Origin of the sequence: Mycobacteroides abscessus ATCC 19977 (genome assembly GCF_000069185.1) — a bacterium.
In the GTDB taxonomy this organism is placed as follows: Bacteria; Actinomycetota; Actinomycetes; order Mycobacteriales; family Mycobacteriaceae; genus Mycobacterium; species Mycobacterium abscessus.
Genome location: NC_010397.1, coordinates 4,115,786 through 5,038,531 on the forward strand (window position 1 = coordinate 4,115,786; position 922,746 = coordinate 5,038,531).

At 63.3% G+C, this 922,746-nt stretch carries 856 protein-coding genes, 1 tRNA gene, 7 pseudogenes and 4 riboswitches (2 of these 868 only partly in view); of the genes and pseudogenes, 373 read left to right on the forward strand and 491 right to left on the reverse strand.

Annotation, left to right across the window (positions count from 1 at the left end):
* On the reverse strand, positions 1-1,291 hold the 5' portion of the coding sequence (locus MAB_RS20635; protein ID WP_005086251.1) for a hypothetical protein. 38 nt of this gene lie to the left of the window's left edge; only the first 1,291 of its 1,329 coding nucleotides appear in the window; its start codon is at positions 1,289-1,291; its stop codon lies off the left edge, out of view.
* A 68-nt stretch (positions 1,292-1,359) separates the two neighbouring features.
* Between MAB_RS20635 and MAB_RS20640 the strand changes: the two genes are divergently transcribed.
* Positions 1,360-1,797: a hypothetical protein gene (locus MAB_RS20640; protein WP_005062073.1), complete on the forward strand. Its 438-nt coding sequence runs from the start codon at positions 1,360-1,362 to the stop codon at positions 1,795-1,797.
* Here the strand turns inward: MAB_RS20640 and MAB_RS20645 are convergent, their stop codons facing one another.
* The 3 genes from MAB_RS20645 to MAB_RS20655 are packed head-to-tail and all read right to left on the reverse strand — an operon-like array spanning position 1,798 to position 5,190.
* Complete coding sequence (locus MAB_RS20645; RefSeq protein ID WP_012296723.1) at positions 1,798-2,991, reverse strand: CHAT domain-containing protein; 1,194 nt, start codon at positions 2,989-2,991, stop codon at positions 1,798-1,800. It abuts the gene before it with no gap.
* Positions 2,988-4,673 carry a hypothetical protein gene (locus tag MAB_RS20650; RefSeq protein WP_005112187.1) on the reverse strand — a complete coding sequence of 562 codons (1,686 nt, stop codon included), beginning with the start codon at positions 4,671-4,673 and terminating at the stop codon, positions 2,988-2,990. Before MAB_RS20650 ends, MAB_RS20645 begins: the two co-directional genes overlap by 4 nt.
* 55 nt (positions 4,674-4,728) lie before the next feature.
* Positions 4,729-5,190: a lipoprotein LpqH gene (locus MAB_RS20655; protein ID WP_005094816.1), complete on the reverse strand. Its 462-nt coding sequence runs from the start codon at positions 5,188-5,190 to the stop codon at positions 4,729-4,731.
* Positions 5,191-5,310: 120 nt separating this feature from the next.
* Between MAB_RS20655 and MAB_RS20660 the strand changes: the two genes are divergently transcribed.
* Genes MAB_RS20660 through MAB_RS20670 form a run of 3 tightly spaced genes read left to right on the forward strand, consistent with a single transcriptional unit; the run spans position 5,311 to position 7,869 of the window.
* On the forward strand, positions 5,311-6,114 hold the full coding sequence (locus MAB_RS20660) for a hypothetical protein (protein WP_005085951.1): 804 nt from the start codon (positions 5,311-5,313) through the stop codon (positions 6,112-6,114).
* A 9-nt stretch (positions 6,115-6,123) separates the two neighbouring features.
* Positions 6,124-6,912: a carbon-nitrogen hydrolase family protein gene (locus MAB_RS20665; RefSeq protein ID WP_005071217.1), complete on the forward strand. Its 789-nt coding sequence runs from the start codon at positions 6,124-6,126 to the stop codon at positions 6,910-6,912.
* Between the two features lie 15 nt (positions 6,913-6,927).
* The gene (locus MAB_RS20670; protein ID WP_005112188.1) at positions 6,928-7,869 is read left to right on the forward strand and encodes an LmeA family phospholipid-binding protein; all 942 of its coding nucleotides are present in this window, start codon (positions 6,928-6,930) and stop codon (positions 7,867-7,869) included.
* On the opposite strand, the gene deoC is transcribed toward MAB_RS20670, so the two are convergent.
* Positions 7,866-8,582, reverse strand: coding sequence for a deoxyribose-phosphate aldolase (gene deoC, locus MAB_RS20675; RefSeq protein ID WP_049234098.1), 717 nt, complete (start codon positions 8,580-8,582; stop codon positions 7,866-7,868). The two genes, MAB_RS20670 and deoC, sit on opposite strands and share 4 nt — an antisense overlap.
* Before the next feature lie 18 nt (positions 8,583-8,600).
* On the opposite strand from deoC, the gene MAB_RS20680 reads away from it, so the two are divergent.
* Positions 8,601-9,425, forward strand: coding sequence for an isocitrate lyase/PEP mutase family protein (locus MAB_RS20680; protein ID WP_005114681.1), 825 nt, complete (start codon positions 8,601-8,603; stop codon positions 9,423-9,425).
* Here MAB_RS20680 and MAB_RS20685 read toward each other — a convergent pair.
* The 6 genes from MAB_RS20685 to MAB_RS20710 all read right to left on the reverse strand — a co-directional run bounded on the left by MAB_RS20685 (position 9,422) and on the right by MAB_RS20710 (position 13,507).
* Positions 9,422-9,874 (reverse strand): transglycosylase family protein, encoded by a 453-nt coding sequence (locus tag MAB_RS20685; protein WP_005062106.1) that lies wholly within the window; start codon positions 9,872-9,874, stop codon positions 9,422-9,424. The two genes, MAB_RS20680 and MAB_RS20685, sit on opposite strands and share 4 nt — an antisense overlap.
* Positions 9,875-10,230: 356 nt before the next feature.
* Positions 10,231-10,593, reverse strand: coding sequence for a DUF2599 domain-containing protein (locus MAB_RS20690; protein ID WP_005112192.1), 363 nt, complete (start codon positions 10,591-10,593; stop codon positions 10,231-10,233).
* A gap of 46 nt (positions 10,594-10,639) precedes the next feature.
* A complete protein-coding gene (locus tag MAB_RS20695) occupies positions 10,640-10,918 on the reverse strand; it encodes a DUF2516 family protein (RefSeq protein ID WP_005062110.1) in 279 nt (92 codons plus the stop codon).
* A 48-nt stretch (positions 10,919-10,966) separates the two neighbouring features.
* Positions 10,967-11,617: a heparin-binding hemagglutinin gene (locus MAB_RS20700; RefSeq protein ID WP_005085945.1), complete on the reverse strand. Its 651-nt coding sequence runs from the start codon at positions 11,615-11,617 to the stop codon at positions 10,967-10,969.
* Between the two features lie 27 nt (positions 11,618-11,644).
* On the reverse strand, positions 11,645-12,064 hold the full coding sequence (locus MAB_RS20705; protein ID WP_005062114.1) for a helix-turn-helix domain-containing protein: 420 nt from the start codon (positions 12,062-12,064) through the stop codon (positions 11,645-11,647).
* Positions 12,065-12,163: 99 nt separating this feature from the next.
* Complete coding sequence (locus MAB_RS20710) at positions 12,164-13,507, reverse strand: DUF445 domain-containing protein (RefSeq protein WP_005115426.1); 1,344 nt, start codon at positions 13,505-13,507, stop codon at positions 12,164-12,166.
* Between the two features lie 67 nt (positions 13,508-13,574).
* Between MAB_RS20710 and MAB_RS20715 the strand changes: the two genes are divergently transcribed.
* Complete coding sequence (locus MAB_RS20715) at positions 13,575-14,294, forward strand: TetR/AcrR family transcriptional regulator (protein WP_005086261.1); 720 nt, start codon at positions 13,575-13,577, stop codon at positions 14,292-14,294.
* A 25-nt stretch (positions 14,295-14,319) separates the two neighbouring features.
* Positions 14,320-15,159 carry a polyphosphate kinase 2 family protein gene (locus MAB_RS20720; protein WP_005112196.1) on the forward strand — a complete coding sequence of 280 codons (840 nt, stop codon included), beginning with the start codon at positions 14,320-14,322 and terminating at the stop codon, positions 15,157-15,159.
* Between the two features lie 25 nt (positions 15,160-15,184).
* Here MAB_RS20720 and MAB_RS20725 read toward each other — a convergent pair whose 3' ends face one another.
* Positions 15,185-16,054: a cyclopropane mycolic acid synthase family methyltransferase gene (locus MAB_RS20725; protein ID WP_005086324.1), complete on the reverse strand. Its 870-nt coding sequence runs from the start codon at positions 16,052-16,054 to the stop codon at positions 15,185-15,187.
* 73 nt (positions 16,055-16,127) lie between these two features.
* Positions 16,128-16,787, reverse strand: coding sequence for a TetR/AcrR family transcriptional regulator (locus MAB_RS20730; RefSeq protein WP_005085940.1), 660 nt, complete (start codon positions 16,785-16,787; stop codon positions 16,128-16,130).
* A gap of 260 nt (positions 16,788-17,047) precedes the next feature.
* Here MAB_RS20730 and MAB_RS20735 point away from each other — a divergent pair, with 260 nt between their 5' ends.
* From MAB_RS20735 to MAB_RS20750, 4 genes are read left to right on the forward strand one after another with little or no spacing between them, the layout of a single operon-like run.
* Entirely contained in the window at positions 17,048-18,601 is a 1,554-nt protein-coding gene (locus tag MAB_RS20735) for an amino acid permease (protein ID WP_005077940.1), read from the forward strand.
* A complete protein-coding gene (locus MAB_RS20740; RefSeq protein WP_005112200.1) occupies positions 18,598-19,431 on the forward strand; it encodes an urea amidolyase associated protein UAAP1 in 834 nt (277 codons plus the stop codon). The genes MAB_RS20735 and MAB_RS20740 overlap by 4 nt, the downstream gene beginning before the upstream one ends.
* Positions 19,428-20,039: an urea amidolyase associated protein UAAP2 gene (locus MAB_RS20745; protein ID WP_005062134.1), complete on the forward strand. Its 612-nt coding sequence runs from the start codon at positions 19,428-19,430 to the stop codon at positions 20,037-20,039. Before MAB_RS20740 ends, MAB_RS20745 begins: the two co-directional genes overlap by 4 nt.
* Positions 20,036-22,033: a 5-oxoprolinase/urea amidolyase family protein gene (locus MAB_RS20750; protein ID WP_012296727.1), complete on the forward strand. Its 1,998-nt coding sequence runs from the start codon at positions 20,036-20,038 to the stop codon at positions 22,031-22,033. The genes MAB_RS20745 and MAB_RS20750 overlap by 4 nt, the downstream gene beginning before the upstream one ends.
* A 195-nt stretch (positions 22,034-22,228) precedes the next feature.
* Here MAB_RS20750 and MAB_RS20755 read toward each other — a convergent pair whose 3' ends face one another.
* The 7 genes from MAB_RS20755 to MAB_RS20785 form a co-directional block, all read right to left on the reverse strand.
* Positions 22,229-23,098, reverse strand: coding sequence for a 3-hydroxybutyryl-CoA dehydrogenase (locus tag MAB_RS20755; protein ID WP_005062138.1), 870 nt, complete (start codon positions 23,096-23,098; stop codon positions 22,229-22,231).
* Positions 23,099-23,324: 226 nt separating this feature from the next.
* Positions 23,325-24,617 carry an isocitrate lyase gene (gene aceA / locus MAB_RS20760; RefSeq protein WP_005085937.1) on the reverse strand — a complete coding sequence of 431 codons (1,293 nt, stop codon included), beginning with the start codon at positions 24,615-24,617 and terminating at the stop codon, positions 23,325-23,327.
* A 283-nt stretch (positions 24,618-24,900) separates the two neighbouring features.
* Complete coding sequence (locus tag MAB_RS20765) at positions 24,901-25,683, reverse strand: acyl-[acyl-carrier-protein] thioesterase (RefSeq protein WP_005086329.1); 783 nt, start codon at positions 25,681-25,683, stop codon at positions 24,901-24,903.
* A gap of 419 nt (positions 25,684-26,102) precedes the next feature.
* Positions 26,103-26,906, reverse strand: coding sequence for a GAP family protein (locus tag MAB_RS20770; protein ID WP_005085935.1), 804 nt, complete (start codon positions 26,904-26,906; stop codon positions 26,103-26,105).
* Positions 26,907-27,068: 162 nt separating this feature from the next.
* A complete protein-coding gene (locus MAB_RS20775; RefSeq protein WP_005086331.1) occupies positions 27,069-34,814 on the reverse strand; it encodes a non-ribosomal peptide synthetase in 7,746 nt (2,581 codons plus the stop codon).
* Positions 34,811-45,175 carry a non-ribosomal peptide synthetase gene (locus MAB_RS20780; RefSeq protein ID WP_012296729.1) on the reverse strand — a complete coding sequence of 3,455 codons (10,365 nt, stop codon included), beginning with the start codon at positions 45,173-45,175 and terminating at the stop codon, positions 34,811-34,813. Before MAB_RS20780 ends, MAB_RS20775 begins: the two co-directional genes overlap by 4 nt.
* A gap of 23 nt (positions 45,176-45,198) precedes the next feature.
* The gene (locus MAB_RS20785) at positions 45,199-45,429 is read right to left on the reverse strand and encodes an MbtH family protein (protein ID WP_005062145.1); all 231 of its coding nucleotides are present in this window, start codon (positions 45,427-45,429) and stop codon (positions 45,199-45,201) included.
* Between the two features lie 709 nt (positions 45,430-46,138).
* Here MAB_RS20785 and MAB_RS20790 point away from each other — a divergent pair.
* Positions 46,139-46,384, forward strand: coding sequence for a hypothetical protein (locus MAB_RS20790; RefSeq protein ID WP_005112209.1), 246 nt, complete (start codon positions 46,139-46,141; stop codon positions 46,382-46,384).
* Here the strand turns inward: MAB_RS20790 and MAB_RS20795 are convergent.
* Positions 46,381-46,626, reverse strand: a complete 246-nt coding sequence (locus tag MAB_RS20795; RefSeq protein WP_005062146.1) for a hypothetical protein — start codon at positions 46,624-46,626, stop codon at positions 46,381-46,383. The genes MAB_RS20790 and MAB_RS20795 overlap by 4 nt on opposite strands.
* Before the next feature lie 73 nt (positions 46,627-46,699).
* On the reverse strand, positions 46,700-47,479 hold the full coding sequence (gene mtf2 / locus MAB_RS20800; RefSeq protein WP_005085931.1) for a fatty-acid O-methyltransferase Mtf2: 780 nt from the start codon (positions 47,477-47,479) through the stop codon (positions 46,700-46,702).
* Positions 47,480-47,678: 199 nt separating this feature from the next.
* Between mtf2 and MAB_RS20805 the strand changes: the two genes are divergently transcribed.
* Positions 47,679-48,932: a glycosyltransferase gene (locus MAB_RS20805; RefSeq protein WP_005085930.1), complete on the forward strand. Its 1,254-nt coding sequence runs from the start codon at positions 47,679-47,681 to the stop codon at positions 48,930-48,932.
* Between the two features lie 11 nt (positions 48,933-48,943).
* Here the strand turns inward: MAB_RS20805 and MAB_RS20810 are convergent, their stop codons facing one another.
* The 8 genes from MAB_RS20810 to MAB_RS20845 form a co-directional block, all read right to left on the reverse strand.
* A complete protein-coding gene (locus tag MAB_RS20810) occupies positions 48,944-49,732 on the reverse strand; it encodes a TylF/MycF/NovP-related O-methyltransferase (RefSeq protein WP_005062154.1) in 789 nt (262 codons plus the stop codon).
* Between the two features lie 113 nt (positions 49,733-49,845).
* The gene (locus tag MAB_RS20815) at positions 49,846-50,970 is read right to left on the reverse strand and encodes an acyltransferase family protein (protein WP_005112210.1); all 1,125 of its coding nucleotides are present in this window, start codon (positions 50,968-50,970) and stop codon (positions 49,846-49,848) included.
* Entirely contained in the window at positions 50,967-52,235 is a 1,269-nt protein-coding gene (locus MAB_RS20820) for a glycosyltransferase (RefSeq protein WP_005085927.1), read from the reverse strand. The genes MAB_RS20815 and MAB_RS20820 overlap by 4 nt, the downstream gene beginning before the upstream one ends.
* Positions 52,236-52,284: 49 nt before the next feature.
* Positions 52,285-53,085, reverse strand: a complete 801-nt coding sequence (locus MAB_RS20825) for a TylF/MycF family methyltransferase (protein WP_005062157.1) — start codon at positions 53,083-53,085, stop codon at positions 52,285-52,287.
* 216 nt (positions 53,086-53,301) lie between these two features.
* A complete protein-coding gene (locus MAB_RS20830; protein ID WP_017206146.1) occupies positions 53,302-54,036 on the reverse strand; it encodes a class I SAM-dependent methyltransferase in 735 nt (244 codons plus the stop codon).
* A 190-nt stretch (positions 54,037-54,226) separates the two neighbouring features.
* Entirely contained in the window at positions 54,227-55,357 is a 1,131-nt protein-coding gene (locus tag MAB_RS20835) for an acyltransferase family protein (protein WP_005112211.1), read from the reverse strand.
* Between the two features lie 167 nt (positions 55,358-55,524).
* Positions 55,525-56,586, reverse strand: a complete 1,062-nt coding sequence (locus MAB_RS20840; protein ID WP_005085923.1) for an NAD-dependent epimerase/dehydratase family protein — start codon at positions 56,584-56,586, stop codon at positions 55,525-55,527.
* A 162-nt stretch (positions 56,587-56,748) separates the two neighbouring features.
* Complete coding sequence (locus tag MAB_RS20845) at positions 56,749-58,008, reverse strand: glycosyltransferase (protein WP_005094865.1); 1,260 nt, start codon at positions 58,006-58,008, stop codon at positions 56,749-56,751.
* A 462-nt stretch (positions 58,009-58,470) separates the two neighbouring features.
* Here MAB_RS20845 and rfbA point away from each other — a divergent pair, with 462 nt between their 5' ends.
* Positions 58,471-59,337: a glucose-1-phosphate thymidylyltransferase RfbA gene (rfbA, locus tag MAB_RS20850; RefSeq protein ID WP_005062166.1), complete on the forward strand. Its 867-nt coding sequence runs from the start codon at positions 58,471-58,473 to the stop codon at positions 59,335-59,337.
* A 136-nt stretch (positions 59,338-59,473) separates the two neighbouring features.
* Positions 59,474-59,812 (forward strand): hemophore-related protein, encoded by a 339-nt coding sequence (locus MAB_RS20855; RefSeq protein ID WP_005077966.1) that lies wholly within the window; start codon positions 59,474-59,476, stop codon positions 59,810-59,812.
* A 106-nt stretch (positions 59,813-59,918) separates the two neighbouring features.
* On the opposite strand, the gene MAB_RS20860 is transcribed toward MAB_RS20855, so the two are convergent.
* The 3 genes from MAB_RS20860 to MAB_RS20870 are packed head-to-tail and all read right to left on the reverse strand — an operon-like array spanning position 59,919 to position 66,174.
* Positions 59,919-62,870, reverse strand: a complete 2,952-nt coding sequence (locus MAB_RS20860) for an MMPL/RND family transporter (protein WP_005114687.1) — start codon at positions 62,868-62,870, stop codon at positions 59,919-59,921.
* An 11-nt stretch (positions 62,871-62,881) separates the two neighbouring features.
* Positions 62,882-65,761 (reverse strand): MMPL/RND family transporter, encoded by a 2,880-nt coding sequence (locus MAB_RS20865; protein WP_005071264.1) that lies wholly within the window; start codon positions 65,759-65,761, stop codon positions 62,882-62,884.
* Positions 65,758-66,174 (reverse strand): MmpS family transport accessory protein, encoded by a 417-nt coding sequence (locus MAB_RS20870; protein ID WP_005062176.1) that lies wholly within the window; start codon positions 66,172-66,174, stop codon positions 65,758-65,760. Before MAB_RS20870 ends, MAB_RS20865 begins: the two co-directional genes overlap by 4 nt.
* Positions 66,175-66,710: 536 nt before the next feature.
* Between MAB_RS20870 and ramB the strand changes: the two genes are divergently transcribed.
* Positions 66,711-68,141 (forward strand): acetate metabolism transcriptional regulator RamB, encoded by a 1,431-nt coding sequence (ramB, locus tag MAB_RS20875; protein WP_012296731.1) that lies wholly within the window; start codon positions 66,711-66,713, stop codon positions 68,139-68,141.
* Entirely contained in the window at positions 68,138-68,671 is a 534-nt protein-coding gene (locus MAB_RS20880; protein WP_005085920.1) for a carboxymuconolactone decarboxylase family protein, read from the forward strand. The genes ramB and MAB_RS20880 overlap by 4 nt, the downstream gene beginning before the upstream one ends.
* An 18-nt stretch (positions 68,672-68,689) precedes the next feature.
* Here MAB_RS20880 and MAB_RS20885 read toward each other — a convergent pair whose 3' ends face one another.
* The 3 genes from MAB_RS20885 to MAB_RS20895 are packed head-to-tail and all read right to left on the reverse strand — an operon-like array spanning position 68,690 to position 70,313.
* Positions 68,690-69,679 (reverse strand): aldo/keto reductase, encoded by a 990-nt coding sequence (locus MAB_RS20885; protein ID WP_005086347.1) that lies wholly within the window; start codon positions 69,677-69,679, stop codon positions 68,690-68,692.
* A 1-nt stretch (position 69,680) separates the two neighbouring features.
* On the reverse strand, positions 69,681-70,100 hold the full coding sequence (locus MAB_RS20890) for a MerR family transcriptional regulator (RefSeq protein WP_005062185.1): 420 nt from the start codon (positions 70,098-70,100) through the stop codon (positions 69,681-69,683).
* A gap of 33 nt (positions 70,101-70,133) precedes the next feature.
* Positions 70,134-70,313 (reverse strand): hypothetical protein, encoded by a 180-nt coding sequence (locus MAB_RS20895; RefSeq protein ID WP_005097298.1) that lies wholly within the window; start codon positions 70,311-70,313, stop codon positions 70,134-70,136.
* Positions 70,314-70,329: 16 nt separating this feature from the next.
* Here MAB_RS20895 and MAB_RS20900 point away from each other — a divergent pair, with 16 nt between their 5' ends.
* The 4 genes from MAB_RS20900 to MAB_RS20915 are packed head-to-tail and all read left to right on the forward strand — an operon-like array spanning position 70,330 to position 75,652.
* Positions 70,330-71,868, forward strand: coding sequence for an APC family permease (locus tag MAB_RS20900; protein ID WP_005062186.1), 1,539 nt, complete (start codon positions 70,330-70,332; stop codon positions 71,866-71,868).
* On the forward strand, positions 71,865-73,133 hold the full coding sequence (locus MAB_RS20905; protein ID WP_005112212.1) for an acyl-CoA dehydrogenase family protein: 1,269 nt from the start codon (positions 71,865-71,867) through the stop codon (positions 73,131-73,133). Before MAB_RS20900 ends, MAB_RS20905 begins: the two co-directional genes overlap by 4 nt.
* On the forward strand, positions 73,130-74,311 hold the full coding sequence (locus MAB_RS20910) for a GNAT family N-acetyltransferase (RefSeq protein ID WP_005085916.1): 1,182 nt from the start codon (positions 73,130-73,132) through the stop codon (positions 74,309-74,311). Before MAB_RS20905 ends, MAB_RS20910 begins: the two co-directional genes overlap by 4 nt.
* 9 nt (positions 74,312-74,320) lie before the next feature.
* Entirely contained in the window at positions 74,321-75,652 is a 1,332-nt protein-coding gene (locus MAB_RS20915; RefSeq protein WP_005086353.1) for an NtaA/DmoA family FMN-dependent monooxygenase, read from the forward strand.
* A gap of 3 nt (positions 75,653-75,655) precedes the next feature.
* Here MAB_RS20915 and MAB_RS20920 read toward each other — a convergent pair whose 3' ends face one another.
* The 4 genes from MAB_RS20920 to MAB_RS20935 form a co-directional block, all read right to left on the reverse strand.
* On the reverse strand, positions 75,656-76,156 hold the full coding sequence (locus MAB_RS20920; RefSeq protein ID WP_005085913.1) for a beta-class carbonic anhydrase: 501 nt from the start codon (positions 76,154-76,156) through the stop codon (positions 75,656-75,658).
* Between the two features lie 77 nt (positions 76,157-76,233).
* Positions 76,234-77,631 (reverse strand): dihydrolipoyl dehydrogenase, encoded by a 1,398-nt coding sequence (gene lpdA / locus MAB_RS20925; protein WP_005085912.1) that lies wholly within the window; start codon positions 77,629-77,631, stop codon positions 76,234-76,236.
* A gap of 75 nt (positions 77,632-77,706) precedes the next feature.
* Positions 77,707-78,498 carry a hypothetical protein gene (locus MAB_RS20930; RefSeq protein WP_005094871.1) on the reverse strand — a complete coding sequence of 264 codons (792 nt, stop codon included), beginning with the start codon at positions 78,496-78,498 and terminating at the stop codon, positions 77,707-77,709.
* Positions 78,491-78,769 (reverse strand): putative holin, encoded by a 279-nt coding sequence (locus MAB_RS20935; protein WP_005094873.1) that lies wholly within the window; start codon positions 78,767-78,769, stop codon positions 78,491-78,493. Before MAB_RS20935 ends, MAB_RS20930 begins: the two co-directional genes overlap by 8 nt.
* Before the next feature lie 80 nt (positions 78,770-78,849).
* Here MAB_RS20935 and MAB_RS20940 point away from each other — a divergent pair, with 80 nt between their 5' ends.
* The 3 genes from MAB_RS20940 (at position 78,850) to MAB_RS20950 (ending at position 82,017) form a co-directional block, all read left to right on the forward strand.
* Positions 78,850-80,877, forward strand: coding sequence for a prolyl oligopeptidase family serine peptidase (locus MAB_RS20940; protein WP_005112213.1), 2,028 nt, complete (start codon positions 78,850-78,852; stop codon positions 80,875-80,877).
* 24 nt (positions 80,878-80,901) lie between these two features.
* Entirely contained in the window at positions 80,902-81,375 is a 474-nt protein-coding gene (locus MAB_RS20945; protein WP_005086355.1) for a PNPOx family protein, read from the forward strand.
* Between the two features lie 450 nt (positions 81,376-81,825).
* The gene (locus MAB_RS20950) at positions 81,826-82,017 is read left to right on the forward strand and encodes a hypothetical protein (protein WP_005062210.1); all 192 of its coding nucleotides are present in this window, start codon (positions 81,826-81,828) and stop codon (positions 82,015-82,017) included.
* Here MAB_RS20950 and MAB_RS20955 read toward each other — a convergent pair.
* The gene (locus tag MAB_RS20955; protein ID WP_005094879.1) at positions 82,014-82,850 is read right to left on the reverse strand and encodes a hypothetical protein; all 837 of its coding nucleotides are present in this window, start codon (positions 82,848-82,850) and stop codon (positions 82,014-82,016) included. The genes MAB_RS20950 and MAB_RS20955 overlap by 4 nt on opposite strands.
* A gap of 189 nt (positions 82,851-83,039) precedes the next feature.
* Between MAB_RS20955 and MAB_RS20960 the strand changes: the two genes are divergently transcribed.
* Complete coding sequence (locus MAB_RS20960; protein ID WP_005112215.1) at positions 83,040-84,392, forward strand: lipase family protein; 1,353 nt, start codon at positions 83,040-83,042, stop codon at positions 84,390-84,392.
* On the opposite strand, the gene ppk2 is transcribed toward MAB_RS20960, so the two are convergent.
* The 4 genes from ppk2 to MAB_RS20980 are packed head-to-tail and all read right to left on the reverse strand — an operon-like array spanning position 84,389 to position 88,736.
* Entirely contained in the window at positions 84,389-85,255 is an 867-nt protein-coding gene (ppk2, locus tag MAB_RS20965) for a polyphosphate kinase 2 (protein WP_005062218.1), read from the reverse strand. The two genes, MAB_RS20960 and ppk2, sit on opposite strands and share 4 nt — an antisense overlap.
* A gap of 58 nt (positions 85,256-85,313) precedes the next feature.
* A complete protein-coding gene (locus MAB_RS20970) occupies positions 85,314-86,843 on the reverse strand; it encodes an aldehyde dehydrogenase family protein (RefSeq protein ID WP_005098467.1) in 1,530 nt (509 codons plus the stop codon).
* Positions 86,844-86,885: 42 nt separating this feature from the next.
* The gene (locus MAB_RS20975) at positions 86,886-87,419 is read right to left on the reverse strand and encodes a mycothiol transferase (RefSeq protein WP_005085908.1); all 534 of its coding nucleotides are present in this window, start codon (positions 87,417-87,419) and stop codon (positions 86,886-86,888) included.
* Between the two features lie 54 nt (positions 87,420-87,473).
* Entirely contained in the window at positions 87,474-88,736 is a 1,263-nt protein-coding gene (locus MAB_RS20980; protein WP_005085907.1) for an MFS transporter, read from the reverse strand.
* 111 nt (positions 88,737-88,847) lie between these two features.
* Here MAB_RS20980 and MAB_RS20985 point away from each other — a divergent pair, with 111 nt between their 5' ends.
* The 3 genes from MAB_RS20985 to MAB_RS20995 all read left to right on the forward strand — a co-directional run bounded on the left by MAB_RS20985 (position 88,848) and on the right by MAB_RS20995 (position 91,638).
* The gene (locus tag MAB_RS20985) at positions 88,848-89,186 is read left to right on the forward strand and encodes an ArsR/SmtB family transcription factor (protein WP_005086358.1); all 339 of its coding nucleotides are present in this window, start codon (positions 88,848-88,850) and stop codon (positions 89,184-89,186) included.
* A 58-nt stretch (positions 89,187-89,244) separates the two neighbouring features.
* Positions 89,245-89,694 carry an SRPBCC family protein gene (locus MAB_RS20990; protein WP_005098468.1) on the forward strand — a complete coding sequence of 150 codons (450 nt, stop codon included), beginning with the start codon at positions 89,245-89,247 and terminating at the stop codon, positions 89,692-89,694.
* Positions 89,695-90,057: 363 nt separating this feature from the next.
* Positions 90,058-91,638: a PE-PPE domain-containing protein gene (locus MAB_RS20995; RefSeq protein ID WP_005112218.1), complete on the forward strand. Its 1,581-nt coding sequence runs from the start codon at positions 90,058-90,060 to the stop codon at positions 91,636-91,638.
* Positions 91,639-91,698: 60 nt separating this feature from the next.
* Here MAB_RS20995 and MAB_RS21000 read toward each other — a convergent pair whose 3' ends face one another.
* On the reverse strand, positions 91,699-92,640 hold the full coding sequence (locus tag MAB_RS21000) for a YHYH protein (RefSeq protein ID WP_005112220.1): 942 nt from the start codon (positions 92,638-92,640) through the stop codon (positions 91,699-91,701).
* 31 nt (positions 92,641-92,671) lie between these two features.
* A complete protein-coding gene (locus MAB_RS21005) occupies positions 92,672-93,028 on the reverse strand; it encodes a cupin domain-containing protein (protein ID WP_005086363.1) in 357 nt (118 codons plus the stop codon).
* Between the two features lie 76 nt (positions 93,029-93,104).
* On the opposite strand from MAB_RS21005, the gene MAB_RS21010 reads away from it, so the two are divergent.
* Entirely contained in the window at positions 93,105-93,269 is a 165-nt protein-coding gene (locus MAB_RS21010) for a hypothetical protein (RefSeq protein ID WP_005062233.1), read from the forward strand.
* 30 nt (positions 93,270-93,299) lie between these two features.
* Positions 93,300-94,811, forward strand: a complete 1,512-nt coding sequence (locus tag MAB_RS21015; protein ID WP_005062235.1) for an alpha,alpha-trehalose-phosphate synthase (UDP-forming) — start codon at positions 93,300-93,302, stop codon at positions 94,809-94,811.
* On the opposite strand, the gene MAB_RS21020 is transcribed toward MAB_RS21015, so the two are convergent.
* The 12 genes from MAB_RS21020 to MAB_RS21075 all read right to left on the reverse strand — a co-directional run bounded on the left by MAB_RS21020 (position 94,808) and on the right by MAB_RS21075 (position 106,489).
* Positions 94,808-95,311 carry a hypothetical protein gene (locus tag MAB_RS21020; protein ID WP_005062236.1) on the reverse strand — a complete coding sequence of 168 codons (504 nt, stop codon included), beginning with the start codon at positions 95,309-95,311 and terminating at the stop codon, positions 94,808-94,810. The two genes, MAB_RS21015 and MAB_RS21020, sit on opposite strands and share 4 nt — an antisense overlap.
* Positions 95,290-95,967, reverse strand: a complete 678-nt coding sequence (locus MAB_RS21025) for a mammalian cell entry protein (protein WP_005062237.1) — start codon at positions 95,965-95,967, stop codon at positions 95,290-95,292. The genes MAB_RS21020 and MAB_RS21025 overlap by 22 nt, the downstream gene beginning before the upstream one ends.
* Positions 95,964-97,493: an MCE family protein gene (locus MAB_RS21030; protein ID WP_005062239.1), complete on the reverse strand. Its 1,530-nt coding sequence runs from the start codon at positions 97,491-97,493 to the stop codon at positions 95,964-95,966. Before MAB_RS21030 ends, MAB_RS21025 begins: the two co-directional genes overlap by 4 nt.
* Entirely contained in the window at positions 97,493-98,659 is a 1,167-nt protein-coding gene (locus tag MAB_RS21035; protein ID WP_005062241.1) for an MCE family protein, read from the reverse strand. The genes MAB_RS21030 and MAB_RS21035 overlap by 1 nt, the downstream gene beginning before the upstream one ends.
* Positions 98,656-100,050 (reverse strand): MCE family protein, encoded by a 1,395-nt coding sequence (locus tag MAB_RS21040; protein ID WP_005085900.1) that lies wholly within the window; start codon positions 100,048-100,050, stop codon positions 98,656-98,658. Before MAB_RS21040 ends, MAB_RS21035 begins: the two co-directional genes overlap by 4 nt.
* The gene (locus MAB_RS21045) at positions 100,047-101,105 is read right to left on the reverse strand and encodes an MCE family protein (protein WP_005062252.1); all 1,059 of its coding nucleotides are present in this window, start codon (positions 101,103-101,105) and stop codon (positions 100,047-100,049) included. Before MAB_RS21045 ends, MAB_RS21040 begins: the two co-directional genes overlap by 4 nt.
* Positions 101,098-102,132 carry an MCE family protein gene (locus tag MAB_RS21050; RefSeq protein ID WP_005085899.1) on the reverse strand — a complete coding sequence of 345 codons (1,035 nt, stop codon included), beginning with the start codon at positions 102,130-102,132 and terminating at the stop codon, positions 101,098-101,100. Before MAB_RS21050 ends, MAB_RS21045 begins: the two co-directional genes overlap by 8 nt.
* Positions 102,132-103,331, reverse strand: coding sequence for an MCE family protein (locus tag MAB_RS21055; protein WP_005085898.1), 1,200 nt, complete (start codon positions 103,329-103,331; stop codon positions 102,132-102,134). The genes MAB_RS21050 and MAB_RS21055 overlap by 1 nt, the downstream gene beginning before the upstream one ends.
* Positions 103,332-103,346: 15 nt before the next feature.
* The gene (locus MAB_RS21060; RefSeq protein ID WP_005071299.1) at positions 103,347-104,153 is read right to left on the reverse strand and encodes an MlaE family ABC transporter permease; all 807 of its coding nucleotides are present in this window, start codon (positions 104,151-104,153) and stop codon (positions 103,347-103,349) included.
* 151 nt (positions 104,154-104,304) lie between these two features.
* A complete protein-coding gene (locus MAB_RS21065; protein ID WP_005071300.1) occupies positions 104,305-105,072 on the reverse strand; it encodes an MlaE family ABC transporter permease in 768 nt (255 codons plus the stop codon).
* Between the two features lie 236 nt (positions 105,073-105,308).
* Positions 105,309-106,214, reverse strand: a complete 906-nt coding sequence (locus MAB_RS21070; RefSeq protein WP_005078006.1) for a 3-oxoacyl-ACP reductase — start codon at positions 106,212-106,214, stop codon at positions 105,309-105,311.
* Positions 106,215-106,297: 83 nt separating this feature from the next.
* Entirely contained in the window at positions 106,298-106,489 is a 192-nt protein-coding gene (locus tag MAB_RS21075; RefSeq protein WP_005062259.1) for a ferredoxin, read from the reverse strand.
* 229 nt (positions 106,490-106,718) lie between these two features.
* On the opposite strand from MAB_RS21075, the gene MAB_RS21080 reads away from it, so the two are divergent.
* The 4 genes from MAB_RS21080 (at position 106,719) to MAB_RS21095 (ending at position 111,478) form a co-directional block, all read left to right on the forward strand.
* A complete protein-coding gene (locus MAB_RS21080) occupies positions 106,719-107,897 on the forward strand; it encodes an acyl-CoA dehydrogenase family protein (protein WP_005094904.1) in 1,179 nt (392 codons plus the stop codon).
* 16 nt (positions 107,898-107,913) lie between these two features.
* Positions 107,914-109,011 carry an acyl-CoA dehydrogenase family protein gene (locus MAB_RS21085; protein WP_005112221.1) on the forward strand — a complete coding sequence of 366 codons (1,098 nt, stop codon included), beginning with the start codon at positions 107,914-107,916 and terminating at the stop codon, positions 109,009-109,011.
* A gap of 9 nt (positions 109,012-109,020) precedes the next feature.
* A complete protein-coding gene (locus tag MAB_RS21090) occupies positions 109,021-110,523 on the forward strand; it encodes a long-chain-fatty-acid--CoA ligase (protein ID WP_005112222.1) in 1,503 nt (500 codons plus the stop codon).
* Between the two features lie 94 nt (positions 110,524-110,617).
* A complete protein-coding gene (locus MAB_RS21095) occupies positions 110,618-111,478 on the forward strand; it encodes a DUF559 domain-containing protein (protein ID WP_005112223.1) in 861 nt (286 codons plus the stop codon).
* An 85-nt stretch (positions 111,479-111,563) separates the two neighbouring features.
* Here MAB_RS21095 and MAB_RS21100 read toward each other — a convergent pair whose 3' ends face one another.
* Positions 111,564-112,679, reverse strand: a complete 1,116-nt coding sequence (locus tag MAB_RS21100; RefSeq protein WP_005085883.1) for an NAD(P)H-dependent flavin oxidoreductase — start codon at positions 112,677-112,679, stop codon at positions 111,564-111,566.
* 3 nt (positions 112,680-112,682) lie between these two features.
* Positions 112,683-114,335, reverse strand: coding sequence for an acyl-CoA synthetase (locus tag MAB_RS21105; RefSeq protein ID WP_005086372.1), 1,653 nt, complete (start codon positions 114,333-114,335; stop codon positions 112,683-112,685).
* Positions 114,336-114,434: 99 nt separating this feature from the next.
* Here MAB_RS21105 and MAB_RS21110 point away from each other — a divergent pair, with 99 nt between their 5' ends.
* Positions 114,435-115,232 carry a crotonase/enoyl-CoA hydratase family protein gene (locus tag MAB_RS21110; RefSeq protein ID WP_005112225.1) on the forward strand — a complete coding sequence of 266 codons (798 nt, stop codon included), beginning with the start codon at positions 114,435-114,437 and terminating at the stop codon, positions 115,230-115,232.
* A 15-nt stretch (positions 115,233-115,247) separates the two neighbouring features.
* The gene (locus MAB_RS21115) at positions 115,248-115,883 is read left to right on the forward strand and encodes an LON peptidase substrate-binding domain-containing protein (RefSeq protein WP_005078016.1); all 636 of its coding nucleotides are present in this window, start codon (positions 115,248-115,250) and stop codon (positions 115,881-115,883) included.
* Here the strand turns inward: MAB_RS21115 and MAB_RS21120 are convergent.
* On the reverse strand, positions 115,880-116,911 hold the full coding sequence (locus tag MAB_RS21120; RefSeq protein ID WP_005078017.1) for an LLM class F420-dependent oxidoreductase: 1,032 nt from the start codon (positions 116,909-116,911) through the stop codon (positions 115,880-115,882). The two genes, MAB_RS21115 and MAB_RS21120, sit on opposite strands and share 4 nt — an antisense overlap.
* Before the next feature lie 77 nt (positions 116,912-116,988).
* Between MAB_RS21120 and MAB_RS21125 the strand changes: the two genes are divergently transcribed.
* From MAB_RS21125 to MAB_RS21140, 4 genes are read left to right on the forward strand one after another with little or no spacing between them, the layout of a single operon-like run.
* Positions 116,989-117,978: a Zn-ribbon domain-containing OB-fold protein gene (locus MAB_RS21125; RefSeq protein ID WP_005116049.1), complete on the forward strand. Its 990-nt coding sequence runs from the start codon at positions 116,989-116,991 to the stop codon at positions 117,976-117,978.
* Positions 117,978-119,033 (forward strand): thiolase domain-containing protein, encoded by a 1,056-nt coding sequence (locus tag MAB_RS21130; protein WP_005085871.1) that lies wholly within the window; start codon positions 117,978-117,980, stop codon positions 119,031-119,033. Before MAB_RS21125 ends, MAB_RS21130 begins: the two co-directional genes overlap by 1 nt.
* A gap of 2 nt (positions 119,034-119,035) precedes the next feature.
* Positions 119,036-120,226: a thiolase domain-containing protein gene (locus MAB_RS21135; protein ID WP_005085868.1), complete on the forward strand. Its 1,191-nt coding sequence runs from the start codon at positions 119,036-119,038 to the stop codon at positions 120,224-120,226.
* 3 nt (positions 120,227-120,229) lie between these two features.
* Complete coding sequence (locus tag MAB_RS21140) at positions 120,230-120,631, forward strand: nuclear transport factor 2 family protein (protein WP_005062283.1); 402 nt, start codon at positions 120,230-120,232, stop codon at positions 120,629-120,631.
* 61 nt (positions 120,632-120,692) lie between these two features.
* Here MAB_RS21140 and MAB_RS21145 read toward each other — a convergent pair whose 3' ends face one another.
* Both MAB_RS21145 and MAB_RS21150 read right to left on the reverse strand, forming a co-directional pair.
* Complete coding sequence (locus tag MAB_RS21145; protein ID WP_005112229.1) at positions 120,693-122,039, reverse strand: FAD-dependent oxidoreductase; 1,347 nt, start codon at positions 122,037-122,039, stop codon at positions 120,693-120,695.
* A gap of 173 nt (positions 122,040-122,212) precedes the next feature.
* Complete coding sequence (locus MAB_RS21150) at positions 122,213-122,734, reverse strand: gamma carbonic anhydrase family protein (RefSeq protein WP_005085863.1); 522 nt, start codon at positions 122,732-122,734, stop codon at positions 122,213-122,215.
* Between the two features lie 150 nt (positions 122,735-122,884).
* Here MAB_RS21150 and MAB_RS21155 point away from each other — a divergent pair, with 150 nt between their 5' ends.
* Together MAB_RS21155 and MAB_RS21160 are read left to right on the forward strand one after the other, a co-directional pair.
* The gene (locus MAB_RS21155; RefSeq protein ID WP_005078023.1) at positions 122,885-124,087 is read left to right on the forward strand and encodes a 3-ketosteroid-9-alpha-monooxygenase, oxygenase component; all 1,203 of its coding nucleotides are present in this window, start codon (positions 122,885-122,887) and stop codon (positions 124,085-124,087) included.
* Positions 124,088-124,139: 52 nt separating this feature from the next.
* Positions 124,140-124,580, forward strand: a complete 441-nt coding sequence (locus MAB_RS21160; RefSeq protein WP_005094921.1) for a hypothetical protein — start codon at positions 124,140-124,142, stop codon at positions 124,578-124,580.
* A 1-nt stretch (position 124,581) separates the two neighbouring features.
* On the opposite strand, the gene dtd is transcribed toward MAB_RS21160, so the two are convergent.
* Genes dtd through MAB_RS21185 form a run of 5 tightly spaced genes read right to left on the reverse strand, consistent with a single transcriptional unit; the run spans position 124,582 to position 129,445 of the window.
* Positions 124,582-125,013 carry a D-aminoacyl-tRNA deacylase gene (gene dtd, locus MAB_RS21165; protein ID WP_005112231.1) on the reverse strand — a complete coding sequence of 144 codons (432 nt, stop codon included), beginning with the start codon at positions 125,011-125,013 and terminating at the stop codon, positions 124,582-124,584.
* A 1-nt stretch (position 125,014) separates the two neighbouring features.
* Complete coding sequence (locus MAB_RS21170; RefSeq protein WP_005135613.1) at positions 125,015-126,313, reverse strand: FAD/NAD(P)-binding protein; 1,299 nt, start codon at positions 126,311-126,313, stop codon at positions 125,015-125,017.
* Complete coding sequence (locus tag MAB_RS21175) at positions 126,310-127,473, reverse strand: sulfotransferase family protein (RefSeq protein ID WP_005112233.1); 1,164 nt, start codon at positions 127,471-127,473, stop codon at positions 126,310-126,312. Before MAB_RS21175 ends, MAB_RS21170 begins: the two co-directional genes overlap by 4 nt.
* A 14-nt stretch (positions 127,474-127,487) precedes the next feature.
* Entirely contained in the window at positions 127,488-128,273 is a 786-nt protein-coding gene (locus MAB_RS21180) for an SDR family oxidoreductase (protein WP_005086382.1), read from the reverse strand.
* Positions 128,273-129,445 (reverse strand): DUF1214 domain-containing protein, encoded by a 1,173-nt coding sequence (locus MAB_RS21185; protein ID WP_005085850.1) that lies wholly within the window; start codon positions 129,443-129,445, stop codon positions 128,273-128,275. Before MAB_RS21185 ends, MAB_RS21180 begins: the two co-directional genes overlap by 1 nt.
* A gap of 119 nt (positions 129,446-129,564) precedes the next feature.
* Here MAB_RS21185 and MAB_RS21190 point away from each other — a divergent pair, with 119 nt between their 5' ends.
* The 3 genes from MAB_RS21190 (at position 129,565) to cysC (ending at position 133,533) form a co-directional block, all read left to right on the forward strand.
* On the forward strand, positions 129,565-130,488 hold the full coding sequence (locus MAB_RS21190) for an IclR family transcriptional regulator (RefSeq protein ID WP_005112234.1): 924 nt from the start codon (positions 129,565-129,567) through the stop codon (positions 130,486-130,488).
* Positions 130,489-130,681: 193 nt separating this feature from the next.
* Complete coding sequence (gene cysD / locus MAB_RS21195) at positions 130,682-131,635, forward strand: sulfate adenylyltransferase subunit CysD (RefSeq protein WP_005086386.1); 954 nt, start codon at positions 130,682-130,684, stop codon at positions 131,633-131,635.
* The gene (gene cysC / locus MAB_RS21200) at positions 131,635-133,533 is read left to right on the forward strand and encodes an adenylyl-sulfate kinase (RefSeq protein WP_005085844.1); all 1,899 of its coding nucleotides are present in this window, start codon (positions 131,635-131,637) and stop codon (positions 133,531-133,533) included. Before cysD ends, cysC begins: the two co-directional genes overlap by 1 nt.
* On the opposite strand, the gene MAB_RS21205 is transcribed toward cysC, so the two are convergent.
* From MAB_RS21205 to MAB_RS21220, 4 genes are all read right to left on the reverse strand, one after another.
* A complete protein-coding gene (locus MAB_RS21205; protein WP_005085842.1) occupies positions 133,515-134,651 on the reverse strand; it encodes a glutamate--cysteine ligase in 1,137 nt (378 codons plus the stop codon). The two genes, cysC and MAB_RS21205, sit on opposite strands and share 19 nt — an antisense overlap.
* Positions 134,652-134,659: 8 nt before the next feature.
* Positions 134,660-135,379, reverse strand: a complete 720-nt coding sequence (gene sodC, locus MAB_RS21210; protein ID WP_005085840.1) for a superoxide dismutase[Cu-Zn] — start codon at positions 135,377-135,379, stop codon at positions 134,660-134,662.
* 51 nt (positions 135,380-135,430) lie between these two features.
* Entirely contained in the window at positions 135,431-135,895 is a 465-nt protein-coding gene (locus tag MAB_RS21215) for a LytR C-terminal domain-containing protein (RefSeq protein WP_005062314.1), read from the reverse strand.
* Positions 135,896-135,968: 73 nt separating this feature from the next.
* On the reverse strand, positions 135,969-136,316 hold the full coding sequence (locus tag MAB_RS21220) for a DUF3263 domain-containing protein (protein WP_005062316.1): 348 nt from the start codon (positions 136,314-136,316) through the stop codon (positions 135,969-135,971).
* Positions 136,317-136,478: 162 nt separating this feature from the next.
* Here MAB_RS21220 and MAB_RS21225 point away from each other — a divergent pair, with 162 nt between their 5' ends.
* The 7 genes from MAB_RS21225 (at position 136,479) to MAB_RS21255 (ending at position 141,973) form a co-directional block, all read left to right on the forward strand.
* Positions 136,479-137,072 (forward strand): peptide deformylase, encoded by a 594-nt coding sequence (locus tag MAB_RS21225; protein ID WP_005062317.1) that lies wholly within the window; start codon positions 136,479-136,481, stop codon positions 137,070-137,072.
* A 10-nt stretch (positions 137,073-137,082) separates the two neighbouring features.
* Entirely contained in the window at positions 137,083-137,982 is a 900-nt protein-coding gene (locus MAB_RS21230; protein WP_012296736.1) for an N-acetylglutamate synthase, CG3035 family, read from the forward strand.
* A gap of 9 nt (positions 137,983-137,991) precedes the next feature.
* Positions 137,992-138,792, forward strand: coding sequence for an exodeoxyribonuclease III (locus MAB_RS21235; RefSeq protein ID WP_005078040.1), 801 nt, complete (start codon positions 137,992-137,994; stop codon positions 138,790-138,792).
* Between the two features lie 129 nt (positions 138,793-138,921).
* The gene (locus MAB_RS21240; RefSeq protein WP_005112236.1) at positions 138,922-140,154 is read left to right on the forward strand and encodes a DUF7373 family lipoprotein; all 1,233 of its coding nucleotides are present in this window, start codon (positions 138,922-138,924) and stop codon (positions 140,152-140,154) included.
* Positions 140,155-140,187: 33 nt separating this feature from the next.
* Positions 140,188-140,838 (forward strand): hypothetical protein, encoded by a 651-nt coding sequence (locus MAB_RS21245; protein WP_005112237.1) that lies wholly within the window; start codon positions 140,188-140,190, stop codon positions 140,836-140,838.
* Positions 140,838-141,422, forward strand: coding sequence for a hypothetical protein (locus tag MAB_RS21250; protein ID WP_005112238.1), 585 nt, complete (start codon positions 140,838-140,840; stop codon positions 141,420-141,422). The genes MAB_RS21245 and MAB_RS21250 overlap by 1 nt, the downstream gene beginning before the upstream one ends.
* Positions 141,419-141,973, forward strand: coding sequence for a hypothetical protein (locus MAB_RS21255; RefSeq protein ID WP_005085828.1), 555 nt, complete (start codon positions 141,419-141,421; stop codon positions 141,971-141,973). The genes MAB_RS21250 and MAB_RS21255 overlap by 4 nt, the downstream gene beginning before the upstream one ends.
* On the opposite strand, the gene MAB_RS21260 is transcribed toward MAB_RS21255, so the two are convergent.
* Together MAB_RS21260 and MAB_RS21265 are read right to left on the reverse strand one after the other, a co-directional pair.
* On the reverse strand, positions 141,957-143,273 hold the full coding sequence (locus MAB_RS21260) for a hypothetical protein (RefSeq protein WP_005112239.1): 1,317 nt from the start codon (positions 143,271-143,273) through the stop codon (positions 141,957-141,959). The two genes, MAB_RS21255 and MAB_RS21260, sit on opposite strands and share 17 nt — an antisense overlap.
* 18 nt (positions 143,274-143,291) lie before the next feature.
* Positions 143,292-145,028, reverse strand: coding sequence for an MFS transporter (locus MAB_RS21265; RefSeq protein WP_005085823.1), 1,737 nt, complete (start codon positions 145,026-145,028; stop codon positions 143,292-143,294).
* A 210-nt stretch (positions 145,029-145,238) separates the two neighbouring features.
* Positions 145,239-145,344, forward strand: a riboswitch (TPP riboswitch).
* On the opposite strand from MAB_RS21265, the gene thiC reads away from it, so the two are divergent.
* From thiC to sigJ, 5 genes are all read left to right on the forward strand, one after another.
* Positions 145,343-146,983, forward strand: a complete 1,641-nt coding sequence (thiC, locus tag MAB_RS21270; protein ID WP_005078051.1) for a phosphomethylpyrimidine synthase ThiC — start codon at positions 145,343-145,345, stop codon at positions 146,981-146,983. (Overlaps the previous riboswitch by 2 nt.)
* Positions 146,984-146,990: 7 nt before the next feature.
* Entirely contained in the window at positions 146,991-147,827 is an 837-nt protein-coding gene (gene thiD / locus MAB_RS21275; protein WP_005114706.1) for a bifunctional hydroxymethylpyrimidine kinase/phosphomethylpyrimidine kinase, read from the forward strand.
* Positions 147,824-148,456, forward strand: a complete 633-nt coding sequence (locus tag MAB_RS21280; RefSeq protein ID WP_005095041.1) for an alpha/beta hydrolase family protein — start codon at positions 147,824-147,826, stop codon at positions 148,454-148,456. The genes thiD and MAB_RS21280 overlap by 4 nt, the downstream gene beginning before the upstream one ends.
* A 111-nt stretch (positions 148,457-148,567) precedes the next feature.
* Entirely contained in the window at positions 148,568-149,749 is a 1,182-nt protein-coding gene (locus MAB_RS21285) for an NAD(P)/FAD-dependent oxidoreductase (RefSeq protein WP_005112240.1), read from the forward strand.
* Complete coding sequence (sigJ, locus tag MAB_RS21290) at positions 149,746-150,639, forward strand: RNA polymerase sigma factor SigJ (RefSeq protein ID WP_005112241.1); 894 nt, start codon at positions 149,746-149,748, stop codon at positions 150,637-150,639. The genes MAB_RS21285 and sigJ overlap by 4 nt, the downstream gene beginning before the upstream one ends.
* 19 nt (positions 150,640-150,658) lie before the next feature.
* Here the strand turns inward: sigJ and MAB_RS21295 are convergent, their stop codons facing one another.
* Together MAB_RS21295 and MAB_RS21300 are read right to left on the reverse strand one after the other, a co-directional pair.
* Complete coding sequence (locus MAB_RS21295; RefSeq protein ID WP_005085817.1) at positions 150,659-151,276, reverse strand: TetR/AcrR family transcriptional regulator; 618 nt, start codon at positions 151,274-151,276, stop codon at positions 150,659-150,661.
* Positions 151,277-151,380: 104 nt separating this feature from the next.
* Positions 151,381-152,898 carry a PucR family transcriptional regulator gene (locus MAB_RS21300; RefSeq protein WP_005085815.1) on the reverse strand — a complete coding sequence of 506 codons (1,518 nt, stop codon included), beginning with the start codon at positions 152,896-152,898 and terminating at the stop codon, positions 151,381-151,383.
* A 145-nt stretch (positions 152,899-153,043) separates the two neighbouring features.
* Here MAB_RS21300 and MAB_RS21305 point away from each other — a divergent pair, with 145 nt between their 5' ends.
* The 6 genes from MAB_RS21305 (at position 153,044) to MAB_RS21330 (ending at position 161,841) form a co-directional block, all read left to right on the forward strand.
* Positions 153,044-154,483 (forward strand): gamma-aminobutyraldehyde dehydrogenase, encoded by a 1,440-nt coding sequence (locus MAB_RS21305; protein WP_005085813.1) that lies wholly within the window; start codon positions 153,044-153,046, stop codon positions 154,481-154,483.
* Positions 154,483-156,423, forward strand: a complete 1,941-nt coding sequence (locus MAB_RS21310; protein ID WP_005085810.1) for a primary-amine oxidase — start codon at positions 154,483-154,485, stop codon at positions 156,421-156,423. Before MAB_RS21305 ends, MAB_RS21310 begins: the two co-directional genes overlap by 1 nt.
* 2 nt (positions 156,424-156,425) lie before the next feature.
* A complete protein-coding gene (locus tag MAB_RS21315) occupies positions 156,426-157,316 on the forward strand; it encodes a universal stress protein (RefSeq protein WP_005078060.1) in 891 nt (296 codons plus the stop codon).
* The gene (locus MAB_RS21320; RefSeq protein ID WP_005086404.1) at positions 157,309-158,850 is read left to right on the forward strand and encodes an APC family permease; all 1,542 of its coding nucleotides are present in this window, start codon (positions 157,309-157,311) and stop codon (positions 158,848-158,850) included. Before MAB_RS21315 ends, MAB_RS21320 begins: the two co-directional genes overlap by 8 nt.
* Before the next feature lie 190 nt (positions 158,851-159,040).
* The gene (gabT, locus tag MAB_RS21325) at positions 159,041-160,390 is read left to right on the forward strand and encodes a 4-aminobutyrate--2-oxoglutarate transaminase (protein ID WP_005112244.1); all 1,350 of its coding nucleotides are present in this window, start codon (positions 159,041-159,043) and stop codon (positions 160,388-160,390) included.
* On the forward strand, positions 160,387-161,841 hold the full coding sequence (locus MAB_RS21330; protein WP_005086406.1) for an NAD-dependent succinate-semialdehyde dehydrogenase: 1,455 nt from the start codon (positions 160,387-160,389) through the stop codon (positions 161,839-161,841). The genes gabT and MAB_RS21330 overlap by 4 nt, the downstream gene beginning before the upstream one ends.
* A 39-nt stretch (positions 161,842-161,880) precedes the next feature.
* On the opposite strand, the gene MAB_RS21335 is transcribed toward MAB_RS21330, so the two are convergent.
* Positions 161,881-162,831 (reverse strand): TauD/TfdA dioxygenase family protein, encoded by a 951-nt coding sequence (locus tag MAB_RS21335; RefSeq protein WP_005095055.1) that lies wholly within the window; start codon positions 162,829-162,831, stop codon positions 161,881-161,883.
* Between the two features lie 95 nt (positions 162,832-162,926).
* On the opposite strand from MAB_RS21335, the gene MAB_RS21340 reads away from it, so the two are divergent.
* Positions 162,927-163,643 (forward strand): NUDIX hydrolase, encoded by a 717-nt coding sequence (locus MAB_RS21340; RefSeq protein ID WP_005062378.1) that lies wholly within the window; start codon positions 162,927-162,929, stop codon positions 163,641-163,643.
* A 2-nt stretch (positions 163,644-163,645) separates the two neighbouring features.
* Here MAB_RS21340 and MAB_RS21345 read toward each other — a convergent pair whose 3' ends face one another.
* From MAB_RS21345 to thiO, 8 genes are all read right to left on the reverse strand, one after another.
* Positions 163,646-164,041: a hypothetical protein gene (locus tag MAB_RS21345; protein ID WP_005086410.1), complete on the reverse strand. Its 396-nt coding sequence runs from the start codon at positions 164,039-164,041 to the stop codon at positions 163,646-163,648.
* Between the two features lie 38 nt (positions 164,042-164,079).
* Entirely contained in the window at positions 164,080-165,582 is a 1,503-nt protein-coding gene (locus MAB_RS21350) for a M28 family metallopeptidase (protein WP_005095057.1), read from the reverse strand.
* A 147-nt stretch (positions 165,583-165,729) separates the two neighbouring features.
* Complete coding sequence (locus tag MAB_RS21355) at positions 165,730-167,232, reverse strand: M28 family peptidase (RefSeq protein WP_005095059.1); 1,503 nt, start codon at positions 167,230-167,232, stop codon at positions 165,730-165,732.
* Between the two features lie 20 nt (positions 167,233-167,252).
* On the reverse strand, positions 167,253-168,005 hold the full coding sequence (locus MAB_RS21360; RefSeq protein ID WP_005086413.1) for an ABC transporter permease: 753 nt from the start codon (positions 168,003-168,005) through the stop codon (positions 167,253-167,255).
* Positions 168,005-168,979 carry an ABC transporter ATP-binding protein gene (locus MAB_RS21365; protein ID WP_005085793.1) on the reverse strand — a complete coding sequence of 325 codons (975 nt, stop codon included), beginning with the start codon at positions 168,977-168,979 and terminating at the stop codon, positions 168,005-168,007. The genes MAB_RS21360 and MAB_RS21365 overlap by 1 nt, the downstream gene beginning before the upstream one ends.
* A 17-nt stretch (positions 168,980-168,996) precedes the next feature.
* Positions 168,997-169,719 (reverse strand): thiazole synthase, encoded by a 723-nt coding sequence (gene thiG / locus MAB_RS21370; protein WP_207197321.1) that lies wholly within the window; start codon positions 169,717-169,719, stop codon positions 168,997-168,999.
* 62 nt (positions 169,720-169,781) lie between these two features.
* Positions 169,782-169,979, reverse strand: coding sequence for a sulfur carrier protein ThiS (gene thiS / locus MAB_RS21375; RefSeq protein WP_005062394.1), 198 nt, complete (start codon positions 169,977-169,979; stop codon positions 169,782-169,784).
* Complete coding sequence (thiO, locus tag MAB_RS21380; protein ID WP_005085791.1) at positions 169,976-171,034, reverse strand: glycine oxidase ThiO; 1,059 nt, start codon at positions 171,032-171,034, stop codon at positions 169,976-169,978. Before thiO ends, thiS begins: the two co-directional genes overlap by 4 nt.
* A riboswitch (TPP riboswitch) is annotated at positions 171,034-171,149 on the reverse strand. (Overlaps the previous gene by 1 nt.)
* Before the next feature lie 24 nt (positions 171,150-171,173).
* Between thiO and thiE the strand changes: the two genes are divergently transcribed.
* Entirely contained in the window at positions 171,174-171,845 is a 672-nt protein-coding gene (gene thiE, locus MAB_RS21385) for a thiamine phosphate synthase (RefSeq protein ID WP_005095063.1), read from the forward strand.
* Positions 171,846-171,901: 56 nt separating this feature from the next.
* Here thiE and MAB_RS21390 read toward each other — a convergent pair whose 3' ends face one another.
* Positions 171,902-172,324: a PAS domain-containing protein gene (locus tag MAB_RS21390; protein WP_005086416.1), complete on the reverse strand. Its 423-nt coding sequence runs from the start codon at positions 172,322-172,324 to the stop codon at positions 171,902-171,904.
* Between the two features lie 10 nt (positions 172,325-172,334).
* The gene (locus MAB_RS21395) at positions 172,335-172,883 is read right to left on the reverse strand and encodes an NUDIX domain-containing protein (protein ID WP_005071356.1); all 549 of its coding nucleotides are present in this window, start codon (positions 172,881-172,883) and stop codon (positions 172,335-172,337) included.
* A 77-nt stretch (positions 172,884-172,960) separates the two neighbouring features.
* On the opposite strand from MAB_RS21395, the gene MAB_RS21400 reads away from it, so the two are divergent.
* The 3 genes from MAB_RS21400 to MAB_RS21410 are packed head-to-tail and all read left to right on the forward strand — an operon-like array spanning position 172,961 to position 177,530.
* Entirely contained in the window at positions 172,961-174,289 is a 1,329-nt protein-coding gene (locus tag MAB_RS21400) for a hypothetical protein (protein ID WP_005085785.1), read from the forward strand.
* Between the two features lie 11 nt (positions 174,290-174,300).
* Positions 174,301-175,269 carry a glutamate ABC transporter substrate-binding protein gene (locus MAB_RS21405; protein WP_005085782.1) on the forward strand — a complete coding sequence of 323 codons (969 nt, stop codon included), beginning with the start codon at positions 174,301-174,303 and terminating at the stop codon, positions 175,267-175,269.
* On the forward strand, positions 175,269-177,530 hold the full coding sequence (locus MAB_RS21410) for a serine/threonine-protein kinase PknG (RefSeq protein WP_005086418.1): 2,262 nt from the start codon (positions 175,269-175,271) through the stop codon (positions 177,528-177,530). The genes MAB_RS21405 and MAB_RS21410 overlap by 1 nt, the downstream gene beginning before the upstream one ends.
* A gap of 20 nt (positions 177,531-177,550) precedes the next feature.
* Here the strand turns inward: MAB_RS21410 and MAB_RS21415 are convergent, their stop codons facing one another.
* Genes MAB_RS21415 through fgd form a run of 6 tightly spaced genes read right to left on the reverse strand, consistent with a single transcriptional unit; the run spans position 177,551 to position 185,361 of the window.
* Complete coding sequence (locus MAB_RS21415) at positions 177,551-178,669, reverse strand: acetate kinase (protein ID WP_005085778.1); 1,119 nt, start codon at positions 178,667-178,669, stop codon at positions 177,551-177,553.
* Positions 178,666-180,747 carry a phosphate acetyltransferase gene (pta, locus tag MAB_RS21420; RefSeq protein ID WP_005085777.1) on the reverse strand — a complete coding sequence of 694 codons (2,082 nt, stop codon included), beginning with the start codon at positions 180,745-180,747 and terminating at the stop codon, positions 178,666-178,668. The genes MAB_RS21415 and pta overlap by 4 nt, the downstream gene beginning before the upstream one ends.
* Positions 180,744-183,737, reverse strand: a complete 2,994-nt coding sequence (locus tag MAB_RS21425; RefSeq protein ID WP_005085775.1) for an alpha-mannosidase — start codon at positions 183,735-183,737, stop codon at positions 180,744-180,746. The genes pta and MAB_RS21425 overlap by 4 nt, the downstream gene beginning before the upstream one ends.
* Positions 183,738-183,755: 18 nt before the next feature.
* Entirely contained in the window at positions 183,756-183,938 is a 183-nt protein-coding gene (locus MAB_RS21430; RefSeq protein ID WP_005086419.1) for a hypothetical protein, read from the reverse strand.
* Between the two features lie 30 nt (positions 183,939-183,968).
* Positions 183,969-184,319, reverse strand: coding sequence for a nitroreductase/quinone reductase family protein (locus tag MAB_RS21435; protein WP_005078083.1), 351 nt, complete (start codon positions 184,317-184,319; stop codon positions 183,969-183,971).
* A gap of 28 nt (positions 184,320-184,347) precedes the next feature.
* On the reverse strand, positions 184,348-185,361 hold the full coding sequence (fgd, locus tag MAB_RS21440; RefSeq protein ID WP_005062430.1) for a glucose-6-phosphate dehydrogenase (coenzyme-F420): 1,014 nt from the start codon (positions 185,359-185,361) through the stop codon (positions 184,348-184,350).
* Between the two features lie 102 nt (positions 185,362-185,463).
* Between fgd and MAB_RS21445 the strand changes: the two genes are divergently transcribed.
* Positions 185,464-186,195 carry an MBL fold metallo-hydrolase gene (locus tag MAB_RS21445; RefSeq protein ID WP_005085771.1) on the forward strand — a complete coding sequence of 244 codons (732 nt, stop codon included), beginning with the start codon at positions 185,464-185,466 and terminating at the stop codon, positions 186,193-186,195.
* Between the two features lie 22 nt (positions 186,196-186,217).
* Here the strand turns inward: MAB_RS21445 and MAB_RS21450 are convergent, their stop codons facing one another.
* From MAB_RS21450 to MAB_RS21480, 7 genes are read right to left on the reverse strand one after another with little or no spacing between them, the layout of a single operon-like run.
* Positions 186,218-187,582 carry an NtaA/DmoA family FMN-dependent monooxygenase gene (locus tag MAB_RS21450; protein ID WP_005086420.1) on the reverse strand — a complete coding sequence of 455 codons (1,365 nt, stop codon included), beginning with the start codon at positions 187,580-187,582 and terminating at the stop codon, positions 186,218-186,220.
* Complete coding sequence (locus tag MAB_RS21455) at positions 187,582-188,694, reverse strand: LLM class flavin-dependent oxidoreductase (protein WP_005086421.1); 1,113 nt, start codon at positions 188,692-188,694, stop codon at positions 187,582-187,584. The genes MAB_RS21450 and MAB_RS21455 overlap by 1 nt, the downstream gene beginning before the upstream one ends.
* The gene (locus MAB_RS21460) at positions 188,691-189,749 is read right to left on the reverse strand and encodes an LLM class flavin-dependent oxidoreductase (protein ID WP_005135721.1); all 1,059 of its coding nucleotides are present in this window, start codon (positions 189,747-189,749) and stop codon (positions 188,691-188,693) included. Before MAB_RS21460 ends, MAB_RS21455 begins: the two co-directional genes overlap by 4 nt.
* A 53-nt stretch (positions 189,750-189,802) precedes the next feature.
* Positions 189,803-190,291: a GNAT family N-acetyltransferase gene (locus MAB_RS21465; RefSeq protein ID WP_005078090.1), complete on the reverse strand. Its 489-nt coding sequence runs from the start codon at positions 190,289-190,291 to the stop codon at positions 189,803-189,805.
* A gap of 1 nt (position 190,292) precedes the next feature.
* Positions 190,293-191,222, reverse strand: a complete 930-nt coding sequence (locus MAB_RS21470) for an ABC transporter substrate-binding protein (protein ID WP_005086423.1) — start codon at positions 191,220-191,222, stop codon at positions 190,293-190,295.
* The gene (locus tag MAB_RS21475) at positions 191,219-191,980 is read right to left on the reverse strand and encodes an amino acid ABC transporter ATP-binding protein (RefSeq protein ID WP_005086424.1); all 762 of its coding nucleotides are present in this window, start codon (positions 191,978-191,980) and stop codon (positions 191,219-191,221) included. The genes MAB_RS21470 and MAB_RS21475 overlap by 4 nt, the downstream gene beginning before the upstream one ends.
* On the reverse strand, positions 191,977-192,858 hold the full coding sequence (locus MAB_RS21480) for an amino acid ABC transporter permease (protein ID WP_005085761.1): 882 nt from the start codon (positions 192,856-192,858) through the stop codon (positions 191,977-191,979). Before MAB_RS21480 ends, MAB_RS21475 begins: the two co-directional genes overlap by 4 nt.
* A gap of 106 nt (positions 192,859-192,964) precedes the next feature.
* Here MAB_RS21480 and MAB_RS21485 point away from each other — a divergent pair, with 106 nt between their 5' ends.
* Positions 192,965-193,375 (forward strand): PPOX class F420-dependent oxidoreductase, encoded by a 411-nt coding sequence (locus MAB_RS21485; protein WP_005112247.1) that lies wholly within the window; start codon positions 192,965-192,967, stop codon positions 193,373-193,375.
* Here the strand turns inward: MAB_RS21485 and MAB_RS21490 are convergent, their stop codons facing one another.
* The 7 genes from MAB_RS21490 to MAB_RS21520 all read right to left on the reverse strand — a co-directional run bounded on the left by MAB_RS21490 (position 193,376) and on the right by MAB_RS21520 (position 200,943).
* On the reverse strand, positions 193,376-196,369 hold the full coding sequence (locus MAB_RS21490; protein ID WP_005086426.1) for an MMPL/RND family transporter: 2,994 nt from the start codon (positions 196,367-196,369) through the stop codon (positions 193,376-193,378).
* Between the two features lie 10 nt (positions 196,370-196,379).
* On the reverse strand, positions 196,380-196,853 hold the full coding sequence (locus MAB_RS21495) for a hypothetical protein (protein WP_005112248.1): 474 nt from the start codon (positions 196,851-196,853) through the stop codon (positions 196,380-196,382).
* A 62-nt stretch (positions 196,854-196,915) separates the two neighbouring features.
* Positions 196,916-198,148, reverse strand: coding sequence for an O-succinylhomoserine sulfhydrylase (locus MAB_RS21500; protein ID WP_005085756.1), 1,233 nt, complete (start codon positions 198,146-198,148; stop codon positions 196,916-196,918).
* A complete protein-coding gene (locus MAB_RS21505) occupies positions 198,145-198,570 on the reverse strand; it encodes a rhodanese-like domain-containing protein (RefSeq protein ID WP_005078099.1) in 426 nt (141 codons plus the stop codon). The genes MAB_RS21500 and MAB_RS21505 overlap by 4 nt, the downstream gene beginning before the upstream one ends.
* A gap of 46 nt (positions 198,571-198,616) precedes the next feature.
* Positions 198,617-199,072, reverse strand: a complete 456-nt coding sequence (locus MAB_RS21510) for an Rv0361 family membrane protein (protein WP_005085754.1) — start codon at positions 199,070-199,072, stop codon at positions 198,617-198,619.
* Positions 199,069-200,562 (reverse strand): formate-dependent phosphoribosylglycinamide formyltransferase, encoded by a 1,494-nt coding sequence (gene purT, locus MAB_RS21515; protein ID WP_005085752.1) that lies wholly within the window; start codon positions 200,560-200,562, stop codon positions 199,069-199,071. The genes MAB_RS21510 and purT overlap by 4 nt, the downstream gene beginning before the upstream one ends.
* Before the next feature lie 63 nt (positions 200,563-200,625).
* A complete protein-coding gene (locus tag MAB_RS21520) occupies positions 200,626-200,943 on the reverse strand; it encodes a UBP-type zinc finger domain-containing protein (RefSeq protein ID WP_005112249.1) in 318 nt (105 codons plus the stop codon).
* 59 nt (positions 200,944-201,002) lie between these two features.
* Here MAB_RS21520 and MAB_RS21525 point away from each other — a divergent pair, with 59 nt between their 5' ends.
* Positions 201,003-202,583: a Na+/H+ antiporter gene (locus tag MAB_RS21525; protein ID WP_005085748.1), complete on the forward strand. Its 1,581-nt coding sequence runs from the start codon at positions 201,003-201,005 to the stop codon at positions 202,581-202,583.
* 129 nt (positions 202,584-202,712) lie between these two features.
* Positions 202,713-203,972 (forward strand): SLC13 family permease, encoded by a 1,260-nt coding sequence (locus MAB_RS21530; RefSeq protein ID WP_005085746.1) that lies wholly within the window; start codon positions 202,713-202,715, stop codon positions 203,970-203,972.
* 35 nt (positions 203,973-204,007) lie between these two features.
* On the opposite strand, the gene MAB_RS21535 is transcribed toward MAB_RS21530, so the two are convergent.
* Both MAB_RS21535 and MAB_RS21540 read right to left on the reverse strand, forming a co-directional pair.
* Positions 204,008-204,679: a PaaI family thioesterase gene (locus MAB_RS21535; protein WP_005086432.1), complete on the reverse strand. Its 672-nt coding sequence runs from the start codon at positions 204,677-204,679 to the stop codon at positions 204,008-204,010.
* On the reverse strand, positions 204,676-205,971 hold the full coding sequence (locus MAB_RS21540; protein WP_005085742.1) for an adenylosuccinate synthase: 1,296 nt from the start codon (positions 205,969-205,971) through the stop codon (positions 204,676-204,678). Before MAB_RS21540 ends, MAB_RS21535 begins: the two co-directional genes overlap by 4 nt.
* 148 nt (positions 205,972-206,119) lie before the next feature.
* Here MAB_RS21540 and MAB_RS21545 point away from each other — a divergent pair, with 148 nt between their 5' ends.
* Both MAB_RS21545 and MAB_RS21550 read left to right on the forward strand, forming a co-directional pair.
* Positions 206,120-206,791 (forward strand): hypothetical protein, encoded by a 672-nt coding sequence (locus MAB_RS21545; protein ID WP_005085739.1) that lies wholly within the window; start codon positions 206,120-206,122, stop codon positions 206,789-206,791.
* A gap of 9 nt (positions 206,792-206,800) precedes the next feature.
* Complete coding sequence (locus tag MAB_RS21550; RefSeq protein ID WP_005112250.1) at positions 206,801-207,565, forward strand: site-2 protease family protein; 765 nt, start codon at positions 206,801-206,803, stop codon at positions 207,563-207,565.
* Between the two features lie 103 nt (positions 207,566-207,668).
* Here MAB_RS21550 and MAB_RS21555 read toward each other — a convergent pair whose 3' ends face one another.
* Positions 207,669-208,088: a DUF3151 domain-containing protein gene (locus tag MAB_RS21555; RefSeq protein ID WP_005071391.1), complete on the reverse strand. Its 420-nt coding sequence runs from the start codon at positions 208,086-208,088 to the stop codon at positions 207,669-207,671.
* Between the two features lie 138 nt (positions 208,089-208,226).
* Here MAB_RS21555 and MAB_RS21560 point away from each other — a divergent pair, with 138 nt between their 5' ends.
* Positions 208,227-209,015, forward strand: coding sequence for an Rv0361 family membrane protein (locus MAB_RS21560; protein WP_005085732.1), 789 nt, complete (start codon positions 208,227-208,229; stop codon positions 209,013-209,015).
* A gap of 50 nt (positions 209,016-209,065) precedes the next feature.
* Here the strand turns inward: MAB_RS21560 and fbaA are convergent, their stop codons facing one another.
* The gene (fbaA, locus tag MAB_RS21565; RefSeq protein WP_005062510.1) at positions 209,066-210,109 is read right to left on the reverse strand and encodes a class II fructose-bisphosphate aldolase; all 1,044 of its coding nucleotides are present in this window, start codon (positions 210,107-210,109) and stop codon (positions 209,066-209,068) included.
* A gap of 110 nt (positions 210,110-210,219) precedes the next feature.
* On the opposite strand from fbaA, the gene MAB_RS21570 reads away from it, so the two are divergent.
* The gene (locus MAB_RS21570; RefSeq protein ID WP_005062515.1) at positions 210,220-210,927 is read left to right on the forward strand and encodes a DedA family protein; all 708 of its coding nucleotides are present in this window, start codon (positions 210,220-210,222) and stop codon (positions 210,925-210,927) included.
* A gap of 95 nt (positions 210,928-211,022) precedes the next feature.
* Here MAB_RS21570 and MAB_RS21575 read toward each other — a convergent pair whose 3' ends face one another.
* The 6 genes from MAB_RS21575 to MAB_RS21600 form a co-directional block, all read right to left on the reverse strand.
* Positions 211,023-211,451 carry an acyl-CoA thioesterase gene (locus MAB_RS21575; protein ID WP_005100764.1) on the reverse strand — a complete coding sequence of 143 codons (429 nt, stop codon included), beginning with the start codon at positions 211,449-211,451 and terminating at the stop codon, positions 211,023-211,025.
* A gap of 1 nt (position 211,452) precedes the next feature.
* Complete coding sequence (locus tag MAB_RS21580) at positions 211,453-212,550, reverse strand: glycoside hydrolase family 76 protein (protein WP_005085728.1); 1,098 nt, start codon at positions 212,548-212,550, stop codon at positions 211,453-211,455.
* Positions 212,551-212,639: 89 nt separating this feature from the next.
* Positions 212,640-213,314, reverse strand: coding sequence for a TrmH family RNA methyltransferase (locus MAB_RS21585; protein ID WP_005085726.1), 675 nt, complete (start codon positions 213,312-213,314; stop codon positions 212,640-212,642).
* Positions 213,307-214,209 carry a hypothetical protein gene (locus MAB_RS21590; protein WP_005085724.1) on the reverse strand — a complete coding sequence of 301 codons (903 nt, stop codon included), beginning with the start codon at positions 214,207-214,209 and terminating at the stop codon, positions 213,307-213,309. Before MAB_RS21590 ends, MAB_RS21585 begins: the two co-directional genes overlap by 8 nt.
* Entirely contained in the window at positions 214,206-214,778 is a 573-nt protein-coding gene (gene pyrE / locus MAB_RS21595; protein WP_005085722.1) for an orotate phosphoribosyltransferase, read from the reverse strand. The genes MAB_RS21590 and pyrE overlap by 4 nt, the downstream gene beginning before the upstream one ends.
* Positions 214,765-215,556 carry an SDR family NAD(P)-dependent oxidoreductase gene (locus tag MAB_RS21600; RefSeq protein WP_005085720.1) on the reverse strand — a complete coding sequence of 264 codons (792 nt, stop codon included), beginning with the start codon at positions 215,554-215,556 and terminating at the stop codon, positions 214,765-214,767. The genes pyrE and MAB_RS21600 overlap by 14 nt, the downstream gene beginning before the upstream one ends.
* A 123-nt stretch (positions 215,557-215,679) precedes the next feature.
* Here MAB_RS21600 and MAB_RS21605 point away from each other — a divergent pair, with 123 nt between their 5' ends.
* The gene (locus tag MAB_RS21605) at positions 215,680-216,147 is read left to right on the forward strand and encodes an MmpS family transport accessory protein (RefSeq protein WP_005085718.1); all 468 of its coding nucleotides are present in this window, start codon (positions 215,680-215,682) and stop codon (positions 216,145-216,147) included.
* Positions 216,147-218,945, forward strand: a complete 2,799-nt coding sequence (locus MAB_RS21610; protein WP_005085716.1) for an MMPL/RND family transporter — start codon at positions 216,147-216,149, stop codon at positions 218,943-218,945. The genes MAB_RS21605 and MAB_RS21610 overlap by 1 nt, the downstream gene beginning before the upstream one ends.
* Here MAB_RS21610 and ttfA read toward each other — a convergent pair.
* The 5 genes from ttfA to MAB_RS21635 form a co-directional block, all read right to left on the reverse strand.
* The gene (ttfA, locus tag MAB_RS21615; RefSeq protein WP_005085715.1) at positions 218,942-219,673 is read right to left on the reverse strand and encodes a trehalose monomycolate transport factor TtfA; all 732 of its coding nucleotides are present in this window, start codon (positions 219,671-219,673) and stop codon (positions 218,942-218,944) included. The two genes, MAB_RS21610 and ttfA, sit on opposite strands and share 4 nt — an antisense overlap.
* 147 nt (positions 219,674-219,820) lie before the next feature.
* On the reverse strand, positions 219,821-222,367 hold the full coding sequence (gene clpB / locus MAB_RS21620; protein ID WP_005085713.1) for an ATP-dependent chaperone ClpB: 2,547 nt from the start codon (positions 222,365-222,367) through the stop codon (positions 219,821-219,823).
* Between the two features lie 162 nt (positions 222,368-222,529).
* Complete coding sequence (locus MAB_RS21625; RefSeq protein ID WP_005085712.1) at positions 222,530-223,447, reverse strand: SRPBCC family protein; 918 nt, start codon at positions 223,445-223,447, stop codon at positions 222,530-222,532.
* A 39-nt stretch (positions 223,448-223,486) separates the two neighbouring features.
* Entirely contained in the window at positions 223,487-224,023 is a 537-nt protein-coding gene (locus tag MAB_RS21630; RefSeq protein ID WP_005085710.1) for an SRPBCC family protein, read from the reverse strand.
* Entirely contained in the window at positions 224,020-224,352 is a 333-nt protein-coding gene (locus MAB_RS21635; RefSeq protein WP_005095127.1) for a hypothetical protein, read from the reverse strand. Before MAB_RS21635 ends, MAB_RS21630 begins: the two co-directional genes overlap by 4 nt.
* A gap of 489 nt (positions 224,353-224,841) precedes the next feature.
* On the opposite strand from MAB_RS21635, the gene MAB_RS21640 reads away from it, so the two are divergent.
* Entirely contained in the window at positions 224,842-225,996 is a 1,155-nt protein-coding gene (locus MAB_RS21640) for an FAD-binding oxidoreductase (RefSeq protein WP_005086445.1), read from the forward strand.
* Here MAB_RS21640 and MAB_RS21645 read toward each other — a convergent pair.
* The 7 genes from MAB_RS21645 to MAB_RS21675 all read right to left on the reverse strand — a co-directional run bounded on the left by MAB_RS21645 (position 225,993) and on the right by MAB_RS21675 (position 233,112).
* The gene (locus tag MAB_RS21645) at positions 225,993-226,412 is read right to left on the reverse strand and encodes a heat shock protein transcriptional repressor HspR (RefSeq protein WP_005085703.1); all 420 of its coding nucleotides are present in this window, start codon (positions 226,410-226,412) and stop codon (positions 225,993-225,995) included. The two genes, MAB_RS21640 and MAB_RS21645, sit on opposite strands and share 4 nt — an antisense overlap.
* Positions 226,409-227,590, reverse strand: a complete 1,182-nt coding sequence (dnaJ, locus tag MAB_RS21650; protein WP_005085701.1) for a molecular chaperone DnaJ — start codon at positions 227,588-227,590, stop codon at positions 226,409-226,411. The genes MAB_RS21645 and dnaJ overlap by 4 nt, the downstream gene beginning before the upstream one ends.
* A 45-nt stretch (positions 227,591-227,635) precedes the next feature.
* Complete coding sequence (gene grpE, locus MAB_RS21655) at positions 227,636-228,325, reverse strand: nucleotide exchange factor GrpE (RefSeq protein ID WP_005086446.1); 690 nt, start codon at positions 228,323-228,325, stop codon at positions 227,636-227,638.
* Positions 228,322-230,184, reverse strand: a complete 1,863-nt coding sequence (gene dnaK, locus MAB_RS21660) for a molecular chaperone DnaK (RefSeq protein ID WP_005065061.1) — start codon at positions 230,182-230,184, stop codon at positions 228,322-228,324. The genes grpE and dnaK overlap by 4 nt, the downstream gene beginning before the upstream one ends.
* Before the next feature lie 182 nt (positions 230,185-230,366).
* Entirely contained in the window at positions 230,367-231,059 is a 693-nt protein-coding gene (locus tag MAB_RS21665) for a hypothetical protein (protein WP_005123389.1), read from the reverse strand.
* A gap of 706 nt (positions 231,060-231,765) precedes the next feature.
* A complete protein-coding gene (locus tag MAB_RS21670; RefSeq protein ID WP_005112261.1) occupies positions 231,766-232,617 on the reverse strand; it encodes a cytochrome c biogenesis CcdA family protein in 852 nt (283 codons plus the stop codon).
* Between the two features lie 15 nt (positions 232,618-232,632).
* On the reverse strand, positions 232,633-233,112 hold the full coding sequence (locus MAB_RS21675) for a TlpA family protein disulfide reductase (RefSeq protein WP_005112262.1): 480 nt from the start codon (positions 233,110-233,112) through the stop codon (positions 232,633-232,635).
* 141 nt (positions 233,113-233,253) lie between these two features.
* Here MAB_RS21675 and MAB_RS21680 point away from each other — a divergent pair, with 141 nt between their 5' ends.
* Genes MAB_RS21680 through MAB_RS21690 form a run of 3 tightly spaced genes read left to right on the forward strand, consistent with a single transcriptional unit; the run spans position 233,254 to position 235,217 of the window.
* Positions 233,254-234,189 carry an LLM class F420-dependent oxidoreductase gene (locus MAB_RS21680; protein ID WP_005085687.1) on the forward strand — a complete coding sequence of 312 codons (936 nt, stop codon included), beginning with the start codon at positions 233,254-233,256 and terminating at the stop codon, positions 234,187-234,189.
* Between the two features lie 26 nt (positions 234,190-234,215).
* Positions 234,216-234,683: a hypothetical protein gene (locus MAB_RS21685; RefSeq protein WP_005112263.1), complete on the forward strand. Its 468-nt coding sequence runs from the start codon at positions 234,216-234,218 to the stop codon at positions 234,681-234,683.
* 57 nt (positions 234,684-234,740) lie between these two features.
* Positions 234,741-235,217 (forward strand): hypothetical protein, encoded by a 477-nt coding sequence (locus tag MAB_RS21690; protein ID WP_005086452.1) that lies wholly within the window; start codon positions 234,741-234,743, stop codon positions 235,215-235,217.
* Here the strand turns inward: MAB_RS21690 and MAB_RS21695 are convergent.
* The 6 genes from MAB_RS21695 to MAB_RS21720 form a co-directional block, all read right to left on the reverse strand.
* Entirely contained in the window at positions 235,211-235,597 is a 387-nt protein-coding gene (locus MAB_RS21695) for a hypothetical protein (protein WP_005112267.1), read from the reverse strand. The two genes, MAB_RS21690 and MAB_RS21695, sit on opposite strands and share 7 nt — an antisense overlap.
* 77 nt (positions 235,598-235,674) lie before the next feature.
* Complete coding sequence (locus tag MAB_RS21700) at positions 235,675-236,328, reverse strand: hypothetical protein (protein ID WP_005086454.1); 654 nt, start codon at positions 236,326-236,328, stop codon at positions 235,675-235,677.
* 19 nt (positions 236,329-236,347) lie between these two features.
* Positions 236,348-237,004 carry a hypothetical protein gene (locus MAB_RS21705; RefSeq protein ID WP_005086456.1) on the reverse strand — a complete coding sequence of 219 codons (657 nt, stop codon included), beginning with the start codon at positions 237,002-237,004 and terminating at the stop codon, positions 236,348-236,350.
* Positions 237,005-237,008: 4 nt separating this feature from the next.
* Positions 237,009-238,502, reverse strand: a complete 1,494-nt coding sequence (locus tag MAB_RS21710) for a dynamin family protein (RefSeq protein ID WP_005085677.1) — start codon at positions 238,500-238,502, stop codon at positions 237,009-237,011.
* A complete protein-coding gene (locus tag MAB_RS21715; protein WP_005085675.1) occupies positions 238,499-240,382 on the reverse strand; it encodes a dynamin-like GTPase family protein in 1,884 nt (627 codons plus the stop codon). Before MAB_RS21715 ends, MAB_RS21710 begins: the two co-directional genes overlap by 4 nt.
* Positions 240,383-240,507: 125 nt before the next feature.
* Complete coding sequence (locus tag MAB_RS21720; RefSeq protein ID WP_005114726.1) at positions 240,508-242,571, reverse strand: IniB N-terminal domain-containing protein; 2,064 nt, start codon at positions 242,569-242,571, stop codon at positions 240,508-240,510.
* Between the two features lie 344 nt (positions 242,572-242,915).
* Between MAB_RS21720 and MAB_RS21725 the strand changes: the two genes are divergently transcribed.
* The 5 genes from MAB_RS21725 (at position 242,916) to MAB_RS21745 (ending at position 246,247) form a co-directional block, all read left to right on the forward strand.
* A complete protein-coding gene (locus MAB_RS21725) occupies positions 242,916-243,605 on the forward strand; it encodes a DsbA family protein (RefSeq protein WP_005080038.1) in 690 nt (229 codons plus the stop codon).
* Positions 243,602-244,483 carry a cytochrome c biogenesis CcdA family protein gene (locus tag MAB_RS21730; RefSeq protein WP_005112272.1) on the forward strand — a complete coding sequence of 294 codons (882 nt, stop codon included), beginning with the start codon at positions 243,602-243,604 and terminating at the stop codon, positions 244,481-244,483. Before MAB_RS21725 ends, MAB_RS21730 begins: the two co-directional genes overlap by 4 nt.
* A 17-nt stretch (positions 244,484-244,500) precedes the next feature.
* A complete protein-coding gene (locus MAB_RS21735; RefSeq protein ID WP_005080036.1) occupies positions 244,501-244,863 on the forward strand; it encodes a BlaI/MecI/CopY family transcriptional regulator in 363 nt (120 codons plus the stop codon).
* On the forward strand, positions 244,860-245,783 hold the full coding sequence (locus MAB_RS21740; protein ID WP_005095144.1) for a M56 family metallopeptidase: 924 nt from the start codon (positions 244,860-244,862) through the stop codon (positions 245,781-245,783). Before MAB_RS21735 ends, MAB_RS21740 begins: the two co-directional genes overlap by 4 nt.
* A gap of 80 nt (positions 245,784-245,863) precedes the next feature.
* Entirely contained in the window at positions 245,864-246,247 is a 384-nt protein-coding gene (locus MAB_RS21745) for a DoxX family protein (RefSeq protein WP_005112273.1), read from the forward strand.
* 12 nt (positions 246,248-246,259) lie between these two features.
* On the opposite strand, the gene MAB_RS21750 is transcribed toward MAB_RS21745, so the two are convergent.
* Entirely contained in the window at positions 246,260-246,856 is a 597-nt protein-coding gene (locus MAB_RS21750; protein WP_005095148.1) for an Rv0340 family IniB-related protein, read from the reverse strand.
* 181 nt (positions 246,857-247,037) lie between these two features.
* Between MAB_RS21750 and MAB_RS21755 the strand changes: the two genes are divergently transcribed.
* From MAB_RS21755 to MAB_RS21770, 4 genes are all read left to right on the forward strand, one after another.
* Positions 247,038-248,855, forward strand: a complete 1,818-nt coding sequence (locus MAB_RS21755; protein WP_005112275.1) for a DUF7159 family protein — start codon at positions 247,038-247,040, stop codon at positions 248,853-248,855.
* Positions 248,856-248,947: 92 nt separating this feature from the next.
* A complete protein-coding gene (iniR, locus tag MAB_RS21760) occupies positions 248,948-251,317 on the forward strand; it encodes an isoniazid response ATPase/transcriptional regulator IniR (protein ID WP_031216758.1) in 2,370 nt (789 codons plus the stop codon).
* 158 nt (positions 251,318-251,475) lie between these two features.
* The gene (locus MAB_RS21765) at positions 251,476-254,406 is read left to right on the forward strand and encodes a heterodisulfide reductase-related iron-sulfur binding cluster (protein WP_005112277.1); all 2,931 of its coding nucleotides are present in this window, start codon (positions 251,476-251,478) and stop codon (positions 254,404-254,406) included.
* Positions 254,407-254,413: 7 nt separating this feature from the next.
* Entirely contained in the window at positions 254,414-255,724 is a 1,311-nt protein-coding gene (locus MAB_RS21770; RefSeq protein ID WP_030142800.1) for a pyridoxal phosphate-dependent aminotransferase, read from the forward strand.
* 84 nt (positions 255,725-255,808) lie between these two features.
* On the opposite strand, the gene MAB_RS21775 is transcribed toward MAB_RS21770, so the two are convergent.
* The 5 genes from MAB_RS21775 to MAB_RS21795 form a co-directional block, all read right to left on the reverse strand.
* Positions 255,809-257,149: a UDP-glucose dehydrogenase family protein gene (locus MAB_RS21775; protein WP_005080026.1), complete on the reverse strand. Its 1,341-nt coding sequence runs from the start codon at positions 257,147-257,149 to the stop codon at positions 255,809-255,811.
* Between the two features lie 97 nt (positions 257,150-257,246).
* The gene (locus MAB_RS21780) at positions 257,247-258,911 is read right to left on the reverse strand and encodes a DUF7159 family protein (RefSeq protein ID WP_005112279.1); all 1,665 of its coding nucleotides are present in this window, start codon (positions 258,909-258,911) and stop codon (positions 257,247-257,249) included.
* 116 nt (positions 258,912-259,027) lie between these two features.
* Positions 259,028-259,597, reverse strand: a complete 570-nt coding sequence (gene dcd, locus MAB_RS21785; protein WP_005064104.1) for a dCTP deaminase — start codon at positions 259,595-259,597, stop codon at positions 259,028-259,030.
* Between the two features lie 50 nt (positions 259,598-259,647).
* On the reverse strand, positions 259,648-260,313 hold the full coding sequence (locus MAB_RS21790) for a L,D-transpeptidase family protein (protein WP_005114730.1): 666 nt from the start codon (positions 260,311-260,313) through the stop codon (positions 259,648-259,650).
* A 43-nt stretch (positions 260,314-260,356) separates the two neighbouring features.
* The gene (locus MAB_RS21795; RefSeq protein ID WP_005064102.1) at positions 260,357-261,073 is read right to left on the reverse strand and encodes a L,D-transpeptidase family protein; all 717 of its coding nucleotides are present in this window, start codon (positions 261,071-261,073) and stop codon (positions 260,357-260,359) included.
* Positions 261,074-261,108: 35 nt separating this feature from the next.
* Here MAB_RS21795 and MAB_RS21800 point away from each other — a divergent pair, with 35 nt between their 5' ends.
* Positions 261,109-262,008, forward strand: coding sequence for an alpha/beta fold hydrolase (locus MAB_RS21800; RefSeq protein WP_005078157.1), 900 nt, complete (start codon positions 261,109-261,111; stop codon positions 262,006-262,008).
* On the opposite strand, the gene MAB_RS21805 is transcribed toward MAB_RS21800, so the two are convergent.
* Positions 261,998-262,411 (reverse strand): MmpS family transport accessory protein, encoded by a 414-nt coding sequence (locus MAB_RS21805; protein ID WP_005080021.1) that lies wholly within the window; start codon positions 262,409-262,411, stop codon positions 261,998-262,000. The two genes, MAB_RS21800 and MAB_RS21805, sit on opposite strands and share 11 nt — an antisense overlap.
* Positions 262,412-262,488: 77 nt before the next feature.
* Between MAB_RS21805 and MAB_RS21810 the strand changes: the two genes are divergently transcribed.
* The 5 genes from MAB_RS21810 (at position 262,489) to MAB_RS21830 (ending at position 269,869) form a co-directional block, all read left to right on the forward strand.
* Positions 262,489-263,916 (forward strand): DoxX family protein, encoded by a 1,428-nt coding sequence (locus MAB_RS21810; protein WP_005095163.1) that lies wholly within the window; start codon positions 262,489-262,491, stop codon positions 263,914-263,916.
* Between the two features lie 60 nt (positions 263,917-263,976).
* Positions 263,977-265,272: a glycoside hydrolase family 27 protein gene (locus tag MAB_RS21815; protein WP_005112281.1), complete on the forward strand. Its 1,296-nt coding sequence runs from the start codon at positions 263,977-263,979 to the stop codon at positions 265,270-265,272.
* 140 nt (positions 265,273-265,412) lie between these two features.
* Complete coding sequence (locus MAB_RS21820; RefSeq protein ID WP_005112282.1) at positions 265,413-266,306, forward strand: formylglycine-generating enzyme family protein; 894 nt, start codon at positions 265,413-265,415, stop codon at positions 266,304-266,306.
* 89 nt (positions 266,307-266,395) lie between these two features.
* Complete coding sequence (locus MAB_RS21825) at positions 266,396-267,199, forward strand: transglutaminase-like domain-containing protein (protein WP_005078164.1); 804 nt, start codon at positions 266,396-266,398, stop codon at positions 267,197-267,199.
* A 162-nt stretch (positions 267,200-267,361) separates the two neighbouring features.
* Positions 267,362-269,869 (forward strand): arylsulfatase, encoded by a 2,508-nt coding sequence (locus MAB_RS21830; RefSeq protein WP_005112283.1) that lies wholly within the window; start codon positions 267,362-267,364, stop codon positions 269,867-269,869.
* Here MAB_RS21830 and MAB_RS21835 read toward each other — a convergent pair.
* The 4 genes from MAB_RS21835 to MAB_RS21850 form a co-directional block, all read right to left on the reverse strand.
* Positions 269,866-270,138, reverse strand: coding sequence for a DUF2218 domain-containing protein (locus MAB_RS21835; RefSeq protein ID WP_005080013.1), 273 nt, complete (start codon positions 270,136-270,138; stop codon positions 269,866-269,868). The genes MAB_RS21830 and MAB_RS21835 overlap by 4 nt on opposite strands.
* 103 nt (positions 270,139-270,241) lie before the next feature.
* The gene (locus tag MAB_RS21840) at positions 270,242-271,708 is read right to left on the reverse strand and encodes a S1C family serine protease (RefSeq protein ID WP_012296744.1); all 1,467 of its coding nucleotides are present in this window, start codon (positions 271,706-271,708) and stop codon (positions 270,242-270,244) included.
* A 118-nt stretch (positions 271,709-271,826) separates the two neighbouring features.
* Positions 271,827-274,730, reverse strand: a complete 2,904-nt coding sequence (locus MAB_RS21845) for an MMPL/RND family transporter (protein ID WP_005112285.1) — start codon at positions 274,728-274,730, stop codon at positions 271,827-271,829.
* Positions 274,727-275,158, reverse strand: a complete 432-nt coding sequence (locus MAB_RS21850; protein WP_005078169.1) for an MmpS family transport accessory protein — start codon at positions 275,156-275,158, stop codon at positions 274,727-274,729. Before MAB_RS21850 ends, MAB_RS21845 begins: the two co-directional genes overlap by 4 nt.
* A 179-nt stretch (positions 275,159-275,337) precedes the next feature.
* Here MAB_RS21850 and MAB_RS21855 point away from each other — a divergent pair, with 179 nt between their 5' ends.
* Both MAB_RS21855 and MAB_RS21860 read left to right on the forward strand, forming a co-directional pair.
* Positions 275,338-276,006, forward strand: coding sequence for a TetR/AcrR family transcriptional regulator (locus MAB_RS21855; protein WP_005112287.1), 669 nt, complete (start codon positions 275,338-275,340; stop codon positions 276,004-276,006).
* A gap of 442 nt (positions 276,007-276,448) precedes the next feature.
* Positions 276,449-276,643, forward strand: a complete 195-nt coding sequence (locus MAB_RS21860; protein WP_005112288.1) for a hypothetical protein — start codon at positions 276,449-276,451, stop codon at positions 276,641-276,643.
* A 28-nt stretch (positions 276,644-276,671) separates the two neighbouring features.
* Here the strand turns inward: MAB_RS21860 and MAB_RS21865 are convergent, their stop codons facing one another.
* On the reverse strand, positions 276,672-277,571 hold the full coding sequence (locus MAB_RS21865) for a hypothetical protein (RefSeq protein ID WP_021268907.1): 900 nt from the start codon (positions 277,569-277,571) through the stop codon (positions 276,672-276,674).
* Complete coding sequence (locus tag MAB_RS21870; protein ID WP_005112291.1) at positions 277,568-278,350, reverse strand: Asp23/Gls24 family envelope stress response protein; 783 nt, start codon at positions 278,348-278,350, stop codon at positions 277,568-277,570. The genes MAB_RS21865 and MAB_RS21870 overlap by 4 nt, the downstream gene beginning before the upstream one ends.
* Positions 278,351-278,754: 404 nt before the next feature.
* Between MAB_RS21870 and MAB_RS21875 the strand changes: the two genes are divergently transcribed.
* From MAB_RS21875 to MAB_RS21895, 5 genes are all read left to right on the forward strand, one after another.
* A tRNA-Gly gene (locus tag MAB_RS21875) sits at positions 278,755-278,828 on the forward strand.
* A gap of 358 nt (positions 278,829-279,186) precedes the next feature.
* Positions 279,187-279,498, forward strand: a complete 312-nt coding sequence (locus MAB_RS21880) for a WXG100 family type VII secretion target (RefSeq protein ID WP_005112304.1) — start codon at positions 279,187-279,189, stop codon at positions 279,496-279,498.
* Between the two features lie 5 nt (positions 279,499-279,503).
* Positions 279,504-281,228, forward strand: a complete 1,725-nt coding sequence (locus tag MAB_RS21885) for a hypothetical protein (RefSeq protein WP_005112305.1) — start codon at positions 279,504-279,506, stop codon at positions 281,226-281,228.
* A 12-nt stretch (positions 281,229-281,240) separates the two neighbouring features.
* Entirely contained in the window at positions 281,241-281,534 is a 294-nt protein-coding gene (locus MAB_RS21890) for a hypothetical protein (RefSeq protein ID WP_005112306.1), read from the forward strand.
* A gap of 692 nt (positions 281,535-282,226) precedes the next feature.
* The gene (locus MAB_RS21895; protein WP_005112307.1) at positions 282,227-282,490 is read left to right on the forward strand and encodes a hypothetical protein; all 264 of its coding nucleotides are present in this window, start codon (positions 282,227-282,229) and stop codon (positions 282,488-282,490) included.
* 107 nt (positions 282,491-282,597) lie between these two features.
* Here the strand turns inward: MAB_RS21895 and MAB_RS21900 are convergent, their stop codons facing one another.
* On the reverse strand, positions 282,598-283,254 hold the full coding sequence (locus tag MAB_RS21900) for a TetR/AcrR family transcriptional regulator (protein ID WP_005112308.1): 657 nt from the start codon (positions 283,252-283,254) through the stop codon (positions 282,598-282,600).
* Positions 283,255-283,546: 292 nt separating this feature from the next.
* Here MAB_RS21900 and MAB_RS21905 point away from each other — a divergent pair, with 292 nt between their 5' ends.
* The 3 genes from MAB_RS21905 to MAB_RS21915 all read left to right on the forward strand — a co-directional run bounded on the left by MAB_RS21905 (position 283,547) and on the right by MAB_RS21915 (position 287,953).
* Positions 283,547-284,971, forward strand: a complete 1,425-nt coding sequence (locus tag MAB_RS21905; protein ID WP_005095203.1) for a flavin monoamine oxidase family protein — start codon at positions 283,547-283,549, stop codon at positions 284,969-284,971.
* A 73-nt stretch (positions 284,972-285,044) separates the two neighbouring features.
* Complete coding sequence (locus MAB_RS21910; protein ID WP_005095205.1) at positions 285,045-286,388, forward strand: NAD-dependent succinate-semialdehyde dehydrogenase; 1,344 nt, start codon at positions 285,045-285,047, stop codon at positions 286,386-286,388.
* Positions 286,385-287,953 carry an APC family permease gene (locus MAB_RS21915; RefSeq protein WP_005098504.1) on the forward strand — a complete coding sequence of 523 codons (1,569 nt, stop codon included), beginning with the start codon at positions 286,385-286,387 and terminating at the stop codon, positions 287,951-287,953. The genes MAB_RS21910 and MAB_RS21915 overlap by 4 nt, the downstream gene beginning before the upstream one ends.
* Here MAB_RS21915 and MAB_RS21920 read toward each other — a convergent pair.
* The 3 genes from MAB_RS21920 to MAB_RS21930 all read right to left on the reverse strand — a co-directional run bounded on the left by MAB_RS21920 (position 287,940) and on the right by MAB_RS21930 (position 290,620).
* Positions 287,940-288,998: a GNAT family N-acetyltransferase gene (locus MAB_RS21920; RefSeq protein ID WP_005079997.1), complete on the reverse strand. Its 1,059-nt coding sequence runs from the start codon at positions 288,996-288,998 to the stop codon at positions 287,940-287,942. The genes MAB_RS21915 and MAB_RS21920 overlap by 14 nt on opposite strands.
* A 53-nt stretch (positions 288,999-289,051) precedes the next feature.
* Complete coding sequence (locus tag MAB_RS21925) at positions 289,052-290,059, reverse strand: hypothetical protein (RefSeq protein WP_005112309.1); 1,008 nt, start codon at positions 290,057-290,059, stop codon at positions 289,052-289,054.
* Positions 290,060-290,209: 150 nt separating this feature from the next.
* Positions 290,210-290,620: a DUF6188 family protein gene (locus MAB_RS21930; protein ID WP_005078284.1), complete on the reverse strand. Its 411-nt coding sequence runs from the start codon at positions 290,618-290,620 to the stop codon at positions 290,210-290,212.
* A gap of 263 nt (positions 290,621-290,883) precedes the next feature.
* Between MAB_RS21930 and MAB_RS21935 the strand changes: the two genes are divergently transcribed.
* Positions 290,884-292,068, forward strand: a complete 1,185-nt coding sequence (locus MAB_RS21935; protein ID WP_005079994.1) for an alpha/beta hydrolase family protein — start codon at positions 290,884-290,886, stop codon at positions 292,066-292,068.
* Here MAB_RS21935 and MAB_RS21940 read toward each other — a convergent pair.
* Together MAB_RS21940 and MAB_RS21945 are read right to left on the reverse strand one after the other, a co-directional pair.
* Positions 292,065-292,967, reverse strand: coding sequence for a class I SAM-dependent methyltransferase (locus MAB_RS21940; protein ID WP_005079993.1), 903 nt, complete (start codon positions 292,965-292,967; stop codon positions 292,065-292,067). The genes MAB_RS21935 and MAB_RS21940 overlap by 4 nt on opposite strands.
* An 82-nt stretch (positions 292,968-293,049) precedes the next feature.
* Positions 293,050-293,988 (reverse strand): oxygenase MpaB family protein, encoded by a 939-nt coding sequence (locus tag MAB_RS21945; RefSeq protein WP_005089377.1) that lies wholly within the window; start codon positions 293,986-293,988, stop codon positions 293,050-293,052.
* A 68-nt stretch (positions 293,989-294,056) separates the two neighbouring features.
* On the opposite strand from MAB_RS21945, the gene MAB_RS21950 reads away from it, so the two are divergent.
* The gene (locus tag MAB_RS21950) at positions 294,057-294,659 is read left to right on the forward strand and encodes a TetR/AcrR family transcriptional regulator (RefSeq protein WP_005114743.1); all 603 of its coding nucleotides are present in this window, start codon (positions 294,057-294,059) and stop codon (positions 294,657-294,659) included.
* Here the strand turns inward: MAB_RS21950 and MAB_RS21955 are convergent.
* Positions 294,649-295,230 (reverse strand): VOC family protein, encoded by a 582-nt coding sequence (locus MAB_RS21955; protein ID WP_005095216.1) that lies wholly within the window; start codon positions 295,228-295,230, stop codon positions 294,649-294,651. The two genes, MAB_RS21950 and MAB_RS21955, sit on opposite strands and share 11 nt — an antisense overlap.
* 119 nt (positions 295,231-295,349) lie before the next feature.
* Between MAB_RS21955 and MAB_RS21960 the strand changes: the two genes are divergently transcribed.
* The 6 genes from MAB_RS21960 (at position 295,350) to MAB_RS21985 (ending at position 302,097) form a co-directional block, all read left to right on the forward strand.
* The gene (locus MAB_RS21960) at positions 295,350-295,955 is read left to right on the forward strand and encodes a TetR/AcrR family transcriptional regulator (protein ID WP_005079989.1); all 606 of its coding nucleotides are present in this window, start codon (positions 295,350-295,352) and stop codon (positions 295,953-295,955) included.
* Entirely contained in the window at positions 295,956-297,077 is a 1,122-nt protein-coding gene (locus tag MAB_RS21965; protein ID WP_005089381.1) for an alpha/beta hydrolase, read from the forward strand. It begins immediately after the preceding gene.
* Position 297,078: 1 nt separating this feature from the next.
* Positions 297,079-298,041: a 2-hydroxyacid dehydrogenase gene (locus tag MAB_RS21970; RefSeq protein ID WP_005112311.1), complete on the forward strand. Its 963-nt coding sequence runs from the start codon at positions 297,079-297,081 to the stop codon at positions 298,039-298,041.
* A gap of 77 nt (positions 298,042-298,118) precedes the next feature.
* Positions 298,119-298,970 (forward strand): SDR family oxidoreductase, encoded by an 852-nt coding sequence (locus tag MAB_RS21975; RefSeq protein WP_005079986.1) that lies wholly within the window; start codon positions 298,119-298,121, stop codon positions 298,968-298,970.
* Positions 298,971-298,985: 15 nt separating this feature from the next.
* Positions 298,986-301,169, forward strand: a complete 2,184-nt coding sequence (locus tag MAB_RS21980; RefSeq protein ID WP_005089385.1) for an acyl-CoA dehydrogenase family protein — start codon at positions 298,986-298,988, stop codon at positions 301,167-301,169.
* Positions 301,159-302,097 (forward strand): alpha/beta fold hydrolase, encoded by a 939-nt coding sequence (locus tag MAB_RS21985; RefSeq protein ID WP_005071467.1) that lies wholly within the window; start codon positions 301,159-301,161, stop codon positions 302,095-302,097. The genes MAB_RS21980 and MAB_RS21985 overlap by 11 nt, the downstream gene beginning before the upstream one ends.
* Here MAB_RS21985 and MAB_RS21990 read toward each other — a convergent pair.
* The 3 genes from MAB_RS21990 to fadD2 are packed head-to-tail and all read right to left on the reverse strand — an operon-like array spanning position 302,094 to position 305,510.
* Positions 302,094-302,558, reverse strand: a complete 465-nt coding sequence (locus MAB_RS21990) for an SRPBCC family protein (RefSeq protein WP_005079984.1) — start codon at positions 302,556-302,558, stop codon at positions 302,094-302,096. The genes MAB_RS21985 and MAB_RS21990 overlap by 4 nt on opposite strands.
* A 30-nt stretch (positions 302,559-302,588) precedes the next feature.
* Positions 302,589-303,836: a saccharopine dehydrogenase family protein gene (locus MAB_RS21995; protein ID WP_005064064.1), complete on the reverse strand. Its 1,248-nt coding sequence runs from the start codon at positions 303,834-303,836 to the stop codon at positions 302,589-302,591.
* Positions 303,837-303,839: 3 nt separating this feature from the next.
* Positions 303,840-305,510, reverse strand: coding sequence for a long-chain-fatty-acid--CoA ligase FadD2 (fadD2, locus tag MAB_RS22000; protein ID WP_005079983.1), 1,671 nt, complete (start codon positions 305,508-305,510; stop codon positions 303,840-303,842).
* A gap of 154 nt (positions 305,511-305,664) precedes the next feature.
* Between fadD2 and ligD the strand changes: the two genes are divergently transcribed.
* The gene (gene ligD, locus MAB_RS22005) at positions 305,665-306,849 is read left to right on the forward strand and encodes a non-homologous end-joining DNA ligase (RefSeq protein ID WP_005112312.1); all 1,185 of its coding nucleotides are present in this window, start codon (positions 305,665-305,667) and stop codon (positions 306,847-306,849) included.
* On the opposite strand, the gene MAB_RS22010 is transcribed toward ligD, so the two are convergent.
* From MAB_RS22010 to MAB_RS22030, 5 genes are all read right to left on the reverse strand, one after another.
* On the reverse strand, positions 306,846-307,283 hold the full coding sequence (locus MAB_RS22010; protein ID WP_005095231.1) for a nucleotide triphosphate diphosphatase NUDT15: 438 nt from the start codon (positions 307,281-307,283) through the stop codon (positions 306,846-306,848). The genes ligD and MAB_RS22010 overlap by 4 nt on opposite strands.
* Before the next feature lie 63 nt (positions 307,284-307,346).
* Positions 307,347-307,925, reverse strand: coding sequence for a WhiB family transcriptional regulator (locus tag MAB_RS22015; RefSeq protein ID WP_005112313.1), 579 nt, complete (start codon positions 307,923-307,925; stop codon positions 307,347-307,349).
* Between the two features lie 4 nt (positions 307,926-307,929).
* Positions 307,930-311,241, reverse strand: coding sequence for an NAD-glutamate dehydrogenase domain-containing protein (locus MAB_RS22020; protein WP_005112314.1), 3,312 nt, complete (start codon positions 311,239-311,241; stop codon positions 307,930-307,932).
* A gap of 32 nt (positions 311,242-311,273) precedes the next feature.
* The gene (locus MAB_RS22025; protein WP_005112315.1) at positions 311,274-312,662 is read right to left on the reverse strand and encodes an aspartate aminotransferase family protein; all 1,389 of its coding nucleotides are present in this window, start codon (positions 312,660-312,662) and stop codon (positions 311,274-311,276) included.
* An 11-nt stretch (positions 312,663-312,673) separates the two neighbouring features.
* The gene (locus MAB_RS22030; protein WP_005095242.1) at positions 312,674-314,167 is read right to left on the reverse strand and encodes a CoA-acylating methylmalonate-semialdehyde dehydrogenase; all 1,494 of its coding nucleotides are present in this window, start codon (positions 314,165-314,167) and stop codon (positions 312,674-312,676) included.
* A gap of 80 nt (positions 314,168-314,247) precedes the next feature.
* Here MAB_RS22030 and MAB_RS22035 point away from each other — a divergent pair, with 80 nt between their 5' ends.
* A complete protein-coding gene (locus tag MAB_RS22035; protein WP_005095244.1) occupies positions 314,248-315,855 on the forward strand; it encodes a PucR family transcriptional regulator in 1,608 nt (535 codons plus the stop codon).
* 37 nt (positions 315,856-315,892) lie between these two features.
* Here MAB_RS22035 and MAB_RS22040 read toward each other — a convergent pair whose 3' ends face one another.
* From MAB_RS22040 to MAB_RS22050, 3 genes are read right to left on the reverse strand one after another with little or no spacing between them, the layout of a single operon-like run.
* Entirely contained in the window at positions 315,893-316,714 is an 822-nt protein-coding gene (locus MAB_RS22040) for a carbon-nitrogen hydrolase family protein (protein WP_005098513.1), read from the reverse strand.
* A complete protein-coding gene (locus MAB_RS22045; protein ID WP_005123408.1) occupies positions 316,711-317,307 on the reverse strand; it encodes a DUF1989 domain-containing protein in 597 nt (198 codons plus the stop codon). Before MAB_RS22045 ends, MAB_RS22040 begins: the two co-directional genes overlap by 4 nt.
* Positions 317,304-318,746, reverse strand: a complete 1,443-nt coding sequence (locus MAB_RS22050; RefSeq protein WP_005112317.1) for an APC family permease — start codon at positions 318,744-318,746, stop codon at positions 317,304-317,306. Before MAB_RS22050 ends, MAB_RS22045 begins: the two co-directional genes overlap by 4 nt.
* A 334-nt stretch (positions 318,747-319,080) precedes the next feature.
* On the opposite strand from MAB_RS22050, the gene MAB_RS22055 reads away from it, so the two are divergent.
* Positions 319,081-320,367, forward strand: a complete 1,287-nt coding sequence (locus tag MAB_RS22055; RefSeq protein WP_005112318.1) for a lipase family protein — start codon at positions 319,081-319,083, stop codon at positions 320,365-320,367.
* A gap of 25 nt (positions 320,368-320,392) precedes the next feature.
* Here MAB_RS22055 and MAB_RS22060 read toward each other — a convergent pair whose 3' ends face one another.
* Complete coding sequence (locus MAB_RS22060) at positions 320,393-320,992, reverse strand: TetR/AcrR family transcriptional regulator (RefSeq protein ID WP_005095255.1); 600 nt, start codon at positions 320,990-320,992, stop codon at positions 320,393-320,395.
* A 33-nt stretch (positions 320,993-321,025) separates the two neighbouring features.
* Between MAB_RS22060 and MAB_RS22065 the strand changes: the two genes are divergently transcribed.
* From MAB_RS22065 to MAB_RS22080, 4 genes are all read left to right on the forward strand, one after another.
* The gene (locus MAB_RS22065; RefSeq protein WP_005098517.1) at positions 321,026-321,478 is read left to right on the forward strand and encodes a PaaI family thioesterase; all 453 of its coding nucleotides are present in this window, start codon (positions 321,026-321,028) and stop codon (positions 321,476-321,478) included.
* Between the two features lie 11 nt (positions 321,479-321,489).
* Positions 321,490-321,717, forward strand: coding sequence for a DUF1272 domain-containing protein (locus MAB_RS22070; RefSeq protein ID WP_225580813.1), 228 nt, complete (start codon positions 321,490-321,492; stop codon positions 321,715-321,717).
* A gap of 210 nt (positions 321,718-321,927) precedes the next feature.
* Positions 321,928-322,554, forward strand: a complete 627-nt coding sequence (locus tag MAB_RS22075) for a malonic semialdehyde reductase (protein WP_005112319.1) — start codon at positions 321,928-321,930, stop codon at positions 322,552-322,554.
* 3 nt (positions 322,555-322,557) lie between these two features.
* Entirely contained in the window at positions 322,558-323,457 is a 900-nt protein-coding gene (locus tag MAB_RS22080; protein WP_012296748.1) for a fumarylacetoacetate hydrolase family protein, read from the forward strand.
* Here the strand turns inward: MAB_RS22080 and MAB_RS22085 are convergent.
* The 4 genes from MAB_RS22085 to MAB_RS22100 form a co-directional block, all read right to left on the reverse strand.
* Positions 323,402-326,899: an indolepyruvate ferredoxin oxidoreductase family protein gene (locus MAB_RS22085; protein ID WP_005115449.1), complete on the reverse strand. Its 3,498-nt coding sequence runs from the start codon at positions 326,897-326,899 to the stop codon at positions 323,402-323,404. The two genes, MAB_RS22080 and MAB_RS22085, sit on opposite strands and share 56 nt — an antisense overlap.
* The gene (locus MAB_RS22090; RefSeq protein WP_005112322.1) at positions 326,900-328,555 is read right to left on the reverse strand and encodes an FAD-dependent monooxygenase; all 1,656 of its coding nucleotides are present in this window, start codon (positions 328,553-328,555) and stop codon (positions 326,900-326,902) included. It lies immediately after the preceding gene.
* Positions 328,552-329,070, reverse strand: coding sequence for a VOC family protein (locus MAB_RS22095; protein WP_005098519.1), 519 nt, complete (start codon positions 329,068-329,070; stop codon positions 328,552-328,554). The genes MAB_RS22090 and MAB_RS22095 overlap by 4 nt, the downstream gene beginning before the upstream one ends.
* Positions 329,071-329,235: 165 nt before the next feature.
* On the reverse strand, positions 329,236-329,811 hold the full coding sequence (locus MAB_RS22100) for a TetR/AcrR family transcriptional regulator (RefSeq protein ID WP_005095269.1): 576 nt from the start codon (positions 329,809-329,811) through the stop codon (positions 329,236-329,238).
* A gap of 98 nt (positions 329,812-329,909) precedes the next feature.
* Here MAB_RS22100 and MAB_RS22105 point away from each other — a divergent pair, with 98 nt between their 5' ends.
* Positions 329,910-330,776: a fumarylacetoacetate hydrolase family protein gene (locus MAB_RS22105; RefSeq protein WP_005112323.1), complete on the forward strand. Its 867-nt coding sequence runs from the start codon at positions 329,910-329,912 to the stop codon at positions 330,774-330,776.
* A complete protein-coding gene (locus MAB_RS22110) occupies positions 330,773-332,629 on the forward strand; it encodes an acyl-CoA synthetase (RefSeq protein ID WP_005112324.1) in 1,857 nt (618 codons plus the stop codon). The genes MAB_RS22105 and MAB_RS22110 overlap by 4 nt, the downstream gene beginning before the upstream one ends.
* On the opposite strand, the gene MAB_RS22115 is transcribed toward MAB_RS22110, so the two are convergent.
* Positions 332,589-333,164, reverse strand: a complete 576-nt coding sequence (locus MAB_RS22115) for a helix-turn-helix domain-containing protein (RefSeq protein WP_005095275.1) — start codon at positions 333,162-333,164, stop codon at positions 332,589-332,591. The two genes, MAB_RS22110 and MAB_RS22115, sit on opposite strands and share 41 nt — an antisense overlap.
* Before the next feature lie 115 nt (positions 333,165-333,279).
* On the opposite strand from MAB_RS22115, the gene MAB_RS22120 reads away from it, so the two are divergent.
* Positions 333,280-334,110, forward strand: coding sequence for an IclR family transcriptional regulator (locus MAB_RS22120; protein ID WP_014850824.1), 831 nt, complete (start codon positions 333,280-333,282; stop codon positions 334,108-334,110).
* On the opposite strand, the gene MAB_RS22125 is transcribed toward MAB_RS22120, so the two are convergent.
* From MAB_RS22125 to MAB_RS22155, 7 genes are all read right to left on the reverse strand, one after another.
* Entirely contained in the window at positions 334,070-334,348 is a 279-nt protein-coding gene (locus MAB_RS22125) for a GNAT family protein (protein WP_005112325.1), read from the reverse strand. The genes MAB_RS22120 and MAB_RS22125 overlap by 41 nt on opposite strands.
* An 86-nt stretch (positions 334,349-334,434) precedes the next feature.
* Positions 334,435-335,271, reverse strand: coding sequence for an SDR family NAD(P)-dependent oxidoreductase (locus MAB_RS22130; protein ID WP_005112326.1), 837 nt, complete (start codon positions 335,269-335,271; stop codon positions 334,435-334,437).
* Positions 335,268-336,137 (reverse strand): alpha/beta fold hydrolase, encoded by an 870-nt coding sequence (locus MAB_RS22135; protein ID WP_005095284.1) that lies wholly within the window; start codon positions 336,135-336,137, stop codon positions 335,268-335,270. The genes MAB_RS22130 and MAB_RS22135 overlap by 4 nt, the downstream gene beginning before the upstream one ends.
* Positions 336,138-336,151: 14 nt before the next feature.
* Complete coding sequence (locus MAB_RS22140; RefSeq protein WP_005095285.1) at positions 336,152-336,706, reverse strand: aromatic-ring-hydroxylating dioxygenase subunit beta; 555 nt, start codon at positions 336,704-336,706, stop codon at positions 336,152-336,154.
* Entirely contained in the window at positions 336,706-337,953 is a 1,248-nt protein-coding gene (locus MAB_RS22145; RefSeq protein WP_005095287.1) for an NAD(P)/FAD-dependent oxidoreductase, read from the reverse strand. Before MAB_RS22145 ends, MAB_RS22140 begins: the two co-directional genes overlap by 1 nt.
* Complete coding sequence (locus MAB_RS22150; RefSeq protein ID WP_005095290.1) at positions 337,950-338,294, reverse strand: non-heme iron oxygenase ferredoxin subunit; 345 nt, start codon at positions 338,292-338,294, stop codon at positions 337,950-337,952. The genes MAB_RS22145 and MAB_RS22150 overlap by 4 nt, the downstream gene beginning before the upstream one ends.
* Positions 338,291-339,463, reverse strand: a complete 1,173-nt coding sequence (locus tag MAB_RS22155) for an aromatic ring-hydroxylating dioxygenase subunit alpha (RefSeq protein ID WP_005095292.1) — start codon at positions 339,461-339,463, stop codon at positions 338,291-338,293. Before MAB_RS22155 ends, MAB_RS22150 begins: the two co-directional genes overlap by 4 nt.
* A gap of 264 nt (positions 339,464-339,727) precedes the next feature.
* On the opposite strand from MAB_RS22155, the gene MAB_RS22160 reads away from it, so the two are divergent.
* From MAB_RS22160 to dmpG, 5 genes are read left to right on the forward strand one after another with little or no spacing between them, the layout of a single operon-like run.
* The gene (locus MAB_RS22160; RefSeq protein WP_005112329.1) at positions 339,728-340,705 is read left to right on the forward strand and encodes a zinc-binding dehydrogenase; all 978 of its coding nucleotides are present in this window, start codon (positions 339,728-339,730) and stop codon (positions 340,703-340,705) included.
* A gap of 13 nt (positions 340,706-340,718) precedes the next feature.
* Positions 340,719-341,666: a 3-carboxyethylcatechol 2,3-dioxygenase gene (locus tag MAB_RS22165; protein WP_005095295.1), complete on the forward strand. Its 948-nt coding sequence runs from the start codon at positions 340,719-340,721 to the stop codon at positions 341,664-341,666.
* Positions 341,663-342,484 carry a 2-keto-4-pentenoate hydratase gene (locus MAB_RS22170; RefSeq protein ID WP_005095297.1) on the forward strand — a complete coding sequence of 274 codons (822 nt, stop codon included), beginning with the start codon at positions 341,663-341,665 and terminating at the stop codon, positions 342,482-342,484. Before MAB_RS22165 ends, MAB_RS22170 begins: the two co-directional genes overlap by 4 nt.
* 16 nt (positions 342,485-342,500) lie before the next feature.
* A complete protein-coding gene (locus MAB_RS22175) occupies positions 342,501-343,436 on the forward strand; it encodes an acetaldehyde dehydrogenase (acetylating) (RefSeq protein WP_005098525.1) in 936 nt (311 codons plus the stop codon).
* Entirely contained in the window at positions 343,433-344,434 is a 1,002-nt protein-coding gene (gene dmpG, locus MAB_RS22180; protein WP_005112330.1) for a 4-hydroxy-2-oxovalerate aldolase, read from the forward strand. The genes MAB_RS22175 and dmpG overlap by 4 nt, the downstream gene beginning before the upstream one ends.
* A 15-nt stretch (positions 344,435-344,449) precedes the next feature.
* On the opposite strand, the gene MAB_RS22185 is transcribed toward dmpG, so the two are convergent.
* The 4 genes from MAB_RS22185 to MAB_RS22200 form a co-directional block, all read right to left on the reverse strand.
* Complete coding sequence (locus MAB_RS22185) at positions 344,450-346,333, reverse strand: AMP-binding protein (protein ID WP_005134046.1); 1,884 nt, start codon at positions 346,331-346,333, stop codon at positions 344,450-344,452.
* Positions 346,323-347,963 (reverse strand): AMP-binding protein, encoded by a 1,641-nt coding sequence (locus tag MAB_RS22190; protein WP_005112334.1) that lies wholly within the window; start codon positions 347,961-347,963, stop codon positions 346,323-346,325. The genes MAB_RS22185 and MAB_RS22190 overlap by 11 nt, the downstream gene beginning before the upstream one ends.
* Before the next feature lie 124 nt (positions 347,964-348,087).
* Positions 348,088-348,915 carry an HpcH/HpaI aldolase/citrate lyase family protein gene (locus tag MAB_RS22195; RefSeq protein WP_005112336.1) on the reverse strand — a complete coding sequence of 276 codons (828 nt, stop codon included), beginning with the start codon at positions 348,913-348,915 and terminating at the stop codon, positions 348,088-348,090.
* On the reverse strand, positions 348,912-349,403 hold the full coding sequence (locus MAB_RS22200; protein WP_005095308.1) for a MaoC family dehydratase: 492 nt from the start codon (positions 349,401-349,403) through the stop codon (positions 348,912-348,914). Before MAB_RS22200 ends, MAB_RS22195 begins: the two co-directional genes overlap by 4 nt.
* A 131-nt stretch (positions 349,404-349,534) precedes the next feature.
* Between MAB_RS22200 and MAB_RS22205 the strand changes: the two genes are divergently transcribed.
* A complete protein-coding gene (locus tag MAB_RS22205) occupies positions 349,535-350,314 on the forward strand; it encodes an IclR family transcriptional regulator (RefSeq protein WP_005079975.1) in 780 nt (259 codons plus the stop codon).
* Here MAB_RS22205 and MAB_RS22210 read toward each other — a convergent pair.
* From MAB_RS22210 to MAB_RS22220, 3 genes are read right to left on the reverse strand one after another with little or no spacing between them, the layout of a single operon-like run.
* Positions 350,311-351,183, reverse strand: coding sequence for a LysR family transcriptional regulator ArgP (locus tag MAB_RS22210; protein ID WP_005089396.1), 873 nt, complete (start codon positions 351,181-351,183; stop codon positions 350,311-350,313). The two genes, MAB_RS22205 and MAB_RS22210, sit on opposite strands and share 4 nt — an antisense overlap.
* Before the next feature lie 42 nt (positions 351,184-351,225).
* A complete protein-coding gene (locus MAB_RS22215; protein WP_005115456.1) occupies positions 351,226-354,126 on the reverse strand; it encodes an MMPL/RND family transporter in 2,901 nt (966 codons plus the stop codon).
* Positions 354,123-354,548 (reverse strand): MmpS family transport accessory protein, encoded by a 426-nt coding sequence (locus MAB_RS22220; protein ID WP_005114755.1) that lies wholly within the window; start codon positions 354,546-354,548, stop codon positions 354,123-354,125. Before MAB_RS22220 ends, MAB_RS22215 begins: the two co-directional genes overlap by 4 nt.
* Positions 354,549-354,733: 185 nt before the next feature.
* Between MAB_RS22220 and MAB_RS22225 the strand changes: the two genes are divergently transcribed.
* From MAB_RS22225 to MAB_RS22280, 12 genes are all read left to right on the forward strand, one after another.
* Positions 354,734-355,423 (forward strand): TetR/AcrR family transcriptional regulator, encoded by a 690-nt coding sequence (locus MAB_RS22225; RefSeq protein ID WP_005095318.1) that lies wholly within the window; start codon positions 354,734-354,736, stop codon positions 355,421-355,423.
* Positions 355,420-356,394 carry an NAD-dependent epimerase/dehydratase family protein gene (locus tag MAB_RS22230; RefSeq protein ID WP_005112346.1) on the forward strand — a complete coding sequence of 325 codons (975 nt, stop codon included), beginning with the start codon at positions 355,420-355,422 and terminating at the stop codon, positions 356,392-356,394. The genes MAB_RS22225 and MAB_RS22230 overlap by 4 nt, the downstream gene beginning before the upstream one ends.
* An 81-nt stretch (positions 356,395-356,475) precedes the next feature.
* The gene (locus MAB_RS22235) at positions 356,476-357,072 is read left to right on the forward strand and encodes a LysE/ArgO family amino acid transporter (protein ID WP_005095323.1); all 597 of its coding nucleotides are present in this window, start codon (positions 356,476-356,478) and stop codon (positions 357,070-357,072) included.
* Between the two features lie 73 nt (positions 357,073-357,145).
* A complete protein-coding gene (locus MAB_RS22240) occupies positions 357,146-357,613 on the forward strand; it encodes a DUF4334 domain-containing protein (protein ID WP_005112347.1) in 468 nt (155 codons plus the stop codon).
* Entirely contained in the window at positions 357,610-358,677 is a 1,068-nt protein-coding gene (locus MAB_RS22245) for an NAD(P)-dependent alcohol dehydrogenase (protein ID WP_005112348.1), read from the forward strand. Before MAB_RS22240 ends, MAB_RS22245 begins: the two co-directional genes overlap by 4 nt.
* A gap of 41 nt (positions 358,678-358,718) precedes the next feature.
* Complete coding sequence (locus tag MAB_RS22250) at positions 358,719-359,264, forward strand: TetR/AcrR family transcriptional regulator (RefSeq protein ID WP_005079956.1); 546 nt, start codon at positions 358,719-358,721, stop codon at positions 359,262-359,264.
* Between the two features lie 68 nt (positions 359,265-359,332).
* A complete protein-coding gene (locus tag MAB_RS22255) occupies positions 359,333-360,313 on the forward strand; it encodes an ABC transporter substrate-binding protein (protein WP_005079955.1) in 981 nt (326 codons plus the stop codon).
* A complete protein-coding gene (locus tag MAB_RS22260) occupies positions 360,313-360,705 on the forward strand; it encodes a hypothetical protein (protein WP_005079954.1) in 393 nt (130 codons plus the stop codon). Before MAB_RS22255 ends, MAB_RS22260 begins: the two co-directional genes overlap by 1 nt.
* Before the next feature lie 10 nt (positions 360,706-360,715).
* Complete coding sequence (locus MAB_RS22265) at positions 360,716-361,429, forward strand: queuosine precursor transporter (protein WP_005095329.1); 714 nt, start codon at positions 360,716-360,718, stop codon at positions 361,427-361,429.
* Between the two features lie 39 nt (positions 361,430-361,468).
* The gene (locus tag MAB_RS22270; protein ID WP_005079953.1) at positions 361,469-362,104 is read left to right on the forward strand and encodes a 5-oxoprolinase subunit B family protein; all 636 of its coding nucleotides are present in this window, start codon (positions 361,469-361,471) and stop codon (positions 362,102-362,104) included.
* Complete coding sequence (locus MAB_RS22275; RefSeq protein WP_005079952.1) at positions 362,101-362,976, forward strand: 5-oxoprolinase subunit C family protein; 876 nt, start codon at positions 362,101-362,103, stop codon at positions 362,974-362,976. The genes MAB_RS22270 and MAB_RS22275 overlap by 4 nt, the downstream gene beginning before the upstream one ends.
* Positions 362,977-362,979: 3 nt before the next feature.
* Positions 362,980-363,549 carry a GNAT family N-acetyltransferase gene (locus MAB_RS22280; protein ID WP_012296754.1) on the forward strand — a complete coding sequence of 190 codons (570 nt, stop codon included), beginning with the start codon at positions 362,980-362,982 and terminating at the stop codon, positions 363,547-363,549.
* Positions 363,550-363,602: 53 nt separating this feature from the next.
* Here MAB_RS22280 and MAB_RS25435 read toward each other — a convergent pair.
* The 4 genes and pseudogenes from MAB_RS25435 to MAB_RS22295 form a co-directional block, all read right to left on the reverse strand.
* A pseudogene (locus MAB_RS25435) lies at positions 363,603-364,166 on the reverse strand (VC0807 family protein); the annotation flags it as partial.
* Between the two features lie 53 nt (positions 364,167-364,219).
* Entirely contained in the window at positions 364,220-364,888 is a 669-nt protein-coding gene (locus tag MAB_RS22285; protein WP_005079950.1) for a VC0807 family protein, read from the reverse strand.
* 20 nt (positions 364,889-364,908) lie between these two features.
* On the reverse strand, positions 364,909-365,568 hold the full coding sequence (locus MAB_RS22290) for a VC0807 family protein (RefSeq protein ID WP_005112352.1): 660 nt from the start codon (positions 365,566-365,568) through the stop codon (positions 364,909-364,911).
* 66 nt (positions 365,569-365,634) lie between these two features.
* Positions 365,635-366,522: a LysR family transcriptional regulator gene (locus tag MAB_RS22295; RefSeq protein ID WP_005112354.1), complete on the reverse strand. Its 888-nt coding sequence runs from the start codon at positions 366,520-366,522 to the stop codon at positions 365,635-365,637.
* A gap of 112 nt (positions 366,523-366,634) precedes the next feature.
* On the opposite strand from MAB_RS22295, the gene MAB_RS22300 reads away from it, so the two are divergent.
* Both MAB_RS22300 and MAB_RS22305 read left to right on the forward strand, forming a co-directional pair.
* On the forward strand, positions 366,635-367,693 hold the full coding sequence (locus tag MAB_RS22300) for a YncE family protein (protein ID WP_005112356.1): 1,059 nt from the start codon (positions 366,635-366,637) through the stop codon (positions 367,691-367,693).
* A 108-nt stretch (positions 367,694-367,801) separates the two neighbouring features.
* Positions 367,802-368,230: an Hsp20/alpha crystallin family protein gene (locus MAB_RS22305; protein ID WP_005071511.1), complete on the forward strand. Its 429-nt coding sequence runs from the start codon at positions 367,802-367,804 to the stop codon at positions 368,228-368,230.
* Positions 368,231-368,253: 23 nt separating this feature from the next.
* Here MAB_RS22305 and MAB_RS22310 read toward each other — a convergent pair whose 3' ends face one another.
* A complete protein-coding gene (locus tag MAB_RS22310; RefSeq protein WP_005079944.1) occupies positions 368,254-369,222 on the reverse strand; it encodes an acyl-ACP desaturase in 969 nt (322 codons plus the stop codon).
* A 355-nt stretch (positions 369,223-369,577) separates the two neighbouring features.
* Between MAB_RS22310 and MAB_RS22315 the strand changes: the two are divergent.
* Together MAB_RS22315 and MAB_RS22320 are read left to right on the forward strand one after the other, a co-directional pair.
* Positions 369,578-370,317 (forward strand): annotated as a pseudogene (locus MAB_RS22315) (cutinase family protein).
* Between the two features lie 14 nt (positions 370,318-370,331).
* Positions 370,332-371,060, forward strand: coding sequence for an isochorismatase family protein (locus MAB_RS22320; protein ID WP_005079940.1), 729 nt, complete (start codon positions 370,332-370,334; stop codon positions 371,058-371,060).
* 61 nt (positions 371,061-371,121) lie between these two features.
* Here MAB_RS22320 and MAB_RS22325 read toward each other — a convergent pair whose 3' ends face one another.
* Together MAB_RS22325 and MAB_RS22330 are read right to left on the reverse strand one after the other, a co-directional pair.
* Positions 371,122-371,649 (reverse strand): alkyl hydroperoxide reductase, encoded by a 528-nt coding sequence (locus tag MAB_RS22325; RefSeq protein ID WP_005064032.1) that lies wholly within the window; start codon positions 371,647-371,649, stop codon positions 371,122-371,124.
* A 15-nt stretch (positions 371,650-371,664) separates the two neighbouring features.
* Entirely contained in the window at positions 371,665-372,252 is a 588-nt protein-coding gene (locus MAB_RS22330) for a peroxiredoxin (protein WP_005064030.1), read from the reverse strand.
* 96 nt (positions 372,253-372,348) lie between these two features.
* On the opposite strand from MAB_RS22330, the gene MAB_RS22335 reads away from it, so the two are divergent.
* A complete protein-coding gene (locus MAB_RS22335; protein ID WP_005112364.1) occupies positions 372,349-373,287 on the forward strand; it encodes a hydrogen peroxide-inducible genes activator in 939 nt (312 codons plus the stop codon).
* Here MAB_RS22335 and MAB_RS22340 read toward each other — a convergent pair.
* From MAB_RS22340 to MAB_RS22355, 4 genes are read right to left on the reverse strand one after another with little or no spacing between them, the layout of a single operon-like run.
* Entirely contained in the window at positions 373,284-374,039 is a 756-nt protein-coding gene (locus tag MAB_RS22340; protein ID WP_005079937.1) for an isocitrate lyase/PEP mutase family protein, read from the reverse strand. The genes MAB_RS22335 and MAB_RS22340 overlap by 4 nt on opposite strands.
* A 29-nt stretch (positions 374,040-374,068) precedes the next feature.
* Positions 374,069-374,755, reverse strand: coding sequence for a GntR family transcriptional regulator (locus tag MAB_RS22345; protein ID WP_005089420.1), 687 nt, complete (start codon positions 374,753-374,755; stop codon positions 374,069-374,071).
* On the reverse strand, positions 374,736-375,473 hold the full coding sequence (locus tag MAB_RS22350; RefSeq protein WP_005079936.1) for a maleate cis-trans isomerase family protein: 738 nt from the start codon (positions 375,471-375,473) through the stop codon (positions 374,736-374,738). Before MAB_RS22350 ends, MAB_RS22345 begins: the two co-directional genes overlap by 20 nt.
* Positions 375,466-376,230: a maleate cis-trans isomerase family protein gene (locus MAB_RS22355; RefSeq protein WP_005071522.1), complete on the reverse strand. Its 765-nt coding sequence runs from the start codon at positions 376,228-376,230 to the stop codon at positions 375,466-375,468. The genes MAB_RS22350 and MAB_RS22355 overlap by 8 nt, the downstream gene beginning before the upstream one ends.
* A 185-nt stretch (positions 376,231-376,415) precedes the next feature.
* Between MAB_RS22355 and MAB_RS22360 the strand changes: the two genes are divergently transcribed.
* Positions 376,416-377,360: a D-2-hydroxyacid dehydrogenase gene (locus MAB_RS22360; protein ID WP_005089422.1), complete on the forward strand. Its 945-nt coding sequence runs from the start codon at positions 376,416-376,418 to the stop codon at positions 377,358-377,360.
* Positions 377,353-378,744, forward strand: a complete 1,392-nt coding sequence (locus MAB_RS22365; protein ID WP_005112366.1) for an amidase — start codon at positions 377,353-377,355, stop codon at positions 378,742-378,744. The genes MAB_RS22360 and MAB_RS22365 overlap by 8 nt, the downstream gene beginning before the upstream one ends.
* Positions 378,745-378,779: 35 nt before the next feature.
* Here MAB_RS22365 and MAB_RS22370 read toward each other — a convergent pair whose 3' ends face one another.
* On the reverse strand, positions 378,780-379,274 hold the full coding sequence (locus MAB_RS22370; RefSeq protein ID WP_005064020.1) for a DUF3830 family protein: 495 nt from the start codon (positions 379,272-379,274) through the stop codon (positions 378,780-378,782).
* Entirely contained in the window at positions 379,274-380,551 is a 1,278-nt protein-coding gene (locus MAB_RS22375; RefSeq protein WP_005112369.1) for an aspartate aminotransferase family protein, read from the reverse strand. The genes MAB_RS22370 and MAB_RS22375 overlap by 1 nt, the downstream gene beginning before the upstream one ends.
* 110 nt (positions 380,552-380,661) lie before the next feature.
* Here MAB_RS22375 and MAB_RS22380 point away from each other — a divergent pair, with 110 nt between their 5' ends.
* The 9 genes from MAB_RS22380 (at position 380,662) to MAB_RS22420 (ending at position 388,264) form a co-directional block, all read left to right on the forward strand.
* Complete coding sequence (locus MAB_RS22380) at positions 380,662-382,077, forward strand: NAD-dependent succinate-semialdehyde dehydrogenase (protein ID WP_005112375.1); 1,416 nt, start codon at positions 380,662-380,664, stop codon at positions 382,075-382,077.
* Complete coding sequence (locus MAB_RS22385) at positions 382,074-383,126, forward strand: isocitrate/isopropylmalate dehydrogenase family protein (RefSeq protein ID WP_005116066.1); 1,053 nt, start codon at positions 382,074-382,076, stop codon at positions 383,124-383,126. The genes MAB_RS22380 and MAB_RS22385 overlap by 4 nt, the downstream gene beginning before the upstream one ends.
* A gap of 110 nt (positions 383,127-383,236) precedes the next feature.
* A complete protein-coding gene (locus MAB_RS22390) occupies positions 383,237-383,509 on the forward strand; it encodes a hypothetical protein (RefSeq protein WP_005064016.1) in 273 nt (90 codons plus the stop codon).
* Positions 383,510-383,537: 28 nt separating this feature from the next.
* On the forward strand, positions 383,538-384,347 hold the full coding sequence (locus MAB_RS22395) for a membrane protein (protein ID WP_005064015.1): 810 nt from the start codon (positions 383,538-383,540) through the stop codon (positions 384,345-384,347).
* A gap of 45 nt (positions 384,348-384,392) precedes the next feature.
* Positions 384,393-386,318 (forward strand): fumarate reductase/succinate dehydrogenase flavoprotein subunit, encoded by a 1,926-nt coding sequence (locus MAB_RS22400; RefSeq protein WP_005078513.1) that lies wholly within the window; start codon positions 384,393-384,395, stop codon positions 386,316-386,318.
* Position 386,319: 1 nt separating this feature from the next.
* A complete protein-coding gene (locus MAB_RS22405) occupies positions 386,320-387,066 on the forward strand; it encodes a succinate dehydrogenase/fumarate reductase iron-sulfur subunit (RefSeq protein WP_005078515.1) in 747 nt (248 codons plus the stop codon).
* 13 nt (positions 387,067-387,079) lie between these two features.
* Complete coding sequence (locus tag MAB_RS22410; RefSeq protein WP_005112379.1) at positions 387,080-387,688, forward strand: SRPBCC family protein; 609 nt, start codon at positions 387,080-387,082, stop codon at positions 387,686-387,688.
* A 74-nt stretch (positions 387,689-387,762) separates the two neighbouring features.
* Complete coding sequence (locus MAB_RS22415) at positions 387,763-387,918, forward strand: hypothetical protein (RefSeq protein ID WP_005114760.1); 156 nt, start codon at positions 387,763-387,765, stop codon at positions 387,916-387,918.
* 79 nt (positions 387,919-387,997) lie between these two features.
* The gene (locus tag MAB_RS22420) at positions 387,998-388,264 is read left to right on the forward strand and encodes an ArsR/SmtB family transcription factor (protein ID WP_005064008.1); all 267 of its coding nucleotides are present in this window, start codon (positions 387,998-388,000) and stop codon (positions 388,262-388,264) included.
* 17 nt (positions 388,265-388,281) lie between these two features.
* Here MAB_RS22420 and MAB_RS22425 read toward each other — a convergent pair whose 3' ends face one another.
* On the reverse strand, positions 388,282-388,749 hold the full coding sequence (locus MAB_RS22425; protein WP_005112386.1) for a winged helix-turn-helix transcriptional regulator: 468 nt from the start codon (positions 388,747-388,749) through the stop codon (positions 388,282-388,284).
* 88 nt (positions 388,750-388,837) lie between these two features.
* Between MAB_RS22425 and MAB_RS22430 the strand changes: the two genes are divergently transcribed.
* Complete coding sequence (locus tag MAB_RS22430; protein WP_005089437.1) at positions 388,838-389,533, forward strand: SDR family oxidoreductase; 696 nt, start codon at positions 388,838-388,840, stop codon at positions 389,531-389,533.
* Between the two features lie 36 nt (positions 389,534-389,569).
* Positions 389,570-390,004 carry a tautomerase family protein gene (locus tag MAB_RS22435; protein ID WP_005089439.1) on the forward strand — a complete coding sequence of 145 codons (435 nt, stop codon included), beginning with the start codon at positions 389,570-389,572 and terminating at the stop codon, positions 390,002-390,004.
* Here MAB_RS22435 and MAB_RS22440 read toward each other — a convergent pair.
* Entirely contained in the window at positions 390,001-390,489 is a 489-nt protein-coding gene (locus MAB_RS22440; protein WP_005079914.1) for a flavin reductase family protein, read from the reverse strand. The two genes, MAB_RS22435 and MAB_RS22440, sit on opposite strands and share 4 nt — an antisense overlap.
* Before the next feature lie 28 nt (positions 390,490-390,517).
* On the opposite strand from MAB_RS22440, the gene MAB_RS22445 reads away from it, so the two are divergent.
* Together MAB_RS22445 and MAB_RS22450 are read left to right on the forward strand one after the other, a co-directional pair.
* Positions 390,518-391,315, forward strand: coding sequence for a crotonase/enoyl-CoA hydratase family protein (locus tag MAB_RS22445; RefSeq protein ID WP_005071548.1), 798 nt, complete (start codon positions 390,518-390,520; stop codon positions 391,313-391,315).
* A gap of 3 nt (positions 391,316-391,318) precedes the next feature.
* The gene (locus MAB_RS22450) at positions 391,319-392,020 is read left to right on the forward strand and encodes a hypothetical protein (protein WP_005112388.1); all 702 of its coding nucleotides are present in this window, start codon (positions 391,319-391,321) and stop codon (positions 392,018-392,020) included.
* A 45-nt stretch (positions 392,021-392,065) separates the two neighbouring features.
* On the opposite strand, the gene MAB_RS22455 is transcribed toward MAB_RS22450, so the two are convergent.
* Together MAB_RS22455 and MAB_RS22460 are read right to left on the reverse strand one after the other, a co-directional pair.
* Positions 392,066-392,377, reverse strand: coding sequence for a hypothetical protein (locus MAB_RS22455; protein WP_005064001.1), 312 nt, complete (start codon positions 392,375-392,377; stop codon positions 392,066-392,068).
* 87 nt (positions 392,378-392,464) lie between these two features.
* Positions 392,465-393,430, reverse strand: a complete 966-nt coding sequence (locus MAB_RS22460) for an isopenicillin N synthase family dioxygenase (protein ID WP_005112391.1) — start codon at positions 393,428-393,430, stop codon at positions 392,465-392,467.
* Between the two features lie 108 nt (positions 393,431-393,538).
* Here MAB_RS22460 and MAB_RS22465 point away from each other — a divergent pair, with 108 nt between their 5' ends.
* Positions 393,539-395,317, forward strand: coding sequence for a serine/threonine protein kinase (locus tag MAB_RS22465; RefSeq protein ID WP_005112392.1), 1,779 nt, complete (start codon positions 393,539-393,541; stop codon positions 395,315-395,317).
* On the opposite strand, the gene MAB_RS22470 is transcribed toward MAB_RS22465, so the two are convergent.
* Complete coding sequence (locus MAB_RS22470; protein ID WP_005112393.1) at positions 395,314-395,883, reverse strand: DinB family protein; 570 nt, start codon at positions 395,881-395,883, stop codon at positions 395,314-395,316. The genes MAB_RS22465 and MAB_RS22470 overlap by 4 nt on opposite strands.
* 251 nt (positions 395,884-396,134) lie before the next feature.
* Between MAB_RS22470 and MAB_RS22475 the strand changes: the two genes are divergently transcribed.
* The 3 genes from MAB_RS22475 to MAB_RS22485 all read left to right on the forward strand — a co-directional run bounded on the left by MAB_RS22475 (position 396,135) and on the right by MAB_RS22485 (position 399,736).
* Positions 396,135-397,970 carry an acyl-CoA dehydrogenase gene (locus MAB_RS22475; RefSeq protein WP_005112395.1) on the forward strand — a complete coding sequence of 612 codons (1,836 nt, stop codon included), beginning with the start codon at positions 396,135-396,137 and terminating at the stop codon, positions 397,968-397,970.
* Positions 397,971-398,064: 94 nt separating this feature from the next.
* A complete protein-coding gene (locus MAB_RS22480; RefSeq protein WP_005116069.1) occupies positions 398,065-399,018 on the forward strand; it encodes an alpha/beta hydrolase in 954 nt (317 codons plus the stop codon).
* A 34-nt stretch (positions 399,019-399,052) separates the two neighbouring features.
* On the forward strand, positions 399,053-399,736 hold the full coding sequence (locus tag MAB_RS22485) for a DUF1361 domain-containing protein (RefSeq protein ID WP_005112399.1): 684 nt from the start codon (positions 399,053-399,055) through the stop codon (positions 399,734-399,736).
* Between the two features lie 3 nt (positions 399,737-399,739).
* Here MAB_RS22485 and MAB_RS22490 read toward each other — a convergent pair whose 3' ends face one another.
* Positions 399,740-400,189 carry an AAA family ATPase gene (locus tag MAB_RS22490; protein ID WP_005079901.1) on the reverse strand — a complete coding sequence of 150 codons (450 nt, stop codon included), beginning with the start codon at positions 400,187-400,189 and terminating at the stop codon, positions 399,740-399,742.
* 66 nt (positions 400,190-400,255) lie between these two features.
* On the opposite strand from MAB_RS22490, the gene MAB_RS22495 reads away from it, so the two are divergent.
* A complete protein-coding gene (locus tag MAB_RS22495) occupies positions 400,256-401,749 on the forward strand; it encodes a molybdopterin-dependent oxidoreductase (protein WP_005112402.1) in 1,494 nt (497 codons plus the stop codon).
* Positions 401,750-401,954: 205 nt separating this feature from the next.
* Here MAB_RS22495 and MAB_RS22500 read toward each other — a convergent pair whose 3' ends face one another.
* On the reverse strand, positions 401,955-403,286 hold the full coding sequence (locus tag MAB_RS22500) for an acetyl-CoA C-acetyltransferase (protein ID WP_005063992.1): 1,332 nt from the start codon (positions 403,284-403,286) through the stop codon (positions 401,955-401,957).
* A gap of 110 nt (positions 403,287-403,396) precedes the next feature.
* Between MAB_RS22500 and MAB_RS22505 the strand changes: the two genes are divergently transcribed.
* The 5 genes from MAB_RS22505 to MAB_RS22525 all read left to right on the forward strand — a co-directional run bounded on the left by MAB_RS22505 (position 403,397) and on the right by MAB_RS22525 (position 409,417).
* Positions 403,397-404,755 (forward strand): 3-oxoacyl-ACP reductase, encoded by a 1,359-nt coding sequence (locus MAB_RS22505; RefSeq protein WP_005079898.1) that lies wholly within the window; start codon positions 403,397-403,399, stop codon positions 404,753-404,755.
* A 2-nt stretch (positions 404,756-404,757) separates the two neighbouring features.
* Entirely contained in the window at positions 404,758-405,609 is an 852-nt protein-coding gene (locus MAB_RS22510; protein WP_005112405.1) for a MaoC family dehydratase, read from the forward strand.
* Between the two features lie 252 nt (positions 405,610-405,861).
* Positions 405,862-406,428, forward strand: coding sequence for a TIGR03086 family metal-binding protein (locus MAB_RS22515; RefSeq protein WP_005079896.1), 567 nt, complete (start codon positions 405,862-405,864; stop codon positions 406,426-406,428).
* A 97-nt stretch (positions 406,429-406,525) separates the two neighbouring features.
* On the forward strand, positions 406,526-407,644 hold the full coding sequence (locus MAB_RS22520) for a sulfate ABC transporter substrate-binding protein (protein WP_005112406.1): 1,119 nt from the start codon (positions 406,526-406,528) through the stop codon (positions 407,642-407,644).
* Positions 407,645-409,417, forward strand: coding sequence for a SulP family inorganic anion transporter (locus MAB_RS22525; protein WP_005079894.1), 1,773 nt, complete (start codon positions 407,645-407,647; stop codon positions 409,415-409,417).
* A gap of 4 nt (positions 409,418-409,421) precedes the next feature.
* Here MAB_RS22525 and MAB_RS22530 read toward each other — a convergent pair whose 3' ends face one another.
* The gene (locus MAB_RS22530) at positions 409,422-410,039 is read right to left on the reverse strand and encodes a TetR/AcrR family transcriptional regulator (RefSeq protein ID WP_005063985.1); all 618 of its coding nucleotides are present in this window, start codon (positions 410,037-410,039) and stop codon (positions 409,422-409,424) included.
* Between the two features lie 184 nt (positions 410,040-410,223).
* Here MAB_RS22530 and MAB_RS22535 point away from each other — a divergent pair, with 184 nt between their 5' ends.
* On the forward strand, positions 410,224-411,111 hold the full coding sequence (locus tag MAB_RS22535) for a TerC family protein (RefSeq protein WP_005112407.1): 888 nt from the start codon (positions 410,224-410,226) through the stop codon (positions 411,109-411,111).
* A 47-nt stretch (positions 411,112-411,158) separates the two neighbouring features.
* Here the strand turns inward: MAB_RS22535 and MAB_RS22540 are convergent, their stop codons facing one another.
* A complete protein-coding gene (locus MAB_RS22540) occupies positions 411,159-412,049 on the reverse strand; it encodes a metal-dependent hydrolase (RefSeq protein WP_005063983.1) in 891 nt (296 codons plus the stop codon).
* 79 nt (positions 412,050-412,128) lie between these two features.
* On the opposite strand from MAB_RS22540, the gene MAB_RS22545 reads away from it, so the two are divergent.
* Complete coding sequence (locus MAB_RS22545; protein WP_005079892.1) at positions 412,129-412,869, forward strand: MerR family transcriptional regulator; 741 nt, start codon at positions 412,129-412,131, stop codon at positions 412,867-412,869.
* A gap of 2 nt (positions 412,870-412,871) precedes the next feature.
* Here the strand turns inward: MAB_RS22545 and MAB_RS22550 are convergent, their stop codons facing one another.
* The 3 genes from MAB_RS22550 to MAB_RS22560 form a co-directional block, all read right to left on the reverse strand.
* Positions 412,872-413,234 (reverse strand): YciI family protein, encoded by a 363-nt coding sequence (locus MAB_RS22550; protein ID WP_005079891.1) that lies wholly within the window; start codon positions 413,232-413,234, stop codon positions 412,872-412,874.
* A 1-nt stretch (position 413,235) separates the two neighbouring features.
* Complete coding sequence (locus MAB_RS22555) at positions 413,236-413,592, reverse strand: YciI family protein (RefSeq protein ID WP_005079890.1); 357 nt, start codon at positions 413,590-413,592, stop codon at positions 413,236-413,238.
* A gap of 125 nt (positions 413,593-413,717) precedes the next feature.
* Positions 413,718-415,553 (reverse strand): fatty acyl-AMP ligase, encoded by a 1,836-nt coding sequence (locus MAB_RS22560; RefSeq protein WP_012296759.1) that lies wholly within the window; start codon positions 415,551-415,553, stop codon positions 413,718-413,720.
* A gap of 350 nt (positions 415,554-415,903) precedes the next feature.
* On the opposite strand from MAB_RS22560, the gene MAB_RS22565 reads away from it, so the two are divergent.
* Together MAB_RS22565 and MAB_RS22570 are read left to right on the forward strand one after the other, a co-directional pair.
* Positions 415,904-417,244, forward strand: a complete 1,341-nt coding sequence (locus MAB_RS22565) for a cytochrome P450 (RefSeq protein ID WP_005079886.1) — start codon at positions 415,904-415,906, stop codon at positions 417,242-417,244.
* Positions 417,245-417,303: 59 nt separating this feature from the next.
* Positions 417,304-418,590 carry a cytochrome P450 gene (locus tag MAB_RS22570; RefSeq protein ID WP_005112409.1) on the forward strand — a complete coding sequence of 429 codons (1,287 nt, stop codon included), beginning with the start codon at positions 417,304-417,306 and terminating at the stop codon, positions 418,588-418,590.
* Here the strand turns inward: MAB_RS22570 and MAB_RS22575 are convergent.
* A complete protein-coding gene (locus MAB_RS22575) occupies positions 418,587-419,714 on the reverse strand; it encodes a glycoside hydrolase family 3 N-terminal domain-containing protein (protein WP_012296760.1) in 1,128 nt (375 codons plus the stop codon). The genes MAB_RS22570 and MAB_RS22575 overlap by 4 nt on opposite strands.
* Before the next feature lie 18 nt (positions 419,715-419,732).
* Entirely contained in the window at positions 419,733-420,959 is a 1,227-nt protein-coding gene (locus MAB_RS22580) for an RNA polymerase sigma factor (protein WP_005112410.1), read from the reverse strand.
* A 382-nt stretch (positions 420,960-421,341) separates the two neighbouring features.
* Between MAB_RS22580 and MAB_RS22585 the strand changes: the two genes are divergently transcribed.
* A complete protein-coding gene (locus MAB_RS22585) occupies positions 421,342-421,647 on the forward strand; it encodes a hypothetical protein (protein ID WP_005089466.1) in 306 nt (101 codons plus the stop codon).
* Between the two features lie 297 nt (positions 421,648-421,944).
* Positions 421,945-422,247: a hypothetical protein gene (locus MAB_RS22590; RefSeq protein WP_005112414.1), complete on the forward strand. Its 303-nt coding sequence runs from the start codon at positions 421,945-421,947 to the stop codon at positions 422,245-422,247.
* 12 nt (positions 422,248-422,259) lie between these two features.
* On the opposite strand, the gene MAB_RS22595 is transcribed toward MAB_RS22590, so the two are convergent.
* Positions 422,260-422,709 carry a hypothetical protein gene (locus MAB_RS22595; protein ID WP_005089470.1) on the reverse strand — a complete coding sequence of 150 codons (450 nt, stop codon included), beginning with the start codon at positions 422,707-422,709 and terminating at the stop codon, positions 422,260-422,262.
* Between the two features lie 45 nt (positions 422,710-422,754).
* Here MAB_RS22595 and MAB_RS22600 point away from each other — a divergent pair, with 45 nt between their 5' ends.
* From MAB_RS22600 to MAB_RS22625, 6 genes are read left to right on the forward strand one after another with little or no spacing between them, the layout of a single operon-like run.
* Complete coding sequence (locus MAB_RS22600; protein ID WP_005089472.1) at positions 422,755-423,060, forward strand: WXG100 family type VII secretion target; 306 nt, start codon at positions 422,755-422,757, stop codon at positions 423,058-423,060.
* Between the two features lie 10 nt (positions 423,061-423,070).
* Positions 423,071-423,364 carry a WXG100 family type VII secretion target gene (locus tag MAB_RS22605; RefSeq protein ID WP_005089474.1) on the forward strand — a complete coding sequence of 98 codons (294 nt, stop codon included), beginning with the start codon at positions 423,071-423,073 and terminating at the stop codon, positions 423,362-423,364.
* Positions 423,365-423,366: 2 nt separating this feature from the next.
* Positions 423,367-424,716 (forward strand): putative toxin, encoded by a 1,350-nt coding sequence (locus MAB_RS22610; RefSeq protein ID WP_005063966.1) that lies wholly within the window; start codon positions 423,367-423,369, stop codon positions 424,714-424,716.
* A gap of 31 nt (positions 424,717-424,747) precedes the next feature.
* Positions 424,748-425,398, forward strand: a complete 651-nt coding sequence (locus MAB_RS22615) for a HEAT repeat domain-containing protein (protein ID WP_005112417.1) — start codon at positions 424,748-424,750, stop codon at positions 425,396-425,398.
* Entirely contained in the window at positions 425,391-425,909 is a 519-nt protein-coding gene (locus tag MAB_RS22620) for a YbaB/EbfC family nucleoid-associated protein (protein WP_005089479.1), read from the forward strand. The genes MAB_RS22615 and MAB_RS22620 overlap by 8 nt, the downstream gene beginning before the upstream one ends.
* Before the next feature lie 50 nt (positions 425,910-425,959).
* Entirely contained in the window at positions 425,960-426,292 is a 333-nt protein-coding gene (locus tag MAB_RS22625) for a TfoX/Sxy family protein (RefSeq protein ID WP_005112420.1), read from the forward strand.
* A gap of 82 nt (positions 426,293-426,374) precedes the next feature.
* Here MAB_RS22625 and MAB_RS22630 read toward each other — a convergent pair whose 3' ends face one another.
* Together MAB_RS22630 and MAB_RS22635 are read right to left on the reverse strand one after the other, a co-directional pair.
* Positions 426,375-428,051, reverse strand: a complete 1,677-nt coding sequence (locus tag MAB_RS22630) for a sulfatase-like hydrolase/transferase (RefSeq protein WP_005089485.1) — start codon at positions 428,049-428,051, stop codon at positions 426,375-426,377.
* Positions 428,052-428,119: 68 nt separating this feature from the next.
* The gene (locus tag MAB_RS22635) at positions 428,120-429,187 is read right to left on the reverse strand and encodes an NADase-type glycan-binding domain-containing protein (RefSeq protein WP_005089487.1); all 1,068 of its coding nucleotides are present in this window, start codon (positions 429,185-429,187) and stop codon (positions 428,120-428,122) included.
* 244 nt (positions 429,188-429,431) lie between these two features.
* Here MAB_RS22635 and MAB_RS22640 point away from each other — a divergent pair, with 244 nt between their 5' ends.
* The gene (locus MAB_RS22640) at positions 429,432-429,605 is read left to right on the forward strand and encodes a DUF2613 domain-containing protein (RefSeq protein WP_005063958.1); all 174 of its coding nucleotides are present in this window, start codon (positions 429,432-429,434) and stop codon (positions 429,603-429,605) included.
* A gap of 43 nt (positions 429,606-429,648) precedes the next feature.
* On the forward strand, positions 429,649-433,881 hold the full coding sequence (locus MAB_RS22645) for an alpha-(1->3)-arabinofuranosyltransferase domain-containing protein (RefSeq protein ID WP_005112422.1): 4,233 nt from the start codon (positions 429,649-429,651) through the stop codon (positions 433,879-433,881).
* Here MAB_RS22645 and MAB_RS22650 read toward each other — a convergent pair.
* Entirely contained in the window at positions 433,764-434,942 is a 1,179-nt protein-coding gene (locus MAB_RS22650) for an acyltransferase family protein (protein WP_012296763.1), read from the reverse strand. The genes MAB_RS22645 and MAB_RS22650 overlap by 118 nt on opposite strands.
* 191 nt (positions 434,943-435,133) lie before the next feature.
* On the opposite strand from MAB_RS22650, the gene pgfA reads away from it, so the two are divergent.
* Both pgfA and MAB_RS22660 read left to right on the forward strand, forming a co-directional pair.
* Positions 435,134-436,315 (forward strand): cell envelope lipid trafficking protein PgfA, encoded by a 1,182-nt coding sequence (gene pgfA / locus MAB_RS22655; protein ID WP_005079871.1) that lies wholly within the window; start codon positions 435,134-435,136, stop codon positions 436,313-436,315.
* 10 nt (positions 436,316-436,325) lie between these two features.
* Entirely contained in the window at positions 436,326-438,053 is a 1,728-nt protein-coding gene (locus MAB_RS22660; RefSeq protein WP_012296764.1) for an MmpA family trehalose lipid delivery protein, read from the forward strand.
* 83 nt (positions 438,054-438,136) lie between these two features.
* Here the strand turns inward: MAB_RS22660 and MAB_RS22665 are convergent, their stop codons facing one another.
* From MAB_RS22665 to MAB_RS22675, 3 genes are read right to left on the reverse strand one after another with little or no spacing between them, the layout of a single operon-like run.
* Complete coding sequence (locus MAB_RS22665) at positions 438,137-439,636, reverse strand: flavin-containing monooxygenase (RefSeq protein WP_005095417.1); 1,500 nt, start codon at positions 439,634-439,636, stop codon at positions 438,137-438,139.
* Positions 439,633-440,556 (reverse strand): ferritin family protein, encoded by a 924-nt coding sequence (locus MAB_RS22670; RefSeq protein WP_005095418.1) that lies wholly within the window; start codon positions 440,554-440,556, stop codon positions 439,633-439,635. Before MAB_RS22670 ends, MAB_RS22665 begins: the two co-directional genes overlap by 4 nt.
* A gap of 16 nt (positions 440,557-440,572) precedes the next feature.
* Positions 440,573-441,412, reverse strand: coding sequence for an SDR family NAD(P)-dependent oxidoreductase (locus tag MAB_RS22675; protein WP_005095420.1), 840 nt, complete (start codon positions 441,410-441,412; stop codon positions 440,573-440,575).
* 98 nt (positions 441,413-441,510) lie between these two features.
* Here MAB_RS22675 and MAB_RS22680 point away from each other — a divergent pair, with 98 nt between their 5' ends.
* On the forward strand, positions 441,511-442,143 hold the full coding sequence (locus tag MAB_RS22680; protein ID WP_005095422.1) for a TetR/AcrR family transcriptional regulator: 633 nt from the start codon (positions 441,511-441,513) through the stop codon (positions 442,141-442,143).
* A 6-nt stretch (positions 442,144-442,149) separates the two neighbouring features.
* Here MAB_RS22680 and MAB_RS22685 read toward each other — a convergent pair whose 3' ends face one another.
* The gene (locus MAB_RS22685) at positions 442,150-443,379 is read right to left on the reverse strand and encodes a glycosyltransferase family 4 protein (RefSeq protein WP_012296766.1); all 1,230 of its coding nucleotides are present in this window, start codon (positions 443,377-443,379) and stop codon (positions 442,150-442,152) included.
* Positions 443,380-443,459: 80 nt separating this feature from the next.
* On the opposite strand from MAB_RS22685, the gene MAB_RS22690 reads away from it, so the two are divergent.
* The 6 genes from MAB_RS22690 to mmsB all read left to right on the forward strand — a co-directional run bounded on the left by MAB_RS22690 (position 443,460) and on the right by mmsB (position 450,431).
* Entirely contained in the window at positions 443,460-444,239 is a 780-nt protein-coding gene (locus MAB_RS22690) for a class I SAM-dependent methyltransferase (RefSeq protein WP_005079865.1), read from the forward strand.
* Between the two features lie 43 nt (positions 444,240-444,282).
* Positions 444,283-445,494, forward strand: a complete 1,212-nt coding sequence (locus tag MAB_RS22695; protein ID WP_005079864.1) for a phosphotransferase family protein — start codon at positions 444,283-444,285, stop codon at positions 445,492-445,494.
* Entirely contained in the window at positions 445,491-446,627 is a 1,137-nt protein-coding gene (locus MAB_RS22700) for an Rv3169 family protein (RefSeq protein ID WP_005112423.1), read from the forward strand. Before MAB_RS22695 ends, MAB_RS22700 begins: the two co-directional genes overlap by 4 nt.
* Entirely contained in the window at positions 446,624-448,081 is a 1,458-nt protein-coding gene (locus tag MAB_RS22705; RefSeq protein ID WP_005079861.1) for an aldehyde dehydrogenase, read from the forward strand. The genes MAB_RS22700 and MAB_RS22705 overlap by 4 nt, the downstream gene beginning before the upstream one ends.
* A gap of 76 nt (positions 448,082-448,157) precedes the next feature.
* Complete coding sequence (locus MAB_RS22710; RefSeq protein ID WP_005089500.1) at positions 448,158-449,504, forward strand: MFS transporter; 1,347 nt, start codon at positions 448,158-448,160, stop codon at positions 449,502-449,504.
* 15 nt (positions 449,505-449,519) lie between these two features.
* Positions 449,520-450,431, forward strand: coding sequence for a 3-hydroxyisobutyrate dehydrogenase (gene mmsB, locus MAB_RS22715; protein ID WP_005112425.1), 912 nt, complete (start codon positions 449,520-449,522; stop codon positions 450,429-450,431).
* Here mmsB and phlG read toward each other — a convergent pair.
* The 6 genes from phlG to MAB_RS22745 are packed head-to-tail and all read right to left on the reverse strand — an operon-like array spanning position 450,428 to position 454,726.
* Positions 450,428-451,273 (reverse strand): phloretin hydrolase, encoded by an 846-nt coding sequence (gene phlG / locus MAB_RS22720; protein WP_005112428.1) that lies wholly within the window; start codon positions 451,271-451,273, stop codon positions 450,428-450,430. The two genes, mmsB and phlG, sit on opposite strands and share 4 nt — an antisense overlap.
* Before the next feature lie 40 nt (positions 451,274-451,313).
* On the reverse strand, positions 451,314-451,838 hold the full coding sequence (locus MAB_RS22725) for a carboxymuconolactone decarboxylase family protein (protein ID WP_005112429.1): 525 nt from the start codon (positions 451,836-451,838) through the stop codon (positions 451,314-451,316).
* 22 nt (positions 451,839-451,860) lie between these two features.
* Positions 451,861-452,790: a 3-hydroxyacyl-CoA dehydrogenase family protein gene (locus tag MAB_RS22730; RefSeq protein WP_005133519.1), complete on the reverse strand. Its 930-nt coding sequence runs from the start codon at positions 452,788-452,790 to the stop codon at positions 451,861-451,863.
* Positions 452,787-453,578 (reverse strand): SDR family NAD(P)-dependent oxidoreductase, encoded by a 792-nt coding sequence (locus MAB_RS22735; protein ID WP_005114771.1) that lies wholly within the window; start codon positions 453,576-453,578, stop codon positions 452,787-452,789. Before MAB_RS22735 ends, MAB_RS22730 begins: the two co-directional genes overlap by 4 nt.
* Positions 453,571-453,927, reverse strand: coding sequence for a cupin domain-containing protein (locus MAB_RS22740; protein ID WP_005112436.1), 357 nt, complete (start codon positions 453,925-453,927; stop codon positions 453,571-453,573). The genes MAB_RS22735 and MAB_RS22740 overlap by 8 nt, the downstream gene beginning before the upstream one ends.
* A gap of 4 nt (positions 453,928-453,931) precedes the next feature.
* Positions 453,932-454,726, reverse strand: a complete 795-nt coding sequence (locus MAB_RS22745; RefSeq protein ID WP_012296767.1) for a cyclase family protein — start codon at positions 454,724-454,726, stop codon at positions 453,932-453,934.
* 200 nt (positions 454,727-454,926) lie between these two features.
* Between MAB_RS22745 and MAB_RS22750 the strand changes: the two genes are divergently transcribed.
* Complete coding sequence (locus MAB_RS22750) at positions 454,927-455,646, forward strand: IclR family transcriptional regulator (RefSeq protein WP_005112441.1); 720 nt, start codon at positions 454,927-454,929, stop codon at positions 455,644-455,646.
* Between the two features lie 136 nt (positions 455,647-455,782).
* Here MAB_RS22750 and MAB_RS22755 read toward each other — a convergent pair whose 3' ends face one another.
* Entirely contained in the window at positions 455,783-456,751 is a 969-nt protein-coding gene (locus MAB_RS22755) for a cytochrome c oxidase assembly protein (RefSeq protein ID WP_005112443.1), read from the reverse strand.
* A 154-nt stretch (positions 456,752-456,905) separates the two neighbouring features.
* On the opposite strand from MAB_RS22755, the gene MAB_RS22760 reads away from it, so the two are divergent.
* Entirely contained in the window at positions 456,906-457,130 is a 225-nt protein-coding gene (locus MAB_RS22760; protein WP_005079856.1) for a hypothetical protein, read from the forward strand.
* Positions 457,131-457,186: 56 nt separating this feature from the next.
* Here the strand turns inward: MAB_RS22760 and MAB_RS22765 are convergent, their stop codons facing one another.
* Positions 457,187-458,020 carry an LLM class F420-dependent oxidoreductase gene (locus MAB_RS22765; RefSeq protein ID WP_005078606.1) on the reverse strand — a complete coding sequence of 278 codons (834 nt, stop codon included), beginning with the start codon at positions 458,018-458,020 and terminating at the stop codon, positions 457,187-457,189.
* A gap of 77 nt (positions 458,021-458,097) precedes the next feature.
* Between MAB_RS22765 and MAB_RS22770 the strand changes: the two genes are divergently transcribed.
* On the forward strand, positions 458,098-458,457 hold the full coding sequence (locus tag MAB_RS22770; protein WP_005079854.1) for a hypothetical protein: 360 nt from the start codon (positions 458,098-458,100) through the stop codon (positions 458,455-458,457).
* Positions 458,458-458,494: 37 nt separating this feature from the next.
* On the opposite strand, the gene MAB_RS22775 is transcribed toward MAB_RS22770, so the two are convergent.
* A complete protein-coding gene (locus tag MAB_RS22775; protein ID WP_005079853.1) occupies positions 458,495-459,148 on the reverse strand; it encodes a response regulator transcription factor in 654 nt (217 codons plus the stop codon).
* 154 nt (positions 459,149-459,302) lie between these two features.
* Here MAB_RS22775 and MAB_RS22780 point away from each other — a divergent pair, with 154 nt between their 5' ends.
* Complete coding sequence (locus MAB_RS22780; protein ID WP_005112445.1) at positions 459,303-460,754, forward strand: GAF domain-containing sensor histidine kinase; 1,452 nt, start codon at positions 459,303-459,305, stop codon at positions 460,752-460,754.
* Between the two features lie 21 nt (positions 460,755-460,775).
* Here the strand turns inward: MAB_RS22780 and MAB_RS22785 are convergent, their stop codons facing one another.
* On the reverse strand, positions 460,776-461,168 hold the full coding sequence (locus MAB_RS22785) for a WhiB family transcriptional regulator (RefSeq protein WP_005089512.1): 393 nt from the start codon (positions 461,166-461,168) through the stop codon (positions 460,776-460,778).
* A gap of 394 nt (positions 461,169-461,562) precedes the next feature.
* Between MAB_RS22785 and MAB_RS22790 the strand changes: the two genes are divergently transcribed.
* Positions 461,563-463,041, forward strand: coding sequence for an MFS transporter (locus tag MAB_RS22790; RefSeq protein ID WP_005112447.1), 1,479 nt, complete (start codon positions 461,563-461,565; stop codon positions 463,039-463,041).
* Between the two features lie 16 nt (positions 463,042-463,057).
* Here the strand turns inward: MAB_RS22790 and MAB_RS22795 are convergent, their stop codons facing one another.
* From MAB_RS22795 to MAB_RS22815, 5 genes are all read right to left on the reverse strand, one after another.
* Positions 463,058-463,435 carry a hypothetical protein gene (locus MAB_RS22795; protein ID WP_005089516.1) on the reverse strand — a complete coding sequence of 126 codons (378 nt, stop codon included), beginning with the start codon at positions 463,433-463,435 and terminating at the stop codon, positions 463,058-463,060.
* 158 nt (positions 463,436-463,593) lie between these two features.
* On the reverse strand, positions 463,594-465,417 hold the full coding sequence (locus MAB_RS22800; protein ID WP_005063924.1) for a phosphoenolpyruvate carboxykinase (GTP): 1,824 nt from the start codon (positions 465,415-465,417) through the stop codon (positions 463,594-463,596).
* A gap of 219 nt (positions 465,418-465,636) precedes the next feature.
* Positions 465,637-466,002: a DUF6802 family protein gene (locus MAB_RS22805; RefSeq protein ID WP_005079847.1), complete on the reverse strand. Its 366-nt coding sequence runs from the start codon at positions 466,000-466,002 to the stop codon at positions 465,637-465,639.
* Positions 465,999-467,444 carry a hypothetical protein gene (locus tag MAB_RS22810; protein WP_005095439.1) on the reverse strand — a complete coding sequence of 482 codons (1,446 nt, stop codon included), beginning with the start codon at positions 467,442-467,444 and terminating at the stop codon, positions 465,999-466,001. The genes MAB_RS22805 and MAB_RS22810 overlap by 4 nt, the downstream gene beginning before the upstream one ends.
* On the reverse strand, positions 467,441-468,514 hold the full coding sequence (locus MAB_RS22815) for a hypothetical protein (protein WP_005079845.1): 1,074 nt from the start codon (positions 468,512-468,514) through the stop codon (positions 467,441-467,443). Before MAB_RS22815 ends, MAB_RS22810 begins: the two co-directional genes overlap by 4 nt.
* A 133-nt stretch (positions 468,515-468,647) precedes the next feature.
* On the opposite strand from MAB_RS22815, the gene trmB reads away from it, so the two are divergent.
* The 3 genes from trmB to mmpL3 are packed head-to-tail and all read left to right on the forward strand — an operon-like array spanning position 468,648 to position 473,192.
* Complete coding sequence (trmB, locus tag MAB_RS22820) at positions 468,648-469,463, forward strand: tRNA (guanosine(46)-N7)-methyltransferase TrmB (RefSeq protein ID WP_005116071.1); 816 nt, start codon at positions 468,648-468,650, stop codon at positions 469,461-469,463.
* Positions 469,460-470,149: an NYN domain-containing protein gene (locus MAB_RS22825; protein WP_005079843.1), complete on the forward strand. Its 690-nt coding sequence runs from the start codon at positions 469,460-469,462 to the stop codon at positions 470,147-470,149. Before trmB ends, MAB_RS22825 begins: the two co-directional genes overlap by 4 nt.
* Positions 470,150-470,186: 37 nt before the next feature.
* The gene (gene mmpL3 / locus MAB_RS22830) at positions 470,187-473,192 is read left to right on the forward strand and encodes a trehalose monomycolate exporter MmpL3 (protein WP_005112450.1); all 3,006 of its coding nucleotides are present in this window, start codon (positions 470,187-470,189) and stop codon (positions 473,190-473,192) included.
* Between the two features lie 181 nt (positions 473,193-473,373).
* Here the strand turns inward: mmpL3 and MAB_RS22835 are convergent, their stop codons facing one another.
* The 14 genes from MAB_RS22835 to MAB_RS22900 form a co-directional block, all read right to left on the reverse strand.
* Positions 473,374-475,233 (reverse strand): DUF2339 domain-containing protein, encoded by a 1,860-nt coding sequence (locus tag MAB_RS22835; protein ID WP_005112452.1) that lies wholly within the window; start codon positions 475,231-475,233, stop codon positions 473,374-473,376.
* 47 nt (positions 475,234-475,280) lie between these two features.
* Complete coding sequence (locus MAB_RS22840; RefSeq protein ID WP_005079838.1) at positions 475,281-475,937, reverse strand: TetR/AcrR family transcriptional regulator; 657 nt, start codon at positions 475,935-475,937, stop codon at positions 475,281-475,283.
* 25 nt (positions 475,938-475,962) lie between these two features.
* Positions 475,963-477,213 (reverse strand): MlaD family protein, encoded by a 1,251-nt coding sequence (locus tag MAB_RS22845; protein ID WP_005079837.1) that lies wholly within the window; start codon positions 477,211-477,213, stop codon positions 475,963-475,965.
* Positions 477,210-478,415: an MlaD family protein gene (locus MAB_RS22850; protein WP_005112455.1), complete on the reverse strand. Its 1,206-nt coding sequence runs from the start codon at positions 478,413-478,415 to the stop codon at positions 477,210-477,212. Before MAB_RS22850 ends, MAB_RS22845 begins: the two co-directional genes overlap by 4 nt.
* Positions 478,415-479,542, reverse strand: a complete 1,128-nt coding sequence (locus tag MAB_RS22855) for an MlaD family protein (protein WP_005112456.1) — start codon at positions 479,540-479,542, stop codon at positions 478,415-478,417. Before MAB_RS22855 ends, MAB_RS22850 begins: the two co-directional genes overlap by 1 nt.
* Positions 479,542-480,588, reverse strand: coding sequence for an MlaD family protein (locus tag MAB_RS22860; RefSeq protein WP_005112459.1), 1,047 nt, complete (start codon positions 480,586-480,588; stop codon positions 479,542-479,544). Before MAB_RS22860 ends, MAB_RS22855 begins: the two co-directional genes overlap by 1 nt.
* Positions 480,581-481,648, reverse strand: a complete 1,068-nt coding sequence (locus MAB_RS22865; RefSeq protein ID WP_005112460.1) for an MlaD family protein — start codon at positions 481,646-481,648, stop codon at positions 480,581-480,583. Before MAB_RS22865 ends, MAB_RS22860 begins: the two co-directional genes overlap by 8 nt.
* Entirely contained in the window at positions 481,645-483,216 is a 1,572-nt protein-coding gene (locus MAB_RS22870; RefSeq protein WP_005079831.1) for an MlaD family protein, read from the reverse strand. The genes MAB_RS22865 and MAB_RS22870 overlap by 4 nt, the downstream gene beginning before the upstream one ends.
* A complete protein-coding gene (locus MAB_RS22875) occupies positions 483,217-484,074 on the reverse strand; it encodes an MlaE family ABC transporter permease (protein WP_005079830.1) in 858 nt (285 codons plus the stop codon).
* A gap of 1 nt (position 484,075) precedes the next feature.
* Positions 484,076-484,933, reverse strand: a complete 858-nt coding sequence (locus MAB_RS22880; RefSeq protein WP_005079829.1) for an MlaE family ABC transporter permease — start codon at positions 484,931-484,933, stop codon at positions 484,076-484,078.
* Between the two features lie 450 nt (positions 484,934-485,383).
* Entirely contained in the window at positions 485,384-486,016 is a 633-nt protein-coding gene (locus MAB_RS22885; RefSeq protein ID WP_005095452.1) for a response regulator, read from the reverse strand.
* 32 nt (positions 486,017-486,048) lie between these two features.
* Positions 486,049-487,224: a MacS family sensor histidine kinase gene (gene macS / locus MAB_RS22890; protein ID WP_005079827.1), complete on the reverse strand. Its 1,176-nt coding sequence runs from the start codon at positions 487,222-487,224 to the stop codon at positions 486,049-486,051.
* Positions 487,225-487,233: 9 nt separating this feature from the next.
* Positions 487,234-488,433 carry an AI-2E family transporter gene (locus MAB_RS22895; RefSeq protein WP_005079826.1) on the reverse strand — a complete coding sequence of 400 codons (1,200 nt, stop codon included), beginning with the start codon at positions 488,431-488,433 and terminating at the stop codon, positions 487,234-487,236.
* Positions 488,434-488,493: 60 nt separating this feature from the next.
* Positions 488,494-489,366 carry an alpha/beta fold hydrolase gene (locus MAB_RS22900; RefSeq protein WP_005079824.1) on the reverse strand — a complete coding sequence of 291 codons (873 nt, stop codon included), beginning with the start codon at positions 489,364-489,366 and terminating at the stop codon, positions 488,494-488,496.
* 164 nt (positions 489,367-489,530) lie between these two features.
* Here MAB_RS22900 and MAB_RS22905 point away from each other — a divergent pair, with 164 nt between their 5' ends.
* From MAB_RS22905 to MAB_RS25325, 5 genes are all read left to right on the forward strand, one after another.
* Positions 489,531-491,054 carry an adenylate/guanylate cyclase domain-containing protein gene (locus MAB_RS22905; RefSeq protein ID WP_005095454.1) on the forward strand — a complete coding sequence of 508 codons (1,524 nt, stop codon included), beginning with the start codon at positions 489,531-489,533 and terminating at the stop codon, positions 491,052-491,054.
* A gap of 27 nt (positions 491,055-491,081) precedes the next feature.
* Positions 491,082-492,302: a lysylphosphatidylglycerol synthase transmembrane domain-containing protein gene (locus MAB_RS22910; protein WP_005079822.1), complete on the forward strand. Its 1,221-nt coding sequence runs from the start codon at positions 491,082-491,084 to the stop codon at positions 492,300-492,302.
* A 55-nt stretch (positions 492,303-492,357) separates the two neighbouring features.
* Complete coding sequence (locus MAB_RS22915) at positions 492,358-492,897, forward strand: YceI family protein (RefSeq protein ID WP_005112465.1); 540 nt, start codon at positions 492,358-492,360, stop codon at positions 492,895-492,897.
* 30 nt (positions 492,898-492,927) lie between these two features.
* Positions 492,928-493,320, forward strand: a complete 393-nt coding sequence (locus tag MAB_RS22920; RefSeq protein ID WP_005079821.1) for a DUF3054 domain-containing protein — start codon at positions 492,928-492,930, stop codon at positions 493,318-493,320.
* 64 nt (positions 493,321-493,384) lie between these two features.
* Entirely contained in the window at positions 493,385-493,510 is a 126-nt protein-coding gene (locus MAB_RS25325; RefSeq protein WP_005079819.1) for a hypothetical protein, read from the forward strand.
* 84 nt (positions 493,511-493,594) lie between these two features.
* Here MAB_RS25325 and MAB_RS22925 read toward each other — a convergent pair whose 3' ends face one another.
* Complete coding sequence (locus MAB_RS22925; RefSeq protein WP_005079818.1) at positions 493,595-494,341, reverse strand: hemophore-related protein; 747 nt, start codon at positions 494,339-494,341, stop codon at positions 493,595-493,597.
* A 353-nt stretch (positions 494,342-494,694) separates the two neighbouring features.
* On the opposite strand from MAB_RS22925, the gene MAB_RS22930 reads away from it, so the two are divergent.
* From MAB_RS22930 to MAB_RS22940, 3 genes are all read left to right on the forward strand, one after another.
* On the forward strand, positions 494,695-497,466 hold the full coding sequence (locus tag MAB_RS22930; RefSeq protein WP_005115469.1) for an MMPL family transporter: 2,772 nt from the start codon (positions 494,695-494,697) through the stop codon (positions 497,464-497,466).
* Positions 497,463-497,984, forward strand: a complete 522-nt coding sequence (locus MAB_RS22935) for a helix-turn-helix domain-containing protein (RefSeq protein WP_005089536.1) — start codon at positions 497,463-497,465, stop codon at positions 497,982-497,984. Before MAB_RS22930 ends, MAB_RS22935 begins: the two co-directional genes overlap by 4 nt.
* A 113-nt stretch (positions 497,985-498,097) precedes the next feature.
* Positions 498,098-498,547: a CD225/dispanin family protein gene (locus MAB_RS22940; RefSeq protein ID WP_005089538.1), complete on the forward strand. Its 450-nt coding sequence runs from the start codon at positions 498,098-498,100 to the stop codon at positions 498,545-498,547.
* Here the strand turns inward: MAB_RS22940 and eis2 are convergent.
* On the reverse strand, positions 498,544-499,779 hold the full coding sequence (gene eis2, locus MAB_RS22945) for an amikacin resistance N-acetyltransferase Eis2 (RefSeq protein WP_005079811.1): 1,236 nt from the start codon (positions 499,777-499,779) through the stop codon (positions 498,544-498,546). The two genes, MAB_RS22940 and eis2, sit on opposite strands and share 4 nt — an antisense overlap.
* Before the next feature lie 77 nt (positions 499,780-499,856).
* Here eis2 and MAB_RS22950 point away from each other — a divergent pair, with 77 nt between their 5' ends.
* The gene (locus MAB_RS22950) at positions 499,857-500,276 is read left to right on the forward strand and encodes a CoA-binding protein (RefSeq protein WP_005078677.1); all 420 of its coding nucleotides are present in this window, start codon (positions 499,857-499,859) and stop codon (positions 500,274-500,276) included.
* On the opposite strand, the gene MAB_RS22955 is transcribed toward MAB_RS22950, so the two are convergent.
* Complete coding sequence (locus tag MAB_RS22955; RefSeq protein WP_005089543.1) at positions 500,273-500,974, reverse strand: hypothetical protein; 702 nt, start codon at positions 500,972-500,974, stop codon at positions 500,273-500,275. The two genes, MAB_RS22950 and MAB_RS22955, sit on opposite strands and share 4 nt — an antisense overlap.
* Before the next feature lie 8 nt (positions 500,975-500,982).
* Positions 500,983-501,465: a hypothetical protein gene (locus MAB_RS22960; protein WP_005112473.1), complete on the reverse strand. Its 483-nt coding sequence runs from the start codon at positions 501,463-501,465 to the stop codon at positions 500,983-500,985.
* Positions 501,466-501,576: 111 nt separating this feature from the next.
* On the opposite strand from MAB_RS22960, the gene MAB_RS22965 reads away from it, so the two are divergent.
* The gene (locus MAB_RS22965) at positions 501,577-503,559 is read left to right on the forward strand and encodes a M13 family metallopeptidase (protein ID WP_005089548.1); all 1,983 of its coding nucleotides are present in this window, start codon (positions 501,577-501,579) and stop codon (positions 503,557-503,559) included.
* A gap of 66 nt (positions 503,560-503,625) precedes the next feature.
* On the opposite strand, the gene MAB_RS22970 is transcribed toward MAB_RS22965, so the two are convergent.
* From MAB_RS22970 to MAB_RS22985, 4 genes are all read right to left on the reverse strand, one after another.
* Positions 503,626-504,627, reverse strand: a complete 1,002-nt coding sequence (locus MAB_RS22970) for a L,D-transpeptidase (RefSeq protein ID WP_005095473.1) — start codon at positions 504,625-504,627, stop codon at positions 503,626-503,628.
* Positions 504,628-504,852: 225 nt separating this feature from the next.
* Positions 504,853-506,013 carry an acyl-CoA dehydrogenase family protein gene (locus tag MAB_RS22975; protein ID WP_005079808.1) on the reverse strand — a complete coding sequence of 387 codons (1,161 nt, stop codon included), beginning with the start codon at positions 506,011-506,013 and terminating at the stop codon, positions 504,853-504,855.
* Entirely contained in the window at positions 506,010-507,971 is a 1,962-nt protein-coding gene (locus MAB_RS22980; protein ID WP_005112475.1) for an acetyl/propionyl/methylcrotonyl-CoA carboxylase subunit alpha, read from the reverse strand. The genes MAB_RS22975 and MAB_RS22980 overlap by 4 nt, the downstream gene beginning before the upstream one ends.
* A gap of 4 nt (positions 507,972-507,975) precedes the next feature.
* Positions 507,976-509,553, reverse strand: coding sequence for a carboxyl transferase domain-containing protein (locus MAB_RS22985; RefSeq protein ID WP_005079806.1), 1,578 nt, complete (start codon positions 509,551-509,553; stop codon positions 507,976-507,978).
* A 99-nt stretch (positions 509,554-509,652) separates the two neighbouring features.
* Here MAB_RS22985 and MAB_RS22990 point away from each other — a divergent pair, with 99 nt between their 5' ends.
* On the forward strand, positions 509,653-510,255 hold the full coding sequence (locus MAB_RS22990; RefSeq protein ID WP_005112478.1) for an SACE_7040 family transcriptional regulator: 603 nt from the start codon (positions 509,653-509,655) through the stop codon (positions 510,253-510,255).
* Here MAB_RS22990 and ricR read toward each other — a convergent pair.
* The 3 genes from ricR to MAB_RS23005 form a co-directional block, all read right to left on the reverse strand.
* On the reverse strand, positions 510,252-510,554 hold the full coding sequence (gene ricR, locus MAB_RS22995) for a copper-sensing transcriptional repressor RicR (RefSeq protein ID WP_005063731.1): 303 nt from the start codon (positions 510,552-510,554) through the stop codon (positions 510,252-510,254). The two genes, MAB_RS22990 and ricR, sit on opposite strands and share 4 nt — an antisense overlap.
* Positions 510,555-510,560: 6 nt before the next feature.
* Positions 510,561-511,190, reverse strand: a complete 630-nt coding sequence (locus tag MAB_RS23000) for a DUF305 domain-containing protein (protein ID WP_005063732.1) — start codon at positions 511,188-511,190, stop codon at positions 510,561-510,563.
* A 72-nt stretch (positions 511,191-511,262) separates the two neighbouring features.
* Complete coding sequence (locus tag MAB_RS23005) at positions 511,263-512,648, reverse strand: WS/DGAT/MGAT family O-acyltransferase (RefSeq protein WP_005071657.1); 1,386 nt, start codon at positions 512,646-512,648, stop codon at positions 511,263-511,265.
* Between the two features lie 110 nt (positions 512,649-512,758).
* Between MAB_RS23005 and ilvD (MAB_RS23010) the strand changes: the two genes are divergently transcribed.
* Positions 512,759-514,495 carry a dihydroxy-acid dehydratase gene (ilvD, locus tag MAB_RS23010; RefSeq protein ID WP_005079804.1) on the forward strand — a complete coding sequence of 579 codons (1,737 nt, stop codon included), beginning with the start codon at positions 512,759-512,761 and terminating at the stop codon, positions 514,493-514,495.
* On the opposite strand, the gene MAB_RS23015 is transcribed toward ilvD (MAB_RS23010), so the two are convergent.
* Positions 514,492-515,217: a TetR/AcrR family transcriptional regulator gene (locus MAB_RS23015; protein ID WP_005133538.1), complete on the reverse strand. Its 726-nt coding sequence runs from the start codon at positions 515,215-515,217 to the stop codon at positions 514,492-514,494. The genes ilvD (MAB_RS23010) and MAB_RS23015 overlap by 4 nt on opposite strands.
* 86 nt (positions 515,218-515,303) lie before the next feature.
* On the opposite strand from MAB_RS23015, the gene MAB_RS23020 reads away from it, so the two are divergent.
* Together MAB_RS23020 and MAB_RS23025 are read left to right on the forward strand one after the other, a co-directional pair.
* Complete coding sequence (locus MAB_RS23020; protein WP_005079800.1) at positions 515,304-517,010, forward strand: aldehyde dehydrogenase family protein; 1,707 nt, start codon at positions 515,304-515,306, stop codon at positions 517,008-517,010.
* A gap of 49 nt (positions 517,011-517,059) precedes the next feature.
* Positions 517,060-517,704: an O-methyltransferase gene (locus tag MAB_RS23025; protein ID WP_005079799.1), complete on the forward strand. Its 645-nt coding sequence runs from the start codon at positions 517,060-517,062 to the stop codon at positions 517,702-517,704.
* On the opposite strand, the gene MAB_RS23030 is transcribed toward MAB_RS23025, so the two are convergent.
* From MAB_RS23030 to MAB_RS23040, 3 genes are all read right to left on the reverse strand, one after another.
* Entirely contained in the window at positions 517,701-518,207 is a 507-nt protein-coding gene (locus MAB_RS23030) for a TIGR04338 family metallohydrolase (protein WP_032667579.1), read from the reverse strand. The two genes, MAB_RS23025 and MAB_RS23030, sit on opposite strands and share 4 nt — an antisense overlap.
* Entirely contained in the window at positions 518,204-518,956 is a 753-nt protein-coding gene (locus MAB_RS23035) for a DUF2786 domain-containing protein (RefSeq protein WP_005063739.1), read from the reverse strand. Before MAB_RS23035 ends, MAB_RS23030 begins: the two co-directional genes overlap by 4 nt.
* Before the next feature lie 105 nt (positions 518,957-519,061).
* Entirely contained in the window at positions 519,062-519,880 is an 819-nt protein-coding gene (locus tag MAB_RS23040; RefSeq protein ID WP_005112484.1) for an alpha/beta hydrolase, read from the reverse strand.
* Between the two features lie 110 nt (positions 519,881-519,990).
* Here MAB_RS23040 and MAB_RS23045 point away from each other — a divergent pair, with 110 nt between their 5' ends.
* The gene (locus MAB_RS23045; RefSeq protein WP_005112485.1) at positions 519,991-521,676 is read left to right on the forward strand and encodes a DUF3556 domain-containing protein; all 1,686 of its coding nucleotides are present in this window, start codon (positions 519,991-519,993) and stop codon (positions 521,674-521,676) included.
* A gap of 33 nt (positions 521,677-521,709) precedes the next feature.
* Positions 521,710-522,675 carry a sigma-70 family RNA polymerase sigma factor gene (locus MAB_RS23050; protein ID WP_005079794.1) on the forward strand — a complete coding sequence of 322 codons (966 nt, stop codon included), beginning with the start codon at positions 521,710-521,712 and terminating at the stop codon, positions 522,673-522,675.
* Here MAB_RS23050 and MAB_RS23055 read toward each other — a convergent pair.
* From MAB_RS23055 to MAB_RS23075, 5 genes are all read right to left on the reverse strand, one after another.
* Positions 522,672-524,156, reverse strand: a complete 1,485-nt coding sequence (locus tag MAB_RS23055) for a M1 family metallopeptidase (protein WP_005112487.1) — start codon at positions 524,154-524,156, stop codon at positions 522,672-522,674. The genes MAB_RS23050 and MAB_RS23055 overlap by 4 nt on opposite strands.
* Positions 524,157-524,230: 74 nt before the next feature.
* Entirely contained in the window at positions 524,231-524,632 is a 402-nt protein-coding gene (locus MAB_RS23060) for a VOC family protein (RefSeq protein ID WP_005095485.1), read from the reverse strand.
* 70 nt (positions 524,633-524,702) lie between these two features.
* Positions 524,703-525,395 (reverse strand): hypothetical protein, encoded by a 693-nt coding sequence (locus MAB_RS23065; protein ID WP_005079791.1) that lies wholly within the window; start codon positions 525,393-525,395, stop codon positions 524,703-524,705.
* On the reverse strand, positions 525,396-526,004 hold the full coding sequence (locus MAB_RS23070; protein WP_005079790.1) for a LemA family protein: 609 nt from the start codon (positions 526,002-526,004) through the stop codon (positions 525,396-525,398).
* A 9-nt stretch (positions 526,005-526,013) separates the two neighbouring features.
* Complete coding sequence (locus MAB_RS23075) at positions 526,014-526,697, reverse strand: hypothetical protein (protein ID WP_005079789.1); 684 nt, start codon at positions 526,695-526,697, stop codon at positions 526,014-526,016.
* A 114-nt stretch (positions 526,698-526,811) separates the two neighbouring features.
* Between MAB_RS23075 and MAB_RS23080 the strand changes: the two genes are divergently transcribed.
* The 4 genes from MAB_RS23080 to MAB_RS23095 all read left to right on the forward strand — a co-directional run bounded on the left by MAB_RS23080 (position 526,812) and on the right by MAB_RS23095 (position 531,886).
* Positions 526,812-528,359 (forward strand): acyl-CoA synthetase, encoded by a 1,548-nt coding sequence (locus tag MAB_RS23080; protein WP_005079788.1) that lies wholly within the window; start codon positions 526,812-526,814, stop codon positions 528,357-528,359.
* 313 nt (positions 528,360-528,672) lie between these two features.
* Positions 528,673-529,797: an NDMA-dependent alcohol dehydrogenase gene (locus MAB_RS23085; RefSeq protein ID WP_005063753.1), complete on the forward strand. Its 1,125-nt coding sequence runs from the start codon at positions 528,673-528,675 to the stop codon at positions 529,795-529,797.
* 106 nt (positions 529,798-529,903) lie between these two features.
* A complete protein-coding gene (locus MAB_RS23090) occupies positions 529,904-530,650 on the forward strand; it encodes a pirin family protein (RefSeq protein WP_005089568.1) in 747 nt (248 codons plus the stop codon).
* 123 nt (positions 530,651-530,773) lie between these two features.
* On the forward strand, positions 530,774-531,886 hold the full coding sequence (locus tag MAB_RS23095; protein ID WP_005112491.1) for a phosphodiester glycosidase family protein: 1,113 nt from the start codon (positions 530,774-530,776) through the stop codon (positions 531,884-531,886).
* 7 nt (positions 531,887-531,893) lie between these two features.
* On the opposite strand, the gene MAB_RS23100 is transcribed toward MAB_RS23095, so the two are convergent.
* The 8 genes from MAB_RS23100 to MAB_RS23135 form a co-directional block, all read right to left on the reverse strand.
* Complete coding sequence (locus MAB_RS23100) at positions 531,894-533,147, reverse strand: MlaD family protein (RefSeq protein ID WP_005112492.1); 1,254 nt, start codon at positions 533,145-533,147, stop codon at positions 531,894-531,896.
* A complete protein-coding gene (locus MAB_RS23105) occupies positions 533,144-534,352 on the reverse strand; it encodes an MlaD family protein (protein WP_005112497.1) in 1,209 nt (402 codons plus the stop codon). The genes MAB_RS23100 and MAB_RS23105 overlap by 4 nt, the downstream gene beginning before the upstream one ends.
* Positions 534,349-535,482 carry an MCE family protein gene (locus tag MAB_RS23110; protein WP_005112501.1) on the reverse strand — a complete coding sequence of 378 codons (1,134 nt, stop codon included), beginning with the start codon at positions 535,480-535,482 and terminating at the stop codon, positions 534,349-534,351. Before MAB_RS23110 ends, MAB_RS23105 begins: the two co-directional genes overlap by 4 nt.
* Positions 535,479-536,537, reverse strand: a complete 1,059-nt coding sequence (locus MAB_RS23115; RefSeq protein WP_005089580.1) for an MlaD family protein — start codon at positions 536,535-536,537, stop codon at positions 535,479-535,481. The genes MAB_RS23110 and MAB_RS23115 overlap by 4 nt, the downstream gene beginning before the upstream one ends.
* Positions 536,530-537,585, reverse strand: coding sequence for an MCE family protein (locus tag MAB_RS23120; RefSeq protein ID WP_005079780.1), 1,056 nt, complete (start codon positions 537,583-537,585; stop codon positions 536,530-536,532). Before MAB_RS23120 ends, MAB_RS23115 begins: the two co-directional genes overlap by 8 nt.
* Positions 537,582-539,114 (reverse strand): MlaD family protein, encoded by a 1,533-nt coding sequence (locus MAB_RS23125; protein WP_005079778.1) that lies wholly within the window; start codon positions 539,112-539,114, stop codon positions 537,582-537,584. Before MAB_RS23125 ends, MAB_RS23120 begins: the two co-directional genes overlap by 4 nt.
* 219 nt (positions 539,115-539,333) lie before the next feature.
* Positions 539,334-540,926, reverse strand: coding sequence for a fatty-acid--CoA ligase FadD5 (gene fadD5, locus MAB_RS23130; RefSeq protein ID WP_005079776.1), 1,593 nt, complete (start codon positions 540,924-540,926; stop codon positions 539,334-539,336).
* A 12-nt stretch (positions 540,927-540,938) separates the two neighbouring features.
* Positions 540,939-541,745 carry an enoyl-CoA hydratase-related protein gene (locus tag MAB_RS23135; protein ID WP_005079775.1) on the reverse strand — a complete coding sequence of 269 codons (807 nt, stop codon included), beginning with the start codon at positions 541,743-541,745 and terminating at the stop codon, positions 540,939-540,941.
* A 104-nt stretch (positions 541,746-541,849) separates the two neighbouring features.
* Between MAB_RS23135 and MAB_RS23140 the strand changes: the two genes are divergently transcribed.
* The gene (locus MAB_RS23140; protein ID WP_005063765.1) at positions 541,850-542,527 is read left to right on the forward strand and encodes a GntR family transcriptional regulator; all 678 of its coding nucleotides are present in this window, start codon (positions 541,850-541,852) and stop codon (positions 542,525-542,527) included.
* 11 nt (positions 542,528-542,538) lie between these two features.
* Here MAB_RS23140 and MAB_RS23145 read toward each other — a convergent pair whose 3' ends face one another.
* From MAB_RS23145 to MAB_RS23155, 3 genes are read right to left on the reverse strand one after another with little or no spacing between them, the layout of a single operon-like run.
* Positions 542,539-543,021, reverse strand: a complete 483-nt coding sequence (locus tag MAB_RS23145) for an SRPBCC family protein (RefSeq protein WP_005079774.1) — start codon at positions 543,019-543,021, stop codon at positions 542,539-542,541.
* A 4-nt stretch (positions 543,022-543,025) separates the two neighbouring features.
* Positions 543,026-543,943, reverse strand: a complete 918-nt coding sequence (locus MAB_RS23150) for an alpha/beta fold hydrolase (RefSeq protein WP_005089584.1) — start codon at positions 543,941-543,943, stop codon at positions 543,026-543,028.
* Positions 543,944-543,957: 14 nt separating this feature from the next.
* A complete protein-coding gene (locus MAB_RS23155; protein WP_005089586.1) occupies positions 543,958-544,644 on the reverse strand; it encodes a TetR/AcrR family transcriptional regulator in 687 nt (228 codons plus the stop codon).
* Between the two features lie 151 nt (positions 544,645-544,795).
* Between MAB_RS23155 and MAB_RS23160 the strand changes: the two genes are divergently transcribed.
* On the forward strand, positions 544,796-545,983 hold the full coding sequence (locus MAB_RS23160; protein ID WP_005079771.1) for a low temperature requirement protein A: 1,188 nt from the start codon (positions 544,796-544,798) through the stop codon (positions 545,981-545,983).
* Here the strand turns inward: MAB_RS23160 and MAB_RS23165 are convergent.
* The 14 genes from MAB_RS23165 to MAB_RS23230 all read right to left on the reverse strand — a co-directional run bounded on the left by MAB_RS23165 (position 545,980) and on the right by MAB_RS23230 (position 558,936).
* Positions 545,980-546,366 carry a hypothetical protein gene (locus MAB_RS23165; protein WP_005095520.1) on the reverse strand — a complete coding sequence of 129 codons (387 nt, stop codon included), beginning with the start codon at positions 546,364-546,366 and terminating at the stop codon, positions 545,980-545,982. The two genes, MAB_RS23160 and MAB_RS23165, sit on opposite strands and share 4 nt — an antisense overlap.
* An 88-nt stretch (positions 546,367-546,454) precedes the next feature.
* Complete coding sequence (locus MAB_RS23170; RefSeq protein ID WP_005071687.1) at positions 546,455-547,900, reverse strand: NAD(P)(+) transhydrogenase (Re/Si-specific) subunit beta; 1,446 nt, start codon at positions 547,898-547,900, stop codon at positions 546,455-546,457.
* Positions 547,897-548,226 carry an NAD(P) transhydrogenase subunit alpha part 2 gene (locus MAB_RS23175; RefSeq protein WP_005063774.1) on the reverse strand — a complete coding sequence of 110 codons (330 nt, stop codon included), beginning with the start codon at positions 548,224-548,226 and terminating at the stop codon, positions 547,897-547,899. Before MAB_RS23175 ends, MAB_RS23170 begins: the two co-directional genes overlap by 4 nt.
* 2 nt (positions 548,227-548,228) lie before the next feature.
* Positions 548,229-549,317 (reverse strand): Re/Si-specific NAD(P)(+) transhydrogenase subunit alpha, encoded by a 1,089-nt coding sequence (locus tag MAB_RS23180; RefSeq protein WP_005063775.1) that lies wholly within the window; start codon positions 549,315-549,317, stop codon positions 548,229-548,231.
* A gap of 131 nt (positions 549,318-549,448) precedes the next feature.
* Entirely contained in the window at positions 549,449-550,474 is a 1,026-nt protein-coding gene (locus tag MAB_RS23185; protein ID WP_005079769.1) for a glutathione S-transferase family protein, read from the reverse strand.
* Positions 550,475-550,515: 41 nt separating this feature from the next.
* A complete protein-coding gene (locus MAB_RS23190; protein ID WP_005079768.1) occupies positions 550,516-551,190 on the reverse strand; it encodes a hypothetical protein in 675 nt (224 codons plus the stop codon).
* A complete protein-coding gene (locus MAB_RS23195; protein WP_005112505.1) occupies positions 551,187-552,767 on the reverse strand; it encodes a hypothetical protein in 1,581 nt (526 codons plus the stop codon). The genes MAB_RS23190 and MAB_RS23195 overlap by 4 nt, the downstream gene beginning before the upstream one ends.
* Before the next feature lie 12 nt (positions 552,768-552,779).
* A complete protein-coding gene (locus MAB_RS23200) occupies positions 552,780-553,076 on the reverse strand; it encodes a hypothetical protein (protein WP_005063779.1) in 297 nt (98 codons plus the stop codon).
* A 78-nt stretch (positions 553,077-553,154) separates the two neighbouring features.
* On the reverse strand, positions 553,155-554,081 hold the full coding sequence (locus MAB_RS23205; protein ID WP_005079766.1) for a class I SAM-dependent methyltransferase: 927 nt from the start codon (positions 554,079-554,081) through the stop codon (positions 553,155-553,157).
* Positions 554,082-554,093: 12 nt separating this feature from the next.
* Positions 554,094-555,020, reverse strand: a complete 927-nt coding sequence (locus MAB_RS23210; protein WP_005079765.1) for a class I SAM-dependent methyltransferase — start codon at positions 555,018-555,020, stop codon at positions 554,094-554,096.
* 1 nt (position 555,021) lies between these two features.
* Complete coding sequence (locus MAB_RS23215) at positions 555,022-555,930, reverse strand: SAM-dependent methyltransferase (RefSeq protein ID WP_005089589.1); 909 nt, start codon at positions 555,928-555,930, stop codon at positions 555,022-555,024.
* Between the two features lie 2 nt (positions 555,931-555,932).
* Positions 555,933-556,865: a class I SAM-dependent methyltransferase gene (locus MAB_RS23220; protein ID WP_005089590.1), complete on the reverse strand. Its 933-nt coding sequence runs from the start codon at positions 556,863-556,865 to the stop codon at positions 555,933-555,935.
* Between the two features lie 178 nt (positions 556,866-557,043).
* A complete protein-coding gene (locus MAB_RS23225; RefSeq protein ID WP_005063784.1) occupies positions 557,044-557,802 on the reverse strand; it encodes a crotonase/enoyl-CoA hydratase family protein in 759 nt (252 codons plus the stop codon).
* Between the two features lie 39 nt (positions 557,803-557,841).
* Positions 557,842-558,936, reverse strand: a complete 1,095-nt coding sequence (locus tag MAB_RS23230; RefSeq protein WP_005089593.1) for a phosphotransferase family protein — start codon at positions 558,934-558,936, stop codon at positions 557,842-557,844.
* 114 nt (positions 558,937-559,050) lie between these two features.
* On the opposite strand from MAB_RS23230, the gene MAB_RS23235 reads away from it, so the two are divergent.
* The gene (locus MAB_RS23235; RefSeq protein ID WP_005116082.1) at positions 559,051-560,334 is read left to right on the forward strand and encodes a nucleoside permease; all 1,284 of its coding nucleotides are present in this window, start codon (positions 559,051-559,053) and stop codon (positions 560,332-560,334) included.
* Positions 560,331-561,161, forward strand: coding sequence for a tyrosine-protein phosphatase (locus MAB_RS23240; protein WP_005079758.1), 831 nt, complete (start codon positions 560,331-560,333; stop codon positions 561,159-561,161). The genes MAB_RS23235 and MAB_RS23240 overlap by 4 nt, the downstream gene beginning before the upstream one ends.
* Before the next feature lie 15 nt (positions 561,162-561,176).
* Here the strand turns inward: MAB_RS23240 and MAB_RS23245 are convergent, their stop codons facing one another.
* From MAB_RS23245 to MAB_RS23320, 16 genes and pseudogenes are all read right to left on the reverse strand, one after another.
* Positions 561,177-561,656: a DUF456 domain-containing protein gene (locus MAB_RS23245; protein ID WP_005079757.1), complete on the reverse strand. Its 480-nt coding sequence runs from the start codon at positions 561,654-561,656 to the stop codon at positions 561,177-561,179.
* 13 nt (positions 561,657-561,669) lie between these two features.
* Positions 561,670-562,410, reverse strand: a complete 741-nt coding sequence (locus MAB_RS23250) for a hypothetical protein (protein WP_005079756.1) — start codon at positions 562,408-562,410, stop codon at positions 561,670-561,672.
* A gap of 43 nt (positions 562,411-562,453) precedes the next feature.
* On the reverse strand, positions 562,454-563,812 hold the full coding sequence (locus tag MAB_RS23255; protein ID WP_005079755.1) for an MlaD family protein: 1,359 nt from the start codon (positions 563,810-563,812) through the stop codon (positions 562,454-562,456).
* Positions 563,809-564,990 (reverse strand): MlaD family protein, encoded by a 1,182-nt coding sequence (locus MAB_RS23260; RefSeq protein WP_005079753.1) that lies wholly within the window; start codon positions 564,988-564,990, stop codon positions 563,809-563,811. Before MAB_RS23260 ends, MAB_RS23255 begins: the two co-directional genes overlap by 4 nt.
* On the reverse strand, positions 564,990-566,129 hold the full coding sequence (locus MAB_RS23265; RefSeq protein WP_005063794.1) for an MCE family protein: 1,140 nt from the start codon (positions 566,127-566,129) through the stop codon (positions 564,990-564,992). The genes MAB_RS23260 and MAB_RS23265 overlap by 1 nt, the downstream gene beginning before the upstream one ends.
* Positions 566,126-567,151, reverse strand: coding sequence for an MCE family protein (locus MAB_RS23270; RefSeq protein WP_005071701.1), 1,026 nt, complete (start codon positions 567,149-567,151; stop codon positions 566,126-566,128). Before MAB_RS23270 ends, MAB_RS23265 begins: the two co-directional genes overlap by 4 nt.
* Positions 567,148-568,200, reverse strand: coding sequence for an MCE family protein (locus tag MAB_RS23275; protein ID WP_005063797.1), 1,053 nt, complete (start codon positions 568,198-568,200; stop codon positions 567,148-567,150). The genes MAB_RS23270 and MAB_RS23275 overlap by 4 nt, the downstream gene beginning before the upstream one ends.
* Positions 568,197-569,720 carry an MlaD family protein gene (locus MAB_RS23280; RefSeq protein ID WP_005112509.1) on the reverse strand — a complete coding sequence of 508 codons (1,524 nt, stop codon included), beginning with the start codon at positions 569,718-569,720 and terminating at the stop codon, positions 568,197-568,199. Before MAB_RS23280 ends, MAB_RS23275 begins: the two co-directional genes overlap by 4 nt.
* A gap of 1 nt (position 569,721) precedes the next feature.
* Positions 569,722-570,582 (reverse strand): MlaE family ABC transporter permease, encoded by an 861-nt coding sequence (locus MAB_RS23285; RefSeq protein ID WP_005063801.1) that lies wholly within the window; start codon positions 570,580-570,582, stop codon positions 569,722-569,724.
* Between the two features lie 10 nt (positions 570,583-570,592).
* Positions 570,593-571,459 (reverse strand): MlaE family ABC transporter permease, encoded by an 867-nt coding sequence (locus MAB_RS23290; protein ID WP_005095537.1) that lies wholly within the window; start codon positions 571,457-571,459, stop codon positions 570,593-570,595.
* 366 nt (positions 571,460-571,825) lie between these two features.
* A pseudogene (locus MAB_RS23295) lies at positions 571,826-572,276 on the reverse strand (MaoC family dehydratase).
* Positions 572,273-573,238 carry an NADPH:quinone oxidoreductase family protein gene (locus tag MAB_RS23300; protein WP_005063804.1) on the reverse strand — a complete coding sequence of 322 codons (966 nt, stop codon included), beginning with the start codon at positions 573,236-573,238 and terminating at the stop codon, positions 572,273-572,275. Before MAB_RS23300 ends, MAB_RS23295 begins: the two are co-directional and overlap by 4 nt.
* On the reverse strand, positions 573,235-574,101 hold the full coding sequence (locus MAB_RS23305) for an SDR family oxidoreductase (protein WP_005063805.1): 867 nt from the start codon (positions 574,099-574,101) through the stop codon (positions 573,235-573,237). The genes MAB_RS23300 and MAB_RS23305 overlap by 4 nt, the downstream gene beginning before the upstream one ends.
* 78 nt (positions 574,102-574,179) lie before the next feature.
* Positions 574,180-575,598, reverse strand: coding sequence for an aldehyde dehydrogenase family protein (locus MAB_RS23310; RefSeq protein ID WP_005079749.1), 1,419 nt, complete (start codon positions 575,596-575,598; stop codon positions 574,180-574,182).
* Positions 575,599-575,754: 156 nt separating this feature from the next.
* Positions 575,755-576,705, reverse strand: a complete 951-nt coding sequence (locus tag MAB_RS23315; protein ID WP_005079748.1) for an SAM-dependent methyltransferase — start codon at positions 576,703-576,705, stop codon at positions 575,755-575,757.
* A complete protein-coding gene (locus MAB_RS23320; RefSeq protein ID WP_005079747.1) occupies positions 576,702-577,619 on the reverse strand; it encodes a class I SAM-dependent methyltransferase in 918 nt (305 codons plus the stop codon). Before MAB_RS23320 ends, MAB_RS23315 begins: the two co-directional genes overlap by 4 nt.
* Positions 577,620-577,989: 370 nt before the next feature.
* On the opposite strand from MAB_RS23320, the gene MAB_RS23325 reads away from it, so the two are divergent.
* A complete protein-coding gene (locus MAB_RS23325) occupies positions 577,990-579,249 on the forward strand; it encodes a KasA/KasB family beta-ketoacyl-ACP synthase (protein WP_005079746.1) in 1,260 nt (419 codons plus the stop codon).
* Positions 579,250-579,331: 82 nt separating this feature from the next.
* On the opposite strand, the gene MAB_RS23330 is transcribed toward MAB_RS23325, so the two are convergent.
* The 3 genes from MAB_RS23330 to MAB_RS23340 are packed head-to-tail and all read right to left on the reverse strand — an operon-like array spanning position 579,332 to position 582,053.
* Entirely contained in the window at positions 579,332-580,513 is a 1,182-nt protein-coding gene (locus MAB_RS23330) for an acyl-CoA dehydrogenase family protein (RefSeq protein WP_005112513.1), read from the reverse strand.
* A 35-nt stretch (positions 580,514-580,548) separates the two neighbouring features.
* Positions 580,549-581,352 (reverse strand): class I SAM-dependent methyltransferase, encoded by an 804-nt coding sequence (locus MAB_RS23335; RefSeq protein WP_005079744.1) that lies wholly within the window; start codon positions 581,350-581,352, stop codon positions 580,549-580,551.
* Positions 581,349-582,053 carry a TetR/AcrR family transcriptional regulator gene (locus MAB_RS23340; protein WP_005079742.1) on the reverse strand — a complete coding sequence of 235 codons (705 nt, stop codon included), beginning with the start codon at positions 582,051-582,053 and terminating at the stop codon, positions 581,349-581,351. Before MAB_RS23340 ends, MAB_RS23335 begins: the two co-directional genes overlap by 4 nt.
* Before the next feature lie 85 nt (positions 582,054-582,138).
* Between MAB_RS23340 and MAB_RS23345 the strand changes: the two genes are divergently transcribed.
* The 4 genes from MAB_RS23345 to MAB_RS23360 are packed head-to-tail and all read left to right on the forward strand — an operon-like array spanning position 582,139 to position 584,843.
* Complete coding sequence (locus MAB_RS23345; protein ID WP_005079741.1) at positions 582,139-582,516, forward strand: DUF427 domain-containing protein; 378 nt, start codon at positions 582,139-582,141, stop codon at positions 582,514-582,516.
* A 46-nt stretch (positions 582,517-582,562) separates the two neighbouring features.
* On the forward strand, positions 582,563-583,240 hold the full coding sequence (locus MAB_RS23350; RefSeq protein WP_005079740.1) for a class I SAM-dependent methyltransferase: 678 nt from the start codon (positions 582,563-582,565) through the stop codon (positions 583,238-583,240).
* The gene (locus MAB_RS23355) at positions 583,237-583,644 is read left to right on the forward strand and encodes an alpha/beta fold hydrolase (protein WP_005079739.1); all 408 of its coding nucleotides are present in this window, start codon (positions 583,237-583,239) and stop codon (positions 583,642-583,644) included. The genes MAB_RS23350 and MAB_RS23355 overlap by 4 nt, the downstream gene beginning before the upstream one ends.
* Complete coding sequence (locus MAB_RS23360) at positions 583,632-584,843, forward strand: MFS transporter (RefSeq protein WP_005079738.1); 1,212 nt, start codon at positions 583,632-583,634, stop codon at positions 584,841-584,843. The genes MAB_RS23355 and MAB_RS23360 overlap by 13 nt, the downstream gene beginning before the upstream one ends.
* On the opposite strand, the gene MAB_RS23365 is transcribed toward MAB_RS23360, so the two are convergent.
* Positions 584,834-586,255, reverse strand: a complete 1,422-nt coding sequence (locus MAB_RS23365) for a short-chain fatty acyl-CoA regulator family protein (protein WP_005078805.1) — start codon at positions 586,253-586,255, stop codon at positions 584,834-584,836. The genes MAB_RS23360 and MAB_RS23365 overlap by 10 nt on opposite strands.
* Before the next feature lie 118 nt (positions 586,256-586,373).
* Here MAB_RS23365 and prpD point away from each other — a divergent pair, with 118 nt between their 5' ends.
* From prpD to MAB_RS23380, 3 genes are read left to right on the forward strand one after another with little or no spacing between them, the layout of a single operon-like run.
* Complete coding sequence (gene prpD, locus MAB_RS23370; protein ID WP_005112515.1) at positions 586,374-587,879, forward strand: 2-methylcitrate dehydratase PrpD; 1,506 nt, start codon at positions 586,374-586,376, stop codon at positions 587,877-587,879.
* A complete protein-coding gene (gene prpB, locus MAB_RS23375; protein ID WP_005112517.1) occupies positions 587,876-588,790 on the forward strand; it encodes a methylisocitrate lyase in 915 nt (304 codons plus the stop codon). Before prpD ends, prpB begins: the two co-directional genes overlap by 4 nt.
* Positions 588,790-589,911, forward strand: a complete 1,122-nt coding sequence (locus MAB_RS23380) for a bifunctional 2-methylcitrate synthase/citrate synthase (RefSeq protein ID WP_005079735.1) — start codon at positions 588,790-588,792, stop codon at positions 589,909-589,911. The genes prpB and MAB_RS23380 overlap by 1 nt, the downstream gene beginning before the upstream one ends.
* Before the next feature lie 71 nt (positions 589,912-589,982).
* On the opposite strand, the gene MAB_RS23385 is transcribed toward MAB_RS23380, so the two are convergent.
* The 4 genes from MAB_RS23385 to metE form a co-directional block, all read right to left on the reverse strand.
* Complete coding sequence (locus MAB_RS23385) at positions 589,983-590,819, reverse strand: DUF6578 domain-containing protein (protein ID WP_005095556.1); 837 nt, start codon at positions 590,817-590,819, stop codon at positions 589,983-589,985.
* 88 nt (positions 590,820-590,907) lie between these two features.
* The gene (locus MAB_RS23390; RefSeq protein WP_005078812.1) at positions 590,908-591,438 is read right to left on the reverse strand and encodes a GNAT family N-acetyltransferase; all 531 of its coding nucleotides are present in this window, start codon (positions 591,436-591,438) and stop codon (positions 590,908-590,910) included.
* Between the two features lie 61 nt (positions 591,439-591,499).
* On the reverse strand, positions 591,500-592,393 hold the full coding sequence (locus MAB_RS23395; protein WP_005112519.1) for a mycobacterial-type methylenetetrahydrofolate reductase: 894 nt from the start codon (positions 592,391-592,393) through the stop codon (positions 591,500-591,502).
* 112 nt (positions 592,394-592,505) lie between these two features.
* Complete coding sequence (gene metE / locus MAB_RS23400; protein ID WP_005112521.1) at positions 592,506-594,776, reverse strand: 5-methyltetrahydropteroyltriglutamate--homocysteine S-methyltransferase; 2,271 nt, start codon at positions 594,774-594,776, stop codon at positions 592,506-592,508.
* A 135-nt stretch (positions 594,777-594,911) separates the two neighbouring features.
* Positions 594,912-595,125: riboswitch (cobalamin riboswitch) on the reverse strand.
* Positions 595,126-595,219: 94 nt separating this feature from the next.
* On the opposite strand from metE, the gene MAB_RS23405 reads away from it, so the two are divergent.
* Positions 595,220-595,639 (forward strand): PaaI family thioesterase, encoded by a 420-nt coding sequence (locus tag MAB_RS23405; protein ID WP_005079731.1) that lies wholly within the window; start codon positions 595,220-595,222, stop codon positions 595,637-595,639.
* On the forward strand, positions 595,629-596,231 hold the full coding sequence (locus tag MAB_RS23410) for a TetR/AcrR family transcriptional regulator (protein ID WP_005079730.1): 603 nt from the start codon (positions 595,629-595,631) through the stop codon (positions 596,229-596,231). The genes MAB_RS23405 and MAB_RS23410 overlap by 11 nt, the downstream gene beginning before the upstream one ends.
* A gap of 44 nt (positions 596,232-596,275) precedes the next feature.
* Here MAB_RS23410 and fadD8 read toward each other — a convergent pair whose 3' ends face one another.
* Positions 596,276-597,865, reverse strand: a complete 1,590-nt coding sequence (gene fadD8, locus MAB_RS23415) for a fatty-acid--CoA ligase FadD8 (RefSeq protein ID WP_005089625.1) — start codon at positions 597,863-597,865, stop codon at positions 596,276-596,278.
* A 150-nt stretch (positions 597,866-598,015) separates the two neighbouring features.
* Between fadD8 and MAB_RS23420 the strand changes: the two genes are divergently transcribed.
* Positions 598,016-598,348 (forward strand): hypothetical protein, encoded by a 333-nt coding sequence (locus tag MAB_RS23420; protein ID WP_005089627.1) that lies wholly within the window; start codon positions 598,016-598,018, stop codon positions 598,346-598,348.
* Positions 598,349-598,355: 7 nt separating this feature from the next.
* Here the strand turns inward: MAB_RS23420 and MAB_RS23425 are convergent, their stop codons facing one another.
* A complete protein-coding gene (locus tag MAB_RS23425) occupies positions 598,356-599,453 on the reverse strand; it encodes an LLM class flavin-dependent oxidoreductase (RefSeq protein WP_005089629.1) in 1,098 nt (365 codons plus the stop codon).
* Between the two features lie 51 nt (positions 599,454-599,504).
* Here MAB_RS23425 and MAB_RS23430 point away from each other — a divergent pair, with 51 nt between their 5' ends.
* Positions 599,505-600,170: a VOC family protein gene (locus tag MAB_RS23430; protein ID WP_005095564.1), complete on the forward strand. Its 666-nt coding sequence runs from the start codon at positions 599,505-599,507 to the stop codon at positions 600,168-600,170.
* Positions 600,171-600,179: 9 nt separating this feature from the next.
* Positions 600,180-601,028, forward strand: a complete 849-nt coding sequence (locus tag MAB_RS23435) for an AIM24 family protein (RefSeq protein ID WP_005112523.1) — start codon at positions 600,180-600,182, stop codon at positions 601,026-601,028.
* A gap of 4 nt (positions 601,029-601,032) precedes the next feature.
* On the opposite strand, the gene MAB_RS23440 is transcribed toward MAB_RS23435, so the two are convergent.
* The gene (locus tag MAB_RS23440; protein ID WP_005079723.1) at positions 601,033-601,893 is read right to left on the reverse strand and encodes a MarR family transcriptional regulator; all 861 of its coding nucleotides are present in this window, start codon (positions 601,891-601,893) and stop codon (positions 601,033-601,035) included.
* Between the two features lie 91 nt (positions 601,894-601,984).
* Here MAB_RS23440 and MAB_RS23445 point away from each other — a divergent pair, with 91 nt between their 5' ends.
* Together MAB_RS23445 and MAB_RS23450 are read left to right on the forward strand one after the other, a co-directional pair.
* Complete coding sequence (locus tag MAB_RS23445) at positions 601,985-602,776, forward strand: SDR family oxidoreductase (protein ID WP_005079722.1); 792 nt, start codon at positions 601,985-601,987, stop codon at positions 602,774-602,776.
* A gap of 12 nt (positions 602,777-602,788) precedes the next feature.
* The gene (locus MAB_RS23450; protein ID WP_005112528.1) at positions 602,789-603,862 is read left to right on the forward strand and encodes an NAD(P)H-dependent amine dehydrogenase family protein; all 1,074 of its coding nucleotides are present in this window, start codon (positions 602,789-602,791) and stop codon (positions 603,860-603,862) included.
* On the opposite strand, the gene MAB_RS23455 is transcribed toward MAB_RS23450, so the two are convergent.
* Positions 603,859-604,449 (reverse strand): TetR/AcrR family transcriptional regulator, encoded by a 591-nt coding sequence (locus MAB_RS23455; RefSeq protein WP_005095569.1) that lies wholly within the window; start codon positions 604,447-604,449, stop codon positions 603,859-603,861. The two genes, MAB_RS23450 and MAB_RS23455, sit on opposite strands and share 4 nt — an antisense overlap.
* A gap of 123 nt (positions 604,450-604,572) precedes the next feature.
* On the opposite strand from MAB_RS23455, the gene MAB_RS23460 reads away from it, so the two are divergent.
* The 5 genes from MAB_RS23460 (at position 604,573) to MAB_RS23480 (ending at position 610,112) form a co-directional block, all read left to right on the forward strand.
* The gene (locus MAB_RS23460; protein WP_005079719.1) at positions 604,573-605,826 is read left to right on the forward strand and encodes an NADH:flavin oxidoreductase/NADH oxidase family protein; all 1,254 of its coding nucleotides are present in this window, start codon (positions 604,573-604,575) and stop codon (positions 605,824-605,826) included.
* A complete protein-coding gene (locus MAB_RS23465) occupies positions 605,823-606,239 on the forward strand; it encodes a nitroreductase family deazaflavin-dependent oxidoreductase (RefSeq protein WP_005078828.1) in 417 nt (138 codons plus the stop codon). The genes MAB_RS23460 and MAB_RS23465 overlap by 4 nt, the downstream gene beginning before the upstream one ends.
* An 86-nt stretch (positions 606,240-606,325) precedes the next feature.
* The gene (gene galT / locus MAB_RS23470; RefSeq protein WP_005089640.1) at positions 606,326-607,369 is read left to right on the forward strand and encodes a galactose-1-phosphate uridylyltransferase; all 1,044 of its coding nucleotides are present in this window, start codon (positions 606,326-606,328) and stop codon (positions 607,367-607,369) included.
* The gene (galK, locus tag MAB_RS23475) at positions 607,366-608,460 is read left to right on the forward strand and encodes a galactokinase (RefSeq protein WP_012296776.1); all 1,095 of its coding nucleotides are present in this window, start codon (positions 607,366-607,368) and stop codon (positions 608,458-608,460) included. The genes galT and galK overlap by 4 nt, the downstream gene beginning before the upstream one ends.
* Positions 608,457-610,112 (forward strand): sodium:solute symporter family protein, encoded by a 1,656-nt coding sequence (locus MAB_RS23480; RefSeq protein ID WP_005112533.1) that lies wholly within the window; start codon positions 608,457-608,459, stop codon positions 610,110-610,112. Before galK ends, MAB_RS23480 begins: the two co-directional genes overlap by 4 nt.
* A gap of 4 nt (positions 610,113-610,116) precedes the next feature.
* Here the strand turns inward: MAB_RS23480 and ilvD (MAB_RS23485) are convergent, their stop codons facing one another.
* Positions 610,117-611,958 (reverse strand): dihydroxy-acid dehydratase, encoded by a 1,842-nt coding sequence (ilvD, locus tag MAB_RS23485; protein ID WP_074243998.1) that lies wholly within the window; start codon positions 611,956-611,958, stop codon positions 610,117-610,119.
* Between the two features lie 76 nt (positions 611,959-612,034).
* Between ilvD (MAB_RS23485) and MAB_RS23490 the strand changes: the two genes are divergently transcribed.
* Positions 612,035-612,877, forward strand: a complete 843-nt coding sequence (locus MAB_RS23490) for a helix-turn-helix transcriptional regulator (RefSeq protein ID WP_005112538.1) — start codon at positions 612,035-612,037, stop codon at positions 612,875-612,877.
* Positions 612,878-612,882: 5 nt separating this feature from the next.
* Here the strand turns inward: MAB_RS23490 and MAB_RS23495 are convergent, their stop codons facing one another.
* From MAB_RS23495 to MAB_RS23505, 3 genes are all read right to left on the reverse strand, one after another.
* The gene (locus MAB_RS23495; RefSeq protein ID WP_005112540.1) at positions 612,883-614,247 is read right to left on the reverse strand and encodes an alanine racemase; all 1,365 of its coding nucleotides are present in this window, start codon (positions 614,245-614,247) and stop codon (positions 612,883-612,885) included.
* Entirely contained in the window at positions 614,231-615,676 is a 1,446-nt protein-coding gene (locus MAB_RS23500) for an amidase (RefSeq protein WP_005112543.1), read from the reverse strand. The genes MAB_RS23495 and MAB_RS23500 overlap by 17 nt, the downstream gene beginning before the upstream one ends.
* Positions 615,677-615,771: 95 nt before the next feature.
* The gene (locus MAB_RS23505; RefSeq protein WP_005079711.1) at positions 615,772-616,437 is read right to left on the reverse strand and encodes a FadR/GntR family transcriptional regulator; all 666 of its coding nucleotides are present in this window, start codon (positions 616,435-616,437) and stop codon (positions 615,772-615,774) included.
* Positions 616,438-616,586: 149 nt separating this feature from the next.
* Between MAB_RS23505 and MAB_RS23510 the strand changes: the two genes are divergently transcribed.
* The 4 genes from MAB_RS23510 (at position 616,587) to MAB_RS23525 (ending at position 619,150) form a co-directional block, all read left to right on the forward strand.
* Entirely contained in the window at positions 616,587-616,811 is a 225-nt protein-coding gene (locus MAB_RS23510) for a hypothetical protein (RefSeq protein WP_005089652.1), read from the forward strand.
* Between the two features lie 127 nt (positions 616,812-616,938).
* The gene (locus tag MAB_RS23515) at positions 616,939-617,868 is read left to right on the forward strand and encodes an oxygenase MpaB family protein (RefSeq protein ID WP_005079707.1); all 930 of its coding nucleotides are present in this window, start codon (positions 616,939-616,941) and stop codon (positions 617,866-617,868) included.
* Positions 617,865-618,449: a TetR/AcrR family transcriptional regulator gene (locus tag MAB_RS23520; RefSeq protein WP_005079706.1), complete on the forward strand. Its 585-nt coding sequence runs from the start codon at positions 617,865-617,867 to the stop codon at positions 618,447-618,449. The genes MAB_RS23515 and MAB_RS23520 overlap by 4 nt, the downstream gene beginning before the upstream one ends.
* Before the next feature lie 80 nt (positions 618,450-618,529).
* Entirely contained in the window at positions 618,530-619,150 is a 621-nt protein-coding gene (locus MAB_RS23525; RefSeq protein WP_005078842.1) for a TetR/AcrR family transcriptional regulator, read from the forward strand.
* Here MAB_RS23525 and MAB_RS23530 read toward each other — a convergent pair.
* The 3 genes from MAB_RS23530 to MAB_RS23540 form a co-directional block, all read right to left on the reverse strand.
* On the reverse strand, positions 619,140-619,694 hold the full coding sequence (locus MAB_RS23530) for an SRPBCC family protein (protein WP_005112546.1): 555 nt from the start codon (positions 619,692-619,694) through the stop codon (positions 619,140-619,142). The two genes, MAB_RS23525 and MAB_RS23530, sit on opposite strands and share 11 nt — an antisense overlap.
* A 159-nt stretch (positions 619,695-619,853) precedes the next feature.
* Positions 619,854-620,756 (reverse strand): hydroxymethylglutaryl-CoA lyase, encoded by a 903-nt coding sequence (locus MAB_RS23535; RefSeq protein ID WP_005089659.1) that lies wholly within the window; start codon positions 620,754-620,756, stop codon positions 619,854-619,856.
* Positions 620,753-621,952, reverse strand: a complete 1,200-nt coding sequence (locus tag MAB_RS23540) for a CaiB/BaiF CoA transferase family protein (protein WP_005095590.1) — start codon at positions 621,950-621,952, stop codon at positions 620,753-620,755. Before MAB_RS23540 ends, MAB_RS23535 begins: the two co-directional genes overlap by 4 nt.
* Positions 621,953-622,075: 123 nt before the next feature.
* Here MAB_RS23540 and MAB_RS23545 point away from each other — a divergent pair, with 123 nt between their 5' ends.
* The 5 genes from MAB_RS23545 to MAB_RS23565 all read left to right on the forward strand — a co-directional run bounded on the left by MAB_RS23545 (position 622,076) and on the right by MAB_RS23565 (position 625,204).
* Positions 622,076-622,630, forward strand: a complete 555-nt coding sequence (locus MAB_RS23545) for an RNA polymerase sigma factor (protein WP_005112549.1) — start codon at positions 622,076-622,078, stop codon at positions 622,628-622,630.
* Positions 622,627-623,319: a QcrA and Rieske domain-containing protein gene (locus tag MAB_RS23550; protein WP_005079697.1), complete on the forward strand. Its 693-nt coding sequence runs from the start codon at positions 622,627-622,629 to the stop codon at positions 623,317-623,319. The genes MAB_RS23545 and MAB_RS23550 overlap by 4 nt, the downstream gene beginning before the upstream one ends.
* Positions 623,320-623,670: 351 nt before the next feature.
* Positions 623,671-623,865 (forward strand): plastocyanin/azurin family copper-binding protein, encoded by a 195-nt coding sequence (locus tag MAB_RS25225; protein WP_005112551.1) that lies wholly within the window; start codon positions 623,671-623,673, stop codon positions 623,863-623,865.
* Entirely contained in the window at positions 623,862-624,794 is a 933-nt protein-coding gene (locus tag MAB_RS23560; protein WP_005112553.1) for a metallophosphoesterase family protein, read from the forward strand. Before MAB_RS25225 ends, MAB_RS23560 begins: the two co-directional genes overlap by 4 nt.
* Positions 624,791-625,204: a hypothetical protein gene (locus MAB_RS23565; RefSeq protein WP_005112554.1), complete on the forward strand. Its 414-nt coding sequence runs from the start codon at positions 624,791-624,793 to the stop codon at positions 625,202-625,204. The genes MAB_RS23560 and MAB_RS23565 overlap by 4 nt, the downstream gene beginning before the upstream one ends.
* Here the strand turns inward: MAB_RS23565 and MAB_RS23570 are convergent, their stop codons facing one another.
* The gene (locus MAB_RS23570; RefSeq protein ID WP_005079692.1) at positions 625,205-625,978 is read right to left on the reverse strand and encodes an SDR family oxidoreductase; all 774 of its coding nucleotides are present in this window, start codon (positions 625,976-625,978) and stop codon (positions 625,205-625,207) included.
* 148 nt (positions 625,979-626,126) lie between these two features.
* Between MAB_RS23570 and MAB_RS23575 the strand changes: the two genes are divergently transcribed.
* The 4 genes from MAB_RS23575 to MAB_RS23590 all read left to right on the forward strand — a co-directional run bounded on the left by MAB_RS23575 (position 626,127) and on the right by MAB_RS23590 (position 628,936).
* On the forward strand, positions 626,127-627,119 hold the full coding sequence (locus MAB_RS23575) for a LysR family transcriptional regulator (RefSeq protein WP_005079691.1): 993 nt from the start codon (positions 626,127-626,129) through the stop codon (positions 627,117-627,119).
* Positions 627,109-627,741, forward strand: coding sequence for a phosphoribosyltransferase (locus MAB_RS23580; protein WP_005112558.1), 633 nt, complete (start codon positions 627,109-627,111; stop codon positions 627,739-627,741). The genes MAB_RS23575 and MAB_RS23580 overlap by 11 nt, the downstream gene beginning before the upstream one ends.
* 34 nt (positions 627,742-627,775) lie before the next feature.
* Positions 627,776-628,204 carry a hypothetical protein gene (locus MAB_RS23585; protein ID WP_005112559.1) on the forward strand — a complete coding sequence of 143 codons (429 nt, stop codon included), beginning with the start codon at positions 627,776-627,778 and terminating at the stop codon, positions 628,202-628,204.
* Positions 628,205-628,276: 72 nt separating this feature from the next.
* Complete coding sequence (locus tag MAB_RS23590) at positions 628,277-628,936, forward strand: DedA family protein (protein ID WP_005079688.1); 660 nt, start codon at positions 628,277-628,279, stop codon at positions 628,934-628,936.
* Between the two features lie 3 nt (positions 628,937-628,939).
* On the opposite strand, the gene MAB_RS23595 is transcribed toward MAB_RS23590, so the two are convergent.
* The gene (locus MAB_RS23595) at positions 628,940-629,557 is read right to left on the reverse strand and encodes a CGNR zinc finger domain-containing protein (RefSeq protein ID WP_005079687.1); all 618 of its coding nucleotides are present in this window, start codon (positions 629,555-629,557) and stop codon (positions 628,940-628,942) included.
* Between the two features lie 148 nt (positions 629,558-629,705).
* Between MAB_RS23595 and MAB_RS23600 the strand changes: the two genes are divergently transcribed.
* Both MAB_RS23600 and MAB_RS23605 read left to right on the forward strand, forming a co-directional pair.
* Positions 629,706-630,020: a hypothetical protein gene (locus tag MAB_RS23600; RefSeq protein WP_005079686.1), complete on the forward strand. Its 315-nt coding sequence runs from the start codon at positions 629,706-629,708 to the stop codon at positions 630,018-630,020.
* 216 nt (positions 630,021-630,236) lie between these two features.
* Complete coding sequence (locus MAB_RS23605; protein WP_005079685.1) at positions 630,237-630,521, forward strand: hypothetical protein; 285 nt, start codon at positions 630,237-630,239, stop codon at positions 630,519-630,521.
* 73 nt (positions 630,522-630,594) lie between these two features.
* Here MAB_RS23605 and MAB_RS23610 read toward each other — a convergent pair whose 3' ends face one another.
* Together MAB_RS23610 and MAB_RS23615 are read right to left on the reverse strand one after the other, a co-directional pair.
* Positions 630,595-631,383 (reverse strand): SDR family NAD(P)-dependent oxidoreductase, encoded by a 789-nt coding sequence (locus MAB_RS23610; protein ID WP_005079683.1) that lies wholly within the window; start codon positions 631,381-631,383, stop codon positions 630,595-630,597.
* Positions 631,384-631,579: 196 nt separating this feature from the next.
* Positions 631,580-632,293 carry a DUF1326 domain-containing protein gene (locus tag MAB_RS23615; protein WP_005063881.1) on the reverse strand — a complete coding sequence of 238 codons (714 nt, stop codon included), beginning with the start codon at positions 632,291-632,293 and terminating at the stop codon, positions 631,580-631,582.
* A 156-nt stretch (positions 632,294-632,449) separates the two neighbouring features.
* Here MAB_RS23615 and MAB_RS23620 point away from each other — a divergent pair, with 156 nt between their 5' ends.
* A complete protein-coding gene (locus MAB_RS23620; protein WP_005079681.1) occupies positions 632,450-633,358 on the forward strand; it encodes an amidohydrolase family protein in 909 nt (302 codons plus the stop codon).
* Here the strand turns inward: MAB_RS23620 and MAB_RS23625 are convergent.
* The 7 genes from MAB_RS23625 to MAB_RS23655 are packed head-to-tail and all read right to left on the reverse strand — an operon-like array spanning position 633,341 to position 639,861.
* Complete coding sequence (locus MAB_RS23625) at positions 633,341-634,987, reverse strand: AMP-binding protein (protein WP_005079680.1); 1,647 nt, start codon at positions 634,985-634,987, stop codon at positions 633,341-633,343. The genes MAB_RS23620 and MAB_RS23625 overlap by 18 nt on opposite strands.
* Before the next feature lie 23 nt (positions 634,988-635,010).
* Positions 635,011-635,316 (reverse strand): acyl carrier protein, encoded by a 306-nt coding sequence (locus MAB_RS23630; protein WP_005079679.1) that lies wholly within the window; start codon positions 635,314-635,316, stop codon positions 635,011-635,013.
* A complete protein-coding gene (locus MAB_RS23635) occupies positions 635,313-636,029 on the reverse strand; it encodes an ABC transporter ATP-binding protein (protein WP_005095617.1) in 717 nt (238 codons plus the stop codon). The genes MAB_RS23630 and MAB_RS23635 overlap by 4 nt, the downstream gene beginning before the upstream one ends.
* A gap of 5 nt (positions 636,030-636,034) precedes the next feature.
* Positions 636,035-637,141, reverse strand: a complete 1,107-nt coding sequence (locus MAB_RS23640; RefSeq protein ID WP_005112563.1) for an ABC transporter permease — start codon at positions 637,139-637,141, stop codon at positions 636,035-636,037.
* Positions 637,138-638,328 (reverse strand): cysteine desulfurase family protein, encoded by a 1,191-nt coding sequence (locus MAB_RS23645; RefSeq protein WP_005112565.1) that lies wholly within the window; start codon positions 638,326-638,328, stop codon positions 637,138-637,140. The genes MAB_RS23640 and MAB_RS23645 overlap by 4 nt, the downstream gene beginning before the upstream one ends.
* Complete coding sequence (locus tag MAB_RS23650; protein ID WP_005079675.1) at positions 638,303-638,704, reverse strand: iron-sulfur cluster assembly scaffold protein; 402 nt, start codon at positions 638,702-638,704, stop codon at positions 638,303-638,305. The genes MAB_RS23645 and MAB_RS23650 overlap by 26 nt, the downstream gene beginning before the upstream one ends.
* Complete coding sequence (locus tag MAB_RS23655; protein WP_005112567.1) at positions 638,704-639,861, reverse strand: LuxE/PaaK family acyltransferase; 1,158 nt, start codon at positions 639,859-639,861, stop codon at positions 638,704-638,706. Before MAB_RS23655 ends, MAB_RS23650 begins: the two co-directional genes overlap by 1 nt.
* A gap of 120 nt (positions 639,862-639,981) precedes the next feature.
* Here MAB_RS23655 and MAB_RS23660 point away from each other — a divergent pair, with 120 nt between their 5' ends.
* Positions 639,982-641,547: an acyl-CoA carboxylase subunit beta gene (locus MAB_RS23660; RefSeq protein WP_005091631.1), complete on the forward strand. Its 1,566-nt coding sequence runs from the start codon at positions 639,982-639,984 to the stop codon at positions 641,545-641,547.
* Between the two features lie 3 nt (positions 641,548-641,550).
* Here the strand turns inward: MAB_RS23660 and MAB_RS25440 are convergent.
* Positions 641,551-641,667: pseudogene (locus tag MAB_RS25440) on the reverse strand (carotenoid oxygenase family protein); the annotation flags it as partial.
* A 28-nt stretch (positions 641,668-641,695) separates the two neighbouring features.
* Positions 641,696-642,376, reverse strand: coding sequence for a hypothetical protein (locus MAB_RS23670; RefSeq protein ID WP_005114797.1), 681 nt, complete (start codon positions 642,374-642,376; stop codon positions 641,696-641,698).
* Between the two features lie 136 nt (positions 642,377-642,512).
* On the opposite strand from MAB_RS23670, the gene MAB_RS23675 reads away from it, so the two are divergent.
* Together MAB_RS23675 and MAB_RS23680 are read left to right on the forward strand one after the other, a co-directional pair.
* On the forward strand, positions 642,513-642,932 hold the full coding sequence (locus tag MAB_RS23675; RefSeq protein WP_005079669.1) for a TIGR03618 family F420-dependent PPOX class oxidoreductase: 420 nt from the start codon (positions 642,513-642,515) through the stop codon (positions 642,930-642,932).
* An 11-nt stretch (positions 642,933-642,943) separates the two neighbouring features.
* Positions 642,944-643,756, forward strand: a complete 813-nt coding sequence (locus tag MAB_RS23680; RefSeq protein ID WP_005079668.1) for an alpha/beta fold hydrolase — start codon at positions 642,944-642,946, stop codon at positions 643,754-643,756.
* Here MAB_RS23680 and MAB_RS23685 read toward each other — a convergent pair.
* The 4 genes from MAB_RS23685 to MAB_RS23700 all read right to left on the reverse strand — a co-directional run bounded on the left by MAB_RS23685 (position 643,750) and on the right by MAB_RS23700 (position 646,796).
* Positions 643,750-644,526, reverse strand: coding sequence for a glucose 1-dehydrogenase (locus MAB_RS23685; RefSeq protein WP_005079667.1), 777 nt, complete (start codon positions 644,524-644,526; stop codon positions 643,750-643,752). The two genes, MAB_RS23680 and MAB_RS23685, sit on opposite strands and share 7 nt — an antisense overlap.
* A 118-nt stretch (positions 644,527-644,644) precedes the next feature.
* A complete protein-coding gene (locus MAB_RS25500; protein WP_371666684.1) occupies positions 644,645-645,217 on the reverse strand; it encodes a C40 family peptidase in 573 nt (190 codons plus the stop codon).
* A 921-nt stretch (positions 645,218-646,138) separates the two neighbouring features.
* The gene (locus tag MAB_RS23695; protein WP_005079665.1) at positions 646,139-646,444 is read right to left on the reverse strand and encodes a hypothetical protein; all 306 of its coding nucleotides are present in this window, start codon (positions 646,442-646,444) and stop codon (positions 646,139-646,141) included.
* A 49-nt stretch (positions 646,445-646,493) separates the two neighbouring features.
* The gene (locus tag MAB_RS23700) at positions 646,494-646,796 is read right to left on the reverse strand and encodes a hypothetical protein (RefSeq protein ID WP_005091627.1); all 303 of its coding nucleotides are present in this window, start codon (positions 646,794-646,796) and stop codon (positions 646,494-646,496) included.
* Positions 646,797-647,049: 253 nt separating this feature from the next.
* Here MAB_RS23700 and MAB_RS23705 point away from each other — a divergent pair, with 253 nt between their 5' ends.
* The 4 genes and pseudogenes from MAB_RS23705 to MAB_RS23725 all read left to right on the forward strand — a co-directional run bounded on the left by MAB_RS23705 (position 647,050) and on the right by MAB_RS23725 (position 650,269).
* Positions 647,050-647,694, forward strand: coding sequence for a TetR/AcrR family transcriptional regulator (locus MAB_RS23705; protein WP_005091626.1), 645 nt, complete (start codon positions 647,050-647,052; stop codon positions 647,692-647,694).
* Positions 647,694-648,925 (forward strand): annotated as a pseudogene (locus MAB_RS25230) (glycosyltransferase). Before MAB_RS23705 ends, MAB_RS25230 begins: the two are co-directional and overlap by 1 nt.
* A 223-nt stretch (positions 648,926-649,148) precedes the next feature.
* Positions 649,149-649,769 (forward strand): TetR/AcrR family transcriptional regulator, encoded by a 621-nt coding sequence (locus MAB_RS23720; RefSeq protein ID WP_005091624.1) that lies wholly within the window; start codon positions 649,149-649,151, stop codon positions 649,767-649,769.
* 47 nt (positions 649,770-649,816) lie between these two features.
* Positions 649,817-650,269 (forward strand): hypothetical protein, encoded by a 453-nt coding sequence (locus MAB_RS23725; RefSeq protein ID WP_016891714.1) that lies wholly within the window; start codon positions 649,817-649,819, stop codon positions 650,267-650,269.
* Between the two features lie 16 nt (positions 650,270-650,285).
* Here the strand turns inward: MAB_RS23725 and MAB_RS23730 are convergent, their stop codons facing one another.
* From MAB_RS23730 to MAB_RS23745, 4 genes are read right to left on the reverse strand one after another with little or no spacing between them, the layout of a single operon-like run.
* The gene (locus MAB_RS23730; RefSeq protein WP_005112583.1) at positions 650,286-650,960 is read right to left on the reverse strand and encodes a methyltransferase family protein; all 675 of its coding nucleotides are present in this window, start codon (positions 650,958-650,960) and stop codon (positions 650,286-650,288) included.
* 14 nt (positions 650,961-650,974) lie between these two features.
* Positions 650,975-659,125 (reverse strand): non-ribosomal peptide synthetase, encoded by an 8,151-nt coding sequence (locus tag MAB_RS23735; protein WP_012296786.1) that lies wholly within the window; start codon positions 659,123-659,125, stop codon positions 650,975-650,977.
* Positions 659,126-659,127: 2 nt separating this feature from the next.
* Positions 659,128-683,454 carry a non-ribosomal peptide synthase/polyketide synthase gene (locus tag MAB_RS23740; RefSeq protein WP_005112588.1) on the reverse strand — a complete coding sequence of 8,109 codons (24,327 nt, stop codon included), beginning with the start codon at positions 683,452-683,454 and terminating at the stop codon, positions 659,128-659,130.
* Between the two features lie 17 nt (positions 683,455-683,471).
* On the reverse strand, positions 683,472-683,702 hold the full coding sequence (locus tag MAB_RS23745; protein WP_005095641.1) for an MbtH family protein: 231 nt from the start codon (positions 683,700-683,702) through the stop codon (positions 683,472-683,474).
* Positions 683,703-684,238: 536 nt separating this feature from the next.
* Between MAB_RS23745 and MAB_RS23750 the strand changes: the two genes are divergently transcribed.
* On the forward strand, positions 684,239-685,642 hold the full coding sequence (locus MAB_RS23750; RefSeq protein WP_005112590.1) for a cytochrome P450: 1,404 nt from the start codon (positions 684,239-684,241) through the stop codon (positions 685,640-685,642).
* On the opposite strand, the gene MAB_RS23755 is transcribed toward MAB_RS23750, so the two are convergent.
* From MAB_RS23755 to MAB_RS23765, 3 genes are all read right to left on the reverse strand, one after another.
* A complete protein-coding gene (locus tag MAB_RS23755; RefSeq protein WP_005112593.1) occupies positions 685,618-686,895 on the reverse strand; it encodes a glycosyltransferase in 1,278 nt (425 codons plus the stop codon). The two genes, MAB_RS23750 and MAB_RS23755, sit on opposite strands and share 25 nt — an antisense overlap.
* Before the next feature lie 39 nt (positions 686,896-686,934).
* Positions 686,935-688,215, reverse strand: a complete 1,281-nt coding sequence (locus MAB_RS23760; protein ID WP_005089126.1) for a glycosyltransferase — start codon at positions 688,213-688,215, stop codon at positions 686,935-686,937.
* A gap of 145 nt (positions 688,216-688,360) precedes the next feature.
* Positions 688,361-689,341 carry a class I SAM-dependent methyltransferase gene (locus MAB_RS23765; protein ID WP_005112595.1) on the reverse strand — a complete coding sequence of 327 codons (981 nt, stop codon included), beginning with the start codon at positions 689,339-689,341 and terminating at the stop codon, positions 688,361-688,363.
* Between the two features lie 89 nt (positions 689,342-689,430).
* Between MAB_RS23765 and MAB_RS23770 the strand changes: the two genes are divergently transcribed.
* Positions 689,431-690,219 carry a GAP family protein gene (locus MAB_RS23770; protein WP_005112598.1) on the forward strand — a complete coding sequence of 263 codons (789 nt, stop codon included), beginning with the start codon at positions 689,431-689,433 and terminating at the stop codon, positions 690,217-690,219.
* A 133-nt stretch (positions 690,220-690,352) separates the two neighbouring features.
* Positions 690,353-691,132: a GAP family protein gene (locus tag MAB_RS23775; RefSeq protein WP_005098571.1), complete on the forward strand. Its 780-nt coding sequence runs from the start codon at positions 690,353-690,355 to the stop codon at positions 691,130-691,132.
* A gap of 29 nt (positions 691,133-691,161) precedes the next feature.
* On the opposite strand, the gene MAB_RS23780 is transcribed toward MAB_RS23775, so the two are convergent.
* A complete protein-coding gene (locus tag MAB_RS23780; RefSeq protein WP_012296788.1) occupies positions 691,162-692,118 on the reverse strand; it encodes a sulfotransferase family protein in 957 nt (318 codons plus the stop codon).
* Positions 692,119-692,358: 240 nt separating this feature from the next.
* Positions 692,359-693,126: a class I SAM-dependent methyltransferase gene (locus MAB_RS23785; RefSeq protein WP_005095651.1), complete on the reverse strand. Its 768-nt coding sequence runs from the start codon at positions 693,124-693,126 to the stop codon at positions 692,359-692,361.
* 329 nt (positions 693,127-693,455) lie between these two features.
* On the opposite strand from MAB_RS23785, the gene MAB_RS23790 reads away from it, so the two are divergent.
* The gene (locus MAB_RS23790; protein WP_005112610.1) at positions 693,456-694,871 is read left to right on the forward strand and encodes a hypothetical protein; all 1,416 of its coding nucleotides are present in this window, start codon (positions 693,456-693,458) and stop codon (positions 694,869-694,871) included.
* Positions 694,872-694,876: 5 nt separating this feature from the next.
* Here MAB_RS23790 and MAB_RS23795 read toward each other — a convergent pair whose 3' ends face one another.
* The 9 genes from MAB_RS23795 to MAB_RS23835 form a co-directional block, all read right to left on the reverse strand.
* Positions 694,877-695,215 (reverse strand): hemophore-related protein, encoded by a 339-nt coding sequence (locus tag MAB_RS23795; protein WP_005089138.1) that lies wholly within the window; start codon positions 695,213-695,215, stop codon positions 694,877-694,879.
* Between the two features lie 57 nt (positions 695,216-695,272).
* Positions 695,273-698,134, reverse strand: a complete 2,862-nt coding sequence (locus MAB_RS23800; protein ID WP_005112612.1) for an MMPL/RND family transporter — start codon at positions 698,132-698,134, stop codon at positions 695,273-695,275.
* Positions 698,135-698,174: 40 nt separating this feature from the next.
* Entirely contained in the window at positions 698,175-701,078 is a 2,904-nt protein-coding gene (locus tag MAB_RS23805; protein ID WP_012296789.1) for an MMPL/RND family transporter, read from the reverse strand.
* Positions 701,075-701,485 carry an MmpS family transport accessory protein gene (locus MAB_RS23810; protein ID WP_005064760.1) on the reverse strand — a complete coding sequence of 137 codons (411 nt, stop codon included), beginning with the start codon at positions 701,483-701,485 and terminating at the stop codon, positions 701,075-701,077. The genes MAB_RS23805 and MAB_RS23810 overlap by 4 nt, the downstream gene beginning before the upstream one ends.
* Before the next feature lie 352 nt (positions 701,486-701,837).
* The gene (locus MAB_RS23815; protein WP_005115502.1) at positions 701,838-703,172 is read right to left on the reverse strand and encodes a hypothetical protein; all 1,335 of its coding nucleotides are present in this window, start codon (positions 703,170-703,172) and stop codon (positions 701,838-701,840) included.
* A gap of 75 nt (positions 703,173-703,247) precedes the next feature.
* Positions 703,248-704,516, reverse strand: coding sequence for a lipase family protein (locus MAB_RS23820; protein WP_005082572.1), 1,269 nt, complete (start codon positions 704,514-704,516; stop codon positions 703,248-703,250).
* Between the two features lie 80 nt (positions 704,517-704,596).
* Positions 704,597-705,007 (reverse strand): VOC family protein, encoded by a 411-nt coding sequence (locus MAB_RS23825; RefSeq protein ID WP_005078910.1) that lies wholly within the window; start codon positions 705,005-705,007, stop codon positions 704,597-704,599.
* 10 nt (positions 705,008-705,017) lie between these two features.
* On the reverse strand, positions 705,018-705,455 hold the full coding sequence (locus tag MAB_RS23830; protein ID WP_005089143.1) for a helix-turn-helix transcriptional regulator: 438 nt from the start codon (positions 705,453-705,455) through the stop codon (positions 705,018-705,020).
* Positions 705,456-705,465: 10 nt separating this feature from the next.
* Entirely contained in the window at positions 705,466-706,032 is a 567-nt protein-coding gene (locus MAB_RS23835; RefSeq protein ID WP_005112616.1) for a TetR/AcrR family transcriptional regulator, read from the reverse strand.
* A gap of 57 nt (positions 706,033-706,089) precedes the next feature.
* Here MAB_RS23835 and MAB_RS23840 point away from each other — a divergent pair, with 57 nt between their 5' ends.
* The 3 genes from MAB_RS23840 (at position 706,090) to MAB_RS23850 (ending at position 708,340) form a co-directional block, all read left to right on the forward strand.
* Entirely contained in the window at positions 706,090-707,052 is a 963-nt protein-coding gene (locus MAB_RS23840) for an NAD-dependent epimerase/dehydratase family protein (RefSeq protein ID WP_005082579.1), read from the forward strand.
* Between the two features lie 93 nt (positions 707,053-707,145).
* Positions 707,146-707,976: a helix-turn-helix domain-containing protein gene (locus MAB_RS23845; RefSeq protein WP_005112619.1), complete on the forward strand. Its 831-nt coding sequence runs from the start codon at positions 707,146-707,148 to the stop codon at positions 707,974-707,976.
* The gene (locus MAB_RS23850) at positions 707,939-708,340 is read left to right on the forward strand and encodes a VOC family protein (RefSeq protein ID WP_005123490.1); all 402 of its coding nucleotides are present in this window, start codon (positions 707,939-707,941) and stop codon (positions 708,338-708,340) included. The genes MAB_RS23845 and MAB_RS23850 overlap by 38 nt, the downstream gene beginning before the upstream one ends.
* A gap of 5 nt (positions 708,341-708,345) precedes the next feature.
* Here the strand turns inward: MAB_RS23850 and car are convergent, their stop codons facing one another.
* The 5 genes from car to MAB_RS23875 all read right to left on the reverse strand — a co-directional run bounded on the left by car (position 708,346) and on the right by MAB_RS23875 (position 716,983).
* Positions 708,346-711,882 (reverse strand): carboxylic acid reductase, encoded by a 3,537-nt coding sequence (gene car / locus MAB_RS23855; protein WP_005082584.1) that lies wholly within the window; start codon positions 711,880-711,882, stop codon positions 708,346-708,348.
* Between the two features lie 322 nt (positions 711,883-712,204).
* Positions 712,205-712,618 (reverse strand): pyridoxamine 5'-phosphate oxidase family protein, encoded by a 414-nt coding sequence (locus MAB_RS23860; RefSeq protein WP_005095677.1) that lies wholly within the window; start codon positions 712,616-712,618, stop codon positions 712,205-712,207.
* Between the two features lie 316 nt (positions 712,619-712,934).
* On the reverse strand, positions 712,935-713,192 hold the full coding sequence (locus MAB_RS23865) for a WhiB family transcriptional regulator (RefSeq protein WP_074244000.1): 258 nt from the start codon (positions 713,190-713,192) through the stop codon (positions 712,935-712,937).
* A gap of 4 nt (positions 713,193-713,196) precedes the next feature.
* Positions 713,197-714,933, reverse strand: coding sequence for an NRAMP family divalent metal transporter (locus MAB_RS23870; RefSeq protein ID WP_005112624.1), 1,737 nt, complete (start codon positions 714,931-714,933; stop codon positions 713,197-713,199).
* A 298-nt stretch (positions 714,934-715,231) separates the two neighbouring features.
* Positions 715,232-715,402, reverse strand: a riboswitch (M-box (ykoK) riboswitch).
* Positions 715,403-715,486: 84 nt separating this feature from the next.
* A complete protein-coding gene (locus MAB_RS23875) occupies positions 715,487-716,983 on the reverse strand; it encodes a potassium/proton antiporter (RefSeq protein ID WP_005082592.1) in 1,497 nt (498 codons plus the stop codon).
* A gap of 60 nt (positions 716,984-717,043) precedes the next feature.
* Between MAB_RS23875 and MAB_RS23880 the strand changes: the two genes are divergently transcribed.
* A complete protein-coding gene (locus tag MAB_RS23880) occupies positions 717,044-717,721 on the forward strand; it encodes a potassium channel family protein (protein WP_005095681.1) in 678 nt (225 codons plus the stop codon).
* Positions 717,722-717,725: 4 nt separating this feature from the next.
* On the opposite strand, the gene MAB_RS23885 is transcribed toward MAB_RS23880, so the two are convergent.
* Positions 717,726-717,926, reverse strand: a complete 201-nt coding sequence (locus MAB_RS23885; RefSeq protein ID WP_005064744.1) for a three-helix bundle dimerization domain-containing protein — start codon at positions 717,924-717,926, stop codon at positions 717,726-717,728.
* 325 nt (positions 717,927-718,251) lie between these two features.
* Positions 718,252-718,830, reverse strand: a complete 579-nt coding sequence (locus tag MAB_RS23890; protein WP_005114808.1) for a PepSY domain-containing protein — start codon at positions 718,828-718,830, stop codon at positions 718,252-718,254.
* 235 nt (positions 718,831-719,065) lie between these two features.
* Here MAB_RS23890 and MAB_RS23895 point away from each other — a divergent pair, with 235 nt between their 5' ends.
* Together MAB_RS23895 and MAB_RS23900 are read left to right on the forward strand one after the other, a co-directional pair.
* A complete protein-coding gene (locus MAB_RS23895) occupies positions 719,066-719,221 on the forward strand; it encodes a DUF6131 family protein (RefSeq protein WP_005064742.1) in 156 nt (51 codons plus the stop codon).
* A 73-nt stretch (positions 719,222-719,294) separates the two neighbouring features.
* Positions 719,295-719,495 (forward strand): hypothetical protein, encoded by a 201-nt coding sequence (locus MAB_RS23900; protein ID WP_005082597.1) that lies wholly within the window; start codon positions 719,295-719,297, stop codon positions 719,493-719,495.
* Here the strand turns inward: MAB_RS23900 and MAB_RS23905 are convergent.
* A complete protein-coding gene (locus tag MAB_RS23905; RefSeq protein WP_005114809.1) occupies positions 719,492-720,256 on the reverse strand; it encodes a MerR family transcriptional regulator in 765 nt (254 codons plus the stop codon). The genes MAB_RS23900 and MAB_RS23905 overlap by 4 nt on opposite strands.
* Positions 720,257-720,531: 275 nt before the next feature.
* On the opposite strand from MAB_RS23905, the gene MAB_RS23910 reads away from it, so the two are divergent.
* From MAB_RS23910 to MAB_RS23920, 3 genes are read left to right on the forward strand one after another with little or no spacing between them, the layout of a single operon-like run.
* A complete protein-coding gene (locus MAB_RS23910; protein WP_005082601.1) occupies positions 720,532-721,785 on the forward strand; it encodes a sodium/hydrogen exchanger in 1,254 nt (417 codons plus the stop codon).
* 45 nt (positions 721,786-721,830) lie between these two features.
* A complete protein-coding gene (locus MAB_RS23915) occupies positions 721,831-723,699 on the forward strand; it encodes a S9 family peptidase (RefSeq protein ID WP_005095687.1) in 1,869 nt (622 codons plus the stop codon).
* Entirely contained in the window at positions 723,696-724,361 is a 666-nt protein-coding gene (locus MAB_RS23920; protein WP_005095689.1) for a DUF3159 domain-containing protein, read from the forward strand. Before MAB_RS23915 ends, MAB_RS23920 begins: the two co-directional genes overlap by 4 nt.
* Here MAB_RS23920 and MAB_RS23925 read toward each other — a convergent pair.
* From MAB_RS23925 to MAB_RS23935, 3 genes are all read right to left on the reverse strand, one after another.
* Positions 724,282-724,941 carry a restriction endonuclease gene (locus MAB_RS23925; RefSeq protein WP_005098582.1) on the reverse strand — a complete coding sequence of 220 codons (660 nt, stop codon included), beginning with the start codon at positions 724,939-724,941 and terminating at the stop codon, positions 724,282-724,284. The genes MAB_RS23920 and MAB_RS23925 overlap by 80 nt on opposite strands.
* A gap of 102 nt (positions 724,942-725,043) precedes the next feature.
* Positions 725,044-725,808 carry an endonuclease VIII Nei2 gene (nei2, locus tag MAB_RS23930; protein ID WP_005095691.1) on the reverse strand — a complete coding sequence of 255 codons (765 nt, stop codon included), beginning with the start codon at positions 725,806-725,808 and terminating at the stop codon, positions 725,044-725,046.
* Between the two features lie 81 nt (positions 725,809-725,889).
* The gene (locus MAB_RS23935; protein WP_005095694.1) at positions 725,890-726,900 is read right to left on the reverse strand and encodes a bile acid:sodium symporter family protein; all 1,011 of its coding nucleotides are present in this window, start codon (positions 726,898-726,900) and stop codon (positions 725,890-725,892) included.
* A 71-nt stretch (positions 726,901-726,971) separates the two neighbouring features.
* On the opposite strand from MAB_RS23935, the gene MAB_RS23940 reads away from it, so the two are divergent.
* Positions 726,972-727,862, forward strand: a complete 891-nt coding sequence (locus MAB_RS23940; protein ID WP_005112632.1) for a LysR family transcriptional regulator — start codon at positions 726,972-726,974, stop codon at positions 727,860-727,862.
* Between the two features lie 56 nt (positions 727,863-727,918).
* Here the strand turns inward: MAB_RS23940 and MAB_RS23945 are convergent, their stop codons facing one another.
* Both MAB_RS23945 and MAB_RS23950 read right to left on the reverse strand, forming a co-directional pair.
* Entirely contained in the window at positions 727,919-728,281 is a 363-nt protein-coding gene (locus MAB_RS23945; RefSeq protein ID WP_005082630.1) for a DoxX family protein, read from the reverse strand.
* A complete protein-coding gene (locus MAB_RS23950) occupies positions 728,281-728,577 on the reverse strand; it encodes a hypothetical protein (RefSeq protein ID WP_005089173.1) in 297 nt (98 codons plus the stop codon). Before MAB_RS23950 ends, MAB_RS23945 begins: the two co-directional genes overlap by 1 nt.
* A gap of 73 nt (positions 728,578-728,650) precedes the next feature.
* On the opposite strand from MAB_RS23950, the gene MAB_RS23955 reads away from it, so the two are divergent.
* The 5 genes from MAB_RS23955 to MAB_RS23975 all read left to right on the forward strand — a co-directional run bounded on the left by MAB_RS23955 (position 728,651) and on the right by MAB_RS23975 (position 733,156).
* Positions 728,651-729,586: a sigma-70 family RNA polymerase sigma factor gene (locus MAB_RS23955; protein ID WP_005112635.1), complete on the forward strand. Its 936-nt coding sequence runs from the start codon at positions 728,651-728,653 to the stop codon at positions 729,584-729,586.
* A gap of 33 nt (positions 729,587-729,619) precedes the next feature.
* Positions 729,620-731,041, forward strand: a complete 1,422-nt coding sequence (locus MAB_RS23960) for a phytoene desaturase family protein (RefSeq protein ID WP_005082635.1) — start codon at positions 729,620-729,622, stop codon at positions 731,039-731,041.
* Between the two features lie 68 nt (positions 731,042-731,109).
* On the forward strand, positions 731,110-731,601 hold the full coding sequence (locus MAB_RS23965) for a Dps family protein (protein WP_005082637.1): 492 nt from the start codon (positions 731,110-731,112) through the stop codon (positions 731,599-731,601).
* Positions 731,602-731,659: 58 nt separating this feature from the next.
* Entirely contained in the window at positions 731,660-732,310 is a 651-nt protein-coding gene (locus tag MAB_RS23970; protein WP_005082639.1) for a DsbA family protein, read from the forward strand.
* Positions 732,311-732,334: 24 nt separating this feature from the next.
* Entirely contained in the window at positions 732,335-733,156 is an 822-nt protein-coding gene (locus tag MAB_RS23975) for an HpcH/HpaI aldolase/citrate lyase family protein (protein WP_005082640.1), read from the forward strand.
* On the opposite strand, the gene MAB_RS23980 is transcribed toward MAB_RS23975, so the two are convergent.
* Positions 733,146-734,396 (reverse strand): M20 family metallopeptidase, encoded by a 1,251-nt coding sequence (locus tag MAB_RS23980; protein WP_005112637.1) that lies wholly within the window; start codon positions 734,394-734,396, stop codon positions 733,146-733,148. The two genes, MAB_RS23975 and MAB_RS23980, sit on opposite strands and share 11 nt — an antisense overlap.
* A 112-nt stretch (positions 734,397-734,508) precedes the next feature.
* Here MAB_RS23980 and MAB_RS23985 point away from each other — a divergent pair.
* Both MAB_RS23985 and MAB_RS23990 read left to right on the forward strand, forming a co-directional pair.
* Positions 734,509-735,670: pseudogene (locus tag MAB_RS23985) on the forward strand (NAD(P)/FAD-dependent oxidoreductase).
* Positions 735,671-735,726: 56 nt separating this feature from the next.
* Complete coding sequence (locus MAB_RS23990) at positions 735,727-736,560, forward strand: glycoside hydrolase family 16 protein (RefSeq protein ID WP_005071913.1); 834 nt, start codon at positions 735,727-735,729, stop codon at positions 736,558-736,560.
* Here MAB_RS23990 and MAB_RS23995 read toward each other — a convergent pair whose 3' ends face one another.
* The 4 genes from MAB_RS23995 to MAB_RS24015 form a co-directional block, all read right to left on the reverse strand.
* Entirely contained in the window at positions 736,561-737,604 is a 1,044-nt protein-coding gene (locus MAB_RS23995; protein WP_005112642.1) for a TQO small subunit DoxD, read from the reverse strand.
* 555 nt (positions 737,605-738,159) lie between these two features.
* On the reverse strand, positions 738,160-739,236 hold the full coding sequence (locus MAB_RS24005) for a class I SAM-dependent methyltransferase (RefSeq protein WP_005112645.1): 1,077 nt from the start codon (positions 739,234-739,236) through the stop codon (positions 738,160-738,162).
* A 42-nt stretch (positions 739,237-739,278) separates the two neighbouring features.
* Positions 739,279-740,448 carry an NAD(P)/FAD-dependent oxidoreductase gene (locus tag MAB_RS24010; protein WP_005095711.1) on the reverse strand — a complete coding sequence of 390 codons (1,170 nt, stop codon included), beginning with the start codon at positions 740,446-740,448 and terminating at the stop codon, positions 739,279-739,281.
* A gap of 43 nt (positions 740,449-740,491) precedes the next feature.
* Entirely contained in the window at positions 740,492-741,112 is a 621-nt protein-coding gene (locus tag MAB_RS24015; protein ID WP_005098585.1) for a mycothiol-dependent nitroreductase Rv2466c family protein, read from the reverse strand.
* 213 nt (positions 741,113-741,325) lie between these two features.
* On the opposite strand from MAB_RS24015, the gene MAB_RS24020 reads away from it, so the two are divergent.
* From MAB_RS24020 to MAB_RS24030, 3 genes are read left to right on the forward strand one after another with little or no spacing between them, the layout of a single operon-like run.
* Positions 741,326-741,769: an MmpS family transport accessory protein gene (locus tag MAB_RS24020; protein ID WP_012296795.1), complete on the forward strand. Its 444-nt coding sequence runs from the start codon at positions 741,326-741,328 to the stop codon at positions 741,767-741,769.
* Between the two features lie 29 nt (positions 741,770-741,798).
* Complete coding sequence (locus MAB_RS24025; protein ID WP_005114814.1) at positions 741,799-744,645, forward strand: MMPL/RND family transporter; 2,847 nt, start codon at positions 741,799-741,801, stop codon at positions 744,643-744,645.
* Between the two features lie 4 nt (positions 744,646-744,649).
* Positions 744,650-744,919, forward strand: coding sequence for a metal-sensitive transcriptional regulator (locus tag MAB_RS24030; RefSeq protein ID WP_005064709.1), 270 nt, complete (start codon positions 744,650-744,652; stop codon positions 744,917-744,919).
* 21 nt (positions 744,920-744,940) lie between these two features.
* On the opposite strand, the gene MAB_RS24035 is transcribed toward MAB_RS24030, so the two are convergent.
* Positions 744,941-745,372 carry a pyridoxamine 5'-phosphate oxidase family protein gene (locus tag MAB_RS24035; protein WP_005082660.1) on the reverse strand — a complete coding sequence of 144 codons (432 nt, stop codon included), beginning with the start codon at positions 745,370-745,372 and terminating at the stop codon, positions 744,941-744,943.
* A gap of 55 nt (positions 745,373-745,427) precedes the next feature.
* Positions 745,428-745,970 carry a TetR/AcrR family transcriptional regulator gene (locus MAB_RS24040; RefSeq protein ID WP_005064707.1) on the reverse strand — a complete coding sequence of 181 codons (543 nt, stop codon included), beginning with the start codon at positions 745,968-745,970 and terminating at the stop codon, positions 745,428-745,430.
* Positions 745,971-746,114: 144 nt separating this feature from the next.
* Between MAB_RS24040 and MAB_RS24045 the strand changes: the two genes are divergently transcribed.
* From MAB_RS24045 to MAB_RS24055, 3 genes are all read left to right on the forward strand, one after another.
* A complete protein-coding gene (locus tag MAB_RS24045; RefSeq protein WP_005082662.1) occupies positions 746,115-746,882 on the forward strand; it encodes an SDR family oxidoreductase in 768 nt (255 codons plus the stop codon).
* A 57-nt stretch (positions 746,883-746,939) separates the two neighbouring features.
* Entirely contained in the window at positions 746,940-747,878 is a 939-nt protein-coding gene (locus tag MAB_RS24050; protein WP_005064705.1) for a patatin-like phospholipase family protein, read from the forward strand.
* Positions 747,879-748,010: 132 nt separating this feature from the next.
* Positions 748,011-749,348, forward strand: coding sequence for an HNH endonuclease signature motif containing protein (locus MAB_RS24055; RefSeq protein WP_005112649.1), 1,338 nt, complete (start codon positions 748,011-748,013; stop codon positions 749,346-749,348).
* 12 nt (positions 749,349-749,360) lie between these two features.
* Here MAB_RS24055 and MAB_RS24060 read toward each other — a convergent pair whose 3' ends face one another.
* Positions 749,361-749,996, reverse strand: coding sequence for an HD domain-containing protein (locus MAB_RS24060; protein WP_005095771.1), 636 nt, complete (start codon positions 749,994-749,996; stop codon positions 749,361-749,363).
* A gap of 152 nt (positions 749,997-750,148) precedes the next feature.
* Between MAB_RS24060 and MAB_RS24065 the strand changes: the two genes are divergently transcribed.
* Positions 750,149-751,108 carry a GlxA family transcriptional regulator gene (locus tag MAB_RS24065; RefSeq protein ID WP_005095773.1) on the forward strand — a complete coding sequence of 320 codons (960 nt, stop codon included), beginning with the start codon at positions 750,149-750,151 and terminating at the stop codon, positions 751,106-751,108.
* Here MAB_RS24065 and MAB_RS24070 read toward each other — a convergent pair.
* Entirely contained in the window at positions 751,105-751,728 is a 624-nt protein-coding gene (locus MAB_RS24070; protein WP_005089210.1) for an MBL fold metallo-hydrolase, read from the reverse strand. The genes MAB_RS24065 and MAB_RS24070 overlap by 4 nt on opposite strands.
* Positions 751,725-752,981 (reverse strand): FAD-dependent oxidoreductase, encoded by a 1,257-nt coding sequence (locus MAB_RS24075; RefSeq protein ID WP_005095777.1) that lies wholly within the window; start codon positions 752,979-752,981, stop codon positions 751,725-751,727. Before MAB_RS24075 ends, MAB_RS24070 begins: the two co-directional genes overlap by 4 nt.
* A gap of 118 nt (positions 752,982-753,099) precedes the next feature.
* On the opposite strand from MAB_RS24075, the gene MAB_RS24080 reads away from it, so the two are divergent.
* The 5 genes and pseudogenes from MAB_RS24080 to MAB_RS24105 all read left to right on the forward strand — a co-directional run bounded on the left by MAB_RS24080 (position 753,100) and on the right by MAB_RS24105 (position 758,226).
* Positions 753,100-753,894: a TetR/AcrR family transcriptional regulator gene (locus tag MAB_RS24080; RefSeq protein WP_005064696.1), complete on the forward strand. Its 795-nt coding sequence runs from the start codon at positions 753,100-753,102 to the stop codon at positions 753,892-753,894.
* Between the two features lie 9 nt (positions 753,895-753,903).
* Complete coding sequence (locus MAB_RS24085) at positions 753,904-754,749, forward strand: patatin-like phospholipase family protein (protein WP_005095780.1); 846 nt, start codon at positions 753,904-753,906, stop codon at positions 754,747-754,749.
* Positions 754,750-754,770: 21 nt separating this feature from the next.
* Positions 754,771-755,484, forward strand: a pseudogene (locus tag MAB_RS25240) (nitroreductase family protein).
* 66 nt (positions 755,485-755,550) lie between these two features.
* Positions 755,551-756,276, forward strand: coding sequence for a hypothetical protein (locus tag MAB_RS24100; protein ID WP_005095788.1), 726 nt, complete (start codon positions 755,551-755,553; stop codon positions 756,274-756,276).
* 3 nt (positions 756,277-756,279) lie between these two features.
* Positions 756,280-758,226, forward strand: coding sequence for a YhgE/Pip domain-containing protein (locus tag MAB_RS24105; RefSeq protein ID WP_005095789.1), 1,947 nt, complete (start codon positions 756,280-756,282; stop codon positions 758,224-758,226).
* On the opposite strand, the gene MAB_RS24110 is transcribed toward MAB_RS24105, so the two are convergent.
* From MAB_RS24110 to MAB_RS24120, 3 genes are read right to left on the reverse strand one after another with little or no spacing between them, the layout of a single operon-like run.
* Positions 758,216-758,626, reverse strand: coding sequence for a WhiB family transcriptional regulator (locus MAB_RS24110; RefSeq protein WP_017206927.1), 411 nt, complete (start codon positions 758,624-758,626; stop codon positions 758,216-758,218). The genes MAB_RS24105 and MAB_RS24110 overlap by 11 nt on opposite strands.
* 38 nt (positions 758,627-758,664) lie before the next feature.
* Positions 758,665-759,831: a hypothetical protein gene (locus MAB_RS24115; RefSeq protein ID WP_005095792.1), complete on the reverse strand. Its 1,167-nt coding sequence runs from the start codon at positions 759,829-759,831 to the stop codon at positions 758,665-758,667.
* A 2-nt stretch (positions 759,832-759,833) separates the two neighbouring features.
* Positions 759,834-760,769: a metal-dependent hydrolase gene (locus MAB_RS24120; protein WP_005095795.1), complete on the reverse strand. Its 936-nt coding sequence runs from the start codon at positions 760,767-760,769 to the stop codon at positions 759,834-759,836.
* Positions 760,770-760,891: 122 nt separating this feature from the next.
* Between MAB_RS24120 and MAB_RS24125 the strand changes: the two genes are divergently transcribed.
* The 3 genes from MAB_RS24125 to MAB_RS24135 all read left to right on the forward strand — a co-directional run bounded on the left by MAB_RS24125 (position 760,892) and on the right by MAB_RS24135 (position 763,655).
* A complete protein-coding gene (locus MAB_RS24125) occupies positions 760,892-761,497 on the forward strand; it encodes a TetR/AcrR family transcriptional regulator (RefSeq protein ID WP_005095797.1) in 606 nt (201 codons plus the stop codon).
* 96 nt (positions 761,498-761,593) lie between these two features.
* A complete protein-coding gene (locus MAB_RS24130) occupies positions 761,594-762,289 on the forward strand; it encodes a cupin domain-containing protein (RefSeq protein ID WP_005098590.1) in 696 nt (231 codons plus the stop codon).
* Between the two features lie 94 nt (positions 762,290-762,383).
* A complete protein-coding gene (locus tag MAB_RS24135) occupies positions 762,384-763,655 on the forward strand; it encodes a PepSY-associated TM helix domain-containing protein (RefSeq protein ID WP_005130478.1) in 1,272 nt (423 codons plus the stop codon).
* Here MAB_RS24135 and MAB_RS24140 read toward each other — a convergent pair.
* The 3 genes from MAB_RS24140 to MAB_RS24150 all read right to left on the reverse strand — a co-directional run bounded on the left by MAB_RS24140 (position 763,561) and on the right by MAB_RS24150 (position 767,413).
* Positions 763,561-766,392, reverse strand: coding sequence for an MMPL/RND family transporter (locus MAB_RS24140; RefSeq protein ID WP_012296797.1), 2,832 nt, complete (start codon positions 766,390-766,392; stop codon positions 763,561-763,563). The genes MAB_RS24135 and MAB_RS24140 overlap by 95 nt on opposite strands.
* Entirely contained in the window at positions 766,389-766,787 is a 399-nt protein-coding gene (locus tag MAB_RS24145) for an MmpS family transport accessory protein (RefSeq protein WP_005095802.1), read from the reverse strand. Before MAB_RS24145 ends, MAB_RS24140 begins: the two co-directional genes overlap by 4 nt.
* A 167-nt stretch (positions 766,788-766,954) precedes the next feature.
* Positions 766,955-767,413 (reverse strand): hypothetical protein, encoded by a 459-nt coding sequence (locus MAB_RS24150; RefSeq protein WP_005089225.1) that lies wholly within the window; start codon positions 767,411-767,413, stop codon positions 766,955-766,957.
* Positions 767,414-767,555: 142 nt separating this feature from the next.
* Here MAB_RS24150 and MAB_RS24155 point away from each other — a divergent pair, with 142 nt between their 5' ends.
* From MAB_RS24155 to MAB_RS24170, 4 genes are all read left to right on the forward strand, one after another.
* On the forward strand, positions 767,556-768,557 hold the full coding sequence (locus MAB_RS24155) for an adenylate/guanylate cyclase domain-containing protein (RefSeq protein WP_005082701.1): 1,002 nt from the start codon (positions 767,556-767,558) through the stop codon (positions 768,555-768,557).
* 29 nt (positions 768,558-768,586) lie between these two features.
* A complete protein-coding gene (locus MAB_RS24160; protein WP_005082703.1) occupies positions 768,587-769,153 on the forward strand; it encodes a TetR/AcrR family transcriptional regulator in 567 nt (188 codons plus the stop codon).
* 98 nt (positions 769,154-769,251) lie between these two features.
* The gene (locus tag MAB_RS24165) at positions 769,252-769,902 is read left to right on the forward strand and encodes a biliverdin-producing heme oxygenase (RefSeq protein WP_005082705.1); all 651 of its coding nucleotides are present in this window, start codon (positions 769,252-769,254) and stop codon (positions 769,900-769,902) included.
* A 441-nt stretch (positions 769,903-770,343) separates the two neighbouring features.
* Positions 770,344-770,796, forward strand: coding sequence for a hypothetical protein (locus MAB_RS24170; protein ID WP_005095807.1), 453 nt, complete (start codon positions 770,344-770,346; stop codon positions 770,794-770,796).
* Between the two features lie 72 nt (positions 770,797-770,868).
* Here MAB_RS24170 and MAB_RS24175 read toward each other — a convergent pair whose 3' ends face one another.
* From MAB_RS24175 to MAB_RS24190, 4 genes are all read right to left on the reverse strand, one after another.
* Complete coding sequence (locus MAB_RS24175; protein WP_005082708.1) at positions 770,869-771,666, reverse strand: L,D-transpeptidase; 798 nt, start codon at positions 771,664-771,666, stop codon at positions 770,869-770,871.
* A gap of 200 nt (positions 771,667-771,866) precedes the next feature.
* Positions 771,867-772,391 carry a TetR/AcrR family transcriptional regulator gene (locus MAB_RS24180; protein ID WP_005082710.1) on the reverse strand — a complete coding sequence of 175 codons (525 nt, stop codon included), beginning with the start codon at positions 772,389-772,391 and terminating at the stop codon, positions 771,867-771,869.
* 29 nt (positions 772,392-772,420) lie between these two features.
* Complete coding sequence (locus tag MAB_RS24185) at positions 772,421-773,377, reverse strand: glycoside hydrolase family 6 protein (protein ID WP_014850883.1); 957 nt, start codon at positions 773,375-773,377, stop codon at positions 772,421-772,423.
* A 61-nt stretch (positions 773,378-773,438) separates the two neighbouring features.
* Positions 773,439-773,648, reverse strand: coding sequence for a hypothetical protein (locus MAB_RS24190; protein ID WP_005126059.1), 210 nt, complete (start codon positions 773,646-773,648; stop codon positions 773,439-773,441).
* Between the two features lie 326 nt (positions 773,649-773,974).
* Between MAB_RS24190 and MAB_RS24195 the strand changes: the two genes are divergently transcribed.
* Positions 773,975-775,003, forward strand: a complete 1,029-nt coding sequence (locus MAB_RS24195; protein ID WP_005082714.1) for a fused (3R)-hydroxyacyl-ACP dehydratase subunits HadA/HadB — start codon at positions 773,975-773,977, stop codon at positions 775,001-775,003.
* Between the two features lie 19 nt (positions 775,004-775,022).
* Here MAB_RS24195 and MAB_RS24200 read toward each other — a convergent pair whose 3' ends face one another.
* Positions 775,023-776,681, reverse strand: coding sequence for an ABC-F family ATP-binding cassette domain-containing protein (locus tag MAB_RS24200; protein ID WP_005082715.1), 1,659 nt, complete (start codon positions 776,679-776,681; stop codon positions 775,023-775,025).
* Positions 776,682-776,755: 74 nt separating this feature from the next.
* Here MAB_RS24200 and MAB_RS24205 point away from each other — a divergent pair, with 74 nt between their 5' ends.
* The 4 genes from MAB_RS24205 to MAB_RS24220 all read left to right on the forward strand — a co-directional run bounded on the left by MAB_RS24205 (position 776,756) and on the right by MAB_RS24220 (position 780,356).
* Positions 776,756-777,553 (forward strand): DUF1906 domain-containing protein, encoded by a 798-nt coding sequence (locus tag MAB_RS24205; protein WP_005082717.1) that lies wholly within the window; start codon positions 776,756-776,758, stop codon positions 777,551-777,553.
* A gap of 279 nt (positions 777,554-777,832) precedes the next feature.
* Positions 777,833-779,323 carry a PPE family protein gene (locus MAB_RS24210; RefSeq protein WP_005095821.1) on the forward strand — a complete coding sequence of 497 codons (1,491 nt, stop codon included), beginning with the start codon at positions 777,833-777,835 and terminating at the stop codon, positions 779,321-779,323.
* 85 nt (positions 779,324-779,408) lie between these two features.
* Positions 779,409-779,564 carry a hypothetical protein gene (locus MAB_RS24215; protein WP_005064660.1) on the forward strand — a complete coding sequence of 52 codons (156 nt, stop codon included), beginning with the start codon at positions 779,409-779,411 and terminating at the stop codon, positions 779,562-779,564.
* The gene (locus MAB_RS24220; protein WP_005095823.1) at positions 779,565-780,356 is read left to right on the forward strand and encodes a DoxX family protein; all 792 of its coding nucleotides are present in this window, start codon (positions 779,565-779,567) and stop codon (positions 780,354-780,356) included.
* A gap of 6 nt (positions 780,357-780,362) precedes the next feature.
* Here MAB_RS24220 and MAB_RS24225 read toward each other — a convergent pair whose 3' ends face one another.
* The 4 genes from MAB_RS24225 to MAB_RS24240 all read right to left on the reverse strand — a co-directional run bounded on the left by MAB_RS24225 (position 780,363) and on the right by MAB_RS24240 (position 782,929).
* Entirely contained in the window at positions 780,363-780,542 is a 180-nt protein-coding gene (locus MAB_RS24225) for a hypothetical protein (protein WP_005082723.1), read from the reverse strand.
* A 108-nt stretch (positions 780,543-780,650) separates the two neighbouring features.
* Entirely contained in the window at positions 780,651-781,379 is a 729-nt protein-coding gene (locus MAB_RS24230) for a TetR/AcrR family transcriptional regulator (RefSeq protein ID WP_005095824.1), read from the reverse strand.
* Between the two features lie 57 nt (positions 781,380-781,436).
* Complete coding sequence (locus MAB_RS24235) at positions 781,437-782,060, reverse strand: maleylpyruvate isomerase family mycothiol-dependent enzyme (protein WP_005095827.1); 624 nt, start codon at positions 782,058-782,060, stop codon at positions 781,437-781,439.
* 23 nt (positions 782,061-782,083) lie between these two features.
* Positions 782,084-782,929, reverse strand: a complete 846-nt coding sequence (locus MAB_RS24240; protein ID WP_005112658.1) for an alkylmercury lyase family protein — start codon at positions 782,927-782,929, stop codon at positions 782,084-782,086.
* A 167-nt stretch (positions 782,930-783,096) separates the two neighbouring features.
* Between MAB_RS24240 and MAB_RS24245 the strand changes: the two genes are divergently transcribed.
* A complete protein-coding gene (locus MAB_RS24245; RefSeq protein ID WP_005089248.1) occupies positions 783,097-783,930 on the forward strand; it encodes an SDR family NAD(P)-dependent oxidoreductase in 834 nt (277 codons plus the stop codon).
* 32 nt (positions 783,931-783,962) lie between these two features.
* Here MAB_RS24245 and MAB_RS24250 read toward each other — a convergent pair whose 3' ends face one another.
* Positions 783,963-784,325, reverse strand: coding sequence for a hypothetical protein (locus MAB_RS24250; RefSeq protein WP_005082735.1), 363 nt, complete (start codon positions 784,323-784,325; stop codon positions 783,963-783,965).
* 154 nt (positions 784,326-784,479) lie between these two features.
* Between MAB_RS24250 and MAB_RS24255 the strand changes: the two genes are divergently transcribed.
* The gene (locus tag MAB_RS24255; RefSeq protein ID WP_005078997.1) at positions 784,480-785,100 is read left to right on the forward strand and encodes an FMN-binding negative transcriptional regulator; all 621 of its coding nucleotides are present in this window, start codon (positions 784,480-784,482) and stop codon (positions 785,098-785,100) included.
* A 25-nt stretch (positions 785,101-785,125) separates the two neighbouring features.
* Here the strand turns inward: MAB_RS24255 and MAB_RS24260 are convergent, their stop codons facing one another.
* Complete coding sequence (locus MAB_RS24260; RefSeq protein ID WP_005095832.1) at positions 785,126-786,385, reverse strand: MFS transporter; 1,260 nt, start codon at positions 786,383-786,385, stop codon at positions 785,126-785,128.
* A gap of 178 nt (positions 786,386-786,563) precedes the next feature.
* Between MAB_RS24260 and MAB_RS24265 the strand changes: the two genes are divergently transcribed.
* On the forward strand, positions 786,564-787,499 hold the full coding sequence (locus MAB_RS24265; protein ID WP_005095833.1) for a helix-turn-helix transcriptional regulator: 936 nt from the start codon (positions 786,564-786,566) through the stop codon (positions 787,497-787,499).
* Here MAB_RS24265 and MAB_RS24270 read toward each other — a convergent pair.
* Entirely contained in the window at positions 787,485-788,381 is an 897-nt protein-coding gene (locus MAB_RS24270) for a LysR family transcriptional regulator (RefSeq protein WP_005079005.1), read from the reverse strand. The two genes, MAB_RS24265 and MAB_RS24270, sit on opposite strands and share 15 nt — an antisense overlap.
* Before the next feature lie 135 nt (positions 788,382-788,516).
* Here MAB_RS24270 and MAB_RS24275 point away from each other — a divergent pair, with 135 nt between their 5' ends.
* The 3 genes from MAB_RS24275 (at position 788,517) to MAB_RS24285 (ending at position 790,752) form a co-directional block, all read left to right on the forward strand.
* Positions 788,517-789,443 (forward strand): alpha/beta hydrolase family protein, encoded by a 927-nt coding sequence (locus MAB_RS24275; protein WP_005079007.1) that lies wholly within the window; start codon positions 788,517-788,519, stop codon positions 789,441-789,443.
* A gap of 88 nt (positions 789,444-789,531) precedes the next feature.
* Complete coding sequence (locus MAB_RS24280; RefSeq protein WP_005095835.1) at positions 789,532-790,410, forward strand: LLM class F420-dependent oxidoreductase; 879 nt, start codon at positions 789,532-789,534, stop codon at positions 790,408-790,410.
* 12 nt (positions 790,411-790,422) lie between these two features.
* Positions 790,423-790,752 (forward strand): hypothetical protein, encoded by a 330-nt coding sequence (locus tag MAB_RS24285; protein ID WP_005082744.1) that lies wholly within the window; start codon positions 790,423-790,425, stop codon positions 790,750-790,752.
* Here MAB_RS24285 and MAB_RS24290 read toward each other — a convergent pair.
* Positions 790,749-791,432 (reverse strand): class I SAM-dependent methyltransferase, encoded by a 684-nt coding sequence (locus MAB_RS24290; protein WP_005082746.1) that lies wholly within the window; start codon positions 791,430-791,432, stop codon positions 790,749-790,751. The two genes, MAB_RS24285 and MAB_RS24290, sit on opposite strands and share 4 nt — an antisense overlap.
* A gap of 203 nt (positions 791,433-791,635) precedes the next feature.
* Between MAB_RS24290 and MAB_RS24295 the strand changes: the two genes are divergently transcribed.
* The 6 genes from MAB_RS24295 (at position 791,636) to MAB_RS24320 (ending at position 796,730) form a co-directional block, all read left to right on the forward strand.
* Positions 791,636-793,108 (forward strand): serine hydrolase domain-containing protein, encoded by a 1,473-nt coding sequence (locus MAB_RS24295; protein ID WP_005098598.1) that lies wholly within the window; start codon positions 791,636-791,638, stop codon positions 793,106-793,108.
* A gap of 127 nt (positions 793,109-793,235) precedes the next feature.
* Complete coding sequence (locus tag MAB_RS24300; protein WP_005082750.1) at positions 793,236-794,048, forward strand: DUF1906 domain-containing protein; 813 nt, start codon at positions 793,236-793,238, stop codon at positions 794,046-794,048.
* Between the two features lie 123 nt (positions 794,049-794,171).
* On the forward strand, positions 794,172-794,837 hold the full coding sequence (locus tag MAB_RS24305; protein ID WP_005082752.1) for a YoaK family protein: 666 nt from the start codon (positions 794,172-794,174) through the stop codon (positions 794,835-794,837).
* A 196-nt stretch (positions 794,838-795,033) separates the two neighbouring features.
* Complete coding sequence (locus MAB_RS25445; RefSeq protein ID WP_005095843.1) at positions 795,034-795,240, forward strand: hypothetical protein; 207 nt, start codon at positions 795,034-795,036, stop codon at positions 795,238-795,240.
* Positions 795,241-795,352: 112 nt separating this feature from the next.
* Positions 795,353-795,631, forward strand: coding sequence for a hypothetical protein (locus MAB_RS24315; RefSeq protein ID WP_005095845.1), 279 nt, complete (start codon positions 795,353-795,355; stop codon positions 795,629-795,631).
* Positions 795,632-795,977: 346 nt separating this feature from the next.
* Entirely contained in the window at positions 795,978-796,730 is a 753-nt protein-coding gene (locus MAB_RS24320; protein WP_005098600.1) for an MBL fold metallo-hydrolase, read from the forward strand.
* A 21-nt stretch (positions 796,731-796,751) separates the two neighbouring features.
* On the opposite strand, the gene MAB_RS24325 is transcribed toward MAB_RS24320, so the two are convergent.
* Positions 796,752-798,101 carry an alpha/beta hydrolase-fold protein gene (locus MAB_RS24325; RefSeq protein WP_005095848.1) on the reverse strand — a complete coding sequence of 450 codons (1,350 nt, stop codon included), beginning with the start codon at positions 798,099-798,101 and terminating at the stop codon, positions 796,752-796,754.
* Positions 798,102-798,569: 468 nt separating this feature from the next.
* Here MAB_RS24325 and MAB_RS24330 point away from each other — a divergent pair, with 468 nt between their 5' ends.
* Positions 798,570-799,418 (forward strand): peptidoglycan recognition protein family protein, encoded by an 849-nt coding sequence (locus tag MAB_RS24330; protein ID WP_005095855.1) that lies wholly within the window; start codon positions 798,570-798,572, stop codon positions 799,416-799,418.
* 141 nt (positions 799,419-799,559) lie between these two features.
* Entirely contained in the window at positions 799,560-799,892 is a 333-nt protein-coding gene (locus tag MAB_RS24335; protein WP_005112664.1) for a hypothetical protein, read from the forward strand.
* A gap of 26 nt (positions 799,893-799,918) precedes the next feature.
* On the opposite strand, the gene MAB_RS24340 is transcribed toward MAB_RS24335, so the two are convergent.
* The 6 genes from MAB_RS24340 to MAB_RS24365 all read right to left on the reverse strand — a co-directional run bounded on the left by MAB_RS24340 (position 799,919) and on the right by MAB_RS24365 (position 806,149).
* The gene (locus MAB_RS24340; RefSeq protein ID WP_306796002.1) at positions 799,919-800,284 is read right to left on the reverse strand and encodes a DUF4333 domain-containing protein; all 366 of its coding nucleotides are present in this window, start codon (positions 800,282-800,284) and stop codon (positions 799,919-799,921) included.
* 9 nt (positions 800,285-800,293) lie between these two features.
* Positions 800,294-800,776, reverse strand: a complete 483-nt coding sequence (locus MAB_RS24345; protein ID WP_005082767.1) for a hypothetical protein — start codon at positions 800,774-800,776, stop codon at positions 800,294-800,296.
* A gap of 42 nt (positions 800,777-800,818) precedes the next feature.
* Entirely contained in the window at positions 800,819-803,230 is a 2,412-nt protein-coding gene (locus MAB_RS24350) for a hypothetical protein (RefSeq protein ID WP_005095861.1), read from the reverse strand.
* Positions 803,231-803,748: 518 nt separating this feature from the next.
* The gene (locus tag MAB_RS24355) at positions 803,749-804,129 is read right to left on the reverse strand and encodes a recombinase family protein (RefSeq protein ID WP_005098601.1); all 381 of its coding nucleotides are present in this window, start codon (positions 804,127-804,129) and stop codon (positions 803,749-803,751) included.
* A gap of 66 nt (positions 804,130-804,195) precedes the next feature.
* A complete protein-coding gene (locus tag MAB_RS24360) occupies positions 804,196-804,531 on the reverse strand; it encodes a hypothetical protein (protein WP_005089275.1) in 336 nt (111 codons plus the stop codon).
* 661 nt (positions 804,532-805,192) lie between these two features.
* A complete protein-coding gene (locus MAB_RS24365; RefSeq protein WP_005112667.1) occupies positions 805,193-806,149 on the reverse strand; it encodes a hypothetical protein in 957 nt (318 codons plus the stop codon).
* Positions 806,150-806,370: 221 nt separating this feature from the next.
* On the opposite strand from MAB_RS24365, the gene MAB_RS24370 reads away from it, so the two are divergent.
* Positions 806,371-811,308: a caspase family protein gene (locus MAB_RS24370; protein ID WP_005112669.1), complete on the forward strand. Its 4,938-nt coding sequence runs from the start codon at positions 806,371-806,373 to the stop codon at positions 811,306-811,308.
* Entirely contained in the window at positions 811,301-812,674 is a 1,374-nt protein-coding gene (locus MAB_RS24375; RefSeq protein ID WP_005112672.1) for an esterase/lipase family protein, read from the forward strand. The genes MAB_RS24370 and MAB_RS24375 overlap by 8 nt, the downstream gene beginning before the upstream one ends.
* Before the next feature lie 80 nt (positions 812,675-812,754).
* On the opposite strand, the gene MAB_RS24380 is transcribed toward MAB_RS24375, so the two are convergent.
* Complete coding sequence (locus MAB_RS24380) at positions 812,755-813,153, reverse strand: hypothetical protein (protein ID WP_005112674.1); 399 nt, start codon at positions 813,151-813,153, stop codon at positions 812,755-812,757.
* Between the two features lie 357 nt (positions 813,154-813,510).
* Between MAB_RS24380 and MAB_RS24385 the strand changes: the two genes are divergently transcribed.
* Together MAB_RS24385 and MAB_RS24390 are read left to right on the forward strand one after the other, a co-directional pair.
* Positions 813,511-815,634, forward strand: coding sequence for a hypothetical protein (locus MAB_RS24385; RefSeq protein WP_005112676.1), 2,124 nt, complete (start codon positions 813,511-813,513; stop codon positions 815,632-815,634).
* 137 nt (positions 815,635-815,771) lie between these two features.
* On the forward strand, positions 815,772-816,113 hold the full coding sequence (locus MAB_RS24390; protein WP_012296804.1) for a hypothetical protein: 342 nt from the start codon (positions 815,772-815,774) through the stop codon (positions 816,111-816,113).
* 32 nt (positions 816,114-816,145) lie between these two features.
* On the opposite strand, the gene MAB_RS25255 is transcribed toward MAB_RS24390, so the two are convergent.
* A complete protein-coding gene (locus MAB_RS25255) occupies positions 816,146-816,391 on the reverse strand; it encodes a hypothetical protein (protein WP_005114834.1) in 246 nt (81 codons plus the stop codon).
* Here MAB_RS25255 and MAB_RS24395 point away from each other — a divergent pair.
* Together MAB_RS24395 and MAB_RS24400 are read left to right on the forward strand one after the other, a co-directional pair.
* On the forward strand, positions 816,287-816,547 hold the full coding sequence (locus tag MAB_RS24395) for an HNH endonuclease (RefSeq protein ID WP_005123509.1): 261 nt from the start codon (positions 816,287-816,289) through the stop codon (positions 816,545-816,547). The genes MAB_RS25255 and MAB_RS24395 overlap by 105 nt on opposite strands.
* A gap of 428 nt (positions 816,548-816,975) precedes the next feature.
* Positions 816,976-817,257 carry a hypothetical protein gene (locus MAB_RS24400; protein WP_005112683.1) on the forward strand — a complete coding sequence of 94 codons (282 nt, stop codon included), beginning with the start codon at positions 816,976-816,978 and terminating at the stop codon, positions 817,255-817,257.
* A gap of 183 nt (positions 817,258-817,440) precedes the next feature.
* On the opposite strand, the gene MAB_RS24405 is transcribed toward MAB_RS24400, so the two are convergent.
* Complete coding sequence (locus tag MAB_RS24405; RefSeq protein WP_012296806.1) at positions 817,441-817,770, reverse strand: MarR family transcriptional regulator; 330 nt, start codon at positions 817,768-817,770, stop codon at positions 817,441-817,443.
* Between the two features lie 64 nt (positions 817,771-817,834).
* On the opposite strand from MAB_RS24405, the gene MAB_RS24410 reads away from it, so the two are divergent.
* Positions 817,835-818,581, forward strand: coding sequence for a DUF5131 family protein (locus tag MAB_RS24410; protein ID WP_005112685.1), 747 nt, complete (start codon positions 817,835-817,837; stop codon positions 818,579-818,581).
* Here the strand turns inward: MAB_RS24410 and tcmP are convergent.
* From tcmP to MAB_RS24425, 3 genes are all read right to left on the reverse strand, one after another.
* On the reverse strand, positions 818,571-819,800 hold the full coding sequence (gene tcmP, locus MAB_RS24415) for a three-Cys-motif partner protein TcmP (RefSeq protein ID WP_005115511.1): 1,230 nt from the start codon (positions 819,798-819,800) through the stop codon (positions 818,571-818,573). The genes MAB_RS24410 and tcmP overlap by 11 nt on opposite strands.
* Before the next feature lie 586 nt (positions 819,801-820,386).
* Entirely contained in the window at positions 820,387-821,349 is a 963-nt protein-coding gene (locus tag MAB_RS24420; RefSeq protein ID WP_005112688.1) for a gamma-glutamylcyclotransferase, read from the reverse strand.
* A 52-nt stretch (positions 821,350-821,401) separates the two neighbouring features.
* Positions 821,402-822,055: a type IV toxin-antitoxin system AbiEi family antitoxin domain-containing protein gene (locus MAB_RS24425; protein ID WP_005112689.1), complete on the reverse strand. Its 654-nt coding sequence runs from the start codon at positions 822,053-822,055 to the stop codon at positions 821,402-821,404.
* A gap of 131 nt (positions 822,056-822,186) precedes the next feature.
* On the opposite strand from MAB_RS24425, the gene MAB_RS24430 reads away from it, so the two are divergent.
* On the forward strand, positions 822,187-824,724 hold the full coding sequence (locus MAB_RS24430; protein ID WP_005112690.1) for a DEAD/DEAH box helicase: 2,538 nt from the start codon (positions 822,187-822,189) through the stop codon (positions 824,722-824,724).
* A gap of 26 nt (positions 824,725-824,750) precedes the next feature.
* On the opposite strand, the gene MAB_RS24435 is transcribed toward MAB_RS24430, so the two are convergent.
* The 7 genes from MAB_RS24435 to MAB_RS24465 form a co-directional block, all read right to left on the reverse strand.
* Positions 824,751-826,319, reverse strand: a complete 1,569-nt coding sequence (locus MAB_RS24435; protein WP_005112691.1) for a hypothetical protein — start codon at positions 826,317-826,319, stop codon at positions 824,751-824,753.
* A gap of 113 nt (positions 826,320-826,432) precedes the next feature.
* Positions 826,433-826,972: a hypothetical protein gene (locus MAB_RS24440; RefSeq protein WP_005112693.1), complete on the reverse strand. Its 540-nt coding sequence runs from the start codon at positions 826,970-826,972 to the stop codon at positions 826,433-826,435.
* Between the two features lie 14 nt (positions 826,973-826,986).
* Positions 826,987-828,447: a hypothetical protein gene (locus tag MAB_RS24445; protein WP_005112694.1), complete on the reverse strand. Its 1,461-nt coding sequence runs from the start codon at positions 828,445-828,447 to the stop codon at positions 826,987-826,989.
* 1 nt (position 828,448) lies between these two features.
* Positions 828,449-828,772 (reverse strand): WXG100 family type VII secretion target, encoded by a 324-nt coding sequence (locus MAB_RS24450; protein ID WP_005112695.1) that lies wholly within the window; start codon positions 828,770-828,772, stop codon positions 828,449-828,451.
* Positions 828,772-829,077 carry a WXG100 family type VII secretion target gene (locus MAB_RS24455; protein WP_021268871.1) on the reverse strand — a complete coding sequence of 102 codons (306 nt, stop codon included), beginning with the start codon at positions 829,075-829,077 and terminating at the stop codon, positions 828,772-828,774. The genes MAB_RS24450 and MAB_RS24455 overlap by 1 nt, the downstream gene beginning before the upstream one ends.
* A 98-nt stretch (positions 829,078-829,175) precedes the next feature.
* Entirely contained in the window at positions 829,176-829,727 is a 552-nt protein-coding gene (locus tag MAB_RS24460; protein ID WP_005112697.1) for a DUF3558 domain-containing protein, read from the reverse strand.
* Between the two features lie 7 nt (positions 829,728-829,734).
* Positions 829,735-830,106, reverse strand: a complete 372-nt coding sequence (locus tag MAB_RS24465) for a hypothetical protein (RefSeq protein ID WP_005112699.1) — start codon at positions 830,104-830,106, stop codon at positions 829,735-829,737.
* 212 nt (positions 830,107-830,318) lie between these two features.
* Here MAB_RS24465 and MAB_RS24470 point away from each other — a divergent pair, with 212 nt between their 5' ends.
* Complete coding sequence (locus MAB_RS24470) at positions 830,319-830,765, forward strand: hypothetical protein (RefSeq protein WP_005112701.1); 447 nt, start codon at positions 830,319-830,321, stop codon at positions 830,763-830,765.
* A 166-nt stretch (positions 830,766-830,931) separates the two neighbouring features.
* Here the strand turns inward: MAB_RS24470 and MAB_RS24475 are convergent, their stop codons facing one another.
* From MAB_RS24475 to MAB_RS24500, 7 genes are all read right to left on the reverse strand, one after another.
* Entirely contained in the window at positions 830,932-831,312 is a 381-nt protein-coding gene (locus tag MAB_RS24475; protein WP_094179285.1) for a GrpB family protein, read from the reverse strand.
* Positions 831,313-831,357: 45 nt separating this feature from the next.
* Entirely contained in the window at positions 831,358-831,486 is a 129-nt protein-coding gene (locus MAB_RS25330) for a hypothetical protein (RefSeq protein ID WP_005112704.1), read from the reverse strand.
* Positions 831,487-831,771: 285 nt separating this feature from the next.
* Complete coding sequence (locus MAB_RS24480; protein WP_251826020.1) at positions 831,772-833,304, reverse strand: ArnT family glycosyltransferase; 1,533 nt, start codon at positions 833,302-833,304, stop codon at positions 831,772-831,774.
* Positions 833,305-833,480: 176 nt separating this feature from the next.
* Positions 833,481-834,377 carry an aminoglycoside phosphotransferase family protein gene (locus MAB_RS24485; protein WP_005112706.1) on the reverse strand — a complete coding sequence of 299 codons (897 nt, stop codon included), beginning with the start codon at positions 834,375-834,377 and terminating at the stop codon, positions 833,481-833,483.
* Between the two features lie 138 nt (positions 834,378-834,515).
* Complete coding sequence (locus MAB_RS24490; RefSeq protein ID WP_021268867.1) at positions 834,516-835,109, reverse strand: GNAT family N-acetyltransferase; 594 nt, start codon at positions 835,107-835,109, stop codon at positions 834,516-834,518.
* A gap of 349 nt (positions 835,110-835,458) precedes the next feature.
* Entirely contained in the window at positions 835,459-836,652 is a 1,194-nt protein-coding gene (locus tag MAB_RS24495; RefSeq protein WP_005112709.1) for an MFS transporter, read from the reverse strand.
* Positions 836,649-837,983 carry an NAD(P)-binding domain-containing protein gene (locus MAB_RS24500; RefSeq protein ID WP_005112710.1) on the reverse strand — a complete coding sequence of 445 codons (1,335 nt, stop codon included), beginning with the start codon at positions 837,981-837,983 and terminating at the stop codon, positions 836,649-836,651. Before MAB_RS24500 ends, MAB_RS24495 begins: the two co-directional genes overlap by 4 nt.
* 67 nt (positions 837,984-838,050) lie before the next feature.
* Between MAB_RS24500 and MAB_RS24505 the strand changes: the two genes are divergently transcribed.
* From MAB_RS24505 to MAB_RS24515, 3 genes are all read left to right on the forward strand, one after another.
* A complete protein-coding gene (locus MAB_RS24505) occupies positions 838,051-838,425 on the forward strand; it encodes an ArsR/SmtB family transcription factor (RefSeq protein ID WP_005112711.1) in 375 nt (124 codons plus the stop codon).
* A gap of 180 nt (positions 838,426-838,605) precedes the next feature.
* Positions 838,606-839,268 (forward strand): arsenate reductase ArsC, encoded by a 663-nt coding sequence (locus MAB_RS24510; protein WP_005112712.1) that lies wholly within the window; start codon positions 838,606-838,608, stop codon positions 839,266-839,268.
* Positions 839,265-839,624 (forward strand): DUF3349 domain-containing protein, encoded by a 360-nt coding sequence (locus tag MAB_RS24515; RefSeq protein WP_005112714.1) that lies wholly within the window; start codon positions 839,265-839,267, stop codon positions 839,622-839,624. The genes MAB_RS24510 and MAB_RS24515 overlap by 4 nt, the downstream gene beginning before the upstream one ends.
* Here the strand turns inward: MAB_RS24515 and MAB_RS24520 are convergent.
* The gene (locus MAB_RS24520) at positions 839,621-840,367 is read right to left on the reverse strand and encodes an arsenate reductase/protein-tyrosine-phosphatase family protein (protein ID WP_005112715.1); all 747 of its coding nucleotides are present in this window, start codon (positions 840,365-840,367) and stop codon (positions 839,621-839,623) included. The genes MAB_RS24515 and MAB_RS24520 overlap by 4 nt on opposite strands.
* Before the next feature lie 194 nt (positions 840,368-840,561).
* On the opposite strand from MAB_RS24520, the gene MAB_RS24525 reads away from it, so the two are divergent.
* Both MAB_RS24525 and MAB_RS24530 read left to right on the forward strand, forming a co-directional pair.
* Positions 840,562-841,692: an inorganic phosphate transporter gene (locus tag MAB_RS24525; RefSeq protein ID WP_005112717.1), complete on the forward strand. Its 1,131-nt coding sequence runs from the start codon at positions 840,562-840,564 to the stop codon at positions 841,690-841,692.
* A gap of 40 nt (positions 841,693-841,732) precedes the next feature.
* Entirely contained in the window at positions 841,733-841,960 is a 228-nt protein-coding gene (locus MAB_RS24530; protein WP_225580834.1) for a hypothetical protein, read from the forward strand.
* Positions 841,961-841,997: 37 nt separating this feature from the next.
* Here the strand turns inward: MAB_RS24530 and MAB_RS24535 are convergent, their stop codons facing one another.
* The 10 genes from MAB_RS24535 to MAB_RS25260 all read right to left on the reverse strand — a co-directional run bounded on the left by MAB_RS24535 (position 841,998) and on the right by MAB_RS25260 (position 851,411).
* Positions 841,998-843,098, reverse strand: coding sequence for a helicase associated domain-containing protein (locus tag MAB_RS24535; protein ID WP_005112719.1), 1,101 nt, complete (start codon positions 843,096-843,098; stop codon positions 841,998-842,000).
* Positions 843,095-843,841, reverse strand: coding sequence for a winged helix-turn-helix transcriptional regulator (locus tag MAB_RS24540; RefSeq protein WP_005112720.1), 747 nt, complete (start codon positions 843,839-843,841; stop codon positions 843,095-843,097). The genes MAB_RS24535 and MAB_RS24540 overlap by 4 nt, the downstream gene beginning before the upstream one ends.
* 23 nt (positions 843,842-843,864) lie before the next feature.
* Positions 843,865-844,641, reverse strand: coding sequence for a phosphate ABC transporter ATP-binding protein PstB (gene pstB, locus MAB_RS24545; RefSeq protein ID WP_005112721.1), 777 nt, complete (start codon positions 844,639-844,641; stop codon positions 843,865-843,867).
* Positions 844,642-844,658: 17 nt separating this feature from the next.
* Complete coding sequence (gene pstA / locus MAB_RS24550) at positions 844,659-845,558, reverse strand: phosphate ABC transporter permease PstA (protein ID WP_005112722.1); 900 nt, start codon at positions 845,556-845,558, stop codon at positions 844,659-844,661.
* A complete protein-coding gene (pstC, locus tag MAB_RS24555; protein ID WP_005112723.1) occupies positions 845,555-846,529 on the reverse strand; it encodes a phosphate ABC transporter permease subunit PstC in 975 nt (324 codons plus the stop codon). The genes pstA and pstC overlap by 4 nt, the downstream gene beginning before the upstream one ends.
* 90 nt (positions 846,530-846,619) lie before the next feature.
* On the reverse strand, positions 846,620-847,738 hold the full coding sequence (pstS, locus tag MAB_RS24560; protein WP_005112724.1) for a phosphate ABC transporter substrate-binding protein PstS: 1,119 nt from the start codon (positions 847,736-847,738) through the stop codon (positions 846,620-846,622).
* 396 nt (positions 847,739-848,134) lie between these two features.
* A complete protein-coding gene (locus tag MAB_RS24565; RefSeq protein WP_005112725.1) occupies positions 848,135-850,096 on the reverse strand; it encodes a heavy metal translocating P-type ATPase in 1,962 nt (653 codons plus the stop codon).
* Positions 850,093-850,482 carry an ArsR/SmtB family transcription factor gene (locus MAB_RS24570; protein ID WP_005112726.1) on the reverse strand — a complete coding sequence of 130 codons (390 nt, stop codon included), beginning with the start codon at positions 850,480-850,482 and terminating at the stop codon, positions 850,093-850,095. The genes MAB_RS24565 and MAB_RS24570 overlap by 4 nt, the downstream gene beginning before the upstream one ends.
* 84 nt (positions 850,483-850,566) lie before the next feature.
* The gene (locus tag MAB_RS24575; protein ID WP_005112727.1) at positions 850,567-850,911 is read right to left on the reverse strand and encodes a hypothetical protein; all 345 of its coding nucleotides are present in this window, start codon (positions 850,909-850,911) and stop codon (positions 850,567-850,569) included.
* A gap of 95 nt (positions 850,912-851,006) precedes the next feature.
* Positions 851,007-851,411, reverse strand: a complete 405-nt coding sequence (locus MAB_RS25260; protein ID WP_012296813.1) for a hypothetical protein — start codon at positions 851,409-851,411, stop codon at positions 851,007-851,009.
* A gap of 125 nt (positions 851,412-851,536) precedes the next feature.
* Between MAB_RS25260 and MAB_RS24585 the strand changes: the two genes are divergently transcribed.
* From MAB_RS24585 to MAB_RS24595, 3 genes are all read left to right on the forward strand, one after another.
* Positions 851,537-852,121 (forward strand): DUF1942 domain-containing protein, encoded by a 585-nt coding sequence (locus tag MAB_RS24585; protein ID WP_005130468.1) that lies wholly within the window; start codon positions 851,537-851,539, stop codon positions 852,119-852,121.
* A gap of 212 nt (positions 852,122-852,333) precedes the next feature.
* On the forward strand, positions 852,334-852,717 hold the full coding sequence (locus tag MAB_RS24590) for a BlaI/MecI/CopY family transcriptional regulator (RefSeq protein WP_005112732.1): 384 nt from the start codon (positions 852,334-852,336) through the stop codon (positions 852,715-852,717).
* Complete coding sequence (locus MAB_RS24595; protein ID WP_005112734.1) at positions 852,714-853,658, forward strand: M56 family metallopeptidase; 945 nt, start codon at positions 852,714-852,716, stop codon at positions 853,656-853,658. The genes MAB_RS24590 and MAB_RS24595 overlap by 4 nt, the downstream gene beginning before the upstream one ends.
* Positions 853,659-853,718: 60 nt before the next feature.
* On the opposite strand, the gene MAB_RS24600 is transcribed toward MAB_RS24595, so the two are convergent.
* Both MAB_RS24600 and MAB_RS24605 read right to left on the reverse strand, forming a co-directional pair.
* Positions 853,719-854,654, reverse strand: a complete 936-nt coding sequence (locus MAB_RS24600) for a TauD/TfdA family dioxygenase (protein WP_005112735.1) — start codon at positions 854,652-854,654, stop codon at positions 853,719-853,721.
* 80 nt (positions 854,655-854,734) lie between these two features.
* On the reverse strand, positions 854,735-855,088 hold the full coding sequence (locus MAB_RS24605; protein ID WP_005125282.1) for an Rv2640c family ArsR-like transcriptional regulator: 354 nt from the start codon (positions 855,086-855,088) through the stop codon (positions 854,735-854,737).
* Positions 855,089-855,199: 111 nt separating this feature from the next.
* Between MAB_RS24605 and MAB_RS24610 the strand changes: the two genes are divergently transcribed.
* From MAB_RS24610 to MAB_RS24625, 4 genes are all read left to right on the forward strand, one after another.
* Positions 855,200-855,583, forward strand: a complete 384-nt coding sequence (locus MAB_RS24610) for an ArsR/SmtB family transcription factor (RefSeq protein WP_005112737.1) — start codon at positions 855,200-855,202, stop codon at positions 855,581-855,583.
* Entirely contained in the window at positions 855,580-856,707 is a 1,128-nt protein-coding gene (gene arsB / locus MAB_RS24615; RefSeq protein WP_005112738.1) for an ACR3 family arsenite efflux transporter, read from the forward strand. The genes MAB_RS24610 and arsB overlap by 4 nt, the downstream gene beginning before the upstream one ends.
* 4 nt (positions 856,708-856,711) lie before the next feature.
* Positions 856,712-857,149, forward strand: a complete 438-nt coding sequence (locus tag MAB_RS24620) for an arsenate-mycothiol transferase ArsC (protein ID WP_005112739.1) — start codon at positions 856,712-856,714, stop codon at positions 857,147-857,149.
* 76 nt (positions 857,150-857,225) lie between these two features.
* The gene (locus MAB_RS24625; RefSeq protein WP_005112740.1) at positions 857,226-858,644 is read left to right on the forward strand and encodes an FAD-dependent oxidoreductase; all 1,419 of its coding nucleotides are present in this window, start codon (positions 857,226-857,228) and stop codon (positions 858,642-858,644) included.
* Between the two features lie 43 nt (positions 858,645-858,687).
* Here the strand turns inward: MAB_RS24625 and MAB_RS24630 are convergent, their stop codons facing one another.
* The 3 genes from MAB_RS24630 to MAB_RS24640 are packed head-to-tail and all read right to left on the reverse strand — an operon-like array spanning position 858,688 to position 861,490.
* A complete protein-coding gene (locus MAB_RS24630; protein ID WP_005112741.1) occupies positions 858,688-859,029 on the reverse strand; it encodes a hypothetical protein in 342 nt (113 codons plus the stop codon).
* On the reverse strand, positions 859,010-860,956 hold the full coding sequence (gene dcd / locus MAB_RS24635) for a dCTP deaminase (RefSeq protein ID WP_005112742.1): 1,947 nt from the start codon (positions 860,954-860,956) through the stop codon (positions 859,010-859,012). The genes MAB_RS24630 and dcd (MAB_RS24635) overlap by 20 nt, the downstream gene beginning before the upstream one ends.
* A 42-nt stretch (positions 860,957-860,998) precedes the next feature.
* Positions 860,999-861,490 carry a hypothetical protein gene (locus MAB_RS24640; RefSeq protein WP_005112744.1) on the reverse strand — a complete coding sequence of 164 codons (492 nt, stop codon included), beginning with the start codon at positions 861,488-861,490 and terminating at the stop codon, positions 860,999-861,001.
* 402 nt (positions 861,491-861,892) lie between these two features.
* Between MAB_RS24640 and MAB_RS24645 the strand changes: the two genes are divergently transcribed.
* A complete protein-coding gene (locus tag MAB_RS24645) occupies positions 861,893-862,258 on the forward strand; it encodes a helix-turn-helix transcriptional regulator (RefSeq protein WP_005114846.1) in 366 nt (121 codons plus the stop codon).
* Between the two features lie 4 nt (positions 862,259-862,262).
* On the opposite strand, the gene MAB_RS24650 is transcribed toward MAB_RS24645, so the two are convergent.
* Complete coding sequence (locus tag MAB_RS24650; protein ID WP_005112749.1) at positions 862,263-862,961, reverse strand: hypothetical protein; 699 nt, start codon at positions 862,959-862,961, stop codon at positions 862,263-862,265.
* A 62-nt stretch (positions 862,962-863,023) separates the two neighbouring features.
* Between MAB_RS24650 and MAB_RS24655 the strand changes: the two genes are divergently transcribed.
* Positions 863,024-863,287, forward strand: coding sequence for a helix-turn-helix domain-containing protein (locus MAB_RS24655; RefSeq protein ID WP_005114847.1), 264 nt, complete (start codon positions 863,024-863,026; stop codon positions 863,285-863,287).
* A gap of 265 nt (positions 863,288-863,552) precedes the next feature.
* Entirely contained in the window at positions 863,553-864,029 is a 477-nt protein-coding gene (locus MAB_RS24660; RefSeq protein WP_005112751.1) for a hypothetical protein, read from the forward strand.
* A 133-nt stretch (positions 864,030-864,162) separates the two neighbouring features.
* Here MAB_RS24660 and MAB_RS24665 read toward each other — a convergent pair whose 3' ends face one another.
* The 12 genes from MAB_RS24665 to MAB_RS24720 form a co-directional block, all read right to left on the reverse strand.
* Positions 864,163-864,561: a DUF6262 family protein gene (locus tag MAB_RS24665; protein WP_005112752.1), complete on the reverse strand. Its 399-nt coding sequence runs from the start codon at positions 864,559-864,561 to the stop codon at positions 864,163-864,165.
* On the reverse strand, positions 864,554-866,809 hold the full coding sequence (locus tag MAB_RS24670) for a tyrosine-type recombinase/integrase (protein ID WP_005112753.1): 2,256 nt from the start codon (positions 866,807-866,809) through the stop codon (positions 864,554-864,556). Before MAB_RS24670 ends, MAB_RS24665 begins: the two co-directional genes overlap by 8 nt.
* A complete protein-coding gene (locus tag MAB_RS24675; protein WP_005112754.1) occupies positions 866,796-868,004 on the reverse strand; it encodes a tyrosine-type recombinase/integrase in 1,209 nt (402 codons plus the stop codon). The genes MAB_RS24670 and MAB_RS24675 overlap by 14 nt, the downstream gene beginning before the upstream one ends.
* Before the next feature lie 16 nt (positions 868,005-868,020).
* The gene (locus MAB_RS24680; protein WP_005112755.1) at positions 868,021-869,223 is read right to left on the reverse strand and encodes a helix-turn-helix domain-containing protein; all 1,203 of its coding nucleotides are present in this window, start codon (positions 869,221-869,223) and stop codon (positions 868,021-868,023) included.
* A 58-nt stretch (positions 869,224-869,281) separates the two neighbouring features.
* Positions 869,282-870,049 carry a hypothetical protein gene (locus tag MAB_RS24685; RefSeq protein ID WP_005114849.1) on the reverse strand — a complete coding sequence of 256 codons (768 nt, stop codon included), beginning with the start codon at positions 870,047-870,049 and terminating at the stop codon, positions 869,282-869,284.
* 363 nt (positions 870,050-870,412) lie between these two features.
* The gene (locus tag MAB_RS24690; RefSeq protein ID WP_005112757.1) at positions 870,413-871,348 is read right to left on the reverse strand and encodes an NAD(P)-dependent oxidoreductase; all 936 of its coding nucleotides are present in this window, start codon (positions 871,346-871,348) and stop codon (positions 870,413-870,415) included.
* The gene (locus MAB_RS24695; RefSeq protein WP_005112758.1) at positions 871,345-872,010 is read right to left on the reverse strand and encodes an HAD family hydrolase; all 666 of its coding nucleotides are present in this window, start codon (positions 872,008-872,010) and stop codon (positions 871,345-871,347) included. Before MAB_RS24695 ends, MAB_RS24690 begins: the two co-directional genes overlap by 4 nt.
* Entirely contained in the window at positions 872,007-873,605 is a 1,599-nt protein-coding gene (locus tag MAB_RS24700) for an amidophosphoribosyltransferase (RefSeq protein WP_005112759.1), read from the reverse strand. Before MAB_RS24700 ends, MAB_RS24695 begins: the two co-directional genes overlap by 4 nt.
* 20 nt (positions 873,606-873,625) lie before the next feature.
* Complete coding sequence (locus tag MAB_RS24705; RefSeq protein WP_005112760.1) at positions 873,626-874,903, reverse strand: MFS transporter; 1,278 nt, start codon at positions 874,901-874,903, stop codon at positions 873,626-873,628.
* Positions 874,900-875,613 carry an HAD family hydrolase gene (locus MAB_RS24710; protein ID WP_005112761.1) on the reverse strand — a complete coding sequence of 238 codons (714 nt, stop codon included), beginning with the start codon at positions 875,611-875,613 and terminating at the stop codon, positions 874,900-874,902. Before MAB_RS24710 ends, MAB_RS24705 begins: the two co-directional genes overlap by 4 nt.
* A complete protein-coding gene (locus MAB_RS24715) occupies positions 875,610-876,470 on the reverse strand; it encodes a Ppx/GppA phosphatase family protein (protein ID WP_005112763.1) in 861 nt (286 codons plus the stop codon). The genes MAB_RS24710 and MAB_RS24715 overlap by 4 nt, the downstream gene beginning before the upstream one ends.
* Positions 876,471-876,971: a hypothetical protein gene (locus tag MAB_RS24720; RefSeq protein ID WP_005112765.1), complete on the reverse strand. Its 501-nt coding sequence runs from the start codon at positions 876,969-876,971 to the stop codon at positions 876,471-876,473. It lies immediately after the preceding gene.
* Between the two features lie 231 nt (positions 876,972-877,202).
* Between MAB_RS24720 and MAB_RS24725 the strand changes: the two genes are divergently transcribed.
* From MAB_RS24725 to MAB_RS24735, 3 genes are read left to right on the forward strand one after another with little or no spacing between them, the layout of a single operon-like run.
* Positions 877,203-877,622, forward strand: coding sequence for a helix-turn-helix domain-containing protein (locus MAB_RS24725; RefSeq protein ID WP_005116120.1), 420 nt, complete (start codon positions 877,203-877,205; stop codon positions 877,620-877,622).
* A 28-nt stretch (positions 877,623-877,650) separates the two neighbouring features.
* Entirely contained in the window at positions 877,651-878,148 is a 498-nt protein-coding gene (locus tag MAB_RS25265) for a hypothetical protein (protein WP_012296819.1), read from the forward strand.
* Positions 878,145-879,359: an MAB_1171c family putative transporter gene (locus MAB_RS24735; protein ID WP_005112771.1), complete on the forward strand. Its 1,215-nt coding sequence runs from the start codon at positions 878,145-878,147 to the stop codon at positions 879,357-879,359. Before MAB_RS25265 ends, MAB_RS24735 begins: the two co-directional genes overlap by 4 nt.
* Here the strand turns inward: MAB_RS24735 and MAB_RS24740 are convergent.
* A complete protein-coding gene (locus MAB_RS24740) occupies positions 879,346-879,786 on the reverse strand; it encodes a cupin domain-containing protein (RefSeq protein ID WP_005112772.1) in 441 nt (146 codons plus the stop codon). The genes MAB_RS24735 and MAB_RS24740 overlap by 14 nt on opposite strands.
* 217 nt (positions 879,787-880,003) lie before the next feature.
* Between MAB_RS24740 and MAB_RS24745 the strand changes: the two genes are divergently transcribed.
* A complete protein-coding gene (locus MAB_RS24745; protein WP_005112773.1) occupies positions 880,004-880,468 on the forward strand; it encodes a GNAT family N-acetyltransferase in 465 nt (154 codons plus the stop codon).
* 49 nt (positions 880,469-880,517) lie between these two features.
* Positions 880,518-880,895, forward strand: a complete 378-nt coding sequence (locus MAB_RS24750; RefSeq protein WP_005112774.1) for a hypothetical protein — start codon at positions 880,518-880,520, stop codon at positions 880,893-880,895.
* Positions 880,896-881,035: 140 nt separating this feature from the next.
* On the opposite strand, the gene MAB_RS24755 is transcribed toward MAB_RS24750, so the two are convergent.
* The 12 genes from MAB_RS24755 to MAB_RS24810 form a co-directional block, all read right to left on the reverse strand.
* A complete protein-coding gene (locus MAB_RS24755; protein ID WP_005112775.1) occupies positions 881,036-883,576 on the reverse strand; it encodes a TniQ family protein in 2,541 nt (846 codons plus the stop codon).
* The gene (locus MAB_RS24760; RefSeq protein WP_005112777.1) at positions 883,573-884,649 is read right to left on the reverse strand and encodes an AAA family ATPase; all 1,077 of its coding nucleotides are present in this window, start codon (positions 884,647-884,649) and stop codon (positions 883,573-883,575) included. Before MAB_RS24760 ends, MAB_RS24755 begins: the two co-directional genes overlap by 4 nt.
* On the reverse strand, positions 884,646-886,859 hold the full coding sequence (locus MAB_RS24765) for a helix-turn-helix domain-containing protein (protein WP_005112778.1): 2,214 nt from the start codon (positions 886,857-886,859) through the stop codon (positions 884,646-884,648). Before MAB_RS24765 ends, MAB_RS24760 begins: the two co-directional genes overlap by 4 nt.
* Positions 886,856-887,605, reverse strand: a complete 750-nt coding sequence (locus MAB_RS24770; protein ID WP_005112780.1) for a TnsA-like heteromeric transposase endonuclease subunit — start codon at positions 887,603-887,605, stop codon at positions 886,856-886,858. The genes MAB_RS24765 and MAB_RS24770 overlap by 4 nt, the downstream gene beginning before the upstream one ends.
* Positions 887,606-887,847: 242 nt before the next feature.
* On the reverse strand, positions 887,848-889,224 hold the full coding sequence (gene dnaB, locus MAB_RS24775) for a replicative DNA helicase (RefSeq protein ID WP_005082792.1): 1,377 nt from the start codon (positions 889,222-889,224) through the stop codon (positions 887,848-887,850).
* Positions 889,225-889,687: 463 nt separating this feature from the next.
* A complete protein-coding gene (gene rplI / locus MAB_RS24780) occupies positions 889,688-890,143 on the reverse strand; it encodes a 50S ribosomal protein L9 (RefSeq protein ID WP_005079044.1) in 456 nt (151 codons plus the stop codon).
* 17 nt (positions 890,144-890,160) lie between these two features.
* Positions 890,161-890,415, reverse strand: coding sequence for a 30S ribosomal protein S18 (gene rpsR, locus MAB_RS24785; protein WP_005064619.1), 255 nt, complete (start codon positions 890,413-890,415; stop codon positions 890,161-890,163).
* A gap of 44 nt (positions 890,416-890,459) precedes the next feature.
* Positions 890,460-890,957: a single-stranded DNA-binding protein gene (locus MAB_RS24790; RefSeq protein ID WP_005064618.1), complete on the reverse strand. Its 498-nt coding sequence runs from the start codon at positions 890,955-890,957 to the stop codon at positions 890,460-890,462.
* Positions 890,958-891,041: 84 nt separating this feature from the next.
* On the reverse strand, positions 891,042-891,332 hold the full coding sequence (gene rpsF / locus MAB_RS24795; RefSeq protein WP_005072064.1) for a 30S ribosomal protein S6: 291 nt from the start codon (positions 891,330-891,332) through the stop codon (positions 891,042-891,044).
* A 169-nt stretch (positions 891,333-891,501) separates the two neighbouring features.
* Positions 891,502-893,115, reverse strand: coding sequence for a glycosyltransferase family 87 protein (locus tag MAB_RS24800; protein WP_005112782.1), 1,614 nt, complete (start codon positions 893,113-893,115; stop codon positions 891,502-891,504).
* A gap of 22 nt (positions 893,116-893,137) precedes the next feature.
* A complete protein-coding gene (locus tag MAB_RS24805; RefSeq protein WP_005082795.1) occupies positions 893,138-895,519 on the reverse strand; it encodes a transglycosylase domain-containing protein in 2,382 nt (793 codons plus the stop codon).
* A gap of 19 nt (positions 895,520-895,538) precedes the next feature.
* Positions 895,539-895,961, reverse strand: coding sequence for a DUF5318 family protein (locus tag MAB_RS24810; protein ID WP_012296823.1), 423 nt, complete (start codon positions 895,959-895,961; stop codon positions 895,539-895,541).
* Positions 895,962-896,090: 129 nt separating this feature from the next.
* Here MAB_RS24810 and MAB_RS24815 point away from each other — a divergent pair, with 129 nt between their 5' ends.
* From MAB_RS24815 to MAB_RS24835, 5 genes are all read left to right on the forward strand, one after another.
* Positions 896,091-896,543 carry a hypothetical protein gene (locus MAB_RS24815; RefSeq protein WP_005089301.1) on the forward strand — a complete coding sequence of 151 codons (453 nt, stop codon included), beginning with the start codon at positions 896,091-896,093 and terminating at the stop codon, positions 896,541-896,543.
* 25 nt (positions 896,544-896,568) lie between these two features.
* Entirely contained in the window at positions 896,569-897,354 is a 786-nt protein-coding gene (locus MAB_RS24820; RefSeq protein ID WP_005089302.1) for a DUF1707 SHOCT-like domain-containing protein, read from the forward strand.
* A gap of 34 nt (positions 897,355-897,388) precedes the next feature.
* Positions 897,389-898,255 carry a DUF1707 SHOCT-like domain-containing protein gene (locus MAB_RS24825; protein WP_005112783.1) on the forward strand — a complete coding sequence of 289 codons (867 nt, stop codon included), beginning with the start codon at positions 897,389-897,391 and terminating at the stop codon, positions 898,253-898,255.
* A gap of 100 nt (positions 898,256-898,355) precedes the next feature.
* The gene (locus tag MAB_RS24830) at positions 898,356-898,910 is read left to right on the forward strand and encodes a PadR family transcriptional regulator (RefSeq protein ID WP_005082800.1); all 555 of its coding nucleotides are present in this window, start codon (positions 898,356-898,358) and stop codon (positions 898,908-898,910) included.
* A gap of 41 nt (positions 898,911-898,951) precedes the next feature.
* Entirely contained in the window at positions 898,952-900,043 is a 1,092-nt protein-coding gene (locus MAB_RS24835; protein ID WP_005112786.1) for an inositol-3-phosphate synthase, read from the forward strand.
* 112 nt (positions 900,044-900,155) lie between these two features.
* Here MAB_RS24835 and MAB_RS24840 read toward each other — a convergent pair whose 3' ends face one another.
* A complete protein-coding gene (locus MAB_RS24840) occupies positions 900,156-900,980 on the reverse strand; it encodes an LLM class F420-dependent oxidoreductase (protein ID WP_005095872.1) in 825 nt (274 codons plus the stop codon).
* A 103-nt stretch (positions 900,981-901,083) separates the two neighbouring features.
* On the opposite strand from MAB_RS24840, the gene MAB_RS24845 reads away from it, so the two are divergent.
* Positions 901,084-902,472, forward strand: a complete 1,389-nt coding sequence (locus tag MAB_RS24845; RefSeq protein WP_012296824.1) for an amino acid permease — start codon at positions 901,084-901,086, stop codon at positions 902,470-902,472.
* Here the strand turns inward: MAB_RS24845 and MAB_RS24850 are convergent.
* The 9 genes from MAB_RS24850 to pdhA form a co-directional block, all read right to left on the reverse strand.
* Entirely contained in the window at positions 902,462-903,511 is a 1,050-nt protein-coding gene (locus tag MAB_RS24850) for a phosphotransferase family protein (RefSeq protein WP_005112789.1), read from the reverse strand. The two genes, MAB_RS24845 and MAB_RS24850, sit on opposite strands and share 11 nt — an antisense overlap.
* Entirely contained in the window at positions 903,511-904,800 is a 1,290-nt protein-coding gene (locus MAB_RS24855) for an acyl-CoA dehydrogenase family protein (protein WP_005082804.1), read from the reverse strand. Before MAB_RS24855 ends, MAB_RS24850 begins: the two co-directional genes overlap by 1 nt.
* 5 nt (positions 904,801-904,805) lie before the next feature.
* Positions 904,806-905,468, reverse strand: coding sequence for a TetR/AcrR family transcriptional regulator (locus MAB_RS24860; protein WP_005112791.1), 663 nt, complete (start codon positions 905,466-905,468; stop codon positions 904,806-904,808).
* Entirely contained in the window at positions 905,465-906,202 is a 738-nt protein-coding gene (locus tag MAB_RS24865) for an SDR family NAD(P)-dependent oxidoreductase (protein ID WP_005082806.1), read from the reverse strand. The genes MAB_RS24860 and MAB_RS24865 overlap by 4 nt, the downstream gene beginning before the upstream one ends.
* 78 nt (positions 906,203-906,280) lie before the next feature.
* Entirely contained in the window at positions 906,281-906,961 is a 681-nt protein-coding gene (locus MAB_RS24870; RefSeq protein ID WP_005082807.1) for a sensor domain-containing protein, read from the reverse strand.
* Positions 906,961-907,647 (reverse strand): sensor domain-containing protein, encoded by a 687-nt coding sequence (locus tag MAB_RS24875; protein WP_005082808.1) that lies wholly within the window; start codon positions 907,645-907,647, stop codon positions 906,961-906,963. Before MAB_RS24875 ends, MAB_RS24870 begins: the two co-directional genes overlap by 1 nt.
* 48 nt (positions 907,648-907,695) lie before the next feature.
* Positions 907,696-909,003 carry a dihydrolipoamide acetyltransferase family protein gene (locus MAB_RS24880; RefSeq protein ID WP_005112794.1) on the reverse strand — a complete coding sequence of 436 codons (1,308 nt, stop codon included), beginning with the start codon at positions 909,001-909,003 and terminating at the stop codon, positions 907,696-907,698.
* A gap of 16 nt (positions 909,004-909,019) precedes the next feature.
* Positions 909,020-909,979 carry an alpha-ketoacid dehydrogenase subunit beta gene (locus MAB_RS24885; protein ID WP_172527631.1) on the reverse strand — a complete coding sequence of 320 codons (960 nt, stop codon included), beginning with the start codon at positions 909,977-909,979 and terminating at the stop codon, positions 909,020-909,022.
* 11 nt (positions 909,980-909,990) lie between these two features.
* On the reverse strand, positions 909,991-911,085 hold the full coding sequence (gene pdhA / locus MAB_RS24890; RefSeq protein ID WP_005112796.1) for a pyruvate dehydrogenase (acetyl-transferring) E1 component subunit alpha: 1,095 nt from the start codon (positions 911,083-911,085) through the stop codon (positions 909,991-909,993).
* Positions 911,086-911,250: 165 nt separating this feature from the next.
* On the opposite strand from pdhA, the gene MAB_RS24895 reads away from it, so the two are divergent.
* A complete protein-coding gene (locus MAB_RS24895) occupies positions 911,251-911,724 on the forward strand; it encodes an Lrp/AsnC family transcriptional regulator (protein ID WP_005112798.1) in 474 nt (157 codons plus the stop codon).
* A 3-nt stretch (positions 911,725-911,727) separates the two neighbouring features.
* Here MAB_RS24895 and ggh read toward each other — a convergent pair whose 3' ends face one another.
* Both ggh and MAB_RS24905 read right to left on the reverse strand, forming a co-directional pair.
* Positions 911,728-913,068 (reverse strand): glucosylglycerate hydrolase, encoded by a 1,341-nt coding sequence (gene ggh, locus MAB_RS24900; protein ID WP_005064593.1) that lies wholly within the window; start codon positions 913,066-913,068, stop codon positions 911,728-911,730.
* 36 nt (positions 913,069-913,104) lie between these two features.
* Positions 913,105-914,268: a DUF418 domain-containing protein gene (locus tag MAB_RS24905; protein WP_005112799.1), complete on the reverse strand. Its 1,164-nt coding sequence runs from the start codon at positions 914,266-914,268 to the stop codon at positions 913,105-913,107.
* Between the two features lie 65 nt (positions 914,269-914,333).
* On the opposite strand from MAB_RS24905, the gene MAB_RS24910 reads away from it, so the two are divergent.
* A complete protein-coding gene (locus tag MAB_RS24910; RefSeq protein ID WP_005082813.1) occupies positions 914,334-914,999 on the forward strand; it encodes an SDR family oxidoreductase in 666 nt (221 codons plus the stop codon).
* Here the strand turns inward: MAB_RS24910 and leuS are convergent.
* Complete coding sequence (gene leuS / locus MAB_RS24915) at positions 914,996-917,851, reverse strand: leucine--tRNA ligase (RefSeq protein WP_005112800.1); 2,856 nt, start codon at positions 917,849-917,851, stop codon at positions 914,996-914,998. The two genes, MAB_RS24910 and leuS, sit on opposite strands and share 4 nt — an antisense overlap.
* A 222-nt stretch (positions 917,852-918,073) precedes the next feature.
* Between leuS and MAB_RS24920 the strand changes: the two genes are divergently transcribed.
* From MAB_RS24920 to MAB_RS24935, 4 genes are all read left to right on the forward strand, one after another.
* On the forward strand, positions 918,074-919,039 hold the full coding sequence (locus MAB_RS24920; RefSeq protein ID WP_005082816.1) for an LpqN/LpqT family lipoprotein: 966 nt from the start codon (positions 918,074-918,076) through the stop codon (positions 919,037-919,039).
* Between the two features lie 30 nt (positions 919,040-919,069).
* Positions 919,070-919,465 carry a hypothetical protein gene (locus MAB_RS24925; RefSeq protein WP_005095896.1) on the forward strand — a complete coding sequence of 132 codons (396 nt, stop codon included), beginning with the start codon at positions 919,070-919,072 and terminating at the stop codon, positions 919,463-919,465.
* A 157-nt stretch (positions 919,466-919,622) separates the two neighbouring features.
* Positions 919,623-920,999: a DUF445 domain-containing protein gene (locus MAB_RS24930; protein ID WP_005082818.1), complete on the forward strand. Its 1,377-nt coding sequence runs from the start codon at positions 919,623-919,625 to the stop codon at positions 920,997-920,999.
* Positions 921,000-921,035: 36 nt separating this feature from the next.
* On the forward strand, positions 921,036-921,869 hold the full coding sequence (locus MAB_RS24935; RefSeq protein ID WP_005064586.1) for a DUF4393 domain-containing protein: 834 nt from the start codon (positions 921,036-921,038) through the stop codon (positions 921,867-921,869).
* A gap of 2 nt (positions 921,870-921,871) precedes the next feature.
* Here the strand turns inward: MAB_RS24935 and MAB_RS24940 are convergent, their stop codons facing one another.
* The gene (locus tag MAB_RS24940; RefSeq protein WP_005064585.1) at positions 921,872-922,498 is read right to left on the reverse strand and encodes a YqgE/AlgH family protein; all 627 of its coding nucleotides are present in this window, start codon (positions 922,496-922,498) and stop codon (positions 921,872-921,874) included.
* A gap of 138 nt (positions 922,499-922,636) precedes the next feature.
* Here MAB_RS24940 and MAB_RS24945 point away from each other — a divergent pair, with 138 nt between their 5' ends.
* On the forward strand, positions 922,637-922,746 hold the 5' portion of the coding sequence (locus MAB_RS24945) for an MFS transporter (protein WP_005082819.1). 1,246 nt of this gene lie beyond the right edge of the window; the window shows 110 of its 1,356 coding nt (coding positions 1-110); it begins with the start codon at positions 922,637-922,639; its stop codon lies off the right edge, out of view.

Consider the following 922,746-nt stretch of genomic DNA (forward strand, 5'->3'; position numbering starts at 1 on the left):
GCTGCCGGTGATCCAGGCTCACGGAGCGCGCTGCGCCCTCCAAGAGAGATCGCATGTCGTCGACATCACCGCATGGTTCCTGCCAGACATCGCGGCCGTGCAACCTGGCCCATAACCGGCTGAGGTAGGGCCGCGCGAAAGCCGCCAGATCATCGACCACCTGCCGCTGTCGCGGATGAATGACTTGCCCCGCCGCAAGATAACGCCGCGCGTGCATGACGTAGGCCTCTTTCACCAGTCGAGCCTGGACGCGACCGGACAGCTCATAGCGTGTCGGCGCAGAATCATCCAACGGCCGCAGGTCCATCGCCACCTCGATGCCGGCCACCAGCGCGGCCTGCTTATCTTCGCCCATCAAACCCCATGGCGCGCAAGCCCTATCGACCTCTTCGGCGCACAGCAGCGGTAGGTCGGGCAACTCGTCGCGGTCCAGCGCCCGCCGCAACGTGGCCCGCACCCGATCCACGACACTGCGGTCCATCGGACGGTCGCCTGTGGTATCTCCGTCGATGGCTGGGGGTCGCTGCGGTGCAACCGAACTCAATCCGATCTCGACAATCGACCACGGCACCGCGGTGACATCGCCATGGACACTCGCACCCAGGTTGTATGGCGTGGCATCGCCGATCAATGCCGTCCAGACCCGCTGGCGCGCAGCAATTTCACGGTAGCTGTCAGCGGCGCCGAGCACGGTGGCCAGACCGGTGAAGAACGGGCCCGCGATGCCGCCGCCCGGCCGCACATCGCGCCAGCTTCGATCCCGCAGTTTGGCAAGCCGGGCAACCACATCCGAATTCTCGATGTAGCGGTTGAGTACCTCGATTGCCGTACGGTCCCGGCCGCGGTGCAGGCCGCGCAGCACCTCCGCCGCGGTCAGGTGATCCGCTTCCCGCGGTATTCCTTGGGTAACAGCCAATTCGTAACACACTGGGAAATAGAGTTCCTGCGCGTTACCGGTGGTGATACGCAGGCGGCGCCGCTCGGCCTTCAGCATCACGAACCAATCTGCCGTCGCCCTCAGCTGCGGACCATGCGCCACGATGAGAGCGTGCATGGCAGAAGCCACCTCGGGTGCCAATACCGGAGCCGAGAATGACGCATTGCTACGCAGTCGCAGGACCAGCGGATCGAGAATCCGTTTCACGGTCCGCCGCAGCGGGCCGCCGTCGTCGGCGCTGAGCACCTCCACACCGTCACCGATCGCGCGCCAGGCCCGGTCGATCACGGCACGGCGCGGCAGCGCCGATCGCACCGTGAGGGTGCTCTCGGAAGGTGCCGACCCAATGCTCACCGTGACAAGGATAATCGCCGCGGTCAGCTGGAAAGTTGGGTTCGGTAGCAGCCGGACGGGTCGACGGTATGGACATGACCACAGGATTGTTTCCCGCCATCGTCAAAGCCTTCGGTGGATGTATCGCTCTGCTCTCCGGCCGCCGGAGCGCAGCGGTACACCCGGACGACGAGGCCGACGAGCGCCTCGTCACCGTGGAGGAGTTTGCCGCCGAATTCGATCACCTGCTGATCCGCAAGCGGCTGTTGACCCGGGCACAGCGGGCCGTCATCGACAGTGGTATCCGCTCACACGGAGTCGTCACGGGAGTCAAAGCCACCGGGGCCGGCCGCGAGATGCAACTGGATCTCATGGTGACCCGGCCCGACGGCGGTCAATTCCCCGCTCGGGAAACCGCGATGATCTCCGCCTGTGCGCTGTCGAAGATGGCACCGGGCAGCGTAATCGACGCGTACTACCGGCCTGCGGACCACAGCATCATCGCGGTTCGGGTACGCGCCGGCTGATCAGCGAGCGCCATCGACGGCGAAGCTGACCACTGCCGCCCAGTGCAGCGGGCTCGCCGCGCGGTCGCCATCACGCCAGCGCCGCAGCTGGGCCCGCTGCCAGCGGTTCACCGCGCGGCCGGCGTCCTCGTCGCGGTGCGCGTGGTCCACCCCTATGACCGTATCGGTCATGGGATCTGCTGTGTACGAAACAAATTGGCTATAGGCAGCGGTAGTCGGCAGTGACCACAGGGTCGCGGTCACCAACTCCGCACCACCCAGGATCATCGCCGCGGCAAGCCCCGTCGCCTCGTCGAAGCGATAGTCACCTCCCGATGAGCATGCCAACAGCGCCACTCGCGGCGGGATCGGAAACTGCGCGGCCATCAGGTCGGCCGCGGTCAGCGGGTGATCCTCGGCCAGATGTAGGGCGGCCCGGGCGGCGTGGCCAACAGCCCCCTCCGCCGCACTGGCATGCCCGACGTAGAGCAGCCGGGCCGGGTTCTGTGCGCATGCTCCGCCAAGCCAGTCACGGTCTGTATCGCTCCGGCGGAACAGCTCTCGCGGCGTACCGGCTACCGGCAGCACCCGATGGTTATCCATCAGTTCGCCGAAATGGCGGGTCAGGGCGCCCTCCGCCGCGGGGCGGCCCAACACCGAACCCAATGTGGAATCCGGCCGTTGCCCCGGAATCCGCGGATCCAACAGCAACGCGACGGGACCGCGCTGACGATCGCGCCACCGCGCTGGATGACGTGGCGCATGAACGATGTTCGGTGGCACCGACATCAGGACATCGACCAACTCCATCAGCCGATAATCGTCCGGCCCCGGCATAGCCAGCTGTCCCCACGGCACCCGCGCCAATTTCGGGCTGGGAGTCACAAAAAGCACGGCCCGCGGAGAAGTCACGCACTCGGACAACAGCTTCCAGCCCTCGGGCGCCACCAGCTCCGCGCCCAAGGCCCGCGCCAGCTGTAATTCCGCCTCCGGGCTTGCGAGTGCGCCCACGGTCAAGGCTCGCGCGATGGCGGTCAGCGCGGTTTCAGACCCCGTCGCCTCCGGCAGTGCGGCATCGAGTGCGGTACAGACAGTTTCCAACGGCCGCTGATCGACGACCCAGGTGACCGTGCGGGAGGGCTCTCCCACCACTCGCAGGCTGGCATAGGTGGCGATGCCCAGATCGGCGAACCGCAGCACCAAGATATCCGTCATGGCCACGTCGACCATTCGTCGTCGACGGCGGTCACCTCGCGGCCGTACCGCTGCCGGGCCAGCTCTCGATAACCGCGCATGATCTGATCACCGGCCGGGTCCATCCGAAGCGGCGGTAGCGGCCCCAGGCGGGTGAGCCCGCCGTCCGCCTGCACCGGTGGTGCCGCGGCCACGAGCGCCAGCTCCCCCTCGACAGGCACTGCCGCAGTCGCGATCGAAGACCATGCTCCCTCAACCGGGCGGGGACGATCGTCCCCCAGTTCTGTGGTGAATGCCCCTCGTGCGCTGTGATATTCGATCAATTCACTGACCAGTGCCGCGTTCTCCCATTCCTTCGCCACGGCGAAGGCGCCCGCCAACAGGGGCGCCGAAACGCATCTGGCCCAGCGCATCCGCGCACCCGCGTCGGAGATCGAATACCGCACCGCGTCGACAGCCAATGCCGCCGGCACCTTCAGATCCGCGGCCTGCTTGAGCTTGACCATCGCGCTCCGGTATTCCCGGCTGTCGGGGTCGGCTGACACCGTGCCGGTGTTGGGATCCAGCCCCAAATCGGCCAGCGCATCGGCCCGCCAAATGTTGCCCAGTTGATCGTCCAGGCGCGCGTATTGCAGCCAACTGTGCCGCGGATAGGAGTCCAACAGCTCGCGGGCCTCCGCGACCTTCTCGACCGCTGCGGCGAAATCGCCACGCATGATCGCGATCCAGCTGCGCTGCAGAAGAATTCGATGAATATGCAAAGGCTTTTCAATCTCCCGCCAGTGGCGTTCCGCGTGTCCCCAGCATTCGTCGGCCTCGTCCAGCGCGCCAACCCGGAACCGAATGAGCCCGAAGTACAACCAGCTGCGCGACACATCATGGGCCCGGACATGCTCGGCGATCGCCGGGTATGCCTGATGGACCAACGTCTGAGTTTCGGCGATGTCGCCATCGGCCCACCGGGCTGCCGCGCGTTCCAACTGCGCTCGGGCACCGGCCAGCCGCCACCCTCTGGCCCCGGCACGAGCCTCGGCCCGCCGCAGCCATGGCTGCGCCTCATCGAGTCTGCCGGTCTCGACACAGAACCGGCCGTACGACAGCGCACCGTGGACAAACAGATGGTCGGATTCGACATCGCCCCGGCGCGCATACTCATCGAGCAGGCCGAGAACCTCGGTCCACACCGGAACCGAGTCCGCGTACATGTCGTCATCGCATAAGCCCCGGGCAATCAGGATCCTGGCGTGACAGATGAGGCCGCGATGCTCGCCGGCCAGATCCTCGAAGTCTCCGGCGGTCTCGATCAGTGTCCGCAGGTGCGCCGCGGCACCGGTGTGGTCACCATTGGCCGCGGCCAGGCCGGCGGCGAGGAATTCCGTGCGCCGCGTATACCGGCATACCAGGTGGTCGATTTCGCGCTCCGACATGGTGACGCGTCCGGCGAGGTCTGGCCGGCGCCCGGCACGGATTTCCGTGTAGGCGTCCAGGCACTCGCGGATGCGCCGGATCCCCTCCACCACACCGTCGTAGGCGGTGCGCACCAGGTAGATCTCGGCGAGTTGAGCCAGCACCTCACAGGCCAGATCATCACGGTCGGCCTCCTCGACCTGTGCGAGCAGCGCGAGCAGGATTTCCTTGGCGGATTCCTCCTGGGCAGCCAACGCCAAGTGACGGGCGCGCTCTAGATCGCCGATGATCGTCACCTCCGCATAGTAAAAAGCGGCGGGCGCGATACGCACGCCCGCCGCCGTCGAGATGTCAGCCGCAGCTCACCTTGATGGTGAACGGTTTGGTGATCATCCCGGCCATCGGGTTCTTGACGTCGGCACCCGAAGCCTCACCGGTGATGGTGTAGGTCTTTCCGTCGACCTTGACGTCCGCGGAGCCGACCTTCGCACCCATACCCTCGCTGACTGCCAGCGCCGCGCCGTCGTACACCAATCCCAACGAGGTCACCTTGGGGGTTGCCTCATCGGTCATGACCACGCCCAGGCCCTGTTGACCGTTGATGGCGGCGCTGGCCACATTGATGTTGCCGCCCTGCTTGACGCAGGTCACCGACTTCAGGTCCAGACCCGCCAGATCCTTGCCGTCCACCTTCACCTCGGCATTGCTGCCGGAACTTACCTGTGCGGCGCCGGCCGGCTTATCGTTCGAGCAGCCGACCACCACCGCGCCGGCGGCAAGAAGTCCCATGGCGCCCACGATTACTCGATTCATCATTCGTCCCTTCGTTGTCCGTCGCCCCGATGGCTCCGTGATGGCTCAAGTGAAGGCGGGCGATTGCGCTACCGATCCCAAGAAATACCGATTACCGCAGGCAGCGCCCTTCCGGGCACCATGGACGTCGTGGCACCCCCCGCCCGCCCGCGCGGCACCATCACCCGCGGCACCACCGGTATCAATCGCCTGCGCCGCAGCGACCGCTGGCTCGTTCATCACCCGGGCGTACAGGCGGCACTCGCGAGCGCCGCTGATCCGCTGGTGGTCGACCTCGGGTACGGCGCCATGCCCAACACCACGCTGGAGCTGGCCGCTCGGCTGCGCACAGTCCGGTCCGATATCCGGGTGGTCGGGCTGGAGATCGACCCCCAGCGCGTGGTGCCTGCCCGAGACGGGGTCCACTTCGGTCTCGGGGGATTCGAGTTGGCCGGACTCACGCCGGTTCTGGTGCGCGCGTTCAACGTGTTGCGTCAGTATCCGGAATCGGAAGTGGCACAGGCTTGGGCCACCATGACGGACAGGCTGGCGCCCGGTGGACTCATCATCGAGGGCACCTGCGACGAAATCGGCCGCCGGTGCGCGTGGCTGCTCCTCGACGCCTCCGGCCCACTGACACTCACCCTGGCCTGCGACCCGTTCGATATCGACAAGCCCTCCGATCTGGCCGAGCGGCTACCGAAAGCCCTTATCCACCACAATGTTCCGAGCCAACCCATCCACGATCTACTCGCCGCCGCCGACAAATACTGGGCAGCCGCCGCACCACATGGCGTTTTCGGCCCTCGCGTCCGCTGGCGCATGATGTTGAAAGCTCTGCGCGACAACGGCTTTCCCGTCGAGCAGCAGCGCCGCCAGGTGCGTGATTGCATCCTGACCACACCGTGGTCAGCGGTTGCGCCGGTGACAGGCCCATCGCGCTAGGCTGGGGCCATGCGGATTGTGTTGGCGCAGATCACCAGCGGTGCCGATCCCACCGAGAACCTGGCGACGGTGGCGGCCACGGTACGCGACGCCGCCGCGCAGGGCGCTACCCTGATCGTCTTCCCCGAGGCCACCATGTGCCGGTTTGGTGTGCCGCTGGGTCCGGTCGCCCAACCGGTGAACGGCCGCTGGGCCGACGGCGTCCGCGCCATCGCAGACGAAGCGGGCCTGACCGTCGTGGTCGGGATGTTCACTCCCGCCGGCGACGGCCGCGTTCACAACACCCTGCTGGCCACCGGTCCCGGTGTGGACACGCACTACAACAAGATCCACCTGTACGACGCGTTTGGCTTCCGCGAATCGGCCACCGTCGCGCCCGGGCACGAGCCGGTTCTCATCACCGTCGACGGGGTGGCCGTCGGGCTGACCACGTGCTACGACATCCGCTTCCCGGGGCTGTACACCGACCTGGCGCGCCGCGGTGCCCAGGTGATCACGGTCAGTGCGTCCTGGGCCGCCGGCACCGGCAAGTGGGACCAGTGGACACTGCTGGCACGGGCCCGGGCCGCGGACTCGACATGCTTCGTAGCAGCGGCCGACCAGGCCTTACCGGCACTGGAAGCACCCGCTCACGGCTCACCCACGGGGATCGGCGGCAGCCTGCTGGCCTCGCCGACGGGCGAACTCATTGCCCAGGCCGGCCCGGACCCCGAGCTCATCGTGGCGGATCTGAACCTCGGCGCGGTGGCCGAGACCCGCAAGATCTTGCCGGTCCTTAACTCGTCCTCAGCCGAGTAGGGCACAATCGCGCGGGTGACGACACCGCCTCAGCCGCCGCCCGGCCCATCCGGATCGACACCTCCCGAGCCTTCTCCCTGGCAGCCGCCCGCCCAGCAGGTTCCGCCCCCGGCGCACGAGCAGGCGCCGACCCTGCAGAACCCCGTGGCACCGCCGCCGCCCCCGGTCGGACCGCCGCCCGGCGAGCCCGCCGCAGCACCCGAGCCCGTCTCCCCCCGGAAGGGCCGCGACTACAAGTCGCTGGTGCTCATCGCCGTCATCGTCGTCGCCGTAGCCCTGGCCGCCGTGCTGGGCATCGAGCTGTACGCGCGCCAGCGCACCAGCAGCGAAGTCAATGCTGCTACCTCGTGCCTGGTGCAGGACGGCGCGACCGCATCCTTCGGCCCGATGCCGCTGGTACTGCAGTATCTCGGCGATCACATCGACAAGCTCACCATCAAGACAGCCGGCAACCAGATCGCACAGGCCAAGAAGATGACCGTCGCCATCACCGTGCGCGACGTCTCACTGAAGAAGACAGCCGACTCACTCGGCACCATCGGCCGCCTCGATGTCGAGGTCTCCTGGCCAACCGCCGGCATCACCGAGAGCGCTCGCGCCCTGGTGCCGGGCATGCTCGGCTCGATGGTCGGCGACGCCACCACGAACGAGTCGACCGGCGAGGTGACGCTGAGCGCCGCCGGCGGACTGGCACAGATCACCACCAAACCCGTCATCAAGGACGGCATGGTGACACTGCAATCCGAGAATGTCTCGGCGTTCATCGGGCTTCCCCGCGAGATCATCCAGCCGGCGCTCGACACCTTCTCCAAGGGCCTTGTCGGCGGTCAATACCCGATGGGGCTCAAGGCCCAAGAGGTGAAGGTGACCAATGACGGCATCACGGTGAAGTTGTCGAGCACCAATCAGCCGATGAAGCCGACCAACGAGCCGTGCCTGCAGAATCTGTCGTTCTAGTCGGCGAAGCCGTCCAGAACGATCCTGCTACCCGACAGGCCTAACCGGGTGGCGCCGGCCTCGAGCATGGCGGCAGCGTCCCGTGCGGTCCGGATTCCGCCGCTCGCCTTCACCTGAAGCCGGTCGCCGACGGTCTCGGCCATGATTCGGACGGCCTCCACCGTCGCTCCCCCAGCCGGGTGAAATCCGGTGGAGGTCTTCACGAAATCCGCACCGGCAGCCTCGCTGGCCCGGCAGGCCGCACGGACGGCCTCGGGGCCCGAACGCTCCAGCAGCGCGGCAGACTCGATGATGACCTTGAGGGTCGCCGCCGGGACCGCCCGCCGGACCGCCTCGATATCGCCCTGCACCGCCCCGAAATCGCCGCCCACCGCGGCACCCACGTCGATCACCATGTCGATCTCGTGTGCGCCGGCGGCGACCGCCAGCGCGGCCTCATGCGCCTTGACAGACGAAAGATGTTTGCCGGACGGGAATCCCACCACCCCAGCGACGAGCAGTCTCTCGACGCCTTCGGGTAGGAGCACGGGCAGCATCGACGGCGACACGCACACCGCGAGCACGCCCAGATCTACCGCCTCCGCAACGAGCGCCCGCACGTCCTCGGGCGTGGCCTCGGGCTTGAGCAGGGTGTGGTCGATGAGTGCGGCCACTTCCCTGCGTGTCGGCCAAACCGCCGGTGTGCCTACCGAATCCGTCCTGGGCTCCGTCATAGGGCTAGCGTCGCATACATGACTTCCCAACATGAGCGTGCGGTCACGTTCGCGGCCCTCCACCAGTCCGGGACGTTCGTGGTCCCCAATCCGTGGGATGCCGGGACGGCCCGGATTCTCACTGCCTATGGCTTCCCCGCATTGGCCACGACCAGTGCCGGGCTGGCCTTCGCGCTGGGACGACGCGACAGCGCCAATCTGATCGGCCAGGCCGAGACGCTGGCCAACGCCGCGCAGATCGCAGCGGCCACACATCTGCCTGTATCGGCCGATTTGGAGAACGGTGGTCCCACCATCGGGGACATCGCGATGACCATTCGGGAAGCGGCGGCCTCGGGGCTTGTCGGCGGGTCGATCGAGGACGCCACCGGACGACCCGACGCACCGATCTTCCCGCTGGCCGAGGCGGTCGATCGCATCACCGCCGCGGCGCACACAACACGTGACCTACCGTTTCCGTTCACCTTGACCGCGCGCGCCGAGAACTTCCTCTACGGCAGACCGGACCTGACGGACACCATCACCCGGCTGAACGCATATGCGGAGGCCGGTGCCGATGTGGTGTACGCACCGGGCTTACCCGACGCGGAGGCCGTCCGCACGGTGTGTGCCGCGGTGGATCGCCCGGTCAATCTGCTCGCCACCGGGTTCGTGCTGAATCACTCTGTCGGGGAGATCGCGGAGTGGGGGGTGCGGCGAATCAGTCTGGGCTCCGCGATGGCACGCGCGGCACTGGGGGCATTTGTCGGGGGCGCACGCGAGCTGGCGCAGCAGGGCACCTTTGGATTCGCGACGCACGCACTCTCCTATGGGGACGCGAATGCGCTCTTCCCACCCGGCTAGCCGGCAGGGGGAATCAGGCCCATGACGCCGTTGCACATCTGCCGGAAGTTGACGATCCCGAAGATGCTGCCGCCCGGCACGAATTGGCATCCGGCCCCTCCGCCGATACCGCCGCCACCACATTTGGGCCACGCTCCGGGCCCCTGTGTCCTGAGGACGTCCTCGGCGACGGCGATCTGTTCTTCCCGGCTGGCTTCGGCGGGATTTCCGACTCCGCCGTGAGCCGCCCAGGTGGACGGCTTGAATTGCAGGCCGCCGTAGAAGCCGTTTCCGGTATTTGCCGACCAGTTTCCGCCGGACTCACATTCGGCAACAGCATCCCAATTCATGGAGTCGGCGGACGCGACACTCGCGGTCATGGACAGCGACATCATGAACAACACAGTGAAGATCAGACACACCGCACGCCTGTCGCGCACCCACCGTGCCCGGTCCATGACGATCTTCATGTCACTGCACCCCGATCCTCTATCCCCCGGCGAGGTCGTGCGGTACGTCATGAGCCACCTGCCACGCCGGTCGTGATCAGATTGTGATCACTGTTGTAATCGTTACTCACGAGGTGTGCGTTACGCAAGCGGAGAATGGTAAGAAAAGTTGCCATTGGGCTGTCTGAGGCTTTAGTGATTTCTTACTCCCGCCAATAACACGCAGATAAACCGGTGGTCTCAGCAGAATTACATCTTTGTAATTCCGTAGGGAAATTGATGCGCATCACAGCGCAATTTGCCTGCGCGTGCGGTGCGATATCTGCGAGTGCGCCCAAACCTGCAATTCGTCGCTCGTACCCGAGCGATTCGGCACCCTAGATTTCGGGCCCACCCGGGTTGCATTGCGAGGCCGCCATCAAGGCCCCGTCCACTTGAGGACGCCACGGCTCGAGGTTCCAGCTGGGTTTGTCCGGAATGAACACCCGCCCGTACCAATGGCAGTCAAACTGCATCCGCATACCCGGTGTCTGCGCGTCGGGCGCCAGCGCGACAACCTCTGCCCACGCGACATCCACGGCGTCGGGTGCGTCATAGGTACGGCCCAGCGGCGTCGGATAGATGCGCAGGGTGCGGCCCAAAGATGTTGTGCCCCAAGACACATGGTCGATAAGAGGTGGCTCGACCGCCGCCGCGGGCACCGCGTTCACCACCAACAGCGCGGTCATCGCGGCGGCCACCGCCGTTACCCGCCGCGATGTCAACGTTTTGCGCGCAACATGCTCGTCACCGCGACTTGCCCTGCACTTCAAGCACCCGTGGACGGACATCGACGAAGTACACACCCGCCGCCACCGCGGCAATTCCGGCGGTTAACAGCTCCAGCCCCGGGATCAGGGTGAGTACGGCAGCTCCGGCGAGGATGACTACCCACGTGGTCTTGGTCTGCTTCTCAGCCGCCACAAACGCATCCGCCGGCTGAATCGCGGCATGGACCAGCGCAACGATCGCCGCGATCAGGGTGATCAGCGAGATCAACGCGAAGACATGAAAGGAAAAAGCCACCCGGTCAGCCTACGTGGCTGACCGGGTGGCTGTTGGAGCTGGAACTGCCTACTTCTGGGTGACGGTGCGGGGCGCGGCCTTCTTGGCCGGAGCCTTCTTGGCCGGGGCGGCCTTCTTGGCAGCAGCCTTCGCCGGCGCAGCCTTCTTGGCCGGGGCAGCCTTTTTGGCGGGGGCCTTCTTGGCCGGGGCGGCCTTCTTGGCCGGAGTGGCCTTGCCCGAGAGGTCGATACCGACCAGCTTGGCCGCACGCTCGCCCACGGCCCGGGTCTGGCTCGCGACAGTGCCCAGCGCTTGCTCGGTCAGTTCGGCATAGTTGCCGACCAGCCCCTCGGCACGGGTCACGTTCTCCTCGATGCCGGGGGTGCTGCGGAGACGCTCGATGGCCTCTTCGCCGCGCTCGGCCAGGTTGTTGTAGATGTCGGTGGCCACCTGCAGGTAGGCCTCGGCCACCTTGCGCAGCTCCTCGGGGGTGAACCGGTCGCGCAGCTCGTTGACGTCGGTGGGCAGCTCGGCCGACAGCTCGCGCAGGCGGTCGCGGGTCTCGTCCACGCGGGCGCCGGCCTCAGAGGCAGCTTCCTCGGCGCGCTCGCGCAGCTTCACGACGACGTCGGCAACGGCGGCGAGGGCCAGGTCACCGGCGCCAACGGCCACGTAGAACGGGGTTTTGAGGTCGTCGAACGAGGTGTTCTTCTTGGTCATGCCAGATTCCTTTCGGGGAGGGGAAAGTTATTCAGTTGTCGCCGGGAGTTCGAGGTCGGACTCAGCCACATCCGACTGGGCTTCAGCGTTTTGCTGGACGAACGAGCTATAGACGTCCAACAACACCTGCTTCTGCCGCTCGGTGATGAAGGTATCGGCAATGATGGCGTCCCGTACCGGGCTGGCATCACTACGATCCAAAATGCCGGCACGCACGTACAGCACCTCCGCCGAAACCCTTAGCGCCTTTGCGATTTGATTGAGTACCTCAGCCGACGGACGGCGCAGTCCGCGCTCGATCTGACTGAGATACGGGTTGCTCACGCCGGCCTTTTCGGCCAGCTGGCGCACGGAGACCTGCGCGGCCTCACGCTGCGCCCGGATAAAGCCTCCAATATCGGAAGCGGCGTTGCTCACCGCCGTGGCGAGGTCTGATTCCTGCGGCATAACAACCACCGTAAGCTGCAGTGCTAGCTATTGCAAGCACTTCTGTTAGCGATGTGGGGCAACTCACTCCGGCGCGGGAATACGCGGGTCAGGGCCTTTTTAGAAGAGCAGCTGAGCCACGGTATAGATGATCAAACCCGCCAGCGAACCCACCACCGTGCCGTTGATACGAATGAACTGCAGGTCACGACCGACATGCAATTCGATCCGGCGACTGGCCTCATCGGCGTCCCAACGCTCGATGGTCTCGGTGATGACGGCGGTGATCTCGGCGCCGTATTGATCGACGAGATGACGCGCCGCCCGTTCCACCCAGCCGTCCACCTTGTCTCGGACGCTGGCGTCGTCACGTAGCGTCTCACCGATGCGCACCACAGTGTCGGCGATCCGTGTGCGCAGCTCACTGGACGGATCGTCAACCGATTCGGTGATCATCTTCTTGGCGGCCGACCACGCGGTCGCGGCTGCGTTCTGGACTTCCGCACGCGCCATCAACCGCGCCTTGACGGCTTCGGCCTTGGCGATGGTCAGGTCGTCATGTTGCAGGTCGTCGGCGAACTCATACAGCAGTCTGTTCACCGATTGCCGCAGGTCGTGCTCGGGATTGCGGCGCACCTTGTCGGTGAAGTCCACCAGCTCGCGATAGATGCGGTCACCAACGAAGTGGTCGACGAACTTGGGCGTCCAGCTGGGCGAGTCACGCACCACCACACGGTCGATGGTGTCGCTGGCGCCCAGTGCCCACTCGAAGGCACGGTCGCACAGCAGCTGGATCACGGGCGCATGCCGGTCCTCCTTGAGGACCGTCGAGAGCACCCGGCCCACCGGCGGCCCCCATTTGGGCTCGGCGATCCTGCGCACGATGACGCTGTCTATGGCCTGTTGCACGTCCTCGTCGCGCAGCATCTGAGCACCCACCCGAAGCACCGTGGAAGCCTCGGCGGCGACCCGCTCAGCATGCGACCGGTCGCTCATCCACTTGCCCAGCCGACCCGCAATCTGCGCATCCCGCACTTTGGCCGAGATGACGGCGGGCGACATGAAGTTCTCCCGAACGAAGTTCCCGAGCCCCTCACCCAACTGATCTTTCTTGCGCTTGATGATCGCTGTATGCGGAATCTTTAGCCCAAGCGGATGCCGGAACAAGGCAGTTACAGCAAACCAGTCTGCAAGCGCACCGACCATGCCCGCCTCAGCGGCCGCTCCGACATAACCTACCCAGCCCGGCGCACCGACCGACTGCCACCAACGGCATGCCAGGAAGAGCACGGTGGCCCCGATCAGGAACCCCGTGGCCACGGCTTTCATTCGGCGAAGTTGCTTCCGGCGCTGCTCGTCGACGGCCGAATTGCCCATCGCGAAGACACCACCGGATGCTTTCCGCGCGCCCGGCTGATCGCTGTGCTTGCCTGCCACGTATCCATCATCCGGCATGGGGCGCATTACGCACCCCCAAGGTCCCCGTCCAGTAGTATCGGTTACAGATAACTAAGGGAATGTGGCGATAACCGTGGCAAGTAAAACGCAGCCTGCGGCTATCAAGACTGATGGTCGTAAGCGCCGCTGGCATAAGCACAAGGTGGAACGGCGTACCGAACTCGTAGACGGCACGCTCGATGCCATCAGGCATCGAGGACGCGATATCAGCATGGATGAGATCGCCTCCGATATAGGCGTTTCCAAGACGGTGCTCTACCGCTACTTCGTCGACAAGAACGACCTGACGACAGCCGTCATGACGCGCTTCGCGCAGACCACCCTGATCCCCAAGATGGCGGCGGCCCTGTCCGCCCGGCTGGATGGCTACGACCTCACCCGGACGGTCATCAAGGTATACGTCGAAACCGTGGCGGCCGAGCCGGAGATCTATCCGTTCGTCATGGCCAACAGCTCGGCGAGCCGCAGCAAGGCCATCGCCGATTCCGAACGGATCATCGCCCGGATGCTTGCCCTCATGCTGCGCCGCCGCATGCACGAAGCCGGCATGGATACCCACGGTGTTGAACCGTGGGCGTACATGATCGTGGGTGGCGTCCAGCTGGCCACCCACTCCTGGATGTCACATCCCCGGATGAGCTCCGATGAGCTCATCGACTACCTGACGATGATCGCCTGGAACGCGCTGCTGGGCATCGTGGACGTCGGCGGCTCCCGTGAGAAGTTCGTGGACATGGTGCACCCCTCGCCCATTCCGCCCCCACCACAAACGCGTCAAACCCATTCGGCGTAGGTCGACCTCGCTAGGGTCACAGGCCATGACCCAGAAGTTCGATACGTCCGCTCTGCGCTACCGCCCCGGCCTCACCTTCGCCGATGTCGATTCGCGTGCCACTCCGGGCTTCGACGGCTCGCGCGAGGACGGCGAGGCGTTGCAGGCGGAATTGTCTGGACGCCTGGGCCTGTTGCAGGAGATGCTCTACGCCAATGGGCGCAGCGGAGACCACCGCTCGGTGCTGCTGGTGCTGCAGGGCATGGACACTTCAGGCAAGGGCGGAATCGTCAAACATGTTGTCGGACAAGTAGATCCACAGGGAATGGCGCATGCGAGTTTTGGTGTGCCCACCGAGGATGAGCGCAAGCATCACTACCTGTGGCGGATCCGCAATGCGCTGCCGTCCGGCGGGCAACTGGGTGTCTTCGACCGGTCACACTACGAGGATGTGCTGGTGGTGCGGGTGCACAATCTGGTGGCGCCAGAGGTGTGGGGAGCACGCTACGAGGAGATCAACCCCTTCGAGAAGGAGCTGACAGAAGCCGGGACCACCATCCTCAAGGTCGTCCTGGTGGTGTCACTCGACGAGCAGAAGCGGCGCCTGGCCGAGCGGCTGGACCGTCCGGACAAATACTGGAAGTTCAATCCCAACGACATTGACGAGCGCGCGTTCTGGCCCGCCTACCAGGACGCGTACCAGGCGGTACTGGAGAAGACGAGCACAGCGCATGCCCCCTGGTATGTCATACCGTGTGATCGCAAGTGGTACAGCAGGCTGGCGGTCACCGCACTTCTCGACGAAACGCTGGATGGCCTAAATCTCTCGTGGCCACCAGCTGATTTCGATATCGAAGAACAGAAACGCCGCCTCGCGCAAGCGTGAGACGGCGTCGCCCTGTTAAGTCTCGTTATTTGACGAGTGTGAACTGACCCACATTGGTGACGCCACGACGGAAGAAATCCGCGCAGCCGGTCAGGTACTTCATGAAGCGGTCGTAAACCTCTTGCGACTGAATGGCGATCGCTTCCTCGCGCCGCTGTTCAAGATTCTGAGCCCAGATGTCCAAAGTCTTCGCGTAATGCGGCTGCAGCAAATGCACACGCTCAAGGTTGAACCCCGAATCAGCAGCAAGCTTCTCGATGTCCTCTACCGCCGGCAACTGGCCACCGGGGAAGATCTCCTCGCCGATAAACTTCATGAATTTGAGGTCGCTAATGGTAATTGCAATTCCATTTTCACGGAAGAACTGCTGAGTGTGCGCAAGAATGGTATGCAGCAACATACGTCCGTCATTGGGAAGAATGTCGTACGCCCGCTCAAAGAAAATCGGGTACCGCTCCTGCTTGAAAGCTTCGAATGCGCCAATCGTGACAATTCGGTCGACTTTGTCGTTGAATTCTTCCCAACCCTGCATGCGAATTTCCGCTGAGCGGCCGGTCTCCGCGGCCACCTGCGCCAGTCGCTTACGGCTGTATTCACTCTGATTCTTACTCAGCGTGATGCCGATGACGTTGACATCGAATTTACGCATCGCGCGGTCCAGGCAAGCACCCCAGCCACAGCCGATGTCCAGCACTGTCATGCCGGGCTCCAGGTTGAGCTTGCCGAGCGCGAGGTCGAACTTGGCGATCTGGGCCTCGGCGAGCGTCAAATCATCGCGCTCAAAGTAGGCGCACGTGTAGCCCATCGTTTCTTCGTCAAGGAAAAGTCCGTAGAATTCGTCCGAAATGTCGTAGATGGACTGAGATTCCTCGTAGTACGGCTTCAGATCGGACATTTATTGGAGCACCTAATTCCCATCAACATCGGCTACCTTGTACTGGACGGCACCCTAGCACGACGTGCTGTGCCTACCTCTTAGGAATGGCTACCGGCCAGCCCAACTGCCCTAGCAGCACCCGTGCCGCCCCCTCGATCTCTCCAGCATCCCCGGTCACCCCCACGACACGCAAGGTCGCGTCGGCCAACGCCTCCGGGGCTATCGAATCCCCGTCCGCCCGCAGCATAATCACCGACTCCACGAGCCGGAAGGGCAGGCGCTCCACTCCAGCGCGGAGCATGCTCGCACGGCAAGCGGCCGCCGCCAGCTCCTGGTAGTGCGTGCGCAGTTGGTCCCGCTTGCGCCTGAACGCCGAGAACCGCTCGGCGCGCAGATCCGGTAATAGATACAGAGCCCCCAAATTCCACCGGCTCGCGGCCAGCTGCGCGGCGTCCCCCAGTGCCAGCGCATACAGGCGCACCACCGGCGCCTCCGGGCGATCGGCGATCAGGGCCGCGTAGTGCAGCGGCTGATCGATCGTCATCGCCAGCAGCGCATCGAGGATGTCGTCCTTGGTCTTGAAGTGGTAGTACAGCGAGGCCTGCTGAATACCGACCGACTCGGCGATACGGCGGGTAGTGGTTGCGGCGAACCCATCAGTGGTGAACAGCTCGGCCGAGGCGTCGAGAATCTCGTCGCGAGTGCTGTTGCCCTCACGAATGGGACTGATACGCCGCGGTCGCCCAGACATTGTGCCGACCCTTCCATGTATTCCTCGGCAACGTCGCCATGCCACCATCCGGTGAGCGTTTCGTCATCGCTCCGACATCTGCGCAACGACAATGTTACACCGCGCAGCTGTTCTGAAACGGCAGTGTCACCCACCCGTACCGGCCGCCCGTCAAACTTATTTACCTATCGCCTGACAGATATTTCTTCCCACATAGGCGTGGGTTTCAACGACACACAGGGCACAAAAAGCGTTGCCCGACGAGCGATCCTGGAGCGCCCATGAACGCCAGTACGGCCACCGGAACCGCGGCACCGTCCGCCGCGATCAGCGCCGCCTCGGACTCCGACGACCTCGCCGCGTTCGGCTACAAACCTCAGCTGCATCGCAGTCTTGGCAAATTCGCTTCCTTCGCCGCGGGCTTCTCGTTCGTCTCGATCCTGACGACGATCTTCCAGCTGTTCGCATTCGGGTTCAGCTTCGGAGGTCCGGCCTTCTTCTGGACCTGGCCCATCGTCTTCCTCGGGCAATACATGGTGGCGCTCAACTTCGCCGAGCTCGCCGCGCGCTATCCGATCTCCGGCGCCATCTATCAGTGGGCCCGTCGTCTCGGCGGGGCAGCGGTCGGCTGGTTCGCCGGCTGGTTCATGATCATCGCCCAGATCGTCACCGCGTCGGCAGCGGCCATCGCCTTGCAGGTGGTGTTGCCGACAGTGTGGAGTGGCTTTCAGCTCATCGGCACGGACTCCTCGCTGACGAGCGTGAGCGGTGCGTCCAACGCCGTGCTGCTGGGCTCGTTGCTTTTGGTCGCGACCACCGCCATCAACGCCGTCGGCGTCAACTGGATGTCCCGGATCAACTCCATCGGGGTCACCTGCGAGATCGTCGGTGTGGTCGCCGTCGTCGGCATGTTGTTCGGGCATGCCGAGCGCGGTCCGAGCGTGGTGCTGCACACCGGCGACGCGGGCAGCGGGTATCCGTGGGCCTTCCTGGCCGCCGGACTCATGGCCGCGTACGTGCTCGTCGGATTCGGTTCGGCCAGTGAGCTCGCCGAGGAGACCCGGAACCCACGCCGGGTCGCGCCGCGCACCATTCTCTCCGCGATCGTCGTGTCGGCGATCGGCGGCGCCCTGATGATCCTGGGCGCTCTGATGGCAGCGCCCAGTCTGACCGATGGGCAGCTGGCCACCGGTGGCCTTCCGTATGTATTGGACAGCAAGCTGGCGTCCCCGTTCGGCACCCTGCTGCTCATCGATGTCGCGATCGCCGTGTTCGTCTGCACACTCGCCATCCAAACCGCAGCCTCGCGGCTGATGTTCTCGATGGCCCGCGACGGCAAGCTGCCCTTCTCCGCCGTGCTGTCACACGTGAACCCGCGCACCGGTACGCCGATCGCACCCGCGGTGGTCGTCGGTGTGTGCTGCGTGCTGATCCTGGCCGTCAACTTCGGCAATGCCGCACTGTTCACCAGCCTGTGCAGCGTCTGCATCGCATTGATCTACCTGGCCTACCTGATGGTCACCACGCCGTTGCTGTTGCGCCGCCTGGGCATCGGCGGAAGCACATGGGACGCCAATTTAGGCCAGACCGATGCCGACGGGCGAAAACTGTTTTCACTCGGGCGATGTGGACTTCCGATCAACATCCTGGCCGTCGGCTACGGCGCATTCATGATTCTCAATCTGTCCTGGCCTCGCCCGGCGGTCTTCGACCCCACCGGGGAGCACCCCTACCTGGTGTGGATGGCACCGATCTGCATCATCGCGGTGCTACTCGCCGGGCTTGTCGCCTACCCGCGGCACACCGCTTCCACCACCGAGGAGACCGTCCGATGACAACCGCCACCACCAAGGGAGCACGGGAGCACGCCCGCGCACAGGCAGGCCAGATCACCGATTCGATGCCCGTGCTACCCGCTTCCGAATGGCCCTGGGCGCCCAGCGATATCGACCCGCTGACGTTCACCTGGGCGGAGACCGTCCCCGGCGGGCGATACGCCAGCAAGGTGCTCGGCCGCGGTACCCGGCTGCGACTCACCGACATCACCGGATCGGCCTGTATGAACATCGTCCTACTGCGGGCCGACGCCCCGTGGGAGCGGCTCAATGTCGCCGACACCGTCAAGGTTCCGTGGCAGGCCTACCTGGGCGCCGGACATCCGCTGCTGTCAGATCAAGGGCGGGTGCTGGCCACCATCGTCGCCGACAGCTCCGGGCACCACGACACCTTCTGCGGAACCACCACACTGGCCGGAAATACCGCCAAATACGGTGCAGGCGAACTCTATTCAGCGAGCCCCGCCGGACGAGAACTGTTCACGCTGGCCGCCGCCAAGCACGGGCTGTCCCCACGTGATATCGGGCCGTCGGTCTCCTTCTTCCACGGTATTCGCGCCGCGGCCGATGGGGCACTGCACAGTACCGGCACCGCAGGCCCCGGGGCCGAAGTGGATCTGCTGATCCACTTGCCCGTCATCGCCCTCCTGGCCAACACCGCACATCCCCTGGATCCATCGGACACCTTCGACACCGGCCCCGTTCGGGTACTGGCGTGGACCACGCTCGGCGAGCTGGCAGATCTTCCCAACGCCGATCCGGAATATCAACGCGCCGTGCTCAATACCGAAGACGCATGGACCGCCGCGCAGACGGGAAAGACGCAGTGAAAGACAGCACCATATTGGACGAGGTTGTTCCGGCCCGTGCGCCGTGGAGCACCGTGGTCGCCGCCGGCGACGTGCTCACCATCATCGACCTGAAAGGCAACCAGGCTGTCGACACCCTGTTGTACTCGGCGGCCGATACCGGAGTCCGTTACTCGGCCCAGGCAACCATCGCCGCCCAATCGAATCTGTTTCTGCGCGCCGGAACAGTGCTGCGCGCCGAGGACGGCAGCCCGTTGATGACCATCGTGGAGGATGAGGTCGGCAGCCACGACACCATCGGGGGCGCATGCTCCCAGGAATCGAACACCTTGCGCTACGGGCACCACACCAAGCATCAGCACGCGTGCGTGGAGAACTTTCTGCTCGAAGGCGCAAAGTGGGGCCTGGGCAAGCGAGATCTGGTGTCCAACATCAACTTCTACATGAATGTGCCGGTCGATGACGATGGAACCCTGGGCATCGTCGACGGCCTCTCGGCACCCGGAAAGAAGATCAAGCTCCGCGCCGAGGTCGACACCTTGGTACTGGTATCGAACTGCCCGCAGATCAACAACCCATGTAACGGCTTCGATCCCACCCCGGTCCGGATGGTGGTGGAAAGCCTATGAGCAACAGCACCGTGAGAGTGACGGCGCCTGGCATGCTGACAACGGTGCAGGATTGGCCGGGGCGCACCGGATACTGGCAGGTGGGTGTGCCCCCGTCAGGCCCGATGGACGACCTCTCGTTCCGTCTGGGCAATCGTGCTGTCGGAAACCCCGAGGGCGCACCGGGATTAGAAGCGACGCTTGCCGGCCCTACCCTGCATTTCACCGCCGAGACCTTGGTCTGCGTCGCCGGTGCACCGGCCCTGGTGACCGTGAACGGCCGCCCCGTGCCCCAATGGCGTGCCGTCACCGTACCCGCGGACGGCACCCTCGCCGTGGGCGCTGCCACGGACACCGGGATGCGGATCTATGTCCTGATCGCCGGTGGCATCGCTGTTCCGCAATTTCTGGGCAGCGCCGCGACGTTCACCCTCGGCGGCTTCGGCGGTCCGGCGGGCCGCGCACTGGCCACCGGTGATGTGCTCACCTTGGGCCAGTCCCGTGATGGTGAGCCACAATGCATTCCGGGTGCCGCCCAGCCGGCGATCGGTCACCATTGGGAACTCGCCGTCACCGAAGGGCCGCACGGCGCTCCCGATTTTTTCACCCGTAGCGATATCGACGAGCTGCTGTCTACGCATTACGAAGTGCATTTCAACTCCGATCGCACCGGGGTGCGACTCATCGGCCCCAAGCCCCACTGGGCACGCACCGACGGTGGCGAAGCAGGGCTGCACCCGTCGAATATCCACGACAACGCCTATTCGGTGGGCACACTCGACTTCACCGGAGACACCCCGATTCTGTTGGGTCCCGACGGCCCCAGCCTGGGCGGATTCGTCTGCCCTGTCACGGTGGTGTCCGCGGACCGCTGGAAGCTGGGCCAGCTGCGTGCGGGCGACACCGTGCGATTCATCCGGATCGAGGCTTCTCGCAGCGCCTCGCTGCGCTCGATCGGTATCGATCGGCGCGGGCACTGGCCATCGGTGTTTTCGACGCGGGGCGACGGCGACGACGGCGTGCTGGCCTACCGTCCGGCCCGTGACGACGCACCCGAGATGACGTACCGGCGCAGCGGCGATGACAACATCCTGGTCGAATACGGGGACCTGACACTGGATTTGGCGTTGCGGGCCCGCGTGCACGCGTTACATCAACGGCTCGAGGACACCCACACCACTGGAATTATCGATCTGACTCCGGGCATTCGGTCACTGCAGGTGCACTTCGATCCCGACCGGTTGCCCATGGGCAAGGTGCTGGGGCTGCTCGACGATATCGATGAGCATCTGCCCGCCTCCGAGGAGCTGGTGGTGCCGAGCCGCCGGGTGGCCATGCCACTGTCCTGGGACGATCCGTCGGCCCGTGAAGCCATGGAACGCTACCGCCTGGGTGTGCGCGCGGATGCCCCATGGATGCCATGGAACATCGAATTCATCAGGCGTATCAATGGTTTGGATTCGGTAGACGAGGTACATCGCACCGTCTATGACGCCTCATACCTGGTACTGGGCCTGGGCGATGTATACCTGGGTGCGCCCGTCGCAACGCCTGTCGATCCACGACATCGGCTCGTCACCACCAAATACAACCCGGCACGCACCTGGACACCGGAAAATGCGGTCGGCATCGGCGGGGCGTACCTGTGCATCTACGGCATGGAGGGGCCGGGCGGGTACCAATTGGTGGGACGCACCGTGCAGGTGTGGAACCATCAGCACCCCGACAACGCGGGCGCTTTTGAGCCGGGAACACCGTGGCTGCTGCGCTTCTTTGATCAGATCAACTGGTACCCGGTGAGCGGCGAGGAGCTCCTGGAGCTACGCGATGAGCTGGCCACCGGGCGCGGTAACGGCGGCATCACCATCACCGAGGGCGAGTTCTCCATGGCGGGGTATTCGGCGTTCCTTGCCCACAATGCGGCATCAATAGGCCAGTTCCGAGACCATCAGCGCCTGGCATACGCCGCCGAACGCGAAGCATGGAGCACTGCGGGCGAATTCGCTCGGGCGTAGCAAGTGAGCGCCCCGAACCCCTCGCACGCGAACCCGGGGCGTGTCACGTTGCTGTCCGAATTAACCACCTCTGGGTGATCCTGGTCAAGAGAAATGCGCATTTCGCGCCCAGGCATCAACACGACGAGGGCACACCGCTCGCATCCGATCGGGCTGTGATCTGTGCGTGCGGTATGCCCTCGCGCGGTGGGGTGGCTACTTGGCCTTGTACTCGTAGAACCCGACGCCGCTCTTCTTACCGAGACGGCCCGCTTCCACCATCCGCAGCAGCAGCGGCGGTGCGGCGTACAGCGGCTCCTTGTACTCGTCGTACATCGAATCGGCGATGAGCTTCAACGTGTCGAGGCCGACGAGATCCGACAACCGCAGCGGGCCCATCGGGTGCGACAGGCCCGCGACGACCGCCTTGTCGATGTCTTCGACTGTGGCGAAACCAGATTCGGCCATACGGATGGCGGCCAGCAGGTAAGGCACCAGCAGGAAGTTGACCACGAAGCCGGAACGATCGGCGGCGCGCACCACCTGCTTGCCCAGCACCTCGCTCGCGAAGGCCTCGGTGCGGGCGGCGGCCTCGGGAGTGGTGACGAGAGTCGAGATCAACTCGACGAGCGGCAGCACCGGCACCGGGTTGAAGAAGTGCAGCCCGAGCACGCGTCCCGGGTTTTTGGTCGCCGCGGCGATCTTCATGATCGGGATGCTGGAGGTATTGGACGCCAGCACCGCATCGGGATCCGTGATCACCTCATCGAGCTTGGCGAAGATCGAGGACTTGATGGACTCGTCCTCGATGACGGCCTCGATGACGAGCTGACGATCGGCGAAATCGGCCAGGTCGGTGGTGAACTTCAGGTTGGCGACGGCGGCATCGCGCTCGCGCTCGGTGATCTTCCCGGCGGAGACGCCGCGGTCGAGCGACTTGGTGATTCGATCGCGCCCGGCGGTGGTGAGCGCCTCGGTGGTCTCGAACACCAGCACGTCGACACCGGCACGTGCCGATACCTCGGCGATACCCGCGCCCATCTGCCCCGCGCCGATAACCCCTACGCGCGTGATTCCGTCCGTCATCTTCGTACTACTCCCTGAACATCGTTGTTAGTTTTGGCTTTACCTGATGGTCTTCGCCCGAGCGGCTCATCCATCCAGCACACAGGCCCCGCCCAACGGGATACGTGGGCGGGGCCTGTGCTGTCAACTCAGTGGGTCACACCGAGAGTCTTGACGTGGGCGCGTGGCCCGGCTTGAGGAAGTGGCTTAGTGGCTTCAGCCGCTGGGTTCCACCTCGCCTGACGGCTTAGTGGAACTGGCCCTCTTCGGTCGAGCCCTTCAGCGCCGCGGTCGAGGTGTTCGGGTCGACCGTGGTGGCGATCTTGTCGAAGTAACCGGCGCCAACCTCGCGCTGGTGCTTGGTGGCGGTGTAGCCACGCGCCTCGGAAGCGAACTCACGCTCCTGCAGGTCGACGTAGGCCGTCATGCCCTCGCGGGCGTAACCGTAGGCCAGGTCGAACATCGAGTAGTTCAGGGCGTGGAAGCCGGCCAGGGTGATGAACTGGAACTTGAAGCCCATGGCACCCAGTTCCTTCTGGAACTTGGCGATGGTCGAGTCGTCCAGGTGCTGCTTCCAGTTGAAGGACGGGCTGCAGTTGTAGGACAGCAGCTGGTCCGGGAAGTCGGCCTTGACAGCCTCAGCGAACTTGCGAGCGACCTCGAGATCCGGCACACCGGTCTCCATCCAGATGAGGTCGGCGTACGGAGCGTATGCCTTGGCGCGCGCGATACAGGGCTCGATGCCCTTCTGCACGTTGTAGAAGCCCTCGGAGGTGCGCTCACCGGTGACGAACGGCTTGTCGCGCTCATCCACATCGGAGGTGATGAGGGTGGCGGCCTCGGCATCGGTGCGGGCGATGACGACGGTCGGGGTGTTGGCGACGTCGGCGGCCAGGCGAGCAGAGGTCAGGGTGCGGATGTGCTGCTGGGTGGGGATCAGCACCTTGCCACCGAGGTGGCCGCACTTCTTCTCCGAGGCCAGCTGGTCCTCCCAGTGGGTACCGGCGGCACCCGCGGCGATCATGGCCTTCTGCAGTTCGTAGACGTTCAGCGCGCCACCGAAGCCGGCCTCACCGTCAGCGACGATCGGCACGAGCCAGTTGTCGACACTGGTGTCGCCCTCGACGCGGGCGATCTCGTCGGCACGCAGCAGGGCGTTGTTGATGCGGCGAACCACGGCCGGCACCGAGTTGGCCGGGTACAGGCTCTGGTCCGGGTAGGTGTGGCCGGAAAGGTTGGCGTCACCGGCGACCTGCCAACCGGACAGGTAGATGGCCTTGAGGCCGGCGCGGACCTGCTGCACGGCCATGTTGCCGGTCAGGGCACCCAGCGCGTTGATGTACGAGTCGTCGTCCTTGCTGACGGCGTCCCACAGGATCTCGGCGCCACGGCGGGCAAGGGTGTTCTCCTCGACGACGCTGCCCTGCAGCTCCTCAACCTGGGCGGCGGTGTAGTCGCGGGTGATGCCCTTCCAGCGGGGGTTGGTGTCCCAGTCCTGCTGGATTTCGGCCGCGGTGCGCGGCTTGCCGACATTCGACATTGGTACTCCTCTGTTACTTGCCCTGACGTTTGGCTGTCCGATTTTCTGCCACGGACAGATTGTTAACGCTCAGGCACGTTCACTGCGTTGACTGTTACGACGATGTCACAGACCATATGCGCAGGTCCACCCGTTCCCGATGCCAATTTTCGCTAGGCATTGACAGCCTTTTGCTAACCTTGCGAAGCGGCTAATCGTACGCCCGTACTGTTGCTACCGACCGGTAACCAACAATCCCCTGTTCAGAACGCTCGTACTGTTAAACGACCGACGCCGCGTCTAGTTATCGAGCGAATATCGAGGCGAGGGCCTTCACTTCGTCGCCAACGACATATGTGAGCGTTGTAACACCGCGACCCGGGACACCGAACTCGGTTCCGTCCTCGTAGACGTTGGTGATGATCTCGAGCTTGTCCCCCAGCGAAACCGCGGAGTCGTGCTCGAGGCATACCCGGAACGGCGCGGACCGGGTCTCGGATTCCCTGGAGAGGTGATCTTCCACGATGCTCCAGTAGACGGAGTTATTCATGTGGTCGAACAGATCCATGTCGGTGAAGCGCACGGGGAAGTCCCGGATGTCCGTCGCGGTGTCGCGGCTCCCGGGCTTGTTGTAAGGCTTCCAACGCAACCGGCCCACATCGGTCGTGGACGCGACGGTGGCGAGGAAGTCGTCGTCGATACGCGCCGGCCCCTGGGTCTCGCTGCTGACGTGAATCCAGAACGCTTCCGATTCGACGAGCCCGCCATCGCGTCCATCCAGCCGTACCCGCATCTGACACCACCGGTTGGAGGTGGCCGAACACCACCGGCGCAGCCACAGCGCTTCCTTGAAGTCGATCGGCTTGATGACATCGATCATGGTGCGACGCACGATCCACAGCGGGTGGGTCTCCTCGGCCTCCACTCCCCGCAGGTGATCCTGGCCGATGTCCTGGATATGCCGGGCAGCCCCGTCCAGCCGTAGTCGCCCGCCGGAGTCGACGTCTGCCATCCGCACCGGCCAGCGGGCCTCGTAGACGTGGGGATGCGCGTGGGGCACGGGCATCATGTCCTTGTCGAGGCCCATACTCGGTTCGGTGCTCACGACCCGATCATCACACACCTGCCGGTTGCGGCGGTGAAGCGCTCAGGCCGAGACGATAGGTGCGGCAAGATCTGCCACATCCGTCGCGGCTGCTGCGGGCGTCCGCCGCTGAAATCCGACAAGAGCTGCGGCACAGGCGAAATCGAATCCGGACACATCCAACTGCCGTGGATCCCTAAGAACCCGACGGGATTCAAACCCGCCACCCATGCATGAGCAGTTAACCGATCCGCACCCGGCCGCACCACCACCGTACTGTTGTTCATCAGGAACTGCACGAGTATTTCGCCTGTCGCCCAAGGGATTATTTGCGCAGTACGCAAACGGCACGCAGCCGGACCGCGATAACGGCCACCGGAGCCCTAGCGAAAGATGCTCCGGACCGGCTGGATCGCAGTCGGTCAGACGAGACCGACTCCGGTGAGCACCTGCCAGATTCCGACCACCGCGAACAGGACCAGCAACACCAACTGCCGATGGGACAGTGCCCAGTTATGAATCGGTTCGAGCACGGCCTGGGTCCGCGCCGGGGCGATCACATAGCTGATGAGCGCGATCTCGAAAACCGCGAGCATGGTGAAGACGAAGACGACGGCCGCGATGACCTGCGTGCTCATCGCGGTACCGGAACCCACGATGATGGTGTCCACCAGCAGAACCAATGGTGGCGGCGGCATGTATCCGATTCCGAGTACCAGTGCCACCCACAGCGCACCGTTCTCCCAGGCGCCCTTGCCTCGGTGAAGAAGGCGCTGAAATGTCGAGCCGAGGTAAGAAACAGCACCCCTGATTCGGCCCACCGGCCGGGCTTCGACCGCTGGTGCCTCCGAGTCCAGTACCAAGACCGACGAATCGCCGCCCGCCCCCGTCGCCACAGGCTGGTTCTCACGCTGGCGGGACCGGAGCCGTGTCGCTATCCACACGGCTATGACGACACAGAGCACGCCGGTGCCGAGTTGAAGAGGCTTGATGGACGAACCTGGGTCCGCGGTCGCAAGATTCTTTGCGAAGGACGCGAAACTCGGGACCATGTGCAGGGCGAAAAGTGCGATCACAAATGACGGCACATTGACCACCAGCGCACCAACCCAGAACGCCAGCAGGTTCTGCACGGGGCGGGGTCGCGAAATCACCACAAGGATCAAACCGAGCAGCACCGGGTTCAGTGACATCAAAAATGCCAAACCCAATAATTCCCGCCACATATCCCTAACCCTACCTCGTTTGCTCGCGAATGACATCTCCTACCGAATCAGCCCGAATTACGCTGGGCGCGTTCAATAGACATGTATTCATCCCGACCCGAAGTGGCTGGATTCAATTAACCATCACGGGAATTGCATCGCGGCGTCATCCGCTACCGCACGTTAAAGCAACCCATGCAATTGAAGGTCACTCGCATATTTTGCGATGATCGGCGCCGATACCTGCGGAATATCGTGGTCGGAACCGATTTTCGCCTTCCGGACGGCCGCGTGAAAACGGTCTGCCGGTGCCATTGGCCCCCGCACGGGTTCCGGCGGCTGACCATCCCAACCGTGGTCCTGCAGGATCTTCAGCATCTGCAACACCGACCCCTGGCGCTGGTGATCGGGCAAGGCGTGCAGACGAGCCTCGAACTGCCGCACCCACTCGCCGAAATCGTCAATGCGTTCGATCGGATGACCGGCTTCGATCAACCAGTCGACGTACTCGTCGATCCCGATGCCGTCGTCATGCGGATTCATCACGTGGTAGGTCTCAAAATCCGCAGATCCGTCGAATGAGCCGGCGGCACCGCCTCCCAGGGCCGTGATCGCCTCCGCCACAAATTCCACCGGCAGCCCGTCGAAGTGCGCGCGCTGCCGATTCCCGTCGGCATCGAGCTGGTAAACGGAGTACGGCGCCACTCCCGTCGCGACGACGCTGAGCACCATGCGGGCCACCGTGTCCGAAGCGTTCACCTGACCGGCATAGCTCGTGTCAACCATGATCATCCCGGAACGGAACACCTTGACCGGCAACCCAACCTGCTCATGAGCTTCCCGCAGCAGCACCTCGCCCGCCCACTTGCTATTGCCGTACCCATTGGCGTAACTGCCATCGGACGGCCTGGTCGCGCTGATGACTCGAATATCGGCGTCTTCGCGGAATACCGACTTCTCGATCTCACGGCCCACATCGGCCGTCGAAATGTAGGTGTATGGCTTGAGTTTTGTTGTCAGCGCAAACCGGATGAGTTCGGCCGTGCCCACCACATTGGGCCCGAACAGCTCGCTATACGGCAGCACGCTGTTGACCAGTGCCGCAGAATCGACAATCAGGTCGACGGTATCGGCCAGCCTCTGCCAAGTGTCCTGATCCAGCCCGAGGCTGGGTTCGGCCTTGTCTCCGGCGATCACCTGTAGCCGGTCGGCCGCCAGCGCCTCGTACACCCGGATGAGTTCCGGGTCACCGCTGTCGAATGTCTTGTCCAGACGCCGGCGTGCCTCTTCGTCAGACTTGGCCCGCACTAAGCAGATCAGTGTGCCGTCGACCTGCTCCAACTCCCTGAGCCATTGCAGCACCAGATACCGCCCCAGAAAGCCGGTGGCTCCCGTCAACAGCACCGTCCGCGCTGTCGCTTCGGCGCGCGGCAGCGTCGGGGCCTTCTGCAGCGTGGCCTCATCGATGAATTTATCCAGGGTGAGGTCACTGGCCCTCACCTCGGTGGCGCCCGGTCCGTGCACGGAGGCATAGGTCGGCCCATTGGCCGGTGCACCCGCGGCGCCATCCAAATACCCACTCAGGCTTCGCACAGAGGGTGCCTCGAACAGCGTCCTTACCGCCAACTGGGCGTCGAACGACGTGTTGATCGCGGCAACCACGCGCATCGCCGAGATCGAATCACCACCGAGATCGAAGAACGAATCATCGGTACCGACGCGCTCGACTCCCAGCACCTGGGCGTAGATGCCAGCAACCGCCTCTTCCACCGCATTGGCCGGGGCCCGATAGCGGGCCGCATCGTCGTATTCGGGCGCGGGCAGTGCTCGCTTGTCGAGCTTGCCGTTCACCGTCAGTGGCAATGCTTCCAACCGCACCAAGGCGGCAGGAACCATATAGGGAGGCAGTCGTTTCGCCAATGCTGCGCGCAGCTCGGCCGGCTCGCCCGTTCCGATGAAGTACCCGACCAGACGCTTGTCGCCAGGTCGATCCTCGCGGGCGATCACCGCTGCCTGCTCCACGCCATCCACGTCGGCAAGTGCCGCCTGGATCTCACCCAATTCAATGCGGAAGCCGCGTATCTTGACCTGTTCATCGGCCCGGCCCAAATACTCGAGCTGTCCAACCGAAGACTCCGACACGCCCCAGCGCACCAGGTCTCCGGTGCGATACATGCGGGTTCCGGGCTCGCCGAACGGGCAGGCGACAAAACGTGCGGCGGTGAGGGCTTGCCGCTTCACGTAACCGATGCCCACGCCAAGTCCCGCGACATACAACTCGCCGACCACACCCGGCGGCACCGGCCGCATCCACCTGTCCAGCACGAACAGCGCCGCGTCGGGCACGGGAACGCCGATCGGCACCACACCCGATCCAGCGATCAACTCGCCGAATGTGGCATAGATGGTCGTTTCAGTCGGCCCGTAACCGTTGATCATCACTCGTCCGGGCGCCCATCGGTCCACTACCTCGGTGGGGCAGGCTTCGCCCGCGACGACCAACGTCAGGTTGTTCAATCCCTCAGGCGACAACATGCCGACCGCCGACGGAGTCTGGAACAGTACGGTGACTTTTTCCCGGATCAACAGATCACGGAAGTCATCGGGCGAGCGCACCACCGAATCCGGAATGATCACCAATCTGCCGCCGTGCAGCAGCGCGCCGAAGATCTCCCAGACGGTGATGTCGAAGACCAGGGACCCGGCTTGGGTCCAGACCTCGCCGGGCCCGGTGGGCATATGGGTGAGCGGGAACTTGAGCGCCTGCGTCACGTTGCTGTGCGCGATCGCCACACCCTTGGGCACGCCGGTCGTTCCCGAGGTGTAGATCGTGTAGGCGATGTCATCGGGAGCCGGCGTGAGCAACGGCGTATGCCCATAGATGGCGCCGGTGGGGTCGTCCTCGGCATCATCGAACTGGACGACAGACACTCCGGACCCATCGAATCGGGCGCGCAGTTCGGCGGTTGTGACGGCCGCGATCGGCACGGCATCGGAGAGCATGAACTCCAGCCGCGTGTCCGGCACGGAGGGATCGATCGGTAGATATGACGCGCCGGTCTTGAGGATCGCAAGAATCGCGATAATCGCCTCGTCGGAACGCGGCATCAACAGTGCCACCGACTCCCCTGGCGCCGCGCCGTAGACCGATAGCAGATTGGCCAATCGATTGGCGGCTTCGTCGAGCTCACCGTACGTCGTCGAGCGGCCTTCGAATGTCAGCGCCACCGCCTCCGGAGCGCGGTCGACCTGTTCGGCGAAAGCCTCCGGAATGGATAACACCGGCTCGGGTCCGCGCACCAGCACCTTGCGGTTACCCCAACCGTCGAGCTGCTTGTGTTCATCGGTCTGCAATACGTCCAGCGACGAAAGTCGTTGGTCCGCATCGGAAACCATGGAGACCAGCACTCGCTCGAACCGCTCGAACACTGCCTGGATGTCGTCCAGGCCGAACTTGTCCGTGTCGTACTCGACGCGAATCCCCAGCTCATGTCCCGGCAGCGCCATCACCGACAGCGGATAGTGGTTGTACTCGCGAGTGACGAACTCGGTGATGGCCAGTTCCTGCACGCCCATGAACGCACTGGTGTCAATGGGGTAGCTCTCGTACAGGAAGAGGGTGTCGAACAGTTGTTCATGGCCTGCGACATGGTGAATCTCGTTGAGAGCCAGATGCTCATGCTCGATGGTGTCGTTGTGGGCACTCTGCAGCTGTCCCAATAGTTCTGCAATCGTGGTGGAGGCGGTGGCACGCGCCCGCACTGGCACGGTGTTGATCAGCAATCCCACGATCGAGTCGGATCCGGCGAGCTCCGCGGGCCGGCCCGAAACCGCGGTACCGAACGCGACATCGTCCTGACCGGTCAGCACCATGAGCAGTTGTGCCCACGCGGCCTGGAGCACGGTGCTGACTGTGGTGTGCTGGGAGCGTGCGAGATCGCCCAGGGCTTGGGTGGTCTCGGCGGACACCCGGTAAGACTCGACACCTCTGGCGCCAGGCGGCGCCGGCGGCGCGACAAGAGTCGGTGTGTCAAAGCCTTCCAGGACCTTGCCCCATGCCGTGCGCGCCGCATCGAGGTCCTGGTCCGCCAGCCAGCTGACGAAACTCCGGTACGACGACGGAGCCGGAAGTCGATGCCCGAAGTAACTGGCGAAGATCTCCTGCAACAGGATCGGCAGCGACCAGCCGTCGATCACCACGTGGTGGAACGTGAGGACGAACCGATGTTGGTTCCCCTCCGTGCGGATCAGTGCCGCGCGCAGCGTCGGCCGATCGGCGAGGTCGCAGACGGCGGCACGCTCGGCAGCGCACAAATGCTGAATCTCTTCATCGGGAGTCAGGTCGTCACCGCGAAGATCGAGGTACCGCCACGCGATCACCGGATCAGCCAGAATCACCTGTACTGGATCACCGAACTGTGTGCAGAAGCGCGCGGCAAGATTGGGATGACGGCGCACCACGGTGTGTACCGCGTCGCGGAGCCGAAGCTGGTCGACAAGACCCGTCACGGTGATGTCGAGCTGCACTGCGTAGAAGTCGATTCCGGCCTCATCGCCTTCGAGCGCTCCCGCAGCGCGCGCGAATGTGGTGTGGAAAAGCAGACCTTCTTGTATGGGTGTCAGCGGCAGTACGTCGACAATCTTGTGCTGCTCGTGCAGCTCATCGATCTGCTGCTGGCTCAGTTGAGCGGGAGCGATATCGGACGGGGTCAGTCCACCGCCGCCACCGCGGACGTACGCGCAGATGCCGGCCAGGGCCTCGAACCACAGCTGACTCAGCCGCTGCACCTGTGGTTCGGTGACCGACGAGGGTGCCCACGTCCAACCGGCGCGCAGATGTGGGCCGGCCTCCTCACCGAGGCCGCCCTCCACAATGCCCGCATTGAGGTCCACCGTGTACATCAGCGGCATGGACACCGACGAGGCAACGCCCGCCGACGAGAGGCTGTCCTCGTTGATGCGCCACAGGTCATCGGTGAGGTCGGCGGCACCGGCACCGAGGCGGCCCAGGTAGTTGAAGCCGATGGCCGGTTCCGGTCCGGACAGATCCACGTCCGGATTCAGGTAGCGCAGCAGTCCGTAAGTCAGCGGATCGGGAAGAGCCCGCAATTGTTCTTTGGCGCTCTTGATGATTGGGCCTAGATCTGGGGACCCGTCGGCGATTTCCTTCCAGGAAAGTCCGCCGACGCTCAGGGACACCGGATACTTGGTGGTGAACCACCCGACAGTGCGTGACAGGTCGATATCCAGTCCGGCAACTCTGCCCAATTCCTCCTGGCGTCCGTGTCCTTCGACGCCGATACCGATCGAGGTGGTGTTGGAGTCCAGGAATTCGTTCCATGCCAAACCGAACGCGATCAGCAGAATGTCTTGTACACCAGCATGAAACGCTGCCGGCACCTCACTGAGCAGCTCGCGGGTGGTATCGGCGTCGAGTGATACCGACAATGTCTTCGCGGTGGCGTAGGTATCCAGTCCGGGCATTACGGCGGGCAGTGCCGCCGGCACCGCGGTCACCTCGCGCCAGGCATCGGCCGTTGCCACCACGTCCTGGGAACGCGCATGCTCGTCGAGTAGAGCGGCCCAACGGGCGAACGATGTCCCGCCCGCGGGCAGTTGGACCGGCTGTCCGCCATGGTGTTGCGCCCAGGCGATGTTCAGGTCTTCCAACAGAATTCGCCATGACACGCCATCGACAGCCAAATGGTGAATCATGAGAGCGAGCTGGCGGGAGTCGGGTACCCACACGGCACTCAATTGCGCACCGGCAGCCGGATTCAGGCGCGAGCGAGCCGCCACCAGCTCTGCGTCAGACAAGCTCTCTGCCACACGCAGGCAGGCACGCGCGTCAACAGTGCCCGTATCCGGAACCAGAAGCGACCAACCGCCGGAGGCGTCGCCGCTCTCGGCACGCAACCTCAAAGTGGCATGGCGGTCCAGGAGCGCCTGCAGGATGACGACGACATCATCCTCGGTTACCCCGACCGGAGCCTGTAGCACGATTGTCTGGTTGAACTGGTCTACGGGGCCCGGCACACCCTGCAACCAATGAATGATCGGAGTGGCCAGCACCGGGCCGATTCCGTCATCGACGATTCCGGCCCGGCCGTCCGAGAGGCTGGCCACCGCCGCCACTCCGCTTACGGTCTGCTCGACGAAGATATCGCGTGGCCGGCAGTGCACACCTGCCGCCCGAGCACGCGACACCACCTGCATCGACAAGATGCTGTCGCCGCCGAGATCGAAGAACGACTCGTCCACGCCCACTCGATCCACTCCGAGGACCTGAGCGTAGATATCGGCCAAGACCTTCTCGACCGGCCCGGAAGGCGCGCGGTAATCAGTTCCGACACTGCGGTATTCGGGAGCGGGCAAGGCACGTTTGTCCAGCTTGCCGTTGACGGTCAGCGGCAATGCGTCCAGGACCACGACGGCGGCCGGAACCATGTACGCGGGCAGCCTTTCGGCGAGCGCGTTGCGTGCCTCGACCGGATCGGCGGTGCCCATGATGTAGCCGACCAGACGCTTGTCGCCGGGACGGTCTTCGCGGGCGATCACGACCGCCTGCTCCACCCCGTCCAGCCGTGACAAGGCCGCTTGTATCTCCCCCAATTCGATGCGATAGCCACGGATCTTGACCTGCTCATCTGCGCGGCCCAGATACTGCAGCTGGCCGTCTTCGCCCCACTGCACCAGATCCCCGGTTCGGTACATCCGCGAACCTGGCCCACCGAATGGGCAGGCCAAGAAGCGAGATGCGGTCAGACCCGAGCGGTGCGCATAACCTGGCGCCACCCCGTTACCGGCTACGTACAGCTCACCGACCACTCCTTCGGGCGCCGGACGCAGCCACTTGTCCAGAACGAACAGTGCCGCCCCGGGCACCGGCGAACCGATCGGTGCCACGCCCGAGCCGGGGGTCAACGGCCCACTCATCGCCGCATAGATCGTGGCCTCGGTCGGCCCGTAGGCGTTGATCATCGTGCGGCCGCTGGTCGCCCACCGGTCCACCAGTTCTGGCGGGCAGGCCTCGCCCGCGACGATGAGCGTCGTCGACTCCAACCGTTCCGGTGACAACATTCCTGCCGCCGAAGGGGTTTGGCAAAGCACGCTGACCTTTTCGCTGATCAGCAGCTCGTGGAGGTCGTCGGGCGATGAGGCCACCGATTCGGGAACCACCACCAGGCGGCCGCCGTGCAGTAGTGCGCCCCAGATTTCCCACACCGATACGTCAAAGACCAGTGAGTGCCATTGGGACCACACCTCGCCCGGTCTGGCAGGCAGATCGGCGCGTACGGCGTCCACCAGCTGCGTCACGTTGTGGTGCGTCACCGCAACCGCTTTGGGAACACCGGTGGTGCCCGAGGTATAGGTCATGTACGCGAGGTCATCGGGTTCCGGGGTGGGCAGCGCCGAACTGGGCTGACCGTCGATGAGGGGATCGTCGATCTCGATGACACTCACATCGAGTCCCTCGAACCGAGAACCCAAGTCCGCCGTGGTGAGCACGGCCACCGGTCCCGCGTCCGACACCATGAACTTGATGCGCTCGTCGGGATGAGCCGGGTCGATCGGAAGGTACGCCGCCCCCGTCTTGAGGATGGCCAGTAGACCGATGATCGCCTCGCCGGAGCGTGGCACCAACAGTCCCACAACCTCTCCCGGGCCCGCTCCGTTACCCGCCAGCAGGTGCGCGATGCGGTTGGTGATCTGATCCAGCTCGCGATAGGTCCAAGACCTGTCCCGGCACACCAGTGCGACGGTCTCCGGCGCGCGCTCCACCTGGACTGCGAAAACCACCGGGATCGAGACGGGTTCGGCGGCGGGCTCGGTGAGCACCGCGCGGTTACCCCATTCGTCGAGACGGTCGTGATCGTCGTCGTCGAGAAGATCCATCGACAACAAAGTCCGGGTGGGATCGGCGCTCATGTTGGCTCCTTCTTCTTCCCTTTAACATCAGATGTCATGGCCTCCAGCACACGCTGGAACCTCTTGACCAACTTGCCAATTCGAACGGCGTTGAAGACATCGGTGTCAAATTCGACGCGCAGCCCCAGCTCGTGGCCCGGTGTAGCTTGGACCGCAAGCGGGTAGTGGTTGTACTCGCGATTGCTGAACCCGGTGATAGACAGCTCGTGCACGCGAGATAGTGCGGCCGTGTCGATGGGGTAGTTCTCGTAGACGAACATGGTGTCGAAAAGCTGGTCATGTCCGACCGCATGGTGGATCTCTTTGAGCGCCAGATGCTGATGCTCCAAGGTCTCCCCGTAGGCGGCCTGCAGCTGGTTCAGCAGGCTCGCGATCGTGGTGTCCGGTGTGATGGTCGCGCGGACCGGCACCGTGTTGATCAACAGGCCCACCATCGATTCCGCCCCGACGAGGTCCGTTGGCCTACCCGATACCGCGGTGCCGAACGCAACATCGGTCTGGCCGGTCAGCCACATCAGCAGCTGAGCCCATGCGGCCTGCAGCACCGTGCTGACGGTGGTGCGGCACGAGCGCGCCAGCTCGCCGAGCGCCTGGGTGGTCTCGGCGGACACCTCGAAGGATTCAACACCTCTGCGGCCCAACACCATTCGCCCCGGAGGGCCCACCAGCGTCGGGGTCTCGAAACCTTCGAAGACCTTGCCCCAGGCCGACCGCGCGGCGTCGTTGTCCTGCCCGGAGAGCCAGGTGACAAACCTGCGATAGGCCACGGGAGCCGGCAGACGTTCGCCGAAGTAGCTGGCGAAGATCTCCTGCAGCAGGATCGGCTTTGACCATCCGTCGAGCACGATGTGGTGATTGGTGACCAGGAATCGATACTGATCTGTCCCGGTTCGGGCGAGTGCGGCCCGGAAAGCAGGCTGGCCCGCCAGGTCGCAGACCGCTGCCCGTTCCGAGGCCGCGAGCCGCTCAACCTGCTCCTCGGCTTCGCTGTCGGCATCCAACTCGAGATATTGCCAGGCCAGTTCGGGATCTGCCGGAATGAGCTGGACCGGTTCACCGAACTCTTCGTAGAACCTAGCCACCACATTCGGACGGCGCCGTATCGCGCTGTGCACCGCGTCTTGCAGCCGTTTCGGATCCAGTGGCCCGCTCAACGCGACATCGAGTTGCACGGCATACAGGTCGTCGCTACCCTCCAGCCCTTCCGGCGCCAGGTTCGAGTGGAACAACAATCCCTGCTGCAACGGCGTCAGCGGCAGGACGTCGGCAATTTCGTACTGCTCGTCCAACTGATCGATCTGCTGCTGAGTCAGCCGCGCGGGCATGACGTCCGAAGGGCTCAGTCCTCCCCCGCCACCACGGACATGCGCACAGATTCCGGCCAGTGAGTCAAACCAGAGCCTGCTGATGCGGTCGACCTGGTTGTGACTCAGAGCCGACAGTGCCCACGTCCATGTCGCGTGCAGTCGCGCGCCCGCATCGGCGTCTTCCATCACGCCCGCATTGAGTTCGACGGTGTGTCCCAAGGGCGTTGGCACCGCTGTCGCGGCAGCGGTGATAGCCACCCCGTCCTGGTCGATCCGCCACAGGTCGTCGGACAGGTCGACACCGCCCGCACCGAGGCGGCCCAGGTAATTGAAACCGATCGACGGGTCGGGCCCGGCGACATCGGCATCCGGGTTCAGGTAGCGCAGCAGACCATAGGTCAGCCCGTCCGGCAACGTGCGAAGTTGTTCCTTGGCGCCCTTGATAACCGGCCCCAGCGCGGGGTCACCGGCCACCACCTGCGCCCAGGACAGCTCACCGACCGCAAGCGACACCGGGTACTTACTGGTGAACCAGCCGACAGTTCGGGACAGATCCGCGTCGGCCACGAACTCTTCGTTGCGGCCATGCCCCTCGACATCGATGCCAATCGGCGCTCCGGCCGAGCCCAGGAACTCGTTCCAGGCCAAGGCGAAAGCGATCAGAAGAATGTCCTGAACCCCAGCGTGATATGCGACGGGCACCTCGCCCAGCAGCTCGCGGGTGAGATCAGCGTCCAGCGATACCGACAATTGCCCGGCACTGGCATAGGTGTCCATGGTGGGGTGCACGGCCGGCAACGCCGGCGGAATCTTCTCCACCTGCCGCCAGGTGTCGGTCAGCGCCTCCACGTCGGCGGTTCGTGCGCGCTCATCGAGCAGAGTCGCCCACCGGGCAAACGACGTGCCGCCCGAGGGCAATTCCACCGCCTGCCCTCCGTGGTGCTGCGCCCAGGCGATGTTGAAGTCTTCCAACAGGATCCGCCACGACACCGCGTCGACAGCCAGGTGGTGGACGATCAACACCAAGCGATTCTTGCCGCTCTCCCATAGAGCACTCAGCATCGAACCGGTCGCGGGGTTCAGCCGCGACCGGGCATGGCGCAGCGCCTCGTCGGAAAGCGCTTCGACCGCGAGAAGGCACGCCCGAGCGTCCACCGTTCCCACCTCGGGTATCAGCAGCGCCCACTCGCCGTCGTTCTCCTCGGCACGTAACCGCAGTGTGGCATGCCTATCCAGCAGCGCCTGCAACACGGTCACCACATCGTCCTCGGACACCCCCTCGGGAGCCTGCAGCACGACTGTCTGGTTGAACTCGCCGACATTGCCGCCGAGTCCGTGCAGCCAACGGATGATCGGGGTCGCGACCACCGGCCCGGTGCCCGCGTCGACCACAGTGGCTTCCCCGTCGGCGAATACGGCGACCTGAGCCAGCCGCGACACCGTCTGCTCGACGAAGATGTCGCGCGGTCGCAGCAACAGTCCGGCGGCCCGAGCACGGGCCACTACCTGCATGGACGAAATGCTGTCTCCGCCCAGGTCAAAGAAGGAGTCATCCACACCGATCTGCTCGACGCCGAGCACCTGCGCGTAGATACCCGCCAAGATCTCCTCGACTGCATCCTCGGGCGCGCGGTAATGATCGGCATCCTGGAACTCCGGCGCGGGGAGAGCACGGGTATCGAGCTTGCCGTTGACGGTAAGCGGCAAAGCATCCAAAACCACCACGGCGGCAGGAACCATATAGGACGGCAGACGCTCCGCCAGGGTGGCTCGCACTGCCGTCGGATCCAAAGTGCCCGCCGTTGATTCGGTGATGTAACCCACCAGCCGCTTATCGCCGGGCCGGTCCTCACGGGCGATCACCGCCGCCTGGTCCACTCCCGCCACGCGCGCCAACGCCGCGTGAACCTCACCGAGTTCAATTCGGTAACCACGGATTTTGACCTGCTTGTCGGCGCGGCCCACGTAGCGCAGCTGTCCGTCTTCACCCCACTGCACCAGGTCTCCGGTGCGGTACATGCGCGAGCCAGGGGCCCCGAATGGGCATGCGACAAAACGGGTTGTCGTCAGATCGGAGCGCCCCAGGTATCCACTCGCCTGCCCGGAGCCGGCCACATACAACTCTCCAACGACACCCACCGGCACCTTCCGGAGCCAACCGTCGAGCACGAAGAAGGCAAGATGCTCCAGTGGCACGCCGATCGGGCTGCTGTTGCTATCGACATCTCCGTCATCGATTTCCCGGAATGAGGCGTGCACCGTCGTCTCGGTGATTCCGTACATATTGATCATGCGCGGCAGCCCTGGATGACTGTCGAACCACGACGAAAGCCGTTGTGGTTCCAGCGCTTCTCCACCGAAGACCACGGTCTGGAGCTTGAGTTGCTGCCCCATTTCAGGCTGCAGCGCATCAGCAGTCTGCAACGCATAAAACGCCGAGGGCGTCTGGCTCAGCACGCTGACTTCCTCGCTGACGAGCAAGGCATGCAACTCTTCTGGTGAGCGGACAACCGCGTCCGGCACGACGAGCAATCGTCCGCCGTACAACAGCGCACCCCAGATTTCCCACACCGAGTAGTCGAATGCCAGCGAATGGCATTGGGTCCAGACCTGCCCCAAAGCCAATTCCGCGTCGAGCGATTCCAGCAGCTGCGCGACGTTGCGGTGGGTCACCGCAACGCCCTTGGGAGCACCGGTAGTACCCGACGTGTAGATGATGTACGCGATGTCATCCACCGCCGGAACAGGCAACGTGGTGTCATTCTGCGCGCTGACCGCCGGATCGTCGATATCGATCACCGGCACACCGGAGGCGCTGAGGCGCGGGAGCAGTTCCGCCGTGGTGACCGCGACGATTGGGGCGGCGTCACCCAACACGAAGTCGACGCGCGAATCGGGATGGGCAGGATCGATCGGCAGATACGCCGCTCCGGTCTTGAGCACAGCCAGGATGGCAGCGATCGCTTCGCCGGTACGCGGCAGCAGCAGTGCCACACGCTCACCGGGACGAGCACCGTGGGTCACCAAGTGGTTCGCCAAACGGTTCGCGGTGGCGTCCAATTCACCGTAGCTCCACGACCGTTCACCACAGGTGATCGCGATCGCCTCCGGGGCGCGTGCCACCTGCGCGGCGAAAAGTTCCGGAATCGATGTCAACGCAGGCTCCGGCCGGATCAACACCGCCCGGTTACCCCACTTGTCCAACCGGTCGTGTTCGCCGGCATCGAGTAGATCGATCGACGACAGCCTCGTGGCCGGGTCAACGGTCATGGCCGCCAGCACCTGACGCAGTTTGTCGACGACGGTATCGATTTCCGCCGAATCGAAGACATCGGTGTCGAATTCGACGCGCAGGCTCAGTTCATTGCCCGGCATAGCCACCACCGACAACGGGTAATGGTTGTACTCGCGGCTGCTGAAATCGGTGATGCCGAGCTCCCGCGCACCGAGCAGCGCGTCGGCGTCGATCGGATAGTTCTCGTACACGAATAGTGTGTCGAAGAGCCTATCCAATCCAATCGCATGATGAATTTCGTTGAGCGCCAAGTGCTCATGCTCAACGGTGTCATTGTGCATGCGCTGCAACTGATCCAGTAGATCGGCAACGGTGGTCGCGGCAGTGATGTTCGCACGCACCGGCACCGTGTTGATCAGCAGGCCAACCATCGAATCGGCACCGGCCAAGTCGGCGGGACGCCCCGACACCGCCGTACCGAACGCGACGTCGTGCTGACCGGTCAACCACGTCAGCACCTGAGCCCACGCGGCCTGTAGAACCGTGTTGACGGTGGTGTGCTGCGCACGGGCAAGTTCACCCAGTGACCGGGTGATGTCCTCGGAAATCCGATAGGACTCCACTCCCCGACGCCCTGCGGTGGCGAGCGATCCCACCAAGGTGGGGGCCTCGAAACCGTCGAGAGCCCTACCCCACACCGATTGCGCGGCAACGCGGTCTTGCCCAGCGAGCCACGTGACGAAGTTGCGGTAGGGAGCGGGTGCAGGCAGCTGGTGTCCGTAGTAGATGCTGAAGATCTCTTGCAGCAGGATCGGTAGTGACCATCCGTCGATCACGATGTGGTGTGCGGTCAGGACGAGCCGATGCTTGCCCACTTCGCCATCTTCGGCGCCGCCGAGCCCCGAGATAAGTGCGGCCCGAAAGACCGGCTCGGTGAACAATCGGCACACCGCGGCACGTTCAGCAGCACACAACTGTTCCACCTGCTGATCGATGTCACCGATCAATTCGACATGTTGCCAGGCGATTACCGGATCCGCGAGGATGATCTGTACGGGCTCTCCGTATTCCTCACTGAAGCGCGCAACCAGGTTCGGGTGGCGTTTGGCCACTGCACTCACCGCATCATGCAACCGGGCAACATCAAGGGCGCCGGTGAGAGTAAGTGCCAACTGCACCGCGTACACGTCGTCTTCGGTGGAATCTCCAGTGGCTTCCGCGAATCCGGCCTGGAATAGCAGTCCCTGTTGTAGTGGGGTCAGCGGGAGGACGTCAGAAATATCGTACTGCTGCACCAAGGCATCAATTTGCGGCTGGTTCAGTCGCGCCGGCGCCAGGTCGGAGGGCGTCAATCCGCCTCCGCCGGAACGAACATGCGCGCAGATTCCGGCCAGAGCCTCGAACCACAACCGACTCAAGCGATCGGCCTGGGCACCGTCCAGTGCCGATGGCGCCCACGACCAGTTGGCACGAAGCTCGGGGCCCGCCGCGGTGTCCATGGTGCCGGCATTGAGTTCCACCGAATGCGCCAATGGCATCGAAATCGCCGCGGCCACATCCGTCAGCCGCAAGCTGTCCGCACTGATCCGCCAAAAGTCTTCGGAAAGATCGCCCGCTCCCGCGCCCAGCCGGCCAAGATAGTTGAATCCGATTGTCGGCTCGGGCCCGGTCAGATCGACACCGGGGTTCAGATAACGCAGCAGCCCGTACGTCAAGCCGTCCGGCAACGCACGCAACTGTTCCTTCGCCGTCTTGATCACCGGGCCAAGAGCCGCCTCCCCGGCCGACACCTGTGCCCACGAGAGCTCGCCCACCGCCAGCGAGGCCGGGTACTTGGTGGTGAACCATCCGGTCGTGCGTGACAGGTCGATGCGGCGGTGAACAGCCTCGCCGATCTCCTCCTGGCGGCCATGTCCCTCAATATCGAAAGCGATGGGCGCTCCACTGACGCCGAGGAATTCGTTCCAGGCCAGCCCGAAAGCGATCAGCAGAATGTCTTGCACCCCAGCGTGAAATGCCGCGGGTACCTCGCCCAGTAATTGTCTGGTGGTCTCGGTGTCCAACGCTACGGACAACCGTCCCGCGTTCGCGTAGGTGTCAATCTCCGGCTGCACCGTGCCCACCCGGGCCGGCGTAGCCAGAACTTGCCGCCAGGTATCGGCTTGCTCCACCACATCAGTTGAGAGCGCATGCTCCGCCAGCAGCGCAGACCAGCGAGCGAATGACGTTCCGCCTGCCGGCAGTTCGATGTCCGCACCGCCATGATGCTGCGCCCAGGCAATGTTTATGTCTTCCAATAGGATTCGCCAGGACACGCCATCGACTGCAAGGTGATGGATGACCAGCGCCAATTGCGCGGTGCCGGGCACCCACACCGCACTGAGCATCGAGCCGGTGGCCGGGTCGAGTGCGGTGCGCGCGGCCACCAATGCCTCATCGGACAGCTCGCCGACAACGTGCAAGCGGTCGCGGGCGTCAACAGCTCCCGCCTCAGGAACAAGCAGCGACCAGTCACCATCGTTGTCCTGCAAGCGAAGACGCAGAGAGGGGTGCCGGTCCAGCAGCGCCTGCAAGACGATGACCACATCGTCTTGCGTCACGGAGGACGGCACCTGAATCACCAGCGTCTGATTGAACTCGACGATGGGGCCGTCGACGTCGCGCAGCCAATGCATGATTGGGGTGACCGCCACCGTACCGAGACCTTCGTCGGCCACATAGGCTTCGCCGCCGGATACTTCGGCCACCGCGGCCAGCCGCGACACCGTTTGTTCGATGAATACGTCTCGCGGCCGGCACAGTACGCCCGCCGCCCGCGCGCGGGCCACCACCTGCATCGACAGGATGCTGTCCCCGCCCAGGTCAAAGAAGGAGTCGTCGACACCCACGCGCTCAACACCGAGCACCTGTGCGTACACGCCCGCGAGAATCTCCTCCACCGCGTTGCCGGGGGCTCGATAGTCGGCCCCCAGGCCGCCGTATTCGGGAGCAGGCAACGCTCGGGTGTCCAGCTTGTTGTTGGAGGTCAACGGCAATGTCTCCAGCACCACCACTGCGGCCGGAACCATATAGGGAGGAAGACGTTTGGACAGAATGCCGCGAATTTCGGCGGGATCCGCGGTTCCGGTGACATACCCGACCAGGCGTTTGTCGCCCGGGCGATCCTCGCGCACGATCGCTGCCGCCTGGTCCACTCCATCGAGAGCGCCCAGCGCCGCCTGAACCTCGCCGAGCTCGATGCGGTATCCGCGGATCTTGACCTGCTCATCGGCACGGCCCAGGTACTGCAGCTGTCCGTCGTCACCCCACAAAACCAGGTCGCCCGTGCGATACATGCGAGTACCCGGTTTCCCGAACGGGCATGCCACGAAGCGTGATGCGGTCAGATCCGAACGGCCCACGTATCCGCATGCGACGCCATCGCCGGCGACATACAGCTCGCCGACGACGCCCGCCGGTACCGGCTGCAGCCAGGTGTCCAACACAAAAAGCGCCGCACCGGGCACCGGGGAGCCGATCGGGACCACAGCATCGGGCAGGTCGGCCTTGAGCGGAGCACTGATCGCCACACACATGGTGGTCTCTGTCGGTCCGTAGGCGTTGATCATCGTTCGGCCGGGAGCCCACTTGTCCACAACGGCAGCCGGGCAGGCCTCGCCGACCACCGCGAGCGCGGTCGACTCAAGGCCATCGGGCGAAAGCATCGCCACGGCGGACGGCGTCTGGGTGAGAACCGTGACCTGTTCGGCGACCAGTAGATCGTGGAAATCTGCCGGCGAAGCGGTGATCGATTCGGGAACTACCGCCAGCCGGCCGCCGCGCAGCAGCGCACCCCAGATCTCCCAGACCGAGACATCGAAGGCCAGGGAGTGGCACAACGGCCATACGCCTGGCTTGGGCAAACCGGCGTCCAACGACTGCATCAACTGCGTGACGTTGTGGTGCGTGACGGCCACGCCCTTGGGCGCCCCAGTGGTGCCCGAGGTGTAAATGATGTACGCGATGTCATCCGGCGCGGGAGCCGCCGGCACTAACCCAGATTGGCCTTCGGCTGGTGAGTCCGTGTGGGCATCGAGGTCAATGACGGCAAGACCGAAACCATCCAGCCGGCCCCTGAGATCAGTGGTGGTGATGGCCGCGACCGGGGCCGCGTCGCTGACAATGAACTCCAGGCGTGACGCGGGTACTGCCGGATCAACCGGCAGATAGGCCGCACCGGTCTTCAGCACCGCGAGGATGCCGATGACCGCGCGGGCCGATCGGTCCGAAAACAGGATTACCCGATCGCCGGGTCCCACTCCCCGATGTCCGAGTTGGATCGCCAAGCGGTCGGCGGCCTCGTCCAGCTCGCGGTATGTCAGGCTGCTTCCACCGAAGGTCAGCGCCACCGCATCCGGCTCGGCTGACACTTGCGCGGTGAACAGCTCAGGGATCGACACGGGTCTGGCGGCCGGGGCGGTGAGAATGGCCCTGTTGCCGAGCTCCGCCAGGTCCGCGAGTTCGTCGTTGACCAGGGAGTCCAGAGACGAAAGCCGCCGATCTGGATCGGCGGCCATCTCCGAGAGGAGGCGTTGCAGTCGGACCGCCAGATTTGGCACTCCGAATCTGGCGAAGGGCTCTCCGTCACCCGATGAGCTCAAGACCAACTGATCGCTTGCACCGATAAAGAAAAGCCCAAAATGGCCCATGGGGCCGTGATTGGTATATGACGCGGTCGCGGGCGCGCCAGCGAGGTCCAAGGTCAGTCTGGCCGGAATGAAGTTGACCGCAACACGGTTTCCCGCATGCCGGGGGCCCCGCAAGCCGAATTCCTCGTCCTCGAGGGTGTGCACCGGGAACCGCTGGTGCTGCAGCAGTTCACGAATGCGCGTATCCACATGCCGGCAGAACTCGGCGACCGTGGACTGTGGCGGGGCGTTGAGTACGAGCGGCACAACCCCGGCCATCATGCCCGGCAGCGTCCTGGAATCCGGATGCACGCGCCGGCTGACCGGGAAGTCCAAAGCCACCTCTGATCCAGAGGTGGACCAACCCCGCACCAGCAGCGCGCAGGCGGCGGTGATCACCGAGTATCGGCGAATCCGTAAAACCTTTGTCAGTTCCTTGATCTCACTGACCGTGACGTCGTCCATCTGAACGGAATCGGACGGCTTGTAGCCGTCCGATTCTTCGGAAGCGTGGGGCATCCGGTAGTCGAGCCCGCTGTCCGGAGGGAGGTTGTTGCTCCAGTACTCCCGATCCTCGGCGTATTCGGCGGACGCGACGTAATCCGTCTCCCAGTCGACGAGATCCTGGAGCGTGCCGAAGTAGGCGGGGGGAATGGGTTCGCCCGTGGCCAGCGCCGTATAGATGGATGCGACGCGACGGCTCACCACCGCCATACCCAAGCCATCCAGGTTGATGTGGTGGCACAAGCCGAACAGGTGGAACTCGTCGTCCGCGGTCCGGTACAACGCGAACTTCAGCAGCTGACCGGTCAGCGGCATCAGCGTACGTTGAATATCCGTCGCCTTTTTGCGAGCAAGACCGGCCGGATCGTCCGAATCGCGCAGGTCCTCGAACGCCAGCTCCAGATCCGAATGATCAATCGGGCGCTGGACGATCTGTCCATCCACTTCAAAGAACGCAGCGCGAGCGGGTTCGGCCTCCGTCACAGCTTGACGAATGGCCCGCTCAAGGAGAACTCGTTCTACTTGACCTTCGATCCGAACCAAAAGACCTAGCTGCCACTCGGCACCAACCAGACCGGTTTCCTGGGAAAGCCAGATATCTAATTGTCCACGCGAAAGCGGTAATGCCCGGTCCTCAGACTCCAACATTCGCCTACCCCCTCTCCGAAGGTTCAGCGCCCAAGACCCCCACCTTGCGCCAATCTCTCACGCAGGCTCTTCGGCCGGATATCGGTCCAGTTTTGTTCGATGTACTCCAGGCAGGCTGCACGGTCCGCTTCACCGAATACAACGCGCCAGCCGTCAGGCACGTCGGCAAAAGCCGGCCATAGGCTGTGCTGCTCCTCGTCGTTGACCAAGACGAAAAAGCTTCCCTTGTCATCATCGAATGGATTGATGCTCACGCTTTCTCCAGGTTGCTTCGGTGGACATCGCAAACATACGGCTGAATTTAGAGCGTTGTACGGGGTTTCACAAAGTTCTAATCTTCGTAACTTTGACACATTCCCATTCGCTGCTGCAACTAATTAGCCAGAACATCACCGTTGACGTGTTTACGCAGATCAAGTATGGTTACTGCGATTCCGATCTGTTGCGACAAGCGCACACATGAGTATACCAAGTCCAGGCCCGCTGCGTGAGTCGAGCTTTTTGCGATACCCGAGAGCAACCAAATTTCACTCCACCGCCAAGTGCCACAGCAAAGTACTCAACTAGAACTGGTGACGGTTGTTACCCAATATTGGATCTTGCTGGGAATCTTTGTCAAGTAGCTTGAAGAAGTAGCCGACATCGCTGCGTTCACAAGTTTTACGAGTTCACATACGTGCTCACCCCCGGTTGATTCATTGCGCGACAGACGGCGAATATTACGAGTGGGTGCGTACAGAATGAACTCAGGACGACCTGAATTAGGATTCAAGCCTGAATCGGCACTGCACACGCGATGCTAGCAACAGGGCCCGAGGACACTGCGGTATCGAGAAGTAAATGTGGTGACAAACTGCTACGAATTAAGTTCTCATCTATAAGAAATACCCCAGATATCCAGGGTCGTTAGACCCCCGCGCCCTCACCTTGGGCGACACAACGAATTACGCGAAAAACATTGTTATGCGCGTTTCGCCCAATAACCCGCCGGGCATCACCGACACGATCTATATCGGTGCCCATTACGTGGTGTACAGCGAGTACACAGCCGCGTTGCCGCGCATCGCTCGAAGTGTGCGGAGCGAGGCTCCAAAGCATCCGCATGAGGACTTTCAGCCCGCCCTCAACGGGTACCTTGAGAACAGACCATTGAACGGCCATCGCAGCCGAATGCGAAATACGTGGCGCAGCGTTACGAAAACCGGTTAGTCGACCGGCTGCTCAGCGGTGACGTCCGTCCCGCTGATGGGAGACGAACCGGCCGGCATCAGCATGACAAAGACCGGGAGCCGCACCACAGCACCCGACAAAATGGGCAGCCGGATCGCGACGGAAACTACCTCCAGCTCCAGACGTCTCCCCCGCCGAGTCTCCATCTCCAGACGTCCCGGTAACTGTCGGGGTGTCGCCAGCCAGTCCAGACCGCGTTCTATCGACTCGACGACGTTCATCACTCAACTATACCTATCCGGCCGATGCCCGGCGCATGAAACTCCTTGCCGGAAGAGGAATCTGCCGCATCGTCTAGGCCTTGACAAAGCGGTACATCCGGTATTCGACGGACCCTCCGGCACGCAGATCGTCATAGGCGCGCTGAGCAGGCGCGAAGCGACGGACTATGCCACGAAGTGGAGCAGGCGTGGCACGGTCGATGACATATCGCCACCGTGCCAAGTTCTTCTCCATCCCGCGCCGTACTTCGGCGTTGATTCCGCGCTCCGACACCATGCGCAATGGCGCGTTCGCGAGCGCTACCTTCCAGCCCGCAACGTCCTGAACGCTGCGCGCATCTGTATAAAGGAAATTCCCGCCTGGTCGTAGCACCCGAGCCACCTCGGTCAGGAACACAGGGAAATGGGGATACAGATGCGACGACTCAACATTGATCACCGCGTCAAAGGACTCGTCGGGAAACGGCAGGTCCTCGGCATCTCCCTGAACGAACTCCAGGCCCGGTAGATCGTGTCGCCTGCGGCAGAAGCTGATCCCGTCCGGGTTCAAGTCCAGGCCCGTATAGGAGGCAGGCTGCAGGGCGCGCACCAAGTACGAGGCACCACCCCCGTGACCACAACCGACCTCCAACACCCGCTGACCGCCTAGGTCCGCCTGGGTGGCGGTGCTGTGATAGAGCTGGATGGAATAACGGTCAGGCTCATCGGACGCCGACAGCGGGACACCCATCGCGGGTTCCTCTTCGTACCCATAATTGAGGAACACGACGTCCTCGGTTTCAAGCTTACGCGTGGCATGCCGATAGATGAATTTCTGAACCCGCTGCGTGAACACCGCGTTCAACTTGAACATGACCCAGTCTCGCGACCTCTGCACTGGACGACTCCGTACCATCGACGAAGTATGTCAGAGGTTTGAGTCCAGGACAGTGTTATCAAACCCTGAACTGCCTTGCGACAGTTGAAGAACCAGAGATAATGGCAACCGTTCGGGTTCACCGACGCGACAACCCGCGACAACCCGCGACAAACACTGAAGGGCCAGGGACAGTATGAAGTTTGCGCTGGCATGCTACGGAACCCGCGGCGATGTCGAACCATCCGTCAGCGTGGGATGCGAGCTGTCACGTCGCGGACACGACGTAAGCATTGCTGTGCCGCCCGAACTCATCGGCTTCGCGGAATCAGCAGGCCTGGCCGCCGTGCCGTACGGGCCGAAATTGCACGACTTTCTGCAGGACGAATTCCTCCGCACCTTCTGGACTCGATTGATGCGCAATCCCATCGGTGCTTTGCGTGAACTCTGGGCACCGATTGCCCGATACTGGCCGGACACCAGCACCACGCTGCTATCGCTGGCCGAAGACGCGGATTTGTTGTCCACCGGGCTGAACTTCGAACAGTCCGCAGGCAACGTAGCCGAGTACTTCGACATTCCGCTGATCATGCTGCACCACTTTCCGATGCGGCCCAATGGGCAACTGTTACCGATGCTGCCGGCTCGGCTCGTCCGATCCGGTGGGTTGCTCTCCGAATGGCTGTTGTGGCGCGCGACGAAGGACGCCGATGACGCGCAGCGGGAGGTCCTTGGCCTCCCGAGGGCAACCCGCCCCTCGGCATTCCGCACCGCCCGCCGAGGCGCGGTGGAAATCCAGGCCTATGACGCTGTTTCCGTACCTGGGTTGGCGATGGAGTGGGCGAAATGGGGCGATAGCCGACCGTTTGTCGGTGCACTCACGATGGGGCTGACAACCGGAGCCGACCAGGACGTTGCTGCTTGGCTCGCCGCGGGGAAACCACCGATCTGCTTCGCTACAGGCAGCATTCCACTCGAATCTCCCTCCGACACAGTCGAAATGATCAGCTCCGCATGCGCGGAGCTGGGCGAGCGCGGGTTGATCTGCGCCGGCGGTACCGATTTCAGCGAGATCACCATTCCCGACCATGTCAAAGTGGTCGGGGCCGTCAATTACGCGGCGGTCTTCGCGGCTAGCCGAGCCGTCGTCCACCACGGCGGTTCGGGAACCACCGCGGCCAGCCTGCGAGCGGGTGTGCCGACCCTGATCCTCTGGAGCTCAGCCGATCAGCCGTACTGGGGAAATCAACTTAGCCGACTCAAGGTAGGTGCTGCCAGACGATTCTCCGCCACCGATCGCAATACACTGGCGGCCGACCTACGCCGGGTCCTTCTTCCAGAATATGCGGTTGCGGCCCGCGCAGTCTCCGCTCAGATGACCTCCCCGACGGATAGTGTCACCAAGGCCGCCGATCTCTTCGAGAGCACCGCCGGCCGAAAAGCGGTGTGAGGATTGCCCCGCTATTGAGGCGGCTTGATGATCAGACCTTGCCCGGTGGGCAAGGCAACCACGGACACGCCCAACTCGCGAGCCACGTCGTCCATGGCGATGCGCTGCTCATCGCGGCCACGGTTTGCGTAGTCGTCCAGGAGCACGAACGCCCCCGGCGACAATCGTGGCCAAAAATACCGCAGAGTCTCCACTTCCGGTGGAGCACAGTTCATGTCGATATGTAGAAATGCCACCGCATCGGTGTCGACTTCAGCAAGCGTCTCGGGTACGGCCCCGACGATGACACGCTGATTCTTCCACTGCGCGAAATTCGCCTTGACGCTGTCCACCGAGCTGACATACATGCCGTTTTTCACGAGTTTGTCGCTCTTTTCGAGCGCGCCGGCATTACGCTCACCGGCGCTGACGAAGCGTGGATCGAGACCGGCGAAAGTGTCGAGCAGATAGAACGTCTTGCCCAACCGATCCCAATCGAGGTACTCCATGATGGCGCTGCTCAAGAATCCGTAGCTGACCCCGCACTCGACGAAATCACCCTTCACCTTGTTGGCGCTGGCCGCCGCCCACAGCCCCACATGTACCCGCCAGTGCCACTGGTACCAGTCCGTGCCACCCAGCGCGCGAACGCCGCGTTCATACGCACGCTGGAAGTCGGGATCATCAAGGAACGCATGACTGTTGAAACAAATCAGTGCATCGTTCGAATAGACTTTAGGGAGAAGTGTGCGCGCAAGCCAATACTCCTTGCGGACCGCCCACAGCTGGATACGGGTACGGAGCGATAGCTCATCTGCCACAGCGGAAACGATAGCATCCGTCGTCGGTAAACTGGTGAGAAAGGCTCGCCACGAACCAATTCAGCTTGATCGAATCGCTATGGCTCACAAGCTGATCGATGTACGTCCTACGATCACGCAGCATCGCGATCAAGAGGAATCGGTGGCCGCTCGGCCACCGTGACTGCCTGCTTCCGGGTAAGCCGGGACTTCAGTGCGATAGCGCGTTTTTCCACGACAAACCAACTGAAAGCCGCCAGCGGTACGGTGGCAACTGTCGCAATGACAAAGAACAGCAACAGATTCAGACTGGCCAGACCCGAGACGACCAACAGCTGCTGTATGGGATAGGCGTAGATGTACGTACCGTATGACAGATCGTTACGTAGATTTAGCCGCGGTTTGTGGATAAGCGAGCCCGAGACGATGACCGCATAAGCCAGGGGCAACGCGGCCACATCTCGATAGTTCTCAAGCAGACCGGATACCAACACGATGGCAACGCTGAGCGCGACAAGCGACCAGCGCGCCGGCAGAATATCTTTGTACTGATTTAGCAGAGCGCCCGCCGCGAACATCACGGCAAATCTGGCCACCATCTGCGGGATCGACGTCGCCGCAAAGACTGGGTAGGAGAGATAGGCCGTCGCAGCGAGAAAGAACACGAATGCTGCCGGGACAACCCATCGGCGCTTCAGTAGGCCGGCGACGCCCAGCACTGCCACCGCGATGTAACAGATCATCTCGAATACGAGCGTCCAGATCGAGCCGTTCCAAACCCCCGGCCAGGGGACACCGCGCGGCGTGCCGTCGACGCCCGCGTAGTACACGTTGAGCAGGCCGTTGTTGATGACATATTCGATCGGCTTGTGTGAGGCGAACAGATCCGAGACCGAGCCGCCCTGGATGAGGACACTGGTGGGGGCGATAACGAACGCGATGATCGCCAGACACACCCATAACCCGGGAAAAATGCGCAACCCGCGAGCGATCGCAAAGTCCCGAAGCTTCGGTTTCCGTAGCCAACTCGCAGTGATAAGAAATCCCGAGACGGCGAAAAAGCCGTCCACTCCCACTTGTTCGATGAGCTGCTCGAACGGACGGTACGTGATGGTTCGACCGGTGAGTGGCCACGAATGCCAGAAAATGACGCTCACCGCCAGCGCGAGCCGCCATGCGTTCAGCGCGTTGTTTCGCGGGTCGAAGACCTGGCCGAGTGTCAAACCCTTAGCCTGCCCGGTCGCACCCGCCTTGGTCATGCCGAACACCTCGCCTGCGCGAACCGCTCCATGGCATCCGCGGCAGCGACAGCACTTTCACCGGGTTTGGTCATACCGGCCGCGAGCTCCCGGGCCCGATCGGCATAGTCCGACGCCAGGATTCGTCGCAAGTCGGCTACCAGCGACTCGCGGGTGGTCGTCGAAAAGCGGCGAGTAGTGCCTACTTTCAACTTCTTGACCTGACCACCCCACAGCGTTTGATTGGCGTCCATCGACAAGATCAACGTGGGAACTCCAGCCCGCAGACTGGCCGCGGTGGTGCCCGACCCCCCGTGGTGCACGACTGCCCGGCACGCGGGAAAAACAGTCGCATAGTTCACCGCGCCCACGACCTTGACGTGTTCGGGGAGCTGCGCGCCGCCAAAGTCGCTCCACCCGGCACCGATAAGCGCACGCTCGCCGAGCTCGGCACACGCCGAACCGATCATTTCCAATGCGGCGGAAGGCGATTCAACCGGCATGCTGCCGAAACCAAAAAAGATCGGTGGCGTTCCCCCGGCGATCCACGATGCGACCTCCTCATCGGCTTCCTGTGTCATCGCCATGGTCAGCGAGCCCACGAATGGCCGCAGTCCATTCCACTTCGCCCATTCGGTAGCCAGACCCGGGAAACAGACCGAGTCATACCCCTGAATCTCAAGCGAGCGACGCTCGGCGATCCGCTGCGGCGAGGGACTCGAAGCTTTCGGCAAGCGAAGCTCGCGCCGCTGGGCATCCTCCACCTTCTTGTTCAGCCGCCAGGACACCCAATCGAAGGCTCTCATCGCCGCGCGGCCCAGACGGGAGGGCAGGATTGTGACCAGCTGGCCGTTGGGACGCATCGGAATATGGTGCAGCGTGACCAATGGAATGTCATGGTACTCAGCGACATTTGCGGCCGGCTCCTGGTAACTCTGCCCGGCGAACAGTACATCGGCCCCCTGCGCCGCAGACATCAGCGTGGTGTTCATCTGCGCCCAGCACTCATCACTAAGCTCCCACATCTGACGCCACATCGTTCGAATCTCCCGCACCTTCCAGAAAGTGTGAAAGAAGAACGTCCAGAAATTGCGATACACGTCCAGCCACGTCTTGGTGTCCAACCCGTAGGAAACCGTCTCCAGCCCGGCCGACTCCGTAAAGCTGATCAGGTCGGGCGGCACCGCCATGACGACGTCGTGTCCCCTGCGCTGTAGTTCACGAGCCACGACGACAGAGGGCTCGATATCGCCCCGCGTTCCGTAACTCGCCAGCACAAATTTCATCGCTTCCAACGCCTTTCGGGTATCGCGGTTCAGTGGAGTGAGTCCGACGTCATTCCTTACGCCAAAACACCCCTGTACCGTCAATTTCCATGATCTCAGCAGTTATCCCATGCTTTGCCCGATAATCCGTGACGGCCTGTTTGCATGAGTCAAGCGCGTGGTAATCGTCGATGATGCAAAAACCTCCCGGGGACAAACGCGCGTAGAGCCCGTCAAGCGCCTGGATTGTCGACTCATAGAGGTCCCCGTCGAGCCGCAATACCGCGATTTGTTCAATCGGGGCGTCATGCAGCGTGTCTTTGAACCAGCCCGGCACAAAACGGACCTGCTGATCCAACAACCCATAGCGCTCGAAATTCGCCCGGACATTCTTTTCGGTCACCGCCAGGATGGGCGCCGCGAGATGTAGCCGGTCTCCCTTGTCCGCCTTGTAATTGGCAGTGTCCGGAGGTGGCACGCCCTCGAACGAGTCGCAGAGCCAGACGCTTCGTGTCGTATCCCCGTACGCGGCCAGGACCGCACGCATCAGGATGGACGCACCACCACGCCAGACGCCACATTCGACCAGGTCTCCCGGCACGTCATCGGCAAGTACCGTCTCGACGCACTGCTGCAGGCTGGTAAGTCGCTGCATTCCGATCATCGTCAGTGCATCTGCCGGCCAGTCCAGTCCCAAGTCACGCTTGTGCGCATCGAACGCGCGCTTGCGCACGAGCACGTAGTCGCCAAATTTGAAAAAGGGACGATGCAGCCAGTTCCAACCCACTGGCACAAGTTCATCAACTCCGTATCTGGTGAGGTCCTGCCGAAGCAGGTCCAGATAAGCGGATCGAGTGTCGTAATCGGTCACGGTCAAGAACTGCCCCTATCTCGAAATGCTGGTGTCCCGTCCCAGCGGTAAGAATAGCCGCCCGCACGACTCCGTCGACACGTTTCGAGCTCGGCTACTCCGTTGTGGGGACTGCATTTTCGGTGGAATCTGTCAAAAAATCTTATGAACCGATGTCGCCAGATATTTCCGGCTCACGCGGGCGAAGTTTCCACGGTCCTTCATTAATATTCAGGCTCATCGGAACACCGCACGGGGCAGGCTCTTGGGCTTCTCCGCCCGGTGAATCACGACCACCGAGTCGAACACCTCGATCCGGTCGATGATGGTGGTCGCGAGGGGCACCTGAACTCCCTCAAGCCTCCTGGGATGACCCTCCATGATCTGGTACACAGAGTTCATCTCCAGATAGTGGGCATGCATCGCGTCCATCAGCCACTTCGTGAAGTCGATGAACGATTCACGCTGATCGCGATAGATCGTCCAGTAGTTGGCGCACACATCCTCGACGATGTAGACCCCGCCGGGCCGTAGCCGCGGAAACAGGTATCTGAACGAGCCGATCATCTGCTTTGGGGTGTGCCCGCCGTCATCGAGAATCGTGTCGAACGGGCCCAACTCGTCGACCACCGCCCCGAGGAATCGAACATCGGTCTGGTCACCGATACGCACGTGGACGCGATGCTCGGGATCATCGTGCCGCGCGGACTCGGGATTGATATCCAGACCCACGATGGTCGCGTCCGGCAAATACTCTCGCCACATTTGCAGCGAGCCACCCCGGTCCACCCCGATCTCCAGCATCCGCTCGGTCCGCGCGAGGGCATGCTGATAAATGGGCAGGTAATGACGCAACTTGTGCACCTTCTCGGCGCCCTCGAAGATCCGGCCTATCGGAGTATCCATGGCCGGAGTGTCGTCAGCGGACATCAAGACTTTCCCTGCTAAGTCCGGCCCGAGGGCATCGAGCATACGACGACGGCCCGCGTAGCGATAGCGCCGTGCGATAAACGGCGGCTTAGGCTGGAGGGTTAGCCGAAAAAGCGGCATACTCACGGAACCCTTTGCGGTTCTTTACGGTTCGAAGAACGCGATTCGTTCCGAGACTTCCGAAGCGCCATACACATCAGCCTACCGACACGTTCCCGGTGCTATCGCCAAGCTAACTGTCCTCATGCGGCGACAGTGCCCGTTCCCGCAGCGCCACGCTATCCGCGACCGCCGGCTCCACACCGAGAGTACCGGCCGAGGTGGCGCGCTTCCGTTTAAGCCGAGACTTCAAAGCCAGCGCGCGTTTCTCGATCAGAAACCAGCTGAATGCCGCGGGTATGAGCGTTGCTACTGCTGAAACACCAAAGAATACAAACGGATTCAAGGCGTACAGACCCGCGACGGCCAGGAGCTGCTGAGTGGGCGAGGCGTAAATGTAGACACCGTAGGACAGATCAGTATGAATATTCATGCGCTTGTTCTTGATCAGCACACCCGAGACCACCACGGCATAGGCCAGTGGCAACGCCCCGAGCACTCGATAGTCGGGCAACATGCCCGAAAACAGCACGATCACGACACTCACCGCCACTAATGACCAGCGGGCCGGTATGCGATCGCGCCACTGATACAACAGCGCACCGGCGGAGAACATTATCGCGCTACGCACCGCCAGCTGTGGGATGGTCCAGAGGCCCGGGAATGTCAGCGGCGGCAGCATGATCGCCGCAATTGTCGCCAGAATCAGTATCACGGGTGCGGTCCAGCGGCGACTGGCCAGGCCGAGCAAACCCAGACCGGCCACCGCGATATAGCACATCACCTCAAAAACGAGTGACCACAAAGACGCGTTCCAGATTCCCGGGTACGGGATATCGTGCGGCGTACCGCCCACGTCCAACTGGAGTTGCACCAAGGCACTGTTCTTCAACACGTACTCGACGGGTGCGCTGGAGAACAGCAGCCTCGCCGCGGAGCCGCCCTGGATCGCCACGCTCAGCGGTGCCACGACAAACGCTGTTATCGCCAGGACGATGTAGTAACCCGGCAGGATACGAAGAGCTCGCGCTACGAAATACTCACGCACATCGGGATTGCGAAGCCAACTCGCAGTGATCAGAAATCCTGACAGGGCAAAGAATCCGTCGACTCCCACCGAGAAGAGCAACTGAAGGATCGCTTTCGACTCCACTACCCGCCCGGTGAGAGGAAACGAGTGAAATAGGATCACCTCAGTCGCCAAAGCGAGCCGACATGCGTTCAGCGCGTTGTTTCGTGAATCGAATACAGAACCGAGCTTCATGCGCCTCCGCCACTCTTCGCTGGGAGCGTCATCGTATCGCCATCGCAGGGACTGATCACGCTTTCCGGCATTTCTGCGTCAGGTTGGAAAAACATTGCCGCAGCCCAGGATTCACAGCAATCATAGGATGCCCGCGGTTATCGATCGATGCCGAGGTACCGGCTTGCTCAAAAACGATTCGGGCAGTCTTTGTCGATCCATTCGAGCAGCGCATGTAGGCCGTCTTCCAGTGTCCACTTCGGACTCCACCCGAGGCCCTCGACTGCCGGCGCGATATCGCAGCTCGCCGCGCGCACGTCCCCATCGCGAAACTTCCCGACAACGACGGGTTCCGGCGCCGCGCAGATATCGGCCACCTTGCGCGCCAACTCGTGGATCGTGGTCGCGGTGCCCGAACCGATATCCAGGGTGCGGCGCTCGGTGGCAGGTGTGTGCACCGCGGCGAACAGCGCATCGACAACGTCATCGATGAATACGAAATCGCGGACTATCCGCCCGTCTTCGTAAACCTCCAAGGCTTGTTTCTCACGTGCCAACCGCGCGAACAGGGTGACAATTCCGGTGTATGAATTGGTGAGCGATTGCCCGGGACCATACACATTCTGCAGCCGCAAGACACTCAGATTGGTGTCGTGCGCTGCGGCCCAGGACGCCAAGAGGTGTTCCTGCGCAAGTTTTGTACCCGCGTAGATGTTGGTCGGTCTGGGTTCCGTGCGATCAGCACAACTGGAAAGCGGCGTCGCGGATGCGCCCGCCGGGCCTTGTGGATCCCATTCACCGGCAAGCAGCTGCGCGTGGCTGCGCGGCCGCGGGTAAAAGACCTCCGCGCCGGACTGCCACGCGCCTTCGCCATAAACGGCTCGTGACGATGCGAGGACCAACTGGTCCGGTACGAGTGCCGAACGGCTGAGGGCATCCAGAAGTTGAGTTGTACCTACTACATTGACGGAGCCGTGGCGGGTCGCCTCCGAAAGCGACTGTGCTGTGCCCGTCTCCGCGGCCAGGTGGACGACCTGGGACGGCTCAAACAAGCGCAACACAGCATCCCAGTCCGGTGCGTGGGTGACATCGCCGGTGAACAAGCGCACCGACGCCGGCAGGTCGATCGCCCGCCCCCTGGCGTGGACCTGTGGGTGTAGGACGTCCATTACCGCCACGTCGTACCCCGCCTGGATGAGGCGGTTGGACAGCGCGGATCCAATGAATCCCGCGCCACCTGAGATGAGCACAGATTTCGACGCACTGGTCTTTGACAAGCCGAGCCTCCCGTTCTTTCAGAGCTGTTAGGTGACCGGCACGCACCGGTAATGCGTTCCGGGTGAATGGTATCGATGGTGGTTCCGCTACGCGGGGTTGGTCTCTCACACTCTGCCGCGGGTAGCCATCCAGGCCTATGGGTGGGAAGCCTTTGCCTCCAGCAGGTCGGCTGCCTTGCTGACGCTATCGTGCGGCTTCGACATATGAGGGGCGATCGCGCGCGCCCGGGCCGCACATTCCGGGGTGAGAATCGTGCGTAGGTCCGAGACCAGAGAGTCGCGGGTTGTGGTCGAAAACCGCCGGGAGGCACCCACTCCCATACGCCTTAGCTGGTTCCCCCAGAACGGCTGATCACCAACGGTCCACAGAATCAGCGTGGGCACTCCTGCACGCAGACTGGCCGCCGTGGTGCCCGATCCGCCGTGATGAACGATCGCGCGACTCACCGGAAAGACCGCCGCGTAGTTCACCACTCCGACCAGTTTGACGTGTGGCGAGGTTTGGACGCCGCTGAAGTCGGTCGCCCCGGCACATACCAACGCGCGCTCTCCCAATTCTGCGCACGCTGAACCGATCATCTCGACTGTCTCGGCCGGAGATTCAACGGGGATGCTCCCCGAGGCAAAGCAGATCGGCGGGGGCCCCGAGGCTATCCACGACATCACCTCGTCATCAGCCGAGGTCGTCAGCTCCATGGTGAGAGCACCCACGAAAGGCCGTCGGCCTCCGTATTTCGCCCACTCTTCGGCCAGCCCCCGGAAGCACACGGCGTCGTAGGCCTGAATTTCCAGCGAATTGCGCTGACCTATACGCTGCGGCGACGGGCTGGTCGCCTGTGGCAATCCGAGATGTCGTCGTTGGGCATCTTCGGCCCCCTTGGTGACCCGCCAGGTCAGCCAGTCGTAGGCGGTCATCCCCGTCCGGGTCAGCATCGGCGGTAGCACCGGGAAAAGCTGACCATTGGGACGCCACGGCATCGTGTGTAGTGCGACCAACGGGATCCCATAGAACTCAGCAACATTGGCTGCCGGCTCCTCATAGCCCACACTCGTGGACAGCAGGTCGGCTCCCTCTGCCACCGACACCAGGGTTTCACTCATTTCCGACCATTGTTCGGTCACCAGCTTCAGCGCCTGCCGACACAGTGCCACCAAGTCCTGCAGCCGCCAGAAGTGGCGGGTCCACGACGTCCACAAGTCGCGGTACTCATCGAGCTGCGGGCCCACGTGGATTCCGTAGGGCACCGCGGACAGCCCGACCGAGCCGGCAAAACCGATCAAGTCGGGAGGGACGGCCATGCGCACTTCATGACCCCGGCGCTGCAACTCTCGCCCAACAGCAACGGCAGGTTCGATATCGCCGCGAGTGCCATAACTTGCCATGGCAAATTTCATGACGGTATAGACCTCCCCGATATCTGAATGTGCCACAGAATGGACGTCAATATTCTCGGCCATTATTACCGATTTCGCCCGCCTCGGATAGCCTCAATGCAATAGGCATACACCCGTCTCCAATTCCACCGCGGGCCAGTAGCTAAGGCTCCGAAAAATGTATCGACCTGCCTTGCCGCATATAAACGACGAACTCGAATATGACGGCAATGAGAATGCGGCCGAACACACGTTCCAGGACCGCCAGTACGCTCCGTCGACGCGCTCGCCCCCTGCAGCCGGGCCCAGCGAGCGCCGATCACCAATACCTGCGCAAGCATCTCGGGGGCTCGGTGCCGGGCACCGATTCCGTCGGCATTCCAGCTTCGTACGCGATAGGGTGACTAGGGAGTTGCGCGGGGCATGTCAGAAAAAGTCGCCACCGCAACCGGACTCGCATTTGTCATCGAGTAGGAGCACACGTTGCGCGGCATCATTCTCGCAGGCGGCTCAGGCACTCGCCTACACCCGATAACGACAGGCGTCAGTAAGCAGTTACTGCCGGTCTACGACAAACCGCTGGTCTACTACCCCCTGTCCACCTTGATCATGGCGGGCGTGCGCGACATCCTGGTAATCACCACACCCGCCGATGCCCCGGCTTTTGAGCGCCTACTCGGCGACGGTTCAGCGTTCGGGATCAATCTGAGTTATGCCGTGCAACCCCAGCCAGAGGGGCTGGCACAGGCTTTCGTCATCGGGGCGCAACACATTGGCACCGACACCGCGATGCTCGCGTTGGGGGACAACGTGTTCTACGGGCCCGGCCTGGGCACGAGCCTGCGCAGGTTCGAGAACATCGACGGTGGGGCAATATTCGCCTACTGGGTAGCCAATCCGTCGGCATACGGCGTGGTCGAATTCGATGCCGCAGGAGTTCCCCTGTCCCTGGAGGAGAAGCCCGCGACACCGAAATCTCATTACGCCGTACCGGGGCTGTACTTCTACGACAACGATGTCATCGAGATCGCCCGGTCGCTTCAGAAGTCGGCACGCGGTGAATACGAAATAACGGAGATCAACCAGATCTACCTGGATCAAGGTCGGCTCTCGGTCGAAGTCCTGCCGCGCGGGACCGCTTGGCTGGACACCGGAACGTTCGATTCGCTACTGGATGCGAGCGATTACGTCCGCACCATCGAACGCCGTCAAGGTCTGAAAATTGGCGTTCCGGAAGAAATTGCGTGGCGTGCCGGTTTCATCAATGACGATCAACTTGCCGCCCGTGCCCAAAAGCTACTCAAATCTGGGTATGGAAGTTACCTACTTCAGCTCTTGCAGCGGAAATAGCCCGATATTCCGGTTGGCGGTAACACTACGGAGTGTCAGACGTATAAAGAGATGTGGGCCTGGGAAACAACCCAGGCCTTGAGTACGGCTGAATACGTAAAGTTGATGTGGTCGGTACGAGGAGGCAATTGAGAACATGAACAAACTGTCACTGACGAAAACCATCGCGGCCGTGGGCGGTATCACCATGGCGTTGAGCGCGGGGGCGGGCCTAGCATCCGCAGACCCCGTTACGGACGAGATGGTCAACAGCACCTGTACGTACGAGCAGGCGAACGCCGCCCTACACGCGGAGAACCCAATGGCCGCAGAGTACTTCGACGCGTCGCCGCCCAACCAGCAGTTCATGCGAGAGTTCCTCAGCTCGCCAAAGGACAAGCGCGTGAGCATGATCAACCAAGTCAAGGGAAATCAGGGCATCGAGTACGTCATCCCGGTGTTCCAGCAGATGGTGCGCAGCTGCCACAAGTACTAAGACCTGCCAGACAGACCTGAAGGGCCGGGTACGACGCGATCGTCGTACCCGGCCCTTCAGGCTCTATGCAAAAAATTGATGCGAAACCGGTTGAACGGCAAGACCACTACTCAGAAAGCCGCGGCAGCTCGGCCGTCGGCCCCTCGTCGTCATGGCGTGCATCGGTGTGCCAAGCACTTGGCGCGGACGCGCCAACGGGCGTCAGCAGCGCACTCGGCGGGCGCGGGCGCACACGCTGTGGCCACCAGAACCACCGGCCCAGCAGCGCCGCGATCGACGGGGTCATGAACGAGCGCACGATCAGGGTGTCGAACAGCAGGCCCAGGCCGATGGTGGTACCGATCTGCCCGATGATCTGCAGATCGCTGACGACCATCGAAGCCATCGTGGCGGCGAACACCAGTCCTGCCGATGTGACCACCTTTCCGGTACCACCCATCGCACGGATGATGCCCGTATTCAGTCCGGCGCCCAGCTCCTCCTTCATACGGGAGACCAGTAGCAGGTTGTAGTCGGAGCCGACCGCCAGCAGGATGATCACCGACATCGCCAGCACCATCCAGTGCAGATTGACTCCCAGGATGTACTGCCACAGCAGCACCGACAAACCGAAGGACGCACCCAGCGAGAGCGCCACGGTACCGACGATCACCAGGGCCGCGATGAAACTTCGGGTAGTGATGAGCATGATGATGAACACCAGGCAGATCGCCGCGATACCCGCGATCAACAGATCGTATGTCGAGCCGTCTTTCCAGTCCTTGGCAGTCGACGCAGCACCGGCGATGTACACCTTGCCTCCGACGAGAGGCGTCCCCTTGAGCGCTTCCTCCGCCGCGTTCCGTACCTGCTCGATCCGCGCGATCCCCTCCGGTGACATGGGGTCGCCGTTGTGAGAGATGATGAACCGCACAGTCTTTCCGTCTGGCGATAAGAACGAACTCATAGCGCGCTGGAAATCAGGATTCTTGAATACCTCAGGCGGCAGGAAGAACGAATCGTCGTTCTTCGACGCGTCGAAGGCCTCCCCCATCGCCATGACATCGTCGGTGGTTTCATCCATCTGGGCGAACTGGCCCGACATGGTGGCGTACATGGTCAGCACCGAGGTCCGCATGCTCTGCATGACCTCAATCATCTGAGGAAACTGAACGAGCAACTGCGGCATGATCGCGTCCAGCTTGTCCATGTTCTTGACGAGTTCGACCAGTCCGTCATCAAGCGCATCCGCGCCATCCAACGCATCGAAAATCGACCTGATCGACCAGCAGATCGGGATATCGAAACAGTGCTTCTCCCAATAGAAGTAATTGCGGATCGGCCGGAGGAAGTCGTCAAAGAGTGCGATGCTGCCGCGCAGGTCGTCGGTGATCTGCTGCACCTCGTGCGTGTCGGCTGTCATCCGGTGCGTCGTCTCCGACATCTTCTTCATCACGCCATACGTGCGTTGCATCGTCGCGATCATCTTGGCCATATCGTCGGCCTGCTTTTGCATTTCGGCGATGCGCTTCTTCTGAAAACGCGTTGCCTGAACTTGTCCAGCGCTTTGCAGACTCAGCAAGAAGGGCACCGAGGTGTTGGCGATCGGGGTACCCTCCGGGCGGGTGATCCCCTGCACCCGCGAGACTCCCCGCACCTTGAAGATGGCCTTGGCCACCTTGTTCAGCACCAGGAAATCCGCGGGGTTCCTTAGGTCCCTGTCGGTTTCGATCAACAGCACATCGGGCGTAAGACGCGACTCGGAGAAGTGCCGCTGAGCGGCAGCGAATCCCTGATTCGCCGGGATATCGCTGGAGATATAGAGCCGATCGTTGTAGCTGGTCTTATACCCCGGGAGGGTGGACAGTCCGACCAGTGCCACCGCCAGCGACGCGACCAGAATGGGCGCCGGCCACCGCACAACCGCGGTACCGATGGCTCGCCACCGCTGAACCCTCAACTTGCGCTTGGGTTCCAGCAGACCGAACCGGCTTGCCACCACGATTCCGGCGGGTACCAAGGTAACGGCCACCGCCACTGCCGCGAGCATGCCGATGGCACACGGAATACCCATTGTCTGGAAGTAGGGCAACCGGGTGAAGTGCAGGCACAGAATGGCTCCAGCGATTGTGACGCCCGACGCCAAGACCACCGGGGCGACGCTGCGATATGTGGTGTAGTAGGCCGTCTCTCGGTCCTGGCCCGCCTGACGTGCCTCCTGATACCGGCCGAAAAAGAAGATGCCGTAGTCGGTACCCGCGGCGATGCTCAGGAAGACCAGCATGTTGACGGCGAAGGTCGAGAGCACAAAAACGTCATGGTGGCCAAGGAACGCGACGATGCCACGGGCCGCTGCCAGCTCGACTCCCACCATGATCAGCAGCAGGATCACGGTAATCACCGAGCGATACAGGATGAGTAGCAGCGTGAAAATGATGACGACGGTGACCGCCGTGATCTTGAGGATCGATTTGTTGCCCGCGTGCTGCATGTCCGATGCCAGCGGCGCAGCACCTGCCACATAGGTTTCGACATCCTTGGGCGCCGACGGTGATGTCCGCTTTACGATGTCGCGAACCGCAGCCACCGACTGGTCACCCTGCGCGGTACCTTGATTACCCACGAGATTCAGCTGCACATATGCGGCTTTTTCGTCGGGGCTCTGCACGCTCGACGACGTCAGCCGATCTCCCCATAGATCCTGCACGTGCTCGACGTGTTCGGGATCGTTCCGTAGCTCGCGAACCAGCTGAGCGTAGTACTGATGTGCGTCATCGCCGAGCGGTTCCTTGCCCTCGAGCACGATCATCGCGGAACTGTCCGAGTTCGACTCGTTGAAGTCCTTGCCCATCCGCAAAATGGCCTTCACGGCGGGCGCGTCCTGCGGCATGAGCGATACCGACCGTTCATCCCCAACCGTTTCCAGCGCGGGGATGGCCTTGGTCCAGTCCCAATTGACCGAGGCCAGCGTCGTATAGAGGATCAGAACCAGCCACCCCAGGATGATCAGGGGCGACAGCGTTCGAATAGTCCGCGCGATGAACGGTCGCGAGCGCGCCGAGTCTGTCTCGGCACTCATACCCGGTTTCATCAATTCCTCTGCAGTACCGAGCGGACCAGGCGCGGCCCCCTCCACCCGCGCACCGCGCCGACAGGGCGGGGAGAAACCTGCAACGGCCACCAGAACCACCGGCCCAGGAGCGCGGCGATAGCCGGTGTCATGAACGCTCGCACGATCAAGGTGTCGAACAGCAGACCGAGACCGATCGTGGTACCCACCTGCCCGATGGTGAGCAGGTCGCTGACGATCATCGAGCCCATCGTGGCCGCGAACACCAGCCCAGCGGCCGTCACGACCTTGCCGGTACCACCCATCGCGCGGATGATGCCGGTTTTGAGTCCAGCACCCAGCTCTTCCTTCATTCGTGAGACCAGCAACAGGTTGTAGTCAGACCCCACGGCAAGCAGGACGATGACGGACATCGCCAGCACCACCCAGTTGATCTGTATGCCGCAGATGTGTTGCCACACAAGAACTGACAGACCAAACGATGCCCCAAGCGAAAGCGCCACCGTACCGACGATGACCAAGGCCGCGACCAGACTCCGCGTCATCAACAACATGATGATGAAGATGAGGCACAGTGCCGCCACGCCCGCGATCAGGAGATCGTATTTCGATCCCTCGACCAGCTCACTGACCCCAGCGGCCGTACCTGCCAATGAGAGTTTGGCGTGCTCCAGAGGCGTCCCCTTGAGAGCTTCTTCCGCGGCCGTCTTGATTGGCTCCACCCGCGAGATGCCTTCGGGGGTCGCCGGATCCCCTCGTTGAGATATCAGCATGCGCGAGGACTTGCCGTCCGGGGACATGAAGATCTTCATGACGCGCTGGAAGTCCTTGTTTTTCAGAACATCCGGCGGCAGGTAGAACGAGTCGTCGTTCTTGGAGGCATCGAAGGCCTTGCCCATGGCCGTGGAATTCTCCGTGGACTCGTCCATTTGCGCGAAGATGCCGGACATCGTGCTGTGCATGGTCAGCATCGATTCACGCGTGCTCTTCATGGTCTCGATCATGATCGGGAACTGTTCGAGCAGCTGCGGCATCAACTTGTCCAGCTCGTCAAGATCACCGACCAAGGTTTGCATCTTGTCGGTCACCTGATCGACGCCGTCAAGGGCGTCGAATATCGATCTGATGGACCAGCAGATGGGAATGTCGAAGCAGTGCTTATCCCAATAGAAGTAGTTGCGGATCGGCCGCCAGAAGTCTTCGAAATCCTCGATGTGGTCGCGCAGCGTCCGCATGTCCTGCTGGAGGTCCTTGGTGGTGCTGACCATGCGGTGTGTGGTGTCGACCATCTGATTCATCAGGTCGGACATGCGCTGCATGAGAGCGATCGTCTTGGACATATCGTCGGCCTGTTTGAGCATGTCGTCCATACGCGCCCGCTGGAACGGCAAGCTCAGTCGCTGGCTCGCATTCGACATACTGAGCATGAACGGCACCGACGAGTGTTCGATCTGTGTGCCCTCGGGCCGGGTAATGGACTGCACATTCGCAATGCCCGGCACCGCGAACACGGCCTTGGCCAGCCGGTTAAGTACCAGCAGATCAGCCGAGTTGCGCATATCGTGATTGGCTTCGATCAGCAGGATGTCGGGTGTGGACATCTTCGATTCCGGGAAGTGCCGCGAGGCGGCGACGAGTCCCTGAGTCGCGGGTATGTCCTGCGGGATGAACTTGGCATCGGTGTAGCTGGGGTTGTATCCGGGCAGCGTCAACAATCCGATCAGGGCAACCGCCACCGTCGCAGCGAGGATGGGCCCGGGCCACCGCACGATCGCGGTACCGACCCGCCGCCACCGACGCGTCGTCACCTGTCGCTTCGGGTCGAACAGTCCGAAACGACTGCCGGCGGCGATGCAGGCCGGGACCAAGGTCAGCGCCACCGCAACCGCCACCAAAATGCCTACCGCGCCGGGGATACCCAGTGGCTTGAAATAGGGCAGGCGGGTGAAGTGCAGACACGCGATGGCGCCGGCGATGGTCAGACCAGAAGCCAGCACAACCTTCGCCACACCCTTATAGGCGGTGTAGTAGGCGGATTCGCGATCCTCCCCGGACTGACGTGCCTCCTGATAACGCCCCGCGAAGAAGATTCCGTAGTCGGTGCCGGCGGCGATGCCCACCGATACCAGGAGATTGACGACGAACGTGGTCAGGCCGACGATCCCGTGCATGCCGAGGAACGCGACAAGACCGCGGGCGACCTGCAACTCGATGCCGACGGTGAACAACAGGATGATGACGGTGATGATCGATCGGTAGAGCAAGAGCAGCATCAGGAAGATCACCCCGACGCTCACCAGGGTGATGAGGATGACCGTACGGTTTCCGCTCTCGGCCATATCCGAGACGATGGCCGCCGGTCCCGTGACATAGGCCTTGACGCCCGGCGGCAGCCCCGGAGTTTCCCTGACCACCTTCTGAACGGCTTCCACCGATTCATTCGCGTCAGCCTGACCAAAACGCCCTGTCAGATTCAATTGCACATACGCGGCTTTTCCGTCGGCGCTCTGCGCGGCACCGGCAGTCAGCGGATCACCCCAGAAATCCTGCACATGCTGCACATGCTTCGGATCGTCTTTCAATTGGCGGATGACGGCGTCGTAATACTTGTGCGCATCGTCTCCGAGGGTGCCCTCTCCCTCGAGCACGATCACCGCGACACTCTCGGAATTGGACTCCTGAAAGACCTTCCCCATCTGCGTCATCGCCTTGACGGACGGCGCATCCGGAGGGCTCAGTGAAACCGAATGCTCTCGCTCGACGATCTCCAGTGGTGGCACCTTGACGGTCAGCAAGACCGTGATCGCCAGCCAGCCGAGAATAATGAAGACAGCGCCCCGGCGGATAATGGTCGCCATTATCGGCCGATGCGATTTAACCTTGCCGTCGTCCGCGCTCATGCGGCCTTCAAGAGGCACGAGGTGAACGCGTTGGTCTGATTTGTCACCTTCTCGGATTTGACCTCATCGTCGACGATGATGCGGCAGCCGATGCTGCTGCCGTCGCCCTGCGCCATGATGCTTCCCACCGCGGTGGTCTTGCCGATCTCAAATTTGACGGACCACGGAAGTGGCACTTTCTGAATGAACAGCGGATCACCATTGACATCGAAATAACTGATATCAGCTACATTTCCCGGCGACCCGAAAACTTCGTAAGACATCTTCTTTGGGTCGAACGATTTAGCGTCACTCACATTCGTATCAGCATACGAAGGGCGCTTCTCGTTACCGAATACGCCGTGGAGTCGCGACACCGTAAATCCGCCGACGGCAATTACCGCAATCACCAGCAGCGGAATCCACAGACGCATCAAAAGCCGAAGAATCGTAACCCTCCTCGTCTATCTCCGCATCCGGCACCGTGCGCGGATCTGCGCATCCCAAATTGCAAAACGCGGAACACCTCAGCGGTGCTCCCCGGCCGTTAAAGATTAGACCATGCATCTGAGCCGCGTATGCACCCGTTGCAGACCCGATATCCATTGATTAACACGCTATTTGGGATACGAGCGTGTACAGATTTACTGCAGGGAACCCGAGCAACGATCGCGTGCGGATTTTGCATTTCACAGAATGGGTGAACAGATAGTTAATCAGCAGTTGAGGCCCCTCTTTATGACCCCGAGGCCCCCTAGCCGGTCCGAGTGACGCCGGTCATAGCGAGAAGCAGCGTGGCCAGACATGTTCGCCCGTCACCCCAGCCACGGTAGCCCCAGAAAGCAAACCAGCTTGATCGTCCGGTTACCTCGGGCCCGCCCCTAACAAAGCGGAGGTCGATACCCCTGGATGGATCCCATCCTTGCCAAGACTGCGAAGGTGCAGTTCGCAAAGCGCGTACGCTGGCCACGTGTCCAAAACGTACGTTGGAGGGCGCCTTCGTCAACTCCGGAGCGAACGCGGGTTCAGTCAGGCCGCGCTCGCCCAGATGCTGGAGATCTCGCCGAGTTATCTCAACCAGATCGAGCATGATGTCCGACCGCTGACCGTTGCGGTCCTGCTGCGCATCACCGAGGTCTTCGGTGTGGACGCGACATTCTTCTCTTCCCAGGACGACAGCCGCCTCATCGCCGAGCTACGCGAGGTAGTGCAGGACAAAGACCTGGATATCGACGTCGACCCGGCCGAGATCGCCGACGTGGTCGCCGGGCACCCCGCGTTGGCCCGCGCGATGGTCAATCTGCACCGGCGCTATCGAATCACGACGACGCAATTGGCCGCGGCGACCGAGGACCGCTACACCGATGGCAGCGGCAGCGGATCCATCACCATGCCGCATGAAGAAGTGCGCGACTACTTCTATCAGCGCCACAACTATCTGCATGAGCTGGATACGGCCGCCGAAGACCTGACGGTTCGTATGCGCATGCACCGGGCGGACCTGGCCCGCGAGATCGCGGACCGCCTCACCGAGGTGCACGGCGTACAGATCGCCCGCCGGATAGACCTGGGCGACAGCGTCCTGCACAAATACGACCCCGCGTCCAAGACGCTGGAAATCAGCAATCACCTCTCGGGTGGACAACAGGTCTTCAAGCTGGCCGCCGAGCTGGCCTATCTGGAATACGGCGATCTCATCGACACGATGGTCGACGACGGCAAGTTCACTTCTGAAGAATCACGCAAGCTGGCGCGGCTGGGCCTGGCCAATTACTTCGCCGCCGCCACGGTGCTGCCCTACCGTCAGTTCCACGGGGTGGCAGAAGATTTCCAATACGACATCGAGCGGCTTTCGGCCTTCTATTCAGTGAGCTACGAGACCGTCTGCCATCGGCTGTCGACGCTGCAGCGCCCGTCCATGCGTGGGGTGCCGTTCTCCTTCGTTCGAGTGGATCGCGCCGGAAACATGTCAAAACGTCAGTCGGCCACCGGGTTCCATTTCTCCTCCAGTGGCGGAACCTGTCCGCTATGGAACGTCTACGAGACCTTCGGTAACCCCGGCAAGATCCTGGTCCAGGTGGCCCAGATGCCCGACGGACGCAACTACCTGTGGGTCGCGCGCACCGTTGAGCGCCGCGCATCCCGATACGGCCAGCCCGGTAAGACCTTCGCGATTGGGCTGGGGTGCGAGCTGAGACATGCACACCGGCTGGTCTACTCGCAGGGCCTGGACCTGTCCTCCGAAGGAGCTACCACGCCGATCGGTGTGGGTTGTCGTGTCTGTGAGCGTGACAACTGTCCCCAGCGCGCCTTCCCCGCACTCGGCCGGGCACTCGACCTGGACGAGCATCGCAGTACGGTGTCGCCATACCTCGTTCTGCAGGAAGGAGCTCACCCATGAGCAGTGGCCGTATCCCGTCAGGTGGTCTGCGCGAGCTCGGACCCATCAACTGGGTGATCGCCAAGGGCATGGCACGTGCGGTAAACGCCCCGGAAATGCACCTGGCGACCACGCTCGGACAGACGGGCGCCAGGTTCTGGCCATGGCTCGCCTATTCCGGAGCCATCCTGCGGGGTACCAAACTGTCCACCCGGGACACCGAGGTGGTCATCCTGCGCGTGGCCCACGTCCGCGAGTGCGAGTACGAACTGCAGCACCACACCCGCATCGCCAAATCAGCTGGCATCGATCCGGCGTATCAAGAGCGGATTTTCACCGGGGCCGGTGCCGAGGGGCTCTCCGACAAGGAACGTGCCCTCATCACGGGTGTTGACGAGATTCTCACTACCAGAACGCTTTCCGATGAGGCATGGGAAGGACTTTCGAAGTTCCTGGACCGCCGCCAGCTCATCGGTTTCTGCCTCCTGGTCACTCAGTACGACGGGTTGGCGGCCACTATGTCGTCGTTGCGGATCCCGCTGGATCACTGACCGCCGGACCAGCCGCCGCTAGCCCTCCAGCCGCGCGAGATGTTCCGCGTTGTACCGATCCCCCGCTGCCGCTGCAAGACATTCGAGGCGGACAAGATGCTCCGGTAGCAGTTCGATATCCACCGCGCCGACGTTCTCGTTGACACGCGAGACCTTCGTGGTCCCGGGTATCGGCACGATATCGTCACCACGAGCGAGCAACCACGCCAACGCTACCTGCGCGCTGGTCGCCCCTATCGAGGACGCCACCGAACGAACCTCCTCCACCAGCGCCAAGTTCGCATCGAAGTTTTCTGCACTGAACCTCGGCTGTTCTCTACGGAAGTCTCCCTCGGCCAATTGGTCTCGCGAGCCGATGGCGCCGGTGAGAAAGCCGCGGCCGAGCGGCGAGTAGGCGACCAGGCCAATGCCTAGCTCGCGGATGGTCGGCAAGATCTCGTCCTCGATATCGCGGGTCCACAACGAATATTCGTTCTGCAGCGCCGTGATCGGATGAACGGCATGCGCCCGGCGTATCGTCCCGGCAGCAGCCTCCGACAACCCGATATACCGAACCTTCCCTTGTTGAACCAGCTCGGCCACCGCTCCGATGGTGTCCTCGATGGCGACATTCGGGTCGACACGATGCTGGTAGTAGAGATCGATGTGGTCAACACCGAGCCGCCGTAACGATCCTTCGACAGCGGTCGAGATGTTGCCGGGAGTGCTGTCGAGGACCTGCGATGCACCATTGCCGTGAGACACCAATCCGAATTTGGTGGCAAGGACAACCTCGTCACGCCGGCCCGCGATGGCCCTACCGACGAGCTCTTCATTAACGAAGGGACCATAGATCTCTGCGGTATCAATCAAGCTGACGCCTAGGTCCAGCGCGCGCCGGAGCGTGTCGATGGAAGTCGCTTCGTCGGGCCCGCTTTCGCTACCAATCGCACGGTAGTAGGCGGACATCGACATGGCGCCCAGGCCGATCCTTGACACAGATAACTCACCGAGCCACGTGTGTTTCATGTCAGTTCTTCTTTCCTCCGGCGGATTGAGCCGAGGCACCATTGACCGACTCCGTGTAGTAGGCGACCTTGAAGTCGACGACCCTGAGGTCCTCGGTGAGCCGCTCCATTGCGGCCAGAATCCGGACGCGCTGCGCGAACAGCAGCTCCAAGCGCTCGGCGTGGGTCTCCTCACCACCCGCGAGGAGTTCGATGAACCTCCGCATATCGCGTACCGGCATGCCGGTACGGCGTAACCGCAGCATCAGCTGGACACGTTCGATGTCGTCGTCACTGAAACGGCGCCTGCCACCGGCGTCGCGGGGGACCCGCGGAAAGAGGCCCTCACGCTCGAACCAGCGCAGCGCATCGATCGACAGTCCGGTTCGCTGGGCGACGTGCGAGATGGGGAAGCCGGCATGGGATGGCTCACTTGTGCTCACAAAGCCACGGTAGAACCTGGAGTCGACTCCAGGTCAAGTGTCAGATTCCGCGCAAGACGCCACCAAAGTTGTCGCAGGTACCGCGCCCGGCGCCATCTGCACCGTTGACACGTTCTCGATGCGGCCGCACGATCGGTCCATGCGCTTGGTCCAGGACTGTAGGTAGGCGCGCAATCCCGTTTGCGCGCTATCGGTTTCACCCCACCCCGCCAAGCGAAGGTACCCCCACATGTCTTCCGCAACTCATCAACTCACCGTCAACGGCAGATCGCTGCGGACGGCCGACTCTCACGGACTCGAACGCGACGCCATCGGCTCCTGGGGCGTCTTCGCCCAGGGACTCGCGGCGGCCGCGCCCAGCGTCGCGGTCGCGACGGTGCCGTTCTCGCTCTTCGTGGCGGCCGGCAAGGGCGCCGCCTGGTCGGCGGTGATCGGCCTGGTAGCGGTTGTGCTGATCGCCACCACGATCAGCTTCCAGGCCAAACGGACGGTGTCCTCGGGCTCACTGGGTACGTATGCCGGCAATGGGCTGGGCCCCGGCGCCGCCTACGCCGCAGGCTTCAGCCTGCTCATCGGGTACATAACCTTTGCCACCACCGGGACCCTCGGCGGCGTGCTGTACTTCGAGTCCTTCCTCGACGTCATTGGAATTCATTCGGAAGCAAACGGATTCAAACTCGCCTTGGTCGCATTGGTTGTCGCATTCGCCGTCTACCTGCCATACCGCGGCGTCTCAATCTCGGCGAAGTACGAGCTCATCTTCGAAATTATCGCCACCGCACTAATTCTCATCATCATCGTGGCCTCATACATCAGCTATGGCTGGCGCATCGACACCGAACAGTGGGCGCTCACGAATCTGGGCAACAGCACCACCTTCATCGCGGCTGTCACGGCAGTGGGCGCGTACGCGGGGTTCGAGAGCGTGGCATCCCTTGGCGCCGAGTCCAGGGATGCGCACCGCACCATTGCCCGGTCGCTGCTGCGTGTTGTGCTGATTATCGGCGTGCTGTACATCCTGGCCACCTATCCGCAAATTCTGCAGTTCCGGAACATAGACGGCGACAGCGCGATACTTCCGCAGATTGCCACGAATGCCGGTGTGGCATGGGCCATCTATCCGATAAGCCTTGCCGTGACCATAGCGTTCATCGTATTCGTCACCGCCGTGATCAATTCGGCCGCACGCGGTCTCTTCACTCTCGCACACGAGGGCGCGCTCCCGGCAGTACTCACGCGGGTACACCCGACCTATAAGACCCCTGTCGCGGGCATCTTCCTCATCGGGATCATCGCGACGGCGTTCTCCGTTACCGCCACCCTCAGCTCGGTGGGCCGCCTGGTGTTCGATGTCTATGGAAACTACGTGGCCAACTGGGGATTCCTGGTCAGTTATCTGCTCGTGGTGGTGGCCACACCCATCTGGCTGTACCGAATCAAGGCGCTCACCCCGGCACGACTGTCGGTCTCGGCCGCCGCCACCGTGGCCATCGGGTACGTGATCTTCAGCAATTTCTATCCGATTCCCAAATTCCCGTTCAACATCCTGCCGCTGATATTCGGCGCCATTCTGCTCGCTGGACTGCTGCGCTACTGGTATCTGCGCATCCTGCGGCCCGAGGTAGCAGCCCGGATCGGTTCCATCCAAACACTTTCCGAGTCCGAAAAGGAACGCCTGGCTGAACTCGGCATCCTCGAAGTTCTCCACGAGGAGCCCGCCGCAGAGCCCGTACCCGAACCCGTCGATACAGGAGTTCTCGTCAAATGACCACCGCCACCACCTCACCAGTCCATGCCTATCAAGGAGTCAGTGATACCGAGTTCTCCGAGTGGGAGCAGGTGGCCGCACGCGTCGCCGGCGAGCTGTCCGCCACCGCGCTGACGCGCGACCGGGCCAATCAAAATCCCATTGCCGAGATTGAGCTGCTGCGCCGGTACGGCCTGTTGTCATTCGCCACTGCGCGCGAATTCGGCGGCGCCGGAGGAAGTTTGGTGCAAGCACTGCAGCTCGGGCGCATCATTGCTGCCGCCGACGGGTCAATAGGACAACTGTTGGTCTACCACTACTCCAACGGAGTGTGGACCTACATCCTCGGGTCGCCGACTCAACGCGAATACATCTCGCGTGGCGTGGGCGGGCACGGCTGGTTTCAGGGCAGTGTCAGTAATCCACGCGATCCGGGTATCACGGTCACCCGAACCGAAGAAGGTTATCGCGTCAACGGCAAACGGACCTTCGCCACCGGGGTCGCCGTGGCCGACTTGATCACCGTCCTCCTTTATGAAGCCGAGCCCATCAACGCAATCATTCCGAGCGAGCGGGACGGACTACGGTTCAACGACGACTGGGACAACCTCGGACAGCGGCTTACAGCCAGCGGCAGTGTGGAATTCGACAATGTTCTGCTGCGTCATGACGAGGTGCTCACCGGGCTTGACGAGTACTCAGGGCTCGATGGATCGCGCGAGCGCCGCGACGGCCTGCGCGCGCTGTTCAGCCAACTGATCTTCGTGCATCTGTATCTCGGCATCGCCGAGGGCGCGCTGGCTGCCGGCGTGGCATACATAAGAGACAAGGGCCGTCCCTGGCCAGAGGCGCACTCGACCGACGTGACAGAGGATCCGTACCATCAACAGCTGCTGGGTCGCCTGTCGGCAGGGATCGCCGCGGGTGTTGCCCTAGCCGATTCCGCTACAAAGGAATTCGAGCAGGCTTTGGCGTTCGGTGAAGCACCGACGGAGGCACAGTGGGGCGCACTGGCAATCCGGGTAGACCAGGCGAAGTCGGTAGCCACCGAGATATCCCTGGACGTGACGCACAACATCTATCAGGCCACCGGCGCCCGGTCGACCGCCAACTCCGTTGGTTTGGATATCTATTGGCGCAACGCACGCACGCACACCACGCATGACCCACTGCCATACCGTCAGCGCGAGATCGGCAGGCACCTGCTGACCGATCAATGGCCTTCACCGCGCAGCCTCAATGGCCTGGGGCGTCTCGCCGAAACAACACAGGGCAAGAAGCCGTGACCGACATCCGTTTCCTACAGAGCCGGGCGGAACACGAACGCGCCTTCACGGTGTTCTGGCGCGCCATGGTCGGGCTACCCGCGCTCGGAGCCGTCGCAGCGGACGAATTGTTAGAATTAGGGCGGTATTTGGGCGCATTCGTGCAGGGAGAACTGATCGGCGGCGCCGATTCGTACACCAGCTGGCTCACCGTTCCCGGTGGATCCCGAGTTCCGCATGCGGCGGTCACTCATATCGGTGTATTACCTACTCACACCCGGCGCGGAATCCTCACCGCCTTGGTCACCCGGCAGCTCACCGATATCGCGGGCCGGGGCGAGATTGTCGCCAGCTTGCGTGCTTCCGAAGCGGTCATCTACCGCCGCTTCGGTTATGGGATAGCGACCAGCAGTGCGACTTATCGCATTCAGCGGCGCCGGGCGGCGCCGCTGCGCCCCATCGATACTGGGGCAATCGCCCTACTCGACGCGGCAGCATCGCCCGAAGGGCTTGCGGCAATTTACGAGCGAGCGGCGTGGACGGGATCCGTGGCGCGTCCGCCGCAATGGTGGCGCTTGCATGAGCTTTTCGACGCCGCCGACCCCGTCAAGCCTTATGTAGTGACGCACCCGGACGGTTATGTGCGATACCGGCCGCAGGACACCGCCGAGTGGTTCTCCAGCAGCGCGCGCACCATATCCGTTGACGATCTTGTCGCACATAGCGACGAGGCGTACCGGGCGCTGGTCGGCCATCTGCTGGATCTGGACCTGGTCGACGTCATCGAACTCGGACCGCGCCCCATCGATGACCCGCTCCCCCATCTGGTGACCGATCCCCGGGCCGTGGCGGTAGCCGGGATCCGCGACGAGACGTGGCTGCGACTGGTCGATGTCGAGGCGGCATTGGCGGCGCGTACTTACACCGACGGCGCACCGGTGGTCATCGAGGTACAGGACACCCTCCTCCCACACAACGCGGCACGTTTCTCGGTGAGTTCCGACAAGGTGCGGCGCACCCAGCACACTCCCGACATTTCGGTCGACGTCGCCGCCCTCGGATCGGTCTATCTCGGCGGCAACACCTGGACACGACTTGAGCGAGCCGGTCTGGTGTCCGCGCAGTCGCCGGGAGCGATCCGCGCCGCCGATGCCCTCTTCTCCACCGGTACGCAACCTTTCGCAGGTACCAACTTCTAGGAGTCTGCCGTGTCATCCAGGAACGGTCGCCAGCTTCATCTGCTGGCCTTTGGCAACGTGCGCGCGGGCGGCGCATGGCGGCTACCCGGCGTGCGGAACGGCCCGGCCAACCAGCTCAACACCCTGGTCGCCACCGCGAAGGCGGCCGAGGCTGCCAAGTTCGACGCCGTCTTCTTCGCCGACGGTCTCAACTTCGGGCCGAAAGCAACCTGGGCCCACAAATCCACCGAGGACTTCGAACCACTCACGGCCACCTCCTACCTGGCCGCGGTGACCGAACGCCTCGGCCTCGTGGTCACCGGTTCGTCAACATTTCAACCGCCTTACCACCTTGCCCGCCAACTGTTATCGCTCGATCATCTGAGCTCGGGGCGGGCCGGGTGGAATCTTGTGACAAGCTTTGCGCAGGCCGCTGCCGCCAACTTCGGCGAGCGGGGTTTCCTCCCGCACGATGAGCGCTACCGGCTGGCCGAAGAGACGTTACAAGTAGTGAAGTCACTGTGGCATTCCTTGGAGCCGGATACCGTCATCGAGGATCGCGCGGCCGGAATCTACAGTGATATCAACAAGATTCATGTCGCCAACCACGATGGGGAATTTCACAAGGTCAAGGGACCGCTCGGGGTAACCCCCTCCCGCCAGGGGCATCCAGTGATATTTCAGGCCGGATCGTCCACCACCGGAAGAGCCTTCGCCGCCAGACATGCCGAGGTGGTCTTCACCGGACAGACCGACGTCGAACGGGCCAAGAACTTCTACCGGCAACTCCACCAGGAGGCGCGTGCCGCCGGCCGAACCTTCGCTCCCCTGGTAACCCCGTCGCTCGGTGTGGTCGTCGGCTCGACAGAGGCCGAAGCACTCGCCGCGGAAAGTACGATCTACGAACACTTCATCCCCGAGTACCAAGCGGGTTGGCTGCTCGAAGTCGATGTCAACGTCGTCGGCGCCGACCTGGACGGCCCGGTACCGGCATCGGCTTTCCCGGACAGCACCGAAACCCATCAGACCGCCCTGGCGGGATACAAACACCTTGCCACCGTGGGTAATCCCACGGTCAGAGAGTTCCTCTACCGCACCTTGAATGCCTTCGGCACCCGGTTTGTCGGTTCCGCGGAGCAGGTCGCCGATCAGATCGAGCTCTGGTTCTCGGAGGGAGCCGCCGACGGCTTCATTCTGAGCACATCGGGACTGCCTGGCCAGTTCGAGCTCTTCACCGAGCATGTGGTACCAATCCTGGTGCGACGAGGCCTCTTCCGCGCCGAGTACACCGGGTCGACGCTGCGCGAGCATCTAGCCTTGCCATGGCCTGTCCCGGCACGCCCGCCCGCCCTGCTCGCCTAAACGTCAAGCCGCTGCGGTGACCTCGCGCAACGTTCCGTTGGTCACGTCGTAGACGAAGCCGCGCACACTGTCCTTGCGCGGCACGAACGGATTGGCATTGATCCGCGCGAGGGATTGGCGGACATCCTCGTCCAGATCGGTGAAGGCCTCGGCGGACCACGGCGGCTTGATGCCTGTCTCATCCTGAATCGACTGTTTGAACGCGTCGTCGGTGAAGGTCAGCATTCCGCAGTCGGTGTGATGGATGAGAATGATCTCCTCGGTACCCAAGAGCCGCTGCGAGATAGCCAACGACCGGATTTCGTCCTCGGTAATCACGCCACCCGCATTGCGGATGACGTGCGCGTCGCCCTCATGAAGACCAAGCAGCCCATAAGGATTCAGCCGCGCATCCATGCACGCGACCACAGCGACCTTTCGGGCCGGAGGCAGCGGCAGTTCGCCTTTGTCGAAACTGGCCGCGTAGGCCTGGGCATTCTTCAGCAGTTCGTCAGTGGTCGACATGGCGTGAAGCTATGCGCAGGCACGCATCCCGTCAACGGTTACAAGCGATCTGATCCCAGAGTCCCCGAAGAGGGGAATCAGAAGTTGATCATGTGCCCCGCAAGTCCGTGGAACGCTTCCTGCAGCGCCTCGGACAGCGTCGGGTGGGTATGCACATTGCGGGTCAGCTCATTGACCGTCAGGTCCCACTTCTGCGCCAGCGTGAGCTCGGGCAGCAGCTCGGAAACATCGGGGCCAATCAGGTGCCCACCGATCAGCTCGCCGTACTTGGCATCGGCGATCAGCTTCACAAATCCGGTCGGGTCGGCCAGGCCATGTGCCTTACCGTTCGCCGTGAACGGGAACTTGGCCACCTTGACGTCGTATCCCTCGGCGCGGGCCTGTTCCTCGGTGAGGCCGAAGCTGGCCACCTGCGGCTGGCAGAACGTCGCCCGAGGCATCATCCGGTAGTCGCCGAGCTCCAATGTCTCTGCACCAGCGATGGTTTCGGCCGCCACAACCGCCTGCGCCTCGGCGACGTGAGCCAGCTGCAGCTTGGACGTGACGTCGCCGATCGCGTAAATGTGGGGCACATTGGTGCGCATTCGCTCGTCGATGGCGATCGCACCGCGATCGGTGAGGGCCACGCCGGTGTTCTCCAGGCCGAAGCCCTCGACGTTGGGCGCGAAACCGATGGCCTGCAACACCTTGTCGGCGACGAGCTCGCTCTCCTGCCCGTCCTTGCTGACCTTGACGGTGACCTGCGACCCGGAATCGGTGATCGACTCGACCTTGGTGCCGGTGAGAATCTTGACGCCCAGCTTTTTGTACTGCTTTTCGATCTCCTTGGACACCTCAGCGTCCTCGTTGGGCAGCGCACGCGGCAAGAACTCGACGATGGTGACGTCCACCCCGTAGTTCTTGAGCACGTAGGCGAACTCCATGCCGATGGCACCCGCCCCCGCGATGATGATCGAGCCGGGCAGTTCACGGGTCAGGATCTGCTTTTCATAGGTGACCACGTTCTCCGAAAGCGAGGTCCCGGGTACCAGGCGCACACTGCTGCCGGTGGCGATGATCACGTTGGCGAAGGTCAGCGTCTCATGAGAACCGTCGGCCTTCTTGACCGCCAAGGTATTGGCATCGGTGAACGTGCCGACTCCCTCGTACTCGGTGATCTTGTTCTTCTTCATCAAGAAGTGCACACCGGCCACGCGCCCCTCGGCGACCTTGCGACTGCGGTCGAACGCGGCGCCAAAATCGAAGGTGGCCTCGCCACTGATACCAAAGGTCTTGGCTTCCTTGGTGAAGATGTGGGCCAGCTCCGCGTTCCGCAGCAGTGCCTTGGACGGGATACACCCGACATTGAGGCAAACTCCGCCCCAATACTTCTCCTCGACGATGGCTGTCTTCAAACCCAGTTGGGCGGCGCGAATGGCCGCGACATAACCACCGGGACCGGCTCCGAGAACGACGACGTCATAGTGTGCAGTCACGAACCCCACACTAGTAGGACGGCGATTGGACGGGAGAATGAACTCCCTCTCGCCAAAGGCGGGAAAATCGCGAAACTATGCCCTGTCTCGGTACTGGATGCCCCAACTGCGCAGCGGCTCAGGGCACAGCGACTTCACACCCGGCACCGAAGGCGCCGTGCACGCCACATAGCCATATTTGACGCCGGCGGCCGCCACCGAAATGGCCGGCGCTGTCAAAACGGCGAACGCAAGGGCAACTATCAGCGGCCGGGGCTCGAACATGGCCAAGAGCAGCGCGATCAACACGCAGGCAAACACCCAGGCCAACACATATTCAACTGCGACAATTCGGTCATGCGGCAGCAGTGTCGCGAACCAGTTCTGGTAGAGCAGCAACCCGACCGCGGCGGCAGGAATCCAGGTCCCCACCAGTATCAGCAGCAACACCCAGCGCTTCAGGAGCGCGGGCTCCCGCTCCGCAGGTACCCGCACCGGTTTGGCGGGCTCGTCGCCAAGCACGGGAACCGCCCCGGTGTACGGATCCGGGGTCATCGCCTCGGCCCTGGAACGGCCGACCGCAGCCGGTATCGCTCCGGTGCGATCACTGCCGACGTCGAAGGCCTCAGTCAGCGGCAACGCATCGGTGTCGATACGGCCGGTGGGCACCAGATCGTCTTCGTCGTCCTTGAACGCCGAGAACGCGGTGAACGTGGCTGTGTCCAGGCCATCCCGGGCCTTGCCGTCATCGATCGGCACGGCCAGCGGATCGGCGAGGTCGCCCTCGACAACGCTCGGTTGGTCCGCGTCGTCGACCAACTCCGCCGCGGCGCCGTCGGCCTCCGCATCCGTCTTCTCGACTGTGTTTTCCGCGTTCTTGTCAGACACCCTGAATCACCTGTATCGCCGCCAGAATCCCGAACCAACCAGGAGCGATCGCCAGAATGAATGCCGCGACCGCGGTCATCCATTTGCGTGTGGACGCGATCAAGATCAAAAACCCGATCAGGCTCGGTATCGCCACGATCAGGCCGATGACCAAATCCGGCCGTACAGACTCGTGCGCGACCAAGACGCTCGACATTCCGGCGCCTAGTCCAACTGCTATCCCCAGCAGCATCGCGCTAGCGACAACTTGCGCGCGTGGCAGTGGTATCACGAGAAAGCTCCTGCTCGGTGTTTTAGATACGCCCCCGGGCCACCTTCGACCATACTGCGGTCACTGGCACACTTGCTCAAATGACGTCGGCGCGCCGCTCCCTGGACCCATATCTCTGGCTCGAGGACATCGGTGGTGACGAGCCCCTGAACTGGGTACGCGAGCACAACGCGATCACCACCAGCGAGTTTTCCGGCGCGCGCTTCGAGGAGATGCGTGACGAGGCGCTGGCCATTCTCAATACCGACGCGCAGATCCCCTATGTGCGCCGACGGGGCGAATATCTCTACAACTTCTGGCGCGATGCCACCAACTCCCGTGGCCTTTGGCGGCGAACCACTTTGGATCGGTACCGCCGGCACGATCCGGAATGGGACGTCGTCATCGATGTCGACGCCCTGGCGGCCACGGAAGATGAGAACTGGGTGTGGGCCGGGGCAGCCGTGCTGCGCCCCGACTTCCAGCGCGCGCTGGTGAGCCTGTCGCGGGGCGGCTCGGACGCGGTAGTGGTACGTGAATTCGATCTAGAAACAAGGCAGTTCGTCGCCGGCGGATTCGAGCTGCCCGAGGCCAAGACCCAGATCAGCTGGGTCGACGCGGACACCGTGTACGTGGGCACGGACTTCGGGCCGGGCAGCCTCACCGACTCCGGGTATCCCCGCCTGGTCAAGCGCTGGAAACGCGGCCAATCCCTGGACGACGCCGAGCTGGTGTTCAGCGGCGAAGCCTCGGATGTGACCGTGGGCGCCAGCTTTGACGACACCCCCGGCTTCGAACGCACGCTGATCAGCCGGGCCACCGACTTCTTCAATTCAGAAGTTCACGAGCTGACCGCCGACGGCGAGTTGTTGCGTATCGATGTCCCCACTGACGCTTCGGCATCGATCCACCGCGAGTGGCTGCTCATCGAGCTCAAGTCATCGTGGCAAGTCGGCGACATCGAGTATTCGGCGGGAACACTGCTGGCGGCCCGGTACAGGGATTACGTCGCCGGTGATCGCACGCTCACCCCGGTGTTCGTGCCCGACGAGCACGCGAGCCTGCACCACTACGCGTGGACCCGCGACCGGCTCACCGTCGCGATCCTGCGCGATGTGGCCAGCGAGATCTTGGTGTTCACCCCCGGAAGCTGGCGCTCCGAACCGCTGCCCGGCGTTCCAGACAACGCCACAACTCAGATCGTCGCCATCGATGATCTCGGTGACGAGATATTCCTCGACACTTCGGGTTTCACTCAGCCTTCGACGCTGCTGCGCGGCGAGGTCGGCCCGGCTGGCGCCTCCGTGTCCCCGATCAAGACAGCGCCATCGTTCTTCGATGACGCCGCCTTTGAGGTGGCCCAACACTTCGCACGATCCGACGACGGTACGTCGATTCCATATTTTGTTGTGCGCGCCAAGGGATCTGAAGCCGCGGGACCCACCCTGCTCGGCGGCTACGGAGGCTTCGAGGTCGCACGGACACCCGGGTATGACGGCGTGCTGGGCAGGCTGTGGCTCTCCCGCGGCGGCACGTACGTACTGGCCAATATCCGTGGGGGCGGAGAGTACGGACCGGTCTGGCACACCCAGGCCATGCGCGAGGGCCGCCACTTGGTCTATGAGGATTTCGCCGCGGTCGCACGAGATCTGGTGGCGCGGGGCATCACCACCGCAGCACAGCTAGGTGCCCAAGGGGGAAGCAACGGCGGCCTGCTGATGGGTGTCATGCTCACGGCGTACCCGGAACTGTTCGGCGCGCTCGTGTGCCAGGTGCCGCTGCTGGACATGCGCCGTTATCACCTACTACTGGCCGGCGCTTCCTGGGTTGCCGAGTACGGTGATCCCGACAATCCGGAAGATTGGGAGTTCATCTCCAAATACTCTCCCTATCAAAATATTTCGATGGATCGGCGATACCCCCCGGTGCTGGTGACCACGTCTACCCGTGATGATCGGGTCCATCCCGGGCATGCACGCAAGATGACCGCGGCTCTGCAAGAAGCGGGGCAACCTGTCTGGTACTACGAGAACATCGAGGGCGGCCACGGAGGCGCGGCCAACAACGAGCAGTCCGCGTTCAAGGCTGCGCTGGCCATCGAGTTCCTCTGGCGCCAGTTGGCACCCTGAACCGAAATCTCAGGGCAATCCCGGATGCCGTCGAACGTGCTCGCGGCGGAGGATGGCCTCATGAGCGAATCCAACACCGTGCCACCGTGGGTCAACAAGGTGGTCAGGGGCGTGCTCCGCAGCCCCCTGCACCCCGTACTCAGCGGCAACATCGCGCTGTTTACATTCACCGGCCGCAAGAGCGGCAAGGAGTACAACGTCGCCGCCACCTATGTTCGCGATGGCGATGTCCTGACCATTTTCACCGATAGGACATGGGCCAAGAATCTGCGTGATGGACGACCGGTCACCGCCCTGGTGCGCGGCAAGCGGCTCGAGGGCACCGCTGAACTGGCGACCGGACCGCAGATCGCGGGTCCGCTGACCGAGCTTCTCCTCCGGGTACCGCGCGACGCCAAGTACCACAACGTGCGTCGCGATCCCGATGGCAGCCTGAACCCATCCGACATCAACCGCGCCGCCGCCCGTGAAAGCATGGTGACGATACGACTGACGTGAGGTACATCACCCTGCGGCCCGCACAGTCTCGCAACTCACGTCCCTCCCACCAGCCAATCGCGATGTAACGGCACATTCACCTACATGCAGTTTGCTCGGCGGGTCCTGACCCCGGCGAGTGGGCGTAGCCGATGGATCATGTAACCGCAGCTCAAAGGCGCTAACTGTAGCTAGCGTTGTGTAAATTGACAGCTAACACTCCAGTTCAGAGACATGCATCCGTCGACATACGCGTTCTTTTGCGTCGCGCCCTGTTACCGAAATCGAGACCTAGCCGTTACCGTCATGAGTTGTTGCCGTCGAGTGAGCTCAGCTAGCGTAGTAACCAACTGAACTATTGGCTGCGGCAAAGTTGCCCGGCCGGCGAAGGTACTCACCGTCAGCGGTGTAAGCGCACTGATGCACTTCCGAATGACTGGTAGTTAGAGCCCGAATGCCGTGAGGTGCACTATGACAAACAACCTATTCGTCGGGTTGAGCGAGAACGGGTGGGACCACGCTCCGTGGGACGCCGAACCAGAGTTCTCGCCCTCCGAACTGGACATCCTCCTGGATCGCCGGCTGTCTGCCAGTGACGCCGCCGAACGTATCGGATGCGTGGAGCACGACGTACAGCGCATCCGCGACGCTCACGCCGCCTAGCGGCGCAACAGCGCGCCGAGCAGCCCTGACACGACGCCGATCACGATCACCAGGCCACCTGCGGCCATCGTAAGACTCAGCCAGTGGTGTGCATTGCCGACAGCCGCGGTGACGAGACTGTCGGCCACATCGCGGACATTGCCGGTGACGCGACTCAGCGGCCGGTCCAGGTAGCTCCGCCCGATCTCCAGGCCTGCCCAACCCGCCGCACCCACCAACAGGGCCGAAATCCCTAGCCCCGCAAGTCCCTTAGCGCGGCTACGCACCGCAAGTTGAGTCAGACCGGCCAACACAAGCGTCAAACCGAAGAAGATCCACACGGCCAGCTGGCCGAAGCGGGCCACCGGAACCAAACGGCCCGGGGTGAGGCCCGCCAGCTTGTCGTCGGTAACCGACACCTTCAATGTTTCTGGCGCCTTGATAGAAAGGCCTTGCGGTGCAAGGCTCTTGATCATCGGGGCAATATCGATCTGCCACCCGCCCTGCGAATCACGCTGCGCGGAGCTCGAGTTCGTGAACAACCACTGATGCGCCATTCTGTTCACCGACCCGAAGTCCGCTTCAAACTGCGGTCCACTGGTGTACGAGGCGACCAGCTCCGCCACCTGGGACTCATCGACACGTGAACCCTGCTTCTTACCCAGCGACACGATCTGGGTGGTCAACTCCCCGGCGATCGCATGCTGGACCCTGGGATCGGCCGCAGCCGGAGCGGTCAGTGCCGCATAGCCGTTCTCATCGACGAGCCGGGACTGTGCCCAGGCAGCGGCGATGGTCACGGCCAGTGCGGCGGTGGTCAGCAGCCATAACAGGGCCGCGAACAGGAATCGCATCGAGCCCAGGTTAGTCGAATCCGTGAACGGGCCACGTACTGAGACGCGACCGGCCAGGGACGGTCTGTCGCAGCGGACTCTACACAAGCGGGCGACACAGATATAGATATATGTCTTACATTCGAGGCTGTACCATATATATGTCTCAATTGCTCCGCAGGAGACACCGACGGGGAGGGGCTCTGCTTAGTGACTACCGGCGCGACGAATGAACGCAAGCCCGAGCAGGCAAGGCCACCGCGAGAGGAATGGGAAACCCGCGACCAAGTTCCGCTGCTACCGAGCCGCGACCCGTTTTATCAGCCCCCCGTCGGCTTTCGGACACTCCCCGCGGGAGCTGTGTTGCGTTGGCGCCGAGTGGATTTGGCTTTATTCGGCCGGATCAGACAACACGTGGACGCTTGGCAACTGCTCTACCGCACCAACAGCATGCACCATGAGCCGGAGGTCGCGGTCACCACCGTTGTCCTTCCCGCTCGTGTGCGGGCACCGGCACATCGCCCCTTATTGGCCTATCAGTGTGCTATCGACGCGGTCGCCGACAAATGTTTTCCCTCCTACGCGCTCAGGTACGGCTCGCGAGCAATCGGCGCCGTACCTCAGTTCGAGTGGCCCCTGATCGCCGCCGCGGTGGCACGCGGGTGGGCGGTGTCGATATCCGACCATGAGGGGCAAGACGGATGCTTCGTCGCGCCACGGGAGCCTGGCTACCGCATCCTGGACGGGGTGCGCGCCGCCATGAGCTTCGAGCCACTCGGTCTGGATCAGAGTACGCCGGTGGGCATTTGGGGATACTCGGGCGGGGGAATGGCAAGCTCATGGGCGGCCGAGATGGCTCCGGCCTATGCTCCGGAAATCGGTATCGTGGGAGCAGTATTGGGCGCTCCCGTCAGCGACCCGGGTCAACTCGCGGTGCGATTGAACGCAACAGCGTTCTCCGGCTTAACGGCCATCGGCATCGCCAGTTTGCGGCGCTGCTATGCGGGTCTAGACGCGCGCATCAACGCCCATATCGACGCAGAGGGACAGCAGATCTTGGCCGCTGCCAGCCAGCTGGACACTGTTCGGGCGGGCGCTCGATTTGCCAAGCAGGACTTCAACAACCACTGCGATATCTCGCTAGCAGAACTGTTGACGCAACCCGAGATCGTCGAAGTATTCGACGACGTGCGTTTGGGACAGCACGTGCCCGCGTGCCCGATGCTGGTCATACACCCTCAGCACGATCAGATCATCGACGTGCGCGACGTCGACGCTCAGGTTCAGCGCTATCTCGCCGCCGACGGCCACGTGAGTTATGTGCGTGACCACTGCAGCGAGCACATCTCTCTGATGCTGCTCTCCGCACCGCTAGCGCTGAATTGGTTGAAGAACCGGTTCCGGGGCACCGGCACCTCTAACGCACAGAACATCCCAGTCTTTTCGATAGCACTGTCCGCCAAGGCAATTCGTGGCTACCTCAGCATACTCGCAACCATGCTAAGAGCAGTGTTGGCTCGTCCCTTAGGGCCCACAACGGCCCGATCACAGCACCGGATCTAATCCGTGAGCGCGCGCCCCAGGATCAGCGGATCTGCCTGACCGACAACGTCGAGATCTTTGTCGTCGTAGTCGAACTTGCCCAGCACATGGCGCATCGCATTGACACGAGCCCGCTTCTTGTCGTTGCTCTTCACCACGATCCACGGGGCGTGATCTGTATCGGTCAGAGAGAACATCTCTTCCTTGGCCTTGGTGTAGGCATCCCACTTGTCCAGGGATGCCAAGTCCATCGGTGAGAGTTTCCACTGGCGTACCGGGTCAACCTGCCGGATCGCGAATCGCGTGCGCTGCTCGGCCGCCGACACCGAGAACCACAGCTTGGTCAGGCTGATGCCGTCGTTGACCAGCATCTGCTCGAAAAGTGGTGCCTGGTGGATGAATTCGGAATGCTGCTCATCGCTGCAGAATCCCATGACCCGCTCGACCCCAGCACGGTTGTACCAAGACCGGTCGAAGAACACCATCTCGCCCGCGGCCGGCAGGTGTGGCACGTACCGCTGGAAGTACCACTGGGTACGCTCCCGCTCGGTGGGCTTCTCCAGCGCGACCACGCGTGCACCGCGCGGGTTCAGGTGTTCCATGAACCGCTTGATGGTGCCGCCCTTACCCGCGGCGTCCCGTCCCTCGAAGAGAATGACATGCCGCGCGCCGGTGCGCTTGCTCCAGTTCTGCAGTTTGAGCAGCTCGATCTGCAGCAGCCGCTTCTCGAGTTCGTACTGGTGGCGGCTCATCCGCTCGTCGTACGGGTAGTTCTCCCGCCAGGTGTCTACCGCGACACCATCGGGCGCGATCAGTACCGGGTCGTCGTCATCGTCGTCATCGACGGTGTAGCCCTCCGCAGCGGCGGTAATGGTGTCGGTCACCGGCGAAAACTAACCCCGGCAATCGTCCTTCGGATGGACGGTGAGTAAACGGCCGGTGTCAGCGCCGAAACGGGCGCAGCGCCTTGTTCGAGAGCTTGGTGAGGCTCTTGAGCGCAACCGGCGCCAACCAGCTCGGGCCGCTGTACCACAGCGGCTCGCTGGGCAGCGTCACTCGAGTGTCGACGATGGCCTCGGTACGGCAGTACTTGCGCAGTCCGTCCACACCACCGAAGCGCGACCCCAGCCCCGACCCCTTCCAACCGCCGTGCGGCGCGGTCAGGCAGGACAGGTTCATGATCACGTCGTTGATGTTCACGGTGCCGCAATCAAGTTGCAGCGCAACGCGTTCAGCGCGCCTACGATCCTTGGACCAAACACTGGCCGAAAGTCCGTACTCGCTGTCGTTGGCCAGTGCGATGGCTTCGGACTCCTCGGAGTACCGCATGATCGGCAACGTCGGACCGAAGGTCTCTTCGCGCATGCAATCCATGGAATGATCGACATCGACCAGCACGGTTGGCGCGTAAAAGCTGCCGTGGCCCGGGATTCGGGCACCACCGGTCAGCGCCCGCGCCCCGGAGGAAACTGCTTGGCGCACATGCCTGTCCACAACCTCAAGCTGGTTTTCATCGATCATCGCGCCCACACTGTGGTCCAGACCCGCACCGATCTCCAGGCCGCGCACCTCCTCGACCACCAGATCAACGAACTGCTCGTAGATCGAGTCGTGCACGTACACCCGCTCAACAGATACGCAGGTCTGGCCGGCGTTGAACATGCTGCCCCACACGGCGGCGTGCGCCGCCCGCTTGACGTCGGCGTCCGGCAGCACCAGCATCGGATCCTTGCCGCCGAGTTCCAGGCTCACCGGGGTGAGCCTGCGCGCGGCGCGCTCCATGATCTTCTTGCCGGTGGCTGTCGAGCCGGTGAACTGGACGAAGTCCACGTTGTCCACCAGAGCCTCGCCCACCTCACGGGCGCCGTGTACCACCTCGAATACCGGGGGACCACCGATCTCTGCCCAGCCATTGGCGATGAGTTCATCGGACAGCGGGGTGCGCTCAGACGGCTTGAGTAAGACTGAACAGCCCGCCAACAGTGCTGGGATCACATCCCAGTAGCCCAGTGCCACAGGATAATTCCACGGCGAGATGACCCCCACCACCTTGCGGGGCCGCTGGTGCACGGTGATCTTCTTGGTGTTCATGGCAATCGAGGACGCGGGCCGCGACTCCGGCGCCAGGAACTCCGCGGCCTTGGGCGCGTAATACGCGATGATCGCGAGTATCGAGGGAATCTCGATGCCACCGTCGATCTTTGACTTGCCGGTCTCGGCGATCAGCTGAGCTTCGATGCGCCCAGTGTTGTCGATCAACCATTGCGCGAATCGGGCCAGTACCTGGCCGCGCCCCTCGGGGCCGAGTCGCTCCCAGGACGGCTGTGCCTTCGCCAGTTGCGCGACGATCCCGGGGATGTCCGACGGATCGGTCCAGTTCACCCGACCTACGACCTGCCCGTTCGCGGGATTGCGCACGTCATGGGAGGTATCGCTGGGGGTGCTGACGAGATTTTCAGACGTCGTTGTCATTGGTCGAGTCTAGGCACGAAGCGACCCACGTGGCTATCCCCACTAGTTGGTTGGAATGATCCCACGCAGGTATGCAGCCTGGCCCAGGTGCTGCGCGCAGTCGTCGACGATGCTGACCAGCCGGACACTCGCGGTGACCGGTGGGTCCCACTGTCGGTCGACAACACGCGCGAGTTCGGAATCGGTCAGAGTATCGACGTAACTCAACGTCATCTCGTGCACGTCCCGGTAGTAGCCACTCAGTTGATCGGCGGTCGCGACCACCTTGGCCACGTCACCGGCGGTATGTCCGTATCCGTTGGAGTCGGCGGGTAGATCCAGCCCGAATCGCGGCTCCCAGCCGCGGGCCGTCCACACCGGCTCGGCGCCGGTCATGGCACAGATCTGCACGTCCTGGCATCGCGCCGAATGCCAGATCAGCCACGCGATGCTGTTCGCGTCGGGAGTGGGGCGATACGTCAGCGCTGGATCCGACAAGCCGTCGGTCACCTCACCGACGTGTTCGATGATCCGGGTAAAGCTGTCGCGCAACAGCTCCCGTGCCGACGCGGCCGCCACAATATCGGTATCCGTCATACCTGTGACGGTACGAGCATCGTACGGCCATGTCGACAGCCGCGGCGACAGCGCCTAACGCGGTGGCTTGACGGACTTCGACGGTGGGGTGACCGCGAGAGCGCCTGCGGCACAGCCACAAATCACCACGGCGAAGATCGGCAGTACCAGCGCGGTATTCAGCGACAATGCGTCGGCCACCCAACCGATCAGTGCGGGGCCACCCAGCACCGCGACGTAACCGGTCCCTACCACCCGCGACAGCACACGGCCCTCGTGCTGTTCGTCGATATTGCCGGCGACCGTGAACACCTGGGGAACGCCACCGGCAAGACCGAGGCCCACGGCCACCCAGCCGGCCAAGGTCAGCGGCAGCACCGGTGCGGCGATCACAGTGAGCATTCCCACGGCGGCCAGCGCGCATCCGCCCCGCAACACCCGAACCCGTCCCACCCGCTCGACCAGCTTGTCGACGGTGAAGCGACCGACCGTCATCGCGAGCATGAACACCCCGAAGGCGAAGGCGCCCTCGGAATGGGAGGCACCCAAATGCTCCTGTGCGTGCAGGCTGCTCCAGTCCGTAGCCGATCCCTCCGACAACATCAAGAGGAACGCGAGCAAACCGAGCACCACCACCTGGCCCCGCCGGTACGACACGGGCGGCGGCATCGTGTACGGCACTGTGTCCGGCGCCTCCACCTCGCCCGCACGCAGCTTGCCGCGCAGCAGCACCGAGGCCGAGCACGTCAGCAGGGCCAGGCACAGAACCGTCACTCCCAGCACCGTCGCCCACACCTTCAGGTGCAGCGCGAAGGCCGCCGACCCGATGCCGGCACCCACCACGTTGCCCACAGAGAACACACCATGGAATGAAGCCATGATGGGCCGGCCGTAGAAACGCTCGACGTCGACCGCCGCGGCATTCATCGCGACGTCGGTGATCCCCACCGTGACACCGCACAGAACAGCGCCCACTCCGGCAACCCACACGGTGTGGGCAGCCAGCGGGATGTTGACACCGAGTGCCATCGCGGCACCGCCCACAATCGCAATGGGGCCACTACCGAATCGGTCTACCAGGACACCACTGAGCTGCATGCCCAGCAGGGCGCCCACGCCCAGGCCCAACACCACAAAGCCCAACTCCGTCGAGGACATCCCCGTGGCCTGCTTCATGGTGGGCAGGTGTACGGCCCAGGTGGCCACCACGAGTCCGAACGATGCGAATACACCGATAACGGCCACCCGCATACGCAGCGGTTTCGTCAAGAAATAGTCCTCACCTCGGCGTTGAGCCAACGATCGCGCGCCCCCCACCGCGACCTCGGCGAGCAGCACTCACCGGTACCTTCTGACCACAGTACTGACCATGGCCACCCCGGGACGCAGCGCCACTTCGGGCAGCAAATATCCCTTGACATTCATATGACTATGTAGTGATATGAATGCATGGACGCCTTCATGGTGATCGCCGATCCGACCCGACGCCGGATCATCGACGCCCTGCGCGGAGGTCCGGCCGACGTCACCACGCTGATCGAACGACTGGACATATCGCAGTCATTGGTGTCCAAGCACCTCGGCGTCCTACGGGACGCCGAGGCCGTTCGGGTGGAGGTCGCCGGCAAGCGCCGCGTCTATCACCTGGCTGACGATCCGCTACCGGCCGTACTGGCCTGGGTGACGCCGTATCACCGTAAGTGGGCCAGCGCACTCGACCGCCTGACATTTCTCATCGACAGCGACGCCGGCATGCACGACACCGAGAAAGAGGTCAACCGTGACTAACCCCCTGGACGCCACCCTCGCGCCGTGCGAGGACCACGAAGGCCGGTGGGTCCTCACCATGTCCCGCGATCTAAACCACCCTCCGGAAAAGGTGTGGCCATGGCTCGTCGATCCGGACAGACTGCGCCAGTGGTCACCCGCCATACCCGATCGCCCCTTGGATTCGGCGGGGCCGGCCAACGTTCAGGAAACCTCCGCCGATCCCGTGCTCGACGGCGAGGTCCTCACAGTCGATCCGCCCCGTGAGCTGATCCATCGCTGGGGCCCCGAAGATACCTTGCGATGGCGAATCGAACCGACCGACACCGGGTGCCGGCTCACCCTTGAACATTCAATGGCCGACCGCGGCCACGCCGCTGGGAACGCGGGCGGTTGGCACATCTGCCTGGACACACTCAGCCTGGCCGTCGCCGGGACACCGCGCGGCAGGGTTGTCGGCATGGATGCGATGAAATACGACTGGCAAAGCCTCAACGATCGGTATACGGAGATCCTCACCATCAACTAACAGCGGCAACGAATTCCGTTGTCCCGCTTGAAAAAATCCGGCAGCCACACCGCTCCGAAGAGCACACCACCCTCGGGGAGCATTCCACGTCGGGCGATCACTCCGGTTCCGGCGGCAGTAACGCGGACCGGGGAGGGCACACGGAACTTGTGGACGCGCGCAGCGGGGTCCGTTGCCCGGCAGTCAATTTGGACACACCGAGACGCCAATATGGCGGCTCACCGCGCACTGCGGCCGTAGTGGTCAATTTACGTAGATTCGCCACGGCAACCGATCCGGGTATGGCGTAAGTGCTTTACCCAGAATTACTCTCAGGCCACCGCACCCGGCAACGGCGCCGGGTGCCGGCGCGGGAGGGTCGCGATGGCTGGTCAGTATTCGGTCCCGGGGAAGCGTCACTCGCTGCGTAGATACGTCGCAACCATCACGGCGGTAGCGGCGACATGCACGGTCCTGGCACCGCTGGCGATGGAATCACGGACCATCGCCTCGACTCTCGCCTCGTATGTCATCGGAATCGGTGGCAACAACGACGGCGCAAGTGCCAACATCCCCCGCAAGCTCGGTGGTGCTTACAGCGTCGATTACCATCCGGTCTCGTATCCCGGAGCCATCTGGCCGGTCAGTGGCCTCACCGCGCCCACATTCAAAACATCTGTGGCACAAGGGCGCACCAACCTCAATGATGAGATCGTCACAGCAGGAAACCAGCCGATCACCATCGTCGGGTACTCGCTGGGCGCCGTCGTGGTGAGCAAATCGCACAGCGACCTACTGCAGCGGTACCCGGGCGGAAATCCCAACATTCAGTTCGTGCTGATGGGCAGCGCGAACACACCCAACGGGGGCATCTTCGCCCGATTTCCCTGGCTCAAGATTCCGTTGGCCGATATCGAATCCAACGGCGCTTGGGAACCCGACCAGTTCAAAACAAAGGTGATCAACACCGAATACGACACCTACGGCGACTTCCCCGCGTACTTCAATCCGCTCGCACTCGCCAATTCCATTGCCGCGATCCAATACGCGCATCCCGATGCGTACTACGACCGCATCGATCCCGCCGCTCTTGACGATCCCGACAACCCCAACGTAGTCAAAACGGTGCAGGGCAACACCACCTATTACCTGGTACGCGCCGAGCACCTACCGTTGCTGCAACCACTGCGCGATCTCACCAATCCCATCGGGGCGTCCTTCGTACTCGACGCCATCGAGCCCACCCTGAGGGTGTTCATCGATATGGCCTACGACCGCGACACCGGCCCGGGAACCACCACACAGTTCAGCTTCTTCACCCCGTCGAAAAACATCGTCGACGCGTTCAACAAGCTACCTACCGCCATTGCGGAAGGCGCCCACAACGTCGAGAACGGCCTTGCGGGTGCAACACCCAAACAGTCGGCGTCTCCTGAGAAACCGGCCAGCCCTCCTGTCCCCCAGCCAGGCCCCACGAATCCCGGGTCGGCAACAACCCAGATACCGGCACCGGAGGCTCCCACACCATCGGTTGTCTCCCTCAGCACCGCGGAGCCACCCGCACCGCCTGCGTCGGCCAAGGCCGCCGACCCCACGGCCATCTCCGTCAGTACCGCGGGCGCCTCCACAGCCCGAGACCAGGACTTCCAACCTGATACGAAGCCCGATCCGAAGAGCACGCCGCCTCCGACAAAGGACTCGGTTGGGGAAGCCGACAAGTCCAAGAACACCCTGAAACCCACATTGCGGCTTCCTAAACTCCCTGTGGCACAACCCGGAACGGCACCGAAGAGCCCCAAGTTCCCGTCACTCAAGAACCATCTCAAGTCCGTTCCGGGGCTCAGCGAGAAGAAGAACCCCGCCGCAGACGCGTCGAGCAAGCATTCACAGCCCGCGAACGCACCGGCACATACCAGCGATAAGACCTCGGACCACGCCTCCGAAACAGGGCGCGGCGCTGCCTAATCCAGCTTTCCCGTCGCCGAACCTACTTGACGCTAAGCACCTTTCACCGAGTTGGCGGGATCAATGCCCCGGCGGTATGGGCCGCTGCGCTCCGCCCTGCACCGTAGTGGGCCGGCCCCGAAAGCAGTTGACCGAGTAGGGGTAGTCTTGCGTCATCACGTAGTGATAGGTCTCCACATCCCGGCCGTCGAGGCGCACGCTACTGGTGATGCCATGACATTCATCGAGATCCCTTGTGGTGAGGATATTTCCATCGCTCACTCGCGCGCCTGTGATGGGAAATCCGTCAAGCGCGTACCCCACGACCTCGGCGATATCTGACGTCGCCAGACACGGGCTGGGCGTGTGGTAGTGGTAGCTACCCGTCACCTCCGGGTGCCCGGCGCAGCCATCCTGCACCTCCCATGCGCCGGCGTCGCGGCCACCGGCGTCCAATGCGCTGAAGAGCACAACACCTGAGAGCATCACCCCCACCTCGGGACCGATGCACTGCGGAATGCCATAGGTCGGTTCGGAAGCCAGCACGTAGGTCAGGTCCTGCGCGGTGATCGCGTTCGGGTTGCGGTCGTACTGATACGCAGTGTCATCGGTTGCGATCGGGAACCGTCCGGTGGAATGGTCTCGGGGCAGATCGTTGGTTGTGATGACCCGAACGCCCTCGGACCTGGCCTCGGAGAACTCGCCGTGGTGCTGCACGTGCCCCTGGACGTGTGTCTTCATGTCCGGGTAGTACCACTGACCGTCCGCCGAAAACCAGGGCCCGCGCACGGCCGCACCGATGGCGGCTCCTGCCGCGAAACTCTCCGCATACCGCGGGCACGCGTAGACATATCCTCCGCGCGCCCCGTCGGTGACAATCTTTCCGTCCCCGACGGGCAGCTTGCCGTCGGCGAACAGGTCGCCGTAGTCATGGCCGACATCGAGTGTCAGGCGTTGCGCCCCCGGGCGGGGAGGCCCGGTGCAGGCTGCGACGACCACGACGCATATCAGCCGGAGCACCACCCCCACGCACCTCACGACGACCAGTCAAGCATCACCCCTGCGGGTAGAAGAGGAAAAGCACGCAACCCTGGTCGGACTGGGGAATGTGCCAGGACTCCGCCGGGGCATGCAGGAAGGTGCCCGCCGGGTAGTCGTTGACACCATCATTGAGCACCCCCGAGACGACATACACCTCCTCAGGCCCGGGCCGATGGTGATCCTCCCCGGGCCACACCGTTCCCGGGGCGATGGTTGTGATCAGCGCTTTCGCGCCATTGTCGCCCTCCCAGAGCGGCTGGATGGTCACCCCCGGGAAGAGTTCGACCGGGTCGACATCGGCAGCCGATCTCCACGCATATCCGGGGGCATTGGGGCCAAACTGAGCGGGGTCGCCGTGGGCTGTCGTCATGGCCAGAGCAACCCCGTTTGACGGTCTGTGCATTCCTCCTGTGGGCTACTCACATCGCGTCGCCTAGAATGGGTGAATGCCAGCCAAGACCGACCCAGCCGCGATCGACGACCTCGAGCCGCTGACGGACGAGACTGCCCATCAGGCTCAGCGCGTCGTCGCCGCGTACGCGAACGATGCCGACGAGTGCCGCATGCTGCTCGCGATGCTGGGTATCGGGCCGACCAAGGTCGACGCGTAACTCGATACGTTTCCCACCTCAGAAACAATCATGGCGACCCAGTCGGATGAGCGATCGCCGGTAAAGCCTGTCACCGGCACCTCCGACTTCGTTGTGGTCGCCAATAGGCTTCCCATCGACTTGGTGAAGCTGCCCGACGGTTCCACGACGTGGAAACGCAGTCCGGGTGGGCTGGTCACCGCGATGGAGCCGTTGCTGCGCAAGCGCCGTGGTGCCTGGGTCGGCTGGCCGGGCGTGCCTGATGCGGATGTCGAGCCGGTTTCCGAAGACGACATGGTGCTGTACTCGGTCCGGCTTTCCACCCAGGAAGTCGCCGAATACTACGAGGGCTTCTCCAACGCCACCCTGTGGCCGCTGTACCACGATGTGATCGTCAAGCCGGAGTACCACCGCGAATGGTGGCAGGCGTACGTCGACGTGAACCGCAAGTTTGCGGAGGCGACGGCCGCTGTCGCCGCCGAGGGCGCGACGGTCTGGGTGCAGGACTATCAGCTGCAACTGGTTCCCAAGATGCTTCGCATGCTGCGTCCCGACCTGACCATTGGTTTCTTCCTACATATCCCGTTCCCGCCGGTCGAACTATTCATGCAGATGCCCTGGCGTACCGAGATCGTCGACGGCCTGCTGGGCGCCGACCTGATCGGCTTCCATCTGGCCGGGGGTGCCCAGAACTTCATGTACTTGGCGCGAAGACTGGTGGGCGCCAGCACCTCTCGCGCATCTATCGGCGTGCGCTCGCGGTTCGGCGAAATCCGCGTGGGCTTCCGCACCGTCAAGGTGGGTGCTTTCCCGATCTCGATCGACTCGACGCAGCTGGACAGCGTTTCGCGTAGCCGGCAGATTCGCCAGCGCGCCAAGGAGATTCGCGCCGAACTCGGCGGCCCCCGCAAGATCTTGCTGGGCGTTGACCGGCTTGACTACACCAAGGGCATCGATATTCGGCTGCACGCATATGAGGAGTTGCTCGCCGAGGGCCGCGCAAGCCGCGAAGACACCGTCTTCGTCCAGCTCGCCACGCCCAGCCGCGAACGCGTGGACAGCTACAAGAAGATGCGTGGCGATGTGGAACAGCAGGTGGGTCACATCAATGGCGAGTTCGGCGAGGTCGGGCACCCCGTAGTGCATTACCTGCACCGACCGGTACCACGCGAGGACCTGATCGCCTTCTTTGTCGCCGCCGATGTCATGCTGGTGACACCGCTGCGCGACGGTATGAACCTGGTGGCCAAGGAGTACGTCGCCTGCCGCAGCGATCTGGGCGGCTCGCTCGTACTCTCCGAATTCACCGGTGCCGCGGCAGAATTGCGTCAGGCATATCTGGTGAACCCGCACGATATCGACGGCGTCAAAGACGGTATCGAATCTGCGCTGAACCAGACCCCCGAAGAGGGACGGCGCCGGATGCGGGCGTTACGCCGTCAGGTGCTCGCACATGACGTGGATCGGTGGGCACGCGCGTTCCTGGAAGCACTGTCCACCCCGGCGACCGGCGACTCGATCGCACCGGAGCAGCCCGCGGTATTGGGTGGCGAACCTCTCTAAAGCGGCGTGATGTAGGAGATCAGCCACTTGTCTCCCGCACGCGTATAGTCCACCTGAATCGATGATGAGTCGTACACCGGTGTGCGCGACTGGTCGGTGATGGTGCGGTTCATGTACACCACCACCTGGGCCGAGTCCCTGTGCGCGGCAATGATTCCGGTTCCCACAATGCTGGTCTGGCTGACGATCTTGCGTTGTTTGGCCTGCGGGATGATCTCCCTGTTGGCCTTGTCTTCGAATTCGCGCCGGTACTCCGGGGTCAGTCCCGCGTATTGCTCGTCGAGGCTGCGCTCGACGGTCTGATAGTCGTACCCGAAGATGCTTCCGATCTGCTTGCCGGCCTGCTTGATGAGCGTCTCCCCCGCCGCCCGGCTTGCCACCGTGTCGACCCGATGCCAGTACATCCCGCCTGCCGCCGCCGACAGCCCCACGACAACCAACACGGTCACCGCGACGAAAATTCTTGCGAGCCAACGCATCAGCTCTGCCCGTCCGGCCACCGCAGGTCGTATGCAGTCATATTGCCCTGCTGATCTTCGGCCACGATCATCCGCATGCGATAGGACTTGGAGGGTTCGTTGACTCCCGAGTCGGCATTGGTGAGCGTCACGCGCGCCGAGATGAGTATCGAGGCCTTCTTGCTCACCTCGTCGATACTCTCCAGACTCGCCTTTTTGATCACCACTTCCGAGCTGGTCCCGGTCTGGTGGTACAACGCCTTCAGATTGGCGGTGTTGTCGGGGTTGAACGTGCCGCGCAGCGGTCCGCTGGTGCTGTTGACGAATTGGTCGACGTTCTTATCGATGCTGTCCGGGCTGTAGGTCATCATGTTCGTCACCGTCTGTACGGCGGTATCCACGAAGCGCTGATCGCGCGCGGCCCGAAGGTCATCACGGTGTTGGGCACGCCCCATGAGTGCCAGCGCCACACCCAGCGCGCCAACGAGCACCACCACCAGCACCGTGGCCGCCCTCAGCACACCACGGGTGTTGCCTGGCCGACGCGAATCAGCAACGGTGGGCTCAGGTTTTGACAGGGCTTCGGTACGGCCCAGCGACACACTGATGGGCTCGGCGCTGACCTCTCCCGTGGGTCCGGCAGGCCGCGCGGCGCGCCGCCGGGTGGTCTGCGACGCACTCTTTTTCTCTTCGGTCATACCGGCTTCGGTCCCAACATCAGATCCGCCCATGTCTCCGCCTCAGTGCCACGGTCCAGTGCGGGCGCATACACACTCGGCTGATTGTTGGCGTCAAGAAAAACACCATTCTTCGGATCATAGGCACGCGCCGCCATCGGCCCGGATTGCGCTGATACCGGCATCACATCGCCACCGGCAGGCGGCACTTCCGGGGCGGGCGGAGACGGCGGCGGCAGCGTCGGGGTGCCCGGGTCCGGCTCAGCCCCCGGCGGGATATTCGGGAACTTGTTAGGCGGAAGGATGTTCCGCGGATCTTCCACCGGGGTGTCATACGGGGCGGGCGGACCGCGCCACGGGTTACTGCCGATCGGCACGTATCCGCGTGGGTCACGGCACAGCTGAATGGTCGGCGCCCGTTTGCCGGGAAATTCCTGGCACGGGTAGTTGCGTGCACCCCGCACCGCGCTGGGGTCGTTCTGCGCGGTCTTGCAGTACATGTCGCGGGGCAGCTCCCGCAAGGTCTCGTCGGCCGGAGTACGCATCAGCGGCGGGGGCACGAAACCGGTCAGACATGGCGGCGGGTCCCCCAGGTTCAACCGGAAGTCCAGCTTGGCACCCTCGTCCATCGGTGCTCCACCGGCCACCGTCAGCAACGCGGAGAACAGCGCCGGCAGGATGACCAGCGATTGCTCGATCGACTTGTTGTAGATGACGCCGACGCGCCCCAGGTTGGCCAGGCTCGCCGCCAACACCGGGAAGGACGGGCGAATACCCGCGAACAGTTGCGAGGCCTGCTCAGAAGCTCCCGGTGCCACCTTGAGGAACTGTCGCAGCTGAGGGTCGGCCTTGGCGAAATGTTCAGTCAGCGCTGCCAAGCTGGACACCGATCCGCGGATGTTGTCGCCGCTGCGAATCTGGGCGTCCAACAGCGGCCCTACCTGATCGATCAGTTTGGTGGTGCTGTCGTAGTTGGTGTTGGCCTCTTGGATCAGCAGCCGTGACGAGTCGATCAGCCGGGAAAGCTCCTGACCGGATCCGTTGAACGCCTTGAATGCCTCTGCCAGCACCTCGCGCAGCCGGGTGTCGGCAACGGTGTTCACCAGGCCGTCCGCCTGACGCAGCAGGGTGGAGACGTCGGTGGGAATGGAGGTGCGGTCTGCTCCGATCACGTCGCCTGACCGCAGGGTCCCGGCCGCGCCCGTAGGCGGTGGGATCAGGTCCACATATTGCTCGCCGATGGCCGAGACGCTCTTGACCGCCGCCACCACATTGCCTGGCACCTTCACGTTGTCGTTGAGACGCATGGTGGCGGTGACCCCCTCGGGGGTCAGCTCAACGTCGGTGACCCGTCCGATCTGCACACCGCGAAACGTGACGTTCGCATTCTGGTACAAACCACCCGAGGCGACGAATTGTGCCTTCACATCGTGTTTTCCGATACCGAGGGCCGTAGGCACCCTCAGGTAGAAGATCGCCATGAGGGCCACACTGATGACCGTGACTGCCGCGAAGATCGCCAGCTGTATCTTGATCAGCCTTTCCATCAGCGACCACCTCCCTGCGGTGCGGCAGGTGCCGGCAGATCGAACGGGCTGGTCTCCTTGCCGTTCAGATTGGCCATCGATCCGATGAGCCATTCCGGCGGGTTCACCACGTCGTTGAAATGCTGCATATTCGGATCGAAGAACGATGTGGTGAAAAGCGTTTCACCCAAGCGGCGCGCGGTGAGGTCGAATGTCACGAAGACATTCAGGTAATCGCCACGAACCGCGTTGCGCAGATACTTGGTGCTGAACGGGAAGGTCGGCAGCAGATCGAGGCTGTCGATCAGTACGTCCCGGTTCTCCGCCAGCGCGCGAACAACCGGGTACAGCCCCTTGAGATCGGCGACGATGTCGTCCTTGGTGGTTCGGAGCACCCGGTCGGTAATCTTCGCAAGGTTGCCCACGGAGCGGAAAGCCTCGATGATGTTCGCGCGATTCTCGTTGAGCACCTTCAGCGCGGGCTCGATCGAATCGATTGCGCGACCGAGGCTTTCCTTGTGCTCGGCCAGCACTCGGGAGAACTTGTCGATGCCTTCGATGGCAGAGATGATGTCGTCCCGCTGAGAGTTCAGCGACGAGATCAGCGTGGCAAGTTTGGGCAGTACCTGGGTCAGGTTGCCGGTGCGCCCCTTGAACAGGTTGTACGTCTCATCGGTGATGTCTTGTAGCGCACCCAGATTGCCCTTGTTGACCACCACCGACAGCGCAGACAACACCTCTTCGGTGCTGGGGTACTTGCCGGTCCGGCTCAGTGGAATAGTGGCTCCGCCGGTCAGCTTACCCACCGCGGGCTCACCCACCGGCGCGGCAAGCTCGATGTGCTGCGAGCCGAGCAGACTGGTCTGCGCGACCTTGGCGACGGCGTTCGCCGGCAGGTGCACCTCGGGCTCCAGCGATACCTTGACCCCGGCATACCAAGAACCGTCGGGTTTCTGGAATGCGTCGATACCCGACACGCTGCCCACCGTCACGTCGTCCACCATGACCGGCGAGTTCTGCGGCAACGTGGTGACATCCGGCAGCTCGACGGTGACGGTGTAGGACCGCGATCCGTGTCCTGCCGTACCGGGCAGATTCAGCGAGTTCAAACCATTGAACTGGCATCCACTGACGACGACGGCGACGCCGACACCCATCACGGCGGCACGTAGTACGTTTCGGCTCATCGCGGTGCTCCTGGAATCGCCGGTGGCGGCGCGTCATCCGCTGTCACCGGAAAGCCCGGCGGTACCGGCCCCGGCTCCGCGGGGCGCACCTCGGTGCCCGGCGGTGGCGGTGCGTTTACCTCGTCGGGCCCCAACATCAGTGCGCTCAGGTCTTGCGGTGACGGCTTCGGCGGTGGCGGGGCACCGTTCGGCCGAACCCACACCAGATCCTCTCGTGGCGCCTGAGACTTCGCCTCTGTCTCGGGAGTGTCGTAGATGATCTGTCCCTTGTACGCCGAGATCTGGTTGATCGGGTGCAGCAGTATCGGCGCATAGTTGAAGGTCGCCCGGCGCAGTACGGGTCCCATTCGTTCGCGGCAGATCTCGGCCCGCTTCAGATACTCGGTCTTGGTGCCTGTTTCGAACACACCACCACAGATGAACTGCACCGGGTTCGCCAAGTTGGGGATGGACAGCATGCCGTTCAAGGTGCCGGCCGCGGGGTTGTAGATGTTGTAGAAGTTGGCCAGACCGTTGGGGGCGACGTGCAGAATCTGCTCAAGGTCGTCGCTCTGGTCGGAGAAGATCTTCACGAAATCGCTCAGTTTGTTCACCTGATCGATGAGTGCGGAGTTGGTGTCTCCCAAGAACCCTCGCACGTCGGTGAGGGCCTGGTTGAGCGCGCCCAGGGTGGCTCCGAGATTCTCGGTGCTGGCGGCCAGCACCTTGGACACCGACGCCAGATGGGTGCTGAACTGCACGATCTGCTCGTTGGAGTTCGCCAACGCGTCCACCAGGGTCTGCAGGTTCTTGATCGTGCCGAACAGATCCGTCCGCGAGTCACCGAGTCTGCCTGCCGCCTGGGAGAGTTCACGCACCGCATTGCGGAAGGAGTCACCATTGCCATCGAAGGTGGTGGCTGCCTGGTTGATGAAATCGCTTACCGGCCCCTTGGATTGCCCCTGCGGCCCCAGGCTGTCACTGAGTTTGGCCAGCTCGGTCTTGACCTCGTCCCATTCGATCGGGACGGCGGTCTTGTCCAGCCCCAGCGAGGCACCGTCTTGCAGTGCCTTGCCGTCGGTGTAGGCAGGAGTCAGCTGAACAAACCTTGCGGTCACCAGATTCGGCGCCATGATGATGGCCTGAGCGCCCTCGGGCACCTTGAATTTGTCGGGCATCTCCATGGTGACCTTGACGTCACCCTCGCGCGGCTCGACCGCACTGATGCGCCCGGCCTTCACGCCCAGGATCCGGACGTCGTCGCCCGGATACAACCCGACCGCCGACGCGAAATGCCCGACGATCTTGTAGGTCCCGCGGCTGGGCCACACCCAGTACAGGAGGCCGCCCACGAGTGCCACGGAGAGCATCGCGAAGGCCCCACGCTTGAGCCAGGTTTTCGATGTTGTCATGGCGATTTCGGCCTCATGATCTGGCGTTCACCGATCAGACCGTTCAAGTAGTCCGAGAGGCTCGCGGGCAGCTTGCCGGGCTGAAAGTACGTGTCGAACGCGACGGCGGTCAGCGTGGCGGGTGGGAAGCCGTAGACGTTGACATGGAAGCCCGGCCCCGAGGACACGACCTCGCCGAGCGCTGTGCCGTACCCGGGCAGACGCTTGAGCGCTTCGCTGATGTGCGCCTTGCGGTCCAGCAGATCGTCGAGCACAACGCTCAGCTTCTCCATGGTGGGACGGAACTCTTGGCGGTTGTCGGCCACGAATCCGCTGATCTGCTGTGAGAGTCCCTGGATACGGTTGATCAGCTCGCTGATCGCCAGACGCCGCTCATCGAGCGCGGCGAACAGTTGATTACCGTCAGTGACGAGCTTGTTCACCTGACCGGCGCGCTCGGACAGAATCCCGCTCACGGATTTCGCGTGTGTCAACAGCTGCTCGAGCGCGGCGTCACGGGCGTTCAACGTACGCGAGAGTGAGGCGACGCCGTCCAGGGCGCCGCGCAGCTGCGGGGTGGCATCCCGCATCGCCTCGGTGATGACCTGCAGCGACTGATCCAGTTGCGCCTTGTCGATCCCGCCGGCCGAGGCGCCCAAATCGCTCAGTGCGCTGTTCAGCGTGTACGGCGTCGTGGTGCGACCCAACGGAATCTCCGTGATGCGACCGGCCCCCGCCGGCGTCACCGAGAGCGACTTTTCACCCAGCACCGTGGTGGTCCGGATCGCCGCCAACGACTGATCGCCCAGTCGGATCGAACGGTCCACCGTGAAGTCAACCCGAACCTTGTTGCCCGCCAAGGAAACATCCTTGACCTGCCCCACCTTGATACCCGATACAAAGACATTGCCGCCCGACTCCAGCCCCCCGGAGTCCGCGAAATACCCCGTGTACTGCTTACCCTGCGGCCAAAACGGCAGGCCCGTATAACCGAACGCGACCAGCACCAGCATGCTCACCACAGCAATGCCGAAGATGCCGGTGCGTACCGGGTCCTTCTCCTGAATGTCACTCATTTTTGAAGGCACACCTGCCCTTCGACGGGTCTGGCGGTCCACCGAACGGGATCAGCCAGTCGGTGCCGACGGGCCCGTTGACCTTGATCCGGATGGAGCAGTAATAGATGTTGAAAAAAGATCCGTACGCACCAAGGGCGTTGAGCCGCAGATAGTTCTCGGCCAGGTTCTCTACGACGACGTTGACGTCGGCCTTGCGCTCATCAACCCGCGTGGCCAGTTGGCGGGCCTGCTCGATGGTGCCCTTGATGTACGGCCGGGTGTCCTTGAGCACCGACTCCAGCGATGAAGCCGTCGAAGCGAGCGGCGGCAGTGCACCGGCGACCACATCGCGCTGTTGCGCCAATCCCGAAATGAGCTGCTGCAGTTGATCCACGCTCGAGGAGAACTGTGTGCTCTTCGAATCGACAGTGGCCAGCACCTCGTTCAGGTGGTTGATCACATCGCCGATCAGCTGATCGCGCTCGGCCAATCCAGAAGTGAAAGAGGATGTGTCGCCAAGCAATTGAGAGAGCGTTCCGCCCTGTCCCTGGAGAATCTGGATGAACGCATTGCTGATCTCGTTGACCTTCGCGGCGTCGAACCCCTTGAGCACGGGCCGAAGTCCGCCAAGCAATGCGTCCAGATCGAGTGCGGGCTGGGTGTGCTCCTTGTCGAGCGTTCCGCCGTCGGGCAGTTTATGTAGTTCACCGGGGCCCGCCGTGATCTCCAGATACCGGTCGCCGACCAGGTTCTCGTACCTGATGATGGCACGGCTGGAGCTGTAGAGCTGGTACTTCGAATCAACATCGAAGGTCACTTCGACACTGTTGTCACGATTCAGGGATACGTTCTTCACCCGGCCCACCGGCACCCCGGCGATCCGCACCTTCTGCCCCGACCGTAAATCGGACGCCGTGCTGAACATCGCGTGATACCTCTTGCCCGAACCGAATCGGAACTCACCGAAGGTGATGATCAGTCCGGCGGCCACCAGCAGCATCACCACGGTGAAGACGATGACCTTGATTTGTGTGGCGCGCTTCATCAGAACTCACTTCGCTTCGCGAAGGCACCGTTGTACAGGTACTGGAGGGTATCGGGGGCGTTGACCTGCAGCTCCTCCAACGGCTTGTAGGGGATGTAGGCGTTGTCGGTTACCAGGAAGGGCGACCGGAACCATGATCCGTTCTGCATCTTGGTCGGAATGTTCGGTAGGCCACGGCAATTGGGCCCGCCCGATGCGTTCACGATGGGAAGGCTGTCCGGGTATGTGTACACCGGAGCGCCTAGCGGAAAGCTATTGGTCAAGAACAGTCCGGGCCGCACGCCACCGATGAGCGGGGTGAAGGTCACCAGCGCCTTGGAGATCGCCTGCAACGTGCAGGGAATCTCCGGCGAGTATCTACCGAGGAGCGTGGCGGGGGCGCGCAGCCGTTGCAGCGCCGCGGTGAGGTCCTTCTCTGCCGGAGCCAGCGTCTCGTAACCGTTGTTGCCTAGACCAATCGCCGCGAGCAATGTCGCCTTGAGGTCCTGCTGCTGGTCGACGACGGTACGACTCAACGCGGGCAGGTTGTCGAGAATGCGCACGATGTCCGGGGCGGCATCACCATAGATCTGCCCGACCTGTCCGGCCTGACGGAAATCCTGCTGCAGGGCTGGGAGTTTCGGATTCAGCTGATCCAGATATTGGTCGAGCTCGACGAGGCCTTGCCCGAAATTGTCCCCATTTCCGCGCAGCCCTTCGCCTACCGCGGTGAGGGTGGCGTTGAGGTTGACCGGGTCGATCTTGCCGAGCAGCCGGGTCAGGTTCTCGAACACGGTGTTGACTTCCAGAGCCACTGCCTCGGCTGTCACTGTTGCCCCCGGCCGCAGTGACGAATCCGAGGGCTTTTGCGGAGCAAGGAATTCCACCGACTTGGCGCCGAAGACCGTGGTCCCCGCGATACGCACCGTGGCGTTCGAGGGAATCAGACGCAGATCCTTGGCATTGACCGCCAGTTCCAGCTTGGCCTGATCGTTGGCGTAGGAGATCGACGTGACCTTGCCGATCTGCAATCCGTGGAACTTGACCTTTCCCCCCTCCTCCATCACCAGGCCCGCGCGCGGCGAGACGACGGTGATGGGCTTGGTGTCGGCGAAGGCGTCGTTGTAGGCCAGATAGGTCAGTACGGTCAGCAGCACCAGCACGGAGGCAAGCACCGTGCCGGCCAGCCGGACAGCCCGGCGCGTGGACGTATCGGACATCTCCTTCCCTATCCCCTAGCCCGAAAGATTGAAGTTGCCGGACCCGCCGTACACGGCAAGTGAGATGAACAGGGTGACAAGCACAACCACGATGAGCGAGGTACGGACCGCCTGCCCGACCGCGACGCCCACCCCCACCGGTCCACCGGAGGCGTTGAACCCGTAGCTGGTGTGCACGAGCATCACGACCACCGACATGACGATCGCCTGCAGGAACGACCACAGCAGATCGGTGGGCACCAAGAAGGTATTGAAGTAGTGGTCGTACACACCCGGCGACTGACCGTTGATCATGACGGTGGTCGCGCGGGACGCGAAGAACGCAGCCAGCACCGAGAGCGAGTACAGCGGGATGATGGCGATCAGTCCGGCCACCAAGCGGGTGGAGACCAAATACGAAATGGCGTGCACCGCCATGGTTTCCAGCGCGTCGATCTCCTCTGCGACGCGCATGGCACCCAATTGCGCCGTCGTTCCCGCGCCAATCGTGGCGGCCATCGCGATGCCGGCCACCACCGGCGCGACGATGCGAACATTGAGAAATGCGGACAGGAAGCCGGTGAGCGCCTCGATACCGATGTTGCCCAGCGATGAGTAACCCTGGACCGCGATGACACCACCGGAGGCCAGCGTCAGGAAGACCGCGACACCGACGGTTCCGCCGATCATCACCAGAGCTCCGGTGCCCATGGTGATCTCAGCGAGCACCCGGATCGTTTCCTTGCGGTATTTGGTCAGCGCCGCCGGGATATAGCTCAGTGATTGCGCATAAAAGAGGGCTTGCTCCCCGAATTTGTCGAACGAGCGTCCCAATCCGCGCATATACCGAACGGTATAGGAGGTCACTGTGTGCGTCGAAAGGTACGGTCCGCTCATCACATTGTCGCTTCTTCGCGCAGGTCGCTCATCAGTGCCATCGCTTCTTCGCGCAGGTCGCTCATCAGTGCCATCGCTTCTTCGCGCAGGTCGCTCATCAGTGCTTCACCAGGACCCGTACCCCGATGGCCGTCATGACCACGTTGATGACGAACAAACAAATGAAGGCGTAGACGACGGTCTCGTTGACCGCATCGCCGACGCCCTTGGGTCCGCCCTTGACGGTGAGTCCGCGGTAACAACCGACCAGTCCGGCGAAGATGCCAAACAAGAAGGCCTTGACCTCCGAGATCATCAGCTCGCCCAGCCCGGTCAGCACCGTCAGGCCGTTGATGAAGGCTCCGGGGTTCACACCCTGCAGGAACACCGAGAACACGTAGCCACCGACCATGCCGATGGCGCACACCAGTCCGTTGAGCAGCAGCGCCACGAAGGTCGAGGCCAGCACTCGCGGCACCACGAGCCGCTGGATCGGGTCGATGCCAAGTACCTGCATCGCGTCGATTTCCTCACGAATGGTGCGCGCACCCAGGTCGGCGCAGATCGCCGTGGCACCGGCACCCGCGACCACCAGCACGGTGACCACCGGACCGAGCTGAGTCACCGTGCCGAAGGCCGTAGCGGCACCGGACAGGTCTGCCGCGCCGATCTCTCGCAGCAAGATATTGAGCGTGAAGGCCACCAGCACGGTGAACGGGATGGCCACCAAGAGCGTCGGCAACAACGAGACCCGCGCGATGAACCAGGTCTGGTCCAAGAACTCCTGGCCCTGGAAGGGGCGACGGAAGATATTGCGAAACGTAGCCAGCGACATGGAGACGAAGCCGCCGACGGCGCGCGCGGGCGCCGCGAGCTGCTGCTTCAACCTTTGCTCCTGTCTCACACATCCCGGCACTGCCGAAGTCCCGCCCCCAGGGTCCGGTTAACGATCGACGTGTACCTACCACGCTGTGAGGCGCACCATACTAACGAGAAAAAATTCTTAGTGTCAATTCATTCGCGGACAGGCAAATCGCACGCCGCGTCCACTTTATCCTGCAGGTTTGGTGCGATAACTAGAACCCGTTCTAGTTATCCACGCACCGCTACCCTTGTCGTCACCTAATCCTCGACCATCAGCGCAGTCGCGGAGAAAGTGCGCTTGGGGTCGTGTCCAGCAAAGAAATCAGCCAGGGTTGAATTCAGTGCTGACGGATCCCAGGCGTCCGAATCCGCGGTGAACTTCGCCTCCACAGTAGGCGCTGCCAACAACGTCACGGTGGGTCCGTAAACAATGAATAGCTGACCATTGACCGCCTCCGCCGCCGGCGCGGCCAGATAGCGCACCAATGTCACGACATGCTCAGGGGATAGCGGATCGATCGAATCCTCGGGCGCGTCTCCGAAGACGTCGGCCGTCATCGCGGTGCGGGCACGCGGGGCGATGGCGTTGGCCCGCACCCCGTACCGGCCCAGCGCGCGGGCAGCCGACAGCGTGAGCGCGGTGATACCCGCCTTGGCGGCGCCGTAGTTGGCCTGCCCCTCCGGCCCCAGCAGGCCGGCTTCGGAGGACGTATTGATAAGGCGTCCGTAGGTGGGGGCTCCGGCCGCCTTGGAGGCTCCACGCCAGTATGTGGCCGCGTTACGGGTCAGCAGGAAGTGGCCGCGCAGGTGTACGTGGATGACGGCGTCGAACTCCTCGTCCGACATGTTGAAGAGCATCCGATCGCGGGTGATGCCCGCATTGTTGACCACGACATGCAGGCCACCGAGGGATTCGGCGGTGGAGATCAGTTCGTCGGCGGTCGCACGCTCGCCGATATCACCGGCGACGGTGACACCCTTGGATCCCGCCGCGGCGATCTCGTCGAGCACATCGCTCTTGTCCAATGCCGGCGCGATGTCGTTGACGACGACGGTCGCCCCGGACCGCGCCAAGCCGATCGCCTCGGCACGGCCGAGTCCCGCGGCAGCACCCGTGACAATGGCGACACGGCCGCTCAGATCGGCATCAGCAATCGCGCTCATTCAAATTTCCCTTCAGTCCCATGCCTTCGACGCACTCCCTCACCCCGGCGCCGCGCGAGCGGGCCGGCGATTTATGAATGCCTCTAGTCTTTGCGGATCAATGCGGCGCGCGGGCACTCCGCGATCGCCTGCTCGACCAGATCTTCCTGATCGGCCGGTACTTCCTCTTGCAGGATGACGACATAGTCGTCGTCATCGACGTCGAATACCTCTGGAGCGATCCCGAGGCATACCAAGTTGCCTTCACAACGGTCAGGAACTACACCGACACGCATTGGAAACCTCTTTCCGGCGCGGTATGAACCAGCGCGCCGACGTCATCGTCTAATTGGGCTGTATCGCCAGACTACGACACGTGATCGCCGACACAACCCCGGTAAAAGCCGGGATCTCCGGGCCAGGTTTGTACGGCATCGTCGCGTCTGGACTCCCTAGACTAGAACGTGTTACAACTCTTGTGTCAATGTGGGTCACACTTGAGGTCCACAGCAGCGGAGGTCACACATGCATATCGCCTACACGCCCGAGCAGGAAGAGCTGCGCCGCGAGCTACGCGCATACTTCGACAAACTGCTGACCCCGGAGCGGCGGGAGGCTCTGGCGTCGAACCAAGGTGAATACGGCAGCGGCAACGTTTATCGCGAGACCGTCGAGCAGATGGGAGCCGACGGATGGCTGGCCCTCGGCTGGCCCAAGGAATTCGGCGGCCAGGACCGCTCGGTCATGGATCAGCTGATCTTCACCGACGAGGCCGCCATCGCCGGCGCACCGGTGCCGTTCCTGACGATCAACAGCGTTGCGCCGACGATCATGCATTTCGGCACCGATGAGCAGAAGAAGTTCTTCTTGCCGAAGATCGCCGCGGGCAAGTTGCACTTCTCCATCGGGTACTCCGAGCCGGGCGCCGGAACCGACCTCGCCTCGCTGCGCACCTCGGCGGTACGCGATGGCGATGACTACATCGTCAACGGTCAGAAGATGTGGACCAGTCTCATCGAGTACGCCGACTACATCTGGCTGGCGGTGCGCACCAACACCGAGGTCAAGAAACACCGCGGTATCTCCATGCTCATCGTTCCCACCACGGCCGAGGGCTTCTCGTACACCAAGGTGCACACCATGGCCGGGCCCGGCACCAGCGCCACCTACTACCAGGATGTGCGCGTCCCGGTCACGAGCCGGGTCGGCGAGGAGAACGCCGGCTGGAAGCTGGTCACCAATCAGCTCAACCACGAGCGGGTGGCTCTGGTTTCGTCGGCGCCGATCATCACCGCGCTGCGCGAGGTCCGCGAGTGGGCCCAGAACACCAAGGGCCCGGGTGGCCGGATCATCGACGCGGAATGGGTGCAGCTGAACCTGGCGCGCGTGCATGCCAAGGCCGAATATCTCAAGCTCATCAACTGGGAGCTGGCCTCCACTACCGACGCGGCCCCCTCTCCCGCCGACGCCTCGGCCACCAAGGTCTTTGGTACCGAGTTGGCCACCGAGGCCTACCGCCTTCTCATGGAGGTCCTCGGCACCGCCGCGACGCTGCGCCAGGACTCGCCCGGCGCGCAGCTGCGCGGCCGCGTCGAGCGGATGCACCGTGCCTGCTTGATTCTCACCTTCGGCGGTGGCACCAACGAGGTGCAACGCGACATCATCGCGATGACCGCTCTTGGCCAACCTGCGGCAAGCCGCTAGAAGGGACTGCACTGCAATGGATTTCTCCCTGACCGAGGCACAGACCGACCTGGCCGGTCTGACCCGCACCATCGCGTCGACGATCAGCACACCGGAGCGGCAGAAGGAACTCGACAAGCAGGACAGCCGGTTCGACCGGCAACTGTGGACCAAGCTGGCCGAGGCCGACATCCTCTCCACCGCCGCTCCCGAATCGGTCGGCGGCGCCGGATTCGGCGTGCTGGAACAGTCGTCGATCCTGGTGGAGCTGGGCCGTGAACTGGCCGCCGTTCCGTACCTGGAGTCGGTGGTGCTAGCTGCCGGAGCGCTCGCCGCATTCGGCTCCGAAGCTATGCGGAACGATTGGGCAGCACCGGCTGTCGCGGGCAAGAAGGTCTTGACCATCGCTCTCGAGGGCGAGCCGGGCGAAGGTCCGGTCGCCGCGCGAACCGAGGGCACGGGATATGTGCTCACCGGCAACCGCGTCCTGGTGCCGTTCGGCGTCGAGGCCGACGCGTACCTGGTGCCCGCCGAGACCGAGACCGGTACCGCCGTGTTCTTGGTGTCCGCCGACGATGCCGGCGTAACCCAGCAGGCCCTGCACACCACCGGCAAGGACAGCTCCGCGGAGTTGATCCTGTCCGAGGTCCCCGTTCCTGCCGAACGCAAGGTTGGCGGCGCCGAGGTTGTGGAGTGGCTCCGGCTGCGGGAATCGCTGGGCCACAGTGCTTACCAGCTCGGCGTGCTGGAAAGGGCCCTGGAGCTGACCGCCGACTACGCACGTACCCGTGAGCAGTTCGGCAAGCCGATCGGCGGCTTCCAGGCGGTGGCCCAGCGGCTGGCCGACGGATACATCGACGTCAAAGGTCTGTGTCTGACGCTGTGGCAGGCCGCGTGGCGCGTTTCCGAAGACCTGCCTTCCGATGTCGACGTCGCGACCGCGAAATTCTGGGCCGCCGATGCCGGGCATCGCGTGGCGCACACTGCCGTTCACGTGCATGGCGGCGTAGGTATCGACGAGGACCACCCGGTGCACCGCTACTTCCTGGCCGCCAAGCGGGGCGAGTTCGCCTCGGGCAGTGCGACCGAACAGCTGCGCCGCATCGGGCGCGAGCTGGCCGACACGCCTGCCTAGTATCTGGTTGTGAGCACCTCCGAGGACGCGACGGTCACGCGGCTACTGGTGAACTTGGCCGACGTCGAGGACCGGGGACTGCACTTCGAAGGTTCGTTCACTTCCTGGCGGGACCACATAGCCGAAAGCCGTCGTCTGGCCTCGGTATTACGCGCACGCCTGGATCCCTCGAAGCCGCCGCACATCGGCGTAATCCTGGAAAATACACCGGGTTTCGCGCGCCTGCTTACCGCAGCGGCATTGGCCGGGCTCGTGCTGGTGGGCCTGAACTCGACCCGACGCGGATCGGCTTTGCGGCGCGACATCGAACTCGCCGATTGCCAGTTCGTGGTCGCCGACGAGTCCGATACCGTTGCCGGCTTGCAGCATCCGCAGATCGAGATCGCCGATGTGCGACCAGACGACCTATACATGCTCATCTTCACCTCGGGCACCAGCGGTGATCCCAAGGCCGTACAGATCACTCATGCCAAGGTGGCGTCCGCGGGAATCATGCTGTCATCACGGTTCGGTCTCGGCTCCACAGACGTCTGCTATCTCTCGATGCCGATGTTCCACTCCAACGCGGTGATGGCAGGGTGGTCGGTCGCCGTGGCAGCAGGTGCGTCGATTGCGCTGCGGCGCAAGTTCTCCGCGTCGGGATTTCTGGATGATGTACGCGAATACGGGGCGACATACGCCAACTACGTCGGCAAGCCCATGTCATACGTGCTGGCGACACCGCAGCGTCCCGACGACGCCGAGAACCCGTTGCGGATCATGTACGGCAACGAGGCTGCCGCTGGCGATACCGACCGATTCGCAACGCGATTCGGCGCCGTTGTGGTCGACGGGTTCGGGTCGACCGAGGGCGGTGTGGCGCTCGGGTGGGCGCCCGGAACGCCGCCGGGCGCCATCGGCCCTCTCACCCCGGATATTCAGATTCTGGATATCCAAACTGGTCGCCCCTGTCCCCCTGCGATTTTCGATCAAAGCGGCAAGGTGATCAACGCCGCTGAGGCGACCGGCGAGCTGGTGAACGTCACCGGCCCCGGCCGGTTCACCGGCTACTACAAGAATCCCGAGGCCGATGCCGAACGCATGGTCGGCGGCAGGTATCACAGCGGCGACCTCGCCTACGCCGACGAGAACGGCTACGTATACTTCGCCGGACGCCTGGGCGATTGGCTGCGTGTCGACGGTGAGAACCTGGGCACCGCACCGATCGAACGAGTATTGCTGCGCCACCCGGACATCACCGAGGTCGCCGTCTACGGCGTTCCGGACCCAACCGTCGGAGACCGGGTGATGGCGGCGCTCGTCGGTGCCGACTTCGATCCCGTCACCTTGAGCGAGTTCCTTTCCGCCCAGGAAGATCTCGGACCCAAGCAATGGCCGTCATTCATCCGGGTCAGCGGTGAGCTTCCCCGGACCGCGACGTTCAAGGTGATCAAGCGGCAGCTGTCGGCGGAGGCACTGGAGACCGCCGATCCGGTGTGGGCTCTGACGAACGGCACCTATACCCGAACCTGATCGCCGAACGTGCGAATCCGGTCGAATTCTCGCCGCAAATCGACACGATCCGCACGCTCGGAAATTTGTCGGTGGTCAATGTGATGCTCCATTCATGGGGGACGTACCGTGGCCACTCATCAGGTCCGAGGCACTCACCAACCGTGTGGTCACCGGATACGCCCTCCGGCAATTCACCGCGCTATACCCAGGCATCTATGCGCCCACAGACGCCCAGATCACTCCGCGTAAGCGGGCAGAAGCAGCGTGGCTGTGGTCAAGGCGCAAAGGAACCATCGCCGGCATATCCGCGGCCGCATTGCATGGCACCAAGTGGCTGCCACAGCAGGGCCCTGTCGTACTAATTCACACCAATCGTCGTGCTCCGCGCGGTATCACGTTGTGGAGCGATAGCCTGCCCGAGGGCGAGCGGATGTTCGTCGATGGGCTGCCTGTCACCACGCCCGCGCGTACGGCGTTCGACATCGGGCGGCGTACCCCCGTCGACCTAGCGGTGCAACATCTGGATGCCTTGATGAATGCGACGAGGCTTTCCCGCACCGATATCGAGACCGTGGCCACCCATCATCGGGGCGCTCGCGGGTTACACCATCTGGCCAACGTTTTGGGCTTGGTCGACGGCGGCGCAGAATCACCATGGGAAACACGTACGCGGCTCCTCGTTGTACGTGCGGGATTTCCCGCCCCACAGACACAACTCGTCGTCCGGAATCGTTTCGGCGACTTTGTCGCTCGCCTTGACATGGGATGGCCAGACCACAAGGTAGGCATCGAGTTCGACGGCGCGCAACATTGGACGAGCGCACAGCAACGCACCCGGGACATCGACCGCGCCACAGAGTTGGTTGACGAGGGATGGCGCATCATTCGGGTGAGCTCCGATATGGTCCGGCATCGGTCGGGAACGATTCTCGCCCGAGTAGCCGAAGCATTCGTCGCCGCCCGGGCCGCGTAAACCGAACGTGCGAATCCGGTCGAATTCTCGCCGCAAATCGACACGATCCGCACGCTCGGCGCGGGGACCGGCTACCGCGCGCTGACTATCCGCGGATCTCGTCCAGCCTGTCCACCGCAGCCTCGAACCCCGATACCAGGTCGGCGACGATCTCCGCAGTGGGCCGGATCTCGTTCATCCGCCCCACGATCTGCCCCGCGGGGAAACACACCGTCTCCGGGTCATGCGCGCGGTTCATCCGCTCATGCGCCTCGCTGACCAGAATGTTCTGCAACGGCATCGGTAACGGCGTAGGCGCATCCTCGGCATCCCAGGCCTGCGTCCACTTGGTCTTCAAGAGCCGCGCCGGCTTACCCGTGTAGATGCGGGTGCGCACGGTGTCACCGGAGGTCGCCTTCAGCAGGGCCTGCTGCACCACGGAATCGCCACCAGCAGTGACGGTTCCGAGGTCGTACTCAGCGGCCGTGAGCCAGATCGAACCGGTCCATACCCCGGAGGCACCCAGCGCCAGCGCCGCCGCCGCCTGCCGTCCACTGCCGATACCACCGGCCGCCAACACCGGGGCACTGCCGTCGAGCGCGTCGACGATCTCCGGCCACAACACCATGGATGCCACGTCACCGGTGTGACCACCGGCCTCATAGCCTTGAGCCACAACGATGTCGACACCGTTCTCGACATGGCGCCGGGCGTGTTCGGCCTTACCTGCCAGCGCGGCGACAGGCACCCCATGCTCGTGGGCCTGGTCGATCACGTCCTTGGGCGGCGAGCCCAACGCGTTGGCGATCAGCTTGATCGGGTGCTTGAGCGCGACCTCAACATGAGAGCGCGCCACCGAATGCAGCCAGCCCAGCACGCCGGCCGACTCACGCTCTCCCGGCAGCGGCGGGACGCCCAGATCGGCCAATGTCTTCTCGACGAAGTCCTTGTGCCCCTGCGGGATCAACTTGTCGATATCCACCGCGGTACCCTCGGCGGGCACCTTGGCAGGCATCACGATATCGACGCCGTACGGTTTGCCGTCGGTGTTCTCGTCCATCCAGTTCAGGACGGCGTCGAGCTCATCGGGATCGTTGAACCGAACGCAGCCCAGCACACCCATACCGCCCGCACGGCTGATCGCGGCGGCCACCTTCTCCGACGGCGTGAAACCGAATATCGGGTAACGGATTCCAAACCGCTCGCACAGGTCGGTACGCATGACTCAGGCTCCCGTGTTGACGTGCTTGCTGTTGACCAGGTCGACCTTCTCGGTTTCCGAGACCTCCTTGGCCCAGCGATAGTCGGCCTTGCCCGCCGGGTTCCGCTTGACGGAGTCCACGATCCAAATGCTGCGCGGCACCTTATATCCCGCAATTTCCTTGCGGGCGTGGGCGTCCAGGTCCTCGAAGGTGAGCTCGACACCCTCACGCACCGCGATCACGGCCCCCACATGCTGACCCCACTTCTCGTCGGGTACCCCGACCACGACCGCGTCGAACACGGCGGGGTGGCCCTTCAGTACGCTCTCGACCTCCTCAGGGAACACCTTCTCGCCGCCCGTGTTGATCGAGACCGATCCACGGCCCAGCATTGTGACGGTACCGTCGGCTTCGACGGTCGCCCAATCACCCGGAATCGCGTACCGCACACCGTTGAACGTCTTGAACGTCTCGGCGGTCTTCTTCTCGTCCTTGAAATATCCGACGGGGATGTGGCCGCTCTTGGCGATCAGCCCACGCACCCCGGAACCGGGCTGAACTGGATTGCCCTCTTCATCGAGAACCGTTGTGGTGGAGCTGATCTTGACGGTCGGCCCACCGGGATGCATCTGCCCCTTGGTGACCGTGGACAGTCCGCCGGTACCGGTCTCGGAGGCGCCGATGGCGTCGGTGATCACCCGGTTGGGCAGCAATTCCAGGTAGCGCTCCTTGACGGTCTGCGAGAACAGTGCGGCACTGCTGGCCAGTACCCACAGCGAGGACAGATCGCGTGCGCGGCCGGTCTCGGTGTCCAATGCGTCGATGAGCGGTCGCCCGATGGCGTCGCCGGCGAAGAACAGCATGTTGATCTTGTGCTTCTCGATGAGCTCCCACACTTCTTCCGGATTGAACTCCGGCGCGAGCACCGTGGTGCGCCCCTGGAACAGGGCCATGAAGGTCGCCGCCTGGGTGGCTCCGTGGATCATCGGCGGGATCGGGAATCCGATGAACGGTGCGGCCTCGGCACCCTGTTTGGCCAGGTCCCACTCGCCCTCGATGTACTCACCGGTGACGTAGTTGATGCCTCCGAACAACGAGCGGTAAATGTCCTCGTGTCGCCACATCACGCCCTTGGGGAAGCCTGTGGTGCCGCCGGTGTAGATCAGGAAGATGTCATCGGGGCTGCGCTCCTCGAAATCGCGCTCCGGGGATCCCTGTGCCAGAGCGTCCGCGAAGGGGACCCCGCCGTACGAGTCAAACGACCCGTCCGCGCCATCTTCCACCACGATCGCGGTCTTGACATTGGGGGTGCTCGGCAGCACGTTGGCGACCTTGTCGCTGTACCGGCGCTCGTGCACCAATGCCGCCATATCGGAGTTCTCGAACAGGTAGTGCAGCTCGGCTTCGACGTAGCGGTAATTCACGTTGACCGAGATCGCACGGATCTTGACGATGGCCGTCAGCGCGATGACGATTTCGATGCCGTTGCGGCAATACAGGCCGACCTTGTCGCCGGGGCCGACGCCCTGGCTCTGGAGATAGTGCCCGAGCCGATTGGACTGCTCCTCAAGCTCGGCGTATGTCAGCTTTCGGTCACCGGAAATGATGGCAACACGATCGGGCATAGTGTCGATTGCATGCTCAATGAGGTCGGCAATGTTAAGGGCCATGTCCATAAATTAGAACGTGTTACATTTTTAGACAAGCCCCGGCATCTTGGAGGACCTCAATTGACCGAAGCTGACGCTCTTCGCGCAAGCGGCTCATCGCACACCGTGACCGAGCAGGACGCCCCGCATGCTCTGGTGGAACTCCGCGATCACGTCCTCATCGTGACGATGAATCGTCCGCACGCACGCAACGCCCTGTCCGGGGAAATGCTGGAGATCATGACGCAGGCCTGGGACCGCGTCGACAATGATCCGGAGGTCCGGGTCTGCATCCTGACCGGTGCGGGCGGATATTTCTGCGCCGGAGCCGACCTCAAAGCCATGAACAAGCGCGCCCCAGGTGATCAATTCTCCGATGGCAGCTACGATCCCTCGGTCATCCCCGGTCTACTCAAGGGGCGCCGTCTGACCAAACCGCTCATCGCGGCCGTCGAAGGTCCCGCAATCGCCGGTGGCACCGAGATCCTGCAAGCCACCGATATCCGTGTCGCGGGTGAGAGCGCCAAATTCGGTGTCTCTGAGGTGAAGTGGAGCCTGTACCCGATGGGCGGATCCGCGGTGCGGCTGCCCCGCCAGATCCCGTACACGGTCGCCTGCGACATCTTGTTGACCGGCCGACACATCAAGGCCCCGGAGGCCAAGGACATCGGACTCATCGGACATGTCGTTCCGGACGGTCAGGCCCTGGAGAAGGCGCTGGAACTGGCCAATATGATCGCCGGCAACGGGCCTCTCGCGGTCCAGGCGGTCCTCAAGACCATCCGCGATTCGGAAGGCATGCACGAGAACGAGGCCTTCAAAGCCGACACCAAGGTCGGTATCGGAGTCTTCACCAGTAACGACGCCAAGGAAGGCCCGCGCGCCTTCGCCGAGAAGCGCGCACCCAACTTCACCGGCAGCTAAACCCGCACAGATAGTGTGGGCGGCGTGACGCCGATGTTCCCGCTGCAATCGGTACTGCTGCCCGGGGAGCCCCTACCGCTACGCATCTTCGAACCGCGTTATGTTGCGATGATCCGTGACGTGCTGGCCGCCGACCACACCTTTGGCGTCGTGCTGATCGCCCGCGGCCGAGAGGTCGGCGGCGGAGACGTCCGGCATGACGTGGGAACGGCTGCCCGTGTCCTGGACTGCGAATCCCTGGGGGCGGATCGCTTCGCCGTGCGCTGCGAGGGCGCCGGTCGGATCCGGATCACCAGATGGCTCGAGGACGATCCCTATCCTCGCGCCGAAGTGGAACCGTGGCCCGACGAACCCGACGAACGGGTGCTGCCGTTGAGCGCACTCAACGAAGTTCAGGTGCGCATCGAGAACCTGTTACGGCGGGTCGCGACCGCACGACAGGTACGGCTTCCCCGCCGTTGGTCGATAGCCACGGGCCTGCCCAGTGGCGCCGAAAAGCGCCTATACGCCTTGGCTTCTCGGGTGCCCATGGGGCAGGCCGACCGCTATGCAGTGCTGGCGGCGCCGACGCTGGAGAAGCGCGTCAGCGCGCTGAACGACGCCGTCGACACCGTCAACGCGATGCTGGATTTCCGCGAATCCGACCGCTAGGTCAACGCGGACAACTGCTTGACGTGCTCCACGCTGCGACAGCCGACTACCAGCATGGTGACTCCGGCGGCCTCCCAGGCCTTGATCTGCTCCCGCACCTCGGCCTCGGTCCCGACGATCGTGGTGTCGAGCACCAACTCATCCGGAATCGCTTCGGCCGCTTTGTCCTTGCGGTTGGTACGAAACAGCTCGGTGACCTCGTCCACCACCTCGCCGTAACCCATGCGTCGATACACCTCGGCGTGGAAGTTCAGTTCCACGGCACCCATACCACCGATGTACAAGGCGGAGAACGGCTTCAGCTGATCGAGCACCGAACGCCGGTCCTCGGTGACGATCACCTGCGCGGTGGCGGCGATCTCGAAATCCTCGCGGCTGCGCCTGGCACCGGGGCGCGAGAAGCCTTCGTCGAGCCACTCGTTGTACATGTCGGCCAGCCGCGGCGCGTAGAACATGGGCAGCCAGCCGTCGGCGATCTCCGCCGTCAAGGCGACATTCTTAGGCCCCTCGGCACCCAGGAAGATAGGGATATCCGACCGCAGCGGGTGCACAATCGGCTTGAGCGGCTTACCCAACCCGGTGGCCTTGTCCCCGGTCAGCGGCAACGGATAGTGCGGGCCGTCGCTGCGCACCGGCGCCTCGCGGGCCAGCACCTGCCTGATGATGTCGATGTACTCCCGCGTGCGCGCCAGTGGCTTGGGGAACGGTTGCCCATACCAACCCTCCACCACCTGCGGTCCGGACACGCCCAGTCCCAGGATGTGCCGTCCACCGGAAAGATGATCCAGTGTGAGAGCCGCCATCGCGCAGGCCGTCGGTGTGCGCGCGGAAAGCTGAATCACCGAGGTGCCCAACCTGATACGGCTGGTGTCCGAGCCCCACCAGGCCAGCGGCGTGTACGCGTCAGAACCCCAGGCCTCAGCCGTGAAGACGGCGTCGAATCCGCCCTCCTCGGCGGCGGCCACCAGTTCACCCGCATTCTCCGGCGGAGAAGCCGACCAGTACCCCAGCTGCAATCCGAATTTCATGGGTCAGTTCTACCTGACGAGATATGCCGCGACCACCACCCTTGCGAAAAAAACTAGAACTTGTTCTACTCGGAGGTGTGACAGCCACCCAAAGCAGCACAACCGGGCCTTTGCCGCTTCTGACGGCACCCCTCGAACTGTCTTTTGATTACACCCGTTCGGTGGGGCCCACCCTCTCCAAGTTCTTCACCGCCCTGCGCGATCGGCAGATCGTCGGCACCCGGGGCAGCGACGGCAAGATCCACGTACCCGCGGCCGAGTACGACCCGGTGACCTATGCACCGTTGACCGACGTGGTGCCGGTATCGAGCGTGGGCACCGTCCAATCCTGGTCCTGGCAGCCCGAACCACTGGAGGGACAGCCGCTGGCCAAGCCGTTCGCCTGGGCACTGATCAAACTGGACGGCGCGGACACCTCCTTGCTTCATGCTGTCGACGTGGGGACTGCGGGCTCCGCAGGTATCACGACCGGGGCCCGCGTGCACGCGGTATGGGCCGACGAGACGGTCGGCGCCATCACCGATATCGCGTATTTCGCACTCGGCGAGAAGACGGCAGCGACCCCGGCCCCCACCTCTGATCAGGAGCCGGTCACCATGCAGGTCACGCCGATCCGCCTGGAAGTTCAGCACATCACGTCTCCTGAGGAAAGCGCTTACCTACGAGCGCTTTCCGAGGGAAAGCTGCTCGGCGGCCGCACCGGCGCCGGCGGGCGCGTGTACTTCCCGGCACGCGGGGCGGACCCGCTGACCGGAGAACCCACCTCGGACCTGGTGCAGGTGGCGGATAAGGGGGTCGTCACCACCTTCGCGATCATCAACATTCCGTTCCCGGGACAGCGCATCAAACCGCCCTATGTGGCGGCCTATGTGCTGCTCGATGGCGCGGATATTCCCTTCCTGCATTTGGTCTATGACATCGACCCGGCGGATGTTCGCATGGGCATGCGAGTCGAGGCCGTCTGGAAACCCAAGGAGGAGTGGGGATACGGGATCGACAACATCCAGTATTTCCGCCCGACGGGCGAGCCCGATGCCGACTACGAAACCTACAAGGACCGGGTGTGATGACTGATGTAGCCGTGGTGGGCTTCGCCCACGCTCCGCATGTACGGACCACCGAAGGCACCACCAACGGTGTCGAGATGCTGGTGCCGTGTTTCCGACAGATCTATAGCGAACTGGGAATTACCAAGTCGGACATCGGCTTCTGGTGCTCAGGCTCGTCCGACTACCTGGCCGGACGCGCGTTCTCGTTCATCTCCGCGATCGACTCGATCGGTGCGGTGCCGCCGATCAACGAATCCCATGTGGAAATGGATGCGGCGTGGGCACTCTACGAGGCATATATCAAGATCTTGAGCGGGCAGGTTGAGACCGCACTTGTCTACGGATTCGGCAAGTCTTCCGCCGGAATTCTCCGCAGGACCCTCGCGCTGCAGACGGATCCCTATACGGTCGCGCCGCTGTGGCCCGACTCGGTTTCCCTGGCGGCGCTGCAGGCGCGTGTCGGCTTGGACTCGGGCAAATGGACCAAGGAGCAGATGGCACAGGTTGCCCTCGATGCCTTCCGGCGCGCCCAGCGCGTCGACAGCGAGCCGTCGGCATCGAGTGTCGATGAGCTATTGGCCCGGGACTATTTCGCCGACCCCCTGCACAAGCATGACATCGCACCGATTTCCGACGGTGCCTCGATCATGGTGCTGGCGGCCGGTGATCGCGCCCGCGAATTGCGCGAAAACCCGGCCTGGATCAGCGGTATAGAGCATCGCGTCGAGACACCGATCCTCGGCGCCCGGGACCTGGCAACCTCTCCGTCCACGGCCGCGTCGGCGGTCGCCGCGACCGGTGGTGACACCGGCTCCATCGAGGTGGCGGAGTTGTACGCTCCCTTCAGTCATCAGCAGCTGATCCTCGCCGAGGCCATCGGCCTCAAGGACTCCACGACGGTCAACCCGTCCGGTGGCGCCCTCGTGGCCAACCCGATGTTCTCTGCCGGGCTGGAGCGGATCGGTTTTGCCGCACAACATATCTGGAATGGTTCGGCACAGCGGGTACTGGCACACGCGACCAGCGGACCGGTGCTGCAGCAGAACCTCGTCGCGGTGCTGGAGGGCAAGTAAACATGGGTGCATCGAAGAACCTGGCTGCCGTCATCGGCACTGGGCAGACAAAGTACGTCGCCAAGCGGCAAGACGTCTCCATGAATGGTCTTGTCCGCGAGGCCATCGATCGCGCCATGACGGATGCCGGTGTCGATTGGGACGATATCGATGCTGTCGTCGTCGGCAAGGCCCCCGACTTTTTCGAGGGCGTCATGATGCCCGAGCTCTTCATGGCGGATGCGATCGGTGCGACCGGAAAACCGATGATCCGGGTGCACACCGCGGGGTCCGTCGGAGGATCGACAGGCGTAGTCGCGGCCAGCCTCGTGCAGTCGGGCAAGTACCGCCGGGTTCTGGCACTCGCCTGGGAGAAGCAGTCCGAGTCGAATGCCATGTGGGCGTTGTCGATTCCCGTGCCGTTCTCGGTTCCGGTGGGAGCGGGCGCGGGCGGATACTTCGCACCCCATGTGCGTGCATACATCCAGCGGTCCAAAGCGCCGCTGGACACCGGCGCCATGGTGGCCGTGAAGGACCGGCTCAACGCCGCCAAGAACCCGCTGGCACATCTGCATCAGCCCGATATCACCGTCGAGAAGGTGATGTCCTCCCCCATGCTGTGGGATCCCATCCGTTTCGATGAGACCTGCCCATCCTCGGACGGCGCCTGCGCGATCGTCGTAGGCGACGAGCAAACCGCGGACCGGCGTATCAAGGAGGGGCATGCGGTCGCCTGGGTGCATGCCACCGCGTTGCGCACCGAGCCGCTCGACTACACCGGCCGCGACCGGGTGAACCCGCAGGCCGGGCGCGATGCCGCGGCCGCACTGTGGAAGGACGCCGGAATCACCAGCCCCATCGACGAGATCGACGTCGCGGAAATCTACGTGCCGTTCTCCTGGTTCGAACCGATGTGGCTGGAGAATCTGGGATTCGCCGCCGAGGGCGAAGGCTGGAAGCTCACCCAGGCCGGCGAGACCGCGATCGGCGGCAAGATTCCGGTCAACGCGTCCGGCGGCGTGCTCTCCTCGAATCCGATTGGCGCCTCGGGCCTTATCCGATTCGCCGAGGCCGCCATTCAGGTAATGGGCAAGGCCGGTGATCATCAGGTACCGGGCGCCAAGAAGGCACTGGGCCACGCCTACGGCGGCGGCTCGCAGTACTACTCGATGTGGGTGGTCGGATCCGAAAAGCCCGCAGGAAAGGAGCAGTAAGGCATGAGCCTCGCAGATCAAGCAGGCAAGCGTTCCCGCGCGGCCGTCGAGGCCCGCGACAAGCAGGCCTGGGTTGACAACTTCGCCGAGGACGGTGTGGTGCAGGATCCGGTCGGCCCGTCACCTTTCGATCCGGATGGCAACGGACATCGCGGCAAGGAAGCCATCGCGGCGTTCTGGGACAACATCATCGCGCCCACCGAGAAGCTCGACTTCATTTTCGACGCCACCTACGACTGCGGCACCCATCAGGCCAACGTGGGGCGCATCATCACCACTATGAACGGCTACCAGATGACGGCCGAGGGTGTGTTCACCTACGAGGCCAACGACGAGGGCAAGCTCGTCGTGCTCCGCGCCTACTGGGAGTTCGACAAGGTCGCCGGCACGGCGAAAAAGGTCTAGCTACACCGGACGCACATAAAGGCCCCCGCGCTGTGTCGCCAGGGGCCTTTATGCCTTCACGCTAAGAGGCCTGGCGCCCGGCGCTGATCATCTCCTCGCGCGGTACCACTTTGATGCGTTCCCGGCTCTGCTCTTGTCCGAGTGCCACCTCATGAGCATCGAGCCGTTCCCACTCCTCCCAGGTGGTGTAGTCGATCCCGCTTCCCCGCAGGTGTGCGAATATCGCGTCGGGGTCCGAGATTTCTGCGGGTTGGATACCCGGGAGGTCTGCGAGCAGGCTAGTGATCGTCTCGGCGGCATCGGATTTGGTATGCCCGATCAATCCGACAGGCCCGCGCTTGACCCACCCGGTGACGTAGGTGGATTCGATCGGGATCCCGTCGATATCCAGCACCCGGCCCGCGTCATGCGGGATAACCCCGGCATGGTGATCGAACGGGAGGTCGGCCAGGTGCGAGGAGAGGTACCCCACCGCGCGATACACGGCCTGAACCGGCCAGTCGGTGAATTCGCCGGTTCCCCTGACGGTTCCGTCACCGATGAGCTCGGTCCGTTCGGTACGCAGGCCCTCCACGCGATCGATGCCCAGTACCGCCGCCGGTGACTGGCACAGGTGGATGTGAATACGGTGCGGCGCACCGGTGGGCTCTTGACCCAGGTACTTCATCATGGTGTCGACAACGAGCTTGGTGGCCTTGCTCGAGTTGATGGCCTGCTGACTGCCCTCGTCGATCTCGAATCCCTCCGGGTGCACGATGACATCCACACTGGGCGAGTGCGACAACTCTCGAAACTCCATGGGGCTGAACTTGATCTGGGCCGGGCCACGTCGCGCGAAGACATGGACGTCGGTGGCCTGGTTGAGCGCCAGACCCTGGTATACGTTGGCGGGAATCTCGGTGCTGAGCTGTTCATCGGCGGGCTTGGCCAGCATCCGGGCGATATCGAGCGCGACATTTCCGGCGCCGAGGACGGCAACACTCGTGGCCGTCAGTGGCCAGTCCCTGGGGACATCGGGGTGGCCGTCATACCAGGACACGAAGTCGGCGGCACCATAGCTTTCCGGCAGATCGATGCCCGGAATATCGAGCCCGCGATCGGCGCGGGCTCCGGTCGAGAAGATCACCGCGTCGTAGAACCGGCGCAGCTCCGAAAGCTTGATATCGGTGCCGTAATGAACGTTTCCGATGAAGCGGATCTCATCGCGGGAGAGCACCCGGCGCAATGCCTTGATGATCTCCTTGATGCGCGGATGGTCCGGGGCCACTCCGTAACGCACCAGTCCGTACGGCGCAGGTAGCCGGTCGAAGACGTCGACCTGTGCGTGCTCGTACTCCTTGGTGAGGATGTCGGCGGCGTAGATACCGGCCGGACCTGCGCCGATGACCGCGACTCGGATCTTCCTCATGCCATCCCCTTGCGATTTGGAATCTATTAGGTAAGGCAAGCCTAAAAACAATTCCACCGAAAGTGGGACGCACGTCCAGAGATCCCGATCACACTCCGCCCCGGCGAGCAGACGCTCAACGCAGAGAACGCCCACCCGAAGCGGGTACTAAGCGCCTGCTCGCGACGGAGAGGTTACTTGTCCAAACCGGCCAGATAGCGCTTGCCCAGCTCCCGATACGCGGCCGGAACACCCTTCGTCAGGAACTCCGCCGGGGTACCCGCGACCGGCCCCTTTACCTTGGCCGGCGAGCCCATGACCAGGACATCCGCGGGTATCTGGGCGCCTCCGAGCACCAGCGATCCCGCCGCCACCATGCTGCGCGCACCGATGGAGGCACCGTCGAGCACCGTCGCATGGTTTCCGATCAGGGCACCGTCTCCCACGGTGCAGCTGTGCACCAGGCACATGTGCGCGACCGTGGCCCCCTCACCGATATCGACCGGCATCCCCGGGTCGCTGTGCAGCACCGATCCGTCCTGGATGTTGGCCCCCACCCTGATGATGATCGGGGCGTAATCGGCGCGGATGACGGTGTTGAACCAGATAGAGACACCGGCCTCCACCGTGACATCCCCGATGAGACAGGCAGTCGGCGCCACGAACGCCTCGGGGTGGACGCTCGGGCTTTTTCCGTCGAGTGAGTACAAAGGCATCGAAATACCCTAGCGACACTTCCCTAAGTACCTTATTTCCGCTTGTGGCAGGCACATTTCTTGCGCCCCGCGGGGTCAAAACTGTAACATGTTCTAGTTGAAGGTGGTCGCCACAGCGACCGGCATCGAAACACTGGAGGCAGCCCCGCCATGAGCACAGACACCGCAGGAATCGGCGTTCGCGAGATCGACGTCGGTGAGCTCCCCACCCGCTACGCACGCGGTTGGCACTGCCTGGGCGTCGCAGAGTCGTTCAGGGACGGTGAGCCCCACGCCATCGACGCGTTCGGCACCAAGCTGGTGGTATTCGCCGACACCCAGGGCGACATCAAGGTGCTCGACGGCTATTGCCGCCACATGGGTGGCGATCTGTCTCAGGGCTCCATCAAGGGCGACAACGTGGCGTGCCCGTTCCATGATTGGCGCTGGGGCGGCGACGGCAAGTGCAAGCTGGTTCCGTACGCCAAGCGCACCCCGAAGCTGGCCCGCACACGCAGCTGGATCACCGACGTCAAGAGCGGTCTGCTGTTCGTTTGGCACGACGCCGAAGGCAACGGCCCCACCGATGACGTCGAGATCCCGGAAATTCCGGAGTACTCCGACGATGGCTGGACCACCTGGGACTGGAACACCATCGTCATCGAGGGGTCCAACTGCCGCGAGATCGTGGACAACGTCACCGACATGGCCCACTTCTACTACATCCACTTCGGATTCCCGACGTACTTCAAGAACGTCTTCGAGGGACACATCGCCTCGCAGTACCTGCGCACCGTCGGCCGCCCCGACGTGCAGCTGGGCGGTTCCTCGCAGTACACCGGCGAGCAGATCCTGGATTCGGAAGCCTCGTACTTCGGGCCCTCCTTCATGATCAACTGGCTGCACAACAACTACGGCGGCTACAAGGCCGAGTCGATCCTGATCAACTGCCACTACCCCATCGACCAGAATTCCTTTGTGCTGCAATACGGCGTCATCGTCCAAAAGCCCGCGGGCATGGACGAGAAGATGACCGGCAAGCTCTCGCGCGCGATGACCAAGGGTGTCGGGCAGGGCTTCCTGCAGGACGTCGAGATCTGGAAGAACAAGACCCGCATCGACAACCCCCTGCTGGTCGAGGAGGACGGCGCTGTCTACCAGATGCGCCGCTGGTACTCGCAGTTCTACGTCGACAAGGCCGATGTCACCCCCGAGATGACCGACCGGTTCGAGCTGGAGATCGACACCACCAAGGCCAACGAGTTCTGGCACGGCGAGGTTGACGAGAATTTGCAACGGCAAGCCCTGGAGAAAGAAAAGGCCGAGCAGGCGGCAGCCGAATCCGGATCCCATGCCGAGGCGACGCAAAGCTGAAGCCATGACAGAAGTTTCAGCATCGGCTGAGGCCAACACCAGCCCACCCACTGTGGAGGAGCTGGCTCAGTCGATGCTGTCACTGCACGGCGCCCACGGGGAAGACACCGCGCACGAGGCCAATGCGCCGGGCCGGCCCAATGGCCACTGGTCCAAGGCGCCGGCATTCGAACACGACCCCGAGCGGGCCGCCCGACTACACGCGGCCACCGAGGGCGACAAGCAACGGTATCTGACCTCGGGCCTACAGGAAGTGGACTGCCGGTTCTGCCACGGCTCGGTGATGGTCAAGAAATTGGGCGTCAATCATACTGCGGTGCAATGGAACACCGCAGCAACCGACAAATGCGCCTTCTTTGCGCAGATGCGCGAGGAGGGCACCAATACTGCCCGGATACGCGGCTGCCCACGCCTGTCCGACAGCATCGCGCATGCCATCGCCGAGGGATGCCTGGATCCGATCTGCTCGGCGCCCCCGCCCGGAGACGGTTGAGCTACAGCTCCAGCAGCACGGTCACCGGACCGTCATTGACCAGTTCAACTCTCATGTGCGCGCCGAACACCCCGGCTTCGACCCGCGCGCCGAGCTTGCGCAGTGCGTCCGCGAACGCGTGCACGATGGGCTCGGCGACACCGCCCGGTGCTGCCGCATTCCAGGCGGGACGGCGCCCCTTCTTGGTGTTGGCGTACAACGTGAACTGGCTGACCACCAAGATAGGGGCACCCACGTCCGCCGCGGACTTCTCATCATCGAGAATGCGAAGCTGCCACATCTTCTCCGCGAGCTGTGCGGCCTTTTCGGCATCGTCGTCATGAGTGACGCCCACCAGGGCCAGTAAGCCCTGCCCGTCGGGGCGGATCGCGCCGACCACCTCGCCGTCGACGGATACGGCCGCGGAGACGACCCGTTGCACCAAAACACGCACACTACGACCCTATCAGCGCCGCCAGAGCCTCCGCCTGCGACCTAATCTCCGCGAAAGCCGTTGTTTCCCATAGATTTCCGCGCCTCAATGGCCCCAAGGCCCACATCGGTACATGCCCAGGAAGGAGGCGCCCCGACGGGTCAGTATCCAGCCCCAGGTTCAGCGGCCCCGGCCGTACCAGGCCGTCGTCCAATAGCTGGCTCCACAACGGATCGGCACCGGCCGCGATGTCGTACCGCGGTCCGGTGCAATTGATTATCGCACCCACATCGAGGACCTGCCCCGTGGACAAGGTCGCCCTGATTTCCGCGCCCGATGTCGAGGTGCCTGCCAGCGCCGCGCGATAGATGCGCAACGCCCCGGCGGCGACATCCTGTTCGATCTGCGCGGCGGACTGCGGCGGCATCCGGTGTCGGTGAATATCCCACTGCCTGCGGTACTTTCGCAGAAAGACCGCTCGCTCGTCAGCGATCATCCGCGCCCACAACTCGGCTGCGTGTGGACGCAGCGCGTCGACGGCCGCACAAGCGTCACCGCTCTGCGCGGTCACGTCGTGGATGTAGCGCACCGAACGTTCCAGTACCTTGCCCCGGTCCATCGCGAATGTCGGTGGCGGCGCCGCGGGAAATGCACGGTGTGCTCTTGGCAGCAGCCCACTGCGGGATATCGCGTGCAGAACACGACCGGGCCTGCGTAGCGTGCGGGCAAGGTCGACCATCGTCAGACCTGTTCCCACCAGTAGAAGATCACCGTCATCGGGGAGGTCTTCAAGCACATCCTGTCGCCACGGGTCGCGGATAAACAACGCGCTGTCACGCAACGAGCTTGGCGCCCAGGAAGCGCCGGGCATGTTGGGGCCCGCCGCCAGGATCACGGCGTCCACATGGGCGATCTCGCCGTTCCCCAGAGCCACCGAGAGCCCGTCACCGCCCCGTCTCACTGCCACCGCTCGATGATGAAGACGGCTCACCCGATCGCCGCGTGCCCGCTCGAACGTGTGGGAGAGGTAGCGTCCGAAGAGCCCGCGCGAGACGAAATCCCCAGGACCGGTGTCGGTCTGGCCGTTGTCATGCAGCCAGGCCACGAAGCCCAGCGGCTCGGCGGAATCGACGCCCAGTTTTCCCGCCGGCACATTCAGGAGGTGGCGGGGGTCTGTTGTGCGATACGGCACTCCGGGCCCGGTCTTCGCGTCAGGATCGACCAGGGTCAGGTGCAGCTCCCGTGAGTCGTTACGCCGCAGCAAGTGCAGGGCAGCCATCGTCCCGGCCGCACCCGCCCCTATGACGGCTACACGGGTCACAGCCCGGCGAAGCGCTCCATCACCGCTTCCTTGCTCAGCCCGTAATCGGCAAGCGAGTAGACGTGCTTTGGTGCGCGCGGGCCCTTTTGGCTTTCGTCGTTCATCTTCTGCATCTCGACTAGCGCGGATGCCGACAGCTCGAGTCCGAAGTGCCGATAGATGGATTCGACAGTACCGATGGGGTCGGAGATGAAGTCGAAGTAATCGACGTCGCAGAACTGAGACTCGTCATACTTGGCACGTGCGGACTTGAACGACTCCAGCCCCCGGGCCCAGGTATCGAGTTGATCGGCACCGAGGGTGGCGCCAGTGAAGGTCTCCGACCAGCCCGCCGTGGCATGCTCGTTGAGCGAGCAGACCGAGGCGATGATGGTCTCGGCCGGACGGTGGGTCTGAATCACCAACGCGTCCGGGTACACCTCCATGAGCGCATCGAGCGCGAAGAGGTGGCTCGGATTCTTGAGTACCCAACGCTTTTCGATATCGTTGAGTCCGATCAGCTGCAGGTTGGCTTTGTAACGCCGGTACGCCGGGGTCCAGTCCTGCCCGGACAACCACCGAGCATAGGACGGCACGTGGGCAAGGCATTCGTACGACACCGAATGCACCGACTGCCGCAACAGCTGCCAGCATTCCTCGACCTCGCTGGCCGACATGTAGTGCAGGCCCATGAATTCCGGGTTCTCTACGTGGTGTTTCGAGAACTGCCCCTCCAACTGCTGGTACACCGGGTTGGCATCCCAGGTGTCGCGCGGTGGCCGCGGCTGCGGGAAATCGGCCAGCCACATCTCCAGCCCCTGGTGCATAGGATCTGCGTTGAGAAGCCGGTGCAGCGCGGTAGTACCGGTGCGGGGCAGCCCGGTGACGAAAATGGGCCGGTCGATGGCAACCTGCGCGTAATCGGGATGCGCCTTGAACGCGGCCTCGCTGAGTAGCCGCGCACCCAGCGCACCGCGCAGGAAAACCCGAGACATCTTGGAACCCAAGGGGGTCAGGCCGGCCTCGCCCTGGTACGAGTCCAATAGGACGCCAAGGGCCTCGCGGTAGTTGTCGACGGAGCCGTCACCGAAGTCATCGAGTCCGATGAGCCGGGTAGCCGACTCGTGCAGATCGTCGACGGTGCCGACGCTGGTGCGCTCTGCGCTTGATTCAAAGCTCATGGGAAACTCCTTGGCTAGGCGTGGAACTCGCCGCAGTTGACATCGAGGGCCTGGCCCGTGATCCCGCTCGCGAGATCGGACGCGAGGAACAACACGGCATTGGCCACCTCATCGGTGGTCGGCAATCGCTTGAGATCGGAGTTGGCCGCCGTGTACTCATAGATCTGCTCGACGGTCCCGCCGTACTTCTTGGCCTGGTGTTCGAAATACCCCTTGAGATTCTCGCCCCACATGTATCCGGGCACCACAGAATTCACCCGGACTCCCTGCGGCCCCAATTCCGTTGCGAGCGACTGAGACATGGCTAGCAGCGCCGCCTTGGCGATCTTGTAACTGCCGTAGCGCACCTGCGAATGCCGGATGACCATCGAGTTGATATTGACCACCGCGCCCTTCGATTGAGCGAGAGCGGCGGCCACCCGTTGCGTCAGACGCAGTGTGCCGACCACGGTGAGTTCGACGCTATCGCGAATGTGCTGATAGTCGGTCTTCTCCAGCGACTTCATCGACGGAATGCTGAAGGCGTTGTTGACGAGAACGTCGATGCCACCGAACTCCTCGGTGGCGCGCTCGACGAGATTGGCGGCGCTGGCCTCATCGGTGATGTCCGTGGCCACCGCGAGAGCCCTGCGTCCGGTAGCCGCGATCTGTCTGGCCACCTCGTCGAGTCGTGACTGGGTCCGCGCGGCGAGAACCACGTCGGCGCCCGCCTCGGCGAACTTGATGGCGAGGGCGGCACCAAGGCCGGGCCCAATACCGGATACGACGACAACCTTGCCGTCGAAATTGAGAAGACTCATCAGCCCAACATCCTTGCGCCGATCGCGGTCTGGCGTTCCGCAATGCGACTACGCCACCCTTCCTCGCTGATCTGATTCTGCGAATAATGCGGCAGCTTCGCCGGGATATCGCCGACGGCGACTACCTCCACGGTCGGACCATCGGCGGGCGTCAGCTGCCGGTCGGCCCGCTGCCAGCGGAACTGAAGGTACGCACGCCGATGCCCAAGTGTCTCAATCCAGTTGGTGACACCAGGATTGGTGTTACTCACCACCATTCTGATGTTTCCATCCGGGTCGATCTGGGCCTGGCTGGAGTTCAGCGAGGTCTGATGATTGATGTAATCGAGCGATATGTACCAGAGGCTGCCGAGCTGGAAACCCTGGTACGGCGCATCCGATTTGGGGACGGTGATGATCATCGCCTGGTCGTCGGCAAGATCATAGTGTCCCACCGAGGAGAACTGAGTGGCCAGACCTCCGGGGGTGAGTCGCGGTTCGGTCATGGTGTTGACGGGCAGGTTGTCGTAGAACCATTTGGGGAATTGCAGCCAGGTCTTCACTCGATTCACCAGCTGCTTACCTGCGCTGGCGTAACGCTTTTCGATCTGTTCCTTTGTCAGCGGGGCAGGGGCGGTGCCCGCGGTGTCCACTCGCGCGATGGCGAGACTACCGCGCTGCTCGCGCCAATCGCTGTACACCTCACGCATGACCAGCTGCGCCGGTCCCGGCCCCAGCGTGAAGTAGTTGGGCCGGGAGTCATCGGCAGGCGCGGGTCCGAAACGTACCTCGAAGCTGCCGTCGCTGTCGATGTGGATCTCTCGATCGTCGAAAGCGATGGCACTGCCCGGCACGTTCTTGTCGGTGTAGTCACCGCCGCCGAGCACCTGGAAACTCAAATCGGTAGTAGTACCGCGTTTTCCGGTGACCACGTACTCATACTCCCCGCTCACCCGGGCCCCGAAGTAAAGGGTGTCGGGGTTGTCCAAGCCCATCTTGGTAAACGGACCGGTACCGGAGAGCAGGAATGGGTGGTCCCGGTCGGTGTGAAATGCCATGTGCGTGCAGGCGGCTATCCCCTGCGCCAGATATTGAAGCCCTTCCAACAGGTCGGCTTCGGTTTCGATATGCGGGGCCGCGACGATCAGCTCCTCCGCCTCGACGATGGCAGCGGTGAAGGCTTCGCTGTACATATCGCTCCTGACTGGTACAGATTTGTACCGCAGTGGTAGAATCTATCCAGACAGTAGAGCGTGGCTACCGGGTACGTCAAGAATGTCGGGGATCGGCGCACGGGCACAGGAGGTTTCAGGTGATCGAAGACCGGGACAACGGCGCGGGCAGAACCTCACCGCCCACCGAACGCGTGATGGCCGTGCTCGACTTCCTGGCGCAGCACCGCACCGAGCGCTTCGGACTGTCCGAATTGGCGCGTCGACTGGGCCTGAGTAAGCCCACCTGCCTGGGCATAGTGACCACACTCGCCGAATCCGGTTTTCTCATCCGGGACGATCGCGACAAGACGTACAGCCTGGGGCCGGCGCTCATCCGCATCGGCAGGGCCGCCCAAGAGTCGCTACGCGCCAAGCCGGCAAGCCGCGACCAATTGCTCGCATTGACAAGGGAATTTGGGCACACCGCAGCCCTTTCGGCGGTCGTCAGCGATCGCGTGACCGTACTGGAAGTGGTAAGCGATCCCGATCACCCGGTTCGGGTCGAGGTCGGCCAGAGCTATCCGTTCACCCCGCCGGTAGGCCTGATGTTCGTGCTCTGGGATACCGACGAGACCATCACCTCCTGGCTGGCCAAGGATCCGACCGCTCCCGGCCGCACCGCAGATGACCGCTTACGCAAGGTGATCGAGGAATGCCGCGCCGACGGCTACCTGGTGGAACTGCTCACCCCCGCCGGCCGGCAACTGTACTCACTGATGGCCGGCGTGCCGGGCGACATCCCCAACGAGCTGCGCGCACTGCTCGGCGAGATCGTCTCTGGCATCGGTGAACGGGTCTACCTCCGCAGCGAGAACTACACCGTCGGCTCCGGCGCAAAGGTACGGCACCGGGTGAACGTCATCTCGGCACCGGTGTACGACCACAATGGCAAGCAGGCCATGGTCGCCAGCCTCTACATCGCCGACGACCTCACCGACGCAGAAATCACCACCCGCGCCAAGGCGCTGGTAGGCACCGCGGACGGCATCACCGAACATATCGGCGGCACCAAGCCCTTTTAGTTAGACCCTGCCCCCGCCACCGCCGAGTGAGCGCATCACCGCTCGCACTCGGCGGTTTTCGCACGCCGACATCCGCACTCGAGACGCCACATGAGCGCCACACCATTGACACCCAACGAGAACGCGTTCTAATCTGGGCTGGACCGAATACGAACCGATATGGTACATATTTGGACCGAATGGAGTTGTGGATATGCCGACATCGTCCGATGTTCTTCACCCGAGAGGCTCGTCACCGGCCGACTCATACGAGTTATCGCACTTGAACGCCCTCGAAGCGGAGGCGGTCTACATATTCCGGGAGGTTGCAGCCACCTTCGAACGGCCGGTGCTGCTGTTCTCCGGCGGCAAGGATTCCGTCGTCATGCTGCACGTCGCGGCCAAGGCGTTCTGGCCCTCACCGCTGCCGTTCCCCGTCATGCATATCGATACCGGGCACAACTTCGACGAGGTCATCGCCTTCCGTGACGAGACAGTCGGGCGTTACAACCTACGACTGGAAGTCGGCAGTGTGCAGGACGACATCGACTCGGGCGCGGTGGTCGAGGAAACCGGCCCGGGCGCCACCCGTAACCGCCTGCAGACCGCGACCCTGTTGCGCAGCATCAACGAGCACCGCTTCGACGCCGTGTTCGGCGGCGCGCGGCGCGACGAGGAGAAAGCCCGCGCCAAGGAGCGCGTGTTCAGCTTCCGCGACGAGTTCGGCCAGTGGGATCCACGCGCACAACGCCCTGAACTCTGGAACATCTACAACGGCCGCCATCGCAAGGGTGAGCACATTCGGGTGTTCCCGCTGTCCAACTGGACCGAGCTGGATATCTGGCAGTACATCGAATCGGAAAGCATCGTACTGCCGTCCCTGTACTACGCGCACCAGCGCAACGTGGTGGAACGCGACGGAATGCTGCTGGCAGAAACCAGATTCCTCACCCTGCAACCGGGCGAAAAGCTCGTCGAGAAGTCGGTCCGATTCCGCACGATCGGCGACGCGACCTGCACCGGGGCCGTGGAGTCCGTCGCGTCAACTCCCAGCGCCGTGGTGGAAGAGGTTGCCGCCACCCGCATTACCGAGCGGGGTGCCACCCGCGCCGATGACCGGATCTCCGAAGCCGGCATGGAAGACCGCAAGAAAGAGGGGTACTTCTGATGAGCACGGTGATGCATACCGCCGAACCAGCGCAGGAGCTCATCCGCATCGCCACCGCAGGCAGTGTCGACGATGGCAAATCAACCCTGATCGGCCGCCTGCTCTATGACTCCAAGTCGATCTTCGCCGATCAGCTTGCCGCCGTGGAAGCCAGCAGCAAGGCCAAGGGTGAAACGCAGACCAATCTGGCCCTGCTCACCGACGGCCTGCGCGCCGAGCGCGAGCAGGGCATCACCATTGACGTCGCACATCGCTACTTCTCAACGCCCGCACGCAAATTCATCATCGCAGACACTCCCGGTCACGAGCAGTACACCCGCAACATGGTGACCGGGGCGTCGACGGCCGACTTGGCGATCATTCTCGTCGACGCCCGTAACGGGCTGACCCAACAAACGCGGCGACATGCGTTCATCACGTCGCTGCTCGGTGTCGAGCACGTGGTGTTGTGCATCAACAAGATGGATCTGGTGGACTGGTCGCCTCAGCGATTCGACGAAATCAAAGAAGAGTTCCGGCGATTCGCCACCAAGCTGGAGCTGCATGACCTGACCGTCATCCCTGTGTCGGCTCTGCTCGGCGACAACATCGTCACCAGGTCCACCAACACTCCATGGTACGAAGGTCCGTCGCTACTGCATCATCTTGAACAGGTACACATTTCGTCGGACCGCAATCTGATAGATGCGCGCTTTCCCATCCAGTACGTCATCCGTCCACAGGGCGGTGCGGCAGCGCCCGGGGCCGAGCGGATCACCGATCTGCACGACTTCCGCGCCGTGGCCGGGACCGTCGCCAGCGGCGTGTTCAAGCCCGGAGACGAAATCGTGGCATTGCCATCCGGTTTCACTTCATCGGTCGCGGCTATCTGGGGACCGGGCGGCTCGGTAGTGGACGAGGCGTTCGCGGGGAGCGCGGTGAGTGTGCAACTCGCCGACCAGTTGGACCTGGGCCGCGGCGACATGCTCTGCCGGCCGAACAACCGGCCGCTGGTCGGCGCTCAGATAGACGCCATGGTGTGCTGGTTCACCGATGTGTCCACCCTCTCCGAGGGATCGCGGTTCGTGATGCAGCACGCGAACTCGACGGTGAAGGCGGCCATCGCGGGACTCGACTACCGGCTCGACGTCAACAGCCTGCACCGTGATCAGGAGGCTAAAGAGCTCAAGCTCAACGAGATCGGACGTGTCCAGCTGCGATTGCAGCGCCCGATCATGTTCGATCCCTATCGGCGCAACCGCACCACGGGCAGTTTCATTCTGGTGGACGAGGCCACCAACAACACGGTCGCGGCGGGCATGATTTCCGGCCCCACCCTGCACCAGTCCAAGGTCGTCTGGCATTCGTCCGCGGTTTCCCGCGACGAGCGCTCGACCAAGGGTGGCACGATCTGGATCACCGGACTGTCCGCCTCCGGAAAATCCACCGTCGCCGTGGAATTGGAGCGCCGCCTGGTAGCCAGAGGTATCCCGGCCTATCGGCTCGACGGCGACAACCTGCGGCACGGCCTCAACGCCGACCTCGGATTCTCGGCGGCAGATCGCGCCGAGAATGTCCGCCGCGTGGGTGCCGTGGCCCAGATCCTTTCCGACTCCGGTGTTGTCGCGGTGGCCGCGCTCATCAGCCCGTATCGCGCCGATCGCGATAAGATCCGCGCTCAGCACGAAAAAGCCGGGCTACCGTTTGTCGAGGTGTTCGTGGATACCCCGGTGGAAATCTGCGAGCAGCGCGACCCTAAGGGTATGTACGCCAAGGCCCGTGCCGGCGAGATCTCTGATTTTACCGGCGTCAACGCGCCGTATGAGGCACCGGAGAACGCCGAGCTGGTGCTGCGGCCGGAGGAGGGAGACCCGGAGCAGCAGGCAGCCACAATTCTGGACTACTGGCTGTCGGTATAGCGGACGGGCTCCAGTTCGTTGACCACCGCATCCACCACCGCACCCAGGTCGCCGTCATGTTCTTCGGCTACCCGTCGCTGGCGTTGATAGGACCCGCCGTGCCGGTAGATCTCTTCCACCGCAGCCAATTCCGTCTCACATTCCAGCAGCCGGGCGATGGGCTGTAACCGGGTCAGCAGGTCGTCGAGATCCTCCGTCACCAGCCGCTCATTACTGTCTTCGTCCAGGATGATGACGGCGTCGAGACCGTAACGTGCACTGCGCCATTTGTTTTCCTGCACGTGCCAGGGCGGCATGGTGGGTAGAGACTCCCCCGCCTCCAGCTTGCGATCCAGGTCCACCACCAGGCAATGCGTAAGCGCGACCAGCGCCTCTAGCTCGGCGACATTGGAGATACCGTCGAAGATGCGAACCTCGACGGTGCCGAGTGCCGGTGAAGGCCTTATATCCCAGCGGATTTCGTTGAGCTGGTCAATGATCCCGGTCTTCATCTGGTCGTCGACGAAGCCCTCGAACTGCTCCCAAGCCTGGAAGTGGAACGGGAGACCCGCAGTGGGCAGCTGCTGAAACATCATGGCCCGATTACTGGCGTACCCGGTGTCCTGTCCCTCCCACATCGGCGAAGAGGCGGACAGCGCCAAAAGGTGCGGGTAGTAGTTGAGCATCGAGGTGACGATCGGCATCACCTTGTGCTTGGAGGAGATACCGACGTGCACGTGCACGCCCCAGATCAGCATCTGCCGTCCCCACCACTGCGTCCGGGCAATCAGCTCGTCGTATCGCGGCGCATCGGTGAGCTGCTGCGCGGACCAGCGGGCGAAGGGGTGTGTACCGGCACAGAACAACTCCATGCCCATGGACTGCACGATCGGACGAACGGTGGCCAAGGTTGTCTGCAAGTCGTGCATCGCCTCGCCGACCGTCCCGCAGATACCCGTCACCACCTCGATGGTGTTACGCAGCAGCTCCTTGTGGACGTGCGGTGTTTCACCGATGGCCGCGAGTACCGCAGACGCCGCATTGGTGAGGTCCCTGGTCTGGGCGTCAACGAGCGCGAACTCCCACTCAACCCCCAGCGTGGGCCGCGGTGACCCGCGAAATTCAATCGGGCGGGCCACTCTGGCGGCTAGCCCGCGTCGATGAGACCACAGGCGACGCGCTTGCCTGCGTCACCCGTCGACTTTGTGGTGTCGTCGGGTCCCGAGGCACCGTTGGCCTGGGTGTACCGCTCCGCCGGAATGTTGGCAAAGTTGTCCGACTTTTCGTGGATGATGATCGCGGTACCGTTGCCAGCGAGCAGATCTTCCTTGGTAAAGGAATCCGCGGTGGTAACCAGCTCACCCGAGCCATCCTTGAGGATGTTCAGCGACACCAGGTCACCGCTGGAGGGGTGTCCGGTGTACCCGGGGACATTGAAATGTCCGCCCGCGGACAGGAAATCACCGGGCGCGCCACCGGCGGGCGCAACCGAATTCGCTTCGCACTTCTTGAAGGAGTGGATATGCAGTCCGTGGAAGCCCGGGGTCAGCTTGCCGTTTTGCGTGGTCTTCACGGTGATCCTGGCGTAGCCGTCCTGGAACACGAACGCAGCGGTGGCCACCGGGGTGCCGTCGGCCAGCTTCAGCGTGGCGTTGAGCTTCTCCCCCGCCGGCACCGGCTGCTCACCGCCACCGTGGCCGCCGTGCTCACCCGCGGTCGCGGGCGCGGTGGAGCCGGTCCACACCGGAGGCGTGGTTCCCGGCGTAGTGCTGGCCTGCTGGTCCGGGGAGCATCCGCTCAGGGACAAGGCAACGGCAGCAAGGGTTCCGGAGGCAAGAACGGCGGGCTTAACCATGGGCTTCATCATGCCACCTCTCCTACAGCGCGTAGCACCCGCAGTGGGGATCCGTCAGATCGATCAGATGGCGACGGCAACCACGACACCCGGCGGCTGCTCCAGCAGCTCGGGTGCGCGCGGCGCGGCCTGCACGCCGAGCACCTTGGCGATTTCGTGCGCGGCTTCTTCCTCACCGGCGGTCTTACCGAAGAACACCGTCGTCACGTTCACCTCGGGCATGGGCAGGTTGCCTACTTCGGCGACCTTCCAGCCCGCGGCGGTGACCTGGTCGGCGGCACCCCGCGCCAGATCAGGTACCGAGGTGGTGTTGTAGACACGAACCTCGGGCTTCGGGGCCGGTGGCGGTGTCGTCGATTTGGGAGCTGCGGCGGCGCTGACCGATGTGGAGGTCGAGTCGGATGACGCGGACTTATCGGATCCGAGTGCGTTGAACCCGACGAGCAGGAAGATCACTCCGAGAAACAGCAGCACCATCACCATGGCGCGCAGCGGGAGGCCATGAGAATCGGGTACGCGTTCGTTCATTGTGAATCCACTGTACGGTCCGCGGGCGCCAACGCCTATTTAGCCGGGCTGTGCCGCGATATCTCCGCGACCGCTACGTGACCTCAAAGCCCAGCCGACGTGCCGCGCGTGCCTTCTGGCGGCTCGCCCGCATCCTGCGAAGCCGCTTGACCAGCATCGGGTCCGCGGCCAGGGCTTCCTGCCGGTCCACCAGCGCATTAAGTACCTGGTAGTAGCGGGTGGCCGACATGCCGAAGAGTTCCTTGATGGCATCTTCCTTGGAACCCGCGTACTTCCACCACTGCCGTTCGAAGGCCAAGATGTCGTGCTCGCGCCGGCTCAGACCAGCAGCAATCTCGACTCCGTCCGAGCCGACGGCAGGCGAATCCTCACCAGCATTTGCAGCCTTCGACTGCTCAGCTCGCGCCTGGGCGCCGTCCATAAAAGCTCCTAGACCCAACCGGGGGCGTTTCTCGTACATTGTCAAGTCGATGCGATAACTACAACACTGTGGTTCGGCGATATTTAACCACGCTCAAACCGCAACGGCGGCTAGCCAACCCCGCGCGTCGGCCCTCAATACCAAGCCGATAGCTTGCCTTCCGTGGCTATTGTTCCTATCCGCATTGTTGGCGACCCGGTGCTGCACACGCCCACTCAGCCCGTCCCGGTCGGCCCAGACGGTTCGCTGCCCGACGATCTGCCCGAGCTGATCGCCAACATGTACGAGACCATGGACGCCGCCAATGGCGTCGGGCTGGCCGCCAACCAGATCGGCGTGCCCTTGCGACTGTTCGTCTACGACTGTGCCGAGACCCGCGGTGGCGGCACTCGCCATCGTGGCGTGGTGATCAACCCGGTGCTGGAGACCTCCGAAATTCCCGAGACGATGCCCGACCCGGACGACGACGAGGAGGGCTGCCTCTCGGTGCCCGGCGAGTCCTTTCCCACCGGGCGCGCAGGCTGGGCCCGCGTCACCGGCCTGGACGCCGACGGCAAGGAGGTGACGCTGGAGGGTAACGACCTGTTCGCGCGGATGTTGCAGCACGAAACCGGACACCTCGACGGATTCCTCTATATCGACAAGCTGATCGGGCGCAATGCCCGCGCGGCCAAGCGTGCCGTCAAGTCCAACGGCTGGGGGGTGCCCGGATTGAGCTGGACACCAGGACAAGTCGCCGATCCGTTCGGGCACTGAGAACGGCACCGTGCACTTACCCGGCCTCGGAACACGGGTAGCCATCCGGAGTCGGCGGCCGCCCGGTTCCGTGCCGCCGTTCACCGATACCGTGGGCGAGTTGGTGGCAGCCGCCCCGACCGTGCAGGTACTGCATAAATCCGGTGCGGTGGTCGACATTTCGGCCGACAACATCGTCTCGGTGCGCGTGTTACCGCCGGTTCCGGTGCTCAATCGTGACATCAGATCGATGCAGCGGGCGGCCGCGCTCGCGTGGCCGGGCCTGGAGCACCAATGGCTGGACGGGTGGTTCGTCAGGGCCTCCGACGGGCACACTCGTCGAGCTAATTCCGCTGTGCCTCTTGATCATTCGGCATCATCACGCGCACTCGGCGAGCTAGATGCCTGGTACACCGAACGCGGCCTGCCCACCCTGTTGTGCCTGCCCGACCGATTGATACATCCACCAGATGACCTGGCGACGAGTGACGAAACCGTGGTTATGGTGCGAGATCTGGACAACGCGGGCACGGACACCTTGCCCGCCGAGCCCTCGGCGGATTGGCTTGCCCTGCACGGCGACAACCATCCCCTGGTGGTGCCGGTGCTGACCGCGGTCGTGGACGGGACGCTCGGGTTCGCGGCGGTCGCCAGCGAAGGCTCGACAGCGGCCATCGCACGGGGCGCCGTCACCGAGAACTGGCTGGGCATCTCGGCGGTGCGGGTGGCCGAGAACCAGCGACGGCGCGGACTGGCCGCACAGGTGTGCGACATATTGCTGGGCTGGGGCGCCGCGCTCGGTGCGCGCCGGGCATATGTCCAGGTGCGTGCGGACAACGCTGCCGCCTTGGCGCTGTACCCGACTCTGGGTTTCACCGAGCAACACCGCTATCGGTATGCGCAGATTCGCGCTGCCGGGCACGAAAAGTAAGGTGGCGTCATGCGATTGGCCACTTGGAATGTGAACTCGATCCGTGCCCGTGCCGACCGGGTCATCTCCTGGCTGGAGCGTTCCGGCACCGATGTACTCGCCATGCAGGAAACCAAATGCTCCGACAAACAGTTCCCCATGCAGGCCTTTACCGATGCGGGGTACGAGGTCGCACACGTCGGATTCAGTCAGTGGAACGGTGTGGCCATCGCGTCTCGGGTGGGACTCGAGGACGTGACGGTGGGGTTCGAGGGGCAACCCGGCTGGTCCTCGTCCGAGGACATCGAGGAGGCCTCCGAGGCGCGTGCACTGGGCGCCACCTGTAACGGCGTGCGGGTGTGGAGCCTGTATGTACCGAACGGCCGAACCCTGGAAGACCCGCACTACCAATACAAGCTGCGCTGGCTGTCCGCGCTGCGCGATACGGCGGCCGGTTGGCTTGCGGACGCACCGGACCAGCAGGTGGCGCTGGTGGGTGACTGGAACATCGCACCCACCGATGACGACATTTGGAGCGTGGAGGCCTACCAGGGCAGCACACATGTGTCCGAGCCCGAGCGCAGCGCCTTCACCGCGATGAATGACGCCGGATTCGCCGATGTGGTGCGGCCCTTCACTCCCGGCCCCGGTGTGTACACCTACTGGGACTACACGCAGCTGAGCTTCCCCAAGAAGCGGGGCATGCGTATCGACTTCGTGCTCGGGTCACCGGAATTCGCCAAGCGGGTGGGCAATGCCCATATCGACCGCGAGGAGCGCAAGGGCAAGGGCGCCAGCGACCACGCGCCCGTCGTCGTCGACCTGGACTGAGCTTCCCTTCTCCCCACCGAGATGACATCCACATACGGCCCTACTCATCCGATACGTCAACAGAGGTCATCTCGACCAGAATTGGGCACCGCGGCGGTAAGATTTGCCACCGAGTAGCGAGGGGGTCCCATGCGTTGCCTGCGGGTGCTGGCGATGGCTTTGATCGTGACCGCCTGCGCGTCGCCGTCGAACGGGGTCGAGATCGTCACCAACGGCGAAACCCCGACCGCGTTCTCGCCCCCCACGACGTCCACGAAGGCTAAACCGAAGCCCATCGTCGCGCTTCCGGCCCCGACCGGCAGTATCGGAGACATCAAGCGGCGCAATCTCTTCAATGAAGCAGTCCGACTGACCAGCTCGATCGTGTCCCCGACGCTCATCGAGCCCAGATTCGACAGTGCGGGCCTGACAGGCGTCGTCATGTTGTACAAAGAGGGCCTCCTCGATGACAGCCCGGGCGGCACCGGCAAGCTCCTGGACAGCGTGATCCGGGACTACGGCTATGTCACCGGTGTCCGTGCCGAGCGCGAGCCATCCGGCGACGCATCCACCACTGAGATCCTGCAGAACACCGTCCTGATCTTCAAGGACGATGCGTCCGCGAGTGCTGCGGCCGAGGCCGGCTTCCGTCTCCGTGAGGAACAAGATCCCGATAGACGGAGCCGGGCACAGACCGAAGTGATACCCGGGTTTGCCGACGCCAAGGCATTCACGCGGCGCATCGGCGAAGGAAGCGCGGTTTTCGCGTACACGACGGCCTTCCTGCAGAAGGGGCCACTGGTGATACGTATCTCGGTCGGACAGCGCCCGGAAACCGAGAGCGTCGACATCATCGCGCGCTATCTCAGACGTCAGCTCACCGCGTTGGAAGATTTCACTCCCACCCCCCTCGATCAGCTGAGTTCACTGAGTCCTCCTTTCGATCCCGACGGATCTCTCCTTAAACTCGCGACCGACACGACCGAATTCGGTCCATCCGGCTCGGGTGGCGTCTTTGACGCCCAGGGCGCTCTGCTTTTCGAGAGCGACATTCAGTCATGGTCGGAGGTGTATCGCAAGACTGGGGTCGACCGGCTCGTCCTCGCATCGGACGGCGAGCTGACCCGTGCGGCCGACACTGAGAAAGCGGCGGTACTACTCGCCAAGATTCGCCCTGGATTTCTGGCCAGAAAAGGCTACGAACCAACGGGCGCCCCGAGCACAGTGCCCAGCGCGGAATGTCTGCAGTACACCTCCGTGGTCCCCAGTGATGATCCGCTTCAGAGATGTCTGTTCGCCCGTGGCCGGTATGTCACGTGGGTCGAAGGCACGCGATCGGTGATCGGCCAGCGTGCCCAGGATCGATGGAACCGCCTCGGCTGATCGAAAGCCACGGAGAGCGATGTCCGCCATCGTATGCTTCTGCACATGGGTGGGGCGGAGCCGACGGGCGAATCCGAAGAGCCGGAAAAGAATCAGTTCTTAGATCGTTTTTCGCTCAAACGGCTACATCAGGTGGCGATTGTCGCGGTGCTGGCGACAACGGCTGCTTTCGGCGGATTGGACAAGGCCGAGCCGATGAAGCCGGTGACGTTGGGGGCGAGCTATACCAACGGCATCTACAAGATCACTCCGCACAAAGTGGCCCTGATATGCGATGTGTCGCGTCTACCGACACGCAATGCGCTCTTATTAGAGAAGGCTGCCAAAGACTCGACACTCGTCGGGCTGTTCACCACCGTGGAAAATGTCTCCGATTCGGGCCGGGTGGTGTTGCACGACGTGCGGCCCAGCGACGAAGACGTATTCGATCTTCTCGGGGTCGACGGCATCCGAGACGAGGGGGCGTACGGACCCTACGGCTTGGTCTCGGGACCGCAGCCCGGCAAGGAGCAGGACGTGATTGTCGTGTGGGGGTTCCCCTTCGGTAAGGCGAAGCCCGGTGATGAGGTCACGATCCGAATTTCTGATTTCGCCGAACAACATGGACTGGCCAGTACCGTCACGACCTGGGGAACCACCGAGGAGTACGGAGAGTTGCGTACCACGATGGAAAGGTGCGCGTGATGCGCCGCGGTCACGTCATCATCGCCATGCAGACAATTGCTTGCCTTCTCCTGCTTGCCGGCTCGGCGTATCTGTACACAATCGTGCCGCAGCGCACGGATTCGTATGCGCCGGCGGTGGTGCACGGCAGCGCACCGACACGCGTCGCCGGACGGAATCTGGCGATTACCGTGCACCGGGTGTTCTCGGCGCCCGAAGTTCAGGTGAAACGCTCCGTCAGCGACACCAGCATCGACCTCTACCGAACAAAGGGCCGCTACATCGCGATCGATCTCTCGTATGAAACTGTGCGGATGCCTGACGTCATCGAGCTGCAGCTGATGGCCGATCACCGCAACATCAGCCGGGAGAACTTCGGCACGGACAAGGCCTTCGGACAGCCTGAAGTCGGCATTCGCGGCACGTGGGTCTTCGATGTCCCGGCGTCCACCACGTCGCTGAAATTGCTCGCAATCATATTTCCGGACAACGATTTCCGCATCATGCAGGGCTGGTACGACTCGGAACTCTCTATCGCGATCCCGCCGGAAATGGTCGAGCAGCGACAATCCCTGTCCGTGGTGCAGCACAAGGTAGTTCCGTGAGAAACTGGCTGCGGCACAACATTCTTGGCGTGGCCCTGGTGGCCGTCGGAACACTCACCTACGGGGCAACAGTGGGGTACCCCGCGTGGAAAGAAGGGCTCGGGTCCGATGTTCCCGCGGCCACGGTACCCGCCGGCGCCACGGTCAGGATCGACGGCGTGCTGTGGCGTATGCGGGTGCTTGAGATGCCGCCCCCGGAATACACCAGGTACGACGATCCGCAACCACCCGGTACCCGTTTTGTCTCTTACGCTTTCGACCGTTCCAGGGACGGAAGGCCTGCGCCCCTCGGCGAGGAATGGGGGGCGTGCCGCGCCACCTTCGTCGACCAGAACTACCGGCACTGGTACGGCCAGTCGGGCTTACTGCCGATGTCGGTATCCCAATGGCTGCGTAAGCAGGGCTACGACACCTGCAACACCCCCGGCTCATTCGCCGCCGTCATGGTGGTGCCCAAGGACGCCGACATCACTGCGGTAGACGTCGAATTCTCGCCCGCCAAGGGCAGCGGTAAAAAATACCGCTACGTGCGGTTCACACCTCCTGCGTAACGGGAGGTGCCGAAGCCCGTTCCACACAATGCCAGTACATCGCCACCACAAGACACGTGCGAAGCGGGTCGACCAGCGCGGCAATGGCTGTCCTGATGGATTCCCGATAGGACGCCCACCACATCCATTCGTGCGGTCCGAGCAATGTCGCTATCGCGCGCCACATGTACCCGTCTGTCACGTACACGTTGAAATAGGCGCCATTGGGATCCAGCACCACCGTCCCCATAAAGGCAAAAACAAAGAAGCAGAACGTTATCGGACCGGAGTGCAGCGTGAGCCGGAGTGTGTCGCCCAGTTGATCGGCGACACCCAACAAATTCCGGAAGATCTCGTTTCCGCGCGTCTGGACGAGGCGCGGCAGCCGCTGCCAGCGAGCTCTCGCCGCGATTCCGGTGCGGCTCGCCACGTCGGTGACGCGGGCTCCCTGCTGTTCTCCGAAGGCCGCCCGGCTGACCCCGGCCCAGGTGGTATCCGGACGAACCGAGTAGACCGCTCCCACGATGGCAATCCACGTCACCGCGAGTAATACCGCCAGCACCATCGGCCCCACCGCGTCACTGATCCATTTCCATACCTCGCCAAAACTGCTGAGGTACGTGAGCACGTGCTGCTTCCGTTCGGTATACCAGACAATAATCTTGCGCTCGGATATCCATCTAGGGCTTCCCACAAGCCGATTCGATGCTGCATTGAGCAGCAGCACGACCCACAGGGCCTGCAGATACACAGCCACCAATTGTGTCCAGGACGGAAGTTTCTCCGAGTACTTGGTCAGTGCACCGCGCGCCAGGAACGCAAGCAGGATCGCCAGATAGGCCCGCCAGTCCGAGGGAGTCATGTACTCCTTGGTCTGCTCCAGCGTCTTGTCGGGAGACAGGCCAGCATCCATCGCGTAGTACAGGTCGATGTTCAACAGACCTACGTAGGACGAGTAGTCGGCCAAGATGAGGCGCCACGCCGCAAACAACACGAATACCGGCAGAATTGCCTTCAGAAGTATCCCGACGAATCCCCGATACCAGGGGCCGGAGGCCTCGCCCGTCAGATCCGATTCACTACGAAGCACCAGATACATCAGGATGTACGTCGCCAGCCTGGCCACAACAGCCAACGGCATCACCAAGTCGCCCCAGAACCCGCCGAAATGCACGCCTACGTATACCGCCAGCTTGATCAGCCAGTGCCGGACAAGCCAGCCCGCCAGCCAGATGCCGATGAGCCGCGGCCAGCACCGCCACCACAAGAACCCCGTGCGGCGCAGCAGATCTACCGGGCCGGAAATCCCCCACGTTGCCATGGGCAGATAGTAGCCAGCTCAGTCATCCGCGTGTGCGTACTTACCGCCGGCGCCCAGTGACGCGAGCGCCGCGACCGCCATCATTAAGGCTGCGGCCCCGAACACGACGACAAGTCCGGCGTGGAATGGCTCGGTGATGAGATTGGGGAAGAACGACTGCCCGGTCAGCTCCGCCGTGTTGACCCCGGGCTGCTCGAGAACACCTGACGGAGCGAGCAATTCACCGACTGGGTTGTAGCCCAAGAAGGCCGCGAACAGGCTGCCCACCGGGGGCAGGCTGGACACTTGCGCCGCGGTCGAGGCGGGCACGCCCTGCACGGTGAGGCCCGATTGCATCGCCGCCGGCATGGTCGCCGATAGTCCGACGATCATGAGCGAGAAGAAGATTCCGATGGACAGTGAGCTACCCGCGTTGAAGAAGGTGCCCCGCACACCCGAGGCCGCGCCGCGCTGATGAGCGGGCACGCTGGACATGATGGCCGCCGTGTTCGGAGCGGTGAAGATTGCCGAGCCCAGGCCGTTGAGGAAGATCAGCAGCGCGAACACCCAGTAGTTGAAATTCACCGGAATTGCGATGAGGGCCAGGAACGTCACCGCCGAGAGCACCATGCCGCCGGTGGCAAAGGGGCGGGCCCCGTATCGATCCGAGAGCAGCCCGGCAACCGGCCCCGCCACCAGGAATCCAAGTGTCATGGGCAGCAAGAAGATTCCCGCCCACAGCGGCGTCGACTCGTAGCTGTAGCCGCGCAGCGGCAACCAGATGCCCTGCAGCCAGATGATGAGCATGAACTGCAGACCACCGCGGCCCACCGACGCCAGCAGATTCGCCAGGTTGCCCAGACCGAAGGCACGGTTCTTGAACAGTCGGATATCGAGCATCGGGTCGGCCACCCGTGCCTCGATCACGCAGAACAGCACAAGTAGTGCGACACCGGCGATCAGCGATCCGTAGACCAGTGGATTACTCCAGCCGGTACTCGCATTTCCGTAGGGCTGAATGCCATAGGTGATTCCGGTGAGCAGCACCGTCAAACCGAGCGCCACCGTGACGGTGCCCGCCCAGTCCAGCTTGCCCGGCGTCGGTTGGTCGATCTCGACCAGTGAGCGGTACGACCACACCGTGCCCAGCAGCCCCAGCGGCACCCCCACCCAGAAGATGGCCCTCCAATCCCATTCGGAGAGCACACCGCCGATCAGCAGCCCGAGAAACGAACCGGCCACTGCGGCCACCTGATTGATGCCCAGCGCCAAGCCGCGCTGGGTGGATGGGAAGGCATCGGTGAGGATGGCCGAGGAGTTGGCCATCAGCATGGCGCCGCCCACTCCTTGCACCACGCGCCAGGCGATGAGCCACACCGCACCACCGCCGTAGTGGAATGGGTCGAAGGACAGCACCACCGCCGAGACCGTGAAGACCACGAATCCCATGTTGTAGATGCGAACCCGTCCGTACATATCGCCGAGCCGGCCGAACAGCACGACAAGAACCGCGGAGGCCAACAAGTACCCCATGAGCATCCACAGCAGGTAACTCACGTTCCCGGGCGCGAGCGGATTGAGGCCGATGCCACGGAAAATCGCGGGCAACGAGATCAGGACGATGGATGAGTTGATCGTCGCGAGGAGCACACCCAGCGTCGTGTTCGACAGTGCCACCCACTTGTAGTGCGGATGGTCACGATCGACCCGGACCCGACGCCGCGCCGTCTCGATATCGGCAGCTGTCTCATCGACCCGTGTAATCAAGTCAGTCATCGTCACCCTCGTTGCGCGCTTCTCCCCGACGCGGGCAGCACCGACCGGCCGTCTCTGGTTACCACCGACACTAACTTTAGCAAGGGAAACTATATTCCTGAAACTCACCCGCCCTATCTGTCATATCCAGCCGACCGCGGAAATCTGGCACTCACTTCACCCCCGGGACCGCACGTCGAGGTAGCGTGGCCAGTGTTCGTCAACGAACAGCCCCACAAACACGGGAGCACGCACCAGCGTGCTGAGAGGACGGCTAGGGCCGTCGACCGTATGAACCTGACCGGGTAATGCCGGCGTAGGGAGGAGAATTAAGCATGTCCACCCCATCATCCCGTTCCCAGGCCCCGGAAACCGTCACCACGGGTCCGATTCAGGGCAGCGAAAAGATCTACCAGGAATTGCCCAACGGCTTGCGGGTGCCGCAGCGCCGCGTCAATCTCACCAATGGCGAGTATCTGGACCTGTACGACACCTCCGGCCCGTACACCGACACCAACGCGGTTATCGATCTGCACAAAGGGCTGCCGCCCCGCGCCGGAATCGTGACCGACCGCGGCACCCAGTTGCAGCGTGCCCGCGCCGGTGAGATCACCGCCGAGATGGAGTTCATCGCCGTGCGCGAGGGGGTGCCCGCCGAGTTGGTGCGCACCGAGGTCGCGGCGGGCAGAGCCGTCATTCCCGCCAACCACAAGCACCCGGAGAGCGAGCCGATGATCATCGGCAAGGCCTTCGGGGTCAAGATCAATGCCAATATCGGCAACTCAGCCGTCACCTCCTCTATCGCCGAGGAGGTCGAGAAGATGGTGTGGGCTATCCGCTGGGGTGCCGACAACATCATGGACCTTTCCACCGGGAAAGACATCCATCAGACTCGCGAGTGGATCCTGCGCAACTCTCCCGTCCCCGTCGGCACCGTGCCGATCTACCAGGCGCTAGAGAAGACCAACGGCGACCCCGCCGCCCTTACCTGGGAGTTGTACCGCGACACCGTGATCGAGCAGGCCGAGCAAGGCGTGGACTACATGACGGTGCACGCCGGTGTGCTGCTGCGGTACGTGCCGCTCACTGCCAAGCGCGTCACCGGCATCGTCTCGCGCGGCGGCTCGATCATGGCCGCCTGGTGCCTGGCACACCACCGGGAATCATTCCTGTACACCCACTTCGAGGAACTGTGCGAGATCCTGGCGCGATACGACGTGACCTTCTCGCTCGGCGACGGCCTGCGCCCCGGATCCATCGCCGACGCCAACGACGAGGCGCAGTTCGCCGAGCTGCGCACCCTCGGTGAGCTCACCAAGATCGCGAAATCCCATGGTGTGCAGGTGATGATCGAAGGCCCCGGCCACGTACCGATGCACAAGATCGTCGAGAACGTGAAGCTCGAGGAAGAACTCTGCGAAGAGGCCCCGTTCTACACCCTGGGCCCGCTGGCCACCGATATCGCTCCTGCGTATGACCACATCACCTCGGCAATCGGCGCGGCGATCATCGCCCAGGCCGGGACCGCGATGCTGTGCTACGTGACCCCCAAGGAGCACCTGGGCCTGCCGGATCGCAAGGACGTCAAGGACGGTGTGATCGCCTACAAGATCGCCGCCCACTCCGCCGATCTCGCCAAGGGGCACCCGCGGGCACAGCTCCGCGACAATGCCTTGTCCAAGGCGCGCTTCGAGTTCCGCTGGGAGGATCAGTTCAATCTCTCGCTGGACCCGGACACCGCTCGCGAATTCCACGACGAGACGCTGCCCGCCGAGCCGGCCAAGACGGCGCACTTCTGCTCGATGTGCGGCCCCAAGTTCTGCTCGATGCGCATCACCGCCGACATCCGGGAATTCGCCGCCGAGAACGGCCTGGAGACCCAGGAGGACATCGACGCGATGCTGGCACGCGGCATGGAGGAGAAGTCTGCGGAGTTCGCCGAACACGGCAACCGGGTCTATCTGCCCATCGCATAGGCAGAACATGAGGTCCCCATTCCTGCCTCTCCCGGAGCCGGGCACTACCCCGGTGCGGGCGATGACCATCGCCGGGTCCGACTCCGGGGGCGGGGCGGGCATCCAAGCCGACATGCGCACCATGGCACTGCTCGGGGTACACGGGTGCGTGGCCGTCACCGCCGTGACGGTACAGAACTCACTGGGTGTCAAGGATTTTCACGAAATACCCCCGCCAATCGTGGCGGCACAGATGGAAGTGGTCATCACCGACATCGGCATCCAGGCAGCGAAGACCGGGATGTTGGCCTCGGCTCCGATCATCGAGGCCATCTCGGAATCATGGAGCAACCTGGCCCCGAGTGTTCCCCTGGTGGTCGATCCCGTGTGCGCCTCCATGCACGGCGATCCGCTGTTGCACCCGAGCGCGCTCGATGCGTTACGTACGCGACTGTTTCCGTTGGCGACACTGGTGACCCCGAATCTGGACGAGGTCCGGTTGCTGGTGGACATCGACGTCGTCGACGAGGACTCGCAAAAGGAAGCCGCGCGTAAACTGCACGCGCTCGGACCACAGTGGGCGCTGGTGAAGGGTGGGCATCTGCGATCCAGCGACACCAGCACCGACCTACTCTTCGACGGCACCGAGTTCCATTACTTTCCCGTCGAACGCGTCGACACCGGACACGATCACGGCGCCGGGGACACCCTCGCGGCATCCATCAGTTGCGCGTTGGCGCATGGGCTTCCCGTCACCGAAGCCGTCGCCTTTGGCAAACAGTGGATCACGGAGTGCCTCAAGGCCGCGTATCCGCTGGGCCACGGCCACGGCCCGGTGTCGGCCCTGTTTAGGCTCGATGCGTGAGCACCGAGGAACTTCCGGACATCGCCGGAATTGCCCACCATCCCGACGGGCATCCTCGCGGTGCTGTGGTACTCACCCACGGCGCCGGCGGCAGCTGCCACTCCCCCATGCTGCGCTTGCTGTGTACGGCCTGGGCGGAGCGGGGCTGGCTGGCGATACGTTTTGATATGCCCTTCCGGCGGAACCGGCCAAGCGGTCCACCCTCGGCCTCGTCGGCCGACAAGGACCGCGCGGGTATCGCGGAGGTGATCAATAAGGCTCGCGCCATGGTCGACGGACCGCTGCTGGCGGGTGGCCATTCATACGGTGGACGCCAAACCTCGATGCTGGTCGCGGAAAAGGGACCGATCGTCGATGTCTTGACCCTGTTCTCCTATCCTCTACATCCACCCGGCAAGCCGGACCGGCTGCGCATCGAACATCTCCCGGATATCCAGGTTCCTACCGTCTTCACTCACGGCACCTCGGACGCCTTCGGCACCATCGCCGAGCTCAAGGAGGCTTCGGTACTGATTCCCGGCGGCGCGGCCATCGTGGAGATCGCAGGCGCCCGTCATGACCTGGGATCTAAAACGATCGACGTCCCTGCGCTGGCCATCGACGCCGCACTGACGGCCCTGAAGAGCTAGGACGGCAGCAGCACCCCGAATGTGATGTGCGCCACAAATGCCCGGGGCTTGTCACAGACTGGGTGCGAGCGGGATCTCAAGGGCATCAACCCCGGATGAAGGGAGCCCGACATGACCGACCAGCACCCGCACGTTGTCGTCCTCGGCGGCGGTTACGCCGGAACGATGGCAGCAAACCGCCTCCAGCAGCACACGAATATCGACATCACCCTCGTCAACCCGCGGGAAGAATTTGTCCACCGGCTGCGGCTTCACCAGTTCGCGGCAGGCACCGGTATCGCCACCGCCGAGTACGCCCCGATGCTGGGAAAGCGGGTGCGTCTGGTTGTCGACAGCGCCGTGCGGATCGACGCACCCGCCCGGATGATCAGGCTGGAATCGGGGGATGTTCTCGACTACGACTACCTTATCTACGCGATCGGCAGCACTGACTCGACGGCCGCCGGCGTACCCGGTCTCTCCGAATTCGCTTATCCTCTCTCGGAATTCGAATCGGCACAACGCCTGCGCGTAGCACTGGAAACGTCCGGCCCCGATGTTCAGATCACCGTGGTGGGTGCGGGCCTGACAGGAATCGAGATGGCCTCCGAGCTGGCCGATCTGGGCCGGCACGTCAGGCTGGTGTGCGGCGGACAACTGGCGCCCACGTTTGGGGCGCCCGCACGCAGGACCATCGCGCAGTGGTTCGCCCGACGCCGGGTGGACGTACTGGAGAACACGTCGGTGACCGAGGTGCGGCCGGACTCGGTGGTGCTCGCCGACGGCACGGCACTGTCCAGCGCAATCACCGTCTGGGCCGGCGGCTTCGGGGTGCCAGCCCTGGCCGCTCACAGCGGCCTGAGTGTCGACGCCGATGGCCGACTACTCACCGACGACACCCTCACCAGCATGGACGACGGCCGGATCATCGGCGCCGGTGATGCCGTGACCACCACGAGCCTGCCGACGCGGATGAGCTGCTATACCGCGAACACAACCGGCGCCGCCGCCGCGGACACGGTGCTCAGCCGCCTGGCGGATACCGAACCCGCCCCATTCCGGCTCGCCTATGTCGGACAGTGCCTGAGCCTGGGGCGGAGAAACGCGGTTCTGCAGTTCACCCGTAAGGATGACAGTCCGGTGGGCGCCCATGCCCGCGGCCGACTGACGGCTTGGTTCAAGGAATTTGTCCTCACCGGCGTACCGTGGGGCCTGCGCCGCGAGGGCCGTAAACCGGGAGCGAGTGTGTGGTTCAAGAGCCGGCCCCGGCCCGCAGAGGCCGCCCAGCACCGGGCAGAGGTAGTCCAGTCTTGATCAACAGCGACGAGCATGCCGAGCGGTTCACCCTGCTGCGACCCCTGCTGTTCACCATCGTGTACGAAATCCTGGGCTCGGCAACAGAGTCCGATGATGTGCTGCAAGACAGCTACTTGCGATGGGCACAGGTAGACCTTGCCACGGTACGAGACACCAAGTCCTACCTGGCGCAGCTGGTGACGCGCCAAGCGCTCAAGGCCCTACGCACCAGCGTCCGACGGCGCGAGGACTACATCGGCCCGTGGCTGCCCGAGCCGTTGCTACTCGACGAGCATGACGGATCCGCGGATGTCTTACTTGCCGAATCTGTTTCAATGGCAATGCTGATATTGCTCGAGACACTTACCCCCGACGAGCGAGCGGTGTTCGTGCTTCGCGAGGTATTCGGATTCGGCTACGACGAAATTGCCGGGGCAGTAAGCAAATCAGCCACGGCGGTGCGACAGATCGCGCATCGAGCCCGCGAGCACGTGCACGCACGGCGCAAACGATTCGATCCCCTTGACGCCAAGGAGAGCACCCGGATCGCCGAACAGTTCCTGCTGGCCACCGAGACCGGAGACGTCGAGGGCCTGATGGCGCTCCTCGCACCGGACGCCACCTGGATTGCCGACGGCAACGGCCGGGCGGGCGCCGCGCGGCGGCCGCTGACGGGCGCGGGAAAGCTCGCCCGCATTTTTGCGGGACCATTCCGAAAAGGTATGGCGGACAGGAGAACCGAAATTGTTATCGCAAATGCGGCACCCGCCGTCGCGGTATACGCCGGCGATGCGCTCGAGGTCGTCATCACCATGGAAATCGCCGACGGCAAGATCACCCGGCTCTACGCAGTGGCCAATCCGGACAAGCTGGTGGCGGCAGCGACCACCCGCATGGTGAGCCGCTGAGGTGCGTTGAGCAGTCGCGTCAGGAGCTGACCGAAGGCCAGTCCCGCATCAACAGCCGCGAGGCCCGACGCAGATCGGCCTCGGCTTGCGCCACGGTGAGACCACCGTTGAGGCACACCTGAATACAGCCGAACCACTGATGCACCAGCAGTCTGATCACCGCCTCGTCGTCATCGGTGGGATCCGACAGCCCGGCCACCTCGGATATCAGCTCGTGAAAGCGCTTCTCGATCTGCATCAGGTCGGGCACCTCTGCCAGCGAGGCCGAATTCGAGGACCGAATCATCGCGATTGCCAGCATGCGCCGACGCGTCAGCCCGCGCAGCGCCCGCACCAAGGCGTCGGCCACCCGGTCGGCTGCCGCCTGCCCACCATCGGGCAACGACGGCAGTCGACCGACCAGCCGTTCGGACTCGCGTACCAGCGCCGAGACAAACAGATGACGCTTGGTCGGGAAGTACCGATACAGCGTGCCGATGGCCACGTTCGCGTGCTTGGCGACATCGTGCATCTGAACGTGGTCGAGCTCGCGCGTCATCGCGAGCTCTTCGGCCGCGTCGAGCATGCGCTTGTACTGCTCATGTTGGCGCCGGGTCGATGGCATGGCGGCTGGCCGCACCGGTGACGCTTCAACCATGGCGCTCACGATCTTTTCACCTGCATAAATAACCCCGAAACTGGAACCTGTTCTAATAAGGTAGCACTACCAAGTCCCAACGCAATACGAATTCGAAGACCAGTTCAGTTTCCGGTGCCCGGTGTTCCCGTCAGCATCGCCAGCAGCAGTTCGGCGCGCACACGCGCGATGTCCAGATCGCAGGCCAGCAGCGATTGCACGGTTTCGATCCGTTTCCGCAGCGTATGCCGATGCACGCCCACCACAGTGGCCGCCGATTCCCAATGTCCGTTGGCTTCCAGATAGGCCCGTAAAGACGTCATCAACTCGCTGCCGTGGACGGCATCATGCTCGACGATGGGTTCCAGCGTCGCGTTGGCGACGGCCACCAATACCTCGCGGCTGGCGCCGAATGACAGCAGTGCGCTCCCGGCGAGCGACGTGAACTCAAGCGGTGTTCCCCCGCGTTCGGCCACCGAGGCGGCCAGCCGGGCGTTCTGCACCGCGTCGGCGAGCCGTCCTACCGGATGTGCTCCACTTAGCCCCGCCCGCAGCCCCTTCTTGATGCGCGCGTCCACGTCGCCGAACAGCCGTCGCGCGAAATCGGCGGTCTCCGCCCCCGGTAGCACGACGGTGAGCTGACGCTCGCCGGTATGCGCGAAAACCGGATAGCCCGCGGACTCCATGTCCCGGGTCACCGCCGGCAGCACCCTGACCAGCGCTGTCTGAGACTCGGCGTCCACCACCAATACCCGGATACGCCCACGGGCATCGGCGGCCTGGCCCAGCTGTGCCCAGACCGGGCCCAGATTCCGCTCATCGCCGAGCAAGAGACCCAAGGCTTGCCCGTTCAATCGCCGCTGCGCCTCTTGCAGACGCGATGGTTTGTCAAAATCCAAGGCCAACAATGAGTTTGTATGGCCGAGCAGCACCTGGTCCACGAATGTCAGCGGTGTCTTACTCACAACCGCCAGCACACCGTACGACGTACCGCCCACGCCGATCGCCTGTTGTGAGACGGTAATTCCGGGGTCCAGTTGCTGCACCCCCGCCGAGGCACCCGGAGACAATGCACCCCGCACCAAATTGACGGTCGCGACATCGAGATTGCGCGGATGGCTGGCGACCACCGTGCCCCCGGGATCCAGCACCACGACACTGGCTCGCAGCGATCGTCCGAGTTCGGCGGTGACCGCCTGCACACCACCATTGACAATCGCTCGAGTGATCCTGGGCTGTGCCCGCGATGCTCGCAGCACCGCATCGTATTCCAGTTCGGCGATCCGGGTGCTCACCGCCTTGACCACCGCCGCGAACGGGGTCCGCAGCGGAATCTCCAAGAGGGGCATGCCCAGCTCGTCGGCGGTCGACACCAATTCCGGCGGCACCTCGTCGAACGTCAGACCGGTGCCGAATCCCAATGCCGCAACATTATTTTCGTCGAGCGAACGTAGGTAGCGCCGCCGGTCGCGAGAACTCTTGGGCAGACCGATACCGGTGGTCAGCACCAACTCTCCGCCGGAGAGCCACTGCGCGGGATCAGCGAGTTCGGTGGTGAGCGCCAAGTTGATCTCACGGCCCACACCTGCGGCACCACTTTTGAGGGTGAGTTTCAGCTCGGGCTGATCCAGCACCCAGCGCACTGGAACGGTCATTTCACAGGACTGTACAGAATGGTGAAAAACACCGCGAAGATTCCCAGAATTGTCAGATGATCAAAGAAGTGCCTTAGCGCACACTGAACCTCTGCGTACTTAACGGGACTCCCTCGACGGATGGACGTGCGATATGCCGGATTCGGTACTCCAGAACTACATCGACGGCCAGTTCGTCGACGCTCTATCTCTGAAATCGTCCGAGCCTATCGACCTGATCAACCCGGTCGACGAATCGGTGGTGGGACGTGCTCCGGTCTCCAACCTCGAGGACGTGAACGCCGCTGTGGCCGCCGCCGAACGTGCCTTCGAGTCCTGGGGCAGATCCACGCCGAGCTTCCGCCAGCAGGCACTGCTCAAACTCGCCGACGCCATCGAAGCCCACACGGACGAGATCGTCGATGCCCAGTGCCGCAACACCGGACAGCCCAAGGCCGTGATCGCGGCCGAGGAGGTGGCGGTGAGCGCCGATCAGATCCGATTCTTCGCCGGTGCCGCACGACTCGTCGAAGGCAAATCTGCGGGTGAGTACATGGAGGGGTTCACCTCGTACGTTCGGCGCGAGCCCATCGGGGTTGTCGGACAGGTAACCCCGTGGAATTACCCCTTCATGATGGCGATCTGGAAGATCGGCCCGGCGCTGGCCGCCGGGAACACCGTCGTCCTCAAACCCAGCGACACCACCCCGGAGAGCACTCTGGTACTGGCGCGGCTGACGAAGGGCATCCTGCCCGACGGAGTGTTCAATGTGGTGCTGGGTACCGCGGCTACCGGCTCGGACTTGGTCAGTCATCCTGCTATCGGGCTGGTTTCGATCACCGGATCGGTGCGTGCCGGCATCGCGGTAGCCACTTCGGCTGCCGGGCAGCTCAAGCGCAGCCACCTCGAGCTCGGCGGCAAGGCACCCGCCGTGGTGTTCGGTGACGTCGATATCGACAAGGCCGCCCTGGGGATCGCCCAGGCCGCCTTTTTCAACGCCGGCCAGGACTGTACGGCCGCCACCCGGGTGATCGTGCACGAATCTATTCACGACGACTTCGTCAACGCCCTGGACACGGCTGCGCAGACCCTCCGGCCGGGCCTACCCGACGATCCCGATAGCTTCTACGGGCCGATGAACAACATCAATCACTTCACCACTGTTACCGAGAAGCTCGACAACCTGCCCGCACATGCCACGGTGGTCACCGGCGGAAAGCGTTGGGGCGAAACCGGCTACTTCATCGAACCCACCATCGTCACCGGCGTTCGGCAAGACGACGCCATAGTCCAAGAAGAGACCTTTGGGCCGATCCTGACCGTCCAATCTTTCGCGGACGCCGGCGAAGCCCTTCGTCTGGCCAACGGGGTGCGTTACGCCCTGGCCTCCAGCGTCTGGACCAAGGACCATGCCACAGCCGAAACATTTACCCGTGAGCTCAATTTCGGATGCGTATGGGTTAACTGCCATATCCCGTTGGTGGCCGAGATGCCACACGGCGGGTTCAAGTACTCCGGCTACGGCAAGGACCTGTCGGCCTACAGCGTGGAGGACTACACCCGCATCAAGCACATCATGAGTGCGCACGCGTGATGAACGATACCTTTCACCCCCTCGATCCTCTCTCGGCAGAGGAATTCACCACGGTCGCAAAGATTCTGGCGCAGACACACGATGTCGGGGCAAGCTGGCGATACACCTCTGTGGAGCTGTCCGAGCCATCCAAGGCCGAGGTCGCCGCATTCGACAACAACGGCACCCGGCCGGATCGACGTGCGCTGGCCACCTGTTTGGACACCACCCAGAACGCCACGTACAAGGCCGTTATCTCGCTGACCTCCGGTGAGGTGCTGTCCTGGAACCACATTCCCGGAGTCCAGCCCAACTTCACCGTTGACGAGTGGGAAGAGGCCGACGCGGTCCTGCGCGGGCATCCCGACGTGATCGCCGCGCTGGCCAGGCGGGGCATCACCGATATGGACCTGGTATTCATGGACACCTGGACCTACGGCGACGCGGTCATGCCCGAGAAGTACAGGGGAAGGCGTCTAGGCTGGTCGGACACCTGGGTCCGTGCCGCCGACGGCGCCAACCCATACGCTGGACCCGTCAATGGATTCCATTGCGTCATCGACATGAACAGCATGGAGCTGCTGGATATCGAGGACACGTTCACTGTCGAGCGGCCCACGATGATGGGCGAGTACGTGCCACGGCACGTACCCGAACGCCTACGCAAGCAGAGCACCCGGGAATCCCTGCAACCGCTGCACATAACTCAGCCCGACGGGCCGTCATTCACCATCGAGGGCAACAAACTCCAGTGGCAGAACTGGTCGCTACGAGTGGGCTTCAACTACCGCGAGGGCATGACCCTGCACGCGGTCACCTACAACGACAATGGCCGGGTGCGGTCGGTGGCCAACCGCATGTCATTCGCCGAGATGATGGTCCCGTACCGGGATCACTGCGAAGATCACTATCGCAGAACAGCTTTCGATATCGGCGAGTGGGGCATCGGGTTCATGACCACCTCACTGGAGCTGGGCTGCGACTGCCTGGGCGAGATCCGGTATCTGGATGCCGTGCTGCACAACAGCAAGGGTGAGCCATACACCATCAAGAACGCGATCTGCATCCACGAAGAGGACAACGCTGTCCTGTGGAAACACGTCGACCATGATCACGGCGCCCAGGTACGCCGGATGCGCCGGCTTACCGTGTCGTTCCATGTAACCGTCGCCAACTACGAATACCTCACCTACTGGCGGTTTTACCAGGACGGAAACATCGAATGTGAGGTCCGGGCGACCGGAATCATGGTTGTCAGCAATTTCACCGAGGGGGCCGCGCACCCGCACGGCACTCTCGTGGACAACCGCACCTACGCGCCCTACCACCAACATTTCCTCGTCGCGAGGCTGGATCTGGACGTCGACGGAACCGAGAACACCGTGTACGCCACGGAAACCGAGATCGAGCCCGTCGGCCCCGAGAATCCATACGGACTCTCGCTGCGGCAACGCAACACCCCGCTGCGTACGGAATCGGAAGGAAAACAGGACTTCTGCTGGGAAACCCAGCGCGCCTGGAAGGTCGTCAACGACAACACTCGCAACGGCATCGGTACCGCACCTGCCTACAAGCTGGTGCCGGGCGCAGCCATCCCCTCGATGTTCGACCCCTCCTCACCGGTCCTGGCTCGCTGCCGCGCCATCGAGCACACACTTTGGGTAACCCCCAATTCACCCGACGAGCGTTGGCCTGCAGGTGAATTCGTTACACAAAGCAAGGAAGACCACGGACTGCCCGCCTGGACCGAAGGCAACCGGTCAATCGAGAACACCGACGTGGTGCTGTGGTACGTGTTCGGTATCCATCACATCACCCGGCCCGAGGATTGGCCGATCATGCCCGTCGACACCGTCAACTTCTGGCTCAAACCTGTCGGATTCTTCGACCGTAACCCCTCACTCGACGTCGCACCCACCCCGCCGAAGAGCTGTCACATGTCCGGACATCAGGAGGACTAGCCGTGAACACCGCCGCCACGAGGATTGCAGTTGCATACTTGGCCACCCCGGGCGGCGATGACGCGCTAGCCGTGGGCGCTCAGATCGCACGTTCCCTGGGCGCGCATCTGGATCTGTGCATGGTACTGCCTCTGGATCGCCCGATCCTGGCGCCCCTGCCTCAACAAGAGCGCCAGGACATCTTGTCCCAGAACGCCGCTCACTGGTTGAATCACGCCGAGGCCACCGTGCCCGACGACCTGTCCGTCACGACGCATATCAGCTTCCATGAATCGATCGCCGAGGGGCTCATCGCGCAATCCGAGGCGCTGGGCGCTGCTGCCATCGTGGTGGGCGGCTCCGGCGGCGGCCTGGTGGGCAGCCTGTCACTGGGATCGGTGGTGAACGAGCTCGTGCACTCCTCCCCCATTCCGCTGGTGATATCACCACGGGGCGCGCGCTATCAGAAGAACCTGCGCATACGAGAGGTCACCTGCGCGATGGGCACCCGACCCGGCGCGCGCGTGCTGCTGGATACCGCATTGCGGATCTGCAAGCGCGCCGAAACACCGCTGCGACTGGTGTCGTTGGTGTCCATCGACCCGATACCGGGCGGAGACGACGACCAGTCGGCGCGTGAGCGCGCCACCATTCACGCACAACAGTCCCTCGAAACCGCCAAATTGGTGCTGCCACCGGATTTTCCGGTCACCTCGACCGTCGCCGAGGGACCCACGGTGGAAGCCGCCGTGAACAAGCTCGACTGGCACGAAGGCGACATCATCATGGTGGGCTCGAGCCGTCTGGCCCAGCCGCGACGGCTCTTCCTCGGATCGACGGCCGCCAAGATGCTCCGCGTGCTGCAAGTGCCCATGGTCGTCATTCCGAAGGAAGAAGGGGGCGATAGTGACTGAGGACCTCGCTCGCGCCGAACTGGATCATGCCGAGCGGTCCGAAGGACTTGTCTCGAAGGGCCTGGCCGCCGGACGTATCGGCACCTTCACCGGTGCTGTCCTCGGAATCTCAACGGTCGCACCCGGATACACGCTCACGGCCAGCATCGGCCTGATCGTGGCGGCGGTCGGCCTGAAGATGCCGGCCATTCTCATCGCCGGTTTCATCCCCATGTTTCTCACCGCCTATGCCTATCGAGAACTGAATTCGCGAGCACCGGACTGCGGAGCCTCGTTCACCTGGTCGACCAAGGCATTCGGTCCTTACGTCGGCTGGATGTGTGGATGGGGCATGGTGATTGCCACCATCATCGTGCTGTCCAACCTGGCCTCCATCGGTGTGCAATACGGGTATCAATTCCTTGGCGCGGTCACGCACAATCAAACAGTCGCCGAGCTGGCCAACAACAAGGCCGTCAACATCATCTCGACCGTGGCGCTGCTGGCCATCGCCACCTACATCTCCAGCCGCGGCATCACCACCAGCGAAAAGGTTCAATACGTTCTCGTCGGCTTCCAGATGATCGTGCTGGTGCTCTTTGCCGTCGTCGCGATCGTCAAAGCGCCCGGCGCGGCCGGACATCTCGACTTCGACCTGGACTGGTTCAACCCCATGACCGGACTCACCCTGAGTGCCTTCGTCATTGGGCTGGTCGGATCGATCTTCGCCTTCTGGGGCTGGGATACCTGCCTGACCCTCGGCGAAGAATCGAAGGATCCGACGAAGGTGCCGGGCCGGGCCGGACTGCTCTGCGTGCTCTCGATCTTGTTGACCTATCTTCTGGTCGCGGTCGCGGTCATGATGTTCGCCGGGATCGGCGACACCGATCTCGGCTTGGCCAACGAGAACAACAAGGACAACGTCTTCGGCGCCCTGGCCAACCCGGTGCTGGGCAGCTGGTTTGGCCCGCTGCTACTGCTGGCGATATTCGCCTCGGCGATCGCCAGCCTGCAGACCACCTCTCTTCCCGCCGCACGCACGATGCTCGCCATGGGCACCTACGGCGCCTTTCCGAAACGGTTCGCCAGTGTCAGCCCCCGCTTCCTCACCCCCACGTTCAGCACCGTGGTGGCCGGCGTCGTCACCGCGGCGTTCTACACGATTGTCAGCCTGCTCTCCGACCGAACCCTGCTGGATACCATTGCCGCCCTTGGCATCATGATCTGCTGGTATTACGGCATCACCGCCTTCGCCTGCGTGTGGTACTTCCGCGCGGAACTGTTCCAAAATGCCCACAATCTGGTGTACAAGTTCCTGTTTCCGCTGCTGGGCGGTCTGATGCTGGCGGCGGTGTTCGTGATCTCCGTTCAAGAGAGCATGGACCCCGAGAAGACCGGCAGCGGGGCGTCGATCGGCGGTATCGGCTTGGTGTTCTATCTCGGCTTCGGGATCCTGGCGTTCGGGGCGCTGCTGATGGGGATCATGCGGTGGTATCAGCCCGCCTTCTTCCGCGGGGAATTGCTGACCATGGACACCCCGCCGCTGAGGGAATGAGCCCACCAGTTGTCGACACGCCGTTCGGTGACGCATAACGCGACGAGAAGTCACGAAACACGGCGTGTCGGCGGGTAGGGCGGAGACGACAAAACGGCATAACCGATGCCGTTTGATGGACAAAACGGCGATTCCCGTCATGACACTTCAGCGGCACACTGAGATCGCCGGATCGACGACAGGGAGCGCCATGACCGACATCACCTATCGCCTCGCCCAGAAGCGCACCATCGTGACGCCGCTACCGGGACCCCGGTCCGGTGCACTGGCCGAGCGCCGCCGCGCCGCGGTGTCGGCGGGTGTGGGCTCCACCGCGCCGGTCTATGCCGTCGACGCCGATGGCGGCGTGATCGTCGACGCCGACGGCAACTCCTTCATCGACCTCGGAGCAGGCATCGCGGTGACCACCGTCGGCGCCTCCCACCCGGCCGTTGCCGCCGCAATCGCCGACCAGGCAACCCATTTCACTCATACCTGTTTCATGGTGACGCCCTACGAGGGGTACGTACAGGTCGCCGAGCTGCTCAACGCCCTGACCCCCGGCGATCATGACAAGCGCACCGCACTGTTCAACTCGGGTGCCGAGGCCGTCGAGAACGCCATCAAGGTGGCACGGCTGGCCACCGGGCGACCCGCCGTGGTCGCATTCGACAACGCCTATCACGGACGCACCAACCTGACCATGGCACTGACCGCCAAGTCGATGCCGTACAAGTCGCAGTTCGGGCCCTTCGCGCCCGAGGTCTACCGGATGCCCGCCTCCTACCCGTTGCGCGACGAGCCGGGGCTGACCGGCGAGGAAGCCGCACGGCGGGCGATCTCCCGCATCGAGACCCAGATCGGCGCGCAGTCACTGGCCGCCATCATCATCGAACCCATCCAGGGTGAGGGCGGATTCATCGTGCCCGCACCGGGATTCCTCGCCACGCTTACCGCATGGGCCAGCGAAAACGGCGTCGTCTTCATTGCCGACGAAGTGCAGACCGGATTCGCCCGTACCGGCGCGTGGTTTGCCTCCGAGCACGAGGGCATCGTCCCGGACATCGTCACCATGGCCAAGGGCATCGCCGGCGGTATGCCGCTGTCGGCCGTCACCGGGCGCGCCGAGCTGATGGACGCCGTGTACGCCGGCGGCCTCGGCGGCACCTATGGCGGCAATCCGGTGACCTGCGCGGCCGCCGTCGCCGCGCTGGGGGTCATGCGTGAACTCGATCTGCCCGCACGTGCGCGAGCCATCGAAGCCTCGGTGACGTCCCGGCTGAGTGCACTCGCCGAAGAGGTGGACATCATCGGCGAGGTACGCGGGCGCGGCGCCATGCTGGCCATCGAGATCGTCAAACCAGGAACGCTGGAACCCGATGCCGCCCTCACCAAATCCATTGCCGCCGAAGCGCTCTCCCAGGGCGTGCTGATCCTCACCTGCGGAACCTTCGGCAACGTCATCCGCTTGCTGCCACCGCTGGTTATCGGGGACGATCTACTCGACGAGGGCATCACCGCCCTCTCCGACATCATTCGTGCGAAGGCGAGCCACCAGTGACCGATCACTCGACATTGATCGACGCAATTCCCACCGACCTGTGGATCGGGGGCAAGCAGGTCCCGTCGTCGACGGGTACCCGGTTTCCGGTGCACAACCCCGCCACCGGCGCCGTCCTGACCACCGTGGCAGACGCCGCGGCGTCCGACGGCGCGATCGCCCTCGACGAGGCCACGGCCGTGCAGCGGTCCTGGGCGGCCACCGCGCCCCGCGAGCGCGCCGAAATCCTGCGGCGAGCCTGGGAACTGGTGATAGCCCGGCGCGATGATTTCGCACTGGCCATGACCTTGGAGATGGGCAAGCCGCTGGCAGAAAGCCAGGGCGAGGTGGCCTACGGCGGCGAATTCCTGCGCTGGTTCTCCGAGGAAGCGGTGCGCATCAACGGCCGGTACACCTCGTCGCCCACCGGCGCCGGACGGATCCTGGTGGCCAAGCAGCCCATCGGTCCGACACTGGCCATCACCCCGTGGAACTTTCCGCTGGCCATGGGCACCCGCAAGATCGGTCCGGCGCTGGCCGCCGGGTGCACCATGATCGTCAAACCCGCTGCCGAAACGCCGCTCACCATGCTGCTGCTGGGCCAGGTGTTCGCCGACGCCGGGCTGCCCGCGGGTGTGCTGTCGATCCTGCCCACCACCAACGCCTCGGCGCTGACGGGTCCGCTGATCGACGACCCCAGGCTGCGCAAGCTCACCTTCACCGGCTCTACCGGTGTCGGAAAAATTCTGCTGTCTCAGTGCGCCACAAGGGTATTGCGCTCCTCGATGGAACTCGGCGGCAACGCACCGTTCGTGGTGTTCGATGATGCTGACGTGGACGCCGCCGTCGACGGCGCGATGGCAGCCAAGATGCGCAATATCGGTGAGGCATGTACCGCGGCCAACCGCTTCCACGTCGACAACGCGGTACGTGCGGAGTTCACCGAAAAGCTCACCGCCCGCATGGGCGCCCTGACCATCGGGCCCGGCGATGAAAACGGGGTGCAGGTCGGGCCGCTCATCACCGCCAAGCAACGCGCCTCGGTCGACGAGCTGGTGCAGGATGCCGTCAGCAAGGGCGCCGTTGTCACCACTGGTGGCGTCGTCGCCGACGGCGAGGGCTACTTCTACCCGCCGACAGTGCTCACCGACGTGCCGGCCGACGCAAGGATTCTGCGTGAAGAGGTGTTTGGCCCCGTCGCGGCGATCACCGGGTTCGATGGTGAAGAAGCCGGGATAGCCGCCGCCAATGACACCGAGTTTGGACTCGCCGCCTACGTGTACACGGCTAATCTGGATCGCGCCCTCCGGGTTTCGCAGGCCGTGGAATCCGGAATGGTCGGCGTGAATCGCGGCGTCATCTCCGATGTGGCCGCGCCGTTCGGCGGAATCAAGGAATCGGGTATCGGCCGGGAAGCCGGCAGCGAGGGTATCGAGGAATACCTCGAAACGAAATACATAGCGCTGCCCTAGTTCCGGGAGGGGCCCTCCGTCACCGCAGGTGCGCTGACCTCAGGCGGCGAACAACTCCAGCCGTTGCGGCGTCTCGATACCCGAATAGTGGCTGGCGTCTCCGAGGAGAATCTGGCTGCGCCGCCCGTGAACATCTACCGGCACATCTCCTGCCAGCGTCACACGATGCAACTCGCGCTGCTGCTCACCGAAATCGGCAATGCCGTAGTGCTGGGTGGCCCGGTTGTCCCATATAGCCACGTCACCTAGCCGCCAATTCCAGCGGAAGGTGTTCTCCAGCTTGGTGATACGCGCTTGCAGGAGCTGGAACAACGATGCGAACTCGGCGCTCGGCAAATCTTGGAAACTCTTGACGAATTGTCCGAGCAACAGGCTGCGCTCACCGGTTTCCGGGTGCACCCGCACCACCGGATGCACTGTTTCGTAGCGAGAACTGGTGAACTCGGTGTAGTAGGCAGCGCGGCGTTCGGCGCTCACCCCGCCCGACGCCCCGGACGACGCGTAGTCGTACAGGTTGGTGTGCGTGGCCCACAGGTCGTCGACGAGCGAGCGCAGCGGTTTCGGCAGCTGTTCGTACGCGGCGACGGTCGACGCCCACGTGGTAGCACCCCCGTAAGAGGGCAGCGTCACCGGTCGCAGCACCGATGCCTTCGGGATGCGGTCCACGAAGGTGACATCGGTGTGCCAGCCGTTCGCGGCCCCTTCCAGATTCAGCAGCTCGGTGCCGTGCGATCGCACCGTCGGGTGCGGCAGCGTCGGCTCCCCCAGCAGGCGGGCGAAGGCGTACTGCCCGGCATCGTCGAGGTGATGCTGTTCGGTGAACACCAGCACCTTGTTGATGGCCAGCGCGAGCCGGATGGCTTCCACACGATCGGCCGAAAGGTCGCCGCGCAGCTCGATGCCGTTGACTCGAGCGCCGATGTGTTCGCCGAGTTTTTCCACGGTGATGCCGGCATCGCGATAGATACGTCGTGTTTGGTCGTCGGTCACCCTGGCATCACAACAACCCCGGCGCGGTATGCCCAGCGATACAGCCACCTCGATTCGAAAGATCTACCGTGGACGACGGCAGATATGGTCGAACGGTGATCGCCTACGACGAAGAGCTGCGGAACCGGATACGCGCACATCTGGCACGCCATGAACGTAGGACCGTCGACGACCCGGCCAAACGCCGTGCCGCGGTCGCCGTCGTACTGGTGGACTCGGACCTGGGTGAGGACCGTATCGATCCGGCACCACTGGAGGAATGGATCGGCGGCCGTGAGATCCCGGGACACGGACTGGACGGCAGAATGGTAGACGTCTCCGGTGGCGCGGCATTCCTCTTGTGCCGCAGAGCCTCCCGGCTCAACTCTCATGCGGCGCAGTGGGCGCTCCCGGGCGGACGATTGGATCCGGGTGAGGACGCGATACAGGCCGCCCTGCGTGAGCTGGACGAGGAACTGGGGGTGTCGCTACCCGATTCCACGGTGCTCGGGCTGCTCGACGACTACCCGACACGTTCGGGGTATGTGATTACGCCGGTGGTGGTGTGGGGCGGAGGCCGACTGGAGCTCAGCCCCTCCCCCGATGAGGTGGTGGCCGCCTACCGCGTCGGACTACACCAGCTGCAACGCGAGGATTCACCGCGCTACATCACGATTCCCGAGAGTGCGCGCCCGGTAGTACAGATCCCGCTGGGCAACGACTTGATTCATGCCCCCACCGGAGCCGTCCTGCTGCAAGTGCGGTGGCTGTGCCTGGAAGGCAGCGGAGACCGTGTCGATGACCTGGAGCAACCGGTCTTCGCTTGGAGGTGAGGTCAGGGCACGTCGGCGCGTGCCAACAATGTCGGCGTCCCATAGGGAGCGCTCTGCTCCGCCACCCAGCCGGGCTCCAGATACACGCTGTTGGACGCGATGACGTTGCCGTCCCGCAGGATCTCACCGAGATAGTTACCCCCCGGGTCACTGAACAGGCTTACCACCGCCTCGCGGGTGGTCATCGTGACGTCGTGCTCCCACGGCACAAAGGGATCCAGCCAGGTCTGCTTGACCGCCTTTTCGCCCTTGCCCGTGCGGTAGGAGATCGTCACCTGGCGATTGGTTCCGGGGTCTTGCAAGGTCACGCGGTATGTCAGCTTCACCCCCGGGTCGGCGGCCGTCATCGGGGCAGCGGCCGCGCCGATCACCACACCGGACGCCAGCGTTACCAGCAAAGAAAGAATTCTCCTCATGCGCTGGCATGCTAGCGGCCCTAACGCTCCAGCGGAGAGTGTCGGCGAAGTTTGCGCTCCGGCACCCCGTTGGGCCCCGTGGTGGACAACGCATAGGTGCCGACGGCAAAGGCGACCGCCGGACCGTTTATCCCCAACGCGGTCTTGCCGACATTCGCCAGGGTGTCCTTGGGTCCGTGGTAGTTGGGGTCGAACGGCTGGCCCGCATGTCCTTCCCAGGTCTTGGCCTCCGGGCCGCTCATCCGCTCCAGTGCCCCCGAGCTGATGCCGCCGACGGGGATACCCGCGGCCATGAATGGCCCGTAATCGGACCTGCCGCTGAATTCTTCGGCCGCGGGTCGTTTGCCTGCCAGGTTCAAATATCCAGCGAAGGTGCGCTCGATCCCCGCGGATCCCTCCGGAACATCCAGGGGCGGCCGGTTCGGATCCGGTTTGGCCGCGGATTGGTCGCCGTCGAGCACGAAGTACCCGGCATTAGGAGAGCCGAGCATGTCGAAGTTCAGGTACAACGCGATGTCGTTGAGCTCTTCGGGACTGCGGCTCTTCGCGTACTCGAGCGATCCGGCGAGGCCGTCTTCCTCAGCGGTCCAGAATGCGAATCTGACGGCGTTGTTGACAACCGGCTTCGGCCCGAGCTGCAGGGCGGTTTCCAGGACAGCGGCCACCCCGGTGCCGTTGTCATTGATGCCGGGCCCCTTCGACACACTGTCCAGATGAGCTCCGGTGAGCACAACGTTCGCGTGATCGCCCGTCGTGGTCTGTGCGATGACGCTGTGCGAGCGCACCTTCGCAACGTTCATATCCAGCACCAGGTTCACCGGCGACGAATTGCGGCGCAGCAGAGTGTCGACTCCCGAGTCGATGATCCCCACCGGAATTGACAGTTGCTCATAGTAATTGGGAGTGAACAGGCCTTCGCCGGCACCGGCCTGCATCGCCACCAGGACCGCCGAGGCACCTTTTTGCTTGGCGACATTGTGCTTGTCGACCACCGAGCACCCGGTGCCGTCGACGACGGCAATCTGCCCGTCCACCTTGAGCGTGCCGTAATCGGCCGCCGCACAACCACTGGCCTTACCCGACGGGCGAATGATGTTCGCCTTGAGACCGCCCTTAGGCGTCTGCGCGAAATAAGAGGCCTGATCCAGGGCATAGGGACGGCCGCCGATGTCGACAAGCGGCTTGCCCTCACTGAGCACCTTGAGTCTGGACAGCTCCGGGGTCTGAACCTCGAACCCGCGATCCTTCAATACCTTTGCGACGTAGTCGGCGCTGGCATCGTAGCCCGATGTGCCCTCAGCACGATTTCCGCCGTTCGCGTCGGCAACTTGCTGTAGCTGTTGCAGGTGAACCATCATCGCGTCCACCGTTACCGAACGCGCAAGATCTGCCGCGAGATTCGGGTTGGGCGCTGTGGGCGCCGCGGCACCCGGCGTAGACGGATGCGCACAACAACTCGCCACCGCCGCGATCGCGAGCAAGGAGCAACCGCGTGCCAGCCCCCGGGCGCTGAATAACGCCATCAAATAAACCTCAATGGAACCTCTTTGGAACACCAGTGGACTTGTGCGAATCGGGCAATCGCACACGCTACCGCACCAGCGTTGATTCCCAAGGTCTTTCAGCGCGTTGCAACGAACCTGTTACCCCAGATTCGGCGGCGCGATGCCCTACCCCTTGAGCTGGTGGCGGGTGCGGTCCTCATGAACGGGAACACCGTTGCGTCCGTCAATGCTCTGCGCGTACAACCCGACGGTGTAGGCCACTCCGCCCGCGTTGATCTTGAGCGCATCCTTGTTCACGTTGGCCAGCGTGTCGCCCGCCTGGTGGTAATTGGGATCGAACGGCTGCCCCGCCTTACCGCCCCATTGTTTGGCCTCTTCGTCCGACATCTTGTCTTCGGCGCCAGAGAAAATGCCGCCGGTCGGAATGCCGGCGCGGCTGAAGGCGTCATAGTCCGAGCGGCCGTCATAGCCGGTGTCATGGGCCTTCTTGCCCTGCTCGGCCAGATAGGCGACCTCGGTTCGCTCGATACCTGCCGAGCCCTCGGGAATCCGCACCGGAATCTCGTTCGGGTCGGGCTCGTTAGACTGATCGCCGTCGTACGTCAGGTACGCGGCGTTCGGCGAACCGAGCATGTCGTAATTCAAGTACAGGGCAATGTTTTTCAGCGCAGCCACATCAAGCGATTTGACGTAGTCGGTGGAGCCGATCAGCCCTTCTTCCTCCGCGCCCCAGAACGCGAATCGCACCGCGTTCTTCACATCGGGGCTCGGCCCCAGTTGCAGCGCCGTCTCCAGCACCGCGGCGGTGCCGGTGCCATTGTCGTTGATTCCCGGCCCCTCCGGAACACTGTCCAGATGCGCGCCTGCCATGACGACATCTGTCGTGGCGCCCGTCTTGGTCTGCGCGATCACGTTGCGCGCCTTGACGTCCTTGGTCTCCGCATCGACATTGAGGACAACCTTGTCCGGATGGGCCCTCAGGTCCGCACCGACCGATTTCGTAACACTCACCACCGGGATCTTGGGGTTGGAGTCCTCACCAAGGGTGCCGCTCGTCTTATTCTCGTCGACGTTGTCCGCGATGATCACGGCGACCGCGCCGCGTTCGGCGGCGACCCTTTCCTTGTCGGCGAATGGGCATGATCCGCGGTCGACAAGCACCACTGCGCCCTTGACGTCAAGCCCGTCGTAATCCTCGACCGTACAACCGGGCGACTCCTCCGCGCGGGCCGGCACCAGCCGTCCCTCGACGCGACCACCCGGCGAGTAGGACAGCACCCCTGCGTCCACCTTCTTGGGTCCGACCGTCAGATCAAGGGACTTGGCCTGGAAGTATTTGAAGCTGAATTCCGGGGTTTGCACATCGAACCCCTTGTCCTTCAAAGCCTTCACCACGTAGTCGACGCTCTGGTCAAATCCGGCGGTCCCCGCCGCCCTGGTGTTGTTGTTCTTGTCGGCGATTTCCTGGAGGGCCGACAGATGCTTCACGACGTTGTCGACGGTCACCTTCTCATGCAGGGAGTGCGCGAAACCGACGGCTTCTTCGGATCCTGCCTGAGGCGCCGAGCGAGGCGGCGCCTCCGCGGCATCACGGTCGCACGCCGTGACCGTTGCCAGCGCGCACGCCGCGGACACCGCGACCGCATACAGAACCCGATTGGTCGCCATCTACTCTCCCTTGTCCCGACCTAAACGTCGCGCCGCTGCACCACAGCCAGCGCCGCGACGAGCGTGATGACAACCACGGTAGCAAAGTAGATGAGCGATCCAGTGGCGTCCCAGACAAAGCGGACGCCATCCGAGGTGTACCACGGCACACCGGTAAACCGGATGCCGTTCGCGAAAGGAAGGAAGGGCTGCAACGCCTTTCCTGCATCGGTCAGCCAGCCCAGCATCAATTCGAGGACCGTTGGCCACAGCAGCAGTACCGCGACAGCACCTGCGGTGTGTTTGAGCAACACACCCACGGCCACCGCAAGAACCGCGCACAGGAATGCGTAGACGGTCACCGCGCCGACGGTGTTCCACACACCCGTGCTGTCCAGCGCCAAGTTCGCACCGGCCACCGGACCGGCCATCGCCCGCACCAACGCCATCGAGGTCAGCGCGGTGACCGCGGTGACCACCGCCACCCAGCCGCCGGCCACCAGCGCCTTGGCGCCGATTACCGTCAGCCTGTTCGGGGTGGCTTGAAAGGTGGTTCGCACCATGGCGGTTCGATTTTCATTGGTCACTGTCATCGCGGCCAGCACCATGAGAAGTGGCACTCCGACGAGGGCCGCGCCGCCTGCCGCGTCGCCGGGCGAGATGGGGGCATAGATCGAGGCCGACCCGCCCTGCAGTCCGGCCAGCCCCACACCCAACGCCAGCGCCAGCAGACTGCACCAGACCGCGGACCGCGACGTGCACACCTTGATCCGTTCGGCTGCGACGACCCCCATCAGTGCGTACCCTCCGCATCGGCCACTGCGCCCGTCGCTCTTGCCGCAAGCGGATCATTGACCTGGCTGCGGTACTGCACGGCATCATCGGTCAGCGACAGGTACGCGTCCTCCAGCGAAACTCGTTGCGGAGAAAGTTCGTACAGCGTGACGCCACGACGGGCGGCAAGCTCGCCGACCTGCTCGATGAGGGCGCCGCTGATTTCGAGCACGCCCGGCTCTCCGGTGCGTTCCCCACCCACCACCGAGAAACCACTTTCCTCCGCGGCCGAACGCAAGATATCGATTTGCGGGCTGCGCACCCGCACCACATCGGCGCCCGCTCGGCTCACAAATTCGTGCATCGAGGTCGCCGCGATCAATCGCCCACGGCCGATGACCACCAATTGGTCTGCGGTATTGGCCATTTCAGAGAGCAGGTGGCTGGAGACCAGCACGGTGCGTCCCTGTGCCGCCAGGCTCTGCATCAAGGTGCGAATCCAATGAATGCCTTCCGGATCCAGGCCGTTGACCGGCTCGTCGAACAGCAGCACCTTAGGGTCACCAAGCAGTGCGACCGCAATGCCCAACCGCTGCGACATGCCGAGTGAGAAGGTGCCGGCATGGCGATTGGCCACCTCGGTCAGCCCGACCATCTCCAGCACTTCGTCGACCCGCTGGGCGGAGATGTCATTGGCGGCCGCGATCCACCGTAGATGGTTGCGCGCCGATCGATTGGGATGAAACTGCTTGGGATCCAACAGTGCGCCGACCTCGCGAAGCGGGTGGTCGATCTCGTGGTACTGCTTGCCGCCGATCGTCGCCGTCCCCGATGTCGGGCGGGCCAGCCCGACGATCATCCGCAACGTGGTCGACTTACCTGCCCCGTTGGGACCCAGGAACCCCGTCACGACCCCCGACTCGATGGTGACGGAGAGGTCGTCGACCGCAGGGGTCTGGCCATAGACCTTCGTCAGCGACCGCAGTTCGATCATGCGGCCCACTATGCCAGCTATTGCTCGAGCGGACGGTCCGGTGCCGGGCTGGATGCCTGCGCCCAGAAGCGGCGCGGTATGCGACCGGCGTGCCGCGCGAGGTGGCCGGCGTTCACCGCCGCGGCCATCGCCGCGGCCATGCGTTCCGGATCGGCCGCGCGGGTCACGGCCGTCGCAAGCAGTACCGCGTCGCAACCGAGTTCCATGGCCAGCGCGGCGTCGCTGGCGGTGCCGATACCCGCGTCCAGGATCACCGGAACTCCCGCCGCCGCCACAATCATCTCGATGTTATGTGTGTTGGTGATGCCCAACCCGGTGCCGATAGGGGACCCGAGCGGCATGACGGCCGCGCATCCCACATCTTCCAATCTGCGGGCCAGCACCGGATCGTCGGTCGTATAGGGCAGTACCACGAAGCCGTCGTCGACGAGTTGTTCAGCGGCCCGCACCAACTCAACCGCGTCGGGCAGCAGTGTGCGTTCGTCGGCGATGACCTCCAGCTTGATCCAATCGGTCTCCAGTGCCTCGCGGGCCAGCCGTGCGGTCATCACCGCCTCCGCGGCGCCGCGACACCCGGCGGTGTTGGGCAACGGCACGATGTCGAGCCGCTTGAGCAGATCCAGCACCCCGGTGCCGCCCGCGGCGTCGACGCGACGGATCGCGACGGTAGTCAGTTCCGTGCCGGAGGCCACCAGCGCCCGTTCCAGAATCGAGAGGTTCGCGGCGCCTCCGGTGCCCATGATGAGCCGGGACCCGAAGGTGCGGCCCGCGATACAAAGCGACTCTCCCGTGCCCACTGTGCTTATCCTCCTTGCACCGCGGTAACGACCTCAACCGTCGCGCCGACGGAAACCACGGTGTCCCAATCAGATTTGGGCACCACGGTGTGATTGATCGCCACTGCGATGCCGGACTCGGGAAAGCCCAGCTGCTCGAGCAACTGCCAAATGTTGGCGCCTTCGGTGACCTCGCGCGCGTCTCCGTTTACCTGAATGTTCATCGGGCCTCCTGACTGTGCGCCTTCTCAAACCGGCGGGGATCGACGGCGGCAGGCGACTCACCACCGTCTAGGACTGCCCCGATCGTCTTCGCCGTCCACGGCGCAAGCAGAAAGCCGGAGCGGCCGTGCCCGGCGGCGACGACCACGCGTTCGTCGATCCTGCCCACCATGGGCAGGTTGTCGTCGGTCATGGGACGCAGGCCCGCCGCGCATTCGGCGAATTCGTATTCGCCCAGGCATGGCAGCAACGCACATGCGTCATCGAGCAGATCCCGTACTCCCGCGACGGCGGGCGCGGTGTCGTGCCCGTGCTCGTACTGCGTGGCGCCCACGACGACGCCGTCCGCGCGGGGAACCAGATACACGTGCCGTCCATGCACGCGGGCCCTGATGACGTTCGCCGGCGGCGGCATGGCACCGGGGCGCTGCCGCAACCGCAGCACTTCCCCCTTGACCGGCCGAACCGGTAGACCTGCGAGGGCCGCTGCCTGCACTCCGTTGGCGATCACCACCTGATCGGCGTCGACATCCCGGGTGTGCACAGCCGCCGGACCCCGGCCGACACCCAGTGCCTCGCACTCCGCGGTGAGCGCCTGCAGCACCTTACGGTTGTCGACGGAGAGCTCTTCGGGCGCGGTGAATCCGCGTCGGACGTTCTGCGCCAGCATGGGCTCGACATCTCGAGCATTGGCGATCTCCGTCACGGGATGTCCACGCGCAGCCAGCCAGCCGGTCATGGTGCGTAGCTCACCGACGTCGGCGGTGTCCACGGCCACGGTCAGGGAGCCCCGCGCGGTGATCACCGGGTTTTCCACGTCGTCGATGAACCCGTCCCGCCAGATGCCCAGGGACTCGATGCCCAGCTCCAGCAGCTCGTCTTCACCCGGCCACGCCTCGCTGTACGGGGCGAGCATGCCGCCGGCCACCCAGGACGGGCCCTTGGCACCGTCGTCATGAATGACGACCCGCCACCCGGTGCGCGCGGCCTCGCGTGCCACGGACAGCCCGATGACTCCGCCGCCGATGACGGCGACCGAGCCTTTTTGAGACGACATCACAATCGGAGCCAACTCCCTTCGCCGGCATGACCCGGATCAGGTACGACGGTCAGGGCCGGAGTCCTTGGCCCACTCTCAGCCCCGACATCCCGGGGCTCCCGCGTTACTTACACCCACAACGCTAGCGTCTTCGACTATGCACTCGCGTTCGGCCCGGCTTCAGTCCGCTCACCTGTACCTCTGCACCGACGCTCGCCGGGAGCGCGGTGATTTCGCCGAGTTCGTGGACGCTGCCCTGGCGGGCGGGGTGGACATCGTGCAGCTGCGCGACAAGGGATCGGCGGGTGAGCGGCAGTTCGGCCGGCTGGAGCCCGCCGAGGAACTCGAGTATCTGGCGATTCTGAGCGAGGCCGCCGCACGTCACGGCGCGCTGTTCGCGGTCAACGACCGCGCCGATATCGCCCGGGCCGCGGGCGCCGACGTCCTGCACCTGGGCCAAGATGACCTGCCGCTGGCCGTGGCCAGGGAGATCGTCGGACCGGACGTGCTGATCGGACGGTCCACGCACGATGCCGAGCAGGCCGCCGCGGCCGCCCGCGATGACGAGATCGATTACTTCTGCTGCGGGCCGTGCTGGCCAACACCCACGAAGCCGGGCCGCACCGCTTCCGGCCTCGGGCTCGTCCGCACCGCGGCCGAACTGGACACTTCTAAACCCTGGTTTGCGATCGGCGGCATCGACGAGGCGCGGGTCCCCCAGGTGGTTGAGGCTGGAGCTTCCCGGATCGTGGTGGTGCGGGCGATCACCGCGGCCGCCGACCCCCGCGCGGCCGCCGCATCGCTGCGCGGCTCAACACGCCGAGCGTGAAGCCAGTGCGGGATGTGGGCCACATTGTCGCGGTAGCTTCACGCTCGGCGTAGCCGTCAGGGCCAGATCTGTGGCGGCGCCTCCGGGTACTTCGCCTTCCAACCCTCCCAGGGCACGTCGGTAGGCCCGATCGCGCTCTCCAGGATCGACCACTTGGGGCCCGTCTTTTTCAGCAGGCCGTCGTAGCGCTTCGACTTGCCGCCATTGGCCGCGGCCTCGGCGAATGGCGTCCCGCTGTAGTCGACGGGCTGGCCGTTGGTGTCCTGTAGTTGGCCGTCGAGAAACGCCCAGTCGCCGGCGCGATGGAAATTCCGCACCTCGAGCTTCACCGGTTTGCCCAGGTCAGCCTCGATGCGGGCGAGCGCCGCCGCGACCACCTCGTTACGGTCATCCGGCCCGCTCTCGGATTTCTCGGTGCCACAGGCACTCATCAGCAGGCTGGTGATCATCGCCAGCACAAGAAACAGATGGACGCGCATGGGTAAAACGCTACGGCAGCTGCCAGGCGTAACGACCGGATTCGAGCTCGACGGTGCCCGCCCCGGTGAACCCGTTTGATGCATGCGGCAACGTCTCAACGACCCGCAGCAGCGGCCACGACGACTTGAAACCGGGATGCAGGCGCATCCCCTCGATCTTTTCCTCGGGCACCCAGCGCAGCTCGGTGCTCTCGTGGTTGGCAGCCGTCGGTAACAATTCGGCGGCATCGGCAATCACCGTGGTGTATGTCCAATGTGCCTGACCGTCAATACGTTTCGTCACCACCGAAGACCGGACGGTCATGACGGCGGGATCGACGCCGGCCTCCTCGGCCGCCTCTCGGAGTGCCGCCTCCTCGGCGGATTCATGGCTGTCGCGCGCACCTCCAGGCAACGCCCACGTGCCACCCTGATGACTCCACCAGGCGCGGTGTTGCAGCAGGACAGCGGGCTGTCCGTTAGGTAGCGGCGCACGCAGCAGCAACCCCGCCGCGCCAAATCTCCCCCAGAATCGTGCACCCGAGTCAGCGACCACCCATCCGTCACCGTCGCCACGCACAGAGTCCACAGTAGAGCCACCGAAACCTAAATATGCTCTTAGACTTCCTGTTAAGGCCGGGAGAGGAAGGGTAAGAGGTGACTGTCGGGACGACGCGGTTAGCGCACCCGTCGACCGAGCCCGTCGGCGCGACGACACGCATCGCGCCAGCTCATCCCTGGTGGTGGTTTCTCAAGTCCACACCCGGCAAGATTCTGATGCTCGGTATCGCCCTCGCCGCAGCTGGCGTGCTGTCCGCGGTCGCCACCTCGGCGAGCGTGCAAAACCGGCAAGAAGCCCTCAGCACGGTGCTCAACCACACCGAACCGCTGGCCTACTCGGCCGGACAGCTGTACAGCACGCTGTCGGTTGCCGATGCCGCGGCGACCACCGCCTTCATTGCGGGTACCGAACCGCAGAGTGTGCGAGAACGGTATGAGCAGGCAATCACCGACGCATCGACCGCGCTCGTCGCGGCGTCCAGTGGACTCACCGACAGACCGATGCAGGAGCTACTCAGCAGAATCAACGCCGAGCTGTCGGTCTACACGGGACTGATCGAGACGGCACGCACCAACAACCGGGCGAGCAATCCCGTCGGCGCCTCGTACCTGAGCGAGGCGTCCTCGCTGATGCAGCGCACGATCCTCCCCGACGCACAGCTTCTCTACGAGGAAACCGCGAATCGCGCGGATCAGGAGACCAGCGCATCCACTCGGGTGCCCTTCCCGGTGATCCTCATCGTGCTGAGCACCATGATCGCGGGTGTCCTGGGTCATCGGTGGTTGTCCAAGAGGACGCGGCGCATGATCAATCCCGGCATGCTGGCCGGCGGATTGGCTCTGCTACTTATGGTGGTTTGGGTGGGTATCGCCCTTGCCGTCTCCGCCTCGTTGGGCACCGAGGCACGCAACGGCGGCGCGCACTCGCTGAAGACCATCACCCAACTGGTCATCTCCGCCCAACAAGCACGTGCCGACGAGACGCTTGCATTGATCCGCCGCGGGGACGAGAACGTCCGGAAGAAGTCGTATTACGACCGCATCGACGAGATGGACCGCAAGATAGGCGAATACCTGTCGAATCCCGATGCCATCGCGCGGTCCGACCTCGAGCACGCACAGCAGCTCCTCACCCGATGGCGGCAGGCCGACGACCGGATCAACGCATATATCGGTGTCGGGAATTACCAAGCCGCCACCCAGGTGGCCCTGGGCAACAGCGACTCGGATTCCACACCCGCCTTCGACAGCCTCGACACGTCATTGCGCAGCGCGGTGCAGGACAGCCGTCGCCAGCTCCGGTCCGGGGTGCTCAACGCCGAACGTGCCTTGACGCTCTCCTCCGCGGGCGCGCTGATCCTCTCCGTGGGCGGCGCGATATGCGTGGGGGTCGGCCTGTGGCCGCGTCTGAGCGAGTACCGATGACGAGATACGCGATGCAAGGTACGGCCCGGCGATTCGGCGCACTGGCATTCGTCGCCGCACTGCTGGCCGGATGCTCGACGCCCGAGAACTCCACGCCGCTGCCGCAGCTGACGGTGCCGCGGCCCACCCCGGCAGAAATGACCGAGCAGGAACCCAACCGCGCGGTACTGGACAAGATCGACACCTCATGCGACCCGACGGCCAGCCTGCGCCCCACCAGTGATCGGGCCGCCAATGACGAGGCGGTGGCGGCGATCCGCAAGCGCGGACGGCTGGTGGTCGGCCTCGACATCGGCAGCAACCTGTTCAGCTTCCGCGACCCGATCACCGGTGAGCTGACCGGATTCGATGTCGACATCGCCGGCGAGGTGTCCCGGGATATCTTCGGCACTCCCGAGCGGGTGGAGTACCGAATCCTGTCCTCCGCGGATCGCGTCGCCGCGCTGAAGAACTCGACAGTCGATATCGTGGTGAAGACCATGACCATCACCTGCGCACGCCGCAAGGAAGTCAACTTCTCATCCGTCTATCTGATGAACTACCAACGGATTTTGACCTCTCGCGACTCGGGTATCACCAACGCGCAGGATCTCTCCGGAAGGCGTGTGTGCGCCGCCCGGGGCACAACCTCATTGAACCGGCTCTCGCAGATCACACCGCCACCGGTGATCATGTCCGTGGTTACCTGGGCCGATTGCCTTGTGGCACTACAGCAGCGGCAGGTCGACGCGGTCAGCACCGACGACTCGATACTGGCAGGGCTGATGTCCCAAGATCCCTATCTGCACATTATCGGGCCGAACATGAGCGATGAGCCGTACGGGATCGGGATCAAGCTGGAGAACACCGATCTGGTCCGCTACGTCAATCGAACCCTGGAACGCATCCGGCGTGATGGCACGTGGAACGCCTTGTACCGCAAGTGGCTGAGTGTGCTGGGACCCGCGCCCGCACCTCCAAGCGCAAAGTATCGGGACTGATGAGCGAAGATCCCGAAGAACCCGACGACACATCCGCGGACGAGGGCCCGGGTACCCAGCCCGCGTCCCTTGCCGATCTGGACGTCGACTCCGCCTCGACGATGCGGCCCATCTCGACGCGCGCGGTGTTCCGTCCCCCGGACTCGACGCAGCCCGCCACGCAACCCACCACCCAACCCGAGGTCCGCGCCACCACCACGCGGGTACTGCTGTCGCCTACGCGGCGGCTGGGCGGCGGACTCGTCGAAATCCCGCGCGTACCAGAAATCGATCCGCTGGAAGCCTTGATGACCAACCCGGTCGTCGAGGAATCCAAGAGGTTCTGCTGGAATTGCGGCAAGCCGGTCGGACGCTCCACGACAGACAGTCCCGCCCAGAGCGAGGGCATCTGTCCCACCTGCGGATCCAGCTTCTCGTTTCTACCGCAATTGAATCCGGGCGACGTGATCGCCGGGCAGTACGCCATCAAGGGCTGCATCGCCCACGGCGGATTGGGATGGATCTACCTCGCAGTGGATCGCAACGTCAACGATCGCCCGGTGGTGCTCAAGGGTCTGGTGCACTCCGGGGACGCCGAGGCACAGAACATCGCGATGGCCGAGCGGCGATTCCTCGCCGAGGTCGCTCATCCCTCGATCGTGAAGATCTTCAACTTCGTCGAGCACCCCGATCAGCACGGGAACCCTGTCGGGTACATCGTGATGGAATACGTCGGCGGCACCTCCCTCAAGCAACCGAAGGGTAACGCCCTTCCGGTTGCGCAGGCCATCGCCTACATGCTGGAAATCCTTCCCGCACTGGGTTTTCTACATTCGGTGGGTCTCACCTACAACGACCTCAAGCCCGAGAACATCATGATCACCGAGGAGCAGCTCAAGCTGATCGACCTGGGCGCGGTGGCCTCGATCAACGCCTACGGCAACCTCTACGGCACACCCGGCTACCAGGCGCCCGAGATCTCCAAGACCGGACCCACCGTCGCCTCGGACATCTACACGGTGGGGCGGACCCTGGCGGTGCTGACCCTGCGCATGCCCACCCGCAAGGGCCGCTACAAGGACGGGCTGCCCAGCGACGATCCGGTGCTGGCCAAGTACGACTCCTATCACCGTTTTCTGCGCCGCGCCATCGATCCCGACCCGAGTGCGCGGTTCGGCAGCGCCGAGGAAATGGCCACCCAGCTCGTCGGCGTGCTCCGGGAGGTGGTGGCGCTGGACTCCGGCACACCGCGACCGGGCATGTCCACCCTGTTTAGCCCGTCCCGATCCACCTTCGGTGTCGATCTGTTGGTGGCACACACCGACGTCTACGTCGACGGGCTCGCGCATCCGCCGAGCCTGACGGCCCCCGATATCGTGACAGCCCTCCAGGTTCCGCTGCTGGACCCCACCGACGTGGGTGCCGCGATCCTGCAGGCGACCGTGCTGAGCCAGCCGATCCAGACCCTGGAATCGTTGAAAGCCGCGCGCCTGGGCCGGATCGACGCCGACGGTGTGGACCTGACCGAATCGGTCGAACTGCCGCTGATGGAAGCGCGCGCACTCCTCGATCTGGGCGATGTCGCCAAGGCCAACAGCAAGCTCGACCAGCTCGAAGACCGCGTGGGCACTCCCTGGCGCCTTACCTGGTATCGCGGCATGGCCGCGCTGCTCAACGGCGACTATGACCAAGCGACAAAGCATTTCACGGCTGTACTGGACTTCTTGCCCGGTGAGATCGCCCCGAAGATGGCCCTGGCCGCGACCGCCGAACTTGCCGGAGACGAGAAGAATCTCGACTTCTATCGCACCGTCTGGTCCACCGACAACAGTGTCATCTCAGCGGGTTACGGGCTGGCGCGCACGCTGGCCGCACGCGGCGAGCGAGCAGAGGCGGTACGCATGCTCGACAACGTGCCGCCAACCTCGCGCCATTTCACCACCGCGCGTCTCACCAGCGCGGTCACGCTGCTATCGGGGCGGACACTCTCGGAGGTCACCGAGGACGATATCCGCGAGGCCGCCCGCCGGGTGGAAGCATTGCCCGAGACCGAGCCACGGGTGCTGCAGATCCGGGCGCTCGTGCTGGGCACGGCACTGGACTGGATCAAGAGCAATCATTCGACCGGACATCACATTCTGGGTGTTCCGTTCACCAAACGTGGTCTGCGCCAGGGGGTCGAACGGTGCCTGCGGGCATTGGCCCGCCGGGCTACCGAACGCGCCCACCGCTACGCGCTGGTCGATCTGGCCAACGCGACGCGGCCGACCTCACTGCTCTGACTCATCGGCGCCAGGGCGGGTCAGATCGCTTCCACCGCGGCACGCGCGATCGCCAGCTCCTCATTGGTGGGCACCACGAGTACCGTCACCCGTGAGGAGTCGGTGGAGATGCGGCGAGCCTCACCGGACCGCACCTGGTTACGCGCGGCGTCGATCTCGATACCGAACACTTCCAGCCCCGCCAGGGCATCGGCCCGCAGCAACGCGTCGTTCTCCCCTGCCCCGGCGGTGAACGAAATGACGTCGGCGCCACCCAATGTCGCGATGTAGGCACCGATGTACTTACGCAACCGGTGCACATACACGTTGTAGGCAAGCTGGGCCGCGGCATCACCGGCATCGATCAAACGGTGCACCTCACGAAAGTCATTGGCACCACACAACCCAAGCATGCCCGACCGTCTGTTGAACACCGTGTCGATCTCGTCGATGCTCATGCCGTGACGGGCCAGGTGGAACACGATGCCTGCGTCGATATCACCGGTGCGGGTGCCCATCACCAACCCCTCCAGCGGGGTCAGGCCCATCGAGGTTTCCACCGCGCGGCCGCGCAGAATCGCCGACGCCGACGCCCCGTTGCCCAGATGCAGCACGATCTGGTTGATGTCGGCATACCCACGCCCCAGGAAGGCCGCGGCCTGCTGCGACACATACTGGTGCGAGGTACCGTGAAACCCGTAGCGACGGATGCCATATCGCTCTGCGACAGCACGATCCAGCGCGTAGATGGCCGCCGCCGGTGGCAGGCCGAAGAAGAACGCGGTGTCGAAAACCGCCACCTGCGGCACATCCGGGAGCAGGCGCCGCGCCACCTCGATGCCCTGTACCCCGGCCGGGTTGTGTAGCGGTGCCAGGGAAGACAGCTCGGCGATCTGCGCGACCACCGCGTCGTCAAGCACCGTCGGTTCGTGAAACTTCTGGCCCCCGTGCACTACACGGTGACCGACTACCACCACATCACCGGTGTCGATGGAGTCGAAGACCAGCCGCAACGCCTCTTCGTGGTTGCCGATCTCCTCCTCGCCGATGCGCTCCACCAGTCCGTGAGCAATCACTCGGCCCGATTCCGGCTCGATGAGCTGATACTTGACCGAGGACGAGCCGCAGTTGAGGACCAGAACAGACCCGCCGGCGCTCACGATTGTTTCCTTTCCTGTGCCTGGATTGCGGTGATGGCCACGGTGTTGACGATGTCCTCCACCAACGCCCCGCGTGAAAGGTCGTTGATGGGCTTACGCAGCCCCTGCAGCACGGGTCCGATGGCGACGGCACCGGCGCTGCGTTGCACCGCCTTGTAGGTGTTGTTCCCGGTATTGAGGTCGGGGAAAATCAGCACCGTCGCACGGCCCGCCACCGGGGAATCGGGCATCTTGGTGGCCGCCACCGACGGCTCGACCGCCGCGTCGTATTGGATGGGCCCCTCGACGAGCAGCTCGGGTTGCCGCGAACGAACCAACTCCGTTGCGATACGCACCTTTTCCACATCCGCGCCGCTTCCCGACGACCCGGTGGAGTAGGACAGCATCGCCACCCGGGGATCGATGCCGAACTGCGCGGCGGTCCGCGCCGACGAGATGGCGATATCGGCCAGCTGCTCGGAGGTTGGATCGGGCACGATGGCGCAGTCTCCGTACGCCAGCACCCGATCGGCCAGGCACATCAGGAAGATGCTGGACACCGTGGAAACACCGGACGTCGTCCTTATGACTTCGAACGCCGGCCTAATCGTATGCGCGGTGGTGTGCGCCGCACCGGAGACCATGCCATCGACGATGTCGTTGTACACCAGCATGGTGCCGAAATACGAGACGTTACGCATGATTTCACGTGCCCGATCGGGCGTCATGCCCTTGTGCTTACGCAGCTCGAAGTACTGGTCCGCGAACTTCTCGGCCAGATCGCTGGTCTTGGGACTGACAACGAGCGCGTTCGAGATGTCGACACCGAGCTCGGCGGCACGGGAGCGGATTTCGGCCTCTTCGCCCAGGATCGTCAGGTCGGCGACCTGACGCTGCAATAGCCGGCCGGCGGCCTTGAGAATCCTGTCGTCGTCGCCCTCGGGCAACACGATGCGCTTGCGGTTGTCGCGTGCCCGGTCCAGCAGCTGGTACTCGAACATCTGCGGCGTGGTAACCGACGGTATCGGGATAGCGAGCTGCGCAACGAGATCCGCGCCATCCACGTACCTGTCCATCAGCGCGAGCGCGGTATCGATCTTGCGCGCAGAAGCCACCGTCACCCGGCCACGCGCATGCGCGGCCGCGCTCGCGGTCTCGAAGGTGCCGGAGTCCGTCTCGATGATCGGCAACCGCAGCCCGATACCGTCCACCAGATCTGCGATGCGCGGGTGCAGCTTGAGCCCACCATTCAAGATGATGGCCGATAGCGACGGAAAGCCTTCTGCCACATGCGCACTTGCCACGGCGAGTAGTACGTCCGAGCGGTCCGCGGGGAAGATGACGGCCTGGCCCTCCTTGAGCCGCTCCAGGCAATGTTCTGCTGTCATGCCCGCGACCATGAAGCTGGTGGCCTCGCGGGAGAGCAGTGCCTCGTCACCACTGACCAGGGACCCTTTGACCGCTTTCATGAGTTCCTCGACCGACGGCGAGACCAACAGCGGTACCTCGGGCAACACCCAGGCCGGCTTATCGAACCGCGCCAGGGCCTGGCGCACCTCGTCCAGTTGGCCGGGGTTGCAGCGGTTGGCGACGATAGCGGCGGTGTGTGCGCGCTGCGCCTTGAGCTCGCCCAGACAGACCTCGGCCAGCGCCGCCACCTCGTCGGGCGTCCGATCGAATCCCTTGATGGTCAACAGGACCGGTGCGCCGAGGTTGACCGCGATGCGGGCATTGGTGCCCAGCTCGCTGGGGCTCGCGACATCGGTGTAGTCACTACCGACGATCACCACAGCGTCGCAGCGCTCCGCGACCGCGTGATATCTGTCCACGATCTGGGCGATTGCCGCATCCGGGTCCTGATGGACGTCGTGGTACGAGACACCAAGGCAGTCCTCATACGCGATATCGGCAGTACTCTGCTCCAACAGCAATTCCAGGATGTAGTCCACGCTTTCCCCGGACCGCGCGATGGGGCGGAACACACCCACACGCGCCACCGACGCGGCCAGCCGATGCATTACGCCCAGGGCCACCGTGGACTTTCCGGTGTCCCCTTCGGGCGAGGCAATATAAATACTCGATGCCTTGGGCTGGGTCATGCGCGCCTTTCTACGCTGGGAAATCGCAGCGTGAGGATCTTGAACGGTCGGAGTGTCAGATGAATCTCGTCTCCGTTGAAACTAACAGTGCCGGACTCGTCTATCGGACGCTCCAGCAGGTCCGTGACGATCGGCTGTCCGTGACCGAAGTTGCTGCGCAGGGTGGCCTCCGCCCGTCCGCCGCGAGATTCATAGAGCCGCACCACGACATCGCCCGAGCCATCCAGCGCGAGCTTCACCGATTCCACGACAACGGCCGGGTTATCCAGACTGATCAGCGGCTCAACGGCGTCCACGGCGCCGTTGACGATTCGCGGATCGAGGTTGCGGCGATATCCCTCCTCGACCGCGTCGCCGATCGTCGCCCCGGGGCGCACCGAGAACTGCAGCCGGTGACGCCCCTGGTCGCAGTCGGGGTCGGGGAAGAGCGGCGCGCGCAACAGGGACATCCGCACCACGGTGGTGGACCCCCGTCGGCTGATGTCGTGGCCGTAGGTCGAGTTGTTGACGACCGCCACCCCGTAGCCGGATTCACCCACATGCACCCAACGGTGCGCACAGATCTCAAACTTGGCCTCGTCCCATGAGGTGTTGGCGTGCGTGGGCCGATATACGTGACCGAACTGGGTTTCCGAGGCCGATCGGTCGGCATGCACATCGAACGGGAACGAGAGTTTCAGGAGTTTCTCGGATTCGTGCCAATCGATATCGATATCGATGTCGAGCGCCCCGGATCCTTGCCGCAACGTGATTCGTTGCATGACACGGGAATTCCCGAACGTACGTGCGATGACCAGTGCGTCGTCCACGATCGCGACCGAATCTGCCCCGGCCAGGTCGGTCACGGTGTTCCGGTAGAAGCCATCGATATCCCAGGCATCCCACTGGTTAGGCGTGTCTCGGTGCAGTTGCAGCAGGTTTCCGGGTGCGGCCATGGCTTCGCGTCCGCTGACAGCATCGACGAGAGAGACCAACAGGCCGTCGGCGTCGAAGGTAGCGGCAATAGTCCCGTTGTCCAGCCGGAATCCGCCCGGCGCCGGGGTGGGAGTGACCGGGCGCGGCCGATCGGCGACGGATGCGCCCAGCGCGGGCACCCCATCGCGAGCGTGTGGCGCGGCATTGAAGACCAGCTTCCGAGCGCCCGTACCCGCCAAGGCTCCGGTCGCGGCTTCGATAACGGCCTGAAGTCTGTTGGCGATCGCCGCGTAGTTGCGCTCGGCGTCCTTGTGCACCCATGCGATGGAGCTACCGGGCAGGATGTCGTGGAACTGCTGCAGCAGCACCAGCTTCCAGATCTCGTCGAGCTCGGCGTACGGATATTCGAAGCCGGTGCGCACCGCGGCCGTGGCCGCCCACAGCTCGGCCTCGCGCAGTAGATGTTCGCTGCGCCGATTGCCCTGCTTGGTGTTGGCCTGAGAGGTATATGTGCCGCGGTGCAGTTCCAGATACAGCTCACCGGACCAGCGTGGCGGGTTGGCATATTCGGCCCGCGCGTCCGCGAAGAACTGCGCGGGAGTGCCCAGGGTGACCGTCGGCGATCCCTCCAAAGAGCGCTTTCGTGTTGCGTACGCGAGCATTTCACGGGTGGGGCCGCCGCCTCCGTCTCCGTAACCAAAGGGCACCAGCGACATGGTCCCCGCACCGGAATCACGATAGTTGCGCTGGGCGTGGGCAAGATCACCACCGCCCAGGTCCGAGTTGTAGGTGTCCACCGGCGGGAAGTGCGTGAACACCCCCGTGCCGTCGATCCCCTCCCAGATGAAGGTGTGATGCGGCATCCGATTCACGGAATTCCACGAAATCTTTTGCGTCAAAAAGTATTCCGAGCCGGACGCGGCGACGATCTGCGGCATCGCCGCGGAGTAGCCAAAGGAATCGGGCAGCCACACCTCCGGGGTGTCGATTCCGAACTCGTCAAGGAAGAACCGCTTACCCATCACGAACTGCCGGGCCATGGCCTCCGCGCCGGGCATGTTGGTGTCGGCTTCGACCCACATGCCCCCTACCGGAATGAACTGCCCGGCAGCGACCTTCTCCTTGATGCGGGCGAACAGGCTCGGATACTTGTCTTTGATCCACGCGTACTGCTGCGCCGAGGAGCACGCGAAGCGGAAATCGGGATGCCGGTCCATCAAATCGACCATGTTGGAGAAGGTTCGCGCACACTTACGGACCGTCTCGCGCACGGGCCACAGCCAGGCCGAGTCGATATGCGCGTGACCGACAGCGGTGATCCGGTGGGCACTGGCATACGCCGGACGTGCCAGGACGTCGGCCAGCTGCTCGCGTCCAGCTGCCGCGGTGCCCGCGAGATCGTCAGGATCCACCGTGTCCAACATGCGTTCCAGGGCGCGCAGGATCTCGTGGCGGCGCGGCAGATCCTCGGGGAGGGTGTGCATCAGCCCGTCCAACGTGGCGATGTCCTGTTGCAACCCCCACAGATTCAGGTCTCGCAACGCGAGGTCGACATCACCCAGCCGATACAGCGCGTCCTCACCGCTGGTGGCCTTGTCTCCCAACGGCATCGGCGACCAGAAGTACTTGCCGATATCCGGGTTGGCAGCGGCCTCGATGTAGAAGTCCACGGGCCCGTCCGGATTGTCGATGGGCACGAAGGCATTGCGCGGTGCGATGCCCTTCACCACGGTGCCGTCCGGCCGATACACCAGCCCTTCAGCGTTGAATCCCGGCCCGCCGGTGAAACCCAGCTCCACGCGCATTTCGGGGCTGCCCTCGTCCCGGCCGCGCCACGACGGCGGAACGGTCCCCGTCACATGCAGCCACATGGTCGACCACGGGGGGCCCCACGGCGTCCCGGGGGTGATCTCGTGGAAGTCCTGGCCCACTGCCTCGGCGAACGGCACCGGCTCGCCGGGTGCGGCCCAGGCGGTCACCGTCAGGGGCGCCGAATCCACATAGACGGCACCGTTCAGGCGTTTGTCGACAAAGCGCCGAATGCGGTCCTCAACGATCCGCCGATCGTCATGCATGGGCTTCCTCCGGCTCCGTTATCCACGCGCTGAACACAGGTATCCCACGCCATGCCGATGAGTGCCTTCGGTCGCCGGGGCGATCAGCGCCTGTGACAGCCACAGTCCCAGCGGCGACGCCACGCTCTGTGCACGGAGCAACGGCGGGTTGAACCGCGCGGCGTACGCGGAAACCAACACCGTTGTACCAATGCCTGGCATGTCCGAACTCTATCGGCTAACTAAATCGCTCTAGACGCTCTCGCCAAGACGGACGGTCACCGTCACGCGGCCGTTGTCGTCTTTTCTCGCGATTCCGTACCCGGGCACGTCGACACCGTTGAGTCGAAGCTGTAGCGGCCTGCCCTCACCGAGGAAGTTTCGCCACCACGTCTTGGATTCGGGGATGCCGACCCAGATGACGATGTCGTCTCCCGAGCGCCAATAGTTGACCGGGGTACTGAAGATCTGGCCCGAACGCCGGCCCGTGTAGGTGACCACCGTGAAGTACCGACCCGCCAGGCTGCGCAGCCCCGGCACGTTCAACGCCATCACCGGCACGGTGTTCACCGCGTCGACAAAGCGTCGAAATAGCGAGCTCATCGGTGCCTAATGATCCTCATGCCCCCAATCATCCGAGCTTTCGCAGACGGGGTTCGAGGTCCGTCTTGAACAGCTCGAGGAACCGCTTCTGATCGTGGCCCGGCGCGTGGAACACCAGGTGGTTCAGGCCCCAGCCGACATAGTCGGCAACCTTCTCGACCGCCTCATCCGGATCCGAGGCGACGATCCAGCGCTTGGCAACCTGCTCGATGGGCAGCTCGTCGGCGGCGCGCTCCATCTCGATCGGATCGTGGATGCTGTGCTTCTGCTCGGGGGTCAGCGACAACGGCGCCCAGAAGCGGGTGTTCTCCAGCGCCTTGTCCGGATCCGGGTCGTAGGAAATCTTGATCTCGATCATCCGGTCGATGTCGTCGAAGCTGCGCTCGGCCAGCGCGGCGCCTTCACGGACGGCGGGGATGAGCTTGCCGGAGTACAGCTCCTCGCCCTTGCCCGAGGTACAGATGAATCCGTCTCCCGCCCGCCCGGCGTACTTCGCGACGACGGCACCGCCCGCGGCGATGTAGACCGGGATGCCGCCCTCGGGCACGTCGTAGATGGCGGCGCCCTGGGTGCGGTAGTACTCGCCCTCGAAGTCGACACGCTCACCGGTCCACAGCTCGCGCATGAGCCGGACCGACTCACGCAGCCGCGCGAAACGCTCCTTGAACTCCGGCCACTCGCCGATGTATCCGGTGGCGATCTCGTTGAGGGCCTCACCGGTGCCGACTCCCAGGAAGATGCGGCCCGGGTACAGGCACCCCATGGTGGCGAAGGCTTGGGCGGTGACGGCCGGGTTATAGCGGAAGGTCGGAGTCAGCACCGAGGTGCCCAGCTGCAACCGCTGGGTGCGCTCGCCGACGGCGGTCATCCAGGCCAGCGAAAACGGGGCATGTCCGCCGTTGTACCGCCACGGCTGGAAGTGATCGCTCACGGTGGCGCTGTCGAAACCGTGTGACTCGGTGGCGACCGCCAACTCCACGAGCTCACGCGGCGCGAACTGCTCCGCCGATGCCTTGTATCCCAGCTTCAGTTCCCGTGCCATCCGCGCGCTCCTCGCGTCATAGGGTGCTTACCGCTCTTCGCGCAAGCGGCTCATCGCAAGTTCTCCAACCACCCTAACCAAGGACTCATTACTCTCTATTTCATGGTGGAGATCACCCAGGTCAGCGACGCCGTACACGTGGTCAACGGGGAAGCGGTCAATTGGGTGATCGCATCGGACGATTCGGGCGTCACACTCTTCGACTCGGGCTATCCGGGCGATCGCGATGATGTACTGAAATCCATTGCGGCACTGGGTCATAAACCACAAGATGTGCGAGCAGTAGTGCTCACGCACGGCCATATCGACCATATGGGAACCGCGATCTGGTGGGCCGCCGAGCATGGCGTCCCCGTATACGCGCACAACGCCGAGCTGGGCAATGTCCGGCGCGACTACGTGGACCAGGCCGAACCGCTCAAGGTAGTGCTGAATCTGTGGCGGCCCGGATGGCTGCCGTGGGTGATCCACGCGATGCGCCTCGGGGCCGGCGTCCGCGACGGCATTCCGACGGCCGCTCCGCTCGGTCCCGAACTCGCGGATCTGCCGGGTGCGCCCGCGCCCATCCCCACTCCCGGTCACAGCGGCGGACATTGTTCGTTCCTGGTCGCGGGGCATGTGCTGGTGGTGGGTGACGCCATCATCACCGGACATCCCGTTGCCAAGCGCTCCGGACCTCAGCTGCTACCCACCCCGTTCACCAAGGACATGGAGCAGGCGCGCCGCAGCGCCGAGGCCCTCGCCGACGTCGACGCCGACGTGCTGGCCCCCGGCCACGGTCCGGCGTGGATCGGGTCACTGCGCGACGCGGTCCAGATCGCCCTGAACACCTAGCGCCGAGTGTCGACTTTCCGCGCTACGCACTCGCAGTTTCGCGCCGAAAGTCGCCACTCGCCCGGGATATGGGGTCGAGCCCCAGGTGTTCACGCAGAGTCTCGTGTTCGTATTCGGCGCGGAAGGCGCCCCGTTCCTGCAGTAGCGGCACCACGGTGTCCACGAAGTCGTCGAGCCCGCCCGGCGTGAGGTGCGGAACCAGGATGAAGCCGTCGCAGGCATCGGCCTGGATGTAGCGATCCACCTCGGTGGCCACCTGTGACGGGGTGCCGATGAACTGCTGGCGCGAGGTGACCTCCTTGATCAGCTCGCGGATCGACAGCTTCTTGGCCTCGGCGATCTCCCGGTACTTGGCTGCGATCTCCCGGGGATCACCGTGGCGGGCCTTGCCCCGGGTTATCGACGCATCACCCGTCGGATCGACATCCGGCAGCGGGCCCTCCGGGTCGTACTCGGAAAGATCACGGCCCCACACCTGTTCGAGGTAGGCGATGGCGGTCTGCGGGCCCACCTGCTGATCCCGGATGTACGCGGCCTTCTCGATCGCTTCCTGTTCGGTGTCTCCGAGGACGTAGGTGACACCGGGAAAGACCTTGAGCTGGTCCGGATTGCGCCCGTGGGCAACGGCGCGGGCCTTGACGTCGGCGTAGTACTTCTGCCCCGCCGGAATCGAGGAGTGAATAGTGAACAGGGCATCGGCATGCTTGGCGCCGAAGTCGCGCCCATCCGCGGAATCCCCGGCCTGCAGCAGCACCGGGTGCCGCTGTGGGGAGGCCGGAGCGGTCGCGACGCCGCGCACGGTGAATTGCGGACCCCGGTGATTGACGGGGAGGGGCTCACCCGCCGCATCCCAGCTGTCCCAGAACTTGCGCGCCACGGTGATGAATTCCTCGGCGCGGCGGTAACGGTCGGCGTGGTCCAGAAAGCCGCCGCGCCGAAAGTTCTCACCGGTGAAGGCATCGGACGAGGTGACCATGTTCCAGCCGGCCCGCCCGTCCGACAGATGATCCAGGGAGGCGAATTGCCGTGCCACGTTGAATGGTTCGTTGAAGGTGGTGTTGATGGTGCCCACCAGCCCGAGCCGTTCGGTGACGGCGCCGAGCGCCGCCAGCACCGTGAAGGTGTCGGGCCGCCCGACGACGTCGAGATCGTAAATGCGCTCGCGATGCTCGCGCAGGCGTAGCCCCTCGGCGAGGAAGAAAAAATCGAACAGTCCGCGCTCGGCAGTGCGCGCCAGGTGCACGAACGAGTCGAAGTCGATCTGGCTGCCGGACGCGGGATCGGACCACACCGTGGTGTTGTTGACTCCGGGAAAGTGTGCCGCGAGATGAACGGGCTTGCGATCTTTGCCTTCTCGGGTCCGGACTGCGTCTGCAGGATTGCTCATCAGATCAGCCCCCATTCCTTGGCGATGAGCTCATAGGATCTGCGCCGGTCCTCGTGCCGGTGGGTAATGGAGGTGATGACGAGTTCATCGGCGCCGGTGACCCGGGCCAGCGTGTCCAACCGCTCGGCGACCTGGCCGGCATCGCCGACGAACTGGGTGGCCACCCTGTCCTCCGAGTGCTGCCGCTCTTCTTCGGTAAGTGGCTGCGCGACATCGGGATCGGGGTACGGGATGGCGCCGTGCCCGGACCGGATCGAGTGCACCCAACGACCAAAGGTACTGGTGAGGTGACGGGCGGTGGTCTCGTCGTCGGCGGCCACCGCGTCCGCGGAGACAATGACGTACGGTTCGGCCAGGGCCTTCGACGGCTGGAATGCGTCGCGGTACGCCTCCACAGCCTCCACAGTGGACCAGGGGGTGACGTGGTAGTTCGCCACAAACGGTAGGCCGCGCCGCGCCGCGACCTGAGCAGACTCACCCTTGCTGGACCCGAAGAGCCATAGCGGCAGGTCGGCACCCTCACCCGGGCGTATGTGCAGCGCAACGCCTTCCGGGCTGACATAGCTGCCGTCCAGGAATGCCTGAATGTCGGCGACCTGCTGGTCGAAGTCCGCCACATGTGCGCCGGGCTGCTGCAGCGCGGCGGCGGTGGCGCGCAGCTTGGGGTTGTCCTTGATGCCGAACTCGGTGGGCGCCCGCGGGATGAACAATCCGTCGACCTCGTGGGCGGGCGCGGGTTCGGGCTTCTGCTCGTTGCCTGCCAGCCGGTCCCTGATGCGATGTCCGGTGCGGCCCAGCCCGAGGTCGATGCGGCCCGGATAGAGCGCGTCGAGAATGCCGAAGCTCTCCACCACCGCCGCGGGGGTGGTGGACGCGATCTGGACAGCGCCCGCGCCGACGCGGATCCGGTGGGTAGCAGCCGCGATATGCGCGATCACCAGCGCGGGGACCGTGCTCGCCACCGCGACGAAGTGGTGCTCAGCAAGCCAGTAACGACGGTATCCCCATTGTTCGGCGTGCTGGGCCAGGTCGATCGAGTTGCGCAATGCCGTGGTGGCGTCGGCCCCTTCGCTGACCGGGGAGAGGTCGAGAACCGAGAGTGGGACGTTCATGCCGACTTCCTTGCATAGCGGTTGATGGCGGCGGGCAGGCCCAGCCGTTCGCGCAGGGCTCCGTTTTCATACTCGGTGCGGAAACCTTGGTGGGCCTGCAGAAGGGGCACGAGTTCGTCAACTACGACCGGGATATCGAGCGCGTTGGCAGCCGGCCTCAACCGCACCCCGTCGATACCCCATTCATGCCACTGGGCGATGAGTTCGGCGAGTTCGGGCGCGCGGCCGGTGAATACCGCGGCATCCGAAGGGAATTCATCCTCGCGGTCAAACGAGACCACCAGGTCTGCCAGCACCTTGATCACGCGATGCCCTGCCGTGTTGTGCAGGCGGGCCGGGATCTCGGCGGCGGAGGCCCCGTCGTGCGGGGTGACGAAGATGAGGTCGGCGTTCTTCGCGGCGAAGGCCTGGCCGGGCCGGCTACGAGCAAGCGCCGCGACCACCGCCTGCCCCTGCGGAGACCTGGGCGTGATGGATGGCCCCTTGACCGAGAAGAACCGGCCCTCGAAATCGATGTAGTGCAGCTTGTCCCTGTCGATGAAGCGCCCCGTTGCCACATCCCGGATCTCCGCGTCGTCCTCCCAGCTGTCCCATAGCCGCCGGACCACTTCCACCGAGTCGGCGGCCTCGTCCAGCAGGTCTTGTAGCGGCAGCACCTTGGTGCGCCCGAACGCGTCGGCCTCGTCCTCGGTGTCGGCGATGGTCACCTGCCATCCGGCCCGTCCGCCGGAGACGATATCCAGTGTCGCGATCGACTTGGAGAGGTGGAACGGCTCGTTGTGGGTGGCCGGCGCGGTGGGGATGAGCCCAATGTGGTGGGTCGCCGGAGCCACCCGGCCAGCGGTCAGCACCGCGTCGAGGCGGCCACCGGGAGTGGGGGCGAACGAGTCCTCGAATGTCACGAAATCCAGCAAACCCTGCTCGGCAAGCTGGACCTGCTGGGTCCAGTACCTGCCGGTCAAGGGCTTGCCGGCGTGCTTATCCGCGTCCGGATGCCAACCGTGTCCGTCCAGGGCCAAACCGAGCAGTGTCGTCACAGTAGGTGCAACGCCCATGTGCGCGAAGGTGACGGCGTTTACCTCACCCTGAAGGAAAGGCTGGGTCCCGCTTAGAGGTCTTTGTCGAACGGATGGATGCCGACCTCGTCGGCCGTCAATGTCTGGTCGTAGAGCGGTCGGTAGCCGGCCGACAGGTAGAGCGCCTTGGCCTCGGGCTGTCGGGGGCCGGTGGTCAGATAGATGCGCCGGTATCCGCGGCGGCGGATCTCCACCTCCAGCGCGGCCAGGGTGCGCCCGGCCAGCCCCTGACGGCGGTGGGCACTGGAGGTCCAGATGCGTTTGAGCTCAGCGGTGTTCGCGTCATATCGCTGGAACGCACCGCCGGTTACGGCGGCACCGCCTTGTAATCCGACCAGCAACCCACCGTCTGGCGCGGAGAAGTGAGCGGCCGGATAGTTGACCAGAAGATCGTGGTGTTCGGCGAGGGTCCCGCCGTATCGCGTGCTGTACTCGACCGCCAACTCGGCAAGCAACGGTGCCGCCAACGGATCCTGCTGCCCGACCGTCACAAACTGCAGCAGATCCTCACATGCCGTCATGTCATCCTTGCCTGGGTAGTCCGCGAGGATTGATCTCCGACTTGGCGACTGCCTCGTCTTCCAATCCCCAGCGCTGCAACACCTTACGATACGTGCCGTCGGCAATGGCGTGGTTGATGGCGTCGGCATAGGCACGCACCAGTCCGTTGTCCTTCTTGGTGAGCACCGCGATCTCCCCCTGCAGCGCCTCCCCGGCCCCTGAGAAGGTGCCCACCAATTTGGTCTGGCCGGTGGCCTCCGAATGAAAGACCGCCGACGGGTTGGGCCCCACGTAGGCATCGATACGGCCGGAGGCCAGGGCCAGGTAGTAACCGGTCGCCTGCTGAAAATACTTCAGATCGGCCGCGGGCAGACCCGCCGCGACATTCTCCTCGTTCCAGCGCACCAGAAGCGCCTCTTGATTGGTTCCCGACCCGACGCCGATCGTCTTTCCCGCGATGTCCCTGGCGCCCTTGACCTTCCAATCCAGCGATCGCCGCGCCTCGAACGTGACATTGTCCAGACGATACGTCGCAAAGTCGAACTTCTCCTTACGTTCCTCGGTGACCGTCACATTGGAGATGAACGCATCGACCTCACCCGAGTCCACCTTGACGAAGTTCTGTGCCCAATCCGCCGAACGCAGGTCGACACGTAACCCCAGAATATCGGCCACCAGATAGGCGATATCCGTCTCGATCCCGATCATGGTCTTGTCATCGTCTGCGTAGAAACGCAGTGGCGGCGAGGAATTGGCGTCTCCGGTCACGACGAGCGTGCCGCGCTTGCGGATGCCCTCGGGCACCTCGGCGGCGATGGCGTCTACCTTGGCAACTCGCACGCGGTCCTGATCGGGACTCAAATTAAATGACGACGAGCCCGGGGCCGCGCCCTCGGCGCATCCCGCCAGCACCGTCAGCGCGGTGCAGACGAGCACGGTAAGGAACCTCACGACAGCACCTTCGACAAGAAGCTCGCCGTACGCGGATGCGACGGGCTGTCCAATACCTCCTTCGGCGGCCCCTGCTCGACGATGGCGCCGCGATCCATGAACACCACGGTGTCGGCGATCTCCCGGGCAAGTCCGATCTCGTGCGTCACTATCACCAGGGTGGCGCCGTCGCGCGCGAGCTGCGCGATGACGTCCAGTACCTCGGTGACCAGTTCGGGGTCGAGCGCCGAGGTGGGCTCGTCAAACAGAATAACCTTGGGACGCAACGCCAAAGCGCGGGCAATGGCCACCCGCTGCTGCTGTCCCCCGGAGAGCCTGCGCGGGTACTGCGCCGCCTTGTCCGCGACGCCCACGCGTTCCAGCAGCCGGGTAGCCTCGGCCTCCAGTTCGGCACGCGGCGCCCGCCGCGCCGCCAACGGCGCCTCGATGACGTTCTCCAGCACCGTCAGATGCGGGAAGAGATTGAAATTCTGGAACACGAAGCCGACCTGCGAGCGCTGTCGCAGAATGGCCCGCTCCGGCAGCTCGTAGAGCACCGAGCCGCGCTGGCGGTATCCGATCAGCTCACCGTCGATACGTATCGTCCCGGCGTCCACCTTCTCCAGATGGTTCAGTGCGCGCAGCAACGTCGACTTACCCGACCCCGACGGGCCGATGATGACCGTCACCTCTCCCTGGTGCACAGTCAGATTCACATCACGTAACGCGGTGACCTGACCATAGGACTTGCGCACTCCGCGCACCTCGATGGTGCTCATCGATGTGCACCACGGGCGTAATGCCGCTCGATGTAGTACTGCACCACGGTCAGCACCGAGGTGATGACGATGTACCAGGCCGTGGCCACCATGAGCAGCGGTACCACTCGTCCGTTGCGCCCGAAAATGACCTGCACCTGATAGAAGAGATCGGCGATGGCCATCGTGGACACGATGGACGTGCCCTTGACCAGGCTGATGACCTCGTTGGCCGCGTTGGGCATGACCGACCGCATGGCCTGGGGCAGCACAATCCGAAAAAACTGACGGCGACGGGGAATGCCGAGGGCCGCAGCGGCTTCCAGCTGTCCCTCGTCGACGGACAAGATGCCACCCCGGATGATCTCGGCGAAGTAGGCGCCCTGGTGCAGGGTCAGCCCGATCACCGCGGCGGTCAGCCCGCTGAGCAACTCGTTGGTGTCGACGGTGAACAGGGCAGGGCCGAATGGAATACCGAAGCCGATGGTGTCGTAGAGGTAGGCGATGTTGAACCAGAACAGCAGCTGCACGATCAGCGGTATGGAACGGAAGATCCAGACGTAGGTCCATGAAATGGCCTGTAGTACCGGGTTCTTGGACAGGCGCGCGGCGGCCAGCGCGACCCCCAGGAGAAAGCCGAGCACCGTGCCGTAGAAGGTCAGCCGCAGAGTGAGCCAGAGCGCCGCCAGCACCGACTTGGCGGTGAAGTAGCGCGCGAATGTGGGCCAGTCCCATCCCGGGTTGCGCACCAAGCCGTGCACGAACATGGCGACGAAAACCAGGGCCACGGCCGAAAGAATCCAATTCCCGGGGCGCGGGCGGCGCCGGACGCGCAGCACCGGCTCGGCGGCTTCGTCAGCCACCCGAGCGCGCGGAGGCGCAGCAGGTGCCGATGTCATGGGATCGAACCTAGGAACACCGACCAGTCGACAACAGTCTTTGGCTCCCGGCGAATCGAACAGCCGCTATCCGTCATGTCGCCCGGGAAGCATCTGCGGTGCCGGAATGTTTGGATGGGGCATGGCAGAAATTCCCGCAGGCTTCGAAGATCTCCTGGAACAGCGACTCTACGGTCACCTGGCCACTGTCGGTGGTGACGGTGGCGCACAGTCAAGTCCCATGTGGTTCGACTGGGATGGGGAGCGAGTCCGGTTCACCCACACCAAGAAGCGGGCAAAGTTCCGCAACATCCAGTCCGAGCCGCGGGTCGCGTTCTCGATCCTGGACCCCACCAACCCGTACCGGTATCTGGAGGTGCGGGGCACCATCGATCAGATCGACGACGACCCCACCGGCTCCTTTATTCAGGAACTCGCCCACCTGTACCAGGCGCCGTGGGCTGGCACGAGCACCGGCGACGAGGCCGACCGGGTCATCCTGTATCTGCGGCCCACCAAGTTCGTGAGCCACGGCTAGTCATGCCTTCGACGGCCACCAACTGAGCTTGCCGAAGGCCTGCGCCAGCGTCGGCACCATCAGGGTTCTGACGACAAAGGTATCCAACAGGATGCCCACCCCAATGATGAATCCCATCTGCACCATCTGATTGACCGACCCGACCATCATGCCCAACAGGCTGGCGGCGAACACCAGCCCGGCCGAGGTAATCACCGACCCGGTCTGCCGCACGGTGCGGATAATGCCTACCCGCATGTTGCGGGCGCTCTCCTCACGCAGGCGAGAGATGAACAGCATGTTGTAGTCGGCCCCGACCGCCACGATGAGCACGAAAGTCATGGCCGGGACGGCCCAATCCAGTTGTTGGCCAAGAAGAACCTGAAACACCAACACGCCGATGCCCAGTGACGCGATATAGGTCAGCAGCACGGTGCCCAGTAGGTACAGCGGCGCCACCACGGCCCGTAGCAGCAGGCACATCACCAGGAAGATGATGAGCAACGTGACGACGATGATCTCCCGCAGATCGCTGTCGTAGGCCTTCTTCAGGTCCGCGTTGATGGCAGGGAATCCACCCACCGACACCTTGGCGCCGGCCAGCGCGGTATTGGGTGTGGCCTCGTTGCCGACGCGCTCCATATCGCGGCTCAGCTGCATCGCTTCTGGCCCATAGGGATTGAGCGGCGACTGAATCATATACATCGCGGTACGTCCGTCGTCCTGCAGAAACGCCGCACTGAGCTCCTTGAAACCCGGGTTCTGCAACATTGCCCCCGGCACGGAGAACCCTGATGCTGCAGCAGAATTAGAATTCTTGCCGATCCCTTGCAGGGTGGCGGCCGCCTCCCCCATCGACCGCACTGTGTCTTCCAGTTGAGTGTTCAGGTCACGTATCCGCACACCCATGTTCTTCACCGAGTTCAAGTCGACGCCCAGCCCCTGCAACTGCTGGAAGTAGCCCGCGATGCGCTCGAACTTGCGTTCCATCTCGGGCAACTTGGCCAATAGTCCGCGAATCTGCTTGAACTGACTATTCATATCGCCCAGCAGCTGGGTGATCGTCTTGCCGCCGGTGACCGCACGGACCGATTCGCGCAGACTTTCCACCGAGGACAGCGGCCCGGTGGTGCGCAGCTCGACGAGTTGGTCACGCAACGTCACGCAGTCGGGTTGTACCGGGCAGAAGGGGGATTCGGCCAGCGTCTGGGCCAGCGACGCCCCGGCGTCGAGCGCGGTGAAGGTGGCCTCCACCGAGGGACCCATCGTGGCCAGCTGATCCACCATGCCTGCCACCGTGCCCATCTGCGATATCAGCGACTGATACCGATCGAGCTGCCCTTCAAGCTCTTTGGCCATCGCCAACGTTTGAGGCATCATCTGTTGCAGCCGGGCCGGGTCTCCGTCGCCCAGCTCGTTGGTCATCGCCGACATGACGTCGGCGAGCTTGGACATCCGCTCCAACTGCGGCCGCAGGTCCGCGTTGACCTGACCACTCGTCTTGTCGATCTGGGTTCCCATATACCCGATCTGCCACGCCAAGGTGGCCTGAGTGAGCTTGTTCCCGTCGGGCCGGGTGATCCCCACGACCTTTCCCACCCCCTTGAGTTGGGAGATACGTTCGGCCATCTGGTCCAGATCGGCCAAGGCACGCGGATTGCGCAGATCGGAAGAGGCCTGGACCAAAAGGTATTGGGGCATTATCGAATTGGCGGGGAAATGCGCGTTGAGCGTCCGCATGCCCTGATTCGACTGGGCCGATTCCGGTAGTACCTTCGATATGTCGAAACTCGGTCGCATGAACGGCACGAAGGACGCGGCCGCCAACAGGATGACGGTCGCCACCCCGAAAAAGGGCCAGGGATGCCGCACGATGTTCACACCCATGCGGTGCCAATACACGTCGACCCGATCGGATCCGGGCAGTCCCAATCCTCGCTTGGCGGCCAGACTCAGCGTCGCCGGCAGCATCGTGGTGACCACGAAGAACGCGACGATCACCCCCATCGATACCGCGGGACCGGCCGCCGCAAGGAAGGCAAGGCGGGCGGTCAACTGCGCGATGTTCGCGATCGCCACCGTGGCCGCCGTCGCCAGGATGACGCGCGTCATCGAGCCACAGGCATGTGCCAGCGCATCCGGCGGCGACTCCCCCGCGCGTATGCGCTCGTGGTATCGACTCACGAGGAACACCGTGTAGTTCACGCTGGCCCCCATCAGCACGGCCATCATCAATCCGGCGGACACCGAGGACACCGGAACCAGCCCGCGCTCGGCGAGCCCGGCAATGACCCCGCGGGCGATGAGCAGACTCACTCCCATCACCAGCAGGGGCAGCATCGCGGTGAACCACGACCGGAACACCAACAACAGAATCAGCCCGATAACTACCACGGTCACCGCGCCGATCTTGGGAAGGTCGCCCAGGGCGGCGTTGCCCATATCGGTCACGGTCCCGGCCGCACCGGTGATGTTCGCCGTGGTGGCCGAGCCGGCGAAGGTCTGCTTCACCAAGTCATCCACGGAGCGAAATGCCCGCTGCGCCAGTGGAGTACCGAGGTCGCCGGCCAAGCCCGCCATCGCATACCAGGTGGTGCCGTCCTCGCTGAGAACCTGCTTACGAGCCACCGGATTGTTGCGCATTCGCGGGTCGCCCAGCTGGTCCTGGACAAAAGTGACGTACTCCGTGTTCCCCCGCAGCCGCTCGATCAACGCCGAATATCGAGCCTGCGCATCGGCGTCAAACCCCTTGTCACCGTGCATCACGATGATGACGGCATTGTCGATTCCGGGGCGGCCGAAGGCCTTTCCCATCTCCTTCATCGAGGCCAGCGCGGGACTCACCTCACCCGTCGGCAGCGGGCTGACCGAATGCTCATTGGCCACCCGCTCCAGCTGCGGCCAGGCGGTGTTGACCAGGACGCCGACCGCGAGCCAGGCCAGCACCACCAGTTTGGCGTGCTTGGCCACGAAGCGACCTGCCCGTTCGAACGCCGGACTGTATTGGTGCGACATCCTCGGCTCCTCAGATCAACGGCGGGAAGGCGACACTCGGCATGGCGGGCACACCGGTCATCGGCATCACCGTGTACCGCAGCGTGAACGTTCCGCCAAGGTCGTCGCCGACCACCAGCACGGTGTACTTGTTGTTGAGATACGCGTCCTGCCCCAGCACGGTTTGGTGCTCGAACCCCGCGTCGGTTAGGAGCTTGCCAGCGGCAGGCACCGCCGACGGGTCAACGCCGCTCACCGCCAGGGTCCGGGAATCACCCTGACCGTCTTGGCGATAGATGCCCTTGATGACCGGAATGTCGCGGGGAAAGTCCGCGGGCAGCGTGCTGACACCCGGTGGAGGCGGCGGAATGGGCGTGATCGGCGGATATGTGGTGCGCTCCACGGCGCCGCCCACGAAATCAGACATCGAACAGGCGGTGGCAGCAGCCGTCATGACCACTGCGGCAAACACCAGTACCGCGAAATGAACGCTTCGTTGCGTCATGACGGGATACTACAAAGGAACTTCCCGCAGTGCTAGCCCCTGCTAACTAAAGCTAGCCCGAGTTAGCCGAGCGCCCGTTCCAGGTCCGCGATGAGGTCGTCGGTGGACTCCAGCCCAACCGACAACCGCACCACGCCATCGGACAGCCCGATCGCCGCCCGGCCCTCCGGCCCCATGGCCCGGTGCGTGGTGGTAGCCGGGTGGGTGATGAGCGACTTGGAGTCGCCCAGGTTGTTCGAGATGTCGATGAGCGACGTCCCGTCGAGCACCTGAAAGGCCCGTTGCTTGCCCGCGTCGCCGTCGGCGTCGAGCTCGAAGGTCACCACGGTGCCGCCGCCACGCATCTGCCGCTTGGCCAGCTCGTACTGCGGATGCGTGCCCAAGAACGGGTAACGCACCCAGCGCACCGCCGGGTGCTGCTCCAGGAACTGCGCGATCTTGTAGGCGGAGTCATTGGCGTGACGCACCCGAAGATCCAGTGTTTCAAGGCCTTTCACAAGCGTCCAGGCATTGAAGGGGCTAAGTGCAGGTCCGGTGTGTCGCATCAGCGTCTTGACGGGACCCTCGATGTACTCGGTCTCACCCAGGATGGCGCCACCGAGCACCCGCCCCTGCCCGTCGATGTGCTTGGTGCCCGAGTAGACCACCACATCGGCTCCCAGCGGGATGCCCTGTTGCAGCAGCGGTGTCGCGAAGACGTTGTCCAGCACCACCTTTGCACCCGAGGCATGCGCCAGAGTGCACACCGCCTCGATGTCCACGAGCGATTGCATGGGATTGGAAGGGGTTTCAAAGAAGACGGCCTGCGTGGGAACCGACAGCGCCTCCTCCCATTGGGAGATGTCCTCGCCGTCCACGAACACGGTCTCCACACCCCAACGGGGCAGGATCTCGTTGCACACCACGAAACAGGACCCGAACAGGCTCCGGGCAGCGACCAGCCTGTCACCGGCACCGAGTAACGCACCCAGCGCGGTGAAGACGGCCGACATGCCCGTCGCCGTCGCGAATGCCGCCTCGGCACCCTCGATCAGCCGCAGCCGCTCCTCGAACATGGAGATCGTGGGGTTGCCGTAACGGGAGTACACATACCTATCGACCTCGCCGGTGAAGGCGCGTTCCGCAGCGGCCGCGCTCTCATAGACATACCCGGAGGTCAGGTACATCGCCTCGGCGGTCTCCTCGAATTCTGAGCGCAACAGTCCACCGCGCACGCCGATAGTCGCCTGGCTCACGCCGTCGGGCAGTGCCTTCGGAATCCGCACCGATGAGCCGCCGCTGGGAGTCTGAGTCATGACTGCCGCCACGGCAGGCCGATGGCGCGCCAACCGACACCGCCCCGGTGCCCGTTCTCGTCGAGGTTGCCCTCGAATCCGTCAAGCACGTTGTAGGACGGCGTGATTCCCGCCTCGGTGGCCAGTTCGGCCGAGCCGATCGATCGGTTTCCGGACCGGCACAGGAAGATCACCGGACGATCATCGCCTTGGGAGGGCCCGGTGACCCCGGCAGCCGCCAATTCTTCAAGGAACTCGCCGTTGCGTTCACCGGTGGAGCGCACCCACTCGACGTACACGACATCGCGGCCGAGCTCGGTGAGGTCGGGCACCCCGACCCACTTCCACTCCGCTGACGTGCGCACATCGACCAGCACGGCTTCCGGGTTTTCCTTCAGCAGCGCCCACGCCGCCTCCGGGGTGATATCTCCTGCGTAGCCCACGAAGAGCCAGTCTATTGGTTGTGATGAGCCGCTTGCGCGAAGACCGTCAGTACTGACTGCACACCCTCCACGACCCGTCTTCCTTGACGAAGGAGACGTCCGCAGTGAGCTTGTTGTTCTCGGATTTCATGTAGTGATACGTCACCGAGGCGGTGGCGGTATCGGCGCCGATCTTGACATCTTTCACGTCGTCTATGAAGCGATTCCCGTGCGCTGTCTCGGATTTTTCCTGTGCGGCAAGAACATTCTGCTCCGGCGTGACGATGGCGCGGCATGTCGCCTTCAGATAGTCCGCGTAGGCGTGGCGCTGCAACGCATCGTTCTGCGCGACAACAGCCCTGCCCACGCGACCTTCCGGGGTGAGGCCGTCGCCCGACCGGAAGAACGTCGATACCGCGATAGCGATCACCACGATTCCAAAGATCACCGCGCCGGCGACAAACGGGCCGATACTGCCGCGGTCTTCGGAGCCGCCGTCCGGCGCCTCGTCCTGCCCGGTCACCGCAGGTGCCTGGCAACCTGCTGCGCGCGGTTCAGCGCCAAGGCGGTGTTGGGGGCCGTCGCCAGTGCCACCGCCACCCGGCGGCGGCGATGCGCCTCCGTATGCCCGAACACCCGAAGGTCGCTCTCCGGTGTCTGTAGTGCCTGGTCGAGCTGTCGTGGCGAGGGGCCGTCTCCGTCGCCATAGACCACTTCGGCGGCCGCCGGCGACACCAAGATGGTGTCGACGGGTGCTCCCAGGACAGCGCGGGCGTGCATGTCGTATTCCGACAGCCGCTGGGACCGCACGGTCACCAGCCCGGAGTCATAGGGCCGTGCACTCACATCGCAGAAGTAGACCTCGTCGCCACGGACAAACAGCTCGACACCGTAAACGCCGTGCCCACCAAGCGCATTGACGGCACGGGCGGCGATCGATCGCGCTAGCTCCAGGGCCGCCTGACTCAACGGCTGCGGCTGCCACATCTGCATCGCATCGGTCCCGCTCTGCCGGTGCGCGATGGGCTCGCAGAAGTACAGCCTGGTAGCGCCGCCGATTCCGGCGGTGCGCACCGTCAGCAGCGTGATCTCGTAGTCGATATCTACCGCGGTTTCCACCATCACCCGCTGGCCGCCGCCGATATTGGCCGCGATGGCCTGTTCCCAGGCCGGTGTGACGTCACCGTCGCGCAGCACCACGGACTGGCCTTGGCCGTACGCCGCCGCCACCGGGCGCACCACCGCCGGGAACCCCGACGTCTCCAGCACCGTGCGTAGCTCTTCGACCGAGTTGGCAAACCAGTAGGTGGGGGTGGGCAAGCCGAGTTCCTCGGCCGCCATCCGCCGCATCCCCTCACGATCACCGGCGAGCCGAACGGCCTTGGCGGTGGGAATCACCTGCGTGACCTCGCCCTCGGCCAGCTTGTCCAGCGCCTCACGCGACGCCGCCTCGACCAATGGCACCACGAACCGGGGACGTTCCTTTTCGATGAGCTCGTACAGGCGCTCTGATTCACCGATGGGCGCCAGCACGGCACGATCCGCCACCCCCTGCGCCGGTCCGCCCTTTCCGGTGTCCACCACGATGACCTCGGCACCCAGCCGCTGGAACGAGATGGCCAGCTCCTTGGCCAACTCACCCGATCCGAGCAGCATGACGGTGGTGCGGTTCCCGGCCGGGGGCTCTGCCTCGTCGGCCGGCAGGTCCGCGGGCGCTGGGGCCTCCGGAGGCTGCGGAACAGCCTGCCCGGTCCGATCCTCGGTGTGGCCTTCGGCGAGGTCCGCGACGGCCTCCGGTGCGGGCGCTCCGGCCTCGACGGTCTTCCCGACGGCTTCCACGGGCGTGGCGGCCTTGGCGGTCTTGGAACCGGACTTGGCGCCGTTGGTGGCCCGTACCGCCTCTTCGGTCACGGGCGCCGCCGCTGCGGGCACGGGCTCGACGATGTCTGCTGACGTCGCCGTCCCCTGCTCGCTGGGGGGCGAACCCTCCTGCGTCACCACGATGCCGTTCACGCCTTCCGGTCGGTCTGCAAGCCCTATTGGACCGTGCCTAGCGTGCCAGATTGCCACATATCCTCAACCGAGAGTGCTGTGGACGTAGCACCAGCGCCAGTCCTCACCCGGCTCGTGTGAGCGCATCACCGGGTGCCCGGTGGCATGAAAATGTGCGGTGGCGTGCTGGTGGGGGCTGGAATCGCAGCAGCTGACCCGACCGCACCGCAGGCACATCCGCAGGTGCGCCCACACGTGCTCACCCAGAGCCGCACAATCCTCGCATGCGCCGGGGGTACGCGGCCGTGGGTCTTGCCCGGCGGCCGCGGCCAGCTCCGGACAAAGACCCGAGTCGGGTGCCGGGGCGGGCCCGGATGATCCACGCCGAAACAGCCGCTTCATATCTGTCCTCTCGCATGCCCACGTGGATGCTCCAACCGCTCTGCGCACAGAATACGAACGTGAACGTTTCATTGTTGGCGGTACTCACGGCCGCGCTGGTTCTGGCCGCGATTTCCCGCCGATTCGGACTTGCTACCCCGTTGGTACTGGTCGTAACCGGTTTGGCAGCCACCGCCATCCCAGGTTTGCCGTCCATCGAGATGGATCCGGACCTTGTGCTGTTCGTGATCCTGCCCCCGCTGCTCTACACGACGGCGCTGGAAAGCTCGTACGTCAACCTGCGCAAGAACGTCAGGGCGGTCGCCAGCCTCGCGGTGCTGCTTCCGCTGGTTACCACCGTCGCAGTGGGCTTCGTGGCGTTCTACGCGGTACCCGAGCTGCCCCTGGCCGGTGCGATGGTGCTCGGCGCCATCGTGGCCCCACCGGACGCGGTTTCGGCCACCGCCATTGGCCGGCGCCTGGGCCTGCCGCGCAACATCATGACGCTGCTGGGCGGCGAGAGTCTGCTCAACGACGCCACCGCGCTCACCGCCTACCGGGTTGCTATCGCCGCGGCGATCGGGCTGGGTGCCACCGTGGCCGACGGGTTCAGGATTTTCGCGCTCGCGGCCGTCGGTGGGGTGTTCGTCGGATTTGTCATCGGCAAACTGGTGAACATCATCCGCTGCAAGCTCGACGATCCACTCTCCGAGAGCGCCATCGGTCTGGTGGTGCCGTTCTTCGCCTACCTGCTGGCCGAGGAGATTCACGGTTCCGGCGTGATCGCCGTGGTGGTCGCGGGTCTGATGCTGGGACACCGTTCGGTACACGCGGGTTACGCCACCCGGCTGCAGGACGACGCGGTGTGGAAGGCCGTGCAGCTGCTGCTCGAATCCTTCGCGTTCCTGCTCATCGGATTGCAGTTGCCCAAGGTCGTGGCGGGCCTGCGCGGACTGTCCTTCAACACCATCGTGCTGTCCTCCGTAGCGGTTTTGACCACGGTGATCGTGGTCCGCATCGTGTTCGTCTTCGCGTTCGCCTACCTGCGGCCGCCGGGCCAGCGTCCCTCGGCGCGGGGAGTTTTCGTGGTGGCGTGGGCCGGTATGCGCGGCGTGGTGTCGCTGGCGATGGCCTTCGCGGTTCCGCTCAGCACGGTCACCGGCGAACCACTGCCGGGGCATCCGCACATCGTGTTCCTTACCTTTGTCGTTGTCGTGGGAACCCTGCTGCTGCACGGCCTTACGTTGCCGTGGGTGATTCGTGTGCTCGGCGTGCAGAGTGACGACGAACGCAAGGATGCCCTGGCCGAAGCCGCCGCCCAGGACAAGGCCGCCCGCGCGGCCGCCGACCGGCTGGAAGAACTGCTTGACGACAACGACGGCATCGAGGACACCAATGTCCGCAGCCGCGCCGCGGAAATCTTGCGGCACTGGAACACCCGCCGTCGCAACGCGGCCTGGGAGCGTCTCGGACGCAGCGATGAGGACGCCGGCGAAAGCCCGATGGCCGCGTTCCGGAACCTGCGGCTGGAGATGCTGGAAACCGAACGAGCGGTGTTCATCGCCGAACGCGACGCCGGCAATATCGACGACGAAGTGCTGCGCACCGTGTTGCGCGGCCTGGACCTCGAAGAGGCCACCATGAACCAGGCCGACCGCTAACGCCAGCCGGGCATCGGCGCGGCCGCCGTTGCCAGCTACCTGCCAGATGTAACGGGTACGGTGGCAGCTCGCAGCCATGTCCCGTTGCCGGTCGCAGGCCGTGCCCGTACGTTCCGGAAGGTCACCTCAGTGTCTGCCGCCCAAATTCTTTCGCTCATCATGTTGGTCGTCGTGTTGGCGGCCGCGATCTGGCGACGGATGAACATCGGGGTGCTGGCACTGGGTGCCGCGTTGCCCGTCCTTGCGCTCTCGGGTCTGGACGCCAAGGCGATGTACACGACATTTCCGGGCGACATCTTCGCACTGATCGTCGGTGTCTCACTGTTGTTCGCACACCTGGAACGCAGCGGCACCCTGAGCTGGTTCGTGGAATTGGTGTACGGGGCCGTCGGCGATCGTCACGTCTTGCTGCCGTGGGCAGGCTTCCTCGTCGGCGCCATCCTGTCCACGGCCGGCGCCTTCTCAACGGCCGTCATCGCATTCCTGGTGCCCCTGGTGGCACACGTCGCCGTGCGGTACCGCAGCAGCTTCTATCTGTGCGAACTGGGCGTGGTGATCGGGGCCAACAGCGCCGGCCTCTCCCCGCTGAACCCGACGGGTGCGGTCGTGCGCGCCGCCGCCACCAAATTTCACGTCGACTATCCGGGATGGGCGCTGTGGGCCGTCTCCATGGTGGTCGCGGCCCTGGTGGTGCTGTGCCTGCAACTGCTCGACGCGTTTCGGCGCCGCCGCGGCGGGGGCTTCGACCTCACCCCGGCGCCCGCCGCTGCCACGGAAACCGATGCGGCCGAAAGTCCTTCGCTTCGGTACGCCTGGTGCGCGGGCCTGGCACTGCTGACCTTCGTGCTACTCGTGGTGGTCGTCAAAACCGATGTCGGGGTGACCGCGATTGCGCTGGCCGCGCTCATGCAGATCGCGTTCCATCCGCACGAGCGGTCGCTGCTCGCGCGGATTCCATGGCCCAGCATCCTGCTGCTGTGCGGCCTGCTCACCTACCTCGGACTGATGCAAAAGATCGGAACCATCGATTCGATCGCGAGCGTCTTGCACCGCCTCGGCACGGGTGCGGTGCTCATCCTCGTCCTCGCCTATCTGACTGCGCTGTTGTGCAACATCGAGAGCTCGACACTCGGAGTTCTCGGGCTGATGATGCCGATCGTGTTTTCCACCTTCACCGAACCGGCCCAGATGTTCTGGGTGGTATGCGCCGTCTGCGTGCCCGCGGCCTTGATGGTGATGAACCCGATTCACGTGGCGGGCACCCTCATCATCGGCAACAGCGCGGCCGACGAACAGGACAACCTGTTCCGCAGGCTGCTGGCCCTCGCGGGCAGCCTGGCGCTGGTGGTGCCCGGGCTGCTGTCGATCGTGCCCATCGCGCTCGCCTGAGAGGGGCTTGTGCGCGATCCCGATCGCCTGGCCGGCTAGGGCTGGCCGGGCAGCAGCTGGACCATCAGCCCGTTGGCATCGGCCAGCACCACGCCATGCGCGTCGCACAGCTCCGCCGAGACAAAGGCCTTGCGCCGATCCACCTCGTCGATGCGGCTGCTCGCGGTCAGCGGCACGCCCACCGGCACCACCTGTCGATAGTTGACGTGCAGGAAGGCGGTGCGGCTGATGGTGCGGCCCGCCATGATCACCGTCATGCCAAAGAGGTGGTCGAACAGCAACGGCAGGATGCCACCGTGCACGGCGCCGTTACCGCCCAGGTAGAACCGCGGGAAGTCACCGTGGGCCTCGATACCGTCCGGGCCAGCCTTGTCGATGAACCAGGGGGGCAGCAGCAGATGTCCGTTGGCGGGCTCGTCGGCGACCCGGTTGGCGGGGCCCACGCCCTCCGGGGCCTCGAAGGGGTCCATGAGCTCGACGAGCTTCTCGGTGAGGTCGGCCGCCTCATCCCAGCGCGGATCGTCCATATCGGCGGACACCGCAAGATCCTGCAACCGGCGCATGGCCGTCAGGAAACGGCCGAACCCCGGCCCCACCGAGGACGGCGAGTACTGCGGGAACCCTCCACTGTGCTCGCCGTCGATCTCACGGATTGCCCGATTCATCTCTTCGTGCAGTGCGGCGAGTCTGTCCCCATCGGCAGTCATGACCGCGAGAGTATGTCCCGCCTCACGATCGTTTGATCCCGGCCCGGCCCGACGCCAATGCACGACATCGGCGCACCGGCGAGCTCCTCGAGACGCAGCACGTAATCCTGCGCCTTGGCAGGCAGGTCCTCGAACTGGCGCGCACCCGAGATGTCCTCCCACCAACCCGGGAGCTCTTCGTAAACCGGTGTGGCGCGGTAGATCTCGCTCTGGGTCATCGGCATTTCGTTGGTGCGCTTGCCGTCCACCTCGTAGCCGACACAGATCGGTACTGTCTGCAAGCTGGACAGCACGTCCAGTTTCGTCAGGAAGTAGTCGGTGATGCCGTTGACCCGGGTCGCGTAGCGCGCGATGACGGCGTCAAACCAGCCGCAGCGCCGGGCGCGGCCGGTGGTGACGCCCACCTCGCCACCGGTCTTGGCCAGGTACGCGCCGTGTTCGTCGAACAACTCGGTGGGGAACGGGCCAGAACCAACCCGTGTGGTGTAGGCCTTGAGGATCCCCAGCACTGTGGTGATCCGGGTGGGGCCGATACCGGATCCCACCGACGCGCCACCGGCAGTCGGATTCGAGGACGTCACAAAGGGATACGTGCCGTGATCGACGTCGAGCAGCGTGCCCTGAGAGCCCTCCAACAGCACCGTCTCGCCGCGCTCGAGCGCCTGATTGAGCTGTAGGCGGGCATCGGCGATGCGGTGCTTGAATCCCTCGGCCTGTTCGAGCACCCCATCGACAACCTGATCCGGGTCCAGCGCCTTGCGGTTATAGATCTTGACCAGCACCTGGTTCTTGAATTCCAGTGCGGCATGCACCTTCTGGCGCAGCGATTCCTCGTCCAGGACGTCGGCGACCCGGATCCCGATGCGCGCCACCTTGTCCTGATAGCAGGGCCCGATACCGCGGCCGGTGGTGCCAATCTTCTTAGATCCCAAATATCTTTCGGTCACCTTGTCGATTGCGACGTGGTACGGCATCAACAGATGCGCATCCGCGGACAGGATGAGGCCCGAGGTGTCGATCCCCCGCTCCTCCAGGCCCGCGAGTTCGGTCAGCAGCACGCCGGGATCGACGACGACACCGTTGCCGATGACGTTCGTCACCCCCGGGGTGAGGATGCCCGACGGGATCAGATGCAGGGCGAAATTCTCCCCGTTGGGTAACACCACAGTGTGTCCGGCGTTGTTACCGCCTTGGTAGCGGACTACCCATTGAACCGAGCCACCGAGCAGGTCGGTCGCCTTGCCTTTCCCCTCGTCGCCCCATTGAGCTCCGATCAGGACTATTGCCGGCATGTGCGTTCTCTGCGCTTCCCTGTTGGCAGCCCCCACCGCGGGCCATCGCGGCGCAGCGCTGCGCGTGCAAAATGTTGTTCAGCCGGTGAGCCACTGTATCGCAGGCCACGGGCTTTGTACGTATTCGGACCGACGAAGGAGGTCGCTGGTGAGTACCCCGAGCGTCACCGAAACGGCGGCGGCGCGGGTTTTGCTGTTCGGCACCCGCCGACTGCCCCGCATTCTGCGTGACCTCCCCGTGGACCGGGTGGACGGATCCGGTGCGGTGCGCGCGCTCGTCGACGCGCTGCCGGACGGGCCGGCGCGGTTCATCGTGGTGGGCGGCGATGGCGATCTAGGGCAAGTCCTGACGCGACTGATGCGCGCCGAGAGACTGGATGTGGAACTGGGTTTCGTGCCGGATCGGCCGTCGCGCGCGCGGCGGATCTACCGGATCGGGTTCGGCGCGGCACGGCGGGCGCGCAGGGGACGTGCGCAGCGGGTACCGCTCATCCGGGACGACACCGGCACCGCTCTTGCCGGGCGCGCATCGTGGCAGAGCAGCGACGGCACCCCGGTCACCGGCGAGGCAACCGTCGACGACACCCTGCTGTTCGACGGCGCCGCGCTGGTCGACGTCGAACCCACCGAATCCATGCCGGGCCTACGAGCCTCGGTGCGCGGCCGGACACGGCTCCTTCCCCGTCGCTGGGTCACCGGACGGGCCGCTCAGCTGGGCACCGTGGGCGCCGTCGTCGTCCGGGACGGCGTCGCGGGCCCCCGCCCGGTCACCCGATCCACGTTCTATCGGCATCAGCAGAGCTGGTTGCTTGTCCGGTAGCTTCTTGCCGTGAACGTGAAGCAGTCGGTCCGCCCCAGCCCGGTCTTCCTGGTGCTCGTCGCGCTCACCGTTGCCGGGGCGGTGTTCGCTTGGCTGGGCGGTGATTCGACCGAACCATTGGCCCGCGGCGGGGTGTTCGTCTTCGTGTTTGCCGGCTGGATCGTGTCGCTGTGCCTCCATGAGTTCGGCCATGCGTACACCGCGTGGCGCTTCGGCGATACCCAAGCGCGCGGCTATCTGACGTTGAACCCGCTGCAATACACCGATCCGGTGCTGTCCATAGCGCTGCCGCTGGTATTCATCGCGCTCGGCGGTATCGGACTTCCCGGTGGTGCGGTGTACGTGCACACCGCAGGCATGACCAACCGGCAGCGCACCATCGTGAGCCTCGCGGGCCCCACCGCGAATGCGATCCTCGCGGTGCTAATCCTCGGGACGACAGCTCTTTTCGCCGATCGCGAGCACGTCGTGTTCTGGGCCGCCATGGCCTATCTCGGATTTCTTCAGGTGACCGCCGTGGTGCTCAACCTGCTGCCAGTGCCGGGTCTGGACGGCTACGGCGCGCTCGAACCCCATCTGAGTCCGAACACGCAGCGCACGCTCGGCAACGCCAAGACGTTCGGCTTCCTCATCCTGTTCGCACTGCTGATGTCGCCGCCGGTCAACCGGGCATTCTTCGGCGCGGTGTATTGGATCGTGGCCTACCTCGGCGTCGACCCCGCCCTGGCCCAGATCGGCGGCTGGCTGTTCCGTTTCTGGAGCAAGCTGCTCTAGCCGCACTATCTCACCGCGTCGACACGCCGCCTGGTGGCGGGTTCGTATCGCACATTGCCGCCGTAACACGGCATGTCGACGGGACGTTCGGCGGGACGTGGAGTCAGGCAGGAAGCAAGGCGGGGCGCGCGGCCGGATCGCAATCGTCGAGCAGGTCGCAGCACCGCGCGTACTCGTGGTCCTCACCGATCAGCTTGGCGGCACGCGCCAGTGCCGCCACCGCACGCAGGAAGCCGCGATTGGGCTCATGCGAATACGGCACCGGGCCGAAGCCCTTCCACCCGTTTCGCCGCAACTGGTCCAGGCCCCGGTGATAGCCGGTGCGTGCGAATGCGTAGGCGGTCACGATGCTGGCGATGGATCCGTCGTCGTCCAGCGCGTTCTCGGCCAGCTCAGCCCAGGCGATCGACGCCGCGGGGTACGCCGCCGCTACCGCGGCCGGGTCCTGCCCGTTGAGCAGGGCCGATTCGGCATCGTCATCTCCGGGCAGCAGCACCGGCTCGGGCCCCAGCAGATCATGCATTGGACATCAGGGAGAACTCATCGGAAAGACTCATGGAAACCATTCTGACGCGAACCGCCTCCCGAGATCGCGATAGGGTGGGCGCGGTCGATCGCGCCTGCGCGAAAGAGCGCTAAGCACGGATAAGGAACGAAACGCATGGCGAACCCCACCGGTGGAAACTCCGAGGCCAAGCCCGACGCACGAGGCGAGGAGCCTACGGAGTCCGCCGAGCAGCCGGAAGGCGCCGCGAATGCCCCGGAGGTGTCCGATACCGAGGACAACACAGACACCGGTCCGGTCCCCCCGCTCGACGACGCCCAGACCGTCGTGATGGCTCCGGCCAAGCCCGACGTTCCGCGCTACACGGCACCGGGCTTTGACGCCAACAAGACCGAGATGATCGACCCGGTCGGCGACGATCCCAAGACCGAATTCATCCAGCCGCTGGCGACCCAGGCACGGCCGAAGGCCGCTACCCCCGAGACGATCGCACCCCGTAAGGAAGAGAAGCGCAGCTGGGGCTGGGTCATCGCGCTGGCACTCGTCGTCGCCGCGCTGGCGGCGGTGATCGTGCTGGCAGCCGTGATCATCTCTCGGACCAGCACACCGAAGGCATCGCAAGAAGAGCTGGTACGCAACAGCATTCAGAACTACGACAACGCCATCCAGACCGGAAACCTGGCCGCTCTGCGCACTATCACGTGCGGCGAGACCCGTGACGGCTACGTGCGCTACCCCGACGGCGAATGGTCGCAGACATACCAGAAGGTGGCCGCGGCCAAACAGTATCCGGTGGTGGCCAGCATCGACGAGGTCGTCGTCAATGGCGAGCACGCCGAGGCCAACGTCACGTCGTTCATGGCGTTCGCGCCGCAGACTCGGTCATCGCGGAGCTTTGATCTGCAGTTCCGCGATAACCAGTGGAAGATCTGTCAGTCGGATTAACTCCGCCTCCCCCGAGTGCGAGCGGTGATGCTCACACTCGGGGCAACGGCTTATGCCAACCCGGCAGAAACCGACCGTCCGGCCGACTTCAGGTCATTGCAGGCCTCCACGACACGCACGCTCATGTTGGCCTCGGCCTTCTTGAGGTAGCTGCGCGGGTCGTAGGTCTTCTTGTTGCCCACCTCGCCGTCGATCTTGAGCACGCCGTCGTAGTTGGAGAACATGTGCGCGGCGATCGGGCGGGTGAAGGCGTACTGGGTGTCGGTATCGACGTTCATCTTCACCACGCCATAGCGCAGCGAGTCCTCGATCTCCGACTTCAGCGAGCCGGAGCCGCCGTGGAACACGAAATCGAAGGGCTTGGAGCCCTCCGGCAGACCCAGCTTGGCCGAGGCCACCTTCTGGCCCTCGGCCAGCACCTCCGGCTTGAGCTTGACGTTGCCGGGCTTGTACACACCGTGCACGTTGCCGAAGGTGGCCGCCAACAAGTAGTGACCCTTGTCTCCGGCGCCGAGCGCGTCGACCGTCTTCTCGAAGTCCTCGGAGGAGGTGTACAGCTTCTCGTTGATCTCTGCCTCGACACCGTCCTCTTCACCACCGACGACGCCGATCTCAACCTCGAGGATGATTTTTGCCTTGACAGCAGCACTCAACAGTTCAGCGGCAATGGTCAGGTTCTCGTCGATCGGCACCGCGGAGCCGTCCCACATGTGCGACTGGAACAACGGAGCCTGGCCGGCGTTGACACGCTCCTGCGAGATGGCCAGCAGCGGGCGCACGTAGGTGTCCAGCTTGTCCTTGGGGCAGTGGTCGGTGTGCAGTGCGACGGTGATGTCGTACTTGGCGGCCACGACATGCGCGAACTCGGCGAGCGCCACGGCACCGGTCACCATGTCCTTGACACCCAGACCCGAGCCGAACTCAGCTCCACCGGTGGAAAATTGGATGATGCCGTCACTACCGGCATCCGCGAATCCCTTGATGGCGGCGTTGATGGTTTCCGAGGACGTGCAGTTGATGGCCGGGAAGGCGAAGGAATGCTCCTTGGCCCGCTTCAGCATCTCGGTGTAGACCTCGGGCGTCGCGATGGGCACTTGGGTGACCTCCATGTCAGTTCTGAGCGGTCGGTTCTGGGCTCTGAGGAATCGCCCCTCACCATAAGCCAGGCAGGTTTCCATCAGTTCGCGCCGGTACTCTTGGCGCCGTGATCCTGGCTTCGTCGACGACCACCCTGGCCCTCATGCCCAGCTTCCTGGACCCCGTCAAGCTGCTCGGGCAGTTCGGAACCTTGGCGCTGCTCGGGTTGCTGGTGGTGATCTTCGTCGAATCGGGTGTGCTGTTCCCGGTGTTGCCCGGCGACTCGCTGCTGTTCGTGGCGGGCATGCTGGCGGCGGGGAGCGCCGCGGCCGCGGCCGCCGAGGGCGCTCCACAGGCCAACTTCCAGCTCTGGCAGCTCTTGGTGTTCATCCCGATCGCGGCCATCCTGGGCGGGCAGGTCGGATACTGGATCGGCCGCGGCATCGGTACCTCGATGTTCAAACCCGACGCGCGTTTCCTCAAACAGCGCTACCTCGACGAGGCACACGCCTTCTTCGAGAAACGCGGCCCGTTCGCGATCGTGATCGCCCGGTTCGTACCCATCGTGCGCACCTTGGCCCCCATCACGGCCGGCGCCGCCCGAATGAGCTACCCGATCTTCGCGTTGTACAACATCGTGGGCGCGGTGGTCTGGGGCGTCGGCATCACGCTGCTCGGCTACTGGCTTGGCCAGTTCCCGATCATCCAGAAGCTGCTGGAGCCGATCTTCATTCTGATCGTGCTGGCCTCGGTGGCGCCGATGTTCTTGGAATGGATGCGCCGCCGCAAGGCCGGAAAGACCGCCGAGGGCTCCGAGACACCGACCGGGGCCTGAGATTTCGTCGAGATCGACGAAATGTAGAGGTCTACCCGCACTTTCCGTGCAAAACGCAGATCTCGGCGTGCGGCCCGATCCACTAACCCGATCCACTACAAGGTCGGCTGAGTCCTCTCGAATTCGGCCACCTTGCAACGGAACGCATCCGGAAACGGCACGGAGCTGCCGTCGACCGCGTGCACATAGACCGTCTCACCGGTGATCAGATGCTCACCGCCGCGGTGAATTTCGAAGTGGCAGGTCATGCTTGCCCGGCCCAGGCGGGCAATACGCACCCCGATATCGACCACGTCGTCGAAACGGGCCGACGCGTGATAGTCGATGACGGACTTCACCACGTAGAGATGCTCGAAGACTCCGTCACCATCCGCGTTGCGGGCGCCGGTCAGCGCTTCCCAGTACTCGGTGAGTGCAACGTCGAAGTACGCCAGATAGTGAGCGTTGAAGACCACGCCCTGCATGTCCACCTCGGCCCACCGCACCCGTAACGGGTGAAGGAAGCTGAAATCCTCGCGTGCCATATCAGGCGACCACGTGCGCGGCCTCGAGCAGCATCCACCCGGACAACTGCACCGACAGATCCCGCTCGGGCACCTTCGACGGATTGACGGCACCGGCGACAAACTGCGATGCCGCGGATTGCGCGGTCGGCAGATCGGCCGTCCGCGTCCAGTCGGCGCCGAACAACGGAAGACTCTCCACGGTCAGCCGATTGGCCCATGCAGCCTCTGCCGAGGCCAGCAAGATGTCCCGGGCCGTGGCGCGCGCATCGGCGTCCTGTGGCGAGTTCTGCGGGAGCAGCGTGACCACCAGCGCCAGGTAGCGGGCCAGAATGCCGTTGAACAGCCCGCCATCTCCGCCACCGCTGCCCCGGATGACACCGTCCTCGGTCATCAGATCCCTGACCGCGCGGACCAGGCGATGCACCCGCTGGGCGTGCCGCGGCTCGGCGGTCCGCACCGCCAACTCGGTTTCCAACCCCAGCACCACGCCCTGGCAGTAGGTGTAGGTGGCCCGCTCGAGGGTGCCGTCCTCTTGGATGCCGTCGATCACCAGATGCGAATCGGGATCGACCAAGGTTTTGTCGATCCAGTCGGACATCACCTCGGCTCGCCATACTCTCCCGGTGCGCGCCAACACGATTGCCGCGGGCCCGTTGGCGGGTGCGTTGAAGAACCTGTCCTGCTTGCGCCATGGGATGCCGCCCCCGTACTGCGGCATCCAGGCATCGAGGAACTGCTGTCGCAAGCGATTCAGCGCACGCGGCCGCTCCAGGCCCAATAGCTCGGAGGCGCGCTGCATGGCCAGCGCCAACCACGCCATATCGTCGTAGTACTGGTTGGTCCACATGAAGACATTGCGAAAGCGATGCGCGCGTTGCATATCCGCGATGTACTTGAGCCGATCCGGGCGTGGGTCGCGCAACTGCGCATCGATCAAACAGTCCTGCAGATGCGCCTGCCACCAGTAGTGCCAGTTCTTGAACCAGGTTGCACCCGGCGCCGGCGGCCACGTGACGACGCCCAATTGCATGCCGGGCAGATGCCACAGTGGCGACAGATGTCTTGCGGTAATCGCAGCTTCGGCGCTACTGGCGCGGTTTGCCCACAGCACGTCCATGCACCCGATACTAGGGGGCGAGATGACATTCAGGGACAGCGCTTCTCGATCGATACGTCCCTAGATGTCATCTCGCCGGAGTGGCGTGCTCACCAGGCGCCGTCCAGGTCGGCATGCTGACGGACCCACGCATGCATGGCGATTCCCGCCGCCACCCCGGCGTTGATACTGCGCGTAGACCCGAACTGCGCAATCGAAACCGTCATGACCGCACCGCTTTTCGACGCATCGGTGACGCCCGGACCCTCCTGACCGAACACCAACAAGCAGTCCACGGGCAGCTCAGCCGTCTCTAGGGGCACCGAGCCCGGCACATTGTCCACGGCGACCACCGTCAACCCTGCCCGCTTCGCGTAATCCAGTAGCTCGTCGGTGCTGTCGTGATGCATCAGGTGCTGATAGCGGTCCGTGACCATGGCGCCACGCCGGTTCCAGCGCCGCCGGCCGACGATGTGCACCGTGTGCACCGCGAACGCATTGGCCGTGCGCACCACCGTTCCGATATTGGCGTCGTTCTCGAAGTTTTCGATGGCGATATGGAGCCGGTGCCGCCTGCGATCGATGTCGGCGACGATGGCTTCGCGTCGCCAATAGCGATAGGCGTCGACCACATTGCGGGCATCCCCGTCACGCAAAAGCTCCGGGTCATACCGCGGATCTTCCGGTAGCGGCAAACCGCGCTCGAGCTCCCATGGGCCCACGCCGTTGCCGGTCGCTCCCCACAGCGACGGCTCGGCGGGGCCGTCCTGCGAGTCCTTACTCACGGTTCATCCAGACAGCCGCGTGGGTGCCGATCACCGAGAGCGTGCCGGCGAGCACCGCCGCATTGATCTCACCCTGCAGGCACAGCGAAGGCTGCAGCTGCACCGCATCGAGGGCGGCGTCCGGGAGCACCAGCACCGATGCCCCGTAGACCGCACAACTGCGCGGGAGGCCCGGCCCGGGCAGCGTGGGCGCCACCGTCACCATGAGCGGACCGCCGCGCGCTGCCGACTCGTCGCGATAACGCGCCGCGACCCCCGAAATATTCAGCCCCAGTAATGAGTACCCGTTGCCGGTGAAGGCATTCGGATCGCCCAGGTCCACCTGACTGATCTGCTGACCGCTGGCGCGCCATGCCTCCATGCTCTTGGTGGTGATCACCAAACCCGAATCATTCTGCGGAGTGGGCAACAGACCCATCGGGTAGGCCACCGGATAGGCCACGGTGGTTCCGGCGATGCGGTCTTTGGCCGAGTAGGCGTACACACCGCGCACCGCACTCTGGTTTTGCATGGGACCCAAGCACACCGTGCCACTGAGCTGATCCGGTGCCAGTACGGCCAGAGGATGTATCGAGAGATCGGCCAACCCGGCGCAGCCACTCAACGCGGGCGCTTCCAGTGGGTGTGACAGTGAACCGTACAAGCCGAAGCGTAGCTCCGCGGCGGGACTGGGCTTGTCTCCCGCCCTGGCGGCAGCGCCCGTGACGTCGATCAGCACATAACCGTTCTGGAATCGCAGATTGGCGACACTCAGGTTCCAGCCCAGCAGACTCTGTGTCTCGCCGATCTTGGCGGATTGAGCACCGTAAACCAGTTGCTTCTCAGGTTCTTTCGAACAGCCCGCCAAGACCAGGACCCCAGCGAGCAGAGCGAGCAGGGCCCTGCGGCAGGTCACGATCCGGCCAGGCCGAGATCCGCCAGTCCCAGCACGTACCGATACGGGACACCTTCGGCGCGAATGGCCTCGGCGGCACCGGTATCGCGATCGACGACTGTTGCCACCCCGATCACCTCTCCCCCGGCCTGGCGCACCGCATGCACCGCGGTGAGCGCGGACCCGCCCGTGGTGCTGGTGTCCTCCACCACCAGGACCTGCTGCCCTACGACATCGAATCCCTCGATAAGTCGTTGCATACCATGAGTTTTCACAGACTTGCGCACCACGAACGCATCGATGGGCCGCCCCGGCGCATGCATGACGGCGGTGGCAACCGGATCGGCCCCCAGGGTCAGGCCACCCACGCCGGCATAGTCCCAGTCAGCGGTCAGCTCACGCACCAGCCGACCGATCAGAGCCCCGGCACGGTGATGCAGCGTGGCGCGGCGCAGGTCGACGTAGTAGTCGGCCTCCTTACCCGACGACAACGTCACCTTGCCGTGCACCACCGCGATATCGCGGACCAGGGCCGCCAGCTCGTCGCGATCGGCCGCATTGAGATCCGGTCCTAAATCAAGTTCTGCCACGACCCCGTCCTACCACGCTGTTGTATTTTCGAACCAAACCTCTTGGGATTAGCCGCGTTACCGACGTGATGGCCTTGTACTGCACCCCGGGAACGATCAGAACCTTACCGGCGGCAATGTCGTGCAGGCACGCGTTGACCACGTCGTCGACCTGAAGCCACATGAACTCCGGGATGGTGCCCATCTCAATGCCGGCCCGCTCGTGAAATTCGGTATGGATGAATCCGGGACATAAGACGTGCATGCCGACGCCGGTGCCCAACAATCCATTTGCCAGCCCTTCGGTAAAGGAAACCACCCACGCCTTGGACGCCGAGTAGGTCGAGCCACGGCCGGATACCAGGCCTGCCACGCTCGCGACATTGATGACGGTGCCGGCGCCTGCCTCGATCATGGACGGCAATGCCGCGCGGGTCAGTTCCATGACGGCGGTGACGTTTACGTCGAGCTGTGAGTGCAGCAGCTCCGGCGCCGCGGTCCAGAACTCACCGGCGGTTGCGAATCCGGCGTTGTTGACCAACACCGACACCCCCGCCGCGAGGCGGTCGGCGACGCGCGCACGATCGGCGGCGTCGGCCAGGTCGGCCGGCAGCGCCTCGGCGTACACGCCGAAGCGACAGGTGAGCTCATCGGCCAGGGCGCCCAGGCGCTGCTCGTCACGGGCGACGAGCACCACGTCGTAGCCCTGCGAGGCGTACTTACGGGCGAAGCCACCGCCCAGGCCCGAAGTAGGCCCGGTGATCAGCGCCACGGGACGCGCCGAATTCGTGGCAGCCATGGTTGGTCAGCGTACCCGTCTGGCCGGATGCTCCCACCCGCCCCATAACCGGTACTATAAGTTACTAATACAAATTGTCCGGAAACCCCCGCTTGCGCGAGCAAGCGTTGCTAGCATCGCGAAATGTTTGACCGGCTTGTGGGGTGGCTCATCGCGCGTCAGCGCTGGATCTACCCGGTTCTGGTGGTGTTGTGGGCGGCCGCGGGCACCTACATCACCACCGCTCCCAAGGTTGCACTGCCGACCGCGGAAGTCGCCCCCACCGCACAGGCGGTGAGCGCCATGTCGCTCAGCCAGCCCAAAACGGTGACCTATGAGGTGTCCAGCGGCGGACAGCCCGTCACGGTGTCCTATCTCGACGAGAAGGGGCAGTCCAGACTGTTCAACGGCCCCGCACCCTGGCACACCAGCCTGACCACCAGCGACTTCGGCTTCACCGCGGGTGTCACCGCGATATCGACCGGAACCGTCACCTGTCGCATCACTGTCGACGGCAAGGTGGCCGACGAGAAGACCGATGTCAGCCGCACACCTTCGGTCAGCTGCAACCTCGTGGCATTCCAGAAACTCGGCCCACAAGGTGGTCAGTGATGCACGACAGCCCCATATTCGGACGCTTCGCCGGAGTCATCAGCAGACATGCCGCCGCGATCATCGGGCTGCTCATGTTGGTCGCCGGCGGCCTGATGGCATTGGCACCCAATCTCGAAGAGCTCGCCCTGACCCATGGCAGCCCCATGATGCCCACCAACACCCAGTCCGCGGCGGCACTCAAACACATGGCCAAGGCGTTCGGAGAGTCCGAGTCGAACAACACCGCCGCCGTCGTTGTCGTCAAAGACCAGCCGTTCACCGAGCAGGACCGCCAGTTCCGCGCCGATCTGATGAAGAAGCTGCGCGCCGATACCGAGCACGTAGAACCGGGCATGGACATGTGGTCGGACCCGCAATTCGCGACGGCGTCCGAGAGCCCCGACAAGATGGTCGCCCTGGCACAGGTGCAATTATCCGGCGAAATCGGCGGTCCCAAGGCGATGGAATCGGCAAAAGCCATGCAGCGCATCATCGATGACATCGCCAAGCCGCCCGGCACCACGGTCTATGCCACCGGAACCAGCCAGGCTGCCGCCGATCAGATCAACACCATGATGCGCGATGTCGTGATCATCGGCGGTCTGTCGGTGGTCCTGGTGGGCGGCCTGCTGCTGCTGGTCTACCGCTCTCTGGTGGTCGCCTTTCTGCCACTGATCACGGTGGGCGTCGCGGTCGGGATCGCAACTCCGATGGCCAGCTTCCTGACGCTGGCAGGGCTGATTCCGACCTCGATGATGACCAACGCCTTGATGGGCGCGCTGGCGTTGGGTGCCGGCACGGACTACTCCATCTTCTTCATCGGCCGCTACCAAGAGGGCCGCCGTGCCGGCCTCAGTGTCGACGACGCCTTCCGCGCCAGTTATCGGGGCGTAGCGCCGGTGGTGATCGCATCCGGCTTGACCGTCGCGGGTGCTCTGTCCTGCATGACATTTGCCCAACTCGACATGATGAGATCGATGGGTATACCGGGCGCCATCACCATGATTTTCACGGTGCTCTCAGCGGTGACGGTGACCCCCGGCGCCCTGTTGATCGGGGCGCGTAGATTCGGCTGGTTCGAGCCCAAGTCGACGGTCCGATCCACCCGACTGTGGCGCCGGGTCGGCATTCGGGTGGCACGTTGGCCAAAACCCATATTCGTCACCACCTTTGCCGCACTGATTGTGCTCATGATGGTGATTCCCACCGCCTCCTTCAACTATGACGAACTGCAGTTCATCCCCAAGGACATGCCCAGTGCGGCGGGCATGAACGCGATTCAGGAGCACTTTCCCGCGGGGCAGATGAATCCCGACATGATCCTCATCCGCGCCCCGGAAGATCTGCGCACCTCCGCCAATATCGGACTCCTGGAGAAGGCCGCACAACAGATCACCAAGCTGGACAGCGTCGCGTCGGTGCAGTGGATCACCCGGCCGACCGGGACGCCGATGGATCAGACCTCACTCACCTACAGCGTGGGTATGGCCGGAACCATGATGTCGCAGAACAAGATCGTCATGGAGCAGCGCCAGCACCGGATGCGCACCATGACCGACAACATGAACTCGATGATGTCCACCCTTCAGGGCCTGCAGGGCACCTTGCGTACCGCTCAGCAGAGCGCCGCCCAGTTCAGCGCGGCGGCCGGACCGATCCAGGCCAGCCTGAATCAGCTCAAATCACAACTCAATTCGGTGATGGGTCCGGCTCGCGAGGCGGTGCGGGCACAACCCAACTGTGCCGCCGACCCGATGTGTGTGGGTGCACGATCGACCCTGTCGAACTTCGAGAACATGTCGAACGTCACCGACCAGATGCGCAGCCTGGTCAGCACTTCGGGATCGATGACCGGGGGCCTGGCTCAAGCCGCACGGACCATGCCGCGCATGCTCGACTCGATGTCCTCGATGCAGGATCTGATGACCGAGACCAATGAACAGATGAGTCAGATGATGTCGCAGATCGACACCATGACCTCACTGATGCAGGACCTGGGCCGAAGCAGCGCCGGCACCGGAGACTACTTCTACTTTCCCGCGCAAATGCTCTCTGACCCAAGATTCAAGCCGTACCTGAAGATGATGTTCTCCGAGGATGGCACCACCACCCGCATGATCGTCATCGGCAGCGGCAGCAGCTACGGCGACGAGGGCATCCAGCGGGTCCGGGATCTGGCACGCGAGATGAAGTACGCCCTCAAGGGCACCCGGCTGCAGGGCAGCGTGATCGAGATCGCGGGCCCGGCGGCGCTGATCGGCGATATGCGGGTAATGCTCGACCGCGACGAAAAACTGATCATGATCGGCTGCCTGACGGTGATCTTCACCGTGGTCCTGCTCCTGTTGCGCGGTCTGGTGGCGTCGCTGATCGTCATCGGCTCGGTGCTGGTGTCGTTCGCGTCGACGCTCGGGCTGGCGCTGGTGATCTGGCAGCACGTGCTGGGCATTCAGCTGCACTGGTCGGTACCCGTTGCGGTGTTCGCGATTCTGATCTCGGTGGGTGCCGACTACAACCTCTTGGTGGCATCCCGCTTCAAGGAAGAGATGAGCGCGGGTATCCGTACCGGCGTCATCCGGTCTATCGCCGGCACCGGCGGGGTGGTGACGACGGCGGGGCTGGTGTTCGCGATGACGCAGTTCGCGATGATGGGTTCGAGTCTGGTGAATGTCGCGCAGATGGGCTCGACGATCGGGCTGGGCTTGATCATCGACACGTTCGTCGTGCGTACCTTCACGGTGCCGACGCTCGCGGTAATCCTCGATAAGAAGTTTTGGTGGCCGCTGCCGATGACTCAGCTGTGGCGACGTACCTAGCGGCCCTGCGGCTGGCCCTGCCCCACCGGGGCGGGCTGGCGGTCGGCGACGGGCGCGGCGTTGGAACCGACGGGCCGGCTGGGGCGTGCGGCGGCCTGAATCGGCGAGGGCGCCGATTCCCCGGACGGCGGGAGCACCCGCAGCAGGTCGTTGAACTGACGGACGGCCTTGAGGCCCTCGTCCCACTGCTCACGGTTGCTGTTGATGGGTAGCGCCGCCAGCGTCCAATGCTGCTCGTTCCACAGCACCTCGGCCGTCTCGGGCGCGGTGTGGGCAAAGGTGACCATCCGGCGGTCGCAGGCGCGGCGTGCGGCGTCCAAGTTGGTGGAGTACACCATGCGGGGGCCGATGGCGCCGAGCAGCCAGATATCGGACTCCCGGGGTTCCTGCATGACCTTGAGCCGCAGGTCCACCATGACGTTGGTGCCCACCTTGCGGTGCAGCGCGATGATGGTCGCGACATCTTCGAGGTCGAAGACGTACACGGCCTCACCGCGGATCTGTCCGAGGACCACGTTGGCGGCGGCGGCAGATCCCGCACTGGACATCACGCCGCGGTTCCAGCGCTTGACGATCTCCTTGTCCTGCGGCATGTAGTCGAAGCCGTGCGATCGCGCCCACGACTTGCGCCGGTGCCCGCGACTACGGCGGCGGCCAATATCGACGTACAGCAGCACGCCCGCACAGACGAAGCAGAGTGCGGACAGCGTGAACCAAAGTAGAGCCATCCGCGACAGCCTAACCGGTGTCGGCCCAACTGCCGCACGGCGCGTACGGATCGTGACCCAGAGTTACTTCACTGTGATGCGCCGAATGTCGACTTATCGCGAGAAAGTCCCAGTAGACAGCGCGATAAGTCGACACCCGACAGCTACTTATCCCAGAATGAGCGATTCGCCGTCCGCGCTCACGTTCACCGGCACGACATCACCGTCGTGTACCTCACCCGCCAGCAGCTGCTTGGCCAGCTGGTCACCGATGGACTGCTGCACCAGTCGGCGTAACGGCCGGGCCCCGTAAATCGGGTCGAAACCGCGGGCTGCCAGCCACTTCTTGGCGGGCGCGGACACTTCGAGTGTCAGCCGGCGTTGCGCCAGCCGCTTCTGCAGCTGTCCCAGCTGGATGTCGACGATCTGCACCAGCTCCTCGGGGTTGAGGCCATCGAAGATGAGCACATCGTCGAGCCGGTTGATGAATTCCGGCTTGAACTTCGCGCGCACCGCCGCCATCACCTGCTCTTCGGAACCGCCAGCCCCCAGGTTGGAGGTGAGGATCAAGATGGTGTTCCGGAAGTCCACCGTGCGGCCCTGGCCGTCGGTGAGACGTCCCTCGTCGAGCACCTGCAGCAGCACATCGAACACGTCCGGGTGCGCCTTTTCGACCTCATCGAACAGCACCACCGTGTACGGGCGTCGCCGCACCGCTTCGGTCAGCTGGCCGCCCGCGTCATATCCGACGTATCCGGGTGGTGCACCGACAAGTCGTGCGACCGAATGCTTTTCGCCGTACTCGGACATGTCGATACGCACCATGGCGTGCTCGTCATCGAACAGGAAGTCCGCCAGCGCCTTGGCCAGTTCGGTCTTACCGACACCGGTGGGTCCCAGGAACAGGAACGATCCGGTGGGACGGTTGGGGTCGGCGACACCGGCTCGCGCACGACGCACGGCATCCGAAACAGCCTCGACGGCCTTCTTCTGCCCGACGACGCGCTTGCCCAGCTCGTCCTCCATGCGCAACAACTTGGCTGTCTCGCCCTCCATGAGACGCCCGGTAGGAATGCCGGTCCATGCCGACACCACATCGGCGACGTCGTCGGGACTGACCTCCTCCTTGAGCATGACATTGCCATCGTGATCCAGACCCGGGAGTGCTTGCTCCAGTTGCTTTTCCAGCTCTGGGATGCGACCGTAGCGCAGCTCGGCGGCCTTGCCCAGATCTCCGTCGCGCTCGGCGCGGTCGGATTCGCCCTTGAGGGTTTCCAGCTGCTCCTTGAGATCGCGGACGGCATCGATCGAACTCTTCTCGTTCTGCCACCGCGCGGTGAGCTCGGCGAGCCGCTCCTTCTTGTCGGCGAGCTCGACGCGCAGCTTCTCCAACCGCTGCTTGGACGCTTCGTCCTCTTCCTTGGACAGCGCCATCTCTTCGATCTCAAGACGACGGACCACCCGCTCCACCTCGTCGATCTCGACGGGCCGCGAGTCGATCTCCATGCGCAGCCGGGATGCGGCCTCGTCGACCAGGTCGATGGCCTTATCCGGCAGGAAGCGCGAGGTGATGTAGCGATCCGACAAGGTCGCCGCGGCCACCAGCGCCGAGTCGGTGATCCGGACGCCGTGGTGGATCTCGTAGCGTTCCTTGATGCCGCGCAGAATGCCGATGGTGTCCTCTACCGAGGGCTCGCCGACCAGCACCTGCTGGAAACGGCGCTCCAGGGCGGCGTCCTTCTCGATGTACTTGCGGTACTCGTCGAGTGTGGTCGCGCCGACCAGACGCAGCTCACCGCGGGCCAACATGGGCTTGATCATGTTGCCGGCATCCATCGCCGACTCACCGGTCGCGCCCGCGCCCACGATGGTGTGCAGCTCATCGATGAACGTAATCAGTTGTCCCGCAGAGTTCTTGATCTCATCGAGGACAGCCTTGAGCCGCTCCTCGAACTCGCCGCGGTACTTGGCGCCCGCCACCATGGAACCCAGGTCCAGCGAGATGACGGTCTTGCCCCGCAGGCTCTCGGGCACGTCACCGGCCACGATGCGCTGCGCCAGACCTTCCACGATGGCGGTCTTGCCGACACCGGGCTCACCGATCAGCACCGGGTTGTTCTTGGTGCGACGGCTCAAAACCTGTACCACGCGCCGGATTTCGGTATCGCGCCCGATCACCGGGTCAAGCTTGCCCTCACGGGCCCGGGCAGTCAGGTCGGTGGAGTACTTCTCCAGCGCCTGGAATGTCGCCTCGGGTTCGGGGCTGGTGACCCGGCCGCTACCGCGCACCTGGACGAAGGCATCGCGCAGCGCCTGCGGCGTGGCACCGTGATTGACGAGGAGCTTGGCGATATCGGAGTCTCCGGTCGCCAGGCCGACCAGCAAGTGCTCGGTCGACACATAGTCGTCATTGAGCTCGGTGGCCAGATGCTGTGCCGCCGTCACGGCGGCAATCGAGTCACGCGAGAGCTGCGGATTGGCGCTGGCGTTGCTGACCTGCGGAAGTCGATCGGCGATAGCCTGCGCTTCGTTGCGTACGGACACCGGATCGACGCCCACGGCCTGCAGAAGCGGCGCGGCGATGCCGTCGGTCTGGCCGAGCAGTGCCACTAATAGGTGAGCCGGACGGATTTCGGGATTGCCTGCCGTGGTCGCTGCCTGGAGGGCAGCGGTCAGCGCGGCCTGAGTCTTCGTGGTCGGATTGAACGAGTCCACAACACCTCCATGGGTTGAGAGAAAAGTTAGTCAGTAGTTCTAACGTCCAAAATCTTGAGTCTGTTCCGCTCAACTTTGAAATTTTTCCGGGTGCGGTGTCTAGCTCATCACACCTGGCGGTGCTCCGGAACGGGATCCGGCGTCGTCACAGAAACCGCGAGCTCACGCGCGGTGGCCGCGCCCCTCGAGCAGCTCGCCGAGCCGGGACAGCACGGGAATCGCCCCGCCGCGCAGGACCGAGCGGACCTGACGATTGAGCGGGGACTCTGGATCGAACCCACTCAACGTGAACCACAGCTGGGTCCCGCCATCTTGCGGCCGCAACCGCCACGTCATGGTGAGCTCGGTGGTGCCACCCATGATGGGAATCTCGAATGTGCACACGATGAGCTCGGGCTCACACACCTCGAGAAACTCCATGTCCACTCGCCCACCGAATCCGATGAGCGGAATCGGGTACGTGCCTATAGTCAGCCGCGCGCCCGTCCGCACCGATACCAGATCGTGGTCATTGACCACGTCGCCCACAAACTCTCTCGACGTGACAACCCGCCAAACCGTTTGCGGCGCGTGGCGATAGAACTCGGCCAGGGTGAATGACGTCGAATCATCGGGTGGGGGCACCGCATCGTCTTTCGGCTCTGCCATCAGTTCCGCGATACGGGACACGACCAATTTCCAGAGATCGCGCACCAGAATCCGCAGCCGCCCATGTACCGGATTGCCAACATCAAATCCGTTATGTACCACCAGCAGTCGCGTCCCGCCCGACTCGGGATGCAGCGTCCAGGTGGCTTGCAGGTTCAGCGAGCTCTCGGGAGTGGTGAAGCGGTAGGCCAGCCGTTCGTTGGGCACGACGTCGGTGAATTCGCAATGCCCATGGCCGCTGAAATTGACCTCCGGCAGCGGGAAAGTGGTGAATGCGAACGACTTCCCGGGCACAACGGAATCTCTGTCGATGTCGGTCGCCCAATCCGAAATCGACGCCGGTGACGTGATGGCGTGCCAGACCTGCTCCGCTGAGTACGGGAAGAACTGTCCAACTGTCACCGAGGTGAGGTCATCCGGCGACGTGGTCATACCCCTGGGATACCGCAGTTGCGCGAGGCGTGTGGGCGATCAGGCGGATACATCGGTGACCAGACAATGCGGCGGCTGATCGTCGCCGGCCGGAGCGCTGGCAATACATCGGCCAAGCCTGCCCATCGTTCCGGGCCAGCCGCGTTCGGAGAGCGTTCGGTACATACGTGATGCGGGGTCGCTGGGATCGAACCCCTCATGACGCAAGGTGACCATGGTGCCGCCGGGAACCTCCTGCAACGTCCACGTCACCGTCCACTCCCTCTGCTTAGCGGACTTCATATCCCACCAGCGGATCGACAGCACCCTGCTGGGGGTAGCCGCGAGCACCTCACAGGAGAGCGCGCCCGAGAAGTCGGCAACGGGTATGGGGAAGGCGATGAAGCGAAAGCGCGTACCAACTTCGGGCCGAAATCCGACCGGATCCATCAGCCATTCCTCCATGGCGTCCGGACAAACCATCACCGCCCACACTCGCTCGGGCGGATGTCGATAGAACTGGTCCAGGATGATGGTGGCGATGTCGTTCGCGTCGTCGGGCACGGCACTCTCCAGATTGGTCGGGTTACCTTTCATACCCCATCAATCTGGGTCACCGCCGTGTTCTCATCCATTAGCCAAGCAAACTCATCCGCATGGGGCTCAGTGCCTCCCCGGTCGGTCGGCGTAGTCGCTGCGTGGTCAATGAGGCGCCTCAGCTTGGCCATCGCGGCCGGCCGGAACAGATCCGAGAGGGCGGCCATCCCGCACACAGCAGGGTCATCGCTCTCGAATGTGCGACGACTCAAGGTCACCATGGTGCCCTTGGGCACCACACCAAGCGTCCACCTGGTTCGCCAGCCGGCCGGGGAATCCAGCTTGGTATCCCACCAGAAAATCGCCAGCTTTTCGTTTGGCGTAGCCACCAAGACCTCGTACGCAATGCTCCCCGGAATAATTGGCAATCGACACCGGCAGGTCCATCTGGCGACCTTTGGGCGGGAAACCAACCTGTTCGACGAAGCAGTCCTCCATGACCCCGGGGGGACCGGAACACTCCAAACCCGCCGCATATCCGCCGCCGAGACTACGGATAGAAGAAGTCTCCATCGTTGGTGGTGTCATCCCACGCACCCCGCAGAACCGGCGACGGGATGATTGAATTGATTAGCTAGGCAAACGTTTGACGGCGCCGACGGGCTATCCGTCGCCGACACATGGGATCTCAGCAAACCATGCGGCGGGTACACCAATGGCTTGTAGTCAGAACTGGCATCCAGAAGGGCCCGTCCAGCACACGGGTAACGCACCGCGGGAACGCCTGCCGCGAATCTGGCCTCACCCACTCCCAGACTTGCCTCTTAAACTGGCGTCTCGGTAGGGAAGGTCCCGGAAAGGTCAGGCAACGGAAGCTCGTGGGGCTTGAGGACGTCGAAGCACTGCACGACTTGGTCGGCGGGGTCGAACTTTCGGGAAATAAACTTGTCCGGAGCTTCTACAGCCGCTGGTTCGCCATCGACCCCACCGTCGGCGATCTGTTTCCCGCCGACATGTCGGCACAACGTGAGCACTTCCGGCAGGCACTGCAGTTCGTACTCTGGGAGATGGCGTCCTACCGCACCGAAGGCCTGGTCAACTTCCTCGCCCAGCTGGGCCGCGACCACCGCAAGTTCGGCGCTACCGACAGTCAGTACGACACCATGCGGCAAGCTCTGCTTGATACCACACGTGAGGTGCTGCAACCGATTTGGGACCAGCGGATGGAGGCCACCGCCACCGAGGTCTACACGGTGATGATCGAGGTGATGCGCAGCGCCGCCGCCTCGGACATCGGCCAGCCCTGGTGGGACGGAAAGGTCATCGAGTTTCACCGCACCTCAAGAGATCTCGCACTGATCAGGCTGAAGCTCAACGCACCCATGCCGTACCACTGTGGACAGTATGTTCATGTCCAGGTGCCGCAAAGTCCGCGGAATTGGCGTTACCTCAGTCTGGCGATTCCGCCCGATCCCGAGGGCTACATAGAGTTTCATGTCAGGGCGGTACCCGGTGGACTGGTCAGCGGCGACATCGTCAACAAGACCAAGGTGGGTGACACCTGGCGGATTTCGCCGCCACTCGGTGCGCTGTCGGTGAATCGCGACGGCGGAGACATTCTGATGGTCGCGGGCAGCACCGGTATCGCACCGCTGCGCTGCCTCATCATGGAGCTGTCCCAGTGGGCCGAAAACCCAAGGGTTCATCTGTTTTATGGGGCACGGTACCCGCAGGAACTCTATGACCTGTGGACGCTATGGCATATCGCTTCCACGAATCCGTGGCTCTCGGTCACGCCGGTCACGGAGTACCCCCGGAACCCGGACTGGGCCACCGAGTACCACGATCCGACCCCGCCTCGAGGCCTCCACGTCCGCCAGACGGGATTGCTCTCGGAGGTGGTGACGGCGTACGGCGGCTGGGGCGACCGGCAGATCCTGATCGGCGGCTCGGCATCGATGATCCAGGCAACCAAGGAAGCGCTGGTATCCAGGGGCGCGGACGCCTCCAGAATCCAGCACGACCCGCTTTAGCGCTGCTGCCGGGGCTGCCAGACCACCACGGCCGTACTCTTGGGGATGACGGCGACCTCGCGGCCCGCGGTGGCGGCGCGCAGCTGGGCTACCTCAGCCGTCAGCTCGGCGAGCTTGGCCTGCAGCGCCTCCACCTGATTGGTCAGCTCGATAACACGTTTGATACCAGCGAGATTGACGCCTTCATCCTGCGAGAGCCGCTGCACTTCGCGCAAGAGATCGACGTCGCGTTGGGAGTAACGGCGTCCCCCACCTGTGGTGCGTTCCGGGCTGACCAGCCCGAGCCGGTCGTACGTGCGCAGCGTCTGCGCGTGCATACCGGCCAGCTCGGCAGCCACGGAGATCAGAAAAGTGCGGGCGCCCCGCTCGGGCTGACGACGACGGGAGGCGCCTCCGTCACCCTGCGAGGATGTCATCGTGCACCTGCCCAGCCGGCCCGCGGGTCGAACCCACTTGCCTTCTCGGCCACCTGATAACGCTGCAATGCCTCCAGCGCACTGTCTTCGAGCTTGGACGGCACCGCGACCTTGACGGTGACCAACAAGTCGCCGTTGCCGCCGGCACGCTTCGGGATACCGCGTCCTCGCACCCGCAGGATGCGCCCGTCCGAGGTACCAGCGGGCACCTTCACGCCAACGCGGCCTTCCAGAGTCGGTACGGAAATCGTGGCACCCAAAGCCAGTTCAGTAAAGCTCACCGGCACGGTAAGAGTCAGATCGTCGCCATCACGGCTGAAGACCTTGTCCGGCCGCACGTGCACGGTGACATACAGGTCACCGGACGGTGCGCCGCGCAGCCCTGCCTCACCCTGGCCAGCCAGCCGAATACGTTGTCCGTCATCGACTCCGGGCGGGATCCGCACGGTGATGGTGCGCGTCCGGGTGGTGACTCCGGTGCCCTGGCAGTCTGTGCAGGGGTTCTCGATGATCGAACCCGTTCCGCGGCAATCCGCGCACGGCTCGGAGAACCCGAATGCGCCCTGGTTGCGATTGATGACACCGCTGCCGTTGCACGAGCCGCAGACCTTCGGGCTGGTGCCCGGACGGGCACCGCTGCCGTGGCAGGTGGTGCACGGTGCGGGGCTGGTGAGCCGCAGCGGAACCGATACGCCCTTGCACGCCTCTACGAAGTCGAGTTGAGTCTCGGTTTCCAAGTCGTTTCCGCGGCGCGGCCGACTGGCGCGCGGTTGAGCGCGCTGCCCGAACAGACCACCGAACAGGTCGCCGATTCCACCCCCGCCGGAGGTGTCGGCATTGCCGAACAGATCGTTCAGATTGAACTCGGCGCTGTTGCTCCCGCCGCTGAACCCGCCGCCACCGAACCCGTTGTCGCCGAAGCGCCGTCCGAATCCGCCACCGGCGAAGAGCCGACGCGTCTCGTCGTATTCCTTGCGCTTGGCTGGGTCCGACAGCACATCTTTGGCTTCACTGACGGCCTTGTATCGGTCCTCGGCAGCTTGGTTACCCGGGTTTCGGTCCGGGTGATTTTCGGCCAACAGCTTGCGTGCGGCCTTCTTGATTTCGTCTTGGGTCGCGGTAGAGGAGACGCCGAGCTCCTTGTAGAAGTCTTTCTCGACCCATTCACGTTGCGTCACCCGACATCACCTCCTTCGCGTCCATCGGGTCTTACTCTGCAGTTCTTACTCTGATTCTGTCTCTGATTTTGTTTCGGCATCCCCGGTTCCGGGTTCCTGCTGAGCCGTGTCGCCATCGGTGACCACGACCATCGCGGTGCGCAGCACGCGGTCCCCCAACTTGTAGCCCTTGCGCAGCACCGCGGCCAGTACCGGATGGCCGTCCTGGCCATCGTGCTGAACCGCCTCGTGCAGAGAGGGATCGAAGTCATCGCCCTCGGCTCCGAACGTCGCCAGCCCCAGCCCTTCCAGCGCCGCGGTCAGCTTGTCCGAAACACTGCGCAGCGGGCCAGACTCCAGGTCGCCGTGCTCTCGCGCGCGGTCGAGGTCATCCAGCACACCCAGCAGTTGGGTCACCACGGACGCCTTGGCCGAGTCGATCACGGCCTGTCGGTCCCGTTCCACCCGCTTGCGGTAGTTGGCGAAATCGGCATGCGCACGCTGCAGGTCGGCCGTCAGTTCGGCCACCTTGACATCCGCATCCGAGCCGCCCTCCGAGGCCGCGGCCGCAGGGCCGGATGTCGCCGACCCTGCGGCTCCGGATGCCGAAGCACCCGGTTCCGCTGTGGCAGCCTTCGATTCAGCTGCCTTCGCCTCTTCGCGAACCGCGCCGGTGTTGGGATCGATCCGGCGCTTGTCGGTGACGGTCACCGGTTCGCGTTCTTCTTCCCGATCTTGCCCACCGGTCGATGTCACTTGCTGTCCTTCTCCTCGTCAACAACCTCGGCATCAACGACATCGCTGTCGGCGGAGCCGGCCCCACCTTCAGCGCCGTCGGCCTGAGCCTTGGCAGCAGCAGCCTCGTAGATGGCCTGTCCGAGCGCCTGCGACTGCTCACCCAGCTTCTCCATGGCTGCCTTGATCGCACCGATATCAGTGCCTTCCAGTGCCTTCTTGGCCTCGCTGATGGCCTCGTCGACCTTGGACAGGGTCTCGTCGGAGACCACCTTTTCGCTGCCCTCAGCAGGCTCGCGCTGTTCCTTGACGAACTTCTCCGTCTGGTAGACCAGCGACTCGGCCTGGTTACGGACATCGGCCTCTTCGCGGCGCTTCTTGTCCTCGTCGGCGTGCGCCTCGGCGTCCTTGATCATCCGGTCGATCTCTTCCTTGGACAGGCCGGAGCCTTCCTGGATCTTGATCGTGTTCTCCTTGCCGGTGCCCTTGTCCTTCGCGGTCACGTGCACGATGCCGTTCGCATCGATGTCGAAGGTGACCTCGATCTGCGGCACACCGCGCGGGGCCGGCGGAATTCCGGTCAGCTCGAAGGAGCCCAGGAGCTTGTTGTGCGAAGCGATTTCGCGCTCACCCTGATACACCTGGATCTGCACCGACGGCTGGTTGTCGTCCGCGGTGGTGAACGTCTCAGACCGCTTGGTGGGGATGGTGGTGTTGCGCTCGATGAGCTTGGTCATCACGCCACCCTTGGTCTCGATACCGAGAGACAGCGGGGTGACATCAAGCAGCAGAACGTCTTTCACCTCGCCCTTGAGCACACCGGCCTGCAGCGCGGCACCCACGGCGACGACCTCATCCGGGTTGACGCCCTTGTTGGGCTCCTTGCCGCCGGTCAGCTCCTTGACCAGATCGGTAACCGCCGGCATACGGGTGGAACCACCCACCAACACCACGTGGTCGATATCGGACACGGAGACACCGGCATCCTTGATCACCGACTGGAACGGCTTGCGGGTGCGGTCCAGCAGATCCTGAGTGATCTTCTGGAACTCGGCACGCGTCAGCTGCTCGTCGAGGAACAGCGGATTCTTGTCGGCGTCAACTGTGATGTACGGCAGGTTGATCGAAGTGCTCTGCGAGCTGGAGAGCTCGATCTTGGCCTTCTCGGCAGCCTCACGCAGGCGCTGCATCGCCATCTTGTCCTTGGTCAGGTCGATGCCGGCGCTGGCCTTGAACTTGTCGACGAGCCACGTCACGATGCGCTCGTCCCAGTCGTCACCACCGAGGTGGTTGTCGCCCGAGGTCGCACGGACCTCGACGACACCGTCGCCGATTTCCAGCAGCGACACGTCGAAGGTGCCACCACCGAGGTCGAAGACCAGGATCGTCTGTTCCTTCTCGCCCTTGTCCAGGCCGTAGGCCAAAGCGGCCGCGGTCGGCTCGTTGACGATCCGCAGCACGTTCAGACCGGCGATCTGGCCGGCTTCCTTGGTCGCCTGACGCTGAGCGTCATTGAAGTACGCCGGCACGGTGATGACGGCATCGGTGATGTCCTCACCCAAGTAGGCCTCGGCGTCGCGCTTCAGCTTCTGCAGCGTGCGGGCGCTGATCTCCTGGGGGGTGTAGTTCTTTCCGTCGATTTCGACGGTCCAATCGGTGCCCATGTGACGCTTGACCGACCGAATGGTCCGGTCGACGTTGGTCACCGCCTGGTTCTTAGCGGGCTGACCCACCAGCACCTCGCCATTGCGCGCGAACGCAACGACCGACGGGGTGGTGCGAGAGCCTTCTGAGTTCGCGACAACTACCGGGTCGCCGCCTTCGAGGACGGCGACAACGGAGTTGGTGGTCCCGAGGTCGATTCCGACCGCACGAGCCATAGTTCATTCCTCCTGTTGGTTACCTCATTGCCTTCAGTGAGATCCGCTCAAGTTTGCCTCGTCCAGATCTTTTCGTCAAGCCATAGTTGAGTCAATGTGACTCAAGTTCGACATACTGCTCAACGGCCCGCCGTCGATATTTGTTCCCGAGCAGTCGAACCCGGTTCCATCAGGGGTTTTGGCTATCCCTGCGGTGGCGGGAAGCAGTCTTTCCACTCACCGTTCTCGATCAACAACGGGACGTGGTTGTTCTGCGTCTGCGGCGGGTATTGGTCGAATGCCGTCGTCATGGTCACATCCGCGGTCGCGGTATCCCCCATCACCTTGATGTTCTCTACCTTCCAGTCCTGGACAACGGTGATCTCGGCAAGCATCTTGCGCTGACCTGCGTCAAAGGCCGCCTCGTCCTGCCGCCCCCAGGCCGTCGCCAATTCCTGCGCCGTCTGGCTCGACATCTTCGGGTGCATTTCTTGCAGCCGCGACGCCAGCTGCTTGACCGCCGCCGGATCGTTGAGAGGTTCCGGCTTCTTGAGCGACGACATCGGCTGTACCGCCTTCATCATCGCCGCGCGTGTGGCCTCCTTGTACTGCGCGCAACTGACATCGACGAGCGCGTCGATGTCGTAGTTTTCGTTGGCCTGCCGCTCCCGCTCGAACAACGCACGGATGGCAGCCTCGTCGGTCGCCGGGGTACGAACCGGTTTGGCCGGGGTCGTCGATTGCGGGACGCTCGAGGAACTGGTACCCGCCGATGTCGACGACCCGTCGGTCGAGATGCGGCGCATGGGCTGCTCGTCCTGACACCCCACAAGCACGGCGGCCGCCGCCAGCGCCAACACCGGCGCCATTCCAGACTTGATCCGAATCCTGGCCATCATCGTCGTCCCCCCTCGTGGTCGGCTGGTGCTGCTCAGGTTACCGGCGCGCGAGCACCGTCCCTCCGTTCACCTCCTCATGAGCGAGCTGCGCCGAGACAATCACTCCACCACTTTGCGGTCTACCCGACACGCACGGGCGCAGACTGAGTCCATGCACACCACCGTCGACGAGATCTCAGACGGTATTTTCCGGTTCTCGACCTGGATCCCATCACCGAGCACGGCTGCACGTTCATCAGTTTGTACTCACCGGTGAGCAACCATTTCTCTTTCACACCGGACAGAACTTCTTGTATCCCAAGGTTTCTCAGGCAATCTCACGTGCAATACCGCTGGATTCGATGTGCCGGATATCCTTCGGACACCGGCTGCGGTTTCTTGCCACTCCACACATCCCTCATAACTGGGAGACAGGGCTGCGGTTCGACGAAACCACCGCAACGCTGCTGTGCGGTGACCTGTTCACCCATACCGGACAGGTTCCGGCACTCACCGAATCAGTTTGTGTGGCACCGGCATTGGCAGCCGAGGTGCTCTTTCACGCCGCCGGCCCGACCACCACCCTGGCACTCACACTCGAACAGCTCGCCGCCCTCGGACCAGCCACGCTCGCCATCATGCGCGGTTCGTCCTCGGAGGTGACGGAGCCGGGCAGCTTTGCTTACTTCGGGACGGTGACACCGAACTCGCGAACCGCGATGATTCAGCGGCCTTTACGAACGGCATATGAACTCGCCGCCGCTACGGCAACGATCAGCGCGATGCCGCCGGTCAGCGGCCAGACTCCGGTGGCATCCACCACTCCGACCAGCCAGGCCTGCACCGTGCCGGCGGCGTTGATCACCGGATCGTCGGCACTGCCGTCTCCGAAGTTCAGCCGGATCTCGTAGTAGCCGTAATAGGCGACGTACAGACCGGTCAGCAGCACGATCACCCCGGCGATGCGGCCCACATAGGGCAGTACCTTGCGCATGGTGGCCTGTACCGAATTACCCAGCAACGCGACCGCTAACGCCGCCACACCGACGGTCACCGCCATGCCCGCGCCATAGGCGATGAAGGCCAGCACGCCCGAGACGATCGATCCCTGTTTGAAGGTAGTGCTGATGACCGCCAGGAACGGTCCGACAGTGCAGGACAATGACGCCACCGCATAGGTCAGTCCGTAGCCGAACATCGACAGCAGCGATGCGGTCGGCGCTCCGCCAGAAACCCGGGGCAGCACCAGTGTGAGCTCACGTCCGCACAGTAGCCAGATCGATAGCGCCACAAGAACTACACCGATCACCACGGTCGCAAAGGGCATGTATCGGCCCGCTGAGGCGACCACCGGCGAGACGACAAGTCCGAAGACCCCGAACACCGTCAGGAAGCCACCGGCCATCGCCACGGTCGCGGTAGCGGCACGGGCAATCGCGGTCATCCTCGAAGCGGTGCCGTCGCTGCCTGCGATCACCAGCCCGAGATAACCAGGGAGGAAGGCGAACCCGCACGGATTGAGCGCCGCCACCAATCCGGCGCCCAGCGCGAATGTGAGTGCTGCGGTATCAATCACGTCGATACAGCGGTATCAGTGCAACTGCCCGATCTTCTTGTCGAGCTCCGGCCCCGAAAGGGGACTCTTGACCACCTCGGCCTTTCCTTCCGCTCCAAGGAAGGCGAAGGCTGGCTGGTGAGTGACGTCGTACAGGGCCCATACCTTGGCGTCGGTGTCGGCAAGCTGGATGAAGGTCAGGCCGTATTTGGTCACGAAGTCGCGCATCGCGGGCACCTGGTCCTGCGCGGCCACGCCCACGAAGGTGACATCAGAATGCGCAGTGGCCGCTTTCTGCAGATCGGGCGCCTCCTTCTGGCAAGTCGGGCACCACGGCGCCCAGAACCACAGCACCGCCTTCTTTCCCGCAAGGCTGCTGCCTGCGAAATCGGCCCCGTCGATGGTCTGCGCGGTGAAGTTCAGCAATCGCGACGACGGGGCCGACGAGGTCTCACCCTTCTCGGTTCCGGAACAACCGGATAGCCCCACACTCAGTGCCAGAGCCAGTACCGCCATGATCGAAACCGTAACGCGTGATATCACTTTCCCTCGTTTCGCCGCATACCCATCAACTCACGCACATTTGTGTCCATTCACCGTAACCATCTACACAAGTCAGCTGTGCCCCGGCATGCGGCCTTACGTACGCTGGCGGTCATGGACTTCCGGGTATTCGTTGAACCGCAGCAAGGCGCCACCTACTCAGATCAGTTGCGGGTGGCACAAGCAGCCGAGGAACTGGGGTTCTCCGCGTTCTTCCGGTCCGATCACTACCTGGCGATGGGAGGAGCCGACGGACTGCCCGGACCCACCGACGCATGGGTGACCCTCGGCGCGATTGCCCGGGAGACCACCGCCATCCGTTTGGGCACCCTCGTCACTTCCGCCACCTTTCGCCATCCGGGCCCACTGGCCGTCACTGTCGCCCAAGTTGACGAAATGAGCAGCGGTAGAGTGGATTTCGGGCTGGGTGCGGGATGGTTCAGCGAGGAACACGAAGCCTATGCGATTCCCTTTCCGTCCCTCGGTGAACGTTTCGACCGTCTCGAAGAACAGCTGGAAATCCTCACCGGCTTGTGGACCACTCCAACCGGCGACACCTACTCTTATGCGGGCAAGCACTACACAGTGACCGACTCGCCCGCGCTGCCTAAACCCGTGCAGGAACCGCACCCACCCATTGTCATCGGCGGTCTGGGCGTCAAGCGCACGCCGGCGCTGGCAGCCCGCTTCGCCACCGAGTTCAACCTGCCTTTCCAGCCGGTCGACGTCATCACCGACCAATACGCGCGCGTGGCGCACGCGGTGGAGGCCGCCGGGCGGCCCGCGGATTCGATGACCTACTCGGCGGCGTTCGCGTTGTGCATCGGTGATACGGACGCCGACATCGCCCGTCGCGCGGCGAACATCGGCCGCGAGGTGGAAGAGATCACCGAAAATAGCCCGCTTGCAGGCACTCCCGACGCGGTGGCAGAGAAGCTGAGCATCTACGTCGACGCCGGTGTCCAACGTGTATACGTCCAGTTACTCGATATACGCGACCTGGATCACCTGGAGTTCTTCGCCTCCACCGTGATACCGCAATTCAGCTGACGTTCTTCGGTTAGGCTCCTGCCCTGATGAGCCAGACACCCAAACCGCCCGAGGACGAGAGCTACTTCTCGGAGATGATCGAGGAGAGCGAGAAGCCGGCTCCCTGGTATCGCACGGGGCCGGCCATCGTGGGCACCATCGCCGCCATCATCGCCATCGTCGCGGTGCTCATGACCATCGTGCTGTCTACGGACAAGCGCGTCGTCCGCGACAACACCCCGCTGACGTCGACGCCCTCGGTGTCAAGCACCGCCCCCACGGTCCAACTGACCAGCCCCTCGGAGTCTTCGACGGCCGTCCCGACCGCTACCGAAGCACCCTCGGAGCCGGCGGCACCCGTCCAGACCTCCGAGCCGACGTACTACGAGACACCGACCTCGACGATCTATCGCTACCCGATACCTGCCATTCCGTCTCCTCCACCCATCCCACCGATCCCCGCGATACCCCAAATCCCGCAGATTCCGCAGATCCCGCAAATCCCCGGGCTTTAAGAAAGTTGGGTTACGCTCCGCACCATGTCCTACCCGGAGCCGCCAGAAGACCCGACAATGTTCAATCAGCAGTACCACGACCAGGAGCCCGACCAGCCCAATCCTTGGTACAAGCAGCCTGCGGTGCTCATCGCGCTGGCCGGAGCGGGCGTGGCCGTGGTCGCCGTGATCGCCGCTCTGATAATCACCCGCAGCGATGACAAACCCGCCCCGGCGGGCAACACCTCATCGGTTTCCTCGACAACGAGTTCAACGCCGGCGGATTCCGGCGGCGGAGGCCATGAGGGCCACGGCGGTCACAGTGGCGGCGGCAATACGACGGTCACCGAAACCCAAACCGTCCCGGAGTCGCCCACCAGTCAGGACACCACCACGACTGAGCCGACGACAACCACCACAACGACAACCGAGCCGACGACAACCACGACTCAGCCGACCACCACGACAACCCAGCCGACCACGAGCACCCGCCCGTCGGTGGTCGTCCCGATTCCCGGCGGCGGCAACATCCAGGTACCCGTTGGGGGTCAGTGAGCCATTCGCATCCCAGGCGGCCCAGACAGACCGTGGTGAGTCTGCGCTGGGCTGCTGCTGGGGGTGTTTTCCTTCCAGAGGTGACCTGCCGCGCATAACGCGATCACGAAGGACAGCACTCCGATCGGGATGGCCCACATACGGCGGGTATCGAGCTTGGCGGCACACTGGTCGTGATAGTTCGTCGACTGGTTCTGTGCGGAACTGATCTTGTCCAGCTCGGCGGTCCGGGACAGTCGTGGGCCCACGGGCATACCGCACGTCACGGTCTGCGCCGTCTCGCCAGTGCCCACCTGAATCGAGACCGGGGTAAGCAGAACGGCCATCGCGATGATTGTCGCGATTCCACATACGCCTGAAAGGACTCCGCGTCCGTGCATACCTGGGACGCTACGCCGTCAAGGGCACGCAATGGTGGTGATTCGGCATCTGCGCCGGCACAAATCGAACGCAGATTTCAGCAGGCGGTGCTCTTGGCGGTTCGGCAAATTGGCGCTGCCAGATCCCGCAGGACCTGATGGTCGTCCGCCTCCACCCACGACGCCCCGGCCGCGCCGGTGATGGCGTTTGTCACGGTCAGTTCGGCCACCGTCCCGGTACCCGGCGGCTGCACCACATACAGGTGGTACTGAGGTTGCTTACCACCCTGCGCCGGCAGTGTCACGGTAGCCGCATGTCCGTTGGTTAGCTCGGTGACGCTGACCTGAGCGCCAATGGCATTGAAACAGTGGTCCAATCGCCCACGCAACGACCGGTACACCGTCGACGCGTACTGATCGGTCACAGCGGCCTCCCCGGGCCAATGCGCGACCACTTCGACCGCCGTCCATCCGGATTCGTCGGAACTGACCGTCGCGGAAGCCGATTCGGGTGATTGCGGCAGGCTCTCACCCAACGAGAAGCAGAGATTGGCCGACCAGAATGCCGGGCGATCAACGGGAGCCGCACCGCGCGACAATGGAGCCCAGTGCGAGGCGCGGTCCAAGGGGATGTCTCGGGGGTTGATCCAGACCGAGTCGGGCAACGACTTCGGTTCGGCCGCAGCCGGAACCGCGGCGCCCAGACCGGCGATCACCACCAACGCTGAAATCGTCCGCAGCCACCCGCGCATCGTCACAGGAAATCCCTCGCTAGCAGGAACCCTTGCACAACGGCTGGGCCAGGGCGCGCAGCACCGTTGCGTCGTCGACCGGCTTCCACGGCGACGGCTCACGACCGGTGCGAGGCACGGTGACCGCCAACTCCGAGACGGTGCCCGACTCCGGGGGAACCACGTTGTAGATGTGCACCTCACTGGTGGGGTTGTCACGTTCCTTGCCGACCAATAGCGTCGCCGCGAAGCCGTACCAGGAGGGTGCGGGACGCAGGTCGACGCTGATCACGTCCCCGACTCCCGGGCAGTAGTTGAGCTGAGAACGGATGCCGCTTTGGAATGCCGAGGCCCCTTCGGTGTTTCCTTCGGGCCACTGTCCCGCGGCCTGCACCACGGACGCCGCGATGCCCGAGGCGGCTTGGGTGGCGATCGCCGAGGCAGGTGGCAGCACATCCGCCGAGGGGCTGCCACAGAGCCTCATGCTGAGGAAGGCCGCCCTTCCGGTCGCGGTGGGGCTCACCGCTGACCAGTGGTAATCGCTGTTCATCGGAATCTCGGCGGGGCTGATCCATACGCCAGCCGGGACGGGCTTGGACGCTGGACCCGCCGGGCTGGGGGTGGGCTCGGCCGCGGCCGTCGCCGTGCTGAATCCAGCCACAAGGGCAAGGGTCGCGACGAACAGGCGCATCATCATGTGCTCAGTATGCCGGGCGGTCGTGCGCGGACAATTGGGTGAGTATGCCTTCCGCGCTACGGACCGCCGCTAGACACAGCCGACTGGTGAACGGATCGTTGAGCGGGTGTTCGGCCCGCGCCCGCCAGCGTCCCACCGCATCGAGGGCCGCACGCCGCGGATCGGAGCGCGTCTCGTCCAGGCCTAAACGCGCGGCGGCGTCGGTGCCGAAGGAACCCAGCAGCCTGCGGATGAGCATCGTCTCGTGTTCGGTGAGCGTGGTGCTGCGCGAGGACAGTTCCGCCAGCAGCCGCAGTTCGTCGAATGCGTGCGTATCGGCGAGCAGCGGGTCGATATCGTCGATGACTCGGCGCCCGCCGTGTACCGGATAGGTCGTCAGTACCCGCCGGGCCGACAGCAGAGCGGTATGCGATTTGAGGATGCCCGCGCGTTGTCCGAATTGGTTGGCGATGATGTTGTGCAGTTCCACCAGCCCGCTGCGCTCCAGCAGCTCCTCGGCCAGCCCGGTGGCATCGGTGACACCGACCCTCATGACGGCCACTGAGATGCGGATGCCAAACATCCCGAATCGGTGCAGCAGCGCGGCCCGGGTCTGTGCGTCGACAGGCAGTGAATCATCTTCACGCACAAACCGGTCCACCGATAGCAGCGCCTTGGCCAGCACCTGCGGGTCCAATTCGGCAAGTCTCTGCAGCGCGACAAATTCCGCCTGCCGCAAGGTACGCGCGGTCAGCGCCAGCAGGCCGGCGACGGGGACGACGGCTTGGCAGATGCCCGTGCGCTCCATCTCGCCGGCGAACCTGGCCGCCACCTCGCGTGCGGACAACATCGCGTCAAGCCTGCCGACGCCGATCTCATCGGCACGCGACACCACACCGACCACTCCGACAGCTCCCCCGCGCTCCCCACCGACTAGCTTGCCGATCTGGGTGAGCAGCCCGATATCGGCGGCGTTGAGGCTGCGCAACAGAAATATCACCGCATCAACCCGGGGCACACCATCTTCCGGCACCAACAGCGCCAAGCTGCGTTCGGAGACGTCGGTGGACAACGACGAGGTCCCTGGGGTGTCGATGAGTGTGATCTCATTCAATTCCGGTGCGGGCCAATTGACGTCGAGGTCGGCTACCGATGCCGGGTCCAGCCGGTCGAGCTCGAAGGAAAGCCCTCCCTCGCGACGGATGGGGATGTCCTGGCGCACACCGCTGAACAGATTGGCCGTGACCCGTGGGGCGGCGCCGTGCCGGAACCACGCCACGATCCGGGTGGCTTCGGTGGCATCCGTAGGCGCGATGTCCTCTCCGACAAGCGCATTGACCAAAGTGGATTTGCCTGCGTTAAGAGTGCCGGCGATAGCCACCCGGATAGGCTCGTCGAGCCTGGCGGCGATACGCCGCAATTCGTCGTGCGGCTCCGCGACGCGCAGATACCGCGAATCGTTCTGATAGGCGCGCATGGCGTCACTGATGATGACGCGGGCCTGTACGACGCTGCTCATACGTCCCTTGTCGCTCTTCGCCCAACCTGCTCATCGGCGGGCTGCAGCCCTTCAACGTGGCTATTTACCTGGCGAAGGATGTGCAACTGACGCTCTACCTCATTGGTGCGCGCATCCCGGTCCTCAGCTTCCAGCCGCGCCGACGCGATCGCAGCCTGCAACGACTCGTTGAGCGATCGGGTGGTCTGGTTGGCGATCTCGCGGAAATGATCGCGCAGTTGCCGCTGCACCAGCCGGAGCCGGTCACGTGATTCCTTGAGCACCACGAAGGACACGTCATCAAGGAACCTGCGCACGTTGGTCTTGGCCTCGCCCCGGATGCGCAGCATCCGATTCTCCATGTCCTCGTTGTAGGTCTTCTTGCCCAGCATCGCGCCTGCGCCCAGCGAGATCAGATTGAACATGCCGAGCCCGGCGACGGAGGTCAGCATGCCGAACATGATGACGCCACCATACGATCCACGCAGCCCGGTGATTGCCTTGTGCCCCAACTTGATCTGTTTGGCTTCCAACTTCGACAGCGACTTCAGATCGCTCAGGTCGGCGCCCATCTCACTGGCCCGCAGGCGCGGCATCTTGATCGATTCCAAGCCGTCGATCGCGAAGGTCTCAGCCACCTGCGCGGCCAGGTGCATCGCCCGTTGGTGTGCCCACACGAAGTTGTTTCCCACCGAGTTGGCCACGGCCTGCTCAAGTTTGGCTCCAACCTCGGCCCAGTTCTTGGTGGGGTCGGTACGATCGATGACCTCTTCGGTGCGCTGCAGGATGCGCCGGAATCGCGATTGCAGATCATGCTCCACATCGGTGGAGACGTCGGTGATGCCGTCGCCAAGGACCTGCTGCCATAGCGCGGTATGGGCGAGCGCTTCCTCGGCTTCACGCTTGCGCCGCTCTAGATCCGAGGTCAGCTCGTCACGGCTCTGCGGATCCTGCAAGGCACTGAGCTCGGCTTCCAGGGTGAGCGTGAGGTGCTCTGACGCAGAACCAATCTCGGCGATCGCTTGCTGTCGTGTACTGGCCTGCTGGTCGGCGATGGCATTGCTCAGAAAGGTCACCAGCGCGGGGAAATTCGATTCGGTGTTGAGTTCCTTGTCATTGAGCTGCAACGCATGCGAACGCAAAGCCGACGAGACCGCGATAGCGGGGACAGCAATTTTGGCGCGCTGCAGGTGAGCGGAGTTGGCCGCAACCACCGCACGCCAATGCGGATATAGATCGGTTTTGGTGTTGACGATCGCCGCGACGGGACATAGGTCTAGCGCCTGCTGGATGAATACCAGTTCTGGCTCAGTGAATTCGGAGCTGAGATCGCTGACCATAAGCATGACGTCAGCATCGGGAAGCAAGCCCAGCGTGCTGGACAAGTGTGGTTGCCCGAAACCGCCAACCCCAGGCGTATCCACTAGACACAGACCGCTTTTGAGTATGGGGCTGGCCACTTTGACCTCCACCCTAAGGACCTCGCGCCCCTGCGCCTGTGGTGCCCGTTTGAGATCCTTGCCGATATCGGCCACGGGAATCGGGATGATCTCGGGCTCACCGGCAAGCCCGCCACCGTCGTACTGTTCGGCCGGCGCCACCACCAGAGCCGCCGACGGCTGCTCACCGTAGCCGATAACGGTTGTCACCGAGGTGGTTTCGTCATCGCCCACCCGAGCGACCGGCATGTTTAGTAGCGAGTTCACCAGTTGACTCTTGCCTTGCTTGAGCTGACCGGCCACCACCACACGGAGCGGGCGGTCTACGAGAAGCTGGTCCGCTCGGTCCAAGCGGTCGATCAGATCGCCGCGGTCGTTTTCGCCCGCGATCTTGCGCACATGCCCAAGCAGCTCGTTGATGAGCGCAAGCTGCTGCTGACCATCCTGTGCGGTGTCAGACAAGGTCCCATAACCCTTCTCGCTCGACGTTCCTCATACTGTGCCATTTCCGTTGACCAGCACGGTCGGGTTAGCGGCCCATGCGGATGCCCCGCACCGTTTTCTGGTGCGGGGCATCCATCCAGGTGTTAGTGGTGCTCGGCACCCGGCAGAGTGGTGTGAGCGGTCTCCGATGCGTGGCCCTGGGCATGTCCCTGAGCTTCGAAGCCGGTACCGGCCGCACCATGCGAGCCCATCGAAGAACCAAACGACTCGTTCATCGATGAGCTGTGCGAGGCATTGATCGAGCTGTTCATCGACTCGTTGATGGCACTGGTGTGGGCGCCACCGCCGACAGCCGTGCTGCCGCCAACAGAACCCGAACCACCCAGGGCATCGTTGATGGCACTGGTGTGAGCACCACCGCCGACAGCCGTGCTCCCGCCAACAGAACCCGAACCACCCAACGACTCACTAATGCCACCACCAACATGAGAACCAACACCCACACCGGTATTCACACCCCCACCAACACCGGTATGAGCACCACCGCCGACAGCCGTACTGCCGCCAACAGAACCCGAACCACCCAACGACTCACTAATGCCACCACCAACATGAGAACCAACACCCACACCAGTGCTCACACCCCCACCAACACCGGTATGAGCACCACCGCCGACAGCCGTGCTCCCACCAACAGAACCCGAACCACCCAACGACTCACTAATGCCACCACCAACATGAGAACCAACACCCACACCAGTGCTCACACCCCCACCAACACCGGTATGAGCACCACCGCCGACAGCCGTGCTCCCGCCAACAGAACCCGAACCACCCAACGACTCATTGATGGCGCCGCCAACATGAGAACTACCACCAATGGCACCACTGACACCGGTGTTCAGCACTCCACCAACCGCAGCATTACCTGCCACCGCAGCATTACCTGCCACCGCAGCATTACCTGCCACCGCAGCATTGCCCGCCAACCCAGCGTTACCCGCCAAACCAGCGTTACCGGCCAACCCAGCATTGCCCGCCAACCCAGCGTTACCCGCCAACCCAGCATTGCCCGCCAACCCAGCATTGCCCGCCAACCCAGCGTTACCCGCCAACCCAGCATTGCCCGCCAACCCAGCATTGCCCGCCAACCCAGCGTTACCCGCCAACCCAGCGTTACCCGCCAAACCAGCGTTACCCGCCAAACCAGCATTGCCCGCCAACCCAGCATTGCCCGCCAACCCAGCGTTACCCGCCAACCCAGCATTGCCCGCCAAACCAGCGTTACCCGCCAAACCAGCGTTACCCGCCAAACCAGCGTTACCCGCCAAACCAGCATTGCCCGCCAAACCAGCGTTACCGCCCACCGCGGCCGAGCCGCCCGCGCTCGTCGAAGTACCGATATTCGCCTGGTTGTGTGAGCCAATCTCGGTGTTGGTGGTGTTCCCCGAGCCGATATTCGTCGAGCGGTCGGTGTTGAACGAATCGTTGATGTTGGTCGTGTTGCGCTGCGAGTGATCGTCGACAACGGTCACGCTCTTGTCGATGTCGGCCGAGCCATGGCCGCTGACGTTGGTGTAATCGCCACCAACACGAGTCTGACTCTGGTCCACACCGACATTGCTGCCGTGGTCAGCATTAATGATGTTGCTATCGCGCACATCGCCGTTGACGGCGGTCGAACCCTGGCCGGAAGCGATGGGACCGGAGTTGCTGCCGCCCACGGCCACGGCACCGTCGCCGATGGCGGTGGTATCACGATTACCGAACTGCAGATCACCGAAGCTCAGGTCCAGCAGCGGACCGCGGTTGAAGCTGTCAACGTTCCCACTGGGGCTCATCACCTGGTTGCCACTCGCGATCGGGTTGTGGCTCGCAAAGTCGGTGTCGTTGTGGCTCAGGAAGTCATTGTCCCGGGGGCTCAGCAACGACGGCGACAGGATGCTCGGTCCATCGGGTTGTGCGGCGTAGTAATTCTGCAGGTTGCCCGACAGATCGTGGATCGGGTTACCCGTGTTCACCCACTGCGACTGGTAGCCGTAGTTGGAAGCGACCGACTCGGCGACGACCGGCATCACCGCGCCGACCTGTGCGGCACTGACTGCCGACAGTCCAGCGTTGGCCAGCGCCGCCTCTGGGTCGGCAACGTAACTTGCGGCCTCAACGGGGTCGCGGAACAGGTTGAGGATGAAGTCGATGATGGACATTGGGGTCTCCTTCAGTAATTCGGAGTCAACCGGGTTTGTTCGGTCGAACTGAATACAAACCTACGAACCTGCAAGGGCACTGAAAACGGGAAAACTTCCCCCTCTCCACGGACCCCCCACGGGGGTCTGCCGCCCACCCAATTAGGGGATTAGGGGATGCCTAGGGGCAGGGCGCGACGGCCGCCGGTCGCCGCGGTATCGCCATTTCTCCACCACCGAAATAGGGCAGGGTCCATCACCCCGAACAGGCAAGGCGGTTTACCTACTATCCAACTTAGTAATTACCTACTATCTTCCTTAGTAGACACTTACTAAGTTGGGTAGTAGATCGAAAGAGGGAAACTGTGCGGCGAAGCGAGAACGGCAAGCGCGATATCTGGATTGCCGGGATCTTGGGCGTGGTGATCGTCGCGCTGGCCACCTACCTGCTCGTCGATCACCGCAGTCAAAGCACCGCATCGACCGACTCGCCCACGGTCACCGGCCACAGCAGCAGCCTGGCTCGGCTACGCCCTCTTGACCCGCTGGCACTCGGACCAGTCGATGCGCCGGTCGTGCTGATCATCTATTCGGACTACCGCTGCCCTTTCTGCGCCAAGTTCAGCCGGGACACCGAACCACAACTCATCGAGCGCTATGTCAACACCGGGAAGTTGCGGATCGAATGGCGTGACCTCCCCATCTTTGGCACCCAATCGGTGCAGGCAGCCAAGGCCGGTCGAGCAGCGGCTGAACAAGGCAGGTTCTGGGAATTCAACCGGGCTGTGTATCGGCATGCACCGGATCGCGGTCACGCCGAGCTGACCGACAAGATCCTCCTTGATCGGGCTCGTGAAGCTGAAGTCCCGGACCTGGCTCGCTTCCAGACAGCAGTCGAGAGCGACCGGTTACTGCCTGCCGTGCAACAAGATATTCAAGAAGCAGTGGCGATCGGGGCGGCATCGACGCCGGTGTTCCTGATCAACGACCAACCCGTGGTCGGCGCGCAGCCATTGGACGTCTTCATATCGGTCATCGAGCAGGCTCAGCGGTGATCGATGTCGGAGTTCTCGGCGCCCTGCTCGGTGGGGTTCTGACATTGGTCAGCCCCTGCTCGGCGCTGCTCCTACCGTCGTTCTTCGCATACTCCTTCGACCGCACTGGACTCCTCCTCCGCAGCACCGGGCTGTTCTATCTGGGCATGCTGACAGTGCTGGCGCCGCTGGGAGCGGGCGTCGGCGCGATCGGGGCACTGCTTACCGAATACCGATCACAGGTGACAACAACGGGAGGCCTGCTGATGACGACGCTCGGTGTAGCGATCATCGCCGGGATCGGCTTCCGCGTCGGCCCGGCAGCACGTCTGTCCGCGCGTCTCGACCTGTCGTCGGGTTTGTCGGTTCTACTGCTCGGCACCGTATATGCGCTCGCGGGATTCTGCTCCGGGCCAATACTCGGGAGCGTGTTGACGGTGGCCGCTATCGGCTCCAGCCCGATCTATGGCGCCCTGCTGATGTCGTTGTACTCGCTGGGAATGGCAGCGCCCCTGTTCGTTCTCGCATTCGCCTGGGGGAAGTTGGGACTGTCTCAGCGACGCTGGATCCGGGGACGGGAGCTCCGGATCGGAAGGTTCCGGACCCACTCCACCAACCTTGTTTCCGGCGGGATGTTCATCGCGATCGGAGTGTTTTTCCTTGCTACCGACGGGACGGCTGCGCTCGGCGGACTCACCGGCAGCGATACTCAGTACGACGTACAGGCGCGGTTGCAAAGCCTCACCGCCGGCCTGCCGAACGCGGCCGTAGCGCTCGGGATCGCCTGCGCCGCATTCGTTGTAGTCCTGATGCGTCTGCTGCGCGCCCGCATCACCGCAGCGGGCGACGCTCGGAAGCGAAGTGACAGCACAAGAGAGGACGCCGATGATCGTAGGTAGACAGAAGGAGGCAGCTCATGCGTGACATGTTCGGCCTTGGTGAGCGGGAGGCGACGATCATGGAGCTGTTGTGGTCCGCCGCCGAGCCCGTGACCGTCCGCGATGTCCTGGATCGGCTGGAGCGTCCACTCGCGTACACAACAGTCATGACGGTTCTCGACAACCTTCACAACAAAGGACACGTCACGCGCGAGAAAGTCGGGCGGGCATTCCAGTACCGGGCCGCCGAAACACGTGAAGCAGCGGCGGCGCGCATGGTTCGGGAAGTCTTGGCCGCCAGTGGCGATGCGGAGGGGGTGCTCTTGCACTTCGCCGGGGCTACCTCGCCCGAGGAATCCACGGTGCTGCGCAGGATTCTTCGCCGAGGCGGGCTGGCATGACCGTCGCCCTGGTGTTGATGGCAGGTGCCGCCCTCATCGGCGTCGCCGGGCCGGCGTGTCTGGGACCGACTGTGCGTCCTTCATTGCTACCCGCGGCTGCGCTGGCAACATGGCTCGGGGCTCTGCTGGCGTTCCTTGTACTCACCACGTTGTCCGCCACGTTGTTGCTCTTCCCGCATGTACTGGACACCAGCGGTGTCAGGACGCTGGTGGGCGGCTGCCTGAGCGGAACCGTCCCGCACTCATCCTTCGGAACCCTTGTTCAGCTTGGGATCTCACTGCTCCCCCTCACTATCCTGGCTCGGGTCGCGGTCGTGGCGATTCGGAGCCTGCGCTCCGCACGCCGTCGCCGTGCCCGTCACTTCTGGATGCTGCGGGCGGCGTCCTGTCGCTCCGGTGAAGTCCATTGGATCGACGATCCGCGGCCAATCGCCTATAGCCTCGGCGGCGCTCGCGGAGCAGTGGTGGCCACTCACGGAGTCCGCCACCTCGGCGAACGACAATGCGCCGCAGTCATCGAGCACGAGATGGCGCACATACGCGGCCGGCACCATGCGGCTGTGCTGTGTGCCGATATCGCCGCAGCGGCACTTCCGATGCTGCCATTGATGCGTCGTGCGCCGGCAATGGTGCGGCTGATGGTGGAGCTGGCGGCCGACGATGCGGCGGCGCGGGTTCACGGGCCACCCACTGTGCACGCCGCGCTTCTGGCAATGAGCCAATCAGCGGTGGCCGTGCCTGGCGTGCTGCACATGTCCAGCGAATCGGTGGCGGTGCGGCTCCTATGGCTGCGCACCCAGGGAGCCACGGGCCGCACACCGATGGGTCGAACCCGGCTGATGCTCGGCTTCGCCTTGCTCCCAACAACTCTCGCGGGCTCTGCGGTGGTCGCCCTATTCAGGGCGTACTGCACCTTGTGAGGCCTCGGCACGGAACATGCTCGCAGACCAATGAAGGAGCGCTCATCAATCCTCAGCACGCCGCACGCCTCCTCGGGTGGATGATTCCGACGGGCGCCCGTCTGGTTTTCGGGGTCATCTTCCTGTTGGAGGGAACTCAGAAGGTCTTCGGCTGGTGGAGCGGATCCCCCACCGGTTCCGGACACCCCGAACCATTCCTCAACTGGCCATATTGGTGGGCCGGTGTGTTCGAGCTGGTACTGGGCAGCCTGCTGACAGTGGGGCTGCGGACACGGCTGGCAGCAGTCCTCGCGGCGGGAATGATGGCCTACGCATACTTCTTCGAACACCTGCAGGTGCATTGGGAGCCCATGCAAAACGGAGGCGCCTTCGCAGCCACCTTCTGCTGGGGGCTCCTCCTCCTGGCGGTCACGGCCAACGACACCCGGCTGTCGCTCGACCGGGTGCTGGCACGCCGCGCCTAGCGGCGATCACGGCTAGAAGTGGTCGATTCCCGGGTCATGACCGATGCCGGGGTGATGCCCCAGATCCCCTTGATCGAAGAACGGATCATGCAGGCCGGGGTCCGCAGAACCGGTCACACCCGCATCGGCACCGAACTGTTGCGGCTCGAACCCACCGTCGGTGGACTGTGGCGGCGCCTGGAATTGGTCGATCGCCGCCACCGCGCTATCCGTCGGTGCGGTGGACTGATCGGGGACGGTGATCGCGTCCTGACGAGGGGACAGATCCGAAACGGCGTCGGTGGCCGCGTGCAGACCCGCGTCCAGACTTGGGTCGTGCGTCGGCGCGGTAAATGGTGAGTCGAATGCCGAAACCGCCGCGCCGCTTGCCCAGATGTTGTCGGCCGGGATCGTCGCGTGCGCCAGGCCGCTCGCCACGGGATGGGCTGCCAGCTGCGATATTGACGGCATCGACTCGCTGACCACCGGGATCAGCGCGGAAACATCCGACGGCTGGACACCGTCCAGGTGCGCGTCGGCAATGACCCGTTCGGGATTGGCCGCGTACTGGGCGGCCATATCCTGGTCACGGACCAGCGCCATGACGAAATCCAACAGGTTATTGCCCATATCTGCGATGGTAGAAGGCACTCGAAGCCCCTGCTACGGGGAGCGACCCGTTGCCCACCAACACCCCCTTGGGGGACGCGCGTTAGGGGATGTCATGTCATTAGGGGGTGTGACGTCCGTCATCCCCTACTGTTGGGCTGCGGGGTGAAACATCACGGCACCGTAGAACGAACGGATAGGTATGGCCAACGCACTGGGACTGTCGATCGGCGCCACTCAACTGGTTGCGACACCCGACGATCCACAGAGCCAACCCGTCGTGCGCAGCTCGATCCTCACCCTGCATGAGGACGGCCCGCCCGAGGTTGGTGTCCCGAGCCAACCGGGTTTGACCCTCACCGGATTTGTCGGCAGGGTCGGCGATCCGGTCGGCATCGTCGCCGCGGACGGGTCCGTTCATCGCGCCGAATGGGCGCTGACCGAGGCCATGCGGGTCCTGATCGCAGACGCCGTCTCTTCCGCGAATTTCACCGCACCACCCGTGCTCTCGGCATCGATCCCCGCGCACTGGAGCCCACAGACGGTCAGCACCTTGCGGGATGCGATCGACCGTGTGCCGGCCTTCGCTCCGGGCGGTCGGCAGCTGAAACTGATCCCGGACGCGCGCGCAGCCCTGGAGGCGCTGGCCGCGGGGCCGGGCACACCTGATCGTGGCGTCGTGGTGGTGTGCGATCTGGGAGGCTCGGGCAGCAGCATCACGCTCGCCGATGCGGCCCGCGGGTTCCAGCAGATCGGGCAGACCATCCGATTCGCCGACTTCTCCGGTCAGCAGATCGACCAGATGCTGTTGACCCAGGTGCTGACCGATCTGAACCAGGATCCCGAAGGCACCACATCGGTGGGCGCTCTGACCAGACTGCGTGATCAGTGCCGGCTGGCCAAGGAGAGACTCTCCGGCGACACCGCGACCTCGGTGCCGGTGCAACTGCCCGGAATCACCACGGATGTCCGGCTCACCCGCGCCGAGTTGGAGGGTCACCTACGCGGCCCATTGTCCAACCTGATCAACGCGATTCAGGACACGGTGGAGCGCAACGGGATTCATCCGGCAAATATCACCGCGGTGGCCTCGGTGGGCGGCGGGGCAAGCATTCCCCTAGTCACCCAACAACTTTCCGAGCGCATGCGAGTACCCGTTATCACCGCCCCGCAGCCGCAGCTGGCAGCTGCACGCGGAGTGGCCCTGCTCGCGACTCGGCCGGACCTGCCGCCACAAGACGCCACCGCGATGCGGCCGGTCGAGCAGCCCCCGGGCGATGCGACCATGATGCGCCCCGTGCCGACCGGCACCGGAACCTTCGCCGCCCCGGTGGCCGCAGCCGCCAACGAAGAGCCGGAATTGGCCTGGTCTCAAGATGATTCGGCGCCCGACTTGGCACCGCTGCAGGAGACTGGGTATCAGAGCGGATACACGGTCGACCTCGACGACGAGTATCAAGGGCCCACCGAGGCGACCACCGCCCGCCCCGAACTTCGGTTCAGCCACGGCCCGTACGCGGACGAAGATGACTACGACGACTATCCGCCGCTGCCCTGGTACCGCCGTCCGCTGGTGTGGTTCATCGCGGCGGCGGCCGTTGCAGGAATCGCTTTTACCGGAATGATGGTGTCGCTGACCAGCAGTGAATCACCGGCGCCCGCCACCACAACGCCAAGTGTCAATGTGGTGCCGAGCACGGGTGACGCGCCGGCCGAACCGCCCCCGTCACCGGAACCGCCGCCACCGCCGCAGACCCACACCGTCACGCAGTCGGTGCAACCACCTCCCCCGTCACCGGAACCACCTCCACCTCCACCCCCGACGACGACCACAACCACCACACCCCCCACGACAACCACCACCACGACAACCACAACAACCACAACAACCACAACAACGACTACGCCGACCACAACAACAACCCAACCGACAACCACAACGACACAACCCACGTCCACGTCGCGCCCGGCGATCACCATCCCCGGGCTGCCCCCGATTCCGATCGGTCCGCGCAACTGAACACCCCGCGCGATAACGGGATGTCCGGGACATTCGACGGAATCGCCTCGGCGATAACGGCTATCACCGGGCCGCTATCCGCGGGCCATGCCGTGAAGGTGCTCGTCAACGGCACGGCAGGCAGCGGAAAAACCTTCGTGCTGAGCCGCATCCGCGAAGCGCTGGGCAGTGCCGGCACCCCCGCCGTCAACCATGTCCCCGAAGCGGCGCCCGGCCCAAACACCGGCCCATTCGTCATCGATGACGCCGACTCGCTGACTGATCGCCAGCTCGAAACCCTGCGCGCGGTCGTCGAGAACGATCCGGCGGCCATCATCGTGGTGGCCGCCGCACCTCGGCGCAATCCGGCCCTGCGCTCCCTTTTTCAGGCCTTGGAGCGCGAATCGCCGGCGATCACCCTGGGCCCGGTCAACGCCACCGATATCGGTCGAATGTCGCCGCTCGCAGCGCCGTTCGCCGAGCAGATCGCCGCAGCGAGCGGCGGCGTCTTGGCATTGACGGCAGCCGCGGTAGAGCGCCTGGGCGACCCCGATCCGCTTCAATCGGCACTGCGCGCGATCGATACGCGAGTAGATGAACTGCTACGCCGGTTGTCGCCCATGGCCCAGGCCGCAGTGTTGTTGATGTCGTTGAACCCGGGCATCGGAGCTTCCGATGTCGCTGCGGCACTGGCTCTCCCCGATGCGGCCGACCTGGTCGACGAGGCACTGGCGAGTGGTTTGATCGCCGGGCCAGGCCACGTCGCCTTTGCGGCCAGGGTGCACGGTTGCGCCGCCCGGCTGCTCGGTGCGGCGCGGCATCTCGATCTGGAACGTTCGCTGCTGCGAACCCAGCTCGAGATGGGTTCGGTTTCTGCCGACCTGGCCCTGGCACTGGTGGGGCACGGACTGCGCGACCTGGAGGTTGCGCGGCTGCTATCGAATTGGGCAACAACCGAATCCGACCCCTTGAGCGCCGCTGATCTCTACCGGGCAGCACTGACCGCGGGTGCCGAGCCGGACCCGATACGGGTGCCCCTGGCCGAATCTCTGGCCCGCGCGGGTGATCTGGCAGCGGCCGCCGCACAGGCCGACGAGGTGCTCGCCAGTACGGATCCCGCGCAACGGACCGCAGGCGTACGCGTGGCGGCTGCGATCGCGTGCCACAACGGGGATTCCGGACAAGCGGCCGCGTTGTACAGCTGGCTGGGCGCCGATATGGATGGTCTGACCGCCTTGAGTGCGTCACCGGTGTTCGTCGGCACGGGGCAGCTGGCAAAGGGGCGAAAGTCCTTGGAAGACAATGTCGGAGCACCTCCGACGACATCAGCCACCGCACAGCGCAACGCCGCACTGGGGGTCATCGCGTCCGTTGAGGGACGCGGCCAGGAAGCGTTGTCCCTGTTGGGGCAGGCGGTCACTCAACAGCCGTCCACGTCGTCCTTCATCCCGGATAGCACCGTCGCGCTTGCGGCGTTGACCATGCTGCACAGCGGCGACACAGCACGGGCTCGCAGCATCCTCACCGGCGCGATCCGCGCCGATCGGCGCCACGACGTATTCGGCGTGCGGCACCGCCTCCTGGCGGCCTGGATCGCCATGTTGTCCGGCGACCTGTCTGGCGCCGTTCAATGGCTGCCTGGGGCCCAAGTAGAACTGTCCCGCCGGGACCGCCTGTTCGCCGAGTCACTACGTACCGGCATCGCGCGACGTCATGGCGATACCGGTCCGCTGCGCCAGCATTGGCAAGCCTCCATGGATGCGTTGTCGGCCTATTCGATCGACCTCTACACGCTGCTTCCGGTCGGCGAGCTGTGGGTGGCGGCGGCCAGGCTGCGGACCCTGGACGTCATGACCCATCATCTGGATCGCGCCTTCGCGGTGCTGGCGCACCTCGGCGACCCGATCGCCTGGTCCGCGCCACTGAGGTGGGCGGGTGTACACGCCGCGATCTTGACCAACTCCCCGGAGACTCTCGCGCCGCACGGGCAGGCTCTCGCCGCGGGGGCGGGTTCCAGTACCTACGCGCGCATACTGGCGACCGCCGGGCGCACCTGGCTGCGGGTGCTCGCCAACCACGTGGACGGCGAGGAGGTGGACAGCGCCGCGCGCATGTTGGCCGACACGGGCCTGGGCTGGGATGCCACCCGCCTGGCCAGTCAGGCCGCACTGCACGCGAACGACCCGAAGGTCGCGGCCTCGATGCTGGCGCTCGCGCGAGATCTCCGGTCGCCGTCCGCCGCGGCAGACGGCGAGTCCACACCCTCCTCGGCGGTGCATTCGCCGACGTCCACACGACTGTCCGAGCGCGAGCGCGAGGTCGCTGAACTGCTGCTGCGCGGCCTTCCTTATCGCGATATCGGTGCGCAACTGTTCATTTCGGCTAAGACGGTCGAGCATCATGTCGCACGCATCCGTCGGCGTCTGGGCGCCGAATCGCGCTCCGACATGTTCTCGATGTTGCGGGCAATCCTGACCCCGTAAGTGCGAGAAAGTTCACCCGGGAGACGGGTTAGGTAAGCCTGACTAGGACTTTCGGCCCTGTCAATGCGACGATGACCTGGCATCGGACACAAGTTACCGGCCAGTAACATTACACTTGTTACTGACGGGTAACTTATCGGGACCGGGAGGTCAGCACCGTGAGTACAGCGACGATCACGCTGGGGATCATCGGCGTCATTTTCAGCCTGGTCGCATGGGGGTCATTCTTCGGCGGCGTCGTGAAGATGGTGCGCGTGATCCTCTCGGGCCAGCCCGACAGGACTCGCTTCCGTCCCTTCCTGCCACGCCTCAAGCAGCTCATCGTCGAGGTGGTCGCCCACACCAGGATGAACAAGTTCCGCACCGTCGGCTGGGCGCACTGGCTGGTCATGGTCGGCTTCCTGGGCGGCTTCCCGCTCTACTTCGAGTCATATGGCCAGACCTTCAACCCTGAATTCCATTGGCCGATCATCGGCGACACCTTCCTGTGGCACCTGTGGGACGAGCTCCTGGGTATCGGCACGGTCATCGGCATCGTGACCCTGATCATCATTCGGCAGCTCAACCACCCGCGGAAGCCCGAGCGGCTGTCGCGTTTCGGCGGCTCCAACTTCTTCGCCGCGTACACGATCGAAATGATCGTTCTGGTCGAGGGCCTCGGCATGGTCCTGGTGAAGTCGGGCAAGATCGCCACCTTCCACAACAGCCATCCCTCGTCCGACTTCTTCACCATGAATGTCGCCCAGTTGCTACCCGAGAGCCCGATCATGGTGTCGGTCTTCGCGTTCATCAAGATGATGTCCGGCGGTCTGTTCCTGCTGCTGGTCGGACGGAAGCTGGTCTGGGGTGTTGCGTGGCACCGCTTCGCGGCCTTCTTCAACATCTACTTCAAGCGCAATGCAGACGGCTCCGTCGCACTGGGTGCAGCCAAGCCGATGATGTCCGGCGGCAAGGTACTGGAGATGGAGAGCGCCGACCCGGATGTCGATGCGTTTGGTGCCGGGAAGGTCGAGGACTTCAGCTGGAAGGACCTGCTGGACGTCACCACCTGTACCGAGTGCGGCCGCTGCCAGAGCCAGTGTCCCGCCTGGAACACCGGCAAGCCCTTGTCGCCCAAGCTGCTCATCACCTCGCTGCGCGATCACACCTACGCCAAGGCCCCCTACCTGCTTGCCGGTGAGGACAAGTCCAAGCTGAGCGAGGCCGAGATCGCCGAGGGCGAGCGCCAGCTGGTCGGCGGCGAAGGTGCCGTGATCGATCACGAGGTGCTGTGGAGCTGCACCACCTGCGGTGCCTGCGTGGAGCAGTGCCCCGTCGATATCGAGCACGTCGACCACATCATCGACATGCGCCGCTATCAGGTGCTCATCGAGTCGGAGTTCCCCGGCGAGCTCGCGGGGCTGTTCAAGAATCTGGAGAATAAGGGCAACCCCTGGGGCCAGAACGCCAAGGACCGTCTTAACTGGATCGAAGAGGTCGACTTCGACGTGCCGGTGTTCGGCCAGGATGTCGACAGCTTCGCCGACTTCGAGTACCTGTTCTGGGTCGGCTGCGCGGGCGCCTACGAGGATCGCGCCAAGAAGACCACCAAGGCCGTCGCCGAGCTGCTGGCCCTGGCCGGGACGAAGTTCCTGGTGCTGGGCGCGGACGAGACCTGCACCGGTGACTCCGCTCGCCGCGCCGGTAACGAGTTCCTGTTCCAGCAGCTGGCCATGCAGAACATCGAGCTGCTCAATTCGGTGTTCGAGGGCGTGGAGCAAAAACAGCGCAAGATCGTGGTGACCTGCGCACACTGCTTCAACGCGCTCGGCAATGAATACCCACAGGTCGGTGGCGACTACCAGGTGGTGCACCACACGCAGCTGCTCAACCGGCTGGTGCGTGACAAGAAGCTGGTGCCGGTTGCTCCGGTTTCGCAGGATGTCACCTACCACGACCCGTGCTACCTGGGCCGCCACAACAAGGTGTACACCGCGCCGCGTGAGCTGATCGGCGCCTCTGGTGCCGCTATCACCGAAATGCCAAGACACGGCGAGCGTTCCATGTGCTGCGGCGCCGGTGGTGCTCGCATGTGGATGGAGGAGCAGCTGGGTAAGCGCATCAACATTGATCGTGTTGATGAGGCCCTGTCCACTCCGGCATCCAAGATCGCGACCGGCTGCCCGTTCTGCCGCGTCATGTTGACCGACGGTGTCACCGCTCGTGACGATTCCGCCGCCGTGGAGGTCGTCGACGTCGCGCAGCTCCTACTGGAGTCCGTGGGACGCACGGAAGACATTCGGAAGGCGTTGCCCGCCAAGGGAACTGCTGCGGCAGCGGCTGCAGAGCGCGCCGCCACCAAGACCGCAGAACCCGAACCCGTTGTCGCCGAAGAAGAAGCACCGGCCACAACGAAGGCCGAAGCCGCCGCTCCGGCCGCGGAGGCAAAGCCCGTCTCCGGCCTGGGCATGGCCACCGGAGCCAAGCGTCCCGGCGCCAAGAAGACCGCCGCCGAAAACAGCACAGCGGAAGCTTCCACCGCGACGCCCACCGCTGAGGCCGCACCCGCCGCACCCGTCAAGGGACTGGGCATGGCGGCCGGCGCCAAGCGACCCGGCGCCAAGAAGGCCACGGCCGAAACCAGCGCGGCCACACCACCTGCGGCTTCGGCATCCCCACCGGCATCGCAGGCTCCAGCGGCAGCTGCTGCCCCCGCTCCGCCCGTCAAGGGGCTGGGCATGGCGGCTGGCGCCAAGCGACCCGGCGCCAAGAAGACCGCCCCTGCGGCACCCGCCGCGCCCGCACCTGAGGCTGCGGCGGTACCGTCCGAATCCGAGGCGCCGACGGCCACCGAAACGAGCGCAGTCGCGGAGCCCCCGGTGAAGGGTCTCGGCATTGCTGCCGGCGCGCGTCGTCCCGGAGCCAAGAAGGCCGCCCCCGCCACCGAATCCGCTCCCGAACCCGCCCAGCCCGCTACCGCACCCGAACCCACGGAACCGGCCACTTCCGCACCGAAGGATGAGGCCCCCGAGACCAGCAGCACACCCGAGCCGCCGGTAAAGGGACTGGGTATCGCCCCGGGAGCACGCCGTCCAGGCCGCCGAAATTAGATATTGGCTGGACAGCAATGCCACCATTGAGACCGTGAGTACCGATAACTTGCCGATTGACGTGCCCCCGCGCGTGCCCGGCCTCTCGCCGCGGCAGCACCAGCGGGTCTTCGCGCAGTCCACCAAGCTACAAGACGTCCTGTACGAAATCAGGGGTCCGGTACACGCGCACGCCGCCCGGCTCGAGGCTGAGGGGCACCGCATCCTCAAGCTCAATATCGGGAACCCCGCGCCGTTCGGATTCGAGGCGCCCGATGTCATCATGCGCGACATCATCCAGGCGCTCCCCTACGCACAGGGCTACTCCGACTCCAAGGGCATCCTGCCCGCCCGGCGCGCGGTGGTCACCCGCTACGAACTGGTCGACGGGTTCCCGTACCTGGATGTGGACGACGTCTTTCTGGGCAATGGGGTATCCGAGCTGATCACCATGACCACCCAGGCGCTGCTCGACAACGGCGACCAGGTGCTCATCCCGGCGCCCGACTATCCGTTGTGGACCGCCGCGACCTCACTTGCCGGCGGCACCGCGGTGCATTACCTGTGCGACGAGACCAACGGCTGGATGCCCGATATCGAGGATCTGGAATCCAAGATCACCGAGCGCACCAAGGCCCTCGTCATCATCAACCCGAACAACCCGACCGGCGCGGTATACAGCCGCGAGATCCTCACGAAGATGGTCGAACTGGCCCGCAAGCATCAGTTACTGCTGCTGGCCGACGAGATTTACGACAAGATCCTGTACGACGACGCCGAGCACATCAGCGTTGCGTCACTGGCGCCGGATCTGTTGTGTTTCACCTTCAATGGCCTGTCCAAGGCATATCGAGTGGCCGGCTACCGGTCAGCATGGCTTGCTATCACCGGGCCCAAGGACCACGCCGCCAGCCTGTTGGAAGGCGTGAACCTGCTGGCCAATATGCGACTGTGCCCGAATGTTCCTGCCCAGCATGCGATTCAGGTGGCCCTCGGCGGACACCAGAGCATCGAGGATCTGGTGCTACCGGGCGGTCGCCTGCTGGAGCAGCGCGATGTCGCCTGGACAAAGCTCAACGAGATCCCCGGTGTCTCCTGCGTCAAGCCGCAGGGTGCGCTCTACGCGTTCCCGCGCTTGGACCCCGAGGTGCACCATATCCACGACGACGACCAGCTCGTGCTGGATCTGCTGCTCAACGAGAAGATCCTGCTGACGCAGGGTACCGGCTTCAATTGGCCTGAGCCGGACCATCTTCGGATAGTCACGTTGCCGTGGGCCCGCGACCTTGCCGTCGCCATCGAGCGCCTGGGTAACTTCCTGGCGAGCTACCGCCAGTAGCACACTTCCCCTTGCCGAACATGCTCAAATGTGCCGGAATTCGCCGAAATTCCGCACGTTTGAGCATGTTCGCGGGAATGCGGGTCAGGTGTGGGCCAGCTCTTCCACTCGCTTGCCCAGGCAGAACACTCGCCATCCGGCGTTGACCCACTTGGCGGCATCCAGGCAATTACGCCCGTCCACAATAACTTTGGTGCGCACCACCTTGGCCAGCGCATCCGGATCGAAGTCGACGAACTCCTGCCACTCGGTGAGCAGCAGCACCGCGTCGGCGCGGTCGGCGGCTTCCAGAACCGAGGTGGCGTAGTTCAGCGTCGGGAACAGGCGGCGCGAATTCTCCAGTGCCTTCGGGTCATAGACGTTGACGGCCGCGCCGTTAAGCTGCAACAGTCCGGCCACGTTCAGCGCTGGTGAATCACGGACATCATCGGACTCGGGCTTGAACGCCGCGCCCAGCACCGCGACATTGGCGCCCAACAGCGATCCGCCGCATGCCTTGGTCGCCAGCTCCACCATGCGGGTGCGCCGCCGCATGTTGATGCTGTCCACCTCGCGCAGGAAGGTCAGCGCGTGACTGGCTCCCAGTTCGCCCGCGCGCGCCATGAACGCCCGGATGTCCTTGGGCAGGCATCCTCCGCCGAAACCCAGCCCCGCATTGAGGAACCGCCGGCCGATTCGCGGGTCGTAGCCCAGAGCGTCGGCCAGCGTGGTCACGTCCGCACCCACCGCCTCGCATACCTCGGAGATGGCGTTGATGAACGAGATCTTGGTGGCCAGGAAGGCATTGGCCGAAACCTTCACCAGTTCTGCGGTTTCCAGGTCGGTGACCAAGAACGGAACTTCTTCATCGAGGATCGGCCCGTACAACTCGCGCACCAGTTTCTCGGCGCGGTCCGAATCCCGCTGCACACCCAGCACAATGCGGTCGGGGTGCAGCGTGTCCTTGACGGCGTAGCCCTCACGCAGGAACTCAGGGTTCCAGGCCACCTCAACGTCCACTCCTGCTGCCGCGAATCCTGCGGCCCGCTGGCCCAGTTCGCGTGCGGTGCCGACCGGAACCGTGGACTTGCCGATGATCACCGCCGAGCGCGACAGTAGGGGCACCAGGGTGTCGATCACCGAGTGGACGTGACGCAGGTCCGCGCCGTACTCACCCTTCTTCTGGGGGGTGCCGACCCCCAGGAAGTGCACATCGGCGAACTCGGCGGCTTCGGCATAGCTTGTGGTAAAGCGCAGGCGTCCGGATGCGATGTTGCTTTGCAAGATCTTTCGCAGTCCGGGCTCGTAGAACGGGATGTCGCCCGACGAGAGTTTGGCGACCTTACCCGGATCGATGTCGACGCCGAGCACCTCGTGGCCCAGCTCGGCCATGCATGCGGCATGGGTGGCTCCGAGGTACCCGGTTCCGAATACGGTGCATCTCATACTGCCTATATAGGCCGCCAGGGTTAGCAACCTGAATACGCCGCACCATCGGTGTCCTAACGCCGGGTGTACGGCGAAAACCCTTGTGAATCAGGGATTAACGCCCGCCAAACGGCCAGGGGAATCCCGAGTTCGAGCCGCCGCCGGATCCGCCGCCGTGCGAGCCGCTATTGCCGCCCCAACCACCCCGCGAGCCACTGTCGGAGCCACCACGGGAACTTCCGCTGTCACCCCAGCCGCCGCGGGAACCGCCGTTGTCGCCCCAGCCACCCCGCGAGCCGCTGTCGGAGCCACCACGGGAATCTCCGTCGTCGCCCCAGCCACCACGACCCGAGCCACCGCGTGAGCCGCCGTGGGACCCGCGATCGGAGTCACCACCACCGATCGGCGGCAGACCAGGAATGGAGATGATCGGCGGCTGCTGTGTTTGGGCGGGCGGCGTGTACCTCGGACGGTCGCGGTCCGGCCACCACGGATTCTCCTGGCGGCGCGGCGGCTCCCATACCGGAGGGAACAACGGGATCGGTACCGGCACCACGGCAGGCGGGGGTGCCACCGGCGCGGGCTGTTCTTCGGGTACGGGAGCCGGCGCGGCCGGTGCCGGCGCCTCCGGTGCGGGGGCCGGCGCCTGTGGGGCGGCCTGGACTGGCGCGGGGGCCACCTGCTTGGGCGCCGGTGCGGGATTGTGCTGCGGTGCCGGTGCCACCACCTGCTGCACCGGGGCGGGCGAGACCGCGGGCGCCGGTGCCTCTACCGGGGACGGCGGCGGCGCGGCTTGTTTGGGCGCCTCGGCCGGTAACGGATTCTGCACCACGCCGCGGTCCGGCGACGATGGCCCTTGATCCACCGTGGAGCGCACCGTCACCGTCAGCGAAACGGCAAGCGCTATCGAGCAGATACCGAAAACCAGCAGCAGCGGCGCACCGACCAGCAAGAACGGCTTACGTTCGGCCGGCTGGTCATCGAAATCCTCGAATTCACGGAGCTCTGTGTTGGCTTCCCCGGCGCTTTCGGTAACCGCATCGGGGTGCGCAAACCCCGTTCCGGTGGGTCCCTCCAGCGAGTAGGCCTGTCCCAGCAGCGCGGTGCTGGCTTCGAAATCGGGTTCCTGCGCCGAGGCCAGCGCGGCACCGCGGGCCAATGCCAGCTCGGGCTGGTCCGGGGAATTCACTGGCAGCGCGATCGCATCACCCAGCGACTCGGCCAGATCGGAAACGTCGGTGCCCAGCCCCAACAGAAACACGCCGTCGGGGGCGTTTTCCTTGCCCTTGAGCGGATTGACCAGATTGGCCAACACCCCCGAGGTGACTCCCGTGATCAGCGGCTCACTGGCCAGGCCGACTATCGAACCGTCGGCGGAATCGACCACCGCCAGCGTCGCGGTCTGCGGCTCGATCACCAACAGCGCCGACTTGTCATATCCGGTGACACTGCTGGCGGCCTTGGCCAGGGCTCCTCCGGCATGCAGCGCCGAGAAAAATTCGACGCCGTCGATCCCGCGGCTTGCCAGGGAGTCACGCAGTTCGGCGGCCTCGGCGTGGTCGCTCCACACCACACCGGTGGACACCAGATTGTGGCCACCGTCGAGCATTCCGTCGCGGGTACCCACGATCGCCGAGAGCACCTGTTCGGAAGTTGTTCCCTCACCCTCGGAAACAACGATGGTGTCGGTGTCGACGATCCTGCCGTCCGCGCCCGCTCCCTCGACCAGCACCAGGCGGGCAGTCGTCGGTGTCATCGAGACACCCAGCACGACGTCCACGTCAGATCCTCCGCTACATATCGACACGGTCACACGAACAAACGCGCCAAGGCCGTCAAAAAGTTCGAGTCATTGCCGATTATGTATCGGGCTGGCGCGCTTCCGCGTTACCCCAGCTAGGGGTTGATGAAGTTCTGGTAGGAGCGCGACGGGGTCGGACCGCGCTGCCCCTGGTACTTCGACCCTACCCCGGCACTTCCATACGGGTGCTCGGCCGGCGATGTCAGGCGCAGCAGACACAGCTGCCCGATCTTCATGCCCGGCCACAGGGTGATGGGCAGGTTGGCCACGTTGGAGAGCTCCAGGGTGATATGCCCGGAGAAGCCGGGATCGATGAATCCGGCGGTGGAATGGGTCAGCAGGCCCAGGCGTCCCAGCGAGGACTTGCCTTCCAACCGGCCCGCCAGGTCGTCGGGCAGGGAACAGACCTCCAATGTGGATCCCAGTACGAACTCACCGGGGTGCAGCACAAATGGCTCGCCCTCGGCCGGCTCCACCAGACTGGTCAGCTCGTCCTGACGCTCTTTGGGGTCGATATGCGTGTAGCGGGTGTTGTTGAACACCCGGAACAGGCTGTCCAGCCGTACGTCGATGCTGGATGGCTGGATGAGGGCGGCGTCGAGGGGTTCGATGCCGAGGCGGCCGGCGTCGAGCTCGGCGCGAATATCGCGATCGGACAGCAGCACGCGACGAGCCTACCGATCAGCCGCTTGGGTGAAGAGGCTTGGGCACGGCACTAGCGCCTGATGGCGATGACGGCTCCTGGCCGCAGCCAACCGATGAGCCGGACCAGCGCGGCGTCGTCGAGTGTCACGCATCCGGCTGAGGGGCCGCCGTCGGTCGCGTGCACAAAGAACGCGGAGCCGGCCCCTGGTACTCGCGATTTGTTGACGCCCATCACGATGGCGCGCGGGTAGCCGTCGAGTTCTTCACTCAGAGACGTGTCGAAGGTGCATGCGGACTCCGCGCAGCGCTGGTGGGTGTTGTAGTGAGGGCTGGCAGGATCTCCGTCCCACCAGTCGTCGGCGTCAACCTGCAGGTAGTCCAGACCGTGCGCGACCGATGGCTCGGTGCCGAAGGCGTAGTCGAGGCTGAACACTCCTGTCGGTGTGGCCGGATTATCGTCACTGGAAACGTCGGTGAACCCGGCGGAGCCGACGTCGGAGGGCAGGTCCCGTTCGACGGGTTCCCAGGCATCACCCTTTCGCTGCCAGGTACCGATGACGGCCTTGGTGCCACCCCTCCCCTGGACTTCCACGACCTGCCGCGCCGCGCCGACGGAGTCGGCGAACCACGGTGGCGGCGGTGCCGGGAGCACGGCGGCAACCGGTTGCACGGGCGTCGCACCGCAGGCCCCGGCAAGGAGCACAAGGCTCAGCGGTAACAGTCGAATCGGGCGCACCTATTCATGGTGATCGCCCAAGCTGGAAAACGCCTGTTAGTAACTAACCCTTAATGGCTATTACCGCGCCGGGACGCAGCCAGCCGATCAGTTTGACCAGCGTGGCGTCATCCAGCGACACACAGCCCGCGGTCGGGCCGCCGTCGGTGCTGTGCACGAAGAACGCCGAGCCCCCGCCGGGAACCCTGTCCTTGTTCACGCCCATCACGATGGCGTGCTTGTACTGCGGGATCGGCAGGTTCTCACTCTGTGCGGTGTTGAACGGGCACTCGGCCTTGGCGCACTGCTGGTGTGTGTTGTAGGTGGGGCTGTTGCTGTCTCCGTCCCACCAGTCGTTGGGCCCCACCTGCAGGTAGCGCAGTCCGCTGGGTGGCGGCGGCGCGGTGCCAAAGGCCCAGTCCAGGGAGTAGACGCCGTTGGGGGTGGCCGATGCCCCTTCCTTGGCCTTGTCGATAAACCCTGCCGAGCCAACATGCGCCGGAATCCCCGTCGACACGGTCTGCCATTGGCTGCCGTTGCGCTGGAACACGTCGATCTTGGCGTTGGAGCCACCGGCACCGTTGACCGCGATCACCTGAGTGGCGTTGCCGACGGACTGGGCGAACCAGGGCACAAAGGGCTCCGCGCCGGCGGGAGCCGCGAGGAGCACAGTAGCCAGGGCTAGTAGCGCCGCGCAGGGCAGCGTCAGAAGACGGAACACGGTTCCATCGTGGCCGATGTTGTTCTCGAATCCTTCAAGGTTGGGCAACGGTTTCACCACAGACAGCGCCGCGGACCGATCGGTATATTTCGGCCATGGACGCTGAGCTCGAAGAATGGAAAGCCGCCGGGCACTACTTCGACTACCTGGGATTCGACATCTTCTATCGGGTCGAGGGCAGCGGGCCGCCGCTGCTACTCATTCACGGATACCCGTTCAACTCGTGGGATTGGGCGCTCATCTGGCCCACGCTGGTGGAGCGGTTCACCGTTATCGCGCCGGACATGATCGGCATGGGTTTCTCTGACAAGCCCGTTCAATACGGATACTCGGTGCTCGATCACGCCGATATGCACGAGGCGCTCCTCTCATATCTGGGCATCGAGCGATTTCATCTGCTGACCCATGACCTGGGGAATTCTGTGGGCCAGGAGATGTTGGCGCGCTTCGAGTTCGAGCAGCAGTCACGTGGCCGGGTGCCCATCGATTCGGTGACTTGGCTCAACGGCGGCCTGTTCATCGAGGCCTACCGCCCCCGCATCGCACAAACGCTGATGTCGCGAACACCGTTGGGCGACTTGGTAAGCCGATTCCAGGGCACCCCGGTGACGCGCCGGATCATGGACGCCGCCGTGAGTGAGATGTTCGGCCCGGACACCAAGCCGTCACCGCGATTGTTGTCGCTGTTTCAGCAGGTGCTGGAGTACAACGACGGCGCCCGTGTCACCCACCAGGTGGGCCGCTTCATCAACGACCGCTACGACAACCGCAGCCGGTGGGTGCGGGCCATGCGTGAAACCGCCGTGCCGATGCGCATGATCGACGGGCCGATCGACCCCAATTCCGGATTACACATGGCCGAGCGCTATCTCGAGGTCATTCACGACCCCGATGTGGTGCTGCTCGACGACAACATTGGTCACTGGCCGCAGATCGAGGCACCCGAGGCGGTGCTCACGCACTTCCTCGAGCACATCGACAGGATTACGCCTTAGGCGGGGCGGTATCCAGGTAGGTCGAGAAGGTCGCGTAGTTGCAGTCCGTCTCACCGGTACCGGTGACGCTCTGACAGACCACCTTGTCGTTGAGGTAGATGCGCACCGTCACCGCGGAGTCGGGGTCGGCGGAAGCAGACCAGTTGGCCTTGACCTCAGCGTGATTGGGGGTCTTGGCGCCGCGGGAAATATCGCCGACGGTCGCGTCGACCTTCCACGGCAGGGTGACGCCGTCGGCGGGCTGCATCTCGGTGCCGTCCCAGTACTGGACGTTGGCCGTGGAGACGGTGGTCGAGACCACCTCGTAGGTCACCGTCTTGTCATCCGCGTGCGCCGCCGCCGGGAAGCTGAGCGCGCAGGCACAGGCCATGGCAGACGCGGTAAGTAGTTGACGGACGGTCATGAAACACCTCGGGATGTCAGTACGGTTTACAGATCGTTAGGCAGGCTACAGGGATTATCTGGGCGTCTGCTGAGGCCGTGCCCGAGGCCACTTCCGCCCGAACGCTTGAGCAAACCCCGACGCATCCGGAGTATGGGGTGATGAGCAGTCAGGGGGACACCGGCCCGCGCGACCCGGTCGGCGACGACAGCACCGGGCCGGGTTGGGGTGCCGCGGCGCTTATCGGTTTTCGCTTCGGTACCTGCTATTTCGGGGCGTTCGGTCTGGTGGTGGCGGTCGGCCTCATTCCCGTCGTCCTGAAGGGCGCAGGCGTCGACGGGCCGTGGTCGGTCATCCGCGAAATTTTCCACGCCGCACGGGGGCCGATCGCATGGATTGGCGAACATCTACTGGGCCTTCGCGTGCAGAGCGCCCAGGTCGGCAGCGACAGCGCCTTTCAGTGGACGGCACTGTTCTGCATCGCGTGCCTGGCGCTTGTGGCGACGGCCATCTGGACGGTGCTGGACCGGGACCGCCGGCGCTATGACCGCTTACAGCCGTGGGTGTGGGCAGTGCTGCGGCTGGTGCTCGCCGCGGCCATGTTCTATTTCGGAATGGCGAAGGTCATCCCGACGCAGATGCCTTTCGTGCTGAACCGCCTGGTCGAGCCGTACGGGAATTTCAGCCCCACCGGTGTGCTGTGGGCGCAGGTCGGGATATCACCGGCGTATCAGATGGTTCTTGGTCTGGCCGAGGTCTTCGGTGGTCTGCTTCTGTTGCTGCCCCGCACCACGGCGGCCGGGGCGCTGGTGTGCGTCGTGGACTTGACGCAGGTCTTCCTGCTCAACATGACCTACGACATCCGGCTGAAAACCGTTTCCTCCCAATTGTTGCTGTTGAGCCTGTTTCTGTTGGCCCCCTACGCGCGACGGTTGTTGACGGCGTTCTTCACCGATCGTGCGGTGCCTGCGGCCGCCACCACGCAGCTGTTCACAAGGCCCCGGGCCAACCGGATCGCGCTGATCGCGCAGGTGTGTCTGGGCGTGGCGTTGCTCGCCGCATTCGGCGCGCAGGGCTGGCAGCAATTCACCAGACCCACGCCCAATCTGTACGGCATCTGGCAGGTGGAGACCTTCTCGGCCGAGGGCTATTCGCGTGACCCGTTGTTGACCGACAAAATCCGTTGGCGCAGAGTGATATTCGACAGGCCATTCCATGTATCCGCCCCGGTGATGGTGACGGTGCAGCGCATGGACGATTCCTTCGAGGTGTACGGCGGCACCATCGACCCGCGTAGACACTTCATCGATCTGAGTCATCGAATTGAACTGGGCACCTACAAGGAGACCCCGACTCGAATCAGGCTCACGTATTGGTGGCCCGGGCAACCGGATCAGATGATTGTCGACGGTGACGACTACGCCGGGCATAAGATTCATCTGCGCGTCACCAGGATGGATCCGGCCTCGTTCCCGCTCGTGGAGCGCGGGTTCAACTGGGTGCAGGAGATGCCCTACAACCGGTGATCTGCTGTGAATCAGCTGGGGACCGTGCACCAACGAACAACTGCTCATAGCGTGTAAACCGTGAGCCGTGGCCGCCGTGCACTGATCCTGATCATGCTTGCGGTGATCGGCATCGTGGCAACGGTGTCGTCCGTTCACATTTTCCGCCGCCAGCCACAGCCCGGCCCGGCCATTGCCGGACTGGCATCGACTCCCCCACTGGGGTGGAATTCATGGAATGTGTTCGGCTGCAATATTGATGAGCAGCGCATCGAGCGGACGGCGCAGGCCATGGTGTCGTCGGGAATGCGCGATGCCGGATATCGGTATGTGGTGGTCGACGACTGCTGGTTCGATCCGCGACGCAACGCGTCGGGGGAACTGCGCGCGAACCCCGCCCGTTTTCCTCACGGCATGAAGGCAGTGGCCGACTTCGTGCACGCACGCGGTCTGTTGTTCGGCATCTACGCCAGCCCCGGCGAGGCTACCTGCGCGCAGAACGGCGGTTCGTACCCGGGCCGCACGGGCAGCCGGGGACACGAGATCCAGGATGCCCAGACCTTCGCACGGTGGGGCGTGGATTACGTGAAGTACGACTGGTGCGGACCACCCGCCGACGTCGACGAACTGGTCGACAGCTTCACCATCATGCGGGATGCGTTGCGCGCCACCGGCAGACCGATCCTCTACAGCATCAACCCGAACAGCGGCACCGTCATCCCGCCCAGCCGGTACGACAGCTTCACCGGGGTAGCCACCATGACTCGGGTGAGTCAAGACCTGGTACCGGCATGGGGTGCCATCGACGCCTACGACACCAGCCTTGGCGTCGTCGACGCGTTGGCCAACGCAGCAGGGCCCGGGTTCCGTTGCACACCGCAGCCGGGCTTCTTCTGCGATTACGACATGCTGGTCGCCGGGGCGCCACAGGTCGCGGGAATTGATCTGCCGCCGCTCAATACGGCCGAATCACGAGCACAGCTCGCCCTGTGGGCGGAATGGGGATCGCCTCTGATCGCGGGCAACGACCTGACACACATGCCCGAGGACATCCGTGCGCTGCTGATCAATCGGGATCTGCTTGCCATTGATCAAGATTCGCTGCGCGCGTCCGCGACAGCACTGGCGGGCAGCGGCGGAACCATTTGGACCCGGCCACTTGGCGATGGATCCACGGCGATCGTGATTGTGAACCGCGACGATGTCGCACAGCCTTTCCGGGCTGCGTTCAGCGCGCTGGGGCTGCCCAAAGCCCGGCGGTTCGACGTCCTCGACGTGTTCTCGGGACAACGGTCGGTGCAGCAGCTGACGTATCGCACCAGCCTGGCGGCACACGATGCCAGGCTGCTGCGAGTACGGGCGATCGGCGACCAATAATTGGTGCTGCGTGAGGTACTCGGTGACCGCTTCGACGGGCAACGCATCCCGCGCGATAACGCACGCCGCGTACCGGGTGCCCGGCTGACGGGTCGGCCTGCACGGTGGAATACTCGCCGCGTAACCGGAAACTGCGAGAAATGGAGACAGCGGCGGTGACACTGACCGAACTGGTGGAATTGCCAGGTGGGTCGTTTCCCATGGGCTGCAATGTCTTCTACCCTGAGGAGATGCCGGAGCGTGTCTCGTCGGTGGAGCCCTTCGCTATTGAACGACATCCCGTAACCAATGCCCAGTTCGCCGAATTCGTCACACAGACCGGTTATGTGACCGTCGCCGAAAGGGCCCCCGACCCGGACATGTACCCCGGCGCCTCACCCGACGATCTGGTTCCCGGTGCCATGACGTTCCGGACGACGGCGGGGCCGGTGGACCTTCACGATTGGCAACAGTGGTGGGACTGGGTGCCGGGCGCCTACTGGCGGCACCCCTTTGGGCCAGGAAGTGATATCGACGGCGCGGCCGAACATCCGGTGGTGCAGGTCGCCTATACCGACGCTGCCGCGTATGCCCGCTGGGCAGGAAGGCGACTGCCCACCGAGGCCGAATGGGAGTACGCCGCCCGCGGCGGGAGTGGCACCGTCTACGCCTGGGGCGACGAGGTGGCGCCCGAGGGCCGGCTGATGGCCAACACCTGGCAGGGCAGGTTTCCGTATCGCAATGACGGCGCCCTAGGGTGGCACGGCACCTCTCCCGTCGGCACGTTTCCCGCCAACGATTTTGGCCTGCTGGACATGATCGGCAATGTCTGGGAATGGACCTCAACGCGATTTCAGCACGGAGCCGGCGCACCTAAGTCGTGTTGCAGCCCTTCGGATAACCCGGATCCCTCGGTGATCCAGGTACTCAAGGGCGGATCGCATCTGTGCGCACCCGAGTACTGCCATCGCTATCGTCCTGCGGCGCGCTCACCGCAGTCTCAGGACAGTGCGACCACCCATATCGGATTTCGGTGCGTGGAAAATCTGGGGTAGTACCGCGGTAGCAAGCGGGCCGATGGTTCCGATGTCAGACTTATCCCGCCCCACGGCAACGCGCATCGTCGTTTTACGGGAGGACCGGCATGAAACGTGATATTCGAGCCCAACTCGATGTGGACATCTTGGAGCCATCCACATTGGAGTTTCAGGTCGCTGTGTCGCCGCTAACCGGCGCCGAAGTGTCGGAAGAACTGTCGCTGGAGCTGAACGGACGGCGGGTCGAGGCCCAGGAGGTCGCGGGCGAGCACGGAAATCGCATCCACCGCCTGCCTGCCGAGCGCGGCAACCTCAAAGTCTCTTACACCGCAACCATTCTTGGCCAAGCCGACGAAGTGCCCGTCGAGGCCGCGGACCTGTCGACGTACCTGCGCCCGAGCCGCTATGCCGAGGCCGACAAATTCTTCGGCTTCGCGGCAGCCGAATTCGGCGAACACACCGACCCTGCTGTGCTGCTGGAGAAGGTGTCATCCTGGGTCGGCGCCCGGCTGACCTACTCGCCGGGGTCCAGCGACCCCATTGATGGCGCCGTAGACACCCTGCTCTCGGGGGCCGGAGTCTGCCGCGACTACGCGCACCTGGTGGTGGCGCTGCTTCGCGCCGTCAAAGTGCCGGCCCGACTTGTCGCGGTCTATGCGCCGGGCTGCGATCCCATGGACTTTCACGCTGTGGCCGAGGCCGTCGTCGACAACCGTTGGCGAGTGGTGGACGCAACCTGCCTGGCACCGCGCCAAACAATGGTCCGCATCACCACCGGACGTGATGCCGCCGACACCGCTTTCCTGGATAACCATGGCGGGCAGATCGTGTTGAACGAATCCATCGTCGCTGCCGTGGTCGACGGTGAACTACCCGAGGACCACATCGACCACCTGGTTTCGATGCGATGACCTCTGGCCGGCGCGGCGCACTGTCGTATCCCGCCACAAGATCACCCGAAAAGGGGATGCCGGTACTTCGGTCGCCATTTAACCTCCGGGGAGCTTCACGAGTTCGTATCGATCTTCGTGATCACCACGCGGGGCTGGATCTTGAAGAGAAGACTGTGTGGCATGCACATCCCCGGAGACGACGCACCCGAACCGGAACAGAACGCTGAGCGCGGCAGACTGACCCGTCGTTCGATGTTGGGCGGCATCGCGGCGGCGGGTATGGGTGTCGCGGCAGCCTCGGCGCTGGTCGCCGGCTGTGACGACGACTCCTCCTCCCGCACTGACAGGAGCTCGGCGGCCGAGGAGGCCAATGCCGGCTTCAACGGGAAGATCGAACTGGACGTCCGTGATTCGAAGCCGGACTGGACGCCGTACGAGCTCAAGCACGCGCCCGACGGCGCACCTAACGTGCTCGTCGTGCTGTTCGACGACACCGGGATGGCCACCTGGTCTCCATACGGCGGGCGGGTCAACATGCCGACCCTGCAGAGGCTGGCCGACAACGGGCTCACCTACTCGCAATGGCACACCACGGCGCTGTGCTCACCAACGCGCTCATGCCTGCTTACCGGCCGCAACCACCACGTGAATCGCTTCGCCTCGATCACCGAGGGATCAGATGGGTATCCCGGCGCCGCCGGGCGGCTGCCCGCACAATGCGCCACGATCGGACAGGTGCTCCAGGACAACGGGTACAGCACGTTCTGGGTGGGCAAGAACCACAACGTCCCGCAGGAAGACGTCTCCTGTGGCGGCAGCAAGTCGGAATGGCCCTTACAGAAGGGCTTCGACCGGTACTACGGTTTTCTCGGCGGTGAGACCAACAACTGGTATCCCGACCTCGTCGAGGACAACCGCTTCATCGAGCAGCCGACCAGCCCGGAGCAGGGCTATCATCTTTCGAAAGATCTTGCCGATCAAGCTCTTCGAATGCTGCGCGATCAGCGGAACACCAATCCTTCCAAACCCTGGTACATGTGGTTCTGCCCGGGTGCCAACCATGCGCCGCACCACAGCCCCGCCGAATATGCCGACAAGTACCGGGGCAAGTTCGACGACGGCTACGAGGCGTACCGCGAATGGGTACTGGCCCGCATGATCGACAAGGGCATCATGCCCAGGGAAACCAAGCTCACCCCTATCAACCCGTTGCCCAACGACGTTGCGGTGGAAGCGGACTCAGTGCGGCCGTGGAACACGCTCAACCCCGACGAGAAACGTCTGTTCTCGCGCATGGCGGAGGTTTTCGCCGGGTTCTCCGAATACACCGACGCCCAGGTGGGGCGGGTCATCGACTACCTGGAACAGACCGGACAGCTCGACAACACCGTCGTCTTCTATTGCGCCGACAACGGCGCCTCCGGCGAAGGGTCGCCGAACGGCTCGGTCAACGAGAACAAATTCTTCAACGGTTACCCCGACGACCTTGCCGAGAACATGAAGTACATCGACCGGCTCGGCACTCCCGATACCTACAATCACTACCCCACGGGGTGGGCCGTCGCGTTCTCCACCCCGTTCCAGATGTTCAAACGCTACTCACAATTCTCCGGTGGCACCTGCGACCCATTAGTCATCCACTGGCCCAAGGGAATCAAGGCCAAGGGCGAGGTGCGTCACCAATATCACCACGTCACCGACATTGTGCCGACAATCTTGGACGTGGCGGGGCTGACGATGCCGGAGACGTATCGCGGCGTCGACCAATTTCCCGTCAACGGCGTATCCATGCGATACACGTTTGACGACAAGGACGCCGCCACCACCAAGAAGCGGCAGTACTACGCCATGCTGGGCACCCGTGGTATCTGGGAGGACGGCTGGAAGGCCTCCGCGTTGCACGCACCCATCAGCGGCAAGGGCCATTTCGACCAGGACAAGTGGGAACTTTTCCACGTCGACGAAGACCGTTCAGAATCAACCGACCTCGCCGATCAACACCCCGACAAACTCAAAGCTCTGATCGACGCGTGGTTCGAGGAGGCGGACAACAACTTCGTCCTGCCGCTCGACGACCGGCTGCCCACCGAACTGCTCACCATCGAACGGCCGCAATTCGAGCCGCGGCGCAATCGCTACCTGTACTACCCAGACGCCTCACCGGTGCCGGAGGGTGTGGCAGTCAACATCCGTGGCAAGTCCTACAAGATCGTCGCCAACACGGATATCAGCGCGCAGGCGCAGGGCGTCATCTTCGCCCACGGATCGCGATTCGGTGGGCACGTACTCTTCATCAAGGATGGACGGCTGCACTACGTGTACAACTTCCTGGGCATCAAGCCCGAGCAGGAATTCATCTCGGCCCCGCTGACTCCCGGTAATCGCACGCTGGGAGTAGAGTTTGTCCGCCGCGACAAGGGTCAGTACGGCGAATCATTGGGAACGACAAATCTTTACGTGGACGGAAAGCTCGCCGCTACCGGTCCCATGCGGACTCAGGTGGGCACCTTCACGCTCGCCGGTGACGGGCTGTGCGTCGGCTACGACAGCGGCGACAACGTATCGCCGCAGTACACCAATCCCGGCAGATTCACCGGCGGCACCATCAAAGTGGTCGCTGTCGACGTAAGCGACGAGTCGTTCATCGATCTGGAGAAGGAAGCACAGGCCGCCTTCGCCCGGGACTAGTCACCGATCCAGGTCAGCGTGAGCTCGTCACGCGTGCCGAACCGTTCCAGGTGCCGCTTCACCACATCGCCGAATTCCGGGGAGCTGGCCTCCACGTGCAACTCGCCGGGCTTGGGGCGTAGCACCGTGACCGCGCCGGGGCCCATCTCGATCTGCACGGCATCGTTTTCCAGCTCGGTCACCGTGCTCTTGGCCGCCCAGTGCTGAGCGAGTTGCTTCGCGTATCGCTCGGGACGATCCGTGACAATGACGCCGTGGACAGTGGACATGTCTCAAGTCTTCCAGGTCCCGGGCGAACATGTCAGTGCGGAGCGCTACCGATGGCCGCCCGGCGGTTCGTTACCTGAAGTTCCGTGCCCTCTTACGGCCCTCTTACGCTTCCGACTGCCCCAGGGTCACCTGGACGGTGCGCGCGTCGCCCGACGGGTCTTGGTAGGTAAGCGCCATGGTGTCCCCTGGCGCCTTGGCCCGCACCGCGGCGACCAGAGCGTCCGGCCCGTCGATAACCTGGTTGTCGACCTTGGTGATCACGGCGCCCTTGGGCAGACCTGCCGTGGCTGCCGCACTGCCGCGGACGATTCCCGCGACCACCGCACCGGGAGCGTCCTTGCTGGACGCGAGTTGAACCCCCAACGACGCATGCCGCACGGTGCCGGTGGAGACCAGTTCGTCCGCGATGCGCTTGGCTTGGTCCACCGGGATGGCGAAGCCCAGACCAATGGAGCCGGCCTGTCCGCCGCCCTGCGAATCCTGGCCGCCGGAGAGCGAGGCAATCGCCGAGTTCACGCCGATCAGATTGCCGCTCATATCCACCAGCGCACCGCCGGAGTTGCCGGGGTTGATCGCCGCGTCGGTTTGGATGGCGCTCATCACGGAACGCTGGCCGCTCTGGTCGTCACCGGTAGCGACAGGGCGATTGAGCGCACTGATGATGCCGGTGGTCACCGTGCCCTGCAGGCCCAGTGGCGAGCCGACGGCGACGACGTTCTGCCCCACCTTCAGATCTTTCGACGAGCCGATGCTGATGGGAGTCAGATCATTCACTCCCTGCGCACGCACCACCGCGATGTCATCGTCGGGGTCGGCGCCCACGACGGTGAACGGCACCGTGCGGCCATCGGACAGGGTCACGGTGGCCTTGACGCCGTCACCGGTGCGGGCCGAGGGCCGGACACCTCGCCCGTCGTAGTCGTCGGAGTCCCGGCCGTCACGCCCGTCCCGGTAGCCGCCCGGCTGCTGTTCGCCGGGGAAGATGCCGGGCGGCAGACTACCGAACTGGCCGCCGAATGGGCTGTCGGGCTCGGTCACCGGAGCCGATGGTTGGGCGCCGGGCGCGGCCGAGGCCACCACGTGGTTGTTGGTCAGAATCAGACCGTCGGCACTCAGCACGATGCCGGACCCCGATTCCTGCTGGCGGCCACTTTGGATCTGCAGTTGCACCACGCTCGGCAGCACCTTGGCAGATACCTCTTCGACCGAACCGGCCGCACCGGTGGCAGCTGGCCTACCCAGTGTTGAACCCGTTGCCGGGGAGGGTTTTCCGGCGACGGGAGCCGCCACCTGACCGGCGGGCGCCGCAGGCCCGGAGTGGTTCACCACGGCGAACGCGGTGGTGGCGCTGGCGACAACAGCCACCGCAACAGCACCGAAGGTCATTCCGGCCACACGAAGGCGTTTACGCGGCAAGCGGTTCGGAGCCAGGGCGTCACGATCCGGAAATGTTTCGCCGTAGGCGTAGCGCGTCCGGGTGGCCGCCGACGGACCATGCACCAGCCGGTAGCCGTGTGGTGTCGTCGGGAAATCTTCTGTGTACGGCGGACGCCCGGACCGATCGATCATTGCTGTTCCTTCTTTCTCAACATGCATCAGGGCGCACGCCACGGTCGATGCGCACTATTACAGTGCCCGTAGCCGCTGAGGCGATGCTGAGAATTTCCTCGCTGCTGGCCAAGACTTTTCAGGAGGTAGAAGGCGCAGTCGGCGGTTGCGGTCCGGCATCCACCACCGGAAGCGGCGCCGTGACCGGTTCCGGTGCCTGTGTCTCGCGGCCACGCCGGACGATCTCGAAGACGTTGATCGGCCACCAGAACCACCGGCCCAGGGCCGCGGCGATTGACGGTGTCATGAAGGCACGGACGATCAGCGTGTCGACGATGAGGCCGATGCCGATGGTCATGCCCAACTGGCCCACCACGCGCAGATCACTGACGATCATCGACATCATGGTGAACGCAAACACCAGGCCGGCGGCGGTGACCACGCGGCCGGTGGCTCCCATGCCGCGAATCATGCCGGTATTGAGCCCGGCGTGGATCTCCTCCTTGAGCCGCGAGACCACCAGCAGGTTGTAGTCCGAACCCACCGCCAACAGGATCACCATCGACAACGGGATCACGATCCATTGCACGCCGAGCCCAAGGATGTCCTGCCACAACAGCACTGACAGGCCACACGCGGTGCCCAGGGACGCCGCCACCGTGCCGACGATGACCAGGGCCGCCACCACGGAGCGGGTGATCAGCACCATGATCGCAAAGATCAGGATCATCGACGCGATGACCGCGATCATCAAATCAATGGAAACACCATCCTGCATATCGGCATACATCGAAGCGGTACCCGCGATCGAGACCTTGGCATTGGACAGCGGAGTGCCTTTAACCGCGTCGGCAACAACACCTTTGAGGTCGCGGACGTGGTCGATGCCCTCGACCGAGGCCGGGTCGCCCTGGTGGGTGATGATGAATCGCACCGCCTTGCCGTCGGGTGAGACGAACATCTTGAGCCCACGCTTGAAGTCGGGGTTGGTGAATACATCGGGCGGTAGATAGAAGAAGTCGTCGTTCTTGGCCTGGTCGAAGTACAAGCCAATCTCCGTGGCGCCCTTCGCCAATTCTTGCTGTTGGGCTTGGGTTCCGGCCATTGTGCTGTGAGTGGCGATCATGAAGTCGCGCATCCTGCCCATCGAATCAATGGTCGTTCTCAGCACCGGCAGCATCTGCGGCATCAGCTGGTCCATGTGATCCATATCCGCGATGAGGCCGTGCATTTGATCGGCGAGCACGTCAACGCTGTCCAAAACATCGAAAATCGATCTCAGCGACTGGCAGATCGGGATGTCAAAGCAGTGCTTTTCCCAGTAGAAGTAGTTGCGCAGTGGCCGGAAGAAATCGTCAAAATTGGCCAAGTTGTCACGCATCTCTTGGATGGTCGCCTCCATCTCATGAGTCCGGCCCACCATGCTGTGCATGGTGCCCGTGAGTTCCTGCATGAGGCTGTACATCCGCTCCATACTGGCCACGGTCCTGCTCAGTTCGTCGGCCTGCTCAAGCATCTGCGCCGAGTTCTCGTTGTTGAACTTCGCGGTCTGCAGGGTGCCGGCGTTCTGCGCGCCCATCAAGAACGGGATCGAGCTGTGCTCGATCGGCGCGCCCAGGGGACGGGTGATCGTCTGTACCCGCTCGATACCGCGCATGTGCACGATGCCCTTGGCCACCCTGTCGATGACCAGCATGTCTGCCGGTGTGCGCAGGTCGTGGTCGGCCTCCAGCATCAGCAGCTCGGGGTTCATGCGGGCCTGGGAGAAGTGCCTGTCGGCGACCTCCATGGCGAGGTTGGCGGGCATATCGGCCGGTGTGAACTTCTGGTCGTTGTACTGCGGCACGTACGTCATCAGACTGACGAAACCGATGATCGCGATCAGGCTGGTCAACACGATGATCGGAATGGGCCAGCGCACCACCGACGTACCGACCTTGCGCCAGCCAGTGGTGGATAGCTTGCCCCGGGGTTCCAGGAGCCCGAACTTGGAGGCCACCGTCAACACCGCGGGCGCCAACGTCAGCGCTGCGGCCACGATCACCAGCACCGAGATCGCACACGGCAGCGCCATGCTCTGGAAGTAGGGCAGCGTGGTCATGGTCAGGCACAGGCACGCACCGACGATGGTCAGGCCTGAGCCCAGAATGACGTGCGAGACACCGTGATATGCCACGTAATACGCGTCTTCACGGCTCAGCCCCTTCGACCTCTCCTCGTGATAGCGACCGAAGAGGAAGATCACATAGTCCGTGCCGGCTGCCAGCGCCAGCATCGTCACCATGCTCACCGCGTAGGGAGTCAGTCCAATGACGTTCAGATAGCCCGCTGTCGCCGTAACACCTTGGGCGGCAAATAGTTCCAGTCCAATAATGACCATGGAGATGAGCATGGTGACGATGGAGCGATAGATGAACAGGATCATCACGATGATCACGCCCACCGACACCAGTTCCATGGTCGCCATGCTCTGGTGACCGGCCACCTGGGTGTCGGCGTTGAGCACGGTCGTGCCGGCGACATGGGCCTTGATACCCGGTGGGGCAGGCACGGAGTCGACAATGTGGCGCACCGCGGCCACCGATTCATGGCTGGCGCTGGTGCCCTGCGAGCCGTTGAGGAAGATCTGCACGTAGGCAGCCTTGCCGTCCACACTTTGGGAGCCCGCCGCGGTCAGCGGATCGCTCCAGAAGTCCTGGACGTTCTGCACGTGCTCGTGATCGGCCTTGAGCTTGGCGACGATGTCGTCGTAGTACTGGTGCGCGCTGTCGCCCAGTTTGTCGTCGCCTTCCAAAACGACCATCGCCGAGGAGTCCGAGTCGTACTGCTGGAACACCTTGCCGATGTTCAACATCCCCTGGTACGACTCGGAGTTCTGCGGACTCAGCGGCACCGACCGGCTGGCCGCCACGTCAGTCAGAGACGGGGTCACCGTGCCCAGGATGACCGCGAGCGCCACCCAGAACAGGATGATCGGCAGCGAGAGAACCCGGATCAGATGGCCGAGGAAGGGGCGGTGCGGCTTTGCGTGCAGATTGCTCATACGGATTTCACCAAGCAGTAGATGAACGGTTTGACTTTGTCTGCGCTGGAACGGTCGTCGCGCACCTGCCCGTCGACGGTCACACGGCATCCGAGATCGGTGACGCTACGGTCCCCCTGGGCGACGATATTGGCCGACATCGACGGCAGTGTCGTCACGATCGTGAATGACCAAGGGAGCGGCGCATTCTCGATCAGGTGGGGTTGGCCGTTCTCGTCGAGGTAATTGAGGTTTGCGGTGCCGCCGGAGCCGACGACCTCGTACGTGATGTGCTTCGGGTTGAAATTGGCGGTGATGCCCGATCCCTCGCCGAGTTTCGCTGGACGAGGCGCAGCGGAGCCGCGGATCTGCGCAATCGCATATCCACCGATCCCGACGACGACTACCAGCAGCAGCGGTATCCAGAACCGCTTCAACAGTCGGTACACCCGTGCATCCCCTTCTGCTTGTGCGCTGTTCAGGACCGCAGGTTCCTGCCGGTGAGGCGACTACCGAACGAGCGGCATCACCACTTTGTGTACCGCCGGTCTATTGCGTCAGAGACCGTACCACGGTAATAGACCGGCGGTTCACTATCGAGCGATTGGCGGCGGTTTACCATCGGGCCATGAACTTCCGGCGGGCGCGCAGCGAGGAGCAGCGCGAGATCCGTCGGCAAGCCATCCTGGAAACCGCCTCGTCGATGCTCAGCGACATGCCAGTGAGCCAGATCAGCCTTAATGAGCTGAGCCGTCGCACCGGGCTAGCAAAGTCGGCGATGATCCGCTATTTCGAGTCGCGCGAGGCTGTACTGCTGGAACTGCTCGACGGCGCCCTGCGGGATTGGGTGACCGAAATTGTGACGGAGCTCTCTCGCGACACGTATGACGGTTCGGCGCAGCAGCGGGCCGACCACCTGGCGGCCCTGCTCAGCCGGTCGCTGCGAGAGCACGCTGTGCTGTGCGATCTGATGACCGCACAGCCGGGCGTCCTGGAATACAACGTCTCACCCGAGACGCTGCTGTGTTTCCGGCGATCCGCCCACACCACCATCGCCAGATACACCGACGCCATTCGTAGCTTCATCCCCGAGCTGGGCGACGATTCCCAGAGCGTGTCCCTTTCCACCGTGGTGACCAGCGCGGCACTGTGGATGTACGCCCAACCGTCGGCCAGCGCGATTGCCGCCGCCGAGGCCGAACCCGCGCTGGCGGACATCTCGTTGAACTTCGACACCGACCTGGAAACCATGCTGTCCCGGCTGATCATCGGCGCCCTGGTCAAGCGCTCTTCCTGATCGACTGCCGATACTGCCGACTCCGGCGCGGACCGGAGCGAGCTCGCACATGTAAGCTGACACGCCGAGAGGTCCCACTAGCTCTAATGGACGGGGCCGCTCTCCGCCGATGGGGACCGGATGACAATCGCCTCTTCGCATTTCGTAGTCGGTGAGCAGACTTTCCCTGAAACGCCGACACTCCGATTCTGAAACGCCTGGCTTCGTGCCGGATCTCCGAAATTCCGCTCCACGGCTACCCCGAACACCCCTTCTGTGCATGTCAGCCCAATAGGAGCCAGTCCTACTGTCGGCCCATAACCGACCTCATCGACCCCAAAGCCCCGCCTGACAGCACCTGCTGCACCGTCTCCCTGAAAGACGGCTCCCCGTTTCTACACCCACCCCTCGGGGTGCTTGTCCCCTCACACCATCCGGGCCGCCTGCGGACCCGCAGTATCTGGTGGCTCATGTCACGGAGGTGTTGGACGACCGCATGATCGGCAAGGTGGCTGTCCCGCAACTGATGGACGGAATCGAGGTGGACGACGAAGAAGTGGAGCTGCGACGAGCCATCGGGTGTCTCCTGTTCTGCTTGGAGAGTCGGACAGCCTGCATCGTGGCGCGGGCCACCGACAACCTCGGCATAGCAGGCTGACGAATACGCTGCGCCGCCTGGAGCGCCATCAAGGCTGATCCCGGACGACCATTCCACGCTCCTCCAAGACCGCACGAAAGTCCTCTTCCATCTGCCCCACTTGACTAGCGATAGGCGATAGCGGATTCGTGCTGAAATACCAGACAAGGCTCTCCCATTTTGGCGGCGTCAGTTCGGGCAGTACCCCTAGTTCAGGTGCACGGACGCCCTTCTTTCGTGAGACCTCGGCTACGAGCGTCCCCTCAAGTCGGACAACAGACTTGAAGTGCTTCAAGAAACCGTTCCCTGCTTCACTGCCACTGACGACTCGTATCGCGACAACCGCAATTCTTCCCAGCGACCAGGAGACCTGTGTCAACCCCACACCTCTTCCTCCGTCAGGGAAGATCAGACACCCCGCGCCCGCAAATGTGTGGCTATGACTGGGGCACAGCGTCCGCCCGACGAAGATGTGCCAATCCGTCATCTCTTCACCGTTGTAAAGCGCAACGAGATCCCCAGGCTCGAGAACGTGTGGATTCTCGTAGTAGCAGCGCAAAATTGCCACTTTGATCGCCCATCTCCGAAGCGCGGCAGCGTCTATGGAAACGGCATAGGGATCTTGGAGCCACGGCAAAACGACCATATCCAAATCATTCATCCAACCGTTATTGCAGTGGTCGCAGACAGGTTGGACCACCAACTCGAAAAGCGGTTCTGGGCGTGACGAGATTGGTTTGAAGTCAGTTCCCACGTACCTGGTGAACTCCCTGATCCCCAATGGCTCCGTGGCGTTAATGAACATACTCACATCCAGTTTTTCCTTCCAGGAGGACGGGAATATATGTTCTCGGGTAAGAATTACTGTCTGCGATGTCGGGTCGCGTGGGTCCACCAAATCCCCTTTTGCCCGATCACAAAAGACGCACCGGCTCGTGTCCTCTGTCACCAGGAATGCTCCTTACCCGAATCGCTTACTCTGCGGACATGCCCGATCTCCTCTGTGTCCCGAATCTTCTTCTTGCGGTAGTCCTTCGCTAGCTGCCTACTCGTCACTACCGCAGGCGCAATCGTGGGAATGCTCACGGGAGGAATCAGGCTGGGCATCCCAAACACCCTGAGCCGCTTGTCGATATACCGCTGCGTCTCCCACGACAGCGCAACCTCAACGGGCTGTGAACGAGCACGGCCTTTCTGTTCTCCGAACACGAACGCGATCAGCGCGAGTACGCAGTAGCCCAGCGCCATGCCCATCCAGAACCAAGTCAACCAGGCACGCTCCCACAAGTCATCGTTCCACCGACGCATCACCCACCCCGCCAAGGTCATCGCAATCGAGAACGACACCGGAAGCACCCACGCCACGGTCGCAAACCCCGTTTCCACCAGCCCGCCGATCCCGACCAGGGACGCAAACGATGCACGGCTGTAGGACGCGAAAAGCGTCCCGAGAAAGGCCAGCGTGACGAATGCAAAGTGAGTGACCCCGATTCTGCTCGGGTCGCTCATCCACTGATGCGCTGTATTGAGCCACGCGGCTGGTGATGCCCAGCCAGTCCACGTGAAGAACTTCGACAGCCCCTCGAACGGCGTTCGGAACCCCTCATCACCCGGCAGTGCACACCATGCACTGAGTAGCCCGATGGCGCTCGCCGCCACCATGTACGGCGTTTCCAGCTTCAACGCCAATCCCTCTTTGACAGTGCTGACAAACCCCGACGGCTCCATCCGAGTCCCTTCCGTCACTCGCCTGATTCACTGACGCTAACGGCGAGGTCTGACATCGCCGGCTCACATTGGTGTCCCCCGCCTACCATCGAGCGGTGAGCCGCATACGTCACGATGGCGGGTGCTCGACAACAGTCCCGAAACGCCATCACCCATGCCGTCTTCGAGCAAAGTCACCCTCCACCCGACCAGACTCTCGCCGCCCAGACCCCAGCCCCAAGCACCTCGCTTCGGGGCCATCGGCGGCCAGCCCCGCCCCTGATACACTTCCGTCGCGGTCTGGAACCAGCGAAAACACCACCACCTCGGTGAGATTTTCTCGCGTCTCATCACCGCAGCAACACCGAAGATCAGCACGGAAGCACCTGTTCAGGATTGTCATCAGGGTTTTCATCTGGTCTCCCGCCGATGTAGTTCAATGGCAGAACATCAGCTTCCCAAGCTGAATACGCGGGTTCGATTCCCGTCATCGGCTCCACATCTACCTACGGTGATGGTGTTCGAATCTGTTTGGCCCGCGCCCCTCAGGGTCACCAAAGTTCCCACTCAGACCGACCGGCTACATTGTCCGCTACCGAATGGGTCAACGGATACCGAGACGCGCTCACACCACGCCGCGAATCCTGTGGCGGTGGGGGTCGCGGGGTTCTTTAAGCGTCCGCTCGGGCTGTTAGAGGCGGGGATTCCGGTGGCGGTTCCGAGCGGCCAATATCAACCAAATTCCGCCCAAGAAATAGTGCGGGCAAGTGTCCTGGCGAACACGCCCCGCTATACAGCTACCGAGCCGCGCGGTACTGTGCGCGTAGTAGCTAGCTGTCTGAGGGGGTGTTGTTGCTGTGGGGGCATTGCAAGTCAGTCCTGAGTTGCTGCACCGTTCGGCCAACGAGATGGATCGGCTGCTGGCAGCGCATCGGGCAGCACATGCTAAGGCTCACGCGGCGATCAGCACGGCGATGTCGGGGTGGGTTGGTGGTGCCGCGTCGGCGCTGGACAGTGAGTCGACGCAGTGGCAGGGCCATTCCAAGCACGTTGAGAACGAAGCCACCCACTACCGCGATGCGTTCGATCGGATCGGGTACGCGTTCGCCGGGATAGAAGAGCAGAGCGCGGTCAATATTCTGGGCAGCCGTCCGCAGGCTAAGGCGTAGCCTTTATGTCGTTGCCGCTGGCCGATATCAAGCGCGCCAAAGTCCAATCATTCCGCGATGTAGCCGACGCTCTCGACGGGATGGCAGGCGCGAATCGGGATATGAAGCGCGGTGTGGAGCGGCTGCCGATCATGGGAGACGGCTGGAAAGGTGTCTCTGGGGAGGCCGCTCATCACGATCTGGATGCGCATGGCAAGTATCTCGACGGGCACGCCCAGGCCCAGCAGAGCGCTGCGGCCAAGATCCGGGCCGCTGCTGATGAGTTCGAGGGCGTGCAACAGCTGCTTAAGAAGATTGAAAATGACGCCGCCCAAGGCAAATTCACGATCAACTACGACACTGGCGAGGTCACCCCGCCTAGCGGCAAGTATGACAAAAACGAGCTGGACTATCTGACCAACACGCTGCGTCAGATCAGCGCTGCCGGGGGTGTCGCCAACGCCGATCTTGAGGCAGCGGTGAAAGCTGCCCAGACACTCCCGGACCCGTCTGGTGCTGTGGCTCAAGGCCTTCCGGCGATGCCCGGCTCGGCTATCAAGCCCGGAGGTGTTGCCGCTGGCTTGGAGCACCTGGCCGCACCCGACCCGAATGGTGATCCTGGTGCGACCAAGGCCGCTGCTGCGGGCGCCGACACGCAGGCGAACTACAAGGAGTGGTACCCGAGGACTCCTGGGTCGGGCGACAAGCTGACCATCGACCCCAGTAAGGCGGGCAGTTTCACGGGGACGGTCGGTGCGCTCGAGAAACTTCCCGGCGCCCCCAAGCCTGCGGACGGTTTCGGTTCTGGTGTGGCCAGGCAGTTCGGGCAGGGGGTTAACAGCCGCGTCGACGGGATAATTGATGAAGCTAAGAACCTGACCGGACAAGGCGGACCCGGCTCTCCGGGCGTGGCTGAGTCCTGGGCGAAGTTCGCCCTAGGCACCGCCGATCAGATGGCCAACCCACTCGGGTCCCTGCCCGGCGAGGTCAAAGACGCAGTCAACGATCCCGCAGGATTCGCAGGCAAGAAACTGTTCGACGTGTCCTCGATCGCCGCCACCGGTCCACTCGGCGGCGAAGCCGCAGCCGGAGCACGCGGCCTCCTCGGCGACCTCACCGGCGCAGAAACACGAGCACTCACCCACGACATCCCCGACACACACCACGGACCAGCACCGCTCGATCATCCATCACCTCACGTGGACCACCCGCCGACAGACAGCGACCACCACGCGCCGGCGGTCAGTGATCACAATGGCGGATCCGGTGGCGACCACTCAACACCCGGAGACTCGCCACCACATTTCGCGCCCCTCCCTGATACAGGGCCCTACCAGTTGCCGGAACGGGCGCAGCTCGCAACACCTTCGGACGGCGCATTCTTCTGGTCTGGCAGAAACGTAGACGGGACGGGCATCGGCCCGATTTCCGCGGGCGGCAACGGAGCAGCTGACCTTATCGCCGACGGGAGCCGCGCAACCACGCTTGAGGGACTGCTCGATAGCCAAGGGATAAAGCCGCCGAAGTGGAGTCCAACCGACGACTATGCACAGAAGTGGTGGGATGGAACCTCACAGATGTACGCCGAGAGCGCATCGGGAGAAGTTCGCGCTGTCATCGGATCGAACTTGCGCCCCGGAAATGTTTGGCAGACAGTCGAACTCCCTCGACTGATGGACAATCCGCATGTCAACCGGATCGTTGTAATTGACCCGGATACCGGTATCGAGACCACTGTATTTCAGCGTTAGGATTGACTTGAAATGGACGCAGACCTGATAAACGAAGCGATCGTGACGAGTATTCAAGACTCGGCGATACCTCGGGTCGACCTGCAAAAGCTAACCGACCAATACGGTCAGGACGAAGGAAACCAGCTCGGGGAGCAAGTGGTCAAGATCGTTCGCGAAGCCGTTGCTATGCCCATCGACTGGGGCACCATGACACTCGCCGAAGGCGTCAACGACATCATGGGCAGATTCAGCCAGAAACATCCCGAGCTGTCCCCCCAGGCCCTAGAGGAAATCGGCCGCTGCGTCGGATGGCAGCTGCGCTGACCACTTAGCGCGCACTGCGCTCGTCTATCCCTACGGCGAAGATGCGCAATCCGATCAGCGTCAGCAGTGGGGTCATGGCACCAAGGCTACTGGATACGGAAGCGCTTAAATGACTCCGTACTTTCCCGCATAAAAGCCGCGTCGCCGGGAACGACAAAGTATTCGCACGGACCCAAAAATAGGTCTAATAGCCTTAGACCGCAATACGTTAACGAACTTGCGCAAATTTCGGCAGACGCATTCCTCTCAAGCTGAATACGCGGGTTCAATTCCCGGCATCCGCCCCACTATTTATGCTCCGTCGGCCTGTTTCGGGATCACATTTGCTCCTCACGGGCATAACCTGAGCGGCAAGCGTAATGCGCCTGGTCATAGTCGTGTATCTGTGTCGCCGGTTGGACAACCCGTCGTGTCGGACCAACTAGGGCCCCAGTCATACTGGGCATCTGGCGCCCGGGTTGTGATCGGGCTCCACGTCAACAAGCTCCACCGGCCAGAAGTTGTGTGCTTGCACCCATCTGGCATGGCCTGTGCTGAAAACGAGCTGCCCGAGAAAGCGATAGACACTGCTGTCCACAGGCCACACAGCGTGAGGCCCTGGCGAGCTTACGTGATCGGAGAAATCCACTAGCCAGCACTGCACCTCGACCGAAACATGCACATGACCGTTACCCGAAAGGCGGTGGACATCGATGAAGTTTGAGGACGTCTACTTCTCCAAAGAGGACCGGTACTCGATGGGCACAGAAACCGATTCAGGCCGGCACTACGTCTCCATGCCGGTCAGCAATGGACTTGTCGACTACGAAGAGTATTACGAGATCGACGCCGAACAGTACAAGCTGTTCTTGGCCAACACGTCTGCCGCAGTCTCGTTCATCGAAGCGTGCCGAAAGCACGAACATGACGATCGGTTGATACAAAAGCCGGGCACGAATCGTGGTACGCCGGCCTGAGCGGGTACTGAACCCGAACGTATCCAAAACGCCTGTGCGGGTGGATGAACCCGATCAGTCACCGACATGCTGCGAGAAATCTCGCCCTAAGCCACAGTGCCACACCCTCACTGCCGCTGCACCGGCAACCTCACCCCGGCCCAGCCGCGTCCTGTCCCCCAAATATGGTGCAGTCCAATGAGGGCTGCGTCCAGCCCCATGGTGAAGACCAGATCGTGCGCACGCGTCTGTCGCTCCCGCACCGAACGCGCGAATGCCTCATAGACGCGGCCCATCTGCGGCGCATTGGCCGGGTCATACGGCGCGTACACGTCGGTCGGACCGGGCGAATCCACCGCGGCACCGAAGATGAAGGTCTCAAGGATGCTCATCGATGCGATGATGCTCTCCTCCGGCCAGCCCGCAGCGGCGAACCCCGCGGTAACCCGTTGGTACATACCGGATGTCAGCGGCGCCTGCGCCAGCGGGACCTCCACGATCAGCGGCACCAGTTCCGGTCGGCGGCGCAGCTGATCCAGGTAGCTCCACGCCCACCGGGACAGTGCCTCACGCAGCGGGACGACGCCGAAGCCGGAGACATCCAGGCCCGCGGTGAATCGCTCTTGCACCGCCACCAGCAGCCCGGCCCGCGACGGAACGTGGTTGTACAGCGCGGCCACGGTCACGCCCAGCCGGACCGCGACGGCCCGCATCGTCAGCTTGCGCAGTCCGGACGCGCGCAGCTCGGCGAGCGCCGCGTCGACAATGCGGTCGCGGTTGAGCACCCCGACAGATGGCCGACCTCGCCCGCGGCGTGCGGTGTCGTCACTCTCGCGATCCCTCTGCATCGTGATTGATCCGTTCCTCAGACGTCTACGCCCGGCCAAAAATTAACTATCTACCCGTCATTGACGGCTAATTTACCCAGCTAGAAGCTCTAAAAAATGAAGATTCGATTTCTGAGCTAGTCGACCGGGGCGGCGAAGTTCCTAGCATTGTGACTCACGCCACCATCGGGGATTACCTACACCACGGTGCAGTCCGGACCCTTCCGGCGTCAATTCGAGAGGACGTTTCGTGACCGAATTTGCCGTACCCACAACCACCCACAGCGGACCAGCCGTCGAGCGTGACGTGGTGGTCATTGGCGCCGGAATCTCCGGCTTGATGACTGCCCGCAGGCTCGTCCAGGCCGGGCACTCTGTCGCGGTGCTTGAGGCGCGGGACCGGGTCGGCGGACGTACCTGGTCGCAGATTATGGACGGCGAGTTCTTCGAGATCGGCGGCCAATGGATCTCCTCCGACCAGGATGCGCTCAAAGATCTGCTGGCCGAGCTCGGCAAGAAAACTTTTCGCCGGTACCGCGAGGGCAACTCCGTCTACATCGGCCAAGACGGTGAACGACGTGAGTTCACAGGGGATTTCCCGGTCCCCGAGGCCACTCTGCAACAGGTGAATCAACTGATCCACGCCCTGGACTCGCTGGCCGCGGAGATCGACGCCGCCACCCCATGGCAGCACCCGCGCGCCGCCGAGCTCGACGCCATCCCGTTCGCTACCTGGCTGGCCTCCAACAGCGATGACAAGGAGGCCCGCCGAATCGTGGGCCACTACATCGCGGCAGGCATGTTCACCAAGCCATCTCATTCATTCTCGGTATTGCAGGCCATGCTGATGATTGCCTCGGCGGGGAAGTTCGAGCACCTCATCGACGAGGGCATCTTGCTCGATGAGCGTGTGGTCGGCGGCATGCAGTCGGTATCGCAGCAGATAGCCGACGAACTCGGTCCTGACGTGGTGCACCTGTCCACCCGCGTTCGGCACCTGGCCTGGTCCGACGCCGGAGACGGATTGCCCTCCATCGTCTCCGCCGTCAGCGACAGAGTCACCGTACGGGCGCGATTCGCGGTGCTGGCAATACCGCCGAACCTGTACAGCACCATCGACTACCAGCCGCCGCTACCCCGCATCCAGCAGGTCAGCCATCAACACCAATCCATGGGCCTGGTGATCAAGGCTCAAGCCGTCTACGAAACACCGTTCTGGCGCGCGCACGGATTGTCCGGCACGGGTTTCGCGTCCCGCGAACGGATCTGCGAGGTCTACGACAACACCGTCGCGGATCACCCGCACGGCACGCTAGTCGGCTTCGTGGCAGGCGAGCAAGCCGAGGAGACCTGGGCGCTACCCGACGACCAGCGTCGCGGCGCGATCCTGGAGTCGTTCGCCGCGTACTTCGGAGACGAGGCCAAGCGGCCGCTGGCGGTCTACCTTTCCGATTGGGGTACCGAGGAATTCACGCGCGGCGCCTACGGTGCCAGCTGGAGCATCGGCGGCCTCAGCCGCTGGGGTCACCTACAAAACCGGCCGGTCGGCCCCATCTTCTTTGCCAGCTCCGACATCCAAGGCATCGGCTATATGCATGTCGACGGCGGCGTGCGGATCGGTACCGATACCGCGAACCGAATCAACTCCGCACTGCTCGCCCCCGTCAACAGCTAGACCACACGGCACCAGCGAGTGTGTGCAACGCTCGACGAATAACCGAAAACCCGATCCCTGCAAGGAGAATCCCGTGACCGAATACGCCGTAACCGATCCTGCTACCGGCGATGTCGTCGCCACCTACCCCACCGCTACTGACGCCGAGTTGGATGCCGCCCTGACTGCCGCGGCCGAGAACTCCCGCACCTGGCCTACAGACACCACCGTCGCCGATCGAGCAGCCCAGATGCGCCGCGTCGCCCAGCTGCATACGGAAAAACGCGAGATGCTCGCCGACATCATTGTGCGGGAAATGGGCAAACCCCGTGACGAGGCTCTCGGCGAGATCGACTTCTGTGCCGCGATCTACGAGTACTACGCCGACAACGCGGAGAAGTTCCTTGCCGACGAGCGCATTGAGCTACTTGCCGGAGAAGGCACGGCCGTGATCAAGCGTTTCCCGATCGGGGTGCTGCTGGGCATCATGCCGTGGAACTTCCCCTACTACCAGGTGGCCCGATTCGCGTGTCCGAATCTCTTGGTGGGCAACACCATTGTGCTCAAGCATGCCCCTCAATGTCCGGAATCCGCTGAGGCGCTCGCACTTTTGTTCGCCGAGGCAGGGCTGCCGGCCGGCGCATATCTGAACATTCGTGCCGCCAACGAGCAGGTCGCCGGCCTCATCGCGGACCCTCGCGTCGCCGGAGTGTCCTTCACGGGCTCCGAGCGTGCCGGCGCCGCAGTCGCCGAGATCGCCGGCCGGAACCTGAAGAAGTGCGTCTTGGAGCTTGGCGGCTCCGATCCGTTCTTGGTGCTCTCTTCCGACGACCTGGATGCCACCGTCGAGGCCGCGGCCGCCGCCAGATTGGACAATACCGGGCAAGCTTGCAACGCCGCCAAGCGATTCATCGTCGTGGACGAACTGTATGACGCGTTCGTCGAGAAATTCACGGCCACATTGCTCGCCGCCGCCGACGGCATCGCTCCGCTCAGCTCGGTGCGTGCCGCGCAGACCTTGGAGGCACAGGTCGCTGCCGCCAAAGCCGGTGGCGCCACTGTCATCTCTGCCGGTGAGCGCCGCGGGGCCTTCCACCCGCCTGCGGTCATCACCGGTCTGACCGCCGACAACCCGGCCTACGGTCAGGAGCTGTTCGGCCCTGTCGCGTCGGTGTATCGGGCGAGCAGCGAGGACCAGGCCGTCGCCATCGCCAACGACACCCCCTTTGGTCTGGGCTCCTACGTCTTCACGACCGACCCCGAACAGGCGCAGCGGGTGGCGAACCGCATTGAGGCCGGAATGGTTTTCGTGAACGGAGTCGGTGCTGACGGTGCCGAACTGCCATTCGGCGGTATCAAGCGCTCCGGCTTCGGCCGCGAGCTGGGCCGGTTCGGCATGGAGGAATTCGTCAACAAGAAACTCATCCGCACCCTGTGAGCCAGCGAAGCGACGCCTTGAGTGTCGGCGGCAAGGGCCTGGCGGGCGGGCAGATCGGTACCTTCTCCGGTGCGGTGCTGGGGATCTCGTCCGTCGCTCCCGGCTATACCCTGTCGGCCAGCCTGGGGCTGCTGGTGGCCGCCGTGGGCTTGAAGATGCCGGCCATCCTGATCGCCGGTTTCCTCCCGATGTTCCTCACCGCGTACGCCTATCGCGAACTCAACGCGAAAAATCCCGACGCCGGAGCGTCTTTCACATGGTCCAGCCGCGCGTTCGGACCATACGTCGGCTGGATGGCGGGCTGGGGGCAGGTAGTCGCCTGCATCATCGTGCTGTCGAATTTGGCGGCGGTGGCGGTGCAGTTCTTCTATCTGTTCATCGCGCAGGTCTCACACCATCTCGCGATCGCGGATCTGGCCTCGAACAAACCCGTGAATATCGCCACCACGCTGGCGATCATGCTTGTCGCGACGTACGTCGCGTGTCGAGGCATCACCACCGGCGAGCGCGTTCAGTATGCGCTGGTCGGGTTCCAGATGCTGATGTTGTTCGGCTTCGCGGGGGCCGCGCTGTGGAAGGTCGGGACCGGTGCGGCGCCCGGGCACCTGTCCTTCGATGCCGACTGGTTCAACCCGTTCAGCGGGTTGACCATCGGCGCCTTCGTCGTCGGTGTCACCGGTTCGGTGTTCGCGTTCTGGGGGTGGGACACCTGCCTGACACTCGGCGAGGAAAGCAAAGACCCCGACCGGGTGCCCGGGCGCGCGGGCCTGTTGTCCGTCACCTCCATCCTGCTTACCTACCTGCTGGTAGCGGTGGCGCTCACCATGTACGCCGGGGTCGGTACGACCGGGCTAGGCCTGGGCAATCCGGCGAACGAAGAGAACATCTTCGGCGCCCTTGCCGATCCGGTATTGGGACCCTTCTTTGGGCCATTCCTTTCCCTCGCGGTGCTGGCGTCCGCGGTCGCCGGTCTGCAAACCACCTTCCTGCCCCTGGCACGGGTGATGCTCGCAATGGGCGTCTACGGCGCCGTCCCTCGCAGGTTCGCAGAGATCAGCCCACGGTTCCTGGTGCCCCGCTTTTCCACCATCGTGTCGAGCGCGGTGACGGCGGTGTTCTACACGGTGGTCACGGTGCTATCCGAGCACACGCTTACCGACACGATCGCCGCGCTGGGCATCATGATCTGTTGGTACTACGGCATCACCGCATTCGCGTGCATCTGGGAGTTCCGACACACGCTCTTCCGCGGCGTCCGGAATGTGGTGTTCCGCTTCCTGTGCCCGTTGTTGGGCGGTGCGATGCTCCTCGTCATCTTTGCGATCTCGATTCGCGAATCGATGGATCCCGCCAATGGCAGCGGGTCATCGATCGGCGGCATTGGCCTGGTCTTCTTCCTCGGTTTCGGAATCCTCGCGCTGGGGGTGGTGCTGATGCTCGTCCAACGCGCCGTCGCGCCCCGGTTCTTCACCGAAAACACTTGGCACACCGGATCGGAGAAGGTGATCGCCGAAACGCTGGTACCCGAATGCCCAGAGCCCGCCAAGGACCTCAGAACTGTTTGATCAGGCTGATCGAACGGTTCACCAACGAAAATCCAAGACCCTCGTACAGCGCCACGGCACCGGTCGGGCTGTCCGCGTCCACGTCCAGAACGGCGCGCTGCAGCCCTTCGTGGCGGTAAGCGCGCATCGCGTGCGTCAACAACGCCTGCGCGAGTTTGCGCCCGCGCCAATCGCGCCGCACGCCCAGTAGATCGACGAATCCAAACGAATAGCCGTTCGCCTCCCACTCCTCCTCATTGACATCGCTGAGCAGATAGGCGACGACGATGTCCTGCCCCGCAGCATCGCGCGCGACGGCCACGAACGACAGGTCAGCGCGAAAGGCACTGAGCCTATGGGCCGCTTCCCAATCCTCGCGGGCTTCTGGCTGACTGCCCCAATGATCACGGAACGCCTCGTTATGGGCGTCACGGGTCGGCTCGGACCATTCGGGACCGTAGGTCTCGATCCGTATGCCTTCAGGCAGAGTCACGTCCGGGATAGGTTGAGCCAGATCGCGTTCCAGCTCGTGCCACCATCTCACCGACTCATAGCCGTTGCGGTGGAACAATTCAATTGTCCACACAGCGTGCTCCTCGGCGCTACTAGCCAGCCAGCCAGGCAAGCATTCATCCGATTCCGCAAGATGCTGCAGTCCCCGCTGTTCTTGCCACCGCAGCACACTGGACCCGATTCCTTCGCCGCGCCGCTCGGGATGCACGGTGCCATCCAGCGCCACCCACACGACTGTTTCGTGGGCGGATTTCACGGTCGCCGATCCGAAGGCCACCACTCGGCCCAACGAGTCGACGGCGATGACCGAGTCGAGCGCCGGATCGAAATCGTCGTCGTCGAACTCCTCCTCGAGTTCATCCAGCATCACCAGACTGGTGGGGTGATCGACCGCACCCGCGGCGCGCCAGAGTTCGAAGAGAGCGGGTATGTCCTCCTTGGTTGCCGCGCGCCACGTCAAATCGGCTCCAGCCGAGGGTATTTCCACAACATCCGGCGCATCGACCCGTTCGCTCAGCGAGGCCTGGGCCGTCGGTACCGTGTGGGATGTCATGGGTTCAACCCTATTTGCGACGCCGAATTCGCCGCAACAGGATTATGTCGGCGTCAGGGACGATCGGTCTTCGCGGGTTTGCCCGGCGCAGCCGGCTTCTTCGCGCCGACATCGCCGAACGCCTTTTTGATCGCCCCGCCCAGCCCGCTCATTGGGTTCGGCTGCTTGATCTTCGCGGCACTGCCCGGATCAGGTCTCGACGAAAGAGCCGGTGGTCTCGGCAACGAAGCCTGCCGGTTGGACTTCGGATCAAGGCGCACCACCGGAGTTTTCGCCTGCGGCGCCATCGTCTTGACCAGCTCTACGCTGGCGGCCGGCGCCCGGGGATGGGCGGCGGTGACGTCCGGCGCCTTCCCTTCATCCTTGGCGGCTGTCGCGGGAGTGATCGGAATCGGCTTGGTCAGCGCGTCTCGGACGGGCGCGACCGATTCGGAGATCGTGGTCGCCACCGCTTCCCCTGCCGCTTGCACGGCCTTACCCACATTGCCGGTGCTGCCCAATGTCGTCAGAAACGCGTTCGGTACCCGGGTCACTATGAGCGTGAGTTGTTCGGGCCCATGGAAAGCCACCGCCCAGAACACCTCGGTGCCGCGTACCGCGGCAGCCTCCAGCGGTGTGTGTACCGCAGGCAGTGGCTCGGGCCCCGGCGGATTGTTCAATGCCCCGAACAGATCGGAGCGGACCTGCCCCAGCGCCCCGGGCAGACCGCCGGGCTGGGTGATCGCCGCCTCGCCGATCCGCACGAGCCCCACCGCGATCACCTCGGTACCGAACTGCGTGCGTGGAACCACCTGATCCAGATCGGTGCGAATGAGCCCGGTCCAAATCTCGTTGGCCGTCCCGCTTACCGTCGCGCCGGTCAGCCCGAGCGCTTGCACCACTGGCTGCCCGGCCCGCAGCCGGGTCACCAAGGTGGCCGGTGCCGCCAGCACCGAGGCCGGGATCTGCACGGCACCCTGCACCACGAACGGGCAGATCAACGAGCAGTTCTGTACCTGGTTGGCCAGAAACTGGGTGAGCAGCGCCCCGGGCGCCGGCTGCACCGACGCCGTCAGACCCACGTCGAATACCGCGCTGCGCTCAGCCGTACCCGGCGGAGCACTTACTCCGGCACCGGCCGTGAGTATCGCTGACGCACATGCCACCGCGAGAAGTCTCACGTTGTAACCACGAACCAACCCGGTGCCGGGTTCGACCGCGACGAAAACGGGTTAGGCCCCGGCTTCCTCCGCCACGTCGTGGCGCACCACACGAACCTTGCCGCGCGGCAGACTTGCCACGTATCCGTGGTACTTGCCATAGATCTCCCACGCCGTGTCGAAGTCGTGGTGCGGCACGTCGATCACGTGGTCGTCGGAGAACTCCATGTGCAAATCGCCTGCGTCGTTCCATCTGGCCTCGGTACAGGTGGAACCCGAGATGCTGAAGAGCGGACGCTCCTCATCCAGAATGGCCTTCGGATCGACGCAGACGATTTCCCGTGGCCACTTTCCCGCTGGGGGAAGCGTGAGCCACATCGGCACGGCGATAACCACCTCGTTGTAGTCACCCAGGCTGATCACCAATCCGTCACGGAACATGATCCGCTGGACTGGACAGCCCTCAATCCATGCTTCGGACATACCTTCACTCTGAACCCGCCCGTCAGCTAGCACAAGGGCTTGACGGCACAAGTTTTATTGTCAAAACTGGTCGAAACGTAAACGTAATTTGCGCTGCCTAAAACCCCTGGCGGCACCCCTTTTTTTGCATGAAATCCAGCCCTCTCCGCCGGCCTCCACCGAGTTGACGGCTTCGTCGTCTTGACGAACGAATTTCGCACAGGTGCCCTAGCATTCGCTATGAGCTAGCAGCGTGGCTAGCACCCGGGCGAAAGGGACACCCGATGACAGCGGAACTGTCGGAACACATCGAACAGCCGCGGATCACCCCGCGACCTGCCCCCACCGCACGCCCGCAGCTGCCCCGTCCCGGTGATCTGACCCTGCGGGAACGCGCGATGGTCGAGACGTCCGCTCTCACCGACATCGCCCTACGCACCGTCGGCGCCTTGTCCGTGATGGGGGTCGTTGCCCCCAGCCTGGTCATCGACCGCGAGTTCGTGGCGCGTGAACGTGACAACCTGGCCTTCTACGGCGAACTGGCCGCGATGGGCGATGCCGATCTGTCCTTTCCCGAACCGGAGATCACGCCCGTGGTGTTCTCCCGGCCTGCGGGCCGCGTCGCACAGGCCCTCGCCAAGGCCACCGTCGAGAACCTGGACTTCGAGAGCCCGTACCAGACCCGCAATCCCGCGCTGCGCGACTATTGGAAACGATTCCCACACAACAGTGTGGCCCGCGCCCAGCATTGGCGTCACGATGACGGCCCACGGCCCACGCTCTGCGTCATCCACGGGTTTTTCGGCTCGCCGTATCTGTTGAACGGAGCATTTTTCGCGCTGCCCTGGTTCTTCCGTAACGGCTACGACGTGTTGCTGTACACCTTGCCTTTTCACGGCCGCCGGGCCGAGAAGTACTCACCGTTCAGCGGCGCCGGATACTTCAGCCACGGATTCACCGGCTTCTCCGAATCGATGTGCCAGGCGGTGCACGATTTTCGGATCTTCGTGAACTACCTACGCGGTACCGGCGTGGAAAAGATCGGCCTGACGGGGTTGTCGCTGGGCGGCTATACCACCGGACTGATCTCCACCGTGGAGCGCCGGATCGACGTCACCATTCCCAATGTTCCCGTAGTGGACGTGAAATCTCTTCTGCACAGCTGGATTCCGGCCGAGCCGACAATCAAGCTCGCCGCCCGGCTCGGGCATCTCGACCAGGGCCGGCTCGACGGTGCGCTGTCCTATTCGTCGCCCTTGACCTATCAGCCGGTGGTACCCAGAGAGCAGCGGCTCATCATCACCGGGCTCGGCGACCGCCTGGCCCCGCCGGAGCAATCCGAAATGCTCTGGGAACACTGGGATCGCTGCGCGTTGCACTGGTTTCCCGGGAATCACATCCTGCACGTCAACCAGGGTGACTACCTACGCCGCATGACCGAGTTCCTCGACCGCCATCTGAATGTCTAGCCCTTGACGGCCGACACCAGACTGATCGAATTGAACATGTACCACGCGGGCTGGCTCGGCTCTGGCAACGTGCGGCCGGAAAAGTTCAGGTAATCCAACAGCTCGGTGCGCTCCGAATCCCAACCATGGCAACGGAACCAGGTGGCAGCCTCGCTGCGCTGCTCGTTGTAGATCAGCGAAAAGAAGTCGGAATTCGCCTGGTCGCCGCTTTCATTGGCACCCGCCACCAGCATGGCGAACACCACGTCGGCATAGGTCGTCATCTGTTCGATGCCGACGAAGCTGCCCGGGGCGGCCAGCTGATCGATCGACTCGAACAGACGCTCCTGAGCGTCTGCCGGCAAGTAGATCAGCAGCCCTTCGACAAGCCAGGCCGACGGCTCGGACGGATCGAACCCCTTGTCCTGTAACGCCTTACCCCAATCCTCACGCAGGTCGACGGAGATCTCCGCACGGACGGCCTTGGGCTCGGCCCCGTGCTGGTCGAGCGCCTCGCGCTTGAACTGATGCACCAAGGGCTGGTCCAGCTCGAAGACCGTCGTCCCCGGTGCCCAATCCAGCCGATACGCCCGCGAGTCGAGCCCGGAGGCCAAGATCACCACCTGCTTGACGCCGGCCTCGATTGCCTTGCCGAAGTAGGTATCGAAGTAGCGCGTGCGGGCGCCTTGAAAGCTCACGAAATATTGGCCGAAGTCTTCCGATCGCAACGGATGCTCGGGTACACCGCCGGCAACCAGCTCGGCCCATTCCCCACCCGCGGCACGACAGAACACCTCGGCGTACTGATCTGCCGCCAGCGGTGCGGGTTTCGTCGCCTCGAGAGCCCGACTGGCCGCCACGAACAAAGCGGTGGAGCCGACGCTTGTGTTGATGTCCCAGTTATCTCGATCGGTGCGCATGATCGCGACAATACTCTGCGAGGGTGACAACCAAGTTGACATGCATCGGCGCCCAGATGTAGCTGCTTTGGCCAAATCATGCTCAGACCAGTGGGCGGCCCGTACGAATGCGCCAGTCGAGGTCCAGCATCAACGCGTTGAAGGGGAAGCGCCGCAACCCGTTGGGCAGCAGACGGGCCGCCAGCCCGAGCACGGCGAGCAGCCACCGGAACATCCGCTCCCGGGAAGGGTCCCAGGCGAACCCCATCTCATCGCGGAATCGTTGCGGCAAGAACCCGGTGGTGATGAAGCGCGAAAAGGCACCCACTGGACCGCGCATGAACGGCGGCACCGCGATGGACGCCGATGCGATGCGGTACAGATACGGACGGACGTGATCGTCGATATGCACCAGATCCATGGACTGTGCCCAGTACTCGTCGAATTCCGCGCACGACTTCGGCCACATCGCCAGCGGCATCTGCAAGGTGGTGCCCATGACGGCCCCTTCCTGCAAGCACCGCTCGGCCGTCTCGCCGGTCAGCGGCCCCACGAAGGCCTCGTACACATCGACGAATCCCTTGTAGAGGCAGACCGCCACCCACTTCTGCAGTTCCGGATCAAAGGCGTTGTACTGGACCTTGTCGCCCGGCTGCGAGTGCACCTGCGCGTGTGCCCGATTGGTCGCCTTTCGGAAGGCCGCCTTCTGCTCCGGAGTGCCCAGTGTGGCGACCGCCAGGAATGTGAAGGTGGTTCGCGCCCGTTTGATGGGATGCAGATCTGCACGCCCGCTCTCGACCTTGCTGTCGACGACGCCATACCCCACTCCGGGCCGCGCGAGCTGCATGATGATGTTGGCCGGTCCGCCCAGCAAGGCCAGACCCATGAAGTTGTCCGCCACCGTGGGCCGGCGCCGCCAAGACCACCACGGGGACAGCGGCGCGGCCGGCGGCACCGGCTCATTGCGGCGGCTCCGCGTGCCCGGGCCGCCATCGCCCGCGAGCTGCGCTTCAGCTTCCGACACCTGTTCGATAGTCACCATTGACCCCTAATATCTGCGAACGCTTGTTCTCAAATATCGTCCAGTGGAGCACCACCTGTCAAGATGTAGTGGTGTCGTCATCGCGGGTATACGGGGGCGTCGAGGCTCCCGACCGCCAGGCCGAGCGCCGTAATCGGCTGTTGGACGCGGGCCTGGACCTGCTCACCTCCGGCCCTGCCCCGAATCTGACGGTCCGCGGTGTGTGCAAGCACGCGGGCGTGGTCGCCCGATACTTCTACGAGAACTTCACCGATCTCGACCAGCTCAGCGCGGAGGTCTTCGACAGGGCCATCGGCCATGTCGCGACAACAACCCAGCAGGCCGTGGATGCGGCGCCCCTGCCCGAGAAAACTTCCGCCGGCATCGCCAACCTCGTACGCGTCATCGAAGGCGACCCGCGAATCGGGACGCTGATGTTCGGCAACAACCCGGCCAACTCGGTGATTGCCGAACGCCGCCAAGCGGCCTGGGACATGTTCGCGGCCCTGTCCGGCCAACACATGAACAAGACATATCAGGCCACCAACGACGAAACACTTAGGGCCGTTTCCTATTACACGGTTGGCGGCGTCGGGCACACGCTGGCCGCCTGGGTCTCCGGTCAGCTCAAGCTCCCGGGCACCGAACTCGTCAGGGTATTGACCGAGCTGCTGCAGCCCGTCAGGCGGTAGCGACCTCCCGCGGCGTGCGCTCAGCGGCCGTCTTCGGTGCCACGGCGACATCCGCGGCGGTAAACTCCTTTGTCCAGCAAGCGAACTCAAGAGTGATCCCGTCCGGATCCAAGAAATAGAACGAGCGCACATACACGCCCGGATGCAGCTCCCTGGATACCTGGAATTCGCTCTCGTCGTGGTTGAGAATGGGCCCCACCCGCACGCCCTTGGCCTTGAGCTTGACGCGGTACTCGTCGAACTTCTCGGCGGGCACATGCAGTGAGATGTGGTTCATGGAGCTGACGGCGCTCACGATGTCGCCGATCCCCGGAATCGCGGCAGGCGCCGATATCCCCGGGACGCCGTCCGGCGCATCCTTGAACCAGAAGAATGCCAGGCTGTCGCCACCGCCCGCGTCGAAGAAGAAATGCTGCCCCTGCCCCATGGGCAGATCCAGCGACTTGATGAGCGGCATACCCAACACGTTGGAGTAGAAGTCGACAGTGCGTTCCATGTCCGAACACACAAGCGCCACATGGTTGAAACCGCCGAACTCGAATTCGGAGTTGGGGTTGTTCGGTTTGATCATCGTCATGGGGAGCCTCCTTGATCCGACCGCATGACCACCTTGCGTTTTACGCTAACCTGAATCTAACATCAGATTCAGAAACGGGTCAATACCCGTGCGGCAAGTAGACAGGGGTGAGCATGGTCCAACCCACCGTGCGCGGCCGTCAGACCCAGGCGGCTATCGACGAGGCTGCACGAACGGTGATCGCCCGCAAGGGAATCCTGTCCACCACCGTGGCCGACATAGCCGCCGAGGCCGGCCGGTCCACGGCATCGTTCTACAACTACTACGACTCAAAAGAGGCGATGGTGGCGCAGTGGGCCATGCGATTTCGCACCGAAGCGCAGGAGCGCGTATCGGCCGCGATCAGACATGGGCGCTCCAACAAACAGCGCGCACGCGATATCGCCACCGCGCACTGGCTCACCTGGCGTCATCAGCTGGCCGAGATGATCAGCGTGTCCCAGCTGGCCATGATCAATACCGAGTTCGCCGAATTCTGGAACCAGATGTGCTCCGAGCCAATCGATTTCCTCACCACTACGATCAAGCGCGCACAGCGCGACGGGTACAGCCCGGGCAATGATCCCCACCTGATGGCCAGCGCGATCGTCTCGATGATGAATCAGTTCGCCTACAACCAGCTCAGCCAGGGCAATTCGGCCACCGTCGACGATGATGCCTGCATAGACACTCTGGCCGGAATCTGTTACCGCGCGATCTATTCCAAGGAGGTCTGCTGAATGCCCACCCAAGTGACCGTCGAGCGAGAGTTCATCGGGCTACCCTCACCGACCGCGGGACGGGGCGGCGCCGGCGGACATCCCTGCCAGGGTCTGTATCACCGGGCGGCAGGCACCAAACCCAAGGTCGCCTTTATCGCCACCCACTATCAGATCGACTTTTCCGAGCACTACATCGCCGAGTATCTAGCCCGGCACGGGTACGGATTCCTCGGCTGGAACACCCGGTTCCGGGGGTTTGAAAGCCAGTTCCTACTGGACCACGCCCTGGTCGACATCGGTGTGGGCGTGCGCTGGCTACAAGAGCAGGCAGGAGTGGAAACGGTACTACTGCTGGGCAATTCCGGCGGTGGTTCACTGATGGCGGCCTATCAGTCCCAGGCGACCGCACCCAAGGTGAAGCCGCTGGAGGGCATGCGGCCCGCGGAAGGGCTGGACGGCCTGCTCCCGGCAGCGGGCTACGTCGCCACCGCCGCGCATCTCGGCCGCCCCGATGTCCTCACCGACTGGATGGACGCCTCGGTGATAGACGAAAGCGATCCGGCCTCAACAGACCCGGCACTGGATCTGTTCAACCAAGCCAACGGCCCGGCCTACGCACCCGAGTTCGTCGTCAAATACCGAGAAGGCCAGGCAGCGCGGAATCACCGGATCACGGCGTGGGCGCTCGAGGAACTCGCGCGGGTGCGTGCGGCCGGGTTCAGCGATCGCGCCTTCACCGTGCACCGCACCTGGGCCGACCCGCGCATGGTCGACCCCACGCTGGAGCCCACCAAGCGCCCTGCCAACCTGTGCTACGCCGGTGTTCCGGTGAAGGCCAACCGATCCACATTCGGAATCGGGGGTGCCACCACCTTGAAGAACTGGCTCGGCATGTGGAGCCTGTCGCACGCACAGACCCGTGCCGAACCCCACCTGGCCGATGTCACCGTCCCCGCCCTGGTCATCAACGCCGACGGCGACACCGGCGTCTTTCCCTCGGATGCGCGGCGGATCTACGGCGCACTGGGCGCGACCGACAAATCGCAGGCAACGATCGATGCCGACCACTACTTCCAGAACCCGGGAGCCCGCCAGGAGCAGGCCGATACCATTGCGGAGTGGGCAAGCAAGCGGTGGTGAGATGAGCCTCTCGGGTGAAAATCATCGGGTAAGGGTTCTCGCACACTTTCCGTCCGGTCCACGGGTCCTCGAACAGCTTGCACCGCACGCCGATTGGCTTGATGTCCGCTTCTGCGCCGAAGATGACGACAACACGTTCTATGCCGAGCTGCCCGGTGCCGACGTGTTATGGCACGTCTTGCGTCCACTGTCGGCAGATGACGTCGCGAAGGGTGAACGGCTGCGGCTCATCCACAAGTTCGGCGCCGGGGTCAACACCATCGCGCTGGATGCCGCGGTGGAGCATGGGGTGGCCGTGGCCAACATGCCCGGCGCCAACGCCCCGTCGGTCGCCGAGGGGGCCCTGCTTCTGATGCTGGCGGCGTTACGGCAACTGCCCCGCCTGGACCGTGACATCCGCTCCGGCAACGGATGGCCCACCGATCAGTCCCTCGGCGAGAGTGTCCGCGATATCGGCTCCTGCACAATTGGATTGGTGGGCTACGGCAATATCGCCAAGTCCCTGGAGAAGATACTGCTGGCAATGGGCGCCACCGTGCTGCATACCAGCACCCGCGACGACGGCACCGCGGGCTGGCGCGGTCTGAATGACCTGCTGACCAGCAGCGATATCGTGTCGCTGCACCTCCCGCTCACCGAGGCCAGCACCGGGATGCTCGACAGCGCCGCCCTGAACCGCATGAAACCCGGATCAGTGCTGGTGAACACCTCACGCGGGGCGGTGGTCGATGAGGCGGCGCTGGTCAACGCGCTCCAGCAGGGCCCTCTTGGCGCTGCCGGTCTCGATGTCTTTGCCCAAGAGCCGGTTTCGCCAGAAAACCCACTCCTGGCGCTTCCGAATGTGGTGCTCACACCGCATGTCACCTGGTTCACCGCCGACACCATGACGCGCTACCTCCACCACGCCATCGACAACTGTCGGCGTATACATGAGGGGATGCCGCTAGCTGACCGCGTGCGCTAGGCTAGCGCCAAAGATTTACACTAGGCGCAATTCGTAAAGATTCGTGCAACGGATACCACAACGGCGTGGGAGGACGAATGGGAACAGCCGTACAACTCGCGGGCAAGGTCGTGGCCGTCACCGGCGGAGCGCGGGGCATCGGCCGGGCCATCGCCACGGCGTTCGCCGCCGAGGGCGCCAAGGTCGCTATCGGCGACATCGACAAAAAACTGTGCGAGAACACCGCGGCTGAGATCGGAAACAGCGCCATCGGCCTGCCGCTCGATGTCACCGATCACGGCAGTTTCGAGGCCTTCTTCGACACCATCGCGGCCACCGTGGGGCCGGTCGACGTGATCGTGAACAACGCGGGCATCATGCCGATCACCCCGTTCGATGACGAATCCCTGGAATCCATCCAGCGCCAACTCGATATCAACGTGCGCGGAGTCATGTGGGGCAGCCAGCTCGCCATCAAGCGGATGAAGCCGCGCGGCGGTGGTGTGATCGTCAACATCGCCTCGGCCGCGGGCAAGGCGGGTTTCCCCGGGCTCGCGACCTACTGTGCGACCAAGCACGCCGTGGTGGGCCTCAGCGAAAGCCTGAGCCTGGAGTACGAACCCGCCGGAATCTCGGTGGTATGTGTGATGCCCGGCATGGTCAACACCGAGCTGATCTCCGGCCTAGACACCCATTGGCTATTGAAAACCGTTGAACCAGAAGATATTGCGAATGCCGTCGTGAAAGCGGTACGCCGGGGCGTCTTCCCGGTTTTCGTTCCCAAGATGTTCGGCGGAATGTACCGGACCATGTCGGTGCTACCGCGCAGTACCGGCAAATTCTTGACCCGCAAGCTCGGCATCCAGGACTTCATGCTCAATGCCCATGGATCCGATGCCCGCAAGGCCTACGAAGACCGCGCGAGCCACAGCGGGCCCAGCACCGAATAGTGAGGAAGCATTCAGATGCCGATCGCCATCAACAGTGAGCATGTAGCACTTGCGGATTCGGCACATGCGTTCGTCGAACGTGTTGTGCCCACCGAGCTGCTGCACGAGACACTCGAGACCCCGTTGCCGTGGCCTCCTCCGTTCTGGAAGAGCGCCGCCGATCAGGGCCTGACCTCCGTGCACCTCGCGGAATCGGTCGGCGGTCAGGGATTTGGCGCATTAGAGCTTGCCATCGTGGTGGCCGAGTTCGGTCGGGGCGCGGTGCCCGGGCCGTTCGTCCCCTCGGTGATCGCGAGCGCGCTCATCAGCGCACACGACCCCGATCATCCGCTGCTGAGCGACCTGGCCTCGGGCGCGTCCATCGCCACCTTCTCCTCCACGTCGTCGTTTACCGCGACGCCTGCCGGCGATGGCCTGAGCGTGGACGGGCAGGCACGCTCGGTGCTTTCGGCGACGTCCGCCACATATGTGGTGGCGCCGGTCGCCATCGACTCCGATCGGAGGTGGGTGGTACTGAGCGCCGACGATGTCACTCTTGACTCGCAGCAGAGCGTGGACCCCCTGCGACCGGTGGCGCATGTGACCGCGACCGCCGTGCAGGTTCCGGCCGATCGTGTGCTGAGCAACCTCACCGACGCTCGGGCCACCAGCATCATCTCCACGATCGTGTCCGCCGAGGCCGTGGGCGTTGCCCGTTGGGCCACCGACACCGCGTCCGAATACGCCAAGGTGCGTGAGCAATTCGGCCGCCCCATCGGCCAATTCCAGGGCATCAAACACAAGTGCGCCACCATGGCGGCCGTCACCGAACGCGCCACCGCGGCCGTGTGGGATGCCGCTCGCGCTCTCGACGATGCCGACGAGAATCCGGGCGTGGTCGAATTCGCGGCCTCGGTGGCCGCGACGCTGGCACCGGCCGCGGCCCAGCAATGCGCGCAGGACTGCATTCAGGTGCACGGCGGCATCGGCTACACCTGGGAACATGACGCCCACATCTACTACCGCAGAGCGCTGGGTCTCACTGCCGCTCTGGGCCGTTCCGGCGGGGCACCGGCAACCGTGGTGCGCACCGCCGTCGAACACGGCCTGCGCAAGGTTGACATCGATCTAGCGCCGGAGACCGAGGCCCTGCGCGCGGAAATCCGTGCCGAGGTCGCCGCTCTCAAAGAGATCCCGTCCGGCAAGCGCAACACCGCCATCGCCGAAGGCGGATGGGTGCTGCCGTATCTGCCCACCCCGTGGGGTCGTGCCGCCTCCCCCGTCGAGCAGGTGATCATCTCCCAGGAGTTCCTTACCGGAAAGGTGCGCCGCCCTCAGCTCGGCATCGCCACCTGGCTGGTGCCGTCCATCGTCGCGTATGGCACCGAAGAACAAAAGCAGCGGTTCCTTCCTCCCACGTTCCGCGGCGAGATGATGTGGTGCCAGCTGTTTTCCGAGCCGGGCGCGGGATCGGATCTGGCGGGCCTGTCCACCAAGGCGGTCAAGGTCGAGGGTGGCTGGCGCCTCACCGGCCAGAAGATCTGGACATCGGTGGCTCAGTTCGCCGACTGGGGTGCCTGCCTGGCCAGGACGGACCCCAGCGCCCCCAAGCACAACGGCATCACCTACTTCCTCGTCGACATGAAGAGTGAAGGAGTCACCGTTCGACCGTTGCGCGAGATGACCGGCGGCGCGCTATTCAACGAGGTCTTCATCGACGACGTGTTCGTGCCGGACGAGTTGGTGGTCGGCGAGGTCAACCGCGGCTGGGAGGTCAGCCGCAACACGCTGACCGCGGAACGCGTTTCCATCGGCAGCTCGGATCTGCCATTCCTGGCCAGCCTGGACGACCTGGTGGCGTTCGTCGGCACGCACGACCTCGGCGAGGTGGCACGCGATCGCGCCGGACAGCTCATCGCCGAAGGACACGGGGTGAAGCTACTCAACTTGCGCTCCACACTGCTGACCCTCGCCGGTGGTGACCCGATGCCGTCGGCGGCGGTGTCCAAGCTCCTTGGCATGCGCACCGGGCAGGGGTACGCCGAGTTCGTGGTGAATCATTTCGGGCAAGACGGCGCCATCGGCGATTCCGAACAGGAACAAGGCCGCTGGGCGGACTATCTTCTAGCTAGCCGTGCCACCACTATCTACGGCGGCACCTCCGAGGTGCAGCTCAACATCATTGCCGAGCGACTGTTAGGACTGCCGCGTGACCCGTAATACCGCTACCGAAACCGCGTGGCGCCAGCATGAGGGATTCTTCACCGCGGGCGATGGCACCCGAATCGGATTCTCCGACACCGGGAACCGTAAGGCGCCCACCACCGTGCTGTTCCTGCACGGCTGGACCCAGAACCGCGAGGCCTGGGACGACGTCGCCGGCCCGCTGCACGAACGTGATCCGGAGCTGCGCATCATCGCGCTCGACCACCGTGGACACGGCAAGTCCGACGCCGCTCCCGAGGGCACAGTCAACGTTCGTCAACTCGCCACGGATGCTGCCGACTTCATCAACGCCCAGATTCCCGCCGGGCAGATCGTGATCGTCGGGCATTCGATGGGCGGCATGACCATGATGGGCCTGGGCGAATACCACCCCGACCTGGTGGCTCAACGGATTTCCGGTGCGGTCTTCGTTGCCACGTCGGCTGGCCGGCTCCTGCACCGCCTCCGGGTGGTTCCACCGGTCTTCCAGGTCGTCAAGGCGGTGATACTGGGCGTCGTGGCGCAGGGCTGGTTCCTGCAGCAGGGTTACCTCATGCGCCCGATCATCTCGACGCTGGTATTCGGACGCGATCCGCGCCCCTACGACGTCGGCCGGGTATGGGATCAGATCCGCTCGGGCACCCCGCGTAGCTACAAGGATGCCGCGGAGAGCATGGTGCTGCATGAGGATCTGACCGAGGGCCTGAGCGCCTATCGGGGCATGCCGACGGCAGTACTGGCCGGCGACCGCGACTTCCTCACCCCGGCAGGCGATTCCCGCATTATTGCCGCAGCCTTGCAGACCAACGAACTGCGCACCTACCCGGGCTCGGGCCATATGCTGCCCAACGAGCGCTCCAGCGAGGTCGTCAACGAGATCGTGACGGTGCTGGAAGCCCTGGGGCAGCCGGCCGCCCCGGTTACCCGGGAATCCGCCGGCTAGCTGTACCGGGCCTGAAGTCGCCGCAGAGTGGCCTCGATCCCCTTCGCGTTCGCCTTGACGAAGCCGGGAAGTTTGTAGTTCAGCAGGCTCTGGATCGGTCCGGCATTCCGGAAGTCGAATGTCTCGGTGACGCGGGTGCTGGTCGGCGACAACGCGACGAACTCCCACCGCCATCGGTGGCCCAGAGGATGACGCCATTCGACAACTTTGTCGGGGTCCAACTCGGTGACGGTGCTGGTGATGCGGTACGGAAGCCCGAACATCCGCATGCCAGTGGAGAATCGTGAGCCAACCTGAAGATGGTCGGGCGTACGGATGTTTTGGCCCACCGTGCCGGAACCGTCGAGTTCATGATGGCGCCGCGGATCCGCCGCAATGGCGAACAATTCCGTTGCCGGGGCGGATACTTCGACTGAGCGGCTGATCTGCTGCGGGCCTGGGTCTACTACCGATACGGACATACCTGCACTCCAATCATTTGGCGGAGAGTCTTAGAGCCGTTCAACCTCGACGGTCACACCCCGGGCGGCACGCAGCCGTTCGAGTAAGGGGTCGCCCATGGCCGCCGCGGGCGTCAAAACGCCCAGCCGGTCCGGCAGTTCAGTGCGATCCAAGGCCAAGGTCAGGCCGCTCTCGCCAAGCAGCACGGCGGTCGCCTTGTAGCCGGGGTCACCTTCCTGAGCGATGATCGCCCGATACCGCACACCCTCGGTTGTGGTGGTGTAGGTCTCCACCCGATAGTGGCCCCGTTCCCGGGTACGTTCACTCGGCCCGGTTCCCGGCTTCGGAAGTACGCGCTGGGCAATGAATTTCGGCAGCGGCACACGTGTTCCTAGACCGAAGCCAACCGTCAGGGCTCCGGTTACCGCGGCCGCCGCCACCGGGGCCACTACCGAGCTGCCCAAACTCATCGCCTCGCGGTACCGCATCCGGGTGCCGTATGCCCAATCGAGCAGCGCGTTGCTGCGACGCACAATCCTGGTGTTGACGGGGCCCATGAAGAACGCGCCCAGCCATTTGCCCGTCAACTCGGGCGCAACGGATTCGCCGCGCAATGTCTGAAATTCGCGCTGCCGGCCCACCTCGGGTTCGGCCGGACGATCCGGGCTCAGCGAGTAGGGATCCTGCGCGTTGCGGCGCACTTCCGGGTCTTCGGCACTGGCCTCCATCACCTCCACCATCGACGCCGCCGTGCCACCGCTGACTCCGCCCCGGAACTTGCTCAGCACATACGTGGTGTCAAGAAGCTCGCCGGTGCCATCTTCCTGCGCCCGCCGGTACAGTGCGTACACACTCAAATCCGATGGGATGGAGTCGAATCCGCAGCAGTGGACAATCCGGGCGCCGGTGTCTGCTGCCTGCTTGCCGTATACGTCGATGCTTTCCCGGACAAAGTTGACCTCGCCGGTCAGATCCGCGTAGTCGGTGCCCGCCTCGGCGCACGCGGCCACCAGCGGGAGCCCGTACTTTGTGTACGGCCCGACCGTGGTCAACACCACCTGTGTGGATGCCGCCATGGCCGCCAGCGTCGCGGGCCGCGTCGTGTCGGCTTCGATCAGCGGCCAGTCCCGCGCGGCGGGGCCGCAAGCATCACGCACGGCGGCGAGCTTTTCGGTGCTACGCCCGGCCAGCGCGATCCGCGCACCGGTGGCCTCCACCCGTCCAGCCAAGTACAGAGCCGTCAGCTTCCCGACGTATCCCGTTGCCCCGTACAGCACGATGTCGTGTTCGCGGGACATTGGCTACACCTCCAGCTCGCGCAGCTCACGCTTGAGAATCTTTCCGGATGGGTTGCGCGGCAAGACATCCAGAAACACGACGTCGCGCGGCACCTTGTATCGGGCCAGATTATCGCGCACATAGGCGCGGATGCCGTCGGCGTCCACGGTCGAGTCGGGATGGCGGACCACGAACGCACGCAGCCGTGCGCCCCATTCCGGATCGTCCACCCCGAGCGCCGTGGCCTCAATGACCTCCGGATGCCCGCTGATCAGGTCTTCGACCTCGGCGGGGAACACGTTCTCACCGCCCGAGACAATCATCTCGTCATCACGGCCGGAGACGTAGAGCAGTCCATGCTCGTCGAAGTAGCCGACGTCGCCACTGGACATGAGGCCGTCGATGATCTGCTTGTGTCCGCCGCCGGTGTAACCGTCGAACGGGATCGCGTTACTGACGAAGATGCGCCCGACCGTTCCCTGTGAGACCGGTTTGCCTTCGTCGTCAAGGATTTTCACGGTCGCGCCCTTGACCACCGGGCCCACTGTGGACGGGTTGATGGCCAGATCCTGGGGCCGCGCGATGGTGGCGAACGCCACCTCGGTGGACCCGTACAGGTTGTAGATGACCGGCCCCAGGGTGTCCATCGCCCGGGAGGCCAATTCGCCGCCCAGCTGCGATCCGGACACGAAAACGATACGCAGGGACGATAAGTCGGGCTTCACGGACAACTCGTCGAGAGCATTGAGCAGGCGATTGAGCATCACCGGCACCACCACGATCGCGGTGACCTTGAACTTCTCGACATCGGCAAGCACGTTCTCGGGCTTGAACTTCCGGCGCAGGATCAGGGTACATCCCAGCGTCAGCGCCAGGCTCTGGTGCAGATAACCCAATGCGTGGAACATCGGTGCGGGCACCGAGGTGACCTCGCCCGAACGGAACGGGACATGCGAGAACATGCCGCCGACGGGCGCCAGGGTCAGCGCCAGCTTGCGCGGGGCTCCCTTGGGCGTGCCGGTGGTGCCGCTGGTGAGAATCACCAACGACGAGTACTTCGAAGGACGCGGAGCCGGCGAGGTGCTGTTGCGCTTGATCACCGACGCGATGGTCTCGTCGGTCGAGGCCGGCTGGTCCGGGTTGTCCGGGTTGGTCGGCAACGCCATGATCCGGCCCAGCTCGGGGCTGTACCCGTCCAGGAACTCGGCGTACTCGGCGTCATAGATCAGGACACGGGCGCCTTCACGCTCGGCGACCTCCTTGGTCTGCGGCCCCGAGAAGTCGGTGTTGAGCAAGATGACGCGGGCACCTGCGCGATGCGCGGCATAGTTGGCGATGATGAACCAGCGGTGGTTGCGCGCCAGGATCGCGACGCCGTCGCCGCCCTTGATCCCGAGCCGATTCAGGCCGTGCGCCAGGGCGTTCACCGCGTCGTTCAGTTCGGCGTAGGTGATGGACCCCTCGTCATCGATGATCGCGGTCCGCGATGGGCTGCGGTGCGCCCCGAACGCGGGCACCGCGCCGATCTCGCCGAACCGGTAAAAGTCGCGAACGAGGCCCGCCAGCACGTTCGGCGGATCCAATTTGAGCATCCCCGCCTCGATGACCTTGCGAAGATAATGCAGCTCAGCGCCACCGCGCTTCGCAAGGGTCTGAAGTTTCGAGAAGAGCGGCCGTTCGGCGGTGATCGACATGATCGACAGCCTATGTGACCTCCCTCTCAACGGCACAGCCAACCGGTCGGTCGGGGGCACGTCACGAAGTACGCCCAGGAAAGTCGGTCTGCGGCCCTACGATGGCGCCATGGCGGATGGTCTTCGCGCAAGCGGCTCATCCAAGGCAGACCTTGTGCTGCAGGTCGCGGGGCGCGATGTCACCATCACGCACCCGGATAAAGTGATTTTTCCCGACTCGGGCATCACCAAGGGCAACCTGGTCCACTACTACCTCGATGTCGCAGAGGGAGCGCTGCGCGGGGTACGCGACCGGCCCATGATCTTGAAGCGGTTCGTCAAGGGCATCGCGCAGGAGGCGGTGTTTCAGAAGCGCGTGCCGGAAAAGCGCCCGGATTGGATCGCCTCGGCCGAGCTGCACTATGCGCGCGGGACCTCCGCCCGGGAGGCCGTCGTCACCGATGCGGCATCGCTGGCCTGGGTGGTCAATCTCGGCTGTGTCGATCTCAATCCGCATCCGGTGCGTGCCGATGACCTGGACCACCCCGACGAGCTGCGCATCGACCTGGACCCGGTGCCGGGGGTGCCATGGAGCCAGATCCTGGATGTCGCGTTTGTCGTTCGCGGGGTGTTGGAAGATCACGGGCTGACCGCCTGGCCCAAGACGTCCGGTTCCCGGGGCTTTCACATCTATGCCCCGGTCGCACGGCGGTGGACGTACCGGGAACTGCGGCTGGCCGCCGAGACGGTGGCCCGCGAGGTTGAACGCCGCGCCCCCGAACTGGCGACCAGCCGCTGGTGGAAGGAGGAGCGCCATGGGGTGTTCGTCGACTTCAACCAGAACGCGAAGGACCGTACTGTCGCCTCTGCCTATTCGGTGCGTGCCACCCCGGATGCCCGGGTGTCGACTCCGCTGCGCTGGGACGAGGTGGCCGGCTGCCGCCCCGAGTCCTTCACCCTGCACACGGTGCGAGAACGGTTCGCCGATATCGATGACCCCTGGCGGGGCATGGACGATGCGACCGGGACACTCGATCAGCTGCTGGAGTTGGCCGCCGAGCTGGGGCCCGCGGAAAAGGCGCCCAAGGGTGCCTCGCGTGACGGACGCCGCCGGCCGACGATGCCCCTCATCGAAATCGCGAGGACCAAGACCAAGCCAGAAGCCCAAGCAGCCCTTGATGTCTGGCGCGATACCTATCCACGAGTGGCCGGTCTACTTGAACCACAAGACATTCTGATCGACGGTATGCGCGGGCCGAGCTCCGTCTGGTACCGGGTGCGGATCAACCTGGTACATGTCCCCGAAGGACAAAGGCCCGCACAGGAGGAGCTGATCGCCGACTACTCGCCGTGGAGCTAGGCCTCACTCAACATCGCACGTAACTCGCCGTAGGCGGGCGATCCCAGCAGATCTTCCCAGACCTCGAATAACGGCGCAGGAAGCGCCTCATCCAACCCATACCACCGGTGCTCCGCGTACTTGTCCGGCTCCATCACTACCGGTTCACCGGATACCCAACGCGCAACCACCCATAGCGTGACCGAGCACATCCCCTCGGGGTGCGATGTCGTCGTGGCACCCGCTACGCGTGCGTCCACGACCAGCATTCCCGTCTCCTCACGAACCTCGCGAATAGCCGCGGCCTCCGGGCTCTCCCCCCATTCGATCCAGCCACCCGGCACGGACCATGTGCCGGCGCCATGCGCACCGTGCCGGCGCCCCATGAGAAAACGACCGTTTCGCACCACGAAACATCCGATGCCGGGGTGCGGGCGCGGGCAGTCTGTGGTCATTGGACACTCCTTGATCTGAAGCAAGCAGTTGACGGCTGCCCTCCCAAAGTATGTCTATAGCGTTCATCTGTCAGCGACCACCACCACAGCCGGTTGATCGGGTGCTGATCCCAGGATCTGCTCTCGCTGTTCGGCCGTGGTTGCTCCCCACACACCGAATGCCTCACGCCTTTCCAGCGCATATCCTCGACATTCTGCGACGACTCGGCAACCTCGGCAGATGATCAGTGCACGGCGCTCGCGTTCTCTGCGCCGTGCGCCGCGCTCGTCGTCCGGCGAATAGAAGAAATCCCATGGCATTCCCCGGCACAACGCATCATGTCGCCAACCGGACTGCGATGCGCTCGCTGTGGTCGGATGTACAAGCGCAGCCACTGCGGTGTCTTCTAAGCTCCGCGCACTCGCGACATCGGTGCCGCACGGGCTGGCGCCGTCCAGGAAGGCCAAGGCTTCGGCGGCCTGTCCATGCCGTCCGTCCCAGTCCAGCGAGTCCGGACAGAGGCGGCCATGGATATCTCGCACCCGAGCAACCAACTGATCGTTCAGGAGGCCGAATTCCGCCAGTGACTCCCCCGGTGGCGGGCCGCCATACGGAATCCACTTGGTGACGAACGCAATGATCTCGCTATCGAATCGGTCCACCGCATCAGCTCAGATTCGCCATCGACCGGACGTAACGCGCGGCCACCGATAGCGATGCCACATCATGAGATGCCTTGCCGGCCAGTTCCTCCAACCGCGCGCCGGCCCTTTGCACATGAGCCCAGTTGTCGCGTTCCCATTCTGCTATGAGCCGATCGGCGTTCCCGCCCACCGCCGCCTCCGTTACAACATCGCGCGTAAGCAGCCGCACCGAGCGGTACAGATCCTCCCGTAGCGTCAACCGCGCCAGGGTGTGCCACCGATCCCTCCGCGGCAAAGCTGACACGGCGATAAGCCATCTGTCGATATCAAGCCGGTCCGACAGCGTGAAGTACGTTGACGCCACCATCTCGACAGTCAGTCCCGTCTCCGACGCCACCTCGATGATGTCCAGCAAGCTGTAGCGATAGAGGCCGTCTGCCAACCGCTTAGCCGTCGAATCTCCGATCCCCTTAGTGACGAACTCTTCTCGGATCAGCCGCATCGCGGCAAGCTCGTTGCCACACAGCAGATCTGACACCAACCCCGAGTGTTTACGGATGTGGTCCCGAAATCGCGCGATCTCCGCGTCCACCGCCAAGGGCTGCTGGCGGTTGGCCAGGAACCAACGCGACGCGCGATCAAGGAGCCGTCTCACCTCCGCAATCATCGAGTATTCCACTGCAGGCCGGGCCTGCTCAGCCACGATGTCGTCCCATAGTTGGCGTATATCAAACACTTCCGTCACGACAACAAAGGCACGCAAGATGTCCTCCGGTGTCGCACCGGTTTCCTCCCACAGCCGATGGGCGTAGGTGATGCCGCCCATCTCGAAGATGTCGTTCACCAGCTCGGTAGCCAGGATTTCGTTCCGGAGCGGATGCACGTCAACGGCCACAACATCTGCCAGTCGCACAGGAAAGTACCCTGCCATTAGGTCCGAGAACACGGGACCGGCGAATGCGCCGCACTGAGTAAGCCCCGCTTTGAGATCCAGTTTGGCATGCGCGAGCAGAGTCGCAAGCTCCGGCGACGTCAGGCCCTTGCCCTCGGCAGCCAAAACACCGAGTTCTTCGGGGCCCGGCAACGCTTCCAATTCACGGTCCAGTCCTCGCCTCGCAACCAAATCGTTGATCATTCGGCCATGTACATCGATCTGAAGATGCGCATGCGAACGTGCCTCACCCAGCAGTCGGTTCTGGCCCGCGTTGTCACGGAGGACCAGCCTGGATACCTCGTCCGTCAATGACGCAAGGAACTGCGAGCGGTCAGAGCTCGCGCCCGGCCCGTCTTGAATCGCGCCACCAAGAAGAATCTTGATATTGACCTCGCGGTCTGAGCAGTCCACCCCCGCCGAGTTGTCCAGTGCATCCGTGTTGATTCGTCCGCCGCTGCGGGCATATTCAATGCGCGCCAACGAGGTGAGTCCGAGGTTGCCTCCCTCAGCTATCACCCGGCACCGTAGGGCATTCGCATCCACACGGACAATGTCATTGGCCTTGTCACCGGCTGCTAAATGTGACTCGCCTGAACTTTTCACATAGGTGCCAATACCGCCGTTGAACAGCAGGTCGACAGGTGCACTCAGAATCGCCTGAATCATCGCAGGGGGCGTCAACACTGACACCTCTGGGCCCAGGCCCAACACCGCCCGCATCTGATCAGACACCGGTATCGACTTGATGTCCCGCGGCCACACACCGCCTCCCGCGCTAATGGCATGGGGAGCGTAGTCCGCCCACGACGACCCCGGTAGCTCAAACAGCCGCCTGCGCTCGTGCCATGAACGTTCAACATCAGGTGCGGGGTCGATGAACACGTGCCTATGGTCAAATGCCGCGACTAACGCGAGACTTCGACTCAGCAGCATCGCGTTACCGAAGACGTCACCGCTCATATCACCAATCCCGGCCACTGCAAACGAATCTCGGTCGACGTCGATTTCCATCTCGGAGAGATGGCGGCGCACGCTGACCCAAGCCCCCTTGGCGGTGATGCCCATCTTCTTGTGGTCATAACCCACCGAACCACCCGATGCGAAGGCATCACCAAGCCAGTATTCATGCTCGGCAGCAATCTCATTCGCCACGTCCGCGAAGGTCGCCGTGCCCTTGTCCGCCGCCACAACAAGGTAGGGGTCGAAGCCATCACGGCAGACCACATCGCCGGGATGACTGGGTTCGCCGTCGGCCGAGAGATTGTCAGTGATTTCCAACAGACCCGTGATGAACTGTCGATAGCATCGGCGGCCCGCCTGCTCGTGCGCCCTATGATCCGCCTGGAGATTCCCGGTGGGCGACGGCGGCCTGCGCACCACGAAGCCTCCCTTGGCTCCCGCAGGAACGATCACCGCGTTCTTCACCGACTGAGCCTTGGCTAGCCCGAGGACCTCGGTTCGATAGTCATCGAGGCGGTCAGACCATCGCACTCCCCCTCGAGCGATCTGCCCGAACCGAATATGCACGCCCTCTACCTCGGGAGAGTAGACAAAGATCTCACGGGGTGGCCGAGGCCGGGGAAGTTCCTCGATCTCTTCTGATCTGAACTTCAATGAGATGTGGTTTCGATCCGGGCCCAAGCCTCCCGACAGGTAGTAGTTGGTACGGGAGGTAGCCGATATGAGTGTCAAATAGGCATTCAGCGTCCTATGTGCGTCCAAACCGCTGACCTGTTCCAACTGTTCTTTTACCCTGGCCAACTGTTGATCCACTCGCTTCGCGCGGACATCATCAGATGAGCACAGCGCAGGGTCGAACTGCCGGTGGAAGAGCTCGACCAAAGCTGCGGAAACCTCAGGATGGGAGAGCAGAACCGCGTGAATCCGATTCTGGCTCAGTGGGACAACAGTGTGTCGGAGGAATCGGCCATACGCGCGTAGCAACGCCGTATCCTGCCAGCTCAGCCCCGCACTCACGGTAAGGACCGCCAGCCGATCAACCTCGACCCATCCCGCCCACATCGCTGACATGGCCGCAGTCATCGGACGATACGTACTGTCGTCGTTCCACAAATTGACTGCCGGTTCGTGTTTGGGTTCGGCCTCGAATTCGTGCACAGTACACAGCAGCGCGTCGGGACGCCGGATGGTCATCGCCACCTGACTGACGACATCGAGATCACAGCTCGCCAGCAGGCTCAGTACCCGTTCAAGCGAAACGGTCCCTTCCGCGGTGTAAAGCGTCACTCGCAGCTGGCCGTTGTCACCTCTGCGAATCCGGAACTCGAAGCCGTCGGCGGCGAGCAAGTCGAGCGTTGCGGTGTCTACCTCCGGGTAACGTTCCGCTTCACCTATGTACCCTGCGGGCAGCACAACCCCGCAGGACGACGTCGTGATCATCGTCCTTCTCCGTTTCAAAGTGATGTGGCTAGCTACGGAACGACATATTCGTCCGCTATCGCCAGAGCTGTGTCCAGCGATTTGATCCCCTCTTGGACTTCAAGATCCGTCACCGAGCATGGTGGTACGGCGTGGATTCTGTTGAAGTTTGCGAAAGGCAATAGTCCCGTCGCTTTACATTCGGCCACAACGCTGTTGATGGCTGCGTTCGACGTTCCGTACGGCGAAAGCGGTTCTCTACTCTCCGGATTGGCCACCAATTCGATGGCCCAGAAGACCCCGAGGCCCCGAATTTCGCCGATAGACCGGTGGCGCTCTTTGAGCCGTTGCAACTGTGGGCCTAAGACATCGCGACCAATTCGCCGCGCGTTGCCGATCATGCCCTCTTCGTCCATCGCCTCGATGGTGGCCACCGCCGCAGCCGTGGCCAGGGGATGACCGGAGTACGTAAGTCCGCCTGGATAAGCCCTTTCCGAGAAGGTTTCGGCGATGGCCCCATTGATCGCAACCCCACCAAGCGGGACATAGCCCGAGTTCACCCCCTTGGCAAAGGTAAGCAGATCAGGGACGACATTGAAATGATTGATGGCGAACCATTCACCGGTTCGGCCGAACCCAGCCATCACCTCATCCGCGATGAACACGATGCCGAACTGGTCGCAAAGCTCACGTACCCCTGCCATGTACCCGGGTGGCGGCACCATGACGCCCGCCGTGCCCGGTATAGATTCGAGCACGATTGCCGCGATGGTGCTCGGCCCTTCCAGCCGAATAGTCTGCTCCAGATGAGCCAGCGCGCGTTCGGTCTCCTGCTCCTCATTCGCCGAGTTGAACACTGACCGGTACAGGAACGGGCCATGGAAGTGCACCACGCCGCTGTTGCCGTAGTCGTTGGGCCATCTCCGGGGGTCGCCGGTAAGATTGATGGCTGTATCTGTGCCACCGTGATATGAGCGGTAGCGAGCGAGCACTTTGTAACGACCGGTGTGCAGCCGTGCCATCCGGACCGCGTGTTCGTTCGCATCGGCACCACCGTTGGTGAAAAAGATTTTGTCTAGATCACCCGGCGTACGTTCCGCGATGAGACGCGCGGCCTCAGATCGGGCATCGTTGGCGTATTGCGGTGCAACGGTGCAGAGTTTGGCGGCCTGGCGCTGGATTGCGGCCACCACCTTCGGATGTTGATGCCCGATATTCGTATTGACCAGTTGTGACGAGAAGTCCAGTAGGCGACGGCCTCCGCCGTCCCAAACGTAGGAGCCGGCAGAGGCGACAATCGTCATCGGCTTGATCTGGCTTTGCGCCGACCACGAATGAAATACATGCGCGCGGTCGAGTGTGTATGCCCGGGAAGCTTCCTGAAAAGCGTCCGCCGCCGACAACCCGTTGGGCAGGGTTTCTGTTTCTTGGGTCAGTGTCATGGTTTCGTCTTTCACTTGTTTTCGGGGAATCCCAGATTGATTCCGCCATGACTGGGGTCGAGCCAACGACTCGTGATTGCCTTGCCGCGGGTGTAGAAATTGACACCCTCCATGCCATGGGCGTGTGTATCGCCAAACAATGAGCTCTTCCATCCGCCAAAGCTGTAATAGGCCATCGGAACCGGGATGGGTACGTTGATTCCCACCATGCCGACCTCCACCTCATTCTGGAATCGCCGCGCCGCGCCGCCGTCGTTGGTGAAGATTGCCGTCCCATTTCCGTACGGGCTGTTGTTGACCAGCTCTAGCGCTTCGTCATAGGTATCGACGCGCACCACCGACAAGATCGGACCGAAAATTTCGTCCGTATATACGCTCATATCCGGACCGACATGGTCGATAAGGGTTGGGCCGAGCCAAAATCCATCACTGGCTCCGTTGGCCTCGACCTCGCGGCCGTCGACCACGATGGCCGCTCCGGCTGCCCTTCCTGCCTCGATGTAGGACGCCACCCTGTCCCTGTGAGCCTTGGTTACCAATGGGCCCATATCGGCGTCGCCCGTCCCGTCACCCGTCTTGATACCGCGCGCCCTCTGGGCAATGCGTGCCACCAGCTCATCTCCGATCGAACCGACCGCCACCGCAACGGAAATCGCCATACAACGTTCACCGGCCGAGCCGAAGCCGGCATTCACCAATGCGTCCGCAGCCAGGTCGAGATCGGCATCGGGGAGGACCACCGCATGGTTCTTCGCGCCGCCCAACGCCTGTACGCGCTTGCCCGCAGCCGACGCCGTGGCATACACGTATTGAGCAATTGGTGTGGAACCGACGAAGCTGACGGCTTTGACGGCTGGGTGTGTCAAAAGCTCGTCGACAACAGTCTTATCCCCCTGCAGCACGTTGAATACTCCCGCCGGCACACCTGCCTCGGCCAGTAGCCGCGCCAACCACAGAGATGCGGACGGATCCTTCTCGGATGGTTTGAGCACAACGGTGTTTCCAGCCGCGAGTGCTACGGGGATGAACCAGAGGGGCACCATCGCGGGAAAGTTGAAAGGGCTGATGATCGCGACAGGGCCCACCGGCTGCCGGACCGAATAGACATCGACATTTGTCGAGGCATTCTCGGTGAAACCGCCCTTGAGAAGATGCGGTATACCGCAGGCGAATTCAACGACCTCCTGTCCCCGCCCAACCTCTCCCAGCGCATCTGACAGCACCTTGCCGTGTTCGCTGGTGATGATGGCCGCCAACTCCTCCTTACGGGCATTGAGCAACTCACGGAAATTGAACAGAATGGCAGAACGTCTCGCGAGCGACATGTCTCGCCAGGCCGGGAATGCAACGGTGGCCGAGTCGATCACGGCACGTGCGTCTGCGACGCTGCCCAACACCACTTCACCGGTGACTGCGCCGGTCGCCGGATTCGTGACGGGTGCCAGCCGCCCGCCGACTCCCGGGTAGGTCTTGCCGTTCATCCAATGCGTGATGCTCTGTGTCATGGCTGAGACTCTGCCTGGCCCGCGGCCGAATATCGGGTTACGGACTGTATGTCTTGAGCTGCTTGTGATTACATTGTGTAATGCACATGACGGTGGCAGAGATTCTCGCCCTTCCGGTCGTGCTCGCCGGCGATCCGCAGGTGGTCGGGGGCGGCTCTCTGGATCGACCGGTTCGCTGGGTCCATGTTTCCGACGTTGCCGACCTCTCGGGTCTGCTACAAGGAGGCGAGCTGGTACTGACCACAGGCGGGCCACTGGCTGATCCCGATGCGTGCACGAGATACCTCGGTGGCCTGTTCGCCGCGGGCGCCGCCGGGGTCGTCGTAGAACTTGGAACCTCTTTGCAGGCCATACCTTCGGGGGTTGCACGGGAGGCAGACAAACTGCAGCTCCCCGTCATCGCACTGCATCGAAAAATTCGATTTGTCGACGTCACCGAGCAGGTCCACCGGTCGATAGTGGCCGAGCAATACGACGAGGTGGCTTTCGCCAGACACGTGCACGAGGTTTTCACTGAGCTGACCATGCGCCGAGCAACGCTCGGCGAAATCGTGGACGCTTGCGGACAGATCGCCGAGTCAGCGATCGTACTGGAAGACCTCAATCGTCAGGTCGTCGCGTTCACCACACATGGTGACTCCCCCACTGGCGTCATCCACGATTGGGAGCGCCGTTCTCGACTCACACCGGTATTGCCGGAAACCGGTGAGACTGGACCGGAATCGTGGCTGACCACACCCGTCGGCCCTGGACGACAGGAATGGGGCCGTTTGATCGCCCCATCCGGGGGATCCTCTCTACGGGGCCGCATGGCGCTCGAACGGGCAGCGCAGGCATTGGCACTGCACCGCATGATTGAACAGCATCAGACCACGCTCGAACAGCAGGCACAGAGCGGGCTGGTGGAGGAGCTACGCCGCGGACGAATCAAAGACGAGGCGGAAGCCTCCGCCCGAGCCAGGGCGCTCGGAGTCAAGCCCGCTCTAAGCTATATTCCGTTGACGGTTCGCGTCAGGGAAGAACCCTGCGCCGATCAGGTTCTGTTGCAGCGCCGCCAGATTCGACTGCTTGATGCAGTCCGACACGCGGTCAGGACCGCACGATTATCCGCCCTGACAGCCAACCCCCGGCCCGGCCAAATCGATGTGCTGTTGTCCCAGACCCATGCGAGTTCGGCAGAAGAGATCCTGACCAATGTTTCCTCCGTTATTCGAGCGTCGCTGCAGCGTCTTGATGACATCTCCCGGTGCGTGGTGGGAGTAGGACCAGCTTCGACCCGCCTCATCGACGCCGCCGTGTCACTTGATGATTCGGCGCACGTAGCCGAGGTCGCGCTCTCGCTTCCTGACGATGCAAAGGCATTCCACCGTGCATCGGACACCCGACTACGCGGACTACTGGCACTCATCCGGTCCGATCCACGGGTGCAGGCATTCGCTGAAGTAGAGCTGCGTGGAGTACTCGAGAATCGAGCCCGCCACGGTGACGATCTGTTTCAGTTGCTTCGCGAATTCCTCAATACAGGCGGCAACAAGACCGAACTGGCCAAACGCCTGCACCTGTCACGGCCCACCCTGTACACGAAACTGGCGATCGTCCAGCGGCTACTGGGGGTCGATCTGGATGACGCGGAGTCACGTACGTCGTTGCACACAGCCATGCTGGTGCTGGATCACGTCAATCCCTGAACTCAGCTGGGTTGCACCGCTAACCAGGGTGCGAATGTCAATCCCCTGGCTCGTGCCGTCTGATCAGCCGCTGGTTGAGTTCCGGGCGTGTATCCGACAGATAGGGATTACGCTTGCGTGCGCTCCTTACCGCGTGGCCGTCCACGATGCCGTAGATAATCCCGGTCGCCGACAGTATCCTGCCTAGCACGGTGGCATCCGGCGCTACGATGCTGCTGCGACCGACGTAAGCCGTTTGCCGTTCTCGTCCCGCATGATTGATATATGCCACGTACATTTGGTTCTCCCACGCACGCGTGCGAATCACCGAATCGGCGACAAACTCGAACGGCTTCATCTGAGCAGTCGGAACGGCCAGAAGATCAACACCTTCCAGTGCGGCCATGCGCGGATTCTCCGGAAATTCGACGTCGTAGCAGATCATCATCCCAACCTTGAGACCCAGATAGTCGACAACCGTGACAGCGTCGGATCCCGCTGTGAAGTACTGACGGTCGAGCGGCCCGAACAAATGCGTCTTTCGATGCGTTGCACGCACCTGCCCTTGCTGATCCACGAATACCGCACTGTTATAAAGCTTTTCGCCCACAGCTTCCGGAATCCCGACAACAAGGGCTATCCCGTGCTCTTCCGCTATGCGCTTAAGGGGTGACAGCAGATCCTGCGCCGCGAGTTCATAGATCACGTCGCCGATGTCGTATCCCGTGACGAACAACTCAGGCGTAATGAGTAGTTGCGCTCCCTCACCAGCGGCTGCGCACGCCGCCGAGGCGAGCTCATCGAGATTGGCGGCTATGTCTCCCGGCGTCCCGCTGGTCTGTAATCCCGCCACCTTCAGCCTGCCGGTCGATAGGGTCATGCGTCACCCGAAATTTCAACAGTGACGGGACGGGGAGATCCGTCTCCGCCGTTCGTGGGATAGTGATCGTCGGGGCAAGCGGAAACAACAATCACCAAATCAGTCAGCGCCTTGAGCGTCACCGACATCCCCGGCTGCATGGGCGGACGAGCATATTGGATAGCTCCGTCAGTACGCACTTGCGCAGTCATGAACAGATTCCAAGGTTGAGGCGGATCAGCCGCTGCCCGTTCCGGCAATGCCTCATGGTAGTTCGAAGTACAGCTGCGATGATCGGGATCCAAGCCCAGGAAGCCGTACATCGCCCTACTACACGGAGCGATCAAGGTGTCGTGAAGAATCCCGGTGTCGTCGGCCATCACAGTGAGCATCGCGTTGTACCTATTGCTAATGAGGGTATCTCCGGTCCGGAAGTAGATTCTTTCCAGCACTTCCCGGCATTGGCCCAGGCCCAGATGCTCCGACAGATCTGCGCGCTGGTGCGCCCAGAAATCGACTACTTGAGTTCCGGCCGGATTCACGATCTTGATCAGACTGCCGGCGTCGACCGTCATCGCCGATCCGTACCCTCCGGGTACCTCTACAACTGTCATCGGCGGTGTACTCCCTTCTTTTGAACCAAGCCGTAGATCAAGGCCGCGATCGGAAGCGCGGCCAGCACGGTGCTGATCACCGTCGACTGATCGGTCACCAGCGTGAAGTTTTTGAGAACCAGGTACACACTGGCGGACAAGCCGATGGTCGCCACGATCGGCGCCACATAGGTGGTCAATACCCGGCCGGCCCGGGCGGAGTCGTCTCGTGAGAAAAACAACGGCACGGCAACAGAAGTCAGGATCAACAGCATGAGCATGCCCACCGTGGAGATACCCGCCATCGACGAGAATACCTGCACCATAGGGTCTAGCCCGACAGCCGCCACCAGCACCACAAAGGCCACAGCGGTGATTGATTGCAATGCAGAAGAGATATGCGGAGATCTCTCGGTGGGATGCACCCGCCCCACGGGAGCGGGCAACACTCCCTTATTGGCCAGCGCGAATTGGTACCGGGCGATCACATTATGGAAGGACAGAACACAGGCAAAAAGACTCGTCACCAAAAGGATCTGCATGATGTCCCGGAACACGGCCCCGACATATGCCTCCGCGGTATCCAACAGCGCGTTACCGCCTGAATCCAGCGACTTCTGAACGACGTCCTTGACGTTCGCAGGCCCCCAAGCCTCCACTACCGCCCAACACGAAACGGCATAGAACACACCAATAATCGCCACCGAAAGATACGTCGCGCGGGGGATAGTGCGCTCCGGCTGGCGTGCCTCGTCGCGAAACACGGCGGTGGCCTCGAATCCCATGAACCCTGCGAATGCAAACAGGATCGCAATGCCCAAGGGACCGGAGGCCGCGGCCTCCGGAGTGAACGAGTAGGCCGAGATTCCATCGCGTCCGCCCTGGAACACAATCGCGGCATCGGTGACGAGGACAACAGCGATCTCGAGCACCAGAGCAATGCCGAGAACCTTTGAACTGAGCTCGATATTGCGGTACCCCAGGTATGCCACGAGGCCGAGCGTCACGATTGCCCAAAGCCACCATGGTAATTCGGGACCACCGTACGAGGTGACGAGATCGTTCAGCGCCCAACCCATGTAGCCATACATACCCACCTGAATGGCCGTGTAGGTCACCAAAGCTACGAACGCAGCACCGAGGCCCCAGCGTTCGCCCAGCCCCTTGGTGATGTACGAGAAGAAGGCGCCGGCTTCGGATACGAACGGCGTCATCGTCACGAATCCCACAGCGAACGCCATCAATAGCAGGCCCGCGATCAAGAAGCCGAGCGGCGCGCCCGGCCCAGGCCCACTGGCGATGGCCAGCAGCCCATCACCGCCGATGACCGTCAACGGCGCCGCAGCGGCGATAACCATCAGGACAATGCCTATCACTCCCAGCTGACCGTCCAGCTTCTGTGGCCGGTCGGATTCCGCGGCCGAGCCGTGGCCCTGGCATGCCCGTTTCGAAGCCGTCAACTATCACTCCTCATCATGAATTCCGCCGCCGCCCGGACAGCTGTGTCTCAAGTCATGGTTCGCCCGCCAGAGTGAGACATCCAGCGACACTGTGTATGAAAGTCAGCCAACGTCTTTACGACACGTAGCAGGCCCCGGGTCTTGATGTGCTCTCTAGGACGACCATCGCGGATGGGATACGCCCTGCGCACCGCGCGCATTCCCGTGGGTTCCTCTGGGCGGAACGCCTCCTTCGCCGGTTGCCGTCTCGCTACAACAATGACTCGTCGTGAATGAGACCTGCGCCACAATATGCCCGCCAAGTGCGGCAAGTCATAGAATGGCGTCTCCTGCGATGCGCCTGTGGAGACTGACGGCAGCCCTCGCGATCACAATCGTTTCTTTGTGGCAGTTGATGCCTACCGCACGCGCCGACGATCGCCACTATGAAGAGTTCTACACACCTCCAAATCCGCTACCCGCCGGCCAAGCCGGCGATCTGATCCGCACCGAGCCGCAACGGTTGGTGCTCGAGCCGTCGGGGCAGCTGGGCGCCTACATGGGCACAGGTACCCGAATCATGTACCGCAGCAACGATGCCCGGGGCAACCCGGTAGCGGTGACCGGGACCTATATCGAGCCGTCCGTGCCGTGGACGGGCCGCGGCCCCAGGCCGCTGCTGGCATACGCGACGCTTCCGTATGGGATGGGCGAGCAATGCGCTCCATCGCGCCTCTTCGACCAAGGCATCCACTTCTCGCAAGGGATGGACCTCATGTTCAACATCGAGGAGGGATTTGTCGCAACATTGTTGGCCCGCGGCTTTGCGATAGTGGTGACCGACGGAATCGGCATGGGCGTTCATGGCCCCCAATCACCACAGTTCTTGAACCGGGTGGCGGCAGGCACCGCCCTGATCGACGCAGCCCGGGCAGCGATGAAACTGGTTGACACTTCCCTAGACCCGCACGGTCCGGTGGCGTTCTGGGGATTTGCATCCGGCGCGCATGCGTCGCTGTCTGCCGCTGAACAGGTGGGAAGCTACGCGCCGGAGCTAAACGTCGTGGGCACCTATGCCTACAGCCCCATGACTGATCTGGCGGCCGAGCTTCCCGGTATCGACGGCAGCTTCATGGCCGGGACAACAGGGTACATATTGCGTGGCCTCTTTGCCTCGTATCCCGAGCTGGAACAACCCATTCGCGAGTCACTGACGCCGCGCGGCTTGCAAATGCTGGATTGGTCCGGACACACCTGCATCATGCAGACAGGGATCGACTACGCCTTCCGACATCTACAGTTCTGGTTCAACGACGACATCACCCACTTGGCACAGCTCGAGCCGTTCAAGACCCTGCTTGCCGCGCAACGCGTGGGGAACACCAAACCCACGGGACCGGTCTACATCGCGATCAATCGCTTCGATCCCTTGAACGACTACAACGCCGCGCGTCAGTCCGGCCTCGACTACTGCGCAATGAACGCAGATGTGACGTTCTGGACCAACGAGCAGCCGCCGCTATTCAACAAACTAGCCATCAACACCTTCCTTCCCGTCTTCGTCGACGGCGAAAGGAGCATGGCCTGGGTAACCGACCGGTTCAACGGCGTTACGACCAGTCCGAATTGTGGTCATTTCTAACAGGTTTCGAAGACCCCGGCCGCCGCTAGCCGCTGCGCGGCGAAAGAAGTCCCCTACAGAGGAGGGTGAGCTGTTCGGCGGCACGGGACGAACGCTCACTCGGCGCCGCTGCCGCATACATGCCGGATTCGTTGATAGCACCCAGGATCAATTGCGCGGCCATTTGCGGATCGACCGCCTCAACAAGCTCCCCGCGCCGATACAGCTCCTCAAGGATGTCCTGGATCAGGCCCAGCGATCGCCCGCCATCAAGGGCTCTCCAGCGGCTCCATCCCAATGCCATAGGCGCTTCGACAAAGACGATGCGCTGAACAATCGGCTCGCGGGCGAGTACGTCAAGCACGGCAGATCCTATGGCGAGAAAGCGCTCTGCGGGACTTTCGATGCTCGTAAGTGAGTGGTTCACCTCGGCCACCAAGAATCCTTCGGCCCGCTCGAAGACAGCCTCCATGACCTCGGTCATGTTCGCGAAGTGGTGGTACAGGGCGCCGCGTGTCATGCCCGACGCCTCGCTCAGCGACGTGGTGGTCACGCTCGTGAATCCATGCAACGCGAAGAGTTCCGTTGCCACATCTACCAATCGCTGACGGGTTGCGAGGGCCTGCGCCTGCCTCAACGGAACCATGGCCCCATCCTAACCTTGACATACACGCTGCATGTGACATTCACTCTGCATGTGACTAATGAACAAACTCCGCAGGCGGCCAAGAATGGCACCGATCTGATGTCGCTCTTCCTGCCCGTATCGCCATTTGTCGAACTGCTCGATATACGGGCCGAGAAACTCACCGATGACGAAGCCGTGCTGCGAATGCCATGGCGGCCTGAGCTGGCAACGACCGCCGATATGGTCCACGGCGGAGCCATCGCAGCCCTCGCCGATATCACCGCCATGGTGTCGGCTTGGTGCGGCCGCGAGTTACCCGAGCAGCTCCGCGGGGTGACGACCTCTCTCGCCCTTGAATTTTTGGAGCCCGCCCGGGCCGAGGATCTGCTTGGCACGGGCCGCGCGCTGCGCCGCGGCAAGACCCTGACGGCATGCGAGGTCGATATCGTCACCGTCGCCGGCACCCGCGTCGCAAAGGCTCTCGCCAGCTACAAGGTGGGATGACCATGCTCAAGATGAAAACTAAATGTGAACTCTGCACGCAAAAACTGGCCCACGACGCCACAGCCTGGATCTGCTCCTACGAGTGCACTTACTGCCCCGACTGTCAATCAACGCTCAACGCGTGTCCGAACTGCGCGGGCGAATTGGTACCCAGGCCTCGGCGCACCACAGGCGTCGCCGAGATCGCCACCCGGACTCCCTCCCGAATCGCACGGCGGCTCTGCCGCCATCGCGGCTAAGCCCCAGGCCCTTTGCAGGGCGATTCGATTATGGTGAATCGCATTGCCCTGCAAAGGGATCTATTTCTCCCGCGGCGCGCTTGCGTCACATGCGCTTCGAGGTACGACCCAACAGGGACAACGCACATTCTCTTGACTGCAAGCCATGAGTCTCTTAATCTCAAATCAAGAAGCCTATCTGCCGACCGGCTCAACAGTTAAGGACCCTCCGTGACCGACTCAAATGGCCATATCGCCGTCGCCTCTCTGCCCGTCCTGGATGAGGCAGGACGCGCAACACTTTTCACGCACGCTCGCACCGCCAATAGCTTCGCCGACACCCCCATCGCGCGGGAAAAACTCCTTGAAGCGTGGGAGCTAGCCCGCTGGGCGCCGACCTCGGTCAATACCCAACCACTTCGAATTCTCTTCGTAGACAAGGGCGAAGCACGTGACCGCTTGATCCCACACATGTTCGATCCCAACAAGGCCAAGACATCTACCGCTCCCGCCGTTGCGATACTGGCAACCGACACCCGATTCCACGACCAGATACCCACCGTGTTCCCCCTCATGCCAGAGATGGCCGAGCTTTTCGAAGCGAACAGCGAATTACGTTCTTCTACTGGGATATTCAATGCAGCGTTGCAATCGGCCTACTTCATCATGGCCATCCGCGCGGTCGGTCTGGCCGCCGGGCCGATGGGCGGGTTCGATGCGGACGGCGTGGACCGCGAGTTCTTCCCGGACAACGACTGGTCAACTGTTCTGGTGGTGAACATCGGCCACCCCGGCGAGAATCCGTGGTTTGGCCGGCTACCGCGGCTCGACCCTGCCGATGTCGTCCGCTGGGCATAGACGATGCGTCTTTACACGACAGATCGCGGCATTGCCCGCCAGGGGGCCGACGGCCATTTCTCGCTACTCGATCTGCCGTTCGATGACATTGGAGCACTGCTGCGATATTCGGACACGGATACCGCAGCACGGGCCCTCGCGTCGCGCGTGGTCGATAGCGACCACGTATCGCTAGCGCCGGTAATCCTCCGTCCTGGCAAGATTCTCGCGGTCGGCCTCAACTATCTGAGCCACGCGGAAGAAGCCCTGGAAAAGTTCGCATCTATTGGGCGCCGCGATGTTCAGTTGCCCGCAGAGCCGAACATTCAGATTGTCGCCGGCTCGGCGGTTCAGGCTGATGGACGGCCGCTGATGCTGCCCGTCGCCACCCCACACCATGTCGACTATGAAGGAGAGCTGGCGGTAGTCATCGGGCGAGCGGGCTTCGCCATACGCACCGACCAGGCGTGGGGCCACGTCGCGGGGCTAAGCATCATCAACGACGTCAGTGCCCGCGACATTCAGCAGCGGGCCTACACAGGCGACCCCGCGGCCTCGATCGGCATCGCGAAAAGTTTCGATACATTCAAGCCGCTGGGGCCGTGTTTGGTCACGGCAGACGAATTCACCGAAAAGGTCGACCTCCGACTGCAGACACGGGTCAACGGCGATCTACGCCAAGATGACCGTACGGGCAATCTCATTCACTCGATACCCGAACTCATCGCGTACATTTCGCGATACCACACGCTGGAGCCTGGTGACGTGATCGCTACCGGCAGTCCGAGGGGCGCCGGTCAGTTCACCGACCGCTATCTGCGACCCGGCGATGTTGTCGAAATTTCGATTGAACACCTTGGCACCCTTACTAATTCGGTACAGGCTCGCCAATCGACAGGAACCGGCCAATCGCCCTTGCGGTAGCTGCCCGGTAGCGGTCCACACTCGCGAGCTTGATCGATTCGTACCCGCGCACCATATCCGGCAGATCGGCAATCTCCACCGCTGCCGAAAGATTGGCGTTGCTCAACTCACTCAACACAGTGTCGATGGTTTCCTTGTACTCGACAACCAGTCGGCGTTCGCATCGGCGCACCTTCGCCAACCCGAACAAGTCCGCCCTCGTCCCACGTAATCTTCTTGCCGCTACCAGAATTCGATAGACTGGGCGAAACCAAGGCCCGAGCACAAGCTTGCGCTTGAGCCCCAACGCCCGCAGCACCGGTGGATGAAGCCGGTACGCAATGCGCGCACCCTCGCCGAATTCCGCAGTCACCGCGGCCACAACCGCCGGGCTAAGCGATAGTCGCGCAACCTCGTATTCATCCTTGTATGCCATCAGCTTGTACAACTGACGAGCCACCGTAGCCGACAGAGCTTCCGATCCAGCGCACCGTTCCCGTTCCATGTGCACCACATCCGCGACATACCGGACATATTCCCTGGCGTAGCCCAGGCTCTGGTAGTCGACCAGATCCGGGACACGGATCCGCAACAAGCGCTCCAGTTCACCGCCGGGCAGCGCTCCCACTTGCTGAACCAGCTTTTCCACCGCCGCAGATCTTCTGGTGCTCGAAGGGGCTGGGGGTTCGGTTATCCTCCTGAAGGTTTCCGGTTCTGCTACCGCCAGCCTTCCATAACGAAAGGCCGCAATGTTTGACTGCACGCCGGCTCCGTTCAGCGCGATGGCTTTCTCGATCGCCGCCGGCGACAGGGGCAGCGAACCAAGTTGCACTGCCGCCCCTGCCAATAGCAAGTTGGCGTATTGGTCGCTACCCAGCAGCTGTACAGACACCGCCCGGGCGTCGATAAAAACTGTGTCGCGCACGGCCTCTCGCAGAAGCGCTTTCAGTGGGCCGGGTTCAGGAAAGGAAACGCCCGGGTCGATCACCATCTGGCCGGTCGGTACCTCACTCGTCGATATCACCGCCGTCGTGCGGGAGCTGTCGGCGGCATTCAAATACTTCTCGTCGGCTGCCACCAATAGATCGCAGCCCAGGTACAGATCACACTCGGCGCTTGCCGCCTTGCTCGGTTCAGCTATTTCCGCCTTGCTCATCTTGATGTCCGAAACCACTGCACCGCCTTTCTGAGCCAAGCCGGTTTGATCAAGCGTTCGTACCTGCCAGCCAGACGAGGTCGCCGCCACACTGAGTACCTGCGCCAGAGTCACCACACCAGTACCGCCCACTCCCGCAATACGTGTGGTGTGTGCGTGTGCTGCAGCCAGAAGCTGGGGAGGATCAGGAAGGTCAGCCAACGAATCGTCCGGAATATGTTTGAGTCGTTTCGCATTGGGGTCGGGGATCACGGTGATGAAGGAGGGGCAGTCTCCTTCCAGACAGGAAAGGTCTTTGTTGCAGGACGACTGATCAATCCTCGTCTTACGGCCGAACTCCGTGGATACGGGTTGCACGGACAAGCAATTGGACTTCTGGCCGCAATCGCCACAACCTTCACAAACTCGCTCATTGATAAGGACCCGCTCCGCGGGCTCCGATACCAGCCCCCGCTTACGTTTTCTGCGTAGCTCAGTGGCACATTCCTGATCGTGGATTAACAGAGTCACTCCGACGGTGTCGGCCAGAACCCGCTGCGCCTCAATCAATCGACTGCGGTCCCATACCATAACGCCCTTGGGCAACTTGGCTTTCCGATAGGCTTTAGCATTGTCGGTGGTGATGATGATTCGCGAGACTCCCTCTGCCAGCATCGCCATACATATCTGGCCCACCGACATGGCGCCGACCGCCTGCTGGCCACCGGTCATCGCCACCGCGGAGTTGTAAAGCAACTTGTAGGTGATGTGCGCGCCGGCAGCGATAGCGGCTCGGATGGCCAAACTGCCCGAATGATGAAATGTTCCGTCACCCAGATTCTGAATCAGATGATCTCGCCTGAGAAACGGCGCCATGCCGATCCATTGCGTGCCCTCCCCACCCATCTGGGTCATGCCGGCAACCTCGCCAACCTGACGCTCGTCCATCATCGTCACCAGGGCATGACATCCAATCCCCGCGCCGACCATCGACCCTTCGGGGATCTTTGTGGAGGTGTTGTGAGGGCATCCCGAACAGAAGTACGGGGTGCGTGTCAACAGCGGCAAGCTGACAGGTCCCCGCCGTCCGCGCTGAATCCGCGGCTCGGATGCCGGTAGGGCTCCGAACCGCTCAAGCACAGGCCTGAGTTGATCTGCGATGGCTTCCGTGTCGAGTTCTCCGTCGGCAGGAAACATATTGTTCCCGTCTGGGTTTCGCTTTCCATAGATCATGGGAGCTCCCGCCGTCCCATACAGCACGTCTTTGAGCCCTAGTTCGATCAATGGACGCTTCTCCTCGACCACGATGATGTAGTCAAGGTTCTCAGCGAACTGGGCGATGACACCGGGCTCCAGCGGATGAATCATTCCCAAACGCAAGACTCGTACCCCGTTGTCCACGCCGAGTGTCCGTAAAGCCTGCACGAGGTCCAGATATGTCTTGCCCGCCGCGACGATGCCGACCCTATCTCCCGGCGCCTGCTTGGTGATCTGGTTCAACCCGTTCAGCGCCGCGTACTTGCGGGCGATCTCCAGACGGATCCCGTCACGGCTGCGCTCCAGTGCACCGAGCGTAGGTTGCAGCATGTGAGCCGTCACCGTGTGCCGATAGTCTTCGCCATCGATTTTCGTCTCGGGGAACGCAGGCCTGACGCGATCCGGATTCAATTCGACGGTGCCCGATCCGTCGGCCACGTTGGTGACGACTTTCATCGCGACCCACAGCCCGCTACACCGGGACATGGCAATACCATGGCGGCCAAAGTCCAAGGCCTGCTGCGGATCTGAAGGATACAGGATCGGCAGGCCGAGGTCCGCCAACAACAATTCAGAAGCGCCCGGGACGCTCGAGGACTTTGCCGCAGGATCGTCACCGACCAACGCAAGCACGCCGCCCTGTGGATGAGTACCCATCAGGTTTGCATGCCGGATGGCATCTGCCGCTCGGTCCAGTCCCGGCGACTTCCCGTACCAGATCGCCGCCACTCCGTCTACCCGCCTGTCCGGCTGGGTCACCGCCATCTGGGTCCCCTGCACCGCGGTGGCTGCCAACTCTTCATTGACCCCCGGCACAAAAACGATCTCGTGCTCGTCCAGCAGAGCCGAATTGCGAATCAACTCGGTGTCGTAACCGGCCAACGGCGACCCCTCGTAGCCGGATATGAATCCGGCTGTCGACCGCCCGTCTCGGCGATCATCGCGCCGTTGATCCAAAACCAACCGAACCAAAGCCTGAATACCGCTGAGGTGAACCGTACCCCGAACAGCGGTGTATCGCTCCGACGGTGTGACGAGAGGCTGGCGCACGAAATTCCTTCCTACGGCCATTTACGTTGCAATTTCGGACAGTGGTTTACCGCAAAGTGTTTCGACAGCAAGGCTGATCTCCTCGACGGGGTCAACGGCCAGACCGGTGCCGATCCACGCGATATGACCGTCCGGGCGCACCAGCACCGCGCCGTTGCCTTCCGCACCAGGAATCGCACCGCCAATCGGCTCCAAGTCGCGGCCAACAAGATAGACCTGCAACGGAATCCGCATTTCGCGGATCTTCGGCGCGTCGATCCATTCCGCGCCCTCTGGTCCTGCGATCAGGACGAATCCGACCCCGACAAGGTCCAATGTCGAGATTCGCCGATCACCGAGGTTCACCCAGTGATGGGGCATTCGGCCACCCATGACAGCCGTGGTGATCGGATCGACGGCATCATTATGTCCACCATAAACGTACCCAAGCTCCAGCTCCAGATAGTCGAAGTGCGGGCGTTGTTCCGGCACAGCCGCCGCCATCCGGCTACGTTCGGCAGCGGCAACTGCCGGGATATCACTTTCCAGCTTCGCCGCAACCGCCATGGTGTTCGGGCCAATTCCGGCATCGGCCATCTTCATCACATTGGCGATGCTGCTTTCAGCGTTGGCCAGTGCGACCGGCCGCCGCTCGGATTCATATGTATCCAACAACTGTGTGTGTGCCCATCCTTGTAGAACGGCGGCAAGCTTCCAGCCCAAGTTGTCGGCATCGACCAGACCCGTGTTCATTCCCAGACCACCCGTTGGCGGAAACTGATGCGCCGCATCGCCTACCAGGAATACACGTCCCTTGCGGTACTGACGTGCCGTGCTCGCGCCCAACACCCATGTTCCGACCGAGCGCATATCGATTTCCAGCTCGGGAGCGCCTACCGCCAGCCTGATCAATTCGCGACAACGTTCCGGTGTGTAGTCACTGACAGCTTCGCGCGCTGGGTCGAATCCCGTATGAAATGTCCACCGGTTACCGCCCAAACGGATGAATACTCCAGGGCACCCGGTGTTGAGGACCCAGAACAATAGTTCAGACTCCTGGTCGGTCCATTCGGACAGATCGGCGTGGAAATACATATTGATCTGATGCCCGAATTCGGGAATACCCTCCACGTCGATACCGATACTCTGGCGCAGCCGCGCGGCCGCTCCCTCAGCGTCAACAACGTATTCGGCTCTCAGCGTCTCCGCGTGCCCATCCTTTTCCAGATACACGTCGACGTGGTCTTCGTGGGCACCCACGGCCGAAACCTTGGTCCGGTAACGCACTTCGGTCATACCTGAGCTGCGAACCGCCTCCAGAAGCCGCCCCTGTACACGGTCCTGTGCACACGAACCGATGGTGACCGGAGATGCGTTCAGACGCCGCGCCAGGTGTGCTTCCGGTACGTCGGCTAGATCGAGCCGTCCGAATTCCTCACCCGCGACGGTGTGCTTCCACAGCACATTGATCCCGCGATTGAAGTCGATCGCGTCCGCGATGATCTCGTCGTAGATTCCCCAGTTACGCAGCAGTTCCATCGATCTGGTGTTCACGACATGGGCGCGTGGATGCGGATTTACGCCGTCGTATTGATCACACACGATGCTGCGCACACCTAGCCGGCCCAAAACATAGGCGGTGGCCAGCCCAGTGGGCCCTGCACCGACGATGACCACGGGCGTGATGACGGTGCTCATGCTGACGGCCACCTCACCAGCTCGGCAAAAGATTCGCCCGCATCGAAGCGCTCAATCAGAGCCTCGGGCTCAAAAGTGATGCCAACAGGGTTGGCCGCGAAGGCTTCTGACGTGATGAAGTCCTGGGTCTCTTCGTTGGTCATGCTGTCGATCTGGAGCTCAATCTGATTGCCGTCCGGATCCCGGTAGTACATCGACAGCGTGGGACCGTGATTGACACACCAAAAAGGCAGTAGTCCTTGGTCTTTGAGACGAAGGTAGTTGTCCAGCAGCCCTCGCAGCGAGCTGTATGTGAATGCGACGTGATGCAAACCGGTATGCCGGTCCTCCGGTGGCTCCGAGGCGCCGGTCGCAAGGAAGGCCAGTCGATGGTGCTCTTCGTCGTACGTGATGAACGCGATCATGGGATTGGCGAAAGCGACCTTGCCGTCAAGGAGCTGGAGGTACCAATCGGTCATCTCTTGTACACGACCGGTGCGGAGCACCACGTGGGCAAGTTTCTCTGGTGAGGGCATCGGAAAGCTCCTGGCTGTAGCGGGGCATACACACCCCTCTTGAATGTGATACAAGACACGGTAATCATTCTCATGAATGGAAGTCAAGAGGCCGAGATCGCGCAAATCCCAAGCAGCACAAAGACGCCGGATTTCGGCAAGACCTACAGCGGGGACGAAAGAGGGTTAGGAGCCGCGCTTCGTGACAGCTACGGCAACAAGCGCATCCACCACGAGACCGATAAGCTCACCGGCCGATCGATCTAGTCGACGACTGCTGATCAGTATCCCCTCGAAGAGCACATGTGCCGCGTCGGCGACAAGCTCAGAATTCACGCCGCCGCGGTTTCGCTGGGCGATCGCGGCCAGCAACCGCTCGTCAAGCCAGGACTGTACGTGTTCGTACGCGGCGCGAACCGCCTCCGAGCCCTCCATCCGCTCATAGGCTTCGCGATGCAAATTGCGATACGACTGGGATTCGGAAAGCAGTGCCACCAGTTCGCCGTATGGCTCGCCATTGATCGACGGGTCTGCCTCGACCCGCTCCCGCACGGAATCGAAGATGGACGTGACGGCCGCCGCGAATAGGTCATCCTTGGTCGGGTAGTACCAGTGCACCGCCGCAGGGGCCACACCCGCGGCGCGCCCCACCGCCGCCACGCTGGTTCCCCTATAGCCGTTGGCCGCAAAGAGTTCCACAGCCTGCTCAAGGATCGCAGACTCCCGCTCAGCCCGCGGTATCTGCTGACGGTTCCTTGGCATGGGGAAAGGATACCGATTCCCCCAACACTCTTGACTGCCAGCCAAGCGTTGCTCTTAACTAAAAGACAAGAGACGACGGCGAGGCCGAGGAGGAGCCCATGCGCCTGTATACAACTGATCGAGGGATCGGCCGCGAAGATCGCCATGGCATCCTCGCGCTGCTCGATCTTCCCCACCGTGACCTGGGCGAACTGCTATCGGACACCGGCTTGGATCCAGCCCGCGACGCGACCGTCACCGACGAGGTCGCACTGACGGACGTTGCGGTACTGGCGCCGGTGATCCGCCCGGGAAAGATCCTCATCATCGGCCTGAATTACCCAAGTCATGCGAAGGAAGCGCTTGCGGCCTTCGCAGCCATGGGACGCGATGACATCGTCATGCCGACAGAACCCAATATGCAACTGATCGCGGGGTCGGCCACCACGGGTACCGATCACACCATCAAACTGCCTGCGATCGCTCCCGACGAGGTGGACTATGAGGGTGAACTGGCCGTTGTGATCGGCCGCAGCACCCATGCCGTCTCGGTGGAAGAGGCATGGAAGCACGTGGCCGGACTGACAATCGCCAACGACGTCGGAGCGCGCGATATTCAACGTCGCGCAATGACGGGTGATGCCGCCGCGTCGATCGGGGTGGCCAAGAGCTTCGACACGTTCAAGCCCCTCGGACCATGCTTGGTCACGGCGGACGAGTTCTCCGACGGGGTAGACCTCACACTCCAGACGTATGTGAATGGTGAACTACGACAAGATGATCGGACGGGTAGCTTCATATACCCCATCCCGGAGTTGATCGCACATCTGTCGCGGTATCAGACCCTGCAACCCGGCGACGTGATCTGCACCGGCACGCCATGCGGCGCCGGCGCATTCACTGGCCGCTTTCTGCGGTCCGGCGATACCGTCGAGGTCGCAATCGAACGTATCGGGCTACTGCGCAACAGGGTATCTGCCGCATGAGCACCAGGGCGGCGGCGCTGTCGGAACTCGACCTGCCCGCCACGATCTATGACTTGCTCGCCCGCTCGGCGGCACAGCACGCGAACAAGCCCGCTCTACGGCTGCTCAAGGGCGGCCGTGAGTGGCTATCACCCACCACCTGGACATACAACGAGCTGTTGGGACGAGTCACCCAGGCGGCCAACATGTATCACGCTCTGGGGCTCGGCGGAGGTGGAGTGGTGGGCCTCTTGCTGCCAAACACTCCGGCGAGCTATCCGGCTCTACTCGGCGCGCAAGCCGTCGGTATCGCCAATCCCGTCAACCCTATGCTGACAACCGCGCACATCATCGACATTCTCGGACTTACCGGCGCCCAGATCCTCATTGCACCTGCGCCCGCGCTTGATCCCGACGGCTGGCAGAAGGCCCGCGATGTCCTGGACGCGTTACCCGAAATCGCCACACTCATCACGGTTGGCGGCGATGTCCCGCACCCGCCTGACCGCTGGGCCGGCGACTTCGATGATTTGTTATCAACCCATATCACAACACATTTAGATGCCAAGACGCAGAGAACCAGCTCCGACATCGCAGCCTACTTCCATACTGGCGGCACTACCGGAACACCGAAGGTGGCACCGCATACCCATGCGAATGAGATCTACGTCGCGTGGGCGCTGAGCCAACACAACGCCTTTGGCGGTGATCTGGCCGTACTGTCTGGCTTGCCCCTGTTCCATGTCAACGCGGTGCTGGTCTCCACCCTTACCCCGCTGCTCGCGGGCGGAACAACGGTGGCACTAGGGCCACTTGGTTTTCGTGACCGGGACGCGGTGGCCGATTTCTGGAGAATTATCGAGCACTATCGCATCACCACCTTTTCTACCGTGCCCACCGTGTATGCCTCCCTGCCCCCACTGCCCGAGGATGTCGATATCTCAAGCCTGCGAGCCGGAATCGTGGGGGCAGCCACACTACCCACCGCGGTTCGAACGAACTTCGAACGCGTAACCGGGGTGCCGATGATCGAGGGATATGGCCTCACCGAAGGCACCTGCGCCAGCACCTTCATGCCCCTGGGCGACACCCGATATGGCAGCGTCGGACCACCACTGCCGTACCAGCGCGTCAAGGCGCTGAGGCTGGACACAGAAGGTCGTCCCACGGGCGATTGCGCCGCCGGAGAAACAGGGATGCTCGCCATATCGGGCCCCGCCGTCTTTCCGGGCTATCTAAGGCCTGGACCCGATGGCCCGGCACCGGATCCAGCTGGTGTGATCCAGGACGGCTGGCTCCTGACCGGAGATCTCGGCAGGTTGGATACGGACGGGTTCGTGTATATGACAGGACGGGCCAAGGACCTGATCATCCGCGGAGGCCACAACATCGACCCGCGACCGATTGAGGAGGCGATGCTGTCTCATTCTGATGTTGTTGCTGCGGCAGCAGTTCCGCGGCCCGACGTACATTCCGGTGAGGTGCCCGTCGTCTATCTTGTGCTGCGCGAGGGCGCTAATCCGCCCGAAACCGAGCTTCAGCAGTGGGCGGCCGACCATTGCGCGGAGCCAGCTTCTATACCCAAGTTCTTCCATGTCGTGGATTCCATACCTGTCACCGCCGTGGGTAAGGTGCACAAAGTTCCGCTGATACACGATTCCGTTCGCCGGGCCGTGCTACACCAATTAGGTACGGCAGGACTCACCGCTGAGGTCAGCGTGAGTGACACAGATGGCCGTCCTGTTGCCCAAATTCATCTGACGAACGGTGCGGGGAGCGAAGGACGACACGAAGCGCAAAAGCTCTTGTCACGCTTCGGTATCAGCTTTCATATCAGCGAATCGGATCGAACTGACGTATCTGCGGCAAGGTAGTCACCAGGTGGGCGACAACGCGAGGGCTGATGCTCTCGTGACGGTGCGGGACGTCGCCGGGAAACCGCGCAAAGTCACCGGTCCTCAATTCCACGGGGTCATTGAGAGGACCCGTGCGCAGGATGCCTTCAATGACATACACATGGTGCAAGGTCCCCGGAGCATGCGCACCGATTTCCTCGCCTGCCTGCGCGGTCCGTTCGAGACGGACAACCAGGTTGCGTACGTACCCTGATCCGTAGATCTCATCCAAGAGCCTCTCCGATCGGGCACCTTTGTCGACCCAGCCGTCCTCACTTGCCCGCTGCACAAACACGGGAGTGCCCCACTCCGTTAGCAGTCGCTGAGGCGGAACCTGTAACGCCTCGCCCAGCAGTGCCAACGTTTCTACGGTCGGATTACCAACGCCCTGCTCGATTTTCGATACTGTCTGCTTGGACAGCCCAGACCGTCGAGCCAGGTCGCCCAACGAGAGCGCGCGTTCTTGGCGGTATCTGCGGACGTTGCGGGCGACCAAAGTGTTGTGGTCCGTCATCGTGCCTCGATTCGGTAACAAGCCATCGGTGTCACTTTTAATGTACTAGCCGTCACTCTTGACTGACGATCAACCGCGGGTCAGGATGGCAGAAATACCGTGATTTGAGGTGCCCATGTCTTCCCGTTCCGTCTCTGCCGCTCATCAAACACCGCTCCTGCCAAAAGATCACGGCCACAGCTCGAATGCTGCAATAGACAAAGCGGTGAACCTGCTCGCCGCTTTTCGGGATGAAGGCAGCAGCGGAGTGGGGGTGAGCGAACTCGCACGACGCGCAGACATGTATAAGTCCACCGCGTATCGCGTACTGGAAATACTCGAACGCAATGGGATGGTTGAGCGCGTAGGTACTTGCTACCGTCTGGGAAGACGGCTCTACGAGATCGGCCATGGGCCAATGAACGAGCGAAGGGATACGCTGCGGGACAGCCTGATTCCGTTTGTTGTCGATGTCCATCAGCACATCGGAGAAACAACGCACCTCGCTGTGCTGGACGGCAGTGACGTCGTATACCTGGCCAAGTTATATGGATACCGACAAGTGCGCTCACCATCACGCGTGGGTGGCCGCACCCCGGCGCACTGCACAGCCGTGGGAAAGGCCCTACTCGCCTACGAACGGCCGCCGAAAGCTCAGAAAAGGCCCGTGCTGCAGCGATATACAAGTCGAACCATAACCGATCCGACGGAACTCGACATGCAGCTTGCTCGCATACGCCGATCCGGAATCGCCTTTGACGACGAGGAAATACAACCGGGCCTCCGTTGTGTCGCAGTACCCGTATTCGGACCAAACGGGATACCCGTCGCGGCACTGTCGATTTCAGGGCCTACCGACCGTATCGACGGCCGAAAGCACACGCCGATCTTGCGCCGCATCGCATCGTCGGCAAGCACTCTGCTTGTCAGCAGGGCACCGAGTTCAAGTCAACATAGCCGTCGGTGACCCACTGCGGCTCACACACAAGAATCTTGACGGTGGCGCCCGGCAGGTCCACCTCGACAACCATCCGGAACCCCGCGCGCTCAGCCACTTCGATGGAATCGACATCGTCTGTATCGGGGGCGAACACAACACGACGGCAGGCGGGATCACCCTCAAATATCGATGAAGCCGCATCACATAGGCCCTCAACGGTGGCGGCGTCGGCATCGATGACTATCTGTACATCATGGCTACCCACTGGATATGCGTTGCGTAGCTGACCCGTAAGGCAAAGTTGCCGCCGAAATCCGGGACCGATCCGGGGTGGCTCCGACTCCGAGGCCATCAAAGATGCTCACCGCCTGCAGGTTTGACGAATCCCCGGACACCTATGCCCCCATCTATCGCGATAGCCTCTCCGGTGATGGGACCGCTCTGTTCCCGCGAGGCCAGCAGCACGTACGGGCCAGTGAAATCTGCCGGATCGGTGCTGGAGTCATGCAACGGAATCAGGGGAGCCGAGGCATCATGGCCTCGTTTCGCAAAGGAAGTCGAGATCGACCGATCGGCAAGTGACAGTGCCTCGGGCCCCCGCAGATCAGTATTCATGCCTCCGCACGCGACGCCATTGACCCGTACCTTCGGGGCCAGTTCAAAAGCCAACTCACGCATCAGCCCGAGGCAGGCATGTTTACTGGCCGTATAGATCGGCCCTCCGCCGTTCACATAGAACGAGGCATTCGAGAGCGTCATGATGATGCTGCCACGCGTCTTCACAAGCTCGCGCCACGCCGCCTCTGCTGCCAGGAGATAACCCTTGACGTTCACGGAAAACACCTCATGGAAGCTTGCCGTCAACTCGGACGCGGTGAGCCGGGTGAGCGGCCGCTGGTAGTCCCACACCCCGGCGTTCGCGACCAGCGTGTCGAGTTGCCCAAAACGGCTGACCGTCTGGACAACAGCATCATGTAACTGATCGCTCTCACGGGTGTCCGCCACCACTGTGTGCAATCGATCTGGCGCAGAACTCTCGGCGTGCACGCGGTCCAGCTGCTCGGGGCGATGCCCAACGATCGTGACGGACGCTCCCTCTGCAAGGTAACGCTCTGTCACCGCGCGCCCGATACCCGAGCCGCCTCCCGTGATCAACGCGACATAGCCGCCGAGCCACCCACCACTCATGCCGGCTCCCCCAGGAAATCCGCCACTAGCCGATCGAATTCGGCCTGCCGTTCCAGCTGCACCCAGTGCCCACAGCGACCGAAGACGTGCAGCTGAACGTCGGAAATGTGCTTGAGCATCATCTGGGCACCTTCGAGGGTGATGGTGCGGTCGTCGCGCCCCCACAGCAGCAATGTGGGCGCCGTGATGGTGTGCAGATCCCGCCACAGCGGATCCATTCCGTTCCTCTTGGCGAAGGCAGCGTTGTAGTGGTGATAGAACTCGATATGGCCTTCGTCGAGAGATGCCTGGTATCGCCTGCTCACCACATCTCGGCCGAACTGCTTGTGATCAAAGACCATTGCACGAATAAAGGCAGCCATCTTCTTCTCGGTCGGCCCCTCCCCGTTGAAGTACCGGAACATTTCTTTCTGTCCCTCGGTGGGGGTAGGGCCGAAGGGCAGCCATCCGCCGCCGGGAGCCATCAACACGAGTCTGGTAACCCGCTCCGGACGCAGCTGAGCCATCCGAATCGCCGCGGCCCCTCCCAGACTGTTGCCTAAGAGGTGAAACGAGCCAACCGCCAGATCGTCCAACACCTGGAACAGCGCATCCACGGTTATCTCCGTGATCGACCGCTCATCCAGATCAGCGCCGGTAGGGCGATAGCTCCCGCCAAAGCCCGGCTGGTCGGGTAGCAGAATGCGAAAAGTACGCGAAAGCGCTGGAATATTCTGCTCGTAGTTACTCAATCCCGACGCGCCAGGGCCGCCCCCGTGCAGCATCACCAACGTCGGCGCGTCCGCGCCGCCTGCCGCCGGGACATCGTGAACAGCGATCTCCCCCAAAGTAGTAGAGATGCTTTGCAGATGGGTGTGGATGGTCATGTGGTCCGCCTCGATCAGAAGAAGGTACAGATGTTCTTGGCTTGCAGGATGTTTTGGTCGAGAAGGATGAACCGACGCGCTATCAGGAAGCGATGATCATCAACTCTGCGCAACGAATCGGTGCGTGCTCCGGCAAAAATGTTTTCTTCGCGCTCCAGCCGGTTGCGGTAGACCAAGAATGCCGAGCGGGCCACCAGATCGCACGCCTCGGCACCTTTATCAGGTTCGGCGTACCGCACAGAGATGTTGGTGATCAGATGCCGGGTACGCGATGGTGGGTCCTCGGCCCAAGCCATCCCGGAATCGAACCTCCGGATCCGCCAGGCCAGACTCTCCTTGGTCTCGTCGTAGTAGGCGGCTTCGCCGCGCGCCGCGACCGAGAGCGCTTGCTGACGTCGCAATCGATTAGTACGTAACGGCATCCAGTAGTCCACGTCGTCGGCGAGCAATTCGAGCCAGTCCACGTAACGTCCCTCGTCGAGGAGTTCGGCCTCTGAATAGTAGAACTGTGCGACATCGAAATGGGTGTCACGATCTGCGAGCGCGCCCGGTATGATTTTGGCGTCCATCAGTCCTCACCCCTTCCCGAAATCCGAACACTTCGTTGCTGTTTCAAGAGTTCCCGTAGGTCGGAATGAGGGTCGCCGAGGACCTCGGCCGTCAGTTGCACTCCCCTATCGATCAACCGCCGAGCCGCCCGGACAATATTAGGCTGGTTGACCGATGCTGCCCCTACCAGCGCACCATCACGCAGCCCAAAGACTGCAAAACCGGGATCGCCCACATCGCCGCGTAGGACGGTGTGGTCGGCGCCGCTCATCTGCCCAACCGCCTCAACGTGATCACCATGTCTGTCAGTCCAAAACCAGGGTGCACTCGCGGGCGGTGGATCTGCACCCATCAAGGTGGCAGCAGCTCGTCCGCCACTGGCACCGGCCCCATCCCAATGCTCAGATCGAGCCAGCAGCCGACCGTCTTTCCGAATTCGCGCGACATCACCCACCGCAAGAATCGCGGGGTTGCTGGTCAACTGCCGGACATCGACCACCACCGCACCATCCACTTCGAGACCGGCCGCCGTGGCCAGAGATGTCCGAGGAACCATCCCCACGGCAAGCACGACCACATCGGCGACTTGTGGTCGATACTCGCCCTGAAGAGATACTTCAATCTCACCAATCCGCTGATGAAATGCCTCGACGCCGGCCTGCAATGTGACAACGCCGCGCTCGCGGTGTTTGTGATGCAGCCAATCCGCCATGTCCGCTCCTACGGCTGCGACCAGTGGCGGCCTTACAGGGTCAACCAGCACCACTGAGCACCCAAGATCAACTGCAGTTGAAGCGATTTCGGCGCCCACCAGCCCCGCACCGACAATTAGCACCCTGACGCCGGAGCGCAGACCATCGCGCAATCGTTGCGCGTCAGCGACATCACGCAGCACATGGATGGCCGCATTCTCGGAGCCAGGTATCGGAGGCCTGGCGGCGCCCCCGCCCGTCGCCAGTACCACACGATCGGCTGCCAGCAAGGTGCCGTCAGCCGTCTCCACAGCCCCCAGCGCGGGCCGCAAGACGGCGACGGTGGACTCACTGATCAGTCGCACCTGCTGGTCCCGGTACCACTGCTCGGGCCGCAGCTCGATATCGGCTAATTTCACTTTGCCAGAAAGGTAGTCCTTAGAAAGAGGCGGGCGATCGTAGGGACTACCGCCCGCGTCGATCATCGTGATGTCACCGTCGTACCCGTTGGCGCGCAGTCCGCCGACGGTCGAGACGCCTGCGATACCGCCACCCACCACAACAATGCGCTTCATAGCGGTCGCGGCTTCTCGCCGGGAAAGAGGAAGATATCGCCGTCACGCACCTCGATGCGGTGTGGGCACGTATCCTTGGTGGCCGGAAGACCGTCCACTGCCCCAGTTTTCAGGCAAAACTTACTGGAATGCAGTGGACATTCCACGTAGCCATCCTCAACCCAGCCTTCTGCCAGAGAGGCGTCGGCATGCGTGCAGGTGTCGTCGAGAGCCCATACGCTCCCATCAGCGTCTCTCAGCAATGCGACATTGTCTGCGGTACCCGCGATGGCCTTGGCAACAACGATGCCCTCGCCCTCGGGGATGTCTTCCAGCGCGGCTACCCGGATGCCGCTACTCATACGTGTTCCTCGTGCCAGGCCTTGGTGTTCATGAGATCTCTCCACCGCGCATAGAAGGATCGGCCCGCGGCGTCGCTGTAAAGTTCGCTCGTCAGCCCCGGATGCCTTCCATCTTCACGCTCGGAATCCAATCCCATTTGATAGTTGAGTGCAACGCTGTTTGTGACGAACCCCCGTGAAATGCTTTGCACTTCACTCCAATTCTCGCCGTCATCCTGCTCGAAAATCCCTGTAGGCCCGAAAGTCCGCAGGTTGTATAGCCTCTGCGCATCCCGAACCTCCTCCGGCATTGACCTGTCGACAATCGTCCAAGCCCACACCTCCATCTTGTCGGGGCCTTTCGGATGCCAAATTCGAACAGACCCATTGACCGGGAGATACGACAGATTCGGGAAGACCGTGGCATGCCCATTGGTGAGCGGCCCCTGAACGCGAGCCTCGCCCAGCCGCTCACGCAATGCCCCGTAATCGGTCCACTGATGTACGACGCGGGCGTCGAATCTGTTCTTCGGATGGACCGGAAAGCCGGCTCCGTGCCCGTTGGGGTCAACGTACTGTCGCCCGGTGCGGTGCACGATCTCGTCCTTAGGCGCCTTTCCTTGTGGCGCCATCACCATCAGCGCCGAAGCATGGCTCATGTTGACGTGGTACCAGTCAGTGGCGAACTGCTCCGCGGCGAGTTTCCAGTTACCGTCAAGGACCCACTTATGCACTCCGCCCACCACAACGGTGCCTTCGGAATCGTGATCCAGCATCGCATCCATGTACCAGGCCATGTCGCCCAGCGACTCCCGTAGCCCGACAGGTGCCGGATTCCACGTGCCAAAGATGAGGCCGTGATAGCTGTCGACGTGAGGCACCTCGACCAGGCCCCAATCGTCGGTGGAGAACGAGTCGGGGTAACCCTCCTCATTCGGCACGCTGATCAGCTTGCCTTCAAGGTCGTACGCCCAGCCGTGATATGTGCAGGTAAAGCCACGGGTAACGCCGTAGTCCGCCCGGCACACCCTTGCGCCGCGGTGTCGGCATGAGTTCAGGAATGCCCTGATGCGCCGGTTCTTGTCCATCGAGACAATAACGGGGTCCTCGCCCATATAAGTGGTGAAAAAATCTCCAGGCCTGTGGAATTGATCGGCATGCGCCAGAAACAGCCAGCTGGGCGCAAACACCCGACGGAGCTCCTGTCGATACAGCTCGCCGTCTGTGAAGATCACCCGGTCGAGTAAGCCCCCATGTGAATCCACCAGCCCCGACACGTCGATGTCACGGACCAGAGCCTGCGGGCGGCACAATGCCCCTTGGGCAACCGCGACCGGTCTCGGGAGAGATGCCATGGTGCCAGAAAACCCGTAGCGCCGACCTCACGCCAGTGCCCGTTCCTCTGGCAGGAACACCAGCTGGGTAAAAGACTCCCGGACAGGCACATTGGGCACATGCTCGCTGCCGTTGCCGAATCACAGAGCGCCGCAGATCCACTGGCCGGTCTGGTGCTCAAGGACCTTCCCATTCCGACGCCGCCTTCTGGATGGTCTGTCGTACGCGTTGTTTCCTCATCTTTGAACATGCACGACCTGTGGACATTGCGGGGCGTGGGGCACCCCGCCGACCGGCTGCCGATCGTGCTGGGCTGTGACGCCGCCGGGTTCGACCAAGACGGCAACGAGGTCATCGTGTATCCGGTGATCGCCAACCCGGACGCCGGAATGGGCGATGAAACGCTGGATCCAGATCGCGCGTTACTGTCAGAGCGCCATGACGGCGCCTTCGCCGAATATCTGACTGTGCCAACCCGTAACCTGGTGCCGAAGCCAGCCTGGTTGTCCTTTGACGAGGCTGCATGCCTCCCCGTCGCATGGACCACGGCCTACCGAATGCTCTTCACCCACGCCAAGATCACCGCAGGCGCCCGGGTACTCGTGCAGGGAGTGGGCGGCGGCGTTGCGTCTGCGGCCATCCGCCTCGCTTCCGCCGCGGGGGCGGTTGTATACGCAACCAGCCGCTCAGAAGCCAAACGGCAGACTGCGATTTCCTGGGGCGCGCGTGACGCGTACGCGACCGGCGAACGGCTTCCTGAACGAGTAGATGTTGTCATCGAGACAGTGGGCGAAGCCACCTGGTCGCATTCACTGAAGTCTCTGCGTCCGGGCGGGTGCATCGTAATAGCAGGCGCAACAACCGGTATGAATCCGCCGGCCGATCTCGGCCGGGTGTTCTACCTGCAACAACGCATCCTGGGATCCACCGGCTGCACACGCAGTGAACTCATCGCCATGCTCAGAATGCTGGATGCCACCGGCATCCGGCCTGTTATCGATCGCACGATGCCTCTGGCCGAAATCCACAAGGCCTTTCAGCTCATGATCGACGGCGGGTTAACAGGCAAGCTCGTCATTCATCCGGACCCGAACTAGCGAGGTTATGCTCATGACTTGCGCTCTCGTGGGACTTTCCCACTCACCACTTGTCGGCAAGAACGATCCGGCATCAGATACCTTGGCGCGCATCAACTCCGCCATCGAACATGCTCGCAGCTTTGTTCATGAGTTCAGGCCGGAACTGGTTGTGCTCTACGCACCCGATCACTACAACGGCTTCTTCTACAAGGAGATGCCGCCGTTCTGCCTCGCTACCGAAGCACATGCAGTGGGCGACTTCGGTTCACCTGCGGGTCAGCTCTCGGTGGACTCCGATGCGGCGCAACTCCTCGCACGGGGCGTGTTGAGCCGAAATGTCGATCTGACTGTGTCAGCCAGAATGACCGTCGACCATGGATTCACCCAACCACTGGAGATGCTGTTCGGTGGTATCGATCGAGTGCCGATGGTGCCGATATTCATCAATGGAGTCGCCGGTCCCTTCGGCCCGCTGAATCGCATACGCGCATTGGGCACTGCGCTCGGGCATGAGGCGGCGGCGCTAGGCAGGAGGGTGCTCTTCCTTGCTTCCGGCGGTCTATCCCATGATCCGCCGGTGCCTGTGCTCCAAGGCGCGCCTCCGCGCGTCGCGGACGCACTCATAGAGGGCCACCCACCCAGCCCCGAACAACGTGCACGCGGCGAGGAACGGGTCTTAGCTGCCGGCCGCGAATACGCCGCAGGTAGCTCCTCACGGATTCCGATCAACCCAATATGGGACAACGAGGTTCTCGACACGTTCGAGAGCGGCGACCTTGAGGCAATCGACAGCTGGACCCCGGAATGGATGGGAAGCGAGGGCGGCGGCTCGGCGCATGAAGTGCGCACCTGGGTCGCTGCCTACTCCTCGCTAGCCGCAAGCGGGCCGTACCAAATGCTTACCCGTTTCTACGCAGCCGTACCCGAATGGATCGCCGGCTTCGCAGTCAGTACGGCCATGAGGCAGGTCGGCCCGTGATCGCTGGCGCGGACATTCGCACCGCAGCGGAGCGGCTGGAATTCGCTGCCGTTACTGGTATTCCGTGTGCCCCGGTACGTGACATCATCGGTGCTGACGACATCGATACCGCTTATCTGGTGCAACGGTCTGTCATTGATCGACGAGTGACCAGGGGGGCATCGGTGGCCGGCCATAAGATCGGGCTCACGTCCGAAGCCGTCCAGCGTCAGCTGGGTGTCCACCAACCCGATTTCGGCGTGTTGTTATCCGACATGGATGTCTCGGCCTTACAGCACGTGCCGAGTGACCGTCTCCTGCAACCGAAAATCGAGGCCGAGATCGCATTCCGGCTAGGTGAAGACCTCGATAACGGTGACCTCGGTCCATCGCAGGTGCGTGCTGCGGTCGACGCCATATGCGCTGCGCTGGAAATCGTGGATAGCAGGATCGCGAACTGGGACATCACCATCGCCGATACCGTCGCCGACAACGGCTCATCCGGCCTGTACGTACTGAACGGGCATTGGACCGGCCTCGATGCCTGCGAACCGCGCGAGGTGACCATGCGGATGTACACCGGTGACCTGCGAGTGTGCGAAGGCACAGGAACCGCGTGCCTGGGCGACCCACTGATCGCATTGGCGTGGCTGGCGCGTACAACTCGCAAGTTGGGACGGCCATTGCGTGCGGGACAGATTGTTTTGTCGGGCGCGCTAGGGCCAATGATCACTCCGTTACCCAACACCACGATTCGGGCCGAGTTGTCGGGGCTCGGCACCGTAACCGCACGCTTTCCGCCGCAATCGCAGGGAAACGACGATGACGCTTCCGTCTGAAACTCCGAAAACACCTGTGGCCATTATCGGTTCGGGGAACATAGGTACCGACTTGATGATCAAGGTGATTCGGAGGTCCCGGATACTGAGCATGGGTGCGATGGTGGGCATCGACCCCACCTCGGACGGGCTGGCACGCGCGGCACGTCTCGGCGTGGCCACCACCGCCGACGGGGTAGAAGGCTTGATCCACATGGAACAATTCGCGGAGGTGGCAATCATCTTCGATGCAACTTCGGCCGCAACACATCGTGAGAACGCAGCACGATTGGCTCCCTACGATAAGCGACTGATCGACCTCACTCCGGCCGCAGTCGGGCCATATGTCGTCCCGCCGGTAAACCTTGGCGCTCACATCGCCAGTGGTGCAACAAATCTCAACATGGTCACATGCGGTGGGCAGGCAACAATACCGATTGTGCATGCCGTATCGCGAGTAGCCCCCGTAGTATACGCGGAAATCGTGGCATCGATATCCTCTCGTTCTGCCGGTCCCGGTACGCGCGCCAACATCGATGAATTCACCGAAACCACAGCCCGGGCCATCGAACAGGTAGGTGGAGCGGCGCGCGGTAAGGCGATCATCGTTCTGAATCCTGCCGACCCACCACCGCTTATGCGTGACACCGTATTCTGCCTAGTCGGTGACGCCGACCACGGTACGATTCGGCGCTCGGTCAAGGAGATGATCGCTGAGGTCTCCACCTACGTTCCTGGATATCGCCTCAAACAAGACGTGCAGTTCGACCGAGTCGACGAACCGATGCGTGCTCTGCTTCGCGACACCACCGGGACGGTGACCACCAAAGTGTCGGTGTTCCTGGAGGTGGAGGGCGCCGGACACTATCTACCCAGCTACGCCGGCAATCTCGACATCATGACGTCTGCGGCCCTGCACACCGCGGAGTCAATGGTCCGTGGCGGCGATTCATCGCAGGAGTTCGGCATATGACACAGCTCTACATCCAAGATGTGACGCTGCGTGACGGCATGCACGCCATAAGGCACCAGATAAGCCCCACGGCGGTCGCCCGGATCGCCTCGGCACTGGAAGCCGCGGGTGTCAACGCGATCGAGGTTGCGCATGGCGATGGCTTAGCCGGCGGCTCGGTCAATTACGGTCCCGGGAGCAACACCGACTGGGAATGGATCGAAGCCGCCGCCGATGCTGTCACCACCGCGAAGCTCACCACCCTGCTGCTCCCCGGGATAGGCACCGTCGCAGAGCTGAAGCGGGCATACTCCCTTGGGGTGCGCTCCATCCGCGTGGCCGCACACTGCACCGAAGCCGATATCACCGCTCAGCACATCACGATGGCGCGCGAACTCGGCATGGACGTATCAGGGTTCCTCATGCTCAGCCACATGGCTTCGGCCGAGACACTCGCCGAACAGGCGAAACTCATGGAGACTTTCGGTGCGCACTGTGTTTACGTCACAGATTCGGGTGGCCGGTTGACCATGCCGATGGTGCGCGATCGGGTCCGGGCCTACCGAGATGTACTGGATTCGCACACCGAGATCGGCATACACGCCCATGAAAACCTTTCTCTATCCGTGGCCAACAGTGTTGTAGCGGTGGAAGAAGGCGCAACCAGAATCGATGCCAGCCTTGCTGGTCATGGCGCAGGGGCAGGCAATTGCCCGCTGGAGGCGTTCGTCGCCGTCGCCGATTTACATGGTTGGGGGCACTCGTGCGATCTATTCGCTTTGCAGGACGCCGCCGACGACCTGGTGCGACCATTGCATGACCGGCCCGTGCGCGTCGATCGCGAGACGTTGACCCTCGGATATGCGGGCGTGTATTCCAGCTTCTTGCGGCATGCAGAGGCAGCGGCACAGCGTTACGACGTCGACGTGCGAAGCATCCTGATCGAGGCCGGCAGGCGCCGGCTCGTCGGCGGGCAAGAAGACATGCTCGTGGACATCGCTCTGAGCCTGTCTACCTAGCAGGACGAAATTCTCCTACCACCTGTGGTCACGGCCCCGTTCCCGGTACCAGTCGACGAGGTCCGGGTTGTCGATAGATCGGGGATCCAAGGACACGTCGACACGCCCGGCCAGCACACCGCAGATCGGAACCTCAAGCTTCTTGCCGGTGCGGGTGTGTGGAATTCCGGGTGCCTCGATCACCTCGTCGGGAACATGCCGGGGCGACAGGCGATCCCGGATCTCCCGTGCCACTTGATCTCCCAGGGCATCATCGAACGTATGCCCCGGCGCCATGGTGATGAACAACGGCATCCAGTAGGCGCCATTCGGTCCGTCAACGCCCAGGACGAATCCCTCGGCGATTTGATCCATCGATTCCACTACTTCGTAGATGTCCGCCGAACCCATGCGGATTCCGTTGCGGTTCAACGTGGCATCGCTACGCCCGTGGATGACCAGCGATCCGCGTTCGGTGACTGTCACCCAATCACCGTGCCGCCAGACCCCCGGCGCTTGACCATCGGCCCATTCGTGCTCGAAATATGCAGCCTTGTAGCGAGATCCGTCTGGGTCGTCCCAGAAGCGGATAGGCATACAGGGCATCGGCTGCAGGATCACCATCTCGCCCACTTCTCCGATCAGGGAGCGGCGATCCGGCGACCAGCTGTGCAGATCGACACCCAGGTAGCGGGCGGGCAGCTCACCAGGATGGGTGGGCACTTCCGGCGTACCGCCGGCGAAGGCGGTACAGACATCGGTACCCCCCGACAGCGAAGAAACTGTGGCCCCGGTATGCGCACCCGCCCATTGGAAAAGATCCGCCGAGAGCGGTGAACCGCTGCTACCCAAGGTCTTCAGCACTGCCAGGTCGTGCTCCGATGACGGCTCCAAGCCCGCCTTCTTGCTCGCATGTAAGTGTCCGGGACTGGTGCCGAAGTAAGTGACCCGCTCCGCTTCCAGCAGCTCCCATAGCCGATCGGCATTGGGGTACAACGGATGTCCGCTATAGCAGACGACCGTCGCCCCCACCAACAGCCCGGCCAGACGAAAATTCCACATCATCCATGACAGCGCCGTCTGCCAGAAGAACACGTCGCCCGGTCCCAGATCACAGTGCAGCCCAGCTCCCTTGAGATGCTCCAGCAGCATGCCGCCGTGGCCGTGGACGATGCCCTTGGGCTTCCCCGTGGTGCCGGAGCTGAACAATACCCAGATCGGATGATCGAACGGCACCATTTCCACAACAGGATCTTCACTGCCCGTAGGTAATTCGATAATCAGTGCGGGTTCGCCGGGCAATAGTCGGTGCAGTACCTCGGTGTCGGCCTGCTTGCTCACCCAGCGGCCGTTGTAACGGTAGCCCCGCCCGGAGATGAGTACCTTTGGCGTGAGTTGAGCCAGCCGGGCCGCCGCCCCCTCCGGGGCGTAGTCCTGCCCACACCCCGCCCACACGGCGCCCACCGACGCGGTGGCCAGAAAGGCCACCATCGCATCGGGCACGTCCGGCAGGTATGCGGCCACACAGTCCCCACGCCCCACACCGAGACGACGCAGTTCCGCGGCCACGGCACCGATCCGGCCGGGCAATTCCCGCCAGCTGATCTCGGAGCGCTCCCCTGCCTCATCCACACCGACGATAGCGGCACCATCGCGATGCACATGGCGTAGCATCTGGGCCACGTAGTTGAGCTCAACACCGGGAAACCATTGTGCCGCAGGCATCGCCGAATTGGCCAGCACTCCCGCATCACCGTCGCGCAATCCCCGGCCCGGTACTTCGAAAAACTCCCAGAGCGCCCGCCAAAACTGCGGCACGGACTCGACCGACCAGCGCCACATGTCCTCGTAGTCGTTGCACGGCACTGCATACCGCCGTGAGACGTGGTCGACGAATCGATCGTAGGCGCTACTGCTCATCGGTCCGACCCGGCTCTGGCAATCCGAAAATTTGGATGGTCTGCTGCCGCATCTCGATCTTGCGAACCTTTCCAGTAACGGTCATCGGGAAGCTCTCGACGACATGCACATAACGCGGAATCTTGTAATGTGCGAGCCGCCCCGAGGCGAACGCACGGATCGCAACGGCGTCGATGACCACACGGTCTGGCCTCATTCGAACCCAGGCGCACAGCTCTTCGCCATACTTCTCATCGGGTACCCCCACAACGTGGACATCCTCGATGTCCGGATGGGTCAGCAGGAACTCCTCGATTTCACGCGGGTAGATGTTCTCGCCGCCGCGTATCACCATATCCTTGAGCCGCCCAATGATGGTGCAGTAGCCGTCATCTCGCATCACCGCCAGGTCGCCGGTATGCATCCAGCCATCGGTGTCGAGCACCTCTCGGGTGTGCGCCTCGTCGTTCCAGTAACCAAGCATCACCGAATAGCCACGCGTGCACAACTCACCGGATTGCCCGCGCTGCACCGTCTCTCCGCTGTTGGGGTCGACGATCTTGATCTCGATATGCGGATGCGCGCGCCCGACTGTCGCGGTGCGCCGATCCAGGTCATCGTCGAAGAGTGTCTGACAGGAGACCGGCGAGGTTTCTGTCATGCCGTATGCGATGGCGACCCCGGCCATATGCATTTCATCGATGCACCGCTTCATCACCTCGACGGGACACACTGAGCCGGCCATGATCCCGGTCCGTAACGTCGAGAGGTCGCGGTGGGCGAAGCCGGGGTCAGCGAGCATGGCGATGAACATGGTCGGCACCCCGTACACCCCCACACAGCGCTCACGTTCAATGGCCTCGAGAGTGCGACCGGGATCGAATCCCGGTGCCGGCATCACGATGGTGGCACCGTGCGTCGTGCACCCAAGATTGCCCATGACCATCCCGAAGCAGTGATAGAAGGGCACGGGGATGCACAGCCGGTCACCTGCTTGGAGCTGGATCGACTCCGCCACAAAGAAGCCATTGTTGAGCACGTTGCGGTGCGATAGCGTCGCACCCTTCGGGTAACCCGTTGTGCCCGAGGTGTATTGGATATTGATCGGATCGGTGTTGGATAACTGCGACATCCTGGCACGCAACGCGGTCTCGGTAACGCGCTCGGCACCTGCCACCAGTTCCGTCCAATCAGAGGTGCCGATGAACACGACATCACGCAAGCCGGGTGCATCCGGCATCACCTGGCTCGCCATGGCCACGTAATCGGACGACTTGAAAGCCTTGGCGCAGATCAGCGTTCGAACGCCCGATTGGTTGAGCGCGTAGGCCAGCTCGTGAGTGCGGTAGGCGGGATTGATATTGACCAGAATCGCACCGATCTTCGCGGTGGCATACTGCACCAGCACCCACTCGGCGCAGTTCGGAGCCCAGATACCGACCCGGTCACCGGCCGCGACGCCCAGCGACATGAGCCCACGTGCAACGCGATTGATCTCCGCATCAAGCTCACGATAGGTCCATCTGCGGTCGCCCGATACATCGACGAGGGCACCGACATCGGGATGAGCTCGGGCTATCCGTTCGAAGTTTTCCCCGATCGTTTCCTCGATGATCGGCGAGAGGGTAGCCCCGGCGTCATAGGCCTTCATCGTCTCGCTTCACCACCTAAAACGCCGGACCGTGTGTACGGATGAACGGAGCGAGTCCAACACGACCTTAATGACCTGTCCAAGTCGGCGCTCAAGCTTCCGCCGCACCACCCTCGAATCGTTCTCACTCGCACAGCCCGCCGGTCAGGGCGCTCAGCTGGATGATCCGCTCCGCTCTGCGCAGCACGGGGGCATCCACCATCACACCCTCGAACTGGAACACTCCCCGCTCGCGCCCCGCCAGCTCCAGCACGCCACGCGCCCAGTACACCTGCTTAGCCGTCGGCTCGTAGGCCGCACGAATGACGTTTACCTGGGTGGGGTGGATCGCCACCTTGGCGTCGAACCCCACCGCCACCGCGTCGTCCGCCTCCGCGCGCAGTCCGTCCAGAGCCTTGATGTCGAGATACACCGCATCCAGGGCAATTCGGCCGAATGCCTTTGCCGCCAAGAGAGTCTGAGAACGAACATGCTGTGCGACATCGCGATAGCTGCCGTCGGGCCATCTGTTGTTGGTGCCCCACGTCGCGGCGAATAGGTCCTCTGCACCCCACATCGCCGCGACGACGTTTCCTGGGCGCACCAGTTCGGCGACATTGAGTGCGCCCATCGGGGTTTCGACCAGCACCACCACGTTAAGTGGGGCCAGGCCCAGCACCTGGTCCGCGTGCTCACTCTTGGCCAGGATCACCGTGGTGTACTCGGTCTGCGCGAGGGCCTCGAGGTCCAGCGCATGATCGGCGGTAGCGGCAGGGTTGAGCCGAACAACTGTGCGGCCGGGATCGAGTGGGGTGCTGATCAACGCATCGCGCGCGGCGGGCCGATCCGCGGCAGCCACCCCGTCCTCAAGATCGAGAATCACTACATCTGCTGCTACAGCGGCCTTCTCGAACCGCTCCGGGCGATCGGCCGGACAAAAGAGCCAGCCGGGCCCGGCCGTGGCGACGGTCATGACGGCTGTTCCGCGGGACGCCTTCGCACCATGGTTTTACGCGTCGCCGTGGCAACCACATCACCGCGCTGGTTCCTCCCGGTATGCGCGAAGGTCACAATACCCTCGCCGGGCCGGCTCTTGGATTCGCGTTTGTCGATCACTTCGGACTCCGCGTACAGGGTGTCGCCGTGGAACAGCGGCGCGGGAAAGGCGATCTCGGAGAATCCCAGATTGCCGACGATCGTGCCCTGGGTCAGTTGCGCGACCGACAGCCCGACCACGGTCGAGAGCGTGAACATCGAGTTCACCAGGCGCTGATTGAATGGTGGTAGCGCATCCGAAAACGCCGCGTCGAGGTGCAGTGCCTGAGTGTTCATGGTCAACGTCGTGAACAGCACGTTGTCGGCCTCGGTGATGGTGCGGCCGGGTCGGTGCAGATAAAGCACATCAGTCTCGAACTCCTCGAACCATAGGCCACGCTGCTCGACGGTTCGCCTTTCGCTCACAACCACCTCCATGCCCAGCTGGGCGTCCACTTGACGGTGCATCGACACCTTGGATGAAAGCCCGCTACAAGGCAAGGATGGTGAACAAAACTCCCGCCCGGTGAACAGTTGAACGCACCAACGTCCACTCAATGGACGCGTATGGTGACCTGGTGACCGAAGCTCCCAGCGTGGTGAACCGCACCGCGGCACTGCTGCGTGCGGTCTCGTCCGACACCGGAACCGGCGTCAGCACCACCGAACTGGCGCGCCGCACGGGCATTCCTCGGGCCACCGCGCATCGCCTGCTGGAGTCGCTGGCAACCGAGGGCCTCGTGGAACGCGACGCACGGTCCGGCCAATGGTTCCTGGGCCCCGAGATCTATGTCCTGGGTGCCGCATCGGCGCCCCGCTACAACATCACCGAGAAGGCGGCGGCCGACGTGGCGGCGCTGGCACGCGACACCGGCGAGAGCGCCTTCTTTTCCCTGCGCCGCGGCGATCACACCGTCGTGCTGCTCGCCGAGGACGGCGACTTCCCGATTCGCTCGCACGTGCTGTACGAGGGCGCACGATTTCCACTTGGAGTGGTCTCGTCAGGCATGGCCGTCCTGGCATATCTACCCGACGCGGCGATTCACGCCTACCTGGAGAGGGCAGACCTACAGTCGGAATGGGGCAACGGCTTTCGTATCGATGCCGTGTGGGAACGCGTCGCTCTGACCCGTAAGACCGGCTGGGCCGTCAATCCCGGCCAGGTAGTGGAAGGTTCCTGGGGGATGGCGGCAGCAGTCTTCGATGCCAACCAAAACCCCATCGGCGCACTGACTTTGACCGGAATAGAGGCACGATTCAACGCCGATCGGCAGCCGGTACTGGGACAACTGCTGCTCCGGCACGCACACCGACTCAGCCGGACGGTGCGACGTTAGCGGCTCCGGCGAAGGACAGTGGCCGCCTCGCGTACCGCCGACGTGATCGCACTCAGCGTGGACGATTCAAACTTCCAGTGTTGCCAATACAGCGGCACATCGAGATACCGCCCGGGTGCCAACTCAACGAGGCCCTCTCGGCCCAGCTGCTCGGGCATCATCCCCCAACCCAAGCCTGCCCGTAGCGCCGCGGTGAACCCGACCGTAGTCGGTACGCAATGTCCGGCAACGACGACATCTCGACGGAAAAGCTTGCGCAAGAACTGGTCTTGTAGAGCATCTCGTCGATCCCATCGGATCAACGGCGCCTGCCGAACCTTGTCGATACCCGAGTCCAACAGACCATCGGGCAGGTGACGCTCGACGTACTCCGGTGAGGCCATTCCGAAATATCGCATGGCGCCCAGTGACTCTGAACGACATCCTGCGATGGGCCTCGGTTCCGTGGTCACCGCCGCCATGACAACTCCTGCACGGAGGAGTTCTGCCGAGTGGTCCTGATCCTCGATACGGATGTCGATGAGCACACCATCGGGAATCTGTGAGACCACCGACCCCATCCACGTACCGAACGAGTCCGCATTCACCGCAATCGCAACTCGTATCGGAACGCCCCCGCCCATCTCCTGGAGCGCTTCGCGTTCCAGGGTGCCGATCTGAGCGGCGAGCCGCATCAAAGAAGTACCTGCATCGGTTGCTACACAGGGCTTTTCCCGACGGACGAGTACCTGACCCACGGACCGCTCAAGAGCCTTAACTCGCTGACTGACCGCCGACGGCGTAATCATCAATCGCCGGGCGGCGGCATCAAAGCTGCCTTCGTCGACAACGGCGGCAAAGGCAACAAGTTGCTGCGAGTCCAGACTCACCTTAGAGATTCTAATGCAGACTAGGAACCATGAGCAGCCTTCTCACGCCCGCACGGCTTCCGCCGCGCCAGCGTGCAGCGGTTGCGGCCAGGGCTGTGGGCGGGGTCTGGGCCGAACCACCATCGGCCACCAGAACCAGCGCCCCAGCAGGCTGGCGATAGACGGAGTCATGAAAGACCGCACTACCAGGGTGTCGAACAGTAATCCCAGCCCGATGGTCGTGCCGATCTGGCCGATGACAGTGAAACTGCTGACCATCATTCCCATCATCGTGAAAGCGAAAACCAGCCCCGCGGAAGTAACCACCGAGCCCGTTCCCGCCATCGACCGGATAGTGCCGGTGTGTAGCCCGGCGTGAAGCTCTTCCTTCATGCGGGATACCAGCAGCAGGTTGTAGTCCGCCCCGACGGCGAGCAGGATGATCACGGCCATCGGCAGGACCATCCAGTGCAGTGGGGTGCCAATGATGTGCTGCCACAGCAGCACCGACAATCCGAACGAGGCGCCAAGGCTCAGGACCACGGTTCCGACAATGACAGCTGCGGCAACTACCGCCCGCGTGAGCAGCACCATGATCAGGAAGATAAGGATCAGCGCGGCGACCGCGGCGATAAGCAGATCGTAGTCGGCACCTTCTTGCATATCCTTGTACAGAGCGGCGCTGCCGCCGACGTAGATCGACGAGCCCTCGAGCGGTGTGCCCTTGATGGCGTCCTCGGCGGCGGTCTTGAGTGGCTCGACGCGTGACGTTCCTTCTTCGGTGAGCGGATCACTCTGGTGAAAGATGGTGAACCGCACAGCATGACCGTTCGGCGAGACGAACAGCTTGATGCCGCTCTTGAAATCGGCCGTCTCGAACGCTTCCGGAGGAAGGTAGAACGAATCATCGTTCTTCGCGTCATCGAATGCCTGCCCCATCGCAGAGGCATTGGCCTGCATCGCCATAGTCTGGTCCTGCTGCGCTTTCTGCACTTGATACTGGCTGAGCATGATCTGCTTCTGCTCTTTCATCGAGGCGATCATCGGCGGCATCAGTACGACCATCTGCGGCATGAGGCCGGCCATACGCTGGATATCAGGCACCAAGGTGTCGAAATCGTCCGACATCAGGCTGATGCCGTCCAGGGCGTCGAACACTGATCGCAGTGCCCAACACATCGGAATATCGAAGCAGTGCTTCTCCCAGTAGAAGTAGTTTCGTATCGGACGGAACTGATCATCGAAGTTGGACATGTTGTCCCGCAGCTGATTAATGTCCTGCGCCGTATTTTTCATATTGGCGGACATGCTGGCGGTCACCTCTGCCATCTGCTGCGTGATGGCCTGCATCTTCTCCATCGAATCGATGGTGACCTGCATGGCGTCGGCCTGCTTGAGCAGGTTCGCGAAGTTGGCCTGGCTGTAGTCGTTGGTCAGAGTCTGCGCGGTATTGGCTGTGCTCATGTTGAACGGTATCGACGTGTGCTTGATCGGCTTGCCGTCCGGTCGGGTTATCGTCTGCACCTGTGCGATTCCGCGCACGCGGGCAAGCGCTTTGGCTATCTTGTCGATCACCAGAAAATCAGCGGGGTTCCTCAGGTCGTGATCGGATTCGACCAACAGGAGGTCCGGGTTCATCTTGGCTTTAGAGAAATGCCGGTCCGCTGCCGCATAGCCGACATTCGCGGGCACCTGCCCCGGCAAGTAGATCCGGTCGTTATAGGTGGTGTGATAGCCCGGCAGGGTGAGCAACCCAACCAGCGCCATCGTGACCGCCGCCACCAGGATCGCGCCCGGCCAGCGGACTGTCGCGGCGCCCACACGCCGCCAGCCACGTGCCTTCCCAGCGCCCTTGGGTTCCAGCACATTACCGAAGCGGCTGGCCACCGAGATCAATGCGGGACCAAGAGTCAGCGCCATCGCGACAACGATCGCCATGCCGATCGACAACGGGATACCCGTGGTCTTGAAGTAAGGCAGCCGGGTGAAATGCAGACAGAATGTCGCGCCGGCAATGGTGAGACCCGAGGCCAGTACCACGTGCGCGGTTCCATGGAACATGGTGTAGTAGGCAGATTCTCGATCTTCGCCGGCCCGGCGCGCCTCTTGATAGCGTCCTATCAGAAATATGGCGTAGTCGGTGGCCGCCGCGATCGCCAGTGTCACCACGAGGCTGGTGGCGAACGATGTCAATCCAAATGCGTTGTGATAGCTGAGGAGTGCCACCAGGCCGCGCGCACTGGCCAGCTCCAGCATGACCATCGCCACCACGATGACCATCGTGATCACCGACCGGTACACCAGCAGAAGCATCACCATGATGACCCCGAAGGTGACCAGCTCGATCAGCTCCATGCTGTCGTTGGCAACGATTTCTTGGTCTGCCGAGGTTGTCGCCGGTCCTGTGACATAGACCCGCACACCCGGTGACGGCGGGACTGCCGCGGTGATATGACGAACAGCCTCCACCGATTCATTGGCCAGCGCCTCACCCTGATCACCGGCGATATAGACCTGAACGTAAGCGGCCTTTCCGTCGCTGCTCTGCGCCGCAGCGGCGGTAAGTGCGTCAGCCCAGAAATCCTGAACGTGCTGCACATGCGTGGTGTCGGCACGCAGGTCGCGAACCATCTGGTCATAGAATCGGTGCGCATCCGCTCCCAGCGACTGCTCGCCCTCCAGCACGATCATCACCGAACTGCTCGTTTTGAACTCCTCGAACACCTCGCCGACCCGTTTGGTCGCGATCATCGCGGGAGCGTCGTTGGGGCTCATCGATACCGCTCTCATGTGCCCGACCTCCTCCAGCTGGGGCACAACGGTATTGAGCGCGATGGTAACCGCGATCCAGCCCAGCACAATGGGCACTGCGAGCACACGGATCATCCTGGGAAGCCACGGACGGGCCGCATGGCGCGCAGCCGGGAATGCGTCGGTAGTTGGGTCGTTCATGGGCTTGCTCATGCGGCCTTCACCAGGCAGTAGGTCTCCGCGTTCACACCGGTCACCACCCTTTCGTCTTTGACGTCGTTATCGACGGTGATGCGGCAGCCGATGTCCTGCCCGTCCCCTTGCGCGAACAGGGTGGGCATGACCGAGGGCAATGTGGTGCTCAGCGTCAATGACCACGGCAAAGGCACCTCACTCACCCGCTGCGGTATTGCGTTGAGATCCCGGTAGTTAATGACGGCAGTTGCCGCCGAACCGAAGACCTCATACGTCACAACCTTGGGGTTGAACCTCTCCGCGGTATCCGAATTCCTCGGTGTCACTACGAACGGCGTCGCACCAAAGTTGGTGCGTAAATGCATGACGGTAATGCTGCCGATCGCTACCGCCGCTACCACCAGCATCGGAAGCCACACCCGCTTGGCAACCCTGATCATCGCAGCCACCCCGTCCCGCTAGTCGCGCAGCGGCGCAAGGGTTTCCCGGGTGTCAATCCGGTGCCGTGGAATGCGATCACGGTGCGGCCCTTTCTGAGTTGGATGTCACGGGCCGGATGAAGCCGGCAGGGTCAGCAGAAATCTATGGGTAAAAGTGGATAGAGTCAATCCACTTATGGCGAAGTGTGGCGAGCGATACACTCGTCGGCGTGAACGGCCGTGAAGTGGCGCATCGCCCCCTGCGGAAAGACGCCGAACGTAACCGGAAGCGTGTAATCGCCGCCGCACGCGAACTTTTCGCAGTCCATGGCCTTGAGTCGACGCTCAACGAGGTGGCGCACCATGCGGGGCTCGGCGTCGGGACCGTGTACCGCCGCTTTCCCACGAAAGAGGCCCTTTTCGAGGCAATTTACGTCGACGGAATGGACCAGCTCAGCGGGTTGGCGGAAGCGGCACTTCGCCATGAGAACTCCTGGGAGGGGTTCGAGTGGTTCGTACATCAGATGTGCGAAATCACCGCCACAAACCGGGGTTTGCGAGAAATCGCCTTCAGTAAGGCACACGGCGGCGATCACGTCGAGGCCGGCCGGGCACGACTCCTGCCGCTACTGTCAAAAGTCGTTGAAAGGGCACAGGAAGACGGCTACCTCCGCCCAGAGGCATCCGCGACCGACATGCCCTTCTTCGGAGTGCTTACCGGTGCGGTCAGCGAATTCGCCGGAGAAGTCAATGCCGACCTGTGGCGCCGCTACATGGCAATCCTCATCGAGGGCATGCGAAGACGCGACGACCAAGAGCGCTTGGAGGTCGATGCACTCGATGAGGCACAGATCGACGCTGCCATGACGACCTGGCAACCAGCCGGATCCGGGTGACCGATATGACACAACGCGCATTCGTCACCGGCGCCAATGGATTCGTGGGGCGCTCACTGTCACTGCGTCTCCGCACCTTGGGCTGGCAGGTCAGCGGCGTCGATCTCGTGGCAGACCCCGCACACAACATCCAGGGCGGCGATATCAACACCGCCGGGCCTTGGATGACGGAAGCCGCGGCAGCGGATGCGATCTTCCACACCGCGGCCGTGGTCTCGAATATCGCGGATTCCGACACCGCCTGGCGGGTCAATGTCCTTGGAACGAAAAAAGTTATCGACGCAACCGCTCCTGGCGCGGTGTTCGTGCATCTGTCGTCCGTCAGGGCGTTCTCCGACCTTGATTTTCCCGACATGGTGACCGAAGAGCACCCGGTACGGACAGACGGGAACGCTTACGTCGACACGAAGGTCGCCAGCGAGCAGGTGGTACTGCAAGCCCATGGTGCCGGCCGGATAGATGCCCGAATCGCGCGCCCCGGCGATATTTACGGGCCGGGATCGCGGCCCTGGACAATCCTGCCGGTGGAGATGATCCGCAGTCGCCAGTTCGTGTTGCCCGCGATGGGGCGCGGAGTCTTTTCGCCGATCTATATCGATGACCTGGTCGAGGGCGTCGTCGCGTTGGGCTCCGGCGGCGCGGCGAGCGGTCAGGTTTTCACAATCTCGGGCGGTGTCGGCGTGACGTGCGCACAGTTCTTCGGGCACTACCACCGCATGCTCGACCGCCGCGGCCCGCTGGTTCTGCCGACCGCGGCCGCAGTCGGCCTCGCAACGGTGAAGGCGAGAGTACTTGCGCTCTCCGGCAAGGCGACTGAGGCCAACGCCATCTCCGTTCGGTACCTCGCACGAACCGGAAGCTATTCGATTGCCAAGGCGCAGCGGATTCTCGGGTTCGAGCCGCGATTCAGCCTCGATGCGGGCATGCGGGCCACCGAGATCTGGCTGCGCGATCAGGGCTACCTGGACTAGCCGGACTCACCTTAGAGATTCTAATGCAGGCTAAGAATCATTAGCTGTACTGCAGCTTCGTATCACCCTAACGTCGTCGTCGTGACCGTTCTTTTCCTCGGCTTTCTCACGGGAATGTCGCTGATCGCCGCCATCGGCGCCCAGAATGCGTTCGTACTACGCCAGGGCATTCGCAGCGAGCATGTGCTGCCGGTGATCGCCGTGTGCATCACCGGCGACTTCCTGCTCATCGCTGCGGGAATCGGCGGGCTCGGCGGACTGATCACTGCCACACCCAGCCTGCTCACGGTGGCCAAGGTGGGTGGCGCCGCATTCCTGATCGGCTACGGGCTGATGGCCGCCCGCCGCGCGCTGCGCCCCGGCACGTTGGTGCCGGCGGAATCAAACCCGGCGCGGCTCGGCGCAGTCTTGTTGACTGCGTTGGCCATTACCTTCTTGAACCCGCACGTCTACCTCGACACCGTGGTGCTCTTGGGCTCGCTGGCCAATGCTCATCGGGACGCGCGCTGGCTGTTCGGAGCAGGTGCTCTGACCGCAAGTGTCACCTGGTTCGTCGGCCTCGGCTATGGCGCACGCTATCTCGCCGGGGTGTTCGAGCGCCCGGGGACCTGGCGGATGCTCGATGCCGGAATAGCCGTGGTGATGCTGGCGCTGGGGGTTTCATTGCTGGTCAGCTAGCCCAAACTCATCCTTGCCGAACCATCTGGTTCGGTGCTAGCGTCTTCCCGAACCAAATGACTTGGGAGGAATGATGGACGCACACAAGGCCCGTACCCGGTTCACCGAACTTCGGAGGCAACGCGACATCAACCCGACCGAGCTCGACGAGATCTGGGCGGCCCTGGACACCGTCCGCATCGAGGACATTCTGGGCAGCTGGAAGGGCGACGAATTCCACACCGGGCACAGGATGAACGGCCAGTTGGCGGCGGCACGCTGGTACGGCAAGGTCTTCAAGTCCATCAATGACGTCGAGCCCATCGTCTGCTACGACAATGACGGAAAATTGTTCTCCAACAACGAGCTGAGCCTCGGCGGCGCGACACTGTGGGAGGTCGAGTTTCGCGGTGAGGTCACCGCCACCATGGTCTACGACGGCCAGCCTGTCTTCGATCACTTCAAACGAGTGGACGGCTCAACGTTGTTCGGCATCATGAATGGCAAGCGCCAACGGCAGAGTGGCAGCTACCTTTACTTCCTCCTTGAGCGAGACCAGTGAAAGTAACTGCTGCCCTGAGCGCTTCACCCGCGGCTCCGTTCACCCTGCAAGAGCTGGAGCTCGACGAACCCCGCAGCGACGAGGTGCTGGTCAAGATTCATGCCACCGGCCTGTGTCATACGGACTTGACATTCAAGTCGCAGGTTCCGATTCCCGCGGTCCTCGGTCACGAGGGCGCGGGAATCGTCACGGCGGTCGGCGAGGCGGTGTCCGGTATCAGCCCCGGCGATCATGTGGTGCTCAGTTACCGCAGCTGTGGAGGCTGTCGGTCGTGTGCCGCCGGCGAGCGGGCCTACTGCTCACGTTCGATGCGCCTGAATTCGGCAGGCGTCCGTGCCGACGGCTCACCGACGTTATCCGACAACGGAACCCCCGTCTACGGGTCGTTCTTCGGGCAGTCCAGCTTTGCCCAGTACGCGCTGACCGGCGCCGACAACACCGTCGTCGTCGATCCGTCCATTGACCTTGCGGTGGCTGCGCCACTGGGGTGCGGATTCCAGACAGGCGCCGGTGCTGTGCTCAATGTACTTTCGCCGGAGCCTGATTCGCGGCTGGTGGTATTCGGCGCCGGTGGTGTCGGCCTCGCGGCGGTCATGGCCGCCAAGGCACAGGGTGTCGAGACGATCATCGCCGTGGACCCCGTGGCCTCGCGCCGCGCGAAGGCGACCGAACTGGGCGCCACGCAAACCGTCGACCCGGCGATGGAGGATGTCGCGGCGATGGCACGCGGTGCCACCCACGCCCTCGACACCACCGCGAACGCCGGAGTCATCGCCACCGCGCTCGGCCTACTACGCCAGCGCGGGGTTCTGGTTCTGGTCGGACTGGGTGCACAGCCCGGACCCATCGATCTCAACGATTTGATGTTGGGCGGCAAGGTGATCCGAGGATGCATTGAAGGAGACGCGAACCCGCAAGAGTTCATCCCGGAACTGCTCCAGATGCACGCGCGGGGCCACTTTCCCATCGAATCCCTGATCACCACCTATCCGGCAGCCGATATCGAACAGGCGGTCGCCGACGCGCGTTCTGGTGCCGCGATCAAGCCGGTGCTGCTCTGGTGAGCGCCATGCGAGCGGCGGGCCAGGCCACGCACGACAGAATAATGGCCGCAGCCAAGGCCGAGTTCACCGAGCACGGCCTTGCCGGCGCCCGGTTGAACCGCATTGCGATCAACGCGAACGCGAGCAAGGAGAGGCTCTACAGCTACTTCGAGAGCAAGGAACGGCTATTTGAAGCCGTTGTCGCACAATGGATCAACGATGCACCGTACCAGGTGCCACTGAGCGCCGAGGACGTCCCTGGCTACGTCGCGGGCCTATTCGACAACATCATCGCCGATCCACAGGGCGCCCGGTTACAGCGCTGGATCGAGTTGGAAGCACCTGATGGAATGTTCGACAACCACCTGTTGCGTCGCATCTTCCAAGCCAAACTCGACGAGGTGCGCCGGGGACAGCAGTGCGGGCTCATCGACCCGGCGTGGGACCCGAAGAGTCTGCTGATGCTGCTGATCGATATCGCCTATTCGATGGCCGCGAGTGGATTCAGCATCGATCGAATTGTCGGTGAGCCGTTAAGCGAGCGCACGCTCGCAGACCGCAGGAACGCCGCCGCAGAGGCGGCGCGGCGACTGGTGGGCATCTCGTGAACGGAGCGCCGCGAATCACAACCCCGTAGCTTGCGTGCGCCAGCTAGTCTCGATGTGTGCCACCTGGGATGATCACTCGCCGCGGACTTCTTGCCGCCGGCGCCGCCCTCGCCGCCAGCACCGCACTGGCCTCCTGCGCTAAGGAGTCGGCGCCAACCTCGGAGCGCGACGGCACCGCCTTCATCAAGCACGCGTTCGGTACGACCGAGGTCAAGGCGCCACCGAAGCGCATAATCAGCGCCGGATACACAGGGCACGACTACCTGCTGGCGCTGGGCATCGTCCCGGTAGCGGTCACCGAGTGGTACGGCGGCTTCCCGTTCGCCACCTGGCCCTGGGCCACCGAGCGGCTCGGCGGCGCCACACCCGAGGTACTCACCCTCACCGACGGTCTGATGATCGACAAGATCGCCTCCCTGAAGCCTGATCTCATTGTTGCCGCCGACGCCGGGCTGGACCAGGACACCTACACCAAGCTCTCCGGGATCGCCCCGACCATCGCCCAGGCGGGCAAGTACGCGTTCTTTGAACCCTGGAAGGACCAGGCAAAGGCCATCGGCCAGGCGGTATTCAAGCCCGCGGAAATGGACGCGGTCGTCAAGGCCGTCGACAACAAGTTCAGTTCCGCGGCCTCCGCACATACCGGTTTCAAAGATAAGAAGGCCATCTACCTGCAAGGTGAGCTGCTCGACGGGCAGGCCATCGCGTTCCGATCCGGACCGCGTACCGGTTTCCTCTCCGGACTTGGGCTGATCACGCCCCCGGACCTGGAGACGTATGCCAAGGGCGATCAGCTCGCATACCTTGCCGCCGACCGACTCTCCACAGTGCTGGCTGAGGCGGACGTGCTGCTGTGGGGCACCGAGTCCGACGAACAGATCGCCGCGCTCAAGGCCGATCCGGCGATCACCACATTGGGGCCATCACTACTGGACCGCAGCATCTTCACCAGTAAGGAGTTGGGCGGGGCCATCAACTTCAGCTCGCCACTGAGTCTGACCTATGTGGTGGACAATCTGGTCCCACAGCTGGCGCGGATATTGGGGTGATGGTCTACCCCCCGGCTCGCCCGGAGCAGCCCTATTGGGTCGACATAGCGATCCGGGTGGCCGGTGGCCTGGTCGGCGCACTCGGGCTCGGCATTTTCGGGCTGGCGGCATTCGCGGTGCTGTCGTCCCGGTTCTCGTCGAATCCGTTCGCCGACCCACACGGCTATGGGCTGGTCTTCGGAATGCTGCTCGCCGTGCCCTTCGGGCTGTTGGCCGCAGGCACCCTGCCCCTGGCGTTTACGCGCGGACGGCGGCTCCGGGCCCTGACCATCGGTTTCCTCGTATATCTCGCCGCGGTGGCCGTATTGGTCTACTCGGCCGCCAGCATGCCGGTGCGAGTGCGGCCCTGCGCGACAAATCCACCCGCGCCCCAGTGCAAGCACGCACCTTAGACTTCGCGGAATGGCGACAAGCGAGATCGAGAAGAGTCCCCAGGATGAGGTGGTCTTCGCCCAGGTAGGACGCAGCTACTATCCGCTGCTGTCTGCCGTCTTCGTCGGAGTGGTCCTCATCTCGAACGTGGCGGCCACCAAAGCAATTGGCTTCGGCCCTGTGGTCGGCGACTGGTCACTGATCACGGACGGCGCGTTTGTGCTGTTTCCCCTTAGCTACGTGATCGGCGACGTACTCAGCGAGGTCTACGGGTATCGCGCCACCAATCGGGTGATTCTGCTCGGGTTCGCGATGGAGGCACTGGCGTGCCTGGTGCTGTGGACCGCCAAGGTGCTGCCGCCGGCCGAGTTCTATCCCAACCAAGAGGCGTTCGCCACGATTGTCGAAAGCATCACCACGCTCATGGTCGCCGGCCTCGCCGGATATCTTGTCGGACAAACTCTTAACGCCCTCGTTGTGGTGCGCATGAAGAAGCGCTCCAAGGAGCGCCACCTGTGGGCGCGGTTGGTCGGCTCGACCGTTATCGGCGAGTTCGCGGATTCGCTGGTGTTCTGCTCCATCGCCGCCACCGCGCTGGGCATTCACACCTTCGGTCAGCTGGCCACGTACACCGCTCTGGGCTGGGTCTTCAAGTCCGTGGTGGAAATTGTGATGTTGCCCGTTACCTATCGCGTGATCGCGTACATCAAGAAGAACGAACCGACTTATACACAGGCGAAATAAATGCACCCGTAGGCGCGGCCACGGGGGTACCGTCGAAATATGAGTACCGCAACGGATTTGAAGGTGCGGGATCACGGGGACCGGGCGTTACTGCTCGAATGCACATCCGTGCACGAGGTGCTGGCGTGGACGTCAGCACTGAATGCCGATCCTATCGAGGGCGTCACCGATATCGTTCCCGCCTCCCGCACTGTCCTACTCAAGCTCAATGGCCCGTCCGACCAGCCGATGGTCCGTCATCGGCTGACACAGCGCACGGCCCCGCCCGGCTCCCTGGATGACACCACATCACCGCCGGTGACGATTCCGGTCCGGTATGACGGCCTCGATCTCGAAGAGGTCGCCGAGCACACCGGCCTCGGCGTGGACGGTGTCATCACAGCACACACCGGAACGGTGTGGACGGTCGGATTCTGTGGATTCGCACCGGGATTCGCCTACCTGGTGGGAGGCGATCCACGTCTTGCCATCCCACGCCGCGCCGACCCGCGCACCAAGGTGCCCGCTGGTTCGGTGGCACTGGCCGGCGAGTTCAGCGGGATCTACCCCCGTGAATCACCCGGTGGTTGGCAGTTGATCGGCACCACGGACACCGTCATCTGGGATCTCGATCGCAACCCACCGGCCCTGCTCACACCCGGCACACGTGTGCAGTTTCGGGAGGTGACGGCATGAGGCCCACCCTGGAAGTGATGCGCACCGGCCCACTGGCCCTGGTACAAGACCTGGGGCGTGTCGGCAAGGCAGCCATGGGCGTCGGACGGTCGGGAGCCGCTGACCGCAGCTCGCATTCCTTGGCCAACCGGTTGGTGGCCAATCCCGACAACCTGGCCACCATCGAGGTGACGCTGGGTGGTATGTCGTTTCGGGTGATCGGCGGCGACGTGGTAGTGGCTGTCACGGGGGCCGATACCGACCCGTCCATCAATGGAATCCCCTTCGGCACGAACAGTATTGCCCAAGTTCAGGATGGAGATGTGGTGTCCCTCGGCGCACCGCGCAGCGGCCTGCGCAGCTATGTTGCGGTGCGCGGCGGGGTGAGTGTGGCGCCGGTGATGGGCTCACGCAGCTTCGACATCATGTCCGGCATCGGGCCCAAACCGCTGCGAGCCGGCGACAGACTGCCGATCGGACCACGCTCCCCTTCCTTCCCGGAGGTCGAGCAGGCGCCGGTAGCCACCATCTCCGACGACGTCGTTGAACTCAAGGTGGTTCCCGGCCCCCGTGACGACTGGTTCACCGATCCCGATGCCTTGATCCACGGAAACTGGATAGTCTCCGATCGCAGCGACCGGGTGGGGACTCGCCTGATCGGCAAGCCGCTGGAACTGCGCGACCCAGCCCGCCAGTTGCCCAGTGAGGGCGTCGTGCGCGGCGCAATTCAGGTGCCGCCCGGCGGTCAGCCCGTTATTCTGGGCCCCGATCATCCGGTCACCGGAGGCTATCCGGTTATCGGGGTGATCACCGATCACGACGTCGATCTGGCCGCACAGGTACGGCCAGGGCAAACCGTTCGGTTCTCTTGGTCAAGACCGCGTATGAATTAGGAGATGTCGGCTGTGTCCAATATGCCAACCGTCCCCGTCATCCGCACGCACACCGCGCGGCTCATTCACACTGCCGACCTGGACAGTGAAACACGCTGTGCCGCACGTGAATTACTCATTGAGGCATTCGAAGGCGACTTTACCGAGGAGGACTGGGAACACTGTCTGGGCGGGATGCACGCGCTCATCTGGTACCACGGCATACTCATCGCCCACGCCGCTGTGGTGCAGCGCCGACTGCTGTACCAGGACCGCGTCCTGCGCACCGGGTATGTGGAAGGCGTTGCGGTGGATAGCGACTGGCGTGGAAACGGACTTGGTACCGCGATCATGGACGCGGCCGAGCAGGTGCTGCGGGGTGCCTACGAACTGGGGGCGTTGAGTGCCGGCGACGACGTCGCGCCGTTCTACCGGGCCCGAGGCTGGGTGCCCTGGCTAGGGTCCACGCCCGTTATGACGGCCGACGGCATCGTGCCCGCCACGGACGAGGGCGTGCACGTGCTACCGATGAGTTCCGGAGTCGATCCCTCCGGCTCATTGACCTGTGATTGGCGCGCCGGCGACGGCTGGTGATGACCGCGGCGACGCAAGAAGACCCAAATCACCGCGATCACGAACGCCAGCCGCGCGGCACTGCCCACCGCTGCCATCAGCCCGTTGACGGCCTGTGCGATGTCCACCGGGTAGCGCAGGATGATTACCGCCATCGCAGCCGCCTGTACCAATTCCAGCGAGCCGACGATTATGCAGAGCCGCACATGCATCCGGTGATAGGCGCGTAGATCCGCATCACTCCAGTGGTGACGAGCCACCCAGCCCGGGCGAATCACATCCACAACGAGCTCCGTGAGCGGTCGCCTCGTCAGACAACTACCGATGTAGAACACGCCGAACAGCACCACCGGAACCACATGAGTGAGCTGCGCCAGCTGCGGGGAGCTGGTCAGCAGCGCGACCACCAGCGTCACTCCGTGCATCAGCATGATGAATCCCGCGACGATGTCGAAGCGCTTGTCCCGCAACGCGGTGTACACCACACGCAATGCCGACACCACGGCCGCGGCCATCAGGGCGTGCAGCTCCGAAGCGCCCAGCAGGCGCATGCCGTAATACGTTCCCAGGCCGAGCGCTGCGCTGACCAGCGCATGGCCAAGTGTGAATTTCCCTGCACCCTTACCCAACCCACTCACCTCAGCGACGGTACCGACGCAATCTGAGAGAGCCTGAGAAACGTGCCGGCGACCTACCGAGCGGACAACACTCGTTCCTTGCGCCGCAGGTACATCCGGATGGCGACCACCACGCCCACGATGAGGCCGCCGGTGGTGAACATGGAAACCACCGGATTCACCGCCTGGACCACATCGACCGAGAAGCTGTAGATGATCACCACCATCAGACCCGAGAACAGCAGGCTGAAGATTCCGCACCAGAAGCTCACGTGCACATGCAGCCGGTGATATGAGCCTTGATCGGCTTCGGTCCAGCCCTGCTCGTCGGCGAGCTTCTCGACACCGCCGGGCCAAAGCTTAGCGACCAGCAACTCGGTCAGTGGTTTGCCGATAAGCGCGCTGACCAGAAAGTACGTACCCAACAGCATGCCGGGCACCTCGTTGGTGACCTGTGACAGACGCGGATCGCGAGTGAGCCATGCGATGACCAAGCTGACACCGAAGATGGGCACCACCAGCAGAGAAACCGGATCGAGCGCGCGCTTCCACGCCATCTTGACCAGCCCCTGGGTGGCCGATACTGCCGTCGCGGCCATCAATGCGTGCAGCTCAGAAAATCCGATCAGGCGTAACCCGAAGTACGCACACAGCGCAGGACCCACGTTCAGCAGCCCCTCGATCAGCAGCTGCCGGGGCGATATCCCGTTCTCGGTTTCGGGCCGCTCGGTGGTCAGGGACACCGCGCGACTGTATCCGTTCGTCAGGCCGCAGGCGAGTCGTACGTCACGCGCTGCAGGTAGCGGCGAATAAACATGATCATGCCGATGATCAGGCCAATCGTGGTCACCAGCGAGAAGATTTGGTTGACCGCCTGGGCGATGTCGACCGAGAAGCTATAGATGATGACGATCGAGATGGCAGACAGCAGCAAGCTGATGACACCGCACCACAAGGTCACCCGCACATGCATCCGGTGATAGGACGTGAAGTCTTCACCGGTCCAGCGGTGCTCGGCAGCGATCTCGTCGATCCGGCCGGGACGCGCCTTGGCGATCATCAACTCGGTGAGCGGCTTACCGACCAGCGCGCTCCCTATCAGAAACAGCGATAGCAGAATCCCGGGAATGGTGTTGGACACCTGAGCCATGCGCGCGTCAGACGTGACGAGCGCGATGATCAGGCTGAGACCGAAGTTGAACATCAGAAAGCCCGACAACACGTCGAACTTGCGGTTCTGGACTACCTTCACCAACACCTGGATACCGGAAACCACAGTGGCAGCGATCAATGCGTGAATCTCGGGCTGCCCCAACGAGCGCAACAGGTAGTACGTGCCCAGGGACGGCCCGGCGCTGATGAGAGCGTGCCGAAGCACGACGCGCGCTGATGCCTTCTGATTCTCTGCGGGCTGCCCGGGCACGCGGTGAGGGTACCGGGCGAAACTGGGAATCACCGGCCAGCACGCACCGTGAACGACACGTCGCCACTACACGGGTAGTCGCGCAAACGATTCGATGAGCAAACCACGCAACCACGTGTGGGCCGCGTCGTCATTGTTGCGTGGATGCCAGGCCACGCCGACCGCGACGGCGGGCAGCTCGAGCGGAATATCGAACATCCTGATGCCCAGGCCCGCGGTGTCCACCGAGCCGGCGACTGTGAGGGCAATCAGTCGGGATGAGCGTGCCAGCAGCATGGCGCTGGTGTGGCTGGGCACCACCACCGGCACGCGGCGGCGCAGCCCGTGGCGTGCCAGCGCCTCATCGATGGGTCCATAGAGCTTGCCGCGCCGAGAGACACTGATATGCCCGTACGTTGCGAAGGTTCCGGCATCGATCGGGCCTTCGAATAACGGGTGGTCCTGCGCGGCCACCCCCACCATCGGGAGCATCGCGACCGGGGTGTGCCGCGTTTCTGGATCGAGGTGATCCAGTGAGCCGAGCTCGATGTCGATGTCTCCGCGCCGCAGCGCGCCGGTGTCCTCGCGGGCTTCGGGAGCGAACACGACGTTGACACCAGGAGCATCGTGCCGCAGCCGCTCCAGAAGCGGTACGGCCAGCGCCGTGAGGAAGAGCTCCGCGGCCTGCACAATGAACGTCCTCTGCAACTTTCCCGGATCGAATTCTGCTCCGGGGCGCAGGATTTGGTCGGCTCGGCGCAAAAGCCCACCGAGTTCATCACGGATCTGGACAGCGCGCGGCGTGGGCACCAGCCCTTGTCCGGCGCGCACCAATAGAGCGTCGCCGGTGATACGCCGCAGTCTGCCCAACGAACGGCTCACGGCAGGCGGAGAGGTAGCCAAGCGCTCAGCCGCGGCGGTCACACTGTTCTCCTGCAGCAGCGCGTCAAGGACGCGGAGCAGATTCAAATCCATCGGCGCCGCATCCTTAACTTTTGAGTCAAGTATTGCTTATCAATACTTGCATTTCTTCGCAATCATGCAGCGTGCAGGCTTAAGCCGCAAGCCCTACAGACCAGGAGGAATCATGACGTCACCATCCGCACGGGAGGGCCGCGCGGGCGATACGCTCGCCGTCGTCAGCCAGACGGGGCCCACCGTCAGCTTTTTCGACGCTGCCAGCGATGAGATGCTCGGTGCGATCGATGTGCTGGCCGAGCCCCACGAGCTGTGCTTCGATCCAACACAGCGGCTGCTGTGGTGCACGAACACCTACCACACCGGCTACTACCACGCCAACGCCGGCAGACGCACGCAGCTGACCGTCATCGATCCGGATACCCGGCGCGTCGTCGACGTAGTCGATCTGGCGCCCGAACACGCGCCGCACGGCCTGGCGCTCGATACCGGGCGGGGCCTGCTGTACGTCAGTGTCGAGGGGTCCAACGAGCGCGATGGCGGCGTGGTCGTCATCGATACCACTACCCGAAAGATGCTGGGCCGCATCGATACCGGGGCGCCAGGGCCGCACTGGTTCGTCATCGATCCCACCGGAGAGAAGGGCTACGCCAGCAATAAGGAGGCGCCGTTCGTCTCGTTCGTGGACCTCGGCTCCGGCACCCTCACCACCGTCGAGGTGCCCGGCAGTGAGGGCTTGGCCATCTCGGCGGACGGGTCCGAACTGTATGTCGCCGCACCATATGGCTCGTTCAAAGTCGGCGAGACCGATCCGACCCAGCAGGCCGGCATTCGGGTGATCGACACCCGGCAGGCCCAGGTGACCGCGGTACTGAAAACCGAGAATGTGGTGTTCCCCGTATGTTTGACCAGCACGGGCACCCTGCTGGCCGGTGAGCTGCGGATGTCGCCGGACCCCTCGTGCACACTCGGGCGGCACGAGCCCGGGCTGCTAAGGGCATTCTCTACCACCACAAGGGAACTCGTCGCGTCTGTTGAACTCAAGGGCAAGTTTCCGCTCACCATGACCGCGTCACCGGACGGACGGCTCGGTTACGTCGCCGGGATCACCTCGTCGGAGGTTGACATCGTCGATCTGGAAACCTGGACCGTGCTCAACACCCTGGACATTGCCAAGCGGGGCGAGGCGGGAGCCCACGGGCTCGCCTACATTCCGCGGTCCACGTAGGGACTGTTCGCCCTGGGCGTACCAAAAACGGAACTTAAGCGCACGGCACTCAAGTTTGTATGGGTGACGGCCGGCCGCAAAGTCCGGCCCGGATGTGAGGAGAGAGCTATGAGCAATTTGGTGTGGACACGCCGCAGCCCGTTCGCAGAATTCGATGCCCTGGTACGCCAGTCGTTCGGCCCCGCCACAAGCTGGCCGACCCCCGGTTTCGTCCCTTCAGCGGACGTGGTCAAGGACGGCGACGACGCCTTGGTGCGCCTCGATCTACCTGGCGTTGACGTCGGAAAGGACGTCACGGTCGAGGTTGAGCGTGGCACGTTGGTGGTATCCGGCGAGCGTCGCGACGAGCGCGCCGAGCAGACCGAAGGTCGCACGCTGCGTGAGGTCCGGTACGGCACGTTCCGCCGCACCTTCACCCTGCCCACACACGTGACCGGTGATGCGATCTCGGCGAGCTACGACGCAGGCATCCTGACCGTCAAGGTCGCCGGTGCGTACGCCAACGCCGCGGCCCAGAAAATCGAGATCACCACGTAGTCGGCACCCACGAGAGGCCCGCGCTATCCGGCGCGGGCCTCTCGCTTCCGGGCTTCGCGCGCGAGCATGCGGTCGCGCTGTTCTTCGAACTTGACCACCTGCCCCTTCAAATCTTCCACGTACGCAGCCAACTGATCACGACGCGCTTCGCCCTTGGCGCTGAAGTCATTCCGCTCGAAAATTCGCCACTTACGCAGGTTCGGCGTCACCACTTCGTCGAGATGTTGGCGCGGGTCATAGATGCCATGCTTGGCCATCAGCACGCCGTTGCGACGGAAGTTGGGCATGCCCTGTCCCGGCATACGAAAGTTTTCGATCACCGCTCCGATCGCATCGAGTGCCTGATCCGGAACGAGATCCAGTGCGGCGCTGCACATATTGCGATAGAAGATCATGTGCAGGTTCTCGTCGGCGGCAACCCGCTGCAACATCCGGTCCGCGACTGGGTCGTCACACACCTTGCCGGTGTTGCGATGGCTCACGCGGGTCGCCAGTTCCTGCAGCGTGGTGTAGGCCACCGATAGCAAGAAATCAGTCTGGTGCACCGACTCTTCTTCATCGGTCGCGTCGAAGCCCGCTGTCATGTGCTCCATGCGGGCGCGCTCCAGGGCGACGGGGTCAACACCGCGGGTGACCACGAGGTAGTCGCGGATGACGATGCCGTGCCGGTTCTCCTCAGCGGTCCAGCGACCGACCCAGGTACCCCAGGCACCGTCGAGACCGAAGTACTTGGCGGCCTGTCGGTGATACGAGGGCAGGTTGTCCTCGGTGAGCAAATTGGTGATCATCGCAGCCCTGGCGACCTCACTCAGCTGCGACTGCTCCGGGTCCCAGTCGTCGCCGCCCATCTGCGCGAAATTGCGGCCCCGGTCCCAGGGAACATAGTCATGCGGGTGCCATTCGGTAGCCACCGCCAAATGCCGATTGAGATTGGTTTCAGCAATGGGCTCCAGCTCGCTGAGCATCTCGATGTCAGTCAGCTCTCTCGGCATTTCACCTTGTCTTTCGCATTGAAACCCCAAGCCCTCGGACAGGGTAACTTATCTGAGCAATGCTTCGATCTGCTTGCTGGCGGCACGCGATGGCAGGCAACTTCCACCCCGACCCCGCCGCCGGACGAGCCACTACGGCTGTTTCGACCCCCGCAACAGGGCAACAGCTTCAGACAGCCCCGATATTCGAACCGGCTTCGCAGCACCCTAACCCGGCGAGAGCAACATCACTAATGCGCCCCTGCTGCGGCCTGTCGCACAATTGATCCTCTAGGCGGCACATTCGACCGCTCGGTACTTTGGGTAAACAAAGCAGCGTGATCGCCAATGAAAGGTGCAGTGAGTGCGAATAGCCATGCGTTACCCAGCCTGTGCCGTCACCGCATTCGCCACGCTGTTTGGCGGCTACGGCATGCAGTCGCCACCGGCCGCACAGGCAGCAAGCTGCACTGATATCGATCTGGCATTCGCGCGCGGTACCAACGAGCCGGCAGGCCTCGGCGACGTCGGCAGTCCTTCACCGACGCGGTCCAGAAACAGCTCAAGGGCGCCAAGGGGATGAGCATCTCCACCTACGGAGTGGACTATCCCGCGAGCATCGATTTCATTCAGGCCGGAAAGGGTTCCGACGACCTGAGCAAGCACATCCAGAAGACCGCCGCCGACTGCCCGAAGATGAAGTTCGTCGTCGGCGGATACGCCCAGGGCGCCGCGGTGGTGGATGTGCTGCTGGGCAACACCCCGCCTGGGACCTACACCTTTACCAACCCCCTGCCGGCCGGGCTGGAGGACCGCATTGTCGCCATCGTGCTCTTCGGGGACCCCAAGAACATCCGGCCGCCGGGCGTAGATGCCAACCTCGCGATTCGAGATGAATTGCTGCACAAGGTAATTGATGTATGTAATCCAGGAGACTTCTTCTGCGACCCGCAAGGTGGCGACATCATCTCCCACACCACCTATGCCAAGGACAAGCTCACTGACGGCGCGGCCGATACCGTGGTCCAAAGACTGGTCGCACTGTTGGGTCACCGCTGCAAGGGCGCCGACGGGCAGTCCACGGACAGCGCCACCACCTGCTCGCCCACCGCGTGACCAAGGAAGGCCGAATGCGCAGACGCACGTTCCTCCGTTCCAGCTCCGTAGCGTTGCCCGCCGCGGCATTGGGTCTCACCACGGCCGGGAGCGCGCATGCGGACGTGCGTCCCACCGGATCAATCGCCTACCCTTTCAGCACGATTCAGGTGCCGACCAGCAGCGCACCCTGGACGCTGGAGGTACATCGAGCCGCACTGCTGGTGCACGATATGCAGCACTATTTCGTGAAAGCCTATGCGCCGCAGGACGATCCCATCGGGACAGTACTAAAGAACATCAAGAGCCTGCTCGACACCGCGCATACACACCAGATGCCGGTGTACTACTCGGCACAACCCGGCGGCATGACGAAAGAGCAGCGTGGGCTCTTTGGCCAGCTCTATGGTCCCGGCATGCCCGACGACGACACCGAGCGAGCCATCGTCGACCCGCTGGCTCCCACGGCGGCAGATACCGTTCTCACCAAATGGAAGTACAGCGAGTTCTTCCGCTCCGATCTGCTGGAGATCCTGCATGACGCCAACCGGGATCAGCTGATTCTCGCCGGCGTCTACGCTTTTTCCGGAATCACCGCAACCTCTACCGACGCGGTTCAGAACGATATCCAGGCATTCATCGTCGCCGATGCCGTGGCGGACTATACGTCCACCGGACACAACCAGGCGCTCGCCTGGTGCGCGGAACGAACCGCCAGAATCTTGACCACGCGCTCGGCGCTGGGTGCGCTGAACAACTCGTGACCGTCTGCCGATACGACAAAGGCCGCCCGCGCAATTGCTGCGGGCGGCCTTTGTACGTTGCTTAGACGAGCGCGGGCACCGTGGCCAGCGCCTGAGCGACCCCGGCGACGATCGCCGCGATCTTCAGGGCCTCGAGTACCTGCTCACGGGTCAGCCCGGCCTCGCGCAGCACCTTCTCGTGAGAGCCGACGCAGTAATGGCAACCGTTGATGGTCGAGACCGCGAAGGACCACAGTTCGAACTCGGACTTGTCAACGCCCGGGTTCCCGATGATGTTCATCCGCAGTCCCGGCCGCAGGTCGTCATAGGCGCCGTCGAGGAATCCGCGCCCGCGGTAAAAGACATTGGTCATCGCCATGATCGATGCCGCGCCCAGTGCCGCGTCGAGGGCCTCGGGCGTCAGAATGCCCGCGGCCTCCTCGCGAATCTCCTTGAACACCTGCTCGTTTCGGGTGGCGGCCGCCGTCGCGACGAGAGTGCCCCAGAGCTGGCTCTGCGAGAGCACGGTGCCGCGAGCGACCGTGCCCAGATTGAGCTTGAGGTCCTTGGCGTACTCCGGCAGCGCTTCCTTCAGGTTTTCGATAGACACAGTTACCCAACCCTCCTAGACGCCTGCGCTCATCAGCTCGCCCGCGTTGATGGTCGGGTCGCCCTTGCGCCAGTTGCAGGCGCACAGCTCGTCGGACTGCAGCGCGTCAAGCACGCGGAGCACCTCGTCCACGTTGCGGCCCACGGAACCTGCCGTGACGGAGACGAACTGAATGATGTTGTCGGGGTCGACGATGAAGGTGGCGCGGTCGGCCACACCATCGGCGTTCAGCACACCCGCCGCCTCCGCCAGCTCGCGCTTGAGGTCGCTGAGCATCGGGAACGGCAAGGTCTTGAGATCCTCGTGCTGAGCACGCCACTGGAAGTGGACGAACTCGTTGTCCACCGAGGCACCCAGCACCTGAGTGTCGCGGTCGGCGAACTCGTCGTTCAGACGGCCGAACGCGGCGATCTCGGTGGGGCACACGAAGGTGAAATCCTTGGGCCAGAAGAAGATCACACGCCACTTGCCAGGGTGGTCATCGCTGGTCACGGTAGTGAAATAGTCGTCGGGCTGCTGTGCGTTCACCTTCGACAGGTCGCCGCCGATGACCGCAGTGAGGTTGTATGCCGGGAATTCATCGCCGATGGTGCGCAGAGTCACGATTCTCCTTCACGTATTCGCTGAATGCTTACTGGCACCATCGTGCCGGAAATCTTTCCAAAATAAAACGTGATTGTTGGCACTATATTGATAGGTATGTCCGATCGTAGTTATCAGCCAACAGTCGTCGGCCTGCGCGCCTTCGTGGCTATCGCACGTAAACGCCATTTCGGCAGTGCGGCCGGCGAGCTCGGCGTGAGTCAGCCCTCACTTTCGCAGGCCCTGTCCATGCTCGAAGAGGGACTGGGCGTGCGGCTTGTCGAACGCAACACCCGCAAGGTGCTACTCACTCCCGAAGGCGACGCGCTACTGGAGAAGGCTATCTCCGCGCTCAATGCCGTTGACGAATTCACTTCTGCGGCAAGCGGCGTTCGCGATCCGTTTGCCCAGACGTTGCGGCTGGGACTGATACCCACCGTGGCCCCTTACGTGCTCCCCATGGTGCTCAGCGGGCTGTCCCGCGAGTTCCCCGAGATGTCGCTGCGGGTTACCGAGGACCAGACCCACCGGCTGCTGCGATCGCTGTCCGACGGGACCCTGGACGTCGCGGTGATGGCGTTGCCCGTGCAAACCCAGGGCATGGCTGAGATACCCATGTATCGGGAGGACTTCGTCCTGGCCCTACCGTCCGGTCACCCCCTTGCCGGCAGCAAGAATGTGGAGCCGGCAGATCTGGCCGATATGCCACTGCTGTTGCTGGACGAGGGCCATTGCCTACGCGATCAGGCCCTGGAGGTGTGCCAGCTCGCCGGGGTGCGCCCCGATCTGGGCCACACCCGCGCGGCCTCGCTGGCCACCGCCGTGCAATGCGTCGAGGGTGGTCTCGGAGTCACGCTCATTCCGGGCACCGCGGTCACCGCCGAGACCGCCAGCGGCGGTTTGGCCACCGCAACGTTCGCCGCGCCGGTACCCGGCCGGCGGATCGGTTTGGTGTATCGCGCGATCAGCGCGCGCGAGGACGCCTACCGGCGGCTGGCCGAACTGCTTACCCGACTCGTGTCGGCCGTGCATCCGGTGACGGCCGACGCGGCCTAACGCCAGCGTCCGAGAATCTCCTCGGCACGCGCCGACAGCGCCCTCTGAAAGAACGGACCGAAGCTGATACGTCCGACCCCCAGCGGGCCGAACGACGCGGGGTCATCGACGTCGGGAACGGCAATGGCGTTCACCGGCAGCGGAAGCTCAGAGGTCAAGCGGCGCTGCACATCCGGATCATGGCGTCCCACCGGGTAGAGCGAGTCGGCGCCTGCCTCCGCAGCCAGCTTCAACCGAGCGATGGCCCGATCCACCCGGTCCGACTCCTCCCCGATCTGCCGCAAGAGGACATCGGTGCGTGCATTGATTACCACCGGAACGCCTGACTGATCGGCGGCAACACGAAGTGCGCCAACAAGGTCCGCGTGCTCCTGGGGCTCGCGAAGGCGCCCGCCCTCGCTGTGCACAGTGTCCTCGATGTTCAATCCGACAGCACCCGCCTCGATCAGTCCCTCGATGAGTCGTTGTGCCGTTTGTGCGTAGCCGGACTCGATATCCACCGAGACCGGCAGGTCCACCGCCGCGGTGATCTGCGAGACCCGGGCCACCACATCGTCGAATGACATGCCCTCGGCATCGGCCTTGCCCACCGAATCCGCGAGCGGATGTGAGCCCACCGTAAGCGCCGCAAATCCGGCGTCCGCGGCCAACTTGGCCGACCACGCGTCCCACACCGTCGGGAGGAACACCGGATCGCCCGGGACGTGAAGCGACTTGAGCAGCGAGGCCTTGGCGGCGAGGTCGGTCGACATGCCTACATCCAACCCCGTCGAGCGCGGATTTACTCCACCGATCCCGGATCACGACGTGCCATGAGGCGCGTGACCGCATCATGCATGTGCTCGTCAATGAGTCGATACGCGGCGGGCGCATCACCGGCACCGATGGCCGCACACAGCACTTCGTGCTCACGCACCTGCTCGGAGAGATCCGGATAGGCGCCCTGCAGCTCGCCCAGCAGCATCCGCGTCTCCAACAGCAGTGTGCGCATGGCGCGGCGCAGCCGGGGGCTTCCCGAGCAGTCGACCAACACCTCGTGGAAGTCTTGATCGGCATCGGTGACGGCGACGACATCGCCGCGCGCGGCTGCCTCGGTCATCACCGCCACCGGAACCAGAAGCCTCCGGTATGCGGTGACGGTGTCCCCGGTCATGATGCACTCCAGCGCCGCTCGCTCGATGGCTGACCGTGACCGGTAGACGTCCAGCACGTCGTCGTCGGTCAGTTCAATGACGAAAATTCCGCGATTGCGCTCACTGCGCAGCAGACCCTCGGACACCAAGCGCTGCATGGCTTCGCGCAGCGGCCCGCGAGATACCGCGAACTGCGCTGCCAACGACGCCTCACCCAGCTGCGCGCCGGGCGCCAGCACACCACGCATGATCGCGATCCGCAGCCGCTCGGCGATCAACTCCGCGGTCGACTGCCTCTCCAGGGGTGCAAACTCCTCAGGTACCAGTGTCGTCATGTTGTCTCCTGAAAAGCCGCCCCAAACCCGAAACATCGGGCACCTCGTCGATTAATCGCAAACCTTCCCACACCGTCACCTGGTTCGCGGTCAATACCACCTTGTCCAGTCGCGATTCGAGCCGTTCGACATGCGCGATCGTGTGCATGGCGGTATCCGGGATCAGCAGCGCCTGGGCCTCCGGGTGATCATTGGCCCCGGCCAGCTCGTCAACCTGGTGCGCGGTGAGCCGGCCCACCTCCGCGGCGGTGTCGATGCCGGCCTCGCCCATCGATACCACCTCGATATCGTGTGCGGCCAGAAACGCCACGAACAGCTCCGCGATATCCCGCGGGTAGCTCGCGGCCACTGCCACCTTCGAGACTCCCAGCGCAACAGCGGCATTGACGAAGGCGAACGAGGTGCTGGACGCCGGCGTCCCACTCTGTTCCGACAAACCCGCCACCTGCTCTGCCGCTCCTTGCGGGCCATAGACAAAGCTGCCCGAGGTGCAGGCCCATACGACGGCTCCCGGCTCATGAGGCCGCAACAGCCGCGCTCCCTCGGCAAGTCTCTCGGGACTTCCGAGGTCCAGTAACTCGGGCACGGCATGCAGATCGGTGCCATAGATGTGCACCACGGGGAAGTTCATGTCGAGCTGCCGCGCCACCAACGGGTAATCCGACTCGGCGGCGTGATCCGGGTAGATGAACCCCACCGTCGGGCGAATGTTAGTCACTTGAACCTCCTCCTCCGAATACATCGCGGAGCCACCGGCCGGGCCCCATCATGGGAAGACTCATCCGGTCCAGGCAGGCCCAGATGGTCAGTTGGTTGGCCGTCAGCACCGGCTTGCCCAACAGCTGCTCCAGCGGGTCGATCACGTCATAGGTGCGCAGATTGGTACAGCTGACGAAGATCGCCTCCGCATCAGCGGTGTCGGCCGCCAGTATCCGTTCGGCCACAGTGCGATAGTTGACCTTCCAGATGCCGCCGCCCAAGCCCAGATGGTCCGTTCGCACCACGGTTACCCCCAACTCCCCCAGGAATTTTGCGAGCAGCTCGGTCAGCTCGGCGTCATACGGAGTGATGACGCTGATGCGATTGATGTTCAGCGCGGTCACCGCCTCGGCCAGCGCTCCCGACGTAGTAACCGCGGACTTGGCGCCCGCCGCCATGATCGCATCCACCAGCTCCCGCTCATGCTGGACCCCACGGATGAAACTTCCCGAAGTACACAGGTAGGCAACAACTTCGGGCTCAACATGCAGCACATCTCGGGTGGCCGCCTGTAGGTGAGAGGTATTGGACACCAGCTCGGCCATGGCCCGACTCACCGGCACCGGCTCGTACGGCGTACGGGCAAGATGCAGCGACACTTCTGCCGGAACCCAACGCCAGAGCTCGCGTTCCAGCGCCAAGTCGAAGGGCGCGATGATACCGATGCCACGCTGATCCGCCGACTCAGCGAAGTCGGGAAGAGACGAGAAATCCACCGGCAGGACCTAACACTCGCAGCATCGCTCTACGCCTGAGCCAGACCTGGTCATTTCCGACGCTCTTCGCGCACGCAGCTCATCGCAACTCAGATTGTTGACAATCATACGATATCTCCATACGGTGTCAACGTGAGCGCGCGCCCGAATGTCGCGGATGACAGCTTGCGCGAAGACGGACAGCCATGAACGAGCAGCTTGTGCGAAGACCAGTGATAGCCGTACAGCACTCGCCTGATTCGGTACCCGAGCGTCTCGCCCCGGTGACCGCGGCCGCCGAAGTACGCCTTGTGGAATCCGACCGGCTGGCGACGGCACTGCCTGGAGCCGAGGTCTTGTTCGTATACGACTTCCGCTCCTCGGCGCTGCGCGAAACATGGTCTGCCGCAGACTCGCTGCGCTGGGTTCAGATCGCGTCGACCGGAGTGGATCCGGTCTTGTTCGATGAGTTCGTGGCGAGCGATGTGGTGCTCACCAATTCTCGCGGCATCTTCGAGCGCCCCATCGCCGAGTACGTGCTGGCACAGATTCTGGCCTTTGCCAAAGATATTCGCCGATCCACCAGGGCGCAGGCCGCGTTGAGCTGGCGGCACTTCGAATCCGAGAGCATCGAGGGCACTCCGGTCGGAGTACTCGGCACCGGACCGATAGGTCAGGCGATCTCCACCCTCCTCGGGGCAGTAGGCATGCGAGTAACAGTGCTTGGGCGAGCCGAATCTGCCGACTTGTCTTCGCATGTAGGTGAATTCGAATACCTGGTGCTGGCCGCGCCGCTCACCCCGCAGACGCGGGGCATCGTGAATGCCCGCGTGCTCTCCGCTATGCGGCCGACCGCCCGGCTCATCAACGTGGGCCGGGGTGAACTGGTGGGCACCTGGGACCTGGTGTCGGCACTGAACAGGGGCGGGATCGCGGGCGCCGCGCTGGACGTCACCGATCCCGAACCACTGCCGGTGGGACATCCGTTGTGGCGCACCCCCAACACCCACATAACCCCACACAACAGTGGTGACGTGCGTGGTTGGTCCGACCGTCTTCAGGACCAATTCGTCGTCAATTTCGAGCGCTACCTGCGGGGTGAGGAACTTCTGAATATCGTCGACAAGAACAGGATGCACCGCCATGCATAAACCGACCGACCCCACCGAGATGACGGCTCTGGAGCTGGTGGCCGCCTACACCTCGGGAGAGTTGTCGCCGGTGGAGGCAACGGCGGCGGTGCTATCCCGAATCGCCCAACACGACAGTGCGATCAATGCATATTGCCTCGTCGACGAGGAAGCGGCACTGGCGGCGGCCACCGAATCCGAGGAGCGCTGGCGCGGCCACTACACCCGCGGACTGCTTGACGGCGTCCCGATTTCGATCAAAGACGTCTTTCTCACGCGGAACTGGCCCACCCTGCGCGGCTCCGGGCTCATCGATCCCGACGGGCCATGGGATGTGGATAGTCCCGCCGTACAACGCATCCGCGCCGACGGCATGGTCATGGTCGGAAAGACCACCACACCCGAATTCGCCTGGAAGGGCGTGACCGACAGTCGCCAGCGCGGAATCACCCACAACCCGGCCGACCCGAGCCGCACGGCGGGCGGCTCCTCGGGCGGCAGCGCGGCCGCCGTCGCCGCGGGCATGGCGCCGATGTCCATCGGTACTGACGGCGGAGGCAGCGTCCGGATACCCGCCAGTTTCTGCGGTGTGGTCGGATTCAAACCCACCCACGGCCGCATTCCGATGTACCCGATCAGCCCTTTCGGCCCGCTCGCACACGGCGGACCCATCACCCGAACGGTGGAAGACGCTGCGCTGCTTATGGACATCATCAGCCTGCCGGACTATCGCGATCCCACCTCGCTGTCACCCACCCTCACCACCTACCGCTCACAGGTGTACCGCGACATGACCGGGTTGGACATCGCCTACTCCCCCACACTCGGGTACGTCGACGTTGATCCAGAGGTCGCCGACTTGGTGGAGAACGCGGTGAACGCACTCAACGATGCCGGCCTACCGGTCACCCACGCAGACCCCGGCTTCAGCGACCCCATCGACTCGTTCGAAACCCTGTGGGCTGCCGGCGCGGCAGCCAGCCTGAACAACTACGGTGCCCTGGACGACGTGGGTACGGATATCGATCCCGGACTGGCCCAGATGTGGGATACCGGCGCCGGAGCCTCGGCCACCGAGTATCTGGCGGCCCGCAACACGTGTGTGCAATTGGGAGTCACCATGGGGGCATTCCACGAGCTGCACAACGTGCTCATCACACCGACTGTCCCGATCCCCGCCTTCCCGCTGGGCGCCGACGTTCCACCGAACTCCGGCATGCGCTGGTGGGCGCAGTGGACCCCATTCACCTACCCGTTCAATATGACCCAACAACCCGCGCTGTCCATTCCGGTGGGCAACACCGCGCAGGGGCTGCCTGTCGGCATGCAGATCGTGGGGCCGCGGCACAGCGACGACCTAGTGCTGGCGGTGGGGCACTTCGCGGAGCGGGTACTCGCTGGCTAGCCCCCGCTTCAGCCTCGCCGAGATGAGGTATCGCGCTATGCCCGCGCGAAGGCCAACTGCTCGCCCTGCACTCCGGTGAGCCACAGGTCCTGGCAGGCCGCGGCGATGTCGCTCAAGCCCTCTTCAATGGTCGCGAAGACGTTTCCTGGTACCCAGCCGGCGTCACCGTTGATCAATAGATTGTTCCGGCCGTAGAAGATCGCCAGGTCGGTGGCGCCCTGTGCCGAATGTGCTTCCGAGCCGGGCTCGTACCCATAGGCGGGATTACCTATTTCCCACGGCTCGAAACCGAAGAAACAGACATCGCCGGGTATCGGCGTGACAGTCGGGTTTTCGCGGCCCGGCGCCGGAAGCAGCGGCGGCAGCAGCGTATACACCTCGTTGCGCGCATACTTGGCGTGATAGGCCTGGCCCAGCACCGGCAGCGAATTCCATACCGTGTCACAGGTTCTCGGCGCCTCGGCATCCAGCAGCCGGGCGCGGCAGGTGACATTCCGCTTGGTCAGCGTGATGGAGATGTGGCGGTCCATCACAGCCCCGCCACCACACTGCTCCAGATACCGAGGGCATCGGATATCTGATCGGCCGTCACCACCAGCGGCGGAATCATGCGCACCACGTTCATGTGCGGGCCGCACATGAGTAGCAATAGACCGTTCTCGGCGGCTGCTGCCTGTGCCCGCGCCGCACGTTGCGGTGCCGGTCGGCCATCCTGGCTGAACTCCACGCCAACCATCAGTCCGAGGCCGCGTACGTCCCCATCTATTCCTCTGTCAGCGGCGATCTTTCGAGCCCCATCCAGAAGTTCCTGGCCCCGCGCACGCGCATTGTCGACGAGGCCCTCCTCGTCGATCACATCGAGAGTGGCCAGCGCAGCGGCACATGCGACGGCGTTGGCCCCGTAGGTGCCGCCCTGCGAACCCGGCCAGGCACGCCCCATCAACTCGGCGGAGGCAGCGATGCCCGAGATGGGGAATCCGCTCGCGATTCCCTTGGCCATCACCAGAACATCCGGTGTGACGCCGAAATGCTGGTGCCCGAAGTATTGCCCGGTGCGCCCGAATCCGGTCTGCACCTCGTCGAGGACCAAGAGGATGCCATGCTCGCGCGCGCGCTCGGCAATGCCGGTGAGGAATTCGGTGTTGGCGGGGATGTAGCCACCCTCGCCGAGCACCGGCTCGATGACCATCGCCGCGACCTGGCCCGGGGCGGTGGCCGTCGCGAACAGGTAGTCGAGCTCTTGTAGCGCGAACCGTGTGGCCTCGGCCTCGCTCCAGCCGTACCGATACGCCGTGGGGAAGGGAGCGCTGTATACACCCGCCATCAGTGGACCGATTCCCGATGAGAACCGCGGGCCGGAGGTGGTCATCGTGGCGGCGGCCAGTGTGCGGCCATGAAATCCGCCCTGGAACACAATGATATTGGGACGTCCGGTGGCCTGACGCGCCAGCCGCACGGCAGCCTCGACGGCTTCACTGCCGGAGTTGGCGAAAAACAGTGAATTCAGGCTAGGCGGCAGTACCTCGCCGAGGCGCCGCACCAAATTCTGCAGCGGGCGGTGCATCACCGTCGTGTACTGCCCGTGGATGAGGGTGGCTACCTGCCGCTGCGCGGCCTCGACCACGCGCGGATGGCAATGGCCGGTGCTCACCACACCGATTCCCGCGGTGAAATCCAGGTATTCGCGGTCTGTTTCGTCGTACAGATAGCAACCCTGGCCTCGCGCCGCCACCACTGGGGTGGCCTGCTTGAGAACGGGTGATAGCGCGGTTGCGGATGAGCCGCTTGCGCGAAGACCGACAGGCACGGCATCCCTTCCCTTGATCCAGCAGAGCTGTTGTCGATTGTTGACAATCTCCCTAGCATGGTGGCATGCATCCCGGCACAGTGTCTACCCCCCTGTCGTCCAGCTCGTCGGTGGTCGACAGCGCGCTCACCCACCAGGACCGTCACGAAACCACCTTTCCGGTCGTCAATCCCGCGACCGAGGAAGTGCTGGCCGACGTAGCCGATCTGGACGGCGCCGCGGCCGTCGCCGCGCTGGACAATGCCGTTGCCGCCCAAAGATCCTGGGCCGCGACCACACCGCAGCAGCGATCCGATGTGCTGATGCGTGCCTACACCCTGATGATCCAGCGCACTGAGGACCTAGCACTGCTGATGACCCTGGAGATGGGTAAGCCGCTGCCTGAGTCACGCGGCGAAGTCGCTTATGCGGCAGAGTTTTTCCGCTGGTTCGCGGGCGAGGCCGTGCGCCTGGACGGGAGTGTGATGCTGGCACCCGACGGCCAGTCGCGATTGATCGTCACACACCGCCCGGTGGGCCCCTGCCTGCTCATAACCCCGTGGAACTTCCCGCTGGCCATGGGAACCCGCAAGATCGGCCCCGCATTGGCCGCGGGCTGCACCTGCCTGGTCAAGCCCGCCGAACAGACACCGCTATCGATGCTCGCCCTGCTGGGCATCCTGCGCGAGGCGGGTGTCCCCGACGGCGTCGTCTCGGTCATCACCACCGCCGATCCCGGCGCAACCATGGCCCCGCTGCTCGCCGACCCCCGGGTACGCAAGCTCTCGTTTACCGGGTCCACCGAGGTCGGGCGCTACTTGCTGGCCCAGTGCGCACCCACCGTCAAACGCACCTCGATGGAGCTGGGCGGCAACGCGCCATTCATCGTCTTTGACGACGCCGACCCCGAGGAGGCAGCCGCCGGTGCGTTGATCGCAAAGATGCGCAACATCGGCCAGGCGTGCACGGCCGCCAACAGAATCTACGTGCAGCGCGGTATCGCCGACGCGTTCACCGAGGCGCTGACCACCAAACTCACGGCACTACGCATGGGCCCCGGCGTGGAGCCGGGGGTCGATGTGGGCCCGCTGATCGATCCCGATGCCGTGGCCAAGGCCGATCGACTGGTGACGGACGCCCGAAAGCGTGGTGCCACAGTGCGGCTGGGCGGAGAGGTGCCCGACGGCACCGGCTACTTCTACCCTCCATCGGTGTTGACCGATGTGCCCGACGAGAGCGACATGATGCGCACCGAGATCTTCGCCCCGGTCGCCGCGATAGCGACATTCGAGACCGAGCAGGAGGTGATCACGCGTGCCAATGACTCCGAATTCGGCCTCGTGGCATACCTTTACACCAATGACACGCGGCGCGGTTGGCGCGTGTCCGAGCAGCTGGAGACGGGCATGGTGGGGCTGAATCGTCCCGTCGTGTCGACGCCCGCCGCGCCGTTCGGCGGCGTCAAGCAGTCCGGGATCGGACGCGAAGGCGGCTTCGCGGGAATCGAGGAGTTCATGGAGACCAAGTACATCGGCGCGGCGGTATGAGCGACCGGATGCGGGTAGCCACCATCCCGGGCGACGGCATCGGCGTCGACGTCACCCGGGAAGCGGTCAAGGTGATGGACAGCGCCACCGGCGGCCGGATCGAATGGACCGAATTCGACTACTCCTGCGAGAGATACGCCAAGACCGGGGCAATGATGCCCCCCGACGCGCCGACGACGCTCGCCGGATTTGACGCGATTCTGCTTGGCGCGGTGGGATACCCGGGCGTCCCCGATGACGTGTCGTTGTGGGGTCTGCTGATTCCGTTACGGCGCGCCTTCAACCAATACGTGAACCTGCGGCCGGTGCGTCTGCTCCCGGGAATCGCCTCGCCCCTTGCCGGAGTATCGGACGAGGCCCTCTCCATGGTGATCGTTCGCGAGAACACCGAGGGCGAGTACTCGCCGATCGGCGGCGTTCACAATCGCGGCAACCAGAACGAATTCGCGCTGCAGGAATCGGTTTTCACTCGGATCGGATGCGAACGCATCATCCGGTACGCTTTCGAACTTGCCGCCTCGGCGGGTTTCCGGGTCTGCTCGGCCACCAAGTCGAACGGCATAATTCACTCGATGCCCTACTGGGACAGCATCTTCAACGAGATAGCGGCGGAGTACCCACAAACTCCGTCCGTATCGATGCATGTCGACGCGCTGGCCGCTCGCATGGTGAGTGATCCCGCCAGTCTGGATGTCATCGTCGCCTCAAATCTCTTCGGCGACATCCTTTCCGATTTGGCGGCGGCTATCACGGGCGGGCTCGGGCTGGCGGCATCCGGAAATATCAATCCCGAACGCACCGCCATCTCCATGTTCGAGTCGGTGCACGGCTCGGCACCCGACATCGCCGGGCAGGGCATCGCCAATCCCGTCGCGCAGATACTGGCCGGGGCCATGCTTCTCGATCATCTCAACGAGCCCGCGACGGCCAACAAGATCCGCCTCGCCGTGGACCAGGTACTGAGCGACGGCCGCGTCCGGACCCCCGATCTGGGTGGCACCGCCACCACCGAACAACTCGGTACGGCAATCGCCGAAGCCGCTCGGTGATCTTGAATTAACCGACGACATCAGTGACTTGTGTCACTTTCCGTTCGGCTGTACTGGCAAGATGGTTGTCGTAGCCTGTGATCCACGACACCTTCAGCCCAAGGAGTCCGATGTCGACGAAGACGGAGCTCACCGAGCTCAACCAAGCACTTGGCAGCCTGCGCCGCTGTGTCCATTCCCTGCAATCTCGTTATGGCGACCTCCCGGCCGTGCGCCGCATCGTCAACGACGTGGAGCGGCTGGATATCGATGCCGCCGATCTGGACCTCGCACCGCACGAGCATCGACTCGCCGGTAACGAGAAGATTCAGATCCCCGACACCGAGTACGACCGGGAGTTCTGGGGCGATATCGACGACGAAGGCGTGGGGGGCTATCGATGAGCCGCTCGCGCGAAGAGCAAGGAATCAGATGAGTCAAGCCACCGGGGTCTTCTCGCCTTCGCGTGCCCGCATTCCGGAGCGCACCCTGCGCACCGACAGATGGTGGCTCGCACCGCTACTCACCAACCTCGGCCTGGCGACGTTCGTCATCTATGCCACTGTGCGGGCTTTCTGGGGTAGTGCCTACTGGGTTCCGCAGTACCACTACCTGACGCCGTTCTATTCGCCCTGTGTCAGCACCGCCTGCGCGCCCGGGGCCAGCCACTTTGGCCACTGGGTGGGTGAGCTGCCGTGGTTCATTCCGATGGCCTTCATCTCGCTGCCGTTCCTGCTGGCGTTCCGGCTGACCTGCTACTACTACCGCAAGGCGTACTACCGGTCGGTCTGGCAGTCGCCGACGGCGTGCGCGGTGGCCGAACCCCACGCGAGGTACTCCGGCGAGACCCGGCTGCCGCTGATCATGCAGAACATTCACCGGTACTTCTTCTACGCAGCGGCGATCATCTCTGTCGTCAACACCTACGACGCCATCGTCGCCTTCCATTCCGAAAAGACCGGCGGTTTCGGATTCGGCATGGGCAACGTGATCCTGGTGACCAACGTCGTCCTGCTGTGGGTCTACACGCTGTCCTGCCATTCCTGCCGGCACGTCACCGGCGGTCGACTCAAGCACTTTTCCAAACACCCTGTCCGATATTGGATCTGGACCCAGGTCAGCAAGCTGAACACCAGACACATGCTGTTCGCCTGGATCACGCTGGGCACTCTGATTCTTACCGACCTGTACATCATGCTCGTGGCCAGCGGCACCATTTCCGACATGAGATTCGTTGGCTGACAAGCAAGCTCACATCCATACTCGTAGACAAACTGAGGTTAATTGATGGCTGAACTCGAACGGCACCAATACGACGTGGTCGTGATCGGTGCCGGCGGCGCCGGCCTGCGCGCCGTCATCGAGGCGCGCGAGCAGGGCTTCAAGGTCGCGGTGGTCTGCAAATCGCTGTTCGGCAAGGCGCACACCGTCATGGCCGAGGGCGGCTGCGCGGCGTCGATGGGCAACGCCAACGACAAGGACAGCTGGCAGATACATTTCGGCGACACCATGCGTGGTGGCAAGTTCCTGAACAACTGGCGGATGGCCGAGCTGCATGCCAAAGAGGCACCAGACCGAGTCTGGGAGCTGGAGACCTACGGCGCATTGTTCGACAGGACCAAGGACGGCCGGATCAGCCAGCGCAACTTCGGCGGCCACACCTATCCACGACTGGCGCATGTCGGTGACCGCACTGGCCTGGAGATCATCCGCACCATGCAGCAGAAGATCGTCTCGCTGCAGCAGGAGGACTTCGCCGAAACCGGCGACTACGAGGCACGCATCAAGATCTTCGCCGAGTGCACCATCACCGACCTGCTCTTGGACAGCACGGACGGTGTCTCCAGAATTTCGGGCGCCTTCGGCTATTGGCGGGAAAGCGGCCGTTTCATCTTGTTCGAAGCTCCCGCGGTGGTTTTGGCGACGGGCGGAATCGGCAAATCGTTCAAGGTCTCGTCGAACTCCTGGGAGTACACCGGGGACGGGCACGCCCTGGCGCTGCGTGCCGGCGGAACGTTGATCAACATGGAGTTCATCCAGTTCCACCCCACCGGCATGGTCTGGCCGCCTTCGGTCAAGGGCATCCTGGTCACCGAGGGTGTGCGCGGTGACGGCGGTGTGCTGAAGAACTCCGAAGGCAAGCGGTTCATGTTCGACTACATCCCTTCGGTGTTCAAGGGACAGTACGCAGAAACCGAGGAAGAAGCCGATCAATGGCTCAAGGACAACGATTCCGCACGACGCACCCCTGACCTGCTACCCCGTGATGAGGTCGCCCGAGCCATCAATGCCGAGGTCAAGGCCGGCCGCGGCACCCCGCACGGCGGGGTGTACCTGGACATCGCCTCACGCATCCCCACCGAGGAGATCAAGAAGCGGCTTCCGTCGATGTATCACCAGTTCAAGGAGCTGGCCGAGGTCGACATCACCAAGGACGACATGGAAGTCGGCCCGACCTGCCACTACGTGATGGGCGGTATCGAGGTCGATCCTGACAGCGGCGCCGCCACCGTGCCGGGCCTGTTCGCGGCGGGCGAATGCTCCGGCGGCATGCACGGATCAAACCGCCTGGGCGGCAACTCCCTTTCCGACCTGCTGGTGTTCGGGCGACGGGCCGGCCTGGGTGCCGCCGACTACGTCAAGAGTCTCACCTCACGCCCACAGATCACCGAGGCCGATGTCGACAAGGCCGCCGCGCTGGCGCTGGCTCCCTTCGGTGACCCCGCGGCCGCCGGCGCCGAGAACCCGTACACCCTGCACACCGACTTGCAGCAGGCGATGAACGACCTGGTCGGCATCATCCGCAAGGAGGAGGAGGTCGAGCAGGCCCTGGTCAAGCTGAATGAGCTGAAGGAACGCTTCAAACATGTTGCGGTGGAGGGTCATCGGCAGTTCAACCCGGGCTGGCACCTAGCGATCGACATGCGCAACATGCTGCTGGTGAGCGAATGCGTGGCCAAGGCAGCGCTACTGCGCACCGAGAGCCGCGGCGGGCACACCCGCGACGACCACCCGAACATGGACGCGACCTGGCGCAAGACGCTGCTGGTGTGCAGCACCACCGGGGGCGATCCGGCGGTGCCCGACGTCCTCGTCACACCCGAACCGCAGCTACCCCTGCGCCCAGATCTGTTGGCACTGTTCGAGATCGGCGAGCTAGAGAAGTACTTCACGCCCGAAGAACTAGCAGAACACCCAGGAAGGAAGTCCTGACGTGAGCTACGACGCACACCTGCGGGTCTGGCGAGGCGACGACGATGGCGGTGAGCTCATCGACTTCACCGTTCCGGTCAGCGAGGGCGAGGTGGTGCTCGACATCATCCACCGCATTCAGGCCACACAGGCCTCCGACCTGGCGGTGCGCTGGAATTGCAAGGCCGGCAAGTGTGGCTCCTGCTCGGCTGAGATCAATGGCCGCCCCCGCCTGATGTGCATGACCCGCATGTCGACGTTCGACGAGTCCGAAACCATCACGGTGACCCCGCTGCGGGCCTTCCCGGTGATCCGCGACCTGGTCACCGATGTGTCCTTCAACTACCAAAAGGCCAGGGAGGTCCAGTCATTCACGCCACCCAAGGGCCTCAAGCCCGGTGATTACCGGATGCAGCAGGAGGACGTGGAGCGTTCCCAGGAGTTCCGCAAGTGCATCGAATGCTTCCTGTGCCAGAACACCTGCCACGCGGTACGTGACCACGAAGAAAACAAGAAGGCGTTCGCCGGACCGCGGTACCTGATGCGCGTCGCCGAGCTCGAAATGCATCCGCTGGACGTGGCCGATCGACGCGAGGTGGCCCAGGAGGAACTGGGACTTGGCTATTGCAACATCACCAAATGCTGCACCGAAGTGTGTCCCGAAGGCATTCACATCACCGATAACGCACTGATCCCCATGAAGGAACGCGTCGCCGATCGCAAGTACGACCCCATCGTCTGGTTGGGCAACAAGCTGTTTCGCCGTTAACCAGGTTGTCGCCATGGAGACCTGGCTGATCATCGTCATAGCAGTTGCGTGCCTGGCGGCCGTGGGCGCCGTCCTCGGCGTGATCTTGTTGGTGATCTTTGCGGCAGGCGGAATCTCCGCCGCGCGATTCAGTCTCACTCCCGTGGGCGCCGACGAGCTGCGGGGGTATCTGGACTCCGAGGCGTCTTTCGCCATCACCGTGCAACGTGACTTCTTCCATCCGCCTGATCAGGTGTTCAAGGCGCTTCTGGACGAACGGTTTATGAGTTGGGCCCCCTTCACCAAGGGCGTGGACTACGCGGGAACCGCACTGCGCGACATCGGGACGAAACGAGCACTGGTCAACACCTTCATCGTGCTGGCCGAGCAGATCGTCGTCAACGAGCCGGGCCGGGTACTCGGTGTCACCGCGACCGCGTGTTCGGTTCCGCTGGTTCTCGATTCGGCCGCTGAGGTCTTTGACGTCGTGGACAACGGAACCGGCGGTACCCGGCTCACCTGGCATGTGGGCGGCACCCCCAGAGGGGTGGGCTGGCTACCGCTGCGCATGGCGGCACCGTTCGTCCGCCCCGTGGCCGCATGGCAGCTCGGAAAGCTGCGCCCGATCATCGGCCGTCGCTGAGCTCCAACCAGCGGGCCGGGACTTTGTGACTGGCCGCCAATGCCCACGACCGGCTATGCGGGCAGCATCGGAATATGGGTGACACAGTGAGCGTCGCGGACATCCGAACCGCGATCAAGGAACTTTCAATACGCGCCGACCTCGCCGAGCGTGAGGGCCGCGACGAGGACGCACGCGAACTCCGTGAGCGCGTGCGCGGTTATCAGGAAGAACTCACCAGGCGTCCCTAGGCCGCTGCGGCCGGAGACTCGCAGCGTGGCCAGCTTATATTTGCAGTCGTCTATATAGATGGCATGCAATACTCTGTGCATGGATGCTTTCGAGGCCATTGCCGAGCCGAGCAGGCGAGTCCTGCTCGACGCGCTGGCGGGCGGCGAATGGACTGCCGGAGATCTCGTGGCGACACTGCCCGGGCTGACCCAGCCCACCGTCTCGCGCCACTTGCGCGTGCTGCGCGACATAGGACTGGTCGATGTCAGGCCAGACGCACAACGCCGGGTCTACGCGCTGCGCCCCCACGGACTACGTGAGATCGACCAGTGGATCGACCCGTATCGGCACTTCTGGAATGAGTGAAGGACCGCGATGGTCAGCTAGCGGCGCGCGACGCGGACCTCGATGCCGTCGGCGGACACCGCCTGCCCCGGCCGGGACGTCACCTGGACTCCAATTTCCCCGCCGGTCTTCTTGTCTATCAATGTCAACGGCTTGTGCCCGTTCTGCAGATAGTCGTCTCCCCATTTGAGCAGAGACAGCAGCACCGGGAGCAAATCCTCGCCCATCCGCGTCAACACGTACCCGTCTCGTTCCCGTTGGCCCGGCTCCCGGTAGGGCACCTTCTCGATGACACCTGCCGCCTCCAACTGTTTGAGCGCACGCGATACCGCCGGCGCCGACACCCCGATCCGCTCGGCGAATTCATCGAATCGAGTCGAGCCGTAGAAGCATTCACGCACGATCAGGAATGCCGTCTTGGTACTCAGTAGGTCCAGGGCCTTCCCGATTGAACACGCATCGGTGTTCCACCGTGAGCGGTCTCGCAGCGGTCGCTCAAATCCCATGGCCACCAGTCCATTGTAACTAACGCTTGCGTTATCCAGATAGTCCAGCTAGCGTTCTAACTAACGACAGCGTTAGTTAGGAGATGGAATGATCAAAGACACGGTCGTACTGGTTACCGGCGGCCGCCGCGGATTGGGGGCCGCCATCGTCGACGAGGTGCTCAACCGTGGCGCGCGCAAGGTGTACAGCACCGCCCGCGCACCATTCGAGGACCCGCGCGCGCAGGTAGTGACCAAACAACTCGAAGTCACCTCAGCAGAATCGGTGGACGCCCTGGCTCGCGACCTGACCGACGTCGAGATCGTGGTCAACAACGCCGGGGTGTTGCATCCCGATCCGCTGCTCACCGGCGACTTCGACCGCATCGACGCGACGTTCCAGACCAACGTCTTTGGCCCGTTGCGGATAGCACGGGCATTCGCTCCGATCCTCAAGGCCAACGGCGGCGGCGCGATCGTGAACATCCACTCAGTGCTCTCGTGGCTGGGCGGTGCCGGGGCCTACGGCGCGTCCAAGGCCGCCATCTGGTCGGTGTCCAACACGCTGCGCCTAGAGCTGGAGGCACAGCACACCCACGTGCTGGGCGTGCACGCCGCATTCATCGACACCGACATGGTGTCGGCATTGCCCGTCCCCAAGACACCACCCTCTGCGATCGCGGCGCGCATCATCGACGCGCTGGACAAGGGTGACAACGAGGTGCTCACCGATGACCTCACCGTCCAGATCAAGTCCCAGCTGGCCGGCCCTGTCGAAAAGCTCGCCTACCGCCCCGGCCACTGATCCCTCCCCGGCCCAACGATCCCCAGGAGGTTCCACATGCCGTTGTGGACGATCTATCACACGCCAAACATCTTTACCGACAAGGAGAAAACCGAACTCGCCAACAGCATTACCGAGGTGTACACGGCCGTGGGACTGCCCCGGTTCTACGTGATCACGGTGTTCAAGCAGATCGAACCGGCCGACCTCTACGTAGGCGGTGAACAAACCGACAGCGCTGTGCGAATCGTCGTCGATCACATTGCCCGCACCCTGCCCGACAAGGCCGCGCGCGAGCGCACCACCCGGCGCCTCGGCGCGGCGCTGGCCCCGTATCTCAACAGGCCAGGCCTGCATTGGGAATTCCATGTCGACGAGACCAGCCAGGAACTCTGGATGATCAACGGGCTGGTGCCGCCGCCGATGAACTCGGCGGCAGAGCGCGAGTGGGCCCGCACCAACACGATTAGTCCCTACGCCGCACCCGTCTAACCGAGCAGCTTGCGGAACTTGCTGCGGTGGAACACGATCGGCGCGACCGACGAATGCACCGTAAGCCCATGAATGTTCAGGATGACAATCGCATGGTCACCGGCAGGCACCTCGGACTCGACGGAAGTCTCGATCCAGGCCGTGGTGCCGCCGATGAACACGGCACCGGTTTCGGTGGTCGAAGTATCCAGTCCGGCGAACCGATCACCAGTCTTGGCCGCTAGCGTCCGTGCCGCCTCATCGTGCGACTCCCCCAGCACACTGATGCCCAGCCGGGGAGCGCCCCGCAGGTTGGGCCAGGTGGTCGAGGAATTCTGAACACAGAAAGCCACAAGTGGTGGGTCCAGCGACACCGGCACAAACGTGCTGGCCGCCAATCCGGTTCGCGTCCCGTCGATCTCGGCAGCAATCGCAACTACGCCGGTCGGGAAGTGCCCGAAGGCTTCCCGCAGCGTCGCCGCGTCCAATGTGGTGTCGCTCGTCATAACTGGATGTCACCTCTAGTCTTGCTTCATGACGTCACATGTGACCCTACGCGTCGACGGGCAGGTAGCTCGCGTCACGTTGTCTCGGCCCGAGAAGCTCAACGGACTCACCATCGACATGCTCAACGGACTGACCGCGGCCGCCCGCCATATTGCCTCCGACAACTCGATCCGGGTGGTGGTGTTGTCCGGTGAGGGGGACACATTTTCTACCGGACTGGATTTCGCGGCCGCCGGGAAGGACCCGGCGCGGGTTGTCGCGAACTTCATCCCGCTCCCCTGGCTGGGTACCAATGGTTTTCAGGAAGCGTGCTGGGCATGGCGCCGGCTCCGCATTCCGGTGATCGCCCTCATTCACGGGCGTTGCTACGGCGGCGGGTTACAGCTGGCACTGGCCGCCGACTTCCGGTTCACCACACCCGACGCCGAGTTCTCGATCCTGGAAGCCAAATGGGGGCTGATCCCCGACATGTCGGGAAGCGTCACGCTGAGTCAATTGATCGGCATCGACACCGCCAAGCGCCTCACCATGACCGGGGAGATGTTCGACGGCTTCTACGCCAAGGAGATCGGACTGGTCACCCAGGTGAGTGCCGACCCCGAAGCCGACGCACAAGAACTTATCGACCAGATCCTGTCACGGTCGCCCGATTCGGTGGCGGCCACCAAGACCCTGTTCGACAAGGCGTGGTCCATGGTGCCGCGCCGCGCGTTCGGATTGGAACGGCGACTGCAGCTACGGCTCATGCGCGGAGCCAACTTCGCGATCGCACGCAAGGCCGGGATAGACAAGACCGAGCCGCAGTTCAAGGCCCGCAGCATCTAGGGCGTGGACAAAAAGGGTTCCGCCGGGCAGGTCCTGATCGGCCTAGCCCTGCTATTCGCGACTGCCAGTGCCTTCCTAGCCATCACTCTCATCTGGCGGGCGCACGCCCCCGCCGTCGGACCTGCCGCGAGCGCGATAAGTGCGAAACAACCACCGGACCTCTCGGCGTACCTGCCGACTCCCTCCGAATACCCGCCTGGGTTCACAACGCCGCCGGAAAACGGAATAGCTATGCCCAGGTTGGCTATTCCATTAGCGAGTCCCGATCAGCCCACTATCGCACCCTGCGATTCGGCACGCGGATTGCCCGCCCAGTCACCCACCGGAGATCCTCCGGCCCAGCTGTATCTCACGAACTTCACACGCGCGGGTGGATCTATTTTGTCGATTTTCATCGCCGAGCCCGGTGCATGGCGTGACCTGTCGGCCGTCCGCACCTGGACTGCCCAGTGCCCCCAGCACGGCACCGCCGACATCACGTGCACCGATACCGCACATTTGCCTATCCCCGCCGTCTCGGCAGATGATGTCGCCGTCGTTGAATCGCGCTGCCGGAGCAGCTTCGACTACCGGTACCGGACCTATTACGCACTTGTCCGGGGATGCCTCGTTTACATAATGGCGCACGGTGATGACCCGCGACCGGCCGAAAGTGTCTTGGAAGTCGTCGTCAACAAGGTGCGTAGTGGAGCTGATACTCCATAAAGCGTTGCCTGCATGCCCCGTTCCGAAATGATCTTGTTTCGCTCGCTATGCCGCAGGCACGCAGTCGCGAAGCTCGGGGGACATACCGTATGGGCCCCACATCTGGCGCTGCGCGTCTTGGCGCGCCTCACCCTCGTTACTTCCGCGGCCTATCACGGTGCCCGCCCATTGCTTCATCCCGAAGCCCATTCCCGGCATGCCACCCGGACCAAACCCAGGTGGTCCGAAATTGTTGTCCGCATACACCTGGCATTGGACCGCAACCGGGCCCTCACCGGGTAGCGCCGAAGCAATGGGCGCAGCGAACACGGATACTGCCAAACCGAACCCCGCCGCCATCGAACAGATTGTCCGCATGGTTCTCCTCCTCAGTGTGTGACAGTAGTTTGCCACAGCCTGAGTATTACGCGCGCTACCGGTTCGCGGGAGCGATTCGCGGGATCGCTAACTGTCGAGATGCCCATGCACCGCGGCGACATCGGGGTGCGCCCGCAACCGGCTCTTCCAGGCGTTCTCGCCGTACGTGGCATGAATCGGATCGTCCGGATCGGCGCTCACCCCACGCGCCCGGTCCCGCAGTTCTGGCGGCAGCTCCAACACCGGGATGCGGGCATCCAGCCTGGGGTTGAAGAAATACGCGACCGAAATCCGGGGCGCACCCGTCAGTGTCACCCGGTGACGGGTGGCACGCAGGTACCCACCACTGGCCCGCTCAAGCAACTCGCCGATGTTCACGATGAACGCACCCTCGCGTCCCGGGGCCTCGAGCCAGGCTCCGTCCACCTCGACCTGCAAACCCCCAACCTCCGGCTCGGTGAGCAGCAGCGTCAGCACACCGGAATCACGATGCGCGCCCACTCCCTGCGACGTGGTGCCGTCGGACGGGTATCGGATGACCTTGATCAGCGTCGCCGGTTTATCGCCGAACGCCTCACTGAAGACAGCGCCATCCGAACCAAGAGCAATGGCCCACTCTCTCAGCAGCTTTCGCCCCACTTCTGCCAGCGCGATGTCCCAGCTTTCGAGTGCCGGCCTGAGCTCGGGAACCGCCGCCGGCCACTGGTTGGGCCCTTGCAACCACATGTAGTCGCGACCATCCGCCGTCGGACTGGCGGCACGCTCAGGCCCGACGTCGATCTGCTCGCGCCAGTCCGTGAGTCCACCGGTCAGCTCTCCACCGAGCCGGGTGAAGCCACGAAAGTGCGGACTTCGCACCATCGCGATGGCCTCCTTGTCGGCCTCCGAGAGGGCGAATAGCTTGCGGGCAGCCGACAACACCTCGTGGACCAGCTGCGGCGAGACCCCATGTCCGGTCAGATAGAAAAATCCGACCTCATGGGCGACCTCCCGCAAGGCAGCACGTAGCTGGTTCGAATCGCTGGACAGATCGATGACGGGAAGCTCAGCCACACGTCCATGGTTGCTCGCAAGCCGTTTGGGGGCCACCGTCTTGACCGCCATGAGGAAATATCCCAAGTACGATTGCCGGACCGTCGGGCGAGAGGGACGCACAGGGGCATGACGTCATCGGATCGATCCTCACCGGGTCCGGGTGGCCAGCAACCCGGCGACCTGCCACCGGGGACCGTCGTATCCGGCTACCAGATCGAGCGCGTCCTCGGCCGCGGCGGCATGGGGACCGTGTATCTGGCCGCCAACCCGAACCTGCAGCGTTCCGAGGCCCTCAAGATCCTCAGCGCCCAATCCTCACGCGACCCCGAGTTCCGGGCACGGTTCATGCGTGAGGCATCGCTCGCCGCATCCCTGGACCACCCCAATATCGTCACGGTGCACAACCGCGGAGAAACACCAGAGGGTGACCTGTGGATCGCGATGCAGTACGTCCAGGGCAGCGATGCGCATTCGGAGTCCGCGAGTGGGCGCATGTCGTTGACCCGTGCTGTTCACATCATCAGCGAGGTCGCCAAGGCACTCGACTACCTCCATGCCCGCGGACTGGTACACCGCGACGTCAAGCCCGCCAACATTCTCCTATCTGCGGGTGATCGTCGGATCATGTTGGGCGACTTCGGTCTTACCCGGGCACTCGATGACAGCAACAGCGTCACGTCGGCCGGGAATGTGACCGCCACCATCGCATACGCGGCACCAGAAATCCTGTCCGGCACGGCGGTCGACGGGCGTGCCGACGTCTACGCCTTGGGCTGCACGCTCTTTCGCATGTTGACGGGCCAGCCGCCCTTCGGCTCCGGCAACTCACTGCCGGCGATCATCAACGCACACCTTTCCGCGCCGCCGCCGCGAATATCGCAACTCGCCCCGGTACCCGAATCATGGGATGCGTTGATTGCCAAAGCAATGGCCAAAACTCCTGCCGATCGGTACCAAAGCGCCGGGGAACTCGCGATGGCCGCCCAGCAGATCCTGACGGATCCGGCACAGCACCGGCAGACGGTGACTCAACCGGTGCCGGCCACGACTCCCGCGCCCATCGCAGCACCAGAGCCGGTGCACGCCATGGCACCCCTCGCCATGGCCGACACGGGGCAATCCATGCTCAAACACAAGCGAATTGCGGCCATCATCGGCGTCATGGTGCTGGTAGTCGCATCGTCCGTGGTTGCGGTCCTGATATGGCCGCGGGCCGACGAAGGGACTGATCCCCGAACCAAAGCCAGCCCTAGCGCCGCCCAGGTAGCACCCGGCGCATCATTGGCCGGGCAACCCAATACCGTGCTGGACACCTTGCTGCCCGGGCAGTTCGATTACCCCGAGGGGTGGGAGAAGAATCCGTCGCCCACCTTCAGATCGGGCGAATTCAATCCCGCAGTACCGCCCGGATCTGCCACCAATATCGGCGGAACACCCGTGGGCTGCAACACCATCGATCCCGCCTGGGCACTGCGCGCAAAGGGGCGCGAGACGTCGACGCTATACCTGCGGGACCGTAAGAAGCCGGAACGCGAGATCCTGATCCGGGTTGTCCCGGCGGCCGATGCCCTGTCCACGGACGGCGCCTCCGATGCGCTGAAAAGGTGCGACGCGGTTGCGTACATCATCCCCGGAAGCAGTACCACCTGGCGATGCTCGTTCGAATTCGATGAGCCGAACCCCGTTCAAAATGGCCAGAAAGAACTCACTACAACGGAATCCTGCTACATGTTTCCGTCAGGAGCGAACAGCATTCGGCAGCACGTGTCCTTCAACGTCGTGCGCGGACTGCTCGTGTACATCCTGGCCAGCGGTGCCTCCAACCGAAACGACGCGGCAGGCTCACTCAGCGCAACTGCGCTGAGTTTTGCGACCACCATGAAAATCCTGCGCTACGGCCGCTAAGCCTTGGGCGTCCAGGGCTTGAGCCAGTCGGTGGGCTCCCAGCCCTCAGCCGCCGCGAGTAACTCGTACGTCGTCGCGCCGTCAATGGACTCGCGAATGATGTCGGCATGACCCGCGTGCCGAGCCAGTTCCTCGACGAGATGCAACGCCACCCATCGCACATTCCAGGCGTCGACGTCTTTGGGAAACCACGGCGCGGGCGGGACGGGCACCGGAGTCTCCAGCCCCTTCTCTTTGATCGCCGCAAGGGTCGCGGCGCTCTGCGCGGTGAAGGCCGCCAACGCCCCGGCGAGCGTCTCATCCGCGCGCAAGATGAACTCGTCCTCGGCACGCTGGTGGTCGGTTCCGGGTCCGGGCGCCGACACGATCCTGTCGGTCCAGCCGGCTTGCATGTTGGTGACGTGCTTGATCAACCCGCCAATGGACAGTGTGCCCGCCGTCGGGGTCAGACGAGCCTGCTCGTCCGTCAAACCAAAAGCCACGATCCGAAAAGCGTCTTGCTGCTGCGCGATGTACTCGATCAGGCCGTCCAACTCGGTCAGAACGGGTGGGGGCATGGCAGGCATATGAGGTCCTCTCATGGGCTGTGAGCTGGCATGCACCACCCAACACCACAGGTCCGACATCACTGTCCCAAACGTCAAAAAAACGGCATCTGACCTGCGATATCAGATTGTGATGACAGACACAAGGCCAGGACTTTTGTCCTACGCTACTCGGCGGTATAGTTCAGTTGTTACCGGTGGGTAACTTAATCGGAAGTAAGAACCCAACCGAATACTCAAGAACAGCCCCACGAGAAAAGGCAATGACGCACATGGGCCACTACAAGTCGAACGTCCGCGACCTGGAGTTCAACCTCTTCGAGCTCTTCAAGATCCAGCAGGTATTCGGCGGCGAGGAATTCCCCGAGCTGGACGAAGACACCGCTCGCACCTTCCTTGCCGAGATGCGCACCCTCGCCGAAGGGCCGCTGGCCGATTCATTCGCCGAAGGCGACCGCAACCCGCCGGTTTTCGATCCGGAGACCCACTCGGTGGCCATCCCCGAAGCCTTCAAGAAGTCCGTCAAGGCCATCACCGAGGCCGGCTGGGACCGCGTCGGACTCCAGGAAGAGCTCGGCGGCACCCCCGTGCCGCGGTCGCTGTCCTGGGCCATCCAAGAGATGATCCTGGGCGCCAACCCCGCTGTCTGGATGTACAGCGGCGGTGCCGGTTTCGCGCAGATCTTCTACAACATCGCCACCGATGAGCAGAAGAAGTGGGCCGAGTTCGTCGCCGAGCGCGGCTGGGGAGCCACCATGGTGCTCACCGAGCCCGACGCCGGTTCGGATGTGGGCGCCGGCCGCACCAAGGCCGTCAAGCAGGACGACGGCTCATGGCACATCGACGGTGTGAAGCGCTTCATCACCTCGGCCGACTCGGACGACATGTTCGAGAACATCATGCATCTGGTGCTGGCTCGGCCCGAGGGCGCCGGCCCGGGCACCAAGGGGCTGTCGCTGTTCTTCGTGCCGAAGTTCATCCCCAACTTCGAAACCGGCGAGCCCGGCGAGCGCAACGGTGTGTTCGTCACCAACGTCGAGCACAAGATGGGCCTGAAGGTTTCGGCTACCTGTGAGCTGAGCTTCGGTCAGCACGGCGTACCCGCCAAGGGCTGGCTGGTCGGCGAGGTACACAACGGTATTGCGCAGATGTTCGATGTCATCGAGCAGGCCCGCATGATGGTGGGCACCAAGGCCATCGCCACGCTGTCGACCGGCTACCTGAACGCGCTGGAATACGCCAAGACCCGCGTGCAGGGTGCGGACATGACGCAGCTGACCGACAAGACCGCTCCCCGGGTCACCATCACGCACCACCCGGACGTGCGTCGCTCGCTGATGACTCAGAAGGTTTACGCCGAGGGTCTGCGTGCGCTGTACCTCTACGCCACCACCTTCCAGGATGCCGTGGCGGCCAAGACCATCAACGGTGTCGAGGCCGAGGACGCGGTCAAGCTCAACGACCTGCTGCTGCCGGTCATCAAGGGTGTGGGCTCCGAGCGCGCCTACGAGAAGCTCACCGAGAGCCTGCAGACCTTCGGTGGCTCCGGCTTCCTGCAGGACTACCCGATCGAGCAGTACATCCGCGATGCCAAGATCGACTCGCTGTACGAGGGCACCACGGCAATCCAGGCCCAGGACTTCTTCTTCCGGAAGATCGTCAAGGACCAGGGCAAGTCGCTGGCCTTCATTTCCGGCCAGATCGAGGAGTTCGTCAAGAGCGAGACCGGAAACGGCCGCCTCAAGGCCGAGCGTGCGCTGCTCGCGACGGCCCTGGAGGACGTGCAGGGTATGGCGGCAAGCATGACTGGCAACCTGATGGCTGCCCAGCAGGAGATCACCCAGGTCTACAGGGTCGGGACCGCCTCCGTGCGCTTCCTGATGAGCGTGGGCGACCTGCTGATCGGGTGGCTGCTGCAGCGTCAGGCCGCCGTGGCCATCGAGGCTCTCGATGCCGGTGCCACCGGTGCCGACAAGTCCTTCTACGAGGGCAAGATCGCGGCCGCCTCGTTCTTCGCCAAGAACATGCTGCCGCTGCTGACCTCGACCCGGGCCGTCCTGGAGAACGTCGACAACGACATCATGGAGCTGGACGAAGCCGCTTTCTGATTCGTCCATCACGAAGCCCCCGTTTCCTGCCGGAGACGGGGGCTTCGCGCATTCCGGGGTACCGCCGTTGTCAGACCCCGCATAGGGTTGCCGTATGCCTCGTTACTACCGCGACCAGCAGGCGTGGAAAGACCTCCAAATGTTCCTTCCCGAGCGCCTGCGCCTCGACGAATCGACGGTGCCGCAGGAGGAATTCTGGGACTGGCACGGCAATCAGGTACACCTCGACCGGTACGCCAATCCGGCGGCGTCGGTGAAGGTGGTGTTGCTGCACGGTGTCGGTACCAACGGCCGACAGATGTCACTGATCCTGGGTGCACCATTGGCGCGCAGGGGCTACGAGACGGTCGCGATCGACAACCTGGGCTATGGCCTGACCGAGGTCGCGCCCGGCACCGTACCCGGATACGGCGATTGGGTAGACCTGGTGGTCGACTTCCTGGAATACGAGCGGCGCCGCGATGTGCGTCCCATCGTGCTGTACGGACTCAGCGCCGGCGGCATGCTCGCGTACCACGTGGCCGCCAAGGCGCCGCGCGACACAGTGCGCGGGATCATCGGCATGACATTTCTGGACCAGCGGGTGCGTGAGGTGGCCGACGGCACGGCCCATGATCTGCTGACCGCACGGGTTGGTGTCCCGTTCCTTCGGCTCGCGGCCAAGACGCCGGCCCGGCGGGTGCGTTACCCGATGTGGCTGGCCGCCAAGATGAGCACGCTCGCGAACAGCCGCGCGGCGATGAAGGTCTTCATGAAGGACCGCACCTCTGCCGCCAGCTGGGTCAGCGTCAAGTTCCTGGCGGAATATATGAGCTACGCCCCCGCCGTCGAGCCCGCCGACTTCGACGTGTGTCCGATCATCCTCACCCAGCCCGATGAGGACCAATGGACGCCCTACGAACTCAGCCGACCGGTACTCGACCCCATCACCAAGGTGCCGGTGACGGTGGTGCCCCTGGAGCGAGCGGGGCACTACCCGCTGGAGGACCCGGGGCTCAAGCAACTCGAGGATGCAGCCGTCGGATTTATCCGGGCCGTCACCGGCTGACCGCGTTGAGCCGGGCGTCGGGCAAACTTGAGGCATGACCGAAGCTCGACGTGCCGTACTGGTTCTATCGCTGGTCGCAACTAGCGTGCTGACTTTTCTGCTCGGCGTCACCGATCCAGCGGCTCCCCTCTTCTACCCCACGCGCTTCCTGATCTGGAACCTTTTCCTGGCTTGGCTACCCGTTTTCGCGGCCCTGGCCTTTTCCGCTGTCCGGCAAAAAATTTGGCTGATTCCCATTGGGCTCGTATGGCTCGCGTTCTTACCCAACGCGCCATACCTCGTCACCGACCTGGTGCACCTGATCAATGGCATCGCCTTCTGGCGCCACGTTCTGCAGTACGGGGTGGCCGCCTGGACCGGGATAATTCTCGGCATAGTGTCACTACGCTTGGTGCACAGGCGAATTCAGCGCGATTTCGGCGCTGTCACAGGGTGGATAGTCGTCGTCGTCTCGGTGGGGCTGTGTGCGGTGGGCGTGGTGATCGGTCGTTTCCAGCGCTGGAATTCCTGGGACCTGATTCATCGTCCCGGCGCGGTCGCGGCGAGCACCCTGGAGTGGGTCAGCTCGCCATTCTCCTTCGTGGCCCATACCGGTGTGGCCGTGGCCGTCGCCGCCTTCTTCGGGCTGGCCTACCTCACCATCTGGTCGGTCTCGCCACCCGATACCGGCCCCGAGGTGACAGCCGGGCCGGAAAATCTCGGGAAAGTGCCCGCGTAGCCGTCATCTCGGCTGCCGGGCCAACGCCTCGACGCGATCGGCCAACTCGGGCACGGACAGGCGACCGTCCAACTCCAGAGTGGCGCTCTCGCGGAGCAGTGGTTCTATCTCCTCGGTGTTGCGGACGATTTCGTCCTGTTCGGCAGTGGTGCGCCCGTACGGGTTGTCGGTGCGAGCGCTCACCCGCGCAATCGCCACATCCACCGGCACACTGAGTAGCACCAGATGACAGAATCTGTCGTAGAAATTCACCTGGTTATCGACGGTGCCGGAGACGACGACATCGGAATGCTGTTCCAGCAGTGCGGATATCCGATTCTCATCCCATCTGCCGTCCGCCAGTGTCCAGCCGTCGTAGTCGGTGTCGACGGTGCACAGACCACGGCGGGCCAGCTCCCGCAGCAGGGTGGTCTTACCCGCACCCGACATGCCTGTCACCAACACCCGCGCCACACCTGAACCATATGCGGTCGCGACTCGTTGACAGCAGGAGAAGAGTGGAGCCAACGGGAGGCGACGATGGAGCACGCGGCACGACGGATCATCGCGGGTCTGATCGCGGCGGCTGCCGCGCTCGCGGTCGGACAACTGGCCGCGGCTGCGGTGGCACCGGATTCCGCACCGTTCTATGCGGTCGGGAACACGGTCGTCGATCACACCCCAGCCGCCGTCCGGGAATGGGTGATCGGAATCTTCGGTACCTCCGATAAAGCGGTGCTGTTCGCCTGTCTGACCGTGATCATCGCACTACTCGCCGCACTAGCCGGCCTGGTGGAGGGCGAGCGGCGGTACGGCACAGTGCTTATCGGGCTGCTCGGCGTTTTCGGAGCTGTTGCCGCGGTAACCCGCCCGGCGGGGACATTCGCCTGGATCTGGCCCTCGGTGATCGCGGCGGTCGCTGGTGCGTTGGTGCTAGGCACCCTGGTCCACCGCGCACAAAGCCAGGCGGTACCCGACCGCCGCAGGTTCTTCGGGACAGCAGCTGTCTTCGCGCTCGGATCGGCGGGGCTCTATTGGCTCGGCACCCGCTGGAGCAAGGGCACCGTGGTCGCCGCAGAACGCCGCGAGGCCACCGTGCCCGCGCCCGTTGCGCCCGCCCCACCCCTGCCCGAGGGCATCGACGTCAAGGGCGCCGTCCCGTACATCACGAGCAATACAGACTTCTACCGAATCGACACCGCGCTACGGGTACCTCAGGTGTCCACCGCCGAGTGGCAACTCAACATCCACGGCATGGTCGACCGGCCACGCACTCTTATGTGGGCAGACCTCAACGCGATGGCGGCGACCCAACGAGCGGTCACGCTCACATGCGTCTCCAACGAGATCGGCGGAAATCTCATCGGCAACGCCGTGTGGACCGGCTTTCCCATCAAGCCGATCTTGGAATCGGTGGGGGTTCATCCGGATGCGGACATGTTGCTGTCCAAGAGCGTCGATGGCTGGACTGCCGGTACCCCACTGCAGGTACTCACCGATGGCCGCGACGCCATCCTTGCCATTGCGATGAACGGCACCCCGCTGCCCGTCGAGCACGGCTATCCCGTTCGACAAGTCGTGCCGGGGCTGTATGGCTACGTGTCGGCGACCAAATGGGTAGTCGACTGGGAAATCACCCGGTTCGACAAGGCAGACGCGTACTGGACCATCCGAGGCTGGTCGGCACGCGGCCCTATCAAAACGGGTTGTCGCATCGATACACCCCGAACAGGCGATCGGCTGGGCACGGGCACCCAGATCGTGGCCGGCACGGCCTGGGCACAACATCGGGGGATCGCCACGGTCGAGGTGCAGATCGACGACGGCCCGTGGCTTCCGGCCCGACTCGCGCCGGAATACTCAGTCGACACCTGGCGGCAATGGTGGTTCGCCTGGCAGGCAACCGCGGGTGAACACATCATCACCGCACGAGCAACCGACGGCACCGGAGCAGTGCAGACCGATCAGATCGCGTCCCCGGTACCCGATGGGGCGACGGGGTATCCGAAACGACTCGTAACGGTGGCCGCCTGAAAAATTAGGCAGCCCCGCGCCGCCGTCGGGTCGGGGGGTCGGACGGTGGCGCGAGGCTACTCATGTATCGACACCCACTCCAGGAGCGTTACACGCTCCACGAAAAAACTCGAAAATTTTTTTGACGACAACCCGAAAATGCCGAAACCCCCGGTCACAGGCTTGCTACCCATGGCCGGGGGTTCCGCTTGTCCTGTCTTACCCCTCAGGCTTCCAGAATGGCGGTCACACCCTGGCCCCCGGCCGCACACACCGAGATGAGTCCGCGGTACGTACCGGTCCCTCCGTTCTCCTTCTTCTTCTCGGCGAGCTGCTTGGCCAGCTGGGCCACGATGCGGCCACCGGTCGCCGCGAATGGGTGCCCGGCCGCCAGCGAGGAACCGTTGACGTTGAGCTTGGAGCGGTCGATGGCACCCAGCGGCTTATCCAGACCGAGGCGCTCCTTGCAGTAGTCCGCCGACTCCCAGGCCTGTAGCGTCGCGAGCACCACGGAGGCGAACGCCTCATGAATCTCGTAGAAGTCGAAGTCTTGCAGGGTCAGACCGTTGCGGGCCAGCAGGCGCGGCACCGCGTAGGTCGGGGCCATCAGCAGTCCGTCGGGACCGTTGACGTAGTCCACCGCCGCGGTCTCGCCGTCGACGAAGTAGGCCAGCACCGGGATATTGCGCTCGGCCGCCCACTCCTCGCTGGACAGCAGCGCCACCGAGGCACCGTCGGTCAGTGGGGTGGAGTTACCGGCGGTCATGGTGGCGTCGCCGTGCTTCACGCCGAACACCGGCTTCAATGTCGCCAGCTTCTCCACGCTGGAATTCGGGCGCAGGTTGTCATCGCGATACAGACCCAGGAACGGGCTGATCAGGTCATCGAAGAAGCCGCGGTCGTAGGCAGCGGCCATCTTCTGATGGCTCGCGGCCGCCAAGGCATCCTGCTCGGTCCGCTTGACGCCCGCCTGCTTGGCGGTGATGGCGGCGTGCTCTCCCATGGACAGGCCGGTACGCGGCTCACCGTTCTGCGGGATGTCGACGCCGAGGGCGGCGGGCAGCTTTCCGAGCAGCTTCAGGCGGGTGACGTTGTCCTTCGCGCGCCGGATCGCCAGCAAGGTGTGGCGAAGATCATCCCCGAAGTTGATCGGTGCATCAGAGGTGGTGTCCACGCCACCGGCCAGCACCGACTCGTAACGGCCGAGCGCGATGCCGTCGGCACCCACGATCGCCGCCTGCAAGCCCGTGCCGCAGGCCTGCTGCAGGTCAAAGGCCTGTGTGTACGGCGACAGCGGGCTGCCCAGCACCGATTCGCGGGTGAGATTGAAATCACGGCTGAGCTTGAGCACCGCACCGGCGATGACGGCACCCAGACGTTCACCCTTGAGGTTGAAGCGATCGGATGCGCCGGTGATGGCGGCGGTCAACATGTCCTGGTTGGAGGCGTTCGCATAGGCGCCGTCCGAACGTGCGAAGGGAATGCGGTTACCACCGAGAACAGCTACACGGCGGCGGCCTTGCGAAGCGTCTGACTTGCGTGCCGAGCTAGTTGCCACTTGTCTCTCCACTGTTGAGGGGGCAGGATTACCGAGCATTCTTACTCTGGAGTAAGTTCTTTGTCGAATTCACCCTAGACCACTCAAGGCAACCACTAAGGAAACGGCACATGTCCCCCAAGCTCACTGACGACCTTTACGCACTGCTGGTCAACTCCGGGCCCGGCAACCTGCTCGCCGGCCGCCTTGGTATCCCGCAGCCCGAGAAACTGCGCCGCTACAAGAAGGGCCAGCCCGCGCTGGCCGGGCCCGTGCTGATCGGTGGCGAAGGCCGCCTCGCCGAGCCGCTGCGCGCCGCCCTGGCCGACGACTACGAGGTGGTGTCCAACAACCTCGGCGGCCGTTGGGCCGATAAGTTCGGCGCTTTGGTGTTCGACGCCACCGGCATCACCACCCCCGTCGAGCTCAAGGCCCTGCACGAGTTCTTCACACCGCTGCTGCGCAATGTCGGCAAGTCGGGCCGCCTGCTGGTCATCGGAACCACACCGGACAAGGCCGCCACCACCGACGAGCGCATCGCCCAGCGCGCGCTGGAGGGCTTCACCCGATCGCTGGCCAAGGAGTTCAGCAACGGTGCCACCGTGCAGCTGGTGTACCTGCACCCCGATGCCAAGACCGGCGCCACGGGCCTGGAGTCGACGGTCCGCTTCATCCTTTCGGCCAAGTCCACCTACGTGGACGGCCAGGTGTTCTATGTGGGCGCCGACGACTCCACCGCGCCTGCCGACTGGGATAAGCCGCTGGCCGGCAAGGTCGCCATCGTCACCGGCGCCGCCCGCGGTATCGGCGAGACCATCGCCGAGGTGTTCGCCCGTGACGGCGCCGCCGTCGTCGCGATCGACATGCCATCTGAAGAACTGAACGAGCTGGCCTCACGCGTCGGTGGCACCGCGCTGGCGCTGGACGTCACCTCCGAAGATGCGGTCGACACCATCACCGCACATCTCAAGGAGCACCACGGCGGCAAGGCCGACATCTTGGTCAACAACGCCGGTATCACCCGCGACAAGCTCCTCAAGAACATGGATGATGCGCGCTGGGACTCCGTGATCGCCGTCAATCTGCTTGCGCCGCAACGCCTTACCGAGGGCCTCATCGGAAACGGCACCATTGGCGAGGGTGGCCGGGTCATCGGGCTGGCCTCCATCGCCGGTATCGCCGGCAACCGCGGCCAGACCAACTACGGCGCCACCAAGGCCGGCATGATCGGCATCACCCAGGCACTGGCTCCATCGCTGGCCGAGAAGGGCATCACCATCAATGCCGTGGCCCCGGGCTTCATCGAGACCAAGATGACCGCCGCCATCCCGCTGGCCAACCGCGAGGTGGGCCGCCGCATCAACTCGCTGAACCAGGGTGGCGAGCCGGTGGATGTCGCCGAGACCATCGCCTACTTCGCGAGCCCCGCCTCGAATGCGGTCACCGGCAACGTGGTCCGCGTGTGCGGCCAGTCCTGGCTGGGGGCCTGATCATGGCGCAGCCATCCGGGCTTCAGAACATGGTGATGGCGGCGGTGGGTGCCCTGCCGTTCATCCCGCGTCCTTCCACACTGCCCACCCGTGTGGTGCGCACCCAGGGCGTGAAAATCGACCCCGCGAATGTGGCCGCGTACGCACAGGTCACGGGACTGACCTTCTCCGACAAGGTGCCCGTCACGTATCCGTTCACCCTTCAGTTTCCGTCGGTGATGTCCCTGGTGGCGAGCCTGGACTTCCCGTTCCCGGCGATCGGCACGGTGCACCTGGAGAACCACATCACCCAGCACCGCGCCATCAGCGCGACCGACACCGTCGACATCGAGGTGCGGGCGGAGAATCTGCGCGAGCACCGCAAGGGGCTGCTGGTGGACGTCCTCACCGACATCACCATCGGGACCGACACAGTGTGGCAGCAGACCATGACATTCCTGCGCCAGCAGCGCACCAGCCTCTCCGGCGGGCCCAAGCCGGAGCCGCCCAAGGCCGTCAAGCTGCCGCCGCCGAACTCGACACTGCGGATCAGCGGTGGACAGATTCGTCGCTACGCGTCGGTGGGTGGTGACCACAACCCGATCCACACCTCGTCGATCGGCGCCAAGGCACTGGGCTTCCCGAAGGCGATTGCTCACGGGATGTTTACTGCTGCAGCAGTTCTCGGAAACATCCAGGGCGACATTCCCGACGCCGTGCGTTACGACGTGAAGTTCGGCAAGCCGGTCCTGCTGCCCGCCGCGGTGGGCGTGTGGATCGACAGGCCCGGCGGGCCCGGCACTGCTTGGGATATCGCCGTCCGCAATCCGCGCAACGGCGACCCGCACGTGACCGGGAGCGTCACCCCGCTCTGATCACGCACCTTCAGAAGGCCCGCGATCCGGTCAATCCGGTCGCGGGCCTTCTGCGGTCGGGAGCGGACGCACGCCCGTAGCTGCCCGGCTACGAGCGACATGCTTCCAATACGGTGGGCGTTGTCGCGCAGAGGCGGGCACTATGCACACGTCCCGGGAATGTGCGCAGGCGACAAGAGTGCGATGAGTTGTCGGATCCATGGAGGTCTCTTCGTCAGAGAGGTAGAGATCCCCTCTGGACAGGAGCCCGTCATGACCACAGCACTCAACCCACTCGAGACCGTCGCCAACGCCCGCGCCGCCCTACACGAGGTCGTCAGCAGGCTCACCGAGGCAGACAACGACAAGCAGACGCCCAACGCCAAGTTCACCGTCGCCCAGCTCACCGATCATCTGCAGAACTCCATCAAGCTGCTCGGCGGCGCTGCCGGTGTCGACATCGCCCTCACCACCGAAGGTTCCGTGGCCGACCGCCTCCTTCCGCAGTCGCAGGCCGTGGTCGACGCGTGGCAACGTCGCGGTATCGACGGCACGGTGACCCTGCCGATCGGCGAGTACCCGGCCGAAGTCGCCGTTCGCATCCTCGGCTCCGAGTTTCTGGTCCACGCCTGGGATTACGCGGTTGCCACCGGTCAGGAGTTCGAGCCGATGGACGCACTCACCGATGGCGTCCTGGAATCGGTGCGGATGATCATCCAGCCGGAGCGACGCGACGGCGACTTCTTCGCCGACGAAGTGCCGGTGCCTGACGACTCCCCGAACCTGGTGAAGCTCATCGCCTTCACCGGCCGCAACCCGGGATGGTCGCCGGCAAGCTGACCCGACTAATACTCACGCTGATCACGACGGCTGTACTTCGGCGAACCGATCGTTACGATCGCTCGTCATTTCATGCAGCAAATTCAAGGAGTGCGTCGTGCCAGCGGACGAGGATCACCAAGACGCGCCACCCATCGACTGGCGAGCACTGCTACGACAGTTACCCCTGCTGAATATCCTCGGCGTGGTCGCCGTCCTGGTGGCGGCGACCTTGGTGGTGGTGAAGAACCTGCCCGACCACGGCGCCGACCAGCTGCTCAACGTCTCCTACGACCCCACTCGCGAGCTGTACAACGTGGTCGACGGCACCTTCACCAAGCAGTACAAAGACAAGACCGGCAAGACCATAGAAATCAAGCGCACCAATGGCGGCTCGGCCCGGCAGGCCCGTAGCGTCCTGGACGGCAGCCAGCGTGCCGACGTGGTGTCACTGGCCTCGGTCAGTGACGTGGACACGCTGAGCCTGCGCGGACTGATCGCACCGAACTGGCGACAGCGGCTACCGAACAACTCGGTTCCTTACACCTCGACGATCGTGTTCGTCGTCCGCAAGGGCAACCCGCGCGGCATCCACGACTGGCCGGACCTGATCAAGGAGAACGTCTCCGTCATCACGCCGAATCCGCGCACCTCCGGCAACGGACAGCTCTCCGTGCTCGCCGCCTGGGGCTCGGTGGTGACACGAGGCGGAACGGACACCGACGCGCGCAGCTTCCTCACCGCGCTGTTCCGGAACGTCGCGGCCCTCGACAGCGGGGCACGCGGGGCCACCAACACATTCTCGGTCCAACGGCTCGGCGACGTCCATCTGACCTGGGAGAACGAGGCGATCAACGAGGTCGACGCCAACAAGGGCGAACTTGAGATCGTCTATCCACCGGTGAGCATCCGCGCCGAACCGGCGGTCGCATGGGTGGATGCCAATCTGGGCGATCCCAAACGGGCCGCGATCGCCCGGGCCTATTTGGAGTACCTCTTCACCGACGAGGCCCAGGAGGTCGCCGCGCAGCATGGATACCGGCCGTTCAAGCCTGACATCCTTGCCCGGCACAGCAACACGCTGCCCGCGATCGCCCAGTTCCCCATCACCGCGATCGCGTCGAGCTGGGATGACGCACGCCAGAAATTCTTCTCCGACAACGGGATCTACGAGACCATCCCACGCAACACCGACCGGGGTACCACCACCTTCGCCTCCGACAGACAGGGACGCTAGATGCCTTCGGCACCGGGATTATTCGAGAGCTACGACGCGATCAAGGCCCGCCGTGATGTCATCGCCGGCCTGACGGTGGCGGCGATATCGCTTCCTCAGGCCATGGCCTACGCACTGATCGCCGGGGTGGACCCGAAATACGGTGTCTACTCCGCGATCGTGGTCACGGCCATCGCATCGATATTCGGCTCCTCATCGCACCTCATCAACGGACCCACCAGCGCCATCTCGCTGCTGGTGTTCAGCTCGCTGGCCTTCCTCGATCCGGAGAACCGCACCGGGCTGTTCGAGGCACTGTTCCTCCTGGGCGTGCTCGTGGGCACCATCCAGATCCTCATCGCCGTCTTCAAGCTGGGCGACCTCACCCGCTACATCTCCGAATCCGTCGTCATCGGGTTCATGGCAAGTGCCGCCCTGCTACTCGCCATCGGCCAGCTGGCCAACGCAATTGGCGTGCGGGACAAGGGCGATGGGCATATGCAGGTGCTCCAGCGCGCGTGGCTCACCTTGTTCCACGGCGACGCCGTGAACTACCGGGCATTGTTCCTGAGCGTCACGGCGGTGGCGTTGGCGGTGCTGCTGCGCCGCCTGGTCCAGCGCTACGAGTTGCCCCAGATCGACATGCTGCTGGTGCTGATCGTCACCGCTGTCATCGCCTACGCCTACGGCTGGACGGTGCCCGACGGTACAGGGCACACCGATGTGAAGATCTCCGGGAAGATCCCCGCAAGCCTTCCAGAATTCCATATCCCCGAGGTACAGGTGAGCACGCTCGGTGAGCTGTCGCATGGCGCGCTGGCCATCGCGTTCATCGGTCTGATCGAGGCGCTGTCCATCGCCAAGGCCATCGCACACCACACCGGGCAGCAGATCGACTACAACCGGCAGATCCTCGCCGAAGGCCTGGCCAATCTGGCCGGCGGCTTCTTCCAGAGCCTGCCCGGCTCCGGCTCGTTGTCACGATCGGCGATCAACTACCAGTCGGGGGCGGCTACCAGATTTTCCGGAATCGTTAGCGCGGCAACGGTAACCATCGCGCTGCTGCTCTTCGCCCCGCTGCTGCGCTACATCCCACAGGCCGCGCTGGCGGGTCTGCTATTGGTGACCGCGGTGCGATTGGTGGACTTCCACCGCCTTGTCTACGCCATCAAAGCGTCGCGCTATGACGCCGGTCTGGTCATCATCACGGCACTGGTGGGAGTGGCCGTGAACCTGGACACCGCGGTGCTTGTCGGCGTGGTGCTCTCCATCCTGCTGTTCGTGCCGCGCGCCGCCAAGCTCAAGGCCGCCGAACTCGTCGTCACCGACGAGGGAGTCATCCGTGAGCGGACTCCTCAGGACAGACCGACCGGTGCGGGGGCGCCCGTCATCTACGACCTGGAGGGTGAACTGTTCTTCGGTGCGGCACCCGAACTCGACCGCTATCTCGAGTCGCTGCACACCAGGATCCGCGATGAGCATCTGAAGGTGGTGATTCTGCGGCTGAAGCGTGTGCGCCACCCCGACGTCGTCTGCATCGAACGACTCGAGCACTTCATCAGGGAGCAGCAACAGCTCGGAGTCACCGTTCTGCTGGCCGGGGTCCGCCCGGATTCGCTTGCGCTGCTGGAGAATGTCGGCTTTACCCATTGGCTGCCCCCCGAGCAGGTCTTCCCCGAGGAAGAGAAGGAGTTCTCGGCGACGCTGCGGGCCGTCCGCTACGCACAAAGCCGGCTCGAGGAGGAGCCCCCGAACCCGGCAGCGAACCCGGAAAAGCTCTACTACCTGGTGTGACGGCCTACGCGCGCTTGGCCACCGGCTCATCGCGCGGACGGCCGCGCAGACCGCGCCAACCGAGGTTCAGCAATGTGTCCTTGGCACTTTCGACCTTGATGTCGCCGGTGGCCACCCGGGACGCGACAGCCTCGCCGCCGCCGACCAGGGCCACCGCCATCGCGTCGTAATCGGTCTCAGGATCGATCTCCGGGGAGGCCGCCTTGATCAGCCGCGCCACCAATTCGATGATCCTGTCGCGCCCTTCACGCACTTGCTTGGCAAATAGCTGCGTGCTGGTGGCCTGTCCATAGATCACGATCCACGAAGCTCGGTGGGTGTCAACGTAGTTGAGAAACGATACGACCGTGGTGCTCAACACATCTCGAGGCGACTGCGTCAGATCGATGTCGCCGCGCACCGCCTCGACGAACCGGCCCAGCTCACGGCGCAGGCAGGCGACGAAAAGATCTTCCTTGGAGCCGTAATACAGGTAGAGCATCGGCTTGGAGATCTTGGCAGCCGCGGCGATGGCATCCATCGAGGTGTCCCGGAAACCGTTAAGCGCGAACTCCTGCACCGCGGCGTCCAGCATCTGCTGCTCCCGAACGGCACGGGGCAGCCGCTTGGTACCACCCGCCATGCCTGCCTCCGAGCTTCGGACGTGAACGCGAACTTACTCCAGAGTAAGCTACTGGGTAGTTCGACTATTGCATACGCCCCATTGACGCGGGCCGAGTCTGCCCAAATGAAGTGTTTTGCACTCCTTCTCTAGGGTAGCGCGCAAACGCCACTCTCCCGATACCCCCACCCCGTACTATGCCCGCGTGGATTTCACCCTGTCGCTGACTCCGGATCTGGTGGCCGTGTTTCTCACGCTGTTCGTGCTGGAGGTGGTGTTGGGTATCGACAACGTCGTCTTCATCTCGATACTCGCCAGCAAGTTGCCCCGCGGACAACAGGCACGGGCCCGCAATGTGGGACTCACGCTGGCAATGGTCATGCGGGTCGGACTGGTCTTCCTGGCCGGCTGGATCATCACCCTCAAAGAGGACATTCTGGAACTATTCGGTCAGGGCTTCTCGGTCAAGGACTTCATCCTGATCACGGGCGGGCTGTTCCTGGTCTACAAGGCCGTCCACGAAATACACCTCAAGCTCGAAGGCGCTCCCGAGGGGAGCGAATCATCCAGCGGGGCAGCTACATTCAAGTCCGTCTTGGTGCAGATACTCCTGTTGGACCTGGTGTTCTCGCTCGACTCCGTCATCACCGCCGTGGGCATGACAAGCAACATGCTCATCATCGTCACCGTGGTGGTGCTCTCCTTCGGGATCATGCTCTTTGCCTCGCGCTTCGTCTTCACCTTCGTCAATCGGCACCCCACCGTGAAGATGCTTGCCCTGTCCTTCTTGCTGCTCATCGGCGTTTTCCTTATCGCCGATGGCTTCGGGATCAAGATCGACAAGGCCATGATTTACGGTCCGATGGCGTTCGCGATTCTCGTCGAAGGGCTCAACCTGCTGGCAGCTGCACGAAAAGCACGGCAGGACAACATGACCCGCACTCCTGTTGCGCTTCGGCCCAGCTATCCGGGTATCGATGAGTCCGTGGCGGTAGCGGCGGCCACCTCCGCCGGCCCCGACGCGGGTTCAGTCGGATTGTCCCGAAAGCCAGTGGGCGGCGTCGGGGGCGACGAGCGTGCTGGTCTCGGCTAGCCGTTGCGGTCCCCGCAACCAGCGCGCCGTGACGCGCAGTTCATGCGTTATCTCAGGTGGTCTACCAGTTCACCGTTGACACCGAAGAGCTTGTCCTGCCACTCGTTCAGCAGCGCGTTGGTGTCGATGTCGTCGGGATGGAAGCCCCTACGCATGAATGGCTTCATCTCGCGGTAGAAACCACGGAGCAACGGGCCGCGAACAACGCCCACGGTTTCGCGCAGCACCCGCCACGGCTGCTTCCGGCCGACGGGGTCGGTAGTCAGGATCGAAACCCAGGACGAGAGCACACCAACCGGTATCACGATGTTGGCCAGCACACGCATCATGTTGATACGCAACGTTTCCGACCCCCCGATTGCGCGATAGACATCGAAGGCAACCGATTTATGCTCCAGTTCCTCGATGGCGTGCCAGTTGAGCAGGTTCTTGATCTCGGGGTCCGTCATCATGTGCTGCAGCTCCGGGCGACTCAGCACGTTCTCGGCCAGCACCGCGGTGAAGTGCTCGGCACCGACGGTGAACGCCAGTAGCAGGTGCCGGAATCGCCGACAGCGGTCCGGGTCGGGGTACTGCTCGTCGAGAAACTTCTCCATGCGCTCGGTGCTGTTCAGAATGTACTCGAACCACGCTGTCGGATATCCCATCTCGGCAAGTTGCTTGTTGAGATCGCGGTGATGCAGCCCGTGGGTCATCTCCTGACCGATAAAACCGGCTACCCGCTTCTTGAGGTCGGGATCGGCGATCTTGTCGCGATATCTGCGCACCGACCGGACGAAGATGTCCTCCCCTGGCGGGAAAACGGCAGACAAGAACGCGACCGTGTGGCTGAACGCGATGTCGTTGTTCGCGAAATACCGGTCTTCGGACTCCGACTCACCAAAGCGGAAGGAGATCCGCCGGGTTTTCGGGTAACTCACCTGGGCAGCGACGGTCATGAGAATCCCTTCCGTTGACGTTCCAGGCATAAACGTAACGGAATTTTCCGTAACGGACAATGGGGTAATCTTTTTCCCGATGGACCTGACTATCGACCAGTTGGCACAGCGGGTGGCCATGACGGCACGCAACATCCGCGAGTGGCAGACGCTCGGGCTGGTACCCCCGCCCGAGAAACGGGGCCGCGTCGGCATCTACTCCGACGAGCACATCGCGATTATCAACCACGTCAAAAACTTGAAATCCCAAGGATTTCCGCTGGACGTTATCCGCCGCGTGATCGATTCCGGCAGTGGCTCCGAAGACAGCGTCCGCAAGATGGTCACCGAGGCCCTCAGCCCCTTTGCCAACGGCGAGCCGGTGGTGATGCCGCGCGCCGAGCTGATCAAGCGCATCGGAGCAGGGGCTGATTCCGCGCTGGCAGACACCGATCTGGTCTCCGAGGTCGACGCCGCCACGGTCTCGATTCGCGATTCGGAAACCCTCGACGCGATCGAGCTACTGGTCAGCTCGGGCATGACACTGTCGCGGATCGCCGAGACGCTGCGTGAGGTCGATCGGTTGCAGCATCAGATCGCACAGCTGCTATTGGGCGCCTACGTGGCCGACGTCTGGCAGCCCTTCGTCGAGTCCGGCTATACATCCGAGGACTGGGAAAAGATCGCCGAAAACGCCTCACAGGCAAAACAATTGACCGTCACTTTGGCTTCGCGATTGCTGGCACGCGCACTGGATGACACCGTCGACCCGATTCTGCTGCAACAGGCCAACGAGGCCGAGGCGGTACTGGAGCGCGACCGCCCGGCCTCGTCCGCCTGAGCTCAGTCCAGCTCGCCGCAGCCCCGGTCCAGACCGCGTACCTCGATCGGGCACCACACCGCACGGGATACTTCGGCCGCCCACCGCTGGGCATCGGCCAGGGTGGGCACGTCGATGATGCTGAACCCGCCGAGCTGCTCCTTGGTTTCGGTGTACGGCCCGTCGGTGGTGGTGTGCCCGGCCGCACTGGCGGTCACCATGGTGGCGGTGTCGGCGGGTTGCAGGCCGGCCGCGAACAACCACACTCCGGCATCCTGCATCCGGCGAGTCACAGCTTGCACATCGGCCCCGATGGTTTCCAGCGCTGCCTCATCGGGCTGTACCGCACCAGGTGCGTAGACGATCGACAACATGTAGCGGCTCATGTCACGCCTCCTCGTCCTGGAACGGGCGCACCTCTACGGCCTCTTCACAGGCCGCCGACCCTTCCGCCGCCCACTTCAGTGCCGCATCGAGGTCAGGGGCGTTGATGATCCAGAAGCCGCCGAGGTGCTCCTTGGTCTCCAGGTAAGGGCCGTCGGTGGTGGTGACCTTGCCATCCACGCTGTGGACCACTGTCGCGTCCGAAGGTTCGGTCAATCCGTTGGCGAAAACCCAAACGCCGGCCTCTTTCATCTTCTCGTTGAGAGCGCCGGTCTGGGCATACAGCCGCTGCACATCCTCATCGCTCCACTGCGTGGCATCTTGCGCATAACTGTGGACCGAAAGTAGGTACTGCTTCATGGTCGTCCTTTCCTATCCGTATCTGGCGATCGGGCGCCCTATCGGCTTCCCTTCAACCACACCACGAATAGACCTGCCCCGGATCGACAGCTCATCGAAAAATTTTCACAAGATCGCGCGGGACCTCAGAGTCGGTTGTCGAGGTACTGCTGGCGACAGGCCCGGCGTGCGATCTTTCCGCTGGTGGTCCGCGGGATGGCGCCGGCCTGAACCAGCCGGATGTCGGCGACGGGCAGCGCATGCCGACGAGATACCGCGGCCCGGAGCACTTCGATGATGGGCCCCGGTTCTGCCCGTCCGGCGCCCGCGGCCCGTTCCGCGACGATGATCAACCGTTCTCCCACGCCATCGCCCGCATCGACGCCCGCGGGCAGTTCGTCGGCCGGCACGGAGAAGGCCGCCACAAAACCTCGTCGCACCACGGGCGAGGCATCTTCGACGGTGGCCTCGATGTCATGGGGATAGTGGTTCCGTCCATCGACGATCACCAGATCTTTTACCCGGCCGGTGATGTACAGCTCGCCGTCGATATAGACGCCGAGGTCGCCCGTACGGAACCAGATGGCGCCCGGCTCGGTGCCGGCGGCGTGACTGCCCTCATCCAGGCGCGCCTGCAACTTGTTACGGAAGCAGACCTCGGTCTCCTGCGAGCGACCCCAGTATCCGCGACCAACGTTGTTGCCGTGCAACCAGATTTCGCCGATCTGTCCGTCGGGTAGTTCGGTCTCCGCATTGGGGTTGACGATGACGGCCCACTGGCTGCGAGCGACCTGCCCGCAGGACACCTGCGGCATCGCGTTTTCGTGCGCGGCATCCACGCGGGTGGCGTACCCGGCACCCAACTGCTCACGATCCACGTAGATCACCGACGGTTCCGCATCGGGGGCGATGGAGGAGACGAACAACGTCGCCTCGGCCATACCGTAAGACGGCTTGATCGCGTTGTCCGGCAACCCGTATGGGCCGAAGGCCGCGTTGAACTTCCGGATCGACGCAATACTGACCGGCTCGGAGCCGTTGATCAGCCCGGCGACATTGCTCAGATCCAGGGACTCGCCCTCCTTCGGTAGGCCACGCTCGGCGGCCAGCTCGAAGGCGAAGTTCGGTGCGGCGCCAAACGTGCGGCCCGCATGCGAGGCGGCGGCCAACTCCCTGATCCAGCGTCCGGGTCTGCGCACGAAAGACAGTGGGGACATCAGTGTCATCCGCCCACCGCACAGCGGGAACATCAACATCAGCAGGCCCATGTCGTGGTACAGCGGCAACCAACTCGCTCCCCGCACATCCACGTCCAGACCCACCGAGATGATCATCTGCAGCACGTTGGTCATCACCGCGCGGTGGGTGATCTCCACTCCGGCGGGCGCTCGCGTCGAGCCCGACGTGTATTGCAGGTAGGCGATGTCATCGGTGTCCGGAGTCACCCGTACATACGTCGCGCCTACCGAGTCCGGCACGCTGTCGACGGCCAACACCCGCGGACGACGATCCCGGGGCAACCTGCGAATGAAGCTGTTGACGGATTCCGCGGCCGCCTGATTGGTCAGCACTACCGTCGGTTGGGCATCGGAGAGTACTGCGTCGAGCCGCTCGGTGTGCCCGGGGAGCTCCGGGGCGAACAACGGCACCGCGATGTTCCCCGCCTCAATGGCGGCGAAGAAGCCGACGACGTAATCCAGGCTCTGGGGAGCCAGGATCGCCACCCGGTCGCCCGGCTGGGTTACCTGCTGGAGCCTGGCCGCCACCGCGCGGGTCCGCGCACGAAGCTGCGGCCAGTTCAGATCGACAGGCTCCCCATTGGGGTCGCTGCTGAAATCGACGTACCGGTAGGCGAAGGTGTCGTGCGGTCCGTCGACAGCGCATTCCAGATAATGGTTGACGGTGTAACCGTCCGGCAGCGAGATGGCGCCCGTCTCATCGAGGTATTCCTCGAGACGCAACCCTGAAACCAGTGAGTTCATCGCAACCTCCGCGTAGCCGTGAGCACGAAAGTCGGTTGACAAGCAGCAATAAATAAGCCATCACGCTTTTGCTACGGCCCCGACCGAACGTAGATGGTACGTGACGTACCAGATGCAAACGGTACTCGAAGTCCCACTAGGAAGCCCTGTTGAGAACCGCTTTTGAGCAAATTGTGCACTGTGCCCTTTAACACCTCGCCGAATTGATGTGACGGGCGTGACCACCCCGGCCCGCTGTGGGGTGTCGCCGTATCTCCGCGCCGGCGCGGCGGGCGGGTGTTTTCGGCATTCCCTTCCTGCGCGGTCGCTATTAGACTCGTGACAAATAGCGTCCAGCGTCGGAGGCGGATATGCGGACCAGGGATCAGATCAAGTACTGGTCGCGGTGGGCGACTATGCATGGCATCAGCCGCGCGGCCTTGTTGACCCAAGTGCGCACGTTGCCCCTGGCCGCCTTATTCCTCGGCCCCGATCGCGCCGAGAAGCACTACCGGTACATCGAAGAGATACGGGCTTCGGGATCGGTCACGCCGTCACGGGCCGGTGGTCTGATCTTCACCGACTTGGCTCTCACCCGCGAGATCCTGCGGGATAACCGCTTCATCACCATGGCGCCCACCAATATTCCGTCCCCGATTCTGCCGCTGGCCTTTAGCCGCTGGGTCTTCGCGAGAACCGAGCCCGGCCTGCCCAATCCTGTCGAGCCTCCGGCCATGCTTGCCGTCGATCCGCCGGAGCACACCCGGTTTCGCAAGCTGGTATCCAAGGCGTTCACTCCCCGCGCGGTGAGCAAGCTCGAGGATCGGGTCCGGGAGGTCACCACCGAACTACTCGACAACCTTGAGCGCCACGAGCGCGCGGATCTGCTGCATGACTACGCGTCCCAACTGCCTGTCGCGATCATCGCCGAAATGTTGGGCGTGCCGCGGGCCGATGCCCCGTTCCTCCTGGAGTGGGGCAATCATGGTGCCGCGCTACTCGACATCGGTATGACCTGGTCGGCATACCGCGACGCCACACAGGCACTCATCGAGATCGATCGCTACTTCGACGCCCACCTGGTGCGGTTGCGCGGCGAACTCGCCGAAGATCCCACCGTAGACGGCATCCTGGCGAGCATCGTGCGCGACGGCGATCTGAACGACCGCGAGCTCAAGGCCACGATGGCGCTGCTGCTGGGTGCCGGCTTCGAAACCACGGTCAACCTGATCGGCAACGGTATCGCCGCACTGTTGCGCCATCCCCAACAACTGGCACATCTGCGTGAAAACCCGGACGGCTGGCCCAACGCCGTCGAGGAGATCCTGCGTTACGACTCTCCCGTGCAGATCACCGGAAGGGTCGCCACCCAGGCGTGCGAATTTGAAGGGCACACGCTGGCGGCCGGGTCCATGGCCATATTGCTGCTGGGCGGCGCCAATCGCGATCCGGCGGTTTTCGATCAGCCCGATGTCTTCGATGTCCTCCGGGCCAACGCACGCGAGCACGTGGCGTTCGGTAGCGGCATCCACGTGTGCCTCGGAGCGAGCCTGGCCCGGATGGAAGGCGTGGTGGCGTTGCAATCGCTGTTCGAGCGCTTTCCAGAACTCGCGCTGGCGGCCGACCCCACTCCCGGTAAACACGTGAACCTGCATGGCTTCGGAAGCCTGCCGGTGAACCTCGGCCGCGCCCGGGTACCGGCCAGCAGTTAATCTCGAAGGTGCTCGGTGTCCGCTTGGCATCGAGTGAGCCGACACGGGGATCGGGACGGATGCAGCACCGGATCAAACAACGCACCCATTGGGCTGTCACCCACGGGATAGGCCGTGCCTATCTGAAAGTGCTTGCGCGCCGGGGAGAGCCCGTCGCGCAGCTGGGTATCGACGTCGGCCAGGCCCCGGACATCTACCGCATCATCGACAAGATCCGGGAACGCGGCCGGCTGTCGAGGGCCGGCGACGGGTGGATCACCGCCGACGCACAGATCGTCCGAACCATCTTCCGAGACAATCGGTTCGTCACTTTCAAACCCGAACACCGGTCCGCCTCACCGATCATTCAACGGCTGGCCGCGTGGAGCGATCCGCAGCTGCTCAACCCCGCCGAGCCGCCGTCCATCCTGATCACCGATCCACCCGATCACGGACGGCTGCGCCGTCTGGTCGCCGCTCCGTTCACTCCCCGCGCGATCGAAGGCCTTCGTGACCGGATCCAAGAGGTGACGAACGGCCATCTGGATGTGTTGCAGCAACGCCAAAGTCCGGATCTGATAGCCGATTTCACCGCGAAGATCCCGATCGCCGTGATCGGCGAGATGATCGCCGTGCCTCCGCCGGACTACTCGCGGCTCTACACGGCGATGAACCGCGCCATCCAGCTGATCGCCACCACCGCGCCATCCTGGAGCGAGTACCAAGACGGCACAGCAGCTTTACGTGAGATCGACGAATACCTCGAGAAGCATGTCGCCCGGCTGCGCCGTGAGGGCACCGAAAGCGAATTGGCCACAGCGCTTCTGGACAGTGACCTAAGCCACTTCGAACTCAAGATGTTCTTCGCGGTATTCCTGGGTGCGGGATTCGTCACCACCACACATCTGATGGGCAAGGCGATTGTCACGCTGCTCCGGCATCCCGAGCAACTCGCGCTGCTGCAGGCCGATCCGAGCCTGTGGCCCAACGCCGTCGAGGAACTCATGCGCTACGACACCTCTAATCAGTGGTCGGCCCGCGTCGCCACTGAAACGGTCGAGATCGAGGGCCACACCATCGAGGCAGGGCAGTCGGCACTACTGCTTCTCGGCGGAGCCAATCGTGACCCGGCGGCATTCGAGAACCCGGACGTCTTCGACATCACCCGGCCCAATGCGCGTGAAAACATCACATTGGGCACGGGAATTCATGTGTGCCTGGGTCAGGTGCTGGCGCGCGCCGAACTGCACACGGCACTACAGACCCTCTTCGAACGCTTCCCCCGGCTCTCACTGGCCGGCGAGCCCGAGTACCTGAACGGAATGGGTATTCACGGGCTGCGCCTTCTCCCCGTCACACTGGGCTAACCGCAGGCGGGAACACCCTTGTACGCCAGCACCCGGCGCACCGACGCGTTGATCGCATCGGCATTCAATTCGCCTGCGTTGTATGCCGATTCCAGACGATCCAGAACCGAACCAACCTTCTCGGTGCTTACCCAGAGCGCCCAGTCGACGCCCGCCTTGATCGACTTGAGCACGGCTTCCTCGATCGGGAAACGGTCGGTGATGGCGGCCATCGAGGACAGGTCGTCGGTGAAGATGACACCGTCGTAGGCCGGCGCGCCATAGCCGGTTCCCTTGCGCAGCAGGTCAACTGCTGCCCCACTGAGGCTGGCCGGGTCGTCGCCGGTGAGCCCAGGCACCTGCATATGGCCGATCATCACCGCAGCACCGCTGGTAACCAGCGAGCGGTACGGCACCAAATCGTTGTCCTTCAGCTGCTCCAGTGGCGGGGTCACCACCCCATTGGTGTGTGAATCGCCCGAGGCGTGACCATGTCCGGGGAAATGCTTGACCACGGCACGCACCCCGCCGGCCTGGTATCCGCGCACGGAGGCCTCGGCGTATTCGGCGACCTTCTGGGGGTCGCCGCTAAACGAACGGTCACCGATGGCACCGTCGGGATCACCGTCGGTCACATCGGCGTCCGGAGCGAAGTCGATGGTGATCCCGAGGTCCTTCATCTTCTGGGCACGCTCCTGGCTCAGCGCCTGCACCTGCTCGGGTGTCTGGGTAGCGGCCAATTCACGGGCCGACGGCGCCGGGCCGATGAGATCCTTCAGGCGCGACACCCGGCCGCCCTCCTCGTCGATACTCACGGCAGCCGGAATGGGGCCGGCGGTGATGACGTCATGCAGCGAACCGTCCGTCAGCATCTCCTTCTTGGTCCAGCTGCCGACGAAGATGCCGCCGACGTGATGGTCGCGCACCAGCGCACGGGCGTCGTCGGCGTCTTTGATGCCGACCATGAGTAGCTGCGCCAACCGGTCGCGAGTACTCAGACAGGCCAGGTCAGCGGCGGGCGCAGCGGTTGCTGGCGCCTGCGCCTTCGTCGACGACGTGTTCTCCTTCGAGGGCTCCGAGGCATTGCCACCGCAAGCGGTAAGCGCCGCGACGACGAGACCGGTCAGTACTGTGCCTGCGCGCATTCTCATGGGGCCATGGTGTCATGCGCCGGGTTCGAGGCGGGCCAGCCGGTCACCGAGGTACCTGCGGAAAACTTCATTCTCGGTCAGTTCCAAGGCTTTTCGATAGGCGTCGGCCGCCTCGGAGTCCCGGTGCAGCCTCGTGAGCAGATCGGCCCGCGCCGCGTGCAATGGGTAGTAACGGTCGAGATCGGCTCGCAGTGGCTCCATGGCGTCCAGTCCTGCTTGTGCACCGTCGCGTTCCGCGACGGCCACCGCACGGTTGAGGGCAACCACGGTCGTGGGAGTGAATCGCATCAGCTGGTCGTACAGGGTGACGATCTGGCGCCAATCGGTGCCTGCTGCCGACGGGGCGTCGTCGTGAACCGCGTTGATGGCGGCCTGGATCTGATACGGCCCCGGGACGTTGCGCCGCAAGCAGCGGCGCACCAGTTGATGCCCCTCGGTGATCATCTGCCGGTTCCATCGGGTGCGGTCCTGATCTGCGAGTAATACCAGCGCGCCGTCGTCGCCGGTGCGGGCGGGACGGCGCGCCTCGGTCAGCAGCACCAGCGCCAACAGGCCCAGCGCCTCGGGTTCGTCGGGCATCAGATCTGCCAGCAGCCTTGAAAGCCTGATCGCCTCCGCGGAAAGATCCGTGCGGGTAAGCCTGGCACCTGAGGACGCCGCGTATCCCTCGTTGTAGATGAGATAGAGCACGGACAACACCGACGACAGCCGGTCCGGTAGATCGTGGGCCGCCGGAATCCGATACGGAATGCCCGCCGCGGCGATCTTCTTCTTGGCGCGGGTGATGCGCGCGGCCATGGTCGATTCGGACACCAGATACGCGCCGGCGATCTCCGGGGTGGTCAGACCACCGAGCAGGCGCAACGTCAGCGCGACCTGCGCCTCCTGCGACAGCGCCGGGTGGCAGCATGTGAAGATGAGCCGCAGGCGATCATCGCGCACCGGGCCCACGTCCTCCGGCTCCTGCTGCGGTTCCGCGAAAGCACCTGCTTCGCGCGACAACTCGTCGCGTCGCCGGTCTCGCCGCAACTTGTCGATACCGCGGTTTCGGGCCGTCGTGGTGATCCAGGCACCCGGGTTGGGTGGAATGCCGTCCTCCGGCCATCTGGCGATGGCCACCTCGAATGCCTCCTGCACGGCGTCCTCGGCGAGGTCGATACTGCCGAAGTAGCGGATCAACGTCGCCACGGTACGGCCGTACTCCGCGCGGAAGATGCGGCTGATCTCGTCGTGCGCCACGGGTCAATGGTGCCTCTCTGGTGTCGTGGGTTCTGTGGGACACCACGAACAGCAGAGGCAAATATCGACAGCACGCCCGTACAGTCGATCTGTGGAAGGCGGCATGTGGAGGTACGCGGTGTGTGCGAGCATTTCCGGCGCACTCACGCTCGCCGGGTGCGCGAATCATGTACCAGGAGAGCCTATTTCAGCAACCTATACCAGATATACTTGCCAGGCGCGGTCGGCGACAGGAGCGACCTACACGCAATTCCGCGCAAATGGCCAGCCGTTCTCCGTCTCGGTTCCCCAGCTGCCCGGCTGGCGATCATCACCAACCGCACTCAGAGAAAACCAGCTTGCTCTCACCAAAACGATCGGGGATGCGCGAAGCTACGTCACGATGTCGGTCCTGCGGCCGCAGACCGACCGCGACAAGGCTTTCAAGCAATTGGGTGAGCTGGCCAAGTTCGACTCATCAGTGGCAATCGTTGAAGACGAGACCGTGGATGTTTGTGGCCTAGAGGCTTCACGACTCGTCGGCATTGCCGAAGACAGAGGCCTGCGGTTCGAGTACCTCAACCTCGCCTACTCATTTGATGGGAACTACTACCCCTTGCAACTCCGAGGCCAGATGGCCATCTGCGACTTTCCCCTCTTCGGCGTCGAGATCGAAACGATGTTCCGGCATCTACAGATCGGCCCGTAGAGTCGCCGCATGCGCTACGACCTTCGGCGGGAAATTCTCGGCGCCACGATTTCTGGCACCCTCATACTCACCGCGTGTTCACAACCAGGTGCCAATGCACCGAACACCGCACAACCACCGACCTACTCCTGCCAAGCTCAGGCCGCCACGGGAGAGGCGTACACCCACGCTCAAACCCCCGCTGAGCCGTTCACTGTCTCCATCCCCAAACTGCCCGATTGGAAGCCAGCCGCGACCGCTCGCACAGATAACAAATTGTCTGTAGTTAAGACGATCGGAATCAGCAGGAGCCTCACCATGCTCATGTCTCTGGATCCAACCTCTACCAGTCAGCAGGCCACGGAGCAGCTGAAGGACCTGACCAAGATCGTCGGGCCGGTGAAAATAACCCGTGACGAGACTGTTGAGATCTGCGGCGTACGAGCCGCACGGTTAATAGGCACCGCAGGAGCACGGCAGTACGACTATCTCAACCTGGCCTATCAGGTCGGCGGTAAGTACTACCCGTTGCAGCTACGCAACCAGATGAGTACTAGCGATGTGCCCTTGTTCAGCGCCGATGTCGAGCTCATGTTTCAGGGTTTCCAGATCAGCCCGTAAACGAGGCTCCCGCTAATCCTCGTCGGGCACCTCAGGCGTCCATAACAGGAGTTCAGCGCGGGCCGCATTCGCGGCCTGTACGTTAATTGTCGCGCCGTCCGAGTCGATCCGATAGGGCACGAGCATGTCGATGGCAATCCCCTCGGCATGCTCGATTTTGATCTTGATTGCGTCTCCCGCTACAGGAACCAACGCAGTCACATCGAGTACGGCTGCGCGTGCCCGCAACTGGTCGCCGTCGCCGGGCAATTCAAGGCCACGAACCACCCCGACCTCGTCCCGCGGCGTTGTAGCTATCGCCGACCGTCGCACCGATATCTCGCCAGCTAGGCTGATGACCATCATAAACGGCGCGAAGTCGTCCGCGTGCGCAAGCTCTACCGCGACGAACTTGATAGCATCGCCAAACAGCTTGTCCACATCGTCTTGTGCTTGCGGCGATGCTATCGATCTCCATTCCATTGGACATCCTTTGAGCTGTTGACGGGTTTGGGCAGGGAGGGACCTATGGCAGACCAACGACTACGGGTCTCGACAACCGCGCTCGAGCAGGGTGCGCGCGAGCTACGCCAGCATCATCGCACGATCGAGACTGCAGTCACGGAGATCCATCGACGAGCTGAAGCACTCCGAAGTGTCTGGACCGGCGCAGCTGCGAACGACGCAGCAACCGCATGGGACGATCTCCGCAAAGCACTCACATCACACTTGGACGCGCTATCGGAACATGCCGAACTGCTGTCGAAGACCGCCACGTTGCACGCTCATCAGGAAGAGCTCACAACCCAGGCCATCGACTCAACGAATAGCTAGTGGACCCGACATGTCTGAGCGCTCCTACGACCTAGACGCGATGCAAGAACACATCGAGTTTCTGACCAAGCAGATGGAATTACTCACCGAGCAGACGAAGAACATCGAGCGCACGGCGGATGGCATCCTTTCCCAATACGAGGGACAAGGAGCGGAAAAGTTTCTCGAAGCTAGCACTCAGTGGCGGGACAAGTTCAAACAACAAATCGAATCGCTCGGGGCGCTACGCGATAGAATCAAGATTACTCACGGCAACTATCTCGATGCGAGAACAAAAAACCGTGAAATGTTTCCGGGGGTGTAACCATGACAAAAGCCGATCCCGAATGGTTCTATTCCGTGGCCGGCAAGCTTTCCGAGGCAGCTACCTCATTCGAAGCACGGTTCACCGCGCTGGACCAGAAGCTAAACGTCTCGCGATCTGCCGGTAGCTACACAACAGGTGGTCCGCGCTGGAGCACGAGCTATGACCAATCCGCATCCGACGTATTCGAAGTCGGATCTCTTGGCGTAATGGCGGCCACAGTTCTCGCAAAGTTGGTACACGAAGCAGGCCTCAATGAGGCCAAGGCAGAAAACGAGTCGAGCCCGAACGGCCCTCAAGAACGTACTCCAACCCCGCCTTCAGGCAGCAAGATCAACCACGCAATGCACCCGAGCAAGCTGTCTGTCGGTGGAGACAATTCCAAACCAGACCATTGGTCACTCATTGCCGATTACGTCAAGAAGGAATGGGCTGACTGCGATGAGGAAAGAATTCGCGCGGCAGGAACCGCATTCAGCTCCTTCGGCACCGAAAGCCAAAAGCAAGCAACTGAACTCTGGAATGCCTGCACAGCGGTTTTCACCGATGAACGACAAAGAGGATATCCAGAAATCAGTGAAATGGTCACTGAAATCGCTAATGTATGCGGAGCACTCAAAGGAGAAGTCGCCTCCGATCTTGGCGTCGCCTGCGAAGCCGTAGGAGCGAAGGCCAGTGAGATGAAGAAGCTGGGTCAAACATCCCTGACCATACTTCATTACATCATATTGTCATATGAAGTGGACAAGGTGCTGGCACGCAGACTCCCTTGGGGCGATCGGATAAGAAAAGGGATCGATCGGCTAATTGAGTTCAACAAAAAAGAATACGCTAAAGCTAATGACAAACTCATGAAGTCGATCGACCAAACGGTAGACCAAGCTGCCGAATCGAATGAAGGCATCAACAACACCGCGACCACCGATGCCAAATTTCTATCAAATCTCCTCGATAGAATTCCAAGGCAGACGGATCCCATTCGCAATCGTACGAAAGAAGAGAACGAGGCGGCGGGTGACGAAGGAGAGCGGCGTGCGGGGATTAACCCCAGAGGGCGCAAGAGGGAAGTGCGAGTCATCGTCGACACGGGCTCCGGGCCTGTGGCGCGCGAGGTGGTGCCTGACAGGATCGACGACGTAAACCGCCAGGTCACCGAGGTTAAAAACACTAACGAGATCAGACCTGATCGCGTACAGATTCTCGCGGAAGCGGAGTGGGCACGCCAAAACGGCTACACAATGACCCTGGTGGTTGACCATCGCACCGTGATCAATGATCCGAAAATTCAGGAGATGGTCAATAATGGGCAGATTCAAGTTGTGAGGAAGGAACTTGATGACGCATACTTCTAATTACATCGGTATGCCGCAAGGCGATGGCTGGATGGACAATATCCCTTCTCAGTATGTCCACGGAGAACACGGGTTCGATGAACGCATTATGCGTGATCTGGCCGAGGTTGGCGTCCGTGCCTATACGCTGGATGACCTTGCCAATGGCCCCGCGACGATTCCTGAGGCAATTCCCGTTTTTGTCGACTGGCTATCCCATCTGGAGGAACGAATACCTGGACCCGAACCAGATCACGGGCATCGCTCAATTATTCGTTCCGGACTAATTCGCAATCTCATCGATCCCGCAGCACGCGGAAATCAGGAAGTAATTGACCTTCTCATTAGCCAGGTCAAACACCAGCCACCCCTGCCATCACGGCAGATCGATTGGGCACTCGGCGGACTCAAATTGATCTGCGGGCCGAAGGAATTCTCGAAAATAGTGGCGCTCATTCCCAGCCTTCCAACAGGGGCCCTCGTCATCCCTATCATTCAATATCTAGGTAAAGTCAAGACACAGGCATCCCATCAATTAGTCGTGGGATATCTGGACGGACCAGCGCGCGAATTCGCAATAAAAGCACTTGTCCAAGCGAAGGCGCCAAATGTTCGCCATCTCGTCGAACCCCTTGTGCATGACCCGGATGCGTCGGTTCGAAAGGCAGCACGACGCGCCATGGAGAGACTCCCCCATGACTAACGAACCAGATCACCTCAAGGAAATCGCGGAACGTGTACGCGCCCAGGTAGCGGAACTCGAATCACAGATGAGCAAGGTCGACGCAATAGAAGCCGAGGCCGAATCCATGGATCGCATGGTCCGCGTGCGAGTGAACGCAAACGGAATGGTGCTCAGCATCCAACTTCATCAGGCGACAGCCCGTATGGATCGTGGTCGTCTCGGTGCATTGATCGCCGAGACCGCTCAGGCTGCCACCTACCGGGCATCCGATGCCGCCCATCAGTTTTTCGAGGGCCTCATCGCGACACGCGCCGAACTACAGCAGGCAGCTGAGGCAATCCATCCGCAGTCCCGTGAGATGTTCACTGCGCAGCCGTCGGCGCCGCAACATCGTGCACCAGGCCTTGGTCCGTCTGCGCAGCCGCCCTCTGCCTATCCCGCACAACAACGCCCCCTACTCCATCCCTCACTTGAGGACGAGGATGCTCACTATGAACGCTTCAATCAGAACCCCTTCGGAAGGTACTGACGTCGGCAGAATGAGCGGCGCGTGAATCGACAGCAAGCCACACTTGAACCATGGCCTACGACGAAGACCTGGTCGAGCGCATCCGCGAGGTGATCGCCACGACCAAGGGCGTCACCGAGAAACGGATGTTCGGCGGACTGGCATTCCTGGTGCACGGGCACATGACGGTTGCCGCCAAGCGCGAGGGAGGGCTGCTGGCCCGCTGCGACCCCCGCGACACCGAGGCCCTTGTCGCCAAACCGCACGTGAGCCGGATGGTGATGGGTGGGCGCGAGATGGATGGCTGGCTGAGTATCGACGCCGAGGGCGTGCGCACCAGGCGACAGCTGGAACCGTGGGTCAAACGCGCGCTGGCGTACGCCGGCTCACTTCCACCCAAGTAGCCCGCGCCGAGCGTGAAGCTGTTGCGAGATAACGCCCGAATCTCCGCAACAGCTTCACGCTCGGCGAAGACGGGGCAGACGTCTATCCCCCACGCAGCACCATCAGCTTCTGCATATCGGCCAGGCCCTGTTCTTGGGCCTGGCCCAGGAAGGCCGGTAGCGGCGCCTGCACTTCGGGCAACACCTCGTTGTCGATGAGCGCCTGCAACTGTGCTTGTTTGGTGCTGTCGCCGGCCTGATTCTGTGATTCTTGCTTTCCGGAAGGCGTTGAATAGTCGTAGAACTCGTGCTCGGATGGTCGTGAGGTGTCGATCCGCATGCCCCCGGGCTTCCAGTACGAGTAGTTGGCCAGCTTGGCCTCGGCGGTGCGCACCGCGACGATGTGACTCGCCGCCGAAGTGGGGATCTCGGTGGGTGCGTTCTCCCCCATGACCGCACGGATCCGGGGATCCTTGAGCAGGGTCGCCATCTCCTCCACCGACATGTCATCGGTGACATGGGCGATCCATTTACGCCCTGCCGCATTGTTTTTCGCGATAGCGGCAATATCGGCACGCGCCGCCAGATAGGAGAAGCGCGGATCTGAGCGCCACGCGTTGCCACCGGACCCGATGGTCAGCAGCAGCGGCGCGAGGTCAACGCTGGAGGTGAGCTGAGTACGCGTCTCACCGGGCTTCGGGGTCAGCACACCCTGCGGATCACGAATGTACAGCGGCACCCGAATGGCCTCCTCGTAGGCCGTCGCTCCCTTGCCGCGCAACCCATGTGAACCCGCATATTCCCCGTGATCGGACGTGAACACCACGATCGTGTTGCCGTCGATCTCCGGACGTGATGCCAGCTTGTCCAACACCCGGCCGATCTGGGCATCCACCTGTTGCTGCAACCACAAATACATGTCCAGGCAGCGAGCCCACTGGCGAGCCATGTCGGGACCCGAGTAGGTGACCGCGCCCGTCATGATCGGCGACATGAAATTGGCATAGTCGATCTGCAGCCGCGGCTTACCATGCTGCCGCAGTTCATCGGGAGTTTGGAAGTTGACGGGCAGCCCGTCAAACCAATGCGGAACATCCTCCGGGAGAGGGTTTTTCGGCCACCAGCAGATGTCGTGCGGATTCACCAGGGAGACGGTGGTGCACCACGGCCCCTTACCGGCCTCCGCATCGAACCATCCCGCGAATTGGTCGACGATGCCCGGGTCCTTCTGCAGTCCCTGATTCGGCATGCCATTCGGGGAGGGGAAGGTTCCGCCCGAGAAGCCGTGAGCATCAAGACCCTCAGGATTGGTGTCGCTCCAGTCGCCCAGATGCCACTTGCCCCACCACCACGTACGGTATCCCTGCTGTCGCAGCATCGTGCCCCAGGTGGGGAACTGCGGGGCCAGGCTCGATTCACTGGGTCCCTCCCCGGTATAGAGACATCCGGTCTGGTGCGAATACAGGCCAGTGGTCATAGCGCCTCGAGACGGCGTGCACATATTCGAGGCCGTGTAATGCGATGCGAAACTGACACTGTCCCTGTGCAAGCGGCTCAGATTCGGCAAGATATTGGTCAGTTTCTGAACATCCGGGAACCACTGCGGGGCCCGCATCTGATCCACCACGATCACCAAGATGTTCGGCTTGTTCCCGTCCGACCCGGAAGAACTGTTGCGCCTCGGCGTACCGAGGAGTTCATATCCCCCGAAACCGACGGCAGCGGCACCAGCCGCAATCGCCCCGGTGGTAAGTACGGTCCTGCGGTTGAGCTCGGCCATGGATTCAACGTAACCGCAATTCCTGGCAATGAGCTCAGAAGAGCTCCGCGGGTTTTGGATACGAGCCGCTACGGCCGCGCCGGTGCCGGGCGAGCGGTAGGCGCGACAGGCGCCGGCGATGCCCCCGGCGATGGGGCAAGCGGTGCCTGTCCTGGTGTCGGCATCGGAGGTGGAGCGCCCACCGGCGGTCCCGGCGGTACGACGGGTGCTGGTGCCGGGCCTTCGGATGCCGGGGGTTGTGTGCCCATGATCTCGACCTCACTGACCGATACCAGGCCATTGAAAGCGTCCTGGCGCTGTCCGCTCTTGTTCACGATCGACACGCCGGGTTCGGTGGCCTCGATGACCATGGTCACCGAATCGGTCACCACGTTGACCTTGATACTGGCCAACGCACGGCTGACCGGTACCTGCTGCTTGACCGAGCTACCGTCGCTGAATTCCCAACGCACGCGAGTGATCTTGCGGTTCTGCGCAAAACGGTCCGATCCGTCGATATCGGTCTTCGCATACCCGGGGATCAACCCGACCGAGGTGACCAGTGTCGGGTGATCGAACTTGGCCGTGATCGACTGACCGTCCTGCTCCTTCCACTGACAGCGCCACGCGGTGAGCGGATCGTTGTCGAATGCCTTGGCAGGGTCGTAGACGTACTTCACGCCATTGCTATCGGTGCCGTCCTCGGCCTGCACGCAGTTGGTCGACACGTCGACCGGCTTGATCGGGCTCGACGGCACGGGAGGCGGCGCGGTGGTGGTGGTCGCAGCGCTGCTGCTCGTCGTCTTCGGGTCGTTCGGCGGAAGCATCCCGTGTGTCTGCGTGGTGGTGCCGTCACCGTGCACCGCCATGTACCCGACATATCCGAGACCGACGATGACGAGCACGCCTGCCAGCATCGCGAAGGCCATGATGATCCCGCGATGCGATCGAGCATTGGGATCGCGCCACGGATCGGAGAACTGCACCTGTGCGGCCAGGCTGGGCGGGCAGGCCGGCAGCTGCGCCAGGGCCTGACGCAGATCGGGCCGGGTATGCCACAGCCGTAGTAACTGATCCTGCGGTAGCGCCGGATTGTGCGCCGCGGCGAGCTCCGCGTCGTAGTCCGGCGCCGGTCCGTAGTTGTATGGACCGGTCATGGGCGGCCATTATTCCGCACGGGTAGGCGCAAGCAGCCCCGGGTGGCCACTCGCCATGCCGGTCTGTTCACGGTTAAACATATTCCTCGGTCGTGCATTCTGGCCGTGCGCCCACCCCCTGACCTCACCTATGAGGTCCCAGCTGATCGTCGCAGCATTGAGACGACTTGTCCGCCGGAGAATCGTTGCTGGAGCAGAACGTGCTAGTTTGGCCGCTGTATCTGCATGACCTAGAGGAGCTCCGATGACCAGATTTGTGGTGCCGGCCGCCGCGAGCGTGCTGATCGGGCTGCTGCTGGGCGCCGCTGCGGTGTTCGGTCTGACGCTGTCGGTCGAGCAGGACAAGAAGCCCGTGGTCACCGGTATCGACCCGTCGACGGCGATTCTGAACCGGCCCGATTACGGCAACCGGAGCTGACATCTCGCGGCTCCCGACCGCGCCGCGCCGCATTTCCTGAGCCGTGACATACCGCCTTGACTCTTCTGCCCTCAGCCGGCGGTGGCTTGCGGTTGCCGCTGCCGTCTCACTGCTGCTGACATTCTCCCAATCACCCGGGCAGATATCCCCCGATACCAAGCTGGACTTGGCGATCAACCCGCTGCGGTTCGCGGCGCGCGCCCTGAATCTCTGGAGCAGTGATCTGCCCTTCGGACAGGCCCAGAATCAGGCGTACGGGTACCTGTTCCCCCACGGCGCCTTCTTCTCACTGGGCCACCTGCTGGGAGTTCCGGCCTGGGTGACACAGCGGCTGTGGTGGGCGCTGCTCATCGTTGCCGGGTTCTGGGGCCTCATCCGTGTCGCAGAGGCACTGGGTATCGGTACCCGCGGCTCGCGGATCATCGCGGCCGTCGCCTTTGCACTGTCTCCCCGGGTACTGACCACCCTGGGCGCGATCTCCTCGGAAACCTTGCCCATGATGCTGGCGCCATGGGTGCTGCTGCCGCTCATCCTGACCTTCCAGGGCCGCATGTCACCGCGGCGGGCTGCCGCGTTATCGGCCGTGGCGGTCGCCTTGATGGGTGCCGTCAACGCCGTGGCCACCGCATTGGCCTGTGGGGTGGCCGTCATCTGGTGGTTGGCACACCGGCCAAACCGGACATGGTGGCGATTCACCGCATGGTGGATTCCCTGCCTGGCGCTGGCCAGCACGTGGTGGATCGTGGCCTTACTCATCTTCGGCAAGATCAGCCCCAAGTTCCTCGACTTCATCGAATCCTCCGGCGTTACCACGCAATGGACGTCGCTGACCGAGGTGCTGCGTGGAACCGACAGTTGGACGCCGTTCGTGGCCCCGACCGCCACCGCAGGGTCCTCGCTGGTCACCCAGTCGGCGATGGTCATCGCCACCACGATGCTCGCCGCGGCCGGCATGGCCGGGCTGGCGATGCGGGGCATGCCCGCCCGCGGGCGGCTGGTCGCCGTGCTTCTGATCGGCTTGGTGCTGCTGACCGCCGGGTATACCGGTGCGCTCGGATCACCTATTGCCCAACAGATTCAATTCTTCCTGGACGACGGCGGCACCCCACTGCGCAATGTGCACAAGCTGGAGCCGCTGATCCGGCTGCCGTTGATCCTCGGCCTGGCGCATGCGTTGTCGCGGATACCGCTACCTGCCAGTGTGCCCGTGCGGCAATGGCTCTCGGCGCTGGCACGGCCGGAACGCAATCGCGCCGTCGCCTTTGCGATCGTGCTCCTGGTAGCGCTCGCCGCCAGCACGTCACTGGCCTGGACCGGCCGCCTGGTACCCCGCGGCGGCTTCGACGCCATCCCCGGATACTGGAACGATACGGCGCACTGGCTGGCCGATCATGACACCGGTGGACGCGCACTCGTGGTGCCGGGCGCCCCGTTCGCCATCCAGACCTGGGGGCTTACCCGCGACGAGCCGCTGCAGGCATTGGGGCAAACCCCATGGGGAGTCCGCGATTCCATCCCGTTGACGCCCCCGGAAACCATCCGGGCCATCGATTCGGTACAGCAATTGTTCGCCGCGGGCCGGCCGTCGGACGGACTGGCGGACACTCTCAGGGAGCAAGGCATCTCCTATCTGGTGGTGCGCAATGATCTCGATCCCGACACCTCTCGGTCCGCCCGGCCGATCTTGGTACACCACACCATCGAAGGGTCCCCGGGGCTGACCAAAGTGGCACAGTTCGGCGACCCGGTCGGGGCCGGGGCTGTGGAAGGCTTTGTCGCGGACAGCGATCTGCGGCCCCAGTACCCGGCGGTCGAGATCTACGCGGTTGGCGCGAACGACCATGACGGCGAGCCGTACTTCACCGATATCGACACCATGCCCCGCGTGGCGGGCGGGCCCGAGGCGCTCCTGCGGCTGAATGAGCGCCGCCGCCAACTGAACGAGCCTCCGCTGGGCCCGTCCCTGTTGGCTACCGACGCTGCGCAGGCCGGCCTGCGGCCTGGACCTGCCGTGGTCACCGATACCCCGTTGGCGCGAGAGACCGACTACGGCCGGGTCGACGACCATTCCTCCGCCATTCGCGCGCCCGGAGACAAACGCCGCACCTTCAATCGTGTCCCCGACTATCCGGCCACCGGCGTTCCACTCGTCAACGGAAGTTGGACGGGCGGAACCATCACCGCCTCCAGCTCCGCGTCGGATTCCACCGCACTGCCCAATGTGGCACCGGGTACCAGCACGGCGGCCGCTATTGATCGCGACAACGCGACCAGCTGGGTCAGTAGCTCCTTGGAAGCCGCACTTGGACAATGGATTCGCATCGATTTGGACCGGCCGATAACCAACGCGATCCTCACCGTCACGCCCAGCGCCACCGCCCTGGGGGCACAGGTGCGCCGGCTCGAGGTCGAGACCGACAACGGCACGACCTCGGTGCGATTCGATGAACCGGGCCAGCCGCTCAACATCGCGTTGCGTCCCGGCGAGACCACCTGGGTGAAGGTCACCGCCACCGGGACCGATGACGGTACCTCCGGCGTGCAGTTCGGAGTGACTGAACTGTCCCTTACGCAATACGATGCCGCCGGGTTCGCCCACACCGTCGACCTGCGCCACAGCGCGACCGTCCCCCCGCCGCCGGCAGGTGACAATCCCCTCGGCTGGGATCTGGGCTCACCCCTGCAGGGCCGATCGGGGTGCGCCCCTTCCCCGCAACGGTTGCGGTGCGCCGCCACACTTTCCCTGGCGCCCGAGGAACCCGGCACCTTCATCCGCACATTGACGGTGCCCCAGCCTGTTTCATTGACTCCTCGGTTATGGGTGCGGGCACGTCCGGGGCCGCAGCTGCGCGACCTGATCCAGCAACCCGGGACCACTGTCGCCACCGGCGACTCCGATGTGATCGATCCTCAGGGCTCGTCGTACGCGGCCACTGACGGCGATCCGGGCACCGTCTGGACGGCACCACAGGATTCGGTACAACGCCTGCATCTGCCCTCCCTCGTCATCAAACTGCCCAAACCCACTGCCATCGGCGCAATTCGGTTGCGCCCCAGCCGGACCGAGGTACCCGCGCATCCCAAGCAGGTGGCCATCAATCTCGGAGACGGTCCGCAGCTGCGGTCCATCGACCCCAAGGCCGACGTCACCGAGCTGGCCCTGCATCCGTCCATCACCGACACCATCACCGTCACGGTGACCGACTGGACCGACATCATCGACCGCACCGCTTTGGGATTCGATCAGCTCAAGCCACCCGGTATCGCCGAGGTGATCGCGTTGGACGCGGATCACCGGCCGATCGCCCCCGCCGACAACGCGGCGAACAGCAAGCGCAAGATCACCATCGGGTGCAATCGCGGGCCGATTCTCGCGTTGGCCGGGCGCTTCGTACCCATGTCCATCACCGCGACTGTGCGTGAGCTCTTGGACGGCACCGTGATTCAGGCCACCCCTTGCGACACCAGCCCCATCGCCACCGGGGCCGGCATTCAGGATGTGACGGTCAATCCGAGTCAGCAGTTCATCGTCGACGGGGTGCAACTGACCGCTGCGGCCACCGAGCCCGCCTCCGCGACGATGACGGTTGCCCCGAAGGGCGCCTGGGGACCAGACCGGCGCGAAGTCACCGCCGAGCCGTCCGCACACGAGCGGGTACTGGCGGTGCCCGAAAGCATCAACCCCGGCTGGGCGGCGCGCGATGCGCAGGGGCACCTGCTTACCCCGGTGCGCGTCAACGGATGGCAACAGGGCTGGGTGCTTCCGGCCGGTGACGGGGGCAAGATCACGCTGACCTTCGGCCTCAACACCTGGTACCGGGCGGGGTTGTTCGGCGGGTTGGCGCTGCTGCCCATCCTGGCGTGCTTGGCCCTGCTACCGGCGCGAGGCCGAACAACGCTGCCCCCCGTGGCCCCCTGGTGCGCGGGCCCGGCCGCCGGTGTCGCGGTATTGGCTGCGCTCACCGCGATCAGCGGTATCTCGGGGATGGCCGTCGGCCTGGCAGCGCTGGCGTTCAAGGTCTGGACTCGATGGCCACTACGCGCGGTCACCGCCGCCGGGGTGTACCTCGCGGGTGGCTCGCTGCTGCTGGCCGGTGCAGCTCTCTCACGGCACCCGTGGCGCTCGGTGGGCGGCTACACCGGCCACTCGTGGTGGATTCAGCTGCTGGCGCTGATCTCGGTGGCCTCCGTGGCATTGGCGGCGGTACGCCTGCCATCACGTCGCTGCTGGAAGCGGCGCAGCGCCTCCCGTGAAGGGGATTCGACCAGCGCGTAACTCACCGCCGCCATGGCGAAACCGAAGATCAGGGTGAGAATCAGCACCGACGGGAAATGCCCGCTGAACGGAAACCGGCCGATGACCGTGAACACCATATTCAGTGCGGCCAGGTGCCAGATGAACAGGCCATAGGACCACCGGCCAAGCGTCACCATCAACGGACTACCCAGGATCCGGTGCGGCGTGTCGGACGCATCAAGGGTCAGCGGCATCAACAGGGCCCAGGCCAGCGTCGCGCCCATCGCGATCTTGACGGCGTACTGGTGCGGCGGCGCCTGAATCAGGCCCTCCGGGCCAGCCAGAGGCGACGCCGCGACCCCGAAGGCGCTGAGAGCCACCCCGGCCAGCAGCACCCGCCGACGGGCCAGACGCAGCGCCCAGGAGGGCGGAGCCGCGCTCCATTCGGCCAGCAGCATCCCTGCGACGAACCAGGAGAAGAAGGCGGGCGGCCACGTCAACGGATTGATGCCGGCGGGCGGGTGAAAGGGAATGAACGACCAGCCGAGGCTCGCCGCTCCCGCCGCCGTCAGGAGCGGAGCCCGCCACCCGACCGGCGCCCTTCGCATGAGCAGCGCGATGGCGGGCAACGCGATGTAGAACGCGACCTCTACCGCCAGGCTCCACATCTGTGTCAAACCTGCGGTGAGGGTTAGCGGGATATACAGCTGTGTGAGCGTCAGGTTGGCCAGCCAGACGATGCCGCGGGCTCCGGCCGCATCCGGTAGCAGCAACAGCACGATGAAGACCGCGGCCAGGTAGGCCGGGACGATGCGCACAAACCGCGACGCGAAGTAGCGCCCGGTCGGGGCAGGCCGGGCCCCCCCACCTGCGGCCAGTGCGTGGGGTCGCCACAGCAGAAACCCCGATAGCGCGAAGAAGACGGCCACTGCCAGGTCGAAGCGGCCCAGGATGCGGCCGTCCACGCCACCGGTGTGGCCCGTCTGGAAGGCGGTATGCGTAACGACAACGCCCATCGCAGCGCAGGCGCGCATGCCCTCCAGCGCGGGTACAAAGCCCCGCGCATGGACGGCCGGAGCCGATGCTGGCGCTGCGCTCACCCAGCCGAGGGTACGGTTCTAAGCCGATCCGACGACATTCGACCGGACCAGGACCTGCGAATCCGTACGATCGCGAATGACCACCTAACGGCCGCGACTGTTAGGGTCAGACAGATTTGCCCTGGGCATGGTGTGTCATCCGGCTACCGCCGGAACCGGGGCTACCGCACGTTAAGGAGGGTTCGTCCACAGTGAACCGCGGGGTCATGATGCGTATCGCAGCGTGCGGGCTGCTGGGGCTCGGTTCGGCGCTCATCATCGCTGCACTGTTGCTCAGCACGTACACCAGCAACCGGCTTGCAAAGATTCCGCTCGACTGGGACGCCACGTTGGTCAGCGAGGGCAAGGGCCGCGCGCTAGACCCAGCTTCGCTATCCGGCCAGAAGTTCATTGCCGACCCGGACAGGCCGCTGGCGCTGCAGGAACAGATCAGCACGGTCAGTCCTGCCGATGCCACCAAGGTCGGCCTGCAGGCGGGCATCACTCTGCGCCGGACCGACAAGCAGGGTGACGCGGGCTTGGTCCTTGCCACGGTCGACACCGTCACCGTGGACCGGCATTCGGCCGAGGCGATCTCCAGCGACGACAACCCGGGCGGCAGCGTGCAAAAGCCGCGTGCCATCGAGGACGAGACGCCGCCGACGACGATCGCACTCAAGCACGAGGGGTTGAGCTACCGGTTCCCCTTCGACACCGAGAAGAAGACGTACCAGTACTTCGACGTTGTCGCCCAGCGCGCCTTCGACGCCAACTACACCGGCGAAGAGGACGTCAACGGGCTCACCGCCTACCACTTCACCCAGAACGTCGGCTACGACGCGAACGGAAAGCTGGTGGAGCCCGTCGCCTACCCCTCGTTGTATGACAAGGATGAGGACTCCAAGGTGACAGCCCGTGCCCAGCAGTGGGGCGTGGAGGCCGAACACGAGGACGATGAGATCACCATGACGCGCTACTACGCGGCACAGCGCGAGTTTTGGGTCGACCCGGTCAGCGGCATCATCGTCAAGAGCAAAGAGCATGCACTGCACTACTACTCGCGTGACGCGCTCAAGCCCGAGGTCCCCATGGTGGACTACACCGTGCAGTCCAACGACGAGACCGTCGAGAAGCAGGTGAAGGCCGCGCGCGACACCCGCGACAGTCTCGCCATCTGGTCCAACATCCTGCCGATCACCTTCGCCGCCCTGGGCGTCGTCGCACTGGTCGGTGGCGGACTGCTGGGGTCGTTTAGCCTGCGGGCCGAATCGGCGCTGATCGATCCTGGGCTGGACACCGTGGATCACGGGTTCTTTGGTCGTCGCGGGCCGGAGAAACCGCCCGCCAGCGAGGCCGACACCGACAAATTCCCGTCGCCCCGAAACCACCTCTAGCCGGGACGTCTTGCGCCGCATAGGCCTTATCCCCCCGCTCTACGCACTGGCTTTGGCGGCGGCCGTCACCGCCCCTCTGGCTGCCCCCGGCTATCTGCTGATTCGCGATGCCGTCTCGACGCCGCGGTCGTATGTGACCGATACCGCACTGGGTGTCGGTGAAGCCGCCCCGCGTGCCGTCCCTCAAGACTTCTTCATTGCGGTCATGACGGTGCTGGTCGACGGTGGAGTCCTGGTCAAGATGCTTCTCGCGCTGGGATTATGGCTTGCCGGATGGGGCGCGGCACGTCTTGCCGCCCAACTGGTGCCGGCCGCGGGTATTCCGGGAGAACTAGTGGCGGCCACCATCGCCATCTGGAATCCCTATGTGGCCGAGCGGCTTCTACAAGGACACTGGAGCCTGCTGGTCGGCTATGGCTGTCTACCGTGGATCGCGCTGACCGTCATCCGGCTGCGCACGGCAACCAATCTTGGCGCTTGGTGTCCACTCGCGTTCTGGATCGCGGTGGCCGGACTCACGCCAACGGGGACGGTGTTGGCGCTGATAGTCGGGCTTGCCGCGGCAACGGATCGCCGGTCAAGGGTTGGTGTGCTGGCGATTTCGGTGCTCGCCGCGATGCCGTGGCTGGTGGCATCGGGGCTGGGAGCCGCCGTACCGGCCGGGGACGCGGCGGGGGTCCACGCGTTCGCGGCACGGGCCGAGCCGGGACTGGGCACCCTCGGCAGTCTGGCCTCATTGGGCGGCATGTGGAACGCGTCGGCGGTGCCCGCCTCACGCACGACCTTGTTCGCGCTGGTGTTCTCGGTGGTGCTGCTTATCGTGGTCGCGGTCGGTGCGGCGGTGTTGTGGCGCGCGCGCAAGGCTCTCGGATTGCTGGGCATAGCCGTTGCAGCCGTGATTATTCCGGCCCTGCTGGCGACCGGGCCCGGGTTGACACTGACCACCTGGCTCATCACCGAGGTGCCGGGGCTAGGTATCCTGCGCGACGGCCAGAAATGGGTGGCGTTGGCGATGCCCGCGTACGCAGTGGCGGGTGCCGCCGCCGTCATCGCGGTGCGCGAGCGCTCTTCGCAGTACCTTGCAGCCGGACTTGCTTGTGCGGCATTGATATTCACCCTCCCAGACTTGGCATGGGGCGTCGGCGGCCGGATGACGGCGGTGAAATATCCGTCTGGATGGAACGCTGTCGCGGCCCACATCAATGCCGATCCACATCCAGTGGCGGTGCTACCGCCGGAGACCATGCGCCAGTACCCGTGGGGGCCGTCGTCGATCCCAGTGCTGGATCCATTTCCTCGCTGGATTCGCGCCGACACGGTGAGCAGCGGCGACTTGCGTGTCGACGGGCACGATGTGCGCGGCGACGGTACTCGCGGGCGCCAGGTCGAGGAACTGCTGCGTGCCGGAGCCGCGCCGCGGGAACTAGCGGCGCACGGCGTCGGCTGGGTTGTCGTGCAGGCAGACACCCCTGGCCAACAAGCGGTTTCGTCGAAAACACTGGCACAACTCGACACGGCCTACCGCGACGGCGATATCGCGCTGTACCGGGTGCCCGGCCCGTGGAACCCCATCGCGGCACCCCCGGGCCGGCGGGCCGCCGTCATCGCGGCGCACCTGGTGTGGATCGCGTTGCTCGCGGCGGGCGGGGTCGCCGTGTTTCGCCGCCAGCACACGCGGCAGGTGGGGTCGGGTGGCACCCAGGATCCCAAGATCTGTACACCTGATTCGGACAACTGAGCCACATCCAGCGCAACCAAGAGCGGCTGCGCCACAGCCCAATTGCCCGGCACAAAGTGATCGGCCCAAGCGTGAAAGCCCGCCTATCCGATGGATGCGTCTACGGGGGGCTTGGCCGCCGACGCGGCCGCCGCGCCAGAGGTAAAGCTGTAGTCGTCCAGTTCAACCGTTCGCAGTTGGCGCGCGAACTGAGTGGCGAACCCCGGGAACATGGTGGTGTTCTTGCCGTCCTCGGTCAGATACCAGCTCTGGCAGCCCGAATTCCAGGTGGTCTTACCCAGCCGCCGCTGAATGTCTTCGTTGAACCGGTCCTGCCGGTCCTTGCGGACGTCGAGCGTCAACAGGTCCTTGGCCCGCACGATGCCGATCGCCTGTACGATGTAGTCGATCTGCGCCTCCATGTACACCAACGCGGAATTGTGCCCGGGCCCCGAGTTGGGGCCGAACGTGAAGAACAGATTCGGGTACCCCGAAACATTCACGCTCTTGTACGCGTAGGCGCCACCCGACCATTCGTCGGCAAGCTTCCTACCATCAAGCCCTGCGATGGGGAACGGGGTACCGGCCTTACACACGTCGAACCCGGTCGCGAACACAATGCAATCCACATCGTGTTCGATGCCGTCTGCCGTGCGAATCCCGTTGGGCGACAATGTCGCGATCGGCCACGTGATCAGCTTGCAGTTGTCCTTCTCCAGCGCCGCGTAGTAGTCGCTGGTCATCAACATCCGCTTGCACCCCGCACGGAAATCCGGGGTCAATTGACGGCGGACCCACGGATCGCTGATCTGTCGACGCAGGTTCGCCTTCGCGATCCATTGGATGAGCGTGGTGACCGGGGTATCCCAGACCATACCCACCGCGGCAGCCTCGTGCGTCCAGTACCAGGCCTGACGGGCCAGATTCTGAACCGCTGGACTACTACCGAAAACCCTTTGCGCCCAATCAGGATGCTGGAAGTCCAACCGCGGCAACACCCAGCCGGGCGTCCGCTGGAAGACCTTGACCCGGGCTGCCGTCTTGACCAGCTCCGGAATGATCTGTACGCCACTGGCTCCGGTACCGATCACCGCGACATGCTTACCGCTCATCTCGTAGTCATGGTCCCAGCGCGCACTGTGAATCTTGTGCCCGGTGTAGCTGTCGAGCCCACGGATATCGGGCCAGCTGACATTGGCCAGCGGTCCGGCTGCCATCACGGCGCAACGCCCGGTGAAGATCTCACCGGCGGCGGTATCGGCGGTCCACATCCCGGTGCTGTCGTCGAATGTCAGCCCGGTGACATCGACACCGAATTTGATGAAGCGTCGCAGCTGGTGTTTGTCGACCATGCGCTGGATATAGCCGAGGATCTCCGAGCCGCCCGAGTACGCCCTGGACCATTGCGGGTTCTGTTCGAAGGAATACGAGTAGAGCAGCGACGGGATATCGCAGGCTGCTCCGGGGTAGGAGTTGTCGCGCCAGGTGCCGCCGACATCGTCGCCGCGCTCCAGGATGACAAAATCCTCGATTCCCTTCTCCAGTAGGCGAATAGCAGTGCCCAGACCGGCGAAGCCCGCACCGACGATCAGTACCTCGGTCATCGCGACACCGGCTCGTAGGTCAGTTCCTGCGACCACGTCGGGGTCTTGCCCAGCACCTTGATCGGGAACAGGTCAATGGCCTTACCCATGGATTCGGAGACAAACTGGAATGGTTGGGTCTGGTTGATGGCGATACGTGCGTGGTACTTGATGAGGTGATACGCCGGCAACCTACGGGTGTTCTCGCTACGCTCGCCGACGTTCTCGTACCTCTTGATCGCGTTGTACAGCTTTTCTTCGGAAAGACCCATCGCCGAGATGTTGGTGACCATCCGGGTAAGCAGGGGCGAGTAGACCAACAGTCCCAACATCACCGACGGTTTGACGAAGGTACCGACGGTTTCGATGATGAGCTGGCGCATGGAGCTGGCCCCCAGCATGTCCAAGACTTGGAATCCCACTGCCAGATGCCGGGATTCGTCACTATTGATGTGACGGAACACCTCGTGGCATACCGGGTCGTTGACCTCGTCGAGCAGGAACTTGACCAACGCCCCGTCCAGGGCGGTCTCCAGCGAAGGAATCACCGTGCCCAACGACGCCAACGACAGGCTGTCGCTGTAACGATCGAGCCATTCGATGACAAGCCGGATGTTCTTGTTGGGCACCGGCATTTCGCCTTCTTCGATCATTCCCCAACGGCGCATGAGAGCCAGTTCGGCGTTGGCGTGCCGCTGCTCCTCGGCATGAAAGTAAGTGTAGATTTGCTTGAGATCTTCGTCGGGCGCCTTCTTGGCCAGTGCCGCGAACCCGCGCGCACCCACATTCTCGATCCACACCAGGTCGGACATGAACTCCTTGAGCGTGGGGCGTTGCTCCTCGGTGACTTGGTCAGCACCTGGTGCGTCCCAGTCGATGTCGGCCAGTGCCCACTGCTTGTCCTTGATGGTCGCAAGAATGCTGTCGAGTGCGATTGCCATCGTTCTTCCTTCCTGGTCAGTTTCCGCGCTGGCGGGAGAATCGTTCGGCGATGCCGAGTGCCTTGGTATAGGTGTCAGGGGCCAGGCGCTTGGCCTGCCACATGAACCGGGCGTCGAACTGCGGGAGCACGTAGAGCTGGCCCCTGTCATGTGCGTCGAGGCACCCACGAGCCACCGAGTCTGCCGAAACACCAGTCCATTTCATGGCGGTAGCGGCCAGACGGGCTGCGGACTCCTCGATGATGCCACTGTCTACGATGCTGGTCTTGACAAAGGTCGGGCACAGGACCGTCACGGCCACACCGGTACCGCTGAGCTCGGCGGCAAGCGTCTCCGAGAGCGCCAGTACGCCGGCCTTACTGACGTTGTAGGCCCCCATGCGCGGTGCGGCCGCGAAGCTCGCCGCCGAGGCGACGTTGATGATCCCGCCACGTCCCAGCGCCCGCAGACGCGGCGCGAAAACGTGGCTACCGTGGATGACACCCCATAGGTTCACCCCGAGTGTCTTCTGCCAATCGGCAAGCGGGGCCGCGCCGACAACCTGACCGCCCGCACCGATGCCCGCGTTGTTGATCACCAGATCACTGGGTTTCCCAAACCATTCCTCGGCGGTGTCGGCCAGGGCTTCCACCTCGTCGAACACCGATACATCACAGGCGGCCTCGATGGCACGCTCCCCGATCAGCGCGGCGGTCTCCTTCGCGCCGGGCAGGTCCACATCGGCGCACACCACCCGTCCGCCTCGGCGAGCCAGTTCCACAGCGAATGCCCGGCCGATACCGCTGGCCGCACCGGTGACCACCGCATCCACCTTGCGCGTGCGGCGCTCGCCACGCCCGAACCCCAAAAGGCTCACCACGAGGCCACCTCAGCACACTTTGGTGGCACCTGCCATAACTGACTGCACATGCCACCACTTTGACCTACGGTGCGCGCGGCTGTCAACATGGGGCGATGGCGGCATCACCGGGTTTATGGGGCGGACGTACCGCGGCGCAGCGCCGTGCTGAACGCCGAGAGCGACTGGTCGGCGCCGCCCAGGAAATCTGGATCGAACAGGGCTGGGCCGCCGTCACCATGCGGGGCGTGTGCGCCCGAACCTCATTGAACGACCGGTACTTCTATGAGGACTTCGCCGATCGCGAGGATCTGCTTGCCGCCGTCTGGGACGGCGTGCGCGACGAACTCATCGCGCAGATCTCTGCCATCGTCGCGGAGGACCCCGACCGTCCCCCACTGGACACCCTCCGCAAGACAATCACCCTTGTGGTCGAACGGGTTTCCGGCGACCCGGGTTGGGCAGACATCATCTTTGTCCGGCACGTCGGTAGCGCCGTGCTGGAGCAGCGGCGGATAGATCTGCTGCATCAAGCCACCGCGGTTCTGATCGCCGCCGCCGAACCCTATCTGGTGAAGAACATCGATCGAACCGGCTTCCGGATGGACACCCTGGTCGGCATCGGCGGGTTCAGTGAGCTGGTCAACGCTTGGCGCTCTGGGCTTCTCGACGTCAGCGCCGATGAGCTGATCGAGCACAGTACGCGGATCGGGGCCACGCTAGCTTCGCGGTATCTCGCGGCCGGCTAGACGAAATCAGGCCGGAATCTCAACCTGCGGGGCAATCTCCGGTTCGGCACCGATGATGCCCGAGATCGGAGCCCCATCCATTGCCGCCTTGAGCACGGCCGAGACGCCGGCCGCGCTGCGCCGCCATGAGAGGTCGGCACAGCGAGCTCGTGCCGCTTCACCCATGCGGTAACGAAGCTTGTTGTCTGCCAACAGAGTCGCGGTATGCCGGACAAACTCATCCTGATCACGGCACAAAAGACCCGTGATGCCATCGGTGACCGAGTCGGTGAGCCCGCCGGAGGATCGATAGCCGACCGTGGGCACTCCGTGCTGCGCGGCCTCGGTGACGGCCAGGCCCCAACCCTCCTTGCGGGACGGCATCAGGTGCACCCAGGCGCGCTGCAGCACCTGATGCTTCGATTCCTCGTCAAGGTACCCATGGAAAGTCACCGCATCGGAAACTCCAAGTCGGGCAGCATATTCCACCAGAGGATCCATCCACCAACCATCGCCGACCACATCGAGATGCACGTCGGGCACGTGGTCACGCAACACCGCCAGGGTTGTCAGCGCGTGCTCGATCTGCTTGTGCGGTACCAGCCGCGAGAGCACCACGGCACGGGGGGTCTCACTGCGCACGTTCATCGCGTCACCGGCGATGCGGGGATCGGTCTGGTCGACGCCGTTGCGCACCACCGCTATCCGGCCGGCTTCCACGCCCAGGGCCACCAGATCCGACGCGGACGGCTGCGAGACCGTCAGATACTGATTGCGCCGGTGCATCCGAGGAGACAAACGCGATTCCAGCCACCAGCCCAGCCTGCCGACGAGCGGTCCTGCCACCGGCCACTGTTCCCGATGGCAGTGGTGCACCAGCACCACCACCGGCGCGGGCGCAACCGTACTCGCGAAGAAGGGGATGCCGTTTTGCGTGTCGATAACGACGTCAGGGCGCACATCACGCAGCGCGCCCAAACCCAGACGACTGGCCAACAACGACAGCAACGCCCGTGGGTACACCGTGAAACGGCCGCCGGCCCGCGAGATATGGACCCCGTCCACCACCTCGCGGCGGGGTGCGCCCGGGTGGGCGGCACATCGCAAGGTCACCTTGACCCCGGATGCGGCCAGCTCCGCGCCAATGCGTTGCAGGTATGTCTCACTGCCGCCGCCCTGCGGATGGGCAGTGTCTCGCCAACACAGCATGAGGACCTCCCGTGGGAGGTCCTGCTGATCTGACAGTTCGCTAAACACCGTTAAGCACCCTAGGCCGTTAGGGTGGGCCTCCAGAAATTTCTGTCATTCTCAAGAGGAACCGAGCAGGACGGGAGCCCGTGCCGGATATCACCGATTTGTTTGCCCAGCGGGCTACACTTCGACGTTCCACCAGCCTGCTGACGGCTTTTCGCTTTGAGCAGAGTGCGCCAGAGCGCTTTTACGGCACGCTCGCGCAAGACACTGTTCACCTGATCACAGACCTATGGCAGCAGGCAGAAGGCGTCGCATTGCGGGGCCGCACGGTGCTGGATGTCGGCGGCGGACCGGGCTACTTCGCGTCCGCATTCGCCGATGCCGGAGCACGGTACATCGGCGTCGAACCCGATCCCCGCGAGATGCACGCAGCCCCCCAAGGACACCGCGGCATTCAAGACCCCCGCACGACATACCTGCGCGCATCCGGGATGGCGCTGCCCCTGGCCGACAACAGCGTGGACATCTGCCTGTCATCGAATGTCGCCGAACATGTACCGCAGCCCTGGCGGCTGGGCGAGGAGATGTTGCGCGTCACCCGGCCCGGCGGACTGGCGATCTTGTCGTACACCGTTTGGCTGGGCCCGTTCGGAGGCCACGAAATGGGCCTGACGCACTATTTCGGGGGTGCCCGCGCAGCTCGCTGGTACACCCGCAAGCACGGGCATCCACCCAAGAATAACTACGGGTCGTCACTTTTCCCCGTGTCGGTGCGCGACGGGCTCCGGTGGGCCCGCGACACGGGCACGCTGACGGCCGCATTTCCTCGCTACCACCCAAAATGGGCATGGTGGATCACCAAAATTCCCGCTCTGCGGGAGGTTCTGGTGAGCAATTTGGTGCTTGTCCTGCGCCCCCGCTGAATCCTGAATTGCAACAGGTTCCACTTCCCCTGACTCCCCGGTAGTGTTGCGTGCGTCACGCAACGAGGCGGACAGAAACGGAAGTCACGACACCTTGACTGAGCAGACAGCGACGCACGAGGACGTCGCACGTCCCGCGGAATCTCAACGAGATCCGGAAACCTTGCGCGGCGCCCTTACCGACTGGATATCCGGCCAGCTGCCGGCCGATGCCGCGCTCAGCGTGGATCACGCCGAACTACCGAGCGCCAACGGGATGTCCAGCGAGACGATCCTGGCCGACGCCCAATGGACCGAGAACGGCCAACGCACCGCCCATCGTCTGGTGATCAGGACCGCACCTCAGCCCGACTCGAGCCCGGTGTTCCCGAGCTACGACATGCGCCGCCAGTTCGACGTCATGGACACCCTGGGCCGTCATTCCTCCGCCGTGGTTCCGCCGGTGCGTTGGTACTGCGACGACACCGCGGTGCTCGGCGGTGAATTTTTCGTGATGGATCGGGTGGACGGCGATGTCCCCCCGGACCGCATGCCGTACACGTTCGGCTCATGGGTGACCGAAGCCTCCGAGGCCGACCGCCGCAAGATGCAACGACTCACCGTCGATCAACTCGCGCGCATCCACGCCGCACCCGTCGAGCGCTTCGCGTTCCTCAACGACGCCCGCGAGGGCGAGACCGGCCTGGACGCCCATGTGCGCCGCACCCACGAGTTCTACGAATGGGTGCGCGGCGACGGGCCGACGATCCCGTTGATCGACCGCGGCTTTGAGTGGCTGCGCGAGAACTGGCCCGAGGAGTCTCTGTCGGGCGTGGGACGCCCAATAGACGTCGTCAGCTGGGGCGACTCGCGTCCGGGCAATGTCATCTACCGTGATTTCGAACCGGTGGCGCTGCTGGACTGGGAGATGGCGAGCGTCGGGCCCCGCGAACTGGATTTGGGCTGGATCATTTTCCTGCACCGCTTCTTCCAGGATTTGGCCGAGGTCGCCACCCTGCCGGGCCTGCCGGACTTCTGCAAACGCGAGGACATCGCCGCCGAATACGCCGCCCTTACCGGGCACCACGCCGCCGACCTGGACTTCTACACCGCGTACGCGGCATTGCAGCACGCCGTCATCATGGCGCGGATCCAGATGCGCGCCATGGCCTTCGGGCAGGCGCAGATGCCGGACGACCCCGATGACCTGATCCTGCACCGGGCCACGCTGGAGAAGATGCTGAACGGTACCTACTGGGCGGGGGTCAAGGCATGAGTCTGTCCCCCTTCGACGACTACCCGATCCACCAGATCGCCGACGTGGTCCGCCATGTCGGCACCTCGGACCGGAACTTCTACGACCGCTACTACTTTGGCTGTCACGGTGGCCGTGCCGACCTGCCGTATCTGATCACCGGGCTGGGCGTCTATCCGAACTTGGGTGTCACCGACGCCTTTGCATCGGTGCGCAATGGCGACGACATCGTGGTGTTCCGGGCCTCTCGTGCGCTGGGCGACGACCGCGCCGATCTGACTGTCGGGCCGTACCGGATCGAGGTCGTCGAGGGCCTCAAGAAGGTGCGGGTCATCCTGGAGCCGGGCTGGCACGATGCCACCTACGACATCAGCTTTGATCTCACCTACACCGGCGAAATACCGGCGTCCCTGGAGCCCGGTCATTACCAGCGCCAGCTCGGTCGTGTCATGTTCGACACCTCCCGGTTTGCCCAAACAGGTACCTGGACAGGGCAACTGACGATCGACGGCACCACCCACGAGCTGGACGGCGTCAACTGGTCGGGTAACCGCGATCGATCCTGGGGTATCCGCCCTGTCGGTGAGGGTGAGCCCGCCGGGCGGCGTGCCACGCTGGCCGGCGGCTTCTTCTGGCTCTACAACGTGATCTCGTTCCCCCAGTACTCGATCGTGTTCATCAATCAGGAGGATGAGCACGGCAACAAGGTGGTCAGCGGCGCGCGGCGAGTGTGGCGCGATCCGTCGAAGGGGATCGAGGAGCTCGGCCCCATCGCACACGACATCACCCTGATCCCCGGCACGCGCGAAGCGCGTTCGGCGGTGGTCACGTTGGGCGACATCACCATAACGGCCGACATCGTGCTGCCGCACTATTTCGGCTTCGGCACCGGATACGGCCTGGATCCGGACTGGCGCCACGGCATGTGGCAGGGCGACCTCGTCGTGCAGGGCAAGCGCTACAAGACCGCCGAGCTAGACGCGACGCTCAAACTGCTGTGCCCCGTAGACAATCTCGCAACGTTCCGGCTCATCGAGAACGGCGTCGAGACCCACGGCAGTGGACTGTTCGAGTTCGGGCCGATAGGCCCGCATAAACCCTCCGGCTTCACCGGATTCGTTGATACACATCAGGAAAGAGACAGCGATTCATGACGAACTACGACAAACTCTTCATCGGTGGCGTTTGGACCGAGCCCGCCACCGACCAGGTGATCGAGGTCATCTCGCCCGCCACCGGCCAAAAGGTGGGCCAGTGTCCGCTGGCCTCCCCGGCCGACGTCGACGCCGCCGTGAGCGCCGCCCGCCGTGCGTTCGACAACGGCCCGTGGCCCAGACTGACCCCGCACGAGCGTCAGGCCGTGCTGCAGAAGGCGGTGTCGCTGCTCGAATCTCGCAAGGACGAGATCTGCAAGGCCATCGCCGACGAAACCGGCGCTCCCCCGATGGTTATCGAGACACTGCAGTGGATGGGTGGCTTTGGCGCCATTCAGTACTACGCCAACGCCGCGGATGCGGTGAAGTGGAAGGAACTGCGCAACGGCGCCTACGGCCAGACACTGGTAACCCGCGAACCCGCCGGTGTGGTGGCGGCCATCGCGGCCTGGAATGTGCCGCTGTTCCTGGCGCTCAACAAGATCGGTCCCGCGTTCCTCGCCGGGTGCGCCGTGGTGCTCAAGCCCGCCGCCGAAACACCGCTGTCCAGCTTCATCCTGGCGGAGGTGTTCGCCGAGGCGGGTGTGCCCGAGGGCGTGCTGTCGGTGGTACCTGGCGGCGCCGAGACGGGCCGGGCACTGACCAATAACCCCGACGTCGACGTGTTCAGCTTCACCGGCAGCACCGCCGTCGGCAAGGAGATTGCCGAGATCGCCGCGAAGAACCTCAAAAAGGTAACGCTGGAGCTGGGCGGCAAGTCCGCTGCCATCGTGCTGGAGGACGCGGACCTGGCGGCCGCGCTGCCGATGCTGGTGTTCTCCGGGCTGATGAACGCCGGCCAGGGCTGCGTCAACCAGACCCGCGTACTGGCGCCACGGTCACGGTACGACGAGGTGGTCGACGGCATCGTCGGCATGGTTTCGCTGATGGGCGTCGGATTGCCCGACGATCCGGCCACCCAGGTCGGTCCGCTGATCACAGAGAAGCAGCGCACTCGGGTCGAGGGCTACATCGCCAAGGGCATCGCAGAGGGTGCGCGACTGGCCTACGGCGGCAAGCGCCCCGAGGGCTTGGATGGCGGATACTTTGTGCAGCCCACGATTTTTGCCGATGTCGACAACTCGATGACCATCGCACAAGAGGAAATCTTCGGCCCGGTGTTGTCGATCATCGCCTACGACTCGGTGGACGAGGCGGTCAAGATCGCCAATGACTCGAATTACGGGCTGGCGGGCAGTGTGTGGACCACCGATGTGCAGAAGGGCCTGGAGGTCGCCGCGCAGATCCGCACCGGCACCTACGGCATCAACTGGTATGCCTTCGATCCGAGCTGCCCGTTCGGCGGCTACAAGCAGTCGGGTATCGGCCGCGAGAACGGGCCCGAGGGCATCGAGGAGTACTGCGAGCTCAAGAGCGTACTGCTGCCGATGGGTTACACCCTCGAATCGATTTAGCCATCGAGTGCGAGCCTCGCGCGGAAATCTCGCCTGAAAACCGCGTGAGGCTCGCACTCGACGCTAGGGTTCGGCTGTGTCCACCACAGCCGAGGCCGACGCTGCTCCATCGGGTCTGCGCAAGGTCGTCGCGGCCTCGATGGCCGGCACCGTCGTCGAGTGGTACGAGTTCTTTCTCTACGCCACCGCCGCGACACTCGTCTTCAACAAGGTCTTCTTCCCCGCTGTGCAGGCCGGGGGAAACGACCTCGACAACATCATCAAGGCATTTCTCACCTACGCGGTCGGTTTCGTCGCCCGCCCCATCGGCGGAATCGTTTTCGGGCACTTCGGGGATCGGTACGGGCGCAAGCACCTCCTGCAGATCGCGATCGTGCTGGTTGGCGTCGCCACCTTCCTGATGGGCTGTCTGCCGACCTTTGCCCAGGTCGGCTATGCCGCACCGATGCTGTTGGTGGGCCTGCGGTTCCTACAGGGTTTCGCGGTGGGTGGGGAATGGGGCGGTGCGGTGCTGTTGGTGGCCGAGCACTCCCCCGACTCGCAACGCGGGTTCTGGGCGAGCTGGCCGCAGGCGGCGGTGCCGTTGGGCAACCTGCTGGCCACTCTGGTGCTGCTCACCTTGTCCTGGACGCTCTCCGATTCTGCGTTCATGGCCTGGGGCTGGCGGGTGGGCTTCTGGCTGTCGGTGATCATCGTGGCAATCGGGTACTACATCCGCACCCGCATATCCGACGCGCCTATCTTCCACGAGGCCCGCAAGGAGATCGAGCGGAACAAAGCCAGCTCCTATGGCGTCATCGAGGTGTTCCGCCGGTATCCACGCGGGGTATTCACTGCCATGGGTCTGCGGGTGGCAGAGAACATCCTCTACTACATGGTGGTCACCTTCTCCATCACGTATCTCAAGACCCAGCTGCACATGGATACCCGGCGAATCCTGTTACTGCTGCTGATTGCTCACGTGGTTCAGGCGATCGCCCTACCGATCGTGGGCCGCTACACCGATATTGCGGGGCGGCGGGCACCGTACGCGCTGGGGGCGCTGCTGTCCGCGGGCTGGGGCTTTATCGCCTTCCCGATGTTCAATACCCGGAACGAGTGGGTGATCTTGACGGCCATCGTGATCGGGCTGCTGGTGCACTCACTGATGTTCGCGGGACAGCCGGCGATCATGGCAGAGATGTTCCCCACCCGGATGCGCTATTCCGGAGTGTCGGTGGGCTATCAAGTGACCTCGATCTTCGCCGGGTCGCTGGCTCCGGTCATCGGCACCGCCCTGCTCGGCAGGTACCACAGTTGGGTGCCGGTCGCGGTCTATCTGGCGGCCGTCGCCCCCATCACACTGTTCGCGGTGTGGTCGCTGCCGGAAACCAGAGGCAGCTCGCTACATGAGCTCGATGCCGCCGACAGGGCGCGCACCTAACGCTAGGTTGGTCTGATGGCGACCTATGGCTGGATCGGTTTGGGAAACATGGGCGGCCCGATGGCCGCCAATCTGGTGGCGGCCGGGCACACCGTGCGTGGTTTCGACCTCTCGGGTGACGCACTGGCCGCGGCGGAGACGACGGGCGTCACCGTGGTGGAGGAGATCGCCGAAGTGCTGGCCGGCGCCGAGGTCGTGTTCACGATGCTGCCCAAGGGCGAGCACGTCCGCTCGGTGTTCGAAGGCCCCTACGGAATCTGGGAAAACGCCTCGCCGTCAACACTTCTGGTGGACAGTTCCACCGTCGACATCGAAACCTCGCGATACTGTCACGCCGAATCGGCGCGCCGGGGTTTCCGATTCGTCGATGCCCCGGTGTCCGGCGGGATCAGTGGCGCGCGGGCCGCCACGCTGTGCTTCATGCTCGGCGGCGAACTGGAAAATGTGGGCGCAGCAACCGATTACATCAAGCCGATGGCTGGGCGTGTCATTCATGCGGGTGACGGCGGAGCCGGTGTGGCCGCCAAGATCTGCAACAACATGATGCTGTTCATCGACATGATGGCCAACTCCGAGGGTTCCCAGCTGGCCGAACGTCTGGGCTTGGACCCCCAGGTGTTCTGGGAAATCTGTTCGGTGTCATCGGCCCGTTCCTGGGCCCAGCAGACCTGGTACCCGGTACCGGGCATCATCGAATCCGCCGCCGCCAACCGCAATTTCGACGCCACCTTCACCGTCGATCTGGCGCACAAGGACGCCCGCCTGGCACTGGCCGCCGGGGAGGCCACCGGAGTCAATCTGCCCGCCGCGACATTGGTCACCGAGCAGTTCCAGCAGCTCATCGACGAAGGGCTTGGCGGCAAGGACTGCTCGCTGATCGTCAAGTATGCAACGCCTGACGGGTCGCCACGCGGCTACACGCCCTAACGGGGCCCGAATTCCTGGTAGATATCGGGAAGGAATGTGGCCAGATGGTTGAATTCGGTTTGATCGTGGACGAGCTGTTCATACGCCTGCCGTTCCCCGCTGAATCCGGGCACCGTGGTCAACTGCGCGATGCCGGCTACCGGATCGTGCCGAGGCTCGGCGCGATCCGCGATCCAGTAGCGCGACCGCAGTTCAAAGCCGTCATCGGTGATCCGGGCCAGGTGCACCATGGTGGCCAGCCGCATATGCGAACCCTTCATCAGGACGCTCCCGCAAGCGTGCGCGCCGATCCCGGCGGCCGCGAACCCATCGGCGTCAAAACCCCACCGCGCCGGGTCAATGAAGGTGATCTCGATGTCCAGCGGATCCTGCCCGATGTACTCGTTGATGTGGTGCGTGGACCCGACATAACGCTGTTCATCAGTGAGATTGGGCGCGGTCTCGGTTTCCGGGTCTGTGCGCCAGATATCGGCGTGGCACCAGGGGTGCCACAGTGAATAGCGTTCAGGTTCAAAGGAATGCCACCAGAACCACCAGCGAAACATCTCCGGCGTGGCCCCGGGGAATCGCACCAGGCTCGACGTGTAGCCCGCCCCGTCCGGCAGCCCGCAGTACCCTGTCTCGCCCTCCAGGTAGCCCGGTTCCAACAAACGGTTGAGTTCGGTGCTCGAGGTACCCAGCACCTGCTCGGGCTCGAGCGGAGCCTTCAACGCCGCAAACACCTCCTCGGGCACGGCGACGTCCGGATTGAAGTAGTGCGCGTACGGTTTGTGCCGGATCCGCTCGGCATTGCTTCTGACCAACCGCTGGGTGTCAACGGGATAGTAGGTGATGGGGTGCACAGCGTGTCTCCTTGTCTTTGCCTGCTGCATGTCTTGCCGGTTAGATGCCGTCCCAGCTGGTCGGTCCGGCATCGAGATCAATCTCGAGCGTTTCCAGTAGCCGGGCGGTCAACATGTAATGGCCCACCAACAAGATGACTGTGGCCAACCCCTGTTCGCCCAGTGCCCGCAACGCGGCGTCGAAGGTCACCGTCGCCTTCGGCGAGGCGACCAGCTCGTCGACAAAACTCAGGATCGCCCTCTCGTTGGGGGCCAGCTCATCGAATCGGCCCGAGTCGACCGCGGCGATCTCCGCGTCGCTAAGACCAACGGATCGCGCGATGCCGAGGTGCTGCATCCGTTCGTATGCGCTACCGCTGAGTGTGCCGACCCGCAGGATCACCATCTCCCGAATCCCGCGATCCAGTGGCGATGCCGACAGCGCGCCGCCCAGATCCAAGTAGCCGTCGGCGATCTCGGGTGTCGCCCGCAGCAGTCCCAATACCAAATTCGCCGGAAACCGTTGGTATACCGCTTGTTCTAATCCCGACAGGGTCGCGGGATCGGCGAGTGGGATACGTGCCATGGTGTGCGCCTCCTTATTCTTTCTAGCCCACCGGGCCGGTATTGCGAGGGTGAAGCAGGCGAACAAGGTGACCCTCGAGCCTGTTGTTCATCTCCGCGATATCCGCTGGGCTCCAGCGCCGGAACCCCTCGCCCGTTTTGCACCCGAGCATCCCCCGGGCCACCTTGTCGACCAGCACCGGATTGGGGCCGCCTTGACAATCGAGTGCCGGTACCACCACCCGGTGGATATCCAAGGTCAGATCGAGCCCGACCAGATCTGCGTTCTCCAACGGCCCCAGCACGGCAAGCCGCAACCCGAAGCTGTTCTTGACCACGTCGTCCACCGTTGTCGCGTCACACACCCCCTCCTGGACCAGCGCGATCGCTTCGCGCCAGAGCGCATGTTGCAGCCGGTTCCCCACAAAGCCGGGCACCTCCTTGCGCACGTGCATGGGCTTCTTCCCTATGGCGGCGAGTAACTTCATTGTCCGAGAGACGGTCTCGACTGACGTACCCGTTGCCTGAACCACTTCCACCAGCGGGATGAGCGGGGCGGGATTCCACCAGTGCGTGCCCACAATCCGATCTATTGCGGGCGAGCCCGCCGCGATCTCCGAGATGGGGATCACCGAAGTGTTGGAGGCCAAGATGGCATCGTGAGGTGCCGCCGCGGCAATTCCTGCGAGCACCTCGCGTTTGAGCTCGAGCTTCTCGCCGACGGCCTCGGTCACGAAGCAGGCGTCGGCGACCGCGGCCGACAGGTCATCCGTGATGATGATCCGATCTGCCACCGCCACATCCAGTTCCGCACAAGCAAGGCTCTCCCGCACGCGATCCACGACCGAGGTTCGTACCTGTTCGTTTACCTCGTAGACGAACACCGTGAAGCCTGCCAACGCGAATACTTGGCTGATGCCGGCTCCCATGCGTCCTCCGCCGACGACGCAAACCGGCCTGATGTCGTTTGTCATCCGGCTGTGTACCCCCCATCCGGGTAGACGACGTGACCGGTGAGGAAATCTGACGCCGGTGCGCTCAGGAACAGAATGGGTCCGGCAAGATCCTCGGGTTCACCGAGACGCCCCAACGGGATACGCGACAGGAAGTTCTCCCTAGTAGCTTGAGCAGCAGGCTCATCGGTGAACATCCAGCTTGTCAACGGGCTGCGGAACACCGTGGGCGCCAAGCCATTCACGGTGATCCCATACCTGCCCCATTCGCACCCGAATGAACGGACCAGTCCGTCCACAGCGGCCTTGGACGCACAGTACGCGGTGTACCCCGCGGGATGGCCCAGCTTTCCCCGGGCCGACGAGGTCAGGATGATCTTGCCGCCGCGGCCACGTTCGATCATGGCTCGCCCTGCCGAGCGGACCGCCAACCAGGTACTCGTCACATTCGCGTCCAGCACCGCCTCAAATCGCGCCGGCTGCATGTCCACCGCGGGTGCCACCTCGTTGACACCGGACGCAACCACCAGGATGTCCACGCCACCGAAGGCTTCGATCGTCTCCTTGACGATCGCGTCGCTGGCTGATTCGGAATCTGGCCTTCGCGCGATGGGCACGATACATCCGGGAGCCGCGGCCAATTCATCGCGGAGGTCGCTCAGCGCGTCCTCTCGCGAACCACATATCGCCACATTTGCGCCGGCACCGGCCAGCGCACGGCTAGCTATCTGTCCTAACGAACCCGTCGCCCCAATGACGATTGCGGACTTTCCTGCTATATCGAACAACGCTCGTGGGTCGTCAAACATGGTGGGACTCTCTCTCGGAACCGGTGGCGAAAGTGATGACGAGCATGGTTGCCACCTCATGGCTCAGATTGGCGATCGCGCGCATCTCACCCGGTTCGATGAGACAGCTGTCGAACATCCTCAGTACCTCTTCGGTGCCCCCGGAGAGGGAAACTCGCACGCTTCCCGAGAGCACCACGTAGATCTTTTCCGAATCTGAGACGTCCATTTCAGCCCCACCACCAGGCAGGAACCTAGACAAGCCGATACGCGCGCGGGCCGACGGAGAGCCCTGCAGACGAAGTGCGTGCATATCGAAATGCTTGGGCGCCTCATACAGGACAGCGTCCTCAAACTTGGTGACCTTCATGGGATCAGCCAGCAGTTCCGGTTTCGATCCGATACTCGCCGGTCGGGTCGGTGATGGCGACCAACCGCACGATGCAGCCGTCGCCCTTCTTCCAACGCCACGGGAAGGCCGCGAAGGTGACGCGCTTGCCGGTGACCTTGTCGATGTCACCGCCGACGTTCTCGAAGCCCAAAATGCCGTTGGACAAGATCGCGTTGTGGCACGGTTCCCAATACGGGAAGTCCTCGATCACCTTCCGGCCCGTCAGCTGCTCATATTCGAGATTGACTTGTGGGATAAGGCCATTCGGAGCACCGGTGCCGTGCGGACCGATCGCGGTACCCAGCGGGTGGTCGAGAGCCTGGGTGTCGGAGCCGACCATCTTCACCTTGCGTTCGACGAACCACTCCCCGGCATCCTTGTAGAAGCCAGGAGCGTAGGCGTAGTAGTGACGGTTGTCTCCGTAATAGCGGTGCCAGCCCGTGTTCACGATGACGATGTCGCCCTCACGGATCTGTGGGCGTGCGTTTTCCAGGTCCTCGGCGGTGATGACTTCCCACTTCTTTTTCGGGATCGACACGACCACCCCGGTGCCGAAGAAGTTGGGCAGCGGCACCTCTTCGAGGAACGGCGTGCCCGGAACGACATGCGCGGGCGCGTCGATGTGGGTTCCGGAATGCATCACCGTGGTGATCTTCTGCGTCAGTACCCCGGATCTGGCCATGTTGTGGAGCCGCTCGATCTTGACGTCCTCGAAATAGGGCCAACACGGCGTCCCCAAACCCCACGGATGACTCAAGTCATAGAACTGAAGCCCCATGGCGTTCTTGTCATTTGACTCGGTAAACTTGCACAGATCTTCATTTCGCCAATCGGCGTCTTCCCAACCGGGCATCTCGATTCACTCCTTCATCTGTTGTATTGCCGAAATTCGGGCTGCGAGTTCGCGCTATGCTGTTGCATCGCAACGATGTACGGCCGTCTAGCGGCGGCGTGGTCGGGGGAATGAGGTGATCCGGCATGTCCGTTCTGACTCGCGCGGCACAGATTCTTGACGCACTCGCCGAATCCAATTCGGGACTCTCCGTACGTGAGCTGGCCGAGGCCACCGGGCTGCCGAAGTCCTCGGTGCACCGCATCGTCCAAGAACTCACCGTGAGTCAGTACGTCATGGCCGGCGGTCGCGGCGGGAGCTACCAACTGGGCCCCGGCCTGCTCAAGCTGGGGCTGAACAACCGCCGGCAGTTCGTGGCACCCATGCGCAAAGCCATCGCCACCGTGGCTCGCGAAGTCAACGAAAATATCGATCTGGCAATGCTCAGCGGCGGAGAGCTGGTGATCATCGAACAGATTGCGACGGTCAGGAACCTCCCAACGGTGACTGTGGTCGGCAGGACATTCGCCCTGCACGCGAGTTCCATCGGTAAGGCGTTGCTGTCGCAGCTTCCACCGGATCAGGTGCGGAATATGCTGCCCGCCGACCTGGAAGTGTTCACCACGAACACCATTACCGATGTCACTGCCCTGTTGCGCGAGCTGGACGACGTGCGCAGCACCGGAGTGGCATTCGACCACGAAGAGCACGATGTCGGGATCAGCTCCGTGGCCGTTCCCTTGCCGCATCCCGCGGCGATCCCACAGGCCATGGCCATCGTGGCGCCGACACCTCGCTTCGCCCAGCGAAAGACCAAATATGTTGCGGCCCTGGACTCCCTGACCAAGCGCGCCAACTCCACGTAAGCCGGCGACCGACTTCCGTAACAATCTTTCGCATTGGCGCATGCACCGAGGCTATGGCCGCCAGTCAGCATCCCCACAGAAATTGTCCCGTATTACGGGACAGTCAAGGACCAGGCCCCGCCACCCCGCACAGGTTCTAGGGGTTCAGATCCGTCGTATCTCCGTGTAATTGCCGCAAAAACCGGTTATACGAAGCCAATTCGTCCTCCTGTCGGGCATTGTCGGCTTCCCGCTCCTCGGTCTCCGCCTGCTCCTCGCGCCGCCACCTGACGGCGAAGATCAACGTGGTGGCCAGCGCTATCGGTTCGCCGTACGACCATGCCAGGGCGCCCGCCACCGCCTGGTCCCGCACCGGGTCAACGGACCATTGCGCGGGCGGGTTGGCAAAGATCCCGATCAACGGCCTAGGCGCCATCATCAGGACAACACCGATGAACACGTGCAGTGGCATCTCCACGAAGATGTCGAACATTCGGCCAAGGTTGGTCTGCCGGATCGGCAAGGGGTCGGTGGACAAGATCGGAATCACAAACAGCAGACCCGTGGCCAGGAAAAAGACTTCTAATGTGGTGTGCCCCAACCACGTAGCGGCGATGGTGTCGAACAGCTGCGATAGATACAGACCGTAGTAGCTGAATAGGAACAACGGAATGGTGACCGCCGGGTGCAGCAACAACGCACCGGCACGGCTGCGCAGGCCGGCCAAGGCCGCAGCCAGCACCCATCTGCCCGAGCCATGATGTGGAGTCGATCGCAACAACAAACGCCCCGGTGAGCCCAGCACCAGCAGCGGTGGCACCAGGATCGACAACGTCAGTTGCTGAAACATGAACGCGCTGAACAGGCGGAACCCGTAACGCTCGATCGACAACCCCATGACCGCACCCAGGATCGCGCACCCAGACAGAAAGCACACCGTCGACCACCACGGCCAGCTTCGCCCCATCCTGCGCAGCCGCAGCACGCTCAGTACATACCAACCGGCCAGCAGAACCGCGATAACCGGCAGTACCGGGATGGTCGGCGGGTTCCATTCCAGCAGGGACCAGGCGGACGGCGGTTCGTCCGGAATGCTGGTTAACCCGCGAGAAGAATCCTCGTTCATTGATTGCATTATGCGCATATTTGAATGATCAGGCCACTGCGGCACCCAACCCGGGCGTTCACCTGCAATTTGGATCGCCGATAGCCAAAGGGCTCTGGTTCACAGCTTCAGCCACTAGCCTGCGCCACGGGCGGGGCAAACCAGAGGAGGAATCATGGCCATATCAGTGAATCTGGAGAAGGCGCTCGACAAGGCCTACGAGAACAAGGACCTCAAGGACGTCCTCGATGCGCCCCCGTCGGCTCTGGCCGGTCTCACCGAGAAGCACGACGCCGCCCTGAAGGAAGCCCTGAACATCTCGACCGTCCGCGAGCTGGGTACCAACAAGTACATCGCGGTCGCCGCCGCGCTGGCGGCACTGGAATCCAAGACCGGTTAAATCGTTGGCAGAGAGGGTATCTACGCGATCGTTCACGCTTAGATACCCTCTCGCCGTCAACCGCGAAGTGCCTGTGCCAGCGGCTCGAGCACGGCCGGGTCATATGGCGGCGGCAGATAGATGATCGCCAGATCAAGGCCCTCGGCACCCAAGGAGGCCGCTTCGTCCACGACTCTTGCGTAATCGCGATCCGCGCCCAGACGAATGTGAGCCGACAGGGTGATCTCCTTGGGATCACGTCCGATGTCCGCGCAGTGCGCGGCCAGCACTTCACGTTTACGGGCAAATTCTTCGGGCGGCCCGCCCACGAAGTTCCAATGCTGGGCGTACCTGGCGGTGATGCGCAATGTTCGTTTCTCCCCGCTGCCGCCGATGCAGATCGGCGGATGTGGCTTCTGTGGCCCCTTCGGCTCGTTACGAGCATCCTTGAGCTGATAGAACTTGCCGTCGAAGTTCGTCGTCTCTCGGCTGAGCAGTCCGGTGAGCACCTCACAGGCCTCTTCGAATCGGTCGAAACGCTCCTTGATACTGCCCAGCTCGATCCCGTAGGCGCCGGACTCCTCCTCGTTCCAGCCTGCGCCGATGCCGAGTTCCAGACGCCCACCGGAAACGATGTCCAGCGCCGAGGCCATGTTGGCCAGCACCGCCGGGTGCCGGTAATGGATACCCGTCACCAGCACTCCGACACGCAACCGTTGGGTGGCCTGTGCGAGCGCTGTGAGGGTTACCCAGCCCTCCAGACACGGGCCGGTGGGATCGGAGAAGATCGGATAGAAGTGGTCGAAGGTCCAGCCGGATTCGAAGACCTCGATGTCGTCGGCCACTTTCCAGATGGCCAGCATGTCGTCCCAGGTGGTGTTCTGCGGAGATGTCTTGAATGCAAAGCGCATTGCACCACCCTATGCGCCCCGTACCTGGAGCGTCGACCAGGAAGTTCAGCCGGTCGTGTGGACCGCCCCCGACATCAATGGCGGCCAGCATGGATGACAACTCCGGTACAGGAAGTCCAGCCTTGAAGGTGATCAATGCTGTGCCCGATTGGGGCGTGACGGGAAGGACGAATATGCAACGGCGCTACCTCGTTTCCGGACTACTGGCCAGCGGGGTGGTGTGCGCACTCGCCACCGCTTCGCCCGCCATCGCGAATGGCGGTGGACAGAACTGCGTCACCGTACCCAACGCCAATACCGTCTGCTCGTCGCCGGGTAATGTTCAAATCACCAGTGCCACACCGATATATGAGGGCCCGCCGCCATCGATATATCCGCCGTACTATCCCTTTGGGATCGGCGGATACACGGTCATGCATGGACACAGTGGCGAATAAGACCACTCAACAGCGAGGTTCACGCCTGATACGTGACTCACCGATGGGTGAGAAACGCCAGTACCGCGAGTACCCGACGGTGATACTCGTCGGCGTGTCCCAGGTCCAGTCTGCGCATGACGCTGTGGACATGTTTTTCGACGGTGCTCTCGGTAATCCACAGCCGCCCAGCGATTCCGGAATTGGACAGGCCCTGGGCCATCAGCTCCAGCACTTCGAGCTCACGCTGGGACAAGGCCGATAACGGATCGTCCTTGCGCCGTGCGGACAACAGCTCGCGCACCAGCTCTGGATCGACGATCGAACCGCCACCGGCAACACGCGTGCAGGCGTCAGCGAACTCTCCGACATCCCCAATCCGGCTCTTCAAGAGATAACCCACCCCGTCGCCCGAGGTGATCAACTCCGCCGCGTATTCGACCTCGACGTGCGCCGACAGCACCAGCACACCGATGCCGGGATGCTCGCCCCTGATCTTCTGGGCCGCTTCCAGCCCCTCGGTGGTATGGGTCGGTGGCATCCGAATATCGACGACGACGAGATTAGGGCTCTCCGTTCGAACCAGTTCCAGCAGCGCCGTGGCATCCCCCGCGCGACCTACCACCTCGAAGCCGGCCTTTTCCAGAACACTCGCCACGCCCTCCCGTAGCAACGTGTCGTCATCGGCCACCAGAACCCGTATCGCGGACATCTCGCCAGGTTACCGCCGCCACGCAGGCTCGAGATCAGCCTCACCGCCGATACTATTGATTGGTGAACGAGCCGCACGGCGGTTCACAGGCAGTGAGTAGAGCCCGATAGATATGCAGCAAGCAGCGCAAGCCTCGTCGCCGCGGCCAATACTAATGCCGGATTACATTTCCGGATGGCGCACACAGCTATTCGGATCCACGCCGCCATCGGCCCGCCTCGGCATCGTGGCGGCAGTGGTGCTGCTGGTGGCCGAGTCGATGCTCACCATCTTTCTGCGCACCATTGCGCCGACTGAGCATCTGGCCGCGGTCTATCTGATCGGCATCCTCGTCATCTCGGTGATCTGGCGGCTGCGGCTAGCCCTTGCCATGTCGATCGCCAGCGCGATCGTCTTCGACTGTATTCGCAACTGGCCCAAGGCGAATCCACTGTCCACAGAGAGTCATAATCTCATCACGCATCTGAGTTTCCTGGCTGTGACGCTGACGGCCAGCGCACTGGCCGCACTCGCCCGCGCCGGCACCATCGAGGCCGAACGCCGCCGACGCGAGGCCGCCGCCATCGCGCAGCAACAGGCCGCACTCAGGCGCACCGCGACTTTGGTCGCAAGCAATGTCTCACCCGTCGAGCTCTACGCGAAGGTGGTCGAGGAAGCCGCGCGCTGTTTCGCCTCACCCACCGCGGTGCTGGTTCAACTGATGCCTGGGGACGAAGGAACCATCGTGGCTGGTCACGGCACGGAGGAATCTCGAACACCGCCAGCGGGCAAGCGTTTTCCCTTGTTGGACTCCAACAACGTTGCCCGGGAACTGCGGCTGACCCCCGCTGTCTGCGCACCCATTGTCGTGGACGCGAAACACTGGGGAACACTCATCGTCGGTAGCCATACTCCCGCGCAGCGCGACCAGGACATCCGCGCCGGGGTACGCGACTTCGCGGACCTAGTGGCGACCGCTATCGCCAATGCCGCTACCAGGGAAGAGCTTGCGGCCTCCCGCGCCCGGATCGTCTCCGCCTCCGATACCGCACGCCGCAGACTCGAACGGGACCTACATGACGGAGCACAACAGCGGCTGGCGTACCTCAGGCTCAAGCTCGGAATGGTCAGAGCCGCCGTACCCGCGACAGATGCCGAACTCACGCAAGAGCTCAACAACCTCGACACCGACCTCACCGCCGTCACGCGAGAGCTCCAGGAGTTCTCTCGTGGCCTGCATCCCGCCATCTTGTCGAAAGGCCTGGCACCCGCATTACGCACCCTGGCCCGGCGTTCACTCATTCCGGTGCGTACCGAGCTGGAACTTGACCAAAAGTACGGCGAATCCATCGAGATCGCTGCCTATTACGTGGTGGCCGAGGCCCTCGCCAATACCGCTAAACACTCACAGGCCAGTGAAGTTGTCATCCGTGCTCACGAAGCCGACGACCAGATCCACATCACCATCAGTGATGATGGCATCGGGGGAGCCAAGCCACGCAAGGGCACCGGGCTGATCGGGCTGACGGATCGGGTCACGGCCCTCGGCGGTCGCCTTGATGTTCACAGCGCATCGGGCCGCGGCACGACGATGACAGCGATCATCCCGTTACATCAGTCTGATTAGACGGTGCTGCGGCAGTTTTCGTCACGCTCTGGCCGCCAGCACCTCATCGATTCCAAGCAGCACACGAGCCTCGGCGCGCTCCATCGGTGTCAACGCGCCCCACACTCCATGGCGCTCACCCACACTCACCGCATAGGTGCCGCATTGGCGCAGAACCGGACACGACTGGCAGACTCGTTTTGCCCGCGTCTCACGGACAAGTCGCGAACGCCCCCGATCGCCATCGGGTACAAAGAACATCTCGGTCGGTAAACCGCGGCAGCGAGCCCGGCTCCACCATTCATCCATATTGTCGACGGCGGTCGCACCTGCCGCAACGAGCTCGCATTCCGCAACTGGCACAAGTTCTCTACCCATCATCACGACGCCCTTCGGTCCTATTCCATCGGTTCCCAAGGAACCGATGCGGACCATATCCAGGCGCCTGTTAACAACTCCCCCGCCGATGGTTAACGATTCATAAACCCAATTACATTGCCCTGCAATGCAATAAAAACTGAGGCTACCTTCCATTTCCGCCCTCCGGAATAGCCCCATGACGTATGGAGGCCAGCCACCAACCCCGCATCAGGTAGCACCCGCAGCAATCCCGTCGCCCTTAACGGTTGTCTCGATGGCGGTTTGCCGCTAGCGGCAACTGAGGTCCACCAGAAACTGCGCTGGGCACCAGCCCCGACGACAACAACGCGACGCTCCGCGACGCTTGTACGAGAACAACCCAACGTAGAGCTCTGGCTGCGCCGGCGAACCGCCCGGCACCACAAGGCTTCACCGCGCGATCCCGTGCGCAGGACAGATAGGCCATACGATGCTTCTTAGCCCGCCAACCGCGCCGGCACCACCTCGTGCCGAGCGTGGCCGCTGGTATGCACTCTCCGTTGCCTGCCTGATCGAGATGCTGCTGGTGATCAACAGCAGCATCGTTGCGGCCGCGCTGCCGGCTACACAGGCCGCGCTGCGGTTCACCAACAGTGATCGGCAATGGCTGATCACGGCGTACGTGCTGACCCTGGGCGGTCTATTACTGCTGGGCGGTCGAGTCGCCGACATGGTGGGGTTGCGGAGCGCGATGATCATCGGGTTGAGCGGCTTTGCCATCGCATCGTTTGTGGGCGGCTCTGCCACAAACTTTGGCGAGCTGGTGGCATCACGAATCTCTCAGGGCGTATTCGGGGCTCTGCTCGCACCGGCTGCAATGTCATTGGTGGCCAATAGCTTCCGCGGATCGACAGCGGAGCGGCATGCATTCGGCATCTTCGGCGCGGTGATCGGAGCCGCAAGTACCGCCGGCTTGCTGGTGGGTGGCGTTCTCACCCAATTACTCGTCTGGCGCTGGGTTATGTATATCAGCGTACTCATGACGATGACCGCACTGGCCGGCACGTTGGCATTCGTCAGGAAATACCCAGTCGGCCAACGTAGCAAACTCGATCTTTTCGGCTCGTTGACGGTCACCCTTGGGCTTTTCGCCATCGTGTTCGGCTTCTCCCGCGCAGAGGTTCGTGGATGGACCGCGAGCATCGCCATCCTTTCCTTCATCACCGGGCTGACGCTGATCGGGGTGTTCATCAGGCATCAGCAGCGCAGCAAGAATCCTTTGTTGCCGTTGCGTGTGGTATGCGACCGCACGCGCGGCGCGGCGTTTCTGGCCATGTTCTTCGCCAGCGCCGGACTTTTCGGCGTGGTGCTGTCACTTCTCTACTACTTGCAACGGTGCCTACATCTGGCGCCGCTGTGGGCAGGGGTGGCCTTTCTCCCCTTCTCCGCTACTGTCGTGTTCGCCTCGACGCTCGGCAACAGTTTCATATTGCCGCGGCTGGACGGCCGCACAGTGCTCATTGCCGGTGGCGTGACATCGGCCTTCGGTCTGCTGATGCTGAGCCATATCGACTCGCACGCAAACTATTACACAGCGATACTGCCCGGACTTGTCATTGGCGGGTTCGGCAAGGGCCTCATCTTCGGGGCCTCCACCCACGGTGCCGCCACCGGCATACGCCCGGAGGAGTCTGGGATTGCCTCTGCCACAGTCAATGTGATGCATCACGTGGGCGGCTCGCTGGGCGCCGCCCTACTGAGCAGCGTGGTGGCGTCAACGGCCACATTCTTTCTTGCCCGCCACGCGTCGAGCGACCAAGCGGCGGCGGCCGGTTACTCTGCGGCATTTTGGGTGTCGGCCGCCAGCTGTCTGGCTGCCGCCGCGATCGCACTGGTTATCAGGCCCGCCGACGGCAACTCGAGAACAGCGCCCGTACTACGTGGAAAGTGCTGCACGGCACGGGACTAAGACGAGGATTCGGCAGCTAGGAGGCTGTGCTGCCGCAGATCACACCCGGGTTCTCACATTCGGCACCAGTCTGGTCTGGCATCTGAACCCATTCGGAGCGGCCACCCTCGTCCTGGCTGCCCTGCCGCTGCAGGTTGTCGGGGTACCAGATTCCCGTGTCACAGACGACCCCGCGGTCCATGCATTGCGCGCCTGTGGCTCCGCGATGCTCCACCCACCCCCCGGCGTCGTCTCTCGGCTGCTGCGCTTCGGACGGCGCATTGCCGCCACCGAGCAACTGCCCCACATGATCGCCGGGTCCGGGTGTCGGCGCCACCGGCGAGGCGTTCGCGGCGGCGGGCGGCACTATCACCAAGGACGCGCCGACAGCTCCGAAAATAAACGCTCGCAACATCTTTGACTGCCTCTCGTCCGCACCAACGGCTCCGGTCGGAGCCGGGCGCCTGGCGCGCCATCCACATAGTGCGGCCTGCCCGCGACGGAAGCATCGATGCGAACATCCACGTGGCCATGGCGGAAACCCGCCATGGCCACATGGATGCGAAATTCGACTTAGGAGCTGAGCCGCTGCTTGAGGGCTTCGAACTCGTCCTTGACACCGGTCGGCAGCTTGTCGCCGATGAATTGGAACCATTCTTCGATGAGCGGAAGTTCCGCCTGCCACTCTTCGTTGTTCACCGCGAGCGCCTCGGCCACGTCGGCCGCCTCGACGTCCAGGCCCGACAGATCAAGATCCTCGACGCCCGGCACGGTGCCGATCGGGGTGGACACACCGTTGGCGCGGTGCTCGATCCGGTCGACGATCCACTTGAGCACGCGGCTGTTCTCGCCGAAGCCGGGCCACAGGAATCGGCCGTCGTCGCCGCGACGGAACCAGTTGACGAAGAACACCTTGGGTAGCTTCGACTCATCGGCCTGCTTGCCCACATTGATCCAGTGGTTCAGGTAGTCACCCACGTGGTAACCCATGAAGGGCAGCATGGCCATCGGGTCACGCCGTACCGTGCCGACCTTGCCCTCGGCGGCGGCCGTCTGCTCCGAACCCAGGGTGCCGCCGATGAACACGCCGTGCTGCCAGTCCCGGGCCTCGGTCACCAGCGGCACCGTTGTCTTGCGACGGCCGCCGAACAGGATTGCCGAGATCGGCACACCCTGTGGGTCATCCCATTCGGGAGCCAGGATGGGGCACTGCGACATCGGGGTGCAGTACCGCGAATTCGGGTGCGCCGCTTTGGTCTCGGTCTCCCGCAGGACCCAATCCTGGCCCTTCCAGTCGATCAAGTGCTCCGGCTCGCCCTCCAGTCCTTCCCACCACACGTCGTTGTCGTCGGTACGCGCGACGTTGGTGAAGACGGTGTTGCCGGCTTCGATGGTCTTCATGGCGTTCGGGTTCGAGCTCCAGTTGGTGCCCGGTGCCACACCGAAGAAGCCGAACTCCGGGTTGACCGCGTACAGACGGCCGTCCTTGCCAAAACGCATCCAGGCGATGTCGTCACCCAAAGTCTCTGCGCGCCAACCGGGAATGGTCGGCTGGATCATGGCGAGGTTGGTCTTGCCGCAGGCTGAGGGAAACGCCGCGGCCACGTAGTACGCCTTGTTTTCCGGCGAGATGAGCTTGAGAATCAGCATGTGCTCGGCGAGCCAGCCCTCGTCGTGGGCCATCGCCGAGGCGATACGCAGTGAATAGCACTTCTTACCCAGCAACGCGTTACCGCCGTAACCCGATCCATAGGACCAGATCTCGCGGGTCTCCGGGAAGTGAGTGATGTACTTGGTGTCGTTGCAGGGCCACGGCACGTCTTCCTGGCCGGGCTCCAGGGGCGCACCGATCGAATGCAGAGCCTTGACGAAGAATCCGTCGTCGCCCAGCTTCTCCAACGCGGCGGCGCCCATACGCGTCATCACCCGCATCGAGGCAACCACGTATTCCGAGTCGGTGATCTCCACGCCGAGCTTGGGGTCGTCGGCCCCGAGGGGGCCCATGCAGAACGGCACCACCCACATGGTGCGTCCGCGCATGCTGCCGCGGTACAGCTCGGTCATGGTCGCGCGCATCTCGGTGGGATCCACCCAATTGTTGGTTGGGCCGGCATCCTCTTCACGCTCGGAGCAGATGTAGGTCCGCGATTCCACGCGCGCGACATCCGACGGGTCCGACAGCGCCAGGAATGAATTGGGGTGCTTGTCGGGGTTCAAGCGCACGAAGGTACCCGCGTCAACGAGCTGCTGAGAAACCCGCGCGAATTCCTCATCCGAGCCATCAGCAAACACCACACGATCAGGTTGGGTCAGCTCAGCGATCTCGCGAACCCAGGCGAGCAAGCCCGCGTGTTTCGTCGGAGCATTGTCAAGACCGGGAATGGTCGCTGCTGTCATCGAGAGCATCTCCTCTGTGGGTACACAGGGCCGCACGGGCACTGGTCGGCACCTAGATATATGAGGTTAGCGCTGGTGTCCTTCAGCGTGAAACGGGGTCACGGACAGTCCGTCATAGGGCTTGACACGATCTGTCCACACAACGAACAGATCGCCGACAAGATTCCGGGGCGCTAGGGACTCCGGGACTCGCACGTTGCCGTATTACTTAATTACTTATTACTTGCCGCCGACGCGGCCGTGCTCGATGAGCTCCCAGTGCGCGCCGGTTCCGCGGGCCCAGGTCTCATACGTGCCATCCGCCCCGAACGTAGTCACCTTGTCGGCGATGCCGTCCTCGTCGATATCGGAGACCACGGAGAGTCCGGTCGAGCCGTCCGAGGGATGCAGTGTGACGGTGTCGCCGATTCCGTCGTGGTCGGTGTCGATGAGATCGGTGCCCAGATCCACCAACCCACCGTCGGTGGGCAGGTACATGTGGTGATCGACGTGCAGGTCAGGACTGAGGGCATGCCCCGGCTCGGGCATTCCTTCCTCCAGCCCCCCAAGGCCTCCACCGAAACCCTGGTCAAAACCTTCGATCATGACGTCATATTCTCGTCGCTTGCGGCGATCGCGTCCAGCCGTTCGGTGACTTTGGTTAGCGCCTTGTGCACTGACGGCAGGTCACGGTTACGCAGCGCCGTTGCCCGCGCGGTATTCATAGCCGCCTCGCGCAGCTCGGAATCGATTTGGCCGACCCGCGCGGCAAGCTTGTCGTTCTCGCGTTCGTCGATCTCCACCAGATCGGCGTTGAGCCGGGTCTCCACCTCGAGTACTCGGGCCGCCACCCATTGCTCCAAGTACGCGCGCAGCTCGCCCATGGTGTCGCCCAACCAGCGATCCAGCACCGTCCGGTCGTGCAGCAGACCCCGCACCGCCACCAACCACACCGCGATCACCGCGCCGGCCACCAAGCCGACGGCCAAACCCACCGGAGCCAGGCCCGGTCGCGCATACGCCACCAGTCGCGACACCGTCAAGGCCGCGCCCAGACCGAAGAAGATCCCGAACAACGCCATCATCCGGGTCTCTAGCCTGCGTGATCGCACCGGAGGATCGCCGGCCTCGGGTGGCACCGGGCGATTGGCGCTCGGGCGCGGCGCCACCCAGTGCTGGGTCACCTCGGCCGAAATCTCGGCCAGGTGCTCCTCGGTACCCTGCTCAACCTCGGCGACGATGTCGGCCACGCGGCGCCGTACCCGATCACCGAATCCGGCGACATCGCGGCGCTTCAGTTCGGCGATGTCCTCACGGAGTTCACCACCTACCGAACCCACTCGCTTGCGGGCGAAGTACAGCAGCGTCATTCGCGCCTGAGCGATGCGGTTGCGCAATGCCAGGGTCCGCTCCGATTTGCTTGACCGTGTGCGCCGCACTGCCGCCTGCCGCTGATTACGCAACTCGTCGGCGCGCGCGCCCTCACCGGCTTCGGGTGGCACATTGAGCATGCCCTGTAGTCGAGTCACCCAGGCGCGCAGCCTGTTTCGCTCGGCTAGATCCGGCTTCCCGCGGATTTTACGTACGGCACTCGCCAGCTCGTCAAGGCCCGGCGCGGCACCGCGCGTCGACACACCCAACCAGGTGATATCCCGGAAGCGGGAGTCGTGCTGCGCCAGAATCTCCCGGTTTCGTTCCATCACCTCCCGCCAGGACTGGTGGACGTCAATCTTCGAGACCACCGCGATGAGCGCATCGGTGTTGGCCGCGGCCAATTGGATCAAGCCGCAGTCCGACGGAGTCAACGGCGCTGTCCCGCTGCACACGAAAACGACTGCCGCCGGCGACTGCCCATGCCGCAGGTCCTCGGGTTCGACAATGCGTGTCCCCGGCATACGCGACTTCAGCCCTGTCGCCAGGGTGCTCGCACCGGCCAGCCAACTGCCGGTCACCATCACGGCGTCCTGTGGCTCCACACCCAGCGGGCCGAGCGCGGGATCCACGGCCAGCACCAGCTGATCGACCTGTTTGTCCGCCGGGGTGCTCATGCGCGTCCCCCGGCCCGGCGCCACAGCCGCAGCGAGCCACGCGCAATATCGGTCCCCAACGCGGCATACGTGGAGTTCACCGGCCCTTCAGCGAAGCGCTGCCAACGCTCGGCGCGGTAACGGTGATCTTCTGGGTGGTCGCTGAGGTCCACCGGGATGCCTGCCGCCGTGGCGGCGTCCACCGCGCACCGCATCGCGGCGACCACGACGTCATCGCTGTTCACAAAGGAATCGATCTGCATCGGCAGCACACCCGTCACCCCGATCTTGCGGAGCTCGGCCAGTACCACGCGCATCCGGCGGTACCAGCCTTGCGCGATGGCCTCGCGAATCGCGCTGACCACCGCGTCGATGCCGGACAGATCACGCAGCAAGGAGGTCAAACCCGGCGCCGCGAGGCTGGGAACCTGGCGGAGCGCGCCGATCGCACATCCCATGGGATATAGGTCCAGTTCATGCAGAATCCGTTGGCGCATCGCCACCGGCACATCGTGGGTGCAGGTGACGAAGGCGTCGACGGAACTGGTGTCGGCCGGATTCTCGACCATCAGCTTGAGCGCCTCGACCATGCCGTCATCGAGGCTGACCAACGGGACGTGCGCGGACAACGGCAGCGTCGGGACCCTGGTCTCCGCGCGATATTCCGCGCACCGCGACACCGCCGCGGTCCACGGCCCACGGGCGGCACCAGGATCGGTCAGGTCCGCCTTGTTGAGAATCAGCACCTTGGGTGCGATGGATGCCTCCAGAACCGCACGATCCTCGGGTTTGAGCGCCTCCGCGAAAACCACCACATCCACATCCGCAACCAACGGTTCTGGATCTGCTCCGGCGATCGGCACCTCGATAAGCGCATGGCCCGGGCCCTCATCGGCCGGCAAGGTGAGCCCCAGCGCCCCGATCACGCTGGTCACGCCGACCCCGGCGCGGCCCCGTACGGCCACCCGCAACGGGTCCCCCGCCCGCACCACCACGTCGTGAATGCGCTGGCCGCCATGGATCTGACGAATCTCCGGACGCGTCGCGAATCGCTCGAGCGTCGCCCGGAAGACCTCAAACCCCCGCGTCATCGTTGCCTTTCAGACCCAATCTCGTCGCTCGCCTGCCAAATGCTCACATTGTCACCTCATCAGGTGGAGGGTTGCACCCTGGTAGGCATCTGTTGAGTATCGATACGCGCCGGGATTATGGGATCTGCCGCCTATGGGTGACCATGGGGATATGCGTTGTGACGGCCAGGAACGGGGCTGCGCGGAGGCTGGGTCAGCCACCGACGAGCTCCCGGGAACCGTCGGCGCCGCCTCCTCGGGCCGGACGGATAGCCAGAACCACCATCCACGCCGGGTTTCGAGCTTCAGATCACGCGGTTCGTCGTTGTCCGAAGGGCAGCAGAAGGCATGGGATCGATCCTGGCCCACGTATGGCCGTCTCGCCCGGGAGGCCGACGGCAGCTGCCCGCCACTGGACCCAGCCACCTGGTTTGGGCGCACCGCCCCCCTGATACTTGAAATCGGTTGTGGCACTGGGACATCTACTGCTGCGATGGCATTGCAGGAGCCCGATTTCGATGTGCTCGCGGTGGAGGTCTATCGCAAGGGCCTGGCCCAGCTGTTGTCGGCGATCGACCGCGAGGGCATCGAGAATATTCGGCTGATCCGCGGCGACGCCCTGGATGTGCTCGAGCACCTGCTGCCGTCGGGATCGCTGACCGCGGCCCGGGTGTTTTTCCCGGACCCCTGGCCCAAGGCCCGCCATCACAAGCGGCGGTTGCTGCAGCCGGGCACCGTGGCGCTGCTGTCCGACCGTCTGCGCCCGGGCGGCACTCTGCATGTGGCCACCGATCACGCGAATTACGCCGAGCACATCGCCGAGGTCGGCGACGGTGAACCGACGCTGCGGCGCCTCAGGCTCGATGATCCGCGCATCCCGGTCTCGGTGAACCGGCCCACGACCAAGTTCGAGGGCAAGGCCCACACCGTCGGCAGCGTCATCAACGACTTCGTCTGGGAGCGATTGTGAGCCTGGCCATGGAAGGCGCCGCCTGCAGCACCTCGGCCGTGGAGGAATCCAACCGCCGACGTCGGGTGCTACGGGTGCTGCTGGTGTGGGACGCACCGAACCTCGACATGGGACTGGGAGCCATCCTCGGCGGCCGGCCCTCCGCGGAGAACCGGCCACGCTTCGACGCGCTGGGCCGTTGGCTGCTCGAGCGCACCGCCGCTTATTCGGCGGACCATGCCGACTGCCTCGTCGAACCCGAGGCCACCGTCTTTACCAATATCGCGCCGGGGAGTGCCGAAGTGGTGCGCCCGTGGGTCGAGGCGCTGCGCAATGTTGGGTTTGCGGTATTCGCCAAACCCAAGATCGACGAGGACAGCGACGTCGACGTCGACATGCTTGCTCATATCGAGCTGCGGTCCACCGAGGGCCTGGCCGGGGTGCTTGTGGCCTCGGCGGATGGTCAGGCTTTCCGCGAACCGCTGGAAATAATCGCCGGTGACGGGGTGCCCGTCGGTGTGCTGGGATTTCGCGAACATGCGAGTTGGGCGCTAACCTCGGATATTCTGGAGTTCGTCGATCTCGAGGACATACCCGGAGTTTTCCCCCGAGCCTTGCCTCGGGTGGGTCTAGATTCGCTCCCCGACGAAGGCGCCTGGTTGCAGCCGTTCCGACCGTTGTCGGCATTGCTTACGTCCAGGACATGAAAACTCAGCGCGTGAGAGACGCTAGTTAGGAGATTCTGTGTTCGCCTGGTGGGGCCGAATGGTGTACCGGTATCGGTTCATCGTCGTTGCCGCGTTCGTCACGGTTTGCCTGGGTTCTGGGCTTTTCGGGATCACGCTCGGCGACCATGTGACGCAGAGCGGTTTCTTCGCCGACAACAGTGAGTCAGTCAAGGCCTCGGTCATGGCCGACGACGCGCTGGGGCGTGACCGCACCACCCATGTGGTTGCCGTCATCGCCGCCCCGGAAGGCAAGACGGTAGACGACCCGGCCTTCCAGAAGAAGGTCATCGACCACTTCGATCAGCTCCAGAAAGACAACCCCGACGAGGTTTACGGGTGGGCCGGCTGGCTACGCGCCCCCACCACCACCGACCCCACTGTCAAGCGCATGGTGACGGAGGACCGCAAGCACACCTTCGTGTCGGTCAGCCTCAAGGGCGACGACGACGACACCATCCTCAACAACTACAAGGCCCTGTCGAACCCCGATAAGGACGACGACCCCGCCAAGAACAAATTCTTGATGGACGGTGTCGACATCCAGCTCGCCGGTCTACAGCCCGTGGCCAGCGAGCTGACCGGAACCATCGGCAAGGACCAGCAGCGCATGGAGGTTCTGTCGCTGCCGGTCATGGCTGTCGTGTTGTTCTTCGTCTTCGGCGGTGTGATCGCGGCCGGCCTGCCGCTGATGGTCGGTGGTCTTACCATCGCCGGCGCCCTGGGCATCATGCGGTTGGTCACGCTCTTCGCCCCCGTGCACTTCTTCGCCCAGCCCGTGGTCACGCTGATCGGCCTCGGTATTGCCATCGACTATTCGCTGTTCATCGTGAGCCGGTTCCGCGAAGAGATCGCGGAAGGCTACGACACCGAAACCGCGGTGCGTCGCACCGTGATCACCTCCGGCCGCACCGTCATGTTCTCCGCGACCCTGATCGCCGCGGCCCTGATGCCGATGCTGATCGTGCCGCAGCAGTTCCTGCGGTCACTGACCTATGCGGGTATCGCCTCGGTGCTGCTGGCCGCGATCTTGGCGGTCACCGTGCTGCCCGCATGCCTCGGTGTCCTCGGGCGCCACGTCGATGCATTGAGTATCAAGCGGTTCAGCCGCACCAAATCGCGCGAAGAGCTGGAGAACGGCTTCTGGGGACGCACCGTCGTGTACGTCATGCAGCGTCCGCTCGTGTTCGCCGTGCCGATCGTCATCGTGATGCTGCTGCTCATCATTCCGCTGGGCAACCTCAAGCTCGGCGGGTTCAGTGAAAAGTACCTGCCGCCAACCAATTCCGTGCGTCAGGCACAGGAGAACTTCGACTCGCTCTTCCCCGGCTTCCGCACCGAGACCATCACCATCGTCACCAAGGGCGCCACCGACTCACAGCTCAACCAGATTCGCGCCGATGCGATGAAGGTCCCGGGCTTCGTGGAGCCCGGCGGGGACAAGACTCAGATGTGGCAGCGACGCCAGGCCGTCAAGACCGACGGAGACACCAGCGTCAAGGTCATCCAGAACGCCCTGGTCGACAGGAACACCGCCGGGGCGAAGGTCAAACAGCTTCGCGAGATTCCGGTGCCCAAGGGCGTCACGATGTATGTCGGTGGCACGCCCGCCCTGGAGCAAGACTCCATCGACACCGTCTTCGACAAACTCCCCTTCGTGATCGTGGTCTTGATCAGCGTCACCACGATCCTGATGTTCCTGGCGTTCGGCTCGCTCGTGCTACCCATCAAGGCGGCCGTCATGAGCGCCCTGGGTCTGGGTTCCACGATGGGCATCCTGACGTGGATATTCGTCGACGGACACTTCTCGAAATGGCTGAATTTCACCCCGACACCGCTGACGGCACCGGTCATCGTGCTGATCATCGTCGTGATCTACGGCCTGTCCAGTGACTACGAGGTCTTCCTGATGTCCCGCATGATCGAGGCGCGTCATCAAGGGCTCTCGACCACCGAAGCCGTGCGCGTGGGTACCGCCAACACCGGCCGGATCATCACCGCCGCCGCCTTGATCCTGATCGTGGTCGCCGGTGGTTTCGCCTTCTCCGATCTGGTGATGATGAAGTACCTGGCATTCGGCCTTATCGCCGCCCTTATCCTCGATGCCACCGTGGTCCGCATGCTGCTCATCCCGGCGGTCATGAAGCTGCTCGGGGACGACTGCTGGTGGGCTCCGGCGTGGATGAAGCGAATCCAGGTCAAACTCGGCCTCGGCGAGGTCACCCTGCCCGACGAGCGCAAGCGTCCGACCGGTCGCGAGCAGGCCATCGCCGCGGCCTCGTCTCCGGTCGGGTCCAACGCGCGCACCACCAAGTTGCCGATCGCCTCCGAGCGCACCCGGCTGCCGTCGACACCGACGCCACGCCAGCACGATCCGTCGGCTCCGGCGCGGCCCACTCCGCCCCCGCCCGCTCCGCCGACCGCCCCGGTCAATCTGGCCGGCAACGACAGCGGGGACGCGTCCGCCACGACGCGCATGGCAGTGCCCGGCAAGAATGTAGCTCCCACCGATGCGCCCACCACGCGCGTACCAGGCGGAAACCCGGCCGGACCGGATGCTCCCACCACGCGCAGCAGCGTGGCTGGCACGCACCGCCCGGACCGCCGGAATGCAGACCGTGAGATCGAGTCCTGGCTCGGCGAGCTTCGTGGGCCCAAGCAGCCCGGCGCAGCCGCGGGTACCGAGGCGGGCGACGCCACCACCGCGATTCCGGTTTCCAAGCCACAGTCCACACCGCGACCGGCGCAGCCCAACCGCGCCAGTGGCACACCCGGTGAGGACGCGACGACTGCCATGCCGATCGCCAAGCCGGAGGTGCAGCGGCAGGGCCCGCCACGGGCGCAGCGGCCTCAACCCGAGCAGCAACAGCCTGCCAAGCCCTCCACCGATGCGACAGAGGCTCTGCCCGCGCCGGGGCAGAACCGCACCCCGCAACAGCAGGAGGTCGATGAGGCCACCCGCCGCAGCCGTGGCGGCAGCGTCAGCGCCCAAGATCTGCTGCGCCGCGAGGGACGCCGCATCTAACGACGCGGGATGCTGTCGTCGTCTCGGCTTGTTCGGCCGAGAGGACATTCAGGTACGGCACTACTCGGCCGTTGCGTTCGTCGATGTCCTCTCGACTCGGGTGGGACCTCAGCGGCGGGAGGTTTGGCGATATGACATTGCGCCCTGCCTCCGCTGCGCCCCCGGCCGAGCGGCTCGTCGATTACGTGACGGGCCTCTCGGCACTGGGTTCTTCACTGCGGGTCGCGTACTCACGCGCATAGAGCGTGCCTCCACCCAAGAGCAGCAAGCCGGTGACGATGAACGCACCGATCCGTGCCACACCGTCCAGCGTCGCGAGGTCAAACAGGAACAACTTGGCCACAGCCATCGCGGCCAGCACGAATCCTGTTCTGGTAACCCAGCTCCGGCCGCGGTAGCGGCGTAAACCGGCCAGCAGCAGCGCCACCGAAACGGCCATCCACGACACCGTCGCCAGGCCGTGGCCGAGCAGGAAGCCATCGTTATTGCCAAGCAGCGCAGTACCCGAGAGCACCACCGCCGCCGTACCGGAGTACAGCATCGAGACGCCCGCCAGCACGGCACGCGTGGGAGCGGATTGCGGGCTCGCCCACCCCACCCGCGCCATGGTCGCCAACACCATGCCAACCGTCGCCGCCATGAGCACGCTGGCGATGACCAGCAGCGGTCCCGCATACAGCACGGCACTTGCCGAGTCGGTCAGCAGTTCCGGCCGCACGTACGCGAGGTAGACGGCTGCGCCCAGCCCACCGAACACCTGCCCCAACACCAGCGCAACACGATCGCGCAGTTGGTATCCGATAGCGCAGCAAGATAGCGCGATCGCCAACAGCACCACTGCCAGCAGTGCGTCCCGGGCACCATCGACCGAGGCCTGCAATAAGGCCACCCCCGCCACTGCCGCCACGGTTATGCGCGCGTGCACCGGAAGAGCACCGACGAGCAGCAGCACCGCGCCCATCACCACAGCGACACCCACCGGAACCAGCACGCCCAGCGGCCACACCGGGAAGAAGAGCGCACCGTAGAGAACCGGGGACGACGCGACCGCGATCATCACCGACGAGGTGATGTCATCGTGCTCACCGGTGAGCAACCAGAGCGAACCAACCAGAGTGACCAGCAAGGCCATCACCGACATCGCGAGCAGGGCAAGTGACGCCGTGTAGCTCACGTGAATCGCCGTCAGCAGCGTCAGACTGACCCCCACAGTGCGGAAGGCATGCAGCACAGGCCAATTCCGGCCGACCTGAGCGGTGAGACTCGCGATGAGCAGTATCAGCGCGAAGGCGGCGAGTTCGACGGTGAACCCATCGGTCAGGAATGGCGCCAGCACCGTGATCGCGGCAACCACACCCGACGCAAAGGGTTGCGAGTTCCAGTGCCGCGCCAGCACCAGGCCGACACCCGCGATGCCTAAACCGAGTACCAGCCCCGCCACCACCGGAATCCTGTCGTAGATGACGGTAAGCGCCAATACGTCGAAGAATGCGGCCGCGAATCCTGTTGCTGCCGTGGCGATACCACCAACACGCCCGCCCGGACGTGAGTACACCCGAATACCCAGGGCTACTAGCCCACCGGCGAGGGCGGCCCCGGACACCATACGCGGTACCGGACCGAAGTACCCGCTCTTGGCGGCCAGCACCAGCAGCATGACCACACCAGCCAATGTCACCACCGCACCCGCCAACGCCATCGCCTTGCTCGCGAATCCTTCGCGCATCCACCACGGTTCCAGCTGGGGAGGCGCCGGATGAGGGGCACGCGCTGGTACCGGCATCCGCGCAGGTGGCATCACCACGGGGGCGGGTGCGACGGCTTGCGCGACGCCCTGGGCACGTCGGTAATCGTCCCAATACCGCTGGGCCTTCAGGTATTCGGCCTGGGTCCATTCGACCATCCGGCCTCGTAACGCATCGACCTCGGCGCGCAGCGCACGTTCACGCCCATCGAGTTCGTCCAGCGTCGCGGTCATCTGCTGCAACTGTGGATCTGACATACCTCTCAGCGTGCTGGCCGTGCGATGCGAGGTGAACACGTAGACCTACCAATACCGGTAGGGGTTTTTCACGGCGCTAGGTATCTCTACTTACCGTCTCCGTCAGCGCTCTCCGGTCCGGCAGTCATAACCTGCCCCAGATAGGCGGCGCGCAGTGTCCGGGATGCGAACGACTCCTGTTCGCCCCACGGCAGGTACGGCCTGGTCACCAGCAGCGAGGCCACGCCATGGGTGGTCGCCCACAACTGCAGGGCCGACCCGAGGGTATTACCGCGGGGAAAACGCTCCTCGTCAACCAGCTCTTGAACGATGTCCCGCAGATGCAGAAAGGCTGAGCTGCTGAGTATTTCATCGGATTCCGCCCCGAGGCGTGGAGGATTGGCCGTCGCGAAGCGGTACCACAGCGGATGCTCCGCAGCATGACGCACATAGGCCAGTCCGAGTGCGTGCAGGCGCTCCAGCGCCGTGGACACGTTGACCGTAGCCCGCTGCAATGCCTCCCCCAGCTGTTCGAAATACCTCGCGCACAAGGCATCAGCCAACTCATCGGTGCTGGAGAAGTGCCGGTACAGCGACGGCGCGGTGATCCCCAACGCACGCGTCAATTCACGCGCCGACGGGGCCCTCGCCTCTCCAGAACTGAGGATGAGATCCATCGCGGTGTCGATGATCTGTTGTCGCAACTGCCAGCCCTGCCCCCTGGGCAGACGCTTTCGCGCGGTCGTGTCGTTTTCGTCATCCATCTGCCACTCCAACCGCGTGTCTCGATCACCGCGGAGGTTCGATGGGCAGTGTCGGACCACCCGGGGGCGTCGGAATCGTGAACCTGCCCTTGGGCGTGGGGTCAGTCTTCTTCCCGAGATCGGCTCCCGGTGGTGGACCAGCCGTGTCATCGCCGGCGGGTCGCGGCGCATTCTTCGCGCCGCGAATAAGCACCGCCGGGTCATCATCTGCGCAGTAGGTGTACACGGGCGGCTCGGGGAAATCGGCCGAAGACGGCGGGACTCTCGGGGTGCCGTAGTCACACGCATACCGTGGATACAGGTCAGCGGTGACCCAGATACCGTTGTCACGCATGGTATCTGCGATCGCGCCGAAGGTAGATCCGCGGTAGTTGGGGAAGAACGCATTGATCGCAGGTGTACGCACGTAGAGCATCTGCGACGTGGTGGCCAGGCTCGCGAGCAGCTGCACCATGGTGTCCGAGTTGTCGCTGAAGAGGTTGTCGATGGCGCTCAGGGTTTTCGGCGTCCGATCGATCAGGGTGCGGTAGCCGTTCTGCATCTTCTCCACACCGCGCAGCGTCCGCCCCAGACCGTCCGCAGTTGCCTTGATCCCCGCGTTCTTGTCGGCGGCCAGGGTCAACACCACGCGGCTGTTCTTGAGAATGCTGGTGGTCTCGGGCAGCACCGAGTCGAGCGTGCTCAGCAAGAAAGTGCCGCCGTCGATGATCTCGGTCAGCTTGCGTGGGCCCTCCTTGGTCAGACCCAGCTCCTTCTTGATCAGCTCAAGCTTCTTGGGATCCACCTGGGCCAGCACGCCGTCCGCATCGGCCAGCAGCTTGGCCAGCGTCACCGGCACCTGTACCCCTTCGGCAATCACACTGCCGTCGCTAAGATAGGGGCCGTGCTGGCCCGGTGTGCCTTCGAAGTTGATGTACTGCTCACCAGCCGGCGAGAGACCGGCAACGCGCACCTTGGCCGCGGCAGGGATCTTGTACTTCGACAGAATTTCGGCGGTCGCTTCGACTCCCTGTGGAGTGATCCGCAGCGACTGCACGGTGCCGATCTTGACGCCACGCAGCGCGACATCCTGACGCGGCAGCAGGCCACCCGACTCACTCAGTTTCACCGTGACTCGATATGTGGACGCAAAGGGGTTGGCGCGCAGCGCCCCGACGCACAGATACGTCACCGCCAGTACCAGGGTGAGTACCAATGCCAATGTCGACAACATAGACTTCTGGCGATGGCCGGCGCGCACCGCAGCCACTACAGCATTAGCGACGGCGTCGATCATCGCCCGGGCCCCGGAGCGGGCGGGACGGGTTCGATCACGCCAGGCTCGGTGGGACTCGGCCCCACCGGAGCTTCTTGGCCGAAAGCCCCCTTACCGACCACGCGTTCCTGCAGCCGCCACAACGTGTACTTGACCGAGCCGGCCAGCTGCGCCCAGTTGTAGCGTTTGGGCCCGTGCAGACCGACATCGGCGTAGGACCCCACGTCCGGTATCGAACCGAGTACCAGCTGGTCCAGCGAGGCGTGCAGCGAAAGCGAGTTTCCCGCAGTCGCTTTGATGGCCGTGGGAAAGATACGGTTGAATGCCGCCAGGCTGGTGTCGGGGTCTACCGCTACGTCATTCCAGGCCTTGGCAATCGTGTTCGCATCGGCAATGATGCTGCGGCCGCTGGTATCGGTGCCGGCGATCGACGGGAACTTCTGCAGCTGGCGCGTCGTGTCACCCATCATGAGAAGTAGTTCGGACAGCTGCGCGGTATTGGAGGCCAGTGTCTCTGTTGCCGGTCCGGCCGCCGTCACGATATCGGTGACTACCTGGTTCTTGGCGTCTAGCTGATCAGCCAGTTGCGAGGTCTGCGTGAGCGCCTCGGAGATCTGAACCGAGCGTGAGTTCAGCGCTCCCAGTAGCCTGTTGGAGTCGTTGATCAGGTCACCGAAGGCTTGTCCCTGGTCACCGGTGGCCTTGCCGAAGCCATTGACGACATTGGTGAGATTGCGCACCGCTCCGCCATTTGAGGCCAACGCAGCCGAGCTGAGCACGGACTCCACGGTCGCGGCGGCAGTCGTGGAGTCCAGGCCGATTGTGTCCCCGTCCGTGAGCAACGGACCGTCGGCGGAGGCCCCCGCCGGGGGACGAATCGACACAAAGACATCGCCGAGCGGTGTGGCTGAGCGCAATTCAGCGGTACTTCCCTTGGGCAGTCGGACACCGTCGAGGATCCGGAGTGTGGTGACGGCCGTGAAGTTGCGCACGTGCATCTCGTCGACCTGCCCCACATCGGCGCCGGCCAACTTCACCTTCGCACTATCGGGCAGGTTCAGGACATTCGAGAAAAGTGCGGTGAGACGGTAACCCCCACTGCCGATACCGGGCGCCGGCAACGGCAGATCACCCAGCCCATTGGTGGCACACCCGCTGAGGACCGTGGCAGTCATCAACGTCGCCACTGCCGCCCGTACCGTCCGTGCCACCCGAGCCGCCATTATTTCTGCCCCATCGCCGCAAGGCCGTCCAGGACATAGGTCAACCCGAAATCGGGCCCGTAATCCTGTAATGTACCTGTGCTGCAGCCTAATTGGCGCAGCCCCATCATATTGCAGATTTCCTTGTCCATCTGGCTCTCGAACACCAGCCGATCTGTCATGAACCGGACACGCAACCGCTTGTTGTCATGGTCTACCGCGTTGTACATGTTGTCCCACGCCAGCGGCTGGACGTCGATCCACTCAGAGATCTCGCGCTGGTTGTCGACCACCGCTTTGAGGGCGGTATTCGAATTCAAGATGGTCTGTTTGAGATGATCACGATTCGCCTCGACGATGTCACCGGCCTGCTTGACCAGTTCGTTGAACCTGCGGCCGGTGGAACCGGTACCCAATGCCTCCTCGTCGAGGATCTGGCTCAGTTGGTGCACCGTGGAGGCGAATTCACGCAGCTTGCCATCGTTGGCAGCTGCCGCGTCGAATAGTGAACTGACGTTCTTGACAATGGCCGTCAACTGCTCGCGGGTTGTCGCACCCCCCTCCGAGCTCAGGCGCAGGGCCTTGGACAGCTCGCCAAGCCCGGCCTTGATCTTCTCTCCATTGCCATCGGCGATACCCGAGACAGGGTTGATGACGTCGGCCACCGGCCCCTGACCCTTCCCGTCTCCCTTGAGGGACAGCGAAAGCCGGTCCAACATGCCCAACACCCGGTCGAACTCCACCGGTGTCTTGGTGTGGTCCAACCCGATGGTGTCGCCGTCCTTCAACGCGGGGCCACCACGGAACGGAGGAGAAAGCTCTATCTGACGGTCGGTCAGGATCGACGTCGATAGCGTGACCGCCTGCGCGTCGACGGGTACCCGCACGTTCTTGTCGACGGTGAACTGCACCTCGACGTAGCCCGGCATGGGCGTGATCTTGGTAACCTTGCCCACCGGCATACCCAGCACGGCAACCACATTGGATTCATAAAGACCCGACGCGCTCTCGAATTGAGCGGTCAGGGTGATGTGGTCGGTCGCGGACCTCACCCAATACGCGCCCGCGCCAACGACGGCAGCAACCAATAGCGCCAGTGCACCGATGGCCGCGATCAATCGCCTTCTGCTGTGGCCGCTCTTGCTCATCACTTGCAGTCCTTGAAGTACGGGATCATTCCGAATTGCTTGGCGCGCCCGCTGATCGCGCACATCCACGAATCGACCAGCAAGCCGTTCGTCAGATTGATATCGATGGCATTACCGGTGCCGGTGGAGTTGGCGATACCGCGTATCAACACCGGCGCGATCGGGTAGAGGCTACGAAGCAGGTCGTCGTGTTTGCCCAGCATGTCCGAGAGCTCGTGCGCCGTCTTGAGCATCGCGTTGAGCTGTGCGCGGTCCTGGACGACAACCTTGCTCAGCTGCTCCACCAGATTGGTGAATGACTGCAACATGGCATGAAAAGTGTTCCGGCGCGTCACGATTTCCTCAAGGATGTCCTGTCCCTGATTGATCAGGACACCGATTCCCGACTGCTGCCGCCGCAGTGTGCTGGTCACCTTCTCCGTACTCTTGAGCAGTGTGCCCAGTTGGTCACGCCGATCGGCGATGACCGAAGACAGCGATTGGATGTTCTCCATTGCCCGCGGCACGACGTCGGGCAATCCCTGCAGCTGTGTGCCCAGCACGGTGAGGGACTGCGCCACCTTGTCGAAATCGACCTGCTCAAAGGTGTTGGTCGCCCCTGCCAGCGCGGCCTGCAGATCATAGGGAACCTCGGTGTGCGCGAGATCAATTGTCTTGCCCGGCAGCGCTGCTGACCCCCGGGGACGCAGGTCCAGATAGCGAGACCCCAAGATGGTGGTAACCCTGATCGAGGCCTTGGTGTCCTTGCCGAGACGGATGTCGTCGCGAACCTTCAGTCCGGCTTCAACGTGGTCTCCCACCAGCTTCATGCTCGTGACGTTGCCCACGGGGATGCCCGCCACGGTGATCGGCTGCCCCGGACGTAACGAGGCCGCCTGGACGAACTCGGCGGTGTAGCTCGTGTAGCCCAGGCCAAGTGCCTTTATCAGCAGCATCGCCCCGATAAGACTCGCGATCACAGCGATCGCGATAAAGCCCAGCCATGTTTTGTTGTAGGTCTCGATCGGCCGGTTCTTGATCTTCTGCCACCTGGATCGCTCAGCCATTGGCCATGTTCCTGCATCGCGGGGTGTACTGCGCGACGTTCCCGGGGGTCGCCGCATTGACGATGATCGGTATCACGTCGTTCAGGCCGGGAAAGAAGCCGGTGAGATTCAGATCGCACATGTAAACGTTGATGAACGCGCCCTCGGAGTAGAAGCGCGACAGGCCCTTCAGCACGATCGGTAGGTTGTCTCCGAGAAAGGCGTACTGAGGTTCGATGCCCACCACGTGATTGGTGAATCCCGGCTGGCGGGTGATGATCTCCTCCAGCGAGGGAAACACGTCGTTGGTGATCTTCGAAAGACGGCGCATGGTCTGCGCCAGCGAACCCGCCGAGGACACCAGCTCGGGGCGCCGGCTATCCAAATCCGACACCATCTGACGCGTCTGGGTGAGCACCTTGTCCAGGCTGGCGTTCTGCTGCGCGAGATTTCCGGTGACGGTGTTGAGGCTGGTGATCGCATTACCCAGCGCCTGGTCACGTCCTGCGAATGCCTTTGTCAGCGTGGAGGTTTGACTAACCAAAGTGACGATGGACGCGTTGTCTCCCTGCAGCGACTGGATGACGCCCTTGGTGAGGTTGTCTGCCTGCTCCGGCGAGAGCGTGCTGAACAGCGGCTCATAGCCGTTGAGCAGGGTGGTGACGTCGAAGGACGGATCGGTGCGTTCCACCGGGATCGTCGCTCCCGCGGCCAGCACCGTGTCGCCGGCGGGCCCGCCGGACTTACCCGGTGACAGTCCGACATAGCGCTGGCCCACGATGTTCTGGTACGTCACCGAGGCAATCGTGTTGCCGTACAGCTTTTGATCGTTCTGGACCACGAAGTCGACCCGCGCCCGCTCGTTGTCGACAAGCTCGATCTTCTGCACACGCCCGACCCGTACGCCGGCCATGCGCACATCGTCGCCTTCACGCAATCCGTACACATCGGTGAAAATTGCCGAATAGGCGGTGGTGCTGCCTGATACCTCGCGCAGCAGGGTGGCGTAGACCAACCACCCCAGGGTCAGGGCCACGGTCATGAAGACCGTCAGACCGATCAATGGACCACGGAATCTCATGAGGGCCCTTCCTTGACGAACGACACCGCGCTCCCCCTGGCCACCGGGCCGAGCAGCAATTGAGTCGCGGGGGTCGCTGAGCCCCCAGCGATCACACGCAGTTGATCCCGCTCACCGCGGCTGCCGACCGGGCCGACGTTTCCGCCGTACGACGCGGGTGCGACGGCAGGCCTGCCTGCTCCGTTGATCCCACCGGGAGCCACCGGCGCGGGTGGTATCGGTGGTGTGGCCGGTGGCGGCGGCGGTTCCAGATCGTCGGGGTCGGAGGTACCCGGTACACGAGGCATGGGGTACGGCTGCCATGGCGGTAGCGGCGGGTTGGGATCAATAAGGTTCGGTCCGCCCGGGGGCACGACTCTCGGAGGGCCGACCGCGACCAGATTTCCATTGGGGCCGATCACCGTTCCGGCGGGTGGAGCCAGATCGGCCGGCGGTTTGTAGTTCTGCGGCAAGAGTGTCTCGGGGAGATCCGGACGCACCACCTGCTCGGGGGCGGTGAAACAGCTCGGCCCCTTCACGTCTCCGTACCGGGGGCAATCGGCGCGGGTGTAGGTATAGCTCGGCGCCAAGGTGACCGCGATCGGCATATTGGGGACGTCTCGGTCCGCCATCCACATGTGCTCAAACCAGTTGCGGGACAACTTGTTGATGTTCCGGAAGATCGGAACGAATTTGTCGGCGTTCTTCGCGAAGACGCCGATGGGCGGGGTGAGTCCGGTGGTGATGCCGATGAGCTGGTCCGTGTGGTTGTCAAAGGCTTGCTTGTTGGTACCCACCGTGGTCAGCCCGGCGTGCACGAGTGCCGTTAGTTGCTCGCGCTTCTCGGCGAGGGTCTGCATGGGCCGCACCGCCTGGTGCAGCGAGTCCAGCAGGTCGGGCGCGCTTTGTTTCAGGCCCTCCGTGGCATTGAGCAGTGCCGAGACCGTGGACGGTCCGGTATCGGTGGCGACAATCGCGTTCAGCTCGTTGATAAGCCGGTTGAGCTGGGCGCCGCCTGCGAGCAGCTTGGCACGACGGCTGTCGGTGGCAGCTCCTACCGCGGCCAGGATGCCCACCGAATTGTCGTCGCGGCCACGGCCAGTGGCGTTGAGCAGATCACGCAACTTGCTCACGGTGGTCTGGAACAACACCGTGGGCAGCTCGTGATCTTCGGCAATGTGGGCGCCGTCGCGGATGGGCGCTCCGGGACCGCGATCCACGAGTTGTACCGAGGACACCGCGAACACATTGCTCGGTACCACGCGAGCGGTGGCCGACGACGGGATTGTCTTGGCGTACTCCGGTTTGAGATTGATATATACGAAGTTCGGCTCGCTGCCGGTCGCGGGAGTCACGTCGTCGACCTCGCCGACGAGCACACCGTGGTACTTGACATCCGACTTCTGCGGCAGGCCGTCACCGACGTTCGTCAGATCGGCGACTACACGCACGTAGTCATTAAGTCGCCCGGCAGACTTCAACAACATGGCACCGGTGAGTGCGACGATGGCCACGAGGGTGACGACAGCGAGCGTCAACAGTTGGTTACCGGACGGACCACGCCCGTCCACCTCGAAGGGATTCGGCATCTAGCCACCCAGCCTGGCGCCGGCGTCCACGCTCCACAGCGCCATGGTCAGCAGCATGTTGACCATCACGACGACGGTGATGGCCGCCCGCATGGCGTGCCCGGCCGCGATGCCGACACCCTCGGGACCGCCACTGGCGTAAAAGCCGTAGTAGCACTGGACCGTTGAGGCGATCCAGACGAAGACAACGGTCTTGATGATCGAGTACACGATGTCGATGCCGCTGACCCCGATGCCGAAGTAATGCAGATACGACCCCACCGAGCCACCGCTGAGAATCCCCACCATGACCTGACAGGACACGTAGCTGATCGCGAGGCAGGCCAGGTACAACGGGATCACCGCGATGATCGCTGCCATCAACCGCGTGGTCACCAGGAACGGAATCGGCCGAATGGCAACCGAATCCATGGCGTCGATCTCCTCGGCGATCCGCATCGACCCCAGCTGCGCGGTGAAGCGGCAACCTGCCTGCATCGCGAACGCCAGCGAGGCCATGATCGGCGCCAGCTCTCGCGTACTGGCCAGCGAGCTGATGATGCCGGTAGCGGGCCCCAAACCGAGAAGGTCCAGGAAGTTGTACGACTCGATGGCTACCAGGGCTCCCGCGGTTACCCCCAACACCAGCGCGACTCCGGCGGTGCCACCGCCAACCACCAGTGAGCCGTTGCCCCATGCGATATCGGACAAGTGCCGCAGGAATTCCTTGGAATACTGACGCAGCACCACCGGGATGCCACTCAGGGCGCGGAAGAAGAAGGCCACCATGTGGCCGAACCGCATCAGTGGGCGGCGAATCCTGTTGTAGGCCAGTATGAAGGGGCGGCGCCCTGGCGACAGATAGCTGGATACGGTCATCTCACAGCCCCGTCCGCGGGAACATCATGATGTACAGCTGGCTGATGGCGACATTCACGACCATCAACAGCAGGATCGACTCGACCACCGCGGCGTTCACGGAGTTCGCGACACCAATGGGGCCTCCCTTGGTGGACAGACCCTTCTGACACGACACCACGGCCACGATCGCGCCGTAAATGATGGCCTTCAGCACCGCCAGCACCATGTCATCGGGGGTGGCGAAAGATGCGAAGGTGGAAACGAAACTGCCTGGTGCACCGCCCTGCCAATACACATTGAACAGATAGGCACCCAGGAATCCGACAAAGCACACCACCGCGGTCAGCGCGACGGCGATCATGATCGCCGCCGCGAATCGCGGGACCACCAGCCGCCGAATCACCGAGACGCCCATGACCTCCATGGCGTCCGTCTCTTCACGCATGGTGCGCGAGCCGAGATCGGCGGTGATCGCCGAACCGACGGCCGAGGCCATCAGCACCGCAGCCACCAGGGAGGCGGCCTGCCGGATGATCGCGATGCCGCTGGCCGCGCCCGCCAGTGACGTGGCACCCACTTGGCCGGCAAGCAGAGCGAACTGGATCGACAAGGTGACACCGATGGGCAGGGTCACCAAGATGACCGGCATCACGGCGGTCGCAGCCTGGAAGGCACCCTGTCTGACGAACTCCTGCCATTGGAACTGACCGGTGAACAGGTCCACGAAGAACCATTGGAGGGTGCGAACCCCGAGCATGAACTGTTCCCCGACGGTGCTCAGGGATTCGAGCGGGTGGCGCTTGACGTAGCCGGTGGCCCAATCCTGGATTGCCGCGGCGCCGTCTTCGGTCGCTACTCGTCCGCCGGGAGTGGTCACGACGCACCCAGTCTCAGCGCACGACGCATTCCAGACTCCTCAGTGAACCGGCATTCGCTGGCGCACTATGGGCTGCGGCGCCAATGAGCGTTGACGATAAATGATCAATCGTTAATTGAATAGTCGGTCATATTCTAAATCACACCGATCGGTATACTGTGCTCTGCGTCACACACTATGGGTGGTGTCGTCCGGTCCGCATCTCTACCTGGTGCTTCCGCCCCGAATCGTGCAGTAAACAACTGGTTTTGAGACTAGTTACGGCGCGTGGGTACCTCCGGGCGCGGCCTCACCGCATCATCGTGCCCGCATTCCCGAAGATCACCACTGTCCCTGTTTCCGGAGTGCCACCACCACGGCAACAGTCGCCGCCCCTCGGCGCCACCGTGCGCCCAGACGTCAGAATTGTTTGCTATACGAGTGCGCCCAAATAGCCTGCGTTGTCGCCGTCTATTCGTCGAGCCCGTGCTCTATCGCGTAGCGCGTCAGCTCGACACGATTTCCCAATTGCAGCTTCCGCAGCGTCGACTGCACATGGTTCTCGACAGTCCGGTGGCTCAGCGAAAGCCGGGTGGCGATCTGCTTGGCACTCAGCCCCTTTGCGACGAGCCGCAGTACCTCGGTTTCCCGATCGGAGAGCCGCGGAGTTTCATCGGCATCGGCAGCGGGCGCGCTCGACATGCGCCGAAATTCACCGAGCACCAGCCCTGCCAGGCCCGGCGTGAACACCGCCTGCCCCTTGGCTGTGGCCCGTACCGCGTCGATAAGTTCTGCGGCCGAGGCACTTTTGACCAGATACCCAGTCGCGCCGGCCTTCACCGCCTCCAGCACATCCTCGCGTTCCGCAGAGGCGGAGAGCACCAAGATATGGCTGTGCGGGGACGCCGACAACACCGCGGCAGTGGCCTGCGCACCATCGCCATCGGTCAGCTGCATATCCATCAGCACCACATCTGGTTTCACCGTCGCGGCGATTCGACCGGACGAGGCAACACCGTCTGCGGTTGCCACCACCCGTAACCCGGCGGCCTGCAGATCACGCGACACTCCGTCGCGCCACATGGGGTGGTCATCGACCACCATCACCGAAATCTGTTCGCTGTCAGTATTTCCTGTCATGCCCCCACCTCCTGAGACTTGGGGACCGTGATCTCCCACTCGGTGCCCGCCCCGGGGCCCGTCTCCAACAGGACCGCCCCGCCCAGGTCCGCGACCCGGCCCAGGATGGACCGGGACACCCCCATCCGCCCCTCTCGCTCGGCCTGATCCAAACGGCCGTCTGCGATCCCGCTCCCGTCATCACGCACCGTCACCACCACCGAGTCCACCAGATCCTCGATCAACACGTACGCGTGCGCCTGGGGTCCCGCGTGCAATGCCACATTGGACAGTGCACTGCGCACTACGGCCGCCAGCTCGCTGGCCATGTGCTGACCAATCAGTACCGGTGCGCCTGGGGCAGAGACCGACACGGTGGTACTGGCTTGGGTACGCAGCAGCGGGCGAAGATCGACCAACTCGTCATCGGCAAGCGTGGTCTGTGTCGCACCGGAGATGAGCTCCCGCAGCGCGATCTCCTGCTCACCCGCAATGGCCGCCAATTCGGCTGTGGGACCGCCTATCTCGGTGCCCCTGCGCTTGACATACGACAGCACCTGCAGCACTCCGTCATGTACTTGACGGGAGAGCCGTTCGCGCTCGATCGCGGCCGCCGCAGCACGCTCGGCACGCCGCAGCTCATGGAAGGTGCGCTTCGCGGTGGTCGATGCCGCCCCGATCGCGAGCCCCACCACCACCAAGGCCGGCATCGTCGCGTCGAGCCACAGCGCGCTGACCGGCAGACCACGCGCGGCGATGCTGACCGCGGCGAGCACGAAACCGGAGATGACTCCGGCGAGCTGACCGCGCAGCAGACCCATGGACACCACCGCGTTGGCCACCCATAACGTTGTCGGGAGGGTTTGATGCCCGCTGTACCACTGGACATCGACCACCAGCCGCCCGGCCAGCATCAGCGCGATCACAATCGCCTGATCGCACAACACCAGCTGCCAACGGCGAAACCAGTTGCGTGACAGCGCGACCGCCGCGAACCCGGTCCACATCGCCATGACGGCATACAGCGCCCAGCTCAGCCCCTGTCGTTCGTAATTGGTGTACGACGCCAACTGCGATGCCAACAGGGCATACCCAAAACTGGCCAATCGGAACACTTGGGCGGCACGCCACAGCGACGCCGTCGGGTCACTACCGCTCATCCATCGTGGGACGGTTCCGTTTTTGGATCCCATCGGAATACGTCAGTCCTTGGGCGGTGCCGGACCGAGCTCTGGTACCCCGTTGCCCGGCTTAGCGCCGAGCGCGGATGGTCCGCCGTCGGGCACCATCTCCGGGTCAAGAACCTCTGCTTCCTCTTCTCCTTCACGCAGATACGGGTCGTCGGCGTCGAAGGGTTCGATGAGCGCCCGGATGGCGGTATTGAGTACCGCGACCGTCGGTACCGCGAGGAGCGCGCCGATGATTCCGCCCAATACACCGCCCGCGGCGATGGCCAGCACCACGGCGAGCGCATGGATCTGGACGGCATGCCCCATGATGAGTGGCTGCAGCACATGGCCTTCCACCTGCATCACCACGATGACGATGACCAAGATCATGGCCGCGGTGAAGGCACCTTTGGTGATGAGCGCGATGAATACCGCGACGAATCCGGAGATCGCCGCACCGATGATCGGGATGAACGCACCCAGGAACACCAGCGAGGCCAGGGGAAGCGCCAGCGGCACACTGAAAGCCGCCAGACCCACGCCGATACCGATGGCGTCTACCAGTGCCACCGCAACGGTGGCGCGCACATAACCGATCAGCGATCCGAAGCCGAGGACTCCGGCACGACGCACCCGCGGACGCACCGCCGTCGGGAAGATCCTGGTGACAAATTCCCAGATCTCCTTGCCGCCGTAAAGGAAGAAGATGGTGGTGAACAAGGTCAGCACGGCACCGGTGATGATCTCGGTGACGGTGGTGGCTGTGGCCAGCGCCCCGCTGGTGACCCTGCCCTGGTTGTCCTTTATGGTGTTCACCAGCGCATCACCGGCCTTGCCGATCTGGTCCTCGCTGATGTGGAACCTGCTGTGAATTGCCCAGTTCTTGAGCGACTCGATGCTGTTGGTCAGCTGAGCCGACAGGTCCGGGAGACCCTTGATGAACTGGTCCACCACAAACGTCAGGATTCCGACGATCGCCGCGGTACCGGTGAGCAGCACCACGACCACCGCCAACGAGCGCGGAATCTTATGCCGCTGAAGGAAGTTGACCGTCGGCACCAGCAGCGCCGAGCCCATGAGAGCCAACAGCAGCGGGATGGTGATGGTCTTGAGGTGCCAGAACAACCACAGAACCGTCAACCCAAAGGCAAGCAGCACCAGCAGGCGCCAAGCCCACGCGGCCCCCTTGCGCACATACGGATGAACCGACTCGGCTGCGTCAGCGTGCGTCATGCGCTGAGCCTAACGGCGATGAGCCGCTCGCGCGAAGAACCTGGCAATCAGCAACTATCCCTACGGCGCGGGCTCGGCCAGTACCTCCGAGAGCCACTTCACGACCAACTCGGGCTGCTCGTCGACGATGAAGTGACCGCAGTTGGGCACTTCGGTGATGTTCAGGTCATCCGCATGGTCCTTGAAACCATCGAGCAAGGACGGATGCACAGCCACGTCATCGAGACCGAACAGCACGCGCACGGGCATGGTCAGCTTCTGGTCGTCATAGGGGCCCCGCGCGAGGTTGGCGAACTCCTTGCCGACCATGGACCGATAGATCTTGGACCCCGCCACCCGACGGTCACGATCCCGGAAACAGCTACGGAAGAAGTCCACCGACTCCTTGGGCATGCCGCTGCGGCGAATGAACCACCACAACGTCGGCGACAGATGTGAAAGAGGCCCGACCACCGGGGCCCCGACGACGAGTTGGTAGGCCAGCTTGTGCGCGTACCGGGCGACGCGGCCCGGCTGCTGCCACACCGGAGGAATGTTGAGCACAACCAGCCGCCGAATGCGTGACTGCGCCTTCAACGCGACCAGCTGCGCGGTCCATCCACCCCAGTCGTGGCCGACCAGGTCGAACGATTCGAGCCCCAGTGCGTCGGCCGCGGCCAGCACGTCGGAGGCGAACTGCTCTTTCTCGTAACCCGCCGGAGCCACCTCGCTCCAGCCCGCTCCGCGCAGATCCATGGCATGCACGCGGTATCCGGCGGCCGCCAGGGCTGGGATCACCTTGTGCCACATCCACCAGTTCTCGGGCCAGCCATGTAACAACACCACCGCTCGTCCGTCCTGCGGCCCGGCGACCGCGACATGGATTTTCACGTCGCCTGCTTGTACGTATTGGTGCTCGACACCATCGAGAACGGGCATGCTGCGCTGCGTCATGGACCGAACCCTACCGCGCAGTAGGTTCCGTGGCACTACCGTCCCTGGGCCACAACACCAGCCCGGCCTGCGTATACGCATCCTCTGGCGCAAGAAGAACTGGCATGCTTCGTCATGTCGTGGAATTCGGAGTACAACGGGAGTAGACCGATCGGAATACCTGGGTGATGGAACGGCTGCGCGAATGGTTTCGGGCCATGCATGTACTGGGCCCCCGTTGGAGCGTGTTCGTGGCGTCCATGGTCGGCATCAACGCCGCCACTCTCCTGTTGTTGTTCTACTTCTTGCGCCACTGGATGCCGTTCAAACGGCCCGCCGGAGACTGGGTCTTTGAAAACGGGCCTCCACTGTTCTGGCTTCTGTTCGGGATCATGATCGTCACCAGCGTCGGCTGGGCGCTGCATATGGAACACCGGTTGGCCCGCTGGTACTGCCGGGGCGGGCCGCCCACCGCGCTGGAATTACGCACCGCGCTGACCGCACCCCTGCAACAGTCGCTACTGCACCTCGGCGGCTGGGCCATCGGCGCGACAGTCTTCATCGCGGCGGGTGCCATGCACGACTCCAAGTGGACTCTGGCCACCATCATCGGGTGCGTGCAATCCGCGACCGCCAGCTTCGGCATCACCTACCTGCTCGGCGAGCGCATTCTGCGCCCCATCGCGGCCAAAGCGTTGAGCGCCAGCGAGTTTCACGGACGATTCGCACCCTCTGTGTTTGTGCGCGTACGCCTGAGCTGGTGGATCGGCACCTTGGCGCCTGCGATCGGGATCATCGCGCTGTGCGGCATGGCCCTCTGGAAGCCGGAGGACCTGACCTCGACACGCGACCTTGCCCTCACCGTCCTGCTCATCGTTTCGACCACCCTGGTCGGCAGCTACGGACTCGCCCTACTGACCGCCGGGCAGCTCGCCGACCCGGTGCGCCAGCTGCGCACCGCCATCAGCGATGTGGCACAAGGCGACTTCAACGCGCGCGTCGAGGTCTATGACGGCAGCGAGCTCGGCGTACTGCAGGCGGGCTTCAACCGGATGATGCAGGTCGGCGAGGAGCGGCGTCAGCTGCGCGAACTGTTCGGCAAGCATGTGGGCGCCGACGTCGCCAGCCAGGCGCTGCAACTGGGAACCAACCTTGGTGGCGAGAATCGTTATGTCGCAGTGTTCTTCGTCGACATGATCGGGTCAACGTCCATGGCCGCGGACCGCGACCCCGAAGAGGTTCTCACGATCCTCAACGACTTCTTCCGCATCGTGGTGGAGGTGGTCGACAGTCGCGGCGGGTTCGTCAACAAATTCGTCGGCGACGAGGCCCTGTCGGTGTTCGGTGCGCCCCTGCACCGCCCGGACGCCACCACGGCGTGCCTGGCGGCCGCACGTGAACTGCGCGACCGGCTCAATGAGGACTTCCCGCATCCATTCGAGTTCGCGATCGGGGTATCCGCGGGACTCGCGGTCGCCGGGAATGTGGGAGCCACCGCGCGCTATGAGTACTCGGTGATCGGCGACCCTGTGAACGAGGCCTCACGACTCACCGAACTCGCCAAACACCGCCCGAGCCGGCTACTGGCATCCACCAACGCGCTGTATTTCGCCGACCCGGACGAACAGAAACACTGGGAACACGGTGACTCTGTGCTGCTCCGGGGCCGTACCAGGGCGACACACCTAGCGTGGCCTGCGGGAACCTAAAAGAAGTGACCAGCCTGCGCCGTTACTGTGGTGCCCGTGCCCCCGTCCGACGACCGAGACCCTGACCGTCTGGAAGGCGGCTGTACGCCGCCCGACCCGAACGGCCCGGACTCGTGCCCGGACGACCCCGAGGCGGACACCGCTCCCCAACCCGTCATCAAGCGCCGGGGGAAGTACTGGTGGATTCGCTGGGCAATTCTCATCGTGCTGGCGATCGTGCTCGCGGTGGAGATCGGGTTTGTCTCCGACCAGCTGGACCGGGCCTGGCGCAGCCTGAAGACCGCCAACCCCTGGTGGGTGCTGGCGGCGGCGCTGGCCGCGATGGCATCGATGCACAGCTTCGCCCAGATCCAGCGGACGCTGCTGCGCTCGGCAGGGGTGAAGATCCGTCAGTGGCGTTCCGAGGCCGCCTTCTATGCGGGTAACGCGTTGAGCACCACCTTGCCCGGCGGCCCGGTGCTGTCGGCCACCTTTATCTATCGACAACAGCGGCTGTGGGGAGCCACCCCGGTGGTGGCGTCCTGGCAGCTGGTGATGTCCGGGGTGCTGCAGGCGGTGGGCCTGGCAATCCTGGGCCTCGGTGGCGCATTCCTCTTGGGGGCAAAGACCAACCCCTTTTCCTTGGTCTTCAGCGTCGGCGGCTTGCTGGCCATCCTGCTCCTCGCCCAGGCAGTCGCCTCCCGCCCGGAGATGCTCGACGGTATCGGGGTCCGGGTGTTGCGCTGGGTGAACGATCTGCGCGGCAAGCCACCCATGATGGGCGTGGCCCGCTGGCGCGAAATCCTCAAGCAGATGGAAGCGGTGACGCTGACCCGCCGCGCCCTCGGGGAAGCCTTCGGTTGGTCATTGTTCAACTGGATCGCCGACGTGGCCTGCCTGGCCTTCGCCGCGTATGCGGTGGGCAGCCGCCCGTCGCTGGTGGGTGTGATGGTGGCCTATGCCGCGGCGCGCGCCGCGGGATCGGTCCCGCTGATGCCCGGCGGACTCTTGGTGGTCGAAGCATTCCTGGTTCCCGGTCTGGTGTCGTCCGGGATGACGCTCCCGGACGCGATCTCGGCGATGCTCATCTACCGCGCGGTCAGCTGGGTCTTCATCTCCGCGATCGGCTGGGTCATCTTCTTCTTCCTGTTCCGCGACGAGAGCCAGATCGACCCGGATGCGACGCCCGCGGCGGCCAAAGACCCCGACGCCACCCCGGGCGCGCCCCCGGCCAACCCGCCAAAAAATTCTTCCGATCCGCCGAAATAAAGCGGACCACAGTCCGGTTACCATGAGTGTCCGACCCCAAACTTGAGGAGCACTCATGATTACCACCAATCCTGTTCTCGCCGCCGGCACCTGGACCATCGACCCGGTCCACTCGGATATCACCTTCTCGGTTCGCCACCTGGGTGTCTCGAAGGTTCGTGGCTCATTTACCGACTTCAGCGGCGAGATCACCGTCGCCGAAGACGGCACCCCGTCGGTATCGGCCACCATCGACGTGGCCTCGGTGGACACCCGCAATGACCAGCGCGACACGCACCTGCGCTCGGCCGACTTCTTCGACACCGACAATCACCCCAAGGCCACTTACCGGTCCACCGCGGTCCGTCCGGAAGGCGACGACTACCTCGTCGAGGGCGAGCTGACGCTGCACGGCGTCACCCGGCCCGTCGCGCTCAGCCTTTCCCTGGAGGGTGTGGGCGCCGGTGTGCAGGGCGGCTCCGTCGCGGGCTTCGAGGCCAGCGCCGAGATCAACCGCAGCGACTTCGGTATCACCGGCGGCGCCGGACTTGTCGGCGAGAAGGTCACGCTGACCTTCAACATCGAGGCAGGGCACCCGGAGGCACCCTCCAACTAATCCACGTGCGGCACCCGCTACGGTCGGGGAATGCCCAGCGCGCAACCGAATTCACTCACGAAGAAGCCGGCGACATCTGTACTGCTTGCACTGGTACTGGATGTCGTCGGCATCTTCGTGTTCTGCACCATCGGTCGCCGCAGCCATGCCGAGGGCATCACGCTGCTCGGTGTGTGGCAGACCGCCTGGCCGTTCCTGTCGGGCGGCGCTATCGGATGGGTGCTGAGCCGCGGCTGGTCGCGTCCCACCTCGATAACACCCACGGGCATTGCGGTATGGGTCTGCACCGTGCTGTTCGGGATGGTCCTGCGCCGGCTGAGTAACCAAGGGGTGGCAGTGAGCTTCGTGGTGGTCGCGTCCCTGGTGACCGCGCTGTTCCTGCTGGGGTGGCGTGCCGTCGCCAACCGCGTCTCAAAAAGCTGACCGGAGCCGTCAGGATCTCGTCAACACGCTTGGATTGGCGCGCCAGTACACGCAAGCTGGCGGTATGGAAGGTCTCGCCGCTGTGCTGGTGCCCCTCGCCGGTTATGCCGCGGTACTGCTGTCTGTGCGGTACCTCAATCGTCACGACGATGTCGCCCCGGCGGCCGGTCGCGAAGCCCTACCCCACTAGTACCCCCAAACGCCGAGTGCGAGCCCAGCGCGGAAATCTCACTGAGATCCCGCGCCAGACTCGCACTCGATCGGCGTATGCGGCCTAGACGCGCGGCCCGGGCGCCGGGCCGGTTCCCACCGGACCTGCCGGAGCCGCGGGTTGCACCGGCTGCGCGGGGCCGGGGGCCGGCCCGGGACCCTGCGGGAAGGTGGCAGCGGGAGCCGGGTTCTGGATGGCGGCCTGCACCGCCGGGTTCTGCACGAGCGCCTGAGCTGCCGGGTTCTGTGCCACCTGTTGCGCGGCCGGGTTCTGCGACAGTGCGGTCAGCAGAGCCGGGTTGACCCCCATGGCGGCCGGATTCAGGCCGCCACCGTTGACGACCTGGGCCAGATCCAGCGGCAGACCGCACTTGGTGCGCAGCTCATTCAGCGGTGCCGCGATGCCTCCCAGCGAAGCCGCGACATCGGGCCGCGACACCAGGTAGCTCTGCGTCTTGGTGGCAATCTGGTCCTGCGGAGCCGCCTTGATCTCGGTGAAGGCCGCGTCGACATCCGGATGTTGCTCCAAGTAGCTCGCCGCGTTCTGTACGACGTTGCCGACCGTCTTGGTCATCTTGCTGGCCTGGCACCCGTCCGGGGTGGGTGTGGCCGGAGTCACCGTAGCGGCGGCCGGGGCGGCAGCGTTGGCGACGGGTGCGGGCGCGGCGGGAGCCGCCGGAGCCGGGGCGGGAGTCGGGGGGACTGGCTCGGCCGCGGCAATCGGTGCCAGGGCGCTCAGCGCGAGCCCGCCAGCTAGAACACCTGCGCTCAGCAAGCCATAGGCTGCGCGCCGCGAGGTTGTGGCTGACATGACATTCCTCCTACTTGTTGCGGGATTACAGCCAACGTATCGAAATCCAGCGCCATTTCGAAACACAGGCGCGCGCCGTCACCAGAGAGTTACCGAGTCTTTATCGTCGGCGAGATTCTGATTTTCACGGCCCCTTTTCTGATCCGACACAACGTTGCCAGGGAGCACGAAGAGCACGTCCAGCCACCACTCGTTTTTCGCCAAGGCAGGCTGTTAATAAACACGTCACCGCAGGTTGCCGCGATATATACAGACAGGGGGCGAGGTTGGTCGCGTTGCTGTAGCATCACGACCACGCCACGCCGAGACTGCGTGCGTCACACCGAACGACAGGAATCACCGTGCAGTCAGTCATGATGCGCACCAGCGACTACCTCCGTAGGTACCGATGGTTGACCGTCGCTGTCTGGCTGATTCTTATTGTCGCCGCGGTGGGGCTGGTGGCAGGCCGGGGCGAGAAACTCACCGGCGGTGGTTTCGAGGTCGCCGGATCACAATCACTGAAGGTCCACGACGCGATGGAGACCGGTTTCCGGGAACAGGGCGCGTCGCCCCTGGCGTTGGTCGCCGCGCCCCGCCCTGATGCGACGGTCTCCGACATGGCGGCCGCCGTCGATTACCTCAAGCAGGTGGCGGCCCAAATCCCCCAGGTTTCCGTCGAGCCCATTCCCCCACAGCTGACCCCGCAACCGGACCGCCCGTTCGTTGTCACGCTGCGGATCGGCTTCGACAACACCGGCGCCACCGATATCGCCAAGAGCCTTCGCAAAAAGATAGGTGTGCACGGCGGTCAGCCCGGACAGATCGCCGGCGGCCGGGTGTCGCTGTATGTCATCGGCCAGGGCGCGCTGGGCGCAGCGATGACCGAGCAGATCGCCGGTGACATCAAGAAGGCCGAGAAGTGGAACATTCCGGTCATTCTCATCGTGTTGATCGCGGCGTTCGGCTCGCTTGCCGCCGCGTCGCTGCCCCTGTTACTCGGTGTCTGCACCGTTGCCCTGAGCGTGGCGATAGTCCTGGCGCTGTCGAATATCACCACCATCTCGGTTTTCGCACTGCCAACGGTGACCATGATCGGTCTCGCCGTAGCGGTGGACTACTCCCTCTTCATTCTCATGCGTTACCGCGAGGAACTGAACTCGGGAAAGAACCGGCAGGAGGCCATCGCGGGGGCCATGGCCACGTCGGGGCTCACCGTGACGTTCTCGGGTCTGACGGTGATTGCCGCGCTCGCCGGCATTTACCTGATCGGGACACCGGCGCTGGCCTCGATGGCCTCCGGCGCCATCATCGTCGTCGCCATCGCTGTCCTTACCTCCACCACGCTGATGCCGGCACTGCTGGCCATCTTCGGCAAGGCCGCCGCCAACCAATCACGGTTCCTGCGCGTTTCGCCGCTGCGCAAGCATTCAATCCCATTCTGGCGCAAGTGGACCCAGCAGGTAATGCGCCGGCCATGGCTTTCGGCGCTGGGTGCTTCGATATTCCTACTGGCGCTGGCCGCACCGAGCCTGCAGATGCATGTCTCCAATAGCATGCTGCGCCAGTTCGATTCATCACACGAGATCCGACGGGGCATAGATGCCGCAGCCGTCGCGATGGGCCCGGGTGCACTCGGACCGGTACAGGTGTTGCTCACTTTCAAGGACAGCCCGGCCCACGCCCACGCCCAGGCTCTCGAGACCGCCAAGGAAACGATCGCGCAGGCCCCCAATATCGCGCGGGTTTCCGATGTGTCCTTCTCCACCGACGGTCATGACGCCTTGATTTCGGCGGTGCTGTCCGTGGATCCCGAAGCCAACGCGGCGCGCGACACCGTCAGCTGGTTGCGCGCAAATGTGCCCGACGCGCTCGAGAACTCGGGTGCCGATATCAATGTGGGCGGGCCGACGGCCCTGCTGTTCGACTACGACACTCGAGTCGAACACTCATTGCTGGGCGTATTCGCCTTTGTCTGCGTGTTGGCGTTCGTGATGCTGCTGGCCACACTGCGTTCACCGGTGCTGGCCCTCAAGGGTGTGGTGATGACGGTGCTCTCGGTCGCCGCCGCGTACGGCAGCCTGGTGATCGTCTTCCAGTGGGGATGGCTGGAATTCCTCGGCTTCCACAAGGCCAACATCGACAGCAGCATCCCGCCCCTGGCCCTGGCGCTGACCTTCGGCCTCACCATGGACTACGAGATCTTCCTGCTGGCACGGGTGCGCGAGCGGTATCTGCGAACCGGCGATTGCGGCGACGCCGTCTCATATGGGGTCCGCACCAGCGCACGCACTATCACCAGCGCCGCGCTGATCATGATCGCGGTGTTCATCGGATTCGCTTTCGTTGGAATGCCGCTGGTGGCGCAACTCGGTGTCGCCTGCGCGGTCGCGATCGCCGTTGACGCAACAGTGGTGCGCCTTGTGCTGGTACCCGCACTGATGGCGATGTTCGACAAGAGGAACTGGTGGCTGCCCGGGTGGCTGGACCACGTGCTTCCCACCGTGGACTTCGAAACCCCCTGCGTCGATGAGCTTCCCGGGCCACACTCGGAGAGCGCGCTGCGGCTTCAGGGGTCCGGGTTCGAAGAACCGCGCATCGATTACCACGCCATCGCCGTCTCTGCCGCACGTCTCAAGCGTCTCGCCGACGGCGGCACCATCACCGCACCCGACACGCAGGCCGTGCTCGCCGATCGCTGGCGCGACAACTTGACTGTGGCCCTTGAGGCCTTGCAGACGAGCAAAAACGGAACAGACACCGACATAGTCGAAATGCCCGGCCCTCTGTCTCGGGTGACGCCGGTGGAAATCACCCAGGTGAAGCTGCCGACAGGGCAGAAATGCGTGGTGCCCACCGACGCCGAGGCCCTGCGCATGCAGGGACTGTTGTTGATGCGCCGCAACGCCGAACGCGATTACACCGAGTTCGCCCGGCTCGCTTCAGCGATGGAGCCACGGATGGCCGCAAAGGTCCTCGCCGGGATCGATCAGCATTACTGTGTACAGTCCAATCAGAGGTGGGTTTCCAGCCAGCTGGTGCGCCGGCTCGCTGACCCGAAGCCCGGTGATGGTGCGATGGAATGCCCCACGGTGCGCAGGCAGTGCCTGTCGGTGGCGGTGGCGATGTTGGAGGATGCGAGGTGACGGTCACGAGCGACGCGCCAGCCGTTTCCCCCGAAGTGCCCGACGAGCCTTCGGGTTCCGGCGCCAGCGGCTCCACTTCTGCTCCGCCCGGACGCGGTGACAAGCCAGTCACCCATTGGACCACCGCGGAGATACTCGGCGCCCTGCAAAGCGGTGATCTCTCCGATTGGCAGGCGATCGTTCACGCGCTCAAGCGCGATCCGTTCGGCAGAACAGCCCGTCAGGTCGAAGAAGTAGTCAGCGCCGATGAGCTCTACGGCATTTCGACCGCTCTGCAAGAAGTTCTCATCCGGGCCCGTGACGATCTTGCCGCGGCAGAGCGTCGAGAGGCCGCCAATGAGATCAACCTGCTGTTCGAGGCATCCGGCCTGCGCGAGGCCGAGTTTGCCTCGCGCATAGGAGTTTCAGGTAGTGAGCTCTCCGCGTATCTCGCGGGAAGCACCATCCCGTCGGTCGCGATGTTGGTTCGGATGCGACGAGTGGCCCGCCGGTTCGGCCGGACCCGGCCCCGCGGATAGGCGCGGCGTAGATCCGCCGGTTACATCGGGGTACCTGCGTACCCAGTGTCAGTTCCCTGGGAGCATCCCGAACGTTATGGCAGGCGGCCTGAAATCGGCCTAACCTCGGTCCCATGAGCGACGAGACGAAATCCGACGAACCCACCGGCGCCATCACAACGCCCACTCCCCCACCCCCGCCCGCACCGGCATCCGTCACAGGGCCACCGAAGCCTCCACCGACCAATGTCGGCTGGGCGGTGGCCTCCGTTATCTTCTTCTGGCCGTTGGCGTTCAGCGCGTTCACCAACGCGTTGAACGTCACCCAATTCTGGCTCACCGGCCAGTACGACCGCGCGCAGGAATCCTCGGACCGCGCCAAGCTGCTCGGCAAGATTGCCCTGCTCACCGGCCTGGTGCTGTTGTTCCTGTTCATCACCCTGCGCATCGCCTGCGCCATCTGGTGGCACAGCCATGGTGGCGGCTGGGGACACCACGGCGGCTGGCACCGTAGCTGGGATGACGGCGGATGGGACGGCCCGGGCCCGATAGGCCCCATGGGCCGCCCCGGTCGCGACAACTAGAAGTCGTCGGGCGCACTGGGTGCGACGGGCCAGCCAAACGCGGTGGCGGCCCGTTGCACCGCGCCTGCACGCAGTTCGGTGACCAATCCGGCGCTGGCCAGCACCTGCAGGCTCACCCCGCCCATGTAGACCGACCCGAGATCACGCACGGTCAACGCGATATCCGCGTCATCCGTGGTGATTTCACAGCTGGCATGGTCCAGCCCGCCGCGCAGCCGATAGCGTCCCGAGTTCTCCGGAAGAAAGTCGTCGGTCACCTCCAGCACCACATCCACGTCAGCGGCGTATCGGCGCTGGGCCAGAGCTCGCGGAATGTCCACCAGACGCACCTGGATCGCATCGCTCACAACACATTCCAGAGACGGATGGTTAGCCACCAGGTAGCGCAGTTCCTCCTGCACCGAGGCGCCGTGATACTTGATCTTGCGGACCAGATCCATATCCAGCAGGTATCGCCACGTCCGGGCGTAGGACCGCGGATTCGTCCCCAGCACCTCTTGCACATGAAGCTCGGCGTTCGGGCCGGCATCGCCCCACCCTGGCTTCGGCCGGTAGATGGCGAAACCACTGGCCGTGCCGTCGGATTCGTAGTGCAGGACGAAGCGGACCTTGCCGGATTCCTTCTGCAGTTCCTCACTGTCCAGAGTCCAGGACGCCCACCATTCGGGGGTGCGCGACATCTGCCCCGGCAGCCCAGGGATGACGGCGTCATAGATCGCCGGCGCCGATGCCAGGAAGGTCTCCGCGCTCACCTCCTCCAACGTGCCGTCGCCCAAATCCACGGTGGGCCGGAAGGCCAGCTCTCGTACCTGTCCCGACAACTCGGCGGACTCCGTGGCAACTCCGTAGCCAAATCGGCCATAGATCAAGGCTTCCGAGGCGAACAGCATGGCGAGGGATTCACCCCGCGAGCGAATATCCGCCAATTGGTGGCGCATCATCGTGGTCAACAGCCCCCGGCGCCGATGCGTCGGCGACACCGTGACGGCCGTGACGGCGGCCACCGGCACGACGGCACCGCCGGGCAGCACGACATGACGGCTGAACGCACCCGTGGTCGCCACCCACTTTTTCCCGTCGTGGAAGCCGATCATCCGGTCCAGCTCGGTGAATTTGCGGTTGACCTCGATCTCATCCTTCTGCGGGTCCCGCAGGAACACGGAGTACGCCGAGGCCATGTACGACTCGTAGTCGTCCTCGTCGGCAATGGTGCGTAGGGTCAGCTCAGACACATACCCATGTCTACCGTCCGGTGCCAGCGCTTGTCACCCGAGTTTTCGGGTGCGGCCAGGGCAGGAAAGGAACAACTGTGTGGACCGCCCCCGATGACGCGACCATCGCTCAGATACTGCGCGATACCAAGACCATTGCCATTGTGGGAGTTTCGGCCAACCCAGACCGGCCGAGCCACGGGGTCTACCGCTATCTGGCCGAGCACAGCCCCTATCGCATCTTCCTGGTGAATCCCACGATCTCCGAGCTCGACGGCAAGACCGTCTACCCGAGCCTTGACGCGCTTCCGGAGACTCCCGATGTGGTTGACGTCTTCCGCCGCCCCGAGGAGCTGGCCGGCATTGCTCAAGAGGCCATCGACATCGGCGCGCGCACACTGTGGTTCCAGCTCGACCTCGTCGACCTCGACGCCGCTAACAAGGCCACGGAGGCCGGCCTACAGGTCGTGATGGACCGATGCACCGAAATCGAATTCGCCCGCCTGGGGCCGCATTAGTTCTTAGGCACCTGCGCACCGATCCGATCGATCGGGGCGATGTTGTCCACGAGCCAGCGCCCGTCGCGTTTGGTGAGCGTGAGCCGCAGTGCGAGCACGGATTGCTCGGGGCGCGTCTTGGCGGCGACACTGGTGCGCCGGACCAGCGTGGCCATCACCGCGTCCCCAGGCCCGAGAGCCTCGATGCCCACCGAGACGATCTCCCCCTGCTGAGAAATGCCCTTGGCCTTCAATTCCGCGGTGGCGCGGCCGAAATCACGTGTAAAGGACTGCCCCTGTGTCGCCGTCATGTGCTCGGTGGCCTGACGCACCGAGGTGTCCGGGTTGTCCGGGGCAAAGTTCACCACTGCCTCGGACACTGTCGCCGCGACATCGGTCACGGCCGCCCGGTCCGCGTTCCCTTCTCGGTCTGGCAGCGTCCAACGCGCATATCCGACCACGGCCACGGCCAGCACCGAGGCCGTGGCCAAGGCGACGATTCCGGTCCGTAGAGCCGGACCATCGTCGTCGGTCCCGACAGTCACCGAATCTCGCCGGGCCAGATAGGCATTCACCGCCATACCTTCGACGATGAGCACACAAACCGCCGTGCACACCACCACCCACCAGACGGGCCAGCGCAGTATCACGCCGAGTTCCACGATCGCCAGCACCGTGACCACCGGTGCCAATAGGTCAAAAAGAATAACGCGCAGCATATTTCGGCTCATCGGAGCAGCTCCAGACCAGTGATGGACAGCTGGTCACCCACCTTCGACACCGCAAGGCGCATATGCCACTGGTTCACCTTGGGGGCTGCGTTGACATCGCGCGTCACCGAGGTGGCCACCACCATGACGCGATCTATTCGCTCCACCGCGGGAAGCCCCACATCCTCACCGGGAATACTGGCACCACGCCTATCGATCGCCACCGAATCGATCTCGCCCGCCGCGTCCGCATCCACCGTCCGGGCCAGCTTCACCACACCCGCGATCAGCTCGCCCAGGTGGTCGCTGAGCTGGCCGGCGGTACCGTCCTGCAGGGTCTGCACGCTGGAATCGAGATTGCTCTTCTTCATGTTGATCAGGGTGTTTACCCATGTCACCGCGGTGTCGAGCACTCGGGCGTCATAGCGGTCACGGGCAACCTGACTGCGATGTCCCGTCGTGATAAGCACCGAAAGCACCAGCGCGACAACCGTGATCACGCCAAGAACTGCTGACAGTACGCCGTACCGAGAGAAGACGGGGCCATTCTCGGATGCGGAGGCGTCTTTGCTCACGGGCCTCACCCTAGTCACCCGTGCCACCATGGACGGGTGACGACAGAATCCGTGCTGCCAAAATCCGGTATCGACCTGAGCCATCGCGACGAATCCATCCGCCCACAGGACGACCTGTTCGGCCACGTCAACGGGCGCTGGCTCGCCGAATACGCCATCCCGGCCGACCGCGCGGTCGATGGCGCGTTCCGGACTTTGTTCGACCGTGCCGAGGAGCAAGTCCGCGAGATCATCACCGAGGCGGCCGACTCGAACGCCGCCGAGGGAACCGAGTCACAGAAGATCGGCGATCTGTTCGCGAGCTTCATGGACACCGAGACCGTGTCCGGCCTCGGCCTGACGCCACTACAACAGGAGCTTGACCTGATCGCCTCGGCGTCCGACACCACCGCCTTGGCCGCGGTGATGGGTGTGCTGCAGCGCGCCGGAGTGGGTAGCGGTGTGGGCTGCTATGTCGATACCGATGCCAAAGATTCCTCTCGCTATCTCCTACACGTCAGCCAGTCCGGGCTGGGTCTGCCCGACGAGTCCTACTACCGGGAGGAGCAGCACGCGGCTACCCGGGATGCGTACCGCACCCATATCGCCGCGATGTTCACGTTGGTATACGGCGACGGCGACCATGCTGATACCGCCGGAAAGATCGTGGCCCTGGAAACCAAGATCGCGGCGGCTCATTGGGATGTGGTCAAGCGCCGGGACGCGGAGCTGAGCTACAACCTGCTGCGATTCGCCGACCTGGAGCAGACCGCGCCCGGATTTGATTGGTCCGGATGGCTTTCCGCGCTGGGAGCCGGCGCCGGCCAGGTGACCGAGCTGGTGGTGCGCCAGCCAGATTATCTGACCACCTTCGGCCGGCTCTGGGCCACCGAGCCGCTGAGTGACTGGAAGCTGTGGGCAAGCTGGCGGCTCATCTGCGCCCGAGCGCCATATCTCACCGATCCGCTGGTGAACGAAAACTTCGATTTCTACGGCCGCACGCTCTCGGGTACCGAGCAGATCCGCGATCGCTGGAAGCGCGGGGTCGCGGTGGTCGAGTCACTACTCGGCGAGGCCGTGGGGCAGCTTTACGTGGCACGCCACTTCCCTCCGAATGCCAAGGCGCGCATGGAGATTCTCGTCGACAACCTGCGTGAAGCATACCGGGTGAGCATCACCGATCTGGAATGGATGACACCGCAGACCCGCGAACGGGCCCTGCAGAAGCTCGACAAATTCACCCCCAAGATCGGCTACCCGGCCACGTGGCGCGACTACTCGACGATCACCATTCGCCGCGACGATCTGCTGGGCAATGTCCGGCGCGCCACCGCCGCCGAATGCGATCGGGGACTGGCCAAACTAGCCGGACCCGTCGATCGCGACGAATGGTTCATGACTCCGCAGACGGTGAATGCGTACTACAACCCGGGCATGAACGAAATCGTCTTTCCCGCGGCAATTTTGCAACCCCCATTCTTCGACGCGGATGCCGACGACGCCGCCAACTACGGTGGGATCGGAGCCGTCATCGGACACGAGATCGGCCACGGCTTCGATGATCAGGGTTCCAAGTACGACGGCGACGGCAACCTGGTCAACTGGTGGACCGACACGGACCGTGACGAATTCGGGGTTCGCACCAAGGCATTGATCAAGCAGTACGACGAGTTCGTCCCCCGCGAGCTCTCCGATCAGCATGTGAACGGCGCCTTCACGGTGGGCGAGAACATCGGCGATCTGGGCGGGCTCTCGATCGCATTGCTGGCCTACGAGATCTCGCTGGGCGGCGGCGCGGGGCCGGTTATCGACGGATTGACGGGTGTGCAACGCGTCTTCTACGGCTGGGCACAGGTATGGCGCACCAAAGCCCGTGAGGCCGAGGCAATCCGGCGCCTTTCCGTCGATCCACATTCGCCTCCGGAGTTCCGGTGCAATGGTGTGGTGCGCAATATCGACGCGTTCTACGAGGCCTTCGGGCTCACCACGGAAGACGAGCTGTTCCTGGAAGCCGATCAGCGGGTGCGCATCTGGAGCTGACGACAGCACCGCAACGAGAAAGCCCCCGGCCCATCAGGCCGGGGGCTTTCTCGTCTTGCTGGAACGCTAGAAACGCTGCCAGTCGTCGTAGCCGTCGTAATCCTTGTACGGACCGCCCGGCGAGTTCTTCACGATCACCGGATCACCGGGGTGGGACTGGTTGAAGAACCAGGTGGCGTTATCGGTATTGACGTTGATGCAGCCATGGCTGGTATCGCTCTTACCCTGCGCTCCCACCGACCATGGCGCGGCGTGGACGAAGATGCCCGAATTCGACAACCGGGTCGCCCAATACACGTCGAGCTTGTATCCCTCGGCCGAGTTGACCGGCACCCCGTACGTTGACGAGTCCATCACCATCTTCTGGAACTTCTCGCTGACGTAGTACGTGCCGTTCTTGGTCTCATGCTTCTTGTCGTGCTTGCCCATCGAAATCGGCATGGTGCGCTCGACAACACCGTTTCGGGTCACGGTCATCGTGTAGGTCGCGTCATCGACGGTCGACACGAACGCGTCGCCTACCTTGAAGCTCCACTTCGTGCCACCGGCATTGACGTTCACATCCGTGTTCGCCGGCCAGAACTGCGTGGGCTTCCACCGCAGCTGCTGATCGGTGTACCAGTAGAAGTACCCCGGTGCCGGCTTCGATGTCGTGATCTTCACGGCGGCCTCGGCGGCCTTCTTATCCGTCACCGGAGCCGCGAACACGATGGTGATCGGCTGGGCCACACCGACGACGTCGCCATTGTTGGGCGAGTTCTTGAGCAGACCCACCGGCAGCGGTGGCACATCACCGGTCGGGGGCGCCCCCGGCGGCGGGGTGGTCGGCACGGGAGCCGGCACCGGCGGAACCTCCGCAGGCGGCGGCGCATCGGGTGCCGGCGGCGGGGGTGGCGGCGGCAACTCCCACGGCAACGGCGGGGGCGGCGGGGGCCCCGGCTCTTCGATACCCGGATCAGGCGGGTCACCCGGATCGGCGAGTGCAGGAACTACCCCGGCACCCAGCAGTCCTGCGACACAGACACCGCTGACGAGGGCGCGCCGGAACCAACGAGTTAAGACAAGCATGCTCACTCCTGTAGACACGACACATCCAGTGTGTCATAGGGAAGGTCGCCACCAGGCAACACGATGTTTCACCCACCCAAGGAAATAGCCCTTGAGCAGGCATAATCGCCGTTGATTAGAAAAGGTCACATTCATAACCCCGTAGGGGTATCGGATGCGAAACACGCTATCGGGGCGCCGAGCGGCAGCTCGGGAGCACCCGTCCAGCTAAGTACTCCCGATAGATTAGCCGGTCAGCGCCCGGGCAATGAGCATCAGCTGTACCTCGCTCGTGCCCTCGCCGATCTCCAGGATCTTGCTGTCGCGATACTGACGAGCGACCGGCGATTCGTTCATGAATCCCGCGCCGCCGAAGATCTGGGTGGCGTCACGGGCGTTGTCCATGGCCGCCTCACTGGCGATCAGCTTGGCGATTGAGGCCTCGGTCTTGAACGGCTTTCCGGCCAACAGCAGGGCCGCGGCGTGGTAGTAGGCCAGCCGGGCGGTATGCGCACGCGCCTGCATCCGGGCGATCTTGAACGAGACGGATTGGTAGTCGATGATCGCGCTGCCAAAGGCCGGGCGGCTACGCGCATATCGCAGGCTCTCGTCAACGCACCCCTGCGCGGCACCGGTGGCCACGGCCGCGATGGCGATTCGCCCCTCGTCAAGGATGCGCAGGAATCCCGCGTACCCACGGCCACGTTCACCCAGCAGGTTCTCGTACGGAACCCGAACATCGTCAAAGCTCAGCGGATGGGTGTCCGAAGCATGCCAGCCAACCTTGTCATAACCGGGCTCCACAGTGAAACCTGGTGTACCAGAAGGTACATGGATGACAGAGATTTCCGGTGAGCCATCCGCGGAGCGTCCGGTCACCGCCGCGACTCCTACCACAGCGGTGATATCGGTACCGGAGTTGGTGATGAATGCCTTGGCGCCGTTGATGACCCAGCTGCCGTTGTCCTCGACCGCCCGGGTACGAATCGATCCAGGAATGTCGGTACCACCCCCCGGCTCGGTCAAACCGAAGGCGGCCAAAGATTTTCCGGAGGCGAGCTCGGGGAGCCAGCGTTGCTTTTGCTCTTCGCTCCCGTATCGATAGACCGGCATGGCACCCAGCGAAACGGCCGCCTCAAGGGTGATGGCCACGCTCTGGTCCGCCCTGGCCAATTCTTCCAGTGTCAGACAGAGGGCGAAGTAGTCGCCGCCCATACCGCCGTACTCCTCGGGGAATGGCAGACCGAAAAGCCCCATTTCACCCATCTGCGCCACCACCGCGTACGGAAACGTCTTGGTGGCGTCATGGTGCGCGGCAGCGGGAGCCACTACCGAATGCGCAAACTCCTCAACGGTTTTGCGCAGCGATTCATATTCGTCGGGTAGTTCCGCCGTGCTGAAGGTCATGGCTTTCCCTCCTCGGGGTTGGTATTCGGATGAATGGTGGCCAGGAGTTGATCGACGGCCACCTGGTCTCCGACGGCCACAGAAACGGTCGCGGTTCCGGCGATCGGTGCGCGCAGCGTGTGCTCCATCTTCATGGCCTCGACCACCACCACCGCGGCCTCGCGCTCGACAGCGGCTCCGGTGCTCACCGAAACCACACGCACAACCCCGGGCATGGAGCTACGGATTTCTCCGTCCTCGTCGTCACCGTCGAGGTGTCGCAGGCGCGGCTCGGGCGCGATGTCGGCGTGCCAGGTGCCGTCCCCGGTCGCGACCCATGCCGCAGCGTCTGATCGGACCGCGTCGGCTCGGTGTAGCTGGCCCGCGAACTCGACGCTGACTTCCGCTGTCGCACAGTGCACTCGGCTTGGCGTCCGGCCTCCCTCGCCGATGCTGACCTCGGTGACCGGGTCGCCCCACAACCGCACCAGTTCGGTCGAATCTCCGATACGTAGCCGATGTGCACGTGGCGCATGGGCACCGACACGCCATCCGGACTTTCCGTCCCAGAGGGTGCCGGCGCCGGATTGGCCGTCCAGCAAGGCGGACGCCGCCACCCATACCCACGGGGGTGCGGCGGGCGGGTGGTACTCGGCCGCTATCTTGTCAAGCAGCGCCGTGTCGATGTCTCCCGACATCACAACAGGATTGGTTACCAATGCGCGCAGAAAATCGATGTTGGTGCCCACCCCGAGTATCCGCGTCTCCGCGAGCGCTCGATCCACCTCGGCGAGCGCGGTGTCGCGGTCGGCCGCATGCACGATGACCTTGGCCAGCATCGGGTCGAATCGCGAACCCACCACCGATCCCGTGGCCAATGCCGTATCGGTGCGTGCAGTGCCCGAAAAGCGCGCCAGCGCCACCGTTCCGCCGGTAGGCAGAAACTCCCGGGCGGGATCCTCGGCATACACCCGGGCCTCCACCGCATGACCGGTCAGCACGATCTGCTCCTGGGACAATGGGAGCCGTTCACCCGCGGCGACAAGGATCTGCCACTGCACCAGGTCAATGCCGGTCACCATCTCGGTGACCGGATGCTCTACTTGGAGCCGGGTATTCATCTCCATGAAGTAGTAAGACTCGGGTGCGTCGCTGTCGAGGATGAATTCGACCGTGCCGGCGCCGAAATATCCCACACTGCGCGCGATCTGACACGCTGTCTGGCCCATAGCGGCCCGCAGTTGCGGGGTCAGCAGCGCCGAAGGAGCCTCTTCGATGACCTTCTGATGCCGGCGCTGCAGGCTGCACTCGCGCTCGCCCAGGTGCACCACGTTGCCGTGGGTGTCGCCGAATACCTGAACCTCGATATGCCTGGGGCGAGCAAGATAGCGCTCCACCAGCAGGGTGTCATCGCCGAAGAGGGCGGCAGCCTCGCGCCGCGATGCGACCAATGCGTCCGAAATTCCGCCCAGGTCGTGTACCACCCGCATGCCCTTACCGCCACCGCCCGCGGAGGGTTTGATGATCAGCGGGGCCCCGATCTTCTCCGCGGTGAAAACCAGCTCGGCATCGGAGAGCGCTCCGACACTGCCGGGCACCACGGGTTCGCCGGCCGCGGCCACCGTGCCCTTGGCCCTGATCTTGTCGCCCATCGCGTCCATGGCTTCGGCAGGAGGCCCCACGAAGACAATCCCCGCGGCCTGACACGCACGGACGAAATCTGCATTCTCCGAAACGAATCCATACCCCGGGTGAATAGCCTGTGCCCCGGTCTGTTTGGCGGCGCTGATGATGGCATCGATGTCGAGATAGCACGAGGAATCGGCACCGAGGCGCACGGCGGTATCGCAGGACCCCAGGTGATCGGTGTCGCCGTCGGTATACACAGCGATGGAACGAATCCCCATGGCCCGCAGTGTCGACGCGATGCGGACCGCAATCTCGCCGCGGTTTGCGATTAAGACACTCTGCAATGTCACGTGGTCACATCCTGAAGACGCCGTAGGAAACCGGTTCAAGGGGTGCGTTGGCGCAAATACCCAGCGCCAAACCGAGCACGGTGCGGGTATCGGCAGGGTCGATGACTCCGTCGTCCCAGAGACGCGCCGTCGAGTAATACGGGTTGCCTTGTTGCTCATATTGTTCGCGTATCGGCGCCTTGAAGGCTTCTTGCTCGGCCTCGGTGAACTTCTTGCCCGACGCCGCGCTCTGATCCGCGCGCACCGTGGCCAGCACCGAGGCGGCCTGCTCACCGCCCATCACCGAAATGCGGGCATTCGGCCACATCCAGAGGAATCGCGGTGAATACGCGCGGCCACACATCGAGTAGTTACCCGCCCCATAGGAGCCACCGATGACCACGGTCAGCTTGGGCACCCGCGCACAGGCCACGGCGGTAACCATCTTGGCCCCGTGCTTGGCGATTCCGGCGGCCTCGTAGTCGCGGCCCACCATGAATCCGGAGATGTTCTGCAGGAACAGCAGCGGTATGCGCCGCTGATCGCAGAGCTCGATGAAATGCGCTGCTTTCATAGCACTTTCAGCGAACAACACACCGTTGTTCGCAATGATGCCCACTGGATGCCCATGTAGTCGCGCCGTGCCGGTGACCACCGACTTGCCGTACTCTGCCTTGAATTCGGTGAAGGTGCCCCCGTCGACGAGCCGCACAATCACTTCATGTACGTCGTACGGGATACGCGGGTCGGTAGGCACCACGTCGTACAGCGTGCCCGGATCACGTTCCGGAGCAATCGCTTCCACGACCGGCCAGGGCGACTCTGTCCTGGGCGCCAGGGTCGACACAATCCGGCGCACGATGCGCAGCGCGTCCTTGTCGTCGGCGGCCAGATGGTCGGTCACGCCCGAGGTACGCGAGTGTAGGTCACCACCACCGAGCTCCTCCGCGGTCACCACCTCGCCGGTGGCGGCCTTCACCAACGGTGGGCCGCCCAGGAAGATGGTGCCCTGCTTGCGCACGATGACGGCCTCGTCGCTCATCGCGGGCACATACGCACCACCGGCGGTGCAGCTGCCCAGCACCGCGGCAATCTGCGGAATTCCCTTGGCGCTCATGGTGGCCTGGTTGTAGAAAATTCTGCCGAAGTGTTCGCGATCCGGGAAAACCTCGTCCTGTTTGGGCAGGAACGCGCCGCCGGAATCCACCAAATAGATACAAGGCAGCCGGTTCTGCAACGCGACTTCTTGTGCGCGTAGGTGCTTCTTGACCGTCATCGGGTAGTAGGTGCCACCCTTGACCGTCGCGTCATTGGCGGCGATCACGCACTCGCGACCCGCGACGCGGCCGATACCCGCGATCATGCTGGCCCCGGGGGCGTCGTCGTCGTACATACCGTTGGCCGCCAGCGGCGACAACTCCAGAAACGGGCTGCCCGGGTCGAGCAGCGCGTCGACCCGGTCGCGTGGCAGCAGCTTGCCTCGGTCTACGTGTCGTTGCCTGGACTGTTCATTGCCACCGAGCGCCGCATGTGCGAGCCGCTCCCGCAGCTCGGCGACCAGCCGGGCGTGCTCCGCCCTGTTCTGCTCACCAACCAGAGTCATACCCAGCTCCGAAGTTTGAGTTCAGTTAATGACGATTAACTAGGTTTAGGCTAATCTCGATTAACTGTTTTGTCTATAGCGGGCCATGGCGGAGGTTTGATGACCAACCTGATACCCGAGTCGGAAACCCCGAACAAGCGCGAACGCGCCAAGGCCGACCGGCGCGACCAGTTGCTGCGGGCCGCCGCCCGCCTGTTGGCCATGCGCGGCTACGCGCGCGTGCGACTGGAGGACCTGGGCTCCGCGGTAGGCATCAGCGGGCCCGCGATCTACCGGCACTTTCCCAACAAGGAAGCACTCTTGGTGGACCTGCTCACCGACGTCAGCCGTCGACTCTTAGAAGGCGGTATGACCGTCGCCGCGGCGGCGAGCAGCCCGGCAGAGGCCCTCGATGGCCTCATCGATTTTCATCTCGATTTCGCGCTCAACGAGAGCGACCTGATCCGGGTGCAAGACCGTGACCTGGATTCGCTGCCGGAGAACGCGCGTCGCCAGGTACGCCAGTATCAGCGACGTTATGTCGAGGCCTGGGTACAGGTGCTATGCCGCAGCCAGCAAGGCCTTGACGAGTCCGATGCCCGGATCAAGGCACACGCGGCCTTCGGCCTGATGAACTCGACCCCCTACAGCGCGGGCCGGTCGGCGCCCTCACAGACCCGAACGGTGTTGCGGCAGATGGTGGTTGCCGCACTGCGCTCCTAGCTGCGCACCAAGCGGGCGATCGCCGCCGAGGCCTCCGCCAGCTTCTCGTCGGCGTCCGCACCCCCGGAAGCGACGGCGTTGGTGACGCAATGACCGAGGTGCTCATCGAGTAACCCGAGGGCGACGGACCGCAGCGCGCTCTGCGCGGCGCTGATCTGGGTCAGCACGTCGATGCAGTACTTGTCCTCGTCGATCATCTTCGCGATGCCGCGCACCTGTCCCTCGATGCGCAAGAGCCGCTTGGCGTAGTCATCCTTTTTCAGCGAGTAACCGTGTCCGGTCGAAGTCTTGGTGCTCATGTCCCTTTACCCCTTGAGAAGGCCCTGCATCGTGTCGATCTCAGGCTGCTGATTATCGATGATCTGTTGCGCCAACTGCTTTGCTGCAGGGTACTGGCCCCCGGAGAGTTCCGCATTCGACATTGCTATGGCGCCCTGGTGGTGAGCGATCATCGACTGCAGCCACAGCTGGTCGAAGACCTCGCCGTTGAGGGTCTTCATCCGGTCTAGCACCGGTGCGTCCACCATGCCAGGCATGTGCCCCGCCGGGTCGTGTCCCTCAGGCATCAAAGGCTGGTTCCACTGCTTGAGCCACCCGGTAAAGGTGTCGATCTCCGGCTGCTGTGCCGTCTCGATGTTCTTCGCCAGATCCAGTACCGCGGGATTGGCGGTGCGGCCCTCCGTCAGCTTCGACATCTCGACCGCCTGCTGGTGGTGCATGATCATCTGCTGCGCGAACGTCACATCGGCGTCATTGTGGTCCGACACCGGGGCCGCGGCATTGGTATCGAGCGTCGTCGTCATGCCCGACATGCCGGAATGACCCGAATGCTCAGACTTCGCGTCATCCCCCTTGTTGTCCGAGCTACAAGCCGACAGAATCAGCACGGCGGCGGCAGCGCCCGCCAGGATGGCAGTCCGGGTTCGGTTTCGCATGCCACCATGGTAGCCCAGATACCCCCGTAGGGTACGAGGCCCCGCGCGATATACCCCGCGCGGGTACGCCGCCTAGGCGACGGACTCCTCCAACTGCGTCAGTGCGTCCTCCAGGTGCGCGAGGATGCGCTGCAGATGCGGCACGCTCGTGCGGCATCCGGTCAGCCCGAAGTGCATCGATGATCCACTGCTGGTGCACGTGATATTCAACGCCACTCCATCGATCGGAATGGATGCGGGATAGCACCCGTCCATCTCGAACCCGTTCCAGAACATGTCGGTGCGCGGGCCGGGGACGTTAGAAATGATCACGTTGAACGCGGGTGCGGTCCGATCCACCAAGCCAGGAACGGCACCGGTCAACACCGGCGCACCATTGAGAGCTCCCACCAGCATCCGTTGCAGCGGCGTCATCTCCGACAACACCGACTTGGCGGCTTGTACCGAATCCCTGATCGCGCTGAATCGCTCCAGGGGATCGGGCTTATCGGTCGCCAGGTTCGCCAGCAGCGCGGTGATCGAGTTCCCTGCGTTCTGGTCGCCCTCAGCCCGGATCGACACCGGACACATCGCGACCAGCGGCTTGTCGGGCAGTGCGTTCTGTTCCTCGAGATAGGTGCGCAAGGCGCCCCCGCACATGGCCAGCACCACATCGTTGACGGTGCCGCCCAATGCCTTGCCGGCTTCCTTGATCCGCGCCATCGACCAGGTTTGCGCCGCGAACCGTCGCGCCCCTCCGATCGAGACGTTCAACATCGTGTGCGGCGCCGAAAGCGGCTTGACCAGCTGGGGGTCCGAAAGCGCGTGACGCCCGTACTTGAGCAGACCGGGCGGAATCGACACGACCTGTCGCACCGCCCCGGCCGCCCCCTTGACCAAGTCGATGGCCGAGGTGTTGGTCGTACTCACGATGCTGCTCTTGGCGCGCCTCTTGGCCGGGGCCCACACGGCTTGACAGTCGCGTGCGTCGGGGTCGTCCGACAGTGAGCGCATCATCATCCGCAAGGCCCCTACACCGTCGATCACCGCATGGTGCATTTTGGTGTAGACGGCCAGGCGGCCATCTGAAAGCCCTTCCACCACATGCATTTCCCACAGCGGACGGTGCCGGTCCAGCGGCGAGCTATGCCACCGGGAGGTGACGGTCAGCAGCTCACGCACCCGGGCCGGGCGCGGCAGCGCCGAGCGGCGCACGTGGTACTCCCAGTCAACCTCGTCGTCGACGATCCAGGTGAGATTTCCCATCACCGCCAGCGGCTGCCCCGGACGTTTGCGGAAGTCCGATGACACTTCGGTGGTGGACATCAGCTGTTCGTAGAACACCTCGGCATAGTCGGGACCGGCGTCGACGGGCGGTTTGAACAGCTGTAGGCCACCGACGTGGAAGGGATGTTCCCGCGTTTCCCCGATGAGAAACATCGAGTCGCTGACCGGCATGAATGGCATACCGGCCATCATTGCTGCCGACTCACTGTTTTGCGGCGGTTTCGTCACGCCTCTTTTCGCCAGGAAAGGACTGGTCGACGCCTGCGCGATCCGGTTTGCACCGGCGAGGGATACTTAACCCCATGTCAGCCCCGCACAAGCCTGATTCTCTTCGCGCAAGCGGCTCATCGCAGCCCGATATCAAGCCCCGTAGCCGCGACGTCACCGACGGCCTGGAGAAGACCGCCGCCCGCGGAATGCTGCGCGCGGTAGGCATGGGCGACGACGACTGGGTCAAACCGCAGATCGGTGTCGGCTCGTCCTGGAACGAAATCACCCCGTGCAACATGTCGCTGCAACGGCTGGCGCATTCGGTGAAGGACGGCGTGCACGAGGCCGGTGGCTATCCGCTGGAGTTCGGCACCATCTCGGTGTCCGACGGCATCTCCATGGGGCACGAGGGCATGCACTTCTCGCTGGTTTCACGCGAAGTCATCGCCGACAGCGTCGAGACCGTGATGCAGGCCGAGCGCCTCGATGGATCCGTGCTGCTGGCCGGATGCGATAAGTCAATACCCGGAATGCTCATGGCCGCAGCACGTTTGGACTTGGCCTCGGTGTTCTTGTACAACGGCTCGATCATGCCGGGCAAGGCCAAGTTGACCGACGGTACTGAGAAGGAAGTCACCATCATCGACGCCTTCGAGGCGGTCGGCGCCTGCGCGCGCGGGCTGATGTCACGCGAGGACGTTGACATCATCGAACGCGCCATCTGTCCGGGTGAGGGCGCCTGCGGCGGCATGTACACCGCCAACACCATGGCCAGCGCCGCCGAGGCGCTGGGAATGTCCTTGCCGGGCAGCGCCTCTCCGGTCGCCATCGACAAGCGCCGCGAGGAGTACGCACGCAAGTCCGGCGAGGCTGTCGTCGAGATGCTGCGCCGCGGGATCACCGCGCGCGACATCCTCACCAAGGAGGCCTTCGAGAACGCCATCGCCGTGGTGATGGCGTTCGGCGGCTCCACCAACGCGGTGCTGCATCTGCTGGCCATCGCCAAAGAGGCTGAGGTCGAACTGTCGCTGGCCGACTTCACTCGCATCGGCAATAAGGTGCCGCATCTGGCAGACGTCAAACCCTTTGGCCGCCACGTGATGAAGGATGTCGACGAGATCGGGGGCGTGCCCGTGGTGATGCGCGCGCTCTTGGATGCCGGCCTGCTGCACGGCGATTGCCTGACCGTCACCGGCAAGACAATGGCCGAGAACCTGGCGCATATCGCCCCACCGGACCCGGACGGCAAGGTGCTACGTGCCATGAACGACCCGATCCACCCGACCGGCGGCATCACCATCCTGCACGGTTCATTGGCTCCCGAGGGAGCCGTGGTGAAGTCGGCCGGCTTCGAATCCGACGTCTTCGAGGGCACCGCAAGGGTTTTCGAGCGCGAACGAGCGGCCCTGGACGCGCTCGAGGACGGCACCATCACTCATGGCGACGTCGTCGTGATCCGCTATGAAGGCCCCAAGGGCGGCCCCGGCATGCGCGAGATGCTGGCGATCACCGGAGCCATCAAGGGCGCCGGCCTGGGCAAGGATGTGCTGCTGATGACCGACGGGCGCTTCTCCGGCGGGACCACCGGCCTCTGCGTCGGGCATATCGCTCCAGAAGCCGTGGACGGCGGACCCATCGCCTTTGTCCGGGACGGTGACCGGATCCGCCTCGATGTCGCGAACGGCAAGCTCGACCTGCTGGTCGACGAGGCCGAGATCGCCGAGCGCCGTAAGGGGTTCGAACCGCTACCGCCGCGCTACAAGACGGGCGTGCTGGCCAAGTACACCAAGCTGGTGCAGTCGGCGGCGGTCGGCGCGGTCTGCGGCTAACGCAACCGCGACGGGTCGCGGTAGCTGTCGGCCGTCCGGGCGATCTCGTCCGGCGGCGGCAGCGGCTCGTTAGGGTTCACGTAAATACCCTCCGCGCGCAGGGTGTCGTCGAGTAGCAGCCAGATCCACCGGACCTGATCGGCGATGAGGCGCTCCTGCGAGGTGGTTCCCGGATTGTCCAACCAATGGCTGGTCGCGGTTTCCACCATGCCCACGATTCCCATCGCGAGGATGTCGGATTCGACTCCGGCGCCGAAGGCCCCAAGGTACAGCGCGAAGACCTGCCCCAAATGGGTACCGACCGCCAGCTTGATGTCGGTGATCGCATCGGGTCCGTCGGAATTCTCTGCCATGGAGCAATGCGCCAGGTAGCGGTAGAGGTTGCGGTGCCCGACGAGGAAACGCGCGTGCGCGCCGACTCCGGCCTCGATGATCTGCGCCATCGACCCGTCCGGTTCCCAAAGCGGCGCCAGGTCTGCGATCAGCATGTCGCTGGCCCGCTGCGCTACGGCCCGTTGTAGGTCCGCCGCGTCGGTGAAGTGCCGGTAAAGCTTGGTGCGGGTGACCCCGAGGTGTACCGCGATTTGTTCGGTCGATGTCTGTGGGCCGTGCTCGGCGATGGCCGCCAGCGCGGCGTCCACGAATTCTGCGCGCCGACGTTCGCGCTGACCGCTCCACCGGCCAGCTGCGCACTCTTGGACGCCGGGCTGCACGAAGCTCACTCTAGCAATGGTGTGGTACGTCACGTACCATGTGACCCACCGAACATATCGGCACCTGACTTCTACCAGAGCGCGAGCTGAAATTCATGACCGACGTACAGATCGAATCCCCCGTCGACCAGGCACTGCAGGATTTGGCAGACGGCGAGAAAACTTGGGCCAAAACATCTTTGGCGGATCGACTGCGGCTGCTGGCGGACACACGCCAGCGCGTGATCGACAACGCCCCGCAGTGGGTGCAGGCGGCAGCGTTCGACATCAAAAAGCTCGACCCGCAATCTCCGCTGGTCGGCGAGGAATGGATCTCGGGCCCCTACGCCGTCGCGGGCGCCGTCGCCGCTCTCATCGCCAGCCTGGAGCAGCTCCAAGCCGGACACAGCCCGCTGCGCGATGCCAAGTTCGGTGTCACCCCCGGGGGCCGCACCACGGTCTCGGTATTGCCGCTCAACATCTTCGACAGCCTGTTGCTGTCCGGGTTCAGCGCCGAACTCTGGCTGCAGCCCGGCGTGGACCAGTCCGAGGCACTGCGCACCGCGGGTCTGGCGCAACGCGATCCCAGCCACACGCACGGAGTCGGCGCGGTGCTTGGTGCCGGAAACATCACGTCGATCGCGCCGCTGGACACCCTGTACGAGTTGTTCGCCAACAACCGCGTGGTGGCGCTCAAGCTCAATCCCATCACCGATCCCCTGCTGCCCGTGTTCACCAAGGTCTTGCAGCCATTCATTGAAATCGGCGCGGTGCGAATCCTGACCGGCGGCGCCGACGTCGGCACTTACCTAGTGCACCACCAACTGGTCGACCACGTCCACATGACCGGCAGCTCGATCACCCATGACGCGATCGTCTTCGGCACCGGCGAGGAGGGTGCCCGGCGCAAGGCCGCCAACCAGCCCGTCCTGGACAAGGCCATCACCAGCGAACTGGGCGGCGTCTCACCGACCATCGTGGTACCCGGCAGATGGAGCTCGTCCGATATCGAGTTCCAGACCCGCCACATCGCCACCCAGCGCCTGCACAACAACGGCTACAACTGCATCGCTTCGCAGGTCGTAGTGATCTCGAAGGCGTGGCCGCAGCGTGAGGAATTCCTGGCCGCGCTGCGCAAAGCCGTCGACGAAGCACCGTCCCGTCCCGCCTACTACCCAGGTTCGGACGACCGGGTGGCCGGCGCACAGCAGTCCTATCCCGATGCCGAACGCCACGGGCAAAACGGCGCACGAGTGCTCATTGTCGACCCACAGGACCGTACGGCGCTGCTGCGCACCGAATACTTCGGGCCTGTCCTCGGCGTCATCGAACTGGATTCCGACGGAGCCGAGTTCGTGCGGGAGGCCGCCCGGGTCGCCAACGACGAATTCGTCGGGACCCTCGGTGTCAACGTGCTCGCGCACCCCGACACCATCAAGGCGCTGGGCTCGGAATTCGACACCCTGATCGAAGACCTGCGGTACGGCACCGTGGCTATCAACGCCTGGACCGGCGTGGGCTACCTGACTCCCGCCGCTACCTGGGGCGCGTTCCCCGGCCATGTCATCAATGACGTACAGAGTGGAATCGGCGTGGTGCACAACGGCTTCCTGGTCGAGAAGCCGGAGCGCACCGTGGTGCGCGGGCCTTTCCGTCCTTTCCCCCGGTCCGTGGTGCACGGAGAATGGGCGCTGTCTCCCAAGCCGCCGTGGTTCGTGAGCAATGCCACAGCGGCGAGCACCGGCGAACTGCTGGTCGATTTCGCCAGTAAGCCCAGCCTGCGGAAGGTGCCCCGGATCTTCATCTCCGCGCTACGGGGCTGACGCGAATCACCTTGTGCGCCACGGTCTCGATGCGGCGTAGTGTCGGGTCATGGCCGACGCAGACACCCGCTGGATAAAGATCGACGACTACCTGGAGCGCACCGTCGCCACCGATGCTGCCGAGTTGAATCCCATTCGGCAGGCTCAGGAGGACGGTGGCCTACCGGATATCGCGGTATCGGCGACACAAGGCAAGTTCCTGTATCTGCTGGCGACGATCGCCAAGGCCCGGCGCGTGCTGGAGATCGGAACTCTCGGCGGTTACAGCACCGCGTGGCTCGCCAAGGCGGTCGGTCCCGAGGGCGCGGTGGTGACCCTCGAGTTCGACCCCAAACACGCCGCCGTCGCGCAGGCCAGCCTGGTCGAGGCGGGCCTGGGCGACCGGGTTCGGGTTCTGGTGGGCGCCGCCCTGGAATCGCTGCCTGCCGTCGAGGGCCCGTTCGATCTGGTGTTCATCGACGCCGACAAGTCCAACAACCCGGGCTATCTGGACTGGGCACTGCGGCTCACCGAGCCGGGAGCAGTCATCGTGGTGGACAACGTCATTCGCTGGATCGGGGAAGAGGGCCCCAACGCCGAGGGCACCCGGGCCGCACTGGAGCGGCTAGGATCCGATCCCCGCCTTGATGCCACCGCGCTGCAGACCGTGGGCGTCAAGGGCTGGGACGGGCTGGCGATCGCCGTGGTGCGCTAACGCGCACCCTCGCGGGCGTAGACGGTTCGCAGCACGAATTCCACCTCCGGCCCCATTGCCAGTCCCGCTAGTTCGGGGTACAGGACGACAAAGTCGTGTCCGTGCGCCGGGCCGTCCTGCGGGCACAAGTGATGCGCCAACTCGTGCAGGATCACCAATTCGCGCATCGCCCAAGCACTTCCACTCCGGTCATCGGGGACGGCGATGGCCGCTCGGTCCCCGTCGCGCTCGTAGTGCGCCGCCGTCGCACCACGCCGGGCACGCACCGTGACGGGTCCGGCAGGCCACCTACCGTGCACGAGAGCCAGCACATCGTCGACGTAGCGCTGCACCGATGCGACCGACGCGAAGCGCGCCTCCGGCGGTAGCGTCAGCCGGGCGCCGAAGAAGTCGATGTCACGCCGACTGTGACCGGCCGCCCGCTCGAAGATGGTGCGCACGAATTCCTCGGCCGCGTAGACCTTGGCGCGCTGTGCGTCCCGGGGACGCGGCTGGTCGCTCAGTTCTTGTCCAATGCTGCGCGGGCACCAGCCAACTCGGGGCTCGCGCCCAACCTGGCTCGCCGGCCGGCACGGTCACCGGCGCGCCGGGCATGCGACGAATAACCGGCTTGCGCGCTCACCGCGCGCCACCGGCCCCGCGCCGTCGAGGTGCCCTTATAAAAGTCGCGTAGCTCGATTTCCTTGTCGCGTAGTACCAGTTCGGTTCCGGTTCCCCGCTTCTCGGTCTTGACGGCCTCGGCTCGCGCCTCTTGACGGGCGTCGGTCAGCCGCTGCCCCACCCTGGTGCCGAACGCCAACTGGAAGTTCAGTCGGGCGGTAATCGTGGGAGTGGGGCGATGCGCCCCGGAACTGATATACGCGTCCGAAGCTCGGACCATCTGCACCACCAGACTCGCGTACAGCGCGTGCACGGCATCGATGTCCTCAGCGAAGCCATAGGCGTAGACATAGGTGGAGTTCGAGGCGACATCGCAGGTGACATCGTTGGCGCCCGCTATGAGTGCGAACAGGTTGACGTAGGTGCGTAGGCCGCGGGTGCCCGCCTCGCCGATGGTGATGGTGCGCTGCGTGGGCCGCGCCTGGGCATCGCGTTTGGCCGAGTGCGCCCGCGCCACCGCCAGGTCGATCGACGTTGCGGTGGCGAGCCGCTGCGCCGCAGCCATGAAGGCCTCGGCCTCGTGCGTGTTGTCGGTGCCCTCGGCCTGACGGAGCAGGGCGGCGATCCGCGAGAGCTGCTTGTCCTCTGTCACGAAGGCCAGGTTAGGCGAGACCAGCGACATGGCGCCGACACGCCGTCTATTGACGCGTTCGTCGAGCAATCGGCGCAAAACACGGCGTGTCGGTGCCAGGGATGCTCAGAGCCGGGCGTCGATCCAGCCCACGACCTCGTCGAGCACGAGTTCCTTTTCGAACTCGTTGAAGATCTCGTGATACAGACCGTTCCAGATCTTCAGCGTCGCATCGGGCGCCGATTCGGACAGCCAGCGGCTTCCCTCGGGCGCCGTGAGCCGGTCATCGCTGCCGTGCATGGTCAGCACCGGGCGCTTCAAGCCGGCCGCCCGCTGCCGCATCGTCTTGCCCACACCCAGCAGCGCCCGGCCGATGCCCGCGGGCACCCGGCCGTGATGCACCAGCGGGTCGGCGTGGTACGCGGCGATGATCGCCGGATCATGCGAGATCGCGTTGACATCGAGCTTCTGCACCGGCAGCCCGGGCGCCAGCCGCCCCACCACCGGAGCCACCAACGTCAGCACGTACGGCAGCCCCACTTGCGCGGCGATCGCCGGGCCGGACAGCACCATCAGGTCGTAGCGATCCTGGTGGTCCACCCCGTAGGCGAAGACGATCCCACCGCCCATGCTGTGGCCCAGCACGATCCGCTTCAGGTCGGGATGCTCGCGCGCCGCGATGTCCACCAGCGTGCCGAAGTCATCGGTGTACTCCGAGATGTCTCGCAGGTAGACGCGCTTGCCGCCCGACCTGCCATGGCCGCGGTGATCCAGGGCGTACACCAGGTATCCGGCCTCGTTGAATCGCCGGGCCACGTGGTCGTACCGGCGCGCGTGTTCACCGAATCCGTGGGAAAGCACCACCACCGCGCGCGGCGTTCCCGCCGGTGTCCAGGTGTCATAGACGATCCGCACATCATCGGCACCGTCGAAGGTGCGCTGCACCCGGCTCGATGCTCTTCGCTGACGCTCATCGCTAGACCCGCTCACGCTGGAAACTTTACGGAACCGTCGAACCGGCCAACATCAACTAGAACACGTTCTAGTGTGTGCGCATGGGATTCCTCAAGCCCACGCTGCCCGTCGTCGATGTCGCCGACTGGGGCAAGGGCACTCGCGCCGAGAAGATCCGTCCGATGGCCCGGCACTGGGCGGAGGTGGGCTTTGGCACGCCCGTGGCCCTGCACCTGTTCTATGTGCTGAAGATCGCCCTCTACATCCTCGGCGGCTGGTTGTTCGCCATGGTGACGACCGAAGGAATCGACCGATGGACTGATTTTTCCCTGCCCATCGTGTTCCAGAAGGTCGTGCTCTACACCATGCTGTTCGAGGTCGTCGGCCTGGGCTGCGGGTTCGGCCCACTCAACAACAGGTTCTTCCCTCCTCTGGGCTCGATCTTGTATTGGCTGCGCCCCAACACCATTCGACTACCTCCGTGGCCGCGTATCCCGCTCACCAAGGGCTCGGCGCGCACTGCGGTCGATATCGCGCTCTACGCCGCCTTCCTGGGCATGGTCTTGGTCGCGCTGTTGTCACAGCCCACCGCCGCCGGGCTGCTACCCACCTGGCAGACGGCGGCCATCCTCGGGCTGCTGGTCATCACCGGCCTGCGTGACAAGGTGATCTTCCTGGCGGCCCGGGGCGAGGTGTACGGCGCGCTCACCGTCGCTTTCCTGTTCACCGGGGCCGACATGATCATGGCTGCCAAGCTCATCTTCATGGTCATCTGGATCGGTGCGGCAACCTCGAAGCTCAACCGCCACTTCCCCTTTGTCATCTCCACCATGATGTCCAACAACCCGCTCATCCGTGCGCGACGGCTCAAGCGTGCGTTCTTCGAGAAGTTCCCCGACGATCTGCGGCCGGGACGGTTGTCCCGCGTCGTCGCGCACGTGAGCACCGCGGTCGAGGGACTGGTTCCCTTCGCACTGTTCTTCAGCCACGGCGGCTGGGTCACCACCGTCGCCGCCGGCGTCATGGTGTGCTTTCACCTAGGCATCCTGACCGCCATCCCGATGGGGGTACCGCTGGAATGGAACGTCTTCATGATCTTCGGTGTGCTGGCGCTGTTCGTCTCGCACGCGAACGTCGGCCTCAGCGATATGCAACACCCGGCACCGGTGCTGTTGTTGTTGGCTGTCAGCGCCGGTGTGGTGGCAACCGGAAACTTGTTGCCCCGCAAGGTTTCCTTCCTGCCCGGTATGCGCTACTACGCGGGCAACTGGGACACCACGCTGTGGTGCATCAAACCGTCGGCCAGCGCGAAGATCGAGAAGGGCATCGTCGCCATCGCGAGCATGCCGCAGGCACAGATGGAGCGCTACTACGGCAGTAAAGACGCAGCACAGATCTATATGTACATCGGCTACGCGTTCCGGGCCATGAACACGCACGGACGCGCCATGTTCACGCTGGCGCACCGGGCGATGGCCGGCCAGGACGAAAGCGAGTACGTCATCACCGACGGCGAGCGCATCTGCAGCACCGCCATCGGCTGGAACTTCGGTGACGGTCACATGCACAACGAGCAGCTCATCGCCGCGATGCAGGAGCGCTGCCACTTCGAACCGGGTGAGGTTCGCATCGTGTTACTCGACGCCCAGCCCATCCATCGACAGACCCAGCGATACCGGCTTGTCGACGCTGCCACCGGCGAATTCGAAAGCGGCTACGTGCGTGTGGCCGACATGGTCAACCGTCAACCCTGGGACGACGAGCTGCCCGTGCAGGTAAACAGCTGACATTTGTCACAGGCCACGACTATTCTCGCGCCCGTGACGGCACACGCCATCGAGGATGAGTTTCTTTCTCACACCGAACAATATCGGCGTGAGATTCTGGCCCATTGCTATCGGATGACGGGTTCCATCCATGACGCCGAGGATCTGGTGCAGGAGACCTACCTGCGCGGATGGAAGGCCTACGCACGGTTCGAGGGAAAGTCGTCGGTGCGCACCTGGCTGTACCGGATCGCCACCAATACCTGTCTGACGGCGTTGGAGGGCAAGCAGCGCCGGCCGCTGCCGACGGGACTGGGTGCCCCGAGCGCCGACCCGCTCGATGAATTGGACGAGCGCAGCGAGATCCCGTGGCTCGAGCCGCTGCCGGACGACGCCACCGATCCCGCCAGCATCGTGGGCGCACGGGAGTCAGTGCGCTTGGCGTTTGTGGCGGCGTTGCAGCACCTTCCCGCCAAGCAGCGCGCGGTACTGGTGCTGCGCGAGGTACTGCAGTGGAAGGCCCAGGAGGTCGCCGAGGCCATCGGCTCCACCACCGCAGCGGTGAACAGCCTGCTGCAGCGCGCCCGCGCGCAACTGCACGAGGTGTCGCCCCACGAAGAAACCCTGCTGGAGCCCGAGGACCCGATGCTGCGCGAGCAGCTGCGTCAGTACATCAACGCCTTCGAGCGCTACGACGTCGAAGCCATCGCCAAAATGTTTACCACCGAGGCTATTTGGGAGATGCCGCCGTTTACCGGTTGGTACCAGGGCGGGCCGAGCATCGCCGCACTCATCAAGGAGCAATGCCCCGCCGAGCATGCCGGCGACATGCGTCTTGTCGAGACGTCCGCCAACGGTCAACCGGCCATCGGCCTCTACATGCGCGAGGGCGACGGAGTGCACCGGCCATTCCAGATGCACGTCCTGGACGTCACCCAGGACGGCGTGGCACATGTGGTGTGCTTCTTCGATATCTCGTTGTTCGAGAAGTTCGGTCTCCCTGCCGAACTCACCGACTAACGCTGAGCCAGGCTCCCCGGGAAGAGGTACCGGTCCTCGGGTCGGGTCACACTGTGGAACCAGGCGGTGAAGAACCCCGACAGATCCTTGCCGGTCACCTTCTGCACATACGCCTCGAACTGCGGCCAGGTCGCGTTGCCCCACTTGTGCACGGACGGCCAGGAACGCAGGATCTCCAGAAACGCCTTATCCCCGATGGTGCGCCGCAGCGCATGCAGAGCCAGCGGTCCCTTGCCGTAGACCCCCAACGGGTTGAACACCTCATCCGCTGAGCATTCCGCACCCCCCGGGCACATGTCGTAGAGCAGGTTTCCCCACACCTTATCGTCATCCCAGATCTTCTCGACGGTCTCGCGATAGTGCTTGTCGATCGACTTGCCTTCCTTTTCCTCTGACCACATCCATGGCAGATAGGAAGCGAAGCACTCATTGAGGCAGATGTCCCGCCACTGCTCAACCGACACCACATCGCCGTACCACTCGTGAGTGTTCTCGTGCACCACCACCGCAAGCCGCTTGTCGTCCTCGACATCCCGGCTGAACGTGTAGTAGGGACGTGTCTGAGTTTCCAAGGCGCTGAACGCGATGTCCTCACGGATGGGATCGGCGAAGATGCCGCCGGCGGCCACGTGCGGGTACGTGCCAAGCTTGGATTCCAGGAAGGTCAGAATCTCGGGCAACCGCGCCTCGGCGTTGCCGGAGCCGGCGTCGGGCGCGAACGCGCTCACCACGGGCGTGCCGCTGGGCAGTGTGGACCGGAACACCGAGAAGTGGTCCACTGCGAACGGAACCAGGTACATAGCAACGGGATTCGGCTCATTCCAGGTCTTGGTGGTCCATCCGCCCGACTCGACGGATTTCCCTTCCCTGCCGCCACCGACCGCCACCCAGGAGGACGGCACCGTCGCGGTGAGTGTGAACGGGGCCTTGTTCACCGGAGTGTTGTTGGAGGGATACCAGTTCTCGGCACCATCGGGCTCTCCGCCCTTCGCGTAGCCGCCGCTGGTACTGCGCACCCAACCGGGTAGCGCACCGAGACCGCGCTTCTGTGCCTCCTGCTGCTCGTTGAACGTATAGGTGACCGTGGTGCGGAAGGAGCTCCCGGCGCGGATGCCCTTTTCCGGGATGACGGTCATTTCGTGCTCACCGCTGAACTCGGTGGCGGCGTCCCGGCCATTCACCGAAGCCGTCACGGTTCCCAAGTCCGAGAAGTCCAGGTTGAAGCGCGACAGGTTCTGGGTGGCCGTGGCACTGATCACCATGGTGCCGTTGACGTCTGTGGTCTCCGGATCCAGTCGCAGCGTCAGGTCGTACTGGGTGACGCGGTAGCCACCGTTGCCGTCTTGCGGGAAGTAGCTGTCGATGCCGTTGGGCGAACCGGGCGTGAAGACGTCGGTTGCGTAGGCAGGCGCCGCCAGGGCGCCGCCACCGAGCAGCAGCACCGCGACTGCGGCGGGTACCGCGAGAATCCTGTGTGTCATGTGAACCTTACGTAGAGCGAGCCGGTCTGACTCCAGTTGAAGACTCTACGTAAGGCAGCACCAATCGTGCGTAGCTACTGCAGGTGAGCCGGGTCCATCCAGCTGACCTCCCACACATGACCGTCCAGGTCGCGGAACGAACGCCCGTACATGAAGCCAAGCTCCTGGGCCGGCATCCAATCCACACCACCGGCGGCCAGCGCCGCATCCACCAACTCGTCTACCCCTGCCCGACTGTCGGCCGAAACACACAGCAGCACTTCGCGACTCTTTGACGTGTCGGCGATGTCGTCGGCGATGAACCCGCGGAACCGGTCATGCTCCAGCATCATCACCCAACTCTGCTCGTTGACAGCCATACAGAGGGTGTTCTCGTCACAGAACTGGTCATTGAAGGAGAATCCCAGGTGATCGAAGAATTTGCGGCTGGCCGCGGCGTTGGCGATGGGGATGTTGACGAACAGCATGCGAGACATCGGATCTCCTCGGTGTGGGACGGCGGCATTTCCTCCGTTCACCTATACCGACAATCTCGCGCCCCCAAACTCATCGAGGGCTCCACACAAATGTGGGCACCGCCGCCAGCGTGTCCGCCAAGAACCGCAACCGATCCTCGATCAGGGCCGGCCCCAGATCCTCGAACTGCCACGTCCACAGCCACTCTCCGTCGAATCGGAACGGAAATTCCGCGTATCGCGGATCCATCAGCATTCGGGCCATGTTCTGGGGATTGAGCACGTCGTAGGCGAATCGAGTGTCCTGGGCCAGCACCCGGAAACGACGATTGAAGTCGTCGGATTCAAAGGTGATATCACCGAGAGCTCTGGTCAGCAGATTCTCGGGATAGACTTGTAGCCAGGGCAGCGGTCCCGGCATCGCGATAGCCACCACCGCCGTCCTTTTGACCTCGTACTCTTCCTCCGCGGCAACACGTTCGGCCTTGGAATACGCCTCGAACGCCAGGAACTGCCTACCTTCGTACTGGCCACGCACCACATTGCAGGCCCCGGGAAACGGGACCGCAAAAGCGGTGTCCGGGTAGCCCACCTGGCGCAGCGCCCCGTCGTCAGCGGCGACGAAATGCCAGCCATGGTCGGCCGCGTGCTTGGCCAGCGGAGAACTCGCCAGGTTTTTCTTCCGGAAGAGCGTGCGAATCAGCACGCTAAATCCCAGTAACGGCCAGATCACCGCGAAGGCGGCACCCGCATAGGAGCCGAGCTCGGCCCAGCTCATCGCCATTTACTGCTGCGGCGGGTTCAGGCGGTCGAAGGCTCCGCGAATGGTGGGCACATTCCGCGCCTGCGGGTCATCGAGCTCGAAGTACTCGGCTTCGGTGAACCCGAACCACCTCGCGACGAGGTTGGACGGCACCGTCTGCACCTTGGTGTTGAGGGCGCGCACATTGCCGTTGTAGAAACGCCGGCCCGCGGCAATACGGTCTTCGGTGTTGGCCAGCTCGCGCTGCAATGCCACGAAGTTCTGAATCGACTGCAGCTGCGGATAGCTCTCGGCGACGGCGAAGAACCGGCCCAGCGCGCCGGAAAGCTGCTGCTCTGCCTGCGACTGCGCGGCGACGCCCTGGTGCGTGGCGGCGGCGTCGCGCGCGACGTTGCGGGCCGCGGTTACCTGCTGCAATGTATCCCGTTCGAATTGTGCTGCCGCACTAGCTGTCTCGATGAGATTCGGGATCAGGTCATGCCGGCGCTGCAACTCCACATCGATCTGCTTCCACGCCTCCTGCACTAGGTTGCGAATTCTGACGAACCCGTTGTACGTCGTCAGAAGCCAAAGTCCGATGATCAGGGCAACGAACACCGCGATGACGGTCACGATCAGGACTGGGGTCATTTCCTTCTCCTAGTGTTGTTCCCAGGCGTACGGGGGAATTGGCTCAAGGGTGTCGATCAGATACTGCACTTCGCTGGCGATCGCGTTCTCGTCGAGCTTGCCGCGGCGCCAGGTGAGCAACCTTCCATTTTCGAATCGCAGTGGCTGCGAATATCTTTGGTCGGCCAACATTCGTTCCATGGTGCGCGGGTTGAGCACGTCATAGGCGAAACGTTCCGGCGCGGCCTTGACGTTGAACCTCTTGTTGAACGCGTCGGATTCAAACTCCAGATCCGTAAAACCAACGGCACGAGCAAGTCCCGCGAACACCCCCTCGGGCTTGATCTCCAACCGGTACGGCGACGGTGGCGTGACGATGCAGGTGACCATGTAACGGTATGTCTCGGTGCTCCGCTGGTCGCCGCTGCCGGTCGTGACCTTGTATATGTATTGAAACGATACGAACTCGTGGCCGCCGGTGGTGCCGTTGAAGACGTCCTGAACCGTGCGGCTGTGGCCCTGGCCAAAGGGCTCGTCATGAGACAGCGCCAGCAGGCTCTGATCCTCAGCGGTATACATCCAGCCTTGAGACGCGGCGAATGCCTCTAGCTGGGCGATGCGTTTCTTGCGTGCCTTGGTCAATATCAGCCACAGCCCGGCAAAGACCAACGCGAAGAGGGCCAGACCCACCCACATCAGCACACCGTCAGACACAATCCCCCCCTCGCCACCTGTTGCCCCTGGGCACATCGTACCGGGACACCGAAGGTTACCGGTTAGCTCGACGAAATCCGCACCCCAGACTGTCCGGAACGGCAGGATCGACGTATGCAATTCACCCAGTGGCTACACCGCGCGTTGCAGCAGTACCCGGACCGCCTCATCACCATCGACCAGGGCCGGGAACACACCGTGGAGCAGTTCGCCGACCGTGTCGCCCGGCTGTCCGCTGGGCTTCGGGCCAACGGTGTGCGGCCGGGTGATCGCGTGGGCATGCTGTCACTGAACTCCGACCGCTATATCGAATACCTGACTGCGGTGCCCTGGTTGGGCGCCGCACTGAATGCCGTCAACATCCGGTGGAGCCTGGCCGAGATCGGCTACTCCCTGCGGGAGTCGGGCACCCGGGTACTTCTGGTGGACGACACGTTCAAGGCCGCCGCCGCGCCGCTGCGCGCTGCCTGCGCATGTCTGGAAACCGTCATCTATTGCGGAGCCGGCCCGGCGCCGCAGGACATGATCGGATACGAGGACCTTCTTGCCTCACATGAGCCCATCGATGACACCCGGACCGGCGGCGACAGTCTGCTCGGCGTCTTCTATACCGGTGGCACCACCGGAAATCCCAAGGGCGTCATGCTATCTCACAATAATGTGCTGGCCTCCGCGATGGGATCGCTGTCCACCGGCAATTTCCTCACCCGCGGCGGCCGCCTGCTGCACTCGGCGCCGATGTTCCATATGGCCGACTTCAGCGCCGTATTGGCGGGGAACCTGTCCGGTTCCACCCATGTGATCGTCCCGTCCTTCAGCCCGCAGGGAGTGCTGGACGCGATCGTCGCGCACGACGTACAGGACATGTTGTTGGTGCCCACCATGATTCAGATGCTGGTCGACCATCCGGGCGCCGCCCAGCTCGACCTCAGCGGCATCCGCAGCATCACCTACGGCGCGTCGGTGATCTCCGAGGCCGTCTTGCAACGCGCCACGCGCGTGTTCCCCAACGCCCGATTCACCCAGGCGTACGGCATGACCGAGGTGTCGCCGGTGGCCACGCTGCTACTTCCCGACGACCATGACGACCCCGCCCTACTGCGTTCGGCGGGGCGTGCGGCCCCGCATTGCGAGGTCAGGATCGTCGACCCGGACGACAACGAGGTGCCTCGGGGTGAGATCGGCGAGGTAATCGTCAAGGGCGACAACGTCATGCTCGGATATTGGGAACTACCCGAGGAATCAGCCGCTGCCATCCGTGACGGCTGGATGCACACCGGCGATGCGGGCCGGATGGATGACCGCGGGTATGTGTACATCGTCGATCGCATCAAGGACATGGTGGTCACCGGCGGCGAGAACGTCTACTCCGCCGAGGTGGAGAACGCACTGGCCAAACACCCGGCGGTGGCCGCCTGCGCCGTCATCGGCATCCCCGACGAGCAATGGGGCGAACGGGTTCATGCCGTCGTCGTCAAGCAGGCGCAATCAGAATGCTGCGACGGCGACCTGCAAGAGCACTGTCGCGAGCACATTGCCAACTACAAGGTGCCACGCAGCTTCGAGTTCGTCGATGAGCTCCCGCTGTCCGGTGCCGGCAAGATCCTCAAGCGCGTGCTGCGTCAGAAATACTGGGAGAGCCGCGACGCCGGGGTGTCCTAGCCGACCTGCTCGGCAATAGTGGGCCGGACGTGAAACTGGCTCATCGCGCCCGCCGGGACCACTACCCATCCGCCGGAGGTGCGGAACGGCGTCGCACCCCGCCGGTTCATCGATGCTGCGGCTTACCCATGCGCGACAGCTCCCAGACCAGTCATGGACAAGACCTCATAGCTGTGCATAGGTCGTAGTCAAAGCCACTGTTGCCGCTCTGACCATGCACTTTTAGAACGCGTTTCACTTTTTGTCCGAAGCCGCTATCCTCGTCCACGAGAGTGATCTGGTTCACGTGTATCTGGAAGGACTAGCGGAGTCAATGAAGACAAAAGGCGCGCTGATTCGCGAGCTCAACAAGCCGATCGTCGTCGAAGAGATCACGTTCGGTGATCCGGCCGAAGGCGAGGTCCAGGTCCAGCTGCACGCCGCAGGCATGTGCCACTCCGATTACCACGTCCTGACCGGCGCCACCCCGATGGAGCTGCCGGTGCTGCCCGGCCACGAGGGCGCGGGCGTGGTCACCAAGGTGGGCAAGGGTGTCACTTCCGTCCAGGAAGGCGACCACGTGATCTTCGCCTTCATCCCGGCCTGCGGTAAGTGCCCGCCGTGTATGCGCGGCTACCGATCGCTATGCGATCGCGGTGCGATTCTGCTGGGCGGCAAGGCTATTGCCGATGGCACCAACCGCATCCACGCGGGCAACACTCCCGTCTCCGCGATGAACCTGCTCGGCACCTTCTCGCCCTACGCCGTGGTGCATGAGGACTCCGTGGTCAAGATCGATGACGACGTGCCCTTCGAATCGGCCGCGCTCCTCGGCTGCGCCGTGCCCACCGGCTTCGGCTCGTCCACCAACATCGCCGAGGTCAAACCGGGCGAAGACGTGATCATCGTCGGCATCGGCGGCATCGGCATGAGCGCCCTACAGGGCGCCGTCGTCTCCGGCGCCCGCCGTGTCATCGCGATCGACCCGGTGCCGTGGAAGCGCGAACAGGCCCTCAAGTTCGGCGCCACCCACGCCTTCCCCACCATGGCCGAGGCACTGCTGCCCGTCATGGACCTGACCTGGGGCATCATGGCCCAGAAGACCATCATCACCGTCGGCGAGATGCGCGGCGAGATGATCGAAGAGGCCATGCTGCTGACCGCCAAGACCGGCACGTGCGTGGTGACGGGCATGGGCGCCATGGTCGACGTGGACGTCAAGTTCAACCTGTTCCTCTTCACCATGCTGCAGAAGACCTTGAAGGGCAACATCTTTGGCGGCGGCACCACGCACACCGAGACCCCGCGCCTGGTCGGCCTGTACAAACAGGGCCTGCTCAAGATCGACGAGATGATCACCAGCACCTACAGCCTGGAGCAGATCAACGAGGGATACCAGGACATGCTCGACGGCAAGAACATCCGCGGCGTCATCAAGTACACCGAAGCCGACTGGTAAACCACCCCCTCTAGTTCGCCGACACGCCGCGTTGTGCGCGATCTACTCGCACTTCGGCGCACTTTGCGGCGTGTCGGCGAACTGGAGGGCCCGGCATACTGGGGAGATGGGCATCGACATCCGGCATGCGGACGACCGGGCCAGGACCCGGATCTCCTGGCTGGATTCCAGACACTCGTTTTCCTTCGGTGAGCACTACGATCCACACAACACCCACCATGGGCTGCTGTTGGTCAACAACGACGACATCGTGCTGCCGGGCGCGGGGTTCGAGACGCATCCCCATCGGGATATGGAGATCATCACCTGGGTGCTACACGGTTCGTTGGTGCACCAGGATTCCGAGGGGAATGCCGGTGTTATCTACCCCGGTCTGGCACAACGGATGTCAGCGGGCACCGGCATCCTGCACTCAGAAAAGAACGACTCGTGGCGGCTGTCCGGCGAGCGGCATACCGATCCGGTGCGCTTCATCCAGATGTGGGTGACCCCGGACGACTCCGGAATCGACCCCGGGTATCAACAACGGGAGATCGGCAATGAGCTGCTCAGCGGCGGGCTGGTGACCGTGGCCTCCGGTATGCCGCAGCATCGCGACCAGACGGCTATCACCATCGCCCAGAAGAACGCCGCGCTGCATGCGGCGCGCATCGCCGCCGGCGACAGCGTCGAGCTCCCCGCCGCGCAGTTCGTCCATCTCTTCGTCCCCCGCGGAGCGATCACGGTCGAAGCGGTCGGTGAGCTCACCGAGGGGGACGCCCTGCGACTCACCGATATTGGCGCGGTCCGCGTCACCGCGATACGCGATGCCGAGATCCTGGTGTGGGAGATGCATACCCGCCTGGGCGGTTAACGGGATTTGCCCGCGTTTCGCGATTTCGCCGATGTGCGATCGATCCACACTTGTTATCAAAGTTGACCAAGTTGCTGCTGTGATTGTCGTTAACTATTCAAGATCATCACAGGAGGGACCGCCGTGGGCATGTCACACTTTTCACGCCTACGCAGGACCGCAACGGGACCGCGACTCATCACCACGGCCCTCGGTCTGATGCTCGTGGCCGCGCTGCCCATTCCGGCCACCCACAACACCGCCCGCGCCGAGGCCGCCCATGACGCGGTCCTGGCGGCCATCGCCAACACCAAGGGCACCTTCCTGGTCTACAACTTCGGTGGCAGCAATCCTGCACCTTTCCGCAATGCCGCGGGCAACGAGTACACACTGGACAACGGCGGACACCTCATGGTGATCAAGAGCGCCTCATCTCGTCTGCGTGCGAACCTGTTGGTAGACACTCACTCCGGCTATCAATCGCGGTGCGAACGCGATCCGCGCGCACGTACCTCTGAGGGGCTGTGGCAGGCCTCCGAAACCTACAAACCCATGGCGGCGTGGGTGGCCATGGGCAAGCCCACCTTCATCATCAACGCCAATTTCTTCGATGTCCGCGGCCAGAAGGGCGGCACCTGGAAGAGCACCGGCTGCACTTCCCCCCTGGGCGCCTACGTCGACACCGCCAACGGCAGCGCGAACTACAACAAACAGGTAACCGGTACCCGTGTCTACGCCGGGAAGCAGGCGCTCTCCGGCGGCGACGAAGTCTGGACGGCCCTGGCCACCATGGTCTTTTCTCAGGGATCGGCGCCCGAGGTGATCGCCTCGGCCGGGCCCAAGGACTTCGGGTACGCCACCGCGCCGCTAGAGGGACTGATGGACAAGGGAGTTCAGTTCGTCGCGGTCAGTGGGTTGAAGCTGCTGCTGCCGGGATTCACCGAGCAGCTCAACGACCCCGGCCCCGCCGCCGCCCGCACCGCGCTCGGTTACAAGTCCGCCACGGACGAACTCATGGTCTTCCAGGGTGGCAGTTACACCCCGGACAACCTTCAAGACCTCTACCGCGGATTGGGCGTAGACAAGGCAATCGCGCTCGACGGTGGCAGCTCCTCGGCCATCGTGCTGAGGCGCGACGCCGGCGGCATGTGGGCCGGCTACGGCTCCCCCAAAGGTAATTGCGACACCACCTACACCCTCTGCGATGCCGCGGGAGGTGTCGGACGGGCACTGCCCAGCTGGCTGGGATTCAGCTGAGCGCCGCCTAGCGCGGCGGTTCGATGGGGAGCGTAGGCCCACCGTAGGGCGTGGGAATGGTGAAGCGTCCCTTCGGGGTTGGATCGGCCACTTTGCCCAGGTCCGCGCCGCTGGGCGGGCTCGCGGTGTCGTCATCGGCCGGGCGCGGCGCGTTCTTGGCGCCGCGCACCAGCACCGCAGGGTCATCATCTCGGCAGTAACCCGCGTACAGGAACGGCTCCGGATAGTCGGCCGCCGACACCGCGGTGCGCGGGTAGCCGTAGTCACAGGTGTAGCGCGGATAGATGTCGGCAATGGCCCACACGCCGTTGTCGTGGAAGGTGTTGGCGACCGCGTCGATCACCGATCCGCGATACGTCGGGAACAGGGCGTTGAGCGCCGGCACTCGGACGTAGGACAGCTGCGCCACCGTGGTGAGGTTCCCCAACAGCTGGGCCATGTTATCGGAGTTGTCGGCGATCACGGCATCGGTGGTGGCCAGCGGGCCGGGAACCCGGTCGATCAGCGTGCGGAAACCGTTGTCCATCCGTGCCACTCCGTTCAGAGAACGATTCAGGCCCTGTGTCGTGACGGCGAGCCCATTGTTCATCTCCGCAAACGAAGATAACGTCACACGGCTCTTCTTGAGGATGCTCACCGTCTCCGGAAGAACGGAATCCAAGGTCGACAGTAGGAACACACCGCCGTCGATGATGTCGGTCATCTTGCGCGGCGCATCACGCGAGAGGTGTAGCTCCTTTTTGATGATCTCCAGTTTCTTCGTATCTGCCTGGGCAAGCGCACCATCGGCATCGGCGAGCAATCTGGATAGCGATACCGGAACCGTCGCCTGGCCCCGGGTGATCACGCTGCCATTACTCAGATACGGCCCGGCGGTGGTGACCGGCGCGAAGTCGACGTACTGCTCACCGGCCGGTGAAAGCCCGGACACCCGCACCGGCGTTCCCACCGGAATCTTCACTCCGGATTCGATATGAATCCGGGCGATCGGCCCACGCGGTGACGGCGTCACCGAGTCCACCCGGCCAACCCGCATCCCCCGCAGCGCCACATCCTGTTCCGGAATCAACCCACCGGACTCGGGCAGTTCGATCGACACCTCATACGTCGACGCGAAGGCTCTCGCACGCAATGCGCCCACCATCAAGTAGGCACATGCCACCAGCAAGGTCGCCAGCAGCGCCATCCCGGACAACCAAAAGCGTTGGCGGTGACCCATCTTCACAGCGTCCACGATCGTGGTGGCGAGCGTATTGATCATCGCGGCGGCTCCTGCGGAACGGGCGCCGCACCCGGCACCGGCTCGATGACGCCCGGCTCCGTCGGGCTGGGACGCATCGGAATCGCCGGGGCGTCGGGCCCCTTGCCCACGACACGCTCCTGCAGGCGCCACAGGGTGTACTTGAACGAGCCGACGAGCTTGGCCCAGTCATAGCGTTTCGGGCCATGAAAACCCGGATCGCCCTGGTATCCGATATCGGGAATGGAACCGAGCGCGAGCTTGTCGATCGACACCCTGGCCGCGAATGCCGATCCGGCCATGATCTTGATGATCGGCGGCATCAGCCGGTTGAGCGCGGCAAGGCTGGTGTCGGGGCTGACGGTGATGTCGTTGAACGACGCGGACAACGTATTGAAATCAGCGATGACGCTGCGGCCGCTGGTATCCGTGCCCGCGATCGAAGGGAACTTGGAGAGTTGCTTGGTAACCAGGCCAACCTGGTCTGCCAAATCGGCTATGTGAGACGCGTTGGCGGCCAGCGTATCCGTCGCTGGCGCCGCCGCGACCAACAAATCCGAAAGTGTGTCGTGCCGGGTATTCATCTCGGCGGCGAGCTGAGCGGTGTCGCGCAGCGCCGAATCCAGTTGGCTGGAACGCGCATTGAGCGTGCTCAGCAGCCGGTTGGACTTGCCGATCAGATCACCGAATGCTTGCCCGTTGGTGCCCGTCGCGCGGCCAAGCCCGTTGACCGTGCCCGTGAGATTGCGTACCGCACCACCGTTGACGATGATCGCCGCCGAACTCAGGACCGCCTCCACAGTCGCGGCCGCGGTGGTCGCGTCCAGGCCGATGGTGTCCCCGTCGCGCAGCAGCGGCGCGTCGGGAACCGCTGGCCGCGGCGGCTTCAGTGCGACGAAAACGTCACCCAGCGGCGTCGCGGTGCGCAGCTCGACGGTGGTCCGCTTGGGAATCTCGACATCCGAGCGGATGCGCATCGTCACCACGGCCGTGTAATTGGCCGTGCTCATGGAGTCGACCTCCCCGATATCGGCGCCCCCGAGTTTCACCTTGGCTCGCGCGGGCAGGTTCAAGATGTTGGTGAACACTGCCGTCAGCCCATAGGATCCGCCCGTCATACCTGGCGCGGGAAGCGGAAGGCTCGCAAGGCCGTTGGTGCTGCATCCACTTGTCAACAGCACCGCCGCTACCACCGCGGGCCCCGCGAGTTTCTGCCATCGGTTCATTTCTGCCCCATCGCCGCGAGACCGTCGAGCACATAGGTCAATCCGAAATCGGGTCCGTAGTCTTGCAAGGTTCCTGTGCTGCAACCCAATTGGCGCAGACCCATCAGGTTGCAGATCTCCTTGGCGGCCTGGGTGTCGAACAACAGCCTGTCCGCCGGCACGTGGGCCCGCACCACATTGTTGACCGGGTCGATGATGTTGTAGACGTTGTCCGCCATCAATGGAAGCAGGTCGAACCCCTCCGAAAGCTCCCGCCGGTTGTCGTACACGGCCTGAGCGATTTGGCTGGAATTACCCACCGATTGCTTGATGGCATCGCGGTTCTGTTCGAGAAGTGAACCAGCCTGCAGCAGAATGTTGTTCAGTTGCTTGCCGGTGGTGCCGGAACCCAGCTGTTCCTGGTCGAGCACCTGGGATAACTGCCGCACCGTCGAGGAAAACTCACGGATGTTCTGGTCATTGCGTGCCGATGCTTCGAAAAGCGAGCTGAGACGGGTGACGATTTTAGTCAGCTGATCACGGGTCATCGCGCCGCCGTCCGCACTCAGCCGCAGCGCCTTGGACAACTCGTCAAGGGATGACGTCATCAACTCACCGTTGCCCGAGAGTGCGTTTGTGCTGTTGTTGATGAGGTCCGCCAGCGGTCCGGCGCCCTTGCCGTCGCCCTTCATGGCCTTTGACAGCCTGTCGATCATGGCCAGCACACGATCGAACTCGACGGGTGTCTTCGTGCGGTCCAGCCCAATGATGTCACCATTTTTGAGCGTGGGCCCGCCGCGATAGACGGGGGTGAGCTCGATGTGACGATCCGTCAGGATCGATGTGGACACCGTGACAGCCTTGGCGTCGGCGGGAACCTTGACCGTCGAATCAATCGTGAACTCCACCTCCATGTACGTCCCGCGCGAGGTGATCTTGGTGACCTTGCCGATCGGCATGCCCAATACCGAAACCTTGTTGTCCGGGTACAGGCCCGACACCGACTCGAACTGAGCCGTGATGGTGAGCCTGTGGCTCCTGTCACGCAGGTAGGTCCAACCGAAGGCTCCTGCCACCACCGCGATTACGATCGCCAGTGCTCCGGCGATCCACAGCGTGCGTCGTGTCCCAGTGCTCAGCGATGCGCTCATTGGCAGTCCTTGAAGTACGGAATCATATTGAACTGCTTGGCCCTTCCGCTGATCGCGCACATCCACGAGTCCACGGCCAGGCCACCCGGGGCGCTCAGCTCGAGGGCGTTGCCGTAGCCCGTGAGATTGGTGAAGTTACGTGCGGCGACCGCGGTCACCTGTAGCAGACTCCGGAACAAGTCGTCGTGGCCACCGATCAAATTGCTGAATGTCTTCACGTCGGCGATGAGCTTGTCGACAGCACCCCGATCCTTGACCACGATCTTGTTCAGCACATCCACCAGCTCGGTGACCGCGCGCATCATCGAGTGAAAACTTGCTTGCCGGGAAACGAATTCACCCAGCAGATCACGGCCCTGGACAATCAGCTTGCCTATGTCTCCCTGCTGCCGGTGCAGGGTGCCCGCCACCAGTTCCGTGCTGGACAACAATGTGCCGATCTGGTCGCGGCGATGCGATATCACCGAGGACAGCGTCTGGATGTTCTCCATGGCTTGTGGCAGTACCGCGGGCAGGCCCTCCAGTTGTTTGGCCAATATCGCTGTCGATTCCGCAATCTTGTCGGCGTCCACTTGCTCGAACGTCGACGTTGCGTCCTGCAGGGTCGCCTGCAGGTCATAGGGAACCTCGGTATGTGCCAGATCGATGCGGCGGTTGGGCAGGGTCCCGTCACCGCCGTTGCGCAGCTCCACATACTGATTGCCCAGGATCGTGGTGATCTTGATCGATGCCCTGGCATCCTTGCGCAACGTGATGTCATCGCGCACACGCATGCCGACCTCGATACGGTCGCCGGCCAGCTCGACGCTGGTGACGTTTCCGACCGGTACCCCCGCATAGGACACGTTGGCGCCCGGCTGCAGCGATGCTGCCTGTAAGAACTCCCCGGTGTAATGGCTGTATCCCAAGCCGATCGCCTTAACCAGCAACATCGCGCCCACCAGAGCACCGATGACGGCGAGCGCGATCGCGCCGAGCCATGCCTTGTTATAGGACTCGACGGGGCGCTGGGAGATACTCCGCCATAACGATTGCCACGCTGTGTTTTTAGCCATCAGCCAGGTTCCTGCATTTCGGGGTGTATTGAGCCTTGTTGCCGGGGGTCGCCGCATTCACAATGATCGGAACGACGTCGTTGAGTCCCGGGAAGAACCCGGTGATGTTCAGATCGCAGACATAGCCGTTGATAAAGGCGCCCTCCTGGGTGGTCCGCGCGACACCCTTGAGAAGCAACGGCAGATTGGCGCCCGCGAAGGCAAGCTGCGGTTCGACGGTGTTCAGATGACTGACAAACCCCGGTTCCCGGTGCAGGATCTCATTGAGCTGCGGGTACACCGTGTCGGAGATGTTCGACAGCCGCCGCACGGCGAAGGCGGTGGAGCCCACCGAATCCACCAGTGCCCCACGCCGATTGTCAAGAATCGCGACCATTTCACGTGTATGTGTCAACACGCTGTCCAAGTTCTTGTTCTGTCCGGCCAGCGTTTGCGTCAGCCCATTGAGATTGGTGATCACATCGTCGAGAACCTTGTCCCTGCCTGCGAAGGTCTCCGTGAGCTGCGAGGTCTGGTCCACCAACCCGACGATCGATCCGGTGTCCCCTTGCAGGGACTTGACCACACCGTCGGTCAGATTGTCGACCTGTGTGGGATCCAACACGCTGAACAGCGGCTCGAACCCATGTAGCAGCATGCCGATGTCGAACGACGGCTCCGTCTGTTCTAGGGGAATCACGCTTCCAGGCTTGAGGCGATCCGTGCTACCCGTCTTGCCCATGGACAGGCCGAGATAGCGCTGGCCAACGATGTTCTGGTAGGTGATTGTCGCAATCGTGTTGCCGTACAACGGTTGTTCGGTCTCCACCCGAAAGTCGACCCGGGCCAGGTCACCGTCGATCGCAACGGATTCCACACGGCCCACCCGCACACCGGCAATGCGCACATCGTCCCCGTCACGTAACCCGGTCGCATCGGTGAACATCGCGGAGTAGTCATTGGTCGATCCTGCGACCTCACGGCGCAGCGTCGCGTACACCAGCCACGTCATGGCCAGCGCGATCACCATGAACACAGACAACCCGATCAGCGGACCGCGAAACCTCATCGCCGACCTCCCGCCGAAGCCTGCTCGACGACAACAGGTTTGGTGCCTCTAGCGACCGGGCCCAACAGCAGCTGAGTGGACGAGCTGGCCTCACCACCGGTGATCAGGCCCAGCTGGTCCCGTTCGGTCTTACTTCCCACCGGGCCCACCGCGCCACCGAACGAGGCCGGCGCGGTGCTGGGAATCGGCATACCCGGACTTCCTGGTGGGGGCTCCAGGTCATCTGGATCTGCGCTACCGGGCACCCGCGGGGACGGATTCGGCTGCCACCACGGCAACGGCGGATTGGGGTCCTGCAGGTTCGGGTGCGGATTGAGCAACGGAGGCCCGGTGACGATCAGATTTCCGTCCGGACCTACCTCGGTACCCGGAGGAGGTGCCAGATCCGGCGGGGGCTTGAAGTTCTGCGGGAGCAACGTTTCCGGAAGATCGGGCCGGACGACGAGCTCGGGCGCGGTAAAGCAGCTCGGCCCCTTGAGTTCCCCGTAGCGGGGACAATCGGCACGGGTGTACATCGTCGACGGAGTGAACGACAGGATTCCGCGGATGTTGACGACATCCTTTTCCGGATCCCACACTTCACTGAAGAACTTGTCGGAGAAGACCTTCAGCCGCGTCGCCATCGGCAAGAAGTGCACCGAGTTCTTGGCGAGCACACCCACGACGGGCGTCAGCTTGGTCGTGATGTCGATCATCCGGTCGGTCTGGTTGTCCAATGACTGCCGCACCGTTCCCGTCGTATGCAGTCCGGCATTGAGCAGACTCTGCAATTGCTCACGTTTCTCGGCCAGGGTCTGCATGGGCTTGATGGCCTGATGCAGTGCATCGACGAGTTCCGGGGCTGTTGTCTGCAGTCCCTTGGTCGCATCAAGGAGCGCGGAAAGAGTCGACGGCCCCGTATCGGTGGCCACGATGTCGTTGAGCTGATCGATGATCCGGGTCAGCTGCCCGGCCGCGTTCAGAAGAGTCGCCCGGCGCCCCTCGGTGGCCGCAGCAATGACGGCGAAAATGCCCACCGAATCGTCGTCACGGCCGCGCCCGTTGGCCAGCAAGATGTCGCGCAGCTTGCTGATCGTCGTCTGAAACAAGACCGTGGGCAACTCGGTGTCCTCGGGAATCACCGCCCCGTCGGTGATCGCGGGGCCAGGCCCATGATCGACCAACTCCACCGAGGAGACCGCGAAAACGTTGCTGGGCACGACCCTGGCAGTGACTGAGCGCGGAACTGTATGTGCCAGAGCAGGTTTTAGATTGATGTGGACGACGTTGGGCCTGCCACGCTGCGAAGGGGTCAGGTCGTCCACCGCGCCCACGAGCACACCCTGGTACTTGACGTCGGACTTGGCGGGCAGACCGTCGCCGACGTTGGTCAGCTCGGCGACCACCCGGACGTAGTCGTTGAACCGTCCGGTCGATTTGATGACCAGGGCCGTGCCGACCAGTGCCGCGACCACGGCCATCACCAGGCCACACAGCAGCAGTTGCCGGTCCGACGGTCCCCGGCCATCAGTCTCAAAGGAATTGGCCATGCCGACCCGCCCTGACGTTCCCTACCCACGCGAAGGTGCGACGCCACAGCAAGGTCTGAAGCACCACACGATCCCTTTCGTCAGCAAACACAACCCGCCGGTCAGGCGGATTCGGTCACGCCCATCCCCCCGATGTGACGGCAATTACAGGAATGTACATGACTTCCAGTTCTGTGTTTAGCTCTTGGCTAAATTTTTCTGAATCCAGATTCATATTTGCTAGTCGGCTATGCCGAACCGCTGGCGCAGCTCAGTCTTGAGTACCTTGCCCGACGGATTGCGCGGCAGCGCATCCACGATCACAAGGTCCTTGGGGTGCTTGTAGCGAGCCAGGCGCGCGGTGAGGAAGCCATCGAGCTCAGCGAGTGTCAGCGCCGCTCCGTGGATGGCCGCGACCGCGACCGGGACCTCTCCCCACTTCTCGTGCGGCCTGCCGATCACCGCTACCTCGGCGATCTGTTCGTGCTCGGCGAGCGCATTCTCGACCTCCGCGCAGTAGATGTTCTCACCGCCGGAGATGATCATGTCCTTTTTGCGATCTACCACCCATACGAATCCGTCTTCGTCCTGTCGCACCAGGTCACCCGAGTGAAACCAACCGCCCGCGAAGGCATCGGCAGTAGCTTCCGGGTTGTTCCAGTAGCCCTGCATCAGGGTCGGCGCCCGGTAGACGATCTCGCCGACCTCACCGACAGGCACGTCGTTCATGTTGTCGTCGACCACACGCGCCGAGACAGTCGGAATCACCCGGCCCACCGATCCCATCTTCCGGATCGCGTCGTCTCCCATGAGCATGCAGGTGACCGGCGACATCTCGGTTTGCCCGAACGCGGCCAGAATCCTCGCGTCGGGAAATGTCTCGGACATCGTCCGCAGCAGGACGTCGGTGGCGGGCGCCGCGCCCCAGGACAGGGTCTTGAGTCTCACCTTGCGCGGGTTTGCTTGCTGCGCCGCGCAGACCGCCTGCCATTGCGCGGGCACCAAGAAGATTCCGGTGACGCCTTCGGACTCGAGGACATCCAGCAGCGCACCCGGATCGAATGCGCCGAGCGGATGAATGACCGTCGGAAGCCCCAGCAGCAACCCCGTGATCATGTTCCCAACACCGGCGATATGGAACATGGGAACACCGATGAATCCGACGTCCGAGTTCAAATCCACCGTGGTGCTCAGCAGATAGGTCATCGCCTGACCGGACAGATTGAGGTGTGTCAGCACTGCACCCTTGGGGCGCCCGGTGGTCCCGGAGGTGTACATGATCAGCGCGGGCGTATCCCCGGGCAGATCCACCTCGGCGTGTGGTTCGCCTGGCTCGGCGATGACCTCCTCATAGCCGAGGACACCATTCTCGGATGCCGAGCCGGCGACGATGACCGTTTCCAGCGCGGGTGCCTGTTGACGCACCGCGGCGGCTACCGGCGCCAAGACCGTCTCGGTAATGGCGACTTTGGCCCCGCTGTTCTCCACCAGGAACGCGACCTCGGGCGGTGTCATCCGGAAATTGACCGGGATCGCGATGGCCCCGAGTTCATTGATGGCAAGCCATGATTCGACGTATTCCGGTCGATTGAGCATGAGGATGAGAACGCGGTCTCCGAATCCGACACCGCGGCGGGACAACGCGTCGGCCAGGGCTTGCACCCGCTGGTGCAGCTCTGCCCAGGAGATGCTGTGCCCCAGGTAACGGATAGCGGTGGCATCGGGCTGCATGAGCGCATGCCGCGCCAGCTGATTACACCAGTTCTGCCGCCGCGCACGGTACGGCTGGGCGAGGCCGGCGGACTGGACGGTCGCGTCGATCGTGTCGGTCACAAAATTCTCCTACTAACTGAAGTTGGGGCGTCGGCCCTCAAGAAATGCGGCGAAACCCTCGTGGGCATCGGGTGAAATCAGCAGCTCGATCTGCCCGTCACGTTCACGGGCGATGGCCTCGTCGAACAGCTTGAGCGATACCGCGTTCATCGCCTCCTTGGTCAGCTGCATCGCGCGGCGGGAGCCGTGGGCCAAGCGGCGCGCCGTCTTGTCGACGCGCTCGCGCAGTTGGTCCCCGGGCAATGCCTCATTTACCAGGCCGGCCGCGAAAGCATCTGTGGCGCTGAGTGGTTGGGCCAGCAATGCCATCGCGTTGGCCTTCACCCGCCCGATGGAAGCGGACACCAACGCACTCGATCCGCCGTCGGGCATCAGCCCGATATTGGCGAAGGCCAAGAGAAAGAAGGCAGTATCGGCGGCGTAGATCAAATCGCATGCCAGGCCCACCGAAGCACCGATACCGGCTGCCACCCCGGTGACCTCTGCGATGGTGGGCACCGGGCAATTCAGCACCGCGCGCACCAAGCGCTCGGCGTTGTCCATGGTCAGCTCGGCTGCCTGCAGCGGCGTCAGATCCGCCGAACCGGCCGCCAATTCGGTGACGTCGGCGCCCGCCGAAAATGCGCTGCCCGGTGCGCCGCCACTGATGACGACGACACGTACGTCGTCTCGGCCGGGGATGGATTCCAAAGCCTCGATCAGGCCGGACGTGGCCGGTCCATTGAGCGCATTCATCCGGTCAGGCCGGGTGAACGTGACCCGCATGATGCCGCCGTCGACGGCGACATCGGGTGCGCCGACAGATTCATCGAGACTCACGTCACTGCCTCCTGGGGGGTCGCCTCGTCGCGCCTGCTCAAATATATTTGATATGACTTTAGATGCAAGAGCGTCACCACACAGGGAAATGGCAGGCAGATCGGATGAATGCGCCCCGGGCACGGACCCGCGAAATCCGTAGGCCGCAGCTGTCCGAAGAGGTTGCCGGCCGACTCCGCGCGGCAATCATGACGGGCGACTTACGCCCGGGCGAGTACATCAGGATGGATGAGACGGCCGCTCAGCTCGGGGTCAGCGTCACGCCGGTGCGCGAGGCACTGCTGACGCTGCGGGGCGAGGGCATGGTGGACGCGGTCCCGCATCGCGGCTACGCGGTAGCGGCACTCAGTCGCAAAGACGTCGAGGACATCTTTGCCTTGCAGTCCCATCTGGCCGTCGAGCTGGCCAAGGCGGCCGCGGCGCGCATCACCCCTGAGCAAGCCGACGCACTGGCCGAGCTCAACGACGCACTGCGGAATGCCACCTCCCCCGATCAGGTCATCTGGGCCGAGTTCGAATTCCACCGTCTTCTCAACCATGTGGCCGACCGCCCGAAGCTGGCCTGGTTCCTCCTACAGGCCGTGCGGTATACACCGCATCAACTGTTCGCCGAAGACGCTTCCTGGATCGTGCCGACGACGGAGACACACGACAAGCTGATCGCCGCACTACGAGCAGGAGATATCGCTGAGGTGATCGCTCAGACCGAGGTCCAATTCATCGACGGCGCGCGCCGACTGATCGAGTACCTGGACCGCACCGGGATGTGGTCGCAGGACTAGGGCGCGATCCGCTAAGCCTGCGTGGGGGGTTGCTGCACCGGAGCGGGCTGAAGCTGACCGGAAGCGATCGCCTCGGCGCGGCCCTTAAGTCCCTCGGCCAGATGTTCGAGCACCTGATTGGCGAGCTTCTTCACCATCGGCTTGGGGATCGGAAGCTTGGTTTCCACATCCATGTCGACCGTGAGTAGGCAGGTCTGCCCCATCGGCACGATCGAGAATGTCTGTTCCTGCTTCTCGAAGATGTCGCTCTCCAGCAGACGCGTCGCCACCTGGGCGGCGTTGAGGTAGGCGATCTCGGCGACATTCGTCGAGGACATGCCCGAGGTCTCCACCTTGAGCCGCACAATGTGTGGGCGACCGTCCGGGAGGCGCTGCAGAATGTCGACGCTGGCGATCTCTTTGTTCCACTCGGGGTACGCCTCGTAGTTGGTGACGATGGAGACGATCACCTGCGGCGGCGCGGCCACCTCGACGGTCTGACTGACGACTGGCATTGGTTCACTCTACCTTTGAAGTTGGCGGGCCCAGGAACTCACGTACGAGCTCGTAGACCACATCCGGGCATTCCAGATGCACGAAATGCCCACCGCCATTGATGATTTCGACGCTGCGATCGGGCAGATCCGGACGCGCAGAATCTATCAGCCGATACGTCATGCACCCATCGTTGCGGCCATGCAGGTACAGCATCGGCGTGCGCGCCCCATCCAGCAGCGAACGCTGCGTCGGCCAGTACTTCCGCGCCGGAAACAGCGCCCCGCGAATGTTCGCCCGGTAATAGCCGATGACGGCCCGGCGGTTCCCTTTCTGCAACATCGCTTCACCGGTGTACAGCAGATCGGCACGCGCGTCGTATCCCGGCGACCACCGCCGCCAGTACAACCGCAGCAGCCAGGGCAATAACCACTCCGGCAGCAACGGAAGCTGGTGAAATAGCGTGTACCAGCTCATGAACAACTGTCGTGCGAGCACGGCGGGCCAACCGCCCGGTCCGATCGATGCCATATTCGATCCCAGAACCTCGAACGGCGGGACCGCCATCGTAACGATGCGAGCGAACGGCGACCGACCGCTGCGGGCCAGGGCATTGCCCACCAGTGCGCCCCAATCGTGGCCGATGTATATCGCGCGCTCGTCGCCGCCCAGGACTGTGTGAATGTCCAAGACGTCCTGCATCAGGGCACCCAGGCCGTATTCGGCGTCGGCCGGTATTTCACTGGGCGCGTAGCCGCGGGTGAAAGGAGCCACCACACGCCACCCTTCGGCCCCCAGCCGCGGCCCCAGCAGACGCCAGGTGTGCGCCGAGTCCGGGAAACCGTGTCCGCATATGACCAGCGGACCGTCCTGCGGCCCCCAGGCCAGCGCGCGCAATCTGACGTTGGGCAAGTCCAAGGTCAGATAGCAGTCAGCAGCCACTACCGGTCCGTCACTTAGCGCGCACCGTCAAGAGACGTCGCCGACGCGACACCCAGCGGATCATTGATCCGGGTTGCCTCGTCCCTGATCAGTCCACGCAGCAACGTGGTGCTGAATTCCACGGCGATCTCTTGGGCACTGCGGCGGCCGCTCGGATTGAGCCACCGGTACGAGCCCAGCACCATGCCGATATAGCCAAGTGCCATCACATGCGAATCGCACTCGACGAACTCTCCGCTGGCAATGCCCCGCTCGATGATGTTCTGAACCCGCTCCTGCACCATGTCTTCGCGCGTGCGTATCTCGGCGACCTGTTCAGGCGAGAGCCACTCCGACAGGAACGGGTTCTCCTGGAAGTAGACGGCTCCCTGCTCGCGATTCGAAAAGATGAGCGCGAGCATCCGGCTCGTGCATTGGTACAGCGACTCTCGCGCCGACCATCTTGGATCGTCCTGCAGGCAGGCCAGCGTTTCCTCGGCCGCCTTGAAATAGATTTCGTACAGGATGAGCGCCTTAGAGGCGAAGTAGTGGTACACGGTCGCTTTGTTCAGGCCGGCGACATCAGCGATATCGTCCATTCTGGTGCCGTGATAGCCACGCGCGGCGAACAGCTTGGATGCCACTGCCACCAACTCCTCGCGGCGGCCGGCACGGCGCTGCGACGAGCTGCCTGCTTTTGAAGCCTCGGGGACCGGTTGCATGGTGCCTCACTATATGCGCAGGCCCTCCACCTGCGGACGCAATCCCGATCAACTGGTTGGATTACTGCGTCACCATGTTCGCCGGCTCGGCGCCGTTTCACACGTTAAGCTGCCGACGTCCACCGCCGTCTCCAGACCAGAAGGTAACCACATGATCGGGGGCCTGCGGGCCATGGTGTCCCGCGATCCGGCAGAGCCGCACCGCGCGTCCACCCCGCTAGAACTGCTATTCGACCTCGTCTTCGTGGTCGCGGTATCCCGCGCGTCAGGGAGCCTGCACCATTTCTGGGCCGAGGGCCATTTCACCCAGGGGCTCATCGGGTACGCGATGGGGTTCTTCGCCATCTGGTGGGCCTGGATGAACTTCACCTGGTTCGCCAGCGCCTTCGACACCGATGACTGGCTGTATCGATTGACGACCTTGGTGCAGATGGCCGGGGCACTGACCATCGCCGCCGGTGTCGAGCGGGCGATGACACAGGCCGACTTCGGGATCGTCATCGGCGGCTACGTGTTGATGCGCGTCGCGGCGGGCAGTCAATGGCTACGAGCAGCCGTCAGCGACCCCGCCATGCGCGCCACCTGCCTGCGGTACGCGGCGGGTATCGCCGCCGTGCAGGCCGCCTGGGTGTGGTGGGGCGTGTGCGCACCCGAGCATGTGCGCTTCGGTTTGTTCATCGCGATCGCGCTTGCCGACATGTCGGTCCCGTTGTTCGCCGAGCGGGTGGCGCCGACTACCTGGCATCCCGTGCACATCGCCGAGCGCTATGGGCTGTTCACTCTGATCGTGCTGGGTGAATCCATTCTGGCGTCGGCGAATTCGATCATCGGCGGCGCCGAGGAGGCAGAGCACTCCGGCACCATGATCAGCATCGCGGTGTCCGCCCTGACCATCGTGGCCGCGGTGTGGTGGATCTACTTCGACGAGGAGCAGGAGTGCGAGGATGCCTCGCTCCGCGCGAGCCTGCTGTGGGGATACAGCCACTACTTCATCTTCGCCTCCGTGGCCGCGATCTCAGCCGGCTTCGAAGTCGCGGTCGACCAGGGCCTGGGCAAGAGCCACCTCAGTGCCACCACCGCGGCGCTCACCATCACCGTCCCATTCGCCATCTATCTGGTACTGGCATGGCTGATCCTGCTTCTGCGCCGCCGCGATGCGGTGCTGAACATCGGGCTACCCGCGATCGCCCTTGCCGCCGTCGCGATTTCATCGATGCCCCACGCCCTGTATTGGCTTGCGGGATTGGCCGCGGTGGCGGCCGCACTGGTGACGTGGCGGCGTGTCGAGGACACCGAATCGGCCTCCGCCGGGAGCTTGGCGCACTCCGAAGAGTCCTAGCCCCCGGGGGCCGGGCACACCCGTTCCAGCGCGGCCATGGTGTTGACGGCCCGGGACATCTCCTCGCCTGGCGGCTCCAGCACACCGTCGACGGAGGTCGCGGCGGCCAACACATTGGCGTATCGCTCCGCGGCAGCCGCAGCCTCCAGGGCACGGTCACGCACGGCCGGATCCGAGGTATCGACCGCGGCTGTCCGCAGCAGCGCGGCTGTCGCCCGATTCCGCGTGACCGCGGTCTGCCGAACGGCTACTCCGTTCTCTTGTGATAACTGCCTGATCTGAACGCGCGCCCGATCCACCGAGGCACAGTCATGCGGCTCGGCGGTGGCCACCGGGGTCAACAACGCCGCCCCGGCGACAAAAGCGCCCAGTAGCCCACGCATAACCCCTTCATACGCCGAGTGGGAACCTCACGCGGATTTCCGGCCGGATTTCCGCGTGAGATTCCCACTCGATGGCAAAGGGGTTGGGCTACAGCGCCTTCAGTTCTTCGATGACCGCAGACACCGACTTCTTGGCGTCCCCGAAGAGCATCGAGGTCTGTGGCTGGAAGAACAACGGGTTCTCGATGCCTGCGTAGCCCGAGCTCATCGAACGTTTCAGCACGATCACCGACCGCGACTCGTCCACGTTCAGGATCGGCATGCCGTGGATCGGGCTGGACGGGTCGTTGCGTGCCGCCGGGTTGGTGACGTCATTGGCGCCGATCACGATGGTGACATCGGTGCGGTTGAACTCGCCGTTGATGTCGTCCATTTCCTTCATCGCGTCGTACTCGACATCGGCCTCGGCCAGCAGCACGTTCATGTGTCCAGGCATGCGTCCGGCGACCGGGTGAATGGCGTACTTGACCTCGACACCCTTGCTCTCCAGCAGATCCGCCATCTCCTTGACGGTGTGCTGGGCCTGTGCGACGGCCAGGCCGTACCCGGGCACCACGATCACCTGGTTGGCGTAAGCCATCTGGATGGCGGCGTCGGAAGCCGACGTCGCCTTGACGGTGCCCTGCTCGGCCGCACCACCTGCGGCGCCCGCGTCACTGCCGCCGAACGAACCGAACACGATAGCCGGAATCGAACGGTTCATCGCGACGGCCATCAGGTTGGTCAGGATCGAACCCGACGCGCCGACGATCATGCCGGCCACGATCATGGCGGTGTTGTTCAGCGCCAAACCTGCTGCGGCAGCTGACAAACCGGTCATGGCGTTGAGCAGTGAGATGACCACCGGCATATCGGCACCGCCGATCGGGAACACCACGAACAGACCCATCACACCGGCGAACACCAGCACCGCGACGATCCACCACACCGGCAGACCCGGGTGCAGTCCGATGTAGACCGCGGTACCGACGGCGGCCAGCAGCAGCACAATGTTGGAGGCCTGGAAAAGCTTGGCCGAAGCGACAAGCCGCTTCTCCACATTCTTCGGGATGGACTCCTGCAGTTTGGCGAAGGCCACCAGCGAGCCCCAGAACGACACCGAGCCGATGATCGCGGCGAACAGCGATCCGACCACCAGCGCCACAGTCGGCGACTGGTCCGGCTTGAACTCCGAAAAGCCCTTGGTCTCAATGAATTCCGACCAGGCGATAAGTGCCACGGTGCCGCCACCGACGCCGTTGAACAACGCCACCAGCTGCGGCATGGCGGTCATCTTGGTCTTCAGCGCGGGCGGGATACCCAACACAACGCCAATTCCCAGTCCGGCACCGATCAGAATCCAGTCGAGCGTGGTCGCGCTCTCGCTGACCTTGATCAGCGTGGCGAGCACCGCGATGCCCATACCGACGGCGGCGATCCAGTTACCGCGAACTGCGGTCTTAGGCCCGGTCAGCCCGGACAGACCGTAGATGAAGAGGGCGAACGCGGCGATGTAGAGAACATCGACGATGTAGTTGAGGCTTTCGCTGCTCACTTGGCCGCCTCCTTCTGCTGTTCAGACTGTGCTGGCTTCTTGGACTTGAACATGCCCAGCATGCGGTCGGTCACCAGGAAGCCACCGATCACGTTCAGGGTTCCGAAGATCAGCGCGACAAACGCGATGACGCGGGTGCCCCAGCTGGCATCGGCAGGCAGGTTGCCCAGCACGATCAGCGCACCCAGCACCACGATGCCGTGAATGGCGTTGGTGCCAGACATCAGCGGTGTGTGCAAGGTGTTGGGCACCTTGGAGATAACGGCAAATCCGACGAACCCGGCAAGCACCAGGATCGCGATGTTGGCCAACAGCTGTCCGTACATGTCTAGGAGACCTCCCGGGTGACGCAGGAGCCCGCGACGATCTCGTCATCGAAGTCGGGCGCCAGGGCGCCGTCCTTGATGAGGAGCTCGAGAACGGACGTGATGTTCTTGGCATACAGCTCGCTGGCGTGCTCGGGCATGGTGGCCGGCAGGTTCAGGGGCGAGGCGATGGTGACGCCGTGCTTGACGACGGTCTGCCCCGGCTCGGTGAGCTCACAGTTGCCGCCGGTCTCACCGGCGAGATCGACGACCACCGATCCCGGCTTCATGCCTTGCACGGCCGCGGCGGTCACCAGACGCGGCGCCGGGCGTCCCGGCACCAGTGCGGTGGTGATGACGACATCGAATCCCTTGATGGCGTCTTCGAGCGCCTGCTGCTGCTTTTGGCGCTCTTCATCGGTCAGCTCGCGGGCGTACCCGCCCTCCCCGGCCGCGTCGATGCCCAGATCGAGCCACTGGGCACCCACCGACCGGACCTGGTCGGCCACCTCGGGCCGCACGTCGTAGCCGGTGGTGCGCGCACCGAGCCGCTTGGCGGTGGCCAGGGCCTGCAGGCCCGCGACGCCGACGCCGAGAACCAGCACCAGTGCCGGCTTCACGGTCCCGGCAGCGGTGGTCAGCATCGGGAAGAAACGGGTCGACTCCGAAGCCGCCACGAGCACCGACTTGTAGCCGGCAACATTGGCCTGCGATGACAACGCGTCCATCACCTGGGCCCGCGAGATACGCGGAATGGCTTCCACCGCAAAGGCTTGCACGCCCGCGCTCCTGAGCGCACCGATGCTGTTCTCGGCATTGCGCGGCGCCAGGAAGCCGATCAGGGTCTGTCCCTGCCGCAGGCGAGCGACCTCGGCGGCGGTGGGCGGCGCCACCTTCACCACGACATCCGCGGACCACGCATCGCCCACGGTCGCCCCCGCTTCGGTGTACAGCTCGTCCGGCAGCAGGGCGCGCTCTCCTGCACCACTTTCTATGACGATGTTCACACCCTTGCCAATCAGGCCGGCGATCGCCTTCGGTACCAGCGCGACCCGGCGCTCGTCCTCACCTGACTCTCGGACAACTCCGATAGTGACTGGTTGATCGGTCATCTACTCGCCCTTCACCCTGTTCAATGCTCTTCGCGCAAGCGCTCATCGCCGTGGTGCAGCATGCCGACGGATACTAAGGAAAGGCATGCTTGTTAACAAGTCTTCCGTTTTTGTAAATACTGCAAAGGTCGTTAACCAGGGCAAGGACCAGGATCCGGAACCCGTTCCGACTCCCTCGGCGGTCCCGGCGGGGTGCCATCACCGAACGGGCGACCACCCAACTTCTCGCGCCCGTGCACGGTGCCCCAGCCGCTCAAATCCGGCCCCTTGGGGACGACGCGCGTGGGGTTGATGTCGGCATGCACCACGTAGTAGTGCTCTTTGATCTGTCCGAAATCAACGGTGTCGCCAAAGCCGGGTGTCTGATATAAGTCGCGCGCGTAGGCCCACAACACCGGGATTTCGGTCAGCTTCTCACGATTGCATTTGAAGTGTCCGTGGTAGACGGGATCGAAGCGAACCAGGGTGGTGAACAGCCGCACATCTGCCTCGGTGATGGTGTCACCTACCAGATAACGTTGTCCGGCAAGCCTTTCCGACAGCCAATCCAGCGCGGCGAACAGTCGATCGTAGGCGGCGTCATAAGCGGCCTGATCACCGGCGAAACCGCAGCGGTACACCCCGTTGTTGACTTCGGTGTAGACGCGGCGGTTTACCTCGTCGATTTCTGGGCGCAAGTCCGCGGGGTACAACTGCGGCGCACCCGCGCGGTGATATTCGGCCCACTCGGTGGAGAAGTCCAGCGTCATCTGCGCATAGTCATTGGTGACGACCTCACCGGTGGACTCCTCGACTACGGCAGGCACGGTGATGCCGCGCGGGTAGTCCGGATACCGCTTGAGGTAGGCGTCACGCAGAAAGTGGATGCCCAGGACCGGGTCGACTCCACCCGGGTCAAGATCGAAGGTCCAGCTGCGCTTGTCATGGGTAGGCCCGCAAAGTCCCAGTGACAAAACATCTTCCAACCCGAGGAGCCGGCGCACGATCAGCGTCCGATTTGCCCAGGGACAGGCACGTGCCGCAACGAGTCGATACCTCCCGGGTTCCACGGGATAACCGTCACGACCGTCCGCGGTGATCCGCGTGTTGATGTAGTTGGTGTCCCGCTTGAACTCACCGGGCTCGACGTACTTGGTGTTCTCCGGGTTCTGGCTCACACGTCCCAGTCTGGCACCGTCCGCGGTTCAGGCAACGTCCTTCAGCGCGCCGATCCGTCAGGTTCGCCCTTCTCGTCCAACGGCCGGCCGCCCTTCACACCCTGGACGATCCCCAACGGAAATGCCGATGTCGCATTGACACCAGCAGTAGCCGCGCCGGGTATCGCCAAACACGTGGTTTCCAGCGGCACGCTCGGTAGATCCGGCCAGCCCCTATCCGAGTGATATCGCGCGAAGGCGTTGATCTCCATGTTGACCATCCCCTGTCCGTCCGGGTCGGGCGCCACACGGTAGGCCGTCAGCTGTGCGATGGCGGCATTCTCGGGGTCGGTCGGCGACTTTTCGAGATTCACTTCCACACCAGACAGGGTCTGGGGTGCACTCGCCGACGACATGGGCCGCGCCACGGAACCGCAGTGGGCATAGGTCAGCACCCATCCGTTCTGTAGGGCCTTCTGTGTCTCTCGGGTGACAACGTCCAATGGATCACTGTGTGTGACAGATGCAGTCCTGACCACCGACTCACGTGAGATGTTGTTCAGCCCGTTGTACGAACTGCGGTACGTCTTGGCAGGAGCGACCCAGGCGTCCGCCGCCAGTCGCGCAGATCGTGCCGCATCCACGTCGTTGGGTTCGAAGGTCTCGGGGTGCTTCGGGCATGACGCAGCTAGTACAAACACCAGCAGCAGAGCCGGAGCAAGTCTTAGACCCTTCACTTCGGGATCACCTCACCCCATGGCCGATAACGTGTTTCGCCCCCGAACGATATTCGGTTGTTGACGAAGTCATCCCTTGGGATTGTCATCTTCTGTCCCGACGAGGGCTCGTAGATTTCCAGCGAATCGCCCTGGATTCCCGTGACCAGGACGATGTGCCCGTTGGCGCCGCTGCCCACGAACAGCGGAACGGACTGACCGGATTGAACGGCCGCGCTGATCGCCTGATAGTCCCCCGACGGACCCAACGGATTCGCTACCTCGAATTGGTAGGCGCTACCTGGCACACCAGGACCACCGGGCTTGCCCATCTCGTCGGCGGCGCCGCCCGGCGGGGTCCCCAGCGACTCCGGCCAGGTAGTGCCCCAGCCAGGAACGATCGCGTTGTTCGTCGAGTCATGCATCTTCTTGGCCTCGTCGGCGAACCTCGACGTGACCTCCGCTGTGGTTAGCGACTGACCAGGCTGCGGTGCTGCGGAGCCGTTCGCGTCATATCCCGTGAGCATCTTCATCGCATACATCGGGTCGTTGATCATCTTGGCGACGACAAGCGAGGACGACCCACACGTGGTGCCATCCGGCTGCACCAGTACACCCGGATGGTTCTTGGCGTATTCCACTGGATCAAGCTCACGCACCTGCTGATCGTCCATTTGCGCTAGCTTTTCCGAGAACCGTTGCAACGACCCGATATCCCCGCCTCGCGCCAGAGCCGAGATGATCCAGTTGCGCCGGGCCTCGTCCTTGGCGTTGTCGAGCATCGCCTGCGCCTTGGCACGATCCTCCGGACTCATCGCCGCCAGGTTGGCATCGGCACGTTCTTGCACGCCCGGCCGCAGACCGGTTCCGTCTTTGTGCCCATCTGGGTCGTTCTTGACGTCCGACCAATTGTTCACCGAGCCGATCGCGCCCGCGGCCACCGAAGTGTGGTCGGGCAACGTGATGCCCTCCATGGCTTTCCCAAGTTCACCCTTGGCGTTGTTCACCGCCTTGTCGGCATCTCCATACGCGCCGGCAAGCTCCTCCACGCCGTGTAGGACGTCCCCCACCAGCTTGCGCACATACGGGATCGCATCGAAGGGGTTCTTCGGGATGTTGTTCCAGTCAACGTCGTCCTTGAGTGACGCGAAGGCGTTGTGCCACCGGGCGCGCGCCTTCTCCATCGACCCGGCGAAGGTGTCGAGCGAGCTCGCGACTCCGGTCGCGGCCGGACCGATCGTGGTGGAGCGGGTCTTGAAGTTCGCGATACTGGTGCGCGCCTTGTCCCCGGTCGTCTCACCGTACGGATCACCAGGTGTGCGCCCCCATACGGTGTCCGGGATGGTGTTCTGCGCCTGCTGAACATCGTTGGCATGCCACTCCCCCATGGCGGGAGCCATTTCACGCCAGCGCGCCGCCACATCCCGCACCGTGTCCGGTTCGGGCGGAGGGGGTTCGGTGGCAATGGAGATCACCTTGCGGACGGCCCCGACGACCTTCTTGGCGATCGGCCACACCGTGCTCACCGTGATCTCGCCGACCTGTCGAAGGTCGGCTATCACCTGCTCCAGCTGCTTCTGCGTGTCTCCCAGGGTCATCGCACACCGGGCCTAGCTGAGCACCGGGAACTTGATTCCGGCATCGCTGAGATTGCCCGCATTGCGCTGATCCATCTCGACAAGCGCCTTGGTGCACGTACGGATGTTCTGCGAAATCTCCTTCTGCACAGCAGAGACTGTGCCCAGCGCACCCGAAACCCGGTTGCGCGCGGCGTTCATCGCGTCGGTCAGATCACCGAGGTCCTTGCCCTCGGTGGCGCGCAGCTTCCCTTTGGCGAACTCGACATGGGTATCGGTGGCGTCGAGTTGCGCCGCACATTTTTCCGTCGCTACCGGATCGATTTTCATGCGTTCCCCCTCTAAACATGCCCCCTGCGCATGTTAGCCCGGGAAACCGAACCCAGCCAGCCCCTGGGGACAGTCCGCCTAGCTGGGCAAAACAGCGGTGACGTAGTTGCCCTGCTTCACCACCTCGACTACGTCCTCGGGCAGCTCCGGGATCTCCACCCCGTAGGCGGCTGCCAGTTCGAGAGCGTGTGACCCCTGAACCTTCCATCCCCGCGCCGCCAACCACTCCGCGACATCGGCGCGCTCCTCGTCGTAGAAAAGCGTGGTGATGTCGACCTTGGACATCGGATGGCCCTCGTCGGCGTACTTCTTCTGCATCTCGCCCCATTTGGCGATATCCGGGCGCCCCCGGGTGGCCTCGACGGCGACCTGGCTGCCCGGGGCCGACAGGGCGACAACCCGCTCGAACAGCAGGTCCTGTGCCGCCGACGGCAGGTAAATGATCAAGCCTTCGGCGGACCATGCCGTAGGAACCTCTGGATCGAATCCTGCGGCAAGCAGGGCGGCAGGCCAGTCGTCTCGGAGATCGACAGCGATCTCACGCCGGTCACTGGTTGGGGTGGCGTCGTGCTCGGCCAGCACTCGATCCTTGAATTCCAGCACCTGGGGCTGATCCAGCTCGAACACCTTGGTACCCGCCGGCCACGGCAGTCGGTGCGCCCGAACATCTAGCCCCGCGGCCAGAATCACCGCCTGTTTGCACCCCGAATTCGTTGCGTTAATAAAGAACTCGTCAAAAAACTTGCTACGCAGGCCGATATGACGCGGTGCGGTCCCCGGGTTCGGCGGCTTCGGCTCCGAACTGTCCAAGAGCCCGATCAAATGCGGTTCGCCTGCGGCGCGCACGAAATGTTCCGCATACGGATCACGCACCAGGGGATCGGCCTCCCTGTTCTCGACGGCCCGCGCTGCGGCCACCCCCAGGGCCGTGAATCCGACGCTCGACACGATGTCCCAGGAGTCGCCCTCGCTGCGCGACCAATCCTTGTCCTCGATGTTGGTCATTGAGCTGTCCTTTCAGGCAGGAAGTGTGCACGTCAGGTAGTGCATGGCACCGGCAAGCTCGCGAATGTCCTCGGGAACCTCGGGATGCCGCACGCCATACCGTTCGGCCAGGTCAAACATGTCCAGCCCCTGCGTGCTCCACCCACGCACCGAGAACCACTCGACGGGCGGCGTCTTCTCCTCGTCGTAGAACAATTCGGTGATATCGATCTTGCCGAAGGTGTCCTTTTCGGATCGGTACTTCTGTTCGACCTTCGCGAACTGACTCATCCCCAATGTCCCCGTCGGGCCCTCGATTGCGGCGCGGCTGCCGGGAGCGGACAACTCGACCATCCGCTCAAACAGCAGTTCTTGAGCTGCCGCAGGCAGATACGGCAACAGCCCCTCCGCGGACCACGCGGTGGGCCGGCCGGCATCGAATCCGGCCTCCTTGAGAGCGGCCGGCCAATCATCGCGCAGGTCGACAGCGACGGTGCGGCGATCGCAGGTCGGCTCGGCGCCCTGCTGGGCATATACCCCGTCCTTGAAAGCGAGAACCTGCGGCTGATCCAGTTCGTACACCGTGACACCCGCAGGCCACGCCAGCCGGTGTGCGCGTGCATCCAGCCCAGCCGCCAGGATCACCGCCTGCGTGATCCCTGAAGCCGCCGCTTCGAGAAAGAACTCGTCGAAAAAGCGGCTGCGCATACCCATGCCGCGCAGATACTCGAATGGAGATGCCTGCGGCGCATCGCGTTTGGTGATCGTCTCAATCAAATGGGGCTCACCCGCGGCGAGAACGAAATGCTTGGCAAACGGGTCGTCGATCAGGGCATCCGGTCGCTCGCTTTCGACAGCGCGCTGGGCGCTGACACCCAGCGCGGTGTACCCCACGCTGGACACAATGTCCCAGGAGTCGCCCTCACTGCGGGCCCAGCTTCCTTGGTCTGTACTTGTCATCTCAGCCTCTCGGGTGGTCTTGGACAGCGGTGAAGAACTTGGTGCTCAGGAAATTCTCAAATGCTGGTGGCAGGTCACGGAGCGGCCGCCCGTAGGCCACTGCGGCATCTACCAGGTTGGCCTCGGTCACCGTCCAGCCCCGCTCACCCAGCCAGGTCTTGGTGTCGAGCCGCGGGTCGTCGAACCATAGGTCTCGCAGGTTCGGCTGTGTCTCACCGTCGCTGGTCTCCCCGACGACGGTCTTGATGGAGGCAGCGAGGCGTTCCAGCTCACCGGGTTCGGGGCCCAGCTCGGCGGCAACCCGACTTCCGGGTGCGGACATGTCGTTGAGTCTTTCGAACAGGGCGTCTTGCGCGGCGCCCGGCAGATAGGGCAACAACCCCTCAAGAATCCATCCCGTCGGCTGGGTGGCGTCAAAGCCCGCCTCACGCAACGCAGCAGGCCAGTCGTCGCGTAGATCCACAGCCACCGTCACCCGTCTGGCACTCGGCTGCGCCCCGGATCGTTTCAAGACCTCGTCCTTGAATTGCAATACCTTCGGCTGATCCAATTCGAACACCGTGGTTATCGCGGGCCACGGCAATCGGTAGGCACGCGAGTCCAACCCGGCGGCCAGAATCACGTGCTGCCGCACACCGGCACCGGCCGCATCGGCAAAGAAGTTGTCGAAGAATCGCGTCCGCACCCCCACCCACTGGGCGTTGAAGGCCGCCGAGCTGGTCATATCTGCGGTGGCGACCGCGGCGGCCAGCTGGGGCGCCCCCGCCGCCGCGACAAACGCAGCAGCATGATCGTCATGTGCCAGTGGCGGGTCCAGCTTCGCGTCGAGCGCGCGTCCAGCCGCCACCGCGAGCGCCGTGTAGCCGACACTCGTGACGATGTCCCAGGAGTCTCCCTCGGTGCGCACCATGCCTACGCGCCGAGCACCGCGGTGAAGTAGCGGCTCTGCCCCATGGCATCGGTGAGTTCATGCTCGCCGGCCAGCGGTACCCGGTTGTACCGTTTCAGCAGTTCGCCCGCAGTGGTCGCCTCGACTGTCCAACCGTGGCCGGTCAGCCATCGCGCCGGGTCCTCGCGTTCATCGCCGAACCACAGGCTCGACGGTGGCGCGTCCTCCTCCACAATGCTCTTGAAAATCCGCTGCAAGGCGCCCTCTTCGTTCTGCATCGCGTTCGACATCCGATCCGCCTGGTTCCCGGGCGCACCGAAATCCTCTACGGCAACCCGACTTCCGGGCGCGGATAGATCGGCGATGCGCTCGAACAACAAGTCCTGGGCGGCGCCGGGCAGGAAGGGCAGCAGCCCTTCGGCCAGCCATGCCGTCGGCTGTGCGGGATCGAATCCGGCAGCCTTGAGCACTGTCGGCCAGTCATCGCGCAGATCCACGTGCAGGTCGAGGACTGTCGCGGTGGCGCGTGCGTTGTGCTCATCGAGCACCTGTTTCTTGAACTCGAGCACTTTCGGAAGGTCGAGTTCATACACCGTGGTCCCGGCCGCCCAGGGCAGACGGTATCCGCGTACGTCAAGACCGGCCGCCAGGATCACCGCCTGCCGTACGCCGGCGTTACCGGCGGTCAGGAAGAACTCATCGAAGTACTTGGTCCGTGCGCCGAGGTAGCTCGAGAACAGCTGTATGTCGGGCGCCTGTGCGGCTTCCGGGTCCTCGAGTAGCTCGGAGAACAGTGGCGCCTCCGCCTTGGTCGCAGCGACAAAATGCTGCGCATAGTCGTCCCGTGCCAGCGGTTCAGGCTTGCGAGCCTCTATCGCACGCATCGCGGAAACGACGAGCGCCGTGGCGCCCACGCTTGTCACGATGTCCCAGGTATCACCTTCGGTTCTGGCCACAGCAGGTCTCCCATCAAACGCGCATGTCAGGCGTGCGTACATTTAAAAGCGCAGGTCAAGGCGATTTACCTATGACAAGTTCGCACAACTAACTACAGTACGCCGATTGGCTGGGAGCGCCACTGGTCTCTCAGCCGGGTACCTGGCAGCCGCATCCCTGCCCGGAACGGGCGGTGGCCTACTTGCCCTGCCAGACGGGCGCGCGCTTCTCCGCAAACGCCTTGGCGCCTTCCTTGGCGTCCTCGGACACAAAGATCGGCATGAGGATCTCGCCCTGCTTAGCGAAGGCTTCCTCGGGAGCCCAGCTGGCCGACTCGATGATGATGCGCTTGGTGGCCGCTACGGCCAGCGGTCCGTTCGCCGTGATCTTGGCGGCCAGCTCGAGTGCGGTGTCCAGTGCCTGCCCGTCGTCCACAAGCCGGTTGATAAACCCGTACTTGGCAGCGTCCTCCGCGGTGAAGGACTCTCCGGTGAGCGCCAGCTCCATGGCGACCTGATACGGGATCCGGTTCGGCAGGCGCAGCAGGCCGCCGGCACCGGCCACCAGCCCACGCTTGACCTCCGGAATGCCGAACTTCGCGCTGCGGCCCGCGACCACCAGGTCGCAGGACAGCACCAGCTCCGTGCCTCCGGCCAGCGCGAAACCCTCCACCGCGGCGATGATCGGCTTGCGTGGCGGCACATTGGTAAAGCCCAGACCACGCTCGGACAACACCGCCTCGCCACTCACAAAGGCCTTGAGATCCATTCCGGCGCAAAAGTTTCCGCCCGCACCGGTAATGATGGCGACGGACAGGTCGGCGGAGCTGTCCAGTTGATCCGCAGCAGCGGCAAGCCCCTGACTGACTGCCCTGTTGACCGCGTTACGCGCGTCCGGACGGTTGATGGTGATCAGTAGGACACGGTCACGCTGTTCGATCAGGACTTCGTCGGCCATGGCATTCCTCTGGGTAGTGAGTGGGTTTATTTCTTGATGCTAACCAGCGGCCGGAATCAGGCTGCGAGCCACCGAAAGTAACCGGGGAACACCCTCATCCAGCTCCGCGAAAAACGGATCGTCGGTAGTACCGGCAAGATGCCGCTGATACGAAACCTCCAGCAGAGTGGCGAGCTTCCACCCGCCCAGCACCTGGTAATAGACCAAATCCTCTGGGGTCCAGTAACTTTGGTCTCCACTACGGGCCTCGCGATAAGCCTGGGCGATCTCGGTGTGCGAGGGACAGCCCTCTTGCGCGGTGACCGATCCGGTGAGTTCGGACATGGCCACCTCACCACCCGGCTCCGGGGTCATGTACAGCAGATACCCCAGGTCGGCGAGCGGATCGCCCACTGTCGCCATCTCCCAATCCAGCACCGCGGTGATTCGCGCCGTCGCCGGATCCACGAGCACGTTGTCCAGCTTGTAGTCGCCGTGCACCACCGCCGCCGGGCGGTCTCCCGGATAATTCTCCGTGAGCCACGCGGTGATAGTCGTGTGGTCCTGCAGGTCGCGGCCGGTGGGTAGCTCCTTGATGGATTCCCACTGCCCGCCCCATGTTTTCAATTGCCGGGCGAGATAACCGGATTCACGGCCCAGCTTGGCCTCCACCAACCGCGTTGGGTCGGCATTGTGGATCTCCGCTAGCGCGACCGCCAGGTCCAGCACCAGCTCACGCCGGGCCGAGCCGACGAACCACTCCGGGGAGACGTCCCTGATCACCTCGCCATCCTGACGCTCCATCAGGTAGAACGGCGCGCCGAAGATCTCGGCATCGGTGCTGGCCAGCGTTACTCGCGGAACCCGTACCTGCGCGGTGCTGAGCGCATCGAGCACCCGATACTCACGCATCACATCGTGCGCGCCGGCCTGGAGTCGCCCAAACGGGGGACGCCTCAAGATCCACTGCGTACCAGAGGATCCCGTAACCACGTAGGTCAGATTCGAATGCCCCGCCGAAAGGCGGCGGACGCTGACCTGCTCACCCAGCTCGCGGTTCAGGTACTCCGACAAACTCGTGGGAATCGCATCGGCGTCGAGCGATGCCGCATCCCCGGTAGGGCCGTCAGAATCAGAAGACACGTCTTTGTGCATGGGTCATGTTTACCTGACGGCATAAACCGTGAGCGAGGGACCGGGACATTCTTTGCCTGTCCGCAAAACGATTGCGCTGCCAACTGGGCCGATGTCCTCCAGTATGGGAAGCCGATGAACCTAACTGCCCGCCTCGTAGTCATGAACTTCCTCCAGTTCTTCGTGTGGGGGGCATGGCTGCTGACGCTTGGTGCCTACTGGTTCAACAACAAACATTGGTCGGGCGCCCACTTCGGGGCGGCCTTTTCCACGATGGGCATCGCCGCGATCATCACGCCGCCGATCATGGGTGTGATAGCAGACAAATGGATCAACGCCGAAAAGCTCTACGGCGTTATGCATCTGGGCGGCGCAGCGGCACTCTTTAGCCTGCCCCTGGTAGCAAGTCCCACCGTCTTCTTCTGGGTGCTGCTGCTCAACATGCTGTGTTATATGCCATCGCTGTCGCTGGCGATCACCGTCGCCTACAACGCACTCAAAAATGCCGGCAGGGACACCGTCACCAGCTTCCCCCCGATCCGGGTCTGGGGAACGGTGGGATTCATCGCCGCACTGCACACGGTGAGCCTGCTCGGGCTGGAAACCTCGACGGGCCAGTTCTACGTCGCCGGCACGGCGGCGCTACTCCTCGGTCTGTACGCCTTCACATTGCCGCCGTGCCGTCCGAAATTGAGCTCGTCGGCGTCGAGCGGCCCGGGCCGCACCACGGTCGCCGACAGGTTCGGGCTCACCGCATTCACCCTGTTCCAACAACGCAAACTGGCCGTATTCTTCATCTTCGCGATGCTGCTGGGCGGCGCACTGCAGCTCACCAACGCCTACGGCGACACTTTCCTGCATGACTTCGCCGATGTCGCGGAGTACCGGAATCTCTTCGCCGTCGAGCACCCGGCCATCATCATGTCCATCTCACAGATTTCCGAGACGCTGTTCATCCTGGCCATTCCGTTCTTCTTGCGCCGCTTTGGAATCAAAACAGTGATGCTCATGAGCATGGTGGCATGGACGCTACGTTTCGGGCTGTTCGCCTACGGCGATCCCGGTGACGGACTCTGGATGATCGTGTTGTCCTGCATCGTCTACGGCATGGCCTTTGACTTCTTCAACGTCTCGGGCTCACTGTTCGTCGAAGACCAGTGCGGCCCCGAGATCCGCGCCAGCGCTCAAGGCCTGTTCATGCTCATGACCAACGGGCTCGGCGCCATGTTGGGCAGTCTCATCAGTGGAGCGGTCATCGAGTACTTCTTTACCTACCCCGACGACGGCAAGGACTGGCGCGGAATTTGGCTGAGCTTCGCGGGGTACGCGTTGGTGATCACCATCGCGTTCTTCGTCCTGTTCCGTCCTGAACCGGGCGGAAACACCGACGAAAAGGCGCCCGCTACCGTGGGTGTGTGACGATCTCCAGCGCCGAGTCGAAGGCGTCCCCCGCCGACAACCCCGTAGAGGGCATCTGGAACTTCCGCGACGTCGGCGGCGCCGATTCTCCTGTCACCATCCGGCCCGGCGTGCTCTTCCGGTCCTCCGAGCTCAGCGGGCTCACCCCGGCCGGCGCTCAGACGCTGCGAGCATTCGGTGTCACCGACCTGTATGACCTGCGCAGCCCGACCGAGATCGCTCGCACCGGATCGGACAGAGTAGACGGCGGAATCCGGGTGCACGAGGTTCCGTTCGCCACCCCTGCGGCGGGCGAGGAACGCGCACCCCACGAGATCGCATACCGGCAGATGATGCTCGAAAGCATGACCGCGGGCCGCGGCCCCGACCCGGCCTCGCAGGTGGAATTCATGCTGGCCGAGTACCGGCGGTTCCCCGAGCTGCCCGGCACACTCGTCGCACTCAAGGCGGTCGTCGACCAACTATCGAGCGGTGCAACGGCTTTGGTGCACTGCGCGGCAGGCAAGGACCGAACCGGTCTCCTCGTCGGACTGCTGCTGAGCTCGGTCGGTGTCGACTATGCCGATATCGCCGCCGACTACTTGCGCAGCAATGCGGCTATCGGCGCGATGCGGGCCCATATATCCGCGCAGATGAATGCGGCCGAGCCCGAGCTCGCCCAGACCATGGCCGCTATGCTCTCCGACGAGGTGCTGGGCGTGCGCGAGGAATACCTCGACACTGGATTCCGCCAAGTGGCAAATGTTTTCGGATCACCAGAGGCGATGCTGGTAGCTGCCGGAGTCGATGACGATGGCCTGACCGCGCTGCGCGCCGCACTCACCTGACCGCCGTCACTCGGGTCAGACCAGCACAGCCCCAAGCCAAATGCCCGCCGATACCATGGCACCCACCATCTCGATACCGATCGAAGTGGCCACCGCCTTCACCGCGGTCACGGTCGCTCCCCACGCCTGCCTCTGGCTGCTTCGCCGGATGAATTCCGCGAGATAGATGCCCAGCACAAAGCCGACCACCAGACCCACCACCGGAATCACGAAGAAGCCGACTATCGCCGCGATGCCACCCAACACCAAACTGAGCGTGGGTACGCCTGCCTCACGCATCCGCGCAGCCGGCCACACATACTTCACCACGGTGGTTGTAGCGGCCAACCCCACCACAATTCCCAGCACCACCCAGGCCTTGGTGGTTGATTCCACAAGCGCCCATGCCCCGATGGAAAGAACAACGAGCCCGGTGCCGGGAACCATCGGCACCACGATGCCGACCATGCCGATGGCGATACCGAGGGCCACCAACAACAGCCCACCGACACTCATCGGCTAACGGCTCCTAGGTGAGCTCAACATCGCTGGCAAGCCAGCGGCCGTCGACCTTCTGCATCGTTATCTGCACCCGGCTGCGGTCCATGCGCGCATCAGGAATTGCCACGTTGGATACCGCCTGATCGATGAACAGCAACACCTCGACCTTGTCCGGTGCCGCCGACTTCACCGCAGAATCCACAACGACGCCAGTGGCTTTGGCCTTGTTCTCGATCATGACCTGGCGCAACGTGGTGCTGGACTCCGAGTACTTCTGCTTGAAATCGCCCGTTGACCTCTCCAAGGTCTTGTTGGAGCTCTCGTCGAGCTTGGCGCTGTCCACGTTGATCATGACGTTGGCGAATTCCTGCGCCGCCGCCAGGGCCTCGCGAGAAGACTGCTCTTCTATCCGCTGTTCCTCGTAGAGCCGCCCGATGATGGCCGCCAGCGCGACGATCGCGATAGCCACGATCGCGGCCGCGGTCAGAGCCCAGTGGCGGCCGCGGATGCGCTTCGGGTTCTCCTCTTCGTCCGGTTCCAGGCTGATGTCCTCATCATCGGAATCCTCAACGGCACCGGAATCCTTGGTTTTCTCCGAATCCTCCGCGTCGAAGTCGGCGACCTCTGCCGTGGCGGCCTCCGTCGTCCCCTCCGCCGTGGATTCAACCGCTGCGGAAGACGGGGCCGAAGACTCGGCCTTCTCCGCGTCCGAAGTCACCGCGGACTCATCCGCGTTCTTGGCGTCCTTGTCGGCAGCGTCGTCTGCCATGGTTGTGCTCCTTGCGGGTGTCACGGGTGCCTACCGGACGAGGCTAGCGTCCGGTAGGTGGAGTATTACCGAAACCGGGCGGTGGCGCAGGCGCCTCGGGAGGCAGGGGTGCATCGCCAGGGATCGGGAGGGGCCACTGCGGTCCACCATACGGCGTGGGAACACTCCACTTGCCCCGAGGCGTCGGGTCGGACACCTTGGCCAGGTCCGCGTTGGGAGGTGGGCCGGCGGTGTCGTCGTCCGCGGGCCGCGGCGCGTTGCGTGCACCACGCACCAGCATCGCCGGGTCGGGGTTGGCGCAGTACGTGGAGTAGAGCGCCGGTTCGTAGAAGCTCGCGTCCGACACTGGCTTACGGGGTGTGACGTAATCGCATGTGGGTCTCGGGTACAGCAGATCGGCAAGTGCCCAGACAGCGCCGTCGTGGAAGATCGACGCGGCGCTCTCCAGCATCGATCCACGCACCTCCGGCCCGGGGAACAACGCGTTGAGGGCCGGGACCCGGACGTAGTTCAGCTGCGCGACGGTGGCGAGATTGCCCAGCAATTGCACCATCGTGTCGGAGTTGTCGGTGAAGAGATTGTCCACACCGTGCAGGGTTTGTGGGGCCCGCTCGAGCAAGGTCCGGAAACCGCCGTCCATCTTCTTCAGACCGGCGAAGGTGCTACCCAGTTGCTGACCGGTGGCGTCCAGACCGGAGTTGAGGTCCACCAGTGTCGAGAAGGTCACCTTGCTGGACTTGAGCAGCGTCACCGTTTCCGGCAGCACGCCATCAAGGGTGGTGATGAGGAAGGTGCCACCGTCGAGGATGTTGGCCAGTTTCTCCGGCCCCTGTGCACTGACCCCCAACTCCTTGCGCAGGGTGCTCAGCTTCTGGGTATCCAACTGCGCCAGTAGGCCGTCAGAATCCGCCAACACCTGTGCCAGGGTTATCGGAGTGGTGGCCTTGCCCAGCGCAACGACACTGTTGTTCCCCAGGAAGGGGCCGTTGTTCGTCGTCGGCCGGAAGTCGAGATACTGCTCGCCGGCGGGTGACAAGCCCGATACTCGGACCTCGCTGTCGACCGGAAGCTTCACCGAACCATTGATCGCGGCGATCGCGACCACGCCGCCCTTGTCCAGGTTGACCGACTCAACCCGTCCGATCGGCACCCCGCGCAGGGTGACCTCTTGGTTGGGCAGCAACCCACCGGATTCATGGAGCTGCACCTTCACCTGGTACTCGGATTCGATCGGGTTCACCTTCAATGTCCCGAACATCACGTAGCCGACGCAGATGACGAGGATCGCCACCAGGCCGACGACCGACAGCCACTTCCAGCTGCGCCTGAAGACGTCACCAACGGCCAACAGTCCCCGGGACACCGATTCCAGCAGACCACCGGACTGCACCGGGGCGGTCATCGGCCGGGTCCTGGCTCGGGCGCCGGCGCGGGTTCCGGTTGGGGTGCCGGGGCCGGCGCGGGCGGGTTCGGTCCCTGACCCACCACACGTTCCTGCAGTCTGTACAGCGAGTACTTGAAGCTGCCGACCAGATAGCCCCAGTCGGCCTGCTTGGGGCCGTGGAAGGTCGGGTCGCCCTTGTACCCGGCGTCGGGCCAGTTGCCCAGCGCCAGCTTGGCCATGTTGACATCGACAGCCAGCGCACTGCCGGCGTTCGCCTTGATCAGTATCGGAAGCAAGCGGTTCAGCGCGACCAGGCTGGTGTCCGGACTCACCGTGACGTCGTTGAATGCGCGCGCGACCGTGTTGAAATCGGTGATCATGCTGCGACTGTCGGTGCCCTGAATCGACGGGAACTTCGCCAGTTGATCTGAGATATGCCCGGCGGTGTCCGCGAGGTCGGTGACCTGGTGAGGATCGATCGCCTTCAACGCCGGCGCACCGGACTCCAGCAGATCGTTGATCGTCTTCTCCCGTGCGGACAGTGTCGAGGCCAGCTGCGAGGTCTTGTCCAGCGAGTTCTGGATCTGCGCCGACCGCCCGTTGAGAGTGCCCATCAACTGGTCGGACTGCTTGACGATGTCGCCGAACACGATGCCGTTACTGCCATTACCGCCGGAGGACTTTCCGAGCCCGTTCACCACGTGCGTCAGGTTGCGGATGACACCACCGTTGACGAGCACGGCGGCGGAGGCGAGCACACCCTCAACCGTCGCGGCCGAAGAGGTGTTGTCCAGATCCAGCGTGCCGCCGTCCTTGAGGAGCTGGCCACTCGGCGTCGCCGGTGGGGTGACCGCCACGAAGACATCGCCCAGCGGAGTGGCCGTGCGCAGCTGTGCGGTGGTGCCGACGGGCAGTCGCACACCCTCGCGGATACGCAGCTGAACCACCGCGACGTAGTCCACGGCATCCATCGACTCGACCTCGCCGACATCGGCACCACCGAGGCGCACCTTCGCCTTGGCAGGCAGGTTGAGCGCGTTGGCGAATCGCGCGGTCAGTTTGTAGGACTGCGAACCCATATTGGGGGCGGGCAGCGGCAGACTGTCGAGTCCTGGTGGCGTGCAAGCAGAAACGGCCAGCGCGCCGACCGCGGCCAGCGCCGCCGCCCTGAGCTTCGAAATCTTCGACCCGCGCATCACTGCCCCATCCTGGCCATGCCGTCGAGCATGTAGGTCAGTCCGAAGTCGGGACCGTAATCGGCCATCGTTCCGGTGCTGCATCCGAGCTGCCGCAGACCCATCATGTTGCAGATTTCCTTGGTGAACTGGCTCTCGAAGAGCAGCTTGTCCAGCATCGGATGCAGGCGCAGCGAACCGTTGACCGGATCGATCGACCGGTCGACGTTGTCCAGTAGCAGCGGCAGCAGATCCAGGGTCTCCTTGAGCTCACGCTGGTTGTCACTCAACGACTGCAGGGTGACATTGCTGTTGCCCAGGAGTCCCTTGATGACATCGCGGTTCTTTTCGATGAGCTCCGCGGTGCTCTTCAAGACCTCATTGGCCTTGCGGCCTGTGTTTCCGGTGCCGAATCGTTCGGCGGCCAACACATCGGCGGTGCCATGTACGGCCGAGCCGAACTGCCGGATTGCCTTGTCATTCTCATTCATCGCGTTCACCAGGGAGCTCACGCTCTTGATGATCGTGGTTAGTTGGTCCTTGGTCTCGGCGCCATCGGTGGTCATCTTCAGCGCCTTCGACAGCTCGTCCAGCGCGGTCTTGACCTGCTCGCCGTTGCCCGCGGCAGCCTGAGCCCCGATGTTCACCAGATCGGCGGCCGGACCACCGCCCTTGCCGTCACCCTTCATGGCCGAGGCGAGCTTGTCGACGGTGGCCAGCACCCGGTCGAATCCGACCGGGGTACGGGTGCGATCGAGCGGAATGAGGTCGCCGTCCTTGAGCACCGGTCCCTCGGTGTACGGCGGGCTCAGTGCGACGTGCCGGTCGGTCAGTACCGAGCTGGTGAAGGCTGCGGCGATGACATTCGCCGGGACCTTGACGTCCTTGTCGACGTTGAACTTGACCTCGACGTAGGTGCCCTTGGCCTCGACCGATTCGATCGCCCCCACCGGCAGGCCGAGCACTTCCACCACGTTGCCGACGAAAAGGCCTGAACCCTCGTCGAATTGGGCGGTGACGGTGATCTTGTCGTCCACCACTCCGGCCTTACGCAGACCGAAATAGCCACCGACCAAAGCCAACACGACCAGCACCGACACCGCGCCGATCATGAAAACCCGCCGGGCCCTGGAACCCTGCTGTGTCACGTTGATGCTCATGCGCAGTCCTTGAAGTACTCGATCAGGCCCCACTGCTGCGCCCGGCTACTGATGGCGCACATCCAGTTGTCCACGATCAGACCGTTGGTCAAGTTGATGCCCATGGAGTACCCCGAGCCGGTCGCGTTCGTAAAGTTGCGCAACGGAACAGGCAGGATCTGCAACAGGTTTCGCATGTAGTCGTCGTGATCACTGGCCATCGCCGTGACATCCCGCAGCTGCTGCAACAACTTCTCGAAGGCCGGCCGGTCCTTGACGACGACCTTGCTCAACAGGTCGACGACCTTGGTGATCGATGCCATCAAGCGCTGGAACGACGCCTTACGGGATACGAACTCTCCCAGCAGATCGCGCCCCTGGAAAACCAGGTGGCCCAGGTTCGCCTGCTGGCGATGCAGCGTTGCGGTGACGGTGGACGCACTCTTGAGCAGCTCACCGATCTGCGTCCGCCGGGTGGAGACGATCCCCGACAGGTCCTTCAGATTCCGCATGGCCTCGGGCAGCGCCTCGGGCAACCCCTCGAGTTGCTTGGCCAGGATGTCGATCGACTGGGCCAGCTTCGTCGCGTCGACCTGTTCGTAGGTGGCCGCGGTGTCGGCAAGCAAAGCCTGCAGGTCGTAGGGCACCTCGGTGTGCGACAAAGCGATCCGCTTGTTAGGGATGGTGCCGGCGCCACGCGGCCGCAACTCGATGTACCGAGAGCCCAGCAGTGTGGTGGTCTTGATCGCCGCCTGCGTCTCGGCGCCCAGCTTCACCTCGTCGCGTACCCGCAGGTCGACCAGCACCTTGGTGCCATCGAGCACAACGCTTTTCACCTCACCGACGTCAACACCCGCGACGCTGACGTAGTCGCCCTTCTTGAGCTGTGCCGCCTGCGCGAACTCGGCTTGATAGCGGGTGTATCCAAAACCGATCTGCCGGTACAGCAGCATCGACGCGATGATCGCGGCGACGACGCCCACGGCGATCATGCCGATCCAGAACTTGCTGCGGTCTTCTAGCTTGCGTTCACGGGGGCTCATTCGATCCCTCGGCATTTCGGTGTGTACTTCGCGACATTGCCATGAGTGGCGCGCCTGACGATTTCGGGGACCAGGTCATTCAGGCCCGGGAAGAACCCGTTGATGTTCAGCTGGCACGCATAGGAGTTGCCGTACGCGCCATCCTGAGTCGTGCGAGCAAGGCCCTTGAGCAGCAGCGGCAGGTTGGACCCGAGGAAAGCGAACTGATCCTTGTTGGCAAGGATGTGCGCCGCGGTGCCCGGCTCGCGGTAGACGAGTTCCTGCATCTGTGGGTACACGTTGTCGCCGATGGTCTGAATCCGGCTGACCACATGAGTTGCCGAGCCGATCGACGAGACCAGGTTCTGGCGCCGATTGTCCAGTTCACCGACGACGCTCTGGCCCTGGATGACCAGCTGGTCGAGGTTGTCGTTCTGCTTGGCGACATTGTCCAGGACGGTGTTGAGGTTGTCGATCAGGCCACCCAGCGATTGATCGCGCCCGGCAAAGGATTTGGTGATCTCGGTGGTCTGCGCGACAACGTGGGCCAGCGCACCCCTGTCACCGGCGAAGGCGTCGATGAGTCCGTTGGACAGATTGTCGACCTGCTTCGGGTCCAGAAGGGTGAACAGCGGTTCGAAGCCGTTGAGCAGCGCGCCGACGTCGAAGGACGGTTCGGTTCGCTCCACCGGGATGACGCTGCCTTCGGGCAGGCGCTCCGGACTGCCTTCGATACCGCGGGACAGCGAGATGTAGCGCTGACCGATGATGTTCTGGTAGGTCACCGCGACAATCGTGTTGCCGTAAAGGTTCTGGTTGCTCTTGACCCGGAACTTCAGCTTGGCCAGTGAACCGTCCAGCTCGATGGAGTCAACACGTCCCACCCGCACACCCGCGATGCGCACATCGTCGCCCACCCGCACACCAGTGACATCGGTGAAGATCGCGGTGTAGTTCTTGGTCGACCCGGTGGTGTCGCGGCGCAGGGTGCCGTACACCAGGGTTGTCACGCCGATGGCGAACACGACGAATAACGACAGCCCGATAGCCGCGGCCCGGAAGTTCTTCATCGTCCGCCTCCCTGGCCCGAGTTGAGCTGCGCCGAATTAGGTTGGGCCGCATCGGCCGCCGACTCGTCACGGCTGACCGAGATCGTGGTTCCGCGGGCCACCGGGCCAAGGAGCAGCTGCTGCGAGGTGCTGGCATCACCGCCCAGCGCCTTGCCGAGCTGCTCGCGCTCGACCGCGCTGCCCACCGGCCCGACATTTCCGCCGAACGAGGCCGGCGCCACGGGCGCAGGCGCCGGGTTGGGCGGCGGTCCGAACGGCGGCAGCACCGGGTTCGCGGCCCTGTCGACTTCCTGCGGGTTGGGGCCCGTGCCGTGCAGCATGATGTCGGCCGCGGGCGGCGGGAACACCGTCCCCGGCGGCGGCGCGATATCCGGCGGCGGCTTGTAGCTACCGGGCTGCAACACCTCGGGAATGTCGATCCACTGCCGCGTCTCGGGCGCGGTGGTGCAGCTCGGTCCGGCCAGCTCGCCGTATCGGGGGCAGTCGTCACGGACATAGGTCCAGGCCGGGCTGAACGACAGGATGAGGTTCAGCCCGATCACCTGTCGGCCCGGGTCCCAGCCATTGGCAAAGGCGGCATCGGACAGTGCCCGAACACGCGTTGCGATCGGTACAAACTTGTCCGCGTTCTGCGCGAGGACGCCGACAACGGGAGTCAGATGGGTGCCGATACCGATCATCTGATCGATGTGATTATCGATGGCGGTCGCGGTGGTACCGGTGGTGTGTAAACCGGCCGACAGCAGGCCGCGCACATCATCTTTCTTCTGAGCCAGGGTGCGCAGCGGCACCAGGGCGTTCTCCAGGTTGTCCAGCAGTCGCGGTGATGTGGTGCTCAGTGCGTCGGACACCTTCTCTAGGGCCGCGATCGTCGACGGATCGTTCGGACTGGCGGTGACCATGGCGTTGAACTCGGTGAGGATCGCCTGCAGCCGCGCCCCCGAGCTCAGCAGCTTGTTTCCGCGGCCCTGGGTGGCCTCACCGAATACCCCGATCAAACCGACCGGCGGGTCGCCGCGTTGCCGCTCGGTGGCGGCCAACACCTGACGCAGCTTGTTGGTGGTGGTTTGGAAGAGCACCGTCGGCAGCTTGGTGTCCTCGGTGATTATCGCGCCGTTACGGATTCCGGCACCGTCCCCGTTGTCGACGAGCTGTACCGACGACACCGCGAACACGTTGCTCGGGACCACGCGCGCGGTGACGGTACTCGGAATGCCGCCGGCGTGCTCCGACTTCAGATCGATGTGCACAATGTTCGGCTTGCCGTCTTCGGCGGGTGTCACCGACGTGACGGCCCCGACCAGCATGCCGCGGAACTTCACGTCCGCGCGTTCGGGCAGTCCATCGCCCACGTTCATGAGCTGCGCGTCGACCTTGACGGTGTCTTCCAGATAGCCCTTGGACTTGGCGAGCAACAACCCGGTCACCAGGCCCAAGATCGCCAGCACCGCCACACCGGCCAACAGCAGGGCGCGGTCGGACCAGCCGCGACCGCTCGCCGAGAACGAACCTCCACTCACGTCAACCACCGAACCTTGCGCCGGCGTCGACTCCCCATAACGCCATGGTCAGAAGCATGTTCACGATGATCACGACGGTGATGGCCGCGCGCATCGCGTGCCCGGCAGCCACACCCACACCCTCGGGCCCGCCCGAGGCGTTGAATCCGAAGTAGCACTGGATGGTCGAGGCGATCCACACAAAGACCACGGCCTTGATGACGGAGTAGACGACGTCCGTGCCGCTCAGCATCATCGTGAAGTAGTGGTTGTAGGCACCGCCGATCGAACCGCCGCTGGAGATTCCCACGAGCAGGCGGCAGGTGATGTAGCTGATCACCAGGCACAGCAGATACAGCGGAACCACGGCGACGGTGGAGGCCAGCAGTCGAGTGGTCACCAGGTACGGAATGGGCCGGATCGCCAGCGCGTCCAGCGCGTCGATCTCCTCGTTGATGCGCTGGGCGCCGAGCTGCGCGGTGAAGCGGCAGCCGGCTTGCATCGCGAAAGCGAGGGCTGCCATCACAGGCGCCAGCTCACGCGTCGAGACCAGGGAAGAAATAAATCCCGTGGCCGGGCCCAGGCCGATGATGTTCAGCAGGTTGTAGGCCTCGATACCGATCAACGCGCCGATGGTGGCACCCAACACCGCGGCGACACCGACGGTCCCGCCGCCGGTGACCAGCGAGCCGTTACCCCACGTGACGTCGGCCAGCAGCCGGAAGAATTCCTTGGAGTAGTAGCGCAGGGCGTTCGGGATCGAGGCGATGGCCTCCACGAAGAAGGCCAGCATGTGCCCGAGTCGCCGAATCGACTGGGCGATCCGCTGCCCCGCGTCGATGATCGGCTGAACGCCCTTGGGACGGTATGTGGAGATGGTCATGGCGCGGCCCCTATATCCCGTGCCGGGGGAAGACCATGACGTACACCTGGCTGACAAGCACGTTGATCAACATGAGCACCAGGATCGATTCCACGACCGCGGCGTTGACCGAGTTGGCCACACCCGCCGGGCCGCCCTTGGTGGTCAGCCCCTTGTCGCAGGCGACGATCGCGACGATGAGTCCGTAGAGGATCGCCTTGAGCAGCGCCAGCACCAGATCGTCGACGCGGGTGAACGATGCGAAGGTCGCCACGAAGCTTCCCGGAGCGCCGTGCTGGAAATAGACGTTGAACAAGTAGCTGGCCAAGAAGCCCACAAAGCACGTGGTGCCGGTGAGGCCTACACCCACCAGGACGGCGGCAGCGACCCGCGGGACGACGAGGCGCCGAATCACCGACACACCCATCACTTCCATCGCGTCGATTTCTTCACGCATGGTGCGTGAGCCGAGGTCAGCGGTGATGGCCGACCCGACCGCGGAGGCCATCAGCACGGCGGCGACCAGCGAAGCACCCTGCCGCACGATCGCGACACCGCTGGCCGCGCCCGCCAAGGAGGACGCACCGACTTGCCCCGCCAATAGCGCGAACTGGATCGACAAGGTGACACCGATCGGGATGGCTACCAGCAGCGTCGGCACCACAGCGCTGCCTGCCATGAACGCACCCTGATGGATGAACTCGCGCCAGGGGAAGGCACGGTGGACGATGTCCGAGAACATGTACTGCATCGCTCGCACACCGAGCACGATCTGACTGCCTGCGGTTTCCACCGCCTGCACGGGGTGCTTGCGTACGTACTCCTTGAGCGCACCGGAAACAGCGTCGCGAGACGGCGTAGCTGGCCGCGCCGGGCTAGTTCCCTCGAATGTGGTCATCGCGGCCTCACGATCGAACGCATCGAATACCCCAGGGCAACACGACCGCGTGCTGGGTGACCCACGTGATGCCCTCTCGTCCAAACCTCTCGGGCCCACCATCTTCGCTGGTCACAGAGAAAGCAGGGCCCGAACTGAGCAGTAACATAACACCTGACCGACGTGATCTACACATCGTCGTAGTTCGCGGTGAGATTTTCGCCACGCTGTGATGTGCGATGTCCAAACCGTTGACAAATCGCAGGTTGTGATTCCATTGGGCGAGAATGGGTATCACACCCAAGACCTTGCTGTTGTTGATTCCGACGGTGGTATTCGCCGCGATATCCCGGCGCGGCCCGGCCTGAAACGATACGCCGAATTTGGTTACGTGATGTAGCGCGAAATCGACTCGGCCACACAGGCCGGCTTGTCGGCGCCGTCGATCTCGACGGTGGTCACGATGGTCACGTCCACGGCGCCGGGCTTCTGCTCGACGCTGGTCACCTCGGCACGCGCCCGCAACCTCGACCCCACCCTCACCGGGTTGATGAATCGAACCTTGTTGTAGCCGTAATTGATTCCCATGGAGATGTTGTCCACACGAATCAGCTCGAACTGAAAGTGCGGCAGCAGCGACAATGTCAGTAGTCCATGCGCAATGGTGCCCCCGAACGGACCGTCGGCCGCCCGTTCCGGGTCCACGTGAATCCACTTGATGATCGCCAGTGGCGTCGGCGAAGGTGTTCACGCGCTCCTGGTCAACCAGTAACCAGTCACTGACACCCAGATCACCGGTGGTGATCTCCTCAATTCCGTTGAACACCTTGCCCGTCACGGCACCAACACCATCTTGCCGTACACCTTGCCGTCGGCGAAGTCCTGCAGCGCCTGGCGGCCCTCCGACAGCGGTATGCGCGCACTGACCGGCGGGCGCATACCCTCGGCCACCAGCTTTTCCAGCCCGGCCTGGGTCTCATACAGGTAGTCGGCATGCGTACGCAGGAATTCGCCCCAGGCCACGCCGATCAGCGAAGCATTACGCAGCAGCAGACGATTCACCTTGATCGTAGGTATCCCCCCGGCGGCGAATCCAACGACCAGCAGCCGGCCTTCTGAGGCCAGTGTCCGCACAGCGTCGTCGAAAGCGGGTCCGCCGATCGGGTCGACCACCATGTCGACACCGGCGCCGCCGGTCGCCTCACGCACTGCCTTGGCCCAGCCCTCTTCCAGGGGCAGGACGATATCGGCACCCACGCTTTTCACGAATTCTGTTGCGGCAGTTCTGTTCACCACGGCAATAACCTTGGCGCCCATGCCCTTGGCAATCTGGATTGCCGCGGTGCCGATGCCGCCGGCGGCGCCAAGTACCAGCACCGTCTCCCCTGCCCGCAGCTGTCCCCGACGAGCGTAGGCGAAATACATGGTGTGGTAGTTCGCGATGAGCGCCACCGCTTCGGCGTCGTCCAGCTGGGGCGGCGTTGGCAGGATGTTGGAGGGCGCCACGGCCACGCGCTCGGCATATCCCCCAATGAAATTGAAGGCCATCACGCGGTCGCCGGGTTTGATGCCGGAACCCTCCGGCGCCGAGCGCACCACCCCGGCTGTCTCGATTCCGGGGACGAAGGGTGGCTCCATCTTCAGCTGATACTCGCCCTTGGTCATCAGGTAGTCGGGGAAGCAGACCCCGGCGGCCTTGACGTCGACCACGACGACATTGGGCCCGGCTCCCGGGGTTTCCACATCGGTGTACACCAGCCCTTCCGGGCCCGATAACGACTGCGCCTGTATCGCTTTCATGCGAGCGACGGAGGGCCGGCCTTGGTGACGGTGGCGAGGTCCTCGATCTCGCCCCACCGCGCGGCAACTTCGTCGACCGTCGGTGGCGAGGCAAAGGTGGCGCCGGCGTTCTCGAAGAGAGCCACGCGCTGCACCTTGCCGCCACCCACTACGAAAACGGATCCGTTGTCGGTGCTTTCCTCCGTGCACAGGTAACCGACGACCGGCGAGACGAAGGCCGGTGGCAGCTGCTCCAGCACGGCCTCGGAGGCGATGTCGGCGGTCATCCGGGTCGCGGCGATCGGCGCGATCGCGTTGGAGTGGATGTTGTACTTGGCCCCCTCCAGCGCGAGAGTGTTGATCAGTCCCACGAGGCCGAGCTTGGCGGCTCCGTAGTTGGCCTGGCCGAAGTTACCGAACAGGCCGCTGGTCGAGGTGGCGACCACGATGCGGCCGTATCCCTGCTCGCGGAAGTGCGGCCATGCCGCACGGGTGATGTTGTATCCGCCGTAGAGGTGAACCTGTTGCACCGCATGCCAATTGTCGTATGTCATTTTATGGAAGGTGCCGTCGCGCAGGATGCCGGCGTTGCTCACCACACCGTGAATGGCCCCGAACTCGTCAAGGGCGGTCTTGACGATGTTGGCGGCGCCCTCTTCGGTGGCGACACTGTCATAGTTGGCGACAGCCCGGCCACCGGCCGCCTTGATCTCGTCGACAACACCGTCCGCCATTGCCGATCCGGCGCCGGATCCGTCTCGGGCACCGCCCAAATCGTTGACGACCACCGAGGCCCCTTCGCCGGCGAGAGTCAGCGCGTATTCGCGGCCCAGCCCTCCTCCGGCTCCGGTCACGACAATTACCCGGTCTTGCACTCCCGGCATGCAGAACTCCTAATTCACTTGAGGGTTCAATCGAAACTTCATGGGGTTTGGGTAAACTGAAGGGCCAATGCCCCTGGCTCACATGAGCCTTTGCATAAGTTTGAGGTTCTTCTCCGTGTACGGCGGGTACGGAAGCTTCAGATCCAGCGCGGTCGACTTGTACAGCGTCGACTTGCGGTGACTGAACTCGTCGAACCCGGCCTTGCCGTGGTAGGCACCCATACCGCTGGCACCGACGCCACCGAACGGCAGCTTCGGGATGACGGCGTGGTAGAGCAGGTGGTTGATCACCATGCCACCTGCCGGCACCTCGGCAGCGTACCGATTAGCGGTGTACTTGGATTCGGTGAATGCGTAGGCCGCCAACGGTTTCGGCCGCGAATTGATGAAATCAATTGCGGCATCCAGTGTTTCAGCGGTGACAATCGGCAGAATCGGGCCGAAGATCTCCTCTTGCATCAGCGGCTCGTCGGCATCGGGATCCACCACGATGGTCGGCTCGATGGTCAGACTCTCGGCATCCGACGCACCACCGACGGCCACCTGTCCCTCGGTGGCCGCGAGGTATCCGACCAGCCGATCGAACTGACGCTGGTTGAGCACCCGCAGACCCTTGTCCTCCCGGTCTGCCTGGAACTGTTCCCACGACTCCTTGATCTTCTCCACCAGCTCATCACGAATCGATGCGTCCGCGATGACGTAGTCGGGTGCCAGGCAGACCTGCCCGGAGTTGAGGCCCTTCATGTATCCGATACGACGGGCCGCCACCTCAATGTTGGCGTCGGAAGCCACGTAGACCGGTGACTTGCCACCGAGCTCCAGCGCCACCGGTGTGAGGTGCGGAGCCGCGCCCTCCAGAATGCGTTTACCGATCTCGGTGCCACCGGTGAACATCGCCTTGTCGAAGCCCTGGGCCAGCAGTTCCTGGGTGACGTACCCGTCGCCCTCGACGACGACGACGGCGTGCGGGTCAAGGTACTGCGGAAGCAGCTTTGCCATCAGTGCGGAACACGCCGGCGCTAGTTCAGACGGCTTGAGTGCCACCGTGTTTCCGGCCGCAACCGCACCGACCAGTGGGCCAATCGTGAGATAGAAGGGAAAGTTCCATGCGCCGATGATCAGCGTCGTGCCATAGGGCTCGGACTGCACGTAGGCCTTGGCGGGTTGCTGTGCCATCGGTAGACCCCGCACTCGCTTCCGGCGCATCCATCGCTTCAGGTGTTTCCGGGCGTAGGTAATTTCGACCACGGTTCCCACCACGTCGGCGATCCACGCCTCCGCGCTGGACCGCCCCAGGTCGTCGTTGAGTGCCTTGGCGATGGCGGCTTCGTTCTCTTTGAAAAGCCGCTCCAGTCCTACGAGCTGCGCCTTGCGCCACTGGTATTCGCGGGTCCGGCCAGTCGCGAAGGTCTCCCGCAGACCGCGCACGATCCCCGGGATGCGCGAGGGTTCGGACGCAGCGTGTTGGTCGGCGGGCGTAGAGATCTCGGTGGTCATATCCGTTCCTCTCGATGGCAGGCTCATCATTGAGCGCATCTCCGCAGGTCACGCAGGCGTGTACGGACTAACGATGGCAGCTAAGTGAGCTGTATCACCGATGGTAACCAACTAGTTGGGGCCTGAGAACCCCGCACCCCCGAGGGCCGCGCGCCGTCAGCCCTTGAGCTCGGCCTCGATCAGCGTGTTTCCACGCAGATCCTCTTCGATGTATCCGGGACGGCCCGCCTCGGCCATCTCCACCTCCGCTGGTATCGCCCGTACCGTCCATCCCCGGCCGGCGAGCCACTGGGGAACGTCGGTGCGGTTCTCGTCGTGATACATCAACGATCCGACATCGAGAGACTCGCCGTCCATCCCTGCCAGTTTGCGAGCTCTGTCGAAATGCGCACGCATCTTGCTACGGAACTCTTGGCGCTTGTCGTTGTCGGGCCCAACTGCCTCGACGGCAATCCTGCTGCCCGGTGCGCTCTGGTCCACGATCAGCTCGAAGAGCCGATCCTGCGCCTCGGTCGGTAGGTACATGAGCAGACCTTCGGCCAGCCACGCTGTCGGCTCGGCGACGTCAAATCCCTCCCGCTGCAGTGCCGCGGGCCAGTCCTGCCGCAGGTCGACGGGGACCTCGCGGCGCAGGCACGCGGAGCGCACATCGTGCGCGTCCAGCGTGTGGCGCTTGTACTGCAACACAAGCGGCTGGTCGATTTCGTACACCGTGGTACCGGCAGGCCAGTCCAGTCGATAGGCGCGGGAGTCGAGTCCGGCGGCCAGTATCACCACCTGGGTAATGCCGGCGTGCGCCGCCCGTTCGAAGAAACCGTCGAAGAATCTCGTGCGGACCGCCTGGTAATCGACCGCGTACTGCATGACGCGATCTGCGTCCGGGTCAAGCTCTGCCAGCTGCTGCCGCAGTCCGTCACTCGCAAGCACCGACCAGGCGCCGGACCCCGCGCGTTCGACCAGAAGTTGCGCGAACGGGTCCTGGATGAGCGGTGACGCACTGCGGGTTTCGGCCGCCCGGGCGGCCGCCACCATGACCGCCGTGGCGCCCACGCTGCTGGCGATGTCCCAGCTGTCGTCATCGGACCGTGCGGTGGTCGTGCCGGTCATCGGAGCTCTCCCTGGATCAGCTGGCCGCGGAACGTTCCGCGCTCGACATCTTCGGCGACGGGCCTACCCAACCGTGCCATCTCATCGTGCGCGTCGGTCTTGGTCACCGACCATCCGTGCGCATCAAGCCATTCCGCGGGATCGGCCCGGTTTTCGTCCTCGTAGATCAGATTCTCGATCGTGACGTCGACGTCTATCGCCGTCTTGAAGGCGGCGCGCACCTGTTCCCGGCGGACCGCTTCCTCCTCGCTCTCGTCCAGGACCAGCTTGCCCTCATATCCCTCTACGGCGACACGGCTGCCGGCGGCGCTCAGCACACCGATGTCGCGGAACAGATTGTCCTGAGCGTCTGCGGGCAGGTAGGGCAACAGGCCCTCGGCAAGCCACGCGGTCGGTTGCGCCGAATCGAAGCCCGCCGCACGCAAGGCGGCAGGCCAGTCCTCGCGCAGATCGATGGCCACGCCGCGCCGCTGTGCCGTCGGCTGGTGCGCGGCCAGAGCGGAATCCTTGAACTTCAGAACCTGCGGCTGATCGATCTCGTAAACGGTGGTACCGGCGGGCCAGTCGAGCCGGTATGCCCGGGAATCGAGGCCGGACGCCAGGATCACCACCTGCCGGATACCCGCCGCCGCTGCGGCCAGGAAGTACTCGTCGAAGAAGTGCGTACGGGTGGCCTGATAGTCCACCATTCGGTCGTATATCCGTCCGGCCTCGGGGTCGGGCCAGTCGATATCGCCGGCGACCAAGCGTTCCCAACCCGTCGCCTTCCCCGTCGCGTCGACGAGTATCTGCGCGAACGGATCGCGGATCAGCGCGTCGGCACGCAGCGTCTCGGTGGCCCGGGCGGCCGCCACTCCGAGAGCCGTGGCGCCCACGCTTGAGGTGATGTCCCAGGTGTCCCCGTCGACGCGCATCCCGCTCCTCTCAAGGCAAACTAGACCCAATAGTGAGCAATGCTACAGATCTCTCTCCGTGGCGAGCATTGTGCAACAGGTCACATTCGCCCAGGTGAGGCCCTGGTAACCGGACCCTTCATTCATTTGCCCGTCATCTTTTTCACCCACGGCGCGACGGCGTCAACCGCCAGGACACACGTAGCCGATTTGTGCAGTTCCTACACAAATTTCGCATAAGGTTCATGAGCGAATCCGCCTGCTTACCCACCCGGACGGAGTTCGCTAGCAGACAAGTCACTAAAATTCGGTCTAGCAGATAGCTCAGAGAAGAGTTCGAAAGGGGATAGAACGTGCCTGTCACGTACATGTCCACGGGGGGATGTAAATAATGGCCAAACCATCTACCGCAAATGGTGGCTTTCCGAACATCGTCGTGACCGGCATGGCCATGACGACGTCGATCGCACCCGACGTCGAGGGCACCTGGAAGGGACTCCTCAACGGCGAAAGCGGCATCCGCGTACTCGACGACGACTTCGTCGCCCAGTACGACCTACCGGTGAAGATCGGCGGGCACCTCAAGGTCCGCGACTTCGACAAGGACATGACGAAGATCGAGCTTCGCCGCCTGTCCTATGTGCAGCGTCTGGCTGCGATCCTGGGCCGTCAGGTTTGGGAAGACGCCGGAGCCCCGGAAGACATCGATCTGGAGCGCCTGACGGTTTCGGTGGGCACCGGACTGGGCGGTGGCGAGAAGCTGGTCGAGGCGTACGACGAGATGCGCGCCCGGGGCACGAAGGCCGTTTCGCCTCTTACCGTTCAGATGTTCATGCCCAACGGACCTGCCGCCGTCATCGGCCTGGAACGCAAGGCGCGCGGTGGCGTCATCACCCCCGTCTCGGCGTGTGCCTCCGGTAACGAGGGCATAGCCCACGCCTGGCGGCAGATCGCTTACGGCGACGCCGATATCGCCATCTGCGGTGGTATCGAGGCAGCCATCGAGGCCGCGCCCATCGCCGCGTTCGCCAATATGCGCATCGTGATGTCCACCGATAACGACAACCCCGCGGGGGCATCGCGGCCATTCGACAAGAACCGCACCGGCTTCGTGTTCGGCGAAGGCGGCGCGCTCATGGTCATCGAGACCGAGGAGCATGCCAAGGCACGCGGGGCCCGGATCTACGCTCGGCTTCTCGGCGCGGGCATCACCTCGGACGGCTTCCACGTAGTGGCACCGCATCCGGACGGCATCGGGGCCGCCAAGGCCATGAACCGGGCTCTGGAAACCGCCGGCCTCGACGCCAAGGACATCGACCACGTCAACGCGCACGCCACCGCGACCAGCGTCGGTGACGTCGCCGAGGGCAGGGCCATTCACAAGTCCGGTCTGCAGCACGCCGCGGTCTACGCACCCAAGGGCGCCCTCGGGCACTCCGTCGGTGCGGTCGGTGCCGTCGAGGCGGTCATCACGGTGAAGTCGTTGCAGGAGGGCATCATTCCGCCCACCCTCAACTACGAAACACCCGATCCGGAGATCGATCTCGACATCGTCAGCAAGGAGCCCCGCAAGGGCGACTACAAGTACGCGGTCAACAACTCGTTCGGGTTCGGTGGCCACAACGTGGCGATCGCCCTCGGCAAGTACTGATCCACTTCTCTGTCCCGACACGCCGTCTGGTGGCGGATTCGTCTCGAACGATTCCGCCGCCAGGCGGCGTGTCGGCGTTCGACTAGCGGAACGCCGCAATCCCGGTCAGCGCCTGGCCGATAACCAGTGTGTGCATCTCGCTGGTGCCCTCGTAGGTCAGCACCGATTCCAGGTTGTTGGCATGCCTCATCACCGGGTACTCGCCCGAAATACCGTTCGCACCAAGGATTGTGCGGGCGGTCCGGGCTATCTCGATGGCCTCGCGCACATTGTTGAGCTTGCCCAGGCTGACCTGCGGGGTCGCCAGAGTGTCGGCATCCTTGCGGCGCCCCAGATGCAGCGCCAGTAGCACTCCCTTGCCGTATTCCAGCGCCATGTTGGCCAGTTTCTCTTGGGTCAGCTGGAAGCCCGCGATCGGGCGATCGAACTGCTCCCTGGTCTGCGCGTATTCCAGTGCGGTACGCAAGCATTCACGGGCGGCGCCCATCGAGCCGAAGATGATGCCAAAACGCGCCTCGTTGAGGCACGACAGCGGGGCCTTGAGCCCGACGGCTAATGGCAGCCTGTTCTTCTCCGGCACCCACACATCAACGAGGTTGAGCTCGGCGGTCACGGATGCGCGCAAAGACATCTTCGAATGGATGGTCTGGGCATCGAACCCCGCCGAATCGGTCGACACGAGAAAACCACGGACGCCCTCGTCGGTCTGCGCCCAGATGACCGCGACATCGGCGATCGACCCGTTGGTAATCCACATCTTGGTCCCATTGAGTACCCAGTCGCTGCCATCCCGGCGCGCGTGCGTGCGCATGCCGCCCGGGTTGGACCCGAAATCGGGCTCGGTCAGACCGAAACACCCCAGCTCTTCGCCCGTTGCCATCCTGGGCAGCCACTTCTGCTTCTGCGCATCACTGCCATAGGCATAGATGGCATACATCGCCAACGACCCCTGCACACTGACCAACGAGCGGATCCCCGAGTCACCGGCCTCCAGCTCCATGCAGGCCAGTCCATATGCGAGAGAGGACGTTCCGGAACATCCGTATCCGTGCAGATGCATCCCGAGTACACCGATCTTGCCCAGCTCCAGCGCGAGCTTGCGTACCGGCAGATCACCATGCTCGTACCAGCGCTGAACATTGGGTACCACGCGCGCCTGGACCAGCGCGCGCACGCTGTCACGGATCGCGCGCTCCTCGTCGCTGAGCAGCGCATCGATACCGAACAACTCGTCGGGGTTGGTTGGTGCAGCGTCGGTAGCCATGCCGCAAACCCTAACTCCCCCAGCCACCGTGTCGGCTAGAAACTGAAGCGGTACAGCCTTTCGAAACTGCGAAGCCAGGGCAGGCTAGCCATGGCCCAGTAGATTCCGCGCAGAAACCGCGAGGGCACCAACGGGTACAGCCGCCATGGAGTTGTCTCCTCGACACATCGCAAGCGCCGGTTCCATCCTTGCACCTGAGCAGCACTTCGAATCGAAGACTTGAACAGCTTCTGCGCCCGCACAATGGACGGCGGCATCGCGTCGAACACGATCTGCCCGGATGGAAATCGATCGGTGATCCGCTGCAGAAGCTCCCGTATCTCGTCCTCGGTCAGATACATCACCAGACCCTCGGCAACGACCAATGTCGGTCTATCCGTGGGAATATCGTCGAACCACGCGGCCCCGGTCACCGACGAGGCGATCATGCGATAGCCGGTTCGCTCCTCGATGACCCGCCGGCGCATCGCGATGACCTCGGGCATGTCGACGTCGAACCAACGCACGTCGGCCGGCAGGTTCAATCGGAACGCCCTGCTGTCCAGCCCGCAGCCCAGATGCAGCACGGTCGCATCCGGATGGGCCGTCAGGAATTCCCCCGTCCAGTCGTCCAGCGCCCGCGCACGCAGTGTGACGGTGTACTGGTTGGACCTGGGCGCGGTCGTGCGTTCGATACGCGGCCAGTCGTAGTCGATGCGATCCACCAATTCAGCGGCCGCGCGATCATTGAGAATCGAACGCGGCGAACGGCTTTCGTATGCCCGGAGAAAGAGGGTGACCAGCATGGTCCAGGTCACCGACCTCCATTCGACATCGCTGAAGTCGACCTTGGCAGTCATTTCGCTGTCTCCTTGGCAGACGGGTTGAGCACGGCAGAAAGCTCGTGACACCAGCGTTCGTAGAACGTCAACGCCTCGGCACGCGCGGCCTCAAGCACCGCCAGGCTCGGCTCTTCGGCCGGCTCGAAGGCGCTGCTCACCGTGTCTGCCAGAGCATCGGCCTTACTTTCCAGAGCGAACCCTCCAGCAGCGCTAGTGTTTTCAACGGCATAGAAGCCAGCGGTCGTCGCGGCGACCCGATAGGCCAGCATGGGGTCCTGTTCAGGGTCATCACGCAGCAACCCGTGCCGGTACAGCAGGCGCAACACCAGATCGGTGGTGCCAAGCTTGCCAAGTCCCATTTCGCCGGTAGCGGGGGTGGTGGTCAAAAGATCACCAAGTAGCGCCTGGTCTCCTGTCACGATTGCCCTGGCCAATGGATTGTTCATGGTCGCGATGAAAGTCCGCCTGCTACTCACGCTCAGCAGCACCTCGCGCGGGTCCGCCCGCAACGCGTCGGCCGCCGCGGTCAGCATGGCGACGCCATCCCTGGTGAACACGGCACCGAAGAGCTCGAGCTTGCTCGGCCAGTAGAGATAGATCGTCCCCTTGCCCACACCGGCCCGACGCGCCACTTCGTCGATGGTCACCTTTCGGTATCCGAACTGCAGAAACAGCTGTTCAGCGGCATTGAGAATACCGGTCGCCTTCCGCTCGTCCATCACACCCCTGACTATATGACTAATTTGGTTTTCTAGTCAGTTTAGCCTTGTGGCCCCCCATCGGGAAGGGCCTACCCTCGAAGACATGTCCATCCCCGACAGGCCGCATTTGGTTCCTGGCCCGGACCATCCCATCGGCATTTCACCGTCGAACACACGCGTCGTTGTGACCGCGGGCGACGACACCGTCGCCGACTCCACCCGCGCGCTGCGGCTACAAGAGGCCAGCTATCCCGCCGTGCACTATCTCCCGCCCGACTCCGTGAATTGGGATGTGCTGCAACGCACCGATACCCATACCTACTGCCCATACAAGGGCGAGGCCTCCTACTACTCGGTGCGCACACCCGAGGGAACGGTCGAGGACGCCGCCTGGACATACGAGGATCCGTTCCCGGAGGTCGCCCCGATCGCGCGGTATCTCGCGTTCTACCCGGACCGGGTCACCGTCACCGCAGAGTGAACGTACCCATCTGGCGACCCCCAGATCGCTGGCGTACGTTGTGCCCATGACGACTGCCGATGGTCTTCACTCAGGTGACCCATCCCCCGTCCATCGCCGGGCCTTCAACGACCAGGTCACGCGGTTCTGGGGCCGCGCCGCGCGAGCGTATGACTGGGCACCGCTACAGCAATGGGTGTACCGCCCCGCTCAGGACGAGATGCTTGCCCAGCTGCGCCAGCATAAGTCGCAGCGTATTGTCGACATCGCCTGTGGTACTGGAATATTGGCGACGCGCATTCAGGATGAACTCGAACCCGAGCAAGTGCACGGCGTCGACATGTCTGAAGGAATGCTCGCTCAGGCAAAGGCCCGTTCGTCGCTGGTCAATTGGCAGTTCGCGCCCGCCGAGAAGTTGCCGTTCGATGACGGTGCACTGGACGCGGTGGTGTCGACATCGGCGTTCCATTTCTTTGACCAACCCGCCGCCCTCACGGAGTTCCATCGCGTACTGACACCCGGCGGATTCGCAGCTATCACCACATTCACGCCGGACCGCACTTCCGCTCCGATCCTGCGCCGGGTGTTCGGCGACAGAATCCCCGCGAGCGTGCCGTCCAAGGCCGAAATGCGGCTGATGTTCGAAACCGCCGGGTTCGAGGTCACTGTGCAGCGACCCGTGCATCACCCCTTCACCCTTCCGTTCATCGAATTCGACCGACTCACGGTGGGTATCAAGCGATGACGCGGTGGCTGCTGCTGCGCGGCCTGAGCCGCGAGAAGCGCCACCGGGAGCAATTCCCGCAGATCCGTGAGCATACGATCCTGGCCCAGACGGCCAACAACCCCGATCTCGACCTCGACGCACTTGCCAGGCGCTGGGCGCAATACCTGCAGTCCCAACGCCCGTCGAGTGCAGGCGTTGTCCGGCAGATAGCCGCCGCCGTCACCTTTCGGATGCCCCGGCACATCGATACCCCGTTACTGATACTGACCGCGCTGCGGGACAGGATCGTGAGTTCGTCCGCATCACACGCCATCGCCACCAGGTACGGCGGCCCCATCGCCGTGCACCCCACCGCCGGCCACGATATCCCCCTCGATGACGGCGCACGGATCGCCGAGCAGGTCAAGCAATGGATCGGCTAAATTCACCGGCTGTGCCACAACGTCTTTCAGCCTGGCGGTTCGTCACCACATTCGGTGTCATCAGCATGCTCGCCGATATCGTGTATGAGGGCGCGCGTTCGATCACCGGGCCACTGCTGGCATCGCTGGGAGCCAGCGCCCTTGTGGTCGGGGTGGTGACCGGAATCGGCGAGGCCGCGGCGCTAGCACTGCGTCTGGTGTCCGGCCCCCTCACCGACCGCACCCGCAAGTTCTGGGCATGGACCATCTCCGGTTACGCACTGACCGTGGTAACCGTCCCTTTCTTGGGAGTGTCCAGCGTGCTGTGGATCGCCGCGACATTGGTGATCGCCGAACGTGTCGGCAAGGCGGTGCGCAGTCCCGCCAAGGACACTCTACTGTCCCATGCCACCGCAGTCACCGGCCGCGGCAAGGGATTCGCGGTACATGAGGCCATGGACCAGATCGGTGCCATCACCGGCCCGCTCCTGGTGGCGGGCATGCTCGCCCTCACCCACGTCAACTATCTACCTACCTTCGCCATCTTGGCCCTCCCCGGTGGCGCGACGCTTTTGCTGCTGTTCTGGCTGCGCCGACGCGTACCCCACCCCGAGCGCTATGAGCACGACGACTACATCCGTGGTGCGGCAGACCGCCCGCATAAACTCTCACTGCCACTTTCCTTTTGGCTGTACTCCGGTTTCACTGCGATCACCATGATCGGGTTCGCGACGTTCGGGGTGCTGTCCTTCCACATGGTGCAGCGCGGAGTACTACCGGTTCCCGCCGTGCCGATAGTGTACGCCGCCGCCATGGCCGCCGACGCGGTCGCCGCGCTGTTATCCGGATGGGCTTACGACCGTGTCGGACCGAAATCCCTAGCAGCCCTTCCTATTGTCGGGGCGACGGTACCGATGTTGGCATTCACCGATTCCCTGCCGGGGATCGTCCTCGGTGCACTGCTCTGGGGCGCGGCCGTGGGCATCCAGGAATCCACGCTGCGCGCGGTGGTCGCCGACCTGGTTCCCCCTCCCCGACGTGCCACCGCGTACGGGGTATACGCGGCGGTTCTCGGCACCGCGACGGCAATCGGCGGCGCGCTCACCGGCTACCTCTACGGGGTGTCGATTCCGATGCTCATCGCCGTGGTGGGCGTGATCCAGCTGGTGGCCTTGATCACGGCAGCGCCAACGCTCTTGCGGCACGCCGGTCAGGTGTAAGGCAGCCCGCTGCTGGCATCCTCGTCGACGTGCACACTGCGTCCGATATACGGAAAAGCCCTCTGGGCGCACGATTCACGTACACATACCTTGCAGCCCGGCCCGATCGGCACAGCAGTCGATGGATCGTCGATTGCGATCCCCGTGGAGTACACCAGCCTGTGCGCATGCGCAATATCGCAACCCAATCCGATCGCGAATGACTTTGGGGTGCTGAGAAATCCACCGGTGGATGTGCTGCTGGTCCGAGCCACCCAAAAATAGGTGCGGCCATCGGGCATCTCGGCCACCTGGGTGACAAACTGTCCCGGGTTCGAGAATGCCTCGTGCACCACCCACAGCGGGCAGTTTCCGCCCACCCTAGAGAAGTGAAATGCGGTAGCAGACTGCCGTTTGGAGATATTTCCGGCTCGATCGGTGCGCACCAGTATGAACGGAACCCCTCGCATCGACGGACGCTGCAGGGTGGACAGTCGATGGCAGACCGTCTCATGCCCGACCTCGAACTGCCGCGCCAAAATATCGACGTCATACCGGCTGGACTCCGCGGCATGGTGGAACTGCTTGTACGGCAAGAGGAAAGCGCCGGCAAAGTAGTTGGCCAGCCCAATGCGCGCAACACCGATGGCTTCCGGGCTCAACTGGTCGGCTCCAGCGAGAATCGCGGCCATGGTTTCGGTCTGCGTCACCAACGCCAGCTGTGTGGCCATCTGGAAAGCCCGCTGCCCCGGCGTGAGCCAATGGGCGATACGCAGCACCCCGGCGGTGGCGTCAAATCTGCGTTTCGACGAATCCGAAGGTTCCCCAGCCTTATTCACTGCGACGGCAATGCCTAGGTCCTGCTTGAGCACCGTCGCCAGCTGGATGTCCAGCCCACCGACGTGCAGTCCGTAGTGCTCAAAAAGGTCCTCTGCGGCGGTGTCGAGTTCACCGAGATAGTTCTTGTGGTCGTAAAAGAAGTCACGAACCTCTTCAAATGGCATGGGCCGCAGTGGCTCGCGAACAGAATCACCGATAGTTTCCGCATTCTCGGTGGCCCGGTAGCTCTCTAGCTCCGCGGTGACATCTCGCAACCTGCGATGCATGCCGACCAGGGTCTGCCCCACCGACGGCATCCGGGCCACCAGCTCTTCGAGCTGCAGATCGCTCACCTCACCGACCGCCGCCTCGGTGAATATCTCGCCGAGATCCGCCACAAGCCGGGCATCGGAGTCTGGCGAGAAGTAGTGGGGCGATAGATCGAACCGTTCGGTGAGCCGCAGTAGCACGGCCACCGTCACCGGGCGGGTGTCGTTCTCCAGTTGATTGACGTAGCTCGTCGAGAGGTCCAGGACACGTGCGAGCGCCGCCTGCGTCAGGCCACGCTCCTCACGCAACCTCCGCAGCCGCGCACCGGCGAACGGTCTGGACATGAGACGAGGATAGCCCCAAACGTGTTTGCAATGTTTGCAGGATGCGCGAACTAAGGATACAGAAATACACATTTACATGGCCTTTTGATCGCAGGGAACCGTGCGTAATGTGCGGATCATGCCCGTTCACTCCGTACGCACCCGCCGCAGCGCCGAAGCATTTCCCCGCGACCAACACCTCGCCTGGAAGATCGCCGAAATCGCTTCCGACCCCGTCGCCGTTCCCGCCGACACCGCGGCGATGGTGATCAACCGGGTCATCGACAACGCCGCCGTCAGCGCCGCCTCGGTTATCCGCCGTCCCGTCACGGTGGCGCGCCGCCAGGCGCAGGCACATCCGGCCGTACCCGGCGCCCATGTCTTCGGCATCGGAGGTGGGTACTCGGCCGAGTGGGCTGCCTGGGCCAACGGAGTCGCCGTACGCGAGCTCGACTTCCACGACACCTTTCTGGCCGCCGACTACTCACACCCCGGTGACAACATCCCCCCGCTGGTAGCCGTCGCGCAGCAGCTCGGCATCGGAGGTGATGACCTGATTCGCGGCCTGGCCACCGCCTACGAGACACAGATCAATCTGACTCGCGGAATCTGCCTGCACGAGCACAAGATCGACCATGTCGCTCATCTCGGCCCCTCGGTGGCCGCGGGCTTGGGTACCATGCTCAAACTCGACACCGAGACCATCTACCAGGCCATCGGCCAGGCCCTGCATCTGACCACCGCAACTCGTCAGTCCCGCAAGGGGCTCATCTCCAGCTGGAAGGCGTATGCCCCGGCGTGGGCCGGCAAGGTCGCCATCGAGGCCGTGGATCGCGCCATGCGCGGCGAGGGTGCGCCGTCTCCGATCTGGGAGGGCGAAGACGGTGTGATCGCCTGGCTGCTCGGCGGGCCGGAAAAGCTTTACGAAGTGCCGCTGCCTGGCCCCGGCGAGGAAAAGCGCGCCATCCTGGATAGCTACACCAAGGAGCACTCTGCCGAATACCAGAGCCAAGCACCGATCGACCTGGCCCGCAGGATGCGCGAACGCATTGGTGACCTTGCACAGATCGCCACCATCGTGCTGCACACCAGCCACCACACGCACGTGGTCATCGGTACCGGCTCCAACGATCCGCAGAAGTTCGATCCGGATGCTTCACGCGAAACGCTGGATCACTCGGTGATGTACATCTTCGCCGTCGCGCTCGAGGACGGCACCTGGCATCACGAGCGGTCCTACGCGCCGGAACGTGCGCACCGTCCCGAAACCATCGAACTCTGGAACAAGATCAGCACGATCGAAGATCCGGAGTGGACCCGGCGCTATCACTCGACCGATCCTGACAAGAAGGCCTTCGGCTGCAAGGCCGTCGTCACCCTCAAGAACGGTGAGGTGATCGCCGACGAGCTGGCAATTGCCGACGCGCATCCGTTAGGTGCACGCCCGTTCGCCCGTGAAAACTATGTCAACAAGTTCACGGCGCTCTCCGACGGCATCATCGCTCCGCGGGAGCAAGAGCGATTCCTCTCCGTGGCACAGGGATTGGCCGATCTCAAGCCCGGTTCGCTCGGTGCGCTCAATCCACTCGTGGACACCGTGGTCCTGGACAAGGCTCCGTCGACCCCGGAAGGGATCTTCAAGTGAGTACACTCCTTGCCTCCGCCACAGACGCGGCGACAAAACGCGCCGCCTTCCGTCAAGGCCTATCGTCCGGTGAACTGCTGCGCCTACCTGGCGCCTTCTCCCCGTTGGTGGCCAAGCTGATTCAGGAAATCGGCTTCGAAGGTGTCTACGTATCGGGCGCGGTGTTGTCGGCGGATCTGGCCCTGCCCGATATCGGGCTGACCACACTCACCGAGGTGTCGGCCCGGGGCCGGCAGATCGCGTCGGTTACCGACCTTCCCACCTTGATCGACGCCGACACGGGCTTTGGCGAGCCGATGAGTGCCGCCCGCACGGTCGCCGTCCTCGAGGACAGCGGGGTAGCCGGCCTTCATCTGGAGGACCAGGTAAATCCTAAGCGGTGCGGCCATCTTGACGGAAAGGCCGTCGTGGAGACCGTCGAGATGGTCCGACGGCTACACGCCGCGGTTTCGGCCCGGCGCGACCCCAATTTCGTGATCTGCGCCCGCACGGATGCGGCGGGCATCGAGGGGTTGCCCGCGGCTATAGATCGCGCCCGGGCCTATGCCGACGCGGGCGCGGATCTCATCTTCACCGAAGCGCTCACCGACATCGGCGAGTTTGAGAAGTTCCGCGCCGCCGTGGACATTCCGCTGCTGGCCAACATGACCGAGTTCGGAAAGTCCGAACTCGTGACAGCCGACCGCCTCCGTGAGGTCGGGTACAACGTCGTCATCTACCCGGTAACCACCTTGCGCCTGGCGATGTACGCCGTCGAGCAGGGCTTGCATGAAATCAACTCGGCGGGAACACAGTCGGGACTGCTGGAGCAGATGCAGCACCGCAGCCGTCTCTATGAGCTGCTCCACTACGCCGAATACAACCGATTCGATACCGAGATCTTCAATTTCAGTCTCGATGGAGGTCAATAATGACTATCGCTACACCGACAATTCACAAGGGCCTCGCCGGCGTCGTGGTGGACACCACCGCCATCTCCAAGGTGGTACCGGAAACGAATTCACTGACCTATCGCGGATATCCGGTTCAAGATCTGGCCGTGCAATGCAGCTTCGAACAAGTGGCATACCTGCTGTGGCACGGCGAGTTGCCGAACGATGGAGAACTCGCGCTGTTCAACCAGCGTGAACGCGCGCAGCGTCGGCTGGACCGCTCGCTGATGGCACTGTTGGCCAAGCTGCCGGAGACCTGTCACCCGATGGACGTGGTGCGTACCGCCATCAGCTACCTGGGCGCCGAGGATCCCTCCGAGGACGACAGCACACCGGATGCCAACTATGCCAAGTCACTTCGTATGTTCGCAGTGCTCCCGACCATCGTCGCGTCCGATATGCGCCGCCGTCGTGGGCTTGACCCGATTCAGCCACACAGCCATCTGGGCTATTCGGCCAACTTCCTGCGGATGTGCTTTGGCGAAATCCCAGATCCGGTCATCGTCAAAGCCTTCGAGCAATCCATGATTCTGTACGCAGAGCACAGCTTCAACGCCTCCACGTTCGCCGCCCGGGTGGTCACCTCCACGCAGTCGGACATCTACAGCGCGGTCACCGCGGCCATCGGCGCGCTCAAGGGTTCCCTGCATGGCGGCGCCAATGAGGCCGTCATGCATGACATGATAGAGATAGGCGACGCATCCAAGGCCTCGGAGTGGTTGCAGAGCAAGCGGTCTCGCAAAGAGAAGATCATGGGGTTCGGTCACCGCGTGTACAAGAACGGTGACTCCCGGGTTCCTACCATGCGTGCCGCGCTCGAGGACGTCGCACGGGTGCGTGACGGTGGCCAGTGGCTCGAGATCTACAAGGTGCTCGAGTCCGAGATGGACGCGGCAACCGGCATCAAACCCAATCTGGATTTCCCGACCGGACCCGCCTACTACCTGATGGGATTCGACATACCGTGCTTCACACCCATTTTCGTGATGAGCCGGATCACGGGATGGACTGCACACATCATGGAGCAGGCCGCGGCCAACGCCTTGATCCGGCCGTTGAGCGAGTATTCCGGAAAGCCCCAGCGCACACTGGCGTGCTGAAATCAGCCCCGAGTGTGCGGTTTACGTCGAAATATCGTTGACTCTCGACACGAACCGCACACTCGGCCCGGCTACTCGGGCTCTCTGTCACAGAGCAACTGGACGAACAACTCGTCTGGCGGGGGCGCCTCCGAGTTGATGTCAAGGAGGCCGGTGTAGAAGCCATCTGGCGAGTGCACCGCGCGACTTACCTGCCCGGCAATGCCCGTGACGACACCCGCATAGCCACGCGTATCGTTCACGCTCAACCGAGGGTCCGCGAGATCGACTGTCACCCGATCGCCCCTCGACGGGATCACCGCGCCGAACACGCCTGGAGGCCCGAATAGGTCCAACGTCCTGCGAGCCCGGTCTCGCTCTTCCTGGCGCGCTTGAATATCGGCGTCCTCCGGTTCGACCACGGACATAACCCGCAGACCCACCACGCAACCCGTGATGACACGACGACCCAGTTCTCCCCTCGATGATTCTTCCGGCCACCGCGTCGCAAGCTCCACCGACCTGTACTGGAATGACGAGGGTCTGCAACGTATGCAGTCAGACTCGTCCCGGTAGGACACCGCCGACACGTCGTACAGCTCCTCAACAACCCCCAGCAGACGCGGCCAGTTTTGACCCTCATGCCATGTGGCCCAAAGGGTTACCAGCCTATGGGCGGGATCACCAAGCGCAGGATCCCAACCGGCGCAACCGTACGGGAACCTGATGATCTCACGGCCCTCGTCCCAATCGACCGCAGCAGCCGATGCCAATAGGTATCCGCTCTCTGTCGGATAGGCACAGATCTGCCAGTCGACAGACTGGCCTATTTCGGGAGTCCGGCCGCAGCACTGATACTCCCAGTTTGAAATACCGATATAGACAAGAGATTCGTTCCGAACGGGAACTGTGTTGATCAATTCTCGCACCGGGTGTTCGACGGACGAAGCACGAAGGCTCCGGACCCGGTGTACCGAGCGAAAGGCTAACCAGCATCACGCCCGGCGTCAATACCCGTTATTCGGGCCGCGGTAGCAACCCGCCCACCCACCAATCAGCGGGCTCTTGGCGCCGACAAGCGCGCTGACGTAGCAGCCCTTCCATCTCGAAACCAGCAGCCTCGGCCACGGCCCGTGAACCTTCGTTGCCGACGACGGCCCACCACTCGATGCGATGGGCATCCAATACATCGAATCCCCACTGGCACAACCTCTGTACCGCCTCGGTTGTCAGTCCTTTGCGGCGATGTTGCGCCGCGGACCAGTATCCGACCTCCAGCACGCCGGACGTGACGGGCTTCAGCGAACATGTGCCCGCCAACTCGCCCGTGTCCATCACGAAGAAGCCGAAGCCGTATCGCGTACCGGCCACCCATTCCTGCGCCGACGCGGCGATGAAACTGCGGGCGTCGCCGACCGTGTATGGCACCGGTAACGGCAGATAGTGCAGGATCTCTGGATCGTTGCACGCGTCAACAATTGCCGCCGCATCGGCGTCGGCAACGGCCCGCAACATCAACCGGTCCGTCTGCAGTTCAACGGGTTCCATCCGACCAGTCTCGAGCGCACCGACAGCAGAGTCAACGGAATTCTGCCGGGTCGCGCCGCTGTCAGGAGACCGCCGGTGACCAGTACTCCAGCATCTCCGCAAACGTCTCAAAGGCCGGCCGGGCGAGACCGTACGGCGCTTCGAAATGGATGCTCAGCGGAAAGCCCAGACCCCCGACCCCGTCTACTACCCGTTTGTAGAGGTCGACGAGCTGTGGCCGCCTTTCCCCGGGTTCCCGCGCCGCCAGCGCCTTGACGAAGTCCTGCTCGCGGGCGACGGCCTCGTTACCGGGATCTTGGATCAGCCAGTCGATGAGTCCGATCTTGGACTCCAGCTTCGGGACGAAACCAAAGGAAAGCAAGACCTCGGGCCGATGATCGCTCGTGTGCGCGAACTCATGCAGGAAGCCCACCACCGCATCGGAATACAGCAGCTGAGTCATGGCGAAGTTCGCGCCCTTGTCGCATTTGAATGAGAATCGCCCCTGCTCCCCGGCACGGGTCGGGATCAGGATCGCTCCGCGATTCTGAACGATGTCATCGAACTTCGACAGCGCGTCGGTCGGCGGTATGCCCGCGCCATCGCCGTCGTTCATGGTGCGTGGCACGCCAACGAAGATCACGCCGTCCATTCCGACATCGGTCAAATCCGTCAACCGCCCCCGCAGTGACGTCTCGTCCGAGAACGACGTGACTTGCGTGCACAGTCCCCGCACCGCGGGCAGTTCAGCCCGGATAATCGACCAGTAGTCGACGACATCCAGCTTGGGCTTCATCTCCAGGGGCCGATCGCCGTCCTCGACGATCATCGAGGGAATCATCACGTGCGCTATGCGCCGGTCGATCCCGAACTCGGCGGAGAACTGCCGCAGTTTCCGCAGTTCCTCAGCTGCCCTATCGAGGCCGCCATCGACGTTGGGAGGCACCATCTCCAACGCAACGGTATTCATCGACACCCAAGTACCTCCGATTTGGCAAACAGTGGGTTGGCTAATGGTATATGCACCAATAATTTTCGCTGGTGGGCAGTCCCCCATATCCGCAAGACTGCCCACCAGACATCGACATCTACGCGTCGGCGCGCACTGAGGCAGCCGCGGCGACCAGGTTGGCCAGTGACGAGGTGACCTCGTCTACCTTGCGGGTCTTCAGACCGCAGTCAGGGTTGACCCAGAGACGCCGAGCCGGAACAGCCTTCAGCGCTTCACGTAACGATGTCGCCATCTCTTCAGTGGATGGCACACGCGGTGAATGGATGTCATAGACGCCCGGACCCACGCTGTTGGAGAACCCGATCGCATTGAGGTCGTCGAGCACCTCCATATGCGAACGTGCCGCCTCAATAGAAGTGACATCCGCGTCCAGATCAGCGATCGCGCCGATCACCTCGCCGAACTCCGAATAGCACAGGTGCGTATGGATCTGTGTCGCATCGGACACGCCCGAAGTGGACAGACGGAACGCACCGACGGCCCAGTCCAAGTACGCCTGCTTCTCGGAATTACGCAGAGGCAGCAGCTCGCGCAGCGCGGGTTCATCCACCTGAATGATGGCGATGCCGGCATTCTGCAGGTCCACCGTCTCATCCCGGATTGCCAGGGCGATCTGATTCGCGGTGTCCCCCAGCGGCTGATCGTCGCGCACGAACGACCACGCGAGGATGGTCACCGGCCCGGTCAGCATGCCCTTGACATGCTTTTGAGTCAGTGACTGGGCGTAGGTGGCCCACTCGACGGTCATCGGCTTGCGGCGGGCCACGTCGCCATACAGGATCGGCGGCCGGACACAACGGCTACCGTACGACTGCACCCAACCGTTCTGGGTGGCGAAGAAACCATCCAGCTGTTCGGCGAAATACTGCACCATGTCGTTGCGCTCCGGCTCGCCGTGCACCAGCACGTCCAGGCCCAGTTTCTCCTGCAGAGCAATGACATTGGCAACCTCGGCGCGCATCTGCCGCACGTATTCGGCATCGTCGATCTCGCCCCTGGTGAGGGCTTGGCGGGCCTTGCGGATCTCGACGGTCTGCGGAAAGGACCCGATGGTCGTGGTGGGAAGGGTGGGCAGTCGTAGACGCTCGTCCTGACTACGACGGCGTTCGGCGGCGTCGCCACGCGAAACACCATCCGCCAGAATCGCATCCAAGCGTGCACGGATCTGGCCATTGTTCAGACGCGGGTCCGTCCTGCGGGACTCGGCAGCCGCGTTGGAGGCCGCGATCTCGGCGGCCACCGCGTCGCGCCCCTCACTCAGAGCACGCGCCAGCACGACGACTTCCTTAACCTTTTCCTCGCCGAAGGCCAGCCAGCTGCGCAACTGGTCGTCGAGTTGGGCCTCCGGCTCCAGCGAATAGGGCACATGCAATGTCGAGCAGGACGTAGAAACCGCCACCGCCCCCGCACTCCCCACCAGGGTCGCAAGGCTGCCCAGCGCCGATTCGAGGTTGGTACGCCAGATGTTTCGGCCATCGACGACGCCGGCCACCACGGTCTTCCCGGATAGCTCGGGCACCGCCGTCACAGTCGATACCGACCCGTAGACCAGGTCGACGGCGATCGCCTCGACGGGGGTGCGCGCCAACGCCGGCAGCGCCGCGCCCAGGTCACCGAAGTAGGTGGCGACCAGGATCGCGGGGCGATCCGCTACCGTCCCGAGGCGCCCATACACCCGCTCGGCCAGCTCGGGTCCGTTCGGGAGGATGTCGGTGACGAGCACGGGCTCATCGATCTGGACCCAGGCGACCCCGGCCTCGGCAAGCCGCACCAGCAATTGTTCGTACAGGGTCACCACCTCGTCGAGACGCTCGATGGGCGCATCAGCTCCGTCAATCGGCTTGCTCAGCGCAAGGAAGGTGACCGGGCCGACGACGACTGGACGCGCGGGGATGTCCAGTGCTTGAGCCTCTTTCAGCTCACCGAACAACTTCGCGTCGTTGAGCTCAAATTTCGTGCCGGGCCCGATCTCGGGCACCAGATAGTGATAGTTGGTGTCAAACCACTTGGTCATTTCCAGCGGCGTGACATCGGCGTTGCCGCGTGCTGCGGCAAAGTAGCGATCGAGGTCGTCGGTGATGCCCGCGACGCGGGGCGGAAGTGCACCCAGCAGCACCGCGGTGTCCAGCACCTGGTCGTAGTAGGAGAAGGTGTTCACTGGAACCGAGTCGAGCCCAGCGGCTGCTAACGCGGTCCAGTTGTCGCGCCGAAGCCCCGCGGCGACATCCTCCAGCTCGGCGCGGCTGATGCGTCCGGCCCAGTAGCTTTCGGTAGCCCGTTTGAGCTCACGGCGCGGGCCGATGCGCGCCGAACCGAGCGTGGTGGCCTTCAATGGTTGAGTGGTCATGCGGTCCTCTATCTACGGCGTAGTGGTCACCGCCCAGGACAAGCAAGCCGAGCCCGAATAACCAGCACGCACGGTGCTGGTTGAAACCGATTCGGCCATACGCCCATTCCGCGAGGCGATGATCCGCCGGATGCGGCGCATCCGACACAACTGGCAGGTCTTCGGACTTACAGGCATTACCCGGGCTCAGGTTTTCCTACGGGCCGTCGCTTCCCAGGAGCGTTGGTGGCATTCCCAGTGCTTATGACGGCGATCGTTCCTGCATACCGCTGCGGGACAGTCCCGGATTCTCACCGGGTTCCCTCTTGTGCCGGCCCCCGTAGGGCCCGCCACTCGATGCTGACAACGGCCCGGACGAATCGGGCCACCATCAGCAGACCAGCTGCGCCCTACATCATATGCACGCTGGCCCGCCCGTTTATTAGCGACTATTCTCTAATATCGTGATTACCCTTGACCAGGCGCAACAAGTTCTCGATGCACAACCCTTCAGCCGTCTATTGGGGGCTGCGATCACCCGGGTCGACGAGCGCGGAATCCAGCTTTCCCTGGAGATCCGCGACGAACTGCGCCAGCAGAGCGGATTCATCCACGGCGGCGTACTGAGCTATCTCGCCGATAACGCCATCACGTACGCCTGCGGTCTCGGACTCGGCGCCGACATCGTGACCAGTGGATACACCATCGAATACGTGGCACCCGCCCGCGACGGCGCACGCCTGGTCGCCGACGCATCCCTGGTAAGTGCCGGGCGCACCAAAGCCCTCGGCCGCTGCGAGATCTCCGTCGAGGACCACGACGGCACGGCCACGCTGGTCGCGGTGGCCCAGGGCACCAGCATGGTCCGTCGCAGTGGGACGTAAGCCGCAGTACAGCGCCGACGACATCCTGGATGCGGCCCTGGGACTGGTGGCTGCCGGTGGTCCGTCCGCAGCCACGGCTACGGCGATCGGACGGGTGCTCGGAGCCCCTTCGGGTTCGATCTACCACCGATTCCCCAGCCGCGACGAACTCATGGCCCGCCTCTGGTTACGTTCAATCGCGCGTTACCAGGACGGCGTACTCACCGCCCTTGCCCTGCCCGACGCCGACGACGCCCTCGCGGCGGCGATCGATCACGCCTTCGATTGGACGGCAAGCAACCACAACGAGGCGCTGCTGCTCCTTCAATACGAGAAGGCGGATTTGGTGGCCCACTGGCCCGACACCCTCGCCACCGAGCTCAAATCGCTGAACTCGCGGGTACGAAAGACTTTGCGCGAGTACACCGATCGCCGGTATGGCAAGGTGACCACCGAGCGGATCGACAAGGTGATGTTCGCGTTGATCGACATGCCCTACGCCGCTGTGCGCCGGCACCTCCCCGACAAGGGCGAGCCGGCACCGTGGCTACGCGAGTTCGTCCACACCAGCGCCCATGCCCTCCTGGCGCGAGCATGCCTAAACGAGCCCTAAAACAGCCGATTTCCGCATATTTGGGCATGCTCGCGGAAAGGAAATCAGACCGTGGCGTACTTCTGGCGCAGCGCCTTCTTGTCCAGCTTGCCCAGCGCGGTCAGCGGCAATGAGTCGGCGATGATCACGTGCTTGGGCGACTGCACCGAACCCTTGCGTTCCTTGACCGCGGACTGAATCTCGGAGGTCATCAACGCGACCGCCTCCTCGTCGGATGACGCGTCGGAGCGCAGCACGACGATCGCGGTCACCGCTTCGCCCCACTTCTCGTCGGGCACTCCGATAACACCGACCTGAGCAACCGAAGGATGCTCAGCGACAACGTCTTCCACCTCACGCGGGAAGACATTGAAGCCACCGGTGACGATCATGTCCTTGGTGCGGTCGACGATGAACCAGAAGCCGTCTTCGTCCTCGCGCGCGACATCTCCGGTGCGCAGCCAGCCGTTCTTGAATGTTTCGGCGGTCTGTTCGGGCAGACCCCAGTAGCCGCCCGCTACCAGTGGGCCGGCGACGCAGATCTCGCCCGGCTCACCCTGTTTGACCGGCCGATCGTTCTCATCGAGCAGGGCGGTGCGCAGGAACGCCGAGGGTCGGCCACAGCTGGACAGCCGCTTGGCATCGTGATCGCCCTTGGCCAGATAGCTGATCACCATGGGCGCCTCGGACTGACCGAAGTACTGCGCGAAAATCGGCCCGAATCGCTCGATGGCCTCCGCCAGGCGCACCGGGTTGATGGCCGAGGCACCGTAGTAGACGGTCTGCAGTGAAGATAGGTCGCGGGTGCGTGAATCCGGGTGGTCCAACAGCGCGTAGATCATCGACGGCACCAGCATGGTGGCGGTGATCTGGTGTTCCTCGATCGCGGCCAGTACGGCACCCGCGTCGAACTTGGGTAGCACCACCATCGACCCGCCTTTCATCAAGGTGGGCATGAAAAAGGCGGCACCGGCATGCGAAAGCGGAGTGCACATCAGGAACTTGGGACGTTCCGGCCACTCCCATTCGGCCAGCTGGATCTGCGTCATGGTGAGAATGGACTGCGAGGTACCGATGACACCCTTGGGCTTACCGGTGGTCCCGCCCGTGTAAGTGAGACCGTTGATGTGGTCCGGCGACAGATTGATCGGTGTCAAGGGCCTGGCCGCGAAGCCCGCGGCCGCGGCAACCAGATCCTGGCCCACCTCGGCCAGTTCTGCGGGCACCGGCCCCAGCGTGAGCACGCGCGTCAACGTCGGCACCTTGGCCACCAGCGCCGCCGCGCGTTCCACGAATTGCGGTGTGGGATCAATGACGAGCGTGGTGATCTTGGCATCGGCCAAGACATAGGCGTGATCATCGAGCGAACCGAGCGGATGCAGCGCGGTGCGGCGAGTGCCGAGCAACTGCCCGGCACCGATCACCAACAGCACTTCGGGCCGGTTGAGCGCCAACATGCCCTGCCCGTCGGTGGGGTCGGGTACCAGCTCGATGAAGGCTTGGATGTACTTACTGATCTCGTCGGCCATTTGCGCGCCAGTCAGAGTCACGTCGCCGAGTACCAACGCGGGGGCATCCCTATTGCGCTTGAGCGCGGATACCAGCAGGTGCCCGGAGTTGATGGACCCGTGCAGCGGGTCGAATGGATCAGGCATCGCGCTCCTCAATGAATGGTCGCCGATCAGGCACTTCGCTCGACGTTAGAACATGTTCTATTTTTGGGCAAGAACGCGCCCACCCACCGGCCACGTAGCACCTCGGCCGATACCCGGTGAAACTCTCAATGGCCTTGCTACGCTCGTTAAATGATCAGGTCAACGGCAAGTGGCGCACTGTTCATCGCGATGATGACGTTTGCCCCAGCTTTCGCAGGTGCCGACCCGGCGGATCCCGACCCGTTCAACCCCGGTGATTGCATCGGCAACGCCAATGCCGTCTGCAACGTTGGCCCCTACGGACCGAACAGCATGTCCAATCCCGCCAACCCGGCCAGCCCGCTGAACCCCAACAACCCCGCCAACCCGGCCAGCCCGCTGAACCCCAACAACCCGGCCAATCCCGCCAGTCCCATGAATCCGAACAATCCCGCGAACCCCGCCAGCCCGCTGAACCCGATGAACCACCCGGGTCAGCCCTGACGCGCCCTTAGGCCGCGGTAAATCCCTTGGCCCGCCGCGTATCGAGCGGGCCCCACAGCGTGGACTTGACTTCCGCTCGCACCAGCGGCACGACCTCTTCGGCGAACCGACGCAAGGTGTCCTTCTGTTCCTCGAAGTCGGCCTCGGGACTCAACGAGATCGATTGGAACTCGTGTCCAAACGCCTCATGCCAGTCAAGGATCTTCTCGGCCACCCGTTCCGGTGAACCGGCGAGCACCGGCCCGCGGTCCGCGGCATCCTCGATGGATTCAAAGGAAGGAAACTTACCGACGGCCTTGGGATGCGCTTTGAGCTTCGCCATCTGCGCCAGGCGCGCCTCGTAGATCGGCCGATACTGCGCGATGGCCTGTTCCGTCGTGTCCGCCAGGTACAGCCCACCCGAACCAGCACCCACGTACAGTTGCGCGGGGTCGTGCCCGTGATGGGCGTACAGCTCACGATATCTGTCGATGAGCACTCGGTAGTTCTCCTTGGGCTGCAAGGCATTTGCGGTGACTATCGGGTCGCCCCACTTGGCCGCGAGCTCGACCGCAAAGGTTGAAGTCGCCGAGCCATGCCAGATACGGAACGGTCCGTCATACGGTCGTGGCAGTGTGGTCGCGTCGGCCAGCGGGTGCCGGTGCACCCCGACCCAGTCGACGTGCTCCTCACGCAACAACCGCCGGAGGAGCTCGTAGTTCTCCTGTAGGTACTCGTACTGCTTGGCGATATCCAGACCCATCAAGGGGTACTGACGATCCTCATTGCCCTTCCCGATCACTATCTCGAGCCGGCCCCGGCTGAGTTGGTCGATGGTGGCGAAGTCCTCGGCCGCGCGCACGGGATCCAGCAGTGACAAGACCGTCACGCCGGTGGACAGCAGTATCCGGTCGGTCGCGGCCGCCACCGCTCCCAGCAGCACGGTGGGCGCCGAGGAAAGCACGTCACCAGCATGTCGTTCCCCAACGGCGAAGGAATCAAAACCCAAATTCTCGGCCAACACCGCGGTCTCGATCACCCTGTTCAGCCGCTCCGCAGCCGGCGCCAACGCCCTTGTCGCCGGGTTTGGCAGGTGGAAGACAATGTCGAGTAGCTGGAAGCGCATATTGCCAGTATGCCTAAGCGGACTTCGGTCCGGCAGGGAGGAAAAGCTCTGATGATCACCGAACTGGACTCGGTGCTCCTGGACGTTCCAAATCTCGGTGAGGCAAAGGACGCGTACTCACGGCTGTTCAACAGCTCCGCGCCGCACCCCCAGTTACACCTCGGACTCCCGCGATGGGCCTCCCATCCCGGGATGCTGTTTCGCGTGGACGACCTCGACTGCGCGGCCCGGACAGTCGCTCGGCGCGGGCTCGCGCTGACCGTGCACGGAGATCTCGCGACGGGCGAGTCCAACGGAGTGACCCTTGGGCTGAGCGGGCAACCGCCCGCCGTTCCCCAACCGGACGCAGACAGCTGCCAGATAGATCACCTGGTGCTGTTCTCTCCCAACCGCGACAGGATCATCGCGACCTTGTGCGGACGCTTGGGCTTCGATCTACGCTTGGATCGCCTGCAATCGTGGGGAGTACACCAATTGTTCTTCCGGGGCGCGGGCTTGGTGGTTGAGGTGGTGCTGCGCGACGATGACCCGTCCGGCCCGGACTCACTGTGGGGAATCGCCTGGCGCACTGCCGACATCGAAGCCTCACATGCCCGCTTGAGCGGGGCTGGTGCCACGCTCGGTGATATCCGCAATGGTCACAAGCCGGGCACCCGGGTCGTCACGGTCAAAGATCCGGCGCTGGCGTTGCCCACGATCCTGATCGAACAACGCTAGCTTGGAACCATGACGACTCCGAATTCCGGCAGCTGGCAACCCGACCCCGACGGACGATACGAATTCCGCTGGCACGACGGACAGCGCTGGACGGATCAAGTAGCGCACCAAGGCTCGGTCAGTACGGCCCCGCTGGGAGGTGCAGCGGCTCAGCCCGCAGCACCGGATCAGCCCGCGGGCGACCAATTCTCCGGTATCAGTGGGGATTTGGTGGATGGCCGGTTCAGTGAAAATGAAGCCAAACCGATCTCCAACCAGAACGCGAAGCTGTTGCGCGTCCGCCTCGGAGAACCGTTCTTGGCGCGCCAAGGATCGATGGTGGCGTATCAGGGCAGCGTCGACTTCGCTTTCGAGGGCGGCGGCGCAGCCAAGTTCCTGAAAAAGGCGCTGACCGGCGAGGGCCTTCCGCTCATGCGCTGTTCGGGCCAGGGCGACGTGTTCCTTGCCGAGCGCGCCTTCGATGTGCACCTGCTGAATCTGAACAACGCGGGCCTGTCCATCAGTGGCAAGAATGTGCTGGCCTTTTCCGCGGGCCTGAACTGGAATATCGAGCGAGTCAGGGGCGCCAGCGTGGTGACGGGCGGCCTGTTCAACACCACCTTGCGCGGCACCGGTTGGGTGGCGCTGACCACCGACGGGCCGCCAGTTGTGCTCAATGCCGCCGAGGCACCGACGTTCGCCGACACCAATGCGGTAGTGGCCTGGTCGTCGAACTTGCAGACTCAACTCAAAACCAGCTTCAAGGCCGGCGCTCTCATCGGCCGCGGCTCCGGGGAGGCCCTTCAGGTCTCGTTCCAGGGGCGCGGCTTCGTCATCGTGCAACCGTCCGAGGGCATACCTGTCGTCACTGCGGGCTGACGCGTCAGCGGTCTCCCAGCACTACCGAAAGCTCACGAGCGCCGCGCATCAACGTCGCGATCAATGTCTCCCGCACCACCCGGGTCGCCCGCGGCAAAAGCGGTCCCAGCTGTAGTTCGTATCGCGCCTCCGCGCCGTCAAATATGGGTGCAGCCAAATAGCTGATCGGCAGCACTTCGTCGGACGTCAGCTCATCGCGCGAATAGGGACGCGATGTGAGCCGGGAAAGCTGGCGCAGCAGCCGTTCGCGCAATGCCGCCTCCATCACCTCCGACCCCACCGAGCCCAGTAGATCCGAGAGCAGGTCGACCATCCCGGTGTCATCGTGATCGGGGCGATAAACCACGTATCCGCAATCCGACACCTGCTGCAAGAGCCGCTGACCGGACCGCGCACTCAATCCTGCTGCCGTACCAAGCCATTGCTCGCATTCCTCGGCGGCTCGCCACGGCATGACCGCCGACCCGGCCGGAAATGCCAGCGGAATACTCTGGCCCACAGCGAATCCGGTGACAGCGCGGCGGCCCGCCTGCGCCTTGGCTACCACGGTCAATGCCTTCGCGCTGATGCGGCTGATCGTCGCACCGGCCTGTGCCTCCGCGGCAATCCGGGCCAGCAGCTGCTGCGCCTCCCGCGGCATGCTGGTGTCAACGGCGCGTGGCAATGATGCGCCGATGCGGTAGCGAAGCTCGTCGTCGCGCGCCACCCAGCCTGCCGCTTCCAGCTCGTTCACCACGGCAGTCGCGGTGGCGCGAGAAATGCCCGTGCTGGCGGCGATCTCACTGACCGTTTTGGGTTGCATTGCAGCTGCAAGCATTTCGACGATACGAACCACACGAGCCGTCGGCGGTGAGCTGGCCGGCATAAGTTCCCCCTCTTGTGTGACGCACGGTGCGGGTCTAGAGTGCATCGACTATTCGCCCCATGGTAGTCGAATACTCGACACGGAGGACGCCATGATCCTGGACCGTTTTAAACTTGATGGCAATGTCGCCGTCGTCACCGGCGCGGGTCGCGGCCTCGGTGCGGCGATCGCGGAGGCCTTCGCTCAGGCCGGTGCCGACGTACTGATCGCCTCACGCACCGAGTCCCAACTGCGCGAGGTCGCCGCGAAAGTACAGGCGGCGGGCCGCCAGGCCGAGGTCGTCGTCGCCGATCTGTCCGATACCGAAGCCTCCGCCGCGCTAGCGCAGAAGGCAGTCGATCGGTTCGGGCGACTCGATGTCGTGGTCAACAATGTGGGCGGCACCATGCCGAAACCCTTCTTGGACACCACCAACGACGATCTCGCCGAGGCGTTCTCCTTCAACGTCCTCAGCGGACACGCACTCCTGCGCGCGGCCGTGCCGCACCTACTCAAGTCGGACAACGCGTCGGTCATCAACATCACCTCGACGATGGGACGTTTGCCCGGGCGCGCGTTCCTGGGTTACTGCACCGCAAAGGGCGCGCTGGCCCACTACACACGCACGGCAGCAATGGATCTAAGTCCCCGCATCCGTGTCAATGGCATAGCTCCGGGCTCCATCCTCACCTCTGCACTTGAGGTGGTCGCAGGCAATGACGAGATGCGCAACACGCTGGAGCAGAACACACCCCTGCACCGACTCGGGGATCCGGCCGACATCGCCGCCGCCGCGGTCTACCTCGCCTCGCCGGCGGGCAGCTTCCTGACCGGCAAGGTGCTCGAGGTCGACGGTGGTTTGATCGCGCCCAACCTCGACATCCCGCTGCCGGACCTCGCTTAGGAAGGGCACGAGATGACGAAGACACGTGTAGCCGTCTGGGGTACAGGCAATGTCGGCCAGCACGCCCTCGCCGGCGTGATCACCGACCCGAGCATGGAACTTGTCGGGGTATGGGTCTCCGGGAGCAACAAGGCCGGAAAGGACGCCGGTGCGTTGGCGGGACTAGACATCCTCACCGGCATCACCGCTACGACCGATGCCGCGCAGATTCTGGCACTCAGGCCCGACTGCGTGGTGTATACCGCCATGACCGACAACCGCCTCATGGAGGCCCTGAAAGATCTGACCGACCTGCTGTCTGCCGGAATCAACGTTGCCGCCAGCGCACCGGTGTTTCTGCAATATCCCTGGGGCGTGCTGCCGGAAAATATGCTGACACCCATTGAAAATGCCGCACGAGAAGGTAACTCGTCGATCTTCGCCGGCGGCATCGACCCCGGTTTCGCCAACGACCTACTGCCGCTGGCACTCATGGGCACCTGCCAGCGCATCGATCAAGTGCGCTGCATCGAAATTGTCGACTACGCCACCTACGACAGCGCAACAGTGATGTTTGACGTCATGGGATTTGGTAAGCCCATGGAAGAAACGCCCATGCTGCTGCAGCCGGGGGTGCTGTCGCTGGCCTGGGGCTCAGTCGTGCGGCAACTCGCAGCCGGCCTCGGCGTCGAATTGGACGAGGTCACCGAAGTATACGAAAAGCTGTCCGCACCTGAAGATTTCGATATTTCATCGGGTCATATTCCAGCGGGCACCATGGCCGCACTGCACTTCGAAGTGCGCGGCATCAAGGACGGCCGGGCGGTGACTGTCCTGGAGCACTTCACCCGGCTACGCGAAGATCTGGCGCCAAACTGGCCACAACCCGCCCACGAAGGCGGCACCTACCGGGTGGAAATCACTGGAGAGCCCAGTTACCTGCTGGATCTCGGCTCATTCAGCGCGCGGGGTGATCACAACTATGCCAATCTGATTGCGACCGCCATGCGGGTGGTCAACGCGGTGCCTGCCGTGGTCGCCGCCGAGGCAGGCATTCGTACCACGCTCGATCTGCCCCTGATCACCGGTAAGGGAAGGGCTGTCTAGTCGACGTGCGGCTTCGGCTTCGCGTCAGCGGGGACGTACAGCTGGACCAGTTCCACGAGCCGCTGACCGACATCGTCAAGCGCCTCCGTCGACTGGGCCGCGATCGACATGATGACCGCTCCTTCGATGGCCGCGATCATCGTGCTGGCCAATGACCGTGCCGTCTCGCCGTCGACGTCGTAGCGCACCAGCCGGTCGATGAGTATCTTCTGCCAGCTCTCGAACGCATCCGCCGCCACTGCCGCCGCCTCGGGAGCCTCAGTACGCCCCAACACCGCCGCCACCACCGGGCAGCCGGCCTGCATCTCGGTCTCGGCGAGTTGCGCCTTCCAGAGCTCGATGAACAGCTGAATCCCGCGCGCAGGATCGACGTCGTCACCGGCCGCCTTGATGATGGCGGTGAGTTCGTTCCCCGCGAGCCTGGTCGCCTCGGCGACGAGTTCCTGCTTACCGCCCGGGAAGTTCAGATAGATGGTGCGCCGCGAGACACCGCTGTCCTCCAGGAGCGCATTGAGGCCCGTCCCCGCCACACCCCTGCGTCGCACCAGACCAGTCACACTGGCGATCAAGGTGTCCCGTGCTGACATCGCCGTACTGCCTCCAAAACATGTCAGGTGTTAGCTATACCGCTCAGTCTACCGACACGCCTCCGACGTGGGCAGATATTCGCGATATTGCACTATACCGATCGGTGTACTACCGTCGCCGGCATGCCTGATATTCACGATCCGCTAGCACTCGCCAACGGACAGGTACTGCGCAATCGACTCATGAAATCGGCCCTGAGCGAGGCCCTGGGTAACGCCGAGCAGGGCCCCGATCACCGACTCGTACAGTTGTTCAGCCGCTGGGGTGCGGGGGGATACGGGCTCATAGTGACCGGCAATGTGATGGTCGACCACAACCATCTCGGTGAGCCGGGGAACGTCGTCATCGAGGACGACCGTCACCTCGAAGGCCTGTCGCGCTGGGCAAAGGCGACCAAGGATGGCGGTGGTCTCATCTGGATGCAGGTGAATCATCCGGGAAGACAAGCCAACCCGCTGGCCACCAAGCATCAACCGGTGGCCCCTTCCGCCGTCCGGATGAGCGTTCCTGGATGGCAGGCGCCGCGTGAGCTCACCGATGTCGAGATCGAAGACATCATCGACAGGTACGCGCGGACCGCCGTCGTCGCCGATACCGCTGGATTCGACGGGGTGCAGATTCACGGTGCGCACGGGTATCTGGTCGCGCAGTTCCTGTCCCCCAACACCAATCGCCGCACCGACCGCTGGGGCGGCGACGCGCAGCGGCGCATGCGCTTCGTTCTGGAGATCGTGCGACGTACCAAGGCGGCCGTCAGCCCCGGGTTCGCCGTCGCCATCAAGCTCAACTCGGCCGACTTCCAGCGGGGCGGATTCACCGAAGAAGAGTCCCGTGGTGTTATCGCCGCCCTGGCCGCCGAAGGCATCGACCTGATCGAAATCAGCGGAGGTACATACGAATCCCCGGCCATGGAGGGGCGTCCCGTCGTGGTATCAACGTCCACCCAGGCACGTGAGGCCTACTTCCTCGAGTACGCCACGACGGCGCGCGCCGTGGCCGGCGATGTACCGCTGGCGGTGACCGGTGGTTTCCGCACCACAGCCGCCATGAACGAGGCCATCGAGAGTGGGGCCTGCGATGTGATCGGTTTGGGGCGGCCCACCACCGTCAACCCCGAAGCGGCCATCGAGCTGCTGAGCACGCGCCGGGATCGGCTGACAGTTCCGGACGCCGCGCTACCGCTACCGGCGCGGCTGGCCGCGACCGCGCGCGCGAAAGCCTTCCTGAGCGCGCATGAGCTGCAATGGCACGGCACCCAAATGCACCGCCTGGGCGCGGGAAGCGACCCGGATCCCAGCATCGGTCCGTGGATCACGACCCTGCGGCTCCTCAAGAACAACGGCGTCGAAGCATTCCGAAAAAGGAGAAGTTCATGACTGACAAAACCTTGCGCAAGTTCCGCCGGGAGCGCGCCATGGGCCGCTACCTGCTCAATCCGGCCGTCGGGGCCTTGGCCAAGCTGGGTGTGCGCACCGCCTTGGCCTCCGAGCTGGAGACCACCGGACGCAAAACCGGACAGCTCAGGCGGGTGCCCGTCTCGGTGCAGTTCGACTCGACCGGCGCCTGGGTGATCTGCCAGCACGGAACTCGCTCGGGTTGGGGAAGTAACATCGCCGCCAATCCCAATGTTCGCGTACGGCAAGGTAACCGATGGCGCACCGGTACCGCGCAATTCCGGCCCGACGACGATGTCGTCGCACGAGGGCGCGGTTTCGGCGTGATCGGCGCGCGCGTCGTCAAAGCACTGGAAACGACGCCGATCTCGGTGCGCATCGATTTCACCGATTAGGACGCCTAGCTCGTAGGGCGGCATTTCCCAGCCATTTACCAGACAATGCCTCTAGGCTCGTCGCCGTGTGGCGGACCCGGAGGGAATTGGCCGACGGCCGGGAAATTCTCTATTTCGACTCCATCCCCACGGAGCGGGCCGCCGTGGATCGGCGCGATCTGCCGCCGGTTTCCACGCAATCCCAGATACGGTTCGACCCGCTGCTGGGCGATTGGGTCACCCTGGCCTCACACCGGCAGACGCGTACGTTTCTGCCGCCCACCGATCTCTGCCCGCTGTGTCCGTCCACACCGGAGCGTCCTACCGAGATACCCGAGCACGCCTACGAAGTGGTGGCGTTCGAGAACCGGTTTCCGTCGCTGTCGCTGCACGCACAGGCCGCCACGCCTCCGGCGGGCGCAGGCTTCGGACGATGCGAGGTGCTTTGCTTCACCAGCGAGCACGACACCTCTTTCGCGCAGCTGGAGCCGCGCCGCGCCCGCCTGATCGTTGATGTGTGGGCCGAGCGTACAAAGGAATTGAGTGCGATCGACGGGATTGAGCAGGTCCACTGCTTTGAGAACCACGGCGAGGAGATCGGCGTCACCCTGGCACATCCGCACGGACAGATCTACGCCTATCCGTTCATCACCGCCAAAACAGCCCGCGTCCTGTCCAACGTCGATACTCACCGAAAACAACACGGCACCAATCTTTTCGGGGAAATCCTTGCCGCCGAGCGGGCTACGGGCACCCGGGTTGTCACCGCGAACGACGAGTGGACGGCGTTCGTACCGTCCTTCGCCCGCTGGCCGTATGAGGTTTCGTTGTATCCGCACCGGCAGGTCGCCGATATCCCGGACCTCGACGACGCCGCCCGTTCCGCCTTTGCCGAGCTGTATCTCGATGTGCTCCAGCGCTTCGCGCGTCGCTTCGACAACCCGATGCCATACATCGCGTCCTGGAATCAGGCGCCCACCGTCGCGTCCGGCGCTATCCGCGACAACTGGTGGCTACACCTACAGGTGTTCTCGATTCAGCGTGCACCACGCAAGCTCAAATACCTGGCCGGATCCGAAAGCGGTATGGGAGCGTTCATCAGCGACACCACACCCGAACAGGTCGCGGCCGAACTTCGGGACGTCATATGACGGGGACGTGGTCGGCGCCCGGACGAGTGAACGTGATCGGCGAGCACACCGACTACAACGGTGGTCTGTCACTGCCCATCGCCATCCCCCAGCACGTCGACTGCACCCTGACGCCGCGTGACGACCAGACCGTACGCGTCACATCGCAACAGCACGGCCGAGACTGGGTCGAGGTACCGCTGGACCGGCTGGCCCACACCGATATCGTGAGCTGGGCGCGATACCCGCTCGGGGTCGTACACGAATTCGTCAAGCGCGGGAACGACATCCACGGTATGGATCTGCGCCTTGACGGCGACGTACCGGTCGGGGCCGGTTTGTCATCCTCGGCCGCCGTCGAGTGCGCGGTTGCGGCAGCCATCCGGGATACCTTCGCGACCGAACTCTCCGATTCCGAGCTGGTAGACATCACACATCGAGCCGAGAACGATTTCGTGGGTGCGCCGACAGGACTGCTCGACCAATCCGCATCGATCCTGTGCACCGCCGGGCATGCCCTGTTTCTCGACGCGGAAACCGGTGCACACACGCAGGTGCCCTTCGATCTGGCGGCGGCAGGACTTGAGCTCGTGGTCATCGACACCGGCACCCGGCACAACCACGTCACCAGCGAGTACGCCACCCGCCGTCAACAATGCCAGACCGCCGCGAGCCTCCTCGAGGTTCACTCGCTGAGCGCCGTCACCGATGCCGGAGTTCTCGATACCGTGGCTGATCCGATGCTCCGCGCACGTGCTCGGCACGTGGTGACGGAGAATGCGCGCGTACGCGAAGTGGTCGCAATACTTCAGAGTGGTCGGGATCCTCGCTCGATCGGCCCAATCCTGACGCGCGGACACGGCTCGCTGCGCGATGACTTCGCGGTGTCGACGCCGCAACTCGACGCTGCAGTCGAGGCCTCGTGCGATTCCGGCGCCCACGGTGCGCGGATGACGGGCGGTGGGTTCGGCGGCAGTGTCATCGCACTCGCCGAGGCCGATTCGTCGGCACGGATCGGTACGGCAGTGGCACAACACTTCTCCGCACAGCACTGGCCTATACCGCAAGTGTTCGTGGTTACACCCTCCGATGGTGCACGACGGATCCGATGACGGGTTCACTTCGCCTGGACGCCGGTCCCGTCGACTACGTGCTCATCGCCATCTACTTCGTCTTCGTTCTCGGCATCGGCCTACTCGCCCGCCGCGGCGTCTCTTCCAGCATCGATTTCTTCCTCTCGGGGCGTTCCCTACCGGCCTGGGTCACGGGTCTGGCCTTCGTATCGGCCAACTTGGGCGCGGTCGAGATCATGGGCATGTCCGCCAACGGGGCACAGTTCGGCATGGTTGGTATGCACTACTTCTGGATTGGTGCAGTGCCGGCCATACTGTTCCTGGGCATCGTCATGATGCCCTTCTTCTATGGCTCACAGGTGCGCAGCGTGCCCGAATATATGTTGCACCGCTTCGGAGTCGGTGCGCACCTGGTCAACGCCACAGGCTTCGCCGTCGCACAGGTACTCATCGCCGGAGTCAACCTGTATCTCCTGGGAACCATCGTAAATGTGCTGCTGGGCTGGCCGCTCTGGGTATCGGTCATCGCCGCGGCGGCGATCGTGTTGTGTTACATCACTCTTGGTGGTCTATCGGCGGCCATCTATAATGAGGTGTTGCAGTTCTTCGTCATCGTGGCGGCGCTCCTGCCACTCACCATCGTCGGCCTCCACCAGGTCGGCGGTTGGCAGGGATTGCAAGACAAGGTATCCGCCGGACAGATGTCATCCTGGCCCGGCAATGAACTCAGCGGATTCTCTGACAACCTGCTCTCTGTCATCGGCATCGTGTTCGGTCTCGGGTTCGTGCTCTCATTCGGCTACTGGACCACCAATTTTGTTGAGGTACAACGCGCACTCGCCTCCGAGTCATTGTCCGCCGCACGGCGCACCCCGATCATCGGCGCCTTCCCGAAGATGTTCATACCCTTCATCGTGGTGATCCCGGGGATGATCTGCGCGGTTCTGGTACCCCAGATGGTCGCCTATAAGGCAGGGCAACCCACCAGTGATCCCAATCTGACGTACAGCAACTCGCTGCTCTACCTGATGAAAGAGGTGCTACCGAATGGTGTTCTGGGCGTGGCCATCACCGGCCTACTTGCCTCCTTCATGGCCGGTATGGCCGCCAATGTCTCAGCCTTCAACACGGTTTTCAGCTACGACCTGTGGCAGCGTTACATCCGCAAGGACCGTCCCGACGGCTACTACTTGCGGATTGGCCGAATCGCCACTGTCGGAGCCACGGTCATCGCCATCGGTACCGCCTTCATCGCGGCCAATTACAACAACGTCATGAACTACCTTCAGACGCTGTTCGCATTCTTCAATGCGCCACTGTTCGCAACTTTTATCCTGGGCATGTTCTGGAGACGGATGACCGCAACCGCGGGCTGGGCTGGATTGGTATCCGGAACCTTTGCCGCCGTGGGCATATGGTCACTCTTTGAGACAGGCGTGTACACACTCGCCGGCCAGGGTTCCAACTTCATCGAGGCAGGTGTGGCCTTCACCGTGGACATCGTGGTGAGTGTTGCGGTGAGCTGGACCACGGAACCCAAGCCGGCCGCAGAGCTGGCGGGTCTGGTGTATTCGGAGACACCCCATGCCTTCTCCAGCGACGAGCCCGCATCGGGGTGGTTTCGTCAACCCGTCAAGTTGGCCATGACGGCACTGATACTGGTGGTGGCGCTGAACCTGATCTTCCACTGACGCGTCACCCACTCAGACTCCGGACAGCGCCCTTGTCGGCAGACGTGGCCATCGCGGCGTACGCGCGCAAGGCAGCAGAGACGTGGCGTTCGCGTGTGACAGGCCGATATCCGTTGCCCGATTCCAGGAGCGCTCGACGGCGCTGAAGCGTCTGAGGGTCAACCGCAACAACAATCGAGCGCCGGGCTATGTCGATGTTGATGATGTCGCCGTCCTCGACTAGCGCAATCGGGCCACCGGCTGCCGCCTCTGGCGAGATGTGGCCGATGGACAGCCCGGAAGTACCGCCCGAGAAGCGCCCGTCGGTGATGAGTGCGCAGCTCGCGCCTAGGCCGCGGCCCTTGAGAAAGGCTGTGGGATAGAGCATTTCCTGCATTCCCGGTCCGCCGCGCGGGCCTTCATAGCGGATCACCACCACATCGCCCGGACGCACACGGTCGTTCAAGATGGCTTCCACCGCTGCCTCTTGAGATTCGAGTACCACGGCGGGGCCGCTGAAAACACGGATCTTCTCGTCGACGCCCGCGGTCTTGACAATGCATCCGTTCGGGGCCAAATTGCCTGTGAGTACCGCGAGGCCACCGTCAGCGGAGTAGGCATGCTCGGTGTCGCGTATACAGCCGTTCTCAGCATCAAGGTCGAGAGTGTGCCAGCGCTGGGATTGGGAGAACGCTCGCGCAGACCGTTCACCTCCCGGGGCGGCGTGAAATAGCTCGATCGCCTCCGGCGAGGGCGCCGTGCCGCGTATGTCCCACTGTGTGAGCCATGTGGTCAGATCCGGTGCGTGCACGCTGTGAACATCGCGATGCAGCAGGCCCGCACGGTTCAGTTCACCTAATAACGCCGGGACTCCTCCGGCGCGGTGCACATCCTCGACCAGATAGGCACCGTTCGGAGCGACCTTGCTCAGGCACGGGACACGACGTGAGAGCGCATCGATGTCGGCGAGTGCGAAGTCCAGCTCGGCCTCATGGGCGGCTGCCAATAGATGCAGAACGGTGTTCGTCGAACCGCCCATGGCTATATCCATACACATCGCGTTCTCGAATGCCCGGCGTGACGCGATCTCTCGGGGCAACACGGTGGTGTCGTCGCTGCCGTAATAACGTTGCGCAAGTTCCACAATCAGACTTCCGGCTTGCTCGTACAGGCCGCGGCGAGCGGTATGGGTGGCAAGCGTGGTGCCGTTGCCCGGCGGTGCCAGTCCCAGCGCCTCGGTCAGACAGTTCATGGAATTGGCCGTAAACATCCCGGAGCACGATCCACATGTCGGGCAGGCCTGGTCCTCAATACGGGCCAGGTCCTCGTCAGAGACGGAATCGGACGCCGATTCGGCCACCGCGGTGATGAGCGTCATTCCGGTGCGTACAGTTCCGTCCCGCAACGTGGCACGCCCGCCCTCCATAGGCCCGCCGGAAACGAAGACCGCCGGGATGTTCAGACGCAATGCCGCCATCAGCATGCCCGGTGTGATCTTGTCGCAGTTGGAGATGCACACCAGGGCGTCGGCGCGATGTGCTTCCACCATGTACTCGATCGAGTCGGTGATCAGGTCGCGTGACGGGAGCGAATACAACATCCCTTCGTGTCCCATCGCGATGCCATCGTCCACGGCAATCGTGTTGAACTCCCGAGGTACCGCGCCCGCGGCTGCTATCGCCTCGCTGACTATGCGACCGACCGGCTGTAGATGAGTGTGTCCCGGGACGAACTCGGCGAAACTATTCGCAACTGCGACAATTGGTTTCCCGAAATCGGAGGCGGCCACCCCGGCCGCACGCAGTAGCGCGCGAGCGCCCGCCATGTTGCGGCCGTGCGTGACAGTTCGAGAGCGAAGTGCAGGCATGTCACCATTCGCTCACGGCACCACCCAGGTTGGAAGACGGCGCGGGTACTAGTAGTGGGACTACTAGGATCGACGCATGGCAGGGACGGACGAACGCCGCAGAGAACTCGGCGCGTTCTTGCGTGTCCGGCGGGAACATCTTGTGCGCGCGGACTATGGATTGCCTCCGGTAGGCCGCTCCCGCACCACCGGTCTGCGCCGCGAGGAGATCGCCTACCTGTCCGGTGTCAGTGTCACCTGGTACACGTGGCTTGAACAAGGGCGTGACATCAATCCCTCCCGCCAGGTCCTCGAGGCGATCGCCCTTGAGATGCGCCTGTCCGCGGCCGAGCGCACCTATCTGCTCGAACTCGCCGGATTTGCGCCATTGCCGCACAGTGCCACTCCCGACCCGGCTCCTGTGCCCGATCATCTTTTGCGGTTGGTCGAGAACCTGGTGCCCTCTCCCGCTTTTGTCGTGTCTGCCGACTGGAGCATCGGAGGATGGAACCGTGCCTACGAACTCCTGTACCCGGGCATCGCCTCGATCGTGCCGGCGGACCGAAATCTACTGCGGTTCATCTTTACCGACCCATATGTGCGGCAGATGCTGCCCGACTGGCCGATCACGAGCAGGCGGTTTCTTGCCGAATACCGTGCCGAGGCTGGTGCGCTGCTGGGAGACCCGAGACATCGCGCGCTCGTGGACCGGCTACAGCAGCAGAGCCCTGAATTCGCGCGGGCGTGGGCCGAGCACGAGGTCGGCCGGTTCACCTCACGCGAGCGACGGTTCCACCATCCCGAAGCGGGGGAGCTGATTTTCGAGCATCATCGATTGAGCCCGTCCGACCTTCCTGACCTCCACATTGTCATCTACTTGCCGCTGGACGGCACGAATACGCGGACCAAGCTGGAGGCTCTGCTGTCCGGTGGCCGCTGACCGAGTCAACGGCCGCCGCGGTACTTTGCCGACAGCACCGCAAGATGTTCGAGTGTGTCGTCCAAGGGAAGCACGTTGAAATCCGGCCCGAGCTGGTTGCAGGCCGAATCGAAGATGCCTTCGAGACTCGGTGCACCACTGGATATGCCACTGACGGCAGCGGTGTATCCACGCTCCACAAACGCCTGTGGGTGGTGCACCACGAGCACCGTGTCACCGATCGCGGGCATGGGATCGGCTCCGCCGAACACGCCGTGCGCGTCGACCATCTGGTTATAGAGGTACGGGATCCTGGTCCGCCGGGCAGTGTCCAGGTCGTGGCCCACTGCCGCCCACATGGGCTCGGGGTCATACAGATCCGATACAAAGCTGAACACTCCACCGGGGGTGTACACGTTGTCACCCCAGTAATGACTTACCTCGGTGACGACAACCTGGGCAGGGCCTTCCGCCATGTCTTGCTTGGCATGGAAGCCACCAGAGCCCGCCAACGACACACCGGGCTCCACCTCGGTGACACCGTAGCTGGCCAAGGTCGGAAAGGTACCCACATTTGCATTTCCCCCGACGTTGAGGTGCAAGTCCTCAAGCCCCAGTCGCTTTTCCAGGAGCTCCTTACCTCGCAGCATGGTAAAGAACGCGTCAGTCGGCCTGATGGCGGACGGGTCACCGGTCTCGCCATAACTTATCGCCGAGAACTGTGTGAGGCCGGCGATCTCGATTCCTGGCAGATCCAGCAGAGCACGCACACCCTCGACACAGGAGTCTTCCGTCCAGCCTCCCACCAGTCCCGCGAACGCGCCATCATCCGCCCCCACGATGGCACTGCCGGTAACAGCCTGATTGGTGACGCGCACATAGACACGTTGGCGTATACCCAGTTCACGCGCCGCATCGGAAACGCGTTGCGCTGCCTGGTGTGTATACACGGTAATGAATTCCGGCCGCATTGCCACCACGGCGGGAACTTGGGCCGCCGGAATGTTCTGAATGTGCCCGACGTTGCCGAGCGGGAAACCGTAGCGATGGATCCTATGCGCCTGCAACGTCTCGACCGCGCATGTGGACGGAATTCCCGCATCCAGGAGTACGCGAGTCATGAAGGGGTTCAACCCATTTTGTTTTGTCATGGCAAATACACGCAGACCGTGCGTGGCCGCGGCTTCTGCGGTCAACCGCGCGTTGCGGGCAATCATGTCCAGATCGATCAGCTGAGTAGCCGCCGGCAGCGCGCCGGATTGATGCAACTCGACGGCGGCGGCCAACATGCCGGGGTTGCGGTGGAAAGTACGCTCAAGCAACGTAGTCATGAAGATATCCTTCGATCGCACGGCGGGCTGAATATTCTTGTGCTCAAGGGTTTTCGCCATTGAGCACGGCGTCAGACGGCCGACGCTGAGCCCATGGCCGCACGGCCTCGAAGGCTGCCGCTAGCCGCAGCACGTCGGCGTCTGCCCGGAGGCGGCCCACAATCTGCAAGCCGACGGGCACGCCATTCCTGGTGAACCCGACCGGTATGGAAATCGCCGGATTCGTCGTCATATTGAACGGATAGGTGAGGACCCACCCCATCAGCCGTTCCAGTAGCGGAGCGCCGGCCAGCACGGCGGGGCAGAACTCGTCATGACCGAAGGCTTGTGCCGTGGTGACGGGCGTGACGAGAAAGTCGAACCGGCGCAGGAATTCGCGCAATGTGTCGACCATCTTTCCCCTCGCCGCGTCCGCGCGCTGAACCTGAACGGTGGTCAGCCGTGCGCCATCACGTATCACCTGGACAAGTTCCTGATCGACGTGGCCTGCCTGGTCATCCCAATTCGCGGCATCCAGTTTGCCCGCATAGACCGGCCCCCACACACCTTCCCACATGGTCTTGGCAGGGTCCGTCCAGTCCGGGCGATCCTCCTCAACGGTCCAGCCCATCTCGACAAAGGCGATGAGCGCTTCTTCACAGATTCCTTGAATCTCGCTATCGCACTTGGATATACCAAGGTCCGGTGACCACGCCATGCGCCCAGATTCGATCGGCTGGTCCAGTGCAGCGAGGTAATCGACTCCATCCGACGGCAACGATAACGGGTCCTCATCGTCAAAGCCGGCCATCGTGGTGAGCATCAGCGCAGCATCCGCCACCGTCCTTGTGATCGGGCCGTGGAAGGCAAAGGTGTGAAAACGGCCCGCAAGCCGGGTTTGGGGAATACGGCCGAGGGAAGGCTTGAATCCGACCACGCCATTGAGGGCCGCCGGGATCCGGATAGAGCCGCCGCCATCGGTTCCCTGTGCGAGCTGGCCCATACCTGCCGCCACCGCCGCTCCCGCACCACTACTAGAGCCACCCGCGGTCATTCCCGGATGCCAAGGATTGCGCGTGGAACCGTAGAGGTGATTGTCGGAGCTGGCCTTGTACCCGCCCTCCGCGATATTCGTCTTTCCCAGGAACAAGCCCCCGGATGCCCTCAACCGAGCGGACACCGGCTCGTCGCGGTCTGCGACCATATCCTTGAAGGCCACGACTCCTGAGGTGACCGGTGTTGCCGCAACTGCGCAAACCTCCTTGACACTGTACGGAATTCCGTACAGTGGAGGCAGAGTCGTGCGTTTGGTGAGGTCCTCGGTGAGCCTCCTGGCATCGCGCAGCACCTGCTCCGGGTTGTGAAAGACAAACGCGTTGAGCAACGGGTTGACCTTTTCGATCCGCCGCAGTACCGCGTCGGCGACCTCCATCGGCGTGATGTCGCGCGCAGCAATCCGTCGCGATAGCTCGACAGCTGTTGTCCAACATAGAGATTCGTCATCCGACATCGCTATATCTCCCGTCACTACGAGTGCTCAAGTCATTGCCAGGCGGCACTCACTGCCCGTGCAGCAGTTGGCTGCACGAGGAAAAGACCCCAGCATCAACGCATTCGCACATGCTGGAGCTGATCTGTCGCCAGTTCGACAGCGCGCCGCGTACTTCCGTCTACGATCGCGTCAAAGAGCCACTGGTGGTGTTCTTGGTCATGCGGACGCTCTGCGCTACCCGCCAACAAAGCCAGCATCGCCTCGCGCATCCGCACCGAGAACGAGTCGAACAGCTCGTCGAGTAGCGGATTGTGCACCGCGGCCACCACCGCCCGGTGGAACTCCAGGTCTGCGTCGACATATTCGATATCGTCCCCCGCGGATTCCGCTTTTGCCCGTGCCACCAGCGCTCGACGGATAGCCGCCACATCGCTGCGGTTCCGCCGTTCGGCGGCCAGCCCTGCCGCCTGCACTTCCAGCAGGCGCCGAATCTCTACCACGGCATCGATTTCGGCCGCTGCGAGCACCCGATCCCATTGCCCCAGGGGCCGATCCGATGTCACGAAAACGCCAGCTCCCTGGCGGGTCGAGACCAGCCCCTTGGTCTTGAGATCACGAATCGCCTCACGAACCGTTGCTCGGCTGACGCCAAATTCTTCGCAGAGGGCCACCTCTCCGGGCAGTTTGGCGCCGGTCGACCAGCGCCCGTCACCTATCTGCGCGGCCAAGATGTTGGCTACCTGCTCTGCCAGCGATTGCGAAGACAGCCTGGGGTGCATACCAAGAAGGTTACATGCTTACCAGGTTGTCAGACAACCTCCTCCCGCGTGCGGTGCCATGCGCGATGCGGCCAGCCCGATACACGATCGGCTCGTCCCATCTGCTGGCACAATGACAAGGAGCGACGATCTCCCACCGAAGGACCGCTATGCGCAGCGTTTTTGACATCCGCAATGTCATCGCTGCGCTACTGGGCAGCTTCGGCCTGATTCTCATCGGTGTTGGTATCCACGACGCGTCGGCGCACAACCTCGCCAAGGCGGGCGGCAACGTCAATCTGTGGACCGGCATCGCTCTGACCGTTGTCGCGGCCGCCTGCGTGGCGTGGGCGGTGCGGCGACCGATACAGGACGACACATCCGACGAGTCCTAGCTCCTCCAAATCTGCGGCCGATCGATGGCCCGCCGATCGATAACACGCTGGCCTTGCGCCGGAGACGAGCCGTGGTACCGTTTGGCACAAGTTCACATGTTTGTGCCAACGAGTCAGGGAGGTCGTCGTGGTCGATCAGAGTGCCCTCACGCTGGATGAAGGTTTACGCGAGGCAATCCCCATGCCCGTCGAGGACAAGCCTGACGAGCCGTCGTTGCGCCTAGGCGCGGATTCCCTGGTGTGGAAGTTCTACGGCGACATTCGCGGCGTGCTCGGATTCCAGCGGCTGGCAGGCACCGAGAACTGCATCGAACAGCTGGGTAAGGCGGTCGAAGACCATTCGGTGATCTTCACCGACACCATCGGCCGCGCCCGCCGCTCCGGCCCGCCCATCATGAAGACCATCTATTCGGCAGATCCGCAGAAGTGGGGCCGGATGGTGCGCGATTTCCATAAGCCGATCACCGGAACCATCAGTGACGGCACTCGCTACCATGCCCTCAATCCGGAGCTCTTCTATTGGGCTCATGCCACTTTCGTCGATCAGGTGCTCTACATCACCGACACCTTCATCCGTCGGCTCTCCTACGAGGAAAAAGTTCGGATCTTCGAAGAGAGCAAGGTCTGGTACAGCCTCTACGGCGTCAGCGCCCGCAATCAGCCGCAGACATACGACGAATTCGTCACCTACATGGAGAGCATGTTCGACCGGTTCGTCCCGACCAAGACCATTCTGTACGCGACCGGCTACATCCGTCAGGGCCTGCCCGGGCCACGGCAGATTCCCAGGCCGCTGTGGAAGGTGCTGTCGGCACCGTTGAATGCCTTCATCCGCACGGTCGTCGTCGGAACGCTGCCGCCACAAATGAAGGACGTCTGCCGCCTGCAGTGGAGCGACAAGAAGGAACGTAATTTCCGCCGGTTCGCGGCGTTGATGCGGGCGTTGAACCCCGTGTTCAACCGGCTCCCGGTGCGCTGGCTGTATCTGCCGTGGGCCGCCGAAGGCTGGAAGCGCGAGGGAGTGGACCCCCGGCCGCTACACAACCGGGTGGCATGACCACACTGTTGAGGGTGACGACCAGCGCGCCGCCCACAGACGCCGTCCTCGATGCCGCGCGCACCGAGTTCGAACGGCACGGGATGCGGCGGGCAAACATGGATGCCATCGCCCGACGGGCCGGGGTGAGTCGTCGTACCCTCTATCGCCGCTTTCCTACCAAGGAAGCACTGTTCGAGCATCTCATCGAGGCAGAGAGCATCACCGTCTTCGGCCAGCTCGCCGTCGCCGCCAATGGGCAGGACGCACCAGGCGCCATCGTTGAGTGCTTCACCCTGGCCATGCGATTGATCACCGAAAGTCGGTTGGCGGGCACCATCATCGAAAACGAGCCCGAGCTGGTCATCGGGCTCAACACCCCGTCCGGAGACAAAGCCATCGTGCGTGCCAGCGCACTGGTGGCCTCCAGCCTGCGACACAGCGGCGCCACGATGCCCGACGATGCCGTCCTCGCGGTATCGGAAATACTTGTGCGCCTTGTTGGTTCATTGCTGACTAATCGCGCCGGCGTTCTCGACATCACCGATACCGCCGCAGTCAGGCACTACGCCCAGACCTACCTGGCCCGTTTGGTGTGGTGAGCGGCCATCCGCCCGACAGTGCAGAAACTGACTAGGGGTCGGGATCTGACTAAACTGCCTGCATGGCTACCCGGCGGCAGATGTACGCAGAACAGACTCGTTCCGACCTTCTGGACTCCGCGCGCCGGCATTTCACCACCACCGGCTACAACAGCGTGACCGTCGACGACATCGTCAGCAGCATCGAGGTCAGCAAGGGCACGTTCTACTACCACTTCTCCGACAAGCAGGCGATGTTCACCGCCCTGCTCACCGAATGTCTCACCGAGACCGCCGACACTGTCACCACCGGCATCCGGCTGCTGGACAAGCCCGGCGCGAACGGACCGCAGGTCGCGGCGACGTCCGCGTGGGTCTACTTGTCCAGGTCTCTGCACGACAGGACATACCGGGAACTCATGCGCCAGGCTCCGATGGTGCTCGGCGAAGAGACTTATCGTCACATCGATGAGACCATCGTGTTGCCGCCGTTGGTCACACTGATGGATACCCTTGCTGCCCGTGGTGAGCTCAAGGCCGGCGTCCACACGCATATGGCCGCCCGCATGCTGATGACCATGTTCGTCACGGCCAACAGCATCATCGCCGAATCCGACGATCCCGCAACAACAATGACAGAAGTCGCCGACACGATCGCCACCATGTTCAGTGGGATCGTGCTCGGCGACGTCCCCCTGTCACGTGCGGCCGCTAACGGATAGTCAGGCCCAGCAGCGCCCGCTGAAAAGGGCGTACCGCGAATGCTGTCCAGCGCAACGGTAACCAACCGACCCATTTCGGCGTGACAGCCACGGTCCAACGTACCTGCACCTTGTTTCCCTCGGCAGCGAACTCCCATCGTTCGCCAAAGGCGTTGATCAGCAGCGGAATCGAAATACCCGTCCCAATCGTCACCAGCTTGCGACCCGCCTCGTTATGCACCGCCTTTTCGGTGAAGGCGAGCAGTGGCGTGCGGGTGACACCCCGGTCTGCCGACCAAACCGGGCCGGAGACAAAAGGAATCGAGTCCAGATAGCCACCCTCCGAGACCTGGGCCCACACCCGCTCGACAGGACCGGGCACGCTGATTTGTGCGGTTACCGCGAATGACGCCGCCTTGTCGAAGAAATCCGGGTCCGGCATGGTTACTCCGAAGCGGCGCGGCCCACCGTCGCCGGAAGCCAGGGCGAACAACACCGCCGCACCCAGCAAGGCTCCGATGGCCACGGCGCCCACGACGATCCCTACCAGCACGGGTGTGGACATACTCCTCCTTGAGTAAGAATCAGTTGCTAACTGACTCGTGAGTCAGTTAGCAAGCTAGACCACCTACCTGCGCTCACAGAAGGGCATCGCGGGAACTTAGTGACGGTGCCCAGCCCGGACACCAAATTCCTGGGGCCGACCCCCGCACCGCAACCCCTGCTAGTTCAATAACCGATCGCCCGCACGCAGCAAAGCGCTCGGGACTTCATGGCCGACCACCTCTTGCACTATCTGTGCGGCCGCTATCGCGGCATCGAGATTGATGTCGACGTTCACATCGCTATCCCGCAACAGGTAAGCGAGATCCTCGGTGGCGATATTGCCGGTCGCGCCCGGTGCGAAAGGACAACCGCCCAGCCCCCCAATCGACGAGTCGAGGCGCGTTACTCCGGATTGCACGGCGGCATACGCGCTGGCCAAGCCGGACCCACGGGTGTTGTGGAAATGTGCGCCCAGCGGTGCGTCGCCGATGATCGACCTTACAGCCGCAATCAGATTCGCCACACGACGCGGGGTGGCGGTGCCGATGGTATCGGCCAGGGCGTAGCGATCCGCACCCCAATCCCGAGCCCTCTGCATGATGTCCAGAACCCTCTTCTGGGCGGTCGGACCGTCGAAGGGGCAGTCCCAGGAACAGGCGACGATCACTTCCACCGTCGCGTCCGCACCACGTGCCAATGTCACGATCTCCTGGATACGTGCAATCGCCTCCGCGCTGCTGATTCCAACGTTGGCGCGGCTGTGTCCGTCCGCGGCCGAGACCACATACTCCAGCGAGGTAAACCCCGCCGCCAGCGCACGCTTGGCACCGTTGGGGCTGGCGACAAGTGCCGAGAACTCGATATCCGGATAGTGGTGCAACTGCGCCGCAAGCTCGGCGGCGTCGGCCAACGCCGGCATTTTGGTGGGTGACACAAATGCGGTGGCCTCGACCTCACGCACCCCTGTCGCCGCGACCGCCTCCAGCAGTTTGAGTTTATCCGCCAACGCGATAGGTGTCTCCAGTTGCAGGCCGTCCCGCAGCAACACCTCGCGGATGCTGACGTGCTCAGGCAGACTCATAGCACCCCTTCCGCCCGTAGCCGCTCGATATCTTGGGCGCTCTTGCCGAGCAGCCCCACATAGACGTCGTCGTTGTCTTGTCCCGGGCGTGCCGGTCCGGCATTTCGGACTCCGCCCGGCGACTCCGATAGCACCGGCACCACGCCCGGTCCCAGTACCGAGCGGCCGAGTCGTTCATCGAAGTGCTCGACGAGCATCTCCCGTGCCTTGAGCTGCGGGTCCTGCACCACATCGGCGACCGTGTTGATGGGACCGGCGATCACCCCGGCTGCGCTCAGCACATCGATGATGTCCGTGGGCAGCCGTTGTGCCGCCCACTGGGCGATTATCGCATCCAGATCGTCTTGATTACGTCCTCGGGCAACGTGATTGGCGAATCGCGCGTCGGAGCTGAGTTCGGGCCGGCCCATCGCCTCGCACAGCCTGCGGAAGACGGTGTCCTGGTTGGCGGCGATCACCACCCAACTACCGTCGGCGCTCTGGTAGATGTTCGACGGCGCGATGCCCTCCAATCGGGTCCCCGAAGGCCCCCGAACCACCCGACCTACGTCGTAGTCGGGGATGGTGGATTCCTGTACCGCCAAACAGCTCTCGGTCAGCGCCGCATCGACGACCTGGCCCCGTCCCGTGACGGTACGCCGGTACAGGGCGGCAAGCGCACCCTGGGCTGCGAACATACCCGCGAGGGTGTCGCCGATCGACAGCGCCATCCGGGGCGGCGGCCCGCCAGGAAATCCGTTGAGATGCCGCAGACCGCTGGCGGCCTCGGCGACCGACGCGTATCCGGCCTTGTGCGCGTCAGGACCGGTCTGCCCATAACCGGATACCCGAACCAGAATGATCCCCTTGTTTCGCTGCGCCAGGACGTCGTAGCCCAGACCCCACCGCTCCAGGGTGCCGGGCCGGAAATTCTCGACGATCACGTCCGACTTGTCGACGAGATCGAGAAACAGGGCCCGTCCCGCCTCGGTCCGCAGATCCAGCGTGATGGCCTTCTTATTGCGCGCGTGCACCGTCCAAAACACGTGATGTCCGTCGACCTCGGCCTGCCCCCATGTTCGTAGCGGATCCGGCGCCCCGGGCGGCTCGATCTTGAGCACCTCGGCCCCCATGTCTCCGAGTAGGCGACCAGCGAAAGGCCCGGCGATCAGGGTGCCCAGTTCCAGCACCCGGATCCCATCAAGAGCACCCGTCATCCCAGTGACGCTACCGGCGAACCAATTGGCCGTCGACATCGTGTAACCACCGGCGCTACTTCATTCCAGGACAGGCATCCGGCTGCCCTGGAAAGAAGTTTGGGGACGGGGCAACCGACGGTGATGACACAGCGTGATCCCACCACCCGGCGCGGCTTGCGGGCCGTATCGTCGGGCGGCGATCACTATGCGGACTGGCAGTCCGTGTACGAAGACAATGCCGTATGGATATACCGCACGATCTACGCACGGGTAGGCAACAAGCCCGACGCCGAGGACCTGACCGCCGAGGTCTTTCTTGCCGCGCTACGCCCGTTGCGCCTCACTGTCACCAAGGCCGAAGTGCGGGCCTATCTGCGAACGACGGCTCGTACCGTCCTCGCCGCACACTGGCGCGAGACACTGGGACGCGAGATCACCTCGATCCCCGACACGCAGGACATCGCCGACCAACCCCCCGAGGCCGATGAGCCCATCAGCACCGCCCCGGAACATGCCAGAGCAGTCTTGGCTGCCCTGCCGGAAAACTATCGTCGAATTCTGGAACTGCGCTTCCTGCAATGCTGTTCGATCAAGGAGTCAGCCGCGAGGATTGGTACCACCGTCGCCAACGCCAAGGTGCTGCAGCATCGGGCATTGCGCCTGGCCGCCCAGATCAACGACCAGGACGCGTCATGAACCCACGTGGGCTGCGCCGTTATGTCGACGACCTGCTCCGGGGGCGCCGACCCAAGTCCTTTCGCCCCGATGATTTTGAGGCGGCACAGATCCGTACCGCGATCGAGTTGCGCGCCAGTCGACCCGGTGACGACGCACCCAGCCAGGAGTTCCTCGCCGAGCTAGGGAGACGCCTCGCCGAGCAGATCAGCGATACGCCGGTGTCCTCCGCGCCGAGGCGGTGGCAAGCGCCACGGCGAACCGTTCTTGTTGGTACGTCGACCGCAGCAGCAGCGGCCGCGGTCGCCGTCACCGCGGACCATCTGATGACCCCAACACCGCAGACCGACACCCATCAGGCCCCCGGCGAGATCGTGCCTAATACGGGAAGCTGGCAGCGTGTGGCGGTCAGCAACGCCGTCCCGGACGGCGGGGTGCATCCCTTCGATCTCGGCTTCGTCAACGGATTCGTACGCCGGGTGGGCGGGCGGGTCGAGGCCGTATCCGGCGTCTGCACCCACCAGGGATGCAAGCTCTGGTTCGACGGTACGAACAACCGGCTGCAGTGCCCCTGCCACACCACATCGTTCACCACCGACGGACGCGTGATCACGCACCAGTTGCCCATCGCACCCAAACCGCTGCCCACATTGCAGGTGCGCGAGACCGAGGGGCACATCGAGGTGTTCGCACCCGATCGCCCGGTCTAGCGCGACTGTAACCACCGTCCCTATCTCTGTGCGGTAGTTCGCGACTGGCCGCGGACTCGTTCATGGAAGGGCCCCATGTATTTATCTTCGTTGTGCCACACCGCGCTCGCCGTGACCATACTGATCCCGCTGTCAGCGTGTTCTGGTGGAACAGCCACGACACCTGACGCGCCGCCGTCCATCACTGTGGCATCCGATGTCAGTGAGACACCTGGCATGCAAGGTCACGCCATGCCGAAAATGCCGGTCACGACATCGATGCCGACAGCTGCCGGCGCTCCTTCGTTACCGGTTCCAGCAGGCCCCGCTGTCAACATCGAAAATTTCGCTTTCAGTCCGCCCACCCTGACTGTGCCCGCGGGCACCACCGTCACCTGGACCAACAAAGACGAGGAGCCACATAACGTGGTCGCCGAGGACGGCGCGTTCCGGTCGCCCGGAATGGATGCCCAGGGCACGTTCTCACATCAATTCACCAAGGCCGGTACCTACACGTACGTGTGCGGGATTCACCCGTTCATGAAAGCGACGGTGGTGGTGCGATGACGGGGGAACAAGACCCCAACAGCATGTCGCGGCGTGAGCTGATCCGGCACACCGCCTGGTTCGGTGCCGCTGTTGCACTGACAGTGACTGGCGGAGAGGTGATCTCGCATGTGGCGGGCTCCGCCGCGGCGGCCGCTCCTGCGCGCCCCGCGCTGCGCTTCGCCCAGATCAGTGACAGCCGCCTCGGATTCACCGGCACCGCCAACGCGAACGTGGTCGATTCGTTCGGTCATGCGATCAATCAGATCAACAATCTGGGCTACACCCCCGATTTCGTAATCCATACCGGCGATCTCACTCATGTGGCTACCGGCGCGCAGTTCGATCAGGCCAAGCAGATGATGTCCGGACTGAGCACTCCACACGTGTTCACCGTGCCGGGAGAACATGATTCAATCGATGATGCCGGACGAAAGTATCGCAGCGTGTTCGGTGGCGGCACCCGCGGCGACGGATGGTACAGCTTCGACATCGCCGGCGTGCATGTCATCGCATTGGTCAATACTCTCAACCTGAAGAAGCTAGGGCACCTGGGCAACGATCAGCTGGAGTTCATTGAAAAGGACCTTGCGCCAGTCTCTTCGGACACACCGATCGTCGTGTTCAGCCACATTCCCCTATTTGCCATGTATCCCGAATGGGGTTGGGGTACTGATGATTCCGCGCAGGCGCTGAGCTATATGAAGCGATTCGCTTCAGTGACATGCCTGAACGGCCATGTGCACCAGCTATTCACCAAGACGGAGGGAAACATCACCTTCTACAGCGGGACCACCACGGCCTATCCCCTGCCCAAACCCGGCGACGGTCCGGCTCCCAAACCAGTGACCCTGCCCGCAGGGCGATTGCACGACAGCCTCGGCATCCGCGAGGTGAGCTACCTGAGGGGCACTCAGCCCCTGGCCCTCAAGGAGGACAGACTGACATGAACACCGCTTATCGCATCGCTCTCACGGTATCACTGGCCGTCAGCGGATACACCCACTCACACTTGTATATCGTTGGCTACCAATATATTCCGTCGATCGGTCCCGCCTTCCTGGTTCAGGCCGGCGCCTTCTTCGCGATGTCCGTCCTGATCATTGTGGGTGCACCGAATTGGATGGTCACGGCAGCGGGCCTGGGCTCGGCCGGCACACTCGTCGCATTCGCACTGTCGCGCACCATCGGCCTATTCGGTTTCTCCGAACACGGCTGGGATCCAGCTCCGTACGCGATGCTCAGCGTGCTGACAGAACTGGCCGCCGTCGCCCTGGCGAGTGTCCTACTTGCCAAACACGTACGGCGGCCAGTCCCCGCGACCCCGACGTCCCGGGCGGAGTCGCTACCGCAACAGTGACTACTTGGTGGTGTAGCCGCCGTTGATCAAGATGGTCTGTCCGGTGATCCACCAACCATCGCTGACGAGGAACCTGATGAAGGGGGCGATGTCCTCGATATCGGTGAGTCCGGTCTTGGAGAACGGCGAGAGTGCCGCGGCCGTCTTGTGGTACGCCACCGCGTCCTCGCCTTCGGCGGGGTAGAAGAACGGCGTGTCCATGGGGCCGGGGCCCACCGCCGTGACCGAAATGCCACGTTCCCCGTATTCCTTCGAAGCGGCACGGGTGAAGTGTTCGACCGGGGCCTTCGTTCCCGCATAGGCGGCGTAGAACGGAGTGTAGGCACCCAGCAGCGATGTCACGAGCGTCACGATCTTGCCGTTGTCGTTGACGTGTTTACCCGCCTCCTTGAGGAACAGGAAGGCCGACTTGGCGTTGACGGCACTGGCGGAGTCGTACTCCTCCTCGGTGATTTCGGTAAACGGCTTCTTGATGACCTTGCCGACCGTGTTGATGGCGATGTCGGGACGCCCCACCGCAGCGACGGTATCGGCAAATAGTTTGCTTACCGCATCTCCGGTGGTCAGGTCACCCTGGAATGCGACCGCCTTTGCCCCAGCCGCCTGTACCGCAGCCACGGTTTCTTCCGCGGCATCCTTGCTGGAAGGACTGTTGTAGTGAATCGCGATCGCCCCGGCCCCGTTCGCGGCGAGATCTCGGGCGATGAGGCCACCCAGATTCTTGCCGCCACCTGTGATGAGTACCGTTTTACCATTTAGCGAATGATCTGTCACTCGAATATCTCCCTTGTTGGTGCGTGACCCCGTCGTGACGAGTGGACTACATGGTCGCCCACGTCTCCCTACAAAATCGTAGGTTCAGTAAGCACAAGAGAAAACCACATTATTCTTGTACAAACACAAGTAGGAGTTGTTATTGCAGATGAGCGCGACACCCGAGGGCAGTTCGCTAGCCGACTTGCTGGACTCGCGGCGATTGTTTCAGTTCGTCGTCGCCGCAGAAGCGCCGACGCTTGCCGCCGCCGCTGCCGACCTCTTCATCACCCAGCAGGCGCTGTCGTCGGCGATACGCCAACTGGAACGCGACCTCGGCGTCGAGCTCTTTTCGCGCGCACAACGCAGTCTGCAGCTCACCGATGCCGGCCACGAGCTGTACACCGGGGCTAAGCCACTTCTGGCCGGTATACGCGTGTTGGCCAATGCAACCCGCAATATTTCGAATCCACAACGGGCCTTCGTCATCGGGCATTCGCCGGCAATCTCCGGCGAGGAGGTCTACCGCATCATCGAGCCGATCGTCGTCGCCGATCCCACAGCGTCGATCACCGTCCGACAGGTCTTCCCCAGCACGATGCGTGACGGCCTGCTCGACGGCTCGCTTGACCTGGCGCTACGCCGCGGAGTTGATATGCCCGCCGACCTGGCCACCGACACTCTGCTGTACCAGCCGCTGCGTATCGCCGTCGTGCAATCCCACCCGCTCGCCGCGCAGGATTATGTCGATATCGGCGAGATCGCCGAGCACCCGATCGTGGTGTGGGCTCCGCCGCGACATTCGTTCTATACAGACTTGCTGGTTTCACATTGTCGCAGAAGCGGTTTCGAACCACGACTGCTGATCAATCCGGTGCAGGGCACGCCGCCCCACACGGCGGTGCTTGCGCACCCGGATCATTGCGCGTTCGTCACAGACGATCCGGGAAACGTTTACCATCGCAAGGTTCGGGTGATCGAAATCGCCAATCCGCCCTTGGTTCCCGTGCAGGCCGTGTGGTTGCCCCATTCGGTGTCGGCCATCCGCACCAAACTGTTCGCCGCCGTCCGGGAATCAGGTGTTGTCAGCACACCACCACGGACGGAAGATGGAACTATCCCAGGACGCTCCCATGTCGGATACACATCGGATGTTCAGTGATCGCCAGGACGCCGGCCGCGTACTGGCAGGCATGCTTGCGCCCCGCAAGCTACGCAGCATCGTGGTCCTGGCGCTGCCGCGCGGCGGGATACCGGTGGGGCGGGAAATCGCGACGGCCCTGAACGCCCCGCTGGCGGTACTGGTCGTGCGCAAGCTCGGAGTGCCCGGACACGAGGAATACGCAATGGGAGCCATCGCCAGCGGCGGCGAGGTGATCCTGGACGACGACATCGTGCGCAGCATGGGCGTCACCCCGATACAACTCGACGAGGTCACCGATCGCGAACGGCGCGAGCTGGCCCGCCGCGAGCGTATCTACCTAGCCCACCGCAGCGTCGAGATAAGGGACAAAACAGTCATTTTGGTCGACGACGGCATCGCGACCGGCGCGACGATGCGTGTGGCGCTGCTGACCGTCAAGAGGGCATCACCTGCGCGAGTGGTGGCGGCGGTCCCCGTGGCCCCACGATCGGCGGTCGGCCGGTTCGGTTCTCTCGTGGACGATTTTGTGGTGGCGACGTGCCCGTCCCGGTTTCAAGCGGTGGGCGATGCCTACCGGGACTTTCACCAGATCTCCGACCGGGAAGTCCGGGAGCTGCTGTCAGCGCCGGTGATCCGATAGCACCGCACGTACAGTCAGGCGCCTACGGTGGGGTATGCGTGTACTTGCGGTGACGCCTCTCTATGCCATGTTCCTTGCCTGGGGCGGCATACATGGCATCGATACACCACGAGCCGTTGCCGGTACCTCCAGTACCGCCGCGACGGAAGTGCCGCCCAGTTCTTTGTCATCAGATTTCGAGAACGACCCCCGAATAGTCGACAGCCGTCCCATAACCTTCCAAACCTGGAGCCGCACCCCGAGCGGCGATGCGGTGCTTGTGTACTTCACCACTGGCACCCCGCAATGCCATGGCGTACACGCGACCGTTCACGAGACCGACGACGCGATTGAAATCGCGTTGCGCGGCGGTACCCCGCCTGATGCTGTCGGCAAGATGTGCACGATGATCGCAGTACAAGGCAGTCTCCTAGTGCCGCTGGAGAATCCGCTCGCCGAACGGCGTGTACTCAGCGTGGTGTGACGGCGGCACTTGGCCAGGCAGGGTTCTCGTGTTGTTTCCTGTCCAGCAATGTTCCATGGCTAGCTTCCAGCCATGGACATGGGTCTGGCGCCCGCGGACGTCATGGATCCGATGTACTGGCTGGGTGAGGGCGGCCTGTTCGGCGGTGCAGTCCTGGCCGGCGTCATGGTCATCGTTTTTATCGAGACCGGACTACTGTTTCCATTCCTGCCTGGCGACACCTTGTTGTTCTCAGCAGGACTGATCGCCGCGCAGCCCAATTCTCCGGTCGCCATCCAGGTCCTGGCGCCCTGCGCCGCGCTGGCGGCGCTGTTGGGCAGCCAATGCGGGTACTTCATCGGACGTCGGCTCGGCCCGGCACTATTCAAGAAGGAAGACGCGCGCTTCTTCAAGCAGCGATATCTGACGGTCTCCCGCGAGTTCTTCGACAAGCACGGGCCCAAGACACTGCTTATCGCGCAATTCATCGGCGTGGTGCGAACCTTCACTCCCGTCATCGCCGGCATGTCAGGTATGCGTTACCCAACATTCCTGCTGTACAACGCTATTGGCAGTGCCGCATGGGGCACCGGGCTGACCGTGGTCGGATACTTCCTGGGCAACATCGCATTCGTTGGCGAGCACCTGGACATCATCATCCTGGTCATCGCCATCTTGTCTACGCTGCCCGCCGCCGCAACGGCAGCAAAGGTGTACCTGGAGAAGCGCCGCGCTGTCACCGAGAACGGTTGATCATCAGGACCCCGTACTTTGGCGGTCATAGTGTCGCTTGACCCGCGCCCGGTTGCCGCACTTCGGCGTGCACCATTCCCGCCGCGGATGCTCCTTGACGAAGTAGAGCACACAGCGCGGCGCCAGGCAGGCTCGCAGCTGATGCCGAGGCGGGCCACCGAAGAAGTCGATTGCCTGACGCGCGATCAAACCGACGGCCAACCGCGCCTGGGATCCGCGCACCGCCGCCGCTCGGATCGGCTCTCCGTCCGCGGGCCACACCAACTCCGCCCGGGCATCGGCGAGCGCGTTAATGGTCGCGACAGCCTGCGTGTGGGTCATCCGGGATGTCGCCGGACGTGGATCCTCGGTGATCTCGGCGGCCAAGCTCCGCAGCGCGTCTCGTAGCGCCCTGAGGTCACGGGCGACAAGTCTCGCGTCCTCCGGAGAGAAGGCGATGGTGTGTGCTCCCGATTCGGCCAAGATCCGGTCCGCCATCGCCATGAGCCATTCATAGACGGATTCGTCGCTGTCCAGCGCGTCTCGGAGATCTCCCCGCCCGCCGCGAATGGTGTTCATGAGCTCCACGGGAAGCGGTTCACCCAATACGGCGGCGATCGTGCCCGCCGTGCTCGTACCCATCCCCCAACTCTAACTTTTCTAATGGATAGCGCCAGTTGTAACCATGTGGTCTATCTAACAGTGGAGGCGGAAATACCCACTAATGGATACACGTTGCCGTAAGCGTTAGCACTTCGTTTTGCTCTACCTCATGAAAAAGGAAACTGCCATGTACACCCCTCGCGCCTCCTTCACTCGATCAGTCATCCGGTCGGCAGTTTCGTTCCTGGTCGCACTCGCCGCGCTCGCCGCCATGGCGGTGGCCTCCTTCACCTCCTCCGCACAGGCCGCCGCGGCCGGCGGCGGCGGATCGTCGGCATCGGACACTGTGGACAAGTTGCAGGCGCAGGGTTACACGGTCCAGCTGAATGGAATTCCGACGGCACCGTTGTCTGAGTGCGTGGTGACGGGGATCGAAGGGCTGCGCGGCGCGACCGCCTTCTCAACGGTGTACGTCGACATCTCGTGCCCCTCGTACAACTAACCCATCTCACGCCAACACGGAGCCGTGCGGCCATGTGACCGCGCGGCTCCGTGTTGGCGTATTCGACTGTCTTGCAATATCGAACGACTCGCCTGCCGGATCTATTCCGCACCGGACGGACTGCTTTATCACAGGCATTTACGGATGGCAACAGATGCCACTCGCGTTGTAGGAGGCATCGCAGGAAGATCTTAAAAGTATTGGAGCACAGACAAAATGACTGCCATCACCGCCAATTCGCAGGCAATCTCCACCAGCGTTCGCCGCGTTGTCGCAGCGGCCGGCATTGGTCTGGCGATCCTGGTTCCCACCTATGCCGCAATCGAACTGACCACCGCGCCCACGTCTTCCCTGGCCGCGGGCGCCGGCAACAACGGCAACGGGGGCGGCAATCGGGACCACGCGCGGTTGGGCACCGGCCAGTACACGATGAACAACTCGGGGCCTCAGATGCGCTACACCCCGCCTCCCAGCGGCCAGTACATCGGCGGCATCAACTAGGGCGGAACAACGAAGGGCTGCTTCCGGATTGGCTTCGGAAGCAGCCCTTCGTCTGTGAACGAATACCGAATGCCTAAGGCAGGATCGAGTCCACGTAACCGCCGTCAGCCCGCACCGCGGCGCCGGTGGTGGCAGAAGCCAGCGGGGAACTGAGGTAGACCACCAGGTTTGCGATCTCCGCCGGCTCGATCAGGCGCTGCACCAGCGATTGGGGCCGGTGCCTTTTCATGAATTCGCGCTGTGCCTCATCCCAGGGCAGCGACTTGTCGACGAGCTGGTAGACAAAGTCCTCCACCCCAGCGGTGTGGGTCGGGCCGGCGATCACCGAATTGATCGTGACACCTGAGCCGGCCGCGTCCTTCGCGAATCCGCGTGTCACCCCGAGCAGTGCAGTCTTCGACACGCCGTAGTGGATCATCTCCTGCGGAATGACAATCGCCGAGTCGCTCGCAATCTGAATGATGCGGCCCCATCCGGCCCCGATCATCGCCGGCAGGTACGCACGGATAAGGCGCACAGCGGAGAGCACATTGACTTCGAAATAGTTCCGCCATTGCTCATCGGTGATCTCTCGCGCCGGGGTGGCGCCGAAAATGCCCAGATTGTTGATCAAAATGTCCACTTCGGGGAGCTGCTTGAGAAGCCGCTCGACACCGTCAGCGGTCGAAACGTCGGCAGCAACACCACTAACGCTGCCATGTTGAAGACCGACCTCGGCGACCGCCGCGTCGACCCTTTCCTGCGATCGCCCGTTGACCACAGCACGCGCGCCACTAGCCGCGAGCTGACGCACGATCTCCAGTCCTATGCCCTGCGTAGATCCCGTTACTAGCGCTGTCTTACCCGTCAGGTCAATGTTCACGTATCCATTGAAGACCTTCCGCCCCTGACTTCATTCCCCAGGTGGGGCAGGTCACGCCCGGGCGGCTGCTCCACTGAAGGTGATTGGCCTAAAGGTCATACCCGCGACGGAAAATCCTCAACTGGACTTGAGGTCAACCCGTCGCACACGAACGGACCGCATCCGGGGTCCGACCCCGGATGCGGCCGCGCGCCGATTAGTTCGAGCAGCAGCATCCGCCCTGTTGTGCTCCGGCCAGCTCGTCCGAGACCGTCGGCACGGCGCCATCCGGGCGCCAGTCGAACGGGAAATGCTTGCTCGAGCCACCACTGTGTTCATGCGACCATTCGAACCCGACCGAATGATCCTTCTTCACCACTCCCCATGTCGCGATCTGCCCCGGACCCACCTCCGCACCCGGCGCGTTCGCGGTCGTGACCCGGCGATTGGGATCGGCGGTCGGACCTGTCAACGCCTCGACATGCAGATCGACCTTCCCTGGAATCTCCGCGCTCCAGCTCGCAAGGTCCTCTGCCTTGTCGAACTTGATCGGCACGTATTCGATACCGCGTAGCTCCTCGATAAGGCTTGCGAACTCGGCTGGCCAGCCACCTTCTTTACCGGTGAAGATGCGTTCGAGCGCCACCCGCTGGCGGGCGTCTGCGTCCTCGTCGATGTAAAACATCAGTTTCATCGTCGCATCGGGATCTCCAATCCACATGTTGCCCTGGAACTCGCCTTGAGCGACCACACCCAGACCGCTCAAATCGACATCGCCCCAATGCCCCTCACTGACATGCCACACCAAGGTGAACAGGCAGTCGCCGTGAGTTGGCGCCTGCGCGAAGCTACATGGGCACGGCAGCTTGCAACTGCACACATCGAACCAATCGCCCTTGAGATTCCAGTCGTAGGTTTCCGTCGCTGACATTTGTCCATTCCTTTCCATACCCCCCAGGGGTACTAGCGGTCCCAACGTAGCAGCAGCGTGCGCACCCTGACAAGTACCCCACGGGGGTATATTCGGAAGCGCCGGATGCTCCTCTCCGATCGATGGATATAGATAGGCGTTGATATAGATAGGCGTATGTCCGAATCAGCCTTCGACCCGGCGCCCGTCAGACAGATCTGGCAAGAACTGGGAATTCCCGGGATCGTGGACGTGCACACCCACTTCATGCCCAAGTCCGTCATGGACAAGGTGTGGGCCTACTTCGATTCGGCGGGGCCATTGGTCGGGCGCCCCTGGCCCATCACCTACCGCGCCGATGAGTCCCAGAGGGTCACGACCCTGCGCGACTTCGGGGTGCTCCGCTTCACCTCGTTGGTCTATCCCCACAAGCCGCAGATGGCGGCATGGCTAAACCAGTGGGCGGCCCAGTTCGCGGCACAGACCCCGGACTGCATTCACACCGCCACGTTCTTTCCCGAACCCGGCGCCGCAGACTACGTACGTGAGGCGATCGATGCGGGAGTGGGGGTATTCAAGGTCCACGTTCAGGTCGGTGCCTTCTCCCCGACCGATCCGCTGCTGGTCCCGGTGTGGGGCCTCATCGAGGATGCCGGCGTTCCGGTGGTGATCCACTGCGGGTCGGGCCCGGCACCGGGGGAATTCACCGGCCCTGATCCGGTCACGGCTCTCCTCAAACAATTCCCGCACTTACGGCTGATTGTCGCGCACATGGGCATGCCCGAGTACAGCGAGTTTCTCGATCTGTGCGAGCAGCACGACGAGGTGCGGCTGGACACCACAATGGCATTCACCGCATTCTCCAACGAGAAAGCGCCCTTCCCAGAATCCGACTACCCACGGCTCGTCGAGATGGGTCACAAGATCTACTTCGGCAGTGACTTCCCGAACATCCCGTATGGATACGCCGAGGCCATCACCGCGCTACGGAGAATGCCCGGGATCGATGACGCCTGGATGCGCGATGTGCTGTACCACAATGGCGCAAGGCTATTCGGTGTTGACACCTCAGCCTCCGGCCGGTGACAACAGCCCGGACAGATACGCCTCACGCACCTTGAGTCGCTGACGTTTTCCGCTCGTGGTCCGCGGAATCGCGCGTGCCGGCACCACGACGACGTCATCCAGTGAAAACCCGAACGCGGCGCGCACACCACCGGCCACACGGCTACGCAATCCCTCGTACTCGCGTGCGGCCGCCCGCGTTCCCACCACGGCCACAACCGACTCGCGGGCGCGCCGTTCATCCTGCACCGTGAACACAACGGAAACTCCACCCGCGCCAGAGAGCTGGTCGATTTGCCGTTCGACGTCGTAGGGCGGGAAGTTGCGACCCCGCACGATGAGCATCTCCTTGCGACGCCCCACCACAAAGAGTTCACCGCCGTCGAGATAGCCGCGGTCACCAGTGCTGTGCCATCCGCCCTCGGGCGCGACTACCCCACCGTCGGGACGCAAGTAGCCGCGCATGACCGACGGCCCACTCACCTGAATATCGCCGACAGCTCCATCAGCAAGTACTTCGCCCTCGGCCGAAAGGACGCGCAGCCGCAAGCCGTCGACCGGCCGACCACACGACACAACCAGTTGGCCATTCTCCGGACTACGCCGACCGTACACCCGACCGAACGCTGTTTCTCCCGGTGGATACGGTTGCAGTGCAATGCTTGTCGCGAGGACTGTTTCCGCCATGCCGTAGCACGGCACCAACACGTCGTTACGCATACCCAACAAACCAAGCCGCGCGGTGACGTCACACACCACCGGATAAGGGATGGGCTCGGCACCCACGTAGGCATGACGCAGGGAGGACAGATCCACATCTACAAGCGGGTCACCGCGACCGATCGCGTCCGATACCGCCCGATACGCAAACGGTGGACCCGCGGTGTGAGTCGACCCGTGATGAGACATGTGTCGTAGCCAGGAGATCGGATCGCGCAGAAATCCCATCGGGGTCATCACCCCCACTCGGAGACCGTAGAGCAGTGCGGCCAACACCTGGATAAAACCCATATCGTGATAGAAGGGCAGCCAGCTGAACACCCGATCGCGCCTCCGCGATGCCCTTGTGCCGTAGGCGATTGCACTGGCGTTGTGCACGACATTGCCATGGGTCAGCACTACTGCCTTCGGCGCGGAGGTCGAGCCTGAGGTAAGCTGTATGTGGTGCACGTCTGCTGGGTGTGCAGTCGAAAGTAGCTCCCATTCAATAGGATTGGCATCGCCAAGCTGATCATATGCCAACACGTTTGGATGCACGACCGCCACCATGACACGTGGCTGGGCAATGACCACAGCGGGGCTCAATACCTCAAGCGCGGCGCGAAGATGCGCCACTCCCGCGGAGTCCGGCCTCGAGGGAGTGGGCGGCGGTGCGATCGCGCAGGGCACCGCACCCAACAACAGCACAGCCAACAGTGTCGCCAGGTATTCTTCGTCGCTGGCGGCGGTCATGGCGACTCGATCACCGCGCCTCAGTCCACGCTCGCGTAGCGCCGCGGCACGGATCCGGATGTCAACAACCAGATCTGCACCCGCACGTGTGTACAGATGGCGTCGCGAATCGTAGAAATCGAGCTCTTCCAGTCCCGCGCGAAGCAGCCCGGGATAATCAATCGCACCGGACCTCATAGCCGGCGCATTGATCTCCACATGCTGGCGAATCCCCCTATCGCTCATGCCTGTTCGCGACGCACGGCCTTGGCGCGCAGGCGCCCCCGGATGAATGCGCCGATATCGCCCACCACGCTGAACGCGAAGGCGTCCTCTTCCGGGATGAATACCGTGAATCGGTCCTCCATCTCGTTCATGAGCGCCATCAGCACCACGGAGTCCACGGGTAGTCCCAGCAGTGCCGTCTGCGCATTCACGGCGTCAAGATCCACCTGTGCCAGGTCTTCCGGGGGAAGTAGCTTGATCAGTGCGCCTCGGAGGGCGCCGATGATTTCCGCATCTTCCGGAAGCACTACCATCTCGGTCATTGGTTCTCTTTCTCCAGCAGCACGCCATCTTCCAGATGCAGTACTCGATCCGCGATATCGGTAAGGCGTAGATCGTGGGTCACGATCACCACCGCCGCCCCTTGGCTTCGGGCCGCGTCCGCGAGCTGCGCGGCAACCCTCTTGCCGGTTGCCGAATCCAGATTCGCGGTCGGTTCGTCGGCAAGGACCAAGCCCGGACGGGCCACCAGCGCGCGTGCGGCGGCAACGCGTTGCTTCTCACCGCCCGAAAGCGCCGGTGGACGGTGATCGGTCCGATGCTCCATCCCAACGTCGGCCAGCAAGCCCCGCGCACGTGACATGGCTTTGTCCTTGCTCACCCCGGCGTAACGCAAAGGCAGGGCCACATTCTCCGCACTCGTCAACGCGTTCAGTAGGTTGTATTCCTGGAACAGAAATCCCAGTTTCTCCAACCTGATGTGTGCGCGGTCTCGCTCCGCGAGCTCACCCACATCCCGGCCCCCAATCCTGACCAGGCCCGAGACCGGAGTCAGCAGTAGGCCCATGACGAGTAATGCCGTGGTCTTGCCACCACCGGAAGGGCCGACAACAAGCACCACCTCACCGGTATTGACTGTTAGGTCCAGGCCCCTCAGCGCGTGCACCGCCGCGGCGCCGGTTCCATACTGGTGCGCAACGCCCTTGAGTTGCAGGACCGGCTCAGGTGAAACATTTGGCCTTTCAGGACTATTCATTGCACTCACCTCCGGAACGCCTGAGCGGGATCGATCCGTGTTACCCGCCGGACCGGGATGAGTGATCCGATTACCGCCATGACGCCGGTCGCCGCCGCCATCCCGGCCAGCATTGCGGGGGTCACCTCCACCGTCACATCTCCTAGCCGGTCCTTAACCAGGAACTGAACACCGTAGGTGATGCCGGCACCCAATATGTATCCGAGCCCCGCTATCAGCGCCGCTTGGGCAATCACGGTGCGACACAGCTGCACTGGACGCACACCCAGCGCACGCAGTACGCCAAAATCGCTCATTTGCTCGGTGGTGACCGCGAGTACGGTCAAACCCACCAGCGCCACCCCGACCAGCGCGGCGATCCCGATCATCGTCCTGAGCGGCCGACCAATCATCGAAATCACAATGGCGCGGCTGTTCTCCGCGAACGTTTCCGAGGTGAAGGCGTCCATCCCCGGCACCGACTTCCTCACCGAATCGACTACCTGGTCGCCGGTGAACCCCACTGTCGGCTGAACCAGGAAGTAGGACACCCGATTTCCAGCTCGTAGTAGATGCGCGGCATCCACTAGGGAGATGAAGGCGTAGAAATTGCCGACGGCCGCGGTCTGTTTGGACAGGCCCACGACCGTAAAGTCACCGTCCACAAGCCGAACGGTGTCGCCGAGATGGATCTTATTCTTCTTCGCCAGCACTCGATCCAGCACCACTTCACCAGACCCCGCGACATTGCGCCCCTCGGCGAGCGACCAGGGTCCGCCTATCCCGGTGGCAGTGTCATAGCCGACAACGAAGTATGCGGTGTGTCCACCCTTGTGCACGAAGTCCGATGGAAGGCCGAGTATTGGCTCGGCCGACTGCACGCCGGGAACCTTCAACAACCGGTCTTTGCCCTCCGCCGGAAGCCACGAGACGGCCCGGAACATCTGTGAAACACCCGGCTGAACCACCCACACCGCACCCTTGGAGTGGTCGATATAGGTGGTCACCTGGTTGGTCGTGCCGACGAAGATCCCCGACATAACCAGCACCAGAATGACCGCGACGGCCACCCCGACAACCGAAAGTACAAAGCGGGCACGTTCGGCGACAAGATTCTTGACAGCGACGATCAACGGATCATCCCTCCTGCCGTTGCGCGCAGTCTGTGCACGGCCTGGACCGTAACCGCGACAACCGTGTCGACATCTGCCGGAGACACACCCGGGCCCAGCGAGAAACGAACCGTTCCGCGCGCCTGGTCCTCGGTCAGGCACATTGCCCGCAACACGTGGGAAACAGTGTCTTCCCCAGCGTGACAAGCCGATCCGGTGGATACGTAGATGCCATGCATGTCCAGATGGTCGGCGAGAGTGTCGGCGCGAACCCCGTCGAAGCGCACGCTCACGGTCTCTTCCAAAACAGGTTCGGTCACATTGAGATGTACCCCGCCCACCGCGCGCAGTCCGTCGATCAACTGCTCCCGTCGTTTCCGCATACCCAGCCGATACTCCCTCTCCACCGTACGCAGGCACACGTCGGCCGCGGCGGCCATACCGAGTGCACCGGGCACATTCTCGGTGCCGGCGCGCAACCGGTTCTCTTGCGGACCTCCACGCGTCACCGGCAGCAGCCGATGCCCGCTGCGGACCAGCAACGCACCTATTCCGCGTGGGCCGCCGAACTTGTGTGCCGACACCGACATCATGGTGGCGCCCACTACCGTCAGATCCAACTTCCCCGCGGTGTGGACCGCGTCAGTGTGGAAGGCCACCCCCGATTGCCTGGCGATATCGGCGATCTCCCAAACCGGTTGAATGGCACCGGTTTCGTTGTTGGCGTGCATCACCGATACCAGCGTGGTGTCGGGTCGCAACGCTTGGGCCACATCTGCGGAGCAGATGTGGCCCGACGGCGCGGGATCTACCAAGGTCACCTGCACGCCCAAGTCCCGTAGCGCGTGCGCGTTCGCAAGGACGGCCGGGTGCTCGATGGAGGATGTCACCAAATGACCCCGAAAACCCACGGCGGCAAAGGTTCCCCATAAAGCCAGGGTGTTCGCTTCGCTCCCGCCGGAGGTCAGTACCACCTCCTCGGCATCGGCTCCCAATAGCCGCGCGACGGTCTTCCGCGCGGCGGCGAGGGCGTCCGCGGCATCGCGGCCGGCGCCATGGCGGCTCGACGGGTTGCCCACCAGCTGGTGTCCGTTCAGGACGGCCTGCGCCGCACGCGGATGCAGCGGCGCCGTGGCCGCGTAGTCCAAGTAAATCTCGGTGGGGGCAACCTGCGTGGGTGGGTTAAGAACCTGGGAGGGCGCTGACATCTTCGTGAATTCCGTTGCGGTAGTTGTTGGCTAAACGTTGCGCGACGTCGGCGCCGAGGGCTGCGACGTGCTGCTGCTCGGGTGAAAGACCCCCCGACCATTCGATGACTTGCGCCGCCTGGATCGTTTCGATGTCGCGCACCGGCATCCCGCTGAGACGCTCGGTCAGAATGGATGCCACGGCCAGTGATGCCGAGCACCCGTAGGCCTCGAAGCCGATCCGGCTGACTACCTCGTCGCGAATCTGAGCGCTCAACAGGATCTGGTCACCGCACACGGGGTTTCCGATGAAGGCCGTGACATCGGCCTGATCTAGGCGGCCCGCATTGCGCGGATTGGTGAAGTGATCGATGACTGCGGGACTGAAACGGGGCACTAGCCGGTCGCCCCTGGCGTGGCCCCGGCAGGAACCAGCTCGCACTCAGCGACGACTTCCTGTGAATCGATGTATTTTTCGATACTCACCGCGCAGCATCCCAGTTCGGCACCCTGGCGACGACGACGGAACTTGACAGTCTGACCGGTGCGGCCGCACGGGCAGTCACTTTCGTCCACTTCACCGATGTCGTCGGATAGCAGGAAGCCCGGGTACGCGGTGTTCAGTGCATCGAGGATCGCTATCCCGCCCGTCTTGCCCGGCTCCAGTTCGACGGAGGCGTCGGTGACGTCCCTGATGGAGACATAGCACCACGGCGGCACATGCTTACGCTGGTGCTCGCATTCGATGGCGAGCATGTTGGACTCGATCATCCCGTACATGTCACGAATGTGGGTGGGGTCGATTCCCAGCACGCGCTGCGCCTTCTCGTTGAAGTCATCGCGGCTGATCGAGTTGCCGGTGTACTGCTTCCAGCCGCCGAGCATGATGATCAACGAGTCGGGGTCGAGCGTAAGCGGAATCTCTTCCAACTCCAGGTACTTCATGAATCTGGCGATGATGAAGGGCGGCCCGATGAGATGCCGGGTCATCTTCCCCTCCCAGTTCCGCAGCTGCGCCAATGCCTCGTCCGGATCGAACGAGTATTCCCGCACTACGTAGCGATGGTCGTCGAGCATGCCGGTAAGCAGATTGAAGATCTTCACCATGCCCATCTCCGGCACTTCGGCCGTCGACGGGCACAGGAATAGGCCCGCACCCTGGGAGATGCCCAGAAAATCGCGGTACCCGCCGAAGATTCCCACTGATGCCCTGGTCACTGTCATCGAATCGCGCCGTGCCACCGACGGCACTCCACTGGTGCCGGTGGACCGGATCTCGATCTCGACGTCCTCGAGTCCGCAGGTCATAAGCACATGTGCGCCAGCCTGTTTGAACATGCTGACCGGCAGCAAGGGGATTCGATGCAGGTCCGCGCCATCGCGAATACCGCTCGGGATAAGGCCTGCGGCATCGCATTGGGCACGATAGAAGCCATTGCGTTCGAAGTGCAGTGCGAAAGATTCACGCAGCACATCGGTGAGCGACCTTCGCCATTCCTCTCGCGTCACCCGGAGAGCTTCCCCCGGCATTCCGAGCATGGTGACCAAATCCACTGCACATCTCCTTTGACTGCCTAGCCCACACAGGGCACCGGAGGAGTGGTCGAATCACCGTGAGAAAAAGTTCCCGCAGATCTTCAAGTGTTCCGACAGCGGTATGGAAGAGTTCGCGGCATGGCCGATGAGCAATTGCGCGAGGACCACGTCGAGCTACTAGCGCGACGTGCGCTCACAGAGGACGCCGCTCGCCCCGATGCGGTTGCACGCCGCCATGCGGCCGGCGGTCGCACCGCGCGCGAAAATATCTCCGATCTGGTGGATGCCGGATCGTTCGTGGAATACGGACGATTCGCCATTGCCGCACAACGCCGCCGTCGCGAACTCGCCGACTTGATCGCCCGCACACCCGCAGACGGACTGGTGGCCGGGACCGCACGCGTCAACGGCAATCTGTTCGGCGCTGACCGCAGCGCATGCGCCGTGCTGTCCTATGACTACACCGTGCTGGCCGGAACCCAGGGCGCGCTGGGGCATCACAAGAAGGACAGGCTCTTCGACCTCATCGAACGCATGAAGCTCCCGACGGTGTTCTTTGCCGAAGGGGGCGGCGGCCGCCCCGGCGACACCGACTACCCAGTGGTCTCGATGCTCGACGTCCGCGCTTTCAAGCTATGGGCGGCGCTGTCGGGGGTAGTGCCGCGGATCTCCGTGGTCAACGGCCGGTGTTTCGCCGGCAACGCTGTCATCGCGGGCTGCTCGGATCTGATTGTGGCAACCAAGGACACGTCGATCGGCATGGGCGGTCCCGCCATGATCGCGGGCGGTGGACTCGGTGAGGTCCACCCCGACGAGGTTGGGCCCATTGCCGTCCAGTCGACAAACGGTGTGGTCGATGTTGTCGTGGACGACGAGGAGCAGGCCGTCACGGTGGCCAAACGACTCATCAGCTACTTCCAGGGCGCGGTGGCGCCCGGCGATGGTGCTGACCAAACCGCCTTGCGCACAATGATTCCCGAACGTGCCCGGCGTGCTTATCCGATCCGGCCGATCATCGAGACGCTTGCCGACACCGGTTCGGTGACCTTTCTGCGAGAGAAATTCGCCCCCGAGATGGCGACCGCGCTCGCACGTATCGAAGGCAGGCCCATTGGCGTCCTCGCGAACAATTCCATGGTGATGGCCGGGGCCATCACCGCCGCGGCATCGGATAAGGCCGCACGGTTCCTACAGCTGTGCGACGCCTTCGGACTTCCGGTGCTCTCGCTGGTCGATTGTCCTGGCTACATGGTAGGTCCGGCTGCGGAAGCCGAGGCGTTGGTCCGCCGCGCTTCCCGCATGCTCGTGGCCGGGGCAGCACTACGCGTACCTCTGGTGTCAGTCATCCTGCGCCGTGGGTATGGCCTTGGCGCACAAGCCATGACCGGCGGTAGCCTGCACGAGCCGCTTCTCACGGTCGCCTGGCCCAACGCGCATCTGGGCCCGATGGGGCTGGAGGGCGCGGTGCGCCTGGGTCTGCGCAAAGAACTGGAGGCCATTGCCGACGAGTCCGCCCGGGAGGAGGCCGTCCGTCAGGCCACAGCCGCGGCGCAGGAGAATGCCAAGGCGATCAACGCTGCTCAGATCTTTGAGATCGACGATGTGATCGACCCGGCCGAGACACGGTCGCTGGTCGCCTCCACATTTGCCGCAGCCATGCGGGAACCGCTGCCGCTCAGACGATCTGTTGTCGATACCTGGTGACGGTCAGCCGGTGCTCGGCACCCAGTTACCGTGGAATCCGCTGGGCACGCGATGCGGCAATTTGATCGTCGCGACGTCCTCCAGGGTCTGCGCATCCAGGATGGCCAACGCACACCGGGAACCCCCGCTGAACAGAGCCGATGAATCGCTAGGGCGCCGTCTCCACGAACTCGCGTTTCCCGTATTGGATGGCGACATCCTGCCAACGACCTCCAGCAGCGTCGACCAACCGCCGGGCGATACCGATGTCTTTGACGTCCGCGATCAGGATCAACCAGCCGTCTTCAGTCACCGATCCCCCGGACAGCGCCGCACGCGCGGCCGGGTCGGTCAGCAGCACATCATGAAACCGGACCCGGTCAACACCCGGAACTTCCACCGCCACCGCATTTACCCGGGCATCACCGGCGGGTAGATACTCGAAGGTCAGCACCGATTCCTGTCCGAACCGCCGGCCGACCTGCTCCCCGATGCTGTAGAGGTCATCGCCATCCACACAGGCGAGTTCAAAGGCCCGTGACCGCTCGTAGGTCATGCGATCGTTGTCCTGCGACCAGTAGACGCCGTCGACGCGGGTTGATCGCACGGGCAGAGCCAGGTTCTGAACGGTCATGGCGCTCACTTGCACCGAGAAATCATCGAGTGGATCTTGCAGACGCGCGTCTGCCGGATCGGTGATGGTGGCGGTGTTGTTGCTGGCGAAAAGCTCGCCCTGGGGCCGGGCCACATCGCCCGGCACACAGGCCTGCGGATCGGCACGGGCATATCCGCTGGACGGCCCGACTACGACGAGCGCAATAGCAGTCACACCGAACGCGATCTGGCGCATCACCCGTCCATTATCCCCACACGCCGCTTGGTTGGGCGGTATGCGATAGATGTCCGCCACACCACTGTCACAGCGCGCGGGCCCGAGACCCACCGCCTTGACCTCAAGTGCGCTTGAGATTTTAAGTTGGTCAGCTATGACCTCGATCCACGACGCGACAGTACGCAAGTTCCTCGACTCCGATCCCGCCCTCGTTGGGCAGCTGGGATATCTCGGCACCGATGGGCGTCCGCTGATTCTGCCCGTCTGGTATCGCCTCACCGACGATCATCTTCAGTTCGTCACGCATTTGAAAACACTTAAAGTGAAGGCTGTGCAACGTGATCCACGTACTGTCATCACAGTCGCGACGCAGGCCGAACCGTATCGATATGTTCAGGTACAGGGCGAGGCAAAGGTGGATACCGATGAATCAGGGGTCCGTACCGCCCTGATCGATATCACTGCCCGGTATTTGGGTGCTGATCGCGCAGAGGCCTACGTGGACGAACATCACAGTGGGCCTGGCGAAGTCATCGTGCGTGTATGCCCGCTCCGTGTCCACGCCGCCCTCTAAGGAGAAACCCGATGTACACCATCTCCATCAACGGCACACAACTCACCTTCGACGACCAGGGCCTGGACAACGGGCCCGCTATCCTGCTACTCACCGGGTGGGGACATGATCACCGTGCTTATGACGAGATTCTGCCCTACCTCGTCCCGCACCATCGCGTCATTCGCATGGACTGGCGCGGGCACGGTCTCGATCGCACGCCCGTCGCCGATTTTGGTCCTGCGGAACAATTTTCAGATATCATCGGTCTGCTCAATGCTCTCAGCGTCCGGTCATTCGTCCCAGTCGCACACGCCCACGCCGGCTGGACGGCATTGGAACTCGCCGACCGGCTGGGCACAACGCGGGTACCCGCAGTGATGCTCGTTGACCTCATCATGACGGCCGCGCCCCCTGAATTCCTCCAGGGCATCAGAGCATTTCGCGATCCGATGGGTTGGCAGTCAAGCCGTCTGGAGTTCCTGCGTGCCTGGCTCGCCGGCAGTGACAACGCGGCCGTCAACCGGCACATCCGCTCCGAGATGGGTGGATTCGGATTCGACGTCTGGGCCCGCGCAGGCCGTGTCATCGAGGATGCGTACGTCACCTGGGGCTCGCCGATGTCACGGATGGAAAAGATGGCCGAACCGCCGCACGTGCACCACATCTTCTGCACACGCGAGCGCACCGGTTACGACGATCTGCACGACGAGTTCCAACATCGCAATCCTTGGTTCAGCTATAAGCGCCTGAACGGGGCCACACACTTTCCCCAACTGGAATTACCCGCGCGGGTGGCAGAGGAAGTCCTCGGGCTACTGAAGGCCGCGGGCGGAAATCATTGACCCGTGATCGTTGTGAGAGTAGGGCCTGCGGTCCAGCCGCCGTCCACGGCCAGCTCCGCGCCGGTGACATAGCTCGCGGCATCCGATAACAGGTAGGCGACAGCGCCGGCCACCTCGTCGGCGTTCCCCACCCGCCCCATGGCGGCGATAGGCATATTGCCCTCCCCCTCCCGAAAGCCCTCCTTGGCCGTCATCGGGGTGTAGATGACACCGGGGTGCACGGAGTTGACGCGAATTCGCTCGCGCCCCAGCTCGATGGCCGCGACCTTGGACAGGCCCCGCACGCCCCATTTAGACGCGCCATATCCGGAGGTGAGCGCCAGCCCGACGAGGCCGGCGGCCGACGAGATGTTCACGATCGAACCGCATCCGTGTGCTCGCATGGCTGGGATCACAGCCTGCATGCCGATGAACACGCCTACCAGGTTTATCTCGATCACCTTGCGGAAGTGTTCCAGCGGCTCATCAGCGACCATTGCGGCGCTGGAGATGCCCGCGTTGTTCACCAAGCCGGTGATAGTGCCGAATCCTGCGAGCGTGGTGTCGATCAATTCCCGCCACTGCTCCGCGTCGGTCACGTCCAGGTGCGTGAACCGGGCGGCATCGCCGAGCTCGGCGGCCAGTTGACGCCCGTCGCCGTCGAGTACATCCGCGATCACGACCCGACCACCCTGCGACACGATGTGGCGCGAGAAGGCCGCGCCCAGTCCGCGAGCGCCGCCGGTAACGATGACGTTCTTTCCTTGCAGCAGAGCAGAATTGCCATTCACGACTACAGGCAACCACAGGCCCGTCAGCCAGCAGTAAGAGTCTCCCGCCTATCGGGAGACGTGAGCGACAACACCGGAGCGCCGAATTGTGAGGCGCACCAGAATTTTAGGGATCGGGCTAGATTTCGACCGGAGCGACTTGAGCGGGCGCTTCGTCAGCGGGCACAGATTCGGGCTGTGGCACAAGCACCGAGGCGGGAATCACCTCGGGACCTTCGGCGTCGGCCGGTACGTCCAATGGCGCAGATCCAGCCGCGTCGTCGCTGTCCATGGGCAGGTACATGTGGCGCTTGAACTGGGGCTGGTACGCGCCACCACCACCGATCCGAACACCGCCGCCCTCGCCACTGGACACGGCGGTGCCGTCAGGCAACGTGACAGCGGTATGGCCGCCATTCCAACCGATCACCAGTGCACCGGGTGCGGTGCCGTACTTGAAACCACGTGCGAGAAGCGCGCGCTCCTGATTCCCGGTGTTGAACCGTGAACCGAATGCGGGGCGGTCGGTGGCGACGTTGGCCACCCAAGAGGCAAGGCCGGAGCAATCGGTGCCCCGTGCTGTGTCTCCGCCCGAGATGTATGGCGTACCCGAGACCTGATGGATAAACGCCAGCAAAGCAGCGAGATCAGACATGGGACGCGACGCTAACAAGCAGCTTGACGGCCGGCCAAAATATGTGGTTTCCGTCATAGTTGCTGAGAATTATGGTGAGAATTACTGTCCGCCAACGCGTTACTGATTACGGTAGTGCATCCCCCACCGTTCGTCCAGTCGGACAAACATGCAGGACATCATCGGTTTGTCGACGGCCGTGCGGCCTCGGCATGGAATTTGCTACGCACCACCGGCGTGCATCACCGTTCCTGCACATCTGCGCATCACTTGCATCAACGCAGGAAATTTTCTGTTACCTATCCCACCTTTTGCCCACCTTTCGTCCCACTATGTGGAATGGCTTGCGCGCTACTCCATTCGGGGTTTCACATTCACTCATTGGGTCCAAAATGAAGCCCCACAGTCGATTCCTGTATGAGTCAGACAGAGACATCAACGGCCGGCTCGCACCCCCGAATACCTGCCCAGCCGAACTCCTTGAATCTGCTTCCTGCCCAGATGTTTGTGGTGCAGCCACTGCGGGCCACACATCGCGTGAGCGGGTACGCATCCGGCGGGACCTGATTTCACATCTGTCACCGAACCGACAGCACCCGGCACCGATGGTGCTGTCGAAAATCGCTTATTAACAATAATTTTGACGCGACTTCGACCGGCGCCCGCGGCAGACAGAGGAATCGGAGCCAGTAGCCTCCATTACCTAGGAAGCCGAATACGGTTGGATAACAACTAATGCCGCCACGCTTGCGGCATACGGGCTCGAGTCATCGTCCACATGATCGGTAGCAACCACCCGCATCCCAAATTCGTCGACTGGTGCCGCGGGTGAACGTGTCCCCCGGTTCCGTTGCCGACGCGGCGATCGCATACAGATGCCGACACGGCGGCATGGGTGGCGACGGCAAACCGCGCCTGCGCATTGGGCTGCGGCGATACGGCGCAACGATCTTTGTTAGACCATCACTGCCACATATCGCCGCCGCCCGGCATGCACAGCTAGCAGGCTAGCGTCACGTACGCGACCTTTTGCCCCGCGGTCGGAACGGTCGTCGGCTGATTACGCATATTGCGGCCCGGTTGCACGTTCTGAACACCAGACTGCTGTGACACTCCCTGGACGGTGCACTGCGACGGATGTTCCGATCCAACCTTGGTGACGATCACCCGGTACCCATTGGACTTGAGTTCGTTGATCACCGAATCCGGGCTCTCCGTGGGGCCTGCCAGCGCGACTGCCGCTGTCGCAAGAGACAGACCGGCAGCACTGAGCGCCGCGCCTGTCACTGCCATGATCTTCTTCATTGGTTGCGCTCCTTCTACATCGTTGAAGACGAAGCCGCCTTACAGATGGTTATGCGTTGTCGGGCGAGGGTGACTGGCTCGGGTTGATCTTGTACGTGCCGTACGGAACGTGGGGGTTGGTCCCCAGCGGAACGTGCGGATTGGCGCCCTCGTAAGTCGGCTGGTGAGCACCCTGCTCATACGCGACGCCACCAGGCGTCACACAGGACCCCTGAGGGTTGTTGACGCTGCTCTTACCCGCGTAGCAGCCGGGAGGAGGCGTCGGGCCCGCCGCAGCGATCGGTGCACCCAGCAAGGCCACTGTCGCCGCGACACCGACTCCGCCAAGCATTGCAACGATTGACTTATTCATGTGATGTTTCCTTTCTGCTCGGTCAACTTGCTAATGGCCAGGGCAGTGGACATCACTTGCCTAAGACATCAACGTTGATGCATTCACCCAGTTCAACGGCTTCAAGGATCACCTAGTTCCCAACTTATGAGATGTTCGGTTGATTCTCAGCTAAATCTCAGAGTACCCCATGGGGGTTGGGGTCTGGGAAAAGTGGTATATAGCCGTTAACCGTCCGTTAACCAGGCGAAACCGTCACATCGGTGTAGATCAGATGATCTATAATTCGATCATGCGATCTAAAAGGGGCCGCGATCGAACCTTCACCGAGACCGCCCGCCGGCAGCAGATCATTGCGTGCGCCATTGACGTCATCGCAGAGGTGGGCTATCCGCAGACCACGATCCGAAAGATCGCCGACCGCGCCGGCATCGCAATGAGTGTGGTGCTGTACCACTTCGGCACCAAGGACGGACTCATCGAGGCGGTCATCGCGTCCATGTATCAGGCCGCGCTCGAGACTGTGCCCCCTGCGATAAACCGGGCGCGCACACAGACGGACAAGCTTGCGGCCTATATCCGCTCCAGTATCGACTATTTCGATACGCATCGGCCGCAGCTCACCGCCTTGGCGCAGCTTGGCACGAGCTATAAACCCCATAGCGGCAAGCATTTTGGCGACCTCGGACTGACACCCGAGTTGTCCGAACAGCTTGCCCAGCTCGACCCCGCAACCCTACTGCGCGCCGGTCAAAAGACGGGCGAATTCTGTTATTTCCCAGTTGATTCGACTGCCATCGCACTGCAGGCGGCCGTCAACGCGGTGGTTGAAAAGATACTGCGCGATCCGGAGTTCGATGTGCATCGTTATTCGGACGACCTGGTGAAGATGTTCAGCCGAATGGTCCGTAACGCGTGATGGCAGATATCGTCATTGCCGCGCTCGGCAGCCACGGTGACGTCGCCCCGTTGACCGGCGTCGGCGCTCGTCTTCAGCAGGCCGGCCATAGGGTAACCCTCACCGCATACGACCGCTTCGCGTCGCTTGTCCGCAGCTGTGGCATAGGTTTTCGTGGTGTCTCCGAACCCCGTGAGTCTTCCGATGAGGCCGATGTCGACGTCACGGGAGCACTATTCCAATTCCTTGCTCCACAAGGCATGCGGTCTCTCGGTACCGCGTTGCTGACAGCATTGCAAGACACACCTACCGACATCTTGCTGCTGTCGCCGTTCTCAGAACTTGCCGGGCATCCGCTGGCCGAGGCGAAAGGCATCCCCTGCGCGGGAATCCGATTCCAGCCCTACTCTGCTACCGCCGATTTTCCCCCGGCCACGCTCGGGGGGTGGTCCGCGGGGCCGACGGGTAATCGGCTGGCGTCACGGGCCGGGCTGAGCTGGTAGATCGATTCTACGGCGGCGTCACGGCCGGCTTTCGCCGCGATTTCTGCCTACCCAAAGTATCGGCCAGGCGGCTACGCGAGCAACGCACCAAAGCGGGATGGACTGTTCTACACGGCTTTTCGCCGCACATCGTGCCACGGCCCGCAGGCTGGCGTCCCGGCCTGGAGATCTGCGGGTACTGGTGGCCGCAAACCGATCCACAGTGGCGCCCCGACGCCGCACTTGTCGATTTCCTCAGGGCGGGCCCGCCACCGGTCTACGTCGGATTCGGCAGCACAATGACCTCTGCCAAGCAGTCAGAGCACATATCGCAACTCGTCCGGAGCGCTCTACGCCGGGCCGGGGTGCGGGGCATCGTACAAGCAGGCTGGGCAGGAATCGATGTCGGCGATGAGACCACCCTCACCGTAACGGAGGTGCCGCACCGTTGGCTGTTTCCCCACGTGGCCGCTGTCGTACATCACTGCGGCGCAGGGACAACCGCCGCCGGCTTACGCGCCGGGGTCCCCACTGTCGCCGTACCCGGCCTGGGCGATCAGCCCTTCTGGGCTCGGCGGCTGCGCGATCTCGGGCTCAGCGCGGATACGGTGCCACAGCGCACCCTGACGGTCGAACGCCTCGCAGCCGCCATCCGCACCGCGGTGACCGACCCGGGAATCAAGATCCGGGCGCGGCGAATCTCCGACTTGCTCGCCGCCGAGGACGGGGCGGCTCACGTGGTCTCGTCTGTCAACCGGTTGTTGGGCTGAGTCCCGGTCTGCAGATCCTTGCAGGTGACCGAGGAAGTCCGCGACACCCCTCGTGAGTCGATCCCCAACATCGGCGGGGTGTGAACTCGGTCGCGGTCTCCTGGTCATACCTGCTAAAAGAATTACGGCAACAGTGTTGCCGTAATTGCCCCGCGCTGTCAAGACAGACATACTGACCGCTATGACGGACGAGCGACGCATGCGAGGTCGCCCGCCCCTGCCCATGGAAACGATCGTCGACGCGGCCTTGCAGATCGTGGACGAAGAGGGCGGTGAGGCCCTCTCCATGCGGGCATTGGCGAGGCGGCTCGACTCCGGGACCGCGACCATTTACCGCCATTTTGCAAATCGCACCGAGGTCGTCGCGCACGTTGTCGATCGGGTCTTCGGCGAGGTTCAGTTGGATGATCCTGCGTTGGCGAGAATGCCGTGGCAAGACGCATGCATCGTTAGTTCACGGGCACTGTTCGACGCCCTGCGCCGCCATCCAAATGTGGCCATGCTGTTGGCCGACCAAATTCCCGTCGGACCCAACGTCTTCATGATTCGCGAACACACACTCACGCTCTGTCTCCAAGCGGGGTTCTCCCCGGCCGAGGCGATTCGCATCTACATGACACTGGGCCGCTACGTGCTGGGCTTCGCAAATCAGATAGGTGCGGAACATCGGGCAAGCGAGGCCGATATCGCGATGCTGACCCGGCTCGTCGAAAATATCGATCTGGCGAGCTACCCGTCCACACTGGCCACCGCCGGCGTCACCCTCGTCCCGCTCGATGAGGAGTTTGATTTCGGCCTAGGGCTCATTGTGGCAGGGCTCGAGGGTCTTCGGCACGGCGAGTAGCGACACCGTGCGGACCGAATCCATGCCGGCCCAATCCCCACGGCAGAATGACCATGATGATCGCATCGGGGTACGTTTTGAGTACCGACACCGCGGTGACGCTGCTCGCCGCAGGACTCATTTTTCTACTCTCACTGGTATTGGGCGTGTGGAAATACCGCCAGATGGTCACCGGCCCAAACCACCTCGCTCACCCGTATGTGGATACCGCACATCGAGCGGCGTTGCTTTACTCGTTCGCCACCTTGCTCACCGCAGTATTCGTCGAACTGAGTGCGTGGCCCAGCTGGGTAAACCTCACCGCCGCAATGATGCTGGTCTTCTTCTTCGTCGCGGCGATCGCCAGCTACATCGCCCACGGAGCGCTTCGTGACACCACCAATCAGTTCGAAAAGCCCACCATCGGGCTGTATCTGGCAATGGCACTGCTCATCCTCGGCGAAATCGGCGGATTCAGTGTTCTGCTAGCCGGATTCGCGCGCGCCCAATGGTTCTCGTGACACTCGGCGAAAACAGTCACCATACGTACGGCATGAGGCGATAGCGGGCGGCCCGTGTGTACGCGCGGTATCCGTCGAGCTCTTCGACGAGTAGCTTCTCCTCGTCGACAATGCGCACGATGAGCACCAACAGACTGGGCACCACGCAGGCCAGGCCCCAGTACGAGCCAAGGGCCAGCGGAAACCCGACGATGGTGATGAAGTTGCCGGTGTACATCGGGTGGCGCACAAGCCCGTACAGACCGGTCGTGACCAGAGTCTGGCCCGTCTCCACCCGAACTGTGGAGGCCGCGAAGCCGTTCTGGACGACCACCAGGCTGGTCACACCCAGTCCAACCGCCACCAAGACATCACCTGCCGCGCAGATCGCCGGGGGCACCGACGACCATCCGAAGCGATGGTCAAGGGCGCTGATCACGACCATGGCGGCCAGGGAGAAATACCAACTTCCGATGAGTACCTTCTGCAGACTCCGGGTTTCGGCCACCGGTCCCGCCCGCTTACGCCGCTGGTGCGCTGCGGGGTCGGCCCGCTGCAGATAGACCGTGGGAATCCACGTCGACAGCGCGAACACCACCAGAAATGTCCAAACCTGCCAATAATCGACTGTGCCAGCGAGCAGGAACAACACCAGCCCGAAGACGGCAAGCTCAACGACTCCGAACGCGACAACTTTCGCAATGGCTTTCACAAGCCCACCTGTCTTCACCGCGCTGAGGTGCTTTCCAGCTGCTGGGCCAGGTTTCTCACCGTGGGCGCATCAAACAGTGCAAGCATCGTCAGATTCGCGTTCAGGGCCGTGTTGATCGCGGCAACCACCCGCATTGCCCCGAGTGAGTTACCACCCAGATCGAAGAACGATTCGTCCACTCCAACCCGGTCCACACCCAGCACGTGGGCGAAAATGCTGGACAGGATCTGCTCGTTCAAAGTGGCCGGCCGGCAATAGGTGCTGTTGGTGTCACGCGTGTCGACGCTCTGCCCCTCGACTCGACTGCTCCGCTCACTCCACCGATCTCGCCCGATGCCGTTCAGCAGATCCAGAGATGACAGCTGGCGGCCAGGATGAGCAGTCATCGCCACCAGCACCTGCTTGAACCGCTCGATCAGCTCCTTGATGCTCTCCGCGTCGAACACGTCGGTGTCGTACTGGACACGAAGTTCCAACTCCCGGCCCGGCCCAGCCTGTACGGCAATCGGATAGTGGTAGTAGTCACGACTACTGAGGCCGGTGATGGCCAATCCGTTGACGTCGGCGGCCGCCCTCGTATCGGTCGGATAGTTCTCATAGACGAACACCGTGTCGAAAAGTCGTTCCTGTCCGGTGATGCGGTGGATGTCGCTCAGGGCCAGATGCTGATGCTCCAGGGTGTCGTTGTGTCTACCCTGCAACTGCCCCAACAACTCCGCCGTCGTGGTGGCCGCACCAATAGTGGCCCGCACCGGCACCGTATTGATCAGCAAACCCACCATCGATTCGGCACCGAGCACCTCGGCCGGCCGACCCGAAACCGTAGTACCGAACGCCACATCACCGTGCCCGCACAACGAACTCAGCAGCAACGCCCACGCACCCTGCAACACCACATTGACCGTCGTCTGCTGCGAACGCGCCAGCTTTGTCAACGCTCGAGTCGTCCGCAGAGGCACCCGGAACAGGTCTACGCTGCGCCGGCCGAACTGCAGCTTCTGTGGCGGGCCCAGGAGTGTGGGCGCATCGAATCCGGCCATCGCCTTGCGCCACGCGTGCTGGGCCGCAACCTGATCGCGTTCGGAAAGCCAGGTGACAAAGCTGCGATACGAGGCCGCCGGGGGAAGCCGCACCCCGTGATATCCGGCGAAGATCTCCTGCATGAGGATCGGCATCGACCAGCCATCCAACACGATGTGATGATTCGTGAGCACGAACCGGTACCGGTTGTCGGCAACGCGGATGAGGACAGCGCGGAAAGCGGGCTGTTCGGCGAGATCGCAGACAGCTGTACGCTCGGCGGCGCATATCTTTTCGATCTGTTCTTCAGTATCGGAATCTGCTATTCCATCGGCTAATTCGATATACATCCAGGGCGCCACAGGCTGGGCGGGGATGATCTGCAGTGGCTGTTCAAACTGGTCGCAAAAGCGGGCGGCCAAGTGCGGGTGCCGCGCAACTACCGTCTGTACCGCTTCGTGGAGCCGCTCCGCGTCGAGCACACCACCGAGCGCGATCTCGAACTGCACCGCATACACATCGTCACCCGAGCTCTTCGCGATGCCGGCATGGAATAGCAGACCCTGTTGCAGGGGAGTCAGCGGCAAAACATCGGCAACCGGAAAGTGACTCTGTAGCCCGTCGATCTGCTGCTGGCTGAGTCTGGCGGGAAGAATATCCGACGGTGTCAACCCGCCTCCGCCCCTGCGTACATGCGCGCAGATGCCGGCCAGCGCGTCGAACCACAGCCGGTTGATCCTGGTGACTGCCATGCGATCCAGCGCCGTGGGCGCCCACGTCCAGGTGGCATTCAGGTGCGGCCCGGTGTCCGTGTCGATGGTCACCGCGTTGAGCTCCACGGTGTGAGGCAACGCGATGGGCATCGCCCCGGCGGCCCCGGTCAACGACAGCCCTTCTTGGCTGAATCGCCACACATCCCCGGATGCGTACGCCGCCGGAGAGCCCAGCCGTCCAAGGTAATTGAATCCGATCGCCGGATCGGATTCAGGAAGGTCGACGTCGGGGTTCAAATAGCGCAACAGTCCATAGGTCAGTCCGTCCGGCATGGCCCGAAGTTGTTCCTTGGCCTCCTTGATCACCGCACCCAGCGCCGCGTCACCCGCCACCACCTGTGTCCAGCGCAGCCCACCAACCGCCAGCGACACCGGGTACTTGGTCGTGAACCACCCGACCGTACGCGACAGGTCGATATTGCCCTCGGATGTTCCGCTCCGGGCTGGTAGATCCTCGTGACGGCCGTGGCCTTCCACATCGATGGCGATCGGTGCGGCACCGGTCCCCAAATGTTGTGCCCATGCCAGGGCAAAGGCAATCAGCAGGATCTCGTGCACCCCGGCGTGGAACGCCGCAGGCACCTCACCAAGCAACATGTGTGTGGTTTCGGCATCCAGGAACTCGGTCAGTCGTCCGGCCGTGGCGAATGTGTCCTCGGTGGGCCGCGGCGCGGCCAAGCTCGACGCGATCGACCCCACCTGCCGCCAGGCCCCGGCCTGGCGGACCACATCCGGATGCCGCGCATGTTCGGCCAATCGATCCGACCAGCGCTGGAACGACGTACCCGCTGGAGGCAACAAGACCTGCTGTCCACCACGCAATTGGGTCGAGGCTATGGTCAAGTCCTCCAGCAGAATCCGCCAGGAAACACCGTCGACGGCCAAGTGATGAATGATCAACACCAGCTGGCCGGTGGCCGCCACCCACAGCCCGCTCAGCATCACGCCGGCCGCGGGGTCCAACCGCGACCGTGCCGCCACCAGTGTCTCGTCCGAAAGAACGTCCACCGCGTGCAGGCAGTCCGCGGCGTTGACGGTCCCCGGCTCGGGCACCGTCAACGCCCACCCGCCGGCGCCGTCGTCAGCGGCCCGCAAGCGCAGCATGCTGTGCCGATCGAGCAAGGCCTGCAACATGATCAGGACCGCCGCTTCCGTCACTCCGGCAGGAGCCTGCAGCACCACCGTCTGATTGAATTCATCAATAGGGCCTTCAATTCCCTTCAGCCAGAGCATGATCGGGGTCGCCACCATCGAACCGACGCCCTCGTCGATCACCCCATCCGAGCCATCGGCCATCCTGACCACACGGGCCAGCCGGGCCACGGTTTGCTGCACGAAGATGTCACGCGGTCTACCTATCAGACCGGCTCCGTGGGCCCGCCACACCACCTGGATGGCCGAAATACTGTCACCGCCCAAGTCGAAGAACGAGTCATCGACGCCGACACGTTCCAGGCCGAGCACCTGGGCGTAGATCCCGGCCAGTATCTCCTCTACGAGCGTGGCCGGGGCACGGTAATGATCGATGTCGCTGTATTCCGGTGCGGGCAAGGCTTTTTTGTCGAGCTTGCCGTTGACCGTCAACGGCAATGCCGCCAAAGAGACCACCGCGGCCGGCACCATATAACTCGGCAGGCACTCGGCAAGTTGAGCGCGGATCCTGGCCGTATCGGCCGTGCCGGTGACGTAACCGACCAGCCGTTTGTCGCCAGGTCGATCCTCGCGGGCGATCACCGCCGCCTGCTCTACCCCGGGCGCAGCGGTCAGCGCCGAGTGAATTTCACCGAGCTCTATGCGATGGCCCCGGATCTTGACCTGCTCGTCGGCGCGTCCGGCATACTGCAGCTGTCCGCCGGGCCCCCAGCTCGCCAAGTCGCCGGTGCGATACATCCGTTGTCCCGACGCGCCGACGCGGAACGGGCACGCCACGAACCGCGCAGCCGTCAGCCCGGCCCGGCCCACATATCCATAGCCCAGTCCCGCACCCACCACATAGAGCTCGCCGACCACACCGGCCGGCACGGGACGCAACGACCGATCCAGCACAAAGAAGCCCACGTGCGCCAGCGGTGAACCAATCGGACTGACCGTCACCTCCGTGTCGGCGCTGACGATCTCCCGGAACGAGGCATGCACTGTCGTTTCGGTGATCCCGTACATGTTGACCAAGCGGGGCAGCACCGGATGGCGTTCCATCCACGGCTTCAACCGCTGCGGCTCCAGGGCTTCCCCACCGAACACCACCACCTCGATACCGAGCTGCCCGGCACGCTCGGGGACCATCGCATCCACGGTTTGCAGGGCGTAGAAGGCCGACGGCGTCTGGCTCAGTACGCTGACCTGTTCATCGACGAGCAGTGCATGAAACTCTTCAGGTGATCGCACCACCGTCTCGGGCACGATTACCAGCCGGCCACCGTGCAGGAGTGCGCCAAAGATCTCCCACACCGAAAAATCGAAGGCCAGTGAATGGCTCTGTGACCATACCTGCCCCGCCGACAACTCCAGGTCACCGCCGAGCACGTGCAGCAGCCGACCCACGTTTTTATGGGGAATAGCAACGCCTTTCGGCACTCCCGTGGTACCCGACGTGTAGATCAGATAGGCGATATCGTCGGCACTCAGTCTCGTCAGCGGTGTGTACGCAGGCTGGACAGCCAGCTCTGGATCATCGACATCGATAACCACCACCCCGCACGCATCCAGCCGATCCATCAGGTCGCTGGTGGTCACCGCCACCGCCGGCTCCGCATCGGCGAGCACGAATTCCAGCCGCGCATCGGGTACCGAAGGGTCGACGGGTACATACGCCGCACCGGTTTTAAGCACTCCCATGATCGCGACAATGGCCTCCGCCGATCGCGCGAACAGCAGCGCGACTCGCTCCCCGGGCCCGGCCCCATACTCAATAAGCTTGTGTGCCAGCCTATTCGATGCTTCGTCCAGCTCTTGATAAGACAGGTGGCCGCCTGCGGAGCTCACGGCAACCGCACCGGGGACTCGCGATACCTGCTGCGCGAACAATGCCGGAATCGATACCGAGGTCACGGGCTGCGCCAGCTCCGCACGATTTCCCCACTCGTCCAGCCGAGCCAGCTCTTCGGCGTCCAGCACGTCGATCGCGGACAGCGGTCGCGCCGAGTCCGCGGTCATCGTATCCAGCACGCGGCGCAGCCGATCAATCAAGATCTCAACACTTCGGGCGTCAAACACATCGGTTCGGAACTCGACCGTGCCCGAGATACCCGCAGCCTCGCCTGCTTCGGTCCAGGATTCGGCCAGCGAGAACGCCAGATCCATACGGGCCGAATGCGTATCGAGCGGTAGTTGGGTGAGCTCTAGATCCGCCAGCGCCATCTCACGGCCGGAATCATCGATCTGGCCAGGGATATTCTGCCAAGCGAACATCACCTGCACCAACGGATGATGGGTAAGCGACCGAGCCGGGTTCAAGCGCTCTACGAGCAACTCAAACGGCACGTCCTGGTTCTCAAAGGCACCGAGACTACGAGCCCGCACCTGAGCCAGCAGCTCGGCAACACTGGGATCACCGGCGAGGTCAACCCGCAGTACCAAGGTGTTGACAAAGAACCCGATCAACTCGTCCAGTGCTGGATCACGGCGGCCAGCAATCGGGAACCCGATCGCCACATCGGAACTCGCACTGAGTTTGGAGAACACCACCGCCAGGGCGGCCTGCATGACCATGAAGCTGGTTGCGTTGTGTTCGCGCGCCAGGCCATTGACCCGCTGCTGCAATTCGGCCGGCCACGCCACATCCACTCTGGAACCACTTTGGTCGGCCACCAAGGGATAGGGCCGGTCGGTCGGGAGGGCCAAACGCTCGGGCATCCCGGCCAGCATGTTCTCCCAATAGGTCAGCTGCCGGGCGATACGACTCTCGCTGTCGTCCAGGTCGCCCAACTGTGCCCGCTGCCAAAGCGTGTAGTCCGCATACTGGACCGCCAGCGGCTTCCGATCAGGGGCCTGTCCCGCACACCGGCTGGCATAGGCCACACCTAGATCCGCCACCAGCGGGGTAATGGACCAACCGTCCGCGGCGATATGGTGCACGACCGCCACCAACACGTGATCGTCCGCAGCCACTCGGAAAAGCCTTGCCTTAAAAGGAATTTCTGATGAGAGGACGAAGCTGTGCTGCGCAGATTCGGCGACCGCGCTATCCAGCCGGTCGGTCTGCCAGTCGCAGGCGTCGATGACCTCCCAACCGAATTCGACGTGTTCCACCGGAACGATCAGCTGCTGCGGTATGCCGTCGACCGCGGGAAACATGGTGCGGAGGCTCTCATGACGATCCAGCACATCCGTGAAGGCAGCTTCCAGCGCGTCGGCATCCAGGACTCCCTGCAGACGCAATCCCACCGCTAGGTTGTAAACAGGTGAGGGACCATGTAATTGATCGATAAACCATAAACGGCTTTGAGCATACGAGAGGGGCATCACCGCGGGACGCTCACCGGCGATCAATGGCTCCAGCGTGTGTTCGCCACCTCCGATGCGGAGCATCAGTTGTGCAACGGTCGGAGCGTCGAACACGGCGCGTTCCTCCAGGCCCGCGTCCATGGACCGGTTGAGGGCAGCGACGAGACGCATCGCCAACAACGAATCGCCACCCAGATCGAAGAATGAATCGTCCATACCCACCCGGTCCAGCCCAAGTACCTGGGCGTAGATGCCGGCCAGGATTTCTTCGCTCGGACTCGTCGGAGCGCGATACTGATCGACTGATTGATACTCCGGCGCAGGCAGGGCGTCCAAGTCGAGTTTTCCATTGACCGTCAGGGGAAGACGCGGCAGCGCCACCAGCACCACCGGCACCATATAGGACGGCAGCCGGTCCGTCAGCGCGGCCCGCAGTTCCGCGGGATCGGCAGTTCCGGTGAAGTAACCGACCAGCCGCTTGTCACCGGGCCGGTCCTCGCGGGCGATCACAACAGCCTGCCCAACACCATTTAAACCGTTTAATACCGAGCGGATTTCACCCAGTTCGATGCGGTGCCCACGAATCTTGACCTGCTCGTCCGCGCGCCCCAGATACCGCAATTGCCCGTCGGTTCCCCAGCTCACCAGATCTCCGGTGCGATACATCCGCGTGCCGGGCCCGCCCCACGGACAAGCCACAAATCGCGTGGCGTTCAACGGTGCTCGTCCCACATAGCCGTAGCCCAAACCCGATCCAGCCACATACAACTCACCAACCACATCAACCGACACGGGTTGCAACCACTCATCGAGAACCGAGAATGCGAGATGCCCTAGCGGGACCCCGATGGGGCTACTCGTACCGACGACATCGGCGACGGTGATCTCGCGGAACGAGGCATGCACCGTCGTTTCGGTGATGCCGTACATGTTGATCAATCGCGGCGACTGCGGATGATCCTGAAACCAATCACTCAAACGCGCAGGCTCCAGCGCCTCACCACCGAAGACCACGACATCCAGCCCGAGTCGCGCGTCTTGCGAACGGTCCGCGTCCGCGGCGAGCAGCGCATAGAACGCCGACGGAGTCTGGCTCAGCACGCCGATGCGCTCGTCGATCAGCAGCGCACGCAACCGATCGGGTGTGCGCACCACTGAATCCGATACCACCACCAACCGGCCACCGTGCAGCAGCGCACCGAAAATCTCCCACACCGAAAAGTCGAAGGCCAACGAATGACACTGCGCCCACCCCTGCCCGGGCACCAGCTCAAGATCGGCGTCGATGGCCTCCAACAACCTCGTCACATTGTGATGGGGAATGGCAACACCTTTCGGCGTGCCGGTGGTGCCCGACGTGTAGATCACATACGCGATGTCACTCCCGCACGGCGCCGACAGCTGCGGACCGTCAGTTTGCGCTGCCCCCGGACCAGACGACACATCATCGATATCGATGATCACCAACCCGCTGCCGCCCAACCGGTCCGCCAGTTCCGCGGTGGTCACCACGACCACCGGCCCGGCATCACACAACACAAACCGCAACCGCGCATCAGGCACCGAAGGATCAATCGGCACATACGCCGCACCCGTCTTCAGCACCCCCATGATCGCCACCACAGCCTCAACCGACCGCGACAACAACAACGCCACCCGCTGCCCCGGCCCCACCCCATGAGAAATCAACAAGTGCGCCAACCTATTCGACGCCTCATCCAACCCCCGATACGACACCGACCGCCCACCACAACTGACCGCAACAGCCCCCGGATCACGCACCACCTGCTCGGCAAACAACTCAGGAATCGACAGCGAAGGCGCGGACCGCTCCAAGGCCGCTCGATTTCCCCACTCTTCCCACTCAGCGCGTTCGTCGTCATCATCCAGGTCCATCGACAACAACCGCCTGGTCGCATCGGCCTTCACTGCTACCGCACCTCCCCCGTCATGGCTTCCAGCACCCGCTGGAATCGTTCGACGACTTTCCGCACCCGACTCTCACCGAATAGGCCGGTATCGAACTCGACCCGTAGCACCAGTTCATTTCCTGGCATCGCTTGCAAAGTCAACGGGTAATGGTTGTACTCGCGACCGCTGACCGCGGTGATCGACAAACCGTCCGGCATAGACGAAGCCATTGTCTGTACCGGATAGTTCTGATAGACGAACAACGTGTCGAACAGCTGCTCCTGGCCCACCGCGTGTTGGATCTCGCTGAGTGCCAGATGCTGATGCTCGAGGGTGTCGCTGTGCTGCCGCTGTAGGTTTGCAAGCAGTTCGGCGATGGTGGTGTCCGGGGTGACGGTAACGCGCACCGGCACGGTGTTGATCAAGAGCCCCACCATCGAATCAGCTCCCGCCACCTCGGCCGACCGGCCCGAGACCGCCACCCCGAATGCGACATCATGACGGCCCGTCAGCCACATCAGGACCTGCGCCCAGGCGGCCTGCAACACGGTGTTTGCGGTGGTGTGCTGTGAGCGCGCCAATTGCCCCACAGCATCCGAGATGTCGGCGGATATGCGGAACGTTTCGGTGGCACGACGCCCCGGCAGCCGGCCCTTGGGGGCGACAAGAGCCGGACGATCGAAATCCTTCAGAACTTCACACCAAGCCCTGCGCGCACCATCGACGTCGCGCTCGATCAGCCAGGTCACGAACCTGCGGTACGAACTCGCAACGGGAAGCCGCTGCCCGTAATAGCTTGCGAATACCTCGCGCAGCAAGATCGGCAGCGACCAACCATCGAGAACGATGTGGTGATACGTCATGACGAATCGGTGTTCATTCTCGTCGATACGGATCAGGGCCGCACGGAAGGCCGACTGATTGACCACATCACAGACCGCCGCACGCTCGGCAGCACATAACCCCTGTAGACGTTGCTCGTAATCAGCTTGTTCCACATCAATTTCGACAACTTGCCAGGGCGCCGTTGGGTTCGCAGGAATGATCTGCACCGGTTCGTCGAATCTCTTGTCGAACCGAGCCGCCAGATTGGGGTGGCGGTTGACGACCGCCCGCACCGCCTCCCGCAGCCGGTCGGCGTCCAATGGACCGGTGATGGTGATATCGAGCTGCATGGCGTACACGTCGTCGCTGTTTCCCCGACTTGTGTTGGCCTGGAACAGCAGTCCGTGCTGCAACGGTGTCAGAGGCAGTACGTCGTCTATCGCATGATCTCGGGCGAGGTCGTCCAGTTCGCGCTGGGTCAGCCGGGCAGGCACGATGTCGGAGGGTGTCAGACCACCACCTCCGCTACGTACATGCGCGCAGATCCCGGCGAGCGCGTCAAACCACAGCCGGCTGAGTCTGGCGGCCTGGACCTCGTCCAGGACCGAGGGTGCCCACGTCCACGCCGCATAAAGGCTTGGACCGTCCTCTGTTTCAGCAGTGCTGGCGTTGAGTTCAACGGTGTGGGTAAGTGGCATGGGTAATGCGGTAACGGCAGCGGCCACCGCAGCCGTGTCCGGGCTGACCTGCCACAGTTGGTCGTGGAATTCCGCTCGACCAGCGCCCCCGCCACCGAGCCTGCCAAGGTAGTTGAATCCCACGGTCGGCTCGGCTCCGGTGAGATCAACATCGGAGTTCAGATATCGCAGAAGTCCGTAGGTCATGCCCTCGGGCAGGGAGCGCAACTGCTCCTTGGCATCCTTGATCACCGCGCCCAGCAACGGATCGCCGGCCACCACCTGATCCCAGCGCAACCTGCCCGCAGATCGCCCGGGCTTTCCCGAAACAGCTAATGCCACAGGGTATTTCGTGGTGAACCAACCTACCGTGCGGGACAAGTCAATCTCGGTGACACATCCTCCCAGATCTTCCACACGGCCGTGACCTTCGACTTCGATGCCCACAGGCAAGGTGACACCCAGGAACTCGGTCAATGCCAGCGCATAGCCGATCAACAGGATGTCCTGGACCCCTGCGTGGAATGCGGCCGGAACCGCGCCGAGCAGCGCGCGGGTGGTCTCGACGTCCAGTGATGCCGTGTAGTGGCCGGCGCTGGCATAGGTGTCCAGCTCCGGGCACGCAGCGGGCAGCGCCGGTGGGGTCGCCAGCACGCGCCGCCAGCGATCGGTCTGATCAACAACGTCCCTGTCGTATGCGTGCTCCTCGAGCAGCGCTGCCCAGCGGGCGAACGAAGTGCCCGCCTTCGGCAATGCCACCGGTTGCCCATGACGATGCTGACCCCATGCAATGTTCAAATCTTCGAGCAGGATTCGCCAGGACACCGCGTCAATCGCGAGGTGATGGATGACCAACACGAGCTGGCCCGTCGATGCCACCCACAGCGCACTGACCATCTGACCGGCGGCAGGATTCAATCGTGCCCTGGCCGCCAGCAACTCCGCATCAGTAAGTACCTCAACCGATTGCAGACAGGGTGCCGTCAAAGTCTGCTCTGGGACCTGAAGCATCCAATTCTCGACACGCAGCCGCAGCATCGCGTGCCGGTCCAACAGGGCTCCCAGCACCATCTCGACATCGGACTCGCTCGCGCCGGCCGGTGCTTGTATCACCGCCGTCTGGTTGAACTGATCGGTCGGGGCGCCGGTGCCCTCGACATCACGCAACCACCGCATGATCGGCGTCGCCGCCACCGGCCCCACGCCCTCGTCGACGGGCCCCGAGTCCTCATCGACCACGCCAACGACCTGAGCCAGCCGGGCCACCGTCTGTTCCACGAAGATGTCACGTGGCCGACACACCACACCGCATGCACGCGCCCGCGCAACCACCTGCATGGACAGAATGCTGTCTCCGCCAAGGTCGAAGAACGAGTCGTCGACCCCGACGCGATCAAGCCCGAGTACCTGCGCGTAAATGCCGGCCAGTGTCTCCTCGACCGCATCGGCCGGGGCGCGGTATCGCTCGGCATCCTGATATTCGGGAGCTGGCAGCGCGCGAATATCGAGCTTGCCATTCACCGTCAGCGGCAACGCTTCCAGCACAACGATCGCGCTCGGGACCATATAGCCGGGCACCCTGTTCGCCAAAGCATTTCGAAGCCGGTCCGGTTCTGCGACACCATTCACCGATTCGGTGACATAACCGACCAAGCGGGTGACGCCCGGTGGATCCTCCCGGGCGATCACCGCCGCCTGCGACACGTCGCTCAGCGCGGACAACGCGGCCTGCACCTCGCCGAGTTCGATGCGGTATCCGCGGATCTTGACCTGGTCGTCGGCACGACCGCGGTACTGCAACTGTCCATCCGGCCGCCAGCTCACCAAATCACCGGTGCGATACATGCGCGCACCGGGCACACCGAACGGACAGGCCACGAACCGTGCCGAGGTCAGGCCCGAGCGGCCCAGATACCCGCAGGCCACACCCTCACCTGCGACGTACAACTCACCGACGACCCCGACCGGTACCGGACGCAGCCACTCATCGAGGACAAATAGCGCGGAAGTCGATACGGGCGCCCCGATGGGAGCGGCTCCGGATCCGGCCGCCAGTGGTGCGCTCATCGACGCGTAGACGGTGATTTCGGTAGGTCCATAGGCATTGATGACTGTGTGCCCCGCTGCCCAGCGATCCACTACCTCGCCCGGACATGCCTCACCGCCGAGTAGCAACGCCACCGAATCCAGGCCTGCTGGCGAGAGAGCACCCGCCGCCGACGGCGTCTGCGTGAGCACGTTGACGCGCTCTCTGACCAGCAGAGTGTGGAAGTCCTCCGGGGAACTCACGATGGATTCCGGCACCACCACCACGCGCGCGCCACCGAGCAGGGCGGCCCAAATCTCCCATACCGAGAAGTCGAAGGCGTAGGAATGACATTGCGTCCACACCTGATTCGCAGGCAACTGTGCTGGGGTCGAGCGCGCCAGGTGTGTCAGATTGTGGTGTGTGACGGCCACGCCCTTGGGGACACCTGTGGTGCCCGAGGTGTAGATGAGATACGCGATGTCATCGGGCTCGGGACCCGGATTCGCTGGGCTGTGGACGATCTCCATTTCGGCATCGTCCACATCGGCGAGCTCGCCAATGTCGATGACGGACATCTCGCGGCCATCGAACCGCCCGGCAAGGCCGCTGGTGGTAACCACGGCTGTCGGCGCCGCGTCGTCCAACATGAAATCGATACGTGCAGAAGGCATCACCGGGTCGATCGCGAGATACGCCGCACCGGCCTTCAACACCGCCAGCATGGCGACGATCGCCTGCGACGATCGCTCCAGGAGCAGCGCTACACAGCCTCCCGGCACCACGCCCGCCCTGCTGAGCCTGAGCGCCAGCCAGTTCGCGGCATCGTCAAGTTCCCGGTAAGTCAACGCGTGCCCGCCGCAAGTTACCGCCACTGCCTCCGGGGTGCGCGCCACCTGGTCGGCGAACAACGCCGGGACGGTCACCGGGTTGATCGCGCGCTGCTCCAACAGCGCACGATTACCCATGGAGTCCAGGCGGGCGTGCTCGGCAGGGTCGAGCACGTCAATCGACGACAGCCTGCTCTCCACATCAGCGGTCATTGCGGTCAGCACCAGCTCGAAGCGGCCGAGTAGCCGCTCGATGCTCGCCGGGTCGAAGACATCGGTCCGGAATTCCACCGTGCCGCCGATCCCGGCCGGTTCGCCATCGCGTGTCCGATGCTCGGCAAGGGAAAAGCTCAGATCCATGCGAGCGGTCTGGGTATCGGCATCCATCGGAGTGACCTCCAAGTCACCGAGTGCCAGTCCAGGGCCCGACGAACCGTTGTCCTGTCCAGGCACGTTCTGCCAGCCCAGCGCCACCTGGATCAACGGGTGGTGCGTCAACGATCGCGTGGGATTGAGCCGCTCGACAAGCACTTCGAAAGGCACGTCCTGGTTTTCGTAGGCGGCCAAACTACGTGCGCGCACCTGCGCGAGCAGCTCGGCAACGGTCGGGTCACCGGACAGATCGAGCCGCAGCACCAAAGTATTGACGAAGAACCCGATCAGCTCATCCAGTGCGGGGTCCCGGCGACCGGCTATCGGGAATCCCACGGCGACATCGGTATTTCCGCTGAGCTTGCTCAATAGCACTCCCAGGGCGGCCTGCAGCACCATGAAACTGGTCGCATTGTGCTCGCGGGCCACCCGGGCGATCTGCTCTTGCAAGGCGGCCGGCCATTGCACTGCCATGGTGGAACCGCGCTGATCAGCGGTCGACGGGTAGGGCCGGTCCGTGGGTAGCTCCACACGTTCGGGCATCCCGGCCAGTGCGTCCTGCCAATAGTCCAGCTGTGCCGCGATCCGGCTGCCACCGTCTGCGAAGTCGCCGAATTCGGCACGCTGCCAAAGGGTGTAATCCACATACTGCACCGCCAGCGGCGCCCACCCCGGTGCGTGCCCCGCACGCCGGCTGACATAGGCGACACCGAGATCCGTCACCAACGGGGTGATGGACCAGGCGTCCGCAGCAATGTGATGTACCACCGCCGCGAGCACATATTCATCACCGGTTATCCGGAAAAGTCGCGCATACAAAGGTATTTCATTGGACAAGTCGAAAGTGTGCCGCGCGGCCTCACCGATAGCCTCGCGCAGCTGGCTTGTCGTCCACCCGGTGGCATCGACCACGTCCCAACCAAAGTGGGCGTCCGCTGCTGGCACGACCACCTGCTGTGGTACACCCCCGGTCGCACGGAACTGCGTACGCAAGCTCTCGTGGCGAGCCACCACGTCTGCCAGACCCGCGCCCAATGCGTCGACATCCAGCGCTCCGCTGATCCGCAGCGCGGTCGCCATGTTGTAGACCGGTGATGGGCCCTGAAGTTGATCGAGGAACCACAGTCTGGCCTGCGCGAATGACAACGGGATCTGCGCCGGTCGCTCAGCGGCCACCAGCGGACTGAGCGAGCTCGACGCGTCGGCAATACGAGGCGCCAACTGACCCACCGTCGGCGCTTCGAACACGGTCCGCACCGATACAACGGCGTTCAGGTCCGCATTCACCGCCGCGATCAGTCTCATCGCGGACAACGAATCTCCGCCCAAATCAAAGAACGAGTCGTCAACGCCGACGCGCTCAACCCCCAGCACTCTCGCGTAGATCCCGGCCAGAATCTCCTCGGTGAGTGTTCCCGGCGCGCGGTATCGATCGATGTCTTGATACTCCGGCCTCGGCAGGGCGCGGGTGTCGAGCTTGCCGTTCACGGTCATTGGCAATGCCGCCAACACCACCACGGCGACGGGCACCATGTACGCCGGTAGTTGTTCGGCTAGCTGCGCGCGCAATTTGGCAGGGTTGGCGGTTCCGGTCACGTAGCCCACCAGCCGCCGGTCCCCTGGACGATCCTCGCGGGCGATCACGGCAGCCTGATCGACTCCATCCAGTGCGGTCAAAACTGAGTGGATTTCTGCGAGTTCGATGCGATAGCCACGGATCTTGACCTGCTCGTCGGCGCGGCCCAGGTACTCCAGCTGTCCGTCGGCACGCCACCGCACCAGATCACCGGTGCGATACATCCGTTGCCCCGGCAACTGCGCATCGGCGAATGGGCACGCCACGAAACGGGAAGCGGTCAAACCGGTACGGCCCGCGTATCCGACCCCCACACCATGGCCGGCGATGTACAACTCACCCACCACACCCGGCGGTACCGGACGTAGCAGCCCGTCCAGCACGAACATCGCCGCGCCCGGTACCGGCGCGCCGATCGACGGCGATCCCGTGCCACCCACCAATGCCGCTGTCCGGGACGCGCAGATCGTGGTCTCCGTCGGCCCGTAGGCATTGACCATCAACCGGCCCGGCGCCCAACGATCCACTACCTCACCCGGGCACGGCTCACCGGCCACCAACAACGACACCGCGTCCAGCGACTCCGGTGTCAACAACGCCACCGCCGAAGGGGTCTGACTCAACGCGGTCACCTGCTCGGCAACCAGCAGGGCGGTGAGGTGCTCGGGCGAGTGCGCAGCCGACTCCGGTACCACCACCAACCGCCCACCATGCAACAACGAACCCCAGATCTCTTCTACCGAGGCATCGAAAGCGTACGAATGCCATTGCGCCCAAGTGTGTCCCGCCAGGAATGTCGCGGGCGATCCCATCAGCGCAGTGACATTGTGATGTGCGATAGCCACACCCTTCGGCACCCCGGTCGTGCCGGACGTGTAGATGATGTAGGCGATATCGTCTGGGCTCGGCAGCGGTAGCGAGGACCCCGCACCGGAACTGGCGCCCTCCGCGATATCACCGACGTCGATGACCGTCAGGGCGTATCCGGCCAGGCGGTCGGTCAAGTCTGCCGTGGTGATCGCGGCTGTCGGTGCGGCATCGCCGATCATGAATTCGACCCGCACATCAGGTAGTGCGGGATCGATTGGTAGATACGCGGCGCCGGTCTTCAACACCGCAAGCATCGCCACCACAGCTTCCGGACAACGTTCGGTGAGTAGCGCAACGGACTCGCCTGGCCTAACACCCTGCGCAATAAGCCTGTGCGCCAGCTGATCTGATGCTTGATCGACTTCCCGGTAGGTCAGCTCGCGACCGTTGAAACTGATTGCGACCGCGTGGGGTACCCGAGCGGCCTGCTCGGCGAACAATGCCGGCACCGACCTCCGAACAGCAGGTGGCCTGTTCAACAGCTCGCGGTTACCCCATCGATCCACGCGGGTGTGCTCGGCCTCATCGAGTACATCGATCGACGAAAGGCGCCGGGAGGGATCGGCCGTCATCGACGCCACGACGCGCTGCCAGCGCGCGATCAGCGCTTCAATGCTGTCGGCGTCGAACACATCGGTACGGAATTCCACTGCACCGGCGATGCCGGCGGGCTCACCGGCCATGGTCCAGCGTTCCCCCAAAGAGAAGGTTAGATCCATACGGGCGGTCTGGGTATCCACCGACAGCGGCTCGACTCGCAGATCGCCCAGGCGCAGGCCATCCGCGGGACCGGTGTCCTGCCAGGGCAGGTTCTGCCAGGCCAGTGCGACCTGCACGAGCGGATGATGGGCCAGGCTGCGGATCGGGTTGAGTCGCTCCACCAAGACCTCGAAGGGCACGTCCTGATTCTCGTAGGCGGCGAGACTGCGCTGACGGACCTGAGTAAGCAACTCTGCAACCGTGGGGTCACCGCTCAGATCGACGCGCAGCACCAGGTTGTTGACGAAGAATCCGACGAGTTGATCCAGCGCGGTATCCCTGCGCCCGGCGATCGGGAACCCCACGGCCACATCGGATGTACCGCTGATGCTGGCCAGCAGCACCGCAAGAGACGCCTGCATCACCATGAAACTGGTCGCACCGTGCTCGCGGGCCGTCGCCCGCACCTGTTGCTGCAACTCAGGCGGCCACTGCACTTCAACGGTGGAGCCACGCTGATCGGCAACCGGCGGATACGGCCGGTCCGTGGGCAGTGCCACTCGCTCGGGAAGCCCGGCGAGTGCGCCTTCCCAATAGGCCAATTGTGCAGAGATGGGGCTGTCACCGTCGCCGAGGTCGCCGAGTTGCGCCCGTTGCCAAAGGGTGTAATCGACATACTGCACCGGCAGGGGCGCCCAGTCGGGAGCATGGCCACGGCACCGGCTGGCGTACGCCACGCTCAGATCATGCATCAGGGGGGTCAGGGACCATCCGTCGGCCGCAATATGATGTACCACCGCAACCAGCACGTGTTCTTCCTCGGCGATGCGGAAAACCCGTGCATATAAAGGTATTTCGATAGCCAAATCGAAGCTGCGACAGACTGTCGCGGCAATGGCCTCGTCCAGTTGGCCGGTCTGCCAGCTCGTGGCGTCGATGATTTCCCACCCGAAATCAATCGGGCCGTCCGGCAATACGATCTGGCGAGGGTTCCCGCCGGGTGCATCGAAACGTGTACGCAGGCTTTCGTGGCGGCCGATCAAGTCCGACAGCGCAGCGCCCAGGGCGGCGGCGTCGAGCCGCCCATAGAGCCGCAGACCCACTGGCATGTTGTAAACCGGTGAAGGCCCTTGCAGTTGATCGACGAACCACAATCGGTTCTGTGCGAACGATAGTGGGATCACCTCGGGACGCTCCACCACAACGAGTGGCTCCGGGCCGCCTGCGCCCTCACCGATCCGCAGAGCGAGCTGCGCGATCGTGGGTGCGTCGAATACCGTACGTGTCGAAAGGTCGGCATTTAGTGCTGCATTGACCGCAGCCACCAAGCGCATGGTCGATACGGAATCCCCGCCCAGATCAAAGAACGAGTCATCGACTCCGACTCTCTCCACGTCAAGTACCCGCGCGTAGATTCCGGCCAAGATCTCTTGCACCGCACCGACCGGCGCACGATAACGGTCGACATCCTGGTAGTCGGGCGCAGGGAGTGCCCGGACGTCCAACTTGCCATTGACCGTCATGGGCAACGCGGCCAAACCCACTACCGCGGCGGGCACCATATAGCCCGGAAGCCGTTCGGCCAGCGCCGTCCGTGCGCCGACCGGATCCGCGGCGCCGGTGATGTAGCCGACCAGACGTTTATCGCCAGGACGATCCTCGCGCGCGATCACGGCTGCGTTCTCGACACCGTCCAGCGCGGCCAGCGCCGATTGGATTTCACCGAGCTCGATCCGATAGCCACGGATCTTGACCTGCTCATCGGCACGGCCCAGGTAGTCCAGCTGTCCGTCGGCGCGCCACCGCACCAGATCACCGGTGCGATACATCCGGCTGCCGGGCTCACCGAACGGACAGGCCATGAACCGCGCCGCGGTCAGACCCGATCGGCGCCAATAGCCGATACCTACCCCCGCACCGCCCAGGTACAGCTCACCGACCACACCGGCGGGCACCGGACGCAGCCATTCATCCAGTACGAAGAACGCCGCCCAGGCCGTTGGCGAGCCGATCGGCGGCGCGCCCAGACCGGGCGCCAGCGGCGCGCTGGCGCACAACCACATCGTGGTCTCGGTGGGGCCGTAGACATTGACCATAGTTCGTCCCGGCGCCCACCTGTCGACCAATTCCGGTGAACAAGGCTCGGCGCCGATGACCAGAGTCGCCACATCCAGACCATCGACCGGCAACATCGACACCGCCGACGGTGTTTGCGTCAACACCGTGACCTGCTCGCGTACGAGTAGCCGGTGAAAGTCCCGCGACGAGCGGGCGATCGTTTCGGGCACCACGACCAGCCTTCCGCCGTGCAGCAGCGCGCCCCAGATCTCCCACACCGAGAAATCGAAGGAATATGAGTGGAACTGCGTCCACACCTGGCCCGGCTCCAGCGGCACCCCAATCTGCAAGGAGTCGAACAGTTGGGTGACATTGCGCTGTGTTACCGCCACGCCCTTGGGTAGGCCGGTCGTACCCGAGGTGTAGATGATGTGAGCCATGCCGTCCGCCGAGGGCATCGTCAATCCGGCGCCGCATTCGGCGGCTATCGCAGGATCCTGCACGTCGACAACGGGCAGCCCGAAGCCGCTGAAACGCTCAGCCAGTGCGGCCGTGGTGACGACGGCCATCGGGCCCGCGTCGGAGACCATGAACTCGACGCGGGCGCCGGGTAGAGCCGGGTCGATCGGCAGGTAGGCAGCACCGGTTTTCAACACAGCCAGGATCGCCACGACTGCCTCGGCCGAGCGGGGGAACATCAGCGCCACGCGCTCGCCCGGGCCCACCCCACGCCCAATCAGAAAGCGCGCCAACCGGTTGGATGCCTCATCCAGGGCCAGATATGTCAACGAACGGTCTTCGCAGACCAGCGCGATGGACTTTGGGGACCGCGTGACCTGCCGGGCGAACAATTCCGGTATCGACGCCGGCTGCGCCAGATGAGTCAGGACTCCCTGATTTCCCCACCGCTGCAGGCGATCACGCTCGGTTTCGTCGAGAATCTGCACCGCCGACAACGGACGACGCGGGTCGGCGACCATCGCCGACAACACCGATTCGATTCTCTTGACAAAGGTTTCAATGCCACACACATCGAAGAGAGCGGTGTCGTACTCGATGCGCAGCCGCAGCTCTCCGCCGGGGATCGCTTGCATGGTAAGCGGGTAGTCGGTGGATTCGTGGCTGATGATCTCGTCGATGGCGAATCCGTCGGCCCCCGACAACACACCGGTGTCCACCGGATAGTTCTCGAAGACGAACAAAGTGTCGAACAGTCGTTCCTGCTCGGCAATACGATGGATCTCACTCAGCGGAACATGCTGATGCTCCAGCGTTTTAGCGTGCTCCTTGGTGAGCTGATCCAACAGACCCGCAGTGGTGGTGGCCGCGCTGATATTGGCGCGCACCGGCACGGTATTGATCAGCAGGCCAACCATCGATTCGGCACCCGGTACATCCGCGGGGCGGCCGGAGACCACCGAACCAAAGACCACGTCCTGCTGTCCGGTCAGCGAGGTGAGCAGCAGTGCCCACGCCCCTTGCAACACCGTGTTGACCGTGGTGTGCTGCGCACGCGCCAACTCGCCTAACGCTCCAGTGAGACGCCCTGACAACTGATGCGTGCGCACCCCCCGCCGCCCCAGCCCCGACTTTTGCGGTGGGCCAACGAGAGTGGGAGTTTGAAATCCTGCCAGCACCTCACCCCAGGCCGCCTGTGCGGCTGCCGTATCGCGTGCTGCCAACCAGCTGACAAAGTTCCGGAAAGGGGTGGCGGCGGGTAGCCGTTGTCCTCGATAGGCGGCAAAGATCTCCTGCAGCAGGATCGGCAATGACCAGCCGTCCAGCACGATGTGATGATTGGTGAGCACAAACCGATACCGCTCAGCCGCGACACGTATCAAGGCCACCCGGAATGCCGGCGGTTCGGTCAGGTCGCAGACCGCCGCGCGTTCTGCGGCACACAGCCGTTGGAGCTCTTCGTCCTTATCGGCGCAGTTCCATTCGGCGCTCAGGTCGACATAGCGCCAACCCACCGTCGGTTCTGCCGGAATGAGCTGTACAGGCTGTTCGAACTGACCGCAGAATCGCGCCGCCAGATGCGGATGGCGGGCGGCGACAGTATGGACCGCACCGTGAAGCCGCTCTGGTTCCAGCGCGCCATCAATGGTGATGTCCAGTTGCACCACGTAAAGGTCGCCCTCGGGCCCGTTCCCAGCACCGCTATGGAAAACGAGGCCCTGCTGCAGTGCGGTCAGTGGCAGCACATCTGCGATCAGGTACTGCTGTTGCAACTCGTCGAGCTGGCGTTGGCTCAATCGGGCCGGTGTGATGTCCGACGGCGTCAATCCGCCACCGCCTGCGCGCACGTGCGCGCAGATGCCGGTCAGAGCGTCGAACCACAGCTGACTCAGACGGCTGACCTGATCCCGATCGAGTGCAGAAGAGGCCCAGGTCCAATTGGCCTGCAGCTGAGGGCCGTCGTCGGTCTCGACCGCTCCCGCGTTCAGCGCCACCGTGTGGGTCAGGGGCATCGGTATCGCGGCGGCCACGCTGACAGCCGACATGCCGTCGGCAGGTATCCGCCACAGATCATCGGACATCGCGGCAGCTCCGCCCGCCAGCCTCCCGAGGTAGTTGAATCCCACCGTCGGGTCGGATGTCGCGAGATTTGCTCCCGGGTTCAGATACCGAAGCAGACCGAAGGTCAAGCCCTCGGGCTGGCCTCGAAGCTGTTCCTTGGCATCCTTGAGAGCCGCGCCCAGTGCCTCATTTCCGGCCACGACATCGGACCAGCGCACCCCACGCCCGGACAACGACACCGGATACTTGGCGGTGAACCACCCGACGGTCCGAGACAGGTCGATTCCTGCCGCAATCTCCTCATGCCTGCCGTGGCTCTCGACATCGATGCCGATCGGGGTGTCGGTGGCCGCAAACTCGGCCAGCGCCAACCCAAATGCGATCAGCAGAATGTCTTGCGGACCCGTATGAAATGCCGCGGGTACCGCGCCGAGCAGCATCCGGGTGGTCTCGACATCCAGCGATACCGAGAGCTGCCCCGCGGTCTCGTGGGTGTCCGTGTCGGGTCGTACCGCCGGAAAGATCGCCGGTGCCGCCGAGACCTCCCGCCACGTCCGTGCATGCTCGACGACCCCGGGATCGTGGGCGAGCGCGGTCAGCAGCTCCGCCCACCGCCGGAACGAGGTGCCCGCCGCGGGCAACACCACGGACTGGCCATCACGATGCTGAGCCCAGCCAAGGTTGATGTCCTCCAACAGAATTCGCCATGAGACGCCGTCCACCGCCAGGTGATGGACGATCATCACCAGTTGCGAGGTAGACGTCACCCACAGCGCACTGAGCATCACCCCGGCCGCAGGATCCAACCGCGACCGCGCCGTCACCACGGCACTGTCAGAGAGATACTCCGCCGTGTGCAGACATGTGGCGGCATCGACTGAACCCGGTTCCGGCACCGTCAGAGACCACCCTCCGACACCGTCTCCACTGACGCGAAGCCGGAGCATGGCGTGCCGGTCCAGCAATGACTGCAACAACGTCACCACGTCGTCCTCTGCGACGCCCTCGGGCGCCTGCACCAACACCGATTGATTGAACTCCTCGATGGGGCCGTCGATCCCCTTCAGCCACAGCATGATCGGCAACGGAACTACGTGCCCGAGGCCCTCATCGATCGGTCCGCGCGAGCCTGCTGTCACTTGGACAACTCGAGCCAGCCGGGCCACGGTCTGTTCGACGAATATGTCCCTGGGTCGACAGAGCAGGCCAGCGGCCCGACCCCGGGACACCACTTGCATCGACAGAATGCTGTCCCCGCCCAGGTCGAAGAAGGAATCGTCGACGCTGACCCGCTCCAGCCCCAGAACCTGGGCATAAATATCGGCCAGCACCTCTTCCACCGCATTCGCGGGGGCCCGATATCGACCGTGGTCGCCGTAATCGGGTGCGGGAAGTGCCCGGGTATCGAGCTTGCCGTTCACCGTCAGCGGTATCGCATCCAGCCGAACCACCGCAGCAGGCACCATATACGCAGGCAGGCGATCGGCTATCGCCATCCGTAGTCCGCCGCAATCGGCTGTCCCGGTGATGTATCCGACCAGACGCTTGTCGCCGGGGCGGTCTTCACGGGCGATGACCACCGCCTCCTCAACGCCGCCCAAACTCGCCAAGACTGCCTGGATTTCGGCCAGCTCGATGCGATGCCCTCGAATCTTGACCTGCTCGTCGGCGCGGCCGAGATAGTTAAGCTGTCCGTCGGGTCTCCAGCACACCAGGTCCCCGGTGCGATACATCCGGGTGCCCGGATCCCCGAACGGACAGGCCACAAACCGTGTCGACGTCAACGGCGCTCTGCCTACGTAGCCGTAGCCCACACCCCTACCTGCGACATACAACTCGCCGACGACACCGACAGGTACTTGACGCAACGATTCGTCGAGCACAAATAGCGCCGCCCCGGTGACCGGTGTGCCGATCGGCACCCCCTGCCCTGCGGTCAGCGGCGCGCTGATCGCGACGCACATGGTGGTTTCGGTAGGGCCGTAGGCATTGATCATCACCCGGCCCGGGGCCCATTGATCAACCACCTCGGCGGGGCACGCCTCACCGACCACCACCAACGCAGCCGAGTCCAGACCTTCCCGCGGTAGTGCTCTGGCCGCGGAGGGGGTTTGGGTGATCACGGTGACGTGCTCACGGATCAGCAATGCGTGCAGATCCTCGGGCGAGCTCGTCGCTCCTTCAGAAGCAATCACCACTCGCCCGCCACTCAGCAGCGCGCCGAATATCTCCCACACCGAGACATCGAAGGCCAGAGAATGACTGTGCGACCACACTCCCGGATGTGGCAATCCAGCGTCCAGAGAATCCAGCAACTGTGTCACGTTGCGGTGACTGAGGGCCACGCCTTTCGGCACACCGGTGGTGCCCGAGGTATAGATCAGATACGCGGTGTGGTCCGGTTCAGGATCCGGTATCGCGCCGTCGAATCCGGCATCCGGCGGGTGTGGCCCGACACCGCGGATATCGATGATCGCCAGCCCTCGCCCGTCCAGCCGATCCGCGAGATCAGTGGTGGTGACGGCGACGACAGGGCCAGCGTCGGCGAGCACGAAAGTCAGCCGCGCATCCGGCACGGCGGGATCGATCGGCAGGTATGCCGCACCGGTCTTGAGGATCCCCAAGATCGCGGCAATCGCCTCGGCCGATCGGTTGCTCAGCAACGCGACCACCTGCCCTGGACCGGCGCCCTGATCAATCAACAAGTGCGCCAACCGGTTCGCTGCAGAGTCAAGCTCCCGATAGGTCCAGGAACGTTCCCCGCAGGAGACCGCCACCGCTTCGGGGGTGCGGCTCACCTTCTCTGCAAAAAGTCCGGTGACCGACGCCGGCCGAGACGGCGTCCGGGCCAGGGTCGCGTGGTTGCCCAGGACGGACAAGCGGCAGCGCTCATCGTCGTCGAGCAGATCTACAACGGAAAGCCGCGCCGCGGGATTCGCAGTGATTGCCGTCAGCACCCGTTGCAACCGAGTCACCAATGACTGGATGGTGCGGGCATCGAACACGTCGGTGCGGAATTCTACGGTGCCGCCGATGCCTGCCGGCTCACCGGACTTCGTCCAACGCTCCGCCAACGAGAAGTTCACATCCATACGGGCGGTACGGGTTTCCACCGGCATCTGCGATATCCGCAGATCCCCCAGTTCGACTCCCGCAGCCGAATCGTTGACATGGCGACCGGCAAAGTTCTGCCACGCCAGCGCCACCTGGACCACGGGGTGATGGGCAAGGGATCTGACCGGGTTCAGCCGGTCGACGAGCACCTCGAAAGGCACGTCTTGATTATCAAAGGCCTCCAGGCTGCGCACGCGCACCTGCTCGAGAACCTCGCAGATCGTGGGGTTACCAGCGAGATCGGCCCGCAGCACCAGAGTATTAACGAAAAATCCGACAAGTTGATCCAGAGCTGGATCGCGCCTTCCGGCGATCGGAAATCCCACCGCTACATCAGAGTTCGCACTGAGACGAGAAAGTAGGATCAGCAGTGCAGCTTGTACGACCATGAAGCTGGTCGCGTTGTTCTCGGCTGCCAGTTCGGCTATCTGCCGCTGTAGCTCAACAGGCCAGTTCACCGCTATCGTCGCTCCGCGTTGATCAGCCGCCAACGGGTATGGTCGATCGGTGGGTAGCGTGATGCGCTCCGGTAGTCCGGCCAGCGCGCCATGCCAATAGCGGAGCTGCCGTGCGATTGGGCTGTCACTGTCCTGTAGCTCACCGAACTGCGCACGCTGCCATAGCGAATAGTCGGCGTATTGCACCGGCAGATCTGCCCACGCCGGAGCTTCACCCGCACACCGGCTGGCATAGGCCGTACCCAGATCGGCCATCAGTGGGGCGATCGACCAACCATCGGCGGCGATGTGGTGCACCACCACCACTAGCGCGTGCTCATTGTCGGTGACTCTGAACAGGGCCGCTTTCAGCGGTATTTCGGCCGACAGATCGAAGGCATGTCGCGATATCTCGTCGATGGCCTCCCGCAGCTGCCCGACCGACCAATCTCCGGCATCGATGACTTCCCAACCTGGCTCGGCGCCGCCGGCAGGCATCACCATTTGGTGCGGGACTCCGTCCGGAGCCTCGAATAGGGTGCGCAGGCTCTCATGTCGAGCGACGACATCGGTGAATGCGGCGGCCAACGCGTCGGCATCCAGCTCTCCGTCGATCCGGAAGGCAGCGGTCATGTTGTAAATCGCTGAGGGGCCCTGTAATTGGTCCAAGAACCACAGTCGCGACTGGGCGAATGACAGCGGAACCCGGGCAGGCCGCTCGCGGGCGGTCAGCGGTGCCACCCGGGTCTCGTCTCGACTGATCCGGGTGCACAGCTGTGCGACTGTGGGCGCGTCGAACAAGGTACGCACCGTGACACCGGTGTTCAGCGCGGCGTTGATCCCAGCGAGCAAACGCATTGCGGACAGTGAATCGCCACCCAGATCGAAGAAGGAGTCATCGATCCCCACACGCTCGTGCCCGAGGACTCGGGCATAGATGTCGGTGAGGATTTCTTCGGTCGGGTTGCTCGGAGCGCGATATCGAGCTGCGTCCACGTAATCCGGTGCGGGCAGGGCACGTCTGTCCAGCTTGCCGCTCACGGTAAGCGGCAACGCGTCGATCACCACCACCGCGGCCGGCACCATATAGCCAGGGAGCCGCGCCGCGAGCTGCGTCCGGATTCGGTCAGGATCTGCCTTCCCAACGACGTATCCGACGAGACGCAGGGTTCCACCTTGGTCCTCGTGAGCGATCACCACTGCCTGAGTCACTCCATCGAGCGTTGCCAGCGCCGCCTGGACCTCACCGAGTTCGATTCGGTATCCGCGAATCTTGACCTGCTCATCGGCGCGACCCAGATACCGCAGCTGCCCACCGTCATCCCATTGCACCAGGTCTCCGGTGCGATACATACGGCCGCCGGGCTCACCGAAGGGGCAGGCCACGAAGCGCGTCGATGTCAGCCCGGTCCGGCGCCAATAGCCCAGGCCCACACCGCGACCCGCCACGTACAACTCTCCGGCCACACCAGGCGGGGCCGGACGCATCCACTGGTCCAGTACGAACAGAGCCACTCCCGGCACCGGGGCGCCGATCAGTACCGGACTCCCGCTCTGCAGTGGTGCGCTTATCGATGCATACACCGTGGCCTCCGTCGGCCCGTAGGCGTTGACCATCACCCGCCCGGGCGCCCAGCGGTCCACCAGTTCGGGTGGGCAAGCCTCTCCCGCCACCACCAACGCCGTCGATTCCAGTCCCTGCGGCGAGATCATCCCGGCTGCCGAAGGTGTCTGACTCAATACGCTGACGCGTTGCGTGACAAGCAACTCATGAAGTTCCCCGGGCGATGCCGCCGCCTGTTCCGTCACCACCAGCAGGCACGCGCCGTGTAGCAGCGCACCGAAGATTTCCCATACCGAGACATCGAAGCTGTATGAATGCCACTGCGCCCACACCTGACCAGTACCGGACGGTACTTGGGCGTTCAGTGCGTCGAACAGCCCGGGCACATTTCGGTGTGCGATGGCAACACCTTTCGGTGTGCCGGTGGTTCCCGAGGTGAAGATGATGTACGCGATGTCGTCGGGCGTCGGGCCCGGCGGCGCGGTTTCCGCTTGTACATCCGGCGAGGGCTCGTTGATATCGATAATGCACAGCTCGATGTCACCAAGACGGGGTCGGTGCTCCGTGGTGGTGACGGCCAGGATCGGCGCGGTATCGGCCACCATGAACTCGATGCGGGCCAAGGGAAGTGCGGGATCCACCGGCACATAGGCCGCGCCGGTTTTCAGTACGGCCAGCATCGCGACAATGGCCTCTGCGGACCTGGAGAACAGCAGCGCCACCGTTTCACCCGAGCCTGCTCCACGGTCGGCGAGCACGCGCGCGAGGCGATTGGCGGATTCATCGAGTTCTCGGTAGGTCAGCGATCGGCCGTCACAGGTCACCGCGATCGCGCCCGGTGAGCGCTCAACCTGCTCGCCGAACAGCTCCGGAATTGACTTAACCGCAGGGGGATCGATCAAACTCTCGCGGCCGCTCCACGTGTCCAGCTGGGTACGGACTGCATCGTCAAGCAGGTCGATCGAGGACAGCGGCAGCCCGGGATCGGCGGTCATGGCCGAGAGAATCGTTGTCAGTCGCCCGAACAGTGCCTTGACAGCAGCACAGTCGAAGACGCCGGAGTCGTACTCGATGCGCAGGCCCAGGGCGCTGCCCGGCAGCACCTGCACCGCGAGCGGGTAATGGTTGGATTCACGGAAATCGAAGCCGGTGACGGCCAGTCCTTCGATGTCCCACCGTTCGGTGACATCGATCGGGTAATTCTCAAACACCATGAGGGTGTCGAAAAGTCGTTCCTGTCCGGTGATGCGGTGGATGTCGCTCAGGGCCAGATGCTGATGCTCCAGGGTGTCGTTGTGTCTACCCTGCAACTGCCCCAACAACTCCGCCGTCGTGGTGGCCGCACCAATAGTGGCCCGCACCGGCACCGTATTGATCAGCAAACCCACCATCGATTCGGCACCGAGCACCTCGGCCGGCCGACCCGAAACCGTAGTACCGAACGCCACATCACCGTGCCCGCACAACGAACTCAGCAGCAACGCCCACGCACCCTGCAACACCACATTGACCGTCGTCTGCCGCGAACGCGCCAACTCACCAACGTTTTTGGTGATCTCCTCCGGCAGCTGGAACGACTCAACGCCGCGGTGTCCCGGCCCGTCCGGTGTGGATGGACCGACAAGTGTGGGCGCATCGAATCCCGCCATCGCCTTGCGCCACGCGTGCTGGGCCGCAACCTGATCGCGTTCGGAAAGCCAGGTGACAAAGCTGCGATACGAGGCCGCCGGTCGCAGCCGTTGTCCACGCAGACTCGCGAAGATCTCCTGTATGAGGATCGGCATCGACCAACCGTCGAGCACGATGTGATGGGTCGTCAATATGAAGCGGTGCTGCTCATCAGCGGTGCGGATGAGCGCCGCCCGAATGGCGCATCGGTTTGCGAGGTCGCCCACGGCGACTCGTTCGGCGGCGCTGATCTCCTGGACCTGTCCGTCGATATCAGTGCCGTTGAAATCCAACGCGAGGTATTGCCAGGGCACTACGGGGTCGGTAGGGATTGCCTGTATCGGCGGATCGAATCGCTCATAGAAGCGGGCCGCCAAATGGGGATGTCGGTCGACCACCGATTGGACGGCATCACGAAGCTGCTGCGGGTCGAGCTGTCCATCCAGCACGAGGCTCAGTTGCATCGCGTACACGTCGTCGCAACCCCGTGCGGTACCGGAGTGGTAGAGCAGCCCCTGTTGCAACGGAGTCAACGGGAGCAGATCGGTGAAGTGATGCTGCCGAGACAGTTCATCGATCTGCCCTTGATTCAGCACGGCGGGGGCGATATCCGACGGGGTCAATCCACCACCGCCACTTCGAACATGCGCACAGATCCCGGTCAGGGCCTGAAACCACAGTTCGTTCAATCGGCCGACTTGCGTCTGATCAAGTGCCGAACGCGCCCAAGTCCAGTCCGCATTCAGCAAGACGCCCGCTTCGGTCTCGATCACGATGGCGTTGAGCTCCAAAGGATGCCCCAACGGCGTAGGCACCCGGCTGGCGGCTCGGGACAGAGACGCGCTATCCGGGCAAAGCTGCCACCCGGCACCGGTGAGCCCGCTGACCCGGCCCAGGTAGTTGAACGCGATCGACGGATCGGATGCCGCAAGATCCACCGCCGGATTGAGGTAACGCAACAGACCGTACGTCAGCCCGTCGGGCAGTGCCCGTGCTTGTTCCTTGGCGGCCTTGATCATGGCACCCAGCGCCGCATCGCCGGCCACCACACTGGACCAGGCCAATCCATCCAGATCCAGCGATACCGGATACTTGGTAGTGAACCAACCCACCGTACGCGAGAGATCGATACTGCGGGCGCCTGCTCCACTCAGCTCGCCTAATTCCTCGTGACGACCGTGGCCTTCCACGTCGATGGCTATCTGTGTGGTACCCGAGAACTCTGCCAGCGCCAGCCCGAGGGCTATCAACAAAATCTCCTGCGGCCCAGCATGAAACGCGGCAGGAACGGCACCGAGCAGCAAGCGAGTGGTCTCCGTGTCAAGGGCCGCCGAAAGCTGCCCCGCGGTCTCGTAGGTATCCGCCTCGGGGTCTACCGGCGGCAACAGCGCCGGGACGGCTGACACCGTTTGCCAACGCTGCGCCTGCTCCACGACAGGCTCGCTCCGCGTGTACTCGGACAGCAGCTCCGCCCACTGCCGGAAGGACGTCCCCGGCCGGGGTAGCGCGATAGGCCGCCCGTCCTGCTGTTGCGTCCAGGCAATGTTCAGGTCCTCCAAAAGGATTCGCCAAGACACACCATCAACCGCCAGGTGATGGACGATCAAGACCAGCCGGTGGGTGGAGTCCACCCACAGCCCGCTCAGCACAGCTCCCGCGGCCGGGTCTAACCGAGACCGCGCCGCTAGCAGGGCTTCATCGGTCAGTCTGTCGATCGACTCCAGACATTGGGCGGCCTCCACCGCACCCGGCGCGGCAGCTGACAATAACCAGCCACCGTTACCGTGGTCCTCGGCGCGCAGCCGCAACATGGCATGCCGATCCAATACGGCCTGCAGCATGGCGATGACGGCCGCACCGGTCACCCCATCGGGTGCCTGCAGCACGACCGTCTGGTTGAACTCGGCGACCGGTCCGCCAATCTCCTTCAGCCACCGCATGATCGGAGTGGCAGTAACCGGACCGGTGCCCTCGTCGAGCGGCTCGGCGATGGTGTCCCCGGCGACAACCACCTCGGCCAACCGCGCCACCGTCTGCTGGACAAAGATGTCACGGGGGCGACACGCGAGGCCTGCCATCCGCACCGCGGAGGACACCTGCATCGCCAAGATGCTGTCGCCACCCAGTTCGAAGAACGAATCGTCTGCGCCGACCCGCTCAAGTCCGAGAACCTGGGCATAGATCGCGGCCAACGTCTCCTCCACCACAGTGGCCGGGCGGCGGTACCGCTCAACGGCCCGGTACTCAGGTGCCGGCAAGGCATTCCTGTCGAGCTTGCCGTTAACGGTCAGCGGCAAGGACTCCAGGACCACGATCGCGGCGGGCACCATGTAGGACGGCAGCCGGTCCGTCAGCGTTTCACGCAATTCCCCGGGATCGGCGCTGCCGGTGAAATAGCCGACCAGTCGCTTGTCGCCGGGACGGTCCTCGCGGGCGATCACCGCGACCTGATCGACTCCCTCCAGAGCCGCCAAAGCCGATTGGACTTCGCCGAGTTCGATGCGATAACCCCTGATCTTGACCTGCTCGTCCGCACGTCCCAGATACCGCAATTGCCCGTCGGATCCCCAGCACACCAGATCCCCGGTGCGATACATCCGCGTGCCCCGTCCGCCGAACGGGCAGGCCACAAACCTTGTCGCCGTCAAAGACGTCCGGCCGGCATAGCCGTACCCCACCCCCGCACCGGCCACATACAACTCCCCGACCGCACCGGCCTGTAGCGGGCGTAGCCAGTCGTCGAGCACAAAGAACGACAAGTCGGCCAAGGGCGCCCCGATGGGGCTACTCGTACCAACGACATCGGAGACGGTGATCTCACGGAACGAGGCATGCACCGTCGTTTCGGTGATGCCGTACATGTTGATCAATCGCGGCGACTGCGGATGATCCTGGAACCAATCACTCAAACGCGCAGGCTCCAGCGCCTCACCACCAAACACCACCACCGAGAGAGCGAGTTGCCGTTGCTCGGGTGATGCCGTGTCCACTGCATGCAACGCGTAGAACGCCGAAGGCGTTTGACTCAAGACGCTGACGCGCTCATGCACCAGCAATGCGTGAAGCTCTTCGGGTGCCCGTGTGACGCCTTCGGGTACCACCACCAGCCGACCGCCATGTAGCAGCGCACCGAAAATCTCCCACACCGAAAAGTCGAAGGCCAACGAATGACACTGCGCCCACCCCTGCCCGGGCACCAGCTCAAGATCGGCGTCGATGGCCTCCAACAACCTCGTCACATTGTGATGGGGAATGGCAACACCTTTCGGCGTGCCGGTGGTGCCCGATGTGTAGATGAGGTAGGCGACGTCGTCGGGGTGCGGCATTATCGACAAGGCCGCACTCGGCTGGCCATACACCGCGCGGCCGTCGATGTCCACGACAGTCAGCCCGTGCCCCGCCAACCGGTCCGCCAGTTCCGCGGTGGTCACCACGACCACCGGCCCGGCATCACACAACACAAACCGCAACCGCGCATCAGGCACCGAAGGATCAATCGGCACATACGCCGCACCCGTCTTCAGCACCCCCATGATCGCCACCACAGCCTCAACCGACCGCGACAACAACAACGCCACCCGCTGCCCCGGCCCCACCCCATGAGAAATCAACAAGTGCGCCAACCTATTCGACGCCTCATCCAACCCCCGATACGACACCGACCGCCCACCACAACTGACCGCAACAGCCCCCGGATCACGCACCACCTGCTCGGCAAACAACTCAGGAATCGACAGCGGCCGGGGCACGGGGTGAGTCAACGCACCCCGGTTACTCCAGAGGTCCAGCTGAGGGCACTGCGCCTCAGCGCGGACGTCGATGGCTGAAAGTGGCCGCCGTGGGTCGGCGGTCATCTCCGACAACACCCGTTCGAACCGATCCGCCAGGGTGCGAGCGTCACAGTCGGGGAACAATTCCCCCACACCTGTTGTACTGAGGAAAAGCTCATCGTCGTTCTTGATAAAGACGAGCCCGAACTGGTCCACCAGGCCGGTATGGGTCACGGTGCCGGACCCAGCCGCCCCGGCGAAGTCAGCCAGGCGGGTGGTCGGGATGAAGTTGACGGCAGCATGTCTCGATGGCCACCCACCGCGCTGGAATCCGGTCTTGCTCTCGATGTCGCGCAGCGGAAAGCGCTGATGTCGCAACGCTTCCTGTATGCGGGTGGCAACGTGTTCACAGAAGTCGGCTACCGAGGTATACGGCGAGGTTGTCAACCTCAGCGGCACCACGCCAGAACTCATACCGGGCACCAGCAGCGCCTCAGGGCGCACCCGCCGACTCACCGGGAAGTCGAGCACCACCTCTGCGCCCCCAACTTCACCATGCACCAGCAGGGCACATGCCGCGGTGATCACCGCCGCGCGCCGAACCCCCAACGCGTGCGACAACTCACGGGCCTTGGCAACAACGGCAGGATCCAACTGAATTGGCGCAGATGGCTCGTACTCAGCGAGTCGAGCCGCAGCGGCCGGCGGCGTCCCATACCGAAGTTCATCGTCGAGCGGGCCACAGCTGGCCCAGTAGGCCGCATCGTCAAGGTAGTCCTCGGAGCCCTCATAGTCCGACTCCGATTCGACGAGGCTTCGCAACGATCCGAAAATCGGTGCGGGAACCGGCGCATCCGTAGCGATCGCGGAGTAAACAGCGGCGATTCGATGACACAGGAGGCCCATGCCGATACCGTCGGTCACGATGTGGTGACAGCACACGAAGAAATAGAAGTCGTCGGGCCGCACCTGCATCAGCGCGAACCTGAACAGCGGTCCGTCCAGAGGCATCGGCGCCTTTTGGATCGATCCCGCAATCCGATAGGCGTCACCGACAGGATCCGGCGAACCCGTTAGGTCGTGGTGCGCGAGCTCGGTATCCGGGTAGTCGACGACCGTCTGGAAAACCTGTCCGTTGAGCTCGGAAAAGACCGCCCTGAGCGGTTCGGCCTCGTGTATCACCTGACGCACGGCCTGCTCGAGCAACCCATGCTCGATGATCCCCTCGATTCGGCCAAGCATCCCGAGGTGCCATTTGGCTCCAGAACGCCCGGTTTCTTCGGCAAGCCAAATATCTAGCTGGCCCCGCGTGAGCGAGAGCGCCCCAGCATTACTGTCCATCGGTCCCCACCCACTGCCTACTGCTCAACAGTCCGACCCTGTGCCACCCTCTCGCGCAGACTCTTTGGCCGAATGTCCGGCCACTGCTGTTCGATGTTGTCAAGGCAGGCGGCGCGGTCCGCCGCGCCGAAGACGACTCGCCAACCAGCCGGCACATCGACAAACGCCGGCCATAGACTGTGTTGCTCCTCATCGTTGACCAAAACGAAAAAGCTGCCATTGTCGTCGTCAAATGGATTGATGCTCAACAGTTCTCCCGAAACCATCCACCCAAGATAAGTGGAACCTGTTCTAAAACTAACCGAGAAAACGTCGCCGGTACACGTTTTTAGAGAAATCCCCAATACTTGCTACTGGCCAGTTACAAATGCCAGACGTCGGCCAGGATTGCCCGGCACGGCCGGCCCGCCAGAGACAAATTGGCTGCTAGTCGTGACCAGACCCCGCGTGAACAGCCTACCGCCGCGGCCGCGACACAGACGGACCTGGTTGTCTCATAGTTTGCTGTAAGGTTCGTGGCACGCATCGGCCACTACTGGACGAGGTATCCGACGTGACCAGATTCTTTGGGCCGCAAGGGTGCCCATCCGGCAGCCCAGCGGGCTCCCAGTGACATGCCCAACCACCGAAAGTGCCCGCACGCCGCCCCCAACACTCGTACGGTTGACAAGCACCGCGACGCTTCGGACCGAGTCCTCGTTTAAGACAGGCAAACTCGCGGAAGCTATCGAGGGGTCCGTCGGCTGTGCGCTGTAATACCGTCTAGTACTTAGGATCACGCATAGTGAGCAAAACTGCGAAAATCGCACTGCCACCCGGACCTCCGCTGCCTTTGGCGGTGCAGTCCATATTGATGGCGAGCTACGGCCTACGCTTCCTGGCCGGGTGCCAACGCCGCTACGGCAACATGTTTACATTGCGGATTCCATTGTCGGGCAAGGTTGTATATCTCGCGGATCCCGCCGATATCAAGACCGTGTACGCGGGCGATCCGCATGTATTTCATTCCGGCGAAGCGCACTGGTTCTTCCGCGGCCTGCTGGGGGACAGCTCTCTATTTGTCCTTGATGAGGACGAACACCACCATCAGCGGCGACTGCTGATGCCCGCGTTCCATCGCGATGCCGTAGCGCGGCAAGCCACCCAGATGGCCCAGATCGCTGCCGCAAACATCGCCGAATGGCCGGTCGGGGAGAGCTTTCCCGTTGCTCCCCGTACCACCGACATCACCCTCGAGGTAATCCTGCGAACAGTCATCGGCGCATCCGATCCAGTACGGCTGGCCGCGCTGCGCAAGGTCGTGCCGCGTCTGCTCTACATGAAGCCATGGGAAACACCGGCGATCACCAATCCGGGCCTGCGGCGCTACTGGCCATGGACAGCGGTGGGGCGTCGGATGGCCGAGACCGACGCCCTGCTCTACGCGGAGATTGCCGAACGTCGTGCTGACCCAAACCTGACCGAGCGAACCGACGTGCTGGCCATGCTCGTGCGCGCCACCGATGACGACGGACGCACCATGTCAGACCAAGAACTGCGTGACCACCTTTTGACCTCCATCGCTGCGGGTCATGAGACCACCGCGACGGCACTGTCGTGGGTACTGGAACGTCTCACCCGCCATCCGGATGCGCTCCTCAAGGCCGCACAGGCCGCGGAGGCAAGCGCGGCGGGCGACCCGGCCGGCGACGAGTACCTTGACGCCGTGGTGAAGGAGACCCTGCGGATCCGTCCGGTGATCTTCAGCTCTGGCAGAGTTCTCAAGGAATCTGTAGAAGTGGGCGGCTATCAACTACCGGTAGGGATCATGGTCGACCCGGCGATCGGACTGGTGCATGCGAGCGGCGCGGTCTACCCCGACCCGGCACGATTCGACCCCGATCGGATGGTTGGCACCACGTTGAGCCCCACCACCTGGCTACCGTTCGGCGGCGGCAACCGCCGTTGCCTGGGTGCCACCTTCGCGATGGTCGAGATACGCGTTGTACTGCGCGAAATCCTGCGGCGCGTGGAGCTGAATACCACCACTGCTCCCGATGAGAAGCAGCAAGCCAAGCACGTCACCTTCGTACCGCATCGCGGCGGTTCCATCAGCGTGCGCGCGATCAGGACCTGCGCGCCCGCGGTCACGCCGACATGCCCCGCCGACGTACACGGCACCGGTCAGGCGCGGGATCCGCAGCGATAGGAAGCGGCCAGGCCCTCCACAAGGTCGGCCGTCTTCGTCACGCTTTCGATGGGCTTCGTCATATGAGTGGCCAGTTCGCGCGCCCTGGCCGCACACTGCGGATCAAGAATGGCGCGCAGATCCGATGTCAAGGTCTTCACGGTTGTACTCGAGAAGCGCCGGGTAGTCCCGACTTTCAATTCTTTGATGCGTCTGCCCCACAGCGTCTGATCCAGGTCCGTGGACAAGATCAACGTAGGCGCCCCGGCACGCAGACCCGCGGCGGTGGTGCCTGTGCCGCCGTGGTGGACAACCGCACGGCACTTCGGAAAGGCCGCCGAATAGTTCATCGCGTGCACGATTTTGATGTTCTCGGCATCGGGCGCATCGCCGAAGCCTGATCCGGCCGAGCAGACCAGGGCTCGCTCGCCCAACTGTGCGCACGCAGCGCTGATCATGGCGAACGTCTGATCGGCGGACTCGACGGGCAGACTGCCGAAACCGAAGAAGATGGGCGGTGTCCCGGAAGCGATCCATCCGGCGACCTCCTCATCGAAATCCGTTGGTAAATCCAGTGTCAACGCGCCGACAAAGGGCCGATTGGAGGAGAACCCGCCCCATTCTGTGGCCAGCCCCGGAAAGCACATCCCGTCATAGGCCTGAATCTCCAGCGCCCGTCGCTCGGTGATTCTCCACGGTGACGGCTTGGTGGCCCTCGGAAGCCTCAGCTCCTCGCGCTGCACACGCTCAACCTTCTTCGCGTTCTGCCATGCCAACCATTCCCCCGCTTTCATGGCCGAGCGGCCGAGCCGAGCGGGCAAAAAAGGCACGAACTGACCGTTGGACCGCAGTGGGAAGAGATGCAATGTAGCCAGCGGAATGTCGTGGTACTCCGCGACATTGCCTGCGGCATCCTCGAAGTTGACGCCGGTGAAGAGCAAGTCGGCTCCCTCCGCCAACGACGTCAGCGTCCCGACGATGTCCTTCCAGCACAGCAGAAAGGGCTCGACCACTTCACGCCGCTTCTCGATCAGTTCCTGGACTCTCCAGAAGTTTCTGAAGAAATGTGTCCAGAATTCGCGATGCGCGTCAAGGACGTTCCGCAGATCAGGTCCGTACGGTACCGCGGTCGGCCCGGCAGCCTCGACGAATCCAATCAAGTCCGGCGGAACGGCCATACACACGTCGTGCCCCCGGCGGATGAGCTCACGGCCGACAGCCGCGCACGGCTCGATATCACCACGGGTCCCGTAGCTGGCCAACACAAATTTCATCGCGGCTTCCTGCCTGTCACATCCATGCGTGTTCGGCCGTCAATCGGCCCTACGCACACGAGCGAAGTTCTCCAGCAGATCAGCGGCGGTTACGGGACTTTCGGCTGGTTTGGTCATGCGGGTTGCCACTTCACGGGCCCGCGCCACACACTGCGGATCCAAGATGCTGCGCAGGTCCGCGACCAAGGTCCTCTCTGTGGAAGCCGAGAATCGTCGGGCGGTGCCTACCTTCAATCGCTTCACGCGCGCCCCCCACAGTGTTTGATCAAGGTCAGTGGACAGCACCAGCGTAGGAACACCCGCGCGCAGGCTGGCCGCAGTGGTACCCGCACCGCCATGGTGCACTACCGCCTTGCACGCTGGAAATATTGTCGAATAGTTCATCGCGGCAACTACTTTGACATTCTCAACATGACGAACCTGGCTGAAATCACTGCCGCCGGCGCACAGCAAGGCGCGCTCACCCAGTTGGTCGCAGGCGGCACTGATCATGGCAAGAGTCCTATCCGCGGACTCGACGGGCATACTGCCGAATCCAAAACAGATCGGCGGTGCCCCGGCGGCAATCCATGCGGCGACCTCGTCATCGGAAGCCGTCGGTAGGTCCAAAGTCAACGCCCCGACAAATGGCCGTAGCCCCCCGAATTCCGCCCATTCGGCAGCCAATCCCGGCATGCAGGCTTCGTCGTACGCCTGGATTTCCAGCGATCCGCGCTCGGTGATCCGCCACGGTGACGGTTTGGTGGCCTTCGGCAGGCCCAACTCGCGTCGCTGAGGATCCTCAAGCTTCTTGAACAGCGGCCAACCGAGCCACTCCGACAGCTTCATGATGGACCGGCCCACTCGCGCCGGCATACCCGGAACCAACTGTCCATTTGCCCGTATCGGAAACACATGAAGCGTGGCGAACGGGAGGCCGTAGAACTCCGCGACATTGCCGGCCGATTCCTCTCCGAGGACCCCGGTGAAGAGCAGATCAGCATCCTTGGCCTGCGACCTCAGCGTCGAACTGACCTCCTGCCAGCACTGCGTGAGAAACCGCCAGTCCTCACGCAACAGTTCCTTGAGATCCCGGATTCGCCAGAAATTTCTCCAGAAGTTGCGCAGGAATCGCGACCAGAAATCGCGGTTCACGTCCTGCCAGACCCGCACATCCGGTCCGCATGCCACCGCGGCAAGCCCGGCCTCCTCCGCGAAGCCGACCAGGTCGGGTGGAACGACCATGCGCACATCATGTCCGCGGCGCAACAGCTCTCGGCCGACGGCAACACCAGGCTCGACATCACCACGTGTTCCATAAAATGAGAGTACGAATTTCATCGCGGATCTCAGCCCTTCACTTCCCCGGTTTCTGCGGAATGAAAGCGGGAGCCTCGCCACGGCTCGACCGCCCGGCAGCATAACTCGGCGCTCACGCTATTATCTTGAAATCCAAGAGATTTGGGCAGATCGTTCAGTTCTCACCTCATTTGACACGGAGGACAAACCCGGTCTGGTCACCGCGGTGCTGCTGATTGAGCCTCTTCGCGCGCTTCTCCCATTCCCAGATCTGCTTGGGCCGGAACATCGTAAGGATCTTGGGATCGGTCACCGGAACGTCGGCCCGATACGCTTCACTCCCCGTGAATTGGCCAAATGTCGAATCATCAAATGCCCGCAAGACACGCAGACCGGCTCGCTCCGCGGCCAGCGCCATTCCCCGTCTCGACGGTATGACCATGTGCCGGGGAGCATCCGCCTGCACCCAATCGGCCCCGTAGACCGACCATGCTTCCGATGACGTAGTTGGCACGCGGGCCAGACACATGCCTCCGGTAGTAAGTTTGCGGGCCGCAATCTGAAGCGTCGACACCGGATCAGGCATGTGTTCGAGCGAGTGATTGAACATGACGAGATCGAATTCGCCTGTCACTTCGCCCAAATACCTCCGCAGCAGCGGTATGCCTTCACGCGATTGACCATCCGCCGCGATGAACGGATCGGCACCTAGTAGGCTGCTGAATCCGACTCGCGCGAGCCTGTCCAACAATGCGCCGCTGCCGCAGCCGACATCCAGGATTCGCGCGTCGCGTCCGATTCCAAGCTCGGCAAGCATGTTCACGGCATCCCCACCCAGGAGCACCCGGAAGATGCCCTCTGGTATCGGTCTCGACATAAGCGCTCCGAATACCCTTCCGCCGCCGTCTAATTTCCGGCGGTCGCGCTGTGTGACCAACCATTGAAGAGCGCTTGGCTGTCCCGAGCCGTTGTGGGAGTAGTAGGTCGCCGGATAATGACGCATGAGATCTTCGCCCTCGAGCACATTCACGATCTGCAAGGTGTCGCACGCCGAGCAGCTGAAGTACTCGAACACCTCTCGAGTGCCAAACATCATCTCGCGGATCTCGAGCCGTGGGTGTGGGCCAGCCGCGCGGCATAGCCGGCATTCACTGGTAACGGCCATCATTCAGATATCCGCGGGCTGAGGACCGTGCGCCACAGGACAACCTTCAAAGGAACCACGGATCACGAACCTACCGCGTAGTGTGTCCGAACGTGTGGGGATCGGTACTGGCTCTCGTGGTACTCGTGGCCCTCAATCCCATCCGCCTCGGCATTACCCTTCTGGTGATCTCCCGACCCAAGCCAGTGCCGAACCTGCTCGTCTATTGGGCCGGTTGCCTCATTGGTTGCATTCCCGCCGTGGTGTTGCCACTGACGCTGTTACATGTCACACCGGTGTTCAGGTCGTTCGCCGAGGGCGTCGCGATCAGCCCCACCATCCGCCACATTCAGGTCGGCATGGGACTGCTCGCGCTCTCTGTGGCCGTTCTGATAGCGACACGTCCACTGCTTCGGCAGCGTCAGTACCACATGGCCATCAGCGGAAACGTGCCCCCCACAGATGCGGATTCACCGGCACCAAATCCCCTGTCGCGGCTACTGGGTCATGCCGACGACGACACGTCCCAAGACCGCTCGCCTTTCAGGCGGATGCTCAACCGCGCCACCTTCGCGTGGGAGACCGGATCCCTCTGGGTCGCATTCGCGATCGGCCTACTACTCGGCGGCATCGAACCGGACGCCGGTCTATTTCTCATCGCCATCCTGGTGACCTCTGGCGCAAACACCGCGACCCAAATCATCGTCGCCGCGGTATTCGCGCTCGGAGTACTGGCAATCGTCGAACTCACCTTGATCAGCTACCTGGTCGCACCGACGAAAACTCACGCTGTCGTTCAGCGTGTGCATGACTGGGCGCTGACCCATCGCCGAAAAATTCTGATCGCCATGTGCATGGTGGCTGGGATATCACTTCTGATCCATGGACTCGGTGGGATCTGACACCCCATCGCCTGATGCCAAGGCGAAAACCATTCGGACACAACGGTTCGCCAGATCACCGATTGGTATTGCTGCCCGCATTGGTTGTGAATTCCCCCAAGAAAACGCGCCCGTCTCGGTAGTGTTCGGGCCCGTGTGGGGTCTACTGCTCGCGATGGCGATCATGTTCGCGGTCAATCCGGTACTGCTCGCCGTCATCGTCCTGATGATCTCACGGCCGCGACCAGTGCAGAACCTGGCGGCTTATTGGCTCGGGAGCATGATCGTGAGCCTCGCAGGTCTTTTGGTGCCGTTGGCGGTCCTACACGTCGCACCGTCGTTCCGTTCCTTTGTGGAAAACATGGCCGTACCGGGCAGCAATGTCACCACCCGCGTGGTGAACCTCGGGATGGGTCTTCTCATGCTCTCGATCGCCACACTGCTCGCCGTGCGCGCGCTTCGCGAGCGCACCCACATACCGGTGGCAGCGAGCAACGTGCCCACCGTTGACTCCGAGAAACCTCGTCCCATCACGTCACCGTTCGGAGTCTCCAGTAACTCCGGGGTAGCGGCCGGCTCGATATTTCGGCGCGTACTACGCCATCTGCAAATTGCCTGGGAACAGGGCGCTTTATGGGTCGCATTCGTGTTCGGTCTCTGCGGACTTCCCCCGCCGATGCTGGTCATCTTCGTACTCACGCCCGTAGTGGCATCCGGCTCCACGATAGGAACACAGATCATTGCCGTCATCGCGTTTGTCTTCGGGATGTTTACGGTGGCCGAACTCACCCTCATCTGCTATCTGATCGCACCCGCGAGAACGATTGCGGTACTCCAACCACTACATGACTGGGCACTGGCCCACCGACGACAGATGCTGATCACCATCTTCTCGATCGCGGGAATCATCCAGGTGATCAACGGCGTGGCCTGAACCGCTAACGCGTAGTAGAGCCGACTTGTTCAGGCCCACGTTCCGCGGCGCCCATTGGCTGCCGCCATCACCTCGTAGATCAACTTCATCATCGACGGGCGGGTCCGCCGACTGAGCTTCTGGAACTTCTGGAAGTCCTCGACCATCATGCGGAACCCTCGTTCGCTTGATCGATATGCAGCCAGGACACGGTCGAGTTCCGCTGAATCCCAAGGTCCGTCGCTCGCAGCCACACACAGCGTCTCATAGACGACAGACATCCAATCCGTGCCGAAAGGCTCTGTCACCGGCCCGCAGTACTTCTGACGCCGTAGATCGGTTTCAAGAAACGCCTCGATAGCCATATCGTCACGGGCATCCAGATTGACCCCCAGCGCCACCGAAATCCTTTTCATCTCCGTGCGCCAGTCCTCCAGCAGATTGGTGTAACCGACGAACACGCGGGGTACATCGCGGGTGTGGGCCTCGGCCAACAGATTGAACTTGAGCCATAAGGCGCTGGAAAACTCCGGCGAGGCGGCCGCCTGGGCGGCAACCGACGCGACGACTTCTGTCGGATGACGCACCGCGATGACCGTCGCCACATCGAATCCAGACTTCCGCGCCGCCTCAAACCACATATCGGACAGCAGATTTATTCTGGGATCCTTGATAACCACCAGGGGGGCCGGTGGCAGTGTCGCCAGGTACCCCTGGATATCGGCTATGCAGGCGGTCTTCTCCACGGCGCTGAACGCGTCAGGCTCCTGCAAGCGCAACGTCGTGTCGAACCGTGAACTGCCGTTGCGATGCAGGATCCTCTCATTGAGGATGATCGCCTTACGTGGCTCCCAATAACCTCGCGGATTCGCCGGATTGGCTCCCGCGAGCGCGGCCGGAAGCACACCACCGCATAACGAGATAACCCGAGTGATCGCCGACGTGCCCGACCGGGCCATGCCCATGACGAAGAGGAGAACGGGACGTCCCTGACCATCCGGACTCATGAACTCGGCCTCCAGCCGCCGGACGCGTTCAACAGGAAGGCATCGTGCCACACCATGAGATCCTCCAGCGGTACACCGCCCGGTCCTGATGGGACCATCCGATCAGAACGAGTTTCTAGACGTAATTGACTGTCGCACATTGAATCATGCGTTCGCGATACATGTGATGACATCGAGACGCTTTTCGCAATGTGGTAACGACGGTGATACGAAACGGGTTTCCGATTCTCAGCCGCGCTGTCACGGACGGCTGGCGACGACCACCGTCGGCCCCAGGCCGCGCCGGCTCCGGAACTCTACGTTGATGGCGGGATCGGCGTGATGCGCCAACGCACGTAACGCCGACGGGCTGTACGCGCGTAGAGAACTGATGAATCCATCGTGCTGCAACGGCGAGATGGCAACAAGCGGCAGCACCACTGCCAGCAGCGCGAGGTGTAACGGCACCGGCGGTCTGGGCAGGTCAACAATCAATAGCTTTCGGGCCACCCTGGTCCCGGTCGCGAAGACTCGCGCGGCAAGCTCTGGTGGGAGGTGATGCAGGGACAGTGCAAATACCGCAAGGTCGTAATATCCTCCCGGAGAATCTATTTCGGTTGCGTCCAGCTGTCGGACCGTGGCACGCGGATGGCTGCCAATTTCCCCCGCCGCCACCGCGGCCACGAAGCTCGGGTCGACGTCGGTGACCGTCACCTGTGCGGTGGAATGCATTTCCAATAGCTTGTGCGACAACCCACCCAGACCTGCACCAAGTTCAAGGATCTTCGGACGGTCCACATCCGCCACCTCCCGAATCGCCATGCGGGCACATTTCTCATGGATGCCGATCCACCGTCGACGCCCGGCACGGTCAAGAGACTGCATGACCCTACGTTTGAGGTCATCGACGTCATCGCGGTCCAGGTATTCCAGTCGGTCGGTCTGCAATCGCCGGTCCAGCCAGGAGGCGTTGGGACCGCCGCGAGGCATGCTCGAGATATCGCGGGCACTGTTCTCCACGTAGAACATCATGGATCACCGCAACGCCTTCCGATGCACCAGTCGCAAAATCAAAAACGCTGCGGGGCACAAAAATGCAATACCAATCCAGATATGCGGAAGATGCGCGGCAGCAGCACTGTGGGGCTGCCCGTACATCAGATTACGCACGGTGATCATGTGGAAGATTTCTCCACAACCTTCCCGCGAAGCGACTAGGCTCCGAAGCTATTCGGTTGACGCGGGCTCGGCTGAGCAGCCGACAGAGATGCGCCGCAACTGCGCCGGACATATTTCCACATCGATTGCCGCTCACACCGGAAACAGTCGACCGTGGTCTAGGGTAAGGAGTCCGATCGGTGCCTGGGCAGATCCGGCATATGCGTAAATCTCTCAGCAGGCGCCGTACGTCCAAAGGCGCTGCCGCGATGGACAATCGACTGGCGTTGGCAGATGAAGCGCTGCTCGCTGAGCACCACGCCGCCGGTATGAATGTGATCATCCAGGTCACTTGGCTGTATTCGCACGCCATCGACCTCGATGCCTTGCAGCGCTTCCGTCACAATCTGGGCCGGGGACTATTGGGACGGCGCATCGAAGCACCGGCACTGCCGATCGCCCGGCATCGCTGGGTGATAGATCATGGGCCCGCGGATATCGATATCGAGGAGCGAGCCCGTCCGCGTGCAGAATTCAGCGAATGGGTCGATGAACGCTCACAGCTGCATATCGACCCCGAATCGGGCCCCGGCTGGCATATCGGTGTCCTTCCGCTCCAGGATGGCACGACAGCGATCAGCCTGGTGCTGTCGCACAATCTAATCGACGGCCTCGGGCTAGCTCTCGTCATCGTCGAAGCGGTCATGGGGAGAACCCGTGACCTCGGCTACCCATTACCGTTGTCTCGCAGGCGACTACGCGCGCTGGGCCAGGATGTCCGGCAAACTGCACGGGACGTGCCCCAGGCCACCCGCGCGCTGGTCGCTGCGGTAAGGCTGGGGCGTAAGCAGGCACGTGACAAAAACCTCCCCGGGCTGGCACCGGTCGCGGTACGCCCCGCAGGCAGCACCGCTCCATCCGACGAAGTTGTGCTGGTGCCGGCTATCACCATTTATGTCGGCCTGGATGCGTGGGATGCCCGGGCGGAAGCTCTTGGTGGCGCCAGTCATACGCTCGCCGCTGCTTTCGCAGCTCGTTTCGGAGAGCGAATCGGACGACGGCGCGCCCATGACGGGGCGATTACCCTGCAAATTCCGATCAGCGATCGCACCGAGAACGACACCCGCGCAATGGCCCTGTCTTATGCTCGCGTCAGCATCGATCCGGTATCGCTCACCACAGATCTGCGCGAGGTTCGGGCCGCCATCAAGCAGACCCTCAAGACCTTGAAGGAATCGCCCGACGAATCCAAACTGCTCCTGTGGCTACCGTCATTCGCGCCGGAACGCACCCTCAAGCGGATGGTCGCCAGGATGCCAGCGGACCCCGATCAGTCGGTGTTCTGTTCTTATCTAGGCGATCTGCATTCCATGATCGGCTGGCCCGCGGGAACGCTCGCCGACTTCCAGAACGCACGTGCCACCGGGCAGCGCGAACGGCGGCAGCTACTCGAGCGGACCGGTGGCCGGATGTTCATCCTCTCCGGCCGTCTCAACGGCAAGATCTTCATCAGCGTTGGCGCCTACCAACCCGGCGCGACCAACACCAAGGAAGCGCTACGCGAGCTGGCTGAACTCACCCTGGCCGACTTCAGCTTGCCCGGCGAGATCCATTGATGAAGTCAGAAGTTGTGACAAGTCCGGTAGGCCTGTTCCATGACGCCAAGGTAGGGCTGGAAGGCTGGGGCGTTCGCCACGTCTTGTGCGGTCTGCGCCCGCTTTTCCGGGCCGGCTGCCAGGAACTCACGTAGGCCGCGCTGCAGTATCGGCGACTGAGAGAGAGCCTTACCGAATTGCGGATCTTGTGCGTTGAGTGCGGCGATCACCTGTGGATAGCTACATGTTGTGTTGATGGCCAAGTCCAAGTCGGGGTCCGCCGAGGCGATCCCGGCACCGACCGTCGATGACAACACGAGCCCTCCCAACACGGCAGAGAGACCCCTCAGCGACAAACGCAACATAGGTTTACTTCCTTTCTTTCCAACATATTTGGCATAAATCGGATACCAGCGCTCAAGTCAGGCATCAAGCAGTACTCTCATCCGGCGCTCAGCAGGCGCTTGTGACGTTATGGCGGGCCGGCGGCGTATCCGTTGTGGCCACCAGAACCACCGCCCCAACAGCGCCGCGATGGCCGGTGTCATGAATGCCCGCACCACCAGAGTGTCGAACAACAAGCCGATCCCGATGGTGGAGCCAACCTGCCCGATCACCCGGAGGTCGCTGACCACCATGGACAACATGGTGAACGCGAAGACCAGACCCGCCGAGGTGACCACTTTGCCGGTCCCACCCATCGCTCGAATGATGCCCGTATTGATACCGGCACCCAGCTCTTCTTTCATACGCGACACCAACAGCAGGTTGTAATCGGACCCCACCGCCAACAAGATGATCACCGACATCGCCAACACCAGCCAATGCAGTTCAATACCAAGGATGTTCTGCCAGATCAGAACGGACAGACCAAACGCGGCCCCCAACGAAAGAGCCACCGTGCCAACGATTACCAGCGCAGCGACAAAGCTGCGCGTCATGATCAACATGATTCCGAAAATCAGGCACAGCGCAGCCACACCCGCGATCAAGAGGTCATAGGCCGAACCGTCCCGTAGATCCTTGAAAGTCGCCGCGGTACCCGCCAGATGAATCGTGGCATTCTCCAGCGGCGTTACCTTGAGCGCCTCCTGGGCCGCCAACCGCACGGCATTCACCCGCGAAAGGCTGTCCGGGGTTCCCGGATCACCCCGATAGGTAAGGATGAGTCGAACAGCCTTTCCATCCGGTGAAAAGAACAGAGACATAGCTCGTTTGAAGTCTTCGTTCTCGAACACCTCCGGTGGCAGATAGAACGAATCGTCGTTCTGGGCGCCGTCGTAGATCTTTCCCATCGCGCTGGCATTCGCGGCGGTTTGGTCGATGAGAGAGAAGATTCCCGACATGGTGCTGTGCATCGTCAGCATCATGGCGCGCATTGATTTCATGGTCGTGATCATGGGCGGGAATAGGGCGATCAACTCCCGCTGGTACAGGTTCATCTCCTCGACGCGTTCGAGAATCCGGTGAGTGCGCTCACTGAGCAGATCGGTACCGTCAAGTGCCTGGAACACTGACCTGATCGCGAAGCAGATCGGGATGGTCTCGCAATGCTTTTCCCAGTAGAGGTAATTGCGCAGTGGCTTGAAGAAATCATCGAAGTTGGCGATGTAATCTCGCAGCCTATCCACGGTCGCCGTCAGCTCTCGGTTCATGACGACCGTTTCGTTGGTGATGCCGGAGATGTTGCTCATCAACTCATAGGTGTGCTGCATCTGGTTGATCATCTTGGTCGTGTCCTCGGCCTGCTTCAACATGTCGTCCACGCGTTCTTTCCCGAACGGCAGAATCTGCAACATGCCTGCGCTCTGCAGACTGATCTGGAACGGTATCGATGTCCGCTCGATCGGACTGCCTTCCGGCCGAGTAATGCTCTGCACCATGGAAATTCCCGGTACGGCGAAGAGGCCCTTGGCCAGTTTGTGCAGAACCACGAAGTCCGCGGGATTGCGCATATCGTGGTCTGCTTCAAGAAGCATGACATCGGGCGTCATGCGCGACTCGGGGAAGTGCCGCTGCGCTGCCGCATAACCCACGTTGGCGGGAATATCCTGGGGCACATACAGTCTGTCGTCGTAGCTGGTCTGATAACCGGGCAGAGCCAGCAGGCCCACTAACCCGACCGCGCAAGCCGCCGCCAGGATGGGGCCCGGCCAACGGACGGTCGCCGTGCCGATCCAGCGCCATCTGCGGACCATCATTCTTCTCTTGGGCTCGAATAACCCGAATCGACTGCCGAAGCTGATGACCGCAGGCACCAGCGTCACCGCCACGGCTACCGCCACCGCCATGCCGATCGCAGCGGGTATACCCATGGTCTGGAAATAGGGCAGCCGCGTGAAACTAAGGCAGAAGATAGCTCCGGCAATCGTCAGCCCGGAGGCCACTACGACCTTCGCGACACCGCTGTAGGTGGTGTAGAAGGCGGTCTCGCGGTCTTCGCCGCACTGGCGCGCTTCCTGATATCGCCCGGTGAAGAATATGCCGTAGTCCGTTCCGACAGCGATGCCGAGTGATACCAGCAAGTTCACCGAGAAGGTCGAAAGCCCAATCACCCCTTGGTCGCCCAAGAACGCGACGATACCGCGGGCCGCTTGTACCTGAATTCCCACCATGATCAGCAGGAGAATCACGGTCATCACCGAGCGATACACGAAGAGCAGCATCGTGAAGATCACCACGAGCGTGACCGCGGTGATCTTGATAATGGACGAGTTCCCGGCATCGTTCATGTCCGTCACCAGCGGCGCCGGTCCCGTAACGTAGGCCTGCACTCCCGGCGGTGGCGCAGAGCGTTCCACGATGCTCCGGACCGCCTCCACTGACTTATTGGCCAAGGCCTGCCCCTGGTTGCCTGCGAGACTGATCTGTACATACACGCTCTTGCCATCGCCGCTCTGCACACCACTCGCGGTCAGCGGATCGCCCCAGTAGTCCTGAATGTGCTGCACGTGGGTGGTATCGGCTCCCAGCTGCCGAACCAGCGAGTCGTAGTAGGCGTGCGCCTCGTCATCCAGTGGTTGTTGTCCCTCCAACACGACCATCGCCACGCTGTCGGAATTCGACTCTCCGAACACCTCGCCCATCCGCTGCATCGCCCGAAAGGACGGCGCCGCTTGAGGAACCAGAGACACCGAGCTTTCCCGACCGACCTGCTCCAGCGAAGGAACAGCGAACGTGACGATGGCTATCATGCCCAACCAGCCGAGGATGATCGGTACGGAGAGCCGTCGAATCAACCCGGCCAGCAGCGGCGGCCGGCCACTCATCCGGTGGATACTCATCCGGTCGTCATCCGGTGACAGACAAAGGCAATCATCGCGTTCAGCGCTCTTGCTTCTGGAGAAGGAAACTCATCAACGGGCGAGGACCAGCTGAAGCATGGAATGCCCTAGCAGGACGTTGGCGCACTCGTTGTGGCCACCAGAACCACCGCCCCAACAGCGCCGCGACGGCCGGTGTCATGAATGCCCGCACCACCAGAGTGTCGAACAACAAGCCGATCCCGATGGTGGAGCCCAATTGCCCGATGGTGACAAGGTCACTGACCACCATGGACAACATGGTGAACGCGAAGACCAGACCCGCCGAGGTGACCACTTTGCCGGTCCCACCCATCGCTCGAATGATGCCCGTATTGATACCGGCACCCAGCTCTTCTTTCATACGCGACACCAACAGCAGGTTGTAGTCGGACCCCACCGCCAACAAGATGATCACCGACATCGCCAACACAACCCAGTTCAACGGGATACCCAGAATGCTCTGCCAGATCAGAACGGACAGACCAAACGCGGCCCCCAACGAAAGAGCCACCGTGCCAACGATTACCAGCGCAGCGACAAAGCTGCGCGTCATGATCAACATGATTCCGAAAATCAGGCACAGCGCAGCCGTCGCCGCGATCAACAGATCGTATTTAGAACCGTCGACGATGTCTTTCACCGACGCCGCAGTGCCGGTCATGTAGATCTTGGCGTTTCGCAGCGGGGTGCCTTTCAGCGCTTCCACAGCCGCCGTCTCTATCGGCTGAACAAGCGACATACCCTCGCGCGTCGCGGGATCGCCGCGCTGAGAAATGAGCAGTCGAGCCGCCTTTCCGTCCGGCGACAGAAAGATGTCCATCACACGTTTGAAGTCCTCGTTCTCGAAGACCTCCGGCGGCAGATAGAACGAATCGTCGTTTTGAGCGGCGTCAAACGCCTTTCCCATCGCCGTCGCGTTGTTGGTGGTTTGTTCCATCTGGTCGAATATCCCGGACATGGTGCTGTGCATGGACAACATCATTTTCCGCGTGGATTCCATCGTCTCGATCATCACCGGAAACTGTTCGGCCATTTGCGGGAGAAGTTCATCCAGCCTGTCAAGATTCGCGACCAGATCGCTTAGCTTGTCCGATACCTCGTCAACGCCATCGAGGGTGTCAAAAACTGAACGTAGGGCCTGACACACCGGGATGTCGTAGCAGTGCTTCTCCCAGTAGAGGTAGTTGCGCAGTGGCCTAATGAAATCATCGAAATCCATTACGTGGTCTCGTAAGTCATTCATGATGTCTTCGAGTTCATGCGTGGTCCCAACCATATCGTGAGTGGTCCCAACCATCTGCTCCGTCAACGCTTGCATGCGCTTCATGATCGCTATCGTCTTGAGCATGTCGTCGGCCTGGACCAGCAAGTCATCCATGCGGTTGCGCTGAAAGGGCATCAGATGCGACTGGCTCGCGCTACTCATGCTGAGCATGAACGGAATAGTGGTGTGCTTGAGAGGTTCGCCACCCGGGCGCGTAACCGCCTGAACCCTCGAAACACCCGGGACTGCTTGCACTCCCCTGGCCAGTTTGTTCAGAACCAGAAAGTCGACCGGATTGCGCATATCGTGATCGGCCTCGATCAACAGAATGTCCGGTGCCATCATCAATGATTGTGGGAAATGCCTCGAGGCAGCGGCATATCCCACATTGGCCGGGATATCTTGCGGAATGTACTTCTGGTCGTTGTAACTGGGTTGGTAGACGGGCAGCGTCAACAGACCGATAAGCGCCACCGCACACGTCGCGACGAGAATCGGCGCCGGCCAACGCACGATGGCTGCACCGATCCGACGCCAGCGACGGACGGTAACCTTTCGTTTCGGTTCGAACAGGCCAAATCGGCTGCCGACGGCGATGACCGCGGGGACCAGCGTGATGGCGACGGCCACCGCGACGACCATGCCAACGGCGGTGGCTACGCCCAGCGTCTGGTACACCGGCAACCGCGTAAAGTGTAGGCACAGAACGGCTCCGGCGATGGTCAGGCCCGAACCAAGGACCACCTTGGCAACGCTGCGAAAGGTGGTGTAGAACGCCGCCTCCTTATCTTCGCCGTTCCGACGTGCCTCTTGGTATCGCCCAGTAAAGAATATGCCGTAGTCGGTTCCTGCCGCGATAGCCAGGGCCACAAGAAGATTGACGACGAATGTAGTGATGCCTATGAATCCCAGATTGCCGAGTAAGGCTACGAATCCTCTGGCCACGGTCAACTCTATGCCGACGACCACCAACATCAGGATGACCGAGACGACCGAGCGGTAGACCAGAAGCAGCATGGTGAAGATGACCGCCAGGCTCAGCCCCGTGACCAGTAAGACGGTCCGGTTACCCGCGGGCCCCAGATCCGCGGCGAATGCGGCCGGGCCGGTGACAAAGGCCTTGACTCCCTGCGGGGCTTGAGTCCTGTCCACGATCCCACGAACGGCCTCCACCGATTGGTTCGCCGAGACACCCTGCCGTGGATCAGTAAGGGCCACTTGCACATAGGTGGCTTTGCCGTCGAGACTTTGCGCGGCGGCCTGCGTCATGTCATCGCCCCAGAAATCCTGCACATGCTGCACATGTGTCGTATCGGCCTTCAGCTGGCGAATCAGGTCGTCGTAGTAGCGGTGGGTGTCCTCGCCGAGTGGTTGCTGGCCCTCCACGACAATCATGGCCACCACGCCGGAGTTCGACTCGTCGAACAGCTTGCCCATTCGTTGCGTTGCCTGAAATGACGGAGCCGCGTCGGGGTTCATCGCCACGGCGTGGTCCTTCTCGACCTGCTCGAGTGAGGGAACGCTGATACTCAAGACTACGGCGATCGCCAACCAGCCGAGGATGATGGGCACAGCTAGGCGGTGGATCATCCGCGCCAAGAACGACGGTCGGCTGAGCGTAGGCAGCGGTTCTGTGGGAGGTTCGTTACGGTTACTCATGCGGCCTTCAACATGCAGAAGGTCAAAGCACTTACGCCGTATCGGATCTTCTCGTCTTTGACCTTGTCACCCACGAGGATGCGACAACCTATGCTGTCGGTGTCGCCCTGCGCGGTGATGTTTCCCATGGCGGTCGCCTCGGTGATCGGAAACTCCACCGACCAGGGCAGGGCGGCCTGCCTGATGACCTGTGGTTCGGCATCGGCGTCGAAGTAACTGATGGTTGCCACGGTGCCCGGGGGGCCGAACACCTCGTAGACCAGGTATTTGGGGTCGTGGGGCCGCTTCTCTTCGCGATCGGCGGTCGCGTACTCGGGCCGACGCTCATTCCCGAATACACCGTGCAACCGAGACACGGTGAATCCGCCTGCAATACCCACCACCACGAGCACCAGCGGAATCCACACGCGCTTCAAGAGCCTGAAAATCTTGAGTCCCTCCGACTGTCTTCCGCGCTCGGCAGCATGTCAGCTGCGCAAACATGTATCTCCAGATCGGATGTGAACACAACGGATAACCGAACTTCGAATGCGGGGCACCCAGGCTCGGTCGTATGCGAAGCACCGCCAACGTGCGGCACGCCTCGTCGCGCGCGACCCGATTACCGACGAGTAAACCACGTTGACGCCTCGTGAACGCCACAATCCGAAATTTGTTCCGGCCCGGTCTGGCAACGCCTAATGCCTTGATATCAGCCAAATTTGGGAATGAACTACTCGTTCAGAAATAGCTCTTGCTGCCACCGCCCCGGCTCTTGGGCTACTCGCCGACGGCCACCACGTCCGGGTCCATCTCCGGCTGAACCCACCGGAAGCCGTACTTGCTACGCTCCATGAACCGGCGCTCGTAAGTGCCGGCAATCTGCTTGCCCTCCACCACACCACTAAGTACGAGTCGGTCCGGATCAGATTGGTGAGCGTGTAAAACCTGTTGCGGTGCTTCGGATTTACGCTTACGTAACTCCAGCTGATCACCGTTGACCTCTAGCATCCACCGCGATGTGCGCCCGTCGGGCGTCTGGGAGACGAAGGCCCGCACGCCGAACTCTTCTACCTTGTCGCGATGGCTGATGGCCACATTGGACCATGGTGCGGGGCTCGTTTGGCCCACCGTCGCCTCATGTCCGTCGACGGTGAATGATGTTGCACGCCAGACACCGTCAAGGCTGGACGTAGGCGTCTTATACGTCGAGTAAATCAGCGTACTCAGAAAGGCGCATTGCACCGTCAACGCTGCCGCCAGGACGAACTTCAAGACGATGCCTGTCCTCAGCAGCCAGCGACGGCCCGTGCCGAGTGGCGACCATAGCCGCACCGGTCTTGTCCCGCGGTTGAAAACTACGCGCACCAGGTTCGGCCACAACGGCGCGGTGATAGCCACCGCGATCAAGAACAATTCTCCGGACACCTGCTTCACCGGAACGTCGTAGGTCATGTTGAGCAGGAATACCTGCGCCATGGCAAAGACGGAGCCCAACGCGCCCAGCACCCAAGTCCGATTCCATAGCAGCAACAGCCCGGCCGCTAGCTCTACCAGCCCTGTGGCTATCGAATAGGGCTCCGAGGCGCCCATGAAACCCCACAGCGTATTGAATAGGCTTGTGTCACCGACCAATTGAAGCTGCTGGTCGGGAAGTGTCATGTATCCCATCTGCGTGGGAATCGCCTTGGCCATCCCGTAAACGATCATCGACAGGGCCAGCCCGAATCTGGCGAATACCCACAACGAAGCCGACAGCCGGCGGTAGTGGGCACGGTGACGGTCCGACAGGGTCCAGATCGCGACAATTGCCAGCGCGATGACAACCCACCCCAGGTGGTAGCACCACAACCACAACAGGTCGCCCCCGGACGATACGGTGAGCTCGATACCGTGCCCGCGGATCAGGAAACTGCCGATCTGTGCAGATAGCCACAACACCGGTTCGAATAGACCGAACAAACCGAGGTTGTCGTACACCGAGAGCAGCAGAATTCCGCCGCCGACAGTGAACAACACCCGGAATCCGATTTTCTGCAACGAGGTCCAGCGCGCCGGTCCCCGGACTGCCTCACTCTCGGAGGTGCCGGATTGTTCGGGCGCGATGGATGTCATAGCCGCGAGACTAGCGGTCGCGTAGACGCCTGCGCCTCCGGGAAAACCCTGAGTCACATCCTGATTCGTAGCTTCCTAGTCGCCCAAAACATCACGCATCCAGCGCAGCACACGGGGCATCGCCCAGCCCGCGGCGATCATGTGCTCGCCAGGAACAGGCAGGTAGTCCACCATCGCACCTTTGGACCGCCAGCTTCCGACGAGCTCGGTGACACCTTGTTCGGGGATGAATTGATCACCTAAGAACCGGTCGCGCGATCCGTGGTAGAGCAAGATCGGCATGTTCGGCGCCGCGGCGCCAGGCTTGTTCGCGGCGATGACATCCTGCGCGATGTCGGAGTCGAATGGCGCCGGTACGGCAGCCAGCACGTCCAGATCGATACGCGCGACCCCGGCCGCCGCCAACGCCGGTTGCGGCAAGTCCTTGACGAGCGTGGACATATAGAAAGCAAAATCCCCGAACAACTCGACCATGCTCGGGTATTCGCGTGCCTGCCCGATGGTGGCCGCGGCGAACAATCCAGATCCCAAGGCACCGTTCATACTCCGATACAACAGTGCGTAGTCCGTTGGTGTGCCGCCCGCGACTGCACCGCTAAATCTCAGCTCGGGCGCGTAGGTGGGTTGCTCCTGTGCCGCCCACACAGTCGCTATGGCCCCGCCGCTGTAGCCGTCCATCACCATCGGAGCGTCGACGAGATCGGCGCGCATCCCGTGCATTCCGCGCACCGCATCAAGAACCGCGTGCGCGGCCATCACGCCCGCCGAGTACGCCATTCGCGGACCCTCGTGATCGGGTATCAGCACCGCGTAGTTGCGGGCCAGCAGCAGAGGTGCCAGCGGCGGCACGTCGACATACATGCCCCGCGCTATCCGGTAGGAAGGTGCCGCTTTCAGCCCTAACGAGTTGATCGGCTGATTACGCACTACCACCGGCCGGGCGCCCGGGCCGCGCCATGGGCGCTTGGGCTCGATCAGCGTCGCCGTCACGGGTACCGCATCACCGGCGGTGTTGGTGGAACGCACCATGAATCGCTGGACGGAGGCACCCGGTACCGGCAGACGGGGCCGCACATATTGCTGGCGGATCACTTCTCCGTTGACACGGCCGGCGAGATCACCTGGGTCCGAGTAGAAGCTGGGTCCAGGGATCGGGGTCGGCAGGATGGCGGCATGCCGGTCCGCTCGCTGCTCGTCGGTCAACCTGTGTGCGGCCCATTTGTTCAGGCGCCGTAGCACGGCGGGACTACGCAAGGCGGCGGCAGAACCAGCAATCCCGGCCACGGCCGCACCCACGCCGGCCAGCGCGGCACCACCCAACACCGCGTACGGACTCTTTCCCATGGCCTACCTCCCCGCGTCAACTTTAGGCGCTCGCATGCTGGGCACGCACGTCTCTGGGTTATCTTGAAACTCTTGGCCGTTCAGGCAAGCTCCTGGATGCGGACGGTACATCCGGCGGGATCACGAAAAGCGCAGTCTCGAGCCCCCCAGGGCTGATCGGTTGGCTCTTGCATCACCTCAGCGCCGGCGGCCTGCACACGTTCGAAAAGCCCGCTCAGATCATCGGTCGCCAGCATGATGCTTGCGTAGGTGCCCTTGGCCATCATCTCGGTGATGGTGCGGCGCTCCTCATCGGTGACACCCGGATCCGCTGCGGGCGGTGTCAGCACGATGTTCATATCGGGACGCCCGGCAGGCCCCACGGTGATCCACCGCATCCCCTCGTATCCCACGTCCTTGCGGACCTCGAATCCGAGGGCGTCGCGATAAAAGGCCAGAGAGGCCTCGGCATCGGTGTGTGGCAGAAAACTCGCGTTGATCGTGATGTCCATACCGGTGACGCTAGCCGCGCACTGCAGGCGTTGCTTCTCGATTCCTGATCGGTCTGGTGACCTGCTTGACGACACACGACGGAATACCGGCGTGATCGACAATGCGCTCTTTATAGGTGCGCGGTGACATTCCCACGAGTTCGGCGAAGCGAGTGCTGAAGGTTCCCAGCGATGAGCACCCGACCGCGAAACAGACGTCGGTGACACTCATGTCTCCGCGGCGCAGCAGCATCATGGCCCGTTCGATACGCCGGGTCATCAGGTAGGAGTAGGGCGATTCCCCGTACGCACTCTTGAACTGCCGACTCAGGTGGCCCGCTGACATCTGCGCCTCTCGGGCCAGCGCCTCGACGTTCAGCGGTTGCGCGTATTCGCGGTCGATCCGGTCGCGCACCCTGCGTAACCGCGCCAGATCACGCAGCCTTTGCTCTTCGCCGGCGCTGGTCACCGTGCCAAGGTTAGTCCCGAACAGCAAGCAGACCGGATACCACTCGCGTCACGCTTCGCCGCAGCGCATCCTCCGCGGCGACTCCGCGGACGGCATAGGCGAGCGCGATGCCGTCAAGGCAGGCGATGAGGTCTCCTGTGCGCTCCGCGGCATCGGAGATTCCCAGTGCAATCAGCCGCCGCTCAAGCAGCCCGCGGATGTGATCGGTTGCGGCATCAAGAACGCTTCGCATCTGGGGATGCTGTGCCGATTCCAGCAGCAGCTCATGCCGCGCCAGCACCAGCACGCCACCGTCGGCGATCCAGGCCCGCACAGCGCGCACCGCGAGCTGTGTCAACGCGGAAATGTCTAGGTGCACCGGTTCCGCCAGCGGCACCACCGCCGTCATGGTCCGCTCCCCAAGCCGTGTCGCACAGGCCTGCAACAGCGCGACTCGGGTGCGCAGGTAATACGAGGTGGAACCCTCCGGCAGTTCAGCCGAGCGGTCGACGGCCCGGTGGGTCAAACCCCGTGCGCCGCCCGCCGCCAAAACGGCCAGCCCGGCATCGGCCAGCTGGGTGCGCCGATCATCGGCCATCTTGCCTCCCTCTACGTTCGTAGAGTACATTCCCTCTACATCTGTAGAGGAGGCGCCGTGGGCATACACGTCGTGGTGGGAGCCAACGGAGCGACCGGCACCGTCCTGTGTAGGGAGCTGCTGGCCGCCGGCCATACGGTGCGAGCCGTCAGCCGCAGCGGCCGCGGCGCACCGAGTGGAGTCGACGAGATTGCGGCCGACGCGACTGACGCCGTGCGAATCACCGAGATCTGCGCGGGCGCGACAAGCCTGTATCACTGCGCGCTACCGCCAATGGGTTCATGGTTACCCACCTATGTCGACCTGACCCGCTCGCTGATCACCGCCGCGGGCAATGTCGGGGCCCGGCTTGTCTACGCCGACGACACCTGGATGTACGGCAAGGTGAATGGTCCTATGCGCGAGGATAGCCCGGTGCGGCCGGTGGCCTACAAGGGCGCATTGCGCGCTCTGGCCGCGGAGATGATCGCGTCGGCCTATGCCCGGGGACAAACCGAATCGGTGGTCGGGCGGGCCGCCGAGCTCTACGGTCCACGGGTAGAATCCCTATTGGGCGCAGGGGTATTCGCTGCCGGTATAACCGGACGCAAGGCCATCTGGCCAGGGGACCCAGACCTGCCCATGACGGCGACCTTCATCGGGGATTTCGGCAAGGCACTCGCCGATCTCGGGCAACATCCCGCAGTTGTTGGCCAGGTCTTCCACGTCCCCGTCGCACCCGCCATCACCGGCAGGCAGTTCATCGAGTTGATCGCAAGTCAAGCCGGCACCGTCCCCAAAGTCGGAAGGCTGACACCACCTATGGTCGCGCTCCTCAAGGTGGTGGCCCCGATCGTCCGCGAGGGCGCCGAGCTGCTGTATCAGTTCGAACAACCATTCCTAGTGGACGACAGCAGGTTTCGCGCTCTCACCGGCCGCACCGCGACTACTTGGCGGGCTGGCATTGAGCAGACCATCACCTGGTACCGAGCCGATCCAGAGCGGATCAAATACCGGCTACTCCCCGGAAAATCCCGGTAGAACCGCGTAGCGTAGATAGGAATGGCGGGAAACGAGGCGCCCAACTGGGATTTCGTCGTCGCACCGGTGCGCAGTGTGCCGGGCGTCGCGTCAATGGTGGGCTACCGTGCGCGCGACATTCCCGACGGAATCCATCTCGGTATGCCCTCAGCCACCTTGACATTCATTGTCAGCCTCGATGACGGGGTCGAGAGCGCAGACTCCGCCGCCGCACTCGACGATGCCCGGCCCAATCCTTTGGTTCTCGGTGGGTTGCACACCCGTGCCCCGCATATTCGGCAGCGTCCTGGTCAGGCCGGGATACAGCTCGCGGTACATCCCCTGGCGTCCCGTGCCCTGTTCGGGGTGCCCAGCGCAGAACTGCCGGTCACCGATTTCCAGGGACTCGAGATTCTGGGTGGTGCTGTGGCCGGCCTGCCGGAACGGACCGCACGGCAACGTCGCTGGTCGGATGCGTTCGATACCGTCGCGACCTACCTCACGGAGTCGCGGAGGCAGCGCTCGGTGGCGCCCGTCCGGTCAGAGGTAGTGCAGGCCTGGCATCTGCTGGAGCGCAGTCAAGGACGAATTACTGTAAGCACCTTGGCTTCCCGGGTAGGAATCAGCTCGCGCTATTTGACCACCCTGTTCCAGCGTGAGGTCGGCAGATCACCCAAGACCGTGGCGATGCTGATGCGCTTCCAGCGGGCCACCAGTCTGCTCGCGCTATCGGCGCGACGCGGGCGTGTCGACCTGGCGGCTATAGCCGCCGAAACCGGGTTCAGCGATCAGGCGCATCTGACACACGAGTTCGTGCGCTTCACCGGCGTACCGCCACGGACATGGCTGGCCGCGGAGTTCCGAAATATACAAGACGGCGGACACTCGTTCGGATCAGAGTGTGAGCATGACTACCTCGACGCCCAGCGTGTGGCTGACCCTTAAGGCCAAGGATGCCCCGGCTCTCATCGAGTACTACGTCGACACCTTCGGCTTCCTGCTCGCGGCCCGCTACGGCGAGGGCGACCGGGTCGATCATGCCCAGTTGAACTGGCCAGAAGGCACCGGCGGCATCATGTTGGGCAGCCACCGGCCCGGCGGTGAATGGGCACTGGAGCCGGGAACCGCGGGCGCATACGTCGTGACCCGCGACCCCGACGGCCTGTACCAGCGGATCGTTGCCAAGAAGGCCGACATTGTCCGGCCACTCGCCAAAACCGACTACGGTGCCCACGAGTTCGCGGTTCGCGATCCCGAAGGCAACCTGTGGTCGTTTGGCGACTACACCGGCGAACCGGCGCCCGAGTAGCTCACCTACACCAGGCCCAACAGCTGAATATCGCTGGCGTACTTGAGGATCAGCTCCTTGGTGACGTGCGGTATCTCACCGCTGTCTCCGACCTTCGCCTCGTGCACGGCGCGACTGAATTCTGCGGTCGGAAGTGCACTTCCGTCGATCGCCGGTTGCGGCTTCTCGTACATCTTGAGAAGTGGCAACACCGACTGTTGCCGCTGCTGCTCGGGCAATCCCTTGAGGGCCAGCTCGAACCGGGCGAGCCACTGGTCGTAATCGTCGATCCGCGCGATCTTGTAGCCTGCGTCGATCAGCCAGTCGACGAAGGTATCCATCGAGACACCGTCATGGTGCGGGTTGAACACGTCGAAGCTGCGGTAACCGTCTACCACGTTCACACCGCCGATGGCGGTGATCGATGCGGCGGTGAAATCGCCGGGCACACCGTCATAGTGAGCGCGCTGCCGATTGCCGTCGGCATCCAATTCATAGAAGCTGGCCGGTGCAACACCGGTGAGCAGCAGACTCTGGATGCTCCGGGTGAACACGTCGGTGACGTTGAGCTGTCCGTGGTAGTCACTGTGCGCCAGGATCATGTCGGAGCGGAACACACGCACCGGCAGCCCCGCTAGGTCATGAGCCTCCCGCAACAGCACCTCGCCGGCCCATTTTGAGTTGCCGTATCCGTTCGCGTAGCCGTCATTGATCTGGCGCTCGGCCGACATCACACGAACATCGGAGTCTTCCTCGAACTCCGTCACCGGAATCTGGTCGGCGATGCCCACCGTCGACAGGTAGGTGACCGGCTTGAGCCGCTCCGAAATTGCCAGCTTGATGATCTCGGCGGTACCCGCCACATTCGGACCGAACAACTGGCTGTACGGCAGCACGTGGTTCACCAAGGCACCGGAGTGCACGATCAGGTCCACGTCCTTGGCCAGCTTCTGCCAAACTTCCTGGGATAGACCGAGATCCTGGTCGCCGAAATCGCCGGCGATAACTTCCAGACTCTGTTGCGCCAGCTGACGATAATGCGCGGACAGCTTGGGATCACCCGATTCGTACACGGCGTCCAACCGTGCCCGGGCTGCTTCGGCATCGGCGCCACGAATGAGGGCGTAGACCTTGCCACCATTGGGTGCCAACCGCTCCAGCCAATCGAGCACCAGCCAACGACCCAACCAGCCGTTGCCGCCGGTCACTAGAACGGTCTTGACATCGGCCGTTGCCGGCTGAACGTCCTTGGCCGCTTTCAACAGTGACTCGTCCAAGAACTTGTCGAGGGTGAGTTCACCGGCGGTGATGACCGTCGCGTCCTTGCCGTGGACCGACGCAAAGGTCGGCTGCGTAGCGGCGCCGGTCCGCTGCGCCTCGATGTGCCGGGCGATCGCGGCAAGGTCGTTGGCGACGCTGTTGATGACGCCCACCGGAACGTCCACCTCAAAGATGTCGCGCAGCAGCTCGGAGTACGACAGCGCCGACAGTGAGTCGCCACCGAGGTCGATGAATCGCACATCAGGAGCCAGATCCGAGGACGATGCGCCCAGCAGCGCGGCGGCCGCATCGGTCACCGTCTCCAGGACCGGGCGCGTGGCTGCCTCCCTGGCCAACTGGCGCAGCCGCTCATTCTGGCTTTCCGCCAGTTCGGCGTACAGCGCCTCCAGCCTCTCTCCGTAGTGATCCTTCAGCTTGGGGCGCAGCAGCTTTCGCGCGTCCGATAGCAATCCGGACTCGACGGTGAACGGCACCGTCTCAACGATGAAGTCGCGCGGTATCTCATAGGATTGCAGCTCCGCGTCCTTGGCGACCTGCTGCAGCGAATCCTGGATCAAGGGCTTGAGCGCATCTGGCGAATCTGCGTACCGCTCAAGGACTTCGGGTGTCGGGACCACGACAGCCAGCAGGAACGAGCGTTCACTGTTCCCGTACACAAAGATCTGCCGGACCAGCGGGCTGCCGGTGTAAGCGGCCTCCAGCTTTGACACCGCGACAAACTCTCCCTGCGCGAGCTTGAGGACGTTCTTGACGCGGTCGAGGTACTTGAGGTGATCCGGCCCGAGCTCGGCGACCACGTCACCGGTCTTGTAGTACCCCTCGTCATCGAAGACATCGGCAGTGGTCTCCGGGCGCTTGTAGTAGCCGGGGAACATCGTCTCCGACTTCAACCGCAGCTCGCCACGGGGATGCGGCGAATCTGTGGTGAAGTATCCGAGTTCCGGAACGTCAACCAGCTTGTAGTCGGTGACGGGCGGACGCTGCAGGACTCCGTCACGCCACACACCACCGGCCTCGGTGGACCCATACCCGTCGCGCAACGGCACCTGCAGCAGCGACTCCATGAACTCCGTCATCTCAGGAGACAACGGGGCCGACCCGGAGCCAGCACTGAGCACACGCCCGCCGAAGTCCTGTTCCCGGATGCGGACCTTGATTCGCTCCGCGATCTCGGAGTTGCTCTCACCCGGGGCAAGGGACCGGTCCAATTCTGCCTGAAAACGCTGGAACACCATCTCCACCACACGCGGCACGAAGAGCACTTCGGAGGGGCGGATGAGCGCGATGTCCTCGAAGAAAGTCGAAAGATCGCTCGAAGCGATGTAGTAGGCGGTTCCGCCACCGGAAAGGGTGCCCATGAGAGTGAGGCGACCCGCCAGGTGGCTCATGGGCATGAAGTTCACGCCTATGGACGGAATCACATCGTCGGTGAGCCACTTCTTCTGCCACAAGTTGGCGACCAGCCATTGCGGATACATGGCGCCCTTGGGGGTACCGGTGCTGCCGGAGGTGTAGATGAGCAGACGCAAGGCATCGGGATCTGCACTGGGCAGCGGCGCGGCGGGCAGGTCCCGCCCCCGCGCGAGAGCCTCCGCCAGGGCCTCGACGACGATCGTCCGGCCGGCACTCTCAAGCCGGGCCCGCACAGCCTCCAGCGCTTCGCGCTGGCTGTCGACCTCCGCGTGATAGTCGAAAACCGAGAGGAGTCGCACCGAGGGGGTCGCAAGCACCGAATCGACGGCGGCATCAAGGTATTCGATACTCGCGGCAAAGACTGCGGGCCGGGTCTCTTCGAGAATCGCGTTGCGCTGCTGCAGCGACGCGCCCGTCTGCAGGGGCACCGAGACGGTGCCCAGACGCAATCCCGCGACGTCGAGCGACGCGAAGTCCGTGCTGGTGAAACCCAACTGAGCGACGAAGTCGCCGTCACGGATGCCCTGCTCGTGCCACGCGGCAGCGATAGCCTCGGCACGTTCCCACAACTCGCGGTAGGAGACGGTGGTGTATTCGGGCTTCAGCGCGATCACGGTCGCACCGTCGTCCCCGGTGACGAACTCGAAGGCGCGCTGGCCGAGTGCCGGGCGGTCACCGTAGCCCTCCAGCAGTCGCCTGATCACCTCGACCAGCGGTAGATCGGGCTCGTTGACCGCCTCGGTGACCGAATCTTCCGGGAGAAGCGCCGCCAGCTGCGGATCGTTGGACACGACCTGCTCGATGCGTCGCTTCACCTGCTCTTCGAGATCCGTAGTGGGGACAGCCGCTGTGGAGATCGTTTCAGTCATGCCTGATACCTCGGAAGAATCGGTGTTAGTTACGAGTACGGGGGGCGCCACTGCCCACACAGTAAAAGTACATACCTAAGCTAACTATTCCCTGTGAGCTCGCGCTAACCACCTCCCGCCCGGCGGACGTTCGTGCAGGTCCGGCACGGGATTGCCGTAGCAGCTGTCACCGGGGCGTGAGCAGCGTCACTACCGTAGCGCCCGGGGCTCACACTCTCGTGCGGTTATCGCAGTCGGGTGAAACGCGGCCGGGTGCGCAATGTGACACCGGATGAACAGCCCGGCTGCCAAACATGATGGCCTCATCCTGAGAGGCGGCGCATCAGCCATGGCCTCCTGTCCGCACGCGCTTACCTGCGCCAGCTCCCGGCTTGAGCGTGTAGATGTCCTCGATGTCGATGACGACGGCACAACGCGGGTGCTTCATGCCCCGTTCCTGGGCGAACGCGACAGCATTGTCGAAGGCCGGGCCCGATTCGTGGATCTGCGCCGAACCGACGAAGCGATAACCGTCCAACGCCTCGCGATCGATCACCGCGACGGAAACCTTCGATCCCGCATGAATATTGGCCAACGTCTGCCCGCCGGTGTTTTCGTTGAATATCAGAGACCGATCATCGCGGACACGCAGGGAACGCTTCGGACCGATATTGGGAGTCGTACCATCGGTCACCGTCGCAAGGATCGCCAGTTGTGCGCCGAGCATCCGCTTCATCTCGTCGGTGAGGGTGGACATCGTGTGCGAGACCTCCTGAAATGGTTGTACTGGAACGAGATTCGGAATTGGCGGCGGCGCGGTGCGGATCCGGGCCGCGTCGAGCAGGCGATTCGTATCGCCGGCCGGGGCCCCACGCATCAGCAGCGAGAGCAGATGTAGCAGACCCTCCGAAACCATGAGAAGGCGTCGACTGGTGCGCAACATATGCGCCGCGGAGACCTTGTCTCCCAGGGCGAGTGCTTGCGCTACCGCAACGGTCTCGCACCATGACACGTCCCGAGCCGCCGCCCCTTCCTCCTGATTTCGGGTCACCTAACTATCTTATTCGTTATGCCTAACTACGTCCAGTGTCTGCCCCGTCTCCGCATCCATTGCGGTCGCGTCTTTCCCTGGGGGTGGTCGCACCCCAGACCCCGAATGACTCGCCGGCCGCGATGGCATAGCTGCTACACGGCTCGCGAACCGGACAGCGACGGCAGATCTGTTTCGCTCGGGCCTCACGCAGACTCCGTGCCTTCCCCCGCTCGTGATCCGGCGAAAAGAACAGATCTGTCGACATGCCGCGGCAATGCGCCCACTCAAGCCACTTCATCGCACTACCCGATGATGGTCTGCGCGACTTTGACACCTACCAAAAGCACTGCCACCACCAGATAGCCTCGCAGGGCGATCATGCCCGCCGTGCGTAGCGGTGACCACGCCGGACGTTCGAGCGTCTCAAGCGCCGGGGTACGCCAGCTTTCGCGCTCCTGCCACTGGATATCCCTGCGCAACACTCGGTCTCGTGGCATGGAGTCCAAGTCCTGCACCTGATCGGGATCCAGACCGCCCAACTCGGCGGCGACCGCGCTGGCGGCAGCATGCTCGGCACGGCTCTTGGCCAGGGACACGAACAGCCCACCCAGCAGGCCAACGCCCGCGCCCACAACGAAAAATACCTTGAGTTGTGTGGTGGTCAGATCCGGGAAGAACGTCGCCGCGGTAAGGGACAGTGACAGCAACACCAGAACCCAAACGATAACTCCCGCAACAATATTCTGACGTGTGGAGTTCACCCACGGGCCCAGAACCGCCTTGTCATTACACAGCAACACCAGGAAGACGGTGGCCGATGGCAGCAACACCCCCGCGAGCGCCTGCACGCCCTGGGTGAGCACTCCGAGCACTGGATCAGGGCTGAAGGAAACCGCCGCCGCGACCACCAACAGCATCGCGTACCCCAGATAAAAGACGGGCGCCTCCGTCGGCTTCCAGTGCAGCGAGTGACGCTTACCGAACGTGTCCCCCAACGCGTAGGTGGTGGCCAACCCCACCGCGTTGGCTCCGATAAGCGAAGCATCCAACAGCAGGATGGCGAACAGCGCACCCACCGTTGGGCTTACATGCTCGTGTAGTAGCCGCGCGACCGCTCCCGCATCGGTGAAGTCTCCCCCTGCGTCGGTACCGGCCAGTCCGAATGCCGCGGCCCCCATGATGCAGACCGCACCGATCATCACCACAACGATGCCCACCGCAAGATCGACTCGCTCATAACGGATCCAGCGCGGCGTCAAACGCTTGTCCACGATATTGGACTGCTGGAAGAACAATTGCCACGGCGCCACCGTGGTGCCCACGATCGCGACGATCAACATCAGCAGTTCAGCGTTCAAGCCCCCGGGAAACGAGGGCACGAAGCCAGATGCGGTCTTGCTGACCGACGGATGCACCAGAATGGCCATGGGTATCATCACGATATTTATCGCGATGAGGGCGAACAGGAATCGTTCCCATCGCCGGAACGAGCCACCGGCGACCACCGCGAACAACAGCACCGCGGACAGCGGTACCGAGATCCAGCGTGGGAGTCCAAAGTAGCTCAGTGCCATTGCGACTCCGATGAATTCGGTGACTATGGTCAATGCGTTGACGACGAACAGATCACCGACGCTGAAGGCGCCCCAGAAACGTCCGAATCGGCTGAAGATGAGCCGCGCGTGCCCGACCCCGGCGACCGCGCCCAGCCGCACCACCATCTCTTGATTGACGTAGAGCACAGGAATGAGAAGCGCCAAGGTCCACAGCAGCGCCATGCCGTAGTTCTGACCGGCCTGCGCGTAGGTGGCCACGCCACCGGCGTCGTTGTCACCGACCATCACGATGAGACCGGGTCCCAAGACCGCCAACAGCATCCGGAACCGCTGCCAACGGCTGCGGCCCTCGATATTCTCGTGTTGTCCGATGGTGCCCAGAGCGCCGACGATGTCCCCGACATGCGCGCTGTCCATGACAGCGCTTGCCGGGCGATGTCTGTCGGCGTCGTACCGGCGTGAGACGCCATTGAAGAATGCCATTGCAGTTGCCGCCCTTTCTCAGGATTCGGTGCCACTGCGGATATGACCCAAGCGCGCCGAAAATGGCCTATCGCATCAGGTCTCGCGAAAGGTCAGGCGTGATCGGTGCCGCAGCGGAAGGCTGGGAACACATGTATGTGCTGGCCTAGGCCAGACTTACGATCCGGACTGGGATACGGACTATCGCCGGACTGCATATCGTCCCTCACCTCCTCGCTGCCAGAGCGGCTGTGCCGCAATAGTTCACGTCAACACACGACAAGCGTGCCCGGACCAGAGGCGCACGCCAAGCGACGGCCGACCACCTCTCTCGTCAGAGCTTCGGCACTGCACGACGTAATCCCTGGACGGGAAGCCACCTCGGATCACCCCTTAAGCCGGGGAGATCTGTCCTAACCCTGGGCGTCTCTCGACGTCGTCGGATCAGTGGCCTGTGTTCGTGCAGGAGCCTCGCCTAGCGAGGTGCTGACGCTCGGTACTGTATGCCCGAGTGGTGCTGTGCGTCAACGCAACACCAAATTCTCAACGGCCGCTTGACGCCCCGGCGCGAGAATCAACCCACGTCTCCGTACTCATCGAACCAGTAGGCGAGCTTTCCGCGCCTGCTCACCGCCCGCAGCCTCGACTCGGTCAGCGCCCTGGTCTTGCTGGTCGTGACGATCATCAGTTCATCGCCCGGCTCGATCCGGGTGTCAGGCAGCGGGACGAACGTGTTGCCCTGTCTGATGATCAGCGTGACCACCGCCGGGTCGGGCAGCCTCAATTCGAGGATGGTGACATTGCGCAGCCGGGACGCAGGTTGAACCTTCATGGTGAGCAGTTCGGCGTCCAATACGTCCAAAGGAGCCGCCTCAACCTGGATTTCGCGCGTGGCCTCCCTCGTGATCAACCCCAGTAGATGCGCGACGGGCCGCAGGCTCGGCCCCTGTACCAGCGTGAAGACCACCACCAGCACGAACACGATGTTCAATAAACGATAGCTGTCGGGTACCCCCGCGACGATGGGAAAGGTCGCCAGCACGACGGGTACGGCACCACGCAGTCCGGCCCAGGACAGGAATGCTTGCTCGCGCCAGGGAACGCCAAATCCGATGAGAGATACCACCACCGAGAGCGGGCGAGCTACCAACAGCAGAACAAGCCCCACCAGGATGGCGGGCAGCAGGTCATCCATCAACTCGCTGGGATTGACCAGTAGCCCGAGTAGGACAAAGAGGCCGATTTGCGCCAGCCAGCCCAATCCCTCGGCGAAGGATCGGGTGGCGGATCGGTGCGGCAGGCCGGAGTTGGCCAACACCACCGCCGCCAGGTAGGCGGCAATGAAACCGCTGGCGTGCACGGTGCCCGACGCTGCGAACGCGACAAGGCCGATACCGAATGTCGCGATCGGATACAAACCCGAGGCCGGCAGCGCGACGCGCCGCAGCGCCATGGCACCCAGGAAGCCACACAGCAGACCTATCGCGGAACCGGCCAGCAGTTCGTACACGATCTGCACGGCGGTGCTCTTCGGCTCGAACACAAAAGGCACGATGCTGAACATCAGCACCAGGATCACGGCGGGGGCATCGTTGAACCCGGACTCGGCCTCCAACAGCCCCGCAAGCCGACGCGGCAACGGCAGCACCCGCAGCACCGAAAAGACCGCTGCGGCGTCGGTCGAGGACACGATGGCGCCGAGCAGCAGTGCCAGCTGCCAGTCCATGCGCAGCAGCACATGCGCACCGAACGCCGTGACTACGGTGCTGACCACCACGCCGACCGTGGCCAACGCGCCGGCAGGAGCAAGCACCTTGCGGATATCGGCAAACCGCGTGGTCAAACCGCCTTCGACGAGGATCACCGCGAGCGCAGCGGTACACACATTCCGGGCCAGCTCCACGTTGTCGAACTCGAGGCCGAGCCCGTCCTCCCCGAGGACGACTCCGACTAGGAGGAAGAACAGCAGGCTGGGAAATCCGATGCGAGTCGCGACCCTGGTACCCACGATGCTGGCAAGCAGCACCAGCCCACCGATGAGCAAGTCCAGGTACAGCTGGTGCAGGCTCACTTCGTTCCCGTCGGTCGACTCTAATTAATAGGGCACGATAGCGGGATGGTGGAACGGAAGATGCGGGTCGCGATCGCCGGCGCGGGCAAGGTGGGCCGTTCCGTCGCACGCGAACTGGTTGACTACGGCCACAAGATCCTGCTGATCGAGCGCGAGCGCAGCAATTTCGAACCCCAGTCGGTGGCCGGTGCGGACTGGCTCAACGCCGACGCGTGCGAGTTGGACACTCTCGAGGAAGCGGGAACTGAGACGTGCGATGTCGTGGTCGCCGCGACCGGTGACGACAAGGCGAACCTGGTGGTGGGGCTGCTGGCCAAGAGCGAGTTCGGCGTACCGCGGGTTGTCGCCCGCATCAATGACATCCGCAACCAGTGGCTGTTCGGTCAGGCCTGGGGGGTCGACGTCGCGGTATCCACCCCCGGCGCCATGGTCGCCGGCATCGAGGGCGCCATTGACATCGGGCATCTGGTGCGTCTCATGGGATTGCGCGAGGGACGCGCAGACCTAACGAAACTTACTCTGCCACAGGATAATCCACTCGTCGGGAGACGAGTTGCGGACCTGGAACTACCACCGAACACCGCGTTGGTCACCGTGGTCCGGCATGGAACGGTCGTCACACCCAGTCCGGGCGATCTCCTGGAGGCCGGCGACGAAATGCTATTCATCGCGAACAGCGACGTCGAATACGCGATTCGCGCCGCGATCCACGGCACCGGCGTACTACCCGAGAGCTAGCTCGTCAGACGCTGAGAAGCGCCAATTCTTCGCGGGCGCGCCGCTCGACCAGCAGCGGAACATAGTCGCGCACGGGGCTGCCGTCGAAGCGAGCATGCACCGCCCGCACCACCGCATCGACCACGTCGCGAGTCACGCTGGGGTGTCGGCCTTGCAGATCGTCCACAAGCTGACCGATTCCTACCTGCTCATCGACACCTGTCACAGGGACAAAATTTGCACTACGTTTACAGTTTCGTCAACTGCCCAGTTTGCGGTCCCGTCCCATCGGCCATGTCGCCGGCAACCAGATCTGCAGATGTGGGCGCCGAAGGCGGGGATGACCGCAATCGCCGTACGAACGGCCCGTAAGTTCCTTAATTCCCATGCTTTTCGCCATGAGCGCGCAGGGGCCGCGACAAGGTGACGGGTCCGGCCCCCGCCCACGGTGACTGACGGCCTAGCCGGCCGCAGCAATTACCCGCACCCACGCGGGGATCCGCTACGTTGTGTTGGAGGCCACTGATGAATGTGAAACAGACGCGACCGCGTCAGCGAGCGCTGATCGCCGCGCTCTTGGCGTCCACGTCGATCTGCAGCGTCGAGCCATCGCGGTGCACCAGTGCAACCTGCCAGACCACGGCGCCGTCGTAGTTGGTGTCGATCTCCATCTCTGACAGCGTGCTACCCGGGTCGGTACCGGCAGCCGCCTGCAATGCCCTCCGCGCATCTACCTTGGCGCCCTCCGCCTTGGCGACATCGTCACTGGGCTTGTCGGCTTGCTGCTGTCGCACAACCTGCTGTCCATCCGCCGCGACGACCACCTTGAATTCCTCGCCCCGGGACGCCACCTTCACCTCCAGCACCCGTTGCCCCTCGTCGCTTCCCGTCTCCAGGTCGAACGGCCGCCCGCCGGGCACCGCCGCCCCCGCCGTCTGCAATGCCTGCCGCGCGGAAGCGACGGATATCCCGCGGCCGCCGGTCACCGAGGTCGTGGCTTCTCCAGAGGTTGTCGGCAAGGCGACTCCGATGCTTCCGGTCTGCGAACCCCCGGGGCCGGCCTGGCCGCATCCACCCGCAACCAACATGGCGGCCGTGCACGCACTGGCGATGCCCACCGAAGGTCTCATCCGTCCAGGCTGCTTCGGGACACCGCGGCGTGTCAAGGACGCTCGCTCGCACCGCCTCGCTTCTGCAGCCAATTAGCCTGTCACACAAGAAATTAAATACAAACCCTAATGCGGCTTGACCGCAGAACACAGATGCTCAAACTCTCCCCCCAAGGGGGACGGAGGCGTATAGTTAACACCGTAAACAATATGTAGCGCGAGCGCGTGAGAACCCACACGAAACAGGTGAGAGCCCATGATCATCCTCGGAGCCATCCTGTTGGCCGCCGGATACTTCCTCGATATCGGCTTGCTCTGGACCGCCGGAGTCGTCCTGATGGTCATCGGCTTGGTACTGCTGGTCGCGGGCCGCATGGGTCACGCCGTCGGGGGTCGTCGCCACTACTACTGACCCCGCCCACCGAAATGGCCCGACCGAAATGGCCCGATTGAAATGGCCCGATTGAAATGGCAAGGAGAACATCATGCGCTATGCCGGAGTGCTATTGGCCATCTGGTTGATCATTGGCGCCATTGCCGTCGCTCAACGCGGCTACTTCACCAATAGCCCACAAACCTGTGCCAGCGCAGGAACCATCGCGCTGACCGTTATCGCCGGACCACTGAATTACGCGGGCCTCAATCCATCAGTAAGTCGGTGCAATATCCCCCAGCCGAGCAACTAACCCTCACCCGGTTCTGATCGCACAGCGGCGCCGACCCGGATCAGCACATCAAGCTGCGCGGGATTGAACAGATCCAATAGCGCCCGCGCCACCGTGCTTTCAGCGAAGCGCTGCCCACGCGGGGCATCGGCGGTCGAATTCAGCATTCCGGGGTGATCGGCATACAACCGCTTAGCGTGCAACGACATTCGTTCTGCGAGATCGGCGCGTGTCCGTTCGCCCGCATCGGCGGGCAGGTTTTCCAGCTCATGATCGAGCGCGCGGTCCTGCTGGTCCAGGAACATCCCGACGAAGGCCTGCAAGCCGGCCGGGCCCAGCACCCTGGACATCACGAAGGCGAGTGATCGATCCGTCTCCGAAAAGTTCATGTCGACCGCAGCAGCACCGAATTCGCGCGGAAGATCTGCCGCTATCTCACTGGAGAATATCTGTGCCAGCTCATCACGCACACCTTGCAGCCGATCGATGGTCGCAGCCAGTTCCGCGTCGAGTGCCCGCAGCGCCTCCTGCTGATTCTCATCAGCCTCATCCATCTCCGCGATCTGTTTCAACGAAAGACCCAGCCCGGTCAGGCGTTTGATCTGTAGCACCCGAACCAAATGTGCGACGCCGTAGCTCTTGTAACCGTTGGGCCGACGTTCGGGCTCGCCGAGCAGTCCGACGTCGTGATAGTGCCGCACCGTGCGCAAGCTGGTGCCGGCAAGATCGGCAAGCTCTCGAGTGCTCCAGCCCACCGCCACTCCTTCAGCATCCGTTGCCATGGGTGCCACTCGACACTATGCCGTTACGGCATAGTCAACACATGAATCCCGCCGCCATCAGCGGCTACCCCGCGCCGCAGACAGTGCGGTTTGCCATATATTGGCATTAGGGTTACCGAACAATCGATAAAGGCACCCGTAACCTGGTGATTTCCAGCCTCCGACGATATCGCACAGGGGCATCGATCTGTTGCTGGATGCATGCGGTGGTGCTAGCTTGTGTCTGCGACCCGAGAGGCCGGGGATCACTCCTGCCCCTACCGAGAGAGGATGCCGTGCCCACCACCGCGAGTACGCCCGCCGTAGTCGGTGGATTGCGACGTCAGCTCCTGCGGTCGATATGCACCACTGCGTTGTTCATGGCGCCCGCGCTGATCACCCGGGTCGGTGGATTGCACCCCAGTCCGGTCCTCGCACTCGTGATCTACGGCGCGGCAGTAGTAGCCGCGAGCTTCGTATTGGCGTGGGCCGCAGAGGCAGCGCAGATCGATGTCTCCGGTGGCCTCGCGATCGCAGTACTGGCCTTGATCGCGGTGCTGCCTGAATATGCCGTCGATCTCTACTACGCTTACATCTCCGGTCACGTCCCCGAGTACACCCAATACGCGGCGGCGAACATGACCGGGTCGAACCGTTTGTTGATGGGCCTCGGATGGCCTGTCGTCGTTCTCCTCGCATTGGCAGTGGCACGCAAGACGTCCGGCCACCCGGTCAACCTGCTTTCGTTGGAGCCGTCCAACCGCATCGAACTCGGGTTCCTGACGGTCGCCGGGGTGGTGGCGTTTGTGATCCCGGCAAGTGGCCAGATTCATCTCGCGCTCGGCATCGCACTGCTCGCGTGGTTCGGCTTTTATCTGTTCACCATCAGCCGGGGCGAGGCCGAAGAACCGGATCTGGTGGGCACCGCCGCAGCGATAGGCATGCTGCCCAAGCATCTGCGCCGCAGCACGGTCGTCACGATGTTCGTCCTGGCCGCCTCCGTCATTCTGCTGTGCGCCGAGCCGTTCGCCAACAGTCTGGTGAGTGCCGGAACGCAATTGGGTGTCGACCAGTTCCTGCTGGTGCAGTGGCTCGCGCCGTTGGCATCTGAGGCACCCGAGTTCATCATCGCCGCGATTTTTGCCGCGCGCGGCAAGGGCACCGCAGCCATCGCGACACTGATCTCGTCCAAGGTCAACCAGTGGACACTGCTGATCGGCTCGCTGCCGCTCGCCCATCTTGCCGGCGGTGGCGGATTCTCGTTGGTCCTCGATGCCCGTCAGGTTGAGGAAACGCTGCTGACCGCGACGCAAACCATGATGGGTGTGGCCCTGATTCTCGCCCTGCGATTCCACCGCGCTACGGCCTGGGCACTGTTGGCACTGTTTGTGGTCCAGTTCCCGATCACCTCGACCCATGGCCGGCTCATCCTGTGCGGCGTGTACGGCGTGCTGGCGATCGCCGGCCTAATCGTCAACCGCCACCACATCCTCGCGACCATTCGGTCGCCTTTTCACAGGTCGGCGACACTACAGTTGACAGTGCCGTAGCGGCATAGTTTCTCCTGGTGTTACGCCGACACCGAGAGGAACACCATGGGGCTGCCCAAGCTCATCACGGTCGAAGAGTTCTTCGAGCCACCCGTCCGCACATCCGCGTCGATTTCACCGGACGGCACCATGATCGCGTACCTGGCACCGAGAAAGAACCGACTCAATGTGTGGGTTCAGGGCATCGGCTCCACGGAGGCACGGTGCGTCACGCACGACGAAACTCGAAGTGTCACCGGTTTTTTCTGGGTAGACGACCCACGCTGGCTGCTCTACGTACAGGACTCCGGCGGCGACGAGAACTGGCACCTGTACCGCGTGGACCTGAGCACCCCCGATGCCACGGCCGTGGATCTGACGCCGTTTCCCGGTGCGCGGCTGCTCGGACTGGAACGGCCCTACGGCCGTTCGGGCAAGGTCTACATCCAGCTAAACCACCGCCGGATCGACCAGATCGACCTCTACGAGCTAGATATCGCATCGGGCGAGCTGACCATGCTCGCCGAGAATCCCGGCGGGGTCATGGCCTGGTTCTGCGGCCCGAATCACGAAGTGTTCGCACAATCGCTGACACCTGGAGGTGATATCGAATTCTCGCGATACGAGTCCGGGGCGCTGCGCCCGCTGTGCGTGTATGACGGCGCCGACTATCCGGTCGGAATGAACCCGACACAGATGACGCCGGATGGTTCCGGAATGTGGCTCGGCTCCAGCCGGGACACCGACCGCACCCGGCTGGTCCGGCTGGATCTGGCCACCGGCGCGGAGTCCACGATCGACAGCCACCCGGCATACGACCTGGCCGCCGCTCTCGGCCTGCCACCTACGCTGATTAGACACCGAAAATCCGGTGAGCTCCTGGCTGCCCGATACCTCGGCGCGCGACAGGAAATCCGGGTCCTCGACCCGGATTTCGGCCCCGTGTTGGAGAAGCTCCAGGAGCTCTCGGACGGAGACCTGGCGGAAGTCTCATCCGACGAGGACGGTCGGCGCTGGGTGGTGAGCTTCACGCACGATCGAGATCCTGGGGTCACATACTTCTACGACCACGCCACGGGGGAAAGCCACCAGCTCTTTCGTCCGTACCCACACCTGGATCCAGCGGACCTTGCACCCGTGGTGCCGGTAACGATCACCGCGCGCGACGGGCTGACCCTGAACTCGTACCTGACATTGCCCGTCGGGACCGAGCCCGAAGGACTGCCGCTGGTACTCGTGGTCCACGGCGGTCCGTGGCATCGCGACAGTTGGGGTTTCGATCCGACGGTGCAACTCCTCGCTAACCGCGGATATGCGGTGCTACAGGTCAACTTCCGGGGTTCCACCGGCTACGGAAAGGCCTTCACCAAGGCTGCCATTGGGGAATTCGCGGGCAAGATGCATGACGACCTGATCGACGCCGTGGACTGGGCGGTCGAACAGGGCTACGCGGACCCCGGCCGGATAGCAATATTCGGCGGCTCGTACGGTGGCTACTCCGCGCTGGTCGGCGTGACCTTCACCCCTGATGTCTTCGCCGCCGCCGTCGACTATGTGGGCATCTCGAATCTCGCGAACTTCATGCGCACCCTTCCACCGTTCGTGCGGCCGAATCTGGCCAACAACTGGTATCGCTATGTCGGCGACCCCGCCGTGCCCGAACAGGAAGCCGACATGCTCGCCCGATCGCCCATCAGCCGGGTGGACCGGATCCGGACGCCATTGCTGGTTGCACAGGGCGCCAACGATGTTCGCGTGGTTCAGGCCGAATCAGACAATATCGTGGCAGCCCTGCGCGCCCGCGGGGTCGAGGTCGAATACATGGTCAAGGCGGATGAGGGGCACGGCTTCCTGAACCCGGAAAACCAGATCGACCTGCACCGTGCGACAGAGCGATTCCTGGCACAACATGTGGGCGGACGGCAGGTGTCGTGACCGAGACATTCGAAGCATCCGCGAAAACCAACCGTAAGCCCACCCTGCTCGAGCAATCCGGAGGACTGTCCGGACTTGTCTACGCCGGCCTACCAAGCGTTACTTTCACGATGGGTAACAGTGCGTTTGGCTTGGTCGGCGCAATATGGATCTCCATGGCAACCGCAGCGGCCATCGCGGCCTGGCGATGGCTGCGCAATCAGGCACTACAACCGGCAGTTTCCGGGGTGCTCGGGGTCGCGGTTTCGGCGGCCATAGCCGTCCAGGTCGGTTCCGCCAAGGGCTTTTTCCTGATGGGTATTTGGACCAGCCTGATCGCCGCGGTGGTCTTCGCGATGTCGGTAGTCATAGGTTGGCCGCTTGTTGGCGTTATCTGGCACGGCCTGACCGGCGGCGGTCAGCGCTGGCGGGAGGACAAACCGTCACGATCCGCCTTCGCGTGGGCGACACTCGCACTGAGCGCGGTGTTTGCATCCAGATTCGTTGTACAACAGTGGTTGTACACCCAGGACTCGGTCGGCTGGCTGGCCACCGCACGCATCGTGATGGGCTATCCGCTCTTGGGTGCCGCCTTGCTGGTTGTCATCTGGGCGGTGCGGCGTTCGCAAAGGCGGATTTCTCCCCATGAACCAGCCACCGGGGCAACCGATCCCGGCCGATGAGCTCGCACCTGCTGGTTGCCGCCAGCGCCTGAGCCTGGCGGGTGAAGTCTTGGTTACTTACCACCATGGCACGAGTGCAATCGTAGTGCCGCGCACCCGCCACCACTTCTTGAACCGCCCGGACACCCACGGTCTTTGAGTAACGCTTGCACTGTACGGCCACGACATCGCGCCGATTCGTGGCTATCAGGTCGACACCGTAATCACCGGATACCCGCGTGGTCTCAATATGCCAGCCCGCGCTATGCATACGGGCCGCCACGAACCTCTCGAAATCGACTCCGGACATCCCATCGATCTCGGCGAGCCCGGATAACCGTGCGTACCTTTGCCACTGGGCTTCATCGCGGCGTCGCACCATCGCCTCACCAAGTCGCCGCAGAGCCCACCCCGCCCCACGCACGCCCAAATACACCGCATACGGAGCCGCCAGATATGCCGCCTGAGCCAGCGCGGCCAGCGCTGGATCTCCTGTGTGCCGGTATACAAGAACCGCCGGCCACATGATCAGCGCGATGACCGGCCCGGTCAGCACCACGACAACCAGCGTGACAAAAGCACGCGACAGACGCCGCCGCATACGAGCGGCCCTCCGCCTGAAACGCTGCAGCATCATTGGATGAACTCTAAGCCAGCGCTCCGACAGCAGCCGGCCAGCGACTCTCATGCTCCACGGCCGCGGTCACCGCTGGCAATTGGGGCACCAGTAGGCCACACGCGGCAGCCCCTGATCTCGTGCGATCGGGGTTCCGCAACGGCGGCACGGTTTTCCATGCCGGCCGTACACCCACAGTTCACGGCCTGAACGCGGGTCACCAGTGGTTGTCCTGCGATAGCTGTCCTTGTTCGCATGCATCAATGTGTGGGCGCGCTCGACCAGGCCCGCGGGGTCCCCGAGGCGTCCCACCGCGGTGGTGGGCAGCAGCCCGGCCAAGAAGCACAGCTCATTGGAATACACGTTGCCAATGCCCGCCATGACCCGCTGATCTAGGAGTGCCGCGCTCAGCGCCTCATCTGATCGCGCGATCAACCGCTCGACGGCCACATCCGGATCCCAGTCTGTCCCAAGAAGGTCCGGGCCCAAATGCCCCACCACGTCGCCTTCCCGTCTTCGGTCGACCACGTCCAAGATGCCCAGGCTGGTCCCGACGGCCACGGAATCGTCCGTGGTAAGCACCGCCCTGATTCGATGGTTCCAGGTAGGCCCCGGCCGGCCCGCGGGCATGATCCGCCAGCTGCCATCCATTTTCAGATGCGAGTGAATGCTGGCCCCGCCCACGCGAATGAAAAGATGCTTCCCCCTGGCGATCACGCCCTCAACACGTTGCCCACTCAAGTCGACCGTGGCGAAACGGGGAACACGGATATCGCAGCCCGTGAGGATCCGCCCGCCCAGCGCGTCGTCCAGGAGCTTGGCCGTTCGAAAAACCGTGTCGCCCTCAGGCATTCCAGCGCCCTCCTCGAGGTAGCGATGCCAGGCTACCCAAGACCGCGCCGAAGCGACAGTCAGGCAACCAATGGGCACAGGTCAGGCAGCCGCGACGGCCTGGCTTCCGATGTCCCCCTCGTCCGCACGCTCGGCGGCCCGGCCCCAACGCCCGGCCAGCGCCGCACAGGTGATCAATTGGATCTGGTGGAAGATCATCAGCGGCAGCACAATCAAGCCCACCGGGTGCCCCGCGAAAAGCACAGTGGCCATCGGCAATCCCGTCGCCAGGCTCTTCTTGGAGCCGCAGAAGATCACCACAATGCGGTCGGCCCGGTCGAAGCGCAGCAATCGCGCCGCCCCCGCCGTGACGCCCAGCACCACCGCCAGCAGCCCGACACTGACACCGACCACGGCCAACAGCCGGGAGATCTGCAGGCCCTGCCAGACGTGTTCGACCATTCCCGCGCTGAACGCCGCGTAAACCACCAAATACACGGACCCACGATCGACGACCTTGGTGAGCGTGGTGTGCGACAGCACCCGATACAGCTTGGGCCGCAACACCTGTCCGGCGACGAAGGGCAACAGCAGCTGCACGACGATCTCCAGTATCGCCGTAGGAGAGACCGTCGCCTCGCCGGTGGTCTGCATCAGCAGCATCACCAACACGGGAGTCATGAAGACACCCAACATGTTCGAGACCGATGCGCTGACCACCGCGGCTGCGACGTTGCCTCGGGCGATCGATGTGAACGCGATCGAGGACTGCACCGTCGAGGGCAACAGACACAGGTACAGCACTCCCGTGTAGAGATCATCGGTGAGAACCGAGGGCACCAACAGCCGCATCGCCAGCCCAAGCAGCGGGAACAGCACGTAGGTCGCCGCCAGCACCGTGGTGTGCAGCTTCCAGTGTTTGAGGCCCTCAAGTGCTTCACGCGGCTCCAGGCGCGTGCCGTAGAGGAAGAACAGCACTGCGATGGCAATCTTGGTCGCCCAGTCGAGGACGTCGGCAGCATCTCCACGCGCGGGAAGCACCAGTCCGATCCCCATCGCGGCGAACAGCCCCAGCAGGAACCCATCAATACGGAGTTTGGCCAACCACTTCACTAAGCAACCGTACGAGTGCGAGCACTGATTACAAAAGCCGATAGAAACGATATCTATGAACGAGTACCGTGATGGTTGTGCTGGACCCCGAGTTGTTACGAACTTTTCTGACAGTTGAACGCGCGGGTGGTTTTACGGCGGCGGGACGGATTCTTGGGCTGCGGCAGTCGACGGTGAGCGGGCATATCGCGCGGCTGGAACAATCCGTCGGCCGAGAGCTGTTCCGCCGCGATACCCGCAATCTGGCGCCCACCGCAGATGGCGCCGCGATGGTCGGCTTCGCCCGCTCGATCCTCGATGCCCAGGCCCAGGCCGACCGGTTCTTCGCGAGCTCGGAGCTGACCGGGCTGATCCGGCTCGGGGCCTCCGACGACCTGGTGGCCCGCGAGTTGCCCGATGTACTGGTCGAATTTCAGAACTCGCATCCGGGCGTGGATCTGGAACTCGTCGTCGGGCTCAGCGAATATCTCAAGACCAGAATGACCGCGGGCGAGCTGGACCTGATGGTGGCCAAGCGGCTGCCCGGTGAAACACACGGCGAACTACTCTGGCGCGACAAGCTGGTGTGGGCGGGAAGACCCAATACGCACCATGTCCGCGACCCGGTGCCCGTCGTCACCTATCCGCCGCCGAGTCTGACCCGGCACGCGGCGCTGCGAGCGCTCGAACGCGAGGGCCGCACCTGGCGCATCGCGTGCGTCAGCGACAGTCAGCTTGGACTGCGGGCTGCGGCCCTCGCCGGTATGGGCGTCATAGCTCACGCCGAATCTCTTTTGCCGAGCGGTCTGGTCAAGGTCAGCGATGACAGCCTGCCCGACCTGGGCGAATTGGAGTTTGTGCTGCTGCGCAGGCGATCCGTGCTCTCCGAACCCGAACAAGCCCTGTGTGACGCGATCGTCGCGAGCACCCATCGGCTGCACGGTGACTTCGGATTCACCAAAGGTGCGGGAGCGGGACACTAGACATCAGACTTTGCCCGCCTGGTCACCGCGTATCTGCAGACCTACGCTCCGCCTGATTAATCAGGCAGGGTGAAATAGGCCACCGAGCCGAGGGCAAGCGCCAAGAACACGCCCGGAAACGCAATATTGTGCAGCACGTTGCTGCGGATGTGCGCCCCTACCGCACCAATGAAGAAGGCCACCAACCCGATTGCGGCCGCAAGCCCGATCTGTCGCACTCCGGCGAGCCCGATCACCAGACCCACCACACCGGCTCCCTCGACGACCGCAAGATAGGGCAGCCATCGCGGCGCCAAGCCGACTTCACCGGAGTTCTGCACTACGAACTGTGCCTTGACGGCCTTGGCAACCACCTCAAATCCGTTGGTGGCTATACATAGGACAGTCGTGATCAGCAGCCCCGTCTCCAGAATCGACATCAGCCCTCGTACCTTCCGAGCACCGTGAAAAGCTGCGGGGCAACGGCCTCGCCCGCCCATCCCGCGACTCTGGCGCGAAAGTCCAGCGCACCCGGGATATCCACCAGCGGATTATCGACCCCCTCGGCCAGCTGCAGCATGAACACGAAGTCGGAACCGTCACCGACCCTGCCCGCCGTGTACGTCACGCCGGCCGGAGCCGCCTCCGCAACTGCCGTGAACAGTGTCGCGATTGCTTCCTCTACTTCGTGCGCGCGCTGCGCGTCCGTGCTGAATCGGACCATCTGTACGCTCATGTGAGCCTCCTGTCTCGTCGGTTTTCGTTACCTCACCCCTTTGACGATCGACAGAAAGGAAAGGTGACCTCGCGTGGATCTCATCGAGAAATTTGAGGCGGAGCGGCCACGGCTGCTATCGGTCGCCCATCGCATCCTGGGCTCACGCCACGATGCCGAAGACGCGGTGCAATCCGCCTGGATCCGGGCACAGTCGGCCGCCCCAAACCGGGTGGACAACGCTCCAGGGTGGCTGACCACCGTCACCGCGCGGCTATGCCTCGATCAGCTCCGGGCACGTGAACGCCACGGCGAAGTTCCGCTCACCGCCGAACATATTTCGGATACCCAGTTCGCCGCCGATGAAGAGTTCCTACGGCGCGAGGAAGTTTCACGCGCCGTGCTGGTGGTGCTCGACGAGCTCTCCCCCAAACAGCGCGTGGCCTACGTCCTGCACGACCTGTTTGCCGTGCCATTCGGCGACATCGCCGCCGTGCTAGACACCACGGCCGTCTCGGCCAAGAAGCTCGCCAGCCGGGCGCGAGCACGTCTCGGAGCGGCCGACCCTGAGCGGGCCCGTGAGGTCGGCAGCCAGCTGGAGATAGTCGAGGCATTCCTGTCGGCAGCCCGCGGTGGCGACATCGAACGCCTCATCACCCTGATGGCGCCCGACGTGATTCGCACCGTCGACCACACGCTCATCCCCAGTGGCGCAGCCACACTCGTACGGGGCGCACAAGCCGTCGCCGAAGAGACGCGGTCCTTTACTGACAGAATCGCCGTCGCGGCAATACTTCTCATCGATGGACGGGTAGGAGCAGTCATCGCACCGGGAGGTCATCCCTTTGCGCTCATTCGCATGGATACCGATGGCAGGCTGGTCACATGCATCGACATCGCCCCGTACACGAGCGGCGACGCCGCGCTCTCACTGATCGCAACGGCTGGGTCCAAAGTGTCATACTCGCCTGGTGAATCAGGCCGCCGAATCGATCCGCGAGGTTCAGGCCTCCCCCGAGTGGATCACTGACGCGGCCGCGGCACTGCTGAACGGAATCAGGAAGTGAGCACTGCCGTTATCGTCGGTGGCGGGCCCAACGGGCTGACAGCGGCAATCCTGCTCGCTCAGCAGGGTGTGCACGTCACGGTGCTGGAAGCCGCCGATTCGGTCGGCGGCGGCGTTCGATCAGGCGCGGCCACTGGGCCAGGGCTGATCCACGACTATTGCTCGGCCATACATCCCATGGCGGTGGGGTCGCCGGTACTCGCCGGTCTTGATCTGGAAAAGCATGGCCTACAGTGGCTTTGGCCGGAAGTGGACTGCGCGCATCCCCTCGATGACGGTTCGTGCGGCGTGCTTTATCGCGATGTCGCCGCAACTGCCAATGGCCTGGGACGCGACGGGCGCCGGTGGCGGGCGCTATTCGAACGGCCGGCACGCAACTTTGATCTACTGACCGCGGACATCATGGGACCACTGCTACGGATACCCAGGCATCCCCTGGCACTGACACGATTCGGCGTTCCCACCGTGCTACCCGCCGCTGCCACGGCACAACTCTTTCGAACAAGACAAGCCCGTGCATTGTTCGGCGGTATCGCCGCACATGCTTTCCGGCCCCTGCACTACCCGATGACATCCGCAATCGGTCTGGGGATCATCACCGCCGGCCACCGCCACGGGTGGCCGGTCGCGGCGGGAGGCTCTCAATCCATCACCGACGCGCTCTCTTCACTCCTGGCTCAGTTCGGCGGAAGGATCGAGACCGGGGTTCACGTCACGTCGTTCACACAGCTACCCACGGCCGACGTGACCCTGTTCGACCTCTCGCCCACTCAGGTGGCCGACATCCTGCGGGACCATTTGCCGACCTCCGTAGCGCGCGGCCTCTCGCGGTTCCGTTACGGGCCTGGTGCGTTCAAGGTCGATTTCGCGATCGAAGACGGTGTGCCGTGGACCAATCCAGATGCTGGCCGCGCCGGAACGGTTCACCTCGGCGGCACCTTCGCCGAGGTCGCGTCGACGGAACGTGCCGTACACGCAGGGCGTATGCCCGAGCGCCCGTTCGTTCTCGTGGGCCAACAGTACCTCGCCGACCCCGGGCGATCGAACGGCAATATTCATCCACTGTGGACTTATGCGCATGTACCGCACGGGTTTACCGGCGACGCCACGCAGGCGCTGATCGACCAGATAGAGCGCTTTGCCCCCGGCTTCCGTGACCGGATCGTGGCGACCGCCGTGCGTTCTACCACCGACATGACTGTCTATAACCCCAATTACGTCGGTGGCGATATCGTCACCGGCGCCAAGGACATCCGTCAGCTGGTCTTTGGACCGCGGACAACCGCGCACCCGTACCGCCTGGGCATCCCCGGCATGTACATCTGCTCGGCGGCCACACCGCCAGGCCCCGGCGCACACGGCATGTGCGGCGCCCATGCCGCCGCCGAGGCACTCAGGCACCTCCGCGCGTCCATCTGATTCCGCGGACGACCGACCCGGCTCGCACTTTCTGGAATAGATCCAAATTAAGGCGCGTTGCACCTGACATGACGAACACAGCCCGTCTCTCAGAATCCGATATCAAACACTTCAGTGCCTCGTCGACCTTGTCGGACAACCTGCAACGCGTCCTCGTCGACCTCATCGAGCTTCATCTTCAAGGCAAACAGGCTCATTGGAACGTGGTGGGGACCAACTTCCGCGATCTACATCTGCAACTCGATGAGCTGGTCGAGTTCGCGCGCGAGGGCAGCGACACGGTCGCCGAGCGGATGCGCGCTCTCTACGCCGTACCCGACGGACGGTCGGACACCGTAGCGGCCAGCACCACGCTGCCGCACTTCCCACCGTATGAGCGCAGCACCGCCGATGTGGTGGACCTCATCACCGTCCGGGTCCACGCCGCCGTCAACACGCTGCGCGCGGTGCACGATGCGGTCGACGAGGAAGACCCGACCACTGCCGACATCCTGCACCAACTCATCGACGGCCTCGAGAAGCTGGCCTGGCTGATCGCCTCGGAGAACCGCAAGGTCTGACACCGGGGCGCCGCACGGCCTTCACCCCGGACTGATATGCCTGCGCCATGATGGACCGATGCACGCAGCGAAACGTCTCACGACAATCCTCGGTCTACTCACCGCAGTTCTGATCTGGGGGCCCAATGTCGGGCTGGCCCGTGCGGCCGAGGCGGCACCCGCCGGCGATGTCCTCTCGATTGGCGCTCCCGAGGCGCCGGGACAAATCGATCTGTACCTGGATCCGCTGTGCCCCTACAGCGGGAAGATGGTGCAGGACCAGGGCGAGGAGATCGCGCGGCTCATCGAATCCGGCCGGTTACACATCAATCTCCGGTTCGTGGATTTCCTCGATAAGTACTCTGCCAGCGGCACATACGACACCCGCGCGATATATGCGAGCTTCGTGGTCGCGGACCAGTCACGGTCGAGTGAAACCACGTGGCGCTTCATCCAGCAGATCTACGCCAAAGACGCACAACCGAAGGAAGAAGGTGACACCGACCTGACCAACGACCAGCTGGCAGCGCTGGCCGAGCGTGTCCACGCGCCTCAGGGGGCGCAGGATTTGATCAGACTCGGGCTGCCGGTGCCCTTTGACGCCCGCGCCATCGCGGCCAATAATCTGCCGCTCTTGCGTGCCTTCCCTAAATCCGGTGTGCCGATGGTAGTGATCGGGAATCAGCCCGTCGACGGAGAATCCGACTGGCTGAGCAGAATTCCACGGTAGCGCCACACACTGCGAAATACTGGTGTGGTGACAGTGAATTCGAAGGTTTCACGCTCGTGGCTGCTGATGAATCCGTCGCGGGAAGCCAGTCTCGAAGCCGCCATCGCTTCCACAAATGCCGACGAGGTAATCCTGGATTTGGAAGATGCCGTCGCTCCGAACGAGAAGGAGCCGGCACGCGGACGCGTGCTGGAGTATCTGAACTCCGGCGGCAATGCGTGGGTGCGCGTCAACGACGCATCCAGCGACTTCTGGTCAGCGGACTGCCGGGCCCTGGCCGACGCCCGCGGTCTGAAGGGAGTTGTACTTGCCAAGACAGAGGGCGGAAACCACATGTGGGACACCTCGAATCGTCTTGGTGGCGAGACGCCGGTGATCGCGTTGATCGAGACCGCACGCGGCCTATCCCGGGTACACGACATCGCGGCGGCCCGCCCGTGCTTTCGTATTGCCTTCGGCGTCAACGACTACACCCTCGACATCGGTGTTGATCAAGATCCGTTGGCACTGGCCTACAGCCGTTCTCAACTTGTGGTGGCGTCGCGGGCCGCACACATCCCGGGGCCAATCGACGGGCCGACGCGTGACCCGGCCGAGCTGCCCGAGGCGGTGTCATTGACACGCCGCATGGGCATGACGGGCAAGCTGGCCCTGCGTTCATCGGATGCCGACACCATCAATACGGGGCTGAGTCCCTCCGACGAAGATGTGTCATGGGCGCAAGACTTCGTGGATCGCTTCAACAGCCAGGGCGGCAAGCCCAAGGACGGCAGCGACTTACCCCGCCTCAACCGAGCTCGCATAATCCTGGAACGGGCGCGGATGCTCGGATTGATCACGCCCTAGCGGTCAGACGAGACAACGCCGCCACGGTCAGTGCCTCGATTCCAGTACTGAGGGTGGGCTCCAGCACCGGCGCAAATTCCGGAGAATGGTTGGACGGCACCGGCTTTCCGGCCGCGGCGGCTTCCTCAAAACGCTGTTGCTCGTATCCGCCCCAGAACCAGAACGCGGTCGGAACACCGGCTGTGGTTCCAAAGATGCCGACATCCTCGCTGCCCGCAAGCGGGCTGGGGGACTCCACCACCCGCTCCGCACCGAAGTGCTCCCGGAAAACTGCGGCTATCGCCTGCATCGCCCCGTCGTCTACGACGGTGACCGGGAAGGTGTGCATCGATGTCACCGCCGGTTCTTTATCGGCACCGGAGGCTATCGACTCGGCCTGCGCGATCCGCGTGATGGAGGCCAGCGTCTTCTTTCGCACCTCTTCATTGAAGGTACGCACGTTGATGCCGAGCTCCGCATCGTCGGGAATGATGTTGTCCTTCGCGCCCGCATGCACATAGCCGACGGTCACCACTGCGGGCTCGAACGGAGACAGCTCGCGCGAGACGATCGTCTGTAGACGCTGTACCACACTTGACGCCATTACCACCGGGTCTATCGTCGATTCGGGTTGTGAGCCATGACCACCCCGCCCGAACAACTGCAGCTTGAGCGAATCCGAGGCGGCTAGTGCCGTGCCCGTTTTGTACGCGATCATCCCGGCCGGCAGGGGACCGACATGCTGTCCGAGAACGACGTCCGGCCTGGGAAACCGGTCCAGGATGCCGTCAGCGATCATCGCGTTCGCACCCCCGCCGACTTCCTCTGCGGGCTGGAACACCGCGACAACTGTTCCCGACCACGTCGCCTTGAGTTGATCGAGCAGCCGAAGAGCGCCGACCAGCGCGGCGACATGCATATCGTGGCCGCACGCGTGCATGACCGGGACGTCCTTGCCGTCCGGGTTCGTCGCGCGGACGGTGCTCGCATAGGGTAGGCCGGTCTGTTCCTGCACCGGAAGTGCATCGAAGTCTGCACGCAACCAGATCACCGGACCGGAGCCGTTGCGCAGTACAGCGACAACGCCGGTACCACCTATGCCCGCTGTCACCTCAAGCCCGAGTGGGGCGATGGCCTCCTCGATTTTTCCGGCGGTCCGATGCTCTTGGAACGACAATTCCGGGTTCTGATGCAGGTCGCGATAGAAGTCGGCCAGATCACCCAAATCGTCAGCCCAGTTGTGGGGCAATGTGATCGACATACGGCCTCCCAGTCAGTGAGTGCTTCCAGGGCTCAGTGGAGACAATACGGTGATTTTCACGGCCTACCCTCGAACTCGAAGAGACGTTCAGCCTTACCGAGATGGAGGTCACGTGAGCCACCCCACCGAGACCGAACTCTCCGTCGATGTAATCGTCGTTGGCGGCGGGATGTCGGGAGCCTCGGTCGCCTACGAAATCGCCGAGCACCGGACCGTGGCGCTGCTGGAAAGGGAATCGACCCTTGCCTTTCACACCACGGGGCGGTCGGCCGCAACCTTTATCGAGAACTACGGAAATTCGGTCATCCGGATGTTGACGGCCGGGAGCCGCGACTTCATTCACCGACCCTCCGGAAGGCTTCGACCCTCCCCTGGCCACCTCCCTGCCGCTGCTGACCATCGCCGACTCCGCGCACACGGATGCACTGCGGGAATCGCACCACCAGGCTGCTCTGCTCGGGTGCAACACCGAGCTGGTCGACGGCGCGGTGGCCGAGGAGATCAACCCCTACCTACGACCCGGATACACCCAGCTGGCGACGGTCGATTTGACGCCGATGGAGCTCGATGTTCATGGCCTGCACCAGGGATATGTGCGTGGCCTGCGTCGGCGTGGGGGAACCATTGTGAAGTCGGCAGGAATCGTGAGCGGGGCCCGCCGACATGGGCGCTGGGCCCTGCGGGACTCCTCGGGGCGGGTCTTCGAGGCAGCGACCGTCATCAATGCCGCGGGGGCGTGGTGCGATGAACTCGCACACCTGCTGGGCGCTCGCCCGGTGGGTATCCAGCCGCTGCGACGCACGGCGTTCATGGCCTCGGCGCCCCGCCCGAACGCCACCGGCTCGCTTCCCATGACACTGGATGCCTCCGACGCGTTCTACTTCAAACCCGATGGCGCACAGTTTCTCTGCTCACCCGCCGATGAGACGCCGCAGCCACCCGGCGACCCGCGACCGGACGAGTTAGAGATGGCACGCGCGATCGGAATGATCAACGAGGCAACCACGCTTGGCATTCGGAGCGTGAATTCCGCCTGGGCAGGCCTGCGTTCCTTCACCGCCGATCGCACACCGGTAGTGGGTGCTGATCCGGGTGTCGAGGACTTCTTCTGGTACGCGGCCCAGGGCGGATACGGCATCCAGATGGCACCCGCTCTCGCCAGGACGGGCGCCGCGCTGGCCACGGGCGCCGCCCTACCCGACGATCTGGCCGCCCGCGGTCTGACTGCGGCAATGCTGGCACCCGGACGTGACTCGCTACACACGGGCCAATAGCAGCCGTTCCTGCGCGCCCGGACCCTTCCGGGCGAATCCTGTTATCGTCGGCCACGATGGTGAACATGGATCGGCGCCGCATGATGGCGTTCTCAGGGCTTGGCATGTTGGCAGCAGCAGCTTCGATGCCGCAGGCGTGGGCGCAACCGTCCCCACTGGGACCGCCCAACCGGCCGCCCGCGGCACCCCCCACCGGCAAGTACGTCTTCGTCGACGAGTTCGACGGACCGGCGGGCTCGGCCCCCGATGGTTCCAAGTGGGCGATATCGAAGGCTCGCGAGACCATGAAGGACCCGACATTCTGGGAACTCCCAGAAAATGTCGGGCAGTACCGTGACGACCGCAAGAACGTCTTCCTCGACGGAAACTCGAACCTGGTGATCAAGGCCGCCAAAGAAGGCAACACCTACTACGGCGGCAAGATCTACAGCACGACCGAACTCGGTATCGGCTACACCTGGGAAGCACGCATCAAGTTCAACTGTCTGACCCCGGGCGCATGGCCCGCGTTCTGGCTCGGCAGTGACCAAGACGGTGAGATCGACATTGTCGAGTGGTACGGCAACGGCAGCTGGCCGTCGGCCACCACCGTGCACGCCAAGGCCAATGGCTCAGAATGGAAGACACACAACATCTCTCTCGACAGCGGCTGGCACACCTGGCGCACCCAGTGGGATGACAAGGGCATCCGGTTCTGGAAGGACTACACCGACGGGGCCACACCGTATTTCGAGGTCCCGGCCAACTCCCTGGCGGACTGGCCGTTCAACAATCCCGGCCACAAGGCCTTTGCCGTGCTGAACCTGGCGGTAGCGGGATCCGGCGGCGGCGATCCCCGCGGGGGTACCTATCCCGCGGAGATGCTTGTCGACTGGATCCGTGTCTGGTAGCTAGTCGTCGATCTGCAAGGCCTGCGTCCACACCGCACCGCTGACGTCCGCGAGGGACAGATTGTAGTGATGCCGCGGATCGATTCGTATGTCCAGACCGTCAATGTTCAACTCTGCCTTGGCCCCCAACGGCACAATCACGCCATACGCTCCGGGTTTCACCGCCGCGATGTACCGATTGGTGATGGAGTGCGCGGGCAGACTGCTCAGCTGCTCGGCCCGTAGAACCACCACTGCCCGTCCGGTCTCGCTTTCGGTGACGGTGACGCCCACCAGGAATGATCCGTAGACATCGACGCCCTCGGTCCGGTACACGGTGAATCGTAGGTTCCGATCGGAGATGCGCGCGTTCGATACCTCGATGATCGGAGCCACCGACTTGTTGCGTAGTGGCCCGTACAGGCCACCGTGGAAATACTGGTTGGTGCACAACGCGATGGTCAGCACCGCGGCGGCACCACCCAGTACCTGCCGACGGCGCACGTCCAGGGGCCCCGATGCCAGCCATCGGAACCAACACGACTCGGCAACCCCGCAATTACGCTCCACCACAACGTGATCCAGTGAATAGCGACCCCCGCCGGCCAGGAACAGCGTCAATCCTGCAGAGATTCCCAGGATGCCTATCTGCCATTCATCCAGGCAGGTCGTACCCAGCCAGCCAGACCCCAACAATATCCCCAGCGCGAGCAGAAAAACACTCACGCTCATCGCCCTGGTGAGAATTCCTGCCATCAAACACAGTCCCGTAACGCCTTCCACCACGGTGAAGACGACCATCGACCATTTCAAAAGATCGGGGTGCTCGACCAGAAAGGCGATGATCGGTTTGATGCCCAGAGCCTGTGGGAGGAAGTGATTGAACTTCTCTCCCACGTAGCCCGAAACGTCTGGGTCCAGCTTGTTTTCGAGTGCGACCCGTCGCCAAAACGCGGAAAAATAGGTCCATCCGACCACCAGCCGGATGGGTAAGACCGCCAGCCCGGCGCTGTCGCGCCACGTGCTGCCGTTGCTTTTGGTGTTCACGAAAACATCACTAGTCATTGATCGTCGGCCTCAAGTCGTCGGATTGGTGCTAGAAAGGGCACGCTTCGGCGCACGCTGGTACTGACGGCGCGGCGCAACGGCCACTCAGTGGTTGAAGAGATAAAGGCGCGCAGATCAGATCAGCGCCGGATCACGCTGATCCGATACAAGAGCGATCGACCATTCTGCGCGGCACAAGGATTCATGTTTCCCGGTTGCCATCGGGCTCCACGCACGCTGCCATGGATGGGCAGATCTCGAAGGGCAGTTATGGATTCGGGCAGCACCGAGGGCGGCCGCATGACATGCGCCGCGTCCTGAGCTATGACAACCTCGGGGGACGCGCACGCCCCGCCCGGTTGTTCCGCCAGGGCTGAACTCGGTACCAGGGAACCGCTCGATGCCATCGTATGAGTGAGTGCCACAACACCTTTAGGGCAATGAACCAGCGACAGGGAGGCCAGAACACCGACCAGCATCAGAAGTGCGGCTACGAGAAGCCCACGGCGCGTTACTGATCCCCGATCACGGCGCGCCAGCGGCATAAACCCAATCCTAACAGCGCAGCCGCTGTCATCTCCTGGCGATGTAAAAGTAATTGGAGGTGTCTTGCTCGATTTCGCGGACCGTTACATCCGAGAATCCCGCCTCGGCCAACATCGACTCAGCCAGCTGCCGCCCCCACATGGTGCCCAGCCCGGCGCCTTCCAGGCCGAGTGAAACGGGCATGCAATGGGTCAGGGAAACGGTGTACCGATACGTGCTCATGGCGACGCCGATATTGTCTTCGAGCCGACTGGACGCCTTGATATCGGCCATCAGTAAGACTCCACCCGGGCGTAGTGCCCGATGAATGTTCGCGAGTACGGCAGCCGGATGGGCCTGGTCGTGGATCGTGTCGAACGCGGTAATGAGGTCATAGGTGGCCGGCGCGTTGAGCGTGGCCACATCCGCACTCAGGAACGACGCGTTACGTAGCCCCAGCCGCTCGGCATCTGCAGCCGCTGTTGCGATCGCCTCGTCCGAGAAATCGACGCCCGTGAACCGGCTGGCGGGAAACGCCTGGGCCATAAGATTGATCGCATATCCACTGCCGCAGCCGAAATCGGCAACATCCAGGCCACCTTCCAACCCTTCCGGAAGCCCCTCAACCAGGGGAAGCACCGTCCTGATCAGCGCCTTGTCGAAGACCTCACGGCTGCGCTCTCCCATCACCGCGTGAAAACGTGGATAGTCTTGGTACTGCAGGCCGCCGCCCCGGCGGAAGCAGCCCAGAATCTTCTGTTCGACCTCGCTCAGCAGCGGCAAGTATTGGGCGAGGCGGGCCAGATTGTTCAGGCCGGCCTCGCGCGTCAATGTCGCCGCACGGTGACTCGGCAGGGTGTAGATCGCACTCACCGGCTCGTAGTCCACTACGTGCGCCACGGTCATCCCCGCCAGCCACTCGCGCACATAACGTTCTTCCAGCCCGGCAGCATCGGCAAGCTGTTCACTCGTCGAGCCGGCCGAGGCCGCCAGCGTGTCCAGCAAGCCGGTCTGATGACCGATGCTCATCAGCAGGACCAGGGCGGCATTGTCGATGGCCGCGGTGAGGCGCTCCGAAAATTCCTCAGTGGTCTCTGGTACGGGGTTTGCACTGGGAGCAGTCACGCCTATCCACCATACGCGAGCGGTCGTGAGGATGGCGAGATATCAAGCACCGGAACGGGACTCCCACATATCACGCCATTGGGCCTCCTCATCCCGCTTGTCGTGATGCTGACCCACCGAAGGTTCGGTGAGGGTGATCGCCGGATGCGGCAGCGTGAAGAAATCGCCCTTACCTTGCGCCGCGCGGTGCTGACCAGTGTCGAGGTAGCAGTACCCCAGGCCTGACAGCACCGCCTTCCTGTCGGACCGGCCCAGGTAATGAAGAACGTTCTGGGCAGCTGCTTTTGCGCCATTCTTGGCAAAAATCGCGGCTTTCGGCAGCGGCTTGCCGGACGGTGATGTGACTGCCGCGGTGTCGCCGATCGCCCAGATCCCGTCGTACTGGGTTTGCATGGTTTCCGCATCGACAGCGATCCATCCCTGCCCGTCGATCGTGACCGACGGCTCGTGCGGCGGCACGAACACCAGTAAGTCAAAGCTTGCGGTGGTGCCATCGCCGAACACGACAACCTTGCGCTCCGGGTCGATACATTCAGTCGTGCGTTCACCATGAAAGGTGATGCCGTTGTCCTTGAGCAACTGCACCAGCTGCGGTCCGGCATACGGCCCCGCCGAGGGCATCGGGTGCACCTCCGGGGTGTACATACTGATCTCGACGGCTGATCGTACGTTCTTCTCATTCAGTAGATCCGAGGCCAGTAGCGCACCTTCGTACGGGGCCACCGGACAGCGGAACGGCTGCGACGTCACCAGAAAGACCAGTTTGCCTGCTGAGAAATCCGCCAAGGCGCGGCGGGCATCACCAGCCCCCGCGACGCTGTAGTAGTGCACCGCGTCGCCCCGGGCGGCCGATTCGGCCAGTCCGCGCACCTTGTCAAGAGCGTTACGGGCGCCCGTGGCGATGACGAGGGCATCGAAGGACAGCGTCGACGAGTCGGACAGGGTCACCGTGTGGGCGTTGGGATCTATCGCGGTCACCGACCCTGTAATGGCGGTTACCCCCGACAGAGACTCGGCATTCGGCCGAATCGGAACGCTCTCGACTTCCCGCCAACCTCTCATCACCCAGGGCAACGTGAAACCGAGAAAATGTGAGAAGTCTTCGTCGACAACCGTGATGTCCACACCGTCGAGAGGTACGTCAGACTGCCGGATTTCGTTGATCACGCTCAGGCCGCCGATTCCGGCGCCCAGGATGACGATCTTCTTCATGTTCCGCGCTCCATCTTCCTGAATAGATTGAATAGTGGGCTTTCTAATGGGCCGGTCGGGGGCGCTGCAGCTGAGCGAATTCCGGGACCCGTGCCAGAGCCGCGACCGCGTCAAAAAGCGCCCTAGCGCTGTCGTGTTCTGGCACAGCCGTCAGCACCGGCCCAAAGGACGTGCGTCCATTTACCTGCATAAGAGGGCTGCCCCCGACATCGCCCAGCGCGCGCTGGCCCGCCTCGTGGGAGCGGCGGACCTCCGCATCCAATGAGGCATCTGACAACGTTTCACGTGTCGTCGTCAGGGGTGCCACCGCGCCCAGCACGCGATCCGCGAGTTCCGCGTCGAGGGGCAACGACTCATCGAAATACAGTCGGCCGAAGGCGAAGTACGCGGTGCGCAGACCCTGCTGGCCCAGCTCGCACTGGATGCCCGCCATGAGCCGCCCCACCCTTCGCGAGTCCCGCATCCGGGCCTGCTGCACGTCGGGCAGCTCCCTGCCCTCGTTCAACACGGCCAGGTTCATCAGCTGCCAATCGACCGGTATTCCGGACCCGATCGCGACCGCGTCCAGCCAGCGTGCGGTGTTCCACGAGAACGGACACACCGGATCCAGCCAAATCCTCACATCGAACGGTCCGCTTGCCGCTGCATCGCCATCCGCTGGCATACGGCATCTCCCTTCACGTGTGCATCAAGGCCGACACCAAGAAAAGACCACACTGACGCCTGCCGCAGGTGGCCCCCGCTTTCATTCATACCATACCCCCTAAGGTATTTGCGTCGCGGGCGACATATGTGGTGTTATCGACGTCAATACCCTAGGGGGTATGGTATCTGTCGCCATAGCCCGCGCGTCTACAGAAGAAAGTTGGTGCAGACCATGCGTACAGCCACAGCATCCGTCTTGAAGCGGGCCTGGGTTCCCGCGGTTGTCGCCTGCGCGGTCGGTCTCGGCGCCATAGCGGTGACGAATCTGCGCGGTGCGTTCGGGTCCGAGCCGATATTCTCGGCAACGGGCACGAGCGCGGAACCACTCGCGTCTTCCACGATCAAGCATGTGCGCTACGAGGTCTACGGGCCCAGCAGTGCCACGGGCGCGGTGAGCTACCTGGACAAAGACGCGCGGTCTCAACGCGTCGATTTCACCAGTCTGCCCTGGACGCACACGATCGAAACATCGGCACCCGCGGTGATTGCCAGTGTTGTGGCACAAGGTAATAGCCCCTCTCTCGGCTGCCGGATATCCGTCAACGGCCGGGTCCAAGACGAACAGTCCACCGAGGGCCACCGCGCCCAGACCTCATGTCTGGTGAAAGCCGCGTGAGCGCCCCGGCCCCCGAACGACCGGCCTTCATGCGTTTTGTGCGCAGATTCGCCGTCCCCATCCTGACCACCTGGCTGTTTATGACTGTCGCAGTGAATGTCCTTGTGCCACCGATCGAGTCAGTGGCCAGAGAACACGCGGTCACCATGTCGCCGCATGATGCGCCCGCGATGATCGCGGCCAAACACATTGGCCAGAAGTACCACGAGTCCGACTCCGACAGCATTGCGATGATCGTGCTTGAGAGTGACGACCCACTTGGCGAAAGGGCGCACCAGTACTACGACAATTTGGTGCTCGCGCTGCAAGCAGACACCAGACACGTGCAACATGTGCAGAACGTGTGGGGTGATCCGTTGACAGCGTCCGGCGTTCAGAGCCGCGATGGCAGGGCCGCCTATGTGCAGGTCAATCTGGCCGGCGACCAGGGCAGCACCTTGGGCAACAAATCAGTGGTTGCGGTCAGGGAAATCGTGGATAACTCCACGCCGCCGCAGGGGGTCACCGTGTACGTCACCGGCCCAGCAGCGCTGACCACGGATATGAACGAGGCCGCCGACAAGAGCATGCTGATCATGATGGGGGTGACCGGGGCGGTCATCATGATCATGCTGCTGATCACCTACCGCTCCGTCAGCACCATGTTGCTGGTCTTGGTGATGGTGGGCTTCGAAATGGGCACCGCCAGAGGTATCGTCGCAATTCTCGGAAACTACGACCTGCTCGGCTTTTCCACCTTCGTGGTGGCGATGCTGTCGTCACTGGCGATAGCGGCCGGCACCGATTACGCGATCTTTCTCATCGGACGCTATCAAGAGGCGCGTCAAGTCGGCCAGGACCGCGAAAATGCCTACTACACAATGTTCCGGGGCACGTTCCACATCATTCTGGGCTCAGGTCTGACCATCGCCGGAGCGACCTTGTGCCTACATCTTGCGCGGCTGTCCTATTTCAAGGCACTGGGCATCCCGTCCGCGCTCGGGCTACTCGTCGTGGTCGTCGGTGCGCTGACCGCGGCGCCGGCCGTAGTGGTGGTCGCCGGGCGTTTCGGTTTGCTTGATCCCAAGCGCCCAGTGAACGTGCGCCGGTGGCGTCGCATCGGCACCGCCACCGTGCGCTGGCCCGGCGCGGTGTTCGCCGCCTCATCGGCCATCGCACTCGTCGGTATCGCCATCATGCCGACCATGAAGGTCAGCTACAACGACCGCTTCTACATCCCCGAAGACCTACCCTCGAATATCGGATACACCGCCGCCGAACGTCATTTCAGCTCTGCCACAATGAATCCCGATATTCTGATGATCGAAAGCGATCACGACATGCGTAATACCGGGGACATGATCATCCTGGACAGGATCGCCAAGGAGGTGTTCCGCTCGCCGGGAATCGCGATGGTGCAAAGTATCACCCGCCCCTTGGGCGGCCCCATCGAGCACACCTCCATCCCGTTCCAGATCAGTGCCCAATCGATTCCCATCCAGCAGAACCTTCAATTCATGAAGGACCGGGCAGCGGACATGCTCTCCATGAGCAAGGACCTCGATGCCCTGATCGGTGCCATGGAGCGCATGCAGTCCCTGCTGGGTCAGATGAGCAGTGCAACCCACCGCATGTCCGCCAACATGACGGACGCCAAGACGACGCTGGAGGAGATTCGCGATCACCTGGCCGACTTCGATGACGTGGTACGGCCACTGCGCAACTACTTCTATTGGGAACAACACTGTTTCGACCTCCCCGCGTGCTCGGCGATCCGATCCGTGTTCGACGCACTCGACGGCGTCGACGCCTTCTCCGACAAGATGCGCGCGCTGACCACAGACATCGGGAACGTCGACGCGGTCATTCCCCAGATGGCGGCGCAGCTTCCACCGATCATCGCCGTTGCCAGGTCCATGCAGGACACCCTGCTGACCATGCATAGCAGCTTCTCGAACCTGATCACGCAGATGGCGCACATGACCGACACCGCGAGCGCCATGGGACAGGCGTTCGACGCGTCCCGAAGCGGGGATTACTTCTACCTCCCACCAGAAGCATTCCAAAACCCAGACTTTCAGCGCGGACTCAAGCTGTTCCTATCGCCCGACGGCACCGCGGCGCGATTCATCATCACCCATGACAGGGACCCCGCCACTCCGGCTGGAATCTCCACGGTGACGTCCGAACTAGAGGCCGCCCATCAAGCCGTCAAGGGAACCGCCCTGACCGACGCCAAGTTTTATCTGGCAGGCACCGCCGCAATCTATCGAGATATTCAGTCCGGCTCGCGGTACGACCTGCTGATTGTCGGAATCGCGGCCGTGACACTGATTTTCGCCGTGATGATGATCATCACTCGGGCATTTGTCGCCTCGCTGGCCATCGTCGGAACTGTGCTACTTTCGCTCGGCGCCGCGTTCGGGATCTCAGTACTGGTGTGGCAACACATCTTCGGTCTCGAGCTCAACTGGATTGCACCCGTCTTCGGACTGATCATCCTGCTGGCCGTCGGCTCGGACTACAACCTGTTGCTGGTGTCACGCTTTCAGGAAGAGATCGGCGCCGGCTTGAAGACCGGCATCATCCGTTCCATGGGGGGAACCGGCGGAGTCGTCACATCTGCCGGGCTTGTCTTCGCGTTCACCATGATGTCCATGGTGGCAAGCGATTTGAGCTCGATTGGGCAAGCCGGAAGCACCATCGGCCTGGGCCTATTGTTCGACACACTCATCGTGCGCTCGTTGATGACCCCGTCCTTAGCCGGGCTGCTCGGCCCGTGGTTCTGGTGGCCGTTGAGAGTTCGCACCGGTCCCACCGCGGAAGCACGGCCAAACGGTCGGCGACCCTATACCCAGGAGGGTATACTGAACATAGCTACGGGCCCCGAAAGGTAGATTCATGATTGACGACCAGGACAGCATCTCCGCCATCCTCAGTAGGCTGCGCAGAGCACAGGGGCAGCTCAACGGAGTGATCAACATGATCGAAAACGGACGCGATTGCAAAGATGTGGTCACTCAGCTTGCCGCGGTGTCACGGGCACTCGACCGTGCCGGCTTCAAGATCGTTGCCACCGGACTGCGTGAATGCATCGCCGCCGACAAGAGCGGCAACACCGCGCCGATGACCGAGGCCGAGCTTGAGAAGCTATTCCTCGCACTGGCGTAGCACGCGGACGCCGCCGCGTCGTTACAGCTCGCCGGAAAAATCCGCCGTGAACCACCGATCGGGCTTGATCGTGAACAGCACGGTATCGGTGTTGTCATAACTGCGCGCGAATTCGCGCCCCGCCTCCTCGCCGAGATAGCGGATGGCGATCTCTTCCCTTGGCCCGGCAGAGGCCGGCCGCTCCGTATCGACAACCGTTCCCTCGACAACGACATACTGGTACGGCGGCTCTTCATGCTGCACTGTGAGCGTTATGGCGCCGGCCCGCTCGATCAAGCGTGCCTTTCGATTTCCCGCGCCGGTATTGATCCGGATATTGCCCCCGGGTGTGTAGTCGTACCAAATCGGCACACTCGCAGGCGGGCGTCCGTCGTCGGTCGCAACAGACAACACCGCGACGTGCTTCGCGGCAAGGAAATCATGGCGTTCTGCTTCGGTGAACTTGCGTGGCATGTGGCATCAAACCATCGGCCCCGCACCCCTTATTCCCCCCCACTCCTGAGCGGCGTCATGCCCCGATTCCCTTGAAAAGGTTATCCAGCAAGGCGTCCACGAATCCCGCGGTCAACGGCTGGTCAGGCACAAGTAGCCGGTGGTAGCAGGCGCCCCACAGCTGATCCACCATGACCTCGGGGTCCACGTTCGCACGCAACTGTCCACGTTCCTGCGCGCGGCGTATCGCCGCGACTGCCAGGGCACGGCGTGGTCCCGAATATCGTTGCAAAAAAGCAGCTTTGAGCTCCGGATCGACTTGGGCCTGGCCGATGAGTTCGCCGATGATGGCACCCGCAGCCGTATCCCGAATGACACCGAGGAAGGCCCGCATCTGCGCGCGCAGGTCGCGCTCGATCTCACCGCTGTCCGGGAAATTCAGGTCCGGTTCCACCTTCCTGAAATACCCGTCAAGCGCCAGCGCCCCCTTGGACGGCCACCACTTGTAGATCGTCATCTTGCTCGCGCCGGAAAGAGCGGCGACCTTGTCGATGGTGAACCCTCCCATGCCTTCGGTGAACAACAACTCACCCGCCGCCTGAAGCACCTCCTCGCGCACCTCTTCGGTCGGTCGCCGCCCACGGCGAGGCTGCCTTGGCCGAGTTCCGTTCACCGCACCCCTCCACTCCTTGCCCTCTATGTGTACGTACCGTACATTACATATATGTACGGTACGTACACATAATGATCGAAAGGGCTTCCTATGCAGATTTCGGGCAACACGGTGTTCATCCCCGGAGCCACCAGCGGGATCGGTTTAGAGCTCGCACTGGCCTTGCAGGCCAAGGGCAATACCGTGATCGTAGGTGGCCGGCGCATCGAGCTACTGGATCAGATCCGCAGGGATCACCCGGGGGTTTCGACCGTGCGCATCGACATTTCCGACCCGGCGAGCATCGACATCGCCGCCCAACAGGTACTTACCGACCACCCGACCCTCAACATCCTTGTCACCATGGCCGGGATCATGCGCGTCGAAGACTGGCATCACCCCGAGTCGTTTCTGCAATCCGCCGAGGAGATCGTCACCACGAATGTGCTCGGCCCGATTCGTTTGATCGCCGCCTTCATCGAACATCTGCAGGTGCGGCCGGAAGCCACCATCATCACCGTGTCATCAGGGCTGGCCTTTGCGCCGCTGAAGGTCACGCCCAGCTATAACGCGTCCAAAGCCGCCATTCACATGCTCAGCGAGTCGCTCCGGCTACAACTCGCAGACACCCGTGTCGAGGTCAAAGAACTGCTGCCACCGGCGGTCCGAACGAACCTGATGCCCGGACAACAAGAGAGCGAATTCGCGATGCCCCTGAAGGATTTCATCGACGAAGTGATCGCGCTGCTCGAGAGCGAGCCCGATGCCCACGAGATCCAGGTCGAACGGGTGAAGTTCCTGCGCTATGGCGAGGTCCGCGGAGACTACGACGACGTCGTGGCCACACTCAACGCATCGGACCCACACGCGCGCCGGTAGCCGGGTGTCGCAGACCTCACCTGGCCACACGGTGACACTCTTGCCAAGATTGAGCTGATGACAGGCGAGGCGAGCACGGGTGTACCCGGCACGAAGATCGCGCTGGCGCTGGGCGCTGGCGGAGCACGCGGCTACGCACACATCGGCGTGATCCAGGAGTTACACGAGCGCGGCTTTGAGATCTCCGGTATTTCCGGATCATCGATGGGCGCATTGGTGGGTGGCCTGGAGGCCGCTGGCGCACTCGACGAATTCGCCTTGTGGGCAACATCTTTGACCCAACGGGCGGTACTGAGGCTGTTGGATCCCACCTGGACCAGCCCCGGCTTCTTTCGCGCGGAAAAGATCCTTGACGTGGTACGCGAGCTGCTCGGAGATGTCGCGATCGAAGACCTGCCGATTCCGTTCACGGCCGTGGCGACGGACTTGATCGCCGGCAAGTCGGTGTGGCTGCAGAATGGCTCACTGGCCTCCGCCATCCGTGCATCAATCGCGATTCCCGGGATGATCTCGCCACATGTTCTCAATGGGCGGGTGCTCGCCGACGGTGGCGTTTTGGACCTGCCTGCCGTGGCTCCCCTCGCTGGAGTGCACGCCGAGTTGCGGGTCGCGGTGACCCTCAGCGGGGGCGACGAGCGGCGCGCACCCGCGCCGCCGGAACCGGAGCCAGAACCGCGAGAACCGCGTGTCACCACGGAATGGCTGAACCGTCTGTTGCGGAGCACCTCGGCGTTGTTCTCAACCGACGATCCCGAGGTGGCAGGCCAGCCAGACCCCGCCGCGAAACTGACCAGCTTCGAGGTGATGAACCGCACCATCGAGGTCATGCAGTCACAACTTGCCCGCATGCAGCTGGCCGCGCATCCACCGGATGTCCTGATCGAGGTACCCCGCAGCGTCAGCCGCAGTCTCGACTTTCACCGGGCCACCGAGGTGATCGAGGTTGGGCGCCGCTGCGCCGCCGAGGCTCTCGACGCGTACGCACACACAAACTAGCCGTGGCCCCCGCGGCGGCCGACCGATCCCCGATCGCATAGGCGGCCCGCGGTTTATCCACAATCCGGAGTTCATCCACAACAACGGCCCCATACACGCCGTGCTCCCACCGATCTCACTAAAATCAAACGCATGTTCGATGAGTTGGGCGATGTGGAGCTGATCGATCTGATCGCGTCCGCACAACGCGCCGAGGCGCAGGCATGCGCCCGGAAATTGGACGCGATCGGAGTGCTTGTCGACCGGCACGCCGATCTCGGCAAGCCCGATGAGCGCGACCATCACGCACTGGATCGTTGGGACAGGGTCGCCTCGGAAGTCGCCGCGGCCCAAGGCATCACGCACGCGCTGGCGTCCAGCCAAATGCGCTACGCCCAGGTTCTGCGACACCGCCTCCGGGCAGTCGCGGAGCGCTTCGCGGCCGGTGATCTCGACTTCCGGACCGTTGCGCTGATCATCAATCGCACCGAACTCGTCGACGACGAAGCCGTGGTGGCACGCGTAGATGCCGCCATCGTGCGCGCGCTGCCGCGGTGGGCACGCTGGTCACACAAACGCATCACCGCAGCGCTCGATGCACTGGTGCTTCACTTCGATCAGGACGCCGTGCGGCGCAACCGATCTGCCACCGACAAACGACATCTGGAGATTCGCCCCCTCGGAAACGGGGAGCCGGTCGCCGAGGTCTGGGGCACCCTGCAGGCCGTCCATGCCGTGGCGCTGGACAAGCGCCTGGATCTCTTGGCCGGCACCGTGTGCCCGGCGGATCCCCGGTCCAAGACCCAGCGTCGCGCCGATGCCGTCGGTGCATTGACCCAAGGTCTCAACCGAATGCGCTGCGCCTGCGGACACCCCGATTGCTCCGGCCGTGATACCGCCGACGTGCCCGTGGTGGTCAACGTGGTCATCAACCAATCCACCCTCGCCGGCAGTGACGACTGCCCTGCCCATGTACCGGGCTTCGGGGTCCTGGCCGCTGAGTCAGCCCGTGCCGCAGTCGCCGGTACCCCAACCCGCAACCTCACGGACTCACGTAGCACCGGATACCGCCCCTCCGCCAAGCTTGCCGCCTTCGTACGTTCCCGCGATCAACTGTGCCGGTTCCCCGGTTGCGAAGCCGTCGCCGACCGCGCCGATATCGATCACACCGTGCCCTGGGCCACGGGTGGCCCCACCACTGGCGCCAATCTGAAGGCCCTGTGCCGCAAGCATCATCTCCTGAAGACCTTCGGCCAGTGGACGGAGCTTCAAGAACCCGACGGCACCGTGATCTGGAAGTCTCCGACGGGGCATCGCTATGCCACCACCCCGGTCAGCTGGTTCCTCTTCCCGGCGCTTACTCGCCACCACACCCGCCAACAGGCACGTGACCGTAGGCGGCGGACTGAACGAAACTTGAATCGCGAACAACGATTACAACGTGAGGCTGCACTGGCTGCGCTTGCCGCCAAGGATCCGCCGCCGTTCTAGTGGGCGTGCGACCTACTCCGGCCAGCTGTTGGCGTGAATCAGATCTACCAGATCGTCGCGCACGAAAGAAGGGTCGAAGTGCGCGAGGACATCCGCGTTCATGTTGCCGAAAGTGCTACGCGGACGATGCCGGTTTCCCTCGAAGAAGGCGCGCAAGATCCGGTTCTTGAAATCGGGCCGCGGGTGCGCGGCAACCACCTCGTCTAAATCCTTACCGGACAGTGCATCCCGGTCGATCCCGACCACGTCTGTCTCGACACCGGCAGTCACCAGCGCTACCTCCGGGCTGAGGAACTCGGTGATTCCCGGCGTGGTGTGCAGCGCAATCGCCAGCCACACGTTCTGCGCGTCCTCGGCACCCACCCCACGCTCGATCAGAAAGTCTCGGGCGGCATTGGCGCCGTCGACCTCGAACCGGAGCGGTGAACCGCGGTAGCCATCGGTGAGCCCGATGTCATGGAACATCGCCCCGGCGTACAACAACTCAAGATCGGGCTTCACGCCGCGGCGCTGCCCCTGCAGCACGCCAAACAGGTACACCCGTCGCGAGTGGTGAAACAGTAGGTCATCCTCGGTGTCATGGATGTACTCGGTAATCTCCCGGACAAGTGGGGTATCGGGGATCTCGACTCCAGCGATCTCGGTCATGGCATGCCTTTCATCTGATGTGGCTCGTATCCGGCGGAACTCCGTTCCCCACGAGTCTGTGAGCCCGCAGCTCGCCGGTGAGAGAGGTAAGACGGCCGTCGATCCCACAGATCCGGACATACGGGCCGGCGCGCGTCTGCGATCCTGAGGGCATGTCCGATGAGCGGCTCATCACGATCGTCGTGTTCGACGGCATGAAGCTGCTAGATCTCGCGGGGCCTGCCGAAGTATTCGCCGAAGCCAACCGGTTCGGCGCCAACTACCGGCTGGTGGTCGCCTCCGTCGACGGCCGCGACGTGTCGACCTCGATCGGATCGCCGTTCTCCGTCACCGAGACAATCGACTCGATCGAGTGCGCCGATACCGTGTTGGTCGCGGGCGGCGACGTACTGATCGGAAGCCCGCTGAACCCCACTCTGGTGGCCGCCCTGGCCCAGCTGCAAGCGCGCTGCCGACGCATCGCGTCGATATGCACCGGAGCGTTTCTGCTGGCCCAGGCGGGCATGCTCGACCATCGCCGGGCCACCACTCATTGGCGCCACACCGGCCTGCTGCAGCGCGCGTTCCCCAACGTCACCGTCGAGCCGGATGCGATATTCGTCCGGGACGCAAATGTTTTCACCTCGGCCGGGGTTTCCGCGGGCATCGATTTGGCGTTGGCTCTGGTCGAGGATGACCACGGATCGGAGATGGTCCGAGACGTGGCCCGGTCGCTGGTCGTCTACCTGAAGCGGGCGGGTGGACAGTCCCAGTTCTCTGTCTTCGTAGAGTCCGCCCTGCCCACCGGTTCGGCGCTGCGCCCTGCCACCGACGCAATAGCCGCCGACCCCGCCGCCGACCACAGCGTCGCCAAGCTAGCGGCACGGGCAGCGCTGAGCGCGCGGCAGCTTACGCGGCTCTTTCATTCTGAATTGGGCACCACCCCAGCGCGATACGTGGAGCTCGTCCGCATAGATGCCGCACGTGGCGCCCTGGATGCGGGCAGCACCGTGACCGAGGCCGCCCGGATCGCCGGGTTCGGGAGCGCCGAAACTCTGCGCCGGGCGTTCGTCAGCGAGCTCGGTGTCTCACCTAAGGCCTACCGCGAACGGTTCCGCACCGCAGCACGCTAGTGGCCGCGAGCCACCCAATCGTCGTAATGCACGATCTCATCACCGATGGTGGTGGTATCGCCGTGGCCCGTGTAGACCACGGTGTCTTCCGGAAGCGGCCCGAGCCGTCCCGAAATGGATCGCAGAATCGTCGGGAAATCGGAGAACGATCTGCCCGTGGCACCCGGTCCGCCCTGGAAGAGCGTGTCCCCGGAGAACACCGCTCGCAGTTCGGGCGCGTACCAGCACACCGAACCCGGGGAGTGCCCCGGGGTATGCAGTGCGTGCAATTCCAGGCCGCCAACCGGCAACACCATATCGTCCTCGACGGCACGGAAATCTTTGTCCGGGTGAGTCATTCGCCATAGGACATCATCTGCCGGATGCAGCAGCACCGGCGCATCCAGAGCCTGACTCAGCTCAGGGGCAACGGTGATGTGGTCATTGTGTCCGTGGGTGCACACCACCGCGACCACATTGCGCCCGCCGACCGCATCGATGATCGGCTGCGCGGAGTGGGCGGCATCGAAGACCACCACATCATCGCCCTCGCCGACAATCCAAATGTTGTTATCGACTTCCCAACTGCCGCCGTCGAGTTCGAAAGTTCCGCGGGTGATCACCCGCTCAATTCCACTCACCCGCTCACCATAGACCCGGGCGTGCCCACGGCGGCCCTGCGGGCGAAGTCCGGTGCGTGCTCCGGCCGTACGCCGATACCGATGAAGTACGCCGGAAGCACGGTGAGCCACCGGAAACGAGAGATGATCGGCACCAACCAACCAGGGCCACGGAACTTCTTCTCGGTGAGCACCGGATCCACGAGGTAACGATGCGCGAAGAGCTGTGCGGCCTGGGTGACTACCGCCGGGAACATCCGGCGGCGCTGCACGGCGGCCAGGTCCGCACAGGTGACGCGCTTGCGACGCAGCGGAGCGGCGAGGATACGGGCTGCCGCGACAGCGTCCTGAACGGCAAGATTGATCCCGACACCACCGAGGCCCGACATCGCGTGGGCCGCATCGCCGATGCACAGCAGCCCGTCGGTGTACCAGCGCGACAACCGGTTTACCCGCACATCCAGCAGCTTTACCTCATCCATCGATCCGATCTCACCGGCCACATCCGTCAATTCCGGCACCACGTCGACGAGATCGCGACGGAATGCCTCCACTCCCCGTGCCCGTAGTCGCGCGTCGTCTCCCTTGCGGATGAACTGCGGAATCTGCAGGTAGCCCTGACGAGGGATGATCCCCAAGAGCTTTCCGTCTTTGAAGCGCGGAACCAACTCCTCGCCGATTCCCGGAACGCGCGGGGCACGGAACCACCAGATATCGGTTCCCACGGAGAATTCGCGGGGCACAAGGCCGGCCTCCTGACGGCAAAGCGACCAGCGCCCGTCGCACACGAGTGTCAGATCCGCGCGTAGCTCACCGGCTCCGCCCGGACTCTCATAGCGCACCCCGGCCACCCGGCCGCACTCGTCCCATATCAAGCCCGTCACCTCGTGCCGCATACGGAGGTTGAAATCCGGCTCCTCGCTTCCCACCTCGGCCAACATGTCCAGCAGATCCCACTGCGGCACCATGGCGATATAGGGGTGCGGGGTGCGCAACCGGGTGAGGTCGGCCATCACAATCTGCTCGCCGTCAGGCCTGGTCACTCTCATCCGCTGCAGCTTTGTGTGGGGCAGCTTGTCGAATCGATCGAAGAGACCCAACTCGTCGAGCAACCGCAGGGTGGACGGGTGCACGGTGTCGCCGCGGAAGTCCCGCAGAAAATCGCCGTGCTTCTCCAACACGACGACCTCTACCCCGGCCCGGGCGAGGAGCAGACCGGCGAATATGCCCGCCGGACCGCCACCCACCACGACACATGTCGTCTTCTCGCTCATCTTCTCGCCCCTCTCATGTATTCATCGACCGTTGAAATTCAAATACAGATTACATTTAATGGAGTTCCACGTCTAGCGGTATCATCGCGCTGTGACCTCAGCAAAGACAGGTACCCCGGTGACCGAGGACCTGGTGAACGCGGCGCTGCAGGCTGCGCACGCGCTCGGCAAGGACGTCGCGGACGTCCCGCTGGTGGAAGTCGCCCGCGCCGCCGGAGTGTCCCGAAGTACGCTGTTGCGCCGGCTGGGCGGCACGCGGCAGGCGCTGGACGCCGCCGTCCGCGAGACCGGCGTCGATCCGGGCGGGCGCGCGCCTGTGCGAGAACGCGCCACTGTCGCCGCCGCCGAACTAATCGATGAGCGCGGTTTGGCGGCAGTGACACTGGAAGCCGTGGCAACCCAAGCGGATTGCTCGGTGCACAGCCTCTACGCCGCTTTCGGCGGTCGCGACGAGCTACTGCGCGCCACCTTCGACCGATTTGGGCCCATCGTCGATATCGAGGACACCGTGGGCGACTCCTCAGTGGGCACCGAGGAAAAGCTCCATCGCATCTACCAACGCCTCGTCCAAGCTTTCAGTCAGAAGCCGCGGGTCATGCCCGCCATGTATGCCGAGATCATGGCCCGCCCTTTCGACCCATCGGTGCGCAAGCTCATCGAACACAACGCACCGCGCATGCTCGGCAGCGTTGGACTATGGCTGTCCGGCGAGATTGCCGCTGGCCGCATTCGCGACCTACCGGTGACCGTGCTGACACAGCAACTGCTCGCACCTGTCGTTATGCACACGGCCCTTCGTCCCGCGGCCGAGGGCGTCCTCGGGCTGGAACTCCCAGACATCCAGGAAGTCTGCAAGATTTTCGCCGACGCCTTCCTCCACGGCGTTCGCGTACCGGAGCCACCACGTGGCTAGTGTTGTTCTATGACAACGGCGTTCGTGCTGTCCGGTGGTGCCAGCCTGGGCTCGATTCAAGTAGGCATGCTGCTCGCCTTGGCAGAGGCGGGTATCGCCCCCGACCTGATCGTCGGAACATCCGTCGGCGCCCTCAACGGCGGATGGATATCCTCGCGCCCCGACATCGACGGCATCAACGGTCTGGCCGACTTATGGCGATCGCTATCGCGCAAAGACGTTTTTCCCACGAATCTCTCGGTGGGATTCCTGGGCTTCATCGGCCAACGCCAGAGTCTGGTATCCGATTCCGGCCTTCGACGGCTCCTCAAGGAACACTTGCTGTTTCGCCGTCTTGAAGATGCACCCATACCATTGCACGTCGTAGCTACGGACGTACTCACCGGCAAAGACGTCCTGCTGTCCGGCGGAGATCCGATCGACGCCATCGCAGCCAGTGCCGCCGTACCCGCAGTGTTGCCGCCGGTGCGAATCGACGGGCGCGACCTCATGGACGGCGGCGTGGTCAACAACACCCCGCTCTCGCACGCCGTGGCACTGGGCGCCACCGAGATCTGGGTGCTACCCACCGGATATGCCTGCGCCCTCACGGAAACACCCAGGGGTGCAGTACCCATGGCATTACATGCGATGACCCTGGCCATCAATCAGCGCCTGGTTGCCGATGTGAACCGCTTCGAGGGCAGCGTCGACCTGCGCGTGGTTCCGGGGCTGTGCCCGGTCCGTACGTCACCGGCAGACTTCTCACACGCCGATGAGCTGATCGGTCGCGCACACGAGCAGACGCGCAGGTGGCTGCTCATGCCCAGGTTCAAAATCAATCAGGCCGATCTGCTCGAACACCACCACGGCTGAGTGCCGACTAGGGTGACCCGCATGGAGCTTTACGATGTCATGCGCACCACCTTCGCAGCACGTGAGTTCACCAGAGATCCCCTGCCCGACAACGTATTAGACCGAATCCTCGACAACGCGCGGTTCGCGCCCAGCGGGGGCAACCGGCAGGCCGGTCACGTCATCGTGGTCAAAGACCCGGCCACGCGGGAGAGCCTGGTCGAGGCGACGAAGCCGGGCGCGCGCCGTTATTTCGCCCAGGTCGTGGCCGGTGAGTCACCATAGAATCCGGTCAGCCCCACCCGGGTAGACCCCGAGACCATCGCCGCGACTGTGGTACCCGAATCGGTGGCCGCACCGCTGCGCACGGCCGGGGCCGTCCTTGTCGTATGCGTAGATCTGCGGTTGGTCGCCGCCGTGGACCAGGATTTGGAACGCGTGGGGGTGGTCGGCGGAGCCTCTATCTATCCGCTGGTGTGGAACATCCTGTTGGCGGCGCGAGCAGAAGGTTACGGCGGCGCCCTCACCACCATGGCGGTGGCCGAGGAACCGAAGGTGCGAGAGCTCCTCGGGATCCCCGACACCTACGCTGTCGCCGCGGTGCTGCCGATCGGTAAACCGGTCAAACAGCTGACGCGGCTGCGGCGCAACCGCGCCGCAGAATTCGTCACCCGCGAGCGCTTTGACGGCCCACCCTGGCGGACCACTACCGGGGAACATCACTCGGAATCGCCCCGATATCCGAGATCACACTGATTTCCCCAGGCAACATCATGTTTGATCGAATGGACGTGCCAGTCAGCGATCTGAAACGAGCAACCCGTGAACGCACAGGACGAACCGGCCACCACACCGGATGAAACGGATATCGCCATATCCAAGGAGACGAACGACCAAGCTCCGGTGCTGATCACCGCGACAGGCCTTGGGGTGGATGGGGAGCACGGTCCGCTCTTCTCGGGCATCGGACTCGAACTCACCTCCGGCTTTCATGCCATTCAGATGCCCGGTGGGCCGGCCCAGCATTGTCTGCTACTCACGCTGGCGGGCCGGCTCAAAGCAAGCCACGGCACCGTCAACGTGATGGGCGACACCGAGCCGCGTGCGATCCGCCGGCATTGCGCCATTGCCGCGTTCGCCGATATCGATGAGCTCGAAGAAACCGTGACGGTCCAGACGGTGCTCGCCGAGCAGCGCCGCTGGCTGGCGCCGTGGTTCTCCCGGGTTCCGGCCGATACGGGACGCGACAAGCTAGACGAAGTGTTCGGTGAACTCCCGCCTCCTTCGGGCGAGACATTCATCGTCGAACTTTCCGATCTCGATTTGTTTCTCCTGCGCATCACGCTGGCGCTGCTTTCGGACCGGCCCATCCTTGTGGTGGGCGACCTGGAGCAGGTGCGTGACAACGCACGCCGGACATTGGCGGTCGAACGGCTCGGAGTCATCGCCCAGAACCGCACCGTCGTCGTCGGAGTGACCAACCCGTTGGGCACCGACGCGCCCGTCCACGACTTGCACGACCACCGCATCCTCACCGGGAGGGACTGATTCATGCTCGCTGGACTCGCATTCGGTTCGGAGATAAAGCGTTTCGGGCGCAGCCGCATGACACGCGCCGCGATCGTGGTTCTCATGCTGCTCCCGCTGGTATACGGCGCGCTCTATTTGTGGGCGTACTGGGACCCGTTCGGTCACGTGAACAAGATGCCTGTCGCGCTGGTCAACGCCGACAAGGGCGCCACCGTGTCGGGCCAACACGTCAACATCGGTGAGGAAATCTCCAAGAGCCTGACTGCCGACGGCAGCATGGACTGGCACGTCCTCAGTCTCGACGAGGCACGCAGCGGCGTCGATCACGGCAACTACTACTTCATGCTGGAACTGCCGCCCGACTTCAGCGAGGCCATCGCCTCACCGCTGACCGGAGAACCCAAACAAGCCAATCTGGTTGCCGTCTACAACGACGCCAACAACTACATCTCGTCGAGCATCGGCCGCACCGCCATCGATCAGGTGCTCAACGCCGTTTCGACCCGCATCTCCGGGCAGGCCGTCAATCAGGTGCTTTCCGTGGTGGTCTCGTCCGGTGCCGGCATTCAGCAGGCCGCCGACGGTGCCCGGCAGCTGGCCGATGGCGCGGCCAAGGTCGATGACGGCGCCGGGCAACTGGCCACCGGACTGCACACCGCACGGCCGGGATCTGCTCAACTCGCCACCGGGGCCAAGCAGCTCTCCGACGGCATCAACCAGGCCACCGATCCGCTGCTCACCGTCACCAAAGCCGTCGCGAACATTGGCGGAAGCACCGACAAACTGCAGCAGGGGGCCGAGGCCCTCCGGCAGGCCAACGATCAAATCGACGGCATCGCCAAGGCCCAGGACAGCGCCGCCAATGCGCTCACCGCTGTGATCGACCAGCTTGCCGGGCGCCAGGATCCGGCCGCGAACACGTTGCGTGGGATACAGGATCAGTTGCGAGAGCATCAGTTCACGCCCCAAGTCCGCCAGCAGCTGACCGATGCGGAGAACGCGTCCATCGCGATGACCGAGACCTTGCGCGGGCCCGGCAGCCCCTTGAAGTCCGCGCTCGATCAGGTCGGCGGCAAGGGACAGGAACTCACCAACAAACTCACCCAGCTGCGTAACGGTGCGCAGCAGCTCGCTACCGGGAACGCCCAGCTGTCCAGTGGCATAGCAAAAATGGATGATGGTGCACAGCAATTGAAATCGGGGACCGCGCAACTACGCTCCGGTTCTGCCGAACTGGCCACCAAGCTGACCGATGGTGCCAAACAGGTGCCCACCTGGAGCAATCAGCAAAAGAACGCCATCGCCGACACCATCGGCGGCCCGGTGCACCTGGAGACCGCGCACGAGAACGCCGCGCCCAACTTCGGCACCGGCATGGCACCCTTCTTCGTTACACTCGCCTTGTTTTTCGGGGCGCTGGTGCTGTGGATGATTCTGCGGCCCTTGCAGACTCGCGCCATTGCCGCCGAGGTACTCCCCCTCCGCGTGGCCTTGTCCAGTTATCTGCCCGCCGCCACGATCGGGATATTCCAGGCCATCATTCTGTACTGCGTAGTGCGCTTCGCCCTTGGCATGCATGCGGCGCACCCGGTCGCGATGCTCGGCTTCATGGTGCTGATCTCCTTCGCCTTCGTCGCCGCAACCCAAGCGATCAACGCTCTGGTAGGTCCGGCAGTCGGCCGCGTACTGCTCATGGCATTACTGATGCTGCAACTGGTCAGCGCCGGCGGTATGTACCCGGTGGAGACCACCTCGAGACCGTTCCAGATTCTTCACAAATACGACCCCATGACATATGGCGTCAATGGATTACGCCAGCTGATCCTGGGCGGTATCGATGGCCGGCTTTGGCAGGCCGTGATCACGCTGCTGTTCATTCTGCTGGGCGGGCTGCTCATCACCAGTCTGTCGGCGCGACGCAATCAGCTGTGGAATCTCACCCGGCTGCTACCGTCTATCAAGATGTAGCTTGCTCGGACACCACGGTCCGACGCCGAGACCTCGTCATGGCGAGGCGGCGCTCGCGGGTCGTCATCGCGCCCCAAACACCGTGTGGTTCATCAGTTCTTATCGCGTGGGCCGCGCAATGCGCGCGTACGGGGCACTCGTTGCAGATCTGCTTCGCCTGCACCTCGTACTGTTTACGCAGGGCGCCGCGTTGAGTTTCGGCGTAGTAGAAGATATCCGTCGAGACTCCGCGGCAGGCCGCTTTCATCTGCCACTCAAGCTCGTCCAACCCCGCTGCCGCGCCGCGAAACTTCGGTCGTGTCATAGCGTTGCTCCAGACCGCTTGCAAGCATTCGGGTGCGTCGATGCCATCCGCATCCACCGAGTCTGGAACCGCAGACCGCCCATACGCGATAGCCACTGTGGACAAATCGCGCCAAGAATTTGATCAGACTGGCTCTAGGATTCGGCGGCTCGGCTCGCTACCATGCGCTCCCGCTGACCGGTTCCACCTCTTCGGCCGGATCCGGCAACCGTCCAGGCAGCGATTGTGCTCGCAGCTGCAATGCCAAGGCAAATTGCGCCGTACCACAGGCTGCCAACCGGATCGCCCATAGCGGTAAGGCCATTAGTGGCCCCGAAATAGTCGGGCAGCGCCGACACCCACAAGACCGTCATTACCGCCAGATAGACCACCGCGTAACCCAGGATGGAGGGATGCGTGACATAGCCGTCCGTGCCCCCGCCACGAAGCGCAAGCCACTGTCTGACCAGGACCGGCACTGCCACCGCCACCAGGGTCAGCAGCTCCGCGGCATACACAACGCCGACCACGGCGGTGCTGTCCGTTATCAGACCCGCGATGGTCGCGGGCATAGGCAGCACTGCGGTGCCAATCGAGGCAAGCAATCCAATAACCACAGTGCGCCAGACGATTTGTCCGCCGGTGAAGGATCTTCCTTCATCCACGTGGCGGCCCACGAAAAGCTGTGCACAAAACGCCAAGGACATCGGCCACAGCGCAGCGAAGACAACGACACTGCCCATCGGCACCGAATCGAAGAACGGCTTGTTCAACGGATTGTCCAGAGTCCATTCCCACCAACGTAATTGCGGACCGAGATGGTCGAAAATCTCGTAAAAGGCGTGGTGCACCAGCCCCACACAGGCCGCCCCCACCAGCACGCCGTAACGGCGAAAGACTCCGAGAGTTCTGACAATCTCAAAGGCCACGGTGGCCATCATCGGGTAGATCGCAATGATGTACAGAGGTAGTCGGCCCCACAGAAAATCCACGGTGAATACGTTGTGCGCGAACATCGTGTCCACGTGCTCACTGATGCCGAACGGCCCTGGAAAATACAGGGGCGGCTCGATGATCAAGAGATAGGCGATCGCTCCGAACCACACCGCGATGTTCGTCGGATCGTTATGACGGCGCAGCCGAATGATCGCGTAGAACAGCGCCAATATGGCGCCGCCGATCACGGTCAGCTCCAGGACCGGCAGCGTCCAGTTCTCGAGCGAGGACGGGTTGCGCAACACGGCGATGCCGCCCGCGGTGTCGCACGAGAAGCCCAACCGCGCCGCCAGATCGGCGAAAGTCGGCGTACAAAGACCAGACATCGTCAGACTCCCACTCCCGTCGCCTTGCCGGCGGTGTACCACTGAGTGACCTCGTAGCCGGCCTCGTACCGGGCGAACCATTCGTCGGCCAGTGCCGGCAACTTCTCGTGCGCCGGGTTATGGCCTGGAATCTGACTGCGCACCGCACCCGACATCGCCACCATGACTTCGCGCGCCGGTAAGTGTCTGAACGCGTTTTCGATAGGACCGTCATTCGGCGCATCCACGAACGGGAGACGTTGGAGCAATGACTTTTTGCGTGCCTGCATGCCGAACATCGACAGGGCGTCGACCTTGCGATCTTCGAGGGGGACGTGCTTGTTGAAACCTTCACAGGCGATGCGCAGCACCGACCAGACGTGCCTGAAGATCGACGGCGCCATCCGCATGCGGTACCAGGGATCGTTGACTACCGCGTCATAGATGATCAGTGCCGAGCTGCGATGCTCGACCTCTTCGACAAAGTGCCAGAGAAACAACGAGGCCACCCGATCATCGCCGGGGGCGAAGAGCGTGTCGTCGTGATCGAGCATCAGCTTGAACACCGGCGTGAACGTTGCCTCCAAATCGGCGGTATACGCCAGCCGATACTTCAAGGGCTTGTTCGCGGTGAGGTCATCGAAGGAGGCGATCACCTCGTCCAGGGTCTCCTTGAGCCCCGGATAACTCTTGATCAGACCCTTCGCATGTTGGCGGTGGCCCATGGAGTGCTGGCCCTCCTGCCGCACAAACGCATCGGCCTCTTCGGCGATCACCGGATCGGCGATCAGCGGCATCGCTTCGGGAATCATCTGGCCGATCATCTTCTCGAATGCGATCGCCAGGAAGGAAACCGCATTGGCCATGCTCGAAAAGGCCGGATTGGACTCGTTCCATAGGAACGGGACGTGGTGATCGGCGAAGGCGAACCGCAATTTGCGCACGATCAGTTCCGTCATGAAGGCACCTCGCTTGAACATACAATAAGACAATTACTTGTTTCTCTGTATGATTACGGGAGGGATCCGCCGATGTCAATGGCGATATGCTGCATGGATGCCGACGCCCGGGGAGCCCAGCGATGGCGCGTAGGCGGGGATGGGATGGACAGCCACCCAGCAGTGACGAGGAAGCGGCCGAGCGGATCGTCGCCGCAGCGGTGAAACTGATCGGCGAGACAGGCTCGGCCGTGAGCCTTGCGGACGTGGCAGCCGAACTGGGCGTCATTCGGCAAACGGTCTACCGGTATTTCCCCACGGCCGACGCCCTCATGCATGCCGCTTCCCTCGCCTCGGTCGACGGCTTCCTGGACCGGCTCACCCACGTGGTGCGGGGCATCACCGATCCCGCGGAGGCGCTCACCGAGGGCGTGCTCTACACCTTGGAAGAAGTCACTCGCACACCACATTTGGGCATCATGATGTCCGAACCGTATGCCCATTCTCATACCAGCGACATGACATCGGACGAAGCTCAGGCATTCGGCCTCCGCATGCTCGACCGATTCGACGTCGACTGGGTCCAGTACGGATACGACGACGCGGCCAAGCGCGAACTCGTCGAGTTCGCGCTCCGAATCATGCTGTCGTTCTTTGTCTCACCCAACGAAGCAACCCGGTCTCGCGACGAGCTCCGCGGCTTCCTCAAGCGGTGGCTCGGCGGCGCCGTGCTGGCGCAAGGACGCTGACGGCGCATCGATCTCACCCAATTAATCACGATATCCGTTACCAATAAACGGTTCTATCGCCTTTCACAATCAGTCGGCCGGCTCTACCTTCGCGTTATGAAGTCAATCAATCGACGCACGGTGCTCGGCGGAGTCGGCGTCGCCGGGGTTGCGGCCGCTGCCGGCGCCGGCACCGACTGGGCGTTTTCGCCCCCTCGCTCCCATGACAATCCAGAGGACGTAACCGTGACCGATGACGCCGCTCGCTTCGGCGACCCTAGGCTCCCCGCCGAACTGAACACCGCCCAGCCGCATCTGTTTCACCTCGGTGCGCTCGCACCACAAACTTTCGACGGCGGTGACCTGAGACAGGCTCACGAAGGCAACTTTCCCATCCTCACCGGACAGCAGGCGAGCGTCGTCATGGTGACCTTGCAACCGGGCGGAATCCGGGAACCACATTGGCATCCGAGCGCCTGGGAGATCAACGTCATAACCAGCGGCGTGGCCACATGGACCCTGTTGGATCCCATGGGCCATAGCGAAACCTTCGATGCCCACGTCGGTGACGTCGTCTTCGCACCGCAGGGATCGTTGCACTATTTCGAGAACAAGGGCCCCGACGACCTCAAACTGCTCATCGTGTTCAACGCCAGTACCGCAGAAGGCAAGGACGACATCGGAATTGGTGCCTCGATCAGCAAGCTACCGCCCGATGTGCTGTCAGCCGTCTTCGGAGTGCCGACCGAAACCTTCGCGAAGTTCAAGAAGATCAACGAATCCGTCACCATTCTGCGCAGGCCACAGACGTAGCCGCCCATTGCGTGTTCGACCTCGCTAGCCTTACTCCCCGACAGCGTCGGTTCGGCTATGGGAGCAGAAGGTGTCCACACCCCGGCGTCGGCGCGTGTCGTTGAAGACCCGACGCGCTTTGGTTTTGAGCCATCGCTGGATTGGCCTCATCTGTGGGCTGCTGGTGGTGATCGTCAGCACGAGCGGCGCACTACTGGTCTACCAACCGGAGCTGGTCCGGGCGTTGCATCCAGAGATGTTCCACAGCACCCCTACCGACAACCCGGTCGGCTTCACGCGGGCAATCGCCGAAGCACGATCGCAATACCCCGGCATACAGCTCGCGAGCGCATCCCTCAAGGACGGCGTGTATCTACTGCGTGCATCGTCGGAAACACATGACACATTCTTCGTCGACGCCGGAACCGGCGTCCTGAACGGGCGACTGGATCTCGGCGCGGGCATCCTCGGCTTCCTGGTCAACATGCACGACTGTGGTTTCACCTGCGAGGGCTATAGCGGATACCTACCGTTCCTCGCGCAACCGTGCCCGCTGGGAAAACTCGGCGCCTTCTCTGGGCTCTCATGGGGATCGGCGCTACTCGCATGTGCGGCGGCCGTTCTGTTATTGCTCGTGTTGCCCGCTCCATTCATCTGGTGGAAGGCAATCCGAAAGCTACGCAACGCCTTACGCGTTCGCTGGGGCTCCGGGCGCTTCGCTCGCGATTTCGACCTGCACGCGATCATCGGCATCGTGGCCACGGTGCCGCTGCTCATTTGGGCAGCGACCGGATTACAGTTCGAAGCCCCGGGCCTCACCACTCTGTGGTACTCGCTGACCGGAGGACACCCCGCCGAACGGACATCTACCGCGAGCCGTGGCGTCGAGGATGTATCCGTCGGCCAAGCAATTTCCGCGGCCGCCAGCCACTTTCCCGGGGCTGAGGTGACTTGGGTCGGACTCCCAGACGAGGAGAACCCGTACTACCGGATCGACTTGCTGGACCCCGACAGTCCGGATCTGCGGGCACACAGCCTCAACTACCACGGTAATAGATCGGTCGGCGTAGACGCCCATGACGCCGCCCATGTACAAATCCTGCGCGCAAGACCAATGAGCGTATCCAACGCAATCGCCGACGAATGGGCTGGTCCCGCAGCTCATTTCGGACTCGCTGTCAACGGCTATTGGCGTGCGATCTGGTTCGTCCTCGGCCTGACTCCCCTGCTGCTGGCGCTTACCGGCATCAGTACCTGGCAGTGGCGCCGAAGAGCGCGGTCACGGGCAGCCGTCAAGATCGCACGGGTTCCCGCCGCGGCCGGGCCAACACCCGCGTCGGCCACCAGAACCACGTCCCCAGCAGCCGAACAAGCGCGGGCACGATAAACGAACGCACAATCAGCGTGTCCAACAATAGGCCAATGCATACGGTGGTTCCCACCTGACCGATGGTTCGCAGGTCGCTCGCCAACATTGCCAACATGGTGAACGCGAAGACCAGCCCCGCGGAAGTGACCACACCTCCGGTACTTCCAAGCGCCCGTATCAACCCGGTGTTCAGTCCGGCGTCGGTTTCCTCTTTGAGCCGGGCGATCAATAGCAGGTTGTAGTCCGAACCCACAGCCACCAGGATGATGAAGGTCAACGGCAGGATGAGCCAGTGCAGGGGCAGCCCGACGAGGTGCTGCCAGATGAGCACCGAAAGCCCGAAGGCCCCGGCGAACGAAAAGGCCACCGTACCGATAATCACGAAGGGCGCCACCAGGCTTCGTGTGATGACCATCATGATCAAGAAGATCAGAGTGAACGCGGCGATCGCCGCGATCAGGAGATCAGACGCCGCGTACTGCTTAATGTCCTTGTTGTTCGAACCGGCGCCACCGATGTATACCTGCGCACCGGCCAGCGAAGTCTCCTTCAGCGCCGTCGTAATGGCATCGGGAAAGTCGTTCACGTGCTCGATGCCCTCGGGCCCCATGGCGTTGCCCATGTGGGTGACGATGAAGCGAGCGGCCTTGCCGTCCGGCGACATCATCAGCGTCATACCGGTTTTGATGTCCTCGTTGTCGAAGGCTTCGTGCGGGATGTAGAAGAAGTCGTCACTGCGAGACGCGTCAAAGTCGTTACCCACGTTGATCATGTCGTCGAAGGTCTGGTCCGTCGCGGTGGCCTGCAGGTTCGTCTGACCGTAGGTGTTGACGATGAGGGCCTGTAGGGCCTCTTGATCATTGGCGGTGAGCTTCAATAGCGCCACCATCTGCGGGAGAAGCCTGTCCACCACTTCCAGCGAGCCCACCGCGTCCTTGATGTCGGCTGCGAGCTTGTCGATGCTGTCCAGCATGTCGAACAGCGACCTGAAGGACTGGCAGACGGGAATGTCGAAACAGTGCGGCTCCCAGTAGAAGTAGTTGCGCAGTGGTCGCATGAAATCGTCCAGGTTAGAGACCTTCTCGTTCATGTCCTGAGTGACCTGCTGCATGTCTTCCATCGTCACGACGGTGTTGTGCATCTCGTCCGCCAGCTGTTGCGTCAGGTCGGTGGTCTGTCGCAAGACCGCGACCGAGTGCGCCATGATCTGCGCTTGCCTATCGGTATTGGCGTTCTGCGCCTTGGTGAAAGGAAGCTGCTGACCGTTCCCGCTCCCCTGGGTGGTAAACAGGTACGGCAACGAGGCATGCTCGAGCGCGCGGCCCATGGGTCTGGTGATGCTCTGCACCATCGCCACACCCGGAAGCCGCACGAGGCTCTTCGACACACGGTCCAGGGAAATGAAATCGGCCGAGTTGCGCATGTCGTGGTCCGACTCGACCATGAGCATCTCGGTGAACAGCTTGCTTGGCGGAAAGTGGCGGTCGGCGGCCGCGAAACCCTGCTTGGCCGGAGCGTCCGGCGGTTGGTACGCACGATCGTCGTAGTTCACTTGGTATGTCGGCACAAACACCGCGCCAACGAGTACTGCTGCGGCACTTGCCACCAGGATCGGCTTGGGCCAGCGCACCACGCTTGCCCCGATGCGGCGGTACAGGCGGGCCTTGACCCTGCGCTTGGGGTCGAAGAGACCGAACAAGCTGCCCAAGTGCAGCAAGGCCGGCCCCAGGGTGAGGGCGGCCGCAATGGTCAAGAGCATCGCGATGGCGACCGCGGGGCCCATGGTGTGGAAGTAATTGAGCCGCGCGAAACTCAGACACAGCCCGGCTCCCGCGATCGTCAGGCCCGAGCCGATGATGACGTGGGATACGCCCCGGTACGCGGAGTAGAAGGCGTCCTCCCGGTCCAAGCCCGCATTGCGCGCCTCGTGGTACCGGCCCAACAGGAAGATTCCGTAATCGGTCCCCGCCCCGAGCGTCAGCGCGATCACGATGTTGACGGCGAATGAGGACAGCTCGATGTAGCCGAAGTGCCCGAGAGTGGCGACAACTCCCCGGGCGACCAGCATTTCGACCAAAACCCCGAACAGCGGCACCAGCATGGTGGTGACGGAGCGATACACCATCAACAACATGAAGATGATCAGGAAGATCGTCACGATGGTGATGTTGTTCAGGCTCGAGTTCGCGACGCTCAGGGTGTCGGAGGCAAGAGGCGCGGCACCACTGACATAGACCTTGAGTCCGCGCGGCGGTGTGTCCTTGTCGATCGTCTCCTTGATCGCTTCCACCGACTTGTTCGCCTGCGTTTGACCGATATCGCCGGCCAACCGCAGCAGCACGAACGCCGACTTGCCGTCCAGGCTCTGCGCACCGGCAGCCGTGATCGGCTTGCCCCACGTATCCATCACGTACTGAACGTGTTCGGTGTCGCTCTTGAGCCTGCGCACCAGATCGTCGTAGTACTGATGATCGGAGCCGTCGAGCGGCCGATCGGCTTCCAGCACCAGCATGGTCAGGCTGGTGGATGTGGACTCCTGGAACTTTTCACCGATATGCAGCATCGCCCGCTGGGACGGGGCATAGTGCGGGATCATCGGGCCCGCGAGCTCCTCGGCAACATCTTCCACATGTGGCACAAACGTATTCGTCGTCACCGCGACTATCGCCCAGAACACGACGATAGGCACCGCGAGAACACGCACCATCCGGGGAATGAGGGGCCGCTTCACGCTGTGCTTGCTCTGCTCACTCATGCCGATTTCACCCTGCACATCACGTTCGCGTCGGCATGATCATCTGACATTTGATCGCGGACAACATCATTCACACGAATCCGGCAGCCGACTTGGCCGCCACGCACCTGCACCGAAATGCTGCCCGACACCACAGTGAGCGTGGTGGTCTCGGTATGCGACCACGGCAGCGTCGTCACATTCTCTTGATGGGGATGCCCGTCGATGTCGACATAGCTCAGCATGCCGCCCTCCCCCGGCGCACCGAACACCTCATAGGTGAGCGTCTTGGGCGTGAATTCCGGCGGTGCCTGCGGCTGGTTGACTGTGATCACCGGCTCTGGCGCGGACATCTGGTGCACCTTCCACATCGACACCGACGCGACTCCGAGCGCGATTGCGGCGACCAATGGCATCCAGGCTCGGGCTAGGGCCGTTCTGCCAACCGAACGTGGACTCACCCAACCACCTTCCCCGACCTCACCACACCACAGATGTCAATTGAATTGACATTAGTACGGTCGAGAATGCTATCAGCCGAACCTGGGAATGCATGCTCCACCGCGACCTCACGAAATATCCATCAGACAGGCGGCACGGATGCTCGAGGCAGCCGCCCTTTCAGGCGCCTCATACGCAGCACCTGTGCGGTGATATTTATGGACGAGACCATCGGGATCACCCCGAGAAATGTTCGCTCCGACGGGGTTGCCCCATGGAGCTGTTCAAGACTGCCGAGAACATAGAAACAGCCCAGGCTGAAAATGGTCGCCGGAATCGAGAACGCCCACAACGACCCCCGATCGGCTATCGCCTGGCGAGCGAAACTCAGTTCGTCTGTCGACATCTGTTCGCGTTTTCGGACCTTACTCAGCACGAACGGGTATCCGCCGACGCTGTGCGCCAGCGGCGAGACTGCCCGCTTTCTGAGACGCGCGGTGTACACGGACATGCACGTGGCGAAGACCAGCAGAGCCACGAAGGCGAGCACCGCCAGGTTTCCGAACAGGTGCCAATTGTGCCCTAGGAAGTTCCAGTTCATTGCGCCGTCCCTTCACCCCGCTGCCGAGGAATTTCCTTGCAGATACTCGGGGTTTCCCGTGAGCAAGTCAAGGTCCCTGACACAGCGTCGGCTCACCGCGGTATCCCCGATCGGCGCGCCACCTGTGTGCTGTACTGGCGAGATGCCCGAGTCTGACGAGCTCAACGCGGTCGTCGACGCCGCCGTCGAACAGGTGCTGCTCGGGGGACCGCGTAGATACACCCGCTCACAGGTGTCCCAGCTGTCCGGGGTACCGGTCGAGCGCGCCCGCACGCTATGGGTGGCACTCGGCTTCGCGGCCGCGGACAGCGACGACGAGGTCGCGTTCACCGACGCCGACGTCTCCGCTATCCGCACCTTCGCGGCGCTGGGCAGCGCGACGGCGGCCAACCAACAGAGCCAGATCGCCGCGGCCCGCACCCTGGGGCAGGCCATGGCCCGCTTGGCCGAGTGGCAGGCAGACCTGCTGACTCGCGAGGTGGGCGGACGCCTCGCGGCCGAAGGTGACGATGCATCCGCCGAGTCCAGCGCGAACGCCGCCACGCAGACGATTGCGACCCTGACGGCGTTGCAGAACTACGCGTGGCAGCGACATCTAGCCGCCGCACTGCATCGCGCAAACGAAACGGGAAGCACCACAAGACAGTTGCTTGTCGGCTTCGCAGACATGGTCGGCTACACCCGGCTCTCGCGCCATCTGGATCCCGATGAACTGGCCAGTCTGCTGGAGACATTCGAGACCGCTCTCACCGAGGCGATCACCACCCACGGGGGCTGGGTGATCAAGAACGTCGGCGACGAGGTCATGTTCGCGGCGGCAAGCGCCGCCGCGGGCGCGCGCATCGCAGTCGCTATGAACACGGCGATCACTGAAGCCGCACAAACCATTCCGGACATGCCTCAGATACGCGTGGGACTTGCGTATGGCCAGGTACTGAGTCGCTTCGGCGACCTCTACGGCACAGTGGTCAATATTGCCGCGCGACTGACCGGCGTCGCGCGTCCCGGCACCATACTGCTCGACGACGGGGCGGCCGCCGCCCTAGGTGACGACGGCGAGTTCTCCCTCCGCCATCTGCGCGGAGTGCGCGTCAAAGGCTTCTCCCGCTTGGGCTCGCACGTGTTGCGCGCGCGGAAACGCTGAACAGATACGGAAGGGGTTAGAGTCGCGGCGTGCCCAGAATCAGCGCCTCTTCCGTCGAAGAGCATCGCGAGCAGGTGCACCGTCGGGTCTTCCAGGCTTTCGCCGATTTGATGTCGGAGCAGAGTTTCGACGCCATCACCATGGCTAAGCTGGCCACGGCAGCGGGAATTGGGCGCACGGCGATCTACCACCATTTCGCCGACAAGGAAGCCGTCATAGTCGAATTCGCCTCGCATGAGACAAGCCGATACCTCGAAGGTCTCCGCGCGGCACTGTCCGATATCAGCGACCCGGCACAACGATTGAGCGTCTACATCCGCCATCAGCTCGAGGCCGGTCAGCAGTTCCATATGGGGTTGGGCAATCAGCTCTACGGGACGCTGTCCCGGGACGCCGCAGTGGCCATCCGGGAGCATGTGGTCGCCGTCGAGGAAGTGCTACTCGAAATCCTGCGGGACGGGGTGGCCGCAGGGACCTTCGTCGTCGAGGATCGGGCTGCGACGATCTCTTTGATCCACGCCTGCCTGGCGCCGCGACACCTGCCCATCGAGGCTATTCAGCGCTTTGTACTGCGCGCATTGGGTGCAACACCGTAACCCCCACTCCACCTCGGCCACGTGCTAGGTTTCTGACAGCTTGTCAATATGATCCTGACAGGCTGTCACATAAACCTCGAGGTCAGGAAGTCCGCCACATGAACGTCAGCTCTTCCACGGTTCCCGAATCGTTGTCACTGGCGATGCGTGACGGATCGCGTGCCGAACACGATGCCGCCGAGCAGTCGCCGTTCATCTCCGAACTGCTTGCCGGCCGGGTCAACACCGACGGATACGTCGACTACCTCATGCGGTTACAGATGATCTACACCGCCATCGAAGACGCGGTGCGCACACACCGCGAGGATCCCCTGGTGGCGGCGGTCTATGACCCGGTTTTGGAGCGCCACCACGCGCTCGCCGCAGATCTGGAGCACTGGGCGCCCGGCACCCGGCGGCAGGTGAATTCGGCTGCGGCGCAGGCCTACCAAGATCGCATAGCCAAGGCCGACTGGACTGGAGCGCTCGTGGCGCACCACTATGTTCGATACCTGGGCGATCTCTCGGGCGGTCAGGCTATCGGGCGCATGCTCGACCGCGCATTCGGCCTCGGCGGGGCCGGACTCTCGTTCTACGACTTCCCCATGCGCCCGAAGCCGTACAAAGACGCGTACCGCGCGCGCCTGGATGAGCTAGGACTGAGCCCGCGAGAGAACGTTCGGATAGTGGACGAGGTCAAGATCGCGTTCGGCCTCAATCAGGCCGTCTTTGACGAATTGTCGGACAATCTGACCGCCTACCGGCGCTGAAAGCGGCCGGCCACATTCGGCGCGCAAATTTGAGTAATGGACGATGCACAATCTCGCCTAAATACTTGTGCGCGAGATTCCCATTTAAATGTATTTACGTAACCAAACTTTCTTGGTTATTTATAAAGGGATTTCTTGCGCCAAAAGCAGATTCTTACGGCACGAGAAGCTCGCCACGGACACGTTCTGATCACGGTCTTGCATCCCCGAAAGGAGCGCCCGCATGTAACCAGAACCGCCCTGTGAGCTGGTAGTTAACAATAAGAATCCGCTAAGCCCGCCGCCTGGCTGAAACCCCCAAAGTCACGGACGCAGCCCTTTTTCCGTATCAGCTTCATAAACTGCCGGATCTGGCCTGGACGCAATTTATAGAGAGCCCTAAAGTTCAACCAGAGAATTTCATCCGCGTGATTTACACGCACAAGCTAGGGAGTCGGGTCGGTGGCGATCAACTTTGATCGAGTGGTTGTTCAAATAATTGCCGGCGCTGGTTTTGGCGTGGCTGCCATGGTGTTGAGCCCCCATGCGACCGCCGCACTGGAGATCGGCGGGCAGTACTCCATAGAGGACGGTGCGGGCGGCTCCGGTAAGGGCGCACTGATTGGTGGCCCCGCCGCCGGAGCGGCACCGGTGGCCGGTGTGCCGATCCTGCCGGGCCCCGTCGCGGCACCCGCCGCGCCGGTAGTTCCGGCCGCACCTGTTGTGCCTGCGGCACCGATTGTCCCTGCCGCGCCGGTGGTTCCGGCAGCACCCGCGGTGGTTCCGGCCGCGGCGGCGCCTCTAGACGGTGCCGTGGCCGCGGGGCCGGTCGGCGGCAAGGGTGCACCCGTTGGTGCTACGGTTCCGGGCGGCCCGACGCCGGGCGTACCGACTCCTGCTGGCCCGCAAGGCTAATCACCAGTTCCATATCTTCGATGATGCCGAGGCTCCCGAAAGGAGCCTCGGCATCATCGCTATTCGGCGCGGTTACTCCTGCACGACCACTGGGTCGCCGATGTTGACATTGTTGAAGTACCACTCGGCGGCGGCCGGGGGCAGGCTGATACAGCCGTGGCTGACGTTCTCATAGCCCATCGCCGGAACGGCCCACGGGGCCGAATGTACAAAGAGGCCGCGGGTGGTGAAACGAACGGCGTTCTCGACATCGATCTTGTAACCGTCAGGGGCGGTGACCGGAATACCCACACTGCTCGAATCCATCAGTACGGAGCGTTCTTTTCCCAACACCGAGTAGGTACCCAGCGGCGTCGGGTACTCCGGCCGGCCCATCGAGGCGGGGAAGACGCCCTCCTCACCCAGCCGCGGAAGATGGTGCGGTGCAGGTAATCCCGCCGCTCCATCGGATGGCCTGCGCCACACACCTTCATAGGACACCGTGAAGGTGTGCCGCGAGACGCTCGCGATGCCGATCAGCGCCGGGCCCGTCGAAATCTCCGCGGGCTTGCCGCCAACCATCAGTTTGATAGTGCTGTGCGGCGGCCAGAACCTGTCCGGACTCCACTGCACGGCATTGTTATCCAGCCATTCGTACCTACCTGTCATGGGCGGTGTCGATGTGATGCCCAGCGCACGTTCGGCAGCTCCTCGGTCGGCTACGGGTTCGTTGAATGTCACCACCACCGGGTGTGCGATACCCACCCGCCTATCCGGCATTGGCGCAATGGATCTGACGCTCATATCAAGCGGCAGGCTCACGGCCGTGGTCTCAACTCCTACCACGTGCCCGGCCAGCGCCGCTTCGACAACAGACACCGCCACAACCATGTGAAGAACTGCCCTCATCGGCCCGACCCCTCTGGGATGACTACTTCGTCATTTGACGATGTGATCGTAAGGACGCGTCAGCACCCGAAGTAGCGGGCGCGCTTGCCATTTCGGTAACGCGTTGCCCACGTTTTGATAACGAAAATCGCAGCCCATCGAGCCCGCTAACTGGTCTCGCAGGCACCCCAAATTGTGGGGCTTCAGCTGGCGTTTTCCGGAGCTATGAGCGCTGTCAACAGCGGGGCTACCAGCGCGACGATGTCGTCGTCGCTGGCGCCCGCCAGATCCGGCAGGCGAAGCAGATAGCGCTGGCTCGCGACAACCATCAACACGGCGCTCAACAACGCCGCTCGCAGCCGCGCGTCCGGCTGATCGATAGTCGCTGCCACCGAGCTCACCGCGTGATCGGTTACCTGCTCGCGCAACAACTCCAAGGCATCGTCGCTGGTCATGCTGTTACGCAGTAGCACGGCCATCGGACCAGCCGGCTCGGCCGCCCAACCCGAGAGTAAGCCACGCAAATAGTTCTCCGCCGTTACCGCAAGGTCCGGCACGGTCAGCTCATCAACCGGGATTCGCCACTGGACGGCCTCCCGGAAAGGGTTGCTCGTACTCCCGAAGTACTGAGTGACCGATGACTTGTCCACATCGGCCACCGCCGCGATGCCACGAATCGTGGCCTTCACGTAGCCAACCTCGGCGAACACCTGCCGGCGCTTCGGCACTAAGGCGGCAACTCCTCGCGTCTTGTTGACTACCGGCCTGCGTTACGCGCCAGATCGATCGCGAACTGATTCACGAAGGTGCCTGCCCTCGGGTCTCCACGGTCGCACGAGCCGTCGGACTCACCGGGACGCTTAACCCACAGGTAGGCATCGGCATTCGGACTCGCGGTGGCGGTGGTGGGCGGGGTACCGAGCGCACGACCACTCGGGTTGCACCAATAGAGCGCATCGGAAGTGGGGCCGGCGCCATTGCGCGAGGTATCGATCACGTAATGCGCACCGTTCGTCATCCCCGAAATCGCATCGCCGTAACCGATCTCCTCGTCGGTGGTGAAGAAGTTCGCGGTGTTGAGGCTAAAGCCCCGCGCCTTGCTGACGCCTACCTCATTGAGCCGGGCGGCCATGACATCGGCGCTCACCCAACGTGAGTGGCCACCGTCGATGTAGAGGGCGGTGGCCGGATTCCGGGTCAGTGTGTCGACGGCATAACGCATCAGATCAAAGCGCTCTTGGCGCTGGGCCCCCGAGAGGCAATCAGCCATCGCGAGCGCGTCGGGCTCGAGAATGACCACCGCGGGCCCGGCCCCGATGGCGGCGGCCACACCGTCGATCCATCCTTTATATGCGTCGGCCGATCCGAAGCCCCCGGCGGCGAAGCTGCCGCAGTCGCGGTGCGGGATGGCGTAGAGAGCCAACACGGGTGTGGCACCGGAGGCCTGGGCCGCGCTGATGTACTTCGCATCCACGCTCGGGGATGAGACGTTGTCCATCCAATACGCCTGTGGTGTATTGGCGATGGACGTCAGCTCGGGGCTGCCCGCGCCTTGTGCGGCACGCATGGCCGCCGAGTTGGGATTGACGTAGAACCCTTGGCCATCCAGCGGGTTGTCCGCCTCTGCCACCGGGCCCAAGAAGATACCCAGGCTCAACACGGCCAAACAGGGAGCAATCCATCGCGCAACAGCACCAACAGCTGAGGAAATCACCTCAGAAAACTAGCGGCCACCGATCATGATCGCCAGTCGCCCCCGGGATTGTCGTCATCGACTACCTGAGCATGGTGTGCGCGGGATCGTCTACTTCCTGCTGGTCTTCACATGCACCCAGCTCGTTGATCAGCACACAGCTATCGCCGCCGGTCTGTTCACCGGGAGTATCCCGAATGCAGTCGCCGACCGCATTCTCCTCTTCGCACATCACGCGGATTTGCGGCATCACATCCGTCGCGGGAGTTAAAATCTGAGAACCGCTCACCATTGCTATCGCACAAGCGCCTGCAGCGATTCCTCTGAAAATGGCCACCATGGTGCACTCCCTTCCTTCCGTGGGCACAACCCCTGACAACGATTTCTCGACGGAGTGCTCGGGAGTCGGTGGTCAACGGTCTATCTTCGAGTTTACGACCGCCGGAACGTCGGGGAACGTGATCTTGGTAATCCGGGTGCTGGGCACCCGTCATATCTGAGAAACCGGGTGTTACCCCGGGAGCCGCTAGACAACGGCGTCCGTCGGCACCGTCGCGGCGCGCTAATGTGCTCTGGTCGCCATCAGCGAACATGCCGATAGAAAAGTTGGACACATTCATGACTGCACCAGTAGACGGGTCGGCGCTCGAAGCGCGAGTCGGCCACTACTACCAGATGGACAACCCTTACCTGGTTGGCCGGGAGAAGGTACGCGAGTACGCCCGTGCCGTGCAGGACTACCACCCCTCACACTGGGATGCCGCCGCCGCAGCGGACCTGGGCTACTCGGGTGTGGTGGCGCCACTGACGTTCACTTCGACCCCCGCCATGGCCTGTAACCGCCGCATGTTCGAGTCGGTGGTGGTCGGATACGACACTTATTTACAGACCGAAGAGGTCTTTGAACAGCACCGCCCGATCGTCGCCGGGGACGAACTGCATATCGACGTGGAGCTGACGTCGATCCGCCGAGTGGCGGGCCGCGACCTGATCACCGTGACCAACACCTTCACCGACATGGCCGGGGAGCGGGTACACACCCTGCACACCACCGTTGTCGGGATCACCGCCGATGAGATCAGTCCGGGGACAATGGCCGCCGTGCAGAAGGCGATGATGCACGACGTCGACTTCTCCGGAATCGGCGCACCCGGGGACTCCTACATCAAGACGGTCCGGCCCGCGGGCGAAGTGCGCGTGGCCCAGGACACCGCCCGAAATCCGGGGACGCCGTCGTTCGATGACGTGAAGGTGGGCGACGAGCTTCCGGTGCACCACACCCGCTTGTCCCGGGGCGATCTGGTCAACTACGCCGGCGTGGCAGGCGACGCCAACCCCATCCACTGGGACGAGGAGATCGCCAAGCTGGCAGGGCTGCCCGATGTGATCGCACACGGGATGCTCACCATGGGGCTCGGTGCCGGGTTCTTCTCCGCGTGGTCGGGCGATCCCGGTGCGGTGACTCGTTACGCGGTGCGTCTTTCCGCGCCGGCGATCGTCTCGGCTGCCGAGGGCGCGGATATCGAATTCGGCGGCAAGATCAAGTCACTCGACCCTCAGACTCGCACCGGCATCGTCGTTGTCACCGCGAAGGCCAGCGGTAAGAAGATCTTCGGACTCGCGACGATGAGCGTGCGCTTCAGCTGAGCGGACGGGGCATGTCGGCCTACCGCTCCGTGACACAGCCGTTGTCGACAGCCCAGGCTCGGTCCAACCGAACGTTCTGCAACATCCGGCGATCATGTGTCACCAGCAACAGCGCGCCGTCATAGGTTTCCAGCGCCTGCTCAAGCTGCTCGATCGCGGCCAGGTCCAAGTGGTTTGTCGGCTCATCGAGCACCAACACATTTGTGCCACATGCCTGTAGTAGCGCCAGGCCCGCCCGGGTGCGCTCACCGGGCGACAGCTCATCGACGGTGCGCTCCACATGGTCTGCGCGCAGCCCGAATTTCGCGAGCAGGGTTCGCGCGTCGGCGGTCGACCATGCCGGCACTCTCTGCTCGAAGCGATCCACCAGCCGATCGGTGCCGGTGAAATCGGCACGTGCCTGGTCGATCTCGCCGATGGCGACGTTCGCACCCAGACTCGCACGACCCTCGTCGGGCTGCTGGCGGCCCAAGAGCAGCCGCAACAACGTGGACTTCCCTGCCCCGTTGGGACCGGTGATACCGATTCGCTCGCCCGCGTCGACCTGAAGCGATACCGGGCCAAGGACGAACTCCCCTTGCCGCACAACGGCATTCTCGAGAGTGGCTACGACCGCACTCGATCTGGGCGCGGCACCGATCGTGAATTCGAGCACCCACTCCTTCCGGGGTTCGACGACCTCCTCAAGGCGGGCGATCCGGCTTTCCATCTGACGCACCTTCTGCGCCTGCTTCTCACTGGACTCGGAGGCCGCGCGGCGGCGGATCTTGTCGTTGTCCGGGGCCTTGCGGATCGCGTTGCGGACGCCCTGGCTTGACCACTCCCGTTGAATCCGGGCGCGCGCGACGAGGTCCGCCTTCTTCTCGGCAAACTCTTCGTACTGCTCGCGCCGGTGTCGTCGAGCGACCGCACGCTCTTCCAAATAGCTCTCGTATCCGCCCCCGAAGACGGTGGTCCGGTTCTGTGCCAGGTCCAATTCGAGAACGTGGGTGACGCTGCGGGCCAAAAACTCACGATCGTGACTCACCAGCACCACACCACCGCGCAGATCCCGGACAAAGTCCTCTAGCCGTGCCAGCCCGTCGAGGTCGAGATCGTTGGTCGGCTCATCGAGTAACACGACGTCGAACCGCGACAACACCAACGCCGCCAAACCGACACGTGCGGCTTGCCCACCCGACAGAGAAGTCATCAGGGTCGACGCCGGTCGCACCGTGTCCGGGCCGAGGCCCACGTCGTTCAGGACCGCGGGCACCCGGTCCTCGAGGTCGGCTGCGCCGCAGGCAAGCCAGCGATCAAACGCGACAGAGTATTCATCTGCCAGGTCTGCGCGGCCCTGCACCTGGTCTGCCAATGCCGCCGCAGCCGATTCCATCGCCTCCGTTGCCGCGATGCATCCCGTGCGGCGCGCGATGTAGGCGGCCACCGTTTCTCCCGGTATGCGTTCATGCTCCTGTGGCAGCCACCCGATGAACGCGTCGCCGGGCGCGACGCCGACCGTTCCGGAGAGCGGTTGGAGGTCCCCTGCCAGGATTCGCAGCAGGGTGCTTTTTCCGGCGCCATTGGCACCCACGACTCCGACCACATCACCCGGCGCCACGGTCACATCGAGGCCCTCGAAGAGGGTGCGGTGCGCGAAACCCCCGGCCAGGTTCTTCGCGACAAGTGTTGCCGTCATCGGCTCATCGTTCCATCACCATCTGGCGGTAGAACCCGCGCACACCGGCGCTCCCGGGTTGTTAACATCACGCCGTGCACCACTCGTCGGCACCCGGCCGGCACAGCGGATCATCTCTCGTATCGCGGCGCGACGCCCTCCGATACGTCTTGACCGCACCGCTGCTCGCGGGCCTGCCGGTTTTCGCCGCGCCGCAAGCAGCTGCGGATGGCCTGCGCCTGATCGACTTCACCGAGCGCCTGGTCACGCCCGAGCAGATCAAAGCGGCTGGCTACGCGGGCGCACTCGTCTACGTATCCGAGTTGCGGCCGGGTGCGGACTTCGATTTCAAACCCGTCACCCGTGACTATGCCGACGGGCTGCGTGCGGCTGGTTTGCACATCGTCAGCTGCTATCAGTACGGCAAGCCGGGCTGGCCGACCCCGTCGGACTTCACCCGTGGCTATGACGGCGGAGTCGCCGACGCACAGACCGCACTGCGGTTACACGGTGCCGCCGGAGGGCCGGCTACCGCACCAATCTTCTTCAGTGTAGACGAGGACATCGATGAAAGGATCTGGAAAACCCAGGCGGCCCAATGGTTCCGGGGGATCAACTCGGTGCTGGGCATTCGCCGTACCGGCATCTATGGTCACGCTCGCGCCTGTGGCTGGGCCATCGGCGACGATGTGATCGGGCATTCAACGACAGCCGGGTACCGGTGGGCCTGGCAGACACGCGCATGGTCGGGTGGAGTGCGTGAGCCCGCCGCGGTGCTGTACCAAACCGCGGTCAACACCGCATCCAATCCCGGCCCTCTCATCGGCGACGTACATGTTGACGTCGACGATGTTCTAGCAACAGATTTCGGGCAGTGGTCGCTATCCCGGTGAAACCGGAAGATCGCAGCTCCTAGTCGCCAACACGGCTACGGCCCGATGTTTCAGATATCAAGCACCGCAACCACGCTACCCGTCCACGCACAGGGACCCCACCATTTGAAGGAAGGTTACGCTAACCTACATTGACTGGCCCGATCTCGTAGGCGCGGTCAGCGAGCACTGGAGAGGAGACGCCAGGAAGCCCGCCCGTGGCCCTGGAAACCGGTCAATGACGACTAGCGAAATTGGTTCCCCCACAATCGGTTCAATGGGCGATACGGGCAACCCATCATGACAGCTCCGGTATGGATGGCAGCTCCCCCGGAGGTACATTCGGCCTTGCTCAGCAGCGGTCCCGGTCCCGGCTCACTATTCGCGGCGGCCGACGCCTGGCGCTCGTTGAGCACGGAATACTCCTCGGCCGCAAACGAACTCACTACTACGCTCGGTTCAGTGCGAGCCGGCGTGTGGGATGGCGCCAGCGCTGAGCAATATCAGACAGCGCATGTGCCCTACCTGAGCTGGTTGCACGAGACCAGCGCGGTCAGTGCCGGCGTCGCCGCCCAAACCGAGACCGCGGCAACGGCATACAGTGAAGCGCTCGCAACCATGCCCACCCTTGGTGAGCTCGCCGCGAACCACGCGACACACGGCGCCTTGGTTGCCACCAATTTCTTTGGTATCAACACCATTCCGATTGCGGTGAACGAGGCCGACTACATCCGGATGTGGATACAGGCCGCTACCGTCATGAGCACCTATCAGGCCGTCTCGGAATCCTCGGTCTCGGCGGCGCCGCCAACCTCCCCTGCGCCGCCCGTGCTGTCACCGGACAGTGGCGCTGCCGCACGGACCGCGGCCCAGGACGCAACAAAGCCGCCACCCATCGTGCCCGATCCGAACGATCCCATTGAAATGTTGCTGAAGAACTCCCAGCACTTCCTCGGCATGTACCGCGCGCTCAAGGGACTGATCACCGATCCTGTGGGCACCATCGTCCGGATCATCATCGATTTCTCCACCAACCCGGCGGCCGCCATCGTGACATGGACGCCCCTCTTCTACGTGTTCGCCTACGCTGCAACGTTTGCCGTGATGGGCACGCCGATCTACGCGGCAATCATGGGTCCAGCGGCGGGGATCTCGATCCCCCTCGCCATCACGCTGGCGAGCCTGTCGCAGATGCCCGAGGCTCCGCCGGTCGACGCACCTGCCGAAACAGTCCCGGCGCGCATCGATCAGCCGCACGCGGTGGCGATGGGCGGCGCACCGGCTCCCACGGCGAGCACTGCGGCACCCACACCGACAACTACTTCCCCGGCCACGCCGGGCTCTGCGCCGGCGCCCACGCCACCGCCCGCCGGTGCCGAAGGCTTGGGATACGCCGTCCGTGGTGACGGTCCCGGATTCGGCTTCGGGCCGACCATCGGCGCGAGCACCGGAGCCACGGCTCACGCACCCAGCAGTGCAGTGTCTGCCGCAGCCGCATTGGCCTGCAATCCGGCAACGGGCAAGAGCCGCAGGCGGCGACGGCGCACCATCGACGATCGCGGATACCGCCACGAGTACGCCACCATGGATGACCACACCCCCACCGGGCCCCAAGATCCAGTCACTGCTGTGGCCTCCGGTACGGGCGCGGGGCGGCTGGGCTTCGCCGGAGTTCACACCGCGACAACCGCGGTCGAAGCCACCGGGCTTTCCACCCTGGACGGGGATGCCGAGAACCGGACCATCCCGATGCTGCCGGGAACCTGGGACGTTACCGATGATGATCGCTGATGTTTTGAACCAACTCAAATGGGTATCTCACCGAGGCGCGAGCCAAGGTGGCCGCTGACGAGTCCTGAATAAGGAGCGCAGCATCATGATCATTCTCGGTGTTCTGCTGGCTGTCCTCGGATACGTTCTTGCTGTCCCCATCTTGGAGACGGTGGGGCTGGTCCTTATCGTGGCCGGCGCCATCTTATGGATACTCGGGGCGGTGGGCAGGCCAGTCGCGGGCCGTAAGGTGTGGTTCTGAATGTTGGTGCGGCACATAGCCCGACCGATGCTCGGGTCCATCTTCATCGTCGCGGGCGCTGACGGCCTCACCCGCCCGTCCGCATCCGTGGCCGCAACCGAACCGCTGGTCAGCAGTCTGCTGGAACACACCCCGGAATCCGCCCGCCGCTATCTGCCCAGTGATCCGCAGACCTACGTACGAATCCACGGCGCCACGCAGCTGGCCGCCGGTCTGGCGCTGGCAAGCGGAAAGCTACCGCGGATCTCGGCATGGGTGCTCGCCGGCACTCTGGTACCTGCGACGCTGACCGACCAGGCGTACTGGCGTCAAACCGATCCGGCCCTCAAGTTGCAGCAGAAAACGCATTTCTGGAAGAACATCTCCATCTTGGGCGGTTTGATCATCGCCGGCATCGACACCGAGGGACGCCCGGGCCTATCGTGGCGTGCCCGCCGGGCGGCCCGTGACGCCGTGGCCGCGGTGACCTCTGCACTCCCCGGAGTGGAGCAGACCTCACAATCCCTCGGGGCGAAGACCCTGGAGCTGGGAGAGGCCACGCGCGAACGGATTCCGGATCTCGTCGAACACGCGCGTGAACGCGGCGCCGAGATCGCCGAAACCGCTCAACGACGGGGCAGCCAATTCGCGGAGACCGCCTCGCGCCGAGGAAGCGAACTCGCGGAACGGCTCTCCGAGCGCGGCAGCGAGCTGGCCAGCGCGGCCGAAAAGGGCAGGCACCAGGTCGAGGCGCTTGCCGCCGACCCGCCACCTCGCGTTCGCAGGTTCGTGCACGCGTTCATTCGCCGCTAGACGCGCCTACCTTCGGGCGGCCGACAGCCCTTCCGCGGCACGCACGGATAAGGCAACGCGTGGGCCTCCGCCGACCGGTTCGGCTTCCACATAGGGAAATGGCGAATAGCGGATGACCCGAATCGTGAAGGTGGCCCACGTGCCATCGGCTCCACGGCGCCGAAAGGTGCTACCGATTTCAATCATGGGTCTCTCCTCGTGGGGCCTGAAGTGGTATTCGTGACGCAATGAATACCCGGGCTCCGCGAAATCAAACCGCCGAGGGCCCCGCCCTGTTAGACCATGTCAGCCCGCTCAAACACCCGCAAAACCCATACCGCACAGGACGGTGTCGACGTGATCGTGGTAGAGCGCATCACTGTCCGCGACAAGATCACCGAGGCTGCCAAAGACCTCACCGGCAAGGTATCCGGTGATCGAGGCCCAGGCGAAGATCCCAATGCCAATAATCGCTGGATCGATCGGCGGGGCTGTGTCTTCGCCGAACATCGCGACAAGAAGGGGCCCCGGAGCCGAGGGCCGAAACCTCGTCCGCCGCGGGACGGCCTCGCCGGCGGCTACCGCCCTGAGATAAGCATCCATGAAGGAGGCAATGACTCTCATTGCGGCAGGACCGGTTTCAGCTGGCTGAGCAGCATAACCCGGTATGGGGGTTCCGCTGAGCAGTGCGAAATCGCCGGGATGAGCAAGAGCCCAGCGCCGGGCGGCGACGAAGGCCGCCCGCAGTCTGGCGGCCGAATCAGACTCGGGCGCCGCCTTTTGCCCGTCACTCATCGCTTGGGCAAGAGCGCCGTTGGCGTCAACGCATAGTGCCGTGATCAAGGCCGCCTGTGTCTCGAAGTAGCGGAACAGCGCGGCGGGCGCCATGCCCATCTCCCGAGCGATCCCGCGCAACGACAATGCTCCCGTTCCACCGTCTGCGAGCTGCCTGCGCGCGAGCGCCTTGATCTCGTCCGTTGTCTGCGCGCGCTGGCGAGCCCGCCGCGTCGCCGGCACATCCGCAGCATTCGTCCGGGTCGGCACATCAAGTCCTCGGTTGGAGACATCGGTTGAACAGCCAGTGTAGGAAGAGGGCCGACGCTAGTCGCCGTCGAGCCGGGTACGGAGTATCTCCACTCCCGGCCCGTCAAGCTGGGCCAGCGCGGCGGGGCGGCCGCCCACAGCCATCACAATCGCCTCACCTGGCCCGTGGACCTCGGGCCCGGTGCCGTCGGTCCACTGGATGTCAGTCGCAGTCCATCGCAACCCCTTGAGCCGTCGCTTGGGATTGATGAACGGGTCCGGGTTGTCCAACACCATCCGCAATGTGCCCTCGGGAACCGTCCGGAGACGGTTCAACGGGCGTCGGATATCTTGCTGATGAATAAGCAGGTCGGCAAGGACCAGCTTGGGCTGGATCCTGGCCGAATAGCTTCTCGCGATGGTGGCTTCGAAAGCGGCGAGCAACTCCTCGGTCGACCACCCTCGTGCCCGATCCAGGTAAAGCCGGTTCAGCCGGTCTGCCGAACCGCGCACTCGAATGACCTCGCTGCCGTAACGGAGCAACGGGGTTCCGTCGTACAGCACATGGGCCACCACATCTCGCACGCGCCAGCCGGCGCACAGCGACGGTGACTCCCACTCTTGGGGCGTCAGTTCGCGCAAGAGCGCGGCGAGATCGCGCTTCTCCTGCTGCACCATCGCGTATACCCGGGCCCGTGACATCGGTACCTCCTTGCTCTGATTGCTCACCGGAATCGCAGACGAATGAAGTTGCCCATCCCATTGCGTCGCCAATCCGAAAGCATCTTTGGCGTAGGAAGCCAGAATGGGTCCGGCACATGGAGCCCGAGCCGGGTGGTACGGGTAAGCCCCATCATCCGCATCTGTCGCGCCAATGTCAGCACTGGCAGCGTGGGCTGATAGTCGTAGCGGTGCCTTCCCTGCCCGATCGAACCGGTTATCAGGCAAGCCATTTGCTCCGGTGAACGTGTGATCCCCCCGATCTCGGGGTGTGCGGCTCTCCACTGGGTGACGGCGTCCTCCGACACAAAGAAGCTGTTGTAGTCGCACCAGCCGGCCACCCGATGAGGCATCTCGCGAACCGGATACGCAAGGTGTACTCGCAATGTGCGGGGTGTGTAGTCGACCAGAAAGCCGTCGCGCCCGACCAACCGCACAGGCGCTTTGGTCTGCCGACATACCGAGTCGACGATCACTTCTGAACCCGGAAACTGCCCCGATATGGCACACGCCTCGACAGCGCATTCGGCGTACCAGTTCTGCTGGCCCGCAACAGTTACCGCGTAGTGGTTTCTGAATGCCGCGAACGGCCGCGCATAGACCAGTTCGCCAAGCGGAGGCTGCGGCTCGATCAGTACCTCGTCCTGGAAGGTCGGCGCCCCCGCGTGCTCTTCGTCTTGGAGCGCCACGCAGATTGCGCCTTCCAGGTCACGCATGAGTCGTGCCATTTCAGCCTTCGACATTGCGAACTCGGCGAGCAGTTCCGCCATCGTAGGCGCGGTGCCACGGCTCATGATCTCGGTCATGATGCGCCGCCGGACCGACCGGGCACGCTCGCTGAGCTCCGCCATGCATACACCTCCGTAAGTGAACGATGATCACTGTTTGATCGCCGATCACGATAGCGGCATGTTCACCGTGTGACAACCCACTCGGGCCGGCTCTTCGGCAAATCGGTAATATGACCGTATGGTCATATCCATATCGAGGTGACCTGCCGTCACGTGAGAGGGTCCCCGTGTCCATTCGTCGTACCGTCCAAGAGTTTGTGCAGCGCCGCACGTTGCTTCCCGATCGGATCGACTCCCTGATCGCCGGCCCGGGCCGTGACGTCCGCGGGTTGACCGTCGTAGTCACCGGAGCGTCCGCCGGGATCGGCCGTGAGAGCGTCCTGCAACTGCGCGACCAGGGCGCGCGAGTGATCGGAGTGGCCCGCCGTGCCGATGAACTCAAGGCACTCGCGGCCGAGACCGGCTGCGAATGGCACACGTGCGATCTGTCCCACCAGGACCAGATCGCACGGTTGTTGGAGGAACTCACCGAGCAAGGGGTCGACGTACTGGTGAACAATGCCGGGCATTCCATCCGCCGCCGCATTGTCGATGCGTCCGATCGATTGCACGATTACCAGCGCACCATGGCGCTGAACTACTTCGCCGCAGTGCAGCTGAGTCTGGGTTTGTTGCCCGGAATGATCGAGCGGGGCCGCGGTCAATTTGTCAACGTATGCACATGGGCCCTGCACGCCAACACATTTCCGAGATTCTCCGCGTACGCGGCCTCGAAAAGCGCGCTAGCTATTTTCGGGCGCAGCCTCAACGCGGAGCGCCCGCATCCCGGAGTGCACGCGACCAACGTGCACTTCCCGCTGGTGCGTACCGAAATGATCACTCCCACAGAGGAATACAATGATGCTGCGGCACTATCCGCCCAGGAAGCCGGGCGTTGGATCATGCGCGCGGTGACCCATCAGCCCGTGGAGATCAGTCCCGCCGTGCTGCGCGCGGTGCTACCGACAATCGATCTACTGTCACCGACCGCGTCGGACAGCACCATCGCATCACTCACGTAGGCACCGGCCCCTCGCTGAAGCACCCCGCTCATCTATACCTCGTCGTTGTCCGACGAGAGCACCGACCCACTCTGATCGTGATCACAGGCAACACCCTGGTCTTCACATGCCATGCCGGTGCCACTGCTAGGCGCCTTTGGCGCAATGTTCGTCTTGTCCGAATCATAGGGCCCGCTGATATCAGAATCCGGGTTGTTTGGTCCGGAGTCATTGCTCGCCAGCATGATCCGCATCGACACCGTCGGATGGTCCGGGATTGTCGCCGCCGCGGCATGATGCGAATCCGCCATGGGGGCCACCGCACTGCCTGCGGCCAGACCTATTCCCCCAGCGGTGACGACCGCGGGGGCGATCAGCACGGCCGCCAACCAAACGCGCCTCGACTGAAAACGCATGGCGCACTCCTTTCACAGATACCGCGCTGTCGCGGTGCCAGTAAAAGTCTTCGTGAACTACCGGCCGCAAACATCGCCGCCAGCAGGTGATCTGCTTTACCTGCTAGCAGGTAAAGGGTCGAGGAATTCGGCATGCCTACGCAACAATGGGCCCATGTACGTGCCCAAGAACTTCGCGATGCAGGCCAAGGAGATCACCGCCGTTCTCGGCGACGCCGGCCTGGCCCATCTCGTCACTCATGATGACGCCGGGTATCTCGTGACACCGGTTCCACTGCTCTATCGACCCACAAGCAACACACTCGTCGGGCATGTCTCTCGCGCCAACCCGCATTGGCATCGAACCGGTCCGTCCATCGCCATTTTTGCCGGCCCTCAGGGCTACATTTCACCCAGCCTGTATGCCACCAAGGCCGAAACCGGCAAGGTGGTGCCGACCTGGAACTATGAAGTCCTCAACGTTCACGGGCACCTCACCGCACACGACAACCCCGAATGGGTACGCGCACTGGTCACCGAACTCACCGATCGGCATGAGCACCACCGGGATTCGCCATGGGGGATCGACGATGCTCCCGAGGAATTCACGTCTGCACAGATTCGCGCCATTGTTGGGATCGAACTAAGCATCGAATCGGTCGAAGGCAAGGCAAAGATGTCGCAGAATCAGCCCGAACGTAACCGCACTGGCGTCATCGAAGGATTGCGCCGATCCGGGGACCCGGCCCAGCAGCAGGTCGCAGAGCAGGTGGCGGCCCAGAACTACACACGCTAACCGCGGTGGGCAGTGCCCGACCTGCTCAGCGGACAGCTTTGATCGGCAGTACCGCCAAACCACCGAGGACGGAAAGCACCATCGACGCGATATAGAGGATGCTGAAATCGCCCTGTGCGCTGTGCATTCCGAATAGCGCGGTGGCCAATAGCGGCACCAGCAATTGTGGCAGCAGGTACGCCATCGCGACCACGCCGAGGTCTTTACCCGACGACTCCGTCTCCGGCAGCACCTCGGTCATCAGTGCCAGATCCACCGCGGCATAGGCGCCCTGGCCTGCCCCGATAACCGCCGCACCGAGCAGAAGCGCATGAAAATCCTTGAACAACAGCAAGATGACCAATCCCAGTGCCGTGATGACGCACGAGGTCCACACAATGCCCTTACGCCGTCCGGTGCGGTCGGACCACCAGGCGGACACCGCAGCCGTGAGGGTGTTGGTAACCAAAAATGCGCCGATAATCACGCCGTACTTGGCAGCCGCCTCATGCTCGGACAAGCCCAGCGTGCCCGCCACGATGTACAGCATGTATACCGTCACCAACAGCACCGACATGGTGACGAGTAGGCGGCAGACCCACGCCCACGCAAAATCTTGATGCTTCCTTGGACTTATCCAGTAGCTGGACAGAATCCGCTGCCAGCTCCGGGGGTCGCCTTGCATGCGAACCGTATCGCGCAGAATGACCGCGGCAAGGCCATTGCATATCAGTGCTATCACCGCCGGCAGGCCGAACCACCATCGAGGATCGTTGGGCAGCACATTGATAAACACGCTGCCGACCACTGGCGCCAGGCTGGTCGAGATGCCAAACACCGCCGCGACACGTGCCCTGATCGCGATGGAGATTTGGTCGGCCAGTAGTGCGTTGAACACTACAAGTGTTGCCGCAAAACCAATCTGGGTGATACACCAACCGGCGACGACGCCTCCTACCGAGGGAGCAGTCGCCAGGGCCGTCAAGCCCAACGCCCCTACCAGCGTGCCACCCACCAGGTATGGGCGACGGATCCCGAATCGAGACGTCGAGGTGTCACTGAGATGCCCCAGCGGGGGCGTGACCGCGATGATCGCAATGCCACCCAGCGCCATAGTCAACGACAACGCCTGTGTCTTGTGCGCAGGGTCAAGCTCGGCGAGCCGCAGTGGGATGCTCACTCCACCTGCGGCCAACAGCGCGACCGCGGAGGCAAAGTAGGCCAGCAGAAAAACCGGTAAGAAGGCGCGCGGTTGCGCGGTCCGGATGTCCGCCTGGGGGCGTATATCGGGGGTTTCCGTGGCCATACGGTCCTCTCGAATGTTCTTCGACCAACCACTGTAAGCGGAGGCGCGCAAACCCCGCTGAGGACGCGATCGGCACCAGTGGCCGGTAGGCGCTCCACGTACGCATAACGAGCCCTCAAGCGATTACCCGCATATGCTCCGGGCAGGCAAGCCAGCCATTGGTGTGAGGAGGAGCACAATGCGATTCACCAGTGATCTCGCGCGCCCCCCTTACCGGCGGCCGACCGCCACGGCCACCATGAGAACCAACACCCGCCAATTGACGGTTTGGGACGGCACCCGGCCGCGCACCCCTCGCACGTGGCAATCACGCGTCAGTCTTGCCGCCAGTGGCGCCGAATACGTGTTCGCCACCGAGCAGATCGCGACTCCCACCGACTGGTTCTTCCACGAGGGACGCCACGTCGTCGTCGTGCACCGCCGCGGCCGGCTGCGCACCATGGAGCTTGAGTTCGAGGGTGGGCCCTCGGGCCGGGCCGACCCACAGGTAGGCGACATTTGGCTCATCCCCGCCGATCGGCGCTATTCCGCACTCGCGCACGGCAGCACCGTCGAATACTGTCAAATGACGTTGCCGCCCAGATTCCTCGAGAAAGCCGACCTTGAACCCAGTATTCGGCAACGGGATCCGCTCACATATCGCGTCATCGAGCAGATCAGCACCGTGGCCGGACGTGAGGATGCCTTTGCGCGGCTAGCCGCCGAATGGTTGACCGAGACCTTATTGCGGCACCTCACCAAGAGATTCGTGACTGGCAGCGACAGCACGCCCGGTTTGTATCGCGACTTCGGGGCGGTTGATCGCGCCGCACTGATCGAGTACTTGGACGAATGCCCCGATTCGATGATTGGACTATCCCCGCTCGCGGCGCACGTCGGGATGACAACACGAGAGTTCACCAAGGCCTTTGCCGCCGCTTTCCACACCACACCACACCAGCTCCTCCTCGACAGGAAAATCACAAAGGCCAAGCGGCTTCTCGTCGAGTCCACGGCCTCTATCGCGGAAATCAGCGTCCAACTCGGATTCTTCAACCCCGATCATCTGTGGGCGGCATTCGCGCAGCGGGTGGGTACCACCCCGAGTGGCTACCGGCAGTCAACCGCTGGTTAGGGCATCGCGAATCGCGGACTGGGTGTGCGGCAACCAGATTGCCTGGATGGGGGCCTGCGGCGGGTCCACGATGTCGATGACGACAACCTGGCCCGCCAAACACGGCCCGGTCGGCGCGGTAACAAATGCGACGCCATCGTTGTCCAATACCGCCGTAACCGGCGGTGTGCCCTGGACATGATTGATGACGAAGGCGGGTTCAAAACCCGCTGAGCGGCAGGTACTCAAAATAAAGTCCGTGTAGTGCGAGACTCCCGGTGGCGCCCAGACGATGATCCGTTCATTTCGCAGGTCCCGCAGGGCGACCGAATCGCGTTCAGCCAGAAGATGTTCCCGGGGAACGGCAACTCGCAGCGCGTGGTACCCGATCACGCGTGAGGCCAGGTTCTTGGGCGTCGCTATTCCGCGGCGCAACGCGATGTCTGCCGAACCGCCGATCACCGCGGGTTCGAGCGCGTTGGGAAAGACCTGCAACGCCGTCACGGAGACGTTCGGCAGTGCCGACCGAACCGGTACAAGCAGCTGGTGCACCTCCTCGGCGGTGATCGCCGGGGTGTGCGCGACCACGAACGGGCGCGGCTGCTCGGCCGCCGTGTTCTGTACCTGGCGCACCAAGGTCTGTGCGGCCGCAAGCAGCACCACGGAGCCATCCCGCAGGACTTCACCGGCAGGCGTCAACGCAATGTGACGACCGCTGCGGTCAAACAGCTTGGCGCCGACCTGCTTCTCCAGGTTGGTCACCGATTGGCTGATGGCCTGCTGGGTGAGGCGGAGCTGCTGCGCAGCCCGCGTGAAACCGGAGTGTTCGGCCACAGATAGGAATTGCTGGAGGCGCCGCAGATCGACGGGATCATCCCAAATTCCGGCTGAGTGCTCGGGCATAGGTAGCAACTATATGCCCAAGTAGAAGTTGTGGATCTTGAACATTTTTTTGTTTCTCAGTTGTGGCACAGCGACCTAGCGTGATGAGGTCAGGGATTTACTGACATTCCAGTCGAAAAAGTGAAAGGGGCATGCATGCCTGAGAAGATCGATGAGGTCGATCAGCTCATCAAGCAGCTCGCCGAGACGTTCGGGCGTCCGATCCGGTCGCCGATCCTGCACTGGCCGGACGAGTACGGCCTGGAGTACGAGTCGGTGTCCTTCCCCTCTGAGGACGGCGTTCCGCTGGATGCCTGGTTCATTCCATGTAAGGGCTCCAACAAGATCGCGATCGCCAACCACCCAATCTGGCATAACCGATACGGCCTGCCCGCACATCTGGAACCGTGGAAGCAGATCGGTGCCGCCGGCGGCAACGATTTCGAAGTCAACTTCATGGCCGACTACAAGAACCTGCATGACGCCGGCTACAACGTGCTCACCTACGACATGCGCAACTTCGGGCACAGCGGCATCGGCAATGGTGGCGTCGGCAGCAACGGAATCTTCGAGTCGCGCGATGTGATCGGCTCGATCCAGTACGTGCGCTCACGGCCGGACACCAAGGACATGACCCTGGTGTTGTTCAGCCGCTGCTGCGGTATGAATGCCACGTTCATCGCCCACGACCGCCGTCCCGAAGTGTTCCGGGACATCCGCGCCATCGTGTCACCCCAGCCGGTATCGCTGCGGCCGTTCTACGAACGGATCACCGAAATCCTCGGAATCACTGAACGTTTGGATGATATCGAGCGAGAGATTCAGCTGATCACCAGCTTCAAGTTCGATGATATGTCGCCGATTCCGTATGCCAAGAGCATGGACATCCCCACCTTCCTGGTCCAGGTGCGCAACGATGCGCTGACCAAGGAAAGCGACGTCCAAACGATCTTCGACAGCATTCCTACCAACGACAAGAAGCTGTTCTGGATCGAGAACTCAACCAGGCGCTGGGACGGGTACAACTACTTCCCACACAACCCGGAACAACTGATCGACTGGTTCGACACGCACACCTCGTGAGCCGGCGTGGGGACCACTCGCGGCCTCGCGCCGGGTGGTCCCCACGTCATCCATGCTCCACCATCCTCATCGGAGGCACTGCACGGCAATGCGTTTCGATATCAAGACTGCAAATCACAACACCACGTGGCAAGAGATCCTGAGTGTGTGGAAGGAGGCCGACGACATCGAGGTCTTCCACACCGGATGGCTCTTCGATCACTTCTATCCCATAGCCTCACCGTCGCAACGAGATCACAACAGCGCGGGCCCCTGCCTTGAAGGCTGGATGTTGCTTTCCGCACTCGCACAGGAGACCTCGCGCCTACGACTCGGAACCCTCGTCACCGGTATCCACTACCGACATCCCGCCATCCTGGCCAATATGGCGGCCACGGCCGACATCGTCTCCGGTGGCCGCCTCGAGCTCGGACTCGGGGCGGGGTGGAACGAAGAAGAATCCCAGGCGTACGGCATCGAGCTGGGTACGTTGGCAGAGCGATTCGACCGTTTCGAGGAAGCCTGCCACATCATCACCGGCCTGCTGTCGCAACCTCGGACCAGTTTTTCCGGACAGTACTACAGCGTCACCGACGCCTACTGCGAACCTAAATGCCTGCAACAGCCGTACCCACCCATCCTCATCGGGGGCAAGGGCGAGAAGCGGACTCTGCCTCTTGTCGCCCGATACGCCCAACACTGGAATTTTCCCGACGGCACTCCCACCGAGTTCGCGCGTAAACGCGAGATACTGCACGCATACTGCGCAGCCATCAACCGTGCCCCCTCGGCGATCCTGACGTCGGCGCATGTTTGGCTCACCTCCGATACGCCCGAAGGTATTTCGCGCCTAGTCGAGGAGCTCGCCGCCTTTCAGACAGCCGGTCTCGACGCGGCGGTCATCTATCTGCCCGTGCCGCTGGATCCTCGCGTGCTGAACCCGCTGGCGAATGCACTGAACGGTCTCACCGCACCTCCGAAACGTTAGGACACCTCTCACATGCCTTCGCCCACAGACGACTTCACCCGGCTAACGGATCCAGCAGTCGAGCGCGCTCTCCGAGCCTGGCAGCGGGCCGACAGTACAAGCTGGCTGGATGCCTTTGTCGATCAACCAGGCTTGACCGACGACGGCGCACTGCGTGACTTCGGCGCATTCAGCGCGGAGATCGGCAACGAGTACTTCACCAGCATCGAGAAGGTCAGCCCCGACGGCCACACTGTGACCGGCCAGTTCCACAGCGAGACCTGGGGAAATTTCCGAACCTTCTTTCGGTTCGTCCCCGACGAGAGCGGGAAATTCAGGCAGCTCGATATCGGCCAGGCCTAGCTTCGGTGTGCCGAAACCAACCAGGCCGGCAGCTGCGCGCGTCCATCAGAACCGATCGTCACATTGCGGTATTCGAAGCCTTCGGGCAGCTGACCGGGAACATTCACCCACGCTCGCGCGCGCCGCACCTCATCGACCACCAGATGCCGCCCAACGATGTCGCGCAGCTGCTGTTCGGTGAACGGCCTGGGGCCGAACTCGGCATTGGGCGGAAAAGCCTCGGTGGCAAAGACAAGCGCGAAGAACCTGCCACCCGGCTTAAGCGACCGCGCCAGGGACCGGACATAGTCTCCCCTGATTTGCGCGGGCAAACAATGGAATACCAGGCCATCAATCACGGTGTTGAAATGGTCGTTATATCCAATATCCGAAGTCAAGTCGGCGGTGTCAAAGACAACATCCAACGCAAGCGGCTCGGCAGCCTTTTTCGCTTTTTCTATCGCGCCGCTCGATAAGTCGAGTCCCACCACCTGGTAGCCGTGACCGGCCAACGCCAGCGACGTCGATCCGATCCCGCACCCGGCATCCAGGATGGGACTTTCGAACCGCCCCTGTCGATGTAGGGCGGCGAGTTCGGGTTGCATCTCGCCGATGTTCCAACCGGGATCTCCTGGCGCATAGACCGCTTCGCCACGATACAACTCATCCCAGTCCACAGAATTCACGTCAAATGTTGGCATATTTCCGATGCTAAGCCGGTAATAGAGACTCGGCAATCAAGCAGTTTTTATCAGCGCGATTGTTTCTCGCTCCGACTTTTACCTTCTTATGCTGGATAACAACTTCACGAATATTGTGAATATCCTGAAATTCGATAACAAATTGAATACATGCGGGCTGCCGCCACTGCGATGAGTGGCACCGCCGTTGTACTACCGTCGGTGTGGTGAAGGTGCCCGGATCGCACGCCACCCGGGTGTGCGCCGTCGCCACGGTTCTGCTTGCTCTCGCGGGCATCCCTTCGTGCGGACGCCCGGCACAGCCGATCACCGCGCCAAGCATTGTTCCCACCGGCCCCTTCGCGCCCATCACCACGCTGGTGAACGATGCCGTCGCGGCACCGCGACTGCCCGGCGCGGTAGTTGAGATAGGGCACGCCGGCAAGATCGTCTTCCGCCAGGCTTTCGGATGGCGCAAGCTTCCCGACGAGCCGGGCCTGAACGGATCACCGGCACCCGCCGAGCCGATGACCGACGACACAATCTTCGACATCGCATCGCTGACCAAACCCCTGGCCACGAGCGTGGCCGTACTGCAACTGTACGAAGGGGGCCGGGTTCACATCGACGAACCCGTGCAGGCATATCTGCCCGACTTCAACCCCACCAACGATCCGCGGCGCGACCAGGTAACCCTTCGGATGCTGCTCACCCACACCTCCGGTATCGGCGGCGACCTGAGTCACCAGGGCCCGTGGGGACTGAAACAGGCGGATAAGGCGGATGGCATCCATCGAGCACTCACCACACCGTTGGCATTCGATCCTGGCACCACGTTCCACTACTCCGATATCAACTTCATCATTCTGGGCGCGCTGGTCGAGAAGGTCACCGGCCAAACTCTAGATATTTATGTGCAGGACAATATCTTTGCACCGTTGGGCATGAACGAAACCCGCTATCTTCCCGCCGCCAAAGCCTGCGGGCCGCACCACATAGTCGGTACCGCAATCACTTTGGAGGAAGGCCCGCGCGCCGCACCGGACTGCGCGACAGGCGCCTGGAGCACCGCCCTGCTGACCCGCATCGCGCCGACCGCACATGACGAGGACACCCCGGGCATCAATCCCCACTACGGCCGCCTCATTCGTGGAACCGTGCACGACCCGACCGCGCGCCGGATGGGCGGTGTGGCGGGTAGCGCCGGCGTGTTCTCGACGGCTGGCGACGTCGGCCGGTACTGCCAGGCATTGCTTGATCGGCTGGCGGGACGCCCGAGCACCTTCCCGCTGAAACGAGCCACGCTGGAATTGATGACCAGTCCGGCGCAGCCCGGCCATAACGACGGACAACTCAAGGCTGCCAATGACGCCGCTCGACTGGCCATCGAAAAGACGTCCAACTCAACCGATCCCCTACTCGCACCGGGCTATCCGGCCATCGCGGGACAGAACCTGCGCGGCTTGGGCTGGGACATCGACACCGAGTTGTCCAAACCGCGCGGAATGCTCTTCCCCATCGGCAGCTTCGGCCACTCGGGCTTCACCGGCGTGACCTTGTGGCTGGACCCGGGGTCTGACACGTACGTGGTCGTCCTAGCGAACGTCATCCATCAACGCGGCGGTCCGCCCATAGTGCGGCTGAGCGGTCACATTGCCACCGTCGCTGCGCGCATGTTGGACCTCTACCGCAACTAGCCGGCCTGACAGCTGAAAATGACTGGGCCTGTTCAGATCACGAGATCCGTCGCATTGATACAAGAGCGTTATCTAAGTGCCGCTGAGGCTACAGTTTTAACATCAGTCACTTTGTTAACATCGCGCAATGCAAGATTCGTCGGGGAATCAGAGCCTTCGGCACACCTCACGTCCGGTAACCCGGCGAGACGCCCTGCGCTATGCCACCGCGGTATCGGCATTGGCCGGACTCGGCGCGGCATCACTCGGTACCGGCGCACCGACGGCCTCAGCCGCCGCGCCCACCTTGATCGACTTCGCCATGCGCCAGATCCCAGCCGAGCACATCAAGGCCGCCGGGCACGCGGGGGTGATCAACTACGTCTCCACATCGCGGCCCGGCTCATCCATGGGAGCCAAGCCGATCACCCGGCCCTATGCACAGTCGCTCACCGCCGCCGGACTGGTGATCGTCAGTAATTTCCAGTATGGGAAGCCCGGCGGGACAGCACCTTCGGACTTCACCCGCGGGTTCGCCGGTGGTGTCGAAGACGCTCGCACCGCATGGCAGCTGCATACCGCGGCCGGCGGCGGGCAGAGTGCGCCGATCTTCTTCTCCGTCGACGACGACATTGATCGCGGCACCTGGAACGATGTTGCCCTGCAGTGGTTCCGGGGCATCAATTCGGTGCTTGGCGTGCAGCGCACCGGCATCTACGGTGGCGTCAACCCCTGCCAATGGGCCGCTTCCGATGGCGTGATCGGCAATTCACGCTCTCCCGGTCACGTCTGGGCCTGGCAGACCCGCTCATGGTCTCGTGGTCAGGTCTTCCCCGGAGCGGTTCTCTACCAACGGATCGTGAGCACCGCGTCCAACCCCGGTCCCGTGGTCGGCGGCCTGGAAGTCGACGTCAGCGACGCCTTGGCTCAGGACGTGGGCCAGTGGAACTTCCACCAGTGACGCCGTAGACCTCACCCTGCCGACGCACATGCTCTGCGCAGCTACCCGCATGCGCATACGGTGGTCCTGAAGATCACTGCGTGTCGACAGCTTTGGGGCAAGAGGGCTGGAGGGCATCTCCGCATGGACGATTTCGCACCGACGCGCACCTTGCGTTTCGCGCTGGTACTCACCCTTGCCAGCGGCTTCATGGATGCCTACACCTACCTGGCGCGCGGTGGCACATTCGCGATCACACAGACCGGCAACATGGTGCTGTTCGCCGTCGACGCGGCGACCCGAAACTGGGACGACGCCAGGGCGCATGTGTGGCCGATCCCCGCCTTCATGCTGGGCATCGCAATGGCAGCACGCATCGAAGCCGGTCATGCACGGTTGGCGCACCCACTGCGCTGGGCGGTGGGAGCCCAGGTCGCGGCACTTGTCGCCATCGGATTCCTACCGGCATCCACCCCGCACGCATTCGTCACCGTGCCGGTCGCATTCCTGGGCGCGGTGCAGATCGGACTGTTCCGCACCGTTGGAGACCTGACCTACATGCCCGCCGCCACCACCGGCAATCTCATGCGGTTCGTCCAACAGATCTATGACGCACTGACGCATCGGGGTTCCGCCGCCTGGCAAGCCGCACGGATCTACGGGGTATTGATCAGTTCCTTTGCCGGAGGGGCGGTGGCCGGCGCCTTCGCCACCCAGGAATGGGACGTTCACGCCAGCTGGGCCGCTGCGGGAATCTCCGCCGCCATGCTGGTGATGCTGATCATCGACCCCATGCGGACCACCGACTAGCCATTCATCGGATCCAGCCGGCGACGTGGTTGAGATCATCGAGACGCTCGGCTCGGGACCGCTGCGCTTCTTCCTCACCTTCCATGACGGTGTCGCGACCGAGGACGACAGACACGAGACCTATCGCCGTCGCGATCTTCCTGCCTCCGCTTGGGTTGGTTATGTGTTCCTCATACACCGAGAACCGGCGCTCGGGATGGGGCGACTCATAGGCATCATCGCCGTCGGCATGGTCGTCAATGGCGCACTGCCGCTGTCGATCAACCTGTACCTGCACGGTGTTATCTCCCGACCATTTCTCGATCTGCTGCAACTCGCCATCGCGGGACTCATCCCGATCGTCGGCGCCCTGTTGGAACCACGGCCGGAGCGCATTTCGTCGACACCCGAACTCCAGCGTTAGCTGAATTTTCTGGAGGCCGGAAGTTTTACGAAGGCGGACATCGCCATCGCCGGATAGCTTCCACTTGAGTTTGCCCGCGACAGCCCGTCCGGGCCGTGGAGTGGAGGAGGCCGTGTTGACGAGGATCGCCGCTGCCGGTGTGCTTGTTCTGTGTGGCGTGTTCACCAATATGTTCACAGCCGTCGCACACGCTGACGACGTCGTCGTTCGGGACGCCAACGGCGTCCCCTGGAGCTGGTCGACCGAGGCGTCGTGCATCAAGGACGGTCCCGACCAACACCTGGCGAACAACGCCGACGACGCATTCCTCAAGTACTGGTACTGCCTCCAGCATGATGACGGCCTGTGGTACCTGCACAACACAGACAGCCCGTCGGAGCGGGTGGGCTAGGCGACTCGTCATTTCGGTACCGACCCTGTTCCGATTGCCGGCGGCATAGTCGCGCGCTCCGGCACCCGAATCATCGAGTCCGGATGGCCCGCAAGGCGGTCTCCCGGCACTCGGCGACCAACATGGCCACCCCGCCTATCGTGCGCAGCTAGACTACGCGTATTGACAGTAAGGGGGCGTGGGTGTGAATACGCAGGTGCGCAAGTTGATTCAGCCGAACAATACCGTTTTTCCGGTATCGGGCGGACCCATGCGCCGGCGAACCTTCCTGCTCGGGTCGGCGATGCTAGCCGCATCATCCCTATGTTCGTGCGCAAGTCCGCGTCGCCCGGAAAGCGTACCGGCCGTGGGAAGCTGGTACTCCCGAGAGGTTGTCTCGGAGCACCTCAACCTCTACCGTGAGATACACGCGGATTCGTTTGTCGCAGCGAATATCTGGCATGTGCGTGGACCGGACCGCGATATGGTCGTAGATACCGGACTAGGTGTCTCTTCGCTTCGTCGCGAGATCCCCACATTATTTCAGCGTGATCCCGTTGCATACGTGAGTCATTGGCACCTGGACCACAGCGGCGGCGCGCACGAATTTGATGACGTACGTGTCTTCGAAACGGGCGTGCCCCAGTTGTTGAGGCCGCCGCCGGCCAGCCTACGGCGCCATGGCCTGCAGAAAGATCTCGGCCTCCCGGAGGTAGGCGCAGACGCCCTGTTGCTCTCGCAGCTTCCCGCCCCCACATACAACCCCGACGAGTATCGCGTGATACCTGTGCCAAACGTCAAGGGAATATCCGATACCGGAGTTCTCGACCTTGGCGGCAAGACCCAATTTCGGGTCGTGCACCTACCCGGACACACCCATGACAGCTCTGCGCTCTTCAATGAGAGAACAGGCGAATTGTTTTCCGGTGACGTCATCTACGACGATGAGGGCGAGGGCCTGCTCGACACGACCTCTGACTCTTCTGTAGCCCAATATGTGGCGTCGTTCCAGAAGTTGAAACAGATGGATGTGCAGACTACCTATCCCGGACACGGGCGCACACTCGACCGACAAACCCTGCGCTCCATGATTACTCAATACCTGCAGAAGCACGCTTGACCAAGGCTGCATCCAGACATCTCAAACTGCCACACTGGCACTCGCGGGGCGCAGCCGTGCAATGATGCCGTCAAGGTCTAGTACGAACATGTCAGGCCGAAAGACATGGCCGCCTGGCTCTTCACGAAACTCATGTGGGATACCGGCGTCGCTGAGACGTCCGCGGAATTCGCGCTGGCCGGCAAGCACCTGAGTCTCTTGCACAGTGTCGAACCAGTTGACCGGATCCGGACTGGTGCCGGCGACCGTGAATATCCGCTTGTTCCGATAGCTCTCGATCCGCTCGACAGGATTGTCGGCACTGACCCTGGCCTCGTCCCAAGGGACGCCGTAGACGGTTGCACCGCCCAGTTCGACGGCCGCAGAACTCAAGTTTGCCCAATGGACGACCAGGCCCCCGTCCCGACGAAGACTCGCCGGACCCGAATGGCTACTCACGGAGGCGAAGTGGCCGTAGTACTTGGCCGCATACTTCAGCGCACCGAACCCACCCATCGAAAACCCGGAAACCGCGCGGCCGTCGTACTCCGCGTATGTTCGGAAGTTCGCCTCGATCCAGGGAATCAACTGGGCCATGTGGAACGTCTCCCAGTTTCGTGGACCGACAAACGAACCGACCGGGTTGCAGTACCAACCCGCCTGCCCGCCGTCAGGCATCACCACGATGATCGGCCTTCCCGCGGTTAGGTCTCTGATCCCCAGGAAATCGAACTGGCGGAAGTCGGCTGCTCCGCCGTGAAGCATGTAGAGGACGGGATAGGTGCGTCCGCTGGTGCGATAGTCGTCGGGAAGCAGAACGTTGACGCCCGGGTTCCAGCCGATCGCGTCGGTCTGGAATCGGTAGTACCACAGGCGCGGATCATCCTCGTTGCGATCCACGATCGTGAGCCCAAACCCATCACTGCGCCCACGGAATATGAGCAGCACCCGCCCGGCATCCAGGGCGGTGGGATCAGCGATCCCGTTGACGGCGGCAATCAGCCGATAAAGCTCGGCATCACCATAGAAACGCAACGCCAACGCCGACAACGTATCCCCCGCAACCACCGTGTATCTCGTGACATCGGGAATGACCAGCCGCCGCCCCACACCAATGGCTCCAGGATCGGAAATCCCGTTGACGGCGGCAATCAGCCGATAAAGCTCGGCATCACCATAGAAACGCAACGCCAACGCCGACAACGTATCCCCCGCAACCACCGTGTATCTCGTGACATCGGGAATGACCAGCCGCCGCCCCACACCAATGGCTCCAGGATCGGAAATCCCGCTGGCGGTGGCAATCAGCCGATAAAGCTCGGCATCACCATAGAAACGTAGCGCCAATTGCCACAATGTATCCCCGGCAACCACGGTATGTGTTCTGACCATTTGGCTCACCCCTCAACGTTGAGACCGGCCCAGCTACCGCCAGCGCCGGCGGCCGAGCTGACACCATCAAGTGTAGGCGCACTGGAGCGGAAAAGCTTGAGTTACAAGGGATCACATGCACCCCACTGATATCGCAGACGACTTTCCCCGTGTACGGGCGCTGGCTACTCGTTCCGTTTCGTCCGCGCCGGCGGCCTCAGATTGTCGGCCCCGACGCGCCCAAGGTTCGCTGGCACTCCTTGGCAAGTGCCGCTGCGCAACGTGGAGTCACTCCTTAATGGCATGCCGATGCCAGCTCCTACATTTTTGGCAAAAGGATTATGGGCTAACCATTCTCGCAATCAATGTTGCCACCTGGTCTCCCGAGTAGAATGTGGGTACGCATCGGACTTCAACCTCCACACCGCGTGTTCGATCGCGTCGACGGCTGGCATTACGCCGTACCGATGACGCGAGGAAGGACCCTGCATGCCGCAGACGGGACCTTGGACCGGCGATCCGGTTTGGATCGTCGACATCCTGCGCGCCGAAGGGGTCAATCCCGTTGAATATCCCGGCTGGCGTGGCCGCGGGCACGGTGACTTCAAGGATATTCGCGGTGTCATGGTGCACCACACCGGATCCGATAGCGCTAGTGCCGCCTCGATTGCCGAAGGTCGCCCTGATCTTGCGGGACCGCTATCCCAGTTGCACATCGCCCGCAATGGCGCGGTGACCGTGGTCGCGGTCGGCGTCGCGTGGCATGCGGGAGTCGGTATGTACCCGTGGTTGCCGACCAACATGGGAAATTGGCACCTGATCGGCATCGAATGCGCCAACACCGGTACCAGTCCCACCGCTCCGCACCGCCAGAATTGGCCCGACGCACAATATTCCACCTTGATCAATTGTTGTGCGGCGATCAACCGACGGCTGGCGCAGACGTCCGCCCGCACCATCGGACACAAGGAGTACGCCGGCCGCGCTCAGGGCAAGTGGGACCCGGGAGCCATCGACATGGACGTCTTGCGACGCGATATCCAGGACCAGATCGGCCGCGTCGCCATACCGGCCCCGACACCGAGACCGTCTGTGCCGGTGGGTGAATATGCCGATGTTCTGCTGTTCCGCGGCTCCAAAGGTCCTCAGGTCTCCCAACTTCAGCGCCGTCTCAACGAGCACGGCGCAGACCTCGTGGTCGACGGGATCTTTGGTCCGAATACCGAAGCCTCCGTGAGGGAGTTCCAGCGCCGGGCCCGTGGCCTCAAGGTGGACGGTATCGTCGGCCCGGCCACCGCCGCCGCCCTGAGGTTGAAGGCGGAACCCGCGCTGGAGTAACAAATGGCCGGTCGCCACAGGCATTTCGGTGTCGCTCACGCCCGATTGGCGTGGCCCAGACCACACATGACTCGCCCGTCGATCGATCCCGTTTCAGCGGGAGCCGATGGGTGGTCGCGGCCATGGAAGAGTGGCAGCGTCTTGGCGAACAGCGGTGGCGAGGACACGTTTCAGTATGTCGAGCTGCACATCGACTATCTGATCGAGCTCGTCAACGCTCCACTGCTCCCACTGATCAGGGGGCCATTCGTCGAAAAACCTGCAGCATTCGAAAGACCCAGTTCCGTTGTACATCTTCAGGAAGATCGCACCACACCGACGCCCACCAGCACGAGTTCCTCCACCCACGCTCCGAGTATTCGGGCATGGGCCGCAGTCTCGCCGGAGATGATGAAACCGGGCGTACATGCCGTCCCCGCATGGTCCAAACGCCTGCACCACAAAACAAGCGGTAACGCGCTCGACGCCGCATAGGCTATTGGCTGCTACCGCACATCAGGCTACTCCGGCAGCAGGTGATCATCGATCTTGAAACGGAAATCGACTTTGTCGCCCTCGATTTTTGTGACGGTCAGAGTCACCCCCGCCTTCTGACCACCGTCGGTCAATACACACCGTTGGGTGGCACCCACAGTCGCTTCAAGAGGCCCTTCACAAACCAATGACTCAACTTGGTCCTTAGTGACTTCCTCGATGCGTTGCTTCGCGACTTTTTCGGTTTGGTCTTTCGAAATCTGTCTTACCGGAGGCGTCGATGGCGATTCAGATGTCATCCGACCGGCATGCCATGTCGACGTGACTGTACATCCCGACACAGCAAGCATTATTGACATAAATGGCATTACCGCTGCCGATGTGTAACGCATGGGAGTTGCCTACTCGCTTTCTTGCACAGTGATGGAATCGAATACCGCCTTAAAGTCCAGGAGGCAATCTTCAAACACAGACTCCGGTGACGTCAGGAGGAAACTCAACACACGCGGTTCAAGTCCCGTGAAGGTGAACAGAATCTCACTTTGAATTACCGCGACACGATCACCCGACGACGGCTCGGTCTCGAACCAGATTTCCTGACCATACATCTGCGGGTCACGCTCAGAGATATATTCACCACGTCTAAGCCTGACCCCGCTGTAGATCTCCGATATCGCGGCGCGGCGGTCGTGAGCCAGCACATCCAAAGGAGTGACCGAACCAGAGGCTTCCAGTAAGGAGACAGTGATCTCCGGGGCGATCTGCTGACCAAGCTCACTGTCCCTGGTGAAACTGAGATAGGTATCGCCGCGACGGGCCGCATCGAGATTCACGCTCCAGCCAACAGGTGCATGACCGCCGAGCCCAAGTTCAAGGGTGGCCATTCTCGTCTACCTCTGCCTCTCAGTTCCGTCGATCTAGCGACTCTACCCACCGAACACCGAAGGTATTCCGCTGGTTATCCACTGGCCAGCCTGCCCTAGCGTGCCCTGGATCAGCTGCGGCACATCCACGACTCCTTGGATGGTGCTGCCCACCTCAACCGCCTTATAAGGCACACTCACAGGCAAATTGATAAAGAACTTCCCATTACCCAGGTTCTGGAATACTGCATTAGCGCCAATAGGTGTGCCCGTGGTCGCCCCCTTGCTGAGGCTCGGTCCAACTTTCAAAGTATTTGTGATCGTGCCCTGCACACCCGGTCCGAATATGACGTTCTTGTTTTCCAGATTGTAGCCCGCGAACGCCTCCGCTTTCGGCACTAGAAGATTGGATCCGGACTCTGGGGGATTGACCATTGATGAGACCTCTCCTTCAACACCAAATTTCTGCTGAAGCGAGCTACCCAAATCGAATTGCCCCACATTGGACTCACCAAGAGAGATAGGGTCTTTGTTTTGAAGGCCATATCGACCCTCCACGCCAACTTTCTGGCTACCATTCGGGAACTCCTGATGTATCGGTTTTACCTCACCGGTAACATCCCAGGGCTGTTCTTCTGGCGCGCCCTTGGCGGCGCCGTCGATTCCCTTTGGTTTGCCGTTTGTTGGTTTAGTTTGTTGAGGGGCCTGCTGGCTCTGTTGCGCCGGTTTAGGCGTTTGCTGCCCCTGCTGCGTGCTCTGCGGAGCTTGCTGAGTCTGCGCCGTAGATTTGGGTGCCTGCTGCGTCGCTTGTTGCGTACCCTGTTGCACCGCCTGTTGACCTGCCTGCTCCCCGGCTTGCTGCGAACCACGGCGAGTGGCCGCCGATGCCAGATCCGTGGGGTCCATCGGATTCTTCTTCGGGGCCTCCGGTTCCTTCTGCGGCTGCTGGCCCGGCTGTGTTTGACCGGTCTGATTTTGGCCGGTTTGCGGCCAGTTCTGTTGTGCCGGTTGCTGCGGTGCTTGCTCGACAGGCTGCTGCCCGGCAGGGTTTTGTGGTGCCTGTGCCGGCTGCTGCGGAGCCTGCTGTGCGGGCTGAGGCGCTTGGGGTGCTTGTTGCACGGGTTGTTGCGGTGTATTGATTTGCGGTGCTTGGTTTCCCGACCAGCCTGGGTTGGGTTGGCCGGGGCCTTGCGTCAGACCGGGCGTGGCGGTCTGATAGTTGGGCGGGGACCATTCACCATTGCGGGCCTGCCACGAACCATCTGGATTGGCTCGAAAAGACGGGTCCTGCATGGACTGCTGTCCACCCGTTTGGGAGGGCACCTGGCCAGCAGACGGGTTCTCGTTGTAGATGCTGATTCCACTGTTCTGATCCAAGGGCGGCTGATTGATCCCGCCCTGATAGTCAGGCATCTGATTAGGCATCTGCGGGGGTTGGAAGTTTCCGGTGTCCGGACCGTAGGAGCCTTGCCCATTGCCGCCACCGCCGCAACCATCGGGGCCGCACGGGTCCGCTGACGCTACGGCGGCCGTTTGAGGTAAGTAGGACGAGAAGGTAGCCAGCCCAAAGGCAGTGGCCGAGAACGCGACCAACGCCAAGACTCCGGCTCCGGCATAAATCTGTCCTATCGGGGTGGCACCGCCCGGGCCGTTGGGTGTGTGTGCCCATGTCCACCAGCCCGATAAGGCACGCCACCACCACGTGTTAGCCAAAAACGCGACGGACAAAATCGCGGCAATCGCGGCAAGGGCGGCCATCGGATCATCCCCGGTCAGCCACCCCGACACCCGCGGCACCACATACCCTGACAACAGCACCAGGGCGGCAGCCCCGGCCAGCAGTGATAGCCCCAGGCCCACGTGGCTCGACCACCAAGTGCTCCAGCGGTCCCGCGCATTGTTGTTACCGAGTGAATGTTGTTGCCGTGTACCGGAGTTAGCGAAAATGAGCTGGCCGAGCACCTTGGCGCCGCCGAATAGCAGCACTCCGGCGATCGCCACAATGGCCACCTGCGCCAGCTGTGAAGGCAGTGACCACGCAGCATCCGTGCCCGTCATATCCGTGCCGGTCAGTTGCGCCCACCATGTGGCGGCATGCCCGCGCAGCACCGACCAGAGACCCGCGGCGCCGACACCGATCCCGGCTACGGCCCGCGTCGGGGCTGGGATGGGCGCTACCGACGCTGACAACACCGCCGAGACAGGGGCTAGTGCGCGGCGCAGCAAGCCGATGCCCTTACCCAGGGCACTGAAGGCCAAACACAGCAGGATCACCCATCCCGCCGCCCCAGCTACCCCGTCGCCGCGTGTCAGCACGTGCAAGCCCCACACCCCGACAGCCGTCAACACGGCCCCAACGATTCCGGCCCCCACCCCCGCCAACTCCGGTGCGGGCACTGGCGCGGTGGGCAAGGTTTGCGTGGGATCCTCGTCGCCGTGGTAGCGGGCTGAACCCTCCCTGTCGGTGTCAGTCATCAGCTAGCGTCCCTCCCCGAAAGCGTATGAAAGATGTTGCGGCGAGCTGAAATGTCAGCAAGGACAGCTGAGGTTGCCGAAGCGGTTCTGGTGTGGCGGTGGGCCCGATACACGCGGCTACACTCCATCGTGGCAGTCATCCTGTTATCGCCCCCGTCGCACTGTCGAGCCCGCCCTGCGGCATCCTCCATACGAGAAAACCCCGAATCTCCTAAACAGGCTGTGTAATGGCACGGTAGAAGTTGACAGCTACCTTGTCAACCAGCAGTCGACTTCGCCTGCCCGGTTCCTGTATGTATCCGGGCGATACGCAGCGTCCCTACCAGCGAAGCGCTGAGCGGGTCACCCGCCACCGCCGGAGGTCGCGTTCTGCTGTTAACATCCACCAGGTTGGCAACTTGGGTGGGGTATCTGGTGAAACTGTACGGCGCTCGACGTGCATCCGAACGTGCGGTCTTGAAAGCCGAGTACGAGGCCGGCGCCAGCATCCGCACAATCGCGTCTCGTCCACGACGCGCTCATAGCAACACGAACACAGCTGCGCAGCCGAGGCGGGCCCAATAATCCCTACTCATTCCGACGCCGCGCGAACAGGGCGCCAGCGACGCACTCAACGAGACGGCAGCTCTCATACGGCTGCGCACTGGCCGACGCAGATCCTCAAGATTCCGCGCCAAACGATGCATGCTGTGAACCACCAGGGTGTCGCCCTCACGGACATAAGCCAACGCCGCCTCAAGCTGCGGACGGCTCGCATCCTTGCCACTGACCTGATCGATGAAGACCCGATCCAGCGCCACGCCATCCAACTGCGTCTCTGGAATCTGCGCAAGGTGACAAGCCAAGTGCACCATGCGATTCCGATGCCGCCACGGCGTCGTGGAGGTCTGCAGCGGCACATAGGGAACCGCCTGCTGCGCGTGGCTGTCATCGAGGAAGCCGCAACTGGAACCAGACCAGGGGTCTCATTCGGATACCCTCAAAGAAGCGAGGAGCTCGGCGGCAAGAAGCCGGACTTCAGCCCATCGATCATCCGACTGCAGCCCTTCGTACGACCACTGGCCAACATCCGGAGCCTCTGACATCGCGGTCAGAAGACGATCCAAGTCGACCGCATACACGCTCTGCCGATCAGTTAACGAAAGCCGTTCTGGTACATACAAGGAGTCGAACTCAAGCGCCAGTTCATCAGTTCCCACACCAAGCTCCTGTAGGTAACTGATCTGAATTTCCGGCGAAGCCGCCATACGTACAACACTCTCCACGAAACTGTCACGCCAGTTGTCGATACCTGATGTCATCGGATTACGCCTCCTAGACCACCTTGCGGACCCCAACAACATGCCAGTAAGGTCCGGCCCATGATGCCCACGAGGGGTTCGGAGGCGTTCTGCGGTGCGTTGAACCAGGCTGGACTCCAAGTACGAGGCAGCTTTGAGATCCACGTACAGTCGCCGCCGCGATTTTGAAGCTGTGTCTTCCCAAACAAAGTGGTGCTTTCACCAGCCAAAGCGCATGCTATATACGCTCAGCCCCGTACCAAGTTCGTGTGAAAACGACAACCACATGACGTCAAACTTGGGAATACGACACGAAACTCGGGACCCTGCACAACAACATGTAGGTTCCGCGTTTGCGTGTCATCTGGAACAACTACTTACTAGGGCGTACTGGCCTGTTTCCCTCCGAAATGTCACCACCTTTTTCCGAGATGTCTGTCAATTCCTACAGCTATTTACGTGACTTCCCTCAACGGCCACCGCAACGATGACGCGGAGACGACGAGACGTCTCCTGATTCCAAAAGTCAAGCGGCCAGCCCGAGAGGGGTGGGAACGTGTGCGTTTCGTTCTAGCTGGTGCCGGTTTTGAGGCAGTGGTGCACATGAAGGGAGCCTGCCGCCGGCACCTGCCGGGATTCCTTGCGGGGCTGGATATCAGAGACTGCGCGTCCCAGTCCTAGTTCACTGTCCGACGATACCCGTGAGATCGTTGGGCGGGTCCGGACGCACGACGTAGACCCGGGTAGGGTTCACCAGCGGTTTATCCGCGGGACCTTTGGTATGTGGTCGTACATAGACCAGCTTGCGCTCTATGTTGCCAGGGCCACACGGCTGCATCCGCCAGTAGCCGCACACCCACCAGCGAAAGTCGTGGTCGCGACTCTGGAGGCCTGCGCCGCGAGCGGTAGTGCCCGGTGGGCGCAACAGGTCGATGAGAATGACCTCTGGGGGCTTGGGCGGTTCGTCCGTGCTCGACCGCGGCGCGCCCACACCATCTGCGGCACCGAGCGCGGTCTGTGAAGTCATCCGCGGCTGCCCCATCGTCAGTAGTACCGAGGTAATGAGGGCAGCTCCGTGACTGTATTCGGCAGGTGTGAGCGCCGGGCCTGTGGGGTCGATCGAGGTAATGTTCTTCTCCCACATGGCTTCATCGGAATCGAAATTAAACCCGCCAACCCCGATCAGCGGAGCGTCCCCGCGTACGTCGCTGATCAGACTGCGTTGCCCGCTCATCCGGGACAAGATCTCGACACTGAATCGTCTGGTTTTGCGCCGTCGGTCGTAGATGTGTCCCCAGCACAGCCCATCCCATGTCACTTCCCGGGGCTTCCCGTCCGAGGCTGTCAGCCAGCGCCACTGCCCCAATGGACTTGCGAAACATAAGAATCCGTGCGCTGATACCTTGGCGCTGGCCAACACTTCTTCTGTCGTATGGTCGGGCACACCGCGAGCGGCCAGGCCTGCGGCTACATCGACGGCGGTCTTGTTCATCCAGTACAGGGTCGGCGACGCTGACATGAGCTCGATACCCGCACGCATCGGCACGAGCCGCGGATCCAACCCCATATCTTTTTCCTGCCGCAGGAATTGCAGATACCGGGTGACCGATTGACGTGACTCATCGAGAATGTGTGCCATTCCGTACGGTGTCCAATTCCGCCGCCGATAGCTGCTCATGTCGCTACCCTCAAACTTTCACTTGGTCTTTTCGGCATCGGTGCGCCGGCCCCGTACACCATCGCAAACCTCACCGACACTGGCGCCGCCTGTGCGGCCATCCGTTCCAGAGCCCCCGGAGAGTGCGGGCGATAGAGATTCGAGATCGTCAAGCCTGGCCTATCGGTTAATTCAACGACCAGATGATCCGGCCTGGCTGGGAACTGGGGAGACCCAGTTCGCATGTCGTTATACCTGTCGGTGTTCTCAGCAATGATGTCGACATGAGCATTGAGGGCACCGAATCACTGTTTCTGGGTTTCGGTATGCAGACGTATTGCAACCAGCGTCTTAATGAGCTGGGAGGAACGGCCGCCGAGGTACATCAAGTGTCGCAACTTGTCGGAGACCATTTCACACCGGTCGTTTTACAGGACGCCACCGAAACGCAAGTGCGCCAGGAGCTTAGGTCGCGTGCCGGCTACTTTTCCGCGGGCGAGGGCAAGCTGGTCATGATGTGGTCCGGCCACGGCAGGGAGGGCGCCGGAGATGACCTGTACCTGCTCAGTCACGATGACCCGACCATCGCTGGCCATGTGCTGACCGCGAACGAGGTAGCCGGTCACTGCGCAGCGACAGGCGCCAATCAGATGCTCTTCATTATCGACACGTGCTATTCGGGTAGGGCTCTGAGTGTGGGCTCTCGAATTGATGAATACTTCCGCGATCATCCCGCCGCGAGCGCAGCCACGTGGTGCGGAGTACTTGTCGCATGCGGACCGCGAGATGCAGCGCGCACGCGGGTGTTGGGTGAAGCAATAGTCCGACTGTTGCGCTACGGACCTCGACTGGACGGTCCGCACGCCCAGGACGTACGGCGACGGTGGACTGTCCATCAGGAACTGATTCGCGGAGATGATCTCTGTTGGACACTCATCAAGGAGCTCGAACAGTTGCAGGTGGAACCGTTACCGACATTCGATGCGATTGGGCACTTTCCGCTGCCAATGATCCGTAATCCGCTGTGGCGGCCCGCAGCGACCGCCGCCACCGTGCGCGAGGTTTTGACAGCAACGCCATCGCGCCGACCATTTTTCGGGCGGCGTCGAGCCGTATCGACAATCTCAGAATGGATTGAGGCCTCGCATTACGGAATCTATCTGATCACCGGTGGGCCCGGTGCGGGTAAATCAGCGCTACTTGCTCAGACGTTAAGGCAGGTACGGACCTCCTCTGATCGCCGGTCCGTAGCCGTCAGTGTGAACGTGAGCAACCTGAACCTGAACCGCATTGTTGTCTGCCTTGAGCAGGCGTTAGTCGATGTCGGTGTGCTGGATAGCCTCAGCCATGGACGCAACCCGCTGGAGCTCTCAGGTGCGCTCAAGCGGTTGGTCGATGACGGCGAACCGGTACCGGTGGTTGGCATCGATGGGCTTGACCAAGCCACGGACGTTTCACGGGTTATCGATGAGCTCCTAACACCATTGAGCCGGGCAGCCAGAGTCGTGGTGGCGGCCCGGCCTATACAAGTGCCAAGTCCTCAGCAGCGGCAGGTGGCCAGGCCTGGTGAATGGTCTGTCCAGGCGGACCATATGCCGATCGCGGCTGTACTCACCGAACCGCAAAGGATGCTCGACCTGGACGCCAGCGAGCAGCGGGCATCCGGCTGGCAAGCCATCAAGGACCTGCTGAAGAGCCGACTGGCAGAGATCGACACAGACATTGATCATGCGGCCGTGTTCGACGCATTGCAGCGAGCTCTTGAAGCGGGCAGCACACCACCGTTTGTGCTCGCGAACTTAGTCGTGGACCGTCTGCGCACTGCCAGCCCCGGCGTTGGAACACACGGATTCGATATTGCTGAGTCAGTAGGCGCCGCACTCGATGATCTGGTGGCGCTGTCCTACAACGACGCCGCACCTACTCGTCGCGCAAAGTGCCTGCTGCAGACGCTCGCCTTCGGGCTGGGTGCCGGGCTGCCGGAAGCCGAATGGCTCGCAATCGCTAACGGCGTCAGTTGGTTATCCGAGCAGCTCAGCCGCGAAGACATTGCTGATGTCCTTGCCGCACTAAGCGACTACATCGTCGAAGATTCCGAATCTGGCTATGCCACTTATCGTTTCTCGCATGCGCTGATCACTCAGCATTTCGCGAATCAAGCACGCGCACATGATGAAAGCGCGCCGCTACGCGTGGCCGCGGCGTTGACAGCGGCGGCACGGGCACTAAACCCGGCTCCACATCTGACTAACAGTCCACACCTTCGTCGTTACCTGTGGTGTTACGTCGCCCAAGCAGCAGAACCTGGCCTGGATCTGCTGCGGGGTAACCCCTTGTTCGCGATGGATCTAGTTGCGGCAGCGCTGGCCGTATCCGCAGCGCGTGCACAACAACGCCAACTCCCTGAGGCTACCCACCTGGCCGAAGAAGCCGTCACGCTTCTGACCGACCTAGACCACACCACTGAACTCGACGAAGTACTGCCCAGAGTGCACTTGGCCGCCGTGCAGCACGCCGGTGGTGAAATAACCAATGCTGTCGAGAACCAGCGGCGGGCCGTGGAAATCATCGACCAGCACGGTGTGGCCGGGAGCTGGCAAAATTTCGACCACCCGGCGATCTTGTGTAACTACGCCAATATGCTGATCGATGCTCAGCGCCCGGATACAGCAATCACGGCAGCCCGCCAAGCCGTCGAACTTGAGGAAAAGTCCAAACGTGTTGGCGCCAATAATGGGCATCGGCTCGGAGCCGCACACAACACCTTGTCGCTGGCGTATAACTTGGCCAGACGACACTCTGAAGCCGTTGCGGCCAGCCGCGACGCGGTCCGAGCTTTGGAGAACAGCGTCAGCGAACGCGACAACGCGCTACTTGCCCAAGCCCTACAGAATCTGGGCAGCCGGCTCGCCGATGTCGGCAAGTGTGATGAAGCGCTAAATGTCACCGAACGCTCGCGTCGGATTGCCCGCGAACTGACCCAGGTCAATCCGATCTGGCGTGAAGTCCTACTCGGAGTGCTCGGTGATCTGGCTGTGCGCCACGAGCAATGCGGCTATCAAGAGCAGGCCCTTGCGTTGATGGCCACTGTGGTCGAAGAATACAGCGCTGTTTCCTTGCCGACAGCACACCAAGCAATCGATCGTGCAAGAGCATTGAGCAACTACTCTCACATGCTGCAACAGCAGGACCGATCCACCGCGGCATTGAAACCCGCGTATGAGGCAGTACAGATCATGGAAGAGCTCGCGGCACGCGAGAAGGCTCACCAACCCGCACTCGCGTTGACTTTGAACAACTATGCCAATGCGCTCACCAAAGCCGGCCACCACACCCTCGCTATGCAGGCCACAGAAAATGCACTGTGGTACTACCGGCAGGCATGGCAGACCAACCTCGGCCTGAATGTCGAGTTAGCGAAAATCCTCTGCAACTACAGCCATCGCCTTGCGGCTGCGGCACGTTTCACGGACGCGATCAATGCAGCCTCTGAAGCGATCACGGTGCTCCAGCCAACTGCCGCCGATGACCCACAAAAACAGGCCATCGTGTTCGGCGCTCAAGCCGACATCAACGACTACAGAAGGCAACTGGGCCTCCCGGGACAGAACGCATCCGTGACGAGAAACGTCACGCAACAGGCAGTGGCCCTCGCAGTGACCGGTGCGATGAGCCCAAGCCAACTAGCCGATCTATACACACAGACCGCTCGATCGTGCGCTGACGATCCAGCACAGGCGCTAGATCATCTCGAACATGCGGTCGCGGTGCTTCGCGAAGCCGGTATGTCCAACACCTCCATGTATGGGAGGGCGTTGCGCAATACCGCGATGATGCTCGGCGAAACCCAACAGCTGGAATCGGCTCTGAACGCAGCAAGTGAAGCGGTACTGGTGTTCTCCAGGCTCGCCCAAGCTGACAGCTCACACCGCTATGCCTTGGCTTCCGCTCAGGGCACGCAGGCAAAACTTCTACAAGCCGCCCGTTGTCCCACACAAGCGCGGGACACGGCCATCGAGTCGCTGGACAATTTTTGTCGAGTGCCTCAGTGGACCTTTGAGGAAGTCGTCGAATGCGGACGACTTCTGGCACTGCTAGCAAGCATTCTGAGCGACTTAGGGCATGGACTCGCGGTGTTAGACGCGCACGTCCAGCGGTGTGCCAGCAGATTGCACGGATACCTATATATGGTGCTGCACGCCAATGTGATACACGGACTACCTGCTAGCCATCCACGTACCCCAAGATGGATATACGAGGCAATCAGCGCGATCGATGTCGCCGACCCGAAGCAAAGGTTCGGACTAGGCCAGCTTGCCCGGCCGATTCGCTCCACAGACCCAGCTCGTTTCGACGAATTATGGCAGCAAGACACCGGCGTCGATATCCCCAAGTGGATCACGATCGACGACGACAAAGTTCAACTAGCCCTTGCATGGATCTCCTGTCAAAACTACACTGCCGCAGCAGATTTCCTGCAACAGCACCCAGAGCTGCTCGGCGACGATTTCACCGCCGCGATCGATGAGGTCTACGCGCTCATAACCACCGTAGAGCCAGCACGGGTTGATGCCCTACGCACCATTCGAGAACTCCCCCACACAAGCGTGGCATTCGATCTCGCTGAAGCTTTCCTCGCCGCTAACTTACGGCATCGCCTGCAGATGCTAAACGAACACAGCACGTCGCTGCGCGTCGACTGGGTGAACCAGCATCTGCAAAAGCGGGTGGACAGCCCTCGTCTGCCTGCCGCGGCTGCACTCCTCGCGTTGCATGATCTCGGGCTGGGCAACCAAATCAATGCAGTTATCACCGCTGTCGACCGAGCTGAACAGCTACTGACCCAGCTCACCGTCCAGTACGGCACTGCGATAGTTCTCCTAGTAACAACCGTGCTCCTGGACATTTCCTCGGCCGATGCCACACCGGAAGTACGGATAACCGCTTCGTTTTACGTAGCAGCTGGGCTTGTCGATGCCGGTCTGCTAAAGCAGGCCCGTGAACTGATCACCACCATCTGTCAGCGGGCACCTCATCGCGTACTCGCCTGGAAAGAACTCTGTAACAGCCTATCTGGCGTCTGCCCTCATTTCCCTCGGGTCGCGGCATTGCTCGACCAATCGGTCGGCGCAAATGAGTAACAACGACCTAGTGGTAGTGATACCTGGGATCGGGGGCAGCACCCTCGAACGCGGCACCATCCCGCTGTGGTCTACCAAGCCGGGGAAGCTGATCACCGCTCTTACTGTGTTGACCACGCATCTTCAGACATTGCAGCTGCCTGACGGGATCGGCGATGAGGCCCCCGACGACGGGGTGCGGGCGGGCACGGCGATCTCAAGCCTGCATGTAATACCGGGGCTTTGGTCACCAGCACACGGGTACCAACGACTTGTACGCCACCTGCAGCCTCTGTTCATGCCGACTAAGAGACATGCCCGGGGGTACGCCATCACCAATCCTCTGGTTTTTCCTTATGATTGGCGCTTATCCAACCGATACACGGCGCGCCAGCTCAAAGTTTTCGTCGAGCGGGCTCTGGGCCAATGGCGTGAGTACGCCCCCGAAAACCGTGACGCACAAGTCGTTTTCGTATGTCACTCCATGGGCGGTCTGGTGGCTCGCTGGTACATCAGCTGCGAGGGCGGGGCTGAACTGACACGCAAACTGATCACGCTAGGCACCCCTCACCGAGGGGCGCTCAAGGCGCTAGCGGTGCTGACTGAAGGCCCGTTGCCTCAGCTGGGCAGATTCGGCGAGTGGCTGCATCAGACGGCTATCTCGTTTCCTTCCATCGCCCAGCTACTGCCGAGTTATGCCTGTGTCAACGGCGAGCACGGGCCTGAATACCTTGTCGATCAACTCTGTTCACCATTGCCGACCAGATGTATCAAAGATTCGGCTCGGTTTTACCAGGAGCTGGAAGTTGCCGAAGACGCCGATAGCGGCAGCAGAAGCCGCACACACGTGATAATCGGAGGCAGCCAGAATACCGCCGTTTCGGCCACTCTATCCGGCGGCCGCTACAGATACTCGCTTCTGCTCGACGGAATCGAGCCGGGTGGAGACGGCACCGTGTCGGCGGCGTCAGTACCGAAAGGTATTGCGCTCGACTCTAATTCGATCCGAAGAATCGCCGACAAGCACGGCAATCTGCACTGCAATAAAGCCGCCATCTACGAAATAGAATCGATCATCACTGCGGCGCCAATCATGATTAAAAGCTTTGCTTCACAAGATCTCTCGGTCTGCACGCCGGAACTGGTCTCCGCCGATCAACGTTTCAGTGCAACCATCACGTCCCCTTCAGGACGTTGCGCAGTAGAGATTGCCCTCTACGACGAACGCAACACTCAGGTTGAACGGCTCGTTAAGACAATCGGCACAGATCCGACGGTCTACACAACCGATCCTCTCAAACCAGGCGGGTACACATGCACCGTCCGTAAAACCAACGACCCACTCTCGGGGGTTACCTCACCATTCTTGGTGTGGGCTCGGCATTAACGGATCCGCACCATAGGACTGCACTGTGCAAACTAGACGCAGCGCGCGCTCCTACAGTCAGGACCGGTACGGCCGCAGAATCACCCGGCTGTCGCGAATTGCCTTGCTGCGGAGAGGATGCGCGGACCAACAGCCTCGATATCACCTTCGCGTAACAGTCGCGCGGGCGATGCATCTCCCAATGCGGGGTTCAGGCCCTGAAACCATGCCTGCGCGACACTGGAGGGCCCGCGGGACATGATCAGGCTGGCCGCGTGAAAGGCCAAACGGAGCCGTTCGATGTCCTCGGCGTTCGCGAGTTCACGGGTTCCCTCTGCCCACTGCTTAGCGGCGCGGGTTTCCTTGACTTTTCCGAGGTAGGCGACCAGCTTGAACCCGAGCTGGTCGGCCAGGGCCGTGACTAGTTCAGGGGTATTCATGGCGAGCGCTTCGCGGTGCAGGACGAGGTCAGACATGGCTATCGAATCATCTATCGCCATAATTGATCGGTTCTCAAATTCCGCGTCACCTCACGATTCCTTAACCTGCGGTGATGCACGTTCTTTAAATGCGTGTCGTTTAAGTTTAGCCTCGACTCCGTGTCATTTCTTCAATATCGAGTGGGTTCACGTCACAGCAGGAGTTGAAGGCAGCTGACTGTTTATCGCTGTGGTGATGCAGAACGCACGACCACTGGTGTCTTCGGTTTCTCTATCCCAGGGTTTCCGTCGTGGGCCAGCACTCAACCGACCGCTAGTTTCGATGAAAGGTCAATCCGGCTCTTAACAGTCGTGTCGGTTTCCGGTCTCCCTGCGATTCTCTAGCACGTCGACGTAGTCGGAACGGATGACCTTCCGGTGTCGCGACCGCTTATCAGCGTTGTCTCGGACGAGACACAGGCCGCTCGCATGTCGATTTCGGGGCTTCTTGTCGGATCGCCGATTTACGATCCCGCCATGCCTCGACTTGGTGGATTCCCACAGCGGCGATCTTTGGATTCTGATGCCTTGTTCGAGTCCGCAATGGGCTCCGAGGCCGGGGTCATGCAGAGGTCACTGCCGCCGGGGCCCGAACGCGACGCGCTCCTCGCCAAGATATTCGAAGCAGCTCAGGCCTCTGCTGGGGATCTCCCTGCGTTAATCGAGGAGCTCCGCGGCCTGATGGTCGGCCGGGATCTGACCCAACTCATCAACTCGGTGGTGGTCCCCGCTACAACGGTGGCGTACACCGATGGCGAAAGCCTCGCCGATGGAGATGCGACATCGTCGTGGGCGGCCAAGATCGAATACCTCGTGGGTGTTGCGCTATCAGTGGACCCCGAAGGAGACACCGATACCCCGCCGCAAGTCTCGCAGCGCGTAAGGCAGCTGATCAGCGACATCTTTGAAGCCGACCAATTGAACATGCTTACCGACGGTCTCGCACACGCTGACCGCGGCGACGGGCACCGTGAGCTTTTGTTGCAGCAGCTGCGATTGGAGTATCAGGTGGACCGGATGCCCGGCTACGCGGTGCATCTGGAAGAGGTTGACACCGAGGTGTTCGGGCGGCACCGCGACTATTACGTGAATGGGCTCGGTTTCGATCCCGCGGATGTCATCCGGGTTACTCGACGGCGTGCCTGTTGGTTGAACCAGACATTCAAGTCGGCTCTGGACGCGCTAGAGGACGTTCTGAACGGTGGCGTTCCGAACCCCATGGCCGAAGAGACCATGCGCAAGGGGCTTGATGCACCTACGCTGTGGGATCCCGACGATGTTGCGGCCTGCACCGATATCCCTGTGGAGCAGATCATCGCGATGCTGGAGTTCTTCTCCGTCGAATTCGGCTGCCAGCCCGAGTTCCGTGCCCCTAGGGACGCGAATCGGGTGCGCACCCATCCTGTCATCAAACTCGATGATGGCACCTACCTAGTTCCGGACTCGTGGTCGATGTCGGCGGTTCTTCACCACCGTCTAGCGGTAGAGCCAAAACGCAGCGGCTACGACCCGCAGAAGTACTTCAAGCACCGCCAAGACGCACACGAACGCCTGATCGCCAGCACATTGACGAACGTGTTCGGAACCTCGAACGTCCACCCGTCGCAGCACTACACACTGGCTTCTGGAGACAACGGCGAGATCGATGCGCTGGTCTGTGCCGAGTGGCCACTCGTCGTCGAAGCCAAGGCGATCGCACTGACTGAGCGCGGTCGGCGTGGCTACACAGACCGCGTTGACAAGAAACTCCAGGAGATCCTCGGCAAGGCGCTCGAGCAGACTGACCGCGCACTGACCTACATCCTCGACGAGAACGGTCGATCCTTCGCCTCTAAGCAGGGCGGTCCGCAGATCTCACTGCTCCCGGCTGACATCGCCGGCGGGACCGCGATCATCATCACGTTCGAGCGAATCGACCCCTTCGCTTTCGGCGGGCTGGCGGTCGCCGGCGATGTCAATAGACCAACTTGGGTCATATCTCTGACGGACTTGCTGATGGTCGCCGAAATCCTCTCGGACCCGGCAGCATTCCATCACTACGCACATACACGTGCGCGCATGTACTCCGCTGAGGCGTCGGTGTTCTCGGAGGCCGACGCGCTCGGCGCCTACCTGCTCAATCGCCTCCGTATCGTGGACCAATCGACGTCCGAGGGCTCACCGCGCATCTTCATCGGATACTCATGCGCGGAAATCAATGACTTCTACACCCGGCAGGAAATCGGGCTTGAAGCCGACAGGCCCACAACGGGTATACCGGATGAGGTCACTGACGCATTAACGAACGCGCTCCGCCAGCCAGGGTGGGCAGAGTGTCTCGACGCGGTGATGGTGGTGGACTCGTCTCGCTGGAAGAAATGGAAGCGGTTCTGGGGCAAGCACCGACGCGGCGGCGACTTCGCCCTCAACGACCAGGTGTCACTCGTGTCCTTGCCCGATGGGCAGTCATCGCTCGAACGCATCGACGGCACGATCAGGCTCAATATTCCGTCTCGACGATGAAAGCGCCTGCCCCCTAAGCATCTTCGCGGTTGCGAGAAGGTGACTGGTATCGGGATGTCCAGAACGGTCTGGTCCAGTGCGGTCCTGCGGCTCCGTGCGGATCAGCCGTGTCGGCGCGATGTGAGATATTCGCTGACATGGCCAATGAAACGCTTGATGACGCCGACGATCAGTGGCTTCATGATCTGAAATGCGCTCGTGCTGAAAAGAGCTATTTTGCTCTCACTCTGGGAGCGAACCGCCGCGGAAAGCCCTTCTGGGCCAGGCAGACACACTTTGTTGGCTGGTCCGAACGAAACCCTCGTTGGGAGATCAGGGAGGCCAGCCTCGTAGATGCGGGGTGGATGACGCAGTTATGGAACGAGATCGGCCAGACCTGGATCGTCGTGCACGACGATCGTGCGCTTGCCGTTTTCCTGAGGTGGGGTGGAATGCGCTGGTTGAGAAGGAACTCGCCGAGGATCGCATACCCGATGTGATCGGTCCTTCCGAGTGCGTGCACGACGGGGGCCTAAAGGTTGGCGGTTTCGGCTTTCTGGGAACTGGGCACTTCCCCAACGACGCGATAGAGCGTCGTGCCCCCAGCCCGAAGCTCCGTATGCGGGTGATCAAACGGGATAAGTACCGGTGCGTGATATGCGGTCGTCGGGCGATGGATCACATCGATCTCGAGTTGCATGTCCACCACCTGATCCCGTGGCGCATGGCTGGTCCGACGGCGGAAGAAAACCTCGTTACCCTGTGTGGAACTTGCCATAAGGGGCTCCTTCCGGACTATGAACCGATGTTGCGTGAGCTTGCGGCATTACCTGGCCCAGCAAGCTCGCTCCTGGAACGTACAACCGAGTTCGATGAAGAGGCCGCGCGGTACCGAGAATGGGTCGCCCAGCTAGACACTGGCCGCGACACCTAGCTTCGGACCATCGATTGGCATGCTCAGCTTGCCGATCTGAACAACCCGTTGTCGAACAACTCGCCGCGCTCGTTACCGTGGCTGCTCATGTATCGAGACCCTGCCGTATCAATAGGCTAGTTCGGCCACGACACGTGCCGCCCACGCGGGACATCTGATCCAGAGCCCCCAGACCCCATACTCGCATCCCCCCAAGCATCCCCCGCAGCTGATCGTCCTCGCATCTCCGACCGAGCGGCAGCGGCAGAATTCGCTTCAGCGCCGACGTATTTGGTTATCGGACCAGTTGTCGCGCGATTTGAGGCGACGGTGTAAACAGCTCGCTTATCGGCGAACCGGCTGACACAATAGCGATGAGCTCCGAACTGCCTGCTCCACGGCGCACCGTCGGGTAGTCAGTCACAGCACCGATCTGTCAGGTAGGGGCGATGAACGATATTGCGCTGCAGCATATCTGCGAGGTGTGCGGTATTCAGGCAACGCTCACACCAAGCCAGGCGTTCAAGGCCGGATGGGATTACCCACCGCATATGGGTACGTTCGCGGTTATCGGCCCCAGGGTATGTCCGGCGTGCCCGTGCACCGGCACTGTGTGGTGGGCGATCGCCGTAGACGGCCTCACGTTGGACATGCTCAGCCAGGCGCAGTGTGCGACGGTGGAGCGGATCCTCGGCGAGCCGGGCAGTATCGCTGTCGCGTCGCCCGGTTGAGAACCTGCGGGCACCAGCTGATTCGGTCACGCGTGGCCCCACAGGTCGTCAACATTCAGGCCTAGTCCCAGAGGTGCTCTGCAGATCGGAACCCAAAACGAGCCCTCTACCGCGTTGGCAGGAGAGCTGACATAGCTGCTGAACACGCAGCCCGTGTTGGGGCAACTGGCCTCCGGCGATGACCTAACGCAACTGATTGGTCCCAGGTGAATCCGTTTGGGAGTCCGCCAGTACCGCCAGCTCCTCGGCCCACTGCCACGCTGCACTGGGGTTACGCAGCATATGTCGTCTCTTGCTGTCACTTCTAGGTAACGGAGTGAGCAGTCCCAGCGCGATCAGGCTACGCAGAGGGCCCTGGACGTTGCTAGTGCTCGTGCCTACAGCTGCCGCCAGGTCAGAAAGGCAAACCAGTCCATCGGTCGAACGGCCGACCGCGAGCATGACCTCCAGCCGGTAATCCTGCCGAAATGCCTCCCGCGACATGCGTCGCAGCGCAGTCAGCTCGTCAGTCATACCCAGTATTCTACGAGCAACACGTTACGGGTAACTCGTAACGAGAAATACGTAGGGAGGCGCAATGCGTCGCAGCACTGGTATCGAATGGACAGAAGTCACCTGGAATCCGACGACTGGCTGCGACCGAGTGTCGACCGGATGCGACAACTGCTACGCCTTGGCAATGGCTAAGCGGCTCAAGGCCATGGGTTCTGCCCGCTACCAAGTTGACGGCGACCCACGCACCTCTGGCCCCGGCTTCGCCCTCCAGATTCATCCAGATGCATTGGATCAACCCTACAAGTGGTCCGGCAACCGGACCGTATTCGTCAATTCTATGAGCGACCTGTTCCACGCAAAAGTTCCACTTGACTTCGTGCGCAGCGTCTTTGAGGTGATCGAAGATACCCCTCGGCACACCTACCAGGTACTAACCAAGCGCTCGGCTCGCCTGCCCAAGATCGCCAACAAACTGCGGTGGCCCGAGAACTTGTGGCTGGGCGTAAGCGTCGAGGACCGACGGCATCTCGACCGGATAGATCACCTGCGACAGGTACCGGCCGCTGTCCGCTTCTTGTCATGCGAGCCGCTGCTGGGGCCCCTTAACGGGCTCAATCTTTCAGGTATCGGTTGGGTTATCACCGGAGGCGAATCTGGCCCCAAAGCCCGGCCACTCGATGAACAGTGGGTTCGCGATATACGGGATGCCTGCATCGAAAATGGTGTGCCGTTTTTCCATAAACAGTGGGGTGGTCGTACACCGAAAGAGCGCGGCCGGGTTCTCGACGGCATGGTGTGGGACGAAATGCCGCAAAAGTCTACGGCGTAGCGCAAAGGCTCTGCTGATACAGCGCTTTGGACTTGTTGCGGGGCAACACTATTCCAGTTTCGCTTAACTGATCCCAGGCTCGTCGCAGTTCCGGCTCACCTGCCAGCGATAGTGTTGCACCCAGGATGGGTACAACGTTTTCAGCAACGGGCAATACGCGGTGCTCGGCCACAAGTTCTTTGATGTTGGCACTGATGACGGCGATCCAGCTGTCCGCAAAGGCACGCTCCTGGGCGGCCGCTTCTTTCTCCCGCGACTCTTGGATCTGTTCAGTGAGATCAAACAGGGTTCCTTCGACCGGCAGGGTGGCGTCGGCAAGTTCTTTGGCCCGGAAAGTATCTCGCCACTTCCGGGTGGCGCGTCGCGCTGCATCCGCGAACTTGTAGCCGGCAACTGGGTGGCGATAGAACAATGTCAGATGAAACAGCGGTGGATTTCCGTGTCTACGACGGACAGGAATCGATATGGATAGGCAACCGGTGGCGTCTGTGATCCGACGACGATACTGTTCGACGACGGCTGTGGCAGCGGCCGCGGCGGACGCTCCGTTTGCGTTTCGTGCCTCGTAGAATTCGCGGCGCCACCAGATGTCTCCGAAGAACCTGTCGACCCGTTCGACGCCTTTTTCTTGCCGCGTTTTTGCCACGATCTGGCCGTCACGTTCCTGCAGACATCCGCCCAGCCGCCAGACGGCTTCGAGGTTGATGTTGAGAAGCACTTCGGAAGGCGCTTGCTGACGTGTCCTACTCAGCAGAACGTCAGTTACCAGGTGGTTGGGCATCGCAATCCCGAAGGGGTCCAAGAACGTAATTGTTGGAGCGCCATTGACGCACTTCCACGCCTCATCGAGCCTTTCTTGGACTTCGCCGTTCAGCGGAACCAGAATCGCGCTGTCTTGTGCGAATTCCGTTAGCCCTTCGCGCAGGCTGCAGAAGTACGCAGGGTTGGCCTCAATGAAGATGCAACGCAGATCGCGTTTCCCGGTCGTGCGCCACCGTTGGGCCAGTCTGGCGGCGACGATCGGTGAACCCGGCACCCGGGCGGTGTTGTCATCGCTCTGATACCAGCCTGGTCCTGCGTAGCCGTCAATTAACCAGATCGGCCCTTTGAATGCCGAACCCACCATAGAAGTGAACACATTGCAGTACTCCTCAAGCACGGAGTGCTTAAGGACAGCAGCTGGTTGCTGCCTTTGAAAGAATTCGTCGTTGGACGTCACCGATTTCCCCCCTCGCAGCGATCCGCGTATCTGCCCGTGTATCCGTAGCGTATGCCTTAAAGTTTCCGAGCTACGACTGATTCAGCTAAGACAACGCCGCATATGCATTCCGTCGTGCCGTGCTGCTGCTTCCGAACATGCGCAAAGCCAAAGCGAATGCCCGCTAGCAGCCGCCGTGGCGTGCACGGTGCCAGGATTCCGTTTCACTCGGACAGCCCGCCGGCCCGCAGCGTTGCCCCCGATCGCGGGCAGATATTGGATGCGAGTTCCCAAGTGCAATATCCAGATTCATGCGACAACGGTTCATAGAGGCTCGGATTGTTGACGTGGCGGCGAGGACAAGATGGACGTCTTTGCTTTCGTGCATCCGACAGCTATGAGCTATCTGCAGGGGTGTCAGCGCGCCAGATGTTGTGGGCAATCACGGCCCGGCCCAGTGCTAGAACCGTACGGAAGTCATCGCCGCTACTCATTTCGCCTCTGCTTGACGGTCCTGGACGCCTCTCGGCTTCTGATGTGCAGGTAGGCAGACCACTGATACACACGGACGTTGTGTCGAAGTCGATTCGGTTACGTGGTGGCCGGTTCAGTTGTCTGGCGGGGCGTTGAATTCGGTTTTGATTCGCCAATCGCGGATGCTGTCGGTGGGATCGGCGTGCATCCAGGTGTCGCTGATGGAGGGGATGGCGGCCTGCAGGTAGATGCGCAGTACGTCGTGCAGGTCGATCAGTGCGGTGCGAACAAGTTCTGCTTCGAGGGAGGCGCTCTTGCCGCGGTGCACCAGGTTGCTGCGGATCTGATAGGCCCAGTTGGCGAATTGATCGGCTTTATTCAGATTTACGCGCTCGCGTGGATTGTCTGCTCGATAGACAGCTCGGCGCGGGATCGGCACGCCAGCAGATTGCACCGCGGACATGAATTGCGGTTGTCGGCCAAGAATGTTCACTTTCGTAGTGGGGCCGGCGTTGGGTGCGAGCCGGAATGCAATGCGCTCCAGGATTGAGCAGGCCAGCATGTACGCCGCCTGTAGCCGGTAGAAACGCAGCCAGTGCACCGGTTCGTAGAGGGCTTGTCCTCCTTGAAAGGCTGCGCGTCCATCGTTTCTGAGTGTGTCGGTCACTGCAGCCAGACCGTAGGTCAGAAGCGGATCTTGCGTGCTGGTCCATGGTTCGTAGAGCACATCGCCGCCGCCGCGGTCAGGTGTGAGCCAGCCAGCTGCTACCAACGTGTTGGCTTTAAGTCTTGACGGTTCAATGCAAGTAACCTTTGCCCACTGGTAATAGGCCGTGGGTTCGAGCTCTCCAACCGCACGGTAACCAGGGGCCGACAACGTCAAAAGGTGACCGCGAATGTGTCCGCGAGAACCCAAGTCGGCCAACGGCACTCCATCTCGCACCCACAAATGTCCGGTCACCGTCGCGGGCCGCGAATCACTGACCCACGGGGAGATCAACAGATGGCCGAGTTCACCTGGTTTGAGGTTCCCGTATACGAACAGCGGCAGGTTCGTCTCAAGCGGTGACCCGAGCCCGCTTGCGTCAGTACTCAACCGTTGTCTCCATTCCGGCTGTCAAATACGTCGTACCCGTTGATTACTTCTATCAGTGCCTGCCCGCCGACGTCAGCAATCGCAGTGCTAACTCGGTTCCGTTGCGGGCATTCCATGTATTGGCGTGCCGGTCCAGGCGTGCGTGAATGTCGTCGACATCTGCCAGGCCGCGATGCAGGGCATCTTCGATCGCTATGCCCAGATGGGAACCGTCGATGTGGGCGGCAGCCAAATCTTCAATCACCCGAGGCGCGGTAGCCACCGGAAGGCCCTCAACAAGTTGCCAATCTGCGTCGCACTCCCCGACGGGCTGCCGATGGGCCAGTACGCGCGCTGAGCGCACGTTGATTCGCCGGGGGCCACTCAAATGCAGGATGTCGTGACTCACGATCGTACCCAGGTCAAGGATTTCTGCGGCCGATTGATGGCTGATCACCACGTCGGGATCGCCGCGGCGCTCACCGACGTCGGCAGCTGGCCGCAACGCAAGCCATTGGGCCGCCCAGTCCTCATACGGGTACTTATCGGCCGATTCATCCGTAAAGGCGTAGACGCCGTGACGGGCGCGCCACAGCTGTCCTGCGTCGGCCATGCGGGACAGCTCATAGCGCCGCACCCGAAGTGCGCGGGCCTGGTGGGCGGTGAATAACCCGAACTGATTGGCCGCGATCTGGCGCAGCCGTTCCCACCGCCCGTCGGGCTGCATGCAGCGATAGTAGCAATGCGCTGGCCGGGGCAAAAATGCAAGACATAGGCTCACTGACGCCGAGGTAAACTCCGATGCGGAGCTGGGCAGCCCGAGAGGCGCGGAGGCCGGCGGGGAGGAGTGCTGGGACTATGCCGCTCGATCTTGGCCGTATCAACCCGGGGAAGCGTGCACACCTGCTGGAGCCACGCGACATCTTCGCTGCACTGCCGGATAAGCGCTGGCCCCGACTGCGGGCAGAGCAGGGTGAAGTGCTCAAGGCGTGGTTTGCTCGCCGCACCGAGCGTGACTTGGTCATCAAACAGAACACTGGCGGCGGTAAAACGTTGGTGGGACTGTTGATCGGCCAGTCCAGTCTCAACGAGGGGATCGGACCCGTCATCTACTTGGTGCCCGACCGGTACCTGATCACACAGGTTGTGGACACAGCGGAAGCAGTGGGGATCGCGGTGACCACTGACGTCGATGAAGAACTGTTCCGTGCTGGGCGGGCAATTTGCGTGGCCACATTCGACAAGTTGGTTAATGGCCGCACTGTGTTCGGTGTGCGTGGACGCCGCGAAATCACTCCACTGGGAACCGTCATCGTCGATGACGCGCACGCAGCATTGAGTGCAGCACGCCAGCAGTTTCGCCCAACGCTGTCAGCGAACTCTGAGGGTTATGCGAAGCTGTTAGGCCTGTTCGCAGCCGACCTCCAGCGCCAGAGTCAGCGGGGATATGCCGACTTAGCGGCGGGCGATCGCGGAACACCGCTACGAGTGCCGCCCAAGGCGGTCGTAGAGCGCACAGCTGAGGTGATGGCCATTTTGCGGCCGTTGGGCGAGGATCACGCGGTCAAGTCGATGTTCTTCGGTTGGCCGCTGATTTCCGAGGATCTAGCGCTAGCTACGATCACCTTCACGTCGCGTTCGGTGGAGATCAAGACTCCTTGTCCCCGAATCGATTTGATTGCGGCGTTCGCCGATGCCACACGGAGGGTGTATTTGACCGCGACCCTGGCCGATGAGGGAGTTTTGGTCACTGAGCTGGGGGCTGATGCCCGTAGTGTCCGAAAACCGATCACTCCTGATCGCGCGTCGGATCTTGGGGACCGCCTGATTTTGGCCCCCCAGTCGATCAATCCCGACGTTGACGAGAAGTTGGTGCGACAACTTGTTCGTGATTTCGCTGACGGCGACCGTAACGGCGACGGCACCCTTGAAGCAGACCCGGTCAATGTCGTGGTCTTGGTCCCCGGGACCGAACGGGCCAAACTGTGGGATCAGTTCGCCAATCACACCCTAAACGTGAACACCATGGGCCCGGTGATCGAGCAGATGACCAATGGTGAGCACGTCGGTGTGGTCGTTTTGATCAACAAATACGACGGTGTCGACCTTCCTGACGGAGCATGCCGACTATTGATCATCGATGGCGTTCCCACTCCGCTCTCGGGCAGCGAGCAGCGTGAAGCAGCAGCGCTGACCGGGTCGTTGACTTTTGAGTCCAGGAAGGTTCAACGGCTTGAGCAGGGCATGGGTCGAGGTATCCGGGATCTACAGGACTATTGCGCGGTGCTGGTTTTGACGCGTGAGGCTTCCTTGACGCTGCGCGATCCGAAACGCCTGCAATTCTATTCACCGGTTACTCGTGCGCAGATTGAGCTCAGCCAGCAGGTCGCCGATCAAATTGCCGCAGAAGGCCTGGAAGAAATCCGCAATGTGCTGGACATCTTTCTTGAGCGTGAAGAATCCTGGGTGTCAGTAAGCCGTGCCGCGGTCGCTGATGTCGAGTACAAGCATGACGGGGCTGTCGATGCCCACACTGAGGCGCGCAGACAAGCCTTCGACAAGGCCGTCGCCGGCGACCTGAGCACTGCGGTGCAGCTACTTCGTTCGGGTATCGACACCCTTACCGACGAGCTTGAAACGGGTTGGGCGATGGAGGAACTGGCGGGTTATCAACAACATGTTGATCCGGCCGGCAGTCAGAAGACTCTCGTCGGTGCCCGACTCCGTAACCCAGGTGCGCTCAAGGCCGAGGTGCCCCCTGAGCCTAGACGAACGAAAGGACCCGCCCAGCAAGCTGAAGCCGCCGCCACGTACCTCGGCGCGCAGTACGACGATCCGGTTGCACTGCGCCTGAGCGTAGGCAGTTTGTTCGACAACATCGTGTGGGCGGTGCCGGAAACGCATGATCTGGCGGAGGATCAGTTCCGCTTGCTTGGACTGCATCTCGGTTTCGCGTCGAGCCGCCCTGATCGGGAAGAGAACGACGGCGGCCCAGACGTTCTCTGGGGTCTGTCGCCGGAAGCCAACGCCGTCATCGAGTTGAAGACTGAAATCACGCGGAAAGATCCGGTCATCCACAAACTTGATGAAGCCGGCCAACTACTAACCTCATTGGAGTGGGATGCTAGACGCAATCCCGGCGCCACCAGTCGAATACCGGTGATCGTGCATCCCAGCGCGGTGCTTAGTCCCAATGCCAGCTTGCCCCCGCATACTCGTGTCATCACCAAGCAGGATTTGGCCGATCTTCGGGTCGACGTCGAGAATTTCGTGAAGGATCTTGTGGCCGTTGGCCGGTGGTCACATCCGGCTACCGTTCGTGAAGCGTTGGTGCGCAACCGGTTGACCGCCGCGACCGTGATTTCGGCGCATAGCACCGCTATATCGACCTCCTGACGGGAGGACCTGACAACTGCCGGCAGCTACCTGCCTAAGCCTGCGCTTGTGTCCAGCAGGAAGGACCACACGACCGCCAACGCGGTGTAAGGCTCGTCGGTGTTCAGATCCGCTGATTGTCCCTCGGACTTGAGTCCGTAAGGCCGGCGGTGGTACACCGGATCGTCTCGGTACAAGTAGACATCCGGGCCCAGCCACATCCGACCACCCGGATCAAACCTACCGCTGATACTCACGTTCAACCCTTCAAATCTCAGCGTCCATTCTTGAATGAGGGAAAACTGCTCATCCAGAGAAGCGATCACCGTACGGCCCGTCGGGCCACGCAACTGAAAACTACTTGGCGCAGAAAAGCCCTCGGTCTGTTCCGACAGGGGATGTACCGTGATGTGCTCCCATCGACAGATCTCCTCGGTGTACAGCCACACGTACGCGTCATAGCCGTCGTCGAAACGCTGTTCTGCGGCTTGCGAACTAGCGCTCTCGGTCTGAGTGAGGATGGTCAGTCCATCATCGGTGAGCTCGGCAGCCAGCGGAACCCGAAGTAGTCGATCCTCCATGATATCGGTGTCGTACAAGGTGATTAGGCTTCCATCGTCGTCGATTACGCGTCCATCAACGCGCAGATCAGTCAGCAGGCGGACCGCGAATCGGACCGTGCGGGTGTTTTCGCCATTGTTGTCCACCTCGATGTCGCGTACGTCGATGATCTTGATGGGTGGATCGATTTGAACGTAGGGGTCCACGAGCTGTTCGATGTGCTCTTGGATTCGTGGATGGATGTCATCACCGGGATCGATGTTGTCCGTTTCGAACCACACTGGCGGCGCCGCGTGATTCCGAGAATTACCCAGCGAACTTCCTATTAGCGTCAGCTGCAGGACTGTACAGATCGTCTTCAACACCGTGACCTGATCGCCGTCCGCTATCGGTGTGATCGGAAAGACATTGCCGAACAATGAGTTCAGCCTTCCGGTCCAGCACCGGATCTCAAGACCAAGTGCTCGTCCCGCGGCGCGCACATCGGCGCCGTTCTTCGTCAGGAAGATGATTTTGCGGTGGTCACCATCGAGATGGACGAGTGCATCACGTACCCATGATGAGTCCACTGCCCCCGTCCTGATTCCCTTTTCGACCCGGCCTGGCCCGGTACCCAGAATCTGGTCGCGAACGGCCGCAACCGCCGCTGCTCCGTTCATCGGCAACACCACTACATTGGGTATCCGCTCGCACCGCTGCTGTAGTCCAGCGGCAACCTCGGCAGCGTCTCGGCCTAGATTGTCATCACCAAACCACCGAAGCAGACCAGCATTTCGCAGTCGGGTCTGTGCCCGACGCAAGTCACTCAGGAGCCCCATCGTGTGTACGGCCCACTCAAGCACCACCTGCTGTGGGATCCACAGTTGTACCCCGCGATGCGCCAGGCCCTTCGCGAACTGAGTTACCTTCTCAACGTGGAAATGTCCGCTGTCGAAATAGGATGTGTCCAGAACCACGGCAACGGCGTGTTCGAAGGGGCTGTCAGCAAGCTCCACGATGCCGATCTTGTCACTTCGCCTGGCGAAGGGAAGCTGTTCTTTGCCGATTTCACCCACCCTCCCCATCGCGGCGACCGACGTGGCCGGACAGTCCGTGCAAAGCTTAATGCTGCACGTATTATTCGGAACGACACGTCTGTTGGCCCAAGAATCGACCGCTGAGCTATGGCTTAGTCGTTCTCGCGCAAGGTGCCACGGTATGTGCGTTCGGGACGGCCAGCTTCAACCCAGGCTAGGTAGTCTCGCTGCGCGTATGGGTACTGGCCGGCCAGCTCTGATCCGTTGCGTCGGTTAAGGGCTGCCTGTACGGATTCCATCGGTTTGAGCAGAGTTTCCCAGAACGGGAGATCGACGACGGGCGTATTGTCATCGGCGCCGGCGCCTGCCTTTGGAAGTGCAGCCCATGTGCCTTCAAAAGCGATCCGGTAGGTCTCTCCGATGTAATAGACGTACCTCATCGTGGTATGAACGTGCTGTTCGTCCAAGGCGTCACGGAAGTTGTCATACAGCGACAGCAGTTTGTTCTCGACTACAGCGAGGCTTTCCTCGGTGTACATGATGCCGGCCACTTCGGGGCAATCTTCGACGGGGAATTCGATGGCCATTATGGCCTGCTGCCTGTCGAGCCATGACCGAAACAGCTTGTTTTCTTGCGCCCTGCGAAATTCTTTCGTCAGCTGAATCGGAATATAATCGTGAGTAGCGCCCATCGAACATTCCTCCTCTAAAATTCGATCCGATTGACGATGAAGCGGCCCGGGAATGCTTTTTGCATTTGCGCTAGCCAGTCTTCTTCGGCCTTGGTGTATTGATGGTTCGCATTGATGTTGTAGGTGACCGTCCATCGGGTTCGTTCCAGGACTTCCCTGTCGGTCACCATCTGGTCGGAGTCGAGCTTACCCTTCTTGTGCTCTGCCACCTGCTGAAGGTCTGGGTTGCCCCAGTCCCAGTGCCTGCCCGGAAGCGGTACCTTGTCGTAGTCCTCTTTTTTGCTTCCGAATTGAGGGGTCCAGCCTTCGCCTTTGTCGTATCCCATGACGTCGGCGGCGAGTTTGTCGAATGCGTCGCCGTCGGCCTGGTTTTGTCTAATGCGGTCGTAATAGTCGCTCCAGGTATCGATATCCATATCGCCGCCGCGCAATAAGTATCTCTGCCAAGCCATCCACTTTTCAAGTTTGAAGTATCGAATGGTCTTTTTGAAGGTTCCGTCGGGCTGTAGTTCATAGCTTTCTGCCGGAAACTGTGTTGTCTGATCGAGGAGGCCCTGCATTGTGGGATTTAGGGCGGTCACGAACGTGCGCATGCTGGCGACCACGGGTTCCAGCGCGCGAATCAGACCGTTGATTTCTTTGCCGGTTTCGCCAACTTCGCGAGCAGTCAGCCGTCCGCCCACTTGAACGGCTTTCTTCCCGGCAATTCGTGTTCCCACGACGGTGGCGACGCCAATCAGCCCGATGATCAACACCAGGTCATCGATTGCTTTGGCGCTGGCCTCACGGAACGCATGTATCGCGGTGCCGAAAGTCGATGTAAACGAGGCCATCTGCATGGCGTCACCCGCGATGGCATTCGCGGGTTCGTTGAGCTTCATGATCGCGTCGTAGAACGGCATCGCATCGGTCATCGATGGGTCGGGGCGATGAATTTTGGCGATCCATTCACTGCCCGATCGGTTGATGGCGTTCCCGAGCGCGGTCCACGCCGGAGCCATGCGGCCCAATTTCTCGTAATCGCCGTTGGGACAAGGCTCACCCACGGCATCCACCAGACCAGGGATGAAGTCATCCAACCCAGGGCCGTTGTCGCCGACAGCCGACGGTGGCGTGTTCGCGACCGACGACGATATGGGCGGTTTCGGGGGCGCGGAATTGGGGCCCGGATATCCGCGCCGGCCTGCTTCCCATTCGGCGAACTGATGGTTAACGCCCGCTTGGTGAACTTTCTGCGCCATGCTGGACCAGGCGCTGACCAACGATGCGGCCCCGTGTAGCACGGTTTTAGCCGACGCATCGTACGGCGTGCCCCATCCCGAGCCTTTGGCGTCGTTGCCTGCCATTTTCTGGCTGTACAACAGCCCGCCGTCGCCGGTCGCCGTGGAAACAGCTCCGGCAAGGCTCGATGCAGCTTGGCCAAGGCAGGCCGCCGTGTAGAAGAACCAGTCAGGTTCGACCGTCACCTTGGGCACGTCAAGAACCCTGCCCGAGCATGGCAATGTTGGTCGCAATCACCTTCCGATACGTCTGCGAAGCCGTGTTCGCCCAGGACGCCATATCAGATGCATTCTCACGCAGTTCTTTTAGCTTCTCTAGCCAGTCGCGGTGCCGAGCCTGATAAGCGTCATTGGCCTCGCCTGACCAGACCGTCGAGTCAGACAGCTCGGAGATGACTTTCTCCACGGTCGCGAGGCTTTCCGCGGCAAGCGTGACCCATCGCTTGACGTCCGCCTCTAGCTGATCAAGCTCATCAGCATCAAACGTGTACCGCCCCGACGGATCCTGGCTGCGCGGCATTACTGGCCCCCCAGCCGCGAGGCGTTGATCGCTTCTTGCTGCAGGAACTGAGTGACATTCCCCCGAACTCTGCTCTCAATCTCCTTGGCATCACCTACGATCCGCGATGCCGCCTCGCGGAACTCCTGCCAACTCTCCTCATACAGCTTCGCCGAATCACCCGTCCACGACACCCCCACGACGCCCTCGACATTGCTGACAAGTTGCCTCAACGACTCCTCAAGATCCCGCGCCACCGTGCCGAGTCGATCTACATTCGGAATCACCGCATCGACCGACAGGTGCATAGAATTACCCCCGCTCATGGCTCACCTCTCTGCCCAGAATCCGCCAACACCTAAGTACGACGGCCATAGCGCAGATTCGGTTCCACCGAATCCGCAGGCAATCTGCCAAACAGAGGTCAGGCCGGGAAATACGGCAAGAATGCATCCAGGTGCGCGCGGGCCGCGGTCAAGCAATCCGGGAAATCGCCGAACGTACCCATTGCGCTGGACGCGTTGACTCCGTAGGTGCCTGTGGTTGCCTCGACATCTATGGCGCAGGCCGTGGGGTCGTTCTTGTAAATCAGGAAGCTCAACGCGCGCCGACCGTTGATGTCGAACTCTTTGAAGTCGCCGTGGAAGTCGACTTTCTTGTCCATCTCCAGGGTGTAGTTCGAGGCCACCGCGCTAACTCCGTAACGCGCCTGCGCCAGGTACCCGCACCGGTTGTTCTCGATATCCCCGTCAGCAGACCTATCGGGTTTCGGAGGAAGACGGTCCAGCTTCTGTTGGGCGATCACGCTTGCCGGGATCTGCGAGCACGGATCAAAAGTGATCTTGGCCCTGCCCGCGGTATTGGTGGCGACCGCCGATGTAGAGGTGCTCGTACTCGTGGATGCATCTTGCGGCTGGATACGCGAGTGGCTACAGGACACCGTCAACGCCGCAGTCAACGCCAAGACCGGTAGCACCCATGAATTAGTGGCCATCGCCTGGCTTGAATTTGCGCGCGTTGTCCTCTTCCATCTGCCGGTAGGCAGCGCGGGACGCCAAGAACAGCGACTTGAATTCGTCCACCCGCTCCATATGCGACTTGAACGTGGCAGCCGCGCTGTTATCTGGAGCTGCTGCCTTCTCCTGAAACTTGCGCGCGAGCGCCGCGCCCGAGGAGAGGTGATCCTCGGAGAACCCCAACGGATGGTGGCCCAGGCTCTTCGCATCGTTGTACAACCGCTCCAACTGATCCCGGTACACATCGCATGCCTTGATGAGCTCGCTGAACGCTTCGTCATCCATGTGCAACGCCAACTGGCCAGCATTCGCGTTCTTGATCAGATCCTCGATACCCACGATTCCCTCCCATGCCCTGGCGAACTACCGAGCACGCTACACCCAGCGGGCAGCTACCAGCAGAGTTAGACATTTTGGAACAGGCAAGTAATGCTGACTAACGCCCCAGTTCGGCGGCCATCGAATCGGCAGCTCGCCAGTAGCACCGCCAACGGCCTCAGCACTCCACTAGATCTTGATTCAAAACGAATCACGGAGGGGATTGGCTCGTCTTGGACATCGATGTGCCTACCGCCCAGCGTCAGCTCACCATTGCAGCTGCGCATCAACGCCTCTGCCGTCGTGAACTTGAACGTGCCATCTACCGCGCGGCCCGCCACGCCGGGCTCACACAACGACAGATCAGTGACATCGTGGGCAGCTACTCCCAGGCCACTATTCAAAGGATCATTCGTCGGATGGCACTGGATCCCTCCCTTTTAGAAGAGTCGCCCACCGACACCGTCGACCGACGGGCAGCGGGCCTCATCACCGACGAGGAGATGATGAACAAGCTACTGCACCGTAATTACGGCTTTGGGGCCGCCGTGCGTATCGACGGCGTGGTGACCGACGCCTATGCGCGCGGAACCTGGGATGACATCGAAATGGCTTACTACCAGCGACTACTCACCGATGATGAGTCCCACACATTGGCCGACTACCCCCTGAGAACCTGATGGCGACCAGCCACGACGACCAGCCGTAACAGCACCTCCGGCCTGTTCTCGAAATCGGATGAAACAGCCAAAGCGCAACGATCAGCCCCGCCCGCCCACGACACCGCGCTACTGAACTAAGTGGGATCAGCGGTCGGTCGGACCCCTGGAAACCGCTGCGGAACAGTCAGTTGTCGTGCGCGTGGCGAGTGAGAACCTCGTTGATAAACAGCTGTTTGCCTGCGGTGTAGGCCTCGCGATCGTGACGGTGATGCTTGGCCAGTTGGATTTTCAGATCCGCGTAGGTGCGAACAAGGTCCGGGTCGATACGCAGCGCGTCCCTGAAAGCGAGCTGTTGGTGCCATCTGGCACTGTCGTTCGTCAGCAGGTGTAGATGAGCCGTTCGGCGACCATCAACAACTTTGACGAAGAACCGGCGATCGAGCCGACGATCCAGATATGTTGGAACGTAACACCATTGGTGTGGGGCAAGCTTAGCGGCGATGGCATTAGCCACTTCTAGGTTCGTGACAAGTGCTTGGAGGTCAATGATCGGTTTGGCGGCCAGCCCAGGAACAGCGGTTGAGCCGACATGCTCAACTCCCTCGGCGAGTCACGGAGCCAGAAGCGCGCGCAGCCGGCAGCGTTCCTTCGCACCGTGCATGGCCCAAGCCGGGTCATAGCCGACGATCTCAACGTCCTCGGTGGCCCAATTTGGCCACAAGACTGAATCTTCGCTCATGAGTTTGACTTTCCCTCACCTAGCATCGCGATAGCAGGTCGTAGTTGCGCGCTACTGGCGACTCGCATTTTCGAGATCGATAGCTATGTTTGTTCCGTGATCTGCTGGATGGCCGCAGCGACTGCGGCAGGTTCCTCGCGTTGGAGGGTGTGAGGTCGCCGGTGGGCGGCACTTGTCCAGGATCCAGGCGATATCTCAGCTTCCAGCAGTCGCGACGAGGCTAATTCGTGCAAATTAGCATCACTCAATGGGCTTGGAATGCTCGCACATCGCTAGATGAACGGTTCATGAGATCTTGCCTCCAAATGTAGTTAGAGGGTTTGCATTATTGGCCACATTGTTGACCAGGGTTGTATCGGTCCGGTGCATTTCCAGATTGTGATGTCGCGTGTGACTTGTGGCATGCCCAGGCGTACACCGAATTTCGCCGCCGCCACGACAGTGGTGAATCGGGCTTGCAGATCGGCTTTGGTGCTGCCGACCCATAAAACAGTCTCGGCGTTGTCGGGTGGGGCACCGAAGTATCCGAAGCCGCGCTTGGGACTGAAGATCGCAGGAAGACCAGCCGCGGACTGGTAGTAGTCGAGGGCGCTGGCTTGGATGTAGCGTTCGGTGATGATGACCGCGCTGCGGCGCTGCTCGGCCGGTAGCTCTTGGTAGATGCTGGTTACCGTCGCCGTCAATTCCGGCCAGCCGAACTCGCCGTAGGCCTGACTGGCCAGTCCTGCAGCGAAATCGGTGGCGGGAGCAAGTTGGGAAGCCGGTCGCCACGGGGTTGCCCAGATCACGAATGCTGCGACCGACACCACCGCCACGGGGTACGGCGGCAATTGTGACCCAGCGGCTGCGTAACGCTGTCAGTTCGACGGCTCCTGCTGCGATCACTGCCGCGTAGATGCCGGCGCCGTATTGGATGCGCCCGCCGGTGACCGCGAAGATCACCACCACGATCAGAAACGTCAAGCCTAGAAACCTGTACGGCTGCAGTCGCGGTGACCGCCATAGCTGCCACGCCCCATATACCAACAACACGGCACCGAGCACCCCGCACATTTGCACGGCTCGCGGAATGAAGGTCGCCGGACCGAACAACATGCTGGTCTGGCCACGAATCACCGCGCCCATCGCTGCCTGCGGCCACCCATGCTGGCTCTGCCAAATCAGCATCGGGATCGCTGATAGTGCCACCGCGACCGCGCTGAACCACAGGGTGGGGCGACGCAGCAACTCTCTGGGTCCCAAGCATCCCACGGCGATCAGCGTTGCGATCCAAAAGATCGGGATAAGCCACTTCACCTGCAGCGCAGCCATAGTCACCAGCCCGGCCACAAGCAGCAATCCATCGCGGCGGGTCCGCACCCAACGCACCACAAGCCACGACAGCAGCGCCCACATTGCGGTGTCGATGATGTTGGTGGTCAACGTGCCTGCCTCGCCCAATATGCCGAACGCCGTACTGCAGGCCACCGCAGCAAGAACCTGCGCGCTGCGACCGCCACCGAACTCACGTGCGATGAGCGCACTGACCGTCACGACCACAAGAACGGCAATGATTCCCTGAATGCGCAGCGCAACAAATGATCCCGGAAACACCCAGTCCACACCGCGGGCAAGCAGCGGCACCAACGGACCCTGATCGGCGTAGCTGAACGAGGGCCGCTTGCCCGCCGCGATGAAATACAGCTCGTCGTAGTAATAGCCATACCGTGTGGCCGACAACACCGCCACAACCCCAGCCACAACAACCACCAATGCGACCGCACCCGCCGCGAACGGCGGACAATCGCTGGACGTCTTCTCGACAACAGACTCAGGCACGCCCCCAACAGTAAAAGCAGAAACCGCCAACGTCTTGTCCGTACCCGGCAATCAGTCACCCATGACTACACCGTGACCGAACCTCTCCTCGCCACGGTCACAGCGTGTGATCGAGGCACCGCCCGACGTGAACTTCAGCTAATAGACCCGCACCTGCGATTTGTACACGCCCTCAATCAGGACGAGTCAGCAAGGAGCCGATCAAGAGTGCGCCGACCGACCCTGCTCATGGCCGGGTTGCTGTTGGCGTAATACCAGACCAGTCCCATCGCCTGCTGAAACGCCCACGCCCGGCCTCGCTGCCACTGAAGCTCATCAGGACGCAGACTCTCACGAAACACCTTGCGGGCAGCAGCATCAAGAAGATGCCAAGCACCCACTAGATCCAGTGCGGGATCGGCTGGACCGAGCCCGCCAGCATCGAGGACACCCGCCAAACGCCCCTCGCCAGACACGAGCATATTCCCCGGAATCAAGTCACGATGACTGGTGACGTCAACATCAGACCCGCGCGGCAATTCACGCATCTGCGCCCACACCTGACGCAATCGCGGCACATCAAGAAGCCCGGCGCTGCGCTCAAAACACATCTGCATCCACTCGTCATGAAGAGCGATCACACCGCCGCGACCAGGGCCCTCGAAATTCTTTCCGCCGGTCGAGATCATGCGCACTCCGGCAACGAATTCAGCCAAGTCCCGCGCAAACCCCGCCGAATCGCCTGGATCGCGGCCGGTCGCTACGACGCCAGGCAGCCAGGTTTGCACAGACCACGGCAACCCATAACCCGGCCCCGGGGAACCGATCGCTACCGGCTCCGGCGTGGGAAACCGCGTGCGCCCAACCAGTTTCGCCGCAGCGTCTGACTCGGCCTGCAGCTGCTGCAATACCGCACCGGGATCTTCGCCTTGCAACGGAAACCGCGCCGCGAACTGACTACCGATGCGGAAAATCGCGTTGACCGTTCCCACGCTCTGAACAGGCCTAATCGGCTGAACTCGCCACTGAGGAAACTGAGCATCGATCAAACCCCGCACCACCGATGATGTGATCCTCACCTGACCGGCATGCATATCCACAGCCCGCAGCATTCGCCCGATCCCCCCATCCCGCAAGTTAATAACCGTGGCCCGGTGGATCAGGTGCTTGCTGACCCCGAGGGCAGCGAGTTCGGTATCGTCCACGACACCTGGGCCTGATGCTGGCGGTAACTATTGGTGACTGGCTTTGACCCATACCATGCCGATACCCGACTCTGCTGGGGTACATACCGGTCGCTCATACCGCTCAACTAGCCTGTATCCCAAGCGTTTCGGAACCGCTACACTGCGCACATTAGCGATATCGCAGCGAATCTCAACGCGATCCACACCAGGTAGGGCCAACGCGGCCTCGGTTAACGCCGCCACACAGCGGGTGATGAGGCCTTGGCCGGTGTGCGCCACATGGCACCAGTAGCCAATCTCCAGTGCGCCTGGGCCTACGCAGTCGTGTAACCCGAGACCACCCAAAACGGCCTCGCGAGCATCGAAGATGCCGTAGTTACAGTCACCACTCGAAGTGGGCCATCCCCTGGCGGCTGAGTCGATAAACGCCTGCGCGCCTTCGATGGTCATCGGTTCGGCCAGCCATCTCATCCACGGATGCAGATGCCCGTACGAGCTAGTGACCGCTTCATGCATTGCGGACACATCACCGACTCGCCAGCGCCTCATCACGAACTCGTCAGCAACGATCCGTTCCTGCGGCACAGCGTGTGAGAACGGCCCCGAACTGTCCGGGACCCCGTTTTGCTTATCGCTCATTGCCCACCTCAGCACCGTAAGCCGGCAACCCGCTACACCGTTGTCTGGCGGGTGCCCCCTCTCGACCTAAAACTTCCACCACTTTCCACTTCTTATCTGTAATGGTTCTGCCGCTGTATACGACTGTTACTCAAGGATGTTCGATAGGGCGTATTGGGCTTGGTCAACAGTGTTATCTGTAATGGTGTTCCCGATGGCGGATCGGGCGGATGTGAATGCGGCTTGCTGTCGGTGATAACACTCGAGTGGCTATGAGTCGTCGATGGAGTCCAGGCATTGGTGCGGTAGGCGGACACCATGATCATGGTGGTGACGGATGGCAGTGCGTTCTGAGATTCGTCGGTGATGATTACTGGGATGGGTTTGTGGCGGTAGCCGCTGCAGCGCCGATGATCCCGGCGACTCCTAGCGCCACGAACATGGCGGGATACCCGTGCAGGAGTTGGGCTAGCGCTGCACCTGTGAAAGGGGCGAGCGCCGTGGTGAGCATGATCGGCGCGGTGAGAAGTCCACTGAGGTGCCCGTAATGGGTGCTGCCCCATCGTTCGGTGATGGCGGTTGCTTGCAGAAGGGTCATGATTCCGCGCGCCATTCCGGCGGCGACGGCGACGGCGATTAACGATACGGCAGAAGCGAAGACCCCTAGTAGTGCAGTGGTAGCGGCTACTACCCCCATGATCAGCAAGGTGCGGGGCACGACCGAGATACATTGCGCCAATGCAGGATACCCGAAGCGCCCGATCACCTGTCCTACTCCGCCCAGGGCGAGAGCGGTGGCTGCAACGGTGCCGTCCAGGCCACGCTGGTTCATCAGCGGGACCAGGTTCACGATGACTGCATAGGAGGCACATGAGGCCAGGGCGAACGCGATGATCAGGGAAATAAACGGTCTGCTTCGTGCGATTCGGGTTGGCGATTCAGCCAGATGCGTCGCCGGTAGCGAAGGCCAGGGTCGGCGCAGCCCAATGATGTGCGCGGGGACCGTGATTATCGTCAGTAGCACGGCCAAGGCCAGATATGTTGTGCGCCAATCCATGTGTGATGCCAAGACGGCGGTCAGCGGGACAAACACTGTGCTGGCCAGTCCCGCAACGAGGGTCAGAACCATTAGTGCGCGCACCGCACCCGGTCCGTACCAGCGGGTCAGTGCGGCGAAGGCGGGCGGGTAGAACACCGCGGCCATCGCGATCCCGGCCATGAGCCATGCGGCGAGGAACCAGCCGTAATTCGGTGCCATCGCCACCCCGATTAACGCTGCAGGGCCCCATAGTGATCCGGCTGTCATGAGCCAACGTGGGCCGTGCCGGTCCAGCCAGCGGCCCACCCCGATACCAGCCGCCGCCGCGACCACCAGTGCGGCCGAAAAGGCCGCCGTTACCGCCGGTGCGGACCACCCGGTGTCGGCAGTGATGCGCGGCGCCAACACTGGGAAGGCGTAGTAGAGCACGCCCCAGCTGGTGATCTCGGTGAGACACAGCGTGATCAGTACGCCGCGCAGCCCAGTGATCGAGTGCGGCTGCGCGTGCACCGCGGCGGTGCTCATTGTTGGGGCGGCCGGGCCCCGATGGTCAATGGTTCGGGACTGGAGGCTACGCCGCAGCAGCCGCCGGCGCCTTGACTGTCGGGGTCATCGAAGAGTCCCGCGCCCCCGCAGACACCGGTGTCGGGAAGAACCAGCTCGACGCGGCGGGCCCCCTCGTGGTCCCCGGCCAGTTCGGCGGCGACGCTGCGGACTTGTTCGTAGCCGGTCATCGCCAAAAATGTTGGGGCACGGCCATAGGACTTCATACCGACCACGAAGAAGTCAGGTTCGGGATGAGCCAGCTCGGTGACCCCGTGCGGGGAAATACTGCCGCACGAATGTTGGTTCGGGTCGATCTCGGGTGCCAGTCGTACCGGTGCCTGCAGGATGGGATCGAGTTCCAGGCGAATCTCGGACAGGAACGACAGGTCGGGACGGAACCCGGTCAGCGCCACCACGTGATCTGCGGGGGCCAGCGTACGGCCGTCCTCGGCGACGAGCACAACCTGATCTGCGGTGGCCTCGATCTGTTCGGTTCGGAAACCGGTCACCAGAGACGCCAGGCCGTCATCAACAGCCTGTTTGGCCCGTATCCCCAACGCGCCGCGCTGCGGTAGTTCATCGGCGGTGCCGCCACCGAAGGTGTCGCTGCTGATGCCGCGGCGCAGCACCCACGTCAAGGTCGTGGCGGGATCACGGCGCACCACCTGGGCAAGTTCGATGACCGCTGTCATCGCCGAGTGCCCACTGCCCACCACCACGATGTGACGTCCTGCCCACTGCCGCAACAGTTCAGGTGCCGGAGGAATGTAGGTCAGCACACCGGCTGCGGCAGCCGCCTGTTCGCCTGCGGCCGCAAGACCGTCAGCACCAACGGGATTGGGGCTACGCCAGGTGCCGGAGGCGTCAATGACCGCGCGGGCCAGCAGGCGCTGCTGGCGGCCCTGGCCGTCGACGGTGTGGATGACGAAGGGCTGCTCTGCGCGCCCGGAACTGACGAGGCGGTCGCGGCCGCGCCGTGAAACCCCGGTGACGGCAGTGCTGTAGCGCACCCGATCGCCCAGAGCGACCGCCAGCGGACCCAGGTAGAGCTGCACCCAGTCCTGCCCAGTCGGATACCCGTCCTCAGGGGCGCTCCAGTCTTGCGCGGTCAGCAGTCGCGCCGCGGCGCCGTCGACCAGTTCTGGCCATGGCGAGAACGTGCGCACATGTCCCCACTCGGCCACCGCAGCGGCCGGGCCCGCGCCTGCTTCGAGCACCAGCGGCTCCACACCCCGCTCTAACAGGTGCGCAGCGGCGGCCAGCCCCTGCGGGCCGGCGCCAATGACCACAACGGGAAGATCCGAAGACATCGCCACTCCTCACATCGATCAACATCAATACATCGACAATGCTCGATACATCGATGTTTGTCAATGTGTGTGTCATGATGGATTGGTGAGCAGTCCAGCGATACCCCTAGCCCCGGCCGGGGCGCAGGCGTGCTGCTCGCCGCTTTCCGGCGGAATCCTCGATAGCGCAAGCGCGGAGCGGATCGCGCAGATCTTCAAGGCGCTGGCCGATCCTGCTCGCGTCAAGCTGATTTCACTGATCGCCGCCGCCGAGGGCGGGCAAGCCTGCCTGTGCGATTTGACCGCGCCGGTTGGGCTCTCTCAGCCTACGGTCTCTCATCACATGAAGATGCTTGTGGACACCGGCCTCGTACACCGGGAGCAGCGCGGCAAGTGGGCCTACTACCGGCTTGACGCCGCGGCGTTCGGCCAGCTGGCCCAGCTCATCACCCCGCCGTCCTGAGCCCGTCCCTTTCCCGCCGGACACACCATGTCGACGTTCGGCGTCCCTGCATGCCCCGCACCACCGATCCCCGGACTCACGTTTCCCACTAGATACCTCAATACTTATTGATATATATTTGGTGCGGGTTGTTCCTGACCCATTGGACCCGTACATGCAGGTTGGGAAGGGAGCGATTTTGTGACTGGACAGGCATCGACCGAGCCGCGGCAGGAACTGACTCTGGATCAGGTTCATGCCCTCAAAACGGCCGCGACACGACTGCAGCAGGAGTTCGAGGGCACCTTCGGCACCGAGACGATTGAGCGGTTTCTGCAGTCCTCGTATGGCCAGTTCGCGGGCCGGGCGTCGGTATCGCGGTTCCTGCCGCTGCTGGCTGAACGGTTCGCCCGCCAGCGGCTGCGGGCGCTGGCCCGGGTGGAGGGCAAATCTGCCGATGGCCGTCCCACGGTGCTGTTCTTGTGCATTCACAATGCGGGCCGCTCCCAGATGGCGCTGGGGTTCTTCCAGGCGGTGGCCGGGGATTCGGCGGTGGCCTGGTCGGGCGGCTCCGAGCCGGGCACTGAGGTCAACGCGATTGCCATCGCGGCGATGGCCGAACGGGGTATCGATATTTCCGGTGAGTACCCCAAGCCGTGGACCGATGAGGTGGTCCAGGCCGCCGACGTCGTGGTGACCATGGGGTGCGGTGATGCCTGCCCGGTGTTTCCGGGCCGGCGCTATCTGGACTGGACCCTCGATGACCCCACGGGGCTCGATGTTGAAGGCCTGCGCCCGATCCGCGACGAGATCGAGCGACGGGTCCGGCATCTCGTCGATGAGCTGCTCGGCGCCCGGCAGTGATCGCCTGGGCGCGGGCCGCGCATGCCGCCGGGCACCTGCTGTCATCGTCGCCGCACAGCACCGGACCCGAGCATCGGCATTGGCTGCGCCGTGCTGTTGCCGCTGCGGCGGCGTGGGTGCGGGGCGGATATGACCAGGACGCGCCCCGGTGGGGCTTTTCGCCCCTGATCGCCCTGAACGGGCCGGTGAGCTTGACCGGCGGGCAGCTCGATCAGGTCGTGCGGAACTTTCGCACCTGCGGCAACACTCACCCCGATCCGGTGGATGTGCGGGTAGCGATCTGCACGGTCACCGGCACACTGCCGAGCCCGTCCCAGGTTGCTGCGGTCCTGCACGCCCTGGGCGGGCAGCCCTAGCTGGCCTGCGCCGGGATCAGCCGCGGCGCGAGTCTGCCGATCCGGCTGTCGATGTCGGTCATGACCTCATCGAATACCGCCGTGCCCCCGTCCGGTACCGGGTCCTGGATCGCCCAGTGGCTGCGGGTGATGATCGCCGGCAGTTCCTCATGGGCGTTGTCGCACACCACGATCAGGTAATCGCTGGCCTGCAGCACATCATCGAGGCGCCGCGGCGCCGCGGCTGCCAGCTCCAAACCGTGCCGTCGTGCGGTTTCGATGGCCTCAGGATGAATCCTGCGTGCGGGGCGGGTTCCGGCTGATTCGGCAGGGATCGGACTTTGTGCCCGCCAGGCGGCGGCCGCCAGCTGCGAGCGCGCCGAGTTCTGGGTGCATACGAACACCACGCGGCTCACGCTGGTCGGCGAGGTCGTGCACATGCTGTCGAGCACTTGCGGGATGAGCCGCAGATACCAGCGGCGACGGTCACCTTCGGAGCGGCGTTTGTGCACCACCCCGGCGCTCTGCAGGACCCCGAGATGATGAGCCAGCAGGTTCGACGACGGTATCGAGAGCCGGGCCTGCAGCTCGGTCGGCGAGGCATCCCCGATACTCAGGGCCTCAACAATCGCAAGGCGGGTGGGGTCGGCCAGCGCGGCGTGCACCGCCACACGGGCCAGCAAGCCCTGATCCGGCGGCGTACCTTCCTCAACACCCTCGGTAGCCATTGAGTCAATGGTCAGCACATTGACCTCTGCTGTCAATCGGACACCACCCGATGACGCCCGTTCGGCGTGCGGATCAGGTTGTGACGGCGGGTACCGCTGCGGTTTCGCCGCTGTTCACCGGGCCGCTGCGGGGTGTTCTCGGGGCATGTTTACCGTCACCCTCACACGATTAATAACTCAGCGTATATTGAGCCAAATTCGTTGGATTTGACTGCTAAGGAGCTCCGGCCGTGGACATTCCGCTTCTGGTCCTGATCGTGATCGTCACCGCTTTGGCATTCGACTTCACCAACGGGTTCCATGACACCGCCAACGCGATGGCGACCTCGATCGCTACCGGGGCGCTCAAACCCAAAGTGGCGGTGGCTGTGGCGGCGGTGCTGAACCTGGTGGGCGCCTTCTTATCCACGGAGGTCGCCAAGACGATCTCCGGCGGCTTGGTCGATGACACGAAGATCACCACGGCCGTGATCTTCGGCGGGCTGACCGGGGCGATCGTGTGGAACATGCTGACGTGGCTGCTGGGAATTCCCTCGTCTTCCTCGATGGCGCTGTTCGGCGGGTTGATCGGGGCGGTGTGGATCGGATCAGGTGCCAACGCAGTGCATTTCGGTGCGGTGATCTCCAAGGTGCTGATCCCGGCATTCGCTTCGCCGGTCGTGGCCGCGCTCGTGGCCGCCGCGGCCACCTATCTGGCGTACCGGATCGTGCGGTCTGCCAACGGGGCATCGGTATCGCGTGGATTTCGGGTCGGGCAGACCGTCTCGGCGTCCATGGTGTCACTGGCCCACGGCACCAGCGACGGGCAAAAGACCATGGGTGTCATCACGTTGACTCTGATCGCCGCCGGGCAGCTGCACCAAGGATCCGGGCCGCCGCTGTGGGTGGTGTTCAGCGCCGGTACCGCCATCGCGATCGGCACCTATCTCGGTGGCTGGCGGATCATTCAGACCATGGGCCATAAACTGGTCAGAATCGAAGCCCCCCAGGGTTTCTCCGCTGAAACCACCTCTACGGTGGTGCTGTTGGTGTCCTCGCATGCCGGGTTCCCGCTCTCGACCACGCAGGTATGCGCCGGCAGCATCCTGGGTGCCGGACTGGGCAAGGACCGCCAATCGGTGCGCTGGTCAGTGGCCTGGCGAATGCTGCTTGCCTGGTGCTTCACCTTGCCCGCCTCGGGAATCGTCGGCGGCATAGCTGCCCGCATCGCCAACACCGGCAACACCGGGGTTCTGGTGGTGGCCGCCGTGCTGATCGGCACCGTCACCGCGATCTATCTGATCAACCGCCGCAACGCGGTGACCGCCGCCACGGTCAACGAGGTCCCTGCCGAATCCGCCGTGCCGACTACGGTCGCCTGAAACCCGGAGAACGAACACCATGAACCTGCACATTGATTGGATGGCTCTGGGTCGTGTGGTGGCGCTCAGCGCCGTCGTGGGCGTTGCGATCGTGGCCGCGTTCTCGGTGGGAGTGCTCGGCATTTCCCGCGCTGACACCGCCGTCAGCGACGGCATCATCGACCAGCCGCGCCGTATGAGCGGATATCTGCAGGCCGCCGTCATGCACGGCCTGTGTATTGCCGCTGTCGCCTATGGCCTGTACCTGCTGATCCCGCAATTCCATTAGCCGCCAACAATATTAGCGGCCCGTCTGGCCGCCCGGCTCAGGATGGCGATGTGGCACAACAATGGCCGGCCGGGCAGTCCTGGTGGTGCCAGCACCAGCCGGGCACGGCCTGCAGCTGGGCGGCGCGTCGCGCCGCCAGACGGCCATGCCGATAGGCCTCGCGCTGGGCGCGCACCCATTCCCCGACCGGGTAGGCCCCGACCCGGCATCCGCTGGACGGGCAGGCCCCGCCATGACGGTCGACGTACTCCGACAGTGCGGCAAGGCCACGCTGCCAGCTGGCCTCCTGCGGGTACCACTGCCAGCCCGCCACTCCCTGTAGCGCGGCGGCCTGATGCGGCGGCAAGATGCCCAGCCGGTAGCGGCGGCGCTTGTCGCATACCCACACCCCCAGTGCCACACCGTCTATCACCACGTGCTGACTGGGGCACGCATCACCGGCTTGGGCGACATACCGGGTTAGGGCGGCCATGCCGCGCTCCCAGCTGTCCTCTCCCCGGCCCCATGACCAGCCCGGTAACTCTTCGAGTTCAGTAGCGCGCGGCGCGGGCAGCGTGCCGGCGCGGTGATCTTGGCGGCAGCGTTGCAGCCACCAGCCCAAACCGAAACCGCCTACACAGGTCCCGGGCGCCGCCGAACTGATCGTGCCGTGCTTGTGCGCGTATTGGCGAGCGGCCTGCATGCCGTCATGCCAGCGCAGTTGGTCCAGGTCCCATTCCCAATGCGGCAGCGTTTCCAGCAGTGCGCTGCGGGCGGCGCACAGCTCGCCGCTGGTGTGGGATTTGCGTTGTGCCGCAGACCATTGACGCACGCTCTCCTCGGCCGGGGCCAAGGTGCTGCCGTGGATTGTGGCGTAGCGGGCCAGGGCGTCGAAGGCGTGCCGCCAGGTGCCTGGCCGGACCGGACCCCAGGACCAGCCCGGCACTGACTGCAGCTCAGCGACGTGCGCGGCGGACAGCAGACCATCCCAGTAACGGTCCCGGCAGGTGTACACCCACGCACCCAGGTCCACACCCTGGACCCGGAAGCGCCGCGGCACCTCGGCGCTGCCCCGGGCGCTCTGGAAGATCCGCAGCGCGGCCATTGCCTTGCGCCACGCGACGGACTCGGCTCCCACCGATTTCATGGCGGTGTTCATGAGGAGATCGAGGGCGCCAGCCGGTATCCGGCGCCACGGATGGTTCGGATGTACTCGCCGTGTTCGGGGTCATCGCCGAGCTTTTCGCGCAGACGCCGTACGTGCACGGCCACCGTGTTGGTGTCCGAGGGCCTGCCCCATACGGCGCGGCTGATTTCCTCGCTGCTGGCGACGCGGCCGTGCTGTTCGATCAGGAAGACCAGCAGCTCCAGTTCGCGGACCGTCAGTTGGACATCGCGGTCCCGGACCCGGGTTTCGTGGCCGCGCCGATCGACCTGGATCGGTCCGGCGATGTACACCGCGGGCCCAGACCCGGGCTGCTCTTCGGATCCGAGTACGAACGGGCTGATGGCGTTGATGTCGTAGGGGCGGGTAATGACGGCGGAAGCACCGGCGGCCAGCGCTTTTCGGGCGATGAGGTCGGTGGCCGGGGCCGCACCGATCAGGATCGGCAACTGCCAGCGGCCGCGCACGGCGGCGGTGATCTGGGCTGCGTTGATGATGTCGGTGTGCGCGGCCAGGACCAGCACGTCGGGCGGTTCGGCACCGATATGCAGCAGCGCGTCGGCACCGTCTCGGCACCATAGGGTGCTGATCCCGATCTGCGCGGCCTGCTCTGAGAGTCCGGCAGCGATCTGGGGGTCGGTATCGACCAGCATGATCGCACCGCGCGAGGGCGCCGCGCCTGCGCGGTGCTCGCTGAGTTTGGCGGCCCCCTCGGTGTGCCGCGCCTCGATGGACAACGTTCTGCAGCCCAACTCCGCGGTCAGCCGAAGCGGCCGGAGATGTAGTCCTCGGTGGCCTTCTGGCCCGGGTTGGAGAACATCTTCTCGGTGTCGTCAATCTCGATGAGCCGCCCCGGTTTACCGGTTGCTTCCAGGTTGAAGAACGCGGTCTGATCGCTCACGCGGGCGGCTTGCTGCATATTGTGCGTGACGATGACGATGGTGAACTCCTGCTTGAGCTCGGCAATCAAATCCTCGATCGCCAGCGTCGAGATGGGGTCCAGCGCCGAGCACGGCTCGTCCATCAGCAGCACATCGGGCTGCACCGCAATGGCTCTGGCGATGCACAGACGCTGCTGCTGACCGCCCGAGAGGCTCCCGCCCGGCTTGTCCAGGCGGTCCTTGACTTCGTTCCACAAGTTGGCGCCCTGCAGCGAGCGTTCGGCGACCTCATCGAGGGCGCCGCTGTTGCGGACGCCCTGTAGGCGTAGACCCGCCACCACGTTGTCGCGGATCGACATGGTGGGGAACGGGTTTGGCCGCTGGAACACCATGCCGATGGTGCGGCGTACCCCCACCGCGTCGACACCGTCGCCGTAGATGTCCTCGCCGTCGAGCAGCACCGAACCCTGCACCCGGGCTCCGGCGGTGACTTCATGCATCCGATTCAGGGACCGCAGCACCGTGGACTTGCCGCAGCCTGATGGGCCGATGAATGCGGTCACGCTGCGCGGCGGCACCGACAAACCCACGTCGGCCACGGCGTGGAAGTCGCCATAGAAGATGTTGACGTCTTTGAGGTCGAAACGTTTTGCCATCTGAGGAAGTCCTGTCGTTAACGTTTGCGGGTCAGCAGGCGGGTGGCGACCGCGGCCAGGGCCATGAGAATGGCGACCACGATGATCAAGGTCAGGGCCGCACCCCACACACGCATCTGGCCGGCGGGCTGTGGGTTGATCAGCTCGGTGTAGATCAGCAGCGGCAGCGAGGCCATGTTGCCTTCAAACACATCGAAGTTGATCGAGCGGGCATAGCCGACCAGTACCAGCACCGGGGCGGTCTCCCCGATGACGCGGGCCACCGACAGCAAGATGCCGCTGATGATTCCGGGCAGGGCGGTGGGCACCACCACTTTGACGATGGTCTTCCACTTCGCGATACCCAGCGCATAGCTGGCTTCCCGAAGTTCGTCGGGCACCAGTTTGAGCATCTCTTCGGTGGAGCGCACCACCACCGGCAGCATCAGCAGCACCAGTGCCAGCGATACCGCCAGCGCGCTTTGCGGGAACCCTAGGGTGGCGATCCACAACGCGAAGATGAACAGGGCCGCCACGATCGAGGGCACCCCCGCGAGCACGTCGACCATGAAGGTGGTCAGCTTCGCCAGCGTGCCGCGGCCGTACTCGACCAGATAGATCGCGGCCATCACACCCAGCGGGATCGCCAGTACCGCAGCGATACCGGCCTGCACCAGTGTCCCGTACAGGGCGTGGTAGATGCCGCCTGCGAACTCTTCGGGCAGCACGCCCTGCAGTGAACGGGTCCACCAGCCTGAGGTGGTCACTGCCTGCCATCCGCGTTCAAGGACGATGAACAGCACCCATGCCAGCGGTACCAGGGCGACCCCGAATGCGGTGGCGAACAGTGTTGTGGCCACCCGGTTCTTGATGCGCCGTACGGTGCTCACTGAATGGAACGTCGAGGTTTTGATCGGTTCGTCCAGTGTGCTTGTCATCCGTTGACCTTTCCGCCGGCGATTGCGCGGGCTGCGGCGTTGACCACGAAGGTCAGCGCGAACAGCACGAATCCGGCGGCGATGTAGGCGCCGGTGGGCAGTGGGGCACTGAATTCTGCTGCCGCCGAGGCGATTTTGGAGGCGAACGTGTAGCCGCCGTCAAACAGTGACCAGGTGCCTGGCTGTGCCGCCGAACGCAGAATGATCAGCACCGCCACCGTCTCGCCCAGGGCGCGCCCCAGTCCCAGCATCGAGGCGGCGATGACGCCGCTGCGCCCATAGGGCAGCACCGTCATGCGCACGACTTCCCATTTGGTGGCGCCCAGGGCTTGAGCGGCCTCGATCTGCGCGGTCGGAGTTTGGCGGAACACCTCACGGCTGACCGAGGTGATGATCGGCAAGATCATGACCGCCAGCACCACTCCGGCGGTGAAGATGGTGCCGCCGCCGGCCAGGGACACGTTTCCCTGATCGAACAGGAACAGCCAGCCCAGGGTGCTGTTGAGGAACGCCGCGACGGGTTCGAGCCAGTTGGCGAGAACCAGGATTCCCCAGAGCCCAAAGATGATTGAGGGCACCGCCGCCAAGAGGTCGACCAGCGCGGCGAAGGGGCGCGCCAGCCGCGTCGGCACGTAGTGCGTGAGGAACAAGGCGATCCCGATGGCCACGGGTACCGCGATCACCAAGGCGAAGACGGCGCTGAGCACCGTCACCATGAACAGATCACGAATGCCGAACCGCAGATTGTTCTCGTCGGTGGTGCTGAACTCTGCGCTGGTGAGGAAATTGGCGTTGTCGGCAAGAAGTGAGGGCACCGCACGGATCAGCAGGAAGATCGCGATCAGGGCGATGGCCGACACGATCGTGGCGCCGGCCGCGGTGGCCAGGCCTTTGAACAGCTGCTCGCCCCAGCGGCCTGAGCCGGGACGGATCGCGCTGGGCGGCGGGGAGAATGTGGGCTGATCAGCCATGGCAGGTTTCTGTCCCCGTGCGGGTGCCGCGGTTGGCGGCACCCGCACGGATGTGGAGAGGTTGGGCTCGGGCACCATCATTGGTCCAGATCAAGCGATCGCGCCGACGGCATCGGAAAGCTTCGATCCGAAAGCGTCCGGCAGGGGGATGTAGCCGTTATCGGACAGTCCCTTTTGGCCGGGCCCGATGGTCGACTTCAGGAACGCCTTGACGGCGGTGGCCGTGTCGGCGTCGGGGTACTTCGAGCACACAATCTCGTAGGTGGCCAACACAATCGGGTAGGCCCCCGCCTGGGTCGGCTTGTAGAACGAGGTGGTGTCCAGAACCAGATCGTGGCCTTCGCCCTTGATGGTGGCCCCGGCGATGGTCTTGCCGACGGTGTCGACGCTGATTTCCACCGGGTCAGGTCCGGCCGAGGTCACGATCTTGGCGACCGACAGGTTCTGGGCCTTGGCGAACGACCATTCGTTGTAGGTGATGGCTCCGGGGGTGTTCTTGATGGCAGCCGAAGTGCCTTCATTGCCCTTGGCGCCCTCACCGACACCGCCGTTGAATGCCTTGCCGGCACCCTTGGCCCAGGCGCCCTCGGAGGCGCCGTTGAGGTACTTCTGGAAGTTGTCGGTGGTTCCCGACTCGTCGCTGCGGAACACCACATGGATCGGTTCGGCCGGCAGCGAGGCGCCGGGGTTAAGGGCCGCCAGCGCCGGGTCGTTCCATGTGGTGATCGCACCGTTGAAGATCTTGGCTGCGGTCGGCCCGTCCAGGACCAGTGCGTCTACCCCGGCCAGGTTGTAGGTGACTGCCAGCGGGCCGAACACTACCGGCAAGTTCCATGCCGGTGAGCCGCAGCGCTGCACGGCCTTGTCGTACTCGCCCTTGTCCTTGCTCAGCGGCGAGTCTGAGCCACCGATATCGGTCTGCTTGCCCAGGAACTCGCTGACTCCCGCGCCGGACCCGTTGGAGGTGTAGTTGAGGGTGTAGCCCGAACATGCCTGCTCATAGGCGTTCACAAACCGGGTCATCGCGTTGGCCTGGGCGGTCGAGCCGCTGGCCTTCAGTGACTTCTTGCCACCACAGGACACCCCTGCTGGGTCACCGGACCCGCTGCCCGATGAACCGGAGGCATTGTTGTCGCTGCCGCATGCCGAGAGCACCAGCGCACCTGATGCCACCAGAGTCAGCACGGCGCCGAAACGGTTGAGTTTCACGAAGCTCCTCGAAAGGTTGAGGGTGGCCCAAACGCCACCAGGTCGGCAAGTCAATACAACAGGATTCATTGAGTAATTCCGGTTGTGGCCTAAACCTAAGGTCAGAGCGTTAACTCGCAACACTTTCAAGATGAATGCAGGATGAACCACCGTTCGCGGATGCTTGGCATAACCTGCGGTAACTAAGCACGCGTCGCACAATAGAGATTTCAGATAGCTCAAGTAACAATGAGGGAATTCGAAGCGAGTGGCAGAGATCTGCCGAGCGACCGGTGGTCGCTTCCGGGGAGCGCTCCGGAAGCACGCACATACACGCCCGCCATGCAGGGGTGCATTTCACGATGATCGTTGACAGTTTGCAGCGCTACCGACGCGAGGGACGCTGGGCTGGTGACCTCATTCCTGCTGAGCTAGCTGTGCTGCAGGAGTGTTCGCGTGTTCGGGAGCGGTCAACGGTTGGGTGCGTCCGGCGCGTACACCGTTGGCGATGACAACAATTTCAGCCAGCTCGTGCACGGCCACTACCGCCGCCAGGCCCAATATCCCCAACAGAGCCAGCGGGATCAGGACAGCGATCAGTGCCAGAGACAGGCCTACGTTTTGCAGCATGATGGTCCGGGCCCGCCGGGCATGAGCCAGCGCCTGGGTGAGGTGGCGCAGGTCTTCGCCCATCAGAGCTACGTCGGCGGTTTCGATGGCCACGTCGGTGCCCATAGCGCCCATGGCGATGCCGAGGTCGGCGGTGGCCAGAGCGGGTGCGTCGTTGACGCCGTCACCGACCATGGCGGTCGGATGTTGTTGGCGCAGTTCGGTGATGATGCGGGCTTTGTCTTCGGGTCGCAGGTCGGCGTGCACGGTGTCGATGCCGACCTGGCGGGCCAGCGTGGTGGCGGTGGCGGCGTTGTCGCCGGTGAGCATTGCCACCCGGTATCCGCTGCGGTGCAATGCTGCGATGACGTGGGCGGCTTCGGGGCGCAGTTCATCGCGCACCGCGATCGCCCCCAGCAGCTGGCCGTCTTCTTCGACCAGGACGGCGGTGGCTCCGCCCTGCTGCATGCGCGCCACATCGGGGGCCAGCGAGCCCGGATCGATCCAGCCGGGCCGCCCCAGCCGCAATGTGTGTCCGCCGCGGCGGCCGGTCAGCCCGGCGCTAGTGACCGCTTCTACGTCGTCGGCCGGGTCGACGGAGCCGGCCGCCGCCAGGATCGCCGCCGCCAAGGGGTGCTCGCTGCGGGACTCTAATGCTGCTGCGGCAGAAAGGACTCGTTCACCGGTGGCTCCGGCGGTGGCGGCGACTTCGATGACGGTGGGCCGGTTGGCGGTGAGGGTGCCGGTCTTATCCAGCGCGATGGTGCGCACAACGCCGAGGGCTTCCAGGGCGGCGCCGCCTTTGACCAGCACGCCGAGCTTGGAGGCCGCCCCGATTGCGGCGACCACGGTCACTGGCACCGAAATCGCCAGTGCGCACGGGGATGCGGCCACCAGCACCACCAGGGCCCGCTCGATCCACACCAACGGATCCCCGAACACCGAACCCAGCACGGCGATCGCGGCGGCGGTGATCATGATCGCGGGCACTAGCGGTTTGGCGATCCGGTCGGCCAGGCGCTGACTGGCACCCTTGCGGGATTGTTCGGCTTCCACGATCGCCACGATGCGGGCCAGCGAGTTATCGGCCGCCGTAGCGCTAACGCGCACCTGCAGAACCCCGTTGCCGTTGATCGAGCCGGCGAAAACCTCATCGCCTGGCCCGGCTTCTACCGGCACCGATTCGCCGGTGATAGCCGAGGTGTTCAGCGCGGTGCGGCCCGCCGTGATGGTGCCGTCGGTGGCCACTCGCTCCCCGGGGCGCACCAACATGGTGTCACCGACCTGCAATTCTGTTGCGGTAATGGTTGTTTCGGTGCCATCGCGCAGGACGGTGGCCTCTTCGGGCGCCAGAGATAGCAGCGCTCGCAGACCGCGGCGGGTGCGCGCGAGCGCGTACTCTTCCAGGCCCTCGCTGATGGAGAACAGGAACGCCAGCATCGCCGCCTCGCCGACTTCACCGAGGATCACCGCCCCGATCGCGGCGATCGTCATCAGGGTGCCCACACCGATCTTGCCGCGGGCCAGGCGGCGCAGCGTAGAGGGCACGAACGTGTAGGCGCCGATCGCCAACGCCGCCGCATACAAACCGATTTCGACCGGGTGTGACCCGCCGGTCCAACCCACCACGTATCCAGCCAGCAGCACCACCCCGGCGACCGCGGCGAACCGCAGTTCGCTAACCTCCCACAGCCGTTCGGGCTCACGCTCACCGTCGACCTCGTCTCCGGTGGCCGGTTCGTCGTGGCCGCAGCCGCACGCATCACTCACCGCACTACCTTCCGCTTTGTTTCCGGGTGGCCGTCTGGATGGCCATAGTTCGGGCACAGCGCCACCGCGTTCCCGGTGGCGGCCAGCAAGTCCTCGGCTGCGGTGAACACCGCCAGCACCTCAGGGCGGGCCAGCCGGTACACCGAGGAACGCCCCTGCGGGCGGTAGTCGACCAGCCCACACTCACGCAGGCACCCCAGGTGCGCCGACACCGTCGATTGGGCCAGACCCAACTCGCCGGTCAGATCCACCACCCGCGCCTCACCGCAGGCCAGGCGCCGCAGAATCGCCAGCCGCGTCTCGTCCGAAAGGCTATGGAACAGCGCCGATGCGGCCTGCAACGACACGGGCGCGAAAGACTGCACCACCGATCCTTTGATCGTCATATGACGATGATAGCGGTCGGCGGCGATTCAATGTGGTGTTCGACCTCCGCATTTGCGAGGGCAGCTGCGTCGGCGCTTTGCGTTCTAGCATCTGATCTCGACCCGCATGGTGCGGATGATCAGCTGCGTTCCCACGGCGTTGGGGCGCCGTGTGGGTTTGGGGTTCTGGACCCGTGGACGTGTCCACCAGTACTGGGCCTGTATTTCCCGTACCGAGGTGACCGTGCACATTTGTAGTGGCTTGTTTCCGGTACGGCTGACGATGACGGTGTCGCCTTGGCGCTCGAGCATGGCGATGACCTCTAGGGCGTTCGGTGTGCCGGTGGGCCCGGCGAGCGCGGTCGGCGATGCAGTGATGGCGAGCGCCGCTGCGCCGATGAGAGCTGCTGCGGTGAACCTGGTACGACGAATAAAGGTGGTGTTTAGCATGGGATTTCCCTACGTGTGATTGCCGCGTCAATGGCGGCGTGTGACGGTGGCGTGTGGGGGCCTCTCCCGCTGAGCGCGGCGACCCGGCGCCGCCGTCAGCGCCGGATAACGCAGAGGCGATACATCAGCGCGCCGCCGCCCTGCGCCGGGCGTGGCGGGGCTCGCAGCCCCGGAGTTTCCAACGGGCGATACGACGCCGACGACGCCAATGTCAGGTCAGATACCGACCAGATGCCGCTACCGTCGCCGACGATGGCGACGGAGGCAGCGGGCAGGCAATGCATTGATGAGTGCTCCGACCCCATCCCGGGGTAATCCGCATCGCCGCTGACAGCGGCAGCTATAGGGGCTCCCAGTTGCACCGCGCCTGCAGTGAGCAAGGGGACTTGTACGGAGCCCGAGCAGTGCAGTACTGCCATGGCTGCGAGGCCGGCTGCCAGCAGTGCGGCGAGCCGCCTCATCCGATGCCGCATCTGACCGCCCTGCCACTGCGTCGTCACAACCCTCACCCTTGATCTACTATCTAGGTACGTAGATAGTAGATCAGCATACGATCGATTTACGTAGCAAGTACGTAGAAAACCGAGTTGCATTGAAAGGGGTTGTGCACGTGCGTGTATTGCGAATGATCATGATGGCCGCCGCGGCGGTATTGGCGATGTTGGCGGTCAGCGTTCCGTTGGCCAATGCAGCCAAGAATGACTGTCCGCACAAGATGGGGTCACATCAGCGGCTCAGCGATGCCGACGGCGCGGTGGTGCAGGAATGGACCATCAGCGGGCTGCGCAAGAGCACTGATGGCGTCCCGGGTTATCCGGTGGCGGGACAGCTTTGGGAGGCAACCGCATCGGTGCACGCGGTCACCGGGTCGGTGACCCCGCTCATCCCGAATTTGGGCGCGGTCTCCGGTTCGCAAGAGCGCTACCCGGCGTTGTGGCAGGTGGCCAGCCCGTACGGGATCCCCGCCGCCACGATCGCCCAGGGGCACACCGCCACTGGCAAGGTGTACTTCGATGTCACCGGCGAAGCGCCGGCAATGGTGACCTATCAGGGCGGGGGCGGTTCGATGGCCGCGCTCATGTGGTGCGATGAGGCGGCGATGAAAACGATGATGGCCGCGATGAAGTCCGCTCCGGATGCCGACTGCCCTTGCTGCGCCGACATGCCCGCCGCCAAGGGCGGCGACGACTGCTGCGCCGACAAGCCTTAGGAACCAAAAGAATTGACCCGCGCGGGGCAGGCGATGTGCCACAACGGCGTACCAGCATCGCCTGTCCCGCACCGCAGCCATGTGCATGGGTGGGACAGCTATGCACATACGGGCGCCACGGCTGCTTGACTGACCGCCAGCACAGACCGGTCGGCAGTATTACTGTTTACGTACGTAGACAGTAAGAAATTTACGGCTAGGAGACGCAAGCGGTGGGTAGCCGAGGTTTTGGTGAGCTGGAAGCGGTGGTGATGGACCGCGTGTGGAGTCGCGGCGATGAGACCGCGACCACGGTGCGGGAGGTGTTCGATGAGCTGGCCGCCGAACGCGATATCGCCTACACCACCGTGATGTCCACGATGGACAACCTGCACACCAAGGGCTGGCTGGAGCGCGAGCGTGAGGGCAAGGCCTACCGGTACTGGGCGGCCCTGACCCGCGAGCAGCACAGCGCCCGCCTGATGCGCGAGGCACTCAGCGGCGGCGGGAGCCCAGAGCTGGTGCTCACCCACTTCCTGGAGCAGATCAGCGCCGAAGAATCGGAGCGGCTGCGGGCCGTGTTGCGTCGACCGGCAAAACGGGCCCGCACGAAATGAGTATCGCTGTCTGTCTACTGCTGTACAGCGTCGCTGTGCTGATCTTCGGGCCCCGGTTGTTGCGGCGATTGACCCGGACCGGGTACGCCCCGCGCCTGGCGATCACAGCATGGCTGGCGGCGATCGTCAGTGTGTTGGGCACCTGGATATCAGCTGCCGCACTGATTGTCATCGACGTTGTCCGGCACTGGAATTCCCCTGCGGTTGTGCTAGCAGCGTGCGCGGCCCGGCTGCACGCAATGCTTATTGGTCAAGCAGGTGCGGCAGCACAGGTTGGGCTGTTAGCCCTCTCGGCGGCGGGAAGCATCGCCGCGCCAGCCTTGGGCGTGCGCCTGGCCCGAACCTTGATCCGGTTGCGCGACACCGCCCATGAGCATGCGTATGCGGTGCACATGGTGGGGCGGCGCACCGCCGAGGGGGACGTGATGGTTCTCGAAGCTCCAGAAGCTGCCGCCTACTGCGTCGCGGGCCGTCCTTCGGCGATCGTGCTCACGACCGGCGCACTGGCTGTTCTCGACGACGCACAGGTTGCGGCGATACTGGCCCATGAACGCGCCCATCTTGCGGGGCATCATCCCCAGCTCGTCTCCGTGTTGCGCGCCCTGGCCGATGTCTTTCCAAGGGTTCGGCTCATGACTGACGGCTCCGCCCAGATATCACGCCTGCTTGAGATGTGTGCAGATGACTCTGCAGCCCGCCACCATGGACGTGGCGTCTTGCTGTCGGGGCTGATGGATCTGGCCGGCACCGTTCCGGCCGCCGCCGTTGGCGCCGCTAATGTGGCGGTCCTGGACCGTGCCGAACGACTGCTGACACCACCGGAGCCCCCGGCACGTGCATGGGCTCGCATTGCGCTAACTATGTGCGTGGCCGCTATCAGCGCAGGACCCCTCGTCACAATCGCACTGGCCACCTCGGGTGCGCTGCTGTGCAGCCCGTAGCGGCACGGCTGGCCGATAGCCAACAAACGCCGCCAAGAGGACCCGGTTGGCCGCGTGTCGTCAATTCGCCTTCTGCATCGGGATTCCGCCGCGCAGGATCTCGTGGGTCGCGGCGGAATCGGTGGTCAGCCACAGACGCAGCAGGTGCCGGCGCAGTGCGAGATCGTCGTGGTCGGTGTACTCCTCGCGCGAATGCAGCACGGTGGTGTTGTTGAGTAGTTGCACGTCTCCGGGTGCGAACTGCATCTGGATATGAAAGGCCGGGTCGTTGGCGATAATCTCGGCCAGCGCCAATGCCTGACGCTGCCCGCCAGTGAGCCGCGGCGCGCCGGGGTGACGTTGGGAGTCGCGGATGTACCAGGCGATGAAGAAAACCCTTGGGATGCCGTCGATCTCGATGATCGGCGGGAGCTCGAAAAACGGCGGTTCGCCGACGGGTTGTTCGTTGTTGCGGTCCCATGGCATCGGCCGGTACATGACCTCGACCAGATGCGGTGCACGGTCCAGCATTTCGTTGTAGACGGCATGGGCACTGACGATCTTGGACTCGCCGCCGGTTTTGGCCGGGCGCAGGCACAGCAGCCCGACCAGATCCGATCCATCGCTGTGGAAGTCTTGACGCAAATTGGTGCGGTACTTACGCACCCCGGGCTCGGCGCCGATCTGTTCGTCACGGATGTGGGTAAGCAGGTTGGCGTGCCGGTCTTGCCCTACCGGGCGGCCCAGTAGTTGCCCCAGCCCCAGGTAGGCATGTTCGATTTGAGTGTCGGTCAGCTCGTGGATCGGGAATCCGCGCAGCCGCACGAACCCGGGCCCCTGGTGCAACAGCTCGATCCACTGCGCGGCGGCGCCACCCAAATGTGCTGACAGATCCTCGATCTGACCTCGGCCGTAGGCGATCAGAATGTTCCGGTCCGCTCCGGAAAGCGGGAACGACCATGCGCTCTCGTCGGGGAAATCCGCCGGGGTCCATACCGACGGCCGCGCGCTGTCCACCCTTGATCTCATCGAACTAGTTCCTTTCAGTCGACATCGTTGTCGCCGCACCCGGATGTGGGCGCAGGTGCGCTGCCCGGTCAGCAGCAGGTCATCAACACCCCGCGCAGGGCCTCGATGGCCTGCGGGTTCGCGCGGTGGAAGACATTCAATCCGCGCTTCTCCGACGCGGCTAGGCCGGCCTTCTTGAGCTGGCTGAGGTGATGGCTGACAGTGGCTTCGGTGAGCCCGACCGCAGAAGCCAGATCGCAGCCGCACACTTCGCCGTCACTGGCCGTCAGCAGGATTGAAAGCAGCCGCAACCGAGTGGGGTCGGCTAATGCCTTGAGCCGCAGCGCTAATTCCACGGCCACGTCCTCGCCCATGGGTGCGGCCGAGAGCGGGGGGCAGCAGATGGGTGCACTGACATCGATGACGGGTAACGCTTTGGGCATCCCACCACACTAACCACTAATTAGACATATATCAAACAAAATGAGTTGGCCGGCCCTTCGTTTACCCGATGTTGGCTTGCTCATTGATTCGATACCTGTCAATATCGATGTATGTCGAATCAGCTGGTGATTGAGCCGGTGAACATCCGGTGCTCGCCACTGGTGCGCGAGCCGATATCAGCGGGGCAGGCGGTGGATCTGGCCAAGGTGTTCAAGGCACTTGGCGATCCCGTGCGGCTGCGGCTGTTCAGTCTCATCGCCAGCCACGCTGGTGGCGAGGCGTGCGTCTGCGATATCTCCCCGGGTATCGAGGTCTCCCAGCCCACCATTTCTCATCACCTCAAAGTCCTGCGCAATGCCGGGCTGCTGGCATCTGAACGCCGGGCGTCGTGGGTGTACTACCAAGTCGTGCCAGAGGTTCTCGACGCTCTGGCCGGCATCGTGCGCATCCCCGACACGACCATCTCTGCAACACCCACGGAGGGCCCTTCATGAATGCAACCGCCGACACTGCCGAACATCCCGCGGTGGCCGGGAAACTCTCGACCTTAGATCGGTTTCTGCCGGTGTGGATCGGTGTCGCGATGGCAGCGGGCCTGCTGCTGGGGCGCAACGTTCCAGGCCTGAATACTGCACTGGAAAAGGTTCAGGTCGACGGCATTTCGCTGCCGATCGCGCTGGGTCTGCTGATCATGATGTATCCGGTGCTGGCCAAGGTGCGCTACGACCGTCTCGACACTGTCACCGGTGACCGCAAGCTGCTGCTCGGCTCCCTGGTGCTGAATTGGGTGCTCGGCCCGGCATTGATGTTCGCGTTGGCATGGCTGCTGCTGCCTGATCTGCCCGAGTACCGCACCGGGCTGATTATCGTCGGCCTGGCCCGCTGCATCGCGATGGTCATCATCTGGAATGACCTGGCATGCGGGGACCGGGAAGCCGCGGCCGTTCTCGTCGCACTTAATTCGGTGTTCCAGGTGGTGATGTTCGCGGTGTTGGGCTGGTTCTACCTCTCGGTGCTGCCCGGCTGGCTGCACCTGCCCCAGACCGAGATCAGCACCTCCCCGTGGCAGATCGCCAAGTCCGTGCTCATCTTCCTGGGCATCCCGCTGCTGGCCGGATATCTGTCGCGGAGCATCGGGGAACGCACCAGGGGCCGCGACTGGTACGAGTCGAAGTTCTTGCCGGTGATCGGGCCGTGGGCGCTGTACGGGTTGCTGTTCACCATCGTGATTCTCTTTGCCCTGCAAGGTGATCAGATCACTTCCAAGCCCTGGGACGTGGCACGTATCGCACTACCACTGCTGGCCTACTTCGCCATCATGTGGGGCGGTGGCTATCTGCTCGGCGCCGCCATGGGCCTGGGCTACGCACGAACCACCACACTGGCGTTCACCGCCGCCGGAAACAACTTTGAGCTGGCCATCGCGGTCGCGATCGCCACCTACGGCGCCACCTCCGGTCAAGCTCTGGCCGGCGTCGTGGGGCCCCTCATCGAAGTGCCGGTCCTAGTCGCCCTGGTCTACGTGTCGTTGGCGCTGCGCGGCCGCTTCACCCCAGCACCCCAACACAATTCACCTGCAGCCTCCACGGCCGCATCCACAACGAACGTGACGGAGTAACCCCATGACCAATGACCTGACCTCCGGCCGTATCCCGGCCGTCCTGTTCGTGTGCGTCAAGAACGGCGGAAAATCCCAAATGGCAGCAGCCCTGATGCGCCAGATCGCCGGGGACAGCGTGGAAGTGCACTCGGCCGGCACCGCACCCGGGTCCGCCGTCAACGCCCTGTCCGCAGAAAGCCTGCACGAGGTCGGCGCCAGCACCGAGGGCGAATACCCCAAGACAATCGACCCGGACCTGCTGGCACGCATCGACCAGGTGATCACCCTGGGCCGGGAAGCCAAAGTCGAGGTACCCGAAGGCGTCACGCTCGATAACTGGGACACCGACGAGCCCTCCGAGCGCGGCATCGAAGGCATCGAACGCATGCGCCTAGTCCGCGACGACATCGCCGGGCGCGTCCAGCAGCTGCACCGCCAGCTCACCGCCACCGCGAACTGACAGCAGCAGGCAACGGCGCCTCACTTCCAATTCAGGCTCGGCACACCACCCCATCCGTTCGAGGAGACCCGCACTCATGAGCCCACGACACGTCATTGCGATCGGCGGCAGCGACGCCGGGATCAGCGCCGCCCTGCGCATCCGTGAACTCGACCCCACCACCGACGTCACCGTCGTGGTCGCCGACGACTACCCGAACTTCTCCATCTGCGGGATCCCTTACTACGTCTCCGGGGAAGTCACCCACTGGTCGAACCTGGCGCACCGCACCGCCGCCGACCTGGCCGCCACCGGCATGCGGGTCCTGACCAGCACCCGCGCCACCGCCATCAACGCCGCGGCCCACACCCTTGATGTCCTTGACCCACACGGCAACCCGCAACAGTTGTCCTACGACGCCTTGATCGTGGGCACCGGCGCCGTCTCGGCCCGCCCACCCATCACCGGCCTGACCGGACCCGACGCTCTCGGCCCGGCCGACGGTGTGCACCTGCTGCACTCCATGGGCGACACCTTCGAGGTGATGGACTCCCTGACCACCCGTGACCCCAAGACCGCAGTCATCATCGGCGCCGGATACATCGGCCTGGAAATGGCCGAAGGCCTCACCGCCCGCGGCATCAAAGTCACGCAGATCGAGGCGCTGCCCGAAGTGCTGCCCACCGTCGACCCCGAACTCGGCGCACTCGTACACACCGAACTGCAGCGCCACGGCGTGGAAGTCCTCACCAACACCGCCGTCACCGCCATCTCCCGCACCGACAGCGACGCCCTCACCGTGACCGCCGTCCATGACGGCCAAACACTCACCCGGACCGTAGATTTCGTGCTCGTCGTGGTCGGAGTCAAACCCGATGTCGAACTGGCCGCCGACGCCGGAGCCGAACTCGGCATCAAAGGCTCCATCGTGGTCGACGAGGCGATGCGCACCAACCTGCCCGACGTCTACGCCGCCGGTGACTGCGTGCACACCCACCACCGCTTGCTCGGCATCACGTGGCTGCCTTTGGGCACCACCGCCCACAAACAGGGCCGCGTCGCCGGAGAGAACGCAATCGGCGGCAACGCCCGCTACGCCGGGAGTCTGGGCACCCAGGTCGTAAAGATTTTCGACCTCGTAGCTGCCCGCACCGGGCTGCGCGAACACGAAGCCGTAGCAGCCGATCGCGGCTGGGTTCCGGTGTCCACCACCTCAACCCCCGACGACCACAAGGCCTACTACCCAGGCGCCACCCCGATCAGCATCCGCATCACCGGCGACGCCACCACCGGGGCACTGCTCGGCGCCCAACTCGTCGGACACCGCTCCGCGGAGATCTCCAAACGCGTCGACACCTACGCCACCGCCTTGTTCCACGCGATGGCCGTCGATGCCCTCAGTGAGCTCGACCTGTCCTACACCCCGCCCCTGGGATCTCCCTGGGACGCAGTACAAGTCGCCGCGCAGAACTGGGTACGCGAACACCGCAGTGCACAGGTCATTGCCACGGCGTAGCCGCACGTTGGACCCAAGGGTTGCAGACCGGCCCAGCGGCGATCTATGTCTGGGCGGGGGGAATACCGCAGAGCTTGTCCAGGCCGTAACGCAGCACCAGTACCGAAATGGAGAGAACGGCAGGCAGGCCGGCCAGCGTGCCGAGGGCATCGGCGATGGCCGCCACCAGAGTCGTACCGTCGGCGTAGCTGCGCCGCAGCGCGGTGACGTGCGGGTCTGCGCAAATCTTCTGAGCGAATTTGGGAAGATTACTGCGAAAGTACTGCTCCCCGGCGTTTTCGGCAGAGCCGTCATCGGCCGCGCTCTTGTCTACAGCCCGCCCGACGGCCGCGTAGAGCTCTGAATCCGGCGCCGCCAGCAGTTGATCAACCTCTGGTGTTCCCACCTGTTTCCCCCTGTGATTTCTCGGGTCGCCCGCGCGTGGCTTCCACGTTAACGGCTGTGGTGGTGCGCGTTGAGTAGTTACGGATGTTGCGCAGCGTGTTCAGCTCGGGGTCGGTTTTGATTTTCGAGAATTCCGGGCCAGTGGGGCATTCATACTTGCGGGCGGTTTCCGCTGCTGGGGCATGCGGTGAGGACACGCCGAAAAACATGAGCTGCGCCACCCGTTCGCCGGGTGTGATCGCCAGCGGCATCTTGCCTAAGTTCACCAATTCCAGGGTCAGGCAGCCCCTGAACCCGGGATGCACTTGTACTGCGGTGGCGCTCAGAAGTCCTAGCCGCCCATACGATGAGCGGGTAATGACTTGAGCGCATAGGTCCGAGGGCAACACGATGTATTCCAACGTTGATGCCAAAACCATTTGGCCGGGGTGCAGGTAGAACTCGTCGCCCCAGTCTTTTTCCAGCCGCGATTGCATCGATCGGGGGTCCTGCAACATTTCCAGGGCGTTGAACGATGCGTTCGATGTCTGCTCGAAGACGATGAACTGGTTGCTCAGTCGTAGGTCCACGCTGGCTGGGCCCAGCGCCCCGGGAAGCATGGGGGTGATGCTGATCTGGTTGTCGTCCCCGTTGTTTATCCGGGTACGGAAGTCGGCGTTAGTGAGCACCCCGGGCCCGCCAACCCAATCGCAGCTGACGTGGTCTTCATGGATGGCGCCATCGGCGCTCGTCCATAGTTTGATGAAGTAGAGATCATCGATCGCCTTGAGGGCCAGGCGGTCGATCGGGAATTGCGTGCCCGCAGAGCGGGCACGCCAATAGGCGTTGACTATGTCGATGACGTCGTGGGGTGTATCGGGTGTGAAGGCTCCCGGTATGCCTTGCGACAGGAGACGCGCCAGAGCATCGACATGGGGTTCGCGTTCGGTGGCGCAGTAAGAGCGTTCCTTCGACCACGAACGCACCGCGTCCCAAATTGCTTGGGACTGCGTACGAATGGCGTCGCAGAGCAGAGCACTTTGGGGGTGCGTGATCTTTTCATCGCCCAGGTACTGCAGACTGAGTGTGCCGTGATCGGGTGCCCCAGCTGTCACATCAGCCAACCATGCGAGCATTAATTCGGCTCGGAACAACGTCGGCGGGTGGGTTTTCGTCGGCGCCGATGGATCACCGAGCGAATGAAGAAACTCGAGGCTGGCCGCGACGGCGGCGGGCCCGAAAAGATCGACGGCATAGGCATCACAGACGAGTTCCTCGACCCATTCGTGCAGGACTTCCTCAGCACGCCATTGATCGGCGAACGTACTTTCCGCACCCTGACCGTCTTCGCCCTTGAGTGCAGCAGCGAATTGCTCGGCGATCTGCGCCTCGATCTCTTCGAGCTCAGGTATGTTCCCGGCCAATAGATAATGATGGGCCAGTTCATGGCCCAAGGTGATGGGAAGCCAGCGAGCTTGTGTTCCCTCGTGCTCAGGCACCGCAATAGACAAGATGTTCGAGGGAGAGCCGTACAGAAACATGGTGTTCCATGAACTGCGGTTTCGTGTGGTGAAGTTACCGGGCTTGCCCACCGTAATGACCGTGTCGGCCGCAGGTAGCTCCCACTGACGGCACGCTTCCTGCACGAAGAAAGGCAGTGATTGCGGTACCCGGCTCCTATCTCGGGAGAACAGATCATCGAATGTGCGGTGCAGGCCGACGAACTGCGTCATCAACAGCCGCAGTTGGCGGGCCAAATCGGTGGGCTCGATATCGTCGGCCGCCAGATCTTCGTTTACCCGGGCCCGGACCTGATCCACGTATTCGTTGAAAAGCTCGAAAACCCGGCGATGACCGGTGGAGCGGCGAGGGGTATCGATCTGTGCGCGTTCAATCTTCTCTGAGAACCAGGCAATCCGGCTTATGAATATCTCGGCAAGGACTTGCACTCGAACTGAGTCGTCCAAGAACGTACCCCCAAGCTGAGACAACTACTCAAAAAATTCTGCGGACTCTCCCGAGCTAGTTAACCTGGCATTCATCGTATCGGACAGATCCCGCAAAACATCCCGTGCCCAAGAAATATGGTCGGCATCGGATCTGTTGCCGGAGGCGACCTTATCTAGCACCTGGCTCAAGCTGCGGAATATCTCGATGACTTGAGTTTTCTGATCCAGATCTTTGATATCTTCCAGCGACCTCAGATGCGGTCCGTCCAGGATTGTTGCGCCGGCCAATGCGTGTGCTGAGCGCATGTATCCGCCGTCCGCTGTGCGCGGGCGTGGCCGTGAACCGGTCAACAGGTCAGCTTCTTGACCGAATCCTTTCGCCAGTCCGGTCAGAACTGCGGTCTCGCGGGGCTGCAGATCCGAACCACGCAGCGCCCGCCCTAGCGCGATAACAGCATCCGAGGCGACAAGACCGGCGGAAGCAGCGCGCATCTGGTTGTCCAGCGTGTCATCGACTGTGCTGCTGCCCATCATGGCAACTCCTTTAGTGGAACATCCTTCGGTAAATACGGTGCGGGTTACCCCCGGCTCTACTGCTCGCCCAAAGGCGAGGGTGCCAGGAGCCACCGACATATAGACGCTGAACGGGGCCGCATCATGATCAGCCTCGCGCCGGCTCGTCTCGTTGCCTATCGTTATCAAACCTGCCCTCACAACCCACCCCCTTGTGCTGTGGAGCACCCATGGTAGCTCGATAGTGTCAGCCGCGCCTCAGGTATCCCGTGCTTGCCCTTGCGCAGTAAGACGAGGCCCATAATGATGTCCATTGTCCGGTCGGTTGTGCATAGTCTACTGTGCATAGTCAAGAAAGTGTTGTGACACTCCGGCCAGCGGCGACAGTGGTCCTTGTGACATCAATAAAACGAGATAGAAGGCATGATGTCGACACGCAAGGACCGCGCATTGCGTGTCGTCCACAACACACAAGATGTTCAGTCAACTGTGCATCTTGGCCAGGTGTTGCGTGGGCATCGCGAGCGGGCGAAGCTGACTCAGGAGCAGGCTGCTGTGCGGGCAGGTATTACCCGAGGAGCCCTTGCCGCACTGGAGAAGAAACAATTCCCGGATCCTCACCTGAGTACGTTGCTGGCCCTGATGCTCACTTATCGCTTGGGATCGCTCGAGGCATTGCTGGGGCCCTCTCATTCCGAAGTGCTCGCCGCCACGTGGCATGCCCAGGGTTGGCAAGGCGGCAAGCCTTCAGCGCCTGAGGCCCGCGGACCCTGGGGGCAGGGAAGTTGACGCGTTAGTTGGGCACGATGTCATTGACCCACTGAGCTCGTTGCTCCCGGGTGGATATCCAGTGTGCGGCGATCTTCTCGCCCACGGCCCGTTGCAGGTTGCGCAGATCAGTGTGGGAGCGGGCTTGGCGGGCGTCGTTCTCCTCGTGATGGACTCGATACCGCTCACGCTCGGTGGGGGTGGCGTGTGAATAGCAGTGGGCGCCAAACATTCCTGCACCAAGGTAGATCGCCGAGTTGGTGCAGTCCTCGCCGGTTGTCTTGACCATGCCCGAGCATTTAGGGCGTGCAGCGGCGGCGGTCTGGGTGCGGTCAGGCCTGGGCAGTTGGTATAGGTGTCGTTCTAGCCGATCGCAGAGCGCCGGTACTGGCACCACCTTCGTTGCACCCTGGCGCACCGCGGCGTTGTGGCGGGCAAAGATGGCTTTAGGACGCGAGAGGTTGTTGCCCCACCGCTCGTCGAGTTCGGCGCCCTGATGCAGGATGCTGGCCGCCTGGTAGGCCTCCTGTGTGCCGCGGTGTGCGGCCAGAATGTCATTGGCCAAGTCGGCGAAGTTGAGGTCGGCCTCATCAGGCAGGGTGTGCAGCACCAGAAGGCATTCGAGCATCTTCATGCGCAGTTCGTCGATGACGTCCAGAGCAAGTGAGGACACTGTCTCCTCGGGGCCGAAGTCGGGGTCAAAGTCAGAATCAGTTTCGAACACGATGCAGCAATGTACTACTAGTGGGGCAGACTTTTGGTACGCCCGCCTCATTACTGAGGTGCGTGCCCACCCGACCGAGCCAGAACGACCCTGCCCGTGTAGCTCGGTGGGAGCAGATCCGTTCCGATGTCGGCCGCAGGATTCGTGCGTGCAGGTTGCGGCAAGGGTTGACCCAAGAAGAGCTGGCGCTGCGCTCGGGTGTGACGCGCAATGTCTTGATCGATGTTGAACACGGCCGACGGGGCCTGCTTTATGAGCGCTTGTTCGACATCGCCGATGCGCTGCAAGTTCGCGTCGGCGCACTGGTCGAGGGCACCGAGGATTAAGGGCGCTGCGGACACAGTTGTGCTGTTGCCACGGTTAGTCTACATGTCCGGGGGCGATGGACAAGGCGTAACATCAAGTGCCGCAACAAGTTCTGCTGGTGCCCGCTGTGATCTGCTGACGTCGCGCTGAGTAATGGAGGTGTTTAGATGGGCACTGCCGGACACAGCGCACCGCGGCTCCGGGACGCAGAAAACGCCGGGCCCGCATAGTCCAGTGCAACCGTGGATTGGTTACCGTTGCCCGCTGGATCGGTTTGACGTCCGTGTGCGGCACGATATTGCGATGGCCACTGTTTGGGTATCGAGCACCTCAGCTGACGTCGACGTTGACGAAGATCGTCCCGGCGATCACTGGCAGCGCGTGGGTGTCATCGACACCTCGGCGCAACGCGACTTCTACACGTATATCCAGCAGTACATTGGCGTGCGCAAGACGACCAAGGGCAAGCCCGAGTTCTATCTCAGCGGCGATCCCGAGAGCGCGTGGGTGCAGCAGGTCAAGGAAAATGTTGGGGCGCAGCTGCCGTTCTGGATCCTCATCAACCCCTACGGGTCCGGCCAGATCCACTACAGCAGCGGAAGTATCAAGTATCTTCTCGGAGCCGACAAAGCAACCCTTGTGCACTCCTTGGTTCCGCGCGCACCTGAGCCGCACCCTGGCCTACTTGTCACGCCGGTGGCCCTTGCCGTAAAACTCAAACGACGTGCAGGCGACCTGTTCACCCCATGTCGCACGCGGTGAAGGAGTAGTTGCGCGGCCTGGTGTCAGCATCATTGCGGGCGAGGGGGATCACGAAACGATGCAATCGACTATGGGTGGCTGGCCGCGGCAGTCACCCAAATGTGTCCAGTGCTGCTGATCCTGCAGTTGTGTACTACCGCTGCCCGTTTGAGAGGCGGGCGATTTCGCCGTGCGCCGCTGCCAGTGCGTCCTCGCGTGCTTTGAGTTCTGCTTTGAGATTGGCCAGTTGGGTTTGTTGGGTGGTGAGCTGGCGACGTAGTGCGGCCACGATGCTGTTCTGCGAATCGGGAGCCGGCGGCGTGGGTGCTGCGAGGTGCAGGGGTGTGTGGGCGCGGATCCGTTCGAGCAGGTCGGAATGAGCGTAGATGGTCTTGCGGGTGACCCGGGCGGTGCGGGCTACAGCATTGACGTTGATCGGCTCGCCGCGTTTACGCAGATCGCGGATAGCTTTGTCGATGCGGCGGCGGGCGTCGTCGGAGCGTTGTTGGGCGTGGCGGCGCAGCCCGTCGGTGCCCGGGCTGCGGTCAGTCATCGCAGTGCCGGTGCCCGCTGGCATGGTTAATGGTGGTTTCGTGGGCACCGCGAGTGAGGATCGGCAGCTGGGGTCGGCGCCCAGCGGTAGCCGGGCCTGCGACCGCGATATCGCCAGATCTATTGTGTGCCAATGTATTTGCCTGGTCAGACAGGCGGGTGATGATGGCCTGTAGCGACGCGATTTCGCGAAGGCGCTCGCTGACCCAGACGTTGTCGTCGGTCAGCTCGCGGCCGGTGCGGTCGGCGAACTGCTGGCGGCGCCCGGCCAGGAGGGTCTCGGTGGCGGTGAGTTGATCGCGCAGATCAGCTAGGTGGGTGGCATCGGTGGCGAAGTGCCCGCACGACAGGCAGGCGTTGCCCTTGTCGCATGATTTCAGTGGCGGCAACAGGCACACCCCGTTGGGCAGTACCCGGTCTGTGCGCTTGCCGAGCTGGGTCATCTCGTAGATGTCTGAGGGGCTGATGGCGATATCGGCGCCCATCGCGCCGATCTTCTTGTGTTTCAAGAATTCTGCTTCGGAGGTCGCCGCCAGGGTAGCGGCGTAGCGTGCGGTCATTTCCGGGCTCTTGTGGCCTAGGTACCGCTGCACGACATGGAACGGGACACCGTCGTTGAGCAACTCGGTAGCGCGCGTGTGCCGCAGCCGGTGCGTCTGGGAGAACCGCAGCGGGTTGCCCTGGGTATCGACGAGGCGGTGGACGCCGTCCAGTTTCTTGAGCGCGTTCAGATACGAGGTGTATGGGCGGGCACGCTGGCCTTGGTGCTGGTGCACCATCCCCACAAACAGGTATTTGGGTTTCATGCCGGGATAGTGGCGCGAGAGCCAGCGCTGCTGTTCGCGGATGACATCGACGATCTGTTGTTCCACCAAGATGGTGGGATCTACTCCGGCGACCTTGGTCTGCTGATAGCGCAGCCGCGCCACGAAGATCCCGGTATCTGCACCGGCCGGTGCGGCGGCTCCCGGAATAGCTTGCAGTGGATCATGATCGAGCATCAAGATCTCCGAGGCCCTCCGGCCGGTCATCGCCTGTAGCAGCCAGGCGCGGGCCGCTTGCGGATCGCCCAGACCGGCCATCACCGAGATCTGCCCGTCGGGGTGGGTGAGCACGACACGTTCCTCGGTGTCTGCGCCCAGCACCTCCAGGTAGGCCAGCATCCGCTGCAAATCTGCGGTGCTATACCAGGTCAGCTCGCGGGACCGGTGCGTTTTGCGCGGTAGGTAGGCCGGTGCCCACAGCCGGGTATGGCTGATCCCCAACTTTTTCCAGCGTTTCTCTCCGGTCGCGGCGGCGGCTTCGGCGCCGTGATCGTGCATGAAGGTGTAGAACGCTTGCACCTGGTACTGGATCTCGGCCACCAGGTAGTCGCTGAGCGTGCCGGATTTGGTGGTGGCCTCGGGGCTGCGCAAGTAGGTCAGAAAATCCATGAACACCGCACGCAGCTGCTCGGGATCAGCGGTGATCAGCGGGTCATCGCGGTAGTTGTTGTGCTGGCAGAACAGGCCCAGATGGCGGCCAAGGGTTTGGCATCGGCTCACCGCGGTGGTCCAGGTGAACAGCTGATGGGTGATGGCGGTGCGCATCCAGAACCGCAGCCCTTCACGCAGCCACACTGGTTGTATCCCAGCGAGTTTGAGTACTCGCTCGTGATGGGGTTCGTGCTCGCGTTGTGGGATTCGTGGGTCGATCCGCAGGTCCCAGGTGTCATAGCTCCACCACGGCGCCGGGGTGCAGCGCACCGCCAGCAGCGTGTGTAGATGCTCCACCGTCCATTCCAGATTGCGGCGGTAGGAGGGGGTGGGCAGGCGGTGGCGGCGCTGCTCGAAGAGCACCGTCGCGTGCCGCACGATGTCGGGGACAGTGATGTCGAGCAGGCTGGCTGGCGACCGGCCGCGACGGCGCCGGTATTCGGCGGCGGCTTCGGGCAGGGCCTGGGTGAACCAGACAATCTTGGCCGGGTCGATCCGGCGCAACCCTTCACGCCAGCACGTGTAGACCCACCACGCCAGCTCGTGAGCGAACCGGGGCGGTCCGGGCGGGGTGAAATCGTAGCCGTCGTAGCCGGGAGTGGCTGTGGTGTAGTAGCGGTTCTGCACGAAAACCTCGTTGAACGGGGCAGTGTCGATTTGGTACACCGGCGCTCGCCACGCGGCAGGCACTTTCGCCCATTGCTGCTCCCACGCCGGATTCTCGGCGTACCTGGGGTCGAGCTGCCCGGTGGGCGGCGGGTCAGTTGGGGGCATCGTGCAGGCCCTTCCATCCGGCGGCGTAGTTCTTCCACTGCGCCGCGGTGCGCATCGCAATGTCTTCGGTCACCCACCCGTAGATGGACAGTGTGGTCTGGATGTCCAGATGCCCCAGCCGGCGCATCACCACATGGGTGGGCACACCCGAGGCCAGTAGTGCGCTGGCATGGGTGTGGCGCAGCCAGTGCGGCGACCAGCCCGCCGGGAGAAGATCTTTGGCTGACCTGTTCACCGATCGGACCTTTGCGTACACGGTCTCGGGGCGCAGCGGTGCGAACAGGGTGCCACCGGCGCGGTTGACGAACACGAAATGGTTGTTTAGATCCGGCACTGTCATGTCCGCACCGGCATCGACCAGTTGCCACACGTACGCCGAATACAGGGCCTCTAGATCGTCTCCGACATAGATCCGACGCGGCTGCCCTTTGACCCGCACGCCATGCGGATGATCCTGGCGGGCAGCCACATCGATCCACGGGGTGCCTCCGGCACCGATACAGAAATCCTGGTGCCGCAACGACAATGCCTCGCCCAGGCGCATCCCCGTCTCGGCCAAGGTGGCGAACAGCAACCGGTCCCGCAGACCGGCCTGCGATCCTGACCATTGCCCGTCGGTGTCCTGGATTGCGCACGCATCAAGGATCAGCTGCACCTGGACGGGCAGCAAGATTGGTGTGCGGCGGGCGTTCTCACCACGAACCCGGTAGATGGGCCGGTCCCGTCGCGGCCGCCGCCCCACCCCAGCCAGCATCGGCACATAACGGGAGCGGCCACGCTTGCCGAGGGACCCATAGAGCTTCTGATAGGGCACATCAAGGTTGTGGGCGTGCGCGTGATAGCGGTAGAACGCCAGCACTGCGGCGGCCCGCTGCTGCACCGTCGCCGCGGCCAGCCCGCTTCCCTCAGGCCCGACTCGCGCGGTCCCGGGAAGATCCCCGGTCCGCAGATATGTCAGGAAACCGCCGAACAGTGAGGTTGAAATCTGTGTCCATCCGGTCCCGGTGTGCTCCAACAGCGTCCACCAAGCCGCCAGTCCCGCAGCGTAGGCGCGGACCGTGTGTGGCGATGCCTGGTCATCACGCAGGAACGCGATGTACTCCGCGACCGGCGCGACCGGCAGGTGGTCTGCACCAACCACCGTGTACCAGCGCGAACCATCAGCTGCATCAAGCACCCGCTGAACCCGCGCCACCGCCAGCCCTGCCCGCCTACGCCCGCCGCCGCCGGTACGCGGCGAAATCGGCGACACCACCGGAACCACGCGGTGACGGCGGCCGCGGGGCGCCGGTGGCCGGCACGGCCATACGCTGGCCGACCAGAAATTCCTGCAGCATGTCCAGCGGCCACATCACCCGGTGCGCCATCAGCGCTTCCGGCGAGCTGACCCCGAACGCAAACTCGATCCACTTGCTCATCAACCGAGGCCGCTCAGGTTTACGGTCATCCCAGCCCGGCTCCGTGCGTCCCCAGGTGAACCCGGTATCGGCGTTGATCCGCGTGTACAGCTGCGTGCGCAGCATGTCGTAACGCTCAGTATCGAGTGCCCCTGAATCGTGGAAATGCCGAAGCAACGCACCCACAGAGATGCCCCACTTCTGCTTAACGGGAAGCAAATTCAGCAGCGAGGGAGCCGCCTTGACCGACTGCGACACCGCCGCGAACGGCGCCAGAAACTCCGAAGCGAACCGCGACGCCTGATCTTCATGATCATCGGTCAACTCCGCGACATTGGTGTGCAGAATCAGATGCCCCAGCTCGTGCGCCAATGTCCAGCGGGTCCGTTCCCACGAATCAAGCTCCCGTAACACGATCAGCGGGCGCTCCCGGAACTCGCCCACCCAGGTTGAGCAGCCCAAGTGTTTTTCTAGCCGACCCCGCGAATTGTCCTCCGGTGCGCTGCCCCCGAACCGCTCGTAGCGCATCACCACCGGGATACCGCCGCGTTCGAACAGATGGGTCAGATCACCGATCGGCACATCTCGATCGACACCCAAGCATTGGCGAGCGTGCAGCGCAGCAGATACAGGGTCCGGATCAGGGGCCGCGCTGATCTGAACAGGCGGCAGCTTGTGGCGCCCGTTCATCTCCAGCAGAAAGTCGCCAGAAAGCGCGATGAACTGCGCCATCCGATTCTTCTCGGTCTCTGTCGTCGATTTCGGAGCACGAAACAACAACTGATCAGGCTCCACGCGACACACCGGCACTGACGTGAAAAACAATGCAGGAACCCGTAACACGTCCATCAAGGCGGCCAGCTCGCCCTCGGAGACCTGTGCGGTTTCCGATCGCTCAAGCCGCGACAAACGCGCGCCGGACCAACCCACCGCCTCCATCACGTGCTTCGCTGTCAGCCGTCTCATCAAGCGGGCCTGGCGCACCCGCAAACCGAAAATTTCCACCGTCTTCGTCATAGCGATCCCGATTCAACACTAAGTGTCGTGACGCTAACCGACGGGTGTGACAAACCCGTCACGCTGGTGCAGGACCAGTACCCTCTTCGCCGCCCTTGCCGAAGTCCTCGAAGTCGGTGTCGGACGTATCTCCTTGCTGAGCAACCGACTTCGGCAGCGGGGTAGAAGCCACGATAACTGTGTTCGTGCTGTCGTCGATACCGATCACCGCCGCCAAATACACCTCCAGGACATGCAAGCTGTCCGGGCTCAACGTCCATAACACGAACCAGTCGTAGCCGGTGGGCTTGCGTTCGAGCTGGTCGAACTCCCCACCAAAGGTGTACTGCCCGTTGATGACTTCCGGCTCGGACTCCCTGTCGCACCCGGCTTTGGCCGCAGCCCGCTCGGCCGCACGTTGCGCCTCGGCCTGCGCCAGCTTCAGAGCCGCCTCTCTCTGCTGCTTTGAGGGATACACAACCAGCCGGTCGTGCTCGGCCACCACCTTTGATGGCGCCTTGCGGATCCGTATTCCCTCCCCGCCCCGGCCATCGTCCAAAATCGCCGACATGCCTTGACCGCAACGTGTGGTCAAGGAACTCTTCGGTGCCCTCTCCCCATCGGGCAGACCGACACCAGCCTCGCGGTCGGTGCGCACCTTGATTAACAAGCCTCGCACCGACGTGCAATGCAACTGGCCGTGCATATCGGATGGATCCGAGAACACCGACTCCCACAACGCGGCAGTTCTCAACACCGCCTCGGCCACGTCCTTGCGCACCTGCGAAAGCGCTACGTGATGCTGCCGCACCAAGGTGTCGCACTCCACCTGTACTTCTAGGTTCATAACCGAAGGATTCCATAGGTGTACCTACTTCGCAATAGGTACACGCCGGTTTCTCTTCAGCCCAAATATTGGGTATCACCCACATAGTATACATGTATATCATAGATAAATATAGTGTGGGACAACATAATTGGTAGTAACTTGCTAACCAAGTTACTGATAAGCCATTAAATCAACAGAATTAAGACGGCGCGGTGCCAGGGCTCATGTGCGGATTGCCCTGCATTGCCCTGGCTTTCCTACGACCGGGTCGCTTTTAGGCGACTCACACTGACCAGAGATAGCCGAGGTTATCGGCGCGTAGCCAGTGGTTTTCGCATCGAGACCGATCACCGGCACATCACGTCGGAAGAGTTTGTCGTTTCATCCCAGTTCGGGTCTGGTCGCTTTCTGTGAGTGGGTCGCCAAGTTCGGCAGAGTTTTGTCGGCCAAGCCGGCACGGCATGCTTCCTGGTACGTTTCGGATGCCGCAGCCAGGGAACGAAGGCTCAATTTGTTTTCTGCTGCGGCGTCTACGGCCAGACGGATATCTTTGGCAGCGTTCTCTAGGGAGATGGACAGCACGGTGGTGTCCTCTTCTAGGAGGTACTCGGTTATTTTTTGGAATATGCCGCTGTTTGTCGATCCCATGGAAACGATGCTGCGCAGGGTATGAAGATCTACGTCCATGCTGGCGGCAAGTTGGCATGCTTCTGCTACCACCGCCGAGATCCCCATGGTCATTGCGTTGTAGACGATCTTCATCTGGTGTGCCGATCCCACCGGGCCCACGCGGGTGATCGTTGCACTGTAGGCCGAGACGACGTCGATGAGTCCCCGGAAGTCGCCGGTGCAGCCCAGCATGCTGTTGAGGGCGCCTTGGCGGGCATGTTCCGGGGACCTGGTTACGGGTGCGTCGACGAATCGGATGCCCAGAGCGCCAGCCTGCTGGGCCAGTGCGATGGTTGACTGCGGCCACGCGGTGGTGGTGTCCAGAACTACCGCTCCCTGACTAAGTGCGCCGAATAGTCCCCCGTCTTGACCGCAGACATTCTCGACTTGCGCGCTCGACGGTAGGGACAGCACTACTACCGCACATCCGTCGGCTAGCTCGGCCAGTGAGCGGCTTTCCGTCGCTCCGTGGTCGATGAGTTCGTTTGTTCCTGATCGATCTTTGTTTGCGATTACCCGCAGTTTGGCGCCTTGGCGTAGGAGGCATAGCCCTATTCCTGTGCCCATGCGGCCGGCGCCAACGAGTCCGACTGCTTGCCCGGACAGATGCGGCTTGTTCTCGATCCGCAGTGTCGTTGCTGCTGTCATAGCAAGTTCTCGCGTGTGAGCACAGCCAGGAGTTCGTCGTGGTCGTGCACGACGTGATCTGCTCCTGCATTGCGTAGTCGCGATTCTGAAGCCATGCCGCCTGTCATCGCGACGCTGGTAAGCCCCAGCGATTGGGCGATGCGGATTTCCTCGGGGGTGTCGCCGACGATCACGGTGTGCTGCGGTGAGATGTCTTGTTCGCGCATATACCGCTGCAGCATCTGGCCTTTGGTGAAGCCTTGGTATTGAGATTCCCGGCTGGCGTAGGCCAGGATGTGGGCGATCTTGCTCTCGACACCTAGTAGAGCGATGTGCTCGCGGATGAGGTGTTCGATGTGGTTACTGAGAATCAGCACATCGGCTGACTCTTTAAAGGCCTCGAGTGCACGCTCGGCGCCAATACGCAATCCAGACGTGGCCGCTAGCGGCTGGTAGCTGCCGAAGAACAGCTCGTTGTCGTTGTCCTGGGCCGCGGCCGGTAGCCCCAACTTTTCGTAGAGCCTGCTGAACGGGAATTCGCATATCTCACGCAGTGTTTCGGCGTCAATCTCGGGACGCCGGAAATGGGTAAGGATGGTGTTGATGGATGTGGTGAAAGCGTCGGCATCATCTAACAGCGTTCCGTTCCAGTCATAGACGACAGTGAGAGGCATCCGAATCACCCCACCATCTCTTCTGGCGCACAGCGCTGTTCGAGGATCTGCAGGTACTCCTCGTCGGCGCGTACTTGCCCGATCGGGGTCGGCATCCGGAAGGTAAATGGTGAGCAGTCGTAGTCGTACTCCCCGCCGGGCAGAACGCGCGTCAGCCGATGGAAGGGCAGGTAGGTGACGCGGGTGACACCTATGTCTGTGGCGACCAGTGATTCGAAGAAGCTGAGCAATTGTGGGTCCCTGGAGTTCAATTCGAGCCAGGGCCGTTCCGGTTTGAGCGCAAGGCTGCTCCAGATCTGCCAGAAAATGAGCTCTTCGAGTGAGTTGACTCCCAGTCCGTAGTAGCTCGGGGAAATGAAGGGCGGCGATCCCACGACCCAGTGCACTGAGCGTGCGCCAGCGTCGAACAATAGTTGCGCTACCGCCCGGCTGGTGTCTCCGCGGATCAATGCTTCATCGACAACGATGACGTTGCGGCCGGTGACATCGACATCTCGTAGGCTGTATTTCCGTTCGATCAGCGCTTTGCGCTCACCTGGGATGCCGATGAGGGTGCGCTGCGCCAAGCCGATTTTTACCAGCTCTTCTCGCACAACCGCGTTCTTGGGCGCATGTGTCTGCAGATACTCAAAAAGTCCATCTGCGTAGGGAATACCCGTCTTGGGCATGGACGCGACGATAAGGTCCTCTGTGCCGGCTAGTGTCTGGCCCAGCAGCGCTCCCAGTTCGAAACCTATCTTGCGGCGCGTCTCCCAATGTGTCTCGCCATGAAATCGGGTGCGCGGGTGCCCCAGATAGAGGGTCTCAAAGACACATTTCTTGGGCCGGTGAGCTGCCCTCCCGACAAATTGCACCTGGATCTGGCCGCCGCCTGCCGATTCGATGACAGCGATCTGGCTTGCCTGCAGCTCGAGGATGCTACCGGTTTCAGCGGCGGCACTATCGATCTCAGAGGCCACCGCGATCACCTCCGGGCGCTGCCACACACTCAACGGGCGCAAGCCCTGCCAGTTTCGGTACGCTACGACAACCCCGGCATCGTCAACAAGTACCGCGCTGACCGCACCGTCAACTTTGAGGTCGATTTCCCGGAACACCTCTGCGTAGTCGGGCCGCAGGCCGCGGTTGACATACTTCGACACACAGATCTGCTCCACCACCCGGGTGAGGATTTCCACATCCGATCCCGCCGAGATTTTCACTCCAGCTGCTGAAAGCTCTTGCGCTAGTTCTGAAGTGTTCACGATCCCGCCGTCCATGGCCACGTGCAGCGCAAATGGCCGTCTGGGCTGTGCCCCGGTTACGGGCTGATCTGAGGAAAACGGCTGGTTATTCATGTCTGCGCGTGTTTGGTGAACGTGGCCTAACAGTGCGCGCATTCGCTGACCGCCAAGGCCTTCGGCGATCGCGCCCTGGTCCAGGTTGGCCGCGGGCAGCTCTGAGAAGTATCCGGATTCGGTCCCACTGACTTGTTGGGCGATCAGTGAAAATCCTCGCTGCCCTCGATGAGCGAGCTGGGCGATGATTTGGCCTATCAGGCCCGTCTGCTCCGCTGGTTCGATCCCGCTACCTGCTGCCGTTGCCAACGCTAAAATGCCGGCCATCTCAAACCCCGATTTCCTCGTTACTGTGAACTGGTGGAATCTTGCGTGGTCTCGAACGTCCCTGTGCGGACCTGGCGGTGCTGCTCTGTTAGGCCCGCACGTTGGAGCGCGACGGCGATGGCTGCTCCTAGTCCGATTAGTCCAACACACGCCAGTGCGGTGCGCGCGTTGAAGATTTCGACGATCTGCCCGCTGACCAGTTGGCCTACTGCGGCACCGACTGTCATGCTCGTCAGAATCCATGAAAAGCCTTCGGCCACTTGCGTGTTGGGTACTACGTGCTGCAACGCAAGAGAATAGGTCGTTGGCTGCACGGCGATCAGAGTTCCGGCGATCAGGATCAGGGCGCATGCACCCAGCGGCGCCCGCGGAATTGCTGAAGCAGCGATCAATGCTGCGAATGCGGCGAGCAATGCGGGCACCCGGTTGGAAACCTCCGCAGGCCAAGGGCGCGTTCCGTAGAAGAGTGCGAACAGGACCGAGGTGATCGTCCACCCGCTGAGCACCAGGCCGCCCAGCCCTGGTGAGGACTGGGTGCGCAGCGCCGCTGGGATCGCGACCTCAACACCGCCCAGGCAGATGCCCAGTCCGGTGGCTGCGGTCATCAATGCACGTAAACCCTTGTGTCCGAACAATTGTCGCAGCCCGGCAGGGTGTGATGAGCTTTGCTCCGAGCGTTGTCTGGGGGCGGGCCAGCGGCGCACTAGAGCGCTGCGGCAAAAGCCTATGGTGCCTACTGCCATCAGGGCGGCGCACAACGCGAGCCCGGTGAGCGTGCATCCGGCGATGGCGAATACGCCCGCTAGGCCTGGACCGATAATGAAGAAGGCCTCCAGGCTCAGGGCTTCGTAGGCAGCTCCTGTCTTGATGTAGCCGGGGTCGGTGACAACCCGCCCCCAGAGTGCCCTCGAGGCGGCGGCGACATTCGGTTGGCACATTCCGACACCGAACGCGCAGAGCAGCCGACAGGGACCTGGCCACTGATGTTCAACAGCTAGCGCCAGCAGCAGTACGCAGAGCACGAAGGCTGCACTGGCTGTCAGTAGCGGCTTCCCCGGGCCGGCGGCGTCGATGATTTTGCCTTGCAGCACAGCGCCTAATGCTGTGCCAATGAGCATTGCGCCCGCAAGCGCTCCTGCCCAGCCGAACGATCCGCTGCGCGCTTGTGTGTAGAAGAGCACTACCAGGCTGATCATGGCGTAAGGCAGTCTGGCCATGGCCGACCACACCAACGTCCAGCGATGCTGCGGGGTGGCCAGCAGTGCTCGGTAGTCCTGCAACGACACACCCGCGCTCATCGCGGCACAGGCTCCTCGAATGGTCGAGGCGCCGTGAGCCTCTGGTCGTCGCCGAGCAGCGTGGCGATGGCGTCAGTCAGGTTGTCGGCCACAGGGTGTCCGGTTTCCTGCAGTTCCTGGCGTCTGGTCATTCCGGTAGTGACCAGAACGCATTGGGCGCCGACGGACTGGGCGGCCAGGGCGTCGTCAACGACGTCTCCGATAAGCACACAGGCTTCTGGATCGATATCCAGGTCCCGCAAATGGGTGCTCAGGTAGCTGCTCTTGGTTCCGCCGGCAACTGCGTCTTTGACACCGTCGATCCGATCGAAATACTCATGCAGCCCGAAGTGGTGGACCTGACCGGTGACGTCGTCGTGTAAGCCCATCGAGAGGACCGATTGGGTCATGCCAATACTTTTGGCTCTGCTGAGTGCATCGTGTGCATCGGCCGCGGCCTGGCATGTCGCCACATTTCGGCGGTAAGCCTGGTGGTAGATGTTCTCCACTACGGCCCAATCTTGCGGTGCGCGAAGGTCGCACTCCAGGATCTTGCCGTAGCAGCGCCACAGAGGACGGCACAGGGCCATCTGCCAGGTCAGCATGTCGATCGCCGGCCGGCCGAAATGCTCGCACACGGCGTTAACCGAGTCGAGCATCGCCGGGTTGTCATCGAGCAGGGTCCCGTTCCAGTCCCAGACGATGTGTCGGGGTGCCGCGTCCCGGCTCATGATGAGACCGCCCCTGGCAGCGAAACGTCAGGCGTGCGTGCCGTTTCGGCGATTTGTGCAGCAAGGCCGTGACCTATGTTGAGGTCAGATGGCACGAACCGCTGCAACCCCGCGTGGTCGAGCAGGGCAAGAACGATGCAATTAGATGCGATAGCGCCTTTCATCCAATTCGGGTCAAAGGGCGAGTCGTGTACGAGTTCGCCCACGCTGAGCTGTTCGAGCCTGTCCGCCAGGTCGGCAAATGCGTAGCGGTCGCAATAGCCGTCTACAAGTGGCACCCCGAAGTGGCGCAGATACGTCAGTTCCCCACCCGTGTACACAAACTGACGAATGTCCTGCGGCAAGGAGGCGGCCACAAATTCCCGGCACCCGGCTACGTCCCGGGCTTCGGGCTCACTGAGCAGATTGAATCCCCTGTTCAGATCGACTATCCCGAACTCCAGTAGCCATGTCTGAGGGATGCCGGAGGCACCGAGCACCATCTGGATACTGCCGCCACCGACATTGACGATGTCGTGGGAATACTCGCCTTCTGCTTGGAAAGCCGCCGAAATCAGCGCAGCCTCCTCGTCCTGAGAGATGACCCGAAATGGCACGCCGAGAGCGCCACAGCTAGCGCTGACCTGCCCGGCTAACTCGCCGTCCCGCCGCATCGCCTCGGTGCCAAACGCCGTGATCTGATGTTCGGGGTGGCGCTGTTGGGTCCTGAACAGTAGATCTTTGAGCAAGGTGTTCGGGGCATGCCCCTCGACGTCGCCTCCCCACGGATCCCAGGTGAGGGTTTCGGAAAGTTCGACGGTCGCGCCCAGTTTGTAGAGCTTGAGGCTGTGGCTGCCCACATCCAGGATGAAGTCCATTCAACGTCCCTGGGCGGAAGGGTTTCCGGCCGAGATCAGTTCGGCCTCGTGTACCGAGCGAGTCGGGGCGGAGTTGGCGGCCAGCGCCGGCACTTCGTGGCGGGTTGCCCAGTCTGGGAAGACATCGGTCAATAAGCGGCAGTAGACACCGAGATTGGGGTCCTCGACGGGTTCGAGGGTCAGGATCTGTACACCGCACGCCACGGCATACCCCATTTCCAGGACGGCGGCCCGGCCCAGGTAACCACCGACGTTGGCGACCACCAGGAAAGTGGAGCTACGGATCTTGGCGAATACCGAGTCTTGCAGGGTACGAGGATCAGTCACGGGATCCTCATCGAGCAGGATGAACGTGTCCTGTGTGCCGTCGACGATTCCCTCGCTCACCGGTGCCTGCACGATAATCTCGCGGCCCTGCAGAAATTTCTTGATCGCGATCATCTGCCCGAAATGCTTCCCATACGAGCCACTGATGACCGTTCTGAGCATGTAGTTGTCCATATGTCCTCGCCTCCGTTCAGGCCGCCCCACGACGGCATTTAGTCTCATGTGATCATCATGCGCTAGTTCATTCATATCAGCTCATGCCGGGACACTACACACGACGCGCAGTGGTGGGCAACTGAAAAATCATTATGTTCACTATCGCGTTCATCTTGGTTTATAGTGACGGGGCGTGCCCTCCCGCAGCACCCTGCGACAGGGTAGGACTCAAGTGCAGGAGCGTCACGATTGTCGAAACCCCAGGAAGATGGCCCTCTGGCCCGCAAGATAGACCGTTTGTTCGATGTCATTCGGCGGGAAAACGGTGAGCAGCACAGTCATGAAGAAGTGGCGCGGGCTTGCCGGGAGTCATCAGGCGAGAGCTTCTCGGCGACCTATCTGTGGCAACTGCGCACAGGTCGGCGCGACAACCCGACCAAACGCCATCTAGAGGCCCTGGCTGAATTCTTCCAGGTTCCCGTGGCCTATTTCTTCGACGAACAGATTGGTGCCGAAGTCGACTCGGAGCTCAAGTTCCTTGGGGCACTGCGCAACGCAGGGGTTCAGCACCTCGCGCTGCGCGCATTGGAGCTATCGCCAGCGGGATTAACCACCATCACCGACATGCTTGAAGTCATCGCCAAACGGGAAACAGATAAGGCCCAGTAGGCGACCGAACACCGGGGAGGAAGCGTTCATGGAAACGAGCCTGAAGCAGCAGTGCAAAAGTCTTGCGCGTGCGTTGGATCTGTGCTCGGCCTGGACGGTGTCCGATCTGGCATCTCGGCTTTCCGAGCTAAGGGGGCGCCCCCTTCATATCGAGGCCCTACCCCACGGCCAGACTGGCCCGGTGCCGTGCGGGCTGTGGGTCGCGACCGAGACCACTGACTACATCTTTGCCAGACAAGGTGCCAGCAGCCTGCACCACAAGCATTTCGTCCTGCACGAGGTCGGCCATATGATCTGCGGCCATCAAGGGCTCGACATACCCGCCGGGCTCCCCGCGCTTCTTCCTCATCTCAAGCCTGAGCTCATTCGGCGGGCGCTGGCACGGACCACGCCATATTCCACCCCACAAGAACGTGAGGCCGAGTTCTTCGCAGACCTGCTCTACCGCTCGTCGGCGCAGAACCGCACGGGGCGCGAGGCCGACGAACTGGCGCGGCGAGCGGGCGGAGCGATGGGAATACTGTGACCGAACGGGAATACGGCCTCGCTGTTCCCGAACTCATCGAGATTTTCTGCTTAACATTTCTATGGCTCGTTGTCCTGGTGCGTATCCCAACGATCCGAGGGCGCAACGAACGCACGATGTGGTCGGCTCTTCTATTGGGCGCTACCTCAATGAGCCTGCAGATCACTTTCACCTATGAACTTGCCGTACATCTGGTCGGGCGAGACCTCCTAGGCATTAACCGCGACATAGTAGCCGACGTTATTGGGCTTTTCGCTGCGGCAGCAATATTTAGCTTCGTGCTCAAAGTGGTCGGAAAAGACCAATACGCTCGTCTCACGTACGGCGCCGCTCTCGTGGTCACCGCGACGCTCCTGCTGATCAACCACTATTTCGACCAGCGCACGCCGACCGGATCGTCCCAGGACTCAGCAGCCGGCACGGTGTACTGGCTCGTCCTTCTTCTCTATCATTTCGTCGCCAATAGCTGGTGTTCCTACATCTGCTGGCGCTGCTTTGCCAGAACCCGTTCATCGCCCTTGAGAGTGGCTCTGCTATTTTTCTCCGTCGGCACGGCCATGGCGGCGCTATACATGCTCGTGTCGCTGATTCATTTCTTCATTCCGATCAATTCGATCGCGCGATTCTTCCCACTTGTCAGGGCTACCGAGGCACTCTTGTATGGGGCTGCGGCGGCTGTCCCGATCGTGACGTCAATGTCACGATGGGTCCGCGCATCGGCGTGGCTATCTCAGCTCTACCCGCTGTGGCGGGATATCACCAAGAGTGTGGACGGCTTAACACTCCATAAGCCGAGAGGCTACTTGCTGTATCTATTTCTGGCCTGCACGGACCAGCGTCAAGGTCTTTACCGGAAAATCATCGAGATCCAAGACGGGATCCTGGAGCTCAAGCGCTACGTTCCAGCCGAGACGCTGCTAGCGGCAACCCACTACGTACAAGCGCAAAACCTCGGGGACAATGACGTACGCGCAGCCGCAACCGCCTGCTGGATCACATCGGCATTACACAACAGATCGCAAGATCATCAAACACTCGCCGACCACGAGGACCAGCCCCAGCAGAGCGCAAGCTTATCTACCGAAGCCGCACACCTGAGCAAAGTAGCGTTCTTCTATTCCTCGCCGCTGCCTACACAATTCGGCGCATTCCTTCGGCAAGCACAGAATGTGCCACACACAAACCAGAACCCTTCGATCACGCAAGCGTGAAGTCATCGAAGTGAAACCCCGGGCACACCACGCAACTCACAAGCACCTCATGGTCGCCCGCGGGCCGAGCTGTTTGCCAATGCCCACCAGGAATCAACGCTTGCGGACGCTGACCGGATCTCACATCTGGCCCCAGCACGACCGACCGAGCTTCATCGTCAGAAGCTGGCCCCGACTCGTTGACCACCATTTCAAGTGGCCCTCCGGCATGCCAGAACCACAGTTCATCAGAACGCACCACATGCCAACGCGACTCGTCACCAGGCGTGAGCAGGAAATAGATGGCAGTACCGCTTGGACGCTCATGCCCACGGCCCGGAACCTCGAAGACCACGTCGCTGCGCCAGGTCTCCCCATACCAGCCGCCCTCCGGATGTGGGGCCAGCCCAAGGATTCGTGCAGTATCAGGAATCTGTTCATCTACCATCGCAGTCTCCATAATCCCGGCCACAAGAGGCCATCAGCTCTGTCACAACGGCTTTCGCTCCCGCAGGCTAGCAGCCGGCACATCTCGAATCTGTCGTTCGGCCGCTGGTGAGAGACGTCTCTGCCCACACCTGTAATTTCTACCGCGCCCACCGCAAACTGCTTGCCAAAGACTGCACCATAGGCGATTCACTCAGGCTTGAGGTTTACTGCAAGACGTGGCGCTCTCGATCACTCCGGCCGATTTCCAGGACATCGGACTGCTGAGGTTCTTGCAAGCTCATCTGGACGACATCGCGCCGACCACACCAACAGAAAGCCGGCATGCCTTGGACGCCTCCGGACTCCAGCACCCCGGAGTCCGGGTATGGGTGGCTCGCGACGGATCCGACCTGGTCGGAATCGTTGCGCTGGCCCGGATCTCCGCGCAGCACGAAGAACTCAAAAGCATGCGCACTGCCCCGCAGCGACGGGGCCAAGGCATCGCCTCACAGCTACTTCTTCACGCCCTTGATGACGCCAAGCGGCGCGACGTCACAAGGATCTCATTAGAGACCGGGAGCATGGAATTTTTCGCACCTGCCCGGGCGCTCTACCGAAAACATGGATTCACCGAATGCGGCCCCTTCGGCTCTTACCGCCAGGACCCCAACAGCACCTTCATGACCACGCCTATCCACTAATCCAGGCACGCGGTAGCTATCAATTGTCACCGACAAGGAGGCCGACAAAGTGCTTTATGTCCGTTACGAGTCACCTGTTTCGAACAGCCGTGGCGAGAACGTCGGCGTTTTCTCAATCGCCAACGATCTTGCCTGGTCTGGTCGGCTCAGCGAGATTGACTGGTCTTGGTGGCGTTCGAACAACGACTGGCTCAACGCGGCATACGCCGATCCCGCGACCGTCGACGCGACCTTGTTCGACAAAGCAAAGAACCCCGCGGTCAGCTGCTGGTTCAAAAGCACCGCAAATCACCTGTTAGACCGCGTCCCCGGCTATCTAGCGCTTCTCGAACGACATGGCATTGCCTGGACCGTACGCAGAACCAGCGAACCTGGCCGGATCCTCTACCGCGACGACGTCCAGGTCGTCGTGGCTCCCTTCCGCTGAAGTCGACGAGTAAGCCGCTCCCATGCAAATTGCCGACCAATGCGCCCGTGTGTCAACAGCGCCGAAAGGCTTCCTAAGGCCACGGTTCTCCCTTGAGAGGTGGTGCACCGGAGCGGGTGGTTGTCGGCAGAGCCTGTTGGTTAACGCGTCCAGTCTTTGATCAGCTCGATGCCTGAGGCTGTGGGTGTCATGGGGTGGCCTCGCCGTGCCCGCTGGTACAGGCGGACTCCGAGTTCGCGTTCCAACCGATTGATCTGCTGCGTTAATACTGGTTGTGTCGTGCTCAGGGCGGTAGCCGCGGCATGCAGGGTGGGGTAGCTCATGGCTTGGGTGAAGCGTGTGAGCCGGTCGTGGCCGCCTGGGCTGTCCAGCGCAGCCCTGATGCGGGCAGGGTAAGAGCGTGCGGCGCGGCGCAGTTGACCATGGGCGCGGTGGCTGGCTGTGCCTCGAGAGCGCAGCGTGATGTGGTGATAGCGTGCCCATCGGCGCACCGTGGTGGGACTGACGGCTGCTAACGCGGCTATTTCGGCAATGGTGCGGTGATCTCGGATGTAGTGGTGCTGCAACCATTCTCGTTGACAGATGCGGTGACTGCGGGGACGTCCAGGCGGGTTCAGCGGTGTATCGAGCGCGTTGGCCATGCGGGCGAGGGTTTGTCTGCTTGCGCCGGCATGGCGGGCAAGTTCGGTGATATTGGGTGGGGTGGCCGGGTGTGCTCGGATCAGAGCTGCGGTGCCGTTCTTCAGATCGTGTAGCCGTATGAGTTGGTGTAGTGCTCTTGGTCCGTTGGTGGGTCGTGGCGTCGCCGGGTTGGTTTCTAGGATGTAGCGCACCGTTTCGGTGCGTAAGCACAGCTGCTGGGCGGTTTGTCGGATTGTGCTGCCGGCCTGGATTCGTCGATGGATGGCACCGGGGCGGATACGGTCCAGGTTCGGGCCCGGCAGTGTGCCACTGTCCAGGACCGTATTGGGTGGTGGGGCCGATACAGGTTCGCTGATGTGTTGTTCTTCAAGGAATTCCTGTGCGGTGCAGTGGAGTTGACGGTGCAGATCCGGGGTCAGTGCCGAAGGTAGTTCGGCTAAGCGGCGGCGGAATGCTGGTTGTCTGTTGAACCAGGGGGCCGCCGACGCAGGTCCTCCGCTGAGTTCGGTGAATAGCAGGCATCTGAGCAGTGGGGCCGCAGTGCTTCTTGTATCGGCGTCGGTGGTGCGGCAGATTCGGGCCCATTGGCGGTCGGGTAACAGGTTCGTGTAGTCGAGAGCGCGTCGGCGCTGATAGTCGATGACGGGGTGCTGGTCGGCGAGGTGTTCGGCTAAATCGGTGACCGCGTTTTGGATGCCGGTCCAGTGCCCGCTGGAGCGCAGCTGCACCAGAGTGCGCGATACTGCCGCCGGGGTGATCGCCGAACCCAGTAGTTGAGTGGCCTGGCCGAGGGTGGCGCGGGTGCCGACCAGTAGTGTCGCCACAGACAGTGCCGCCCGCACCGATTCGTATTCGATGTTGTTGGGTTGCATAGGGATTGCCCAGTTAGGCCACAGCAGCGCTGGTACTGCGCGGGCGATGCGGGCGAGGACAAGCTGCGGTCGTTGTGGGCGTTGGGGCTTTGAGCTGGCCACGCGATAGCGGATCTGGTCACTCGGGGACAGCCAGGGCGAGACCGCGGCCAGTTGCACTGCGGTAAGCGTTTTGCTTGTCGAGATACCCCATGTCGCTGTCGAGGTGGCGCTGGCTGCTCGCCCGTGTCGGCGGATCGTTTCGATCAGGGTTTGCAGGTGCCGGCCAGCGGTGTGCACATCGGGCGCCGACAGTACGCGAAGCGCGTCGGTTAAGGCCAATGCCGGTTGCATCGCGGAGACCTTCCGTGCGCCGAGAGTGTCATCGGCCGGGTCGATCTCACAGAGCTCCTCGCCCTGCAGCCCGGGCTCATCGCCGCTGCCGCTGTACTGGCGGGCCAGTCGGGTAGCTAGTGCTTTGAGATCAGCCAGAGCGATCCGAGCCGCAACCGGCGCGTTGCGGTACACGCCCAAATCGGCTGTCCCGGTGGCAATGATCGTGTTGATGCACTGTTGGGCGTGCAGGATCGCATCGTCACCGTCGAGAATAACGGCAGGTGACCGACGCAGGTCTTTTCCGCAGATCTGCACATGTGGTTGCTGCTGCAGGCGATGCTCGCAGCAGCAGGGTTGCGGGATCGCCGCCGCGTAGGGGGTTAGGCGCCGCGGTGGCCTTTGGCAGTGCGGGCAGGTGTGCGCGAGCAAGCATCGATGCGTCAAACAAGCAAAGCTCCATCCCAGCCGCCAATGTAGTTGCCAGCGGCCTTGTGTGTCGTTCAGACAGTGCGGGCAGTAGCGGGATCTGCTGGCGTAGTCACGGATTCCCCCCATATCGATTAGATGCGGCTTACGGCCCAGGGTGATACCGACATATTCAAAACGGGCCAATGTCATCTGCTGCAGCACAGCGGGTTCGATCTCGGTTGCCTCGGCCATACCCTGCAACTCGTGGGGGTGCAGTCGTACCGTCCATCCGCAGCGGCCAGTGTCGCGGCTGTGGTGGTGCAACCCAACGGCTCTGAGGATTTGGGTCCAGGTGACGTCGTTGCGGTGGGCCAGTGCAGTCAGCCACGATTGCAGGCTTTCTCCAGCGATGGGTTCAACGCGGATCGGCAACGTGCGTGTCATTGCCGGCGCAGACGTCGCGTGGAATTGCGGTGTGCAGCCTCGCGGGCCCCGCGTTGTCCTTCTGCAGCGAAGTCAATGGGCACGGCATCGAGCAGTTCTTCGGTGAGCGCTTCGGTGCCCGTGCGTATGGCATGCAGACTGCCGCGGTTGATCAGGGTCATCAGCGATCCGATGTGTCCACCGGTTCGCCGGTACACGTAGTCCGAGAGGGTGTCGGCCAACATGCCTTGATGTTTATTCGCCAACACGAGACGCTGTTCGATGGCCAGGAGTAAGGCGCGCCATTGCTCTCCGGTGTCAGTGTAGGGGTCCATTGTCAAAATGGTTGTGCGGCGCCCGGTTTGGGCGAGCGTGTGGTCAACGCCTCTGGGGAACAGACCGATGTTTTCCAGACCGATGCCGACCAGGAGCAAGGTGACGGGAAATTCGCTGGTGATGAATTTGAAATGATTACTGACCTCGACACCATTGCGGGACCGGGGCTGTAGGAAATGGACATCGTCAACGATCAGTAGGCGCACTTGACAGCTTAGAAAACAGTCGAGTGCACGACGCAAATACTGGGCGGCGGTACCTCTGTCGGCGCCGGGGTGAGCGAAGAATTCCAGCAAGGCGCGGTTGAAGTCGCGGATGGTGGTACTGCCCGTCAGAGTGATCCTGCATACGGGCCACCGTTCGTGACCGCCGGTGGTGCGTGGGCCGTGGGTCTGGATTTGGCTGAGGTGGTATTTCTTACCGAAGTCCTCGACAGCGGTGGTCTTGCCCAGTCCCGCCGATGCGCTCAGAGCTATCGCGTCTTTGGCTTTGTCGCCGTCTTGCTGGTTGCTTTCCAGGATGAGATCGAGCATCTCCTGCACTGCTTTGAGCTGATGGGTTTTGAGGACACCCATGTTGGCGTGCCAGTCGGCGCGGCGGGTGTTGTATTGCGCTGCCGCACGTGGGCTTAACACGGCCAGTTCTGCGGTGGTGAGCTGTTCTGGTTGTCGGCGCGGGGCGGCTACAACAAAATCGCGCCACCCTTCCTTGCGGATCAGGGTGATGTTCTGCAGGTTTCGGCGCGGCTGAGGGCTCATGCTTCCTCGAGTGCGCCCGCATAGAAGTCGTCGAGCTCATCGTCATCGTCGTCGTCGCTGGCTTGCGCGGCGGCCCGGCATCGCGCTGCGGTGCCCTCTATCTGTATGTCTGCGGCTATAGCCGAGGTGCCCTGGGCTAGAAGCGGTTCCGGTGCCGTATCTGGTGCGAGCTGGCCGGTTTCCGGGCGGGAGGGCCTTGGTCCAATCTGTTGTATCTGGTAGCTCAAGGTGGCGTGGGGACGTGACATCCTTAGCGCAATACGTTTTTCGGTCGTGCTCGTGCCCATACTCAAGTTCCAGCCGCTGAGCAGTTCATCGAGGATGAGCCTGTCATCGAATTCCTCGTGCTGCTGTGCCGCTTGACGGCGCAGGTAGCTTAGTCGTTCATCACTCATCGGCATATTGAGCGCGTCGGCCAGCTCCCAGGTCAAGGTGTGCCAGCGGCGGTTGTCTGGGTGTCGCACATAGACGTATCTGATGTCGTCGGGGTCGCTATAGACAGGCCATCGGTGGCGGCCGTACGGGCTGGGCAGATTAGCTAGTTCGCCCAGGATGTGTGTCTCGTCCTGTGGTAATCCACGATAGATCCGGTTATCCACTTGCACCCCGTAAGGCTGGATCGTACGCAGCTCTGGTCGGAGGAACTCATAGGCCAGATCCGGGTCACGAGGAATTTCGATGAAGCCAGCGCCCGCTAGTCCGTGTTCATACATCTGGGCCGGGCTCATCCGAGCCGATGGCAGATGGGGGTCCACCAGTCCGCTGTGTGGCCGGTGGTGGTAGTAGACCGCGACCCATTGGCGTAGCAGTTCTTCGAGTTCATCGATATACAGCTCTGCTTGTGCCTGCGGGTCCAGTCCGCGCGAGGCGATGTCGGGCCCTGCATAGCCGGGCAGGAACTCCAATACGCCTTGCCGGACACTGCGGAAAAACCGTTCGACGGGTCCTTTGTCGCGGCCCTCCCCTAATCGGACGGGCTGAATCGAGATGCCCATGCGTGCGCACACGCTGTTGATGTGTTCGGAAACGTAAATCTTGCCGTGGTCTATGACGATGGTTTCTGGCACGATCGCGGGTCCGCCCGACCGGGTCGGCGGACCCGCTTGTTGTTCGTGTTTTTGTGGATATTTGGCTCCCGTGTAATCGATCGCGTCCGGGTCGATTAGCACTGAACGTGGGACACCGTGTTCGGGCCAGCACGCGTGATCGGGCCAGTTCGGTCCCGCCGGCAACGGCCGGTACAGCTGGTACAGAACAGCGGCCACATCAACAGCTTTTGTTGATACGGGCGTCAGCCGCAACGCGGTGATGCAGCGGGTGTACCAGTCCATCGCGACGGTCAGTTCGACGCGTATTGAACGTGAGGTAGCGGGATCGTATGCAAACACATCCAGTGGCGTGGTGTCCATCAGCATGAACTCGCCGGGCCGGGTTGGTTTGAGCTTGCCATAGGGCTCCTGCGGGCGGCCCGCGATATCTCTGTTGCGGGCGGCGCTGAGCCGGAAAGCCGGATACCGTGTTTCAAGTATTTTAAGCACCTTATAGGCGGTTGTTTTCGACGGTATCTGGACCGATCCTGTGCCGTAACGTTGTTCTATGCGTTTGGTTGCTTCCCACATCACCAATTTGCGTGTGCAGCGTGATTCGTTCGTACGCTCGACCATCACCGCTAATGCTTCATCCACCCAACGTTGATCGACACCTAGCTGTCTGGGCTTGCGATGATCCACCAGGCCGGCCTCACCGAATCTGCGGTAATTACTGACCCATCTCTGCACGGTGCGCACCGAGGTGTTGAGCTGTTCGGCCTTGGCCTTGTAGCGATCTGCAAGCGCACCACACGGGTCGAAACCGGGACGGGGTTCGTCGGGTTCCTTGATGTGTTCACTTCCCCGGCGAAAGCCCGTTAGCACCTCACGCACATGGGCAGCCCGCTCACGGACCGTTTTGAGTTCGGCCTTACTGAGCTGCGCGAGCATCATCGCCGCAGTCTCTTGCTCATCGTCGGCGGACGGCCCGTCCTCAGTGGGGATCAGGCGGGCTCGCGAAGACTGCAATAGTTCTTTTAGCGCCACGTGCATAACCTCAAGGCCGTTCGATGCGATAACTTCCGGCCCCTTTGGGGTGGACCGAAGCTGCACAACATCGATGATCTGCCCCTCGTAAACAAATCTGGTTCCTATGCCGAACCGCTCAGCTCCGGCGGTCACGGTGCCACTCGCGTTATCAGGGTCTGTGAGGTCATCGGGCGGCCCAAATCAATCAGCAATTCGTGGCGCCACACCATGTGGAGCAGCGCCGCCCGCACCCTCGGTGGCGGATGCTGCACACAGGAGACCGCCTGACCGATGGTCAACCCGTCCAGGTTGCAGCCGCGAAGCTCCTCAAGCACCTGTGCCGACACCGACTCTGACCGCCTAAAGCCCGCCACAAATCTCAAATTCAGGCGTTCCATCGCGGGCGGCTCCGACTGCACCTCGAAGCTGCAACCCATCCGCGCACCAACATCGCGCATCCAGGCCAGCGTGTACGCAATCTTCGGCTTCTCTAGAAGCTCACGCGGTTTGACATCCACAATCACCAACCCGTCGCCGGTGAAAAGCAAATAGTCCGGGACATGGCGGCGGCATTTACTGTCAAGAGCGATTTGCACTAAGAATGGCTGCGCGACGATACGGCGAACCGACGGATCGAAGTCGGCGCGTACTAGATGCGCTAACTCCAAACGCGACTCGTACACCACGAAACCCGACTCAGTCGTCGACCAGTAACAACCCGAGTAGTGTTTCTGGCCCCGATGCCAGCGGAAGGTCCGCCACGGCTCAGCTTTGTCCCACATTGACGAGTGCACGTCACTCGCCGCAGATTCAACGATCTCGCCCCCAGAGGCTCGCACGCTCACACGTGCCGAAGACCACTGCGGTTCACCTAGACCCGTATAGCGATAGGACACCATCGAGGTCACCTCGGTCCTGAACCAAACCTCCCCACCAGTTCAGACCCAAACCGACACATCAAAGAGCCGAAAACCGACCCCTGACAACAAACTGCGCCTATCCCGTAGATGCACGCAACAAACGCACACCCTCAGCCCAGGCAGCGGCTCGGGCCCGTCCGGGATACATGTCAAAAACGACAAGAAACGACAGCGGAAAACGGAAAATGACACGGAAACGCGGAACCGACACAACAGCTCTACTACCGCGCCATATTCGTAAACCGCGACAGGTGCAGCTGGTGCGCCACGGTGATCGTCGCCGTCGGGCCGTTACGGTGCTTGCCCAGAATCAGGTCGGCCTCACCGCCACGCGGGTCATCACGCTCGAAAGCGTCCGGGCGATGCAACAGGATGACCATATCGGCGTCCTGTTCCAGTGAGCCCGATTCACGAAGGTCCGAGACCTGGGGACGCTTGTCGGTGCGCTGCTCGGGACCACGGTTCAGCTGGCTGATCGCGATCACCGGCACCTCGAGCTCCTTGGCCAGCAGCTTCAGGTTTCGGGAGAACTCCGAGACTTCCTGCTGACGCGATTCGTGCTTCTTACCGGAGGTCATCAGCTGCAGGTAGTCGACCACCACCAGCTTGAGTCCGGCCTTCTGGTTGAGCCGGCGCGCTTTGGCCCGGATCTCCATCATGGTCAGGTTCGGGGAGTCGTCGATGTAGAGCGGCGCCTCGCTGATCTCGCTCATTCGCCGCGCCAGGCGCGTCCAGTCGTCATCACTCATCCGGCCCGAACGCATATCGCCCAGTTTGATTTTCGCTTCGGCCGAGAGCAGTCGCATGACGATCTCGGTCTTGCTCATTTCCAGCGAGAAGATGACGCTGGGCAGCTGGTGCTTGATCGAGCACGAGCGCATGAAGTCAAGGCCGAGAGTCGATTTGCCCACACCAGGCCGCGCCGCCACGATGATCATCTGCCCGGGGTGCAGCCCATTGGTGATCTCGTCCAGATCGGTGAATCCCGTCGGCACACCCTTGGAGATGCCGCCGGCCGACGCGATCGCATCGATCTCGTCCATCGTGGGCTGCAGCAGCTCTTCCAGCGGCACGTAGTCTTCCGACATCCGGCGGTCGGTGACGTCGTAGACCTCGGCCTGCGCCCGGTCTACCACCTCGGCCACATCGGCGCCCTCGGCCCCCGCATAGCCGTACTGCACCACGCGAGTTCCCGCCTCTACCAGCCGGCGCAGCAGCGCCTTCTCCGCCACGATCCCGGCGTAGTACCCCGCGTTGGCGGCGGTCGGCACGGTGGAAATCAGGGTGTGCAGATACGGCGCACCGCCCACCCGGCGCAACTGCCCGCGCCGGTCCAACTCGGCAGCCACCGTCACCGCATCGGCGGGCTCACCCCTGCCATAGAGGTCGAGGATGGCCTCGTACACGCTCTGGTGATTAGGGCGATAGAAGTCATGCGGCCGTAGCTTCTCCAACACGTCGGCGATGGCGTCCTTGGACAGCATCATCCCGCCCAGCACGGACTGCTCGGCAGCCACATCCTGGGGTGGTTGACGGCCGAAATCCTCCTCGGGAGGGGCAGCTGGGCCGGACTGACCCAGATCGTCGACTATCGCCACGGCGCGCGGGTCCTCCTACTCAGATCAAGTCGAACACGTGTTCGTCGGCATGCTAACGGCGGAGACCGACAATCCTTACAGTCCCGGCGCGCCGCGGTAGACGTTAGATGTTGCTAGCGGCCCTGCCAAGGGGCCCTGTGGATGAGCCTGGGCATGGGGTGTGGACTACTGTCCAACACGGTGTTAGGGGGCTGGGGAAAACTTGGGGATAGCTACCTTCATTCCTGCACTTTTCCCAGCTGAAGGCCGGTGAATCGATTGACAGGACTGTGGATGGGAATCGTTCCGGCGTGTCGCTGCAGGTTGCGTCTTCGGGCGTGTTCTGTTACCCCGACCAACCCTCTAGGTTAACTAGAGGTGGCTTCGCTGGACTGGCACACGCGTACAATACGTTCGCCAGTAGATACGGCAACGGCGCCGCGGAAATCCGCGACGCCGTTGACCCGGCACTATTTAGGATCGATCAGCCTTCGGCGACTACATCCACAGTGACCTTGGTTGCCACACCGGCGTGCAGGTGCACGTCCAGCACGTACGAACCGATCTGCTTGATGTGAGCCTTGGGCAGGGTCACGGTCCGCTTGTCCAGGTTCGGGCCACCGGCCGCCTTGATGGCGCCCACCACGTCGGCGGCAGTCACCGAACCGAACAGCTTGCCCTCGCCGGCGGTCTTCACCGTCAGCTTGACGGCGCCCAGCCCCTCGATCGCCTGCTTGATCTCGTTGGCGTGCTCGACACCACGGATCTCCTTGGCCTCGCGGGCACGACGGATGTCGTTGGCCTGGCGCTCGGCACCACGGGTGGCGACAATCGCCAACCCGCGCGGCAGCAGGTAGTTACGCCCGTAACCGTCCTTGACCTCAACGGCGTCACCGGCAGTGCCGAGGTGCTCGACCTCGGTCGTCAGAATCAGCTTCATTAGATGTCCCTCCGGTCCTACCGCGTCGCCGAGCTGAACGGCAGCAGGGCCACCTCGCGGGCGTTCTTCACCGCGATCGCGATGTCGCGCTGGTGCTGAACGCAGTTTCCGGTGACCCGGCGGGCACGAATCTTGCCGCGCTCACTGATGTACGTGCGCAGCAGGTTGGTGTCCTTGTAGTCGATGTTCAGCGCCTTCTTGGTGCAGAACGCGCACTTACGTGTCTTGACCGGTTTTTCCGGGGCAGGACGGCGCTTAGTCGTCTTGGCCATGGTGAATCTCTTTCTTTCTAGCTAGATAAGTTGTATCGCCCAGATCAGAAGGGCGGTTCGTCGTCGGCCGCGGTAGAGCCGGAGGCCGGGGCACTGCCCCACGGATCGTCGGCGGGCTCGCTGGAGCGGGAACCCCCGCCGCCACCACCGCCGAAACCTCCGCCGCCACCGCCACCACGCGAGGCCTTGTTGACCTTGGCGGTCGCGTACCGCAGCGACGGGCCGATTTCGTCGACCTCGACCTCGACCACGGTGCGCTTCTCGCCCTCGCGGGTCTCGAAGGAGCGCTGCTTGAGTCGGCCGGTCACGATGACACGGGAACCACGAGTAAGGCTTTCGGCCACGTTCTCCGCGGCTTCGCGCCAGATATTGCACCGCAGGAACAGCGCCTCGCCGTCTTTCCACTCCGAGCTCTGTCGGTCGAAGATGCGGGGGGTCGACGCCACGGTGAAGTTGGCGACGGCTGCCCCGGACGGTGTGAATCGCAGTTCCGGATCGGCGGTCAAGTTTCCGACGACCGTGATGGTGGTGTCACCTGCCACGGTTCCTCCTCGTAGATGTCAGCGGCTTAGTTAACCGGCAGCCTACGGAAGACCAGTGACTCCCGTAGGACCTCCCAGAGATCGTCAGCGGGCTCCGGTGCGCAGGACCTTGGTCCGCAACACGGACTCGTTCAGGCCAAGCTGGCGATCCAGCTCGGACACGGTGGCCGGAGCAGCGACCACGTCGATCACCGCGTAGATGCCCTCGGTGTGCTTGGCGATCTCGTAAGCAAGACGACGCTTGCCCCAGACTTCCACCTTCGAGACGGTTCCACCGTCACCACGGACAACGTTCAGGAACGTATCCAGGGACGGAGCTACGGTGCGCTCATCAAGGGTGGGGTCCAGAATGACCATGATTTCGTACTGACGCATGAGAAACTCATCACCTCCTATGGTCTTGTGCGGCCACGGTGCATCCGTGGCAGGAGAGTCGCCTGCGTCGGCAACCGGCCCAGGCTACCGCAATACCCGCTGACCGGCGAAATCGTCGCCGGACGGCCGGGGCCCGCATCGAGCGCGAGACTGGCGCGGTTTACGGCCCCTATTTCCGCGTGAGGCTCGCACTCGATCCCACGGAATGCGCCCGGGCGATGTGTGGCGCCGGTTTACGCGGACGCAGCCAAGCGGGCAGCCATCCGGGCGGGGCGTCGGCGACCCCGTCACACGGCCCACCCGCGGGATCGTCATCACCGGCGCGCACCAAGTCCTCGCCGGGGTGATAGATCTGGCGCAACACCAGCGCACACAGTCCGATCACCGCGAGATCGCGTACCAGCACCGTCCCGGTGAACCACTGCTCCGGCAGGCCCTTGTTCTCGATGCCCAGCAAGTAATACATCCGCGGCACCCACACCAGCGCATCGACCGTCATCCACGCCAGCAGGATTCGGCGATGCGGCAGGGCGACTACCGCCAACGGCACCAGCCACAGGGAGAACTGTGGGCTCCAGACCTTGTTGGTGAGCAAGAAGACAGCGACCACCAGGAAGGCCAGCTGCGCCACCCGCGGGCGCCGGGGCGCCGTCAGCGCCACGTATCCGATGCCCAGGCAACACAACCCGAACAGCACCGCCGACACCGCATTGAGAATGACCGGCGGCTCCCAGAAGCCCAACGGGCCGTCAAAGCCCTGCCAGCCCGTGAACGACTTGAAGACGTTGTACAGCGAGTCCATATCGTCGCCGCGACGGGTGTTGAGCCGGAAGAACTCTCCCCAACCACGCGGGAACAGCGTCGCCACCGGCATGTTCACCAGCACCCAGCTCGCGGCCGCGCCCGCGGCGGTCTTGGAGAACTCGTGCACCTTGCCGCTACGCAGGCTGACCAATAGCAGCGGCAGCAACAGCAGCACCGGATAGAGCTTGGCGGCCACGCCCAGCCCGATCAGTACGCCCGCAAGCCACGGCTTCTTGCGCGCCCACGCCCACAGCGCGGTCATACTGAAAGCCGTTGCGAGAGCGTCGAAATTGGTGAAAATCTGAAAAATCACTATGGGTGACGCGGCGATCATCACCACGTCCCACGGACGGGTGTGCGGGCTCAATCCCGCACTGGCCCAAATGGTTACCAACCAGGCCAATGCCAAACCGAAGGCCACGATGTTGAAGAACATCACCACTTCGGCCACGATCGGCAGCCCGAGCACGTCGCTGGCCTGTGTGTAGGTCTTGGCCAGCGCCATCGCCGTGTACTGATACACCCCGGTCACCACCGGGTACTCCATGTACCGGACCGCCGGTGTGCCGTCGTACTGGATCTTCTGGTGCCCACCCGAATCGGTTTCCAGCCAGCTCGACTTGTACGGGAAACGCCCCTGATTCAGCAGCTCCGCGCCGTACAGCGGCACGGTGTCGGAGTAACACAGTTGGTAATAGGCCCGGTTGTTGTCCCAGTTGGCCACGCGTTGAGCACCGTTGCCGGTGCCGCTCTGCTGCAAGCAGGGCGCCTTGCTGGTCCACCCCAGAATGAGGAACCCCAGCGCAATGACGAACACCACCCGCAGCGGAGTCCAGAACGGCTGCCGGCCCACCAGTGCATGCCTGCCCAGTGGCCCACCAACCACCTCCGACAGCTCCGCACCCAACGCGTCAGTGCGACTTGGGAAATCGCGGTCATCGGCACTACGCAGATCGTCCGCGAGCGGCTCGGGTGACACTGTGGATTCGGTCGGCACCTGCCTACGGCCCCGGCGGTGGTACGTCGCCCGCCGGGGGCGCCGCCGGACCGACCGGAACCGTCGTCGGCGGCCCCACCGGAATGGTGATACCGGGCGCGATCTCGATGGTGGGCTGGATGACCGTCACTTCTCCGCCACCCGTCGGCGCGGGCGCCGGCGGACCGTTCGGAACCGGCGGCGGCGGCACGTACGTGGGCACACCGGCGTAACCGCCGATCGGGCCGGGCTTCGGGAAGGTCTCCTTGGCGGTGCCGTCGAGAGCGCCGTCCATGGTCTTCTTCCAGATGTCCGACGGCAGACCCGATCCGTATATCGGCCCGCCCCAACTGGTCTTGATGGGCTTGCCGTCGTCGGTGCCCACCCACACCGCCGTGGAGAGCGACGGGGTGAAACCGACCATCCAGGCGTCCTTGTTGTCCTTGGTGTCGCCCAGCTGTGCCGTACCGGTCTTGGATGCCGATTCCCGACCGCCGGCCAGCGCGTGTCCACGTGAGTAAGCCGCGATGGGCTTCATCGCCGAGATCGCGTTGTTGGCAACGTCATCGGAGATGCGCTTCTCACCGGTGTTATCGGAAGAGCCCGCGTCGAACAGCACCTGGCCGTCGGCGTTCACCACCTTCTGGATGAAATGCGGCTTGCGATAGGTACCGGAGGCCGCCAGCGTCGCGTACGCCGATGCCATGTCCAGCACCCGAGTCTGATACTGGCCCAGCACCACACCGTTGTTGGGCGGACCGCCCTGTCCGTCCTCGGACAGGGTGTGCGAGACACCGGGGAAGTTCTCGGCGATGCCGGCGTTGTGCGCGGCCGCGGCCACGTCTTCGGGCCCGTTCTTCAGCTTCAGCATGAGGCGGTAAAAGCTGGTGTTCAGCGAGCGCTTGAGCGCCTCAGCCACCGAGCACGTTCCGCACGAGGCGTCTTCACTGTTCTTGATGGTGATGCCCTGATAGGTCAACTCGGAGCTGTCCAGCTGATAGCCCAGGCCGATCCCCTGCTGCAGCGCCGCCACCAGAGCGAACACCTTGAAGGAGGAGCCCGTCTGCAGACCCTGCTGCGCATAGTCCAGACCCTGCGCGTTGGAGCCGCCGTAGTACGCCTTGACCGCGCCCGTGCGCGGGTCGATGGAAACCACCGCCGTCCGCAAATCCGGATTCTCGCTCTGCAAGGTGGTGTTGACCGCGTTCTCGGCAGCCTGTTGCGCCTTGGTGTCGATGGTCGTGGTGATCTGCAGGCCCTCGGTGTTCAAGGTCTGCTCGTCGATGTTGAACAGGTCGGTGAGCTCGGCCATCACCTGGCGCTTGATCAGACCGTTGGGACCGGTGGTCGCGTTCTGTGCCGCGGCCTGCTCAGGCGGCACCGTGGCCGGATACACCTGCCCGGCGCGATCCTGAGCGGACAGCGCACCGATGGTGACCATGCCGTCGAGCACCCAGTTCCAGCGATTCGTGGACTCGGGCAGGTCCACCGCGGGATCCAGACGGGACGGCCGTTGGATCAACGCAGCCAGCAGCGCACCCTCGGACACCGTCAGCTGCTCGACCGGCTTGTCGAAGTAGGCCTTCGACGCCGCGGAGATGCCGTAGGCGCCGCGACCGAAGTAGATGATGTTGAGGTAGGCCTCCATCACCTGGTCCTTGGACCAAGACTGCGACATCTTGGTGGAGATCACGATCTCCTTGGCCTTACGGGTCAGGCCGCCCAGGCCGGCGCGCTGCGAACCGACCATCGCGTTCTTCACATACTGCTGGGTGATGGTCGACCCGCCCTGGGTATCGCCGCCGAACATGTTGTTCTTGACGGCGCGCAACAGACCCGAGAACGAGAAGCCCGGGTTGCCGTAGAAGTCGCGGTCCTCGGCGGCCATCACGGCCGCCCGCACGTGCTGCGGCACCTGGTCGATCTTGATATCGACCCGGTTCCCTTCCGGTGGCACAACTTTCGCGAGTTCTGTGGTGCCGTCGCTGGCCAGGATGGTGGACACCTGGCTGGTACGGATGTCCCCGGGCTTGGGGATGTCCACCACCGAGTACGCCAGGGCGAATGTCGCCAACGGAATCACGATGGCCAGCAGCACCAGGGCGATCATCACATTGCGGAAGATTTTCCAGCCGTTGCTCTTTCGCTTACGGCGACGCTGCGGGGGCCGCGACGAACCGCCCGGCCTGCCGGGTGTGCCCGGAGGTGGTGGTGGCTCATGTCCCCTGCCACCGTCTTCGTCGCGTTCCAGCGCGGCACGCGCGGCGGCCACGGCGTCATCGTCGCGCCGGTACAGCGGCAAATCCTCGATGGGGTCCAGGATCGATGTCGGACGATCGTCCGTGCTGGGGGTGCGCGGTGAATCCGGGCCGCTGTTGGGAGCTACCGAATTCTCCTCGCCAACCATGCCGCCCTCACCTGTCTGCCTATTCACTGGCCGTCCGGGCACGAGTTGTTCGCTGACGCGGGGTGGTCCCCTTCGGCGCCGGCAGGGCGCCCATGACATACGACTTCACCAAATGATTCCAACTGCAGGTCCGGCATACCTCGACAACATGCACGGCGAACTCCGAATAGCGGGTGGCCAGCAGCACGAGTTCTTCGGCCGTCCGCGCCGATCCCGAGACTGCGCCCAGATGTTCGCCAAAAACCCACGACACCAGTGTCAGTTGCTCCTTGCGGCAGATCGGGCACACCACGGCGCTGGGCTTTCCATGAAATTTAGCCGCCCGGAGCAGGTAAGGGTTCGCGTCGCAGACTTCAGCCACACCGGTACGCCCGGAATAGACCTCTGCCAGCAGGGATCGGCGCTTGAGCGCGTAATCCACTACCTGTCTCTGCAATCGCACGCTAACCAGAGTACGTCCATCGCGCGCTGGCAGAGCTTCGGCCGCACAGACAGGCTGTCCTTTGCGAACCTGAGCCCTATCCGCGCTCCGCTCGTTACGATCGAGCAACTGTCATTCCGAGGGGGCAACATGACATCTCGTCGTCTATCAACGGCTCTGGCCGGCTTTGCGATCATCACCGGCGCCGCGGCTGGGTGCGGTACCACCGCCGACACCCCGGCCATCGACTCGGCCACGTCGACGACCACATCAACGACGCGATCCGGGCCGACCGATGGGCCCGCTATCACCGCCTCGGCGCCGGCCGGCGTGAGAGGCAAGGGCAAAGTCGTCGGCAGCGCGGTCCTGAAGGTGCTCGGCAGCGGCACGGCGACTGTCACCTGGAAGGCGAACGGTGGCCCCGCGCACGTGGAGCGGGATGTGCCGCTGCCCTGGGAGCACTCGATCGACGTCGTCGAAGAAGCCCCGTCAGAGGTTCGGGCCGACGGAGCCGCCAGCGGCTGCACGATCACGATGGGCGACATGTTGGTGTCCTTCAAGAACGAGCCGAACCCGGTCTGCGAGTTCGCGTACTGGGGCTGACGCCGGCGGCTCTACGATTCCTCGCATGGCGACCCGTGCCAAGGACTCCGACCGAGAAGCCACCTGCAAGGCGCTGGACACGGCCTTTGGCGATGGCCAGATCTCCACGGAAGAACACCGCCAGCGGATCGCCCTAGCCACCCGCGCACAGACCCTCGGCGAGCTCAAGGGCGTGGTCGCCGATCTGCAGATCACCGCTCATGCGGCCGAAACACCGACCGCCCCGCCGCCACGGCGACGCTGGCCGGCACTCGCTGCCACCGCGGTGGTCGCGGCGGCGATCGGGGCCGGAGCCGGGATTTATGCGACCCGGCCGTCGGCACCCGACCCGGGCGCCGTCAGCGACGGGATCGCTCCGGTGGTGATCGCGCCGGCGAAACTGTTCTCCGTCCCCGGCCTGACCGGCCTGCTGGCGCAGATGCGCGCCAAGTTCGGCGACACCGTCGGTATCGAACTGACGATCCGCGCGACCAACGCATCACTGGTCCGCATCGAAGCCTCCGACCCGGACCTGCCCATCACCTACCCGTATCAGGGCGGCTTCCGCGATGGCGGCGCGATGCCCGGCACCTGGCGGAATGTGAAAATCGGGGATTTGAGCAGGTTCGATCCCACCAAGATCGTCGGGGTTCTGCGCGGTGCACCCGAAACCCTGAACGTGCCCACCGCCGGGGACGGCGGGACCGTCATGGTGATCAAGCCCAGCGACGACGGTGTCGACATCACCATCACCGTCTCGGACAAGGACCGCACCGGACGCATGCTGGTCGCGGGCAACGGAGAGCCCAAAGAGGTCACGCCTGCGTCCTGACCGCCACGATCAGTGCCACTCTACGATTCCTCCCATGGCGACGCGACCTCCATCCCAAACTCGCGCCAAGGACTCCGATCGTGACGCGACCTGCCAAGCCCTCGACATCGCGCTGGGTGATGGCCAGTTGTCCATGGAGGAACATCGGGAAAGGGTTACCGCCGCGACCAGTGCGAAAACCCTTGGTGACCTCTCTGCACTGGTGACGGATCTACAGCTGGACGCGCCGCCCGTCGCACTCCCCAGAGAGCACAAACCTTCCGCGTGGCGTCAGCGCACACCATTCCTCGTCATCGCGGCGTTCAGTGCGGCCGTGATCGCCCTGGGTGTCGGGCTGCTGGTGCGGGAATCGGGAACTGCCGAAAGGCCCGGCTCTGCGGGCGCGCCCGGCGCCGTCGGTCGCGGTGCGGGTCCGATCGACGACGGGGTCGCCCCCACGGTGATCCCGCGGCCAGCGCCCGCCAAGAAGAACATCTTCACCGCCCCCGGGCTGTCCACGCTGATCGACCGCATCCATCAGAAGTTCGGTGACTCGACGGGATATGAGCTGGACCTCTACCCGGAGTACGCGATCATCGAACGCGCTGATCCCGATGAACCCAAGGGGCTGATTTCATACCTCTACCGGGAGGGCACTTTCGACGATCCCGATCGCCGACCGCGCTCGTTCGACAATCTCGGTGACGTCGGCGCATTCGACCAGGCCGCCATCCTCGGCATCATCCGGGGTGCCGCGCAGACCCTGGGGATCGACAGGGGCGAACCAAGTCACGTGATCATCCGGCCCAATGCGGAGGGCGGTTTGCAGATCAATATCTACGCTTCCCGCGGAAACTACGAATCCGGCTATATCTCCGTGGACGCCCAGGGGCTCAATCCCAAGCTCTACCCGCCGTCATAACCCGCCCCGTGTGGCGCCCGCATATATCGCGGCGATACGATGAATCGATCGGTGCACGAGAGATGCTCCGTCGTCATATGTGGATCTGGGAGGTGACGTCATGCTGGAACTAGCCATTCTTGGCTTGCTGCTTGAGTCACCCATGCACGGCTACGAGCTGCGTAAGCGTCTGACCGGATTGCTCGGCGCGTTCCGGGCGTTCTCGTACGGCTCGCTGTATCCGGCCTTACGCCGGATGCAGGCCGACGGACTCATCGAAGAGGACGCCGCCCCCGGCATCAACAGCGCCGCGACAATGCTGCGACGCGGCAAGCGGGTCTACCAGCTCACCACGGCGGGCCGGTCCCGGTTCAGCGAGCTGGTGGCGGACACCGGGCCACAGAACTACACCGACGACGGCTTCGGCGTGCACCTGGCGTTCTTCAACCGCACACCGGCCGAGGCCCGGATGCGGATCCTCGAAGGCCGCCGCCGCCAGGTAGAGGAGCGCCGGGAGGGCCTGCGCGAGGCCATCACCCGGGCAAGCAGCTCGTTCGATCGGTACACCAAGCAGCTGCACCAGCTTGGACTGGAATCCAGTGAACGAGAAGTGAAGTGGCTCAACGACTTGATCGCTGCCGAGCGCACCGCGCAGGCACGGGTCGAGGAGCGTTAGACGTGACACAACGCACGACCATCGGTAAAGGAGAACCGTCCATGTCCAACACATCATCTGAGGTGCGGGTCGCCATCGTCGGCGTCGGTAACTGCGCATCCTCACTGGTTCAGGGCGTGCAGTACTACCAGGATGCGGACGAGAACTCGACGGTTCCGGGTCTGATGCACGTCAAGTTCGGGCCGTACCACGTGCGTGACGTCAAGTTCGTCGCCGCCTTCGACGTGGACGCCAAGAAGGTCGGTTTCGACCTTTCCGAGGCCATCTCGGCCTCGGAGAACAACACCATCAAGATCGCCGATGTGCCGCCGACGGACGTCATCGTGCAGCGCGGGCCCACCCTGGACGGCATCGGCAAGTACTACGCCGACACCATCGAGGTCTCCGACTCCGAACCGGTCGACGTCGTGAAGGTGCTCAAGGACAACAACGTTGACGTCCTGGTCTCCTACCTGCCGGTCGGTTCGGAAGAGGCCGACAAGTTCTACGCGCAGTGCGCCATCGACGCCAAGGTCGCGTTCGTCAACGCGCTGCCCGTCTTCATTGCCTCGGACCCGGTGTGGGCCAAGAAGTTCGAAGACGCCGGCGTGCCGATCGTGGGCGACGACATCAAGAGCCAGGTCGGCGCCACCATCACCCACCGCGTGATGGCCAAGCTGTTCGAGGACCGCGGTGTCACCCTGGACCGCACATACCAGCTGAACGTCGGCGGGAACATGGACTTCAAGAACATGCTCGAACGCGAGCGCCTGGAGTCCAAGAAGGTGTCCAAGACGCAAGCCGTGACCAGCAACTTGAATGGCTCCCTTGCCGACAAGGTGTACGACAAGAACGTGCACATCGGCCCGTCCGACTATGTCGCATGGCTCGACGACCGCAAGTGGGCGTACGTACGCCTCGAAGGCCGAGCCTTCGGTGACGTGCCGCTGAACCTCGAGTACAAGCTCGAAGTCTGGGACTCCCCCAACTCCGCCGGCATCATCATCGACGCGGTACGCGCGGCGAAGATCGCCCTGGACCGTGGCCTCGGCGGACCGATCCTGCCGGCCTCGGCCTACCTGATGAAGAGCCCGCCCAAGCAGCTCGCCGACGATGTCGCGCGCGCCGAGCTGGAGCAGTTCATCGCGGGGTGACCGCTTACGCAAAGACCGTTGAACGGGGCTAGTCACCCCAAAGTCGTTACCGCCGAGGGCATACCAGGCGCAGACGTTTGTCGATTCGTCTGCATCGGGTATGCCCTCGGTGCTAGGTGAGCCGCGCGACGACTTCGGTCAGCCGGTCCAATGCGCGCAGAGTGTCCGCTTCATTCAGCGGATGCACGTCGAAGAGAACCCGCTCCGCACCGGCACCGAGGTATTCGCCGGCCAGCTGGTGATCGCCGGGCACGCCGCTCACGGTGACCGGCAGGTCGGCACGGCCCTGCTCGGCGAACCAGCCGCATGCGCGGCGCACATCGTCGGGCGTGGACGTTCCCGCGTAGGGCAGCCAACCGTCACCCACCCGCAGCGCACGCGCCTGCGCCGCCCGGCTGGGGCCACCGACGTGCACCGGAAGGGGGCGGGCCGGGCGCGGACGCGCCACGACGGGACCGAAATCGACATGCTCACCATGGAATTCGGCTTGTTCCTGAGTCCACAGCGCGTGCAGTGCGGCGAGTTGCTCGTCGAGTACCGCGCCGCGTTTCGCCGGGTCGATGCCATGGTTGCGCACCTCCCCCAAATTCCATCCGACCCCGACGCCGAGCACCGTGCGCCCGCCGGAAAGGGTCGCCACCGTCGCCCAGGCTTTGGCCGTGTGCAGCACATCGCGTTGGGGAAGCAACGCCACCCCCGAGCCGACAATCAGCCGCTCGGTGGCCGACGCTGCGTACGCGAGCACCACCGGCAAGTCGCGGATCAACGGCAGCCGCGCGCGAAACTCGGCATCGATCGAGTCGGGGGTATCGACGGGGAAGTAGGAATGATCATCGAAGAGCAGCCATTCAAAGCCGCGCTCCTCGACAGCGCGTGCGAGCACATCCGGGGACACGTATCCGTCGGCTGATGTGGTGGAAATACCGAATCCGGTCACGACCTCAAGGAACCGCCCACGCGCCCCTGAAATTCCGGGCAACGCGCTGCACGATCTGGTTACGGGGTGCAACATCGACCTACCCGGCTGAAAGAGGCATCCCATGGCGACCACGGCAGCGCCCAGCGAAGGCGGTCTGCAACATTCCCTGCAGAAGCGACATCTGACGATGATCGCGATCGGAGGGGTCATCGGCGCCGGCCTGTTTGTCGGGTCCGGCGCCACCATCCAAGCTGCCGGGCCCGCCGCGTTTCTCACCTACGCGATCACCGGCGTGCTCATCGTCCTGGTGATGCGGATGCTCGGCGAGATGGCCGTCGCCAACCCTTCCACCGGCTCCTTCGCCGACTACAGCCGCCGCGCGCTCGGCGACTGGGCGGGATTCTCCGTGGGCTGGCTGTACTGGTACTTCTGGGTGATCGTCGTCGGATTCGAAGCGGTGGCCGGGGGCAAGCTCATCCAGGACTGGCTCCCGCACGCGCCGCTCTGGCTGATCGCATTGCTTTTGATGCTGGCAATGACGGCCACCAATCTGTTCTCGGTGCGCTCCTACGGTGAATTCGAGTACTGGTTCGCCAGCGTGAAAGTGGCTGCGATCGTGGCGTTTCTGGTCGCCGGCACCTGCTACGTGCTGGGGCTGTGGCCGGGCAAGAAGCTGGATTTCTCGAATCTGACGGTCCACGAGGGGTTCATGCCGCACGGCCCTGGAGCGATCTTCTCCTCGATCGTAATCGTGATCTTCTCCATGGTGGGAGCCGAAATCGCGACCATCGCCGCTGCCGAATCGAAGGACCCCGCCAAAGCCATCAGCCAGGCCACCAACTCGGTGATCTACCGGGTGGCCATCTTCTTCGTGGGATCGATCTTTCTCATCGCGGTCATCGTGCCGTGGAACAGCCCCGAATTGGGCACCTCTCCGTACGTCACCGCGTTCAAGACGATGGGCATCCCTGCCGCCGACCACATCATGCGGGTCGTCGTGCTCACCGCCGTGCTCTCGTGTTTGAACTCGGCAATGTACACCGCCTCGCGCATGCTCTTCGTGCTCGCCGGCCGCGGGGAAGCGCCCCGCAGCTGGCTCAAGGTCAACGCGCGCGGCGTGCCGGTACAGGCCATTCTGGCGTCCTCGTTCATCGGGTTCGTCTGCGTCATCCTGGCGTACTTCTTCGAGCACACCGTATTCCTGTTTCTGCTCAACTCCTCCGGCGCGGTAATCCTGTTCGTGTACTTGATGATTGCCATCTCGCAATATGTCCTGCGCCGCCGCACACCGGAGGAGAAGCTCCTCGTCAAGATGTGGGGCTACCCTGCCCTGACCATTCTGACCGCGATCGGAATCGTCGCCATCCTGGTGGCCATGGGATTCCAGGACGCCACCCGCACCCAGCTGTGGACAAGCCTGCTGTCCTGGGGCGTGATCCTGCTGCTCTTCGCGATACTGCGGTTGACGCGGCGGCGCACCCCCGAGCCCGGCGAACGGACTACCCGGTGATCGCTACCGCGCGCTTGAACAGCTGTAACGTCAGTCCGTGCAGGTAGTCCCCCACCGCCACAGGTGCTTTCCCGGCGCACGCGCGGGCATGTGTGCCCTCCAGGATGATGCCGAGCTTGAAGCACGCCAACACCGTGTACCAATCCATCGCACCGAGATCGCGGTCCGTGCGTTCCGCGTAATGCGCGACAAGCTCCTGCGGTGTGGGCAGGCCCCCGGCCTGAACCAGCGCGCCACCCAAGGACGCGTCGTCGGTCTCGGACGGCCACGTGGCCAGCATCCAGCCCAAATCCAGCAGCGGATCCCCGATGGTGGACATCTCCCAGTCCACGATCGCCGCCAGCTGCGGTCCGTCGTTGCGGAACATCATGTTGGCCAGGTGAAAGTCCCCGTGCATGATGCCCGGTTTCCATTGCGAGGGCCGGTGCCGCTCAAGCCAATTCGCCACCGATTGCAGGCCCGGGATATCCGGCCCCGGGTACCCGTCGTGCTTGGCGTACGAGTCGAGCTCCTTGAGCCAGCGTGGCACCTGCCGTTCCAGGAAGCCGTCCGGATTGCCGTATCCGTCCAGGCCCAGTTCCTGGTAGTCGAGCGCGCCGAGGGCCGCGATGCCGCTGACCGCCTCCAAGCCCATCTGATGCCGAATTTCGGCATTGCCGGCATGCAGTTCCGGCAGGCCGACCGACGCATTGAATCCGTCCACGGGCTCCATCAGGTAGAAGACAGCGCCGCCCAGCACGGTCTCGTCGGTGCACGCCGCAATGAGCTCGGGCGCCGGAACTCCCTGCCCGCGTAGTGCTCCGAGCAGTCGCGCCTCCCGGCGGATCACGTTGTTGCTGGCCTCGCGCAGATGCTTGGGCGGTCGCCGCAGCACATACTCGCGGCCTCCACGGCTGAAGCGCACCATGATGTTCTGGGTGCCGCCGGTGATCGCGGAGATATCCGTCAGCTGTCCGCCGGGAAGACCTTGTTCATCCATCCAGTGCGAAACAACATCAAAATCAACGCTTTTCGGGTCGATGTGGTGTGGAGCCGCCATCACAGATTTCCCACCCGATGTTCGAGCCGGGCCGCGACATGGGCGCGCGCCTTCTCCGTCAATGCCGGGATGTGGCTGGGCGGAAACAGACCCTCGTAAGGGGTGTAGTCCTTGAGGACTTCCTTGGCGATAGTGACCTTGTGTACCTCGGTCGGGCCGTCGACCAGACCCATGACCTCCGAATACAGAAACATCTTGGCCAGCGGCATCTCTTCGGACACCCCGAGTGAGCCATGCAGATGCAGTGCGCGCTGGGCGACATCGTGCATCACCTTGGGCATCGCCGCCTTGATGGCCGAAATATCCTTGCGTACCTTCAAGTAATCCTGGTGCTTATCGATCAACCAGGCGGTCCGCAACACCAGCAGCCGGAATGATTCCATCTCGATCCAGCTGTCGGCGATACGTTCCTGGGTCATCTGGAGTTTGGCGATGGTGCCGCCTCGGGCCTCCCGGCTGACGACGCGTTCGCACATCATGTCGAAGGCCTTGCGTACCTGGGCCACCGTGCGCATGGCGTGATGTACACGACCACCACCGAGACGCGTCTGTGCGATGGCGAACGCACCCCCCTCGGCACCCAGCATGTTCTCGGCAGGAATGCGGGCGTTGGTGAAGCGGGTGTAGGCCTCGTCTTCACTGAACCCGTGCACCGTGATGTTCCGGACGATCTCGACACCGGGCGCGTTCGGGTCGACGATGAACATCGACATCCCCTGATAGGGACTGACTTCGGTGTTGGTGACGGCCATGACGATCCAGAACGCGGCGTGCCGCGCCTCGGAGTTGAACCACTTCTCACCATTGAGGATCCATTCGTCACCGTCACGGACGGCGGTGGTCTTGAACAGCGTCGGATCCGATCCGCCCTGCGGCTCGGTCATCACATAACAGGACCCGATGTCGCCGTCCATCAGTGGCTGCAGGTATTTGGCCTTCTGCGCTTCGGTGCCGTAGTGCGCGAGGATCTCGGCATTGCCGGTATCGGGTGCCTGGCATCCGAAGATCGAAGGAGCCCACACCGACCTACCCAGAATCTCGTTGAGCAGCGCCAGCTTGAGCTGGCCGTAACCCGGACCACCCAGCTCCGGTCCCAGATGACATGCCCACAGGCCGCGGCGTTTGACCTCTTCCTTGAGCGGCCGCACGTAATCCATGGCCACCGTGTCGGACTTGTCGTATGGGTTGGGGAACACGTAATCGAGGGGTTCGACCTCGGTGCGGACAAACTCGTCGGCCCAGTCAAGCAGTTCCTGGTATTCCGGGTCGGTTTCGAAATCCCATGCCATGGCGGTCACTTCCTGTCGGTCGGGGCTTGTTCGGCGTGTTCTTCCGGACGGTCCACGTGGATACCGTCCAACACCATGTCGGCGATGCGTTTGGCTATCTGTGCGGGGCTCTTGCCGTCGGTGCGGTACCAGACCGCCACCATGTTCAGCATTCCCAAGATCGCGTTGGTGAGCACATGGTCGGCCGTGTGAAATGTGCCGACCTCGTGACCTTCGTCGAAGACGCGCTGCCAGCAGCGCTGCAGCTCGTCGCGAAGCCCCTGCAATTGCGCCGCACGCTCACCGGTCAGCGCGGAACCATCACGTACCTGGATGGCAACCTGCTTGCGGTACTTGACGATGAGGATGACGTACGAGCCGATCAGCGTGCGCAGGCGCCTGGCCGGTTCGGTGTTCATATTCGCGATATGGACGGCCTCGGTGAGCATCTCATCGATATAGCTGCGCAAGATCTCCCAGAGGAGTTCCTCCTTGGACCCGATATGGTAGTAGAGCGCGCCACCGCGCACGCCTGCCGCAGCACCGATCTCGGCTACGCCCGTGGCGTGAAATCCCTTCTCCGCAAACAGATCTGTCGCGACCTCCATGATCCGCTGACGGGTCGCCGCGGCGTCGCCATCGGAGGCCGGTGGGCGGCCCCGACGCGGCTTGGCTCCGGCCTCTGTCACAGGATGCCGCCGTCTAGACGAATCGTCGTGCCCGTGCAGTAGGCCGATGCCTCACTCGCCAAGTAGAGCGCCGCGCCCACGATGTCCTCCGGCTCACCGACGCGCCGCAGCGGGATGCTCGGAATGAGCGCTTCGGCGAACCCCTCCGGCCAGGCGGCGGCGATGTCGGTGTTAAAGAGCCCGCACTGAATCGTATTGGTGCGCACCGTCGGTCCGAACGTGTGCGACAGCCCGAGGGTCAGTGCGTTCAGCCCCGCCTTGGCCGCCGCGTAGGGCAGCGCCGTCGCGTCGGGCCGTACCGCCTCTATCGAACTGATGTTGATGATCGAGCCGCCAGCTCCCGCGGCCATCTTCGTGGCGATCGAGGCCGACAACCGAAACGGGCCCTTGAGGTTCACACCGATGACCTTGTCGAACAACGCTTCCGACACCTGATCCAGACTGGGGTACAGCGGCGAGAGTCCTGCGTTGTTCACCAACACATCCACCCTGCCGAACTCGCGGTACACGGTGTCCACCAGGTGGTCGCACTGCTCCCAGGAGCTGACGTTGCACGCAACCGGAAGCGCCCGGCGGCCGTGCTCGGCCTCCACCTGGGCAGCCAGTTCTTGACACGAGTCGATCTTGCGGCTGGCGATCACCACATCGGCGCCGTGCGCCGCGAATGCCCGCACCATTGCCCGCCCCAATCCACGGCTTCCGCCGGTGACGACGACAACCTTGTCCTGCAGCATCCGACCCCTCCTCAATTAATGTGGCGATCGATACATTAAAGTCCATACGCCAGGGGCGCAAGAGGCGGTTGCCATCAGTCAGCGGGCGAGCTTGTCCAGTAGCAGGGTGAACATCGCCTCGGTTTTGTCGTCCTCCGGATCAATACGACAGAACATCACCGAGGCGACATAGTTCGCGCGTTGCCGCGCAACAAGGCGGCACGACCACGGCGAATGATCCGTGGTGCGTGTCCAGTTCACTTCATCCTGACCGCTATGCAGAATCTTGAGGGTCCAGTTCTCGCTGGCACCGCCCACCGACGTGGTCCCGTGCGCCCCATCGCATCGAGACATGCGCTGGGCGAATTGTTCGAACTGTTGGCTGGCCGAGCTGGCGGTCTCGAACACGATGAGCGCGGTACCGACCGTGTGCTTGCGCATCTTGTCAACGGTGTGCGCGTAGGCCTGGATCCGCGCCGCGCCGAAACTCAAGTACTGCTGGCGTGTCGCCAACGAATACCCGTATGCACAGTCGGACACGGTGTTGGCCGTCGATAGCACGGTTTCGACCGGCGGGATCGTCTTGACCTCCGGAAGGCCCGCTGCCGCACGGACATCCGATGCCGACAACAAGCGATCCGCAAGCTCGGCCTGCCTCGGCGGTAGCACCGGATACAACTTCTCCGCCTTGACGGGCGCCGTCGCGTCCCCCGCGATCGCCTGCGTGCACGAGGACAGGAGCACCGTCACACTGAGCAAAATCACTGGCGCCCCGCGCATTACCGCGAACCCGACAGTTTCTGCATCAATCGATCCAGCACATCGCCCGCCTTGTTGTCCGACCCGTGGCTGCAAAACATCGACGATGCCACAAAGTTGGCCCGCTGGCGCGCAGCCATGTAACAGGCCCAGGTTGAGCCGATAACACTACGGGTCCATGCCACCTCGTCGGCGGTATCGGCACTAGTGATGCTCAGCTTCCAAAAATCGGCATCCTCGTGAGGCCTCTTCTGCGTGGTGACCCCATCGCATTTCGACATGCGCCCAGCGAAAGACCGGAACTCACGCTGCGCGGCATCGGCATCCGCGAAGACGACCAGCGCATCGCTGACTGAGTACTCCCGGACCTCCTCGGTCTCCTGTGAATAGCCTTCAATCCGCGCGGCCGAATACCCCGAGTACTGCACGACCTCGGCCAGCGAGTAGCCCAATCCGCATTCGAGGCTCGGATCTGTGGAACCAAACATCGAGTCGACGGGATCCCACACCTTGAGAAGCCGCGGCAGACCTGTGACAGCCCGCACCTCCTCGGCGGGCAGAAGTCGCCCGCCGAGCTTGCCATCGACCGGCCGGATTTCGCGGTATACACCTTCTATGCCTACCGGCGCTGTCGGCTCTCCCCCGGAAATCCGTGAACAACCAGCCAAGCTCAGCACAATGCAGACCGCGGCCATACCCCGCCGCATAGACCGCCCCCTCCTAGCATCTCCAGTTGAAGTTTGCTAGGAGTGAAGCTACACCACCAGTGCCATTCGTGGATCGGTGAGCATCGCCCCCAGATCGGCGAGAAACTTCGATCCCTGCTCACCGTCCACCAGTCGGTGGTCGAACGACAACGCCAGTGTGGTGACGTCCCGCACCGCCAGCTCGCCGTTCACCACCCAGGGACGCTTGGCGACAGAGCCCAGTGCCAGGATCGCCGCCTCCCCCGGGTTGATGATCGGTGTCCCGGCGTCGACACCGAAGACCCCGATATTGGTGAGGGTGAATGTGCCCCCACTCATATCGGTCGGCGCGGTCTTCCCGGCGCGTGCGGTGGACACCAACTGTGCGATAGCAGTAGCCAATTCACCCAGCGACATCGCGTCGGCTCCCTTGACATTCGGCACCACCAATCCTCGCTCCGTGGCTGCCGCGATGCCCAGATTCACGTAATGCTTCACGATGATCTCTCCGGCCTGCTCATCCCAGGCGGAGTTCAGCGAGGGATGCGACCGCAGGGCCAGCAACACCATCCGTGCAACCAACGTCATCGGGGTGAGCTTGAGATCGGGAGACTTCGCCTTCAGTTCGGCCAGCAGCCCCATCGTCGAGGTCATGTCGACGGTGAGGAACTCGGTGACGTGCGGTGCGGTGAACGCGCTACGCACCATGGCGGCGGCGGTGTGTTTGCGCACTCCCGCAATCGGAATCCGTGTCTCACCACCCGGCTGGACCGCGACACCGGCCACCGGCTCCTCCTCTGCGGGCGCACCCTGCGGCGCACGAGCGGTGAGGCTACGGGTGTATGCCTCCACATCCTGGCGCGTGATACTGCCGCCGATACCTGTTCCGTTGATCAGTTCGAGGGCCACGCCCAGCTCGGCGGCAAGCTTGCGGACGGACGGCTTAGCTGCCGCGCGCGACGGTACCGACTCTGCCTGGGCTGCCGGCGCCGCGACGGCGGGCTCTGGCTCGGTTGTCTGTTCTACGAGGGCAAGTGCGGCCGCACCGGCTCCCGAGCGTCGCCGGCGCCGCGTCTGGCCCGCCGAATCCGACGGGCCGTATCCCACGAGATTGGCGGGCGCGTCGGGCTCGGCACCGGCCACCTCGATCGAGATGAGCGGCGCGCCCACCGCAACAGTCGAATTCTCGGCTGCCTGTAGGGCCACCACCGTGCCCTCGAAGGGCGACGGCAATTCGACCATCGCCTTCGCGGTCTCCACGTCGGCGAGCACCTGGTTGAGCTTTACCTCGTCGCCGACCCGCACCTTCCAGGAAATCAGATCCGCCTCGGTAAGTCCTTCTCCGAGGTCTGGAAGCAGAAACTGTTTGACTGCCATAGATCTCGCATCCCTCCTAGGCGGCGATAGCGCGGTCGACGGCGTCCATCACCCGCTCCGCATCGGGTAGGTAGTGATGTTCCACCTTGTTGGCCGGGTACGGAAGCGCGAAGCCGCCGACCCGCAACACCGGAGCCTCCAGGTGGTAGAAGCATCGCTCCGTGATGCGCGCGGCAATCTCGGCGCCCAAACCCATGAATACCGGGGCCTCGTGCACCACGATCAGCCGTCCGGTCTTGCGCACCGACGCCTCCAGGGTGTCGAAATCAACCGGAGAAAGCGATCGCAAATCCACCACCTCGACCGATATGCCCTCCGTGGCAGCCAGTTCCGCGGCGGCATTGGCCACTGCCACCATCGGTCCATAGGCGGCGATGGTGGCCGCGGTTCCGGACCGGACAACGCGCGCGGCACCGAGTGGGACAGGCACCAGCGCGGTATCGACCTCGCCCTTCTCCCAGTATCGCCGCTTGGGTTCGAAGAAGACCACCGGGTCGTCGCACGCGACAGCCTGCCGGATCATGTCGTAAGCGTCCTGCGGTGAGCTGCAAGACACCACGCGTAGGCCGGCCGTATGCGCGAAATACGCTTCGGGTGACTCCGAATGATGTTCCACCGCACCGATTCCGCCCCCGAAGGGAATTCGGATGGTCAGCGGCATTCCCACCGCGCCCTTGGTGCGGTAGTGCAACTTGGCCACCTGACTGACAATCTGATCGAAGGCCGGGTATACGAATCCGTCGAACTGGATTTCACAGACCGGACGGTATCCCCGCATGGCCAAACCGACCGCGGTGCCGATAATTCCGGACTCGGCCAGCGGCGTGTCGATGACGCGATGGTCGCCGAAATCCTTCTGCAGCCCGTCGGTCACCCGGAAGACACCGCCGAGCTTGCCGACATCCTCTCCCATGACGATCACCTTGTCGTCGTCCTCCAGCGCCGACCGCAAGCCAGCGTCCAGGGCACCGGACATAGTCATCCTGGTCATGATGCGTAGGTCCCTTCATCCTCGAAAGTGGCCAGGTATTCCAAGTAGTCGCGCCGTTCGGCGGAGACAAGCGGATGTGGTTCCGCGTACACGTGATTGAACATGTCAGCGGCTGTCGGCTCGACCGTGCCAAGGCAGCCCGCACGCAGCTGCGCGGCGACCTCGTCCGCCAGCGCGGCGATGCGGTGTTTCTCTGACTCGCTCAGCGCACCACGACTCTCCAGATACTTCTCCACCCGCGCCAACGGATCCTTGGCCCGCCACTCGTCCAGCTCGGCGGCATTGCGGTACTTGGTCGGATCGTCGGAGGTGGTATGCGGCCCCATCCGATAGGTCACGGCTTCGATCAGGGTCGGCCCGCTGCCCTCACGGGCACGCCGCAGCGCCATTCGAGTCGCGGCCGTCACGGCGAGCACATCGTTGCCGTCCACCTGAATACCCGGCACTCCGAATCCGATGCCACGGGCCGCCAGCGGCAGATGACTCTGCACCCGGACCGGCTCACTGATCGCCCACTGGTTGTTCTGACAGAAGAAGACAACGGGCGCACCGAAGCTCGAAGCGAACGCGAATGCCTCCGAGACATCACCCTGGCTGGTCGCGCCGTCTCCGAAGTAGGCGATGACCGCGGTATCCGATCCGTCGAATTTCACGCCCATGGCGTATCCGGTGGCGTGCAGCGCCTGTGCACCGACGATGATCGCGGGCGCGGTGACATTGTGATCGCGCGGATTCCAGCCGGATTGTGTTGAACCGCGCCAGAACTGGAGCATGGCCGTGGGTTCGATACCACGGCAATAGGCGACGCCGTGCTCGCGGAAACTGGTGAAGGCGAAATCGTCGTGCCGCAGCGCGCGAGCGGAACCGACCTGCGCGGCCTCTTGCCCGAGCAACGGGGCCCAGAGTGCGAGTTCGCCCTGACGCTGCAGGGCCGTGGACTCGTTGTCGATGCGGCGGACCACCACCATGTCCCGGTACAGCGCCCTCAGCTGAGTCAGACCGTCCTCGTCGAGGATGTCGCTGACCAGCGGCATGTACTCGGGATTCTCGATCCGGTTACCGTCCGAATCGAGGAGCTGGATGGTCTCCATAACCTGCCCTCGCTAACGATGGGTCGCACCGCGTGTACCTGACTGCCACCGTGTGGGTGTGTCATGACTCACAGTGCATCAGATAGTCATACTGCGCAACCGATGCGTGTCGAGTTGAGCATTATGCCCACAATCCGGCGTGTACTTTGTGCGATACTGCGCGCTATGACCACTCTGGATGCCACCGATGCGAAGTTGTTACTCGCCCTCACGCAAACTCCCCGTGCATCCGGCGTCGAGCTGGCGCAGCGACTGGGTCTGTCACGCAACACTGTGCAGGCACGGCTCACCCGCTGGGATCAGCACGAGGCCCTGGCCGGCATCGACCATCAGATCGTGCCGCGCGCGATGGGCTATCCCATGACCGCATACGTCACCGCACGGATCGACCAGCACCAGTTGGAAGCCATCGGGGCTGCCCTTGCCGACGTGCCGGAAGTGGTGCAAGTGCACGGTCTGGCGGGCGCAGACGACCTGATGATCAAGGTGGTGGCCGTCGACAGCGACGATCTTTACCGGATCGCCGGCAACATTCTCGATATCCCGGGTATTACCCGGACGTCGATCGCCATCGCCATGCACGAGCTGGTTGCGTTCCGGATGACGCCGCTGCTGCGGCGCCTCTCCGGGCAGGAATAGGACCTAGCCCAGCCAGTCCAGAACCGCTGCGGCCGTCCAGGATTGCTGCATACTGCCCAAAGGCTCGCCAGTGAACGGCTCGTAATACTCCGCGAAAGATCCGTCGCCCGCCTGGCGTAATCCCTCTTGCCGCAACAGAAACGCGCGTTCGCTCCATCCACGCCGCTCGAATGCCCAACAGAACAGCCAGGTAAGCACCGGCCAAACCGGGCCCCGCCAGTATTCGCGCGGGCGAAAGTCCCGCGACACCGGCGACGTCGAGGGCACCAGCGCGTATCGCAGGTCCGGATGTCCGCAGAACCGCGGGCCCTCCAGCAGCCGCAACAAGGCCAACTCCTGCGGGCGCGGCATTCCACCGGACAGCAATGGCGCGAACACTGCTACCGTATCGGTCGCAACCCACTTGCCGGTCTTGACATCGAAATCCCTTGCCGCGCCGCTGCGCTCCTCGGTGGTATCGAGCACACCCTGCCGGAACCGCTCGGCCCAGCCGTGCAGTTCACGCACATCGGCGCGGGGGCGGGCGTGTTCCTCACCGATCGTGGCCAGCACCTCGCAAGCCACCGAGAAGATGGCCGAGACGAAAACATCCTCCATCGCGAAGCTCATCGCGTCCGGTAGCCGCGCGTCGTCGTAGCGCACCGATTTCATCTCTTCCAGCAGCCACAGGTACACGTCGTATTCGGCGTCCTTGGGGCGCTGCGACGGATCGGTGACAATGGCGGTGTCCGCGCGGGTGTAGGGCGGCAACTCACCCGGAACGACGTTGGCGTAGGCCCCATCCCAGCGCGGCGAATTGTCCATTCCGGACTCCCACCCGTGATACAAGGTGATTCGGCCGTGCTGATTCTGGTCCCGAGTCTCGGCAAGCCAACGATGCCACCTCATGAGGTCGGTCCAGCGCCGGTCCAGGAAGGCCTCCGCGATGCCCCGCGCGCTCCGCCCCCGCCGCCGTGCGTGATCAAGGATGCGTTGCACGGCAATCGCGTGCACGGGTGGCTGGGTAATTCCCGAGGTCTGATATCCCGACGGCGCATTGGCCGCCAACTCCGAGGTCTGCCAGCGCGCGGGACCCGGGAAATATCCGTCGACCCCGTTCGCGAAGACAATGTGCGGGATCATCCCATTGGCCCACTGCGCCGAGAGCAGGGTGTCCAGCTCGGTGACAGCGCGTTCGACACTCAGCGGCGCCAGCCCAACCGCCACGAATGCCGCGTCCCAGCTCCACATGTGCGGGTACAGCTTGGGAGCGGCACTGGTCATGGTTCCCCGGTCATTGCCCCTGAGCAGGTACGCCGCGCGCGCTGCCAGCTGCGTAGGAGTGAACATCGGGTGGGACGGCATCCGTCCATTGTGCGGCGTGCTTAGCGGAAAGTCGCGCTAACGCCGGGTAGTCAATCTCTGGTAGCTCGCCTGCCAGAGCATTTCCAGCGGACCGCGCTCCCATCGCGAAAGCCACAGCTTGCTGAACAGCATCAGCACGGCTACCACCAACGCGTATACCCCGATGGTGCCCGGCACTACCGTGCCGGGGCCCATCCGTTGCGCCAGGCCCAGCCCCCAGCCATAACAGAGCGCACCGGCCAGCGCGTTCTGTAAGACATAACAGCTCAAGGCCATTCGCCCGACGGTTCCCAGCGCGCGACCGACAATCCCGGGCACCCGGCCGGCCACATAAAACTGGGCGACCGCGGCGAGCACACCGAACGCGATGATCGCAGCCGTAAGGTAGCGGCCCACTAGCATTCCCGCACTGCCCCAGAACAACCCGACAATGAGGTCGATGGGCAACGCAACGATGAAGCCCACGATCATCAGCCGTCTACGCAGCTCTGCGCCCTCCGGCGCCAGCACTCCGGCCCGGAACACCATCGCACCCGCGATGAACATGGCGATCGCCACGGGCAGGATCAGAATCGTCTCCGCACGGAAAACCAGCAGATGATCCACCCGGAACACCACCAGGTCCCAGAAGGAACCCTCCGCGTAGGGGTTGGGCTGCTGCTGCACCGGCGGATTGTCTTCGGGCGGCGGCGACGCGACGATAGCGCCCACTATCACCATCAGAATCGCGACATGCACCAACACCGCGGCCGACAGCCAGATCCTCTGTGAGCGGGCCGATGTGGCGAGCACGAAAGCGACGATCAATCCGGTCACCGCGTAACCGGTGAGCACGTCGAACTCGGTGAACAGCAGGAAGTTCACCACACCGTCCACGAACAACAGGCCTGCGCGCACCGGGTACGCCCCCGGCCAAGAGTCCCCCCGCCGCTGCGCGGAATGCTGTTGAATCGCCAGGCCGATACCGAACATGACTGTCAACAGGCCCAGAAACTTGCCCTGACAGAGCTGCTGCAACACCGCCTCGACCCAGCGCCACACGCCTTCGGCGCGGCCCACCCCGGACACATATCCGATGAACCCCTCGGGATTCGTGAAGATCCAGATATTGGTGCCCAGCGTGCCGAGGATCGCGATGCCCCGCATCACATCCAAAGAGACATACCGAATTCCGGGTGTGACGGGCTCGACGGCAGTCATTCAGGTCACCCTAAGTGAACCTTCAGCAGGCGCACAACCACTTATCGGCGCGTACCGTGACGCTCATGCCACACGCTCTCATCACCGGTGCCGCCGGTGGTCTCGGTGCCGCCATTGCCCGCGCGCTCGCAGCCACCCACAGCCTGCTATTGGGTGGGCGCCCGTCCCTCCGGCTGGACACGCTGGCGGACGAATTGGACGCCACCCCGTGGCCCGTCGACCTGAGTGACCAGGACGCGATACTGGCGGCCGTGGCGGGCATCGACGCGCTGGACGTGCTTGTGCACAACGCCGGAGTCTCCTACCCCGCAACCATCGCCGACTCCACTCTTGCCGACTGGCGAAAGACCCTCGATGTCAACGTATTAGCCCCGGTAGCACTCACCCAGGCCCTTCTTCCGGCCCTGCGTGCGGCACAGGGCGACGTAGTATTCATCAACTCGGGCGCCGGGATCAACGCTCACCCGGGCATCGGCTCGTACTCGGTGAGCAAGTTCGCGCTGCGTGGGTTCGCCGATGTACTGCGCGCCGAGGAGCCCGCACTCCGGGTGACCTCGGTGCACCCGGGCCGGATCAGCACGCCGATGCAGCAAGAACTCACCGAACATGAAGGGCGCGAGTACAACCCAGACGACTACATGCGTCCCGAGTCCGTCGCGCAGCTGGTTGCCGATGCTGTGAATCTGCCCCGCGACGCCCGGGTGCACCAGATCGTGGTGCGGCAGAACTAGACGACCAGGTTCACCATGCGGCCGGGCACCACAATGACCTTCTTCGGGGTGGCGCCGGCCAGGAACTCCAGCACTTTCTCCTCGGTGAGGGCCGCTGCCTCGATGTCGCCCTTGGGCGCATCGGCGGCGACGGTGATGCGGCCACGCACCTTGCCGTTCACCTGAATCGGGTACTCGACCGTGTCGGCCACCAGCCAGCGGTCGTCGGATTCCGGGAAGGGACCGTGAGCCAGCGAGTCGTCGCGGCCCAGCAGGCTCCACAGCTCCTCGGCCAGATGCGGAGCCAACGGTGCCAGCATGAGCACCAGCGGCTCCACCGCCGCGCGCGGCGCACCCTCCGGGTAGTCCTTGGTCAGGTGATTGGTGTATTCGATCAGCTTGGCCGCGGCGGTGTTATTACGTAGGGCCGCATAGTCTTCCGTCACTCCGGCGATCGTCTTGTGTAACGCCCGCAGGGTGTCCTCGCTGGTCAGGTCGTCCGTGGTGACACGGATCTTGCCGGTCTCCTCATCGACCACCACGCGCCACGCGCGTTGCAAAAAGCGGTGTGCACCCACGACATCCTTCGTGGCCCAGGGACGCGACAGCTCCAGCGGGCCCATCGACATCTCGTACACACGCAGCGTATCGGCACCATAGTTGTCGCAGATGTCATCCGGCGAGATCGAGTTCTTGAGGCTCTTTCCGATCTTCCCGAACTCTTGTTGCACCTCTGCGCCCTGGTAGAAGAACTTTCCGTTTTCCTCGGTGACCTCGGCCGCCGGCACATACATGCCGCGCGCATCCGTGTAGGCGTGGGCCTGGATGTACCCCTGATTGAGCAGCCGCCGGTACGGCTCGCGGGAACTGACGTGCCCCAGGTCGTACAGCACCTTGTGCCAGAACCGCGAATACAGCAGGTGCAGCACGGCGTGTTCCATGCCGCCGACATACAGATCGACACCGCCCGGGTCATTCGGGCCATGTTCCGCCGGGCGCGGGCCCAGCCAGTATGCCTCGTTCTCCTTGTCGCAGAAGGCCTCTGCGTTGTCGGGGTCGGCGTAGCGCAGCTCATACCAGGAGCTGCCCGCCCACTGCGGCATCACGTTGGTGTCCCGCGTGTAGTGCTTGAGCCCATCGCCGAGGTCCAGCTCGACATTCACCCAGTCGGCGGCCTTGGACAGCGGTGGTGACGGCTCCGATGACGCGTCGTCGGGATCGAAGGACACCGGTGCGTAATCCTCGACCTCGGGCAATTCGACGGGTAATACGTTCTCACCCAGCGCACGTGGCCGCCCGTCCTCGTCGTAGACGATCGGGAAGGGCTCACCCCAATAGCGCTGGCGCGCAAAGAGCCAATCGCGCAGTTTGTATTCGATGCGCGATTCGCCGCGTCCGTCTTTGACCAAACGCCGTGTCACCTCCACCTTGGCGGCCTCGATGTCGAGCCCGTCCAGGTAGTCGGAATTCACCAGCACACCGTCCCCGGTGTATGCGGCCTTGGTGACGTCGCCCCCGGAAATCACCTCCTGCACCGGCAAACCGAAGGTGTTCGCGAAGTCCCAGTCACGCTGGTCGTGCCCGGGAACCGCCATGATGGCACCGGTGCCATACCCCAGCAGCACGTAGTCCGCGATGAAAACCGGCACCGGCTTCCCGCTCACCGGGTTGGTGGCGTATGCGCCGGTGAAGACGCCGGTCTTTTCCTTGTTCTCCTGACGTTCCAGATCGCTCTTGGCGGCGATGGAGCGGCGGTACTGTTCGATCGCCGCCCGCGGCGAATCCTGCCCGCCGGTCCAACGCGGATCGGTGTCCTGCGGCCAGACATCCGCCGCCAACTGGTCCACCAGCGGATGCTCCGGGGCCAGCACCATGTAGGTGGCGCCGAAGAGCGTGTCGGGCCTGGTGGTGAACACCTCGATGTCCCCCGCGCCAGGCGCTCCGAACAACACCGATGCGCCCTGCGAGCGGCCGATCCAGTTGCGCTGCATGGTTTTGACCTTGTCCGGCCAGTCCAGCACGTCTAGGTCATCGATCAACCTGTCGGAGTAGGCGGTAATCCGCATCATCCACTGCCGCAGGCGCTTACGGAACACCGGGAAGTTGCCGCGCTCGCTGCGCCCGTCCGCGGTGACCTCTTCGTTGGCCAGCACGGTGCCCAATCCCGGACACCAGTTGACCACCGAATCCGATTGGTACACCAGGCGATATGAGTCGATAACATCCGCCCGCGCACCAACACTCAGCTCCGCCCACACGGTGCCGTCGGAGGGTGCGCGCGTTCCGGAGTCGAACTCGGCGATCAGCTCCTGGATGGGCCTGGCACGGCGGGCCTGCTCGTCGTACCAGGCGTTGTAGATCTGTAGGAAGATCCACTGCGTCCACTTGTAGAAGTCGACATCGGTGGTGGCGAAGCTGCGGCGCGAGTCGTGACCCAGCCCCAGCCGACCCAGCTGCCGCTTGTAGTTGACGATGTTCGCCTCGGTCCGGACCCGTGGATGGGTGCCGGTCTGCACCGCGTACTGCTCGGCGGGCAACCCGAACGCGTCGAACCCCAGGGCGTGCAGCACGTTGGCACCACGCATCCGGTGAAAGCGCGCATAGACGTCGGTCGCGATGTATCCGAGCGGATGTCCGACGTGCAGGCCGTCGCCCGAGGGGTAGGGGAACATGTCCTGCACGAACATCTTGTCGGCGGGAATCGGCGTGCCGTCCGTCGGCGCAAGCGATCCCACCGGGTTCGGAACATGGAACGTACCCCGGTCGGCCCAGGTCTGTTGCCAGCGGCGCTCGATCTGCCCGGCGAGCTGCGCGGTATAGCGATGCCTGGGCAACTCAGCGGTATCGGTCGCGTCGTGCTGGGTTTCGGTCACGGTTCCAGGGTAAAGGTGGCTGGTCAGCGAACAGAAATCGCCGCTTTGGCGACGAGAGTTAATCACTCTGGTCACAATCCGGCCACTTCCGGGGGTGTCCGGGGTGGTTTCTCAGCTGCGGTTATTAACTTCGGGACCGCCACAACCGAGAGCCCCTCTGCGCTCCCCGTTGTCGCCCCAACCTCACACCACGCGCAGGACAGAGCCGGAAGGACATAGAAGGTGACGACCACACGGTATTCAGTCAGATTCGCGGCGGCCACGGCCTCCGTCGCGGCGTTGCTCGCTGGGACTGCAGCCGTTGCGATGGCAGACCCCCAGCCAGCGCCCGTACCCCCAGTACCGGCGGCTACCGCCAACGCCGCCGTCGCGCCGGCCCCGAATGCCGCCCCCGCACCCGCCGTGGCCCCAACGACGTCGGCCAATCCCCTGCAGCCGGCCGCGCCGATCGCCGGCGTCGCACCGGCCGCCGACGGCACCCTCTCGGAGTTCTTCGCCTCCAAGAACGTCAAGGTGGAACCGCTGACCAAGAGCAGCCACGGGGTGCCGCGTATCAGCATCCCGATCCCCAACAACTGGGCCAACGTGCCGGACCCCAACGTCCCCAACGCGTACCAGGTGATCGTGAGCAAGGCCAACGGCACCGGGATCTACCAATCCAACGCGCAGCTCACCATGAGCAAGCTGATCGGCGAGTTCGACACCAACGAAGCCGTCTCGCATGGCCCCGTCGAGGTCAAGGCCCTGCAGGGCTGGCAGCCGACCGATGCCTCGCTGGTCACCTACCAGGGGTTCCCGTCCTCGATCGTGGAAGGCACCTTCCGCCAGGACGGGGAGACCCTCAACACCTCGCGCCGCGCCGTGATCATCACGCAGGGCAAGGACCGTTTCCTGGTCCAGCTGGCCGTCACCACCACCGTCGGCAACGCCATCGCGGAGGCCCCGGCCACCGACCTGATCGTCAACGGACTGCGCTTCGGGGATGCCGCTCCCGTCACCGCCCCGGTAGCCGACCCCAACGCACTCGCCGATCCGGACGCCGTACCCGGTGCGCCCGCCACACCCGCCGCCGGAGCGCCCGCAGCCGCCGATCCCAACGCGCCGGCCTCGCCGGCGCCCGGTGTCCCGGGTTTGCCACCCCTGCCCACCTTGCCCGCGCTGGTGCCACCGGCACCGCCCGCGGCATGACCGCCTCGGTGCCCCGCTTAAACTGAGCACGTGCTGATCGCCGCCATCGTGACCATCGCCCTCGCCGGGCTGCTGGCTGCGCTCTCGGCAGCGGCCTTCCTGCGGGCGCCGCACGGCAGCCCGCAGCGAATGCTCGCCCCCGCCCAGGCCGCAGCCGCGGTCATCCTGGCTGCGGGCGGTCTGGCAGCGCTATTCGGCTCCACCACAATCGGTTTGGTCGGGCTGACGGTGTGCGGTGCGGCCGCCCTCGTGACGGTGGGTGCGGCAGCCTGGCAGGTCGCCCAATACACCACCGCCGCACAACAGATGTCCGCGGCGGGCGGCTGCGGCAGCGCCTGCGGAGGATGCCCCGGCGCGGGCCGCAATGACTCCCCCGGGCGCGACGGTCTTCGCGCGAGCGGCTCATCCGTGTGCGCGCGGCCCTGACATGTCCAATCTTTAGACACGGCGGCACTACCTCATCGGAATGTGCTCCGTATTCGCCCATGTCGGCCCCTTTTTTGGTGTTATGTTTCCGGGCACTCGTAGACGGGTGGGATGAGCGTTTGCGCCAAGACCGTCGGCGGTAGTCAGAAAGGGAGCCGTGAAAGACACCAAGCAGATGGTGAAGTTCATCCTCGTTGGTGTTCTCGCGGTCGCTTCCGGTATCGCCGCGTACATCTATCGCGACGACCAGCTGATCGTGGACCTGCTCACCATCCCCCTGTTCACCGGCATCATCGGCTACATCACCAACTGGACCGGCGTACTGATGCTGTTCGCACCCTTGCGTTTCTACGGTTGGCGCATTCCCGGACTACGCACGCTGTATGCGTTCCTGCCCCGGCGCGTGCAGGTGATCCCGGCCATCACCTCCGACGGCCGGTTTGGCTGGCAGGGCATTGTGCCGTCTCGTGCCGAGAAGATGGCCAGCATCGCCGTCGACAAGAGCCTGGCCAAACTCGGCAGTATCTCGGACTTCTACGAGCAACTCGAGCCTGATCTGATCGCCAATCACCTTGCCTTGATTGCCAAGTCAGAAATTCGCGGCGTCATCACCAAGATCATGGAGCGTGAGGACCCGCAGCTGTGGCACAACCTGCCGCCGGCCTTGCGGGAAATGATGTTCAAACGCATCGAGAATCAGCTGCCCCAGATCATCAAGAACATGACCGATCAAATCGGCGAGAATATCGAGCAACTCGTCGATGCCAAGTTGATGATCATCCGGTACCTCACCGCACATCCCAAGCTACTCAACGACATCTTCCGAACCATGGGGCACAAAGAGCTGCAGTTCATGCAGAACTTCGGTTTCTACTTCGGCTACCCGATGGGCTTCGTGCTCGTGGCCATCCTGCAGTCGGTACCGCACCATTGGTGGACACCGTGGATCGTGTTGCCGCTCGGCGGCGTCATCATCGGGTACATCGTCAACTACCTCGGTATCACCATGATTTTCGAACCTGTGCACCCCAACAAGTGGGTGCCCTGGCGCCAGGGCCTGTTCATCAAACGCAAGGCCGAGATCTCCGAGGAATACGCGCGCACCATCTCCGAGAACGTCATCACACTGGAAAACATCGGCGACGAGATGCTCAACGGACCTCGCTCGGATCGCACCCGGCAGATGCTCGCCGACGGCATCCGGCCGGCGCTGGAGCAAGCGCTCGGACCGGCTCGGCGCGCCATTCGGGTAGCGGTCGGCCGGCGACAGTACGACCAGATCACCGAATCGGTCACCCTGGAAGCAACCGGCTTTGCGCCCCTTGCGTTTTCCGATCCGGAATTCAACAAGCAACGTCAAGGCAAGATCGGCGCCTTCGTCTCCACCCAGATGCACAAGCTCTCACTCGATGATTTCAACGAGTTGCTGCGCTCGGCGGTCAAGCAGGACGAGTGGTTGCTGTTCGTGCACGGCGCCGTTCTGGGCGCTGCCGGAGGCCTGGCGCACCTACTCATTTTCCCGCCAGCGGGCTGACACGTGCCCGGAGCCGACCTGACAAGATGATGCCCGATGACCGATAACACGCCCGTTCCAGCACACAACAACCGTGAGCTCCGGCCCGATCGCGTGGTCCAGGGTGTGGCGATGCTGGCCGCGAAGACCTGGTGGCGCGGCGTGAAGTGGTCAGCCGATGTCGCCACCACCACCGGTACCAAGATCATCGACGATGTCCGGGCAGGTCGTTCCGCCACCGACATCGCGCTGTCCGCGACCGAACACGTCCTGGGCGCCGTACGCGACGCGCTACAGCTGCCCAGCGATTCCTCCGGACTGACCCTGGCCAAGCCGCAGAAGCCCGCCCCCTCGCGCGTCACCATCGACATCACCGAATCAGGCGCTCTCGACGGTGATGAATTACGCCGCCGCGGAGCGGAATTGCTGCGGCGGTCGGCCGATGTCACCGATGTCGAGGACACCCATCCGGCCTACGCCCGGATCATCAACCAGCTGGCGCCCGACGAGGCGCGCATCCTGCGCTTCCTGGCGGCGCACGGCGCACAGCCGGTGGTCGATGTGCGCACCAGCCGCCCCTTCGACGTCGGCTCGGAGATGATCGCCGAGGGTCTGTCGATGGTCGCCGAACGCTCTGGCTGCCGCTACACCAATCGCAACAACGCCTACACCAACAACCTGGTGCGCCTCGGCCTGGTCCGCGCATCTCCGGAAGCGGTTGCGGCCGAGCGCTATCAGGTGCTGGAGGTGCAACCCGACGTGGTCGCGGCGTGCCGCCGTGCGGGCCGCGCGCACAAAACGGTGCGCCGCAGCATCCACCTGACGCCTTTCGGCGAGGACTTCTGCCGGGCCGTCATCCCCACCGATCCGTCGGTGGGCGACGACCTTTAGCCCTAGTTGCGGCTGACGTCGATGGGATGGGTCGCCAACAGTGACAACGGCAGTGGCTGCCGCCGAAGCACCTTGGCCCACAGGTCCTCACTCGCATCGGTGAGCACATCGGACGGCAGCGCCGACAGCACGATCCAATCGTCGCGCTCGACTTCTCCCTCGAGCTGACCAATCGTCCACCCTGAGTAGCCGGCGAAAACCCTGATGCCCTCGACCAGTGGCGCGATGTCCTCGGGTTCGGCGTCCAGATCTACCATCGCCATACGACCCGCCACGTGGCGCAGACCCTTCACGCCATCGATGCTCACACCCGCCCGCAGCGTTGCCAGGCATAGCGCCGCATCCCGTTTTACCGGCCCGCCGACGAACATCGTCTTGGGCTTGCCAGCCAGCTTGGCCCACTGCGGCAACACGTTGTAGACCGCGGTCTCGCTGGGACGGTTGAGCACTACGCCCAGCGTGCCGCCGTCGTTGTGCTCGACAATGAAGATCACGCTGCGCCGAAACGTCGGCTCGAAGAGATTGGTGTTGGCAATCAGCAGGGTCCCGGCCCGCAGGCGATGTGCGGGCGGCGCCATGTAGCCCTCGCCATATGCCTCGCCCTCTTCAGGCTCGTCCCCGTGCGCCACCTCATCATCATGACACCGTTTGCCGTTTCATGACTTGTGCTCGGCCAACCGCTACACATTTGTAGTGTGGGCGTTAAACACCCCGCATAATCCGCCGCCTACGTTCGGTAGGCCGATCTCGACACGAAAGCGACTCACATGACTGCGCGCCACTCGCCGCTGAGCCTGTGGCGCGCCATCCACGACCTTCCCGACTTCGGGCGGCTGGTGTGGGTGCGCCTCCTGACTCAGTTCAGCGACGGCCTCTT

Coding starts and splice junctions, on each gene's coding strand:
- MAB_RS22080 (WP_012296748.1), top strand. CDS start 322,558: ATGCGTCTTTACACGACAGATCGCGGCATTGCCCGCCAGGGGGCCGAC.
- MAB_RS20680 (WP_005114681.1), top strand. CDS start 8,601: ATGACTTCCCAACATGAGCGTGCGGTCACGTTCGCGGCCCTCCACCAG.
- MAB_RS24850 (WP_005112789.1), bottom strand. CDS start 903,511: ATGGCGGCTCCACACCACATCGACCCGAAAAGCGTTGATTTTGATGTT.
- MAB_RS23565 (WP_005112554.1), top strand. CDS start 624,791: ATGAACACCGCTTATCGCATCGCTCTCACGGTATCACTGGCCGTCAGC.
- MAB_RS24755 (WP_005112775.1), bottom strand. CDS start 883,576: ATGACACGCACGTTGCCGATCCGCGTTGAACCCATCGCTGGAGAAAGC.
- MAB_RS23880 (WP_005095681.1), top strand. CDS start 717,044: ATGCGGGTCGCGATCGCCGGCGCGGGCAAGGTGGGCCGTTCCGTCGCA.
- MAB_RS24010 (WP_005095711.1), bottom strand. CDS start 740,448: ATGAAGAAGATCGTCATCCTGGGCGCCGGAATCGGCGGCCTGAGCGTG.
- MAB_RS21355 (WP_005095059.1), bottom strand. CDS start 167,232: ATGGCGACCAATCGGGTTCTGTATGCGGTCGCGGTGTCCGCGGCGTGC.
- MAB_RS25255 (WP_005114834.1), bottom strand. CDS start 816,391: ATGGCAAGTTCCACACAGGGTAACGAGGTTTTCTTCCGCCGTCGGACC.
- MAB_RS23530 (WP_005112546.1), bottom strand. CDS start 619,694: ATGTCCACACCCGTGCTGGTAGGGATCGTCGTGGGCGCCGTGGCCATC.
- MAB_RS21745 (WP_005112273.1), top strand. CDS start 245,864: ATGATTCCGACGGGCGCCCGTCTGGTTTTCGGGGTCATCTTCCTGTTG.
- MAB_RS24665 (WP_005112752.1), bottom strand. CDS start 864,561: ATGACTGACCGCAGCCCGGGCACCGACGGGCTGCGCCGCCACGCCCAA.
- MAB_RS22840 (WP_005079838.1), bottom strand. CDS start 475,937: ATGGATGACGAAAACGACACGACCGCGCGAAAGCGTCTGCCCAGGGGG.
- MAB_RS24815 (WP_005089301.1), top strand. CDS start 896,091: ATGACATCTCGTCGTCTATCAACGGCTCTGGCCGGCTTTGCGATCATC.
- ricR (WP_005063731.1), bottom strand. CDS start 510,554: ATGAGCACCAAGACTTCGACCGGACACGGTTACTCGCTGAAAAAGGAT.
- MAB_RS20660 (WP_005085951.1), top strand. CDS start 5,311: ATGGACGTCGTGGCACCCCCCGCCCGCCCGCGCGGCACCATCACCCGC.
- MAB_RS21825 (WP_005078164.1), top strand. CDS start 266,396: ATGAAACGTGATATTCGAGCCCAACTCGATGTGGACATCTTGGAGCCA.
- MAB_RS24240 (WP_005112658.1), bottom strand. CDS start 782,929: ATGGCGGAGCTCAGCGAGCGTGCCCGGTCGGTCCGGCGGCGCATCATG.
- MAB_RS22275 (WP_005079952.1), top strand. CDS start 362,101: ATGAGGCCCACCCTGGAAGTGATGCGCACCGGCCCACTGGCCCTGGTA.
- MAB_RS22115 (WP_005095275.1), bottom strand. CDS start 333,164: ATGACGGACCACAACACTTTGGTCGCCCGCAACGTCCGCAGATACCGC.
- MAB_RS21690 (WP_005086452.1), top strand. CDS start 234,741: ATGTTCAATCAGCAGTACCACGACCAGGAGCCCGACCAGCCCAATCCT.
- MAB_RS23255 (WP_005079755.1), bottom strand. CDS start 563,812: ATGACCGCCCCGGTGCAGTCCGGTGGTCTGCTGGAATCGGTGTCCCGG.
- MAB_RS24830 (WP_005082800.1), top strand. CDS start 898,356: ATGCTGGAACTAGCCATTCTTGGCTTGCTGCTTGAGTCACCCATGCAC.
- MAB_RS24060 (WP_005095771.1), bottom strand. CDS start 749,996: ATGACCGAGATCGCTGGAGTCGAGATCCCCGATACCCCACTTGTCCGG.
- MAB_RS23025 (WP_005079799.1), top strand. CDS start 517,060: ATGGCCGACGCAGACACCCGCTGGATAAAGATCGACGACTACCTGGAG.
- MAB_RS23800 (WP_005112612.1), bottom strand. CDS start 698,134: ATGAGTATCCACCGGATGAGTGGCCGGCCGCCGCTGCTGGCCGGGTTG.
- MAB_RS24875 (WP_005082808.1), bottom strand. CDS start 907,647: ATGCGGCGGGGTATGGCCGCGGTCTGCATTGTGCTGAGCTTGGCTGGT.
- MAB_RS23635 (WP_005095617.1), bottom strand. CDS start 636,029: ATGAATAGTCCTGAAAGGCCAAATGTTTCACCTGAGCCGGTCCTGCAA.
- MAB_RS22365 (WP_005112366.1), top strand. CDS start 377,353: ATGCATAAACCGACCGACCCCACCGAGATGACGGCTCTGGAGCTGGTG.
- MAB_RS21600 (WP_005085720.1), bottom strand. CDS start 215,556: ATGGCTGCCACGAATTCGGCGCGTCCCGTGGCGCTGATCACCGGGCCT.
- MAB_RS24700 (WP_005112759.1), bottom strand. CDS start 873,605: ATGGCCGGCATTTTAGCGTTGGCAACGGCAGCAGGTAGCGGGATCGAA.
- MAB_RS22940 (WP_005089538.1), top strand. CDS start 498,098: ATGAGCGACGAGACGAAATCCGACGAACCCACCGGCGCCATCACAACG.
- MAB_RS23115 (WP_005089580.1), bottom strand. CDS start 536,537: ATGGCTAAAAACACAGCGTGGCAATCGTTATGGCGGAGTATCTCCCAG.
- MAB_RS22395 (WP_005064015.1), top strand. CDS start 383,538: ATGAGTCAAGCCACCGGGGTCTTCTCGCCTTCGCGTGCCCGCATTCCG.
- MAB_RS21680 (WP_005085687.1), top strand. CDS start 233,254: ATGGACTTCCGGGTATTCGTTGAACCGCAGCAAGGCGCCACCTACTCA.
- MAB_RS23765 (WP_005112595.1), bottom strand. CDS start 689,341: ATGATGGCCGTTACCAGTGAATGCCGGCTATGCCGCGCGGCTGGCCCA.
- MAB_RS22780 (WP_005112445.1), top strand. CDS start 459,303: ATGCCGGATTACATTTCCGGATGGCGCACACAGCTATTCGGATCCACG.
- MAB_RS24120 (WP_005095795.1), bottom strand. CDS start 760,769: ATGACGGAACTGATCGTGCGCAAATTGCGGTTCGCCTTCGCCGATCAC.
- MAB_RS20855 (WP_005077966.1), top strand. CDS start 59,474: ATGAACAAACTGTCACTGACGAAAACCATCGCGGCCGTGGGCGGTATC.
- MAB_RS22100 (WP_005095269.1), bottom strand. CDS start 329,811: ATGCCAAGGAACCGTCAGCAGATACCGCGGGCTGAGCGGGAGTCTGCG.
- MAB_RS21055 (WP_005085898.1), bottom strand. CDS start 103,331: ATGTCCGATACGTCCACGCGCCGGGCTGTCCGGCTGGCCGGCACGGTG.
- MAB_RS22265 (WP_005095329.1), top strand. CDS start 360,716: ATGGCGACAAGCGAGATCGAGAAGAGTCCCCAGGATGAGGTGGTCTTC.
- MAB_RS20770 (WP_005085935.1), bottom strand. CDS start 26,906: ATGTGGCGGGAATTATTGGGTTTGGCATTTTTGATGTCACTGAACCCG.
- MAB_RS22470 (WP_005112393.1), bottom strand. CDS start 395,883: ATGCCTGCCATGCCCCCACCCGTTCTGACCGAGTTGGACGGCCTGATC.
- MAB_RS21540 (WP_005085742.1), bottom strand. CDS start 205,971: ATGCCGGCAATAGTCCTGATCGGAGCTCAATGGGGCGACGAGGGGAAA.
- MAB_RS24705 (WP_005112760.1), bottom strand. CDS start 874,903: ATGAGCGCGGGTGTGTCGTTGCAGGACTACCGAGCACTGCTGGCCACC.
- pta (WP_005085777.1), bottom strand. CDS start 180,747: ATGACCCAGCCCAAGGCATCGAGTATTTATATTGCCTCGCCCGAAGGG.
- MAB_RS22515 (WP_005079896.1), top strand. CDS start 405,862: ATGACCACAGCACTCAACCCACTCGAGACCGTCGCCAACGCCCGCGCC.
- MAB_RS22765 (WP_005078606.1), bottom strand. CDS start 458,020: ATGCGCTTTGCATTCAAGACATCTCCGCAGAACACCACCTGGGACGAC.
- MAB_RS23455 (WP_005095569.1), bottom strand. CDS start 604,449: ATGTCAGCACGGGACACCTTGATCGCCAGTGTGACTGGTCTGGTGCGA.
- MAB_RS21520 (WP_005112249.1), bottom strand. CDS start 200,943: ATGAAGCGGCTGTTTCGGCGTGGATCATCCGGGCCCGCCCCGGCACCC.
- MAB_RS21495 (WP_005112248.1), bottom strand. CDS start 196,853: ATGACGCAACGAAGCGTTCATTTCGCGGTACTGGTGTTTGCCGCAGTG.
- MAB_RS20920 (WP_005085913.1), bottom strand. CDS start 76,156: ATGTCGACCACTGACGAACTGCTGAAGAATGCCCAGGCCTACGCGGCC.
- MAB_RS24075 (WP_005095777.1), bottom strand. CDS start 752,981: ATGAGCGAGAAGACGACATGTGTCGTGGTGGGTGGCGGTCCGGCGGGC.
- MAB_RS22745 (WP_012296767.1), bottom strand. CDS start 454,726: ATGGGGCTTCAGTTCTATGACTTGAGTCATCCGTGGGGTTTGGGGACG.
- MAB_RS21720 (WP_005114726.1), bottom strand. CDS start 242,571: ATGTCCATCATCGACTTCATCCTCAACCTGTTCCGCGACCCCGTTGAG.
- MAB_RS20970 (WP_005098467.1), bottom strand. CDS start 86,843: ATGACAACGACGTCTGAAAATCTCGTCAGCACCCCCAGCGATACCTCC.
- MAB_RS23540 (WP_005095590.1), bottom strand. CDS start 621,952: ATGACGGGTGCTCTTGATGGGATCCGGGTGCTGGAACTGGGCACCCTG.
- MAB_RS22020 (WP_005112314.1), bottom strand. CDS start 311,241: ATGATCACGACGTCGTCCTGCGGGGTTGTGCTGCCCGCAGGGTACATA.
- MAB_RS23720 (WP_005091624.1), top strand. CDS start 649,149: ATGGAAACGATCGTCGACGCGGCCTTGCAGATCGTGGACGAAGAGGGC.
- MAB_RS23080 (WP_005079788.1), top strand. CDS start 526,812: ATGCAATTCACCCAGTGGCTACACCGCGCGTTGCAGCAGTACCCGGAC.
- MAB_RS24260 (WP_005095832.1), bottom strand. CDS start 786,385: ATGGCCACGGAAACCCCCGATATACGCCCCCAGGCGGACATCCGGACC.
- MAB_RS21450 (WP_005086420.1), bottom strand. CDS start 187,582: ATGAGCAATCCTGCAGACGCAGTCCGGACCCGAGAAGGCAAAGATCGC.
- MAB_RS23085 (WP_005063753.1), top strand. CDS start 528,673: ATGAAGACAAAAGGCGCGCTGATTCGCGAGCTCAACAAGCCGATCGTC.
- MAB_RS23945 (WP_005082630.1), bottom strand. CDS start 728,281: ATGTCGATTCTGGAGACGGGGCTGCTGATCACGACTGTCCTATGTATA.
- MAB_RS22575 (WP_012296760.1), bottom strand. CDS start 419,714: ATGCGCGCAGGCACAGTACTGACCGGTCTCGTCGTCGCGGCGCTTACC.
- MAB_RS22970 (WP_005095473.1), bottom strand. CDS start 504,627: ATGCTTGTCTTAACTCGTTGGTTCCGGCGCGCCCTCGTCAGCGGTGTC.
- MAB_RS23430 (WP_005095564.1), top strand. CDS start 599,505: ATGATCACCGAACTGGACTCGGTGCTCCTGGACGTTCCAAATCTCGGT.
- MAB_RS24645 (WP_005114846.1), top strand. CDS start 861,893: ATGATGTCGACACGCAAGGACCGCGCATTGCGTGTCGTCCACAACACA.
- MAB_RS24215 (WP_005064660.1), top strand. CDS start 779,409: ATGATCATTCTCGGTGTTCTGCTGGCTGTCCTCGGATACGTTCTTGCT.
- MAB_RS22985 (WP_005079806.1), bottom strand. CDS start 509,553: ATGACTCTGGTTGGTGAGCAGAACAGGGCGGAGCACGCCCGGCTGGTC.
- prpD (WP_005112515.1), top strand. CDS start 586,374: ATGCCCGTTCACTCCGTACGCACCCGCCGCAGCGCCGAAGCATTTCCC.
- MAB_RS23980 (WP_005112637.1), bottom strand. CDS start 734,396: ATGTCGATCACATTGCCCCACAACTGGGCTGACGATTTGGGTGATCTG.
- MAB_RS23630 (WP_005079679.1), bottom strand. CDS start 635,316: ATGACCGAGATGGTAGTGCTTCCGGAAGATGCGGAAATCATCGGCGCC.
- MAB_RS21185 (WP_005085850.1), bottom strand. CDS start 129,445: ATGTACAGCGAAGCCTTCACCGCTGCCATCGTCGAGGCGGAGGAGCTG.
- MAB_RS22095 (WP_005098519.1), bottom strand. CDS start 329,070: ATGCCCTCACCAGAGAAACTTGCCCACGTGGTGCTCCGCACCGGTCGT.
- MAB_RS21180 (WP_005086382.1), bottom strand. CDS start 128,273: ATGAGTCTTCTCAATTTCGACGGCAAGGTTGTCGTCGTATCCGGTATT.
- MAB_RS20995 (WP_005112218.1), top strand. CDS start 90,058: ATGGCTGGTCAGTATTCGGTCCCGGGGAAGCGTCACTCGCTGCGTAGA.
- MAB_RS24885 (WP_172527631.1), bottom strand. CDS start 909,979: ATGTCCGGTGCCCTGGACGCTGGCTTGCGGTCGGCGCTGGAGGACGAC.
- MAB_RS21120 (WP_005078017.1), bottom strand. CDS start 116,911: ATGAAATTCGGATTGCAGCTGGGGTACTGGTCGGCTTCTCCGCCGGAG.
- MAB_RS21485 (WP_005112247.1), top strand. CDS start 192,965: ATGTTTGGATGGGGCATGGCAGAAATTCCCGCAGGCTTCGAAGATCTC.
- MAB_RS21365 (WP_005085793.1), bottom strand. CDS start 168,979: ATGATCGAACTGCGGTCGCTGACGAAGGTCTATGGCCAGACCCCTGCG.
- MAB_RS23325 (WP_005079746.1), top strand. CDS start 577,990: ATGGCCAAACCATCTACCGCAAATGGTGGCTTTCCGAACATCGTCGTG.
- MAB_RS22700 (WP_005112423.1), top strand. CDS start 445,491: ATGAGTCTGTCCCCCTTCGACGACTACCCGATCCACCAGATCGCCGAC.
- MAB_RS21150 (WP_005085863.1), bottom strand. CDS start 122,734: ATGCCTTTGTACTCACTCGACGGAAAAAGCCCGAGCGTCCACCCCGAG.
- MAB_RS23070 (WP_005079790.1), bottom strand. CDS start 526,004: ATGACCCCAGTCCTGATCGTGACCGTCATCGCGGTGTTCGTTGCCCTG.
- MAB_RS24720 (WP_005112765.1), bottom strand. CDS start 876,971: ATGGACAACTACATGCTCAGAACGGTCATCAGTGGCTCGTATGGGAAG.
- MAB_RS21285 (WP_005112240.1), top strand. CDS start 148,568: ATGACCGACCAGCACCCGCACGTTGTCGTCCTCGGCGGCGGTTACGCC.
- MAB_RS24395 (WP_005123509.1), top strand. CDS start 816,287: ATGGATCACATCGATCTCGAGTTGCATGTCCACCACCTGATCCCGTGG.
- MAB_RS23175 (WP_005063774.1), bottom strand. CDS start 548,226: ATGTACGGACAGCTGTTGGCCAACATCGCGATCCTGGTGCTTGCCGGG.
- MAB_RS24015 (WP_005098585.1), bottom strand. CDS start 741,112: ATGCCAGCGGATGGCGATGCAGCGGCAAGCGGACCGTTCGATGTGAGG.
- MAB_RS21610 (WP_005085716.1), top strand. CDS start 216,147: ATGCACGACAGCCCCATATTCGGACGCTTCGCCGGAGTCATCAGCAGA.
- MAB_RS24035 (WP_005082660.1), bottom strand. CDS start 745,372: ATGCCACGCAAGTTCACCGAAGCAGAACGCCATGATTTCCTTGCCGCG.
- MAB_RS25500 (WP_371666684.1), bottom strand. CDS start 645,217: ATGACGGAAACCACATATTTTGGCCGGCCGTCAAGCTGCTTGTTAGCG.
- MAB_RS22900 (WP_005079824.1), bottom strand. CDS start 489,366: ATGACGCAGCGCAGCATGCCCGTTCTCGATGGTGTCGAGCACCAATAC.
- MAB_RS23440 (WP_005079723.1), bottom strand. CDS start 601,893: ATGCCGGCCAGCTCACCGCCGACGGCTCGTGTGGTTCGTATCGTCGAA.
- MAB_RS20900 (WP_005062186.1), top strand. CDS start 70,330: ATGTCTTCCGCAACTCATCAACTCACCGTCAACGGCAGATCGCTGCGG.
- MAB_RS21710 (WP_005085677.1), bottom strand. CDS start 238,502: ATGAGCAGCGTCGTACAGGCCCGCGTCATCATCAGTGACGCCATGCGC.
- MAB_RS23695 (WP_005079665.1), bottom strand. CDS start 646,444: ATGAAGAAGATCATGGCAGTGACAGGCGCGGCGCTCAGTGCTGCCGGT.
- MAB_RS23140 (WP_005063765.1), top strand. CDS start 541,850: ATGAATGCGCCCCGGGCACGGACCCGCGAAATCCGTAGGCCGCAGCTG.
- metE (WP_005112521.1), bottom strand. CDS start 594,776: ATGACCACTCAACCATTGAAGGCCACCACGCTCGGTTCGGCGCGCATC.
- MAB_RS22585 (WP_005089466.1), top strand. CDS start 421,342: ATGTCGGTCCTGCGGCCGCAGACCGACCGCGACAAGGCTTTCAAGCAA.
- MAB_RS22250 (WP_005079956.1), top strand. CDS start 358,719: ATGGCCGCAGCCAAGGCCGAGTTCACCGAGCACGGCCTTGCCGGCGCC.
- MAB_RS22055 (WP_005112318.1), top strand. CDS start 319,081: ATGCGCCTGTGGAGACTGACGGCAGCCCTCGCGATCACAATCGTTTCT.
- MAB_RS24155 (WP_005082701.1), top strand. CDS start 767,556: ATGCCCGAGTCTGACGAGCTCAACGCGGTCGTCGACGCCGCCGTCGAA.
- MAB_RS23590 (WP_005079688.1), top strand. CDS start 628,277: ATGGACATGGGTCTGGCGCCCGCGGACGTCATGGATCCGATGTACTGG.
- MAB_RS24620 (WP_005112739.1), top strand. CDS start 856,712: ATGACCAATGACCTGACCTCCGGCCGTATCCCGGCCGTCCTGTTCGTG.
- MAB_RS20830 (WP_017206146.1), bottom strand. CDS start 54,036: ATGCTCGATGCCCTCGGGCCGGACTTAGCAGGGAAAGTCTTGATGTCC.
- MAB_RS23335 (WP_005079744.1), bottom strand. CDS start 581,352: ATGACTGCCAAGGTCGACTTCAGCGATGTCGAATGGAGGTCGGTGACC.
- MAB_RS24895 (WP_005112798.1), top strand. CDS start 911,251: ATGACCACTCTGGATGCCACCGATGCGAAGTTGTTACTCGCCCTCACG.
- rpsR (WP_005064619.1), bottom strand. CDS start 890,415: ATGGCCAAGACGACTAAGCGCCGTCCTGCCCCGGAAAAACCGGTCAAG.
- MAB_RS21835 (WP_005080013.1), bottom strand. CDS start 270,138: ATGTCCACTGTCCACGGCGTCATTGTCACGGATCGTCCCGAGCGATAC.
- MAB_RS20805 (WP_005085930.1), top strand. CDS start 47,679: ATGAAGTTTGCGCTGGCATGCTACGGAACCCGCGGCGATGTCGAACCA.
- MAB_RS22130 (WP_005112326.1), bottom strand. CDS start 335,271: ATGAGTGGTGGGTGGCTCGGCGGCTATGTCGCGTTGATCACGGGAGGC.
- MAB_RS21060 (WP_005071299.1), bottom strand. CDS start 104,153: ATGCGCGGATTGGGACGCTCGTTCGACAAATTCGGGGAGCAAGCCCTC.
- MAB_RS21500 (WP_005085756.1), bottom strand. CDS start 198,148: ATGACTCAGACTCCCAGCGGCGGCTCATCGGTGCGGATTCCGAAGGCA.
- MAB_RS22415 (WP_005114760.1), top strand. CDS start 387,763: ATGGGTGACACAGTGAGCGTCGCGGACATCCGAACCGCGATCAAGGAA.
- MAB_RS21030 (WP_005062239.1), bottom strand. CDS start 97,493: ATGGAAAGGCTGATCAAGATACAGCTGGCGATCTTCGCGGCAGTCACG.
- MAB_RS21480 (WP_005085761.1), bottom strand. CDS start 192,858: ATGACATCGGCACCTGCTGCGCCTCCGCGCGCTCGGGTGGCTGACGAA.
- pstB (WP_005112721.1), bottom strand. CDS start 844,641: ATGGCAAAACGTTTCGACCTCAAAGACGTCAACATCTTCTATGGCGAC.
- MAB_RS22895 (WP_005079826.1), bottom strand. CDS start 488,433: ATGACGCACGCTGACGCAGCCGAGTCGGTTCATCCGTATGTGCGCAAG.
- MAB_RS23270 (WP_005071701.1), bottom strand. CDS start 567,151: ATGAGCCCCCGTGAACGCAAGCTAGAAGACCGCAGCAAGTTCTGGATC.
- MAB_RS21310 (WP_005085810.1), top strand. CDS start 154,483: ATGAACGATACCTTTCACCCCCTCGATCCTCTCTCGGCAGAGGAATTC.
- MAB_RS24625 (WP_005112740.1), top strand. CDS start 857,226: ATGAGCCCACGACACGTCATTGCGATCGGCGGCAGCGACGCCGGGATC.
- MAB_RS24365 (WP_005112667.1), bottom strand. CDS start 806,149: ATGGCACACATTCTCGATGAGTCACGTCAATCGGTCACCCGGTATCTG.
- MAB_RS23585 (WP_005112559.1), top strand. CDS start 627,776: ATGCGTGTACTTGCGGTGACGCCTCTCTATGCCATGTTCCTTGCCTGG.
- MAB_RS22090 (WP_005112322.1), bottom strand. CDS start 328,555: ATGAGCACCGTCATCACGCCCGTGGTCATCGTCGGTGCAGGGCCCACT.
- MAB_RS24140 (WP_012296797.1), bottom strand. CDS start 766,392: ATGAGTGAGCAGAGCAAGCACAGCGTGAAGCGGCCCCTCATTCCCCGG.
- MAB_RS23835 (WP_005112616.1), bottom strand. CDS start 706,032: ATGGCCGATGATCGGCGCACCCAGCTGGCCGATGCCGGGCTGGCCGTT.
- MAB_RS20645 (WP_012296723.1), bottom strand. CDS start 2,991: ATGACGGATATCTTGGTGCTGCGGTTCGCCGATCTGGGCATCGCCACC.
- MAB_RS24535 (WP_005112719.1), bottom strand. CDS start 843,098: ATGAACACCGCCATGAAATCGGTGGGAGCCGAGTCCGTCGCGTGGCGC.
- MAB_RS21930 (WP_005078284.1), bottom strand. CDS start 290,620: ATGTCCGAAGCATGGATTGAGGGCTGTCCAGTCCAGCGGATCATGTTC.
- MAB_RS22955 (WP_005089543.1), bottom strand. CDS start 500,974: ATGCTGCGCGTTATTCTTTTTGACCTATTGGCACCGGTGGTCACGGTG.
- MAB_RS23435 (WP_005112523.1), top strand. CDS start 600,180: ATGACGACTCCGAATTCCGGCAGCTGGCAACCCGACCCCGACGGACGA.
- MAB_RS20665 (WP_005071217.1), top strand. CDS start 6,124: ATGCGGATTGTGTTGGCGCAGATCACCAGCGGTGCCGATCCCACCGAG.
- MAB_RS22810 (WP_005095439.1), bottom strand. CDS start 467,444: ATGAGCACCCCGGCGGACAAACAGGTCGATCAGCTGGTGCTGGCCGTG.
- MAB_RS23785 (WP_005095651.1), bottom strand. CDS start 693,126: ATGTTCTACGTGGAGAACAGTGCCCGCGATATCTCGAGCATGCCTCGC.
- MAB_RS21805 (WP_005080021.1), bottom strand. CDS start 262,411: ATGACCGTCCGTCAACTACTTACCGCGTCTGCCATGGCCTGTGCCTGC.
- MAB_RS23320 (WP_005079747.1), bottom strand. CDS start 577,619: ATGCGCGTCGACGGGGACACCTGGGACATCACCTCAAGCGTGGGCGCC.
- arsB (WP_005112738.1), top strand. CDS start 855,580: ATGAATGCAACCGCCGACACTGCCGAACATCCCGCGGTGGCCGGGAAA.
- MAB_RS23315 (WP_005079748.1), bottom strand. CDS start 576,705: ATGACCGGCACGACCACCGCACGGTCCGATGACGACAGCTGGGACATC.
- MAB_RS21840 (WP_012296744.1), bottom strand. CDS start 271,708: ATGATCGATCGGTCCGGGCGTCCGCCGTACACAGAAGATTTCCCGACG.
- MAB_RS21175 (WP_005112233.1), bottom strand. CDS start 127,473: ATGAGCTTTGAATCAAGCGCAGAGCGCACCAGCGTCGGCACCGTCGAC.
- MAB_RS21740 (WP_005095144.1), top strand. CDS start 244,860: ATGACCGTCGCCCTGGTGTTGATGGCAGGTGCCGCCCTCATCGGCGTC.
- MAB_RS22255 (WP_005079955.1), top strand. CDS start 359,333: ATGATCACTCGCCGCGGACTTCTTGCCGCCGGCGCCGCCCTCGCCGCC.
- MAB_RS24455 (WP_021268871.1), bottom strand. CDS start 829,077: ATGAGCGGGGGTAATTCTATGCACCTGTCGGTCGATGCGGTGATTCCG.
- MAB_RS24375 (WP_005112672.1), top strand. CDS start 811,301: ATGAGTAACAACGACCTAGTGGTAGTGATACCTGGGATCGGGGGCAGC.
- MAB_RS23740 (WP_005112588.1), bottom strand. CDS start 683,454: ATGGACAGTAATGCTGGGGCGCTCTCGCTCACGCGGGGCCAGCTAGAT.
- MAB_RS21940 (WP_005079993.1), bottom strand. CDS start 292,967: ATGCGCACCGATCGAGATAACTGGGACATCAACACAAGCGTCGGCTCC.
- MAB_RS20735 (WP_005077940.1), top strand. CDS start 17,048: ATGAACGCCAGTACGGCCACCGGAACCGCGGCACCGTCCGCCGCGATC.
- MAB_RS23245 (WP_005079757.1), bottom strand. CDS start 561,656: ATGAGTGTCGGTGGGCTGTTGTTGGTGGCCCTCGGTATCGCCATCGGC.
- MAB_RS22165 (WP_005095295.1), top strand. CDS start 340,719: ATGACTTGCGCTCTCGTGGGACTTTCCCACTCACCACTTGTCGGCAAG.
- MAB_RS22370 (WP_005064020.1), bottom strand. CDS start 379,274: ATGGACCGCCACATCTCCATCACGCTGACCAAGCGGAATGTCACCTGC.
- MAB_RS22915 (WP_005112465.1), top strand. CDS start 492,358: ATGATTACCACCAATCCTGTTCTCGCCGCCGGCACCTGGACCATCGAC.
- MAB_RS24405 (WP_012296806.1), bottom strand. CDS start 817,770: ATGACTGACGAGCTGACTGCGCTGCGACGCATGTCGCGGGAGGCATTT.
- MAB_RS21695 (WP_005112267.1), bottom strand. CDS start 235,597: ATGCACGGACGCGGAGTCCTTTCAGGCGTATGTGGAATCGCGACAATC.
- MAB_RS23795 (WP_005089138.1), bottom strand. CDS start 695,215: ATGTTGCGTTTGTCGCTGAGGGGTCTCTCTGCCGTGTTGGGAGGGCTC.
- MAB_RS23195 (WP_005112505.1), bottom strand. CDS start 552,767: ATGACCCTGGGAGACACGCAGAAGCAGCTGGAGCAGGTGATAGCCGAC.
- MAB_RS22795 (WP_005089516.1), bottom strand. CDS start 463,435: ATGTTGCGAGCGTTTATTTTCGGAGCTGTCGGCGCGTCCTTGGTGATA.
- MAB_RS21935 (WP_005079994.1), top strand. CDS start 290,884: ATGACAGCGGAACTGTCGGAACACATCGAACAGCCGCGGATCACCCCG.
- MAB_RS21135 (WP_005085868.1), top strand. CDS start 119,036: ATGGGTGCATCGAAGAACCTGGCTGCCGTCATCGGCACTGGGCAGACA.
- MAB_RS21845 (WP_005112285.1), bottom strand. CDS start 274,730: ATGAGCAATCTGCACGCAAAGCCGCACCGCCCCTTCCTCGGCCATCTG.
- MAB_RS24165 (WP_005082705.1), top strand. CDS start 769,252: ATGAACGTCAGCTCTTCCACGGTTCCCGAATCGTTGTCACTGGCGATG.
- MAB_RS20865 (WP_005071264.1), bottom strand. CDS start 65,761: ATGAGCGCGGACGACGGCAAGGTTAAATCGCATCGGCCGATAATGGCG.
- MAB_RS21575 (WP_005100764.1), bottom strand. CDS start 211,451: ATGGCACGCGAGGATTTCAGCTTCCTTCACCCGTTACGGGTGCGGTGG.
- MAB_RS24285 (WP_005082744.1), top strand. CDS start 790,423: ATGCCTTCGCCCACAGACGACTTCACCCGGCTAACGGATCCAGCAGTC.
- MAB_RS23550 (WP_005079697.1), top strand. CDS start 622,627: ATGAACCCACGTGGGCTGCGCCGTTATGTCGACGACCTGCTCCGGGGG.
- MAB_RS23600 (WP_005079686.1), top strand. CDS start 629,706: ATGTACACCCCTCGCGCCTCCTTCACTCGATCAGTCATCCGGTCGGCA.
- MAB_RS22220 (WP_005114755.1), bottom strand. CDS start 354,548: ATGATCAGGGTTGCCAAGCGGGTGTGGCTTCCGATGCTGGTGGTAGCG.
- MAB_RS21580 (WP_005085728.1), bottom strand. CDS start 212,550: ATGGACGTGCTGTGGGCAAACCGCGCCAGTAGCGCCGAAGCTGCGATT.
- MAB_RS22305 (WP_005071511.1), top strand. CDS start 367,802: ATGAGCAATTTGGTGTGGACACGCCGCAGCCCGTTCGCAGAATTCGAT.
- MAB_RS20700 (WP_005085945.1), bottom strand. CDS start 11,617: ATGACCAAGAAGAACACCTCGTTCGACGACCTCAAAACCCCGTTCTAC.
- MAB_RS24255 (WP_005078997.1), top strand. CDS start 784,480: ATGTACGTGCCCAAGAACTTCGCGATGCAGGCCAAGGAGATCACCGCC.
- MAB_RS25325 (WP_005079819.1), top strand. CDS start 493,385: ATGGAAGGTCTCGCCGCTGTGCTGGTGCCCCTCGCCGGTTATGCCGCG.
- MAB_RS23890 (WP_005114808.1), bottom strand. CDS start 718,830: ATGAGACCTTCGGTGGGCATCGCCAGTGCGTGCACGGCCGCCATGTTG.
- MAB_RS21215 (WP_005062314.1), bottom strand. CDS start 135,895: ATGAACGAACGCGTACCCGATTCTCATGGCCTCCCGCTGCGCGCCATG.
- MAB_RS23560 (WP_005112553.1), top strand. CDS start 623,862: ATGACGGGGGAACAAGACCCCAACAGCATGTCGCGGCGTGAGCTGATC.
- MAB_RS21960 (WP_005079989.1), top strand. CDS start 295,350: ATGGTCCAACCCACCGTGCGCGGCCGTCAGACCCAGGCGGCTATCGAC.
- MAB_RS23145 (WP_005079774.1), bottom strand. CDS start 543,021: ATGCCAGTCGTCAGTCAGACCGTCGAGGTGGCCGCGCCGCCGCAGGTG.
- MAB_RS23345 (WP_005079741.1), top strand. CDS start 582,139: ATGTCCATCCCCGACAGGCCGCATTTGGTTCCTGGCCCGGACCATCCC.
- MAB_RS21265 (WP_005085823.1), bottom strand. CDS start 145,028: ATGACTGACTTGATTACACGGGTCGATGAGACAGCTGCCGATATCGAG.
- MAB_RS22485 (WP_005112399.1), top strand. CDS start 399,053: ATGACCGAAGCTCGACGTGCCGTACTGGTTCTATCGCTGGTCGCAACT.
- MAB_RS21455 (WP_005086421.1), bottom strand. CDS start 188,694: ATGAACGTCCCACTCTCGGTTCTCGACCTCTCCCCGGTCAGCGAAGGG.
- MAB_RS21885 (WP_005112305.1), top strand. CDS start 279,504: ATGTCGTTGCCGCTGGCCGATATCAAGCGCGCCAAAGTCCAATCATTC.
- thiO (WP_005085791.1), bottom strand. CDS start 171,034: ATGTCGTCTCAAAAAGGCTCGGTCGCCGTCATCGGCGGCGGAGTCATC.
- MAB_RS23465 (WP_005078828.1), top strand. CDS start 605,823: ATGACTGACAAAACCTTGCGCAAGTTCCGCCGGGAGCGCGCCATGGGC.
- MAB_RS21235 (WP_005078040.1), top strand. CDS start 137,992: ATGCGATTGGCCACTTGGAATGTGAACTCGATCCGTGCCCGTGCCGAC.
- MAB_RS24825 (WP_005112783.1), top strand. CDS start 897,389: ATGGCGACGCGACCTCCATCCCAAACTCGCGCCAAGGACTCCGATCGT.
- MAB_RS22385 (WP_005116066.1), top strand. CDS start 382,074: ATGAGCGACCGGATGCGGGTAGCCACCATCCCGGGCGACGGCATCGGC.
- rplI (WP_005079044.1), bottom strand. CDS start 890,143: ATGAAGCTGATTCTGACGACCGAGGTCGAGCACCTCGGCACTGCCGGT.
- MAB_RS20815 (WP_005112210.1), bottom strand. CDS start 50,970: ATGACCAAGGCGGGTGCGACCGGGCAGGCTAAGGGTTTGACACTCGGC.
- MAB_RS24870 (WP_005082807.1), bottom strand. CDS start 906,961: ATGCGCGGGGCGCCAGTGATTTTGCTCAGTGTGACGGTGCTCCTGTCC.
- MAB_RS23165 (WP_005095520.1), bottom strand. CDS start 546,366: ATGCGTGGGCTACTGGGCGCTTTTGTCGCCGGGGCGGCGTTGTTGACC.
- MAB_RS22205 (WP_005079975.1), top strand. CDS start 349,535: ATGGACGCGTATGGTGACCTGGTGACCGAAGCTCCCAGCGTGGTGAAC.
- MAB_RS23065 (WP_005079791.1), bottom strand. CDS start 525,395: ATGGCGATGAGCTGGGCCGAGCTCGGCTCCTATGCGGGTGCCGCCTTC.
- thiG (WP_207197321.1), bottom strand. CDS start 169,719: ATGGGCACCGGAGGCGCCGCGAACCTCTCGATTCTGGAACGGGCGCTG.
- MAB_RS22195 (WP_005112336.1), bottom strand. CDS start 348,915: ATGACCGTCGCCACGGCCGGGCCCGGCTGGCTCTTTTGTCCGGCCGAT.
- MAB_RS23205 (WP_005079766.1), bottom strand. CDS start 554,081: ATGACCAACATCGAGGACAAGGATTGGTCGCGCAGCGAGGGCGACTCC.
- MAB_RS22615 (WP_005112417.1), top strand. CDS start 424,748: ATGGACAATATCCCTTCTCAGTATGTCCACGGAGAACACGGGTTCGAT.
- deoC (WP_049234098.1), bottom strand. CDS start 8,582: ATGACGGAGCCCAGGACGGATTCGGTAGGCACACCGGCGGTTTGGCCG.
- dmpG (WP_005112330.1), top strand. CDS start 343,433: ATGACACAGCTCTACATCCAAGATGTGACGCTGCGTGACGGCATGCAC.
- MAB_RS22760 (WP_005079856.1), top strand. CDS start 456,906: ATGGCCATATCAGTGAATCTGGAGAAGGCGCTCGACAAGGCCTACGAG.
- MAB_RS23850 (WP_005123490.1), top strand. CDS start 707,939: ATGACTACCTCGACGCCCAGCGTGTGGCTGACCCTTAAGGCCAAGGAT.
- MAB_RS21305 (WP_005085813.1), top strand. CDS start 153,044: ATGCCGGATTCGGTACTCCAGAACTACATCGACGGCCAGTTCGTCGAC.
- MAB_RS23580 (WP_005112558.1), top strand. CDS start 627,109: ATGTTCAGTGATCGCCAGGACGCCGGCCGCGTACTGGCAGGCATGCTT.
- MAB_RS21675 (WP_005112262.1), bottom strand. CDS start 233,112: ATGGCGGTACTGGCTCTGGCACTGAGTGTGGGGCTATCCGGTTGTTCC.
- pdhA (WP_005112796.1), bottom strand. CDS start 911,085: ATGGAGACCATCCAGCTCCTCGATTCGGACGGTAACCGGATCGAGAAT.
- MAB_RS24670 (WP_005112753.1), bottom strand. CDS start 866,809: ATGCCCCCAACTGACCCGCCGCCCACCGGGCAGCTCGACCCCAGGTAC.
- MAB_RS20730 (WP_005085940.1), bottom strand. CDS start 16,787: ATGTCTGGGCGACCGCGGCGTATCAGTCCCATTCGTGAGGGCAACAGC.
- MAB_RS22990 (WP_005112478.1), top strand. CDS start 509,653: ATGACCAACCTGATACCCGAGTCGGAAACCCCGAACAAGCGCGAACGC.
- MAB_RS23825 (WP_005078910.1), bottom strand. CDS start 705,007: ATGGACATCACGATCAACGCGAGTTTTCTGCCACACACCGATGCCGAG.
- MAB_RS22620 (WP_005089479.1), top strand. CDS start 425,391: ATGACTAACGAACCAGATCACCTCAAGGAAATCGCGGAACGTGTACGC.
- MAB_RS23845 (WP_005112619.1), top strand. CDS start 707,146: ATGGTGGGCTACCGTGCGCGCGACATTCCCGACGGAATCCATCTCGGT.
- sodC (WP_005085840.1), bottom strand. CDS start 135,379: ATGATGAAGCCCATGGTTAAGCCCGCCGTTCTTGCCTCCGGAACCCTT.
- MAB_RS23755 (WP_005112593.1), bottom strand. CDS start 686,895: ATGAAATTTGTGTTGGCCAGCTACGGGACCCGTGGTGATATCGAGCCG.
- MAB_RS22570 (WP_005112409.1), top strand. CDS start 417,304: ATGCAGCACCGGATCAAACAACGCACCCATTGGGCTGTCACCCACGGG.
- MAB_RS22430 (WP_005089437.1), top strand. CDS start 388,838: ATGATCAAAGACACGGTCGTACTGGTTACCGGCGGCCGCCGCGGATTG.
- MAB_RS22605 (WP_005089474.1), top strand. CDS start 423,071: ATGTCTGAGCGCTCCTACGACCTAGACGCGATGCAAGAACACATCGAG.
- MAB_RS21080 (WP_005094904.1), top strand. CDS start 106,719: ATGCATATCGCCTACACGCCCGAGCAGGAAGAGCTGCGCCGCGAGCTA.
- MAB_RS21040 (WP_005085900.1), bottom strand. CDS start 100,050: ATGACAACATCGAAAACCTGGCTCAAGCGTGGGGCCTTCGCGATGCTC.
- MAB_RS21630 (WP_005085710.1), bottom strand. CDS start 224,023: ATGAAAGGTAACCCGACCAATCTGGAGAGTGCCGTGCCCGACGACGCG.
- MAB_RS21240 (WP_005112236.1), top strand. CDS start 138,922: ATGCGTTGCCTGCGGGTGCTGGCGATGGCTTTGATCGTGACCGCCTGC.
- thiD (WP_005114706.1), top strand. CDS start 146,991: ATGAGGTCCCCATTCCTGCCTCTCCCGGAGCCGGGCACTACCCCGGTG.
- MAB_RS21830 (WP_005112283.1), top strand. CDS start 267,362: ATGCACATCCCCGGAGACGACGCACCCGAACCGGAACAGAACGCTGAG.
- MAB_RS24380 (WP_005112674.1), bottom strand. CDS start 813,153: ATGGCGATAGATGATTCGATAGCCATGTCTGACCTCGTCCTGCACCGC.
- MAB_RS22070 (WP_225580813.1), top strand. CDS start 321,490: ATGAAAACTAAATGTGAACTCTGCACGCAAAAACTGGCCCACGACGCC.
- MAB_RS23350 (WP_005079740.1), top strand. CDS start 582,563: ATGACGACTGCCGATGGTCTTCACTCAGGTGACCCATCCCCCGTCCAT.
- MAB_RS23290 (WP_005095537.1), bottom strand. CDS start 571,459: ATGACCACATTCGAGGGAACTAGCCCGGCGCGGCCAGCTACGCCGTCT.
- trmB (WP_005116071.1), top strand. CDS start 468,648: ATGGGTGACCATGGGGATATGCGTTGTGACGGCCAGGAACGGGGCTGC.
- MAB_RS24175 (WP_005082708.1), bottom strand. CDS start 771,666: ATGGTTGTGGCGGTGTCTGTTGTCGAAGCGGCGCTGGCCGGGCACGTG.
- dnaK (WP_005065061.1), bottom strand. CDS start 230,184: ATGGCTCGTGCGGTCGGAATCGACCTCGGGACCACCAACTCCGTTGTC.
- MAB_RS22440 (WP_005079914.1), bottom strand. CDS start 390,489: ATGACGAGCGACACCACATTGGACGCGGCGACGCTGCGGGAAGCCTTC.
- MAB_RS23575 (WP_005079691.1), top strand. CDS start 626,127: ATGAGCGCGACACCCGAGGGCAGTTCGCTAGCCGACTTGCTGGACTCG.
- MAB_RS23670 (WP_005114797.1), bottom strand. CDS start 642,376: ATGCGCCAGATCGCGTTCGGTGTGACTGCTATTGCGCTCGTCGTAGTC.
- MAB_RS23330 (WP_005112513.1), bottom strand. CDS start 580,513: ATGGCTACCGACGCTGCACCAACCAACCCCGACGAGTTGTTCGGTATC.
- MAB_RS21665 (WP_005123389.1), bottom strand. CDS start 231,059: ATGGCCAGGATTCGGATCAAGTCTGGAATGGCGCCGGTGTTGGCGCTG.
- MAB_RS22340 (WP_005079937.1), bottom strand. CDS start 374,039: ATGTCGACCGACCTCGCCGCCAAGGCCTCGCTGCTCAAGTCGCTTCAC.
- thiS (WP_005062394.1), bottom strand. CDS start 169,979: ATGAACATTCAGGTAAACGGAGACGCGCGCGAGGTCACCGAAGGCGCC.
- MAB_RS24350 (WP_005095861.1), bottom strand. CDS start 803,230: ATGACTGACACCGACAGGGAGGGTTCAGCCCGCTACCACGGCGACGAG.
- MAB_RS22600 (WP_005089472.1), top strand. CDS start 422,755: ATGGCAGACCAACGACTACGGGTCTCGACAACCGCGCTCGAGCAGGGT.
- MAB_RS22680 (WP_005095422.1), top strand. CDS start 441,511: ATGGCGGCATCACCGGGTTTATGGGGCGGACGTACCGCGGCGCAGCGC.
- MAB_RS20765 (WP_005086329.1), bottom strand. CDS start 25,683: ATGGGCCTCGACAAGGACATGATGCCCGTGCCCCACGCGCATCCCCAC.
- MAB_RS24115 (WP_005095792.1), bottom strand. CDS start 759,831: ATGTCTGGTCTTTGTACGCCGACTTTCGCCGATCTGGCGGCGCGGTTG.
- MAB_RS22495 (WP_005112402.1), top strand. CDS start 400,256: ATGGAGCACGCGGCACGACGGATCATCGCGGGTCTGATCGCGGCGGCT.
- MAB_RS23535 (WP_005089659.1), bottom strand. CDS start 620,756: ATGAGTCTGCCTGAGCACGTCAGCATCCGCGAGGTGTTGCTGCGGGAC.
- MAB_RS23805 (WP_012296789.1), bottom strand. CDS start 701,078: ATGAGTAACCGTAACGAACCTCCCACAGAACCGCTGCCTACGCTCAGC.
- MAB_RS22085 (WP_005115449.1), bottom strand. CDS start 326,899: ATGGCCGTAGGAAGGAATTTCGTGCGCCAGCCTCTCGTCACACCGTCG.
- MAB_RS21140 (WP_005062283.1), top strand. CDS start 120,230: ATGAGCCTCGCAGATCAAGCAGGCAAGCGTTCCCGCGCGGCCGTCGAG.
- MAB_RS24340 (WP_306796002.1), bottom strand. CDS start 800,284: ATGCGTTACACATCGGCAGCGGTAATGCCATTTATGTCAATAATGCTT.
- MAB_RS21980 (WP_005089385.1), top strand. CDS start 298,986: ATGCCGATCGCCATCAACAGTGAGCATGTAGCACTTGCGGATTCGGCA.
- MAB_RS24440 (WP_005112693.1), bottom strand. CDS start 826,972: ATGGGCGCTACTCACGATTATATTCCGATTCAGCTGACGAAAGAATTT.
- MAB_RS21625 (WP_005085712.1), bottom strand. CDS start 223,447: ATGACCACGTCGCCGGATGACCTCACCTCGGTGACAGTTGGACAGTTC.
- mtf2 (WP_005085931.1), bottom strand. CDS start 47,479: ATGTTCAAGTTGAACGCGGTGTTCACGCAGCGGGTTCAGAAATTCATC.
- MAB_RS23360 (WP_005079738.1), top strand. CDS start 583,632: ATGGATCGGCTAAATTCACCGGCTGTGCCACAACGTCTTTCAGCCTGG.
- thiE (WP_005095063.1), top strand. CDS start 171,174: ATGCACTCGCGTTCGGCCCGGCTTCAGTCCGCTCACCTGTACCTCTGC.
- MAB_RS24235 (WP_005095827.1), bottom strand. CDS start 782,060: ATGTCACGGGCCCGGGTATACGCGATGGTGCAGCAGGAGAAGCGCGAT.
- MAB_RS25330 (WP_005112704.1), bottom strand. CDS start 831,486: ATGAGCGAAGATTCAGTCTTGTGGCCAAATTGGGCCACCGAGGACGTT.
- MAB_RS21220 (WP_005062316.1), bottom strand. CDS start 136,316: ATGGACGGCGCCCAGGCGCGAGCTGAGCAGTCGAAGGCTGCAAATGCT.
- MAB_RS23660 (WP_005091631.1), top strand. CDS start 639,982: ATGGCCGATGAGCAATTGCGCGAGGACCACGTCGAGCTACTAGCGCGA.
- MAB_RS22105 (WP_005112323.1), top strand. CDS start 329,910: ATGCGCCTGTATACAACTGATCGAGGGATCGGCCGCGAAGATCGCCAT.
- MAB_RS22815 (WP_005079845.1), bottom strand. CDS start 468,514: ATGACGCGGGGGTTTGAGGTCTTCCGGGCGACGCTCGAGCGATTCGCG.
- MAB_RS24055 (WP_005112649.1), top strand. CDS start 748,011: ATGTTCGATGAGTTGGGCGATGTGGAGCTGATCGATCTGATCGCGTCC.
- MAB_RS24045 (WP_005082662.1), top strand. CDS start 746,115: ATGCAGATTTCGGGCAACACGGTGTTCATCCCCGGAGCCACCAGCGGG.
- MAB_RS24270 (WP_005079005.1), bottom strand. CDS start 788,381: ATGCCCGAGCACTCAGCCGGAATTTGGGATGATCCCGTCGATCTGCGG.
- MAB_RS22030 (WP_005095242.1), bottom strand. CDS start 314,167: ATGACACAGAGCATCACGCATTGGATGAACGGCAAGACCTACCCGGGA.
- MAB_RS24290 (WP_005082746.1), bottom strand. CDS start 791,432: ATGCCAACATTTGACGTGAATTCTGTGGACTGGGATGAGTTGTATCGT.
- MAB_RS21475 (WP_005086424.1), bottom strand. CDS start 191,980: ATGAGCACCATCGAGGTGCGCGGAGTGCGCAAGTCCTATGGTCAGGTC.
- MAB_RS24275 (WP_005079007.1), top strand. CDS start 788,517: ATGCCTGAGAAGATCGATGAGGTCGATCAGCTCATCAAGCAGCTCGCC.
- MAB_RS23915 (WP_005095687.1), top strand. CDS start 721,831: ATGGGGCTGCCCAAGCTCATCACGGTCGAAGAGTTCTTCGAGCCACCC.
- MAB_RS23200 (WP_005063779.1), bottom strand. CDS start 553,076: ATGAAAATCGATCCGGTAGCGACGGAAAAATGTGCGGCGCAACTCGAC.
- MAB_RS22310 (WP_005079944.1), bottom strand. CDS start 369,222: ATGCCGAGAGAGCTGACTGACATCGAGATGCTCAGCGAGCTGGAGCCC.
- MAB_RS22545 (WP_005079892.1), top strand. CDS start 412,129: ATGGACCTGACTATCGACCAGTTGGCACAGCGGGTGGCCATGACGGCA.
- MAB_RS23180 (WP_005063775.1), bottom strand. CDS start 549,317: ATGACCGATCAACCAGTCACTATCGGAGTTGTCCGAGAGTCAGGTGAG.
- MAB_RS23620 (WP_005079681.1), top strand. CDS start 632,450: ATGTCCGAATCAGCCTTCGACCCGGCGCCCGTCAGACAGATCTGGCAA.
- MAB_RS23000 (WP_005063732.1), bottom strand. CDS start 511,190: ATGCGAAACCGAACCCGGACTGCCATCCTGGCGGGCGCTGCCGCCGCC.
- MAB_RS24400 (WP_005112683.1), top strand. CDS start 816,976: ATGAACGATATTGCGCTGCAGCATATCTGCGAGGTGTGCGGTATTCAG.
- MAB_RS24485 (WP_005112706.1), bottom strand. CDS start 834,377: ATGCATGCCGGTCAGGTGAGGATCACATCATCGGTGGTGCGGGGTTTG.
- MAB_RS24280 (WP_005095835.1), top strand. CDS start 789,532: ATGCGTTTCGATATCAAGACTGCAAATCACAACACCACGTGGCAAGAG.
- MAB_RS24065 (WP_005095773.1), top strand. CDS start 750,149: ATGTCCGATGAGCGGCTCATCACGATCGTCGTGTTCGACGGCATGAAG.
- MAB_RS24845 (WP_012296824.1), top strand. CDS start 901,084: ATGGCGACCACGGCAGCGCCCAGCGAAGGCGGTCTGCAACATTCCCTG.
- pstC (WP_005112723.1), bottom strand. CDS start 846,529: ATGGCTGATCAGCCCACATTCTCCCCGCCGCCCAGCGCGATCCGTCCC.
- MAB_RS23895 (WP_005064742.1), top strand. CDS start 719,066: ATGATCATCCTCGGAGCCATCCTGTTGGCCGCCGGATACTTCCTCGAT.
- cysD (WP_005086386.1), top strand. CDS start 130,682: ATGCCGACATCGTCCGATGTTCTTCACCCGAGAGGCTCGTCACCGGCC.
- MAB_RS23525 (WP_005078842.1), top strand. CDS start 618,530: ATGTACGCAGAACAGACTCGTTCCGACCTTCTGGACTCCGCGCGCCGG.
- MAB_RS24495 (WP_005112709.1), bottom strand. CDS start 836,652: ATGAGCACCGCCGCGGTGCACGCGCAGCCGCACTCGATCACTGGGCTG.
- MAB_RS21955 (WP_005095216.1), bottom strand. CDS start 295,230: ATGATCAAACCGAACAACCCCAACTCCGAATTCGAGTTCGGCGGTTTC.
- MAB_RS23925 (WP_005098582.1), bottom strand. CDS start 724,941: ATGCGGCGGCGTCTGTCGCGTGCTTTTGTCACGCTGGTTGTCGTGGTG.
- MAB_RS21435 (WP_005078083.1), bottom strand. CDS start 184,319: ATGAGCTCGCTATTTCGACGCTTTGTCGACGCGGTGAACACCGTGCCG.
- MAB_RS22060 (WP_005095255.1), bottom strand. CDS start 320,992: ATGGTTCCGTTGAGGCAGGCGCAGGCCCTCGCAACCCGTCAGCGATTG.
- MAB_RS22025 (WP_005112315.1), bottom strand. CDS start 312,662: ATGACACTGACCCAAGAAACAGAAACCCTGCCCAACGGGTTGTCGGCG.
- MAB_RS21350 (WP_005095057.1), bottom strand. CDS start 165,582: ATGGCGTTATTCAGCGCCCGGGGGCTGGCACGCGGTTGCTCCTTGCTC.
- MAB_RS23445 (WP_005079722.1), top strand. CDS start 601,985: ATGATCCTGGACCGTTTTAAACTTGATGGCAATGTCGCCGTCGTCACC.
- MAB_RS20710 (WP_005115426.1), bottom strand. CDS start 13,507: ATGCGCCCCATGCCGGATGATGGATACGTGGCAGGCAAGCACAGCGAT.
- MAB_RS21490 (WP_005086426.1), bottom strand. CDS start 196,369: ATGTCGCACCAATACAGTCCGGCGTTCGAACGGGCAGGTCGCTTCGTG.
- MAB_RS22215 (WP_005115456.1), bottom strand. CDS start 354,126: ATGAGCAAGCCCATGAACGACCCAACTACCGACGCATTCCCGGCTGCG.
- MAB_RS23940 (WP_005112632.1), top strand. CDS start 726,972: ATGGTTGTGCTGGACCCCGAGTTGTTACGAACTTTTCTGACAGTTGAA.
- MAB_RS23865 (WP_074244000.1), bottom strand. CDS start 713,192: ATGAAGTGGCTTGAGTGGGCGCATTGCCGCGGCATGTCGACAGATCTG.
- MAB_RS22560 (WP_012296759.1), bottom strand. CDS start 415,553: ATGAACTCACTGGTTTCAGGGTTGCGTCTCGAGGAATACCTCGATGAG.
- MAB_RS22625 (WP_005112420.1), top strand. CDS start 425,960: ATGGCCTACGACGAAGACCTGGTCGAGCGCATCCGCGAGGTGATCGCC.
- MAB_RS24910 (WP_005082813.1), top strand. CDS start 914,334: ATGCCACACGCTCTCATCACCGGTGCCGCCGGTGGTCTCGGTGCCGCC.
- MAB_RS24030 (WP_005064709.1), top strand. CDS start 744,650: ATGATTGACGACCAGGACAGCATCTCCGCCATCCTCAGTAGGCTGCGC.
- MAB_RS23965 (WP_005082637.1), top strand. CDS start 731,110: ATGACGAACACAGCCCGTCTCTCAGAATCCGATATCAAACACTTCAGT.
- MAB_RS21045 (WP_005062252.1), bottom strand. CDS start 101,105: ATGAGTGACATTCAGGAGAAGGACCCGGTACGCACCGGCATCTTCGGC.
- MAB_RS20725 (WP_005086324.1), bottom strand. CDS start 16,054: ATGTCCGATCTGAAGCCGTACTACGAGGAATCTCAGTCCATCTACGAC.
- MAB_RS24820 (WP_005089302.1), top strand. CDS start 896,569: ATGGCGACCCGTGCCAAGGACTCCGACCGAGAAGCCACCTGCAAGGCG.
- MAB_RS22790 (WP_005112447.1), top strand. CDS start 461,563: ATGCTTCTTAGCCCGCCAACCGCGCCGGCACCACCTCGTGCCGAGCGT.
- MAB_RS24880 (WP_005112794.1), bottom strand. CDS start 909,003: ATGGCAGTCAAACAGTTTCTGCTTCCAGACCTCGGAGAAGGACTTACC.
- MAB_RS21360 (WP_005086413.1), bottom strand. CDS start 168,005: ATGGGGGTCGTCGCAGCCGAACGGATCAAGGTGTGCACGTCGCGGTCC.
- MAB_RS24330 (WP_005095855.1), top strand. CDS start 798,570: ATGCCGCAGACGGGACCTTGGACCGGCGATCCGGTTTGGATCGTCGAC.
- MAB_RS22320 (WP_005079940.1), top strand. CDS start 370,332: ATGCGCAGACGCACGTTCCTCCGTTCCAGCTCCGTAGCGTTGCCCGCC.
- MAB_RS24190 (WP_005126059.1), bottom strand. CDS start 773,648: ATGGTGAGCGGTTCTCAGATTTTAACTCCCGCGACGGATGTGATGCCG.
- MAB_RS23120 (WP_005079780.1), bottom strand. CDS start 537,585: ATGAGGTTTCGCGGTCCGCTGATCGGGTTGTCTGTGTTCATGGTGATC.
- MAB_RS22785 (WP_005089512.1), bottom strand. CDS start 461,168: ATGGTCCGCATCGGTTCCTTGGGAACCGATGGAATAGGACCGAAGGGC.
- MAB_RS21145 (WP_005112229.1), bottom strand. CDS start 122,039: ATGAGGAAGATCCGAGTCGCGGTCATCGGCGCAGGTCCGGCCGGTATC.
- MAB_RS20870 (WP_005062176.1), bottom strand. CDS start 66,174: ATGCGTCTGTGGATTCCGCTGCTGGTGATTGCGGTAATTGCCGTCGGC.
- MAB_RS21755 (WP_005112275.1), top strand. CDS start 247,038: ATGGCCAACGCACTGGGACTGTCGATCGGCGCCACTCAACTGGTTGCG.
- MAB_RS21895 (WP_005112307.1), top strand. CDS start 282,227: ATGAAGTTTGAGGACGTCTACTTCTCCAAAGAGGACCGGTACTCGATG.
- MAB_RS21100 (WP_005085883.1), bottom strand. CDS start 112,679: ATGCGTACCGACCTGTGCGAGCGGTTTGGAATCCGTTACCCGATATTC.
- MAB_RS21975 (WP_005079986.1), top strand. CDS start 298,119: ATGGGAACAGCCGTACAACTCGCGGGCAAGGTCGTGGCCGTCACCGGC.
- MAB_RS22920 (WP_005079821.1), top strand. CDS start 492,928: ATGCCCAGCGCGCAACCGAATTCACTCACGAAGAAGCCGGCGACATCT.
- MAB_RS24865 (WP_005082806.1), bottom strand. CDS start 906,202: ATGCTGCAGGACAAGGTTGTCGTCGTCACCGGCGGAAGCCGTGGATTG.
- MAB_RS23100 (WP_005112492.1), bottom strand. CDS start 533,147: ATGATCAATACGCTCGCCACCACGATCGTGGACGCTGTGAAGATGGGT.
- MAB_RS23285 (WP_005063801.1), bottom strand. CDS start 570,582: ATGACCATCTCCACATACCGTCCCAAGGGCGTTCAGCCGATCATCGAC.
- MAB_RS22480 (WP_005116069.1), top strand. CDS start 398,065: ATGCCTCGTTACTACCGCGACCAGCAGGCGTGGAAAGACCTCCAAATG.
- MAB_RS22420 (WP_005064008.1), top strand. CDS start 387,998: ATGGATGCTTTCGAGGCCATTGCCGAGCCGAGCAGGCGAGTCCTGCTC.
- MAB_RS23450 (WP_005112528.1), top strand. CDS start 602,789: ATGACGAAGACACGTGTAGCCGTCTGGGGTACAGGCAATGTCGGCCAG.
- MAB_RS20955 (WP_005094879.1), bottom strand. CDS start 82,850: ATGCGATTCCTGTTCGCGGCCCTGTTATGGCTGCTGACCACCGCCGCA.
- MAB_RS23045 (WP_005112485.1), top strand. CDS start 519,991: ATGGGATTCCTCAAGCCCACGCTGCCCGTCGTCGATGTCGCCGACTGG.
- MAB_RS24210 (WP_005095821.1), top strand. CDS start 777,833: ATGACAGCTCCGGTATGGATGGCAGCTCCCCCGGAGGTACATTCGGCC.
- MAB_RS24500 (WP_005112710.1), bottom strand. CDS start 837,983: ATGTCTTCGGATCTTCCCGTTGTGGTCATTGGCGCCGGCCCGCAGGGG.
- MAB_RS24640 (WP_005112744.1), bottom strand. CDS start 861,490: ATGATGGGCAGCAGCACAGTCGATGACACGCTGGACAACCAGATGCGC.
- MAB_RS23990 (WP_005071913.1), top strand. CDS start 735,727: ATGGTGAACATGGATCGGCGCCGCATGATGGCGTTCTCAGGGCTTGGC.
- aceA (WP_005085937.1), bottom strand. CDS start 24,617: ATGTCGAATGTCGGCAAGCCGCGCACCGCGGCCGAAATCCAGCAGGAC.
- MAB_RS21800 (WP_005078157.1), top strand. CDS start 261,109: ATGGACGCTGAGCTCGAAGAATGGAAAGCCGCCGGGCACTACTTCGAC.
- MAB_RS22555 (WP_005079890.1), bottom strand. CDS start 413,592: ATGAAGCAGTACCTACTTTCGGTCCACAGTTATGCGCAAGATGCCACG.
- MAB_RS21920 (WP_005079997.1), bottom strand. CDS start 288,998: ATGACATCCCACACGGTACCGACGGCCCAGGCCTCGCTGAGCGAACGG.
- MAB_RS22360 (WP_005089422.1), top strand. CDS start 376,416: ATGAACGAGCAGCTTGTGCGAAGACCAGTGATAGCCGTACAGCACTCG.
- MAB_RS23815 (WP_005115502.1), bottom strand. CDS start 703,172: ATGACATCCATCGCGCCCGAACAATCCGGCACCTCCGAGAGTGAGGCA.
- MAB_RS22410 (WP_005112379.1), top strand. CDS start 387,080: ATGGAGACCTGGCTGATCATCGTCATAGCAGTTGCGTGCCTGGCGGCC.
- MAB_RS22565 (WP_005079886.1), top strand. CDS start 415,904: ATGCGGACCAGGGATCAGATCAAGTACTGGTCGCGGTGGGCGACTATG.
- MAB_RS20820 (WP_005085927.1), bottom strand. CDS start 52,235: ATGAAATTTGTGCTGGCGAGTTACGGAACGCGGGGCGATATCGAGCCC.
- MAB_RS22160 (WP_005112329.1), top strand. CDS start 339,728: ATGCTCGCTGCCGTTGCCGAATCACAGAGCGCCGCAGATCCACTGGCC.
- MAB_RS22805 (WP_005079847.1), bottom strand. CDS start 466,002: ATGATCGAAGGTTTTGACCAGGGTTTCGGTGGAGGCCTTGGGGGGCTG.
- MAB_RS23215 (WP_005089589.1), bottom strand. CDS start 555,930: ATGGTGCGCACCGAGGGAGACTCCTGGGACATCGTCACGAGTGTCGGC.
- MAB_RS22295 (WP_005112354.1), bottom strand. CDS start 366,522: ATGGATTTGAATCTGCTCCGCGTCCTTGACGCGCTGCTGCAGGAGAAC.
- MAB_RS23225 (WP_005063784.1), bottom strand. CDS start 557,802: ATGGCCGACGAAGTCCTGATCGAACAGCGTGACCGTGTCCTACTGATC.
- MAB_RS21970 (WP_005112311.1), top strand. CDS start 297,079: ATGAGCCTCTCGGGTGAAAATCATCGGGTAAGGGTTCTCGCACACTTT.
- MAB_RS21130 (WP_005085871.1), top strand. CDS start 117,978: ATGACTGATGTAGCCGTGGTGGGCTTCGCCCACGCTCCGCATGTACGG.
- MAB_RS23505 (WP_005079711.1), bottom strand. CDS start 616,437: ATGCACCCCAGGCTGTCTTCGCAATCGCTGGCAGAGCAGGTAGCCAAC.
- MAB_RS22185 (WP_005134046.1), bottom strand. CDS start 346,333: ATGAGCAGTAGCGCCTACGATCGATTCGTCGACCACGTCTCACGGCGG.
- MAB_RS21005 (WP_005086363.1), bottom strand. CDS start 93,028: ATGACGACAGCCCACGGCGACCCCGCTCAGTTTGGCCCCAATGCCCCC.
- MAB_RS21405 (WP_005085782.1), top strand. CDS start 174,301: ATGCAAGGTACGGCCCGGCGATTCGGCGCACTGGCATTCGTCGCCGCA.
- ggh (WP_005064593.1), bottom strand. CDS start 913,068: ATGCCGTCCCACCCGATGTTCACTCCTACGCAGCTGGCAGCGCGCGCG.
- MAB_RS23420 (WP_005089627.1), top strand. CDS start 598,016: ATGATCAGGTCAACGGCAAGTGGCGCACTGTTCATCGCGATGATGACG.
- MAB_RS21095 (WP_005112223.1), top strand. CDS start 110,618: ATGGGGGACGTACCGTGGCCACTCATCAGGTCCGAGGCACTCACCAAC.
- MAB_RS23305 (WP_005063805.1), bottom strand. CDS start 574,101: ATGCCGGGAGTGCAAGACCGGGTAATTGTCGTGACCGGAGCCGGAGGA.
- MAB_RS22550 (WP_005079891.1), bottom strand. CDS start 413,234: ATGAGCCGCTACATGTTGTCGATCGTCTACGCACCTGGTGCGGTACAG.
- MAB_RS20860 (WP_005114687.1), bottom strand. CDS start 62,870: ATGAGTGCCGAGACAGACTCGGCGCGCTCGCGACCGTTCATCGCGCGG.
- MAB_RS23780 (WP_012296788.1), bottom strand. CDS start 692,118: ATGAGTCCGGATGGTCAGGGACGTCCCGTTCTCCTCTTCGTCATGGGC.
- MAB_RS20795 (WP_005062146.1), bottom strand. CDS start 46,626: ATGAACGTCGTCGAGTCGATAGAACGCGGTCTGGACTGGCTGGCGACA.
- MAB_RS22455 (WP_005064001.1), bottom strand. CDS start 392,377: ATGCGGACAATCTGTTCGATGGCGGCGGGGTTCGGTTTGGCAGTATCC.
- MAB_RS21465 (WP_005078090.1), bottom strand. CDS start 190,291: ATGACGGCATGTGAGGATCTGCTGCAGTTTGTGACGGTCGGGCAGCAG.
- MAB_RS22145 (WP_005095287.1), bottom strand. CDS start 337,953: ATGAAGCGCATTGTTGTGGTGGGTGGCGGTATCGCAGGCGTCTCGACC.
- MAB_RS23110 (WP_005112501.1), bottom strand. CDS start 535,482: ATGAGCGCATCGCTGAGCACTGGGACACGACGCACGCTGTGGATCGCC.
- MAB_RS23230 (WP_005089593.1), bottom strand. CDS start 558,936: ATGCACAAAGACGTGTCTTCTGATTCTGACGGCCCTACCGGGGATGCG.
- MAB_RS22770 (WP_005079854.1), top strand. CDS start 458,098: ATGGCGGCCAGCATGGATGACAACTCCGGTACAGGAAGTCCAGCCTTG.
- MAB_RS24390 (WP_012296804.1), top strand. CDS start 815,772: ATGGCCAATGAAACGCTTGATGACGCCGACGATCAGTGGCTTCATGAT.
- MAB_RS23125 (WP_005079778.1), bottom strand. CDS start 539,114: ATGGCCAATTCCTTTGAGACTGATGGCCGGGGACCGTCGGACCGGCAA.
- MAB_RS22300 (WP_005112356.1), top strand. CDS start 366,635: ATGACGTCACCATCCGCACGGGAGGGCCGCGCGGGCGATACGCTCGCC.
- MAB_RS23235 (WP_005116082.1), top strand. CDS start 559,051: ATGAACCTAACTGCCCGCCTCGTAGTCATGAACTTCCTCCAGTTCTTC.
- MAB_RS22345 (WP_005089420.1), bottom strand. CDS start 374,755: ATGACGACACTGGTACCTGAGGAGTTTGCACCCCTGGAGAGGCAGTCG.
- MAB_RS22190 (WP_005112334.1), bottom strand. CDS start 347,963: ATGAAGGCCTATGACGCCGGGGCTACCCTCTCGCCGATCATCGAGGAA.
- MAB_RS22540 (WP_005063983.1), bottom strand. CDS start 412,049: ATGACCGTCGCTGCCCAGGTGAGTTACCCGAAAACCCGGCGGATCTCC.
- MAB_RS22875 (WP_005079830.1), bottom strand. CDS start 484,074: ATGACCGTATCCAGCTATCTGTCGCCAGGGCGCCGCCCCTTCATACTG.
- MAB_RS24690 (WP_005112757.1), bottom strand. CDS start 871,348: ATGACAGCAGCAACGACACTGCGGATCGAGAACAAGCCGCATCTGTCC.
- MAB_RS23490 (WP_005112538.1), top strand. CDS start 612,035: ATGGCAGGGACGGACGAACGCCGCAGAGAACTCGGCGCGTTCTTGCGT.
- MAB_RS25265 (WP_012296819.1), top strand. CDS start 877,651: ATGGAAACGAGCCTGAAGCAGCAGTGCAAAAGTCTTGCGCGTGCGTTG.
- MAB_RS21390 (WP_005086416.1), bottom strand. CDS start 172,324: ATGCGCGTCCATCTGTTTCTTGTGCTGGCGATGATCACCAGCCTGCTG.
- MAB_RS21890 (WP_005112306.1), top strand. CDS start 281,241: ATGGACGCAGACCTGATAAACGAAGCGATCGTGACGAGTATTCAAGAC.
- MAB_RS24575 (WP_005112727.1), bottom strand. CDS start 850,911: ATGCTAAACACCACCTTTATTCGTCGTACCAGGTTCACCGCAGCAGCT.
- ilvD (WP_005079804.1), top strand. CDS start 512,759: ATGTCAGCCCCGCACAAGCCTGATTCTCTTCGCGCAAGCGGCTCATCG.
- MAB_RS21445 (WP_005085771.1), top strand. CDS start 185,464: ATGGTGGAGATCACCCAGGTCAGCGACGCCGTACACGTGGTCAACGGG.
- MAB_RS24490 (WP_021268867.1), bottom strand. CDS start 835,109: ATGAGCGATAAGCAAAACGGGGTCCCGGACAGTTCGGGGCCGTTCTCA.
- MAB_RS24050 (WP_005064705.1), top strand. CDS start 746,940: ATGACAGGCGAGGCGAGCACGGGTGTACCCGGCACGAAGATCGCGCTG.
- mmsB (WP_005112425.1), top strand. CDS start 449,520: ATGGCGACCTATGGCTGGATCGGTTTGGGAAACATGGGCGGCCCGATG.
- MAB_RS22425 (WP_005112386.1), bottom strand. CDS start 388,749: ATGGGATTTGAGCGACCGCTGCGAGACCGCTCACGGTGGAACACCGAT.
- MAB_RS22120 (WP_014850824.1), top strand. CDS start 333,280: ATGTCTTCCCGTTCCGTCTCTGCCGCTCATCAAACACCGCTCCTGCCA.
- MAB_RS23595 (WP_005079687.1), bottom strand. CDS start 629,557: ATGGGTACGAGCACGGCGGGCACGATCGCCGCCGTATTGGGTGAACCG.
- macS (WP_005079827.1), bottom strand. CDS start 487,224: ATGGGATCCAAAAACGGAACCGTCCCACGATGGATGAGCGGTAGTGAC.
- MAB_RS21870 (WP_005112291.1), bottom strand. CDS start 278,350: ATGGAGCCGTCGGGGTTTGTCAGCACTGTCAAAGAGGGATTGGCGTTG.
- MAB_RS20880 (WP_005085920.1), top strand. CDS start 68,138: ATGAGCAGTGGCCGTATCCCGTCAGGTGGTCTGCGCGAGCTCGGACCC.
- MAB_RS22525 (WP_005079894.1), top strand. CDS start 407,645: ATGCCTTCGGCACCGGGATTATTCGAGAGCTACGACGCGATCAAGGCC.
- MAB_RS21155 (WP_005078023.1), top strand. CDS start 122,885: ATGAGCACAGACACCGCAGGAATCGGCGTTCGCGAGATCGACGTCGGT.
- MAB_RS24770 (WP_005112780.1), bottom strand. CDS start 887,605: ATGGTGTCCTATCGCTATACGGGTCTAGGTGAACCGCAGTGGTCTTCG.
- MAB_RS22665 (WP_005095417.1), bottom strand. CDS start 439,636: ATGACCGAGGTACTGATCGTCGGTGCGGGCTTCGCCGGTCTGGGCACT.
- MAB_RS22640 (WP_005063958.1), top strand. CDS start 429,432: ATGACCAGATTTGTGGTGCCGGCCGCCGCGAGCGTGCTGATCGGGCTG.
- MAB_RS20985 (WP_005086358.1), top strand. CDS start 88,848: ATGGACGCCTTCATGGTGATCGCCGATCCGACCCGACGCCGGATCATC.
- MAB_RS23900 (WP_005082597.1), top strand. CDS start 719,295: ATGCGCTATGCCGGAGTGCTATTGGCCATCTGGTTGATCATTGGCGCC.
- MAB_RS24305 (WP_005082752.1), top strand. CDS start 794,172: ATGGACGATTTCGCACCGACGCGCACCTTGCGTTTCGCGCTGGTACTC.
- MAB_RS20950 (WP_005062210.1), top strand. CDS start 81,826: ATGACAAACAACCTATTCGTCGGGTTGAGCGAGAACGGGTGGGACCAC.
- MAB_RS20780 (WP_012296729.1), bottom strand. CDS start 45,175: ATGTTGGAGTCTGAGGACCGGGCATTACCGCTTTCGCGTGGACAATTA.
- MAB_RS20640 (WP_005062073.1), top strand. CDS start 1,360: ATGGACATGACCACAGGATTGTTTCCCGCCATCGTCAAAGCCTTCGGT.
- MAB_RS20845 (WP_005094865.1), bottom strand. CDS start 58,008: ATGAAATTTGCCATGGCAAGTTATGGCACTCGCGGCGATATCGAACCT.
- MAB_RS23380 (WP_005079735.1), top strand. CDS start 588,790: ATGACTATCGCTACACCGACAATTCACAAGGGCCTCGCCGGCGTCGTG.
- MAB_RS22400 (WP_005078513.1), top strand. CDS start 384,393: ATGGCTGAACTCGAACGGCACCAATACGACGTGGTCGTGATCGGTGCC.
- MAB_RS21750 (WP_005095148.1), bottom strand. CDS start 246,856: ATGGGCAATAACCTGTTGGATTTCGTCATGGCGCTGGTCCGTGACCAG.
- MAB_RS23425 (WP_005089629.1), bottom strand. CDS start 599,453: ATGCGCTTCCAGCTACTCGACATTGTCTTCCACCTGCCAAACCCGGCG.
- MAB_RS24200 (WP_005082715.1), bottom strand. CDS start 776,681: ATGACGGCAACACTTGTCGCGAAGAACCTGGCCGGGGGTTTCGCGCAC.
- MAB_RS21245 (WP_005112237.1), top strand. CDS start 140,188: ATGCTTCTGCACATGGGTGGGGCGGAGCCGACGGGCGAATCCGAAGAG.
- MAB_RS23260 (WP_005079753.1), bottom strand. CDS start 564,990: ATGCGCGGGTCGAAGATTTCGAAGCTCAGGGCGGCGGCGCTGGCCGCG.
- MAB_RS21295 (WP_005085817.1), bottom strand. CDS start 151,276: ATGGTTGAAGCGTCACCGGTGCGGCCAGCCGCCATGCCATCGACCCGG.
- MAB_RS24020 (WP_012296795.1), top strand. CDS start 741,326: ATGCGTACAGCCACAGCATCCGTCTTGAAGCGGGCCTGGGTTCCCGCG.
- MAB_RS22505 (WP_005079898.1), top strand. CDS start 403,397: ATGTCCCCCAAGCTCACTGACGACCTTTACGCACTGCTGGTCAACTCC.
- MAB_RS22800 (WP_005063924.1), bottom strand. CDS start 465,417: ATGACAGCAGCGACCATTCCCGGTCTTGACAATGCTCCGACGAAACAC.
- MAB_RS22475 (WP_005112395.1), top strand. CDS start 396,135: ATGGGCCACTACAAGTCGAACGTCCGCGACCTGGAGTTCAACCTCTTC.
- MAB_RS21945 (WP_005089377.1), bottom strand. CDS start 293,988: ATGGTGACTATCGAACAGGTGTCGGAAGCTGAAGCGCAGCTCGCGGGC.
- MAB_RS23390 (WP_005078812.1), bottom strand. CDS start 591,438: ATGGAACCCGTTGAACTGCAGACGGACCGGTTGATGTTGCGGGCCGTT.
- MAB_RS24685 (WP_005114849.1), bottom strand. CDS start 870,049: ATGAACCTAGAAGTACAGGTGGAGTGCGACACCTTGGTGCGGCAGCAT.
- MAB_RS23820 (WP_005082572.1), bottom strand. CDS start 704,516: ATGGGAAAGAGTCCGTACGCGGTGTTGGGTGGTGCCGCGCTGGCCGGC.
- MAB_RS23680 (WP_005079668.1), top strand. CDS start 642,944: ATGTACACCATCTCCATCAACGGCACACAACTCACCTTCGACGACCAG.
- MAB_RS20750 (WP_012296727.1), top strand. CDS start 20,036: ATGAGCAACAGCACCGTGAGAGTGACGGCGCCTGGCATGCTGACAACG.
- MAB_RS22755 (WP_005112443.1), bottom strand. CDS start 456,751: ATGAACGAGGATTCTTCTCGCGGGTTAACCAGCATTCCGGACGAACCG.
- MAB_RS22240 (WP_005112347.1), top strand. CDS start 357,146: ATGGACGCACACAAGGCCCGTACCCGGTTCACCGAACTTCGGAGGCAA.
- MAB_RS20940 (WP_005112213.1), top strand. CDS start 78,850: ATGACGTCGGCGCGCCGCTCCCTGGACCCATATCTCTGGCTCGAGGAC.
- MAB_RS22335 (WP_005112364.1), top strand. CDS start 372,349: ATGTCCGATCGTAGTTATCAGCCAACAGTCGTCGGCCTGCGCGCCTTC.
- MAB_RS20905 (WP_005112212.1), top strand. CDS start 71,865: ATGACCACCGCCACCACCTCACCAGTCCATGCCTATCAAGGAGTCAGT.
- MAB_RS23645 (WP_005112565.1), bottom strand. CDS start 638,328: ATGTCAGCGCCCTCCCAGGTTCTTAACCCACCCACGCAGGTTGCCCCC.
- MAB_RS22140 (WP_005095285.1), bottom strand. CDS start 336,706: ATGGACGCCAAAATCATACCGGGCGCGCTCGCAGATCGTGACACCCAT.
- MAB_RS21010 (WP_005062233.1), top strand. CDS start 93,105: ATGCCAGCCAAGACCGACCCAGCCGCGATCGACGACCTCGAGCCGCTG.
- MAB_RS20655 (WP_005094816.1), bottom strand. CDS start 5,190: ATGAATCGAGTAATCGTGGGCGCCATGGGACTTCTTGCCGCCGGCGCG.
- MAB_RS23355 (WP_005079739.1), top strand. CDS start 583,237: ATGACGCGGTGGCTGCTGCTGCGCGGCCTGAGCCGCGAGAAGCGCCAC.
- MAB_RS22035 (WP_005095244.1), top strand. CDS start 314,248: ATGCACATGACGGTGGCAGAGATTCTCGCCCTTCCGGTCGTGCTCGCC.
- MAB_RS24220 (WP_005095823.1), top strand. CDS start 779,565: ATGTTGGTGCGGCACATAGCCCGACCGATGCTCGGGTCCATCTTCATC.
- MAB_RS20720 (WP_005112196.1), top strand. CDS start 14,320: ATGACCCAGAAGTTCGATACGTCCGCTCTGCGCTACCGCCCCGGCCTC.
- MAB_RS24935 (WP_005064586.1), top strand. CDS start 921,036: ATGACCGATAACACGCCCGTTCCAGCACACAACAACCGTGAGCTCCGG.
- MAB_RS22705 (WP_005079861.1), top strand. CDS start 446,624: ATGACGAACTACGACAAACTCTTCATCGGTGGCGTTTGGACCGAGCCC.
- MAB_RS23510 (WP_005089652.1), top strand. CDS start 616,587: ATGCGCAGCGTTTTTGACATCCGCAATGTCATCGCTGCGCTACTGGGC.
- MAB_RS22635 (WP_005089487.1), bottom strand. CDS start 429,187: ATGACCGGTCCATACAACTACGGACCGGCGCCGGACTACGACGCGGAG.
- MAB_RS22735 (WP_005114771.1), bottom strand. CDS start 453,578: ATGTTTGACGACCCACGAGCGTTGTTCGATATAGCAGGAAAGTCCGCA.
- MAB_RS22530 (WP_005063985.1), bottom strand. CDS start 410,039: ATGGCGGGTGGTACCAAGCGGCTGCCCCGTGCCGTTCGGGAGCAGCAG.
- MAB_RS23905 (WP_005114809.1), bottom strand. CDS start 720,256: ATGGCAACGGATGCTGAAGGAGTGGCGGTGGGCTGGAGCACTCGAGAG.
- MAB_RS21995 (WP_005064064.1), bottom strand. CDS start 303,836: ATGTCCCGCGAACACGACATCGTGCTGTACGGGGCAACGGGATACGTC.
- MAB_RS24150 (WP_005089225.1), bottom strand. CDS start 767,413: ATGAACTGGAACTTCCTAGGGCACAATTGGCACCTGTTCGGAAACCTG.
- MAB_RS24805 (WP_005082795.1), bottom strand. CDS start 895,519: ATGGTTGGCGAGGAGAATTCGGTAGCTCCCAACAGCGGCCCGGATTCA.
- MAB_RS22135 (WP_005095284.1), bottom strand. CDS start 336,137: ATGACCATCCACACCCATCTGCAAAGCATCTCTACTACTTTGGGGGAG.
- MAB_RS22040 (WP_005098513.1), bottom strand. CDS start 316,714: ATGACCCTATCGACCGGCAGGCTGAAGGTGGCGGGATTACAGACCAGC.
- MAB_RS21085 (WP_005112221.1), top strand. CDS start 107,914: ATGGATTTCTCCCTGACCGAGGCACAGACCGACCTGGCCGGTCTGACC.
- MAB_RS20790 (WP_005112209.1), top strand. CDS start 46,139: ATGCGCGTTTCGCCCAATAACCCGCCGGGCATCACCGACACGATCTAT.
- fadD8 (WP_005089625.1), bottom strand. CDS start 597,865: ATGCCTGATCCATTCGACCCGCTGCACGGGTCCATCAACTCCGGGCAC.
- MAB_RS21260 (WP_005112239.1), bottom strand. CDS start 143,273: ATGGCAACGTGGGGGATTTCCGGCCCGGTAGATCTGCTGCGCCGCACG.
- MAB_RS20945 (WP_005086355.1), top strand. CDS start 80,902: ATGCCGTCGAACGTGCTCGCGGCGGAGGATGGCCTCATGAGCGAATCC.
- MAB_RS21560 (WP_005085732.1), top strand. CDS start 208,227: ATGGCGAACCCCACCGGTGGAAACTCCGAGGCCAAGCCCGACGCACGA.
- MAB_RS24265 (WP_005095833.1), top strand. CDS start 786,564: ATGCGATTCACCAGTGATCTCGCGCGCCCCCCTTACCGGCGGCCGACC.
- MAB_RS21070 (WP_005078006.1), bottom strand. CDS start 106,214: ATGAGCGCGATTGCTGATGCCGATCTGAGCGGCCGTGTCGCCATTGTC.
- nei2 (WP_005095691.1), bottom strand. CDS start 725,808: ATGCCTGAGGGCGACACGGTTTTTCGAACGGCCAAGCTCCTGGACGAC.
- MAB_RS23760 (WP_005089126.1), bottom strand. CDS start 688,215: ATGAAATTCGTACTCTCATTTTATGGAACACGTGGTGATGTCGAGCCT.
- MAB_RS23995 (WP_005112642.1), bottom strand. CDS start 737,604: ATGACTAGTGATGTTTTCGTGAACACCAAAAGCAACGGCAGCACGTGG.
- MAB_RS24300 (WP_005082750.1), top strand. CDS start 793,236: ATGCAAGATTCGTCGGGGAATCAGAGCCTTCGGCACACCTCACGTCCG.
- ttfA (WP_005085715.1), bottom strand. CDS start 219,673: ATGGCTCTACTTTGGTTCACGCTGTCCGCACTCTGCTTCGTCTGTGCG.
- MAB_RS22740 (WP_005112436.1), bottom strand. CDS start 453,927: ATGAAGGTCACCAAGTTTGAGGACGCTGTCCTGTATGAGGCGCCCAAG.
- MAB_RS24195 (WP_005082714.1), top strand. CDS start 773,975: ATGACTGCACCAGTAGACGGGTCGGCGCTCGAAGCGCGAGTCGGCCAC.
- MAB_RS22110 (WP_005112324.1), top strand. CDS start 330,773: ATGAGCACCAGGGCGGCGGCGCTGTCGGAACTCGACCTGCCCGCCACG.
- MAB_RS23605 (WP_005079685.1), top strand. CDS start 630,237: ATGACTGCCATCACCGCCAATTCGCAGGCAATCTCCACCAGCGTTCGC.
- MAB_RS22930 (WP_005115469.1), top strand. CDS start 494,695: ATGATGCGCACCAGCGACTACCTCCGTAGGTACCGATGGTTGACCGTC.
- MAB_RS24105 (WP_005095789.1), top strand. CDS start 756,280: ATGCTCGCTGGACTCGCATTCGGTTCGGAGATAAAGCGTTTCGGGCGC.
- MAB_RS21775 (WP_005080026.1), bottom strand. CDS start 257,149: ATGAGATGCACCGTATTCGGAACCGGGTACCTCGGAGCCACCCATGCC.
- MAB_RS22925 (WP_005079818.1), bottom strand. CDS start 494,341: ATGTCAGCCACAACCTCGCGGCGCGCAGCCTATGGCTTGCTGAGCGCA.
- MAB_RS24710 (WP_005112761.1), bottom strand. CDS start 875,613: ATGAGCCGGGACGCGGCACCCCGACACATCGTCTGGGACTGGAACGGG.
- MAB_RS23300 (WP_005063804.1), bottom strand. CDS start 573,238: ATGAAAGCGATACAGGCGCAGTCGTTATCGGGCCCGGAAGGGCTGGTG.
- MAB_RS23675 (WP_005079669.1), top strand. CDS start 642,513: ATGACCTCGATCCACGACGCGACAGTACGCAAGTTCCTCGACTCCGAT.
- MAB_RS23860 (WP_005095677.1), bottom strand. CDS start 712,618: ATGTCCACCCTCACCGACGAGATGAAGCGGATGCTCGGCGCACAACTG.
- fadD2 (WP_005079983.1), bottom strand. CDS start 305,510: ATGTCGATCACCGCCGAACGGCCGCTCTTCTCGAAACTTCAGACCCTT.
- MAB_RS22610 (WP_005063966.1), top strand. CDS start 423,367: ATGACAAAAGCCGATCCCGAATGGTTCTATTCCGTGGCCGGCAAGCTT.
- MAB_RS23275 (WP_005063797.1), bottom strand. CDS start 568,200: ATGAAGAACTTCCGGGCCGCGGCTATCGGGCTGTCGTTATTCGTCGTG.
- MAB_RS24450 (WP_005112695.1), bottom strand. CDS start 828,772: ATGCCGCGCAGCCAGGATCCGTCGGGGCGGTACACGTTTGATGCTGAT.
- MAB_RS21700 (WP_005086454.1), bottom strand. CDS start 236,328: ATGCGCGGGTGGCTGCGGACGATTTCAGCGTTGGTGGTGATCGCCGGT.
- MAB_RS23705 (WP_005091626.1), top strand. CDS start 647,050: ATGATCTATAATTCGATCATGCGATCTAAAAGGGGCCGCGATCGAACC.
- MAB_RS23155 (WP_005089586.1), bottom strand. CDS start 544,644: ATGCAACCGGTCCCCGAGGCTTCAAAAGCAGGCAGCTCGTCGCAGCGC.
- MAB_RS21430 (WP_005086419.1), bottom strand. CDS start 183,938: ATGCCAGGCATTGGTACAACGGTGTTGGTTTCCGCGTACGCCGCGCGG.
- MAB_RS22260 (WP_005079954.1), top strand. CDS start 360,313: ATGGTCTACCCCCCGGCTCGCCCGGAGCAGCCCTATTGGGTCGACATA.
- MAB_RS23340 (WP_005079742.1), bottom strand. CDS start 582,053: ATGGACGAGCGGAAGGCGACCGGTATTCTCAATGCCGCTGAACAGCTG.
- MAB_RS24250 (WP_005082735.1), bottom strand. CDS start 784,325: ATGCGTTTTCAGTCGAGGCGCGTTTGGTTGGCGGCCGTGCTGATCGCC.
- MAB_RS24605 (WP_005125282.1), bottom strand. CDS start 855,088: ATGCCCAAAGCGTTACCCGTCATCGATGTCAGTGCACCCATCTGCTGC.
- MAB_RS24760 (WP_005112777.1), bottom strand. CDS start 884,649: ATGAGCCCTCAGCCGCGCCGAAACCTGCAGAACATCACCCTGATCCGC.
- MAB_RS22280 (WP_012296754.1), top strand. CDS start 362,980: ATGTCGGCTGTGTCCAATATGCCAACCGTCCCCGTCATCCGCACGCAC.
- MAB_RS21990 (WP_005079984.1), bottom strand. CDS start 302,558: ATGTCCGTATCGGTAGTAGACCCAGGCCCGCAGCAGATCAGCCGCTCA.
- MAB_RS24425 (WP_005112689.1), bottom strand. CDS start 822,055: ATGCAGCCCGACGGGCGGTGGGAACGGCTGCGCCAGATCGCGGCCAAT.
- ilvD (WP_074243998.1), bottom strand. CDS start 611,958: ATGCCTGCACTTCGCTCTCGAACTGTCACGCACGGCCGCAACATGGCG.
- gabT (WP_005112244.1), top strand. CDS start 159,041: ATGACCGACATCACCTATCGCCTCGCCCAGAAGCGCACCATCGTGACG.
- MAB_RS22845 (WP_005079837.1), bottom strand. CDS start 477,213: ATGATCGACGCCGTCGCTAATGCTGTAGTGGCTGCGGTGCGCGCCGGC.
- MAB_RS23005 (WP_005071657.1), bottom strand. CDS start 512,648: ATGATGGCCGGTATGCCATTCATGCCGGTCAGCGACTCGATGTTTCTC.
- MAB_RS22865 (WP_005112460.1), bottom strand. CDS start 481,648: ATGAGATTCCGTGGTCCATTGATCGGTCTGACGGTCTTCATGACCGTG.
- MAB_RS22855 (WP_005112456.1), bottom strand. CDS start 479,542: ATGAGCAAGAGCGGCCACAGCAGAAGGCGATTGATCGCGGCCATCGGT.
- MAB_RS24430 (WP_005112690.1), top strand. CDS start 822,187: ATGCCGCTCGATCTTGGCCGTATCAACCCGGGGAAGCGTGCACACCTG.
- MAB_RS20975 (WP_005085908.1), bottom strand. CDS start 87,419: ATGACGGATACCGATATTGTGGCGGCCGCGTCGGCACGGGAGCTGTTG.
- MAB_RS24410 (WP_005112685.1), top strand. CDS start 817,835: ATGCGTCGCAGCACTGGTATCGAATGGACAGAAGTCACCTGGAATCCG.
- MAB_RS24905 (WP_005112799.1), bottom strand. CDS start 914,268: ATGACTGCCGTCGAGCCCGTCACACCCGGAATTCGGTATGTCTCTTTG.
- MAB_RS23020 (WP_005079800.1), top strand. CDS start 515,304: ATGACCGACGTACAGATCGAATCCCCCGTCGACCAGGCACTGCAGGAT.
- MAB_RS24530 (WP_225580834.1), top strand. CDS start 841,733: ATGGCTCTGGGTCGTGTGGTGGCGCTCAGCGCCGTCGTGGGCGTTGCG.
- cysC (WP_005085844.1), top strand. CDS start 131,635: ATGAGCACGGTGATGCATACCGCCGAACCAGCGCAGGAGCTCATCCGC.
- MAB_RS21250 (WP_005112238.1), top strand. CDS start 140,838: ATGCGCCGCGGTCACGTCATCATCGCCATGCAGACAATTGCTTGCCTT.
- MAB_RS22150 (WP_005095290.1), bottom strand. CDS start 338,294: ATGAGTAGCGGCATCCGGGTAGCCGCGCTGGAAGACATCCCCGAGGGC.
- MAB_RS22860 (WP_005112459.1), bottom strand. CDS start 480,588: ATGGCTGAGCGATCCAGGTGGCAGAAGATCAAGAACCGGCCGATCGAG.
- MAB_RS21425 (WP_005085775.1), bottom strand. CDS start 183,737: ATGCATGACGATCGGCGGATCGTTGAGGACCGCATTCGGCGCTTTGTC.
- MAB_RS22670 (WP_005095418.1), bottom strand. CDS start 440,556: ATGGCAATCGCACTCGACAGCATTCTTGCGACCATCAAGGACAAGCAG.
- MAB_RS22975 (WP_005079808.1), bottom strand. CDS start 506,013: ATGACCTTCAGCACGGCGGAACTACCCGACGAATATGAATCGCTGCGC.
- MAB_RS23265 (WP_005063794.1), bottom strand. CDS start 566,129: ATGAGCATCAACGTGACACAGCAGGGTTCCAGGGCCCGGCGGGTTTTC.
- MAB_RS24345 (WP_005082767.1), bottom strand. CDS start 800,776: ATGGCCACCCTTGAACTTGGGCTCGGCGGTCATGCACCTGTTGGCTGG.
- MAB_RS23210 (WP_005079765.1), bottom strand. CDS start 555,020: ATGACAAGTACAGACCAAGGAAGCTGGGCCCGCAGTGAGGGCGACTCC.
- MAB_RS22010 (WP_005095231.1), bottom strand. CDS start 307,283: ATGACCACAGACTGCCCGCGCCCGCACCCCGGCATCGGATGTTTCGTG.
- MAB_RS24225 (WP_005082723.1), bottom strand. CDS start 780,542: ATGATTGAAATCGGTAGCACCTTTCGGCGCCGTGGAGCCGATGGCACG.
- MAB_RS24610 (WP_005112737.1), top strand. CDS start 855,200: ATGTCGAATCAGCTGGTGATTGAGCCGGTGAACATCCGGTGCTCGCCA.
- MAB_RS20685 (WP_005062106.1), bottom strand. CDS start 9,874: ATGAAGATCGTCATGGACCGGGCACGGTGGGTGCGCGACAGGCGTGCG.
- MAB_RS24130 (WP_005098590.1), top strand. CDS start 761,594: ATGAAGTCAATCAATCGACGCACGGTGCTCGGCGGAGTCGGCGTCGCC.
- MAB_RS22445 (WP_005071548.1), top strand. CDS start 390,518: ATGACGTCACATGTGACCCTACGCGTCGACGGGCAGGTAGCTCGCGTC.
- rpsF (WP_005072064.1), bottom strand. CDS start 891,332: ATGCGTCAGTACGAAATCATGGTCATTCTGGACCCCACCCTTGATGAG.
- MAB_RS20740 (WP_005112200.1), top strand. CDS start 18,598: ATGACAACCGCCACCACCAAGGGAGCACGGGAGCACGCCCGCGCACAG.
- MAB_RS22750 (WP_005112441.1), top strand. CDS start 454,927: ATGTCCGTTCTGACTCGCGCGGCACAGATTCTTGACGCACTCGCCGAA.
- fgd (WP_005062430.1), bottom strand. CDS start 185,361: ATGGCACGGGAACTGAAGCTGGGATACAAGGCATCGGCGGAGCAGTTC.
- MAB_RS23105 (WP_005112497.1), bottom strand. CDS start 534,352: ATGAACCGATGGCAGAAACTCGCGGGGCCCGCGGTGGTAGCGGCGGTG.
- MAB_RS20755 (WP_005062138.1), bottom strand. CDS start 23,098: ATGACGGACGGAATCACGCGCGTAGGGGTTATCGGCGCGGGGCAGATG.
- MAB_RS21410 (WP_005086418.1), top strand. CDS start 175,269: ATGAGCGAAGATCCCGAAGAACCCGACGACACATCCGCGGACGAGGGC.
- MAB_RS24835 (WP_005112786.1), top strand. CDS start 898,952: ATGTCCAACACATCATCTGAGGTGCGGGTCGCCATCGTCGGCGTCGGT.
- MAB_RS21645 (WP_005085703.1), bottom strand. CDS start 226,412: ATGACATCCTCGCAGGGTGACGGAGGCGCCTCCCGTCGTCGTCAGCCC.
- MAB_RS22870 (WP_005079831.1), bottom strand. CDS start 483,216: ATGCCGAATCCCTTCGAGGTGGACGGGCGTGGTCCGTCCGGTAACCAA.
- MAB_RS21025 (WP_005062237.1), bottom strand. CDS start 95,967: ATGACCGAAGAGAAAAAGAGTGCGTCGCAGACCACCCGGCGGCGCGCC.
- MAB_RS22775 (WP_005079853.1), bottom strand. CDS start 459,148: ATGTCCGCGATACGGGTTCTGGTGGCCGATGACGACACGTTGCTACGG.
- MAB_RS23250 (WP_005079756.1), bottom strand. CDS start 562,410: ATGGCAGACGACGCTGCCGACAAGGACGCCAAGAACGCGGATGAGTCC.
- MAB_RS24585 (WP_005130468.1), top strand. CDS start 851,537: ATGATCATGATGGCCGCCGCGGCGGTATTGGCGATGTTGGCGGTCAGC.
- MAB_RS21105 (WP_005086372.1), bottom strand. CDS start 114,335: ATGGACATGGCCCTTAACATTGCCGACCTCATTGAGCATGCAATCGAC.
- MAB_RS24025 (WP_005114814.1), top strand. CDS start 741,799: ATGCGTTTTGTGCGCAGATTCGCCGTCCCCATCCTGACCACCTGGCTG.
- MAB_RS21820 (WP_005112282.1), top strand. CDS start 265,413: ATGGAGACAGCGGCGGTGACACTGACCGAACTGGTGGAATTGCCAGGT.
- MAB_RS21535 (WP_005086432.1), bottom strand. CDS start 204,679: ATGACTGCCGATGGGGACAGACTCGCCGCACTGCACGAAGAGATGAAT.
- MAB_RS23870 (WP_005112624.1), bottom strand. CDS start 714,933: ATGGCATTCTTCAATGGCGTCTCACGCCGGTACGACGCCGACAGACAT.
- MAB_RS22885 (WP_005095452.1), bottom strand. CDS start 486,016: ATGGTGGTCGATGACCACCCCATGTGGCGCGACGGAGTGTCGCGTGAT.
- MAB_RS23365 (WP_005078805.1), bottom strand. CDS start 586,255: ATGTCCAGACCGTTCGCCGGTGCGCGGCTGCGGAGGTTGCGTGAGGAG.
- car (WP_005082584.1), bottom strand. CDS start 711,882: ATGACTGAAACGATCTCCACAGCGGCTGTCCCCACTACGGATCTCGAA.
- thiC (WP_005078051.1), top strand. CDS start 145,343: ATGTCCACCCCATCATCCCGTTCCCAGGCCCCGGAAACCGTCACCACG.
- MAB_RS22510 (WP_005112405.1), top strand. CDS start 404,758: ATGGCGCAGCCATCCGGGCTTCAGAACATGGTGATGGCGGCGGTGGGT.
- pstA (WP_005112722.1), bottom strand. CDS start 845,558: ATGACAAGCACACTGGACGAACCGATCAAAACCTCGACGTTCCATTCA.
- MAB_RS24595 (WP_005112734.1), top strand. CDS start 852,714: ATGAGTATCGCTGTCTGTCTACTGCTGTACAGCGTCGCTGTGCTGATC.
- MAB_RS24570 (WP_005112726.1), bottom strand. CDS start 850,482: ATGACGATCAAAGGATCGGTGGTGCAGTCTTTCGCGCCCGTGTCGTTG.
- MAB_RS24325 (WP_005095848.1), bottom strand. CDS start 798,101: ATGGTCAGAACACATACCGTGGTTGCCGGGGATACATTGTGGCAATTG.
- MAB_RS24085 (WP_005095780.1), top strand. CDS start 753,904: ATGACAACGGCGTTCGTGCTGTCCGGTGGTGCCAGCCTGGGCTCGATT.
- MAB_RS22725 (WP_005112429.1), bottom strand. CDS start 451,838: ATGGCACGTATCCCACTCGCCGATCCCGCGACCCTGTCGGGATTAGAA.
- MAB_RS23950 (WP_005089173.1), bottom strand. CDS start 728,577: ATGAGCGTACAGATGGTCCGATTCAGCACGGACGCGCAGCGCGCGCAC.
- MAB_RS23480 (WP_005112533.1), top strand. CDS start 608,457: ATGACGGGTTCACTTCGCCTGGACGCCGGTCCCGTCGACTACGTGCTC.
- MAB_RS23055 (WP_005112487.1), bottom strand. CDS start 524,156: ATGACACACAGGATTCTCGCGGTACCCGCCGCAGTCGCGGTGCTGCTG.
- MAB_RS22730 (WP_005133519.1), bottom strand. CDS start 452,790: ATGACAAACGACATCAGGCCGGTTTGCGTCGTCGGCGGAGGACGCATG.
- MAB_RS23495 (WP_005112540.1), bottom strand. CDS start 614,247: ATGGCGAAAACCCTTGAGCACAAGAATATTCAGCCCGCCGTGCGATCG.
- MAB_RS21460 (WP_005135721.1), bottom strand. CDS start 189,749: ATGGGCGTTGCACCTACTGTGACGACACTGCTCGGTTTGGCCCTGGAC.
- MAB_RS23090 (WP_005089568.1), top strand. CDS start 529,904: ATGGGCATCGACATCCGGCATGCGGACGACCGGGCCAGGACCCGGATC.
- MAB_RS23460 (WP_005079719.1), top strand. CDS start 604,573: ATGCCTGATATTCACGATCCGCTAGCACTCGCCAACGGACAGGTACTG.
- MAB_RS23615 (WP_005063881.1), bottom strand. CDS start 632,293: ATGTCAGCGACGGAAACCTACGACTGGAATCTCAAGGGCGATTGGTTC.
- MAB_RS21075 (WP_005062259.1), bottom strand. CDS start 106,489: ATGCGTGTCGGTGTAGTTCCTGACCGTTGTGAAGGCAACTTGGTATGC.
- MAB_RS21855 (WP_005112287.1), top strand. CDS start 275,338: ATGAACTTCCGGCGGGCGCGCAGCGAGGAGCAGCGCGAGATCCGTCGG.
- MAB_RS23520 (WP_005079706.1), top strand. CDS start 617,865: ATGACCACACTGTTGAGGGTGACGACCAGCGCGCCGCCCACAGACGCC.
- MAB_RS21035 (WP_005062241.1), bottom strand. CDS start 98,659: ATGAGCCGAAACGTACTACGTGCCGCCGTGATGGGTGTCGGCGTCGCC.
- MAB_RS23310 (WP_005079749.1), bottom strand. CDS start 575,598: ATGACCACCGAGATCTCTACGCCCGCCGACCAACACGCTGCGTCCGAA.
- MAB_RS21555 (WP_005071391.1), bottom strand. CDS start 208,088: ATGCATGATCTGCTGGGGCCCGAGCCGGTGCTGCTGCCCGGAGATGAC.
- MAB_RS23060 (WP_005095485.1), bottom strand. CDS start 524,632: ATGTCTCGCATGCTGTTCGTCAACATCCCCATCGCCAACGCCGCGGCC.
- MAB_RS23160 (WP_005079771.1), top strand. CDS start 544,796: ATGATCGGGGGCCTGCGGGCCATGGTGTCCCGCGATCCGGCAGAGCCG.
- MAB_RS21685 (WP_005112263.1), top strand. CDS start 234,216: ATGAGCCAGACACCCAAACCGCCCGAGGACGAGAGCTACTTCTCGGAG.
- MAB_RS23500 (WP_005112543.1), bottom strand. CDS start 615,676: ATGTCGGATGACGAATCTCTATGTTGGACAACAGCTGTCGAGCTATCG.
- MAB_RS20835 (WP_005112211.1), bottom strand. CDS start 55,357: ATGAAGCTCGGTTCTGTATTCGATTCACGAAACAACGCGCTGAACGCA.
- galK (WP_012296776.1), top strand. CDS start 607,366: ATGACGGGGACGTGGTCGGCGCCCGGACGAGTGAACGTGATCGGCGAG.
- MAB_RS22390 (WP_005064016.1), top strand. CDS start 383,237: ATGTCGACGAAGACGGAGCTCACCGAGCTCAACCAAGCACTTGGCAGC.
- MAB_RS24715 (WP_005112763.1), bottom strand. CDS start 876,470: ATGGACTTCATCCTGGATGTGGGCAGCCACAGCCTCAAGCTCTACAAA.
- MAB_RS21735 (WP_005080036.1), top strand. CDS start 244,501: ATGCGTGACATGTTCGGCCTTGGTGAGCGGGAGGCGACGATCATGGAG.
- MAB_RS22590 (WP_005112414.1), top strand. CDS start 421,945: ATGCTCATGTCTCTGGATCCAACCTCTACCAGTCAGCAGGCCACGGAG.
- MAB_RS25445 (WP_005095843.1), top strand. CDS start 795,034: ATGGGGCGACTCATAGGCATCATCGCCGTCGGCATGGTCGTCAATGGC.
- MAB_RS23725 (WP_016891714.1), top strand. CDS start 649,817: ATGACCATGATGATCGCATCGGGGTACGTTTTGAGTACCGACACCGCG.
- MAB_RS24360 (WP_005089275.1), bottom strand. CDS start 804,531: ATGACATCAGGTATCGACAACTGGCGTGACAGTTTCGTGGAGAGTGTT.
- MAB_RS22630 (WP_005089485.1), bottom strand. CDS start 428,051: ATGGCCGAGCTCAACCGCAGGACCGTACTTACCACCGGGGCGATTGCG.
- MAB_RS21965 (WP_005089381.1), top strand. CDS start 295,956: ATGCCCACCCAAGTGACCGTCGAGCGAGAGTTCATCGGGCTACCCTCA.
- MAB_RS21605 (WP_005085718.1), top strand. CDS start 215,680: ATGTTTGACCGGCTTGTGGGGTGGCTCATCGCGCGTCAGCGCTGGATC.
- MAB_RS22270 (WP_005079953.1), top strand. CDS start 361,469: ATGAGTACCGCAACGGATTTGAAGGTGCGGGATCACGGGGACCGGGCG.
- MAB_RS22045 (WP_005123408.1), bottom strand. CDS start 317,307: ATGACAGTTGTAGAGGTACCCGGAGGGTACGGATCGGCGATGACGGTC.
- MAB_RS24740 (WP_005112772.1), bottom strand. CDS start 879,786: ATGGTAGATGAACAGATTCCTGATACTGCACGAATCCTTGGGCTGGCC.
- MAB_RS20885 (WP_005086347.1), bottom strand. CDS start 69,679: ATGAAACACACGTGGCTCGGTGAGTTATCTGTGTCAAGGATCGGCCTG.
- MAB_RS21705 (WP_005086456.1), bottom strand. CDS start 237,004: ATGATGATGCGCCTGTTCGTCGCGACCCTTGCCCTTGTGGCTGGATTC.
- MAB_RS20990 (WP_005098468.1), top strand. CDS start 89,245: ATGTCCCGCGATCTAAACCACCCTCCGGAAAAGGTGTGGCCATGGCTC.
- MAB_RS22850 (WP_005112455.1), bottom strand. CDS start 478,415: ATGGCGGCTCGGGTGGCACGGACGGTACGGGCGGCAGTGGCGACGTTG.
- MAB_RS24680 (WP_005112755.1), bottom strand. CDS start 869,223: ATGACGAAGACGGTGGAAATTTTCGGTTTGCGGGTGCGCCAGGCCCGC.
- MAB_RS23970 (WP_005082639.1), top strand. CDS start 731,660: ATGCACGCAGCGAAACGTCTCACGACAATCCTCGGTCTACTCACCGCA.
- MAB_RS24855 (WP_005082804.1), bottom strand. CDS start 904,800: ATGGCATGGGATTTCGAAACCGACCCGGAATACCAGGAACTGCTTGAC.
- MAB_RS24145 (WP_005095802.1), bottom strand. CDS start 766,787: ATGCCATTGGTCGCCGCAATCGCGCTCGGAGTCGCGTCGGTGTCGATG.
- MAB_RS22465 (WP_005112392.1), top strand. CDS start 393,539: ATGACGTCATCGGATCGATCCTCACCGGGTCCGGGTGGCCAGCAACCC.
- MAB_RS21050 (WP_005085899.1), bottom strand. CDS start 102,132: ATGAAGCGCGCCACACAAATCAAGGTCATCGTCTTCACCGTGGTGATG.
- MAB_RS20705 (WP_005062114.1), bottom strand. CDS start 12,064: ATGCCGCAGGAATCAGACCTCGCCACGGCGGTGAGCAACGCCGCTTCC.
- MAB_RS23545 (WP_005112549.1), top strand. CDS start 622,076: ATGACACAGCGTGATCCCACCACCCGGCGCGGCTTGCGGGCCGTATCG.
- MAB_RS22595 (WP_005089470.1), bottom strand. CDS start 422,709: ATGGAATGGAGATCGATAGCATCGCCGCAAGCACAAGACGATGTGGAC.
- MAB_RS22435 (WP_005089439.1), top strand. CDS start 389,570: ATGCCGTTGTGGACGATCTATCACACGCCAAACATCTTTACCGACAAG.
- MAB_RS24125 (WP_005095797.1), top strand. CDS start 760,892: ATGGCGCGTAGGCGGGGATGGGATGGACAGCCACCCAGCAGTGACGAG.
- MAB_RS23700 (WP_005091627.1), bottom strand. CDS start 646,796: ATGAATAAGTCAATCGTTGCAATGCTTGGCGGAGTCGGTGTCGCGGCG.
- MAB_RS21015 (WP_005062235.1), top strand. CDS start 93,300: ATGGCGACCCAGTCGGATGAGCGATCGCCGGTAAAGCCTGTCACCGGC.
- MAB_RS20775 (WP_005086331.1), bottom strand. CDS start 34,814: ATGAGCGCCGATCCCACCCGGACTTTGTTGTCGATGGATCTTCTCGAC.
- MAB_RS24370 (WP_005112669.1), top strand. CDS start 806,371: ATGATCCGGCCTGGCTGGGAACTGGGGAGACCCAGTTCGCATGTCGTT.